The 922746-nt window shown below is 54.4% G+C and carries 819 protein-coding genes, 18 tRNA genes, 1 rRNA gene, 1 other RNA gene, 13 pseudogenes, 1 riboswitch and 1 other annotated feature (1 of these 854 only partly in view); of the genes and pseudogenes, 369 read left to right on the top strand and 483 right to left on the bottom strand.

Annotation, left to right across the window (positions count from 1 at the left end):
* A protein-coding gene (locus QMG44_RS04270) for a magnesium transporter (RefSeq protein WP_032677848.1) crosses the window boundary here: on the top strand, nt 1-656 show its 3' portion. Its footprint begins 346 nt before the window's first position; 656 of the gene's 1002 nt are visible here — the last part of the coding sequence; the start codon falls outside the window, past its left edge; its stop codon occupies nt 654-656.
* Nucleotides 657-697: 41 nt separating this feature from the next.
* Here the strand turns inward: QMG44_RS04270 and QMG44_RS04265 are convergent, their stop codons facing one another.
* On the bottom strand, nt 698-1774 hold the full coding sequence (locus tag QMG44_RS04265) for a LacI family DNA-binding transcriptional regulator (protein WP_032677847.1): 1077 nt from the start codon (nt 1772-1774) through the stop codon (nt 698-700).
* A gap of 269 nt (nt 1775-2043) precedes the next feature.
* On the opposite strand from QMG44_RS04265, the gene QMG44_RS04260 reads away from it, so the two are divergent.
* The gene (locus tag QMG44_RS04260; RefSeq protein ID WP_086532703.1) at nt 2044-3309 is read left to right on the top strand and encodes a maltoporin; all 1266 of its coding nucleotides are present in this window, start codon (nt 2044-2046) and stop codon (nt 3307-3309) included.
* Nucleotides 3310-3413: 104 nt separating this feature from the next.
* Here the strand turns inward: QMG44_RS04260 and QMG44_RS04255 are convergent, their stop codons facing one another.
* The 6 genes from QMG44_RS04255 to QMG44_RS04230 form a co-directional block, all read right to left on the bottom strand.
* On the bottom strand, nt 3414-3656 hold the full coding sequence (locus QMG44_RS04255) for a glucose PTS transporter subunit EIIB (RefSeq protein ID WP_074164888.1): 243 nt from the start codon (nt 3654-3656) through the stop codon (nt 3414-3416).
* A 99-nt stretch (nt 3657-3755) separates the two neighbouring features.
* Nucleotides 3756-5813 carry a beta-galactosidase gene (locus tag QMG44_RS04250; RefSeq protein WP_086532704.1) on the bottom strand — a complete coding sequence of 686 codons (2058 nt, stop codon included), beginning with the start codon at nt 5811-5813 and terminating at the stop codon, nt 3756-3758.
* Between the two features lie 30 nt (nt 5814-5843).
* A complete protein-coding gene (locus QMG44_RS04245) occupies nt 5844-7046 on the bottom strand; it encodes an arabinogalactan endo-beta-1,4-galactanase (RefSeq protein WP_040017106.1) in 1203 nt (400 codons plus the stop codon).
* A gap of 2 nt (nt 7047-7048) precedes the next feature.
* The gene (locus tag QMG44_RS04240) at nt 7049-7900 is read right to left on the bottom strand and encodes a sugar ABC transporter permease (protein WP_014169479.1); all 852 of its coding nucleotides are present in this window, start codon (nt 7898-7900) and stop codon (nt 7049-7051) included.
* An 11-nt stretch (nt 7901-7911) separates the two neighbouring features.
* Nucleotides 7912-9216: a carbohydrate ABC transporter permease gene (locus QMG44_RS04235; RefSeq protein WP_020884733.1), complete on the bottom strand. Its 1305-nt coding sequence runs from the start codon at nt 9214-9216 to the stop codon at nt 7912-7914.
* A 57-nt stretch (nt 9217-9273) separates the two neighbouring features.
* Complete coding sequence (locus QMG44_RS04230; protein WP_059305457.1) at nt 9274-10488, bottom strand: extracellular solute-binding protein; 1215 nt, start codon at nt 10486-10488, stop codon at nt 9274-9276.
* Between the two features lie 321 nt (nt 10489-10809).
* On the opposite strand from QMG44_RS04230, the gene QMG44_RS04225 reads away from it, so the two are divergent.
* Nucleotides 10810-11925 (top strand): ABC transporter ATP-binding protein, encoded by a 1116-nt coding sequence (locus QMG44_RS04225; RefSeq protein WP_020884735.1) that lies wholly within the window; start codon nt 10810-10812, stop codon nt 11923-11925.
* Here QMG44_RS04225 and hpxK read toward each other — a convergent pair.
* The 7 genes from hpxK to hpxU form a co-directional block, all read right to left on the bottom strand.
* Nucleotides 11922-13163, bottom strand: a complete 1242-nt coding sequence (gene hpxK / locus QMG44_RS04220) for an allantoate amidohydrolase (protein ID WP_086532705.1) — start codon at nt 13161-13163, stop codon at nt 11922-11924. The genes QMG44_RS04225 and hpxK overlap by 4 nt on opposite strands.
* On the bottom strand, nt 13160-14401 hold the full coding sequence (locus QMG44_RS04215) for an alanine--glyoxylate aminotransferase family protein (RefSeq protein WP_014169474.1): 1242 nt from the start codon (nt 14399-14401) through the stop codon (nt 13160-13162). The genes hpxK and QMG44_RS04215 overlap by 4 nt, the downstream gene beginning before the upstream one ends.
* 14 nt (nt 14402-14415) lie before the next feature.
* Nucleotides 14416-15153 carry an amino acid ABC transporter ATP-binding protein gene (locus tag QMG44_RS04210; protein WP_020884737.1) on the bottom strand — a complete coding sequence of 246 codons (738 nt, stop codon included), beginning with the start codon at nt 15151-15153 and terminating at the stop codon, nt 14416-14418.
* Nucleotides 15134-15790, bottom strand: coding sequence for an amino acid ABC transporter permease (locus QMG44_RS04205; protein WP_025204495.1), 657 nt, complete (start codon nt 15788-15790; stop codon nt 15134-15136). Before QMG44_RS04205 ends, QMG44_RS04210 begins: the two co-directional genes overlap by 20 nt.
* Nucleotides 15790-16455, bottom strand: a complete 666-nt coding sequence (locus QMG44_RS04200) for an amino acid ABC transporter permease (RefSeq protein WP_014169471.1) — start codon at nt 16453-16455, stop codon at nt 15790-15792. Before QMG44_RS04200 ends, QMG44_RS04205 begins: the two co-directional genes overlap by 1 nt.
* A 4-nt stretch (nt 16456-16459) precedes the next feature.
* Nucleotides 16460-17242 carry a transporter substrate-binding domain-containing protein gene (locus tag QMG44_RS04195; RefSeq protein WP_020884739.1) on the bottom strand — a complete coding sequence of 261 codons (783 nt, stop codon included), beginning with the start codon at nt 17240-17242 and terminating at the stop codon, nt 16460-16462.
* A 192-nt stretch (nt 17243-17434) separates the two neighbouring features.
* On the bottom strand, nt 17435-18274 hold the full coding sequence (hpxU, locus tag QMG44_RS04190; protein WP_020884740.1) for a MurR/RpiR family transcriptional regulator HpxU: 840 nt from the start codon (nt 18272-18274) through the stop codon (nt 17435-17437).
* A 153-nt stretch (nt 18275-18427) separates the two neighbouring features.
* On the opposite strand from hpxU, the gene hpxW reads away from it, so the two are divergent.
* Genes hpxW through hpxZ form a run of 4 tightly spaced genes read left to right on the top strand, consistent with a single transcriptional unit; the run spans nt 18428 to nt 21987 of the window.
* Nucleotides 18428-20011 (top strand): oxamate amidohydrolase, encoded by a 1584-nt coding sequence (gene hpxW, locus QMG44_RS04185; RefSeq protein WP_086532706.1) that lies wholly within the window; start codon nt 18428-18430, stop codon nt 20009-20011.
* A gap of 10 nt (nt 20012-20021) precedes the next feature.
* Nucleotides 20022-20210 (top strand): oxalurate catabolism protein HpxX, encoded by a 189-nt coding sequence (gene hpxX / locus QMG44_RS04180; protein ID WP_086532707.1) that lies wholly within the window; start codon nt 20022-20024, stop codon nt 20208-20210.
* A complete protein-coding gene (locus QMG44_RS04175; RefSeq protein WP_086532708.1) occupies nt 20207-21604 on the top strand; it encodes an AtzE family amidohydrolase in 1398 nt (465 codons plus the stop codon). The genes hpxX and QMG44_RS04175 overlap by 4 nt, the downstream gene beginning before the upstream one ends.
* Nucleotides 21601-21987, top strand: coding sequence for an oxalurate catabolism protein HpxZ (hpxZ, locus tag QMG44_RS04170; protein WP_020884744.1), 387 nt, complete (start codon nt 21601-21603; stop codon nt 21985-21987). The genes QMG44_RS04175 and hpxZ overlap by 4 nt, the downstream gene beginning before the upstream one ends.
* 90 nt (nt 21988-22077) lie before the next feature.
* Here the strand turns inward: hpxZ and puuE are convergent.
* The 3 genes and pseudogenes from puuE to QMG44_RS04155 form a co-directional block, all read right to left on the bottom strand.
* A pseudogene (gene puuE, locus QMG44_RS04165) lies at nt 22078-22995 on the bottom strand (allantoinase PuuE); the annotation flags it as partial.
* Nucleotides 22898-23768: pseudogene (locus QMG44_RS04160) on the bottom strand (aspartate/glutamate racemase family protein); the annotation flags it as partial. The pseudogenes puuE and QMG44_RS04160, both read right to left, overlap by 98 nt.
* Nucleotides 23768-24484, bottom strand: coding sequence for a GntR family transcriptional regulator (locus QMG44_RS04155; RefSeq protein WP_020884746.1), 717 nt, complete (start codon nt 24482-24484; stop codon nt 23768-23770). The gene QMG44_RS04155 and the pseudogene QMG44_RS04160, both read right to left, overlap by 1 nt.
* A 144-nt stretch (nt 24485-24628) precedes the next feature.
* Between QMG44_RS04155 and QMG44_RS04150 the strand changes: the two genes are divergently transcribed.
* Nucleotides 24629-26125 carry an NCS1 family nucleobase:cation symporter-1 gene (locus QMG44_RS04150; RefSeq protein ID WP_047744277.1) on the top strand — a complete coding sequence of 499 codons (1497 nt, stop codon included), beginning with the start codon at nt 24629-24631 and terminating at the stop codon, nt 26123-26125.
* 99 nt (nt 26126-26224) lie between these two features.
* Entirely contained in the window at nt 26225-27544 is a 1320-nt protein-coding gene (gene guaD / locus QMG44_RS04145; RefSeq protein WP_032670561.1) for a guanine deaminase, read from the top strand.
* Here guaD and uraH read toward each other — a convergent pair.
* Nucleotides 27524-27847, bottom strand: coding sequence for a hydroxyisourate hydrolase (uraH, locus tag QMG44_RS04140; RefSeq protein ID WP_014169459.1), 324 nt, complete (start codon nt 27845-27847; stop codon nt 27524-27526). The two genes, guaD and uraH, sit on opposite strands and share 21 nt — an antisense overlap.
* Entirely contained in the window at nt 27844-28344 is a 501-nt protein-coding gene (uraD, locus tag QMG44_RS04135; protein WP_063214618.1) for a 2-oxo-4-hydroxy-4-carboxy-5-ureidoimidazoline decarboxylase, read from the bottom strand. The genes uraH and uraD overlap by 4 nt, the downstream gene beginning before the upstream one ends.
* A gap of 242 nt (nt 28345-28586) precedes the next feature.
* On the opposite strand from uraD, the gene hpxO reads away from it, so the two are divergent.
* Genes hpxO through QMG44_RS04120 form a run of 3 tightly spaced genes read left to right on the top strand, consistent with a single transcriptional unit; the run spans nt 28587 to nt 31756 of the window.
* Entirely contained in the window at nt 28587-29741 is a 1155-nt protein-coding gene (gene hpxO, locus QMG44_RS04130) for an FAD-dependent urate hydroxylase HpxO (protein WP_086532709.1), read from the top strand.
* Nucleotides 29742-29758: 17 nt separating this feature from the next.
* Nucleotides 29759-30793, top strand: a complete 1035-nt coding sequence (gene hpxD, locus QMG44_RS04125; RefSeq protein WP_032677828.1) for a molybdenum cofactor-independent xanthine hydroxylase subunit HpxD — start codon at nt 29759-29761, stop codon at nt 30791-30793.
* A gap of 12 nt (nt 30794-30805) precedes the next feature.
* Entirely contained in the window at nt 30806-31756 is a 951-nt protein-coding gene (locus QMG44_RS04120; protein WP_232937322.1) for a PDR/VanB family oxidoreductase, read from the top strand.
* 262 nt (nt 31757-32018) lie between these two features.
* Here the strand turns inward: QMG44_RS04120 and QMG44_RS04115 are convergent, their stop codons facing one another.
* The 11 genes and pseudogenes from QMG44_RS04115 to tssB all read right to left on the bottom strand — a co-directional run bounded on the left by QMG44_RS04115 (nt 32019) and on the right by tssB (nt 46656).
* Nucleotides 32019-33410, bottom strand: a complete 1392-nt coding sequence (locus QMG44_RS04115) for a VasL domain-containing protein (protein ID WP_232937320.1) — start codon at nt 33408-33410, stop codon at nt 32019-32021.
* An 87-nt stretch (nt 33411-33497) separates the two neighbouring features.
* Nucleotides 33498-33842, bottom strand: coding sequence for a hypothetical protein (locus QMG44_RS04110; protein ID WP_230684209.1), 345 nt, complete (start codon nt 33840-33842; stop codon nt 33498-33500).
* A gap of 90 nt (nt 33843-33932) precedes the next feature.
* A complete protein-coding gene (tssE, locus tag QMG44_RS04105) occupies nt 33933-34382 on the bottom strand; it encodes a type VI secretion system baseplate subunit TssE (RefSeq protein ID WP_047357193.1) in 450 nt (149 codons plus the stop codon).
* Nucleotides 34383-34599: 217 nt separating this feature from the next.
* Nucleotides 34600-35438 (bottom strand): annotated as a pseudogene (locus QMG44_RS04100) (type VI secretion system Vgr family protein); the annotation flags it as partial.
* Between the two features lie 704 nt (nt 35439-36142).
* The gene (locus tag QMG44_RS04095; RefSeq protein WP_047357190.1) at nt 36143-36937 is read right to left on the bottom strand and encodes a hypothetical protein; all 795 of its coding nucleotides are present in this window, start codon (nt 36935-36937) and stop codon (nt 36143-36145) included.
* An 11-nt stretch (nt 36938-36948) separates the two neighbouring features.
* The gene (locus tag QMG44_RS04090; protein WP_232937318.1) at nt 36949-39360 is read right to left on the bottom strand and encodes a type VI secretion system Vgr family protein; all 2412 of its coding nucleotides are present in this window, start codon (nt 39358-39360) and stop codon (nt 36949-36951) included.
* A gap of 4 nt (nt 39361-39364) precedes the next feature.
* Nucleotides 39365-39889, bottom strand: a complete 525-nt coding sequence (tssJ, locus tag QMG44_RS04085; RefSeq protein ID WP_032681305.1) for a type VI secretion system lipoprotein TssJ — start codon at nt 39887-39889, stop codon at nt 39365-39367.
* Between the two features lie 35 nt (nt 39890-39924).
* Entirely contained in the window at nt 39925-41007 is a 1083-nt protein-coding gene (gene tssG, locus QMG44_RS04080; protein ID WP_232937314.1) for a type VI secretion system baseplate subunit TssG, read from the bottom strand.
* The gene (tssK, locus tag QMG44_RS04075) at nt 40971-44561 is read right to left on the bottom strand and encodes a type VI secretion system baseplate subunit TssK (protein WP_281852997.1); all 3591 of its coding nucleotides are present in this window, start codon (nt 44559-44561) and stop codon (nt 40971-40973) included. The genes tssG and tssK overlap by 37 nt, the downstream gene beginning before the upstream one ends.
* 13 nt (nt 44562-44574) lie before the next feature.
* On the bottom strand, nt 44575-46122 hold the full coding sequence (tssC, locus tag QMG44_RS04070; protein WP_232937304.1) for a type VI secretion system contractile sheath large subunit: 1548 nt from the start codon (nt 46120-46122) through the stop codon (nt 44575-44577).
* Between the two features lie 33 nt (nt 46123-46155).
* Nucleotides 46156-46656, bottom strand: coding sequence for a type VI secretion system contractile sheath small subunit (gene tssB, locus QMG44_RS04065; protein ID WP_025204527.1), 501 nt, complete (start codon nt 46654-46656; stop codon nt 46156-46158).
* Between the two features lie 727 nt (nt 46657-47383).
* On the opposite strand from tssB, the gene QMG44_RS04060 reads away from it, so the two are divergent.
* Nucleotides 47384-47635: a DUF4942 domain-containing protein gene (locus QMG44_RS04060; protein ID WP_309299400.1), complete on the top strand. Its 252-nt coding sequence runs from the start codon at nt 47384-47386 to the stop codon at nt 47633-47635.
* 110 nt (nt 47636-47745) lie between these two features.
* On the opposite strand, the gene QMG44_RS04055 is transcribed toward QMG44_RS04060, so the two are convergent.
* From QMG44_RS04055 to QMG44_RS04045, 3 genes are all read right to left on the bottom strand, one after another.
* Nucleotides 47746-47833, bottom strand: a tRNA-Ser gene (locus QMG44_RS04055).
* Nucleotides 47834-47966: 133 nt separating this feature from the next.
* Nucleotides 47967-48054: transfer RNA gene (locus QMG44_RS04050), tRNA-Ser, on the bottom strand.
* Between the two features lie 144 nt (nt 48055-48198).
* The gene (locus QMG44_RS04045) at nt 48199-49827 is read right to left on the bottom strand and encodes an ABC transporter substrate-binding protein (RefSeq protein WP_086532711.1); all 1629 of its coding nucleotides are present in this window, start codon (nt 49825-49827) and stop codon (nt 48199-48201) included.
* 269 nt (nt 49828-50096) lie between these two features.
* Here QMG44_RS04045 and yccA point away from each other — a divergent pair, with 269 nt between their 5' ends.
* Both yccA and tusE read left to right on the top strand, forming a co-directional pair.
* Entirely contained in the window at nt 50097-50756 is a 660-nt protein-coding gene (yccA, locus tag QMG44_RS04040; protein WP_014169445.1) for an FtsH protease modulator YccA, read from the top strand.
* Nucleotides 50757-50844: 88 nt separating this feature from the next.
* Nucleotides 50845-51174 (top strand): sulfurtransferase TusE, encoded by a 330-nt coding sequence (gene tusE, locus QMG44_RS04035; RefSeq protein ID WP_020884782.1) that lies wholly within the window; start codon nt 50845-50847, stop codon nt 51172-51174.
* Here tusE and yccX read toward each other — a convergent pair.
* The 3 genes from yccX to QMG44_RS04020 all read right to left on the bottom strand — a co-directional run bounded on the left by yccX (nt 51171) and on the right by QMG44_RS04020 (nt 52820).
* Entirely contained in the window at nt 51171-51452 is a 282-nt protein-coding gene (gene yccX, locus QMG44_RS04030; protein ID WP_020884783.1) for an acylphosphatase, read from the bottom strand. The two genes, tusE and yccX, sit on opposite strands and share 4 nt — an antisense overlap.
* 11 nt (nt 51453-51463) lie before the next feature.
* Nucleotides 51464-52192: an AraC family transcriptional regulator gene (locus QMG44_RS04025; protein WP_269835912.1), complete on the bottom strand. Its 729-nt coding sequence runs from the start codon at nt 52190-52192 to the stop codon at nt 51464-51466.
* Between the two features lie 70 nt (nt 52193-52262).
* On the bottom strand, nt 52263-52820 hold the full coding sequence (locus QMG44_RS04020; protein ID WP_232937302.1) for a kinase inhibitor: 558 nt from the start codon (nt 52818-52820) through the stop codon (nt 52263-52265).
* Between the two features lie 175 nt (nt 52821-52995).
* On the opposite strand from QMG44_RS04020, the gene rlmI reads away from it, so the two are divergent.
* On the top strand, nt 52996-54186 hold the full coding sequence (gene rlmI, locus QMG44_RS04015) for a 23S rRNA (cytosine(1962)-C(5))-methyltransferase RlmI (protein ID WP_032677819.1): 1191 nt from the start codon (nt 52996-52998) through the stop codon (nt 54184-54186).
* Between the two features lie 60 nt (nt 54187-54246).
* Nucleotides 54247-54564, top strand: coding sequence for a heat shock protein HspQ (gene hspQ, locus QMG44_RS04010; protein ID WP_013097248.1), 318 nt, complete (start codon nt 54247-54249; stop codon nt 54562-54564).
* 34 nt (nt 54565-54598) lie between these two features.
* Here hspQ and QMG44_RS04005 read toward each other — a convergent pair whose 3' ends face one another.
* Nucleotides 54599-55015, bottom strand: coding sequence for a CoA-binding protein (locus QMG44_RS04005; RefSeq protein ID WP_025204532.1), 417 nt, complete (start codon nt 55013-55015; stop codon nt 54599-54601).
* Nucleotides 55016-55187: 172 nt separating this feature from the next.
* Between QMG44_RS04005 and QMG44_RS04000 the strand changes: the two genes are divergently transcribed.
* Both QMG44_RS04000 and mgsA read left to right on the top strand, forming a co-directional pair.
* Entirely contained in the window at nt 55188-55850 is a 663-nt protein-coding gene (locus tag QMG44_RS04000) for a curli synthesis inhibitor (protein WP_032679662.1), read from the top strand.
* Nucleotides 55851-55930: 80 nt separating this feature from the next.
* On the top strand, nt 55931-56389 hold the full coding sequence (gene mgsA / locus QMG44_RS03995) for a methylglyoxal synthase (protein WP_020884788.1): 459 nt from the start codon (nt 55931-55933) through the stop codon (nt 56387-56389).
* Between the two features lie 59 nt (nt 56390-56448).
* On the opposite strand, the gene helD is transcribed toward mgsA, so the two are convergent.
* Complete coding sequence (gene helD, locus QMG44_RS03990; protein WP_086532714.1) at nt 56449-58503, bottom strand: DNA helicase IV; 2055 nt, start codon at nt 58501-58503, stop codon at nt 56449-56451.
* Nucleotides 58504-58626: 123 nt separating this feature from the next.
* Here helD and QMG44_RS03985 point away from each other — a divergent pair, with 123 nt between their 5' ends.
* Both QMG44_RS03985 and yccS read left to right on the top strand, forming a co-directional pair.
* On the top strand, nt 58627-59073 hold the full coding sequence (locus QMG44_RS03985) for a YccF domain-containing protein (protein WP_014169434.1): 447 nt from the start codon (nt 58627-58629) through the stop codon (nt 59071-59073).
* Nucleotides 59074-59092: 19 nt separating this feature from the next.
* Entirely contained in the window at nt 59093-61255 is a 2163-nt protein-coding gene (gene yccS, locus QMG44_RS03980; protein WP_063925135.1) for a YccS family putative transporter, read from the top strand.
* Here the strand turns inward: yccS and QMG44_RS03975 are convergent.
* A complete protein-coding gene (locus QMG44_RS03975; protein WP_086532715.1) occupies nt 61212-61838 on the bottom strand; it encodes a TfoX/Sxy family DNA transformation protein in 627 nt (208 codons plus the stop codon). The two genes, yccS and QMG44_RS03975, sit on opposite strands and share 44 nt — an antisense overlap.
* Nucleotides 61839-62055: 217 nt before the next feature.
* Between QMG44_RS03975 and sulA the strand changes: the two genes are divergently transcribed.
* Both sulA and ompA read left to right on the top strand, forming a co-directional pair.
* A complete protein-coding gene (gene sulA / locus QMG44_RS03970; RefSeq protein WP_032677816.1) occupies nt 62056-62565 on the top strand; it encodes an SOS-induced cell division inhibitor SulA in 510 nt (169 codons plus the stop codon).
* A gap of 354 nt (nt 62566-62919) precedes the next feature.
* Entirely contained in the window at nt 62920-63975 is a 1056-nt protein-coding gene (gene ompA, locus QMG44_RS03965; RefSeq protein ID WP_281852996.1) for a porin OmpA, read from the top strand.
* A 69-nt stretch (nt 63976-64044) separates the two neighbouring features.
* Here the strand turns inward: ompA and matP are convergent, their stop codons facing one another.
* The gene (gene matP / locus QMG44_RS03960; RefSeq protein ID WP_014169429.1) at nt 64045-64497 is read right to left on the bottom strand and encodes a macrodomain Ter protein MatP; all 453 of its coding nucleotides are present in this window, start codon (nt 64495-64497) and stop codon (nt 64045-64047) included.
* A 186-nt stretch (nt 64498-64683) separates the two neighbouring features.
* Between matP and QMG44_RS03955 the strand changes: the two genes are divergently transcribed.
* Nucleotides 64684-66444: a Lon protease family protein gene (locus QMG44_RS03955; RefSeq protein ID WP_086532716.1), complete on the top strand. Its 1761-nt coding sequence runs from the start codon at nt 64684-64686 to the stop codon at nt 66442-66444.
* Between the two features lie 68 nt (nt 66445-66512).
* Nucleotides 66513-67031 carry a bifunctional 3-hydroxydecanoyl-ACP dehydratase/trans-2-decenoyl-ACP isomerase gene (gene fabA, locus QMG44_RS03950; RefSeq protein ID WP_014169427.1) on the top strand — a complete coding sequence of 173 codons (519 nt, stop codon included), beginning with the start codon at nt 66513-66515 and terminating at the stop codon, nt 67029-67031.
* Nucleotides 67032-67103: 72 nt separating this feature from the next.
* Here fabA and rmf read toward each other — a convergent pair whose 3' ends face one another.
* From rmf to rlmKL, 6 genes are all read right to left on the bottom strand, one after another.
* Nucleotides 67104-67271, bottom strand: a complete 168-nt coding sequence (gene rmf / locus QMG44_RS03945; protein ID WP_013097261.1) for a ribosome modulation factor — start codon at nt 67269-67271, stop codon at nt 67104-67106.
* Between the two features lie 256 nt (nt 67272-67527).
* Nucleotides 67528-68094 carry a membrane integrity-associated transporter subunit PqiC gene (gene pqiC / locus QMG44_RS03940; RefSeq protein ID WP_086532717.1) on the bottom strand — a complete coding sequence of 189 codons (567 nt, stop codon included), beginning with the start codon at nt 68092-68094 and terminating at the stop codon, nt 67528-67530.
* Nucleotides 68091-69731, bottom strand: coding sequence for an intermembrane transport protein PqiB (gene pqiB, locus QMG44_RS03935; RefSeq protein WP_020884796.1), 1641 nt, complete (start codon nt 69729-69731; stop codon nt 68091-68093). The genes pqiC and pqiB overlap by 4 nt, the downstream gene beginning before the upstream one ends.
* A 4-nt stretch (nt 69732-69735) precedes the next feature.
* Complete coding sequence (pqiA, locus tag QMG44_RS03930; RefSeq protein ID WP_020884797.1) at nt 69736-70989, bottom strand: membrane integrity-associated transporter subunit PqiA; 1254 nt, start codon at nt 70987-70989, stop codon at nt 69736-69738.
* Between the two features lie 13 nt (nt 70990-71002).
* Nucleotides 71003-72910 (bottom strand): ABC transporter ATP-binding protein, encoded by a 1908-nt coding sequence (locus QMG44_RS03925; protein WP_014169423.1) that lies wholly within the window; start codon nt 72908-72910, stop codon nt 71003-71005.
* A 12-nt stretch (nt 72911-72922) separates the two neighbouring features.
* The gene (gene rlmKL, locus QMG44_RS03920; RefSeq protein ID WP_032677814.1) at nt 72923-75031 is read right to left on the bottom strand and encodes a bifunctional 23S rRNA (guanine(2069)-N(7))-methyltransferase RlmK/23S rRNA (guanine(2445)-N(2))-methyltransferase RlmL; all 2109 of its coding nucleotides are present in this window, start codon (nt 75029-75031) and stop codon (nt 72923-72925) included.
* 98 nt (nt 75032-75129) lie between these two features.
* Here rlmKL and QMG44_RS03915 point away from each other — a divergent pair, with 98 nt between their 5' ends.
* Nucleotides 75130-76239 (top strand): YcbX family protein, encoded by a 1110-nt coding sequence (locus QMG44_RS03915; RefSeq protein WP_025204540.1) that lies wholly within the window; start codon nt 75130-75132, stop codon nt 76237-76239.
* On the opposite strand, the gene zapC is transcribed toward QMG44_RS03915, so the two are convergent.
* Nucleotides 76236-76778: a cell division protein ZapC gene (zapC, locus tag QMG44_RS03910; protein WP_025204541.1), complete on the bottom strand. Its 543-nt coding sequence runs from the start codon at nt 76776-76778 to the stop codon at nt 76236-76238. The genes QMG44_RS03915 and zapC overlap by 4 nt on opposite strands.
* Nucleotides 76779-76943: 165 nt before the next feature.
* Nucleotides 76944-77954: a quinone-dependent dihydroorotate dehydrogenase gene (gene pyrD, locus QMG44_RS03905; RefSeq protein ID WP_020884800.1), complete on the bottom strand. Its 1011-nt coding sequence runs from the start codon at nt 77952-77954 to the stop codon at nt 76944-76946.
* A 248-nt stretch (nt 77955-78202) separates the two neighbouring features.
* Here pyrD and ssuE point away from each other — a divergent pair, with 248 nt between their 5' ends.
* From ssuE to ssuB, 5 genes are read left to right on the top strand one after another with little or no spacing between them, the layout of a single operon-like run.
* Nucleotides 78203-78778: an NADPH-dependent FMN reductase gene (gene ssuE / locus QMG44_RS03900; RefSeq protein WP_032681324.1), complete on the top strand. Its 576-nt coding sequence runs from the start codon at nt 78203-78205 to the stop codon at nt 78776-78778.
* Nucleotides 78771-79733 carry a sulfonate ABC transporter substrate-binding protein gene (locus tag QMG44_RS03895; protein ID WP_086532718.1) on the top strand — a complete coding sequence of 321 codons (963 nt, stop codon included), beginning with the start codon at nt 78771-78773 and terminating at the stop codon, nt 79731-79733. Before ssuE ends, QMG44_RS03895 begins: the two co-directional genes overlap by 8 nt.
* Nucleotides 79730-80875 carry an FMNH2-dependent alkanesulfonate monooxygenase gene (gene ssuD / locus QMG44_RS03890; protein ID WP_086532719.1) on the top strand — a complete coding sequence of 382 codons (1146 nt, stop codon included), beginning with the start codon at nt 79730-79732 and terminating at the stop codon, nt 80873-80875. Before QMG44_RS03895 ends, ssuD begins: the two co-directional genes overlap by 4 nt.
* A gap of 9 nt (nt 80876-80884) precedes the next feature.
* On the top strand, nt 80885-81676 hold the full coding sequence (ssuC, locus tag QMG44_RS03885) for an aliphatic sulfonate ABC transporter permease SsuC (RefSeq protein WP_014169415.1): 792 nt from the start codon (nt 80885-80887) through the stop codon (nt 81674-81676).
* The gene (ssuB, locus tag QMG44_RS03880) at nt 81673-82443 is read left to right on the top strand and encodes an aliphatic sulfonates ABC transporter ATP-binding protein (protein WP_032681326.1); all 771 of its coding nucleotides are present in this window, start codon (nt 81673-81675) and stop codon (nt 82441-82443) included. Before ssuC ends, ssuB begins: the two co-directional genes overlap by 4 nt.
* Before the next feature lie 43 nt (nt 82444-82486).
* On the opposite strand, the gene pepN is transcribed toward ssuB, so the two are convergent.
* On the bottom strand, nt 82487-85099 hold the full coding sequence (gene pepN / locus QMG44_RS03875) for an aminopeptidase N (RefSeq protein WP_086532720.1): 2613 nt from the start codon (nt 85097-85099) through the stop codon (nt 82487-82489).
* A 255-nt stretch (nt 85100-85354) separates the two neighbouring features.
* Here pepN and pncB point away from each other — a divergent pair, with 255 nt between their 5' ends.
* From pncB to aspC, 4 genes are all read left to right on the top strand, one after another.
* The gene (pncB, locus tag QMG44_RS03870) at nt 85355-86557 is read left to right on the top strand and encodes a nicotinate phosphoribosyltransferase (protein ID WP_020884806.1); all 1203 of its coding nucleotides are present in this window, start codon (nt 85355-85357) and stop codon (nt 86555-86557) included.
* A 169-nt stretch (nt 86558-86726) separates the two neighbouring features.
* Entirely contained in the window at nt 86727-88127 is a 1401-nt protein-coding gene (gene asnS / locus QMG44_RS03865; protein ID WP_086532721.1) for an asparagine--tRNA ligase, read from the top strand.
* 605 nt (nt 88128-88732) lie between these two features.
* Nucleotides 88733-89821: a porin gene (locus QMG44_RS03860; protein ID WP_014169408.1), complete on the top strand. Its 1089-nt coding sequence runs from the start codon at nt 88733-88735 to the stop codon at nt 89819-89821.
* A 185-nt stretch (nt 89822-90006) separates the two neighbouring features.
* A complete protein-coding gene (aspC, locus tag QMG44_RS03855; protein ID WP_086532722.1) occupies nt 90007-91197 on the top strand; it encodes an aspartate transaminase in 1191 nt (396 codons plus the stop codon).
* 50 nt (nt 91198-91247) lie between these two features.
* Here the strand turns inward: aspC and QMG44_RS03850 are convergent, their stop codons facing one another.
* The 7 genes from QMG44_RS03850 to cmoM all read right to left on the bottom strand — a co-directional run bounded on the left by QMG44_RS03850 (nt 91248) and on the right by cmoM (nt 101886).
* Entirely contained in the window at nt 91248-91895 is a 648-nt protein-coding gene (locus QMG44_RS03850) for an MBL fold metallo-hydrolase (protein ID WP_086532723.1), read from the bottom strand.
* Nucleotides 91896-91915: 20 nt separating this feature from the next.
* The gene (locus QMG44_RS03845) at nt 91916-92467 is read right to left on the bottom strand and encodes a YcbK family protein (protein WP_014169403.1); all 552 of its coding nucleotides are present in this window, start codon (nt 92465-92467) and stop codon (nt 91916-91918) included.
* Between the two features lie 176 nt (nt 92468-92643).
* A complete protein-coding gene (ldtD, locus tag QMG44_RS03840) occupies nt 92644-94467 on the bottom strand; it encodes a L,D-transpeptidase (RefSeq protein ID WP_014169402.1) in 1824 nt (607 codons plus the stop codon).
* A 177-nt stretch (nt 94468-94644) separates the two neighbouring features.
* Nucleotides 94645-99096 (bottom strand): chromosome partition protein MukB, encoded by a 4452-nt coding sequence (gene mukB, locus QMG44_RS03835; RefSeq protein WP_044857323.1) that lies wholly within the window; start codon nt 99094-99096, stop codon nt 94645-94647.
* Entirely contained in the window at nt 99096-99800 is a 705-nt protein-coding gene (gene mukE, locus QMG44_RS03830) for a chromosome partition protein MukE (protein ID WP_014169400.1), read from the bottom strand. The genes mukB and mukE overlap by 1 nt, the downstream gene beginning before the upstream one ends.
* A complete protein-coding gene (gene mukF, locus QMG44_RS03825) occupies nt 99781-101103 on the bottom strand; it encodes a chromosome partition protein MukF (RefSeq protein ID WP_014169399.1) in 1323 nt (440 codons plus the stop codon). The genes mukE and mukF overlap by 20 nt, the downstream gene beginning before the upstream one ends.
* 3 nt (nt 101104-101106) lie before the next feature.
* On the bottom strand, nt 101107-101886 hold the full coding sequence (gene cmoM / locus QMG44_RS03820) for a tRNA uridine 5-oxyacetic acid(34) methyltransferase CmoM (RefSeq protein ID WP_032677804.1): 780 nt from the start codon (nt 101884-101886) through the stop codon (nt 101107-101109).
* Nucleotides 101887-102010: 124 nt separating this feature from the next.
* Between cmoM and elyC the strand changes: the two genes are divergently transcribed.
* The gene (gene elyC, locus QMG44_RS03815) at nt 102011-102790 is read left to right on the top strand and encodes an envelope biogenesis factor ElyC (RefSeq protein ID WP_020884813.1); all 780 of its coding nucleotides are present in this window, start codon (nt 102011-102013) and stop codon (nt 102788-102790) included.
* Here elyC and QMG44_RS03810 read toward each other — a convergent pair.
* The 13 genes from QMG44_RS03810 to QMG44_RS03750 form a co-directional block, all read right to left on the bottom strand.
* A complete protein-coding gene (locus QMG44_RS03810; protein WP_014169395.1) occupies nt 102767-103660 on the bottom strand; it encodes a YcbJ family phosphotransferase in 894 nt (297 codons plus the stop codon). The genes elyC and QMG44_RS03810 overlap by 24 nt on opposite strands.
* A 141-nt stretch (nt 103661-103801) precedes the next feature.
* On the bottom strand, nt 103802-104548 hold the full coding sequence (gene kdsB, locus QMG44_RS03805) for a 3-deoxy-manno-octulosonate cytidylyltransferase (protein ID WP_014169394.1): 747 nt from the start codon (nt 104546-104548) through the stop codon (nt 103802-103804).
* Nucleotides 104545-104727 carry a protein YcaR gene (gene ycaR / locus QMG44_RS03800; RefSeq protein ID WP_006174474.1) on the bottom strand — a complete coding sequence of 61 codons (183 nt, stop codon included), beginning with the start codon at nt 104725-104727 and terminating at the stop codon, nt 104545-104547. Before ycaR ends, kdsB begins: the two co-directional genes overlap by 4 nt.
* A gap of 45 nt (nt 104728-104772) precedes the next feature.
* Nucleotides 104773-106002 (bottom strand): winged helix-turn-helix domain-containing protein, encoded by a 1230-nt coding sequence (locus tag QMG44_RS03795; RefSeq protein WP_044857922.1) that lies wholly within the window; start codon nt 106000-106002, stop codon nt 104773-104775.
* Between the two features lie 44 nt (nt 106003-106046).
* Nucleotides 106047-107024, bottom strand: coding sequence for a tetraacyldisaccharide 4'-kinase (lpxK, locus tag QMG44_RS03790; protein WP_086532725.1), 978 nt, complete (start codon nt 107022-107024; stop codon nt 106047-106049).
* On the bottom strand, nt 107021-108769 hold the full coding sequence (gene msbA / locus QMG44_RS03785; protein ID WP_020884816.1) for a lipid A ABC transporter ATP-binding protein/permease MsbA: 1749 nt from the start codon (nt 108767-108769) through the stop codon (nt 107021-107023). Before msbA ends, lpxK begins: the two co-directional genes overlap by 4 nt.
* 36 nt (nt 108770-108805) lie before the next feature.
* Entirely contained in the window at nt 108806-111070 is a 2265-nt protein-coding gene (locus tag QMG44_RS03780) for a ComEC family protein (RefSeq protein WP_086532726.1), read from the bottom strand.
* 215 nt (nt 111071-111285) lie between these two features.
* Entirely contained in the window at nt 111286-111573 is a 288-nt protein-coding gene (ihfB, locus tag QMG44_RS03775) for an integration host factor subunit beta (RefSeq protein WP_008499965.1), read from the bottom strand.
* 171 nt (nt 111574-111744) lie between these two features.
* Nucleotides 111745-113418 carry a 30S ribosomal protein S1 gene (rpsA, locus tag QMG44_RS03770; protein ID WP_014169387.1) on the bottom strand — a complete coding sequence of 558 codons (1674 nt, stop codon included), beginning with the start codon at nt 113416-113418 and terminating at the stop codon, nt 111745-111747.
* A 110-nt stretch (nt 113419-113528) separates the two neighbouring features.
* Complete coding sequence (gene cmk / locus QMG44_RS03765) at nt 113529-114212, bottom strand: (d)CMP kinase (protein ID WP_014169386.1); 684 nt, start codon at nt 114210-114212, stop codon at nt 113529-113531.
* 253 nt (nt 114213-114465) lie between these two features.
* Nucleotides 114466-115749 carry a 3-phosphoshikimate 1-carboxyvinyltransferase gene (gene aroA, locus QMG44_RS03760; protein WP_025204553.1) on the bottom strand — a complete coding sequence of 428 codons (1284 nt, stop codon included), beginning with the start codon at nt 115747-115749 and terminating at the stop codon, nt 114466-114468.
* A 69-nt stretch (nt 115750-115818) separates the two neighbouring features.
* Entirely contained in the window at nt 115819-116907 is a 1089-nt protein-coding gene (gene serC / locus QMG44_RS03755; RefSeq protein ID WP_025204554.1) for a 3-phosphoserine/phosphohydroxythreonine transaminase, read from the bottom strand.
* 162 nt (nt 116908-117069) lie between these two features.
* Entirely contained in the window at nt 117070-117762 is a 693-nt protein-coding gene (locus QMG44_RS03750) for a DUF421 domain-containing protein (RefSeq protein ID WP_047742471.1), read from the bottom strand.
* 127 nt (nt 117763-117889) lie between these two features.
* On the opposite strand from QMG44_RS03750, the gene ycaO reads away from it, so the two are divergent.
* The 4 genes from ycaO to pflA all read left to right on the top strand — a co-directional run bounded on the left by ycaO (nt 117890) and on the right by pflA (nt 124193).
* Complete coding sequence (ycaO, locus tag QMG44_RS03745; RefSeq protein WP_020884821.1) at nt 117890-119650, top strand: 30S ribosomal protein S12 methylthiotransferase accessory factor YcaO; 1761 nt, start codon at nt 117890-117892, stop codon at nt 119648-119650.
* A gap of 406 nt (nt 119651-120056) precedes the next feature.
* Nucleotides 120057-120914, top strand: a complete 858-nt coding sequence (focA, locus tag QMG44_RS03740) for a formate transporter FocA (protein ID WP_025204555.1) — start codon at nt 120057-120059, stop codon at nt 120912-120914.
* Nucleotides 120915-120965: 51 nt separating this feature from the next.
* Nucleotides 120966-123248, top strand: coding sequence for a formate C-acetyltransferase (pflB, locus tag QMG44_RS03735; RefSeq protein WP_014169380.1), 2283 nt, complete (start codon nt 120966-120968; stop codon nt 123246-123248).
* 204 nt (nt 123249-123452) lie between these two features.
* Nucleotides 123453-124193: a pyruvate formate lyase 1-activating protein gene (gene pflA / locus QMG44_RS03730; protein ID WP_020884823.1), complete on the top strand. Its 741-nt coding sequence runs from the start codon at nt 123453-123455 to the stop codon at nt 124191-124193.
* Between the two features lie 34 nt (nt 124194-124227).
* On the opposite strand, the gene QMG44_RS03725 is transcribed toward pflA, so the two are convergent.
* The 10 genes from QMG44_RS03725 to lrp form a co-directional block, all read right to left on the bottom strand.
* Nucleotides 124228-124749 carry an anti-virulence regulator CigR family protein gene (locus tag QMG44_RS03725; protein ID WP_020884824.1) on the bottom strand — a complete coding sequence of 174 codons (522 nt, stop codon included), beginning with the start codon at nt 124747-124749 and terminating at the stop codon, nt 124228-124230.
* Nucleotides 124750-124872: 123 nt separating this feature from the next.
* Complete coding sequence (locus QMG44_RS03720) at nt 124873-126021, bottom strand: MFS transporter (protein WP_014169376.1); 1149 nt, start codon at nt 126019-126021, stop codon at nt 124873-124875.
* Nucleotides 126022-126295: 274 nt separating this feature from the next.
* Entirely contained in the window at nt 126296-127159 is an 864-nt protein-coding gene (locus QMG44_RS03715) for a dimethyl sulfoxide reductase anchor subunit family protein (RefSeq protein WP_025204556.1), read from the bottom strand.
* A 1-nt stretch (nt 127160) separates the two neighbouring features.
* Nucleotides 127161-127778 carry a DMSO/selenate family reductase complex B subunit gene (locus tag QMG44_RS03710; RefSeq protein WP_020884826.1) on the bottom strand — a complete coding sequence of 206 codons (618 nt, stop codon included), beginning with the start codon at nt 127776-127778 and terminating at the stop codon, nt 127161-127163.
* 10 nt (nt 127779-127788) lie between these two features.
* Nucleotides 127789-130230: a dimethylsulfoxide reductase subunit A gene (gene dmsA, locus QMG44_RS03705; RefSeq protein ID WP_063925198.1), complete on the bottom strand. Its 2442-nt coding sequence runs from the start codon at nt 130228-130230 to the stop codon at nt 127789-127791.
* Nucleotides 130231-130441: 211 nt separating this feature from the next.
* A complete protein-coding gene (gene serS, locus QMG44_RS03700) occupies nt 130442-131734 on the bottom strand; it encodes a serine--tRNA ligase (protein ID WP_008499983.1) in 1293 nt (430 codons plus the stop codon).
* A 92-nt stretch (nt 131735-131826) separates the two neighbouring features.
* Nucleotides 131827-133170 carry a replication-associated recombination protein RarA gene (rarA, locus tag QMG44_RS03695; RefSeq protein ID WP_025204557.1) on the bottom strand — a complete coding sequence of 448 codons (1344 nt, stop codon included), beginning with the start codon at nt 133168-133170 and terminating at the stop codon, nt 131827-131829.
* A gap of 9 nt (nt 133171-133179) precedes the next feature.
* The gene (gene lolA, locus QMG44_RS03690; protein ID WP_014169368.1) at nt 133180-133794 is read right to left on the bottom strand and encodes an outer membrane lipoprotein chaperone LolA; all 615 of its coding nucleotides are present in this window, start codon (nt 133792-133794) and stop codon (nt 133180-133182) included.
* Nucleotides 133795-133921: 127 nt separating this feature from the next.
* Entirely contained in the window at nt 133922-137785 is a 3864-nt protein-coding gene (gene ftsK / locus QMG44_RS03685) for a DNA translocase FtsK (protein ID WP_232937299.1), read from the bottom strand.
* Between the two features lie 135 nt (nt 137786-137920).
* Nucleotides 137921-138415 (bottom strand): leucine-responsive transcriptional regulator Lrp, encoded by a 495-nt coding sequence (lrp, locus tag QMG44_RS03680; protein ID WP_000228469.1) that lies wholly within the window; start codon nt 138413-138415, stop codon nt 137921-137923.
* 544 nt (nt 138416-138959) lie between these two features.
* Between lrp and trxB the strand changes: the two genes are divergently transcribed.
* The 5 genes from trxB (at nt 138960) to infA (ending at nt 144784) form a co-directional block, all read left to right on the top strand.
* Nucleotides 138960-139928 carry a thioredoxin-disulfide reductase gene (trxB, locus tag QMG44_RS03675; protein WP_025204565.1) on the top strand — a complete coding sequence of 323 codons (969 nt, stop codon included), beginning with the start codon at nt 138960-138962 and terminating at the stop codon, nt 139926-139928.
* A 114-nt stretch (nt 139929-140042) separates the two neighbouring features.
* Nucleotides 140043-141809, top strand: a complete 1767-nt coding sequence (locus QMG44_RS03670; RefSeq protein ID WP_086532727.1) for a heme ABC transporter permease/ATP-binding protein CydD — start codon at nt 140043-140045, stop codon at nt 141807-141809.
* Nucleotides 141809-143530 carry a heme ABC transporter ATP-binding protein/permease CydC gene (locus tag QMG44_RS03665; RefSeq protein WP_086532728.1) on the top strand — a complete coding sequence of 574 codons (1722 nt, stop codon included), beginning with the start codon at nt 141809-141811 and terminating at the stop codon, nt 143528-143530. Before QMG44_RS03670 ends, QMG44_RS03665 begins: the two co-directional genes overlap by 1 nt.
* A gap of 46 nt (nt 143531-143576) precedes the next feature.
* Nucleotides 143577-144281 carry a leucyl/phenylalanyl-tRNA--protein transferase gene (aat, locus tag QMG44_RS03660; protein WP_014169362.1) on the top strand — a complete coding sequence of 235 codons (705 nt, stop codon included), beginning with the start codon at nt 143577-143579 and terminating at the stop codon, nt 144279-144281.
* A gap of 284 nt (nt 144282-144565) precedes the next feature.
* Complete coding sequence (infA, locus tag QMG44_RS03655; RefSeq protein ID WP_002211347.1) at nt 144566-144784, top strand: translation initiation factor IF-1; 219 nt, start codon at nt 144566-144568, stop codon at nt 144782-144784.
* 70 nt (nt 144785-144854) lie between these two features.
* On the opposite strand, the gene QMG44_RS03650 is transcribed toward infA, so the two are convergent.
* The 3 genes from QMG44_RS03650 to clpS all read right to left on the bottom strand — a co-directional run bounded on the left by QMG44_RS03650 (nt 144855) and on the right by clpS (nt 148305).
* Nucleotides 144855-145301: a hypothetical protein gene (locus tag QMG44_RS03650; RefSeq protein WP_086532729.1), complete on the bottom strand. Its 447-nt coding sequence runs from the start codon at nt 145299-145301 to the stop codon at nt 144855-144857.
* Between the two features lie 375 nt (nt 145302-145676).
* Nucleotides 145677-147956, bottom strand: a complete 2280-nt coding sequence (gene clpA, locus QMG44_RS03645) for an ATP-dependent Clp protease ATP-binding subunit ClpA (protein ID WP_020884836.1) — start codon at nt 147954-147956, stop codon at nt 145677-145679.
* Nucleotides 147957-147984: 28 nt separating this feature from the next.
* Entirely contained in the window at nt 147985-148305 is a 321-nt protein-coding gene (gene clpS, locus QMG44_RS03640; protein WP_006174393.1) for an ATP-dependent Clp protease adapter ClpS, read from the bottom strand.
* A gap of 267 nt (nt 148306-148572) precedes the next feature.
* Here clpS and cspD point away from each other — a divergent pair, with 267 nt between their 5' ends.
* A complete protein-coding gene (gene cspD, locus QMG44_RS03635) occupies nt 148573-148794 on the top strand; it encodes a cold shock-like protein CspD (protein ID WP_008499993.1) in 222 nt (73 codons plus the stop codon).
* A gap of 70 nt (nt 148795-148864) precedes the next feature.
* Here cspD and macB read toward each other — a convergent pair whose 3' ends face one another.
* Together macB and macA are read right to left on the bottom strand one after the other, a co-directional pair.
* A complete protein-coding gene (macB, locus tag QMG44_RS03630) occupies nt 148865-150805 on the bottom strand; it encodes a macrolide ABC transporter ATP-binding protein/permease MacB (RefSeq protein ID WP_020884837.1) in 1941 nt (646 codons plus the stop codon).
* Nucleotides 150802-151917: a macrolide transporter subunit MacA gene (macA, locus tag QMG44_RS03625; protein ID WP_020884838.1), complete on the bottom strand. Its 1116-nt coding sequence runs from the start codon at nt 151915-151917 to the stop codon at nt 150802-150804. Before macA ends, macB begins: the two co-directional genes overlap by 4 nt.
* Nucleotides 151918-152076: 159 nt before the next feature.
* On the opposite strand from macA, the gene QMG44_RS03620 reads away from it, so the two are divergent.
* Nucleotides 152077-153033 (top strand): VirK/YbjX family protein, encoded by a 957-nt coding sequence (locus QMG44_RS03620; protein ID WP_025204572.1) that lies wholly within the window; start codon nt 152077-152079, stop codon nt 153031-153033.
* Here the strand turns inward: QMG44_RS03620 and QMG44_RS03615 are convergent.
* The gene (locus QMG44_RS03615) at nt 153030-154688 is read right to left on the bottom strand and encodes an ATP-dependent endonuclease (RefSeq protein WP_014169354.1); all 1659 of its coding nucleotides are present in this window, start codon (nt 154686-154688) and stop codon (nt 153030-153032) included. The genes QMG44_RS03620 and QMG44_RS03615 overlap by 4 nt on opposite strands.
* Before the next feature lie 289 nt (nt 154689-154977).
* Here QMG44_RS03615 and aqpZ point away from each other — a divergent pair, with 289 nt between their 5' ends.
* The 4 genes from aqpZ to hcr all read left to right on the top strand — a co-directional run bounded on the left by aqpZ (nt 154978) and on the right by hcr (nt 159515).
* Nucleotides 154978-155673 carry an aquaporin Z gene (gene aqpZ / locus QMG44_RS03610; protein WP_025204573.1) on the top strand — a complete coding sequence of 232 codons (696 nt, stop codon included), beginning with the start codon at nt 154978-154980 and terminating at the stop codon, nt 155671-155673.
* Between the two features lie 166 nt (nt 155674-155839).
* Nucleotides 155840-156739: a lysine exporter LysO family protein gene (locus QMG44_RS03605; RefSeq protein ID WP_086532730.1), complete on the top strand. Its 900-nt coding sequence runs from the start codon at nt 155840-155842 to the stop codon at nt 156737-156739.
* Between the two features lie 144 nt (nt 156740-156883).
* The gene (hcp, locus tag QMG44_RS03600) at nt 156884-158536 is read left to right on the top strand and encodes a hydroxylamine reductase (protein ID WP_086532731.1); all 1653 of its coding nucleotides are present in this window, start codon (nt 156884-156886) and stop codon (nt 158534-158536) included.
* A 10-nt stretch (nt 158537-158546) separates the two neighbouring features.
* Nucleotides 158547-159515 carry an NADH oxidoreductase gene (hcr, locus tag QMG44_RS03595; protein ID WP_086532732.1) on the top strand — a complete coding sequence of 323 codons (969 nt, stop codon included), beginning with the start codon at nt 158547-158549 and terminating at the stop codon, nt 159513-159515.
* Nucleotides 159516-159572: 57 nt separating this feature from the next.
* Here the strand turns inward: hcr and QMG44_RS03590 are convergent, their stop codons facing one another.
* Nucleotides 159573-160007 carry a DoxX family protein gene (locus QMG44_RS03590; protein ID WP_032677784.1) on the bottom strand — a complete coding sequence of 145 codons (435 nt, stop codon included), beginning with the start codon at nt 160005-160007 and terminating at the stop codon, nt 159573-159575.
* A gap of 151 nt (nt 160008-160158) precedes the next feature.
* Between QMG44_RS03590 and poxB the strand changes: the two genes are divergently transcribed.
* From poxB to QMG44_RS03570, 4 genes are all read left to right on the top strand, one after another.
* Nucleotides 160159-161877 carry a ubiquinone-dependent pyruvate dehydrogenase gene (gene poxB / locus QMG44_RS03585; protein ID WP_014169348.1) on the top strand — a complete coding sequence of 573 codons (1719 nt, stop codon included), beginning with the start codon at nt 160159-160161 and terminating at the stop codon, nt 161875-161877.
* A 38-nt stretch (nt 161878-161915) separates the two neighbouring features.
* Complete coding sequence (gene ltaE / locus QMG44_RS03580; RefSeq protein WP_020884843.1) at nt 161916-162917, top strand: low-specificity L-threonine aldolase; 1002 nt, start codon at nt 161916-161918, stop codon at nt 162915-162917.
* Nucleotides 162918-162927: 10 nt separating this feature from the next.
* Nucleotides 162928-164367, top strand: a complete 1440-nt coding sequence (locus QMG44_RS03575) for an SDR family oxidoreductase (RefSeq protein WP_025204577.1) — start codon at nt 162928-162930, stop codon at nt 164365-164367.
* A gap of 89 nt (nt 164368-164456) precedes the next feature.
* Nucleotides 164457-165470 (top strand): NAD(P)-dependent oxidoreductase, encoded by a 1014-nt coding sequence (locus QMG44_RS03570; RefSeq protein ID WP_068794453.1) that lies wholly within the window; start codon nt 164457-164459, stop codon nt 165468-165470.
* 62 nt (nt 165471-165532) lie between these two features.
* Here QMG44_RS03570 and QMG44_RS03565 read toward each other — a convergent pair whose 3' ends face one another.
* The 5 genes from QMG44_RS03565 to gspC all read right to left on the bottom strand — a co-directional run bounded on the left by QMG44_RS03565 (nt 165533) and on the right by gspC (nt 173994).
* Complete coding sequence (locus QMG44_RS03565; protein ID WP_014169344.1) at nt 165533-167362, bottom strand: chitinase; 1830 nt, start codon at nt 167360-167362, stop codon at nt 165533-165535.
* A 144-nt stretch (nt 167363-167506) separates the two neighbouring features.
* Nucleotides 167507-167947, bottom strand: coding sequence for a type III secretion system invasion protein IagB (gene iagB, locus QMG44_RS03560; RefSeq protein ID WP_086532733.1), 441 nt, complete (start codon nt 167945-167947; stop codon nt 167507-167509).
* Nucleotides 167948-168084: 137 nt separating this feature from the next.
* On the bottom strand, nt 168085-170778 hold the full coding sequence (locus QMG44_RS03555; RefSeq protein ID WP_086532734.1) for a glycosyl hydrolase family 18 protein: 2694 nt from the start codon (nt 170776-170778) through the stop codon (nt 168085-168087).
* Nucleotides 170779-171038: 260 nt separating this feature from the next.
* Nucleotides 171039-173249: a type II secretion system secretin GspD gene (gspD, locus tag QMG44_RS03550; RefSeq protein WP_086532735.1), complete on the bottom strand. Its 2211-nt coding sequence runs from the start codon at nt 173247-173249 to the stop codon at nt 171039-171041.
* 13 nt (nt 173250-173262) lie between these two features.
* Nucleotides 173263-173994, bottom strand: a complete 732-nt coding sequence (gspC, locus tag QMG44_RS03545) for a type II secretion system protein GspC (protein WP_086532936.1) — start codon at nt 173992-173994, stop codon at nt 173263-173265.
* A gap of 300 nt (nt 173995-174294) precedes the next feature.
* Between gspC and QMG44_RS03540 the strand changes: the two genes are divergently transcribed.
* Complete coding sequence (locus QMG44_RS03540) at nt 174295-175857, top strand: ExeA family protein (RefSeq protein WP_086532736.1); 1563 nt, start codon at nt 174295-174297, stop codon at nt 175855-175857.
* Entirely contained in the window at nt 175857-176453 is a 597-nt protein-coding gene (locus tag QMG44_RS03535; RefSeq protein WP_086532737.1) for a hypothetical protein, read from the top strand. Before QMG44_RS03540 ends, QMG44_RS03535 begins: the two co-directional genes overlap by 1 nt.
* Here the strand turns inward: QMG44_RS03535 and QMG44_RS03530 are convergent, their stop codons facing one another.
* The 3 genes from QMG44_RS03530 to QMG44_RS03520 all read right to left on the bottom strand — a co-directional run bounded on the left by QMG44_RS03530 (nt 176454) and on the right by QMG44_RS03520 (nt 178496).
* Nucleotides 176454-177077 (bottom strand): helix-turn-helix domain-containing protein, encoded by a 624-nt coding sequence (locus tag QMG44_RS03530; protein WP_047955283.1) that lies wholly within the window; start codon nt 177075-177077, stop codon nt 176454-176456. It lies immediately after the preceding gene.
* Nucleotides 177078-177345: 268 nt separating this feature from the next.
* Complete coding sequence (locus QMG44_RS03525) at nt 177346-178176, bottom strand: N-acetylmuramoyl-L-alanine amidase (protein WP_086532738.1); 831 nt, start codon at nt 178174-178176, stop codon at nt 177346-177348.
* The gene (locus tag QMG44_RS03520) at nt 178173-178496 is read right to left on the bottom strand and encodes a heavy metal-binding domain-containing protein (RefSeq protein WP_006174327.1); all 324 of its coding nucleotides are present in this window, start codon (nt 178494-178496) and stop codon (nt 178173-178175) included. The genes QMG44_RS03525 and QMG44_RS03520 overlap by 4 nt, the downstream gene beginning before the upstream one ends.
* A 97-nt stretch (nt 178497-178593) precedes the next feature.
* Between QMG44_RS03520 and QMG44_RS03515 the strand changes: the two genes are divergently transcribed.
* The 6 genes from QMG44_RS03515 (at nt 178594) to artJ (ending at nt 183119) form a co-directional block, all read left to right on the top strand.
* Nucleotides 178594-179112, top strand: a complete 519-nt coding sequence (locus QMG44_RS03515; protein ID WP_014169325.1) for a lipoprotein — start codon at nt 178594-178596, stop codon at nt 179110-179112.
* 226 nt (nt 179113-179338) lie between these two features.
* On the top strand, nt 179339-180067 hold the full coding sequence (gene artP / locus QMG44_RS03510) for an arginine ABC transporter ATP-binding protein ArtP (protein ID WP_014169324.1): 729 nt from the start codon (nt 179339-179341) through the stop codon (nt 180065-180067).
* Between the two features lie 20 nt (nt 180068-180087).
* On the top strand, nt 180088-180819 hold the full coding sequence (gene artI / locus QMG44_RS03505) for an arginine ABC transporter substrate-binding protein ArtI (RefSeq protein ID WP_020884864.1): 732 nt from the start codon (nt 180088-180090) through the stop codon (nt 180817-180819).
* A gap of 6 nt (nt 180820-180825) precedes the next feature.
* Nucleotides 180826-181542, top strand: a complete 717-nt coding sequence (artQ, locus tag QMG44_RS03500) for an arginine ABC transporter permease ArtQ (RefSeq protein ID WP_014169322.1) — start codon at nt 180826-180828, stop codon at nt 181540-181542.
* On the top strand, nt 181542-182210 hold the full coding sequence (artM, locus tag QMG44_RS03495) for an arginine ABC transporter permease ArtM (RefSeq protein ID WP_025204592.1): 669 nt from the start codon (nt 181542-181544) through the stop codon (nt 182208-182210). Before artQ ends, artM begins: the two co-directional genes overlap by 1 nt.
* Nucleotides 182211-182387: 177 nt before the next feature.
* On the top strand, nt 182388-183119 hold the full coding sequence (gene artJ, locus QMG44_RS03490) for an arginine ABC transporter substrate-binding protein ArtJ (protein ID WP_020884865.1): 732 nt from the start codon (nt 182388-182390) through the stop codon (nt 183117-183119).
* A gap of 62 nt (nt 183120-183181) precedes the next feature.
* Here artJ and QMG44_RS03485 read toward each other — a convergent pair whose 3' ends face one another.
* From QMG44_RS03485 to nfsA, 11 genes are all read right to left on the bottom strand, one after another.
* Nucleotides 183182-184648, bottom strand: coding sequence for an ATP-binding protein (locus QMG44_RS03485; protein ID WP_086532739.1), 1467 nt, complete (start codon nt 184646-184648; stop codon nt 183182-183184).
* Nucleotides 184635-185339 (bottom strand): response regulator transcription factor, encoded by a 705-nt coding sequence (locus QMG44_RS03480; protein ID WP_040017022.1) that lies wholly within the window; start codon nt 185337-185339, stop codon nt 184635-184637. The genes QMG44_RS03485 and QMG44_RS03480 overlap by 14 nt, the downstream gene beginning before the upstream one ends.
* A 71-nt stretch (nt 185340-185410) precedes the next feature.
* A complete protein-coding gene (rlmC, locus tag QMG44_RS03475; RefSeq protein WP_086532740.1) occupies nt 185411-186538 on the bottom strand; it encodes a 23S rRNA (uracil(747)-C(5))-methyltransferase RlmC in 1128 nt (375 codons plus the stop codon).
* 40 nt (nt 186539-186578) lie between these two features.
* On the bottom strand, nt 186579-187052 hold the full coding sequence (locus QMG44_RS03470; protein WP_014169315.1) for a YbjO family protein: 474 nt from the start codon (nt 187050-187052) through the stop codon (nt 186579-186581).
* Nucleotides 187053-187117: 65 nt separating this feature from the next.
* Complete coding sequence (potI, locus tag QMG44_RS03465) at nt 187118-187963, bottom strand: putrescine ABC transporter permease PotI (RefSeq protein WP_020884869.1); 846 nt, start codon at nt 187961-187963, stop codon at nt 187118-187120.
* Nucleotides 187960-188913, bottom strand: coding sequence for a putrescine ABC transporter permease PotH (gene potH, locus QMG44_RS03460; protein WP_014169313.1), 954 nt, complete (start codon nt 188911-188913; stop codon nt 187960-187962). Before potH ends, potI begins: the two co-directional genes overlap by 4 nt.
* 10 nt (nt 188914-188923) lie before the next feature.
* Nucleotides 188924-190057: a putrescine ABC transporter ATP-binding subunit PotG gene (gene potG, locus QMG44_RS03455; RefSeq protein WP_020884870.1), complete on the bottom strand. Its 1134-nt coding sequence runs from the start codon at nt 190055-190057 to the stop codon at nt 188924-188926.
* A gap of 143 nt (nt 190058-190200) precedes the next feature.
* Nucleotides 190201-191313 carry a spermidine/putrescine ABC transporter substrate-binding protein PotF gene (potF, locus tag QMG44_RS03450; RefSeq protein WP_014169310.1) on the bottom strand — a complete coding sequence of 371 codons (1113 nt, stop codon included), beginning with the start codon at nt 191311-191313 and terminating at the stop codon, nt 190201-190203.
* A gap of 352 nt (nt 191314-191665) precedes the next feature.
* On the bottom strand, nt 191666-192142 hold the full coding sequence (locus QMG44_RS03445; protein ID WP_014169308.1) for a YbjN domain-containing protein: 477 nt from the start codon (nt 192140-192142) through the stop codon (nt 191666-191668).
* A 63-nt stretch (nt 192143-192205) separates the two neighbouring features.
* The gene (rimK, locus tag QMG44_RS03440) at nt 192206-193108 is read right to left on the bottom strand and encodes a 30S ribosomal protein S6--L-glutamate ligase (RefSeq protein WP_020884872.1); all 903 of its coding nucleotides are present in this window, start codon (nt 193106-193108) and stop codon (nt 192206-192208) included.
* Between the two features lie 69 nt (nt 193109-193177).
* Entirely contained in the window at nt 193178-193900 is a 723-nt protein-coding gene (gene nfsA / locus QMG44_RS03435) for a nitroreductase NfsA (protein WP_025204598.1), read from the bottom strand.
* Between the two features lie 182 nt (nt 193901-194082).
* Here nfsA and QMG44_RS03430 point away from each other — a divergent pair, with 182 nt between their 5' ends.
* Complete coding sequence (locus QMG44_RS03430; RefSeq protein ID WP_014169305.1) at nt 194083-194352, top strand: GrxA family glutaredoxin; 270 nt, start codon at nt 194083-194085, stop codon at nt 194350-194352.
* Nucleotides 194353-194382: 30 nt separating this feature from the next.
* On the opposite strand, the gene QMG44_RS03425 is transcribed toward QMG44_RS03430, so the two are convergent.
* Nucleotides 194383-194757: an inner membrane protein YbjM gene (locus QMG44_RS03425; RefSeq protein WP_020884874.1), complete on the bottom strand. Its 375-nt coding sequence runs from the start codon at nt 194755-194757 to the stop codon at nt 194383-194385.
* 273 nt (nt 194758-195030) lie between these two features.
* Here QMG44_RS03425 and QMG44_RS03420 point away from each other — a divergent pair, with 273 nt between their 5' ends.
* The 5 genes from QMG44_RS03420 to QMG44_RS03400 all read left to right on the top strand — a co-directional run bounded on the left by QMG44_RS03420 (nt 195031) and on the right by QMG44_RS03400 (nt 199951).
* The gene (locus QMG44_RS03420) at nt 195031-196716 is read left to right on the top strand and encodes an aspartate:alanine antiporter (RefSeq protein ID WP_014169303.1); all 1686 of its coding nucleotides are present in this window, start codon (nt 195031-195033) and stop codon (nt 196714-196716) included.
* 250 nt (nt 196717-196966) lie between these two features.
* Nucleotides 196967-197287: a metalloregulator ArsR/SmtB family transcription factor gene (locus QMG44_RS03415; protein WP_086532749.1), complete on the top strand. Its 321-nt coding sequence runs from the start codon at nt 196967-196969 to the stop codon at nt 197285-197287.
* A 36-nt stretch (nt 197288-197323) separates the two neighbouring features.
* Nucleotides 197324-198613 carry an arsenic transporter gene (locus QMG44_RS03410; protein ID WP_086532750.1) on the top strand — a complete coding sequence of 430 codons (1290 nt, stop codon included), beginning with the start codon at nt 197324-197326 and terminating at the stop codon, nt 198611-198613.
* Between the two features lie 12 nt (nt 198614-198625).
* A complete protein-coding gene (arsC, locus tag QMG44_RS03405; RefSeq protein ID WP_025204600.1) occupies nt 198626-199057 on the top strand; it encodes a glutaredoxin-dependent arsenate reductase in 432 nt (143 codons plus the stop codon).
* Nucleotides 199058-199174: 117 nt separating this feature from the next.
* Nucleotides 199175-199951, top strand: coding sequence for an SDR family NAD(P)-dependent oxidoreductase (locus QMG44_RS03400; RefSeq protein ID WP_281852995.1), 777 nt, complete (start codon nt 199175-199177; stop codon nt 199949-199951).
* On the opposite strand, the gene QMG44_RS03395 is transcribed toward QMG44_RS03400, so the two are convergent.
* Complete coding sequence (locus tag QMG44_RS03395) at nt 199948-200499, bottom strand: TetR/AcrR family transcriptional regulator (protein ID WP_020884879.1); 552 nt, start codon at nt 200497-200499, stop codon at nt 199948-199950. The genes QMG44_RS03400 and QMG44_RS03395 overlap by 4 nt on opposite strands.
* An 82-nt stretch (nt 200500-200581) precedes the next feature.
* Between QMG44_RS03395 and QMG44_RS03390 the strand changes: the two genes are divergently transcribed.
* Together QMG44_RS03390 and QMG44_RS03385 are read left to right on the top strand one after the other, a co-directional pair.
* Nucleotides 200582-201796, top strand: a complete 1215-nt coding sequence (locus tag QMG44_RS03390; RefSeq protein ID WP_050736557.1) for an MFS transporter — start codon at nt 200582-200584, stop codon at nt 201794-201796.
* Nucleotides 201786-202598, top strand: a complete 813-nt coding sequence (locus QMG44_RS03385) for a Cof-type HAD-IIB family hydrolase (protein WP_047355698.1) — start codon at nt 201786-201788, stop codon at nt 202596-202598. Before QMG44_RS03390 ends, QMG44_RS03385 begins: the two co-directional genes overlap by 11 nt.
* Before the next feature lie 40 nt (nt 202599-202638).
* Here the strand turns inward: QMG44_RS03385 and QMG44_RS03380 are convergent, their stop codons facing one another.
* Nucleotides 202639-203871, bottom strand: a complete 1233-nt coding sequence (locus QMG44_RS03380) for an MFS transporter (RefSeq protein ID WP_232937293.1) — start codon at nt 203869-203871, stop codon at nt 202639-202641.
* A gap of 168 nt (nt 203872-204039) precedes the next feature.
* On the opposite strand from QMG44_RS03380, the gene QMG44_RS03375 reads away from it, so the two are divergent.
* The 3 genes from QMG44_RS03375 to deoR all read left to right on the top strand — a co-directional run bounded on the left by QMG44_RS03375 (nt 204040) and on the right by deoR (nt 206210).
* Nucleotides 204040-204768 carry a phosphatase PAP2 family protein gene (locus QMG44_RS03375; RefSeq protein WP_014169294.1) on the top strand — a complete coding sequence of 243 codons (729 nt, stop codon included), beginning with the start codon at nt 204040-204042 and terminating at the stop codon, nt 204766-204768.
* A 7-nt stretch (nt 204769-204775) separates the two neighbouring features.
* A complete protein-coding gene (gene ybjG, locus QMG44_RS03370) occupies nt 204776-205384 on the top strand; it encodes an undecaprenyl-diphosphate phosphatase (RefSeq protein WP_050736555.1) in 609 nt (202 codons plus the stop codon).
* Between the two features lie 67 nt (nt 205385-205451).
* The gene (gene deoR / locus QMG44_RS03365) at nt 205452-206210 is read left to right on the top strand and encodes a DNA-binding transcriptional repressor DeoR (RefSeq protein ID WP_014169292.1); all 759 of its coding nucleotides are present in this window, start codon (nt 205452-205454) and stop codon (nt 206208-206210) included.
* Between the two features lie 52 nt (nt 206211-206262).
* On the opposite strand, the gene dacC is transcribed toward deoR, so the two are convergent.
* The gene (gene dacC, locus QMG44_RS03360; protein ID WP_047742543.1) at nt 206263-207468 is read right to left on the bottom strand and encodes a serine-type D-Ala-D-Ala carboxypeptidase; all 1206 of its coding nucleotides are present in this window, start codon (nt 207466-207468) and stop codon (nt 206263-206265) included.
* A gap of 256 nt (nt 207469-207724) precedes the next feature.
* On the opposite strand from dacC, the gene QMG44_RS03355 reads away from it, so the two are divergent.
* Nucleotides 207725-208351 carry a glutathione S-transferase family protein gene (locus QMG44_RS03355; protein ID WP_086532753.1) on the top strand — a complete coding sequence of 209 codons (627 nt, stop codon included), beginning with the start codon at nt 207725-207727 and terminating at the stop codon, nt 208349-208351.
* Here QMG44_RS03355 and QMG44_RS03350 read toward each other — a convergent pair whose 3' ends face one another.
* Nucleotides 208352-209470, bottom strand: a complete 1119-nt coding sequence (locus tag QMG44_RS03350; protein WP_086532754.1) for a PQQ-dependent sugar dehydrogenase — start codon at nt 209468-209470, stop codon at nt 208352-208354.
* A gap of 106 nt (nt 209471-209576) precedes the next feature.
* A complete protein-coding gene (bssR, locus tag QMG44_RS03345; RefSeq protein ID WP_020884887.1) occupies nt 209577-209960 on the bottom strand; it encodes a biofilm formation regulator BssR in 384 nt (127 codons plus the stop codon).
* 216 nt (nt 209961-210176) lie between these two features.
* Between bssR and rimO the strand changes: the two genes are divergently transcribed.
* Complete coding sequence (gene rimO, locus QMG44_RS03340) at nt 210177-211502, top strand: 30S ribosomal protein S12 methylthiotransferase RimO (RefSeq protein ID WP_014169287.1); 1326 nt, start codon at nt 210177-210179, stop codon at nt 211500-211502.
* Between the two features lie 51 nt (nt 211503-211553).
* Here the strand turns inward: rimO and gsiD are convergent, their stop codons facing one another.
* From gsiD to iaaA, 5 genes are read right to left on the bottom strand one after another with little or no spacing between them, the layout of a single operon-like run.
* Nucleotides 211554-212465, bottom strand: coding sequence for a glutathione ABC transporter permease GsiD (gene gsiD / locus QMG44_RS03335; protein WP_020884888.1), 912 nt, complete (start codon nt 212463-212465; stop codon nt 211554-211556).
* 1 nt (nt 212466) lies between these two features.
* A complete protein-coding gene (gene gsiC, locus QMG44_RS03330) occupies nt 212467-213387 on the bottom strand; it encodes a glutathione ABC transporter permease GsiC (RefSeq protein WP_020884889.1) in 921 nt (306 codons plus the stop codon).
* Nucleotides 213388-213432: 45 nt separating this feature from the next.
* Nucleotides 213433-214971: a glutathione ABC transporter substrate-binding protein GsiB gene (gsiB, locus tag QMG44_RS03325; RefSeq protein ID WP_086532755.1), complete on the bottom strand. Its 1539-nt coding sequence runs from the start codon at nt 214969-214971 to the stop codon at nt 213433-213435.
* Between the two features lie 23 nt (nt 214972-214994).
* Nucleotides 214995-216866, bottom strand: a complete 1872-nt coding sequence (gsiA, locus tag QMG44_RS03320; protein ID WP_281852994.1) for a glutathione ABC transporter ATP-binding protein GsiA — start codon at nt 216864-216866, stop codon at nt 214995-214997.
* Between the two features lie 11 nt (nt 216867-216877).
* Nucleotides 216878-217816 (bottom strand): beta-aspartyl-peptidase, encoded by a 939-nt coding sequence (gene iaaA, locus QMG44_RS03315; RefSeq protein WP_086532937.1) that lies wholly within the window; start codon nt 217814-217816, stop codon nt 216878-216880.
* A 188-nt stretch (nt 217817-218004) separates the two neighbouring features.
* Between iaaA and moeA the strand changes: the two genes are divergently transcribed.
* Complete coding sequence (gene moeA / locus QMG44_RS03310) at nt 218005-219237, top strand: molybdopterin molybdotransferase MoeA (protein ID WP_041162513.1); 1233 nt, start codon at nt 218005-218007, stop codon at nt 219235-219237.
* A gap of 1 nt (nt 219238) precedes the next feature.
* Nucleotides 219239-219991, top strand: a complete 753-nt coding sequence (gene moeB, locus QMG44_RS03305; RefSeq protein WP_063156227.1) for a molybdopterin-synthase adenylyltransferase MoeB — start codon at nt 219239-219241, stop codon at nt 219989-219991.
* Between the two features lie 40 nt (nt 219992-220031).
* On the opposite strand, the gene fsa is transcribed toward moeB, so the two are convergent.
* Nucleotides 220032-220694, bottom strand: a complete 663-nt coding sequence (gene fsa / locus QMG44_RS03300) for a fructose-6-phosphate aldolase (RefSeq protein WP_020884894.1) — start codon at nt 220692-220694, stop codon at nt 220032-220034.
* Nucleotides 220695-220822: 128 nt separating this feature from the next.
* Here fsa and QMG44_RS03295 point away from each other — a divergent pair, with 128 nt between their 5' ends.
* The 4 genes from QMG44_RS03295 (at nt 220823) to QMG44_RS03280 (ending at nt 226542) form a co-directional block, all read left to right on the top strand.
* A complete protein-coding gene (locus QMG44_RS03295) occupies nt 220823-221722 on the top strand; it encodes a glycyl-radical enzyme activating protein (protein ID WP_044867952.1) in 900 nt (299 codons plus the stop codon).
* Between the two features lie 4 nt (nt 221723-221726).
* Nucleotides 221727-224159: a formate C-acetyltransferase/glycerol dehydratase family glycyl radical enzyme gene (locus tag QMG44_RS03290; protein WP_020884896.1), complete on the top strand. Its 2433-nt coding sequence runs from the start codon at nt 221727-221729 to the stop codon at nt 224157-224159.
* 161 nt (nt 224160-224320) lie between these two features.
* On the top strand, nt 224321-225136 hold the full coding sequence (locus QMG44_RS03285; RefSeq protein ID WP_281852993.1) for a Cof-type HAD-IIB family hydrolase: 816 nt from the start codon (nt 224321-224323) through the stop codon (nt 225134-225136).
* Between the two features lie 149 nt (nt 225137-225285).
* Nucleotides 225286-226542, top strand: coding sequence for a DUF1479 domain-containing protein (locus QMG44_RS03280; RefSeq protein ID WP_014169275.1), 1257 nt, complete (start codon nt 225286-225288; stop codon nt 226540-226542).
* On the opposite strand, the gene QMG44_RS03275 is transcribed toward QMG44_RS03280, so the two are convergent.
* Nucleotides 226539-227612 (bottom strand): LacI family DNA-binding transcriptional regulator, encoded by a 1074-nt coding sequence (locus QMG44_RS03275; protein ID WP_047366374.1) that lies wholly within the window; start codon nt 227610-227612, stop codon nt 226539-226541. The two genes, QMG44_RS03280 and QMG44_RS03275, sit on opposite strands and share 4 nt — an antisense overlap.
* A 287-nt stretch (nt 227613-227899) precedes the next feature.
* On the opposite strand from QMG44_RS03275, the gene QMG44_RS03270 reads away from it, so the two are divergent.
* The gene (locus tag QMG44_RS03270; protein ID WP_086532759.1) at nt 227900-229204 is read left to right on the top strand and encodes an MFS transporter; all 1305 of its coding nucleotides are present in this window, start codon (nt 227900-227902) and stop codon (nt 229202-229204) included.
* 14 nt (nt 229205-229218) lie between these two features.
* Nucleotides 229219-231582 (top strand): TIM-barrel domain-containing protein, encoded by a 2364-nt coding sequence (locus tag QMG44_RS03265; RefSeq protein ID WP_123266843.1) that lies wholly within the window; start codon nt 229219-229221, stop codon nt 231580-231582.
* A gap of 76 nt (nt 231583-231658) precedes the next feature.
* Here QMG44_RS03265 and QMG44_RS03260 read toward each other — a convergent pair whose 3' ends face one another.
* The gene (locus tag QMG44_RS03260; protein WP_014169271.1) at nt 231659-233254 is read right to left on the bottom strand and encodes an ABC-F family ATPase; all 1596 of its coding nucleotides are present in this window, start codon (nt 233252-233254) and stop codon (nt 231659-231661) included.
* Between the two features lie 221 nt (nt 233255-233475).
* Between QMG44_RS03260 and ldtB the strand changes: the two genes are divergently transcribed.
* Nucleotides 233476-234396: a L,D-transpeptidase gene (gene ldtB / locus QMG44_RS03255; protein WP_025204618.1), complete on the top strand. Its 921-nt coding sequence runs from the start codon at nt 233476-233478 to the stop codon at nt 234394-234396.
* Between the two features lie 69 nt (nt 234397-234465).
* On the opposite strand, the gene QMG44_RS03250 is transcribed toward ldtB, so the two are convergent.
* The 9 genes from QMG44_RS03250 to mntR form a co-directional block, all read right to left on the bottom strand.
* Complete coding sequence (locus tag QMG44_RS03250) at nt 234466-235182, bottom strand: GntR family transcriptional regulator (protein WP_014169269.1); 717 nt, start codon at nt 235180-235182, stop codon at nt 234466-234468.
* A gap of 15 nt (nt 235183-235197) precedes the next feature.
* A complete protein-coding gene (locus QMG44_RS03245) occupies nt 235198-236520 on the bottom strand; it encodes a PTS sugar transporter subunit IIC (RefSeq protein WP_020884903.1) in 1323 nt (440 codons plus the stop codon).
* A 51-nt stretch (nt 236521-236571) separates the two neighbouring features.
* On the bottom strand, nt 236572-237948 hold the full coding sequence (locus QMG44_RS03240; RefSeq protein WP_086532761.1) for a glycoside hydrolase family 1 protein: 1377 nt from the start codon (nt 237946-237948) through the stop codon (nt 236572-236574).
* A 147-nt stretch (nt 237949-238095) separates the two neighbouring features.
* On the bottom strand, nt 238096-239136 hold the full coding sequence (locus tag QMG44_RS03235) for an aldo/keto reductase (protein ID WP_014169266.1): 1041 nt from the start codon (nt 239134-239136) through the stop codon (nt 238096-238098).
* A 106-nt stretch (nt 239137-239242) separates the two neighbouring features.
* The gene (locus QMG44_RS03230) at nt 239243-240763 is read right to left on the bottom strand and encodes an efflux transporter outer membrane subunit (protein ID WP_086532762.1); all 1521 of its coding nucleotides are present in this window, start codon (nt 240761-240763) and stop codon (nt 239243-239245) included.
* On the bottom strand, nt 240763-242334 hold the full coding sequence (locus QMG44_RS03225; RefSeq protein ID WP_047357135.1) for a DHA2 family efflux MFS transporter permease subunit: 1572 nt from the start codon (nt 242332-242334) through the stop codon (nt 240763-240765). The genes QMG44_RS03230 and QMG44_RS03225 overlap by 1 nt, the downstream gene beginning before the upstream one ends.
* Nucleotides 242331-243425: an HlyD family secretion protein gene (locus QMG44_RS03220; protein WP_020884906.1), complete on the bottom strand. Its 1095-nt coding sequence runs from the start codon at nt 243423-243425 to the stop codon at nt 242331-242333. The genes QMG44_RS03225 and QMG44_RS03220 overlap by 4 nt, the downstream gene beginning before the upstream one ends.
* A 101-nt stretch (nt 243426-243526) precedes the next feature.
* Nucleotides 243527-244636 carry an anion transporter gene (locus QMG44_RS03215; RefSeq protein ID WP_040016987.1) on the bottom strand — a complete coding sequence of 370 codons (1110 nt, stop codon included), beginning with the start codon at nt 244634-244636 and terminating at the stop codon, nt 243527-243529.
* Nucleotides 244633-245106: a manganese-binding transcriptional regulator MntR gene (mntR, locus tag QMG44_RS03210; protein ID WP_014169260.1), complete on the bottom strand. Its 474-nt coding sequence runs from the start codon at nt 245104-245106 to the stop codon at nt 244633-244635. Before mntR ends, QMG44_RS03215 begins: the two co-directional genes overlap by 4 nt.
* Before the next feature lie 183 nt (nt 245107-245289).
* Here mntR and mntS point away from each other — a divergent pair, with 183 nt between their 5' ends.
* Together mntS and QMG44_RS03200 are read left to right on the top strand one after the other, a co-directional pair.
* Nucleotides 245290-245421, top strand: coding sequence for a manganase accumulation protein MntS (mntS, locus tag QMG44_RS03205; protein WP_020884908.1), 132 nt, complete (start codon nt 245290-245292; stop codon nt 245419-245421).
* A 283-nt stretch (nt 245422-245704) separates the two neighbouring features.
* Nucleotides 245705-247288, top strand: coding sequence for a phosphoethanolamine transferase (locus QMG44_RS03200; protein WP_032677733.1), 1584 nt, complete (start codon nt 245705-245707; stop codon nt 247286-247288).
* Between the two features lie 96 nt (nt 247289-247384).
* Here the strand turns inward: QMG44_RS03200 and ompX are convergent, their stop codons facing one another.
* Nucleotides 247385-247903 (bottom strand): outer membrane protein OmpX, encoded by a 519-nt coding sequence (gene ompX, locus QMG44_RS03195; protein WP_020884910.1) that lies wholly within the window; start codon nt 247901-247903, stop codon nt 247385-247387.
* Nucleotides 247904-248257: 354 nt separating this feature from the next.
* Between ompX and rhtA the strand changes: the two genes are divergently transcribed.
* The 6 genes from rhtA (at nt 248258) to ybiO (ending at nt 254860) form a co-directional block, all read left to right on the top strand.
* Entirely contained in the window at nt 248258-249145 is an 888-nt protein-coding gene (gene rhtA / locus QMG44_RS03190; protein WP_020884911.1) for a threonine/homoserine exporter RhtA, read from the top strand.
* 300 nt (nt 249146-249445) lie between these two features.
* Complete coding sequence (gene dps, locus QMG44_RS03185) at nt 249446-249949, top strand: DNA starvation/stationary phase protection protein Dps (RefSeq protein WP_010428924.1); 504 nt, start codon at nt 249446-249448, stop codon at nt 249947-249949.
* A 362-nt stretch (nt 249950-250311) separates the two neighbouring features.
* Nucleotides 250312-251055 (top strand): glutamine ABC transporter substrate-binding protein GlnH, encoded by a 744-nt coding sequence (glnH, locus tag QMG44_RS03180; protein WP_014883108.1) that lies wholly within the window; start codon nt 250312-250314, stop codon nt 251053-251055.
* An 84-nt stretch (nt 251056-251139) separates the two neighbouring features.
* Nucleotides 251140-251799: a glutamine ABC transporter permease GlnP gene (gene glnP / locus QMG44_RS03175; protein WP_014169254.1), complete on the top strand. Its 660-nt coding sequence runs from the start codon at nt 251140-251142 to the stop codon at nt 251797-251799.
* A complete protein-coding gene (gene glnQ, locus QMG44_RS03170; RefSeq protein WP_086532763.1) occupies nt 251796-252518 on the top strand; it encodes a glutamine ABC transporter ATP-binding protein GlnQ in 723 nt (240 codons plus the stop codon). The genes glnP and glnQ overlap by 4 nt, the downstream gene beginning before the upstream one ends.
* Nucleotides 252519-252649: 131 nt before the next feature.
* Nucleotides 252650-254860, top strand: a complete 2211-nt coding sequence (gene ybiO / locus QMG44_RS03165; RefSeq protein ID WP_086532764.1) for a mechanosensitive channel protein — start codon at nt 252650-252652, stop codon at nt 254858-254860.
* A gap of 46 nt (nt 254861-254906) precedes the next feature.
* Here ybiO and rlmF read toward each other — a convergent pair whose 3' ends face one another.
* Entirely contained in the window at nt 254907-255818 is a 912-nt protein-coding gene (rlmF, locus tag QMG44_RS03160; protein WP_047357133.1) for a 23S rRNA (adenine(1618)-N(6))-methyltransferase RlmF, read from the bottom strand.
* Nucleotides 255819-256061: 243 nt separating this feature from the next.
* On the opposite strand from rlmF, the gene mcbA reads away from it, so the two are divergent.
* The 3 genes from mcbA (at nt 256062) to ybiJ (ending at nt 257258) form a co-directional block, all read left to right on the top strand.
* Nucleotides 256062-256328, top strand: coding sequence for a DUF1471 family periplasmic protein McbA (gene mcbA, locus QMG44_RS03155; RefSeq protein WP_032677729.1), 267 nt, complete (start codon nt 256062-256064; stop codon nt 256326-256328).
* 117 nt (nt 256329-256445) lie between these two features.
* A complete protein-coding gene (locus tag QMG44_RS03150; protein WP_014169247.1) occupies nt 256446-256712 on the top strand; it encodes a DksA/TraR family C4-type zinc finger protein in 267 nt (88 codons plus the stop codon).
* Nucleotides 256713-256997: 285 nt separating this feature from the next.
* Nucleotides 256998-257258, top strand: coding sequence for a DUF1471 family protein YbiJ (ybiJ, locus tag QMG44_RS03145; protein WP_086532765.1), 261 nt, complete (start codon nt 256998-257000; stop codon nt 257256-257258).
* Between the two features lie 115 nt (nt 257259-257373).
* Here ybiJ and ybiB read toward each other — a convergent pair whose 3' ends face one another.
* Nucleotides 257374-258336 carry a DNA-binding protein YbiB gene (gene ybiB, locus QMG44_RS03140; RefSeq protein WP_032677728.1) on the bottom strand — a complete coding sequence of 321 codons (963 nt, stop codon included), beginning with the start codon at nt 258334-258336 and terminating at the stop codon, nt 257374-257376.
* A 256-nt stretch (nt 258337-258592) separates the two neighbouring features.
* Between ybiB and QMG44_RS03135 the strand changes: the two genes are divergently transcribed.
* The 5 genes from QMG44_RS03135 (at nt 258593) to QMG44_RS03115 (ending at nt 263963) form a co-directional block, all read left to right on the top strand.
* A complete protein-coding gene (locus QMG44_RS03135; protein ID WP_014169244.1) occupies nt 258593-259129 on the top strand; it encodes a fimbrial protein in 537 nt (178 codons plus the stop codon).
* Nucleotides 259130-259197: 68 nt separating this feature from the next.
* On the top strand, nt 259198-259872 hold the full coding sequence (locus QMG44_RS03130; RefSeq protein ID WP_032677726.1) for a molecular chaperone: 675 nt from the start codon (nt 259198-259200) through the stop codon (nt 259870-259872).
* 26 nt (nt 259873-259898) lie between these two features.
* Nucleotides 259899-262442: a fimbria/pilus outer membrane usher protein gene (locus QMG44_RS03125; RefSeq protein WP_165764057.1), complete on the top strand. Its 2544-nt coding sequence runs from the start codon at nt 259899-259901 to the stop codon at nt 262440-262442.
* Between the two features lie 22 nt (nt 262443-262464).
* Nucleotides 262465-263454 carry a fimbrial protein gene (locus tag QMG44_RS03120; RefSeq protein ID WP_020884921.1) on the top strand — a complete coding sequence of 330 codons (990 nt, stop codon included), beginning with the start codon at nt 262465-262467 and terminating at the stop codon, nt 263452-263454.
* Between the two features lie 5 nt (nt 263455-263459).
* Entirely contained in the window at nt 263460-263963 is a 504-nt protein-coding gene (locus QMG44_RS03115; RefSeq protein WP_020884922.1) for a fimbrial protein, read from the top strand.
* Here QMG44_RS03115 and dinG read toward each other — a convergent pair.
* Both dinG and rhlE read right to left on the bottom strand, forming a co-directional pair.
* Complete coding sequence (dinG, locus tag QMG44_RS03110) at nt 263950-266127, bottom strand: ATP-dependent DNA helicase DinG (RefSeq protein WP_086532766.1); 2178 nt, start codon at nt 266125-266127, stop codon at nt 263950-263952. The two genes, QMG44_RS03115 and dinG, sit on opposite strands and share 14 nt — an antisense overlap.
* 96 nt (nt 266128-266223) lie before the next feature.
* Entirely contained in the window at nt 266224-267612 is a 1389-nt protein-coding gene (gene rhlE, locus QMG44_RS03105) for an ATP-dependent RNA helicase RhlE (protein WP_020884924.1), read from the bottom strand.
* A 237-nt stretch (nt 267613-267849) separates the two neighbouring features.
* Here rhlE and cecR point away from each other — a divergent pair, with 237 nt between their 5' ends.
* Genes cecR through QMG44_RS03080 form a run of 5 tightly spaced genes read left to right on the top strand, consistent with a single transcriptional unit; the run spans nt 267850 to nt 273490 of the window.
* A complete protein-coding gene (gene cecR / locus QMG44_RS03100; protein WP_014169235.1) occupies nt 267850-268527 on the top strand; it encodes a transcriptional regulator CecR in 678 nt (225 codons plus the stop codon).
* On the top strand, nt 268524-269519 hold the full coding sequence (hlyD, locus tag QMG44_RS03095; RefSeq protein WP_014169234.1) for a secretion protein HlyD: 996 nt from the start codon (nt 268524-268526) through the stop codon (nt 269517-269519). The genes cecR and hlyD overlap by 4 nt, the downstream gene beginning before the upstream one ends.
* Entirely contained in the window at nt 269512-271251 is a 1740-nt protein-coding gene (locus QMG44_RS03090) for an ATP-binding cassette domain-containing protein (protein ID WP_086532767.1), read from the top strand. Before hlyD ends, QMG44_RS03090 begins: the two co-directional genes overlap by 8 nt.
* Nucleotides 271241-272374: an ABC transporter permease gene (locus QMG44_RS03085; protein ID WP_086532768.1), complete on the top strand. Its 1134-nt coding sequence runs from the start codon at nt 271241-271243 to the stop codon at nt 272372-272374. The genes QMG44_RS03090 and QMG44_RS03085 overlap by 11 nt, the downstream gene beginning before the upstream one ends.
* Before the next feature lie 9 nt (nt 272375-272383).
* Nucleotides 272384-273490: an ABC transporter permease gene (locus QMG44_RS03080; RefSeq protein ID WP_014169231.1), complete on the top strand. Its 1107-nt coding sequence runs from the start codon at nt 272384-272386 to the stop codon at nt 273488-273490.
* Here QMG44_RS03080 and QMG44_RS03075 read toward each other — a convergent pair.
* The gene (locus QMG44_RS03075; RefSeq protein WP_014169230.1) at nt 273452-273862 is read right to left on the bottom strand and encodes a YbhQ family protein; all 411 of its coding nucleotides are present in this window, start codon (nt 273860-273862) and stop codon (nt 273452-273454) included. The two genes, QMG44_RS03080 and QMG44_RS03075, sit on opposite strands and share 39 nt — an antisense overlap.
* A 133-nt stretch (nt 273863-273995) precedes the next feature.
* On the opposite strand from QMG44_RS03075, the gene QMG44_RS03070 reads away from it, so the two are divergent.
* From QMG44_RS03070 to QMG44_RS03060, 3 genes are read left to right on the top strand one after another with little or no spacing between them, the layout of a single operon-like run.
* Nucleotides 273996-274757: an endonuclease/exonuclease/phosphatase family protein gene (locus tag QMG44_RS03070; RefSeq protein WP_014169229.1), complete on the top strand. Its 762-nt coding sequence runs from the start codon at nt 273996-273998 to the stop codon at nt 274755-274757.
* Nucleotides 274754-275995 carry a cardiolipin synthase ClsB gene (gene clsB / locus QMG44_RS03065; RefSeq protein WP_014169228.1) on the top strand — a complete coding sequence of 414 codons (1242 nt, stop codon included), beginning with the start codon at nt 274754-274756 and terminating at the stop codon, nt 275993-275995. The genes QMG44_RS03070 and clsB overlap by 4 nt, the downstream gene beginning before the upstream one ends.
* On the top strand, nt 275995-276957 hold the full coding sequence (locus QMG44_RS03060) for a YbhN family protein (protein WP_014169227.1): 963 nt from the start codon (nt 275995-275997) through the stop codon (nt 276955-276957). Before clsB ends, QMG44_RS03060 begins: the two co-directional genes overlap by 1 nt.
* 58 nt (nt 276958-277015) lie before the next feature.
* On the opposite strand, the gene QMG44_RS03055 is transcribed toward QMG44_RS03060, so the two are convergent.
* The 6 genes from QMG44_RS03055 to moaA form a co-directional block, all read right to left on the bottom strand.
* The gene (locus QMG44_RS03055; protein ID WP_014169226.1) at nt 277016-277723 is read right to left on the bottom strand and encodes a Bax inhibitor-1/YccA family protein; all 708 of its coding nucleotides are present in this window, start codon (nt 277721-277723) and stop codon (nt 277016-277018) included.
* 58 nt (nt 277724-277781) lie between these two features.
* Nucleotides 277782-278234 (bottom strand): molybdopterin synthase catalytic subunit MoaE, encoded by a 453-nt coding sequence (gene moaE / locus QMG44_RS03050; RefSeq protein ID WP_014169225.1) that lies wholly within the window; start codon nt 278232-278234, stop codon nt 277782-277784.
* Between the two features lies 1 nt (nt 278235).
* A complete protein-coding gene (gene moaD, locus QMG44_RS03045) occupies nt 278236-278481 on the bottom strand; it encodes a molybdopterin synthase sulfur carrier subunit (RefSeq protein WP_086532769.1) in 246 nt (81 codons plus the stop codon).
* On the bottom strand, nt 278474-278959 hold the full coding sequence (moaC, locus tag QMG44_RS03040; protein WP_008501142.1) for a cyclic pyranopterin monophosphate synthase MoaC: 486 nt from the start codon (nt 278957-278959) through the stop codon (nt 278474-278476). Before moaC ends, moaD begins: the two co-directional genes overlap by 8 nt.
* A 3-nt stretch (nt 278960-278962) precedes the next feature.
* Nucleotides 278963-279475: a molybdenum cofactor biosynthesis protein B gene (gene moaB, locus QMG44_RS03035; protein WP_020884931.1), complete on the bottom strand. Its 513-nt coding sequence runs from the start codon at nt 279473-279475 to the stop codon at nt 278963-278965.
* Nucleotides 279476-279499: 24 nt separating this feature from the next.
* A complete protein-coding gene (moaA, locus tag QMG44_RS03030) occupies nt 279500-280489 on the bottom strand; it encodes a GTP 3',8-cyclase MoaA (protein WP_032677720.1) in 990 nt (329 codons plus the stop codon).
* Nucleotides 280477-280611, bottom strand: a riboswitch (molybdenum cofactor riboswitch). (Overlaps the previous gene by 13 nt.)
* Nucleotides 280612-280837: 226 nt before the next feature.
* Between moaA and yvcK the strand changes: the two genes are divergently transcribed.
* Nucleotides 280838-281746, top strand: coding sequence for a uridine diphosphate-N-acetylglucosamine-binding protein YvcK (gene yvcK, locus QMG44_RS03025; RefSeq protein WP_086532770.1), 909 nt, complete (start codon nt 280838-280840; stop codon nt 281744-281746).
* Between the two features lie 86 nt (nt 281747-281832).
* On the opposite strand, the gene uvrB is transcribed toward yvcK, so the two are convergent.
* Nucleotides 281833-283848: an excinuclease ABC subunit UvrB gene (gene uvrB / locus QMG44_RS03020; protein WP_020884934.1), complete on the bottom strand. Its 2016-nt coding sequence runs from the start codon at nt 283846-283848 to the stop codon at nt 281833-281835.
* 751 nt (nt 283849-284599) lie between these two features.
* Between uvrB and QMG44_RS03015 the strand changes: the two genes are divergently transcribed.
* Nucleotides 284600-285322 carry an ABC transporter ATP-binding protein gene (locus QMG44_RS03015; protein ID WP_086532771.1) on the top strand — a complete coding sequence of 241 codons (723 nt, stop codon included), beginning with the start codon at nt 284600-284602 and terminating at the stop codon, nt 285320-285322.
* On the opposite strand, the gene bioD is transcribed toward QMG44_RS03015, so the two are convergent.
* From bioD to bioB, 4 genes are read right to left on the bottom strand one after another with little or no spacing between them, the layout of a single operon-like run.
* The gene (bioD, locus tag QMG44_RS03010; RefSeq protein ID WP_086532772.1) at nt 285285-285986 is read right to left on the bottom strand and encodes a dethiobiotin synthase; all 702 of its coding nucleotides are present in this window, start codon (nt 285984-285986) and stop codon (nt 285285-285287) included. The two genes, QMG44_RS03015 and bioD, sit on opposite strands and share 38 nt — an antisense overlap.
* Nucleotides 285979-286734, bottom strand: coding sequence for a malonyl-ACP O-methyltransferase BioC (gene bioC, locus QMG44_RS03005; protein ID WP_014169217.1), 756 nt, complete (start codon nt 286732-286734; stop codon nt 285979-285981). Before bioC ends, bioD begins: the two co-directional genes overlap by 8 nt.
* Complete coding sequence (gene bioF / locus QMG44_RS03000) at nt 286718-287875, bottom strand: 8-amino-7-oxononanoate synthase (RefSeq protein ID WP_079231255.1); 1158 nt, start codon at nt 287873-287875, stop codon at nt 286718-286720. Before bioF ends, bioC begins: the two co-directional genes overlap by 17 nt.
* Nucleotides 287872-288912, bottom strand: coding sequence for a biotin synthase BioB (gene bioB / locus QMG44_RS02995; RefSeq protein ID WP_014169215.1), 1041 nt, complete (start codon nt 288910-288912; stop codon nt 287872-287874). Before bioB ends, bioF begins: the two co-directional genes overlap by 4 nt.
* An 86-nt stretch (nt 288913-288998) precedes the next feature.
* Here bioB and bioA point away from each other — a divergent pair, with 86 nt between their 5' ends.
* Both bioA and QMG44_RS02985 read left to right on the top strand, forming a co-directional pair.
* Nucleotides 288999-290288: an adenosylmethionine--8-amino-7-oxononanoate transaminase gene (gene bioA, locus QMG44_RS02990; RefSeq protein WP_404997232.1), complete on the top strand. Its 1290-nt coding sequence runs from the start codon at nt 288999-289001 to the stop codon at nt 290286-290288.
* 72 nt (nt 290289-290360) lie between these two features.
* On the top strand, nt 290361-290837 hold the full coding sequence (locus QMG44_RS02985; protein ID WP_014169213.1) for a kinase inhibitor: 477 nt from the start codon (nt 290361-290363) through the stop codon (nt 290835-290837).
* Nucleotides 290838-290879: 42 nt separating this feature from the next.
* Here the strand turns inward: QMG44_RS02985 and hutH are convergent, their stop codons facing one another.
* The 5 genes from hutH to hutI form a co-directional block, all read right to left on the bottom strand.
* A complete protein-coding gene (gene hutH, locus QMG44_RS02980; protein ID WP_032677716.1) occupies nt 290880-292400 on the bottom strand; it encodes a histidine ammonia-lyase in 1521 nt (506 codons plus the stop codon).
* The gene (gene hutU / locus QMG44_RS02975) at nt 292400-294085 is read right to left on the bottom strand and encodes a urocanate hydratase (RefSeq protein WP_047743872.1); all 1686 of its coding nucleotides are present in this window, start codon (nt 294083-294085) and stop codon (nt 292400-292402) included. The genes hutH and hutU overlap by 1 nt, the downstream gene beginning before the upstream one ends.
* Before the next feature lie 136 nt (nt 294086-294221).
* The gene (locus tag QMG44_RS02970; protein ID WP_014169210.1) at nt 294222-294956 is read right to left on the bottom strand and encodes a histidine utilization repressor; all 735 of its coding nucleotides are present in this window, start codon (nt 294954-294956) and stop codon (nt 294222-294224) included.
* A 19-nt stretch (nt 294957-294975) separates the two neighbouring features.
* The gene (hutG, locus tag QMG44_RS02965; RefSeq protein ID WP_086532774.1) at nt 294976-295914 is read right to left on the bottom strand and encodes a formimidoylglutamase; all 939 of its coding nucleotides are present in this window, start codon (nt 295912-295914) and stop codon (nt 294976-294978) included.
* Complete coding sequence (gene hutI / locus QMG44_RS02960; RefSeq protein ID WP_086532775.1) at nt 295911-297134, bottom strand: imidazolonepropionase; 1224 nt, start codon at nt 297132-297134, stop codon at nt 295911-295913. Before hutI ends, hutG begins: the two co-directional genes overlap by 4 nt.
* 224 nt (nt 297135-297358) lie before the next feature.
* On the opposite strand from hutI, the gene QMG44_RS02955 reads away from it, so the two are divergent.
* Nucleotides 297359-298642, top strand: a complete 1284-nt coding sequence (locus QMG44_RS02955; protein WP_014169207.1) for a putative acyl-CoA thioester hydrolase — start codon at nt 297359-297361, stop codon at nt 298640-298642.
* Nucleotides 298643-298733: 91 nt separating this feature from the next.
* Here the strand turns inward: QMG44_RS02955 and pgl are convergent, their stop codons facing one another.
* On the bottom strand, nt 298734-299729 hold the full coding sequence (gene pgl, locus QMG44_RS02950; RefSeq protein WP_014169206.1) for a 6-phosphogluconolactonase: 996 nt from the start codon (nt 299727-299729) through the stop codon (nt 298734-298736).
* Nucleotides 299730-299869: 140 nt separating this feature from the next.
* Here pgl and QMG44_RS02945 point away from each other — a divergent pair, with 140 nt between their 5' ends.
* Nucleotides 299870-300688: a pyridoxal phosphatase gene (locus QMG44_RS02945; RefSeq protein ID WP_025204641.1), complete on the top strand. Its 819-nt coding sequence runs from the start codon at nt 299870-299872 to the stop codon at nt 300686-300688.
* On the opposite strand, the gene modC is transcribed toward QMG44_RS02945, so the two are convergent.
* The 4 genes from modC to QMG44_RS02925 form a co-directional block, all read right to left on the bottom strand.
* Nucleotides 300689-301747: a molybdenum ABC transporter ATP-binding protein ModC gene (gene modC / locus QMG44_RS02940; RefSeq protein WP_020884945.1), complete on the bottom strand. Its 1059-nt coding sequence runs from the start codon at nt 301745-301747 to the stop codon at nt 300689-300691.
* Nucleotides 301748-301749: 2 nt separating this feature from the next.
* On the bottom strand, nt 301750-302439 hold the full coding sequence (modB, locus tag QMG44_RS02935) for a molybdate ABC transporter permease subunit (protein WP_014169203.1): 690 nt from the start codon (nt 302437-302439) through the stop codon (nt 301750-301752).
* A complete protein-coding gene (gene modA / locus QMG44_RS02930; protein ID WP_014169202.1) occupies nt 302439-303212 on the bottom strand; it encodes a molybdate ABC transporter substrate-binding protein in 774 nt (257 codons plus the stop codon). The genes modB and modA overlap by 1 nt, the downstream gene beginning before the upstream one ends.
* Before the next feature lie 179 nt (nt 303213-303391).
* Complete coding sequence (locus tag QMG44_RS02925; RefSeq protein ID WP_020884948.1) at nt 303392-303541, bottom strand: AcrZ family multidrug efflux pump-associated protein; 150 nt, start codon at nt 303539-303541, stop codon at nt 303392-303394.
* Nucleotides 303542-303668: 127 nt separating this feature from the next.
* Between QMG44_RS02925 and modE the strand changes: the two genes are divergently transcribed.
* The 7 genes from modE to gpmA all read left to right on the top strand — a co-directional run bounded on the left by modE (nt 303669) and on the right by gpmA (nt 311420).
* Nucleotides 303669-304457, top strand: coding sequence for a molybdenum-dependent transcriptional regulator (gene modE / locus QMG44_RS02920; protein WP_086532776.1), 789 nt, complete (start codon nt 303669-303671; stop codon nt 304455-304457).
* 67 nt (nt 304458-304524) lie between these two features.
* Nucleotides 304525-305997, top strand: coding sequence for a molybdate ABC transporter ATP-binding protein ModF (modF, locus tag QMG44_RS02915; protein ID WP_032677710.1), 1473 nt, complete (start codon nt 304525-304527; stop codon nt 305995-305997).
* A gap of 202 nt (nt 305998-306199) precedes the next feature.
* Nucleotides 306200-307216 (top strand): UDP-glucose 4-epimerase GalE, encoded by a 1017-nt coding sequence (gene galE / locus QMG44_RS02910; protein WP_020884951.1) that lies wholly within the window; start codon nt 306200-306202, stop codon nt 307214-307216.
* A 9-nt stretch (nt 307217-307225) separates the two neighbouring features.
* Entirely contained in the window at nt 307226-308272 is a 1047-nt protein-coding gene (gene galT / locus QMG44_RS02905; protein WP_014169198.1) for a galactose-1-phosphate uridylyltransferase, read from the top strand.
* Nucleotides 308273-308275: 3 nt separating this feature from the next.
* Nucleotides 308276-309424 (top strand): galactokinase, encoded by a 1149-nt coding sequence (gene galK, locus QMG44_RS02900; RefSeq protein ID WP_025204645.1) that lies wholly within the window; start codon nt 308276-308278, stop codon nt 309422-309424.
* Nucleotides 309418-310461 carry a galactose-1-epimerase gene (galM, locus tag QMG44_RS02895; RefSeq protein WP_086532777.1) on the top strand — a complete coding sequence of 348 codons (1044 nt, stop codon included), beginning with the start codon at nt 309418-309420 and terminating at the stop codon, nt 310459-310461. Before galK ends, galM begins: the two co-directional genes overlap by 7 nt.
* 206 nt (nt 310462-310667) lie before the next feature.
* A complete protein-coding gene (gene gpmA / locus QMG44_RS02890; protein WP_020884954.1) occupies nt 310668-311420 on the top strand; it encodes a 2,3-diphosphoglycerate-dependent phosphoglycerate mutase in 753 nt (250 codons plus the stop codon).
* Between the two features lie 61 nt (nt 311421-311481).
* Here gpmA and aroG read toward each other — a convergent pair whose 3' ends face one another.
* A complete protein-coding gene (gene aroG, locus QMG44_RS02885) occupies nt 311482-312534 on the bottom strand; it encodes a 3-deoxy-7-phosphoheptulonate synthase AroG (RefSeq protein ID WP_014169194.1) in 1053 nt (350 codons plus the stop codon).
* Nucleotides 312535-312838: 304 nt separating this feature from the next.
* On the opposite strand from aroG, the gene QMG44_RS02880 reads away from it, so the two are divergent.
* Nucleotides 312839-313219 (top strand): YbgS-like family protein, encoded by a 381-nt coding sequence (locus QMG44_RS02880; protein WP_025204646.1) that lies wholly within the window; start codon nt 312839-312841, stop codon nt 313217-313219.
* Between the two features lie 106 nt (nt 313220-313325).
* Nucleotides 313326-314264 (top strand): CDF family zinc transporter ZitB, encoded by a 939-nt coding sequence (gene zitB / locus QMG44_RS02875; RefSeq protein ID WP_086532778.1) that lies wholly within the window; start codon nt 313326-313328, stop codon nt 314262-314264.
* Here the strand turns inward: zitB and pnuC are convergent.
* The 20 genes from pnuC to mngA all read right to left on the bottom strand — a co-directional run bounded on the left by pnuC (nt 314261) and on the right by mngA (nt 331146).
* Nucleotides 314261-314980, bottom strand: a complete 720-nt coding sequence (gene pnuC, locus QMG44_RS02870) for a nicotinamide riboside transporter PnuC (RefSeq protein WP_086532779.1) — start codon at nt 314978-314980, stop codon at nt 314261-314263. The two genes, zitB and pnuC, sit on opposite strands and share 4 nt — an antisense overlap.
* 22 nt (nt 314981-315002) lie before the next feature.
* Complete coding sequence (gene nadA / locus QMG44_RS02865; RefSeq protein ID WP_086532780.1) at nt 315003-316046, bottom strand: quinolinate synthase NadA; 1044 nt, start codon at nt 316044-316046, stop codon at nt 315003-315005.
* Between the two features lie 235 nt (nt 316047-316281).
* Nucleotides 316282-316357 (bottom strand) — tRNA-Lys (locus tag QMG44_RS02860).
* 31 nt (nt 316358-316388) lie between these two features.
* Nucleotides 316389-316464, bottom strand: a tRNA-Lys gene (locus tag QMG44_RS02855).
* A 139-nt stretch (nt 316465-316603) separates the two neighbouring features.
* A tRNA-Lys gene (locus tag QMG44_RS02850) sits at nt 316604-316679 on the bottom strand.
* Between the two features lie 4 nt (nt 316680-316683).
* Nucleotides 316684-316759: transfer RNA gene (locus QMG44_RS02845), tRNA-Val, on the bottom strand.
* A gap of 27 nt (nt 316760-316786) precedes the next feature.
* Nucleotides 316787-316862 (bottom strand) — tRNA-Lys (locus tag QMG44_RS02840).
* Nucleotides 316863-317023: 161 nt separating this feature from the next.
* Complete coding sequence (gene cpoB / locus QMG44_RS02835) at nt 317024-317818, bottom strand: cell division protein CpoB (RefSeq protein WP_040016950.1); 795 nt, start codon at nt 317816-317818, stop codon at nt 317024-317026.
* Between the two features lie 9 nt (nt 317819-317827).
* On the bottom strand, nt 317828-318349 hold the full coding sequence (pal, locus tag QMG44_RS02830; protein ID WP_003858578.1) for a peptidoglycan-associated lipoprotein Pal: 522 nt from the start codon (nt 318347-318349) through the stop codon (nt 317828-317830).
* Nucleotides 318350-318384: 35 nt separating this feature from the next.
* Nucleotides 318385-319677 (bottom strand): Tol-Pal system beta propeller repeat protein TolB, encoded by a 1293-nt coding sequence (gene tolB, locus QMG44_RS02825; RefSeq protein WP_025204648.1) that lies wholly within the window; start codon nt 319675-319677, stop codon nt 318385-318387.
* Between the two features lie 130 nt (nt 319678-319807).
* A complete protein-coding gene (gene tolA / locus QMG44_RS02820; protein ID WP_086532781.1) occupies nt 319808-321049 on the bottom strand; it encodes a cell envelope integrity protein TolA in 1242 nt (413 codons plus the stop codon).
* Nucleotides 321050-321077: 28 nt separating this feature from the next.
* On the bottom strand, nt 321078-321506 hold the full coding sequence (gene tolR, locus QMG44_RS02815; RefSeq protein WP_014169185.1) for a colicin uptake protein TolR: 429 nt from the start codon (nt 321504-321506) through the stop codon (nt 321078-321080).
* Nucleotides 321507-321509: 3 nt separating this feature from the next.
* A complete protein-coding gene (gene tolQ / locus QMG44_RS02810; RefSeq protein WP_014169184.1) occupies nt 321510-322202 on the bottom strand; it encodes a Tol-Pal system protein TolQ in 693 nt (230 codons plus the stop codon).
* The gene (ybgC, locus tag QMG44_RS02805; RefSeq protein WP_014169183.1) at nt 322199-322603 is read right to left on the bottom strand and encodes a tol-pal system-associated acyl-CoA thioesterase; all 405 of its coding nucleotides are present in this window, start codon (nt 322601-322603) and stop codon (nt 322199-322201) included. Before ybgC ends, tolQ begins: the two co-directional genes overlap by 4 nt.
* 148 nt (nt 322604-322751) lie before the next feature.
* The gene (ybgE, locus tag QMG44_RS02800) at nt 322752-323042 is read right to left on the bottom strand and encodes a cyd operon protein YbgE (protein WP_086532782.1); all 291 of its coding nucleotides are present in this window, start codon (nt 323040-323042) and stop codon (nt 322752-322754) included.
* A complete protein-coding gene (gene cydX, locus QMG44_RS02795; protein WP_014169181.1) occupies nt 323042-323155 on the bottom strand; it encodes a cytochrome bd-I oxidase subunit CydX in 114 nt (37 codons plus the stop codon). The genes ybgE and cydX overlap by 1 nt, the downstream gene beginning before the upstream one ends.
* Nucleotides 323156-323169: 14 nt before the next feature.
* On the bottom strand, nt 323170-324309 hold the full coding sequence (gene cydB / locus QMG44_RS02790; RefSeq protein ID WP_014169180.1) for a cytochrome d ubiquinol oxidase subunit II: 1140 nt from the start codon (nt 324307-324309) through the stop codon (nt 323170-323172).
* Between the two features lie 15 nt (nt 324310-324324).
* A complete protein-coding gene (gene cydA, locus QMG44_RS02785; RefSeq protein WP_020884962.1) occupies nt 324325-325893 on the bottom strand; it encodes a cytochrome ubiquinol oxidase subunit I in 1569 nt (522 codons plus the stop codon).
* A 678-nt stretch (nt 325894-326571) separates the two neighbouring features.
* Nucleotides 326572-329208 (bottom strand): mannosylglycerate hydrolase, encoded by a 2637-nt coding sequence (gene mngB / locus QMG44_RS02780; RefSeq protein ID WP_086532783.1) that lies wholly within the window; start codon nt 329206-329208, stop codon nt 326572-326574.
* Nucleotides 329209-329229: 21 nt separating this feature from the next.
* Nucleotides 329230-331146 carry a PTS 2-O-a-mannosyl-D-glycerate transporter subunit IIABC gene (gene mngA, locus QMG44_RS02775; RefSeq protein ID WP_086532784.1) on the bottom strand — a complete coding sequence of 639 codons (1917 nt, stop codon included), beginning with the start codon at nt 331144-331146 and terminating at the stop codon, nt 329230-329232.
* Nucleotides 331147-331315: 169 nt separating this feature from the next.
* On the opposite strand from mngA, the gene QMG44_RS02770 reads away from it, so the two are divergent.
* A complete protein-coding gene (locus tag QMG44_RS02770; RefSeq protein WP_032681408.1) occupies nt 331316-332032 on the top strand; it encodes a GntR family transcriptional regulator in 717 nt (238 codons plus the stop codon).
* Nucleotides 332033-332115: 83 nt separating this feature from the next.
* On the opposite strand, the gene sucD is transcribed toward QMG44_RS02770, so the two are convergent.
* The 8 genes from sucD to sdhC form a co-directional block, all read right to left on the bottom strand.
* On the bottom strand, nt 332116-332985 hold the full coding sequence (gene sucD / locus QMG44_RS02765) for a succinate--CoA ligase subunit alpha (protein ID WP_014169173.1): 870 nt from the start codon (nt 332983-332985) through the stop codon (nt 332116-332118).
* Entirely contained in the window at nt 332985-334151 is a 1167-nt protein-coding gene (sucC, locus tag QMG44_RS02760) for an ADP-forming succinate--CoA ligase subunit beta (RefSeq protein ID WP_006809579.1), read from the bottom strand. The genes sucD and sucC overlap by 1 nt, the downstream gene beginning before the upstream one ends.
* Nucleotides 334152-334236: 85 nt before the next feature.
* Nucleotides 334237-335463 (bottom strand): 2-oxoglutarate dehydrogenase complex dihydrolipoyllysine-residue succinyltransferase, encoded by a 1227-nt coding sequence (gene odhB / locus QMG44_RS02755; protein WP_281852992.1) that lies wholly within the window; start codon nt 335461-335463, stop codon nt 334237-334239.
* A 14-nt stretch (nt 335464-335477) separates the two neighbouring features.
* On the bottom strand, nt 335478-338285 hold the full coding sequence (gene sucA, locus QMG44_RS02750) for a 2-oxoglutarate dehydrogenase E1 component (RefSeq protein ID WP_014169171.1): 2808 nt from the start codon (nt 338283-338285) through the stop codon (nt 335478-335480).
* A gap of 226 nt (nt 338286-338511) precedes the next feature.
* Nucleotides 338512-339228 (bottom strand): succinate dehydrogenase iron-sulfur subunit SdhB, encoded by a 717-nt coding sequence (gene sdhB / locus QMG44_RS02745; RefSeq protein ID WP_014169170.1) that lies wholly within the window; start codon nt 339226-339228, stop codon nt 338512-338514.
* A gap of 15 nt (nt 339229-339243) precedes the next feature.
* Nucleotides 339244-341010: a succinate dehydrogenase flavoprotein subunit gene (sdhA, locus tag QMG44_RS02740; RefSeq protein ID WP_014883036.1), complete on the bottom strand. Its 1767-nt coding sequence runs from the start codon at nt 341008-341010 to the stop codon at nt 339244-339246.
* Entirely contained in the window at nt 341010-341357 is a 348-nt protein-coding gene (gene sdhD / locus QMG44_RS02735; RefSeq protein WP_010428702.1) for a succinate dehydrogenase membrane anchor subunit, read from the bottom strand. The genes sdhA and sdhD overlap by 1 nt, the downstream gene beginning before the upstream one ends.
* Entirely contained in the window at nt 341351-341755 is a 405-nt protein-coding gene (gene sdhC, locus QMG44_RS02730; RefSeq protein ID WP_025204654.1) for a succinate dehydrogenase cytochrome b556 subunit, read from the bottom strand. Before sdhC ends, sdhD begins: the two co-directional genes overlap by 7 nt.
* A gap of 641 nt (nt 341756-342396) precedes the next feature.
* Between sdhC and QMG44_RS02725 the strand changes: the two genes are divergently transcribed.
* Nucleotides 342397-343680 carry a citrate synthase gene (locus tag QMG44_RS02725; RefSeq protein WP_014169167.1) on the top strand — a complete coding sequence of 428 codons (1284 nt, stop codon included), beginning with the start codon at nt 342397-342399 and terminating at the stop codon, nt 343678-343680.
* Between the two features lie 100 nt (nt 343681-343780).
* On the opposite strand, the gene nei is transcribed toward QMG44_RS02725, so the two are convergent.
* From nei to QMG44_RS02690, 7 genes are all read right to left on the bottom strand, one after another.
* Nucleotides 343781-344572 carry an endonuclease VIII gene (gene nei / locus QMG44_RS02720; RefSeq protein WP_014169166.1) on the bottom strand — a complete coding sequence of 264 codons (792 nt, stop codon included), beginning with the start codon at nt 344570-344572 and terminating at the stop codon, nt 343781-343783.
* A 21-nt stretch (nt 344573-344593) separates the two neighbouring features.
* Nucleotides 344594-345331, bottom strand: a complete 738-nt coding sequence (pxpA, locus tag QMG44_RS02715) for a 5-oxoprolinase subunit PxpA (RefSeq protein WP_014169165.1) — start codon at nt 345329-345331, stop codon at nt 344594-344596.
* On the bottom strand, nt 345318-346250 hold the full coding sequence (pxpC, locus tag QMG44_RS02710) for a 5-oxoprolinase subunit PxpC (protein ID WP_086532786.1): 933 nt from the start codon (nt 346248-346250) through the stop codon (nt 345318-345320). Before pxpC ends, pxpA begins: the two co-directional genes overlap by 14 nt.
* Entirely contained in the window at nt 346244-346900 is a 657-nt protein-coding gene (pxpB, locus tag QMG44_RS02705) for a 5-oxoprolinase subunit PxpB (protein ID WP_014169163.1), read from the bottom strand. Before pxpB ends, pxpC begins: the two co-directional genes overlap by 7 nt.
* A gap of 14 nt (nt 346901-346914) precedes the next feature.
* The gene (locus tag QMG44_RS02700) at nt 346915-347658 is read right to left on the bottom strand and encodes a type 2 GTP cyclohydrolase I (RefSeq protein WP_086532787.1); all 744 of its coding nucleotides are present in this window, start codon (nt 347656-347658) and stop codon (nt 346915-346917) included.
* A gap of 10 nt (nt 347659-347668) precedes the next feature.
* Nucleotides 347669-349081, bottom strand: a complete 1413-nt coding sequence (gene phrB / locus QMG44_RS02695) for a deoxyribodipyrimidine photo-lyase (RefSeq protein ID WP_086532788.1) — start codon at nt 349079-349081, stop codon at nt 347669-347671.
* Nucleotides 349082-349494: 413 nt separating this feature from the next.
* Complete coding sequence (locus QMG44_RS02690; RefSeq protein ID WP_014883027.1) at nt 349495-349701, bottom strand: YbfA family protein; 207 nt, start codon at nt 349699-349701, stop codon at nt 349495-349497.
* A gap of 307 nt (nt 349702-350008) precedes the next feature.
* Here QMG44_RS02690 and kdpF point away from each other — a divergent pair, with 307 nt between their 5' ends.
* The 9 genes from kdpF to potE all read left to right on the top strand — a co-directional run bounded on the left by kdpF (nt 350009) and on the right by potE (nt 361942).
* The gene (gene kdpF / locus QMG44_RS02685; RefSeq protein ID WP_015386886.1) at nt 350009-350098 is read left to right on the top strand and encodes a K(+)-transporting ATPase subunit F; all 90 of its coding nucleotides are present in this window, start codon (nt 350009-350011) and stop codon (nt 350096-350098) included.
* Entirely contained in the window at nt 350098-351777 is a 1680-nt protein-coding gene (kdpA, locus tag QMG44_RS02680) for a potassium-transporting ATPase subunit KdpA (protein WP_086532789.1), read from the top strand. The genes kdpF and kdpA overlap by 1 nt, the downstream gene beginning before the upstream one ends.
* An 18-nt stretch (nt 351778-351795) precedes the next feature.
* Nucleotides 351796-353844, top strand: a complete 2049-nt coding sequence (gene kdpB / locus QMG44_RS02675) for a potassium-transporting ATPase subunit KdpB (protein WP_014169157.1) — start codon at nt 351796-351798, stop codon at nt 353842-353844.
* A gap of 12 nt (nt 353845-353856) precedes the next feature.
* Nucleotides 353857-354432 carry a potassium-transporting ATPase subunit KdpC gene (gene kdpC, locus QMG44_RS02670; protein WP_086532790.1) on the top strand — a complete coding sequence of 192 codons (576 nt, stop codon included), beginning with the start codon at nt 353857-353859 and terminating at the stop codon, nt 354430-354432.
* Nucleotides 354433-357120, top strand: a complete 2688-nt coding sequence (gene kdpD, locus QMG44_RS02665) for a two-component system sensor histidine kinase KdpD (protein WP_086532791.1) — start codon at nt 354433-354435, stop codon at nt 357118-357120. It abuts the gene before it with no gap.
* Nucleotides 357117-357794, top strand: a complete 678-nt coding sequence (gene kdpE / locus QMG44_RS02660) for a two-component system response regulator KdpE (protein WP_014169154.1) — start codon at nt 357117-357119, stop codon at nt 357792-357794. Before kdpD ends, kdpE begins: the two co-directional genes overlap by 4 nt.
* Before the next feature lie 278 nt (nt 357795-358072).
* On the top strand, nt 358073-358177 hold the full coding sequence (gene speFL, locus QMG44_RS02655) for a leader peptide SpeFL (RefSeq protein ID WP_106503839.1): 105 nt from the start codon (nt 358073-358075) through the stop codon (nt 358175-358177).
* Nucleotides 358178-358433: 256 nt separating this feature from the next.
* Entirely contained in the window at nt 358434-360632 is a 2199-nt protein-coding gene (gene speF / locus QMG44_RS02650; protein WP_020884975.1) for an ornithine decarboxylase SpeF, read from the top strand.
* Nucleotides 360629-361942, top strand: coding sequence for a putrescine-ornithine antiporter (gene potE / locus QMG44_RS02645; protein WP_014169152.1), 1314 nt, complete (start codon nt 360629-360631; stop codon nt 361940-361942). The genes speF and potE overlap by 4 nt, the downstream gene beginning before the upstream one ends.
* A 70-nt stretch (nt 361943-362012) precedes the next feature.
* Here potE and pgm read toward each other — a convergent pair whose 3' ends face one another.
* Both pgm and seqA read right to left on the bottom strand, forming a co-directional pair.
* Entirely contained in the window at nt 362013-363653 is a 1641-nt protein-coding gene (gene pgm / locus QMG44_RS02640) for a phosphoglucomutase (alpha-D-glucose-1,6-bisphosphate-dependent) (protein ID WP_041162495.1), read from the bottom strand.
* Between the two features lie 24 nt (nt 363654-363677).
* A complete protein-coding gene (seqA, locus tag QMG44_RS02635; protein ID WP_020884977.1) occupies nt 363678-364226 on the bottom strand; it encodes a replication initiation negative regulator SeqA in 549 nt (182 codons plus the stop codon).
* Nucleotides 364227-364409: 183 nt separating this feature from the next.
* On the opposite strand from seqA, the gene ybfF reads away from it, so the two are divergent.
* The 4 genes from ybfF to fur all read left to right on the top strand — a co-directional run bounded on the left by ybfF (nt 364410) and on the right by fur (nt 367020).
* Nucleotides 364410-365183 (top strand): esterase, encoded by a 774-nt coding sequence (gene ybfF / locus QMG44_RS02630; RefSeq protein ID WP_014169149.1) that lies wholly within the window; start codon nt 364410-364412, stop codon nt 365181-365183.
* A gap of 128 nt (nt 365184-365311) precedes the next feature.
* A complete protein-coding gene (gene ybfE / locus QMG44_RS02625) occupies nt 365312-365599 on the top strand; it encodes a LexA regulated protein (protein ID WP_014169148.1) in 288 nt (95 codons plus the stop codon).
* Nucleotides 365600-365754: 155 nt separating this feature from the next.
* Nucleotides 365755-366285: a flavodoxin FldA gene (gene fldA / locus QMG44_RS02620; RefSeq protein WP_008501067.1), complete on the top strand. Its 531-nt coding sequence runs from the start codon at nt 365755-365757 to the stop codon at nt 366283-366285.
* 288 nt (nt 366286-366573) lie between these two features.
* Nucleotides 366574-367020 carry a ferric iron uptake transcriptional regulator gene (gene fur, locus QMG44_RS02615; RefSeq protein ID WP_014169146.1) on the top strand — a complete coding sequence of 149 codons (447 nt, stop codon included), beginning with the start codon at nt 366574-366576 and terminating at the stop codon, nt 367018-367020.
* 108 nt (nt 367021-367128) lie between these two features.
* On the opposite strand, the gene chiQ is transcribed toward fur, so the two are convergent.
* From chiQ to nagE, 4 genes are all read right to left on the bottom strand, one after another.
* Nucleotides 367129-367458, bottom strand: coding sequence for a ChiQ/YbfN family lipoprotein (chiQ, locus tag QMG44_RS02610; RefSeq protein WP_025204664.1), 330 nt, complete (start codon nt 367456-367458; stop codon nt 367129-367131).
* Nucleotides 367459-367505: 47 nt separating this feature from the next.
* On the bottom strand, nt 367506-368903 hold the full coding sequence (chiP, locus tag QMG44_RS02605) for a chitoporin ChiP (RefSeq protein WP_281852991.1): 1398 nt from the start codon (nt 368901-368903) through the stop codon (nt 367506-367508).
* Nucleotides 368904-369349: 446 nt separating this feature from the next.
* Nucleotides 369350-371017: a glutamine--tRNA ligase gene (gene glnS, locus QMG44_RS02595; protein ID WP_025204665.1), complete on the bottom strand. Its 1668-nt coding sequence runs from the start codon at nt 371015-371017 to the stop codon at nt 369350-369352.
* Between the two features lie 169 nt (nt 371018-371186).
* Nucleotides 371187-373136, bottom strand: a complete 1950-nt coding sequence (gene nagE, locus QMG44_RS02590; protein WP_032677692.1) for a PTS N-acetyl glucosamine transporter subunit IIABC — start codon at nt 373134-373136, stop codon at nt 371187-371189.
* A gap of 326 nt (nt 373137-373462) precedes the next feature.
* Between nagE and nagB the strand changes: the two genes are divergently transcribed.
* The 12 genes from nagB (at nt 373463) to QMG44_RS02530 (ending at nt 380335) form a co-directional block, all read left to right on the top strand.
* Nucleotides 373463-374263, top strand: coding sequence for a glucosamine-6-phosphate deaminase (gene nagB / locus QMG44_RS02585; RefSeq protein WP_086532793.1), 801 nt, complete (start codon nt 373463-373465; stop codon nt 374261-374263).
* 55 nt (nt 374264-374318) lie between these two features.
* Nucleotides 374319-375467 (top strand): N-acetylglucosamine-6-phosphate deacetylase, encoded by a 1149-nt coding sequence (nagA, locus tag QMG44_RS02580; RefSeq protein ID WP_086532794.1) that lies wholly within the window; start codon nt 374319-374321, stop codon nt 375465-375467.
* An 8-nt stretch (nt 375468-375475) separates the two neighbouring features.
* On the top strand, nt 375476-376696 hold the full coding sequence (locus tag QMG44_RS02575) for an N-acetylglucosamine repressor (RefSeq protein ID WP_014169139.1): 1221 nt from the start codon (nt 375476-375478) through the stop codon (nt 376694-376696).
* Between the two features lie 45 nt (nt 376697-376741).
* Nucleotides 376742-377494 (top strand): ribonucleotide monophosphatase NagD, encoded by a 753-nt coding sequence (gene nagD, locus QMG44_RS02570; protein ID WP_020884984.1) that lies wholly within the window; start codon nt 376742-376744, stop codon nt 377492-377494.
* A 249-nt stretch (nt 377495-377743) separates the two neighbouring features.
* The gene (asnB, locus tag QMG44_RS02565) at nt 377744-379408 is read left to right on the top strand and encodes an asparagine synthase B (protein ID WP_010428626.1); all 1665 of its coding nucleotides are present in this window, start codon (nt 377744-377746) and stop codon (nt 379406-379408) included.
* A gap of 227 nt (nt 379409-379635) precedes the next feature.
* Nucleotides 379636-379712, top strand: a tRNA-Met gene (locus tag QMG44_RS02560).
* 8 nt (nt 379713-379720) lie between these two features.
* A tRNA-Leu gene (locus tag QMG44_RS02555) sits at nt 379721-379805 on the top strand.
* Between the two features lie 23 nt (nt 379806-379828).
* A tRNA-Gln gene (locus QMG44_RS02550) sits at nt 379829-379903 on the top strand.
* A gap of 32 nt (nt 379904-379935) precedes the next feature.
* Nucleotides 379936-380010: transfer RNA gene (locus QMG44_RS02545), tRNA-Gln, on the top strand.
* Between the two features lie 17 nt (nt 380011-380027).
* Nucleotides 380028-380104: transfer RNA gene (locus QMG44_RS02540), tRNA-Met, on the top strand.
* A gap of 44 nt (nt 380105-380148) precedes the next feature.
* Nucleotides 380149-380223 (top strand) — tRNA-Gln (locus QMG44_RS02535).
* Between the two features lie 37 nt (nt 380224-380260).
* Nucleotides 380261-380335: transfer RNA gene (locus tag QMG44_RS02530), tRNA-Gln, on the top strand.
* A gap of 96 nt (nt 380336-380431) precedes the next feature.
* On the opposite strand, the gene ubiF is transcribed toward QMG44_RS02530, so the two are convergent.
* Nucleotides 380432-381607, bottom strand: a complete 1176-nt coding sequence (ubiF, locus tag QMG44_RS02525; RefSeq protein ID WP_086532795.1) for a 3-demethoxyubiquinol 3-hydroxylase — start codon at nt 381605-381607, stop codon at nt 380432-380434.
* Nucleotides 381608-381743: 136 nt separating this feature from the next.
* Here ubiF and miaB point away from each other — a divergent pair, with 136 nt between their 5' ends.
* The 10 genes from miaB to rihA all read left to right on the top strand — a co-directional run bounded on the left by miaB (nt 381744) and on the right by rihA (nt 391952).
* Complete coding sequence (gene miaB / locus QMG44_RS02520) at nt 381744-383168, top strand: tRNA (N6-isopentenyl adenosine(37)-C2)-methylthiotransferase MiaB (RefSeq protein WP_020884986.1); 1425 nt, start codon at nt 381744-381746, stop codon at nt 383166-383168.
* A gap of 164 nt (nt 383169-383332) precedes the next feature.
* Nucleotides 383333-384379: a PhoH family protein gene (locus QMG44_RS02515; RefSeq protein WP_020884987.1), complete on the top strand. Its 1047-nt coding sequence runs from the start codon at nt 383333-383335 to the stop codon at nt 384377-384379.
* Nucleotides 384376-384843, top strand: coding sequence for an rRNA maturation RNase YbeY (gene ybeY, locus QMG44_RS02510; RefSeq protein WP_040016936.1), 468 nt, complete (start codon nt 384376-384378; stop codon nt 384841-384843). The genes QMG44_RS02515 and ybeY overlap by 4 nt, the downstream gene beginning before the upstream one ends.
* 89 nt (nt 384844-384932) lie before the next feature.
* Nucleotides 384933-385811 carry a CNNM family magnesium/cobalt transport protein CorC gene (gene corC / locus QMG44_RS02505; RefSeq protein WP_020884989.1) on the top strand — a complete coding sequence of 293 codons (879 nt, stop codon included), beginning with the start codon at nt 384933-384935 and terminating at the stop codon, nt 385809-385811.
* 5 nt (nt 385812-385816) lie between these two features.
* Nucleotides 385817-387355 (top strand): apolipoprotein N-acyltransferase, encoded by a 1539-nt coding sequence (lnt, locus tag QMG44_RS02500; protein WP_086532796.1) that lies wholly within the window; start codon nt 385817-385819, stop codon nt 387353-387355.
* A 331-nt stretch (nt 387356-387686) separates the two neighbouring features.
* Nucleotides 387687-388592 (top strand): amino acid ABC transporter substrate-binding protein, encoded by a 906-nt coding sequence (locus QMG44_RS02495; RefSeq protein WP_020884991.1) that lies wholly within the window; start codon nt 387687-387689, stop codon nt 388590-388592.
* Nucleotides 388593-388747: 155 nt separating this feature from the next.
* Nucleotides 388748-389488 carry an amino acid ABC transporter permease gene (locus tag QMG44_RS02490; protein ID WP_020884992.1) on the top strand — a complete coding sequence of 247 codons (741 nt, stop codon included), beginning with the start codon at nt 388748-388750 and terminating at the stop codon, nt 389486-389488.
* Nucleotides 389488-390162: a glutamate/aspartate ABC transporter permease GltK gene (gltK, locus tag QMG44_RS02485; protein ID WP_014169128.1), complete on the top strand. Its 675-nt coding sequence runs from the start codon at nt 389488-389490 to the stop codon at nt 390160-390162. Before QMG44_RS02490 ends, gltK begins: the two co-directional genes overlap by 1 nt.
* Nucleotides 390162-390887: an amino acid ABC transporter ATP-binding protein gene (locus QMG44_RS02480; RefSeq protein WP_014169127.1), complete on the top strand. Its 726-nt coding sequence runs from the start codon at nt 390162-390164 to the stop codon at nt 390885-390887. The genes gltK and QMG44_RS02480 overlap by 1 nt, the downstream gene beginning before the upstream one ends.
* Nucleotides 390888-391007: 120 nt before the next feature.
* Nucleotides 391008-391952: a pyrimidine-specific ribonucleoside hydrolase RihA gene (gene rihA / locus QMG44_RS02475; protein ID WP_020884993.1), complete on the top strand. Its 945-nt coding sequence runs from the start codon at nt 391008-391010 to the stop codon at nt 391950-391952.
* A gap of 79 nt (nt 391953-392031) precedes the next feature.
* Here the strand turns inward: rihA and QMG44_RS02470 are convergent, their stop codons facing one another.
* The gene (locus tag QMG44_RS02470) at nt 392032-392514 is read right to left on the bottom strand and encodes a zinc ribbon-containing protein (RefSeq protein WP_025204671.1); all 483 of its coding nucleotides are present in this window, start codon (nt 392512-392514) and stop codon (nt 392032-392034) included.
* A 214-nt stretch (nt 392515-392728) separates the two neighbouring features.
* Here QMG44_RS02470 and leuS point away from each other — a divergent pair, with 214 nt between their 5' ends.
* The 14 genes from leuS to lipA all read left to right on the top strand — a co-directional run bounded on the left by leuS (nt 392729) and on the right by lipA (nt 407692).
* Nucleotides 392729-395311 (top strand): leucine--tRNA ligase, encoded by a 2583-nt coding sequence (gene leuS / locus QMG44_RS02465; RefSeq protein WP_165764058.1) that lies wholly within the window; start codon nt 392729-392731, stop codon nt 395309-395311.
* A gap of 14 nt (nt 395312-395325) precedes the next feature.
* A complete protein-coding gene (gene lptE, locus QMG44_RS02460) occupies nt 395326-395895 on the top strand; it encodes an LPS assembly lipoprotein LptE (protein WP_025204672.1) in 570 nt (189 codons plus the stop codon).
* A complete protein-coding gene (holA, locus tag QMG44_RS02455) occupies nt 395895-396926 on the top strand; it encodes a DNA polymerase III subunit delta (protein WP_086532798.1) in 1032 nt (343 codons plus the stop codon). Before lptE ends, holA begins: the two co-directional genes overlap by 1 nt.
* Nucleotides 396919-397584 carry a nicotinate-nucleotide adenylyltransferase gene (gene nadD, locus QMG44_RS02450; protein WP_086532799.1) on the top strand — a complete coding sequence of 222 codons (666 nt, stop codon included), beginning with the start codon at nt 396919-396921 and terminating at the stop codon, nt 397582-397584. Before holA ends, nadD begins: the two co-directional genes overlap by 8 nt.
* A 270-nt stretch (nt 397585-397854) precedes the next feature.
* A complete protein-coding gene (gene rsfS / locus QMG44_RS02445; protein ID WP_003858696.1) occupies nt 397855-398172 on the top strand; it encodes a ribosome silencing factor in 318 nt (105 codons plus the stop codon).
* Between the two features lie 3 nt (nt 398173-398175).
* Nucleotides 398176-398643: a 23S rRNA (pseudouridine(1915)-N(3))-methyltransferase RlmH gene (gene rlmH / locus QMG44_RS02440; RefSeq protein ID WP_003858701.1), complete on the top strand. Its 468-nt coding sequence runs from the start codon at nt 398176-398178 to the stop codon at nt 398641-398643.
* Nucleotides 398644-398671: 28 nt separating this feature from the next.
* Complete coding sequence (gene mrdA, locus QMG44_RS02435) at nt 398672-400573, top strand: peptidoglycan DD-transpeptidase MrdA (RefSeq protein WP_014169119.1); 1902 nt, start codon at nt 398672-398674, stop codon at nt 400571-400573.
* Nucleotides 400574-400575: 2 nt separating this feature from the next.
* On the top strand, nt 400576-401688 hold the full coding sequence (gene mrdB / locus QMG44_RS02430; protein WP_014169118.1) for a peptidoglycan glycosyltransferase MrdB: 1113 nt from the start codon (nt 400576-400578) through the stop codon (nt 401686-401688).
* 16 nt (nt 401689-401704) lie between these two features.
* Complete coding sequence (rlpA, locus tag QMG44_RS02425) at nt 401705-402817, top strand: endolytic peptidoglycan transglycosylase RlpA (RefSeq protein WP_086532800.1); 1113 nt, start codon at nt 401705-401707, stop codon at nt 402815-402817.
* 139 nt (nt 402818-402956) lie between these two features.
* Nucleotides 402957-404168, top strand: coding sequence for a D-alanyl-D-alanine carboxypeptidase DacA (dacA, locus tag QMG44_RS02420; RefSeq protein WP_014169116.1), 1212 nt, complete (start codon nt 402957-402959; stop codon nt 404166-404168).
* Nucleotides 404169-404273: 105 nt separating this feature from the next.
* Nucleotides 404274-404537, top strand: a complete 264-nt coding sequence (gene ybeD / locus QMG44_RS02415; RefSeq protein ID WP_003858718.1) for a DUF493 family protein YbeD — start codon at nt 404274-404276, stop codon at nt 404535-404537.
* 95 nt (nt 404538-404632) lie between these two features.
* Entirely contained in the window at nt 404633-405274 is a 642-nt protein-coding gene (gene lipB, locus QMG44_RS02410; RefSeq protein WP_020885000.1) for a lipoyl(octanoyl) transferase LipB, read from the top strand.
* A gap of 291 nt (nt 405275-405565) precedes the next feature.
* Nucleotides 405566-406519 (top strand): YbeF family transcriptional regulator, encoded by a 954-nt coding sequence (locus tag QMG44_RS02405; protein ID WP_020885001.1) that lies wholly within the window; start codon nt 405566-405568, stop codon nt 406517-406519.
* Nucleotides 406520-406726: 207 nt separating this feature from the next.
* Nucleotides 406727-407692, top strand: coding sequence for a lipoyl synthase (gene lipA, locus QMG44_RS02400; RefSeq protein WP_014169113.1), 966 nt, complete (start codon nt 406727-406729; stop codon nt 407690-407692).
* A gap of 81 nt (nt 407693-407773) precedes the next feature.
* On the opposite strand, the gene tatE is transcribed toward lipA, so the two are convergent.
* Both tatE and QMG44_RS02390 read right to left on the bottom strand, forming a co-directional pair.
* Entirely contained in the window at nt 407774-407977 is a 204-nt protein-coding gene (tatE, locus tag QMG44_RS02395; protein WP_014169112.1) for a twin-arginine translocase subunit TatE, read from the bottom strand.
* Nucleotides 407978-408103: 126 nt separating this feature from the next.
* A complete protein-coding gene (locus QMG44_RS02390) occupies nt 408104-408892 on the bottom strand; it encodes a deaminated glutathione amidase (protein ID WP_086532801.1) in 789 nt (262 codons plus the stop codon).
* A 67-nt stretch (nt 408893-408959) separates the two neighbouring features.
* Here QMG44_RS02390 and crcB point away from each other — a divergent pair, with 67 nt between their 5' ends.
* Complete coding sequence (gene crcB, locus QMG44_RS02385; protein ID WP_014169110.1) at nt 408960-409343, top strand: fluoride efflux transporter CrcB; 384 nt, start codon at nt 408960-408962, stop codon at nt 409341-409343.
* Nucleotides 409344-409563: 220 nt separating this feature from the next.
* On the opposite strand, the gene cspE is transcribed toward crcB, so the two are convergent.
* Both cspE and pagP read right to left on the bottom strand, forming a co-directional pair.
* Complete coding sequence (cspE, locus tag QMG44_RS02380) at nt 409564-409773, bottom strand: transcription antiterminator/RNA stability regulator CspE (RefSeq protein WP_002439184.1); 210 nt, start codon at nt 409771-409773, stop codon at nt 409564-409566.
* A 190-nt stretch (nt 409774-409963) separates the two neighbouring features.
* Complete coding sequence (pagP, locus tag QMG44_RS02375; RefSeq protein WP_014169108.1) at nt 409964-410581, bottom strand: lipid IV(A) palmitoyltransferase PagP; 618 nt, start codon at nt 410579-410581, stop codon at nt 409964-409966.
* A gap of 495 nt (nt 410582-411076) precedes the next feature.
* Between pagP and dcuC the strand changes: the two genes are divergently transcribed.
* Entirely contained in the window at nt 411077-412444 is a 1368-nt protein-coding gene (dcuC, locus tag QMG44_RS02370) for an anaerobic C4-dicarboxylate transporter DcuC (protein ID WP_020885003.1), read from the top strand.
* Between the two features lie 94 nt (nt 412445-412538).
* Nucleotides 412539-413348, top strand: a complete 810-nt coding sequence (gene rna, locus QMG44_RS02365) for a ribonuclease I (protein WP_020885004.1) — start codon at nt 412539-412541, stop codon at nt 413346-413348.
* Here rna and QMG44_RS02360 read toward each other — a convergent pair.
* A complete protein-coding gene (locus tag QMG44_RS02360) occupies nt 413342-413959 on the bottom strand; it encodes a flavin reductase family protein (RefSeq protein WP_025204679.1) in 618 nt (205 codons plus the stop codon). The two genes, rna and QMG44_RS02360, sit on opposite strands and share 7 nt — an antisense overlap.
* A gap of 89 nt (nt 413960-414048) precedes the next feature.
* Nucleotides 414049-414879: an alpha/beta fold hydrolase gene (locus QMG44_RS02355; RefSeq protein WP_020885006.1), complete on the bottom strand. Its 831-nt coding sequence runs from the start codon at nt 414877-414879 to the stop codon at nt 414049-414051.
* A 254-nt stretch (nt 414880-415133) separates the two neighbouring features.
* On the opposite strand from QMG44_RS02355, the gene rnk reads away from it, so the two are divergent.
* Nucleotides 415134-415544, top strand: coding sequence for a nucleoside diphosphate kinase regulator (gene rnk, locus QMG44_RS02350; RefSeq protein WP_014169101.1), 411 nt, complete (start codon nt 415134-415136; stop codon nt 415542-415544).
* Nucleotides 415545-415681: 137 nt separating this feature from the next.
* Nucleotides 415682-415771: a small membrane protein YldA gene (gene yldA, locus QMG44_RS02345; RefSeq protein WP_271661446.1), complete on the top strand. Its 90-nt coding sequence runs from the start codon at nt 415682-415684 to the stop codon at nt 415769-415771.
* A gap of 9 nt (nt 415772-415780) precedes the next feature.
* On the opposite strand, the gene QMG44_RS02340 is transcribed toward yldA, so the two are convergent.
* Nucleotides 415781-417019: a zinc-dependent alcohol dehydrogenase gene (locus tag QMG44_RS02340; RefSeq protein WP_086532802.1), complete on the bottom strand. Its 1239-nt coding sequence runs from the start codon at nt 417017-417019 to the stop codon at nt 415781-415783.
* Nucleotides 417020-417199: 180 nt separating this feature from the next.
* Here QMG44_RS02340 and uspG point away from each other — a divergent pair, with 180 nt between their 5' ends.
* On the top strand, nt 417200-417628 hold the full coding sequence (gene uspG, locus QMG44_RS02335) for a universal stress protein UspG (protein ID WP_020885008.1): 429 nt from the start codon (nt 417200-417202) through the stop codon (nt 417626-417628).
* A gap of 59 nt (nt 417629-417687) precedes the next feature.
* Here uspG and ahpF read toward each other — a convergent pair whose 3' ends face one another.
* Nucleotides 417688-419253, bottom strand: a complete 1566-nt coding sequence (ahpF, locus tag QMG44_RS02330; protein WP_032681429.1) for an alkyl hydroperoxide reductase subunit F — start codon at nt 419251-419253, stop codon at nt 417688-417690.
* A gap of 175 nt (nt 419254-419428) precedes the next feature.
* Nucleotides 419429-419992: an alkyl hydroperoxide reductase subunit C gene (ahpC, locus tag QMG44_RS02325; RefSeq protein WP_008501015.1), complete on the bottom strand. Its 564-nt coding sequence runs from the start codon at nt 419990-419992 to the stop codon at nt 419429-419431.
* Nucleotides 419993-420631: 639 nt separating this feature from the next.
* Between ahpC and QMG44_RS02320 the strand changes: the two genes are divergently transcribed.
* A complete protein-coding gene (locus QMG44_RS02320) occupies nt 420632-421531 on the top strand; it encodes a DNA-binding transcriptional repressor CitR (protein ID WP_032677673.1) in 900 nt (299 codons plus the stop codon).
* 154 nt (nt 421532-421685) lie between these two features.
* Here the strand turns inward: QMG44_RS02320 and QMG44_RS02315 are convergent, their stop codons facing one another.
* Nucleotides 421686-422846: a pyridoxal phosphate-dependent aminotransferase gene (locus QMG44_RS02315; RefSeq protein ID WP_086532803.1), complete on the bottom strand. Its 1161-nt coding sequence runs from the start codon at nt 422844-422846 to the stop codon at nt 421686-421688.
* Between the two features lie 123 nt (nt 422847-422969).
* On the opposite strand from QMG44_RS02315, the gene QMG44_RS02310 reads away from it, so the two are divergent.
* From QMG44_RS02310 to QMG44_RS02300, 3 genes are read left to right on the top strand one after another with little or no spacing between them, the layout of a single operon-like run.
* Nucleotides 422970-423584, top strand: coding sequence for a methylthioribulose 1-phosphate dehydratase (locus tag QMG44_RS02310; RefSeq protein WP_086532804.1), 615 nt, complete (start codon nt 422970-422972; stop codon nt 423582-423584).
* Entirely contained in the window at nt 423581-424270 is a 690-nt protein-coding gene (mtnC, locus tag QMG44_RS02305) for an acireductone synthase (RefSeq protein ID WP_032681431.1), read from the top strand. Before QMG44_RS02310 ends, mtnC begins: the two co-directional genes overlap by 4 nt.
* Nucleotides 424267-424809, top strand: a complete 543-nt coding sequence (locus QMG44_RS02300; protein ID WP_014169089.1) for an acireductone dioxygenase — start codon at nt 424267-424269, stop codon at nt 424807-424809. The genes mtnC and QMG44_RS02300 overlap by 4 nt, the downstream gene beginning before the upstream one ends.
* 40 nt (nt 424810-424849) lie before the next feature.
* Here the strand turns inward: QMG44_RS02300 and QMG44_RS02295 are convergent, their stop codons facing one another.
* Together QMG44_RS02295 and mtnA are read right to left on the bottom strand one after the other, a co-directional pair.
* Entirely contained in the window at nt 424850-425320 is a 471-nt protein-coding gene (locus tag QMG44_RS02295) for an SRPBCC family protein (RefSeq protein ID WP_014169088.1), read from the bottom strand.
* Between the two features lie 43 nt (nt 425321-425363).
* Nucleotides 425364-426380 (bottom strand): S-methyl-5-thioribose-1-phosphate isomerase, encoded by a 1017-nt coding sequence (gene mtnA, locus QMG44_RS02290; RefSeq protein WP_078774878.1) that lies wholly within the window; start codon nt 426378-426380, stop codon nt 425364-425366.
* A gap of 105 nt (nt 426381-426485) precedes the next feature.
* On the opposite strand from mtnA, the gene mtnK reads away from it, so the two are divergent.
* Nucleotides 426486-427685: an S-methyl-5-thioribose kinase gene (gene mtnK / locus QMG44_RS02285; protein ID WP_086532806.1), complete on the top strand. Its 1200-nt coding sequence runs from the start codon at nt 426486-426488 to the stop codon at nt 427683-427685.
* Nucleotides 427686-427739: 54 nt separating this feature from the next.
* Here mtnK and QMG44_RS02280 read toward each other — a convergent pair whose 3' ends face one another.
* The 4 genes from QMG44_RS02280 to QMG44_RS02265 are packed head-to-tail and all read right to left on the bottom strand — an operon-like array spanning nt 427740 to nt 432567.
* Nucleotides 427740-428981, bottom strand: a complete 1242-nt coding sequence (locus QMG44_RS02280; protein WP_063156274.1) for an LVIVD repeat-containing protein — start codon at nt 428979-428981, stop codon at nt 427740-427742.
* Nucleotides 428978-430042, bottom strand: a complete 1065-nt coding sequence (locus QMG44_RS02275) for a sugar ABC transporter substrate-binding protein (protein ID WP_020885017.1) — start codon at nt 430040-430042, stop codon at nt 428978-428980. The genes QMG44_RS02280 and QMG44_RS02275 overlap by 4 nt, the downstream gene beginning before the upstream one ends.
* 30 nt (nt 430043-430072) lie before the next feature.
* Nucleotides 430073-431068, bottom strand: a complete 996-nt coding sequence (locus QMG44_RS02270) for an ABC transporter permease (protein WP_063925316.1) — start codon at nt 431066-431068, stop codon at nt 430073-430075.
* Nucleotides 431065-432567 (bottom strand): sugar ABC transporter ATP-binding protein, encoded by a 1503-nt coding sequence (locus QMG44_RS02265; RefSeq protein ID WP_086532808.1) that lies wholly within the window; start codon nt 432565-432567, stop codon nt 431065-431067. Before QMG44_RS02265 ends, QMG44_RS02270 begins: the two co-directional genes overlap by 4 nt.
* Nucleotides 432568-432727: 160 nt before the next feature.
* On the opposite strand from QMG44_RS02265, the gene QMG44_RS02260 reads away from it, so the two are divergent.
* Nucleotides 432728-433816 carry an oxidoreductase gene (locus QMG44_RS02260; protein ID WP_086532809.1) on the top strand — a complete coding sequence of 363 codons (1089 nt, stop codon included), beginning with the start codon at nt 432728-432730 and terminating at the stop codon, nt 433814-433816.
* A 57-nt stretch (nt 433817-433873) separates the two neighbouring features.
* Nucleotides 433874-434617 (top strand): SDR family NAD(P)-dependent oxidoreductase, encoded by a 744-nt coding sequence (locus tag QMG44_RS02255; protein WP_086532810.1) that lies wholly within the window; start codon nt 433874-433876, stop codon nt 434615-434617.
* A gap of 53 nt (nt 434618-434670) precedes the next feature.
* Here QMG44_RS02255 and QMG44_RS02250 read toward each other — a convergent pair whose 3' ends face one another.
* Together QMG44_RS02250 and cstA are read right to left on the bottom strand one after the other, a co-directional pair.
* On the bottom strand, nt 434671-434868 hold the full coding sequence (locus QMG44_RS02250; protein ID WP_014169079.1) for a YbdD/YjiX family protein: 198 nt from the start codon (nt 434866-434868) through the stop codon (nt 434671-434673).
* Nucleotides 434869-434926: 58 nt separating this feature from the next.
* Complete coding sequence (gene cstA, locus QMG44_RS02245; RefSeq protein ID WP_014169078.1) at nt 434927-437032, bottom strand: pyruvate/proton symporter CstA; 2106 nt, start codon at nt 437030-437032, stop codon at nt 434927-434929.
* Nucleotides 437033-437313: 281 nt separating this feature from the next.
* Here cstA and QMG44_RS02240 point away from each other — a divergent pair, with 281 nt between their 5' ends.
* From QMG44_RS02240 to QMG44_RS02230, 3 genes are read left to right on the top strand one after another with little or no spacing between them, the layout of a single operon-like run.
* Complete coding sequence (locus QMG44_RS02240; protein WP_020885022.1) at nt 437314-438036, top strand: nucleoside recognition domain-containing protein; 723 nt, start codon at nt 437314-437316, stop codon at nt 438034-438036.
* On the top strand, nt 438033-438497 hold the full coding sequence (locus QMG44_RS02235) for a YjiG family protein (protein ID WP_014169076.1): 465 nt from the start codon (nt 438033-438035) through the stop codon (nt 438495-438497). The genes QMG44_RS02240 and QMG44_RS02235 overlap by 4 nt, the downstream gene beginning before the upstream one ends.
* A 13-nt stretch (nt 438498-438510) precedes the next feature.
* Nucleotides 438511-439623, top strand: coding sequence for a M20 family metallopeptidase (locus QMG44_RS02230; protein ID WP_014169075.1), 1113 nt, complete (start codon nt 438511-438513; stop codon nt 439621-439623).
* 47 nt (nt 439624-439670) lie between these two features.
* Here the strand turns inward: QMG44_RS02230 and entH are convergent, their stop codons facing one another.
* Genes entH through entC form a run of 5 tightly spaced genes read right to left on the bottom strand, consistent with a single transcriptional unit; the run spans nt 439671 to nt 444500 of the window.
* Nucleotides 439671-440084 carry a proofreading thioesterase EntH gene (gene entH / locus QMG44_RS02225; RefSeq protein ID WP_086532811.1) on the bottom strand — a complete coding sequence of 138 codons (414 nt, stop codon included), beginning with the start codon at nt 440082-440084 and terminating at the stop codon, nt 439671-439673.
* A complete protein-coding gene (gene entA, locus QMG44_RS02220) occupies nt 440085-440840 on the bottom strand; it encodes a 2,3-dihydro-2,3-dihydroxybenzoate dehydrogenase EntA (RefSeq protein ID WP_020885024.1) in 756 nt (251 codons plus the stop codon).
* Nucleotides 440840-441694, bottom strand: coding sequence for an isochorismatase (locus QMG44_RS02215; RefSeq protein WP_014169072.1), 855 nt, complete (start codon nt 441692-441694; stop codon nt 440840-440842). The genes entA and QMG44_RS02215 overlap by 1 nt, the downstream gene beginning before the upstream one ends.
* Nucleotides 441695-441704: 10 nt before the next feature.
* Nucleotides 441705-443315, bottom strand: a complete 1611-nt coding sequence (gene entE, locus QMG44_RS02210) for a (2,3-dihydroxybenzoyl)adenylate synthase EntE (RefSeq protein ID WP_049023508.1) — start codon at nt 443313-443315, stop codon at nt 441705-441707.
* A gap of 9 nt (nt 443316-443324) precedes the next feature.
* Complete coding sequence (gene entC / locus QMG44_RS02205) at nt 443325-444500, bottom strand: isochorismate synthase EntC (RefSeq protein ID WP_014169070.1); 1176 nt, start codon at nt 444498-444500, stop codon at nt 443325-443327.
* A 187-nt stretch (nt 444501-444687) separates the two neighbouring features.
* On the opposite strand from entC, the gene fepB reads away from it, so the two are divergent.
* Nucleotides 444688-445647 (top strand): Fe2+-enterobactin ABC transporter substrate-binding protein, encoded by a 960-nt coding sequence (gene fepB / locus QMG44_RS02200; protein WP_025204698.1) that lies wholly within the window; start codon nt 444688-444690, stop codon nt 445645-445647.
* A 44-nt stretch (nt 445648-445691) separates the two neighbouring features.
* On the opposite strand, the gene entS is transcribed toward fepB, so the two are convergent.
* Nucleotides 445692-446939 carry an enterobactin transporter EntS gene (entS, locus tag QMG44_RS02195; RefSeq protein ID WP_086532812.1) on the bottom strand — a complete coding sequence of 416 codons (1248 nt, stop codon included), beginning with the start codon at nt 446937-446939 and terminating at the stop codon, nt 445692-445694.
* Between the two features lie 108 nt (nt 446940-447047).
* On the opposite strand from entS, the gene fepD reads away from it, so the two are divergent.
* From fepD to fepC, 3 genes are read left to right on the top strand one after another with little or no spacing between them, the layout of a single operon-like run.
* Entirely contained in the window at nt 447048-448052 is a 1005-nt protein-coding gene (gene fepD / locus QMG44_RS02190) for a Fe(3+)-siderophore ABC transporter permease (RefSeq protein WP_086532813.1), read from the top strand.
* Nucleotides 448052-449041: an iron-enterobactin ABC transporter permease gene (fepG, locus tag QMG44_RS02185; RefSeq protein WP_025204701.1), complete on the top strand. Its 990-nt coding sequence runs from the start codon at nt 448052-448054 to the stop codon at nt 449039-449041. Before fepD ends, fepG begins: the two co-directional genes overlap by 1 nt.
* Nucleotides 449038-449838, top strand: coding sequence for an iron-enterobactin ABC transporter ATP-binding protein (gene fepC, locus QMG44_RS02180; protein ID WP_086532814.1), 801 nt, complete (start codon nt 449038-449040; stop codon nt 449836-449838). Before fepG ends, fepC begins: the two co-directional genes overlap by 4 nt.
* Nucleotides 449839-449885: 47 nt before the next feature.
* Here fepC and entF read toward each other — a convergent pair whose 3' ends face one another.
* The 3 genes from entF to fes are packed head-to-tail and all read right to left on the bottom strand — an operon-like array spanning nt 449886 to nt 455162.
* Nucleotides 449886-453743, bottom strand: a complete 3858-nt coding sequence (entF, locus tag QMG44_RS02175; protein ID WP_232937277.1) for an enterobactin non-ribosomal peptide synthetase EntF — start codon at nt 453741-453743, stop codon at nt 449886-449888.
* A complete protein-coding gene (locus QMG44_RS02170; RefSeq protein WP_014169063.1) occupies nt 453740-453952 on the bottom strand; it encodes an MbtH family NRPS accessory protein in 213 nt (70 codons plus the stop codon). The genes entF and QMG44_RS02170 overlap by 4 nt, the downstream gene beginning before the upstream one ends.
* Nucleotides 453953-453962: 10 nt before the next feature.
* On the bottom strand, nt 453963-455162 hold the full coding sequence (fes, locus tag QMG44_RS02165; protein ID WP_049023503.1) for an enterochelin esterase: 1200 nt from the start codon (nt 455160-455162) through the stop codon (nt 453963-453965).
* 251 nt (nt 455163-455413) lie between these two features.
* Here fes and QMG44_RS02160 point away from each other — a divergent pair, with 251 nt between their 5' ends.
* Entirely contained in the window at nt 455414-457663 is a 2250-nt protein-coding gene (locus QMG44_RS02160) for a TonB-dependent siderophore receptor (protein WP_020885035.1), read from the top strand.
* A 120-nt stretch (nt 457664-457783) separates the two neighbouring features.
* The gene (gene entD, locus QMG44_RS02155) at nt 457784-458470 is read left to right on the top strand and encodes an enterobactin synthase subunit EntD (protein WP_086532815.1); all 687 of its coding nucleotides are present in this window, start codon (nt 457784-457786) and stop codon (nt 458468-458470) included.
* 599 nt (nt 458471-459069) lie between these two features.
* Here entD and betT read toward each other — a convergent pair.
* On the bottom strand, nt 459070-461103 hold the full coding sequence (betT, locus tag QMG44_RS02150; RefSeq protein WP_014169058.1) for a choline BCCT transporter BetT: 2034 nt from the start codon (nt 461101-461103) through the stop codon (nt 459070-459072).
* A 128-nt stretch (nt 461104-461231) separates the two neighbouring features.
* On the opposite strand from betT, the gene betI reads away from it, so the two are divergent.
* The 3 genes from betI to betA are packed head-to-tail and all read left to right on the top strand — an operon-like array spanning nt 461232 to nt 464983.
* Nucleotides 461232-461819, top strand: a complete 588-nt coding sequence (gene betI / locus QMG44_RS02145) for a transcriptional regulator BetI (RefSeq protein ID WP_020885037.1) — start codon at nt 461232-461234, stop codon at nt 461817-461819.
* Between the two features lie 13 nt (nt 461820-461832).
* Nucleotides 461833-463305, top strand: coding sequence for a betaine-aldehyde dehydrogenase (gene betB, locus QMG44_RS02140; RefSeq protein ID WP_086532816.1), 1473 nt, complete (start codon nt 461833-461835; stop codon nt 463303-463305).
* Between the two features lie 13 nt (nt 463306-463318).
* Nucleotides 463319-464983: a choline dehydrogenase gene (gene betA / locus QMG44_RS02135; protein ID WP_020885039.1), complete on the top strand. Its 1665-nt coding sequence runs from the start codon at nt 463319-463321 to the stop codon at nt 464981-464983.
* Nucleotides 464984-465029: 46 nt separating this feature from the next.
* Here the strand turns inward: betA and QMG44_RS02130 are convergent, their stop codons facing one another.
* The 5 genes from QMG44_RS02130 to budA form a co-directional block, all read right to left on the bottom strand.
* A complete protein-coding gene (locus QMG44_RS02130; protein WP_014169054.1) occupies nt 465030-465728 on the bottom strand; it encodes a GNAT family N-acetyltransferase in 699 nt (232 codons plus the stop codon).
* A gap of 163 nt (nt 465729-465891) precedes the next feature.
* Entirely contained in the window at nt 465892-466365 is a 474-nt protein-coding gene (locus QMG44_RS02125) for a cold-shock protein (protein WP_014169053.1), read from the bottom strand.
* Between the two features lie 131 nt (nt 466366-466496).
* A complete protein-coding gene (locus tag QMG44_RS02120; RefSeq protein WP_025204707.1) occupies nt 466497-467267 on the bottom strand; it encodes a (S)-acetoin forming diacetyl reductase in 771 nt (256 codons plus the stop codon).
* A gap of 20 nt (nt 467268-467287) precedes the next feature.
* A complete protein-coding gene (gene alsS, locus QMG44_RS02115) occupies nt 467288-469009 on the bottom strand; it encodes an acetolactate synthase AlsS (protein WP_086463059.1) in 1722 nt (573 codons plus the stop codon).
* The gene (gene budA / locus QMG44_RS02110; protein WP_025204708.1) at nt 468981-469760 is read right to left on the bottom strand and encodes an acetolactate decarboxylase; all 780 of its coding nucleotides are present in this window, start codon (nt 469758-469760) and stop codon (nt 468981-468983) included. Before budA ends, alsS begins: the two co-directional genes overlap by 29 nt.
* 105 nt (nt 469761-469865) lie before the next feature.
* Here budA and QMG44_RS02105 point away from each other — a divergent pair, with 105 nt between their 5' ends.
* Together QMG44_RS02105 and QMG44_RS02100 are read left to right on the top strand one after the other, a co-directional pair.
* On the top strand, nt 469866-470747 hold the full coding sequence (locus tag QMG44_RS02105; protein ID WP_014169049.1) for a LysR family transcriptional regulator: 882 nt from the start codon (nt 469866-469868) through the stop codon (nt 470745-470747).
* Nucleotides 470748-471093: 346 nt separating this feature from the next.
* Nucleotides 471094-471549, top strand: a complete 456-nt coding sequence (locus QMG44_RS02100; protein ID WP_086532939.1) for a hypothetical protein — start codon at nt 471094-471096, stop codon at nt 471547-471549.
* Nucleotides 471550-471635: 86 nt separating this feature from the next.
* On the opposite strand, the gene QMG44_RS02095 is transcribed toward QMG44_RS02100, so the two are convergent.
* On the bottom strand, nt 471636-472424 hold the full coding sequence (locus QMG44_RS02095; protein ID WP_086532817.1) for a phosphotransferase family protein: 789 nt from the start codon (nt 472422-472424) through the stop codon (nt 471636-471638).
* Nucleotides 472425-472800: 376 nt separating this feature from the next.
* Between QMG44_RS02095 and QMG44_RS02090 the strand changes: the two genes are divergently transcribed.
* The gene (locus QMG44_RS02090; RefSeq protein WP_047743993.1) at nt 472801-474594 is read left to right on the top strand and encodes an ATP-dependent endonuclease; all 1794 of its coding nucleotides are present in this window, start codon (nt 472801-472803) and stop codon (nt 474592-474594) included.
* A gap of 228 nt (nt 474595-474822) precedes the next feature.
* Here QMG44_RS02090 and QMG44_RS02085 read toward each other — a convergent pair whose 3' ends face one another.
* Both QMG44_RS02085 and QMG44_RS02080 read right to left on the bottom strand, forming a co-directional pair.
* On the bottom strand, nt 474823-475179 hold the full coding sequence (locus QMG44_RS02085) for a DUF4440 domain-containing protein (protein ID WP_086532818.1): 357 nt from the start codon (nt 475177-475179) through the stop codon (nt 474823-474825).
* A gap of 15 nt (nt 475180-475194) precedes the next feature.
* The gene (locus QMG44_RS02080; protein WP_020885050.1) at nt 475195-476154 is read right to left on the bottom strand and encodes a LysR family transcriptional regulator; all 960 of its coding nucleotides are present in this window, start codon (nt 476152-476154) and stop codon (nt 475195-475197) included.
* Nucleotides 476155-476246: 92 nt separating this feature from the next.
* Between QMG44_RS02080 and QMG44_RS02075 the strand changes: the two genes are divergently transcribed.
* Complete coding sequence (locus QMG44_RS02075; RefSeq protein WP_086532819.1) at nt 476247-476723, top strand: GNAT family N-acetyltransferase; 477 nt, start codon at nt 476247-476249, stop codon at nt 476721-476723.
* 108 nt (nt 476724-476831) lie between these two features.
* Here the strand turns inward: QMG44_RS02075 and QMG44_RS02070 are convergent, their stop codons facing one another.
* The 10 genes from QMG44_RS02070 to QMG44_RS02025 form a co-directional block, all read right to left on the bottom strand.
* The gene (locus QMG44_RS02070) at nt 476832-477218 is read right to left on the bottom strand and encodes a hypothetical protein (RefSeq protein ID WP_086532820.1); all 387 of its coding nucleotides are present in this window, start codon (nt 477216-477218) and stop codon (nt 476832-476834) included.
* A gap of 63 nt (nt 477219-477281) precedes the next feature.
* Nucleotides 477282-479225, bottom strand: coding sequence for a bifunctional diguanylate cyclase/phosphodiesterase (locus QMG44_RS02065; protein WP_059306371.1), 1944 nt, complete (start codon nt 479223-479225; stop codon nt 477282-477284).
* Between the two features lie 16 nt (nt 479226-479241).
* A complete protein-coding gene (locus QMG44_RS02060; protein ID WP_086532940.1) occupies nt 479242-479736 on the bottom strand; it encodes a molybdopterin-dependent oxidoreductase in 495 nt (164 codons plus the stop codon).
* A gap of 409 nt (nt 479737-480145) precedes the next feature.
* Nucleotides 480146-480733 carry a TetR/AcrR family transcriptional regulator gene (locus QMG44_RS02055; RefSeq protein WP_025204719.1) on the bottom strand — a complete coding sequence of 196 codons (588 nt, stop codon included), beginning with the start codon at nt 480731-480733 and terminating at the stop codon, nt 480146-480148.
* A gap of 75 nt (nt 480734-480808) precedes the next feature.
* Nucleotides 480809-481354 carry a cytochrome b gene (locus tag QMG44_RS02050; RefSeq protein WP_020885056.1) on the bottom strand — a complete coding sequence of 182 codons (546 nt, stop codon included), beginning with the start codon at nt 481352-481354 and terminating at the stop codon, nt 480809-480811.
* Nucleotides 481351-482406: a catalase family peroxidase gene (locus QMG44_RS02045; protein ID WP_086532941.1), complete on the bottom strand. Its 1056-nt coding sequence runs from the start codon at nt 482404-482406 to the stop codon at nt 481351-481353. The genes QMG44_RS02050 and QMG44_RS02045 overlap by 4 nt, the downstream gene beginning before the upstream one ends.
* A 97-nt stretch (nt 482407-482503) precedes the next feature.
* A complete protein-coding gene (aroQ, locus tag QMG44_RS02040; protein ID WP_086532821.1) occupies nt 482504-483067 on the bottom strand; it encodes a gamma subclass chorismate mutase AroQ in 564 nt (187 codons plus the stop codon).
* A gap of 333 nt (nt 483068-483400) precedes the next feature.
* Complete coding sequence (locus QMG44_RS02035) at nt 483401-484048, bottom strand: isochorismatase family protein (RefSeq protein WP_020885059.1); 648 nt, start codon at nt 484046-484048, stop codon at nt 483401-483403.
* A gap of 170 nt (nt 484049-484218) precedes the next feature.
* A complete protein-coding gene (locus QMG44_RS02030) occupies nt 484219-485133 on the bottom strand; it encodes a LysR family transcriptional regulator (RefSeq protein WP_032681469.1) in 915 nt (304 codons plus the stop codon).
* 232 nt (nt 485134-485365) lie between these two features.
* Complete coding sequence (locus QMG44_RS02025) at nt 485366-486103, bottom strand: SDR family oxidoreductase (protein WP_086532822.1); 738 nt, start codon at nt 486101-486103, stop codon at nt 485366-485368.
* A 124-nt stretch (nt 486104-486227) separates the two neighbouring features.
* Here QMG44_RS02025 and QMG44_RS02020 point away from each other — a divergent pair, with 124 nt between their 5' ends.
* Complete coding sequence (locus tag QMG44_RS02020; RefSeq protein WP_086532823.1) at nt 486228-487136, top strand: LysR family transcriptional regulator; 909 nt, start codon at nt 486228-486230, stop codon at nt 487134-487136.
* A gap of 19 nt (nt 487137-487155) precedes the next feature.
* On the opposite strand, the gene QMG44_RS02015 is transcribed toward QMG44_RS02020, so the two are convergent.
* A complete protein-coding gene (locus QMG44_RS02015; protein ID WP_020885063.1) occupies nt 487156-488025 on the bottom strand; it encodes a LysR family transcriptional regulator in 870 nt (289 codons plus the stop codon).
* A gap of 111 nt (nt 488026-488136) precedes the next feature.
* On the opposite strand from QMG44_RS02015, the gene QMG44_RS02010 reads away from it, so the two are divergent.
* From QMG44_RS02010 to QMG44_RS01995, 4 genes are all read left to right on the top strand, one after another.
* Nucleotides 488137-488883, top strand: coding sequence for a glucose 1-dehydrogenase (locus QMG44_RS02010; RefSeq protein ID WP_044857227.1), 747 nt, complete (start codon nt 488137-488139; stop codon nt 488881-488883).
* A 49-nt stretch (nt 488884-488932) separates the two neighbouring features.
* Nucleotides 488933-490390 (top strand): MFS transporter, encoded by a 1458-nt coding sequence (locus tag QMG44_RS02005; protein ID WP_281852990.1) that lies wholly within the window; start codon nt 488933-488935, stop codon nt 490388-490390.
* 107 nt (nt 490391-490497) lie between these two features.
* Nucleotides 490498-490881, top strand: coding sequence for a RidA family protein (locus tag QMG44_RS02000; RefSeq protein WP_020885066.1), 384 nt, complete (start codon nt 490498-490500; stop codon nt 490879-490881).
* A gap of 99 nt (nt 490882-490980) precedes the next feature.
* Nucleotides 490981-491763, top strand: coding sequence for an alpha/beta fold hydrolase (locus tag QMG44_RS01995; RefSeq protein WP_086532825.1), 783 nt, complete (start codon nt 490981-490983; stop codon nt 491761-491763).
* 86 nt (nt 491764-491849) lie between these two features.
* Here the strand turns inward: QMG44_RS01995 and QMG44_RS01990 are convergent, their stop codons facing one another.
* Together QMG44_RS01990 and QMG44_RS01985 are read right to left on the bottom strand one after the other, a co-directional pair.
* The gene (locus QMG44_RS01990; protein ID WP_086532826.1) at nt 491850-493244 is read right to left on the bottom strand and encodes a HAMP domain-containing sensor histidine kinase; all 1395 of its coding nucleotides are present in this window, start codon (nt 493242-493244) and stop codon (nt 491850-491852) included.
* The gene (locus QMG44_RS01985) at nt 493244-493921 is read right to left on the bottom strand and encodes a response regulator transcription factor (RefSeq protein ID WP_020885069.1); all 678 of its coding nucleotides are present in this window, start codon (nt 493919-493921) and stop codon (nt 493244-493246) included. The genes QMG44_RS01990 and QMG44_RS01985 overlap by 1 nt, the downstream gene beginning before the upstream one ends.
* Nucleotides 493922-494126: 205 nt before the next feature.
* Here QMG44_RS01985 and QMG44_RS01980 point away from each other — a divergent pair, with 205 nt between their 5' ends.
* A complete protein-coding gene (locus QMG44_RS01980; RefSeq protein ID WP_086532827.1) occupies nt 494127-494963 on the top strand; it encodes a MipA/OmpV family protein in 837 nt (278 codons plus the stop codon).
* A 151-nt stretch (nt 494964-495114) separates the two neighbouring features.
* Here the strand turns inward: QMG44_RS01980 and QMG44_RS01975 are convergent, their stop codons facing one another.
* The 3 genes from QMG44_RS01975 to QMG44_RS01965 all read right to left on the bottom strand — a co-directional run bounded on the left by QMG44_RS01975 (nt 495115) and on the right by QMG44_RS01965 (nt 497925).
* Nucleotides 495115-495432 (bottom strand): YebG family protein, encoded by a 318-nt coding sequence (locus tag QMG44_RS01975; protein WP_063925354.1) that lies wholly within the window; start codon nt 495430-495432, stop codon nt 495115-495117.
* A gap of 76 nt (nt 495433-495508) precedes the next feature.
* A complete protein-coding gene (locus QMG44_RS01970) occupies nt 495509-497296 on the bottom strand; it encodes a hybrid sensor histidine kinase/response regulator (RefSeq protein WP_086532828.1) in 1788 nt (595 codons plus the stop codon).
* On the bottom strand, nt 497293-497925 hold the full coding sequence (locus QMG44_RS01965) for a response regulator transcription factor (protein ID WP_044867764.1): 633 nt from the start codon (nt 497923-497925) through the stop codon (nt 497293-497295). The genes QMG44_RS01970 and QMG44_RS01965 overlap by 4 nt, the downstream gene beginning before the upstream one ends.
* Nucleotides 497926-498100: 175 nt before the next feature.
* Here QMG44_RS01965 and QMG44_RS01960 point away from each other — a divergent pair, with 175 nt between their 5' ends.
* The 4 genes from QMG44_RS01960 (at nt 498101) to QMG44_RS01945 (ending at nt 503390) form a co-directional block, all read left to right on the top strand.
* Entirely contained in the window at nt 498101-498415 is a 315-nt protein-coding gene (locus tag QMG44_RS01960) for a lipoprotein (protein ID WP_014169014.1), read from the top strand.
* A 116-nt stretch (nt 498416-498531) separates the two neighbouring features.
* Entirely contained in the window at nt 498532-501564 is a 3033-nt protein-coding gene (locus tag QMG44_RS01955) for an autotransporter domain-containing protein (protein WP_281852989.1), read from the top strand.
* A gap of 255 nt (nt 501565-501819) precedes the next feature.
* Nucleotides 501820-502356: a GNAT family N-acetyltransferase gene (locus QMG44_RS01950; protein ID WP_086532830.1), complete on the top strand. Its 537-nt coding sequence runs from the start codon at nt 501820-501822 to the stop codon at nt 502354-502356.
* 137 nt (nt 502357-502493) lie between these two features.
* A complete protein-coding gene (locus QMG44_RS01945) occupies nt 502494-503390 on the top strand; it encodes a PhzF family phenazine biosynthesis protein (RefSeq protein ID WP_063156387.1) in 897 nt (298 codons plus the stop codon).
* 201 nt (nt 503391-503591) lie between these two features.
* Here QMG44_RS01945 and QMG44_RS01940 read toward each other — a convergent pair whose 3' ends face one another.
* Nucleotides 503592-505172, bottom strand: a complete 1581-nt coding sequence (locus tag QMG44_RS01940) for a phosphoethanolamine transferase (RefSeq protein ID WP_086532831.1) — start codon at nt 505170-505172, stop codon at nt 503592-503594.
* A 581-nt stretch (nt 505173-505753) separates the two neighbouring features.
* Nucleotides 505754-506080 (bottom strand): helix-turn-helix domain-containing protein, encoded by a 327-nt coding sequence (locus tag QMG44_RS01935; protein WP_032681484.1) that lies wholly within the window; start codon nt 506078-506080, stop codon nt 505754-505756.
* An 89-nt stretch (nt 506081-506169) separates the two neighbouring features.
* Between QMG44_RS01935 and QMG44_RS01930 the strand changes: the two genes are divergently transcribed.
* Together QMG44_RS01930 and QMG44_RS01925 are read left to right on the top strand one after the other, a co-directional pair.
* Nucleotides 506170-506496, top strand: coding sequence for a nuclear transport factor 2 family protein (locus QMG44_RS01930; RefSeq protein WP_086532832.1), 327 nt, complete (start codon nt 506170-506172; stop codon nt 506494-506496).
* A complete protein-coding gene (locus tag QMG44_RS01925; RefSeq protein ID WP_086532833.1) occupies nt 506496-507275 on the top strand; it encodes an SDR family oxidoreductase in 780 nt (259 codons plus the stop codon). Before QMG44_RS01930 ends, QMG44_RS01925 begins: the two co-directional genes overlap by 1 nt.
* A gap of 209 nt (nt 507276-507484) precedes the next feature.
* Here the strand turns inward: QMG44_RS01925 and QMG44_RS01920 are convergent, their stop codons facing one another.
* From QMG44_RS01920 to QMG44_RS01910, 3 genes are all read right to left on the bottom strand, one after another.
* The gene (locus QMG44_RS01920; protein ID WP_014169007.1) at nt 507485-507976 is read right to left on the bottom strand and encodes a DinB family protein; all 492 of its coding nucleotides are present in this window, start codon (nt 507974-507976) and stop codon (nt 507485-507487) included.
* Between the two features lie 150 nt (nt 507977-508126).
* Entirely contained in the window at nt 508127-508621 is a 495-nt protein-coding gene (locus tag QMG44_RS01915; RefSeq protein WP_025204737.1) for a GNAT family N-acetyltransferase, read from the bottom strand.
* A gap of 305 nt (nt 508622-508926) precedes the next feature.
* Nucleotides 508927-509667, bottom strand: coding sequence for an SDR family oxidoreductase (locus QMG44_RS01910; protein WP_049022522.1), 741 nt, complete (start codon nt 509665-509667; stop codon nt 508927-508929).
* A 251-nt stretch (nt 509668-509918) separates the two neighbouring features.
* Here QMG44_RS01910 and QMG44_RS01905 point away from each other — a divergent pair.
* Nucleotides 509919-510568 (top strand): annotated as a pseudogene (locus QMG44_RS01905) (hypothetical protein); the annotation flags it as partial.
* A 180-nt stretch (nt 510569-510748) separates the two neighbouring features.
* A complete protein-coding gene (locus QMG44_RS01900) occupies nt 510749-511996 on the top strand; it encodes an HNH endonuclease (protein WP_232937274.1) in 1248 nt (415 codons plus the stop codon).
* Nucleotides 511997-512067: 71 nt separating this feature from the next.
* Here the strand turns inward: QMG44_RS01900 and QMG44_RS01895 are convergent, their stop codons facing one another.
* The 3 genes from QMG44_RS01895 to QMG44_RS01885 form a co-directional block, all read right to left on the bottom strand.
* Entirely contained in the window at nt 512068-512706 is a 639-nt protein-coding gene (locus QMG44_RS01895; RefSeq protein WP_232937272.1) for a hypothetical protein, read from the bottom strand.
* Nucleotides 512707-513554: 848 nt separating this feature from the next.
* Complete coding sequence (locus QMG44_RS01890) at nt 513555-513992, bottom strand: hypothetical protein (protein ID WP_232937271.1); 438 nt, start codon at nt 513990-513992, stop codon at nt 513555-513557.
* A gap of 417 nt (nt 513993-514409) precedes the next feature.
* On the bottom strand, nt 514410-515441 hold the full coding sequence (locus tag QMG44_RS01885) for a methyltransferase (RefSeq protein WP_014169001.1): 1032 nt from the start codon (nt 515439-515441) through the stop codon (nt 514410-514412).
* Between the two features lie 710 nt (nt 515442-516151).
* Between QMG44_RS01885 and QMG44_RS01880 the strand changes: the two genes are divergently transcribed.
* Together QMG44_RS01880 and QMG44_RS01870 are read left to right on the top strand one after the other, a co-directional pair.
* Entirely contained in the window at nt 516152-517159 is a 1008-nt protein-coding gene (locus tag QMG44_RS01880; RefSeq protein ID WP_044857298.1) for a mechanosensitive ion channel family protein, read from the top strand.
* Between the two features lie 812 nt (nt 517160-517971).
* Nucleotides 517972-518709, top strand: a complete 738-nt coding sequence (locus tag QMG44_RS01870) for a metallophosphoesterase (protein ID WP_025204744.1) — start codon at nt 517972-517974, stop codon at nt 518707-518709.
* A 226-nt stretch (nt 518710-518935) separates the two neighbouring features.
* On the opposite strand, the gene QMG44_RS01865 is transcribed toward QMG44_RS01870, so the two are convergent.
* From QMG44_RS01865 to QMG44_RS01855, 3 genes are read right to left on the bottom strand one after another with little or no spacing between them, the layout of a single operon-like run.
* Nucleotides 518936-519271 (bottom strand): protein secretion chaperonin CsaA, encoded by a 336-nt coding sequence (locus QMG44_RS01865; protein WP_119916884.1) that lies wholly within the window; start codon nt 519269-519271, stop codon nt 518936-518938.
* On the bottom strand, nt 519268-520224 hold the full coding sequence (locus QMG44_RS01860) for a DMT family transporter (protein ID WP_126488721.1): 957 nt from the start codon (nt 520222-520224) through the stop codon (nt 519268-519270). The genes QMG44_RS01865 and QMG44_RS01860 overlap by 4 nt, the downstream gene beginning before the upstream one ends.
* Complete coding sequence (locus tag QMG44_RS01855) at nt 520224-520811, bottom strand: TetR/AcrR family transcriptional regulator (RefSeq protein ID WP_119916886.1); 588 nt, start codon at nt 520809-520811, stop codon at nt 520224-520226. Before QMG44_RS01855 ends, QMG44_RS01860 begins: the two co-directional genes overlap by 1 nt.
* A gap of 356 nt (nt 520812-521167) precedes the next feature.
* Here QMG44_RS01855 and QMG44_RS01850 point away from each other — a divergent pair, with 356 nt between their 5' ends.
* The 16 genes and pseudogenes from QMG44_RS01850 (at nt 521168) to QMG44_RS01775 (ending at nt 531300) form a co-directional block, all read left to right on the top strand.
* A complete protein-coding gene (locus tag QMG44_RS01850; RefSeq protein WP_039025113.1) occupies nt 521168-521434 on the top strand; it encodes a DUF1778 domain-containing protein in 267 nt (88 codons plus the stop codon).
* Nucleotides 521422-521907, top strand: a complete 486-nt coding sequence (locus tag QMG44_RS01845) for a GNAT family N-acetyltransferase (protein WP_039025114.1) — start codon at nt 521422-521424, stop codon at nt 521905-521907. The genes QMG44_RS01850 and QMG44_RS01845 overlap by 13 nt, the downstream gene beginning before the upstream one ends.
* Nucleotides 521908-522132: 225 nt before the next feature.
* Nucleotides 522133-522342, top strand: a pseudogene (locus QMG44_RS01840) (DUF5431 family protein); the annotation flags it as partial.
* Nucleotides 522287-522409 (top strand): type I toxin-antitoxin system Hok family toxin, encoded by a 123-nt coding sequence (locus QMG44_RS01835; RefSeq protein ID WP_223256846.1) that lies wholly within the window; start codon nt 522287-522289, stop codon nt 522407-522409. The pseudogene QMG44_RS01840 and the gene QMG44_RS01835, both read left to right, overlap by 56 nt.
* An 874-nt stretch (nt 522410-523283) precedes the next feature.
* A complete protein-coding gene (locus QMG44_RS01830) occupies nt 523284-523598 on the top strand; it encodes a hypothetical protein (RefSeq protein ID WP_032641243.1) in 315 nt (104 codons plus the stop codon).
* Between the two features lie 60 nt (nt 523599-523658).
* Complete coding sequence (locus tag QMG44_RS01825) at nt 523659-524120, top strand: DUF1419 domain-containing protein (RefSeq protein ID WP_126488723.1); 462 nt, start codon at nt 523659-523661, stop codon at nt 524118-524120.
* An 87-nt stretch (nt 524121-524207) separates the two neighbouring features.
* Complete coding sequence (locus tag QMG44_RS01820; RefSeq protein ID WP_032641245.1) at nt 524208-524408, top strand: hypothetical protein; 201 nt, start codon at nt 524208-524210, stop codon at nt 524406-524408.
* 40 nt (nt 524409-524448) lie between these two features.
* Nucleotides 524449-525372, top strand: coding sequence for an N-6 DNA methylase (locus tag QMG44_RS01815; RefSeq protein ID WP_281852988.1), 924 nt, complete (start codon nt 524449-524451; stop codon nt 525370-525372).
* A 91-nt stretch (nt 525373-525463) separates the two neighbouring features.
* The gene (locus QMG44_RS01810) at nt 525464-525862 is read left to right on the top strand and encodes a hypothetical protein (RefSeq protein ID WP_232969601.1); all 399 of its coding nucleotides are present in this window, start codon (nt 525464-525466) and stop codon (nt 525860-525862) included.
* Between the two features lie 58 nt (nt 525863-525920).
* A complete protein-coding gene (traV, locus tag QMG44_RS01805; RefSeq protein WP_045409379.1) occupies nt 525921-526460 on the top strand; it encodes a type IV conjugative transfer system lipoprotein TraV in 540 nt (179 codons plus the stop codon).
* Nucleotides 526457-526699, top strand: a complete 243-nt coding sequence (locus tag QMG44_RS01800) for a hypothetical protein (protein WP_047366164.1) — start codon at nt 526457-526459, stop codon at nt 526697-526699. Before traV ends, QMG44_RS01800 begins: the two co-directional genes overlap by 4 nt.
* Nucleotides 526696-527178: pseudogene (locus QMG44_RS01795) on the top strand (TraC family protein); the annotation flags it as partial. The gene QMG44_RS01800 and the pseudogene QMG44_RS01795, both read left to right, overlap by 4 nt.
* Nucleotides 527166-529430 (top strand): annotated as a pseudogene (locus QMG44_RS01790) (conjugative transfer relaxase/helicase TraI domain-containing protein); the annotation flags it as partial. The pseudogenes QMG44_RS01795 and QMG44_RS01790, both read left to right, overlap by 13 nt.
* Before the next feature lie 28 nt (nt 529431-529458).
* A complete protein-coding gene (locus tag QMG44_RS01785) occupies nt 529459-530244 on the top strand; it encodes a DsbA family protein (RefSeq protein ID WP_045343960.1) in 786 nt (261 codons plus the stop codon).
* Nucleotides 530245-530365: 121 nt separating this feature from the next.
* The gene (locus QMG44_RS01780; protein WP_230682133.1) at nt 530366-530893 is read left to right on the top strand and encodes a hypothetical protein; all 528 of its coding nucleotides are present in this window, start codon (nt 530366-530368) and stop codon (nt 530891-530893) included.
* Nucleotides 530884-531300: a type II toxin-antitoxin system YafO family toxin gene (locus QMG44_RS01775; RefSeq protein ID WP_014172317.1), complete on the top strand. Its 417-nt coding sequence runs from the start codon at nt 530884-530886 to the stop codon at nt 531298-531300. Before QMG44_RS01780 ends, QMG44_RS01775 begins: the two co-directional genes overlap by 10 nt.
* Before the next feature lie 217 nt (nt 531301-531517).
* On the opposite strand, the gene QMG44_RS01770 is transcribed toward QMG44_RS01775, so the two are convergent.
* The 4 genes from QMG44_RS01770 to QMG44_RS01755 all read right to left on the bottom strand — a co-directional run bounded on the left by QMG44_RS01770 (nt 531518) and on the right by QMG44_RS01755 (nt 537824).
* Nucleotides 531518-532507: a tyrosine-type recombinase/integrase gene (locus tag QMG44_RS01770; protein WP_014172315.1), complete on the bottom strand. Its 990-nt coding sequence runs from the start codon at nt 532505-532507 to the stop codon at nt 531518-531520.
* Between the two features lie 182 nt (nt 532508-532689).
* Nucleotides 532690-536553, bottom strand: a complete 3864-nt coding sequence (locus tag QMG44_RS01765) for a DUF4365 domain-containing protein (RefSeq protein WP_126488727.1) — start codon at nt 536551-536553, stop codon at nt 532690-532692.
* 534 nt (nt 536554-537087) lie between these two features.
* Nucleotides 537088-537570: a GNAT family N-acetyltransferase gene (locus QMG44_RS01760; protein ID WP_126488729.1), complete on the bottom strand. Its 483-nt coding sequence runs from the start codon at nt 537568-537570 to the stop codon at nt 537088-537090.
* On the bottom strand, nt 537558-537824 hold the full coding sequence (locus QMG44_RS01755; RefSeq protein WP_126488731.1) for a DUF1778 domain-containing protein: 267 nt from the start codon (nt 537822-537824) through the stop codon (nt 537558-537560). The genes QMG44_RS01760 and QMG44_RS01755 overlap by 13 nt, the downstream gene beginning before the upstream one ends.
* A 655-nt stretch (nt 537825-538479) precedes the next feature.
* Between QMG44_RS01755 and repA the strand changes: the two genes are divergently transcribed.
* Nucleotides 538480-539493 carry a plasmid replication initiator RepA gene (gene repA, locus QMG44_RS01750; RefSeq protein ID WP_126488659.1) on the top strand — a complete coding sequence of 338 codons (1014 nt, stop codon included), beginning with the start codon at nt 538480-538482 and terminating at the stop codon, nt 539491-539493.
* A gap of 951 nt (nt 539494-540444) precedes the next feature.
* Complete coding sequence (locus QMG44_RS01745) at nt 540445-541251, top strand: DUF4225 domain-containing protein (protein WP_063136860.1); 807 nt, start codon at nt 540445-540447, stop codon at nt 541249-541251.
* On the opposite strand, the gene QMG44_RS01740 is transcribed toward QMG44_RS01745, so the two are convergent.
* The 6 genes from QMG44_RS01740 to QMG44_RS01715 form a co-directional block, all read right to left on the bottom strand.
* Complete coding sequence (locus QMG44_RS01740; protein WP_126488661.1) at nt 541226-541555, bottom strand: hypothetical protein; 330 nt, start codon at nt 541553-541555, stop codon at nt 541226-541228. The genes QMG44_RS01745 and QMG44_RS01740 overlap by 26 nt on opposite strands.
* A gap of 131 nt (nt 541556-541686) precedes the next feature.
* Complete coding sequence (locus QMG44_RS01735) at nt 541687-542457, bottom strand: TraX family protein (protein WP_126488663.1); 771 nt, start codon at nt 542455-542457, stop codon at nt 541687-541689.
* A gap of 348 nt (nt 542458-542805) precedes the next feature.
* On the bottom strand, nt 542806-543303 hold the full coding sequence (locus QMG44_RS01730) for a hypothetical protein (RefSeq protein WP_126488666.1): 498 nt from the start codon (nt 543301-543303) through the stop codon (nt 542806-542808).
* Nucleotides 543304-543315: 12 nt separating this feature from the next.
* On the bottom strand, nt 543316-543810 hold the full coding sequence (locus QMG44_RS01725; RefSeq protein ID WP_126488668.1) for a thermonuclease family protein: 495 nt from the start codon (nt 543808-543810) through the stop codon (nt 543316-543318).
* Between the two features lie 59 nt (nt 543811-543869).
* On the bottom strand, nt 543870-544229 hold the full coding sequence (locus QMG44_RS01720; RefSeq protein ID WP_126488670.1) for a type II toxin-antitoxin system HigA family antitoxin: 360 nt from the start codon (nt 544227-544229) through the stop codon (nt 543870-543872).
* A 5-nt stretch (nt 544230-544234) separates the two neighbouring features.
* Nucleotides 544235-544537: a type II toxin-antitoxin system HigB family toxin gene (locus QMG44_RS01715; protein WP_126488672.1), complete on the bottom strand. Its 303-nt coding sequence runs from the start codon at nt 544535-544537 to the stop codon at nt 544235-544237.
* Nucleotides 544538-544743: 206 nt separating this feature from the next.
* On the opposite strand from QMG44_RS01715, the gene QMG44_RS01710 reads away from it, so the two are divergent.
* A complete protein-coding gene (locus QMG44_RS01710; RefSeq protein WP_214580418.1) occupies nt 544744-544956 on the top strand; it encodes a hypothetical protein in 213 nt (70 codons plus the stop codon).
* A gap of 81 nt (nt 544957-545037) precedes the next feature.
* On the opposite strand, the gene QMG44_RS01705 is transcribed toward QMG44_RS01710, so the two are convergent.
* The 3 genes and pseudogenes from QMG44_RS01705 to QMG44_RS01695 form a co-directional block, all read right to left on the bottom strand.
* Nucleotides 545038-545400 (bottom strand): tgtA5 cluster protein 2, encoded by a 363-nt coding sequence (locus tag QMG44_RS01705; protein WP_281852986.1) that lies wholly within the window; start codon nt 545398-545400, stop codon nt 545038-545040.
* A gap of 65 nt (nt 545401-545465) precedes the next feature.
* Nucleotides 545466-545787, bottom strand: a pseudogene (locus tag QMG44_RS01700) (Tn3 family transposase); the annotation flags it as partial.
* A 26-nt stretch (nt 545788-545813) separates the two neighbouring features.
* On the bottom strand, nt 545814-546566 hold the full coding sequence (locus QMG44_RS01695) for a S9 family peptidase (protein ID WP_004729622.1): 753 nt from the start codon (nt 546564-546566) through the stop codon (nt 545814-545816).
* A 241-nt stretch (nt 546567-546807) separates the two neighbouring features.
* Here QMG44_RS01695 and QMG44_RS01690 point away from each other — a divergent pair, with 241 nt between their 5' ends.
* Both QMG44_RS01690 and QMG44_RS01685 read left to right on the top strand, forming a co-directional pair.
* Entirely contained in the window at nt 546808-547680 is an 873-nt protein-coding gene (locus QMG44_RS01690) for a DMT family transporter (RefSeq protein ID WP_126488678.1), read from the top strand.
* A 130-nt stretch (nt 547681-547810) separates the two neighbouring features.
* Nucleotides 547811-549034, top strand: a complete 1224-nt coding sequence (locus QMG44_RS01685; RefSeq protein ID WP_126488680.1) for a MalY/PatB family protein — start codon at nt 547811-547813, stop codon at nt 549032-549034.
* Nucleotides 549035-549219: 185 nt separating this feature from the next.
* On the opposite strand, the gene QMG44_RS01680 is transcribed toward QMG44_RS01685, so the two are convergent.
* From QMG44_RS01680 to QMG44_RS01670, 3 genes are all read right to left on the bottom strand, one after another.
* Complete coding sequence (locus QMG44_RS01680; RefSeq protein WP_004729618.1) at nt 549220-549993, bottom strand: SDR family NAD(P)-dependent oxidoreductase; 774 nt, start codon at nt 549991-549993, stop codon at nt 549220-549222.
* A gap of 65 nt (nt 549994-550058) precedes the next feature.
* Entirely contained in the window at nt 550059-550760 is a 702-nt protein-coding gene (locus tag QMG44_RS01675; RefSeq protein WP_126488682.1) for a DsbA family oxidoreductase, read from the bottom strand.
* A gap of 64 nt (nt 550761-550824) precedes the next feature.
* Nucleotides 550825-551931, bottom strand: coding sequence for an alkene reductase (locus QMG44_RS01670; RefSeq protein ID WP_126488733.1), 1107 nt, complete (start codon nt 551929-551931; stop codon nt 550825-550827).
* Nucleotides 551932-552301: 370 nt separating this feature from the next.
* On the opposite strand from QMG44_RS01670, the gene QMG44_RS01665 reads away from it, so the two are divergent.
* On the top strand, nt 552302-552865 hold the full coding sequence (locus QMG44_RS01665) for a YbhB/YbcL family Raf kinase inhibitor-like protein (protein ID WP_126488684.1): 564 nt from the start codon (nt 552302-552304) through the stop codon (nt 552863-552865).
* Here the strand turns inward: QMG44_RS01665 and QMG44_RS01660 are convergent.
* Nucleotides 552849-553691, bottom strand: coding sequence for a helix-turn-helix transcriptional regulator (locus QMG44_RS01660; RefSeq protein WP_035943311.1), 843 nt, complete (start codon nt 553689-553691; stop codon nt 552849-552851). The two genes, QMG44_RS01665 and QMG44_RS01660, sit on opposite strands and share 17 nt — an antisense overlap.
* Nucleotides 553692-553982: 291 nt before the next feature.
* Here QMG44_RS01660 and QMG44_RS01655 point away from each other — a divergent pair, with 291 nt between their 5' ends.
* Nucleotides 553983-554312: a co-chaperone YbbN gene (locus QMG44_RS01655; protein WP_126488735.1), complete on the top strand. Its 330-nt coding sequence runs from the start codon at nt 553983-553985 to the stop codon at nt 554310-554312.
* Between the two features lie 121 nt (nt 554313-554433).
* Here QMG44_RS01655 and QMG44_RS01650 read toward each other — a convergent pair whose 3' ends face one another.
* On the bottom strand, nt 554434-555753 hold the full coding sequence (locus QMG44_RS01650; protein ID WP_007374388.1) for a 6-phospho-beta-glucosidase: 1320 nt from the start codon (nt 555751-555753) through the stop codon (nt 554434-554436).
* 141 nt (nt 555754-555894) lie between these two features.
* Between QMG44_RS01650 and QMG44_RS01645 the strand changes: the two genes are divergently transcribed.
* Nucleotides 555895-556797 carry a LysR substrate-binding domain-containing protein gene (locus QMG44_RS01645; protein ID WP_045334639.1) on the top strand — a complete coding sequence of 301 codons (903 nt, stop codon included), beginning with the start codon at nt 555895-555897 and terminating at the stop codon, nt 556795-556797.
* 130 nt (nt 556798-556927) lie between these two features.
* Here QMG44_RS01645 and QMG44_RS01640 read toward each other — a convergent pair whose 3' ends face one another.
* The 9 genes from QMG44_RS01640 to QMG44_RS01600 form a co-directional block, all read right to left on the bottom strand.
* Nucleotides 556928-557266 (bottom strand): carboxymuconolactone decarboxylase family protein, encoded by a 339-nt coding sequence (locus tag QMG44_RS01640; RefSeq protein WP_007374386.1) that lies wholly within the window; start codon nt 557264-557266, stop codon nt 556928-556930.
* A gap of 16 nt (nt 557267-557282) precedes the next feature.
* A complete protein-coding gene (locus QMG44_RS01635) occupies nt 557283-557852 on the bottom strand; it encodes a TetR/AcrR family transcriptional regulator (RefSeq protein ID WP_042936984.1) in 570 nt (189 codons plus the stop codon).
* A gap of 183 nt (nt 557853-558035) precedes the next feature.
* Nucleotides 558036-558593, bottom strand: a complete 558-nt coding sequence (locus QMG44_RS01630; RefSeq protein WP_007374384.1) for an OsmC family protein — start codon at nt 558591-558593, stop codon at nt 558036-558038.
* Between the two features lie 208 nt (nt 558594-558801).
* Nucleotides 558802-559824 (bottom strand): DNA helicase UvrD, encoded by a 1023-nt coding sequence (locus QMG44_RS01625; protein WP_126488686.1) that lies wholly within the window; start codon nt 559822-559824, stop codon nt 558802-558804.
* Nucleotides 559809-561371 carry an ATP-dependent endonuclease gene (locus QMG44_RS01620; RefSeq protein ID WP_126488688.1) on the bottom strand — a complete coding sequence of 521 codons (1563 nt, stop codon included), beginning with the start codon at nt 561369-561371 and terminating at the stop codon, nt 559809-559811. The genes QMG44_RS01625 and QMG44_RS01620 overlap by 16 nt, the downstream gene beginning before the upstream one ends.
* A gap of 68 nt (nt 561372-561439) precedes the next feature.
* Nucleotides 561440-561850, bottom strand: a complete 411-nt coding sequence (locus QMG44_RS01615) for a type II toxin-antitoxin system VapC family toxin (RefSeq protein WP_126488690.1) — start codon at nt 561848-561850, stop codon at nt 561440-561442.
* Nucleotides 561847-562035 carry a type II toxin-antitoxin system VapB family antitoxin gene (gene vapB, locus QMG44_RS01610; protein WP_126488692.1) on the bottom strand — a complete coding sequence of 63 codons (189 nt, stop codon included), beginning with the start codon at nt 562033-562035 and terminating at the stop codon, nt 561847-561849. The genes QMG44_RS01615 and vapB overlap by 4 nt, the downstream gene beginning before the upstream one ends.
* A 93-nt stretch (nt 562036-562128) precedes the next feature.
* Nucleotides 562129-565371 (bottom strand): P-loop NTPase fold protein, encoded by a 3243-nt coding sequence (locus QMG44_RS01605; RefSeq protein ID WP_232931733.1) that lies wholly within the window; start codon nt 565369-565371, stop codon nt 562129-562131.
* A gap of 742 nt (nt 565372-566113) precedes the next feature.
* Nucleotides 566114-567232, bottom strand: a complete 1119-nt coding sequence (locus QMG44_RS01600; protein ID WP_126488694.1) for a hypothetical protein — start codon at nt 567230-567232, stop codon at nt 566114-566116.
* 148 nt (nt 567233-567380) lie between these two features.
* On the opposite strand from QMG44_RS01600, the gene QMG44_RS01595 reads away from it, so the two are divergent.
* The 3 genes from QMG44_RS01595 to QMG44_RS01585 all read left to right on the top strand — a co-directional run bounded on the left by QMG44_RS01595 (nt 567381) and on the right by QMG44_RS01585 (nt 569497).
* Nucleotides 567381-568208, top strand: a complete 828-nt coding sequence (locus QMG44_RS01595; protein ID WP_047024409.1) for a ParA family protein — start codon at nt 567381-567383, stop codon at nt 568206-568208.
* Entirely contained in the window at nt 568208-568492 is a 285-nt protein-coding gene (locus tag QMG44_RS01590; protein ID WP_047024408.1) for a hypothetical protein, read from the top strand. The genes QMG44_RS01595 and QMG44_RS01590 overlap by 1 nt, the downstream gene beginning before the upstream one ends.
* A 378-nt stretch (nt 568493-568870) precedes the next feature.
* On the top strand, nt 568871-569497 hold the full coding sequence (locus QMG44_RS01585; protein WP_126488696.1) for an RES family NAD+ phosphorylase: 627 nt from the start codon (nt 568871-568873) through the stop codon (nt 569495-569497).
* 29 nt (nt 569498-569526) lie between these two features.
* On the opposite strand, the gene QMG44_RS01580 is transcribed toward QMG44_RS01585, so the two are convergent.
* Nucleotides 569527-570201 carry a hypothetical protein gene (locus QMG44_RS01580; protein ID WP_126488697.1) on the bottom strand — a complete coding sequence of 225 codons (675 nt, stop codon included), beginning with the start codon at nt 570199-570201 and terminating at the stop codon, nt 569527-569529.
* A 217-nt stretch (nt 570202-570418) separates the two neighbouring features.
* Here QMG44_RS01580 and QMG44_RS01575 point away from each other — a divergent pair, with 217 nt between their 5' ends.
* The 4 genes from QMG44_RS01575 to QMG44_RS01560 all read left to right on the top strand — a co-directional run bounded on the left by QMG44_RS01575 (nt 570419) and on the right by QMG44_RS01560 (nt 575197).
* On the top strand, nt 570419-571123 hold the full coding sequence (locus QMG44_RS01575) for a tyrosine-type recombinase/integrase (protein ID WP_232931734.1): 705 nt from the start codon (nt 570419-570421) through the stop codon (nt 571121-571123).
* Between the two features lie 15 nt (nt 571124-571138).
* Complete coding sequence (locus QMG44_RS01570) at nt 571139-572239, top strand: hsdR (RefSeq protein ID WP_232931735.1); 1101 nt, start codon at nt 571139-571141, stop codon at nt 572237-572239.
* Between the two features lie 145 nt (nt 572240-572384).
* Entirely contained in the window at nt 572385-573635 is a 1251-nt protein-coding gene (locus QMG44_RS01565; protein WP_126488701.1) for a HEPN/Toprim-associated domain-containing protein, read from the top strand.
* A gap of 203 nt (nt 573636-573838) precedes the next feature.
* A complete protein-coding gene (locus tag QMG44_RS01560; RefSeq protein ID WP_047024402.1) occupies nt 573839-575197 on the top strand; it encodes a hypothetical protein in 1359 nt (452 codons plus the stop codon).
* Between the two features lie 305 nt (nt 575198-575502).
* On the opposite strand, the gene repE is transcribed toward QMG44_RS01560, so the two are convergent.
* Entirely contained in the window at nt 575503-576258 is a 756-nt protein-coding gene (gene repE, locus QMG44_RS01555) for a replication initiation protein RepE (protein WP_047024401.1), read from the bottom strand.
* 459 nt (nt 576259-576717) lie between these two features.
* A pseudogene (locus QMG44_RS01550) lies at nt 576718-577272 on the bottom strand (DUF4113 domain-containing protein); the annotation flags it as partial.
* On the opposite strand from QMG44_RS01550, the pseudogene QMG44_RS01545 reads away from it, so the two are divergent.
* Nucleotides 577266-578117, top strand: a pseudogene (locus QMG44_RS01545) (IS3 family transposase); the annotation flags it as partial. The pseudogenes QMG44_RS01550 and QMG44_RS01545 overlap by 7 nt on opposite strands.
* A gap of 1574 nt (nt 578118-579691) precedes the next feature.
* Here the strand turns inward: QMG44_RS01545 and QMG44_RS01540 are convergent.
* Together QMG44_RS01540 and QMG44_RS01535 are read right to left on the bottom strand one after the other, a co-directional pair.
* Nucleotides 579692-580051: a helix-turn-helix domain-containing protein gene (locus tag QMG44_RS01540; RefSeq protein ID WP_114268509.1), complete on the bottom strand. Its 360-nt coding sequence runs from the start codon at nt 580049-580051 to the stop codon at nt 579692-579694.
* Between the two features lie 165 nt (nt 580052-580216).
* Complete coding sequence (locus QMG44_RS01535; protein ID WP_232969595.1) at nt 580217-580999, bottom strand: MipA/OmpV family protein; 783 nt, start codon at nt 580997-580999, stop codon at nt 580217-580219.
* Between the two features lie 125 nt (nt 581000-581124).
* Here QMG44_RS01535 and QMG44_RS01530 point away from each other — a divergent pair, with 125 nt between their 5' ends.
* The 4 genes from QMG44_RS01530 (at nt 581125) to QMG44_RS01515 (ending at nt 587327) form a co-directional block, all read left to right on the top strand.
* Nucleotides 581125-581820, top strand: coding sequence for a response regulator (locus QMG44_RS01530; RefSeq protein WP_126488705.1), 696 nt, complete (start codon nt 581125-581127; stop codon nt 581818-581820).
* The gene (locus QMG44_RS01525; RefSeq protein ID WP_114268506.1) at nt 581817-582989 is read left to right on the top strand and encodes a cell wall metabolism sensor histidine kinase WalK; all 1173 of its coding nucleotides are present in this window, start codon (nt 581817-581819) and stop codon (nt 582987-582989) included. The genes QMG44_RS01530 and QMG44_RS01525 overlap by 4 nt, the downstream gene beginning before the upstream one ends.
* Nucleotides 582990-583087: 98 nt before the next feature.
* Nucleotides 583088-584257 (top strand): efflux RND transporter periplasmic adaptor subunit, encoded by a 1170-nt coding sequence (locus QMG44_RS01520; RefSeq protein WP_126488707.1) that lies wholly within the window; start codon nt 583088-583090, stop codon nt 584255-584257.
* Complete coding sequence (locus tag QMG44_RS01515) at nt 584241-587327, top strand: efflux RND transporter permease subunit (RefSeq protein ID WP_114268504.1); 3087 nt, start codon at nt 584241-584243, stop codon at nt 587325-587327. Before QMG44_RS01520 ends, QMG44_RS01515 begins: the two co-directional genes overlap by 17 nt.
* 132 nt (nt 587328-587459) lie before the next feature.
* On the opposite strand, the pseudogene QMG44_RS01510 reads toward QMG44_RS01515, so the two are convergent.
* A pseudogene (locus QMG44_RS01510) lies at nt 587460-588113 on the bottom strand (dihydrodipicolinate synthase family protein).
* 31 nt (nt 588114-588144) lie between these two features.
* On the opposite strand from QMG44_RS01510, the pseudogene QMG44_RS01505 reads away from it, so the two are divergent.
* From QMG44_RS01505 to QMG44_RS01480, 6 genes and pseudogenes are all read left to right on the top strand, one after another.
* Nucleotides 588145-588621, top strand: a pseudogene (locus QMG44_RS01505) (methyl-accepting chemotaxis protein); the annotation flags it as partial.
* Between the two features lie 771 nt (nt 588622-589392).
* Nucleotides 589393-590841 (top strand): xylulokinase, encoded by a 1449-nt coding sequence (gene xylB / locus QMG44_RS01500; protein WP_126488711.1) that lies wholly within the window; start codon nt 589393-589395, stop codon nt 590839-590841.
* Complete coding sequence (locus QMG44_RS01495) at nt 590838-591872, top strand: ABC transporter permease (protein ID WP_126488713.1); 1035 nt, start codon at nt 590838-590840, stop codon at nt 591870-591872. The genes xylB and QMG44_RS01495 overlap by 4 nt, the downstream gene beginning before the upstream one ends.
* A gap of 42 nt (nt 591873-591914) precedes the next feature.
* Complete coding sequence (locus QMG44_RS01490) at nt 591915-592895, top strand: substrate-binding domain-containing protein (protein ID WP_126488715.1); 981 nt, start codon at nt 591915-591917, stop codon at nt 592893-592895.
* A 17-nt stretch (nt 592896-592912) separates the two neighbouring features.
* A complete protein-coding gene (locus QMG44_RS01485) occupies nt 592913-594415 on the top strand; it encodes a sugar ABC transporter ATP-binding protein (RefSeq protein WP_126488717.1) in 1503 nt (500 codons plus the stop codon).
* A gap of 245 nt (nt 594416-594660) precedes the next feature.
* Nucleotides 594661-594945 carry a DUF3892 domain-containing protein gene (locus QMG44_RS01480; protein WP_126488719.1) on the top strand — a complete coding sequence of 95 codons (285 nt, stop codon included), beginning with the start codon at nt 594661-594663 and terminating at the stop codon, nt 594943-594945.
* Nucleotides 594946-594990: 45 nt separating this feature from the next.
* Here QMG44_RS01480 and hxlB read toward each other — a convergent pair whose 3' ends face one another.
* The 7 genes from hxlB to QMG44_RS01445 all read right to left on the bottom strand — a co-directional run bounded on the left by hxlB (nt 594991) and on the right by QMG44_RS01445 (nt 600547).
* Complete coding sequence (hxlB, locus tag QMG44_RS01475) at nt 594991-595551, bottom strand: 6-phospho-3-hexuloisomerase (RefSeq protein ID WP_165453302.1); 561 nt, start codon at nt 595549-595551, stop codon at nt 594991-594993.
* 13 nt (nt 595552-595564) lie between these two features.
* Nucleotides 595565-596317, bottom strand: coding sequence for an SDR family NAD(P)-dependent oxidoreductase (locus QMG44_RS01470; RefSeq protein WP_114268531.1), 753 nt, complete (start codon nt 596315-596317; stop codon nt 595565-595567).
* A gap of 104 nt (nt 596318-596421) precedes the next feature.
* Complete coding sequence (rpe, locus tag QMG44_RS01465) at nt 596422-597066, bottom strand: ribulose-phosphate 3-epimerase (RefSeq protein WP_114268501.1); 645 nt, start codon at nt 597064-597066, stop codon at nt 596422-596424.
* A gap of 24 nt (nt 597067-597090) precedes the next feature.
* Complete coding sequence (locus QMG44_RS01460) at nt 597091-598344, bottom strand: PTS transporter subunit IIC (protein ID WP_029571193.1); 1254 nt, start codon at nt 598342-598344, stop codon at nt 597091-597093.
* A 23-nt stretch (nt 598345-598367) separates the two neighbouring features.
* Complete coding sequence (locus tag QMG44_RS01455; RefSeq protein ID WP_114268500.1) at nt 598368-598661, bottom strand: PTS sugar transporter subunit IIB; 294 nt, start codon at nt 598659-598661, stop codon at nt 598368-598370.
* An 18-nt stretch (nt 598662-598679) separates the two neighbouring features.
* Nucleotides 598680-599129, bottom strand: a complete 450-nt coding sequence (gene gatA, locus QMG44_RS01450) for a PTS galactitol transporter subunit IIA (protein ID WP_114268499.1) — start codon at nt 599127-599129, stop codon at nt 598680-598682.
* 449 nt (nt 599130-599578) lie between these two features.
* Nucleotides 599579-600547: a sugar-binding transcriptional regulator gene (locus QMG44_RS01445; RefSeq protein WP_114268498.1), complete on the bottom strand. Its 969-nt coding sequence runs from the start codon at nt 600545-600547 to the stop codon at nt 599579-599581.
* Nucleotides 600548-600924: 377 nt separating this feature from the next.
* Between QMG44_RS01445 and QMG44_RS01440 the strand changes: the two genes are divergently transcribed.
* Nucleotides 600925-602220 carry an MFS transporter gene (locus QMG44_RS01440; protein WP_232969593.1) on the top strand — a complete coding sequence of 432 codons (1296 nt, stop codon included), beginning with the start codon at nt 600925-600927 and terminating at the stop codon, nt 602218-602220.
* Between the two features lie 413 nt (nt 602221-602633).
* Nucleotides 602634-603371, top strand: a complete 738-nt coding sequence (locus QMG44_RS01435) for a metallophosphoesterase (protein ID WP_025204744.1) — start codon at nt 602634-602636, stop codon at nt 603369-603371.
* A 204-nt stretch (nt 603372-603575) separates the two neighbouring features.
* On the opposite strand, the gene leuE is transcribed toward QMG44_RS01435, so the two are convergent.
* Nucleotides 603576-604220: a leucine efflux protein LeuE gene (leuE, locus tag QMG44_RS01430; protein ID WP_025204745.1), complete on the bottom strand. Its 645-nt coding sequence runs from the start codon at nt 604218-604220 to the stop codon at nt 603576-603578.
* Between the two features lie 206 nt (nt 604221-604426).
* Nucleotides 604427-604912 carry an N-acetyltransferase gene (locus QMG44_RS01425; RefSeq protein ID WP_025204746.1) on the bottom strand — a complete coding sequence of 162 codons (486 nt, stop codon included), beginning with the start codon at nt 604910-604912 and terminating at the stop codon, nt 604427-604429.
* A gap of 321 nt (nt 604913-605233) precedes the next feature.
* On the opposite strand from QMG44_RS01425, the gene QMG44_RS01420 reads away from it, so the two are divergent.
* The gene (locus QMG44_RS01420) at nt 605234-605545 is read left to right on the top strand and encodes a hypothetical protein (RefSeq protein WP_025204747.1); all 312 of its coding nucleotides are present in this window, start codon (nt 605234-605236) and stop codon (nt 605543-605545) included.
* A 150-nt stretch (nt 605546-605695) separates the two neighbouring features.
* Here the strand turns inward: QMG44_RS01420 and QMG44_RS01415 are convergent, their stop codons facing one another.
* The 4 genes from QMG44_RS01415 to QMG44_RS01400 all read right to left on the bottom strand — a co-directional run bounded on the left by QMG44_RS01415 (nt 605696) and on the right by QMG44_RS01400 (nt 608256).
* A complete protein-coding gene (locus QMG44_RS01415; RefSeq protein ID WP_086532945.1) occupies nt 605696-606439 on the bottom strand; it encodes an SDR family oxidoreductase in 744 nt (247 codons plus the stop codon).
* 169 nt (nt 606440-606608) lie between these two features.
* Nucleotides 606609-607091: a glutathione peroxidase gene (locus QMG44_RS01410; RefSeq protein ID WP_020885093.1), complete on the bottom strand. Its 483-nt coding sequence runs from the start codon at nt 607089-607091 to the stop codon at nt 606609-606611.
* Between the two features lie 117 nt (nt 607092-607208).
* Nucleotides 607209-607508 carry an AzlD family protein gene (locus QMG44_RS01405; protein ID WP_014168994.1) on the bottom strand — a complete coding sequence of 100 codons (300 nt, stop codon included), beginning with the start codon at nt 607506-607508 and terminating at the stop codon, nt 607209-607211.
* Nucleotides 607501-608256: an AzlC family ABC transporter permease gene (locus QMG44_RS01400; RefSeq protein WP_032677597.1), complete on the bottom strand. Its 756-nt coding sequence runs from the start codon at nt 608254-608256 to the stop codon at nt 607501-607503. The genes QMG44_RS01405 and QMG44_RS01400 overlap by 8 nt, the downstream gene beginning before the upstream one ends.
* Nucleotides 608257-608358: 102 nt before the next feature.
* Here QMG44_RS01400 and QMG44_RS01395 point away from each other — a divergent pair, with 102 nt between their 5' ends.
* A complete protein-coding gene (locus tag QMG44_RS01395; RefSeq protein WP_086532835.1) occupies nt 608359-609738 on the top strand; it encodes a PLP-dependent aminotransferase family protein in 1380 nt (459 codons plus the stop codon).
* 330 nt (nt 609739-610068) lie between these two features.
* The gene (locus QMG44_RS01390; protein WP_020885097.1) at nt 610069-610545 is read left to right on the top strand and encodes an Rrf2 family transcriptional regulator; all 477 of its coding nucleotides are present in this window, start codon (nt 610069-610071) and stop codon (nt 610543-610545) included.
* 69 nt (nt 610546-610614) lie between these two features.
* Here QMG44_RS01390 and oqxB read toward each other — a convergent pair whose 3' ends face one another.
* Both oqxB and QMG44_RS01380 read right to left on the bottom strand, forming a co-directional pair.
* Nucleotides 610615-613767: a multidrug efflux RND transporter permease subunit OqxB gene (gene oqxB, locus QMG44_RS01385; protein ID WP_020885098.1), complete on the bottom strand. Its 3153-nt coding sequence runs from the start codon at nt 613765-613767 to the stop codon at nt 610615-610617.
* 23 nt (nt 613768-613790) lie between these two features.
* Nucleotides 613791-614966: an efflux RND transporter periplasmic adaptor subunit gene (locus tag QMG44_RS01380; RefSeq protein ID WP_014168988.1), complete on the bottom strand. Its 1176-nt coding sequence runs from the start codon at nt 614964-614966 to the stop codon at nt 613791-613793.
* Between the two features lie 332 nt (nt 614967-615298).
* Between QMG44_RS01380 and QMG44_RS01375 the strand changes: the two genes are divergently transcribed.
* On the top strand, nt 615299-615649 hold the full coding sequence (locus tag QMG44_RS01375; protein WP_032670748.1) for a helix-turn-helix domain-containing protein: 351 nt from the start codon (nt 615299-615301) through the stop codon (nt 615647-615649).
* A gap of 74 nt (nt 615650-615723) precedes the next feature.
* Here QMG44_RS01375 and QMG44_RS01370 read toward each other — a convergent pair whose 3' ends face one another.
* Nucleotides 615724-616557, bottom strand: coding sequence for an oxidoreductase (locus QMG44_RS01370; RefSeq protein WP_086532836.1), 834 nt, complete (start codon nt 616555-616557; stop codon nt 615724-615726).
* Nucleotides 616558-616660: 103 nt separating this feature from the next.
* Between QMG44_RS01370 and QMG44_RS01365 the strand changes: the two genes are divergently transcribed.
* Entirely contained in the window at nt 616661-617581 is a 921-nt protein-coding gene (locus QMG44_RS01365) for an AraC family transcriptional regulator (RefSeq protein WP_232937270.1), read from the top strand.
* A 70-nt stretch (nt 617582-617651) separates the two neighbouring features.
* Here the strand turns inward: QMG44_RS01365 and QMG44_RS01360 are convergent, their stop codons facing one another.
* The 3 genes from QMG44_RS01360 to QMG44_RS01350 form a co-directional block, all read right to left on the bottom strand.
* Nucleotides 617652-618047 carry a YidB family protein gene (locus QMG44_RS01360; protein WP_020885102.1) on the bottom strand — a complete coding sequence of 132 codons (396 nt, stop codon included), beginning with the start codon at nt 618045-618047 and terminating at the stop codon, nt 617652-617654.
* A gap of 44 nt (nt 618048-618091) precedes the next feature.
* Entirely contained in the window at nt 618092-618541 is a 450-nt protein-coding gene (gene lysM / locus QMG44_RS01355; RefSeq protein ID WP_086532946.1) for a peptidoglycan-binding protein LysM, read from the bottom strand.
* A 201-nt stretch (nt 618542-618742) separates the two neighbouring features.
* Nucleotides 618743-622291: a response regulator gene (locus tag QMG44_RS01350; RefSeq protein WP_086532838.1), complete on the bottom strand. Its 3549-nt coding sequence runs from the start codon at nt 622289-622291 to the stop codon at nt 618743-618745.
* Nucleotides 622292-622517: 226 nt separating this feature from the next.
* Here QMG44_RS01350 and QMG44_RS01345 point away from each other — a divergent pair, with 226 nt between their 5' ends.
* Entirely contained in the window at nt 622518-622868 is a 351-nt protein-coding gene (locus QMG44_RS01345; RefSeq protein WP_086532839.1) for a Biofilm associated protein A, read from the top strand.
* Between the two features lie 66 nt (nt 622869-622934).
* Here the strand turns inward: QMG44_RS01345 and QMG44_RS01340 are convergent, their stop codons facing one another.
* Nucleotides 622935-624209, bottom strand: a complete 1275-nt coding sequence (locus tag QMG44_RS01340) for a tetratricopeptide repeat protein (protein ID WP_086532840.1) — start codon at nt 624207-624209, stop codon at nt 622935-622937.
* Between the two features lie 481 nt (nt 624210-624690).
* Here QMG44_RS01340 and QMG44_RS01335 point away from each other — a divergent pair, with 481 nt between their 5' ends.
* Nucleotides 624691-627645: a transporter substrate-binding domain-containing protein gene (locus tag QMG44_RS01335; RefSeq protein WP_086532841.1), complete on the top strand. Its 2955-nt coding sequence runs from the start codon at nt 624691-624693 to the stop codon at nt 627643-627645.
* 58 nt (nt 627646-627703) lie between these two features.
* Here QMG44_RS01335 and QMG44_RS01330 read toward each other — a convergent pair whose 3' ends face one another.
* Genes QMG44_RS01330 through QMG44_RS01315 form a run of 4 tightly spaced genes read right to left on the bottom strand, consistent with a single transcriptional unit; the run spans nt 627704 to nt 633470 of the window.
* Nucleotides 627704-628402 (bottom strand): response regulator transcription factor, encoded by a 699-nt coding sequence (locus QMG44_RS01330; protein WP_086532842.1) that lies wholly within the window; start codon nt 628400-628402, stop codon nt 627704-627706.
* A 47-nt stretch (nt 628403-628449) separates the two neighbouring features.
* The gene (locus tag QMG44_RS01325; RefSeq protein WP_086532843.1) at nt 628450-629949 is read right to left on the bottom strand and encodes a TolC family protein; all 1500 of its coding nucleotides are present in this window, start codon (nt 629947-629949) and stop codon (nt 628450-628452) included.
* Between the two features lie 6 nt (nt 629950-629955).
* Nucleotides 629956-631191 carry an HlyD family type I secretion periplasmic adaptor subunit gene (locus QMG44_RS01320; RefSeq protein ID WP_020885110.1) on the bottom strand — a complete coding sequence of 412 codons (1236 nt, stop codon included), beginning with the start codon at nt 631189-631191 and terminating at the stop codon, nt 629956-629958.
* Entirely contained in the window at nt 631188-633470 is a 2283-nt protein-coding gene (locus QMG44_RS01315; protein WP_086532844.1) for a type I secretion system permease/ATPase, read from the bottom strand. The genes QMG44_RS01320 and QMG44_RS01315 overlap by 4 nt, the downstream gene beginning before the upstream one ends.
* Before the next feature lie 287 nt (nt 633471-633757).
* Between QMG44_RS01315 and QMG44_RS01310 the strand changes: the two genes are divergently transcribed.
* Nucleotides 633758-637810 (top strand): Ig-like domain-containing protein, encoded by a 4053-nt coding sequence (locus QMG44_RS01310; protein ID WP_281852985.1) that lies wholly within the window; start codon nt 633758-633760, stop codon nt 637808-637810.
* A gap of 165 nt (nt 637811-637975) precedes the next feature.
* Here QMG44_RS01310 and QMG44_RS01305 read toward each other — a convergent pair whose 3' ends face one another.
* The 3 genes from QMG44_RS01305 to QMG44_RS01295 form a co-directional block, all read right to left on the bottom strand.
* The gene (locus QMG44_RS01305) at nt 637976-638884 is read right to left on the bottom strand and encodes an OmpA family protein (protein WP_044857235.1); all 909 of its coding nucleotides are present in this window, start codon (nt 638882-638884) and stop codon (nt 637976-637978) included.
* Between the two features lie 46 nt (nt 638885-638930).
* The gene (locus tag QMG44_RS01300) at nt 638931-644594 is read right to left on the bottom strand and encodes an Ig-like domain-containing protein (RefSeq protein ID WP_232937268.1); all 5664 of its coding nucleotides are present in this window, start codon (nt 644592-644594) and stop codon (nt 638931-638933) included.
* A gap of 116 nt (nt 644595-644710) precedes the next feature.
* Nucleotides 644711-650278 (bottom strand): Ig-like domain-containing protein, encoded by a 5568-nt coding sequence (locus QMG44_RS01295; RefSeq protein ID WP_232937267.1) that lies wholly within the window; start codon nt 650276-650278, stop codon nt 644711-644713.
* A 309-nt stretch (nt 650279-650587) separates the two neighbouring features.
* Between QMG44_RS01295 and QMG44_RS01290 the strand changes: the two genes are divergently transcribed.
* A complete protein-coding gene (locus tag QMG44_RS01290) occupies nt 650588-651211 on the top strand; it encodes a response regulator transcription factor (RefSeq protein WP_086532847.1) in 624 nt (207 codons plus the stop codon).
* A 23-nt stretch (nt 651212-651234) separates the two neighbouring features.
* Here the strand turns inward: QMG44_RS01290 and QMG44_RS01285 are convergent, their stop codons facing one another.
* Together QMG44_RS01285 and QMG44_RS01280 are read right to left on the bottom strand one after the other, a co-directional pair.
* Entirely contained in the window at nt 651235-652188 is a 954-nt protein-coding gene (locus QMG44_RS01285) for a GlxA family transcriptional regulator (protein WP_032681504.1), read from the bottom strand.
* A 62-nt stretch (nt 652189-652250) separates the two neighbouring features.
* The gene (locus QMG44_RS01280) at nt 652251-652979 is read right to left on the bottom strand and encodes a cysteine hydrolase family protein (RefSeq protein ID WP_086532848.1); all 729 of its coding nucleotides are present in this window, start codon (nt 652977-652979) and stop codon (nt 652251-652253) included.
* 295 nt (nt 652980-653274) lie between these two features.
* Here QMG44_RS01280 and QMG44_RS01275 point away from each other — a divergent pair, with 295 nt between their 5' ends.
* From QMG44_RS01275 to QMG44_RS01260, 4 genes are all read left to right on the top strand, one after another.
* Nucleotides 653275-653901 (top strand): response regulator, encoded by a 627-nt coding sequence (locus QMG44_RS01275; protein WP_020885118.1) that lies wholly within the window; start codon nt 653275-653277, stop codon nt 653899-653901.
* Between the two features lie 28 nt (nt 653902-653929).
* Nucleotides 653930-654703 (top strand): response regulator, encoded by a 774-nt coding sequence (locus QMG44_RS01270; protein ID WP_086532849.1) that lies wholly within the window; start codon nt 653930-653932, stop codon nt 654701-654703.
* A 327-nt stretch (nt 654704-655030) separates the two neighbouring features.
* The gene (locus tag QMG44_RS01265) at nt 655031-655504 is read left to right on the top strand and encodes a heme-binding protein (protein WP_020885120.1); all 474 of its coding nucleotides are present in this window, start codon (nt 655031-655033) and stop codon (nt 655502-655504) included.
* A gap of 45 nt (nt 655505-655549) precedes the next feature.
* The gene (locus QMG44_RS01260) at nt 655550-656242 is read left to right on the top strand and encodes an outer membrane protein (RefSeq protein WP_086532850.1); all 693 of its coding nucleotides are present in this window, start codon (nt 655550-655552) and stop codon (nt 656240-656242) included.
* 156 nt (nt 656243-656398) lie between these two features.
* Here the strand turns inward: QMG44_RS01260 and QMG44_RS01255 are convergent, their stop codons facing one another.
* From QMG44_RS01255 to QMG44_RS01245, 3 genes are read right to left on the bottom strand one after another with little or no spacing between them, the layout of a single operon-like run.
* Nucleotides 656399-657265 (bottom strand): HlyD family secretion protein, encoded by an 867-nt coding sequence (locus tag QMG44_RS01255; RefSeq protein ID WP_086532851.1) that lies wholly within the window; start codon nt 657263-657265, stop codon nt 656399-656401.
* A complete protein-coding gene (locus QMG44_RS01250) occupies nt 657262-657477 on the bottom strand; it encodes a DUF1656 domain-containing protein (protein WP_020885123.1) in 216 nt (71 codons plus the stop codon). The genes QMG44_RS01255 and QMG44_RS01250 overlap by 4 nt, the downstream gene beginning before the upstream one ends.
* Nucleotides 657467-659464: an FUSC family protein gene (locus QMG44_RS01245; RefSeq protein ID WP_404997231.1), complete on the bottom strand. Its 1998-nt coding sequence runs from the start codon at nt 659462-659464 to the stop codon at nt 657467-657469. Before QMG44_RS01245 ends, QMG44_RS01250 begins: the two co-directional genes overlap by 11 nt.
* Before the next feature lie 76 nt (nt 659465-659540).
* Here QMG44_RS01245 and QMG44_RS01240 point away from each other — a divergent pair, with 76 nt between their 5' ends.
* Complete coding sequence (locus tag QMG44_RS01240) at nt 659541-660335, top strand: helix-turn-helix domain-containing protein (RefSeq protein ID WP_086532853.1); 795 nt, start codon at nt 659541-659543, stop codon at nt 660333-660335.
* Here QMG44_RS01240 and QMG44_RS01235 read toward each other — a convergent pair.
* A complete protein-coding gene (locus QMG44_RS01235) occupies nt 660332-661222 on the bottom strand; it encodes an oxidoreductase (protein ID WP_032677591.1) in 891 nt (296 codons plus the stop codon). The genes QMG44_RS01240 and QMG44_RS01235 overlap by 4 nt on opposite strands.
* Nucleotides 661223-661365: 143 nt before the next feature.
* Here QMG44_RS01235 and QMG44_RS01230 point away from each other — a divergent pair, with 143 nt between their 5' ends.
* Nucleotides 661366-662487: a YbdK family carboxylate-amine ligase gene (locus QMG44_RS01230; RefSeq protein WP_025204771.1), complete on the top strand. Its 1122-nt coding sequence runs from the start codon at nt 661366-661368 to the stop codon at nt 662485-662487.
* On the opposite strand, the gene QMG44_RS01225 is transcribed toward QMG44_RS01230, so the two are convergent.
* The 3 genes from QMG44_RS01225 to QMG44_RS01215 all read right to left on the bottom strand — a co-directional run bounded on the left by QMG44_RS01225 (nt 662438) and on the right by QMG44_RS01215 (nt 669458).
* Entirely contained in the window at nt 662438-665572 is a 3135-nt protein-coding gene (locus tag QMG44_RS01225; protein WP_086532854.1) for an efflux RND transporter permease subunit, read from the bottom strand. The two genes, QMG44_RS01230 and QMG44_RS01225, sit on opposite strands and share 50 nt — an antisense overlap.
* A gap of 9 nt (nt 665573-665581) precedes the next feature.
* Nucleotides 665582-666643, bottom strand: coding sequence for an efflux RND transporter periplasmic adaptor subunit (locus QMG44_RS01220; RefSeq protein WP_032681515.1), 1062 nt, complete (start codon nt 666641-666643; stop codon nt 665582-665584).
* Nucleotides 666644-666749: 106 nt separating this feature from the next.
* Nucleotides 666750-669458, bottom strand: a complete 2709-nt coding sequence (locus tag QMG44_RS01215; protein ID WP_059306700.1) for a cation-transporting P-type ATPase — start codon at nt 669456-669458, stop codon at nt 666750-666752.
* A gap of 488 nt (nt 669459-669946) precedes the next feature.
* Between QMG44_RS01215 and QMG44_RS01210 the strand changes: the two genes are divergently transcribed.
* Nucleotides 669947-670195: a DUF1158 domain-containing protein gene (locus QMG44_RS01210; RefSeq protein WP_025204775.1), complete on the top strand. Its 249-nt coding sequence runs from the start codon at nt 669947-669949 to the stop codon at nt 670193-670195.
* A gap of 59 nt (nt 670196-670254) precedes the next feature.
* On the opposite strand, the gene QMG44_RS01205 is transcribed toward QMG44_RS01210, so the two are convergent.
* Both QMG44_RS01205 and QMG44_RS01200 read right to left on the bottom strand, forming a co-directional pair.
* Complete coding sequence (locus QMG44_RS01205; RefSeq protein ID WP_020885132.1) at nt 670255-670596, bottom strand: RamA family antibiotic efflux transcriptional regulator; 342 nt, start codon at nt 670594-670596, stop codon at nt 670255-670257.
* Between the two features lie 32 nt (nt 670597-670628).
* Nucleotides 670629-671732 carry an MBL fold metallo-hydrolase gene (locus QMG44_RS01200; RefSeq protein WP_086532855.1) on the bottom strand — a complete coding sequence of 368 codons (1104 nt, stop codon included), beginning with the start codon at nt 671730-671732 and terminating at the stop codon, nt 670629-670631.
* Nucleotides 671733-671922: 190 nt separating this feature from the next.
* On the opposite strand from QMG44_RS01200, the gene QMG44_RS01195 reads away from it, so the two are divergent.
* From QMG44_RS01195 to nfsB, 3 genes are all read left to right on the top strand, one after another.
* Nucleotides 671923-672513, top strand: coding sequence for a TetR/AcrR family transcriptional regulator (locus tag QMG44_RS01195; protein ID WP_020885134.1), 591 nt, complete (start codon nt 671923-671925; stop codon nt 672511-672513).
* A complete protein-coding gene (locus QMG44_RS01190) occupies nt 672503-672871 on the top strand; it encodes an MmcQ/YjbR family DNA-binding protein (RefSeq protein ID WP_086532856.1) in 369 nt (122 codons plus the stop codon). The genes QMG44_RS01195 and QMG44_RS01190 overlap by 11 nt, the downstream gene beginning before the upstream one ends.
* A gap of 121 nt (nt 672872-672992) precedes the next feature.
* A complete protein-coding gene (gene nfsB / locus QMG44_RS01185) occupies nt 672993-673646 on the top strand; it encodes an oxygen-insensitive NAD(P)H nitroreductase (RefSeq protein ID WP_049023163.1) in 654 nt (217 codons plus the stop codon).
* A gap of 121 nt (nt 673647-673767) precedes the next feature.
* On the opposite strand, the gene QMG44_RS01180 is transcribed toward nfsB, so the two are convergent.
* Both QMG44_RS01180 and QMG44_RS01175 read right to left on the bottom strand, forming a co-directional pair.
* Nucleotides 673768-674802 (bottom strand): hypothetical protein, encoded by a 1035-nt coding sequence (locus QMG44_RS01180; RefSeq protein WP_063934376.1) that lies wholly within the window; start codon nt 674800-674802, stop codon nt 673768-673770.
* Complete coding sequence (locus tag QMG44_RS01175) at nt 674799-675668, bottom strand: helix-turn-helix transcriptional regulator (protein ID WP_014168966.1); 870 nt, start codon at nt 675666-675668, stop codon at nt 674799-674801. The genes QMG44_RS01180 and QMG44_RS01175 overlap by 4 nt, the downstream gene beginning before the upstream one ends.
* 107 nt (nt 675669-675775) lie before the next feature.
* On the opposite strand from QMG44_RS01175, the gene QMG44_RS01170 reads away from it, so the two are divergent.
* Both QMG44_RS01170 and QMG44_RS01165 read left to right on the top strand, forming a co-directional pair.
* The gene (locus QMG44_RS01170) at nt 675776-677212 is read left to right on the top strand and encodes an MFS transporter (protein ID WP_032677583.1); all 1437 of its coding nucleotides are present in this window, start codon (nt 675776-675778) and stop codon (nt 677210-677212) included.
* Nucleotides 677213-677278: 66 nt separating this feature from the next.
* Nucleotides 677279-678523 carry a mechanosensitive ion channel family protein gene (locus QMG44_RS01165; RefSeq protein WP_014168964.1) on the top strand — a complete coding sequence of 415 codons (1245 nt, stop codon included), beginning with the start codon at nt 677279-677281 and terminating at the stop codon, nt 678521-678523.
* On the opposite strand, the gene QMG44_RS01160 is transcribed toward QMG44_RS01165, so the two are convergent.
* From QMG44_RS01160 to QMG44_RS01115, 10 genes are all read right to left on the bottom strand, one after another.
* Nucleotides 678524-679495, bottom strand: a complete 972-nt coding sequence (locus QMG44_RS01160; protein WP_032677581.1) for a LacI family DNA-binding transcriptional regulator — start codon at nt 679493-679495, stop codon at nt 678524-678526.
* Nucleotides 679496-679570: 75 nt separating this feature from the next.
* A complete protein-coding gene (locus QMG44_RS01155; protein ID WP_281852984.1) occupies nt 679571-680713 on the bottom strand; it encodes a Gfo/Idh/MocA family protein in 1143 nt (380 codons plus the stop codon).
* The gene (locus tag QMG44_RS01150) at nt 680706-681731 is read right to left on the bottom strand and encodes a sugar phosphate isomerase/epimerase (RefSeq protein ID WP_086532858.1); all 1026 of its coding nucleotides are present in this window, start codon (nt 681729-681731) and stop codon (nt 680706-680708) included. Before QMG44_RS01150 ends, QMG44_RS01155 begins: the two co-directional genes overlap by 8 nt.
* Before the next feature lie 15 nt (nt 681732-681746).
* Nucleotides 681747-682985 (bottom strand): MFS transporter, encoded by a 1239-nt coding sequence (locus QMG44_RS01145; protein ID WP_044867815.1) that lies wholly within the window; start codon nt 682983-682985, stop codon nt 681747-681749.
* A gap of 184 nt (nt 682986-683169) precedes the next feature.
* Nucleotides 683170-684558: a phenylalanine transporter gene (gene pheP / locus QMG44_RS01140; RefSeq protein ID WP_014168959.1), complete on the bottom strand. Its 1389-nt coding sequence runs from the start codon at nt 684556-684558 to the stop codon at nt 683170-683172.
* A 102-nt stretch (nt 684559-684660) separates the two neighbouring features.
* Nucleotides 684661-686844 (bottom strand): TonB-dependent siderophore receptor, encoded by a 2184-nt coding sequence (locus QMG44_RS01135; RefSeq protein ID WP_025204782.1) that lies wholly within the window; start codon nt 686842-686844, stop codon nt 684661-684663.
* Nucleotides 686845-687061: 217 nt separating this feature from the next.
* A complete protein-coding gene (locus QMG44_RS01130) occupies nt 687062-688102 on the bottom strand; it encodes an ABC transporter ATP-binding protein (RefSeq protein ID WP_032677576.1) in 1041 nt (346 codons plus the stop codon).
* Between the two features lies 1 nt (nt 688103).
* Nucleotides 688104-689678, bottom strand: a complete 1575-nt coding sequence (locus QMG44_RS01125) for an iron ABC transporter permease (RefSeq protein ID WP_165764060.1) — start codon at nt 689676-689678, stop codon at nt 688104-688106.
* 24 nt (nt 689679-689702) lie between these two features.
* The gene (locus tag QMG44_RS01120) at nt 689703-690719 is read right to left on the bottom strand and encodes an iron ABC transporter substrate-binding protein (RefSeq protein ID WP_086532860.1); all 1017 of its coding nucleotides are present in this window, start codon (nt 690717-690719) and stop codon (nt 689703-689705) included.
* 330 nt (nt 690720-691049) lie between these two features.
* Nucleotides 691050-691126, bottom strand: a tRNA-Arg gene (locus QMG44_RS01115).
* 278 nt (nt 691127-691404) lie between these two features.
* Here QMG44_RS01115 and QMG44_RS01110 point away from each other — a divergent pair.
* The 3 genes from QMG44_RS01110 (at nt 691405) to fimZ (ending at nt 694289) form a co-directional block, all read left to right on the top strand.
* A complete protein-coding gene (locus QMG44_RS01110; RefSeq protein WP_047744085.1) occupies nt 691405-692103 on the top strand; it encodes an EAL domain-containing protein in 699 nt (232 codons plus the stop codon).
* Nucleotides 692104-692127: 24 nt separating this feature from the next.
* Entirely contained in the window at nt 692128-692844 is a 717-nt protein-coding gene (locus tag QMG44_RS01105) for a response regulator transcription factor (protein ID WP_032670711.1), read from the top strand.
* Between the two features lie 812 nt (nt 692845-693656).
* Nucleotides 693657-694289 carry a fimbria biosynthesis transcriptional regulator FimZ gene (gene fimZ, locus QMG44_RS01100; RefSeq protein ID WP_014168952.1) on the top strand — a complete coding sequence of 211 codons (633 nt, stop codon included), beginning with the start codon at nt 693657-693659 and terminating at the stop codon, nt 694287-694289.
* Nucleotides 694290-694340: 51 nt separating this feature from the next.
* Here fimZ and sfmF read toward each other — a convergent pair whose 3' ends face one another.
* The 6 genes from sfmF to fimA all read right to left on the bottom strand — a co-directional run bounded on the left by sfmF (nt 694341) and on the right by fimA (nt 700354).
* Nucleotides 694341-694865 (bottom strand): fimbria assembly protein, encoded by a 525-nt coding sequence (gene sfmF / locus QMG44_RS01095; RefSeq protein ID WP_032681530.1) that lies wholly within the window; start codon nt 694863-694865, stop codon nt 694341-694343.
* 9 nt (nt 694866-694874) lie between these two features.
* Nucleotides 694875-695882, bottom strand: a complete 1008-nt coding sequence (gene fimH / locus QMG44_RS01090) for a type 1 fimbria D-mannose specific adhesin FimH (RefSeq protein ID WP_020885154.1) — start codon at nt 695880-695882, stop codon at nt 694875-694877.
* On the bottom strand, nt 695875-698436 hold the full coding sequence (locus tag QMG44_RS01085; protein ID WP_044866375.1) for a fimbrial biogenesis usher protein: 2562 nt from the start codon (nt 698434-698436) through the stop codon (nt 695875-695877). Before QMG44_RS01085 ends, fimH begins: the two co-directional genes overlap by 8 nt.
* A gap of 14 nt (nt 698437-698450) precedes the next feature.
* Nucleotides 698451-699143: a type 1 fimbria chaperone FimC gene (gene fimC / locus QMG44_RS01080; protein WP_020885156.1), complete on the bottom strand. Its 693-nt coding sequence runs from the start codon at nt 699141-699143 to the stop codon at nt 698451-698453.
* Between the two features lie 34 nt (nt 699144-699177).
* Nucleotides 699178-699723 carry a type 1 fimbrial protein subunit FimI gene (fimI, locus tag QMG44_RS01075; RefSeq protein WP_020885157.1) on the bottom strand — a complete coding sequence of 182 codons (546 nt, stop codon included), beginning with the start codon at nt 699721-699723 and terminating at the stop codon, nt 699178-699180.
* Nucleotides 699724-699790: 67 nt separating this feature from the next.
* Nucleotides 699791-700354, bottom strand: coding sequence for a type 1 fimbrial major subunit FimA (gene fimA / locus QMG44_RS01070; RefSeq protein WP_014168946.1), 564 nt, complete (start codon nt 700352-700354; stop codon nt 699791-699793).
* Nucleotides 700355-700664: 310 nt separating this feature from the next.
* On the opposite strand from fimA, the gene folD reads away from it, so the two are divergent.
* From folD to QMG44_RS01045, 5 genes are all read left to right on the top strand, one after another.
* Nucleotides 700665-701531 (top strand): bifunctional methylenetetrahydrofolate dehydrogenase/methenyltetrahydrofolate cyclohydrolase FolD, encoded by an 867-nt coding sequence (folD, locus tag QMG44_RS01065; protein WP_014168945.1) that lies wholly within the window; start codon nt 700665-700667, stop codon nt 701529-701531.
* A gap of 1 nt (nt 701532) precedes the next feature.
* Nucleotides 701533-701745: a ribosome-associated protein YbcJ gene (ybcJ, locus tag QMG44_RS01060; RefSeq protein WP_014168944.1), complete on the top strand. Its 213-nt coding sequence runs from the start codon at nt 701533-701535 to the stop codon at nt 701743-701745.
* Between the two features lie 220 nt (nt 701746-701965).
* Nucleotides 701966-703465: a PTS transporter subunit EIIC gene (locus QMG44_RS01055; protein WP_014168943.1), complete on the top strand. Its 1500-nt coding sequence runs from the start codon at nt 701966-701968 to the stop codon at nt 703463-703465.
* A gap of 84 nt (nt 703466-703549) precedes the next feature.
* Complete coding sequence (gene malI, locus QMG44_RS01050; protein WP_014168942.1) at nt 703550-704566, top strand: Mal regulon transcriptional regulator MalI; 1017 nt, start codon at nt 703550-703552, stop codon at nt 704564-704566.
* 72 nt (nt 704567-704638) lie between these two features.
* A complete protein-coding gene (locus tag QMG44_RS01045; protein WP_086532861.1) occupies nt 704639-705160 on the top strand; it encodes a metal-dependent hydrolase in 522 nt (173 codons plus the stop codon).
* Between the two features lie 78 nt (nt 705161-705238).
* On the opposite strand, the gene cysS is transcribed toward QMG44_RS01045, so the two are convergent.
* Entirely contained in the window at nt 705239-706624 is a 1386-nt protein-coding gene (gene cysS / locus QMG44_RS01040) for a cysteine--tRNA ligase (protein WP_086532862.1), read from the bottom strand.
* 174 nt (nt 706625-706798) lie between these two features.
* Between cysS and ppiB the strand changes: the two genes are divergently transcribed.
* The 6 genes from ppiB to mnmH all read left to right on the top strand — a co-directional run bounded on the left by ppiB (nt 706799) and on the right by mnmH (nt 711306).
* Nucleotides 706799-707293, top strand: a complete 495-nt coding sequence (ppiB, locus tag QMG44_RS01035; RefSeq protein ID WP_014168939.1) for a peptidylprolyl isomerase B — start codon at nt 706799-706801, stop codon at nt 707291-707293.
* Between the two features lie 3 nt (nt 707294-707296).
* The gene (lpxH, locus tag QMG44_RS01030; RefSeq protein WP_040016809.1) at nt 707297-708019 is read left to right on the top strand and encodes a UDP-2,3-diacylglucosamine diphosphatase; all 723 of its coding nucleotides are present in this window, start codon (nt 707297-707299) and stop codon (nt 708017-708019) included.
* A 136-nt stretch (nt 708020-708155) separates the two neighbouring features.
* Nucleotides 708156-708365 carry a YdgH/BhsA/McbA-like domain containing protein gene (locus tag QMG44_RS01025; protein ID WP_013095921.1) on the top strand — a complete coding sequence of 70 codons (210 nt, stop codon included), beginning with the start codon at nt 708156-708158 and terminating at the stop codon, nt 708363-708365.
* 212 nt (nt 708366-708577) lie between these two features.
* Nucleotides 708578-709087: a 5-(carboxyamino)imidazole ribonucleotide mutase gene (purE, locus tag QMG44_RS01020; protein ID WP_020885164.1), complete on the top strand. Its 510-nt coding sequence runs from the start codon at nt 708578-708580 to the stop codon at nt 709085-709087.
* Nucleotides 709084-710151, top strand: coding sequence for a 5-(carboxyamino)imidazole ribonucleotide synthase (gene purK, locus QMG44_RS01015; protein ID WP_025204827.1), 1068 nt, complete (start codon nt 709084-709086; stop codon nt 710149-710151). The genes purE and purK overlap by 4 nt, the downstream gene beginning before the upstream one ends.
* 84 nt (nt 710152-710235) lie before the next feature.
* The gene (mnmH, locus tag QMG44_RS01010) at nt 710236-711306 is read left to right on the top strand and encodes a tRNA 2-selenouridine(34) synthase MnmH (protein ID WP_086532863.1); all 1071 of its coding nucleotides are present in this window, start codon (nt 710236-710238) and stop codon (nt 711304-711306) included.
* A 71-nt stretch (nt 711307-711377) separates the two neighbouring features.
* On the opposite strand, the gene QMG44_RS01005 is transcribed toward mnmH, so the two are convergent.
* The 3 genes from QMG44_RS01005 to ybbA all read right to left on the bottom strand — a co-directional run bounded on the left by QMG44_RS01005 (nt 711378) and on the right by ybbA (nt 715803).
* Nucleotides 711378-712523 carry a porin gene (locus QMG44_RS01005; protein ID WP_014168933.1) on the bottom strand — a complete coding sequence of 382 codons (1146 nt, stop codon included), beginning with the start codon at nt 712521-712523 and terminating at the stop codon, nt 711378-711380.
* A 182-nt stretch (nt 712524-712705) separates the two neighbouring features.
* Nucleotides 712706-715120: a putative ABC transporter permease subunit YbbP gene (gene ybbP / locus QMG44_RS01000; RefSeq protein ID WP_086532864.1), complete on the bottom strand. Its 2415-nt coding sequence runs from the start codon at nt 715118-715120 to the stop codon at nt 712706-712708.
* Nucleotides 715117-715803, bottom strand: a complete 687-nt coding sequence (ybbA, locus tag QMG44_RS00995; RefSeq protein ID WP_014168931.1) for a putative ABC transporter ATP-binding protein YbbA — start codon at nt 715801-715803, stop codon at nt 715117-715119. Before ybbA ends, ybbP begins: the two co-directional genes overlap by 4 nt.
* Between ybbA and tesA the strand changes: the two genes are divergently transcribed.
* From tesA to QMG44_RS00980, 3 genes are read left to right on the top strand one after another with little or no spacing between them, the layout of a single operon-like run.
* Nucleotides 715774-716397 (top strand): multifunctional acyl-CoA thioesterase I/protease I/lysophospholipase L1, encoded by a 624-nt coding sequence (gene tesA, locus QMG44_RS00990; RefSeq protein WP_025206538.1) that lies wholly within the window; start codon nt 715774-715776, stop codon nt 716395-716397. The genes ybbA and tesA overlap by 30 nt on opposite strands.
* Nucleotides 716387-717196, top strand: coding sequence for an SDR family oxidoreductase (locus tag QMG44_RS00985; protein ID WP_086532865.1), 810 nt, complete (start codon nt 716387-716389; stop codon nt 717194-717196). Before tesA ends, QMG44_RS00985 begins: the two co-directional genes overlap by 11 nt.
* Nucleotides 717197-717254: 58 nt before the next feature.
* On the top strand, nt 717255-718109 hold the full coding sequence (locus QMG44_RS00980; protein ID WP_086532866.1) for a co-chaperone YbbN: 855 nt from the start codon (nt 717255-717257) through the stop codon (nt 718107-718109).
* Between the two features lie 49 nt (nt 718110-718158).
* On the opposite strand, the gene fetB is transcribed toward QMG44_RS00980, so the two are convergent.
* Entirely contained in the window at nt 718159-718941 is a 783-nt protein-coding gene (gene fetB / locus QMG44_RS00975) for an iron efflux ABC transporter permease subunit FetB (RefSeq protein ID WP_020885171.1), read from the bottom strand.
* Nucleotides 718934-719605: an iron efflux ABC transporter ATP-binding subunit FetA gene (fetA, locus tag QMG44_RS00970; protein ID WP_044868016.1), complete on the bottom strand. Its 672-nt coding sequence runs from the start codon at nt 719603-719605 to the stop codon at nt 718934-718936. Before fetA ends, fetB begins: the two co-directional genes overlap by 8 nt.
* A 217-nt stretch (nt 719606-719822) precedes the next feature.
* On the opposite strand from fetA, the gene QMG44_RS00965 reads away from it, so the two are divergent.
* Nucleotides 719823-720737 carry an SPFH domain-containing protein gene (locus QMG44_RS00965; RefSeq protein ID WP_014168925.1) on the top strand — a complete coding sequence of 305 codons (915 nt, stop codon included), beginning with the start codon at nt 719823-719825 and terminating at the stop codon, nt 720735-720737.
* Nucleotides 720734-721192 carry an NfeD family protein gene (locus tag QMG44_RS00960; RefSeq protein ID WP_014168924.1) on the top strand — a complete coding sequence of 153 codons (459 nt, stop codon included), beginning with the start codon at nt 720734-720736 and terminating at the stop codon, nt 721190-721192. Before QMG44_RS00965 ends, QMG44_RS00960 begins: the two co-directional genes overlap by 4 nt.
* On the opposite strand, the gene cueR is transcribed toward QMG44_RS00960, so the two are convergent.
* Complete coding sequence (cueR, locus tag QMG44_RS00955) at nt 721183-721593, bottom strand: Cu(I)-responsive transcriptional regulator (RefSeq protein ID WP_086532867.1); 411 nt, start codon at nt 721591-721593, stop codon at nt 721183-721185. The two genes, QMG44_RS00960 and cueR, sit on opposite strands and share 10 nt — an antisense overlap.
* Before the next feature lie 108 nt (nt 721594-721701).
* On the opposite strand from cueR, the gene copA reads away from it, so the two are divergent.
* The 3 genes from copA (at nt 721702) to ybaK (ending at nt 725724) form a co-directional block, all read left to right on the top strand.
* Nucleotides 721702-724200 (top strand): copper-exporting P-type ATPase CopA, encoded by a 2499-nt coding sequence (gene copA, locus QMG44_RS00950; protein WP_086532868.1) that lies wholly within the window; start codon nt 721702-721704, stop codon nt 724198-724200.
* Nucleotides 724201-724250: 50 nt separating this feature from the next.
* Nucleotides 724251-725045: a TraB/GumN family protein gene (locus tag QMG44_RS00945; RefSeq protein WP_025204835.1), complete on the top strand. Its 795-nt coding sequence runs from the start codon at nt 724251-724253 to the stop codon at nt 725043-725045.
* A 199-nt stretch (nt 725046-725244) separates the two neighbouring features.
* Nucleotides 725245-725724: a Cys-tRNA(Pro)/Cys-tRNA(Cys) deacylase YbaK gene (ybaK, locus tag QMG44_RS00940; protein ID WP_086532947.1), complete on the top strand. Its 480-nt coding sequence runs from the start codon at nt 725245-725247 to the stop codon at nt 725722-725724.
* An 89-nt stretch (nt 725725-725813) separates the two neighbouring features.
* Here ybaK and ushA read toward each other — a convergent pair whose 3' ends face one another.
* Nucleotides 725814-727466, bottom strand: coding sequence for a bifunctional UDP-sugar hydrolase/5'-nucleotidase UshA (gene ushA, locus QMG44_RS00935; protein ID WP_014168919.1), 1653 nt, complete (start codon nt 727464-727466; stop codon nt 725814-725816).
* A 169-nt stretch (nt 727467-727635) separates the two neighbouring features.
* Here ushA and QMG44_RS00930 point away from each other — a divergent pair, with 169 nt between their 5' ends.
* On the top strand, nt 727636-728844 hold the full coding sequence (locus tag QMG44_RS00930) for an MFS transporter (protein ID WP_032677549.1): 1209 nt from the start codon (nt 727636-727638) through the stop codon (nt 728842-728844).
* Between the two features lie 229 nt (nt 728845-729073).
* A complete protein-coding gene (gene ybaL, locus QMG44_RS00925; protein ID WP_014168917.1) occupies nt 729074-730750 on the top strand; it encodes a YbaL family putative K(+) efflux transporter in 1677 nt (558 codons plus the stop codon).
* A gap of 89 nt (nt 730751-730839) precedes the next feature.
* Here ybaL and QMG44_RS00920 read toward each other — a convergent pair whose 3' ends face one another.
* The 9 genes from QMG44_RS00920 to QMG44_RS00880 form a co-directional block, all read right to left on the bottom strand.
* A complete protein-coding gene (locus QMG44_RS00920; RefSeq protein WP_020885178.1) occupies nt 730840-732144 on the bottom strand; it encodes an inosine/guanosine kinase in 1305 nt (434 codons plus the stop codon).
* 63 nt (nt 732145-732207) lie between these two features.
* Nucleotides 732208-733170, bottom strand: coding sequence for a ferrochelatase (gene hemH / locus QMG44_RS00915; protein WP_025204839.1), 963 nt, complete (start codon nt 733168-733170; stop codon nt 732208-732210).
* 125 nt (nt 733171-733295) lie between these two features.
* Nucleotides 733296-733940: an adenylate kinase gene (gene adk, locus QMG44_RS00910; RefSeq protein ID WP_006809841.1), complete on the bottom strand. Its 645-nt coding sequence runs from the start codon at nt 733938-733940 to the stop codon at nt 733296-733298.
* Between the two features lie 192 nt (nt 733941-734132).
* Entirely contained in the window at nt 734133-736007 is a 1875-nt protein-coding gene (gene htpG, locus QMG44_RS00905) for a molecular chaperone HtpG (protein ID WP_014168914.1), read from the bottom strand.
* A gap of 110 nt (nt 736008-736117) precedes the next feature.
* Nucleotides 736118-736723 (bottom strand): recombination mediator RecR, encoded by a 606-nt coding sequence (gene recR / locus QMG44_RS00900; RefSeq protein WP_006809843.1) that lies wholly within the window; start codon nt 736721-736723, stop codon nt 736118-736120.
* Nucleotides 736723-737055: a YbaB/EbfC family nucleoid-associated protein gene (locus QMG44_RS00895; protein ID WP_010428194.1), complete on the bottom strand. Its 333-nt coding sequence runs from the start codon at nt 737053-737055 to the stop codon at nt 736723-736725. Before QMG44_RS00895 ends, recR begins: the two co-directional genes overlap by 1 nt.
* A 54-nt stretch (nt 737056-737109) precedes the next feature.
* Nucleotides 737110-739038, bottom strand: a complete 1929-nt coding sequence (dnaX, locus tag QMG44_RS00890) for a DNA polymerase III subunit gamma/tau (RefSeq protein ID WP_086532869.1) — start codon at nt 739036-739038, stop codon at nt 737110-737112.
* Nucleotides 737716-737780: a sequence feature (DnaX frameshifting element), on the bottom strand. Its footprint overlaps the gene before it by 65 nt.
* 88 nt (nt 739039-739126) lie before the next feature.
* The gene (apt, locus tag QMG44_RS00885) at nt 739127-739678 is read right to left on the bottom strand and encodes an adenine phosphoribosyltransferase (protein WP_000127359.1); all 552 of its coding nucleotides are present in this window, start codon (nt 739676-739678) and stop codon (nt 739127-739129) included.
* Nucleotides 739679-739829: 151 nt separating this feature from the next.
* Nucleotides 739830-740207, bottom strand: coding sequence for a DUF454 family protein (locus QMG44_RS00880; protein ID WP_020885182.1), 378 nt, complete (start codon nt 740205-740207; stop codon nt 739830-739832).
* Between the two features lie 50 nt (nt 740208-740257).
* Between QMG44_RS00880 and priC the strand changes: the two genes are divergently transcribed.
* The gene (gene priC, locus QMG44_RS00875) at nt 740258-740785 is read left to right on the top strand and encodes a primosomal replication protein N'' (protein WP_032677540.1); all 528 of its coding nucleotides are present in this window, start codon (nt 740258-740260) and stop codon (nt 740783-740785) included.
* Between the two features lie 12 nt (nt 740786-740797).
* Nucleotides 740798-740983 (top strand): pleiotropic regulatory protein RsmS, encoded by a 186-nt coding sequence (gene rsmS / locus QMG44_RS00870; protein ID WP_014168908.1) that lies wholly within the window; start codon nt 740798-740800, stop codon nt 740981-740983.
* Nucleotide 740984: 1 nt separating this feature from the next.
* Here rsmS and mscK read toward each other — a convergent pair whose 3' ends face one another.
* Both mscK and acrR read right to left on the bottom strand, forming a co-directional pair.
* On the bottom strand, nt 740985-744332 hold the full coding sequence (gene mscK, locus QMG44_RS00865) for a mechanosensitive channel MscK (RefSeq protein WP_014168907.1): 3348 nt from the start codon (nt 744330-744332) through the stop codon (nt 740985-740987).
* A gap of 113 nt (nt 744333-744445) precedes the next feature.
* Complete coding sequence (acrR, locus tag QMG44_RS00860) at nt 744446-745099, bottom strand: multidrug efflux transporter transcriptional repressor AcrR (protein ID WP_014168906.1); 654 nt, start codon at nt 745097-745099, stop codon at nt 744446-744448.
* A gap of 141 nt (nt 745100-745240) precedes the next feature.
* Between acrR and acrA the strand changes: the two genes are divergently transcribed.
* The 6 genes from acrA to QMG44_RS00830 all read left to right on the top strand — a co-directional run bounded on the left by acrA (nt 745241) and on the right by QMG44_RS00830 (nt 752081).
* Nucleotides 745241-746434: a multidrug efflux RND transporter periplasmic adaptor subunit AcrA gene (gene acrA, locus QMG44_RS00855; RefSeq protein WP_020885186.1), complete on the top strand. Its 1194-nt coding sequence runs from the start codon at nt 745241-745243 to the stop codon at nt 746432-746434.
* Between the two features lie 22 nt (nt 746435-746456).
* Entirely contained in the window at nt 746457-749603 is a 3147-nt protein-coding gene (acrB, locus tag QMG44_RS00850) for a multidrug efflux RND transporter permease subunit AcrB (RefSeq protein ID WP_014168904.1), read from the top strand.
* Nucleotides 749604-750114: 511 nt separating this feature from the next.
* Nucleotides 750115-750489: an Hha toxicity modulator TomB gene (tomB, locus tag QMG44_RS00845; RefSeq protein WP_020885187.1), complete on the top strand. Its 375-nt coding sequence runs from the start codon at nt 750115-750117 to the stop codon at nt 750487-750489.
* Between the two features lie 27 nt (nt 750490-750516).
* Nucleotides 750517-750735, top strand: coding sequence for an HHA domain-containing protein (locus tag QMG44_RS00840; protein WP_014168902.1), 219 nt, complete (start codon nt 750517-750519; stop codon nt 750733-750735).
* Nucleotides 750736-750944: 209 nt separating this feature from the next.
* Nucleotides 750945-751496 (top strand): maltose O-acetyltransferase, encoded by a 552-nt coding sequence (gene maa / locus QMG44_RS00835; protein WP_020885188.1) that lies wholly within the window; start codon nt 750945-750947, stop codon nt 751494-751496.
* 117 nt (nt 751497-751613) lie between these two features.
* Nucleotides 751614-752081, top strand: coding sequence for a YlaC family protein (locus tag QMG44_RS00830; protein WP_020885189.1), 468 nt, complete (start codon nt 751614-751616; stop codon nt 752079-752081).
* Here QMG44_RS00830 and QMG44_RS00825 read toward each other — a convergent pair.
* The gene (locus tag QMG44_RS00825; RefSeq protein WP_086532870.1) at nt 752053-753513 is read right to left on the bottom strand and encodes a PLP-dependent aminotransferase family protein; all 1461 of its coding nucleotides are present in this window, start codon (nt 753511-753513) and stop codon (nt 752053-752055) included. The two genes, QMG44_RS00830 and QMG44_RS00825, sit on opposite strands and share 29 nt — an antisense overlap.
* A 100-nt stretch (nt 753514-753613) precedes the next feature.
* Between QMG44_RS00825 and QMG44_RS00820 the strand changes: the two genes are divergently transcribed.
* The gene (locus tag QMG44_RS00820; RefSeq protein ID WP_014168897.1) at nt 753614-754324 is read left to right on the top strand and encodes a GNAT family N-acetyltransferase; all 711 of its coding nucleotides are present in this window, start codon (nt 753614-753616) and stop codon (nt 754322-754324) included.
* Here QMG44_RS00820 and ykgO read toward each other — a convergent pair.
* Complete coding sequence (ykgO, locus tag QMG44_RS00815) at nt 754321-754461, bottom strand: type B 50S ribosomal protein L36 (RefSeq protein ID WP_003859006.1); 141 nt, start codon at nt 754459-754461, stop codon at nt 754321-754323. The genes QMG44_RS00820 and ykgO overlap by 4 nt on opposite strands.
* A gap of 2 nt (nt 754462-754463) precedes the next feature.
* On the bottom strand, nt 754464-754724 hold the full coding sequence (locus tag QMG44_RS00810; RefSeq protein ID WP_010428154.1) for a type B 50S ribosomal protein L31: 261 nt from the start codon (nt 754722-754724) through the stop codon (nt 754464-754466).
* 208 nt (nt 754725-754932) lie between these two features.
* Between QMG44_RS00810 and QMG44_RS00805 the strand changes: the two genes are divergently transcribed.
* Nucleotides 754933-756498, top strand: a complete 1566-nt coding sequence (locus QMG44_RS00805) for an EAL domain-containing protein (protein ID WP_086532871.1) — start codon at nt 754933-754935, stop codon at nt 756496-756498.
* Here the strand turns inward: QMG44_RS00805 and QMG44_RS00800 are convergent.
* Entirely contained in the window at nt 756491-756763 is a 273-nt protein-coding gene (locus QMG44_RS00800; protein WP_020885193.1) for a metal/formaldehyde-sensitive transcriptional repressor, read from the bottom strand. The two genes, QMG44_RS00805 and QMG44_RS00800, sit on opposite strands and share 8 nt — an antisense overlap.
* Before the next feature lie 154 nt (nt 756764-756917).
* Here QMG44_RS00800 and QMG44_RS00795 point away from each other — a divergent pair, with 154 nt between their 5' ends.
* A complete protein-coding gene (locus tag QMG44_RS00795; protein ID WP_063215169.1) occupies nt 756918-757757 on the top strand; it encodes a nickel/cobalt efflux protein RcnA in 840 nt (279 codons plus the stop codon).
* A 33-nt stretch (nt 757758-757790) separates the two neighbouring features.
* Here QMG44_RS00795 and QMG44_RS00790 read toward each other — a convergent pair whose 3' ends face one another.
* From QMG44_RS00790 to QMG44_RS00780, 3 genes are all read right to left on the bottom strand, one after another.
* Nucleotides 757791-760883 (bottom strand): beta-galactosidase, encoded by a 3093-nt coding sequence (locus QMG44_RS00790; protein WP_086532872.1) that lies wholly within the window; start codon nt 760881-760883, stop codon nt 757791-757793.
* Between the two features lie 103 nt (nt 760884-760986).
* On the bottom strand, nt 760987-762057 hold the full coding sequence (locus QMG44_RS00785) for a LacI family DNA-binding transcriptional regulator (protein ID WP_086532873.1): 1071 nt from the start codon (nt 762055-762057) through the stop codon (nt 760987-760989).
* Nucleotides 762058-762135: 78 nt separating this feature from the next.
* Entirely contained in the window at nt 762136-762747 is a 612-nt protein-coding gene (locus QMG44_RS00780; RefSeq protein ID WP_014168890.1) for a YitT family protein, read from the bottom strand.
* 87 nt (nt 762748-762834) lie between these two features.
* Between QMG44_RS00780 and QMG44_RS00775 the strand changes: the two genes are divergently transcribed.
* Entirely contained in the window at nt 762835-764256 is a 1422-nt protein-coding gene (locus tag QMG44_RS00775) for a PLP-dependent aminotransferase family protein (RefSeq protein WP_025204848.1), read from the top strand.
* Nucleotides 764257-764336: 80 nt separating this feature from the next.
* On the opposite strand, the gene QMG44_RS00770 is transcribed toward QMG44_RS00775, so the two are convergent.
* The 3 genes from QMG44_RS00770 to ffs form a co-directional block, all read right to left on the bottom strand.
* Nucleotides 764337-764552, bottom strand: a complete 216-nt coding sequence (locus QMG44_RS00770; RefSeq protein WP_014168888.1) for a hypothetical protein — start codon at nt 764550-764552, stop codon at nt 764337-764339.
* Nucleotides 764549-764800: a hypothetical protein gene (locus QMG44_RS00765; RefSeq protein ID WP_020885198.1), complete on the bottom strand. Its 252-nt coding sequence runs from the start codon at nt 764798-764800 to the stop codon at nt 764549-764551. Before QMG44_RS00765 ends, QMG44_RS00770 begins: the two co-directional genes overlap by 4 nt.
* Before the next feature lie 267 nt (nt 764801-765067).
* Nucleotides 765068-765164: signal recognition particle sRNA small type (ffs, locus tag QMG44_RS00760), an RNA gene on the bottom strand.
* A gap of 170 nt (nt 765165-765334) precedes the next feature.
* Between ffs and QMG44_RS00755 the strand changes: the two genes are divergently transcribed.
* A complete protein-coding gene (locus QMG44_RS00755) occupies nt 765335-765646 on the top strand; it encodes an MGMT family protein (RefSeq protein ID WP_025204849.1) in 312 nt (103 codons plus the stop codon).
* 30 nt (nt 765647-765676) lie between these two features.
* Here QMG44_RS00755 and QMG44_RS00750 read toward each other — a convergent pair whose 3' ends face one another.
* Nucleotides 765677-766204, bottom strand: a complete 528-nt coding sequence (locus QMG44_RS00750) for a YbaY family lipoprotein (RefSeq protein WP_014168885.1) — start codon at nt 766202-766204, stop codon at nt 765677-765679.
* 203 nt (nt 766205-766407) lie between these two features.
* On the opposite strand from QMG44_RS00750, the gene tesB reads away from it, so the two are divergent.
* The gene (tesB, locus tag QMG44_RS00745; RefSeq protein ID WP_047744132.1) at nt 766408-767268 is read left to right on the top strand and encodes an acyl-CoA thioesterase II; all 861 of its coding nucleotides are present in this window, start codon (nt 766408-766410) and stop codon (nt 767266-767268) included.
* A 75-nt stretch (nt 767269-767343) separates the two neighbouring features.
* On the opposite strand, the gene amtB is transcribed toward tesB, so the two are convergent.
* The 5 genes from amtB to QMG44_RS00720 form a co-directional block, all read right to left on the bottom strand.
* On the bottom strand, nt 767344-768630 hold the full coding sequence (gene amtB, locus QMG44_RS00740; protein ID WP_020885201.1) for an ammonium transporter AmtB: 1287 nt from the start codon (nt 768628-768630) through the stop codon (nt 767344-767346).
* 35 nt (nt 768631-768665) lie between these two features.
* Nucleotides 768666-769004 carry a P-II family nitrogen regulator gene (glnK, locus tag QMG44_RS00735; protein ID WP_008503304.1) on the bottom strand — a complete coding sequence of 113 codons (339 nt, stop codon included), beginning with the start codon at nt 769002-769004 and terminating at the stop codon, nt 768666-768668.
* Nucleotides 769005-769226: 222 nt separating this feature from the next.
* Nucleotides 769227-771008 (bottom strand): SmdB family multidrug efflux ABC transporter permease/ATP-binding protein, encoded by a 1782-nt coding sequence (locus QMG44_RS00730; RefSeq protein ID WP_020885202.1) that lies wholly within the window; start codon nt 771006-771008, stop codon nt 769227-769229.
* A complete protein-coding gene (locus QMG44_RS00725; RefSeq protein ID WP_047955118.1) occupies nt 771001-772773 on the bottom strand; it encodes a SmdA family multidrug ABC transporter permease/ATP-binding protein in 1773 nt (590 codons plus the stop codon). Before QMG44_RS00725 ends, QMG44_RS00730 begins: the two co-directional genes overlap by 8 nt.
* A 50-nt stretch (nt 772774-772823) precedes the next feature.
* Nucleotides 772824-773282, bottom strand: a complete 459-nt coding sequence (locus QMG44_RS00720; protein WP_020885204.1) for an Lrp/AsnC family transcriptional regulator — start codon at nt 773280-773282, stop codon at nt 772824-772826.
* Between the two features lie 115 nt (nt 773283-773397).
* On the opposite strand from QMG44_RS00720, the gene QMG44_RS00715 reads away from it, so the two are divergent.
* Complete coding sequence (locus QMG44_RS00715) at nt 773398-774444, top strand: PLP-dependent cysteine synthase family protein (RefSeq protein ID WP_086532874.1); 1047 nt, start codon at nt 773398-773400, stop codon at nt 774442-774444.
* Nucleotides 774445-774485: 41 nt separating this feature from the next.
* Here the strand turns inward: QMG44_RS00715 and cof are convergent, their stop codons facing one another.
* Nucleotides 774486-775304 carry an HMP-PP phosphatase gene (gene cof / locus QMG44_RS00710; RefSeq protein WP_086532875.1) on the bottom strand — a complete coding sequence of 273 codons (819 nt, stop codon included), beginning with the start codon at nt 775302-775304 and terminating at the stop codon, nt 774486-774488.
* A 101-nt stretch (nt 775305-775405) separates the two neighbouring features.
* Here cof and QMG44_RS00705 point away from each other — a divergent pair, with 101 nt between their 5' ends.
* Both QMG44_RS00705 and queC read left to right on the top strand, forming a co-directional pair.
* Nucleotides 775406-777106 (top strand): SgrR family transcriptional regulator, encoded by a 1701-nt coding sequence (locus QMG44_RS00705; RefSeq protein ID WP_086532876.1) that lies wholly within the window; start codon nt 775406-775408, stop codon nt 777104-777106.
* 66 nt (nt 777107-777172) lie between these two features.
* On the top strand, nt 777173-777868 hold the full coding sequence (queC, locus tag QMG44_RS00700; protein ID WP_044857055.1) for a 7-cyano-7-deazaguanine synthase QueC: 696 nt from the start codon (nt 777173-777175) through the stop codon (nt 777866-777868).
* Nucleotides 777869-777928: 60 nt separating this feature from the next.
* Here queC and QMG44_RS00695 read toward each other — a convergent pair whose 3' ends face one another.
* The 9 genes from QMG44_RS00695 to bolA all read right to left on the bottom strand — a co-directional run bounded on the left by QMG44_RS00695 (nt 777929) and on the right by bolA (nt 788292).
* Entirely contained in the window at nt 777929-778327 is a 399-nt protein-coding gene (locus tag QMG44_RS00695; protein WP_014168875.1) for a YbgC/FadM family acyl-CoA thioesterase, read from the bottom strand.
* A gap of 99 nt (nt 778328-778426) precedes the next feature.
* Complete coding sequence (locus QMG44_RS00690) at nt 778427-778807, bottom strand: helix-hairpin-helix domain-containing protein (RefSeq protein ID WP_040016787.1); 381 nt, start codon at nt 778805-778807, stop codon at nt 778427-778429.
* Between the two features lie 148 nt (nt 778808-778955).
* Nucleotides 778956-780827, bottom strand: a complete 1872-nt coding sequence (ppiD, locus tag QMG44_RS00685; protein WP_020885208.1) for a peptidylprolyl isomerase — start codon at nt 780825-780827, stop codon at nt 778956-778958.
* A gap of 212 nt (nt 780828-781039) precedes the next feature.
* On the bottom strand, nt 781040-781312 hold the full coding sequence (gene hupB, locus QMG44_RS00680) for a nucleoid-associated protein HU-beta (RefSeq protein WP_002444653.1): 273 nt from the start codon (nt 781310-781312) through the stop codon (nt 781040-781042).
* Between the two features lie 210 nt (nt 781313-781522).
* Nucleotides 781523-783877 (bottom strand): endopeptidase La, encoded by a 2355-nt coding sequence (gene lon, locus QMG44_RS00675; protein WP_014168872.1) that lies wholly within the window; start codon nt 783875-783877, stop codon nt 781523-781525.
* 183 nt (nt 783878-784060) lie between these two features.
* Nucleotides 784061-785335, bottom strand: coding sequence for an ATP-dependent protease ATP-binding subunit ClpX (gene clpX, locus QMG44_RS00670; protein ID WP_281852983.1), 1275 nt, complete (start codon nt 785333-785335; stop codon nt 784061-784063).
* Between the two features lie 126 nt (nt 785336-785461).
* On the bottom strand, nt 785462-786085 hold the full coding sequence (gene clpP / locus QMG44_RS00665) for an ATP-dependent Clp endopeptidase proteolytic subunit ClpP (protein ID WP_020885210.1): 624 nt from the start codon (nt 786083-786085) through the stop codon (nt 785462-785464).
* A 260-nt stretch (nt 786086-786345) separates the two neighbouring features.
* Nucleotides 786346-787644 carry a trigger factor gene (tig, locus tag QMG44_RS00660; protein ID WP_014168868.1) on the bottom strand — a complete coding sequence of 433 codons (1299 nt, stop codon included), beginning with the start codon at nt 787642-787644 and terminating at the stop codon, nt 786346-786348.
* Nucleotides 787645-787974: 330 nt separating this feature from the next.
* A complete protein-coding gene (bolA, locus tag QMG44_RS00655) occupies nt 787975-788292 on the bottom strand; it encodes a transcriptional regulator BolA (protein ID WP_013095855.1) in 318 nt (105 codons plus the stop codon).
* A gap of 304 nt (nt 788293-788596) precedes the next feature.
* Here bolA and QMG44_RS00650 point away from each other — a divergent pair, with 304 nt between their 5' ends.
* From QMG44_RS00650 to QMG44_RS00615, 8 genes are all read left to right on the top strand, one after another.
* Nucleotides 788597-789175, top strand: a complete 579-nt coding sequence (locus QMG44_RS00650) for a lipoprotein (RefSeq protein WP_014168866.1) — start codon at nt 788597-788599, stop codon at nt 789173-789175.
* A gap of 46 nt (nt 789176-789221) precedes the next feature.
* A complete protein-coding gene (gene ampG / locus QMG44_RS00645) occupies nt 789222-790697 on the top strand; it encodes a muropeptide MFS transporter AmpG (RefSeq protein WP_063156389.1) in 1476 nt (491 codons plus the stop codon).
* A gap of 479 nt (nt 790698-791176) precedes the next feature.
* Nucleotides 791177-792124, top strand: coding sequence for a cytochrome o ubiquinol oxidase subunit II (cyoA, locus tag QMG44_RS00640; RefSeq protein ID WP_008503322.1), 948 nt, complete (start codon nt 791177-791179; stop codon nt 792122-792124).
* Nucleotides 792125-792140: 16 nt separating this feature from the next.
* Nucleotides 792141-794132: a cytochrome o ubiquinol oxidase subunit I gene (cyoB, locus tag QMG44_RS00635; RefSeq protein ID WP_014168864.1), complete on the top strand. Its 1992-nt coding sequence runs from the start codon at nt 792141-792143 to the stop codon at nt 794130-794132.
* The gene (locus QMG44_RS00630; protein WP_014168863.1) at nt 794122-794736 is read left to right on the top strand and encodes a cytochrome o ubiquinol oxidase subunit III; all 615 of its coding nucleotides are present in this window, start codon (nt 794122-794124) and stop codon (nt 794734-794736) included. The genes cyoB and QMG44_RS00630 overlap by 11 nt, the downstream gene beginning before the upstream one ends.
* Entirely contained in the window at nt 794736-795062 is a 327-nt protein-coding gene (locus QMG44_RS00625; protein WP_006176899.1) for a cytochrome o ubiquinol oxidase subunit IV, read from the top strand. The genes QMG44_RS00630 and QMG44_RS00625 overlap by 1 nt, the downstream gene beginning before the upstream one ends.
* 11 nt (nt 795063-795073) lie before the next feature.
* Nucleotides 795074-795961 carry a heme o synthase gene (gene cyoE / locus QMG44_RS00620; protein WP_014168862.1) on the top strand — a complete coding sequence of 296 codons (888 nt, stop codon included), beginning with the start codon at nt 795074-795076 and terminating at the stop codon, nt 795959-795961.
* Nucleotides 795962-796110: 149 nt separating this feature from the next.
* On the top strand, nt 796111-797472 hold the full coding sequence (locus QMG44_RS00615; RefSeq protein ID WP_032681561.1) for an MFS transporter: 1362 nt from the start codon (nt 796111-796113) through the stop codon (nt 797470-797472).
* A 32-nt stretch (nt 797473-797504) separates the two neighbouring features.
* Here QMG44_RS00615 and QMG44_RS00610 read toward each other — a convergent pair whose 3' ends face one another.
* Entirely contained in the window at nt 797505-797996 is a 492-nt protein-coding gene (locus QMG44_RS00610) for a YajQ family cyclic di-GMP-binding protein (RefSeq protein WP_020885215.1), read from the bottom strand.
* A 203-nt stretch (nt 797997-798199) separates the two neighbouring features.
* Here QMG44_RS00610 and panE point away from each other — a divergent pair, with 203 nt between their 5' ends.
* Nucleotides 798200-799111 carry a 2-dehydropantoate 2-reductase gene (panE, locus tag QMG44_RS00605; protein ID WP_014168859.1) on the top strand — a complete coding sequence of 304 codons (912 nt, stop codon included), beginning with the start codon at nt 798200-798202 and terminating at the stop codon, nt 799109-799111.
* Nucleotides 799074-799667, top strand: a complete 594-nt coding sequence (yajL, locus tag QMG44_RS00600) for a protein deglycase YajL (protein WP_020885217.1) — start codon at nt 799074-799076, stop codon at nt 799665-799667. The genes panE and yajL overlap by 38 nt, the downstream gene beginning before the upstream one ends.
* 45 nt (nt 799668-799712) lie before the next feature.
* Here the strand turns inward: yajL and thiI are convergent, their stop codons facing one another.
* The gene (gene thiI, locus QMG44_RS00595; protein WP_014168857.1) at nt 799713-801161 is read right to left on the bottom strand and encodes a tRNA uracil 4-sulfurtransferase ThiI; all 1449 of its coding nucleotides are present in this window, start codon (nt 801159-801161) and stop codon (nt 799713-799715) included.
* Between the two features lie 312 nt (nt 801162-801473).
* Here thiI and xseB point away from each other — a divergent pair, with 312 nt between their 5' ends.
* The 4 genes from xseB to QMG44_RS00575 all read left to right on the top strand — a co-directional run bounded on the left by xseB (nt 801474) and on the right by QMG44_RS00575 (nt 805542).
* Nucleotides 801474-801716, top strand: a complete 243-nt coding sequence (xseB, locus tag QMG44_RS00590; RefSeq protein WP_008503331.1) for an exodeoxyribonuclease VII small subunit — start codon at nt 801474-801476, stop codon at nt 801714-801716.
* On the top strand, nt 801717-802616 hold the full coding sequence (gene ispA / locus QMG44_RS00585) for a (2E,6E)-farnesyl diphosphate synthase (RefSeq protein WP_014168855.1): 900 nt from the start codon (nt 801717-801719) through the stop codon (nt 802614-802616).
* 24 nt (nt 802617-802640) lie between these two features.
* Nucleotides 802641-804503, top strand: a complete 1863-nt coding sequence (gene dxs, locus QMG44_RS00580; RefSeq protein ID WP_281852982.1) for a 1-deoxy-D-xylulose-5-phosphate synthase — start codon at nt 802641-802643, stop codon at nt 804501-804503.
* 64 nt (nt 804504-804567) lie between these two features.
* Nucleotides 804568-805542, top strand: a complete 975-nt coding sequence (locus QMG44_RS00575) for an aldo/keto reductase (RefSeq protein WP_086532878.1) — start codon at nt 804568-804570, stop codon at nt 805540-805542.
* A gap of 81 nt (nt 805543-805623) precedes the next feature.
* Here QMG44_RS00575 and thiL read toward each other — a convergent pair whose 3' ends face one another.
* The 5 genes from thiL to nrdR all read right to left on the bottom strand — a co-directional run bounded on the left by thiL (nt 805624) and on the right by nrdR (nt 809230).
* A complete protein-coding gene (gene thiL / locus QMG44_RS00570; protein WP_086532879.1) occupies nt 805624-806595 on the bottom strand; it encodes a thiamine-phosphate kinase in 972 nt (323 codons plus the stop codon).
* Nucleotides 806596-806673: 78 nt separating this feature from the next.
* On the bottom strand, nt 806674-807093 hold the full coding sequence (gene nusB, locus QMG44_RS00565; RefSeq protein ID WP_006809908.1) for a transcription antitermination factor NusB: 420 nt from the start codon (nt 807091-807093) through the stop codon (nt 806674-806676).
* A 21-nt stretch (nt 807094-807114) separates the two neighbouring features.
* The gene (gene ribE, locus QMG44_RS00560) at nt 807115-807585 is read right to left on the bottom strand and encodes a 6,7-dimethyl-8-ribityllumazine synthase (protein ID WP_006176874.1); all 471 of its coding nucleotides are present in this window, start codon (nt 807583-807585) and stop codon (nt 807115-807117) included.
* 87 nt (nt 807586-807672) lie between these two features.
* Nucleotides 807673-808776, bottom strand: coding sequence for a bifunctional diaminohydroxyphosphoribosylaminopyrimidine deaminase/5-amino-6-(5-phosphoribosylamino)uracil reductase RibD (ribD, locus tag QMG44_RS00555; RefSeq protein ID WP_063435362.1), 1104 nt, complete (start codon nt 808774-808776; stop codon nt 807673-807675).
* Nucleotides 808777-808780: 4 nt separating this feature from the next.
* Nucleotides 808781-809230, bottom strand: a complete 450-nt coding sequence (gene nrdR / locus QMG44_RS00550) for a transcriptional regulator NrdR (RefSeq protein WP_008503337.1) — start codon at nt 809228-809230, stop codon at nt 808781-808783.
* A gap of 152 nt (nt 809231-809382) precedes the next feature.
* Here nrdR and QMG44_RS00545 point away from each other — a divergent pair, with 152 nt between their 5' ends.
* On the top strand, nt 809383-809922 hold the full coding sequence (locus QMG44_RS00545) for a DUF3251 domain-containing protein (RefSeq protein ID WP_025204974.1): 540 nt from the start codon (nt 809383-809385) through the stop codon (nt 809920-809922).
* A 266-nt stretch (nt 809923-810188) separates the two neighbouring features.
* Complete coding sequence (locus tag QMG44_RS00540) at nt 810189-811073, top strand: nucleoside-specific channel-forming protein Tsx (RefSeq protein WP_025204975.1); 885 nt, start codon at nt 810189-810191, stop codon at nt 811071-811073.
* Between the two features lie 48 nt (nt 811074-811121).
* On the opposite strand, the gene QMG44_RS00535 is transcribed toward QMG44_RS00540, so the two are convergent.
* The 7 genes from QMG44_RS00535 to queA form a co-directional block, all read right to left on the bottom strand.
* The gene (locus tag QMG44_RS00535) at nt 811122-811802 is read right to left on the bottom strand and encodes a YafY family protein (protein WP_063156347.1); all 681 of its coding nucleotides are present in this window, start codon (nt 811800-811802) and stop codon (nt 811122-811124) included.
* 14 nt (nt 811803-811816) lie between these two features.
* Entirely contained in the window at nt 811817-812182 is a 366-nt protein-coding gene (locus tag QMG44_RS00530) for a VOC family protein (RefSeq protein WP_281852981.1), read from the bottom strand.
* 142 nt (nt 812183-812324) lie between these two features.
* Nucleotides 812325-813296, bottom strand: a complete 972-nt coding sequence (secF, locus tag QMG44_RS00525; protein WP_020885225.1) for a protein translocase subunit SecF — start codon at nt 813294-813296, stop codon at nt 812325-812327.
* A gap of 10 nt (nt 813297-813306) precedes the next feature.
* Complete coding sequence (gene secD / locus QMG44_RS00520; RefSeq protein WP_014168844.1) at nt 813307-815154, bottom strand: protein translocase subunit SecD; 1848 nt, start codon at nt 815152-815154, stop codon at nt 813307-813309.
* Between the two features lie 27 nt (nt 815155-815181).
* Nucleotides 815182-815514, bottom strand: coding sequence for a preprotein translocase subunit YajC (yajC, locus tag QMG44_RS00515; protein WP_000007630.1), 333 nt, complete (start codon nt 815512-815514; stop codon nt 815182-815184).
* A gap of 22 nt (nt 815515-815536) precedes the next feature.
* The gene (tgt, locus tag QMG44_RS00510) at nt 815537-816664 is read right to left on the bottom strand and encodes a tRNA guanosine(34) transglycosylase Tgt (protein WP_020885227.1); all 1128 of its coding nucleotides are present in this window, start codon (nt 816662-816664) and stop codon (nt 815537-815539) included.
* Nucleotides 816665-816717: 53 nt separating this feature from the next.
* A complete protein-coding gene (gene queA / locus QMG44_RS00505) occupies nt 816718-817788 on the bottom strand; it encodes a tRNA preQ1(34) S-adenosylmethionine ribosyltransferase-isomerase QueA (RefSeq protein WP_032677507.1) in 1071 nt (356 codons plus the stop codon).
* A 92-nt stretch (nt 817789-817880) separates the two neighbouring features.
* Here queA and acpH point away from each other — a divergent pair, with 92 nt between their 5' ends.
* Both acpH and QMG44_RS00495 read left to right on the top strand, forming a co-directional pair.
* On the top strand, nt 817881-818462 hold the full coding sequence (gene acpH, locus QMG44_RS00500; protein WP_025204983.1) for an ACP phosphodiesterase: 582 nt from the start codon (nt 817881-817883) through the stop codon (nt 818460-818462).
* A gap of 127 nt (nt 818463-818589) precedes the next feature.
* Nucleotides 818590-819192, top strand: a complete 603-nt coding sequence (locus tag QMG44_RS00495; protein WP_014168840.1) for a peroxiredoxin — start codon at nt 818590-818592, stop codon at nt 819190-819192.
* A gap of 69 nt (nt 819193-819261) precedes the next feature.
* Here QMG44_RS00495 and QMG44_RS00490 read toward each other — a convergent pair whose 3' ends face one another.
* The 8 genes from QMG44_RS00490 to phoB form a co-directional block, all read right to left on the bottom strand.
* The gene (locus QMG44_RS00490) at nt 819262-821130 is read right to left on the bottom strand and encodes an amidohydrolase (protein WP_032677506.1); all 1869 of its coding nucleotides are present in this window, start codon (nt 821128-821130) and stop codon (nt 819262-819264) included.
* Nucleotides 821131-821151: 21 nt separating this feature from the next.
* Complete coding sequence (locus QMG44_RS00485) at nt 821152-821697, bottom strand: antibiotic biosynthesis monooxygenase (RefSeq protein WP_032677505.1); 546 nt, start codon at nt 821695-821697, stop codon at nt 821152-821154.
* A 48-nt stretch (nt 821698-821745) separates the two neighbouring features.
* On the bottom strand, nt 821746-822387 hold the full coding sequence (locus QMG44_RS00480; RefSeq protein WP_014168837.1) for a hydrolase: 642 nt from the start codon (nt 822385-822387) through the stop codon (nt 821746-821748).
* Between the two features lie 200 nt (nt 822388-822587).
* On the bottom strand, nt 822588-824405 hold the full coding sequence (malZ, locus tag QMG44_RS00475) for a maltodextrin glucosidase (RefSeq protein WP_032677504.1): 1818 nt from the start codon (nt 824403-824405) through the stop codon (nt 822588-822590).
* 153 nt (nt 824406-824558) lie between these two features.
* A complete protein-coding gene (gene proY, locus QMG44_RS00470) occupies nt 824559-825932 on the bottom strand; it encodes a proline-specific permease ProY (RefSeq protein ID WP_014168835.1) in 1374 nt (457 codons plus the stop codon).
* Between the two features lie 81 nt (nt 825933-826013).
* Nucleotides 826014-827333 (bottom strand): branched-chain amino acid transporter carrier protein BrnQ, encoded by a 1320-nt coding sequence (gene brnQ / locus QMG44_RS00465; RefSeq protein ID WP_014168834.1) that lies wholly within the window; start codon nt 827331-827333, stop codon nt 826014-826016.
* 409 nt (nt 827334-827742) lie between these two features.
* Nucleotides 827743-829038 (bottom strand): phosphate regulon sensor histidine kinase PhoR, encoded by a 1296-nt coding sequence (gene phoR / locus QMG44_RS00460; RefSeq protein WP_014168833.1) that lies wholly within the window; start codon nt 829036-829038, stop codon nt 827743-827745.
* Nucleotides 829039-829059: 21 nt separating this feature from the next.
* The gene (gene phoB / locus QMG44_RS00455) at nt 829060-829749 is read right to left on the bottom strand and encodes a phosphate response regulator transcription factor PhoB (RefSeq protein WP_008503265.1); all 690 of its coding nucleotides are present in this window, start codon (nt 829747-829749) and stop codon (nt 829060-829062) included.
* 186 nt (nt 829750-829935) lie between these two features.
* Here phoB and sbcD point away from each other — a divergent pair, with 186 nt between their 5' ends.
* Both sbcD and sbcC read left to right on the top strand, forming a co-directional pair.
* Nucleotides 829936-831141 (top strand): exonuclease subunit SbcD, encoded by a 1206-nt coding sequence (gene sbcD, locus QMG44_RS00450; RefSeq protein WP_032677503.1) that lies wholly within the window; start codon nt 829936-829938, stop codon nt 831139-831141.
* Nucleotides 831138-834269: an exonuclease subunit SbcC gene (gene sbcC / locus QMG44_RS00445; RefSeq protein WP_281852980.1), complete on the top strand. Its 3132-nt coding sequence runs from the start codon at nt 831138-831140 to the stop codon at nt 834267-834269. Before sbcD ends, sbcC begins: the two co-directional genes overlap by 4 nt.
* Before the next feature lie 59 nt (nt 834270-834328).
* Here the strand turns inward: sbcC and mak are convergent, their stop codons facing one another.
* Nucleotides 834329-835234, bottom strand: coding sequence for a fructokinase (gene mak, locus QMG44_RS00440; protein ID WP_032677501.1), 906 nt, complete (start codon nt 835232-835234; stop codon nt 834329-834331).
* 123 nt (nt 835235-835357) lie between these two features.
* On the opposite strand from mak, the gene rdgC reads away from it, so the two are divergent.
* Complete coding sequence (rdgC, locus tag QMG44_RS00435; RefSeq protein ID WP_014882739.1) at nt 835358-836272, top strand: recombination-associated protein RdgC; 915 nt, start codon at nt 835358-835360, stop codon at nt 836270-836272.
* Nucleotides 836273-836317: 45 nt separating this feature from the next.
* On the opposite strand, the gene ppnP is transcribed toward rdgC, so the two are convergent.
* From ppnP to QMG44_RS00410, 5 genes are all read right to left on the bottom strand, one after another.
* Nucleotides 836318-836605 carry a pyrimidine/purine nucleoside phosphorylase gene (ppnP, locus tag QMG44_RS00430; protein ID WP_014168827.1) on the bottom strand — a complete coding sequence of 96 codons (288 nt, stop codon included), beginning with the start codon at nt 836603-836605 and terminating at the stop codon, nt 836318-836320.
* Between the two features lie 71 nt (nt 836606-836676).
* The gene (locus QMG44_RS00425) at nt 836677-837354 is read right to left on the bottom strand and encodes an AroM family protein (protein WP_281852979.1); all 678 of its coding nucleotides are present in this window, start codon (nt 837352-837354) and stop codon (nt 836677-836679) included.
* 237 nt (nt 837355-837591) lie between these two features.
* A complete protein-coding gene (yaiA, locus tag QMG44_RS00420) occupies nt 837592-837783 on the bottom strand; it encodes a protein YaiA (protein WP_013095817.1) in 192 nt (63 codons plus the stop codon).
* A gap of 44 nt (nt 837784-837827) precedes the next feature.
* On the bottom strand, nt 837828-838352 hold the full coding sequence (aroL, locus tag QMG44_RS00415; protein WP_020885238.1) for a shikimate kinase AroL: 525 nt from the start codon (nt 838350-838352) through the stop codon (nt 837828-837830).
* Between the two features lie 144 nt (nt 838353-838496).
* Nucleotides 838497-838955 carry a YaiI/YqxD family protein gene (locus QMG44_RS00410; protein ID WP_047744164.1) on the bottom strand — a complete coding sequence of 153 codons (459 nt, stop codon included), beginning with the start codon at nt 838953-838955 and terminating at the stop codon, nt 838497-838499.
* Between the two features lie 97 nt (nt 838956-839052).
* On the opposite strand from QMG44_RS00410, the gene proC reads away from it, so the two are divergent.
* On the top strand, nt 839053-839862 hold the full coding sequence (gene proC / locus QMG44_RS00405; RefSeq protein ID WP_020885239.1) for a pyrroline-5-carboxylate reductase: 810 nt from the start codon (nt 839053-839055) through the stop codon (nt 839860-839862).
* Nucleotides 839863-839878: 16 nt separating this feature from the next.
* Here the strand turns inward: proC and adrA are convergent, their stop codons facing one another.
* The 6 genes from adrA to QMG44_RS00375 all read right to left on the bottom strand — a co-directional run bounded on the left by adrA (nt 839879) and on the right by QMG44_RS00375 (nt 845546).
* Nucleotides 839879-840982 (bottom strand): diguanylate cyclase AdrA, encoded by a 1104-nt coding sequence (gene adrA / locus QMG44_RS00400; RefSeq protein WP_106503755.1) that lies wholly within the window; start codon nt 840980-840982, stop codon nt 839879-839881.
* A 101-nt stretch (nt 840983-841083) separates the two neighbouring features.
* On the bottom strand, nt 841084-841404 hold the full coding sequence (gene psiF / locus QMG44_RS00395; protein WP_014168820.1) for a phosphate starvation-inducible protein PsiF: 321 nt from the start codon (nt 841402-841404) through the stop codon (nt 841084-841086).
* An 89-nt stretch (nt 841405-841493) separates the two neighbouring features.
* Nucleotides 841494-842909, bottom strand: coding sequence for an alkaline phosphatase (phoA, locus tag QMG44_RS00390; protein ID WP_086532881.1), 1416 nt, complete (start codon nt 842907-842909; stop codon nt 841494-841496).
* A 99-nt stretch (nt 842910-843008) separates the two neighbouring features.
* Nucleotides 843009-843269, bottom strand: coding sequence for an anti-adapter protein IraP (gene iraP / locus QMG44_RS00385; protein WP_014168818.1), 261 nt, complete (start codon nt 843267-843269; stop codon nt 843009-843011).
* 209 nt (nt 843270-843478) lie between these two features.
* The gene (locus tag QMG44_RS00380; protein ID WP_086532882.1) at nt 843479-844693 is read right to left on the bottom strand and encodes a multidrug efflux MFS transporter; all 1215 of its coding nucleotides are present in this window, start codon (nt 844691-844693) and stop codon (nt 843479-843481) included.
* A gap of 169 nt (nt 844694-844862) precedes the next feature.
* Complete coding sequence (locus tag QMG44_RS00375; RefSeq protein ID WP_086532883.1) at nt 844863-845546, bottom strand: extensin family protein; 684 nt, start codon at nt 845544-845546, stop codon at nt 844863-844865.
* A gap of 103 nt (nt 845547-845649) precedes the next feature.
* On the opposite strand from QMG44_RS00375, the gene ddlA reads away from it, so the two are divergent.
* Complete coding sequence (gene ddlA / locus QMG44_RS00370; RefSeq protein WP_086532884.1) at nt 845650-846750, top strand: D-alanine--D-alanine ligase; 1101 nt, start codon at nt 845650-845652, stop codon at nt 846748-846750.
* On the opposite strand, the gene QMG44_RS00365 is transcribed toward ddlA, so the two are convergent.
* Complete coding sequence (locus tag QMG44_RS00365) at nt 846747-846983, bottom strand: DUF2754 family protein (RefSeq protein WP_020885245.1); 237 nt, start codon at nt 846981-846983, stop codon at nt 846747-846749. The genes ddlA and QMG44_RS00365 overlap by 4 nt on opposite strands.
* Nucleotides 846984-847231: 248 nt before the next feature.
* Between QMG44_RS00365 and QMG44_RS00360 the strand changes: the two genes are divergently transcribed.
* Nucleotides 847232-847534 carry a DUF2755 family protein gene (locus tag QMG44_RS00360; RefSeq protein ID WP_020885246.1) on the top strand — a complete coding sequence of 101 codons (303 nt, stop codon included), beginning with the start codon at nt 847232-847234 and terminating at the stop codon, nt 847532-847534.
* On the opposite strand, the gene QMG44_RS00355 is transcribed toward QMG44_RS00360, so the two are convergent.
* The 3 genes from QMG44_RS00355 to QMG44_RS00345 all read right to left on the bottom strand — a co-directional run bounded on the left by QMG44_RS00355 (nt 847531) and on the right by QMG44_RS00345 (nt 850508).
* Nucleotides 847531-848628 (bottom strand): DUF1615 domain-containing protein, encoded by a 1098-nt coding sequence (locus tag QMG44_RS00355; RefSeq protein ID WP_086532885.1) that lies wholly within the window; start codon nt 848626-848628, stop codon nt 847531-847533. The genes QMG44_RS00360 and QMG44_RS00355 overlap by 4 nt on opposite strands.
* A gap of 14 nt (nt 848629-848642) precedes the next feature.
* Complete coding sequence (sbmA, locus tag QMG44_RS00350; protein ID WP_014168811.1) at nt 848643-849863, bottom strand: peptide antibiotic transporter SbmA; 1221 nt, start codon at nt 849861-849863, stop codon at nt 848643-848645.
* Nucleotides 849864-849974: 111 nt separating this feature from the next.
* Entirely contained in the window at nt 849975-850508 is a 534-nt protein-coding gene (locus QMG44_RS00345) for an isochorismatase family protein (RefSeq protein ID WP_025205011.1), read from the bottom strand.
* 204 nt (nt 850509-850712) lie between these two features.
* On the opposite strand from QMG44_RS00345, the gene ampH reads away from it, so the two are divergent.
* A complete protein-coding gene (gene ampH / locus QMG44_RS00340; protein ID WP_020885249.1) occupies nt 850713-851879 on the top strand; it encodes a D-alanyl-D-alanine-carboxypeptidase/endopeptidase AmpH in 1167 nt (388 codons plus the stop codon).
* Here the strand turns inward: ampH and QMG44_RS00335 are convergent.
* The gene (locus QMG44_RS00335; RefSeq protein WP_014168808.1) at nt 851876-852499 is read right to left on the bottom strand and encodes a helix-turn-helix domain-containing protein; all 624 of its coding nucleotides are present in this window, start codon (nt 852497-852499) and stop codon (nt 851876-851878) included. The genes ampH and QMG44_RS00335 overlap by 4 nt on opposite strands.
* A gap of 91 nt (nt 852500-852590) precedes the next feature.
* On the bottom strand, nt 852591-855365 hold the full coding sequence (locus tag QMG44_RS00330; RefSeq protein WP_086532886.1) for an autotransporter outer membrane beta-barrel domain-containing protein: 2775 nt from the start codon (nt 855363-855365) through the stop codon (nt 852591-852593).
* Between the two features lie 450 nt (nt 855366-855815).
* On the opposite strand from QMG44_RS00330, the gene hemB reads away from it, so the two are divergent.
* Nucleotides 855816-856790 (top strand): porphobilinogen synthase, encoded by a 975-nt coding sequence (gene hemB, locus QMG44_RS00325; protein ID WP_020885251.1) that lies wholly within the window; start codon nt 855816-855818, stop codon nt 856788-856790.
* A 132-nt stretch (nt 856791-856922) separates the two neighbouring features.
* Complete coding sequence (locus QMG44_RS00320) at nt 856923-858623, top strand: lysophospholipid acyltransferase family protein (RefSeq protein WP_086532887.1); 1701 nt, start codon at nt 856923-856925, stop codon at nt 858621-858623.
* A 44-nt stretch (nt 858624-858667) separates the two neighbouring features.
* On the opposite strand, the gene tauD is transcribed toward QMG44_RS00320, so the two are convergent.
* The 6 genes from tauD to mmuP form a co-directional block, all read right to left on the bottom strand.
* Nucleotides 858668-859519 carry a taurine dioxygenase gene (gene tauD / locus QMG44_RS00315; RefSeq protein WP_281852978.1) on the bottom strand — a complete coding sequence of 284 codons (852 nt, stop codon included), beginning with the start codon at nt 859517-859519 and terminating at the stop codon, nt 858668-858670.
* The gene (gene tauC, locus QMG44_RS00310; protein ID WP_014168802.1) at nt 859516-860343 is read right to left on the bottom strand and encodes a taurine ABC transporter permease TauC; all 828 of its coding nucleotides are present in this window, start codon (nt 860341-860343) and stop codon (nt 859516-859518) included. Before tauC ends, tauD begins: the two co-directional genes overlap by 4 nt.
* Entirely contained in the window at nt 860340-861107 is a 768-nt protein-coding gene (gene tauB, locus QMG44_RS00305) for a taurine ABC transporter ATP-binding subunit (protein WP_086532888.1), read from the bottom strand. The genes tauC and tauB overlap by 4 nt, the downstream gene beginning before the upstream one ends.
* 10 nt (nt 861108-861117) lie before the next feature.
* Nucleotides 861118-862080, bottom strand: coding sequence for a taurine ABC transporter substrate-binding protein (gene tauA, locus QMG44_RS00300; protein ID WP_014168800.1), 963 nt, complete (start codon nt 862078-862080; stop codon nt 861118-861120).
* A 196-nt stretch (nt 862081-862276) separates the two neighbouring features.
* Nucleotides 862277-863209, bottom strand: a complete 933-nt coding sequence (mmuM, locus tag QMG44_RS00295; RefSeq protein ID WP_086532889.1) for a homocysteine S-methyltransferase — start codon at nt 863207-863209, stop codon at nt 862277-862279.
* Nucleotides 863196-864596 carry an S-methylmethionine permease gene (gene mmuP, locus QMG44_RS00290; RefSeq protein ID WP_025205021.1) on the bottom strand — a complete coding sequence of 467 codons (1401 nt, stop codon included), beginning with the start codon at nt 864594-864596 and terminating at the stop codon, nt 863196-863198. Before mmuP ends, mmuM begins: the two co-directional genes overlap by 14 nt.
* Nucleotides 864597-864932: 336 nt before the next feature.
* On the opposite strand from mmuP, the gene QMG44_RS00285 reads away from it, so the two are divergent.
* On the top strand, nt 864933-866042 hold the full coding sequence (locus tag QMG44_RS00285; RefSeq protein ID WP_020885256.1) for an AI-2E family transporter: 1110 nt from the start codon (nt 864933-864935) through the stop codon (nt 866040-866042).
* 120 nt (nt 866043-866162) lie between these two features.
* Nucleotides 866163-867986, top strand: coding sequence for a diguanylate cyclase (locus tag QMG44_RS00280; RefSeq protein ID WP_232937264.1), 1824 nt, complete (start codon nt 866163-866165; stop codon nt 867984-867986).
* Here the strand turns inward: QMG44_RS00280 and QMG44_RS00275 are convergent.
* Nucleotides 867981-868490, bottom strand: a complete 510-nt coding sequence (locus QMG44_RS00275; protein ID WP_032677488.1) for a hypothetical protein — start codon at nt 868488-868490, stop codon at nt 867981-867983. The genes QMG44_RS00280 and QMG44_RS00275 overlap by 6 nt on opposite strands.
* A 20-nt stretch (nt 868491-868510) precedes the next feature.
* Complete coding sequence (locus QMG44_RS00270; protein ID WP_086532891.1) at nt 868511-869407, bottom strand: LysR family transcriptional regulator; 897 nt, start codon at nt 869405-869407, stop codon at nt 868511-868513.
* Between the two features lie 97 nt (nt 869408-869504).
* Between QMG44_RS00270 and QMG44_RS00265 the strand changes: the two genes are divergently transcribed.
* Both QMG44_RS00265 and QMG44_RS00260 read left to right on the top strand, forming a co-directional pair.
* Nucleotides 869505-870299: an SDR family NAD(P)-dependent oxidoreductase gene (locus tag QMG44_RS00265; protein WP_040016770.1), complete on the top strand. Its 795-nt coding sequence runs from the start codon at nt 869505-869507 to the stop codon at nt 870297-870299.
* A 67-nt stretch (nt 870300-870366) separates the two neighbouring features.
* Nucleotides 870367-871581, top strand: a complete 1215-nt coding sequence (locus QMG44_RS00260) for an L-dopachrome tautomerase-related protein (protein WP_086532892.1) — start codon at nt 870367-870369, stop codon at nt 871579-871581.
* 405 nt (nt 871582-871986) lie between these two features.
* On the opposite strand, the gene QMG44_RS00255 is transcribed toward QMG44_RS00260, so the two are convergent.
* The gene (locus tag QMG44_RS00255) at nt 871987-872346 is read right to left on the bottom strand and encodes a LecA/PA-IL family lectin (protein WP_086532893.1); all 360 of its coding nucleotides are present in this window, start codon (nt 872344-872346) and stop codon (nt 871987-871989) included.
* Nucleotides 872347-873124: 778 nt separating this feature from the next.
* Here QMG44_RS00255 and QMG44_RS00250 point away from each other — a divergent pair.
* The gene (locus QMG44_RS00250; RefSeq protein ID WP_086532894.1) at nt 873125-873889 is read left to right on the top strand and encodes a LecA/PA-IL family lectin; all 765 of its coding nucleotides are present in this window, start codon (nt 873125-873127) and stop codon (nt 873887-873889) included.
* A gap of 87 nt (nt 873890-873976) precedes the next feature.
* Nucleotides 873977-875359, top strand: coding sequence for a carbohydrate binding domain-containing protein (locus QMG44_RS00245; RefSeq protein ID WP_232937262.1), 1383 nt, complete (start codon nt 873977-873979; stop codon nt 875357-875359).
* A 184-nt stretch (nt 875360-875543) separates the two neighbouring features.
* Here QMG44_RS00245 and QMG44_RS00240 read toward each other — a convergent pair whose 3' ends face one another.
* Complete coding sequence (locus QMG44_RS00240) at nt 875544-876236, bottom strand: DAPG hydrolase family protein (RefSeq protein ID WP_020885264.1); 693 nt, start codon at nt 876234-876236, stop codon at nt 875544-875546.
* Nucleotides 876237-876344: 108 nt separating this feature from the next.
* Between QMG44_RS00240 and QMG44_RS00235 the strand changes: the two genes are divergently transcribed.
* Nucleotides 876345-876986 (top strand): TetR/AcrR family transcriptional regulator, encoded by a 642-nt coding sequence (locus QMG44_RS00235; protein WP_086532896.1) that lies wholly within the window; start codon nt 876345-876347, stop codon nt 876984-876986.
* 676 nt (nt 876987-877662) lie between these two features.
* On the opposite strand, the gene QMG44_RS00230 is transcribed toward QMG44_RS00235, so the two are convergent.
* The 8 genes and pseudogenes from QMG44_RS00230 to proB all read right to left on the bottom strand — a co-directional run bounded on the left by QMG44_RS00230 (nt 877663) and on the right by proB (nt 886207).
* Nucleotides 877663-878226, bottom strand: a complete 564-nt coding sequence (locus tag QMG44_RS00230; protein WP_086532897.1) for a hypothetical protein — start codon at nt 878224-878226, stop codon at nt 877663-877665.
* Nucleotides 878227-878334: 108 nt separating this feature from the next.
* Nucleotides 878335-880335 (bottom strand): annotated as a pseudogene (locus QMG44_RS00225) (primase-like DNA-binding domain-containing protein); the annotation flags it as partial.
* 91 nt (nt 880336-880426) lie between these two features.
* Complete coding sequence (locus QMG44_RS00220; protein WP_086532898.1) at nt 880427-881080, bottom strand: HNH endonuclease; 654 nt, start codon at nt 881078-881080, stop codon at nt 880427-880429.
* Nucleotides 881073-882320 (bottom strand): AAA family ATPase, encoded by a 1248-nt coding sequence (locus QMG44_RS00215; RefSeq protein WP_086532899.1) that lies wholly within the window; start codon nt 882318-882320, stop codon nt 881073-881075. Before QMG44_RS00215 ends, QMG44_RS00220 begins: the two co-directional genes overlap by 8 nt.
* A 13-nt stretch (nt 882321-882333) precedes the next feature.
* Complete coding sequence (locus QMG44_RS00210; RefSeq protein WP_086532900.1) at nt 882334-883500, bottom strand: phage integrase central domain-containing protein; 1167 nt, start codon at nt 883498-883500, stop codon at nt 882334-882336.
* Between the two features lie 151 nt (nt 883501-883651).
* Nucleotides 883652-883727, bottom strand: a tRNA-Thr gene (locus QMG44_RS00205).
* 111 nt (nt 883728-883838) lie between these two features.
* Nucleotides 883839-885092, bottom strand: a complete 1254-nt coding sequence (gene proA, locus QMG44_RS00200; protein WP_014168771.1) for a glutamate-5-semialdehyde dehydrogenase — start codon at nt 885090-885092, stop codon at nt 883839-883841.
* A gap of 11 nt (nt 885093-885103) precedes the next feature.
* Nucleotides 885104-886207 (bottom strand): glutamate 5-kinase, encoded by a 1104-nt coding sequence (gene proB / locus QMG44_RS00195; protein WP_020882782.1) that lies wholly within the window; start codon nt 886205-886207, stop codon nt 885104-885106.
* 305 nt (nt 886208-886512) lie between these two features.
* Between proB and phoE the strand changes: the two genes are divergently transcribed.
* Nucleotides 886513-887565 (top strand): phosphoporin PhoE, encoded by a 1053-nt coding sequence (phoE, locus tag QMG44_RS00190; protein WP_014168769.1) that lies wholly within the window; start codon nt 886513-886515, stop codon nt 887563-887565.
* 107 nt (nt 887566-887672) lie between these two features.
* On the opposite strand, the gene crl is transcribed toward phoE, so the two are convergent.
* The 3 genes from crl to gpt form a co-directional block, all read right to left on the bottom strand.
* The gene (crl, locus tag QMG44_RS00185) at nt 887673-888074 is read right to left on the bottom strand and encodes a sigma factor-binding protein Crl (RefSeq protein ID WP_020882784.1); all 402 of its coding nucleotides are present in this window, start codon (nt 888072-888074) and stop codon (nt 887673-887675) included.
* A gap of 57 nt (nt 888075-888131) precedes the next feature.
* Nucleotides 888132-889376, bottom strand: coding sequence for an esterase FrsA (frsA, locus tag QMG44_RS00180; protein WP_014168767.1), 1245 nt, complete (start codon nt 889374-889376; stop codon nt 888132-888134).
* A gap of 105 nt (nt 889377-889481) precedes the next feature.
* Nucleotides 889482-889940 carry a xanthine phosphoribosyltransferase gene (gene gpt / locus QMG44_RS00175; RefSeq protein ID WP_010427903.1) on the bottom strand — a complete coding sequence of 153 codons (459 nt, stop codon included), beginning with the start codon at nt 889938-889940 and terminating at the stop codon, nt 889482-889484.
* Nucleotides 889941-890200: 260 nt separating this feature from the next.
* Between gpt and pepD the strand changes: the two genes are divergently transcribed.
* Entirely contained in the window at nt 890201-891658 is a 1458-nt protein-coding gene (gene pepD / locus QMG44_RS00170; protein ID WP_032677472.1) for a cytosol nonspecific dipeptidase, read from the top strand.
* A 54-nt stretch (nt 891659-891712) separates the two neighbouring features.
* Here pepD and dinB read toward each other — a convergent pair whose 3' ends face one another.
* The 8 genes from dinB to QMG44_RS00130 form a co-directional block, all read right to left on the bottom strand.
* Nucleotides 891713-892771, bottom strand: a complete 1059-nt coding sequence (dinB, locus tag QMG44_RS00165) for a DNA polymerase IV (protein WP_014168765.1) — start codon at nt 892769-892771, stop codon at nt 891713-891715.
* A gap of 101 nt (nt 892772-892872) precedes the next feature.
* Nucleotides 892873-893076 (bottom strand): (Na+)-NQR maturation NqrM, encoded by a 204-nt coding sequence (gene nqrM / locus QMG44_RS00160; RefSeq protein WP_020882787.1) that lies wholly within the window; start codon nt 893074-893076, stop codon nt 892873-892875.
* Nucleotides 893076-894299 carry an NADH:ubiquinone reductase (Na(+)-transporting) subunit F gene (gene nqrF, locus QMG44_RS00155; protein ID WP_086532901.1) on the bottom strand — a complete coding sequence of 408 codons (1224 nt, stop codon included), beginning with the start codon at nt 894297-894299 and terminating at the stop codon, nt 893076-893078. Before nqrF ends, nqrM begins: the two co-directional genes overlap by 1 nt.
* A gap of 10 nt (nt 894300-894309) precedes the next feature.
* Nucleotides 894310-894906 carry an NADH:ubiquinone reductase (Na(+)-transporting) subunit E gene (gene nqrE / locus QMG44_RS00150; protein ID WP_014168762.1) on the bottom strand — a complete coding sequence of 199 codons (597 nt, stop codon included), beginning with the start codon at nt 894904-894906 and terminating at the stop codon, nt 894310-894312.
* A 6-nt stretch (nt 894907-894912) separates the two neighbouring features.
* Nucleotides 894913-895551: an NADH:ubiquinone reductase (Na(+)-transporting) subunit D gene (locus tag QMG44_RS00145; protein ID WP_025205100.1), complete on the bottom strand. Its 639-nt coding sequence runs from the start codon at nt 895549-895551 to the stop codon at nt 894913-894915.
* Nucleotides 895544-896338 (bottom strand): Na(+)-translocating NADH-quinone reductase subunit C, encoded by a 795-nt coding sequence (locus QMG44_RS00140; RefSeq protein WP_020882789.1) that lies wholly within the window; start codon nt 896336-896338, stop codon nt 895544-895546. The genes QMG44_RS00145 and QMG44_RS00140 overlap by 8 nt, the downstream gene beginning before the upstream one ends.
* The gene (locus tag QMG44_RS00135; RefSeq protein WP_086532902.1) at nt 896331-897566 is read right to left on the bottom strand and encodes an NADH:ubiquinone reductase (Na(+)-transporting) subunit B; all 1236 of its coding nucleotides are present in this window, start codon (nt 897564-897566) and stop codon (nt 896331-896333) included. The genes QMG44_RS00140 and QMG44_RS00135 overlap by 8 nt, the downstream gene beginning before the upstream one ends.
* Before the next feature lie 3 nt (nt 897567-897569).
* Nucleotides 897570-898913 carry a Na(+)-translocating NADH-quinone reductase subunit A gene (locus QMG44_RS00130; protein WP_086532903.1) on the bottom strand — a complete coding sequence of 448 codons (1344 nt, stop codon included), beginning with the start codon at nt 898911-898913 and terminating at the stop codon, nt 897570-897572.
* A 298-nt stretch (nt 898914-899211) separates the two neighbouring features.
* Here QMG44_RS00130 and dpaA point away from each other — a divergent pair, with 298 nt between their 5' ends.
* Entirely contained in the window at nt 899212-899952 is a 741-nt protein-coding gene (gene dpaA / locus QMG44_RS00125; RefSeq protein ID WP_014168757.1) for a peptidoglycan meso-diaminopimelic acid protein amidase, read from the top strand.
* On the opposite strand, the gene QMG44_RS00120 is transcribed toward dpaA, so the two are convergent.
* Together QMG44_RS00120 and lpcA are read right to left on the bottom strand one after the other, a co-directional pair.
* Complete coding sequence (locus QMG44_RS00120) at nt 899923-900690, bottom strand: class II glutamine amidotransferase (protein ID WP_014168756.1); 768 nt, start codon at nt 900688-900690, stop codon at nt 899923-899925. The two genes, dpaA and QMG44_RS00120, sit on opposite strands and share 30 nt — an antisense overlap.
* A 46-nt stretch (nt 900691-900736) precedes the next feature.
* Nucleotides 900737-901315: a D-sedoheptulose 7-phosphate isomerase gene (lpcA, locus tag QMG44_RS00115; RefSeq protein WP_086532904.1), complete on the bottom strand. Its 579-nt coding sequence runs from the start codon at nt 901313-901315 to the stop codon at nt 900737-900739.
* A gap of 239 nt (nt 901316-901554) precedes the next feature.
* On the opposite strand from lpcA, the gene fadE reads away from it, so the two are divergent.
* Nucleotides 901555-903999: an acyl-CoA dehydrogenase FadE gene (gene fadE / locus QMG44_RS00110; RefSeq protein WP_014168754.1), complete on the top strand. Its 2445-nt coding sequence runs from the start codon at nt 901555-901557 to the stop codon at nt 903997-903999.
* Between the two features lie 108 nt (nt 904000-904107).
* Complete coding sequence (locus QMG44_RS00105) at nt 904108-904878, top strand: amidohydrolase (RefSeq protein WP_014168753.1); 771 nt, start codon at nt 904108-904110, stop codon at nt 904876-904878.
* A gap of 41 nt (nt 904879-904919) precedes the next feature.
* Here QMG44_RS00105 and QMG44_RS00100 read toward each other — a convergent pair whose 3' ends face one another.
* The 9 genes from QMG44_RS00100 to dnaQ all read right to left on the bottom strand — a co-directional run bounded on the left by QMG44_RS00100 (nt 904920) and on the right by dnaQ (nt 914022).
* A complete protein-coding gene (locus QMG44_RS00100) occupies nt 904920-906521 on the bottom strand; it encodes a gamma-glutamyltransferase family protein (RefSeq protein ID WP_020882793.1) in 1602 nt (533 codons plus the stop codon).
* A gap of 9 nt (nt 906522-906530) precedes the next feature.
* Nucleotides 906531-907406, bottom strand: coding sequence for an ABC transporter permease (locus QMG44_RS00095; protein WP_014168751.1), 876 nt, complete (start codon nt 907404-907406; stop codon nt 906531-906533).
* Between the two features lie 2 nt (nt 907407-907408).
* Nucleotides 907409-908350, bottom strand: a complete 942-nt coding sequence (locus QMG44_RS00090; protein WP_020882795.1) for an ABC transporter permease — start codon at nt 908348-908350, stop codon at nt 907409-907411.
* Between the two features lie 18 nt (nt 908351-908368).
* A complete protein-coding gene (locus QMG44_RS00085) occupies nt 908369-909883 on the bottom strand; it encodes an ABC transporter substrate-binding protein (protein ID WP_207622568.1) in 1515 nt (504 codons plus the stop codon).
* A gap of 2 nt (nt 909884-909885) precedes the next feature.
* On the bottom strand, nt 909886-910968 hold the full coding sequence (locus QMG44_RS00080; protein ID WP_032681617.1) for an ABC transporter ATP-binding protein: 1083 nt from the start codon (nt 910966-910968) through the stop codon (nt 909886-909888).
* Nucleotides 910965-911978: an ABC transporter ATP-binding protein gene (locus QMG44_RS00075; protein ID WP_025205120.1), complete on the bottom strand. Its 1014-nt coding sequence runs from the start codon at nt 911976-911978 to the stop codon at nt 910965-910967. Before QMG44_RS00075 ends, QMG44_RS00080 begins: the two co-directional genes overlap by 4 nt.
* A complete protein-coding gene (locus QMG44_RS00070) occupies nt 911975-912694 on the bottom strand; it encodes a FadR/GntR family transcriptional regulator (RefSeq protein WP_014168746.1) in 720 nt (239 codons plus the stop codon). The genes QMG44_RS00075 and QMG44_RS00070 overlap by 4 nt, the downstream gene beginning before the upstream one ends.
* 387 nt (nt 912695-913081) lie before the next feature.
* Nucleotides 913082-913158, bottom strand: a tRNA-Asp gene (locus tag QMG44_RS00065).
* Nucleotides 913159-913290: 132 nt separating this feature from the next.
* Complete coding sequence (dnaQ, locus tag QMG44_RS00060) at nt 913291-914022, bottom strand: DNA polymerase III subunit epsilon (protein ID WP_032677465.1); 732 nt, start codon at nt 914020-914022, stop codon at nt 913291-913293.
* A 64-nt stretch (nt 914023-914086) separates the two neighbouring features.
* Between dnaQ and rnhA the strand changes: the two genes are divergently transcribed.
* Entirely contained in the window at nt 914087-914554 is a 468-nt protein-coding gene (gene rnhA, locus QMG44_RS00055) for a ribonuclease HI (protein WP_014168741.1), read from the top strand.
* Here the strand turns inward: rnhA and QMG44_RS00050 are convergent, their stop codons facing one another.
* On the bottom strand, nt 914555-915271 hold the full coding sequence (locus QMG44_RS00050; protein WP_020882800.1) for a class I SAM-dependent methyltransferase: 717 nt from the start codon (nt 915269-915271) through the stop codon (nt 914555-914557).
* 32 nt (nt 915272-915303) lie between these two features.
* On the opposite strand from QMG44_RS00050, the gene gloB reads away from it, so the two are divergent.
* Nucleotides 915304-916062, top strand: a complete 759-nt coding sequence (gloB, locus tag QMG44_RS00045) for a hydroxyacylglutathione hydrolase (protein ID WP_047744233.1) — start codon at nt 915304-915306, stop codon at nt 916060-916062.
* A 68-nt stretch (nt 916063-916130) separates the two neighbouring features.
* The gene (mltD, locus tag QMG44_RS00040) at nt 916131-917495 is read left to right on the top strand and encodes a murein transglycosylase D (RefSeq protein ID WP_281852977.1); all 1365 of its coding nucleotides are present in this window, start codon (nt 916131-916133) and stop codon (nt 917493-917495) included.
* A 52-nt stretch (nt 917496-917547) separates the two neighbouring features.
* On the opposite strand, the gene QMG44_RS00035 is transcribed toward mltD, so the two are convergent.
* The 3 genes from QMG44_RS00035 to QMG44_RS00025 form a co-directional block, all read right to left on the bottom strand.
* Complete coding sequence (locus QMG44_RS00035; RefSeq protein ID WP_086532905.1) at nt 917548-918321, bottom strand: class I SAM-dependent methyltransferase; 774 nt, start codon at nt 918319-918321, stop codon at nt 917548-917550.
* A gap of 74 nt (nt 918322-918395) precedes the next feature.
* Nucleotides 918396-919196 (bottom strand): endonuclease/exonuclease/phosphatase family protein, encoded by an 801-nt coding sequence (locus QMG44_RS00030; RefSeq protein ID WP_025205128.1) that lies wholly within the window; start codon nt 919194-919196, stop codon nt 918396-918398.
* Between the two features lie 136 nt (nt 919197-919332).
* Nucleotides 919333-920508 (bottom strand): MFS transporter, encoded by a 1176-nt coding sequence (locus tag QMG44_RS00025; RefSeq protein ID WP_086532906.1) that lies wholly within the window; start codon nt 920506-920508, stop codon nt 919333-919335.
* Nucleotides 920509-920612: 104 nt separating this feature from the next.
* Here QMG44_RS00025 and yafC point away from each other — a divergent pair, with 104 nt between their 5' ends.
* On the top strand, nt 920613-921518 hold the full coding sequence (gene yafC / locus QMG44_RS00020) for a DNA-binding transcriptional regulator YafC (RefSeq protein WP_086532907.1): 906 nt from the start codon (nt 920613-920615) through the stop codon (nt 921516-921518).
* A 31-nt stretch (nt 921519-921549) separates the two neighbouring features.
* Here yafC and dkgB read toward each other — a convergent pair whose 3' ends face one another.
* The 3 genes from dkgB to rrf all read right to left on the bottom strand — a co-directional run.
* A complete protein-coding gene (gene dkgB, locus QMG44_RS00015; protein WP_068795190.1) occupies nt 921550-922353 on the bottom strand; it encodes a 2,5-didehydrogluconate reductase DkgB in 804 nt (267 codons plus the stop codon).
* A 162-nt stretch (nt 922354-922515) separates the two neighbouring features.
* Nucleotides 922516-922592: transfer RNA gene (locus tag QMG44_RS00010), tRNA-Asp, on the bottom strand.
* 55 nt (nt 922593-922647) lie between these two features.
* A 5S ribosomal RNA gene (gene rrf / locus QMG44_RS00005) occupies nt 922648-922746 on the bottom strand; the annotation flags it as partial.

Below are 922746 nucleotides of genomic sequence, written 5' to 3'. Positions count from 1 at the left end.
TCACGCACGGTAAAGTGGTCGGCTGCCTGACCGAACGCGAAATCGCCCATCTGCTGGAAGATGATGTCACCGAAGATGCCCAGCTCCAGGGAGCAACGCTGCCGCTGGAAAAGCCGTATCTGGAAACCAGCCCCTACAGCCTGTGGAAAAAACGCTCCGTCTGGCTGCTGCTGTTGTTTGTCGCTGAAGCCTATACCAGCTCGGTTATTCAGCACTTCGAAGAAGCGCTGGAATCCGCCATTGCCCTGGCCTTTTTTATTCCGCTGCTGATAGGGACCGGTGGGAACAGCGGGACGCAGATCACCTCCACGCTGGTACGTGCAATGGCGCTGGGTGAAGTGCGCCTGCGCGACGTTGGCCGCGTGTTACGAAAGGAGATGACCACCTCGCTGATGATTGCCGCCACGCTTGGTCTTGCCGGGTGTGTTCGCGCCTGGATGATGGGTATCGGGCTGGAAATTACCCTTATCGTCAGCCTGACGCTGGTCTGTATTACGCTGTGGAGTGCGATTGTCTCGTCAGTTATTCCGATGGTACTGAAGCGCTGCGGCATTGACCCGGCCGTCGTTTCCGCGCCCTTTATCGCGACGCTTATCGACGGAACCGGTCTGATTATCTACTTCAAGATTGCGCAGTACACGCTGGGGCTGGAATAAGAGTGCAGCACCTCACCCACCGGGTTGAGGTGCTCACCGTTTTACATATCGCCAAGCTGATGTGCGATATCACGAAGCTGTTGCGCCAGCGCCTGCAGGTTTTTGCCCTTCTCACCTTTCGGCCCGGTCGACTGCCGCACCACCAGCCGGGCAGGCAGAATGGATGACATGCGCACGGCATTGTCTTCGCCACTGTCAAGAATGCGGCGCACCGCCTCTTTCCCCTGCAGATCCAGGTCCAGCGATACCGTGGTCAATGCCGGATAGAAGAATGAGCTTTCGTAGGTGTCATCGTAGCCAATCACCGATTTTTCACCCGGAATGGAAATCTGATGCTGATGGAAAGCACTTAGTACCCCCAGCGCCATCTGGTCGTTGGCCACCAGCACGGCAGAAAATTGCGGCGTCTCGCGCAGCATCTGCAATGCACCCGCGTAACCGCTCTGCGCATCCCAGTTCCCGCGGATCACCGAGGCCGGCTCCAGACCGTAACCTTTCAGGGTTTCAATCCAGCTTTTCAGCCTGAGCTGCGCCGAGACAGAAGACGCTGGCCCCGCCAGCAACGCGATTTCCCGGTGCCCCAGTTCGTAAAGATATTTGACGCTGGCACGGGTGCCATCTGCTGGGTTAAACGAAACGTTAAACACGGAACTGTAAGGGTCAACGTCGAGGAACAGACAGACGATATCGTCGTTGTCCGTCGCGATTTTCTGCGCCTGCTCTGCTTCCAGCGGGACGTTGATGATCACCTTACTGACGAGCTGAGATTTCAGTTCATTGATCGAATCCTGGATGCTGTGGTTGACGTTCTCATCAATCATGGAGATCAACACCTGATACCCTTCCACATTTGCATAGCGTTTTACCGCCGCGGCGACCTGTGACGGCGCATGCAAAGCCAGCGAAATCGTCACCAGTCCGACGGTCTGGGTCTGCTTTCCGACCAGCTGCTGCGCCAGGCGGTTCGGGACATACCGCAATAACTCTATGGATTTCTCCACCTTGTGACGCGTGGCTTCGGATACATTGGCAGATTTATTCAGTACCCTGGACACGGTCTGATAGGAGACGCCCGCATGGCGTGCGACGTCCTCTAACGTTGCGCTTTTCGACTTCATGGTCCGGTTCCTTATATTGTTATGCGCTGATTGTATCAGGGGCGATATAAAAAAACGCCCACTGGGCACTTTCGGCTGCCATAACACCATCAAAAAGTATTACGTTCACAATACTACATTTCTGGTCACACCTCATCAATCGTAACAAAATTGGCTATTTTATTTGCACTTAATCACAGATTAACGATCGCGTAATTGCCAGAAAAAAGGTTTAGGCATTTTATGACAACGGATTTGTGAACGTATTACAAAACAATAAGAGGGTAACAATGAACACGACGATCCGCTCTGTATCTGTTGCGTTGGCTGCCGCGTTAGCGTCTCCTTCGCTGTTTGCAGCGTCTTCAGTACCAATTGATTTTCATGGGTATCTTCGCTCCGGTGTGGGCGTCTCACGGGATGGTGGGATGGAGGAGTGGCAAAAAAATAAAATTGGCCGTCTGGGTAACGAGGCCGATACCTACGGCGAGCTGGAGCTGGGCTCAGAGGTGTACAAAAAGAACGAAGTCAGCTTCTACCTCGACAGCATGGTGAGCATGGTCTCTGACGGCTCTAACGACAATGAAACCACCTTCGGAGACGATGCGCAGTTCGGGTTGCGTCAGTTGAATCTGCAGATCAAGGGGCTGATCCCCGGCGATCCGAACGCGGTGATCTGGGGCGGTAAGCGCTACTACCAGCGCCATGACCTGCACATCATTGACACCAAATACTGGAACATCTCAGGCGCGGGTGCCGGTATCGAAAACTACACGCTCGGACCGGGTGCGGTGTCCGTGGCCTGGATCCGTGGCGATGCCAACGACGTAGACTACCGCGTGGACGGCGATAGTGACGTCAATATCAACTACATCGACCTTCGCTATGCGGGCTGGAAGCCGTGGGCGGGTGCATGGACTGAAGTGGGCATTGATTACGCCATGCCAAACCCCACCAATAAGCAGAAAGAGTACGGTGGGCTGTATGAGGCCGACAACGGCGTCATGGTCACCGGTGAGATCAGCCAGGACATGTTAGGCGGCTACAACAAGCTGGTGCTGCAGTATGCGAACAAAGGCCTGGCGCAAAACATGGTGTCCCAGGGCGGCGGCTGGTATGACATGTGGAACTACGTGAACGACGCCAGCGGCTACCGTGTGATTAACACCGGCTTAATTCCGATTACGGACAAGCTCTCCTTCAACCACGTGCTGACCTGGGGCTCGGCGGATGACACCACGCAATTCACCGATAAATCGCGCCTTGTCTCTCTGGTGGGTCGCGCGCAGTACCAGTTCACCGAATACGTGCGTCTGATTGGTGAAGTGGGCGGTTTCTACCAGAAAGATACCTACACCGACGGCTCCAGCTACAAGCAGAGCGGAGAGAAGTACACCCTCGCACTCGGACTGGCGGATGGGCCTGATTTTATGTCGCGTCCGGAACTGCGCGTCTTCGCCTCTTACCTGAATGACTCCGAGAAAGGACAATCCTTCGAAGACGGCACCGCAAATAATACCTGGAATTTTGGCGTGCAGGTGGAAGCCTGGTGGTAATGTTTATTTCCTGATATGCGTTAATCGTTATTGTATCTCCAACAACTGGCAGTCTATTCTCCTCGTTTGGGATAGCCATTATTTTGGCTATCCCTTTTTTATTATTAATGACTAAAATGCGCATCTAATAATTGCCGCAAGGTATCAGACTGCCGGCCAAATATCGCATGCACCTGCTGGCCGATAATAATCACGCCCAGCGCCCCCTCCTGTTGTAACGCCTGCGTATCCACCTTATTTAAATCTTTTACCGTGACGCGCAAACGGGTAATACAGGCTTCAACATGTTCGATATTATCGTCGCCGCCGAATGCAGGAATTAAACGCTGAGTTATTTCACTGTCCATAATACGCCTCTCTGTTATGCAGATAAAAAAATGCCTGCTCATAGAGCAGGCGCCTTCAGATTGATTAGCCAGGGTTGTACGACGCGACGCCCTCAGCGACTACGCTTTACGCCTGAGTACCCGACAATCCCACGGCAGCAGAGCAGTATCACCCACGGCGGCGGCATCGGTCATGCAGTCGGTATACCCCTGCGGTAGCGTAATGAGCTGCTGCTGGGCGGTGTAGTTCTGCACAAACACCCACGTGGTTTCGCCGTCCGTGCGGGCCGTTGCCACCACACCCGGTGGGAAATCGCATTCCATGGCCCGCGGCAGCGCCAGTTCGTCAATAATCCCGGCGAAGAAATCACGCTGGAACGGCAGATCGTTGCGCGACGCCACATGCCACGCTTTCCCCTTACCGAAACGGTTCACCGTCACGGCAGGCCGACCGGCGTAGAAATCATCCCGGTAGGTCGCCAGCGGCTGAGCGTTTTCGACATGGATCAGTTCGCACAGATGACGAACCTGATACGGCCCCTGCAGGCCAGCCGCATTACCCGCCAGCCCCTGTACCAGATTACGTTCTCCCTCACCGAGACAGTCGATCTCTTCTGCCCAGATGCCGAGCAGTTTACGCAGCGGCCCCGGGAACCCGCCGAGATGACAAAGATCGCTTTCATCCACGATGCCGCTCCAGTAGGTGGTCACCAGATGGCCGCCCCCGGCGACAAACGCTTCTGCGCGTTCGGCGAAGCCTTCCCGCACCATATAAAGCATCGGCGCAATCACCAGCGCGTACTGGCTGAGATCGCCGTCGGCATCAATCACATCCACCGCGATGCCTTTTTCCCAGAACGGACGGTAGTGTTCGTTAACGGTTTTTTCGTACTCCATCCCCATGTTGCGCGGCCCTTCGGCATCGTCCAGCGCCCAGCGATTTTGCTGGTCGAAGATAATCGCCACCCGTGCCTGCGTGCGACACCCGACCACCCCCGGCAGGCGCTCAAGCATTTCGCCCAGACGCGTCACTTCGCGCCCGACACGCGTATCAAGATGCCCCACGTGGTCGATAACCGCCCCGTGGAATTTCTCCACCGAACCGCGGCTTTTACGCCACTGGAAGTACTGTACGGCATCGGCCCCGTGTGCCACCGCCTGCATTGACGAAAGAATATGCATCCCCGGCTTTTTCAGCTTGCTGGTCGGCTGCCAGTTGGTGGTGCTCGGCGTGGACTCCATCAGCACAAAAGGTTTGCCGCCTTTCAGGCTGCGCATCATGTCGTGGTACATGGCGGTGTAGCAGGCGAGCTGGGTTTCGTCTTTCTCCTTGTGCCACATCGGGTAGCTGTCCCAGGAGATAAAGTCGATCGCTTTCGCAAGCTGCCAGTAGTCGTAATCGTAGAAGTACTCCATGAAGTTGGTCGTCACCGGCAACGCTGCGTTGACGGCTTTTAGCGGCGCAACCTCATGGCGGCAGAAATCTGTTACCTGCGCCGTATTAAAGCGGCGCCAGTCGAGGTTCAGACCGTGAATGGACACCTCGCCCTGCGGCGCAGGGGACTCAATCTGCGACCAGTCGCTATAGGTGTGGCTCCAGAAGGTGCTCCACCATGCGTGGTTCAGCGCATCCAGGGTTTTGTAGCGCGCTTTCAGCCAGTCACGAAAGCGCTCCTGGCACAGATCGCAGTGGCACTCACCGCCGTACTCATTGGAGATATGCCAGCCCAGCACCGCCGGGTGCTGTGAATAACGCTCAGCCAGTAAGGTATTCATTTTCAATGTCTTCTCACGGTACACCGGGGAAGACATACAGTGGTTATGACGTCCACCGTGCAGCGCAGGCACGCGGTTACGCCCTACGCGCAGCACCTGCGGGTATTTTTGCGACATCCATGCCGGGCGCGCACCGCTCGGCGTGGCGAGGAAAATATGGATCCCCGCTGAATATAATTTATCAATGACGTTATCCAGCCAGACAAAATCATATTCCCCTTCACGCGGTTCGAGCTTCGCCCAGCTAAATATGCCCACCGACATGACATTACATTTCGCCTGCTGCATCATGGCAATATCTTTTTCAATAATACCGGGGTAATTCTCCCATTGCTCCGGGTTATAGTCGGCGCCATGCAATAACGCAGCGACCTTCGAACTTAAAGGCGCAAATTTATTCATATTAAAAACGTCCTGAAGTGAAACAGAATACTATTTAAATACCGTTATCGACGGCAGCACTTTGCCATGACAATCAAATAACGCCTGGTTTTCGCGGGCATTTCCCTCTTTCCAGTCATCATGGATATATTTCATGCCGGTTTTGGTGGCCCATGTGGTGCCCGGTACGGCAATCCAGGTCGGCTCCCAGTAGAACAGACCTTTACCGCGACGATCGGGAACGTCAATCACGGCCTGCATTAAATCGTGGATATAATCGTACTGACCCTGCACGGTGCCGGGGTAGCCACCGTCCTTCTCTTCTTTGGCCTGGAAACTGTTTTCTGCGTTATCGCAGTTCTCCAGCGTATAGCCATAGGCCGCTTCCACCACAATCACGTCTTTGTTATAGCGTTTGCTGATGTCATCCATATTGGCTTTGAGCGCGCCGATCGGGCCATTCCAGTAGGTGTACATCGACAGGCCGATAATATCGAACGGCACATCGCGCTTCGTGATCTCATCAAACCACCAGCGGAAGGTGTCATTTTTAGTGCCTTCGGCCAGGTGCAGCATAATTTTCACCTGCTCGCCGTCGGTCAGGTTCTCTTTCATCCCGCTGATTGCGGCGTTGAGTAACCCGGCTACGCGGTCAAACTCGCCGCCACCCTGCCCCCAGCTTTTGCCTTCCGGCCAGAGCAGCCCGCCATTGATTTCATTACCAATCTGGACCATGTCCGGCAGCACGCCCTCTTTTTTAAAGCGGGCAATGGTGTCGCGCGTATAGTCATGGATTGCCGTTTTAAGCTGCGGGTAATCCATCTTCTCCCAGGCTTTTGGTTTGAACTGTTTGCCCGGGTCGGTCCAGAAATCGCTGTAGTGGAAATCGAGCAGGAGTTTTATGCCCTGGGCCTTCACGCGCTTCGCCAGCGCCAGCGTGTTTTCCAGATTGTTACTGCCGCCCCCGTAGGTATTTCCGTTGGCATCCTGCGGATCCACCCACAAACGCAGGCGCACATAGTTCACGCCGTTGGCTTTCAGAATGGCAATCGCGTCCTGCTGCTGGCCATTCTGGTTATAAAATGTTGCGCCATGCTGTTCCGCCTCGAGCAGCGTCGAGATGTCCGCCCCCTTAATAAAGTCTGCCGGCATGGCGTTAAAAGGACGCGTTTTTACCCCGTCCGCGGCGAACGCACTCGCGGCAAGACCGCAAGAAAGACAAACAGCAAGCAAAGCGGGTTTGAGTCTTTTCATGGTTATCCCTTAGTACTCCCGGAAGTCAGACCGGAGACGAAGTATTTTTGTAAGGCCAGATAGAGGATCGCGACCGGCACCGCAATCAGCACCGCGCCTGCCGCGTAGGTGGTGTAACTGGCACCCATTTTTTGTGCCACCAGGTTATAAAGCCCGATGGGTAAGGTGTATTTGTCCGGGGTGCGCAAAATGGTGCTGGAGAGAATGAAATCCCCCAGCGGCCCGGTGAAGGAGAACAGCGCCACCACCGCCACAATGGGTTTGGAAAGCGGCATGATGATCTCGATGAAGATGCGGAAGTTACTGGCTCCGTCCATGCGCGCGGACTCATCCAGATCCTTAGGAATGGCGTCCAGGTAGCCCTTCATCAGATAGGTGTTCATTGGGATCATGCCGCCAACGTAAATCAGCACCAGCGCCAGATGGCTGTTGATTAAGCCCAACAGCTGCGAGAGCACGAAGATGGCAATCAGCGCCGAGAACTGCGGGATCATCTGCAGCAGCAGGAAGAGCATCAGTCCGTTCTGCCGCCCCTTAAAGCGAAAACGCGAGAAGGCATAGGCGGTAAAGCTAACGCTGATTAAGGTCAACACCATGGTCAGGAAGCTGATTTTCATCGAGTTCCAGTACCACGTCATGTAGTTCACCTGACCATTAAACAGGTCGGCGTAATGCTGGAACGACAGGTTCTGCGGAATAACAGAGGAGCTTAACAGGCTGTTGCCCGCGTTGAGTGAGGCGCCCACCGTCCACACCAGCGGGTAAATGATGATGACCGACACCAGCACAATAACCAGCCAAGAGAGTGAAAGGCGGACCCATTTCTCACGTTTAATACTTTGTGATTTAGCCATTGTTACGTCCCTTACGCCATGTCGTCATTTTTGAAAGATTTAGTGGCGCGGAACTGCCATAACGCCAGGCCGACGACAAAAACAGACAGCAGGATGGTGATGGTCGCCGCAATGGCATATTGCGAAGATGACATCGTCAGTTTGTAGATCCACGACACCAGAATGTCGGTGCCGCCCGCATTCGACCCCACTACCGCCGGCCCGCCGTTATTGAACAGATAGATGATGTTGAAATTATTGAAGTTGAAGGTGTATTGCGTAATCAGGATCGGCGCAATGGCGTAGAGCACCAGCGGCAGCGTAATGGTCCGCAACCGGGTCCAGCTGCTGGCGCCGTCCATGGTGGCCGCTTCATACAGGTCATCAGGAATGGCCTGCAGCACGCCGGTGGTCATGGCGAAAACAAACGGGAAACCAAGCCAGGTTTGCATCATGATCAGCGCCGTTTTGGTCCAGAACGGATCGGTCATCCAGGCTTTAGGCGCAATCCCAAAGAAGGCCAGAATGGCGTTGTTAATCACCCCGAACGAGTCATTAAACATCCCGGCGAAAACCAGGATGGTGACAAAGCCCGGCACCGCCCACGGCAAAATAAAGATGGTACGGATCAGCGGCTTAAAGCGTAAATCTTTCTGGTTCACCAGAATCGCCAGCAGTACGCCCACCGTACACTGCAGCGTAGTGGCGAGCAGCGTCCAGACTACCGTCCACTGCAGCACGTCGAAGAAGGTGGAACGCCAGATAGAGAGCGTAAAGATATTGATGAAGTTCTTAAACCCGACCCAGTCAACCAGCTTAGCCGGCGGCGTGTGGTAGAGGTTGTAGTTGGTAAAGGCGATGGCAAACCCGAACAAAATGGGAAACACCACCACAAACACCAGCAGGATAAAGCCCGGGGTGATCATCAGATACGGGAAGCCGTCGCTCAATAGCATCTGATACTGTTTACGCACGCTGTTAAGCTGCAACCCTTCGTCACGTTTCAGGCCATTGACCCACGCGTCACGCATCGACAGGTAATACACCATCACGCCGAACGCAGCGATTAACACGCTGATGATCCCCTCCGCCAGCAGGAAGATGGAGTTGTCGCGCGGCACCTCCTCACCCAGCGTCACCAGTCCCCACAGCCCTTCGCGCAGAAAATCAGCAAATACGCCGATAAAACTGGCAAGCAGCACCAGAAAGATGACCCCTTTCAGCCACTGACGGTGATAAAACTGACCGAAGCCGGGAATGACCGCCAGCAGCAGGCTGGTCCAGGCGTGACGCCCGGCCACGCGCGGTTTGGCAAAATGTTCCGGGATGATACTCACAAACAACTCCTTTCAAAAAACGGGAGAGACGCCCTCCCGTTCTGCGACGTCAGAAAACTACTGGTTGCTGGCCTGCATGGCTTCGATTTGCATCTGAACCTGTTTTTCTGCGCTGTCGAGCGCGGCTTTCGGATCCTGTTTACCGGTCAGGCTCAGCTCGAGGGCCGCGTTCGCCGGAGCCCAGACTTCACCCATTTCCGGAATGCCCGGCATCGCTGTCGCCCGTGCGGCCTGCACGGCAACCGCGCTGGCTTTCTCGTCGTTCTTAATGAGCGGATCGTCAATCATCGCGGTCAGCGGCGGAATTTCACGCGTCGCGATATAGCGCGTTTTGACGTACTGCGGCTGGTTGATAAATTCGATAAATTTCTGCGCCATGGCTTTGTCTTTGCTCCAGGTAGAGACGACATAGCCCTTCACGCCCAGGAATGAACTCATTGGCTTACCGTCCGGCAGCGTCGGCAGCGGCGCAACGCCGTAGTTAATGCCCGCCGCTTCATACGGCTGGAACGCCCACGGACCGTTGATGACGGCTGCCGCTTTTTTCTCGGTAAACAGAGAGTCGATCGCGTTCAGACCGTTATCGCCGATGATCCCCGCCGGGAACACGTCATCGGCATAGAATTTTTTCAGGTAGGTGACCGCGTCTACCGCGCCTGGCTTGTTCAGGCCCACGTCGCTGGCGTTATAACCGCCTTTATCGTTTTTACCGAAGATGTACCCGCCCATCGGGGAGATAGCCCCCCAGCTGTAGTAAATCTGGTCGAACTTGGCGAGCAGGCCGTACTGTTTTTTGGCGCGCTGCTGTTTAGAAAAGTCATACCAGTCCTGAAGTGAGTTGAGCGGCTTCGCGATCAGGTCTTTGTTGTAAATCAGCACCAGCGTCTCAACCGCTTTCGGCACACCGTAAAGGGTGTTATCCATTTTGAAGGCATTGATGGACGCCGGCGTGTACTGTTCGGTCTGCTTCGCCTCCAGATTCAGGGGGGTCAGCAGCCCTTGCACAACCGCGCCGCCGAGTTGATCATTGGGAATGACCAGCACGTCCGGGCCAATTCCTGCCGGGCCGTCGAGGCGCAGTTTTTCCAGCTGCTGCGCGTAAGGCATCTCCTGCAGGTTAACCTTAACGTCGTACTGCTTTTCGAAATCGGCGACCGCGTCTTTAATGCCGGACGACTTTTTGATGTCTTCCCAGACGTTAAGCTGCGTGGTGGCGTGAGCCTGCACCGCGAGCGTAGAGAGGATCAGAGCAGCGAGTATGTTCTTTTTCATTATCAACCTCATGTGAAGGTATAACAATTTTATGGTTGTTATTGCATTTCACCGCCATACACCTTCGCCAGAAAACCGACTAACACTGGCGTACAACGTATAACATCAAATGCCTTTGGTTTGGTATACGCTACCCTTCACATCATGATAACTCTACAAAAAACTGTAAGTTGTGTGATCGTCATAACATTAATGGAATATCAGTATAGGGTGCGTGAATACTGGAAGTTATAGTCAGAGCAGACAAATTGCACCGTCCAGCCATGTAGCAAATAATTGTTATACGTAATACATATGCGGCGGTTTACTCGGGGAATACAGATGTCGAACATACAATTGAGGAATGTCACCAAACGCTTTGGCGACACCGTAACCTTGCACAACGTGAATCTTGAGATTGAAGACGGTGAGTTTGCCGTCTTTGTCGGTCCTTCCGGCTGCGGTAAATCGACAATGCTGCGCATGATTGCCGGACTGGAGGACATTAGCGAAGGGGAAGTGTTAATTGGTGACGAGGTGATGAACGACGTTGCCCCCTCCCACCGCGGCGTGGCGATGGTGTTTCAGTCCTATGCGCTCTACCCACATATGACGGTGGCCGAAAACATGGGCTACGGCCTGAAGGTCAATAAGGTGCCGAAAGATCAGATCCGCCATCAGGTCGAGATGGTGGCCAAAACGCTGCAGCTTTCCCACCTTCTGGATCGCAAACCTAAGCAGCTTTCCGGCGGCCAGCGCCAGCGTGTGGCCATTGGCCGCGCCATCGTACGTAATCCGCGGGTCTTTATGTTCGACGAACCGCTCTCCAACCTGGATGCCGAGCTGCGCGTGGAGATGCGTCTGCATCTTGCCCGTCTGCACCAGGAACTGAAAACCACCATGGTGTATGTCACCCACGACCAGATAGAAGCGATGACCCTGGCTGATAAAATTGTGGTGATGAACTACGGAAAGGTTGAGCAGATGGGCGCGCCGATGGAACTCTACTACAAACCGGCGAACAAGTTCGTGGCCGGGTTTATCGGCTCGCCGAAGATGAATTTCCTGCCGGCAACGGTAGAGGCCTGGCAACCGGGTGAGCTGACGGTGAGATTATCCCAGCAGAAGACACTCACACTGGCCCTGACCACCACACCGTTGAACGCAGGCAGCCCGGTGACGCTGGGCATTCGTCCGGAACATTTAACCACCGATCTCCGCCACGGCACGCGGCTGACGTTTAACTGTGAAGTGGTTGAGCGTCTGGGCAATAACACCTACCTCTTTGGTCAGTGCTACGGCCACGACAATGTGAAGATTTTGCTGCCGGGCGATGTGAAATTCGCACCGTGGCAGCAAATTGATGTGGCTTTTGACGATCGCCACTGCATGGTGTTTGACGAGCAGGATGTGCGGGTGAGTGCCGACATTGATGAAGCGGTACGCTCGGTCGCTTAACCCGCCAGACGCGTTACCGCACGCGTAAAGGCATCAATCGCCAGCGCGACATCCTCAGCCATCACCGATTCCGCCGGATGGTGGCTGACGCCTCCCTTACACCGCACAAACAACATCCCTACCGGCCAACGCTCCGCCAGGGCGATGGTGTCATGACCGGCACCGCTCGGCAGCGATAATGTCTTCCCCTGCACCGATTCTACAGCCTCCGCCAGCAGCGCCTGCAGACGTGTATCGCATGGCGTGGCGGCGATTCGGTAAAATTCGTCGGCAGCAAAATGTATTCCGCGACGGGCCGCTATCGCCTGCGCCTGCGTCAGCAGTGCAGTAAGCAGAAGGTCAAGCGGCGCATCCTGCGGGCCGCGAATATCTAACGAGAGCGCGACCTCGCCGGGGATGACGTTTACCGCACCAGGCAGACAGCGCAACTCACCCACCGTGGCCACCAGGTTGCCGCCGTGCTGACGGGTGGTGTTTTCAATCAGCACCATCCATTCGGCGGCGGCGGCCAGCGCGTCCTTACGATGCGCCATCGGCACGGTCCCGGCGTGGCCGGCCTCACCGGTGAAGCGGCAGTTCAGACGACGCGCGCCGTTAATGGCTTCAACCACGCCCAGCGCCAGACCGGCCTGTTCCAGACACGGTCCTTGTTCAATATGCAGCTCCAGACAGGCGCTGAAATCATCCGGGCGTCTTGCGGCCATCGCGACACGGCTGGGATCTAACCCTGCCTGTACCATCGCCTGCGCCACGCTGATACCTCTGGCATCGCACGTGTCGAGCCAGCCCACAGGCCAGGTGCCCGTCAGGGCGCGGCTGCCCAACAGCGTGATACCAAAGCGGGTACCCTCTTCATCGCAAAAGCCGACAATCTCAACGGCCTGCGCCAGCCGTTTTCCCTGCTGGTGCAGGCTGTCAACGACTTCAATGGCCGCCAGCACCCCCAGCATCCCGTCGTAGCGTCCGGCATTGCGCACGGTATCCAGATGCGAGCCAAGCAATACCGCCGGTGCGCCCTCCTGCTCGCCTTCATAACGTCCGCAGATATTCCCCACGCTGTCCTGCCAGACGGTCATGCCCGCCTGGTTCATCCACTGCCCGACCAGCTGGTTAGCCTGCAGATGCTGGGCAGAGAGGTACACGCGGGTAAGGGAATCCTGGGTTTCGCTGATGGCGGCCAGCGCATCGGCGCGGGCCATCACACGTTCTGCCGCCTGCTGGCGTGTCGCGTGATTCATAGCGCCGTCTCAGTGCGGTAATGATCCCACGCGGCCTGCATCGCGGCACCCTGCGTAGTGGAAAACTTCAGGTAGTTCAGTACCGACTCCAGCGCACTCAGGGTGGTCATTACGCAGTCTTTACGCGCGTTATAGCCCATGGTGCCAATACGCCACACTTTGCCGTGCAGCGGACCAAACGAAGTACCGATTTCAATGCCGAAATCCTCCAGCATCAGTTTACGCACCTGGTCACCGTTTACGCCCTGAGGGATAAGCACGCCCAGCACGTTGTTCATCTTGTGCCTGAGGTCGCCGAAGGTCTCGAGTCCCATCGCCTGAATACCTTTCAGCAGCGCATCCCCGTGCAGCTTGTGGCGGGCGATACCGTTATCCAGCCCTTCCTGCAGAATGAGGCGGGCACATTCGCGGGCGCCAAACAGCGCGGTGGTCGCTTCGGTGTGGTGGTTCAGACGCTCGGGTCCCCAGTAATCCATCACCATGCCGAGGTCGAAATAGTTGGAGTAAATCATCTCCTCGTCGCCGTCGCGATGGGCATCGGTACGGATCCCCTCTTCGATGCATTTGCGGCGACGGATTGCCTCTTCCATCCGTGGGCTCAGGGTAACAGGCGAGGTGCCGGACGGACCGCCAAGACATTTCTGCATCCCCGCCGAGACCGCATCCAGCCCCCAGGCATCGGTCTCCAGGGCGTTGCCGCCGAGCGACGCGGTAGCATCGGTATAAAACAGGACATCGTAACGACGGCAGATTGCCCCGAGTTCTGCAAGCGGCTGCAGCATGGTGGTGGACGTATCCCCCTGCACGGTTAACAGCAGGCGCGGACGCACGCGTTTAATGGCATCTTCCACCCGATCCGGTGTGAACACCTCGCCCCACGGTACCTCGATGGTGTGGACCTCTGCGCGGCAGCGGCGGGCAATTTCGCACAGCAGATGGCCGAAGCGACCAAAAACGGGCACCAGCACTTTGTCCCCCGGACGAATGGCCGATACCAGAATCGCTTCAATCCCCGCGCGGGAGGTGCCGTCCACCAGCATCGTCCAGCGGTTTTCCGTGCGGAACACGCCGCGGTAGAGTGCCATGACGTCGTTCATGTAGTGGGTCATCGCCGGATCGTACTGGCCGATAAGCTGGCTCGACATGGCTCGCAGCACGCGCGGATCGGCGTTGATTGGCCCCGGCCCCATCAGCAGACGTTGTGGCGGATTGATTTGCGGAAATTGAGCGATATCCATTTTTTAGTCCTTAGTTAATTGAGGCCGCGCACGGAGGAGATAAACTGTTTAAGCTCAGTGGTCTGTGGGTTAGCGAACAGCGTTTTGCTGTCGCCCTGCTCCCAGACGCGCCCCTGATGCATAAACACCACGCGGTCGCCCACTTCGCGGGCAAAATTCATTTCATGGGTCACCAGGATCAGCGTCATCCCCTCAGCGGCCAGTTGTTCCAGCACCTTGAGCACTTCGCCTACCAGTTCCGGATCGAGCGCGGAAGTTATCTCGTCACAGAGTAAAACTTTAGGCGACATCGCCAGAGCACGGGCAATCGCCACGCGCTGCTGCTGGCCGCCGGAGAGGCTTGACGGGTAGTAATCCAGACGGTCACCCAGCCCGACTTTCTCCAGCATGCGCTGCGCCAGCACCTGACATTCTGCTGCGCTTTTCTTCAGCACCCGACGTGGCGCGAGCATCACGTTTTCCATCGCCGTCATGTGCGGGAAAAGGTTGAAGTTCTGAAATACCATGCCGACCGAGCGGCTGATTTCACGCGCCTGGGAATCCCGGTCGGTAATGGTCATGCCGCCGAGCTTGATGCTGCCGTCCTGATACCCTTCGAGGCCGTTAATGCAGCGCAACAGCGTGCTTTTACCCGAACCGCTGCGCCCGATAATTGAAATAACCTGGCCCATGTCGATGTCCAGATCCACGCCCTTGAGCACGTGGTTATCGCCGTAGTACTTCTGCACCTGATTAATGGTGATGAGAGGCATTGAATTTAGTCTCCAGATAACGGCTGTAGCGCGACAGCGGATAACACAGAATGAAGTAGCCGAGCGCCACCAGCGCAAAGACTTTAAACGGCTGATAGGTCACGTTGGTCAGCATCGTCCCGGCCTTGGTCAGCTCGATAAAACCGATAATGGATGCCAGCGCGGTCCCCTTAATCACCTGCACGGCGAACCCCACCGTTGGGGCGATGGCGATGCGTAACGCCTGGGGAGCCACCACGCGAAACAGCGTCTGGCCGAAGGTCAGCCCCAGACAGCGCGACGCCTCCCACTGCCCTTTCGGCAGCGCACGAATACTGCCAAACCAGATATCAAGCAAAAAGGCGCTGGTGTAGAACGTCAGGGCCAGCGACGCAGCGGTCCACGGCGAAACATCGATACCCAACAGCGCCACGCCGAAGAAGGCCAGGAACAGTTGCATCAGCAGCGGCGTGCCCTGAAACAGTTCGATATAGCCGCGGATAAGACGTTTTACCGTACGCCCACCCGTGAGGCGCAACAGCAACAGCGGCAGCGTTACCGCCGCCCCGCCGACAAACGCCACCAGCGATAGCAGCACCGTCCAGCGTCCGGCGAGCAGCAGATTGCGAATAATGTCCCAGTCGGTAAAGGTGGTCATCATGCCTGTACTCCCAGCCACTTCCGTCCTGCCGCCATCATTAGCTGGCGCAGGGTAATTGACAGCACCAGGTAAATTCCGGTGGTCACCAGATAGACCTCAAAGCTCAGGAACGTTCTTGACTGAATCAGGTTGGCGGCAAAAGTCAGCTCTTCATAGGAGACCTGCGACACCACCGACGAACCGAGCATAACGATAATGCACTGGCTAACCAGCGCCGGATAAATACGCTGCAGTGCCGGTGGCAGCACCACGCGTATAAACGTTTGCAGGCGGGTAAGCCCCAGCACGCGGCCGGCCTCCCACTGTCCTTTGGGCGTAACCTGAATACCGGCACGGACAATCTCCGTGCTGTACGCACCCAGGTTAACGACCATTGCCAGCAGCGCCGCTTCGCCCGCCGTCATCTTCAGCCCCAGATTCGGCAGACCGAACACAATGAAAAACAGCTGCACGACAAAGGGCGTGTTGCGGATAATCTCCACGTAGCCGCCCCAGATCCGGCTGAACCACGTCGTCCGGCCGCTGCGAATCGCCGCCCCGAAAATACCGATCGCCAGCCCGCCGAGGGTTGCCATCACCGTCAGTTGAATGGTGACCCACAGCCCTGCCAGCAGCGCCGGCCAGTACGGCCAGAGCGCAGAGAAATGGAGTTGCTCTGTCATCGCCTTACACGCCCAGGCTTGCCGGCAACGGCGCTTTCAGCCACTGCTCAGAGAGGCTATTCAGGGTGCCGTCTTTAATTCCCTGCTCAATCACCGCATCAACTTTCGCTTTCAGCGCCGGTTCGTTTTTCTTCAGCCCGATAAAGCACGGCGAGTCCTTCAGCATAAAGCTCGGAACCGGGGCTTTGGCGGCGTTCTGGCGGGAAATCGCCGCCACGACCAGATTGCCTGTCGCCACGTACTGGACCTGACCGGACAAGTAAGCCGACAGGGTGGTGTTATTGTCTTCGTAGCGTTTGACGTCTGCATCTTTCGGCGCAAGGCTGGTCAGCACCATGTCCTCCACCGCGCCGCGCGTCACGCCAATGGTTTTTCCACTCAGTTGAGCAGCATCTTTCAGCTCAGCCCCTTTCGGGCCGAACACGCCGAGGAAGAACGGCGCATAGGCACGGCTAAAATCGATCACCTTTTCACGCTCGGCGTTTTTACCGAGGCTTGAGATCACCAGATCCACCTTATCGGTTTGCAGATACGGCACGCGGTTGGCACTGGTCACCGGCACCAGCTGCAGCTTGAGCTTCATCTGTTTTGCCAGATAGCGCGCCATGTCAATGTCGTAGCCCTGCGGCTGGAGATCGGTCCCGACCGAACCAAACGGAGGAAAATCCTGCGGGACGGCGATACGAAGAGTGCCGCGTTTCTCAATATCCTGAAGCTGGTCAGCTTTTGCTGGCAGGTTTGCAAACAGACAGACGGCCCCGGTCAGTGCAATCAATAACTTTTTCATGGTGCTTCCCCGTAACGTTAACATGAAACAAAAGATTCTTTTAATTGGATTTTGCAACTAATGTGCCAGATGAAGCGAAACGGGAAATTTTCTCTGAAGGCCTGATAAAACGAGAGCGGGGCGGAAAAGGCCTCCCTTTTCCGCCCCGCTTTTCTGCACTATTTTAATGCAAAGCACCAGCCTGATGCCCCATTATCGCTGTTCCAGTTCGTCCAGCTGCTGATACAGGGAGGCGATATCGTGGATCCGGGGACGGCCTTTATCGAGGATTTCATGCAGGAAGGCGTTAGCCAGCAGGTTGATCAGACTGTTGACCGACGAGTAGCTGTCGTACGCCGAGACGCTGTCCAGCGGGGCGCAGAGCTGCCAGCTGGTCAGCGGAAACAGGCTGTGCGCCTGCGGCTCACACATCAGCAGAACCGGAATACCGCTGTGCTGAAGCTGCTGCAACAGCGGCCGAACGATCCGCGGGCGACGGCGAAATGCCATCATAATCACCAGATCGTCGGGCGTTAAATCGACCAGTTCCTCGCTCAGGCTCTGCCCCGGCTGCGGCAGCAGCAGCACCTGTCCGCGCGCCTGCAACAGCTGCTGGCGCAGGTGCAGCGCCGCCGGATAGGCGTTGCGCATCCCGATAATCACAATCCGCCGTGCCTTCACCATTGAGGCCATGGCCTCGGCAAACTGCTGAGCATCCAGAGCGTTGACCCACTGGGTGAGGTTTGCCATCTCCTGCTTATAATGCCGCGCCAGCAGAGTGTTGCCCTGCACCGCATCGCGGTTATCGGTCAGCGGCATGCCGCTCTGGCGCAGCGTGCGCAGTTCGTCGCGCATCTCTTTATACTTCTCATAGCCCAGACGCTTAAACAGACGGCTCACCGTGGCTTTCGACACCCCGCTCAGCTGCGCCAGCTCGGCGCTGTTATAACTAATGAGGTCGTCGAAATGATCAAAAATAAAATCAGCCACCCGTTGCTCCTGCGGTGACAACGACGCGTATTGCGCTTTCAGACGTTCATCAAGCTGTTCCATAAAGCCTCTGTAACTTTTGTTTCACCTCACTATACCCTTCATTAAGCATGCCAGCTTCTTAAAACGTTATGTTACGACTGACGTGAAACTTTTCATTCATAACTGGAACAGCTTTTGCAGCACCTTGTGACTTTTGGGTTATGAGGACTCTCCATGCAAAGTAATGTCTCCGTACACGGAATGGCCGTGGCGCCCCACCATCTTGCCAGCCAGAGCGCCCTGGCCATTCTGCGCGAAGGCGGTAGCGCGATTGAAGCAATGGTCGCCGCCGCCGCAACCATTGCCGTGGTTTACCCGCACATGAACGGTCTCGGTGGGGACGGTTTCTGGCTTATCGTGCCGCCTGACGGCGAACCGGTTGCCATTGACGCCAGCGGCACAGCAGGCTCACTGGCGACGCTTGCCGCCTATGACGATGTCTCTCAGATCCCCCATCGCGGGCCTCGCGCGGCGCTGACCGTGGCGGGAACGGTGAGCGGCTGGGACGAAGCGCTGAAGGTTTCGCGCACGCTGACGGGCACCGCTCTTCCCCTGAATCGCCTGCTGGCAGACGCCATTGACTATGCCCGAAACGGCACGCCGGTGACCGCGTCTCAGGCCGCCGCCACGGCCAGTAAGCTGGATGAACTGAAGGACCTGCCCGGCTTCGCGGAGACCTGGCTGACGGACGGCAAACCGCCGCAGGTCGGCAGCCGGTTTTATCAACCGGCGCTGGCCTCCACGCTCTCCCACCTCGCAGATGACGGTCTGGACAGTTTTTATCGCGGCCCGCTGGCGGAGCATCTGGCCCGGGGCATGGCAACGCTGGGGCTGCCCATCACCCTGGCTGACCTAAACGCGCATGTCGCCCGGCGCACCACGCCGCTGAAATTACAGCATCAGCAGGGCGAAGTGTGGAACCTTGCGCCGCCAACGCAGGGGCTGGTGTCGCTGGCGATCCTCGGGATAACCGACCGCCTGTCCATGGCCGATGCTGACGAAGCGACCACCGTTCACCGCATTGTAGAGGCCACCAAACTGGCGTTTGGTCTGCGCGATGCCCATATCACCGACCCGCGCGAGCTGAAAACCGATATCCAGGGTCTGCTGGATCCTGCCGTACTGGCCGCCCTCGCCGACCAGGTCGATGATAACCAGGCCGCACCGTGGGGCTGCGGCAAAGGCCCTGGTGATACGGTCTGGATGGGGGTGATGGATAACAGCGGTCTTGCCGTGTCGTTTATCCAGAGCATTTATCACGAGTTCGGCAGCGGCGTGGTCCTGCCTGATACCGGCATCGTCTGGCAAAACCGGGGAGCCTCATTCAGCCTCAATCCCCGTCACCTGCTGGCGCTTGCGCCAGGAAAACAACCGTTCCACACCCTGAACCCGGCAGCCGCGCGTCTGCATGACGGACGCGTCATGGTCTACGGCTCGATGGGCGGTGACGGCCAGCCGCAAACCCAGGCCACCCTGTTTACCCGCTATGTGGTGCAGGGGGTACCACTGCAAGAGAGCATCGCCCGCCCGCGCTGGTTACTGGGGCGCACCTGGGGACAGACATCCGACACCCTGAAGGTGGAAGGCCGCTTTACGCCGCAGACCGTCACGCGCCTGCAGGCGCTGGGCCACGACGTGGAGTGCTTCCCGGCCTTCAGCGAAGCCATGGGCCACGCGGGTGCGATTGTTCGCCATCCTAACGGGCTGTTTGAAGGGGCATTTGACCCGCGCAGCAACGGCGCCGCCGCCGGATTTTAAGGAGAGACTGATGAATACCACACAACCTGACTGGCATGCCTATCTGGCGCAAATGGAGTCCGTGCTGGGCGTTGAGCTGGATGACGCCAGCCGGGCAGAACTCCATGTGCAGTTCTGCCGTATCGCGGCGATGGCCGCCCCGCTGATGGCGCTGCCGCTTGATGACCGTCTGGAGATCGCAGGAGTATACAAAGCATGACGCTACACGAGATGAGTATCAGTGAGATCCAGCAGGCGCTGAGTGCAGGCGACCTGAGCGCCCATGACATCGCCCGCCAGACCCTGGAAGCCATTACGCGCATCAATCCCCATATCAACGCCTGGACCACCGTCACGGAAGAACGCATGCTGGCCGAAGCCGAGAATATCGACACCCTGCGTCGGGAGAAACGCCCCCTGCCGCCGCTGGCAGGTATTCCCTACGCGGTGAAAAACCTGTTCGACGTCGCCGGGCATACGACCCTTGCCGGTGCAGAGCTGTTCAGCCAGCGCCCCCCCGCCACCGCTGACAGCTTTGCGGTACGCCAGCTGCGCAGTGCCGGAGGCTTATTGTCGGGGATGGTCAACATGGATGCCTACGCCTACGGCTTTACGACGGAAAACAGTTACTACGGCGCAACGCGTAACCCGCACGATGTGACGCGCATTGCCGGAGGATCGTCCGGCGGCTCTGCCGCCGCGGTCGCTGCCGGACTGGTCCATTTTTCGCTCGGTACCGACACCAACGGGTCGATTCGCGTACCGGCCTCCCTGTGCGGAATATACGGTCTTAAGCCCACTTTTGGTCGTCTGTCACGCGCCGGCAGCCATCCGTTTGTCGCCAGTCTGGATCACATCGGGCCGTTTGCCCGTCGCGTGAGCGATCTGGCGTCGGTGTACGATGCACTGCAGGGTCGGGATACCAGCGACGGATTTCAGGCGGAGAGCTCCCGGGAGCAGACCCGGCCCCTGCTCGACCGCGGTCTGGATGGTTTGCGCTGCGCGGTGCTCGACGGCTATTTCAGTACCTGGTGCGACAGCGACATGCGGGACGCCGTGGCGCGGGTGGCAAAAGCCCTCGACGTGCAGGAAACGCTGCAGTTCCCCGATGCCGAGCTGGCCCGCTCCGCGGCGTTTATCATCAGCGCCTCGGAAGGCGGAAATCAGTACCTGCCCGCGCTTCGCCGCGAGCCCGGGCGTTTTGAACCCCATTCGCGCGAACGACTGCTGGCCGGCGCGATGATCCCTTCTGCCTGGTATATTCAGGCCCAGCGTTTTCGCACGCAGGCCCGACAGGCGTTTAAAGCGTTGTTTGCGCAGGCCGACGTGCTGATCGCCCCGGCCACGCCGCGCAGTGCAACGCGGATTGGCGAAGAGATTATGGAGATCAACGGCCAGCCGTTACCGGTTCGCGCCAGCATGGGCATGCTGACGCAGCCGATTTCGTTTTTAGGTTTACCCGTTACCACCGTCCCGCTGCGCACCGCTCAGGGCAGACCTGTTGGCCTGCAGTTGATCGCCGCGCCGTTTAACGAGCAAGCCTGCCTGCGCGTGGCGCGGGTGCTGGAAGCAAGCGGAATAACCGATGCCCGGCCGGCGGAGATGGCACCATGATAAATCACGATGACATTAACCTTCCGTGGGTCGTTGCAGAAGTGACCGCAGCCTTTTACCGCTATGAAGATGCGCTGGTAAGCAACAACATTCCGGTGCTGGATGAGCTGTTCTGGCACGACAAAAACACGGTGCGTCTCGGTGCGGGCGAAAACCTGTATGGCATTGAGGAAATCCGCGCCTTTCGGGCGGCGCGCCCGTCCGCGGGCCTGCAAAGGACGTTGCGCCATACGGTAATCACCACCTTCGGAGAAGATTACGCCGTGTGTAGCACCGAATTCACCCGCGAAAGAACGGAGCGGATTGGTCGCCAGCAGCAGACATGGGTACGCTTCCCGTACGGCTGGCGGATTGTGGCGGCGCAGGTGAGCGTGATGGCGTAATGTTAATAACCCTGCCCGATGGCGCTTTTCCCCTCAGATAAGCAGCAGGCCGGGACAGGCGTCACCGCCGCCCGGCGCACTGCTGGACCGTTATTGTTGGAACGGGTGCACCTCACGCCAGTGATCGGCTATCTGCTGGCGGGTACAGACCCATACCCGATCGTGCTGCGCAAGGTAATCAAGGAACCGCTGCAGAGCACGAAAACGCCCCGGACGCCCCAGCAGACGGCAATGCATGCCGATGGACATCATCTTCGGCGCACGTTCCCCTTCTTCGTACAACACGTCAAAGCTGTCTTTCAGGTAGGTATAAAACTGCTCGGCGGTGTTGAACCCCTGCGCGGTCGCGAAGCGCATGTCATTGGCATCCAGCGTATACGGCACAATCAGGTGGGGTTTGCGCGTGCCGTCGCTGCACGCCACTTGCGTCCAGAACGGTAAATCATCGCCATAGTAGTCGCTGTCATAGTCAAAGCCCCCATGTTCCACTACCAGCTGACGGGTGTTTGGGCTGTCACGCCCGGTGTACCAGCCGGCAGGCGGTTTGCCAAACAGGTCAGTCAGGACATGCACCGCCTTGTGCAGGTGCTCGCGCTCCTGGTTGATATCCATACTTTGATAGTGGATCCAGCGCCAGCCGTGGCTGACCACGTCATAATCAGCCGCTTTAATGGCGTCAACGATATCGGGATGTCGCGCCAGCGCCATTGCCACGCCAAAGACCGTCAGCGGCAGGCCACGCTTGCAGAATTCGTTATGGATCCGCCAGAACCCGGCACGGCTGCCGTATTCATAGAGGGAGTCCATCGACATGTGTCTGTCCGGATAACTGGCCGCACCGATGATGTCCGAGAGGAATTGTTCTGAGCCGGCATCACCGTGCAGCACGTGGTTTTCCGCCCCTTCTTCGTAATTGAGTACAAACTGCACGGCGATGCGCGCCTGGTTCGGCCACTGCGCGTGCGGCGGCTTGCCTGCATAGCCGCGTAAGTCCCGCGGATAATCTTCGTTAAAAAGCGCCATTATCACCCCCTCAATTAAAATGGATTCAGTGCCTGAAAGTGTCCGCTCAACGCTTTTTTCTCCGGGAAAGCCAGGTCCCCGTGCTTGCTGGTTGACAGCCCCAGCGCCACCAGCGACTCGACCATTTTCACCGCCGCGCTGACGCCGTCGATCACCGGCACGTGCAGCTCGCGCGTCAGCTCCTGCGCCAGCGTCGCCATTCCACCGCAGCCGAGCACAATCGCGCCGCAGCCATCTTCTTTCAGCGCCTGGATGCAGCGCGCGCGCACCTTCTCCTGAGCCAGGCCGCTACCGTCTTCCAGTGCCAGCACCGGCAGATCGATGGCATGCAGGGCTGCACAGTGGTCCTGGAAACCATACTGGTGCAAAAGATGACGGGCGATAATCCGCGTGCGCGGCAGCGTGGTCACAACAGAAAAGCGTGTTGCCACCAGCGTGGCCATATGCATCGCAGCTTCTGCGATACCGATGACCGGCCCCTGCGCCAGCTCGCGCGCCGCCAGCAGGCCGGGGTCACCAAAGCAGGCAATCACGTGTCCATCCACGCCCTGTTGCCGTCCGCGTTTTATCTGTTCGAGAACGCCCACGGCGGCGATGGCCTCATCAAAATGACCTTCTATCGAGGGCACACCTGCGCTCGGGCAGACGGCGAGGATCTCCGTTCCCGGTGCTGCTACCGCGCGGGCTGCGGCGCCGATGGTTTCCGTCATCGCGAGACTGGTGTTGGGGTTAATCACTTGTATACAAACAGACGACATTACGACTCCTTGTGGCTGGCGAACAGCCGGGCAAAATCAGGCAGGCACTCACCGGCCCGTTCGAAACAAAGGCTGGCGACAATATGTTCAAAATGGTGCATTAAGGCCTCACTCAGGGGCTGGAGCGCCTTCTGGCGCAAGAGTTCCACCAGTTGCTCGTGGTCATTGCAGCGGCAGCCCTGACGCCACGGCGCGCCCCAGGCTGCGATCACCAGCGACGACCGCTGGCTCAGTCCGGTCACCATCTCTGTCAGCACCTGATTGCCTGAAATGGCCTGAAGCTGAATATGGAAATTGGCGGAGTGGCGGATTGCGGCGGGGCCGTCATACGCTTCGTGCGCCTGCTGCTCCTGGCGAATAATCCCTTCCAGTGCAGCCAGATGCGGCGGCTGACAGTGGGCCAGCACGTCCGGCAGGTTAGCCACCTCAAGCAGAGCGCGCGTGCGGAAGATCTGCTGCGCTTCTTCTACCGTCGGGCTGGCCACGTGTGCACCACGTTTGGGCGTTAAGGTGACCATTTGCACAGCGGCGAGTCGTTGCAGCACCTTGCGAATACCGGTGCGGCTCACGCCGAAGACCTCAGCCAGCGCCTCTTCAGGCAATTTACTTCCCGGGAGCAACTGATGTTCGACTATCGCGGTCATCAGCGCCTGAAAGATAGATTCATCTTTGTCATGCAGGTCTGGCGCGGTCTGCAGGCTGTTTATGTTGTTCATTAACCACTCCGATTTTTACTTTTCGCTATCGAATCGTATACATAAAAATAAAATATTGCATACAAGATTTATTATTTTGGCCTGGATCCTGCAACACCGTCTGCACTCCCACTTAACGGGTTTTCATTCACAGGAGCAGGTTTCATGCCAAACAGACAAAACGCGCAGCACGGTACGGCCGCTGATTCCGGTGCGGTTTACAGCCCACGGCTTTGCAATGAGGATCTGGCACCGACGCGTGACCAGAACTGGAGCTGGTACAACATCTTTTCTTTCTGGATGTCGGACGTCCACAGCATGGGGGGTTATGTTGTTGCCGCGAGCTTCTTTACGCTCGGGCTGGCAAGCTGGCAGGTCTTGCTCTGCCTGCTGATAGGGATTTGCATTGTGCAGTTGTGCGCCAACCTGGTGGCGAAACCGAGTCAGATGGCAGGCGTACCCTACGCGGTGATTTGCCGTCAGGCATTTGGCGTTTTCGGGGCCAATATTCCGGCGGTGATCCGCGGGCTGATTGCTTTCGCATGGTACGGCATTCAGACCTACCTGGCCGCCAACGCGCTGATGCTGGTGGCGCTTAAGTTCTGGCCTTCACTCGCGACGCTCACCACCGGTTCGTTCCTGGGCCTGTCGCATCTTGGCTGGATCTGTTTCGCTATCATGTGGGTGCTGCAGGCGATGGTCTTCTGGCACGGCATGAGCGCCATTAAGCGCTTTATTGATATCGCCGGTCCGGCGGTCTACGTAGTGATGCTGGCGCTGGCGGGATGGATTGTATACAAGACCGGTTTTGACGGCATCTCCTTTACCCTCGCCAGCAAATCCCTGAGCGCCGGTGAGCAGACCTGGCAGATGATCACCGCCACGGCGCTGGTGGTCTCTTACTTCTCCGGCCCGCTGCTCAATTTTGGTGACTTCTCCCGCTACGGTAAAAGCATGGGGGAGATCCGCCGCGGTAACCGCTGGGGCCTGCCGTTTAACTTCCTGCTGTTCTCCATCGTTACCGTGGTGATTGTGTCGGGTACGCAATCGCTGTTTGGCCGCATGATCACTGACCCGATTGAAACCGTCAGCCGTGTGGGCAACGATCTGGCGGTGGCCATTGGCTTGCTGACCATGATCACCGCCACCATCGGGATCAACATCGTGGCGAACTTCGTCTCCCCGGCGTTTGATTTCTCTAACTGTTCACCGCAAAAAATCAGCTTCCGCACCGGGGGGATGATCGCCGCCGTCGGCTCTATCCTGTTAACCCCGTGGAACCTGTTTAACTCGCCGGAGCTTATCCACTACACTCTGGACGTGCTCGGGGCATTTATTGGCCCGCTGTTCGGGATTCTGATTGCCGATTTTTACCTGATTAAGCGCGGCAAGGTCTCCGTAGACGATCTGTTTGATGACACGCCAAAAGGCAAATACTGGTATCGCAACGGTTTCAACCCGAAAGCCATCGGCGCGCTGGTACCATCCGTTGCCGTTGGACTGGTGATAAGCTTTATTCCCTCCCTGCATGAAGTGGCAAACTTTAGCTGGTTTATCGGCGTCTTCCTGGGCGGGGTCACCTACCGCTGGCTGGCGCGGGAAGAGCGTGAAGCGGCAGGCGCCTCGTCGTTCAGCCCCCACGTGGCAACGCAAAAAGAGTAACCCTTCCTCCGAGCCGCAGTTCCTCTGCGGCCTTTTTCATTCTGGCACCGTTTTTGCTCAGTCTCATCACCCCGCTACGCAAACACTAAGGCAGGAAACATGATGGACTACCAGACTGCGATCCGCGGTGCATTTTTTGATATTGCCCAGGTCTGCGACAGTGCAGACGTTATCGCCCAACAGGCGCGCTACCTTGAAGACGGGCTGCTGTTCATCCATAACGGCAAAATTCTGGCCCAGATGGCCTGGCAGGAGGGCGAGCAGTATCTTGATCCCTATAAAGGGTACACCGACCTGCGCGGCAAACTGCTGCTCCCGGGTTTTGTCGATACCCACGTCCATTACCCGCAGACGGAGATGATTGGCGCTTTTGGTGAGCAACTGCTGGAGTGGCTGACCACATACACGTTCCCGGTAGAAAGCCAGTTTGCCGATGAGGCCTATGCGAAAGAGATTGCGGCGTTTTTCATCAACCAACTGGTCAGCCACGGCACCACCACCGCGCTGGTGTTTTGTACGCTGCATCCTGAATCGGTCGAGGCGCTGTTCACCGAGGCCCTGCGCCTTAACATGCGCCTTATCGCCGGGAAGGTGATGATGGACCGCCACACGCCTGACTACCTGAGTGAAACCGCGAAAGAGAGCTACCGGCAGACGCGCGAGTTGATCCAGCGCTGGCACCACCGTGGACGGTTGGGCTACGCCATTACGCCACGCTTTGCCCCGACCTCCTCACCGGAACTGCTGGCCGCGGTCAGCCTGCTCAGAGAGGAGTTTCCCGACACCTGGATGCAGACCCATCTGAGCGAAAACCCAAATGAAGTGGCCTGGGTGAGCGATCTGTGGCCGGAACATGAACGTTATCTGGATGTGTATCATCATTACGGGCTGACCGGCGAACGCAGCGTGTTTGCCCATGGGATCCACCTCCATGAGAGCGAGTGGCGCTGTCTGCACGATACCGGCTCGGCGGTGGCGTTTTGCCCCACCTCGAACCTGTTTCTTGGCAGCGGACTGTTCCGCTTACCCGCCTGCTGGCAACACCAGGTGCGTATGGGCATTGGCACCGATGTGGGTGCCGGAACCACCTTCAGCATGCTGCGCACCCTCGGGGAGGCGTACAAGGTGGGTCAGCTGCAGAGCTACCGCCTGCGCGCCAGCGAAGCGTTTTATCACGCCACGCTGGGCGGCGCTCACGCCCTGAGGCTGGACGATAAGATTGGCAATTTCGCCCCCGGCAAAGAGGCCGATTTTATCGTCATCGACCCGGCCGTTACGCCGCTACAGCGCCTGCGTAACCGGCGCTGTCAGGACATTTATGAGCAGCTGTTTGTGCTGATGACCCTGGGCGACGAGCGCAATATTAGCGAGACCTGGGTCAACGGTGTGCAGGTGTGGTCAACTGCCGCGGTAGGTTGACCACCCGCCCGGCGCAATCACAAACGGCAGGTGGAAGTGCTCGTCTGCCGTTTCTCCCGTCACAAAATCGATCTGCGCGCAGGGGTAAAGCGTGTCGCGGCCGGTTTCGGTGAACCAAGCCCCTATCTCGGCCACCAGCCGGTAACGTCCTGCAGGCAGGAAAGGGATAAACGCGGTGATGCGCCCCTGGGCGTTAGTGAAAGCAGTGGCCAATACGACGCCGTCCTGCTCAAGATAAACCCTTACGCCCTGCGCAGGTTTTCCCGTCGAAATATCAAGAATATGTGTGCTTAACGTACTCATTCGTCAATGACTCCTTCCAGCCGAAGCAGCGTAATTTCCCGCAGCTGTTCCAGTGCGGCCTGTACCTCCTGCGCATCGCTGTTTTCCAGCCGGGCGTTGAGGGCGCGTAAAATCTCCTCACCGCTACGGCCTTTCGCGCGGATCAAAAACACGCGTCCAAAACGGGCCTCGTAGCGAGCGTTCCCTTCCTGCAGTGCCTGTGCCAGCTGCCTGTCGCGGTTGTCGACGGCACCCTGCTCCTGGCGCGAAAGCACCGCCTCCGCCCGGGCTCCCGTCGGTTTCTCACCAATTCGCGGGTGCGCATTCAGGGCCTGCGTAAGCGCCGTTTCATCCCAGGTTTGTGCCAATGTCCGGGCGGCGTCGAACAGTGCTTTGCGGTGTGAATAGGGCCGCCCCTGCACCAGCGCATCGGCCCAGTCGGGCAACGCCACGCAGGGCTGCAACTGCGCGAGCGCCTCTTCGTGGCTCAGTTGATTAAAAGTTTGCAGTGCAATCATACTCACTCCCGTCATATCGTCGTTTTATCGCTTTGCACAAACTACGCCACTCTTGCCATCCCCCATGAAACAGTCGATTCCGGATCGCACAACAGGAAATTATTGATTCATAAAAAGGCATTCTCACCGCGTTTGCGCACCTTAGCAGTGCAAAACCACCCCATACAACGCGCTTTTCGCCACTCTGCAGCCTGGTACGCAAATTGCTCTTCCCTTTTTACACCCTGCAAAAGGAGAGAAGCATGAGAGCAATCGTTATTGGCGCGGGCATTGGCGGCCTGAGCGCCGCTGTAGCGTTGAAGAAGGCGGGAATCGACTGTAACGTGTTTGAGGCCGTGAAAGAGATGAAGCCCGTCGGTGCGGCCATCTCCATCTGGCCCAATGGGGTGAAATGCATGCAGCACCTCGGGATGGGCGACATCATCGAGACCTACGGCGGCCCTATGCGCTTTATGGCCTATAAGGATCACCGGCGCGGCGATACCCTCACCCGCTTTAGCCTTGCCCCGCTGGTCGAGCGCACGGGCGGTCGCCCTTGCCCCGTGTCGCGTACGGAACTGCAGCGCGAAATGCTGAACTTCTGGGGGCACGAGAACGTTCAGTTCGGCAAACGCGTTGAAAGCGTCCGTGAGGACGCGGCTGGCGTCACCGTCACCTTCACCGACGGTACTACCGCGACGGGGGATTTCCTGATTGCCGCCGATGGCAGTCACTCCGCGGTTCGCCCGTACGTGCTGGGCTATACGCCCGAGCGCCGCTACGCCGGTTACGTCAACTGGAACGGGCTGGTGAAGATTGATGAAGAGATTGCCCCTGCGCACCAGTGGACCACCTTCGTCGGCGAGGGCAAGCGCGTTTCGCTGATGCCCGTCGCCGGCGGACGTTTCTATTTCTTTTTTGATGTTCCGCTCCCCCTCGGGCTGGCGGAAGATCGCACTACCCTTCGCGCCGATCTCACGGGCTACTTCCGCGGCTGGGCGGCACCGGTACAGAAGCTCATCGCCGCGCTGGATCCCGAGACCACCAACCGTATCGAAATCCACGACATTGAACCGTTCGACACCCTGGTGCGCGGCAACGTGGCGCTTCTTGGCGATGCCGCGCACAGCACCACGCCAGATATCGGCCAGGGCGGATGCGCGGCGATGGAGGACGCCGTGGTGCTGGGTGACTGCCTGCGCGAGAACCACAACATCGCACTGGCGTTGCGGCAGTACGAAGCGCTGCGCTGTGACCGGGTCCGCGACCTGGTGCTTAAGGCCCGTAAACGCTGTGATATCACGCATGGCAAAGACATGGCATTGACCCGGGCCTGGTACCAGGAGCTCAAAGAGGAGACCGGAGAGCGCATCATTAACGGTCTGTGCGACACCATTCAGGCCGGGCCTTTAGGCTGAACGCGAGAGGGACAACCATGAAAATACAACCGACTCCACCCGCCCATTGTACGTTTGAGCCAGAGGATTGGCTGCGTCTGGCAAAATGCTGGCACCCGGTTGCTCGCGCCTGCGACATCGGCGCGGCACCGGTCAAAGCCACCCTGCTCGACGAACAACTGGTTATCTACCGCGTCAAAGACCAGGTTGTGGTCGCCCGGGACGTTTGCCCGCACCGCGGCGTACCGCTGACGCTGGGCTTTCACGATGAACACGGGATTATCTGCCCTTATCATGGCTTACGCTTTGGTGAAGATGGACGCTGCAACCGCATTCCGTCCAGCCCTGACCAGCCGGTTCCCGCGAAGCTTAACCTGATTAACTATGCCGTGGAGGAGCGCTTTGGGTTGATCTGGACCTGCCTGGCGTTTGATCCGGATAACCCAATGCCGCTGCCCACCATGCCGCACTGGGATAACGACGGATTTCAGCAGATCAACTGCCCGGCGTTTGAGGTGAATGGCTTCGCCGGCCGTCAGGTGGAAGGGTTTCTGGACGTGGCGCATTTTGCCTGGATCCACACTGACACCTTTGCTGACCCCAATAATCCGCTGGTACCCCATTATCAGCCCCAGGAGACGCCGTTTGGCTTTGTTGCCGATTACTGGAGCTCGGTGAGCAACTACCCCGCCAGCTCCGATGTCCAGGCCCCGGAAGGCTTCCAGTGGCTGCGTCATTTTGAAATGCATTTACCGTTTACCGCCACGCTGACTATCCATTTTCCGGGGGAAGCCAGGCTGGTGATCATGAACGCCGCCTCACCCGTCTCTTCACGGGTAACCCGCATGTTCGCCCCTATCGCGCGCAACTTTGACCTGCATATTCCGGTAGAGGAAGTGCACGCCTTCAATTTGCGTATTTTTGAAGAAGACCGCCTGATGGTTGAGACGCAGCGCCCGGAAAGCCTGCCGCTGGATCTGACTCTGGAAGCCCACATCCCTGCGGATAAAAGCTCGATTGCCTACCGCCGGGGGCTGAAAAAGATGGGCTTCGGCGAGTTTTTCCTGGTGTGACGGAGGAACGTGATGAGCGAAATGTTGAGCGTTATTGTCGACGGTCTCTGGCGTGAGGGGGATAAGAGTCTCGCCGTCAGGCTGGTGTCAGAATGCGGTGAAGCCCTGCCAGGCTGGCAGCCCGGGGCGCACATTGACGTGCATCTGCCCTGCGGGCTGGTTCGCCAGTATTCGCTGACCGGGGCAAGCGACAGCGAGAGCTATCTTATTTGCGTAGGACGTGAAACCGCCTCGCGCGGCGGGTCACGCTATGTTCACGAGACGCTACGTCCGGGGCAGAAACTGCTTATCTCCTCACCGCGCAATCTGTTTGCGCTGCACAAGGCTGAACGCTTCTTGCTGCTGGCGGCAGGGATAGGCATAACGCCCTTGTATGCGATGGCCCGGCAGCTGGAGGCTTCCGGTACCCCATTTACGCTGCACTATTACGTTAAAGAGCATGGCAACGCGGCGTTTGCGCGTGAACTCATGCAATTTAAACACGGCGAGTGTGTCATCCATACCATCAGCCCGCGCACTGCGCTGGCAGAGCACATGCCCACGCCAGCGCCCGGTTTCCACGCCTGGGTCTGCGGGCCGGCAGGCTTTATGGAGAAAGTGTATCAGGTCGCCCTCACGAGAGGCTGGGCGGAGAGCAATCTTCACAGTGAAGCATTCCAGCCCGTTATGCCCGCCGACTGTAATGAAACGGGCGAGATTTTTACAGTCAAGCTGGCATCAACCGGCGAGCGCTGGCCGGTGCCGGTGGACAAAACTATCGCGCAGGTGCTGCTGGAAAACGGCGTGGCGGTACCGCTCTCCTGTGAAATGGGGATTTGCGGCGCCTGTCTGACGCCGGTTATCGACGGCGTAGTGGATCACCGGGATAGCGTGCAGTCGGAGGCGGAGAAAAGCGCGGCAGACCAGCAGGTGGCGCTGTGCTGCTCGCGAAGCCATTCAGGGGAACTGGTGATTGGGTTGTAGGACGAAAAAACCCTGCGATATTGCTATCGCAGGGTTTTCGGATTTGGCGGGATCCACGGATAGTCAAAACAAACGGCATACCGGGTTTCGGAGAAAAAGCATGTCCATAATCACCGATATCACTTCAAAAACAGCAGACCGGACGATAAAACGATCCCTCATGGCAGCATAACTGGCCTGACGCTTCATCATCTTAAAACGGGGAAATATCCGTGAAGCTTCCCGTCATAATGACGAGTTTTAAAGTATCTTAACGATGGATTTACTCTGATGCATTCCGTTTTATTTCAGCGTATCGGGCTGCCAGTTGTTTCAGATGCATCTCCAGCTGAGACCTCGCAGCTGCAGGTAAAGGTACACCAGGAGGATTTTCTGACAAGATACGCAGTTGCTCTTCAGCCGGAATGGACTGGTTAAAAGACTGCCGGACGGAAAATACAACCGACTTCAGTTCACTGACCGTCATGTATTTGCCTTTCTGCTCATCAAGCCCGTTCAGCCGGTCACTCAATTTTTGTAGCAATGACATCCCCTTATACCAGCCATTGAGCTGTTCTACCGGTAATGCGGCAGCATTAAGGTGTTGCTGCCACTGTTGTGTCAGGGGTTTTGCTTGCTCCGGCCACAGCACCTGAGCCTGTTCTGTAAGTTTTCGGCTGTAAGTAATACTCCAGTCAGGAGGCAATTTATCCAGTCGGGCAAGCTGCTGCTGTGTTTGTTCTATCATTGTTTGTGATGACGGAGATTGCTGACGCAACATATCCATTTTTTCAGGCGCGAGAGGTGCAGGTAACGGAGCCAGTGAGGCAGCAAGCTGAGTCTGTAGCGGGTCTGGCCGGTGAAGAAATTGCCAGCTCCACACTGCGCCCGTACTTATTATCAGCATGCTACACATTCCGGCAGCGAAGGATTTCCACTTTTTTACCTGAGTGGGCATTGCCGTCAGTACTTCCACATTTGCGTGGTGGTCTGGCTGTGCAACGAATACCCACTTCACTGGGCTGTCTGGCGCTGGGGTCTCTTCAGAGAGACTACCGGTATGAGAGCCTGTTGATATGACTGCACCATTCTTTACGGTGGCAGGCAGGACAATACCAGACTGAATATTCGACCCGCTACCGGTTGTATCGTTGCTGTTTTCCAGCCGGACAGCACTGTTGTGCATCAGGGAACGCAACGTATCGAGCTGGCTCAGATGCTTAAGCTCCAGACGTTGAAGCACCTCCCCCAGACTGCCAAGTAGTTGCTCAGCCCGATACAGTTGTCTGAGGTCGCTGTAATTGAGCGGGAGCGAGCGCATCCGCTGCTGAAGACGCTGGTTCAGACTGCTGAGTATTTCCATGCGGGCATGTACCGGCTGCGGCCACAGTGTCCCCCATTGATGGCTTATCAGCGCATCCAGTATCGCCAGGCCTTCATTGAGGCCGAATAAGCCGGCCAGCTGCGTCCGTGCCAGCGTGTACCAGGCCGCCGTCTGTAACTCCACACCGTTTTGCTCAAACAGTGAAAGGCAGAGTTTTTCGACATAATGCCAGTTCACATCCGGACGGGCCGGATGTGTCAGCTTACTCAGTTCATCACGCAGGGTGGCATAATCCGCTAACGTGCGCGGATCGCCACCGGTTTTGATTTTTCGTGGATTGATGTCATTCATGGCTGAATATCCAAATGAAGGTTGCGGTGCTGTACTTCCTGTTTATGCAGCTTCACCACAAGTCTGCTGGTACTGCCAGGTTAATAGCTATGAAAGAAGCGCTAAAACCAGACAAAAAGAAGTACTTTGATCAAAAGGTTGTACTGTGCGCAGCAACATCCCCGGGGGATTAAAGGTCCAGTCACTGAAATGACCTGCCCTTATGAACAGGCGCCCCAAAGAGATCACGCAACCTTCTGCATGAAGGGTCACTTCCACGCATCCGGTCACGCCCTGGCCGTACAAAAATACTGGTGTAAATTTCACAGACTGGTCATCTACACACAGAAAGATATCGGTAATCTCAAGAGCCCCGTACTCCACCAGCAGATCCGTAACGGATGTAATCAGCGTCCCCTCGTTCAATCCGATACCCTCCAGCCACGCGTCCATTTGCTCCTGAAGCTGCGCATTCGCTGGCAAAACTCTGCAATATCGGCCTGACTCTTACTGGGTGTTGGAACTGGTGAAAGCTGTCTGGCCTTACATACGGATTGCGGTATCGAGATACTGCTGTTGCTTCAGGTGCCTCAGCATCACTCGCCCTTCGGGCATAAACTCGGTGCCGTAACGTACGAGGCCAATGCCCTTAAGCTCAGCATCAATGGCATAACGCAACTCTCCTGGCACGTGCTGTTCGAGTAAAGTTACATTGAGGGACTGCAAACGGGGTTCATACTTGAGCAGGACACCGGCCAGCGTATCGATCAGCTCGTGGGCTGTACCCGGCATGCCTTGCAGAATTTTAGTCATATCCGGCAAACCATAATCTGGTAAATGGGATATAGTCCCGGCTCGGGCGTTCAAAATACGCTGGATGTTATCCAGTACAGATAAAATGACCTGGTCTTCTTCGTTTACAACTTCAAGGGGAAGATCCCCTGTAAAGTTGCCGGCAAGAATTTCATATAAAGAGGGCGTTTTTTGATTCATAATATATCAAATTATTTTAAATGATAGAGGTTTAGATTCTAAGGGATGTGAATTACCTTATGTTTCTTTTAAGGATTTTTTGCAAAAATAATTATTGAACAACCGGATAATGAGGAACAAAACATCAATATTACTCGAAGTGGATTTGTTCCATACCAAGCATAAAGATAATAACCAGGCTAAAGATTACTGAAGAGTGCTTTGGTTTTATAGATGTTGCTAGAAATGTAATGGATTCGGTCTCCGGCTCCGGGCTGGTGTCATCACCTGCGTCACGATAAGGCGCTGAGTAGCGGTAATGCCCCCCGGTGGTGACCGCATCGTTACGCACGCTGACCGTCGCATCCATCGGTGTGGAGGCTGTTCGGTAGTTGTAATCCCGCGTGGCGACCGTGCCGGTGGCAAGGGTGTACCAGGTTCGTACATCCCAGACCGACTCTGCCGCACCGTCAAACAGACCCGACGGCTCGCTGCAGGGCAGGCGCACATCAAACTGGTAGTTGAGCTGGCTGTCGGCCAGTATGTACGTATCCAGACCGCGCACGTCGTCCATCACCGTACGCCAGTAAATCCCCACTTCAGACAGAATGCGCCGGATAAACTCAAGGTCCGTTTCAAGCCACTGAGTGATAATTTCACGCGGCGGGTACGTGCGCTCCAGTCTGAACTCAAAATCGGGTCCCTCCAGCCCGTGTTTGCGCAGCACCTGCTCAACCACCTCAGGAACGGACTGGTTCTGATATAACGCGCACTGTCGGGTGTATACAGGCGGGAACTGAGCGTAAGACGGTAGTGGGACTGATCCTTTGAGGTGGAAAGCCATTCCAGGCGGGTAATAATACCGTGGACATTTTTACCGCTCCGCATCCGGAAAGAGGCATATTTCATCAGGACCTGTTCAGGGGAAATGTTCCTCTGCGAAGTGGTGAACTCGATATCCCACTTAAACGGCTCGCTCAGCGCTTCCCTGCCGCGAAAGCGCAGAACATCCGGCTTCACCGAACTGTCATTGATATCCAGAAAGTAACGGGTCTGTCCGTCAAAAAGCGCTAACATTTTGTTGACTTCTTGCCTTGCAGATATCGACTATTTGGAAAAGCGTTGGAGCCATTCCCTATATATTGAGACACTCATAAATGTTAACTGTACTCTGGGATCTTGCTCATTTGTAAGCTCAAGAAGAAGATTACCTGTAAAATTGCCGGTGAGAATTTATATATTGCTTATGCCTTTATTGTAAATTTCCATTCAACCAAGACATAGAAAAGACCAGAAATATAACGCAGGCAATGAATAATGAAACATTCCTGAACATTTCCACTTCAAAGAAGAGGTATGCTGGATAAACAATTAACAGAATATATTTAAGTCGCCTTGCTGTTTTGGATGTGTGCGACTCAGAAGGTACTTTTCTCAATTTACCATTTAATGAGAAAACAAATAGATAAGACAAAGAAGAAGAGAGAATAAACAATAAGGCCCTATATGGAAAATCAGCTTCAAAGATTTCAATCCCCATTAGCAGAGTTGAACTTATTGCTACGATGATACCTATTGCTTGCTTGGGAACAACTGCTGATATAAATATGCAAAACACAAGAATTAAATATACATAAAAACCATATAGGTTTGTTGATATGTGGATTTTATGTGGAATAAAAAACTGGGCGTAAAGTAAAGAAATCGAAATGGTGATGATTCTATAGATCATACATGCTAACAAGCCGATCAGTAGTTTACTATTAAATGAATTAATGTTTTTATTTATTCCATGCCGCATAGTTATCATACTCTTCTGAGGTTATAGAGTTACCTAATGCATCAGTTGACGCTCCATTATCTTGCTCGACAACATTCACAGCAGGGTAAGTGCTACCACCAGATTTAATGCTATATGTAAATCTTTGGCTTGCATATAACGCCCCTCGGAGCACAAAGAAATTATCATACGTATTAGTTCTATCGGCAACATCAGTACGTTTACCAGTTCCCCATATCATACCGGTTTCAACTGTTGATGGTATATTTTTTTCCATTCTATATGTGTCTATGGCGAAAGGTATTTGCCCAACGGCATCAGTCCAGTATGGAATTTTATTTATCATTACGAGGAGATAGCTGGCACCACCCACACTATTATTTTTCCAGTCGCCCTCACCTTTTGGACGAAAAGCCAAAGGCGTTCTATCGATAACTGAAAATTCTGCAATATCATCCCAAGTGAATATTTTGTAAGCTTCTTTTGCGTAATCAGCTTCGTTAACATACAACAATTCCCGATAGTTATCTGCCAATGGTTCAAACCATTGATACTGGAATTTATCATACAACTCTTGAGCTGTCATGATTTTAAAAGAATCCTTTTCACCCCCTCTCAAAACGAACAAAACATCAGCGTTTTTTCTTGTGATTATCAAAATGTTTGGCACTTCAATTTTATGGGCTTCTTCATCTTTTTCAGGCGTGGTATTACCTTTTATTCCTAATTCCGTTTTTTCATTTTTTGTAACGATAAAATAGGGGGCGCCATCGACTTCAATATTTATTTTTTTCATTGAATTATTACTCAGCTTAAAAATACCCAATACTCAGACTCACTGTCTTTCTTGTCGATATATCCATCTGCGCCAGAGCCTGAAAGTATTTCCTCTCCCTCCATTGTTTCAACACGATAATTGACATTTGAAGAGAAATTTAACTTTCTGTCGTAATACTGAGTGATCATTACCATCTGCTTCAATGACTCAATTGGTAGATTGGTTGCACCAGCAAACATCGTCCGCTTCACCTTCCGCAAATAAGACGCCGTCGTACCATACTCGACCTTCCCGGCCTCAAGTCGCAGATAGCTTCCGCCGCCGATCAGCGTGATACGTTTTTTTCCGGCCAGGGAGATGTCATTCGCCGAGCTCAGCGTCAGCTTCTTCTCAGCGAACAACCGCAGGCTGGCGTTTTGCGCCTGGATATCTATTGGCCCTTCTCCGGATTTGACGCTCAGTTGGCCGGTGCGGGCAAAGAGCCCCAGTTTTTCTCCGGCCAGCGTGGTTAGATTGCCCATAGTTCCGACGCTGATATCGCCCCCGGCGTTGACGACCACGTTTCGTGCTGCGGCCAGTTGCATATCTTCACCACTGGTCAGGGCCATGCCTTCCGGGGCTGTGAAATGCACAGCTTCATTGAGCGGTTTCAGCCGCTGCTCAAACATCTGTATCTGGCTGTCGACATCCGCTTTCAGGGCCTGCGCTTTTTCGGCGGCTATTTCCAGTTGTTGCAGTTGCTGATTAAGCCTGTCGATTTCCTTCAGCGCGGCATCCATGTCCAGGGCTTCGCCCTGCGCTTTTGGCTGTCCGTCCGCGCTGGCAAACAGCCCTTTCGCGGCACGGATGCTTCCGTATTCATCAGTGCGCAGTTCGCTACCGGTGCCGCGGGATTTGCCCTGATTGTCCACCAGGTGCCCGCTGTTGAGCTGCGTCTTGCCGTATTCCGTGGCGAGCTTGATATGCTCCTCGCCGCGTTTGTCCTCCATCCGCAGCTTATTGTTCGCCGGCGTGAGCAGCACGTTGCGGGTGTGATTGTCCCGGTTCACGAGGTCCGGATGTTCGGAGTCGTGCAGTGCATACGCGATGTACGGCAGGTCAATATCGCCATTGCTATACGCAATGGCCACTTCAGTGCCGTCAATGAGCGGCGTATGCCAGCCCAGCGTGTCACCGGCAGTCGGCTTCGCCATACGCAGCCACAGATACCCAAAGCCCTGCTCTGTTCCTTCGCGGTCGAAGTCCGGCTTTACCCGGTAGCGACCCTGCTCATCCAGGTGCGCGTAGATATCATTTTTCTCCCGGCTCTCGACGCGGGCCGGAAGTGTGCCGTGGATTTCAGGGCGCGGGATTTCAGTTGGGCGGAAACAGTAGCGTTCGGTATAAGGCATCCCCCAGACCGACACATGCAGACGGGAATCCCTGGCGCCCCGGAAGGTCACGAGCGTGAGGAGCACGCCTTCCTTCAGGGCAGCAATGACATCGCCCTGCGGCTCCAGCATCTGTCCTGGAGTGAGGTGTGCCGCATTGCTGAACAGGTGAATACAGGCAGTCCTGTTCAGCTCACGCTCATGGTGGAGTCGGGCGTAGAATGCCCCGCTTTCGGTGACCGGCTCCGGGTCGGTGTCGTCACCCGCTTCACGGTACGGCGCGGCATAACGGTAATGCTCCCCGGTCGTCACCGCGTCATTGCGAACACTGACGGTGGTATCCATCGGTGTGGAGGCTGTCCGGTAGTTATAATCCCGCGTGGCGACAGTGCCGGTGGCAAGGGTGTGCCAGGTTCGTACATCCCAGACCGACTCTGCCGCACCGTCAAACAGACCCGACGGCTCGCTGTAGGGCAGGCGCACATCAAACTGGTAGTTGAGCTGGCTGTCGGCCAGTATGTACGTATCCAGACCGCGCACGTCGTCCATCACCGTACGCCAGTAAATCCCCACCTCAGACAGAATGCGCCGGATAAACTCAAGGTCCGTTTCCCGCCACTGGGTGATAATTTCACGCGGCGGGTACGTGCGCTCCAGTCTGAACTCAAAATCAGGTCCCTCCAGCCCGTGTTTGCGCAGCACCTGCTCCACCACCTCAGGAACGGACTGGTTCTGATATACCGCACACTGCCGGGTGTATCCCAGGAGCGCCAGGCGGGCACTGAGCGTAAGACGGTAATGGGACTGATCCTTTGAAGTGGAAAGCCATTCCAGGCGGGTGATAATGCCGTGGACATTTTTACCGCTCCGCATCCGGAAAGAGGCATATTTCATCAGGACCTGTTCAGGGGGGATATTCGCCTGTTGGGTCGTGAACTCAATATCCCATTTGAACGGTTCGCTCAGTGCTTCCCTGCCCCGAAATCGCAGAACATCCGGTTTTACCTGGCTGTCGTTGATATCCAGAAAATAGCGAGTCTGCCCGTCAAAAAGCGCAAGCCAGTTATCCATTATGTCACTCCTTTACCGGCTCGAGGCTGAGCCAGCCGTCACCCAACTCGATGGTCCGGGGTTTGTCCGGATCGAGGTCGTCACGGGTCAGTACCAGACGCCAGCGGTTGTTTTTCTGATCGGGACGATTGAACAATCCCACCACCGCCACGAACTGTGCTTCTTCATCCATGGGCATATTCAGAGAAACGCTGCCGTTGGGCATCACCAGCAGCTCTTTTGATGCCAGAACATCGTCCTTAAGTACCGTATCGGCATTGCGCAGCAGCGTCTGGTAATCAGCGGCATCAACCGCTTTCCGATCCCTGAGGAGATAAACCCGCACCATTGTTGCCAGCGGTGTCTGCGCGGCATCGGCGTTAATGGCCGTGCGTGGGGTAAAATCCAGATGCAGCGTTTTAATTTTCTTATAGAAGATGGATTTCGTGATGCTGACCGTACCGTCCGTGACGGTCTGCGTCAGACCGCAGCCTGCGAGCAGACCACAGGCAATAAGCGTCAGCGCCCACCAGCGGGTTACTGTTGCCATTCAAAAGTTCCTTTATTGAGAGAGGGAATACGTGATTAGTCGAAGCGGTAATGTCCGTCTTCTGCGGGTTGCAGTACCGAATAGTGAAGCCCTTCATAGCAACCCAGATTGACGGTCAGACTTTCCCGTGGCGTATTGAGTTTGCCTTCCTTCAGACCCAGTAAACCGGTTCTGCCCAGCTGTATACGCCTGCCCTTGCCCAGACGAGGCTCAGGGAGCAATCGCACAGGCACGGTGAGGCGCACTCGGGCGTCACTGCGATAGCCGAGGTAGACACGCAGCAGGACCATCAAATCGGTATGAAGGACACCACCGGGTAACCAGCCTTCCGCCTCGTCAGGATCCGCTGTCTCCAGTGACACCAGGACCCGGCTGCATGCTTCTTTTGCGGTTTTACCCAGCGTGGCTCGCTGCGAAAGACGGATCTGGTTCCCGATACCCAGCCCGCTACGGTTATCGATATGCACCTTAACCGGATCGGGTTCGGTGATAATTGTCCGGGTATTCGGTGCCAGCAGGCTCACCAGAGCCCGGATGCCTTCAGTATTGCGGGTGGGTAATCGCATGGTGCCCAGCAGGGCCAGGAAGCGTGAAACCGGCGTTGCCACCTGCTCAGCCGTGCCCGGTATACCAAGGCCGACCAGCCCCAGCAGACACTGTGATATGGCATCGCGGCCACCTGCCTCAAAGGTCGCCGGATAGGCGTATTTTCGCCAGATCCGGTAATATTGCGTGGTGATCCGGTGGCTGAAAATATCCAGAAATGAGGTGATCGCCTCGTGTCCTTCACGGCGCTGCGCAATGTCGTCCAGGTAGGACGTCGGCAAAGGCGAATCCACGCCATACATGCCGAGGAATGTGGTGCGGACGGTCGGCGGCAATTCCGGATGGTCTTCATCGGTTTCAACCGCTTTCAGGCTACTGACCGGAAAACCCATACCAGGCCAGGGCCTGAAACGCACCGGATCGTCGCCCGGATGGCTGGTGGTACCCAGTTTCGGGGCGTCCGGATTTTCCTGCTCCAGCAGTTGGCAGAAACGATAGAAATTGGCCCGCCAGATATCTTTGTTAAGGGCCAGCGTCAGCCCGGTACGTGCTGGCTGTGATTCTCGCGCCATCTCAGTCGTTTCCCTGTCGGTTGCAGAACCAGCGTGAGCTGATTAAAGAGGTGAATATCGGCATAGAGCGCGAAGAACCGGTGCAGCATCTCCCCGAAGAGATTCACATCACCCTCGCCTGCAAAATTATCCATATTCAGCGTGACCTCAATGTCCACGCCCCGGAGCATAAAGCCCTTCTCAAAACGGCGGATCAGGGTGTGCTTCACGGAGACGATTGCTTCAAGCCGACGGCGGTTCATTTCATCGTCAGTCCAGTCATAGAGCGCCAGCGTCCCCCGCAGGACTTCAGGGTTATCCATCATACTGAGGAAGTTTGATCCGAGGTGACTCATCACCCGCCAGTGGAAACGGTCGTTTGCCGGGGGATACAGTGGCATGGTGGGGGCCGAGAGGTTCAGTACCCTGACGGGCACTTTGCCTGCTTTCACGGCCCTGTCCAGCAGTGTGCTTTCCAGCGCCTTACGCGGAAGCTGCCCGTTGGTCCCGGTTATTCGCATCGAAAGGGATTCCGGTTTATCGGACAGCTGCTCCAGCTCGAACGAGCGGCCCCCGAGAATTAACCAGGTATCATACAGACCAGAGGGGCCGCGTTTCACGCGGGTATGGAAGTAACGCTCAGGGGCATCGTGGCGCATCATACCGCCACGGTGGCGGAAACTGGTGAACGGTACATAGGGGTGTTTGCCATTCTTCACCGCACCGTGGATGTTATCGACGCTGTAAATCTCGGTGTGACCATCCTGAAGACGCAGCGGCCTGAGCAGATATTCATTATCGAGCGGATCCAGGGTCAGCGGGTCGGCTTCCAGAGTGAAGAGATTAATGACCGGTGCACAGTGCAGACGGAAGTTTTCTGTCTCAAAAGGCAGATCGGATGGCCAGGCTTCACTGAGCACAATATCGATTTCAAACCAGGTGCTTGTGGCAGAAAGCCCGATGCTGTCGAGTCCACGTAACTCAACAAACATAAACTTCGGACGGAAGCTGAAATATTCCAGCAGCAGCTGGTAACCACTGAAGGCGGTATCGGCTTTCTTCCACAGTCCATCATTGTCATCGAAGCCCATGGGTTTGCACCAGCCATCGAACTGATGGCGTTCGATGTAGGTCCCGGCGTGACGGGCATACATGGCGTGAACACGACGGGTCATTGCCAGATGCAGCGCATAGCTACCGTTGGCACCGGTGCCCTCTTTACCTTCCATCAGCCCCATCAGCGGTCCAAACACCTCATCGAGCGGCCCTTTTGGGCCCTGTGCCTGTTCAATAAACTGTCTGGCATTTTTTTTCTGACCGATTAGCTTTTTCGCTGAGTCCACTATCGAATCAGCCAGTGCCTCACCTTTCTGCCCTGTTTTTCCCTGCCAGGCCAGCGTGTTCATCAGTGCCACCAGCGGCGACTGACGGACATCGCCGATCAGGTTGAGCTGGGCAATCGCCTCAGAAAGTGACGTGGCTTCCTGCCACTGAATGCTGTTGACCATGTTCAGCCAGGCATTGCCAAAATCGGTAAAATAGCGTTCAGTCAGGCGGGCTTTCAGCGCCTCCGGGGAGATATCGCTCCCTGTCTGGTGCGTCTTATCCGTCAGAACCCAGTCAATTTCATCACGGCGTGTCTTGACGACCTCGTTAATCGCATCCTGAACCTGCTCTTCCCAGGCCTGGCGTGTAAACATTCCCGGGACGACTTCGTCAGTGCTGAATACCGTTGAGGCATCGGTGTCGCCTGTCATATCGGCAAGCGTTAAATCAGGCCAGTTGCTGGCAACCCGCTTCAGCATGTCCTGGTACAACCCGGATTCAGCGTTACGCTGGCCAATCTGCTTGAGCAGGATCTGACGGATCGTGCTGATTAATTCCGCGTCAGGCTTAATTTTCCATTCCGGATGTGCCGGGAGGTTTTGCGCATAAAAGCCCAGCAGTTTCGGTGCGAGGTCCTGCCATGTGCCATCCGGCACATTCTGGCGTTTCGGTAAGGCTTTCAGCACGTTTTTTGCCAGCCAGCCTGCGTCCGCTTTGTCCGGACGGGCCAGCATCAGATAACTTTTGAGCACGTCGTAGGTATGCTGTGTACCCTGCATTCGGGCATCACTGGCAGGAGGAAGTTGCACAAAGGCATTCAGCTGCTGCCTGAGACTATCTGCGGTGACATCCCTTATCAGCTGTGCGTTATTTTTCGCATACAGCGGCCAGAGTGCGGCCAGCGTGTCGCTGTCCTGATTAAGACCAAATCGGGTATACCATGGAGCACCGGTCGCCTCACGGTGTTGCAGACGGGCAATGGCTTGCTGGAGTACGAGCTGGTTGTGCAGGCGTTCTGCCAGGGGTTTTGTGGTATCCGCTGCCTGACTCGCCGTTTCCTGTGCCTGATAAATCTGGGTACGGTTACCCTTAAGTGCCGCGCCATAGATCTCGCTGACATCATCAGGTGAACCTGCCTGACAGAGTGCAGGGAATTTCTCGGCGACCTGCCAGGCAGGGATATCGGAGCGCACAGAGAGCCAGAGGTCGGCCTCTTCACGCAGGCGGATATCGTGGAGGTTGGCTTTCCATGTCTGTCCGTCCGGGCGTGACATTTCCAGGGCAATGACCCGGGATGGCAGACTGGCCTCCAGCAAACCCGTGATCAGGTCAAACAGCGGAGGAAACGCATTGGCCGGTTCCTCGTGGTCATAACCCGGAATGGCGTCAAGATCATGGTTCAGGGAAAAGGTCAGCATACTGCCTGCCAGACGTGCAAGCTCCGCCCACACCTGTTCAGGTGGCCGGGAAGGAAAACGTTCGTATTCTGTCAGCACTCTGGCGTGAGAATTCAGTGCATTCAGCAACCAGAAAAGGGAAACATCGGCGACGGCAAAATCGGCGAGCCTTTCGTTGCTTTCACGACGCATCGTCATCAGACGCTGGCGCCGGGAGCGTAACTGACGATTGAGTAGCACCAGACGTTCGCGAAGGACAGGGCTTGCCGCAAAAGACGCAACGGGCGGAATAAAGGACGGATCCAGTCGCCATGCATTTTGTCCATCACGGATCAGTCTGGCCACCGGGCACACTTTCCAGGAATCATTGCTTTCATGGGCAAACCGGATGGTGAAATTATACCGGGCAACGGCTATGGATTCTTCTTCGGACCCGAAGGCATCCTGCAACGTCACCCATTCCTCGCGATAGCGGAGCGGGCGGTCTGCGGTAACACCTTCCTGTTCTACGTTGGCAATACCCGGCTGCATGTGAGGCAGTGCGATGACAACGGTTACGGAATCGAGACCTGCCAGCTGGCTGGCATCTAACTCCCGTGGACGTGGAGGCAGATCGCTCCTTTGAGCATCAATCAGCGATCCATCGTCCAGCCAGAGGCGTAGCTGCGTAATCTGGATCAGACCAGACGAAAGAAGGCTGTCATTAAACTCAATCTTTTTTATCCCCCAGGGGAATGGGGATGCTAGCGCTGATGCACCGGCACCGCGAAAAGACTCCCATTCAGCCTGCTGCTGGAACTGTTGAGGGGACAGTAAAGCCCCCTCGTTCCACAATGGACGATATATTTTCATCCCTGCTCCTGCCCTATGCTTTGGCTTTCGGCATCTGGGATACCAGTGACAGATTGACGTCCATCCCTTCTACCTGGAAGTGCGGCACGGCGTACAGCTTCACGCGGAAGAAACCCGGGTTGTCCTCAATATCTTCTACCACCACTTTCGCATCACGCAGCGGGTGAGACGCCTGTAATTCATCACCCGGATCGGTCATTTCCGTCACCAGACCGCGAACCCAGGTGTTCAGCTCCAGCTCCAGAAGACGACGATCCTTAGTGGTGCCGATGTTTTCGCGCTGAATGAGCTTCAGGTAGTGCGCAATACGCGACAGCAGGAAGATGTAAGGCAGACGGGCGTTGATGCGGCTGTTGGCAGTAGCATCAGCGGTGTCATACGTGGCCGGCTTCTGCGTGGAGTTCGCCGAGAAGAAACAGCTGTAATCGCGATTCTTGTAGTAGGAAAGTGGAATGAAGCCCAGATTCGCGAACTCAAACTCACGGGTTTCCGGGATCATCACTTCGGACGGGATCTTCACCTGGTTGCCGGTACCGAGGTCATACAGATGGATAGGCAAGTCCTGAACGGCACCACCAGCTTGTGGGCCACGAATTTGTACACACCAGCCGTTGTTAATGAAGCTGCGTACTATGTTGGATGCAAAGGCAAACGAAGCGTTGGTCCACAGGTATTTGTCATGATCCGGACCTTTCACTTCTTCGACGTAGTTGAAGCTACGCACAGGTACGGTATCCGGACCATAAGGCAGGCGCCCCAGTACACGCGGCATGACCAGACCGATATAGCGGGAATCATCCGTCTCGCGGAAGGATTTCCACTTGATGTACTCAGCGCGGTCAAAGTAATTACCGATATCTTTAATGGCCGCCACGTCCTCCATATTGTCTTTCAGGAAGAATTTCGGGCCGGCAGAACCGATAAACGGCATATGTGCAGCCGCAGACACTTTAGAGATGTTGCGCAGCAGGGCTACATCCTGCGCAGACGCATCAAATTCGTAAGCGGAAATCAGCGCAGCAATCGGCTCTCCACCCGGGGTATCATACTCATCAATATATGTATGTTTATACAGCCCACTTTGGACGATTTCCGGGCAGTCTTCAAAGTCCTGACGCAGGTCTTCTTTAGACATATCCAGGAGTTCAACTTTCACGTTCTGGCGAAAATCGGTTTTGTCGACAAGAGATTTCACACCGCGCCACAGACTTTCTACCGCCTGAAAGTCTTCATGATGCATAACAGCATCAAGCTGACGGCTGATCTGGTAATCCAGTTCCGCGATATGGTGGTCAATCAGGTTTTTGTCGAGTTTCTCAACTTTTGAGCCCGCTTTTGTCAGACATTCCAGGAACACCTTCATGCCGGCAGTTAAACGTTCGTCTGCTGTTGCATCCGACATCGCCTGTGCATCCTGCCAGATATCAAGCGCACTTAGCTCAGAGACAGGGTTAAGATTGATTTTTTCAAACAGGGACGCATATACCCCGCCTGCTGCAGGACGTTCAAGCACTACACTCTCGTTACCCGCGGCATTCTCATTTTTTACAGACATCAACATATTCCTTATTAATCCGTTAAAAGCATATGGCCGTTATGGCTGTTTCGGAGCCAGGGCTGAGAGTTCGGCTCTGAGTTCTGCACTTAATGCAGGGTCGAGAAGAATTTTTTCCAGCTCTTTTCGGAAAGCCTGGTTATCAAGCAGGTTTGCTTTTAAATCGCGAAGCAAATTGCGCATGGAGAGCATGGCCTTCAGCTGAGGTATTTGCCGCGAAACCTGCTCCGGAGAGAAATCATTAATACTCTGGAATGTCAGATTGATGTTGTCTTCACTGCCATCACCAGCAAGCGTGTTTTTAACGGTAATATTTACGATTGGGGAATATTCGGAAAGTACAGAGTCAAAGTTGTTTTTATTCAGATTAACTTTTTTGCGCTCCGATAGTGGTGCAGTCTCCTGACCATTACTGAAGTCTCCCGCCACCAGTAATTTCAGGGGGAGCTCAGTTTTCTTGCTCGCTCCGCCCGTATGCAAATCAAGCTTTAAATTAATACGTGCCTTGGGTATTTCGGACTGAAAAGAAGAGTTAGACATGGCTATCCCTGTTTTATGGAGTTATAAAAACGGTCAATGCCAGTGAGAAATTAATAAGAAAGGCAAACCCAGCCAGAACAACTTCCAGGCTCACGTCATCGGACGAAAATCAAAACCCCGGAATTAAAAGCGGGCACATTCCATTCACCAGCATATCGACATTGTGTTTTTGAGTATTTGTCTGAAATGAAAAAATTTCGGATAAGACCCAATGGCCGGAGTGTAGGAACGTTCCCCACCCGATCGGAAATCAAAAAATGTAACAAAATGTTTCCCATAGAAATCCTGACAGTCAAAGATCATCTTTCTGATTTATAAGAATTTTCTTGCATACCCCTTTAACCCTTATGAAATAAGGGTGTACAGTAAGTGATCAATTTAATTTAGAGACAACTTTGTATAAAATCTCATCAATCACATGAAATATCTGATTTTGTACTTTTATCAAAAAATGAAAGGCAGAACGTGCCTGCCTGTGTGAAAAATTGGCGACATTTACTGGCCTTCACCATTTTTATTATTTATTTAAATGGGTCTAATTATTTTCATCAAAAAAACAAATATCACAGGGGATTTTTGCATGCCTCGCCCCAGTACTCGTGATATGTACATCTCAGGTATCGTTCGAGGAGTGGGTACGACCTTGAACAACAACCTGTTCTGTGTAGTTTGAAAAATTCGGAAGGGTGTCCATCGTTCCGTAAGTTATATGCATAAGGGCGTACCTGTGAAGCTGATTCCCTTAGATCGCGTGGCTACATCCGATAACCATGAAAATGTAACCAGACGACTGAATGCTCTCATTGATGAAAACAGGCATTGCAATCGTTATGAAGATGAGATGTTTGCTATTAACTATTTTCAGAAGGGAACGACTCACGTCATTAAACGACCAGAACGGGTGGAAAACCCCAATGACATCATCGCTGGCATTATCCTTGAACACCAGGAGCAAGATGTAACAGATGCCGGTTACTAATCCGTCCAATGGATTCTTAGCCCCACCGACGCAAGCCAGACGGCAATGGCATACTGAAAACCGACAAAAAAGAAAAAACCCAGGTCGCATAACGACCTGGGTTTCAAATTTGGCGGAAGCGTAGAGATTCGAACTCTAGAACCCTTTCGGGTCGCCGGTTTTCAAGACCGGTGCCTTCAACCGCTCGGCCACGCTTCCAAAGTGAGGCGCACTATAAACATCTATTAGCGCCTTGTAAAGCAGGAATTTTTCTATTTTTTTCTGCGGGTGCTATCCATGTCCCTTAAAAGCAAAAAGCCCCGCGATATGACTATCGCAGGGCTTTTATGTCTGGCGGAAGCGCAGAGATTCGAACTCTGGAACCCTTTCGGGTCGCCGGTTTTCAAGACCGGTGCCTTCAACCGCTCGGCCACACTTCCTAAGTGAGGCGAACTATAAACACCTCTCCGCATGCTGTAAAGAGTGACCGCATTCGTTCGCTTTAAAAATAGCCAAAACGCGTTTAATCGGTTGAATAGACAACGTATCGGCCATTTTATCAGCACAAAATTCAGCGTTTATGCTCAGTGTTTTTTGATATACATATCCCTGGTGAAATAGTATCCCAGCTTGTCCGGCGTGAATCCTCCCACCCACGGTTTGACCAGGTGCGTGCGGACATAGTGATAAACCGGAATGGCAGGCACATCGCGCGCCAGCAAATTTTCCGCCTGCTGATAGAACTTACCGCGCTCTGCCGCTGTTTTGGCTTTCGCGGCGTTCACCAGCGCCTGGTCATACTCCGGATTGCTGTACTGGCTGGTGTTTTCGCTGTCACCGGTACGGAAGTTGTTCAGGAAAGTGGCAGCATCGTCGTAATCGGCAATCCAGGCGTAGCGCACTGCGTCAAAGTCGTGGGTATGCATCGTATCGAGCATCGTTTTCCACTCCTGATTTTGCAGCTTCGCCTCCACCCCAAGGTTTTTCTTCCACATCGAACTGGCGGCAATCGCGATGCGCTGGTGCGATTCAGAGGTGTTATAGAGCAGGTTAAAACGCAGCGGATGGCTGGCGTTAAAGCCGGCTTCGGCCAGCAGCTTTTTCGCTTCTTCGATACGTTTATCCATCGGCCAGCTGGCATAGTCCGGGTTCTGGAACGTCACACCGCCAATATCTGGCTGGCTGATAAGCCATGCCGGACGCTGCCCCTGCCCTAAGACCTTCCCGGCAATGATCTCTTTATCCAGCGCCATGTTCAGCGCCTTACGTACACGCGCGTCGTTGAATGGCGGCCGGGTGGTGTTGAATTCATAGTAATAGGTGGCAAGCTGCGGGGAGACATCCAGCTGGCTACCCAGGGTTTTCTTGAGCTGGGCAAACTGGTTGATTGGCACCGTATAAACAATATCGATTTCACCTGCTTTAAAACGGTTTACATCCGAGGCCTCGGAGGTGATCGGCAGATAGGTCACCTTATTGATAACGGTATGTGCGTTATCCCAGTAGCGCGGGTTACGCTCCGCCACGATGCGCTCGTTAACCACCCACTGCGACAGTTTATACGCTCCGCTGGTGACGATATGCTCGGGTTTGGTCCACTTATCACCAAACCGACCAATCAGCACCTTATCCACCGGCACCAGCGACGGATGGGCCAGCATGGCAAGGAATGCGGCATTAGGTTGAGTCAGCGTGACCTCAAGCGTAGTATCGTTAATGGCTTTTACACCCAGCGTATCCGGTGCTTTTTTCCCCTGAGCGATATCAGCGGCGTTAACAATATGCATGTTGCCCGGATAGCTGGCATACGGCGAGGCGGTTTTGGGGTCTGTCAGACGTTGCCAGCTCCAGACCACATCCTGCGCGGTAATCGCGGTGCCGTCACTCCATGTGATGCCTGGACGCAGATGAAAAGTCCAAACGGTGTTGTCTTTGTTCTCCCATTTTTCTGCCAGCCGTGGCTGTATTTCACCAGTTGGAGAAACGCTAACCAGCCCTTCGAAGATATCGCTGATAATATTGAATTCGACATCGCTTTCGACTTTATGGGGGTCGAGTGAGGCCGGTTCATTACCGTTGTTTCTGACCAGTTCCTGTTTATCGGCCAGCTGTGTTCCTGCTGGCACGTTAGCCGCCCAGGTCGCCGTGCTGGCGCACAGGATCCCTGCCGTTAACAAAGAGAGTGTAAAGCGCGTGCGTGCTTGTGGTTTCATTTCCTTCGCCTTATTGTCTGTTTTTTGACGATCCGGAAATAACACTTAGCGCTCAACGTGTAATAACGCAATATTTTTCAGTAACCTATAAGAGCTTGATCTGAATAAATGAAGCAAACCGTTGTTCATTCTGCTGAAAAGGTTTTCTGAAGAATAAACAACCAGCAGTAACGCTAACGTCCTGAGTAAAGATGGGTAAAACCACTTTGAGACTGGCGCGCCGTTTCCTATTCTTTCCGCTAATTACATCTGTCATAAGAGAGTGACTCATGGATCGTATAATTACTTCTTCACGCGACCGCACATCGCTACTCAGTACCCACAAGGTGCTGCGCAATACCTATTTCATGCTCAGCCTGACGCTGGCATTCTCGGCGATGACCGCAACGGCCAGCACCGTGCTGATGCTGCCGTCACCGGGTCTGATCCTGACGCTGGTGGGGATGTATGGTCTGATGTTCCTGACCTACAAAACTGCTGATAAACCGGTGGGTATTCTGTCCGCGTTCGCCTTTACGGGTTTCCTGGGCTATATCCTGGGGCCCATCCTCAACGCCTATCTGTCCGCCGGTATGGGCGACGTGATTGGCATGGCGCTGGGCGGTACCGCGCTGGTATTCTTCTGCTGTTCGGCCTACGTGCTGACCACCCGTAAGGACATGTCCTTCCTCGGCGGTATGCTGATGGCAGGTATCGTGGTGGTGCTGGTAGGTATGGTGGCAAACATCTTCCTGCAGCTGCCTGCCCTGCACCTGGCGATCAGCGCCGTGTTTATTCTGATTTCTTCTGGCGCAATCCTGTATGAAACCAGCAACATCATTCACGGCGGTGAGACGAACTATATCCGCGCCACCGTGAGCCTGTATGTATCGCTGTACAACATCTTTGTCAGCCTGTTGAGCATCCTGGGCTTCGCCAGCCGCGATTAATCAACAATGCTGTGAACCAGAGCCCCGCTTATGCGGGGCTTTGTTTTTTGGTACACTGCTGCGGTTTTTGACTGACGCGTGAATGACTATGTTGAGTTTTGAAGGTAAAGAGATTGAAACTGATAACGACGGTTATCTGAAAGAGAGCAGCCAGTGGAGCGAGCCGCTGGCGGAAAAAATCGCCGAGAACGAAGGTATCGCCCTCTCCCCGGAACACTGGGAAGTGGTGCGTTTTGTGCGCGAATTCTATCTCGAATTCAACACGTCCCCGGCGATCCGCATGCTGGTCAAGGCAATGGCCAATAAATTCGGTGAAGAGAAAGGCAACAGCCGTTACCTGTATCGCCTGTTCCCGAAAGGTCCGGCAAAACAGGCCACCAAAATCGCCGGCCTGCCAAAACCGGTGAAATGCATTTAGTAGCGAATACCGAAGTTAACGTATTCCCGGCCGGGTTGATGGGGTTCGGTTAAAACCTTATCAACCCGCGCGCTGCGCGGCCCACCAGCTTTCAGCCACGCCACCAGCTTTTCAACCTGCTCCGCATCACCACAGGCAACGACCTCAACGCTGCCATCATCCCTGTTTCGCGCGTATCCCGTGAGCCCCAGCTGCATAGCTTCGCGCTGCGTGCTGTAACGGAATCCGACACCCTGAACCATGCCGTGTACCCAGGCAATTGTGCAGATTTTTGACATTTTTCTACTCCTTAACGTAGCGTTTTCGGCAAACAGCCATAATGTTGCCGGAAACGGGCAGTAAAACGAGAGCTGGAAAGATAACCACATTGTAATGCGATTTCACCAATAGGTAACCGGGTTGACTGTAAGTGTGACAGCGCAACGGCCATCCTCACCTCCTCAACAATCTGGCGAAAACTCTGCGACTCTTCGCGTAACCGTCTGCGTAGCGTCGGCACGCTCAATGCCAGGCGGCTGGCAACATCCTGTGCAGTCCAGGCCCTGGCGGGCGACAGCATGATGAACTGCCGCACCTGCTCGGACAGGTGGCTATTACGCTCTATAAGCAACGGCCCTGCGACGCCGTCATGAAGCAATGCCAGCAAAAGGCCGAAAGCCTGATGCTTTTGTAACGCCTCCGGTAAATCCTGACGCACGGCATGCAGCAGGTTACCCCACATAAATGCCAGCCCCTCACTCAGGGGAGCACAGAGAGAATGTAATTCTGTGCGCGGCCAGAATTTCAGGTAATGCGTTTTAAACTCCGCCAGAAGCTCCGGTGACAACATCAATAAATCAGAGCGAAAAAGACCATTCGCGGGTTGATTTATGATCTCCAGCGGCGTATTGGCGGGAATAATGATCAGCGACGCTTTCGTCGCCACCAGGCGGTTATCGTCCTGAACAATCACTTTACTGCCGTGAGTGATATGGCAAATGGCAGGAAGAAAGAGTTTAACCTGGTGCAGGTGATGCATTTTACTGGCACTCACTTCACCAGCCGTCAAATGTTTATGTTGAAACTGGACTCCCTGCACCGTGCCATCCTTATCTGCTGTAGGTAACGGTTAAGCTGGCCTTTGCCAGGACGTGACTGTTAAGCATAAAACCCACCAGCGCGCCGCTGGCATTCCTGTCGACAGGCAATTTATTCACATCCAGCGCCCAGACGGTAAACTGATAACGGTGCGGCTTATCCCCTTTGGGCGGACATGCGCCGCCGAAACCAGAATAACCGAAATCATTACGCCCCTGCACAACCCCGGCCGGTAATGTCTCCCCCTTCGGGTTTCCGGCATCGGCGGGAAGCGTCAGCGTCTGGAGGGGAATATTGACCACCGTCCAGTGCCACCATCCACTTCCGGTAGGGGCATCAGGGTCAAATACCGTGACTGCGAAACTTTTCGTCCCGACAGGCGGATTTTTCCACGCCAGTTGTGGAGAGTGATTCCCACCTTGACACCCAAACCCGTCAAACACCTGCTGTTGCGACAACGGGCGTTCACTGGCCAGATCCTGACTGCTGATGGTGAAAGACGATGCCGCTAAAACATGAAAACTGACCACCGCCAGGGTGGTTACTGCTATCGCACGGCGCTTTTTCATTTGTGTTTCCCTTTGCTATACCGGAAACCCTACTGTAAAGCCCACTGCAGCGCAGTACTGTGCCTAAGCGATTTGATTTTGTGCCGAAACGCTCAAAGGCATCCGCAGATGATTGCGACTTGCTGAATGTGCTACTCTACGCGCCATTTCCCTGGAATCGACAGAATAGCAAATTATGAGTGTACGTTTAGTGTTAGCCAAAGGGCGCGAGAAGTCATTATTGCGCCGCCATCCCTGGGTCTTTTCCGGTGCAGTAGCCCGTATGGAAGGCAAAGCCAGCCTCGGAGAGACCATCGATATCGTTGACCATCAGGGGAAATGGTTAGCGCGAGGCGCATATTCGCCAGCGTCCCAAATCCGCGCTCGCGTCTGGACCTTTGATAAAGATGAAACGATCGATATTGATTTCTTCGTTCGTCGTTTACAGCAGGCGCAGCAGTGGCGTGAGTGGCTGGCAAAGCGTGACGGTCTGGACAGCTACCGTGTGATTGCCGGTGAGTCCGACGGTCTGCCTGGCGTGACGATCGACCGCTTCGGTAACTTCCTGGTACTGCAACTGTTAAGCGCAGGGGCTGAATATCAACGTGCCGCGCTGATCAGCGCATTGCAATCGGTTTTCCCGGAATGCGCCATTTATGACCGCAGCGATGTGGCAGTGCGCAAAAAAGAGGGCATGGAGCTGACGCAAGGTCCGGTCACCGGTGAACTGCCGCCTGCCCTGTTGCCAATCGAAGAGCACGGTATGAAGCTGCTGGTGGATATCCAGGGCGGCCATAAAACGGGTTACTACCTGGACCAGCGTGACAGCCGCCTGGCCACTCGCCAGTATGTTGCCGACAAACGCGTGCTGAACTGCTTCTCCTATACCGGCGGTTTCGCCGTCTCGGCGCTGATGGGCGGCTGTGCCCAGGTTGTCAGCGTTGATACCTCACAGGAAGCGCTGGACGTGGCGAAACAAAACGTCGAGCTGAACAAGCTGGATCTGAGCAAAGCCGAGTTTGTTCGTGATGACGTCTTCAAGCTGCTGCGTAAGTATCGCGATCAGGGCGAGAAATTCGACGTCATCGTGATGGATCCACCGAAGTTTGTGGAGAACAAAAGTCAGCTGATGGGTGCCTGCCGCGGCTATAAGGATATCAACATGCTGGCCATCCAGCTGCTGAACCCGGGTGGAGTGCTTCTCACCTTCTCCTGCTCCGGCCTGATGACCACAGATTTATTTCAGAAAATCATCGCTGATGCCGCAATAGATGCTGGTCGTGATGTACAATTTATAGAACAGTTCCGTCAGGCAGCCGATCACCCGGTGATCGCTACCTACCCGGAAGGGCTGTATCTGAAAGGGTTTGCCTGTCGCGTCATGTAACTTGAAAAGAGAAATATTGCCCGCACATAACGTGTAAGTAGTGTTTCCCGGGAGGTGACTATGATTGCCAGCAAATTCGGTATCGGCCAGCAGGTCCGCCACACTTTGCTAGGGTATTTGGGTGTGGTCGTGGATATCGACCCGGAGTATTCCCTTGATGAACCGTCAGCGGATGAGCTGGCGGTTAACGCAGAGCTTCGCGCCGCGCCCTGGTATCATGTGGTGATGGAGGGGGATGATGGACAACCCGTTCACACCTACCTTGCTGAAGCGCAGCTGAGTAGCGAACTGCAGGATGAGCATCCAGAGCAACCCACGATGGATGAACTTGCTCAGACTATCCGCAAACAGTTACAGGCCCCGCGCCTGCGGAACTAAGCGTGTAAAAAAAGCCCGATAAACGGGCTTTTTTTTATGACTTCGCCAGCCCCAGACGGGGAATCTCAATCGCCGGACATCGGTCCATTACCACCGTCAGACCGGCTTCTCGCGCCAGCACCGCCGCCTGCTCGTTAATGACACCCAACTGCATCCACAGCGTTTTCGCGCCGATGGCGATGGCCTCTTGTGCCACTCCCCACGCTGCCTCGGAATTGCGGAAAACATCCACCATGTCGACTTTTTCAGGTACCTCGTTCAGCGTGGCGTATCCCTGCTGACCGAGTAAGGTTTTACCGGCCACTTTCGGCGACACAGGGATGACGTGATAGCCCTGATCGAGAAGGTACTTCATCACCCGGTAGCTTGGGCGATCCGGTTTATCGCTTGCCCCTACCAGTGCAATCGTGCGCGTCGATGTCAGAATCTCGGCAATTTCGTTCTCTTTCATGGTTTTCCTCCAGGCTTTTTTATGAGTGTACGTCAAAGCGCACATCTCAACCATGCATCCCATGCAGATGCATGAGGGCAAAACGGCAGAATATGTCTATATGTTAGTAAACGTGATTATCGAAATATTTGGATACATTACCGCGGCCGAGTCATTTCAACAGGAGCCCTCTATGAAAACCGGCATTGCCACTGCTGTGATTGCGTTAGTGATGCCAGTTTGCGTCTTTGCGACCACGCTACGGCTTACAACGGATATTGATCTGCTGGTGCTGGACGGAAAAAAAGTGTCCAGTTCCTTGTTGCGCGGTGCGGACAGCATCGAACTTGATAATGGGCCACACCAGCTGGTATTGCGGGTAGAAAAAACCATCGGCCTCGCTAATCATGAACAACGCATGTATATCTCTGCGCCGCTGATTGTCAGCTTTAATACCCAGCGGGTCAGTCAGGTGAACATTACCCTCCCGCGTCTTGAAACCGAAAAAGAGTCGGCGGCCTTTGACGCCTCTCCGCGCCTTGAACTGCTGGACGGAGATTCAATGCCGATTCCGGTAAAACTCGATATTCTGGCGTTAACCTCGTCCCCGAAAGGCACCGATTACGAGGCCGCGACCGAAATCTATAACAAGGCGGGCAAACGCGCTTCCCTTCCACAGTTTGCCACCAGGATGGCCGACGACAGTACGCTGCTGTCCGGTGTCTCAGAGCTGGATGTTATTCCGCCACAGTCCCAGACGTTAACGGAACAGCGTCTTAAATTCTGGTTCCAGCAGGCCGATCCTGAGACCCGGGCCCGTTTTTTACAGTGGGTGAAGCAACAACCTTCATCATAAGCCACATTTTTTTCGCCTTTCTCTTGCAGCGTCAGGCGGTTCCCGTCATCGTGTAGTCAGTTAACCTGATGGATAAGATTATGGAACTGACAACACGCACGCTACCGGAACGCAAACACATTGCTCTGGTTGCGCACGATCACTGTAAACAAATGCTGCTTAACTGGGTTCGCCGCCATCAGCCATTGCTGGAAAAGCATGCTCTCTCAGCGACCGGGACAACCGGTAACCTGATCCACCGCGAAACGGGTCTGGAGGTCAATGCCATGCTGAGCGGCCCGATGGGCGGAGACCAGCAGGTCGGCGCTCAGATTTCTGAAGGGAAAATTGATGTACTGATTTTCTTCTGGGATCCGCTGAATGCGGTTCCGCACGACCCGGATGTCAAAGCCCTGCTGCGTCTGGCAACGGTATGGAATATTCCGGTGGCGACGAACCTGTCGACGGCAGATTTCATCATTGAATCCCCGCACTTCAACTCACCGGTTGAGATCCTGATCCCGGATTATCAGCGCTATCTTTCCGAAAGACTGAAGTAGTTTTTTGCCCGGTGGCGACACGCTTACCGGGCCTGCAATATTACCGCTCCGCTATCCCGTTAAGGCTTCCTCGCCACTGGGACATCAATACTCTTCAGAATATCGACAAACACCGACGGCTCCTCTTTGTTGAACAGCAGCCACACGCGATGACGTGCGCGGGTCATCGCCACGTACAGCAAACGCCGCTCTTCGGCGTCCGGAAAATCTTCCGGGACCGGCAGTAACGCCTGTTCCATTACCGACTCTCGTGCCGGAGCCGGGAAACCATCGCTCCCCTCTTTGAGCCCCATCACTATCACATAGTCGGCCTGCTGTCCTTTGCTGGCGTGGATGGTCATAAAATCGAGCTGCAGCTTCGGCCAGCGGGTCGCGGCTTTTTCCAGCGCCGCAGGCTTAAGATGGTGATAGCGTGCCAGCACCAGAATACGTTCATCCGGCTTCGCATAGCCGCTCAGTTTGTCCAGCAGCGGCTCCAGCTGATCGTCCGCCAGCAGGGTAACGGCTTTTTTGTCCCCGGCCCGGAGGCTATTTAGGGGTTTTGCCAGCTGATGCGGGTTCTGCTGGATAAAGCGGTTGGCAACTTCACCAATCCGGGAATTGAAGCGGTAGGTGGTATCCAGATCGCTGCGATCGCCTTCGCCAAAATAGTGATGGAATGCAGTCGTCAGGGAGAGCTGTGCCCCGCTGAAGCGATAGATAGCCTGCCAGTCATCGCCCACCGCAAACAGCGAGGTATGTTTATTTTGCGCCCTTAACGCCGAGAGCAGCGCGGCACGTTGCGGCGAGATATCCTGGAATTCATCCACCAGGATATGCTTCCACGGGCTGACAAAACGGCCCTTCTCAAGAATGATAATGGCCTGATGGATCAAACCGGAGAAATCGACGGCATTTTCCTCTTTCAGCGCGGATTTCCAGGCTTTCAGCATCGGGGCCATCAGCTTAACCCGCTTCGAAAACAGGGCGCGGATCGTCTCCGGCGCGCTTTCAATCATCTCGGCCTGCGATCCGCCGTGCATCCGCATCAGGCTAACCCAGCGGTCGAGGCGAGAGCCCAGGCGACGAGCCAGTTTTTCATCCTGCCAGAAATTGCCTTCCGGTACGTCCCAGTTGAGTTCCTCTTCCAGCCACTGACGCCACCCTTTAGCCTGCGCCTTTTTCTCACTGCACTGCTGACGCCACGTCTTAATGAACAGCGCCTGACGCGCCTGCGTGTCGTTTTCCAGCTTGCTGATGGCAGGCACTTTTTTACTGCCCTGCTGAATAATATGCAGCGCCAGGGCATGGAAGGTTCTGGCGGTAATATCCCGGGTATGCAGGCGTTCCTGTATGCGTTCGTCCATCTCCTCGGCCGCCTTACGGCCAAACGCCAGCAACAGTATCTGGTCGGCAACAGCCTCACCCGTTGTCAGTAGCCAACCCGCACGGGCCACCAGCACCGACGTTTTGCCGCTTCCGGCACCCGCCAGCACCAGCAGGGAGTGCTCGCCGTTAACCACGGCGCGCGCCTGTGCAGGGTTAAGCGGTGAAGATTCAACCGTGCTGAAAAAGTCGGCATAACGGGTCAGCATGGCATCTGTCCACGCCTGGTTGTGCGCCAGCCGGCTCTTGTCTGTATCGCCAAGCCAGGCCTGACACTGACGCCAGGCGTCACGGCAATTGTCGAACTCGTCAAGACGCGTCACGGATAACGGCAGTGCCGCCAGCGCCTGCCTGATCTTTTGCTGCAACCCGGCCGTCTGCTGGCGGGTGAGCCACGTTTGTTGCTCGTTACTTTGTGCAATATCATCCAGTACCTGCTGCAGTACCTGAGCGGCAATCACGCTCATATCCTGGCTCCACTGCTGCCAGAGCATATTCAGGTGATGATGGAAGCGCTGGGTCTCAGCCCACTCGGTGCCGTGAAGGCGCACGACTTTATCGTCAGGCAGGACAAACTCCAGTTCGCCCCAGACCAACCCGCGTTTACAGTGGATAGCCAGCAGTTGATTAAACGGAATGAGGTATTCGTGGCGTTCTCCGGAGACTTTCACTCCGGCATTAAGGAGGACAACCCTGTCGTAGGGGTGTTGCGCCAGGCGTTTGCCTAATGATGTTGCTTTCAGTTCCATGTCCAGCCGAATCCACGAAGAGATAATTTACCTGACAGTTTAACTGCCAGTTTTAAGGTGCTCCAGCCTAAAAAAACGTTACAATCACTGGGCGTTAATCATATCGAAAGGAACTGAGGGTTTATGCGTACTGTTCTGAATGTTTTGAATTTTGTGTTAGGCGGTTTTGCCACCACTCTTGCCTGGCTTTTTGCCACGCTGGTGAGCATCGTCCTTATTTTTACGCTCCCCCTGACCCGCTCCTGCTGGGAAATCACCAAACTCTCTTTCATCCCGTACGGGAATGAAGCCGTCCACATTGACGAACTGAACCCGGAGAGCAAAAACGCACTGCTGAACACGGGAGGCACGGTCCTCAATATTCTGTGGCTGGTTTTCTTCGGCTGGTGGCTGTGTGTGATGCATATCTTTGCCGGTATTGCCCAGTGCATATCCATTATTGGTATTCCGGTGGGGATCGCGAACTTTAAGATTGCCGCCATCGCGCTTTGGCCAGTCGGGCGCAGGGTCGTTCCGGTAGAAGTGGCACAGGCGGCACGTGAAGCAAACGCGCGTCGTCGTTTTCAGTAAATAAGGACTGGCCGTGCTTATGCTAAGCCCACTGCTTCGCCGTTATACCTGGAACAGCATCTGGCTTTATAACGTCAGAATATTTATCGCACTTTGCGGCACGGTTGCCCTGCCGTGGTGGCTGAATGACGTAAAACTCACCATCCCGCTCACGCTGGGAGTGGTTGCGGGGGCGCTGGCGGATCTGGACGATCGCCTTGCCGGGCGCCTGCGTAATCTTGTAATTACGCTGGTCTGTTTTTTTATCGCGTCAGCCTCCGTGGAGCTGCTCTTCCCCTGGCCCTGGCTGTTTGCCATTGGCCTTACGCTCTCTACCAGCGGGTTTATTTTGCTTGGCGGCCTTGGGCAGCGCTATGCCACTATCGCCTTTGGTGCCCTGCTGATCGCCATTTACACCATGCTGGGTGTTTCCCTTTACGATCAATGGTACCAGCAACCCATATTGCTGTTGCTGGGGGCCATCTGGTATAACCTGCTGACGTTAACCGGGCATCTTATTTTTCCGGTTCGCCCTCTTCAGGACAACCTTGCCCGCAGCTTTGAGCAACTGGCCCACTATCTTGAGCTAAAATCCCGGCTCTTCGATCCGGATATCGAGGAGGAGAGCCAGTCTCCGCTCTACGATTTGGCTCTGGCCAACGTTCAACTGGTCGCCACACTTAACCAGACGAAAGCCTCACTGCTTACCCGTCTGCGGGGCGATCGCGGTCAGCGCGGAACGCGAAGAACCTTGCACTACTATTTCGCGGCGCAGGATATACATGAGCGTGCCAGCTCCTCGCACGTTCAGTATGCTGCCCTGCGCGAGAAGTTCCGCTACAGCGACGTGATGTTCCGCTTCCAGCGCCTGCTGTCGATGCAGTCTCAGGCATGCCAGCAGCTGGCACGCTCCATTTTGCTGCGTACGCCCTATCAACATGACCCGCGCTTCGAACGCGTATTTAGCCATCTTGATGCGGCGCTCGATCGCGTTCAGGCCAGTGGAACGTCGCCGGAACATATTAAAGCACTGGGATTTTTGCTGAATAACCTGCGGGCGATAGATGCTCAGCTGGCTACCATTGAATCCGAGCAGGCGATGGCGCTCCCCGATAAAGATGTGGAGAATCAGCTTGCTGATGACAGCGTGCATAGCTTCAGCGATATGTGGCTGCGACTGAGCCGCAACTTTACGCCAGAATCTGCACTGTTTCGCCATGCGGTGAGGATGTCACTGGTGCTGTGCGTGGGTTATGCCATCATTCAGATAACCGGGTTACATCACGGTTACTGGATCCTGCTGACCAGCCTGTTTGTTTGCCAGCCAAACTATAACGCCACCCGCCACCGCCTTGCGCTACGTATTATTGGTACGCTGGTGGGCGTCGCTATTGGGCTGCCGGTGCTCTATTTCGTGCCCTCTGTCGAAGGCCAGCTGATCCTGATCGTGATCACCGGTGTGTTGTTCTTCGCCTTCCGTAATGTGCAGTATGCGCATGCCACAATGTTCATCACGCTGCTGGTGCTACTCTGCTTTAACCTGCTGGGTGAAGGATTTGAAGTGGCCCTGCCCCGCGTGATAGATACGCTGATTGGCTGCGCTATCGCCTGGGCGGCGGTCAGTTTTATCTGGCCGGACTGGCGGTTCCGTAATTTACCGCGTGTGGTAGACAGGGCGATGAACGCGAACTGTCGATACCTTGATGCCATCCTTGAGCAGTATCATCAGGGTCGCGATAACCGTCTGGCTTATCGTATCGCACGCCGCGATGCGCATAACTGTGATGCTGAACTGGCTTCGGTGGTCTCTAACATGTCCACGGAGCCTCGCGCCACGGCAGAAATTCGGGAAACGGCTTTCCGCCTGCTCTGTCTGAACCATACCTTCACCAGCTATATTTCGACGCTGGGTGCCCACCGTGAGAAATTGACTCACCCGGCCATCCTCGCCCTGCTGGATGATGCCGTATGCTATGTCGATGACGCGCTTCATCACCGACCAGCCGATGAGCCTCGCGTCCAACACGCGCTGGATGAACTGGCTCAGCGTATTACGCATATTGACCCGGGAAGCGACAGCAAAGCACCGCTGGTTCTTCAGCAGATTGGCCTCCTTATCGCTCTGCTGCCAGAAATTTGCCGACTGCAACTGCAGATCGCTACCTGGAGGAGTGATTCTCCTGTGGCTCAGGCAGCGCATTAAACCACTCCGTTAACTCCCGGCGAATTCCCGCCGGGAGTGCCGCCTCATGAAGTCCGGCGATGGCCCCTTCCAGTGCGAACAGCACTTTAATGCTGAGCGCTTTATTTTTCGCCCGCATCTTTAGCCAGCTCGCACGGGCACCCAGCTCCCGCAGCGTCTCTTCATCAGTGATTCCGGCTTCAAAGAGCAGCACTTCAAGCTGAAAGGTGAGATTGGGCAAGTCCTTGAGGCGGTTTCGCCGATCACGCTGCGAACGCTCTTTTCGTGCCGCATTGAGCGCGAACGAGGAGAGCTGAAGCAGCCGTTCTCTGTCCTGCCACAGTCCGTCATCGACACGATAATAATTGAGCAGCACCGGACGACCCCGTTTCATCAGGGTTAAAAATGACGAGGCATTTTTTACACTGTATTTTGCACTTTCCTCACAGGCCCGGAGATACAGTTCCCCATCGGAGACCATAGCGAAGACGGCATCATCTACGGCCAGGGTATACCCCCCGAACAGCGCACGATGGTGGATTTCACCTAAGGGTGAAAGGTATTCCTGGGATTTATAAATCCGTTCATAAGATATCTTTTTCATGATATTTCCCTTCAAAATCATAAAGTAAAAACGAAATTTCTTACTATCGGATCCGTTAGCAGGAAAATAGGCAACTTATCGTCGTTGAGCAAGATGATTTTTCCAGGCGCATCAATAATGAATGAATTTTGCGAGTCGCTTTCCGAAAATGAGGTTGATCTTTATGCATACAGGGGTTACTGTATATCCATACAGTAACTACAGGGCTGGAATGAATATGTACACTTCAGGCTATGCAAATCGCTCAACCTCTCTCTCTTCTTCCGCTGGCAATGTCACGCAGAATTCCACCGGGCGTGTTTCGACAGGGCTTATCAGTGAAGTGGTTTATCGTGAAGACCAGCCCCTGCTCACTCAACTTCTGCTGTTGCCGTTATTACAACAGCTTGGTCAGCAGTCGCGCTGGCAGCTTTGGCTGACGCCTCAACAAAAACTGAGCCGTGAATGGGTGCAGTCCGCGGGCCTCCCGCTGACAAAGGTCATGCAAATTAACCAACTCTCTCCCTGCGATACCGTAGAATCGATGATCCGGGCGTTACGTACGGGGAATTACAGCGTGGTGATTGGATGGTTATCAGACGAATTGACCGATGAGGAACATTTTCGACTGACTGAAGCGGCTGAAGAAGGTAGTGCGATCGGGTTGATCATGCGCCCGGTTCGACCAGATTCTTATCGCAGAGGACAACTTTCTGGCCTAAAAATTCACTCAAATTTGTATCATTGAGGAAAATTAAGATTATTCCTGGAATTTTTTTTGACCACAAGATGCGATTTTAGTTCCAGGCGCCAAAACTGCGGCAAGGCTTGTCTGGTGCGGTTCTCCTTAATTTTATTGCACAAAACTCGTTCGAAAAATGTTAAATAATCGGTATACGGAACTTTTTTTTTCATATGCCTGACGGACTTCACACTTGTAAGTTTTCAGCTACGTTGTAGACTTTACATCGCCAGGGGTGCTCGGCCTAAGCCGAAGATATCGGTAGATTTATATTTGACCACGCCCCCCGGTGAAGGATTTAACCGTGAATCTCTATTGAGACCTTCATGGCGAATTTTGGATGATAACGAGGCGCAAAAAATGAAAAAGACAGCTATCGCGATTGCAGTGGCACTGGCTGGCTTCGCTACCGTAGCGCAGGCCGCTCCGAAAGATAATACCTGGTATGCAGGTGGTAAACTGGGCTGGTCTCAGTTCCATGACACCGGCTGGTACAACAGCAGCCTGAACAACGATGGCCCTACTCACGAGAGCCAGCTTGGTGCAGGTGCGTTCGGTGGCTATCAGGTTAACCCGTATGTTGGTTTTGAAATGGGTTACGACTGGTTAGGTCGTATGCCATACAAAGGCGACAACGTAAACGGCGCTTTTAAAGCTCAGGGCGTACAGCTGACCGCTAAACTGGGTTACCCAGTAACTGAAGATCTGGACGTGTACACTCGTCTGGGCGGCATGGTATGGCGCGCTGACTCCAGCAACAGCATCGCTGGCGACGACCATGACACCGGTGTTTCCCCAGTATTCGCTGGTGGCGTTGAGTGGGCTATGACCCGTGATATCGCTACCCGTCTGGAATACCAGTGGGTTAACAACATCGGCGACGGCAACACCGTTGGTGTTCGTCCGGACAACGGCATGCTGAGCGTAGGTGTTTCCTACCGTTTCGGCCAGCAGGAAGATGCAGCGCCAATCGTTGCTCCAGCGCCGGCTCCAGCTCCAGAAGTACAGACCAAGCACTTCACTCTGAAGTCTGACGTTCTGTTCAACTTCAACAAAGCTACCCTGAAACCAGAAGGTCAGCAGGCACTGGATCAGCTGTACACCCAGCTGAGCAACCTGGATCCTAAAGACGGTTCTGTAGTGGTTCTGGGCTTCACCGACCGTATCGGTTCTGACGCTTACAACCAGAAACTGTCTGAGAAACGTGCTCAGTCTGTTGTTGATTACCTGATCTCTAAAGGTATCCCAGCTAACAAGATCTCCCCACGTGGTATGGGCGAAGCTAACCCAGTTACTGGCAACACCTGTGACAACGTTAAAGCTCGCGCTGCACTGATCGACTGCCTGGCTCCAGATCGTCGCGTAGAGATCGAAGTTAAAGGCATCAAAGACGTTGTAACTCAGCCAGCGGCATAAGTTATCGTCTTATAAAAAAACCCCGCACTGCGGGGTTTTTTATTATCTGAATCTGAAGAAAACAAAAATCTATTTCTTACCCAACAGAGCCTGAAGATCATTCTTCAGCGTCGACATCTGGTTGGCGTACTTCTCTTTATGCTCGGCATCTTCAATCAACTGCACTATCGTTTCTGACAGCGTTTTCCCACGCCGTTGCGCAAGCCCTGCCAGACGTTGCCAGACCATAAACTCCAGGTCGATGGATTTTTTGCGAGTGTGCTGATGCTCCGCATTAAAATGCCGCTTGCGACGCGCACGAATAGTTTGCTTCATCCGGTTTAACAACGCAGGATTAATGTGTTTCTCAATCCAGCCGTTAACCTGTACCGGTTCATTTTCGAGGGTCAGCAAAATATCCACGGCTTCTTGCGCTGCGCTGGCTTCGATGTAGCAGGTGATCAGCTCCCCTTCACGGTGCTTTTTGACCAGGTACTTCCATTTCCAGCCGCTTTCGAGATTTTCCAGTTGTTGATATTTCATTGCGATCTCAGTGTTACCACGTAACTCTGTTCAGAATATCAGTTTTTTGGCAATCTGCTGAAAAGAAATCATATCCTGTGAGTGAATGCAGCCAATCACCCTGCCGAAATGCCCAATCCTGCTTGGGTAGAGCCCCCCGCTTACGGTATACTCCACGCTTTTACATCTAACTAAAAAACATCAACTTTGACCATTACGAAACTTGCATCGCGTGACCTCGTTCCGGATACCGAGAGCTATCAGGAACTGTTTGCACGACCCGATCTCGCAAAAGAACACGAATTCATCCTTAGCGATACGCAACCCCGTTTGCATTATGCGCTGGAGCAGGTGTTAAGCCCCTGGGCAACATCACCCTTCATGATGCTCAAGGCCCCGGAAGAAGCGGAATATCTGACGCTTCTGGGTGATGCCATGCGCCAGTTGCGACCACAAGCGAACGCCGTCTTTGGCGGCCAATATCGTATCGCGGGACATGATGTCACATTCGAACCGGCAGAGCAGCCCGACGACCGCTTTGCTGCCAGGGGTGAAGTGATTACCGCTAACTGGGTCGAGGCTGAACAACTCTTTGGTTGTCTGCGCCAGTTTAACGGTGAGCTCTCGCTGCAACCTGGGCTGGTGCACCGCGCGAATGGCGGCGTACTGATCATCTCGTTGCGCACCCTCCTCTCACAACCTCTGCTGTGGATGCGCCTGAAAACGGTGGTTAGCCAGCAGCGTTTTGACTGGGTTGGCTACGACGAGTCTCGTCCCCTGCCCGTCTCAGTTCCTTCAATGCCGCTGTCGCTGACCGTGGTGCTGACGGGTGATCGTGAATCGCTGGCTGACTTCCAGGAGATGGAGCCCGAACTGGCTGAGCAGGCGGTCTACAGCGAATACGAAGATAACATCCAGATTACCGATGCCGATGATATGGCACAGTGGTGCCAGTGGGTGTTGAGTGTTGCGGAACGTTTCGCACTGCCAACGCCGGCCGCCGACGCCTGGCCTGGTTTGATCCGCGAAGCGGTTCGCTATACCGGTGACCAGGAGACGCTGCCGCTCTGCCCGCTGTGGATCGGCAAGCAGTTACGTGAAGTGGGTGTCGTCAGCGGTAACGGCGCATTCACCGGTGAGCAGCTTACCCAGATGCTGGCGCAGCGTGAGTGGCGTGAAGGCTATCTTGCTGACCGTATGCAGGATGAAATTCTGCTGGAACAAATTCTGGTTGAGACCGAAGGCGAACGTATCGGGCAGATCAATGCCCTGTCGGTGATTGAATTCCCCGGCCACCCGCGCGCTTTCGGGGAACCTTCCCGTATCAGCTGCGTTGTGCATGTCGGTGACGGTGAGTTCACTGATATCGAACGCAAAGCCGAGTTGGGCGGCAACATTCACGCTAAAGGCATGATGATCATGCAGGCGTTCCTGATGTCAGAGCTGCAGCTTGAGCAGCAAATCCCCTTCTCCGCCTCGCTGACGTTTGAGCAATCATACAGTGAAGTCGATGGTGATAGCGCCTCTATGGCGGAGCTGTGCGCCTTAATCAGCGCCCTGGCAGAAGTGCCGGTTAATCAGAACATCGCGATCACCGGCTCGGTCGATCAGTTTGGTCGTGCGCAGCCAGTGGGTGGTCTGAACGAAAAGATTGAAGGCTTCTTCTCGATTTGTCAGCAGCGTGGGTTAAACGGCAAACAGGGGGTGATTATTCCTGCCCCTAACGCGCGCCATTTGAGCCTAAGCCAGGACATTCTGGATGCCGTGGAACAGGAACAATTCACCATCTGGGCCATCGAAGGCATTGATGATGCACTACCCTTACTGACAAACCTGGTATGGGACGGCGAAGGGCAAACAACCCTGATGCAGACTATCCAGGAGCGCATTGCTCAGGCGACGCAGCAGGATGCTCGTCATCGTTATCCCTGGCCGTTACGCTGGTTAGGCTGGTTTAGTTCAAACTGATCGGACTTGTTCAGCGTACACGTGTTAGCTATCCTGCGTCCTTCACTAAAATAAGGCTTACTGAGAACATGGTAGATAAACGCGAATCCTATACAAAAGAAGACCTTCTTGCCTCTGGTCGCGGTGAACTGTTTGGCGCTAACGGCCCACAGTTACCGGCCCCGAACATGCTGATGATGGACCGTGTCGTGAAAATGACCGAAACCGGCGGCAACTTCGATAAGGGTTACGTAGAAGCAGAACTCGATATCAACCCGGACCTGTGGTTCTTCGGTTGCCACTTTATTGGCGATCCGGTAATGCCTGGCTGTCTGGGTCTGGATGCAATGTGGCAGCTGGTTGGCTTCTATCTGGGCTGGCTGGGTGGTGAAGGTAAAGGCCGTGCGCTGGGTGTGGGCGAAGTGAAATTCACCGGACAGGTTCTGCCTACTGCGAAGAAAGTGACCTATCGTATTCACTTCAAACGCATCGTTAACCGCCGCCTGATTATGGGCCTGGCAGATGGCGAAGTGCTGGTAGACGGTCGTCAGATTTATACCGCAAACGACCTGAAAGTGGGTCTGTTCCAGGACACTTCCGCGTTCTGATTTCGCGTTGAGCGACCCCATAAAGGCGAAACCTCCGCAGTGCGGAGGTTTCTTTTTTTGAAAGAGACGTTATCAGGCTATGAGTGCCCTGTCGCCGATGGCTTCTCGCCAGCCTCCAAGCCATTGTGACCTTTGATTTATCGTCTGATAAGGACACATTTCTTTAGATCGTCCAGCGATGCCGGCCTGATAACCACGTTGATGAGCCCGTTCCAGGCGATCTCGTTTCTGTCTCTTCATGCCTCGTTTCCCTCATTCTTTTGTCTGGTGGAAAGAAAACAGTGTCTGCACAAACTTGCGCAGGCACAGATAACGAATACCCCGAATTAGTCGCAGCGTCAATGTTCAAAATTCATACGGGTGTCATATTTGTGAGCTACCTGGAAGATCATTTGTACAAAAATTGTGACCCGGCACAAGTAACGGTCTGAAGTGAAACTGAAAAAAAACCGCAATCAGCAACAGGCCGACTGCGGTTTTTACCGATGAATTTTACTTATGGCAGCCGGGAAATCTCCCTGGCGATGCTGGCCGACTCTTGCGCCCACCCCTGGGCCAGCACTTTCACCATTTCATCGTAGCCATCTTTCTGCTGTTTAAGCTCAAGACGGAAAGGACGCTTAATCATCTGGCCCTGATGGTTCAGCAACCACTCTCCGCTAATCACCACCGCACCGTCATAACGGCCATGGAAACCCGTAACCGTGACGTTCAGCGTATCCTGGTCGTTACCCAGCGGCTGCGACGCGACAACCCAACCCGGAAGCTGGCTGCCCAGATTGGCCACCAGCGTGTTGCGCAGCTGCTGATCCAGCGGGCTGGCCCACAGGTTGTTTGTCGCAATCACGTATTTTACGTCGCTGGTCTGGTAGACCACGCCGTTGCCTGCCAGATAATCCGGCACAGCAACCTGCTCAACCCACAGCAGACGGTTTCCCTGACTGGCGGTACTTTGTACCCCGTTTTGCGCGGCAAGAGGCAACTGATAGTAGCTCTTGTTCTCCACGCCTGAACTGCACGCCGTTAACAGCAGAGCGCCAACCATTAATAGCCATTTATTCATTCTTTTGCCCTCTTAGGCTCAGGATCCTTTTTATCTTTCGCTTCGAACACCAGCGCGTTGCTCTTCTCATTGAGCGTTTTCAGAACCGGCTGCAGTTCACGCAAGACCTGATCAAGACGTTGCATATCTGCCACCATCTTGTTGTACGCCGCCGAGCCAGGCTGGAAGCCCTGCATACTGCGGTTAAGCTCACGCAGCGTTTTCTGCATATCCTGCGGCAACTGCTGCATACTCTGGCTTGCGGTGATCTTGTTGATGTTATCCAGCGTAGTTTGCAGGCGACGCATTGTTGCCTGACTTTCGCTGAGCGAACTGGTCGCGGCTTCAATCATCGGATTCAGTGGCAGATTGTTAATCTTATCCAGTGTCTCCATCAGACGCTGCTGGATCTGTGCCAGGCCGCTGCTCACCGTCGGGATGATCTTATAACCACCGAACTCCCGGATACCGGTAATCGGCGGGGCTTTTGGATAGAAGTCCATATCCACATACAGCGCACCGGTCACCAGGTTACCCGTCTTCAGCGACCCACGCAGACCCCGGTTCATCAGTTCGGTAATATGCGTACCAATATCCTGATTCTCGCCAATCTGGTTGAGCAGACGTTCCGGCTCAATGCGAATCAGCACCGGAATGCGGTAATCGTCATCCAGAACCTGCTGCAGACCCGGTACAAAGAACGGAACTTGCCCCACCGTACCCAGGCGAATGCCACGGAATTCGACAGGCGCGCCCGGCTGAAGGCCACGGACGGAATCTTTAAAGAACATCAGGAAGTCGATGTGATCGGTATAGAGTGCGTCCTGAATGCTGCGTTGATCGTCAAAGAGCCTGAACGCCGTTTTCTCTGCGACCGGCTGTCCCAAATCTTGCCCTTCCGGCACATCAAAGCTTACACCGCCACCAAACAGCGTGGTCAGGGAGCCCATCTCCACGCGCATTCCCGCTGACGTCAGATCAACCGCGATCCCGCTGTCCTTCCAGAAACGGACGTTGCTGGTGACCAGCCGATCGTTTGGCGCGTTGATGAACAGCTGATAGCTGATGGTGCGCTTTTGCGGATCAAAGGTACTTGTTTCAACCGATCCCACGCGATAACCGCGGAACAGCACGGGATCGCCCGCCGTTAACTGGCCCGCTTTTTTACTGTCCAGGATCACGCGGATGCCTTTCGCATCTGGCGGCGCAAGCGGTGGCGAGTCAAGCAGCTGGTATTGCGCCGGCTGGCTTCCTTTTTTACCCGGCTGCAGTTCAATGTAGGCACCGGAGAGCAGCGTACCTAAGCCGCTGATCCCTTCACGTCCTACCTGCGGCTTGACCACCCAAAAAGCTGAATCACCGTGCAGCAGTTTTTCCATGCCCGCGTTCAGGCGTGCCTTGATTTCCACATGGGTTAAATCGTCGGTCAGGGTTGCGCTTTCAACCACACCCACATCGACGCTACGGCTTTTGATGGTCGTTTTACCGCCCTCAATCCCCTCGGCATTGGTGGTGATGAGCGTCACTTCCGGTCCCTGATGGCTGTAATGATAAAACAGGATCCATGCACCGATCAGCGCGGTCACGATGGGGAAAATCCACACCGGCGACCAGTTTTTGACCTTCTGCACTTTCGCCTCTCCACTCTTATTTTCCATGCTCTTACTGTTCCTCATGGCTTGATTCAGGCTCACGATCCCACGATAAACGAGGGTCGAAGGTCATGGCCGCGAACATGGTCATAATAACGACCAGCGCAAACATTAATGCCCCCATCGCGGGATAAATACTCATCAATCCGCCCATCCGCACCAGTGCAGAGAGAACGGCAATAACAAACACATCAATCATTGACCAGCGTCCAACAAACTCGACGACTTCATAAATCAGGTGCATGCGTTCGCTGTCGCGTTTGCCATGGCCTTTCGCATCCCAGCAGAGCCAGGCAATAGCGATCATTTTTAACGTGGGTACCATAATACTGGCAATAAAGATCACCCCCGCGACGGGATAGGAGCCTTCACCCCACAGCAGTATTACCCCGGCAAGGATTGTCGAGGGCATTTTGTCACCGAGCAAATCGGTGATCATAATCGGCAGGATATTGGCCGGCAGGTACAACATGATGGAAGTCACCAGCAGCGCCATTGTCCACTGCAGGCTATTTTTACGTCGCACGTATCCTTTTGTTTCGCAGCGCGGGCACACATCCAGATCGGCTGGCAGCACAGCGGTGCAGCATGGGCAAGAACGAAGCCCCTGACGGATGCCTGGCACCCCCACCTTTACCGTCTGTACCAGCGTCGGTGCAGGCGCGATATCGTCCCACGCCCAACGTCTGTCCACACACTGGAAGGCGCGCAGTTGCAGAACGCAGTACAGACACCAGGGAACAAAACTGCTGCCGATACCCACATCGCCATACGCCATCAGTTTGACGAAACTGACCAGGATTCCCGCCAGAAAGATTTCGGCCATACCCCAGCTTTTTAACTGGAACAGGATACGCGCGAGCCAGATTTTAAGCGCGAGGGGCATCGCAACGCGGTTCACCAGCAACAGAATGACGACCAGACAAAAAGCCGGGACGATCTGTACGAACAGGAGGAAAAAGGTGCCGAGGCTGGCATAGTCTTCCGAGAACATAACCCCCGGAATTTCAAGCAAATCGACCTGGCTGGTCATCCCCCCCACCTTCATATAAATGAAGGGGAAGAGATTGGAAAGCAGCAGCATGAACAACGCCGCCAGCGCATAAGCAGTGGGACGCTGCCTTGGTGCGTCCCACTCGGTTGTCAACGTCGTACCGCAACGGGGACACAGGGCTTTATGTCCGTGACCAAGCTCTGGCAACGCCACGAGCATATCGCATTGAGAGCATAATATATGCCTGTCGGCATGGTGCTGGTCACACATATTGTATCCCTGTTTATGCGCCGTTCTTCAGAGACTCAAGGTACTCCCAGCGCTCAAATGCTTCTTCCAGGGCTTTTTCAGCCGCGGACAGTTCTGCCAGTACTTTTTGAGTATAGTCATGCGATTGGGTAAAGAATGACGCATCAGCGACCTGCGCCTGCAGATCTTCAAGTGCGGCTTCCAGCTCTTCAAGACGCTGAGGGAGTCCTTCCAGTTCGCGCTGCAGGTTATAGCTTAGTTTAACCGAGGTTTTCTTGACAGTTTCTGCTTTTGTTACAGCAGGTTCGGAACTGGTTCTGGATTTAGCCTGTTTTAGCGCCTGAGACTGCGACTGCTGTCCTTTCGCATCGTGATAGCCGCCCACATACTGTCCGATTCGCCCTTCACCTTCGAAGATCCAGCACTCGGTCACGGTGTTATCGACGAACTGACGGTCGTGGCTTACCAGCATCACGGTTCCCTGATAGCCGTCGATCAGCTCTTCCAGCAGTTCGAGCGTTTCCACGTCCAGGTCGTTTGTTGGTTCATCGAGGATCAGCAGGTTACTTGGCTTCAGGAACAGACGTGCCAGCAGCAGACGATTTCGCTCACCGCCTGACAACGCGCGTACCGGCGTCAGCGCACGTTTCGGATGGAACAGGAAGTCCTGCAGGTAGCCCAGCACATGGCGCGGCTTACCGTTAACCATCACCTCTTGTTTACCTTCCGCCAGGTTATCCATCACCGTTCTGTCCGGATCCAGCTCCGCACGGTGCTGATCGAAGTAAGCCACTTCGAGCTTAGTACCGCAGTGAATGCGGCCGCTGTCAGGCTTCAGCTGATCCAGCATCAGCTTCAACAGCGTGGTTTTACCGCAGCCATTCGGCCCGATCAGCGCGATTTTATCCCCACGCTGAACCTGTGCGGAGAAGTCTTTCACCAGCACTTTGCCATCAACCTGATAGTTGACGTTTTCCATTTCGAAGACAATTTTGCCGGAACGGGAGGCCTCTTCAACCTGCATTCTGGCGCTGCCCATCACTTCGCGGCGCTCGCTGCGTTCACGACGCATCGCTTTCAGCGCGCGAACGCGGCCTTCATTACGGGTACGACGAGCTTTGATGCCCTGACGGATCCAGACCTCTTCCTGCGCCAGCTTGCGGTCGAATTCAGCGTTCTGCAACTCTTCCACACGCAGGTTTTCTTCTTTCTCCAGCAGATAGGTGTCGTAATCGCCAGGGTAGGTCACCAGCTTGCCGCGATCGAGATCGACAATACGCGTGGCCATATTGCGGATAAACGAACGGTCGTGGGAGATGAAGATAATGGTCCCGTTGAAGGTTTTGAGGAACCCTTCCAGCCAGTCTATCGCTTCGATATCCAGGTGGTTCGTCGGTTCATCCAGCAGCAGCACTTTCGGCCCGCTGACCAGCGCGCGGCCAAGCGCAGCCTTACGCAGCCAGCCGCCAGAAAGCGCCGACAGCTCCATGTCCGGTTCCAGTCCGAGCTGCGCCAGCACTTCATTGATGCGGTTTTCGAGCTGCCACAGGCCGTGGTGATCGAGCATCTCCTGCACTTTCGCCAGTTCGTTAAGATTCTTGTCGCTCGGGTCGGTCATCACCAGGTGAGAAATCTCGTGATAACGCTTCAGGTATTCGGCCTGCTCAGAGATACCTTCGGCAACAAAATCGTAAACGCTGCCGGTCACGTGACGCGGCGGATCCTGCTGCAGGCGAGAGACGATAAGATCCTGCTCGTAAACAATACGCCCGTCGTCCAGGCCCTGTTCGCGGTTGAGGATTTTCATCAGCGTGGATTTACCCGCGCCGTTACGGCCGACCAGACAGACGCGCTCGTTGTCCTCGATGTGCAGTTCTGCATTGTCGAGAAGCGGCGAGTCGCTGAAAGAGAGCCACGCGCCGTGCATACTAATTAAAGACATGTATTATTCCTTTCAGACCGCGGAGATCAACCAGCAGTTATGGATCTGACGATTACGGGCAAAGTCCTGGGACAGCGTTTTTTGGCTAATTTCTTGTGCTTTCAGTCCCAGAGCAGCCAGCCCCTCATGATCCATGCGGAAGCCGCGTTTGTTATTCGAGAACATAATGGTACCGCCCTTACGCAGCAGGCGTTTCAGGTCGGTCATCAGGCGCAGGTGATCGCGTTGAACGTCAAAGCTATCTTCCATACGCTTGGAGTTAGAGAACGTTGGGGGATCGATGAAGATCAGATCAAATTGTTCGTCCGTTTCGCGTAGCCAGCCCAGCACGTCAGCCTGCATCAGACGATGCTGACGCCCGGTGAGACCGTTCAGGCGCAGGTTACGTTCTGCCCATTCCAGGTAAGTACGGGACATATCCACCGTGGTGGTACTGCGCGCGCCGCCAAGGCCAGCATGCACGCTGGCGCTGCCGGTATAGGAGAACAGGTTCAGGAAGTCTTTACCCTTGCTCATCTGGCCCAGCATGCGGCGGGCGATACGGTGGTCAAGGAACAGACCGGTATCCAGATAATCGGTCAGGTTAACCCACAGGCGCGCGTTGTATTCGCCCACCTCGATAAAGTCACCCTTCTCACCCATTTTCTGATACTGATTTTTCCCTTTCTGACGCTCACGGGTTTTCAGCACCAGTTTGTTAGGCGCAATGCCCAGCACCGAAATCGTTGCCGCAATCACGTCCAGCATACGCTGACGCGCTTTTTGTGCATCAATCGTTTTTGGCGGCGCATATTCCTGCACCACAACCCAGTCAGCGTAACGGTCAACCGCCACGTTGTACTCCGGCAGATCGGCATCATACAGGCGATAACATTCGATACCTTCCTGTTTCGCCCATTTTTCGAATTTCTTCAGATTCTTACGCAGGCGGTTAGCGTAATCTTCCGCCACACCCGATGGTTTACTGTCCGCCGCTTTCTCGGCCAGATGGTAGTTTTTCTGCACGCAGTCCAGCGGGCCGTTTTTCGCCTTAAACTGGCGTTCGGCACGCAGTTGCAGACAGCTCAGCAGTTCTGGCGAGGCGCTAAACAGCGACAGGTTCCAGCCGCCAAAGTCATTTTTCATATTACGGCCCAGCAGGCTGTGCAGGGCAATCAGCGCCGGTTCGCTATCAAGACGCTCGCCGTAAGGCGGGTTGCTGATAACGGTACCGTATGGGCCTTTTGGCAGCGGATTGGTCAGGTTCGCGACGTCTTTCACCTCGAAGGTGACCAGCTCGCCGATACCGGCACGGCGGGCGTTGCTGCGCGCACGCTCAATGACGCGTGAGTCGCTGTCAGAGCCGTAGAAATGGGAGGTGTACTCCGCCAGACCTTTACGTGCACGGGTCTGCGCTTCGTCTTTGACTTCTTTCCACAGCGCCTCATCGTGCTGCGCCCAGCCGCCGAAGCCCCAATGGCCGCGGTGCAGGCCCGGTGCGCGGTCGGTGGCCAGCATAGCGGCCTCAATCAGCAGCGTACCGGAGCCACACATCGGGTCGAGCAGCGGTGTGCCTGGCTGCCAGCCGGAACGCATCACGATGGCGGCGGCGAGAGTCTCTTTGATGGGCGCCATACCGGTACGATCGCGATAACCACGCAGGTGCAGACCCGCGCCGCTCAGATCCAGAGAGATACTGGCGGTGTCGCCGTTGAGCCAGACGTTGATCCGCAGATCGGGATTTTCACGATCGACGTTTGGGCGTTCCTTATTTTTACGCGTGAAGCAGTCCACAATGGCGTCTTTAACGCGCAGGGCACCATACTGGCTGTTGCGGATTTCATCGTTCACACCATTAAAGTGCACGGCAAAGGTGGCATTCGGGGAGAAGATCTCTGTCCAGTCGATCATCTGTACGCCGGTATAGAGGTCAAGGTCGCTGTAAACCTTGCACTCTTTCATCGGCAGCATGATGCGTGATGCCAGACGGCTCCACATCAGGCTCTGGTAAATAAGCCGTGTGTCGCCCTCAAAATGGACACCACCCTGAACCACCTGGCACTCTTGCGCGCCCAGGGTTTCCAGTTCAGTTTTTAACAGCTCTTCCAGCCCACGGGCCGTACTGGCAAACAGAGAATTCATATCGTCACTTTTACTCTTAGAAAATTGTCGCGCATTATAGCTAATATGGCGTGTATGTCATAAAGTTGAAGGCTTATTTTCATTCGAGGGGCTGTGCAGTGGCGACGTTATCCAGGCTTTTTATTCATCCGGTGAAATCCATGCGCGGGATCGGCGTTTCACACGCGCTGGCCGACATGAGCGGATTTGCCTTCGATCGTATCTTTATGGTCACCGAACCTGACGGTACGTTCATTACCGCACGCCAGTTCCCACAAATGGTTCGCTTTACCCCTTCCCCGCTTTATGACGGTTTGCATCTCACCGCGCCGGATGGCTCCAGCGTGGTGATCCGCTTTGCTGATTTTGCGCCTGTCGAAGCGCCAACGGAAGTGTGGGGCAATCATTTTACCGCGCGCATCGCCCCGGATGACATTAACCGCTGGCTGAGCGGCTTCTTCTCCCGGGATGTGCAGCTGCGCTGGGTCGGCCCGGCGCTGACGCGGCGCGTTAAGCGCCACGAGGCGGTCCCGCTCTCTTTCGCGGACGGCTTCCCCTTCCTGCTGACTAACGACGCCTCTCTGCGCGACCTGCAGCGTCGCTGTAAAGCCAGCGTCCAGATGGAGCAGTTTCGTCCCAACCTGGTTGTTACAGGCGCTGACGCCTGGGAAGAGGATACCTGGAAGGTGATCCGTATCGGCAGCGTGGTATTTGATGTCGTGAAGCCCTGCAGCCGCTGTATTTTTACCACCGTCAGTCCCGAAAAAGGCCAGAAACACCCTTCCGGCGAGCCGTTAAAAACCCTGCAGTCATTCCGCACAGCGCAGGACAATGGCGATGTGGATTTCGGCCAGAACCTCATTCCGCGCTCAAGCGGCGTCATCCGCGTGGGTGACGAAGTCGAAATTCTCGCCCGTGGGCCCGCAAGAGTGTATGGCGCAGGTCAGGAAGAAGAGTTCGTCGACGTTGAGACGCCAGCCAGCTCGCCCGTAGACATTCACTGGCAGGGCACCGTTATCCGCGGCAACAATCAGCAGGTTTTACTTGAACAGCTGGAACAAGCGGGGATCCGCGTACCTTACTCCTGCCGGGCAGGCATCTGTGGGTGCTGTCGAATCAAGCTGGTCGAAGGGGAAGTCAGCGCGCTGAAAAAATCCGCGATTGGCGATGATGGTACAATTCTGTGCTGCAGCTGTATTCCGAAAACGTCGGTACAGCTGGAAGCTTAAACGGCCTGCTCGAGGCTGAAAGCGTCTACGCGTTGCTGCGGTTTCAGCCTGTCATTCATTACCTTAATGGCATCCCCCAGTTGCATCGTCCGCCCGGCAATGGTCACTCCGGGCTGGGCCAGCAGACAGAGTGCGGCATTTTCGCCAGGCTCAACCACCAGCAGGCTCACCTCTTCAGCGGTATCGCTCAGGTTTACACTCGCCGCATCGCCGGTGGCGGGGGTCCAGTTCATGCTGTGCGGTAAAAAATGCCAGCTTTTCGGCATTTGCGGTTTCAGGAATCGAATGGCCACTAACGCGTTTAATACCAGTTCGGCGCGCTGCTCTTTAGAAAGCACCAGGTCGCGGCATTTTTCTTCAAAGGAGAAATAAAGCGCAGCGTCGTCAACACAAAAGCCTGACGGGGAGAAGGCGTCCGGGGTTAACATTCGGCGAGCAAAACGGGAACGAAACAACATACCATTGGCTAAATCGAGCATCATGCGGTCATGCTCGTCACAAAAATACCAGCGCCAGTTATCGTCAGGTTTAATTCGCATGTTTCTCTCCCGTCCCCAAACTTCCTGTACTAAAAATGTCCTGTTCGCCGCTTCGTTTATAACACCATTAATAAAAGACTATAATGACTAAATAAGCAACAATGACGGAATATAAAACAACCAGGGCTGGAAATAAAGCCCTGGTTGTCTGATAAAGAGAAAAGATTAGATATGAGTAACGATTTCTTTAATCAGCTGCGGTCCTTTAAAAATAAAACCGGAATAGATTTGCACCAGTGAGGCACCCGCCGCCATCTTCTCGCGAGCCGCAATCACGGAGTCGATACCACCGACGCCAATAATCGGCAGTCGTCCTTTTAATTCTGCTGACAGGGCACGAATAATTTCTGTGCTTTTTAATTGTACCGGACGTCCACTTAACCCACCCGCTTCGTCACAGTTTTTCATTCCCTGAACGAGCGAGCGATCGAGTGTGGTATTGGTCGCAATCACCCCGTCAATATTATGGCGAACTAAACTGTCGGCAACCTGGATCAATTCTTCAGCAGAAAGATCCGGTGCGATCTTAACCGCGACCGGAACATATTTATGGTGGATCGCCTGGAGCTCATTTTGTTTATTTTTAATGGCACTCAGAAGATCGTCCAGTGCTTCGCCATATTGTAAAGAGCGCAGACCTGGGGTATTTGGTGAGGAAATATTCACCGCAATATACCCCGCGTAGGCATAGACTTTTTCCATACAAATCAGATAGTCATCTTTACCCTGCTCTACCGGCGTGTCTTTATTTTTGCCAATATTGATGCCCAATACACCATCAAAATGGGCTTTTTTTACGTTCTCAACAAGGTGATCAACGCCGAGGTTATTAAAGCCCATGCGGTTGATCAGCCCTTCGGCTTCGACCAGGCGGAACAGACGCGGCTTATCATTACCTGGCTGCGGACGCGGCGTGACGGTACCGATTTCGATGGAGCCAAAGCCCATCGCGCCCAGGGCATCAATGCACTCACCATTTTTATCCAGACCTGCCGCGAGACCCAGCGGATTTTTAAAGGTCAGGCCCATGCATTGCACAGGTTTTTCCGGCACGTTTTGACGCACCAGTGCGGCCAGCGGCGTTCCGGTAATACGACGTAACTGCTGGAATGTAAATTCATGAGCGCGCTCAGGGTCGAGCTGGAAAAGGGCTTTACGAACGAAGGGGTAGTACATGAACTCTCCTGGATTCCCGGTGTGCAAACCGGGAGGGGATTATGTGCGATCCGGCCCGGAAAGGGAATTGACCTGTGGCAAAAAAACACCGTTAGACGCAATCGTTTACCTCGCAGCCCCGTTCTTATGCGCTTTTTCGCATTTTAATTGCAGATAAATCATTTAGTGGAATAACCGGGCAGTGTCACACTCCTGAAAATTGTTATGAATGTTAGATAAAAGCAAACAATTAGTTATAAGGAGCATGCATGCGCGTCATAACCCTGGCCGGAAGTCCACGATTCCCCTCTCGCTCCAGCGCACTGCTGGAATATGCCCGTGAAAAGCTCAATGCTCTGGATGTGGAAGTATGCCACTGGAATCTGCATAACTTCGACCCCGAGGATCTGCTCTACGCCCGTTTTGACAGTCCGGCGCTGCAAACGCTGACTGAACAGCTTAAAGGGGCTGATGGCTTAATCGTGGCGACGCCTATCTATAAAGCTTCGTTTTCCGGGGCCCTGAAAACCCTGCTCGATCTGCTGCCTGAACGTGCGCTGGACGGCAAAGTAGTCCTGCCACTGGCAACGGGCGGCACGGTGGCCCATTTACTGGCGGTGGATTATGCCCTCAAGCCGGTACTCAATGCGCTAAAAGCGCAGGAGATCCTCCACGGCGTCTTTGCCGACGACTCGCAGGTTATCGATTATCAACACAAACCTCACTTCACGCCGAATCTGCAAACCCGTCTCGACAGCGCCCTTGAAACCTTCTGGCATGCCCTGCACCGCAGAGATATCCACGCCCCGGCGTTTAACCCGTCACAGGGAGTCGCCCATGTTTAAAAGATTAACCCGTCTCGGACTGGCCGGGCTGTTAGCGCTCACCTCGCTGGCCCACGCGGCAGAGACGGCGCCTGAACATTTACGCATCGGCTATCAGAAAGGCAGCGTCAGTATGGTGCTGGCTAAAAGCCATCAGCTTCTGGAAAAACGCTTCCCGAAGACCACATTCTCCTGGATTGAGTTCCCTGCTGGCCCGCAAATGCTTGAAGCCCTGAATGTCGGAAGCATCGACCTCGGCAGCACCGGGGATATTCCGCCAATATTCGCGCAGGCGGCGGGGGCCGACCTGGTTTATGTCGGCGTTGAGCCGGCCAAGCCGAAGGCTGAGGTCATTCTGGTCCCTGAAAATAGCACCATTAAGACGGTCGCCGATCTCAAAGGCCACAAGGTTGCATTCCAGAAAGGCTCAAGCTCACATAACCTGCTGCTGCGGGCCCTGCAGGAGGCGGGGCTTAAATTCACCGACATTCAACCCGTCTATTTGACGCCGGCTGATGCTCGCGCCGCTTTCCAGCAGGGCAATGTCGACGCGTGGGCTATCTGGGATCCCTACTACTCCGCAGCTTTACTGCAGGGTGGCGTGCGGGTATTAAAAGATGGCACCACGCTGAAACAAACCGGCTCGTTCTACCTCGCCGCGCGCCCGTATGCGGAAAAGAATGGCGCTTTTATTCAGGATGTTCTTAACACCTTTACTCAGGCGGATGCGCTAACGCAAAGCCAACGTCAGAAAAGCATTACCCTGCTGGCGAAAACCATGGGCTTACCTGAGCCGGTGATCGCGAGCTATCTCGATCACCGTCCACAGACCACCATTACCCCGGTGGACGCACACGTCGCTGCGCTGCAGCAGCAAACCGCAGATCTCTTCTATCAAAATCGCCTTGTTCCAAAACAGGTGAATATTCGCGAACGCATCTGGCAACCCGCAGGCAAAGAAGGAACCAAATCATGAGTCTGAATCTTTTCTGGTTTTTACCCACCCACGGTGATGGACACTATCTTGGCACAGAAGAGGGTTCACGCCCGGTTGACCACGGCTATCTGCAGCAGATTGCGCAGGCAGCCGACCGAATCGGTTTTACCGGCGTACTGATCCCCACCGGACGCTCGTGCGAGGATGCGTGGCTGGTAGCCGCATCGATGATCCCCGTGACCCAACGCCTGAAGTTCCTCGTGGCACTGCGTCCGAGCGTGGTCTCCCCGACCGTCGCGGCGCGCCAGGCGGCAACGCTCGACAGGCTCTCTAACGGCCGGGCCCTGTTTAACCTGGTCACCGGAAGCGATCCGCAGGAGCTGGCGGGTGACGGCGTGTTCCTCGATCACACCGAACGCTATGAAGCGTCCGCCGAGTTCACCCGCGTCTGGCGACGTCTGCTGGAGGGGGAAACCGTCACCTTCGAAGGTAAACATATTCACGTTCGCGACGCCAGGCTCTACTTCCCGCCGGTGCAGCAGCCGCGCCCTCCTCTTTACTTCGGCGGCTCATCAGATGTGGCGCAGGATCTGGCGGCTGAACAGGTTGATCTCTACCTCACCTGGGGTGAGCCGCCCGAGCTGGTCAAAGAGAAAATTGCCCAGGTACGCGCCAAAGCGGCAGCGCATGGTCGCAAGGTGCGCTTTGGTATTCGCCTGCATGTGATTGTGCGTGAAACCAATGAAGAAGCCTGGCAGGCGGCCGACCGGCTGATCGCGCATCTGGATGATGAGACTATCGCTAAAGCTCAGGCGGCGTTTGCGAAAACCGACTCCGTCGGCCAGCACAGAATGGCGTCATTGCACAACGGTAAGCGCGAGAATCTGGAGATCAGCCCGAACCTGTGGGCGGGCGTCGGCCTGGTGCGCGGCGGTGCGGGTACCGCGCTGGTCGGCGACGGTCCAACTGTGGCTGCGCGGATCAATGAATACGTGGACCTGGGTATCGACAGTTTTATCCTCTCCGGTTATCCGCACCTGGAAGAGGCCTACAAAGTGGGCGAGCTGTTATTCCCGCATCTGGATGTCGCCATCCCGGACGTACCGCAGCCCCGCCAGCTCCAGCTTCAGGGCGAAGCCGTGGCTAACGAGTTTATCCCGCGAAGAGCCGCACAAAGCTAAGGAGTTGCCATGTCTGCCCCCACACAAAAATGGTTGCTACGTGCCGCCCCATGGTTTTTACCCGTTGGCATTGTGCTTGTCTGGCAACTCGCGTCTTCTGCCGGCTGGCTGTCGAGCCGTATTCTGCCCTCTCCGGAGGGCGTAATAGAGGCATTCTGGTCGCTGAGCGTCAGCGGCGAACTCTGGCAGCATCTGGCCATCAGCTCATGGCGCGCGGTAATTGGTTTTTCGATTGGCGGAAGCATCGGCCTGGTACTGGGTCTGATCAGCGGGCTTTCTCGCTGGGGCGAGCGGCTGCTCGATACCTCCATTCAGATGCTGCGTAATGTGCCGCATCTGGCGCTGATCCCGCTGGTCATTTTATGGTTTGGTATTGATGAGAGCGCCAAAATTTTCCTCGTCGCGCTGGGTACGCTGTTCCCGATTTACATTAATACCTGGCATGGGATCCGCAACATCGATCGCGGACTGGTCGAAATGGCACGCAGTTACGGCCTGTCCGGTTTTGCCCTCTTTATGCATGTGATCCTGCCGGGCGCCCTGCCCTCCATAATGGTCGGCGTGCGCTTTGCGCTCGGCCTGATGTGGCTGACGCTGATTGTGGCAGAGACCATCTCTGCAAACTCAGGGATTGGCTATCTGGCGATGAACGCCCGCGAATTCCTGCAAACGGACGTGGTGGTGGTGGCCATTATCCTCTATGCCCTGCTCGGCAAACTTGCCGACGTCAGCGCCCAGTGGCTGGAACGCAGCTGGCTGCGCTGGAATCCAGCCTATATTTCACAGGAGGCTAAAGCATGAATACTGCCCGACTGACTCAGGGTACACCGCTGCTCCTTAACGGTGTCACGAAGCGCTATGGCGAAAACACGATTCTCAACGCGCTGGATCTGCATATTCCTGCCGGACAATTTGTCGCCATTGTGGGCCGCAGTGGCGGCGGCAAGAGTACGCTGTTACGCCTTTTAGCCGGGCTAGAATCCCCCAACGGCGGCGAAATTCTGGCAGGCGCGACACCGCTGGCCACTATTCAGGATGATACCCGCATGATGTTTCAGGACGCGCGCCTGCTGCCCTGGAAAACGGTGATTGATAATGTCGGACTGGGCCTCAACGGCAACTGGCGGGATGAAGCCCGCCAGGCGTTGGCCGCCGTAGGGCTGGAAAACCGTGCGGATGAATGGCCTGCTGCGCTCTCCGGCGGGCAGAAGCAACGCGTGGCGCTGGCGCGAGCGCTGATACACCGTCCGGGCTTGCTGCTGTTGGATGAGCCACTCGGCGCGCTCGACGCCCTGACGCGAATCGAAATGCAGGACCTGATTGCCGCGCTCTGGCAAAAGCATGGCTTTACGGTACTTCTGGTGACGCACGACGTGAGCGAAGCCGTCGCGATGGCAGACCGCGTGCTGCTAATAGAAGAAGGGAAAATCGGTCTTGATGTCACGGTCGATATTGCGCGTCCGCGCCGCGTAGGGTCGGCAAGACTGGCAGAGCTGGAGGCGGAAGTGCTGAATCGGGTGATGAAGCGCGGGGTCAGCGAGCGAGCGTTAATGACGGCTCACGGCTGACATCCTCCCTCTCCCACCGGGAGAGGGAGGATGGGTCTTTCGATCAGGCCAGTGCCTTAGCGATCTTCTCGTACAGATCGCCAGACAGGTTTTCCAGCCCTTTCAGCTGCTCAAGCGCAGCACGCATTTTCGCCTGGCGCTGTGCATCATAGCGTTTCAGACGGATCAGCGGCTCAATCAGGCGTGACGCCACCTGTGGGTTACGGCTGTTCAGCTCGGTCAACATTTCCACCATAAACTGATAACCGCTGCCATCTTCCGCATGGAACGCCGCCGGGTTGCTGCTGGCAAACGCGCCAATCAGGGAACGCACGCGGTTTGGGTTGCTCATGGTGAAGGAGCGATGCTTCAGCAGACTGCGTACATTGCTGAGGGCATCGGCCGCCGGGCTGGTGGCCTGCAGGATGAACCACTTGTCCATGACCAGACCATCCTGATGCCACTTGTCATCGTACTCCTGCATCAGCGCATCACGGCATGGCAGTTCGGCGGCAACGCTTGCAGCCAGGGCGGCCAGCGCGTCGGTCATGTTGTCTGCTTCGTGATACTGCTTGCTCACCAGCGTGTTTGCCAGCTCGCGCTCACCGAAGGCCAGATAACGCAGGCAGGTGTTACGCAGGGAACGTTTACCGATGTCAGCATGTTCCACACGATAAGCGTCAAGCTTATTGGCGTTGTAGATTGCGAGGAATTCGTCTGCAAGCTCGTTCGCCAGCGTACGGGTCAGCGCTTCACGCACCGCCACAATGGCAATCGGATCGATGATGTCGAACAGTTCGGCGATTTCGCCTGCGGATGGCAACGTCAGAATTTCAGCCGCCAGCGCCGGGTCAATCTTCTCCTCCAGCAGGACTGCGCGGAATGCGTCCGCAACGTGAACCGGCAGCGACAGCGGCTGGCCCTGCTGATGACGATTAACGTTCAGCTTGATGTAGGTCGCCAGCAGGCTTTGCGCCGCATCCCAGCGTGAGAAGTCATTGCGTGCATGGCGCATCAGGAACGTCAGTTGCTGGTCGCTCCACTTATATTCCAGTTTCACGGGCGCAGAGAATTCACACAGCAGCGCGGGAACCGGCTGGAAATAGACGTTATCAAAGATAAAGGTCTGTTCCGCCTGGGTCACGTTCAGTACGTGGTGGACCGGATGGCCGCCCTTCTGCAGCGGGATCACGTTACCCTCGTTGTCATACAGTTCAATACTGAACGGAATGTGCAGCGGGTGTTTTTCTTCCTGCTCTGCCGTTGGCGGCGTGCGCTGGCTGATGGTCAGGGTGTACTGCTCGGTTTCCGGATTGTAGTCGTCTTTGACGGTAACAATCGGCGTGCCGGCCTGGCTGTACCAGCGGCGGAAATGGGAAAGATCGACATTAGACGCATCCTCCATCGCCTGCACAAAATCGTCGCAGGTGGCTGCGCTGCCGTCATGACGCTCGAAGTAGAGCTGCATCCCTTTCTGGAAGTTCTCTTCACCCAGCAGGGTATGGATCATGCGGATAATTTCCGCCCCTTTTTCGTACACCGTCAGGGTGTAGAAGTTATTCATCTCGATGACTTTATCGGGACGGATAGGGTGTGCCATTGGGCTGGCATCTTCCGCAAACTGCAGGCCACGCATGGTGCGCACGTTGTTAATGCGGTTCACCGCACGGGAACCCAGATCCGAACTGAACTCCTGGTCACGGAAGACGGTCAGGCCCTCTTTCAGGCTCAGCTGGAACCAGTCACGGCAGGTGACGCGGTTTCCGGTCCAGTTATGGAAATACTCGTGTCCGATGACGCGTTCAATATCCAGGTAATCTTTATCGGTCGCGGTATCGGTACGTGCCAGCACGTATTTGGAGTTAAAGACGTTAAGACCTTTATTCTCCATCGCGCCCATGTTGAAGAAGTCGACAGCAACGATCATATAGATGTCGAGGTCATACTCGAGGCCAAAGCGCTCTTCATCCCACTTCATGGAGTTGATAAGCGAGGTCATCGCCCATGGCGCGCGGTCCAGGTTGCCGCGGTCGACGAACAACTCCAGCGCGACGTCGCGGCCTGAACGGGTTTTGAACGTATCACGCAGCACGTCGAAATCACCCGCCACCAGCGCAAACAGGTAACACGGTTTCGGGAACGGATCCTGCCACTGTACCCAGTGGCGACCGTTTTCCAGCTCGCCTTCACCTACGCGGTTGCCGTTGGAAAGCAGGAACGGATAGAGGGTTTTATCGGCAATGATTTTCGTTGTAAAGCGTGCCAGCACGTCCGGGCGGTCAAGATACCAGGTAATGTGGCGGAAACCTTCGGCCTCACACTGGGTGCACAGGGCCACGCCAGACTGGTAAAGCCCTTCCAGCGCCGTGTTGGCAGCCGGGCTGATTTCATTCACGATGCGCAGCGTAAAGCGTTCCGGCAGGTTGTCGATAACCAGCTGGTTGCCTTCTATTTTATAGTCAGACCATGCTTGATCATTGATTTGCACGGAGACCAGCGTCAGGTCTTCACCATCCAGACGCAGCGGCACAGCCGTCGCGCTCTGGCGCGTGAGCTGGCTTACCGCCGTGACAACGGTTTTAGTGGCATCCAGGTCAAAAGTCAGATCGATATCGCTAATCAGGTAATCCGGCGCACGGTAGTCGTGGCGGTATTTGGCTTGTGGCTGTTGTGTCATAGAAAACCTTATGCATCGTTTGTCGAATAACGAATCCAGTCTATTCCTGTTGTGTAAAACGCGCTATGCAGAATGTTCATCTTTTCAGGTACAAACACCTTTTTCGCTACATTTGTATAACACGGGGCACAAAATGCCCTCGACCATAAAGAGCGCTTATGTTGTGATCGGGGTTCAATAAATCACTAAACAAGGTATACTCCGGAGTTGTTTATTGTACTAAACGCTCCTGTGAGAGGATGCTACTGCGCACCTATGACTCAATTCGCTTCTCCTGTTCTGCATACATTGCTGGATACCGACGCGTATAAACTGCATATGCAGCAAGCCGTTTTCCACCATTACTATGACGTCCATGTCGCGGCGGAATTCCGCTGCCGTGGTGACGACTTGCTCGGTATCTACGCAGACTCCATTCGTGAACAGGTCGATGCTATGCAGCATCTGACGCTGCAGGACGACGAATATCAGTGGCTCTCTGGCCTGCCCTTCTTTAAAGCTGACTACCTGAACTGGCTGCGCGATTTCCGCTATAAGCCGGAGCAGGTGACCGTGGTCAATGATAACGGCAAGCTGGATATTCGTCTTGAAGGCCCGTGGCGTGAAGTGATCATGTGGGAAGTTCCACTTCTCGCGGTGATCAGTGAACTGGCCCACCGCTACCGTTCGCCGGAAACCGGCGTTGAGCAGGCGGTCGCGTCGCTGGAAAATAAACTGGCCGCATTCTCAACGCTGACCGAAGGGCTGGATATGTCCCGCTTCCGCCTGATGGATTTTGGCACGCGTCGCCGTTTCTCTCGCGAAGTGCAGCAGGCTATTGTGAAGCGTCTGCAGCAGGAGCCGTGGTTCGTGGGCACCAGCAACTACGATCTGGCACGTCGTCTGGATCTGACCCCAATGGGTACCCAGGCGCATGAGTGGTTCCAGGCGCATCAGCAGATAAGCCCAGACCTGGCAAACAGCCAGCGTGCCGCACTGGCCGCGTGGCTGGAAGAATATCCCAATCAACTGGGCATCGCGCTTACCGACTGTATTACGATGGACGCGTTCCTGCGTGATTTTGGCCCTGAATTTGCCGAACGTTATCAGGGATTACGCCATGATTCCGGGGATCCGGTTGAATGGGGTGAAAAGGCCATTGCCCATTACGAAAAACTGGGCATTGACCCAATGACCAAGGTGCTGGTCTTCTCTGATAACCTCGATCTGGCGAAAGCGGTCGATCTCTATCGTCATTTCACCTCCAGAATTAACCTGAGCTTTGGGATTGGCACCCGTCTGACCTGCGACATCCCTCAGGTAAAACCTCTGAACATCGTGATAAAACTGGTGGAATGTAACGGTAAGCCGGTAGCGAAGCTCTCCGATAGCCCCGGTAAAACCATCTGCCATGACAAAGCCTTTGTGCGCGCATTACGCAAAGCATTCGATCTGCCGCAGATCAAAAAAGCCAGTTAACCGCTTTCGGGAGCCTTTCAGGCTCCCCTCTCCTCAATTTATTTCTTAATTCTTCTCTTTTGACTGCGAAATCTGCTTGTCTGATGGCGGATGCCAGGTAACATAGATATCCCCCCCAGTAAGGGTGGACAAGTGTTTATTTTTTCCGACTATTAACAGAGAGAATATTATGAGCGTTGTGCCTGTAGCCGACGTACTCCAGGGCCGTGTCGCCGTTGACCAAGAAGTCACCGTGCGCGGATGGGTGCGTACTCGCCGAGATTCTAAAGCTGGCATCTCCTTCCTTGCCGTCTATGACGGTTCCTGCTTTGATCCTGTACAGGCCGTCATTAATAATTCTCTGCCCAATTACAATGATGACGTTCTGCGCCTGACAACGGGTTGTTCCGTTATCGTAACCGGTGTTGTTGTGGCATCACCTGGTCAGGGTCAGAGTTTCGAAATTCAGGCCTCAGCCATTGAAGTCACTGGCTGGGTTGAAGATCCCGACACCTACCCAATGGCGGCAAAACGTCACAGCATCGAATACCTGCGTGAAGTGGCGCACCTGCGTCCACGCACCAACCTTATTGGTGCGGTTGCCCGCGTGCGTCATACGCTGGCGCAGGCGCTGCATCGTTTCTTCGACGAGCAGGGTTATTTCTGGGTGTCTACCCCACTGATCACCGCGTCCGATACGGAAGGCGCGGGTGAAATGTTCCGCGTCTCTACGCTGGACATGGAAAACCTGCCGCGTACGCCAGAAGGTAAAGTGGACTATGACAAAGACTTCTTCGGTAAAGAGGCCTTCCTGACGGTTTCTGGTCAGCTCAACGGTGAAACTTACGCCTGCGCGCTGTCCAAAATCTACACCTTTGGTCCTACCTTCCGTGCAGAAAACTCCAACACCAGCCGTCACCTGGCGGAATTCTGGATGCTGGAGCCTGAAGTGGCGTTCGCAGATCTGGATGATATCGCAGGTCTGGCAGAAGCGATGCTGAAATATGTCTTCAAAGCGGTGCTGGAAGAGCGTCCTGATGACATGAAATTCTTCGCAGAGCGTGTCGACAGCGATGCAGTCGCACGTCTGGAGCGTTTCGTCTCAGCAGATTTCGCGCAGGTGGACTACACCGACGCGGTGGCCATCCTCGAGAAATGCGGTGAGAAGTTTGAGAACCCGGTTTACTGGGGCGTTGACCTGGCGTCTGAGCACGAGCGTTACCTGGCCGAGAAGCACTTCAAAGCACCGGTTGTGGTGAAAAACTACCCGAAAGACATTAAGGCCTTCTATATGCGCCTTAACGAAGACGGTAAAACCGTTGCGGCGATGGACGTCCTGGCACCGGGCATTGGTGAAATCATCGGTGGTTCTCAGCGTGAAGAGCGTCTTGACGTACTGGACGCACGCATGGAAGAGATGGGCCTTAATCCTGCGGATTACAGCTGGTATCGCGATTTACGCCGTTACGGTACCGTCCCGCATGCCGGTTTTGGTCTGGGCTTTGAGCGTCTCATCGCCTATGTCACCGGTGTTCAGAACGTCCGTGACGTTATTCCATTCCCACGCACACCGCGTAACGCCAGTTTCTAATCGACTGAATATCAAATGGCCAGCAATTGCTGGCCATTATTTTATTCTGCATTGTCAGTTTTCGTCAGCGCAAAGTCAGCATTTTTAAACCACAACCCCGTTACAACCACTACCTGTTACGTTTTGTTTCCACGAAACATCTGCGCACAAAAAATAAACCCTATTCTTATTGCGCTTATTGCAATCTGAAGCAATAGCACAAAATTCAACCAGTTTTACAGCCATCCAGAAGTCTTTTTCGGGTCATAAGAAAAAATGAGCCGTTTGGCTTCTGTTTATACGAATTGCCTTTATCTAAATTAATTATAAGCTTTTCATATAGATATCAAAGTATCTGCCGTTTAATTCGCCAGTGGACGCTGAAATTTGAGGTGGTTCACAAAGTTCCGAAAAATACACATTTAGTTACACATGATTTCTTTTTGTAACTTAATCTTGAGAATTGTAGCACTTTCAGGCTAGCGAAACGGTTCTATGAATGGAAAGATGCCTGTCAGATACATAAAGACACCTAACTCTCATCAATAGTTCCGGAAATATTTATTGACAGAATTTATTGACGGCAGTGGCGAGTGTCATAAAAAAACCAATGAGGGTAATAAATAATGATGAAGCGCAATATTCTGGCAGTGGTAATCCCTGCCCTGCTGGTAGCCGGTGCAGCTAACGCTGCAGAAATCTATAACAAAAGCGGCAACAAACTGGATCTGTACGGGAAAGTGGTTGGTGAGCACGACTTCGTTACCTCTGGTGACAACACTGACAGCAACGACGCTACCTATGCTCAGATCGGTTTCAAAGGCGAGACTCAAATTAACGACCAACTGACTGGTTTCGGTCAGTGGGAATACCGTGCTCTGGCAAGCCAGGCAGAAAGCAACCAGACTCAGCGTACCCGTCTGGCGTTCGCCGGTCTGAAAGCGGGTGATGCAGGTTCCATCGACTACGGCCGTAACTACGGTATCGTATACGACGTAGAATCTTACACCGATATGGCGCCATCTTTCTCAGGTATGACCTGGGCAAACTACTCTGACAACTTCATGACTGGCCGTAACTCTGGTCTCCTGACTTACCGCAACTCTGACTTCTTCGGTCTGGTTGACGGTCTGAGCCTGGGCCTGCAGTATCAGGGCAAAAACGAGCGTACTGACGTGAGAACCGCTAACGGTGACGGTTTCGGTACCTCTGTAGGTTATGAGTTCGGTGAAGGTTTCGGCCTGATCGGCGCATACAGCAACTCTGACCGTACTGACGCGCAATCCGCAGACGGCAAAGGCGAGAAAGCGGAAGCATGGGCTGTTGGTGCTAAATACGATGCGAACAACATCTACCTGGCAACCACCTATGCTGAAACGCGTAACATGACCCGTGAAGACGACGGTTCTTTCGCAAACAAAACGCAGAACTTCGAAGTTATCGCTCAGTACCAGTTCGACTTCGGTCTGCGCCCATCCGTGTCCTACGTGCAGTCTAAAGGTAAAAACCTTGCACAACGTGGCACCTTCGCTGGCGGCGATGCTGACCTGCAGAAATTCGTTGAACTGGGTGCAACTTACTACTTCAACAAAAACTTCAACATCTATGTTGATTACCAGCTGAACCTGATCGACGACACCGACTACTCTCGTAGCGTGGGTATCGTGAACGGTAAAGACGACCAGGTTGCAATGGCTGTAACCTACCAGTTCTAATCAGTACACCACGTTGTTATATGCTTAATGAACAGGGCTTCGGCCCTGTTTTTTTTATGTCTGATAGCAAAAAATGGCGACTTTTGAAAAGCCGCACGCTTTTTGTCGCAAACGGTTGGCATTTTGTAAATCTACCGTTAACCTGATAGCGGATTTCACTTCTGTAATCACAATGGAACTTCGTCATGTTTGAGAACATTACCGCCGCTCCTGCCGACCCTATTCTGGGCCTGGCCGATCTGTTTCGTGCCGACGACCGCCCTGGTAAAATCAACCTGGGTATTGGTGTATATAAAGATGAAACCGGCAAAACCCCGGTGCTGACCAGCGTTAAAAAAGCTGAGCAGTATCTGCTGGAAAATGAAACCACCAAAAATTACCTCGGTATTGATGGTATCCCTGAATTTGGTCGTTGCACTCAGGAACTGCTGTTCGGCAAAGGCAGTGCAATTGTGAGCGACAAGCGTGCGCGTACAGCACAGACTCCTGGCGGTACCGGCGCGCTGCGCGTCGCGGCGGATTTCCTTGCGAAAAACACCTCTGTTAAGCGTGTCTGGGTGAGCAACCCAAGCTGGCCAAACCACAAGAGCGTATTCAACTCTGCAGGCCTGGAAGTCCGCGAATATGCTTACTACGACGCGGCTAACCACTCTCTGGACTTCGACGGTCTGCTGGCCAGACTGAACGAGGCTCAGGCGGGTGATGTGGTGCTGTTCCACGGCTGCTGCCACAACCCAACCGGTATTGATCCAACGCTGGAACAGTGGGAACAGCTGGCGAAGCTCTCCGTAGAAAAAGGCTGGCTGCCGCTGTTTGACTTTGCATACCAGGGCTTCGCCCGTGGTCTGGAAGAAGATGCGGAAGGTCTGCGCGCTTTTGCTGCCGTGCATCAGGAACTGATCGTGGCAAGCTCTTACTCCAAGAACTTCGGTCTGTACAATGAGCGTGTCGGTGCCTGTACGCTGGTTGCGGCGAATACTGAAACCGTTGATCGTGCATTCAGCCAGATGAAATCCGTGATCCGCGCTAACTACTCTAACCCGCCTGCACACGGTGCCTCTGTCGTTGCGACTATCCTGAGCAACGATGCACTGCGTGCTATCTGGGAACAAGAGCTGAACGATATGCGTCAGCGTATTCAGCGCATGCGTCTGCTGTTTGTGAACACCCTTGCGGAGAAAGGCGCTGACCGTGACTTCAGCTTTATTATTAAGCAGAACGGTATGTTCTCTTTCAGCGGCCTGACCAAAGAACAGGTTCTGCGTCTGCGTGAAGAGTTTGGCGTCTACGCCGTGGCGTCTGGCCGCGTCAACGTTGCAGGCATGACCCCAGACAATATGGCGCCGCTGTGCGAAGCCATCGTCGCCGTGCTGTAAATTGCACCCATAAAAAAAGCCTGCATAATGCAGGCTTTTTTTTATTCTGGTTACCAGACAGGCATTTCGTCCTGAAGGAACGGGTTATGGAGTCGTTCATAACCCAGCGTCGACATCGGACCGTGTCCAGGGATAAACGTCACATCATCGCCCAGCGGCAACAACTTCTGTTTAATCGACTGAATCAGCTGTCCGTGGTCGCCACGTGGAAAATCGCTGCGTCCTACGCCACCTTTGAAAATCACATCGCCGGAAATCAGCAGACGGGACTGGTCATCAAAGAAGACAATATGGCCTGGCGTATGCCCAGGACAATGCAACACCTGTAAAGTCACATTCCCTACGTTAACGCGCTCTCCTTCATTTAGCCAGCGATCGGGCGTCAGAGGCAGACACTCATCAAGGCCAAACATGCGGCTCTGGGCTGGTAAACCCTGCAGCCAGAACTCATCTTCTTTTTCCGGACCGATCACAGGCACACCGAAGTGCTGTGCCAGCTCCGCCGCCGCACCAACATGATCAAGATGACCATGCGTCAGTAAAATCTGCATCAGCGAGACACCGCTATCAGCGACTTCCTGCTTGATTTTCTCAGCGTCACCGCCGGGATCGACAAGCGCGGCCAGTTTGGTTTGCTCACACCAGATTAATGAACAATTCTGGGAGAATGCAGTAACCGGAATAATACGATAGTTCATACTGCTCCTGTGTTTCGTTATTACCAGTGCCGGACCGGACCGGTATCAATATGCACAAAGTTGCTACTTGGGTAATATCCTACACCACCTGCGCGCATAGATAACGCAGCTTTGCGAATATTGGCTAACGAAACGCCTTCAATATGGAAATCCATTGCCTGTCCCTTCGTGTGATAGCTTTTTTTCGCTACCCCACGGCTGTGGGCGCGCAGTTCATTATTGGTATCAACTGAGCGATAACCAGAAATAAGCTGCACTGGCTTGCTGGTACCCAGCAGGCCCTGAAGGCGGAATAACTGATCAAACAGTCCTGGGTCGATGGCTTTTATTTTATTCGCGCGGAAATCACGGAAAAAATGGTTAAGTCTTGCTAATTCATCCTGAATATAGCCTCTGCCATCGAAGAACTCCGCTTTTAACGACTCACCGGTGTGGAGATTGTTGAGCGTTAAAACTCGCGGACGAGGTGTCGAGAGGGTGGCAAATGCTGGCGTCGGCAAGATGGCCGCTGCGCCGAGCGCAACACCACCTAACGCCAGCAGTTTGCGGCGATTAGCGTCAAATTTGTCCATGATAATCAGGTCTACAGGTCAATGTTTATCGTAAATATGCTTAGCGCACGAAGGGCACCTTAACTGGCAAAGCCGACTACGTCAAGGCACCCAACCCCAGTAAATACGCGGCCTCCAGCCATATAGCCCCGTATTCACCATTACTTACGACAACCTATTTTCCCGAACTGCTTCATTTACCTGATTAATTGTTCAGCTTTTGGCAAAATTTGTGCGCCGGATCGCGCCGTGAGATCATAATTGTAAATATCTGTACGATACTGCGTCCGCCCGTCCTCACCCACAAACGCCGTCAGATAATAAAGATTGACCGGAATATTATGGCGAATATTAACGTAACGCGTATCCCCCTGCTTCAGGGCGTCAGAGATGCGCGTATCGTTCCAGCCTGCATCCTGCAACAGCATATTAGCCAGCTCCGAGGCTTTATTGACACGCACACAGCCTGAACTTAGCGCGCGGGTGTCTTTCTGGAACAGATTGTGGTTCGGCGTATCGTGCAGATAGATAGCATCTGAACTCGGCATATTGAACTTGTAGCGTCCGAGCGAGTTATGCGCACCGGGTGCCTGCTGGAACCGGAATGGCAGATTAGACGCGGTAATGGTTGACCAGTCGACCATATAGGGGTCTATCGCCTCTTTGCTGTTCCAGCCGCGCATCACCGTATAGCCATGGCGTTCCAGGTAACCCGGATCGTTCCAGACCTTGGGCAGAATGTCTTTACGCGCCAGCGTCGGCGGTACGTTCCACGGCGGGTTAACCACCACGTTGTTCAGGGCACTGCTCATCATCGGCGTTTTGCGATCGGGACGTCCCACAATCACGCGTGACGCCAGCACTTCACTGCCGTTCTGGTAATAGACCAGCGAATACGCCGGAATATTCACCATGATGCCGGTAGAGAGGGTCCCTGGCAGCAAGCGTAAACGCTGGATATTGAGCGCCAGCACCCCTGCACGCTGCGCAGGTGAGACGTTCAGCCAGTCGCGCGTTGACTGGCCAATCACGCCATCAGCACCCAGCCCCTGAGCAGCCTGAAACTGCTTAACCGCTGCAACCAGCTCCCGATCGTAGGCCGCGGGCTTATCACTCAGAACGGCGGCTTTTTTCTCTTTCACCGGGGCTGACGGGCTGACAACGACGCTTTGCGCATCGTCACCCGGCAGGGCAATTTTAGGCCCGCTATCCAGAATACCGGAGCGTTTGAGGATCTCACGCAGGGCAGGCACATCGCTGCTCCACTGTCCAGGACGCAGCGTCGCGGTACCACGCATCTGCGGCCATGGACGTGAATCCCCGACCAGTTCCAGAAGCGACTGATGCATGGTCGCGTATTGCGGATGTGCCGGCGCGAGGCTCGCAATAAAGCGCGGCAGATCGCCACTATCCAGCGCCAGTTGCCACTGGTTAATTACCGACAGTGCCGGAGTCGCCAGCTTGTAAGGCTTATCGCTGTACAACCAACGGTTACCATTGACCGGAATACCGGCCACAAACTGGAGATACCCCATCATGGCATCGGAAAGCACCACGTCCCGCGCCTGCCCGGTGACAGCAGGATCGGTTAAGAGCTCAACCCATTTTGTGAACTGCGGCTGGAACCCTGCAATGGCGACTTCTGCCAGCTGTTGCTGGAAGGCGCGCACCGCATCACGGTTTTCCCACATGGGTTTCATGTCACGCGCCGCATAGAGCAGCGTGAGCTGACTGGTATAGACAGGCGTGTAGCCTGCTGGCAGCCCAGACAGCAGCTGCTGGCGAAGCGATTCCGCGTCGATGCCTTCTGGCAACGGTTTAATACCGGCCATGATGGCCGTCGCAGGAGACTGCTCCAGCGGTTGAGACAGCGACGTTGGCTGTGTGCCAGTCGTTGCTGTGCTGTCAGTCGGCACAATTTCAGGCTCGTCGGCCTGAGCGGTTAACAGTGGAGCAAACGTCACTGCCAGGCATAAACTTAGCGCAGACAGCTGACGACCACATTTTTTCTTTAGCAACATCCCTTGCCCCCTGTTTTCACGACATGCCCATCACGTTGGGGCTTTCTTTTATTATAGGGTGACGGCAAACCTGTTGCCTTACCTTATGTAAAGAAGTTTAAAGATAACGCAGCCTTAAACACAAGTTAAGCGAAAAAAAAAGCGGCGCTGGTGCGCCGCTCACGGTTAGAAAACGCCTCAGGACGCGTCTGCCGTTGTTTCCGGTAAGGATTCTGGCGGCTGTGGGGCAAAACCGCGTAACCCGACCACGTGAACGTGTTCGGTATTCTGGAATACCTTACGCACCAGTTTATACGTGGTGCCTTTCTCAGGACTGATGTTCTCCGGCGCAGCGATAATGAGCTGCATATCAAGACGCTCACAGAGTTCAAACAGCGTGGCAATTGAGCGGGCGTCAAGACGCGCCGCTTCATCCAGGAACAGCAGTCGACATGGGGAGATATCTTTGCCGCGCAGACGACGTGCTTCATCTTCCCAGCTCTGGACCACCATCACCAGAATCGACATCCCGGTACCGATAGCTTCACCGGTAGAGAGTGCACCGGACTCCGCACGGAGCCAGCCGTCTGAACCACGGTTAACCTCCACTTCCATTTCCAGGTAGTTACGGTAATCCAGGAGCTCTTCACCAATGGTTTGCGGCGTGCGTTGCCCCATGTCAATCTGCGGATTAAGGCGTTGATACAGTTTCGCCAGCGCTTCGGAGAAGGTCAGACGGTTGCTGTTGAACAGATCCTGATGCTGTTCGTGCTGTTCAGACAACACTTCCAGCAGCGTCGAGTGCGCTTCACGCACGTTCACGTTCAGACGCACGCTGTTTACCTGACCAAACGATACGCTCTGCAAGCCCTGGTTCAGCTGGCGAATTCGGTTCTGCTCGCGCTGGATGGTTTTACGGATGATATTCGCCACGCTGCGGGAACTGATAGCCAGCTTCTGCTCGCGGGAGGTCAACTCTTCCGTCAGGCGGCCCAGTTCGATTTCCATCTGCTCAATGGCTTCGACCGGATCGTCGGTACGAATGATGTCCTGACGAATACGCTCACGCAGGTGCTGATAAACGGCTACGAAGAACTGGATCTTACGCTCAGGGCGTTTCGGATCTTCGGACATACGCAGCACATCGCGCAGGTGTTCGTTATCCGCCACTGCCAGACGCAAGGCACCCAGCGCCTTATCCGACATAGAGCGCAGTTCATCCGCAGAGAGATAGGCCAGCTCGCGACGATGCAGACGGCGTTCAACGTTATTGTCTTTCACCATCCGCATGACGGCGCACCAGCCCGCCTTCGCGGTCACGACCTGCTCACGCATTTCGTGATAATCACGCTCCAGCTTGCGCAGGCGACGAGTCAGGTTATCCATTTCCGCTTCACAGAAGGTCAGCGCTTTTTCCAGCTGATTACGACGTGCGCGGTTATTACTGAGCTGCGCATGCAGTTCATCACGACGGATACGCGCCCGCTCTTCTGCTCCGCTGTCAGCACGGACGCCAATGTCCTGTAACTCTTTCTGAAGATCGTTTAACAGCTCTTTCTTGGTGTCGAAGGAGCTTTTCAGCGAGGCCAGGACCTGATTGTACTGGTTCAGCTGTGCCGAGTGGCTACGCATCGCGTCACGGGCGCGAGTACGTTCCGCTTCAGCCTGTTCAAGGCGCTGACGCAGCTTCTCATTGAGATCGCTGTTACCGCTCAGCATCTCCGCGGAATCGGAGTAGCCGAAGTGAGCCCGGCGCTGCACAACTTCAGTCAGGGCAAACGCCTGCTGGCGCGCTTCGCGCTGCACCTGCTGCGACCAGGCATAATCTTCTTTTAACTGCTCGAACTGCTCCGGATCGCTCTGCAACACGGAGACCATTGGTTCGAGCTTCGCCAGCTGATTACCGTACTGCTGAACAAAACGTGCCGCTTCCTGAGCTTCATCCAGACGTTCCTGAATCTCATCCACGCGGTCAGCCAGCGTGTCATCTGCCAGCAGATTCAGGCGAGGCAGGATGCGGTTAAGGGCCGCAACGCCCTCTTTCGCCTGTTCGAACTGAACGCGGCTTTGCTGGTTGTCATTTTCATGGTTTGAGATCGCACGCTCAAGCTCGCCGCGACGGGTGTTGAGCTTGCGAATTTCGGCTTCCGGGTCAGCTTCAAACGCCACGCCCAGATGGCTGCCGATAAAGCGGCTGAACGCCTGATGAAGACGCTGGGTTTTCTGCACGTCAAACGACAGGGTCGCAAAACGTTCAGACAGCTTCTCACGCTCGGCGTGCAGACTTTCAATCCGGTTTTCACGCGCTGCGCGACCAAACAGCGGAAGCTCAGGGAAGCGAGAATAACGCCACTGACGATCGGCGATTTTGACGACAACCGCTTTTTCCAGCTCATCGACGCTGAATACGCTGTCATCGAACGACTGCGGGTCCCCTTCGATTAAATAGAGGTCTTCCGGGCAATCTTCCAGCCCTGCCAGCTGGTCAGCAATCAGCGACAGATCCGGGACCACAATCGCATTACGTGATGGGCCATACAGGGCTGAGAAGTACGGCGCATCGTCCAGACCGACATCGTCATAGATTTCGGACAACAGCACGCCGCCAAAACGTTCAGCCAGGGCGTTCAGACGTGAGTCTTCCGAACCACCAGGCTGGCTTAAACGCTCAATCTCTTCATCGATCTCACGTTTACGGGCGCCGACTTCATCGCGCTCAACAATCGCCTCGCGCTCGCGCTCCAGCAATTGTTGCAGATATTCGGTCACGTCCTGGCTGGACTCAAACTGTTCGCCGCACTGTTCACTGAGCTGGTTCAGGCTGCTTTGGGCAGCCAGCCAGACTGGTGCACGCTGCAGCAGCACCTTAGAACGGGACTGCAGCTGCTCCATCTCCTGGCGCAGCGTCATGCGCTGTTCACTGGCGTTGGATACGGAATCGGAAAGCGCAGCAATACGCGCCTCGAGCTCCTGATGCAGAGCTTCAAGATCGTCGAAATCGTAATTTTTGCCCTGGCGCTTACAGAACTCCGCCAGCATACGCTCGGCTTCCTGTTGTTCGCGAAGACGCTGTTCCAGTTCGTTCAGGCGCATACGCAGCGGCTGAACCTGCTCGGCCAGATGGCGCTGGTTCACACCGTCGCGCAGCAGTTCACGGGCAACTTCCCACGCTTCGTTACGCGCAAGCGGTCCGTTAATTGCCACAACCAGCTGGTACGCTTGCTCAAACTGACTGTGCGCCGTTTGCGCGACGCTCATCTTCTGTTCAAGCGAGAGCAGTTTCTCGGTCGCTTCCTGCTCTTTGGCCTGGAAGGTATCCAGCCACTGGTCAGCGCTTTCCGGGGTGAGGTCAGGCAGATGACACAGCTCTTTTGCACGCTGTAACGCCTGAAGTGCCTGGGTATACTGAATTGCACGCGTCTGCTGCACGTCCAGCGCCTGCTGGTAATCGGCCAGCTGATTTTTCAGCTCATCCACTTCCAGCTCGGCGGCCTCGGCACGTGCTTCGTTCTCTTCCTGCATGTCGGCAGCTTCCGCCACCACTTCATTTTGCTCTTCGAGACGAATTTGCAGCTCATCGAGATCCGCTTCGTAGCGCTCGATCTTCTCCTGCTGACGCAGGGCGGTCTGCACCAGGTTCAGGTGATCGCTGGCAGCCTGGTAATCGGCTTCCAGATCGCCTTCGGCGCCGTTGTGCTCGCCCAGTTCACGCGCCATTTCGACGTGCTTATACTGCTCAGCCACCAGCTGTTTACGGGAGGTAAATAGCTCGCGGCGGTACTCTAACGCCTGATCGAGATGGACACGACGTTCATTGGCGTGACGCATATAGTCCGCCGCCACGTAGTTGGTGGCCTCGCTAATCAGGTGCTTAAACAGGTCACGGTCAGACTGCGTCACGCGAATGGCTTCGAGCGTCATGCGGTTTTCACGCAGCGCGGCTTCCATATCCTGGAAGGCCTTACGCACGCCGCTGTTTTCCGGTAACAGGTAGTCGCGCAGGGAGCGGGTAATGGCGCTGGAGATACCACCGTACAGCGATGCTTCGATCAAACGGTAGTATTTGCTACGGTCAGACGCGCTGCGCAGACGACGCGCCACAACGCCCAGATCGAACATCAGGGAGTGGTAATCCGTAATGGAGTTGAACTGCTTGAACTGCACGCCTTCGATGGTTTCGAGCTTATCTTTCAGCTCCTGCAGCGTCAGCACGCGCGCCTGGCGCTCATTCAGGGTTTCCGTCAGCAGCGCTGTGGGCTGCATGGAGGTTGGCAGCCCCTGGATGGCAAACGGTTTAATGTCCACTTTACGGTCACGGCCTGCGACCTGCTGCAGACGTACCCCCACCACCACACGCTGATGTCGGGAGTTAATCACGTCCAGAACCGAATAACAGACGCCTGCTTTGAGCTTACCGTGCAGGCCTTTATCGCGAGAGCCGCTGGTCGCGCCCGCTTCGGTGGTGTTACGGAAATGGAGCAGCGTCAGATCGGGGATCAGTGCCGTAACAAACGCCGCCATGGTGGTGGATTTACCCGCACCGTTACCACCGGAGAGCGTCGTAACCAGCTCATCCAGATCGAACGTCCGGGCAAAGAAGCCGTTCCAGTTAATCAGCGTTAGTGAGCGAAATTTACCGCGTTCAATCATTACTCTTCCTCCCCGCTATCCGGCAGATTCTCTTCATGCTCATCGTCGAGCTGCAAATGGTTTTCCACCGGCATCGCTTCACCGTCGCGGATCATGCGAAGCTGCGCTTCACGCGCATCGTCGCCCGCACGCACATCGGCGCCGAAGCGGAAGACAGATTCCGTGATGCGGAATTTGCTGCTGTCATGGCCCATAAACCAGACCATGCCCAGACGACGCAGACGGTTAAGGGAAGAGCGAACTTTTTCCTGCAATTTCTGGCGGTCAAGATCCGAGCCGGTGGAGCGGTTGTTCACCAGCTTAAGCAGCTTGCTCTCATCCGCCAGCGCCAGCAGCTCGTCGTAAAGCTCCTGCTGGGTGAAGATGCCTTCATTTGCCAGACGCTCCGGGCTGAGATAGAGGTAGCAAAGAATTTTGCCGACCATCATATCCAGTTCAGAGAGCACGGAACGCGGAATCAGGGTTGTGGAACGTGGACGCAGGTAGAAAAACCCTTCCGGTGCGCGGATAAGCTCCACGTTATAGCGGGCGTAAAACTCCTCCAGGTACTCCTGGAAGTCCATCAAAAAGGCGTGATTGTCCAGCTCGTCTAAGCCAATGTGACGACCGGCACGCAGTTGGCTGTCCAGCGCCGGAAACAACGGATTCGCCAGCGCCTGTGCCAGCTTAACTGGCATCACTTGTTCAATATTTGTCAATGACATGCGCCTGTACCTTGGCTCCGTAATCGTTAATCGGCTGCCACTTCGGCGGCAGCCCGGTGAAATCTGCTTGCGCGACGCCCAGACGCACGGCCTGGTCTACCACGATGCGGGCGATGTCGAAGTGGCGCGCGCGAGGATATTGCGCCAGATAGTCGCGCACCACGAGCCCAAGATCCAGCGGCACTTGTCTGGTTTTGTAGACAGCGAGCTGTTCTTCGATCATCGCCGCAAGTTGCTCACGAATTTCGTTGAACTCTTCATATTCCAGATCCGGTGGCAGTTCACCGGTCACTTCTTCATCGCGCAGGGCCATCTCTTCGTCGCGCATATCCAGCAGACGATCGGCACTGGCGTAAGTCAGCGCCCATGGCGCATCGAAATAGGTCTGTACCGACTGGCGCAGACGCTGAGCAAAGACGCGGTTTTTATCCATATCGATCGCGGTACGGATAAATTTATGCACGTGACGGTCATAACCGATCCACAGGTCAATCGACTGCTGACCCCAGCTGATAATACGATCGAGTTTGCTCTGCAGATCGAACACCAGACGGTCAATAAAATGCAGATCGTCATGGGCCATGGTCGCATCCTGGATGCGCAGGAGGTTCGCCTGAAGCTTATCCCCTGCGGCTTCCAGCGTATCCTGCAGTTCACGCAGCGTACCCGAGGTTTCCGACAGCAACATTTCACAGCTGGAGATGGCCGCACGCCAGTCTTTATTCAGCAACTGTGCGATATCGTCTTTTACCTGTTGCTGCTGTTCATCCATCAGACGCTGGGTCAGATCGATGCTGTCGAAAATCTCTGCCACCGAATATTTCAGCGGCGCATAGACGTTACGGTGCCAGTGGAATTCGTCACCGTTTTCATCCGCTGCATCGGCGGCGCGCTTAAGTTCACCCGCCACAATCGAGAGCTGCATGGAAAGACGCAGCGTGGAAAATTCACGCTGGCGGATGTAGTAATCGGTGATGCCGATACCCAGTGGCGTCAGACGATAGATGGCGTTTCCTTCCGCCTGCTCGCTGGTAAAGCGGTTCAGCAGACGTTGACGCACCATATCGTTGATTGCGTTGTTGGCACGCACGCTAATGGTTTCGCTGGTTTGCTCAAACGCATCACTGACATGGCGGAACGCATCCACCAGTTCACCCTCGCTCATTTCACCATCCAGCCGTTCGCCGTTCAGCGTGGCAACCGCCAGCAGGAAAGAGAGTCTGTCTACCGGCAGCGAGATGGAGAAATCGTTTTTCCTGGCCCAGGCAACCAGTTCGGGGACTGTCTGGGAAAATTCACTCATAGGTTATCCTTGCATCTGCGGCTTGTGCGCGGTGACGTGAATATAGCGGCCAAGACTGACAAAAGGTTCCTGACGGCAATACCGCGTTTCTAATTCTGTTAAGGTGTCAAAACAGTCACGCTGTTTGTGTTTTTCACGCAGATAATCATGAAACACCCTGACGCCCGTTTTCCCGGTTATCTGCCAGCCAATCTCTTCCAGCCAGCCATACACCTGCTGCGGATCGCGCGGATAATCCGGGGAAAGCGTGCGTTTTTTCTTTTTTGGCATCCCGACCTGAACATAGTCGAAGTTACCCGCAACCATGTTGTGCATCAGGAAGCCGTTAGCATTGTAGAACATCAGTGACAGCGTACCGCCCGGGCGCAACATCGACCACAGGGTGCGTAACACGCTTTGCGGATCGGCAACCCACTCCAGCACTGCATGAAACAATATCAGATCAACCTGGGTTTCCAAATGCTGTGCGATGTCCTGAGCGGCGCATTGTATAAAATGCATGTTGTCGCTCACACCTTTCTCTTCTGCGGCACGCGTCGCACGCGCGATCATCTCAGCAGAAAGATCGCAAAGCGTTACGTGATGACCGCGCTGGGCCATTTTAATAGCCGTCTGCCCTTCACCGCCGCCAGCGTCCAGCACGCGCAACGTTTGCCCCTCAAACGAGGCCAGGATGTTGTCCAGATCCTGCCAGAGGATCGTCTGACGCAACTGCCCTTTCGTGGTGCCATAAATGTTGCGCGAAAACTTTTCCGCGATGTCATCAAAATTGCGATCCCGCATTGGGAGAGTTCCACTCGCTAACTGCAAAACCGCTATTTTGTCACACCCGCGCGGAGAATGAACCTCTCTGGTGTAATATCACGAGTAATCACCTGCTATATGGTTAAAAAAGGAACCAAAAAGGATGCTTTTTACCCTGAAGAAATACATTGGGGGGATGATGCTTCCCCTTCCACTGCTGCTTATCATCATTGCGCTGGGGCTGGCGCTGGTGTGGTTTAGTCGCTTTCAGAAAAGTGGCAAAACCCTTATTACCGTCGGCTGGCTGGTTCTGCTGTTGCTGAGTCTGCAACCGGTCGCGGATAGCCTGTTACGCCCTGTCGAAAACAGGTACCCGACATGGCAGGGTCATCAGGAGGTGAAGTATATCGTGGTGCTGGGTGGGGGTTACACCTGGGATCCGAACTGGGCGCCCAGTTCAAACCTGATTAACAACAGCCTGCCTCGACTGAACGAAGGCATTCGCCTGTGGCTGGCGAATCCGGGATCGAAAATGATCTTTACCGGTGCGGCGGCAAAAACAAACCCGGTCAGCACGGCCGAAGCCGGAGCCAGAGTGGCTGAATCGCTGGGTGTACCGCGTTCCGCTATCATCACGCTGGACAGCCCAAAAGACACCGAAGAAGAAGCTGCTGCCGTGAAGCAGGCGATTGGCGATGCCCCGTTCCTGCTGGTTACGTCCGCCTCGCACCTGCCGCGGGCGATGATTTTCTTCGAAAGAGTTGGCCTGCATCCCCTCCCCGCGCCGGCTAACCAGATGGCCATCGACGCGCCGCTTAACCCGTGGGAACGGGCGATCCCGTCCCCGGTGTGGCTGATGCACAGCGATCGTGTCGGTTACGAAACGCTTGGACGCCTCTGGCAATGGCTAAAAGGCGCGTCAGGCGAGCCAGGGCAGGAGTGATTTCGTGGCGAGATCGAAGTTGGCGCGATTAAAACGGCCAGTATTGACCAGTTGCGCCACTTCATCCCAGAGCAGATAGAGCCAGCGGCGCCAGAGAAACGCTTCTGCAACCGGCGCCCGCTGGAGATAATGCCAGAGTAACCCCTCTGCGGCCCCGCTGTCGCTGAGCCTGAACAACTCGTACTCGCGCGGTGCCCAGAGCATGATCCCCGGCCCTACCATTGCCAGAAGCTGGTCGCTGCGAGGGTCTTTCAGCATACTGCGCAGGGTAAAATTGCCGTGAACCAGCACGCAGTTGTCGTTAAAGCCGTCAAACAGCGCGGGCAAACACTCCCGGGTGCGGAACAAAATACGTTTGTCCTGCATGGTCAAACCGGTGTTATTAAACTGGTTAAGGGTGCCCCACAACACTTCGACCCGCTGGCGGTACCACAGTGGCCACAGGTTTTCCTGGGTGCTGTCTACCGGCCCGACGAGCCCACCGCTGTCTTGTCTGTGCCAGCCCAGCAGCGCCTCGACAATCTGATCTTTCAGCTGTTCCCAGCGTTCCGGTGAACGAGCAGGCGCTTCCACAGGCACGCCACGTAACCGCTCAATCAGCAGGACATCAGGGCCGGGGTGTTCTTCATGCGTCATCACGCCATACACCGTCGGCATGCGGACGGTCCCTTGTCGCGCAAGCATCGACATTTTCCAGGCCAGCTGCCTGGCAACGCCCGGCGAGGTAAAACTTCGGGCCATCAGCGGCATTGGGTTTCCCTGGCTGTCATATAACGACCAGAGTGCGGTATCTGCTTTTTCGTTCACACACTCAACCCTGCTTAACTTCTCACCTAGCAGATGGCTCAGTTCAGCACGCAGCTGTTCCATATGAGATTACCCCCATTAAGACTACTGCTTTTATAATGAGCGCGCGGACAGAAGATGTCACCCGACAGAGATCAATTATGGAAAAGAAAGGAAAAATAACCGGGAGAGAACATCCCCCCGTAAGGAGGGATGCGGGCGCTATTAACGCAATTCGGCGCGGACGCGCTCAAGATCTTCCGGGGTGTCAACACCCGTACCTGGCACTTCCTGCGCAACGGCAACGTGGATTTTTTCCCCGTACCAGAGCACGCGGAGCTGCTCCAGCATTTCGATATGCTCCAGCGGGCTGGGTGCCCAGGTGACATAACGACGAATAAAGCCAGCGCGGTAGCCGTAGATCCCCAGATGACGCAGGAATGAATCACCAATGGTCTCTTTTGAAACCGCAAAACGATCACGATCCCAGGGAATAGTGGCGCGAGAGAAGTAGAGCGCATAGCCCTCGGCATCCATCACCACTTTCACCGCGTTCGGATTAAACGCCTCTTCAGCGTGGAGCACAGGTACCGCGAGCGTAGCCATACCGACCTGGCGCTGCGCCAGGTTTTCCGCCACCTGGCGAATAATGACCGCCGGGATCATCGGCTCGTCGCCCTGTACGTTAACGATGACCGTATCATCACTAAAACCGCATTTCTCAACCACTTCTGCCAGCCGCTCTGTGCCGGACTGGTGATCGGCGCGGGTCATGCACACTTCTCCGCCAGCCGCCTCAACCGCACGGGCAACGTCCGGATGATCGGTTGCCACGATAACGCGCTCAGCACCGGACTCACGCGCACGTTCAAGGACATGCACAATCATCGGTTTGCCGTTGATATCCACCAGCGGTTTACCCGGCAGACGGGTTGATGCATAACGCGCAGGAATAATGACAACAAAACTCATGGTTTGCTCTCTTCTGCCACCAGGGAGCGGGCTTCGTTTTCCAGCAATACCGGAATACCGTCGCGCAGCGGGAATGCCAGACTGTCCAGCTTGCAAATCAGCTCTTGTTTGTCCTGGCTGTAGTAAAGTTTGCCGTTGCACACCGGGCAGGCAATAATTTCAAGTAAACGGTGATCCATAGTTCCTCCGTATGGGTAATCGCTAAAGCTTAACACATTCCTTTTTCAGGGAGTGTCTGTTTCCCAGCCACGTCGACAGGTGCTAAACAACCCGTCAGGCACCCGACCCAGCGCCACGTCGTGGGCCCCCTGCCAGCATGCGAATTCGCTAATGGCGGAGGTTAATCCTTTTTCCAGCGCCGCTGTGGTCTTGATCCCCTCTTCAAGATAGAGCGCGATAATCTCCAGCGTGCCGGTTTTGCGGTGCATTTTGGCGTCCATTCGACCGACCAGTTGCCCTTTGTGCAGCAGAGGCAACACAAAGTAGCCGTACTGACGCTTTGGCGCGGGGGTGTAACACTCAAGCCGATAGCTGAAATTAAACAGCTGTTCGGCCCGTTTTCTGTCCCACACGACCGGATCGAAAGGCGATAACACCGCGCTGTGGGTTGCCTGAAGCTTACTGTCCAGAGCCTGGGGTAAGAGCGGGAGGAGATCCGAATGCAGCCACATGTCCCCGAGGGTTTCTACCGTGACGGGGATAACACGATGTTCACGCTGCCACATTTCCAGCAGCGGTTTCAGGGCCGGCTGGCGAAGGCGATAGTAATCCGCCAGCCACTGCGGCCGGAAAATGCCCAGACTGCGGGCGCTGTTTTCCAGCATGATGGCTTCCGCTGCCTCCTGGGTGAGTAAGTCACGCTCATCGTCCCAGTGGGGCATCACGCGGTGCGTCAGGTCATACACGCGCTGAAAATTACGCCGTTCAATCACCATGACTTTGCCGGACGTAAACAGTCCTTCAAGGTGGCGTTTGTGCGGCTTCCACTCCCACCAGCCGCTGGTCCCTTTTCTCGGATGTTCAAAATCGGCGGAACGTACAGGGCCGTTTTGCTGAATATGCTCGATAAGCTGTGCTATTTCAGTCGCGTGCTCCTGCATCCATTCCTGGCGGTATTTCCAGCCCATCTTTTCGGGGGCCAGCATGCGATGGCGAACCAGGGCAAAATCGCTGCGCGGCAGGAAACAGGCCTCGTGCGCCCAGTACTCCATTAAGTCCCCCTTACTGAGCGCGTCATCCAGCCACTGAGGAGGATAATTCCCCAGTCGACTAAACAGCACAAGGTAAGGGCTACGGGCCACGATATTAATGGTGTCAATTTGAAGGAGCGACATGCGCTGAACGGTAGAGAGAATATCGGCGGGCTGCGCGCGGCGGCGGGGCTTTTTGAGCAGCCCCTGTGCGGCAAGGTGCAAATGACGTGCGGCTGAAAGCGAGAGTTGCGGTAAAGACATGCGTTTTCCTGTCAGTCAAAGCGCCACCAGAACCGCGTAAGCCATTACTGCACTAACGCAATCAGTTCCTTGAGCAATTGTTCCGGTTGCTCACCGCTGAGTTCAGCGTCAACCGGCAGATACCACCAGTTATCCTTCGCAAAGGCACGGCATTTCACCGCATCTTTTTCAGTCATGATTAGCGTCTGCCCCGGCGCAGTCAGGGCCGCGACCTGATCTGGCACCAGCGCCTGATGATCGGCCAGCGGAACGCGTTTTTCAAGCCGGGCACCACACTGTTCCAGCGTCGCGAAGAAACGCGGAGGATGACCGATACCCGCCATGGCCACCAGCGCGGGTAACAACGAGACAGCACGGCGCTCTCCGGTCAACAGATTCACCGCCATTCCCGGCCTGAGATGCATAGGGATCTCACCCGGTTTAGCCTCTCCACCGTTAACAATCACCGCATCAACGGACCTGAGACGCGAAGCGCGTTCGCGCATTGGTCCTGCGGGTAGCCACCAGCCGTTACCGAACCGGCGAACCCCGTCAATGACCACAACCTCTTTATCACGCGCCAGCGCGTAATGCTGGAGACCATCGTCAGTAATAATAATGTCTACCGCATGTTCGGCAAGAAGTGCCTGAACGGCATCACTGCGTACCGGGGAAACCGCAACAGGTACACCTGTACGCTGGTAAATCAATACTGGCTCATCACCCGCTTCAGCGGTCGTAGTTTCCGCCGTCAGCAACAGGGGATACTGCGCCGCTTTTCCGCCATACCCACGCGATACCACGCCTGGGCGTATACCGCGTTTTTGCAGTTGCTCCACCAGCCAGATCACCACCGGTGTTTTACCGTTGCCGCCAGCCGTCAGGTTACCCACCACGACAACCGGCACCGGCGCGCGCCATGCTTGCTTTAACCCCAGGCGGTAAAGCAGACGAATGAGGCCGCTCACCAGGCCATAAAGCCAGGAAAGCGGCAGAAGCAGCAGCCACAGCGGTGATTCACCGGACCAGATGCGTGCAATCATTCGCCGAATTGCATCTTATGCAGTTGGGCGTAAACGCCGCGGTGCGCCAGCAAATCAGAGTGGCTTCCGCGTTCGACAATCACGCCATCTTCAACAACGACGATTTCGTCAGCCTGCTCGATAGTCGACAGACGGTGCGCAATCACCAGCGACGTACGGTTCTTTTGCAGCTCATCCAGCGCAGACTGAATGGCACGTTCAGATTCCGTATCCAGCGCAGAGGTTGCTTCATCCAGAATCAGAATCGGGCTATCACGCAACAGCGCACGAGCAATGGCGATACGCTGGCGCTGGCCACCGGAGAGCAGTACACCGTTCTCACCGATAATGGTATCCAGACCGTTATCCATCTTGTTGATAAAGTCCATCGCATAGGCCATACGAGCGGCCTTTTCAATCTCTGCACGGCTGTACTCTTCTGTACGCGCATAGGCAATGTTGTTTGCCACCGTATCGTTGAAGAGATGCACATTCTGGGAGACCAGCGCCACCTGGTTACGCAGCGACTGCAGGGTATACTCCCGCAGGTCATGGCCATCCAGCAGGATTTCACCCTCGTCGATATCATAGAAACGGGTGATCAGGCTGGCGATGGTGGATTTACCTGAGCCAGAGCGGCCTACCAGCGCAACGGTTTTACCCGCGGGAATGGACAGGTTGATATTACGCAAAGCCGGCGTTTCGCGGCCAGGATAGGTGAAAGTCACATTGCGGAATTCAACATCGCCGTGGGCGCGTTCAATCTCGCGTTTACCTTCATCTTTCTCCTGTTCGGTATCCAGAATGCTGAACAGGGTCTGGCAGGCAGCCATCCCGCGCTGGAACTGAGCGTTGACGTTCGTCAGTGATTTCAGCGGACGCATCAGGGCAATCATCGATGAGAAGACCACGGTGATGGTACCTGCCGTCAGCGTCTCCATCACGCTCGGGAAGCTGGCCGCATACAGAACAAAGGCCAGCGCCAGAGAAGCGATCAGCTGGATGATAGGGTCAGAAATTGAAGAGGCCGAAACCATTTTCATCCCCTGCAGACGCATTTTGTTGCTGACTTTATCAAAGCGTTTGGTTTCGACTTCCTGCCCGCCGAAAATCAACACCTCTTTATGCCCTTTCAGCATCTGCTCAGCGCTGGTCGTAACCTGGCCCATCGTGTTCTGCATATTCTTACTGATGTTGCGAAAACGCTTTGAAACGACGCGAATAGCAATAGAGACAACCGGTGCCAGCACGATAAGGATCAGTGACAGCTGCCAGCTGTAATAGAACATCATGATGAACAGACCGATAATCGATGCACCTTCACGCACCACGGTAATCAGCGCGTTGGACGACGATGATGCCACCTGCTCGGAGTCGTAGGTAATACGTGACAGCAAGGTACCGGTAGACTGCTTATCAAAGAACGCTACTGGCATGCCCATCATGTGGCCAAACAGCCGACGGCGCATGGTCATAACGACTTTCCCGGAAACCCAGGAGATACAGTAGCTCGAAATGTAGCTGGTGATACCGCGTAAGATCATCAGTCCAATAACCACCAGTGGCATCCATATCAGCACTGAGCGATCTGTTTTACCAAAACCGTCATCCAGTAACGGTTTGAGAAGCGATAACATAAACGTATCGCTGGCTGCGTTGAGAACTAACGCTACACCCGCCACGATCAAGCCTGCTTTAAAAGGTGCAATCATCGGCCAGAGTCGGCGGAAGGTTTGCCACGTGGAGAGATCTTTGTCGTTATGCATTCAAAAAACCAGCATCTGTTGAAATAGCCGCATATTCTACCCGTTATCTCCGGGCGCGCCAAACCACTGATGATACCAACGCGGTAAATATTCATCACGTACGCGCTGTATTTGCCATCGATGTTGCGAGAATGTCACCGATATTTGTCCAGAATGGGGGGTATCGTGCCAGATATAGCCCTCTTTTCGATAACGTCTGATAACTTTTGCCGACGGAAAATGCCATGCGTTATAGCGGGCCGCAGAATCGAGCGCGATCCTCCCCTCTACCCGCTGCACCAGTGGCAATGATGAAGACGTATTGCTGCCATGATGGGGTACCTGTATTACAGTGGACGTCAGATGACGCCAGTAATGGCTAAGCATAGTCTGTTCCGCTTGCGCTTCAATATCCCCCGTAAGCAACGCACTCTGCTCACCATCGTCGATTTTTACCACACAGGAGCGATTGTTCCCCCTTTCGGAATAGCCCTCAGGTGGCCAGTGGACGGTGAAGGTTAACCCTTCCCATATCCATCTCTGCCCGCGAAAACAAGGCCGATGTTCCGCCCGATCTAACGGGCTTCTTATCCATAACGTGGGCCATGTTTTTTGCAGCGTCGCCAGACCGCCCGCATGGTCGAGATGCTCATGACTGAGGATGACGCCTTCTGGTTGCAAATGGTGCCAGCGTAGCCACGGAATGATTAACTGCCGGGCGCTATCACCACCCGGCCAGGCGAGCCCGGTATCATAAAGAAGGGCTTTACCGTGGCGTTCAACGACCATTGCCAGCCCCTGCCCCACATCCAGCATATGCAGTGTCCAGCCCTCACTCCTCACCGTTCGCCAGAGTGGAAATGCCAGTAAGACACTCCCTGCCAGACAAACGGCAGGAACAGATTTCCAGGCATGAAAGCGCCAGCCGATAATGGCAAGCCAGGGCAATAACGTCAGGTATTGCCACCGTTCATCTACATTCTGCCAGCCATCCGGCAGGCGCATCAGCATCCAGAACAACCCTCCCAGGGATTTATCGGCTGCAAACCAGAGGGCACTTTCCAGCGCCGTCAGCGGCAACAGATGAAGCAACATTCCGGACAGGATCAGCGGTACGCAGACAAAAGTGACCAGGGGGACGGCAAAGAGATTAGCCACCAGGGACGAGAGGCTAAACCCATGAAAAATCAGCACCTGTAATGGCATGAGCAGAAGCAACATGCCGGTTTGCAGATAGAGCAGATTCAGCAGAGGCTGTAACCAGCGAATCCGGTGCCTGCGAGGAAGAGGCAGCCACTGAAACCAGAAAATCAGCGCGGCGACGGCAAAAGCTGAAAGGGCCAGACTTTGAGAAAGCACGGCTAAGGGATCGCTTATCAGGATTGCCGCGATACAGCAACACCACACCTGCCAGGGAGACCACTGACGGGCGCCAATGCGCAATGCAGCCAGCACGGCAAGTGCGATAACCGTTCGCAATGCGGGCGGTTGCAGCCCGGTAAGCCAGGCGTAGAAAGCGGCAAAGAGCAACCCGGCCAGGAGAGGAATCTGCCAGTGGATCCAGTGGCCCGGCATCAAGAACTGAAGCCCACGCGCAAGTAACCAGACGATGGATGCGGCCAGCGCAATATGCAGACCCGAAATTGCCATCAGGTGCAGCGTGCCGGTGTCGCGCATCAGATCTTTAATTTCCCGGGGCACCTCCAGACGTTCTCCCATCCCCAGCCCAAGCATAACCGCGCCCCAGTGAAAAGCAGAAAGCCGGTGTTGCAGTGACATCAGGTACTGAGCACGCACGCTGCAGTTTTCATCGACGATTTTCGCCTGGGTAAATCGTCCGCTGAGCGTCTGGTGTCGGGCAAAGGCGCTTCGCTGGGGATCATATCCCCCGTCGTTTAGCTCGCCATGCACAGGCCGGAGCCTGAGCGTCATAGCCCAGCGCTGACCGGCACACACCTTTTGCGGCAGGTAATTGCCATACAGCGTCACGCCCGTGGATGCCCACCAGCGCTGACCATCGACACGCAGAATGTTGCCCTGATGCATTGTTTCACCATCGGTGGCCGTGATTTCTATCTCTGCCTGCACTGCTCCCGTCGTTAAATGTTGCATCGGCCAGACGCTTTCCTGCGCAGCAAGAAGACCCCAGACACAAAATAACACCACGATCCCCATATACTTCAGGACGTTGTGTAGCTGGGCGGCCAGCGCTATCCCACCGGCTATCATTACCCACACGGTATGACGTTCAGGCAGGATGGGTAACCAGAGTAACGGCATGATCGCCAGAATGGCGCAAAGACTTATTGCGGGAATGCCCATTACTACCTCCCTGTTTGAGGGTGACAGTATGGAAGCAGGCAGGGTGAGTCGTCAGCCAGAAGAAACGCGGTTTACAGCGGGCGCTGAAGCATTTTTATCCGTTTGCAGAAAACAAAAGGAAAATTGCGCGGCATCTTCAGAATAAAAGCGACAGGCACAAAAAAAGCACCCGCAGGTGCTTTCTTTCGAACCCAGTTTAGCGCTGATGGCTAAACTCAGTTGCCGTAAATGTTGGCGCGATCGCGCAGTTCTTTACCCGGCTTAAAGTGTGGAACGTACTTACCTTCCAGTTCGACTTTATCGCCAGTTTTCGGGTTACGCCCGGTACGTGGAGCACGATAGTGCAGAGAAAAACTACCGAAACCGCGGATTTCAATGCGCTCGCCCTGGGCAAGAGTGGAGGCCATATGCTCCAGCATCTCTTTTACGGCATCCTCCACTGCTTTCGCAGGGATATGCGGTTGCTGACTGGCAAGTCTTTCAATCAATTCTGACTTGGTCATGATTCCTCCGGTTCCTTTCAAACCAATTAGCTGAACAGCTCATTAAACAAGGGCGGCCGTAGCCGCCCTTTGTTATTGATTACAGGACGAATCCTCTAATCTGTCAAGTTTGCTCCTCATCCTTCTCGCTGTAAATGCGTTACAGCTCAAAATGATGCGGACAACCTGATATTACTCGCCTTTAGCTGCTTTGAAAGCTTCAGCCATTGCGTTGTTAGAGAAGTTTGCATCTTCCTGTTTGTTAACAGTGGCGATTGCATCTTTCTCATCAGCTTCGTCTTTAGCACGAACAGACAGGCTGATTGCACGGTTCTTACGGTCAACACCGGTGAACTTAGCTTCAACGTCGTCACCAACGTTCAGAACCAGAGTGGCATCTTCAACGCGGTCACGTGAAGCTTCAGAAGCGCGCAGGTAACCTTCAACGCCGTCAGCCAGTTCTACGGTTGCGCCTTTAGCGTCAACTGCAGTGACTTTACCGTTTACGATTGCGCCTTTCTTGTTCAGTGCAACCCAGTTGTTGAACGGATCTTCTGCGAGCTGTTTAACGCCCAGGGAGATACGTTCACGCTCTGCGTCAACCTGCAGAACAACTGCAGCGATTTCGTCGCCTTTTTTGTATTCACGCACTGCTTCTTCGCCTGCAACGTTCCAGGAGATGTCAGACAGGTGAACCAGGCCATCGATGCCGCCGTCCAGGCCGATGAAGATACCGAAGTCAGTGATAGACTTGATTTTACCTTCAACACGGTCACCCTTGTTGTGGGTTTCCGCGAACTGCTGCCATGGGTTGTTTTTGCACTGTTTCAGGCCCAGGGAGATACGACGACGTTCTTCGTCGATATCCAGAACCATAACTTCCACTACATCACCAACGTTAACAACTTTGGATGGGTGGATGTTTTTGTTGGTCCAGTCCATTTCGGAAACGTGCACCAGGCCTTCAACGCCTTCTTCGATTTCAACGAAGCAGCCGTAGTCAGTCAGGTTGGTAACGCGACCAGTCAGTTTAGTACCTTCTGGGTAACGCTTAGCGATAGCTACCCATGGATCTTCGCCCAGCTGTTTCAGGCCGAGGGATACACGAGTACGCTCGCGGTCGAACTTCAGCACTTTAACAGTGATTTCGTCGCCCACGTTCACGATTTCGCTTGGGTGCTTAACGCGTTTCCACGCCATGTCGGTGATGTGCAGCAGGCCATCAACGCCGCCCAGGTCAACGAATGCGCCGTAGTCAGTGAGGTTCTTAACGATACCTTTGACTTCCATGCCTTCCTGCAGGTTTTCCAGCAGCTGATCGCGTTCTGCGCTGTTTTCGGATTCGATAACGGCACGACGGGATACAACAACGTTGTTACGCTTCTGGTCCAGCTTGATTACTTTGAACTCAAGCTCTTTGCCTTCGAGGTGCAGGGTGTCACGGACTGGACGAACGTCTACCAGAGAACCTGGCAGGAACGCACGAATACCATTCAGCTCAACAGTGAAGCCACCTTTAACTTTGCCGTTGATAACACCGACCACAGTTTCAGCTTCTTCGTAAGCTTTTTCCAGCGTGATCCAAGCTTCGTGACGTTTAGCTTTTTCACGGGAAAGCAGGGTTTCGCCGAAGCCGTCTTCTACTGCATCCAGAGCAACGTCAACTTCGTCACCAACCTGGATTTCCAGCTCGCCCTGGGCGTTTTTGAACTGCTCTGCCGGAATGGCGGACTCAGATTTCAGACCGGCGTCAACCAGTACTACGTCTTTGTCGATAGCAACAACAACACCACGAACGATGGAACCCGGACGGGTTTCGATTGTTTTTAAGGATTCTTCAAATAGTTGAGCAAAAGATTCAGTCATGTTTAATCTTCAGGTTAATATAACGTCCACCAGGCTCCGTGCCGGATGGGGTTGTTTCACATACCCGCCGTCAATCCATTGCAGCGGGGGTACTGCTAAATCGGTCGCAATTACGCGAGTGCCAGTTTTTGGCGCGCATATTGTAGCGCTTTTTCAATCACTTGCTCAATAGTTAAACTGGTTGAATCCAGAACTAATGCATCTTCTGCAGGAACAAGTGGGGCGACGGCGCGGTTACGATCGCGGTCATCGCGCTCTTTTATCTCGGACAAAAGGCGATCAAAGTTAACACTAAACCCCTTTTCCTGCAACTGAAGCATGCGGCGTTGAGCCCGTTCTTCCGAGGAGGCGTCGAGGAAAATTTTCACTGGCGCATCAGGGAAGACAACGGTTCCCATGTCACGCCCGTCAGCGATCAGGCCAGGCAGCTCACGGAAGGCGCGTTGACGGCGCAGCAGTGCTTCACGCACGCGCGGGAAAGCGGCAACCTGTGAAGCGGCATTCGCCACGTCCTGAGTCCGAATTTCACCGCTGACATCTTCACCTTCGAGAATCACTTCCAGATTTCCGTTGGTTGAGATAAAGCGAACATCAAGATGGGTAGCCAGCGGAACCAGCGCGTCTTCGGAGGCCACATCAACATGGTGATGCAGCGCCGCAAGCGCTAACACGCGGTAAATAGCACCAGAGTCCAGCAGATGCCATTGCAATGCTTCCGCCATTGCCTTGCACAAGGTGCCCTTTCCTGCACCGCTTGGGCCATCAATGGTTATGACCGGGGCAATTGCCGTCATCTTTATCTCCTTAAACAGGCATACCGTTAACGTAAACGCCGCGCATTATACGCGCCAATGCCCACAATCGTTAACGTTGTGTGCAAAAACGCGAATTACAGGTATTTAGATGAAGAATTATTGCGCAATGATACTTCTACATCGTTCGCGTTGCTTGCAGGCGGCAGGCGCACATCTTCAGAAGTGTAGATCATCACGTCAATGAGTGGGAACGCTGTAAGCGCGCCAGCACAGAGGCTGGCGCGAAGGCAAATCAGGCAGGGGTACTGATACGCGCCAATTGCTCGAAGTAGTCCGGGAAGGTTTTCGCCGTACATTTCGGGTCGAGAATGGTCACCGGCGTATCGGAGAGCGCCACCAGCGAGAAGCACATTGCCATGCGGTGATCGTTATAGGTGCCGATTTCCGCAAACTGCAGTTTTGCCGGAGGCGTGACGCGGATGTAGTCTTCGCCCTCCTCCACTTCGGCGCCCACTTTACGCAGTTCGGTCGCCATTGCGAACAGACGGTCAGTCTCTTTTACGCGCCAGTTGTAAATGTTACGCAGCGTCGTGGTGCCTTTTGCGAAGAGCGCCGCCGTGGCAATGGTCATCGCCGCATCCGGGATATGGTTCATGTCCATATCGATAGCGTTCAGCTCGCCATGGGTGCAGGAGATGAAATCATCGCCCCAGGTAATCGTGGCGCCCATTTTTTCCAGCACGTCAGCAAAACGGATATCGCCCTGAACGCTGTTACGGCCAATGCCGGTCACTTTCACCGTACCGCCCTTAATTGCCCCTGCCGCCAGGAAATAGGAGGCAGACGAAGCATCACCTTCCACAAGGTAATGACCCGGAGACTGGTACTGCTGCGCACCGCGAACCACAAATTGCTGATAAGCGCGGTTTTCCACCTCAACCCCGAAGGTTTTCATCAGGTGCAGCGTAATATCAATGTACGGTTTAGAGACCAGGTCGCCTTTGATGGTGATGACCGTATCCTGTGGTGCCAGCGGCGCAGTCATCAGCAGAGCCGTCAGGAACTGGCTGGAGACGCTGCCATCCACCTCGACGTTACCGCCATTGAAACCACCGCGCAGACGCAGAGGCGGGTAATTTTCCTGCTCCAGATACTCAATCTGCGCGCCGCCCTGACGAAGGGCATCCACCAGATGGCCAATGGGACGCTCTTTCATGCGTGGCTCACCGGTCAGCACAATATTGTTGCTGCCCAGGCACAGGGCCGCCGCCAGCGGTCGCATCGCCGTCCCCGCATTACCCAGAAACAGTTCACGCTCTTCAGCCGAGCGTAACGCGCCGCCGTTGCCGGTCACTTCACAGCGGGTGCGGTCGTCAGACAGCGTGTAATGAACTCCCAACGCTTTCAGCGCATTGAGCATATGGCGCACGTCATCGCTGTCCAGCAGGTTTGTGAGGACGGTGGTGCCGTTTGCCAGAGCTGCCAGCAGCAGAGCGCGGTTCGAGACACTTTTTGAACCAGGCAGATTAATGGTGCCATCTACCCGCGCGATAGGTTGTAACGTCAGGGATTCCATGAAACTTAACTCTCAACTCAACATAATAAAAACCCCGCAGCAGGGCTACGGGGGTGAAAAACAGCGTAATTAACCGTGGCGACGTTCGAAGTCGATCATGAAATCGGTCAGGGTTTTAACCCCTTCCAGCGGCATCGCGTTATAGATAGAGGCTCGCATACCGCCTACAACACGGTGGCCTTTCAGCGCATGCAGGCCTGCAGCGAAGGACGCTTCAAGGAAGACTTTATCCAGGTTGCTGTCCGCCAGCTGGAACGGCACATTCATACGAGAACGGTTAGCTTTCGCGACATCGTTACGGTAGAAATCGCTCTTATCGATCACGCCATACAGCAGGTCGGCTTTCTGCTGATTGATTTTGTCCATCTGCGCCACGCCGCCGTTTTGCTTGAGCCATTTAAAGACCAGGCCAGAGAGGTACCAGGCAAACGTAGGGGGGGTGTTGAACATGGAGTCGTTATCGTTGAGGACCGTATAATCCAGAATAGAGGGGCAAGACTGATGGGCTTTACCCAGCAAATCTTCGCGCACGATGACAATAGTCAAACCCGCCGGGCCGATATTTTTCTGCGCACCCGCATAGATAACACCGTAGCGGCTGACGTCAATTGGTGCGGACAAAATGGTAGAGGAGAAATCGGCTGCAACCACCACGTCTTTACCGAAGTTCGGGGTCTCGTCGATGGCAATCCCGTCGATGGTTTCATTTGGGCAATAGTGCAGATACGCAGCGTTATCAGAGAGCTGCCATTCGCTCATCGGCTTCACGGCACGCAGGCCATCAACGGTAATTTTGGCGTCGATAACATTTGGCGAGCAGTACTTTTTGGCTTCTTTAACCGCACTTGCCGCCCAGTAACCCGCATCAACGTAGTCTGCCGTGGTTTTGTCGCCGAGGATATTCAGCGGGACGCCAGCAAACTGACCGCGGCCACCGCCGTGGCAGAACAAAACTTTGTAGTTTGAGGGAATGTTCAGCAGATCGCGAAAATCCTTTTCTGCCTCTTCCGCCACCTGAATAAACTCTTTACCACGGTGGCTGATTTCCATCACCGACGTACCCAGACCGTTCCAGTCACAAAGTTCCTGTTGAGCCTGTTTAAGCACGTCTGCCGGCAACATCGCCGGACCTGAACTGAAATTAAAGACTTGAGCCATTTCCCCTCACCACGCTAAAAGCAATAAGTTATAACTGTGGATATCGGTTTTATCATTCAGTGACACGCGCCGCAATGTCTAAAACTTATGACCGGTGAAATGTGTCCCGCGTCACACAATACAATCTGCCACCTCTCTGCGGCAAAACCGACAATATGGCTGTCAGGTAAGGCGTTTGGCCCGGCTAACCTTCGTCCATTCCGGATTTGTACAGCGGGGACATAATTGATGATCGCCCGTCTGCATCGCCACAACATGGCTACATCTTATACAGGCATATTCGCCTGACTCAGGCACGGTGGTGAAACGCTCAATAAGCATATCCGGCAGAATACAGAGCCCCGGCTTCACCTCGTCGTCAGCATAGTAATAGACGCTGATTTGTCCGTTCGTTTCCATGATTGCCAGCCGTACCTGCCCGAGTTGTTCAACGCTATTCAGACGCAGTTCCATAAAAAACTCGAACTCGGTCATGTTGGCACTCTGTACATTTTCCCAGGCCAGCCGCCCGTTCTCGACGATAACCACCGGCTTCCCTTCGAGAAGATCTTCCAGCTTTTCACTTTTCGACATCAGCCACATGACAAGCCGGTAAAGTAGCGCCAGTGAGACAAAAACGATAAAGACCGGCACCATCGGCACATCGTCGTAAAAGGCGACATCCCCCGCCGCTGAACCCAGCGTCAGAATAATCAGCACCTCAAAGAGGGACATCTGCCGGACGCCACGCCGCCCGGTGATTTTGAGAAACAGAAAGACCAATACAAAGGTATACAGGCTGCGCAGGGCCACTTCGCCCAAAAATTCGGGAGGAACTTTATCAAACGCCATCCGCTGGAGATCAAATGCTTTCATTTTTCTATGCCTTAACAGTAAGTTACTGTCTGTAAGCATAGTCGAGTCTTTTATTTTCGCCGAAGATAGCACCTGTCACGCAAAACCCGTATCATTGCGCGCTTTACGTACGATAAAAGTGAACGCCATGACTCAAACGTTTATCCCCGGCAAAGACGCCGCTCTGGAAGATTCCATCGCTCGCTTCCAGCAGAAACTGACCGACCTGGGCTTTAATATCGAAGAAGCCTCCTGGCTCAACCCGGTGCCTCATGTCTGGTCCGTGCATATTCGCGATAAAGAGTGTGCCCTGTGCTTTACCAACGGTAAAGGCGCGACAAAAAAAGCGGCACTGGCCTCTGCGCTGGGTGAGTATTTTGAACGTCTGTCGACCAACTATTTCTTCGCCGATTTCTGGCTGGGTGAAACCATCGCCAACGGCCCGTTTGTGCACTATCCAAACGAAAAATGGTTCCCGCTGCCTGAAGACGACGCGCTGCCGGAAGGCATTCTCGACGCGCGTCTGCGTGCGTTCTACGATCCGGAAAACGAACTGACCGCCAGCATGCTGATCGATCTGCAGTCCGGCAATGAGGATCGTGGTATCTGCGCCCTGCCGTTCACGCGTCAGTCTGATGAGCAGACCGTCTATATCCCGATGAACATCGTTGGCAACCTGTACGTGTCCAACGGTATGTCTGCCGGTAATACCCGTAATGAAGCGCGCGTACAGGGGCTGTCTGAAGTCTTCGAACGCCACATTAAAAACCGCATCATTGCCGAATCCATCAGCCTGCCTGAAATTCCGGCTGACGTGCTGGCGCGCTACCCGGGCGTGGTGGAATCCATTGCCAGGCTGGAAGCGGAAGGTTTCCCAATCTTTGCCTATGACGGCTCGCTGGGCGGTAAATACCCGGTTATCTGTGTGGTGCTGTTTAATCCTGAAAACGGAACCTGCTTCGCCTCCTTCGGCGCGCACCCTGACTTTGGCGTGGCGCTGGAGCGTACCGTCACCGAGTTACTGCAGGGCCGTGGCCTGAAAGATCTGGACGTGTTTACACCACCGACCTTTGACGATGAAGAAGTGGCCGAGCACACCAACCTTGAAACCCACTTCATCGACTCCAGCGGTTTGATCTCCTGGGATCTGTTTAAGCAGGACGCGGACTATCCGTTCGTCGACTGGAGCTTTGCAGGTACCACCGAAGAAGAGTTCGCCACGCTGATGGCTATCTTTAAGGCGGAAGATAAAGAAGTCTACATCGCTGACTACGAACACCTTGGCGTGTACGCCTGCCGCATTCTGGTGCCGGGCATGTCCGACATCTATCCGGCAGAAGATCTGTGGCTGGCGAACAACAGCATGGGCGCGCACCTGCGTGAAACCCTTCTGGCCTTGCCGGGCAGCGAATGGGAAAAAGAAGATTACCTGAACCTGATCGCGCAACTGGACGAAGAAGGCCATGATGACTTCACCCGCGTACGCGAGCTGCTGGGTCTGGCGACCGGTAAAGATAACGGCTGGTATACCCTGCGTATTGGTGAGCTGAAAGCAATGCTGGCACTGGCTGGTGGCGATCTGGATCAGGCTCTGGCCTGGACCGAGTGGACTATGGAGTTTAACCAGTCTGTCTTCTCTGCCGAGCGCACTAACTACTATCGCTGCCTGCAAACCCTGCTGCTTCTCGCGCAGGAAGACGATCGTCAGCCGCTGCAATACCTGAATGCGTTTGTTCGCATGTACGGTGCTGACGCCGTTGAAGCCGCCAGCGCAGCACTAAGCGGTGAAGCGCCGTTCTACGGTCTTCAGGCTGTGGATAGCGATCTGAAAGCCTTCCCGGCACATCAGTCTCTGCTGAAAGCGTATGAAAAATTGCAGAAGGCGAAATCCGCTTACTGGTCAAAATAAGCGCATATAACATTATCAGCTGTAGGCGTATTCAATCGTCTGGGCTATATTACGGGGCAATTTCATTGCCCCGTTTTTTATTTTTTTCGGCAATGACTGTTGATTGTAATAATAAAGTTAAATATGGGTAAATATAATAATATTTACCTGGGCTTTACTGTTACTTTTTATGGTAATTACTCCATATTAATTAACTGTTGCAGAGGTGGCCGAAAGAAATAATTCAACTCTTTTCATAACTTTTAAAATTTATTTTTATACGGATAATCAAATACTTACTCCGCTTTTGCTGTAAATCCATACACATTGCGGGCCTATAAGCCAGGCGAGATATGATCTATATCAATTTCTCTTCTATAATGCTTTGTTAGTATCTCGTCGCCGACTTAATAAAGAGAGAGTTAGTGTGAAAGCTGACAACCCTTTTGATCTTTTACTCCCAGCTGCTATGGCCAAAGTTGCCGAAGAAGCGGGTGTCTATAAAGCAACGAAACACCCGATGAAGACGTTCTATCTGGCGATCACGGCTGGTGTGTTCATCTCTATCGCGTTTGTCTTCTACATCACTGCCACCACCGGTACTGCCGCGATGCCTTTCGGCATGGCGAAACTGATTGGCGGTATTTGCTTCTCACTGGGACTGATTCTTTGCGTCATCTGCGGCGCCGACCTCTTCACTTCTACAGTGTTGATTGTCGTGGCAAAAGCCAGCGGAAGAATTACCTGGGGTCAACTGGCGCGCAACTGGCTTAATGTCTATGTTGGCAACCTGATTGGCTGTCTGCTCTTTGTTCTGTTGATGTGGCTCTCTGGCGAGTATATGACCGCCAACGGTGGCTGGGGACTCAACGTCCTGCAGACCGCAGACCACAAAATGCACCACACATTTATCGAAGCCGTTGCTCTCGGCATCCTCGCTAACCTGATGGTATGCCTGGCTGTCTGGATGAGCTACTCGGGTCGTAGCCTGATGGATAAAGCCATGATTATGGTTCTGCCGGTTGCGATGTTTGTTGCCAGCGGCTTCGAGCACAGTATTGCGAACATGTTTATGATCCCAATGGGAATTGTAATCCGCAACTTTGCAAGCCCGGAGTTCTGGACTGCTGTTGGTTCAACCCCGGAAAGTTTCTCTCACCTGACTATTATGAATTTCATTACTGATAACCTGATCCCTGTCACTATCGGGAACATTATCGGTGGGGGTCTGTTAGTTGGGTTGACATACTGGGTCATTTACCTGCGTGGCGACGACCATCATTGATGGTTATCTCAGGCAGTAAATAAAAAATCCACTTAAGAAGGTAGGTGTTACATGTCCGAGCTTAATGAAAAGTTAGCCACAGCCTGGGAAGGTTTTGCGAAAGGTGACTGGCAGAATGAAGTAAACGTACGTGACTTCATTCAGAAAAACTATACCCCGTATGAAGGTGACGAATCCTTCCTGGCTGGTGCAACTGACGCGACCACCAAGCTGTGGGACAGCGTAATGGAAGGCGTAAAACTGGAAAACCGCACTCACGCGCCAGTTGATTTTGACACCTCCGTTGCTTCTACCATCACTTCTCACGATGCTGGCTACATTAACAAAGCCCTTGAGAAAATCGTTGGTCTGCAGACTGAAGCACCACTGAAACGTGCGATCATCCCGTTCGGTGGTATCAAAATGGTTGAAGGTTCCTGCAAAGCGTATAACCGCGAGCTGGACCCAATGCTGAAAAAAATCTTCACCGAATACCGCAAAACCCACAACCAGGGTGTATTCGATGTTTACACCAAAGACATTCTGAACTGCCGTAAATCTGGCGTTCTGACTGGTCTGCCAGATGCCTATGGCCGTGGCCGTATCATCGGTGACTACCGTCGCGTTGCGCTGTACGGTATCGACTTCCTGATGAAAGACAAATACGCGCAGTTTGTTTCCCTGCAGTCTGATCTGGAAAACGGTGTAAACCTGGAAGCGACTATCCGTCTGCGTGAAGAAATCGCTGAACAGCATCGCGCGCTGGGTCAGATCAAAGAAATGGCGGCTAAATATGGCTGCGATATCTCTGGTCCTGCAACCAACGCTCAGGAAGCTATCCAGTGGACCTACTTCGGCTACCTGGCCGCAGTTAAGTCTCAGAACGGTGCAGCAATGTCCTTCGGTCGTGTATCCACCTTCCTGGATGCTTACATCGAACGTGATATGAAAGCGGGTAAAATCACCGAGCAAGACGCTCAGGAAATGATTGACCACCTGGTCATGAAACTGCGTATGGTTCGCTTCCTGCGTACCCCTGAATACGATGAGCTGTTCTCTGGTGACCCAATCTGGGCAACGGAATCTATCGGTGGTATGGGTGTTGATGGCCGTACTCTGGTTACCAAAAACAGCTTCCGCTTCCTGAACACCCTGTACACCATGGGTCCTTCTCCGGAGCCGAACATCACCGTTCTGTGGTCTGAAAAACTGCCTCTGAACTTCAAGAAATTCGCCGCTAAAGTGTCCATCGACACCTCTTCTCTGCAGTACGAGAACGATGACCTGATGCGTCCGGACTTCAACAACGATGACTATGCTATCGCATGCTGCGTAAGCCCAATGGTTGTTGGTAAACAAATGCAGTTCTTCGGTGCGCGTGCAAACCTGGCGAAAACCATGCTGTACGCAATCAACGGCGGCGTTGATGAAAAACTGAAAATGCAGGTTGGTCCTAAGTCTGAACCAATCAAAGGCGACGTTCTGAACTTCGATGAAGTCATGGAGCGTATGGATCACTTCATGGACTGGCTGGCTAAACAGTACGTCACTGCCCTGAACGTTATCCACTACATGCACGACAAGTACAGCTACGAAGCCTCTCTGATGGCGCTGCATGACCGTGACGTTATCCGCACCATGGCGTGTGGTATCGCAGGTCTGTCCGTTGCGGCTGACTCCCTGTCTGCAATCAAATATGCGAAAGTTAAACCAATTCGTGACGAAGACGGTCTGGCTGTTGACTTCGAAATCGAAGGCGAATATCCGCAGTTTGGTAACAACGACTCTCGCGTTGATGACATGGCGGTTGACCTGGTTGAACGTTTCATGAAGAAAATTCAGAAACTGACCACTTACCGTAACGCTATCCCGACTCAGTCTGTTCTGACCATCACGTCTAACGTTGTGTATGGTAAGAAAACCGGTAACACTCCGGACGGTCGTCGCGCGGGTGCGCCATTCGGTCCTGGTGCTAACCCAATGCACGGTCGTGACCAGAAAGGTGCTGTTGCCTCTCTGACCTCCGTTGCTAAACTGCCGTTTGCTTACGCGAAAGATGGTATCTCTTACACCTTCTCTATCGTGCCAAATGCGCTGGGTAAAGACGACGAAGTACGTAAAACTAACCTCGCGGGTCTGATGGATGGTTACTTCCACCACGAAGCGTCCATTGAAGGTGGTCAGCACCTGAACGTGAACGTAATGAACCGTGAAATGCTGCTTGATGCGATGGAACACCCTGAGAAATATCCTCAGCTGACCATCCGTGTATCCGGCTACGCAGTACGTTTTAACTCCCTGACGAAAGAACAGCAGCAGGACGTTATCACCCGTACTTTCACTCAGTCCATGTAAGTGGAATTGACTGAAATCACGCGTTAAAAGGCGTACAATAAAGGCTCCACATACGTGGGGCCTTTTTAACACTCTCTCCATCACAGTCTCTTTTGTCCGCTATCTATACTCTATGGATAACAGCCAAAACAGACTTAAACACAGCCGGTTTTGAGCTGTGCATACACAGGCCCCGGACGGGCCGATGCTGGAGATATCACCGCAATGTCAATTATTGGTCGCATTCACTCCTTTGAATCCTGTGGCACTGTCGATGGCCCGGGTATCCGCTTTATCACCTTTTTCCAGGGCTGCCTGATGCGCTGCTTGTACTGCCATAACCGTGACACCTGGGATACGCACGGCGGCAAAGAAGTGACCGTCGAAGAACTGATGAAAGAGGTGGTGACCTATCGTCATTTTATGAACGCATCCGGCGGCGGCGTAACCGCTTCCGGCGGTGAAGCCATTCTGCAGGCCGAATTCGTGCGCGACTGGTTCCGCGCCTGTCGCAAAGAAGGCATTCATACCTGTCTCGATACAAACGGTTTTGTCCGCCGCTACGATCCGGTCATTGATGAACTGCTCGACGTCACCGACCTGGTGATGCTCGATCTCAAACAGATGAACGATGAGATCCACCAGAATCTGGTGGGTGTTTCCAACCACCGTACGCTGGAGTTCGCCAAATACATCTCCGGGAAAGGCATCAAAACCTGGATCCGCTATGTTGTTGTACCTGGCTGGTCAGATGATGACGATTCCGCGCATCGGCTGGGAGAATTTACCCGCGATATGGGCAACGTTGAGAAAATTGAGCTTCTGCCCTACCACGAACTGGGTAAACACAAGTGGGTCGCCATGGGCGAAGAATATAAACTCGATGGCGTTAAGCCGCCGAAGAAAGAGACGATGGAACGCGTGAAAGGTATTCTTGAACAGTACGGCCACAAGGTAATGTATTAAGAAAAGGCCCGGTGAGAACCGGGCCTTTTTTATATTATCTGAAGACGCCATTAATAATGGTGGTCACAACCGCAGTACTCAGCGCAATTAAGACCAGATCGTCACCGACGACACGCCATTCATAACCAGGATAGGAAGGAAGCTGGCCCAGCATAGAGGCCGGCACGGTTTTCTTCGCAATGCCCGGAGGGAGCGGTTTACCGCGTGCGAGGTTTTTCGCAATACCCGGAGGCAGTGACTCATAACCTGTTAAGCCGTAATTCAGTGCCAGGTGACGGGCATGATCGAAGCTCACACGGGCGTCGACATCGTCACTGACGCTTTTATTCGATTTACCTGGATTTTCCTGACCGTTATTTTGTTTATTACCGTGGGTACCGGAATTTCCGTTGCCATGACTACCGGAATTGCCGTGACTGCCGCCATTACCTTGTCCGCCACTGTTCCCGTGACCACTGCCATTCCCGTTACCCGGGTTAGCCATGACCGGAGCTGCAGCAAACGTTAAAGACAACACTACTGCCAGAGCGGTAGTGGTAAAACGACGAGTAGACATGATTGTTGCCTTTTAGTGATATAACTCACCTGAATTATCGCCTGGTGCAATAAACAAACAATACGTAAAAGTCTTATATGTGATGGGGACAAAAAAGCCAGTCATCGACTGGCTTTTTATTAATCAGGCATGCGCCACAGGCGTCGGGTGTTCTCCCACTTTGCGCAGCAGCATTAAGAGATAAATAAACGATACGCTGGCGATCATAATAAACAGCAAATTGTCGGAGTAATTCTGCATCAGCATCGCGGTAAAGGTCGGTCCCAGCAGGCTGCCGATGGTATAGCTCAGTAACAACGCCTGGTTCATTGCCACTAACTGGTGGTGTTCAACTTTCTCACAGGCCCAGGCCATCGCGACCGGATAGAGCGTAAAACCTGCGGCACCCAGAATAAACAGCGCAGGCGCCATCGCCGCATTGCTGAGCATGGCGAGACAGCCCATGATCACCACAAAAACCTGAACACGCAGCACCAGCAGGCGACCAAAGCGATCGGCCAGGCGTCCAATCGGCCACTGACCGACAATCCCCGCACTCACCATCACCGCCATCCAGAAACCGATCCCGGAATCGCTGACGCCCTGATGGTTCAGATAAAGCGGCATCAGGCCATACAGTGAACCAAGCACAATTCCGGAGATAATACAGCCGTTAACGCCAAGGCGCGCCTGACGCAGTCTCAGCATTGGCCAGACGTGGGTTGCTTCCTGGTGTTCGCTGTTCTGGTTCACAATGCGCGTAAAGAGCAGCGGCAGGATTGCTGCCAGCACCATTCCCGTCACCCACGGCAAAACGCTCATCAGGTCGGTTGGCAGTTTGCTCACCATCAGTTGACCAAGCACGGTACCGATGTAATAAACCATCATATAGGCTGCCAGCAGGCGTCCGCGGTTACGTGACGTGCCGCTGCACATCAGCGCGCTTTCAACCACCACCCAAATCATCGCGCAACCCACTCCGGCGATAAAGCGCCATACCATCCAACTCCAGAAGCCGACCATCAGGCCCAGCCCGGCACATCCGACCGCGAAGAGCAGCGAGGCCAGATAATAGCTGCGGTTAAAACCAAAGCGTTTAATCAGGCTTCCTGTAACCAGCGTACCCAGCAGGTTGCCGGTAAAAAAGGACGAGCTGACCATACCCACCTGCCAGGTCGGTAAGTTTTCATGGGCGAGCCACAGCGGGACGAGCGTATTTAACACTGCGATCGCCAGGGTCAGCAGAAGCAGGCCACAGAGCAATAAAAGCACTGGCCGGGTATAGATGGTCATGGATTAAAAACCGTGAGGAAGTTCAGATTTCGTGCGCATCATGCCACTGGCAAAAACAAAGTCAATCCACTGTTTTCACCGCCACGCACGATATGTTCCCTGTCGATTTAAAAAACTTATCCTGCTAATGCAACGCCTGCTATAGATATGAATTATGTATCTGTTTTTATTTATTAATGCCCGAAGTGAAAACAAAACGTCAGTTGAAAAATTTCATGATTAAAATAAAAAAAGCCGGGCGCTCCGTCCCGGCTTTATCTCACCCACTGCAACGTTAACTGGCGACGGCCATACCTACGGTCATATGCAAACCATAGAACACACCGCGGCCGATCAGTTCACCTGCGAGGACCAGCACAAAAGCCAGTGACAGGAGCGGCAGCGCGGGTTGATACCCCTTAAGCTGAGGCACAATCCAGCACACCAGTGCCACCACCAGCAGTACCACGCGCCAGGCCATCAGCGAGCCGTATGCCGGCACCAGGGCAGATGCCTGCTGAACAGAGCTGTGAATGGTTGCCAGCTCCGCGCCCTGCATCAGGGTGACGACTGCGCTCACCACCAGCGCCAGCAGTGAAACGACAGGCAGCAAACGCATCGCCCAACCGTCAACACCCGCGACGCGCAGCAGCATGAAGCCAAGAAGCGGCCCACCAATAAACAGCGTCAGGAAGAAGCTCATCGGCGTCCAGATGCTGTACCAGGTCGGCACGGTGTCGATGGTGTTATAGACCCGCACCATCATCCACACAAACACCACGCCCAGCACCATCGTGACAATCAGCCACACGCTGCGCAGCCCTGCCGGCAATTTCTTCAATGCTGCCAGCAGCCAACCCAGCCCACCCACAGCAAAGAAGATCGCCCCGCTGGCGATTTCATTACTGAGTGACGACGCGCCCACCCGGTTCAGGGAGTTGAACGCGCGCATTGGTGAGCCGAGGTGCAGCGTAGAGGCAATAAAGCCAATTCCCATCAGCACCCACAGGCCAAACATACTCAACACTAAACGTTGTTGTTGCTCAGCAGTGAGATTCCCTTTCAGCAGCGCCAGCGCGAGGACAATAAAACCGCCCGCCACACACTGCCCAAAGACCGTGAAGATCATCAGCGGCCATTCATGCCATCCACTTCCCATCTCACACCTCCTTCGGGTTTGCCAGGTAGCCGGTGGTATCCCCTGTCGGGCGGCTGTTGGCGTTAGGTTTAATCACGATGCTTGGCTTCGTGAAGTGCGCGGACGGCAGCGGCGCGACGGCCGCCAGCTGGCCATGTTTTTTACGCAGTTCGTCAATGGGACCGAAATCCAGCGCACGCAGCGGGCAGGACTCCACGCAGATCGGCTTTTTGCCGTCTGCCACGCGGGTGTGGCAGCCGTCGCACTTGGTCATATGCCCTTTGGCGGCGTTGTACTGCGGGGCACCGTACGGACAGGCCATGTGGCAGTAGCGACAGCCGATGCAGACATCTTCATCCACCACCACGAACCCGTCGTCACGCTTGTGCATCGCCCCGCTCGGGCAGACCTTGGTGCAGGCCGGGTCTTCGCAGTGGTTGCAGGCAATCGACAGGTAGTAGGCAAACACGTTCTGGTGCCAGACACCGCTGTCTTCCTGCCAGTCACCGCCCGCGTATTCGTAAATACGGCGGAAGCTGACGTCCGGGGTTAAATCTTTGTAATCCTTGCAGGCGAGCTCGCAGGTTTTGCACCCGGTGCAGCGGCTGGAATCAATAAAAAATCCATACTGGGTTGTCATCGGTTACTCCTTACACCTTTTCAACCTGAACAAGGTTCGTGTGGGACGGGTTGCCCTTCGCCAGTGGCGACGGACGCTGCGTGGTCAGTACGTTAATACTGCCTGCCTGGTCGATGCGATTCGCATCCGGGCTATACCAGGCCCCTTCCCCCAGCGCGACAACGCCAGGCATCATGCGCGGAGTCACCTTGGCTTCAATGTGTACCTCACCGCGACCGTTAAAGATGCGCACGCGGTCGCCATTGCTGATCCCACGGGCTTTGGCATCCATCGGGTTAATCCACATCTCCTGACGGCAGGCAGCTTTCAGTACGTCGACGTTGCCATAGGTAGAGTGAACACGCGCTTTGTAGTGGAAGCCGGTCAACTGCAGCGGGAATTTCGCGGTCAGCGGATCGTTGTAGTTTTCAAAGCCCGGCGTGTAGATCGGCAGCGGATCGATAACATCCCCTTCCGGCAACTCCCAGGTAGAGGCAATTTTTGCCAGCTCTTCTGAATAAATTTCAATTTTGCCCGATGGCGTGGTCAGCGGATTGGCCTGCGGATCGTCACGGAAAGCTTTGTACGCCACGTGGTGGCCTTCCGGATCACGCTGTTTGTACATCCCCTGCTCACGGAAGGTATCGAAATCCGGAAGGTCAGGGATCGCTTTGCGGGAGAGTTCATGCAGATGGCGCATCCACCCTTCCTGCGTGCGCCCCTCGGTAAATTGCTGCTCAACGCCAAGACGTTTCGCCAGCTCAGAGGTCATCTCATAGATGGTTTTGCACTCAAAGCGAGGTTTAATAGCCTGATCGGTAAAGATGACATAGGACATGTTGCCGCAGGAGGCATCCAGCGCGAAATCCATCTGCTCAGAAGCCGTGCAGTCCGGGAGAATAATATCGGCATATTTTGCCGAAGAAGTCATGTGGCAGTCGATCACCACAATCATCTCGCACTTCTTGTCATCCTGCAGGATTTCATGGGTGCGGTTAATTTCAGAGTGCTGGTTGATGAGACAGTTGCCGGCGTAGTTCCAGATCATCTTGATCGGGACATCCAGTTTGTCCTTACCCCGCACGCCGTCACGCAGCGCAGTCATTTCCGGGCCGCGTTCAATGGCATCAGTCCACATAAACATGGAGATACTGGTCTGAACCGGGTTTTCCAGCGTCGGCATACGTTCAAACGGCACTTCATAGGAGCCTTCACGCGCACCCGTGTTACCGCCATGAATGCCCACGTTACCCGTCAGAATGGCGAGCATCGAAATGGCACGGGTGGCAATTTCACCGTTCGCATGACGCTGTGGACCCCAGCCCTGACTAATATAGGCCGGTTTAGCCGAACCAATCTCGCGTGCCAGTTGAACAATACGGTCAACCGGAATTCCCGTGATGGTGGACGCCCATTCCGGCGTTTTGGCAATACCGTCGCTGCCCTGACCGAGAATATAGGCCTTATAGTGGCCATTAGCCGGCGCGCTGGCTGGCAATGTTTTCTCGTCATAACCGACGCAGTATTTATCGAGGAACGGCTGATCGACCAGATTTTCAGTGATCATCACCCATGCCAGCGCGGAGACCAGCGCAGCATCGGTGCCTGGACGAATCGGAATCCACTCATCTTCACGCCCTGCACCGGTGTCGGTATAGCGCGGGTCGATAATAATCATGCGGGCATTCGATTTGGCGCGCGCCTGTTCGAGGTAGTACGTTACCCCGCCACCGCTCATGCGCGTTTCACCCGGGTTGTTGCCGAACAGCACCACCAGCTTACTGTTTTCGATATCAGACGGGCTGTTACCGTCTGCCCAGCCACCGTAGGTGTAGTTCAGACCGGCGGCAATCTGCGCCGAAGAGTAGTCGCCATAATGGTTCAGATAACCGCCGCAGCAGTTCATCAGACGGGCCACCAGCGTTTTCCCCGGTGGCCAGGAGCGGGTCAGCGTGCCGCCGAGCGTCCCGGTGCCATAGTTCAGATAGATGGATTCGTTGCCGTAGTCTTTGATCAGACGCTGCATGTTCGTCGCGATGATGTCGTAGGCTTCATCCCAGCTAATGCGCTCGAACTTCCCTTCTCCACGCTTGCCAACGCGTTTCATCGGGTACTTCAGGCGGTCCGGGTTATAAACGCGACGACGCATTGAACGGCCGCGCAGGCAGGCGCGGACCTGATGTAACCCCTCGTAGTTATCGTCCCCGGTATTATCGGTTTCGACATATTTAATCTCACCATCCACCACATGCATACGCAGTGGACAACGGCTACCGCAGTTTACGGTACAGGCACTCCACACCACTTTTTCCGGGGTGGTCGGGGACAGTGCATCCGCCGCCGACGCCAGACGAGAAAAAGGGAGCGTAAAGGCGCTGCTGGCAACGGCCAGACCACCAATTGCCGTGGTTTTCATCAACCCACGGCGAGTGACCTCGGCAGCCATTAACGCTTCAGGCGCTTTGATTTTCATAGAGACTCACTTTGGTTGCTCACAAAGAAAAGAGAGGCGGCATATGCCGCTATATAGTTTTATATATAACGAATAACTTCGTTATTGGTTTTTTATGCTGACTTTCATTCGGAGGAGTATTACTACTTTGGAGGGAGGGGTTATTGCGTCGTATCAATTCTAAGGTATAAAAAAAGCGCCCTGAGGCGCTTTTTTGTTTCACGTCAAATCATTAACCGATGTACTGCTGGCCTTTCATGTACGGACGCAGCACTTCAGGGATCTCAATACGACCGTCCGCCTGCTGATAGTTTTCCAGCACGGCAACCAGTGTACGACCGACAGCCAGACCAGAACCGTTCAGGGTATGCACCAGACGGGTTTTCTTGTCAGACTTGCTGCGGCAACGTGCCTGCATACGACGCGCCTGGAAATCCCAGACGTTAGAGCAGGAGGAGATTTCACGGTAGGTATTCTGCGCAGGAACCCAGACTTCCAGGTCGAAGGTTTTGCAGGCACCAAAGCCCATATCACCGGTGCACAACGCCATACGACGGTACGGCAGACCCAGCAGCTCCAGCACTTTCTCAGCGTGGCCGGTCATCTCTTCCAGCGCGTCCATCGACTCTTCCGGGCGGACAATCTGCACCATCTCTACTTTGTCGAACTGGTGCATACGGATCAGACCACGCGTGTCACGGCCGTAAGAACCCGCTTCAGAACGGAAGCACGGAGAGTGTGCTGTCAGTTTGATTGGCAGATCGTCTTCGTCGATGATCTCATCACGCACGAGGTTAGTCAGCGGCACTTCCGCAGTTGGGATCAGCGCGTAGTTGCTGCTGTCAGCTTCCTCATCCAGCGGACGGGTGTGGAACAGATCGCCGGCAAATTTTGGCAGCTGGCCAGTACCGTACAGCGTATCGTGGTTAACCAGATACGGGACGTAGGTTTCACTGTAGCCATGCTGCTCGGTGTGCAGATCCAGCATAAACTGCGCGAGAGCGCGATGCAGATGAGCAATCTGGCCTTTCATCACAACGAAGCGAGAACCGGTCAGCTTAACTGCGGCCGCAAAGTCCAGGCCGGCATGCATTTCGCCCAGGGTCACATGATCGCGAACCTCGAAGTCGAACTCGCGAGGCGTGCCCCAGCGTTTCACTTCAACGTTGTCGTTTTCATCTTTACCGACAGGTACGCTATCGTCAGGAATGTTCGGGATCGCCAGCGCGATATCACGGATCTCGGCCTGAAGCACGTCCAGCTCCGCTTTCGCCTGATCCAGCTCTTCACCCAGTTTGTTCACTTCCAGGCGTAATGGCTCAATGTCTTCCCCGCGCGCTTTCGCCTGGCCGATGGATTTCGATCGAGAATTACGCTCTGCCTGCAGATTTTCAGTTTGTACCTGCAGAACTTTACGACGCTCTTCAAGAGCGCGCAGCTTATCTACATCCAGCTTAAAGCCCCGGCGTGCCAGTTTTTCAGCGACTGCGTCTGGCTCATTACGCAGCAGATTGGGATCGAGCATGCTTATCCTGTGCTTATCGAATTAAAATAGGAAAATGTGACCACAGCCTGCGGCCACAGGGATACATTGCCAACATTACCGCAACGATCGCACTAACGGTAGCGTTTTATAGGGCTATTTTGATCCTGTCCGGCGAGCCAGGCGAGCTTTTCGCCAATCTTGCCTTCAAGACCTCTGTTTGTGGGGTGATAATAGCGGGTTTGTGCCATCTCCTGCGGGAAATATTCCTCCCCGGCGGCGTAGGCATTGGGTTCGTCGTGGGCGTAGCGGTACTCCTGCCCATACCCCATCTCTTTCATCAGTTTGGTCGGCGCATTGCGCAAATGAACCGGCACGTCATAATCCGGGCGTTCACGAGCGTCGGACATGGCCGCTTTAAAGGCGGTATAGACAGCGTTACTTTTCGGTGCGCAGGCCAGATAAACAATCGCCTGAGCGATAGCACGCTCGCCTTCAGCAGGCCCGACGCGGGTAAAGCAGTCCCAGGCCGAAATAGCCACCTGCATGGCGCGCGGATCGGCATTCCCGACATCTTCAGAGGCAATCGCCAGGCAGCGACGGGCCACATACAGCGGATCGCCACCGGCGGTGATAATGCGGGCATACCAGTAAAGCGCCGCATCGGGCGCGCTGCCGCGCACGGACTTATGCAGTGCCGAAATCAGATCGTAAAACCGATCGCCTTTATTGTCGAAACGCGCGCTGCGCTCCCCGGCGATCTCGGTGAGCAACGCCGGTTTCAGTACCCGCTTGCCGGACGCATCCACTTCGGCCATATCGGCCATCATTTCCAGCGTATTGAGTGCCCGGCGGGCGTCGCCGTTAACCAGTTCAGCGATCGCCCGGCGCGTGTCGTCAGGCAGAACGATATCCTGCCCGCCGTAGCCGCGCGCGTTATCGTCCATCGCCTGCGTGAGAACCTGTTCAATATCCTCCACGGTCAGGGATTTGAGCAGGTAAACACGTGCACGGGAAAGCAGTGCGGAATTGAGTTCAAACGACGGGTTTTCGGTGGTGGCACCGATGAAGAAAATGGTGCCGTCTTCAATGTGCGGCAGGAAAGCATCCTGCTGGCTTTTATTGAAACGGTGAACTTCGTCGACAAAGAGAATGGTACGTCGCCCGGCATTGCGGTTCTGCCGCGCACGTTCAATCGCCTCGCGGATCTCCTTCACGCCGGACGTGACCGCCGAGATGCGCTCGACATCCGCGTTAGCATAGCGGGCGATAACTTCTGCGAGCGTGGTTTTGCCTGTACCGGGTGGCCCCCAGAGGATCATGGAGTGCAGATGCCCGGCCTCAATGGCACGCGGCAAGGGTTTCCCCGCAGCCAGCAGGTGTTGCTGGCCGATGTACTGCGCTAAATTTTCTGGCCGCATACGAGCGGCCAGAGGTTGAAACGCATTCTCAGAAAAATCGAGCGACAGATTGCTCACTCATGCCTCTTACTTGTTGCGCTGATCGTCCACCGTTACGCCCTGCGGCGGGGTAAAGGTGAATTTAGACGCGTCAACCGCGCCATTTTGCTGGGTCTTGAGCTGGTAGCTGCTACGCTGGTCGTCCTGCTCAACCGCACCAAACTGATTAATGGTTCCGTTGGTGCTCACGTTGATGGTGAACTGTTTCAGGTTGCCATTGCTGCCTTTCGGCGTCAGAACAAACTCATCACCATTCTGTTTGATATTGTACTGCTGCCAGTCGCTGGACTGGTTACGCGCAATCAGCATGAAAGGCGTATTGCTGGTCGCGTCTTTCAGCCAGGTCGCAGTAGCCTGCTCGACAAACGGGTTGTAGAACCACAGGGTCTTACCGTCAGAAACCAGGATGCTCTCATCCGGCTGAGTCATATGCCAGTTAAACAGATTCGGGCGTTTTACCCACAAATCCCCCTGACCTTCCTGCACCGCATTGCCACTGCCGTCAGTCACTTTTTGCGTAAAGCTGGCGTGGAAACTGCTCACTTTATCCAGTCGGCTTTTAAGGTCGCTGGCCGCATCAGCCCAGACGCTGCTGGCGACAAAACTGGTGAGTAATGCACAGGCGATTGCGATTTTTTTCATTGTTATTCCTTAAAATACGTCATCCCGATATGGGGTTCTGCCCTCTATTGTGTACCTGCCCGAAGGCAGGCGACAGAAGAAAATGCTTAATTTTGGCTGATTTACCCTTCTTTGCAATCACTGAAGGTTAATCAAACGGCGGCGGTGCCAGCACCTCACGGTTACCGTTGTGCCCCTGCTCGCTCACAATGCCCTGCGCTTCCATCTGCTCGATGATGCGCGCTGCGCGGTTGTAGCCGATGCGGAACTGACGCTGCACACCCGAGATAGAGGCTTTACGTTTTTCGGTGACGAAGTTAACCGCCTGGTCGAATAACGGATCCAGCTCCTCGCCGCCGTCCAGGCCACCACCGCCGCCTTCGCTTTCGCTGTCGGAGGTAATGCCATCAACATATTGCGGACGACCGCGCGCTTTCCAGTCCTGCACCACGGCGTGAACTTCCTGGTCGCGAACAAATGCACCGTGAACACGCACCGGAGAGGTGGAGTTCGGGCCAGAGTAAAGCATGTCCCCCATACCCAGCAGCGACTCCGCGCCACCCTGGTCGAGAATAGTGCGCGAGTCAATTTTGCTCGATACGGTAAACGCGATACGGGTTGGAATGTTCGCTTTGATCAGACCCGTAATGACGTCCACAGACGGACGCTGCGTCGCCAGAACCAGGTGGATGCCGGCCGCACGCGCTTTTTGCGCCAGACGTGCAATCAGCTCTTCCACTTTTTTACCGACGGTCATCATCAGGTCAGCGAATTCATCCACCAGGACGACGATGTAAGGCAGTTTTTCCAGCACCGGATGTTGGGCATCCATGCTGTCGCCCGGTTTCCAGTAAGGGTCCGGAATCGGACGGCCCATCCGTGCCGCCTCGGCGATTTTCTCGTTATAACCGGCAAGGTTACGCACGCCCAGCGCAGACATTAGCTTGTAGCGACGCTCCATCTCATTAACGCTCCAGCGCAGGGCATTGGCCGCGTCTTTCATGTCGGTAACCACTTCTGTCAGCAGATGCGGGATACCTTCATAGACCGACAGTTCCAGCATTTTCGGGTCGATCATGATGAAACGAACATCTTCCGGCTGCGCTTTATAGAGCATGCTGAGGATCATGGCGTTCACACCGACGGATTTACCGGAGCCGGTGGTACCTGCTACCAGCAGGTGAGGCATTTTTGCCAGATCGGCCACCACCGGCTCGCCCGCAATATCTTTACCCAGAACCACGCTCAGCGGTGACGGGTTGTCGCGGAACTTCGCGTTATCCAGGACTTCGCGCAGGTAAACGGTCTGACGTTTCTTATTCGGCAGTTCAAGACCGACGTAAGGTTTACCCGGAATAACCTCTACAACACGCACCGCCACGGTCGACAGAGAACGCGCCAGGTCACGGGAAAGGTTAGAAATACGCGCGGCTTTTACGCCTGGTGCCAGATTAAGTTCGAAGCGAGTGATCACCGGCCCTGGGGAGTAGTTGACTACATCAGCCTTGATACGGAAGTCCGCCAGACGCGCTTCCACCAGACGAGCCATCTGCTCAAGAGCAAAGGTATCGACCGGCTCGACTTCAGCCGGCGGTGGGGTTAACAGATCCAGCGACGGCAGAGGCGTGCTTGGACGCTGCAACGGACGGCTGTCGCCGTTACGCATCAGCAGCGGGTGAATGAGACTCTCCTGCGGCTGTGCCTGAGGCTGCTGGAACTGCGGCGGCTGTGGTGGCTGCTGCGGCTGTGCATACGCCTGCGGCGCCAGTTGCTGCGGTTGTGCATACGCCTGCGGTGCCGGTTGTTGCGGCTGTGCATACGCCTGCGGCGCCGGTTGCTGCTGCTGAGCATACGCTTGCGGCGCTGGTTGTTGCGGCTGTGCATGCGCCTGCGGTGCCGGTTGTTGCGGCTGTGCATACGCCTGCGGTGCCGGTTGTTGCGGCTGTGCATACGCCTGCGGCGCTGGCGCAGTCTGCGGACGCGTCGGTTCAGCGTCCGGCATCACGCTCGGCGTGAACAGCGGCTCGCTCGGGCCATCATCAACCAGATCTTTCATTGGCGAGAATTCAAAATCCGACAGCGAGAACGGATTCGCTCCAGCAGGCTGCTCACCGGCATAACGCTGCTGCTGCGTGGCCGCGAACTGGCGCGCTAATTCCGCCTCAGCCGCGTCATCTTCGTCTTGTGGATGATGCACTTCATGCTGGTATTCTTCGCCATAGCGCTGATGCTGCTGTGCGGCGAACTGGCGCGCCAGTTCATCCTGATGCATTTCATCAACGTCATCTTCATACTCATTCTCGCGCGCTTTTTCCTCAGCCATACGCTGAGAAGGCAGCTTAATACCGTAGGAGGCTAGCTCACGCCGCGTTGGCACGCGGACACGGTTTGGGCGAGGTAACTGCGGGCCAATGCCCTCTTTCACCTGTGGACGTGGCGCACCGCCTGTGGCGAGGCTAAAGACCGGGGCAGCCGCAGCGGCTGCCGCTGTAGCCTGCTTCACGCTTTCTGCAACAGGTGCAACGGCAGGCGTTGGATCAACCGGAGGAACCGAAACAGAAGGTGCTTTGGTTACAGGCTCCTGCACCGGTTCAGGCACAGGCTGATACCAGGCCGCCAGCTGTTCACGCTCGCGGGCACGACGCTCTTCGACCTCTTCAAAATAGTACAATGGCGGACGAGACGGTTTCGCCTCTTCCACCACGTCAGGCTCTGGCTGAGGCGCTACGTATGGCTGTTCAGGTTCAACCGGCTCCGGCACGTACTCCTGATGAGGCTGTGCGGCAGGCTGCGCGTACTGCGGATATCCCTGAGACTCATATGCCGGCTCCGGCTGATAAGGCTGCTGCCAGGCTTCCTGCTGGACAGGAATATAGCTCTCTGGCTCTGGCGCAATAACCGGCTCAGGCGTATGAACACCAGGGGCGGTTTGCCACTCCACCTGAGGTTGCTGAATGGCGGATTCGGGTGGTGGAACCGGTGCTGAAGGCATCACCGCATCGGCTGGAGCGGCATACGCCTGTGAAGCCGTAGTGGCGGCGGCCGCTGCAGCGACCGGCTCGGTCACGGAGTGGCCATTTAACAGCGGGTCGTATTCATCAAACGCTCCCGGCGTGGCACGGTTGCCAGAGAAGAGCACATCGTTTGGATCGACAGCCGCACCGGCTGCACGATATTCAACCTGATCGTCTTCATCCATGCGTTTGCCGGAGAAGAGCGCCGCATCGGTTTTACGGCCTAGCGGGTTGGCAAATTTCTCGGCAACACGCTGACGACGCGCCAGCGCGCCGCGCATAATGCGGGCACGACGAGATTCGCGACGCTGAACGGGAGCATCGTCTTCCTCTTCGTACTCATCTTCATATTCATCTTCGTCAACCCACGTATCGTCGCGACGGGTACGGTTGCTCGCGAAGGTCAGGAGGGTAAGGATAAAGCTGCCAATCTTCTCGGCGATGCTCACCCACGACCAGCCGGTGAACAGCGTCAGTCCTGCCGCCCAGATGCAGAGCAACGCAAGCGTTCCACCACTGCTGTGAAGCATGGGCTGTAGCGCAGAACTCAACAGGCTGCCGATCACCCCGCCAGAGGCGAAATACCAGATATCATCGGCGTTGATAGCCGCCAGCCCACACGAGGTGAGGATCAGCGCCAGTGCGCCAATCAGGCGCAGCGACACCGCGAAATAGTCGATATAGTCATCGTTTTGACGATGGCGCCAGGCAAACCAGCATCCGCCAATGATAATGACGGGAAGGGTGTAGGCCATCACCCCGAAAATGAAGAAGAGCGTATCTGCAAGCCAGGCGCCGGGAACACCGCCTAAGTTATGGATAGGCTCATGCCAGGCGGTTTGTGACCAGCTGGGATCTGAGGGGTTGAAACTGAGTAGGGCTGCCATCAGCCAGACGGCAAAAAGGGCAATAACAATCAGCAAAGCCTCGAGGAGACGACGTCCGCTGCTTAGCTTCGATAATGTGACTTCTTTGTCTTCAGTGTATTCCTGGCTCAAGAAAGGCTCTCCAGGTATCAGGCATATCCTGCCTGTTTGCTAAAACGGACAACAGCGCCGGGTATCCCCGGCACTGTTGCTGTATGGATTAACAGGAGTGTAATCAAACTACACTGATTTTGCACCTGTTCCGTGTTAGCGCGTCTTAATAACCAGACGATTGCTCTGTTTGACTTCTTCCATCACCACATAGGTACGGGTGTCATTCACGCCCGGCAGACGCAGCAGGGTTTCACCCAGCAGCTTACGGTAGGCGGACATATCAGGCACACGGGTTTTCAACAGGTAGTCGAAATCACCGGATACCAGATGACACTCTTGAATTTCTTCAAGTTTTTGTACAGCGGCGTTAAATTGCTCAAACACATCCGGCGCACCACGATTCAGAGTAATCTCAACAAATACCAGAAGTGAGGCATCCAGATAATGCGGGTTCAACAGAGCCGTATAGCCCTGAATGAAACCCTGTCTTTCCAGTCGGCGCACACGCTCAAGGCACGGCGTCGGGGAAAGTCCCACACGTTTTGAAAGCTCGACGTTGGAAATACGCCCATCCTTTTGCAATTCATTAAGAATGTTACGATCGATACGGTCGAGATCTTTGCCAGGGCGCTTCTTGCTATCTACCATTATTATTGTCTCTCTGTATTCCTTCCCTACTCCTGCCTGGACCCTGTGCACATCACTGTTCAGAGCCTGTACCCGTTAGTCATCACATCGCCTGGTTATGTATTAGACGCGATGCGGATTCGGGTTCTGTTGGTAAGAAGACCGTTGCCCGAAGGCAGTCACCGATATCACGTATGGCGTCTGTCCACGCCATGCGTAGATTTCACTGACCCGGTAAAAATGGCATTTACGTGCATGCCTATGCGGCATGCGGTTAACGCGGTTTTTTTTCTTCCTTGAATGTTTTCGCAAAAGCGCAGGGGATTGTCAAAGCAAAACATCGATTTTTAGTACAACATGCCGGATATTCATTACGGCAGGGTATTAATCCTCATTTTATTGCCGTACAAACGAGCGAATTTCGGTGCAAAGCGTGATGTTATAGCGCTTAATTCATCGTCGCTGGCTATTGCACATATCGATATCAAAATTGCTGCGCTCTTTTTTTACGGCAACAAATTCCCTACAATCCAGCCAAATGTCTGCCAACAACAATGGGGATCTCATGGGCACGGCCAAACACAGTAAGCTGCTAATTCTTGGTTCTGGACCTGCGGGATATACCGCGGCGGTCTATGCTGCACGCGCTAACCTGCAACCGGTTCTGATTACCGGCATGGAAAAAGGCGGTCAGCTGACCACCACCACGGAAGTGGAAAACTGGCCAGGCGACCCGAACGACCTGACCGGGCCGCTGCTGATGGAGCGTATGCATGAGCATGCGACGAAATTCGAAACCGAAATTCTGTTCGATCATATCAACAAGGTTGACCTGCAGAACCGTCCGTTCCGTCTGACGGGCGACAGTGGCGAGTACACCTGTGATGCGCTGATCATCGCGACCGGCGCTTCTGCCCGTTACCTCGGTCTGCCGTCTGAAGAAGCATTCAAAGGCCGTGGCGTCTCCGCCTGCGCAACCTGCGATGGTTTCTTCTATCGCAACCAGAAAGTGGCGGTTATCGGTGGCGGCAACACTGCCGTGGAAGAAGCCCTTTATCTGGCGAACATCGCCTCTGAAGTGCACCTGATCCACCGTCGTGACACCTTCCGCGCAGAGAAGATCCTGATCAAACGTCTGATGGATAAAGTGGCGAGTGGCAATATCGTGCTGCACACCAACCGTACCCTGGAAGAAGTCACGGGCGATCAGATGGGCGTTGCCGGTCTGCGTATTCGTGATACCCAGAACACCGATAACGTCGAAACGCTGGAAGTGGCGGGTCTGTTTGTGGCGATCGGTCACAGCCCGAACACCGCGATTTTCGAGGGGCAACTGGAGCTGGAAAACGGCTACATCAAAGTGCAGTCCGGTATTCACGGCAACGCGACCCAGACCAGCATACCTGGCGTATTCGCTGCTGGCGATGTGATGGACCATATCTACCGTCAGGCGATCACCTCTGCTGGCACCGGCTGTATGGCCGCGCTGGACGCTGAACGCTACCTCGACGGGCTGGCGGAACAAGGTAAATAATCTTTACAAGTCAGTAACAAACGTAAATAAAGGCGGCGATAAGTCGCCTTTATTGTCTCTCCGTTGTAACATTGCGCTGCCCAACTTCTAATAACGTCACCTGCTAAGTACGCAATGGAAAAAACCCGTCAACAAGAGTTAACACGCTGGCTGAAACAGCAAAGCGTTCTTTCCCGCCGCTGGCTAACAATCTCCCGTTTTCTGGGGTTTGTCAGTGGTCTGTTGATTGTTGCCCAGGCATGGCTGCTGGCCCGCATTCTTAATCACATGATCATGGAGAACATTCCGCGCGAAGCGCTCCTGTTGCCCTTTATCGTCCTGATCCTGATTTTTGTTCTTCGTGCCTGGGTGGTCTGGCTGCGTGAGCGCGTGGGTTTTCACGCCGGACAGCATATCCGCTATGAGATCCGCCGCCAGGTGCTTGACCGCCTTCAGGAGGCCGGTCCGGCGTGGATCCAGGGTAAACCCGCGGGAAGCTGGGCGACGCTGATCCTTGAGCAGATTGACGATATGCATGACTACTATGCGCGCTATCTGCCACAGATGGCGCTAGCCGTCTTCGTTCCGTTGCTGATTGTCATCGCCATCTTCCCGGTCAACTGGATGGCGGCACTGATCCTGCTGGGCACAGCCCCGCTGATCCCGCTGTTCATGGCGCTGGTGGGCATGGGCGCCGCGGACGCTAACCGACGTAACTTTCTGGCTCTGGGTCGCTTAAGCGGCCATTTCCTTGACCGTCTGCGCGGCATGGAAACGTTGCGCATTTTTGGCCGCGGTGAAGCGGAAACTGAAAATATCCGCCTCGCATCGCAGGATTTCCGTCAGCGCACCATGGAAGTGTTACGTCTGGCGTTCCTCTCCTCCGGCGTACTCGAATTCTTTACCTCGCTGTCGATTGCGCTTGTGGCAGTCTACTTTGGCTTCTCGTATCTCGGCGCGCTGGATTTTGGCCACTACGGCACGGCGGTGACCCTTTCAGCCGGTTTCCTTGCGCTGATACTGGCCCCCGAATTTTTCCAGCCGCTTCGCGATCTGGGCACCTTCTATCATGCAAAAGCGCAGGCCGTGGGCGCGGCTGACAGCCTGAAGACGTTTATGGAAACGCCACTGGCGCATCCGGAACGCGGTGACGTGACGCTGAACACCAAAGAGCCGGTTACCCTTGAAGCGCGTGATTTCTCCATTCTGTCGCCTGAAGGCAACGTGCTGGCAGGCCCGCTTAACTTTACCCTTCCGGCCGGAAAACGTGTGGTGCTTGTAGGCATCAGTGGTTCAGGGAAAAGCTCTCTGCTCAATGCGCTATCGGGTTTTATGGCCTACACCGGATCGCTGCGGATCAACCAAACTGAACTGCGCGATCTCGATCCGCTTGCCTGGCGTAAACAGCTTAGCTGGGTAGGACAAAACCCTCAGCTTCCTGCCGCCACGCTGCGAGACAATGTGCTGCTGGCTCGCCCGGATGCGCGTGACGATGAACTGCAATCCGTGCTCGACCGCGCCTGGGTCAGCGAATTTCTGCCGCAGCTTCCGCAGGGTGTCGATACCGTTGTCGGTGACCAGTCTGCCGGCCTGTCAGTCGGTCAGGCCCAGCGTGTGGCGGTTGCCCGCGCGCTGCTTAACCCATGCCAGCTCATGCTGCTCGACGAGCCAGCAGCGAGCCTTGACGCACACAGTGAGCAACGCGTCATGGATGCCCTCAATGCGGCCTCGCGGCAGCAGACCACCCTGATGGTCACCCATCAGCTGGAAGGTATTGCTGACTGGAATCAGATCTGGGTCATGGAAAATGGTCATATTGTTGAGCAAGGCGATTACGCCTCTCTCGTTGCCGCGCAGGGCCCGTTTGCCACCCTGCTGGCAAACCGTCAGGAGGATATCTGATGCGTGCTCTGCTTCCCTATCTAGCGCTCTATAAACGCCATAAATGGATGCTGCTGCTGGGCATTGTGCTGGCGATTGTTACCCTGCTTGCCAGCATCGGTCTGCTTACGCTCTCCGGCTGGTTCTTGTCCGCTTCGGCCGTAGCGGGGTTCGCGGGTTTATACAGCTTTAACTATATGCTTCCGGCGGCAGGCGTTCGCGGCACCGCAATCACGCGTACTGCCGGACGTTATTTTGAGCGTCTGGTCAGCCACGACGCCACTTTCCGCGTGCTACAGCACCTGCGCATTTACACCTTCAGCAAACTATTACCCCTCTCCCCTGCCGGGCTGGCGCGTTTTCGTCAGGGTGAGTTACTCAACCGTGTCGTAGCCGATGTCGACACGCTGGATCACCTTTACCTGCGCGTCATCTCGCCCATCGTGGGGGCGTTTGTGGTGATTGTGGTGGTCACGCTGGGGTTGTCGGTTCTGGACGTTCCCGTTGCGCTCACGCTGGGTGGCATCATGCTGCTGACGCTGATTATCCTGCCACCGCTGTTTTATCGTGCAGGTAAATCCACCGGCGAGAACCTGACGCGACTGCGCGGCGACTACCGACAACAGCTGACATCCTGGCTGCAGGGACAGGCGGAACTGACCATTTTTGGTGCCAGCACGCGTTATCGCAGTCAAATGGAAAGCACTGAGCTGAACTGGCACGAAGCCCAGCGCCGCCAGTCGGAGCTGACGGCATTCTCCCAGGCGCTGATGATGTTGATCGGCGGCGTGGCGGTCATCGCCATGCTGTGGATGGCTTCAGGTGGTGTAGGTGGAAATACCCAGCCCGGCCCTCTGATTGCTCTCTTCGTTTTCTGCGCACTGGCCGCGTTTGAAGCGCTGGCCCCGGTGACGGGCGCCTTCCAGCATCTCGGACAGGTCATCGCTTCTGCCCTGCGCATCACCCAGATTGCCGAGCAGGAGCCGGAGGTTACGTTCAGCGGCGCTCAGACCGCCGTGCCGGCGCAGGTTGCGCTGACCCTGGATAACGTCACCTTTGCCTATGAAAAACAGGCGCAAAACGCGTTGGAAGGGATCACGCTGTCTGTTAAAGCAGGCCAGCGGATTGCACTCCTCGGTCGTACCGGTTGCGGTAAATCCACCCTTCTTCAGTTGCTGACCCGCGCCTGGGATCCGCAGCACGGTCAGATTCAGTTTAACGATACGCCGCTGACCGACTTCAGCGAACAGACGCTGCGCAAGACCGTGAGCGTGGTTCCGCAGCGCGTGCACCTCTTCAGCGCGACGCTGCGTGATAACCTGCTGCTCGCGGCACCTCAGGCCTCCGACGATGATCTGCGCGCCATGCTGGAGCAGGTTGGGCTGCAAAAACTGCTTGAGAACGACGGGCTGAACGGCTGGCTCGGGGAAGGCGGTCGTCAGCTCTCCGGCGGCGAGTTGCGCCGTCTGGCGATTGCACGCGCGTTGTTGCATGATGCGCCTCTGATGCTTCTTGATGAACCCACCGAAGGGCTGGATGCAACAACCGAGAGCCAAATCCTTGATTTACTGGCCCATGTTATGACCGGAAAAACCGTGCTGATGGTCACCCACCGCCTGCGCGGGCTGGCGAGTTTTGATCAGATAATTGTGATGGACAACGGACATATTATTGAGCAAGGTAGTCACACAGAACTGTTGGCGAAACAGGGTCGCTACTACCAGTTTAAACAGCGTCTGTAGACTATATTTGTACCGATCCTAACTCGCGTATTGGAGTTCTGCTGTCATGCGCCTGGTCCAGCTTTCTCGTCATAACATTGCGTTCCCTTCGCCGGAGGGAGCGCTGCGTGAACCTAACGGGCTGCTGGCCCTTGGCGGCGACCTCAGTCCTGCGCGGCTTTTGATGGCTTACCAGCGCGGCATTTTCCCGTGGTTTTCACCCGGCGACCCGATTTTATGGTGGTCGCCCGATCCCCGTGCCGTGCTGTGGCCGGCGCAGTTTCACCTGAGCCGCAGCATGAAGCGTTTCCATGCGAAATCACCCTACCGCGTCACCCTGAATCATGCCTTCGGTCAGGTCATTGAAGGCTGTGCCGAAGACCGTCATGAAGGAACCTGGATCACCCGCGATATCATTACCGCCTATCACCAGCTGCACGAGCTGGGTTTCGCGCACTCCATTGAAGTCTGGCAAGACGGTGAACTCGTCGGCGGGATGTATGGCGTTGCGCAGGGGACGCTGTTTTGCGGCGAATCGATGTTCTCCCGTGCCGTGAATGCCTCGAAAACCGCGCTGCTGATCTTCTGCCAGGAGTTTGCCCAGCGCGGTGGAAAACTGATGGATTGCCAGGTCCTCAATGAGCATACGGCCTCCCTCGGTGCGGTTGAAATCCCCCGCCGTCACTACATAGAACATCTGGACGTTTGCCGTCAGGAGAAGCTGCCGCGAGACTTCTGGGTGCCAAGAACGCTCTTTATGCCCAATGCCTAAATGTTTTCCGCATATTTTTTGTGAGGGTGTTATAATTATGCCGCAGAGTAGGTTCTGCCTGTTGCCTCGCCGCCGTTTGGGTCCTCCGCTTCAGATAACGTCCTGACGTTTATCCTGTTGTATCCCCTTTACGAATGCGCTTTCCGTTCGGTTGTACCGTGACGCTTGGGCAATGCGCCGAAACTATTTTGCTGCGTTTTAAACGCGCAATTCTTTACTTAATTGATGAATTTCGGCATTATCTTGCCGGTTCAAAACTTGGTAGTGATACCCCAGAGGATTAGATGGCCAAAGAAGACAATATTGAAATGCAGGGTACCGTACTTGATACGTTGCCTAACACCATGTTTCGCGTAGAGCTGGAAAACGGTCACGTGGTAACTGCGCACATCTCCGGTAAAATGCGCAAAAACTATATCCGCATTTTAACGGGCGACAAAGTGACTGTTGAACTGACCCCGTACGACCTGAGCAAAGGCCGCATTGTCTTCCGTAGTCGCTAATTGTTTTCGCCTGTAATGGCAGATGAATATATAAAGGTCGGGCTAACCCCGGCCTTTTTTATTTAACGGCTTAATGCCGGGCAGGAAGATGTATTGTCATGCGGGGCTGCGCCGGCGTGATTAAATCCCCGGCCATGGAATGCGCCATCTCATGCAGCAATCCCGTCAGGTGCGGCAGCATATCCCGATCAAAATGGGACACCAGCAGCACGTGGTTTACTGCCCGGCAGTAGTCGCACTTTGTTTCGGTATCTTCCAGAAGCCACGCTTTTTGTCGCGGTGGTTCAGCGTCCTCCTCAAATTCCACTATCTGAAAATCACGCATTGATTCTGTGAGTCCGCTTTTGACTTCTTCCAGATACGCGCCTAAACAGCGGCACACGGGCTGCGTTTGCGGGTGGGCGTTGCAGTCCAGCAGAATTTCGGTGAGCAGCATGCAGCGCCCGGCCAGGGTCGGGAGATCGGGGTTCAGGGAGAGTTCGCTGTAGAGCTGGGAGAAAGAGATTTCTGTATTCATTGGGTAATACCTTCACACACGTTGAGTTACCACCGCAGGAAACGCCAGATTCGCTGGCGGCGGACGAAAAGGAATTGGCGTACCAGTGTGTGTGCTACTGGCGCTTCAAAAGAAGCTTCCGATTCGCCCGCCAGATGCAGAATTATACCCTTTTCCTTAGGGCGAACGAAGCCTGCAGCAATGGTGCTGCTCACACACTTTCAGGACGCCAATCCTGACACCTGATTTTGCAGGTGCGCCGCCATTCTAGGACTGTGAATTTATACAGCAATGAGTGAGATGAAAATATGGAAAGCGCCTCGCAAAGTTTCGGTGCGAGCAGGCATAAAAAAACCGGGCAGTGAGTTGCCCGGTTTTTAAGACTAATGCAGGAAATCAGTGAGCCGCTTCCGGCTTGTGCTTCTGCGCACTCTGGAAATCGTACGTCAGCTCATTCTTCTCCTGGTCCAGCGCGACCGTCACCTGACCGCCATCTACCAGCAAGCCAAACAGCAGCTCGTTCGCCAGCGGTTTCTTCAGGTTGTCCTGAATCACACGCGCCATTGGACGGGCCCCCATCGCACGGTCGTAGCCTTTCTCAGCCAGCCAGTTGCGGGCCTCCTGGCTCACTTCCAGCGACACGCCTTTCTGATCCAGCTGAACCTGCAGTTCGACGATGAACTTATCCACTACCTGATGGATAACCTCGGTAGAGAGGTGATCGAACCAGATAATGTTGTCCAGACGGTTACGGAACTCCGGCGTAAAGATCTTCTTGATCTCTTCCATCGCATCGGTGCTGTTATCCTGATGGATAAGGCCGATAGATTTGCGCTCCGTTTCACGTACACCGGCGTTGGTGGTCATTACCAGCACTACGTTGCGGAAGTCCGCCTTGCGCCCGTTGTTATCGGTCAGCGTCCCGTTGTCCATCACCTGCAGCAGGATGTTGAACACGTCCGGGTGCGCTTTCTCAATTTCATCGAGCAGCAGTACCGCGTGCGGATGCTTGATCACCGCGTCGGTTAACAGACCGCCCTGGTCAAAGCCCACATAGCCCGGAGGCGCACCAATCAAACGGCTGACGGTGTGACGCTCCATGTACTCGGACATATCAAAACGCAGCAGCTCAATGCCCAGCGCTTTGGAGAGTTGAACCGTGACCTCGGTTTTCCCCACACCGGTCGGACCGGCGAACAGGAAGGAACCGACAGGCTTATGTTCATGCCCCAGTCCGGCACGGGCCATCTTGATGGCTTCGGTTAACGCCTCAATGGCTTTATCCTGCCCAAAGACCAGCATTTTCAGGCGATTGCCAAGGGTGCGCAGCGTGTCACGGTCGCTCTGAGAAACGCTCTTCTCAGGGATACGCGCGATACGGGCCACCACGGTCTCGATATCCGCCACGTTAACGGTTTTCTTACGCTTGCTGGCTGGCATCAGACGCGCACGCGCCCCTGCCTCATCAATCACGTCAATGGCCTTATCCGGCAGATGACGATCGTTGATGTATTTCACCGCCAGCTCCACCGCCGCACGCACCGCTTTGGCGGTATAACGCACATCGTGGTGCGCTTCGTACTTCGGTTTCAGACCGTTGATGATCTGCACGGTTTCTTCAACAGAGGGTTCAGTCACATCGATTTTCTGGAAGCGACGCGCCAGGGCACGATCTTTCTCAAAGATGTTGCTGAACTCCTGATACGTTGTGGAACCAATCACGCGGATCTTACCGCTGGAGAGCAGCGGTTTGATCAGGTTAGCGGCATCTACCTGGCCACCCGAGGCCGCACCGGCACCGATGATGGTGTGGATCTCATCGATAAACAGAATGCTGTTGGTGTCCTGCTCAAGCTGTTTCAAAAGCGCCTTAAAGCGTTTTTCAAAATCGCCGCGGTATTTAGTGCCCGCCAGCAGCGAGCCAATATCCAGCGAGTAGATGGTGCAATCGGCAATCACTTCCGGTACGTCGCCCTGCACAATACGCCAGGCGAGACCCTCGGCAATCGCGGTTTTACCGACGCCGGATTCACCCACCAGCAGCGGGTTGTTCTTACGGCGACGGCACAATACCTGGATCGCGCGCTCCAGCTCTTTATCGCGACCAATCAGCGGGTCGATACCGCCAACGCGAGCAAGCTGGTTGAGATTGGTGGTGAAGTTTTCCATACGATCCTCCCCGCCTGCTTGCTCTTCATTGTTATTGACCTGATTGCTGGAATCCGATGCCTGGTTCGGCTCGTCTTTACGCGTTCCGTGAGAGATAAAGTTAACCACGTCGAGTCGGCTGACTTCGTGTTTGCGCAGCAGGTAGGCAGCCTGTGACTCCTGCTCGCTGAAGATGGCGACCAGCACATTTGCGCCCGTCACTTCGCTACGTCCGGAAGACTGGACGTGGAAGACCGCACGCTGCAACACGCGCTGGAAGCTGAGCGTCGGCTGCGTGTCGCGCTCTTCTTCACTGGCTGGCAGCACCGGTGTGGTTTGTTCGATGAAGGCTTCGAGTTCCTGACGTAGCGCCACCAGATCCACGGAGCAGGCTTCCAGCGCTTCGCGGGCAGATGGGTTGCTAAGCAGTGCGAGCAGTAAATGCTCGACGGTCATAAACTCATGTCGGTGCTCACGCGCTCTGGCGAAAGCCATATTTAAACTGAGTTCCAGTTCTTGATTGAGCATAGGCACCTCCCCCAAATTTTATGCCTTATCAGGCCTTTTCCAGCGTACACAGCAACGGATGCTCGTTCTCCCTCGCATAATCGTTCACCATCGCGACTTTGGTCTCCGCCACTTCGGCGGTAAAGATGCCGCAGATAGCTTTGCCACGATAATGAACGGTAAGCATCAGTTGCGTTGCACGTTCTACATCATAAGAAAAGAACTTTTGTAGCACGTCAATAACAAATTCCATCGGCGTGTAATCATCGTTCATTAACATAACTTTATACATAGATGGCGGTTTTAGCGCGTCACGCACTTTATCTTCCGCCAGCTGGTCAAAATCCAGCCAGTCGTTGGTCTTACCCATTTTGCATAACCACTTTGAATCTACCTCAGATGTTAGATAACAATCATCTATTACTGTCATCCGCGATGTCTGTCACAAACTGTTGCAATAGCGTTAACTGCTTCAAACTTTGGTTGATTATTGTCCCATCTCAAGCGCCAAACGCTTGACGACTTCTTTCGTTTCTCTAAATTGTACAAGCGTGAGATGGCGAGGTTTTGAACAGCCCCCACTCCACCACCGGTTCATTCCATCTTAACTTATAAGATTTACGAAGGATGTCGAAGCATGGAAATGGGTACTGTTAAGTGGTTCAACAACGCCAAAGGGTTTGGCTTCATCTGCCCCGAAGGCGGCGGCGAGGATATCTTCGCTCACTATTCCACCATTCAGATGGATGGTTACAGAACGCTCAAAGCCGGGCAGTCCGTCCGGTTCGATGTACACCAGGGACCAAAAGGCAATCATGCAAGCCTGATCGTACCCATTGAAGCAGAAACGGTCGCATAGCTCTCTGTTTTATTGTGTACATCCCGCCGTCAAAATGCCAGCCCGATCGGCTGGCATTTTTATTTTCAGCCTATTCGCGAGCCAACGCATCCACAGGATCCAGACGCGCCGCATTGCGGGCAGGCAGCCAGCCAAACAAAATGCCGGTAAAAGTCGAACACAAAAATGCGGTAAGAATGGCCACCGGCGAGAAACCAATCTCCCAGCCGGGTAAAAAAAGCTGCAGAGCAAACGCGATCATCATCGACAGCGCAATGCCCATCGCGCCGCCCACCAGACACACCAGCACCGCTTCAATCAAAAATTGCTGCAGCACATCGCTGGCTCTGGCACCGACGGCCATGCGGATGCCAATCTCCCGGGTACGTTCCGTGACCGATACCAGCATGATATTCATCACCCCGATACCGCCAACCACCAGCGAGATCACCGCCACCAGCGTCAGGAACAGCTGAAGAGTACGTGTGGTCTTTTCCGCCGTTTTCAAGAGACCGTCCATGTTCCAGGTGAAGAAATCTTTCTTCCCGTGACGCAACGTCAGCAGCCGTTCCAGCTGTTGCTCGGCCTGCGCGCTGTCGTAGCCCTCCTTCACGCGAACGGTGATGGAGTTCAGCCAGGACTGCCCCATAATCCGCCCGGAGATGGTGGTATAGGGCAGCCAGACGCGCAGGATCTTGCTGCTGCCAAACATCGACTGTTTCTCTTCCGCCACGCCAATCACCGTCGCAGGCATGTTTCCGACCAGGATAACCTCGCCCACCACGTTGGTTTTATTGGGGAAGAGCTGCCGGCGCGAGTTGGCGTCAAGCACCACCACCTGCGCCCGGCCCGCTAGCTGCTCGGCATTGAAGGTGGCACCTTCGCTGAAGGTCATGCCATAGACGTTAAAGTAATCGCCGCTGACGCCGTTGGCGCTGGCAGCAACGTCAACATTGCCTACCCGCAGACGGAGGTTTTGTGAGACCGCCGGCGTGGCCGAATTCACCCACGGCTGCTTCTGGATAGCCGCCAGATCGTCGTACTTCAGCGCCTGCTGATACTGCGGCTCGTCATCGCCAAAATCTTTGCCGGGATAGACATCAATGGTATTGGTCCCGATGGCCCGAATATCCGCCAGCACCAGCTGTTTGGCCGCGTCGCCCACGACCACAATCGACACCACCGAGGCGATACCAATGATGATACCCAGCATGGTCAACAGGGTGCGCATTTTATTGGCAGCCATCGCCAGCCAGGCCATGGTCAGCGCCTCACGAAACCCGCTGGAAAATTGTCCCCAGCCGGTTGACGCCGGCAGGACTTCTTTCGGCGCCGCCGCCCGGGCGTGTCGCGCCGGCGGGTTGCTGACCAGCTCTCCGTCGCGGATCTCAATGATGCGCTCGGCCTGTGCAGCCACCTGCGGATCGTGGGTAACGATGATGACCGTATGCCCCTGATCGCGAAGCTGGTGAAGGATCGCCATCACCTCTTCACCCGAATGGCTGTCGAGCGCCCCGGTCGGTTCATCTGCGAGGATCACCTGACCGCCGTTCATCAGCGCGCGTGCGATACTGACACGCTGCTGCTGGCCGCCGGAGAGCTGCGAAGGCTGGTACTCCACCCGCTCCGCCAGCCCCAGACGCGTCAGCAGCATCTGGGCGCGCTCAAGGCGTTTTTTCCGCTCGACGCCGGCATAGACCGCCGGCACTTCGACGTTCTGCGCCGCCGTCAGGTGAGAGAGCAGATGGTAACGCTGGAAGATAAAACCGAAATGTTCCCGCCGCAGTTTTGCCAGCGCGTCACCGTCCAGCGTGGAAACATCCATTCCGGCCACCCGATAGGTGCCGCTGGTGGGTCTGTCCAGACAGCCGAGAATATTCATCAGCGTCGATTTACCGGAGCCGGACGCACCGACAATCGCCACCATCTCGCCCGCTTCGACGCGCAGGGTGATCCCCTTCAGCACCTCAACCGGGCCATCACCCGACGGATAGCTGCGACGAATGTCATTCAGCTCAAGCAACGCCGTCATTTAGCGGCTCCGGGCAGGCTTTCGCTAGTGACAACCTCCTCACCCTCTTCCAGCCCTTTGACCACCACCACGTCGGTGTCATTACGCGCACCAATGACCACTTCTCGCTCACGCGTTTCGCCGTTGCGCAGCACTTTCACTTTATAGCGGCTCTCGCCGGTGGATTCACCCAGCGCAGAGAGAGGAATGGTGAGCACATTTTTCACGCCGGTAAGCTGAATGTGCACCTGTGCGGTCATGTCCAGACGCAACACGCCCTGCGGGTTAGGTACCTCGAAGCGCGCATAGTAGAAGATGGCATCGTTCACTTTTTCCGGCGTCGGCAGAATGTCTTTTAGCGCGCCTTCATAGCGCGTCTGAGGATCGCCGAGGACGGTAAACCAGGCTTTCTGCCCCGGTTTCAGATGAATAACATCCGCCTCTGAGACCTGGGCTTTCACCAGCATGGTGCTCATGTCCGCCAGGGTCAGAATGTTGGGCGCCTGCTGCGCCGCAATCACCGTTTGCCCCTGCAGCGTGGTAATTTGAGTCACTTCCCCGGCCATGGGCGCCACAATCTGCGTATAGTCGAGGTTGGTTTTGGCCGTATCCAGCGAGGCCTGGTTGCGCTTGATCTGCGCATCGATAGTCCCGATCTGCGCCTGCTTAACCGCCAGCTCGGTGGCAGCCGTGTCTAAATCTTGTTTCGAGATGGCCTGCGTTTTGGCCAGCGCCTGCTGACGCGTTAACGTCACCTGGGCCAGGTTACGCTCAGCCTGCGCCTGTGCACGCTGGGCACGCAGTTCCATGAGCGTGGCTTCCACCTCACGGATCTGGTTTTGCGCCTGCTCAGGATCGATAACGCCCAGCAGCTGGCCTTTTTTCACCTTGTCGCCAATCTCAACCGACAGCGTTTTCAACTGACCGCTTACCTGTGCACCCACGTCAACCTTGCGCAGGGCATCCAGTTTTCCCGTCGCCAGCACGTTTTGCTGCAGCTCGCCCGGACGGACAATCAGTGTTTGATACTGTGGTACAGGGGCATTCAGGATCTGCCATAGCCAGAACCCTCCCCCGATAACAATTACCGCCAGCAGCAGAAACCACGTTCTGCGTTTTCCCTTGAGGTTCATAAATATTCCAAATAAATGTTCTGGCAATTATAAACGTTGATTTTATCTAAACGACTCCTCAACGAAACCCCCGCGCACCGAAATTGCCTCAATTTGTTGATGAGTTATTGAAATTTCGCCTGCTGAAATAGTACCCTTCCTTCAGAAGCAGGATCTAACATGTCTTCCATCGTCGATACACTTATTTCTCATCAGCACCAGCCTAAATCCGGCTGGCAGCTCTTCAATAATCTGGCCTTCGGGAAGATCACTCCGGGGCTGGCATGGCAAAACCCCGCTTATCGACGTAAATTCATGCTCCGTTCGCTGATGACACCGTTCAGCACCACGCGTCTGCTGTCAGAGCTGGCAAAGCAGCCGCGCCTGATGCAAATGTTGCAGGTGCAACCGGGGCTGCCGTGCCGCCTGCACCGCCCGTGGTTAACGGTGGACATGGATCGCCGACAGGCGCTGGAATCGCTGACCTGGCACTACCAGACCATGACGCGCCAGCTTCCGGCAACGCTGGTCAAGGGTTACCTTTCGCCGCAGGGGGCAACCCTGCTGACCCTGACCGGAAAAGACGAACAGCAGTTTACTGTGCGCCTGTGCGCCGACGCCTTCATGGATAAAGAGGGTGAAGCCACCCTCGTCTTTTGTAACCATCAGAATACCGTGCTGGCGGAAATGACCTTCACGCTGTGCCCGTTTGAAGGAAAAACAACGCTGTTCATTGGCGGCCTGCAGGGGGCAAAAGCACATGTTCCACATGAACTGATCCAGGGGGCGACCAAAGCGTGTCACGGCCTGTTCCCGAAACGCCTGCTGGTTGAAACGGCAATGACGCTTGGCGCAGCTTTCCCGGTTGAGCATATTGTCGCGGTGAGTAACGCCACGCATATCTACCGCAGCTGGCGTTACCGCAAGAAAAAAGAGGGAAAATTGCTGGCCGATTATGACAGCTTCTGGCTCTCCCTCGGCGGGCAAAAACAGGATAACGGCCACTTCATGCTGCCGCTCGCCATGCCCCGTAAGCCGATGGAAGAGATTGCGAGCAAAAAGCGCGCTGAGTACCGCCGCCGCTATGCGCTACTGGACAGCCTGACGCAACACGTCACGCAGGCGACCCGCACTTAATCCGCTTTCCCGCGTGCCAGCCACAGCACGCGGGAGAACATCTTGCGCAGCAGCGTCGGCACGGACTCCACGCCACGTCTCCCCGCTTCCGTCGCCACCTCAATCGCTAAATCAGGTTTTGAAGAGCGGTGGATGGCTTTGGCAATCACGCGCCGCATGTTCATTGGCACATCCACCGGCACCATCGCAATCCGGTGGAACACGTCGTCGAACCCCTGACGGTACATAAAGTGCTCCATGTCCATGGCCGGCAGCATGGTTAAGTGGTCGCGCTCTTCTTCGCGCTCATTATTCAGCAGGCCACGCACGGTCGCGGCATATTTTTTTCCCGCCTCGTCACCATCCACCAGCACATGCCATTCAATGCCCATCCGCCGGGCGAATTTGATCAGCGGCTTGATCCCCGACTGGGCAAATTCGATGACCTTGATACCTTCGGCATCAAAATGGTGGCCGCACTGACGCGCCAGTTCGTTGATAACCCAGGTTTCCGTTTCTCCCTCAACCAGCAGCCAGCAGCGGGCGAACAGCGACGACGCACGATTAAAGCGGATGTGGAACGAGATACGACGTCCCTCTTCCGCGTTCATCCCGCCCGGCCCGAGGCGATAGGCGGTGACGCGGGAAGACTCACGTACCAGACGGCAGACGTGCTCGACCGGGGTCAGCGACAATAACTCGCCGGAATTGGTGGTGGTCACGCGCTGCAGCGGCAGCAGATTCAACAGGTGCCACGCCACCGAGAGCATGATCGGGTGCAGGCGCGTTTCCGGGTCTTCCACCAGCAGCAGCGGGCGGGCGTCACGGTCGAGACGAACGGTGCCCTTGGCCTGCAAGAGCGTCGAAAACAGCCCCAGCAAAATCACCCGATGGGTACGGCCACCGGGCCTGTCGATCATCCGGTTAATGATATCGAGGTAACGCCAGCTGCGTTGTTCATCGTGAGAGCGGCGGCGCATCAGACGATGGCGCGACTCCGACGTCCCCTGCTCGGAAAAATAGTGTTCCAGCAGTTGTACCATTGCCGACAACCCCTGGCGGATTTGACCATCGGTCAGATTTTGCGGACGCGCCACCAGCTCTCGCGCCAGGAAATCCAGCTCGCGGGCGGTCACTTCCACTTCCGGCATATTCGGTACAGTACCGTTGCGGATCCGCCGCATAAAACGCGCATCACGCAGGCGCAACACCGGCATCAGGCGAATCAGGTGGCGAGCCAGGTCGTCGATGTCATCCAGCGGAATAGGGTTGGCTTTCTCATCGAGGAAATCACGCAGGGTTAATACGCCCTCGTTTTCTGCCATCTCACCTTCCAGCCGGTAGAAAATCCGGTGGAAACCGTCGTCGCACGGGACCCAGCAGGGTGATAACGGCCGGAAGCGACGCACACGATGACGCCCCGGCTCGGATTCGCGGAACGTCAGAATAATGTGCAGGTGTTTTTCGCGGCCGTTCACATCGCCGGGAGGAAACCAGAAATCATCATGGGCAAAGTGATACAGATCGTCTTCGGGCGAAAGCAGCAGCGTCAGCGCATCCAGCAGGCTGGACTTACCCCACGCGTTCTCACCGATCAGGACGTTGTTCTGCTCAAGCTGCAGCGACAGGCGGTTAATACCGCGGAACCCAACAATTTCCACACGTTCGAGAAGCATAAATCCCCCGCGAGATGATCACTTTTTCCTTTAAGTTATCAGCAGTATAGCGGCAGGAACTTTGTCACGACAGCACAACCTTCGTGCTGTAGAGAATTGGTCTATGCTCTATTTACCGTCGATTTGAACAAGGAATGACATCACGTTGCCATAAATCAAATTAACCGAATTAATTTTAGTGGCGAAGGGATGTTTTTGTTTTTAAAATAATGACTCTTTGAGTCGTCATCCCTTTTTTGACGATATCCCGCACGCAGGAACGCGTGTGAAGTTTATTATTGAGGTGGTTATGTTTAGAAAATTAGCAGCAGAATGCTTTGGTACATTCTGGCTGGTGTTTGGTGGCTGCGGTAGCGCCGTTCTGGCAGCAGCATTTCCGGAATTAGGTATTGGTTTTGTCGGCGTTGCACTGGCATTCGGTTTAACCGTATTAACCATGGCGTTTGCCGTGGGTCATATTTCCGGCGGGCATTTTAACCCGGCGGTGACATTAGGTTTATGGGCGGGCGGTCGTTTCCCTGCTAAAGAAGTCATTGGTTATATTGTGGCCCAGGTTGTTGGCGGGATTATTGCTGCAGCGGTTCTGTACGTTATTGCCAGCGGTAAAGCCGGCTTTGACGCCGCCGCAAGCGGCTTCGCCTCAAACGGTTTCGGCGAACACTCCCCTGGCGGTTACTCCATGCTCTCTGCCATCGTGATTGAAATTGTGCTGACCGCAGGCTTCCTGCTGGTGATCCACGGCGCAACCGACAAACACGCCCCGGCGGGCTTTGCACCTATTGCCATTGGTCTGGCGCTGACGCTTATCCACCTGATCTCTATTCCGGTCACCAACACCTCCGTAAACCCGGCGCGCAGTACTGCCGTCGCAATTTTCCAGGGCGGCTGGGCGCTTGAGCAGCTGTGGCTGTTCTGGGTAATGCCAATCATCGGCGGTATTCTGGGCGGCGTGCTGTATCGCACCCTGCTGGAAAAACGCGATTAATTGCGTGTGCTGTCGGGTAGCACTTACGCTTACCCGACCTGCATGACAACACTCAGGCCGGGTCAGGCGTTGCTGCCACCCGGCTTTTTTGTTGCTCCTTTACCTGACAACGTTTATTGGGTAGTGTCTCTGGCGCTTAACAGATATTCACAAGGACCCGTTGTTCATGTTTTCAGGACTCCTCATCATTCTGCTGCCTCTGATTGTGGGCTACCTTATCCCGCTGCATCGCGAATCCGCGTTACGGCTTATCAACCGTTTTCTGAGCTGGATTGTCTACGTCATTCTTTTCTTTATGGGGATAAGCCTGGCGTTTCTGGATAATCTGGCCACCAATCTGCTGGCGATCCTGCATTATTCTGTCGTCACCTGCGCCGTTATTTTGCTGTGCAATATTGCCGCACTTTTCTGGCTTGAGCGCACTATTCCGTGGAAAAATCACCACCATCAGGAAAAACTGCCGTCACGAATTGCAATGGCGCTGGAATCTTTAAAATTATGCGGCGTCGTGGTGCTGGGTTTTGTTCTTGGGCTGAGCGGATGGAATTTTTTACAGCACGCGACGGAAGCCAGTGAATATACCCTCATTTTCCTGCTGTTCCTTATCGGTATTCAGCTGCGAAATAATGGCATGACGTTGAAACAGATTGTCCTTAATCGCCGTGGAATGATCGTCGCGGTTATCGTCGTCATAAGCTCACTGGCGGCGGGCGTGATTAACGCTTTTATTCTTGGCCTGCCGTTAAAAACCGGTCTGGCAATGGCCTCCGGATTTGGCTGGTATTCCCTTTCCGGTATTCTGCTGACCGAATCGTTCGGTCCGGTCATCGGGAGCGCCGCCTTCTTTAACGACCTGGCGCGAGAATTAATTGCCATTATGCTTATCCCGGGCCTGGTACGCCGCAGTCGCTCGACCGCACTGGGGCTGTGTGGCGCCACGTCGATGGACTTTACCCTGCCGGTTCTGCAGCGTTCAGGTGGGCTGGAGATGGTGCCTGCCGCCATCGTGCATGGCTTTATTTTGAGCCTGCTGGTTCCCGTTCTGATGGCCTTTTTCTCCGCCTGATACTCCTCTGGCGGTAGGCTTTCTGCCGCCAAAATTGCGCTAAATCAATCTCCCTCTATTTTGTAGAAGAAAGCCCTTTTCACCGTTCAGTCACAGGCATAATCTCAAACATGTATATCAAATATAACTTTAACAGGTGTGATTATGTTTTGTGTGCAATGTGAACAAACCATCCGTACCCCAGCAGGCAATGGCTGCTCTTATGCGCAAGGTATGTGCGGCAAAACCGCAGAAACATCAGACCTGCAGGATCTGCTGATTGCCGCCCTGCAAGGCCTTTCCGCATGGGCATTCAAGGCCCGCGAATATGGCATTATTGACCACTATGTAGACAGTTTCGCCCCCCGCGCCTTTTTCTCCACGCTGACTAACGTTAACTTTGATTCCCCGCGCATCGTCGGCTATGCCCGCGAAGCAATTGCGCTGCGTGAAGCGCTGAAAGCGCAGTGCCTGAGCGCCGATGCCAACGCACGGGTAGAAAACCCAATGGCAGACCTGAAGCTGGTGAGCGACGACCTGGGCGAGCTGCAGCGTCAGGCAGCAGAATTCACCCCCAACAAAGACAAAGCGGCGATTGGCGAGAACATACTCGGCCTGCGTCTGCTTTGCCTGTACGGCCTGAAAGGGGCCGCGGCCTATATGGAACACGCGCACGTTCTGGGCCAGTACGATAACGCTATCTATGCCCAGTACCACAAAATCATGGCGTGGCTGGGTACCTGGCCTGCCGAGATGAATCCGCTGCTCGAATGTTCAATGGAAATCGGCCAGATGAACTTCAACGTGATGCGTATTCTGGATGCCGGTGAAACCCGCACCTACGGCCACCCGACGCCGACGCAGGTTAACGTTAAAGCGACCGAAGGCAAGTGCATCCTGATCTCCGGCCATGACCTGAAAGACCTCTATAACCTGCTGAAGCAGACCGAAGGCACGGGCGTTAACGTCTATACCCACGGCGAAATGCTGCCCGCACACGGCTACCCGGAACTGCGTAAATTTAAACACCTGGTCGGGAACTACGGTAGCGGCTGGCAGAACCAGCAGGTTGAGTTCGCCCGTTTCCCGGGCCCCATCGTGATGACCTCTAACTGCATCATCGACCCCACCGTTGGCGCGTATGACGACCGCATCTGGACCCGCAGCATCGTTGGCTGGCCGGGTGTGAGCCACCTGGAAGGGGATGATTTCGGCCCGGTCATCGCCCAGGCGCAGCAGATGGGTGGCTTCCCGTACAGCGAAATCGAACATCTGATCACCGTCGGCTTTGGTCGCGAAACCCTGCTCGGTGCCGCGGATTCACTGATTGACCTCGTGAGCCGTGAAAAACTGCGCCATATCTTCCTGATTGGCGGCTGTGACGGCGCGCGCGGTGAGCGTAACTACTTCACCGATTTCGCCACCAGCGTACCGGAAGATTGCCTGATCCTGACGCTGGCGTGCGGTAAATACCGTTTCAACAAGCTGGACTTCGGCAACATTGAAGGTTTGCCACGTCTGGTCGATGCGGGTCAGTGTAACGATGCCTACTCTGCCATCATTCTGGCCGTCACGCTGGCGGAAAAACTGGGCTGCGGCGTCAACGATCTGCCGCTGTCGCTGGTGCTCTCCTGGTTTGAACAGAAAGCGATTGTCATCCTGCTGACCCTGCTCTCTCTCGGCGTGACCAACATTGTGACCGGCCCAACCGCACCCGGCTTCCTGACACCGGATCTGCTGGCCGTGCTGAACGAGAAGTTTGGTCTGCGTTCCGTGACCACCGTAGAAGAAGATATGCAGCAGCTGCTGAGCGCGTAAGGAGTTATTCATGACCATGCCAACCTCACAATGTCCGTGGCGGATGCAGGTTCATCACATCCATCAGGAGACGCCGGATGTGTGGACGCTGTCCCTGCTGTGCCATGACTACTATCCGTACCGTGCAGGTCAGTATGCGCTGGTCAGTGTCCGCAACTCAGCGGACACGCTGCGCGCCTACACGATCTCCTCAACGCCGGGCGTGAGCGAGTACATCACGCTCACTATCCGCCGTATCGATGATGGCGCAGGCTCGCAGTGGCTGACCCGGGACGTGAAGCGCGGGGATTACCTCTGGCTGTCGGGCGCACACGGGGATTTCACCTGTGACGATAAAGCGGAAGATAAATTCCTGCTGCTGGCCGCCGGGTGCGGCGTCACGCCGATCATGTCAATGCGTCGCTGGCTGGCGAAAAACCGTCCGCAGGCTGATGTTCAGGTGATCTTCAGCGTGCGCTCGCCGGAAGATGTGATCTTTGCCGAAGAGTGGCGTAACTATCCGGTGACGCTGGTGGCGGAACATAACGCAACCCACGGTTTTGTCGCCGGACGTCTGAGCCGTGAACTGCTGCAAAGCGTCCCGGATCTCGCGGATCGTACCGTGATGACCTGTGGGCCGGCGCCGTATATGGATATCGTTGAGCAGGACGTGAAAGCGCTGGGCGTGACCCGCTTCTTCAAAGAGCAGTTCTTCACCCCGGTCGCGGAAGCGGCAACCAGCGGAATTACGTTCACCAGACTGCAGCCTGCTCAGACTTTCTTTGGCCGGGTCGGCACCACGCTACTGGACGCGCTGGAAAGCAACAACGTGCCGGTGGTGGCAGCATGCCGTGCTGGCGTGTGTGGCTGCTGCAAGACCAAAGTGGTCTCCGGTGAGTACACCGTGACGAGCACCATGACGCTGACCGAGGCAGAAATCGCCGACGGATACGTGCTGGCGTGCTCGTGTCATCCACAGGGCGATCTTGTGCTGGCGTAATCAGCCAACGCGCGAATGACGGGGGTAAGCGCTCGCGTTTACCCCCGGTTAGTACGCCTACCGCCAGACCGGCGCTTTCCCCAACGCAAAACGCCCAGCGCCTAAACATGCTACCGCCAACGCACCGATAAAGAAGTACACCAGGCTCTCAATCGCCCAGGCACCTACCGCGTCCAGCGCAAAGGTTTCCCCCGTCCCGACCATCAGCCACGCCACAATCATGGTAAACGCCAGCACCAGTGCCGCCGGGCGCGTAAAAAGCCCAACGATAATCAGGACAGGTGCCACCACTTCGCCAATGAGCACGCCGTAGGCGATAAACCCCGGTAATCCTTTTTCCACCAGCATGCCGCTGATGAACCCCACGCCACCCAATAACTTGTGTAAACCGTGAAAAAGCATCAACCCACCGACGGCAAGTCGTAACAAGAGTTTGCCGGCATCGTCGCACGATAGCTTTTCATTAACAGCAATTAACAATGATTTAACCATTTGAAATGATTCCTGTTTTCATCTGTGTGATGACCAGATTATGCCGAATCATTGCGGGTGAAAAGCACCTTTTAATAAGGGGTAAAGCGCGGCAATACAGTGACTTTCTTCTAAGCTTGTAAGCGATATCACTTAAAGGAGATGGACACCCATGAAACAAACCGTGGCTGCATACATAGCAAAAACCCTCGAGCAGGCAGGCGTAAAGCGCATCTGGGGCGTAACCGGCGACTCCCTGAACGGGCTGAGCGATAGCCTGAATAAGATGAAGACCATTGAATGGATGCCAACCCGTCATGAAGAGGTTGCCGCCTTCGCGGCTGGGGCGGAAGCGCAGGTGACGGGTGAACTGGCCGTCTGCGCCGGATCGTGCGGACCGGGCAACCTTCACTTGATCAACGGCCTGTTTGACTGCCACCGCAATCACGTACCGGTCCTGGCGATTGCCGCCCACATCCCTTCTTCCGAAATCGGTAGCGGCTATTTTCAGGAGACGCATCCTCAGGAGCTGTTCCGTGAATGCAGCCACTATTGCGAATTAGTTTCCTCACCAGAACAAATCCCTCAGGTTCTGGCCATTGCAATGCGCAAAGCCGTGCTTAACCGCGGTGTTTCGGTGGTCGTTATTCCCGGCGACGTGGCGCTGAAGGCCGCGCCTGAAGGTGCCAGTTCGCACTGGTATCACGCCCCACAGCCTGTCATCACGCCGGCTGAAGAAGAGCTCAAAAAGCTCGCGCAGCTGCTGCGTTACTCCAGCAATATCGCCCTGATGTGCGGCAGTGGCTGTGCGGGCGCGCACAAAGAGCTGGTGGAATTTGCCGGCAAGTTAAAATCCCCGATTGTTCACGCCCTGCGCGGCAAAGAGCACGTCGAATATGACAACCCGTATGACGTGGGCATGACCGGACTGATCGGTTTTTCCAGCGGTTTCCACACCATGATGAATGCCGACACGCTGATCCTGCTCGGCACCCAGTTCCCGTACCGCGCGTTTTACCCGACGGATGCCAAAATCATTCAGATTGATATTAACCCGGGCAGTATTGGTGCCCACAGCAAAGTCGATATGGCGCTGGTAGGGGACATCAAATCCACCCTCGCCGCCCTGCTGCCGCTGGTGGAAGAAAAAACCGACCGGAAGTTCCTCGACAAAGCCCTCAGTGATTACCGCGATGCACGCAAAGGACTGGACGATCTTGCCAAACCGAGCGACAAAGCCATTCATCCCCAGTATCTGGCGCAGCAAATTAGCCATTTCGCGGACGACGACGCCATTTTTACCTGCGACGTGGGCACCCCGACCGTCTGGGCGGCACGCTATCTGAAGATGAACGGCAAACGCCGTCTGCTGGGGTCGTTCAACCACGGTTCGATGGCCAACGCCATGCCGCAGGCGCTGGGGGCCAAGGCCACCGCACCAGAGCGTCAGGTGGTGGCGATGTGCGGTGACGGCGGGTTCAGCATGCTGATGGGCGATTTCCTGTCGGTTGTGCAGATGAAGCTCCCGCTGAAAATCGTGGTCTTTAACAACAGCGTGCTGGGCTTTGTGGCGATGGAGATGAAGGCAGGTGGCTATCTGACGGACGGCACCGAGCTGCACGACACCAACTTCGCGCGCATCGCTGAAGCCTGCGGCATCACGGGTATTCGCGTAGAGAAAGCCTCAGAAGTCGATGAAGCCCTGCAGCGTGCCTTCTCCATCGACGGTCCGGTACTGGTGGACGTGGTGGTGGCGAAAGAAGAGCTGGCGATCCCACCGCAGATTAAACTCGAGCAGGCCAAAGGATTCAGCCTCTATATGCTGCGCGCCATCATCAGTGGACGCGGTGATGAGGTAATCGAACTGGCAAAAACCAACTGGCTCAGGTAAAACATTTCACATAACCTCTTAAATTAAAGGGATGTGAAATGATTGATTTACGCAGTGATACCGTTACCCGTCCGGGTCGCGCCATGCTCGAAGAGATGATGGCCGCCCCGGTCGGGGACGACGTCTACGGTGACGATCCAACGGTGAATGCGCTGCAGCGTTATGCCGCCGAGCTAAGCGGTAAAGAGGCCGCCCTGTTTCTGCCATCCGGCACCCAGGCCAACCTGGTGGCGTTGCTCAGCCACTGCGAACGCGGTGAAGAGTATATTGCCGGTCAGGGCGCGCACAATTACCTGTACGAAGCAGGCGGTGCGGCGGTACTGGGCAGCATTCAGCCTCAGCCGATTGATGCCGCCCCGGACGGCACCCTGCCGCTCGACAAGGTCGCGGCGAAAATCAAAGTCGATGATGTGCATTTCGCCCGCACCAGGCTGCTCAGTCTGGAAAACACCCACAACGGCAAAGTGCTGCCGCGCGAGTACCTGAAAGCAGCGTGGGAATTCACCCGCGAGCGCAAACTCGGGCTGCACGTGGACGGCGCGCGCATCTTTAACGCCGTGGTGGAGTATGGCTGCGAGCTGAAAGACATCGCGCAGTATTGCGATTCGTTCACTATTTGCCTGTCTAAAGGGCTGGGGACGCCCGTTGGCTCGCTGCTGGTGGGCAATGCGGACTACATCAAACGCGCGGTCCGCTGGCGTAAGATGACCGGCGGCGGGATGCGCCAGGCCGGTATTCTGGCAGCAGCCGGACTGTACGCCCTGAAAAACAACGTGGCCCGCCTGAAAGACGATCATGAAAACGCCGCGTGGATGGCCGCACAGCTACGCGAGATTGGTGCAGACGTTATGCGCCACGATACCAACATGCTGTTCATTCGCGTGGGCGAAGAGCACGCTGCTGCGCTGGGTGAGTTTATGAAAGCCCGTGGCGTGTTGATCAACGCCTCGCCGGTGGTACGCCTGGTTATGCACCTGGACGTTAATCGTCAGCAGCTGGCAGACGTGGTGAAACACTGGCAGGCGTTTTTACAGCGCTAAGGAGCAGAGCGTGCCGCAACGTATTCTGGTACTCGGTGCCAGTGGGTATATCGGTCAGCATCTCACCACTGCGTTAAGTCAGCAGGGGCACCAGGTGCTGGCCGTGGCACGCAACACGGAGCGTCTGCAAAAACTGCACCTGCCCGGGGTGACCTGTCACAACGTCGATCTCAACTGGCCCACGACGCTGCCGGCGTTACTGGAAGGGGTCGACACGCTTTACTACCTTGTTCACAGCATGGGCGAAGGGGGCGATTTTATCGCCCACGAGCGTCAGGTGGCGATGAACGTCCGCGACGCGCTGTTGCGCACACCGGTGAAGCAGGTGATTTTTTTAAGCTCGCTGCAGGCGCCTGCTAACGAGCAGTCCGATCATCTTCGCGCCCGTCAGCTCACGGCTGAAACCCTGCGCGGCGCCAATATTCCCGTCACCGAACTGCGGGCGGGGATCATCGTCGGAGCTGGCTCCGCCGCGTTCGAAGTGATGCGCGACATGGTGTACAACCTGCCGGTGCTTACCCCGCCGCGCTGGGTGCGATCGCGCACCACGCCGATTGCGCTGGAAAATTTACGCCATTATCTGGTGGCCCTGCTGGACCATCCGGCTGAGCAACACCGCGTGCTTGAGGCTGCCGGCCCGGAAGTGCTGAGCTACCAGCAACAGTTCGAACATTTTATGCGTGTCAGCGGCCGCCGACGCTGGCTGATCCCCATTCCCTTCCCTACCCGATGGATCTCGGTGTGGTTTTTAAACGTCATTACGTCCGTGCCACCAACGACCGCAAAAGCGCTGATCCAGGGGCTCAAACACGATCTGCTGGCCGACGATCGCGCGTTGCGTGCGCTGATCCCCCAGACGCTGATCCGTTTCGATGACGCGGTACGCAATACGCTCAAGGAAGAGGAACAGCTGATGAACTCCAGCGACTGGGGCTACGACGCCCAGGCGTTTGCCCGCTGGCGGCCTGAGTACGGTTACTTTCCTAAACAGGCTGGCTGCACGGTGAACACCCCGGCCAGTCTGGCGGACCTGTGGGAGGTGGTGAATCAGATTGGCGGCAAAGAACGCTATTTCTTCGGCAATATCCTCTGGCAAACCCGTGGCGCACTGGATCTGCTGGTAGGACACAGGCTGGCGAAAGGCCGTCCTGCGCACCCGTATCTTGCGGTAGGCGATACGGTTGACAGCTGGAAGGTGATCATCGTCGAGCCCGAAAAACAGCTGGCGCTGCTGTTTGGCATGAAAGCGCCCGGTCTGGGACGGTTGTGCTTTACGCTAAAAGACAAAGGCGACCATCGAGAACTGGACGTTCGTGCCTGGTGGCACCCGCACGGTATGCCGGGGCTTTTCTACTGGTTGTTAATGATCCCCGCTCACCTGTTTATCTTTCGCGGAATGGCGAAACGTATCGCGCAGCTGGCAGAACAAAAGACGAAAATAACTCAATAAAACTCTTATTCTTTCACCTTTCCCATTGCAACCCGCCGTAATTCACGAAAGAATGCGCACGAAATTCTTTTTCAACACAGTGGATTGATATGAAGGTACTGGTTACCGGGGCGACCAGCGGCTTAGGCCGAAATGCGGTCGAGTTTCTGCGCAACAAAGGCATCAGCGTCAGGGCCACCGGTCGCAACGAAGCGATGGGTAAACTGCTGCAAAAAATGGGCGCAGAGTTTGTCCATGCCGACCTGACGGAGCTGGTCTCCTCTCAGGCCAAGGTGATGCTGGCCGGTATCGATACGCTGTGGCACTGCTCCAGTTTTACCTCCCCGTGGGGCACCCAGGAAGCTTTTGACCTCGCCAACGTGCGTGCCACCCGTCGTCTGGGTGAATGGGCCGTGGCCTGGGGCGTGCGTAACTTTATTCATATCTCCTCCCCGTCTCTCTATTTCGACTATCACCATCACCGCGACGTGCAGGAAGATTTTCGCCCGGCGCGCTTTGCCTGTGAGTTTGCCCGCAGTAAAGCGGCCAGCGAAGAGGTGATCGATCTGCTGGCACAGTCGAACCCGCACACCCGTTTTACCGTATTGCGTCCTCAGAGCCTGTTCGGCCCGCATGACAAAGTGTTTATCCCGCGTCTGGCGCAGATGATGCACCACTACGGCAGCGTGCTGCTGCCCCGCGGTGGCGATGCGATGGTGGATATGACGTACTACGAAAATGCGGTCCACGCCATGTGGCTGGCAAGCCAGCCTGACTGCGATACCCTGATTTCCGGTCGCGCGTACAATATCACCAACGGTGAGCCCTGCACGCTGCGCAGCATCGTGCAAAGGTTGATTGACGAGTTGCAAATCGACTGCCGTATTCGTTCCGTGCCCTACCCGATGCTGGATATGATTGCCCGCAGTATGGAGCGTCTTGGGAGTAAATCGGCGAAAGAGCCTGCGTTGACGCACTACGGTGTCTCAAAGCTCAACTTCGATTTTACGCTGGATATCACCCGCGCAGAGAACGAACTGGGGTATAAGCCGATTGTCACCCTGGATGAAGGGATTGTGCGTACTGCCGCCTGGCTGCGTGACCACGGTAAATTGCATCGCTAGTTAAGCACGCACATCTCAGAGAACAGAGACGAAAACGGCAACCCGAAGGTTGCCGTTTTGTTTTACAGCGCCGTCCAGGCGTCTGACCACGCCAGACCCGCGCCTGGCTCGTAGTACGCCGGGGCATTGTTACACCAGCCGCTGTACGGGAACGGTTTGCACTGGAACAGTTTACCGTGGTTATTCACGATATCGCCTGCCTTGTACTTGCTGTTCGCGCTCCACGCGGCGTAAGCACCTGAGGTACCGTCGTTTTCAGACGGCGTCGTGGCTTTCGCTTTAACGTTCAGCAGATAGGAGGTGGTGCTGCTCAGCTCACCATCGCTCACGGTCAGGCTGACTTCGTACTGTTGAGCCGTCGCAGACTCGGGCGCGGTAAAGGTCACCACCGCCTTGTCTTCACCGGTGACCGTCTGGCCATCCTGTGAACGCCAGGTGTAGGTCAGCGTGTTGCCGTCCTGGTCAGTGGATCCTTCTGCGCTCAGGGATACCTGCGCGCCCGCTTCCACCGCACCGATTGGGCCCGCAATCTGCGCGACCGGGGCGTGGTTCACCACGGTCGGTTCTGCCGGCGTTTCGTCCGGAACCGGTGCCGGTGCCGGGGTTTCATCTTCCGATGGCGTCGGTGCCGGAGTGACCGGATGCTCGTCCGGCGTCACGGCGGAACCGTCATCGTTGATAATGTTGACGTTATAGAATTTCTTCACGCAGTTCGTGTAGTCACCTTCTTTAAAGGCGCTGAACGGCGTCTGATAACCGACCAGCTGGCAGGAATACGTTTTACCGTCTGGCGTATCGGCACTCCATCCCCAGTCCTGCTCCCAGTAAATCTTCAGCGCACCGGAGCCGCCTTCATCGAACTGCTTCATGTTGGCACAGCCGAGCACTTCATTTGCCGGAACAGGCACTTTCAGGTACTTCGCAAACTCTTTGTAGTACTTGATACGGTTTTCAGACTGGGCAATCTCAGTCGGGCCACCACACTCTACGCCACCGTTAATGATCTGGGTGGTCACGCCGAAGCCCGGAACCAGGCCGTTGGCTTTGTCATGATCGTTTGGCTGCCAGGTGCCGTCGATAACCTGCAGCATGCTCGGTTTCGGCGGCTGCGGGTAGGCGAAGAAGAAGATGGCGCTTGCCAGGTTCAGCCAGGTGTCAGCCACCAGCTCCGGCTTGTCGAGCAGCGTGCGGACAGTGCCGAACATCGCTTCAGAGAACGGACCGTAGTTGTAGTTATAAGACAGCTGTTTTGCCCCACGGCCAAAGTAACTCACGAAATCGCCGTCTTTGTCTTTGCCGCACGGCCAGGTTTGTCCCTGCCAGATATCAGGATTACATTCGCCGTTGTAACCGCCTTTCTGCCCTTCGGTCCAGCCCATTTCGCGAACGTGAACCAGCGCCTGACGCCATTCGGCTTCCGGACGCCAGCTTTCGTGGCCGCCGGTTTCCTGTGCGAAGTGGGCAAACATAGTGGCCAGCTCTTTACGGCAGATGGCGTCGCTGTCACGGCCGTCGTTGTAGGTCTTACACAGCGCCGGGAATTTGCCCACCGCTTTGAGGAAGTTACTGTAGGTGTAGGACTGTGCTCGCATCGGGAAAAGGTATTCCCAGTCGCTGGCCTTCACAATGCCTTCAACGCGTTTGACGTTATCCGGGTTCGCTGCACGGCCTGGCTCAATCAGCTCAACCTGGGCATTATCCAGCGTACGAATGGTGTCTTTAACCGACGCCATCAGTGGAAAGTTAGTCAGTTCCTGTTCTTTCTTCGCCAGATCGCTGGCTTTCAGGGTGAACGGCTCGCTGGTGGTTGCCTGCAGCGTCGCAGCCTGTGCCATGAAAGGCGCAATGCATGCACCCGCAACGAGCACGCTCAGTAAGGTCCTTTTGGTCATTTCAACTCATCCTATATATAGCAACAAGGGTTAATGCAATCACGGTTTATGTATTATTCCCTTAATAAATAAACCAAAGAGTGCGGTAATTTTTCATTTTTTGAAGCGCACCTATGGGTACGCTTCAAAAAACAAAAAGCAGAATTAATAAGAGGAACGAGGTTTTATCTCCTGATATTTCGCCCAGACCTTGCGGGCATAATTCATACGCTTTGAATAATTCTCTTTTTTCACTCCCGCGTTATAAGCCCCGACGGCTTCCCAGTTATAGCCATATACGTTGATCATCGTCGACAGTATTGACGCGCCCACCATAATGGAGGTGCAGGGCTCGGTCACAAGCCGGTTCTCATCAATGCCCTGGCGCTGCAGTTCGCTGAAATGCGTGCTGTTAATCTGCATTAATCCCACATCCCGCGAGCCATCCTGATTCCACCCCACGGCATTCGGATTCATACCGGATTCCACCTGCGCAATGGCATATAATAAATACGGATCGACATAATAATAATGCGCCGCTTTATCCCAGCAATTTGCTGCCGCACTCTGACTTAAAATAAGCAATAACAATAAAAAGCGTTTCATCTCATTACCTGTTTATTTACTGACGATCCTTCTCCTTGCGCACGCTGTCTTATTCCGGAAGGGGTTGACCACACCCGAAACGGGGTGTGGTCAACGATTGCAGGCGATATCAAACCCGCAACCTCAGGCTAAGATGGTTATTTGCAGTCTGCTGACGCGCCTTCTTTCACCCATACATCGCTGTTACCTGGTTTATCACCACGGGTCCACCATTTCGCACGGTAGACATACCCCTGGTAGGTGGTCGTATCGCCACCGTTGTAAACCACATCGGAACGCCAGTTCATCTTCACCTGGCTGACCAGCTCCCACGCATCCGCGTCAAAGCCCGGTTTATTGCCCTGTGTCCAGTACTTCGCTTTCCACACCAGGTTGTCGGCGCTCACGGTGTCACCACTGTTGTAGATTTTGCTCGCACTCCAGGCCGGGTACTGGCTGGCATTGGCATCAACAGGTGCATCACAGCTGCCGGTGGCAGAGCCTTCATCAGAAGGTGGCGTGACCTCATCGGCAGGTGGTGTCACCTCGTCAGATGGCGGCGTGACCTCATCGGCTGCTTTTGGCGTGACAATAACCTGCACGTTCGATTGAACGCTGGTTTTACCGTCGCTGACCACCACGCTCAGGGTGTAGGTGGAATCGGAAGCGACAGCCGGTGCGGTGATATTCACGTTCGCGGTGTCAGTTCCGGTTGCGTTCATGTCCGCCGGCACGCTCCAGGCATAGGTCAGCGCGTCACCATCCGGATCGGCTGCCTGCGCATGCAGGGCATAGGTTTCACCCGCCTGCAGCGTGATGCTTTCCATCGGGTTGACCACCGGTGCCTGGTTCGCTTTAGGTGCTTTGTTCACGACCTGAACATCAATGGCGTTCGTCAGGCCTTTCGCATCTTTCACCGTCAGGCGGAAGGAGAGCGTCTGGTTCTGAGTCACTGCCGCCGCGCCGAAGGAGGCTTTGGCTTTCGTGCTGTTGGTAAGGGTCACGGCTGGACCGGAAATCTGGGTCCACTTATAGGTAATGGCGTCGCCGTCCGGATCGCCAGACGCAGAGCCATCGAGGGTGACGGTAACAGGCCCGGTCACGGTCTGATCGGCAGCCGCAGCGATCGGCGCATGGTTGGTGACAACGGGATCAACCGGCGTTGAACCGCCGCCCAACAGGCTTTCGTTCATCGCATTGAGGATGTCGCCATTGTCCGAGTCGATGGACCAGGAGAACAGACCGCCCAGGTTTTTCGCCAGCACATACTTACCTTTTGCCGTGGTAGAACGCGCGTCTTCATAGGTAATCAGATCGCCGGTGGCTTTATTGAACAGATACGGCGCTTCTGCCGCGGCATCGTATTTGTATTCCCAGCCTGGCTTGCCTTTGTACTCGTTCGCAATCTGACGGTAGTCAACCACGCCCGGTTCCCAGGTGCCTTTGACCGCGCCCGTTGCCGTACCGGTGAACGGATTGTCGCCGGTGTAGCCATGAACGCCGGTCCAGCCGCGACCGTACATGCCCGCCCCCACAACAATCTTGCCCGGCTGCACGCCCTGTTCCAGCAGCGCGTTCACGCCGTTTTCAGTGGTGTAGTTGGTGTCCGGTTTCCACTCCGCGCCGTGCAGCGCCGCCTGGTGGCCGAGATCAGTATTGCTCCAGCCGCCGTAGAAGTCGTAGCTCATCAGGAAGATGTGGTCGAGGTACTGCTGCGCCGTGGTGTAATCCACGTCTTCAATTTTGTCTTTACCGGAACCAATGGCGGTGGTCAGTTCGTACGTACGGCCCGTTTCTGCTGACAGCTCGTTCAGCATCGCGCGCAGATCGTGCATCACCGCGGTATAGGTGGCTTTGTCCTGAGCAGGGTTGCCAAGATTTTCCGACACGCCACCACCCCCCGGGAATTCCCAGTCAATATCGACCCCGTCGAAGAATTTCCAGGTTTTCAGGAACTCTTTCACGGAAGAGACGAAGCGCGCGCGGATCGCGGAATCATGCATCTGGAAGAACGGATCGGACATCGTCCAGCCGCCAATGGAAGGCAGCACTTTCAGATCCGGATGGGCTTTTTTCAGCGCCATCAACTGACCAAAGTTACCTTTGTAGGGGTCGTCCCAGTTGGTCACGCCGGCCTGCGGTTTTTGCAATGCCGCCCACGGATCGTGAATGGCCACGGTGTAATCCTGACGGCCCGCACAGGCGCGCTGCAGCGCGGCGAAGCTGTTGCCGTTCTCAACCGTTTTTAACCCGTTGTTGATGCCATCACCACCACAGATCGGAATGAAACCGTACAAAATGTGGTTCAGGTTCGCCGCAGGGATTTTATCCACCGGGAACTCACGCCCATAGACGCCCCACTCAGGGAAATAGGCACCCACCACTTTGTCCGTATGTTGAGAGAAAGTTTTGTTATTTTCCTTCAGGGTGGTGTTCAGCGGCAGCAGATGGCTCCCGTCCGTGTCCGCCACGATGATCAGTTTGCTGGCACTTTTAGAACACCCGCTGGCGTTACAGAGTTCAACCTGCTCCTGATAGCGTCCGCCCTTTTTCACTTTGAAGGTGGCTGACCCGGAGGCGCTTGCGGCGCCACTCCACACGGCCTGACCATCCAGAAGCACTTTTGCCGAGGTTGGCGCATCGCCGCTCCAGACGTTCCACTCAACTTTCACATCCGCGCCATCATGGACTTTCACAAGGCTGTTATAGTCTTGCGCTGCCTGGTCAACTTCAACAATCGCAAACTTATCATTGCCACTGCTGAGGGTTGGCGTACCTGGCGCCGCCGCGAAGGCAGAGCTGGACGCCGCTGCAACGAAAAGCGCCAGATATTTAGGCTTCATAAATTTCATTTTTATTTCCTGATAAATTTATTTGTAAACGTTAATGACCCATGTCTTCCTTTAAAACATGGAATAGTTTTTTACAGACTTTGAATTTCAACTTAAGCAATAATCGTTAACCGCTATTTCTGTGGCGCGCTGTATTCCTCCATTAAAAGATACAAGCTCGAATTCTGTGAAGCTTATGTCTTTAACGATACGCTGAATAAATACTGTATTCCTTTCATTCCCCAATCGAAAAAATCACTAAAAAAACTTGACCGGTGTATTCAGAATGTGGAACAGGCAACCTGATAAACAAAAACCGTCATGCCGGCAAAAGCTAAATAAGGACCGAAAGAAATAATGCGGTTATTTTTATTCGCATGTCTTGTCGCGAAATATCCGACAATACCGCTTAACGCGGCAATCAATTCCAGGGTGGGCAGTGCCTGCCAGCCGCACCAGGCGCCTAACGCCGCCAGAAGTTTAAAATCGCCATAGCCTAATCCTTCTCGTCCGGTAAGCAGACGAAATGCCCAGTAGAGAGACCAGAGCGAAAGGTAGCCAGCCACCGCCCCCACCAGCGCATCCTTAAGCGGCAGCGTGTGGTCAACGAGGTGTAACAACAGTCCTGCCCACAGCAACGGCTGGGTCAGACAGTCAGGGAGCAACTGATGCTGCCAGTCAATCATCGCCAGCGGCAGCAGAAACGCGGCCAGCAACCACAGTGAGAACAACGCCGGTTCGCCCGGAATGCACATGTCGTCGTCACGCAGCACGGTGGTATGAATAAAGACCATCAGGTTGCGTTTGGACGCGTCCTGCGAGGTGTAGCGGAAAAGCTGCCCGACCAGCGGAATATCCCCCAGCAGCGGCACTTTGGAGACCGACTGCTTAGTGACATTCTCCATCAGGCCGCCGAGCACCACCGTTTGCCCGCTGTGCACCATCACTTCGTTATTGATGGTTCGGGTATTAAAGGTTGGGCCAAGGCTGGCGTCTTCCGTTGCGCTGTTGTCGACGCTTGAGACTTCCTGCTCAATCTTCAGGTGGATCATGTCGCCGTCGTTGATTTGCGGCACAATTTTCAGTTTGGTCCCCACCGTCTTGCGCTCTACGGAGTTAAAGACATTATCGCCACTGGTGGTCTGCGAACCGGAAAGCACCGGCACGTCCTGACCGACATTGAATGACGCCTCTTTGTTATCCAGCGTGACCACACTTGGCGTGGAAAGGATGTCGTTTTTGCCGTCGGTTGAGAGCGCGGTCATCAGCGCACCGAAATCACCGTTAAAGAAGCCGGTCGCTAGGCCAGTAAAGCTGGCGCCCTTGATGGTGCCATTTTTTATCTGACTAATGGGCAGGCCGGTGGAGCCGAACTGGACGCCACCGTGCTTGCCGGTCCACTGCACGCCGAGATCCAGACCGTTGCCGTCCTGCACTTCAGCAATGATGGCTTCCACCAGCACCTGCGGACGGCGGATGTCGAGCTTGTCGATCACCTTCTCAAGGGAGTTCATCACGTTAGGCTGCGCGGTGATCACCAGCGAGTTGGTTGACTCGTCGGCGGTAATATTCAGATCGGTTGCCGCGGTGGCCGTTTTCGCCTTCGCGGTGCCGGCTTTGTCTTTCAGCTGTTCGCCAATACCGGTGAGCACCGGAACCACTTTGGTGGCGCTGGCGTACTTGAGATAGAAGACGCGGGTATTCCCCTCGTTGTTCTGCTCGCGATCTAACTCATGGATCAGGCTGCGGGTACGCGTGCGCGCATCTTCCGAACCGCTGATCACCAGGCTGTTGGTTTCGTCATCCGCCACCACTTTGGTGGCCAACTGCGGCGCGTTCTGCCCTTTCTGCTCTTCATTGTTGAGATTATTCAACATGTCGGAGAGCGCTTTGGCGGAAGCAAAGCGCAGGGGGACGATTTCGCGACGCTGAATACCGTCTTTATCCACGCGCTGGACCAGATCCACCAGCCGGTTCACCACGGACGCTTTACCGGTTAACAGCAGCACGTTGGAAGGCTCGAAGTGCACCACGTTGCCGATGCCGGTAGCATCGTTCAGTTGACGCAACAGCGGCGCGAGTTCACGCACCGGCACGTTTTCCATGCGCACGACACGGGTAATAATCTCATCGCCTTTGCCCGGATTTGTGCTGTCTGCCAGCGGCGCACCGGCGGTACGAGCCACGCTTGAGCGCACCACTTTAACCATACCGTTATCCATCGGGATCACCGAGAGACCGTAGAGATCCAGCACACTCAGGAAGAACTGGTAATACTCATCCTCCGTCAGCACGTTGTAGGTTCTGACAGATACGGAGCCCTGAACCGACGGGTCGACGAGAATGGTTTTGTTAAGGTTACGGCCTACCGTATCGATAAACTCGCGGATATCGGTATTTTTAAAACTCGCGCTAAAGTTGGCTGCGAGCAGCGAACCCGAATATAACGACAATGCGGTCAGCGCCACGCACGCCCATGGAAATTTCTTCATGTCTGTACACTTATTAATTGTTAAGAACATTGACCCGAATATTTTCAAGGTGAGCGTGACGTCTGACGACAACCTCCGCTTCTTTCATTTTTGACCATTCAGCAATAATATTTTTTGCCTTGACTTCATCGGTCATATCGACAGCATTCACTTCGACTGCCACATCCCCTTTTTTCAGTCCTGAATGGCTATAAAAGGAAGAGGCATTCCGGGGATTAATGGCATAGCCTTCCAGTTGGCCTTTTTCGACAACCGGTTTTAATACCAGATAATCATTCAGATGCAGCATGTCTGCGCCTGCATCTTTTGTCGATTTGGTTACCGGGCCGCTATCAACGCCGCCCTTGAAATAATCCGGTTTCTTTAAGGCCAGCGTCTGCGTGATGCCTTCATAATTCACGACGACACTGTCTTTGTTAATTTCCTGAATAAAGGCATCGTTAAAACCGGTCAGCGGCTCCCCTTCGCGGTAGCTCTTCTGGCCCGCGGGCGTTTTAATAACGGCGAAGGAAAGCCAGGGGTCATCACTGCGCACAATGCCTTCTATTTCCGCCGCCAGCGGGGCTTTTAGCACAGCCGGCCCAGTGTCCTGACGTGTTGCCGCCGTGAAAAGGGTGAATGTTTTCTCTTCGCGGCGGTTTTTCAGCGGCTGCGCATCAGAGTTAGCCAACCTATTCGTAACCTTTTTATAATCTTTAAATGTGAAATACCCTTGCTGGCCGCTAAAAATTAACAGCGCCAACATCATGCAAGGGGTTATCCACCGTGACAGAAATGAGAACCTCATTTTTCATCTGGCCTTTAACAAAGCGAAAATAAGCAGCATCACGCTGCGACAAAACGTGTGAAGAGAGTAATGAGACGCGGTGAATACGACCATCGACTTCGCCACCAACTTTAATAAAGAAAATTATTGACCGTCTAAAACCGAGGTGTTAGGACATTTCTGCCGGATATTTTTACCCAGTTGAAAAATTGATCGCCCCGTCTCCTTACCGTAATTTCACGACCTGTTGCTATTCCTAATCAGAGACGGTAAGTCGTTATGTATCAGAGCCACTTTACTTTTAAAACCCCGCCCTTCAGGAAGGTCACCCGCTTATCCGGGGATTTTCTGGTGCCTTATCATCAGGACGTCTTTAACCTGCTGAAAGAGAAAACCCAACAGGCGGGAATATGCGGGCTCTTTAGCGACGATACTTCGCTGTTGGGCCAGTTCAGCGATGCGCTGAAAAACAGCGACAACCGCGTTCTTGCCATCAACGCGTTTCCAAAACTGAGCGCCAGTAGCCTGCTGTACAAGCTCAGCCCGGACACGAAAGCAATCGCCAGCCGTATTCAGGCGGTCGATACCGTGCTGCAGCAGTGGCAGGCCGGGAAAACGCAGGCCACCGTGCTGGTCATTTCCCATACTGAAGCCATGAAAGAGACCTGCCGGACGGTGCTGGGGATGTTGCTCACCCGTGCGCAGGAGCTGGGGTTTCATTTATCGGTGGTGCTGACGGGCGCGGAAAATCAGGCGGCGCTGCTACAGCAATCTGATCTGCGTGAATATGTGCATACCCACCACACCTTGCGCCCCCTGACCTGCCGTGAATATCTCAGCTACGTGCAGGCGCAGTGCGAAGAGCACGGAGGCGAAAGCTCGCCGTTATCCCCGGCGCGCGTGCGTAAGATGCACGCAATGACAAAAGGGAAAATCAGTGAACTGAATGCGCTGGCGCACCTGTCGATGCTTGCGGCCTGGACCGAACGCGCAAGCCAGGTCAGTCCGCGACATTTACGCCTGGCGGCCGCAGAGGTGCTGCCCGCGAAAAAACAGGGTAAGCGTCTGGCAACGGTTTCACTGTTTGCCTCTGTGCTGTTCGCGGCTTGCGGCTGGTATTTCACCGCCTCAATGACTGCTCGCCTCCCGGTTTCTCTGCCGGTCCCGATAAGCTGGAATCACCCGGCCGCCCCCGTTCAGGCCCCCGTCGTGCCGGTTATCGACAAGGAAATAGTCAATCAGCCGGACGCGATGCATCAGCTTTATCTGATGTGGGGGTATGACGCCTCGGCGGACGATGCGCTGTGTCAAAACGCGGTGAAGGTAAACCTGATGTGTAAGCAGGGAAATGCCTCTCCGGATGCGCTGGCAGGCGAAGGTTATCCGTGGGTGAGCGAGCTCAAAACCGGCAATCATCTTAACTATGCGGTGGTCGCCCGCGTCGGAGAAACCTCGATGGACCTGCTGATGAATAACCGGACCTGGCAGGTCAGCCGCAGCTGGTTTAACCGGCATGCAACCGGAAACTATACGCAACTGCACCGCCTGACGCCGGAAGGTAAAGACGCCATCAGCGCAACCAGTGACGGCAAAGAGATGATCTGGCTTGATCAGCAGCTGAGCCAGGCCCTTTCTCAGCCTGAAACCCACGCTCAGCGCTGGACTGCGGAGATGATGAAACGCACCCGCGCGTTCCAGCAAAAAATGCATCTGCATGTGGACGGTATTCCCGGCGAAGAGACATTGATGCAGTTAATGCGGGAAACCAACACCACGCCGAGCGTATTGATCCAGGCTTCGCATGCAATACCGGATGCGAAAATGCAGGAGAAGCATTCCTGATGTCTACTATCAGCCTTGCGGCTCAGCGCAGTTACACCACCGGGGAAGCGGTCTGGTTTTCATATCGCCTTCCCGTACTGAGAAACGTTTTTGCCCACACCGTTTTAGGACTCCTGGGTCTGTGCGCCATGCTGATGGCCGGGTTGTACGCGCATGTGTATTGGGATCTGCGCCACCCTGCCCCCGCCCCCATCAACGCGAGCAGCGCCAGACCGGAAACACAGCTTTCAGATATGCATTATGTGTATGTGAGCAAACCCTTCCCGCATCCGCACCCTAAACCTGCGCCGGTGCATGAGGATATGCCTGCCCTGCAGGATCTGCCGATTAACGGCGATGATACCGACTGGCAGCAGGCGCCTGAAGGAGCGGCTCAGCACGATACCGCGCGGGATACGTTACCCGGTACCGGGGCACACACCGACGCTTCTGCACAGGCTGGCAGCGACAGTTCCTCATTAACAGAATTGTTTAAGCAGGCGTTAAAAGAACAAGAGCAGGATTATTCGCAAGGCAAAATTCCCGCGCCGCCGGTTGACGAAACGCAGGATATTTCCCGGTCCCCTTTACGTCATAAAGGAGACCGGCTGGAGTAATTAATATTTTTCAGGCAAGGATGTCAGGTTAAGGAGTCGCCCCTTTTCCACCACAATATACTGACCTTTTTTCAGGTCGGAGAGAATTTTAATAATGGTACTGCGTGCCAGGTTGGTGTATTCCTGAATATAGTCATATATGTTGATATCACGCTGATGTTGAACAATCAGTTCATTAATCTCATATAAAAATTCGCGCACCACCGAATAGGCACTGCGGGCAACCAGCACATCGTCACGCTTGCTCAGCATACAAATATACCAGGAGAGCACTTTCGTCAGTTCCGGCCACAGATTGTTTTCAGTCATTAGCTGGGCGAAGGCCTCTTTTTTTATCGAGCGCACGACGGTATTTGACCGAATGAGGCCATACATGTGCGTGGCGCTGTAAAACATAGAACAAAGCCCAAATATACACGGCCCCTGAACGGTGAACATGCACAGTTCATCAGATTCGCGGCGGAACTCAACGTCGCCACTGACGATAATATGAATATACTGTGAATCACTGGTAGATAATTTCTGCCACTTTTTTAACGTCTTCTCTTCAAATCCTGACGTTGCAGAAATAATTGCGTTGACTTCGTTTTGCGGACGTAATTTTTTACCGTAAATGCTTAACATTATTATACCCAATTTAAGATGTGAAATATAAAACTCAGGATTGGGACGTAAGGCCTCAACCCAGGAATATTTTCCTGATGAAACACTCAAGGAGAAAATAAAAGTAGAAATTGTTTACGTTAATTTGCTGCTTTACTTAGCAAGCTATGTGTCCATCTTAAATCCGGATAATTTTAAGTCAATTAACTAAAAATGAATTGAGTTTGTACTTAAGATTAATCTTACTTAAATTACGCGAAAAATACTCACGAGGGGGTATCCCGCAGGATCACCCCTGTCCGTACTTTTCCAGAAGCGCTTCAGCGATGGCCAGCGTTTCACGGTCAGCCACACCATTCCACAGCTGTGGACGGAAGTGCATTTGAAACACGGTAATCACTCTTTTCTGCTGCTGGGCTGTGGCAGCCTCAGGCACTTCATAGCCATACCGCGCTAACAGATCGAGCAGCAGTGCGCTGTCCACTTCCTGATAGCGTGGCTGCCCATTGAGATAAAAGTTGACGCGGTCCGAATCGGGCCAGGCACCAATTCCCTGCTGCGCCAGTTCGCGCCAGGGGAACAGCGGGCCGGGATCGTCTTTACGCTGGGGAGCAATATCAGAGTGCGCGACGACGTTCTGCGGCTTAATGTCGTAGCGGGCGATAATGTCTTTGGCGAGCGGGATCAGAGCAGCAATTTGCGCCGGCTCGAACGGGGTGAAATGTTTTACTCCCGCCGTTTTTTGCCAGCCCCGGTTTTCCAGCTCAATCCCCACGGAGGTGTCATTAATACGGTTGGTGCCGCGCCAGAAGCTGATGCCGGCATGCCATGCCAGTTCGCTCTCCGGTACCAGCTGCCAGATACGCGGTTTGCCCTCAGGGGCAGGCGGTTTGGCGGGGATCAGGTAGTGAGAGCTGACATTCTTGTCGGTTAACGTCGCCAGCGAGCTGTCAAAGTCATCGGCGGTGTAGTGGATCACCAGCACCTTTATACGCGGGTAAGCCGCCTGGGCCTGATGGCGGGTATCCAGCTCATAGGCACCTTTATCAATAATGCCTTTTTCCGTGGCGCACCCTGCCAGCAACAGCGCCAGCAGGAGTGTGGCAAGCGAGCGCTTCATCGACGGGTTTTCACCGCCGTACCGCTTACGCTCACCATCAGCATGCTGGCATCTTTACCGACCGTTTCGTAGTCAATATCGATGCCTACCACGGCATCTGCACCCAGCGCCTTGGCCTGTTCGCCAAGCTCTTTAAACGCAATTTCGCGGGCTTTGCGCAGCTCTTTCTCATACGCGCCAGAACGTCCCCCCACGATATCGCGAATGCCGGCAAAGAAGTCCCGGAAAATGTTCGCGCCCAGTATGGCTTCGCCGGTGACCACGCCGCAGTACTCGGTAATAGGTTGCCCTTCCAGGGTAGGCGTTGTTGAAAACTGCATACTTTCTCTCCTTCTTTAGCGTTCAATGCCTTAGGTACAGCATTATCGGTTCGTTACGCTATGATTGAAAGGATAGTTAATAAATAAGGAAATCAACATGCGCTATTCAGCTTTAACACTTTTCGTGCCCTGCGCGCTGGTGCTCAGCGCCTGCACCACCACGGTCACGCCAGCCTTTAAGGATATTGGTACCCGCAGCGGCCCATGCATTGAGGGCGGCCCGGATACCGTGGCGCAACAGTTCTATGATTACCGCATACAGCACCGCAGCAATGATATTACCGCCCTGCGACCGTATCTGAGTGACGGCCTGGCGAAACTGCTGAGCGACGCCACCCGCGATCCGCAGCATAACGCGCTGCTTAAATCCGATCCGTTCTCCAGCCGCGCCACGCTGCCTGACAGCGCCGAGGTCACCAGTGCTTCAACGATCCCAAACACCGATGCGCGAAACATTCCCCTGCGCGTCAAACTGACCCAGGGAACCCAGACCTGGCAGGATGAAGTGCTGATGATCCGTGAAGGCCAGTGCTGGGCGGTGGACGACGTAAGGTACGTCGGTGGCAGCGTTCACGCCCCGGCAGGCACGCTCCGCCAGTCGATTGAAAACCGCTAAGCCACCCGTTTAAAAAGCGTTAACCCCGTAAAATGTGCGGCATTTCATGCGGAATGCCGACATTTATACTCGCCGACATTGCCGTTCGCTATTTTGTGCTATGTTTAGAGGGTATTGCGGGTTATATTTAACTTTTAACGCAGAAATATTGCATAACTATTCTGTCAACGGTACTATCTGCGGCCTCAATTGCTATAGATTGCCTGGATGAGTAAAGACTGCCCCGATGAGTATTAAACTAAACGGCATTAACTGCTTCTACGGCGCACACCAGGCGCTGTTTGACATCACGCTGGACTGCCCGGAAGGCGAAACGCTGGTTTTGCTTGGCCCAAGCGGTGCAGGTAAAAGCTCCCTTCTGCGTGTCCTTAATCTGCTTGAAATGCCCCGTTCGGGTACGCTGGCTATCGCCGGTAACCATTTTGATTTCGCGAAAACACCGTCTGATAAAGCGATTCGTGAACTGCGTCAAAACGTTGGCATGGTCTTCCAGCAATACAATCTCTGGCCGCATCTGACCGTACTGCAAAACCTGATCGAAGCCCCGTGCCGCGTGCTGGGCTTAAGCAAAGATCAGGCGATCGCGCGTGCGGATAAGCTGCTGGAGCGTCTGCGCCTTAAGCCTTACAGCGACCGCTATCCGCTGCACCTGTCCGGTGGTCAGCAGCAACGTGTGGCGATTGCCCGTGCGCTGATGATGGAGCCTGCGGTACTGCTGTTTGATGAACCGACCGCGGCGCTGGATCCCGAAATTACCGCCCAGATCGTGAGCATCATTCGCGAGCTGGCGGAAACCCATATTACTCAGGTCATCGTAACCCATGAAGTGGAAGTGGCGCGCAAAACGGCCAGCCGCGTGGTCTACATGGAAAACGGGTATATCGTTGAGCAAGGTGATGCGAGCTGCTTCTCAAACCCGCAAACCGATGCGTTCAAAAACTATTTATCTCATTGATTGTGTCAGGGGAAATGATAATGAAAAAAGTATTACTTGCCGCGCTGCTCGCCAGCGTCACCCTTTCCGCTACCGCAGCCCAGACGATTCGTTTCGCGACTGAAGCGTCTTATCCTCCGTTTGAATCCATTGATGCGAACAATAAAATTGTCGGCTTTGACGTGGATCTGGCAAACGCCCTGTGTAAAGAGATCGACGCAACCTGTACCTTCAGCAACCAGGCGTTCGACAGCCTGATCCCAAGCCTGAAGTTCCGCCGTATCGACGCTGTTATGGCCGGAATGGATATCACCCCTGAGCGCGAAAAACAGGTTCTGTTCACCACCCCTTACTACGACAACTCTGCCTTGTTTATTGGTCAGAAAGGCAAATTCACGTCGGTTGATCAGCTGAAAGGCAAGAAAGTGGGCGTGCAGAACGGCACCACGCACCAGAAATTCATCATGGATAAACACCCGGAAATCACCACCGTTCCGTATGACAGCTACCAGAATGCGAAGCTGGATCTGCAGAACGGCCGTATTGATGGCGTGTTCGGCGACACCGCCGTGGTGACCGAGTGGCTGAAAGCCAACGATAAACTGGCGCCAGTGGGCGATAAAGTGACCGACAAGGATTACTTCGGCACGGGTCTGGGTATTGCCGTTCGTCAGGGCAACACTGAGCTGCAGCAGAAATTCAACGCTGCGCTGGAAAAAGTGAAGAAAGACGGCACCTACGAAACCATCTACAAAAAATGGTTCCAGAAGTAATTCCTGATGAATGAAATTTTTCCTTTAGCAAGCGCCGCCGGGATGACCGTCGGCCTTGCCGTTTGCGCATTGATTATCGGCCTTGTGCTGGCGATGATCTTTGCGGTATGGGAATCAGCAAAATGGTTCCCTGTCGCATGGGCCGGCTCAGCGCTGGTCACCGTGCTGCGCGGGCTGCCTGAAATTCTGGTGGTCCTATTTATCTATTTTGGCTCCTCGCAGCTGCTGTTAACGCTGTCGGACGGCTTCACCCTCAATCTGGGTGTGGTGCAGATCCCGGTGCAGATGCAGATTGAGAACTTTGACGTCAGCCCGTTCCTGTGCGGCGTGATTGCCCTCTCTCTGCTCTATTCCGCGTATGCTTCGCAAACCCTGCGCGGTGCGCTGAAAGCGGTTCCGCAGGGACAGTGGGAGTCTGGCCAGGCGTTAGGCTTGTCGAAATCGGCGATCTTCTTTCGTCTGGTGATGCCGCAGATGTGGCGTCATGCGCTGCCCGGGCTGGGTAACCAGTGGCTGGTGCTGCTGAAAGATACCGCGCTGGTAAGCCTGATCAGCGTGAACGATTTAATGCTGCAAACCAAAAGTATCGCGACCCGTACCCAGGAGCCGTTTACCTGGTACATCGTGGCGGCGGCTATCTACCTGGTGATCACGCTGGTGAGTCAGTACATCCTCAAGCGCATTGATCTGCGTGCGACGCGCTTTGAACGGAGACCAGGCTGATGCTTGACTATTTTCCGGAGCTGATGAAAGGGCTGCACACCAGCCTGACGCTGACCGTCGCATCGATCATCGTGGCGCTGATCCTGGCGTTGATCTTTACCATCGTCCTGACGCTAAAAACGCCGGTGCTGGTATGGATTGTGCGAGCCTACATTACCTTGTTCACCGGTACACCGCTGCTGGTGCAGATCTTCCTGATTTACTACGGCCCGGGTCAGTTCCCGTCGCTGCAGGAGTATCCGGTTATCTGGCACCTGCTTTCTGAGCCATGGCTGTGCGCCCTGATTGCCCTTTCGCTGAACAGCGCGGCCTATACCACGCAGCTGTTCTACGGGGCTATCCGTGCCATCCCGGAAGGGCAATGGCAGTCCTGTGGTGCGCTGGGCATGAGCAAGAAAGACACGCTGGCTATCTTGCTGCCGTACGCGTTTAAACGTGCGCTCTCCTCCTACTCCAACGAAGTGGTCCTGGTTTTCAAGAGTACGTCTCTGGCCTACACCATCACGCTGATGGAAGTCATGGGCCACGGGCAGCTGCTCTATGGACGCACCTATGACGTCATGGTGTTTGGTGCCGCGGGCGTGGTCTATCTGGTGGTGAACGGTTTGCTGACGCTGATGATGCGCCTTATCGAACGTAAAGCGCTGGCGTTTGAGCGCCGTAATTAATCACAGATTTGCATAAATTTTATTGACGAAGACGGGCAAGTCTAACGACTGCCCGTCTTTTTTTATGGGTTAAATAATATTTAATCATTTTTATTGAATATAAATTCATTAAATGGCATTGTATTTCCATGCCGCAGACACGGCGCATAAGACAGACTGACAGACGGGAGCATTACAATGAAAAAGTTAGTTCTGGCCGCTTTACTGGCCACTTTCGCCGCTGGCGCATCAGCTGCAGATAAAATCAACTTCGGCGTTTCGGCCACCTATCCGCCGTTTGAGTCGCTGGATGCCAGCAACCAGATTGTCGGTTTTGATATCGACCTCGCCAAAGCCCTGTGCAAACAGATGCAGGCCGACTGCACGTTCACGAACCATGCGTTTGACAGCCTGATCCCGTCGCTGAAATTCAAAAAATACGACGCGGTGATCTCCGGGATGGACATCACGCCAGAGCGTAGCAAGCAGGTCACCTTCACCGACCCGTACTACGCCAACTCGGCGGTGGTCATTGCGAAGAAAGGGGCTTACACATCCTTTGACCAGCTGAAAGGCAAACGCATTGGGATGGAAAACGGCACCACGCACCAGAAATACCTGCAGGACAAACATCCTGAAGTGAAAACCGTGGCCTATGACAGCTACCAGAATGCCATTATCGACCTGAAAAATGGCCGTATTGATGGGGTCTTCGGTGACACTGCGGTGGTGAACGAGTGGCTGAAAACCAACCCACAGCTGGGCACCGCGACCGAAAAAGTGACCGATCCACAGTACTTCGGTACGGGCCTGGGCATTGCGGTGCGTCCGGATAACAAAGCTCTGCTGGAAAAACTGAATGGCGCGCTGAAAGCAATCAAAGCTGACGGCACGTACAAGAAAATCAGCGATCAGTGGTTCCCGCAATAACAGCTTTTGTCGGGTAGCCTGGCCTACGGGGGTGGTCTGTAGGCCGGGCAAACCCGGCAATTTCACAGTGGAACAAAGAAGCGAAAACGAGCCCCGTTCGTGGACTCCATCAGCCTGATCCCCCCGCCGTGCAGTTCCAGCATGCGTTTCACAATCAACAGCCCCAACCCGCCACGGTTTTCCCGTGATGCCTGCGGATTTAACGCCGAAGGACGCTCAAACAGATCGTTGCGAAGAGAAGCATCAACGCCGGTTCCATTATCAGCCACCTCAACCTGTAGCTGCGCGTTCTCCTGCCAGACCGCCAGACGGACCTCTCCACCGGTCGGCGTATGCCGCATCGCGTTATCCAGCAGGTTAGTCACCACCCGCTCAATCATCGAGACATCGGCATTCACCAGCGGCAACGGGCCCGGTACATCAATGCGCAGGTTCACCTCCCGCGTGCGGGCCGTGAGTTCAAATTTCTGCGCCACGTCTGAAATCAGCTCACCCATGGCAAAACGCTCGCGCTGCGGTTTGATGCCGCCGTGCTCAAGGCGCGCCAGTTCAAACAGCTGCTGCGAAAGATGACGCACTTTCTGCCCCTGGCGCAGCGCCGTGGCGAGATACTGCTGGTGCTCCTGCGGCGTCAGCGTCGCGGATTTCAGCGACAGCGTTTCGAGATAGCCCAGCAAGGAGGTGAGCGGCGTGCGTAAATCATGCGAAATATTGGCGATAAACTCCCGGCGCTGACGATCGCTGTCGGCCAGCTGATCCCACTGCAGGGTGATTTTACGGGCCAGCTCGATAAACGTATTGCGCAGCGTGGCCACTTCATCCTTTACCGTGGTTTCTGTAGGCTGCGCCGCCAGCTGCTTAATGGCGCTAATGCTGTCCTGCTCCAGCCCGGCCACTTCCTGCGTGAGACGTTTGACCGGACGCGTTACCCAGTACCAGACCAGTAACCCCGCCAGCAGACCAAACAGCGCGACCCACATCAATGACCACAGGACGGTGTTCCAGAGCGCCTGATGCCAGGCCATCTCCGCCAGCGCGTTTGACTCTTCGCCCTGCAGAATAATGTACAGATAGCCTTTCAGCTCTCCGTCCTGACGCAACGGCGTTGCGCTGAAAACCTTTTTGTTCTGGCTTCGCGGGTCATCGCCCAGTACCGGCCGCGCGGCATCACTGAGGAAAGTCTGCACCGGCCCGAGGTCGATTTTTTGCCGCTGGATATGCCCCGGCGGCGCGGCGTCAGCCAGCAGTTCGCCATCAGGCGAGACAACGTACAGTTCGACGCTTGGATTGAAGGTCATCAGCCGGTCAAAGAGCGGTTTCAGCGCGTGGCGGTCAACCCTGCCCTGCGCATCCAGAATCGGTTCCCGCTGGACAATCTGCTGCGCCAGGCCACCGGACAGCCGCTGCACCATCGCATTACCGTACTGCGTGGTGCTGTAAAGTTGCACCGCGCAGGCGATGGTCGCACAGAGCGTCAGCAGCAGAATAAACAGCAGCGTCAGGCGCTGGCTCAGGCTAAAGCGGCGCATCGTTTGGCTCCGCAAATTTGTAGCCTTTGCCCCAGACGGTGCGAATGATCTCCGGCTCGGCGGCGTCCTTCTCAATCTTGATGCGCAGGCGGTTAATGTGGGTGTTGACGGTGTGTTCGTAACCTTCGTGCTGATAGCCCCAGACCTGTTCCAGCAGCGCCAGACGCGAGAAAACTTCACCGGGATGACGGGCAAAGAAGTACAGCAGTTCAAACTCGCGCGGGGTGAGATCCACCACCTGGCCGTGCAAAAGCACGCTGCGCGCCAGCGGGTCGAGCGTCAGGCCGTGAGCCTGAATATTCCCGGCACTTTGCGCCTGCCCCATCGCCTGCTGGCGTCGGAACAGCGCCTTGATGCGCGCGATCAGCTCCTGTACCGAAAACGGCTTGGCCAGATAATCGTCCGCCCCGGTTTCCAGCCCGGTAATGCGGTCGGTTTCGCTGCTGCGGGCGCTGATGATGATCACCGGCAGGTAGCGGGTCATCTGGCGAATGCGACGGCAAATCTCCAGACCGTCGACGTTGGGGAGCATTAAATCGAGGATCACCGCATCCCACGGCTGCTTCTCGAGGCGCTGTAAGGCATCGCTCCCGTCGGGCTCGTGGGTGATGGCGTAGCCTTCATCTTCTAAGTTGAGGCGCAGAAGCGCCGCGATATCGTGGTCATCTTCCACCAGCAGGATCTGCTTCATGGGTAAGCCTTCTTCAATTCTGATGAGATAAGCTTACCTGATTTCGCAGGCGGACAGAGTTCACATTTTGTTTAAGATTTAACGAGTAGCGTCAGGACTTCATAATGCGCGGTATGCGGGAACATATCGAACAGCTGGACGCGTTCAATGCGGTAGCCCCGCAGCGTCGCGATATCTTTTGCCATCGTCTGCGCGTTGCAGCTGGAGTAGACGATGTAGTCCGGTGCCATCTGGCTCAGATAGTCGCACAGCGCTTTCCCGATGCCCCGGCGCGGCGGGTTCACCAGCACCAGTTCAGGCACATTGACCTGCCCCGTCGCGAACTGCGTGGAGTCCAGCGCCTGGAAGTGCAGCCGGGTCAACCCAAGCTCTGCAGCAGACTGTCTGGCACAGGCAATCGCTTCGGCGGAGATCTCAATCCCGGTAAGCTGCATGTCTGGCGTGGCGCAGTGCAGACCGAAGCCGCCCACCCCGCAGAACAGATCCCACATATGATGGATATTTAACGCCCGCACCCAGTCACGGGCGGTGGCATAAAGCGCACTCGCGACGGTCGGGTTGGTCTGGAAGAAGCTTTGCGGACGGATCCACAGCGGTACATCGTTGAACGTTTCTGCCAGCGCATGCTGTTCGGTGAAGAAGATCTCCCGCTCCCCTTCCATGATAGCCATATGCACCGGCTGAATATTCGCGGTGATAACGGTTAACTGCGGAAGCTGTTGCTGAAGCCATGGCAACGCCGCGCGAAGCTGCTCCACCTTGGCGTCTGAGCGCAGAACAAAGCGCAGCATCATGCTGCCGTCTACCTGGCTTTCGGTAAGAAGAAGGTATTTGAGCTCGCCGCGCTTGCGGGCAACGTTATAGGGCGTTAATCCGGCACGGGCAATAAACGGTTTGAGCGCAGCAAAGACCGGGGCGAACGAGGCGGGATAAAGCGGACAGTCGGTTAAATCTTCAGGCGTACCCTCGCGATGCAACATGCCCAGCAGCGGTTTTTCAACGCTGCCGCTCACCACCATTTTGGCTTTATTACGAAAGCCCTGCTCCGGCCCGCTGACGGGTGCGCACCATTCGCCCACGGCATGGTCTGCCAGCAGGTGATGCAGGTCGGCCATTTTGGCGGTGAGTTGCTGAGAAACCGGCTGTTCTATCCACTGACAGGAGCGGCAGCGACCGGCGTCATAGAGTGCGCACTGCATATCAAAACCTTAAGAATCACGAGGGCTGCGATTATACACATTATTGCAGCTGGAAGAACCGCCGACTGGAAGCAGGCACGAACAGGAAGAACAGCACCAGCATATCCGGGAGTTTTTGCAAAAACAGCGCGTGCAAAATCTCGCGTTTTGATCCACCCGCAATGCTGAACAGTTCCGGATAGCCATACCCCAGCGAGGCGGCCCACAGATAGCTCGCCGCCGTAATTTGCGTCAGCAAATATACCCAGCGCGCCCAGTTGCGTCCTCTGACCAGCGAAAATGCGCAGTAAATCTCGATAAACACCAGTACCAGGCTGCTCAAAAAGACCAGCGTCAGGTTCCACGTCTGTACGCTGCGGTGAATGAATTCAGCCATACCGCGCACACCCAGGGTGTTAAGGATCATCAGCACATCAAGACAGCGGATCATAATAATAGCGAGCGCCGCCACCTGCACCAGTGCAGGGACGTTTGGACGAGCGTGCGTAAGACGTGATTTTTTTAATAATCCCAATGTTTTACTTCCCTGAAAAACAGTGCCGCGTCATGCGCGGCACATCACTGGAAATTTTAAATCCTTCAGCCGCGTCTTGCACGCTGGATATCACGCACACGTTGTTTTTCCGCGCGCGCCATCAAATACCAGGCGATAAATCCGACAATTCCGACCACCCCGAGGATGATCGAGGCCAGGGCGTTAATCTCCGGATTGACCCCCATGCGTACGCTGGAGAAGACCAGCATAGGCAGCGTCGTCGCGCCCGGTCCTGAGACAAAGCTGGCGATAACCAGATCGTCGAGCGACAGCGTAAACGCCAGCAGCCAGCCGGAGATCACCGCCGGCATAATCATCGGCAGCGTAATGATGAAGAAGACCTTCAGCGGCGTCGCACCGAGATCCATCGCCGCCTCTTCAATGGAGCGGTCCAGCTCGCGCAAACGCGAAGAGATAACCACCGCCACGTACGCGGTACAGAAGGTGACGTGCGCCAGCCAGATGGTGAGCATGCCGCGATCTGCCGGCCAGCCAATGGCATGCGCCAGGGCCACGAACAGCAGCAGCAGCGCCAGACCGGTGATAACGTCTGGCATAACCAGCGGCGCGGTGATCATAAAGGCAAAGCCGTTCGACCCCCGAAAACGCCCGAAGCGCACCATGACCAGCGCGGCGATGGTCCCCAGCACGGAGGCCATCGTGGCCGCCAGCGCGGCGATGGTCAGGCTCAGCCCCACCGCGCTCATCATCGCGTCATCATGGAACAATTCGCCGTACCAGCGCGTCGACCAGCCGGCCCATACCGTTACCAGTTTGGAGCTGTTGAACGAGTAGATCACCAGCATCAACATGGGTGCATACAGGAAAGTAAAGCCAATCACCAGGATGGCAATTCGCCACGGGGAGCGCACTACCGGTAAGTTGTTCATCCGTGGTCTCCCATCTGTTTCTGCTGATGTTTGTGGAACCACATGATCGGTACGATCAGCAGGAGCAACATCACGATCGCCACCGCAGACGCCACAGGCCAGTCGCGGTTATTAAAGAACTCCTGCCACAGCACGCGCCCAATCATGATGCTGTCCGGGCCACCGAGCAGTTCCGGGATCACAAACTCCCCTACCGCCGGGATAAAGACCAGCATCGACCCGGCAATAATGCCGCCCCGGGTCAACGGAACGATAACGCTGAAGAAGGTTTTAAGCGGTCGGGCACCAAGGTCAAGCGATGCTTCCACCAGCGAATAATCGATACGCGTCAGCGCCGTATAAATTGGCAGCACCATAAACGGCAGATAGGCGTAAACAATCCCGATATAGACCGCGAGATTGGTATGCAGGATCGTCAGGGGTTGATCGATAACCCCAAGCCACATCAGGAAGTTATTCAGCACGCCGTTGTTTTTCAGGATCCCCATCCACGCGTAGACGCGGATCAGGAACGAGGTCCATGACGGCAGGATCACCAGCAACAGCAGAATGTTGCGCGTCGAGGATTTACTGTGCGCCACGGCCCATGCCAGCGGGTAACCCAGCAGCAGACAGCAGATCGTCGAGATCGCCGCCACCTGCAACGACTGCAGATAAGCTTCGAAATAGAGCGGATCTTCCGTCAACTGCAGGAAATTGCCGAGGTTAAGGGTCAGCGTCAGCTGTCCGTCAGCCCAGTCCAGCAGGTTGGTATAGGGCGGGATCGCCCGCGCCATTTCCGCCAGGCTTATCTTAAAAACGATCAGGAACGGCAGCAGGAACAGCAGGATCAGCCACACGTAAGGCATGGCAATCACCAGCTTGCGTCCGTGATTCATCTGCATGCGCGCCAGCCAGTGCGCGAAGCCACCCGGTTTCTCAACGCGGGCTGGAGGTTCTAAGGTACTCATTGTCCGCTCCTTATACCGTCAGCACTACACAACTGTCCGCATCCCAGCACAGGCGAACTTCATCGCCCCAGGTCGGCTGTCCCTTGCGATAACGATGTTCGTTCTGCAGCTGGGCGCTGAGCATCTGCCCGCTTTTCAGACGCACATGGTAGATGGAGAGGTCGCCCAGGTAAGCAATGTGCACCACTTCCCCGACGGCGAAGTTAAAGCCATCGGCCGGCGGATCTTCGCACAGCATGATCTTCTCCGGGCGGAGCGCGACATACACCGGCACGTTATCCACCACCGAGCTATCCGGATCGACCTTAAGCGGATGCTGCAGCCCCGGCGACTCGATCACCAGACCGTCATCCTCGCGCGATTTCAGCAGCCCTTCGAAGACGTTGACCGACCCGATGAACTCCGCGCTGTAGCGGGTGGTCGGGTGCTCATAAATCTCTTCCGGCTCGCCAATCTGTACGAACTTACCGCGGTTCATGATCGCAATACGCCCGGCCATGGTCATCGCCTCTTCCTGGTCGTGGGTAACCATCACGCAGGTCACCCCCACGCGCTCAAGGATATCCACCACTTCCAGCTGCATACGGTCACGCAGTTTTTTATCCAGGGCGCCCATCGGTTCATCGAGCAGCAGCAGCTTAGGACGTTTCGCCAGGCTTCTCGCCAGCGCCACGCGCTGACGCTGGCCACCTGAGAGCTGATGCGGTTTACGCTTCGCGAACTCCTGCATGTGCACCAGGCTGAGCATCTCTGCCACGCGGGCGGTGATTTCGGCTTTCGGCAGTTTGTCCTGCTTAAGACCAAAGGCGATATTCTGCTCCACCGTCATATGGGGGAAGAGCGCGTAAGACTGGAACATCATGTTTATCGGGCGCTGATACGGCGGCACGCGGGAAAGATCGACACCATCCAGCATGATTTGCCCGGCGGTAGGCTGTTCAAAACCGGCCAGCATACGCAGCAGGGTCGATTTACCGCAGCCAGATGCGCCCAGAAGGGCAAAAATTTCACCTTTGTAGATAGTCAGGCTGACGTCGTCCACGGCATGCTGACCATCGAAAGATTTGGTGAGGTTACGAATTTCAAGAAGCGGGGTCAGCGCTTTACGGACTTTCGCCTGCGGGCGGGGGATCGCGTCATTCACGGGGTGCTCTCCGGCAGAAATCAAAACTGGTGCAAACGCACCATCAGGGTGCGCATCGTCGGGCGGCGCTCACGCCAGCCCGACCGACGGGTTTAGCAGGCCCGGTGAGCGCTTTTGCCACCGGGCAACCGTACCGGACGCCGTTATTTACCGCTTTTCACTTTGGTCCACGCACGGGTACGTACGCGGTCAATTTTAGGATCCTGAACTTTCAGGGTGAACAGCTTGGCAAACACATCCGCCGGCGGATAGATAGCCGGGTTATTGCGGATCTCTTCGCTGACCAGCGGCACAGAGGCCTTGTTGCCGTTAGCGTAATAGACGTGATCGCTGATATGCGCGATGACTTCCGGACGCATCAGGTAGTTAAGGAACTGGTAAGCTTCGTCTTTGTTTTTCGCGTCAGCCGGCATGGCGAAGACGTCGAAGAACGCCAGCGCGCCCTCTTTCGGAATGAAGTAGGAAACATTCACGCCGTTTTTGGCTTCTTTGGCGCGGTTAGCTGCCTGCCATACGTCCCCTGCCCAGCCAATCGCCACGCAGATGTCGCCGTTTGCCAGGTCGTTGATGTACTGTGAGGAGTGGAAGTAACGAATGTTCGGACGCAGCTTCAGCAGCAGATCGGTTGCCGGGCCGGTGTAATCATCGGCCTTGCTGCTGTTAGGATCTTTGCCCAGGTAGTTCAGCACGGTGGCGAAAATCTCTTCTGGCGCATCCAGGAAAGAGACGCCGCAGCTTTTCAGCTTCTCAAGGTTTTCCGGCTTCAGCACCACGTCCCAGCTGTCGAGTTTGACATCTTTACCCAGCACCGCTTTGACTTTATCGACGTTATAACCAATACCGGTGGTCGCCCACAGATACGGCATCGCGTATTTGTTGTCCGGGTCATGCTTGGCGACCAGCTTAAGCACTTCCGGATCGAGGTTTTTCCAGTTCGGTAATTTGCTCTTATCGAGCGGCTGGAAGACACCTGCCGTCAGCTGACGCTCAAGGAAGCTTGCGGAGGGTACCACCAGGTCAAAACCGGTACTGCCCGCCATCAGTTTCCCTTCCAGCACTTCGTTGGAATCGAAAACGTCATAGACCACTTTAATGCCGGTCTCTTTTTCGAAATTAGCGACGGTATCCGGCGCGATATAGTCAGACCAGTTATAAACGTGCAGCGTTTTTTGTTCCGCAGCGAGCGTGCCGGCAGAGACGGCCATCAGAGCACCCGCAACCAGACCCGATAACCATTTTTTATTCAAGGCGATCATATCGTTATTCCTTCTGAAAGCTCGTTAACAAACGAACTAAAACTGTGCAATCTGAAGATATGCAATAATCATGCATAGTTTGTCGCTCTGCACGAAATAAAAAGAAACCTCTTTACCCGGCAGGATCCGCTCGCTTTTTTTAAGCATCGCAAGAATAACTGTAGCCCGTGTCTCCGGCTATAGCCCAGACGAAAAAACGCCTTTTATCAATTTTTTATGCAGGTTATGTCTACGTGATAAGCCGAAATGGCGCTTGGGGAGGTGAAAAATTCTTTAAAGAAAGGTTAAAAGCAGCAGAAAAAATGGCGTTATGCAGCCGCTATGGCAGCGACTGCGCAAAAGTCAGACAGGCTTAGTGAAGAAAATTGGGAGATGCATCATTATTCTCTGCATCATCTTCCGCGCTATACAGCAAATGGTGCGCATTGGCTTCCATCATTACCATCGAAATTTGCTCTTCACTCAAGCGCATAAACCAGGAGAACTGCTTGAAAGAGAGGCCGGCACCGGAGAATAAAGACTGGCAAACGACCAGTTTTGGCAGATTATCATCCTGTATATCGAGAAATGCTTTCACCGTCAAAGAACTGGCGTTGATGGCCGACAGGTCAGAGGCCAGTGCCAGCAGCGCAGACGGTTTCACTTCGGCCAGCGCAGAGAAGAGGATCACGTCGTTAATGAGATCGATTTTGGCATCGAAAATACCATCGAAATTTTGCATATGAGGCAAATGCAGCGCCTGGCAGGAATCACATTCAAAGAAAGTGATTCCGGCATCATCGAGCCATTGACGTAACGTATCCAGTGTTGGAACGACCTGTAAATCCATCGCTGTGCAGCCTCTTTAATAAAAACTTCGCATAGAGTACGCAAAAAGTGCGCTGTAATCCATTTAACCGCCCGTTTTCAGACAGTAGCCCGGCGTTGCGTGGCGCTCGACCCATGAGATCATTTTACCCGCAATATCGACCCCGGTGGTTTTTTCCACCCCTTCCAGTCCCGGTGAGGCATTCACCTCCATCACCAGCGGCCCGCGCGTCGCCCGCAGTAAATCAACACCCGCCACATCCAGCCCCAGCGTTTGCGCCGCCTTCACGGCAATCTCACGCTCGCGATCGCTGATATCCGCGACTCTCGCCACGCCGCCACGGTGCAGATTAGAGCGGAAATCGCCCTCTTTTGCCTGGCGTTCGATGGCCGCAACCACCTCGTTACCGACAACAAAACAGCGAATGTCGCGCCCTTTGGCTTCTTCAATGTACTCCTGCACCAGAATATGGGCATTCAGCCCACGAAAGGCGTCAATCACGCTTTCCGCCGCCTGCCGCGTTTCGGCCAGCACCACACCGATGCCCTGAGTGCCTTCCACCAGCTTGATCACTAACGGTGCGCCACCCACCATATCGATTAAATCGCTGGTGTCGTCCGGTGAATGTGCAATGCCGGTAACCGGAAGATCGATACCCTGCCGGGCAAGCAGTTGCAGCGAACGGAGCTTATCGCGGGCGCGAGATATCGCAACGGATTCATTGAGCGGATAGCTGCCCAGCATCTCAAACTGGCGCAACGCGGCCGTGCCGTAATAGGTTATCTGGGAGCCGATGCGGGGGATAACCGCATCAAAATGCGGAAGCTTGCGGCCTTTGTAATGAATCGATGAGGCAGCAGGATCAATGTTCATATAGCAGGACATCGGATCGAGGATCTCAACCTGATGCCCCCGTTTTGCCGCCGCTTCTCGCAGGCGTTTACATGAATAGAGCGTTCCATCCCGGGACAAAATGGCAATTTTCACCCTGCACCTCTCTAAAGACATGGAAAAAGCCTGCGTATCATACACGCAGGCAGGCGCAGGATGAATGGGCTATCGTGTCGCCCAGCCCTGTTTGTGCAGATAGTCGAGAATAAACGGGCGATTCTCTTTAATGATGGTGCGACGAATGTGGTCACTCCAGGTATCGCGACGGTTATTGCTGTCGCGCGTCATGTAGTAGTGCGCCAGCTCTTCATCGTATTGCGCCAGCACATCCTGATCGACAGGCTGGTAGTGGTTTTCATGCACCAGCATCGCCGCAGGCAGGCGCGGCTTGAGGTCCGGGTTATCCGCAGGCCAGCCAAGGCACAGGCCAAACAGGGGCAGAACATGTTTTGGCAGCTTCAGCAGTTCGGTAACGCTTTCGATATTGTTACGCAGCCCGCCGATGTATACGCCGCCCAGCCCCAGCGATTCCGCCGCCGTGAAGGCGTTTTGCGCCATCAGCGCCGTGTCCACGACGCCCAGCAGCAGCTGTTCGGCAAGGCCAAGCTCGGCTTGCGGGCAGATCTGCAGGTGACGGTTAAAATCGGCGCAGAACACCCAGAACTCGGCTGCCTGTGCCACATGCTTTTGTCCACCGGTGAGGGTCACCAGTTGTTCACGCATTGCCGGGTCGGTAATACGAATAATGGAGCTGCACTGCAGGAAGCTGGAGCTGGATGTCGCCCTTGCACTGTCAATAATGGCTTCACGCTGCGCCGGCGTTATCGGCTCGTCGGTGAAGTGGCGAATTGAACGATGGGAACGTAGCAGGTCTATGGTTGGCGTCATCTTGTCTCTCTTTGTCTTGCGTGAATCATATCGCAGCCAGTATAGGCAATGATGCGCGCGATGTAATTGGCGAAACATAGCTGAGAGGTATTATAACGACAGGCGAAACCTTCTTTAATGACGACAGGTTATCGGGCACTATAGACCCATTCGCCGTCAGGCTTGTTTTCGAGGAGAGAGAAATGTTTGCAGTAATTTTTGGTCGTCCAGGGTGCCCTTACTGTGTGCGCGCGAAAGAGCTGGCTGAGAAACTGACCGAAGAGCGTGATGATTTTAACTTCCGTTATGTTGATATCCACGCGGAAGGGATCAGCAAAGCCGATCTGGAAAAAACCGTGGGTAAACCGGTTGAAACCGTACCGCAGATTTTCCTCGATCAGAAACACATTGGCGGTTGCACAGACTTTGAAGCATACGCTAAAGAACATCTGGGCCTGTTTGCCGCTCAGTAATGCTAAGACGCCCTCACCCTGAGGGCGTTTTTATTTGTGCTGTCTGCGCCGGGCCAACATGCTATGAACAAACAAAAAGCATAGCGCTCCCAGTGCGCACCAGAAGACGCCACTCAGCAACCACGCCAGCTCCTGCCAGAAACTTCGCGTTGAAATATACAGTGACCGCATCAGCAGCAGACACAGCGGCGCTGCAAGTATTGCGCCCAGTAACGGTTTCACCACTTCCCCCCGGCGGGAGAGAAAACTGGCAGCAGCCCCTGGCAGGGTGAAAAAGAGCAGCCCCAGCTCCGGATGACCCGACGCCCTGAACGCTCCCTTCACATTAAAAGCGAGGGACATGCAAACGACAATGAACAGCAAAAAGCAGCTGATCACTCCCGCCCAGTTTCGTTTAATGTTCAAACTATCCTCCTGACTTATCTCTATCAAATACACTTTCGTCGGGTAGACGCCCAGTCAGATAAAGCAATGCGGCAATCCTTGCCAAAGTACACACAGGGTGAAGCGATAATAGGTGGCTGTCAGTAGCTAATACGATTAAACTAACCGCCAGCTAATGTTTTAGGGAATAAAGCTGGAAACAGGGAGCGTTAAAGCCTTTCCCTGACCCAGAAAACAGTAGCCCAAAAAGTCCTTTCATTCAACAACTTACTGGTAAACAAGAAGTTAGCCTCCGTGAATATAAACGTCGCAGACTTGTTAAATGGGAATTACATCCTGTTATTATTTGTGGTACTGGCGCTGGGCCTTTGCCTGGGTAAATTGCGCCTTGGTTCGGTTCAACTTGGTAATTCCATTGGCGTTTTAGTCGTCTCACTATTATTAGGCCAGCAGCATTTCAGCATTAACACGGACGCGCTCAACTTAGGTTTTATGCTGTTTATTTTTTGTGTTGGTGTGGAAGCCGGGCCCAACTTTTTTTCAATTTTCTTCCGCGACGGCAAAAATTATCTGATGCTGGCGCTGGTCATGGTCGGCAGCGCGCTGCTGATCGCCTTAGGACTGGGTAAACTGTTTGGCTGGGATATCGGGCTGACGGCCGGTATGCTCGCCGGCTCGATGACCTCCACGCCGGTGCTGGTGGGTGCAGGCGATACCCTGCGCCACTCCGGCATGGCCGGTGCGCAACTCTCTACCGCGCTCGACCACCTGAGCCTGGGCTATGCCCTGACCTATCTGATTGGTCTGGTGAGCCTGATTGTGGGCGCCCGCTACCTGCCAAAACTGCAGCACCAGGATTTGCAGACCAGCGCTCAGCAAATTGCCCGCGAACGCGGTCTGGACACCGACAGCAAGCGTAAAGTCTATCTGCCCGTGATTCGCGCCTACCGCGTTGGGCCCGAGCTGGTTGCATGGGCGGACGGGAAAAACCTCCGCGAGCTGGGGATTTACCGCCAGACAGGCTGCTATATCGAACGTATTCGCCGTAACGGCATTCTGGCAAACCCGGACGGCGACGCCGTGCTGCAGATGGGCGATGACATTGCCCTGGTTGGTTACCCGGATGCCCACGCCCGCCTCGACCCGAGCTTCCGCAACGGTAAAGAGGTGTTTGACCGCGATCTGCTCGATATGCGTATCGTCACAGAAGAGATTGTGGTGAAAAACCATAACGCCGTCGGCCGTCGTCTGGCGCAGCTGAAGCTGACCGATCATGGTTGCTTCCTCAACCGCGTGATCCGCAGCCAGATTGAGATGCCAATTGACGACAACGTCGTGCTGAACAAAGGCGACGTTCTGCAGGTCAGCGGCGATGCGCGACGCGTTAAAACTGTTGCGGACCGCATCGGCTTTATCTCTATTCACAGCCAGGTCACCGACCTGCTGGCCTTCTGCGCCTTCTTTATCGTTGGCCTGATGATCGGGATGATCACCTTCCAGTTCAGTAACTTTAGCTTTGGCATCGGTAACGCTGCCGGGCTGCTGTTCGCCGGCATCATGCTGGGCTTCCTGCGAGCGAACCACCCGACCTTCGGCTACATTCCGCAGGGTGCGCTCAATATGGTGAAAGAGTTTGGTCTGATGGTCTTTATGGCGGGTGTCGGCTTAAGCGCCGGTAGCGGCATTGGCCACAGCCTGGGTGCTGTTGGCTGGCAGATGTTGGTTTCCGGACTTATCGTCAGCCTGGTACCGGTCGTGATTTGCTTCCTGTTCGGTGCTTATGTGCTTCGCATGAACCGCGCCCTGCTCTTCGGGGCAATGATGGGGGCCCGTACCTGCGCCCCGGCAATGGAAATTATCAGTGATACCGCACGCAGCAATATTCCTGCGCTGGGCTATGCGGGCACCTACGCTATCGCTAACGTACTGCTTACGCTGGCGGGTACGCTGATCATCATCATCTGGCCTGGACTCGGATAACTCTTAAGTTCTGCGCACGACGAAAAAATTTTCGTTACGCGCAGAACTTTTTTATCAGGGGGCAGTCATAACTATTGCCACTGCTTTTCTTTGATGTCCCCAATTTGTGGAGCCCATCAACCCCGCCGTTTTGGTTCAAGGTTGATGGGTTTTTTGTTGCCTGAAATTCCCCTCTTCAACATTCCGCCTTCCCTCTTTCCACCCAAACATATATGCTTAACCATATATATAACCAACCGCAGGAAAGCCGATGCTACATCCGGTCCAACTTTTCAAAGCCCTCTCCGACGAGACTCGCCTGTCCATCGTCATGCTTCTGCGCGAAGCCGGGGAACTGTGCGTCTGCGATCTCTGTTCCGCCACGGCTGAATCACAGCCCAAGGTATCGCGCCATATGGCGCTGCTGCGTGAATCCGGGCTGGTGAGCGATCGCCGGGAAGGGAAATGGGTTTATTACCGTTTGTCCCCCACTATGCCGGCATGGGCTGCCACCGTGATTGAGAACAGCTGGAATTGCTTGCGGGAAGAGACCCGCGTAAAGCTGAAAAACCATCTTCCGGGCGCGTGTTAAAACACATTCATAAAAACAGATATAACGGAGTTCACGATGTTTCTGGCTGGGGCAATTTTTCTGTTTACACTGGTGCTGGTCATCTGGCAGCCCAGAGGGTTAAGTATCGGCTGGAGCGCCACGATGGGTGCTGTACTGGCGCTGGTCAGCGGCGTGATCCACATTAACGATATTCCGGTGGTGTGGGATATTGTCTGGAACGCGACGGCCACGTTTATCGCCGTCATCATCATCAGCCTGCTGCTTGATGAGTCCGGATTTTTCGAGTGGGCGGCGCTGCACGTGGCCCGCTGGGGTAATGGCAAGGGCCGGTTGCTGTTTACGTATATCGTTCTGCTGGGTGCGGCCGTTGCGGCGCTTTTTGCCAACGACGGCGCGGCGCTTATCCTCACGCCCATCGTTATCGCCATGCTGCTCGCCCTCGGGTTCAGCAAGCAGGCCACGCTGGCGTTTGTCATGGCGGCTGGATTTATCGCCGACACTGCCAGCCTGCCGCTGATCGTTTCGAACCTGGTCAATATCGTATCGGCAGACTTCTTCTCGCTGGGGTTCAGCGAATACGCCTCGGTGATGATCCCCGTGGATCTCGCCGCGATTGCGGCCACGCTGGTGATGCTGCACCTGTTCTTTCGAAAGGACATTCCACCGACATACGACCTGTCAAAACTCCGCGAGCCTTCCCGCGCGATTAACGATCTTCCAACCTTCAGAACGGGCTGGGTTGTTCTGTTACTGCTCCTTGTCGGGTTCTTTGTACTTGAACCGCTCGGCATTCCGGTCAGTGCTATCGCGACAGCAGGCGCGTTGATTTTGTTTGCCGTTGCAAAGCGCGGGCATGCCATTAATACGGGAAAAGTGCTTCGTGGCGCACCGTGGCAGATCGTTATCTTCTCGCTGGGGATGTACCTGGTGGTGTATGGCCTGCGCAATGCCGGGCTGACGGAGTATCTGTCAGGGGTTCTCAATCTCCTCGCCGGGCATGGCCTGTGGGCCACCACGCTCGGTACCGGGTTCATCACGGCGTTCCTGTCATCCATAATGAACAATATGCCGACCGTCCTGATTGGGGCACTGTCTGTCGATGGCAGCACGGCATCGGGTGTGATTAAGGACGCGATGATTTATGCCAACGTCATTGGCTGCGACCTGGGTCCGAAGATCACGCCTATCGGCAGCCTGGCCACCCTGCTCTGGCTCCATGTCCTGGCGCAGAAAAACATGACGATCACCTGGGGCTATTATTTCCGGACAGGCATCATCATGACGTTGCCGGTTCTGTTTGTGACGCTCGCCGCGCTGGCGTTACGTCTCTCCTTCACACTGTAATGAGTAACGGATATGAGCCATATCACCATTTACCACAATCCAGCCTGCGGCACCTCACGCAACACGCTGGAGATGATCCGCAACAGCGGCACTGAACCCGAAATTATTCTGTACCTTGAGAACCCACCGTCACGTGATGAACTGACCAGACTGATTGCTGAGATGGGGATTTCCGTGCGGGATTTGCTGCGCAAAAATGTCGAACCTTATGAACAACTGGGCCTCGCCGGGGACCGGTTTACCGACGACCAGCTTATCGATTCTATGCTGCAGCATCCGATCCTGATTAACCGTCCGATCGTGGTGACGCCGCTGGGCACTCGCCTGTGCCGCCCTTCCGAAGTCGTACTCGATATCCTGCCTGATGCACAGAAAGGGGCGTTTACGAAAGAAGATGGCGAAGCGGTGGTGGACGCCAGCGGAAAAAAAATCTCCGGCAGCTAATCCGCTGATAGTGATGCCGTAAGTCTTGTCAGCCACATCCCCTGCCCAGTGGCGGAGTTGCATCCGTCGTCACCCGACCCATAATTTGATGGACCGGTCTGGTGAGGGGATGCAGGTATGAGTCTCAAAAATAAAACCGCCGTTATCTTTGGTGGCAGCGGCGCTATTGGCAGCGCCGCTGCGTACGCGCTCGCCCGTGAAGGGGCAACGGTCTACCTCGCGGCACGCGATCAGGCCAGGCTGGAGCACGTCGCTAACCGCATTCACGCCGCTGGCGGGTCAGCCCGGCTGTTTGTTTTCGATGCTCTCAATGCCGACGCGACGCTCCCGGACGTTGCCGGGATTGATATCGTCGTGAATGCCACGGGCTTTATGCATGACCAGGGTAAACGCCTCGACGCATTAACGCTCAGTGAATTCAGACAGGGATTCGACCCTTTTCTGGCCGCCTATTTCAACATCGCCAAAGCTGTCGCACCCCGTATGGGCGGTGAGCGTGCCGGAACGCTTATCACCGTCGTTGCGCCGGCTGCAAATATGGCGATGCCGGGACATCTCGGGCATATCGTCGGCTGTGCGGGGACGGAAGCGTTAACCCGTGCGCTCGCGGCGGAGCTGGGGGCAAAGAATATTCGCGTCCTGTGCGTGCGTTCGCATGCGATAGCCGACGCGGTTCAGGCCGGTTCCGGTGTGGGTGACCTGTTCGCCATCAAGGCGCAGGCGATGGGCATCACCGTGGAGCAGTTTCTGGAGGGCGCGGCACAGAGCACGATGCTGAATCGCCTGCTGACGCTGGAGCAGGTGGCAGACACCATCGCGTTTCTGGCGTCAGATGCAGCCGGTGCCATCACGGGAACAACGGTAAACATGACGGCCGGCGCGACCACAATCTAACGTCCGCTCTCGCCCGCAATCCTGCCGACCATCGCCCGGATCTCCTCCCGGGTGAGCGGGGCTCTGTCGGTCACAAAGTGCAGCGTCATCCCTTCGATAAAGGCATCCAGCGCGCGGGTGGTCACCGGGTCGAACCACTGCTCAAGCGTGGTCTGGCTCATCTTCATCCAGTCCTGCATTACCGTTTTGAGCGCCGCACTGCGGTGCATAAAGGCATAGAGCTGGTACATCAGCGCCATATTCTGCGGCGTCGTGACCTGCGAACTGTGGATCAGCGTGGTGATGGATTCGCACGCCATTTCTGGCCCGGTCACGCCGGCGAAGAAATCCCGATACTGCTGCGACATCTGCCGGGTAAACCACGTAAAGGCCTCTTCCAGCAGCGACTCCATACCGTCAAAATAGTAGGTCATCGACCCCAGCGGCACGCCCGCGCAGGTGGCGATTTTCCGGTGCGTCACGGCATGAATACCGTGCTCTGCAATGGTGTCCAGGGTCGCCTGCAGGATCTTCTCCCGGCGTTGAGGATCGTTCGGTGCTCTGCTCATAAATTCCCCACGTGGTTTGTGTACAAATGTACACAAACTTGCTAGTGTTGTCGCTATTGTTGTACTTCCGGTGCTGACTTCAATGACTCTGACCTCCCCCCGTAGAACCCTGCAGCTGCGCATGTGGGCGCTGTTTATGTTCTTCTTTATTCCCGGTCTGCTGATGGCCTCATGGGCCACGCGTACCCCGGCCATTCGCGATATTTTATCCGTCTCAACGGCCGAGATGGGCATCGTGCTGTTTGGCCTGTCGATAGGCTCCATGAGCGGTATTCTCTGCTCCGCGTGGCTTGTCAAACGCTTCGGTACACGGGCGGTCATCCGCACCACCATGTGCTGTGCCGTGTTCGGGATGCTGGTGCTGAGCGTGGCGCTGTGGTTTGCCTCGCCGGTGCTGTTTGCCCTTGGGCTGACGGTGTTTGGCGGCAGCTTCGGTGCCGCTGAAGTGGCCATTAACGTTGAAGGGGCATCGGTTGAACGTGAGATGAATAAAACCGTACTGCCGATGATGCATGGCTTTTACAGCCTTGGCACGCTGGCCGGTGCGGGTGTGGGGATGGCGCTGACGGCCTCGGGCGTCGCCGCGAACCTGCATATTCTGCTGGCCGCACTGGTATGTATTATCCCCATTCTGACCGGTATCCGGGCGATCCCTGACGGCACCGGCAAGAACACCTCTGACGAACACGCCACCGCGGAAAAAGGGCTGCCGTTTTACCGCGACATTCAGCTGATGCTGATCGGCGTGGTGGTGCTGGCGATGGCCTTTGCGGAAGGGTCCGCTAACGACTGGCTGCCGCTGCTGATGGTTGACGGCCACGGTTTTAGTCCAACCTCCGGCTCCCTGATCTACGCCGGTTTCACCCTCGGGATGACCGTTGGGCGCTTTACCGGTGGCTGGTTTATTGACCGCTACAGCCGCGTGGCGGTGGTGCGTGCCAGCGCCCTGCTGGGCGGGCTGGGGATTGCGATGATCATCTTTGTGGACGTGGACTGGATTGCCGGCGTGTCGGTGATCCTCTGGGGTCTGGGGGCATCGCTTGGCTTCCCGCTCACCATTTCAGCCGCCAGCGACACTGGCCCGGATGCACCGACCCGCGTCAGCGTGGTGGCGACCACGGGCTACCTCGCCTTCCTGGTGGGGCCACCGCTGCTCGGCTTCCTCGGTGAGCACTACGGGCTGCGCAGCGCCATGCTGGTGGTGTTAGGGTTAGTGATCATCGCAGCGCTGGTAGCGCGTGCGGTCGCGAAGCCGGAAACGGAACAAACGACACTGGAGAAGGGATATGAGCGTTAAACTGATCGCCGTCGACATGGATGGCACATTTCTGAGCGATGCCAAGACCTATAACCGCCCGCGTTTTCTGGCGCAATATGCACGAATGAAAGCGCAAGGCATTCGCTTTGCGGTTGCCAGCGGCAACCAGTACTACCAGCTGATTTCCTTTTTCCCGGAGATTGCCCATGAAATTGCGTTTGTCGCGGAAAATGGCGGCTGGGTGGTCAGCGCCGGGGAAGATGTCTTTAACGGTGAACTGTCGAAGACGCACTTCGACACCGTTGCCGCCGTGTTAAACGATGTGCCGGGCATTGAGATTATCGCCTGCGGAAAAAGCAGCGCCTATACGCTGAAGCACTATGACGACGGCTTTAAGGATATCGCGGCAAAGTACTACCACCGTCTCGAAATGGTGAGTGATTTCGGCAACCTGAACGATATTTTCTTCAAATTCGGGCTTAACGTCTCTGACGACGACATCCCGCGTATTCAGGCGATGCTGCACGAAAAGCTGAACGACATTATGGTGCCCGTCACGACCGGCCACGGCAGTATCGACCTCATCATCCCCGGAGTGCATAAAGCCAACGGTCTGCGAATACTGCAAAAGCGCTGGGGCATTGATGACAGCGAAGTGGTGGCTTTTGGCGATAGCGGGAATGACGTAGAAATGTTGCGCCAGTCAGGGTTCAGCTTTGCGATGGCAAACGCCAGGCCGCATATTAAGGCGGTGGCGCGCTTTGAAGCCCCGCACAATAACGACGAAGGCGTGCTGGATGTAATTGATAAGGTGTTGAACGGCGAAGCGCCGTTTTATTAACGCCACCATGGCCCTCTCCCGCCGGGAGAGGGAAAACAGCTTACGGCTGTAAAGCATTCCCGACGCGTTTATCCTTCAGGAACACCACGATAAGCCCAACCCACAGCACGCCGTTAGCCAGATTAAACAGGCTGAACAGACCGTTGCCGCCAAATGCGTAGGCGTGTTTGCTCACCTCGATTCCAACGGTGAAAATCAGCATTTGCAACATGCCCATCGCCGCTGACACCGTGCCTTTACTCATCTCGCTGGCAAACAGGGTCAGGCGCACCAGTCCGGCATTCGCCACACCGATACCGAACGCGTAAACGCTTAATCCTGCGGTCATCCACAAATACGCATGGGACGACACCACTGTCGCGACCGCCGCCAGAACCAGCCCGGCAGCAATGGGCCAGCCGCCCATAATGATCAAGGCACGCACCGTACGGCGGGATGTGAGACGCGCCAGCACCAGGTTACCGATAATCAGCGCGCCAAAAATCGGCACCTGCAGCAGGCCATACTCATAGCTGCTGAGCTGCTCGCCGCTGATGATAATGACCGGCGACTGGGCAATCCACGCCAGCAAAGGCAGGCTAACAAACCCCGTCGCCAGCGCGCCCGCCACAAAGCGGCCGTTCTTCAGCACTTCTTTGTAATCCCGACCCAGCTCTTTTAGCGACAGTTTCTCACCCAGACGGGTAGCGGTTTCCGGCATCGCGCGGTACAGGCCAAAGAAAGCGACGGCGGCCAGCACGGCAAACAGCACGAACATCCCTTCCCACGGCGCAACGTGTACCCAGGCAGCGCCCACCAGCGGCCCCAGCAGGGGCGCGATCAGCGCCACGTTCGCCATTAGCGCGGTAATCTTGATACACACCGCTTCCTCAAACGATTCCTGGATGGCGGCATACCCGACAGCACCGATAAAGCAGAGGCTCACCCCCTGCAGGAAGCGCAGCAGGGTAAATTGCTCAATATTTTGCGCCAGCAGCGTGGCGAGGCAGGTCACGATAAACCACACCACGCCCGTCAGCATCACCGGACGACGGCCAATACGATCCGACAGCGGCCCTAACAGCCACTGCAAAAACATGCCGCCAGCCAGATAGGCAGTCATGGAGGTCGGTACCCATTCGATCCCTGCGTTGTACTGTTCGACAACGGCCAGCATGCCGGGCTGGATCATATCGTTGCCGATGTAAGTAGAGAATTCGTAGAGCACCAGACACAAGGGGAAAAGCAACGCCTGACGACCCAGACGTGAACCAGAAGAAGAACGGTTTAACATGCAATCTCTTTATCGTGACAAAATCGCGACGAGTGTAATGAAATGCCCTGGCCCGAGATAGTGATTTATCCAGAAGAAACAGAAATAAAGCACATATCGTCTTTGTTTAAGGTTTCCTTAAGTTGACAGATTTATGATAGCCCCATTTCTCGTCAACGACTCCGGATTATGGCACCCACTTCCAGCCGTTCAGAATTGTCTAACTTACAGACAAATAAGACAAAACGACTTTACCGTCTACCACCCCGCTTTTATGGTTATCAGCTTTTAATACTGATAGCCCTTGCCGTGCTGTTTACCTGGCTATCCCGCGATGAAACGCTCGACAGATGGATCACCGGTTTATGGTATGACGCGGCAGCACACCGTTTTCCACTGCAGCAAGACCACCTGCTGGACCTGCTGAACCATCGACTGGCGAAGTACATCGCCATCGCCGCAGGTGCTGTTGCGCTCATTTATGGCGCGTTCAGGCGCAATGCGAGACTGGTCACGGCCGCGCTGCTGATGGGGCTTGGCGCGCTGGTGGTTGGCGTACTGAAAAGCATAAGCCATCACAGCTGCCCGTGGGATCTGGTGGAGTATGGCGGTAAGGCCGTTTCTTATCCGCTGTTCAGTGCCGCTCCCGCTGACAGCGGTCCGGGGCGCTGTTTCCCCGGCGGTCATGCCTCCAGCGGCTTTATGGTGATGGGACTGTTCTTTGCCTTCTGGCGCGAGCGTCCACGTCTTGCCTGGTGCTTCGTCGTGCTGGGCGTCGTTTTAGGTCTGGCGATGGGTTACGGCCAGGTCATGCGCGGGGCGCATTTTTTCTCTCACAACCTGTGGGCTGGGTGGTGGGTCTGGTTTTCCCAGTTGGTGGTCTACGGTCTGGTCTCCACCTGGTTTGCTAAAGAGTGACAACGCTATGTTAGAGAATTTGAATTACCAGCTGTTTTATCTCATCAACGCCACTCCGGCCTCGCCAGAGTGGATGATTGATTTCGCCACCTTCCTGGCAAAAGATCTGATCAGTATCGTGCCGGTGCTGGCGGCGATCCTCTGGCTGTGGGGGCCGAGAAGCCAGGTGAAGGCGCAGCGCCAGCTGGTAATTAAGATGGCGATGGCCCTCGGGATAAGCGTGCTGGTCAGCTACATTCTGGGCCTGACGTTCCCGCACGACCGCCCCTTCGTCGACCACGCGGGGTATACCTTCCTGCACCATGCTCCGGATGACTCGTTCCCAAGCGATCACGGGACGGTTATCTTTACCTTCGCGCTGGCCTTCCTGTTCTGGCATCGTCTGTGGTCGGGTGCGGTGCTGATGGTGGTGGCCGGGGCTATCGCCTGGTCTCGCGTTTATCTCGGCGTCCACTGGCCGATGGATATGGTGGGGGGGTTGCTGGTCGGTCTCATCGGCTGCGTCAGCGCAGCGATCCTGTGGAATCTCTTCGGTGAAGCGCTCTACCGCGGCCTGTCTTATCTTTATCGCACCCTTTTTGCTATCCCGATCCGCAAAGGCTGGGTACGTGACTAACCCCAGTCTGACAGGTTACACTTGAACCCCCGCCCTGCGGGGGTTCACTTTTTTATCCCGAGGAACTATGGAAACACGTCGCGATGACCGCATTGCTCAGCTGATACAGGCGCTGAAGCGCAGTGATAAGCTTCATCTTAAGGAAGCCGCCAGTCTCCTCGGGGTCTCTGAGATGACCATTCGCCGGGATCTGAACAGCGAGAGCGCGCCTGTCGTGCTGCTGGGCGGGTACATTGTGCTTGAGCCGCGTAGCGCCAGCCATTATCTGATCAGCGACCAAAAGACGCGCCTGGTGGAAGAGAAACGCAAAGCCGCCCGGCTTGCGGCCTCGCTGGTGCAGCCGCATCAGACGCTGTTTTTTGACTGCGGCACCACCACGCCGTGGATAATCGAAGCGATCGACAGCAGCATCCCGTTTACGGCGGTGTGTTACTCGCTGAATACCTTTCTGGCACTGCAGGAGAAACCCGAGTGCCGGGTGATCCTCTGTGGCGGTGAGTTTCACGCCAGCAACGCCATCTTTAAGCCGCTGAATCTGCAGGATACGCTCAGCAACGTATGTCCGGATATCGCGTTTTATTCCGCAGCGGGGGTCACTGTCCGTCAGGGAGCAACCTGCTTTAACCTGGAAGAGTTGCCGGTCAAGCACTGGGCATTAAGCGCCGCGCAGTACCATGTGCTGGTGGTCGATCACAGCAAGTTTGGCAAGGTTCGTCCGGCAAGAATGGGTGAGTTATCGCGCTTTGACGCCATCGTCAGCGATTGCCGCCCGGATGAAGAGACCGTGGCCTACGCGAAAGCGCAGCAGGTGAAGTTGATGTATTGAGTCAGGTGCAGAGGTCATGCCGGGTGGCGCGATGCCACCCGACAATGGAGGCTTAACTGAACCAGCTGCCAAACCATCCGTGGAATTTCATCATGACGAAGTCCCACATCCGGCTAAAGAAACCGCCCTCTTCTACCGCTTCCATCACAATCAGCGGACGCTGTTCAATCGATTTGCCATTAAGCTGGAAATCAATCGTCCCGACCACCTGGCCTTTTTTCAGCGGCGCGGTGAGCTGGCTGTCGGTGAGGGTGTAGCTGGCTTTCAGGTTTTTCAGCTGACCACGGGGAATGGTCACCGACCCGCCTTCACCCGCCCCCAGGTTCACTTCACTCTTGTCACCAAACCAGACGCGCTGGCTGATGAACGTGGCATCCGGTTTAATGGGCGTGACGGTTTCATAGAAGCGGAAACCCCAGGTCAGCAATTTTTCTGATTCATTAAAACGAATACGGTCGGTTTTGGTGCCCAGCACGACCGAGATCAGGCGCATATCGCCCTGAGTTGCGGAAGCGACCAGGTTATAACCCGCGCCAGCCGTGGTGCCGGTCTTCATACCGTCGACGTTGACGTTACTGCTCCACAGCAGACGGTTACGGTTCGGCTGGCGGATTTTGTTGAAGGTAAACTCTTTCTCTTTGTGGATGGCATATTCATCCGGCACGTCGTGGATCAACGCTTTGCCTAACAGCGCCATGTCGCGCGCGGTACTGAACTGACCCGGCGCATCCAGGCCGTGCACGGTTTTAAAGGTGGTATTGGTCAGGCCCAGTTTTTGCGCGTAGCCGTTCATCAGGCCAATAAAGGAGTCCTGACTGCCCGCAACGTAATCGGCCAGCGCAATACAGGCATCGTTACCGGACTGGATAATGACCCCTTTATTCAAATCAGACACTGATACCTGATCGCCGGGTTTGAGGAACATCACCGATGACCCACGCAGCGCCGGGTTGCCGGTCGCCCAGGCGTCCTTCCCGATGGTGACCATATCGTCAAGCTTGATTTTACCCGCTTTCAGCGCCTGACCCACCACATAGCTGGTCATGATTTTCGTCAGGCTTGCCGGATCAAGTTTCTCATCCGCATTGCCTTCCGCCAGCACTTTACCACTGGAATAATCCATCAGGATCCAGGCGCGCGCATCCACAGGCGGCGCTTCGGGCGCAGCCTGTTCCGCTGCGTAGAGAGTTGGTACAAACAGGAAAAGGAGCGCAGAGCCTGCCGCCAGGCTGCGCAGAGAAGTCGTTTTTCGCGTCATAAATGCCACCCGAGTGTCCATTCAAAAATTACGTCACATCACCGTGTCGCAAGAAGCGATGAGTAATAGCGCACTAAAACGGTTAAAGAAACCTAACCAAGGTAAAGTTATTAAAGTTTATGCAATAACATTCAGATACGCTTTGATTCAGGCGATTTTTTTGTCTTCTGTTGCGTAATTGTTAGGTTTATCTCACCATGGCAAATCGCTGGCGTTGATTCACATCTCAGGTTGTTTGACTATTTCGGGAGTTTCTATGATTACGCTGTGGGGCAGGAACAATTCAACCAACGTTAAGAAAGTCCTCTGGACGCTGGAGGAGCTGGATTTACCGTTTAAGCAGGTGATGGCAGGGTTGCAGTTTGGGGTAAATAAAGATGCCGACTATCTGGCCATGAACCCAAACGGTCTGGTGCCCTTGCTGCGCGACGAAGAGACCGACGTGACGCTGTGGGAGTCCAACACCATCGTGCGTTACCTCGCGGCACAGTATGGTCAGAGACGCCTGTGGGTGGACAATCCGGCCCAACGCGCTCAGGGTGAAAAGTGGATGGACTGGGCAAACCAGACGCTCTCCCCCGCACACCGTGTGATCCTCATGGGGCTTGTCAGAACCCCCGAAGCTGACCGCGACTATCCTGCCATTCATGCAGCCCAGGACACCTGTGAAAACCTGTTTGCGATGATGGACGACGAACTGGCGAAGCATCCGTGGTTCTCAGGCGAACGCTTCGGCGTAGGCGATATTGCCGTTGCGCCCTTCATCTGGAACCTGACCAACATTGACGTTACCTGGACGCCGCGCCCGCAACTTGAGCGCTGGCTGAAGCAACTGAGCGAGCGCCCGGCATACCGTCACGTGGTGATGATCCCAGTGACCTGATTACGATCCGGACGGGCTGACTTTCAACAGTTGCCCGTCCGTCTCATCGGTCAGGACATACAGATATCCATCCGGCCCCACCCGCACATCGCGAATGCGCTGGCCTCTGTCACCTAAAATTCGCCCCTTCTCGGTAACCGTGTTGCCCTCCACGCTCAGCACGATAACGTCTTTCTCCTTCAGCGCCCCGACAAACAGCGTGTTTTTCCACTGCGGGAATACGTCACTGTTGTAAAACGCCATCCCGCTCACGGCGGGGGACACTTTCCAGACAAACAGCGGCTTTTCCGTTCCCTCGACGTGCTCGCCCTGGGCTTCCGGGATCTTCAGGCCGCTGTAGTTGATACCGTGCGTCGCCAGCGGCCAGCCGTAGTTTTTGCCTTTCTCCGGGATATTGATTTCATCCCCGCCGCGCGGACCGTGCTCGTTAAGCCATAGCGTGTCGCTCCAGGGGTTCATCGCCATCCCCTGCGGATTACGAATGCCGTAAGACCAGATTTCGGGCCGTGCGCCGGGAGTGTTCACAAACGGATTATCGGCAGGCACTTTGCCGTCCTCCGTCAGGCGCACAACTTTGCCCTGCAGTTTATCCAGATCCTGCGCCGTCGGACGCTGGTTGTTCTCACCCAGACCAATAAACAGATGGCCTTTACCATCGAAGACCAGTCGGCCACCGAAATGGTTACCGGTGGACAGTTTCGGCATCTGACGGAAGACCACCTGGAAACCTTCAATTCGGGAGAGATCATCGCTTAAGCGGCCATAGCCAACCGCCGTTCCCGCTTTGCCGTCATTCCCCGCCTCGGCATAGCTCAGCCAGACGCGGCGCGATTTTTCAAAATCCGGGGCGAGTGCCACGTCCAGCAACCCGCCCTGGCCGTTTGCCCAGACCTTGGGTACGCCGACGATCGGATCGGAAAGCCCTTTTCCGGCCTGCCAGTGCTTTAACTGGCCTCCCTTAAGGGTCACCAGCAGCCCTTTATTGTCCGGCAGGAACGCCATCGACCAGGGATGATCGAGCCGGTTTTGCACAACGTCGACTTTTACCGCGTCGGGGGCGGCGAGGAGAGAAAATGGGAATAACAACGCAGGCAGGAAAATCAGCGAGGATCGATGCATAACGCGCTCCTTTATCGGTTTATGGCATAAAGGTTAGCCACTGGGTCCGGGCACGTTATCACTTTTACAAAAGCTTAATCAGAAGGGGGAGTTGCCTCCCCCGGTGTCAGTGTTGTTCAAGCGTCTCGTGCTTGTTTAGACACATGATGCATAGAGAGAGCGTGGTCAGGCAGTTTTCAAGCTTCTCCGCGTTAACAGCGATAAAATTCGGGCAGTCGTGGCGTCCGTTCATCAAACATACCCCTGCAATGGAGAGCACCTCGGCGGCGCGGCGCAGCGCAACGAGTTCGCTTTCGGCGTATTCCGCTTTCAGGACGGGTGCTTTTTCACGCATGAAGTTGCAAAGTTCAAAGAGATTATCACGCAGATGTTCGCTTTCGCTGACTGACATATACCCTTTTGCCTTCCTCAACTGCAGGTACGCGGCAAGGTCGATTCGGGCATTGATCAGCTTGTTAAGCAGATCGCGTTTCAGTCTGTCAACGGACATGCTCTTTCCTCCTCTGTCAGCCATTGTGCACATTCAGAATAAGGTTATTTTTTGTACAGTTTAATGCCTGAGATCAATAATTCTTAACTGATTAACATTATTTACAATGTTACAACCTTCTCGCCGGTCATCCGCCTCGCAAAGAATGTATAAATCCCCCGCGGAACGCTGTAAAATCCCGCCCTGATAACTCCATAATTGATGAATTTTTAACCTATGAGCAATGTTACGCACCAGCCTAAAATCGGCTTCGTCTCCCTGGGCTGCCCAAAAAATCTGGTGGATTCTGAACGCATCCTGACCGAACTGCGCACCGAGGGCTATGACGTGGTGCCAAGCTACGACAACGCCGACATGGTGATCGTTAACACCTGCGGGTTTATCGACAGCGCGGTTCAGGAGTCACTGGAAGCCATCGGTGAAGCCCTGACGGAAAACGGCAAAGTGATTGTGACCGGCTGTCTGGGCGCGAAAGTGGACCAGATCCGCGAAGTGCACCCGAAAGTGCTGGAGATCACCGGCCCGCACAGCTACGAGCAGGTACTGGAGCATGTTCATCACTATGTCCCTAAACCTAAGCACAATCCGTTCCTGAGCCTGGTGCCAGAACAGGGCGTGAAGCTGACCCCGCGTCACTATGCATACCTGAAAATTTCCGAAGGCTGCAACCATCGCTGCACCTTCTGCATTATCCCGTCCATGCGTGGCGATTTGGTCAGCCGTCCGATTGGTGAAGTGCTGGCAGAAGCCAAACGTCTGGCAGACGCAGGCGTTAAAGAGCTGCTGGTCATTTCCCAGGATACCTCAGCCTATGGCGTCGACGTGAAGCATCGCTCTGGTTTCCACAACGGCGAGCCGGTGAAAACCAGCATGGTCGGCCTGTGTGAACAGCTTGCCAAACTGGGTATCTGGACACGTCTGCATTACGTCTATCCGTATCCGCACGTTGACGATGTCATCCCGCTGATGGCAGAAGGGAAAATTCTTCCGTATCTGGATATCCCGCTGCAGCATGCCAGCCCGCGTATTCTGAAGCTGATGAAGCGTCCTGGCTCCGTCGATCGCCAGCTGGCACGCATCAAACAGTGGCGTGAAATCTGTCCGGACCTGACCCTGCGTTCCACCTTCATTGTGGGCTTCCCGGGCGAAACCGAAGAAGATTTCCAGATGCTGCTCGACTTCCTGAAAGAAGCACGTCTGGACCGCGTAGGCTGCTTCAAATACAGCCCGGTAGAAGGCGCGACCGCCAACGAACTGGCGGATCAGGTTCCGGAAGAGGTGAAAGAAGAGCGCTGGAACCGCTTCATGCAGCTGCAACAGCAGATCTCTGCTGAACGTCTGCAGGAAAAAGTGGGCCGCGAAATTCTGGTCATCATCGATGAAGTGGACGAAGAAGGCGCAATTGGCCGCAGCATGGCGGACGCCCCTGAAATCGACGGCGCAGTCTACCTGAACGGCGAAACCAGCGTTAAGCCGGGCGATATTGTCCGCGTGAAAGTTGAAAACGCCGACGAGTATGATTTGTGGGGAAGCCGGGTTTAACGGCGTTTTACCCTTCCCTTCACCCTCTCCCGCCGGGAGAGGGTTTCCATCCTACCCCTTAATCCTCGGATCCAGCGCGTCGCGTAACCCATCACCCAACAGGTTAAACGCCAGCACGGTCAGGAAAATGGCCAGGCTCGGGAAGATGGCCACGTGCGGTGCAATGACCATGTCCGCTCTTGCTTCATTCAGCATCGCGCCCCACTCCGGTGTAGGCGGTTGCGCACCCAGCCCCAGAAACGACAGGCTGGCCGCCGAGATAATCGACACGCCGATACGCATGGTAAAATAGACCACGATAGACGACACCGTCCCCGGCAGAATATGGCTGAACAGGATAGTGGCATCGCTGGCCCCCATGCTGCGCGCAGACTCAATAAAGGTTTGCTGTTTGAGCACCAGCGTGTTGCCTCGTACCAGACGCGCAAACGCCGGTATTGAGAAGACCGCAACCGCAATAATGACGTTAGCCATACCGCTGCCCATTATCGCCACCACCGCAATCGCCAGCAGAATGCCCGGGAAGGCAAACAACACGTCGCAGATACGCATGATGATGCGGTCCCACCAGCCTTCGTAATATCCGGCGACCAGACCCAGCACGGTGCCGATTGCCGCGCCAATCAGTACCGCAAAAACCCCGGCGGCGAGAGAGATCTGCGCCCCCACCAGCACGCGGCTGAAGATGTCGCGCCCAAGCGAGTCCACGCCGAACCAGTGCAGCATCGACGGTCCATCATTGAGACGGTCGTAATCAAAATAGTTTTCCGCATCAAACGGTGCTACCCACGGCGCAATGACCGCCACCACAATCAGCAGCAGGACAAACAGCCCCGCCGTCATGGCGACCGGCTGACGGCGAAAACGCCGCCAGAATTCAGACCACGGCGTGCGGATATGGTCCGGCTTTAGCCCCGGCATAGCGTTTAACATGGCCTGACGACGCCAGTTCAACAATCGCATTTTACTTATACCTGATGGCCGGGTTAATGGCGGCGTAGAGCACATCCACCACTAAGTTGATAAGAATAAATTCCAGTGAGAAAAGCAGGACTTCGGCCTGAATAACCGGGTAATCACGCATTTCGACTGAATCCACCAAAAGACGTCCCAGCCCCGGCCAGTTAAAGACCTTCTCCACCACAATCGAGCCGCCCAGCAGGAAACCAAACTGGAGCCCCATCATCGTCACCACCGGGATCATCGCGTTACGAAAGCCGTGTTTGAGGATGACCCATTTCTCGCTGACCCCTTTCGCCCGGGCGGTGCGAATATAATCTTCGCTCAGCACGTCAACGAACGAGGCGCGGGTAAAGCGGGCCATCACGGCAGCAACAGCCGCGCCCAGCGTCATTGAGGGCAGAATGTAGTGTTTCCAGGTATCGGCCCCGACCGTCGGCAGCCAGCCCAGCTCCACGGAGAATATCTGCATCAGCAGCATCCCCAGTGCAAATGCCGGGAAGGAAATGCCCGTGACGGCCAGAGCCATACCCAGCTTATCCGGCCAGCGGTTGCGCCAGACGGCAGCGACAATTCCTGCGCCAAGACCAAACAGCACCGCCCAGCTCATGCTGGCAATGGTTAACCAGAACGTGGGCATAAAGCGGCTGGCAATCTCTTCCGACACCGGACGACGTGACACCATAGAAGTGCCAAAGTCACCCTGCAGAACGTTGCCAATATAATGGAGAAACTGCATATACAAAGGCTGGTCGAGGCCCAGTTGTTTTCGCACCAGCGCGATAACCGTTGCATCCGCATCTGACCCTGCAACCAGACGTGCCGGATCGCCCGGCAGCATATGAACAAACAAAAACACCAGCACCGCCACAATCAGCAGCGTCGGGATAAGCCCCAACAGGCGTTTACAAACATAATTCAGCATGCCTTTCCCTCTCATCCCACAGGCGGTGGCCTGCGGGCATGAGTATTATTTTAAATCTGCTTCATCAAAGCTAAAGCCCGTATCCGGCATGATGTAGAACCCGGTCAGCGCTTTGTTATGCGCGGAAACCAGTTTTTCCACCACCAGCGGTACCCACGGTGACTCTTTCCAGATGATATCCTGCGCCTCTTTATACAGGCGCGCTTTCTCTTCCGGTTTGGTCGTTTTCAGGGCATCCGCCAGGTCTTTATCCACCTTCGGGTTGCTGTAGAAGGCCGTATTGAACAGGGTCGGCGGCCAGTTCTGTGAGGCGAACAGCGGCGACAGCGCCCAGTCCGCTTCACCGGTAGAGGCCGACCAGCCGGTGTAGAACATCCGTACGCCGCTCTCTTTCTGCCCTTTCCCTTCCACTTCAGCCGCACGCTGACCGGCATCCATCGCGGTGACCTGCGCCTTGATACCTACCTGCGCCAGCTGCTGCTGGGTAAATTGCAGCACCTTCTGAGCGGTACTGTGATTATGCGACGACCAGAGCGTGGTGCTAAAGCCGTTCGGGAAGCCCGCCTCTTTTAACAGCTCACGCGCTTTGGCCGGATCGTAAGGCCACGGTTGATAGTTTTGCGAATAGGCGATCGCCGGAGGCAGCACGCCGGTAGCCGGCGTGGCATAGCCAGCAAAGGCGACTTTTACCAGCGCCTGGCGGTTAATGGCGTAGTTGATGGCCTCTCGCACCTTTGGATTATCAAACGGCTTTTGCGTCACGTTCATGCTGATATAGCGCTGCATAATGGACGGGCTGGCGACCAGCTCCAGCTTGCTGTTTTTCTGCAGAATGGCGGCTTGCTCATAGGGGATCGGGAACGCGAACTGCGCCTCGCCGGTCTGCAGCATCGCCGCGCGGGTGTTGTTGTCCACCACCGGACGCCAGGTAATGGTGTCCAGCTTCGGCAGACCCGGCTGCCAGTAACCCGCAAACTTCTTAACCTTCACAAAGTCGGTCTGGTTCCAGGTGAGCAGCTCGTAGGGGCCGGTCCCCACCGGATGGAACCCGATCTCTTTGCCGTATTTTTTCAGCGCGGCAGGCGAAATCATCGCCGTGGCAGGGTGCGCCAGAATATTGATAAACGCCGAGAACGGCTCTTTCAGGGTGATCTTCACCGTCGTCGGGTCGACCACCTCGGTGCTGGCGATGTTTTTATACAGGTTGTAGCGCTTGAGGCTATTTTCCGGGTTGCTGGCGCGATCGAGGTTTATCTTCACCGCCTCCGCGTTGAAATCTGTACCGTCCTGGAACTTCACGCCGGTTCTGAGCTTAAGGGTATACACCAGCCCGTCGCTGGAGACGGTATACCCTTCCGCCAGCACATTTTTAAGTTTCATCTCGCTATCCAGGCCAAACAGCCCCTGATAGAACGATTTCGCCACCGCCTGGGAGAGCGTGTCGTTGGCATCATACGGATCCAGCGTGGTGAAATTGGAACCGACGGCGACCACCACATCTTTGGCAGCGAACGCCGGCGCGGCGGCCAGGGCTGCCGTCACGCTCGCAGCGAGTAACCCTCTGCGCGCTACAAATTTAACCATTGTGTTCTCCTGCCTGTTTTAAGTTATAACCGCGAGAATGCATTGTCCTGACGCGGGGGGGCCACAAAATGCCCCGGGCCAACCTCGCGCAGCGCCACGCGCTCCACCGCCTCGCCCCGTTTACGAATATTGCTCGGCATTTCGTCCTGCAGCAGCACACGCTGGCCGTGGCGATGCTCAGGGTCGGCAACCGGCACTGCGGCGATAAGCTTGCGTGTGTAAGGGTGCTGTGGATTTTCAAATACCGCCCTGCGCGGTCCTATCTCCACAATTTGTCCCATAAACATCACCGCGACACGGTGGCTGATACGCTCAACCACCGCCATGTCGTGTGAGATAAAGAGGAAGGCAATCCCCATATCCCGCTGCAGGTCGAGCAGTAAATTAATGATTTGCGCCCGGATAGAGACATCCAGCGCCGAGACGGATTCATCTGCAATCACCACTTTCGGGTTAAGCGCCAGCGCGCGGGCAATGCAAATACGCTGCCGCTGACCGCCCGAAAACTCGTGCGGATAACGCCAGGCATGTTCCGGCTTCAGCCCCACGCGCTCGAGCAGCCAGGCCACCCGACGCTGCGCGGCTTCACCGTCGAGCAGGTTATGCACCCGCAGCGGCTCCATAAGTGAATACCCCACCGTGTGGCGCGGGTCGAGGGAGGCATACGGATCCTGGAAAATAAACTGGATATCTCGTCTCACCGCCTGCAGTTTGGTGTCCGGAAGGGTATCAATGCGTTCCCCGTTAAAGGTTATGCTGCCCTCCTGGGACTCCACCAGCCTGAGCAGCGCCCGCCCGGTGGTGGATTTCCCGCAGCCCGACTCTCCCACCAGCGCCAGCGTTTCGCCTGGCCATAAATCAAAACTGACGTTTTCAACCGCATGCACCTCGCGCTTCACGCGGTTAAACATTCCGCTGCGCAGGGGAAAACGGGTCACCAGATCGCGCACTTCCAGAATCGGCTTTCCGGGTACCATGGTATCCTGCTCGATTTCATCTTCCTGCTGGCCTGCCGCTTCGAGAGAAATCAACGGGAACCGGCGCGGTAAATCGCTGCCGTTCATCGCCCCCAACCGCGGAACCGCCGCCAGCAGCGCTTTGGTGTAAGGATGAACCGGCGCATGGAAAATTTGCTCAACCGTGCCGGTTTCCACGGCGTTGCCCTTATGCATGACCAGCACGCGATCGGCAATATCGGCGACCACGCCCATATCGTGGGTGATGAAAATCACCCCCATCTCCATCTCCTGCTGCAGCACTTTGATAAGCTGCAGAATTTGCGCCTGAATAGTCACATCCAGTGCCGTCGTGGGTTCGTCGGCAATCAGCACCGCGGGACGGCAGGAGAGCGCCATCGCAATCATGACGCGCTGACGCATACCGCCGGAAAGCTGATGCGGGTAGCGTCCCAGAATGGCCTGCGCTTCCGGTATGCGTACCAGGTCGAGCATGCGTTTCGCTTCACGAAGCGCCTCATCACCGCTCAACCCCTGATGCAGGCGGATGGACTCGGCAATCTGTTCCCCGACCGGAAAGACCGGGTTCAGCGAGGTCATCGGCTCCTGGAAGATCATCGCAATATCGGCCCCGCGCACGCTCTGCATCTGCGAGGCGCTCAGCTCATTTAAATCAATGACCTGGTGGTTACGCCGGCGCAGCAGCATTTTTTCGCAGCTGACCTGTCCGCCGGTCTGTTCCAGCAGACGCATCAGCGCCAGTGCGGTGACCGATTTCCCTGAACTGGACTCGCCCACAATCGCCAGCGTTTCGCCGCGGTTGAGCGAGAACGATAAATTCTGTACTGCGGGGATGAACTGCCGCTCTTCCTGAAACGCAATATTCAGTTGATGGACAGCCAGCACTTCACGGTTGTCCAGCTCTTCACTGTGCGGCACGCTTTGCCCCCTTATTCACGATAGATCCCCGTACTGGGTTCATCACCGGCATAACCCCACGCGCGGTACATACCTTCGCTGTTAAACGGCAATGCCACGTTGCCCTCACGATCCACCGCAATTAACCCACCGATCCCCCCCAGCGCGGGCAGTTTCTCCATCACCACGCGTTCACAGGCTTCGGCCAGGCTTAACCCGCCGTAATCCATCAGCGCGGTGATGTCGTACGCCGCGAGGGCGCGAATAAACACTTCACCGGTTCCGGTGCATGACACTGCCGCCGTGGCGTTATTGGCATAGCACCCTGCCCCCGGCAATGGACTGTCACCGACCCGGCCCGGCAGTTTGTTGGTCATACCGCCGGTCGACGTGGCCGCAGCCAGATTCCCGGCTTTATCAAGAGCCACCGCCCCTACCGTGCCCATTTTGCTGCGCTCATCGAGCGGCGCGGTATGGTCAAGCTGCGCCACGTTTGCCGAGCGCGCCTCAAGCAGCTGTTGATAACGCTCCGGCGTTGAAAACAGATCGGGAGAAACTGGCGTCATGCCATGTTCCGCGGCAAACGTCTCCGCCCCGGCCCCGGTCAGAAGAACATGCGGGCTCGCCTCCATCACCAGACGCGCGGCCAGCACCGGATTACGCAGATGGCTCACCCCCGCGACGGCGCCCGCTTTAAGGGTGACACCGTCCATGACGCAGGCATCCAGCTCGTGCGTTTCATCGCGGGTAAAGACCGAACCAATGCCCGCGTTAAACAACCGGCACTCTTCCAGCAGACGTACCGCCTCGGTAACCACATCCAGCGCGCTCTCGCCCGCCTCCAGCATCCGCTGGCCCGTTTCCACAATGGCATACAGCGCATCAATATAACGTTTTTCCTGCTCGGGACTGAGCAGGGCACGGGTGATTGCCCCGGCGCCACCATGAATTGCGATTACCGCATTAACCATTCCCATCACCCGTTAGCCTGATTTGCGGCTTTTTCTATAAATATCATTATCGTCGCTGAAACTTCAGATGATTTTTGAATATAGAAAGACGCAACTGTGATGTAAAGCGTACACCCATCGGGTCATACAGTTAGTGGCACTTTTCTGCCATAATGGACGCTTTCGTCGTTACTCCGCAGGAGCCCACCATGGATTTTACCGCCGGACTGATGCCGCTTGAGGCGGCACTCACGCAGATGCTTGACCGAATTTCCCCCCTGCACGACCACGAGACGCTGCCATTGGTGCGCTGTTTTGGTCGTATTGCCGCGCGCGATATCGTCTCTCCGCTTAACGTGCCTGGGTTCGATAACTCCGCAATGGACGGCTACGCGGTACGCCTGGCGGATATCCGGACGGATACGGCGCTGCCCGTGGCGGGTAAGGCATTTGCCGGTCAGCCATTTAACGGTGAGTGGCCTGCGGGTACCTGCGTACGCATCATGACCGGTGCCCCCGTACCGCCAGGCTGCGAAGCGGTGGTGATGCAGGAAGAGACCGAACAAACGGAAGCAGGCATCCGCTTCACCGCGAGTGTTAAAGCGGGACAGAATATCCGTCGTACCGGTGAAGACATCACGCGTGGCGCAACGGTATTTGCCGCCGGGCAGAAACTGACGGTGGGCGAACTGCCGGTGCTGGCCTCGCTCGGCATCGCAGAAATTGACGTTATCCGCAAGGTACGCGTGGCGGTCTTTTCCACCGGCGATGAACTCCAGCTTCCGGGCCAGCCACTGCAGGACGGCCAGATTTACGACACTAACCGCCTCGCGGTACACCTGATGCTTGAACAGCTGGGGTGTGAGGTCATTAACCTTGGCATCATTGCGGATGATCCGGAGAAACTGCGCGCCGCGTTTATTGAAGCGGACCAGTCTGCGGACGTGGTAATTAGTTCCGGCGGCGTTTCCGTAGGTGAAGCGGATTACACCAAAACCATTCTTGAGGAGCTGGGGGAGATCGGCTTCTGGAAACTGGCCATCAAGCCGGGCAAACCATTCGCGTTTGGTCAGCTGAAACACAGCTGGTTCTGCGGCCTGCCGGGTAACCCGGTTTCCGCCGCCCTGACCTTCTACCAGCTGGTGATTCCGCTGCTGGCAAAACTGTCTGGTAACCAGGCCCACCCGCTGCCGGTTCGCCAGCGCGTACGAGCGGCGACGCGCCTGAAGAAATCACCGGGCCGTCTTGATTTCCAGCGCGGTATTCTGACGCGCAACGCTGAAGGCGAGCTGGAAGTGAGCACCACCGGACACCAGGGCTCGCACATCTTCAGCTCGTTCAGCCAGGGCAACTGCTTTATCGTTCTCGAGCGTGAACGCGGCAGCGTGGAGCCGGGTGAATGGGTTGAGGTGGAAAGCTTTAACCACCTCTTCGGAGGCTAACATGACGGCTGAACTCAGCGACCAGGAGATGATGCGCTATAACCGCCAGATTGTTCTGCGCGGTTTTGATTTCGACGGCCAGGAAGCGCTTAAGGCAGCACGGGTGCTGGTCGTGGGGCTGGGGGGGCTGGGCTGCGCTGCGGCCCAGTATCTGGCCGCGGCGGGGGTGGGCAATATGACGCTGCTGGATTTTGATACCGTGTCGGTGTCGAACCTTCAGCGCCAGACGCTGCACAGCGACGCGACCCTCGGCCAGCCCAAAGTGGAATCGGCCCGCGCGGCGCTGGCGCGCATCAATCCTAATGTGAAGTTCACCCTGATTGACGCCCTGCTGGATGATGAGGCGCTGTCGGCACAGATAGCACGACACGATCTGGTGCTGGACTGTACCGATAACGTCACCATTCGCAATCAGTTGAATGCAGGATGTTTTGCCCACAAAACGCCGCTGGTCTCCGGTGCCGCCATTCGCATGGAAGGTCAAATCAGCGTCTTTACCTACGCCGGGGGCGAACCCTGCTATCGCTGCCTGAGCCGTCTGTTTGGCGAGAACGCCCTCACCTGCGTGGAGGCGGGAGTCATGGCTCCGTTAGTCGGCGTCATAGGTTCGTTGCAGGCCATGGAAGCGATCAAAGTGCTCGCGCATTACGGGGCGCCTGCCGCGGGGAAAATCGTGATGTATGACGCGATGACCTGCCAGTTCCGCGAGATGAAACTGATGCGCAACCCCGGCTGCGAGGTATGCGGACGCTAAATGGTTGCCGGGTAAGCGTTAGCATAACCCGGCAACCGTATCAGAGCGTCGTTCTGCCAAACGCCCCTTGCCAGTCCTGCTCAAACTTCACTATTGCCGCATCCACCGCAGGCGAAGTAATAAACTGCTGAGCAACATCCAGCGGCAGGGTGATGGATTCACAACCGGCCAGCAGGCAGTCCAGTGCCTGACGCGGCGTTTTGAAGCTCGCGGCCAGCACTTTTGACTGCGGGGCATGCAGCGTCAGAAGCTGCTGCAGTTCAACCACCGTCTGGATCCCGTCCCCGCCCTGCGCGTCCACGCGGTTAACGTAAGGGGCAACATACTCAGCGCCCGCCAGCGCGGACAGCATCCCTTGTGCTGCACCGTACACCGCCGTACCCAGCGTCGGGATCCCTTCCGCTTTCAGCATTTTGATCGCCGCCAGACCTTCCGCCGTTACCGGCACTTTAACCACCAGATCGTTGATAATGGTGCGCAGTTTACGCGCCTCTTCCACCATCCCTTCAGCGGTGGTCGCCATGACCTGCGCGAACAGGCGACCTTTCCCGCCGAGCGCATCCTGCAGCGCCGGTAGCAGCGCCTCAAGCGGCGTTTTCCCTGCCGCCACGATACTGGGGTTCGTGGTCACGCCCGCCAGCGGGAAGATACGCGCCAGCCGTTTCACTGCCGCGACGTCGGAAGTATCGAGATAAAGTTCCATGATGTAACCCTCAAATTTAGCCTGCACTTACCCTATCACGACAAAACCTGCTCAGGAGTTGACCTGCATCAAGATAACTTTCATTCGAAAGTAATTTAATCTTCATATGCAAGATGAGAGGCGAAAACATGATCTTCAATATTCAGCGTTACTCTACCCACGATGGCCCCGGTATTCGTACCGTGGTGTTCCTGAAAGGCTGCTCGCTGGGCTGTCGCTGGTGCCAGAATCCGGAAAGCCGCTCCCGCCACCGGGATGTGCTCTTTGACGCGCGGCTGTGCCTGGAAGGCTGCGACCTGTGCCAGAAAGCGGCGCCGGGCATTATCGATCGTGCGCTGAATGGGCTGGTTATCCACCGTGAAAAGCTTAACGAAAAGACTCTCGACGCCCTCACCGACTGCTGCCCAACGCAGGCGCTCACCGTCTGTGGTGAAGAAAAGCAGGTTGAAGAGATTATGTCCACCGTACTGCGCGACAAGCCCTTCTATGACCGCAGCGGCGGCGGGATAACCCTGTCCGGCGGTGAACCGTTTATGAATCCCGATCTGGCTCATGCCCTGTTTAAAGCCAGCCATGAGCAAGGCATACATACCGCCGTGGAAACCTGTCTCCACGTGCCATGGCATTATATTGCACCGTCATTACCGTATGTCGATCTGTTCCTGGCAGACCTGAAACACGTTGATGGCAGGACGTTCAAACAGTGGACCGACGGTTCCGCCAAACGGATCCTTGATAACCTGAAACGCCTGGCCGCCGCCGGTAAACAGGTCACCATCCGCGTACCGCTGATTCAGGGCTTCAACGCCGATGAAGCGTCGATTACCGCCATCACCAATTTTGCCGCAGACGAACTCAACGTCCGCGAGATCCATTTTCTGCCGTACCACACGCTGGGCATGAACAAATATACCCTGCTCGGCCAACCCTACTCTGCCCCTGATAAACCGCTGGATGATCCTGCGCTTCTGGACTTCGCACAGCAGTACGCCTGCCAGAAAGGGTTAACCGCGACCTTACGAGGATAAACTTATGACGACCCTGAATCTCAGCACCCTTAGCGAGCGCATAAAAGCACACAAAACGGCCCTCGTGCATATCGTGAAGCCGCCGGTCTGTACCGAGCGCGCCCTGCATTACACCGAGATGTACCAACAGCATATGGACAAGCCGATCCCGGTGCGTCGCGCGCTGGCGCTGGCGCATCACCTCGCGCAGCGCACCATCTGGATAAAACACGATGAGCTGATCATCGGTAACCAGGCCAGTGAAGTCCGCGCCGCGCCAATTTTCCCGGAATACACCGTCTCGTGGATTGAAAAAGAGATTGACGATCTGGCGGACCGTCCGGGCGCAGGCTTTGCGGTGAGCGAAGAAAACAAGCGCGTATTGCATGAGATCTGCCCATGGTGGCGCGGCCAGACGGTGCAGGATCGCTGCTACGGCATGTTCACCGACGAGCAAAAAGGGCTGCTGGAAACCGGCATTATCAAAGCGGAAGGCAACATGACCTCCGGCGACGCACACCTGGCTGTTAACTTCCCGCTGCTGCTGGAGAAAGGCCTTGATGGTCTGCGCGACAAAGTGGCCGAGCGTCGTTCGCGTATCAACCTGACGGTGCTCGACGATCTTCACGGGGAACAGTTCCTGAAAGCGATCGATATTGTGCTGGAAGCGGTCAGCCTGCACATCGAACGTTTCGCCGCGCTGGCGCGTGAAATGGCGGCAACCGAATCCCGTGAAAGCCGTCGCGACGAGCTGCTGGCGATGGCAGAAAACTGTGATGTAATCGCCCATCAGCCGCCAACAACCTTCTGGCAGGCGCTGCAGCTGTGCTACTTCATTCAGCTGATTCTGCAGATTGAGTCCAACGGCCACTCCGTCTCGTTTGCCCGCATGGACCAGTACCTCTATCCGTACTACCGCCGCGACGTGGAGCTGAACCAGAGCCTCGACCGCGAACATGCTATCGAGCTGCTGCACAGCTGCTGGCTGAAGCTGCTGGAAGTGAACAAAATCCGCTCCGGTTCGCACTCCAAAGCTTCAGCGGGTAGCCCGCTGTATCAGAACGTCACCATCGGTGGACAGACGCTGATCAACGGTGAGCCTATGGACGCGGTCAACCCGCTCAGCTACGCGATTCTGGAATCCTGCGGTCGCCTGCGCTCCACGCAGCCAAACCTGAGCGTGCGTTATCATGCGGGCATGAGCAATGACTTCCTCGACGCCTGCGTGCAGGTGATCCGCTGCGGCTTTGGTATGCCCGCGTTCAACAACGATGAGATTGTCATTCCGGAATTTATCAAGCTCGGCGTCGAAAAAGAGGATGCCTATGACTATGCCGCGATTGGCTGCATCGAAACCGCAGTGGGTGGCAAATGGGGTTATCGCTGCACCGGCATGAGCTTTATCAACTTCGCCCGCGTGATGCTGGCAGCGCTGGAAGGCGGCCGCGATGCCACCAGCGGTAAGGTATTCCTGCCACAGGAGAAAGCACTCTCTGCCGGTAACTTCGATAACTTCGAAGAGGTGATGGCGGCGTGGGATACCCAGATCCGTTACTACACCCGCAAATCTATCGAGATTGAGTATGTGGTGGACACGATGCTGGAAGAGAACGTCCCCGATATTCTCTGCTCAGCGCTGGTAGATGACTGTATAGAACGCGCGAAAAGCATCAAACAAGGCGGCGCGAAGTATGACTGGGTGTCAGGCCTGCAGGTGGGTATTGCTAACCTGGGCAACAGCCTGGCCGCGGTGAAAAAACTGGTCTTCGAACAGGGTACGATAGGTCAGCAACAGCTGGCCGCCGCTCTGGCCGATGATTTCGACGGGCTGACCCACGAGCAGCTGCGTCAGCGGCTGATCAACGGCGCGCCAAAATACGGTAACGATGACGACAGCGTGGATATGCTGCTGACCCGTGCCTACGAAACCTATATCGCCGAGCTGAAGCAGTACCATAACCCGCGCTATGGCCGTGGTCCGCTTGGCGGGAACTACTATGCCGGCACGTCATCTATCTCCGCGAACGTGCCGTTTGGCGCGGCAACGATGGCAACCCCGGATGGACGTAAGGCGCATACTCCGCTGGCAGAAGGAGCCAGCCCGGCCTCCGGTACTGACCACCTCGGCCCGACGGCGGTAATTGGCTCTGTCGGCAAACTGCCAACCGAAGCGATCCTCGGCGGGGTACTGTTAAACCAGAAGCTCAATCCGTCGACGCTGGAAAATGACAGTGACCGTCAGAAACTGATGGTGCTTCTGCGTACCTTCTTTGAAGTGCACAAAGGCTGGCATATTCAGTACAACATCGTTTCGCGTGAAACGCTGCTGGAGGCGAAGAAACACCCGGACCAGTATCGCGACCTGGTGGTGCGCGTCGCAGGGTACTCCGCGTTCTTTACCGCCCTGTCGCCGGATGCGCAGGACGATATTATTGCGCGTACCGAACACACGCTTTAACTCTCTTCAGACTTATGCCCTCTCCCATCAAGGAGAGGGAACCTGTCTTTAAGCGGCAATTTCGGTTGCCGCTTTGCTTTGACTTTCGAATGAAATTAAATTTGTGCTCTCCGTCACCTTGTTATTAGAATGTTTCAAACGCAGTGACTCAGGAGCACAGTATGACCGTAAAAGTTATCGTCACCGATATGGACGGAACTTTCCTTGATGATGCCAAGCAGTACGACCGCGACCGCTTTCAGGCACAGTTTGAGCAGCTTAAATCCCGTAATATTGAATTTGTTGTCGCCAGCGGCAACCAGTATTACCAGCTCATCTCCTTCTTCCCGGAACTGAAAGATCAGATCTCCTTCGTGGCGGAAAATGGCGCGCTGGTGTTCGATCACGGTGAGCAGATTTTTCACGGTGAACTGACCCGCCATGAGTCGCAAATTGTCATTGGCGAGTTGCTGAAAGACAACGCGCTCAACTTTGTGGCCTGTGGGCTGGAGAGCGCCTACGTCAGCGAACGGGCGCCGGACGCGTTTGTGGCGCTCATGTCAAAGCACTACCACCGCTTAAAACGCATCCGTGATTACCGCGAAATTGACGACGTGCTGTTCAAATTCTCCCTGAATCTGCCGGACAGCGATATCCCGAATCTTGTCGACAAACTGCACGTCTCCCTCGACGGGATTATGAAACCCGTCACCAGCGGTTTTGGGTTTGTCGATTTAATTATCCCGGGCCTGCACAAAGCCAACGGCATTAGCCGTCTGCTGAAGCGCTGGAAAATCTCCCCAAAGGCGTGCGTGGCCATCGGCGACAGCGGCAACGATGCGGAAATGCTGAAGCTGGTGAAATACAATTTTGCCATGGGCAACGCGGCGCAGAGCATTAAAACGATCTGCCGCTACAGCACGGATGACAACAACCACCAGGGCGCACTGAATGTGATTCAGGCCGTGCTTGACGACCACTCCCCGTTCGACGCGTAATCTCTCTCTTGCCGGAGCACTGCTCCGGCACCTCACTCTTTTTCCATCCTGTGGCACACGTCAAACATTTAAACTTGCATTAACTAATTTTTAACTTAAAGTATCACTTGTAGATATTTTTACTTTCGAATGAAAGATGCGAGGCAGTTATGACGTTTACCAGTGAAAGTTTGCCTGCGGACCATAAAGCAGCGATTCGTCAGTTGAAGCGTGAACTACGTGCGCAGATCGGAGACGTTCAGGCGGTATTCGACACGCTCAGCGATAAAATCGCGACCCGCGTGGCGGAAATTAATGCCCTGAAGAACAAAGGTGAAACCGTCTGGCCGGTTATCCCGTTTGCGGATGTGAAAAACGGGACAATCACCCAGGCACAGCGTGACGCGGTCAAACGCCGTGGCTGCGCGGTGATTAAAGGTCACTTCCCCCGCGAGCAGGCGCTGGCGTGGGATCAATCGATGCTCGACTACCTCGATCTCAACCGGTTTGATGAGGTCTATAAAGGTCCGGGCGATAACTTCTTTGGTACCTTAACCGCCTCACGTCCGGAAATTTACCCTATCTACTGGTCGCAGGCGCAAATGCAGGCCCGCCAGAGTGAAGAGATGGCGCAGGTACAGTCGTTCCTGAACCGTTTATGGACATTCGAGAGTAATGGCAAACAGTGGTTCGATCCGGACGTCAGCGTCATTTATCCGGACCGTATTCGTCGTCGCCCACCGGGTACCACCTCTAAAGGGTTGGGCGCGCATACCGATTCCGGCGCGCTGGAGCGCTGGCTGCTGCCGGCCTATCAGCAGGTCTTTGCCCGCGTTTTTGACGGCAACGTGGATAAATACGATCCGTGGAACGCCGCACACCGTACCGAAGTGGAAGAGTACACCGTGGATAACACCACAAAATGTTCTGTATTCCGCACCTTCCAGGGCTGGACGGCGCTGTCAGATATGATCCCGGGTCAGGGGTTGCTGCATGTGGTGCCTATTCCGGAAGCGATGGCCTACATTCTGCTGCGTCCGCTGCTGGATGATGTCCCGGAAGATGAACTCTGCGGCGTCGCGCCGGGACGCGTCCTGCCGGTCTCCGAGAAATGGCATCCGCTGCTAATCGAAGCGCTGAGCAGCATCCCTGCACTGGAAGCAGGCGATTCCGTGTGGTGGCACTGCGATGTGATCCACTCCGTGGCGCCGGTGGAAAATCAGCAAGGCTGGGGCAACGTGATGTATATCCCTGCCGCCCCGATGTGCGAGAAAAATCTCGCCTATGCGAAAAAAGTGAAAGCAGCGCTGGAAACCGGTGCATCGCCGGGCGATTTCCCACGCGAAGATTATGAAAAAAACTGGCAGGACCGCTTTACCGTGAACGATCTGAATATTCACGGCAAGCGTGCACTGGGCATGGCTTAACTGTCGTATAACCCTTCCCGCTCCACGGCGGTGCGTCGTTTCCCCTGACGTATCCGCCGGACAGATCCCCGCACGGCCAGCGTGCCGTTAAGCAATAATGTTCCCACCGGCGCATCCGGGCGCATCAGCCGTTGCTGAAGCATATGCACCGCTTCGGTTCCCAGTTCATCGCGCGGTACGTGCACCGCCGTGAGCGGAACATCCTGAATGGCCGCCAGATTAAACCCGTCAATGCTCATCACCGAGATATCCTGCGGCACGCGCAAGCCCTGTTTTTGCAGCGCACTGATGGTGCCCGCCGCCATAAAATCGCCGCCGACCAAAAATGCGGTGGGCAGATCCTTACCCTGCATTTGACGGAGCCAGGAGGTGACCAGCTCTTCCGTTTCACGCGCGCTGAAGCTCGGAGCCACCAGCAGATCGCGTTTATCGTTGAATTTCAGGTTGTGAGATTGCCACGCATCGCGGATCCCGGCCAGACGCAGTTCCATGGTGTAACGCCGCAGGCAGAGGACATTCATCACCTCACGGTGTCCCATTTCAAACAGATAGTCCGCGGCCCGCTCACCTATCGCGCGGTGGTCCGGTGCCACTGCAGGCAGGCGCATATGCCGGTCGCGGCAGTTAATCAGCATGCAGGGTTTACCCACATCCACCGCCAGATCGTGGATATGCGGATCGTCGATACCGAGAAGAATAGCGGCCTGTGTCTCCGGCTCGTTCATCCGTGCCAGAAAAAGCTGTGCGTCGCTGTCATTTTCTTCCAGCGCGCAATAACGCAGACGGACATCGTGGGAAGCAAGGCCTTTACTCACGCTCTGAATCACGCGGTAGTAAAAGATGTCGGACCGCTCGTCAAAGGCGCGCTGTGGCGCAAAAACTACCAGGCTGTTGAGCAGTAGACGCCCCGCCGCCAGACCGTCCATCACCCCCAGCTCCCGCGCACAAGCCAGTACTCTGGCGCGCGCTTTTTCACTGGTGTTCGCTTTTCCTGCCAGCACCCGCGACACGGTGCTGATGGAGAGCTGTGTGCGGGCGGCAATTTCGGTGATTTTTAGCCTTTTGTCCATTTTGTGATCTGGCTCCATTTGCGAAATGAAAAAATTTTCATAGCGTACTCATCAGGCAGTAACTGGCATGAAAAGCATCATGCCAGATGATTTATGTCATTGATGAGAAATTTTGCACAAAATCCACTATTGCCCGCTCATTTTCTCCCTTAAGGTGAATTTGTCACACCACTTCCATACTAGTTGTATAGCAACTTCGAAATTAAAACGGATAGAAATCAAAGCCATAAAAATCTGTGTGACACCTGAACCTCCGTCCCCTTACCGTCCGTCTTGTGGAGAGTAAAATGAGTCAGGACATCAATAACACCGTTGCGACAAGCAAAACCCGTCGCGTCATTAAGAACCTGCGCTGGTATGTGCTGGTGCTGTTCTTACTGGGCGTCACCGTTAACTACATCACCCGAAACTCGCTGGGTATTCTCGCCCCTGAGTTGAAAGAGAGCCTTGGGATCACCACCGAGCAATACTCCTGGATCGTCGGGGCATTTCAGATTGCCTACACCATTTTCCAGCCTCTGTGCGGCTGGTTGATCGACGTGATTGGTCTGAAGATTGGCTTTATGGTTTGCGCCGGGATCTGGGCGCTGATGTGTATTTTCCACGCCGGGGCGGGCAGCTGGCTGCACCTGGCTATTCTGCGCTTCTTTATGGGTGCTTCTGAAGCGGCCGCCACGCCGGCGAATGCGAAAACCATTGGCGAGTGGTTCCCGAAATCGGAACGTCCTGTCGCGGCCGGTTGGGCGGGCGTAGGGTTCTCCATTGGCGCGATGCTGGCACCGCCCATCATCTATTTCGCGCACGCCTCGTTTGGCTGGCAGGGCGCATTTATGTTTACCGGCGTGCTGGCGCTGCTGTGGGTGATCCTCTGGTGGGCTTTTTACCACAACCCGGAACAGCATCCGAACCTGAGCAAGGACGAACTGGCGTTTATCAAGCAGGATAACGAACCGCCTGCGGTAAAACTGCCCTTCCTCACCGCGCTGAAAAATGTCTCCAAAAATAAGCGCTTCTACGGTATCGCCCTTCCGGCGTTTATGGCCGAACCGGCCTGGGCCGTGCTGAGCTTCTGGGTTCCGCTTTATCTCGCCAAAGAGCACGGCATGGATTTGAAGCAGATTGCGATGTTTGCCTGGCTGCCGTTCCTTGCCGCGGACCTCGGCAGCGTGGCAAGCGGCTACCTCACCCGTCTGTATGCCCGACTGTTCGGCTGCAGCCGTGTGAACTCGGTGGTGGCCAGCTCCGTCACCGGCGCATTCCTGATGATCTCCCTGGCCGTCGTGGCCATTACCCGCGACCCGTATATCACCATCGTGCTGATTTCCATCGGCGGTTTCGGGCATCAGATCATCTCCTGCATGCTCAGCGCCCTGGTCGTGGAGTCATTTGATAAAGGTCAGATGGCAACCGTTAACGGCATGCGCGGCTCGGCGGCCTGGATCGCCAGCTTCCTGTTCTCCCTGTTAATTGGGGTGACCGCCGACAAAATCGGCTTTAACCCGCTCTTTATTGCCATGGGGTTCTTTGACCTGATTGGCGCTGTTTTCCTGGTGGCATTTATTGCTGAACGTCGCGCCAAGCGCGCCTGCTAGTGGATGTATTGCGTATGAAAACCCTGAAAAACTGGACCGTTGATAAGCAGTCGGCAAATCATCTGGAACTGCTGGTCGATAACCAGCATCGTCTGTGCCTGTATGTGCTGGAAGAAAATCTGTTCCGCGTGCTGATTAAACGCAAAGGTGAGCTGACGCTGGATCGCACCTGGAGCATCGCCCCGCAGCAAGATGTGCCGTGGGAAGGTCGCCGCCGCGACGACCTGAGTGGTTTCACCTGCCCCGCCTGGACGCTAACGCAGCAGGACGACGTGCTGACGGTTGCCACCGAACAGCTGCGTGTGACCGTGCATCAGCCGCTGTGGCTGGAGTGGCACTACCGCAATGAGGCAGGTGAGTGGCAGCCGCTGGTCAACGACCGTCCAACCAGTGCCTATCTGCTGAATGCCCATGGCGACGGTGCGGCGCACTACCTGAGCCGCCGCAAGGATGAACGCTTCTACGGTCTGGGTGAGAAAGCCGGCGATCTGCAGCGTAACGGTAAACGCTACGAGATGCGCAACCTCGACGCAATGGGCTACAACGCGGCCAGCACCGATCCTCTGTACAAACATATTCCGTTCACCCTCACCCGTCGCGATGACGTGAGCTACGGTCTCTTCTACGACAACCTGAGCAGCTGCTGGCTGGATCTGGGCAATGAGATTGACAACTATCACACCGCCTATCGTCGCTGGCAGGCGGAAGCGGGCGATATCGATTACTACCTGTTCACGGGAAAACGGGCGCTGGACGTGACCAAAGCCTTCGTGCGTCTGACCGGGAAAACGCTCTTCGGGCCGAAATGGAGCCTGGGTTACAGCGGTTCGACCATGCATTACACCGACGCGCCGGATGCGCAGAACCAGCTGATGAACTTTATTCGTCTGTGCGAAGAACATGCTATTCCCTGCGACTCGTTCCAGCTCTCTTCGGGCTATACCTCGATCAACGGCAAGCGCTACGTCTTTAACTGGAACCACGACAAGGTGCCGCAGCCGAAGGTGATGACCCAGGCTTTCCACGACGCGGGGTTAAAGCTGGCGGCCAACATCAAGCCATGCCTGCTGCAGGATCACCCGCGCTATAACGAAGTTGCGGAAAACGGGTTGTTCATCCGCGATTCAGAAACCGACGCGCCAGAACGCTCCAGCTTCTGGGATGACGAAGGTTCTCACCTCGATTTTACCAATCCACAGACGGTGAAATGGTGGCAGGAAGGGGTAACCACGCAGCTGCTTGAGATGGGGATCGACTCCACCTGGAACGACAACAACGAATATGAAGTGTGGGATGGCGAAGCCCGCTGCCACGGCTTTGGCAAGGAAATCGCGATCAAGCACATTCGCCCGGTGATGCCGCTGCTGATGATGCGTGCCTCGCTGGAAGCGCAGCAGCGTTTTGCCCCGGAAAAACGTCCGTATCTCATTTCCCGCTCCGGCTGCGCGGGCATGCAGCGTTACGTCCAGACCTGGAGCGGCGATAACCGTACCTGCTGGGACACCCTGCGTTATAACACCCGCATGGGTCTGGGAATGAGCCTGTCCGGGCTGTTTAATGTGGGGCATGATGTCGGTGGTTTTTCCGGCGACAAACCCGACGCGGAACTGTTTGTACGCTGGGTGCAAAACGGCGTGATGCATCCGCGCTTTACCATTCACTCATGGAATGATGACCACACCGTTAACGAGCCGTGGATGTATCCGGGCGTGACGCCGGCTATTCGTGGTGCCATTGAATTACGCTATCGTCTGCTGCCGTACCTTTATACCCTGCTCTGGCAGGCGCATGCTGACGACGAACCGATGCTACGCCCGACCTTCCTCGACCACGAACACGATGCGCAGACGTTTGAGGAGAACGATGATTTCCTGCTGGGTCGCGACCTGCTGGTGGCAAGCGTGGTGGAGGCCGGGCAGCGCGAGCGACGCGTCTGGCTGCCGGATAACGAAACGGGCTGGTACGATTTTTACACCCATGAGTGGTTCGCTGGCGGGCAGTGGATCGTACGTGATGCGCCGCTGGAGAAATTACCGCTGCTGGTACGTGCCGGTGCGGGTCTGCCGCTCAGCGAACGCATTACGCATGTCAGCGCGGAAAAAGACACTACCCGTGAGCTGAAACTGTTCCCGGTGAAAGGCGTCGGTTCAACCGCGGGCCTGCTGTTTGAAGACGATGGTGAAAGCTGGGGCTATCAGAACGGCAATGCGCTGTGGGTGGAATGGGACATGGCATGCGACGGTGCCACCATCAACCTGAAGGTCAGTGCGCGGGGAGATTATCGTCCGGCGTGGAAAGCGCTGAAGATATCGTTACCGGCCGGGGAAAAACGCACGCTGCTGGTGAATGGTATTGAAGGGAGTGAATGGGTGGTCTAGTTCGGCCTGATGCCCGCTCCCACCGGGAGAGGACATCAAACACAGGCCCGGTAGGCGTAGCGCCACCGGGCTTTTTTTAACTCTCGATACCTTTACTGCGCAGGTAATCTTCGTAGTTACCGGTGAAGTCCACCACGCGCTCAGGCGTAATTTCGATCACGCGGGTCGCCAGCGAGCTGACGAATTCACGGTCGTGAGAGACGAAGATCAGGGTCCCCTGATACATCTCCAGCGCCATGTTCAGCGATTCGATAGATTCCATATCCAGGTGGTTAGTCGGTTCATCCATCACCAGGATATTGGGTTTTTCCATCATCAGCTTACCGAACAGCATGCGCCCTTTTTCACCACCGGAAAGTACTTTAGCAGGCTTCTTGATGTCGTCCTGGCTGAACAGCAGACGACCCAGAATGCTGCGCACCGCCTGCTCGTCATCGCCTTCTTGCTTCCACTGGCTCATCCAGTCGAAGACGGTCAGGTCGTTTTCGAACTCGTATTCATGGTCCTGTGCGTAGTAACCAATCTGCGCGTTTTCAGACCACTTCACGGTACCGTTATCTGGCTGCAGTTCGCCGACCAGGGTTTTCAGCAGGGTGGATTTACCCACGCCGTTGGCACCCAGAATGGCGATCTTCTCGCCCACTTCCAGCAGCAGGTTAAAGTTTTTAAACAGCGGACCGTTTTCAAAACCTTTAGCCAGGGCTTCCACTTCCAGCGCATTACGGAACAGTTTCTTGTCCTGCTCGAAGCGGATGAAGGGGTTCTGACGGCTGGACGCTTTCACTTCATCAAGCTTGATCTTGTCAATCTGACGCGCACGAGAGGTCGCCTGGCGAGATTTAGAGGCGTTCGCGCTGAAGCGGCTGACGAAAGACTGCAGATCAGCAATCTGGGCTTTCTTCTTGGCGTTATCCGCCAGCAGACGTTCACGCGCCTGCGTGGCTGCCGTCATGTACTCATCGTAGTTGCCCGGATAAACGCGCAGCTCGCCGTAGTCCAGGTCCGCCATGTGTGTACACACCATGTTCAGGAAGTGACGGTCGTGCGAGATGATGATCATGGTGCTGTCGCGATCGTTCAGCGTCTGCTCCAGCCAGCGGATGGTGTCGATGTCCAGGTTGTTCGTCGGTTCGTCGAGCAGCAGGATATCCGGGTTGGAGAACAGCGCCTGCGCCAGCAGAACACGCAGTTTCCAGCCTGGCGCGACTTCGCTCATCGGGCCGTAATGTTGTTCTACCGGAATACCCACACCCAGCAGCAGTTCGCCCGCACGCGCTTCCGCAGAGTAGCCATCCATTTCGCCGTACAGCACTTCGAGATCGGCCACTTTGTAGCCATCTTCTTCGCTCATCTCCGCCAGCGCGTAGATGCGATCGCGCTCCTGCTTCACTTCCCACAGCTCCGCGTGTCCCATGATAACGGTGTCAAGGACGGTGAACTCTTCAAAGGCGAACTGATCCTGACGCAGCTTACCGATGCGCTCGTTTGGATCGAGCGAAACGTTGCCCAGCGTCGGCTCTAAATCACCGCCGAGGATTTTCATAAAAGTAGATTTACCGCTACCGTTGGCGCCAATCAGGCCGTAACGGTTGCCGCCGCCAAATTTGACGGAAATGTTTTCGAACAGCGGCTTACTGCCAAACTGCATAGTGACGTTGCTGGTAACTAACACGGGGAGATTCCTGCGAAAAGTGTGATAAACACGGCATTATGCCACAATTCCGAATTGAGATCCCGCGTTGCGGCAATCCGCTAAACTTTAACAAAATCGAAAAAAATGTGATTTCGTACACATCTGAATTCCCTGTTAGCGGGAATGCACATATAATGCGCTCCCATCAAGATTCAGACTTATCAACTCATCGCCGGAATGGCTTAGATACCTCGCACAACATGAACATGAAATTAACAACGCTTTTTGCGGCGGCGTTAGCCGTAGTAGGTTTTTGCAAAACCGCTTCTGCGGTGACTTATCCGCTGCCGACAGACGGTAGCCGTCTGGTTGGTCAAAACCAGGTGGTCACGGTGCCTGAAGGTAACGCTCAGCCACTGGAATATTTCGCGGCGCAGTACCAGTTGGGCCTGTCTAACATGCTGGAAGCGAATCCGGGTGTTGACCCGTATCTGCCTAAAGCCGGTACCGTGCTGAACATTCCTCAGCAGCTGATCCTGCCGGATACCGTCCATGAAGGTATCGTCATCAACAGCGCGGAAATGCGTCTGTATTACTACCCGAAAGGCACCAACACGGTTATCGTGCTGCCAATCGGTATCGGCCAGTTGGGTAAAGACACCCCAATGAACTGGACGACCAAAGTTGAGCGTAAGAAAGCAGGCCCAACCTGGACGCCAACCGCCAAAATGCACGCAGAGTACATCGCTGCGGGTGAACCCCTGCCAGCCGTTGTACCGGCAGGCCCGGATAACCCAATGGGTCTGTACGCGCTGTACATTGGCCGTCTGTACGCGATTCACGGGACCAACGCCAACTTCGGTATCGGCCTGCGCGTAAGCCACGGCTGCGTACGTCTGCGTAACGAAGACATCAAATTCCTGTTCGAAAACGTGCCGGTCGGTACCCGCGTCCAGTTCATCAACGAACCGGTTAAAGCGACGTCTGAGCCGGATGGCAGCCGTTACATTGAAGTACACAACCCGCTGTCCACCAGCGAAGACCAGATCAACAACAACGAAATCGTTCCGGTTACGCTGAACAGCGCGGTGCAGTCCGTGACCTCTCAGCCGGATGTAGAGACAGCGATTGTTGACCAGGCCGTTCAGAACCGTTCTGGTATGCCAGTGCGTCTGAACTGACCCTCTGCCCGGTGGCGCTTTGCTGACCGGGTCTGAGAATAAAAAAGCGGGCTCTGATGCCCGCTTTTTTTATCCGTTATTGACGATAACTATCCCGCCGTGGTCGTAACGGTAGTGACAGTGGGCATACTCAAGCGGTGTGCCATCCTCCAGATAGATAACCTGCTCCACCTCAAGCACCGGATCGGTCTGCTCGCAGATAAGGTGTTGCATATCCAGCGCGTTCGGTTTTAGCGCCCGCACCACCCGGTACGACCCCATGATTTTCAGCCCCAGCGTCTCCTGCACGTAGCGGAACACGGAGCCTTCAAGATGGCTTTTATTCAGACCGGGCACCAGATTAAGCGGCATTACGGTGGAGTCCAGCGACATCGGCTCACCGTTGAGCAGACGCAGCCGAACAAAGTCATAGACAGGCGCATCGGCGTTAATCATCAGCGAGGCCTGCTCCTTCTCGTTTGGAAAACGCAGCTCGAAATGGACCACGACGCTGGAAACGGTGCCCAGATGCTCCCAGGTTTTTGTTGCACCGAAGTAGTCGCTGCCGGAAAGATCCCACTGCGAGAGTTGCAGGAAATTTTTGCGGATAAACGTCCCCTGCCCCTGACGGGTATAGATCAGCCCTTCCACAATTAACTGGCGTATGGCCTGCTGTATGGTCATCCGGCTGGTGCTGAACTCCGCCGCCAGGGCAAACTGGTCCGGGAGCGGTTCGTTGGCGGCGTATTGCTGGCTAATAATGCGTTTCTTAATTTCCCGCGCTATGGTGATGTACTTCGCCGCCATCGTCCTTCCTTTCTGTTAGTTTTCTGTCCCGCTGTTTTTTAATGCCACTCTCTCGGCAATTTTGAGGAAAGGCAGGTAGAAGAATACACCAAATACAATGATTGCCAACTGCACGACCACGGCGCGCCAGTCCCCTGCCGTTGCCAGCCAGGCGCTCAGAATGGGCGGAGTTGTCCACGGGATCATAACCACACAGCGCGACATTAACCCCAGGGTAGTACAGAACCACGCAAACCAGATACCTATGGCAGGTAGCAGCACAAAGGGGATCATCAGCGGCAGGTTGAACACAATCGGCAGGCCAAAAATGACCGGCTCGTTGATGTTAAACAGACCCGGCGCCAGCGACAAACGGGCCACCTGTTTCGCCGATTTTTGCCGTGAGAAGACGAAAATGGCAATCAACAGTGAAATCGTGCTGCCGGTGCCCCCCACCATACCAAAGGTCGGTACAAAGATATTGTTGATGATATGTGGGACAGGCTGACCGTTGGCAAAGGCCAGCATATTCTCGTTGGTGTTGATCAGCAGAAACGGCTCCAGCACCACGCTGTTAACCACTGACTGATGGATCCCAAGCGTGAACAGGAAGTTACCAAAGCTATAGATAAAAATCGTGCCCGGCAGGCTGGTGTTGATCAGGCGCAGCGGCTGCTGAATAAAAGTGGTGATCAGGTGGATGAGATCCGTGTGCAACACGTTCGCCAGAAGCGCGGCCAGTATAGCAAACAGGGAAAGCGTCAGGATCGTCGGGATCAGCGCGGTAAACGATTTGCTGACCGCCGGCGGTACATTTTCACCTAAAGAAATGTGCAGCGCTTTCAGACGAGAAATGGCGATAAACAGTTCCGTTGAGAGCAGACCAATCAGCACCCCGGCAAAAATGCCGGTTGAGCCAATATTGGAGAACGTCAGCACCTGCGTGACGTTCACCGTGGCGTCGCTGCCGACGGGCGTGAGCTGTAAGCGCATCGGCATCATAATGATAAAACTGCTGATGGCGATAACCACTGCCGAGACCGGGTTGTCGAAGTCTTTGTTGCGTGCCAGCGACCAGGCAATCATCGGTGCCAGCAACAGCGCGGCGATATTCAGCGTACCGTTAATAATCGCCTCGCCCCACACCTTAAAATGCACCAGCGTGTCGCCTTCAAAAATCCATGGAAATACCACGTTATTCACCAGCACCGCCAGACCGGCAAGGATGAAAATGGGCATGACCGTGGCGAAGGCATCGCGCAGGGAACGCAGGTGCACCTGGTTTGCCAGGCGCGCCGAGAACTCAACAAATCTGTCGACAAAAGACTGCATATGCGGTGTTATTTTTGTTTCAGACATAGCGGATATTTCCCTTCAATCAGTCACAAAAACGGCCCGGCAGCGTACGGCTTACATCTCGCGTCCGTTGGTATGGATAACCTGTTTCAACCATGCGTAGCTCTTCTTCGGTACGCGCTTTAAGTCTTTCAGGTCGTGGTTTTCACGGTTCACATAGACCACGCCGTAACGCTTACGCATGTCTCCCTGTGAACTCAGAATGTCGATTAAGCCCCAGCCGAGGTAACCGATCACCTCTGCGCCATCCTCAAACATGGCTTGTTTCATCGCCTCGATATGCGCCCGGTGGTAGTCAATACGGTAGGTATCTTCAATCGGATTCACACCGTCCCAGGACTCGATCACCCCAATACCGTTTTCAATCGGGAATACTGGCATACGCCAGTCGTTGTAATAGCGGGTGATGATGGTGCGAAAGCCCAGCGGATCAATCTGCCAGTTCCATTCGGTCGCTTTCAGGTACGGGTTATTTTTATCACCGTGCAGAAGGTAATCGTTGACCGGCGTTCCTTCGGGGATCGCATCACTGTCGAGCGTTTTACTGGCATAGTAGCTGAAGGCCATATAGTCGTTTTTGGTACGCGCCAGCAGCGCAAGATCCTCAGCGCGGTAGATATCCGCAAAACCTTGCTGTTCAACGACCGCCATCACCGCCGGGCTGTAACCCTGGCCGGCAAAGACGCGCAGCAGGTTCTGGTTGAGGAATTCGTCATACTGCTGGGCGCAGAAGATATCACGCGGTTTACAGGTCGCCGGATAGACCAGCTGGTGCGCCAGCATACCGCCCATCAGCTGGCCCGGACGGGTCTGGTGCAGGTATTCGGTCAGGGTCATATGCGCGACCATGGTGTGGTGCTGCAGTTCATACAGCTCGCGCAGGGTTTTCTCGCCTTTCATATAGCCCGAGATCCGGAAGGCTTCCGGCATGTGGAAGATGTTCTGCTCGTTAAACGTCAGCCAGTACTTCACCCGGTCGCCGTAACAGTCGATCATCTTTTTGCCGTAGCGGATAAACGCGTCCATCACACGGCGATCGTTAAAACCGTTGTACTCCTGCGCCAGCGCCAGCGGCATATCGAAGTGGTAGAGGCAGATCATCGGCTCAATGCCGCGGGCAATTAAATCGTTAATAAAGCGGTCATAAAAGGCGATACCTTCGTCGTTGAAGTCACCGTCGCCCTGTGGACATACACGGCTCCAGGCGATCTGAAAGCGGTAGCAGTTCATGCCAAGATCCTGCATCAGGTCGAAATCTTCCCGATAGCGGTGGTAGGAATCGGTCGCGACTTTCCAGTCAGAAACGTTCTCCCCGGCTTCGAGAATGTCATATACCGACATTCCCTTTCCTCCCTCATTCCAGGCCCCTTCCGTCTGCATACTGGATACGGAATTGCCCCATAAAAAATTGGCTGGCAGAAATTGATTCATGATCGCTCCCTATATGACTAGTCATTTGAAATTTCATGACTAGTCATATAGGCGAAGACGAAAAATCAATCAAAGAGGAGGATCGTTTTTTGTGAGCAAGGCGGGAAAAAAACCCGGTCAGCGAAGCGAGACCGGGGGGAAGGACGGTTATTGTTGTGCGAGCTGATGACGGCGATATTCACCCTGCCGCTCCAGCATCCAGCCCGGGTACTCGCGCGGCAGCGCGCTGACGGCATCAAGCTGTTTAAGCTCGTCTTCGCTTAAACGGATCCCGGTGGCGGCAATGTTGTCGTCCAGCTGGTCGACACGTTTGGCACCAATAATGACGCTGGTTACGGCCTTCTGATGCAGCAACCACGCCAGCGCAATTTGCGCCACAGAGACACCCTTGCGCTCGGCCAGAGTGCGCATCACATCCACGCAATCGAAAGCACGCTCTTTATTCACCGGCGGGAAGTCAAATTCCAGGCGGCGACCGCCGGATTCACTCTGCCCGTCACGGCCATATTTTCCGCTAAGCAGACCGCCTGCCAGTGGGCTCCAGACCATCAACCCGACGCCTTCACTCTGCATCATCGGTATCAGTTCACGCTCAAGATCGCGCCCGGCGATGGTATAATACGCCTGCAGCGAAGCAAAACGCGCCAGTCCAAGGCGTTCGGAAATGCCCAGCGCTTTGGCAATCTGCCACGCCGCCCAGTTAGAGACGCCGATATAACGCACGTGCCCATGCTGCACCAGGTTATCCAGCGCGTAGAGCATCTCTTCGACCGGGGTTGCCGGGTCAAAACCGTGGAGCTGATACAGATCGATATGATCGAGCTGCAGACGGCGCAGGCTCTCTTTGACGCTACTGATGATGTGATAGCGCGAACTGCCGCGGGAGTTCACCCCGGCCGTGCCCGTTTCGCCAAACACTTTGGTGGCAACCACCACGTTTTCGCGCGGAATTTTCAGGTTCTTCAGCGCCTGGCCGGTGATCTCCTCCGAGCGCCCTTCCGAATACACATCCGCGGTATCGATGAAATTAATTCCGGCATCCAGTGCACGGCCCACCAGCTGCTCGGCTTCACTTTGCTGCAGCTGACCAATCTTGCCCCACATGCCGCCTTCTCCGCCGAAGGTCATGGTGCCAAGGCACAGTTCAGACACAAACAGACCGGTATTGCCCAGTTTTTGATAACGCATAAGATAATCCTCGCATGTCGTTCGATGGGTACCCGATAGTTATACCCGCCCCATAGCCATCGCGAATGTGGTGTTCCTGTCCGTTTCTTGCCCAATCCTCTGAATCTTATCCGCGCGGAGCCTCACCAAAGACCTTGTAATCCGGTAATTGCACCTGCTGATACGGCTCCCAGCCGCCGCCCAGCGCTTTGTAGAGCGCCACCAGATCGAGAGCGCTTTGTACCTGCGCCTGCGCGCGTTGCTGCTGCGCCTGCGCCAGCTGCCGCTGGGCATCCAGCACGTCAATAAAGCTGGCGATCCCCTGCCGGTAGCTGTCGCTTGCCAAATCGAACGCGTTTTGCAACGCATCGATGGTTTTGGCAAGGCCGGCTTCACGCTGCTGATCGGTGCGGTAACTCACCAGCGCATTCTCCACGTCCCCGAGCGCGGTGAGCACTGTCTGGCGGTAGTCGAGCACTGCCGCGCCCTGCTGCGCACGCGCCACCTTCACGCTCGAGACCAGTCTTCCGCCCTGGAAAATCGGTATCGAGACCTGCGGGCCGAAGCTGTAGAAGTGGCTGCTCCAGTCCGTCAGCCAGTTGGTTTCGCTGTTTCGCAGACCAAACTGCCCGGAGAGGGTAAAGCTCGGGAACAGCTGCGCCACGGAAACGCCAATTTGCGCCGTGGCGGCGTGGAGGTTGGCTTCCGCCTCGCGTACGTCAGGACGACGACGGGCCAGCGTAGAGGGGATACCCGTTTGTACGATATCCGGCAGGGTGGGCATCGGCTGTGCCGACTGCAGCTCCGCATCCAGCGCCCCCGGCGGCTTGCCGAGTAAAATCGCGAGGCCATTCATTGCCTGCCGTGCCTGGGCCTGATACTGAGGAAGCTGCGCTTCGAGGTTCCCCAACTGGGCACGCGCATTTTCAACGTCCATCTGCGGTGACAGCCCGCCCCGCTGGCGGCTTTCGGTGAGTTCCAGGGTTTGTTGCGCGCTCTTAATCTGGGTGTTCAGCGTGGCAATGATGCTCTGCGCACCCCGCAGCTGCAGCCATGCGCGCGCCACTTCCGCCTCCAGCGACACCAGCGCGTCGTTACGCTGCTCTATCGCCGCTTTCTGCTGCGCTTCGGCAGCCTCTACCTGTCGGCGCACCTTGCCCCACAGGTCGATTTCCCACTGCGCATCGAAGCTCCCCTGGTAAAGATTGATCGGCTGCGTCAGCGGTCCTAGCGCGCCCCTGAGTTCAGGATCCACGTTATCAAGCTGGTCGTAAACGCCGTGGGATTTCAGCTCTCCCTCCAGCCCAAGCTGCTGGCGCGTGGCCTGCAGATTACCGTTTACGGAAGGGTAAAACGCCCCACCCGCCTGGTTAATCTGTTCGCGCGCCCCGGCAATACGCAACACCGTCTGCTGCAGGGATAAATTTCCCGCGATCGCGCGCTCTATCAGGCTGTCCAGCTGCGGTGAACCGAAGGTTTTCCACCAGCGTGGGTTGGTTGCCATCGAGGCCGTTTTTGACTTCACGCCGCTGTCACCCGGATCGTTCCAGTGTGTCGGGGTCTGCGACGCCGGCGGCTGGTAATCCGGCCCCACGGCGCAGCCTGCCAGCAGCATGATCATCAGGGGGGTTAAACGTCTGTGTATCATCAATGTGCTCCTGCACTCCCCTCGCTCTTAACCGGCGAGAGCAACAAACAAAACGGAATCAGTAACATGGCTACCACGCTCAGAATGGTGAACACGTCGATATACGCCAGGAAGCGCGACTGCTCGATCATGGTCTGGTACATGCGCCCGGTGGCGATACCGGTAGGGTCCCCGACCTGAGTGGTGAAGTTCTGGATCGCCTGTGCGCTTTCGCGTATCGCCAGCTGGAACTGTTCATTAAACGGTGACGCGTGATAGGCCAGATGCGCGCTGTGCGCCTGGGAACGTTCGGTAATGGCCGCCGTAGAAAGCGAGATGCCAATTGAGCCCGCCACGTTGCGGAACATGGTGAACAGCGCCGCCGCATCGGCGTTCAGCCGCCTCGGTATCGAAATAAAAGCAATGGTGGTGAGAGGAACAAACAGGAACCCAAGCCCTATCGACTGGGCGCTGCGGAACAACACCAGCGTTTCGAAATCGATATCCGGGGTCAGCGTACGTGACCAGAAGAACGACACCGCCAGGCAGGTAAAACCGAAAGCGATAATCCAGCGCGTCTGCACCACCGGCATCAGCTTCAGCACCAGCGGGATAGTCAATACGATCAACACGGCGCCCGGCGAAAGCACCAGCCCCGACCAGGTGGCGGTGTAGCCCAGATCCTGCTGTGCAAGCTGCGGAATCACCACCGAACTGCCGTACAGAATCATCGCCATGCCCGCCATCAGCAGGCTGGAGATGGCGAAGTTGCGATCTTTCATGCAGTGCAGATCTACCACCGGTTTTTTGGCATACATCAGCCAGTAAATCGCTCCAATAATGCCGATGAGCGTCAGCACGGCGAAGGTGCGAATAAAGTTCGAATAAAACCAGTCCTCATCTTCTCCCCGGTCGAGCATCACCTGCAGGCAGCCCAGCCCCAGCGCGATCAGGCCGATCCCCGTCCAGTCGATAGACAGCTTCTCTTTCGATTTGCTTTCCCATGGCGGGTCTTCCAGCAGCTGGTAGATCGCCAGCACCGTTACAATCCCCACCGGAATGTTGATGAAGAAAACCCAGCGCCAGGAGTAGTTATCGGTGATCCAGCCGCCCAGCGTCGGGCCAAGTACCGGCGCAACGATGATGGCGATTGACGACAGACCAAACGCTTTACCCCGGTCCTCGGGTTTAAAGTAGTCGAGCAGCACCGACTGCTGCGTGGGCTGCAGCCCCCCGCCGAAAAAGCCCTGCATTACGCGAAAGAGAATGATTTGCCATAGCTCGGTGGCGATCCCGCACAGGAACGAACAGACGGTGAACATCACGATGCAGATGAGGAAGAACTGCTTGCGGCCAAAAACCCGGCTCAGGAAAGCCGATATCGGCAGCACTATGCCGTTTGCCACCAGGTAGCTGGTCAATACCCAGGTGGATTCGTCGTAGCTGGACGAGAGCGACCCGGCCACATGCGGGAGTGCCACGTTAACGATAGTGGTGTCGAGGATTTCCATAAACACCGCCAGCGTGACCACAATCGCCACCGCCCACGGATTACTGGCAGGTCGCCAGTTGTCGTGGCTGTGATCCGTCATTCCACTGTCACCTTCGGTGCAACCGACAGTCCAAGCGGCAGCGGTTTGTTGGGATCCAGCCCTTTATCAATCACGATCTTCACCGGCACGCGCTGAACGATTTTGACAAAGTTACCGGTAGCGTTTTCCGACGGGAAGGCGGAGAAGCGCGAGCCGCTGCCCTGTTGAATACTGTCGACATGGCCTTCGAGCGCCATATCCGGCCAGGCATCTACGGACACCTCGACCTTATCGCCCGGCTTCATGCGTTCGAGTTGCGACTCTTTAAAGTTCGCCACCACCCACACATTCGGAGAGACCAGTGAAAACAGCGCGGTACCCGCCTGCACCAGGGTGCCGGGCTGGACGTTGCGTTTAGTGACAAAACCGTCAAACGGGGCGCGGACTTCGGTGTAAGAGAGGTTCAGCGTCGCGGTTTCCAGCTGCGCTTTGGCCTGATCGACCTGGCGCTGACGCGCTTCCACATTGGTCTCCTGCTGGCGGATCTGCAGCTGTACCTGCTCCGCCACTTCAAGCTGCGCCTGCGCACTTGCCAGGCCCGCCTGGGCACTGCGCAGCTGGGCATTGGCGGTATCAATACTTTGCTGGGTGGTCGCTCGCGGGTCAACGCCTCGCTGGCGGCGATACTCCGCCTGCGCATTGGCCAGATCGGCCTGCGCTTTAATCACCTGCGCTTTAGCTTCATCACGCTGAGCGGGATACTGGACTTTTGACAGCGCCAGCTGCGCCTGAGCCTGATGCAGCTGGGCGATCGCCAGCCCAAGCTGGGCCTGCGCCTGATCGCGCTGGGCGGTGGTATCACGCGGATCGATAACCACCAGCAGGTCACCCTTTTTCACCCGCTGGTTATCGCGCACGCGCAGCTCGGTGACATAGCCTGCCGTTTTCGGGGCAATCGTCACCACATCACCGTCGGTAAAGGCGTCGTCAGTGGTCTCTTCGTTACGGGTTAAAAACCACCAGACCAGCGCCACGATAACCATCACCACCACGACAATGCCAAGGATGATTAACGGTTTTTTGCCCGGGCGCTTACGCTGTTTAGTGTTGTTTTCCTGCTCGTCAGCAGGCAGGTTTTGATCTTCAGCCATAGGTCAGCAACAGTCCTGTCAGTGAGCGGCATCACACTATGCCGTTCACTAAAGCTAGGACGTTGCTATACGTTTGCCAGGAAAAACTGACAAATTGCGCACTATATGAGAAGGAAAATTCCGAAACCGATCGCCGCGGCCCAAATCAGCATCGGGATCGACCAGACATGGAAACGCCACCAGATACGACGATCGTTAGCCATACGCAGGGCAATCAGGTTAGCAAGCGAACCGGGCAGCAGCCCAAACCCGCCGATATTCACCGCCCACGCCAGCAGCGTGTCAGGGGGAACGTAGTTGAGGAGTAAAATGGTGGAAGGCACGTTGCTGATGAACTGTGACAGACCAATCGCCGTGAGCCACAATCCCGGCTGCGACAGGCCACTGACGCTGTGCAAAACGTGTTGCAGTACCGGAAGCTGGATAAGCAGATGCACATCAATAAACATCACCATAAAGACCAGCAGTAACGTCCAGTCCACGCTGACCAGCACGCGCCGCGCCAGGAATAAAAAACCGGCGGCGACGAGCAGTACGCCCGCCAGTTCATACTTCAGTTCCAGCGCGAACAGGAAAACGATGTACAGCGCCAGACAACTCCACACCAGACGCGGCTGCCACTGCGGGCCCGTGGTACCGCTGTGGTACTGCAGTTTTTTAACCGGGAACGCGAACCAGCAGACCGCCAGCAGCGACACCATCATCACCAGCGCCAGCGGAGCCATCTGCCAGGTAAAAGCGGCAAACGACAGCCCGGAGCGTCCCCACAGGAGAATATTTTGTGGGTTGCCAATAGGGGTCAGAAGCGAACCGGCGTTAACGGCCAGCGCCTCGAAGATGATCAGCCGGCTAACCGGGATCTCGCAGAGCTTACGCAACGTGAGCGTGAGTGGCACGATGATAAACAGCGCCACGTCGTTGGTCAGAAACGTCGACAGCACCGCAGCAGAGAACACCATAAACAGCGCCAGACGGCGTTCAGTGGCAAAGCGGCGCACCATTTTACGTCCCAGGACGTCAAAATAGCCGCTCAACTCTACCCCTTTGGTAAGCATCATCAGGCCACTGAGGGTAATGATGGTGCGCCAGTCAATCACCGCAGGCCAGGTGTGTGGCGCAAACGGCACAAAGATGCTCAGTACTGCGCCAATGATGAATAAGAGATGGAAGAAACGATCGCGTGCCAGGGCCTGCAGTCCGGGGATGTTCATTCAGCGGAGGGACCATATTTAAGGGTAAATTCGCGAAACTTAACCAGCGTCTCTTCGCTGACGTGGTGTTCCATTCCTTCCGCGTCCCGGCGGGCAATTTCCGGGCTTACGCCCAGCACCAGTAAGAAGTTTTCGACGAGCTGGTGGCGCTCGCGACTCTCCTGGGCGAGTTTCTCCCCTTCCGGCGTCAGAAAGACGCCGCGCCAGGGGATCATTTCAATCAGGCCCACGGAGGCCAGACGTTTTAACATTTTTGCCACTGTCGGTTGGGAAACGCCCAGCCGTGCAGCCATATCCACCTGGCGCGCCTCCCCGACCTCGCGAATCAAATCGGAAATCAGTTCAACATAGTCATCAATCAGCTCACGACGGTGCGCTTCACGTACCTGGCGAAAACCTTCGACATGTTCTTCAACATTCACCAGTTGCGTCGTTTTTCTGATTGTTGGCTTACCTGCGCGACGGTTCATTGTACTTCCTCAGTGGGGTGACGCTTCCAGCGCCCGGTATCGAGAGCGCACATTGTAAACCATCCCTCTACAAGCACAAAAAATTAACGAAATAGCCATAGCTATACAATATAGCCTGTGCTATATCTGTATGTAATGCAGTCACCCTTCACGGATCGAAGGGATCAAAAATCAGGAGGTCTCATGAACGAATTCAAGAGGTGTATGAACGTGTTTACCCACTCCCCCTTTAAAGTACGCCTGATGCTGTTGAACATGCTGTGCGATATGTTTAACAACAAACCCCCGCATCAGGACGACAAACCTTCCCACTAAGCGGCGTTGCGGTACGCCGCTTCATTTTTCCGTCACAAACCCTCTGTACACTGGCTTTTAGCCGCCCTATTCCCGATCTTTTTTACGGATTTGTAATCCCCTTCGCAAAACATCTGCTTAGCAACTGTTGCTATTATTTAGCGCTCGCACTATCTTCTTGCAGCCCTGCACAATTTGCGGCTCGCTGAAGCGGACCCTCATTCCCTCTCCACGCACTGTCAGGCAGGTTATGACCCTTGACGCCAGGGTGAGCACATGGCGTTTTTATCCATGATAGTGACCTATGAATTTAACCCTGATAGACACCGTTGTTACCCGTAGCCGGGCCTTAAGCCCGTGGACGGGATTTTACTTTTTGCAGTCATTACTGATTAACTTTGCGCTTGGCTATCCCTTTAGCCTGCTCTATGCCGTGGCCTTTACCTGCATATTGCATGTGCTGTGGCGAACGGCTCCGCGCGCGCAAAAAACGTTAGTCGGAATCTGTTCCCTGGTCGCTGCACTCTATTTCCCGTTTGGTCAGGCTTACGGCTCGCCGAACTTTAATACCCTGCTGGCGCTGCACTCGACCAATATGGAAGAGTCGACAGAGATCCTGACGATCTTCCCCTGGTACAGCTACGTGGTCGGCCTCTTTATCTTTGCCCTTGGCGTGATAGCCGTTCGCCGTAAAGCGGAAGAGAAAAAAACGTGGGGAAAAATTGAGCACCTGTGCCTGGCGTTCAGCGTGGTGGCATTCTTTGTCGCACCAGTACAAAACCTGGCCTGGGGTGGGGTGTTCAAGCTGAAGGATACCGGCTATCCGGTGTTCCGATTTGTGAAAGACGTCGTCGTTAACAATAAAGAGGTGCTCGACGAACAGGCACGTATGGCTGAGCTTTCAAATATGAAAGACACCTGGAACGTGCTGGCCGTGAAGCCCAAATATCACACCTATGTGGTGGTGATTGGTGAAAGTGCACGTCGCGACGCCATGGGAGCCTTTGGCGGACACTGGGACAACACGCCGTTCGCCAGTTCGGTCAAAGGCACCCTGTTTACCGATTATGTTGCGGCCAGCGGCTCAACGCAGAAATCTCTCGGCCTGACGCTGAACCGGGTGGTCGATGATAAACCCCAGTTTCAGGATAACTTTGTTACCCTGGCGAACCGCGCAGGTTTCCAGACCTGGTGGTTCTCCAATCAGGGGCAAATTGGCGAATACGATACGGCCATTGCCAGTATCGCCAGACGCGCCGACGAAGTGCAGTTCCTGAAGAACGGTGATTTTGAAGCGGACAAGAATACGAAAGATGAAGCGTTGCTGAAAATGACGGCGCAGGTCTTTGCCTCTCCGCGTACCCAGCCGCAGCTGATTGTTCTGCACCTGATGGGGTCTCACCCACAGGCCTGCGATCGGACCGGCGGTAAATACGCAGAGTTTGTGCAGTCCAAGGAGACCTCATGCTATCTCTACACCATGACGCAAACCGACGACCTGCTGAGCAAACTGTACGATCAGTTACGCAATACGGGTGACAGTTTCTCGATGGTCTACTTCTCGGATCACGGGCTGGCGTTTAAAGAGCGCGGTAAAGAGGTGCAGTATCTGGCGCACGACGATAAGTTCCAGCAGAACTTCCAGGTACCGTTTATGGTTGTGTCGAGTGATGATAAAACGCATCGCATTATTAAAGCGCGGCGTTCGGCCAATGATTTCCTGACCTTCTTCTCGCAGTGGACGGGGATTTCGGCACAGCAGATAAAAAATGCGTACCCGTTTGTCTCTAACAAGAAGGCTCCCCCAGTTTACGTTACCAACTTCAAGTTACAGAAAGTTGACTATAACCATCTAGGAACCGATATCTTCGATATTAAGAGTAAATAATCCGGGCAATCTGCTACCCTCTCCTGCAAGGCGAGGGATTAACGTAAAAAAAAATCCGCCACATTGGGCGGATTTTTTACTGGCTCACCGAAGTGATTAGAAGCGGTAACCTACGCCCGCGATCCAGGTGCCAACGTCAACGTTGCGGATACGGCTCTGCTCATAAGAGAAGTCCAGAGCGACGTCCTGGATTGGGTTGAACTGCAGACCCGCGCCATAGGAGAAGCCGTAGTCGCTGTTGCTTGCAGTGCGGTTCAGACCCTGGTTTTCGGTCTGCTGGAATTTACCGTAGCCAACACCTACAACACCGTAGATGCTTGCCCAGTCGTTCAGACGGTAAGCTGGACCAGCGGTGATGCCGTAGTACTGGCCTTTGTTGTATGCGCCGTTTTCAGAACGATCTTTCTCGGTGTAGGTGAAAGAACCGATCACGCCCAGTGGGTTGTTATCCTGCTCGTAACGATACTTCAGGTTGAAACCGTTAGCTTTGTTCATCACGCCCTGCATATCGCTCTGAGCGTAACCACCGGTTACAGTAGAAGTAGCAGCTACAGCGGTACCTGCGGAAACAGCCAGTACAGCGGCCAGTGCTGAAAGACATGCAATTTTTTTCATAACCACCTCAAATGTGCTTCAAGTAAGTCCGTAAGTTTTAAATATATCAAAAAAATTTGCGAAACTCTTTGTGATTCGTGATGTCTAACTGAACCTTTCCTGTAACAGAACGTTTCCAGCGTCAGCTATCTCATTCAAATCACATACAATTTTCGCTATAAAACGCTCATACTGCGCGCCTGCGCCGTTACATTCATCCAGATTATTCCTAATCTGACAGGCGATAAATCCACCAGCGCTTAACCATTTTACGGAATTTACACGTTTTTTTTTCAACGGTCTCTCAACCGTTGCAGCTTATTTCCTTTACACTGCAACCTTTACTTCATTTGACATAAGTTGACAGGAGAAAGGATGCCTGGGTTATCCCGCTCGTCGTCGGTCTGGTTGCCGGTTGTCGTCATACTCATCGCCATGTTGTCCATTCAAAGCGGTGCCTCGCTGGCTAAATCCCTCTTTCCGCTGGTCGGTGCGCCTGGGGTCACGGCCCTGCGTATTGCCCTCGGAACCGCGATCCTGGTGGTGATTTTCAAACCCTGGCGTTTACGCTTTAAAAAAGAACAACGCTTACCGCTGCTTTTTTACGGGCTGTCCCTGGGAGCGATGAACTACATGTTCTATCTCTCCATCCAGACAATTCCGTTGGGGATTGCCGTGGCACTGGAGTTTACTGGCCCGCTAGCGGTAGCGCTTTTCTCGTCCCGTCGTCCCGTTGACTTTATCTGGGTAATTTTAGCCGTTCTTGGCCTGTGGTTCCTGCTGCCGCTGGGTCAGAGCGTCTCAGAGATCGATCTCACAGGCGCGGCGCTGGCTCTGGGGGCGGGTGCCTGCTGGGCTATCTATATAGTGACCGGACAGCGCGCCGGGGAAGAGCATGGCCCGGCGACGGTTGCAATCGGTTCATTAATTGCCGCTATCATCTTTGTGCCGGTGGGTATGGCTCAGGCCACCGAGTCCATCTGGCAATGGTCAGTCATGCCCATCGGGCTGGCGGTCGCCATTCTTTCCACAGCACTCCCCTACTCTTTAGAGATGATAGCCCTGACGCGCCTGCCGACGCGCATTTTCGGCACGCTGATGAGCATGGAGCCCGCGCTCGCCGCCCTGTCAGGGATGGTCTTCCTCGGGGAAACCCTGACCTTCACCCAGACGCTGGCCCTGTGTTCGATTATCGCCGCCTCAATGGGCTCAACGCTAACGATGCGCCCGGAACCTAAAGTTGAGAAAATTGACCTCAATTAGCGCCCTATATTCTGCGTGGCTTTATAGCCATGCAGAATAAAGGCCAGTTTCCCGTTTAAAATATTTTTTTACATACTTTGCACTCTTCGTGAAATATTTCCCCCGCTGTCGATAACGTTTTCCTGAATTAGGATTGATCTGCATCAATTTTAAATAATCCCTTTAATTTCATACCATTGTAAACACAACGTCCTTCTCACTATTAAACTGATAGGCAGAGCCTCCCCGCAGGGAAAAAATCCGGTGCTATACTTAATCCCGCAATTACCTGGGACACAAACATCAAGAGGATATGAGATTATGAGTACCGCTAAACTGGTGAAAACGAAAGCGTCTAATCTGCTTTATACCCGTAACGATGTATCGGATAGCGACAAAAAAGCGACCATTGAGTTGCTGAATCGCCAGGTGATCCAGTTCATCGATCTTTCGCTGATCACCAAACAGGCCCACTGGAATATGCGCGGTGCAAACTTTATTGCCGTTCATGAAATGCTGGATGGCTTCCGCACAGCACTGGTTACCCACCTCGATACCATGGCCGAACGTGCCGTACAGTTAGGCGGTGTGGCACTGGGTACCACGCAGGTGATTAACAGCAAGACGCCACTGAAAAGTTATCCGCTGGATATCCATACCGTTCAGGATCACCTGAAAGAGCTGGCAGACCGCTATGCGATAGTGGCTAATGATGTGCGTAAAGCTATCGGTGAAGCGAAAGACGAAGATACAGCCGATATCTTCACCGCCGCTTCCCGCGACCTGGACCAGTTCCTGTGGTTCATTGAGTCCAACATCGAATAATTCATAAGAATTTCCTATACAACCCTCGCCCTCCGGTGAGGGTTTTGCACATCTATGGTGCACGTTTTTGGCCTGAGACGCTGCAAAAGTGAAAAAATTGTAATAATCACCTCACACAACCGTTAACGGAAGATTGTTTTTTCGTCAGAATTTACGCTAAATAACGCTTCGTCTGTTGAGCCAAATGACGCGCACCAAAACGGTGCTCCACTTTGGTGCAATAAAAGTTCATTGCCCCGTTTTCTGTGCAATGCATGACATCATCCCCTTTGTAAAACAACAGCTTGTAAAGTTGGCACGATTTTTTCATTGTGCCACTCGTTCTCGCAGGGGATCGCCCCGTGGATATAAAAGGAAATGCTATGAAGTCTGTATTAAAAGTTTCACTGGCTGCACTTACCCTGGCTTTTGCGGTCTCTTCCCAGGCTGCCGACAAACTGGTTGTGGCGACCGACACGGCGTTCGTTCCGTTTGAATTCAAACAGGGTGATAAGTACGTTGGCTTTGATGTTGATCTGTGGGCTGCTATCGCAAAAGAACTCAAACTGGATTACACCCTGAAGCCAATGGACTTCAGCGGCATCATCCCGGCACTGCAAACGAAAAACGTTGATCTGGCCCTGGCCGGTATCACCATTACTGAAGAACGTAAAAAAGCGATCGACTTCTCTGACGGCTACTACAAAAGCGGCCTGCTGGTGATGGTGAAAGCCGATAATAATGATGTAAAAAGCGTGAAAGACCTCGACGGTAAAGTCGTCGCGGTGAAAGGCGGTACCGGTTCTGTTGATTACGCGAAAGCAAACATCAAAACCAAAGACCTGCGTCAGTTCCCGAACATCGATAACGCCTACATGGAGCTGGGTACCAACCGTGCTGACGCGGTGCTGCACGATACCCCTAACATCCTGTACTTCATCAAAACGGCGGGCAACGGCAAGTTCAAAGCCGTCGGTGATTCTCTGGAAGCCCAGCAGTACGGTATTGCGTTCCCTAAAGGCAGCGACGACCTGCGTACGAAAGTTAACGGCGCGCTGAAAACCCTGAAAGAGAACGGCACCTACAACGAAATCTATAAAAAATGGTTCGGTACCGAGCCTAAATAATAATTCTTAAAAATGACGTTCACTCGGGGGCGACCTTTCGCCCCTGCTATTTTAGAAACACGGTAACAGTAACAGGAAACTATCATGCAGTTTGACTGGAGCGCCATCTGGCCTGCCATTCCTATCTTGCTTGAAGGCGCTAAAATGACCCTGTGGATTTCGGTCCTCGGTCTGGTTGGTGGGTTGATTATCGGTCTTGTCGCCGGTTTCGCCCGCACCTACGGCGGCTGGATTGCAAACCACATCGCACTGGTTTTCATCGAAGTGATCCGCGGCACCCCAATTGTCGTTCAGGTCATGTTCATCTACTTCGCCCTGCCAATGGCTTTCACCGACCTGCGCATTGACCCGTTTAGCGCCGCTGTCGTGACCATTATGATCAACTCAGGTGCCTATATCGCGGAAATTACCCGTGGTGCGGTCCTGTCGATTCATAAAGGTTTCAGTGAAGCGGGTCTGGCGTTAGGCCTTTCTCGTCGCGAAACGATCCGCCACGTCATTCTGCCGTTGGCCCTGCGCCGCATGCTGCCACCGCTGGGGAACCAGTGGATCATCAGTATTAAGGATACGTCGCTGTTCATCGTTATCGGCGTTGCTGAGCTGACCCGTCAGGGCCAGGAGATCATTGCGGGCAACTTCCGTGCGCTGGAAATCTGGAGTGCGGTAGCCGTTGTCTACCTGATCATCACTCTGGTTCTGAGTTTCGTTCTGCGTCGTCTTGAAAGAAGGATGAAAATCCTGTGATTGAATTTAAAAACGTTTCCAAGCACTTTGGCTCAACCCAGGTGCTGCATAATATCGATCTGAATATCAAACAGGGTGAAGTGGTGGTCATTATCGGGCCATCCGGTTCCGGTAAATCGACCCTGCTGCGCTGCATCAACAAGCTGGAAGAGATCACCAGCGGCGATCTGATTGTCGATGGCCTGAAGGTGAATGACCCGAAAGTCGACGACCGTCTGATTCGTCAGGAAGCTGGCATGGTGTTCCAGCAGTTCTACCTGTTCCCGCACCTGACGGCGCTGGAAAACGTAATGTTTGGTCCACTGCGCGTACGTGGTGCCAGCAAAGCGGCGGCGGAAACGCTGGCTAAAGATCTGCTGGCTAAAGTCGGCCTCGCGGAACGTGCTCATCACTACCCTTCTGAGTTGTCCGGTGGACAGCAGCAGCGTGTGGCTATCGCCCGCGCACTGGCGGTAAAACCGAAGATGATGCTGTTCGATGAGCCAACCTCGGCGCTTGACCCGGAACTGCGTCACGAAGTGCTGAAAGTCATGCAGGATCTGGCTGAAGAAGGGATGACAATGGTCATCGTGACCCACGAAATCGGCTTTGCTGAGAAAGTGGCTTCCCGCCTGATCTTTATTGATAAGGGCCGTATCGCTGAAGACGGTAACCCACAAGCGCTGATCGCCAATCCACCGAGCCAGCGCCTGCAGGAGTTCCTGCAGCACGTCTCCTGATAGCGCTTCAGTTACGCCATTCTGAGCCGGGCATGCCCGGCTTTTTTACGCCAGATTGTTCCCAAAAATCCTCCCGCGCGCCTCGCCCTCTATACTTATCTTTTTGTTCATTATTTTCACCGGAGGATGCCGTGCCGTGGATCTTGCTGTTGCTTAGCCTGTTTTGTGCGCCATCGTTCGCCGTTTCCATCCCCGGCGTCACCACCGGCACGACCGCCACACAGCAAACGACACCGCCCCCAGAGCCGGATGTTGAACAGAAAAAAGCCGCCTACAGTGCCCTTGCCGATGTGCTTGAAAACGATACCTCCCGGCAGGAGTTAATCGGACAGTTGCGAAAAGTCGCCGCCACGCCGCCGCAGGAGCCGGTGCCGACAATTACCCCTCCGCAAGTGGAAGAACAAAAAACGGTGCTGGAAAATGTCACCGACGTGAGCCGTCACTATGGAAGCGAACTCTCCTCGCGCTTTGCCCAGCTCTATCGCAACCTGATTGGTTCGCCCCATAAACCGTTTAATCCCCATACGTTTACGACAGCCGCCACGCAGTTTTTGATGCTGGCGGGCGCTGTATTTCTGTTTTACTGGCTGGTACGCCTGTGCGCATGGCCGCTCTACCGTAAGATGGGGAAATGGGGACGCAAGAAGAACCAGCAGAAAAGCAGCTGGTTACACCTGCCGCTGATGATAGCGTCGGCGTTTATCATCGATTTACTGCTGCTTGCGCTGACGCTGTTTATGGGCCAGGTCCTGGCCGACAGGCTTAACGCCGGCAATAAAACCATCGCTTTCCAGCAGGCGCTCTTCCTCAACGCCTTTGCGCTGATCGAGTTCTTTAAGGCGCTGCTGCGTTTGATATTTTGCCCGCACGTACCGGATCTTCGTCCCTTCTCGATTCGGGATGAGAGCGCCAGATACTGGGCGCTGCGCCTCAGCGTGCTCAGTGGATTGATTGGTTACGGTCTGCTGGTTGCCGTGCCGATCATCTCCAATCAGGTCAACGTGCAGTTTGGTGCCCTGGCGAATGTGCTGATTATGATCTGCATTACCGTCTGGGCGTTGTACCTTATCTTCCATAACAAAAAGACCATTACCCAAAGCTTGCTGCATCTGGCCGATCGTTCCCTGTCGTTTTTCAGTCTCTTTATCCGCGCCTTCGCGCTGGTGTGGCACTGGCTGGCGAGCGCCTACTTTATCGTGTTGTGCTTCTTCTCGCTGTTCGACCCGGGCAACAGCCTGAAATTTATGATGGGGGCGACGTTCAAGAGCCTGGCCATCATTGGCATTGCGGCATTTGTCTCTGGCCTGCTGTCGCGCTGGCTATCGAAAACCTTCACCCTCTCGCCACAGGTGCAGCGCAGCTATCCGGAACTGCAAAAAAGGGTCAACGGCTGGATCTCGGTATCACTGAAAGTGGCGCGCATTCTCACCGTCTGCGTGGCGATTATGCTGTTGCTTAACGCATGGGGATTGTTTGACTTCTGGAACTGGCTGCACAACGGCGCGGGCGAAAAGACCGTCGATATTTTAATTCGCATCGCGTTGATCCTCTTCTTCTCTGCGGTTGGCTGGACGTTGCTGGCGAGCCTTATCGAGAACCGTCTGGTCTCCGACATTCATGGGCGTCCCCTGCCCAGCGCCCGTGCCCGCACCCTGCTGACGCTGTTTCGCAATGCGCTGGCGGTTATTATCAGCACCATTACCATCATGATTGTGCTCTCGGAAATCGGCGTGAACATCGCGCCGCTGCTGGCAGGTGCTGGCGCGCTGGGGCTGGCTATCTCCTTTGGTTCACAAACCCTGGTGAAGGATATAATCACCGGCGTCTTTATCCAGTTTGAGAACGGGATGAACACCGGGGATCTGGTCACGATTGGGCCGTTAACCGGCACGGTAGAGCGCATGTCCATTCGTTCCGTCGGCGTGCGCCAGGACACCGGGGCGTACCACATAATTCCATGGTCATCGATAACCACCTTCGCTAACTTTGTCCGAGGCATTGGCTCGGTTGTGGCCAACTACGACGTTGACCGTCATGAAGATGCAGATAAAGCGAAACAGGCGCTACGGGACGCCGTGGAAGAGATGATGGCGATGGAGGATATTCGCGGGCTGGTGATTGGAGAGCCGTCGTTTGCCGGTATTGTCGGCCTGACGAACACGGCATTTACCCTGCGCGTGTCGTTCACCACGCAGCCACTGAAACAGTGGACGGTGCGCTTTGCGCTCGACAGTATGGTGAAAAAACACTTTGACCTGGCCGCGGTGCGGATGCCGGTGCAGACCTATCAGGTATTGCCCTCACCGGCGTCCCCCACACCGCCACAGGAGCCCACCTTATAGCGTGGGGACCGGGTAACGGCGTCGCCTTACCCGGCCTGCCTGTGGGTTATTTACTGCGCTTGTTAGCATCCATAAATGACCAGGCGATAAAGCGGCTCTGCTTCTGGCCTTGCGCCATCTCTTTTTTCACCACGTTAACGGCGCCCACGTCGGTCAGTGCACGGTAGAGGGGGGGCAGGTTATCCCCACGGGATACCAGCGTCGTGAACCATTTAACCTGACGGCCAAATACTTTACTTTCCTCAATCATTCGCAGGATGAATGCCACTTCTCCCCCCTCGCACCACAGTTCCTGTTGCTGCCCCCCAAAGTTCAGCGCGGCATCTTCCGCCTGACCGAGATTGCGGCGTTTGCGCTCGCTGCCCGCACGGGCGGTGGCCGCGGAGTCATGGAACGGTGGGTTACACAGGGTGGCATCGTAGCTTTCGTTCTTGTGGATAATCCCGTTGAAGATCGATGAGGCATCTTTCTGCCGACGCAAGCGGACAGACCGGCTTAACCCAGGGTTGGCGTTGATAATCGCCTGTGCGCTGGAAAACGCCTCATTACCGATTTCACTGCCGGTAAAGCGCCAGTGATATTCATGAACGCCAATCAACGGATAAATCAGGTTCGCCCCGGTCCCGATATCAAGCACGGATGCTTGCTCAGGGATGACACCGTTGCGATCGTCTGCGAGAAGATCGGCAAGATGGTGGAGATAATCGGCCCGCCCCGGCACGGGTGGGCAGAGAAAGCCTTCCGGAATATCCCAGTGCGCCACACCGTAATAGTGTGCCAGCAGGGCTTTATTGAGCATTTTAACCGCCTGCGGATCGGCAAAGTTGACCGAAGGTTCACCGGCAGGTGTCTGCACAATGTAGTCCTGCAGCGAAGGACAGCTCTGACACAACGCATTCATGTCATAGCGGTTACGATGGCGATTTCGTGGGTGCAATCCCGGCTTTTGGGAAGTCATGGCTTTCTCCTTTAAACAGCGGCGTAAGATACCCTTTGCAGGCTCAACGGTAAATATTTCTCTGCGACGCTCAAAAACCCGTCATAAATCAAACACCTTTATGTCTATGATCTGTCAGTAAAACGTCAGTTTATATCGTTCAAAAAATAAGCAGATCATCATCAAATTTTTGCGCTAAATCACACTCGCCAGGCTTCTAAACTTAAAGGGAATCACCTGTTGTTTCCTCATGAGGATGTGATTATGAAAAAATACCTGACCCTTGTTGTTCTCGCGGGTGCACTGGCTACCGCGTCATTCTCTGCCATGGCGGTACAGTCATTGACCGACAATACAGATACCAGCCAGCTCAAGCCTGCGGGCACCGTCTCGGTAAGCCGCGCAAGTAACCTTGACGATCTCCAGAATAAACTCGCCGAAAAAGCCCGCCAGGAAGGGGCTAAAGGTTTCGTGGTTAACGCCGCGGGCGGGGATAACCATATGTATGGCACGGCGACCATTTATAAATAAGGTCTCTTTCTATAAACAAACTGCATCTGCCTGACAGATGCAGTTCCTCTCTGCCTTGACTGCACGTTTTTTCACCCCATAGTAAAAACAGGGCTTAACAGATCCCAGGAGTAAACCATGGCTTCCGGTTGGGCGAATGATGACGCCGTTAACGAACAAATCAACAGTACAATTGAAGATGCGGTTGCGCGCGCTCGCGGTGAAATTCCGCGCGGTGAAAGTCTCTATGAATGTGAAGAGTGCGGAGAAGTGATCCCGGAAGCGCGGCGCAAAGCCATACCGGGCGTACGGTTATGCATCGCCTGCCAGCAGGAGAAAGATTCGAAAAATAGCGCACACTCAGGATATAATCGCAGAGGATCGAAAGACAGCCAGCTACGTTGACTTTCCTTTACCGAAGTTAACGGCGCAAGCGGTTACCTTTACGCTCACGGTTTTTTGCGAACCGCGTAGCAAAATGTGCCCTTCTCGTCGCGTCTGTAAAGCGCAGCTACAAGAAGTGTAAAGTCGTCCTCTGAATTTATTAATATTCAATAAGTTATTTGTCATTCAATTTTTTTGATCAACCACGTCAATTCTCTTCGATTTTCTCTCGCATAAAAAAACGTGATACTTATCACATCGACGGAACATCGTCCCCTTAACAGAATCACCTGCGAGAGATTAATTATGAAAACCATCAAACATGCTGTTGCTGCTGTTGCCCTGTCCGCTCTGTCTTTCGGCGCTTTTGCTGCAGAACCTGTGTCTCCATCTCAGGCGCAGAGCATGAACAAACTCGGCGTGGTAAGTGCTGAAGGCGCGACCACTCTGGACGGTCTGGAAGCGAAACTGGCTGAGAAAGCTGCTGCTGCCGGTGCAAGCGGATACACCATCACCTCCGCGAACACCAATAACAAACTGAGCGGTACTGCGGTTATCTATAAGTAATTGACTGAATGCTCCACCCTCGCCATACCCTCTGGTGAGCTGCTCCAACCCTCATTGACCCTGTTGTTGTTACCCTTGCTTGCCCGTCCGCCACTGGACGGGCTTTTTTTTGGGCTTAAAACGTCTTCCCGACGCGTTCCATCCCTGCCTCTACGGATTCAACTTCACCGGTCGCCAGCAGGCAACAGGCCATCTGCAACTTGATCGCGTGCGGTACCGGAACCTTTCCGGCCAGGCACTGCTCAATCCAGTGGGCGGTGGTATGCGGATCTTTTGCGTCAGGCAGGATCGCGTCGGAACGCTCTTCCCCTCGCTCGAGAATGGCGCGCGTGCCAGCGGAATCAATCAGCATCATCTGTGGGCAGCGCTGCGGGTTAGCATACACCTCGCCTTCCGTGCCGTGCATCAACAAGGCCCTGCCGCCTATGTCTTCAAAGAATTTCCCCACGCGCGTCACGTACTCCGGGTGAGAGACGCTGGAAAGACGCAGCGCCGCGTCTTCGCCAAACGGCGTAGCCAGTTTCGCCAGCGTATGCGCGCTGTTACGCACGCCCATGCGCCAGCGCATATCAAGCTGCTTCTCCAGCGGGGGGCAGAGTGCTCCGACAGGGATATAAACCGGCTGATGGCCATCAAGCTTCGCCTGTGCCTGGCCGGCATGCCGTGTGGGTTCGATACCCAGCATGCCGAAAATCGTTTCGGTCAGCACGCGGGTTGGATCTTCGCTTACGCCATGCACCACCACCGGGAAGCCCAGCTTGTGCAATAAAATAGCGAGCAGCGGCGTCAGGTTGGCCTGCTTGCGTGCCCCGTTGTAGCTCGGGATCACAATCGGCATCGGTTTTGCCACTGGCGCGTTTAAGCGCAGGGTCTGCGCCTGCATTGCTTCGTAGAAGCCACGCATCTCCGCTTCGCCTTCTCCTTTGATACGCAGCGCTATCAGGATACCGCCCATTTCAAGGTCGGGTACGTCACCGTTGAGCATATGCGTATAGAGCGCACGAGCGGTTTCATGGTCCAGATCGCGGGCATGATTTTTCCCTCGTCCTACCTCTTTGATAATTTTGCGATAATCCACGACATCTCTCCTGACAGCTTCATCTTGTTAACAATATAGCCCTGAAGAACGTCTGGCCGTTAGTGTTTTTGAACCGGATCATCCTTCTGTTTTTATGACGAAAAAAGAAACTCAAGCACTATTTCAATTATTTGTGATTGCCGTTGAAGATTCTTACCCCACCCGTTTCTGATTAAATAACCAACGGAAAATCATTTAAGGTCAACGGTGAAAACGTCCAGGCAACGTTCTCACCAGAAACATACCAGGATTTGTTATGAACAAGGTTGCTATAGGTTTATTTATCGCCGCAACGGCAGGATGTTCTGCATCCGCATTTGCGGCAACAAACGGTGAAGGTCAGATTAACTTCACCGGTGAAATTATTGATTCTGCTTGTCAGGTAGTGAACGGGTTAAGTAATCCATTAAATGTTCAGTTAGGCAAAGTGTCTAAAACGGTATTTACCGGGGCTGGATCTACCAGCACATTAACCAAGTTTGATATTCAATTAAAGAATTGCCCGGAGACCGTGACTTCCGCCGCCATTAACTTCGGCGGCACGCCGGATCCGGATAACAACACTACGCTGGCATTAACGCCGGATGTAGATGCTGCAACAGGTGTCGCTATTCAGCTGGTGGACGCGTCTGAGCAACCGGTGAGTCTGTATACGCCCTCTCAGCAATATCCGTTAGCCTCCGGTACGGCGGTCAATAACCTGGAGTTTGGAGCCCGTTATATTCAGACCCAGGCTGCAATCACCGCAGGCCTGGCAAACGCCGTGTCGACCTTCACCGTTATTTATAACTGATATTATCCATCCTGAGATATTAGCTCTGTTCTGAGAGTTAATATCTCTTCTTTTATTGAGATACCTTTATGCGCCACGGTTATTTACTGAGTGCTCTTTTACTGGTAGCCGCCACTTCCCATGCCGGTGTCGTTATTAATGGCACACGCCTGGTCTATCAGGGCGATAAAAAGGAGTCGTCTCTGGGTCTTTCAAACCCAGATGCCACGGATTATCTGGTACAGTCCTGGGTTGATTCTGGCGGTAAAAACCCGGCTAAAGCCCCCTTCCTGATCACCCCACCGCTGTTTCGTCTCGATGCGAAAGAGGATAACGTCCTGCGTGTCGTGCGCACCGGCGGGAATTTGCCCGAGGATCGTGAATCTCTCTACTGGCTTAATATCAAAGCTATTCCCTCGTCAAAGCACGTCGAAGGGGTAAATACCCTGCAGATTGCCATTAATACACGCATTAAATTGTTGTATCGCCCGTCAGCAATAACAGGCAAACCCGAGGCTGTGGCGGACAAGCTTCAGTGGCATCGTGAAGGTCACGACCTGGTTGTGAATAATCCGACGCCTTTCTATATGAATTTCCAGACGGTGATGCTTAACGGCCATAAAGTGGATAAAGCCACCTGGGCAGTCCCCAAAACGGAAACGCACTTTGCCTTACCCGATAATGCCAGCGGGTCGACCGTCACCTACTCCATTATTACTGATTACGGCAGCATCAGTCAGACCTGGTCGGCATCCGTTCATTAACACCCACTCAGGCTATTAATATCATCATGTACAGCCATAAAAAGCCGTTCATCCATCGCCTTTCTTCAATGCTGGTCATTTTATGTGGCCTGGCACTGGCGATCTTTGCGCAGCAGGTTATGGCTGATGATTATTTCAACCCGGCATTACTGGATATTGATAATCCTCAACAGGGGAAAACCGACCTGTCTGTTTATGAAAAAGGACCGGGACAAGCCCCCGGGAAATATCAGGTCAACATTTTCATCAACAATAATAAAATTGATACCCGTGATGTCACGTTCAAATTAATAAAAGACGCTCAGGGCAATCATTCTCTTCAACCCTGCTTTAGCCTGGATGAGCTAAAAAACCTTGGGATCAAAACCCGGCAGTATCCCGCGCTGATGGCTAAAGGCCAGTGCGCCGATATAAGCGCCATTCCCGCGGCATCCGCAACGTTTCAGGTTCGTCATCAGCAACTGTTGCTCAGTATTCCACAAACGGCGCTGGGCCAGGTCCCGCGCGGGTATATCGACCCGAAAACGTTCGACGAAGGGATCACCGCAGGTCTGCTGAACTACAGCGCCACCGCCAGCCAGAGCCATGCCCGTGTACAGGGAGAGCAGGATAACAGCAGCCAGTACGTTAACCTGCGCCCGGGTCTCAATGTGGGGGCCTGGCGCATACGCAATTATTCCACGTGGAATCGCAGTACAACGGGCAACGAGGAAGAGCACAGGTTCTCCTCCGTCTACACCTATGCTCAACGCGATATCGTGGCGATGAAAAGCGATATGACCGTCGGGCAAAGCACCTCCCCGTCGGACGTTTTCGATAGCGTGCCCTATACCGGGGTTGAGCTGAAATCCGATACCGACATGCTCCCGGACAGTGAAAAAGGCTATGCGCCGATTATTCGCGGCACTGCCCACAGCAATGCGCTGGTGATGGTTCGTCAGAACGGTTACGTCATTTATCAGAACACGGTCGCACCCGGTGCGTTTGAAATTAACGATCTCTATCCCACCGGCAGCAGCGGCGATCTGCAGGTCACCGTGAAAGAGACCGACGGCAGCGAAAGTCACTTTGTCGTGCCCTACGCCTCGGTCCCGGTACTGCAGCGTGAAAAGAATCTCCGCTACAGCGTGACTGCCGGGCGTTACCGGTCTTACGACAAAGACGTCGAACAAACCCCGTTTGCCGAGGGCAGCGCCATCTACGGCATGCCATTGGGTTTCACCGCCTACGGTGGTGCGCAGCAGAGTCGCCATTATCAGTCCCGGGCGCTGGGCGTCGGGAAAAACCTGGGCGATTTGGGTGCCTTCTCCCTTGATGTCACCCGCGCCAAAGCGCTGCTGAAAAAGCAGCAGGCCAGCAAAGGCCGCTCCTGGCGCGTTCGCTACAGCAAAGATTTTGTCGCCTCGGGCACTCACTTCTCCCTGGCCGGCTATCGCTACAACAGCAAAGGGTTTTACACCCTGGAAGACACGATGGAGTCTTACACCCGTTCAGATGACGGGTCTGCGCCGCAGCAGCGACGTGCCCGTACGGAAGCCACCGTCGACCAGACGCTGCCCGCGGGCTGGGGCTCTGTCACCCTGAGCCTGGTCAAAGAGACCTACTGGAGCCAGAGCCAGGATATGACCTCCATGAGCGTCAGCTACAACAACAGCTGGCACGGCGTCAGCTACAGCCTGAGCTACAGCATGAACAAAAACACCCAGGACAGCGATGCGAACGGTGACGATGTGATGAACGACAACCAGTTCTCGTTAAACGTCTCCGTTCCACTGGATCGCTGGATGCATAACACCTGGGCCACCTACAACCTCAACAACACCAAAGACGGTACGACGCAGAACATCGGCCTTAACGGTACCGCGCTGAAGGGAGACAACCTGAACTGGAATATTCAGGAGGGGCTGAGCAGCACCGGTAGCGGAAACTCCACCAGCATGAACGCCGATTATAAAGCGACCTATGGCGAAGTGAGCGGCGGGGTAAGCCAGGATAAATATCAGCAAACCGTAAACGTCGGGCTGCAGGGTGGCGCGATCGTGCACGCCAACGGGATAACCCTGAGCCAGCCGCTCGGAGAGACCATTGCGCTGGTGAAAGCACCGGGAACACATGGTGCCCATATCGCCAATCAGACGGGCGTTGAGACCGACTTCCGCGGCTATACCGTCGTGCCGTTTGTTACCCCTTATCGCCACAATACCATTGCGCTGGATACCGAAACCCTGCCCGACGAGGCCGACGTGACGCACGCAGCGTACGTTGTTACCCCGACACGCGGGGCCGTGGTGCGCGCCAGCTTTAATACCCGCGTGGGCAGCCGCGTGCTGATGACGCTGACGCACAACGGTAAACCGCTGCCCTTCGGTGCGACGGTAACAACGGAGGATAAGGACAGCGAATTTATTGTCGGCAATGACGGCCAGACCTATCTCTCCGGCCTGCCAAAGCAAGGGCATCTCGCCGTCACCTGGGGACAGGATGCGAGCGAGCACTGCGAGGCCGACTACGTCCTTACGGATGAGACAGAGAAAACCAACATCCTTAACGCTGCTGCGCAGTGCCACTGATTCACCGTTCAGGCAAACCATTATGCAAATGATTAAACAGTGCTTTTTCTTCCTGGTCCTGGGAACCGCTGCGTTATTTATGCCACATGCTAACGCGCTCTGTACCTCATCCGACCTGCCAAAACAGATTAATGTGGCCTCCGTATCCGTCTCGAGCACGTTGCCGGTAGGTGCCACCATTCCGGGCACCGAACAGACCGTTCACGTGGCGGGCAACTGCTATAACCCTTCTGACTTCGGGCTTCCGATTGTTGCGTGCTATTACGGCGCAGGTCTGGAGATCCCCGGTCTTTCTGGGGTGTATGAATCAGGGCTGGAAGGAATTGGCGTAGCGCTGATGAATGACAAAGGCCAGCGAATTACCGGTGCCGGGGGAATTTACTGTAATTCAAGCGGCACGCCGCTGGGCTATGTCTCCAACGACATTTCTGAGTCCTTTAACTTTAATGTCACACTGGAACTGGTGAAAACGAGCAATACGGTCAAATCAGGTTCGCTTTCTCAGGCGGAGTCTAAATTTGGCGTCGGGGTTTATCAGCATGAAGGCATCAGCGATCCCAATACGATTTCCTATGCGGGCAATGTGAATCTCGAAACGGTTACCTGCTCTGTCCTGCCCAAAAATCTCACCGTGAATCTGGGCGATTTTCCCGTCAGTGATTTTATCAGTATCGGGTTGCTATCCAGCCCTGCACAAAACTTTGACGTCACGATTAATTGCGACAGCACCGTCCAGCCTGAGCTAAAGGTGACCAGCGCAAACGGCTACGAAACGGCATTCGAAGGGGTGATCAAATTGACTCAGCAGAACGGCATGGCAACCGGCGTGGGCGTGAGAATGCTCTTTGATGACCATCTCGCCACCTTTGACACCTATGTCAGCACCCGAAGCCAGGCCATCGCCAACGAAACCCTGCGAATACCGTTCGAGGTTCGTTACGAACAGGTCAGCAACGTGGTGACACCGGGGCCGGCCAATACCGTGGCGACGATCACTCTGGCTTATAAGTGACCAACATGAAAAAGACACTTGCGATCCTGATTCTCGGCTTGATTGCCCGGGCACAGGCGGACGATATTCAGATCCAGATGACAGGCAATATTTACGCCAACACCTGCATTATTGACAGCGCCAGCCGCAACCTGACGGTGGATTTAGGCCAGGCGGTAACAGGGGATTTTAAAAATGTGGGCGATACCGGCGCGTGGAAAGACTTTACGCTCTCGGTCTCGCATTGCCCTCCCACACTTGCGCTGGCGACCGCCTTTTTCTATGGTCAGGCCGACAGTACGCACCCGACAAAATTCGCCAATATCGGCAGTGCGAAAGGGTTGGCTCTGGAACTGGCAGACCGCCAGGACAATATACTCATTGCCCCGCAGGCAGCCTTTAACGTTCCGGTTAACTCAGCGGACCACACGGCAACGTTTCCTCTGGCTGCCCGCTATTATGCCAGCGCATTGCCCGTCACCGCCGGAACGTTTAACAGCGTGGTCCAGGTGACCTTTACTTACCAGTAGGACCGCGCCCCTTCGTACGGACGCTTTTACGCCGCCCGGCGGCAGGTTTTGCCGGACGTTTTTTAACATCGGGCACGTCTGGCTGTTCAATCGGAAAAACAGGCAGAGCGTTGAGTAACCGCTGGCCGTAGTTTTTGGTGAGCAGACGTTTGTCATAAATCACCACCTCTCCCCAGCAGCTGTGGCTACGGATCAGACGCCCCACCTGCTGAATCAGATTAAACGACGCCGCGGGTAAGCTTTGGACCTCGAACGGATAGCGATTGAGGCTTTTGAGCCATTCACCTTCGGTGATGACGACCGGGCTGTCGATGGGCGGGAAGGCGATTTTATGGATATGCACCTGCGTCAGGTAATCCCCCTTCAGATCCAGCCCCTCCGCGAATGACTGCAGCCCGATCAGTACGCTACGTTCCCCGTTATTAATGCGTTTGCGGTGCAGCTCTACGAGCCGGTAGCGGGGCTGATCGCCCTGCACCAGCAACAGTAATCGCAGGTCGGTAACGTGCTCCAGAAAACGCTGCATCGCCCTTCCACTGGCAAACAGGACCAGCATGCCGGGATATTTTTCACTCTCCAGCTGCTCGCGGAAATACGCTGCCATTTCGGCAATGTGCTGTTCTTCGTTGTCGATAAGCGGCTCATACTTCATGCGCGGAATGACCAGCTTGCCCTGTTCACAGTGGTTAAACGGCGAATCCAGCGCCACAAAACGATCGCCAGCTTTCTCTTTCAGCCCGCTCATCTCCTGTAAACGGGAGAAACTGTTCAGGGAACGCAACGTCGCGGAAGTCACTACCACGTGCGGCACGCTGCGCCAGATAAGCTTTTCCAGCTGTTCGGCAACACGAATCCCCACGCAGTGGAAAAACAGGTGCGCCTGTCCGTCTTTCACGTCACGGGTTGCCCATTTGGTGACCGGCGCACCGGACGCCTGCGCCATCGAGGCCAGACGCCAGAGCTTGCTCTGGGCTTCGAACATGCCCAACGCACGGTTCATCTGCAGCAGAATGCGGTGCAAACGTACCACGTCGTGGCTACCGGTTTTCTCACTGAGATCGTTTAAGAACATCTCCGCCAGCCCGCGCAGCTTTTCAAGGTGCTTCGCCAGCTGCTGGCAGATCTCCATCACCTCGTCGGGCAGCTCTCCCATCGCAAAGCGGTGCTCTGCTTCCTGGGTCGCCGGGAGATAAAGATTGAGAATGTTATTCAGGGAAGCAATAAGGCTGTAGACCGCTTCGCAATGTTCGCTCAGCCGCTCGGGCACCGCCAGCGGCGGCGTGGTTTTCGGGCGGAACTGCTCCATACAGGTCGCCACCAGCTTGCAGAACAGATCCAGCTGCAGGCGGAACCACGGCGCAGTGATTTCGGCGCTCATCTCCAGCGCATCCCGCGCCACATCGGGCAAATGGTGGCCTTCATCGAGCACCAGCAGCAGGTTTTTGGGCTCCGGCAGGACGGCCTCACTCTCCAGCGCGGCCATGACCAGCGCGTGGTTAGCGACAACCACCTCCGCTTCCTGAATCTCCCGCCGTGCGACAAAGAACGGGCACTCGCGGTAGTAGTGGCAGTTGCGGTTAAGGCAACTGGCTTTATCGGTGCTGAGCCTGCGCCACAAATCATCGCTGATGGCATGGCTGGTGTGATCGCGAAGGCCGTCCCACTTGTAGCTGTCGAGCTCGGTTTTTAGCTTCGCGCACTGCTCCTGTTCCGCTTTGTTGTTCGGCGTCAGTTCATCATCCAGGAAGGCCAGCAGATCCTGCTGAGAGGGCTCACTGCTGGCGAGAGCCGCGAGATTGCGCGGACACACATAACGCCCACGGCCAAAGGCGGCTGTAAATCGCAGTTCAGGGATGATTTTGCGCAGCAGCGGCAGGTCTTTGCTGAAGATTTGATCCTGCAGGGCCACGTTAGCGGTGCTGACCACCAGCGTTTTTTGCTCTTCCCGCGCAATGGCAATGCCCGGGATTAAATACGAAAGGGTTTTCCCGACACCCGTCGGGGCTTCAATCGCCAGATGTCGTCCGTCGTCCCCGGAGAGCGTTTTTGCCACATCAGCAATCATCTGCCGCTGAGGCGCTCGGGGGATAAAATCGGGGATCTGCTGTTGTAGCGCCTTATACCAGGCGCCAATTTGCGCTTTGAGCGCCGCGGTTAAAGCCATCGGAGGACCTGAAATACTGTATAAACAGCCACTATTGTGGCACTTTCTTTCCGCTGCCGCAAAAGAAAAGCCCGGCTCTACGACCGGGCTTCCAGATTACTGCGGGTTAGCAGGTTTACGCGGGCGGCGTCGGCGCTGCCCTTCCCCTGCCGGTTTCCCCTCGCCGCTACGCCATGGGCTTTCACCGCCTGGCTTAGCCTCTGTATTACGACGCGGAGGTTTGCCCGCGGCTTTCGGTGCACCGCCTTCAGAACGACGCGGCTGCTGACTGCGCCCTCCGCCACCCTGACCACGACCACCGCCGCCGCCCTGACGGCCATTCTGAATAGGCTCCGCCTTGATGGACGGGTCAACGTCATAGCCCGGGGTTTCGATACGCGGGATCTCTTTTCTCAGCAGACGTTCGATATCACGCAGCAGTTTGTGTTCATCCACACACACCAGCGAAAGCGCTTCACCGGTTGCCGCCGCACGACCGGTACGACCGATACGGTGAACATAGTCTTCCGGTACGTTTGGCAGCTCGTAGTTTACGACGTGCGGCAGCTCTTCAATATCCAGACCACGGGCAGCAATGTCGGTGGCAACCAGGACGCGAATGTCACCGGATTTAAATTCAGCCAGCGCGCGGGTACGTGCCCCCTGGCTTTTGTTGCCGTGGATCGCCGCGCTGCGGATACCATCTTTATTCAGCTGTTCCGCCAGGTGGTTAGCGCCGTGCTTGGTACGGGTAAAGACCAGCACCTGCTGCCAGTTGCCCTGACCAATCATATGGGAGAGCAGTTCCCGCTTACGCTTTTTATCAACGAAGTGCACGTGCTGGGTAATTTGCTCAGAGGCGGTGTTGCGGCGCGCCACTTCCACTTCCAGCGGGTTATGCAGCAGTTTTTCCGCCAGCGCCTTGATCTCATCAGAGAAGGTGGCAGAGAACAGCAGGTTCTGACGACGCGGTGGCAGCTTAGCCAGCACGCGACGAATGTCGTGGATAAAGCCCATATCCAGCATGCGGTCAGCTTCGTCCAGCACCAGGATTTCGATGCTATCAAGCTTCAGGGCATTCTGGTGCTCAAGATCCAACAGACGACCCGGCGTTGCCACCAGCACGTCCACGCCACCGCGCAGCTTCATCATCTGCGGGTTAATGCTTACTCCACCGAAAACCACCAGCGAGCGAATGTTGAGATAGCGGCTGTACTCACGCACGTTCTCACCAATCTGGGCCGCCAGCTCACGCGTTGGGGTGAGGATCAGGGCACGCACCGGACGACGTCCTTTGGCGTGCGGCTGATTTTTTACCAGCAGCTCTAACAGCGGCAGGGTAAAACCCGCGGTCTTACCGGTACCGGTCTGGGCGCTGGCCATCAGGTCGCGGCCCTGCAGAACGGCCGGAATAGCCTGCTGCTGGATTGGGGTTGGCTCGACGTAGCCCTGCTCTGCGATAGCGCGCAAAATTTCAGGGTTCAGGCCAAGGGAATCAAAAGACATAAAAACTCCGAACCGCCCCGACCATCACAGGTGTAGTTTTCAGGGAGATATAACGAATAGGGAAGGACAAAAACCACAATGTCGTGAAGCAGCGGAGTGTAGCAGGTTTTGTGACGTGGCGCATAAAATATCCCGCGGCGCTGCGTTGACGAAAGATTTCCCGCCGTGTGGTCACTGGACAAAATGGGCAACCGGGCATAATGTTAATCAATCGATTGATTAATTTTTAAAACCGCCATGAATACGACCCCAACGACATCGAAAGGTGAACAGGCCAAAAACCAGCTTATTGCCGCCGCGCTGGCGCAGTTTGGCGAATATGGTCTGCATGCCACCACGCGGGACATCGCGGCGCAGGCCGGGCAAAACATTGCGGCCATTACCTACTATTTTGGCTCAAAAGAGGATTTGTACCTCGCCTGTGCCCAGTGGATCGCCGACTTTATCGGTAACCATTTTCGGCCACACGTTGAAGAGGCCAGCGGGCTATTGAGCCAGCCGTCGCCGGATCGCGCCGCCATCAGGCAGCTGATTATCAGCGCCTGCGACAATATGATTCGCCTGCTGACCCACGACGAGACGCTGAGCCTGAGTAAGTTCATCTCCCGTGAGCAGCTCTCCCCTACGGCGGCTTACCAGCGAGTGCACGATCAGGTGATTGCTCCGATGCATACGCACCTGACCCGGCTGATCGCGGCCTATACCGGACGAGACGCCGACGATACCGAGACTATTTTGCATACCCACGCCCTGCTGGGTGAAATTCTCGCCTTCCGTCTTGGGCGCGAAACGATCCTGTTACGCACCGGCTGGACACAATTTGATGAGGATAAAGCCGCGCAGATTAGCCAGGTCATCACCTGTCATCTCGATCTGATCCTGCAAGGCTTAACGCAAAGGAGCCTGAAGTCATGAAAAAACCTGTCGCCATCATTCTGGTGGTCGTTGTTCTGCTTGCCGCAGGTATCGGCGGCTGGCTGTGGTATCAAAGTCACCAGGACAGAGGCCTGACGCTGTACGGCAACGTCGATATTCGCACCGTGAATATGAGTTTCCGCGTCGGGGGGCGCCTGGCCTCCCTCACCGTTGATGAAGGCGATACCATCAAAACCGGTCAGATGCTGGGGATGCTCGACAAGGCCCCGTACGAGAACGCGCTGATGCAGGCGAAAGCAGGCGTTTCCGTGGCGCAGGCGCAATATGACCTGATGCTGGCCGGCTACCGTGACGAAGAGATTGCTCAGGCCGCCGCCGCGGTCAAACAGGCGCAGGCCGCCTATGACTACGCACAAAACTTCTATGCCCGTCAGCAGGGGCTGTGGAAAAGCCGCACCATTTCTGCCAACGACCTGGAAAACGCCCGCTCCTCCCGCGACCAGGCCCAGGCGACGCTGAAATCCGCCCAGGATAAATTAAGCCAGTACCACACCGGTAACCGCCCGCAGGACATCGCGCAGGCAAAAGCCAGCCTGGAACAGGCGCAGGCGCAGCTGGCGCAGGCGGAACTGGATCTGCACGACACCACGCTCATTGCCCCGTCTGACGGCACGCTGATGACCCGCGCCGTGGAGCCGGGCAGCATGTTAAGCGCGGGGAGCACCGTCCTGACGCTTTCTCTGACGCGTCCGGTATGGGTGCGCGCCTACATTGATGAGCCTAACCTCGGCCAGATGCAGCCGGGCCGCGAGCTGCTGCTCTACACCGACGGTCGGCCGGATAAACCGTATCATGGCAAAGTTGGCTTTGTATCACCGACGGCTGAATTCACGCCCAAAACGGTTGAAACGCCGGATCTGCGTACCGACCTGGTTTATCGCCTGCGCATCATCGTGACCGATGCTGACGACGCGCTGCGTCAGGGCATGCCTGTCACCGTAAAAGTCAGCGACGGGGAACGACATGAATGACGCGGTTATTCAGCTCAACAATCTGGTCAAACGCTTCGCGGGAATGGGAAAACCTGCCGTCGCCCCGCTGAACTGTACCATTCAGAAAGGCTATGTGACCGGGCTGGTTGGCCCGGACGGCGCAGGCAAAACGACGCTGATGCGGATGCTGGCGGGTTTGTTAAAGCCCGATGAAGGAACCGCCAGCGTGCTCGGACTCGACCCGATTAAAGACGATGGCGCGCTCCATGCCATGCTGGGCTATATGCCGCAGAAGTTTGGTCTGTATGAAGACCTGACGGTGATGGAAAACCTCAATCTGTATGCTGACCTGCGCAGCGTCACTGGCGAAGCCCGTCAGAAGACCTTTGCCCGTTTGCTGGAATTTACCTCGCTTGGCCCCTTCACCGACCGGCTGGCGGGCAAGCTCTCCGGCGGGATGAAACAAAAGCTGGGGCTGGCCTGTACGCTGGTGGGCGAGCCGAAGGTTCTCTTGCTCGATGAACCCGGCGTGGGCGTCGACCCGATTTCGCGCCGCGAGCTGTGGCAGATGGTGCATGAGTTAGCCGGCGATGGGATGCTGATCCTCTGGAGCACCTCGTACCTTGATGAAGCGGAACAGTGCCGTGACGTTCTGCTGATGAACGAAGGTGAGCTGCTTTATCAGGGAGAGCCGACCACGCTGACGCAGAGCATGGCTGGACGCAGCTTCCTGCTGCACAGCGCCCAGGCCTCCAACCGTCAGCTGCTGCAGCGGGTGCTAAAGCTACCTCAGGTCAGCGACGGAATGATTCAGGGCCGTTCGGTGCGCGTGATCCTCACGAAAGAGGCGACCGCGGACGATATACGCCGTGCACCGGGAATGCCTGAAATTGAGATGGAGGAGACCGCGCCCCGCTTTGAAGATGCGTTTATCGATCTGCTCGGCGGCGCAGGGACATCAGAATCCCCCCTCGCCGCGATCCTGCACACGGTTGAAGGTACGCCGGGTGAAACGGTGATTGAGGCCAAATCCCTCACCAAAAAGTTTGGGGATTTCGCCGCCACCGATAACGTCAATTTCGCGGTGAAACGCGGTGAGATTTTTGGCCTGCTCGGGCCAAACGGCGCCGGGAAATCGACCACTTTTAAGATGATGTGCGGCCTGCTGGTACCTACCTCGGGGAAAGCGCTGGTGCTCGACATGGACCTGAAGGTCAGCTCCGGCAAGGCGCGTCAGCATCTGGGCTATATGGCGCAAAAATTCTCGCTGTATGGCAACCTGACGGTCGAGCAGAACCTGCGCTTTTTCTCCGGCGTGTACGGCCTGCGGGGCCGCGCGCAGAACGAGAAAATCCACCGCATGAGCGAGGCCTTTGGCCTGACGGGCATTGCTTCCCATGCCACCGACGAACTGCCGCTCGGTTTCAAGCAGCGGCTGGCGCTGGCCTGCTCATTAATGCATGAGCCCGATATCCTGTTTCTCGATGAGCCGACGTCCGGCGTTGACCCCCTCACCCGCCGCGAGTTCTGGCTGCATATCAACAGCATGGTGGAGAAAGGGGTCACGGTCATGGTAACCACCCACTTTATGGATGAGGCGGAATACTGCGACCGCATCGGGCTGGTGTATCGCGGCAAGCTGATTGCCCACGGTACGCCGGACGACCTGAAAGAACAGGCCGCCGATGACGAGGTGCCGGACCCGACCATGGAACAGGCGTTTATTACCCTCATCCACGACTGGGATAAGGAGAATGCCCATGCGCAATAACGCCATTTCGTGGCGCAGGGTGCGTGCGTTGTGTATCAAAGAGACGCGCCAGATCGTGCGTGACCCCAGCAGCTGGCTGATCGCTGTGGTGATCCCCCTGCTGCTGCTCTTTATCTTTGGCTACGGGATCAACCTCGACTCCAGCAAACTGCGGGTCGGGATTTTGCTGGAGCAGCAGAGCGAAGAGGCGCTTGATTTCACCCACACCATGACCGGCTCCCCTTACATCGACGCCACCATCAGCGACAACCGGCAGGCGCTAATCCAGATGATGCAGGCCGGGAAGATACGCGGGCTGGTGGTGATCCCGGTGGATTTTGCCGCCAACATGGCGCGCACCGATGCCAGTGCGCCGGTGCAGGTGATCACCGACGGCAGCGAGCCAAACACCGCGAACTTTGTACAAGGCTATGTGGAGGGTATCTGGCAGCTGTGGCAAATGCAGCGTGCCGAAGATCGCGGGGAAACCTTCGAACCGCTGATCGACGTGCAGACGCGCTACTGGTTTAACCCAGCGGCCATTAGCCAGCATTTTATTATCCCGGGTGCGGTGACCATCATCATGACGGTTATTGGCGCCATTTTGACCTCGCTGGTGATTGCCCGCGAGTGGGAACGCGGCACCATGGAGGCGCTGCTGTCTACCGAGGTCACACGGGTTGAACTGCTGCTCTGTAAGCTTATCCCCTACTACTTCCTCGGCATGCTGGCGATGCTGCTCTGCATGCTGGTCTCGGTGTTTATCCTCGGCGTGCCGTACCGCGGATCGTTGGTGGTGCTGTTCTTTATCACCAGTCTGTTTTTACTGAGCACCCTCGGGATGGGGCTGCTTATCTCCACCATCACCCGTAACCAGTTCAACGCCGCGCAGGTGGCCCTGAACGCCGCCTTTTTACCGTCGATTATGCTGTCCGGGTTTATTTTCCAGATAGACAGCATGCCCGCCGTGATCCGTGCCGTGACCTACATTATTCCGGCGCGCTACTTCGTGAGTACGCTGCAAAACCTGTTCCTGGCGGGGAATATTCCGGTGGTGCTGATCATCAACACGCTGTTTTTGCTGGCATCGGCAACGATGTTTATTGGGCTGACGTGGATAAAGACCAAACGGCGTCTGGATTAAGGAGCGAACATGTTTCACCGTTTATGGACATTGATACGCAAAGAGCTGCAGTCGCTGCTGCGCGAGCCACAGACGCGCGCCATTCTGGTATTACCGGTGTTGCTTCAGGTGTTGCTCTTCCCGTTTGCCGCCACGCTGGAGGTGACTAACGCCACCATTGCTATCTACAACGAAGATAACGGCAAACATTCTGTCGAATTGACGCAGCGTTTCGCCCGGGCGAAGGCTTTTACCCACATCCTGCTGCTGAAAAGCCCGCAGGAGATCCAGCCCACCATCGATACGCAAAAAGCGTTATTGCTGGTGCGTTTCCCGGCCGATTTTTCCCGCAACCTGGATACCTTCCAGACGGCACCAATGCAGTTAATCCTCGACGGGCGCAACTCCAACAGCGCACAGATTGCAGCCAACTATCTTCAGCAGGTGGTGAAGGATTACCAACAGGAGTTGATGGACGGGAAACCGAAACCCAACAACAGCGAGCTGGTGGTGCGCAACTGGTATAACCCGAATCTGGATTACAAATGGTTCGTGGTGCCATCGCTGATCGCCATGATCACCACCATCGGAGTGATGATCGTAACGTCACTCTCCGTCGCCCGTGAGCGCGAACAGGGGACGCTCGATCAGCTGCTGGTTTCCCCGCTCGCAACATGGCAAATTTTCGTCGGCAAAGCGGTTCCGGCGCTGATTGTCGCGACCTTCCAGGCCACCATCGTGCTGGGCGTGGGAATATGGGCCTACCAGATCCCGTTCGCCGGTTCGCTGGCGCTGTTCTACTTCACGATGGTGATTTACGGGCTGTCGCTGGTCGGGTTTGGACTGCTGATTTCCGCGCTCTGCTCTACCCAGCAGCAGGCATTTATTGGCGTGTTCGTCTTTATGATGCCGGCGATTTTGCTTTCGGGCTACGTCTCACCCGTCGAGAACATGCCGGTATGGTTACAGGATTTGACGTGGATAAACCCAATTCGGCACTTCACGGATATCACCAAGCAGATCTATCTGAAGGATGCGAGTCTGGATATTGTCTGGGGAAGTTTGTGGCCGCTACTGATCATAGCGGCCACGACGGGCTCAGTGGCGTACGTGATGTTTAGACGAAACATCGCGTAGCTTTTTCTCTTTGGTCAGTAACGAGACCACGGCAGGCCCTGCGAGGATTGCCAGACCGGCCAGGGCCAGCAGCAGGTTGTTTTGCAGCACACGCGACAGCAACCAAAGCACAATCATCGCCGCACCAAAGTACCAGGTGGTGGTGAGCTCTTCGAGCACATCACCCACCTCACGCCAGCGTGCTTCGTGGTGGCGCTGTAAAAACAGCATCGACAGTACGGTGACGCCATAGAGGACGCATAGCCCTAAGCCGACCCGCACCAGCGTGCCGCTCATCCAGCCCATCACCAGTACGGCCACGACCAGTAAATGCAACATTATCTGCCAGCAACTCAGGCCAGTTGCGACACGAACGCGTTGTTGCCACTTCATGGCTTCTCTCCTGAAGGATTTTTCTCTGCTTAATCAGACTACCGCACTTTACGGAAAATTCCGTAACACCGCATCTTTTTGTGACGCCTACTACACTTTATTTTCATCGGGATAGTCACCCTGGAAGGAACGTATGACCAAAAAAATGCAGCATTTCTCGCTTAAAGTGCTGACGATAAACATTCATAAAGGCTTCACAGCATTCAACCGCCGCTTCATTTTACCGGAGCTGCGCGATGCGGTACGCACCGTCAGCGCGGACATTGTCTGCCTTCAGGAAGTCATGGGCGCGCACGAAGTGCATCCGCTTCACTTTGAAAACTGGCCGGACACCCCGCACTACGAATTCCTGGCCGACACCATGTGGAGTGATTACGCCTACGGGCGCAACGCGGTGTACCCGGAAGGGCATCACGGTAATGCGGTGCTGTCACGTTTTCCCATCGAACATTACGAAAACCGCGACGTCTCTGTGGGTGAAAGTGAAAAACGCGGGCTGCTTTACTGCCGTATCGCCCCGCCGGATCTGGCGTTCCCGGTGCACGTGGGCTGTGTTCATCTGGGCCTGCGCGAAGCCCATCGCCAGGCTCAGCTAAAAATGCTGGCCGAATGGACCAATGCCCTGCCCGAAGGTGAACCCGTGGTCGTGGCCGGTGATTTCAACGACTGGCGGCAGCGGGCTAACCATCCGTTGAAGGTTGATGCGGGGCTTGAGGAGATTTTCACCCGTGCAAACGGCAGGCCTGCACGCACCTTTCCGGTACGGTTCCCGTTTTTGCGACTCGACAGAATCTACGTGAAAAACGCCCACGCCAGCAGCCCGACCGCACTGGCATTACTTAACTGGCGACATCTTTCCGACCATGCGCCGCTCAGCGCGGAGATCCACTTATGAAATGTTCATGGCAGGAAGGCAACCGGATCACGCTGCTGGTCAACGGGGATGAATATTACCCCGCGGTGTTTGACGCCATTGACCACGCAAAGCAGAAAGTGATCCTTGAAACGTTTATCTGGTTCGAAGACGACGTCGGTAAGCAGTTGCACAGCGTGCTGCTGCGTGCTGCCCTGCGTGGCGTCAAAATCGAAGTGCTGCTGGATGGCTATGGCTCACCGGACCTCAGTGATGCGTTCGTCAATGAGCTCACCTCGGCAGGCGTCGTGTTCCGTTATTACGATCCTGGCCCTCGCCTTTTCGGCATGCGTACCAATCTTTTCCGCCGGATGCACCGCAAAATTGTGGTGGTGGATGAGACGGTAGCGTTTGTTGGCGGCATTAACTATTCCGCTGAACATATGTCCGATTACGGCCCGGAAGCCAAGCAGGATTACGCGATTCGCATTGAAGGACCGGTGGTGCAGGATATCCTGCTCTTTGAGCTGGAAAACCTGCCCGGTAAAGAGGCTGCCCGGCGCTGGTGGCAGCGCCGCCATCATCGTCCGGAAGAGAACCGTCACCCCGGTGAAGCGCAGGCGCTGTTTGTCTGGCGGGATAACGGTGAGCACCGGGACGACATTGAGCGGCATTACCTGAAGATGCTGGCGAATGCGAAGCGCGAAGTGATCATCGCCAACGCCTACTTTTTCCCGGGCTATCGCCTGCTGCATGCCATGCGCAATGCGGCCCGACGCGGCGTGCGCGTGAAGCTCATTGTTCAGGGCGAGCCGGACATGCAGATTGTCAAAATCGGTGCCCGGTTGCTGTACAACTATCTGGTGAAAGGTGGCGTACAAATTTACGAATATCGCCGCCGGCCGCTGCACGGCAAAGTTGCCCTGATGGACGATCACTGGGCCACCGTGGGCTCCAGCAATCTCGACCCGCTGAGTTTGTCACTGAACCTTGAAGCTAACCTGATCATCCACGATCGCCAGTTCAACCAGACTCTCAGGGATAACCTGCAGGCGTTGATCGTGAACGACTGCGTGCGCGTGGACGAATCCATGGTGCCCAAACGCACCTGGTGGAATCTGGGCATTAGCGTGGTGGTGTTCCACTTCCTGCGTCATTTCCCGGCGATGGTGGGCTGGCTGCCGGCGCACACGCCAAAACTTGCGCTGGTGGATCCGCCTGTCCAGCCCGAAATGGAAACCCAGGACCGCGTTGAAGCGGAAGATGGAGGGAAAACCTGATGTCGAAATCACATCCACGCTGGCGGCTGGCTAAAAAGATCCTCACCTGGCTGTTTTTCATCGCCGTCGCGGTTCTGCTGGTGGTTTACGCCCAGAAAGTTGACTGGGAAGAGGTGTGGAAAGTTATCCGCAACTACAACCGGCTGGTGCTGCTGGGCGCGGTGGGGCTGGTGATTGTGAGCTACCTGATGTACGGCTGCTATGACCTGCTGGGCCGCGCCTACTGCGGCCATAAGCTTGCGAAGCGCCAGGTCATGCTGGTGTCGTTTATCTGTTACGCCTTTAACCTGACATTGAGTACCTGGGTGGGTGGCATCGGCATGCGCTATCGCCTTTACTCGCGCCTCGGTCTGCCGGGCGGGACCATTACGCGCATTTTTTCCCTCAGCATCACCACCAACTGGCTGGGTTACATTCTGCTTGGCGGGGTGATTTTCACCATCGGCGTGGTGCAATTGCCTGCGCACTGGTACATCGATGAAACCACGCTGCGGATTTTAGGCTTTGCATTACTGCTCATCATTGCGCTCTATCTTTGGGCCTGCGCCTTTGCCAAACGCCGACACATGACCATCAAGGGGCAAAAACTGGTGCTGCCTTCGTGGAAATTCGCGGTCCTGCAGATGGCCGTGTCCAGCGCCAACTGGATGGCGATGGGGGCGATTATCTGGATGCTCATTGGTGAAGATGTGAATTACTTCTTTGTGCTGGGCGTGCTGCTGGTCAGCAGCATTGCCGGCGTGATCGTGCATATTCCGGCGGGAATTGGGGTGCTGGAGGCGGTATTTATCGCCCTGCTCGCCGGAGAGCATGTTTCACAGGGTACGATTATTGCCGCCCTGCTGGCCTACCGTATGCTCTATTACTTCCTGCCGCTGGCGCTGGCAACGGTGTGTTATCTGGTGCTGGAGAGTCGGGCGAAGAAACTGCGGGCGAAGAATGAGAAAGCGTTAGCGAAGTGAGGTCTGGCGGGGGAACTTACCCGGCCTGCGCAACGCAGGTCGGGTAAGGGAAATACCCTTAACGACGGTTGCCTAAAATACGCAGCAACATCAGGAACAGGTTGATGAAGTCCAGATATAGCGTCAGGGCGCCCAGAATCGCGTATTTGCGCAGGTTTGAGCTGTCGCGTACGTCAATCTGTTCGCCAATATTTTTCAGCTTCTGAGTGTCGTAGGCCGTCAAACCGACGAAGATCACCACCCCGATATAGGTCACCGCCCACATCAGCGCTTCACTCTTCAGCCACAGGTTTACCAGCGACGCCAGCACAATCCCAATCAGCCCCATAAACAGCATGCTGCCGAAACCGCTCAGGTCACGCTTCGTGGTGTAGCCGTAGAGGCTCATCGCACCAAACATCCCGCCAGCGACCACAAACGTGCTGGCGATGGAGGAATAGGTATACACGATGAAGATGCTGGAGAGCGTCAGCCCCGTCAGTGCCGAATAGAGCATAAACAGCGTGGTCGCCATTCCGGCGCTCAGCTTCTGCACCAGGCCGGAGAGAACAAAGACCAGCGCCAGTTGCGCGATGATCAGCCCAAAGAAGGTGATTTTGCTTGAGAAGATAAACATCATCAGCTCAGGCGTGTTGGCTGCATACCATGCGATAAAAGCGGTCAGCAGTAAACCGACCGTCATCCAGCCATAAACCTGAGCCATATACGTCTGCAGCCCGGTACGGGTCTGCTGTACTATTGAATCGGAACGCGGAAATCGGTCCATGATTCACTCCTGATTAAGTAGACACACACGTTAAGACTAACACATCCACGCAAACCGACTACCAACGACTGGCGGCTTCTTTGTCGCTGTCACGCGACTCAACCCACCTGTCGCCTTCCGGCGTCGCTTCACGTTTCCAGAATGGCGCTTTGGTTTTGAGGTAATCCATAATGAACTCCCCTGCGGCAAACGCGCTACTACGATGGGCACTGGTCACGCCGACAAAAACGATTTCCTCGCCAGGCCACATTTCACCAATACGGTGGATAACCGTCACTCGCCCGAGCGGCCAGCGGCCACGCGCCTGTTCGACGATCTCCGCGAGGGATTTCTCCGTCATGCCCGGATAGTGCTCCAGCGTCAGCGCCTTTACGCTGTCGCCGAGATTATGATTACGCACTTTGCCGGTGAAGGTGACAACCGCACCGTCTTCGTCACGCTCTGCCAGCCAGTCATATTCTGTACCAACGCTGAAACGGTCATGACCTACCAGAATTCGGGTTTCAGCCATCTTAGCCCCCTGTCACCGGCGGGAAGAAGGCCACTTCATCCCCGGCCGTCAGCGGATGGGTCAGCTCCACCAGCGTCTGGTTAACCGCGGCCAGCAGCTTGCCTTCATCCAGCGCCAGCGCCCAGCGGTCGCTTTGCGTGGCAAGATGCGCACGCAGGTCGGCAACGGTGTCAAACGGGGCATCAAGCGTCAGGCTGTCGGTGCCCACCAGCTCGCGGACCTGAGCAAAAAAGAGCACCTTAATCATGGCTGTCCACCTTAAAATCACCGGATTTACCACCGCTTTTCGCCAGCAAACGAACCGGGCCAATCACCATATCTTTCTGCACTGCTTTGCACATGTCATAGATAGTTAACGCGGCGACAGAGGCCGCCGTCAGGGCTTCCATCTCAACCCCGGTTTTCCCGGTTAAGCGGCAGAGCGACTCGATGCGCACGCGGTTGTGCTCCGGCTGCGCCTGCAGGTTGACTTCCACCTTGCTCAGCATCAGCGGGTGGCAGAGCGGAATTAAGTCCCAGGTGCGTTTCGCAGCCTGGATCCCGGCGATGCGGGCGGTGGCAAAGACGTCGCCTTTGTGATGGCTGCCGTCAATAATCATCGCCAGGGTCTCTGGCAACATGGTCACGAAGGCTTCAGCACGCGCCTCACGCACCGTTTCGGCTTTGGCGGAGACATCCACCATATGTGCTTCGCCAGCGGCGTTAATGTGGGTCAGTTGCGACATAACTTATTTCTTTAAATGGGGATGGAAATTACACGGACGGGTACGGGCATCCAGCTGCGGTGCAATGATATTTTCCCACGCGGTACGACACGCTTTTGTCGAGCCGGGCATGGCAAAAATCAACGTGCCGTTCGCCACACCAGCCACCGCACGCGACTGCAGCGTGGAGGTGCCAATCTCTTCAAACGAGAGCATGCGGAACACTTCACCAAAGCCTTCCACTTCCCGGTCAAACAGCGGGACGAGCGCCTCGGGAGCCTGGTCGCCTGTGGTAAAACCGGTGCCACCGGTGATCAGCACCACCTGCACCTCATCGCTGGCAATCCACTGAGAGACCCGGGCACGAATGGCATAACGGTTCTCTTTCACGATCGCCTTATCAACAATACTGTGCCCGGCATCATGTGCCGCATCGCGCAGCCAGTGGCCGGAGGTGTCATCCTCTTCACCGCGGCGGTCGGAAACGGTAAGAATAGCAATGCGTGTCGGGATAAATTCCGCGCTAACCTGACTCATCTTCTGGTTCCTTCTTAAGCCTGATTACCCGCCAATGTAGGACAGGTTCTGAGTAATGCCGGTGTTGCCCTGATGCAGGAAGTGGGTCTGTTTTTTGTGCGTCAGAGCTTCAGAAATCCGCGCTTCAAGCGCGGCCTGTTGGGCGTCTTCCGCCAGCAGATCGCGAAGGTCGACACCGCCATCCCCGAACAGGCACAGATGCAGCTTACCAACGGAGGAGACGCGAAGACGGTTACAGCTGGCACAGAAGTCTTTCTCATACGGCATGATAAGCCCGATTTCCCCTTCGTAATCCGGGTGACAAAAAACCTGCGCCGGGCCGTCGCTGCGCTGACGGATCTGGTGGATCCAGCCGCGTTTCAGCAGCTCATCTCGCAACACCATCCCGGAGATGTGATGCCGACGGAACAGCTCACTGCCCTCGCCGGTTTCCATCAGCTCGATAAAACGCAACTGGATGGGGCGGGATTTGATCCACGCCAGGAAGGTATCAAGCTGGTGATGGTTGACGTCACGCATCAGCACCGTATTGACTTTGACCTTCTGGAACCCGGCACTGAACGCCGCGTCAATTCCATCCATCACCTGGCGGAATTTATCCTGGCCGGTAATGGCATGAAACTGGCGGGCATCGAGGCTGTCCACGCTGACGTTGATGGCGGTTAAGCCCGCGTCGCGCCAGGCCGCAACGTCGCGAGCCATGCGGTACCCGTTGGTGGTGACCGCAATCTGACGGATACGATCGTTCTCACGCACCGCAGCAATGATATCGGGGAAATCACGACGCAGAGAGGGTTCCCCTCCGGTCAGGCGGACCTTTTCCGTGCCGAGTTCAGAGAATGCGCGCGTGACGCGGCGCACTTCGTCCACGGAGAGAAAGCCGTTATTGGTGACGCTGCCCGGTTTGTAGCCATCGGGCAGGCAGTAGGTGCAACGGAAGTTGCACACATCGGTAATCGACAGACGTAAGTAAAAAAACTTACGCGCGAATGCATCAGTAAGTTGTGAAGCCATGTACACCTTTCCAGAGACGGGAGGCACAGTCATTTCTTTCTGTACCCTGGTGGCATATTCGCCACGGCCAGGACGCCATATCTTTCGACACAGGCGCCAGGGCTCGAGTGTATGTTTTCAAATTTGAAAACGTGGTTATGGCGATAGTAGCGCGGAAATCTTCCCTTCGCCATTATCACTTAACGCTATATAACAATGTACATAACGACATAATCGTGTATTTTCGCTACAGAATACCTAAAAACAGCATATTCACATTGATATACGTCATTTTGCGCCGGGTGAGGCATCGTCTTTTAGGGGTAGTTAGGGTAGTGTTACGCAGATCGAACGTGATAAGGAATGTGTATGCGCAATCGCACTTTTGCGGATCTTGACCGTGTTGTCGCTCTTGGCGGAGGCCATGGTCTGGGGCGAGTGATGTCTTCTCTGTCCTCACTTGGCTCAAGGCTGACAGGGATAGTGACAACCACGGATAATGGCGGCTCCACCGGGCGTATTCGACGCGCGGAAGGGGGTATCGCCTGGGGCGATATGCGTAATTGTCTAAACCAGTTAATTACCGAGCCGAGCGTCGCGTCGGCGATGTTTGAGTACCGTTTTGGCGGTAACGGCGAACTTTCCGGGCATAACCTTGGAAATTTGATGCTTAAAGCGCTGGATCACCTGTCAGTACGCCCGCTGGAAGCCATCAATTTGATCCGAAACCTGCTCAAGGTTGACGCGTTCCTGATCCCAATGTCCGAACAACCGGTCGATTTGATGGCGATTGATGCGGAAGGGCACGAGGTTTATGGCGAAGTGAACATCGACCAGCTTACCGTGCCGCCAAAAGAGCTGATGACCTACCCAAGCGTGCCCGCCACGCGTGAAGCCATTGAGGCCATCGGCGAAGCGGATTTGATTTTGATTGGGCCGGGCAGTTTTTACACCAGCCTGATGCCCATTTTACTGGTCAAAGAGCTGGCACAGGCCCTGCGCAGAACACCCGCCCCCATGGTTTACATCGGCAATTTAGGCCGTGAGCTGAGCCCGGCGGCGGCCAGCCTGTCGCTGGCGGACAAACTGAATCTGATGGAGCTGTACGTCGGGAAGAAAATCATCGATGGCGTGGTGGTCGGCCCGAAAGTTGATGTATCAGGAATTGGCGATCGCGTAGTGGTGCAGGAGCCGCTGGAAGCGAGCGATATCAAATATCGTCACGACCGTCACCTGCTGCGTGAAGCGCTGGAGAAGGCGATTCAGGACCTGGGATAGAGATTATGCCTTCACCCAACTTCTCTCCCACGGGAGAGTGCAAACACTAAAAAAATGACAGCCTGCGGCTGTCATTTTGCTTTTACCTAGGAGGCGGCGATAAACAGATCGCGCAGCTGATGCAGCTGGTCGCGGATTTGCGCGGCCTCTTCGAATTCGAGGTTCTGCGCATGCTGCATCATCTGTCCTTCCAGTTCGTGGATTTTCTGCTGCAGCGCTTTTGGCGTCAGCTCGACGGTATCCGGCTCAACCACTGAACGCGCCTTCCCGCGCCCTTTCGCTTTGGTCTTCGCAATGTTCTGACCCAGCGCCAGAATATCCACCACTTTCTTGTTCAGGCCCTGCGGCGTAATGCCGTGCTCTTCGTTGTAACGCTGCTGTTTCTCACGACGACGCTCCGTTTCGCCAATTGCTTTCGCCATTGACGGGGTAATTTTGTCACCGTAAAGGATCGCTTTACCGTTAACGTTACGCGCGGCACGGCCAATGGTCTGGATCAGGGAGCGTTCAGAACGCAGGAAGCCCTCTTTGTCGGCATCCAGAATCGCCACCAGCGAGACTTCTGGCATATCCAGGCCTTCTCGCAGCAGGTTGATACCCACCAGCACGTCAAACTCGCCCAGACGCAGGTCGCGGATGATCTCCATACGCTCGACGGTATCGATATCCGAGTGGAGGTAACGCACCCGCTCACCGTGCTCCTCAAGATACTCGGTGAGATCTTCCGCCATGCGCTTGGTCAACGTCGTTACCAGCACGCGCTCGTTGATGGCCGCGCGGATACGGATTTCTGACAGCAGATCGTCAACCTGAGTGGCGACCGGACGCACCTCGATAATCGGATCCAGCAGCCCGGTCGGACGCACCACCTGGTCAACCACCTCATCGCCCGATTTTTCGAGCTCGTAGTTGCCCGGCGTAGCCGAGACGTAGATAGTTTGCGGTGCCAGCGCCTCAAATTCTTCAAACTTCATGGGACGGTTATCCAGCGCCGATGGCAGACGGAAACCATACTCCACCAGCGTCTCTTTACGCGCCCGGTCACCGCGATACATCCCGCCAATTTGCGGGATAGTCACGTGAGATTCGTCGATCACCAACAGACCGTCTGCCGGCAGATAATCAAACAGCGTCGGCGGTGGCTCGCCCGGACCACGCCCGGAGAGGAAACGTGAGTAGTTTTCGATACCGGAGCAGTAGCCCAGCTCGTTCATCATCTCCAGGTCAAACTGGGTGCGCTGGCTCAGGCGTTGCTCTTCCAGCAGCTTATTATTCGCCAGAAGCACCTTACGGCGGTCTGCCAGTTCAACTTTGATCTCTTCCATCGCCTGCACGATACGCTCGCGTGGCGTCACGTAGTGCGTTTTCGGGTAGATGGTATAGCGCTGAACAACCGACTCGACGTGGCCGGTCAGCGGGTCAAACAGCGACAGGCGTTCAACTTCTTCGTCAAACAGCTCAACGCGCAGGGCGATATCGTCCGACTCTGCCGGGAAGATATCAATCACCTCGCCGCGCACGCGGAAGGTACCGCGCTGGAACGCCTGATCGTTACGGGTGTACTGCAGCTCTGTCAGACGGCGTAAAATAGCGCGCTGATCGATGATCATCCCCTGGGTCAGGTGCAGCATCATCTTGAGATAGAGATCCGGATCGCCCAGACCGTAGATAGCCGACACTGACGCCACCACCACCACATCGCGACGCTCAAGGAGCGCCTTCGTCGCCGACAGACGCATCTGCTCAATGTGTTCGTTCACCGAGGCATCTTTCTCAATGAAGGTGTCAGAGCTCGGGACATACGCTTCAGGCTGGTAGTAATCGTAGTAGGAGACAAAATATTCCACGGCGTTATCCGGGAAGAACTCTTTCATCTCGCCGTAAAGCTGAGCGGCCAGGGTTTTGTTTGGGGCCAGCACCATCGTGGGGCGCTGCAGATCGGCGATAACGTTGGCAATCGTAAACGTTTTGCCCGAACCGGTTACCCCCAGCAGCGTCTGGTGCGCCAGCCCATCTTCCAGCCCCTCTTCGAGACGTCGGATCGCCTCAGGCTGATCGCCGGAAGGACGGAATGCAGAATTCAATTTGAACGGTTTACTCATGGGCGACAACCTGATGACGTTATAAGCGGCAGGTGAGTAATTTTACTCGTTGCTGCCAGGAATGCCAGTAAAAAACACTGGATGAAAAACCAGTAGCATGTCAGGATATTTAGAGTACCGGCAGGGTGATTAGCGCGATAGTGGTCAAAATTTGGACCGTGACAACATAAAACACCAGTCAGGACGGGTTATCCCCAGAACTTTTTCTTTTTTAACATTTGTCAAGCCAGGTAATGATAGTTTTATGGCAACAGGTGACACTTTCATTACGGCAATTGCTTTTATCTAACCAATTAAATATTAAGCGATATTTTCTAAAGCCGCGTTTCGCGCCAATTTGGTCGTAACCCGCGTCTTCTCTCGCTTATCGCGTGTTTTCTAACTCTAATGCACATGGTTATCCACAGGAATAGTGGATAACTGCTTCCAGCCCGTGCAGACCGCCGCTCAGCAAATTCCCGACTTTTCCCACGAAACGGCAGCAAAAATTTTTTATAGCTATTTTTTGCTGATAAACAGTTGTGTCATTCATAACCAACCGATGCGATCTTGCTCACATTTCCACCATTTTAACCGTGCACCACAACTCATCACGTCCGGCACCGCGGATGTGCAAAGGGGGTAATCACACACCGCTTATCCAGGACGAATTCCTAAAAAAGTCTCTTTTTTAATCAATTTAGGGTTTCTGGCAGGAGTTTTGCACATCCCACAATGAGCCTCACCCACACAGATTTTTAAGGAGAGAAAGATGTTGAGTCTGCGTGCAGTTAACCAGTTTTACGGAAGCCAACATACGCTATGGAACGTGGATTTAGATTTTCCCAAAGGCATGTGTACAGGTGTTGTTGGCCTGCCGGGGATGGGCAAAACGACCCTGATGAATTGCATCGCCGGGAAAGTGCCTGTCGACAGCGGCACCATCATCTGGCACGAAGCCGGTGCACCGCCGCGAGATTTGCTTAGCCAGACGCCAGAACCCTTCGCTGGCCCGGGAATAGGCTATGTCCCGCAGGACAGGCGGATTTTCTCCCAGTTAACCATTGATGAAAATCTGCATATCGCCATGCGGGCGACAGGGAAACCTGACCCTGAAGCGAAAAGTGACGTTTACGACCTCTTTCCGGAACTCTATGCGCTGCGACAATCCCGGGCCAACACGCTTTCGCCAGACGACCAGTATCAGCTGGCGCTGGCCAATGCGCTGGTCATCCGTCCGCGGATGCTGATTCTGGATGAACCGATGCATGGCGCGGGCCACAGCTTCGCCCAGAAGCTGAGCCAGCTGCTGGTGCGGTTAAACCGGGAACTGGGAATGACGGTGTTGTTAGCTGAGCAGCAGCTGTCGTTTATCCGCCGGGTCGCGGAGCGCTTTTGTATGCTGTATCGCGGGCGTAACGTGGCCCAGGGCCACGTTAACGAGCTGGATGACGAGCTTATCGCCCACTGGATGTCGCTGGAGGCAAGACGCTGAGATCGAGGTAATGCCCGGTTTCAGCGCACCCGGCAGTGTCAGCCAGCCACGGGATCTCCCCAAGAAACGGCGCAGGAATCACCCGCTTCAGCGTTGCCAGATACTCCTGATGTCGCCTGCCCGGCGCAACCACGTCGTTGGCTATCCAGCCGGCCAGGCGCAGCCCGGCCTGCTGAACGGCCTGGGCAGTCAGCATCGCATGGTTGATACAGCCGAGTTTGACCCCTACCACCAGAATTACCGGCAGCTGCTCGATTTGCACCCAGTCAGCAAAGGTCTGGTCCGCCGAAAGTGGCGTAAACCAGCCACCGGCGCCCTCCACCAGTACCCAGTCAGCCTGACGTTCAAGGGCGCGTAACCCGGCAGAAAGCACGGCAAAATCAATCGGGCGACCTTCATCGGCGCTGATAATATGCGGCGAGGTGGGCTCGGCAAAGGTGTACGGATTCACCGCTGAATAGGCAAGTTCAAGCGTGCTGTTACGCTGGAGCGCCAGCGCGTCGGTATTGCGTAACCCGTGCGCCGTCATCTCGCTGCCGGAGGCGACAGGCTTATATCCGGCGGTGGTTTTTCCCTGCATGCGCGCCGCCTGCAGCAGCGCTGAGCTGGCAACCGTCTTGCCCACTTCGGTATCTGTTCCGGTGACAAAATAACGTTCAGTCACGTTCAATAATCCCATGAAAAAGTTGATATGAGAGCGGGAACTGCCCCCGCTGCTGCGGCCACGCCAGCTCAAGACGCTGCAACTGGCCGCGGGTAAGAGGTTTCTTTTCACGCCCCGCATGCAGATGGGTCGCACCAATGCCCTTCAGGGAGCGCATGGCGCTGAAGGCATCGTCGAAATTCAGCGTAATGGTCTGCTCAGCACAGCGATAGCGCCATCCCGCCAGCGCGTGGATGACCTGCTCGTGCGACAAAAAACGGTTAGCGTGAGGTTGTTCATCCACCGCTTTCCACGCCTGATTGAGCTCCGGTAAAGAGCTTTCCAGCAGCGTGGTGAAGGCCACGCATCCGCCCGGGCGCGCCACGCGATAAAGCTCGTTTAATGCCTGCGGGAGACTACTGCACCACTGTACCGCCAGATGGCTCCAGACCAGATCAAACCGCGCATCCGGCAGCGGAATGGACTCAATATCGGCAACCAGATAGTGGTGTGCGGCCTGCTGCTGACGGGCCTCCTCGAGCATATCGGGCGACAGGTCGATAGCCGTCACCTCGCTGCCGGCCGCACGCCAGTGTCGGCTATTGGCACCCGGGCCACACCCGGCGTCCAGCACCTGAGAGAACCGGGTCTCGTTGAGTAAAGCAAGCAGCCCCTGCGCGCTCTGACGCTGGAGTTCATCGTGCTGCGAATAGCTGCGCGCGGCCCGGCCAAATGCCGCCGCGATCGCCTGTTTATTCACGGGTGTCATGGAGCGCCTCCAGAAGTGCCTCGATATCCTCTGCTTCGTGCGCCGCCGTGAGCGTCAGACGCAGCCGGGCAGTGCCTGGCGGTACGGTTGGTGGACGAATAGCCGTCACCCATATCCCCCGCTCGCGAAGCGTCTGCGCCAGCGTGAGAGCCAGACCGTTTTCCCCCACCATCACCGGCTGGATTGCGCTCTGCGAATCGGTGCTCTGGAACGGGAGATGGCGTAACCCCTGGCGAAAACGCCGGATATGTTCCGCCAGACGCGCCCGTCGTTCCGCGCCTTCAGCGCCGCGGATCACCGCCAGTGATGCAGACAGCGCCACGGCCTGTGCGGGTGGCATACTGGTGCTGTAAATGAGATGACGGGCGAACTGCAGCAGATAGTCGGCGACAGACTCGCTGCACAACACGGCCGCCCCGCTCACGCCAAAACCTTTCCCGAAAGTCACCACCAGCAGTTCCGGCTTCACGTTTTGCTGATGGACGCTACCGCGCCCTTCCTCACCCATCACGCCAATACCATGCGCATCATCAACCAGCAGCCAGGCGTTTTGTCGCTGCGCCGTCTCATGCAGCGGACGCAGCGGTGCGCTGTCGCCGTCCATGCTGAACACCCCTTCTGTTACTACCAGCTGCTGTCCGGTGCAGGGCTTATCGAGCAGGCCAGCAAGCTGAGCCGCATCGTTATGGGCAAAGCGGCGGAGCTGCGCAGGGCTTAAACTTGCCGCTTCCAGCAGCGAGGCGTGACTTAAGCGGTCGGCAACAATGCGGTCGTCCTTGCCCATTAGCGCGGTGATGACCGCCTGGTTAGCGGCAAAACCTGAAATGAACAGCAACGCACGCGGATACCCCAGCCAGTCGGCAAGGGTCTCCTCCAGCGCCTGATGTGCCGTGGTGTAGCCGCTGACATGCCCCGAACCGCCGCTGCCGACGCCAAACCGCTCCGCGCCTTGCTGCCAGGCGCGGACGATTGCCGGGTGCTGGCTCAGCCCGAGATAATCATTGCTGGAGAAATTGCAAAACTGCCGGCCCTCGCGGGTGAGAAAACGGCCTGCGCCGTTTTCTACCACGTTGCGAACGCGAAAGGCATCTGCCGCCCGCCGTTCTTCGAGCGCAGAATGGATACGTGCCTGCCAGGTCATACGGTTGCCGCGTTGTAGAACTGGTCAGTATCGGCGTTGAAAATCTGCTGCTCCAGCTGCTGCTGTTGCTCGTTATCCCCCGTCAGGACGTCGGTCTGATGCGGGTTCAGCCCCAGCTTGCGGAACAACTGGACGTCTTTATCCTCTTCCGGGTTCGGGGTGGTCAGCAGTTTGCAGCCGTAGAAGATGGAGTTGGCCCCGGCCATAAAGCACATCGCCTGCGTCTGTTCGCTCATCTGTTCACGACCCGCCGAGAGGCGCACGTAGGAGGTTGGCATCATGATTCGCGCCACCGCAATGGTGCGGATAAAATCAAATGCATCCACGTCTTCGTTATCCGCCAGTGGCGTACCTTTAACTTTCACCAGCATGTTGATCGGCACGCTCTCCGGCGGTGTGGGCAGGTTCGCCAGCTGCAGCAGAAGACCCGCACGGTCTTTCACCGTTTCGCCCAGTCCCACAATCCCGCCTGAACAGACTTTGATGCCGGCGTCACGCACTTTATCCAGCGTGTCGAGACGCTCCTGATAGGTCCGCGTGGTGATGATATTGCCGTAAAATTCAGGGGAGGTGTCGAGGTTGTGGTTGTAGTAATCCAGCCCTGCTGCGGAAAGGCGTTGCGCCTGCTCTTCGTTCAGCGTGCCAAGGGTCATGCAGGCTTCCAGCCCCATCTCTTTCACCCCTTTCACCATCTGCTCCAGATACGGCATGTCGCGATCGTGCGGGTTTTTCCATGCCGCGCCCATACAGAATCGGGTTGAGCCTGCATTTTTCGCCTTACGGGCGGAGTCGAGTACCTGCTCCACTTCCATCAGACGTTCAGATTCAAGCCCGGTTTTATAGCGCGCACTCTGCGGGCAGTATTTGCAATCTTCTGGGCATGCGCCGGTCTTGATCGACAGCAGCGTACTGACCTGCACATGGCGTGGATCGAAGTGCTGACGATGCACCTGTTGGGCTTCAAACATCAGCTCAAGGAAAGGTTTATTGAATAATTCAGTAACTTGCGACATCGTCCAGCGTGCGTGGTGAGCCATGGGGCTTCTCCAAAGGGTTTTGTTAATTTTCAGATCGGTTTATACTCGTAAACCTAAAACTTTTCAAAATGGTTTACAAGTCGATTATGACCCAGGACGATCTCGCCTTCGACAAGCAGCATATCTGGCACCCTTACACTTCCACTACCCGCCCCCTCCCCGTTTACCCGGTCGCCTCGGCTCACGGGTGCGAACTGACCCTGAGCAGCGGTGAGTCGCTTGTGGACGGCATGTCATCCTGGTGGGCGGCTATTCACGGGTATAACCACCCGCGTCTGAATGCGGCGATGAAAGCGCAGATTGACCAGATGTCGCACGTGATGTTTGGCGGTATCACCCATCAGCCTGCGGTTGACCTGTGCCGGCGTCTGGTCGCGATGACCCCGGCCCCGCTGGAGTGCGTTTTCCTTGCAGATTCCGGTTCTGTTGCCGTGGAAGTGGCGATGAAAATGGCGCTGCAGTACTGGCACGCCAGAGGTGAGACCCGCCAGCGGTTCCTCACCTTCCGCAACGGCTATCACGGCGACACGTTCGGCGCGATGTCGGTGTGCGATCCGGATAACTCCATGCACAGCCTGTGGAAGGGCTATCTGCCAGAGAACCTCTTTGCCCCGGCACCGCAAAGCCGTTTTGACGGGGAGTGGGATGAAATGGACATGGTCGGTTTTGCGCGGCTGATGGCTGCCCACCGCCATGAGATTGCCGCCGTTATTCTTGAGCCGGTTGTGCAGGGTGCAGGCGGGATGCGGATGTACCACCCGGCATGGCTGACACGCATTCGTAAGATGTGCGATCGCGAGGGCATTCTGCTGATTGCCGATGAGATCGCCACCGGCTTTGGCCGCACCGGCAAGCTGTTCGCCTGCGAGCATGCGGGGATCGCACCGGATATTCTGTGTCTGGGTAAAGCGCTGACCGGCGGCACCATGACGTTGTCCGCCACGCTGACAACGCGCCACGTTGCCGACACCATCAGCGACGGCGACGCGGGCTGCTTTATGCACGGCCCAACGTTTATGGGCAACCCGCTGGCCTGCGCGGTGGCGAGCGAAAGCCTGGCCATTCTCGAGAGCGGCGAGTGGCAAACGCAGGTCGCGACGATTGAAGCGCAGCTTCGCCAGGAGCTGAGCGCAGCGTCAGCGGCTGAATTCGTGGCGGATGTGCGCGTGCTGGGTGCCATCGGCGTGATTGAGACCCCCCATCCGGTTAACATGGCGGCGCTGCAGCGTTTCTTCGTGGAACGGGGAGTGTGGGTGCGTCCTTTCGGCAAGCTTATCTATCTGATGCCGCCTTATGTTATCTCGCCGGCTCAGCTACGTCAGTTAACGGCTGCGGTAGTTGACGCCGTTAACATTCCCGCACATTTTGCGATTTAACCCTGAGCGTTAACGTCGGTACTCTGTTTATGCATTACACTTTTTGCATAATCGGGTACCGAGGTAAATCGTATGAAAATCATCAGTAAAGATCTGCGCGACGGGGAAAAACTGCCTGAACGCCACGTTTTTAACGGCATGGGTTATCAGGGGGATAATATCTCTCCGCATCTGGCGTGGGACGATGTTCCGGCGGGAACCAAAAGCTTTGTTGTCACCTGCTATGACCCGGATGCCCCTACAGGCTCAGGGTGGTGGCACTGGATAGTGGCGAACCTGCCTGCGGATACGCGCGTTCTGCCGCAAGGTTCCGGCTCTGACCTGGTGGCGCTGCCTGAAGGCGCTATCCAGACCCGAACCGATTTTGGCAAAGCGGGTTACGGTGGCGCCGCGCCGCCAAAAGGGGAAACGCACCGCTATATCTTCACGGTTCACGCGCTGGATGTGGACAAGATTGAGGTGGATGAGGGCGCGAGTGGCGCAATGGTCGGCTTTAACGTCCATTTTCATTCGCTGGGCAGCGCATCGATCACGGCGATGTATTCGTAAAAAAACCGGTGGCCTGTACGTGTCCGGGCCACCGGGCAAATCTTAGAGCACCGAAGGCAGTAAGCCCACCAGGCTTCCCTTCTCCAGCAGCGCGATCGCTTTATCAATATCCGGCGCAAAGAAACGGTCATCATCGTAATGCGCGACCTGTTCACGCAGCAGATGACGCGCCTGTTCCAGCAGCGGGCTGGACTTCAGACCTTCACGCAGATCAACGCCCTGACATGCGGCCAGCCATTCCACCGCCAGCACGCCACGGGTGTTGGCGGCCATCTCCCACAGACGACGTCCAGCGGCCGGGGCCATCGAGACATGATCCTCCTGGTTCGCTGACGTTGGCAGACTGTCCACGCTGTGCGGATGCGACAGGGCCTTGTTCTCGCTCGCCAGCGCCGCGGCCGTCACCTGGGCAATCATAAATCCGGAGTTGACCCCGCCGTTGCGGACCAGGAACGGCGGCAGCTGGGACATATGTTTATCCATCATCAGCGCGATGCGACGTTCGGATAAGGCCCCCACTTCCGCAATCGCCAGCGCGATATTATCCGCCACCATCGCCACAGGCTCGGCGTGGAAATTTCCCCCGGAGACCACTTCGTTTTCCTGAGCGAACACCAGCGGGTTATCAGACACCGCATTCGCCTCCACCAGCAGCACTTCTGCCGCGTGGCGCAGCTGCGTCAGACAGGCTCCCATCACCTGGGGCTGACAGCGAAGCGAATACGGATCCTGTACCTTGTCACAGTTATGGTGAGAGTCTGCAATATCGCTGGTCTCGGTCAGCAGGTGACGGTACATCGCCGCGGCGTCAATCTGCCCGCGCTGGCCGCGCACCTCGTGGATACGGGCGTCAAACGGACGACGTGAGCCAAGCACCGCCTCGGTGGTCAGCGCACCGCACACGACCGCGGAGGCGAAAAGATCCTCGGCTTCAAACAGACCACGCAACGCAAACGCCGTCGAGGCCTGGGTCCCGTTAAGCAGCGCCAGCCCTTCTTTCGCCGCCAGCGTTATCGGGGTTAACCCGGCTTTTTTCAGCGCCTCTTTCGCAGGGAGCCACTCGCCCTTCCAGCGAGCCTGACCTTCACCGAGCAGCAGCAGCGACATATGGGCCAGCGGCGCAAGATCGCCGGATGCACCGACGGAACCTTTTGCCGGGATCCACGGATAGACTTCCGCATTCACCAGCGCCATCAGCGCCTCGATCACGCTGAGGCGAATTCCGGAGAACCCACGTGCCAGACTGTTGATTTTGAGCACCATCATCAGGCGGACAATGTCATCATCCAGCGGTTGACCGACACCCGCCGCATGCGAAAGCACCAGCGAGCGCTGTAAATTTTCCAGATCGTGCGTGGCGATACGCGTCTGCGCCAGCAGACCAAATCCGGTGTTGATGCCGTAGGCGGTACGTCCTTCGGCAATAATGGCTTCAACGCAGGCAACGCTGTCGTTAATCGCGGCGTGGGCGCTTTCATCAAGTGAGAGCGTGACCGGTTGACGCCAGACGTTACGCAGCTGTTTGAGCGTCAGTGAGCCGGGAGTGAGGGTTAAGGCGTTCATTAATGCTTTCCTTGTGTGGCAGGGATCATCGGCAGGTTCAGGCCCTGCTCTTTGGCACATTCAATCGCAATATCGTAACCGGCATCCGCGTGGCGCATTACGCCGGTTGCTGGGTCGTTATGCAGCACGCGAGCGATACGCGCTGCCGCTTCATCCGTACCATCACACACGATGACCATTCCCGAGTGCTGGGAGAAGCCCATTCCTACGCCACCACCGTGATGCAGCGACACCCAGGTCGCCCCGCTGGCGGTATTCAGTAAGGCATTCAGCAGTGGCCAGTCGGAAACGGCATCGGAGCCGTCGCGCATGGCTTCGGTTTCACGGTTCGGGCTGGCAACAGAGCCCGAGTCGAGATGGTCGCGTCCGATAACAATCGGCGCGGAGACTTCACCGCTGCGCACCATTTCGTTAAAGGCCAGACCCAGTTTTTGTCGCCACTCCAGCCCGACCCAGCAGATCCGCGCCGGCAAGCCCTGGAAGTTAATGCGCTCGCGAGCCATATCCAGCCAGTGGTGCAGATGTTCGTCGTCGGCGACGATCTCCTTCACTTTGGCGTCGGTTTTGTAGATATCTTCCGGGTCGCCGGACAGGGCCACCCAGCGGAACGGACCAATACCGCGACAGAACAGCGGACGAATATAGGCAGGCACAAACCCCGGGAAGTCGAAGGCGTTACTCACGCCCATCTCTTTCGCCATCTGGCGAATATTGTTGCCGTAATCAAATGTCGGAATGCCCATCTGGCTAAAGGCCAGCATGGCGTTCACGTGCTCCGCCATGGAACGTTTAGCGGCGAGCACCGTGCCTTCCGGGTCACTTTCGGCTTTTTGCTGGTACGCTTCCCACGTCCAGCCCGATGGCAGGTAGCCGTGAAGGGGGTCGTGCGCGCTGGTCTGGTCGGTGACGAGATCCGGGCGTACACCACGGGCCACCAGTTCAGGGAGAATGTCAGCCGCGTTGCCGCAGAGCGCAATCGACATCGCTTTGCCTTCTGACGTGTATTTTTTGATGCGTGCCAGCGCGTCATCCAGGTTTTCAGCCTGTTCATCGACGTAACGGGTACGCAGTCGGAAATCAATGCGGCTCTGCTGACATTCAATGTTCAGGGAGCAGGCACCGGCAAGGGTCGCGGCCAGCGGCTGTGCGCCCCCCATTCCCCCCAGACCGGCGGTCAGTACCCAGCGGCCTTTCAGCGAACCGTTATAGTGCTGGCGACCGGCTTCCACGAAGGTTTCGTAGGTGCCCTGCACAATCCCCTGACTGCCGATGTAGATCCAGCTTCCCGCCGTCATCTGGCCATACATCGCCAGCCCTTTGGCGTCCAGCTCGTTAAAGTGTTCCCAGGTCGCCCAGTGCGGGACAAGGTTAGAGTTGGCGATCAGCACGCGCGGTGCATTCTTGTGGGTTTTGAACACGCCGACCGGTTTGCCGGATTGCACCAGCAGGGTTTCGTCATGTTCCAGATGAGTCAGGGATTCAACAATCGCGTCATAGCACTCCCAGTTGCGCGCGGCGCGGCCTATGCCGCCATACACCACCAGCTCGTGGGGGTTCTCCGCGACCTCAGGATCGAGGTTATTCATCAACATGCGCAGCGGGGCTTCGGTGAGCCAGCTTTTGGCGGTGAGTGTGGTGCCGCGCGCGGCGCGGACATCCTGCTGGCGGTATTTACCTGACGACATTGTGTGCTCCTCATACGGGACAGATGATGTATTCAGATATACTTGTATAGACAAGCACACACAAGGTCGGATTTAACAAAAAAGATACAATTTTGTTATATTGCGTTAGCTATCACGCTTTTAAAACGTATGACCCTTACGACATGAAATGGCCCTGCAGCCGGTATCGATTTCCCGGAAACAGCAGTCTGGCATGCGACACAATATGCGACGAAGACCAGGTACGGCGACGAATGAGCAGGCAAGGATCGTGCTCTTTGATCCGCAACAGTTCGCACTCCTGCGGCGTAGCGCGAACCGCTTCCACGATGTGTTCCCCTTCCGTCAGCGGCGCGATGAGCGAAAGATAGGCATGCGGCGTGGTCTGGGTGTAATCCTGATCCAGGTACTCGGGCACCCGATCGGCGTTCACGCAGCGATCTTCAATCTGCACCGGGATGTCGTTTTCATAATGCACCATCACGGAATGAAAGATGCGGCTTCCCTCTTTGACATTCAGCTCCACGGCCTGCTCGGCGCTGGCCTGTGTCTCTTCGAGCACCAGCACTTCACAGTGGTGCTGATGGTTACGCGAGGCTATCTCATCGGCAATACTTCTGATCTCAAACAGTGCCGATTGCCCTTTCGGCTCCGCGACGAAGGTTCCGACCCCCTGCAGACGCACCAGAAGGCCCTCATCGGTCAGCTCGCGCAGCGCCCGGTTGATGGTCATTCGGCTAAAACCAAACTGTGCGACCAGTTCGGCCTCGGACGGAATGCGATCGTGCGGCCGCCAGACGCCGGTTGCGATTTTTTCGCTGATGGCCTGCTTCACCTTTTCATAGAAAGGCGCGGGAGGGCTGGACTGCGACAGCGGTGAGCGTGAAAACATCCTGACTCCTTAAACGTTGTTATGCCCACCAGTGAGCAATTTGCCAGGCCAGACGGGCGGCAAGCTTTGCCCCCTGTCCGTCCCGATCGTACTGCGGGTTAAATTCTACCAGATCGGCAGCCTGCAGTTTTCCACTGCGGCAGATATGTTCAATCACCGGCAGAAGATCCAGCGCGGGTACCCCTAACGCCGCGGGCGCTGAGACGGCTGGCATTTCGCCAGCAGGCAAAACATCGAGGTCAATGGTGAGGTAAACGCGGTCGGCCTGGGCCAGAATCTTGTCCAGAGCCGATAACGCATCTCGCCTGAAATGAAGGTCTTCCACCAGCGTGACGTTTAGTCGCTCAGCTTCATCCCACAGCGCCTGCGTGTTCGCCGCCCGGCTGACGCCCAGGCAGGCATACTGAAAATCGCGCGCCTGTTCCGCACAGTAGTGTGCCAGCTGACGAAACGGCGTGCCGGAGGTCGCGTGGTCCGCCTTGCGCAGGTCAAGGTGTGCATCCAGGTTTATCACCACCACGCGCGCGTTCGGGAAAGCATCCAGAACCCCGCGGCCATGCGCCCAGGCGGTCTCGTGTCCCCCGCCAAAAACCAGCGTACGCATGCCGGACTGCTGGCAGGCCTGCACGGCATTGCTTAACGCCCGCTGAGCCGCTTCCAGGTTATCGCCCTCGACATATACCGACCCCATATCCACCAGCCGGTCATGTCCATGATGACTTGCCATGTTCGCCAGCGCTTTGCGAAGCACCTCCGGGGCCTGTACGGCGCCGGGCCTGCCCTGATTGCGTTTTACCCCTTCATCACATTCAAACCCTATCAAAGCGATGCCGGATGACTGAGGGGTAAATACCGGCATCTGTCGCAGGGTCTGAAAAATACGTTTTGCATTGCTGGCCTCGGCGCTGTCGTCACGCCCCTGCCAGACGGTCTCGGCAACCGGCCGCCAGAGTCTCATACGCTCTCCCCACGGAAAATACGTTGATACAACGGATTGCGTCCCGGCTCGTAGACCATTTCGACCGGGTGATGTGCATCCCAGACGACAAAGTCAGCCACGAATCCAGCCTGCAGCTGCCCGTGCGTGGCCCCGCGTCCCAGCGCCTGGGCAGCATGTCGCGTCACGCCAGCCCAGGCCTCTTCAGGCGTCAGGCCAAACTGCACGCAGGCCATATTCATCGCGAGATGAATACTCGCGAACGGGCTGGTGCCGGGGTTATAGTCGGTGGCGACAGCCATGGGAACGCCCTCTTTTCTGAGCTGTTCAACCGGCGGACGCTGGCGCTCCTGAAGAAAATAGAACGCCCCCGGCAGTAATACCGCAACCGTGCCGTTGTGCGCCATCGCCTGAACACCGTCATCGTCGAGATATTCAATATGATCGGCGGAAAGCCCCTTAAAGCGGCTGACCAGCGCCGCGCCGCCAAGATTTGAAAGCTGTTCCACGTGTCCTTTGACCGGAATCCCCAGGGCAGTGGCAGCGCGGAAAAGCCGCTCGGTTTGCGCTGGCGTGAAGCCGACATTTTCGCAAAACACATCCACGGCTTCGAATAAGCCTTTTTGCCACAGCGTGGGCATCATCTGCTCGCACACCCTGGTGAGATACGCGTCCGCGTCGTGGCGGTATTCCGCCGGAACCGCATGCGCAGCCAGAAGCGTTGGGCTGATCTCTACCGGATTGTTCTGGCCCAGCTGGCGGGCGACCTGCAGCATCTTCTCTTCCGCTTCGGCGTTGAGACCATATCCCGACTTGATTTCAACCGTGGTCACCCCTTCATCGATCAGCCGCTGCAGACGCTGTTGCGCCAGCCTGAGCAGGGTCTCGGGCGAACTGCTCCGCGTCGCCGTCACGGTCGCGTTAATCCCGCCGCCCTGCGCGCTGATGGTTTGATAAGAGACGCCGTTCAGACGCTGCTCCCACTCTGCCGCACGATCGCCACCGAACACCAGGTGGGTATGGCAGTCAATCAGCCCGGGGGTGACCAGACGACCGTGCAGATCGACACAGTGACGGTGGCCGGAAGGGATGTCGGATTCGGGAATAACGGCCAGAATCGTCTGGCCGCGCACCACCAGGGCGTGCTGCGCTTTCAGGCCATAAGGCGTGCTGTCGTCCGGGATCATTGTCGCCAGTCGCGCATTGCGCCATATTACATCGTCGGGATGAAGCTGCTGCATGGGCATTCCACTTGTCATGGGTTGTATAGACATTTATTTTCATCTGCCCCCTGCTGTCAACCGCTCTGGCGGAAAATGTTATTTATTTGTGATGACTTTCCCGCCTCCCGCGGGTAAAAAATGCATCTTTTACCCTTTTTATCTTCCCGTTTCGCTCAACTTAGTATAAAAAAGCAGGCTATTTCGTCTATCCCGTTAAGACTTGCATACCCAGGAGCTTTACCTTGAACATTTCCAGGATTTCCCGTCTGGCGTTAGCGCTCGCCTTTGGCGTGACATTATCCGCATGCAGTTCTACCCCACCGGACCAGCAGCCTTCTGAGCAGGTTGCACCGGGTACCGCCTCTCGCCCGATTTTGTCCGCTGATGAAGCGAAGAACTTTGACCGTGCGCACTACTTCTCGGCGATGGACCCTAACGCTGCGCCGTGGACACCGTCTTCTATTAACCTGCCGAAACAACCTGACTTCGTTGTCGGTCCGGCAGGCACGCAGGGCGTGACGCACACAACGATTCAGGCTGCGGTTGACGCGGCTATCACCAAACACAGCGCCTCTCGCCAGTACATCGCGATCCTGCCTGGGGAATATGAAGGCACCGTTTACGTTCCGGCAGCACCGGGCAGCATCACCCTTTACGGGACAGGCGAGAAAGCGGTCGACGTGAAAATTGGTCTGGCGATTGATTCTGAAATCGACAGCAACACCTGGCGTCGCCTGGTCAACCCGGCGGGTAAATACATGCCTGGCAAACCGGCGTGGTACATGTTTGACAACTGCCAGAGCAAGCGTGCAGCTACCATCGGCGTGATGTGTTCTGCGGTCGTCTGGTCTCAGAATAATGGCCTGCAGCTGCAGAACCTGACCATTCAGAATACCCTGGGCGATAGCGTGGATGCCGGTAACCACCAGGCCGTTGCACTGCGTAGCGATGGCGATAAGGTGCAGATCAACAACGTGAATATTCTCGGCCGTCAGAACACCTTCTTTGTGACAAACAGCGGTGTTCAGAACACGCTGCAGAATAACCGTCTGACCCGTACGCTGGTCACTAACAGCTACGTTGAAGGTGACGTGGATCTGGTCTCCGGTCGCGGCGCGGTAGTGTTTGAGAACACCGATTTCCGCGTGGTGAATTCACGCACTCAGCAGGAAGGTTATGTGTTTGCCCCGGCCACGCAATCTAACCTGTTCTACGGCTTCCTGGCCGTTAACAGCCGCTTTAACGCGTCCGGTGACGGCGTCGCGCAGCTGGGCCGCTCGCTGGATGTGGACTCTGCCACCAACGGTCAGGTTGTTATTCGTGATAGCGTGATCAACGAAGGTTTCAACATGGCTAAGCCATGGGCCGATGCCGCTATCTCCAAACGTCCTTTCTCCGGCAATACCGGTAGCGTGGATGATAAAGGTAACGTGCAGCGCAACCTGAATGACGCTAACTTCAACCGCATGTGGGAATACAACAACCGCGGTCTGGGTAGCAAAGTGGTTGCTGAGCCTAAGCAATAAAAGAATGCGTTGATGTCTTTTGCTGTACTCGCCCGGTGCCCACCGGGCATAAAAAAACCTCGCATTTGCGAGGTTTTTTGTTTTAAGCCTTTTAGTGTGCGTTTACCACCACCCACATTGGCCCCTGGCCGACGGCGTAACGCCCTTTCTCTTCCAGCAGCCCCTGCGCACCTTTGATTTCGTACAGCGCGATGTGGTGGGATTTTTGCCCCGCCGCAATCAGGTATTTACCGCTGTGATCGATATTAAACCCGCGTGGCTGGGTTTCGGTAGGCTGGAAACCTTCAATCGCCAGCACGCTACCGTCTTCAGAAACGCTGAATACCGTAATCAGGCTGGAGGTACGGTCGCAGGCATACAAATGACGCCCATCCGGTGTGATGTGAATATCAGCCGCCCAGCGGGTGTCAGAGAAGTCAGACGGCATCATATCCAGCGTCTGCACGCACTCAATCTTGCCGTTAGGATCTTTCAGTTCCCATACGTCCACAGAACTGTTCAGCTCGTTCACCACATAGGCGTACTGTTGGTTCGGGTGGAACACCAGATGGCGCGGGCCCGCGCCCTCAACGGTGGTCACTTCTGCAGGATTCTGCGCCACCAGGTGACCGTCATCGCTCAGGGTAAACAGGCAGATACGATCCTGTTTCAGCGCAGGGACCCACAGCGTACGGTTATCCGGAGAAATATTCGCCGAGTGGCATCCTTCCAGCCCGTCAACCACCTCCACGGTTTCAACCGGTAGGCCCGCTTCCAGGCGCGTTACGCTGACACAGCCCGCATTGTAAGAGCCGCTGAAGATGAAGTTGCCTTTGCGATCGGTGGAGATATGCGTTGGGCTGCCCGGTAAAGGTGCTTCCGCAGTGTAAGTCAGTGCGCCGTCGTCCGGCGAGATGCGGTAGGCCAGCACGCGAAACTCCGGGCGCACACCCACGTACAAGAAACGTTTATCCGGGCTGATAACCATCGGCTGCACCTGACCTGGCACATCAACAACCTGAACCAGCGTGAGGGTACCCTCGGTATTTAAACGCCAGACGTGGATCTGCTGGCTTTCAGGACTGGCGGTATAAACGGTTTGTTTCATGAATATTCACTCCTCACTGCGCATGAAAGTAGTTAACTTTTGACGGTGAATGCTGAATTGTCATCGGGAATTTTGAAGCCTTTGCCTCTCGGTGTACCATCCCTTCAGAACGTAAATTCAATATTAACCCGGAAAAACAAATGACCTCGCGTGTAATAGCTCTGGATTTAGACGGTACCTTACTTACTCCGCAGAAAACCCTTCTCCCCTCTTCCCTTGAAGCACTCAAACGCGCGCAGGAAGTGGGATATCAACTCCTTATCGTAACGGGTCGACATCACGTTGCCATTCATCCTTTTTATCAGGCACTGGCGTTAGATACACCTGCAATTTGTTGTAATGGCACTTATTTGTATGATTATCAGGCAAAAAAGGTTTTAGAATCCGATCCGCTGCCCGTGCCTCAGGCGCTGCAATTGATTGATCTGCTTGATGAGCATGCCATTCACGGCCTGATGTACGTGGATAACGCAATGGTGTATGAACGTCCGACAGGCCACGTGATCCGCACCAGCAACTGGGCATTGTCTCTGCCTGAAGCGCAGCGTCCGGTCTTTACCCAGGTTTCCTCCCTGCGCCAGGCGGCTCAGGATGTCGATGCTATCTGGAAATTTGCGCTGACGGATGAAGATACCACCAAACTGAATGCCTTCGCGACGCACGTTGAACAAACGCTGGGTCTGGAGTGCGAGTGGTCCTGGCACGACCAGGTCGATATCGCCCGCAAAGGCAACAGCAAAGGCAAACGTCTGACACAGTTCGTGGAGTCTCAGGGCGGGTCAATGCAGGATGTGATTGCCTTTGGCGATAACTACAACGACATCAGCATGCTGGAGGCCGCCGGTACAGGCGTGGCAATGGGCAACGCCGACGATGCGGTAAAAGCGCGTGCTAACGTCGTGATTGGTGATAACACCACCGACAGCATCGCGCAGTATATTTATACCCACCTGCTGTAATCAGGTGGTGATGGAGACGCTCTTGATTTGCGCGTAAAGCCACAGGCCAGGCTTGATCCCTAACTCATCTCTGGCCCACGGACTGATGCGCGCCCAGAGCGTCTTGCTGCCCACCTCGAGCTTCACCTCAACCTGACCGTTATCATCAAAACACTCCGCCACTTTCGCGCGCAGGATATTGCGAATACTGGTCTGCAGCGGTGCTTGCAGCACCAGAGAGACATCTGAAGCCTGAATACGTATACGCAACGCAGACTGCAGCGGTTTGTCGATTTTGTTGACCCACAAATGCTGGTCGCCCAGCGCCAGTGCGGTCATCGCATAATGCGGGTGATGTTCCAGCACGCTCACCTTAAGGATGCTGCTCTGCTGCTCCTTCGGTAACCACGGGTGCATCACGCTGCTGCCCCACACCTCTTCCAGATTACCGAATGCCTTAACGCTGCCCTCTTCCAGTACCAGCACTTTATCGGCCAGATGCAGGATCTCATCCAGCGAGTGGCTGACGTAGAGCATCGGGATATTGATTTCACGCGCAAGGCGCTGAAGATAGGGCAGCAGTTCACGTTTTCGCGGAATATCCAGCGAGGCCAGCGGTTCGTCGAGCAACAGCAGTTCTGGCGCGGTGAGCAACGCGCGGCCTATCGCTACGCGCTGTTTTTCACCACCAGAAAGCGATGAAGGGAGCCGGTCCAGCAGTGACTCAATGCCCAGCAGCGCCACCAGCTTATCAAATTGCGCGGCCATGCTTTTGGCCATGCCGTAGCGAAGATTACCGCGCACGCTGTAATGCGGAAATAATCGCGCATCCTGAAAAACATAACCAATTCGCCGCTTATCCGGTGCCAGGTAAATTTTGTTCTCAACGTCGTTTAAGACGCGATCGTTGAGCACAATCCGTCCGGACTGCGGCCGCGTCAGTCCGCTGATGGCATTGATCAATGAGGTTTTCCCTGCACCAGATACGCCAAAGATGGCGGTAATGCCGCTCGCAGGCAGCGTCTCGTTAAGGGTCAGGGTATGATTTCCCAGCGTCTGGGTGAACTGAAGTTCGAGCATGACTATTTCCCCATCCGCTCGCGACTGAGTCGCGCCAGCCATTCCGAAACCAGCAGCGAGACCAGCGCCAGCACAATTGAGATAATGCACAGCCGCGCCGCGGCACCTTCTCCACCCGGCGTCTGAATCAGGGTGTACATTGCTGACGGGATCGTTCGCGTCTCACCGGGGATATTCGACACAAAGGTAATCGTGGCACCAAACTCACCCAGCGAGCGGGCGAACGCCAGTACCGTGCCGACAATAATGCCCGGCAGCGTAAGCGGGAGCGTGATGGTGAAAAAAACGCGCCAGCGCCCGGCACCCAGCGTGCGGGCAGCCTGTTCCAGTTTGATATCAACCCCTTCCAGCGCCAGGCGAATGGCCCTGACCATCAGCGGGAATGACATCACCGCTGCCGCCAGTACCGCCCCTCGCCAGCTAAACGCAAACGTCAGCCCAAACCAGTCATATAACCATTCGCCAATAAAACCGCGCCGCCCCATCGACACCAGCAGCAGGTAGCCAACCACCACCGGTGGCAACACGAGGGGAAGATGAAGAACGCTATCCAGCAGGGCTTTGCCGGGAAACTTACAGCGAACCAGTAACCAGGCAAAGAAGATCCCAAAGGGCAAACTCAGCGCAACCGCCAGGGAAGAGACTTTCAGGCTCAGCAGGACAGCCTGCCATTCGGGATCGGTCAATATCATTAGTGAGTCGTAAATCCGTAACGTTTAAAGATTGCGGACGCTTCGGGTCCCTTCAGGTATTCGCTGAAGGCCGTCACGGTCGCATTTTTATGTCCATCAACAATCGCAACAGGATATTCCACTTTCTTGTGGGAGTCTTCCGGGAACGTACCAACCACTTTCACCCCTTTACTGGCGACGGCGTCCGACCCGTAGACTATCCCCAACGGCGCTTCATTACGTTCAACCAGCGCCAGAGCACCGCGCACATCTTCAGCCGGAGCCAGTGTTGGCGATAACGTCTCCCAGGCACCCAGTTTTTGCAATGCTTCTTTGGCGTAGATCCCCGCCGGTACATGCTCCGGATCGCCAACGGCCAGGCGTCCTCCGTTCAGCAACCGGGTCCAGGGGGTCTCGTTGTTGATAGTGATTTCGCCTTGCTTACTGGCTTTCGGCGCCACCACGACGAGGCTATTCCCCAGCAATGTTTCGCGGGTTGTCGCATCAATCGATTTCTTTTCAGCCGCGTAATCCATCCACTTCTGGTCTGCAGAGATGAACAGATCGGCCGGCGCTCCCGCTTCAATCTGACGTGCCAGCGTCGATGAAGAAGCAAAAGAGGAGACCACCTCGACGTTCTTCTCTTTTTTATACGCTGTCGCGATATCCTGCATCGCGTTAGTCAACGACGCCGCCGCAAAGACGGTAATTTTACCCTCGTTAGCCAGCGCGTGTCCGCTCAGCGAAAGTGTCAGCGTTGCCCCTGCGAAAAGGCGTACCCATGTACGTGCCATTTGTAGCTCCTGTGAGTATCGTTATATACACACTAATATAACGGTAACTCCGGGGAGATCCCAGCGCTAAATCGTACCGCTCAAGGGGTACAGCAAGCTGATGCTTTAAATAATATCGGCGAGAAAGGGAAATACTTGAGAGCAAAACGCCCGGGCAAGCCGGGCGTTTCGGGGGGGAATTAATGCTGCTTTTTAGCCTGGTCTCTGTGACCAATGTTCGAAAATACGTTGAACACTTCACCCAGGCCGTAGATGGCACCGAGGATAACGGCCATCACTACTGGTACCATGATCACGGCGAATACCAGACTTTTCAACAATTCCAACATGGTTTTCTCCAGATATTGTGAATGGCTTATTCTACCCTGAAAAGTGAGAAAAACATCCCCTTTTGTGCGGTGCCCTTTGCGACCTTCGCCATTTGGGTCACAATGCACTTTTTGCCAGGACAGTGTTATGCAGGCCGAAATTCTCCTCACTCTACGACTACAGCAGAAGCTTTTCGCCGATCCGCGACGTATCGCCCTGCTTAAACAAATAGAACAAACCGGTTCAATAAGCCAGGGGGCTAAGAACGCTGGCATTAGCTATAAAAGCGCCTGGGATGCCATCAACGACATGAACACCGTGAGCGAGCAAACGCTGGTTGACCGGGCCACGGGCGGCAAAGGCGGTGGAGGTGCGATCCTGACACGTTACGGCCAGCGCCTGGTTCAGCTGTATGATCTGCTGGCGCAGATCCAGCAAAAAGCGTTTGATGTGTTAAGTGACGACGATAATCTCCCGCTGGACAGCCTGCTGGCTGCCATTTCCCGCTTTTCGCTGCAAACCAGCGCCCGTAACCAGTGGTTTGGTACGGTGATGGCGGGCGATAACGCCCAGGTGCAGCGTCATATTGAGATCCTGCTTGCCGATGGAACAACCCGTCTGAAAGCCGCGATTACCGCACAAAGCGCAGACCGACTGGCGCTGAATGAAGGTAAAGAGGTGCTGGTGTTACTGAAAGCGCCATGGGTGAATATCACTGCCGATGCCGAAAAAGCAAAAGCCGCTGATAACCAGCTACGCGGTGCCATCCGCCACGTTGAACGCGGTGAAGAGCAGTGTGAAGTACTGATGACCCTGCCGGACGGGCAAGAACTCTGCGCAACCCTTCCCCTCAGCGATGCCGCAGAATTAGAAGAAGGTGCTGTGGTGACCGCATATTTCAACGCCGACCGGGTGATTATCGCCACATTGTGCTGAGCACATTGACAAGCGTGTCGACAGTGAGTATCCCTGACATCTGTTGCTGCAAAAAATGGGATAAGTCATGTCATCATTGCATATTTCGCAAGGCACGTTTCGTCTTAGCGACACCCGAACGCTGACGATTTCTGATTTAACAATACGCGCCGGTGAAAGCTGGGCGTTTGTCGGTACAAACGGAAGCGGGAAATCAGCGCTGGCCCGTGCGCTGAGCGGAGAGCTCGCGCACCTTAAAGGTGAATACCAGTGTAACTTTACGCGCCTGACGCGCCTGTCATTCGAGCAACTACAAAAGCTGGTGAGCGATGAATGGCAGCGCAATAACACCGATTTACTCAGCCCGGGTGAAGAGGATACGGGCCGCACAACGGCAGACATTATTCAGGATGAGGTCAACAATCCTGCCCGTTGTGCGTATCTGGCAGAACAGTTTGGCATCACCTCCCTGCTGAACCGGCGCTTTAAATACCTCTCGACCGGTGAGACCCGGAAAACGCTGCTGTGTCAGGCGCTGATGAGCGAGCCGGAACTGTTGATTCTGGATGAACCGTTCGACGGTCTCGACGTGCAGTCCCGTGCACAACTGGCCACCCTGCTCGGCTCGCTTAACCAGCAGGGCTATACGCTGGTACTGGTGCTTAACCGTTTTGATGAAATTCCTGAGTTTATTCAGAACGCCGGCGTGCTCGCTGACTGCAACCTGACTGAAACCGGCGAAAAATCGGCGTTACTTAAGCAGGCGTTAATTGCCCAACTGGCGCACAGTGAAAACCTGGACGGCATTACGCTGCCGGAACCGGACGCACCTTCTGCCCGCCACGCGTTAGATCCCCACCAGCCGCGCATCGTGCTGCGTGATGGCGTGGTAGCGTATGACGATCGACCGATCCTTAATCATCTCAGCTGGACGGTCAACCCGGGTGAACACTGGCAAATTGTCGGCCCCAACGGCGCGGGTAAATCAACGCTGCTGAGCCTGATCACCGGCGATCACCCTCAGGGCTACAGTAACGATCTCACCCTGTTTGGCCGCCGCCGCGGAAGCGGTGAAACGATCTGGGATATTAAAAAGCATATCGGCTATGTCAGCAGCAGCCTGCATCTGGATTACCGGGTCAGCACCACGGTGCGCAATGTGATCCTGTCCGGGTATTTTGATTCCATCGGCATTTATCAGGCGGTCTCGGACAAACAGCATAAGCTGGCCCAGCAGTGGCTGGATATTCTGGGGATGGATAACCGGGTCGCTGACGCGCCGTTTCATAGCCTTTCATGGGGACAGCAGCGTCTGGCGCTGATCGTTCGCGCGCTGGTGAAACACCCGACCCTTCTGATCCTCGACGAACCGCTACAGGGGCTGGACCCATTAAACCGCCAGCTGATCCGCCGTTTTGTGGATGTCCTGATTAGCGAAGGTGAAACGCAGCTGCTGTTCGTTTCCCATCATGCCGAAGATGCCCCGTCCTGCATTACGCACCGCCTCGAGTTTGTGCCCGACGGTGAACGCTATCAGTACCTGCTGAGCAAAATCGATTAACTCCGGAGGGCTCTGCCCCTCCGTTTTTTCGGATAACCTGCACAAAGACTTCACTATCCCTTTGATCTACAATGTCGCATTGCCGCCAAAAAACGGATTTTAAAAGCAGTGTAAACGATTCCACTATTTTATCCCATGTCACACTTTTCGCGTCTCTGTTATGCTATGGTTATTACATACCATAAGCCCAATGGAGCGAAATATGCGAGTTCTGGTAACAGGTGGTAGCGGTTACATTGGTAGTCATACCTGCGTGCAGCTGCTGCAAAATGGTCATGATGTCATCATCCTCGACAACCTGTGCAATAGTAAGCGCAGCGTGCTGCCTGTGATTGAACGTCTTGGCGGTAAACAACCGACCTTCGTGGAAGGCGACATCCGCAATGAAGCGTTGATGACCGAGATCCTTCACGACCATGCCATTGAGACGGTGATCCATTTCGCCGGCCTGAAAGCGGTGGGTGAATCCGTCGCGAAACCGCTGGAGTATTACGACAACAACGTCAACGGTACCCTGCGTTTGATTTCCGCCATGCGCGCAGCGAACGTCAAAAACTTTATCTTCAGCTCTTCCGCAACCGTCTACGGCGATCAGCCAAAAATCCCTTATGTTGAAAGCTTCCCGACCGGTACGCCGCAAAGCCCGTATGGCAAAAGCAAACTGATGGTGGAGCAGATACTCACCGATCTGCAAAAAGCACAGCCTGAATGGAGCATCGCCTTGCTGCGCTACTTCAACCCGGTTGGTGCCCATCCTTCAGGCGATATGGGTGAAGATCCACAGGGCATCCCGAATAACCTGATGCCGTACATCGCCCAGGTGGCCGTTGGCCGCCGTGAGTCTCTGGCTATTTTCGGTAATGATTATCCAACCGAAGACGGTACCGGTGTGCGTGATTATATCCACGTCATGGATCTGGCCGACGGCCACGTGGCGGCAATGCAGCAGCTGGCCGATAAGCCAGGCGTGCATATTTATAACCTCGGCGCCGGGATCGGCAGCAGCGTGCTGGACGTCGTGAATGCCTTCAGTAAGGCCTGCGGTAAGCCTGTGAACTATCACTTCGCACCGCGCCGTGAAGGCGACCTCCCGGCTTACTGGGCCGATGCCTCCAAAGCCGATAAAGAGCTTAACTGGCGTGTCACCCGCACGCTTGATGAAATGGCACAGGATACCTGGCACTGGCAGTCTCGCCATCCACAAGGTTATCCGGACTAAGGATCCGTCATGACTTCGTTCAATCCCGTCGATCATCCGCATCGTCGTTTTAACCCGCTAAGCGGGCAATGGATTTTGGTTTCTCCGCATCGCGCCAAGCGTCCCTGGCAGGGGGCGCAAGAGACGCCTGCAAAACAGACGCTTCCCCAGCACGACCCGGACTGCTTCCTGTGTCCGGGCAACACGCGTGTGACGGGCGATAAAAACCCGGACTACAAAGGCACCTTCGTTTTCACCAACGATTTTGCCGCCCTGATGACCGACACGCCCGACGCGCCGGATAGCCAGGACCCGCTGATGCGCTGTGAAAGCGCGCGCGGCACCAGCCGTGTTATCTGTTTCTCGCCCGACCACAGCAAAACGCTGCCGGAGCTGAGTGTTGACGCGCTGAAAGAGGTCGTCAGCACCTGGCAGACGCAAACTGCTGAACTGGGCCAGACCTACCCGTGGGTACAAGTGTTCGAAAACAAAGGCGCGGCAATGGGCTGCTCTAACCCGCACCCGCACGGTCAGATCTGGGCCAACAGTTTCCTGCCAAACGAAGCCGAGCGTGAAGACCGTCTGCAAAAAGCCTATTTCGCGGAAAACGGATCGCCGATGCTGGTGGATTACACCCGTCGTGAACTGGCCGATGGCAGCCGAACGGTGGTGGAAACCGAGCATTGGCTGGCCGTCGTACCTTACTGGGCAGCATGGCCATTTGAGACGCTGCTTCTGCCAAAAGCACAGGTTCTGCGCATCACCGATCTGAGCGACGCACAGCGCGATGACCTCGCCCTGGCACTGAAGAAACTGACCAGCCGTTATGACAACCTGTTCCAGTGCTCCTTCCCGTACTCAATGGGCTGGCATGGCGCTCCGTTTAACGGTGAAGAGAATCAACACTGGCAGTTGCATGCCCATTTCTATCCGCCGCTGCTGCGCTCTGCGACGGTACGTAAATTCATGGTGGGCTATGAAATGCTGGCAGAAACCCAGCGTGACCTGACGGCAGAACAGGCTGCAGAACGCCTGCGTGCTGTGAGTGACGTCCATTATCGCGAATCAGGAGTCTAAAAAATGAGTCTGAAAGATAAAACACAATCCCTGTTTGCTGAGAAATTTGGCTACCCTGCCACCCATGTCATTCAGGCGCCTGGCCGCGTGAACCTGATTGGTGAACATACCGACTATAACGATGGTTTCGTTCTGCCGTGCGCCATTGATTACCAGACGGTCATTAGCTGCGCTAAGCGCGATGATCGCAAAGTCCGCGTTATTGCAGCGGATTACAACAATGAGACGGATGAGTTTTCCCTCGATGCACCCATCGTTACCCACGACAGCCAGCAATGGTCTAACTACGTGCGCGGTGTGGTAAAACACCTGCAGAAACGTAATAAAAACGTGGGCGGCGCTGATCTGGTCATCAGCGGAAACGTGCCTCAGGGCGCCGGGTTAAGCTCGTCCGCGTCGCTGGAAGTCGCCGTGGGTACCGTCTTCCAGCAGCTTTATCATCTGCCGCTGGACGGGGCACAAATCGCCCTGAATGGTCAGGAAGCGGAAAACCAGTTTGTGGGCTGTAACTGCGGCATCATGGACCAGCTGATCTCTGCGCTGGGTAAAAAAGAGCATGCCTTGCTTATCGACTGCCGCTCTCTGGGCACCAAAGCCGTTCCCTTGCCAAAAGGCGCAGCTGTGGTAATTATTAACAGCAACTTTAAACGCACGCTGGTGGGCAGCGAGTACAACACCCGCCGCGAGCAGTGTGAAACCGGCGCACGTTTCTTCCAGCAACCTGCGCTGCGTGACGTTTCGCTCAACGAGTTCAATAAAGTGGCGCACGAACTGGATCCGGTAGTGGCGAAACGCGTTCGTCATGTGCTGACGGAAAATGCCCGTACCGTTGAAGCGGCGTCCGCGCTGGCGAAAGGTGACCTGAAACGTATGGGTGAACTGATGGCAGAATCTCACGCCTCCATGCGCGATGATTTTGAAATCACCGTTCCGCAAATCGATACCCTGGTGGACATCGTCAAAGCCACGATTGGCGATAAAGGCGGCGTGCGTATGACCGGCGGCGGCTTCGGTGGCTGCATTGTTGCCCTGATGCCGGAAGAGCTCGTCCCTGCCGTCCAGCAGGCGGTGGAAAAACAGTACGAAGCGAAAACAGGTATTAAAGAAACTTTCTACGTGTGTAAAGCATCACAAGGAGCAGGACAGTGCTAAACGAAACGCCAACCCTTGCCCCGGATGGCCTGCCGTATCGCCTGTTAACCCTGCGCAACAGCGCAGGAATGGTGGTTACGTTAATGGACTGGGGTGCCACTTTGCTATCCGCTCGCGTACCAATGCCTGATGGCAGCGTACGTGAAACCCTGCTTGGCTGCGCGTCGCCTGAGCAGTATGTCAATCAGTCCGCCTATCTTGGCGCGTCTGTCGGCCGTTATGCTAACCGCATCGCGAAAAGCGCTTTCGAACTTGATAGCGAGCGTTACTCGCTGCTTTCCAGTCAGGGGGAAAACCAGTTACACGGTGGACCTGAAGGGTTCGATAAGCGCCGCTGGAAAATCGTTCAGCAAAACGACCGCGAAGTGCTGTTCTCACTTGACTCGCGTGACGGTGACCAGGGATTCCCCGGTAACCTCACCGCGTTCGCGCATTTCACGCTGGCTGACGATAACCGTATCGCCATTGAATATCGCGCGAAAGTTGATAAGCCGTGCCCGGTCAATCTGACCAACCACGCTTATTTCAACCTGGACGGCAACCAGTGCGACGTGCGTAATCACACGCTCCAGATCCTGGCCGATGCCTATCTGCCGGTGGATGAAATGGGGATCCCGTATCAGGGACTCAAGGCCGTCAGCGGTACCAGCTTTGATTTCCGCAGCGGAAAAACCATCGCGCAGGATTTCCTGAGCGATGACGATCAGCGCAAGGTAAAAGGCTATGACCACGCGTTCCTGCTGCAGGCGAAAGGCGATGTGACTCAGCCTGCCGCACAGGTCTGGTCTGCGGATGAAAAACTGCAGATGACGGTCTACACCACGGCCCCTGCCCTGCAATTCTATTCAGGCAACTACCTTGGCGGTACCACGGCACGCGAACATGAAGAGTACAGCGACTGGCAAGGTCTGGCGCTGGAAAGCGAGTTCCTGCCGGACAGCCCGAACCATCCAGAATGGCCACAGCCGGACTGTGTGCTGCGCCCGGGTGAAGAGTACGTTAGCGTGACAGAATATCATTTCATCCCGCATTCATAATTCCCAGCCCTCCTTGCGGAGGGCTTTTTCTCTCCGTCTTGCTGAAAATAGCGCCGATCGCAGACAAAATCATAACCCTGGATTCACAAGCATCTTACACTCAGAGACTATTTTCGCTATGGTTAGGGTTAAGCGTTGCTGCTGGCACTGTCACGGCAATATAATGAGAATTGTTATCATTCAATAAAGCTTATGAGGAGTACGATATGGCTGTAACTAAGCTGGTCCTGGTGCGTCATGGCGAAAGCCAGTGGAACAACGAAAACCGCTTTACCGGTTGGTATGACGTTGATCTGTCAGAAAAAGGCGTAAGCGAAGCAAAAGCAGCAGGTAAACTGCTGAAAGCTGAAGGCTTCAGCTTTGATTTTGCTTACACCTCTGTGCTGAAACGTGCCATCCATACACTGTGGAACGTTCTGGACGAACTGGATCAGGCCTGGCTGCCGGTTGAGAAATCCTGGAAACTGAACGAGCGTCACTACGGTGCGCTGCAGGGTCTGAACAAAGCGGAAACCGCTGAAAAATACGGTGACGAGCAGGTTAAACAGTGGCGTCGCGGCTTCGCGGTAACCCCACCAGAGCTGACCAAAGATGACGAGCGCTACCCGGGCCACGACCCGCGTTACGCGAAACTGACGGATGCTGAGCTGCCAACGACCGAGAGCCTGGCGCTGACCATCGACCGCGTTGTGCCTTACTGGAACGAAACCATTCTGCCACGCCTGAAAAGCGGCGAGCGCGTGATCATCGCAGCTCACGGTAACTCCCTGCGTGCGCTGGTGAAATACCTGGACAACATGGGTGAAGACGAGATCCTCGAACTGAACATCCCAACTGGCGTTCCGCTGGTGTATGAGTTCGACGAAAACTTCAAACCAATCAAACATTACTATCTGGGCAACGCTGATGAGATCGCTGCAAAAGCCGCGGCTGTAGCGAACCAGGGTAAAGCGAAATAATTTTCGCTGGACATAAAAAAAGCGTGGAGCAATCCACGCTTTTTTATTTGGCTCCTGAAACTCAGCCGCGACGCGCTTTTACCGCATTCGCCAGCTGACGCAGAAGGGCATCCGTATCGTCCCAGCCGATGCAGGCGTCCGTGACGCTTTTACCGTAGACCAGCGGCTCGCTGCCTTCCAGATTCTGGTTACCTTCCACCAGATGGCTTTCGATCATCACGCCAATAATCGCGTTCTCACCGCCGGCAATCTGCTGACAAACATCGGCGCCGACTTCCATCTGCTTTTTAAACTGCTTGCTGGAGTTGGCATGGCTGAAGTCGATCATCACCTGTTGTGGCAGACCCGCTTTTTCCAGCCCGACCTTCACGTCTGCCACATGTTTTGCGCTGTAGTTCGGCTCTTTACCGCCACGCAGAATAATATGACAGTCACCGTTACCGCTGGTATTTACAATGGCGGAGTGACCCCATTTGGTGACGGACAGGAAGCAGTGCGGTGCCCCGGCGGCATTGATGGCGTCAATTGCCACCTTAATGGTGCCATCGGTACCGTTTTTAAAACCAACCGGACACGAGAGACCTGACGCCAGTTCGCGGTGAACCTGAGATTCTGTAGTACGCGCACCGATTGCGCCCCAGCTCATCAGATCCGCCAGATATTGCGGCGTAATCATGTCGAGGAACTCACCGGCAGCCGGCAAACCGCTGTCGTTGATCTCCAGCAGCAGTTTGCGCGCAATACGCAGACCGTCGTTGATCTGGAAACTGTTATCCATATGCGGGTCGTTAATCAGCCCTTTCCAGCCAACGGTCGTACGCGGCTTTTCGAAGTAAACACGCATGACAATTTCCAGCTCGCCTTGCAGTTCTTCGCGAAGCTGGAGCAATCTTGCTGCGTACTCTTTGGCCGCAGCAGGATCGTGAATTGAGCAAGGGCCAATCACCACCAGAAGACGATCGTCATTACCTTTCAGGATCTTATGGATCGCTTTACGAGCATGAGACACCGTGTTTGCGGCATTTTCAGTGGCGGGGAATTTCTCAAGGAGTGCTACAGGAGGTAATAACTCATTGATCTCTTTAATACGTAAATCGTCGTTCTGATAATTCATTTTCTTTCCAGCTCTGCCATATCTTTAGTAATGAAAGCAATCCTTTCAATCTAACTTGCCGACCAGAAAGTGTAAACACGGTTTTACACTTCACGCAGATAATTCCTGGAATTCACCTAAAAATCGCCACAAAATAGCGAAAAACGAGATCTAACCTAAGCTTTTTAACTGTAACAACCACTTTTGTTTGATTAAACGCGATTCCATACTGACGTAAGTCCGTATGACGGAATCTTTCGCCTCTGAAAAAGATGCACTGTTGGAAAATGTTATCCAGCGTAACGACAAGAACAGGAGCACCAAGATGAAAATGACGAAACTGGCAACCCTCTTCCTCACAGCCTCCCTTACCCTGGCAAGCGGCAGCGTCCTTGCCGCTGAGACGGGCTCAACAGATAACAACGGTGACGCGAATGCCGCGGCGGCGGCGGGACAGGTCGCCCCTGATGCAAAACAGAATATCGCCCCGAATAATGTCGATAACAGCCAGATCAATACCGGGAACACCAATACCGGAGGCACGATGTTGCATCCGGACAGTAGCGGCTCTGGCACCATGAATCATGACACGATGAGTACCGATGAGATGCATAAGAACACCATGTGCAAAGACGGTAAGTGTCCGAATTCGAATGACAAAGTGGGCGACGATGCCAATACCAAAACGGATGGCACAACCCAATAATCCGTTACGGATGTAAACGTAAAAGGAGAGCTCTGGCTCTCCTTTCTTTTTGGAGTAAGCCATTAAAAACGCTACACTAAAAACAATAACAAAAAGGAAAGCTGATATGGCGCACACGCATTCACACACCCCATCTCCTGGCGATGACAACGCTAAATGCCTTATGCTGGCCTTCGTCGTCACGGCAACGTTTATGGTTATCGAGGTCATTGGTGGCCTGGTTTCCGGCTCTCTGGCGCTTCTGGCGGATGCCGGACATATGCTTACCGATGCCGCCGCCCTGCTCTTCGCTCTGTTGGCCGTGCAGTTTGCCCGTCGTCCGCCTAACGCGCGTCATACCTTTGGCTGGCTGCGGCTAACCACTCTGGCGGCGTTTGTTAACGCTATTGCTCTGGTGGTTATCACCCTTCTTATCGTCTGGGAAGCCATACAGCGCTTTCGTCACCCTCAGCCGGTCGCCGGAGCGACAATGATGGTTATCGCCGTAGCAGGTCTGCTGGCGAATCTTCTGGCGTTCTGGATCTTGCATCGCGGCAGCGGGGAAAAGAACCTCAACGTGCGCGCTGCGGCTCTGCATGTTATGGGCGATTTACTGGGTTCCGTCGGCGCTATTGTGGCCGCGCTGGTGATCCTTTATACCGGCTGGACGCCCGTCGACCCGATTCTGTCCGTGCTGGTATCGTGTCTGGTATTGCGCAGTGCCTGGCGGCTGCTGAAGGAGAGCGTGAATGAACTGCTTGAAGGGGCGCCGGCATCCGTGGACATTGCCGAGCTTAAACGCAACCTGCGTCGTTCCGTGCCCGAAGTGCGCAATGTGCATCATGTTCACGTCTGGCTGGTGGGTGAGAAACCGGTCATGACATTGCACGTCCAGGTGATCCCTACCCATGACCATGATGGCCTGCTTGAGCGCATCCAGCACTTTCTCGAACATCACTATGAGATTGGCCACGCCACCATCCAGATGGAGTACCAGCCCTGTAACGGCCCGGACTGCCACCTGAACGAGGCGCAGTCCGGACATTCACATCATCACCATCATTAGTTCGAAAGCGCGCGAGAGCCTCGCTCACGCGCGCTGTTAATCCACATCCGGCTCCCGTTCAGGGCAATGAAGGTCAGCATTAGATACTCCAGCGACATCGCATAGACGCCCTGACGTGCAAAAATAACCACGCTAATGACGTTAATGACGACCCAGAGCAGCCAGTTCTCAACGTATTTACGGGTCATCAGGATCATCGCAGCAATCGACAGCACCATCATGCAGGAGTCCCAGAACGGGAAAGCATCCGGCTGGAGTGATGGCATAGCGACATTCAGCCCGAGGCCAGACATGACCGACACCGCGACACGGGTCAGGAATGCAAACACCGGGTTGATATAGACGGACATTAAACCAATGGCGACAACGCAGGCGACAAACCAGGCGATGGCTTTCGGTAAGGGCAGCCAGCGGATTTGCAGCTCTGCCTCCTGCTGGCTGTTCTGCCGCGACCACGCGTACCAACCGTAAATGTTCGCCGCAAAGAAGAACAACTGCAAAAGCAGGCTGGCGTACAGCTGGATCTGGAAGAAGATAATCGCAAAGAGCGTAACGTTAATTAACCCGAACGCGTAGTTGCTGATCTTCTCCAGGCTTGCCAGCCAGATACACAATAACCCAGCCAGCGTACCCACGGCCTCAATCCATGACAGGTCATAGCCACCTGCACCAATCGGTATATGAACCAGAATGTTCTGTGTGCTAAAAAAATCCATCTTTTCCCCAGGGCGTATTGAATTAAGTACGTAGTGTAGCCGCAAAATCCAGCATGCGGTTAAGCGGAATTAACGCACCTTCACGCAGAGCAGCATCCACATGGATTTCATGCGTTGCTACGCCTTTCTCCAGCCCCTCAGCAATAGCTTTCAGGCCGTTCATCGCCATCCACGGGCAGTGCGCGCAGCTACGACACGTCGCCCCCTCGCCCGCCGTTGGTGCTTCAAGCAGCTCTTTCTCAGGCACGGCCTGCTGCATCTTATAGAAAATACCGCGGTCGGTTGCCACGATGAGCTGCTTGTGCGGCAGCGTCCTGGCGGCATTGATAAGCTGGCTTGTGGATCCCACGGCATCCGCCATGTCGACAATGGACTGCGGTGATTCCGGGTGAACAAGGATCGCAGCGTGCGGGTAAAGCGCCTTCATGCGCGAGAGCGCCTGCGTCTTAAATTCGTCATGAACAATACAGGCACCCTGCCAGCAAAGTACGTCAGCGCCGGTCTGCTTCTGCACGTAATTGCCGAGATGGCGGTCAGGCGCCCAGATGATTTTCTCGCCCAGGCTGTCCAGATGCTCAATCAGTTCAACGGCGATGCTTGATGTCACGACCCAGTCTGCCCGCGCTTTCACCGCGGCAGAGGTATTGGCATAGACCACCACGGTACGGTCCGGATGGGCATCGCAGAAGGCCGAGAACGCATCAATCGGACAGCCGAGGTCGAGTGAACACTCCGCATGTAGCGTTGGCATCAGAATGGTTTTTTCAGGGCTGAGAATCTTTGCGGTTTCCCCCATAAAGCGAACGCCTGCGACCAGTAACGTGGAAGCAGGATGTCTGGCACCAAAGCGTGCCATCTCCAGAGAGTCAGAGATGCAGCCCCCGGTCTCTTCCGCCAGTTGCTGGATTTCCGGGTCGGTGTAGTAATGTGCAACCATCACTGCATCTCGCTCTTTGAGAAGACGTTTGATCTTCTCACGGTAAAACTGCTTCTCATCCTGACTCAGCGGGACAGGCTTTGGCGGGAAGGGATAGATTGCGGCTTCTGGATCAAACATCACGCTCATTATGGCTTCTCGTTTTACTGGCTTAACATTATTGCCTTTCTTTTGCATGACATAGCAAAACGGACGGCAAATGTGTTTTGTATACTAAACAAGATAGCGAATTTGCGAGAAAAAGTCACCGGAAATAGGTGTGCGTAGCACGCATCGGATGGCGACTTCGCCGGAGCCGACCTGCAAGGTCAAAATATGCGGAATACAGATAGCAAAAAAGCGCCTTTAGGGCGCTTTTTTACATTGGTGGGTCGTGCAGGATTCGAACCTGCGACCAATTGATTAAAAGTCAACTGCTCTACCAACTGAGCTAACGACCCCTTGCGGGATGTAGTGCAAATCTATTCAGGCTGGTGGGTCGTGCAGGATTCGAACCTGCGACCAATTGATTAAAAGTCAACTGCTCTACCAACTGAGCTAACGACCCGCTTGGGTGTTGCCTGAATTTTTACTCATACCAATAACCTGGTGGGTCGTGCAGGATGACTCGGCTTCGCCTCGCCCTACGGGCCGTTGCTGTTGCAACGTTATCCTTCACGTTTAACATCTGAGTAAGACATTAAAATTGGTGGGTCGTGCAGGATTCGAACCTGCGACCAATTGATTAAAAGTCAACTGCTCTACCAACTGAGCTAACGACCCGGAGTGGTGGGTGATGACGGGCTCGAACCGCCGACCCCCTCCGTGTAAAGGAGATGCTCTACCAACTGAGCTAATCACCCACTCTGTACTACCGGAACTGCTTTAAGTGGTGGGTCGTGCAGGATTCGAACCTGCGACCAATTGATTAAAAGTCAACTGCTCTACCAACTGAGCTAACGACCCACTTTTAGGCTGTTTTCACGTTGTTTGATATCCCGTGGCAACGGCGGCATATATTACTGATTTAAGAATTCAGCGCAACAAAAATTTCGATGAAGATCACTTAACTGCTTACGAATCATGCTGCACGACCAGAAATAACGCGATTTCTGGTCATGCGATAATCATCCCATCGAATTCAGACGTTTTTGCGCCTGCTTCGCACCTTCGGTGCCAGGGAATTTAGCAACCACCTGCTGATAAACCGCTTTCGCTTTCGCAGTGTCACCTTTGTCCTGCATGATGACGCCGACTTTAAACATCGCATCAGGCGCTTTTGGCGATTTCGGGTAATTTTTCACCACTGAGGCAAAATAAAACGCCGCATCGTCCTTTTTACCCTTGTTGTAATTCAGCTGACCCAGCCAATAATTTGCATTGGGCAGATAAGTGGAATCAGGGTATTTCTTCACAAAGTTCTGAAACGCAGCGATAGCGTCATCCTGACGAGATTGATCCTGTACCAGGGCAATGGCCGCGTTGTAGTCCGTATTCGCGTCACCGCTCTGAACAGGCGCTCCCGTCGAGGCCGAAGCATCTGCCGCAGGAGCAGGGGTTGACGTCGCCGCACCGCTCTGATCGCCTGCTGCTGGCTGCGCAGCTGCGCCACCGCTGCTGAGGCTATCCATCTGCAGCAAGATTTGCTTCTGACGTTCCACAACCTGGTTAAGCTGATACTGGCTTTCCTGAATCTGACCACGGAGAGAGTCAATATCGTTTTGGTTGTCGGAAAGTTGTTGCTGGAGTTGGGTTAAAAGCTGACTGTGAGCGTTAGAAATACGCTCGAGTTGAGTGACCCGGTCTTCTACCGAGCCTGAGCCGACACTACTGATTGGTGCCTGAGCAAAAGCGGCCCAGGGGGCCGCTATTCCAACCAGTAACGACAGACTCAACAGATGATGTCTGAAGTTACTGCTCATGCAATTCTCTTAGTAAACCAGTACGGCACGACGGTTTTTGGAGTAAGCCGCTTCGTCGTGACCCAGTACTGCAGGTTTTTCTTTACCGTAAGAAACGATGGAGATCTGGTCAGCAGAAACGCCTTTACCCTGCAGGTACATTTTAACGGCGTTAGCACGACGTTCACCCAGGGAGATGTTGTACTCTGGAGTACCACGTTCGTCCGCGTGACCTTCTACGGTGACTTTGTAAGACGGGTTGCTACGCAGGAAGTTAGCGTGAGCATCCAGCATCGCAGCGAAGTCAGAACGGATGTCGTATTTATCCAGATCGAAGTAAACGATGTTGTTCTGCTGCAGCTGCTGCATCTGAAGACGCGCTTGCTCTTCAGAAGACATGTTGCCATTGCCATTCGCGTCCATACCGGTACCGGCACCCATCATGCCTTCGCCGCTCTGGTCATTGCTTGCATTCTTGTTAGAAGAACACGCTGCGATTGCCATTACAGGCAGAGCGATCATCAGCCCCTTCAGCACTTTGTTCAGTTGCATTTCTATGATTCCTTTAGTAATCAATTAATTATTATTTACAGATACGGCGACCAGGCAGGTGATTTTACCTGTCCATCAGTTGCCGGAATACGCGCTTTGAAACGCCCATCTGTAGAAACCAGATTCAGCACAGATCCCATCCCCTGAGAAGAGCTGTAGATTACCATAGTGCCGTTAGGTGCCAGACTTGGCGTTTCATCCAGGAACGTTGACGACAGAACTTGAACGCCACCCGCTACCAGATCTTGTTTGGCAATGTGCTGCTGCCCACCGTTGGAGCTGACCATTACCATAAATTTACCGTCGCTGCTCACATCTGCGTTTTGGTTCTGCGAACCTTCCCAGGTAATACGCTGTGGAGCACCGCCGTTGACGTTCACTTTATAGATTTGTGGACGTCCTGCCTGGTCAGACGTAAATGCCAGGTTCTGGCTGTCCGGGAACCAGGACGGTTCGGTGTTGTTGCTGCGACCATCGGTCACCTGGCGAATTTGACCAGAGCCAATGTCCATCACGTACAGGTTCAGGCTACCGGTTTTAGAGAGCGCAAACGCCAGTTTGGTACCGTCCGGAGAGAACGAAGGCGCACCGTTGTGACGAGGGAACGACGCAACCTGGCGAACAGCACCGTTAGCCAGCGTCTGGATAACCAGCGCTGAACGACCGCTTTCGAAGGTAACATAAGCCAGTTTAGAACCGTCCGGAGACCAGGCTGGAGACATCAGCGGCTGAGAAGAACGTTTCACCAGGAACTGATTGTAACCATCGTAGTCAGATACGCGCAGCTCATACGGGAACTGACCGCCATTGGTCTGTACCACATAAGCAATACGGGTACGGAACGCACCTTTAATGCCGGTCAGTTTTTCAAATACCGCATCGCTGGCAGCGTGTGCCGCGTAGCGCAGGTACTGTTTAGTGACCTTGTAAGAGTTCTGTGCCAGAACGGTACCCGGTGCACCGCCGGTATCAACCAGCTGCCAGGCAACGTTGTAAGAGCCGTCCGGGTTAGGTGTAACCTGACCAACAACGACAGCATCGATACCGAGTGCAGACCATGCGGCAGGCTGTACTTCCTGCGCGCTGCCCGGCTGCTGAGGCAGACGAGAACGATCTAATGGGTTGAATTTACCGCTGTTACGCAGGTCAGCCGCAACGATGCCACCGGCATCTTCAGGCGCAGCGCCAGGACCGGCCCACTGGAACGGAACAACACCGATTGGGCGTGCCGAATCCACCCCCTGGGTGATCTCGATACGTACTTCTGCGTGCAGTACTGCTGCCCACAGCATTAAAAAACCAAATGCTACACGTAATGCCTGCTTCATCATATCTCCCTTATCCGGGTAACCTTACCCACGATAATTTAGCAGAATGTTAACAAACCCAAATAGACAAAACTACTAAACACTCGTTAGGACAATAGACTGTTTTTCATACTTCCGTAAGGACAGTCGATTACAGTTTAAAGTCCAGTTTGGCATCTTTTATCCGTTCATAAACAGCCTCACTAGGCGGTTTAGGAATGTTCGCCGACCTTGCAGCGGCCAATGCTGCCTGACAAAGCGCAGGATCGCCCCCTTCAGAGGTCACGCTTTTCAACCTACCATCTGGCGCAAGGTTGATATGCAGTACACATTGTTTGCCCTGATAGATGCTTGCATCAAACAGGCGGTTCTGAATCGCAACCTGAATTTGCTTAGCATAAGCGCTGATATCAGCACCCGTCGTCCCACCATTGGCACCAGAAGTACCACTGTCTTTAGAGGGCTGACCACTGCCTTTCGCACCACCGCCCGCTTTCGGCGCATTCTTACCAGAACTCAGGTCGCCCAGGAGATCGTCAACGCCAGCAGCATCCGCGGCTTTCTCAGCGGCGGCCGCTTTTTTGGCGGCGGCTTTCTCTGCAGCAGCTTTCTTATCGGCAGCGGCTTTTTCTGCTGCAGCTTTTTTGTCAGCAGCCGCTTTCTCGGCGGCGGCTTTCTTCTCTGCTGCGGCTTTTTCAGCAGCGGCCGCTTTTTCTGCTGCAGCCTTCTCGGCAGCAGCCGCTTTCTTCGCAGCATCGGCAGCAGCTTTCTTCTCTGCTTCCTGAGCGGCTTTCTTCGCGGCTTCCGCTTCAGCTTTTTTCTGAGCATCAGCAGCAGCTTTTTTTGCCGCTTCCGCTTCAGCTTTCTTCTGAGCATCAGCAGCGGCTTTCTTCGCCGCTTCCGCCGCTAATTTTGCCTGAGCATCAGCTTGTGCTTTCGCGTCCGCCGCGGCTTTGGCTGCCGCCTCTTCCGCCTGCTTCTGCTGTTCCTGAGCTTTCTTCGCGGCCTCTTCAGCTTGCTTCTGCTGTTCCGCCTGCTCTTTCGCCGCTTCCTGCGCCTGCAAACGTTCTTTCTCAAGCTGCTTCAGTCGCTCCTGCTCAGCGGCCTGCTTTTCACGCAGTTCTTCCGCTTGCTGTTGCGCCTGTTTTTCACGCTGCTCTTCAGCCCGTTTTGCGCTCGCCTTCTGCTGTTGCTCGCGGTTATAGTTCTGCACTACCGCACCGGGATCCACCATGACGGCGTCAATGGAAGAGCCTCCACCGCCGCCCGATGATGCATCAATGTGCTCGTCGAACGAACTCCAGATCAGCACTGCAAAAAGAATAACGTGCAGCACTGCGGAGACGATTATCGCTCGCTTAAGCTTGTCGTTCTGTTCGGTTGCCTTTGACACTATCGGTTCCCAAAAACTACGCAGATGATCAAATAGGCTGAGTCATTAAGCCAACTGACTTAACGCCCGCACTATGTAGCAAGTTCAGCGCTTTAATAATTTCATCGTATGGTACGTCTTTCGCGCCACCGATTAAGAAGACCGTTTTCGGATTTGACTCCAGGCGTCGCTGCGCTTCAGCAATAACCTGCTCAGGTGGCAGTTGATCCATACGATCTTTTTCTACCACTACGCTGTATTGCCCTACACCGGAAACCTCAATGATGACCGGAGGATCGTCATTGGTGCTTACCGCCTGTGATTCTGTCGCATCCGGCAGATCAACCTCCACGCTCTGGGTAATGATGGGTGCTGTCGCCATGAAGATCAGCAGCAGTACCAACAGAACGTCCAGCAGTGGAACGATATTGATTTCGGACTTGAGCTCGCGACGATTTCGTCCACGCGATCTGGCCATGGTTTACCCCTTGTTACTCTCGGTACTGGTAAACGCCTGACGGTGCAGAATCGCGGTGAACTCTTCCATAAAGTTGTCGTAGTTCAGTTCCAGTTTATTCACGCGCTGGTTCAGACGGTTGTAAGCCATAACCGCCGGGATCGCCGCAAACAGACCGATAGCGGTCGCAATCAGTGCTTCTGCAATACCCGGGGCAACCATCTGCAACGTCGCCTGCTTCACCGCCCCCAGGGCGATAAAGGCGTGCATAATCCCCCAGACCGTACCAAACAGACCGATATACGGGCTGATGGAACCAACGGTTCCCAGGAAAGGAATATGCGTTTCAAGGTTTTCCAGCTCGCGATTCATGGAGATACGCATCGCACGCGAGGCACCTTCCACAACCGCTTCAGGCGCGTGGCTGTTTGCGCGATGCAAACGAGCAAACTCTTTGAATCCGCTATAGAAAATCTGTTCGGAGCCTACGAGGTTATCACGGCGTCCCTGGCTTTCCTGATACAGACGAGAAAGCTCAATACCCGACCAGAACTTATCTTCAAACGCTTCTGCTTCACGGCCAGCCGCATTGAGGATACGCGTTCTCTGGATGATGATGGCCCAGGATGCGATTGAAAAACCAATCAAAATCAACATGATAAGTTTAACCAGAAGGCTTGCCTTCAGGAACAAATCAAGGATATTCATGTCAGTCACTGCTTAAACTCCGCGACAATAGACTTAGGAAGCGCACGAGGCTTCATTATGGTTGGATCAACACAGACGATCAGGACTTCAGCTGAGTTCAGTACCGTATTTTCTGCATTGACTATCCGCTGCGTGAAAACCATTGAGGTTCCGCGCATTGATGTAATTTCAGTTTGGACTTCGAGCATATCGTCGAGTCTGGCAGGCGCAAAATACTCAAGCGTCATCTTGCGAACCACGAAGGCAACTCGCTCAGCCAACAGCTCCTGTTGACTAAAGTGATGATGGCGCAGCATCTCTGTGCGTGCCCGTTCATAAAAAGCAACGTAGCTGGCGTGGTAAACCACCCCCCCGGCATCGGTATCTTCGTAATAGACACGAACCGGCCATCGAAACAGCGTTGTATTCACTTTACATCCCGGTAATGCAACAAAAGTTAGAGCTTTTAAACTTCGCTACTATACGCGCGGGAAAGATGGTTTGGAATGGGAGAAAGTAAACGGAGAGTAAATTTTTATGGGCCAGGGTAAGCCCATATCATTAACGGACATTTCTTATTCAGAAGAAGAAGAAAATCAAGCCAGCGAGAAGCACCAGATCGGCGATAAGTGGGCAGAAAATCCCCTGCCAGTGCAGCGCTTTCGGACGAAAGCCTACGCCGTGGATCACACCTGCGCACACCGCCCACATAATGAGGAAGCCGTGCCAGATCTCAAGCTCGCTGGTCTTCGCTGCAAAGCGCGAAGGTTCCCAGAAGATACAACCTGCCAGCAGTAATGCCATCACTAAAGAAAGCGCCCTTAACGGGCGCTTATCCATTACCGCGTAAAGCGTCGCGATAATGTTCATTAGTGTTTGTCTTCACCTGCTTTAGACGCTTCGACGTGCTCAAGCGCCAGGGCAGTAATGACACCAAATGCACAGGCAAGAAGCGTCCCTAAAATCCATGCGAAATACCACATATTCAGCTCCTTACTTAGTACAGAGAATGAGTGTTGCTTTCAATATCTTCTTTCGTGATACGACCGAACATTTTCCAGTAACACCAGGCGGTGTACAGCAGAATAATCGGTACGAACACGCAAGCAACATACGTCATCAGGTTAAGCGTCAGCTGGCTGGACGTTGCATCCCACATGGTCAGGCTTGCATTCATCATCGTGCTGGACGGCATGACGAATGGGAACATCGCGATACCTGCAGTCAGAATAATGCACGCCAGCGTCAGTGAGGAAAATACAAATGCCAGGGCACCTTTTTCCAGACGTGACGTCAGTATCGTCAGCAGCGGCAGCAACACACCCAGTGCCGGAATAGCCCACAGAACAGGCATATTATTGAAGTTCACCAGCCACGCGCCAGCCTGACGTGCCACTTCTTTCGTCAGCGGGTTAGACGGTGCCGTGTGGTTAATTGCAGACGTAATGACATAACCGTCGATACCGTACATCACCCATACGCCGGCCAGTGCGAAGCACACCAGGGTAATAAGCGCAGCAACCTGCGCCGTTGCACGAGAGCGAAGATGCAGTTCACCTACGGTACGCATCTGCAGATAGGTCGCACCCTGGGTAATGATCATTGCCACACTCACCACGCCTGCCAGCAGACCAAACGGATTCAGCAGCTGGAAGAAGTTACCGGTGTAGTAAAGACGCATGTATTCATCGATGTGGAACGGTACACCCTGCAGCAGGTTCCCGAACGCCACGCCAATCACCAGCGGTGGAACGAAGCTACCAATGAAGATGCCCCAGTCCCACATGTTGCGCCAGCGGGTGTCTTCAATCTTGGAACGGTAGTCGAAACCAACCGGACGGAAGAATAAAGAAGCCAGCACCAGAATCATCGCCACATAGAAACCGGAGAACGCAGCCGCGTAGACCATCGGCCAGGCAGCGAACAGCGCGCCGCCTGCGGTGATCAGCCACACCTGGTTACCGTCCCAGTGCGGGGCGATGGAGTTAATCATGATTCGACGCTCGGTGTCATTACGACCGAGGAAACGGGTGAGCATCCCCACCCCCATGTCGAAACCGTCAGTGACTGCGAAACCGATCAGCAGAATACCGACCAGCAGCCACCAGATAAAACGCAATACTTCATAATCGATCATTTGATGACTCCTGTCTTAGCGTGCCGGCTGAGTAGTCGCACCGGACTGCTCGTAGTGATAGCGACCGGTTTTCAGGCTGCTTGGGCCAAGGCGCGCGAACTTGAACATCAGGAACAGTTCAGCCACCAGGAACAGGGTGTACAGACCACAAATCAGCAGCATGGAGAAGATCAGATCGCCTGCAGTCAGAGAGGAGTTCGCTACCGCCGTTGGCAGCACCTCACCGATCGCCCATGGCTGACGGCCATATTCCGCAACAAACCAGCCGGATTCGATAGCAATCCACGGCAGTGGGATACCATACAGCGCGGTACGCAGCAGCCATTTTTTCTCACCGATGCGATTACGAATCACGGACCAGAAGGACGCCGCAATGATCAGCAGCATGATGATGCCGCAGCCCACCATGATACGGAATGCGAAGTACAGTGGCGCCACGCGTGGAATGGAGTCTTTGGTCGCCATCTGGATTTGCGCTTCCGTCGCGTCGGAGACGTTCGGGGTATAGCGTTTCAGCAGCAGACCGTAACCCAGATCTTTCTTCACATCGTTGAACTGGTCACGCACGGCCTGGTCGGTAGAACCCGCACGCAGCTGCTCCAGCAGCGCGTAAGCTTTCATACCGTTACGGATACGGCCTTCATGCTGCACCATCAGCTCTTTCAGACCCGTCACCTGCTTGTCGACGGAGCGGGTAGCAATGATGCCGAGCGCGTAAGGAATTTGAATGGCGAAGCGGTTTTCCTGTGCATCCTGGTCGGGAACACCGAACAGAGTAAAGGCAGCAGGCGCGGGTTGGGTTTCCCATTCGGCTTCGATAGCGGCCAGTTTGGTTTTCTGCACGTCACCCATTTCGTAACCGGATTCATCACCCAGCACGATAACAGAGAGGATTGCAGCCATACCGAAGCTTGCAGCGATAGCAAAGGAGCGCTTAGCAAACGCGAAGTCACGACCACGCAGCATGTAGTAAGAGCTGATGCCCAGTACAAACATCGCGCCGCACACATAGCCAGACGCCACGGTGTGAACGAATTTAACCTGTGCGACCGGGTTCAGCACCAGCTCGGCAAAGCTGACCATCTCCATACGCATGGTTTCGAAGTTGAAATCAGACGCGATAGGGTTCTGCATCCAGCCGTTCGCGACCAGGATCCACAGTGCGGACAGGTTCGAACCGAGTGCCACCAGCCAGGTCACCGCCATATGCTGGACCTTGCCCAGACGGTCCCAACCGAAGAAGAACAGACCTACAAAGGTGGATTCGAGGAAGAAGGCCATCAGACCTTCAATGGCCAGCGGCGCACCGAAGATATCCCCAACGTAGTGAGAATAGTAAGACCAGTTAGTCCCGAACTGGAACTCCATGGTCAAACCGGTAGCCACGCCCAGTGCAAAGTTGATACCAAACAACTTGCCCCAGAACTTGGTCATATCTTTATAAATCTGTTTGCCGGAGAGGACGTAGACCGTTTCCATGATGGCCAGCAGGAACGCCATACCGAGCGTTAGTGGCACAAACAGGAAGTGGTACATCGCGGTCAAGGCAAACTGTAAGCGCGACAGTTCGACTATATCTAACATCATGACTCCTTGCTCATCGCATGAAGACTCCGAGAGTGAACCCCGTTAGAAAAGGATTCACACACATGCCCCAATACAAATTATTCGCATCCATGTCGTCGCGCTTAGCCTGAGAAAGGATAAAAGCAATGACGATAGGTTACAAATACGTTAATAAAAAACTCAAATTGATCCCGCAAATATAATACGCTGCAAAACCCTTACAATAAACAGGTTTTTATTGAATCACATTTACGTTTTTCGACGGCGATCAATTTATAGCAAAATTACCACTTTTCAGCCATTTTGATCGGGGACAATTTACCGCCTTTCGACACCTTTTTCCAAGGATTAAACTTTGATTTAAATCAAAAAGCACCGTTTCTGTTAACCATGTTTAAATGTGGTGAGAATGGTAAAAACCTTGTTAATGCTATGTGTACGACGAGATATTTGGAGTTATCAAAAGCAAGAAAGAATATAAACAGACGTGATTTATTTTAACGCTGAAGAACAACGCATCTTTACATTCGCGTTAACGTATAAAGGTAGTCGTCAGCGCGTTTTTTTTCCATTGTGCGACGATAGCCGCAGATAATTACATTTATTTTACCTGCGACACGCTTAAAATTAACACCACAATGTGACTATTCAATAAAAAAGGCTGCCCTGCGCGCAGCCTTTTGTTCACTTCAGACGCTACCTTTCCGTTTTCAGGCTAAAAGTCCGCGATTGCCCAGGCCTGAACAGGCCCGTAATGCCCTTTTCTTCTCCCCTGCCAGTCAGTACCTGTTCATTTAAATTCGTCTCGCAACAGCCTTTAAGCGCCTGATTCCACGATAAAGAGGCATCACAGGACACAGATTCCGACGGATTGAACAGACGAAGGATAAGCGCTTCCCGATCCTCCGCCTTTTTTATCGCGCTCATAACACAGCCTGTCGGCGAAAGTGTCAACAGGCTGTATCTGTCCGGCGTGCTGAACGGCGCACGGTTAAGCTTCATGGCATCCCAGGGGATTTTGTTATAACACTGGACGGGGGTAAGCCACGCTTTCGCCTGCTGAGCAACGCCGGCGTTCTCGGGAGAGCCGCTAAAACTCAGAAGGCTAAAACGGCAATCGAGCCTGCCCCGAAGCTGCGAGTCCGGAACGGCCATTTTTATGCCGGACGGCCGGCCCGGGCGCAACAGCAAATCTTCCTTTCCCAGCACGCCCACACCGCGTAAAAGGGTCAGAGCAAACGCTTTTTCCGCCTCCCCCACCACTTCAAATTCGCGTAACCCTTCTGTGAACAGGGCAAGCCCGTTTCGTTCTTGCTGCAGCACGGCGTAGTTAAGTAAATTCCAGACGGGAACCGGTGCCTCTTTCCAGCCCTCTTCTTGCCAGTTAGCCATCGCGTCATCGCGAACCGGGCGCGCTATGGAGCCAAACTGCGTATCTGACAGTACCTGCTGCGTCATAAACGGCGTCGGGATAAGTACGCGGACCCGGTGATCGTCAGCCTGATTATCCAGACGCGCCACAACATCTACACGCCTGCTGTTATGGCTGAGAGTAACCTCAAATTCAACCGCAAGAGCGCCATTGCGCAGGCGGGCCGACCGCTCGGCCAGGTTTGCCGGAACGGCGATGCGATGCTGGATCACCGCCCTGCTCTGCCAGGCTTCCTGTGTCACCTCAACATGATGCTGCCCGTGCGCTGAAGTGAGCCGCCACTCTTCCCGTGAAGGCGAGTAGTCGTACTCATCGCCATCATCCGACCCCTCTTCAATTTCCAGTACGCGGTCATAAATAAGTCCGGATTCTTTATCACGCAGGCGCAGCGTGCCATCGTCATTTATATCAATTTGCCAGAAGGCGTTTTCCAGCAGAGCATCCGTTTTTGCCCTCGCGGGAAGCCTCTTTTCAGGAACCTGGGGCTCGATGTAAAGCGTGCGGTATCCCATCGCGGGCAGGATCTGACAGATTTGGATATCAAACTCCATAAACGGATCGTAATTACCATAGTGCACGATTTGCCGGTCAATCAGCCCCGGGTCTATTTCCCGGGCGCGGCGAATAAAACAGGGGATCTCATTGCCTTTATCATCCCGCAACCGGAACTGGCTCGCGCGCAGACGAAGGGTGGTGTTAATCACCTCTTCACGGGGCCAGGGCATCAGATTGAACATCACCAGCTTGTCGGCCTCGCTTTGCGGCATATTGTCGACAATCTTGCGCATCGAGAAACGCGTGAGGTTATCGGCCATGTCTTCAGCGAGCGCAAACCGGGCCATAATCTCACGATGCACTTTGTCGCTGCAGCAGCAGCCAATACTGTCGTGAGCATGATTCTTGAGGATCTCTTTCCACATTTTCTCCAGCAAACCGTGGTGATACTCGAAGCCCAGCATCCAGGCGAGCGCCGCCAGCGGTTCGAGGATATTCACGATTTTGTTTTCAATGCGGGCGTGGGCAATTTTGATGTCCATCCGTGTGGAGCCGATTGTCCGGTGTACACGCATGTATTTGCCGTCGATAAACTCCCCTTTCAGCGTCGCCAGTTCGTCACGGTGCGCTTCAGTATGTTCAAAGACCTCCTCGAACCGGCTCATCACAAATTTCCGCTGCGGGTACATCTTTCGAAGGGTATCCATCACCGCGAAAATGTTCTGCTGGAGGGGCATCTGGTCGTGACCGTTAGGCAGCAGAATCTCTTTCGTCACGGAAGCGTTCTCCAGCAATGTAAGCCAGGTATCGAGCCGTTTACGCAGCCCCGCTTCATCCTCCGGTAAGTACTTACCAATCGCGTAGCCCAGCGGTAGTACCTGCGCCGTGACTTCGCTGCCGTCTGCGCTCTGCCATAAAAATTCTGTTTTATCGGTGCCGTGACGCTCAGAACATCCGCGCCAGAACAGCGTGCGGGTGATACCAAAGCCGTTATAGATATGCGGAAGTTGCCCGGACATGCCAAACGAATCCGGCAGATACCCTATTTTCATCGGCTCACCGAATTCCATGCAGTCGCGCATCCCGTACATCAGGTTGCGAACGATCGATTCGCCGCTGACTATCGTGGTGTCGGTCTGGGTATACCACGGCCCGATAATCAGCTTTCCGCGCTCAACCAGCGCTTTTACCCGGGGCCGGTTGTCCGGCACGACGGCGAAGTAATCCTCCAGTACCGCGGTCTGTCCATCAAGAACGTAGTATTTATACTCTTCGTCCTGCTCCAGACGGTTCAGGATCTCCTCCATGTTATTGACCAAAAGGATCCGCGACGCTTCGGTGGTGAAATACCACTCACGGTCCCAGTGCATATGTGGCGTGATATGAACGCGAGATACAGCTTTCATCTTCGTTTCCTGTAAATGAATTTATGGCGTGACGTCTTCCGTCAGGTATTTGCCTTTTTTTACGCCCTGACGTCGCCAGAACAGTAAGATGAGCGTAGAGAGCGTCGTTCCCCCCAGCGCAGCGCCAAACCAGCCTGCCGCCGCGATCGCGCCACCCATCCCCGCGTCATGCAGTAAAAAGAGAGAGAAGATGCCCGCTCCCGGCGTAGACAACCCGATGCCCATTGCACCGATAATCGCCCCTGTTGCCATCGAGCCAACAACAAACGAGCCAATCACCCGCAGCGGATCTTCAATGGCCATCGGAATTGCCCCTTCGGTGATCCCCGCAAGGCCCAGCAGCCACGTCGACTTGCCGGTTTCGATTTCAAACGGTTTAAAGAGATGCGGTGCCAGCATGGTTGAAGCCGTGACGGTAAAAGCCGAGACCATTTTGACGGAAGCAAAAATGGCATACGGCCCGTAAACGCCGTTGGCCATCGCCCCCAGACAGAACGCATAGGCCGCTTTGTTGACCGGTCCCCCTAAATCGAACGAGCACATAAAACCGAGCAGAGTGCCCAGTAGCAGCGCATTGGCACCGGAGAGCCCGTTAAGCCATGCCGTGAGGGAGGTGTTGATCCACGCGACCGGCTCGCCGATCACGAACAGCATCAGGCTGCCCGCGCCCAGCACGCCAATCACCGGGTAGAGGTAATAGGTTAAAAAGCCGTTATAACGCTGACTCAGACGGATATGGTTTTTCACCCAGCGCATCAGATAGCCGGCAATCAGGCCACCTGCAATCGCCCCTAAAAAACCTGAACCGATCATATTGGCGGCAAGACCGGCCGCAAAACCCGGCGCCAGAGCAGGTTTATCTGCCAGCGAGTAGGCGGTATACGCGGCCAGCACCGGCACCATTAACGTGCCTAACATCCCCCCGCCGAGTTTGCGATACATCCACAGCCATGAGTTCTCTTGCTCAAACAGATGCTGTAATCCCAACATCTGTGCCAGCAATACCGCGACGGCCAGCACCGTGCCTCCCGCCACAATCAGCGGCACGGCAAAGGAAATACCGCTGAGCAGGGCCTGCTTAAGCTCCGTCTTAAGGCTCTTGCTCACATCATTGCCGGTGTGCACCTGGCGATCCGTTTCCGCGGGGGGTAAGGCCAACGCACGCTTAATAAGCGCTTCGGCATGGCGAAGCGGTTCCGCGACCGGCACGGACAGCGTCGGGATGCCCTGAAAACGCTCGCTCTCTTTGAGAGCCACTTCTGCGGCAATGATACAGGCCTGAGCAGAGCGTAACTGCTGCGCGGTCAACCGCCCTTCGATACCGTTCGCCCCCTGCTTTTCCACCACCACATTTACGCCAAGCTTACGCCCCGCTTTTTCCAGATACTCAGCTGCCATATAGGTATGCGCAATGCCGGCGGGGCATGCAGTTACACAAACGATGGTTGGCGCATCCACGAACGCGACAACGCCATCTTCCTGTGGCGCATCGTCCAGCGCGGCGAGTAGCGCTGCTGCCGTGGTAGCCGCCATGACGCGCGCCCGAAGAGTTTCATCCGCCAGACGAGAAGTGAGTTCCGTCAGCACCTGGATATGGGTTGAGCCAGCTTCAGCCAGCGGAATGGCAAGCAGGAAAATCAGCTCGACATTTTCCGGGCCATCCACGCCTTCCCAGTTCAGCGGTTCACACAGGGTGGCTACGGCAAAAGCCGCCTCTTTCACCACCGCTGATTTACCATGCGGGACTGCCAGCCCTTCGCCGAGCGCGGTAGGGCCTAGCGATTCCCGATGAAAGACTTCGGTTAAAAACGCATTGCCGTCGGTAATTTTGCCGAGCGTCACCAGCCGCATCGTGAGCTGGCGTATTGCTTCATCACGACTGGTGTACTGCGCCTGCACGCAGACAGCGTCGGGATGGGTCAGGGTCGTCAGGTTCATCAGGATCCTCACACTCAAGGGTAATTGTTCAGGATCGATTGTGACAGACGAACTGATACCTTTATGTGATCATTTTCACTAACACCGATAATTTGTATTTAATTTGTATTATTTACAAATTCTGTGCTGGAGGCATAATTCCGTGAAAAGGTATTAGAAGGCAGACGACATGGGCAATAAACCGATGTACCGGCAGATAGCGGATGCGCTTCGCGAGAAAATTACCGCCGGTGAGTTAAAACCCGGTGATGCGTTACCGACGGAATCCAGCCTGCAGGAGACATTTAGCGTCAGTCGCGTCACGGTGAGGCAGGCACTGAAGCTCCTCACTGAAGAGCAGATTATCGAGAGCATTCAGGGCAGCGGCTCCTATGTGAGAGAGGAGCGCGTCAATTACGACATTTATCAGCTTACCGGCTTTTATGAAAAACTGGCGGACCGAAACGTCGATACCCACAGCGACGTAAAAACATTCGAAGTGATCAAAGCGGATGTGAAACTGGCTGAGACGCTTAACATTCGCCCGGATGACAAAGTGTGGCATGTCAAACGGGTGCGCTTTATTAAGCAAAAACCGGTGAATCTGGAAGAGACGTGGATGCCGCTGGCGATGTTCGCCGACCTCACCTGGGAGGTGATGGAAAATTCCAAATATCACTACATCGAACAGATCAAGAAGATGGTTATCGATCGCAGTGAACAGGAACTGGTTCCGATCATGCCCTCACAGGAGGCGATCGACGCGCTGGCGCTGGATCCGGCAAAACCGATACTGGAAAAGGTGTCACGCGGCTTTCTGAAGGATGGGCGGGTGTTTGAATACAGCCGTAACGTGTTTAACAGCGACGATTACAAATTCACACTGGTCGCAAAACGCAGGCATTAAAAAAGGCCGCTTTACAGCGGCCAACCATGTCGAAACGGACACTTATTACTTCAACGCTCCCTTTTACAGAGAGCAGAGAGGATTTACTTAATGATGGATTTCAGTGCTTCGCCGATATCCGCCAGGCTGCGAACGGTTTTCACGCCTGCGGCTTCCAGCGCGGCGAATTTCTCATCAGCCGTACCTTTACCGCCTGCGATAATCGCGCCTGCGTGACCCATACGCTTACCTTTCGGCGCTGTCACACCTGCGATATAACCGACCACCGGCTTGGTCACATGTTCTTTGATATACGCAGCCGCTTCTTCTTCTGCGCTACCGCCGATTTCACCGATCATCACGATCGCTTCGGTCTGCGGATCTTCCTGGAACATTTTCAGGATATCAATGAAGTTAGAACCTGGGATGGGGTCACCACCGATGCCCACACAGGTGGACTGGCCGAAACCGTAGTCGGTAGTCTGCTTAACCGCTTCATAGGTCAGCGTACCGGAACGGGAGACGATACCCACTTTACCCGGTTTGTGAATATGACCCGGCATGATGCCGATTTTGCATTCGCCTGGGGTGATAACGCCCGGGCAGTTCGGGCCGATCATGCGCACGCCAGCTTCATCCAGCTTCACTTTCACGGTCAGCATATCCAGCGTCGGGATACCTTCGGTGATGGTGATGATGAGCTTGATGCCCGCGTCAATCGCTTCCAGAATCGAGTCTTTGCAGAACGGAGCCGGAACGTAGATAACGGTCGCGGTCGCGCCCGTCGCTTCAACTGCTTCGCGCACGGTGTTGAATACCGGCAGGCCCAGGTGCGTGGTGCCGCCTTTACCTGGCGTTACGCCACCAACCATCTGCGTGCCGTAGGCAATCGCCTGTTCGGAGTGGAAAGTCCCCTGGCTACCGGTGAAGCCCTGGCAGATAACCTTGGTATCTTTATTAATTAAAACTGACATTATTTCCCCTCCACTGCGGCAACAACCTGCTGAGCTGCATCCGTCAGACTTTTCGCTGCAATAATATTCAGGCCGCTGTCAGCCAGTTTTTTCGCGCCGAGTTCAGCGTTGTTACCTTCCAGACGCACCACAACCGGGACGTTAACACCCACTTCTTCTACCGCACCGATGATACCGTCTGCGATCAGGTCGCAACGCACGATACCGCCGAAGATGTTAACCAGCACGGCTTTGACGTTGTCGTCAGAGAGGATGATTTTGAACGCTTCGGTTACACGCTCTTTGGTTGCGCCACCGCCCACGTCGAGGAAGTTTGCAGGCTCACCGCCGTGCAGCTTAACGATGTCCATGGTGCCCATCGCCAGGCCTGCGCCGTTAACCATGCAGCCGATGTTGCCATCCAGCGCTACGTAGTTCAGTTCCCACTGTGCAGCCTGCGCTTCACGCGGGTCTTCCTGAGACTGGTCGCGCATTTCACGCAGATCCGGCTGGCGGAACAGTGCGTTGCCGTCAGCGCCCAGTTTGCCGTCGAGGCAGATCAGGTCGCCCTGAGTGGTGATGACCAGCGGGTTGATCTCGATCAGCGCCAGGTCGCGCTCCAGGAAGATGGTGGCCAGACCCATGAAGATCTTGGTGAACTGCTGAACCAGCTTGCCTTCCAGGCCCAGTTTGAACGCCAGCTCACGGCCCTGGTAAGGCATTGGGCCTGCCAGCGGATCGATCGCCACTTTGTGGATCAGGTGTGGCGTCTCTTCTGCCACTTTCTCGATTTCCACGCCGCCTTCGGTAGACGCCATGAACACCACACGACGGGAGCTACGGTCAACAACCGCGCCCAGGTACAGTTCTTTCGCGATGTCAGTTGCAGCTTCAACCAGGATCTGGTTGACAGGCTGACCGTTCGCATCTGTCTGGTACGTTACCAGACGCTTGCCGAGCCAATGTTCAGCAAACGCACGAATCTCTTCTTTACTCTTAACAACCTTCACACCGCCCGCTTTACCACGGCCACCAGCGTGAACCTGACACTTAACTACCCAAGGGCCGGAACCGATTTTAGATGCGGCTTCTTCTGCTTCACGCGGGGTAGTACAGGCATAACCCACCGGAGCCGGTAAGCCATACCGGGCAAACAGCTGTTTGGCCTGATATTCATGTAAGTTCATGTGTTCTATCCATCCTTCAGGTAATCGTTAGGTAGTGCTTTTGTAGGCCCGGCAGACAACGCGCCGCCGGGCAAGACTGCTAAAACTAGACGTCCAGCAGCAGACGCGTTGGATCTTCCAGCAGCTCTTTAATGGCCACCAGGAAGCCCACGGACTCACGGCCGTCGATCAGACGGTGATCGTAAGAGAGTGCCAGATACATCATTGGCAGGATCTCAACTTTGCCGTCTACCGCCATTGGACGATCTTTAATGGCATGCATACCCAGGATCGCGCTCTGCGGCGGGTTGATGATCGGGGTAGACATCAGTGAACCGAAAACGCCGCCGTTGGTAATGGTGAAGTTACCGCCGGTCAGATCGTCTACGGTCAGCTTGCCGTCGCGACCTTTTACAGCCAGCTCTTTAATCTTTTTCTCGATGTCAGCCATACCCAGAGTATCGACATCACGCAGAACCGGGGTAACCAGACCACGTGGCGTAGAGACTGCCATGCTGACGTCGAAGTAGTTGTGATAAACCACGTCATCGCCATCGATAGAGGCGTTAACTTCCGGGTAGCGTTTCAGCGCTTCAACAACCGCTTTCACGTAGAAGGACATAAAGCCCAGACGGATACCGTGACGTTTTTCAAACGCGTCACCGTACTGCTTACGCAGGTCCATGATTGGCTTCATGTTCACTTCGTTGAAAGTGGTCAGCATCGCGGTGGAGTTTTTCGCTTCCAGCAGACGCTCAGCCAAACGCTTACGCAGGCGAGTCATCGGCACGCGTTTTTCGCTACGGGCACCCAGCGCAGGCTGTGCTGCCGGCGCCGCTGCCGCTGCTGGCGCTTTAGCTTCTGCCTGAGCAGGGGCTTTCGCCAGGTGCTTCTCGATATCTTCACGGGTCAGACGACCACCGACACCGGTGCCTTTAATGGCAGCCGCATCCAGGTTGTGCTCGGCCAGCAGGCGACGGATCGCCGGGCTGAGCGCGTCGTTAGTCTGCTCTTCCAGAGAGGCCTGCTGACGCTGGGCTGGGGTAGACGCTTTTTCGTCAGACTTCACGCTGGACTCTTTGCCCGCGCTGTTGCCTTCACGCAGGCGACCCAGAATCTGACGGGAGGTTACGGTTGTCCCTTCGTCTTCCAGGACTGCATCCAGAATGCCATCCGCTGAAGCCGGTACTTCCAGTACCACTTTGTCAGTTTCGATTTCTACCAGCACTTCATCGCGCTTAACGCTATCGCCCGGTTTTTTGTGCCAGGTGGCGACGGTCGCATCTGCTACGGACTCAGGCAGGTCGGGAACAAGAATATCTACGCTACTCATTATGTATCCTTTAATTAATCGACGTTCAGCGCGTCATTGACCAGATCTTGTTGCTGCTTCTGGTGAACGGACATATACCCTACCGCCGGAGAGGCGGAGGCCGGGCGACCTGCATAACGCAGGGCAGACCCAAATGGAATGACTTCACGGAAATGATGCTGACTGCAGTACCAGGCGCCCTGGTTGAGCGGCTCTTCCTGGCACCAGACAAAATCATGCACGTGAGCATATGGTTTCAACGCTTCCTGCACCGCCTGGTGCGGGAATGGATAAAGCTGTTCGATACGCACGATGGCGACATCTTTCTGGTCGTTCTTACGGCGCTGTTCCAGCAGGTCGTAATAAACCTTACCAGAACACATCACAACACGCTTAACGGCCTGCGGATCCAGTTCGTCAACCTCACCGATGGCAGGCAGGAAGGTGCCGTTCGCCAGTTCGTCCAGGCTGGACACCGCCAGCGGGTGGCGCAGCAGGGATTTTGGCGACATGACCACCAGCGGACGGCGCATACCGCGCAGCGCCTGACGACGCAGCATGTGGTAGACCTGAGCCGGGGTGGACGGCACGCAGACCTGCATGTTCTGCTCAGCGCAGAGCTGCAGATAACGTTCCAGACGGGCGGAGGAGTGCTCCGGACCCTGACCTTCGTAACCGTGTGGCAGCAGCATCACCAGGCCACACATACGGCCCCATTTCTGCTCGCCGGACGAGATGAACTGGTCGATAACGACCTGGGCACCGTTGGCGAAGTCACCGAACTGCGCTTCCCAGATAGTCAGGGTGCGCGGTTCCGCAGTGGCGTAGCCGTATTCGAATGCCAGTACCGCTTCTTCAGACAGGACGGAGTCCCATACCTTGAACTGACCCTGACCGTTATGGACATGCTGCAGCGGAGTATAGGTTGAACCGTTAGTCTGGTTGTGAACTACCGCGTGACGGTGGAAGAAGGTGCCACGGCCCGCATCTTCACCGGACAGACGAACAGGAATGCCTTCATCAACCAGCGTTGCGTAAGCCAGTGTTTCCGCCCCGCCCCAGTCGAACAGCTTCTCGCCCGCCGCCATTGATTGACGGTCAGCATAAATTTTCGCTACGCGAGACTGCATCTCGATAGCGTCTGGTACGGTGCTGATGCGTTTAGCCAGCTCCTGCAGGCGCTTCATCTCTACCTTGTTCGGGTAGCTCTCATCCCACTCGTGGTTGAGGTACGGCGACCAGGTAAAGGAGTGCATGTTCATCGGGCGCAGCTCTTTCACTACGCATTCACCCGCATCCAGCGCGTCGCGGTAGAGGTTGACCATTTCGGTCGCATCTTCCAGCGTCGTCACGTTGTCGCCTTCCAGCTTGTCAGCATAGATTTTGCGTGGCGTCGGGTGTTTTTTGATTTTCTGATACATCAGCGGCTGCGTTGCACTTGGCTCGTCAGCTTCGTTGTGGCCATGACGGCGGTAGCAGAACAGGTCGATGAACACATCGCGTTTGAAGGTGTTACGGTAGTCCAGCGCCAGACGGGTAACGAACGCCACGGCTTCCGGGTCATCCGCGTTAACGTGGAAGATCGGTGCCTGAACCATCTTACCGATGTCGGTGCAGTACGGGGTAGAACGCGCATCCAGTGGGTTAGAAGTCGTGAAGCCCACCTGGTTGTTGATAACAATGCGAACGGTACCGCCCACTTCGTAACCACGCGCCTTGGACATGTTCAGCGTTTCCTGAACCACGCCCTGCCCTGTGACTGCCGCGTCACCGTGAATGGTGATTGGCAGAACTTTGTTGCTGCTCGGCTCGTCCAGACGATCCAGACGCGCACGCACAGAACCGATAACCACCGGGCTCACGATTTCCAGGTGTGACGGGTTAAACGCCAGCGCCAGGTGAACCAGACCGCCTTCGGTTTCGATATCAGACGAGAAGCCCATGTGGTACTTCACGTCACCGGTGCCGAGGTGTTCTTTATGTTTGCCCGCGAATTCGTCGAACAGGTCCTGCGGTTTTTTACCCAGCACGTTGACCAGTACGTTCAGACGACCGCGGTGCGCCATACCCAGCACCACTTCACGGGTACCGCTTTTGCCCGCGTGACGAATCAGCTCTTTCAGCATAGGTACCAGCGCGTCGCCGCCTTCCAGCGAGAAGCGTTTCGCACCCGGGAATTTCGCGCCCAGATAGCGTTCAAGGCCTTCTGCTGCGGTCAGTTCGCTGAGGAAGCGTTTTTTCTCTTCAGCAGAGAAATTCGCGTGTCCCGCCACAGATTCGATGCGCTGCTGGATCCAGCGTTTCTCTTCTGTAGAGGTGATGTGCATATATTCCGCGCCGATGGAGCCGCAGTAGGTTTGCTTGAGCGCGTCAATCAACTCGCCCAACTTCATCGTGTCTTTGCCGATGGCAAAGGAACCTACGTTAAAGCTTTCCTGGAAATCGGCCTCGGTCAGATCGTGATACGCCGGATCGAGATCCGCCACACGATCTTGTTTCCACAGTCCCAGCGGATCGAGATTCGCATGCTGGTGACCACGGAAGCGATAAGCGTTGATAAGCTGCAGGACTTTAACCTGCTTCGCATTGGTGTCAGGGTCGGAAATCGCAGAAGAGTAACGTGAGGCATCCTTCGCCAGACGACGGAAATAATCACGTGTTTTGGAATGGAATTGATCCGGTTTGACTCCAGTGCCAGGTAACTGCTGGAACATGGAACGCCAGTTTGCGTCCACTGAGTCAGGATCGGTTAAGAAGTCTTCATAGAGCTGTTCTATCCAGCTCTGGTTTGAACCAGAGAGGTAAGAAGAGTCCAGCCAGGCTTTCATTGCGCCGTTCTGCATCGTGATCCCTTAAGCATTTTTATGCTTACTTTCGCCGTAGAAACTACCACGTACAACACGTACGTGCCGGGGTTCACCTGCGAGCTCTTATGTTGTCTTGGGCTCGCGAAGGAACCTTTAAAAACTGTCTGCACCTCGGGGCAGTTTTTAGAGGTTTCCTACATTTTATCCCCTCTCCTGTCAGGAGAGGGTCAGGGCGAGGGGAACAACGCTCCCCTCCTGTTACTTATGCACTGCGCTGCAGCAGCATCGACTTAATATGGCCGATGGCGCGCGTCGGGTTCAGTCCCTTAGGACATACACTGACGCAGTTCATGATGCTATGGCAGCGGAATACGCTGAAAGCATCACTCAGTCCTTCCAGACGACTGTCGGTTTCGGTGTCGCGGCTATCGATCAGGAAGCGATAGGCAGCCAGCAGACCGGCCGGGCCGATAAACTTGTCCGGGTTCCACCAGAACGACGGGCAAGAGGTCGAGCAACATGCACAGAGAATACACTCGTACAAACCATCGAGTTTTTCACGCTGCTCAGGAGACTGTAAGTGCTCACGAGCCGGTGGATTTTGCCCATTATTCAATAAGTAAGGCTTAATCTTCTCATATTGTGCATAGAATTGCCCCATGTCTACCACCAAATCACGAACGACTGGCAGACCTGGCAAAGGACGGATAACAATTTTCTGGCCCGCGCGCTGCAACGCTGAAATTGGCGTGATGCAGGCCAGACCATTTTTACCGTTCATGTTCACACCGTCAGAGCCACAAACGCCTTCACGGCATGAGCGACGGAACGACAGTGTCGGATCTTTTTCTTTCAGCTGGATTAAGGCATCCAGCAGCATCATGTCACGGCCTTCTTCCGCTTCCAGGGTGTAATCCTGCATACGCGGAGCATCATCTACATCCGGGTTATAACGATAAACTGAGAATTCGAGTTTCATTATCCTGTCTCCGCATTAGTAAGTACGAATCTTCGGCGGGAACGCCGGACGCAGTTTCGGTTCCATATTGACGCTACGACGCGTCATGGATTCCGACTCTGGCAGATACAGGGAATGGCACAGCCAGTTTTCATCGTCACGATCCGGGAAGTCGAAGCGGCTATGCGCGCCACGGCTCTCGGTACGGAAGTTTGCCGACATCGCGGTAGCGAACGCCGTTTCCATCAGGTTATCCAGCTCCAGACACTCAACGCGCTGGGTATTGAACTCGCTGGACGTGTCGTCCAGACGGGCATTTTTCAGACGCTCGCGGATCGCTTTCAGCTGCTCAAGACCTTTGGCCATCGCATCCCCTTCACGGAATACCGAGAAGTTGTGCTGCATACATTCCTGCAGCGCTTTGCGGATTTCCACCGGATCTTCACCATTACGGTTGCCGTTCCAGCGGTTCAGACGCTCAAGCGACGCATCAATTTCATCGTCGGTGGCATCACGCAGCGCACCCTGCTCGGCAATAGACTCTTGCAGATGCAGACCTACCGCACGACCAAATACCACCAGGTCAAGCAGGGAGTTCCCGCCCAGACGGTTTGCACCGTGTACGGATACGCAGGCAATTTCACCGACGGCAAACAGGCCCGGGATAACAACGTCTTCACCCTGCTCGTTCACGGTCAGCGCCTGGCCGGTCACTTTGGTCGGAATACCGCCCATCATGTAGTGACAGGTTGGAATTACCGGGATAGGCTCTTTCACTGGATCGACGTGCGCGAAGGTACGAGACAGCTCCAGAATGCCTGGCAGACGTGATTCCAGAACCTCTTTACCCAGATGGTCGAGTTTCAGCTTCGCGTGTGGACCCCATGGGCCGTCACAGCCGCGGCCTTCACGGATTTCGATCATGATGGAACGCGCCACCACGTCACGACCCGCCAGGTCTTTCGCATTCGGGGCATAACGCTCCATGAAGCGCTCGCCGTGTTTGTTCAGCAGGTAACCCCCTTCACCACGGCAGCCTTCTGTTACCAGCACGCCGGCACCGGCGATGCCGGTTGGGTGGAACTGCCACATTTCCATATCCTGCACCGGTACGCCGGCGCGGATAGCCATACCTACGCCGTCACCGGTGTTGATGTGGGCGTTGGTGGTAGATTGATAAATACGGCCTGCACCGCCGGTCGCCAGCACGGTAGCACGCGCTTTGAAGTAGACCACTTCACCGGTTTCAATACACAGCGCGGTACAACCTACAACGGCGCCATCGGCGTTTTTCACCAGATCCAGCGCATACCACTCGGAGAAAATAGTCGTGTGGTTTTTCAGGTTCTGTTGATACAGCGTGTGCAGCAGTGCGTGACCGGTACGGTCAGCCGCAGCTGCAGTACGTGCCGCCTGCTCGCCGCCGAAGTTTTTCGACTGGCCGCCAAACGGACGCTGATAAATGGTGCCATTTTCCAGACGGGAGAACGGCAGCCCCATGTGGTCCAGCTCCAGAATCGCTTCCGGGCCAGTCTTACACATATATTCGATAGCATCCTGGTCGCCGATGTAGTCGGAACCTTTGACCGTGTCATACATGTGCCATTCCCAGTTATCTTCATGGGAATTGCCCAGCGCAACGGTAATACCGCCCTGCGCGGAGACAGTGTGGGAACGGGTCGGGAAGACTTTAGAGAGCAGCGCACAGGTCTGGCCGCTCTGGGAAATTTGCAGTGCTGCACGCATACCTGCGCCACCAGCACCAATCACAACAGCATCAAATTCTCTGACTGGCAGTTTCATTACACACCCCACACCACAACGAATCCATAAATAACGTAAACCACCAGTGCAACGACAATGACCAGCTGCAGAGGAAGGCGAATCGCCAGTGGTTTAACGTAATCGGTCAACACCTGCCACATACCAATCCAGGCATGAATAAGGATGGAGAACAGAGCCAGCAGGGTGAACACTTTGGTGAAGGCAGATCCGAAGAACCCACTCCAGATTTCCCACGTCAGCGTGCCGCTGGTCGCGAAGAAACCAATCATATAGATGATATAAAGGGTGAGAACGATGGCGGTAGCACGGACCAGAATGAAGTCATGTACGCCGTTGCGTCCTAATGCGGAGGCGTTGCTTACCATACGAGAACTCCTGCGAGAAGTGAAAGCACGACAGTCAATACAAATGAAATATTAGCGGAGCGTTTACCGGCTTCGAAAGTCTCTTCCAGGTAGCCAAAGTCCATCAGCATATGACGAATGCCCACGACAACGTGGTACGCCAGCGCAGTCAGAATGCCCCACATGATAAATTTCACGAAGAAGCTGTTCATGATGGCAGAGGCCTGGAGGAATCCTTCAGGAGAAGAGAGGCTGGTACCCAGTAACCACAGCAGAATGCCGACCGCCACAAACGTAATCACACCAGAAACGCGGTGCAGAATGGACGCTATTGCTGTTACAGGGAACCGGATCGTTTTGAGATCCAGATTGACAGGTCTTTGTTTTTTCACATTTCTTATCATGAATAACGCCCACATGCTGTTCTTATTGTTTCCTTCCTCCGGACTGCGATGCGGGTCAGACAGCGTTCCTTTTCTATAACTGCGCGTCATGCAAAACATTGCTTCCAAATGCTAAAACGACACGTTACAACGCTGGGTGGCTCGGGATTGCAGGGTGTTCCGGAGACCTGGCGGCAGTATAGGCCGTTCACAAAATCATTACAATTAACCTACATACAGTTTGTCGGGTTTTCTCTGGAACAGTGATCAGGGTCACGATAACAACATCTTTTTAATTTTTAATCATCTGATTTGACAAATGTTAAACAATATTGTTACAAACGTCATCAGAAAAGGCATATAATGCGCAAAAGTTATGAGGTCTCACTTTCACCTGACAAATAGTTATGTAACAGTGTGATGGTATTGACCGAAGTTATCAGGACAGTTATTAGTGATATACAGGTTTGAATAATTCGGACTGCGAAGACACTGATTTGCTGTTGTTTCACTGATTTTTCATGTTTTTACCTGCAAGGCGCCATAGCTCTGTACCCTGGTTTCTCCTCGTGAGCTGAGCGGTAAGCCAAATAACAAACTGGTAACGGTGAGAAATCAGCAGAATGCAAATCCGGTAATTGGCAGTCTTAAGCAATAAGGCGCTAAGGAGACCGTAAATGGCTGATACAAAGGCAACGCTCACCCTAAATGGTGACACTGCTGTTGAACTGGATGTGCTAAAAGGCACGCTCGGTCAGGATGTTATTGATATCCGTACGCTGGGTTCTAAAGGTGTATTCACCTTCGACCCTGGATTTACCTCTACCGCATCTTGCGAATCCAAAATCACCTTCATTGATGGTGACGAAGGTATCCTGCTCCATCGCGGCTTCCCCATCGATCAGTTAGCCACCGAATCCAACTATCTGGAAGTGTGCTACATCCTGCTGAACGGCGAAAAACCGACGCAGGCACAATACGATGAATTCAAAACCACCGTCACCCGTCACACCATGATTCATGAGCAGATCACCCGTCTGTTCCATGCTTTCCGTCGTGATTCTCACCCAATGGCGGTGATGTGCGGTATTACCGGTGCGCTGGCAGCGTTCTACCACGACTCGCTGGACGTGAATAATCCACGTCACCGCGATATCGCGGCGTTCCGCCTGCTGTCCAAAATGCCGACAATGGCAGCGATGTGTTACAAATACTCCATCGGCCAGCCGTTTGTTTATCCACGTAACGACCTCTCCTACGCCGGTAACTTCCTGCGCATGATGTTCTCCACGCCATGTGAAGAGTACGAAGTGAACCCGGTACTGGAACGTGCGATGGACCGTATTCTGATCCTGCACGCCGACCACGAACAGAACGCCTCCACCTCCACCGTCCGTACCGCAGGCTCTTCAGGCGCGAACCCGTTCGCCTGTATCGCTGCGGGTATCGCCTCCCTGTGGGGACCGGCGCACGGCGGCGCGAACGAAGCGGCACTGAAGATGCTGGAAGAGATCAGCTCCGTTGAGCACATTCCTGAATTCGTGCGTCGCGCGAAAGACAAGAATGACTCCTTCCGTCTGATGGGCTTCGGTCACCGTGTGTACAAAAACTACGACCCACGCGCTACCGTTATGCGTGAAACATGCCACGAAGTGCTGAAAGAGCTAGGTACAAAAGACGACCTGCTGGAAGTGGCGATGGAGCTTGAGCACATCGCGCTGAACGACCCGTACTTCATCGAGAAGAAACTCTACCCGAACGTCGATTTCTACTCTGGCATTATTCTGAAAGCGATGGGCATTCCGTCTTCCATGTTCACCGTGATCTTCGCCATGGCACGTACCGTTGGCTGGATTGCGCACTGGAACGAAATGCACAGCGAAGGCATGAAAATCGCCCGTCCTCGTCAGCTGTATACTGGCTACGAGCAGCGTGATTTTAAGTCTGACATCAAACGCTGATGTTAACGGGGTGTGGCCTGATGTCCTCACCCCATCCCTCTCTTACTCCGAGAGAGTGAAGACATTAAAAACGGTAACCCCCTGGGTTACCGTTTTCATTTTACTTCTGGCAGTGCGGACACCAGTAAAACGGTCTCGATGACAGCGTGGTTTTCGCAATTAACCCGCCGCACCGCTCACACGCCTTCCCTTCACGATGAAACACCTTAAAGCGGAACAATGCCCCATGGTGCTTGTTGTCATCCACCACGCCACGCGTGTTGTAGGACAGGCGCGGGATATCCAGCAGTGCGTGGGATAACGCCTCCAGCTGTTCATCACTGAGTTGCGATGCCTTATGCTGCGCCGCCAGGCCCACCTCCCAGAGGATTTCCACCCGCAGGTAATTTCCTAATCCAGCCAGAAACGCCTGATCGAGCAACAATCCGGAAAACTGTCGGTTACGAAACCGAGGTGACACCAGACGGGCTTTCACCTCGCCCGGGGTCAGGCTCATATCCAGCACATCCGGCCCGACGCGCTGCAGGAACGGATGAGTGAGCAGCTGCTCTGGCGTTAACATTTCGATATCGGATGCGCTGTAGAGCAGAACCGCGTTGTCTGCCGTCTGGAGCCTGACGCGCAGCACGCGGGTTGTTTGCGGCTGCTCGTTTGCCTTCACCACGCGCCAAACGCCGTACAGCTGATTATGGCTATATAACGTCAGGTTATGGGAGAAATGCGTGAGCAGCGCTTTGCCGCGCGTTTCAATGTGCGTCACCGTCTGCCCCACCAGCTGGGCTTCAAACGGTTTCAGTTGAGGAAAAGCAAACCAGACATCCGTCAGCGGTTTGCCCTTTATCGCCGCCTCGAGGCTATCCGCTGCACGGCGGATCTCCGGGCCTTCAGGCATTTTTCTGTCCTTATCGTTATGTCATGCACTCACGAGAATACCCTGCTCCGCAAAGGCCGTCCGTAAGCGGCGGGCAAACTGCAGCGCATGCTCACCATCGCCGTGTAAACACACCGTATCCGCCTGGACTCTGGCCGTTGAACCATCAATTGCCTTTACCGAGCCCTCACATACCATCGCCAGCGTTTGCGCCAGCGCCTGTGATTCATCGGTAATAAGCGCACCGGGCAGTGAACGGGGAACCAGGCTGCCGTCCGGCTGATACCCTCTGTCAGCAAAAACTTCCTGACGGGTGGTTAACCCCAGCCGCTGTCCCGCGCGAATAAGCTCGCTCCCCGCCAGCCCCACCAGGATGAGCTGCGGGTTGCAGTCCCGCACCGCGCGGGCAATGGCATCCGCGAGAGCCGGATCTTTGGCCGCCTGATTGTAGAGCATGCCGTGGGGTTTCACATGGCGCAGCACGCCCTGCTGGGAACGCACAATCGCCTCCAGCGCGCCCGTTTGATAAAGCGTCTGGGCATACACCGTCTCAGGAGGGAGATCCATTGCCGTGCGGCCAAAATTATCCCTGTCAGGAAAACTGGGATGTGCCCCTATCGCCACGCCGTGCTTAATCGCATTACGCACGCTGTCCAGCATGGTTTGCGCGTCACCCGCGTGAAACCCGCAGGCAATATTGACCGAAGAGACCAGCGTCATCAGTTCAGCATCGGCACTTCCGCCCTCACCCAGATCGGCGTTTAAATCAATCTTTGCCATCGAGCCTCCATGCCAGTTGTTCCAGATAACGCTGCTGATCCTGGCGTGCCTTCAGCGCCTCCTCCAGCGAACATTGCACAAAATGAATCGGCTGTCCGAGAGGAATTTGCGCCAGATGGTAGCGATCTGCTTCAATGATGCAGGCAATACGCGGGTATCCCCCCGTAGTTTGCGCATCGTTCATCAGCACGATCGGCTGACCGTTACCCGGTACCTGAATAACGCCAGGCAATAAACCGTGTGAGAGCAATTCCCGATCTGTCGTACGGGTCAATGGCTGCCCCTGCAGGCGGTATCCCATACGGTTACTTTGGGGGCTGATCTTCCACGGCGAACGCCAGAACGTCTCCTGAGCGACTTCATCGAACTCCTGATATTCCGGCCCCGGTAAGGCACGGATCTGGTTGGTCCATAACAGCTGTTTTACCCCCTGGGCCGTCGAGAAGTGGCGCGTTGAGGGTTTAATCGCCAGACGATCGCCGTCACGCAGCAGGCGCCCTTCATGACCGCCAATGCCGGCTTTCTGATCGGTGCTGGATGAACCCAGCACTTCTGGCACATCAATCCCTCCTGCGACCGCAAGATAGCTTCGCACGCCGTGCACAGGACGTTTAAGGGTCAGACGCTGCCCGGCTTTCGCCCGCAGCCGCCAGCCTGTCCAGACCGCTTTGCCATCCAGCTCGGCGTCACAGGCGGCCCCGGTTAAGGCAAACCAGGCCTCCTCGCCGAATTCAATCACACACTGGCCAAGCGTAATTTCGAGTGCCGCCGTGCTGCCAGGGTTGCCCACCAGCAAGTTAGCAATCTCCAGCGCAGGCCTGTCCAGCGCACCACAGTAGCTCACGCCCGACTGGCGCATGCCAAAGCGGCCGGCATCCTGTACGGACGTGTAAAGCCCGGCGCGAATCAGCGTTAACATACCCCCTCCTTCTGCGGGATAAAGCGCAGGGTATCGCCGGGACGAAGGAGTATGGGAACCTCCTGCCCTGGTTCAAATAACGGCCTGGACGTATGCCCGATAAGCTGCCAGCCCCCCGGTGACGTCAGAGGATAAATGCCGGTCTGCTCACCACCGATAGCCACCGTGCCCGCCGGCACGCTCAGGCGGGGTTCGGCGCGACGCGGCGTATGCAATTGCGGTGAGAGCCCCCCCAGATAGGGGAAGCCCGGCTGGAAACCTAAGAACCAGACCACGTAATCAACGCAGGCGTGCAATTCAACCACCTGCTTTTCCGTTAATCCGCAGTGTTCCGCCACCACGCCAAGATCGGGTCCATGCTCGCCGCCATACACCACCGGGATCTCAATTGTCCGGGAATCCGGCTCCAGCGCCTCGCTCTCTTCCCACCAGCGCTGCAAACGTTCAATAGCATCCAGCGCCAGCGTATGCGGATTACGCAGCACCACGGTGATGTTATTCATACCCGGAATCGCTTCAACCACTTCAGGCACATCGGCCAGGCGCTGCGTTAGCCGCCAGATACGCTTTTGCGTGGCAAGGGTCACTGGCGGTTCCAGCTCCAGAACCACTGCCGTTTCCCCCAGAAGATAACAACGCGCTCGCTGCACTCAGATACCTCTCATCAGGCCGGGTTAGGGATATCAATAAACGTGACATCCAGATCGGTATTTTCGGTCAGCCATTCACTGAGGGCGCGAATTCCGCCACGCTCGGTGGCATGGTGACCTGCCGCGTAAAAATGCAGACCTTGTTCACGCGCCGAATGGACGGTCTGCTCGGACACTTCTCCAGTGATGAAGGCGTCGACACCAAAGCGTGCCGCGCTGTCAATAAAGCCCTGACCACCACCAGTACACCAGGCAACCCGTTTCACCGTGTCCGGACCGGTGTCACCGCACCAGAGCGGACGGCGTCCCAGACGCGCTTCAATCCATGAGGCCAGCTCCAGGCCGGGCACCGGCATGGCCAGCTCTCCCCAGGGCACCAGCGGCTCAATTTCACCCATGACGGTAATCCCCAGCAGCTGCGCGAGCTGTACGTTATTGCCCAGCTCCGGGTGCGCATCCAGCGGCAGATGGTAACCGTACAGGTTGATATCATTTGCCAGCAGCGTTTTCAGGCGGTTTCGCTTCATACCGCGAATGATCGGTGCTTCGTTTTTCCAGAAATAACCGTGATGGACAATAACGGCATCCGCTTCCTGACGGACGGCTTCGTCCAGCAGCGCCTGGCTTGCCGTCACGCCAGTGACAATTTTCTGCACCGTTTCGCGTCCTTCAACCTGGAGGCCGTTCGGGCCGTAATCGCTGAAGGAGGCGCTGTTCAGTTTTTCGTTAATCAGGCTTTCCAGTTCGCTGTTTTTCATCATCACTCTCTTAAGCTTTGCGGGCGGCCTCGTACGCCGCCAGCGTGGCGACACGCGCCTGTTTATGGTCAACAATCGGACGGGGATAATCGAGCTTCACACCCTGTTTATCCGCCCATGCCCACGGGTCGTGGATCGCTTTTGCAGGGACATTGCTCAGCGCGGGCAACCAGCGGCGGATAAACTCGCCGTCTGCATCAAATTTTTGTCCCTGCGTGGCAGGATTAAAAATACGGAAATAGGGCGCGGCGTCGGTTCCAGTGGACGCCGCCCACTGCCAGCCGCCGTTATTCGCCGCCAGATCGCCATCGATCAGCTGAGAAATAAAATACCGCTCCCCGACACGCCAGTCGATAAGCAGATCCTTCACCAGGAAGCTGGCGGTAATCATTCGCAGCCGATTGTGCATCCATCCGGTTTCATTGAGCTGGCGCATCGCGGCATCAACAATCGGGAAGCCCGTTTCGCCTTTCTGCCAGGCCTGTAAGTGGCTCTCATTGTGTTGCCAGTTTACGTTATCAGTCCAGGGTATAAACGGACGATGCTTACATAAATCAGGGTGATACGTCATCAAATGGCGATAAAATTCGCGCCAGATAAGTTCGTTAAGCCAGACGGAGCCGGGGCCCCCGTCCAGTGCCTGTGGTTGTTCCGCCAGAAGACGATGCAGACACTGGCGCGGAGAGAGCACGCCCAGTGCCAGACAGGCCGATAAACGGCTGGTGCCCTCTGTCGCGGGAAAATCCCTGCGCGCGTCGTAATCGCGTGCGCCCGCTTTACAAAACTGGCGCAGCTTCGCGATAGCGTTTTTTTCGGTAGCCGGGAACAGAGTCTCATCAAACGCCTGTTGCGGATAGTCAAACTCCCGCTCGGGTATCTCCGTTATGGCGTCTCCCCTCACGGTGGGTGCAGCCACGCATTCCGGCAGTGCCTCCTTCAGTCTTTTAATGAAGGCATTTTTAAACGGCGTAAAGACTTTATACATCTCGTGGTTGCCGGTCATGACACTGCCCGGCGGCAGCATGACGCTGTCATCAAAACCCTGACACTCTACATCCTGCAGGATTTTCTCCAGCTGACGATCCCGCTGACGTTCATTGAATTCGTACTGATAGTTGTAAAAAAGGTGGGTGACATCGTACTGCTCACAGATTGCCTTCACAGCCTGGCATTGCTCGGAGAAGTCACTGACCTCTTTATAAATGAGCGGGATCCCTTTTTCGGCAAGCGAACACTGCAAGCCATTCAGATGTGAGCTGAGGTAAGCCGCCTGGCGTGGTGCCATAGCATGCTGCTGCCACTGCCCGGGGGTGGCGATAAACACCGCCAGCACGCGGGCTTCCGGGGAGCGGCAGGCAGCCGCAAGGGCGAGATTGTCATGTACGCGCAGGTCCGCGCGAAACCAAACCAGATGGGTGGGCATAAAACTCCTGGCAATTATCCATTATGTCCGTAAGGCCATGCCACTAAAGAGAAAATGCGGCTGGCTTTTATCTACTTTGCCATGAAGTGTAGACGCGATGAAATAAAAAAGGCCGCCCGGGGCGGCCTTAACGCTACGTGTCCTGCGCCATCATGGTAAAAGCAATAAACAGTGTCGGTTCATCACGTCTTACCACGAGTACGCTGGCGACAATGAACGCAATGCAAAAAGAGCGTTTCATCATGCGGCCCCTGCTGCTAACCGCTCCACCGTTCACCACCGGTGATAAGTCGGTGGACACACGCTCTGACGAGAGCCCAAAAACGACCCAACGGACCGCGGATCCTGAGGGATAAAAAAAACCGCCACATTGCTGTAGGCGGTTTTTTTTATTGCTGTGTGTCGTCTTCGTATCAGTAAAAATCGCAGGTCGCTTTCTCGGCCTGATCCATCCACACCGGCTTCTCGCTGGTTTTGGCCCAGACGCGGTGCAAATAGCTATAAAAACGTGCGCGGTCTTTCCAGAAGAGCATCACCGGCAGGGCCAGCACGCCAGCCACTACGGCGAAAGTGCGACGCATGAAAACGATATGAGCCGGATACGCTTTATAAAGATCCATATTTTCTCCCCTATAGTTGGCCGGAAACATGCTCCGGAAAATTTGAAATCTGTGATCTGGCTAAAATAATACCGCTTTGTTTGTAATTTTACTACTCATCAGACCAGTTATTTTCATCCATTTAGTGAATATTTACATTTCCGCCGTAAGTAAGTTACAAAAAAGTTAACGATTTACTTACCAATAGTTAAATTGTGCCTTTTCCATTTTTATACTTTTTTTACACCCACCCTGCCGATTTTTGCGAAATCTTTGCGCCATAAATCCTACCGTTAACACAAATACAAATGTCACTCGGAGGTGGATTGTGAGTGCAGGTCTGATTACCGGCATCGTGCTGGTGTTCCTGTTATTGGGTTATCTGGTATACGCCCTGATTAATGCGGAGGCCTTCTGATGGCTGCTCAGGCGTTTTTACTTATAGCCAGCTTTTTACTGGTCTTATTGGTGCTTGCCAGACCACTGGGAACGGGGCTCGCGCGGCTGATCAACAACGTGTCCTTACCGGGTACGGGAAGTATCGAAAAAGGGATCTGGCGCGTACTGGGAATACGCGATCAGGAGATGAACTGGCGTCAGTATCTGGTCGCTATTCTGCTGCTGAATATCGTTGGGCTGGTCGCGCTCTTTGTTATGCTGATGTTGCAGGGTAGCCTGCCGCTGAACCCGCAACAGTTACCGGGCCTGTCCTGGCATCTTGCGCTGAATACGGCCGTCAGCTTTGTCACCAATACCAACTGGCAATCCTACGCCGGCGAAACCACGCTGAGCTACTTCAGCCAGATGGTGGGATTAACCGTACAAAATTTCCTCTCAGCAGCCAGCGGCATCGCGGTTGTCTTCGCGCTGACGCGTGCGTTTGCACGTCAGAATATGGGTACGCTGGGCAATGCCTGGGTTGATCTCATGCGCATTACTCTGTGGGTCTTACTTCCAATTGCTCTGCTCATCGCGCTGTTCTTTATTCAGCAAGGTACGCTGCAAAACCTGCTGCCTTACGCCCCTTATACCTCGCTTGAAGGGGCAAAACAGCTTCTGCCGATGGGGCCTGTGGCCTCACAGGAAGCCATTAAGATGCTCGGTACGAATGGTGGCGGTTTCTTCAATGCCAACTCATCGCATCCGTTTGAAAACCCAACGGCACTGACCAACGCAGTGCAAATGCTGGCGATCTTCCTGATCCCCGCAGCGCTGTGCTTTGCTTTTGGCGATGTGGTGAACGATCGTCGTCAGGGTCGCACCCTGCTCTGGACCATGTCGCTAATCTTTGTCGTCTGTGTTGCGCTGGTGATGTGGGCCGAATGGCAAGGTAACCCGCATTTCCTGACGCTGGGCGCTGACGGCACCATGAATATGGAAGGGAAAGAGAGCCGCTTTGGCATTCTCGCCAGCAGCCTTTATGCCGTGGTCACGACGGCGGCATCCTGCGGGGCGGTCAATGCTATGCACGACTCCTTCACGGCACTGGGCGGCATGATCCCGATGTGGCTGATGCAGATCGGTGAAGTGGTATTCGGCGGCGTAGGCTCGGGTCTTTACGGCATGCTGCTGTTTGTTCTGCTGGCGGTGTTCATTGCGGGTCTGATGATTGGTCGCACCCCGGAATATCTGGGCAAAAAAATCGATGTCCGTGAGATGAAGTTAACCGCGCTGGCGATTCTGGTCACCCCCGCCCTCGTGCTGGCTGGTACCGCACTGGCACTGATGACGGAGGCCGGACGCAGCGGCATCTTCAACCCTGGCATCCACGGCTTTAGCGAAGTGCTTTATGCCGTCTCTTCTGCTTCTAACAATAACGGTAGTGCCTTCGCAGGCTTAAGCGCTAACTCACCGTTCTGGAACTGTCTGCTGGCGTTCTGCATGTTCGTGGGCCGTTTCGGGGTCATTGTGCCGGTGCTGGCGATTGCCGGGTCGCTGGTGAGCAAAAAAATTCAACCGACCACCAGCGGGACGTTGCCGACCCACGGCGCGCTGTTTATCGGACTGCTGGCCGGTACCGTGCTGCTGGTCGGCGCCCTGACCTTTATCCCCGCCCTCGCGTTAGGCCCGGTCGCGGAATACCTCTCTTTACGCTGATTTTGCGGAGAATTTGTCATGAGTCGTAAACAAATGGCCCTGTTCGAACCGTCGTTAGTTCGACAGGCCCTCATGGATGCGGTGAAAAAGTTGAGCCCGCGCGTGCAGTGGCACAACCCGGTGATGTTTATCGTCTGGATAGGGAGTTTACTCACCACCGCGCTGGCGATTGCCATGGGAACGGGTCATCTGCAGGGGAATGCGATGTTCACCGGCGCTATCAGCCTGTGGCTGTGGTTCACCGTACTGTTTGCCAACTTTGCGGAAGCGCTGGCGGAAGGCCGCAGCAAAGCGCAGGCCAATAGCCTCAAAGGGGTGAAAAAGACCGCTTTTGCGCGCAAATTACGCGAACCGAAATACGGTGCCCAGATGGACCATGTCCCGGCAGATGAACTGCGTAAAGGTGACGTGGTGCTGGTCGAAGCCGGGGACATTATCCCCTGCGACGGTGAAGTCATCGAAGGCGGCGCGTCGGTAGATGAAAGTGCCATCACCGGGGAATCCGCTCCCGTCATACGTGAATCCGGGGGTGATTTCGCCTCCGTAACGGGCGGGACACGCATTCTCTCCGACTGGCTGGTGATCCAGTGTAGCGTCAACCCGGGTGAAACCTTCCTTGACCGTATGATTGCCATGGTGGAAGGCGCGCAGCGTCGTAAAACACCAAACGAAATTGCCCTGACCATCCTGCTGGTGGCGCTGACGATTGTCTTTCTGCTGGCAACCGCCACGTTGTGGCCATTCTCCGCTTACGGCGGTACCGCGGTCACCACTACCGTCCTGGTGGCGCTGCTGGTCTGCCTGATCCCGACCACCATCGGGGGGCTGCTGTCGGCCATCGGCGTGGCCGGTATGAGCCGAATGCTGGGCGCGAACGTCATCGCGACCAGCGGACGTGCGGTCGAGGCCGCAGGGGATGTGGACGTTCTGCTGCTGGATAAAACCGGGACAATTACCCTCGGTAACCGCCAGGCGTCAGAGTTCTTACCTGCCCCCGGCGTGGATGAAAAAACGCTGGCGGATGCGGCGCAACTCTCTTCGCTCGCCGATGAAACGCCGGAAGGCCGCAGTATCGTGATCCTCGCTAAGCAGCGCTTTAACCTGCGCCAGCGCGACGTTCAGAGTCTCCATGCGACTTTCGTTCCCTTCACGGCACAAACCCGAATGAGCGGCATCAACATTCAGGACCGCATGATCCGTAAAGGCTCCGTCGACGCAATTCGTCGCCACATTGAAGCCAATAATGGTCATTTCCCACCAGAAGTGGACAACCTGGTCGAGAGCGTGGCACGTCAGGGCGCGACGCCGCTGGTGGTGGCTGAAGGGGCACATGTGCTGGGGGTGATTTCGCTGAAGGATATCGTAAAAGGCGGGATCAAAGAGCGCTTTGCCCAGCTGCGGAAAATGGGGATCAAAACGGTGATGATCACCGGGGACAACCGTCTGACCGCCGCCGCGATTGCTGCCGAAGCGGGCGTGGATGATTTTCTCTCGGAGGCAACGCCTGAAGCCAAGCTGGCATTAATTCGGCAGTATCAGGCGGAAGGTCGCCTGGTGGCGATGACGGGTGATGGCACCAACGATGCCCCTGCCCTTGCGCAGGCCGACGTGGCGGTGGCCATGAACTCCGGTACCCAGGCGGCGAAAGAGGCGGGCAACATGGTCGACCTCGACTCGAACCCGACCAAGCTGATTGAAGTTGTGCACATCGGTAAGCAGATGCTGATGACGCGCGGTTCACTGACAACGTTCAGTATCGCCAACGACGTCGCAAAATACTTTGCCATCATTCCCGCGGCGTTTGCGGCCACCTATCCGCAGCTTAATGCGCTGAACGTGATGCATCTGCACTCGCCAGCATCAGCCATTCTCAGTGCGGTTATTTTTAACGCCCTGATTATTGTCTTCCTGATCCCACTGGCGCTCAAAGGGGTGAGCTATAAACCGCTGACCGCGGCCGCCATGCTGCGCCGCAACCTGTGGATTTACGGGCTGGGTGGGCTGATTGTCCCCTTCATCGGTATCAAGGTTATCGACCTGCTGTTGACGCTGTTTGGGCTGGTTTAAAAGGTGAATCAAATGACGATGTTACGTCCCGCTATACTTCTGTTTATTCTGTTGTCGCTTATTACCGGCGGGCTTTACCCGCTGGTGACCACCGCGCTGGGCCAGTGGTGGTTTAAGGATCAGGCCAACGGCTCGCTGATCATGCAAAACGGTGAAAACCGCGGTTCGCGTCTGATTGGACAGAATTTTACCGACGCCCGTTACTTCCAGGGACGCCCTTCCGCCACTGCCGAAAGCCCGTATAATCCGATGGCATCCGGTGGCAGTAACCTGGCCGGCAGCAACCCGGAGCTGGATAAAGCCATTGCCGAACGTGTAGCCGCCCTGCGCGCCGCAAATCCACAGGCCAGCCGGGAGGTGCCTGTGGAGCTGGTGACGGCCTCTGCAAGCGGGCTGGACTACAGCCTGACGCCGAAGGCGGTGGCATGGCAGATCCCCCGCGTCGCGGCGACCCGTCAGCTGACGGTGGAACAGGTGAGCAAGCTGGTCGCAGAGCATACGCAAAAACCGCTGGTCAGCTTCATCGGCATGCCCGTGGTGAATATTGTTGAGCTGAATCTGGCGCTGGACGCGCTAAGGAAAAACTAAATGACCGACGAGCCCATGCGCCCGGATCCGGACAGGCTGCTTGAACAGACGGCTGAAGCCCATCGCGGCAAACTGAAAATCTTCTTCGGCGCCTGTGCTGGCGTCGGGAAAACCTTCGCCATGCTGACAGAAGCCCAGCGGCTTCGGGCGCAGGGGCTCGATATTCTTATCGGCGTGGTGGAAACCCACGGCCGGAAAGAGACGGCAGCACTGTTGAAGGGGCTGGCGACACAGCCGCCTCGCCGTATCAGCCATCGTGGGCGTCTGGTCACGGAGTTCGATCTCGACGCCGCCCTCGCCCGCAGGCCCGCGCTTATCCTGATGGACGAACTGGCACACAGTAATGCTTCAGGCTCGCGCCACCCCAAACGCTGGCAGGACGTTGAAGAGCTGCTTGAAGCAGGCATTGATGTTTTCACCACGGTAAATGTTCAGCATCTCGAAAGCCTGAACGACGTGGTCAGCGGCGTGACCGGGATTCAGGTTCGCGAAACCGTACCCGATCCCTTTTTCGACTCTGCGGACGAAGTGGTGCTGGTCGATTTGCCTCCAGACGATCTGCGCCAGCGACTGCATGAAGGAAAAGTCTATATTGCAGGTCAGGCCGAACGCGCCATCGAACATTTCTTTCGCAAAGGCAACCTGATAGCCCTGCGCGAGCTGGCCCTGCGTCGCACGGCGGATCGCGTGGACGATCAGATGCGCGCCTGGCGTGACCTGCAAGGGCAGGAGCGCGTCTGGCATACGCGGGATGCCATTCTGCTGTGTGTGGGTCACGGCAGCGGCAATGAAAAGCTCGTCCGCACCGCAGCGCGCCTGGCGGCCAAGTTTGGCAGCGTCTGGCATGCGGTCTATGTCGAGACGCCGCAGCTTCACGCGCTGCCTGAAAACCAGCGCCGCGCGATCTTAAGTTCGCTGCGTCTGGCACAGGAGCTGGGCGCAGAAACCGCCACCCTCTCCGATCCCCAGGAAGATAAAGCCATTCTGCGCTACGCGCGTGAGCACAACCTTGGGAAAATTGTCATTGGCCGTCGTCAGCATCGTCGCTGGTTTAGCCGCGAATCCTTTGCTGACAAACTGGCCCGGCGTGCTCCCGACCTCGATCTGGTGATTGTCGCACTGGATGACAAACCCACCCCTTTACCCAACCGCGCACCGGACAGCCGCACTTTTAATGATAAATGGCGAATTCAGATCCGCGGCTGTCTTGTTGCCGTCGTGCTCTGCGCGCTGATCACCGTGATTGCCAGCCACTGGCTGATTGCCTTCGATGCGGCCAATCTGGTGATGATCTACCTGCTCGGCGTGGTCGTGGTGGCGCTCTTTTACGGGCGCTGGCCCTCAGTACTGGCGACGTTCATCAACGTCATCAGCTTCGATCTGTTCTTTATCGCGCCCCGCGGAACGCTCGCCGTTTCGGATGTGCAGTACATTCTCACCTTTGCCGTGATGCTCACCGTTGGGCTGGTGATCGGTAATCTGACGGCGGGCGTACGCTATCAGGCCCGTATCGCCCGCTACCGCGAACAGCGCACACGGCATCTCTATGAGATGTCTAAATCGCTGGCGGTTGGCCGTACACCGCTGGATATTGTGCAGACCAGCGAGCAGTTTATCCGCTCGACCTTTCACGCCAGCAACCTGATTTTACTCCCGGACGAACACGGGAAACTGCGCCCGCTGACCTCGGCCTCAGGTATGACGCCCTGGGATGAAGCCATTGCGCGCTGGAGCTTTGATAAAGGACTTCCTGCGGGTGCAGGGACGGACACCCTGCCCGGCGTACCGTATCAAATTCTGCCGCTGCGCAGTGCCGATAAAAATCAGGGACTGGTGATCGTTGAACCTTCGAATCTGCGCCAGTTGATGATCCCCGAACAGCAGCGATTGCTGGAGACATTTACCCTGCTGGTGGCAAGCGCGCTGGAACGGCTGGCGCTTACCGCCAGCGAAGAACAGGCCCGTCTGGCAAGCGAGCGCGAGAGCATTCGTAACTCATTGCTGGCCGCCCTCTCCCACGACCTTCGCACCCCACTCACCGTGCTGTTTGGCCAGTCAGAAATTTTGACGCTGGATTTGGCAGCGGAAGGCTCGAAACATGCGTTGCAGGCCAGCGAGATCCGCCAGCATGTGCTGAACACCACACGCCTGGTAAATAATCTGCTTGATATGGCGCGTATTCAGTCGGGCGGATTTAACCTCAAAAAAGAGTGGCTCACGCTCGAAGAGGTGGTGGGTAGCGCCCTGAAAATGCTGGAGTCAGGCCTCGGTGGACGCCATATTGCGCTGAACATGCCCGAACCGCTGACGTTAATTCACGTTGATGGCCCGCTGTTTGAACGCGTGCTGATCAATCTGCTGGAAAATGCCGGCAAATACGCAGGAGCAAACGCCCGGATTGGGGTGGATGCCACGGTGGAAGATCACACGCTACGGCTTGACGTCTGGGATACCGGGCCGGGTATCCCTGCCGGACAGGAGTTCGCTATTTTCGAGAAATTTGCCCGCGGTAATAAAGAGTCGGCCATTCCCGGCGTGGGTCTGGGTCTGGCGATTTGCCAGGCGATTATTGACGTTCATGGCGGTACCATTTCGGCGGAGAATCGCCCGGAAGGCGGCGCACGTTTTTGTGTTAAACTTCCTCTGGAAGCCCCGCCAGAACTTAATGAATTACCAGAGGATTTGTGATCAACGTTCTGATTGTTGAAGATGAGATCGCCATTAGCCGGTTTCTGCGTGCTGCGCTGGAAGGCGATGGCCTGCGCGTTCATGACGCCGGCACGCTCCAGCGGGGTTTGATTGAAGCGGCCACGCGCAAACCTGATCTGGTGATCCTCGATCTCGGCCTGCCGGATGGCGACGGCATCGATTTTATTCGTGAGGTTCGACAGTGGAGTCAGATGCCCATTCTGGTGCTGTCAGCCCGTACCGAAGAGTCGGATAAAATCGCGGCGCTGGATGCCGGAGCGGATGACTATCTGATTAAGCCTTTTGGTATTGGCGAACTGCAGGCTCGCCTTCGTGTCGCGCTGCGTCGTCACAGCGCCACCACCCCTGCCGACCCAACATACACGTTTGGTGATATTCGGGTTGATCTGGCAGCACGGCGCATTGTTCGCGGTGAAGAGGAAATCCATCTCACCCCCATCGAGTTTCGGCTACTCGCCGTTTTGCTCAATAATCACGGTAAGGTACTCACCCAGCGCCAGCTGTTGAGTCAGGTGTGGGGACCAAACGCCGTGGAACATAGTCACTATTTACGCATATATATGGGACACCTTCGACAAAAACTGGAAGTTGACCCCGCGCGTCCTCGTCATTTATTAACTGAAACCGGTATCGGTTATCGGTTCATGCTTTGAATAACTATTCAGTTTATTTTTAAATAAACACCCACCCCCCTATAAAATACGCGCGAAAATAATCTCCGGGTTATTTTTTGGTGTATTTATGTCCATTCAGCACATTCATAACACAATTCGTTAACGCAACATCAACATATCAGCATTTTGATCTGCGATATTCATCAAAAGCGAATATTTATTTCTGATTTGATCGGTTAACGGTGATCTGTTTCACAGTTAATCGCTTTTTCCAGGATAAAATGTCCATGCTTTCAATTACTGAAAGGAAATGAAACATGGAAAACAATAATCGTTTAATGCCCCATATAAGGCGGACAACTCATATCATGATGTTTGCCCACCGAAACTGTTTTGACTTTCATATCTTTAATGCCCGGTAGTCCTTCGACTTCTGGCGCACCCGCTTACAGGTTATCCTGAAACACCCTATTTTACAGGCCTTTGCCTGTGAACCCGTGCGCTCATTCATCTTAATTCAGGCTCATCCGCGACCGGGCGGACTGAATTCTATTCAGCAAAAAAACGCATTACTGATTTTTTAATCAGCGGCCTCCGTTTGCTGTTTTCCGGCATATTATCGATTTCTTTTCTGCAAGAAATCGAGGGACTGTTATTACCTAAAATAAAGAGAGAAAGATGAAAAGTTTAAAAATTGCAGCCAGCCGCGCCTGCCCTGATTGCTTTACCACTCACCGTGAACTGGTGGATATCAACGCCACGGATTATATTGATGTTGCCGCCATTGTTCTGGCCGTCAGCGATATTTTCACTGGTCGTATAGAAGAAATAGAAGCAACCGGATTTGGCATTCCTGTTTTTGTCGCGACGCATAAAGAAGAAATTATCCCGGCAGAGTATTTATCGCGGATCCACGGCGTATTCGAAGCATCAGACACCAGCAACGACTTCCACGGACGCCAACTGGAAGCGGCCGCGCAGAAGTATGAAACCCAACTGCGTCCGCCGTTTTTCCGGGCTCTGGTCGACTATGTCAAACAGGGTAACAGCGCCTTCGACTGTCCGGGTCACCAGGGCGGGCAATTCTTCCGCCGTCACCCTGCCGGCAATCAGTTTGTCGATTTCTTTGGCGAAACCCTTTTCCGCTCAGACCTGTGCAACGCCGACGTGGCGATGGGCGATCTGCTGATCCACGAAGGGGCACCCTGCATTGCGCAGCAACATGCGGCCAAAGTCTTTAATGCCGATAAAACCTACTTCGTGCTGAACGGAACCTCATCGTCCAACAAAGTGGTGCTCAACGCCCTTCTCACTCCGGGCGACCTGGTCCTGTTCGATCGCAACAACCATAAATCCAACCACCACGGAGCACTTCTTCAGGCGGGCGCAACGCCGGTCTATCTGGAAACCGCACGTAACCCGTACGGCTTTATTGGCGGCATCGACGCCCACTGCTTCGAGGAGAATTATCTGCGTGAGCTGGTGTCCGAAGTGGCGCCGGGCCGTGCCCGCGACGCGCGTCCGTTCCGCCTGGCGGTGATCCAGCTGGGTACCTACGATGGCACCATCTATAACGCTCGCCAGGTCGTGGATAACATCGGCCATCTGTGCGACTACATCCTGTTCGACTCTGCCTGGGTGGGTTACGAGCAGTTTATTCCGATGATGGCCGATTGCTCTCCGCTGCTGCTGGAACTGAATGAAAACGATCCGGGGATTCTGGTCACCCAGTCAGTCCATAAACAGCAGGCCGGTTTCTCGCAGACCTCGCAAATCCACAAGAAGGACAGCCACATCAAAGGCCAGCAGCGCTATGTTCCGCATAAGCGGCTGAATAATGCCTTCATGATGCACGCGTCCACCAGCCCGTTCTATCCGCTGTTTGCTGCACTGGACATCAACGCCCGCATGCATGAGGGACAGAGCGGTCGCAACATGTGGATGGACTGCGTGGTGACCGGTATCGAAGCCCGTAAGCTGATCCTGCAGAACTGCCAGTATCTTCGCCCGTTCGTGCCGGAACTGGTTGATGGCCGTCCGTGGGAAAGCTGGGACACCGCTGAGATTGCTACGGACCTGCGCTTCTTCCACTTCGTGCCCGGTGAACACTGGCACGCCTTCGAAGGCTATGCCGAACATCAGTATTTTATCGATCCGTGCAAACTGCTGCTGACCACGCCGGGTATTAACGCCCGGACCGGTGAGTACGAGGATTTCGGCGTCCCCGCCACTATTCTCGCCAACTTCCTGCGTGAAAACGGCATCGTGCCGGAAAAATGCGATCTCAACTCCATCCTGTTCCTGCTCACGCCTGCCGAGGATATGGGCAAACTGCAGCAACTGGTCGCGCAACTGGTGCGCTTCGAAAAACTGCTCGAGACGGATGCCCCTCTAAAAGAGGTGCTGCCTTCTGTCTGTAAACAGTATCCGGAGCGCTATGCAGATTACACCCTGCGCCAGATTTGCCAGGAAATGCATGAGCTGTACGCCCGCCACAACGTGAAGCAGCTGCAAAAAGAGATGTTCCGCAAGTCTCACTTCCCGCGCGTCATGATGAACCCGCAAGAGGCGAACTATGCCTACCTGCGGGGTGAGGTCGAGCTGGTCTCACTGCGCGATGCGGAAGGTCGCATTGCCGCCGAAGGCGCCCTTCCTTATCCACCGGGGGTATTGTGCGTTGTGCCGGGTGAAGTCTGGGGCGGTTCCGTGCTGCGCTACTTTGCTGCGCTGGAAGAGGGTATCAACCTTTTACCGGGCTTCGCGCCGGAACTGCAGGGCGTTTACGTTGAGGAGTGTGACGGTCGTAAGCAGGTTCGTTGTAACGTCATCAAACACGCTGCCGCTCAGCCATCGCTGCTGAAAGGAGAAAAATTATGAGCAAGTCCAATAAAATGGGCGTGGTGCAGCTGACCATTCTCACCATGGTAAACATGATGGGGTCCGGGATCATCATGCTGCCCACCAAGCTTGCGGAAGTAGGAACCATTTCGATTATCTCCTGGATGGTGACCGCAGTGGGGTCAATGGCACTGGCCTGGGCATTCGCCAAGTGCGGAATGTTCAGCCGCAAGCCCGGCGGGATGGGCGGCTACGCCGAATATGCCTTTGGCAAATCCGGTAACTTCATGGCCAACTACACCTACGGCGTCTCTTTGCTGATCGCTAACGTGGCGATTGCCATTTCCGCCGTGGGTTACGGTACGGAGCTATTCGGTGTGGCGCTGACCCCGGTGCAAATCGGGCTGGCCACCATCGGCGTGCTGTGGATCTGCACCGTGGCTAACTTTGGCGGCGCGCGTATTACCGGACAGATCAGCAGTATTACCGTCTGGGGGGTCATTATCCCGGTGGTTGGGCTGTGCATCATCGGCTGGTTCTGGTTTAGCCCCACGCTGTACGTCAACTCCTGGAACCCACACCATGTTCCGTTCTTCACCGCAGTGGGCTCTTCCATCGCCATGACGCTGTGGGCCTTCCTGGGGCTGGAATCTGCGTGTGCTAACGCCGAAGTGGTGGAAAACCCGGAGAAGAACGTACCGATTGCCGTGCTTGGCGGTACGCTGGGCGCTGCTGCCATTTACATTGTCTCAACCAACGTGATTGCAGGGATTGTACCGAACATGGATCTTGCCAGTTCCACGGCACCGTTCGGTCTGGCCTTTGCGCAGATGTTTACGCCGGGTGTCGGGAAAGTGATCATGGGGCTGATGGTGATGTCCTGCTGCGGCTCGCTCCTCGGCTGGCAGTTCACCATTGCTCAGGTCTTTAAATCATCCGCTGACGAAGGGTATTTCCCGAAAATCTTCTCCCGGGTCAGCAAAGCAGAGGCACCGGTTCAGGGCATGCTGGCGATTGTTATCTTCCAGAGTGGGTTATCTTTGATGACCATCAGCCCGTCGCTGAACAGCCAGTTCAACGTGCTGGTCAACCTGGCGGTAGTGACCAATATCATTCCGTATATTCTGTCGATGGCGGCGCTGGTCATCATTCAGAAGGTGGCGAAGGTGGACGCAGGCAAAGCGAGGGTGGCGAATATTGTGGCGCTGATTGGGGCAATTTACAGCTTCTATGCGCTCTACTCTTCCGGCCAGGAAGCCATGCTGTATGGTGCGATGGTGACCTTTATGGGCTGGACGCTGTACGGTCTGGTATCACCGCGGTTTGAATTGAAAAATAAACACAGTTAATGCAAAAGCAAAACGGCAACCCTGGGGTTGCCGTTTTGATTGCATCGTGAGGGCATCAGCCCACCGCGATTTACGCGTTTTTCAGCACTTCGCTGACAATCTCTACCGCTTCTTTCTCAATCAGCTTACGGTGTTCGTCGCCGAGGAAGCTCTCACAATAGATTTTGTATGCATCTTCCGTACCGGATGGACGCGCGGCAAACCAGCCGTTTTCGGTCATCACTTTCAGACCACCGATAGAGGCACCGTTACCCGGGGCAGCCGTCAGACGGGCGGTGATAGGGTCACCGGCCAGCGTGCTGGCACTGACCATCTCCGGAGAGAGTTTAGACAGCGCCGCTTTCTGCGCGGAGGTCGCGCCAGCCTGAATACGGTTATAGCTTGGCGCGCCAAAGCGTGCCGCCAGCTCGTTATAGTGTTCCTGCGGATTTTTACCGGTGACAGCGGTGATTTCCGCTGCCAGCAGGCACATGATGATCCCGTCTTTATCGGTAGACCATGGCGTGCCGTCGAAACGCAGGAAGGATGCGCCCGCGCTCTCTTCACCGCCAAAACCGAAGCTGCCGTCGTGCAGACCGTCAACAAACCATTTGAAGCCTACCGGTACTTCCACCAGCTTACGGCCCAACGCCTCAACCACGCGGTCAATCATCGCCGAGGAGACCAGCGTTTTACCTACAGCCACCTCTTTGCCCCACTGCGGACGATGCTGGAACAGGTAGTTGATGGCAACCGCAAGATAATGGTTCGGGTTCATCAGCCCTGCCGGGGTGACAATACCGTGGCGGTCATAATCCGGGTCGTTGGCAAACGCCAGGTCGAATTTATCACGCAGCGCCAGCAGGCCCGCCATCGCGCACTCGGAAGAGCAGTCCATACGGATTGCGCCGTCTTTATCCAGGTGCATAAAGCGGAAGGTCTGATCAACATGATCGTTAACGATGGTCAGGTTCAGCTTGTAATGCTCTGCGATGCGTTTCCAGTATTCGATACCGGAGCCGCCGAGAGGGTCAACGCCCAGCTTCAGACCGGCTTTCTGGATGGCCGCCATATCGACGATATCCGCCAGACCTTCCACAAATGGCTGTACCAGATCCTGCTCTTTCACATGGCCGGATGCCATGGCCGCATCCAGAGAGAGGCGTTTCACCCCATTCAGGCCATCCGCCAGCAGCGCATTGGCACGATCTTCAACCACTTTCGTGACGTTCGTGTCTGCCGGTCCACCGTTAGGCGGGTTGTATTTGATCCCACCGTCTTCCGGCGGGTTGTGTGATGGAGTGATCACAATCCCGTCAGCCAGCGCGCCGCCTTTTTTGTTGTGGACAAGGATCGCGTTAGAGACCGCAGGGGTCGGCGTGAAGCCGTTATTTTCCTGAACAATGACGTCAACGCCATTCGCCGTCAGCACTTCCAGCACGGAAATGAACGCCGGTTCAGACAGAGCATGGGTATCTTTTCCCACATAGCACGGACCGGTAACGCCGTTTTTAGCGCGCTCTTCCGCGATGGCCTGAGCAATAGCCAGAATGTGCGGTTCGTTAAAGCTATGGCGCGCCGCGCTACCGCGGTGGCCAGATGTACCAAACTTCACTGCGTGTTCTGCGTTGCCCACGACCGGTTTCAGCACGTAATACTGCGCGGTCAGCTGAGCGACGTTAATCAAATCGCTTTGTTGTGCAGGTTGGCCTGCACGGCTGTGATTTGCCATTACCGGGTCCTTCTGATGCAAGGGTTAAATTGTACCGCAAACCTTTTCAATCAATTCCGCCGGGAACTGCATGGACTGCATGATGTGTTCAACCATGCTGCACTTGCGGCCCGTATTGGTATTGGTGATGACCCAGTACGGTGTGCCCGGGACATGTTTAGGTTTGGTTTGGTTGCCATTTTGCAGCAGCGTTTGCTCGTCGCCTGCGAAATAGACGCGGGTACGACCGTGCAGCGACTCGGTCGCTTCAGCAAACGCTTTGTTATCCAGTGAATAGAGTGTAGACAGCACCAGCATGAAGCGGTTAACCGCTTTTTTCTGCTCGGCGTACTCATCAGAGAGCAGCAACTCGCGCATCGCACGTACTTTGTCTTTCACTTGCGCGACGGCAGGTTTTGCTTGTGCAACAACGTTTTGTTGAGACACGACATCTTTAGTGACTGGGGTAGCAGGCTGTGAGGCGGCGGAAATTTTAAGCATGCGCCGTAAAATGTCGGACGCACTCTCCCCGATATGCCGCGTCTGGCTGGCAATATACTGATAGAGTTCGTCATCAACTTCGATTGTTTTCATCTTAATCCAGTGCGATATCTTATCTGAATACAAGTCGTTGGGATTATAAAGTTAAATTCCAACAGCGGATAGCGTCAAACCAGGTTGGCGGCAAAAGTCAGATTAAACTGGAACCTTGCAGCCGGGCGGCAGAATGGTCAACATGATACCCTAACCTGACATACGTAAAAAAAGAACTTTGCCATGAAATTGAATACCCGAGCGCAAACTGCACAATCGCCGAACAATAATTCTCCCATCGTACTGGTTCACGGGCTTTTTGGCAGCCTGGATAACCTGGGGGTGCTGGCGCGCGATCTGGTTACCGATCACGATATTCTGCAGGTCGATATGCGAAATCACGGTCTTTCCGGGCGTTCAGAGGAGATGACCTACGCGGCAATGGCCCAGGATCTGCTCGATACGCTTGATGCCAACCATCTTCAGAAGGTGACGCTCATCGGGCATTCTATGGGCGGCAAGGCGGTAATGGCCCTGACGGCGCTGGCACCGGACAGAATCAACGGTCTGGTCGTGATCGACGTTGCCCCGGTGGATTACGACGTGCGCCGTCATGACGACATTTTTGCTGCCATCAATGCGGTGACAGAGGCTGGGGTTTCAACCCGCCAACAGGCCACAGCCGTCATGCGCGAACATCTTAATGAAGAAGGCGTTATTCAGTTTCTTCTGAAGTCGTTTGTCGACGGCCAGTGGCGTTTCAACGTGCCGGTACTCTGGGCGCAGTACAACAACATCGTCGGCTGGGATACGGTGCCCGCCTGGCAACACCCTACCCTCTTTATTCGCGGCGGTAACTCCCCTTATGTCACCGACGCCTACCGCGACACGTTGCTGGCGCAATTCCCGCAGGCCCGTGCCCATGTCATCGCCGGTGCCGGACACTGGGTTCACGCGGAAAAACCTGACGCCGTGTTACGCGCCATCCGACGCTATCTCTCTGATACTGCGAATTGATTAAAAAGAGAGCGACTGGAAGGTTGCGGGCTTCCAGTCGTTGGCGTGCCGTTTTTGGTGATGTATGATGGCGCGCTCATCGCCCGGGCAATAGCAGGGCGGCTTGTTTCCCCCGAAGTCTCAGAATCATGGCCAAAGAACAAACGGACCGTACGACACTAGATCTGTTCGCGAATGAGCGTCGACCGGGACGACCGAAAACGAATCCGCTTTCGCGCGATGAACAGCTGCGTATTAATAAACGCAACCAGCTTAAACGCGATAAAAATCGTGGGCTTAAGCGTGTCGAACTGAAGCTCAATGCCGACGCCGTCGATGCGCTTAACGAACTGGCCGAAGCGCGTAATATCAGCCGTAGCGAGCTCATTGAAGAGATGTTGATCGCCCAGCTTGAGACGTTGCGCCGCCAGGCATAAGTCTGAAAATCCCCTTTCTTACCCTTTTCATGTAGCACAGAGTGCAGTCCTGCGCGATAGCTGTTTCCGCGGGGTTGCCAGTTCTGCTATTATTGCCCTTATCCGTGGACAAATTGCGCCACCATACCATTAAGTTTCAAGAGGTTATTTTACTCATGGCAATCATCGGCATTTTCTTCGGCAGTGATACCGGCAATACCGAAAATATCGCAAAAAACATTCAAAAACAGCTCGGTAAAGACGTTGCCGATGTGCATGACATCGCCAAGAGCAGCAAAGAAGATCTCGAAGGCTATGACATCCTGTTGCTGGGTATCCCAACCTGGTACTACGGTGAAGCCCAGTGTGACTGGGATGATTTCTTCCCGACGCTGGAAGAAGTGGACTTCAACGGCAAGCTGGTCGCCCTGTTTGGCTGCGGCGATCAGGAAGACTACGCTGAGTACTTCTGTGACGCGCTGGGCACTATCCGCGATATCATTGAACCGAATGGTGCAGTTATCGTAGGCCACTGGCCGACTGCCGGTTACCACTTCGAAGCGTCTAAAGGCCTGGCCGATGACGACCACTTCGTGGGTCTGGCGATCGACGAAGACCGTCAGCCAGAACTGACCGCAGAGCGCGTTGAGAAGTGGGTGAAGCAGATCCGCGAAGAACTGCACCTGGACGATATTCTTAACGCCTGATTGTTATTGTGGCGCAACCCCGGTTGCGCCCAGGAACCAGGTCAAACGATTAAATTAATCGCTACAATCTTTTAACTTTTTCGCCCAGACCTGTACAATGTCTCCCAGGTAAAATGGGGTGCCATTGAGTAAGTTTGTCGGTGATACCACGTTTTTATAAGCATACTTTGCCTGAGACTTGCAGTTTTCATTTAGCCATGGCAGTTCTATAATGAGACGCATTATTCCAGGTGCATTTTCTGTCACTTCCTCCAGAAGTGAATCGTTTAGCAACAGGACAGATTCCGCATGACTGACAACAATACCGCATTAAAGAAGGCTGGCCTGAAAGTTACGCTTCCTCGGTTAAAAATCCTTGAAGTGCTTCAGGGTCCAGACAATCACCATGTCAGTGCGGAAGACCTTTACAAGCGTCTTATCGACATGGGTGAAGAGATTGGGCTGGCAACCGTCTATCGCGTGCTGAACCAGTTTGATGACGCGGGCATTGTTACCCGTCATAATTTCGAAGGCGGTAAATCTGTATTCGAACTGACCCAGCAGCAGCACCACGATCACCTGATCTGCCTGGATTGTGGCAAGGTCATTGAATTTAGCGATGATTCCATCGAAGCACGTCAGCGTGAAATCGCTGCTCGTCATGGTATCCGCCTGACCAACCATAGCCTGTATCTGTATGGTCACTGTGCTGAAGGTGATTGCCGCGAAGACGATCACGCACACGACGCCAAATAAGTCGAACTTTCATACTCTGAGCCAGCCGCAAGGTTGGCTTTTTTTTGCCTGTCACCCGGCGAAAAAAAGCCCGGTAAGCACAGCGCCACCGGGCCTTAACACGCTTAATTAATTTCCGTTGTTACTGCGTATTTCCTTCCAGATCTGGTCGCAACGCTTCGCCACTTCCTGATCGTTACCGGTTTTACGCGCCTGAATGCAGGCCTGATAGTCCATCACGCGAACATTTTCCTGCGTCGCAAACTGCTCATGCGCCTTCTCTTTCTTCAGCACATTCAGCACGCTCTGGCAGGCTTCAATTTTCTCCGGTGAGCCTTCAGCGGTGTTAATGCAGGCGCTGTAAGCCTCCTTCAGGCGAGAATCTTCTTTCGGTGCCGGGTCCTGGGCGCAAGCCACCAGCCCCGAGGCCAGCAACGCGACGATTACCATTTTTTTCATCATGTGCAGTCTCCATTCCGGCGGGACGGAACCCGCCGGAGCGTTCATCAGAAGATAGTGAATGGTGCGATAACCATGAATTTCACGTCACGTTCATCCTGGAAGATGTTGTCGTAACCGCCCGCGTAGCTTGGAATATCAGAGTGGTTGTCATACTGCGTGAAGTGCAGCTTGAACATCGTGCCTTTCGCACGTCCATCCTGCACGGTATAGATGGCATCCAGGCTGTAAGAGGACTCTTTCAGACGGTAGTTCGGATCGTAGTACGCATCCGGTGTGGCCATGTCGCCCGGTTTGGCGTCCCAGGCATACGCGTAGGAGGCGCCCACCGCCCAGCCCGGCAGGTTCCAGTTTTTCAGGTCATACATTGCGCCGAAGAAGACCGCTTTTTCGCCGTCGGCGTTGAAGTCAGAGCGGTTATCCCACCAGATATCCAGACGACCGTTGGAAGATGCGTAAGTCGGGGTCATACGCTGCAGGAAGTAGCCCTGCTGCCCTTCCGCCTTCACCCATGTCCCTTCCAGACGCAAATCCACCTGCCCCACTTTGTAGCCTAAGGTCAGCGCCTGCAGCCAGGCCGTGCCGTCATAAATATCGTTGACGCCACCATCGCTGACTTTGTCTCGCGTGCCGTAGAACTGGTAACTGGTACTCAACGGACTCCCTGCGATATCAAACTTGTAGCTGGCTTTGGCAAAATACTGATCGATATAACCTTCAGCCTGACCAAAGGCGGCTTCTAACACAAGGTCGTTTTTAAAATCGTACTTCGCACCCAGCGAGTGGAGGTAATCCACTTTGGTCTTTTTATCGTTCTGGTAAAACTTATCCATTTCGATATGCCACGGGGCTTTGTATTCGTTGGTCCACATATAGGAGAAACTCAACGCACCCGCATCACCGTAGTCAAAGTTAGCGCCGGCTTCAGCGCCCTGGTAAGTACCAGGCATAAAACTCCAGTGTGGCGCTAACAGGGTTTGGCCAGTTGGCTGAATATATCCGCCGCGCGCCCAGACTGGACCATATTTGAATTTTGCAGCGGCTTTATACAGGCTGATACCGCTTTTATCGCCGGACCAGTCTTCTTTATAGGCCTTATTGCTGGACGAGAAGGCAATTTCGTTCGGGTGTCCGCTGTCGCCATTTTCCGCCATTTCGATTGCCGTGAATGCGGCAATATCCAGGCCGAACATATCGGCGGCATAGCCTGACTGGAAGTCGAGGTTGGCGTTCCAGGTAGAGTGAGAAAGGTTGGTTTTGTATTTGTCTTCGGTAACGTCTTTACGGTCACGTTCACGCTGCCAGTAATAAATACCGCCCGTGAGGGTAGAATCTTCGATGAAACCTGCTGCCTTAGCCTCTGGCGCAATCACCAGGCCTGACATTGCTGTCACACCGGCGATAGCCAGCGCCAGCGCACTACGTTTGCCACTGAACGTACGCATAGATTATTCCTCTTTGACGAATTAAAACGCCTGAACGGCGAAAAATATAAAAGACCAAAAGGTCAGGGGTAGTCAGAAATACCCTCGAATTAACTACCGCCTTTAGGTTATTTTTCGCGACGCGAATTATCAATGCTTTTCCGTGGGCAAAAGTCAGGATTATGACGAAGTGCACATAATTCGTAGTGCTTTGTAACATTTAGCGGGAGACGAGATTTGGCGGGGCAAGTCATTAAATTTAAGCCAGTAATTGTGTAAATTACTGGTTATTTTCAGGCCTTCACTATTTTCAGAAATATACAAACTTTTTTTAGAAAAATAAGTAGCACCACATTGACCTGAATATTGCGCAGACATTATTTTTGCTCGCGCTTAACGATATGATCATTCAATAAAAAAACGCCGCATTACGCGGCGTTTGTCTCTCATTGACCAGAGCGGCGTTATTATTCGCCGACTTTAGTCCAGGTATCACGCAGACCAACGGTACGGTTAAACACCGGTTTTTCCGAGGTACTGTGACGGCTGTCGAGGCAGAAATAGCCTTCACGTTCGAACTGGAACGCTTTGCCCGCTTCAGCGGCTTTCAGAGACGGCTCAGCATACCCCTGCTTGATGACCAGAGATTCCGGGTTGATTGTCGCCAGGAAGTCTTCTGCTGCACCTGGGTTAGGCACGCTGAACAGACGATCGTACAGGCGAATTTCAACCGGCAGCGCATGTGTTGCACTTACCCAGTGGATCACGCCTTTCACTTTGCGGCCATCTGCCGGATCTTTGCTCAGGGTTTCAGCGTCGTAAGAGCAGAAGATGGTGGTGATATTCCCTTCCGCATCTTTCTCAACACGCTCAGCTTTGATCACGTATGCGTTACGCAGACGCACCTCTTTACCCAGCACCAGACGCTTGTACTGCTTGTTCGCTTCTTCGCGGAAGTCAGCACGATCGATCCAGATTTCACCGCTGAACGGCACGTCACGGGTGCCCATTTCCGGTTTGTTCGGATGGTTAGGCATGGAGACCATTTCGCTCGCGCCCTGCGGGTAGTTTTCGATAACCAGTTTAACCGGATCGATGACGGCCATTGCGCGCGGCGCGTTGTCGTTCAGATCTTCACGGATGCAGGATTCCAGAGAGGCGATCTCAATGGTGTTATCCTGCTTGGTCACGCCGATGCGCTTACAGAACTCGCGAATAGACGCTGCAGTATAACCACGGCGACGCAGACCCGAGATGGTTGGCATACGCGGATCGTCCCAGCCCTCAACGTGCTTGTCGGTCACCAGCAGGTTCAGCTTACGCTTGGACATCACCGTGTATTCCAGATTCAGACGAGAGAATTCGTACTGACGCGGATGCACCGGGATGGTGATGTTATCCAGAACCCAGTCGTACAGACGGCGGTTGTCCTGGAACTCCAGCGTACACAGGGAGTGCGTAATGCCTTCCAGCGCATCGCTGATGCAGTGGGTAAAGTCGTACATCGGGTAGATGCACCACTTGTTACCGGTCTGATGGTGTTCAGCGAACTTGATACGGTACAGAACCGGATCGCGCATCACGATGAACGGTGATGCCATGTCGATTTTGGCACGCAGGCAGGCTTTACCTTCCTCGAAGCCACCCGCACGCATTTTTTCAAACAGCGCCAGGTTCTCTTCAACGCTGCGATCGCGGAACGGGCTGTTTTTACCCGGCGCGGTCAGCGTGCCGCGGTATTCGCGGATCTCTTCAGCAGACAGCTCGTCGACATACGCCAGACCTTTATTGATAAGCTCGACCGCATAGGCGTACAGCTGATCAAAATAGTCAGAGGAGTAGCAGATATCGCCAGACCAGTTGAAGCCCAGCCATTGCACGTCATTCTTAATAGACTCAACGTATTCGATGTCTTCTTTTACTGGGTTGGTGTCATCGAAACGCAGGTTGCACTGTCCCTGGTAGTCTTGCGCGATGCCAAAGTTCAGGCAGATCGATTTTGCATGACCAATATGCAGGTAGCCGTTTGGCTCCGGCGGGAAACGGGTATGAACTGTGGTGTGCTTACCACTGGCCAGATCTTCATCGATGATCTGACGAATAAAGTTACTCGGGCGGGCTTCAGCCTCACTCATCGTGGATTCCTCAAAGCGTAAACAACGTATAACGGCATATGATCTTATAAGCCGGACGTAGTGACAACCCTTAAAACGTCTCTGAAGAAAATAATGGGGGCAATTGCTGCAAAAAAAAGCGGCGGAGGAAAACCCCCGCCGCTTAAGGCATGACTCTACTCAGGAGCGATTACTTGCCTTTAATCTCATACAGTGGCGTCTGGCCCGCAACGACCTGACCTTTCGCCTGAATTACCAGGCCGCTGAAGTCGTCGATATTGCTGCAAACGACCGGGCTAATCATGGAGCGCGCGTTAGCGTTCAGGTAATCCAGATCCATTTCCAGAATCGGCTGACCTGCCACTACGTCGGCCCCCTCTTCCACCAGACGAGTAAAGCCCTGACCGTTCAGCGCGACGGTATCGATACCCATATGGACAACGATCTCCGCGCCCTTTTCAGTTTCGAGGCAGAACGCATGGTTAGTGTTGAAGATTTTAACGATGGTCCCGGCAGCAGGAGACACCACGGTTTTGTCCGTTGGTTTCACCGCCACACCGTCACCGACAGCTTTGCTGGCAAACGCTTCGTCAGGCACCTGCTCAATCGCAACCACTTCACCGGTAATCGGTGAAACCAGCGCGGCAATGGTCGTTGCGTTAGGGACGGCCTGCGGTTTTGCCACCGGGGCTTCCGTCACTGGCGCGCTGTTCGCTGCAGAAGCCGCGATAGGTCCACGGGCAACCACTTTCTTCATTTCATCGCCAATCGATTCCGCTTTCGCACCCACGATAACCTGGATGGTCTGCTTGTTCAGTTTCACCACGCCGGATGCGCCAAGGCGTTTACACATGGCATCGTTAACGCGCGCAGAATCACCTACCGTCAGACGCAGACGGGTAATACATGCATCGATAGCTTTCAGGTTATCCGTACCGCCTACTGCGGCAATATAATTGGTTGCCAGCTGGGTCAGCCCTTCTTCGGTATTGCTGTTAGCTTCGCCAGTAACGATGTCGTCTTTCGTATCTTCGCGGCCTGGTGTTTTCAGGTTAAACATACGAATGACTGCGCTAAACAGAACGAAGTAGATAACAAAGAACACCAGACCCATTGCGACCAGCATCCAGACGTTCTTGCTCGCCGCGGGCAGGTTGTACATCAACACGTAGTCGATCGCGCCGGCGGAGAAGGAGAAGCCCGCATGGATACCCAGCAGCGTTGCAACAAACAGGCTAATACCCGTCAGCACAGCGTGCATGAGGTACAGCAGCGGAGCCAGGAACATGAACAGGAATTCCAGCGGCTCAGTAACACCGGTCAGGAACGCGGTGATGGCAACTGACAGCAGCATCCCGCCAACCATTGGACGACGCGCTTTCGGTGCGGCCAGGTACATAGCCAGCGCCGCGCCCGGCAGACCAAACATCATGATAGGGAAGAAGCCCGACATGAACATGCCCGCGGTGCCGTCACCTGCATAGAAGCGGTTGATATCCCCGTGGAATACCGCGCCCGCGGCGTTGGTAAACTCACCAATCTGGAACCAGGCAATGGTGTTCAGCACCTGATGCAGGCCGGTTGGGATCAACAGACGGTTGATGAAACCGAAGATACCCGCACCCACTGCGCCAGCGGAAACAATCCACTCACCGCCCGCATGGATAGCGTGCTGCACCGGTGGCCAGATGTAGCCAAAGATCGCGGCCAGAATCAGACAGAAGAAGCCTGTCGCAATCGGCACAAAACGTTTTCCACCGAAGAAGCTCAGGAAGTCTGGCAGTTTGATCCCCGCCCAACGGTTATAAACAGCCCCGCCGACCAGACCGGTAATGATACCTGCCAGAACACCCATGTTAATTTCTGGGTTTATCGTCACCATCGCTTTCGTCAGGATGAAGTAACCGACAGCCCCGGCCAGCGCCGCTGCACCCGCGCTGTCTTTTGACCAGCTGGATGCCACACCGATGGCGAAAATCAGCGCCAGATTGTCAAAAATCGCGCCACCCGCTTGCGCGATAAATGGCACATTAAGCAGATCGGGTTGCCCGAATCGCAGCAGCAGTGCTGCAACCGGTAGCACGGCGATAGGGAGCTGCAAAGCCCTACCGAGGCGCTGGAAAAAACCTAAAATATTCATCCTATTCCCCCTACGAGACCCTTATTAAGGCTCGTGCATAAACTATGTTTTTATTGTGTCGACAACGATAAATACAGTTGATGATTCACTGGCATTGTGAGTGTGTGAAAAATTAATTCGTATCGCAAATTAAACACGTATTTTTTGTGATTTTTGTCACCAAATATCGTTAATAACCCTCCCTTTCTCTGGCTAACAGTGAAAACTTATTTTATCATTCAAAAAATCAAGACGGATTGATCCGGCCTGAAAGGTTCCAGGTTACGCTTAGTTCAGGTTCCGATAGCCATCCGCCCACTCTTCTACTTTAACTCTTGAGGTGAACAATGAGACTGATTCCCCTGGCAACTGCTGAACAAGTCGGTAAATGGGCCGCCCGTCATATCGTTAACCGTATTAACGCGTTCAAACCCACCGCCGATCGTCCTTTCGTTCTCGGCCTTCCTACCGGCGGCACGCCGCTGACCGCGTATAAAGCCCTGGTTGAGATGCATAAATCAGGCCAGGTTAGCTTTAAACATGTTGTGACCTTCAACATGGATGAGTATGTCGGCTTACCCAAGGATCATCCGGAAAGCTACCATAGCTTTATGCACCGTAATTTCTTTGATCACGTTGATATTCCGGCTGAAAACATTAACCTGCTGAATGGAAACGCGCCTGATATTGACGCAGAATGCCGTCAGTATGAAGAAAAAATCCGTTCCTACGGTAAAATCCACCTGTTCATGGGTGGCGTGGGCAACGATGGCCATATCGCGTTCAACGAACCGGCCTCTTCTCTGGCTTCCCGTACGCGTATTAAAACCCTGACCCATGACACGCGCGTGGCAAACTCCCGCTTCTTTGACGGTGATGTTAACCAGGTTCCAAAATACGCCCTGACCGTAGGCGTAGGCACCCTGCTGGATGCCGAAGAAGTGATGATTCTGGTTCTGGGCGGCGTGAAAGCGCAGGCGCTCCAGGCTGCCGTTGAAGGCAACGTTAACCACATGTGGACCATCAGCTGCCTGCAGCTGCATCCAAAATCAGTCATCGTGTGCGACGAACCGTCCACGATGGAGCTGAAAGTGAAAACGCTGAAATACTTCAACGAGTTAGAAGCTGAGAACATCAAAGGTCTGTAATTGAATAACCGCCTCTTCATCAAGAGGCGGCCGCTTTTTTTAACCGGGGGTCGTTATGTACGCTTTAACCCACGGTCGGATTTATACCGGCCATGATATTCTGGATGACCATGCGATTGTTATCGCCGATGGTCTGATTGAACGTGTTTGCCCGCAGGCAGAACTGCCGCCGGGGATTGAACAGCGCTCACTCAATGGAGCAGTAATCTCCCCCGGTTTCATCGACGTACAGCTGAACGGCTGCGGCGGTGTGCAATTTAATGACACCGCGGAGGCGGTGACGGTCGACACGCTGGAAATCATGCAGAAAGCCAACGAGAAATCGGGCTGCACCAGCTATCTGCCAACCCTCATCACCAGTAGTGATGATCTCATGAAACAGGGTATCCGCGTGATGCGCGACTACCTGGCAAAACACCCTAATCAGGCGCTGGGTCTGCATCTTGAAGGACCGTGGCTGAACATCGTGAAAAAAGGAACGCATAACCCGGATTACGTGCGTAAACCTGACGCTGAGCTGGTCGACTACCTGTGTGCCAACGCCGATGTGATCACCAAAGTGACGCTGGCTCCTGAAATCGCGGGACCTGACGTTATCAGCAAACTGGCCGCCGCCGGGATTGTCGTTTCAGCGGGCCATTCAAACGCAACGCAAAAAGAAGCGAAAGCAGGTTTCCGCGCCGGCATTACCTTTGCGACGCACCTGTACAACGCGATGCCGTATATCACCGGTCGTGAACCTGGGCTGGTCGGTGCAATTCTCGATGAGCAGGACGTTTACTGCGGCATTATTGCTGACGGCTTGCACGTCGATTACACCAACATTCGCAACGCCAAGCGCCTGAAAGGTGACAAACTCTGTCTGGTAACCGATGCCACCGCACCGGCAGGGGCAAATATTGAGCAGTTCATTTTTGCCGGTAAAACAATATACTACCGCAATGGACTGTGTGTTGATGAAAACGGAACGCTGAGCGGTTCCTCCCTGACGATGATTGAAGGGGTGCGTAACCTGGTTGAACATTGCGGGATTGCGCTTGATGAAGTCCTGCGTATGGCGACCCTTTATCCTGCGCGCGCGATGGGCGTAGATAAACAGCTTGGCGGAATTGCACCAGGTATGGTTGCAAACCTGACGGCATTCACACACGATTATAAAATTATCAAGACCATCGTTAATGGTAACGAGGTCGTCACTGAGTAAGTAAAAGTATGACACCAGGCGGACAAGCTCAAATCGGTAATGTCGATCTCGTTAAACAACTTAACAGCGCGGCGGTTTATCGTCTGATTGACCAACACGGGCCAATCTCGCGCATTCAGATAGCCGAACAAAGCCAGCTTGCTCCCGCCAGCGTGACAAAAATTACCCGTCAGCTCATTGAGCGCGGACTGATCAAAGAAGTCGATCAGCAGGCCTCCACCGGAGGCCGCCGCGCCATCTCCATTATTACCGAAACCCGCAATTTTCAGGCGATCGGCGTCCGTCTTGGTCGTCATGACACCACCCTTACGCTCTATGATCTGAGCAGCAAAGCCATCGCGGAAGAACACTACCCGCTTCCGGAGCGCACTCAGGAGACGCTGGAACACGCGCTGCTGAATACCATTGAACACTTTATCGAGAGCTGTCAGCGCAAAATCCGTGAACTGATTGCGATCTCGGTGATCCTGCCAGGCCTGGTAGACCCCGAAAGCGGCGTGATCCGTTATATGCCCCATATAAAGGTTGAGAACTGGGGGCTGGTAGATGCGCTGGAAAAACGCTTTAAAGTGACCTGTTTCGTGGGGCACGACATCCGCTCTCTGGCCCTGGCAGAGCACTACTTTGGTGCGAGCCAGGATTGTGAAGATTCGATTCTGGTGCGCGTACACCGCGGGACAGGGGCAGGCATCATCTCTAACGGGCGCATTTTTATTGGCCGCAACGGTAACGTCGGTGAGATTGGTCATATTCAGGTAGAGCCGCTTGGCGAACGCTGCCACTGCGGAAACTTTGGCTGTCTGGAGACGATTGCCGCCAACACGGCGATTGAACAGCGGGTGCGCCATCTGCTTGAACAGGGTTACCAGAGCCGCGTCACGCTGGACGATTGCAAGATAGGGACGATCTGCAAAGCCGCCAACAAAGGCGACGCGCTGGCCTGTGAAGTTATTGAGCAGGTGGGGCGCCATCTGGGTAAAACCATCGCCATCGCCATCAACCTGTTTAACCCGCAAAAAGTGGTGATCGCCGGTGAGATTGTGGAGGCCGAGAAGGTCCTGCTGCCCGCCATTGAAGGCTGCATTAACACTCAGGCGCTGAAAGCCTTCCGCCAGAACCTTCCCGTCGTTCGTTCTAAGCTTGACCATCGCTCAGCGATAGGCGCATTTGCGCTGGTTAAACGCGCCATGCTCAACGGTATTCTGTTGCAACATTTGCTGGAAAGTTGATCGGGTCTTATAGTAACGCCTTCTTTTTTTGATGTCGGAATGTCCATGACCATTAAGAATGTAATTTGTGATATCGACGGCGTGCTGATGCACGACAACGTTGCTGTACCAGGTGCTGCGGAGTTTCTTCACCGCATCATCGACAAAGGAATGCCTCTGGTTCTTCTCACGAACTACCCTTCTCAGACCGGTCAGGACCTGGCAAACCGCTTTGCCACAGCAGGCGTCAACGTGCCGGACAGCGTGTTTTATACCTCTGCCATGGCCACCGCTGATTTCCTCAAGCGCCAGGAAGGAAAAAAGGCCTACGTGGTGGGTGAAGGGGCGCTGATCCACGAGTTATATAAGGCAGGGTTTACCATCACAGATGTGAACCCGGACTTTGTGATCGTTGGCGAAACGCGCTCCTATAACTGGGAGATGATGCACAAAGCCTCCTACTTTGTTGCCAACGGTGCGCGTTTTATTGCCACCAACCCGGATACCCACGGCCGTGGTTTTTACCCTGCCTGCGGCGCGCTGTGTGCCGGTATCGAAAAGATCTCTGGCCGGAAACCATTCTACGTGGGCAAGCCCAGCCCGTGGATCATCCGTGCTGCGCTGAACAAGATGCAGGCCCACTCTGAAGAAACGGTGATTGTCGGCGACAACCTGCGCACCGATATCCTGGCCGGATTCCAGGCGGGCCTGGAAACCATTCTGGTGCTTTCCGGTGTCTCCACGCTCGACGATATTGACGCCATGCCCTTCCGGCCGAGCTGGATTTATCCCTCCGTCGAAGAAATTGATATTATCTGATCCCAAACCACGCCTCAGCGCGTGGTTTTTTATTTTCACGCCCGATAAACAACCCCACATCTAACAAAACAGCCAATTTATTGCATAATCATCAATAAAAGCGTTTATGACGTACTCGTTTTTCACTATTCGGCAATCAGCATTGCACTATTTCCGTTTTATCCCGTAAAACCCTTGCGCGCCCTCCCCCTTTGCGGCATTTTCATAAGCAAGCAACATTACAAAGCAACAGGGTTAACGGAGAAGGTTATGTGTTCAATTTTTGGCGTACTGGATATTAAAACTGACGCAGGCGAACTGCGTAAAAAGGCACTCGAATTGTCCCGCCTGATGCGCCATCGCGGCCCGGACTGGTCCGGCGTTTACGCCAGCGATAAAGCCATCCTGGCACACGAACGTCTGTCCATTGTTGACGTCAACGCCGGTGCGCAGCCGCTGTATAACGAGAAAAAAACACACGCGCTGGCTGTTAACGGTGAAATCTATAACCATCAGGCGCTGCGCGCCGAGTACGGCGACCGTTACGCCTTCCAGACCGGTTCTGACTGTGAAGTGATCCTGGCGCTGTATCAGGAGAAAGGCCCGGAATTCCTCGATGATCTGCAGGGTATGTTTGCCTTCGCCCTGTACGACAGCGAAAAAGATGCCTATCTGATTGGCCGCGACCATATTGGTATTATCCCGCTGTATATGGGTCACGATGAACACGGCAACTTTTATGTCGCCTCAGAAATGAAAGCCCTGGTGCCGGTTTGCCGCACCATTAAAGAGTTCCCGGCAGGAAGTTACCTGTGGAGTAAAGACGGCGAGATCCGTCAGTACTATCAGCGCGACTGGTTCGACTATGATGCGGTTAAAGACAACGTGACTGATAAAGCCGAACTGCGTCAGGCGCTGGAAGATTCTGTTAAAAGCCACCTGATGTCAGATGTGCCTTACGGTGTACTGCTCTCCGGCGGGCTGGACTCGTCCGTGATCTCCGCGATCACCAAGAAATTCGCCGCGCGTCGTGTTGAAGATCAGGAACGTTCAGAAGCCTGGTGGCCGCAGCTGCACTCCTTTGCTGTGGGCCTGGAAGGCGCACCGGATCTGAAAGCCGCGCAGGAAGTGGCAAACCATCTCGGTACCGTGCACCATGAGATCCACTTCACCGTGCAGGAAGGGCTGGATGCGATCCGCGATGTTATCTACCACATCGAAACCTACGATGTGACCACCATTCGCGCTTCCACGCCGATGTACCTGATGTCGCGTAAGATCAAAGCGATGGGCATTAAGATGGTGCTCTCCGGTGAAGGGTCTGACGAAGTATTTGGCGGCTACCTCTATTTCCACAAAGCGCCGAACGCAAAAGAGCTGCACGAAGAGACAGTACGTAAACTGCAGGCGCTGCATATGTTTGACTGCGCACGCGCCAACAAAGCGATGTCTGCCTGGGGCGTGGAAGCGCGTGTTCCCTTCCTGGATAAGAAATTCCTCGACGTTGCAATGCGCATCAACCCACAGGACAAAATGTGCGGCAACGGCAAAATGGAGAAACATATCCTGCGTGAATGTTTCGAATCCTACCTGCCGGCGAGCGTGGCATGGCGTCAGAAAGAGCAGTTCTCTGACGGTGTCGGGTATAGCTGGATCGATACCCTGAAAGAGGTGGCGGCAAAACAGGTTTCCGATCAGCAACTGGAAACCGCGAGCTTCCGCTTCCCGTACAACACGCCAGGCTCCAAAGAGGCGTATCTGTACCGTGAAATCTTTGAAGAGTTGTTCCCGGTGCCGAGTGCGGCGGAGTGTGTTCCGGGCGGCCCGTCCGTTGCCTGTTCTTCGGCTAAAGCCATTGAATGGGATGAATCTTTCAAGTCTATGAACGATCCATCAGGACGTGCGGTAGGCGTACACCAGTCTGCCTATAAGTAATCGAAAAGCATCCAATCAGGCCCTGCGGGGCCTGATTTTTTTTGCCCCCTATTTCACTCCCCAAAAACGATAAATAACCAATAATTGCCGAATATTCGGTCACGCTGTTCGCAACCTAACCAAACAGTCACATTCCGGCTATTTTCGTTGAAAAAGGTGTTGACGCTGCAAGGGTCTATACGCATAATGCGCCCCGCAACGCCGATAAGGTAACGCGAAAAAAAGATGGCTACGTAGCTCAGTTGGTTAGAGCACATCACTCATAATGATGGGGTCACAGGTTCGAATCCCGTCGTAGCCACCATCTTTTTTGCGGGAGTGGCGAAATTGGTAGACGCACCAGATTTAGGTTCTGGCGCCGCAAGGTGTGCGAGTTCAAGTCTCGCCTCCCGCACCATTCCCAGGTAAGCGTTGCACGGATGGGGTATCGCCAAGCGGTAAGGCACCGGTTTTTGATACCGGCATTCCCTGGTTCGAATCCAGGTACCCCAGCCATATTTCTTCGATTTTGCGGTTCTCCGCGGTATTGGGGTATCGCCAAGCGGTAAGGCACCGGTTTTTGATACCGGCATTCCCTGGTTCGAATCCAGGTACCCCAGCCATCGAAGATTGCAGTACTGGCTACGTAGCTCAGTTGGTTAGAGCACATCACTCATAATGATGGGGTCACAGGTTCGAATCCCGTCGTAGCCACCAAATTAGTCATCTGTCGAATGATTCGGCAGACGAGAAAAAATTGTTGGGGTATCGCCAAGCGGTAAGGCACCGGATTCTGATTCCGGCATTCCGAGGTTCGAATCCTCGTACCCCAGCCAATTTAAAAAAGTCGTTAAGCACATTGTTTAACGCAATTGGGGTGTCGCCAAGCGGTAAGGCTCTGGTTTCTGATACCAGCATTCCGGGGTTCGAATCCCTGCACCCCAGCCACTTAGTAACAAAAAAGCCCGCTCTGCGGGCTTTTTTGTTTTTGTTGGATTATGTACCGCATCCGAAAGCCCTCTCCCGCAGGAGAAGGCACTCAGATTAAAGGCCTAACGCGTACTTCAGTGCCTGACGCTTCAGCCCACCGGCACGCTCCGCCGCCATCAACCCAATGTTACGCAGAATGCGCACCGGACCAAGATCGTTACTGAAGCCGGCGTAAAACAGATCCATCCCCGACTGCATGATAAAGTTATCCGCCATGCGCCGCGTCTGGTAACGTTTCAGTACCGGATGGCTGGCCCAGGCCTCCGCGTGAGCGCGCGCATTGCCCAGCACATCCAGTAAAGCCTCAACGTCACGGTATCCCAGGTTCACGCCCTGCCCCGCCAGCGGGTGAATGGTGTGTGCCGCATCCCCCACCAGCGCCAGCCCTGCACGGGCATACTGCAATGCATGGCGACGGGTAAGCGGAAACGCCCCGGCGGCAACCGGCATGACGTTGCCCAGACGGCGTGGGAAGTGCTGATGGATCTCTCGCTGCAGCTGCTCCATTGACAGCCCCTGCAACTGACGAATGCGCGCCGGTTTGTCATACCACACCAGCGACGCCCAGCGATCAAACAACGGTAAAAAGGCATGCGGGCCATTCGGGGTAAAGTGCTGCCAGGTGCTCTCACCCGGGTCATTCTCACACTGCACGGTGATCAGCATGCACGCCTGCTGGTACTGCCAGGCATGAATACCAATTCCCGCCATTTGCCTGACCTGTGAGTTGGCACCATCCGCTCCGACAACCAGCTTCGTGGCCAGCTCATCACCCTTATCCAGCTCAAGCAAATACCCGCCTTCGTGGGGATGCAGTGCGTTAAGTGACGCCGGGACGCGCAGCGCCACTTTCGGATGCGCCTCCAGGGCTTGCCAGAGCGCCAGTTGGAGGACCGTGTTTTCCACCATATAGCCCAGGCGGGGCAGCTTCAGTTCAGCGGCATCAAACGCGACATGCGCATTCTCCCACTCCCAGGTTTCGAGACGGCTGTAAGGGTGCGCGCGCATCCCGAGCACGGCATCCCAGACGCCCAGCCCGCGCAGCAGATCGACAGAGGCGGCGCTGATAGCTGAAATTCGCACATCCGGCTTTGCCGTCGGGTCAAACGCAACAGGGGCAGCCTGCTCGATAACCGTCACCTCAAATCCCTGCTGCGCCAGCCCCAGCGCGAGTGCGCCGCCGACCATACCGCCGCCGACAACGGCAATTTCGGTTTGTTGGTGAGTCATGGTCAATTATCCTTAATGGTATATACCTTAAGTTTACCGGATTTTTTCGGTCTTGAGGTTGACAACCTTCATACTGGTCACAACCGCAGCAAAGCATTACAATACGCGCCCTGCATTCCTGAGCATGAGCAAGTCGATGACAAAAAAACTCCATATAAAAACCTGGGGCTGTCAGATGAACGAATACGATTCATCCAAGATGGCCGATCTGCTGGATGCCACGCACGGGTATCAACTGACTGACAACGCGAACGAAGCGGACGTGTTGCTGCTCAATACCTGTTCGATCCGTGAGAAGGCGCAGGAGAAGGTGTTCCATCAACTGGGCCGCTGGAAGCTTATCAAACGCAAAAGACCCGATGTGATCATTGGCGTGGGTGGCTGTGTGGCCTCGCAGGAAGGCAAACTGATCCGCCAGCGTGCTCACTATGTTGATATTATTTTTGGCCCGCAGACGCTGCACCGCCTGCCGGAGATGATCAACGCCGTTCGCGAGAATCGCCGCCCGGTGGTTGACGTAAGCTTCCCGGAAATCGAAAAATTTGACCGTCTGCCAGAACCACGCGCGGATGGTCCAACAGCCTACGTCTCCATTATGGAAGGCTGTAACAAGTACTGCACCTATTGTGTCGTACCGTATACCCGCGGCGAAGAAGTGAGCCGTCCGACCGACGACATTCTGTTTGAAGTGGCGCAACTGGCGGCACAGGGTGTGCGTGAAATTCATCTGCTGGGCCAGAACGTCAACGCCTGGCGCGGCGAGAACTACGACGGTACCACCGGCAGCTTTGCAGAACTGCTGCGCCTGGTGGCCGCGATCGACGGCATCGACCGCCTTCGCTTCACCACCAGCCACCCGATGGAATTTACCGATGACATCATTGATGTGTATCGCGATACGCCAGAGCTGGTGAGCTTCCTGCATCTGCCGATTCAGTGCGGTTCCGACCGCGTGCTGAACCTGATGGGACGTCCACATACGGTACTGGAGTACAAATCCATCATCCGCAAGCTGCGTGAAGCCCGTCCTGATATCCAGATTAGCTCCGACTTTATCGTTGGCTTCCCGGGCGAAACCACGGATGACTTTGAGCGCACGATGAAGCTTATTGGCGAAGTGAATTTTGACGTCAGCTACAGCTTTATCTTCTCAGCGCGTCCAGGTACTCCTGCGGCCGATATGGTCGACGATGTGCCGGAAGAAGAGAAAAAGCAGCGTCTGTATATTCTGCAGGAGCGTATCAACCAGCAGGCCAACGCCTGGAGCCGTCGTATGGTCGGCACCGTCCAGCGTATTCTGGTGGAAGGCACTTCCCGTAAGAGCATTATGGAGCTGTCAGGACGCACCGAAAATAACCGCGTCGTGAACTTTGAAGGCACGCCAGACATGGTCGGTAAATTTGTGGACGTGGAGATTGTCGACGTGCTGACCAACTCCCTGCGCGCGAAAGTGGTCCGTACCGAAGACGAAATGGGTCTGCGCATCGCACAGTCGCCGGAATCCGTCATGTCCCGCACCCGCAAAGAAAGCGACGCTGGCGTCGGCATTTACCAGCCATAACGCCATCCGGCCTGCCGTTTCGGCAGGCCTTGTATTTCCTCTCATCGCCCCCAATATCTTCCGCAACGCTTGCGCCTTTATTCTATGGCGTGAATAATTTCGGTAATGACCGTTTTATTACGCCAGGTGGCACCGGGTCAGTTAAACAATCAAAGAGGAACAGTTTGAACATAGATACGCGTGAAATTAGCCTTGAGCCAGCAGACAACGCTCGCCTGCTGAGCCTGTGCGGGCCGTTTGATGACAACATCAAACAACTGGAGCGACGTCTGGGTATCGAAATCAATCGTCGCGATAATCATTTCAAACTCACCGGACGCCCTCTCTGCGTCAACGCCGCTGCGGATATTCTGCGTAGCCTGTATGTGGATACCGCCCCAATGCGCGGTGAAATACAGGATATCGAGCCAGAACAGATCCACCTCGCGATCAAAGAGGCGCGCGTGCTTGAGCAAAGCGCAGAAAGTGTGCCGGACTATGGCAAGGCCATCAATATTAAGACCAAACGTGGCGTCATTAAGCCGCGTACGCCAAACCAGGCGCAGTACATCGCCAACATTCTCGACCATGACATCACCTTCGGTGTGGGCCCGGCGGGTACGGGTAAAACCTATCTGGCCGTTGCCGCGGCGGTTGATGCGCTCGAACGCCAGGAGATTCGTCGCATCCTGCTGACCCGTCCGGCGGTGGAAGCGGGTGAAAAACTGGGCTTCCTGCCAGGCGATCTGAGCCAGAAGGTTGACCCTTACCTTCGTCCGTTATACGACGCACTGTTCGAGATGCTCGGCTTTGAGAAAGTTGAGAAGCTGATTGAGCGTAACGTGATTGAAGTTGCCCCGCTCGCCTATATGCGCGGCCGTACACTGAATGATGCATTCATTATTCTCGATGAAAGCCAGAACACCACCATCGAACAGATGAAAATGTTCCTGACACGTATCGGCTTTAACTCAAAAGCGGTCATTACCGGTGACGTCACGCAGATTGACCTGCCGCGCAGCACCAAATCGGGTCTGCGCCATGCCATTGAAGTGCTGGCCGACGTCGACGAAATCAGCTTTAACTTCTTCCACAGCGAAGACGTGGTCCGTCACCCGGTTGTGGCGCGCATCGTTAACGCTTATGAAGCATGGGAAGAAGCAGATCAGAAGCGTAAGGCCGAACTGGCCGCAGAACGTAAGCGCGAAGCGCAGGAGCAAGAACAAAAATGAGTCAGGTGATCCTCGATTTACAACTGGCATGTGACGATAATTCCGGCTTGCCAGAAGAGGCGCAGTTTCAGACATGGCTGGATGCGGTTATCCCCCCGTTTCAGGAAGAATCAGAAGTCACGATTCGTCTGGTGGATGAAGCCGAAAGCCATGAGCTTAACCTGACCTACCGCGGGAAAGATAAGCCGACCAACGTGCTCTCTTTCCCCTTCGAAGCCCCACCGGGAATTGAGATGCCGCTGCTGGGTGACCTGATCATCTGCCGCCAGGTCGTGGAACAGGAAGCTAAAGAGCAGCAAAAACCGCTGGAAGCCCACTGGGCGCATATGGTGGTACACGGTAGCCTGCATCTGCTCGGCTACGACCATATTGAAGATGACGAAGCGGAAGAGATGGAGTCCCTCGAGACAGAGATAATGCTTGCTCTGGGCTATGAGGATCCGTACATTGCCGAGAAAGAATAGTCAGTCGACCGACTGACTAACATGCCGCCGCGTAGGGAAATAGCGCGGCGGTAAACGTTGAACTAACAAGAGAACCCTTAACAAACGCCATGAGCGACGACAATTCACACAGTAGCGACACGACAAACACCAAAAAGGGATTTTTCTCCCTCATTCTGAACCAGCTTTTCCACGGCGAACCTAAAAACCGTGACGAACTGCTGGAGCTGATTCGTGATTCCGGGCAAAACGACCTTATCGATGAAGATACGCGCGAAATGCTCGAAGGGGTAATGGACATCGCCGACCAGCGCGTTCGCGACATCATGATCCCCCGCTCGCAGATGATCACCCTGAAACGTAACCAGCCTCTGGACGAGTGCCTCGATGTGATCATCGAATCCGCACACTCGCGTTTTCCGGTCATCAGCGAAGACAAAGATCACATTGAAGGGATTTTGATGGCGAAAGATCTGCTGCCGTTTATGCGCAGCGATGCCGAAGCCTTCAGCATGGAAAAAGTGTTACGCCAGGCCGTGGTTGTGCCGGAAAGTAAACGTGTGGATCGGATGCTGAAAGAGTTTCGCTCTCAGCGCTACCACATGGCGATTGTTATTGATGAATTTGGTGGCGTTTCCGGTCTCGTCACGATCGAAGATATCCTTGAGCTGATCGTGGGCGAAATCGAAGATGAGTATGACGAAGAAGAGGATATCGACTTCCGTCAGCTTAGCCGTCACACCTGGACCGTTCGCGCGCTGGCCTCGATTGAGGACTTTAACGACGCCTTTAGTACCCATTTCAGCGATGAAGAGGTCGATACTATTGGCGGGCTGGTGATGCAGGCCTTTGGCCACCTTCCGGCACGCGGCGAGACCGTTGACATCGACGGTTACCAGTTCAAAGTGGCAATGGCCGACAGCCGACGTATTATACAGGTTCATGTCAGAACGCCGGACGACTCACCGGTGCCAAAACTGGAAGATTAATGTAAATGGCATTTGCCCCATTACTTGAACGCCAGCGCGTACGTTTGCTGCTGGCGCTGTTACTCGGAGCCAGCGGAACGCTGGCTTTTTCTCCTTACGATATCTGGCCTGCAGCCATTCTCTCCCTGATGGGACTTCAGGGTTTAACCCTGAATCGTCGTCCCGTCCAGGCGGCAGCGATTGGCTACTTCTGGGGACTGGGGCTGTTTGGCTCCGGCATCAACTGGGTCTATGTCAGCATCGCCCAGTTTGGCGGTATGCCAGGACCCGTTAACGTCTTCCTCGTGGTGCTGCTGGCCGCTTATCTCTCGCTCTATACCGGCCTGTTCGCGGGTATCCTTTCTCGCCTGTGGCCAAAAACCACCTGGCTGCGCGTTGCCATTGCTGCGCCGGTTGTCTGGCAAATTACCGAGTTCCTTCGCGGCTGGGTACTGACTGGCTTCCCGTGGCTGCAGTTCGGTTACAGTCAGATTGATGGCCCGCTAAAGGGGCTTGCTCCGGTAATGGGCGTTGAAGCGATTAACTTCCTGTTGATGGTGGTGAGCGGACTGCTGGTCCTGGCGCTGGCCACACGTAGCTGGAAGACGCTGGTCGTGGCGCTGGTGTTGTTTGCCCTGCCTTTCCCACTGCGTTATATCCAGTGGTACAGCCTGGTGCCAGAGCGCACTACACAGGTTTCAATGGTGCAGGGGAATATCCCTCAGTCAATGAAATGGGACGAGAAAGAGCTGTTGAACACGCTGAAGATCTACGCTAACGCCACCGAGGCGGTCATGGGTAAATCGCAGCTGATCATCTGGCCAGAGTCGGCGATTCCGGATCTGGAAATTAACCAGCAGCCGTTCCTGAACATGATGAACGATCTACTGCTGGCTCGCGGCAGTACGCTGGTTACCGGGATTGTCGATGCGCGTCTGAATCAGCAGAACCGCTATGACACCTACAACACCATCATTACGCTGGGTAAAGACAGCGAATACAGCTACAACTCCACTGACCGGTATAACAAGAATCACCTGGTTCCGTTTGGCGAATTTGTACCGCTGGAGTCCATTCTGCGCCCGTTAGCACCGTTCTTTGACCTGCCGATGTCCTCATTCAGCCGTGGCCCGTACGTTCAGCCCCAACTGCATGCGCACGGTTTTGCCCTGACGGCGGCCATCTGCTACGAAATTATCCTCGGCGAGCAGGTGCGCGATAACTTCCGTCCGGACACTGACTTCCTGCTGACTATCTCCAACGATGCCTGGTTTGGTAAGTCGATTGGCCCGTGGCAGCATTTCCAGATGGCGCGGATGCGCTCCCTGGAGCTGGCGCGCCCGCTGCTGCGTAGCACCAACAATGGCATTACCGCCGTGATTGGCCCGCAGGGCGAAATCCAGGCCATGATCCCGCAGTTCACCCGTGAAGTGCTGACGACCAACGTCACGCCTGCGACGGGCCTGACGCCTTATGCCCGCACCGGCAACTGGCCGCTGTGGCTCCTGACCGCGCTGTTCGGGTTTGGCGCGGTGCTGATGAGCTTGCGTCAGCGTCGTCGATAATTTCCCCTCCCTTCCCCTCTCCCGTTGGGAGAGGGCATTTCTGGCACGTCTCTTGCTTTATTTCCCCACGTAAACGCAGTTTGGCTTAACGTGCAACTTCGTCGCACCAGCGTAGATCACCGGTAGCACCGAAACGGTGCAACGAGAGATATTTGCCTCTGATTGGTGCGGCGCGCTTCGCAAAAATAAACAATAACGCAGCAAAATCTTTACATTAAGCCAGACTAAATGTTAACAAGCTTGCATAACACTGCACTCGCATAGCGCGAGATATAACAACATCACAATGGGTATCAATGCGTCACTGGCGCTGATAAGAAAGGAGTTGGGTATGCAATTACGTAAACTGGCCACAGCAATGCTGGTTATGGGGATGTCGGCAAGCGTCGTTCACGCTGAAGATGCTCCGGCTGCCGGGAGCACTCTCGACAAGATTGCCAAAAACGGCGTGATCGTGGTCGGCCACCGTGAATCTTCTGTCCCGTTCTCTTACTACGACAACACGCAAAAAGTCGTGGGCTATTCACAGGATTACTCCAACGCTATCGTTGAAGCTGTGAAGAAAAAGCTGAACAAACCTGACCTGCAGGTGAAGCTGATTCCAATCACTTCACAAAACCGTATTCCACTGCTGCAAAACGGCACGTTCGATTTTGAGTGCGGTTCCACCACCAACAACCTTGAGCGTCAGAAACAGGCTGCCTTCTCTGACACCATCTTCGTCGTGGGCACCCGCCTGCTGACCAAGAAAGGCGGCGAGATCAAAGACTTTGCGGACCTGAAAGGCAAAGCCGTCGTTGTTACCTCCGGTACCACTTCCGAAGTGCTGCTGCACAAGCTGAACGACGAGAAGAAAATGGATATGCGCATCATCAGCGCGAAAGATCATGGCGACTCTTTCCGTACCCTGGAAAGTGGCCGTGCTGTGGCGTTTATGATGGATGATGCCCTGCTGGCAGGCGAACGTGCAAAAGCGAAGAAACCAGACAACTGGGATATCGTCGGCACGGCGCAATCTAAAGAAGCGTACGGCTGTATGCTGCGTAAAGACGATCCGCAGTTCAAGAAGCTGATCGATGACACCATCGCTCAGGTTCAGACCTCCGGTGAAGCGGAAAAATGGTTCGATAAATGGTTCAAGAACCCGATTCCACCCAAAAATCTTAACATGAACTTCGAACTGTCTGACGACATGAAAGCGCTGTTCAAATCACCAAACGACAAGGCTCTTAACTAATTAGAACAACAGGGGCGGGATCTCCTGCCCTCTCGATTGTCGGGAAGCATGGACAGACTATACGTTGAGTGGTCGTTCCCCACTCAGCGCGAAAAATGAGCTTCTCACCAATCTTCGAGGGTAGCGCTGCTACCCTTTTTTTTCTGGAGTTTATTATGTCAATAGACTGGAACTGGGGCATATTCCTGCAACAAGCCCCGTTCGGCAACACCACCTATCTTGGCTGGCTGTGGAGCGGTTTTCAGGTTACCGTCGCCTTATCGATCACGGCGTGGATTATCGCGTTTCTTGTCGGTTCACTGTTCGGTATTTTGCGCACCGTGCCTAACCGTTTTCTCTCATCTCTCGGCACCCTGTATGTGGAACTGTTCCGTAACGTTCCGCTGATTGTGCAATTTTTCACCTGGTATCTGGTCGTCCCGGAACTGCTGCCGGAAAATATTGGCATGTGGTTTAAGTCGGAACTGGATCCGAACGTGCAGTTCTTTGTCTCCTCCATGCTCTGCCTGGGGCTCTTCACCGCCGCGCGCGTTTGCGAGCAGGTGCGTGCCGCCATTCAGTCACTGCCGCGCGGACAAAAAAATGCTGGCCTGGCGATGGGCCTGACGCTGCCACAAACTTACCGCTATGTACTGCTGCCTAACGCTTACCGCGTCATTGTTCCACCGATGACGTCTGAGATGATGAACCTGGTGAAAAACTCGGCCATCGCCTCGACCATCGGTCTGGTGGATATGGCCGCACAGGCGGGCAAGCTGCTGGATTATTCCGCCCACGCGTGGGAATCCTTCACAGCGATCACACTCGCCTATGTTCTGATTAACACTTTCATCATGCTGGTGATGAACCTGGTTGAACGCAAAATCCGCCTGCCGGGCAATCTGGGGGGCAAATAATGTACGAATTTGACTGGAGTTCTATCGTTCCATCCATGCCTTACCTGCTGGATGGCCTGCTGATCACCTTAAAAATCACCGTGATTGCTATTGTGGTGGGTATCGTCTGGGGCACCCTGCTGGCGGTCATGCGCCTGTCGGCTTTTAAACCGTTCGCCTGGTTTGCCACGGCCTACGTTAACGTTTTCCGCTCCATCCCCCTGGTGATGGTACTGCTGTGGTTTTACCTGATTGTTCCCGGCTTTCTGCAAAACGTGCTGGGGCTGTCGCCGAAAACCGATATCCGCCTGATCTCCGCGATGGTCGCGTTCTCAATGTTTGAGGCTGCTTACTATTCAGAGATTATCCGAGCGGGTATTCAGAGTATTTCACGTGGGCAGTCCAGCGCCGCGCTGGCGTTGGGGATGACGCACTGGCAATCCATGCAGCTCATTATTCTGCCGCAGGCGTTTCGCGCCATGGTTCCCCTCCTGCTGACCCAGGGCATCGTACTGTTCCAGGATACCTCTCTGGTCTACGTACTGAGCCTGGCAGACTTCTTCCGTACCGCGTCTACCATCGGTGAACGTGACGGTACGCAGGTCGAAATGGTGCTCTTCGCGGGTGGCGTCTATTTTGTGATTAGTTTAAGCGCGTCGCTGTTGGTCAGCTGGCTGAAGAAAAGGACTGTATAATGATTTCCCTGAAAAATGTTTCTAAATGGTACGGGCACTTTCAGGTGCTGACCGACTGCTCAACCGAAGTGAAAAAAGGTGACGTGGTGGTGGTATGTGGGCCATCCGGCTCCGGTAAATCCACGCTGATCAAAACCGTTAACGGCCTGGAGCCGGTGCAGCAAGGTGAGATCCTCGTCAATGGCACCAAAGTCAATGACAGGAAAACCAACCTTGCTCAGCTGCGTTCCCACGTCGGCATGGTGTTCCAGCACTTTGAGCTGTTTCCGCACCTCTCCATTATCGAGAACCTGACGCTGGCGCAGGTAAAAGTGCTGAAACGCGATAAAAAGCTCGCGCGCGATAAAGGTCTGAAACTGCTGGAACGCGTGGGGCTCTCTGCGCATGCTGATAAATTTCCGGCGCAGCTCTCTGGCGGTCAGCAGCAGCGTGTGGCTATTGCCCGCGCCCTGTGTATGGATCCGGTCGCCATGCTGTTTGATGAACCGACTTCCGCTCTCGATCCCGAGATGATCAACGAAGTGCTGGACGTAATGGTTGAGCTGGCGCACGAAGGGATGACGATGATGGTGGTGACCCACGAAATGGGCTTTGCCCGCAAAGTGGCGAACCGCGTGATCTTCATGGACGAAGGGAAGATTGTTGAAGACTCGCCGAAAGAAGAGTTCTTCGCCAATCCAAAATCCGAGCGAGCAAAAGACTTCCTCGCCAAAATCCTGCACTAATCTCCCCGGTGCGCAATCTGCGGATTGCGCACTGCTTCACGCTTTAACTCTCTTCTTCTCGTCGGCGTCACATTGCAGCGTTAACCTTGTCACAAAATAATGCTACGTATGGAGCACGCTATGGCACAACCTATCCTTCTCGATTGCGACCCGGGTCATGATGACGCGATCGCCCTCGTCCTTGCACTTGCCTCCCCTGAACTGGACGTCAAAGCCGTTACGTCCTCTGCCGGAAACCAGACACCCGAGAAAACGCTGCGTAACGTCCTGCGTATGCTGACGTTGCTCAAACGCACCGATATACCGGTCGCCGGTGGTGCCGTCAAACCGCTCATGCGCGATCTGATCATTGCCGACAACGTGCACGGTGAAAGTGGGCTGGATGGCCCGGCACTGCCCGAACCGGGGTTTGAAGCGCAACCCTGCACCGCCGTAGAGTTGATGGCGAAAGTGCTGCGTGAAAGCGCGGAACCGGTCACGCTGGTGGCCACCGGCCCGCAAACCAACGTTGCGCTGCTGCTCAACAGCCATCCGGAATTGCACAGTAAAATCGCCCGAATCGTGATCATGGGCGGCGCAATGGGACTCGGGAACTGGACGCCAGCGGCGGAGTTCAACATTTTTGTCGATCCGGAAGCCGCAGAGATTGTCTTCCAGTCTGGCCTGCCGATTGTCATGGCCGGCCTGGACGTCACCCATCGCGCACAAATAATGGCGCACGACATTGCGCGCTTTCGTGCCATTGGCAACCCGGTGGCGACAACCGTCGCAGAGTTGCTGGACTTCTTTATGGCGTATCACAAAGCCGAGAAATGGGGTTTTCACGGCGCGCCGCTGCACGATCCGTGCACCATTGCCTGGCTGCTCAAACCGGAGATGTTTACCACGGTAGAACGGTGGGTGGGCGTGGAAACCCAGGGGAAATACACTCAGGGTATGACGGTGGTGGACTACTATTCGCTGACGGGCAATCAACCCAACACCACGCTGATGGTGGATATCGACCGTGAAGCGTTCGTGGATTTGCTGGCGGAAAGACTCAACTATTACAGTCAGGCCCGGTAAGCGATGGCCGCCGGGCATGGTAAACTGCTCTGCGGCCTGATGCCCTCCCCCTGGCCTGCAGGGAGAGGGCGGCTTTTACTTACGGCTCAAACGGCCGACGCTGGAACTGATCGTGTCCACACTTTGGACACAGCGGCAACACATCCGGCGTATAGACTGCAATGTGGTGATGGCATTTCTCGCACACCAGATTCCCCAGTCCGACCACTTCTCCGCTGTGATAGACCCCGTGGTGGTTGAGGTCCTGAAAGACTTCACGCCACTCCAGCTGCGTTTTATCGGTGATATCCGCCAGCTCCTGCCACAGGCTTTCTTTAATTACCCGCATAAAAACGCTGTCGGTAACCTCGTTCTGACTCTCTTCGTAGCTTCGCGCAAACTCTTCCAGGTCGCGGCGTACGGCGCGCGTCACCTCTTCCACTTCGGTTCGCGTTAACTCACCCGTTTGCGTCACGCGGGCCCGCGCCTGTTCCACCAGCGCATCGATATCACGCTCGCCGTTACGCAGCCGTTCCGTCAGTGTTGTCACCAGTTCTCGGTAAAATTGAGCAACCTTGTTCATCATTTTGCCTCCCGGGTAAGTAACTGACTCTAATAATAGACCTTATTTCGCCACCGCTTTGCCAGGTGAACCACAGACCCGACAAATTCCTCACGCGCGCATTTGTGCGAAAGGCTGTTTTGGCGCGGGCGTTTGGGCTATGCTATGCGGATCTGAATTACCACATCCATTGGCTACATTTGTAGCTGTATTGAAAACAGGACCACTGGCTGCCATGCAAGAGCAATACCGCCCGGAAGAGATAGAATCAAAAGTCCAGCAACACTGGGACGAGAAGCGCACCTTTGAAGTAACCGAAGACGAGAGCAAAGAGAAGTATTACTGCCTGTCGATGCTTCCCTATCCTTCTGGTCGACTACACATGGGCCACGTGCGTAACTACACCATTGGTGATGTGATTGCCCGCTACCAGCGTATGCTCGGCAAAAACGTCCTGCAGCCAATCGGCTGGGATGCGTTTGGTCTGCCTGCAGAAGGCGCGGCGGTCAAAAACAACACGGCACCTGCCCCGTGGACGTACGACAACATCGCGTACATGAAAAACCAGCTCAAAATGCTGGGCTTTGGCTATGACTGGAGCCGCGAGCTGGCGACCTGCACCCCGGAATACTACCGCTGGGAGCAGAAATTCTTCACCGAGCTGTACAAAAAAGGCCTGGTGTACAAGAAGACCTCTGCCGTTAACTGGTGCCCGAACGACCAGACCGTACTGGCGAACGAGCAGGTTATCGACGGCTGCTGCTGGCGTTGTGATACCAAAGTTGAGCGTAAAGAGATCCCACAGTGGTTTATCAAAATCACCGCCTACGCTGACGAGCTGCTGAACGATCTGGATAATCTGGATCACTGGCCTGATACCGTCAAGACCATGCAGCGTAACTGGATCGGCCGTTCAGAAGGCGTGGAGATCACCTTCAACGTTGAGAACGACGATCGGACCCTGACCGTCTACACTACCCGTCCGGACACCTTCATGGGTGCGACCTATCTGGCCGTGGCCGCTGGTCACCCGCTGGCGCAGAAAGCCGCGGAAAACAACCCGGAGCTGGCGGCCTTCATCGACGAGTGCCGCAACACCAAAGTGGCCGAAGCCGACATGGCGACGATGGAGAAGAAAGGCGTTGATACCGGCTTTAAGGCTATCCATCCACTGACGGGCGAAGCAATCCCTGTCTGGGCAGCCAACTTCGTGCTGATGGAGTACGGTACGGGTGCCGTCATGGCCGTTCCAGGCCACGATCAGCGTGACTACGAATTTGCCACCAAATATGGCCTGACCATCAAGCCTGTCATCCTCGCGGCTGACGGTTCTGAGCCAGACCTCTCCGCACAAGCCCTGACCGAAAAAGGCACCCTGTTCAACTCGGGTGAATTCAGCGGTCTGAGCTTTGAAGATGGCTTCAACGCGATTGCCGACAAGTTAGCGTCGCTGGGCGTCGGTGAGCGTAAAGTCAACTACCGCCTGCGCGACTGGGGTGTCTCTCGCCAGCGCTACTGGGGAGCTCCTATCCCGATGGTGACGCTGGAAGATGGTACCGTGATGCCAACGCCAGAAGATCAACTCCCGGTGATCCTGCCGGAAGATGTGATCATGGACGGTATCACCAGCCCAATCAAAGCCGATCCTGAGTGGGCAAAAACGACCGTTAACGGCCAGCCAGCGCTGCGTGAAACTGACACCTTTGATACCTTTATGGAATCGTCATGGTACTACGCGCGTTACACCTGCCCGCAGTATCAGGAAGGCATGCTGGATTCCAATGCAGCAAACTACTGGCTTCCTGTGGACATCTACATCGGTGGTATTGAACACGCCATCATGCACCTGCTCTACTTCCGCTTCTTCCACAAGCTGATGCGCGACGCAGGCATGGTCAACTCTGATGAACCAGCAAAACAGCTGCTGTGTCAGGGCATGGTGCTGGCCGATGCCTTCTACTACGTCGGGGCGAACGGCGAGCGTAACTGGGTGTCTCCGGTTGACGCAATCGTTGAGCGCGACGAGAAAGGTCGTATTGTGAAGGCGAAAGACGCCGAAGGTCATGAACTGGTTTATACCGGCATGAGCAAGATGTCGAAGTCTAAAAACAACGGCATCGACCCTCAGGTGATGGTTGAGCGTTACGGCGCAGATACCGTGCGTCTGTTTATGATGTTTGCCTCTCCGGCTGACATGACCCTGGAATGGCAGGAATCGGGCGTTGAAGGGGCTAACCGCTTCCTGAAGCGTGTCTGGAAACTGGTTTACGAGCACACCTCTCAGGGTGATGCTCCGGCAGTGAACGTCGCGGCACTGACTGAAGATCAGCAGGCGCTGCGTCGTGATGTTCATAAAACGATTGCAAAAGTGACCGATGATATTGGTCGTCGTCAGACCTTCAATACCGCAATTGCGGCTATTATGGAATTGATGAACAAGCTGGCAAAAGCCCCGCAGGACGGCGAGCAGGATCGTGCCTTAATGCGTGAAGCGCTGCTGGCCGTCGTTCGCATGTTGAACCCGTTCACCCCGCACGTCAGCTTCACCCTCTGGCAGGAGCTGAAAGGCGAAGGCGATATCGACAACGCACCGTGGCCAGTGGCTGACGAATCCGCGATGGTGGAAAACACCACGCTGGTTGTGGTCCAGGTTAACGGCAAAGTTCGCGGTAAAATTACCGTGGAGGTCGATGCTACCGAAGAACAGGTTCGCGAACGCGCAGGCCAGGAACATCTGGTTGCGAAATATCTTGAGGGCGTTACCGTACGTAAAGTGATCTACGTACCGGGTAAATTGCTGAATCTGGTCGTTGGCTAAGCGCGGGAGGAAACGTGCGACAACTGGCAACAATACTCTTATCTCTGGCGGTGCTTGTCACCGCTGGTTGTGGCTGGCATCTGCGCAATACCACGGCAGTGCCTGCTGAAATGAAAACGATGATTTTCGACTCATCGGATCCGAATGGTCCACTCAGCCGGGCAATTCGAAACCAGCTGCGTCTTAACGATGTTGAGTTGATTGAGAAAGGGACGTTACGTCAGGATGTTCCATCCCTGCGCGTTCTGGGCTCAACCTTAGCCAAAGACACGGCGTCCATTTTCCAGGACGGCCGTACCGCAGAGTATCAGATGGTCCTGTCGGTTAATGCCTCCGTTCTGATCCCGGGTAAAGACATCTACCCAATCAGCACGAAAGTGTACCGTTCGTTCTTCGATAACCCGCAGACGGCTCTGGCAAAAGACGCCGAGCAGCAGATTATCATTAACGAAATGTACGATAAGGCCGCAGAGCAGCTGATCCGTAAGCTGCCGGGCGTTGCCGCGTCAACGAAACAGGGTTCTGACATCATCGAAAAACCGGATGCCACCACGCCTCCTGTTTCTGCCTCCATGGGTAACTGATGATCAGGCTGTATCCTGAACAACTCCGCGCGCAGCTCAATGAAGGGCTGCGCGCGGCGTATCTGCTTCTCGGAAACGATCCGTTATTACTTCAGGAAAGCCTGGATGCCGTCCGACAGGCGGCGGCCGCGCAGGGCTTTGATGAACACCACACCGTCCAGCTGGATAACAACACCGACTGGAATGCCCTCTTCTCGCTTTGCCAGGCGATGAGCCTCTTTGCATCGCGCCAGACCATACAGATCCTGCTGCCGGAGAATGGCCCTAACGCGGCCATCAATGAACAGCTGGCAACGCTGGTCAGTCTGCTGCACAGCGATCTGCTGTTTATTGTGCGCGGCAACAAGCTCACCAAAGCGCAGGAAAACGCGGCCTGGTTTACCCAGCTCGCGGCCAATGCGGTTATGGTGACCTGTCAGACGCCTGAGCAAGCCCATCTGCCAAAATGGGTCGCGACAAGAGCGAAGCAAAACAATCTTCAGCTGGACGACGCCGCAAACCAGCTTCTCTGCTACTGCTATGAAGGCAACCTGCTGGCACTGGCGCAGGCGCTGGACAGGCTCTCCCTGCTCTGGCCAGACGGTAAGCTGACACTGCCACGCGTGGAGCAGGCCGTTAACGATGCCGCGCACTTCACGCCCTTCCACTGGGTGGATGCACTGCTGGCAGCGAAAAGCAAACGCGCCCTGCATATATTGCAACAGCTGCGCCTGGAAGGTAGCGAACCGGTTATTTTGCTGCGCACTCTTCAGCGTGAATTATTACTGCTGATTACGCTCAAGCGTCAGTCTGCACATACGCCATTACGTTCGCTGTTTGATAAACATCGGGTGTGGCAAAACCGTCGGGCGATGACCACCGAGGCCATCAACCGCCTGAGTCATGAACAGCTGCGTCAGGCCGTGCAGCTTCTGATGCGCGCTGAGCTTACGTTGAAACAAGATTATGGTCAGTCGGTCTGGGCGGATCTGGAAAGTCTCTCTCTGCTGCTCTGCCATAAGGCGCTGGCAGACGTATTTATCGATGGATAGTATGCATTTTTTACAGGCCCTGTACGGTGGCACCTTCGACCCGGTCCATTACGGACATCTGAAGCCGGTTGAAATTCTGGCGAATCTGATCGGCCTTCAGCGCGTAATCATCATGCCCAATAATGTGCCGCCACACCGTCCGCAACCTGAGGCGAGCAGCGAGCAAAGAAAAGAGATGCTCACTCTGGCCATCGCGGATAAACCGCTTTTTAGCCTTGATGAGCGAGAACTGCGCCGCGACACACCGTCCTGGACGTCGCAAACGCTGCAGGAGTGGCGAGCCGAGCAAGGGCCGGACACGCCGCTGGCCTTTATTATTGGTCAGGACTCCCTGCTCAATTTTCCCACCTGGCACCAGTATGAAACGATTCTGGAAAACAGCCACCTGCTTGTCTGTCGCCGTCCGGGCTATCCGCTGACCATGCGAGAAGAGCAGTATCAGCAGTGGCTTGAGGCGCATCTCACAGACAATATTGAAGACTTGCACAACCAACCTGCCGGGAAGATTTATCTGGCAGAGACGCCGTGGTTCGATATTTCTGCGACCCTCATTCGCGAGCGTCTGCAGCAGGGATTAGCCTGTGACGATCTGCTGCCATCAGCTGTGCTGGACTACATTCACGCGCATGGGTTGTATCAGAAAAGCGCAGACGCATAGCGGGGGCGCATGAAAAAGCGGCGTAATGATTATCCTGCCTTGACAGGTTAAGCCATACTGTTATCCTCCGCTGCCAGACTTTCCCGCCGATCATTGCTTTACAGAAATTGTTTTACAAAAATGGCGATGCAATCTCAGGCGGAGGGTGGGATGATACCCGCCTTCAAAAGCCCGGCCGGAGACATTTGTCCCGACACTGGCGTCAGTTCAGGTATACTGTCTGGCCACGAATTCATAGTTATACAATCTCATTCACCCCAGGGGGAAAACTTGCAGGGTAAAGCACTCCAGGATTTTGTTATCGACAAAATTGATGACCTGAAAGGTCAGGACATCATCGCTATCGACGTTAAGGGTAAATCCAGCATCACCGACTGCATGATTATCTGCACCGGTACTTCAACGCGTCATGTTGTTTCGATTGCCGACCACGTTGTTCAGGAATCGCGTGCAGCAGGCCTGTTACCGCTTGGCGTTGAAGGTGAAGCGACCGCTGACTGGGTGGTTGTCGATCTCGGCGATGTGATTGTCCATGTCATGCAGGAAGAGAGCCGTCGCCTGTATGAGCTGGAAAAACTCTGGGGTTAATGCGTGAAGTTGCAACTGGTCGCCGTCGGCACCAAAATGCCGGACTGGGTACAAACCGGTTTTACTGAATATCTGCGTCGTTTTCCAAAAGACATGCCGTTCGAACTGGTGGAAATTCCCGCCGGGAAACGCGGCAAGAACGCCGATATCAAACGTATTCTCGATAAAGAGGGAGAGCTGATGCTGGCTGCCGCAGGCAAAAACCGCATCGTCACCCTCGATATTCCAGGTAAACCCTGGGATACGCCGCAGCTGGCGCACGAACTGGAGCGCTGGAAGCAGGATGGTCGTGACGTCAGTCTGTTGATTGGCGGGCCTGAAGGGTTATCTCCTGCCTGCAAAGCGGCGGCTGAACAAAGTTGGTCTCTCTCCGCGCTGACGCTTCCCCACCCGCTCGTTCGGGTACTGGTGGCAGAAAGCCTGTATCGCGCGTGGAGCATTACTACCAACCACCCATATCACCGCGAGTAGTGACTGACCAGGGTAGATTAAGCAGCGGATGAAACTACAGAATTCTTTTCGCGACTATACGGCTGAGTCCGCGCTGTTTGTGCGCCGGGCGCTGGTCGCCTTTACGGGGATTTTGCTGCTTACCGGCGTGCTGATCGCCAACCTCTATAATCTGCAAATTGTCCGCTTTACCGATTATCAGACGCGTTCAAACGAAAACCGTATCAAGCTGGTGCCCATCGCGCCCAGCCGCGGCATTATCTACGACCGTAACGGCACTCCGCTGGCGTTAAACCGCACCATTTATCAAATCGAAATGATGCCGGAAAAAGTCGATAATGTGCAGGATACGCTTGAAGCGCTAAAAGGCGTTGTCGATCTGACCGACGATGATATCGCCGCGTTCAAAAAAGAGCGTGCCCGCTCCCACCGTTTCACCTCAATCCCGGTTAAAACGAACCTGACGGAAGTCCAGGTGGCCCGCTTTGCCGTGAACCAGTATCGTTTTCCCGGCGTGGAAGTGAAAGGTTACAAGCGTCGCTACTACCCTTACGGTTCCGCGCTGACGCATGTCATTGGTTACGTTTCCAAGATCAACGATAAAGACGTTGAACGCCTCGATAAAGACGGCAAACTGGCGAACTACGCGGCGACGCACGATATCGGTAAGCTGGGGATCGAACGCTACTACGAAGATGTCCTGCACGGGCAGACCGGCTATGAAGAGGTTGAAGTTAACAACCGTGGCCGCGTCATTCGCCAGCTCAAAGAAGTGCCACCGCAGGCGGGGCATGACGTCTACCTGACGCTCGACCTCAAGCTGCAGCAGTATATTGAAACCTTACTGGCGGGCAGCCGTGCTGCCGTTGTCGTCACCGATCCGCGTTCCGGCGGCATTCTGGCGATGGTGTCCATGCCAAGCTACGACCCGAACCTCTTTGTCGATGGTATCTCCAGCAAAGACTATTCCGGTCTGCTCAATGACCCGAATACGCCGCTGGTGAACCGCGCCACACAAGGGGTTTACCCGCCAGCGTCAACGGTAAAACCGTACGTGGCGGTCTCTGCGCTGAGCGCGGGCGTCATCAACCGCAATACCAGTCTGTTTGACCCGGGCTGGTGGCAATTACCAGGCTCTGAAAAACGCTATCGCGACTGGAAAAAATGGGGCCATGGTCACCTCAACGTTACCAAATCGCTGGAAGAGTCTGCGGATACCTTCTTCTACCAGGTTGCGTATGACATGGGCATTGACCGCCTGTCAGAGTGGATGAGCAAATTCGGTTACGGACATTACACCGGCGTTGACCTTTCAGAAGAACGTTCCGGTAACATGCCAACCCGTGAGTGGAAGCTGAAGCGCTTTAAGAAGCCGTGGTATCAGGGTGATACCATTCCGGTGGGTATCGGTCAGGGCTACTGGACGGCGACCCCGATTCAGATGAACAAAGCGATGATGATCCTCATCAACGATGGCGTAGTGAAAGTTCCGCACCTGCTGCAAAGTACGGTTGAAGACGGCAAAAAAGTGCCGTGGATCCAGCCGCATGAAGCCCCGGTGGGTGACATTCATTCCGGTTACTGGGAAATTGCCAAAGACGGTATGTACGGCGTGGCGAACCGCCCGAACGGGACCGCACATAAGTATTTCGCCGGCACACCGTATAAAGTGGCCGCCAAATCCGGTACTGCGCAGGTCTTCGGTCTGAAAGCCAATGAAACCTATAACGCGCACCGCATTGCTGAACGTCTGCGTGACCATAAGCTGATGACGGCCTTTGCCCCTTATGATAACCCGCAGGTTGCGGTGGCGATGATTCTGGAAAACGGCGGCGCAGGTCCGGCCGTGGGGACCATCATGCGCCAGATCCTCGACCACATTATGCTGGGTGATAACAACACCGAACTGCCGGCTGAAAACCCGGCCGCCGCTGCGGCGGAGGACCAATAATCATGACGGATAATCCAAATAAAAAATCGCTGTGGGATAAAATCCACATCGACCCAGCCATGCTGCTGATCCTGCTGGCTCTGCTGGTTTACAGCGCCCTGGTTATCTGGAGCGCCAGCGGCCAGGACATCGGAATGATGGAGCGCAAAATCGGCCAGATCGCGATGGGTCTGGTCATTATGGTGGTCATGGCGCAGATCCCGCCGCGGGTCTACGAAGGCTGGGCACCGTACCTGTACATATTCTGTATTGTGCTGCTGGTTGCGGTAGATGCCTTTGGGGCCATCTCTAAAGGCGCGCAGCGCTGGCTGGATCTGGGCGTTGTCCGCTTCCAGCCCTCTGAAATAGCCAAAATAGCGGTTCCCTTGATGGTGGCGCGTTTTATTAACCGTGACGTCTGCCCGCCTTCGCTGAAAAATACCGCCATTGCGCTGGTGCTGATTTTCCTGCCGACGCTACTGGTTGCGGCGCAGCCTGACCTCGGCACCTCGATTCTTATCGCCCTCTCCGGCCTGTTTGTCCTGTTCCTGTCGGGTTTAAGCTGGCGTCTGATTGGCATTGCAGTCGTGCTGGTGGCAGCATTCATCCCGATTCTCTGGTTCTTCCTGATGCATGATTACCAGCGACAACGCGTCATGATGCTGCTCGATCCGGAAACCGATCCGCTGGGTGCGGGCTATCATATTATTCAGTCCAAGATTGCGATCGGTTCCGGCGGCCTGCGCGGTAAAGGCTGGCTGCACGGCACCCAGTCCCAGCTGGAGTTCTTACCGGAACGCCACACCGACTTTATCTTTGCGGTTCTGGCGGAAGAGCTGGGCCTGGTTGGCATCCTGATTCTGCTGGCGCTGTATGTGCTGTTGATCATGCGAGGGCTGTGGATCGCCGCGCGTGCGCAAACCACCTTTGGCCGCGTGATGGCAGGAGGGTTGATGCTGATTTTATTCGTTTATGTCTTCGTAAATATTGGTATGGTGAGTGGTATTCTGCCGGTTGTTGGCGTCCCGCTCCCGCTGGTGAGCTACGGAGGCTCGGCACTGATCGTGTTGATGGCCGGGTTTGGTATCGTGATGTCGATCCATACCCACAGAAAAATGTTGTCAAAAAGCGTATAAAAATAAGGGGATCGGAATGCGTAAGCAGTGGCTGGGGATCTGCATTGCGGCAAGTTTACTTGCGGCCTGCACAAGTGATGATGGTCAGCAACAGGCAACCGTCGCGCCGCCGCAGCCTGCGGTTTGTAATGGCCCGATCGTTGAAATCAGCGGTGCCGATCCCGTTTATGAACCGCTCAATGCCAGCGCGAATCAGGATTACGAGCGCGATGGCAAAAGCTACAAAATTGTTCAGGATCCCTCCCGCTTTAGCCAGGCTGGCTTTGCCGCCATTTATGATGCCGAGCCAGGCAGCAACCTGACGGCGACCGGCGAAGCGTTCGATCCGATGCAACTGACGGCGGCTCACCCGACCCTGCCTGTCCCGAGCTACGCCCGTATCACCAACCTGGCGAATGGTCGTATGATCGTGGTACGCATTAACGATCGTGGTCCCTACGGTAACGACCGGGTGATCTCCCTGTCACGCGCGGCTGCAGACCGCCTGAACACCTCGAACAATACCAAAGTCCGTATTGACCCGATTATCGTGGCGCAGGATGGCACCCTCTCCGGGCCAGGTACCGCGTGTACGACGGTGGCGAAACAGACTTATGCCCTTCCCGACCGCCCGAACCTGGACGGCGGCATGGGAAGCGTCTCTTCTCCGGCAGAGCCTTCTCAGCCAGCAGGAGAAGTGCGCCCAATCAGCAATGATACGTTGCAGAGCGAAGACACGACGGGTGCGCCGGTAAAGAGTAGCGGCTTCCTTGGCGCGCCGACCACGTTAGCCACCGGCGTGCTGGAAGGCAGCGAACCAACGCCAGCACCGGCTCCTGTTGTCGCTCCTGCCCCAGAGCCTGCGCCCGTAACGGCTCCGGCGACGGCGCAAAGCACACCGGTTGCGGCTCCAGCGGCGGCCAGCGGCGGCTTTGTGGTTCAGGTTGGGGCGGTAAGCGATCAGGCCCGTGCACAGCAGTATCAACAGCGTCTGAGCCAGCAGTTTGGTGTTCCGGGACGCGTTGCGCAAAACGGCGCAGTATGGCGTATTCAGATGGGACCGTTTGCCAGCAAATCGCAGGCAGCGTCTCTGCAGCAGCGCCTGCAAAATGAAGCCCAACTACAATCATTTATCGCTGTTGCGAAATAATGAACTGGCGGCATCCAAAGTGTCAATTTGTGTAAAACACATTCACAAACTCATGCTTAAAGTCGGATGCCTGCCTGAATAGCATTTGCTATAGTAAGGCACTTTTTTTAATTCCATCACGGATGTCGTTGTTCTGACCATGAAGACCACTTTTTCTGCTCGTTTTGTGCAGCGCATGGCGCTGACCACGGCCCTTTGCGCAACTGCTCTCTCTGCAGCTCACGCCGATGACCTGAATATCAAGACCATGATCCCTGGCGTTCCGCAAATCGACGCGGAATCGTATATCCTGATCGACTATAACTCTGGCAAAGTGCTGGCTGAACAGAATGCCGACGCCCGCCGCGATCCGGCCAGCCTGACCAAAATGATGACCAGCTACGTTATCGGCCAGGCCATGAAAGCAGGGAAGTTCAAAGAAACGGATCTGGTCACCATCGGTAACGATGCGTGGGCAACCGGCAACCCGGTATTTAAAGGTTCATCATTGATGTTCCTGAAACCGGGCATGCAGGTTCCTGTTTCTCAGCTGATCCGTGGTATTAACCTGCAATCCGGTAACGATGCGTGCGTGGCAATGGCCGATTTCGCCGCGGGAAGCCAGGATGCCTTCGTCGGTCTGATGAACAGCTACGTCACCGCGCTGGGTCTGAAGAACAGCCATTTCCAGACCGTACATGGTCTGGACGCAGATGGTCAGTACAGCTCCGCACGTGATATGGCGTTGATTGGTCAGGCGCTGATCCGTGACGTGCCGAACGAATACTCCATCTATAAAGAGAAAGAGTTCACCTTCAACGGTATCCGTCAGACCAACCGTAACGGCCTGCTGTGGGATAACAGCCTGAACGTTGACGGCATCAAAACTGGCCATACCGATAAAGCTGGCTACAACCTGGTTGCTTCTGCCACCGAAGGTCAGATGCGTCTGATCTCTGCCGTGATGGGTGGTCGTACCTTCAAAGGTCGTGAGACGGAAAGCAAGAAACTGCTGACCTGGGGCTTCCGTTTCTTCGAAACCGTGAACCCGTTGAAAGCCGGTAAAGAGTTTGCTTCTGAGCCAGTCTGGTTCGGTGATAACGACCGTGCTTCCCTTGGTGTGGATAAAGATCTGTACCTGACCATTCCTCGTGGTCGCATGAAAGATCTGAAAGCCAGCTACGTGCTGAACACCACTGAGCTGCACGCGCCACTGCAGAAAAACCAGGTGGTGGGCACCATCAACTTCCAGCTGGATGGTAAAACCATCGATCAGCGTCCGCTGGTTGTTCTGCAAGAAATCCCGGAAGGCAATTTCTTCGGCAAAATCATTGATTACATTAAATTGATGTTCCATCACTGGTTTGGCTAAAAATTGAACACTTGAAAGTGTGATTTTGATCCCCATATACTAGATATCCTGATAACTCCCACCTGTCGTGGGAGTTATTCTTTTTGACGTTACGCCGGAGCTGACATGAAAACCAAACTTAACGAACTGCTTGAATTCCCTACCCCGTTTACCTACAAAGTAATGGGTCTGGCGAAACCTGAGCTGGTTGATCAGGTGGTTGAAGTGGTACAGCGCCATGCGCCGGGTGACTACTCTCCGTCAGTAAAACCAAGCAGCAAGGGCAACTACCACTCGGTATCCATTACCATTACCGCAACCCACATTGAGCAGGTTGAGACGCTGTACGAAGAGCTCGGCAATATCGAAATTGTTCGTATGGTGCTGTAGTCCCTCTGCGGTTACCCGGTTTGCCGGGTAACCCGCCTCCCCGCTTGTGATATACTCTCCCTCACCTTTTGTCCCTCGTCTTCGGAGACGTCCTTTTGTATCAGGATAAAATTCTTGTCCGTCATCTCGGGCTGCAACCTTACGAGCCTGTCTCCCAGGCCATGCATGATTTCACCGATTCACGCGATGACACCACCCCTGATGAGATCTGGCTGGTCGAACACCTGCCGGTATTTACACAGGGACAGGCGGGAAAAGCGGAACATTTATTGATGACGGGTGATATCCCGGTAATTCAAAGCGATCGCGGTGGGCAGGTCACGTACCACGGGCCCGGGCAGCAGGTGATGTACGTTCTGCTGAACCTGAAGCGCAGAAAGCTCGGCGTTCGCGAACTGGTTACCCTGCTGGAACAAACCGTGGTTAACACGCTGGCGGAATACGGTATTGAAGCCCATCCGCGTGCCGATGCGCCGGGCGTCTATGTGGGAGAAAGTAAGATTTGCTCACTGGGGCTGCGTATCCGCAAGGGCTGCTCCTTCCACGGGCTGGCACTGAATATTAATATGGATCTTACCCCTTTCCAGCGCATAAACCCCTGTGGCTACGCCGGAATGGAGATGACGCAAATGCGCCAGTGGGTTGAAAGCGCAACGCCCGAGAATATTCGTCCTGTGCTTTTGAAGAACGTTTTAGCCCTACTTAACAATCCATCTTACGAATATATCACTGCTTAATATATCATGCATCATGGCTCGATTATTTGACGGGCCACTGTTTATTTACCGCTTTTACGCTTTACAATAATCCGCTTATTCTATATTTTCGAAGCGCCCGAATATTACCGCTACATATTATTTAGCCTCCAGCCAGAACTGCATACAGGGCGTAAGTAACTTGCGTGATAATCACACAACTGTTTGTTTTTGATAAACAAGTGAAACAAAACCAACACTTTACGAATCTCTACAAGCATAATAAATAAATTCAACTATCATTCATAATGTGAATGTATACGGAGTGAAAGCGTGGAGTATAATAATTTACCAGCCAAACGACTGAATGACCCAGGTGGTGAGGACAAGCCACAAATTTTTCGGACTTTACGTAATATTGATCTCAATTTGTTGACTATTTTTGAGGCAGTATATGTCCATAAGGGTATCGTTAATGCTGCGAAAATTCTTAATCTCACGCCTTCAGCAATAAGCCAGTCAATTCAAAAACTGCGCGCTATATTTCCCGACCCGTTATTTATTCGTAAGGGCCAGGGGGTTACGCCGACGGCCTACGCCACCCATCTGCATGAGTACATCAGCCAGGGGCTGGAGTCGATTCTGGGTGCGCTGGATTTAACCGGCAGCTATGACAAACAGAGAACCATCACTATCGGCTGCACCCCGTCTGTCGGCGTGCTGGTGATGCCCGCTATTTTTCAGGCGATAAAAGAACATGTTCCCCAACTCCTGCTGCGAAATGTGCCGCTCAACGAGCCTGATATTCAGCTTGCTCAGTTTCAGACCGACCTGATTATAGAAAGCGGCAGCTTTAGCGCCCGAGCGCTCGGACAACATGTCCTGTATGCGGATAACCTGGTGCTGGTGTGCCGCCAGCAGCATCCCGCCCTGAGCGGGCCGTTGACCATTGAAAATCTGCGCAACTACGATCATTCGTCTTTCATGACCGAAGGGCAGTCCAACCATGCGCTGCGTCAGCGAATCGATGAGATATTCCCGGAACGCCAGATCAGCTTCAGTAGTTACAATATGTTCACCACTGCCTCCCTGATTGGCAGCAGCGACATGCTCTGCATCATGCCTTCGCGTCTGTATACCTTGTTGCGTAAATGTTGGCCGCTGGAGAGCATTCCTCTCAACCAGCTCAATGCGGAATCTATCGAGATTTCACTGCATTACAACAAACTCAGCTTGCGCGATCCGGTGCTGGAAAACGTTATCCGCGTCATCCGCCAGGCCTTCTGACAGGTTGATACAGCACAAGCCCCTGCCCCCTGCCGGGCAAAACGCACAAAACAACAACTATTTTACAAATTGGCGACCTGGCAGGCTGCTTTACCGACCGTTTCAATGATATACTGCCTGTCGTTCGTTCAAAAATAGTTGATAAATACAACATTCCCTTGAATAGAAACGCTTTCCTTCGATATTCGCAACTGGAACACGCACGCTATGAGTAAACCCATTGTGATGGAACGCGGTGTTAAATACCGCGATGCCGATAAAATGGCCCTTATCCCGGTTAAAAACGTGGCTACAGAGCGCGAAGCGCTGTTAAGAAAACCGGAATGGATGAAAATCAAACTTCCGGCTGACTCTTCGCGTATCCAGGGGATCAAAGCGGCGATGCGCAAGAACGGCCTTCACTCCGTCTGTGAAGAAGCCTCTTGCCCGAACCTTGCTGAATGTTTCAATCACGGTACCGCGACGTTTATGATTCTGGGTGCCATCTGTACCCGCCGCTGCCCGTTCTGCGATGTGGCTCATGGCCGCCCGGTAGCGCCCGACGCTAACGAACCTCAGAAACTGGCGCAGACCATCGCCGATATGGCGCTGCGTTATGTCGTTATTACCTCCGTTGACCGTGACGATCTGCGTGATGGCGGTGCTCAGCACTTCGCTGACTGCATTACCGCTATTCGCGAGAAAAGCCCGAACATCAAAATTGAGACGCTGGTTCCAGACTTCCGCGGCCGTATGGATCGCGCGCTGGACATCCTGACCGCGACGCCACCAGACGTGTTTAACCACAACCTGGAGAACGTGCCGCGTCTCTACCGTCAGGTACGTCCTGGTGCGGACTATAACTGGTCTCTGAAGCTGCTGGAGCGTTTTAAAGAAGCGCATCCCCATATTCCGACCAAGTCAGGCCTGATGGTTGGTCTCGGTGAAACGAATGCTGAGATCATCGAAGTGATGCGCGATCTGCGCCGCCACGGTGTGACCATGCTGACGCTGGGACAGTATCTGCAGCCAAGCCGCCACCACCTGCCCGTGCAGCGCTACGTGAGCCCGGATGAGTTTGATGAGATGAAAGCCGAAGCGATGGCGATGGGCTTTACCCACGCAGCCTGCGGCCCATTTGTTCGCTCCTCTTACCATGCCGATATGCAGGCAAAAGGCGAAGAAGTGAAATAAGACTGTAATATTCACTTACAGTAATACAAAAAAACCGGCCTCTTGAGCCGGTTTTTTTTCGCAAGCCCTCAGGCATTGCCGTTACTCTTTGTGAGAAAGCTTCTCTGCCGGGATGTCACCCTCGGCGCTTTTCTTCGCAGCCGCATCATCGTCGTTCATTGCTTTCTTAAAGCCTTTGATGGCGGCACCCAGGTCACCACCCAGCGTGCGTAACTTCTTGGTACCAAACAGCAGGACGACCAGTGCGGCAACCACCAGCAGTTTGGTAATACTAATCTCACCCATAGATACCTTCTTTACATAAACCAGGCTGCATTCAGCGCCAAAAACCTGATTGTATTAACGGTCATTTGACGCGTGCACACAATAGCAATCTGTAACAAGGTGAATCAAGCATTGTTGAAAAAAACATCACAATAATTGCGGTGGCGCAAACCGACGGTTGCGAAGAACCGGTAATTGCTGCCGTGCAAGCGTAATCCTCTCCCGCTGTAACTCTGTCATCAGCAAAACCGGGGCTTCCGCCGCAGCGGCTATCGTAACACCCAGCGGATCCACCACCCTGCTCTGCCCAATGTTCTTATTGCCGCACTCCCCCGAGGCCACAACATAACAGGTAGTATCCAGCGCACGCGCTGTAAGGAGCGTTGCCCAGTGCTGCTCTTTAAGCGGCCCCTTGACCCACGCGGCAGGCACTACCAGCACGTCAGCCCCCTTTAACGCGAGCGTAAGTGCCAGCTCAGGAAAACGCAGGTCGTAGCAGGTCATCAACCCAATCTTAAAGCCATCGACATCAAGCAGCGGTGGGATGCTGTCTCCCGGATCCACCCGCCGCGATTCCTGAATGCTGAAGGCATCATAAAGATGGAGTTTGGCATAGCGCGCAACGATCGCGCCGTCACGGATGGCCACGAGCGTATTTACCGCCCGTCCCGCCGTCGAGGGGATATGGACCGTAAAGAGGGTGGTCAAACCATTGCCCGCACTTTCCGCCAGCAGATGCTGTAAAAATTCGCCATCCAGAGGCTGGGCAGACTTCACCGACAGGTCCGGGTCGTTGTCATCTCTTGCCAGCAGCGCCTCCGGCAGCACCAGCAAGGATGCTTCTTTCAGGCGGGCCTGCCTCATCAGAGAGACACATCTATCTGCATTCTCTTGCCAGTCAGGCGTAACCGCAAACTGTCCTACCGCAACATACATATTTGTCCCCTCAGCAAAAACCGCGTTAAACTCGCCACTCTTACACATCAAATAGCAGGTATTTACAGTGTTACAACTACTTTTAGCCGTTTTTATTGGTGGGGGTACGGGTAGCGTTGCGCGGTGGTTTTTGAGTATGCGTTTTAATCCCCTGCATCAGGCTATTCCAATGGGTACGCTGGCGGCTAACCTGATAGGTGCTTTCATTATTGGCGTGGGGCTGGCCTGGTTTAACCGTATGACGCATATCGATCCCGTGTGGAAGCTATTGATTACCACCGGCTTTTGCGGCGGTTTAACCACCTTCTCAACGTTCTCGGCGGAAGTGGTTTTCCTGTTTCAGGAAGGGCGTGTCGGCTGGGCGCTGATGAACATTGCGATTAATATGCTCGGCTCCTTTGCGATGACGGGGATCGCATTCTGGCTATTTTCTTCCGCCACGACGCACTAACAGACGCTGCGTTAATGTTGGCTTAATTTTTCTCTGTCACTCTGAACGCAATACTGAACGAGGGTGACAGAATGAAACAGAACCTGATGAGCGCAGGTGTGGTGTTGTTGAGCGTGCTGATCGTTGCCAGCTTCCTCAAAATGTATCTGCTTAGCTGATTCAACGCGAAAAAAAACCCGCTCAATGAGCGGGTTTTGAAATTCTTGCTGACGCGTCTGAATTACAGAGCGATTACGTTAGCAGCAGAAGGGCCTTTGGCACCGTTAGTGATTTCGAACTCTACACGCTGACCTTCAGCCAGAGTTTTGAAACCATTAGACTGGATTGCAGAGAAGTGTACGAACACGTCTTTGCTGCCATCTTCAGGAGTAATGAAACCGAATCCTTTGGACTCATTAAACCACTTAACGTTACCTTTAATCTTAGACATCAAAATTACCTTTACATTAAAAAACGACACAAATGCTGTGTCGGGTACCAGTACATCAATTGTGGGACCTTTTGTCCAGCGGTTCTTTGATAAAAAGTGACTAAAGTCGCGTTAATTTCTGCTGACGGTTTTTTATCTCAACGGAATCAACGGCTGCACACTTTTTCACCAGCACGTGACGTTTTTTCAGTTAAAACTGAAAACGCATCCAGGCGAAGTAAACGTTACCGTTGTTGTATGTCCCCGGGATATAGGTCATCTGGAACGTTGCCGGACCATAGCCGATAGAGGCCAGAGGCAGCAGCACCGGAATCGGAATGTAGTTCCAGTTGTCGCGTGCGGTCACACCGGCGGTGTAGCCCAGCCCCACATGGAAGTTTTCATCGGCTAACGGACGCCAGGTTTTCTCCCAGCCATAACCCCCGATTGGTTCCCACTTGTTAAAGGAATCTTTAAAGGCCATCAGATAGATGCCATGCCAGTTCCCTTTTTCGTCCCAACGCGACTGACCAAAACCAGCCCCCCACGGGCGCTCGTTATATTTGTCAGTCTTTTCTTTGTCATAGGCAAAACGCGCATGCCACGTTATTGCCGGAACATACAGGTCATAATGCTCTGGCGCAGTCCAGGTCTGCGACACATTATCAGTGAAGGTGGAGAACCAGCCTTTATCGGTTGCATTGCTCTCGGCGTGTGCAACAGACGACAATGCTAACTGCCCAAAAATAAACAACAAAATGAGGAAAAATTTATTACGTACAATCACAATGCAATTACCATTCTTAGTATTCGAGGCAAAGTTTACCATAAAATAGTTTAATCAAAGCTTAACAGCATCAGCGTTATTCCTAATTAATCAGCGTCTTCCTGGGAATATTCTGAGAGGAACATACCTTCACGCCATAATAAGCACAATAAAAGCAAGCCTTTATTAGGCTTTAATACGCTGGACAATCCAACCAACGCCAGCAATGACGGTCTCCAGGGCCCGTCCTGGAGGGCTGCCGGCAGCCATTAAAAACCCAGTTCCCAAAGGGTTTTTGCCTTTTCTTTCTGCGGCGAATTTAAACCCACAAAATATTTAACAACCCATTATCATTTAATTGACATATAGTGATATCTCTACCGGTCAATATGCGCATGAGATAAATGCCGGGGCTATGGCAAAAATACCGTTAATATCTTCTTTAGTAGTCTGTTTATTGATTTTAATCAGCAAGGACAGAACATTAATTCGGCACATTTCATCCTTCTTTTTTATTGATTATTTGTGCTCTCGGGCAGCAAGGATACAGGGGAAACCATGCTTACGTTTATCGAGCTCCTTATCGGAGTCGTCGTCATTGTCGGTGTAGCGCGCTACATCATTAAAGGTTACTCGGCCACAGGGGTGTTATTTGTCGGCGGGCTAACCCTGCTCATTATCAGCGCTATCATGGGCCATCAGGTGTTACCGGCCAGCGCAGACAGTACGGGCTACACCGCCACTGACATTGTTGAATACATTAAAATCCTGCTCATGAGCCGCGGTGGCGACCTGGGTATGATGATCATGATGCTGTGCGGTTTTGCGGCGTACATGACCCATATCGGCGCGAATGATATGGTGGTTAAACTGGCATCCAAACCGCTGCAGTACATTAACTCCCCGTATCTGCTGATGGTCGCGGCCTATTTCCTTGCCTGCCTGATGTCCCTCGCCGTGTCGTCCGCCACCGGTCTGGGCGTACTGTTAATGGCCACCCTGTTCCCGATTATGGTTAACGTCGGTATCAGCCGCGGCGCGGCCGCCGCGATTTGCGCCTCGCCGGCCGCCATTATTCTTTCCCCCACCTCCGGTGATGTCGTGCTCGCAGCCAAAGCCGCTGAGATGTCGCTTATCGACTTTGCGTTCAAAACCACGCTGCCCATTTCTATCGTCGCCATTGTCGGCATGGGCATCGCGCACTTCTTCTGGCAGCGTTATCTCGATAAGAAGGAGAACATCAGCCACGAGATGCTGGACGTGAGTGAAATCACCACCACCGCGCCGGCGTTTTATGCCATTCTGCCGTTCACACCTATTATTGGCGTGCTTATTTTTGACGGTAAATGGGGCCCACAGCTGCACATCATCACCATTCTGGTGATCTGCATGCTGCTGGCCGCCCTGCTGGAGTTTGTGCGTGGGTTTAACACGCAGAAAGTCTTCTCGGGTCTGGAAGTGGCCTATCGCGGTATGGCGGATGCGTTTGCAGGAGTCGTTATGCTGCTGGTTGCAGCAGGCGTCTTCGCCCAGGGTCTGAGCACCATCGGCTTTATTCAGAGCCTGATTTCCATCGCCACCTCGTTCGGCTCGGCCAGTATTATCCTGATGCTGGTTCTGGTGGTACTGACCATGCTCGCCGCCATGACCACCGGTTCCGGTAACGCGCCGTTCTACGCCTTCGTTGAGATGATCCCGAAACTGGCTCACTCCTCAGGCATTAACCCGGCCTATCTCTCCATCCCCATGCTGCAGGCGTCAAACCTCGGTCGCACCATTTCGCCGGTATCGGGTGTGGTTGTAGCCGTTGCCGGGATGGCAAAAATCTCGCCTTTCGAAGTGATCAAACGCACCTCCGTCCCCGTGATTGTGGGGTTGATTATCGTGATTATTGCCACGCAGGTGCTGGTACCCGGCGCAGCTTAAGCTAAATTCCTGATATCCAGAAAGCGCCTGCGGGCGCTTTTTGTGCTTTAATAATTTCCAGAAATTATTCATGCTCATTCGATCAGGAAATCACATGTTCAGGAAGGATATCGTTATTCCGTCTGGCGCAATCGCGCTGGCACTCTGTGTATTCTCCGCACAGGCCGACCCACTCAAGGCAACGCAGTATGGCGATTTCGATCGCTACGTTCTGGCTCTTTCCTGGCAAACCGGGTTCTGCCAGAGCATGGCCGACCGTAACCGCAACGAGCCCGAAGAGTGCCGTTTACAAAAAGAGAGTGATAACAAAACCGATTTTCTGACCGTGCACGGATTATGGCCGGGGCTGCCAAAATCTGTTGCCGCACGGGGTGTGGATGAACGTCGCTGGATGCGTTTTGGCTGCGCGACCCGTCCAATCCCGAACATGCCGGAGGTGAAGGCCAGCCGCAAATGCGCTGCCGCCGAAACCGGACTGTCGCTTTCAGGTGCTGCGAAGCTGAACAGCGTTATGCCAGGTGCTGGCGGTAACTCCTGCCTGGAACGCTACGAATATGCCAAACACGGCGTATGCTTTGGTTTTGATCCTGACGCGTATTTCGGCACAATGGTGCGCATGAATCAGGAGATAAAAAACAGCGCGGTCGGCAAGTTCCTCGCCGATAACTATGGAAAAACCGTAAGCCGCAGCGACTTTGACAGCGCCGTGGCCAAAGGCTGGGGCAAGGAGAATGTCAAAGCGTTCAAGCTTACCTGTAATGGCAACCCGTCCTACCTGACTGAAATGCAGATCTCACTGAAGGCAGACACCATTAATAACCCGCTTTCTGCGACCTCATTTGCTCCGCAGCCACACCCGGGTAACTGCGGAAAACAATTCGTCATTGATAAAGCCGGTCACTGATTGACGATCGGTCGGGTCATGTCAAACCGGTGCTCGTCACTGATGCCATAGTAAGCCGTCGGCCCACCCGCACGCAGGATGGGCTGCGCTTTCGCCGTCTGATAAATCCCCTCTTCCAGCAACGTTTCGGCGATGTGAATACCCACCACTTCGCCGAGCACCAGCCAGGTATCAACCGGTGTGCCGTCGGCCCCGGTAAGCTGAATACACTGCGACAGGCGACACTCAAAGTTAACCGGGCTTTCTGCCACCCGCGGGGCGTTCACCAGCTGGCTGGCCGCTGGCGTTAATCCCGCAAAGGTAAATTCATTTTCATCGTGGGGAAGCATCGCCGAGGTCGCATTCATCGCTTCAGCCAGATCGCGCGTCGCCAGGTTCCAGACAAACTCGCCGGTTTCGGTAATATTACGCACGCTGTCTTTCCAGCCGTTGCTGGAAAAACCGATGATGGGCGGACGATAGTTAAAGCAGTTAAAGAAGCTATACGGCGCGAGATTCAGCTGACCGGCGTTGTCGCACGAGGAGATCCAGCCAATCGGGCGTGGGCCAATAATCGCGTTCAGTGGGTCATGCGGCAGGCCGTGTCCCAGAGAAGGTTGATAGAAATACATAGTGCTCTCTTAATGGTGGGGCAGACACGAATTGCGTTTCGCTCAGTACCCTGGATCAGGACACTCAGCGTAACGCAATCCGCCAGGAATTAAGACTGAATAAATTTCAGCAAATCGTCATTGATCTGGTGCTTATGCGTGGTGCATATGCCGTGAGAACCCCCGGCATAGACCTTCAGCTCAGCGTTCGGCAGGATCTCTGCAGCCACCCGACCACAGGTCTCGATCGGGACTATCTGGTCGTCGTCGCCGTGGATCACCAGCGTCGGGATAGTCATCTTTTTCAGATCTTCACGCAGATCGGTTTCAGAGAACGCTTTTACGCAGTCATACAGCGCCTTGATCGACCCCTGAAGCCCCTGCTCAACGAAGCTCTCCCGCACCGCTTTGGACTCTTTCGCCCCCGGGCGGTTATAGCCATAAAACGCCTCGGTCAGCGCATAGAAGAAAGCCGCGCGATCGTTAATCACGCCTTCCCGAATACCATCAAACACCTCTTTCGGCACACCGTTCGGGTTGAAATCGGTTTTGATCATAATCGGTGTCACGGCACCAATAAGTACCGCTTTCGCCACGCGATCCGTACCATGGCGACCAATATAGCGCGCCACTTCGCCACCGCCGGTTGAATGCCCCACGTGAACAGCGTCTTTCAGATTCAGACGCGCCGTCAGCTCAGCCAGGTCGTCGGCGTACTGATCCATATTGTGCCCATCCCACGGCTGCGCTGAGCGGCCATGTCCGCGGCGGTCATGTGCAATTACGCGAAATCCTTTTGACCCCAGGTATAACATTTGGTCTTCAAAGGCATCCGCCGTCAGCGGCCAGCCGTGGCTAAACACCACGGGTTGCCCGCTTCCCCAGTCTTTAAAATATAAATAACTGCCGTCTTTCAACGTAATTTTGTCGTAATCGCTCATGAGATCTCCTGAGAAGAAACACTGAATGCGGATAGTCGCCCGCAGGGGGCGCTTAAAAAGAATAATGCAAATTGGCAAGGGAGCACGTTTTTCACCGAAAATTCATATGACCCATGAATGTGACCTGTATCACTTCAAAGTTGTGCGCTCAGCCAGTATCATCAGAAGAGTTAAACCCTCGCTGCCAGACGGCGAGGGTTTTCTTTTGGATTGGTTTCTGCGTTACACGCAGCATTAACGACATGGAGTAAAAAATGTCCAGACCCACCATCATCATCAATGAGCTTGACGCAGAACGTATTGACAGACTGCTGGAAAAAGCAGAATTCGCTTCGCTTCCGGTGGCTGACGCCCTGAATGAAGAGCTTGACCGGGCGCAGATGTGCACGCCTGAATCCATGCCGCACGACGTGGTCACCATGAACAGCCGGGTTAAATTCCGTAACCTGGCCACCGGTGAAGAGCTGACCCGAACGCTGGTCTACCCGGCGCAGATGACCGACAGCAGTGCACAGCTTTCGGTCCTTGCCCCTGTGGGTGCCGCGCTTCTTGGTCTGCGTACGGGAGACACCATCAACTGGGCGTTGCCAGGCGGTGCCGCGGCGCATCTGGAAGTGCTGGAGCTGCTCTACCAGCCAGAAGCCGCGGGCGACTACCTGCGTTAACCCCATCTGAACAAACGCTCCCGCGTTGCACAGAGGATGCACCCGCATCCTCTTTCCGCAAATTCACCCGATTATCCTATATCGCCCGAAAACCCCTTAACCCACGCTTAATCTGTTTGGGTGCCGCGGGGACGGTCATGAGTGAGATAGTGGTTATCACACTTATTTTTCTCATTATTCTGGCGATCATCGTCATGGCGGTGCTTTATCTTGAGCGTCATCGGTAAGCGATAATCTCACACCACCCCACCCGGGAAAGCATTGACCAGGCCTTTCACCTGCTGTGCCGCCGCGTCAGGCGTTTCCGCCCCCGGCACCAGAATGACCTTGCGGCACTCCTCCTCCCGTTTTTCGAAAATCTTGTAGGCGCGTTCCGCATCCGCCAGCGGCAGATAGTGGGTCACAATCTCCTCCGGCGTAAGCAGCCCTTTTTCGATAAGCGGCAGCAACTCGCCCAGCCAGGCGTGGACGTGTGTCTGCCCCATCCTGAAACTCAGCCCTTTATCGAAGGCATCGCCAAACAGGAAGCCGTGAATAAACCCGGCGTAAACGCCAGGGACGCTGACAACGCCGCCGCGCCGGACAGCCGCGATACACTGACGCAGCGCTTTGCCGCTGCTGCCTTCAATTTTAAGGTTGCTGAGGATTGTTTCCGTGGTGCTGCCTTTGGCTTCGAACCCGACGGCATCAATCACCGCATCGACACCACGCTGGCCGGCAGTTTGCTCAATGATTTTTTCGGCGGCATCGTTATCATCATCAAAGTTGACAGGGATTGCGCCGTAGCGCGCCTGAGCGAATTGCAGGCGATACGGGTGATGGTCGATAACGAAGATCTGTTCCGCCCCGAGCAGTCGCGCGCAGGCAATGGTCAGCAACCCCACCGGCCCGGCGCCGAACACGGCCACGCTCGATCCTTTTTCGATCTGCGCATTTTTTGCCGCCTGCCAGGCGGTGGGTAAAATATCTGACAGGAACAGCGCTTTGTCATCGGACAACAGCGGCGGCACCTTGAACGGCCCAACGTTCCCCTTCGGTACGCGAACATATTCCGCCTGGCCTCCCGGCACGCCGCCGTAGAGATGGCTATAGCCAAACAGCGCGGCTGGCGCGGGAATCTGCTTTTTGTTCAGCGCGGCGCCCTGCCCGGCGTTGGTCGTCTCGCAGGCCGCGTATTGCTGCAGACGGCAGAAGAAACAGTCACCGCAGGCAATCACAAACGGGATAACCACGCGATCGCCCTTCTGTAAATTCTTCACCTCCCTGCCGCACTCAACGATTTCCCCCATAAATTCATGACCAAAAATATCGCCGTGTTGCACCTTCGGGATTTTGCCGCGATAGAGATGCAGATCGGACCCGCAAATCGCCGTAGCCGTAACCCGCAGAATAATATCGTCTGGCTGTTCAATGATGGGATCGGGGACATTCTCGACGCGAACATGATGTGGGCCGTGATACGTGAGTGCTTTCATGCAACCTCCGAAAGGATCCAGGACAGTGTATAAAGGGTAGCTACCCCAGAAGACTTGCCCGTGATGACGGATCTTTTGAGATTTTTCCTGGCGAGATCAAAAAGTGGCGCCGCGCTTACAGAAACCATTCATATTTTGTGGTTGAATGAATTCAGCGTTTATAAACAAGGAGAAACGGGTATGTATCAGACAATCATTATGCCGGTTGATGTTTTCGAGATGGAGCTGAGCGACAAGGCCGTACGCCACGCGGAGTTCCTGGCGCAGCAGGACGGGATCATCCATCTTTTACACGTGTTACCGGGTTCCGCCAGCCTGAGTCTGCACCGCTTTGCCGCCGATGTACGTCGCTTCGAAGAGCATCTTCAGCACGAAGCTGAAAATCGTCTACAAACCATGGTCGGGCATTTCAGCATCGACCCTTCACGTATCAAAACTCACGTCAGGTTCGGCAGCGTGCGGGATGCCGTTAATGAACTGGCCAATGAACTGAAAGCAGACGTCGTGGTGATCGGTTCCCGTAATCCTTCCATTACCACCCACCTGCTGGGCTCTAACGCGTCGAGCGTGATCCGTCACACCCACATTCCGGTGATGGTCGTCAGGTAAAAAAAAGAGGCCACCTTTCGGTGGCCTCTTGCTGTTGCAGGTGTAGTCTTGCTTTCTTTTTATGCCGTTTTGGTGCGAATCAGATAATCGAACGAGCTCAGAGACGCTTTCGCCCCTTCACCGGTGGCAATGATGATCTGTTTGTACGGAACCGTGGTGCAGTCCCCTGCCGCGAACACCCCTTTCACGCTGGTTTCGCATTTCGCATCGATAATAATTTCGCCCATCCGGTTGCGCTCAATCGCGCCGTCCAGCCAGGTGGTGTTTGGCAACAGACCAATCTGTACGAAGATCCCCGCCAGCGCCACGCTATGTACGTCACCGCTCACGCGGTCGCGGTATTCCAGACCGGTTACTTTGCTGCCGTCACCTTTCACTTCCGTGGTCTGCGCATTCAGCACGATATCGACGTTTTTCAGGCTACGCACTTTGTCCTGCAGCACCTGGTCCGCTTTCATTTCTGGGGCGAACTCCAGCAGGGTTACGTGTTCAACGATACCCGCCAGGTCAATCGCCGCTTCCACACCGGAGTTACCGCCGCCGATCACCGCCACGCGTTTACCTTTAAACAGCGGGCCGTCGCAGTGCGGGCAGTAGGTGACGCCTTTGGTGCGATACTGATCTTCACCCGGGACGTTCATGTTGCGCCATTTGGCGCCGGTGGCAATGATAATGCTGCGCGCTTTCAGCACCGCGCCGGAGGCGGTTTCAATCTGGTGTAACCCCCCTTCAACCGCGGCCGGAACCAGCTTGCTGGCGCTCTGGCTGTCGATCACATCCACTTCATAATCGCTGACGTGCGCCTTCAGTGCGCCAGCCAGTTTCTGGCCTTCGGTCTTCGGCACAGAGATGTAGTTTTCGATATCCACGGTGTCGAGCACCTGGCCACCGAAGCGTTCGCCCATCAGTCCGGTACGAATGCCTTTACGGGCGGAGTAAACCGCCGCCGCCGCGCCCGCCGGGCCGGAGCCGACAATCAGAACATCATACGCGTCACGTTTGTTCAGCGCTTCTGCCGCACGTTTTTCGGCACCCGTGTCCACTTTGGCAACGATTTCGGTCAGCGTCATACGGCCCTGGCCAAACTCCTGACCGTTCATAAAGACCGCCGGAACGCCCATGACGTTACGGTCGGTGATTTCGTTCTGGAACGTACCGCCGTCAATCGCCGTGTGCTTAATGCGCGGGTTCAGCACCGACATCAGGTTCAGCGCCTGCACCACGTCCGGGCAGTTATGGCAGGAGAGCGAGTAATAGGTTTCAAACTCAAAATCGCCGTCAATATCGCGGATCTGCTCGAGCAGCGCCTGCGCCTCTTTTGACGGATGACCACCGGTCCACAGCAGTGCCAGCACCAGCGAGGTGAATTCGTGGCCCAGTGGAGAACCGGCAAAACGCGGCCCCTGGTCAGAACCCGGATTGGTGATCAGGAAGGAGGGCTTGCGCACCGCCAGACCGTTATCTTCTTTGAAGGTCACGTTCGGTGACAGTTCGGCGATCTCTGCCAGCAGTTCCTTGATCTCTGCCGATTTAGCGCTGTCGTCCAGCGTGGCAATCAGCTCAACAGGTTTGGTCAGTTTCTCAAGGTAGGCCTTGAGCTGGGTTTTCATATTGGTGTCGAGCATTGTTCTTCCCTCTCTAAAAACGTCATCATGCAAGCTGCCTTATTCGGGCGGCCTGAATGCAACTTGCATCATGGTGCTGGAATAAAATGGGCGCGGGCGCGCCCATTACGACTGTCATTTCCGGAGCCTGTCGCGTCAGAGCAGGCGATGCTCTACGCGAAAGACGGCGGGAAACTTAGATTTTGCCAACCAGGTCTAAAGACGGTGCCAGAGTCGCTTCGCCTTCTTTCCATTTCGCCGGGCAAACTTCGCCTGGGTGAGAAGCAACGTACTGCGCCGCTTTCACTTTACGCAGCAGGTCAGAAGCATCACGGCCGATACCTTCAGCGGTAACTTCGATTGCCTGGATAATGCCCTGCGGGTCAACAACGAAGGTAGCACGGTCAGCCAGGCCTTCATCTTCACGCATGTTGTCGAAGTTACGGGTCAGGGCGCCAGTCGGGTCGCCGATCATCGCGTATTTGATTTTCGCGATGGTTTCAGAGCTGCTGTGCCATGCTTTGTGGGTGAAGTGGGTGTCGGTAGAAACAGAGTAAACGTCTACGCCCAGCTTCTGCAGTTCGTCGTAATGGTCTGCAACGTCACCCAGTTCGGTCGGGCAAACGAAGGTGAAGTCAGCCGGATAGAAGAAGAAGACGCTCCAGCGGCCTTCGGTATCTTTCTCGGTCACTTCGATGAATTCACCGTTTTTGAACGCCTGGTTTTTGAAAGGTTTAATTTTGGTATTAATCAAAGACATCTGTACTTCCTCCGTGTTTTCGTTGAGATGTAAGGTAACCAACTTTCGCCGGGTGGGCTAATGCGTTTGCTTTATCAAATCAATCAGCCATACCTAACAACCCGAACAAGACAACGTGATGAACTGAATTAACGAAAAGCCAAAAGTAAAAAGGCCGCCCTGGTGGGCGGCCCTGATACCTGAACTTTCCACAGGAACTTTCAGTGCCAGCAATTGCTGGCGTTGCGTTGCGCTCTACATACCTCATATCAAGGCCGTAACAGCGCCTTGATTACAACACCCGCACAGCGCGAGGGCAATGCACATGAGCGCCAATCGTATCTATGGCTGTGATAGGTTTCATCGAACACGGTTTATCGCGCAGGAGTGAAGACGCGCCTGCGAGGATTAATAAAAATGAATGATAATTATTTGTCTATATATAATTGAGACTATTTTAATGCAAACAGCCTCGCAGTTTTAGAGATAAAAATATCTTAATATTCATTGAAGCTCTATTTTATAAATCTGCCATCGTGATATATTAAGTCAACATACAACTCTAATTAAGTAAGTTAATTGCATGGATGGTAAATGATTAACTTCCTTCTATAGTTATCAGTGATGTGTTAACGCAACGCAGTCCACTCAGGATGAAACATGGCTAATCTCTACGATCTAAAAAAATTTGATCTTAATCTGCTGGTAATTTTCGAGTGTATTTATCAGCACTTAAGCATCAGCAAGGCAGCAGAAACGCTCTATATTACGCCCTCGGCGGTCAGCCAGTCGCTGCAAAGGTTGCGTAATCAGCTCAACGATCCCCTGTTCATTCGTTCCGGGAAAGGGATTACGCCCACCACGGTAGGCGTGAACCTGCACCATCATCTTGAGCAAAACCTCAACCAGCTTGAGCAGACGATTAACATCATGCATGGCTCAACGCTAAAAAAGAATTTTGTGGTGTACAGCCCGCAAATCCTGACCACCGAAAACCTGCTGGGTCCGCTTAAATTATTGATGCGAGAGCACAATTACGAGATTGAACTGCATGACATGCTGCTCTCTGCTGACTCCGCAGAGGATCTACTGGCATACCGTAAGGCAGACTTAATTTTCTCAATGGCCCCGGTTAGTAACCGTTCAATGATTTGTGTGCCATATGCATCCTATTCCGTCCTGCTGGTCTGCAGCCAGGATCATCCGCGGATGAAAGAGGTGGCCACCATGGAAGAGCTTCAGGAAGAGAAGTTTACGATATTCCTCAGTGATGAGCCGGGCGTTAAAACCTATCAATCGATGGCAGAAAAAGTGCATGCGGAAAAGACAATCGGTTTTCGCTGTGACTCTGTATTTACTATTATTTCGATGATAAGTGCCTCTCATTTAATTGGTTACGTACCCGAAATTTTATTTGATAAATACAGTGAAGTGCTAAGACTCAAAAAAATCACTGCACCGTTCACCCTTCCCTCGCTTGACATTTTTATGATTTATAATCGTTCGGCATTGAACAGTACGGCATTCGCGAAATTTATTAACGAAGTAACAGAAAAATAACAGCGACGGGCTGTGTCGCTCACAGCCCGTTCTCTTTGTTAATACATAATCCTGACTTATATTTTATAACGCGCTTTCGCGTTATTTTGACTGATATTACTCTCACTTATTATAGGCAGACCGCCGTTATTCTAACGCGAGAGGGATGACACGCTCAGAGTGTATTCAGCCGCTCCGCCGCCGCGAGAAGCGTCGATTCCTGTTTCGCAAAACAGAGCCGGATCAGCTTATGCGGGAACGGGTCGGCGCAAAATACGGACAGCGGAATGGCAGCAACGCCCACCTCTTTTGTCAGCCACTGGCAAAAACTCACGTCATCCCGCTCCGAAATCGCGCTGTAGTCCGCCAGCAGGAAGTAGGTCCCTTCGCAGGGTAAAATCTCCAGACGGCTCTGGCTTAGCGCATTCACAAACAGATCCCGACGCTGACGGTAGAATGCCGGCAGGTCGCGGTAGTGCTCCGGTTCGGCGCGCAGCATATCAGCCAGGGCCAGCTGGGCCGGCGTATTTACGGCAAACGTCAGGTACTGATGCACTTTACGCAGCTCAGCGCTGATGGCCGCGGGAGCCACGCAGTACCCCACCTTCCAGCCGGTCATATGATAGGTTTTACCAAATGACGATACCGCCACGGCACGCTCGCGAAGCTGCGGATGGGCCAGCACGCTGGCATGCCCTTCCTGCGCAAAACAGATGTGCTCATACACTTCATCGCTCAGCACGTAAATTTCACGCCCGGCAATCGCCTGCCACAGCTTTGCGAAATCGGTTTTCTGCCATGCGGTCGCCGACGGGTTGTGTGGGGTATTGATAATAACCAGACGGGTTTTGTCGCTCAGCAAGGCAGCAAACGCCTGCCAGTCCGGACGGAAATGCGGTGGCTGTAGCGCGATACGTTTCACCACGCCGCCGGAGAGTTCAACCGCCGGCGCGTAGCTGTCATAACTCGGGTCAAAGCAGATCACCTCATCACCCGTGCGCACCAGCGCGGTAATTGCGGCATACAACGCTTCGGTCGCCCCTGCCGTCACCGTGATGTCGCTGGTAGCGTCTGGCTTATAGCCATACAGCTCAGCCGTTTTGTCTGCTATGGCGTCCCGCAGTGCCTGCACGCCCGTCATCGGTGCATACTGGTTCGCCCCCTGCGCAACGTGGTACGCCAGACGTTCCTGCAAATAACGCGGGCCATCAAAATCCGGGAACCCTTGCGAGAGATTAATGGCGTTGTGCTGCTGGGCCAGTGCGCTCATTTGCGTAAAGATGGTGGTGCCAAGACTGGGAAGTTTACTCTGAGGAATCAATGCGTTATTGCTCATTGTGTTGTGCCTGCATGTAATACTTATGTTGCTGACACTATAACACGATGTTAGTCTTTGGCAATCAAGACGCTTAGACGTCTAAACAATATGAATATTCCTGACCGAGAGGGAAAAAGGAAGATGACCGACAACCTGCAACTCACACACCTGGTCGACGCCTGCCGCTGGATCGGCGCCAAAGGCTGGGCCCCCGCGACCGGCGGCAACATGTCCGTGCGTCAGGATGCGCATCTGTGCTGGCTCAGTGAATCCGGCAAAGATAAAGGCAGCCTGACCACCGACGATTTTCTGCAGGTGGAGATTGCGACCAACCGTGCACCCTCTGGCCGCACGCCGTCGGCTGAAACCGGGCTTCACACGCTCATCTATCGTCTGTTTCCCGAAGCCAACGCGGTTCTGCACGTCCATACCGTCAATGCCACGGTCTTGTCGCGGCTGGTCAAAGAGCCTGAGCTGAATATCACCGGCTTTGAGATGCAAAAATCCCTCTCCGGGCAGAGTACGCATCTGGATACGGTCGCCATCCCGGTGTTTGATAACGACCAGGATATCGACGCCCTCGCCGCGCGCATTGCCGAATACGCTCAGGCGCACCCGTTTAATTATGGTTTTCTTCTGCGCGGTCATGGCTTAACCTGCTGGGGACGCGATGTGGCCGAGGCCCGCCGTCATCTGGAAGGACTGGAATTCTTATTTGAATGCGAAATGCGTTTACGACACTGGGAGAGAGTATGATTCGCGCGATTGTGACGGATATTGAAGGGACCACCAGCGATATCCGTTTTGTCCATGATGTTTTGTTCCCCTACGCGCGTGAGCGTCTGGCGGCCTTTGTGTCCGCGCAGCAGTACGCCGAGCCGGTCAAATCGATTCTGGACAACCTGCGTGATGAAATTAACCACCCGCACGCCAGCGTAAGCGACCTTATCGACACACTTTTTACGTTTATGGATGAAGACCGCAAGTCAACCGCGTTAAAGGCGCTGCAGGGGATCATCTGGCACGACGGCTACGTTAACGGCGATTTTACCGGCCACCTCTACCCGGACGTCCTGCCTGCGCTGGAAAAATGGAAAGCGCAGGGTATTGATCTCTATGTTTATTCCTCAGGCTCCGTCGCGGCGCAGAAACTGTTATTTGGCTACAGCGACGAAGGTGATATTACTCATCTGTTCAGCGGCTATTTTGATACCCACATCGGTGCCAAGCGCGACGTCCAGTCTTACCAGAACATTGCGGCACAAACGGGTATCCCCCCGTCGCAGATCCTGTTCCTGTCGGATATACATCAGGAGCTGGACGCCGCTGAGCAGGCAGGTTTTCGCACCCTGCAGCTGATTCGCGGCGATGATGACGGTGCAAGCCATCACCATCAGGTACACCAGTTCGACGAGATTAACCCGGAGCAGATCCCTTCATGAGCGCATTGACCATTTATTCCGATAAAGACCCCAGTCAACCTCGCTGGCACAGCACCGACGCTGCCGACATCGCCCAACAGCTCAACGCCAGAGGGGTGCGTTTTGAACGCTGGGCCGCAGACCGCGACTTAGGCCGCGATCCTGCCCCCGATGCGGTTATCGCGGCTTATCAGCATGCGATCGACACGTTAGTGGCAGAGAAAGGTTATCAGAGCTGGGACGTCATCAGCCTGCGTGCCGACAACCCTCAAAAAGAGGCGCTGCGCGCAAAGTTCCTGAACGAGCATACCCACGGGGAAGATGAAGTGCGTTTCTTTGTTGAGGGTGCGGGGCTGTTTTGCCTGCACATTGGCGACGAGGTGTGTCAGGTATTGTGTGAGAAAAACGACCTGATTTCCGTGCCTGCCGGAACGCCGCACTGGTTTGATATGGGCTCAGAGCCGAACTTTACCGCCATTCGTATTTTTGATAACCCCGAGGGGTGGATTGCGCAGTTCACCGGCGATGCGATTGCGGATGCGTATCCGCGTCTGGCATGATTTTTCCCCTCTCCCTCCAGGGAGAGGGGGCGAAAAAACGTCAGTGTTTCAACCCCTTCGTATATGCCACCAGCTGGTCCAGCACAATCCCCCACCCTTCGTGGAAGCCCATCTGTTCATGCTGCTCGCGGATTTCCGCCGTTGGGTGGCGAGCAATGGCGGTATAACGCGTTTTGCCCTCCCCCACATCATCCAGCAGTAGAATGGCCGTCATAAACGGCTTTTCGGCGGGCTTCCAGCCTTCCGTATAACCGTCGGTAAAGACCAGCTTCCTGCCGGGATCGATTTCGAGAAACACACCCCGGTTATCCATCCGTTGCCCGTCTACCTCAAACACCGTGTTAAACCGCCCGCCAACGCGCAGGTCGAGGTCACACTCGGTCACTTTGTGCGGAACCGGAATGAAGAAGTTTTTGATGTGCTCGGGTGTCGTCCAGCAGAGCCACAGCAGATCGCGCGGGGCATCCACCACGCGTTCCAGTTTTAAGTCTGTATCAGGATCAAGCGTCACGTGACTGTCCTCCTAAAGGGAACCCCTTAAAGGATAGTCGTCCTCAGGCGAATTTCCCTTTTGCCACCTCTTCCGGCGTGACGATGCCCGTATCCAGCACCCAACCGCTTATCAATGTCGCTGGCGTGACGTCAAAGGCCGGGTTGTAGACCTGCGCGTTTTCAGGAGCCCACTGCACCGCGCCAAAGCTCCCGGCCACGCCCGTCACTTCGCTGGCCGCACGTTGTTCAATGGGGATTGCCTCACCGTTCGGGCACGCCGGGTCAAGCGTGGTATGCGGGGCAGCGACATAGAACGGTATACCGTGGAACGTTGCCAAAACTGCCAGAGAATAGGTGCCAATTTTATTCGCCACGTCGCCGTTGGCCGCAATACGGTCTGCGCCCACCCACACCGCGTCAACCAGCCCTTTTGCCATCAGGCTGGCGGCCATGGAATCGGCGATCAGCTGGTACGGCACGCCCAGCTCGCCGAGTTCCCATGCGGTCAGTCTTCCGCCCTGCAACAGGGGGCGGGTTTCATCCACCCAGACAGAGCTGACGCGTCCTTCCTGATGCGCGCGGGCAATCACGCCGAGCGCGGTGCCAACCCCTGCCGTCGCCAGCCCGCCGGTATTGCAGTGGGTCAACAGACGGCTGCCGGGTTTCACCAGCGTACTGCCGGCATTCGCGATGGCCTCGCACAGCTGCTTGTCTTCATCAATCAGACGCAGCGCTTCCGCCACCAGCGCAGGCACAAAATCCTCCTGCCAGAGAGCCAGCTTCATGCGGTCGAGGTTGTTCATCAGGTTCACCGCCGTCGGGCGGGATGCCCGCAGGGTCTCCAGGGCCACAGCCAGTTCATCACGGCTTTTGCCGTTTTCCGCCAGAAGGGCCAGCAGCAGGCTTGCAGAGAGACCAATCAGCGGTGCCCCGCGTACGCGCAGGGCGTGAATATGGCCGACCAGCGCCTCTACCGTCGAGGCGTCAAGCCAGCGTTTCTCCTGAGGAAGCGCCTGCTGATCGAGAATAAATAACTGATTCTCCGCCACTCGCAGGCTGGTCGTCTGTAATGTCTGCATGTCGTTAATTCCCTGTTGCGTTGTTGTAGCACATTGTGTCAGGATGAAATCCAGATGTATAGACGTCTAAATGTCTTTATTAGCTAAACCAGTGAGGAACAGGCAATGTCGCAATACCGTACCTTTACCGCCCAGGATGCCGTGGAGTATGCAAAGCAGTTCGGCGGCCTTGATGATCCCTCATCGCTGGTGGAGGCGCAGGAAGTGGGCGACGGTAACCTCAATCTGGTGTTCAAAATTTTCGATACCGAGGGTGTAAGCCGCATCGTTGTTAAGCAGGCGCTGCCGTATGTGCGCTGCGTCGGCGAATCCTGGCCACTGACCCTGGATCGCGCCCGCCTGGAGGCGCAAACGCTGATCGAACACTACCAGCACAGCCCGCAGCACACGGTGAAAATCCACCACTTCGACCCCGAACTGGCGGTGATGGTGATGGAAGATCTCTCCAGCCATGCCATCTGGCGCGGGGAGCTGATCAAAAATACCTACTACCCGCAGGCGGCGCGTCAGCTGGGTGAATACCTCGCGCACACGCTGTTCCATACCAGCGACTTTTACCTGCACCCGCATGACAAGAAAGCGCAGGTCGCGAAATTCCTTAATCCGGAGATGTGCGAGATCACCGAAGATCTGTTCTTCAACGATCCGTACCAGGTCCACGAACGTAACAACTACCCTGCTGAACTGGAAAAAGACGTTGCCGCCCTGCGCGATGACGCTCAGTTAAAAATTGCCGTGGCCTCGCTGAAGCACCGCTTCTTCTCACACGCTGAAGCCCTGTTGCATGGCGATATTCACAGCGGCTCGATTTTCGTGGCAGACGGCAGTCTGAAAGCCATCGACGCAGAGTTCGGCTACTTCGGCCCCATCGGTTTTGACGTCGGCACCGCCATCGGCAACCTGCTGCTCAATTTCTGCGGCCTGCCGGGGCATCTCGGTATTCGCGATGCCGCCGCGGCCCGTGAACAGCGTCTGACCGACATTCAGACGCTGTGGAACACCTTCGCGGAGCGCTTCCAGATCCTGGCCAGTGAGAAAACGCGCGATGCGGCACTTGCTGCCCCGGGCTACGCCTCTGAATTCCTGAAAAAGGTTTGGAAAGACGCGATCGGATTCTGCGGCACGGAGCTGATTCGCCGCAGTGTCGGTCTGTCGCACGTGGCGGATATCGAGACCATTCAGGATGAAGCAATGCGCCACGAATGCCTGCGCCACGCGATTACGCTTGGCAAGGCGCTGATTGTGATTTCCGACCGTATCAACACCGCTGAAGATCTGGTGGCGCGGGTGCGTCAGTACAGTTAAACGCCTCGGCCCTCTCCCGATGAAGAGGGCCGTCAGAAAGACACCAGCGCGCCGTTACCCCAGATACTCAATCACCGACAATCCACCGTTATAATCCGTGCTGTAGATAATGCCCTGCGCATCGACAAACACATCGCATGACTGGATCACCTGCGGTCGATTCGGCCGCGTATCCATCATCCTCTCAGGCGCCGCCGGCACCAGCGCACCGGTTTCAACCGGACGGTAAGGATTGGAAATATCAAACGCGCGCACACCCGCATTCTGCCAGGTCGCAAAAATCAGCGTAGAGCTGACAAAGCTTCCCGGCCGGTTCTCGTGCAGGTTGTGTGGACCAAAATGCGCCCCTTTCGCCACATAATCCCGCTCCTGCGGCTGCGGGAATGTGGAAATACTTACCGGGTTCGACGGCTCGCGAATATCAAACAGCCAGATGAACTTCTCACCGTCCTCCTGGTTATCCAGTACCGCTTCATCCAGCACCACCAGCAGGTCACGATCCGGCAATGGCAGCGCGGTGTGCGTGCCACCTCCAAACGGCGGGCTCCAGTTGCGATGGCTAATCAGCTTCGGCTGCGTGCGATCCTTCACGTCCAGCAGCGTCAGTCCCCCGTCGCGCCAGCTCCCGTAAGCGGTATCCCCGGCGATAATCGCGTGGTGCAGCGCGTAGCGTTTGCCTTCCGGCCAATTGGGTTGCTCACCGTCGGCCTGGTTCATCCCCGGCAGCCACCAGCGCCCGGCCACCTCAGGCTTTTGCGGGTCGGTCAGATCGATCGTCAGGAAAATATAGTCGGTAAAGCCGTCGATCAGCGCCGAAACATACGCCCAGCGCCCGCCGACGTACCAGATACGGTGAATGCCGATGCCGCTCAGGGATAAAAAGCCGATCTCACGCGGTTTGTCAGGGGTGGAGATATCAAACACCCGCAACCCGGCGCTCCAGCCCTTGTCCTGCACGTCGCGTACGGTTTCCCCTACCTGACGGGTGTAGTAGACCTTTTCGTCAGCGAAACGGGCATCCGCGAACAAGTCTCGCGCATTAATGACCAGCAGGAGATCGTCGTGCGCCTGGAGATGAACGTTCCAGGTGCCGGGCGGCGCGGGCATATAGCCTGCCGGTTTGGGATGTTTAGGGTCGCGCACGTCCACAATGGAAAAGCCCTGTGAGACCATATGCCCGATGTACGCGAAACCGCGATGCACCATCAGCTGCACGCCGTCCGGGCGACCGCCCTGGTCGCTATGGCCAATCAGCCGCATATTGCGGCTGTATTCAGGCGTGGGAAGCACACTCATTGATGTTTCGCTTCAAGCGTCGCAAACCACGGGGCGATAAAATCTTCGGTCTGACCCCAGCCTGGAATGATTTTCCCCAGCGACGCCACGTTCACCGCGCCTGGCTGTGCGGTCAGCAGCGCCTGCGGGATCGCCGCCGCTTTGAAATCATACGTGGCGGGTGTGGTTTCACCGGCAATCTTGTTGGCAATCAGACGTACGTTGGTTGCACCAATCAGCTTCGGATCCACCGCCACGCTCACTTTCCACGGGCTACCTGGCTCGCGCATCAGCTGAAGATCCTGGTTTGAGATATCGATGCTGTAGAGTTTGATTTCGGTGCGGCCGTTCTCTTTCAGGGCTTTGTAGGCCCCCTGGCTGAAGGCATCCCAGGTTCCCCAGATGGCGTCAATTTTGCCTTTCGGGTATTTCGCCAGAATAGCGCCCACTTTATTCGCGGTATCTCCCTGCACGTCAGACGAAACGGCACCGATAGACTCCAGCTCTTTAATGTCCGGATACTGCTTCTGCAGCGCTTTATAGGCTGCCTGACGACGTTCCATCGGCGGGAAACCGGCAACCCACAGCTTCACGATGTTGGCTTTGCCGTTGAAATCTTTTGCCAGCTGGCCGAAAGAGAGATGGGTAAGGGAAGCATCATCCTGCTGGGTCACGGTCACCCCGGGAATGTCGCCCTGAACGGCGGTATCAAACACCGACACTTTAATACCGGCATCGACGGCTTTTTTCACCAGCGCGGTCGCATAGGGGTCGCGCCCCTGAGAGAGGATAATCCCGTCATATTTCTGGCTGATCGCCTGATTGACGAAGTCCTGGAATTTGGCATCGTCGCCATTGCTCAAAAAGGTGCTGACCTTAAAGCCGAGCTTTTTGCCTTCCTGAATGGCACCGGCGACAAACTGCGTGGTGTTGTCGTCAGAGCCGAGGTTACGGATCACCGCAATGCGGATAGGGCCGTCATGATTTGCAATGGCGGGCGGAAGCGGTGCGGGGGTTGCCGCAAGGCCTGGCAGCGACGTCAGTAACCCTAATGCCACCAGAGAGAGGGTGATTTTTTTCATTCTGTTTTCCCGTTGTGTTGTGATCAATCGTTAGCGTTTTTGTATGTAGGTAATCGCCAGCGCCACGGCGAGCACCAGCCCTTTTATAATGTCCATCGCGTAATAGGGTACGGAAAGCATCACCAGACCGTTCGACAGCACGCCAAGAATGACTGCCCCGACGAGCGTACCCAGCGCGTTCGGTTTTCCGGACCCGGCGAGCGAGAAGCCAATCCACGCCGCCGCAACCGCATCCATCAGATAGCCACCGCCCGCATTCACCTGTGACGAGCCAATCCGCGAGGCCAGTAAAATGCCGCCTAGTCCGGCGAGCAGAGAGGCAATCACGTAGGCCGCCACCTTGTAGCGCGTGGTGCGAATACCGGAGAGACGTGCCGCCTCCGGATTACCGCCGATGGCATACATGCGTCGTCCGTGGGTGGTCAGTGACAGCCCCAGCTGTGCGAGGATCGTCACCACCAGCATGATGATCACGATAGTCGGCACCTGTCCCAGCAGGCTGAATGCCGCCGGAATGGTCCCTTCAGCCATGTCGCCGCTCGGCAGCACCATGTTTTCGGTAATTGACCCGCCGTAGCTGTAGGTCATCGCCACGCCCTGGATAACAAACAGGCTGGCAAGCGTGGCAAGCATGTCCGGGATCCGCAGGATGACAATCAGAAACGCGTTAAACAGGCCAACCAGGGTACAGAGCGCCAGGGTAATCAGTATCGATTCGGTGGTGCCGAAGCCGTACCAGACGAACAGTGACACCACCAGCGCGTTAGCCAGCGATGCCGTTGAACCAACCGACAGGTCAAACCCGCCGATGGTCAGCGAAATTGACACCCCGATAGCAATCACCGTCACGATGGCAATGGAGCGCAGGATATTGATAATGTTGTTCGGATCGAGGAAGTTGTCCGACGCCAGGCCAAAGATGACCACCAGCGCCACCACGGTCAGCAACATGCCCCACTTGTAGAGAAAATCAAAAATTTGCTGACGGCCAGACGCCGCCGCCGTTACTGAAAGGGCCTTGCTCACGACGCCGTTCCTCCGGTTGAATAATAAAGTAGTGTCTCTTCGTGGGCCTCGGCCCCGGCGATTTCCGCCACGATACGTCCGTCCCACAGCACGCAAATGCGATCGCACAGCCCCACCAGTTCAGCGAATTCACCGGAGGCGTAAATCACCCCTTTGCCCTCGCGCGCCAGGCCGTCAATTAACTGGAACAGATCGGTTTTCGCTTTGACATCGACGCCTTTGGTCGGCTCATCGAAAATCAACACGCTGGCGTCGTTGCGCAGCCACTTGCCGATGGCAATCTTCTGCTGGTTGCCCCCCGACAGACGATGCAGCACCTGCCCCGGCCCACGCGCACGCACGCCGACGCGGGCAATCACCTCTTCCGCCCAGCGCCACGCCTGACGGTGGCCGAACAGGCTCCAGCGCGAGAAGCTGTTATCCGCGGTGACCGCCAGGTTCATGCTCACCGGTTCATCAATAAAAATGCCCTCTTTGCGCCGTTCCTCCGGTACCAGCGCCAGACCGCGCAATACCGAATCCGCCGGATCGCGCGGCTGCCAGGGCTGATGATTTAGCTCACCACGCGCTACACGGCTTTTGCTGGCCCCAAACAGCGCCTTGCAGAGTTCCGTTTTGCCCGCTCCCGCCAGCCCGGCAATGCCCAGGATTTCGCCTTTTCGCAGGTGCAGGGAGATATCTTTCAACAGCGCGTCATCGTGCAGCCCTTCCACGCGCAGTAACGTCTCGTCGCTGTGCGCAGGACGGGCCGGCGGATAGATATCGTTAAGCTCATGACCAAGCATCTTCTCAACGATTGCGTCACCGCTGAGGTTCGCCATCGGGCCGGATTCAATCAGCTTGCCGTCGCGCAGCACGGTTAAGGTGTCGCAAATAGCGTTCAGTTCGTGAATACGGTGAGAGATAAACACCACGCCAATCCCCTGCTTTTGCAGACGTCTCACTACGGCGAAAAGCCGTTCGCTTTCATGGCTATCCAGCGGCGCGGTCGGTTCATCCAGAATCAGAAAACGGCAGTGGTGTGAGAGCGCCCGCGCCAGCAAAATCTGCTGCTTTTCTGCCAGCGTGCAGGTGTCGACGATGCGTCGCACATCCAGAGCGATACCCAGTTGCGCCAGCGCCTGTTTCGCCTGCTGGCGGATTGCGCGCCAGCGATAGCGATGCCCCGGCTGTGCAAGCTGATCGAGCATGATGTTTTCGGCAATGCTCAGCCCTGGTATCAGCGCGACGTCCACTTCCTGCTGCACCAGATGGATACCCAGCCGTTTGGCATCAAGCGGCTCGCGGATCGTCACCGGCTGGTTATTAATGCAGATCTCACCTTCGTAGCGATCGTAAGTGCCGCACAGCACCGCCATCAGCGTCGATTTCCCCGCGCCGTTTGCGCCGGTCAGCGCATGCACGGAGCCGCCCATTAACGTCAAATCCACGCGCGACAACGCCTGAAAGCCGGAAAAGGCCAGGCTGATACCGCGCATCTCAAGGCGACTGGAAACCATCCGCGTTAAATCCTTCTTTCATATTGTGATTTATCGAATTTTTCACAGCTCCGGTTGACTGACAACGACGGAAAAGGCATAAGATAAAGCGAAATATTATTAGCCATCCGGATGTCCAGACATAACATCGGGTTAGCGCTTGCTAAAAAAAGGACAACACATGAGCAACACCGATATCCGCGTCGTGCCAGGCCCGGCGAACTATTTCTCGCATCCGGGAAGCCTTGCGCACCTGAATGAATTCTTTACGCCGGAACAGCTCTCCCGCGCGGTGTGGATTTATGGCGAACGCGCCATTGAAGGCGCGCGCCCTTTCCTGCCGGAAAGCTTTCACACACCGGGGGCGAAACATTTGCTCTTTAAAGGGCACTGCAGCGAACGTGACGTCACCGATCTGGTGACGTCGTCTGGCAATAACGCCAGCGTGGTGATTGGTGTCGGCGGTGGCGCACTGCTTGATACCGCCAAAGCGGTGGCGCGCCGTCTCGGCGTGCCGGTGGTGGCTATTCCCACCATCGCCGCCACCTGCGCCGCCTGGACGCCGCTCTCCGTCTGGTATAACGATGCCGGTCAGGCGCTGCAGTTTGAGGTGTTCGACGATGCTAACTTCCTGGTGCTGGTGGAACCGCACATTATCCTCAAAGCCCCAGCGGAGTACCTGCTGGCAGGCATCGGCGATACGCTGGCGAAGTGGTATGAAGCGGTGGTCCTGGCCCCTCAACCCGAACACCTGCCTCTGACCGTTCGTCTGGGGATCAACGGCGCGCTGGCGATCCGCGACGTGCTGCTTTCCCGTAGCGAAGAGGCGCTGGCCGACCAGCAGCGTGGCGAAGCGACGCAGGCGTTCAGGGATGTTGTGGATGCCATTATTGCCGGTGGCGGAATGGTGGGCGGTCTGGGCGAGCGCTATACCCGCGTGGCGGCCGCGCATGCGGTGCACAACGGTTTAACCGTTTTGCCGCAAACGGAAAAATACCTGCACGGTACCAAAGTGGCCTATGGCATCCTGGTGCAAAGTGCGCTGCTCGGCCAGGATGACGTGCTGGCCGAGCTGGTGGCGGCCTATCAGCGCTTTACCCTGCCCACCACGCTTCGCGAACTGGAGGTGGATATCAACAACCGCGACGAGCTGGACAAGGTCATTGCCCATACGCTGCGCCCGGTGGAATCTATCCACTATTTGCCGGTCGCGCTCACCCCTGAGGTTCTGCGCGCCGCGTTTGAGAAAGTGGAATCCTTCAGCCGTTAATCGTTCCGACCGACTATACCTAATGATGATTCTCATCACTCTCGCAACGAGGTCATCATGCAGATCGATTTAACAGGTAAGAAGGCGCTGGTTACCGGCGCCAGCCGTGGGTTGGGTCGTGCCATCGCACTTTCACTGGCACGCGCCGGTGCCGATGTGGTTATTACGTATGCAAAATCCGCCGACAAAGCCCAGGCGGTCACCGAAGAGATAAAGGCGCTTGGGCGCCACAGCGAGGCGATTCAGGCCGACAGCGCCAGCGCACAGGCCATTCAGGATGCGGTTACCCATGCGGCACGCTCCCTGGGCGGGCTGGATATTCTGGTCAATAACGCCGGGATCGCACGCGGCGGCCCGCTGGAGTCCATGACGCTGGCGGATATTGACGCCCTGATTAACGTCAATATCCGGGGCGTGGTGATTGCCATTCAGGAAGCGCTGGTGCATATGTCTGACGGCGGGCGCATTATCAACATCGGCAGTTGTCTGGCAAACCGTGTGGCGATGCCCGGTATTGCCGTCTATTCGATGACCAAATCTGCGCTCAACTCCCTTACCCGGGGTCTGGCTCGCGATCTCGGCCCGCGCGGCATTACCGTGAACCTTGTGCATCCTGGCCCGACAAACAGCGATATGAACCCGGAGGATGGAGAACAGGCTGAATCTCAGCGCCAGATGATTGCGGTGGGACATTACGGCCAGCCGGAAGACATCGCCGCCGCGGTCACCTTCCTGGCCAGTCCTGCCGCCGGACAAATATCCGGCACGGGACTGGATGTCGATGGCGGGTTAAACGCCTGATCGCATGTTGAATGTAAACAAAAGCAGATCAGCCTTTGTTTACCGAAAGAGGGTTAACAGCACTTCGCGCCGCCCTTGCCGCCGTAACGGGCGTCCTGGCGGTCGCGGAAGAAAGCTTCATAGGTCATTGGCGTCTGGTCAGGGTGGTTGACGCGCATATGCTCGACGTAGTTGTCGTAATCCGGAACGCCGATCATCATTTTGGCGGCCTGGCCCAGGTATTTTCCTGCTTTGGAGAGGGTGTCGAACATAGTGGATATCTCGTCTTTTATCCCCTCTCCCCGGCGGGGAGAGGGTGAGGTTGAGCGATTAATGCGCCCCTTTCGCCTGGGTCACAATCTCTTCCAGGTTCTCAGGCATTGGCTCATACGGTGTCTCTTTTGCCGTCGGCTTGTCTTCTTTCAGCGCCGCCAGTGCAGTCTTCAGAGAATACAACGCCAGCACCACAACCACCACCATAAAGAAGATGGTCAGCCCGGCGTCCAGACGGTTGTTAAACACCAGCTGCGACAGCTGTGATTCCGTATATTGCGCCGGGATCTTACCGCTGTCGATCATCGCCTGGAACTTGTTGGCAATAGCCAGGAAGCCCACCTTGTTGTCCGGGCTGAAGGCTTTCTGCCAGCCTGCCGTCAGGGTACAAATCAGCAGCCATGCGGTTGGCAGTAACGCCACCCACGCATAACGCTGACGCTTCATCTTGAACAACACTACCGCACAGAGCATCAGCGCCATGCCCGCCAGCATCTGGTTGGCAATACCAAACAGCGGCCACAGGGTGTTAATCCCCCCCAGTGGATCGACGACGCCCTGATGGAGGAAATATCCCCACGCCAGTACGCACAGCGCCGTTGCCAGCAGGTTCGCCGGTAATGAATCGGTACGTTTCAGGTTCGGTGAGATCACCCCCAGCAGATCCTGTAGCATGAAGCGTGCCGCACGCGTTCCTGCATCCACCGCCGTCAGAATAAACAGCGCTTCAAACAGAATGGCGAAGTGATACCAGAACGACACGTCCATCAGCCCGCCCAGCGCGCCGTGCAGAATATACGCCATACCCACCGCCAGCGTTGGCGCGCCCCCCGCACGGGAAATAATAGACTGCTCGCCCACTTCACTGGCGATATGGGTCAACGTGTCTGGGGTAATGGCAAAGCCCCAGCCGCTCACCACCTGCGCGGCAGAGGCCACCACGTCAACGGTGCCGGCCGGTGCCAGCAGCGCCATTGGGCTGTTCATCGCGAAGTAAACGCCCGGGTCGATAATACAGGCCGAGACCAGCGCCATTATCGCCACGAACGATTCCATCAGCATGCCGCCGTAGCCAATCAGGCAGGCCTGATTCTCATTGGCGAGCATTTTCGGCGTGGTACCGGAGGCAATCAGCGCGTGGAAGCCAGACACCGCGCCACAGGCGATGGTGATAAACAGGAACGGGAACAGGTTGCCGGTCCAGACCGGGCCGGTGCCATCAATAAATTTGGTCAGCGCAGGCATGGTCAGCGTTGGGCGCATAATTAAAATGCCGATTGCCAGCCCCACAATCGTGCCAATTTTCAGGAAGGTGGAGAGGTAATCGCGCGGGGCCAGCAGCAGCCACACCGGCAGCACCGCCGCCACAAATCCGTACCCTACCAGCATCCACGTCAGCTGTACGCCGGTGAAATCGAAGAACGGTGCCCACGTCGGGCTCTCAGCCACCCAGCCGCCGGAGATAATGGCAAACACCAGAAAGACCAGGCCGATGACCGACACTTCACCAATGCGTCCCGGACGCAGGTAGCGAATGTAGATCCCCATAAACAGCGCCAGCGGAATGGTAAAGGCCACGGTATAGGTTCCCCACGGACTGTGGGTCAGCGCTTTCACCACGATCATCGCCAGCACCGCGAGGATGATCACCATGATCATAAAGGTCGCGATCAGGGCGATCACCCCGGCCGTGGCTCCCATCTCCTCTTTCACCAGCTCACCGAGCGAACGTCCGTCGCGGCGGGTGGAGACGAACAGCACCATAAAGTCCTGCACCGCACCGGCCAGTACGACGCCCGCGAGGATCCAGATCATCCCCGGCAGATAACCCATCTGCGCCGCCAGGACCGGCCCCACCAGCGGGCCCGCGCCGGCAATCGCCGCAAAATGGTGACCGAACAGCACTTTTTTGTCGGTAGGCACATAGTCCAGACCGTCGTTATGACGAACCGCAGGCGTCATGCGCGTGCCGTCGACCCCTAACACCGTCTTCGCGATATAGCGGCCATAAAAACGGTACGCGATCAGATAAATACAGACCGAGGCGACAACGATCCACAGCGCGTTGATCTGTTCCCCCCGGTTGAGGGCGATATAGCCCAGGGCAAATGCTCCCACAACGGAGAGCCCTGCCCACGTAAGGTATTTCCCTGAGTTGTTCATAGTTGTTATCCGTTGTTGTGAAACAGTGAGATGTTACATTTTGTTTCTAGAACAACGCTCAAAATTTAACAACTTTGAAACGCAATAATGCGTGGTCAAACCAGACATTTACACCACATTGTTAAGCCGATCACCTTCCGCTGAAACACCCCTGCCGCCACGGGTCACACTTTTGCCTTTTTCGTCCTGACACCGCCTTACGAAATGATTTGTATCATTTTTTTTGCTCAAAACCTCGCCAGAATGACCCTGCGCAATCGCGTGCATACAAGGAAAAGGATATGAACAGTTCAGTACCTCAGGATCTCAAGGTCGGGCCCGGCGCGTACGTTGCGCTGGCATTCGCAGCCGTTTTCTTCTCTGGCCTGCTGGGCGGAAAAGAGTGGTACGGCGTGTTTGATTTCACCACCCTCAACGGTGCGTTTGGCAAGGTGGTCAGCAAGGCCAGTCTTGAAGACGGCACCCTGACTACCGCCACCAGCGCCTTCCGCGGTACCGGCGGCAGTGGCGCAATGGACGGGTTTCTCTTTGCGCTCGGTTTAATTCCGGCCGTGATGTTTGCCCTCGGGATGATCAACGTGCTGGAGCACTATGGTGCGCTGCGTGCGGCACGTAAGCTGTTAACGCCGCTGCTGCGCCCGCTGCTGGGCATTCCCGGCACCACCGGGCTGGCGCTGATTGGCAGCCTGCAGAGCACCGATGTGGGTGCATCCCTCACCCGCAACCTGTCCGATGAAGGGCAGATTAGCGAAAAAGAGAAAGACGTTTTCGCCATGTTCCAGTTCTCCGCCGGGGCGATGATCACCAACTTTTTCTCCTCTGGTGCCATCCTCTTTACCCTGGTCGCCGTTGACGGGACGGCCGCGGTGCCGACCTCCATTGGTGCCTGCATCGCCGTGATGTTCATCATGAAGATTGTCGGCGCGAATCTGCTGCGCCTGATCCTGACCGTCATCGGCAAAGATGCCCCGGAGCAACAACCGACGCAAGGAGAGACCGTATGAGTGCCCCACAATCTCATCCCGTGATTACCGATGTGTTTGTCGAAGGCGCACGCAAGGGCTGGAGTATTGCCACCGGCAGCACCCTGCCCAACGTGGTCATGGCTTTTATCATCATCAAGGCGCTGGAAATTACCGGGGCACTGAAAGGGCTGGGGATGATCTTCTCCCCGCTGATGGGCCTGTTTGGCCTGCCGGGTGAAGCGGCTGCCGTGCTGATTGGCGGCTGGATGTCGATGGGCGGTGGGATCGGCGTGGCGATCGGCCTGTTTGATAAAGGGATTATTACCGGCGAGCACCTGGCGATTCTGGCACCTGCTATCTATCTGATGGGCTCACAGGTGCAGTATCTCGGCCGCATTCTGGGTGTGATCGGCACCCGCGCCAAACGCATTCCGCTGATGATTGCCATTTCGGTCATCAACGCCTTCTTAGCCATGCTGCTGATGCGCATTATTCTCTGAACAGGACGTTACTATGAACCTTGACCATTATATTGAAGAGCTGAAAACCCTGGTGAACGTGGACTGCGGCACCCGTACTGTCGCAGGCGTCGAAACCGTGGCTGGCATTATTGAAACGCTCTGGCAGCGCGAAGGCTGGCACACCGAACGGGTCAATCTGGGCGACAAGGTTGGCCCGGGCGTATTCGTCAGTAATAAGCCACAGGCGGCACAGTTCGACGTTCTGCTGGTCGGCCATCTTGATACGGTATTTGCCCCCGGCACCGTCGCCGAGCGTCCGCTGAGCGAGGACGCCACCCGTCTTTATGGCCCTGGCGTATCGGATATGAAAAGCGGCTTGCTGAATATCTTGTGGGCGATGCGTGAGCTGGACGCAGCCGACCACGATCGTCTGGCCATTGCGATCGCCATGAATCCCGACGAGGAGACCGGTTCCGTCTATTCACACGAATGGATTGGCGAACTGGCAAAACGCGCCCGCTGCGTGCTGGTATGCGAAGCCGCGCGCGCCGACGGTTCGCTGGTGAAGGCTCGCAAAGGGATGGCGGGCTATCACCTGACGTTCAGCGGCGTGGCGGCACACGCGGGTAACGAACCGGAGAAAGGCCGCTCGGCGATAACCGCCCTGGCAAACAGCATTATTGCCATTAATGCCCTGACCGACCAGGAACGTGGCACCACGCTCAACGTCGGCGTGATCCACGGCGGCAGCGCGGCAAACGTGGTGGCCGATAAAGCCGTTGCCGAGCTGGACGTGCGTTTCTGGGAAAACGATGAGTACAGCCGGGTGAACCAGGCGCTGGAGGCATTGTGTGAAAAAGGCTTTTTAGAGGGCGTCACGACCTCGCTGGCGCGCGTGAACCACAAACCGGCGATGGCAGCGAGTAAAGCCACGCAGGCGCTGATGCAGCAGGTTGAAGCGGCAGGTCAGGCGGAAGGAATAGCCATTACCTGGCAGGCGGTCGGTGGTGGCAGTGATGCCAACCACACCGCCGCGCTGGGCATTCCGACCCTGGACGGGCTGGGGCCAATCGGTGCCGGGTTCCACAGCCCGGCGGAGTGGCTGGATAAAGCGTCGATTGCGCCGAGAATACGCTTGTTGAAGCGGGTGATTTCGATGCTGTAAGCCTTATCCCTCTCCCCAACGGGGAGAGGGATGTTGACCGTGCAACGCTAGCCCAAAATTTGGGTACTCAACCGGCAGGTACAGCACCGCCGTCCCTGCTCGTCGAACACCACAATCTCCCAGCTCTGGCTGGTTCGCCCAAGATGCAACGGCTGACACACTCCGCGCACATTCCCATGCGATACCGCGCGATGGTGCGTTGCGTTCAGCTCCGTTCCCACCACGCTTTGTCCGTCGCGGGTCATCAGAAACCCGGCCATCGACCCCAGCGTTTCCGCCAGCGCCGCCGACGCCCCGCCGTGCAGCAGACCGAACGGCTGATGGGTACGCGCATCCACGGGCATTTCGGCCTCAAGCGTATCGTCACCGATGCGGGTATAGACGATGCCCAGATGCGCCACCATGGAGTTCAGACTGGTGGCGTTCATTTCTTCACGCGATAAGTGACGTTTCCAGATCATCTACGCCCCCAGCGTGGAGCCGCCGTCCACCACGATATCCTGCAACGTGATATGGCTGGCAGCATCGGACGCGAGGAACAGCACCGTGCTGGCAATCTCCTGCGGACGGGCGATTTTGCCCAGCGGAATACCGAGCTTGAACTGCTCGCCAAAGCCGCGAATACGCTGCTGCTCAGCATCGTCGCTTTTCCACAGGGTGCGCTGCATATCGGTATCCGTTGACCCGGGCGACACCAGATTACAGCGCACGCCACTGCCCGCCAGCTCAAGCCCGACGGTCAGCGCCAGGCTTTTTAGCGCCGCTTTCGACGCACCGTAGGCGCTCATGCCGATACGCGGCGTGTGGGCCGCGTCGGACGCCACGGTGACAATCGCCCCGCTTTGCTGGCGACGGAACTGGCCCATCGTCTGCTGGAACAGGTTAAATGCCCCGCCGACATTAACCGCGAAGGTCTGCTGCCAGTCCTCCTGCGCAATCTGGTCGGTCGCGCCCATACGCAGTATTCCCGCCGCGTTCACCAGCACGTCCAGACGCTCAAGCCTTGCCAGCGCGCGACCGCACACCTCGCGAACCTGTGCGGCATCCGCGATATCCAGCGTTTCGGTGGCAAAGGGATACGCTTCCTGCGGGAAGGCCAGGTCGAATCCGGTGACCTGCGCGCCCGCTTCAACAAACGCCCGCGCCGTCGCGTAACCGATGCCCTTACCCGCGCCCGTTACCCAGACGGTTTTGCCGGTAAAATCGAACCCCGCCATCACTTCACCTCGCGGGAGAGCAGCGCCCACCAGGCGTCGAGGGTGGGATTTTTCGCCAGCATCACGAAGTCGATGTCGCCGTGCACTTTGCGCCAGCGGGCGGCCAGCGCCATCATGCGCACCGAGTCCAGACCGTAGTCGATCAGGTTTTCGTCATCCATCGGCTCATCTGATTCATCCAGCAGCGGCAGGATGATGTCACGCAGCGCCGCTTTCGTGGCCGGAATGGACGGCAGCAGGTCGTCCGTCATAACCACCCGGCCGGCGCGCCCTGCGACGTAGTTCAGGGACATCAGGTGCTCATCGCGGGTAAAATCGGCCAGCGCATCGGCGATAAAGAACGGTTTGATATCCCGCATAAAGGCGTCTGTAGCGGTCGTCATGCAGCCAATATGGGCGTAAACCCCGGTGATCAGCAGCTGGTTGCGTCCCGTCTCTTTCAGCATCAACTCCAGCGGCGAGCGGTGGAACGCGCTGTAGCGCCACTTCACCAGTACCGTATCGGCTTCATCCGGTGTCAGCTGAGACACAATACGCTGCTGCTCTGGTGAGCGGGTCAGCCCCGGTCCCCACATATCGTTCAGCAGGGCGCGGTCTTCATCGCTTTGCGCTTTCGGCTGCGCGGTGTAGTAAACCGGAATATTGTGTTGCTTGCAGTAATCGCGAAGTCTGGCGATATTCGCGACCACCTGGGCCATCATCGGGCTGTTTTCGCCCCAGAAGTTCAGGAAATACTCCTGCATATCATGGATCAACAGCGCGGCACGTTCTGGCTCAAACGCCCAGTTCACTTTGTTATCTGGCAGGTCTGCGGCCGTCGGCAGCGCATAAGCGGTTAATTGTGGAATGGCCATACTCTGTTCCTTAGCCCCGGGCGCGTTCAGCTAGCCACAGGCGCAACTGTTTCTTATCGACTTTGCCGACGGGCGTTAACGGAAGCGCATCAACGCTCTCCACGCGGTCCGGCAGTTTAAATTCTGCAACGCCCTGCTCACGCAGGAAGCGGCGCACCTCCACCGCACGCAGTGGCTCTTTCACCACCAGATACGCGCAGCTCTTTTCACCCAGCAGGCTGTCCTCCATGCTCACCAGGGCCGCGTGGATCACCGCGTCGTGGCGCAGCAGCAGGTTTTCAATCTCTTCTGCGGCAATCTTTTCGCCGCCGCGGTTGATCTGATCTTTCTCCCGTCCCTGAACGGTGATGTAGCCCTGTTCGTCAATGGCGATCAGATCCCCGGAGCAGTAAAAGCCGTCCGCATCAAAGGCGCTGGCGTTGTGCTCCGGACTGTTGAAATAGCCGCGGAAGGTATACGGCCCGCGGGTCATCAGACGCCCGACTTCACCGCGCGGGAGCGGATTACCGTGCTCGTCCGCCACCCACACTTCATCATCCGGGCACATCGGGCGCCCCTGCGTATTGATAATGCGTTCCGGCGTATCATCGAGCGCGGTGTAGTTCACCAGCCCTTCCGCCATACCAAACACCTGCTGCAGCTGGCAGCCAATTTCTGCCGGAATACGCGCCGCGAGCGACGCGGACAGGCGCGCCCCACCGACCTGCAGCAGCGTCAGCGATGAGAGCGGAGCATTCCCTGCACCGTCGGCAATCGCCTGCAGCCACAGGCTGACCGCCGGGGGCACCAGCGAGGTAACCGTGATCTGATGTTTTTCTATCAGCGGGAAGCAGAGCGTGGCGCTCGGATCGTTTGCCAGCACCACGCAGCCCCCCGCCGTAAAGACGCCTAACGAGCCGGGCGAGCTCATGGCGTAGTTATGGGCCGCTGGCAGCGCATTCAGATAACGCGTGTCTGCGGTAATCCCGCAGATCGCATTGCTGCGACGGATGCTGTAGTCATAGTCGTTATGCGTACGCGGGATCAGCTTCGGCGTGCCGGTGCTCCCGCCCGAGAGCTGGAAGAACGCCACTTCGTCGGCAGGGGTCGGGTTCGGAATGAAATTTTCTGCCGGATGCGCAATCGCCGCGTCCAGCGCATGTTCACCCTTGTCGCCGCGCAGCAGCACGACGCGCACCGAACTGTGCTCATCGACAAAAGTATTGAGGAAGTCATCCCCTACAAACAGGGCGTGCTCACGATCGGCTATCAGCAGTGCAGGTTTGATCTGCGCGGCGTAGGCGTTCAGCTCCGAGCGCTGATGGCTAAAGAGCGCATTGACCGGCGCCACGCCCACCTGCAGCAGGGCGAAAAAGGTCATGTAAAACTCGCACACGTTGCCAAGCTGCACCAGCGCCGTTTCACCGCGATGGAGCCCCAACGCCTGCAGCCGCGATGCCAGGTTATTCACGGCCTGGTTAAACTCGCGGTACGTTATGCGACGGTCACCGTCGACGATCGCCACCGCATCGTTGTTCGCCTGATCCGTCAGGATGTGGGTCAGCGGCAGATCCTGCCAGTAGCCTTTTTCACGGTAGCGCCGGGCAAAATCCTCGGGCCAACGGGTAAAGGGAAGGGTCATGAGTGTTCCTTAGTGCAAACCAAAAACATTGAGCATGGTGGAGAGTTTTACGCCGGTTTCACGCCACTCGCCCACGGGTGAAGAGGCCGGGACAATGCCCGCGCCGGCAAACAGGCGAACGGTATTCTGCTGCAGACGAGCGCAGCGGATGGTGACCACCCATTCGCCATTGCCTTCACTGTCACACCAGCCGACGATGCCGCCGAACAGCTCGCGATCGAACGGCTCCAGCCCGGCGATCAACGCCTTAGCAGCCTGATGCGGGAAACCGCTCAGGGCTGGCGTCGGGTGCAGCAGGCAGGCCAGCGTCAGCGCGTTTTCGTTTTCACGCGCCTCACCTTCCACCGGCGTGGCCAGATGCCAGAGCGTGGGAGTGGTGATCAACTGTGGGGAGGACGGCATGCTGAGGTGATGGCTGCGCGGTTTGAGAATGGCTTTCATCGCCTGGGTCACCAGGTCATGCTCGTGACGATCTTTTTCGGACGCCAGCAGCTTGTTGCCCGCTTCACGATCCAGCACGTCATCCGGCTGACGACGCGCGGAGCCTGCCAGCGGCAGAGAGCTAAAATGCGCCCCTTCTTTACGCAGCAGCAGTTCCGGGCTTGCGCCGAGCAGCACGCCACCGTCTTCCAGCGGTACGTGGAAGTTGTAGCTGGCCGGGTTCTGGGCGATCAGCCGCTCCATGAGCGCACCGCTATCAATCGGTTTGTCGGTGACGATATCAATCAGGCGCGACAGCACCACTTTGTTCACCTGCGGCGTGGCGGTGAGGGCAGCCGCGCGGGCGACCATCTCTTCAAATACCGGCTGTGGCGGGATCTCGGTGCGTTTTTCCACCTTCAGCGCCTGTGAGCCGGCAACATAGCGGGCGGACTGCTGACGCGCCGGGCGAGAAAAGGTCTGCCAGCGTTGCGGAATAAACAGAGACGACGGCTTGCGGGTATCAAACGGAATGGCACCCACCATCACAGGATGGGCAATGCCGCTGGCTTTTGCGTTGCGGAAAGCCTGGGCTAATTTCTGCTGAAACTGTCCTGCCGGATCGTCACCCCCGACGGCGGATTCAGAGAAGCGGGAAAAACAGCCGGACGTGGTAAAACTGCGGTAAGGCGACATAAAGAAAAAGCTGTCTGATTGCAGCGTGCTGGCGGTGTGCTGAACTTCCTCAGCCAGGGACGTATCCATTTCATCCTCCTAAAATGATAAAGGCAGTAATAATGATTATCATTTATATTTACGCTCGCTAACCTAATCTCACATCGCGTCGCTGTCAACCGCAGAGCAAACATCTTCTTCGGGTAACGCTTGCATCCCGTCGTCGCAGATATGAAAATGAGAAGCATTAACTTCAACAGAAACAGGATGCCACGTTGTGAAATGTCTTGCCGTCTGCCGTAATCCTCTGCTTTTCATCGGACTTTTTGTTTTAGGACTTACCTCAGCGCTTGCCGCCGACTGGCCGCGTCAGGTCACAGACAGCCGCGGCGTGCATACGCTTGAGCACAAACCGACGCGCATCGTCTCCACCAGCGTGACCCTGACCGGCTCCCTGCTGGCGATTGACGCGCCGGTTATTGCCAGCGGCGCCACCACGCCCAACAACCGCGTGGCGGATGCGCAGGGATTCCTACGCCAGTGGGGCGATATTGCGAAACAGCGTCAGCTTGCGCGTCTGTACATTGGCGAGCCGAGCGCCGAAGCGGTGGCCGCCCAGATGCCGGACCTGATTTTGATCAGCGCCACCGGCGGGGATTCGGCGCTGGCGTTGTATGACCAGCTTTCAGCTATCGCGCCGACGCTTGTTATTAACTACGACGACAAAAGCTGGCAGGCGCTGCTAAAACAGCTCGGCACAATCACGGGTCAGGAAAAACAGGCCGCCGAGCGCATCGCCGCGTTTGATAAGCAGCTTGCCCAGGTGAAACAGCAGATGACATTACCGCCGCAGCCGGTGAACGCCATCGTCTACACCGCCGCCGCACACTCGGCAAACCTGTGGACGACGGAATCCGCTCAGGGCCAGTTATTACAGCAGTTGGGCTTTACGCTGGCTGAACTGCCTGCCGGATTGCACACCTCAAAAAGCCAGGGTCAACGTCACGATATTATTCAGTTAGGCGGGGAAAATCTGGCAACCGGGCTGAACGGCGAAGGGCTGTTCCTGTTTGCCGGTGATCAGAAAGATGTGGATGCTATTTACGCCAATCCGCTGCTGGCGCACCTTCCAGCCGTGCAGAACAAGCGCGTCTGGGCACTGGGAACAGAGACGTTCCGCCTGGATTATTACAGTGCAATGCGGGTACTGCAGCGTTTAGACGCACAGTTCAGGTAAGAGGCTAACCCGGCCCTCTCGGTGAGAGGGCCGGTGTGAACGCGTCAGGCCGCACTGTCGTTCAACACAACCTCCTGCCTGAACCGACGCAGCTCAACCAGGACCACCAGCAATATCACCCCCAGCATAGCCAGGACAAAGCCGCTGCTGCTCGCTGAAGCCACCGGGGTCATTATCGCCCCCAGCCCGCCGAGGATAGCCGCGCCAACGGCATCGCCCGTCACGTTCTGTGCGGTCCACAGACCGTTGATACGCCCCAGCATCCCTTCCGGCGTCTGGGTCTGAATCAGGGTGTACTGCAACAATGAACTGATGGCGCTTAGCCAGCCAAAAATCACCAGGCACATTACGCCCAGCGCCCATACCGGCATCAGGCTGAAGAAACCAATCGCAATAAACGACGCCAGGGTAGCCAGCAGCATGATCAGCCCAGGACGCGCACTCTGCGCCAGGTTACCGCTGGTCAGCGCGCCGCATGCCGCGCCGAGCGGAATAGCCGCGTACAGCACGCCGATTTCCGACGCGCTCATCTGCCACACGCCCGCCAGCGCCGGGTAAAGCACGCGTACGGCGCTGGCCATCGTCAGCAAACCGCCGAGCAGCGCAATGCCACCTATCAACGGATTGCTGAACAGAAAACGGATCGCGGCCATCAGTGATGTCAGCGGATGTTCGCGCGGCTGTGGCGGAGGCGGCAGGCGCGGCAAACGCAGGAGCGTGAGCGTAGTGATAAAGGTGCCCGCCGCCGCCAGCCCATAGTTCCACGCCACGTTGCCGGTCGCCAGCAGCAGGCCACCGACCATCGGTGAAATTACCGACCCGAGGCGCACGGTCAGCATGGTGATTGCCCCCGCCTGCATCAGGTTTTCGCGCCCGACCAGCGCGGGCGTGGCTGCCAGTAGCGCCGTGACGCCGAGTGACGCAAAAAAACCGTCCCACAGACCGAGGGCGTAAATGGCAATCAGTGACGGCTCCGGCAACATGGCGTTCAGACACAGCCCGATAAAGCCTACGCCGCACGTGCCGCGTGCCAGCAGGATCAGTTTTTTACGCTCGTACCGGTCCGCCATCACGCCGCCCACCATCAGGCCGATAAACATCGCCCCACCGGTTAAGGTAACCGAAAGCCCCACCAGCCAGCTGGAGTGGGTCATGGACTGGATCTGCACCGGCACGGCAACGCCAAGCAGGCCGAGGGAGAGGATGGAGATAAAACGGGCGATAAAGACAGCGCGGTATGCGGGGTGCGTCTTCAGCAGGCTGAGGTTCAGCAGCCAGGATTTTTGATTCATGACAAGGCCTTGAGTGTATTTCTACCAATTCCATTGGCGCACATGCTAACATAGCCAAATAAGATAGATAACGATAATCACTATCATTATCAAATCATGGATGTTGCTATGTCGTTTTCCTCTTCCGCGGTGCGCGCCATTGCCGTGCCCGTGTTATTGCTACTGTTAATCCTTGCGATTGCACTCAGTTTGCTGGTCGGCGCGAAGCCGCTGCCCGCGTCCGTTATTGTCGATGCGCTCACTGGCAGCTGTCAGAGCGCCGACTGCACCATCGTGCTCGATGCCCGCCTTCCCCGTACCCTTGCCGGACTGCTGGCCGGGGGGGCGCTGGGTCTTGCCGGTGCCTTAATGCAAACGCTCACCCGTAACCCGCTGGCCGACCCCGGTATTCTTGGGGTAAACAGCGGTGCCAGCTTTGCGATCGTGCTTGGCGCGGCGCTCTTCGGTTTTACCTCTCCGTCTGAACAACTGGTGATGGCCTTCTGCGGCGCGCTGGCGGCGTCGCTGGTGGTGGCGTTTACCGGTAGCCAGGGTGGCGGACAGCTGAGTCCGGTACGCCTGACGCTGGCGGGCGTGGCGCTTGCCGCCGTGCTGGAAGGGTTATCCAACGGCATCGCCCTGCTTAACCCGGATGTTTACGACCAGCTGCGCTTCTGGCAGGCCGGTTCGCTGGATATCCGCACCCTGGCAACCTTAAAAGTGGTGGTGATCCCGGTCGTCATTGCCGCCGCCGTCGCGCTGTGTTTAAGCCGTGCGCTCAACAGCCTGAGCCTCGGGAGCGACACCGCAATCGCGCTCGGCAACCGCGTGGCGCGCACGCAGCTAACGGGTCTTGTCGCGATCACCGTACTGTGCGGCAGCGCAACTGCGGTAGTCGGCCCAATAGCGTTTATCGGCCTGATGATGCCCCACATGGCACGCTGGCTGGTGGGTGCCGATCACCGCTGGTCGCTGCCGGTCACGCTGCTTGCTACCCCTGCCCTGCTGCTGTTCGCGGATGTTGTGGGTCGCCTGCTGGTGCCTGGTGAACTGCGCGTCTCGGTGGTAAGCGCATTTATCGGTGCACCGGTGCTGATCTTCCTCGTGCGACGTAAACGCGGAGGTGGCGCATGATGGCCCCGTCCCGACGTTTAGTCACCAGCGTGTCGTTGCTGGCCGTCGTCATTCTGATGCTGGCGGTCTGGAGCCTGCGCAGCGGCGCGGTCACGCTCGATTTCGCGCAGGTTTTTAACGCGCTGCTTGGCAGTGCGCCGCGCAATGTCACCCTGGTGGTCACCGAGTGGCGACTGCCGCGCGTGGCGATGGCGATTCTGGTGGGCGCGGCGCTCGGCGTCAGCGGTGCCATTTTTCAGTCGTTGATGCGCAACCCGCTTGGCAGCCCGGACGTGATGGGGCTGAACACCGGCGCCTGGAGCGGCGTGCTGGTGGCGATGGTACTGTTTGGTCAGCACCTGACGGCCATCACGTTCACCGCGATGACCGGCGGGATAGTCACCGCGCTCATTATCTGGGCGCTGGCCTGGCGCAACGGTATCGACACCTTCCGCCTGATCATTATCGGTATCGGCATTCGCGCCATGTTAATGGCTTTCAACACCTGGCTATTGCTGCAGGCTTCGCTCGACACCGCGCTCTCTGCCGGGCTGTGGTATGCCGGTTCGCTCAATGGCCTGACGTGGGGCAAAACCTGGCCCGCTGCCCCGCTGATCCTGGTGATGTTTATTGGCGCGGTGTTGCTGGTACGCCGGATGCGCCTGCTGGAGATGGGCGATGACAGCGCCTGCGCGCTGGGCGTGGGCGTTGAGCGCTCGCGCCTGATGCTGATGCTGGTGGCGGTGTTACTGACCGCTGCCGCCACCGCCATCGCCGGGCCGATCTCGTTTATCGCGCTGGTTGCACCGCACATTGCCCGGCGCATCAGCGGCACGGCGCGCTGGGGATTAACCCAGGCGGCGCTGTGTGGCGCAGCGTTACTGCTGGCCGCCGACCTCTGCGCCCAGCGGTTATTTATGCCTTATCAACTTCCGGTAGGCGTCGTGACCGTCAGTCTCGGCGGGATTTATCTCATCGTCTTGTTAGTTCAGGAGTCACGCAAGAAATGACAAACAGTACAACCCGCTTGCGCGGCGAACACTTAACCCTCGGCTATGGCAAAAAAATCATTGCCCGTGACCTGACGGTGGCTATCCCGGACGGCCATTTTACGGCGATTATCGGCCCGAACGGCTGCGGTAAATCGACCCTGCTGCGCACCCTCAGCCGCCTGATGACGCCGGTTGAGGGCTGCGTGTATCTCGACGGCGAGCATATCCAGCGCTTTGCCAGCAAAGAGGTGGCGCGCCGTATTGGCCTGCTGGCGCAAAACGCCACCACGCCTGGGGATATCACGGTGCAGGAACTGGTCTCGCGCGGGCGCTATCCGCATCAGCCGCTGTTTACTCGCTGGCGTAAAGAGGATGATGAGGCGGTGAAGCGGGCGATGCAGGCGACGGGCATTACCGATCTGGCCCGGCAAAGCGTGGATACGCTCTCCGGCGGACAGCGCCAGCGGGCGTGGATTGCGATGGTGCTGGCGCAGGAAACCGCCATCATGCTGCTGGACGAGCCAACCACATGGCTGGATATCAGCCATCAGATCGATCTGCTGGAGTTGTTGAGCGAGCTGAACCGCACGCAGGGCTATACGCTGGCGGCCGTGCTGCATGATTTAAATCAGGCATGCCGCTATGCCACACATTTGATTGCGTTGCGCGACGGCGAAATTGTGGCGCAGGGTGCGCCAAAAGAGATTGTGACGCCGGATCTGATCGCGCAGATCTACGGCATGCGCTGCATAATTATCGACGATCCCGTGGCCGGTACGCCGCTGGTGGTGCCGTTGGGCAAGCGTGCAGTCTGATGCCCTCACCCTCTCCTGGAAGAGAGGGTGAGAGTGAGGGGAAACCGCTACCCCAATATCGCCTTCAGCACCGGTCCTATTGTCTCAAACGCCTGCGGTGAAATGATATCCACGTGGGCGCAATCCTGGCTGTAAACCTCCAGTTCCCCCACCCACGGCGCCCAGGCCTGCTGCGGATCCAGCGTTTGCGTGCGCCCGGCAACAAACAACGTCGCTTTACCGTCGAACCGTGAACTGTGCGCCGTTGTCAGAAGGCGGACGGCATCGGCGTAATTCCCTTCGATGGCGTTAAAGAGCTCGCCAGAGCCTTGCCCCTGCTGCGCGGCGATAAACGCCTGACGCTCGCGTTCGATTTCTGCCAGTACGTCCGGATCGAGACCATGGGCCTCTTTCTCTGCCCAGTTCTGGGTTTCCGGCGGCCAGGTATCCAGCAAGCCGAGAAACGCCACCGCGTCACCCTGCTCGCGCAGACGGGCCGCAATGCCCTGCGCCAGCGTGCCGCCAAGCGAGTAGCCGAACAGATAATACGGCCCCTGCGGCTGTTGCGCGCGCAGCGTCTGCAGATGCTGTTCGATCACCTCGTCCAGCGTAGCGCACTGCTGCATCGGCCCTTCCGGACGCGGCGACTGAATGCCGGTGATTGACCAGCGCGAGCTGAGATAGCGCGCCAGCACGCTAAACTGCCAGGCAAAGCCGGATGCCGGATGAAAGCAGAACAGCGTCGGACCGTTGCTTTCACGCAGCGGCAGAAGGGTCTCGTAGCCCAGACGCTGTGCCTGTTCGTCATTCATCGATGAATCCAGCAACGCGCTGAGCATGCTGACCGTTGAGGCCACCATAATCTGCCCCGGCGTGACCCTGCGGGCAAACGTACGGCTGAGCTGCGCGGCCAGGCGCATCGCCAGCAGGGAATGACCGCCGAGGGCGAAGAAATCGGCCTCGATGTCGTTCACCTCACAGCCGAGCAGGGCAGAAAATGCCTGCGCGACGGCCACTTCAGCGTCTGTTTCTGGCGCCCGCCCGGACGTCTTGCGGGTCAATTCCGGCAACGGAAGCGCCTTGCGGTCAAGCTTTCCGTTGGCAGAGAGCGGCAGCGCGCTGATTTGCAGCAGCACCACCGGCACCATATGGGGCGGCAATTGATCTTTAAGCGAGTGCAGCAGCGCATCGCGGTCCAGCGGCAAGCCGGACCCGGAGACGACATACCCTACCAGTTGTCGGGCATCGCCCCCGGTTGCCGCCGCCTGATTAAACACGCACGCGTGCGCTACGGCCTGCGCCACGTCAGGCAGCGAAAGCATCGCACGATCGATTTCGCCGAGCTCGATACGCTGACCACGAATTTTCAGCTGATCGTCACTGCGGCCCAGATATTCCACCGCGCCGTTATCCAGCCAGCGCGCCACGTCGCCGGTGCGGTACATCCGCTCGCCAGGTGCAAAGGGATCGGCAATGAAGCGGCTGGCGGTCAGGTCCGGCCGACCGAGATACCCCTGCGCAAGCTGGATCCCGGTAAGATAGAGATCACCGGCCACGCCGAACGGCACCGGACGCATCATCGCATCCAGAATGCGCAGCCCCGTATTCCACACCGGGAAGCCAATCGGCACGCTGTTGCCCGCCACCGCCGCCAGTTCCGGACCCGACGCCGGATACCAGCTCACGTCCACCGCCGCTTCCGTTGGACCATAAAGGTTATGCAACGGGACATGAGTAAGGTGCTCCCACTCCCGACACAGTTCTGTCGGCAGCGCTTCCCCGCTGCAAAACACCTGCTTCAGGGTCTGACAGCAGTCGGCATTTTCCGGCGTCAGCGAGGCAACGAATGCCGCCAGCATCGACGGCACAAAGTGTGTCGTGGTCACGCCATAATGCGCGAAGAAGTTCTGCATCGCCTGCGGATCGCGGTGCGCGTCCGGCTCGGCCATCACCAGCTTCGCGCCGGCGATAAAGGGCCACCAGAACTCCCAGACCGAGACGTCAAAACTGCACGGCGTCTTTTGCGCCACCACGTCATGCGCGTCCAGCGGATAGTGATCCTGCATCCACATCAGGCGATTAACGATGGCGGTATGCCCTACCATCACGCCTTTTGGCCGTCCCGTTGAGCCTGAGGTAAAGATGATGTACGCCGTGTGCGCCGGCTTTGCCAGCCGCAGCGGTTCACTGCCCGCAGGAGGTAATAGTGTGTTGTAACTCAATACAGGGACCGGCAGATCGCTAAAGCGCAAAAGCTGATCGTCAGAGGCGATCAGCAGGGACGGTTTCGCGTCCTCCAGCATCATGCGCAGACGATCGTCCGGGTAACCGGTATCCAGCGGCAACCACGCGGCACCCGCCTCCACGATACCGTGCAGCGCCAGGGTAAGAAACACCGAGCGCGGCAGGGCTACCGCCACGCTGTCGCCAGGCTTAACGCCGCGTTCCCGCAGTAATGTCGCAAGAGCCACCACCTGCTCGCGCATCTGGCGGTAATTCAGTTCGATGTGCGCATCAGCAAGCGCGGGGGCATCCGGCGTTTTATCCGCCTGGTCTGCCACCAGCTGAGCCAGCGTGGTTGACGGTAGCGCCAGCCCGGTATCATTGATACGCGCCAGCTGCTGGTATTCCTGCTCTGAAACGGTTTCTGCTTCGCCGCAGCGCAAATCCGGGTTGGCAGCAAACTGCATCAGCATGGCGTTCAGGCGTGCAACGTGGCGCGTTAGCGTCGCTTCATCGTAGCGCTGCTTATTGGCAAGGATTTCAATACTCAGGCCGCCCTGCTCGTCCGGGAACAGCGCCAGTTCAAGGTCATTGACCGGGCCAGTGGCCAGCGTATGGGTGATGGCGTCCACGCCATCCATATCCAGCTGATAATCAAACACCTTGACGTTCAGTACCGGGCCAAACAGCGCGTCATCGCCCGCGGCACGTCCGCTGTCACGCACGATCTGCTCGGCGTCATAACGCTGATGGCGACGCATTTTTTTCAGCTGATTTGCCAGACGATGCGCCAGCGCAGGCAGGCTTTCGTGCGGGGCAATGTTCACCGCCAGCGGCAGCACGTTCAGTACCGGACCGGTTGCCGTTAAGGCCGCCGACCCCATTCGGCGCATAAAGATAAACCCGGCGGCGTAGTCCAGCCGTCCGGTCAGACGCCCGATCCACAGCGCCACCAGCGCAAGCGCCAGATCGGTACGCTGAACCGGCCCCGCCGCCTGAGCAAGCCGGGTAAAGGCGCGGCGGTCAGCCGTCACCTTCAGACGCAGAATATCGGTGGTCGCCGCACGGCCCGGCAGCGGTGCCGACGACAGCGAGACCGGGGAAGGAAGCTGCTTACGCTGCTCCGCCCAGAACGCCCCGTCGCGCTGATACGCTTCGCTGTCGCGATAGCGCTGGTACTCCTCTACCACCTCGGCGAAAGGGGTAAACGGCGACGCGGGCGTGGGCTCGCCGTTTTGCCATGCGCGATAAATGGCGGCGATCTGGCGGGTAATCGCCGGAAAACTGAAGCCATCCACCACCAGATGATGATATCGCTGATACCAGTACCAGTGCCCTTCGCCTACCTGAATCAGCTGATGGAACGCCAGCGGCTGACCGCTGTCCACGCGCAGGTTCTGGTTTAAATCCGCTGCCATCAGGGCCATCGCCGCGTCATGGGATTCGGCGCGAACCACGGACGGTTCAGGCAGTGACATAGCGTCATCCACCCACTGCCACACCTCGCCATTCTCTTGCACAAAACGCATGCGCAGGGTGTCGGCCTGCCGCATCCCTTCAACAATGGCTTTTGCCAGCAGCGGTGCGTCAATATTGCCCTTCAGCTCGGTGTAGTGCGCCACGCTCCAGGCGTTTGGCAGGGAGGAAAGCTGCTCCGCCATCCAGATACCCGGCTGGGCGGCGACAAGGGGAAGACGGTTCATGCTTTCTCTCCCGCAAAATAAGACGGTTGCAGGGTTTGCCAGTGGTCGGCGAGCCACTGCTGACAGGCTTCCTGAGACTGCGCTTCACAGACCACGCGCCAGCCCGCCGGCAGCTGGCACTGCTGCGGCCACAGACTGTACTGTCCCTGGTCGTTACGCAAAATCGCAAACTGACCCTGCGGATTATCGAAAGGGTTGCTGAATTCCATACAGACTCCGTTAGTGAATAAGCGGCTGCCAGAGGGTCATCAGCCCCTGCGTCAGCCCACCGCGCCAGCAAAGCGCGTCGTGTCCGCCGTCAACCTGACGCCAGATAACCGGTTGCTGCGGGTGCAGTTCGGCGTAGATCGCCTGATTCGCGCGGAAGATGAGCGGCTCGTTGCGCCCGGCCTCAAGAACGATACGCAGCCCGCGCGCGGTGAGGTCGCCCGCTTTAAGTTGTTCGATGAGCAACCCGTCCTGCTGACCGCCACGGTGCGGCCACCAGTAGGAGCCGGACTGGCTTAATACGCAGCCAAAGCGCTCGGGCCAGTTAAGCCCGGCATAAAGTGAAGAGAGGCCGCCAAAGCTTTGACCCGCGACTACCGTTCGGTCGGCGCGGCCGCTGAACGAAGTGCGGCTGTTCACCCGCGGGAGAAGTTCCTCCTGCACCGCCTGCCAGAAATCCGGGTTGCAGGGCAACTCGTGATTGCGATGCGCCATGTCGATCACATCGATTAGGACGTAGACGGCAGGCGGCAGTTTGCCCGCGTTTGTCAGCGCGGTCAGCGGAGACCACACGGGCATGCTTTCGGCCCAGAACTGGCCATCGAGCAGTACGGCAAGCGGCCGCTCCGGGCTGTCTTCACCGGTGGTGAAAACCCACACCCGGCGGCGGTTATTCAGACGCACGCTTTCCCATTCAAAGCAGACGGGCGCGTTGCCGGGCGTTGCGGGCGTGTTCCAGCCGGGCTGAACCGGGGCCTCGGGCATTTCGAGCGCCGAGACGGGATGCCCGCGCCCACCGCGCCAGCTTTGCGGATTTAACGGATCGGCCATCGCCGCGGGGAGCAACTTTCGCCAGCCTTCACGCAGCGCCAAACGATCGGGTTGCTCGCCGTGGAAGACCGCGTCGGCAAAATCATCTTCGTTCACTGAGGGGATAAAACAGTAGCTGCCGCGCCATTGCGGGGTGAACTCGCCCTGCCACTGCCAGACGTCAGTATCAGGAATGCGCTCAAGGGATTGCGGACGGGCATTTTGATGGTGATCGGTCACGCCGGTGATGTAGAGCCAGACGCGTTTTAGCGGCGAGGTCTTTTGCGTTCCTGCCGGATCACGCCACCAGAAAGTGACGCGATAGTGCCCCTTCTCGCGGGTCCATTCGGGTCCGTTTTTCGACTGCCACCAGGCTTCACTTCCCGTTTTTAACCCCGTCACCCGTATAACCTCATGTTTATCAGTCTTTTTTGTTTCAGGACAAATTTTATTGATAATATTATTGATAACTATTTGCATTTGCAATAGCGTAGTGGCCGCGCTGTGGGAAGCGCGCTCATAAAACAACCATGCCACGCGTTGTGTGCGCTCGAGGACGGGGCTGCTTACGCAAACTGCGGGTGACACCATGCCGCCACCTCTCCCTTTCGGGAATGGAGCCCGGGGATGCGGCGCGAAAAGCAGGACGTACAATGAATAAGAAGATTCACTCCCTGGCCTTGCTGGTCAACTTAGGGATTTACGGCGTTGCGATGCCAGCGCTGGCAGACGACAACACCGCCAACGCGCAGCACGAAGACACCATGGTGATCACCGCCGCAGAGCAGAACCTGCAGGCACCAGGGGTATCGACCATCACCGCCGATGAAATCCGTAAAAACCCGCCCGCACGTGACGTGGCCGAAATCATCCGCACCATGCCTGGCGTTAACCTGACCGGGAACTCCACCAGCGGACAGCGCGGCAATAACCGTCAGATTGATATTCGTGGTATGGGTCCGGAAAACACCCTGATCCTGATCGACGGCAAGCCGGTCACCAGCCGCAACTCCATCCGTCTGGGCTGGCGCGGCGAGCGAGATACCCGCGGTGACACCGGCTGGGTACCGCCAGAGATGATTGAACGCATTGAGGTCATTCGTGGCCCGGCCGCAGCTCGCTACGGCAACGGTGCGGCAGGCGGCGTGGTGAACATCATCACCAAAAAATTCGACAACCAGTGGCATGGCTCCTGGAACACCTATCTGAATGCTCCAGAACATAAGGATGAGGGTTCCACTAAGCGCACCAACTTCAGCCTGAGCGGCCCGCTGGGCGGCGACTTCAGCTTCCGCATGTTTGGTAACCTGGACAAAACCCAGGCCGATGCGTGGGACATCAACCAGGGTCACCAGTCCGATCGTACCGGTACCTATGCTGACACCCTGCCAGCAGGCCGTGAAGGGGTCGAGAACAAAGACATTAACGGCGTGGTCCGCTGGGACTTCGCGCCCATGCAGTCCCTGGAGTTTGAAGCGGGCTACAGCCGCCAGAACAACCTCTACGCGGGTGATACCCAGAACACCAACAACGACAACAGCTCCAGCGGTCTGGTGAAGAAAAACTACGGTAAAGAGACTAATCGTATCTATCGCCAGAACTTTGCGGTGACCTGGAACGGCGGCTGGGATAATGGCATCACCACCAGCAACTGGGCGCAGTACGAGCACACCCGCAATTCGCGTCTCGGCGAAGGCCTGGCAGGCGGTACGGAAGGATTATTCAACAGCAATAAATTCACCGACACCGACCTGGCTGATGTGATGCTGCACAGCGAAATCAACCTGCCGATTGATTTTCTCGTCAACCAGAACCTGACGCTGGGCACCGAGTGGAACCAGCAGCGCATGAAGGACTCGACCTCCTTCTCGCAAACCCAGCAGGGCGGGACCATTCCGGGGCTCAGCAACGATCGTAGCCCGTATACCTCGGCGGAGATCTTCTCCCTGTTCGCCGAAAACAACATGGAGCTGACGGACAGCACCATGCTGACCCCGGCGCTGCGCTTCGATCACCACACGATCGTCGGTAACAACTGGAGCCCGTCCCTGAACCTGTCGCAAGGCCTGGGTGACGACTTTACGCTGAAGATGGGTATCGCCCGCGCCTATAAAGCGCCGAGCCTGTACCAGACCAACCCGAACTATCTGTTGTACAGCAAAGGCCAGGGCTGCTACGCCAGTTCCGACGGCGTGGGTTGCTACATGATGGGTAACGACGACCTGAAAGCCGAAACCAGCATCAACAAAGAGATTGGTCTGGAGTGGAAACACGACGGCTGGCTGGCGGGCGTGACCTGGTTCCGTAACGACTACCGCAACAAGATTGAAGCGGGGTATGCGCCAGTCGGCCAGACCTCCACCAGTAAAGTGACCACCGATATTTACCAGTGGGAAAATGTGCCTAAAGCGGTGGTTGAAGGTCTGGAAGGCTCCCTGAACGTGCCGGTCAGCGACACGATCAACTGGACCAACAACATCACCTATATGCTGCAAAGTAAGAACAAGGAGACCGGCGACCGTCTGTCGATCATCCCGGAGTACACGCTGAACTCAACCCTGAGCTGGCAGGTACATCAGGATGTGTCGCTGCAGTCGACCTTCACCTGGTACGGCAAGCAGCAGCCGAAGAAGTACAACTACAAAGGCCAGCCGGTGACCGGGTCTGAGAAAGACGAAGTCAGCCCGTACAGCATCGTTGGCCTGAGTGCGACCTGGGACGTGACCAAAAACGTCAGCCTGACCGGCGGCGTGGATAACGTCTTTGATAAACGCCAGTGGCGCGCGGGTAATGCCCAGACCACCGGCAACGCCACAACCGGTGCGTATATGTACGGCGCGGGTGCATACACCTATAATGAGCCGGGCCGAACCTGGTTTATGAGCGTGAACACGCACTTCTAAGGCAGGCTGTGTCTCCCCTCTCCTGCCGGGAGAGGGGCTGAATGTCTCCCTCTCCCGGCAGGAGAGGATCGGGGTGAAGGCATCAGGCCGCACTATTCCTCAACATCAGGACGAGAAAACATGCGCACCACCCACTCCACATTTCGTCTTGCCGGAACCACGGTCCACCAAATTACCTTCGATCCCACCACCTTTACCGACGCAGACCTCCTCTGGCTTCCTCACCACAACGCGCTTGCTCACGCTGCCCCCAAACGTAAAGCTGAACACCTGGCCGGACGCCTCGCCGCCGCCCACGCCCTGCAGGAATATGGCTCTACGGCCATACCGGCTATCGGCAGCAGCGGCGAGCCGCTGTGGCCTGACGGCATGACGGGCAGCATCAGCCATACGGCCAGTCGTGCGCTGGCCGTTGTAACGCCGCACGGGCTAACGGGTATCGACGGGGAAATTATCCTCGCTGATGACGAAGCGGTGGAGATCAAAGACGGGATTATTGGCCCCGCAGAAGACTCGCTGCTGCGCCACACCGGCCTGCCATTTGCGCAGGCGCTGACGCTGACGTTTAGCGCCAAAGAGAGCCTCTTTAAGGCGCTGTTTTCACAGGTTAACGCGATGATGGGCTTTGATTGTGCCCGCGTCACGGCGCTCGACGAGAATACCCTGACGCTGGCGCTGACCCGCCCGCTGGCGGGGTTTTCGCAAGATGATGCCTTCACGCTGTTTTGGCTGCGTGACGGCAACACGCAGATCACACTGCTTCCGCCTTTTCCCGCCGCTTCGCGCAAGTCACCATCACGGCGTTGAACAACACGCCAGACTGCAGTCTTTTCAATCCTTGCCGCGGGTACAGCGCAGATAAGGCAGGGTGTTACGTCTTACTGAATAAAAACCTCATGCAAATGACTGTTATCCCAGTGGCACCAATGGCCGAGACGGACAGAGCAAGAATCGAAGCAAAATCATGCGCACCCTCTATGCCGTAAATACTAAACACGTTTGCCAGACGTTGAATGTTGTCCAGTGGAAAAAAGGCTGCCCATACCAGGCCGCAAACGAAAAACCAAAATACTATTTGTACGCAAAACAGGAAAAAACCGGTGAAAGTCCTCATCGGGTCACCGTTATTGCTCCGCAGGAGAACCGTTAATATCAACACCGCCATCGCCTTTAAGCCACACGTAAGCTGGGTTCGTCATTTTTATCTCCTTATAAAAACCAGCAGTATTATCGTAAATCGCTTTTTGAATTAATGCATTTGTGCTTGAGGAATGACGGATAAAAACAGATAAGGCAGATAAATATAAAAAAAGAATGGGCAAATAGCAGTGCTACTGAGTCGTAAAGGATAAGCAGTTGTAGAACGGGGCCAGAACTGGCCCCGCGGTTTTACTTCAATTCAGTGCTCAAACATCCGGGAACATCACGCTATTCCCCGGCGCCTCGCGATGGAGGTGAATAAAGTTCAGGTGCCGCTCATACTGATCCAGTATGTCCGTAATTACCTGTTCCTTACTGTAATCCATCAGGTCATTCCCCTGGCTCCCTTCCAGCAGGAACGTCTCAAGGCGGTAATACGTTGATTTCCCACTGCGTGCGCGATAGGTAAACCCGGGCACCGAATACTGCTGTGGCCAAATCTGGTAGACAAAGTTTTGTTCGTCGCCCATATGCACCAGCAGGTCCAGGTGTCCCAGAGTCTCACCGTCGTCCGGCGGCAGGTTTTTCAGTTCAACATACGCACCACGCAGCTTCAGCTCCTGCGCCACCTCTTCCATCGCCGGGAAGCAGACCGTTTCCATCATCTGTTTGGTGTAGCGCGTGCCCGGATAGTTCATCAGACGTGACAACCGCTTTTTCCAGCTCAGTCTGTCCTGCGCACCCATCGGGCGTGGCGCGGTGTCGCGGCTGGCGCTGACGCGGCGGTAATCTTCCACCTTGAGAGATTTATACAGCCCGGCCATCACGAAGAAGATCACGAAACTGAACGGCAGACCCATGATCACCGTGGTGTTCTGCAGGGCAGAAATACCGTTGGTCATCAGCATGCCCAGGGTCAGCAGGCCAATGGCGACAGACCAGAAGATGCGCAGCCAGTTGGGAGCATCGCTGTTAATGTCCTTGAGCTTCGAGGTGAAGTTCCCCAGAACCAGCGCGCCGGAATCCGCCGAGGTGACGTAAAACAGCAGACCGGTAATGGTCGCAACAGAGGCGCTAAAGGTAAACGCCGGATACTGCGCCAGCAGGCTGTAGAACCCCCGCTCCGGATGCACCATCGCTTCCTGCGCAAACGTCGCATTGCCGTGAATGATCTCGTGCAGCGCGCTGTTGCCGAACACCGACAGCCACAGCAGCGTAAAGGTGAATGGGATAATCAGCGTGCCCATCACAAACTGACGAATGGTGCGTCCACGCGAAATACGCGCCAGGAACAGGCCAACAAACGGCGACCACGCGACCCACCACGCCCAGAAGAACAACGTCCAGTTGTTCATCCACTCGACCGGGCGGTCAAAGGCGAAGCTGTTCAACGTCATACCCATAAAGCGGTTCACGTAATCACCCACGTTCAGCACTAACGCATTGAGCAGGAATGACGTATCGCCCATAAACAGCACGAAGAGGATCAGCCCCAGCGCCAGCGCGACGTTCAGCTCAGAAAGCACGCGAATGCCCTTGTCCACGCCGGAGGTAACCGAAATGGTAGCGATAATCACCGACAGCGCGATCAGCGCCGCTTTGGCCGCCATGGAATCCGGGATATCAAACAGCACGCTCAGACCGTAGTTGAGCTGCACCACGCCGATACCGAGCGTGGTGGCGATCCCAAAGATGGTGCCAATCACCGCCGCAATATCCACGGTGTGTCCAATCGGTCCGTTAATTTTTTTACCGAAAATCGGATAGAGCGCGGAGCGGATCGTGAGGGGTAAATTATAACGATAGCTAAAGTATCCGAGCGCCATCCCCATCAGGGCATACATCGACCAGCCGGTTAAGCCGTAGTGGAACAATGTCCAGACCATCGCCTGTCGCGCGGCCTCCATCGTCTGCCCCGCCCCTTCCGGTGGCTGCATATATTGCGTGACCGGTTCCGCCACGGAGAAGAACATCAGGTCAATACCAATGCCCGCGGCAAACAGCATCGCGGCCCAGCTCAGCAGGCTGAACTCGGGTTTTGACTGTTCCGGCCCGAGCTTTACCGAGCCAAAGCGCGAGCAGGCGATGCAGACGACGAAGACGATATAGAGCGTCGCCGCCAGCAAGTAGTACCAGCCGAAGGTCTTCGACACCCAGTTCAGGGTGCGCCCAATCCACTCGGCAGAAAAATCGCTAAAGAAGATCGTCATCAGGGAAAACAACAAAATCAGTCCTGCGGATGTATAAAAAACAACCGGATTGATTTTGTCCTTTTCTCTGTCTTGCGAAAGATCTGTCATCCAGTATCCCCACTGTTTTTGTAACTATTGAAATCCAAAACCGCAACAATTAAGACACATTTTATATTGAACGTCCAATCAAAAACCGCTTTAATGGTTAACCAACGCTGATGAATGGAGTGGCAAAAATGCCCAAAGTGGGGATGCAGCCAATCCGGCGCAGGCAACTGATCGACGCCACGCTGGAAGCAATAAATGAAGTGGGAATGCATGACGCGACCATCGCGCAGATCGCCCGTCGGGCGGGCGTTTCCACGGGGATCATCAGTCACTATTTCAAGGACAAAAATGGCCTGCTGGAAGCGACCATGCGCGACATCACCGGCCAGCTGCGCGACGCGGTATTGAACCGCTTGCATGCCTTACCGCACGGCAGCGCAGAGCAGCGTCTGCAGGCGATTGTCGGCGGCAATTTTGATGAAACCCAGATCAGCGGCGCGGCAATGAAAGCCTGGCTGGCCTTCTGGGCGAGCAGCATGCATCAGCCAATGCTCTACCGTCTGCAGCAGGTGAGCAGCCGCCGTCTGCTGTCGAACCTGGTGTATGAGTTCCGCCGCGAGCTGCCGCGCGAACAGGCGCAGGAGGCGGGTTACGGGCTCGCGGCGCTGATTGACGGGCTGTGGCTGCGCGCCGCGCTGAGTGGCAAACCGCTGGATAAAACCCTGGCCCAGTCGCTCACCAGCCACTTTATTAGCCAGCATTTACCGACCGATTAACCGAGGAGAATTTATGTCCCGAATGGCAGAACAGCAGCTTTATATCAATGGTGGTTATACATCGGCCACCAGCGGTCGCACCTTCGAGACCATCAACCCGGCCAACGGTGAAGTCCTGGCGACCGTTCAGGCCGCCGGGCGCGAGGATGTCGATCGCGCCGTAGAAAGCGCGCAGCGCGGGCAAAAAATCTGGGCGGCAATGAGCGCCATGGAGCGCTCGCGCATTCTGCGCCGTGCGGTAGACATTCTTCGTGAGCGTAACGACGAGCTGGCGAAGCTGGAAACCCTCGACACCGGCAAAGCGTACTCAGAAACCAGCACCGTTGATATCGTCACCGGCGCGGACGTGCTGGAGTACTACGCAGGGCTGATCCCGGCGCTGGAAGGCAGTCAGATCCCCCTGCGCGATACCTCATTTGTCTATACCCGTCGTGAACCGCTGGGCGTGGTCGCGGGCATTGGCGCGTGGAACTACCCGATCCAGATCGCCCTGTGGAAATCCGCGCCAGCGCTGGCCGCAGGTAACGCGATGATCTTCAAACCGAGCGAAGTGACGCCCCTCACCGCCCTGAAGCTTGCCGAAATCTACACCGAAGCGGGTCTGCCAGATGGCGTGTTTAACGTTCTGCCGGGCGTGGGCGCAGAAACCGGCCAGTTCCTGACCGAGCACCCGGGTATCGCCAAAGTCTCCTTCACCGGCGGCGTTGCCAGCGGCAAAAAAGTGATGGCCAATTCGGCGGCCTCGTCCCTGAAAGAGGTGACGATGGAGCTGGGCGGGAAATCCCCGCTGGTTATTTTCGACGATGCCGACCTGGATCTCGCGGCGGACATCGCCATGATGGCCAACTTCTTTAGCTCCGGCCAGGTATGCACCAACGGCACCCGCGTGTTCGTGCCGGCGAAATTCAAAGCCGCGTTTGAGCAGAAAATTGTTGAGCGCGTGGCACGTATTCGCGCGGGCGATCTGTTCGACGAACGCACCAACTTTGGCCCACTGGTGAGCTTCCCGCACCGCGAAAACGTGCTGCGCTATATCGCCAAAGGCAAAGAGGAAGGCGCGCGTGTGCTGTGCGGTGGCGATGTACTGAAAGGCGAAGGCTTTGACAACGGCGCGTGGGTGGCTCCCACCGTGTTCACCGATTGCACCGATGAGATGACCATCGTGCGCGAAGAGATCTTCGGGCCGGTGATGTCCATCCTCACGTACGAAACTGACGAAGAGGTGATTCGTCGCGCCAACGACACCGAGTACGGTCTGGCGGCGGGCATCGTGACTGCCGACCTGAACCGCGCGCACAGCGCGATCCACCAGCTTGAAGCGGGTATCTGCTGGATCAACACCTGGGGTGAATCCGCGGCAGAGATGCCGGTTGGTGGCTACAAACACTCCGGCATTGGCCGCGAGAACGGCGTAATGACGCTCCAGAGTTATACCCAGGTGAAGTCCATCCAGGTTGAGATGGGTAAATTCCAGTCCATATTTTAACCGGGAGGTTTTTTTGCAATTTGACTACATCATTATTGGTGCCGGCTCTGCCGGCAACGTACTGGCAACACGACTGACGGAAGATCCCAATACCACCGTTCTGCTGCTTGAAGCGGGCGGCCCGGATTACCGTTTTGACTTCCGCACCCAGATGCCTGCCGCGCTGGCGTTTCCCTTGCAGGGCAAGCGTTACAACTGGGCGTATGAAACCGAGCCCGAGCCGCACATGAACAACCGCCGTATGGAGTGCGGTCGCGGCAAAGGGCTGGGCGGCTCATCCCTGATCAACGGCATGTGCTACATCCGCGGTAACGCGATGGATCTGGACAACTGGGCAACTGAGCCGGGTCTGGAACACTGGAGCTATCTCAACTGCCTGCCCTACTACCGTAAGGCTGAGACCCGTGACGTGGGGCCAAACGACTACCACGGCGGCGACGGCCCGGTGAGCGTGACCACCTCTAAACCCGGCGTAAACCCGCTGTTTGAAGCGATGGTAGAAGCCGGTGTGCAGGCGGGCTACCCGCGTACTGACGATCTTAACGGCTATCAGCAGGAAGGCTTCGGCCCGATGGACAGAACCGTGACGCCGCAAGGCCGTCGCGCCAGTACCGCACGCGGCTATCTGGATCAGGCGAAATCACGCCCGAACCTGACCATTCGCACCCATGCCATGACCGATCACATTATTTTTGACGGCAAACGCGCGACAGGCGTCGAGTGGCTGGAAGGCGAGAGCACGATTCCGTCAAAAGCGACGGCCAGCAAAGAGGTGCTGCTGTGCGCCGGGGCGATTGCCTCTCCGCAGATCCTGCAACGCTCCGGCGTGGGTAACGCGGAGCTGCTGAAGCAGTTTGACATCCCGCTGGTACATGACCTCCCGGGTGTGGGTGAAAACCTGCAGGATCACTTAGAGATGTACCTGCAGTACGAGTGCAAAGAGCCGGTCTCTCTCTACCCTGCCCTGCAGTGGTGGAACCAGCCAAAGATTGGCGCGGAGTGGCTGTTTGGCGGCACCGGCGTGGGAGCGAGCAACCACTTTGAAGCCGGTGGGTTTATCCGCAGCCGCGAAGAGTTTGAATGGCCGAATATTCAGTACCACTTCCTGCCGGTCGCCATTAACTACAACGGGTCGAACGCGGTCAAAGAGCACGGTTTCCAGTGTCACGTTGGCTCCATGCGCTCACCAAGCCGCGGGCATGTACGGATTAAATCACGCGATCCGCATCAGCATCCGGCGATCCTGTTCAACTATATGTCCCACGAACAGGACTGGCAGGAGTTTCGCGATGCGATCCGCATCACCCGTGAGATCATGCACCAGCCGGCGCTGGATAAATACCGTGGACGGGAAATCAGCCCGGGTATTGAGTGCCAGACCGACGAACAGCTGGACGAGTTTGTGCGTAACCACGCTGAAACCGCCTTCCACCCGTGCGGCACCTGTAAGATGGGGTATGACGAAATGGCCGTGGTCGACGGCGAAGGTCGCGTTCATGGGCTGGAAGGATTGCGCGTGGTGGATGCGTCCATTATGCCGCAGATCATCACCGGCAACCTGAACGCCACCACCATCATGATTGGCGAGAAAATTGCCGATGCCATTCGCGGGCGCGAGCCGCTGGCGAAGAGTACCGCGGCATATTATGTCGCCAACGGTGCACCGGTTCGCCTGTAACGCAGTTTGCTAAGCAGCCCCTCTCCCAACGGGTGAGGGGCATATTTTACAGACGAAACGCCTCCAGCTTTTTACGCTGCCGCCCTTCCCCGTCAAAATTCGCTTCAGCCAGCCAGGCGCGGAGTTCGGCATCCCGCTGTGGCCATTCGCCATCAATGATTGACAGCATGTCGCTGTCGCGGTTGCGCCCTTTGCGCACCAGTTTCTGACGCAGTCGGCCTTCCCAGACAAACCCCAGCCTTTCCGCCGCATTACGCGAGGCAGTGTTCATTGAATCGCACTTCCACTCCAGCCGACGATAGCCATGCTCGAATGCATTCCTGAGCAGCAGCCATACGGTTTCCGTGCCGAGGCGGGAGCCTTTCATCTTGCGTGACCAGGTGACGTGGCCGATCTCCACCGACCCTTGCATGCGCTCTATTGCCATATAGCTCACCAGCCCCACCGCTTGCCCGGTACGTAAATCGATGACGGCGTACGGCACCAGTTCATCATCCAGTACTTTGCCAAGGACCCATTCTGCGGTGTCTTCAACGCTCACGGGCTGGGTGCTGACAAGCCACGTCCAGTCGCTGTCGTCCCCCAGCGCATAGGCCTCATACAAATCCGCGGCGTGGCGTTCGGCATCCAGCGGCTCCAGACGACAATACTGACCGACGAGCGGAGTGCGGGTTAACGCACGGGCGCATTTCCAGTCGGGGACGATATCGTTAACAGTTTGACCATGTTGATTAAGCTCGGGCACGGCGTTGACTCCCGGAAGGATAAGGGTTTTGTTATAGCAGGTTAAAAAGCGGACGAAAAGAGACGCGGCGTATTGCCTGCTGGGGAAAACGGGAGGGAGTGGCGTTTGCACGCCAGGATGACAGCGGTACGCCGGGTAAGACGTCGCCCTACCCGGCAAAGCATTATTTCAGCAGCTTCACCGTAGCGTCGATGTCGATCTCATCTTCCGTGAAGATCATCGTCGTATTCTGGAAGGTGGTGATAGCCAGCTTCTTCACCGTGCGCATTTCACCCGGTTTTTTGTCAGACTTGGGTTTGATGTTGTTCATCAGCAGCCCCACGGACAGTACCGCGTTCTCTTTATCGATACCGGTATCTGCTGGCTCTTCTTCGCTGAACACCACAAACGATTTGATCGAAGTGAGCTTCACGCGCTCGCCTGCGATATAGAGGTGTTTGCTTTCCGGGATCACCTTCACCGCATAGGCGGAAAGGCCTTTGTTGTTGGTTGTGGGCTCGAAGGTCACCGCTGCGTCTTTCTTAATCAGATCAGGGTTGGCGACCTTAATCACATGAAAATAGCGGTTGTCACCGTTTTCATCTTTGATAAATCCAAAGCCTTTATCTTTAAACCACGTTGTGATTGTACCGTTCATCGCTGTTACCGCCTGTCAGATCTCTAAGACTAAAGTTTTGCAGCGCGCAGTGTAATCCACAATGGCTGAGGAGACAAAAAAAAGCCCCTGCACGGGGGCAGGGGAAAACTCATGTCAGAGCTTATTAGTATTTAGTTGAACACCATACCACCGTCAATCAACAGGGACTGACCGGTCATGTAGTCGGAATCTGGCCCGGCGAGATAAGAGACGCAGGCGGCCACATCTTCGGGTTCGGACAATCTGCCAAGCGTAATGCGTTTGGCAAACGTTTCAGTGCCGTAGCCGAGCGGTTTACCCGCCGCTTCGGAGACCTGGCGGTCAATTTCCGCCCACATCGGCGTTTTGACGATGCCCGGGCAGTAAGCGTTAACGGTGATCCCTAATGGCGCAAGGTCACGTGCCGCCGTCTGGGTTAACCCGCGTACCGCAAACTTACTGGAACTGTAGACCGCCAGTTCAGGGTTCCCGGTATGGCCTGCCTGGGAACAGGCGTTGATGATCTTGCCGCCGTGCCCTTCTTTACGGAAGGCGTCAATGGCAGCCTGGATACCCCAGATAACCCCTTTGACGTTGATGTTGTAAACTTTGTCGACAATTTCCGGGGTGATCGACTCAATTGGCGTGGAAGGCGCGATCCCGGCATTGTTGACGATCACGTTGAAACCGCCCAGTGCAGTGCGGGCTTTTTCCACCGCTGCAAACACCTGCTCGCGGCTGGAGACATCCACCTTCACGGCGACGGCCTTCCCCCCATTGCGGACGATCTCATCGGCAACGGCTTTTGCCGTCTCTTCGTTGTAATCCGCGATGGCGACGGCAAAACCGTCTTTCACCAGGCGAAGCGCAATCGCTTTACCAATCCCCTGGCCTGAGCCTGTTACGAGAGCAACTTTTTGCATTTCTCTGTCCTTATATTGATTCACAAAATCTGGCTGAGATGGAGCTGGCCCATCAGCAGCGGGTTATCGCTATAGTCGACGGGAATGGCGACCACGGCCGGGCCATCGACATCCATTGCAGCACGCAGCGTAGGCTCCAGCGCATCCGCGCTCTCGACGGCAAAGCCTTTCGCCCCAAAGGCATCGGCATAGACTTTGAAATCGACCGGGCCGAACTCTACGCCGGAAAGGCGCTGGTATTTTTTCTCTTCCTGGATCGCCACCATGTTGTAGGCGTTGTCCACCCAGATGATGTGCAGCACATTGGCATTGAGACGCACGGCGGTTTCCAGCTCCATGCTCGACTGCAGGAAGCCGCCGTCACCGGACACCGAGACCACCTTGCGTCCAGGATTGACCAGCCACGCACCAATCGCCCACGGCAGTGCAACGCCCATGGTCTGCTGACCGTTAGAGATCATGACCTGACGTGCGCGGAAGCTATAGAGATAGCGGGCGATCCAGATGTGGAAGCTCCCCATATCAACGGTGAGCGTAACGTCGTTATTGACGATGTCCTGCATGGCGCGCACGATGCGCAGCGGATGCAGGGCAAACTGATTGAGCGAGGCGCCTCGGCGATCGAGCAGATCCCGTTGATGCTGACGATCGACCAGGATTTCTGACGCACGTGCGCTGAGCTCCAGCTTGTGGGCGATCCGGCTGGCGAGCAGGTTCAGCGTTTCGGCGATGTCCCCCACCAGCTCGAGGTCAGGCACATAATTGCGTTCTTCATAGGCGGGCAGCACATCGATATGCACCAGCGTGGCGTCGCCGCTGTTCCACATGGACGGTTCGTATTCCACCGGGCTGTAACCGATGCAGATAATCAGATCCGCCAGATGCAGCAATCTGTCGCCTGCCTGGTTGTTAAAGAGGCCGACACGTCCGGCAAAGCGGGTGAAATGTTCCTGATTCACCGCCCCGGCCGCCTGATAGGTACTGGTGACCGGAATGCGGCTTTTCTCCAGCAGCTTACGCAGCGCGGCGCTGTTGGCAGGCTGGCTGGCCATCAGGCCCAGTAAAATGACCGGATTTTTGGCTTTTTCGATAAGCTTCGCCACGTCGTTAATGGCGGATTCCGGTGCTGGCCCCATTTTGGCAGTACTGCTGCCCGGCAAAATCGCGCCCGTGGCGGGCTGGTCGACAATATCCTGCGGCAGGCTGACGAACGCGCCCCCAGGCCTGCCGTGCTCGGCAGCGCGAAACGCGTTCGAGACCACTTCGGCAATCGCATCCGGTGAACTCACCTCTACGGCGTATTTCGTCACCGGGCTGAACATGGCGACCGTGTCCATGCTCTGATGCACCAGCTTCGCTTTATCTGCCCGCTTCACGGCACCGCCCAGCGCGACCACCGGGTCACCCTCACTGTTGGCGGTGGCAATCCCGGTGATCAGGTTTGAGCAGCCCGGTCCGGAGGTGACCAGCGCAACACCGGCCTTGCCGGTGAGGCGCCCTACCGCTGCGGCCATAAACGCCGCGTTCGCTTCGTGGCGCACGGGAATGATTTCGATGGAGGAATCGAGCAAGGAATCAAACACTTTGTCGATTTTTGCACCCGGAATACCGAAAACCTGCTTCACGCCCTGCGCTTCCAGCTGGCCTACGACCATATCGGCGCCATGCGCCCACTGACGTGCCTGTTTATCACTGTTCACGGTGGTTCTCCTGTTAGTTTTCGACGGAACGGATTGCAGCATCAAGGTTGCTGGGGTGAAGGTTGGCCTGTAAAAATGCGCTGTCGGCAGGCAGGTCGATCATCAGTTTGTGAATTTCACCGAAGGTCAGCACGCCGCTCTCCAGCTGGTAGTCGAGCAGGTGCCCGCCGCCCTGACGATCGTCGGTGATAAAATGTTCGTGATATCCCGCGACGTTAATGCCCTGCATATGCTGCGGCGTGCGGAACCCGACCAGTACCCCTTCTCGCTGGTTAAAGCGGAACACCGGCTGGTCGTCCAGCACGTCGGTCATCGCACGGTATGGCGGCTTTTGACGCGGAACGGTACGGGTGTGGGCGTGGCGGAAATTACCGTCGATGCGTAACGCACAGAACAGGTTATCGGAGGGGATTTGCTGGTCGATCACGTCATGGATCTGCTGACGGCTGACCGGCGCATCGAAGGTTTTGCGATACTGCGGCTGGAACCAGGTCATCACCGCAAACGGTGTTTTTTGCTCCGGCTTCGCGGCACGGGCACTCCCGTCGGCGCGCAGCTGATACACCTGGCTGCTGAAGGCAATCATTTCGCCATCCAGCTCGTTGAACGTACCCAGACCAAAATCGCCGTGCGCAAGCAGATCGGCGATAGTGGTATCCCCCTCGTACACGCCGCTTAACAGGGCGCTCATTAGCGATGTCTGATAGATCACGCTGTCAGGATGCTGGGCAGAAAACCCACGCAGGGTCTCGCACAAACTGGCCTCACAGTCGCATGCAGATGAATGCACCATCATGCTCGTCCTCTTCAACTTTATTTAGAAAGGTTAAATAAATGTTGACCCGATTCAGCATAGAGTTCCAATATAGAATCCATGCTGGTTTGAGACGTTTTTGATATGGAACTTCGTTATCTGCGGTATTTTGTCGCCGTTGCACGTGAGCGACACTTCACCAAAGCGGCCAAAGCGCTGGGTATTTCACAGCCTCCTCTGAGTCAGCAGATTAAACGGCTCGAGGAAGAAGTGGGCACGCCGTTATTCAGACGCCTGACGCGAGGCGTGGAGCTGACTGAAGCGGGAGAAGCCTTCTATGAGGACGCCTGTAAGATCCTGGCGCTGAGCGACGCCGCGCTGGAGAAAGCCCGGGGCATTGCCCGCGGGCTGAACGGCAGTCTGTCGATTGGGATCACCAGTTCAGACGCCTTTCACCCCAAAATCTTCACCCTTATTCGCCAGTATCAGCTGCAGAACATGGCGGTGAGAGTGCACCAGGTGGAAGCCAATATGTCTTCGCTGACGGCGATGCTGGCGGAGGGTGAGCTGGATATCGCGTTTGTGCGTCTGCCGTGTGAGAGCAGCAAAGCGTTTGAGCTAAAAATTCTCGACCGTGAGCCGATGGTTGTGGCGCTGCATCGCGACCATCCACTGGCGAAGTGTGGATCGCTGGCGCTGGAGCAACTTCGGGATACGCCGGTCGTTTTGTTCCCGCAGGAGGTCGCGCCAGGGCTGTACGATCGCGTTTACGGCTGCTGCGAGCGGGCCGGAATTGACGTGCAGCACACGCTGCAGTCTTCGCAACTTTCCTCTTCCCTGAGCATGGTGTCCGCTGGCGGCGGGTTCGCCCTGGTGCCGAAGTCGATGGCCGCCATTTCGCCCCCCAATGTGACCTACCATGCGCTGACATCACCGGAGCTTTATACCGATATCGCGCTGTGCTGGCGGCGTTTTGAACGTTCGCGGACGGTGAAACGGTTTCTGGCGATGCTGAGTGAAGGGTAATGGCGCGGCGTTGCTTGCGCCCGCTAAGGCCTTTCTGGAAGCCGCCTCGCAAACCTGCAAGTAACCCTGTGTAATTCAGGGTTACTGCTTTTCTTACTCTCCTCCCGGCCGTAAAGTGCCTGCGTTGCGGCACATCCGCAACCGGGCGTAGGAACCCGCATATCACGATACGACAATTATTTTGTCGCGGCAGCGCTCATCCCGTTACACTACGGTCGCGCTGGCGGAGCAACCGAAAGGTTGGCCGTTTTTGTCGTGTGCGGTATTCCTACCTCCGTCAGCGCTACCACCCATGAGCGTAGGAACTTATTGGATGGTCTGGAGTTTTTTTAAAATGGAAAATCACATGACAACTGTCCCTTCCCTGTCTTACGCGCTCTCTGAAGAAAGCGCTATACACCATCTGACTCATCTACAACTGCCTGAATCTGCAGATCTCTTCGAACTGGCCGATGCCTGCACCGCGTATGTAAGCGTGCTGGTAGAAACCGACGATGCGGTCACCCATGCAACACTGTGCACGCGTTTGCTGGCAGTCCTTAAACGCCTTCGCGCGCGTTGTGATTCTGCCCTCCCGCCTTATCTGGTCGAACAGCTGATTGCAGGAGAGAAGATTGTCTCCTGCGTTCCGGACTGCTGGCAGGATACGTCGCTCCAGGTGGACTATGCGCTGGCGTTAACGCAGGCGGTAATGGGCGGAACATTGCCTGCAAACGTGGCAAAAGAGCTGACCGGTCTGCTACATGATATGGTCTGGCTGCTGGCGGAGTTCGTGAAAGAGCCGTATATCACGGCGCACTAAGGCCAGTGCGTAAGGGCCGAAATTCAGCTGGTCTGTGAGCCAGAATTTCGGCCTTAATAATATAAAAAACCCATGCAGACGAAGGGTTAAAGTACTGAGATAGCCTCGTCCAGCCAGCCGGGAAGCGTTTCTCTGTACCAGTTCAGGTACAGCTCAAAATCTGTTTTGTTCCGGTCATAGAGCAGGGACACCACCTCTGACACAATCCATGCTTTAGCAAGGGTTATTTCCGTCGCTAGCTGTCGGGCAGGCATATGCGGACAATGCACGCAGTAACGCTCCGCAAGCTGTAAAATGCTTTGCCTGGAGCCCATCCCCTTTACCAGCGGGGCGAGGTCGATAGCCGGACTGCCCGTGCCAAACCTTTCCCAGTCAAAGAGAACCCACTCTCCGTTTTCTCTTCTCCCCCAGTTACCGGCATTGGTATCCCCTGAGATTAAACATTTCTGCCGAAACAAAACGCTGCCCGCTTGCTGAAAACAGCACATCTGGTGGGCCGCGCGGTCCGGTAATTTCAAAAGCGCCAGTGATTTTTCAAGCGCTTTCTCGGGCCAGGAATGAGGGTGATACACCCAGGTTGGGTCCGGTGGAGTGCGATGAAGATGAGAAAGGCATTTCAATATGTCATCCCCCGACACCTCATCCTGAGACACTTTTCCAGGGATATATTCCAGCCTTAACCGGCGTAGATGTGGATCGGCAGACAATAGCGTCGGCGTTTTGATTCCCCTGCTGTTGAGCTCTTCCGCCGCATGCTCGTAGAAAGCGTATTCCACAGGGCTAACAGGACATTTTTCTATGACTTGCTGACCATATTGATCCACCAAACGCTGCACTTTTGCCGCACCCATTTGGGATAAATTCTCCGCAGACATACATGACTCCCTGTGTCAGGTTTGGCTTTAAGGGATAAGTGTAGTGTGATGCAGAGGGATCAGGGGAATTGCGTTTTACGGGCAGTGTTGCGGGTTGTGGGTGGTTTTAGCAGGAGGTTGGTTGATCCTCGTTCAGGGGGGCTGATTTTGGTAATGAAAACGAGCTTTACAAACACTGGATTGACAAAAATAAATTGGTGCAGGTCACATTTTTATCTATGGCAATGAGGGATGTAGTAAATAGAATTAAAAAAAAGAATATTTTTTTTGATATAAATCCCATTTTCCTTTGAGTTAAGAACTTAGTATTCATAGGCAATTATAAATAATGACACTTTAAATATCTTAACATTTACACTAATACGTGGGCATATTAATGAGACTACACACCCTTAAAATCAATGGATTTAAAAGAATTCATAATTCACAAGTAAATTTTGGTGACACTACATTTCTTATTGGCTCTAACAATGCCGGGAAAAGCTCAGTTTTAAAAGCCATAGAATGGCTGCTATCGGATAAAAAAAGGATGGCAACTGACTGTTATTGTTCAGAGATTGATACAGAAACTGGAGAAAATAAAGTAACATGTAAAGATGTGATACTCGAAGCGGAATTTAGAAATATTCCGGATGAAGCAAAAAACTGGAGAGGATTTAAAGGAAGAGTGTTTACATATGATCCTCTTGATACTGGAGAAACAGGCAATAGTATTTTTTATAGAAAGAGCTATTCTCTTGGTGAGGATGTTGTTATAGAGCTTAAATCATTAAAAAGAGATTTGAAAAAAGAATTTGAAAATTTAAAAAAACCTTCTGATTACATTGATGCTGGTATAAAGCCTGAAATAATAAATGAATTATTTCCTGCATTAGATAAAAATATAAGCACCGGTGACAAGTCAAAGCTTGAACTCATTGATGATATTTGGGATATAACAAAGGAAGAAGTTTGGGATAAAAACCCCGGGGGGATAGGCGGGGTAGTCCTGTCAAAACTACCGAGTTTTTTGTTAATTCCTGCAGAATCGGGAGTTACTGAGATTGAAGACAAAACTGGCGTACTCCAAAAAACACTTAACGAACTATTCAAGGATGTACGAGGAAGCTCTGCTAATTATAAACGAGCACAGGAATGTCTAAATGAACTTGCAAAAGAATTAAATCCCTCTGATGAAGAATCAGAGTTTGGTATAATGATGGGGGAATTGAATAAAGTTCTATGTTGTGTATTCCCTGAATCAAAGATCTACGCCTCAGCCGACCTTTCTAACCCTGACACGGCATTATCCCCCAGTTTTTCCATTGAGATGTCAAGTAATATACGAACCGCGGTATCCAATCAAGGAACAGGCATGGTAAGGGCTGCCGTGTTTGGTCTTCTAAGATTCAGGCAAGCATGGTTAAAGAAAAGAGGTGAAGATGAGAGAAGCCTTATCATTGGTTTCGAGGAACCAGAAATTTATCTCCATCCAAGTGCTGCAAACCAGATGAGAGATATAATATATGAGTTATCAGGGCTATCATCACAAATTATCGCCACAACGCACTCACCATATTTAATTGATCTATCCAGAAAACCGAGGCAAATCCTAAATAGATTTCATTATGATTCTAATCATACTTCTATCAATCCATTCTCCGTCACGGAAAAATATAAGCAACTATCAGAAGATGATAAGAGCTATGTGAAGATGATAATGAAATTAGATGATCATATGTCTCGCATTTTTTTCACTAAAAAAGTTATAGTTGTAGAGGGGGATACGGAGGAAATCATTTTTAAAGAAGCTCTCCGTCGAGTTCCGGCAAGTGCACGAAATAAAATATTAACCAATACTGAATTAGTTAAAGCACGTGGTAAAGCGGCTATAATAGGATTGATAAAATATCTTACTGCGTTAGATGTTGACTTTATTGTCATTCATGACCGAGATAAAGGAGTTAAGGGCGCAGAGTTATTTAACCCACATATACTTGAAGCAGCAGGTAACCCTGAAAAAGTAATTGTTGTCGAGGAATGTATAGAAGACATTCTTGGGTATCCAGTTCCTACATCCGAAAAACCATTTAACGCCTATAAGGAAACGTTAAAATGGGGAAGTGAGTTTGACGAAATCCCCGTTAAATTGAAGGCGATCATGCAAAAAGTATATCACTCTTGGCTATAAAACTATTTGAATGCGCTTGTTAAGAATTATAATCATGGGTTTAAAACCAAACCCATGATTATTTTTCTGACACAGATGAATAAATTAATATTAATTAAATATCTTTAGAATTTAGCCTTATTCCTAATGAATTGAGCTTATGCCACTGAATGGCAATGGCAACGACTACTCATGGCACCAAACTGCCTTCTCTGAACTCAGTGCTTCTGTTAGTAATCTACGGCCACCCTATCCTCTCTCCGCTTCCGGTGTCCCCTGATGGAATACCAGTTTCCATTGCCCGCTCCCGGCCCGCTCCCAACACGAAGAACGCAAAGTCGGGCGAGTGCCGTCCGCATTGAATGTCCTGTAGTGCAATATCGCGACATCCTCTCTTATTTGGATGAGCTGAAAGTCGCTGCTGAGAATGGTCGGGATAACTGTTTCGGCAGAAAGTGCCTCTATTATCTGCGAACGATCGATCAACACACCTGATCGTGTCATTTCCCTGAACTGGTCGTGAAGTATCTGTTCAAGCCATTCACGATCGTTGCGCCTGCTGCCATGAAGCGTGCGCTCCAGCGTTTTCAACTGTTCCAGAAGCATGGCATTTACCCTCATTCAAATTCGACTGTCAGTTTCATGGCCATAAATATTTTGCGGCAACTCGTCCGCCAGCATGTGAAGTGTCGTCTTCAGCCATTTGGTTGCCCCTCTCTGGCCACTGCGTTTATGCGAGTAAATCTTTACTTCAAACGGGCTTATGGTGAACGGCAATGAAAAAATCTGAATACTGGCAGCATGTTTCAGCTTCTCAGCAGCAAAACGGGGAATGGCCATTAGCAGGTCGCTTTCCGCAACGATAAACGGGGCACTCAGCATGGATGGCGTCTTAAGCGCTATCTGCCGCGTATACCCCAACTGCTCAAGCCGTAAATCCAGTACACCCTGCTTTTCGTTCCAGGGGGTTATCACCAGATGCCGTGCAGCAAGATAATCTTCCAGCGTCAGCTGTGTTCGGCGGGTATTGCTGATGACAACATACTCATCCTCAAACCAGTTTATCTCATCCAGTTCATTGTGGCGGATATCGTCGGGTGTACTGAATCCCAGCGCCAGATCCACTTCTCCTGCCAACAGTTCGTTCAGCGCCGGGCTGTGTGGCAAATAGCGTAAATCAAAGCGCAAGCCAGGCGCTTCCTGCTGCAGTCTCTGCATCAACGTCGGGAAAATGCACAACGCGGTAAAGTCCGTGATCGCAATCTGGATCCGCTCCGTGCTTTCGCAAGCCACGAACGCCGGTTGTACAGTCAGCTCCTGATTGAGAAATTTTAGTGCTGATGCAATAGACGGCGCGAGCTGGGTAGCATACACGCTTGGGCACATCCGGTGGCCTTCCCGGTAAAACAGCGGGTCATTGAGCGCAATACGCAGCCGGGACAGCGCGTGGCTCAACGCAGAGGTGCTCATCGCCAGTTCATCCGCGGCGAGGCGAACGGAACAGTGCCGATAAATGGCGTCAAAAATGAGCAGCAGGTTTAAATCAAGACGTCGCAGCGCTGGATGCATAATATTCATCATAGGGTGATTTCATTGCACTTAATTCTTCTGACAAGACCCCCTATGCTTAACGCCATCAATAACGATGCCTTGCAAAAAAGACAGGAAAACATATGAGTATCAGCCTTCGCCAGGCCCGCCCGGAAGATGCCTCCGCTATTTACGATATGATTTATGAGCTGGCGGTTTACGAAAAAGCCCCGCAAGAAGTGGTCACCACACCGGATGAGATTCGCGAAACACTCTTTGGCGGCGGCAGCCATACCGAAGCATTAATCTGCGAGATTGAAGGGAAAATCGCCGGATACGCCGTGTTCTTCACCAGCTACTCCACATGGCTTGGACGTAACGGTATTTACATGGAAGATTTGTATATTTCCCCCGATTATCGCGGCAAGGGCGCGGGAAAAGCGATGCTGAAGAAAATTGCGCAATATGCCGTGGAACGGCGCTGCGGACGCCTTGAATGGAGCGTACTGGACTGGAACCAGCCCGCAATTGATTTTTACCTCAGCATTGGCGCATTACCTCAAAACGAATGGGTACGGTATCGCCTGGAGGGTAACGCGCTGTTGAACTTTGCCGAATAACGCGACCGTGTTGCAGCAAATTGCAGATGCAGGCTGCTTCTGTTGAGGGGCAATCATGTTCGCGTTGAGGGGAGTATCAGGAACACATTGATCAGGCTTCGGGCCTGTTCAGTCGCGGCGCGTTCGTCGGTGGAGTATTTCTTCGACATAATGGTCAATGGCAATATTGTGCTCACGGCTCACGCGCGAAATGAATATGTGCAAAAGCGCCAGCGATGCGTGGAGTGTGACTGCGACCAGATTGTCGAAGTCTTTCTGAGTGAAACGGTCATTCCCCTTCAGTGTCGAATGCTGGAGCAAGGTGTGGGCCGTGATCTCGAGGACGGCTCGCCTGTAATCGCTCGACAGCAGGACATCCAGATCGGTCTGGCGAAGATCAAACGTGAAGTTAAAACTGACAAATCCGGAATCGACCGGCAAAGAGTAGGTCAGTCTGTCACCCTGTTGCTCAACGTACGGTTCATCCCCCTCCCCCATCAGCCGTTGCGCATGCATATCGCCCTCTCTTCTCTTCCAGGCGCCAGGCACACGTGTTGACCAGGGAGCGTCACCGCAGGATTAAACAAGTGTTTCACCCGCTTTGATTGATTGACTGATAAAGGGCGCGGGCTTTCCAAAGAGATATCCTTGTGCCAAATCACACCCTAAACGTTGAAGGCACAACAGTTGATCATTGGTTTCAACGCCTTCAGCAATAATTATCATATCAAGGCATTTCGCCATGCCGACCATTAATTTTGCGATGGTCTGAGTTTCTTCATCCGTGGATATTGTTCGCACAAAAGATTTATCGATTTTTATTTTATCAAAGCCTAACTGAATCAATCTTGAAAGGGAGGAATAGCCCGTACCAAAATCATCAATAGAGATTTTTATGCCCAGCACTCTGAGCGCCATAAGGATTTCGATGGGGGTTTCACTGTCGGTAAACAGCGAAGATTCCGTCACTTCCAGTTCGAGTCGGGTCGCGGGCAACCCCGTTTCGGCCAGCACTGCGCGTACTGTATCGACAAAATTCATACTGCTTAACTGCACCGGAGACACGTTGACAGAGATCCTTGCCGGCACCTTCCATGTCGTCGCTTCCTTGCAGGCGATTTCAAGCGCGGCTTTGCCTATCTCATGGATGAATCCCGTTTTCTCTGCTACCGAAATAAAATCATCCGGCGCAATGATGCCCTTAACGGGATGATTCCAGCGCAGAAGGGCTTCATAGCCATATATTTCAGTGGTGTACGAATCAACAATCGGCTGATAGTAAACGACCAACTCTTTATTTGCGACTGCCACTGATAAATCACGCTCCAGGGTTCTGCTTTCCTCGAGCTTTTGCAGCATAATGCGGCGAAACACTTTGATCATGTTTAAGCCTGCACGTTTAGCTTCATACAGAGCCAGATCGGCAAACTTATAAAGGTAATCTGAACGTCGTTCTAACTCTGAAACAACAATACCGACGCAGGTACCAATGGTGACGTTAGAGTTACCTATTATGTAAGGCTTTTTAATGCACTCACAGATTTCCATGGCCAGATTAACGGCACTTTCTTCTGTCAGCTCATGCGACAATAATGCAAACTCGTCGCCCCCGAGGCGATAGAATGTATTTGTTTCGTTGCTCATGGAGGATAACCGGTGCGCAACCTCACGCAATAACAGATCGCCGGCATCGTGACCAAAGCTGTCATTGACTTCTTTAAAGCGATCGAGATCAAACAACATGACCGTGACTGGCCTGTGTATGCGGCTCGCTATCGAGATGTTATTAATAAGATCATCCCAGAAATAAAGCCTGTTTTTAAGCCCCGTTAACGAGTCATGGTAAACGTCATACGCCAGTTTTTTATTCTGTTGCTGGAGTATTTCCTTCGATTTCTGAAGTTCATTTGCCAGGCTGGTAACCTGTCGGTGAGTTTTAAGTATCTTCCTGTTCTGGCAGACGTTTAAAACACCCAATATCGCACTTAAAATAATCAGCAGAACCGAAAGGCCTGAATAGATACGATACAGCTTTTGTATATTCTGGTTTGTCTCGTTGATGGAGTTAACATCATTGGAGAGTGCACTGGATGAAAACTGGCTAAGGGAGGAATCGAGCGCATACATTTTCTCAAGATAATCAGCAAGTTGAGCGCGAGTCATCCCTTCCAGATGATGATCAAGGTAATCAAGCGTTTCATGCAGGTTTTTTGCCAGTGCATTATGGCTTTTATTCGACTTTACATATTTCCCTAAATCGCCTTCTTTCAGTAACTCGCGCTGGCTAAGCATGATCTCCAGCCGCATGCGGAGATCGTCCATGGTGATATCAGGATTATTGTCAGAATAACGGCTGATCCACGACTCCAGCCTGTAGTATTCTGAAACCATCTGAGAGACAGACCAGGAGTCCTTATAATGGTTGAGTTTTTGCAGATCCTCCTGCCGCTCATGCAAAAGAAATGAAATATACCCGGTTGTAATGAATAGGAAAAATATAATGCCTACCAGGATCCTGTTCATGCATTTCTCCAGATTATTACTCTACGACCATTTTGCTAATCTGCCATGCTGATCTCGAGTAATAGACCTGGTTATCCAACTCTTTGTTACTTTCATAAGGATAGACAATAAACAGAGGGCCCTTGTCGCGAACGCGCATATATTGGCCGTTCATTTTTATTGCAAGGATCACGTTATATTTTGTGAAGTCTTCAATGGGAATTTCAGTCGTATAATCATTGAGCGCGGTTACACTCAGAATAGTGCCTTTGGCGCCGACCAGTTCCATGAGTTTTTTCATGGGAATACCCTCAAAGCTTGTCTGGTCATTATACCATGGGTTACGGGTACGCATGGTAACGAGGCCGATTTTTTCCAGGCCAGCGATATCAAAGACTGCAGCGCCATTTTGATTACTGTTCTCGATTTTCCCGGAGATGGTTAACACGGGTTTCCCTTCAAGCTTAGGGAGTTCCTTCCCCCAGGAACAGGTCGAAATAATCAAGAAAAGTAGGGTGATTGCCATTCTCATGCGCGATGACTCCAATAAGGAAATAGGTATGTCTTGTCGTCTATTCTGACACAAATTGTTACCAGCCAACCAGATAAGACTCCAGGACGAAACGGTCCCGTTATACTCTCGTTTAACGGTCCATGACAGCCATCCCGACGTTGTTGCTTGCCGTATCGTCATTAACAAAGATTAGCCTTCAGACGTGTCCCTGTCTCCCTTTTACACCATGATAATATGAGACAGAGCAGGTTATTAAAATTGGACGAAGGCGGAATTTGAAAAAATTGTCGTTTCTAATCCCCCGTTGCGTCTTAAACGGTCAGAATTTGTGCGGAGTGGTCAATTATTGGTACGGAATACCCTCAGGAGAGGTGCACATTGCGCCCTTATAAGCAGGTTAAAAGAGCAATGTCGTGCTATCGAGCGATCAATCCGACACAAGAATATTGTCGATCACCGGCTGGACGATTTGCTGAAATACTTTCGCGTCGTTAAACGCGCGTGCGGCTAACATGGCACCATGTACCGTTGCCATTAACTGCCCCGCCTCGCTGGCGTGGGTTGACCGGACAGTAAAGCATTTTTCCCTTTCTCCTCTCTCGAGCAACTCCGTCAGCCAGCCAGAGAGATCGGCGAAATGTCCCGTCACTTCCGAAGCGACTTCGGGCGGCAACGTCGGCAGTTCGGCGGCAAGCATCGCGCAGATACAAAATGGCGCAGAACCGTCCTGGATGCATTTGGCCCAATAATCGGCATAGGCCTGAAGTTCGGCAACCGGATTATTTAGCTGACGGCTTAATGCCTGCATTCCGGCGCGGGCCTCCTGGCGATACTCGCTCACGACGACCCTTACCAGCTCCGCCTTGCTTGAAAAATGGTGGTGAATACTCGCCTTGCGAATATTCACCTTTTCAGAAAGGTCGGCAAAACTGAAGCTTCGGTAGCCACCGGTGGTAAGCAATTGTCGCGTGAAAAATATAATGTCGTTTGCTTTCTGTGAACGTTCGGTGGACATAGCCGTAACCCATTGTCAGTATACAGATCAATAAGATATCAGAGAGCAGAGCGAAAACCTACCGACAGGCCGCCTTTACTGCCGCCGTCTGCCGGTCCCCGCCATACTGTCAAAGACGCCATCTCGCAGCACTAACGCATGAAAAAGCGCGGCCGCCAAATGCAGCATCACGGTAGCAAATAGCATCAGCGCAACCAGAGAGTGCAATGGCCGCAGAATGGCAAACCAGTCGTTATTCACCGGAACAATGGGTGGCAAAACAACCCCGCCCCCGAGGGTGATGGGGTACCCCGCCGCTGACTGCATCGCCCAGCCAATCAGGGGCTGAAGGAACATCATGATGTATAACGCCCAGTGTGAGAGATGCGCTATCAGGCGCTGCCAGGCCGGTATGGAAGCCGGTAGCGAAGGGACGGAGGTATAAAACCTCAGCCATAGCCTGACCACCACCAGAACCAGAATCATCAGCCCCAGCGGTTTGTGGATCGCCACCAGCAGGGCATGCTTCGACGAAATGGTTGAAACCATCGCAATGCCGATAAACAACATTGCCACGATAGCCGCTGCCATGAACCAGTGCAGAATGCGCAACGCCGGATGGAAATAAGCAACCTGTTTCATAAGCCAGCTCCTGACTGTCGGGACTGTTCACGGGTACGCGCATTGTAGGATTTGGCATAGGCCGCCGAGCGCGCATTGAGTAAAGGATCGTCCGAAGGGGCAATGCCATCGGGCAAAATCAGCGGATCGTAGTTGATGTCATTGCACGGACCGTTTTGCTGCGGTGTTGCACGCGTCAGCACGAGCATGCCGGCATTGATGGTTTGCCGATCTTCAGGCCAGACCTGGCTTGCATCGTTGCCCGGATCGCCCGGTTTAGCGACGGTAATCATCAGATCCCATTTCAGCGGCCCTTGCTTCAGGCGCTCTTCGAGATCGTGCTGCAGAAAATCTTTATCATTTTTATCCGCCTCGCTCATCGGCAGAGAGCCAATATGCGGCACCATACTCCAGCGGACCAGGTGCTCTTTACCCGCTTTATCAATAAAGCGAAATGCATTCAGGCTATTAAAGCGATCGCTTGCCCAACTGGATGAAGGTACATACTGCTTTGCCCAGGCGAGGTAGGGTTGCATCTGAGGATGCGCGATCACAAACGCCTTAAGCTTGTCGGGGTTGGGTTTACCGGTTGCCGGATCGGGCAGAGTCAGGTTTTGCAGCGCATAGAAGTCTTCAACGGTAGAGACCGGAAAGCGTGGCATCGCGTTCATGCCTGTTCGCCATTGCTCGCCGTTGCTCTGCCTGAATTGCAGCGCCATGCTGCGCACGGGAACGGCATAATCCGGCGCTTTTGGGTTACCCCCTGCGATGGCGAAACGCCCCGTAACCGGCGTTTCGCCAGGGGCAAACAGCGCTGCTCGCGATAACGAACTGACCTGGCCATTAGAGATAAAATCCCCCACCACGCACACGCCCTTCGCGTGATTGCGGCGAAAACCAGGATGTTCCCCACCCGATTTCTGCAATACCGAAACCAGTTTGTCAGACGTCAGACGATTCGGCGTCAGCCAGCCGCCTGACCAGAGAAACAGCGCTATCAAGACAAGGGGAATAATCGCGACCAGGCACAGGCGGACTATTTTTTGGCCGGTGGAAAGTGAAGTGTTCGTCATATTTTTGCTCACACAGTGAATACACAATCAAATACGCGAGAACGTATTCCTGAAAACATTAAGCACGTCTTTCGCTGCTGGCGTGATAACTCGCCCATTAAGACGCGCCACAGGATGAATGAAGCAGGATTTTTTTAACTGTAGCCCAGAGCCGCTCTTTATCTCTGTCACGTATTTTTTCATGCTGAATTTCTCGCATGAATGCCGCTTTATCAGCTCCGGAAAAGCCGCCCTCCGTTTTTAATTTCCGAGCGATACTGAGAAGCGTTGATTCATCAGCATGGGCAATTTTTGGTCTCACCACAGAGAGCGGCATCGGTGTCCTCGGTGTGTCTTCTTCCATGAGCCAGTCGGCACAATGGAAATGCTGGATAGCCTTCGCAATGTCCATCTGCAGTTGAATGAAAGACCTGACGCTCTCTCTTTCCAGCCCTGACGCGTGGGCGACAGCAAAGGCTCTTTCAAGCACGTCCCGTTCCTGTTCAGGGTCGGCAATTGCCTGACCCTGCTGCGCCTTATACGCCGCAACCTCTTTCATCAGGCAAAAACGCAGGTTGATACTCATGCCGGGGCCGGAAAAAACCTCGATCGCTGTCGTTGTTTCCACAATGCCATCTCCCTGAATGGATGGCCCTGCCGCTAACTCATGCTTTTTCTCCATTACCGATCTCACTTATCGCATAGGTAAAAAAATAACGTTCTCAGGCCCGGATCCGGTTGGCTGGAAAGCGAACGAAAACCAACCTACCAGTTGGTAGGTTTAGTGTCAATTTCATCACTCATTTTTTACTCAATGCTGGATGCCATGTTTGTTCGGAATGGTTTTCAAAAGAATTCGGGTAAGACAGGCTGCCGAAACGGCGAGCGAGGGGGAACGAAGAAAGATGAACAGAACTCAGAAAAAACATGCGGGCAGGAATACTGCATCCTGCCCGCATACCGGCCATACGGTCATTCCACTCCCCCAGCAAAAAAAATCGTATGGCGAGTTATCTTAGGCGTGAACCATATCTGCACAATACTGGATGCCAATACCGAACGCTCCGCCATGTTTCTGGCTGATCGAAGTGGTCAGTTCGTAGGTTTCATGACGTGCCCAGTCACGTTGCAGTTCAAGCAGGTAAGTCAGGGCAGTAATCGGCTTTGCGCCAGCCTGAATCATGCGTTGCACAGCGCGTTCATGAGCTTCTGCACTCATGTCACCGCTGGCGTCTGTGACGATATAGACGTCAAAACCTTGCTCAATGGCAGACTGAACCGGACCATTCAGACAGACCGAGGTCCACAGACCTGCAAACACCAGGCGGTCGCGCTCCAGTTTGTTGACGGCATCAACAAAATTACCATCTTCCCATGCGTTGGAGGTGGATCGGTTAACATACGACGCGTCATCCGGGAATACCGCTGAAACTTCAGGGAATACCGGGCCCGCAAAATCATGGCGTGAAATCGTTGAAACAAGGGTCGGAATATTAAACCCCTTGCCTGTTTCCGCGAGGACTGCGGTATTTTGTCTCAGCAGGCCGATATCAATATTTTTCACATTGAACGCCATCTGGCTCTGGTGATCCAGCAGGATCAGCGCATGGTTTTCCGGGCTTAACAGATTTCTGGCCGCTGCAGGTGTTGCTTTAATCGTCATAATAGTTTCCGCGATGTTTGTTTAAATTTATCAGTGTATTAATGACCTGATTCGTGAACACGAGAAAACTATACAAAACGAAATATTCTTTTGTCCGTTCATTTTTGCAAAGGGCTTATTGCAAAAATGAACGCTGTGAAATATTAATGAATTTTATATGAAAAAAGGAATTAATATGTCTGTCCGAATATTCTCTTTCTGTTCTCTGCTAAATAGTGGGAACAGTGATTCATAAATTCCCTTATTTTTGCTGATTTCCTCACATCAGGATGCGCGAGCAGCCAAATGTCTTCACCCAGTCCCTCCACGATGGGGCTAATCTGAGCCAGTTTATCTATCTGATTGCCATGCATGCAGGGTAACAAACCGATCCCAATCCCGCTTGAGATTGCCGACGCAACACTGAGAACGGAGTCGCCGCGAAAGGTGATATTTTTCTCGGGAATATTTTTTTCAATCCACAGAAAGGCGTTTAACTTAGACATTGCGTAATGGAAGGAGACCCAGCGATGCTCCGTGAGCGCCATAGCATTGACTTGCTTTTTTTCCCATTGTTCACGTAAACCATACACTGCCCAGAACGCCGATCCCACCTTGCGGCCGGAAAGATGCTCCGGAATGTCTCTGGTGGCTCGAAACGCGATATCCGCCCCGCCATCGAACAAATTGACGGATTCATTTCCTGTCGAGACCTGAAAGGTAATGTGGGGATTTACCCGGCTAAATGACGCGATCAGCGGGTTAAGGTAATCCTGCAAAAGGGCATCCGACGTGGTGACCCTTATCTCCCCCGAAAAACCGCATTCATCCTCTTCAATGTTCTGTAGAACATAGTGGATATCCTCTTCAATGCGGTGTCCCAGGGCGATCAGCGCGGTTCCGGCTTTTGTCGGAACGTAGTGGGTGCGGCGACGCAGAAAGAGGGCTAATGCCAGCGACGTCTCAATGGCCCCCAACCGACGAAACAAGGTGGAATGATTGATGCCCAGAGCATCTGCGGCGCGTGACAGATTACCGTGCTCACCTACAGCCATAACGGTTTTCAAATCATCCCAGGAAAAGTTCTGGGAGGTCATTTTCTTCATACTCTTTAAATCCAAATATCTTATCGGCAAGCCAGCTGTAAAAATTGCTGGCGGATGCGCTCGGCAATGGCATTGACCACCGCCGCACTCTCATCAGACGGATCAATATCAACCCGGAAGGGACGTTTCCCGCAGGTGTATTGACGATATTGACTATTGCCTGAGCGGCATGACCGTGCAGGCCTCATCGCTCATTTACCCCGAAAGCGTATGCATCCGCCTGTCGGGGGGATTAGGCGAAGCCACCGTTTACACGAATAACCTGCGAGTTGATCCAGCTCCCGTCCGGACCGGCGATCATCGCTACTGCGCTGGCGATCTCTTCTGGGGTACCGATGCGCTCGAGCGGGGCCAGTTTTGCAACGGCCGCAACCTGCTCTTCGCTCTTACCGTTAAAGAAGAGCTCAGTCCCGGTGGGGCCCGGGGCAACGGCATTAACGGTGATATTTCTGCCCCGCAGTTCGTTTGCCAGCACGTGTACAAGCCCTTCCACGCCTGCTTTTGAGGCGATATAGGGACCATAAGCCGGGAAGGATTTGGCGATCACGCTCGTCGAAAGGGCAATGATTCTGCCGCCTTCACTCACGGTTTCAGCAGCATTTGCCAGCACCAGAAATGCGCCACGCAGGTTGGTATGAATGACACGATCAAAATCGTGAAGACCGGCAGGAGTAATCTTCGCCATTGGCATGATCCCCGCGCTGTGCACCACCACATCCAGTCTGCCGGTAACCGCTTTCGCTTGCTGGAACAAGTGGCTGACATCCGTTTCGCTGGCAACATCAGCCTGAATCGCCGTCGCACGGCCACCTTTAGCGACGATGCTCTGCACGGTTTGCTCTGCCGCCTCGGCATTACCTGCGTAATTCACGATAGTGGTAAAACCGTCCCGCGCGAGACGCTCAGCAATGGCGCGGCCGATACCACGGGAACCGCCCGTAACAAGAGCAGTTTTATTGACTTTGTCCATCGTTCTCTCCGGTTTCAGTGAAAGGGGTCTGAATGGAGATATTAATGTTTTAGCGGGAGAGATAAATGGGTGATATTTGATAACATAATTCCATTATCGTTAATAATCGCCTTCAGAATCCGTGATGGATAAATTTGATACCATGCTACTCTTCACCCGCATTGTAGAGCTTCAAAGCTTCAGTCAGGCCGCGGACCAGCTAGGGATCCCCAGAGCGACGGCCAGCAATGCAATAAAAAGCCTGGAGAAAAACCTGGAGTGTCGTCTGCTGGAGCGGACGACCAGACACGTGCGGGCCTCGCTGGATGGCGAGGCATTTTATGAACGCTGCGTGCATATTCTTTCTGAACTGGACGATGCGGAGTCTTCCCTGCGTCATTCCGGCGTAAGACTACAGGGGATTTTGCGCGTGAATCTTCACGGGGCCCATGCGACCCGCATTGTACTGCCCCGTATTGACGAGTTTCACGCCCGCTATCCCGCCATCAGGCTGGTTATCAGCAGTGGGGATCGTCTGGTCGATCTGATTCGGGAAGGCGTTGACTGCGCCGTACGCGCGGGCAAGCTCTTTGATTCATCATTAATTGCCCGGCCTTTAGCCCAGATGCCTCAGGTTATCTGCGCCAGTCCGGACTATCTTCGTAAGCACGGCCGACCAATGACCCCTGACGATCTGCTTTCTCACCAGAGCGTCAATTTCTTTTCCACCAGCCGGGGTAAGAACTACCCTCTGGAACTCATTGTTAACGGTAAAGAGAAAAGCTATCCGACCAAAGGCTGGATGACAGTGAATGACGCAGAGAATTACGTTATTTGCGCGTTGCGTGGATGTGGGCTGGTTCAGCTTCCACGTTATCATGTGGACGATGCCCTTCGGGATGGCCTGCTACAGGAAGTGTTAAGCGACTGGAAAAGCCCGGCCATGCAACTTTCGGCTATCTATCCACAGCACCGACAACTGTCTCCCCGTGTCCGGATTTTTGTAGACTGGCTGGTTTCTCTCTATCGGGAACGCTTTGAGGTGAACGCTTAATGGCTGCGTAAACCGTCGCTCACGTTGACGGTGCCGCGGGATCGGCAAGCATCGCATCAGCGATATCCAGCATAACCCGCAGGCGATCCATATGCCGGAGGTCAGAGTGATACCCTACCCATATATCTTTGGACGGCGGTGGCTCCGGCATGCTGATAGCCGCTAAGCCGGTGATGGCATCACCAAGCGGGCGCGGTAACACGGCGATGCCCATTCCACGCTGGCACATCTGTGCCTGTACGGCCCGGCTGGTACTGGTGAACACACGTCGTGACTGGGGAAACCTGTCGAGCAGCCAGGCGACGTCAGAGAAGTGGGATTGTGCCGTGTTCATCAGAATAAGCCCCACTGCGGCCGGATCGTGTCGGGCGATATCGGCGATTTCCGGCGTTCCATATAGCGCATAGGGGATGCGCATCAGGCGGCGCTGGACAATATCCGGTTCGGTAAAGGGAACGATGCGAAACGCAATGTCGGCATCACGCCGCGACAGGTTAAGTAAGCGGTAGCTTGCGATAAGCTCCGGCACAATCGCCGGATGGCGGCGCGTCAGTTCCTCCAGGACCGGTGCGAGTACATAGTTGGCAAACCACTCTGCTGAAGAGATCCGCAATATCCCTTCAAGACGTTCGTGATTACCGGCGAGACGCCGCTCCATCGCCAGCGCGGAGTTTTCCATCGCTTCTGCCAGCTTCAGCACCCTGTCGCCGGCGTCGGTCAGAACCAGACCATCCTGTGTCCGGCGAAATAGCGCTTGCTGCGCCTCTTCCTCAAGCGCCTTTATCCGGCGACCAATCGTCGGATGGCTCACACCCAGGCTTCGTGCCGCCTCGCCGAAAGAGCCCTTACGCATAACTGCAAGAAATACCCGGACATCGCCCCATTCCATGCCAGTGTCTCACCGTACAAAAATGAACATTGAATATACAAAAGTGGCAGTTCCAAAACAACTTTGTCGATATCACTATAGCGTCCTCACCCCAGTCAGGAAATGAATGACATGTACAAATTAAAAGACAAAGTGGCGATTGTAACCGGTGGTTCCAAAGGCATCGGAGCCGGGATTGCCCGTCAACTGGCGGCTGACGGCGCGAAGGTTATTGTCAATTACGCGTCAGGCAAAAGTAGTGCTGATAACGTCGTTGCCGATATACAAGCTGCCGGTGGGCAGGCGGTAGCGGTCGCGGCGGATGTCACCCGTCAGGCTGAGGTTGAGGTGCTGGTTCACGCGGCCATCGACATTTTCGGGCGGCTGGACATTGTGGTGAACAACGCCGGCATTTATGAGTTCGCCCGCATTGAAGAGAGCACAGAGGCACTCTACCGCAGACAATTCGACATCAATGTTCTGGGCCCGCTATTAATGTCCGGCGCTGCTGCGCCGCATCTGAATAAAGGCAGCAGCATCATTAACATCAGTTCGTTCGTCACCCGCGTCTTTATCGCCGAGAGTGCCATCTACAGCGGCACCAAAGGGGCGATCGATGCTATTACCGGGGTACTGTCACGAGAACTCGGCCCCCGGGGAATTCGCGTCAACGCGGTCAACCCTGGCCTTATCGAAACGGAAGGCAGTCATAGTGCAGGCGCGATGAACTCGGACTTCCAGACATGGAATGAAAAGCAGACCCCACTCGGCCGCATCGGTCAGGTGCAGGATGTTGCGCCAATCGTCTCATTTCTCGCATCAGACGATGCGGGATGGATCACCGGTGAGGTGATTCTTGCCTCCGGTGGCATGCGCTAACGCCCTGCCTCTCAATCTCTGCACATAACCGTTACCTGTGGAGTGTTCCATGTCGCCCCCTATCCTCCCGCAAGCCGAGCCGCGTCGCTGGGCAATGTTTGTCATCCTGCTGGTTGGTGCATTTTTGCCCCCGCTCGATTTTTTTATCGTCAATGTTGCGCTGCCTGCTATTCAGGACGAGCTGAGCGCCTCTTCCTCTGCTGAACAGCTGGTCATTTCGTCCTATGCAGCCGTGTATGCCGTAACCTTAATTACCGGCGGCCGTCTGGGTGATATTTATGGTCGTGGGAAGATGTTTTTTATAGGGCTTATCGGTTTTGCGGCGGCATCGCTGCTGTGCGGTTTAGCCTGGTCACCATGGGTACTGATTAGCGGACGCGTGTTACAGGGTGCTACGGCCGCGATTATGGCGCCTCAGGCACTGGCTTCCGTACAGGCCATTTTTCCGGAAGCGGAAAAACCGTTCGCGTTGAGTATCTATGGCGCTGTATTTGGCCTGGCCTCGGTTATCGGGCAGGTACTGGGCGGTATCCTGATCTCAGCGGATCTGTTTCACCTGGGATGGCGCGCTATTTTTCTCGTTAACTTGCCGGTGGCGCTGCTGGTCATTCTCTTCGGATTGCCACTGCTGAAAGAGACGCGTGCGCCATCCGCACAACGACTGGACCCGGTCGGCATGTTACTGGCGACCGCCACGTTGAGTGCGCTGATTGTGCCGTTAATTGAAGGCCGTGAAGCGGGATGGCCCTGGTGGACATGGCTGTCATTTCTGGCTGTCCCGCTGCTGGCGTCGCTGTTATGGCGTTATGAGCGTCGCCTTAGCCAGAACGGCGGTTCGCCTCTGCTTGATCCGGTCGTATTACGCGCGCCGGGGCTGGGTCAGGGGCTGGCGATCGTTTTGCTGTTTTATTCTATCGGGGCCTTCTTTCTTTTGTTCTCCGTTTATCTACAAGAGGCGTTGCAGTTAAACGCCCTGACTGCGGGCCTGCTTTTTCTGCCTTTTGGCGTGGGTTTTCTGATCGGTCCGTTGCTAACACCTTATCTGAGGCGTTTTGTCGGCAATTACCTGAGCGCAATCGGGATGGGATGCGAGACGTTGGGGTTAGCAGGTCTGGCAGGGTTGATTGCCCATACCATGATGGGTAGCGCACCGGCCATGCTGCCGCTCGCTGTATTGCTTTTTATCACCGGCCTCGGCAAGGGACTGGCGATGCCGACGCTGGTCCGGATGGTGACAGGCCGCGTTGCACCGGCGTTTTCAGGCATGATTGCCGGGGTAACCAGCTCGACACTCCAAATCAGCACTGCGCTGAGCGTCGCCGTCATCGGTGGCATTTTTTACAGCATGCTGGACACCGGCAGAAGCGGTGCAAATATTACGCATGCCTTTATCGTCGCCCTTCTGGCGATGGCGATATGCCTGGCCACGGGTGCCGCGCTAAGCATCCGGCTTATCCGGCAGGCCTCCGGTTTATTTTCTGCTGCGAGCGGCGCGTCTATCAAGTAACGTAACAGACAATCAACTGGCTGAGGCGTGGACATCCTTGCTCATGTTCCTCCCCAGCGTGCCGTTTACCCGCAGCACGTACTCCTGCATCAACCTGAGAAAAAATCATGAAAAAATCGATAGTCCCTGAAGAATTCCAACACTATTTCGATGACTGGCACTTCTCGCCTGTCATCGAAGCAGATGGCACGGTGTATCTCTCTGGTGTTACCGCGGCACGGAAGGACAAACCGATAAGTCAGCATCCGGAAGAACAATTCCATGATGCGTTTTATAAGCTTGGTGTTTATTTGAAAGCCGCAGGCTTAGGGTATGAAAATATTCTTGAGATGACCACTTTTCATATTGATCTTAAAAAACATATAGACGTTTTTTCTAAGGTGAAAGATGAATATGTTAAGGCACCCTACCCGGCGTGGACTGCCATAGGCGTATCAGCGTTCATTCCAGAAAATGCGCTGGTGGAAATGCGGATTGTGGCTAAAAAATAGTGCCGCCGTGAGTCCCCAAATCACCTCAGGCACGAACCGGATCGACTTAAGCGCCGCAAGGTCTGCTACGAACAAACGGCAGACCTCGACGAGACGACAATGTCTTCATCAACTGCAATAGGCTATGTTTACAGATTCAGAAACCCTGGCAATGGCACTGCGGCCAGAAAATGGGACTTGCCGATGAATGCAGAGAACCTTCCTGTGGTACTTATCCCGGGATTTATGCTTGATGAAACACTGTGGGACGATTTTATCACCGCATTTCCCGAGCGCAGGCTCTTTATACCTGCGAGCCTGGGCCAGGCAACCACACTCCAGGATATAGCCGCTAACATAGTCCAGAAACTACCGGAGCGTTTTGTGCTGGCCGGCTTTTCGCTAGGTGGTTATGTTGCCAGAGCTATTTATGAGGCTTTTCCGGAACGGACAGCAGCGATGATCCTCATTGCCACATCTCTCAGAGAGGATTCGGCAGAACAGATAAATACCCGTGTTGCTGCAGCGAATATCAATTCCTCCAGAGAATTTAGTGGGCTGAGCACAACGGCCATTAGAAAATCACTTCATGCTGATCTCGCCAGTAATACGGCCATCATTGAGAAAATCCGTAATATGGGAAAAAGGCTGGGAGCCGATGTATTCAGAGTTCAGTCAGGGCTAAACCGCGAGCGAATAACATTAAAACCCATTTCATGCCCGACCTACGTTATTGCAGCGAAACATGATCGGCTGCGTTCAACAGAGGAGGCAGAAGAACTCGCCAGGCTAACCGGAACCTGTGTGGATTATGTTGACGGTTGTGGACATCTTATTCCTCTGGAAAAACCGGATGAACTGGCCCAGCGTGTGTCCAGATGGCTCGATAAAACAGGCCTTTAAAATAACGTTGGTGCAAACAGAGTCCCCCTATTCTCTGCGAATCAAACGCCAGGACGTTTTTCTTAGATGTCTGCTTCTGGCCTCTGCTACGCATTTTCGGCTATCGGAGTTGGGAAATCGACAGTGACCAGGAGCCCGCCTTCTGCAGACGTACACAGGCCTACGCTGCTGTTGTGTTGCTGCGCAACCGCGTTGACGATGGCAAGCCCCAGTCCACTCCCGCTTTGCATCTGGTTGGGGTCGCGAAAAAATCGGTCGAACACACGCTCCCTCAATTCAGGCCGAATACCGGGCCCGGCATCTGAGACACGAAGCTGCGTGGCGTTATCCCGCGATCGTATCTCTACTTCAACTCGTCCGCCCTCAGGGCTGTACTTGACTGCGTTCTCAATCAAATTGTCAATCAGCGACATCAGGCGCTCCCTGATGCCTGTGATCCAGATTTCATCATCAGAGACGAATTCAAGCTCTATCCTGCGCTCCGTAGCCAGCGGTTCCAGTGCTGCCATTCGCTCCTGAATGAGCGTCGTCAGCGGCACTGGCTGCATAACGGCATCAATACGTGCTTCACTGTGCATCATCAGCAACAATTGATTGACGAGTCGGGCAGCCCGGCTGTTGCTGCGAACAATCCCCGCCAGTAATTCCTGTTGAGTTTCATTGCTTACATACGACTGCAGCGCCTCCACGTTGATTCGCATTGCAGCCAGAGGAGTACGCAGCTCGTGAGCGGCATCAGCAATGAAAATCCGTTCCCTTTCCGCGCTTTCGCGCACCCTGGCAAGAAACACGTTTATCGCGTCCACCATTTGACGAAGCTCCCTGTGTTTTGGCATGGCTTTTAATGGAGAGAGATCGTCTGGCGTTCGCAAGGATATTTCATTTACGACCTTGCTCCAGGGCCGCATTGCAATGCGAATTGACAGCCACGCGGGAAATAAAAGAAAAGGAATGCATACCAGTAGCGGCAATATGTAATAGCCACGCGAGTTCAGGTAGATAAAGAAGTTCCAGCCTCCGGCAGGCGTCACAAGTGTCACCTCCACATCGGAGTTCCCGGATTTTAGCGTACGGCTGGTCCAGGTGCGCCCCTCACTCTCAATGCGCTGTAATTCCCCCAGTTGGGTGTTTACGACCCCTGTTGGTGCGCCATCAGATGAATAAATTATCTCGTTATGTTTGCGAATAATGAGGCTGATTGACAGTTCGGGATCTTCACCTCCGCCATATCCTTCCCGCAACGCCTTACTGAACGTGTTCAGCACATCGGTGCGTTCCTGCGGGCGATCGTCCATACTGTCCACCAGCGTAAAAAGGGTTTCGTAGGTCTTACTGCCCGTTAATATCGGGGGGCTACGCAAGTCCTCCCACAAAACAAAAGTCAAAAAAAGACACCACAGCAAGGTCAGCAGCAGCATCTGGGCGATGATGATTCGCCGTACGAGCGTGGGGAGTCTCAGGGTGCGCCAGATATTTCGCATCAATCACCGCCTTTGTAGATCGGTACAGTATCAATGACATACCCCACCCCTCTCACCGTTCGCACATAACCGTCCCCGATTTTTCGACGCAAATTCCCCATATGCACGTCGAGAGCATTACTCAGATTTTCTTTGGTGCCGAAGATTCTTTCTTCCAGAAAACGTCGTGTAAGCACGCGGTCAGCGCGCAACATTAACGTTTCAAGCAGCGCGTATTCACTTGCCGTCAACTCCACGTGACGGGCACTCACCGTCACGCGACGCGTTGGCACATGCAGAGATAACCCTCTGATTTCTATCGCCTCATTCTGAAAACCGTAACTGCGTCGCGCAAGCGCTCTTACCCTGGCCAACAACTCGGCGAGAATAAAAGGTTTAACAAGGTAATCGTCTGCACCGGCATCCAGCCCGCACAGGCGATCCTGTAGCGTGCCTCGGGCAGTCAGAATGATGACAGGGATCCCCTTGAACTGCTGCCGCAAGCAGGTCATCAGGCCCATGCCATCGCCATCGGGCAGTCCCAGGTCGAGCAATATCAGTTCTGGCACGCAGGCATCAAGCTGATGCAGCGCATCCTCTTTGCGGCGAACCCATATGACATCAAATCCTTGATCTGCAAGGGCGATCCGCACGCCATTGCCCAGATCCAGGTCGTCTTCGATTAGTAGAATTTTCACATTGGTAACGGTATCAACAGTGAATGAAGAACGTCTTAAGAAAAAAACGGTTTCGATAAATCTATCAGGTTTACTGCAGCGGTACTTGCTTCAGCGTTTCTTCATTTTCGGCTCATAAGAACCTTAGGGTGCGTATTCAAACTGAGAAAACTGGCGTGAATAACCGCTTGTATCGTCATCATTTGAATCCACAAGGACTTCTTTAATGAGAAACATCGCACTGCGTCATCAGTTTCCTCCTTTGCTCTCGCCTCGCAGCCTGAAAAAAATAGTGCCGGGAGTCGTTCTGGCGTTTCTGACCACCCCGACACTGGCGGCAGAACAGAACCAGGGTAACGTGTTGACCCTGGGGGGAGGTGTGGATATTGCGCCACGCTATTCTGGTTCGGATAAAAGCCGCGCCACTACAGCATTAGTGCTTGATTACTCCATGGCAAATGGCGTCTTTATCAGCACCACGCGGGGTATCGGTTACGGTAACAGTGTCGGTAAACTGGAGTACAACGCTGCGCTGAGCTACCGCGCTGGTCGCAAGGATCGTGACGTGAACAGCGATTCAATAAGCTCCGGCAGTGACGACTTGCGGGGTATGGGTGACGTCAAAGGCTCGGCCATCATTGTGCCCGGACTGGGGTATAAGGTGACCGACTGGCTGAGTGTGCAATTGCAGGCTGAAGTGCCGGTTTCTGAAAGAAACAACGGTGAGGCCCTGCACTTCGGGATTATCAGCCCGCTTTATACATCACCGAAAAATTCCCTGACGCTGGCGCTGACCACCAGTTGGGGATCCAGCAAATACATGCAGACATACTACGGGGTGAATGCCGCACAGTCAGCAGCATCGGGGTTTTCCCGACATGATGCTGGATCCGGTATTTATGCTTACTCGCTGAATGTGGACTGGACCCACAAGCTCACCCCAGACTGGAGCGTAGCTGTCGCAACAGGCGTTACGCAGTTGACGGGAGATGCAGGCAATAGCCCCATTGTTCAACGAAAAACGTCGCCCACGGGAAGTTTGAAAGTGACGTACAGCTTCTGATCGTGATGGGATGAGTGCTTCCCGACGACTTCTCGCTCTGAACTCTCAATAATATGTATTCGTCCCGCCCCTGTCAGATAACGGGGCGGCACTCACATGCCCTGATGCCCCCCTGAATCGGGGCATCAGAATCGATGATGCACTCTGGCGATCAGGCAGCTTTAACGGCTCTGATTTTTTTACTGCCAGCCGCATCTGGCTCGGGGTTATCTGTGGCAGTGGCGGCATTGAGATCGGGAAGCTTGCTGGTACGCAGAATATGCTGCACGGCCTCTTTCTGCTCGGCGAGATACAGCCCAAGATTTTCAGCCTGCGTTTCATCCATCTGCATTTCGCTTTGCAACAGCCAGTCGGTGAACGCTTCTGCCATGTCGAGCAGTTTGTCGTGAGCGTCAGCCTCTTTTTTACTGGCAAATGTCATTTTCTCTTCACCTTTTCGTACGACAACATATTTTGTTTCAACAGCCATTACGCACCTCTCATACTGTATTTATATACAGTATAGCATGTCCAGAATTGTGTTGCAGTCAAATTGCACTTTCGTTTTAGCCCGAGCCTGCAGACCACTGTGTCAGTAGCGCATGCAGTTTGGCTGGCTCCAGCGGCTTACGCAACACCAGGTAGCCTTCCTGCTCCGCTGCCAGCAGAACCGGCGAGTTAAACTCCCCGCTGACCATCGCGCCGCTCATGTCGGGCAGACGTTCGAAAAGTGCTTTCAGGATGTCGAACCCGCTTTCGCCGGATCGCAGGCGCTGGTCGCACAGTACAGCAAATGGCGTGAAACCGTCGTCAATGATGGCAAAAGCGTCTTCGGCCGAGGCCGCGCAGCGCACGTTAATCCCCCAGAGGCCCATCAGGCTCTCCCAGGCGGACGTCACCAGCGGATCGTCGTCAACGATCAGGCAGGAGCCATGCAGTGGCGCATAGCGTACCGGTGTAGCGATGTTGTCACCGGCGGGCAGTGGATCCACCGCTTTCACGTCACCCGTGTATTGAGTAAAGCGCATCCAGAAGCGCGAACCTTTGCCTTCAATGGAGTGCATTCCATACTTCACGTTCATCAGCTTGGCACAGCGGGCAACCACCGCCAGGCCCAGCCCGTGCCCTGCGCTGTCGATCTTCCATGCCAGCTCGGGGCGGTAGTAAGGCGAGAAGATTTTGCTTTTTTCGTCGTCGGCGATCCCGACCCCGGTGTCCCATACTTCCACCAGACACTCGACACCGCGCGGACGGATCGCAACCAGCACACCGCCCTGTTGCGTATAGCGAAGGGCATTTTGTATCAGGTTAATCAAGGACTGACGCACCAGCAGCGGGTCACCCATCACGAAGAGGCGACGTTTGGGCCGCCAGGTTCGCAGCCGCAGTGCGCGACTGTTGGCCTCTTCGCGAAACAGGGTGATCACCGAGTCGAGAAGCGTGCCGATGTCCACGCGTGTAGGGGCGGTCATTACATTGCCAGATTCAATTTTGCTGAGATCGAGCAGGGAATTGAACATCAGGTGCACCGAACGAACGCTCTGTTGCAGGTCAAGCAGCTGCGGCGTCAGGCTGTCGTCCTGGTTTCTGTGGATAATGGCTTCGATCAAAAAGCCCATGGCATGCACCGGCTGGCGAAGATCGTGGCTGGCGGTCGTCAGGAACTGATTTTTATCGAGCAACGCCTGTTCCGCTTCTTCTTTGGCCTGCCGGAACTGCTCCGCCAGGCGTGAGCTTTGCTCTTCCAGCAGTGCTTGCTGAATAAAGAACGCGTGGGACGTTAACGCATGGCGGTAGATTGCGAAGCCGTACAGCAGGTTCAGCATCAGCACGATGAACATCAGGTCATCCAGTCGCAGGATGATACCGAGAGTCAGAACTCCCCAGGAGGCAAAGAAAAACCGTGTGAAGGTGCTGATGACCGGCGTCAGATGCGTCGCATTGGCAGCGACAATAGCGGCAATGCTGATATTAAGGAGCAGGAAAAAGTCAAAATTCTGCGTCTGCGGGGTAATTAAATAGAGTGATGAAATCCCCAGCCCGTGAAAAAAGGCCACCTTATTAATGCGCGGAAGCCAGCGGCGCAGGACGGCCTCATCATCATTTTCTTTAACCTCTTGCTGATAGCGCCGATGCACTATTCGGATCGCCACAGCACAGAGCAAGTAAATTATTATCCAGGTAATGGTGGGACCCAGATCGTCCCCCAGCAAATGGATCCAGATAGCGAAAGGAATGCCGACAAAAGGCACAGCGCTAAAGCTGAATACCAGCCGCAGAAACGTATTATTCAGCAGGCGAATTTGCGCGGGGGGAGAGATGCCATCGTTCTGTGAACCCTGGAAAAATCTCATTCCGACGGCTCCCGTTTGCCATGCAGTAGCGTGATGGCTTCCACCCGACTGTTAACGCCTATCTTTTTCAGAATATTGCTGATGTGTTCTTTTACCGTGGGCTCAGAAATAGAAAGCTGGGCTGCAATTCTTTTATTTGGCAGGCCGCGCATAATCATATTCAAAACATCAATTTGCCGCGGCGTTAAGTTAAATTTACTTAACTTCTCATTATTCGTCTTAACGGCACATTCGTTTGCACAAGGAAACCATGTCAGATTATCCGCCAGGGCAAAAACGGCCCGTGAGAATAATTCAGGAGGTTCGCTTTTCAATACGAAACCGTGTCCTCCGGCCGTATGCACTTTCTGCCAGATATCGTTATTTTCATCCCCACTGACGACCAGGAGGCGCACCTGAGGGTAAAGCTGTTTCACTTCTTTGAGTAATTTCAACGCCGTACCGGAAGATAGCCAAAAATCGATTACCAGTAAACGTGGCGGGCCATTTTCCCTAATATGACGGTAGCAATCTTCTTCATTCGTCACGACATACGCCTGTTTGAACCGGCAATGTGTAATCAGAAAATTGGCGATGCCGCTTGCTACCAATGGATGGTCATCAACGACCAACGCATAATTCTGCCCCAAAGGAATCTCCTTTCACCTTCGCGTATCTGAGAGTACAGATGAATTATTATCGACCCACCCTACTTTAGGAGGGTTTTTTCAATTAGGAAAGAGAAATATATTACCCGCTGATTTGGGTAATAGAAAACATAAATACAATCAGTGATTTTAACTGGTTGGATATAAAGGATAATTTATGAAAAGACCACTAATCGCTTTAACCGTTACGTTGATGCTAGCCGGTTGTTCCACCCTGAAAACCGATCAGGCTATTCCACTGCTGCAGGCGGAAACCGCTAAAATGCTGGGGCTGGGCTCGTCGGACGAAATAACGGTGACCAACGTGAATGGTGCCCAACCGGATGCATTGGGCGGCCAAAAACTTTCTTATCGCGCCACGACAGAAAAAGGGCGAATTTTCGATTGCTCATCAATGATGATGCCTGGAATTTTAGGATCTGCGCCGACGCTAAGCGCGCCGACCTGTACGCCGGTTGTCACGCATAAATAATTTCCTCAATACCAAAAGGCGTACAAATAATAACGCCTTTTAAATTTCCCGACACATTTGAGTTTCATATAAAAACGATTTTCCAGACATCATGCTAATGAGTACGGAGATAGCCCGTGAATAACTCTACATCGCATTCTTTAGCGGTTAAGACACCGCTTTCCAGACTTTACCTCGCTCTATTTTCCGCACCGCTGTTGATGCTCTCCCCTGCCGATTTCGCTCGCGCAGCGGATGCCATTTTTGACGGCGATGCGCGTGTTACCGAATCTTTAGGTTACACCGGCGATGTTTACGTCGGCCGTAACCAACGCGGGAACCTGCTGATCGATAATGGCAAAATCACTGCCTATAACATCAATATCGGTCGACTGTTCAACGGCCAAATTTATGAAAGCGTGGTCACGGTCCGCGGACCAAACGCCGAGCTGAACGCGGTTAACGATCAGTACATTCTGCGTGGTGGCCTGAATCTTGGCCTGGGCACCCTGCGAGTCGAAGACGGTGCGCTGGCCAGCGCGAAGGAGATCGTGGTCGGTACCACCCGTGGCTACGACAGCCACCTAATCGCTACGGGCGCCGGTTCACGCGTCGTCAGTAATTTTCTCAGCGTTGGCACTGACCTGGGAGCCCGCTCCACGCTGGCGATTGAAAACGGTGCGACGCTCAACACCACCTACGATGCCCGTATCGGCAATGGTTCCGGCCCAGATGAAACCGACAAGCTGAGCCCGAAAGCCACCGTCACGGGATCCGGTTCGCAATGGAATGTTGGCCGTACGCTCATGCTTTATGGCGATCTGGACGTGCTCAACGGCGGAGCGGTTAACGTGGGCAACATTCAGGTGGCGGGCGTCTCAGGCGCACGTAAAACCGCCGAGCTGGTTATCGCGGGCGAGGGCTCGCGTTTTACCAGTGCCAGCAGCGTTAGCGTTGGCGATTACGGCAATGGCGTACTGTCGGTCATGGACGGCGGTGCATTTTCCGCAGGCAGTAACGAGCTGGTAGTGGGGATGACGGGTTCTGGCTCGAACCGGGGCGCGCTGATAATCGGCAGCCGCGGCAATATGGACTCCGGCACCGGTTTAACGGAGCCGACGCTCGGCGCGGCGGGCGGCGCGGGCACTCTTGATGCGAAGACGGCAATCAGCCTTCGGGGTGGGTTATTCGGCAGCTATGTCTACTTCAACCATACCGACGGAAATTACGTTTTCAGCAACAAGATGAGCGGCGAAGGTGAAGTGATCAATACCTCCGGTCAGACCACGCTGAACGGCGATCTTTCAGGGCTCAAGGCGAACGTGACCGCGCGCGGTGGAAAAGTCATTATTGCCAGCAATATCAACACCCAACCCGAAGACGATATTTTTGATGTGCAGACGCTTAGCGCCGAGAACGGCGGCACGCTGATCCTCAACGCGACGGCGGGATCGGAGGTCAGTAACGGACAAGGTTACAGCAGCGCCGCGTCGATCAAAGCCGGCGGCACGCTGGGCGGTGACGGCACGCTGGGCCAGACAGAGATCCTCTCCGGCGGCCATATCTCGCCCGGTGATGGTACTATCGGCACGCTGACGCTGAAACGCTACCTGAACTTTGTGGGTGAATCGTTCTATGACGTTGATATCGCCGGTGACGGCCGCAGCGATCAGTTACTGGTGTCTGGCAAAACGACCATCAGCGATCAGGCTAAAGTACAGGTTACCGCGCTGGATCCGCAGACCAGCTACAAAACGGGCCAAAGCTATCGCATTCTAACCTCCGACGGGGGAATTGACGGCCAGTTCGCCGGGGCCATCTCCAAATCCGCCTTCCTGGACGTGGCACTGAAACAGAGCACCGACGCTGTCGATCTCACCATCGCGCAGAAAGAGACCGGCGGAGAGAATCCTGGGGGCGAAAACCCGGGTGGTGAGAATCCGGGCGGTGAGAACCCAGGGGGTGAAAATCCGGGTGGTGAAAACCCTGGCGGTGAGAATCCAGGCGGCGAGAATCCAGGTGGAGAAAATCCAGGAAGCGGTAAACCGGGTATTTTCCAGACGGTAGCCAACACCAGCAACCAGTGGAATACCGCCGGCGCGCTTTCCACGCTGACACAAAACGGCCCTTCCCTGGCGCTGTATAACTCTCTGCTGGTACTCAGCGCACCGCAAGCGCGCGAGGCGTTCAACCAGCTGTCAGGTGAAGTTTACCCGTCGGTACAGTCTAACCTGATCGCCGGCAGCACTCAGCTGTTCAACGTACTGAACCAGCGCATGCAGCGCGCGTTCGATAATGACAGTCTGCCGATACCGCCGTTAGCGATGTCGCTGGTACAACAGCCGGAGCAACAAAATAACGGCGTATGGGGCCAGACCTTCAGTTCCTGGAGCAGAACGCGCGACAACGGTAACGCAGGCAAGCTGGACGGCAACACCACCGGCTTCCTGCTGGGCGCGGATCGCACGTTGGCTGACCATAACGTACGTGTCGGGGGGTACTTCGGCTATAGCCGTGGTGATTACGACGTTGATAGCCGCCGTTCATCCACGGATACCGACAACTATCACCTTGGCCTGTATGCCGCAGGGCAACAGAATGCGTTCTCACTGCGCGGCGCGCTGGGTTACACCTGGCACAAGATTGAAGGCGAGCGCAACGTTGATTTCAGTGGTTTCTCGGACCGCCTGAAGTCAGATTACGACGCCAACTCGCTGCTGGCGTTTACCGAGGCGGGCTACCGTTTTGGCCAGCCGGCGATGAATGTTGAACCGTTTATCAACCTGTCCTGGATTCGACTGCATACCGACAGTTTCAGGGAAGATGGCGGTGCCGCCGCGCTGAGCGTGCGTAATGAAACGATGAACACCTTCTACTCCACGCTCGGGATGCGCGGTGTCACCGAGCTGCCGAAAAACGTTAACCTGTATGGTTCGTTGGGCTGGCAGCACGCCTACGGGGATAAAAACACTTCATCGCGTATGGCATTTGCCGGCAGTGACGCGTTCATCACCCAGGGCCAGGCCGTTGAGGAGGACGTGATGGTGGGCGATATCGGCGTCAGCGTACAGCTGTCGCGCGCTGCGACGCTGGATGTCGGTTATCAGGGGCAACTCGGTCAAGACACCCGCATCAATTCGGTCAACGCTAACCTGCGCTGGTCGTTCTGATTACCCTTTTCAGCATTTATACAGACCCGCGTACTGCGGGTCTTTTTTTGTCCGTATTCTGTCCATCGCATACTGATGTCTGGCGAGGCTGACCTGTGCCCATTGGTTAACACACCAGGGTATTCGTCGTGAGCGTTTCGCCACGACAGCACACAATCGGATCTGTCGAATTACGTCAAAACACATATATGCTTAAATCAGAGAGCATCAATTAATGAAAGACATATTCCCGTCAACACATATCAGGAGGTCTGTTTGCGAATTGAAACAACTCGATTGTGCCTTCGCCCGGTAATGGCATCAGACGTAGCGGATCTCTTCAGAATTTATGGTGATCCGGCGACGAACACGTTTAACCCCGCAGGCCCCTACCCGGATATTGATCATGCAAAAACGGTTCTCAATCGCTGGCTCGCCCACTGGCAAACTCACAGCTTTGGTAGCTTCGCCATATCGATTCTCGAATCCCCTGAAAAAATCATCGGATTTGGTGGTCTGAGCATCCGTAGCTATGGCGATTGTGTGATTAACAATCTTGGATATCGGTTATCGACAGATGCCTGGGGAAAAGGCCTGGCGACAGAATTTGCTACACGCGCGGTAAGGTATGGTTTTGATGATATGAAACTCACCGAGATCTCAGCCGTTGTCAGAGCTAACCATCTGGCGTCACAGAACGTTCTTGAGAAAACGGGACTGAGATATGTCAGAGATATACATGATATTAAAGACGCACCGCCGAGCCTTTTGTATTCACTCACCTTAACGGAGTGGATGAACAAAACCAGGTAAACATCACCGTCCGTCGTTAAGGTGAAAAATACGCATACAGGCAAATGCCAGTGGGTTATGTTTTCACGTGAGCGTATATTAAAACGACAAACTCGTTGAGTATAAATTCATTTTAAGGCGTGGAAGTTGAGGTCCTGGTGAGAAGACGTTATGTGATTGCAGATGTGTTTACTGATAAACCGTTTTGCGGTAACCCGGTAGCTGTCGTTCTGGATGCCGAGGGATTGACCACTGAGCAAATGCAGCTGCTCGCGTTAGAATTTGGCTACAGTGAAACGACGTTTGTTTTACCTCCTGAAGAGCCATCACATACGGCTTGGGTACGGATTTTTACCCCGACGCGTGAAATCCCTTTCGCTGGTCATCCCAATATTGGGACTGCTTTTGTCCTGGCGTATCAGGCTGAACTGAATGGCGAATCGCTACCTGAAACGCTGATATTCGAAGAAGCCGCCGGGCGGGTACCTGTCAGGATTATCAGAGAAAATGCAAAGGTCACGGGTGCAGAGCTTCTTGTTCCGCAACCTTTATCCTGCCATTCAGAAGTCAGTCCGGAAAACGTGGCGGCCTGCCTCTCTCTTGAAGCCAGTGATATACGCACTGAAATGCATATGCCTGTCGTCGCCTCTGTTGGCCTGCCTTTTTTGATTGTCGAACTCGCGACCCGAAATGCGCTTCGCTGTTGCGTACCCAATTTGCAGGGTTTCCGGGCTATTTTGCCCCTCGACGGTGCGGTGTCCATTTACGCCTATACGCTGGAAACGGATCCTGAAGACCCGTGTGATTTACAGGCCCGGATGTTTACGCCACGCATGACCGAAGATCCGGCAACAGGCAGCGCGACTGGCGCAGTAACAGCCCTGCTGGCCCAGCTTCGCAATAAAAAAGAGCTCTCTCTTCGCGTAAGCCAGGGCGTTGATATGGGGCGCGCCAGCATATTATTTTCAGGCTATGACGGCACTGCAGAAAGCCCGTCAGTTCGGGTAGGAGGAAAAAGCGTTATTGTCATGGAAGGCTCATTTACATTGCCCTGACAGCCGCGGTGAATGAGGTGCGGATGTCGCAATTTTTATCACACCCGATGAAGATTGACTCAGAGCATAGTGTATAAATCAATGGAGAGTTGGTCATGAATATTGAGAGTACGAGCCAGTACCTCTTCAGGTCTGGCTCCCATAGCCATGAATTTTCAGTCAATCGGCAGAATAATTTTTAACCAAGAATCATCGTTTCTACTACTTTATATCCGTCCAATTAAATTTCTTACCCGTTGTATCCTTAATTACAATCGGTTTTTGATAGTCCTGTAGCCACTTTTGCAAGCTAACGATATCATTTTCAACCCGATGTATTCCGAGCCATAATTCGGATAGGGTATTCGCATCATCGGTAGACCATGGTGTCTCGTAGTCTCCGATCAACTTATTCTTTCTTTCGACTTTAGGGCTATACCAAATGAAAGTTGGGACAGATAACGCTTCCCGGGGGGGATTAGCCCCTGCATGGTAATATACCACTGAACGTGAAGGATCGCGTATTAAGGCATGGTCAGAAAAGTAAAATACAGAAGAGCGTGTATTTGAAAGTTGGCTAAAAACTTTCCCCATAACATAATCCGTGAAGCGCACAGAGTTATCATAGCAATCATCATCTTTATTTCCATCTTTAAAGACGGAAGCATCTTTTGGGAAGCGCGCGCAGGCAGGTTCGTGGCTACCATATAGATGTAGCACAATTAATTTCTTACCAGATGTTTTCAGCGTTGATTCAAGTTCTGGGAGCAAAGAGTCATCGAACCCCTGATCAATCCACTGATGGTGTTTGGTTTTCATAGCGATACCTGTAATCACATTATTATATGCGCCCCCTTTTCCCTGGTGGCTATACCAGTACGTATCGTACCCGGCTTTGTTCGCTATACTAATAATATTGTCACTGTACTTAGCGGGATCTGCTTCCTGTACTGAATCAGCAGTGAGCGCAAGTGGCACAGCCATAATGGTCACTGGCGCGGGGCTAATGGCATGCTGGAACAACAGAAGATTTTTCCTTTCTGCTTCCAGTTCAGGAGTCGTGCTTCGCTCATATCCATATATGCTCATATTTGCACTGCGCTCAGACTCCCCAATAATAATTACATAATTATCAATTCCGGTATCTGATAGTGATACTGAATAGTCAGGTGTATTATTATTAATACTGGAGGCAATACTCATATCAGAGATGGCTTGCATAAAGACTGTAGCCGTGCTCAGCGGAGTTGAATTGACAACACGTTGAGCAAGGCTATCAACATTGCTTTTTCGTAATTGATGCAGTATACCCTGTACAGTATAGCCAGTTAGCAAAAGCACGAATAATATTGCAGGGTATCGCCTATACTTTAACGGCAGGGTACTTGTGCTACAGTTAATAGTTAAAATAAATAAACACAGCAACCCCATAAAAATTGCACAACTTCTCCAATAAACGCCTAACATTGAAAATGCTTCGCTACCTGTAGTATTTATTACACTTAATGCAAAACCATAGTCAAATTTAGCATTGAAGTGATTCCAGGCATACATCTGAAGAGATAAATCAGCAGCGATTAATGTTAAGGCTATAAAGCCAATAAGGTTTTTTAATACTTTGCTATTAATGCAAAGAAGTGTTAATAACAGAAAGGCAAAAACCAAGGTGCGATTAATGACCAAATTATAACGCGCACCAATAAAATTAACAATAACAACAATGGATACTGAAATTATAAAAAACGCCCCACTTAAAACAAATCTAAAATTATCATAACAAGTTTTTTTAAGAGTTAATAACATTTCATAGCACCTAAACTGGCTCGGTTTTTATCCGTTTTATTTAAATATAGAAAATAGTGCGGTTCTTGTTTATTATATAACCAGCTGAGCTTGATTAATTAATGCAAATATGCTCCATAAGCTCAAAGGGTTCACAGAATCAGGACGCCTTGTTTAGCTTTCTTGAGGACTTTTAGAATATGAAACGCTGCGGGTGCCAGAGTCTATAGTATGCCGGCAATCTTCGGTACTACGAGGATTAGTAGATTTCGATTTTCATACTTCGCTCTTTATCATGCTCCCTACTCCACTCAATGCGTTGTACGTCCGCATAACAGCCTATGGGCAGGGATGCGGCCATGAGGCCATATGCCAATATTCCTCCTTTTCATAATATTGCCCATTATGGGATTGGTTGTGTTCATAATTTAACCCAGACGATATATTCAATAATAGTACCTTGCATTGAATTTAGAATAAGTCGAGAAAAATAATGTCCACTCCCGGCACAAAGCGGACCGAAATAAGAGCCGCAAGGTCTGCTATCAGCAAGGAATGAACATCAACAATTTTCGACCATAAACAAAAATGTACCCGAGCCCCTAAACCTCGCGTTTTTCTGCCCATTTCAGCATCGCATCAAGAGCCGGACACAGCGCCTGCCCCCACTCAGTGAGCCGATATTCGACTTTCGGTGGAACCTGAGGATATACCCTACGTGACACAATGCCGTCGGCCTCCAGCTGTCGCAGCTGTTGTGCCAGCATCTTCTGCGAAATTTCGGGGATCAGTTTTTCAAAATCAGAATAGCGTTGCACCTTTCCGTCGAAAAGATGAAACAGAATAATGAGTTTCCAGCGACCTTCCAGCATTCGCAGAACTTGTTCCACGCCGCTTGCGGCAGATTCCGGGCTATATAACTTACTCATAATTCAGTTGCTCACTTTTTTGTGCGTACTTGTCAATTTTACAGTCTATGTTAAAAATTCCCGTACTGTAAATAACGGGAGTAAGGGCCATGTCATTATCTCTACCGCAAGCTATTTCAACCTATTTTGCGATCGGCAATGGTGCCGATATTGCCAGCGTTAAGCGCTGTTTTACCCTCAATGCCGTCGTGTTCGACGAAGGTAAAACCCATCGGGGGCACGCGGTAATCGAAGCGTGGCAACGCGCGGCGCGGGCTGCCTTCGACTATAGCGTTCACCCCATTGAAGTTCTCACGGATGGCGATCGGGTAATAGTCACCACGAACGTTGTCGGTAATTTTCCCGGTAGCCCCGTGATGCTTACACATACTTTCGGCCTCGCTGGCGACAAGATTGCGACTCTGGAGATAATCTGATGCTGATGGATCTTGATTTACAGGGCAGACGTGTTCTGGTTACCGCAGGTACCAAAGGGATCGGCAAAGCAGTTGTCCACCTTTTAAAACAGCAAGGGGCAACGGTGCTAACCACCGCGCGTCACAAGCCCGCAGAATCTACCGCAGACGCTTTCGTGGCAGCGGATCTGACCACCATCCAGGGATGTAATTTAGTCGTGGACGCCGTTCAGAAACACCTGGGCGGCGTCGATATCATCATCCACGTAGCAGGCGGTTCTACCGCTCCCGGCGGTGGGTTTGCAGCCCTGGGGGAAGAAGAATGGCAACAGGAGCTCAATCTTAATCTGTTGCCTGCGGTACGCTTAGATCGCGCGTTGTTGCCAGGGATGCTGGCGCAACAGGATGGTGTGATCATCCACGTCACCTCTATTCAGCGTAAACTGCCGTTACCGGAATCGACCACCGGATATGCGGCGGCCAAAGCGGCACTGTCGGCGTACAGCAAAAGCCTGTCGAAAGAGGTGTCCCCTAAGGGAATTAGGGTGGTGCGTGTGGCGCCTGGCTGGGTAGAAACCGAAGCATCGGTAGCGATGGCGGAACGACTTGCTCAGCAGGCAGGAACGGACTACGAGGGCGGTAAGCAGCTCATCATGAATGCACTCGGTGGAATTCCGCTGGGCCGTCCTTCAAAGCCCATCGAAGTAGCGAACCTCATCGTCTTCCTCGCGTCATCCTGTGCTGCCACTATTACCGGTACGGAATATGTGATCGATGGCGGTACTGTCCCGACGGTATAATTTTATATCTGAAACAGTGCATTATTTTGAGCCTTAACGTTTCCTCACGGCAAACGAATGGCCAGGCGTAACGGCCGCTTAGGGCACAAAGCGGGCCGACATAAGAGCCGCGAGGTCCGCTACGAGCAAGAAACGGACATTCATTTATGCTTTCACGTTTTTGATTAAAGGGCCTATGGAGTTTTAAATTTATAGACCCTCTCACTCGTTTAGTCGGGGTTATGATCTCTTAGAAAAACGGTCACTACGTCCTTAGGCGGGGTTACACCACTTTCTGAAAGTAGCCAACCTACAGCGCCGCGATGATATGTCCCGTGAAACAACACATGATTGAGCATATCGACCGCCTTCATTTCGCCATACCCGCCATCGACGAACTGGAATTTTATTGTTTCAGTAAGTTGAATGGGTGACATAGAATCGACATGTTGGATATACCAGTCTGTACATTCAGTCATCGTTACCAGAAGTTCATCGGCAGAGGGAGTCTCTGGCGTATTCAGTGCAGTGTAGGAATGTTTCTGGCCGATAATGTTAGCTCTGAAGATCATATCAACCACATGTATGTGGTTCATCAATCTGAGCGTCAGATGGCGCTTTTCTGCATTAACAGACGCATCAATTTTTTTAATCGCTTGCAGCGTTTCAATATCTATCCAGCGCTTGTATCTTAAAAGCGTAATTATCGTTTCAGTACCCATGCGTCACCTTTAGTAACTATTTATGATCATATCAATAACCTGTTGCGCAATCTACTATCTTTCGCTTCAGGCACGGAACGGACCACCTGAAGCACGGCGAGGTCTGCTATGGGAGAAAATCAGATCTGGTCTCGATGATGGTGCTGGGTTTTATCGAGTACCAATATCTCTGCCCGTAATCGATTTACTCATATTGACACCCGTAACCCCGAAACCGCTGGTTTCATAAACATGTCGGGCACGAGCATTATCACCTGCCACGCGCAATCTGATCTCTTTAAAACCTTTGTCCTGCAAATACTCGTCAAAAGCACGTAGAGATTGTTTGCCAAGTCCCAACCCCTGGTTGGAGTTGAAAATGTGAAAATCGTAGATAAAAGCAGTGCGCTTAGTTGAGTCTGGTTTGTACCATAGATAACCTACATGACTTTGCGCTTTGTCCAACTGAAAAATAATACACATTAATACTTGCCCGTGTGTGTTCACTCCCTCGGGAAGCATTTCCGAAATCTCCTGCTTTGCTCTGGCAAGAGAATCTTGAAGGGATTCCCCATAGTTTGCTTCGATTTCACATGCATAATCATTAACAAAATATTCGAGGTAAGCAGGATACTCATCTTTTGTCATCGGTCGGAAAGAAATCATATTGGACATCTCAAGTTTATGGTACTGAAAGTATTAAATATTAATAACGATAAGGTTCCCTATCGTCAATCATATTCATTTGTGAATACGTGTTTAGGTCAGGAGAATAATTTACTGGCGCTAAGTCCCCTTATGACACAAAGCGGACCGACATGAGAGCCGTAAGATCCGCTACGAGCGAAAAGCGGACGACTCTGAAGTAACGGATTGTTTATTTATAAAAGAAGGTAACCGTTATTTTCCCCACCTCTACAGTGGGGCTATGAGGACCTGTTTCAGGAAATGATGTGCCGTTCTTGCAATAGCTAGTAACGCACAAGTCCGCCATCTACGGCGTACTGGCTGCCGGTTACATAGGATGCGTCATCTGAAAGAAGAAAGAGTGCGACAGCAGATGCTTCTTCCGCTGTTCCTGCCCGGCCGAGAGGGACCTGGCTGACAACAAAATTTTCAAACTGCTGGCGCGATTCCTCCGGCATGAAATGTCTAAAGTTCGTTTCAATCGGACCCGGAACCAGCGTATTGGCCCGAATACCGCGCCCAGCCAGCGCAGAGGCCCAGCTTTTAACCATTGCGACAACTGCCCCTTTAGTTGCTGCATACAGGCTGGTCATTGCCGCACCTTCATATACAGAAGAAGATGAAGTGACAAGAACAGACGCACCTGAATTGAGTGATCCCGAAAGAGCTGCAAGCTGTAGCATCGGGCCACGTACGTTAGCATTCATCATGCGGTTAAAAACATCAGCTGTCACAGATTCTGGTGAACCTACTTCTGCAAATCCAGCATTAAGCCATAATCCGTCGAGTGAACCCCAGCCGCTTATCGCTGCCTGAAGATCGCTTATATCTGCTTCGCTGGCAGCATCGTTTTTCAGAATAAGAGATGATCCCGGCAGCATGCTACGGGCGCGCTTCAGCCTTTCATCATTGAGCCCGGTAATGGCAACATGACCGCCCTCACTAACGATGCGCTGTGCGCCTGCAAATCCCATGCCGCTAGTTCCACCAGTTATAAGTATGCGTTTTCCTTGAAATCTGCCCATGATTAGATTCTTTGTCTTTCGAGTCATCACTTACCTTACAAAGATAACCATCAGTCGTCATCTGTTTCATCACGCAACAGTGACATTATTGTTTCAACGTCTGCATTTGGAACGAAGTGGCAAATCAAGACATCGCAAGGTCCGCTGTGAGCGAATAGCGGAAGTTCACAGTTGATCTCGTAGCCAAATAGTCGCATTGCTACCAATGCTGTATGTTAATCAACGGCGAGCAGGTCAGGTGGCTTAAATAGATATTTGCCGACCTAGGTCTGGAAAATTGCGAGTTAAAAGATTTAGTAGAAAAAAACCTTAAAATCATTGATAAAATTCTAGAGCGTCAACTATCTGACAGTGCAATTTGCCATGTACTTACGCCAAGCATGGAGGTCATTATCGCTGAGCAGACGGTATATTTTCTCCAAGCCGAAATACGCCGACATGAACCGGTGATCTGAGCGTTGACTGAAATAATAGAATACTATCAGCCATACAGTTTTAAGAAGCTATTTCAGGGACTCCGAAGATAGGGCTGCTGCTTGAATCTTAAGCTTGTACACCGGATTTATTGCCTGCTGAAACCAAATTTTCATCGTAAAGTAAAGCGAGGTCTGCCGGTGCGTAATCCGACTCTGTTGATAAAACCGGAATTGCTGAATCAGTTCTGAACTAACGACTTTATGCAGGATGCGTTTGTCTACGACAGACGCTTCCGGATCTTCAATCTGGTAGATGGTTTTCATCATGAGATGCAGGTGATAGGAATCGATCTGTATATCCCGGCTCAATGTATCATCCGGGTACTGTATCGGATAGACATCCTGGTTTTTAATCTGTTCAAAACACGGAACGAAGTACGGGACGTCACAGAGCACCAGCTGACAGATACAACAGTGAGCTACCTCAATGATCCCTAAGAATCTGATATCGGAGGAATAAGGTATGATGGTTGAAAAAAACGGAAGTCGAAAAAGTGTGTAGGGAAAAAGAGGTGAGCTTTCACCTAATGTGGTTTGCATTGACTTAGTTAGGAAGTTAATATCTTATAAATCAGTCCGTTTAATATGAGGTGTGAATATTTCACATGAATTACTTCTGGATTACGCAAAGCCCATGGTCACAAAAAAAAGAACTTGAGAATGGTTGGATCAGCGCAAGGCCCGCAAAAAAATACAACCATTATAGAGAAATGGTTAAAACCATTAAGAAAGGCGACCTCATTTTTTTCTGTAGCCGTGGGGTAATAAATTATGTAGGATTTGCGCTCGCTTCGTCTATGTCAGAAACTGACAAAACAGGTGAGATCTGGAAGGTGAAGATTAAATCTTCTCAGTTGGAAATGCCAATAGAGATTAGTAATCACAGTGAATACTTATTAGAAAAAAGAGCAGAGAAGTATTCGCCAATCACTTATTTAGGCACCGCACATCAAGGCTATTGCTCAGTGATTAGCAAGGTAATTGCATGGTATTTACTTTCAAGGGCAGGAGTATATTATAAAAATAACAGTATAATTGAATTAGAAAAATCCATAGGATACAGAGATACGAAATCGGTAAGCCATAGAGTTTCAAACTTAAATGCTTTGATGTCTTCTCTAACTAGAGAGAACATTTTAGACACACTAGATAAGTTTGGTGAGTTGATATATTCTGATTATAAATACCAAAACTCTACAACCTATGACCTGGAATATGATGGAGTTAGATATCCACCTAAAGTCATTTTTGGTATTTCAGCTATTGCATTGATTAATAGACCTTTGTTTGCTGATGAGTTTAGCGGAGGAGTCAATTCACCTTGTTTTCATATATTAGAAGCACTTGGTTTTAATATCGTTAAAAAGAATAAATCTAGTGATGGCAATGAATTTGAAGATATTGATTTTCTAATCAATGATATTGAAATGATTGAAAATGACGATTCACTCTCGGTAACAGAACGCGAACAGCTTATAGCCGCACGTAAAGGTCAAGGAAAGTACAGAAAAGAATTAATTAAACTATATGGGAAATGCATCGTTACTGGTATTCCGTATGAATTTATGCTTAGAGCAAGCCATATCAAGCCCTGGAGAGTATCAAATAATAAAGAACGTCTTGACCCTTTTAATGGTTTTTTATTATCTTCAAATGTGGATATTTTATTTGATAAAGGTTTCTTGAGCTTTGAAAATAGTGGTGAGTTAATTTTATGCGAGGAGTTAAAAAATGAATTCACGCTTCGTCTTTTGGGGATCGACTTATGCAAAAAAGTGATGATACCCCTAGGCACTTTCCAATATCTAGATTGGCATCGTAAAAATATTTTTGGACGATACAAAGGAAAATAAACCCCCAATGCCTTTGAGTCAGTATATATTTAAAACATACTGACTTGATTGTGTTAGAACCAAATCCCACATTAGAATTTTGGCTGTTTTGATTTGTCATAACAGCTTTTGGAAAATGAGGCCTCGTTATCCATATAGGCAATACTTGTTAAAACCACTTTACATGTTAAATTGCCAACACTAAAATCTTTGGATTTTCCCAGTTCGAGAGTGTAAGGTTCATTATCGAATTGACCCTCTACGGTAGTGCTATAAACATTTTGCGCGGATATATATAAATTATTTTCTGTTAATGCATAGGATTTTCCTCTTTTTAATATAAAATCATCATGTTTTGATACAAACGTTTGTAAGTATTCATTGGCAGAGTTTAAAGCAGCTTCTGTTTTCATCATCTTGGATCTGATATCATTGTTTTCGAGTTTTAACTTATCATTTTCTAACTCTAAATAATTAAATCTGTTTCTTTCGTCTATTCTTAAATTAAGAGATTCAACTGATTTATTTATTTTTAATAAAGTCTCAGGCAGCTTCCATTCATTTGATTTTTCATATGCTGAAATTTGATTGTTTAAATCATTTATAGTTTTGGAATAGGTATAGTCAAAAAAAGTCCAAAGACCACCTAAAAGACCACCTATGGTAGTTAAAAAAAGACCAGTAACGTATTTGGGGTTCCACCCGCTACTATTTTTATCAGTAGGTTCCATGTCAACAATTCTCAAATGTTAAATTAAATAGAATATATCATTTGAACTATAAGACAATCAATAACATATACTTAAAAGTGTTGCATCACGTGGGCTTCTGCGGCAACCAGGAGAATGCCTTTGACTAATTCTTCTCTCCGGCTCCGCCAGATTAGTAACGCGCTGGTAAAACCTCAGAAAATCGAGCCCATGTAAATTTGACGTTATGTCCTGCTGTGACTCAGTAGCTACCTTATGCTTGTTGGGCCTTGTTAATTTATTTGACTAAATTTTAAATATTCTGATCAATCTAGGGGGACTTAAACTACCCGATACTGGGATCGGCATGAGGTTTTCAAGAGATCCTCCATCAACCCAACCCGATTCTGATCCGGATATGCAATCATCGCTTCATAATACCCATCCCCGGTCATGCGTGGTGGGCTTAGTAGTACTCCGTTCAGACACGCCAACTCCACCATCTGTTGTGGTAGACTGAATTTGGCCTGACCAGCTCCCCGTTGATTAACATAGACTGCTCATTCAACGTCCGCTTTTGGCACAGAGCGGACGCACATTCCCACCCGTGAACATCAATGGCATATCTCATGCGACAACATTGCCCTTCCCTTGCCAACAACCAAACCGCTAACCCTACAGTCAGCGCTGGTGGAAGACTCGACACGCTCTGAAGCGCGCTATAGCGTTATCGTCTCCCTGCATGTACCGGAAGACCGATGTCGATCTGCTGACGCCGGTACAGAGTAAAGTGGATGCGCTCATCGCCAGTCAGATCGAAATTACGTCCTGAAAAAAGTGATGCATTTTCATTCGGCTCTCTCACCGGGAATGCGTCGCCACAGGTTTAATCACCACTGCTCCCGTATCACCTTTTTCACCTGGTAGAACACCCGCTGGCAGACTGACCAGAACGTTGACCCTACGGACGATGAGCGGGATACAGGTTTGTCCTTCTGGATTGGCCTCTCATCGCCGGAGATGCTCTCTTGTTCACCGACGGCGGGCACTGCAGTGCTCTCCGTCGCGACAGGCGGAACCTCAAGCTCCAGCGAAAGCTGATTCTCAGCAGGGATGTTGTCGCCCTCTGCTGCTGTCTCATCCTCGAGTGTAATCCCCTGCGTTTCGAGCCACGAGATATCCAGTTGCCAGGCATGACGAGAGCGTTCCCGCCACACGTCAAAGGCCTCATCCATATTGTCAAATGCGCCCTGAAGAGACCAGCCGTTAAGAAGAGCCAGATGAGCCACCACTTCGTTCTTTTTACCCCAGAGCTCGCTGAACCCCATGTGTTTGACTTCATGGCATGAAAGGCATAACGCGATGAGCCCGGTGAGGGTCGACACTGTCTGTCATCGTCGTAATGCCAGATTTCATTGCACTCCACAGGCCATCGTGGTCCCTTTCCACCGCAGATCTGGCATTTCCACCCTGCTGTTCTGGCCGTTTGTTGGCGTAACCGTTTCCAGTCCGATGAAGATACCGCACTACCTATGAAGAGATTGTATTGTCAAAATGGCGGTCATCTTCTGACCGATGACGAAAAGGAGATTTAATGTCTTGTATCAACCTTAGTTGCCCCATTTCTCGTTAACTTTCTGAATTTTTGGATAAAAACCATATGAAATGGGGCTGTGCTAAAAAAAACAATTTCTTCCGTAGAGGTCGACGTTAAGAAACGAGAAAACCTGAATCAAGATACAGGTTTACCTGATTACTGCCTCCACTATGGATAAATAACTGTGTGTATGAATAATGTTACTGATTTTCAGGTCTGCGCCATCCAGCATTTTCCCCAGCGCCTGTTCTGTACGGGCCTGCCCGCCGTCAAAGCTTGCCAGAAGAAGCATGTCAATTTCATACCGGCCATCCTCATTATCTTTATCCTTTATAACGGGTTCTATAATTAATAATTTCGAATCAGCTCGCATGGCCCGACGACAACTCGACAGGATCTGGCAGGCCTTTTCATCTGACCAGTCCATGAGGATATACTTCAGCATATAGATATCTGCAGTAGGGCATTTTTCAAAAAAACTACCTGAGACCGTGTCCCAACGGGTATCGTCCTTGAGCTGATGAAGCACGTTTTTACTCAGAATATCTGACTGATCGAACAAAATACCACGCAATGAGCTGTCCTTACGTAACACCCGTAAAAGCAGATTTCCATATCCTCCAGCAATGTCCGCGACCGTTGCTCCGTGCGGGAAATCATAGGCGTCAGCAATAATTTCGTTTTCCACTGTCGACATCGATGACATACCAGCATGAAAATCATACTCACCACGGGAGTGCTTTTCCTTAGTCCAGTAGTCATAGAACGGCATCCCGAAAAGACTGCTAAAGACATCTTCCCCCTTAAGCGCCCTGTCAAGATGACCTGCAGGCTCCCAGAATGTTTTATCCGTGAGCATCAGTATCGCTGACCGCAATGAATGGCTGTGGTCCTTACAGAGAAAGTGGGCCGCAGGGGTAAGGGAAAAATAACCTTCCGGGAATTCCTTAAACACAGCGCCGGAGGCAAGGATCCGCATTACCCGCAGAAGTGCCTGGGCGTCAAGTTTCAGCATATCGGCCAGTTCATCGCATGATTTAGGCCCACTGGTAAGATGTTCGGCCACGCCCAGTAACGTGACAGACCGGAGTGCAGCAGCCCACATAAAACTCATGCTTTTCTCAAGCAAATATATACCATGATCACAATCCTGCGCTGAAAATATATGTTTGTCAGTCATATTATCTCCTGAAGGATTAAAAAATGTGAATTTCTTATTTACAGCTACCGGGTACAGTTAAACCTTTATTACTTCATATGTAACGCCCCCTCCCAGAAAACAGGAGTAACATTTAAGTTACATAAGACAGACTCCTGTAAATAAAACCGGACATTAAGTCACCGTTTTTTAATGCTGGTAACTAATACCGTTAAAGATCATGCGTTTTTCAATTCATTTCCGGGTGTGGCCTGTAAATATTGTTATATATATCTGAATGCGAAATTAACGGTTGTTTACGGCGAAAGCCAATCTTCAGCATCCTTAATGTCTCTCGCTGACCAGCGCAGTATGTACCCGGTATTCCGCGCCAAAAAAGCCGCGAATTACAGGTCGCCAGTATCATGCCTGACGAAATCTTGTTTCCGGCACGCGCTGTATCGTTCGTGATGAGGTGAACAGCATCCCGGTCCCGAATGGCTCCGCTTTATTCTCCGTACTGATGTCCGCTGCCGCCTGGTTTCAGGGAACAGCGGCATCAGGACGGCCGCAGAATATCAGTCAGAGCCTGTTTGTCGGGACCGTTCTTCTGCGTTCCCCGATCTGGACGCGCTATAAATCCCTTTTTCAGGGAGACAGATATAAAACGCAAGAAAGAAAATTTATCCGGTTGTGTTCCCTGAACTGAAAAGCGTAAAATTTAACGGTTGCGAATACGAAAGGAGTCGACGATGTCCGGTGAACTGTTTATTCATAATTCAGTGGGGATAATTTTCATGATCTTCGCTATTCCTGTCCTGGGGGTTATCACCTGCCGGGGAGTGAACTTCCGGAATATTCGGTACCGTTTTACTGAGCACCTGCTGGGTTTTGCTTTATGGTCAGGAATTATACTTCTTGGCACAGATTATTTGTATGACGGAATTGCTGATTTGCACATCAGATACCTCTCACGAACGGCGGTGAATTTATTCGGTATCACGCTGATCGCTCTTTTGTTCCTGAGAAAACTGTTTCTGGTTATTGATTATTTTGAAATCCGCCAGATTAATAAAGGACATGATGTGACAGACTCGCGGGTTATCACCCGGGTGCTGAAGATAACCGTTACTCTGATAGCCATGCTGATTTTTGGTCAGCATTTCGGAATGAGTTTCTCCGGCCTGCTCGCCTTTGGTGGTATCGGTGGGATTGCCGTCGGGATGGCAGGTAAGGACATACTGAGTAATTTTTTTGCCGGCATCATGCTCTATTTTGACCGACCATTTAACATTGGTGACTGGATCCGTTCACCGGACCGGAATATTGAGGGTGTCGTGGCTGAAATTGGGTGGCGCTTAACCAAAGTAATGACGTTTGAAAACCGGCCAATGTATATACCCAACTCCGTTTTTGCTGATATCACGGTCGAGAATCCGGGGCGAATGCTGAACCGGCGCATCGAGACCACGGTTGGTTTACGTTATGAGGATGCTGAGAAAATTGCCGATATCGTGAATGATATTCACACGTTTCTGGCTCAAGACCCGGATATCGATCAAAGTCAGACACTGCTGGTCAACTTTAATAATTTTGGCGATTCTTCGCTGAATATTATGGTGTACTGCTTCACGTATACAACGGTATGGAGCGAGTGGCTGGCGGTGCAGCAAAAAGTGTTTATGAAAATCATCAGTATCGTCCATAGCAGGAATGCTGACTTTGCGTTCCCGAGTTCAACCGTTTATCTCTCACAATAACACCGGATCGTATTCACAGGTTAAATCGTCTTTCGTCGCTGGCCACCTCGCTGCACGACTCCATAAAGTCAGGATCAGCGTTTTCACGCTGCGCGAACGAACTCCGGGTCAGCCGGACGGGGCACAGGATGATGCTTTCCGACTCTGACGATCTCCGTCGCGCTCCACCCACTGAAATCCAGATCGAGGGGCAGATGGATCGCACGGATGTTCAGGGTGAAAATGATGTGGGTAGATTCGCCGTCAGGATGACTTATCAGATGAGAGCAACAATTCGCTTATTTTAAGCGTCCATTGCAACAATCTTTCTTCTCCTTTCCCGAGATCTGGAAGGCCAAGTCAGATCTCAAGATCACAGCCGGGTTGCGTTGGCTGAAATGCAGAAGATGGTTCTCCTGGCTTTCACATCAGTGATCGTCAGGCAAAAGACCTTAACCTCTCTTCTGCTTCTAAGATCCGAAAAATACCAATGTCGGATCCGGGCTGTCTAATCGTATGGAAGGCTGAGGGAAATACGGCAGGAAGGAGTTCAAGGCAAAAGGCAGGTGGGAACGGAAAGTCCGCTTTGAGCGAAAAGCGGACCTTACGCATCCCTGCTAACATTGGCTCTGAGCATTAGAAATTAAACTTAGCGATTTACTGTGAATTCCCGACCGCCTTCGGAGCCAGTTTGATTCAGCGTAACTTTTGAATTACCGATCCTAATTAATCTGTCCATTGTTGCCATAGTGGTGAAAAAATGAAATTTGAAACCGGATTTATGGCCATGTATCACGATCTTGTTCCCCACACAATAATCGTATGAGGCCTTTATGCTGATAGCGCAGGTTTCAGACATTCACGCCTCACCCGAGAATGATCATCTGTTTCGGTTCGACCAGATATTAAATTGGCTTACGCATCTGCAACCGGACGTACTGGTACTTACAGGTGATCTAACGGATGGGTATTGGCAGGAAGGTTATGTACAGATAGCTGACCGCCTGAATCAGCAAAATTACCCTTCGTATATCCTGCCGGGTAACTCAGACGACCGCAGTCTGATGCGTTCTGTTTGGGATGAAAATAGATGGGCGCACGATGCCCAAGGAGAAGCCCTGCACTTAATTCATAATACCGGTGGCATTCGCCTGATTGGTCTGGATTCGACGGTTAATTATAAGGATTACGGCAGTGTGACTGACCATCTGGAATGGTTGGATAATCAATTTAGCGACGCAGACAGCCCTCCTTCATTGCTGTTTTTGCACCATCATGTATTTGCATCTGGCATACCAACGCTAGACGAAACTATGTGCAGAGGTCTAACTGAGATGGAAGATTTGATAAGACGCTCCCCGACCAGACTACTCGCCATTTCTACAGGCCATGTCCATAGACCAATAGCTGGTACATTTGCGGACATACCTGCCTACATTTGTGGCTCCGTCTGCCCGGCTAATCCTGTCTGGTTTGGAACAGTAAACGCTCCTCCTGCAAATGACCCGCCAGCGTTGATGATTCACCGCTACGTCAGTAACTCTCTTACCAGTCATCACGTTTGCGTTTAACTGGCATTCAGAAAATGCATAGACCTCATAGAAAACGACCTGACCCCCAGTGATTAATACATAATGGTTGCGAAGGAGAAATGCCTGCTTTTGGCACAAAGCGGACATATTTACTCGAAGCTAACGGAAGCCTTTTCTTACCCCTATCTGGCTTTATCTGTCGGTGAGGTTGAAGGAAAGCGGTGATCTATAACTTCAGCACACCGCCATATAAAGTCGCCAGGTTTCAGAAAACGCACTCACCGTTACTGACGCGCTTTTCTGTTGTCAGCGGTATGGTCCCGCCTGAACCGTCAGACACACCAAGTACCAGCACCTCTGACTTTTCAGGTCCCATCTTCATGGTACCCAGATTGATGATGCAGATTACCTGTGTTCCCTGCAGTTCTCCGGCTTCATAGTTTGTATACGCTCCGCATGACACCCGGGTTCCCAGCTCGGGTCCAAGGTCAATCGTCATCCGCCACGTGGGCTTGGATGTTTTACTCTCCTCAACTCTGATAATGGTACCGGCACGCATATCGAGAGCCGAAAATGAGTCAAATGAGGCTTTATCTTTCATAATTCTTTCCTTTCTGAGATTTCAAAATTTTCTTTTCGTTGCAGGAACAGACTGAAACGTAACTTTTCGGCCGGAACGGTAATGATCCCAAGACACGCAATTATCAGACCGACGCCTGCCCATCCGTAAGGCGGCAGCCTTTCACCAACGAGCACAACGGCCAGCAGCGCGGCTATAACCGGCTCCAGCAGAGTGATCGTGGTTGCCATACTGGCCGGAATGCGCGCAAGCCCGTAGCCATAGCAGACATAACCCAGAAACATCGGAACCAGCGCCATATAAATACCGACGGCGGCGTTGTTCCATGCCATCAGGAGCGGTGCTCCCGTCATCAGCAGTACAGGCAAAAGCAGAATACCGCCTGCACCAAATGTGACGCCCATCGCGGCCCGGGAAGCCACCCCGGCCTGCATTAACCGTCGCGCTGACCACGAGTAAAAGGCATAGGTGAAGCCGGCTAGCAGGCCCAGAAAAACCCCCGTCGTAGCATGGTCATTTGCGGTACTGTTTTCGCTGCTTTCTGCCAGGCAGAGCAGAACCATGCCCGCAACGCCAACGCCCGCTCCGCACATCCACCGCTTGGTCAGTCGGAGACCGTCAAGGCGGCATTCAATCAGGGCAGATAGGATTGGTGCAGAGCCGATGGTAATAACCGTGCCAACCGTAACACCGGCGTAACGCATTGAGGCATAAAAAGCGAGAGGGTAAACCGCCACCGCCACTGCTCCGGTCAGCAGGAAATGCCAGTTCCGAGTTATCAGAACGCGCTGGCGGATGATGGGAGCTGCAGCGATAAGCCCCTGTAGCAGGCCACCAATACCCATAGCGACCGCCCCTACGGCCAGTGGGCTGAGCCCGGGGGCATAAGTCGCAGCTGTGCCGGTCGTTCCCCAGAGAATAGCTGCGATAAGCACACCCGCCCTGCCGCCAAGGCGTGTTTCCGAAGAAAGCATCAGTACGCCTCCATCATCTGCTCGGCAATGTTGCCGGCCTGCGTCACGCAGTCACTATTACCTTCAAGTCCGGCCCGTGAAATGCTTCCTTCCAGCAGGAAGGCAAAATGTCTTGCCATACTGCGTGCGCTTTCAGCCTTTCCGTTCATCAGCTCAGTCAGATGCGCAGCCAGGATCGCTTCCACTTCCTCTTTGTGCTCCCGAACGGCCTGACGGCCCGGTGCCCCGGCGGGAAGTTCTGCCGCCGCGTTCAGCAGGCCGCAGCCGCGAAAACCGTTCTCATAGGCATATTCAGCATGGTCTTCATAAGCAGAGAAAACGGCCATTACCCGCTCTCTGGGCGTCATGGCAGCTTCCAGCCTGTTTTTATATAAAGAAAGCCATTCTTCATGGCGAACCCTGAGATAGGCCGCCACCAGTTCGTCTTTGGATGCAAAGTTGTTGTACAGGCTTTTTTTAGCAACGCCGGCTCGTTTCACAATGGCATCAATCCCCGTGCCATTAATGCCATGATTGTAAAAAAGGACGCGTGCAGCACTGAGCAATTTTTCGTAGGCGGTTTCAGAACCTGCAGATAAAGATGTCATGATCAGCCTCTTTCGGTCATTTGTAGGTAGACCAGTCTACCTACAAAATAGGCTGAAGCAACAAAAGTCTGCATTTATCACAGGCTTTGTGACCCTAAATAAGCTGGTCTGGCGAACAGAATCCGGTAAATAAGGCAATTATATATGCCGCGTCAGCAGCAAAGTGGCCCCAGCCAGCATTACATATCATCAGGAAGCTAACATCCGGCATGTTTAGATACGCGAATAAATGTCCGCTTCTGGCACAAAGCGGAAATCAGTATTTAAAAAATGAAAACCACAACTTGATGTATAGCGTTTGCTATACGTGATGGTTATGCTATTCTTGTAAAGTAAATGCTATACAGGGGTGTCTCATGAAATCAGATGTTCAACTTAACCTTAGAGCCAAGGAATCGCAGCGGGCGCTTATTGATGCAGCTGCGGAAATCCTTCACAAGTCACGTACAGATTTCATTCTGGAAATGGCCTGTCAGGCTGCCGAGAATGTGATCCTCGACCGCCGTGTATTTAACTTTAACGATGAGCAATATGCGGAGTTCATCGATATGCTTGATGCACCCGTTACAGATGATCCCGTTATCGAGAAACTGCTGGCAAGGAAACCTCAGTGGGACGTGTAACAGCACCAGAACCTCTGTCAGCTTTTCATCAGGTGGCTGAGTTCGTCAGCGGTGAGGCTGTGCTCGATGACTGGTTAAAGCAGAAGGGCCTTAAAAACCAGGCTCTCGGAGCGGCCAGAACGTTTGTAGTGTGTAAGAAAGACACAAAGCAAGTATCCGGTTTTTACTCTCTGGCCACCGGGAGCGTCAACCATACAGAAGCGACAGGCAATCTTCGGCGTAACATGCCAGATCCCATCCCTGTCATCATACTTGCCCGTCTTGCAGTCGATCTCTCTTTTCGCGGAAAAGGGCTTGGCGCTGATTTACTTCATGATGCAGTGCTTCGTTGCTATCGGGTTGCCGAGAATATTGGTGTACGTGCAATTATGGTTCACGCACTCACTGAAGAAGCTAAAAATTTCTACATTCACCATGGTTTCAAACCATCACAAACTCAGCAACGGACATTATTTCTTAAACTCCCTCAATAAACGCGAAGACTATTACGCTCAAACCGATACGAGCGAGAATCGGATGGCGCGTCTAATGTTAATTCAGTAGAAATGCTTCACGAAAGAAGATGACGAACGGTTATTGATGAGACTGTAAGGCGTAAGGAAGGAAGCGGTGGGATGGATAATCCGACTGTGGAAAATGTTATTGAGTTATAGCCATAAACAAAAAATAGCCCATATATTAAATGGACTCTTTCTCTGATGCCTCGGTTAATCTGTCCAACTTATTGGGGTCAGTACACCCACGAGGCCCGCTGTATGTCTAGTCAACACCAGTATGGCCTCTTACCGTGCAATTTGCAAGGAGGAGTAAACCATGAAACTGCCGCGAAACGCCCTTATCTGGTGCGTATTAATCGTGTGTATAACGCTTTTGATATTCACGTGCCTGACCCGGAACCGCTTATGCGAACTCCGGCTAAAGGACGGGGACAGGGAGGTCGCGGCAAGCCTGGCTTACGAATCCAACGGTAAGTAGCAACCTGGAGGCGGGGGAAACCCCGCCTTTTCAGGAGCTGAGTTGGCCTGATATGCCTGAAGCGCCTTTATGAAGGGGTTGCCGGTTCGCTGGCAGCCCCTTTTTCCTTCCTGACGCGACCGCACGCCTGAACTTCCGGGAAGGGCTGTTCCCCTGCGGGGAACGGGGGAAGGGGGACGCGCCTTCGGCGCTGCCCCTCTGCTCCCTCCGCCTTGTCCACATTCCTGTCTTTCCTGCCTGATTTTGCTGAAGTCAGCGCGCCATGAGTTACCTGCCTGTACCTGGCTTCAGCCTGGTTTTCTCTGTGTTCTTCATCCCGGGCGTCATATCCGGCGTCCTGCTGGTTAACTTTCTCAGCTGCAGCTCAGTGGCCATAACCCGAAAACAGGGCAGGGCGATGGCCCCCTTCGGCTCCCGGCCAGCGCTGCTGTCCGGTCGTCGAGCCCCACTCCGCCAGGGCGGCCGCTGCGCACCCGCCGGGCTCCGCCGAACCCCTCCGGGTTTCGGGCTGACGCTAGGGGCTGATGGCTAAGGTCAAAGGCTGCGGCTTCTCCGGCCGTGCCGTCCGGAACGCCTTCACCGCGCCGGCTGATGCCGTCGCTTTAATGGCGCCACGCCGTTCCGACGTGTCGGGTGTGTGCATCCTGTTCCCCCGGTGAAGCCATCCCCCGTGCGTCCTCACGCGGAGGGCTTGTCGTAGCACCGTCGGGTCGTCATCCAAGGGGTGAAATGCACTCCACCAAAACTTTTTGCGTGCCGCAAAAACTTTTGTCTCCGCCCCTTTCCTTCCTCCCTTCGCCGTTGCTCCTTTGCCCTTTGCCGCGAGAGAACTCACCAGGGAGATGGACAACCATCACCACAGGAGAAAACCAGGATGCACACACGAAACGTCAACGTCAAAACCGCCGCTCCCGAATCTTCCAGGAAGATAGGGGGAAAAACCGTGTCGTACACGATCCTCGTCGCTGAGACGAAAAAAAACTCTGAGGAGGAATCGGACGTTCTGGAGTTCAGCAGCCTTGCAGAGCTGAAGAAACTGCGCAGACGCTGCCCCGAAACAATGCGCTGCACCTATTTCTACGCCCTCAGCAGCGGCGTCGATAAACAGTTCCGCCATATCCATGTGGCTGAAGCTGACCACTTCAAACAGTTTGTGCGCCTGATCGAGCGCGAAGGTATCGACATTTAAATCCGATTCACCCCGTGCGGCAGCCGCCGCACGGAACCTCATCAGACAGGAGCCAGAAACATGAGCGTTAACACCCCGACCGCTGCACCAATGGCCTTTTTTGTTCCGTCTCATAACGCCGTTTATGACTGCGCAACACAACTGGACGGGCAGTGGGTGACTCAGCGTGAAGCGAAAACGCTGGAATCCCTTCGCCGTCTCTATCCGGATGCGGAGCTGATCCCCGCGACTCTGGTACAGGAAAAGCAGAATGACGGCTATCGCCGTCCCTGGGCGGAAATCACCGAGGCCCGGTATATCGACCAGCTGGAAATACTGCCGCCAGTGGACTGGTGCAGGGGGGTTGGCGGGGAGTCGTTCAAATCAATGGAGTTTACGGGCGGGGATGTGACCGCAATTTTTGTCCGGTACGGCGCGCGTTTCTTTGAGTGCCATGACCTGCACACCCGCCATCACCGTGAGCTGATTGGCGACGTGATCGCACGTTTTTGTCTCGATGCGCCGCTGAATTCCGCGCATTAAAAAAGCAGGGTTGCCCCTGCTTTCTCAACGCCGGGTAGCCGCTGGAACGGTGAACCGGCAATCACAACCAAAGTAAGGAGATTGATCGTGAAATTTGACCCGCAAACTGTCGCACAGGCGAAGGCATTTGTAAATGCCCTCCGCGCCGGAAAACGCGCACGCGTCCCCGCGCTGCGCTTCTCACAGTGGCAGCAGTTTCTGTCCGTGGTAAATGCCGAAACGGGCTACGCCGCCGAGGCTGACTGTGGTCTGGCTGTCAGCGTCTATCCGGCGCTTGGACTGGCTTAACAGGAGGCGGCCGCCTGCGGGCGGCCGGTAAGGTGAAACCATGTCACAACTGAGTTTTGAATCCCTGTTCCTGGCAGACCAGGCTGATCCGAAGCCGCGGGCTTCCGCTCCTGTCCGGGTGCAGTCCCCAGTTGAGGCGCGTAAGCAGTTCGCCAGTGTGTTCCGTCAAACCGCGAAATATATGCGCCGTTCCGAAGTGTTCCGCGACTTTATCACCCTGGCCGCCAGCGGTCTTGATATAGCGAGCATACGCTCGCCAGAAAGCATCGAAAACAGCCGACGAATCTGCGGGCGGTATCAGCCGGACGATTTAGACGCCATGAGACAGCTGTTCTGCCTGTTGGTGGAGGGGCTGGCGGGTGAAATGCATGATTTTCTGGGCGCACTGTATATGGAGCATGAGCTGGGCGCGGACGAAATGGGGCAGTATTTCTCTCCGTCCTCCATCTCCCGCCTGATGGCCGGACTACTCATGCCCGGCGCTCAGGAGACGATAAAGCGTGAGGGTTGGATGACGCTAGATGAGCCTACCTGTGGTAGCGGCGGTATGGTGATTGCCTTTGCATACTGGATGGCTGAGGCGGGATATAACCCCTCAGAACAGCTGTATGCCACCTGCACAGATATCGATCCGATGGTGGCTGATATGGCCTTTATCCAGCTGTCACTGCTGGGTATCCTGATTGTCTGGCTATTTCTGACTCAATGGATATGCAGGCGAATTGTCCCCCGCTACAACGAAAGCTGGGAGGAGGTATTCGACAGGATGCTGTCTGCTTATGAACCCCTGAACCTTCCTGCCTGGGAGCACCTGAAGCGTCAGGCTGAAACAGAGGGGCTGACGGCCAGCAACGTCAGAAACTGGTATCAGCTGGAAGCGATGAGCGCCTGGCCAGAAAAGAAACCTGACCTGAAATTTCTCAACAACAGTCCAGACCGTGAGAAAGAGTCCGGGAGCGAGTGAACAGCAAAGCGGTACTCGGATAGCTGATTACTCTCACCGGTTTGTATCACCTCATCATTACAACCTTGAAGTTCTTTTTACTGGAGTGTCTATGCCTTCAATCAGGACACATTCTTCATTACTCAAAATCCTGTATGACTACCGCCACGTCGTCTTTTTAGTGCTTATTTATGCGACTGAAATGACGGTATGGGCGATTCTGAACCTGAAGGGAATCGGTGACGATGATTTTTCCACATGGCGAATCTTTCTGCTCATAAGCGTGGCCATCATCGCGTCCAGTGCTGCAGCTTATGGCGATACTGATAAAGCATGGATGATGATTGCAGGGGCTCTCGCGCCCTGGCTCAGCGCGTCTGTTTCAATCATCGTCTATGGTTTCATTCAAATGAATCTGCATTTTCTGTCGATGGACTGGTTTTTTACCTGCGTACTGTGCAGCTTCGGTCTGCAGGTAATGCTCAATGTCATGCGAGAAATTTTCGTGTAAGCCACAAGTCACTCCCCCCTTGTACATATAACCCTCAAATTCCAACCGGAGTTACCCCATGAAAAAACTACTGGGTGCTGCACTGCTGTGCAGCGCACTGACCGGCTGCGCCGGTCTCAATTCTGATTTCGACTGCAACAAGACCGCGACCGACCAGTGCCTGACCACCGGTGAAGCCAACAAGCTGGCCGCTCAGGGTAAAAGTCTGGATGACCTGACGGCAGATAAAACCGCAAAAAAGCCTGCGGGTGAAACCCTGCCGGCACTGCGCAATTCGGCACCGGTCGTGAATCCGTTCCGTCCTGTCTCCGTCGCAGCAACCGGAACTGCCGCCGCTAAGCCGCTGAACACTGCGCCGGTGAAAGCGTCCGGCTCACTGGTCACGCCGCTGACCACGACCAGTCATGTGGCACCTGTACCGGTTAACACGGCGGGCCGCGTTCCGGTTCAGCGTATTCCTGATGCCACGCAGCGCCTGTGGATTGCCCCCTGGGTGGACACGGACGACAACTTCCATCAGCCGGCTGTGGTTGAGTTCGTGAAAAACAAATCCCACTGGGATGAGAGCTACCGCGTTATCGGGGAGGGGGGTGAATGAACAGCCTCGACATCAACAGTAACGGTGGTCTCGATCCGCTAGTCCATTCACGGAAAGGAACGATGCAAATCACCGCCACACCGTCAGTCGATACCGACGATGAAACGCTGGCCGTTCTGAGTGTGAGCTGTGACTGGCAGATGAAAACAGCCGGTGACGCGCTGCACGCCGGGCAAATGAACGAAGAGAAGATGCGTCGCCTGGAGTTAATCCGGGCCGCAGCGGAGGGTCGAAAATGAGTTTTGTTGACAGCCTGATGGATATGCTGAAAAACGGGAAGCAGGAAGACGGAGCCGCCACGGCCCGCAACAATCTCTCCCAGACCTGGGACTATCCCTCTCTGGTCGCCGCGCTGCCGTACCGGTATTACGACGATACGAATGAGATTTTCGTCAATGCCGGCTCCGCAGGTTTCATTATGGAAGCGGCCCCGCTTCCCGGCGCGAACGAGCAGGTGATGGCCGCGCTCGATGACATGCTCCGCAAGAAGCTGCCACGCCAGACGCCTGTCACCGTTATTCTGGTCGCAAGCAAATGTGTCGGAGAGCGTATCGATCGCGGCGTGAGTAATGATATGTGGAAAGGCGGGATGGCTGAGCACCTCAACAAAATCACCCGCGCTTTCTGGCAGCGCTCCGCGCTCCACGGTCTGGCCAACGAACGTGAATATCCGCTCTACCTGCGTAACTACCGTATCTTTTTTGTGTACGGCAAACCACGCAGCTGAAGGCGGTGATATCTGCACTGGAGACCCTGCCGGCGGACGTTCGTCCGGTGATGACGGGGCTTGCTCCTACGCACCAGGCGGTGAAAGAAATGAGCGACGTCGGTGTCCGGGCGCAGACCATCAAATCCTTTGTCGTTGAGCATGACCAGGCGACGGCCGCAGGCGAGAAGCCTGACTATAAAGGACAGGTGTTTCTTATCGATGAGTCATCAATGGCAGGCAACCAGGATACGGCGGCACTGTTCCAGGCTATTGCCAGTGGCGGCGGTCGCGCGGTCTCAATGGGAGATATCGACCAGTTTGAAGCGGTCGACGTGGGCGCGCCGTTTAAGCTGATGCAGGAGCGAAGCCCGATGGATGTGGCCATTATGAAGCAAATCGTCCGCCAGAAAGACCTGCAGCTGCGCGGCGCCGTTCACGACATCATTGATAACCGGATCGATGCGGCCCTGCAGCGCATTGAAACCCAGCCGGCTGACCGTGTGGCGCGTAGCGCTTCAGCCACGCTGCCGGGGAGTGCCATTCAGGAAACGGAGACGCCCGTTAACGACATCGTGGCTGACTGGACGGACCGGACGCCGGAGGCGCGGTCCCGTACCCTCATTATCACCCAGCTGAACGCTGACCGTCGTGCGGTAAATGCCGGCATTCATGCTGTGCTGGCTGCCCGGGGAGAGCTGGGGGAGAAGGCCATTACGGTGCCGGTGCTCGATAAAATCACCCACACCCGTCATGAGTTCAATAAAACCGATGCCTGGGAAGCCGGGATGGTGGTTAAACGCGGCGATCGCTACCAGGACGTGCTGGCCGTTGACCGCAACGGCAGTACGGTCACGGTACGCGATGAGGAGGGGAAGATTGGACTGTATTCCCCGAAGCAACTCATCACCGGCGACGTGCAGCTGTTTCGCCGCAGCGAGAGGGAAGTCCGTGCCGGCGATCTGCTGAAGTTCACGGCGACAGACAAGGAGCAGGGACAGATGGCCAGCCAGCGCTATACGGTCGAGTCGGTCAGCAAAACGGGCAATATCCGTCTGAAGGGGGAGAACGGCCGCATCACCATCAATCCTCACGCCGTCAGGGCGCAGCAGCATATTGACTACGGCTGGGCTGTCACCGGGTACGGTGCTCAGGGGGCCAGTAGCGATTATGTCATTGCGCTTGAGGGCACGGAAGGCGGGCGTAAGGCACTTGCCTCCCGTCGCGCCTTCTACATTTCTGCCTCGCGTGTGAAGGAGCATGTCCAGATTTATACCGACGGGAAGGCGGACTGGGTTAATGCGGTAAAAACGCCGGAGCGGGATATCAAAACGGCGCACGATGCGCTGGCGCCAGAAACGCAGCGTAAACAGGCGAAAGCCATCTGGGCAATGGGACAGCCGGTGAATAAAACGGCCATTGGCCGCGCCTGGGTGCGCCATCAGGGCATGCAGGACGCGTCACTGACGGCAAAAATCATCCCGGCCACCCGGCGCTTTCCCGAACCGGCGCTGGCGCTGCCGGTGTATGACAACAACGGCAGGAGTGCGGGCCTGGCCCTGGTTTCCCTGATTGCCAGCCCGGAAGGGCGGATGACACAGGGGGAGACCCGGATGGTCATGACAGAACGTGCCCGTGGTGCGGTACTGCAGCGAAGCCAGTCCGGCAACACGATTGTGGTCAGTGACCTGGCGGCCGCGCTCGATGCAGTACGACATCACCCGAAGGACGGCGTGGTCTGGCAGACCGGCGATGAACCCCCTTCAGCATGGCTGCTTAAGGTGAGCGGCGGGACACAACAGGACGTCTCACCGGGAACTGTCTCCACGCTGACGGACGGGCAGAGCGTACAGCAGCTGCGCGAGCAGATGCTGGCAGAGCAGATTCGCAATGAAGAAGCCGGGCGGAGCAGACAGCCGGAACCGTTGCCGGCAGACGTTCCGCAGGAAGAAGTGATCAGACTGAAACCGGAAGACATTAACCCGCGTAAACCGGAACCACTCACCCCGGATGCGGATGTGATCGCCAGGGTGAGAAGTGAGGAAAACACCGGTGGACAGGAAATGAAAGCCGCGGCAGGTGTCAGGAGCGAGCTGGAAGGTGCTGACAAGGCATCCGGTGAACTGTCGCGGGCATCGCGTGTGATTGCAGATCTGGCAAACGCTGAGCGCGACATGCTCAGGGCTGCAGAAAATACTGAACGCGGCCGCATGCCGGAGCGTGAAGAACAGACCCTCACCCGTACCATTCAGAAAGAACGTTAATCCCCCTTTTAACAATGAGAATCAGGCAATGAAAAGACATAAATTAACAACATCATTAGTTACAACATACATTGGCTTTATTGCAACGGCACACGCTTCAGCCCCTCAGCCCTTATTCAGCCCGGAGCAGGAGGCTCGTATCGGTGAAATCGCTGCCGACTATCTGGTGTCCCACCCGGAGATTCTGGTGACGGTCAGTCATAAGCTGCAGGAACAGCAGGAGGTACGTAAGCAGAAAATGTTTGCACTCAGCGTGATGGAGAATCAGGCGAACCTTCTGCATGATCCGGACACCCCGGCTTACGGGCCTGAAAATGCAAAAGTCGCGGTGATTGAATTCTTTGATTACCAGTGCGTGTTCTGCAACCGCTTCGCGCCGGAGCTGGAGAAAGTTATGAAAGCGCAGCCGGACGTCCGCTACCTCTTTAAGGAGTGGCCAATTTTTGCTGGTCGCCGGGAAGCCTCACTTCAGGCAGCGCAGCAGGGGCTGACGGTCTGGCAAAAGAAAGGGCCGCAGGCCTATGTCACCTATCACAATGCCATCTACGCCACCGGCCATAATGAAGGCAAACTGACGGTGGAGGATATTCACGGGGCAGCGTCAAAGGCGGGACTGGCCGCCCCGGCTCCTGGCGACCATACCGCGTCCCTTGAGAAAAACAGTAACCTGGCAGAGGCGCTGGGACTCACCGGAACGCCGGGGATCATCGTCATGCCCGTTAGCGGGGCGACTCCCGACACCATCACGGTATTCCCGGAAGCCGTTACCGCTGACAGGCTTCAGGTAGCAATCCGGAAAGCCACGTCCAGATAGAGGATCTCAATTTCCTGTTTGCTGTGCCAGCCACATATGCAACCAACTTTTTTTAGCATATAGTTAAGTTCAGTAGTAAAATGTAGCGCCTCGTCGAGAGGTGATGATTATGGAGCCCGTCGTGAAATTCAAAATCCAGCACCTGCAGGCCGCAGTGGCACTGGTTCTTGCCAGTTTCCAGCCGCAACCCAAAGCGGTTGCGTGTCAGCCTACGATTGTTGAACGGGTTTACGAAATGGGCTCCAGAGTCAACAAAACCGATATCAGCGAGCTCACTGTTGCTCTCAATGACGTGGCTGAAGAATTACGCTCAAGTCGCATCGAGCTGGCCCGGTATGCAGATAGCGATTTCTCCGGCGCTATCAAAGTCGCCAGCGACATCAGAAATCATACTATCCATGTCGCAGGTATCGCAGAGTCATTTGTTCTGATGCTGCCGGAAAAAAACATTGTTCAGTCGTATGACAGGAATTCTGTTGAGTTTGCGTTCTTTAAGGCCATTAAAATGGTCAGTATTGCGACCAAAAACTACCTTAGTCTGATTGATCAAATTACACGAACGTCAGAAGTGCGTGACTCTGGAATCAACCTCCAGGCCATAAATCACCTGCTGGATTCAGGAAACAGGGCTGCGGCTAAATGGCGTTAACGGCTGAGTACAGCCATGTCACGTGGGATACGTTTTTCAAGCCCACGTTTGCCGTTTACCCTGAACTGGAGAGCCAGTTACTAGCAGAGTTCATCACGTATAAATCAACTGGCGCACCGTCGAATCTTCTTGGAAGGGACGCCCCTTTTGATTTCCCGCCATTCGCTGTCGATGCTAACGTCCAGCATATTCACGTTAACCTGCATTTCCAGTTAACCTGGAGTGCCAGACAAGAGAATTACAACCGTACCTCAGATCACTATCTCATTTACACAGAACACATGTGGGATAGCAGCCGTTTTCTGCTGATGGGGCTGATAACACCGGCTCATGAACGTATGCCAGCAAGTGATACCCGGTTACTCAGCTACTTTTCTGAAGTTGCAGAAGATTTTCACGCTTCATAACCCTCAAAACTACATCTGGTATGGTACCCGGCAAGAGAACGAAAAGGACCGGCCATCCCGCATATCCAAACCACCCCGGTTCAGAAGGGGAAGCAGGATAGCCGGCAGACCTACTTTAACGGAAGTTCCGCTGCGGCACCATTCCAGAAAATTGCGCAGCCTGCGAGCATCATAACCTGGCATCTTGTTAACTTAACATCTTGATACCTTGTTAAGTTCATATCAGATCCAGACGGTCGCGCGCCGTACGGAGGCGTGCTTCCCCGCGGCGATCGTACTGCTGGGTGGTGGTGACGCTGGCGTGGCCCATCGCATCCTTCACCGTGATTAAATCCTCACCATTATCCAGCATGGCCGTGGCAAAGGTGCGGCGTAAGTCGTGCGGTGCGCATTTGGCGATCCCGGCCTGGCGCTGACGCACCTGCAGGACATGGTATACCGCCTGGTCGGTCAGCCGGTCGTTGGTCAGGGTATCAAACCGGCGGATACGCGTGAAAAGGGGGCCAGGATGCTCACCCCGGACCTGATCTGTCCACATCTGCAGGCGCTGCCAGGTCCCGGCAGGCATGTAGGCCAGCCGTTCCTTGTTGCCCTTGCCCAGCACCCTGAGTGCCCGATCATGCGTGACAACGTCACTGAAATCCAGCCCCACCGCCTCCGAGCGGCGCAGGCCGCAGCCGAGGATGACGGCCAGCATCGCCGCATCACGCACCCCGATACTGGATTTATCTGCTTCGCAGGCCCCAAACAGCGTGCGGATCTCCTCCGGCGGCAGGGCCCTGCCTCGCGGGAGGCGGCTGCCGCGCAGGTTACGCACCGCGCGGATGTGCTGGAAGCTCTCAACGTCCATCAGCCTGAGCATCCACGCTTCCTTCGCCACCCCCTTGAGGGCCGAAAGATAGGTGTTGACGGTGGCCGTGGCCCGGCCGGTGTCGCGCAGCAGCTCGGTCACGGCCATCACGTGATGGCGGCGCAGGCTTCCCCAGCTGCAGGCATCCATGGACGTGGCGCCGAGCATGCCGGCGACAATACCCAGGAACGAGGCCATGGTCTGCCGGCTGCGGGGGGAGTTGAGGGACAGCAGATAGGCCCGGGCCGGACTGACCGGTGCGTCCTGCCCGGACAATGCCGGGAGAAAATCCTCACCAGGGGGAATGACCGCCGCAGGCAGACTCAGCTCCGGTTCATCATCGGGCATCAGTGTCATAACGGGCTCCGTCCGGACCGGAAAATGTCCGGCGCGCTGCGTGAAAAATCGGGGTGAAAGGTACCGTCAGAGCGTACCGCAGAGAGTCTACTTTTTCAAACGTACATTTTAATAAGTAGAAATTTAACATTATTAAACGTACCAACTTCAAGGATTCTGTTAAGTTGGTACTGTTTTAAGTATCAAGAAATATATTGGTCATTAAAAAGCATGGACTGGTATTTGGCCTCTAAGGTAAGGGCGGTATGGGTTAGCGGGGTGAAGCATTCTTTTATAGCAGAGAATAGCTGTGGACGTTTGTCTCGTTCAACGCTCCTTAGGGCATCAATAATAAATGTTAATAGGTACTCTTCATCTTGAAAGTCAGATGAGATAGTGCACATTGAATCTTTGTAAAGATCATAGGTAAAAGAATTATTTACCAATGATTCATGTGCATTTTGTATTTCAACTGCAACGGTATTATATGTACATTGTTGTATAAACCAAAGCGTTAAGAAACGCTCTATGGTAGTAAAAGGATGTGCCTCAATAAATGTACGTAATAGCATGAGTAGTACATTAGACGTTGGTAACGTTCGCGCAAATGAAGACGCGTTGAACAACATACGAAGAAGTAAAGATGCTGCTTCATGTGTTGGGCGTAATGATAAAAAAATACTTGAGAATATTTTATTGAAATCGGTTCCTAAGATATTATCACCTTTGCTTAGATTAAAGAAATGTTGATATACTTCAGATAATAACTGAGTGCTCATATTGGGTTGATATATACCGAGAGAACAAAACTTGGCAACAAGATGGCATACATCAGCATGATTCAACTTCCCTCTGTTCATAAGAAAAAGTAAAACATTAATACTATTAACCTGGGTTTTATTATTTGTCGAGGAGAGAACAAAGCTTTGCATGTAGGAATCATCACAAATGAAAAAGCCATTAGTTCCATTAACGGATAAGGTATAAGATTCAATTATATTATCTTTGTTGTCATCTATTATTTTCAGTTTATCCCGGTGGCTATTTATAGCTGACAGGATTTTCATGGCTATACGAGATTTATCATGATGTATGAAACTTTGCGCGTGCATACTGATATTATTAAAAACTGAACTCAAGATTGAAAACTTATCAACTAAACTTAAAAAATCAGTTAGAACGTCTAATTCAGATAATATTAATAGAGTTGTTTCCTCCAAAATACACGACGACCTTTCATCAAAGTATTTATTAAAAATATCCTGAGGGCAAAAACCAGAATGGCGTATTTTAAACTCGATATTTTCATCTGGTTCTGATTGAGATAACAGCCAAGATGTAAATATATCACGTGTTTCTGAAAGAAAGTATCCCAGCAAAGCAAAAGGCACTTTCAGCGATCCATTACGGATTTCCTGCTTATTTTTATTCCATATTTCAATCTGTTCAGGAGTAACTCCAGTCAATTTATTGAGCGATTCAACAAACTCTTCTGCTGGACCTTCAGGATTCACTATAGCTCTTCTTAAACGAGTGGAATCTGGAAATTTCTCAGTATAGGTTAATAACCGTTCTCGCCACTCAGAAAACTCAACCTCATCATCATTTTTTTCAGATGTTAAGACTAGCATGAGAAAGTTTCCTTCTTCGTCAGGATCATCTTGATTAACATGACGTGCAATCTGTCTTAGTACTGGTAGTCGTTTATCCTTATAAATGTCATCCTTACTATATAGATGAAATAACTGAACTAAAAATTGGACTTTTATATTAGATTCCGTGTTTTTGGATATTAATTCAATAACAATCTTTTCAACTTCTTTTGCCATGCCAAATTTATTACATAACTGAATATAAAATTTGAGAGTTTCATCGGATAATTGTGAACTATCCAAAGCAAGACGAATACTATCGATGGCCAAGCCAGACTCGCCGTTATAATGAAGAGCTAAAGCTTTGAGAAAATGCCAATTTGGATCAATCTGCTCCTTCTGGACAGATGTGTCAATAAGTTCAAGAGCTTTGCTGTAAAAACCCTTAGCTATCATTGCATTAGCGTATTGAAAATTATCTTTTTCACTTAAACCATGATGTTCTAAAATCGTTGATGCAACATCGATTATTTTCTCTGCTTCATCCAAATCTTTCATCTGAAGATGATTCATCAACTGCTCAGCAAGATAAAGGGGTCTGCCCAAGCTAATGTATTTTGCATATAGTGAGTTTAAACTTGTTCTAATGTCATTGTTATTTTGTTCTATTTCGTCTAAAAAATCAGAGAATGCAATTACAATGTCTGCATCTGGAAATAACTTTACTTGGGACATATAGTGTTCAGAAAGAGAAATTTCAAACAATTCTCTCGCAACTTTTGAAGCTATGCAAAAAAGCGTTGTCTTATTTATCAAAGCTGAATTCAAAATATCCTTATCCATTGTTTTGAAAACGGATAATGCTTTGGAAAGTTTATTGGTATTATAATAAGATAAAAACAGTAACACTTGATCGTCCAAATCAAGTTCACACTCTTTATTTTCCAATAATAAAATTACTTTCTGGTAATTTTGTTGATTGAACAACAGACGGGTATAAATATAGACAACTTCAGCATGCTGAGGTCTTTCTCTTAAGATATTGTCAAAATGTCTAAAGAGCTCTGACATATTATTAAAAAAACTAAAAGCTAGAGGGCTAATATCTAGTAATAAAGTAAAATCTTGTGGATAGCCAAGTTCCTCTGTTAAACTCCATGCTGATTTATAATGCTCATAGGATTGCATTAATTGTGTTAAATTTGCGTTCGGAAGACCGTGGATAGGTATAACTTTATCATATTCAATGTTTTCATTGTTTGCTTTGAAATATGCTCTTCGACCAGCAATGAAATGGATAGCGAGCTTTTCTCGTGTGGTTTTTAACGAATCTATATCAATTGAGTCAATGAGTTTATCCAAACCATCGGTGTCATCGATTATAGTGTATACCACTAATTTAGCTGCAATATATTCTGGGTGCTTTTCGTTTATTAATTCTATTGCATCCTGTGCACAGCCGAGAAGCGCCATACATTTTACCTTAATAAATAAAATTCTCTTATCGCTTTCATCGTATTTTTTTAATTTTTCCAAGATTATTGGTGCTTGACTGTAAAAGTCATATCTTAGGTCTGATTCCAATTCACCTATTAAATATCTTACCTTATCTGATGCTTTAGTCGCAGCCCTGTATAATTCTCGAGATTCATTGATATTATCTAAAAGTACCATTAAGTTTGCTTTCTGATACCATAACTCTGCTACCTCGTGCAGATTCATTTTATCAATTTTCTTCTCAAGATTTGAGATTACATCGCTAGCAGGTTTGAGTTTATTAAACTTAATGTGGTTTTCTATGATTTTAAGTTCTGTTGGGTAGTAGCCCTCAGGATTTTCTATCCAAGGTTCATCGCCGTTATGCTCAATAGCTTTCAAATAAAACGGTTTATCAGTTATGCTATTTGCAATGTTACTAATTGTACTGACCACATCATCTGTATATGGCTTAATTTCACGACTTAAGTCTGTTAAAGCCATTCTTTCTTCGAATCTAATTCTATGAAATTGATATATATCCAACTTAGTAGTTATCAACTGATTCGTTGGTATTCGCAATGTAATTGAATCTTGTGTCTGCAACTTTAGGTTGTGCTCATTGAACCATGCATCATCAAGCCATAAGTAATATATGGGGCATTCATGAAGCTGATCAATATTATCTTTTAAATTAACAATTGCAACCATAACCAAGGAATCTTGGGAATGATAATAATTTAATGTAGAGCATTTAAAGGCATAGCTAAGCGTTCCATCAAGATTTAATGACGGCTCTGTCGTTCCTTTTAGCTGTAGGTAGAAATTATATTCAACTTGGTCTAACGAATTTTTTAGTTGTATTTGATAATCAATTCCATAATCCGAATCGCCAGACATCGCCGTCTCTATCCATGCGCGAGGCATTTTAGTTACTAGGGCTCTTTGTGCCAATCGACCAATTTCTTGGCTATAGCTATCATTTGGAAGTTGAGACATTCGTAATCCTCATAACGCTTACTTTTAGTTAGTAACTAATCATATATACTGCGGCCGTTATGGATGCAGTACGTACAGTGATTAAGTTTTAGTTACGCGATTTATCTATTATATGTATTTTATTTTATTTTTTATATTTTAGACTTATGTCAAGTATGGGAATACTTGTGTTCAACAATCTAGCCATTTCCCTTGGGTGTATGTTTAGTTTTGGCCTAATACAACCAGAACCTCAGGATACTTAGGCCTGCTCAAAGTCAGTGTAGCATCGCGACAGCACGCAGCACTGATTCGACAATGTAGGCATCATTTACCTTTTACTAGGCTGACAAAGGTACGCATTCTATCAATGATAGATAATACTCGCTGTAGCGAGAGAACAGCGCGGACATGCTCACTAGCTTGAAAGACATCTCAATTTGGCTACTACAGCATTAATGCGCATAACAAAGATTATGTTAAATATATAGTTTTAAACATTAAATATCAATATGTTACATATTAATGGATGCGCCCTTTCGGCCTCAAAACCAATTATGCTAGCTTAAGAAACAACGTCCGTTCCTGGGTTTGCGATGCCTTAAAGCCATGGTGAAGATAAAAGCTTTTGGCTTCTTCAGTCAGTGCATGAACCATAATCGCCCGGACGCCGATATTCTCAGCTACACGGTAACAGCGCAGAACTGCATCATGCAGTAAATCAGCCCCGAGCCCTTTTCCACGGAATGAAACATCGACTGCCAGGCGAGCAAGTATGATTACGGGAATTGGATCTGGCATATTGCGCCTGATACTTCCCGTGGCTTCCACGTGGTTAACGCTGCCGGTGGCCAGAGAGTAAAAACCGGCAACCTGTTTCGTTCCTGTTTTACAAACAACGAACGTTCGGGCTGAACCGAGAGCCTGATTTTTTAATCCTCTCTGTTTAAGCCAGTCATCAAGTACAGCCTCACCACTGACGAACTCAGCAAGTTGATGGGAGCTGGATAACGGTTCTGGTGCTGTTATACGTCCCACTGAGGTTTCCTTGTCAGGAGTTTATCAATGGCAGCATCATCTGCAACTGGTGCATCAAGCATATCGATAAACTCTGCATACTGCTCACTGTTAAAATTGAATACACGCCGATCGAGGATCACATTCTCTGCAGCCTGACATGCCATTTCCAGAATAAAGTCCGTGCGTGATTTATGGAGAATCTCCGCAGCAGCATCGATGAGCGCTCTTTGAGACTCTTTGGCTCTAAGATTGAGTTGAACATCTGATTTCATAAATGAGCTCCTTGTATAGCAATTGCTTTACAAGCATAGCACAAGAATATTGTATAGCAAAAGCTATACGAATTTTTATGAGTGCAATTACTATATGCACGATAAACCTTGTAACCCCTTGAGTTAAATGCCCCTCCTCCATATTTCTCTTCTCAACTCTACTTACCTGATATACCTAACACCCTGACATTACTGCGAGCGGTGCCGGTTAAAAGGCCCTCCAGGACAATTAGCACGCAAACAATGAACGTTAATCTGGCCTGACATCTGGAAAAATTGCCAGCGAGAAGGTAGTATTCGGAGCGTCAGTGATCGTCTTGTGGTGGGACAGATTGTTGATTCAGATTACTTTTGTGACCTAACTCAAACTGACGGTTTGACTGCTTTGTGGTGAGGCAGGCGGGTGGCAGAAGAGGGTTTACGGGAGAAATGCGGACTTCCGGAAACAAACAGGGACAGAACGTGTCCAGTAAAACGTTCAGGAGCAGGTGACGGGATTTCCCGGAGCCTGAATGCACAAACCCCCCGATATCTGTCTGAAACTTGGCGGAATCGTCAGATATCAGGGGGTCCAAAAGCAGGCGCGATGCCTGTGAAGGATTATAACGCATGCACCATAGAAAACAACACCCGGCCGCCATAAGAACAGGCCGCCGTGAATGACAATCAGATCTCTGTTCACTGGTCAGAACTACCGAAAGATGAGCTAACCCGTTTCTGGCAGGATGTCGATGCCGGCATTCAGGGTAATTTCCTCATTGCACCGGTCAAAAAACTGACCCGCCGCAAACGCGGTGAGCATTCCACAAAAGCCAAATGTGAGAACCCGGCCTGGTATCGCCCGGAGCATTATAAAAAGCTCTCCGGACAGCTCGGTCATGCCTACAATCGCCTGGTGAAAAAAGACAAAGAAACCGGGCAGGTCAGCCTGCGCATGCATGTTTCTCGTCACCCTCTCTATGTCGCCGGTCGCCGTAAGGCGGGACGTAAATATGGCTTCCGTCCGGAACGTCAGCGCCTGCTCGATGCTCTCTGGCCAGTGCTCATCAGCTTCTGTGATGCCGGCAAGCATACCGTCGGCATGTGTATCTCCCGTCTGGCAAAAGAACTCAGTACAAAGGACGCAAAAGGCAATGTCATTCCGGAAACGGAGGTGACGGTGTCACGCCTTTCACGGCTTATTGAGGAACAGGTACGGTTTGGCGTTCTGGGCCTCGCGGAAGAACGCACCTGGGATCGGGGATCCCGTTCCTGGCTGCCAACGTATGTTTATATCACCCCCGTTGGATTCCAGATGCTGGGCATCGATATGGACAAGCTGTTTAAAGAACAGGAGAAGAAGCTCCGCCAGAGCGCCGAGCGTGAGCAGCTGATCCTGGAAGGGGTGATGAGCGAACATGATGATGTTCAGCCCCACTCCGCGCGGAAATGCTGGTCTCGCCGTAAGCGTCGGGAGGCACTCGTTTACCGCCGCAAAAAAGGCGCGGAGCGTAAACGTGCCAACAACCTGATTAAACTGCCGGCAGATGAACGACTCCATGCAATGTCTGAATGGATTTACCGCACCCTGCCGCCTGACGAAGCGTACTGGTGCACATCTGAACGCCTCAAGGCTCTGGCCATCCAGCATCTTTACCAGCTGGATCTGGCGCTTTCTCCACCGGACTAGTCACAGACGACACAACAGTCTTCTTGTTTACAGGCCCCTCACCGGGGCTTTTCGTGCTGGTTTTTTTCGGCCATTCAGCTCATTTTTCATCCTTTCACTCCTTTCTTCTTCCGGTCACCATGGCGTTCTGCCGGTCGTTATGGCCCGCAATGGCCACCGTCTCTTTTTTTTACACAGAAATCCGCAAACGAATAAGTGAAGTAACCCGGAAATGAATAAAAGACATTCCGCAAAACAGTCTTACTTCACCTTTTTTATCTCTCTGTTCATTACATTCCAGAGTAGATCTTTGTCTTCGGCCACTCTGTGGATAACGTAAAATGCCTTCGCATGCAGCGGCCTCACGGCCGCGCGCTCAGAAGGAAATCAAAAGTACCTCCCGTCGCAAGCGCCGGGCGCCGTTCTCGCCACAACCAGGCACCGCATACATGCCTGACCCCTGCTAAACCGACGCCGCCCCGGCCCGAAGGGCCGGAACACCCTCGCTTTAAGAGGGATGTTGTAACTAGTATCAAGAGTAGCTGTAGTTAAGTCGCGGTAATCACTTCATACACGCTCGTAAGCGCCTGACGGCGCTAACGCGGAGATACAGCCCGTCAGCGGCCAGAGGCCTTGACGGACTCACTCCGACCGCGCACATTAGCAATCGGAAAGCTTTAAGCGGGTATAGCTTTGCAGGGAAAGGGATGGGATTGGCAGAACCTATCAATCCGTAACGGCTGATGCCGGTTCCGACGCCCCTCGCCAGAATCACCCGGTTCAGCTCCGGCTGGCGTCGCCATGCCGCTTCGCGGCATACATGTTCCATGAACCCTGGACTACACGGGCTGGCCATCATGGCCGAAGGTTTACTGACAGCATCAGACTATTATTTTACCCTTTAAAGCAGGGTTGCCTAAATCCGGGAGCGCGATAAGCTTTAACGGGTGATTTTCAATCAGGATGAGTAAAATGGATATAATTCTTCCGGGAAACAAAAGCCAGGCACGAGTCTGGGCAGAAACCATGATTAATCTGGAGGCCCGCAAACTCGTCAATACCGCTAACATTGTTGGCGCCCGACATCTGGGGGATGGACTGACGCGTCTCAAATTCATTGATGAAATTAAATCTGTCATTAATGGCGAATTTGAGCGTGCCCGTCGGGCAAAGTCTGACGAAGAGTGCATGACCTGCCTGCGTAACCTGCAGGTCGAAAACAGCAGTCTGCTTGAGCAGAGCCGCCAGCTCCAGACCGGTTATGCGAAACTATATGCACAGATCAAATACGTCAGGGATGAAGACCGGATGGTCGGTTATGTCATCTCAGGAATTAAAGTGGTGCTGGCAGGTATGCAGGGTGCATTTGGCTTTGTGCTGACTTCCTCGATGACACCCGTCGGCGTTCTTGCCGGGGCTATTCTGATTGTCGACTCGGCCAACACGATAACCCGTGAAGTTGGCCGTCAGTTCCTGAATGAACCTGACACGCAGGGTATGTTTGGTGATGGTGCCATGAATATCGCTAAATTCATGGGATTTGAACGATCAACAGGGTTGGGGATATACAACGGGATCGCGCTTGCAGGCAATATCTACAGTGTCTATGGATTAATGGCCAGACCTGGAACATGGCGTCTGTTTAACTATATCAGCACCGATTTTTACCGGAAAATCGACACCATGTCCCGGGGTAAACTGACAATGAAAATTGTGGGATGGGGGGTAAAGGCTAAGGTTGTTTTCGATCTGATCACTTCTGATGACGCTGGGAAATGAGATTTTTCCGGCGGTAATGCCATGATTTATAGGCCAGCTTCAAAGGCATGGTAATCGTAAACAGAGTGCCAAGAACAAGAATAGCCACGCCAAAGGAAATGGCATGCATCCTCGAGCCAGCCAAAAGTGTGGCCACAAAAATCAGTAACATGACTGACAGCACCCATATCAGGGCCTTAAAACGGTTTGCCAGATCGTTCAGCAGAGTATCCATTTCCGTACCCGTTTTAGCTGAACTGGCCCGCAGTCGGACAATGTCCTCTTCACTGAAGCCGTGGTTCATCAGATCACTTTCATGGTTCATGCTTCTCTCCTTTTCCCTGCGGGAAGTTTAACATGCCCTGCGCTAATAACCAGTTAAGCCCGACCGATAACCTGTCAGGTGGTTACGGGCTATCAGCTCTTTCTCACTGATAGCCATCACGTCATCCTAATTCAGCCAAAAGTAGACTGTACCAGACCAATAATCCCCAGGTGGCCGGCGTAAGCATAATAAAAGAAATTACGCGGAATGAAACGCTTGCGGCCCTCCGGACAGATTTTCCTGCAGAAGGAAACCACTGCCAGGGGGAATGCCAGAGTAGGCAGCGTGGCCAGTAATAATGTTTCTGCGGGCAGATCCGGGAGATGCGAGAACCCGTTTAAACAAATCAGTGACAGCACGGCAGTGATGGCCGCCAGCCGCTGCACTTCGGGTGTTTCGTTGCCAGAAACGGTTGCCATACTGATGGCCAGCGTTATTCCTGCCAGCCCGTAGCTTGCCGGCTGCAGCGGCCAAATCATGAGGGCCAGGAGCAGATATCCCGCAAACATTCCTTTCCGGCCGTGCTGGTACTGCAGGGCAATCAGCTGCGTGACGCCGGCAAACAAGAACAGAATGTTCAGGGCCCACCAGGGCTGGTGATGCCAGAAGGCCAGGCTGAACACCGGCTGCGTGATGACTGCCCAGATCCACAGACGATTGGCTCTCTTCTGAAGTCGTTCCGGGGTGCGCTGTACGTTCATCGCCCATATAAGCGTGAACAGGGGGAAGGCCATCCGGCCAAGCGCATACATCACCGGCCAGGCTGGCGACAGAAACACCGTATTGGTGTGGTCGATAATCATGGCCAGAAGTGCGAGAAGCTTGACCATATCCAGAGCAGCGGGACTGAGCTGGCTGGCATTCCGGATACTGGGAAGTACGTTGGGTACTGAATGATTCATGCTGTATATTCCCCTGGCGACACGCGGTTAACAGCCAGCCCTGAACATAATGCCAGAATGCCCTGCCTGTTTGCGCTGTGACCCTGACCTTAAGTTTCTCCAGAATCTTGCGCGCCGCAAATTCTGATTTATCACGCAGCACACGCATTGCGCCCGCCGCATCCTTATTCTGAATACAAATACTTAAAATATGAAAATCGTTCACACGGCCCCCTTTCTTACACTCTTATTATCGGCCGTATGAATATTATATTTAGTGCAGCAGGAAAATTCCTAATAATACTTTAAAATTATCATCCTAGATCTTAGTCAGTTTATTAACCCTTTTAAATGGCTGACGATAGTTCATTAATTATTTACATTGCTTGCTGATGCCTTTTCCCTGACCAGAGCGAAATCTTCACGAATAGATTTTGCGGCAGGCTTCCACCCTTTAGCCCATTCTTCGTTCATACGGCCTTCACTGACAATCTTCAGAGTGATGGCATAAGGGGTGCGCTGCAGTTTCTTCGACAGCCAGAGTATATGATCATCGATTCTGTCATCCGGAATATCAGCAATGATCGAATGAATAAGGTCCAGGTCTTCCGGTGCCCACGGTTTTCCGGAGCGCGGAAACACTTCATCCGGAAGGCGTGGTTTTTTTTCCTTTACTTCTTTTACCTGCTTTCTGGCGTCTTTTTCAGCTGTGATTAGGCGCTGCCGCTCCGTTAACCCTCCCAGGGTTGCAACCGTTCTGACCATATTTTCGCGCTGCTCACGAGTAATATTTACTTCACCGCATATAATGTCATTTAACGTTTCGACAAGAATTTCCAGTTTGCTTTCGGTTAATTTTAAAGCCATACAATAATCTCCTTAATTTTTATTCGTTTTTTGCTCATCCTGATGCAGACTACGCCAGCGCCAGGGCTCTGTCTGACCCGATTCTGACCAGAGTCCAGCTGACTGACGACGGGCTTCAGCCTCCAGAACAGCGTAGCCTGGCCGGACGAGATTCCCGTGGTACCGGTATGCCCAGGCCATTCCTTTGCGTACCTGTTCGGCATTTACATCCGTCATGTCAAGCCATATGGTACCCAGCAGGCGTCCATAGCGATCCGTTTCACTTCCCGTGACGGTTACGGGCCGATGAGCCACCATCGATGAGAGTTCCTGACGGGAACGCTGGCCAAAGGGCTGGCTCTTTTCCGGCGCATCGATGCCAGCCAGGCGTACGCGCGTCAGTCGGTTTCCTGGCTCAAGAATCTCAACGGTATCCCCGTCCAGCACGCGCACAATCCGGCCGCTGATATCTGCACTGGCCGAAAACGCCACAACGAACAGGACCAGCGAGCAGAACTTCCTTTTCATTATTCATTATCCCCGGTTGCATACCCTGCGGTTATTAAGCTCGTAAATTTCAATTCGACTTATCCTCCAATGAGGCTTTTTAAAGGAATGCCAAACATTGCATGTAATTTCCGGATCATGGGCAGCGTCAGATTACGTTTGCGGTTAAGCACTTCATAGACCCGGTTAGATTTTCCGATTGCTGGCTCAAGATCTTTTACCGTCAGCCCCTGCTGTTCCATCCTGAACTTTATAGCTTCTACCGGATCAGGGGCTTCAATTTGGAAATACTTGTTTTCGTACTCATTAATCAACACACACATGATTTCAAAAAAGTCACCCTCCGGGGTATCGGCAGGAGGTTCATTATCAAACATAGGCTCCACGGCGCGTAACGCTGCTTCATAGTCCTGTTCAGTTTTAATAGGTTTAATCTGCATAGGGTTTACTCCAGGCTGACAGTTTCAGCATCTATTTTGTCATATTCTTTATGCGTACCAATGAATTTGATAAACATCCATCCTCGCTGGTATGCAATCGCAACAATTAACCAGTAGTCATTTCCCTTAATATTAAAAACCACACGCCTGTTTTTAAGGATACTGGCACTGCGGTATTGTTCTTTGATTTCTGCCGGGGTTTTCCATTCAGCTTTACTGGCTTCATCTACCCAGGCTTTTAGCGACTGCTCTGCATCGGGATTCGCCGTCCAGAAATCCCTCAGTGTCTTGATAGCGATTATCTTCATGTCATGAAGATAGTCCCATTTTAGGACTGCTACAAGTTTTTTGTCCCATTATGGGACTTTAATTAAACTGAAGAGACATACCAGAGTGCCAGGGCCGGCTATGCCTGTACTGAGTGATTTCATATTTTTTTGTTGCCTGTCTGCCGTAGTGACAGAAGCCTAGGATACACAAGGCTCAGGATTCCCCTGTGCCACTGGAGGTATCTATGATGAATTATCAGATGACGCTGAACGAACTCGTTACCGCCACTGAACAGGCCAGAGTGAACTACCGGCGGTGTGGTACGTTGGTATCCAGATTGCTTTATGAATTCTGGTATATGCAGCTGGGAACGGAGGCTTTCGATCAACAGACGCTGACGCTCCGGTGTCCGCTTGCACTGGAAGAGATGTACCGCCTTGCAATTGACGCGCCGTAGAACTGTTCAGTTGCAGGCAGAGCCGCGAAAGCGGCTTTTGAAGATACTTCCCTGAACTGCTTTTCTGGTGTGCAGATCCACTCAGCCAATTAGCTGCAGGGCATAACTGATATTGAGGCCTGTCATATTGGTATTGAGGGCCTTCATCATGTCTGCACTCGTATACTTGGTATTGCCCTTCAGGCTTCCCTGATAGCCTTTTGACGTGACTACTGTCAGTTGTTCCGGATTGCAGAGAGCTTTCCTGCCGGCGAACAGGTCTGACTCAACAGCACGCAGATAAAGCGGGGAGGCCGCCACCACAAACCGATCGTCAGGCATTGCCTGCATCAGCGTCTTGAGGGAGGTACACCGTCGTTCCGAAGGTGGACGCGTTGTCAGCCGTTCCCAGTGAGTGCGTTGGCAGAACGGCATCGTGGAGAACGTCGCTTCATACGGGACCACGGGATCAGAATGGGGTCCGCTTGGAAAACGGAAATTATCCCACGCTAAGACTATATTTTGTACAGAAGTGGAGAAGGATGAGAGACCAGCAGTTCATTAACAGGGACTCCTTTTTGCTTAAGCGGCTCAATGGTTCTTTCTATATAAACCGTATTCCAGAGTATTGTCGCCGCCGTATGTAGTGTCAGCCCGGTGGGGCGGTAACTCTGATCCTCCCGCCCCCAGATCCCTGATTTCACTCAGCCGGTGCATAAAGGATACTCGCGCAAGGGCATTACGGGCCTCACCCTTATTCAGCCCCGCCTGTATGCATCGGTCTAAGCCTTTATCGCGAAATCAGTCCAGCATAAACAGCGTCCGATCTCTGCAGAAAATCTCACTCAGCGCTACGAGTTTGAATGCATTTACTCTGTTTAAAGGTAACATTCGCTCCACGATATAATGATATCGGCAACGTATTCAGCATCCTGAGCATGTGTCAGAAGGTGATCAGCCTTACCCAGGGAAATGAAACTCTTGGGATGCTTAGCTGCTTTGAATATTTTCTCAGCCTGCTCAATTAACACGGTATCATCTTCAGTCGCATGAAAAATCAGCAGAGGCTTGTTCATTGCGAACACCTTATGAGCGATTTTGTGTTCCTGAATATTGTCCAGCATCTGTTTCTTTAACGTAAATACCCGCCCGGCCAGCTCAACGGGATAGGCTCCATGCTGGTTAATGTTTTCAACATCATCCTTAAAAAGACGTTTTACGTGTGTCAGTTCTCCGGGTGATCCTATGGTGACAACGGCCTTTGCCTCAGGAACTTCGCCGGCGATAGACAGGATGGCCGATCCCCCCAGGCTATGGCCGATGAGCAAAGAAGGTGCTTCGTACTGTCGGCGGAGATAATCTACCGCGCAAAGCAGGTCCGAAATATTGGATGAGAAGTTGGTGTTGGAAAAATCCCCTTCGCTGTTTCCCAGACCAGTAAAATCAAACCGGAGAACGGCGATAGCATTCTCTGTCAGTTTCCGCGCAATACGCGCCGCGCCTTTGAGGTCTTTGCCACACGTAAAACAATGAGCTAACAGCGCAAACGCTTTTGGATTTTCAGGAAGTTCAAGCAATCCGGCCAGTTCTTCACCCGCCGCATTTTTGAACGTAAATTTTAGTTTTTTCATAGGATATTCCGGGCCTTAAACTGATGTCATATGTTTGATCGCAGGAGAAAAATAATCTTCTGCTCTGCATCTGGCATAACGCGTTTTCCTTCCTTTACTGGGGATGTGAAACAGAATTCATTCCGAATGCCTGTCCTCACCTTCCAGTTTGAAAACTGATTATTGCTTCCTGTTCGGTGATCACTTACGCTATGCTACCAACTAGATGGTAGTTTACAAGACTTTTGTGAGGACTTCTCGAATGGCCAGGTGCGCGCTCATTCTTAAAATATCACTGGCAATGCTGGCATTTGCAGCAAACTCCATACTGTGTCGTCTGGCCCTGCAGGGAGGCCACATTGATCCCCTTTCATTCAGCAGCCTCAGGCTCGCCAGTGGTGCATTCGTCCTGTCCCCCTTCCTGTTTTTTCATGCCAGGACCACATTATCGCTGTGGCGTCCGCTGAGCGGATTTTACCTCATGGTGTATGCGGTGCTGTTCTCTGTCGCCTATATCCATCTCGATACCGGGGCTGGTGCGCTGTTACTTTTTGGTGCCGTACAGTTTGCGATGGTGATCCACGGATTATTTAAAGGAGAATCACTCTCCGCTATGCGGGCTTGCGGTTTAGTTCTGGCTCTGACGGGAATTGCTGCCCTGCTGTTACCCGGGACGAAGGCACCGCCGCTTTACAGTGCACTTATGATGATCGTTTCCGGATTAGCCTGGGCCGCCTATTCCGTCAGAGGGAGGGTGGGCCAGGCTGCCGGGGCTTCAACGGCGGCTAATTTTATTCTCGCAGCACCGATGGCTCTCGCTCTTACGTTGCTGTTTATGAAGCAGGGTCACTCTGATGCTGCAGGCATTGCTTTGTCATTGCTGTCCGGTGCCGTCGCCTCAGCCGGTGCCTATGTATTGTGGTATACCCTTTTACCCTCCCTCGGCTCTATTACCGCCAGTACCCTTCAGCTCAGCGTTCCCTGCCTGGCAATGCTAGGGGGGGTGGTATTCCTGGGTGAATCACTGACGGTCAGAACGATATTTTCTGCCCTGGCGGTGCTGGCAGGCATCGTGATGGTGACACGCGAGAAATCCCCCCGTCAGCCGATGGCAAAGGCGAGAAAACCTCAATAACGCAATTAATTCATGCAGTTGTAATGATTCTCTTATGTTAATCACACGAGCCAGTTTTCCCGCTCCGGCATCAGACTGACAGGAATACTGAGGTCGACGTTTCAGACTACACCTAAGGCAGGTTCATGAAATGAAATATGATTTTGATGAGTACGTAAGCAGAGAGAAAACAGACAGTCTGACCGTGGACGGCTGGAGGGAATACCTGTTTGCGGGGCAATCCGAATTTGCAATGAGGTATCCGGCAGAAGGATTAATCAACCTGTGGGTTGCTGACATGGCTTTTGCCACACCAGCGCCGATTCTTCAGGCCATCAGAGACCGTCTGGATAGAAAAATACTCGGCTACACTAAAATCTACGACGAAGAATACTATGACATCTTTGGCAACTGGTGTGAGCGACAATATGGTCACCGTTTCAAAACGGAAGACATTGTGCTGTCTCCGGGCATTATTCCCGCGCTGAACCGTCTCGTCCCGCTTCTGACCGATAAGGATGACAGTATTCTTATTATGACGCCTTCATATGGCCCGTTTAAAAAGGCGGGTGAATACAGTCAGCGTCGCGTGGTGTACTCGGCGTTAAAAAAATCAGCAGGTGGCTGGGAACCTGACTGGGAAGACTTTGCACGCAAAGCCAGTCAGGCCGATTTACGTGTGAAAATTCTTTTCCTGTGTAATCCGCATAACCCGACCGGACGAGTCTGGCGGCCTGATGAACTTAAGCGGATTATTGAAATTTGCCTGGCCAATGACATCTGGGTGATATCTGACGAAATTCACTGCGACCTGTCACGAAGTGGTATCGGTCATACACCGGCCGCTTCTCTTTTCCCTAATTCTACACGCATTATTACCTGCATGTCCTCGAGTAAAACATTCAATCTGGCCGGGAATTTGTTGGCAAATATCATTATTCCGGATCCCGGTGTCAGAAGCGAGTGGCGTCTCAGACACGACGAGTTCATCTCTCCACTGAGCCTGGCAGCAAACAAAGCGGCGTGGAGTGAATGTGATGACTGGCTTGTCCATCTGAGGGAATATATTGACGGCAATTTCCAGTACCTGCACGACTATCTCAAAAGCTATTTACCCGAAACCAGGTTCTCGATCCCCGAAGGGACATATCTGGCCTGGATAGATATTAGCCGCTACCTGCCCGACACCGCGGGTGAGGATTTATCGCTGTATTTTGCCCGGGAGTCAGGGGTCCTTCTTGAAGGGGGTTTGCTGTTTGTCGACAATGGGGACGGATATATCCGGTTAAATCTGGCCTGCCCACGGAGTATGCTGACAGCAGGGATGAAAAGAATTTCACAGGTACTGCGGATACCGGCTCCTCATCGTGTATAACCCCTTTCTCTCTGGCCGTTTTGTCCTGTCAGGATGTCGTCAGAACCCGGCATAACACCCTGTGCCGGGAACACAAAAGGCACGGATGAACAGGTCGTGAATATCCTGAGTGAAGCCTGCTGATGACATGTCTGGCGACAAAAAAATGCCGCCCTTAAGGGGCGGCTTATGCCAGCGTCACGGGGTTATCGTCTGACCGCCATGATGCCCGCATCGACATCCCAGATAGCGCCCGTCACCCATGAGGTTTTGTCAGACAACAGGAAGAGAATAGTGTTTGCCACATCTTCGGCAGTTCCGACGCGTCCCAGCGGGTGGAAATCGTTCAGCGACTTCATAGCATCTGCGATATCCGCTTTGTCCATGAAGCCTTCGTATATCGGCGTATGAACAATCCCGGGAGACACCGCGTTGACACGAATACCCGCGCTGGCCAGCTCAATCGCCAGATTACGCGTCAGGGCATGCAGACCCGCTTTTGCCATTGAATAGGCCGAGGCCGGCGAGTCACCCAGTGCAGCCTGAGCACCAATCGAACCGACGTTGACGATAGACCCTTCGAGCTTCGCGGCGAGCATGTTCTTCACGACATCCTGCGTAATAAAGAACGTGGCGCGGTTCAGCGAAAGGTACATGTCATAATCGGCAAAGCTGTGCTCGGTAAATCCTTTGGGCATGAAGATCCCGGCGGCATTCACCATCAGGCTGATATCGCGATGGTGAGCATTAATTTCCTGACGGATAGTTTCCATACCTTCTTCGGTCATCAGGTTGGCCGCGATGACCGCAACCGGTCCCAGCGGGCTCAGCTCTTTTTGTACCGCTTCGGCTTTGTCTTTTTTATTCCCGGTCAGCACGACACTGCCGCCCGCTTCCAGTACCATGCGTGCCACGGCCAGGCCCATGCCGCTGGTACCGCCGACGACGAGCAGTTTTTTACCTTTGAAAAATGTGTTCATTTTCTGACTCCATTACTGGGGGGTAAGACGTTGCCGGCAGCGTGAAACTGCCGGCGGTTGACGGATTAAATACTGCAGCCATCCGTTCCGCAGGTCTGACCCGCAGTGGCTGAAAATTCGGTTTGCTGTTCATCCCAGACCTGACGCAGGGCATTCAAAAAGTTGTCTGCCCCCTGAGCCCCGCTGATGGCATATTTTTCGTTCATCACAAAAACCGGAACGCCGCTGAGGCCAATAGACTGTGCGTGGGCTTCATCGTCGGAAACGGTGGCGCGAAAATCGTCATTTTCCAGGGCGGCTTCAGCGTCAGCTTTCGGCATACCGGCTTCTACGGCCATGGCAACGAGCTGCTGACGGTCAAAGAGAGAGCGACCTTCGGTGATACTGCCATGATAAAAACGTTCTTCCACCGCGTCCGCAATTCCGGCCTTACGCGCGGCAACCAGCAGGGTGTGTGCATCTTCTGTATCACCAAACATCATGCCGTCGAAGTTGTAGATCAGACCTTCAGATTTACCGGCGGTGCCCACCTGATTCATCATCAGCTCCGCTGAATGCTGACTGCCCAGCTTTTTAACGATGGCATCCTTAAAAGGCATCGCGGGAGTACCACCGGCCAGACGGTAGCTGTGATGGCGGATCACCACCTGGTCGCGAAATTCAAAGCGATTCAGACCCTGTTCAAATCTTTTTTTAGCAATCCAGCACCACGGGCAGACCAAATCTGACCAGATATCGATGGTAAGGGTGGGTTTCAGCGTTTGCATAATGATTCCTCAAAGACGTTGGGCGGTCGGGCTCACTTATCAGAGAACCGCGACCGTATGGGATTTATTGCGCCTGCCAGACCGGGTAATCGGTATAGCCTTTTTCCGGGGAACCACTGACGCCGTAGTAGGTGGTGCGGTCACTTTCTGCCAGCGGCCAGCCGTTTTGCATTCTTTCAACCAGATCCGGGTTAGCGATGTAGGGCACACCAAATGCCACCAGATCCAGCTCATCATCTTCCAGAGCCTGCTCTGCGATATCACGGGTAAAACCGCCGGCAGCAATGATGGTGCCTTTAAACGTGTTGCGAAAACGGCGACGGAAGCCTTCCGGAAGTGGCGCTTTGGTGTACACCGGCTGATAGTAAAGGTGTACGTAGGCCAGTTCCCGCTGACCGAGCGCGTCGGTGATGGCTGACCAGGTTTGCTCTTCACCTTCATACGGCGCGAGGTCATAAATGCGGCCAAACGGTGACAGGCGCACGGCAACGTGGCTGTTACCCACGGCTTCCGCCACGGCGTCAATGGTCTCCAGCAGGAAACGCTGACGATTTTCCACCGAGCCGCCGTATTCGTCGGTGCGGGTGTTCAGTTCGCTACTGAGGAACTGGTCAAAGATGAATCCGTTTGCCGCCATGATTTCCACGCCGTCAAAACCGGCTTCCATCGCCAGGCGTGCGGAGTGCACGAAGTCTGCCGTGATGCGTTTCACTTCATGCGTTTCCAGTGCGCGCGGCTGGCTTGGTACAACCGGGCCCGGTTCTCCGGATTCGGTCAGCGCAAAAACGGTGGTATTGACCGCCTGAACGGTGCCCGCTGAAACCGGCGCTATGTGACCTGGCTGAAGAGAGACGTGAGACATACGGCCCACATGCCACAACTGAGCAAAAATACGGCCGCCCTTCGCATGTACCGCATCGGTCACTTTGCGCCAGCCCTGAACGTGTGCAGCGTTGTAGATCCCCGGGGTATACAGATAGCCGCGCCCTTCTTCAGAAACGGGCATGCCTTCGGTGATAAGCAGCCCCGCAGAGGCGCGCTGGGCGTAGTAAAGTGCAACGACGTCATCCGGCACGTCGTTCATTGTGCGGGTGCGGGTCATCGGGGCCATGACCACGCGGTTTTTTAACTGCATGCCTGACAGATTGTAGGGGGTGAACAACTTACTCATCATGTACCTCGCAAGGCGAAAGAGAGAAAAGCCCCGCTGGGGCCGGAGTTAATACTTAGCGGGCCGGGGAGCTGACGATCGCTACCTGATGCCGGTTAAGCGCATGGTTGCACTATAGCTACCTACTAGTTGATTGGTCAATAGGTAAAAGAACAAATCATGCTGTTCTTTTGTCACAGCAGACAGGCACCGGGAATACCGCGTAAGGTGAGCTGCCGTCGGCGAGATGGTCGTCATCCTGTGAAATCAGAGAATTACAAATATCATTTTTGGGCGTTATGGAGCTAAGACTGGCCGGTTCAGGGCGGCGCGGGCTCTTTCTCTCCTCTTATCATTCGGATATTAATCACCCCCCTATGGAGAAGAGTAAATGTCCAGACATCACCTTACAGTTATCAGTACATTATGCCTGGCGTTGTCGAGTCAGGTCGCTTTTGCAGCCGGTTTTACGCTGACAAGTCATGAGCTTGAAAAAAACCATTTCCCCGTGGCTCAAACCCTGAGTTCACCTTATGGATTTGGGTGCAGTGGTGGAAACCTTGCCCCCTCTTTTAACTGGAGTGGTGCGCCGGCAGGAACCCATAGCTTCGCTCTCAAAATCTATGATCGGGATGCGCCGACAGGCCTCGGTTGGATCCACTGGCAGGTGGTTAATATACCCTCATCGCTTCATTCGTTACCGGCGGGGATAACGGCGGATAACAAAAATCTCCCGCAAGGGGCTCTTCAGACCAGGACTGATTTCGGTATCCCGGGTTATGGCGGCCCTTGCCCGCCGAAGGGTGAAACGCACCGTTATGAGATCACGCTGACGGCACTTCGTGTCGACAAACTTCCGGGAATAACGGCGGACTCGACGCCCGCCCTGGTCGGCTTTATGACAAAAGCGAACTCACTGGGCGAAGCGCATCTTCAGATTACGCAGGGCCGCTAACCGCAGCCAGGTTGCCGATAGCCTGGCCGGAAACCCGGACCAGGCTGGGGCTGAATCCGAAGCGAGTTCGAAATCTGGCGGCGAACTTAGACGGATTTTCATAGCCGACTTCCAGGGATATGCGGGTGACTGAAAGATCGGTCACCTGCAAAAGTGTCAGGGCGCGGCACATGCGAATGTCAGTCACCAGATGGGTGAATGACGTATTTTCGGCATGCAGATGGCGTCTCAGGGTGGTGGCCGACATACCAAATGCAGCCGCTACCTGCGCAGTATTCCAGTCTTGTGATATGTCTGCTGCAACGAGTTTGCGGATTTTTATCGCCAGTCCGGTATGTTGTTTCAGCGCGAAGAAAATGCGGTATTCATCCAGCCAACTCAGCATCTCTTCCATACGCCTGGCCACGATACTTTCAGGTATGTTTTCAGTATCTGTAATGGCCTGTGCAGTGTGATAAAAGGCCTGGCGAAAACTGTTGCCTGGCTCCGCCATTTTATTTGCTTCGTGCATGCTCATACGTGGGGCATGCATGAAGCAGTAGTTTTGGACGAAATCGGCACAAAAACTCAGCCATGATGCTTCGTACGTACCCGTTAAAGGTGATGGTGTATTGATGATATCAAAAGAGTGCCCCTCCCCGATGACCACCGCGTCACCCGCTTCCAGCGTTATCTCCTCTTGCGCCCAGCGGATTATTTTCCTGCCATGGCGGACCAGGATTATTGTGGGTTCATCTATAGTGATATGGCGCATCATCAGGGGCTGCGTATGCAGCACATGCGCTGTACTCCCCACATTAATACGACTGGATAATGTTCTTTCCATCATCGCCTTACGAAAAGGAATAGGCCAGCCCTGTAGGCCGACACTTTATGGATGGGCTTGCTTTTTTATAAAGTAATCCCGATTTTACAATACGTCAGTTTTCTCATTCAGATGGAGTGAAATATCACAATTCTCAGCACGCCGTCCACATAAGATGACGCTTAACCATTGATAAAACATGGCATTGTCTTCGCTTAAGTACCTTTCAATTGATGATAGCTTTTTATGTTAATTAATTCTATCAACTGGTAGGTAGAATTGTTCACAAGTTACAACGTACAGGAGTGAATGATGCGTGAATTAGCCCTTTACAATGAAGATAATTTTAGAGAAATCGAGAGGTATGAAGGGGTTGCGGTGGTGCGCTTCTCTGCCCCCTGGTGCCCGCCTTGCCAGATGAGCGAAGACATTTTTAACCATTTTGCCGAGCAGACTGAAAGCGACGTCAAAGTCGGCAAAGTGAATGTGGATCTGGCACCGGTGCTGACCACCAAATATGAAATTTGGGGGCTGCCGTCCGTACTGATGTTCAAGGATGGGCAGTTGGTCCAGCGTATACCGGGTGTTAAATCGGCAGGGTTTTATCAGCAAGCATTGTCAGAGCTGAAAAAAGGGCAGTAATGCCTTTTTATCTATGTTTAAAAAAGTCTCTTAGCGGTCTGATGCATCATCGGCAAGCGGTTCCCCCTCGTTCAGAGTGATAACCGCTTTGTTATAAAATAACCGACCAGTCTGCTTAGCGTTATTTATTGCGCTGGAAGGCCGGCATCAACGCTTTGTTATGTTCGATCACTTCATCCAATGCATTTTCAAGCAGTTGACCGCTTTTGACCAGGGGATTAATAACCAAGGCGCGCCATGCCGTATACCGATTACCACTGATGGCTGCCTCAATGGTCAATTGCTCAAAGCTTTTCATCAGTTGAATCAGACGAAGTACATCTTCCGGGAAAGGTTCGACATTCAGTGGTATAGGTCCTGAACGGGTGATCATTGAACTGACCTCAACCGCACAGTCATCCGGCAGGCCCGCAATCGCACCATCGTTTCGCGTATTGACATGCATGATGATGCGTTTGTCGTTATATATTGCGCTCATCAATTCACATGCCGCATCCGAATAGTACTGCCCTCCCCGACCTTCCAGCGCTTTCGGTTTCTCGGCGAGTTCCGGGTTTCGATAAATTTCGAATAGTTCTCTTTCGAGCTCCTTTACGATCTCACCACGAGTCCCTTCCCCTTGTGCTTCGCCAAGCTCCTGACGGTACATGTCGTCGCTCATGTAGTAATAACGCAGGTAGGGGCAAGGTATCATTCCCATATTCGCCAACAACCGATCCGGCCATTTGAAAGGAGGAATATTTTTAGGCACCAACGGATCATTCCCCTCTGAAATCAGCTCAATAACCTGAGGCAGCTTATCCTTACCTTCATGAAAAATATGGCGCGCAAAAATGAAGTGATTAAGTCCCGCGACCTGCATGATAAATTCATTGATGTCACTGACACCTAAAGCACTGGCAATACCTTTTTGCATGATAACAGGCACATTGCACAGCCCTACGGTTTTGACTTTGCTGTATTTCAGTATCGCTTCAGTGACCATTCCCGACGGGTTGGTAAAGTTCAGCAACCAGGCATCCGGGCACAGTTGTTCCATTTCTTTCGCTATAGCCAATGCAATCGGGATAGTGCGGCATGCATTGGCAAACCCACCCAGCCCATTGGTTTCCTGACCGATCATGTCGTATTTCAGCGATATCCTTTCGTCGCTGATCCGTGCTTCCAGGCAACCGGCCCTGAACTGAGAACAAACAAAATCGGCACCGGGCAGTGCTTCTGTGCGGTCAAGGGTTTCATAAACCGGTATATCCAGCCCATTTTTTTCCAGCATCCGTCGGGTGAGGCCCGCAATGATCGCCATTTTTTCACGGCCATCCTCAATATCAACCAGCCATAACTCGCGGATCGGAAATTCATTTTGACGCTTGATAATGCCTTCCATCAGTTCAGGTGTGTAGCTTGAACCCGCTCCAATAACCACTAACTTAAGACCCTTCATTAGATATTCCCCTCATCGTTGTTGTCAGGACGTCTGTTGGGCCAATTAAAGAGGACAAGGGGCTTAGTGGACAAACGATCAATTCCGGGGTATGCATTACTGTAAATAATGCATAAGAAAAATTAAGAAGGAAAATAATGAATGCTCGCTCAACAGAACATACTGGCACTATTGCATACGTTTGAAACGGCAGCACTGCATATGAGCTTTACTAAGGCGGCGACAACCCTCAATCTGACACAAGGGGCTGTTAGCCAACGCATTCGTTCTCTTGAATCCATGCTCGGATTCAGACTGTTTATCAGAATGACCAGAAAACTTCAGTTGACCGATGAAGGGGAGCGTTTGCTTGGCGTACTCGCGTTTTCACTTAAACGCATCAGTGATGAAATAGAAGATATTCGCGTGCAGGGGTTGAGAGGAACCTTGTCTGTCGGCCTTCCACCTACCTTCGCTTTTCTCTGGCTGATGCCGCGCTTACCGGTATTTACCGAACGGTGGCCAGGGCTGAATATCAATTTCAGAGTGAGGGCCGGTCTGGTAGATTTTAATCTTGAACGAGTAGATGTCGCTATCTACTATAGTAATCTGAAATACCCCGATCTCTACTGCGAACGGTTATCTGAAGAGATGCTGGTTCCCGTCTGTATTCCATCTCTTGCAAAAAAAATCAGGCAAGCAAACCATTGGTTAGCTGAAGTCCCGTTCATTCATACCTCTGAATCCGTTGACTCCCAGAATGTTTTTTCAGAATGGCGAGAATGGTGCAGGGAGTCTGGCAAAAACCTGCCCGTTGAAGATAATTTTTTAAGCTTCAACAATTGTCAGATGTCGATTGAAGCGGCACTCAATGGCGGCGGTATCATCATGGGCAGAAAACGACTCATTCGACATTACCTCGATGAGGGCCGACTGGTCGCCCCTTTTGAAATAGAAATACCCGCCGGGCGAGGATATGACCTCATTATGCCACGAGAAAACCTTAACCGACCGGGCGTTCAGGCTTTGGCCGAATGGGTAAGAAATGTGTTTAACGAGAAATAAAGTCTGTTTTCGTTCTGAAAAGGGGCAATGAAAGCCATATCAGACCTAATGCCAGAGAGCATGATGACAATGTCTGTCAGAAGTGAAAAAAGGGCAGTCATGCCCTTTTATATTTTCAGCGCGATAACTATTACGCTTTCAGTTGCTTAATCGCATCCAGCGTACGTGCTGAATAGACAACTGCAGCGCCTGCATTCAGGTTGATCGCCACACCCAGGGCTTCAGCAATTTCTTCTTCTGTGGCGCCAGCTTTAACGGCAGCTTCGGCATGGACGGCGATGCAACCATCACAGCGAGTCGTCACCGCACAAGCCAGTGCAATCAGTTCACGCACTTTCGCGCCCAGAAGGTTGGTCTTATTGCCGGCGTTGCCCAAAGCCATGACGCCTTTTAGCGTTTCCGGGGTCAGCTTACCCAGATCACCAACACGTTGCATCACTTCTGAGCGGTATTCGTTCCAGTCTAACATGGGGTCATCTCCAGAATTATTTTCTTTTAACAATCATTAGGATCTGTTCAAGCGTATCGTTGAAAAGCTCAGGCTTATTAATCGCCCGGGAAACAACGCTAGCGCCCTCGCATAAATTCAAAATAAGCAGCGCCATTTTTGATGGCGGCAAGTCAGCAGTCAGTTCCCCTGCATCAACGCCACGGCTGACAATTTTGGTCAACCAGGCAATCTGCATATCGAAATATTCGGTCGCCTGAACTCTGATATTCGGTGGCAGATTGGCCATTTCCGCAGACAAAGCACAGCACAGCGGCATACGCGACGTGCGATAGCTCTCGATGAAAAGCTCCACGTAAGCGGTAAGCATCTGCGCAACCGTATTCTCCGTCTTTTCAATCTGTTCAAATCGGTTTTTGGTATCGGTATGGGCCTGAATCACCACTTGTTCGCCCAAAACGTCTTTGGTTGGGAAGTGGTGATGAATACTGGCCTTAGTGATACCAATACTCTTTGACAAATCAGCATAGCTGAATGCAGAGTAACCCCGTTCGCGCATCAGATGGTCCGCTTCATTCAGAAGCCTTTCTCGTGTCATGACTGACATATAATCCTCACAATTATAACCTACTAGTTGGTAGATATTATCTGCGCCTGTTGTTACCTGCAAGGGGACATCAGTTCACAACAGTAATTTAACCTTCTCTGATAACGCGTTTTGGTCGGAGTTAATAGCCATCAGGCAGTAGGGAAATGACAGTGTTCAGGCATTTCCCTCTCTGAGTTTTACCTACACCAACCGGGTATCAATACTGACCGGGTTCGCCAGGGTATCGTGGATCGGCGAGCTTTCTGGGAGAGCACGAACCATTTCTTCAAGCTGTTCACGGCTGGCGGTCGGACTGGAGAGCTTAACGCCAACACGGATCGCTTTCGCCCCGTTGCGAACTTTTTCGTCAAGACCCAGGAAACCGTTCAGATTAATGTCGAAATTCAGGTCAAGTTCAATACCATCAAGTTCAATGCCCTTTTCTGCCGCCATCACAGTCAGAGTCGCGGTATAACAACCGGCAAGTGCCTGCAAAATGTATTCAGCTGGGCCCATACCGCTATCCGTACCCGATAAATCAGCAGGTTCATCGCCAACATTAGCAAATTTTCCGGAGCGACTGGTATCAACCTTGCCGTTCTGGATAGTCGCATGAGTTTCCACTCGGACGGATACTCCACCGTTGGATTTACTCTTCATGTTAAAGGTGAGATTGCCCAGTTCTGGATGCTGGCGAATAGCTTCTCGTGTACCGCGAATAACATTAGCGTCAGCAAAAGGTTTTTTTAAATCAGTCATTTTAACTCCTGAGATACAGTGCGGATTAAATTAATTATTAATTGAAAACCAACCAATCAACTAGATGGTAGATTACACGCAGAAACAGGCGTTGTCTACTACATCCGGAGTGCTTATGAAATCCCTTCCGAATCTGAACGAAATACAGGTGTGTGCGGCCAAGAAGAGCTTGTTTTACTGGATATTGCGCAATGGAGGATCAACTGATTCAGACCCTGAATCGGCGCAGATGAGTTTCTGAGACAAAATAAATGTTGCCGCGCGCCCGTGAGCATGCCACGTACAGCCTGTTACGGGACGACGGCGGAAGGGCTGCCAGTTCCTGACGATTCAGAAGCTTCCAGTGTGTGGGTCCCATCACAATGCAGACATCCTGAAAGTGGTCGAGCCCTTTACTGACGCCCCAGTTCAGCGAGTAACAGCCGTAACGGTGATGTTCACGATAGAAGAGCTTAATCACCGTATTATCAGCGTGCAGGGTGGCAGCGCGCTCTGCATCTGCGATCGTTTCAATCAGGGTGGCATGTGTCCCATGGGCAGCGATACGGATGTTCAGCTGCCCGGTGATAAACTCGCACACTGAAGCCGAGCAACGCCATGTCCGGTTGAGCGTGTCCCGGTCAACAGTGAAACCGGCTGCATCGAAGCGGGCCTCATATCGCGTAATGTCATCGTGCAGCGTTGAATTAACGTTGCCGTCATGGCTTGTGTCAAAGGTATGCTGATAAAAATCGCCGCAACAGAGCACAGTGATTTCCGCGCGGCAGAGCTCCAGCAGAAAATTAAAGTCATGTCCGGCAAAGTCCTGGACTTCATCGACAAGCAGTTCATCGTAGTAACGGGCAAGCCGGGTACGGATATCCGGCAGCAGCCCCCGGGCTGTCAGCAGGTGTGCGAGCCGCCGGTGATACAGCCGTCCGGCGGGATCCTGATAATGCCGGGCATTCGTGCGCGGTATTCCGGGTGGGGGCTGGTCGAAGCTCAGGCCACGCGATGCCAGCTGCTCCTGCAGGAAAGGTCGGAAGCAAAAACCGTGCAGAAACTCAAACCAGGTCATCACCCTGATCCCGTCCGGGATAAAGCCAAAACGTCTGATAATCTGCGCCCGCAGATGCGCTTCATTATTCACTGTGAAGGTCAGGAGCAGCGTCCGCCGGTCCTCACTCAACCGTTGTATCAGCAGCGTGGTCTTGCCCGAGCCGGCAACCGCAAATATCACTCTCTTATCCATGCCAGTGCCCCCTGAATATAATCAGGTACTGTCAGCTCTTCGGCGTGCAGCTGTAACAGCCGGAATGCTGCTTCTGCCTTATTGGCCAGCATGTATTCCTGCACCGTGAGTGTCCGGCGGGTTCCGCGGAAAAGCGCATCACACAGACCAGCGTTATCCTGATACAGGCAGATTTCAAATGTGGATCGGGTGTTGTCGCGATCGGCAAATACCCGGGTGCGGGAACAAAGCACGTCAGCATAGCGTTCATCGCAATTTTGCTGGTAGTTGCCGTCATTATCACGAAGGGCCGCGACGCGATTTTCCAGAAGACGGGCCAGCTCAAGATAACGACGGAAACTCGTTCCGCCGATAGCGATGATGTGAACCCCGTCATCCTCCGGCGCCCTGCCATACAGGCGGCGATAAAAGGCCTCGATCAGAATAAACTCAGCATCCCCCTCCACGAGCAGCACACGTCTGGCCAGCGTAAATTCCAGCACGTTATTATCCGGTGCTTTCATAAAGAAGGCGGCAGTCTCAGCGGAAAGTTCATTCATCAGTACCGGCCGGGCAGGCCCGAGGAGGATTGCCTTACGCAGATCGAGGCGGGAGGAGATATGGCTGCTGTGTGTGGCAATAAACACCTGCGTCTGCCGTTCAGCGGCAAGCTGATTAACCAGCCTCTTCATACTGACATGGCTGAGATGATTCTCCGGCTCCTCAAGCAACAGTGCGTGGAGCTCTCCCTGCTGCTGATGCCGCTGCAGTGCAAACTCCGTTTTGATGAAGCACTGCCTTCCTTTTCCACGGTGACGAATGGAAATACCGTCCTCGGTAATGTCCAGATTCGCCTCAAGACCTGATTTGGCACCGGAACGCACGCCAAACTGATACGTTTCCAGCGTGTCGTTTATGGCGGACAGATGCCGGGTGCAGAAGTGCATTTTCTGTTGCCGGTAACTGTTTTCAAGCCGGTACCGATCGGCCACCGGCACATTGACGCTGTAAACTGTGCGCGTATATTCCTGTGCGGCGTGCTCGTTATCGATGCGTGCACTGTCTAACAGCAGATGGCGCAGATAGCGTCTGAAGCCGGCGAAATGACCACCGGAGAAGGTGCTGAACCGCACGGAATAGTATTCATAGGGAAAATTATCGGGCTCCTGCTGTAGTACATGGTGAATATCCTGACCGTATTCCTCCGTCATTGGTGCAATGCGCATTCTGAGACCATCCGCATCGATACCCGCCAGATTTTGCCTGCCGTTCAGGTCAGGATCTCCCCCATTACTCAGGAAAACGTCAGCTGTCAGCACGGGTAACTGATCGGCGCGGCGCTCACCTTCCTGAAACTGCCTGACTGCTGACTGGGACAGGAGCGATTCCACACCCAATGCCTCGACCCGGTGCCGGCTGTCACTCAGCACAAGGTCAAGGGCCAGCAGAATCGTGCTTTTCCCGGACTCATTGTCCCCGACCAGAATGTTACGGTCATGAGTGAAGCGCAGATCCAGTTCCGGAAACTTTTTAAAGTTTTGCAGCATAAGCCGCGTGATCAGAGGCATCTTTTATTCCTTTATATACCGCCGACTGAAAGAGTGTCCGGCAGCGCCAGACCGCCTGTTTTACAGCGTTATTTTACCCAGTCTTCCAGCACAAGACCTGGTACCCGCTCAAATTCCCGCGTATTGTTGGTCACCAGCACGGCACCGACGGCGATGGCGTGCCCGGCGATCGCCGTGTCGTTCTGGCCGATTGGCGTCCCGGCCAGGCGCTGCGCCACCTTAATCTCCGTGGTGGCGTCCACCGCCGAGCGGTCCCAGGGCAGGACGGCATCGAGGCGGGCGCAGAACGCGTCAGCCAGCAGCTGCGCGACGGGCCCTGCTGCCCGGGCGGCAAATGAAATCTCAGACCAGGTGATGGCCGAGACCACGATGCGGTGACCCCGCAGCACCGCCTGCTCTAGGCTCTTCAGCAACGCTTCCGGCTGCTCGCGCATGATGAACGAGCAGATACAGGTGTCCAGCATATAGGTTTTGTTCACAGGTTAACCCGTCCTTCGTCGCAGACCACGTCCCCGCGCTCTGCCATAAAGTCCGGATCGGCTTTTTCAAGCGCCAGGAATGAGCCCCAGGTCGGCCGGACGGGGCGCAGGATGATGCTGTTCCCTTCCCGGACGATCTCGAGCTCGTTCACCCCCTCAAAATCCAGATCGCGGGGCAGGCGGATGGCGCGGTTCTCTCTTTTTCCGCTGAGATCCGAAAAAAGGTATAACCGGAAATACCATCACAAGCTCCCCGCAGTGTGCTTGTTTGTGCTGAGCTAAGAATTTTGAATTAAGCGTTTCTTGATGTATTGAGACGACTCCGTTAAGCCAGGGAACAAATCAAAATTTTCACATACGACATGACTGACGCTCTCGGCATCCTCGGCACTCCAGCTGCTCAGCGTCAGATTCTGCGCATCAAGCCATTCACGAAGAACAGCGTCATCGAGAGAGCGCGGGAACAGTGCGGCGATTGCCCGGCGCGATGTTTTCTTTTCTGGTTCGCTAAAGACAAGCACGTCATGAAAGTCACGTATAACTGCAATTCGTCTTTCAATACTTCGGTCACCTTCGAGTAAAATGTCATGGAGTTCGCGAAGTATTTCTGTGCGCTGGACGGGATCCATAACTGACCACAAGAAGCGTATATTCTTACCGTTATCAGATTTGGACACGTCTGATGTACGATACCATTCGGCAAAAACATGCGTAACGGCGTTTGAAGAAACAAATCTCCCAGACTCTTTCATTCTGGAAAGAACGAGTTCTCTGTTTTTATTCAGCACACCGAAAGCAGTATGCAGGGCCTCTGCATCAGCAAAACAAGACTCACTCAGGGTGATGATTTTCTCCTGCACTAATGGCAACGATTGTGTTCTGAAGATATCATCGATAAACTGACGATCCAGCACCTCTAGGTTTTTTTCGTTAATATTGGCAGCCAGAGCCTCCTCCCTCTCGAACATCGGTCTTAATATATCTACGTCATCTGATAATGTATGAATGGCTTGGTAATATGTACTTACATACTGGACAGTATTAATATATCCAAGCTTGTTGTCGACGAAGATAGAAGTAATAGCCTTGCGTACATACGACGCTGCGATATCATGGCTCAATGATTTTATCACCGTCTGGAATGAGTTCATATAGATGAAATAGTAAGAAAGGTATCTGTTAAAGTCTTCATTTTCGGTGAACTCATCGGCATAGATGGAAATTGATGTGTAGTCATTGATCGCCACCATATGTGCCACAACCTGAGCTGCAAATTCCTCTGGATGAGAAGCCTGAATCTCTTTCTGGTAAGGTATGAGCTGAAGGTATCCGGCTGAATACCATTCTTTGTTAAATATCAAATTTCTGAATTGATAAATATCATTAAGGGGTAAGCGTTGGGAAAAATCAGCATAATCTTTAGATACCGCAGTTGGTAAAAAACCGCTTTCATTTTCAATTAGTTTTTTAATAACTTTACTGCCTAAATCAAAGAACCGGATAATATTTTTGTTAAATATGTCACTATCTGTATGAGAGAGTTCAAAGCAAAGCATCTTATTGGTCTCAGATTCCACCAACGATAATTTGCTTATGTGTAAGTTGGGATATTTTTTTTCTCTGTTCAACAGATACATCGAGTAAACTTCACCAGAAAGATCAGCAGTGATCTCACTTAACAAATTTCGCCCGGTCATACCTGAATAAAAATCTGCTTCCGTAAGCAATTCGGTAACATAATTTTCATCATTGCTGGGTGTGGCCTGCAGAAGCGTAAGCTCCCTTACCAAGTGTTCACTCTGACGAACGATAAAGGCTTCCTGTCCAATGTAACCACCCGCGACTAAATTAGCGACACTTTGACTAAAGTGCTGCCGGAAAGCAGCGCGGTCTTTAATTGCATAAGTGGCATTCAGTATTCTTACTGAATCGCTAATTTCCTGGCGAATTTGATTGATACCTTCTGCAGTTAGTTTAGCGACGGTCTCCAGCCAGTCCTGCATTGAAATTTGGGCAGAGCAACGCCTCCATGCATGGCTGAAGCCATACAAACCTGACAATTTTTCAAGGGCAACGGAATCGCGGTTTTTAATAGCTTCCGTCAATGGGGTATCAAACAACTCAGATCGTGCCAGTGCCACAGATGACTGGAAATGGATACTCATCAGGTATTCACTCCATCGCTGTGTGTCATTTAAAAACAGACGATTCAGCTGCTCCTGTGTCGCCTGCACTTTATCCTCAAAATCGTTTGGTGCTAAACCAGCATCGTTGCCTGTATTAGAACGAAGCAGGGAAGTTACCTCTCTTTCATTGTATCTGACAAACACGATATAAAGTGCGAGCAATACATATTCTTCCTGGCATGATGCAGATACCGTTAATTGAAGGATATGAATGTCATTAACCAGCTTTTTCAACAGCCTCGGTGTGATTCGCGGATATTCATTCGGACGCCACCGTTCAAGTATTAAAATGGCTTCTGAACAGGATAATTCACCTTGTTCATATACTGTTTCTTTCCACATTTCCTGAAACGCATCCTGCCATCCGGCAGTGATTAATGGTGGCACAGTGAATGTAACGGGGATACGTTTTGCAATGAATTCGCGGCCAGAGTGTCCTTCAACAAGAAGTGATTTGGCCACCTGCCGTGCTGAATAGGGTACAATGATCCTGAACTGCTTGTGCGTGGTACCGGAAATAAGCTCCATATCACTCCACAGTTCCTTAACCTTATCTGAGTTAATTCGGTCCAGATTATCAATTATCAGAATGAATTTTGCATTATTAGGAACTGTTCCGCATTCTGTGAAACCTGCCAGCGCATTTATCAGTTCAATCGTTCCTATTTCTCTGCTGATAAGCCATGTCTCAGAAATTCTGTCCACACTATTCTGTTTAAAAAGATCGCCGACGGTTACAATCTCTTCTATTTTTCCGCGTTTTTTTCTTATTTTAGGATGAATGAGTTTGAGCCACAACAGTAGTAGACCGGGAGACAGTGCAGCAAGCAGTTCAAGGCCGATAATAGGCGGTGAAACTACGCCCGTGCTTTTCAGATAACCATTCAGATCCAGGAGGAGATACCGAACCATCTGAACAGAAAGAAGGCACAAAAGTATGAAACTCACCGTCCACCAACTTAGCCTGCTTTTGACTTGTTTATCATACTCGACGATGTTACCCAAAGCTTTATTTTTGAGTGTTTCTAGTTTTTCCTTGTTCACGCCTCTGCTGTTATTTATCCCCTCATAAATAACCTCTATTAACGCTTTTTTTGTATTTCCATAATGGTATAGCTCTGCATCAAAGTTAATAAATGTATACTCAGGAGAGAGTGTTTTTTTCAGAAACTGAATGATGGTAGATTTTCCTGACCCTAACTCCCCTTCCAGGCCAAGAATATTTATATCTTCTGTTTTAATAACTTTTGTCATCTGATCAGCTACTTTTTGGTGGCTTTCGCCCCGAAAAAGGTCGCTACCAGCTGGCATTTCTTGCTGAAGTTTAAGTGTCACAGGCTCTCCTTTTTGCCATTAATTTAATGAGCTTCTGGTAAGTTGGATAAACGAGCAGCAGAGGAATTACAGACGTGCTCACCTTTTCATCATAAAACCACTGACGTGCATTTTTCCAGCACCTTCCTTCATATTTCTCTCTTGCGTCATAATCCGGATTACACGCCACCTGAAAACCCTTTCGCTAATCCGGAAAGCAATAATTTTTTCCTATCTGATCTTTTCGATGCGTCTTTATGCGACTATCCACCTGTGCACATAGGGGGAGGGCCTATCAGTGACGCCTGAATCAGATGAACTGGCTGCCCAGCTTGCTTGCAATAAAAGAACAGCTAGCAGGAACATGTGGATGTATCTTGAAAAACCAGTCGGTGAATGGCCTGCACTCCAGGTTACGTGGAGTGAAGAACCAGATGGAAGGTATTGGGCTTTTGATGGGCATGAAGCCGAAAAGGAACAGGGCGTGTCTGGATTAACACCGGCTTCTATGACGACCTAGATCCATCGACTTGGTCTGATGCAACTTGTTACTTTCAGGTCCGGCTTTACCGAAAACTATCGTCATTAACACCCCTGTTGCCAAGAGTTAAAAAGATCTCTTTTTCTGCAGAGGTGCAGGCGGGGTAATCCCAACCAGTATGTATCCGGATAAGCTGAGCACTGAAGAACAACGCCCAGCCTGATACCTCTTGACAACCAAATAACCACAAGAACCCAATGGTCAAAATTCCGTCAAGCGGGATTACGGATCTGGAATAGATTTCGGTGCGCGGAATATTTTTTCTGCAAGCAGCTGGAGCGCTTCGGTATCGTCAATTCCACCTTCCTCCAGCTGCTCGCTTCGGCAAAGCAGGTCTGAAATTTTATCCAACAGATCGAGAATGAGACTGATAGCCTGGTATAACTCCGGATCGCGAGTTGGATTTTCAAAAGAGTTCTGTGCCCGAGGAAAATGAGTCACTGCAAGGTTGTCCCGGTTGAATAAATCCCAGTATTTCTCAAGACGTTCGGCTTCATTTGCCTGAATCCATTCGCCGTTAGCGTCTGTGCTGAACACCTGTAAACGGTACGTATGCAACGTATGTTGGTTATGGGAATGTGGGGGCATCTTGTAAAGTTTAACCCCCCAAACTAGGTCATTCAGTAAGGTATGTAGTTTTCCATGAAGTGCTTCAAGCGAGGCACGGTAACCCATGAACAGCTCCTGATTAAAGCAGACCGACACAATATTCAGCTCGTTGAATAACTCCAGAAGCCCATCAATCAGGATATGACACCAGGTGTTGTTGAAAGCTGGATATTTCAGAGCCGAAACCGACATCCACTGAAGCTGGTTCACGGGAGTGGCCAGATACTCTGAGTACTTCATGGTTTGATTACCAGCCGTTACTTCCACCTGGTCCAGATAGTTTTTAACTAACGGGTCTATCATCCCTGATATCCTACTGGCAAGAAGCCCCCCCGATTCAAGAAATCTCTCAGCGGCATCTGAATTACCATTTCTCAGAGTTTCGAACCGACTAAAGTGATAGAAGATTTCACCCTGTAGGGCTCCGAAGTTAGTGTCGATCATAAAATCGAGTTTATCTTCAATCCGGAACTGACCTGCATGCAGTCTTTGATATACCTGCCTGATGTGTTCTGAAAGAAGTCGTTGAGAGCAGATAATCTGGTCGTTTAAAGCTAAAAACATTGCCGGCGTATAGCCAGATTCAGACTCATTCGTTACCGTTTTGAGGTTAGCCACAATTCGTCCGGTCTTTCTGTCACGAACGGTCAAGCCCATAACTTCCCATGTTCCATCGTCAATTTTCTTTTGCGCCCCAGCGCTCATAAAGGGGGTGTATGATTTTTTTTCCATTGTGTTTATAGCCTTAGCTGAGTATTACCGGGCCTTGAAAACAAAAAATGAGGTCAAAATGCAATATCAATGTAGTACATTTGTATTGCCAATGAAATCAAAATAGATTACAACTCAGTACAGTTGGTAACTATATGCGAGAGCTATCATGGCTAACAATGTACAGCAGAAGTCCGCAAAGATAATTGCGATAATGAACAACAAAGGCGGTCCAGGTAAGACGAGCTCCGCCACTAACCTGGCTGTCCACTACGCAAGGTCAGGCAAACGTACGCTGCTGATGGATTCCGATCAGCAGGCTAACACCACTGAAGTGGCTGCAAATGGAAAGAAATACTATTCCATGTATGGCCCTACCATCTGCGATCTTTATAGTAATGCTCGCCTGGACATCCATGATGTCATTGTTCCTGCAATGGCCGGCGATACGCCAATCCCGAACCTCGATCTGGTACCTTCAGACCCGACATTTGAAAAAATCATCGAGCAGACCCTCACACGTAGCCATCGGGAAAAAATTCTTGCTCGCCATCTTGAGAAGATCCGGGACGAATACGAGTACATCATTATCGATTGTGCTCCGGGTCTGAATATTGCGACCGGTAATGCCATTTATATCGCAGACCATGTTCTAGTCCCTGTCGATGGCGGCAGCTTCTCTTTGAGTGGTCTGGAAATCATGCTGGATTATATGGATGAGATATCGGAAGAGAATTACTCACGATTCAGCGTTTTCCGTAATAACTATAATGCAGCAAATAAAAAAATTAATACCTATATTGAATCGGCATTGACCACGCACGAAAGAATATCTCCACGACTCTTGAAGAGCAGGATCCGAACAGACCAGGCGATTGTACAGTCTCAGGTTGCTTGTGTTCCGCTGTACTACTACCAGAAAAGTGCAATGGCGTTAGTAGACTACGCCAAGCTTGCGCGTGAACTTGACGAAATTATCAGCAGTGAGGCAGCGTAATGTCAAAAGAACTTGTCCGGCCAAAAATGGAGAAGCCGCAGCGAACTGCAGCAGGAAGCAGTCTGACTAACATTGCCGCTAAAAAGAAAAATACGACCGGTGAAACGCCCAAGACAGTCCGTATGACCCCGGCTGAAAAAGTACTGGCACAGGAACTGGTCGAACAAATCCAGGCCCTGACGCATAAGAACATCACGGTATCGACTTTACTGCGTGCAGGTCTTTATCTGGCCAGGTCCGCCGGCCCGGAGAAGGTGCTCAAGGCAATCAAAGAGAATATCTGAAAGCATACGCTTGTATTACATGTGAAATACATTTGTATTCTGTAAAAGACTATCTGAACACAGACACATCCCATAAAACGTCCTTGTGAAAGGACGTTTTTTTACGGACTTACATCCGCAGGATTTGCAACCTGGAATATGTAATTCTAACGCCTTCCCTACCAGAATGCGTAGTTTATCGTAATTTTTCCTCTGTCTTTCAACTCCTTAAGTCAAACTTGTTTCCCGTCATGTATTATATCCCCAGTCGTCAGCTTAACGGGCGGCTACCTCACGTTGCGTCTGGATTACGGACGCAACACACTCACAAAATCTGAGAGGATTTCCCTATGGAAACTCAAAGAATTAGATGTTTGAATTATACGGAGAGAATTTTTTATGAATCTATTTACTGGAGACCTACATAATGTAGTAGCTCAAATTTTTGCCAGCGCTGAAAACACATATTGCCAGATCGTAAAAGAAATGGCGGTTGATACTGTTTTTTATAAAGTTCAGGACCAGTATCACGGTGGAAACGGTATTTATTTCAACTTTAATGCTGAAAACCGTTTTTCACTTATCAGTAAATCCAAAGGTGTTATGTATCTGGCGACAACGCCACATACGGGACTGAAAGAGTATTATCAGGAGTATGAGTTTATTGATACGGAAGATGATCTTGAACTCAACTGTATGGCGGAGATTCAGGCAGCCCGCACAATCAAAATCATTGATTTAGCTGCCCTGGCCCCGCTTCTGAAAACTGCTCTCGGTGATTTGATGGGACCAAAAACTGTGTATGCCGATACCCAGTTTCTGGCCGAAGTGCTGTCAAATTATGCTGATGGTATGGAATATTTGTCACGACACACCGGCAAACCTTGTATTGCCCTGTGGTCCGATGCAGCGGATGGTCATGGCATGCTGAAGAATCTTTCAGTCACGCCGTTGACTGAATACAGTCATAACGGAATGAGCGCGAAGAAAATCTTAAAATCTCATTTAAATTATAATGTTACCTGAGATGATAAATGGGCCGTGAGGCCCATTTTTTACATCGTATGGTTAGTTCCGAAGTTTTCAGCAAGAATTCTGAAATGCGCCATCTCTTCAGGAGTGGCTCCCCGACGTAGCGCTTCCACAATAGAAACCTTCGTCTCTGTTCCCGGAATTTCTACTTCACGGGTAAAAAACTGGCACTTTCTGACCGCACTAGTCTTATGTTTCATCAGGGATAATAATTCCGGGATGCCGGCCAGCATGCCACCTTCTGAATTTTTCTCGCGGGTGCAGAACTGAAATACCGGATAAAGATTTTCAGCTCCCCATTTAAGGAATATCACTTCACCACGATTGCCTTTTTTAATCAGGGTCGGAACAGTTGTGGCCAGAATTTTAATGGCTGCGGAAGACTTATGTACCCCTCCGGATTTTTCGAGAGATTTCAGGAATAACTCTCTGGCTTCTGCGCGCTCTTCCTGTTCCTGTTTTTCAGGTGTTTGTGCATTGATTAACGTCTGCAGCTGAGCCTGATTTCTTAACTCGGCCCAGAATTCTTCATCCTGCAGCGTAAGTAGATCCATCAGCTTTTCGCGTGGCAGTTCATGCAATGCCTCAACGAACTTGGACCCCACATTATGAATGCGGGCCAGTAAAAGCTGGTTTTCAGTGTGCTCTTGGCTTTTGAGGTGAGCACGGGCTTTAGGTGCATAACTTGCGTTTGTCATAGTCGCCTCGTCTCGGGTGTTTAAGATTTCCATGAACCAATAATACACAAAATCTTAAAGAAGTGCAATTTTTGCACTTTCTGCATTCTCTGCAAAATCAGCATTCCGATTTCCGCTATTCCAGGAATCCTGAGTCACGCTGAGGGCAGTTTGTCACAAAACACAACATACAGCCCTCTCCTCCCCTGCCCTGTCCCATCACGGACAGCCGGCAGGCATGGACTACGGCCGTGCGCTCTCCCTTCGAGAGATGGCGCGGCACTACACGGAACTGCCAAAATACCTTCTGGCTCCGGAAGTGGCCGCGCTGCTGCACTATGTCCCGGACTGGAGCCAGCACGCTTTTTTCAATACCCTCTGGAATACCGGGGCACGCCTGAACGAAGGTCTTGCCCTGAGACGGCGTGACTTCCACCTTAACGAGAGCATTCCGCATGTCGTTCTGCGCACCGCCAAGCAGCGACGTGCCGGCGGTGGCCGTCCGCGCAAGGGAAAAAGCGCCAATCGTGTGGTGCCGTTATCTGACCCGGCTTATGTCGATGAGATTCGCCGGCTGTTCGCCAGCACTAGGGAGCAGTTTGAGGACGACCCCGTCACCGGCGAACGTCGTGCGCAGCCGGTGTGGAATGTGTCCGACCGGACGGTGCGTAACTGGCTGGTCCGGGCCACAGATGCAGCAAATCGCGACGGTGTAAAACTGAGTATCGACGTCAGTCCCCACACGTTCAGGCATAGTTTTGCGATGCACCTTCTATATGGCCACGTTCACCCAAAGGTTGTTCAGGGACTGCTGGGGCACGAGAAGTTTGAAAGTACCGAAGTTTATACGAAGATATTTGCACTTGATGTGGCCGCCAGTCAGCAGCTACGGTTCACGCTCGATACTAGCGACGCGCTCGAGCTGCTGCGGGGAACAAAATAATACAGGGAAATAAAGATGACCGACGAAGATTTTCAGATTGAAATTCCTAAGAGCGTTAAGCTCAGCCAGGATGTTGAGGCGCTTATCAATAATGGTCTGGATTTTCTGGAACAGGCACGGGAAGAGCTGGAGGCATCACAGCCAAAACGCTCGGTCGTCAGTTTCTGGACTGCGGTTGAAATACTACTGAAGGTTCCTCTGGCCCATGAGCACTGGAGCCTGGTCTGTAGCAGAAAGAAAACCCCAAACAAACAGTCCTACCGTGATGGTGATTTCCAGTCAATCAGTTATGACGAAACCCGCGACCTTCTTCGCCATGTGCTTGAAAAGCCATTGAGCGATGAAACACATACCATTTTCGATAAAGTCCGGAAGCACCGCAATCGTCTGGTTCATTTCTTTCACCCTGAGTTTACTACCATCCAGATGAAGCAGATCCTCAACGAACAGGCCGATGCCTGGTTCAGGCTGAATCAGCTTATTCGTAAGGACTGGCGGCATATTTTTGGCGAGGACTTATATTTCAAACTGGCTCAAGATGAAAGGCGCATGTTGGTTACGTCTCAATACTATATAAATGCGAAATTCCGCTCTCTCGGACACAGACTGAAAGCGCTACGCGAGAAGGGAGTTGAAATTACGAAATGCAACACCTGCCGCAAAAATGCGGGTATCCACTCCGTGATCACTGGAAAAGGTAGGCACACACATCATGAAACAGACTGCCTTGTCTGCGGCTACGTCACGGACCTGTATCTTGACGTAATATGCCCACATTGTGCTACAAGCCAGCGCATTGAGCAGGACGGTGAAATCAATTTTACCTGTAGTCACTGCCATCATACTTCTTCCCGGTATGACCTGCTTGACGAATGTACGCTCAGCCCCCAAGACCAGTTGATTGATGGCGGGCCTGCCAGCTGCTCTGATTGTGGCGGTTACGAAACCGTTTGTGAGTTCGGTGAAACATACCTCTGTACGCAGTGCCTGACTCTTCATGACTCGGTCGGCTCGTGCGATTACTGCTCAGGGAAATCAACAAATATTCAAGACAATGGTCCATTATTCGGATGTGAGTTTTGTGGTGGAAATCATAATCTCTGGGAAGATGAGTAATGTATCGTTGACATGCATTACTAATGTAATTCTTTTGTATTTCAATTGAATTACTCATGCACGTCTAATGAAAACTCACTAAGGTTAATAAAACATACATTTGAAATACAGATGAATCTCAAATGTATTACAATTAAGGAGTTCTATGTCAACGTGGACCAGTATCTCTGTCGGTAACTTCACTCTGTACGATACGCAGAATGACTATCATCAGTGGTATTTTCAGGAGGGTGATCGTGTCAGGGAGATTGACAAAGAGGAGGACGGGGTCTGGTCAAAAGAAACGTTTATCGGATATCGAACGACCGTGGCGCAGATGCGCCGACGGTTACAGCTGAACGGATATGACCGGGCCGCTCTCGAACGGGATTTTTCGACTGCCAATGAGTCCTGGAAGGCGGAATCTATTGCGGAGCTGGCTGAACTTGAAAGCGAGGAACCTCCCTGCGGAGAAGATTACCGTCAGTACAGAATCACCTGGCTGAAGCACATCATCACGGTTCTTGAAAAAGCGACGCTGGATGACTGGCTTGAGCGGTTAAATAAGGTGGCATGTTGGCCGAGTAATGAGAGTAATTTTTCCCAACGTTTGAAGTGGGTTGAAACCGGTGATCCTGTGCTTTCCCTGATGGTCAGCCCGGTTGACGACTATTGCTCCTGGGTTGGTGATTCGAATTTTAATTTCCCGTGTACAAAACAAGACTTTTATTCCTTAGCGGTTCTGCTAATCACTGAAGATGACGCTCTATGCGAACTGGACCTGAAATGGCTCATTTCGGCAGGATGGGTAGATGATTTTGACGATCTGGAAGAACAACATGCAGGGGCCACACAACCGCTCAGACATGCCAGACAGAGCCTTTCTGAATTAAGTGCATTGGTAACCTCTGCACCCGAAAACCCTGTGCTTTTGAGAATGTGTTACTCCGGCATCATAACCATCATGGAAGCTTACCTTGCAGATATCCTCATACGGGCTGTAAAGCATCCTTCGGTTAAGCGACGTTTCGTTGAGAGCTATGATAAATTCAAGAGCAGCACCAGAAAACCTCTTTCAGACATTTATAACCAATTAGATTCTCTCGATAAAGTTATCGAAGAGGAGCTATTCAGCCTGTCATTTCACCATATCCCGACAGTGACAAAACTCTATCAGGAATGCCTCCTTATCCGTTTCCAGCCCGATATATTGAAAGATATAGCGCGTTCAGTGATCATTCGACACGACATTGTTCATCGAAATGGCCGGGATAAGAAAGGGAAGCACCATTTAATTGAGTGTCATCATGTAAATCAGCTCGAGACTCTCATGCACGAGTTTCTGGAAGGTATAGATAAACAGATTCTGGATGGACTTCAACTACCATTCCATAATGAAAATGAATTGCAAATGTAATTCTTTTGTATTTTATTTGTATTTCATTAATGAAAATACATCGTCGAAAAATGAAGCACGAGAGATAAGTTGAATCTCAGTACCTGTACTTCATTTTCATTCATGAAGCATGTTTATTGCATTTCTTTTGTATTACTTTTGTATTGCTTTTGAAGTTGATTTCAATATTATTGAATGAAGTTTTTCGCTGTCAGGAGAAAGGTATGGAACTGGTCTGGAAAAAAAATCCCAGAGGGCGGTTTGAGAGGAAACTAAATCTGGCTGAAAAGGAAGCCCTGCTTCACGTATTTAGTAATGGGCGGAAACCAGGCCAGGCAGATTTACGCATTGTGAACATGGTTCTCGACGAGATGGACAGAAAGGAACTGTGGATCAAGTGCGACTGTGTTGAACCTGACCCTGAAGCTGAAGGCCCATTTAATTGCGAAGTAAACGTGGCTAAGTTACGTCATGTAAAGACAACTAGGCCGCATGACGAACAGTGTCCTCTGTTTCGTCTGAAAAAAGAGAAAGACGCTGACAACACGGCTGTTGAAGGTAAAACAAGCCCACTGAATCCAGTAGGCGGAGATGACTGGCTCCCTGACAAGAAGAAGGATGCCAGAGCTGCCCCCGTGGAAGGACCGGTAGTACCACATAAGCGCAAGCGTAAAATGCTGAAACCCGTTCCGGCTCTGGGGCGTAAATTACTGACACTTGTCCAGGCTGCGGGCCTGAACCAACTTGAACTGGTTCCTGAGTACCAGAGCCCCGGGCTTACGGGCGCGATCAACAGGCTAAAAGACGTGCTGGAAGACCACTCAATGAGCAACGGCACACCTCTGAGCAAGTTATTCAGCTGTGTACCCTGGTTAAGCATCGAGCGTATTGGTTGCATGCTTTCAGAGCTGGAAACTGTTCTGGGTACCAATAGCCAGAAAAAAGAACCGTGCGTGTACGTCATCGGGATAGCGACAGAGGTCAGCCGGGGAGAGGTGGTCTTCAGCGTTCGTGGGAAAAACTTTGTTCACCGGCCGGAGGCTCGGGTCAGTATCAATGGTGAAAATACATACAATGTCGGCAGTCGCGCCCCCTACTGGACAATTCTGGAATACCGGAGGGGGGGAGATGGTAACGTTTATTGCCATGAAGGCTATGCCCATGCCGCCTACACGCTGGATAATCCAGTACCTGTCGACAGTAACAAGGAGCGTGACACCCTGAAGGTGATCATCAACGCCTGCAGTTATGCCGGTCGTCAACCAAATCATCCGGATGCGATAAGTCTCAGCAAACCCTTGTTCACGACAAAAAGCATCAAGGACGGTGAAGAGGAAGACATTCACCCTGATTTTATCCTGAACGTAGCACCAGCCAAAGAAAATTCAGTGACGACCTTCATCATTGAAACGATGGGGTATGAGTCCAGGGAATACATCGAGCGCAAACAGAACTCGCACAGCTGGATGGAGCAGGAAGGGGTGCTGTTAACCGATCCTCCGGGCTGGCCAGCAGCTTCAAATAAAACATTTAACAACGTTCTACTCAGACACATTTTCACCGCAGGAAAAATGCGTAAATAGTGCTGAGGCCGACTTATTTCAGGCAAAGTGGACAAGTAGCCCTCAAGCTGAATTTTGGGATGGGGGGGTTATGCTATCTGTGACAAATGACACTCAGTGCTCAAAGGAATGAGTGACAAGTTGCCCTTAGCTAACTGTGACAAATTACCCTCAATCAGCGATAAAAAACTAAGATTCTGAGCAGATGGGAACCATAATTGCAGTACGGTTGGGGTGTGAGGGGAACATCTGTGACAAATTACCCTTAATTTTAGAATCTAAGTGTGACGAACCACCCTCGGCTTTGTGACATCTAGCCCTCAGATTCATCCAGAGGAGATGGATGTTATGTCACTGAAGGAAAAGACTATATGAGTAGTCTGGCGGCCTTTCTTTTTCTCGATATACGATAACCGCATCGGCGTTCTGCTGTTGATCTCATCGACGCTCGCCTGCAGGAAACGACGGCGGAAGTCTGGCATACGCTGATAGCTTTGCGGAAGCTGGTAGCGCTCCATGATCCAGTCAATTTTCAGGGATACAACGCCAGAGCCATCCGGCTTACGATACTGGCATAGCGACTCGTACAGACGCATGGCATAAGGATTGGTAATCTCTTTCGTTTCACTGAGCCGGAACTGTGTAAATCGGTTCTGGAGACCAATGAAGAAAGGGATGAGGTAAGGGTTGATATGTACGCTGTACAGCCCTCTGGAAGGGCTGTGAGCACGTTTGATAAACCACGGAAAGGATTCATATCCCTTTTCATCGCCTGCATCTTCTTCAGGGCGATAAAAGACCACTTCCTTACCTGCAAACCCCTTCAGCGCCTGACGGATATCTTTACTGGCCTCGGCGGAGGTGAGGCCGAAGGTTTCCGCATATTTAGCGACCTGAATTTCACAGATCCCATCATGCTCATGCAGCGAACCGTCAGATTTTCTGATCTGGTCCACAAAGAGATAAAGCATACGCTTTTGATCGCGGGACAGACTGTATGCCGCTTCAGTCAGTTCATTTGACTGGACAATTCGCGGGCTGTTCTTACGTTTTTTATGGTTAATAACCGCAACTTCCGTCATGACAGATCCGTGTAAAGTGTGACAGGATTTTAGATTGTCACACTAATTAAAAAAGAGTCAACAGATAGAGATAACTTTGTGAATTACAGCAGTGTCTGAGGGCAATTTGTCACAGGGTTAAGGGCAATCTGTCACAGATGAACAGGGGTTTTGAGGGTGATTTGTCACACTGAAAGGGCAAATTGTCACAAAGAACCTTCTCAAACCCGCATGAATAAAGGGCTGAGAGGTGTTCTAAAAAGGTAAACCTAACAACCCTTTAAAAAGATCTTATAAAAATATGCCCGTGGATAAGTGGATAAGTGGATAAGTGGATAAAGCAGAGTAGGGTATCCATTAAACACTGAGCGTAAGCGGAATATATATGTTCAGTTCCCTGGTGCTTCCTCGCTCACTCGCGGGCTTCGCCCTGTCGTTCGGCTGCGGCGAGCACTACTGGCTCTCTCTGAAAAGCGAAATTTAACCGATCCTCGCAACGGGGATATCTTTCCAGCGGGTGGTGTACGCAGGGGAGAGCATATCGCGTTTCATTTGCCATGATGGCGCAATTCCTCGTCCTGCAAACCAAACCTGCCCCAGGCTGGAATGATTAATGCCATCGAGAACCTTCATCAGTTCAACGCTGTGAGGACGTGGCGGGCGTTCGTCGAATAGCTGCAGCTGCGAAATGCCGGAGCCAGTGAAGTCATTCAGCATCGCACCGGCTTTGGCATACCTGTGGCCATCCTTCCAGATACGCTCCAGAGCCGTTGTGGCAGCCGCAATAATGTCCCGGGTGTCCTGAGTGGGGATAAGCAGTTTCTCCGTGGCCACGTTGCCGTAGTAAGGCTCTTTAACGGCGAACGGAGACGTTTTGATGAATACGGAAATATGCCGACAATATTGGCGCTCTTTACGCAGCTTTTCGGCTGCACGCTCAGCGTACTGACAGACTGCCTGACGGAGCGAATCGTACTCCGTGATTCTCTCTCCAAAACTGCGGCTGCAGACAATCTGCTGTTTCACTGGTGGGGCTTATCGACGAACTGAGGCTGCACTATCCGTTCGATCAGCTTTTGCAGATAGCTCAGATACCCAGGAGTACGTTTTACTATCATCTGAAAGTACTCCGCTCCCCGGGAAAATACGATGAAGTGAAATGCAGAATCAAAGAGATCTATGATGAGAACCTGGGCCGCTATGGTTATCGGCGGGTAGCACTGGCGCTCAGAAGAGAGGGAGGAGCGTTGAACCACAAAGTGATTCAACGCCTGATGAATGCACTTCATCTCAAAGCTGCAATAAGAGTTAAGCGCTACAGTTCCTGGCGGGGTGAACATGGGCGTGCTGCTGACAATATCCTGCAACGAAACTTCAAAGCCAGCCGGCCTAATGAAAAATGGGTCACCGATGTCACTGAATTCGCTGTCAGTGGCCGCAAACTCTACCTTTCACCCATTATTGACCTCTTTAATAACGAAGTGATTTCCTACAGTATTTCAGAGCGTCCAACCATGCCTATGATCGATGACATGCTCATTAAGGCCTTTGCCAGGCTTGATGCAGGTATCAATCCTGTTCTTCATTCTGATCAGGGCTGGCAATACCGTCATCGATGGTACCAGTATCAGCTACGGGAGTTTGGCATCATCCAAAGTATGTCCCGCAAAGGCAACTGCCTCGATAATGCCTGTGCAGAATGCTTTTTCGGGACGTTAAAATCAGAATGTTTTTACACCAGTAAATTTAAGGATATTGATGAACTTAAGCTAGCTATTGAGGATTACATTCGATACTACAATACCCGGCGAATTAGCCTTAAATTTAACGGACTCAGCCCGGTTGAATACCGCCTAAAGAGCTATCCAGGCAGAAATTAACAAGCTCTGTACTGGGATGCTGTCAGGAAACCGGAACGTCGTTGGACAGGCTCACGCAAGGGTCTGATATGAGCGAGGATCGGAAGTTCGCTGTACGATAAAGGCATTACTTAAATCGGGGCGTGTTAAAAAACAGGTAGCAGGTCAGCACGGATATGGTAGAGAAAGATCCCCAGTACGCAGCGGCGAAGCTGTGTACAGATGAAATTCAGGACATCTCGAAGGCCCAGGAAGCTAAAGGCATAAGATGTAAGCACTCATTCAAAACCATTCCTCGCACGACTTTAGCTCATGATGGAGCGGTCGTTTCAACAGAGGTTTTAAGTATTCCGTATGTAACGTCAACCTATGTCGATAACGGTGTTGAGGGGAGTGCGTGGCGGAAATGTGTGGAACAAAAAATGAGGAAAAACGCGAACATTTAGTGGAAAAACTGCGTGGATTGCGCAACATGATGTTGCGCAAATTTGACCTCTCGTTAAAGAAATCAGCATTCGATCAAATTTTCATTTTTTTTTCTAAAACATTGACATAGTGTCCAGGCCTTACGGTACGAGGACTTAGGCTTTTTTACCCTTTCACAACCTCAATTTAACGTCAAAATCAACTCTTGTGCTGAAAAGATTCGATACTAGAATACTCACCATATAGCGGAAAGATTTTTTGCAACCCCTATATGTAGTATTTAAGGATGAGAATTTTTCTGTCCGCCGGAAATGAAAAAACCCGGCTGATTAGACCGGGTCTTCCAATCGGTGTCAGGAGTTACAGCTCCCTAACCGTGCCGTTGTTAACCGGCGACTAAAGATAGCTTAATCAAATGCACTGCATTCTACAAGCAACCGGAAAGGCCAGAATTTGGTCAAAACGGCTGAGGGGCGCTTGAAGACTGATGCGAGGCTGAAAAAAAATTTTGTCAGGGGATTTGGTGATTCGAAGACCCCACCCACATCCAAAATCGTGCTGTTGTTAACCGGCGACAAGTTAACTCAACTGCAAAGGCAAGCCCAAGGGTGTTTGCAGCCAGGCGCGAGAAAACAAAGTAAGGCCTCAACATGCAAATGCTGTTGTTGTTTTTAAAACTCGCGCACCCAGTGACTGTCATCATTATGACACTGCTGGGTTTCTGGAAAAACCGATAACCCTGAAGCCCAAGGAGGCTCAAATGGTTAACTTGCTGATGAAGTTACTACCGCCGTTGGTGTCCATTATCGTTATGGTCGTCGATTATTTTAATAAGCGGTAATTAGGTGTAACAGAAAAGGCCCAATGGATGGGCCTTTTTTTGCAGTTACTTCACATCAATCTCAACGTCACTTAGCAAAATGTCTGCGGGAAGGTCTGATTTACCTGTCAGCGATAATGGGTCAGTTTGGATATCGAAAATTATTGTACGTTAAGGTCATTTTTTGTTCTTCCTGGCTGCGGTAAGGGCGAGCGATCACGTTGACAGGCAGCTTTGAGCGAAAAGCAGACCTTGCCGGACTATAGACGGGATATTTATTTAACTGAAACATCTCCTTCACTTAATCAGAGCAGATAAAAGAACATAATCAGACTGCTGACACTTATGATCATGAATGTTTACGATCCGGGCTTTGTCTGTTACGCATGACTTTCCTGAACGTGGCTGGCGGCATGCCATAGTGACGACTGAATGCCCGCGTAAAAGTCTGCTGGGACTCAAACTCATAGCGTAGGGCAATATCCATAATCCGGTTGCCGCTGTTGATAAGATCGTCTGCAGCGGCCTTCATTCTTTCCAGGCGAATGAAGGCGCCCAGGCTGATCCCTGAATAGAGCATATAACTGCGGTTCAGATACCATTTTGAATAACCGTACCGGGAAGCCACCTCCTGAAGGGTTATTTTTCGGGTAACATTCTCTCTAACCCAGAGCTCAAGCCCTTTAAAAAACACGTTATCAGGCGACATATACGGTATTTCCTGTTTTTTAGCCGCACAGGGTTCACACGCGCAGATTGACTGCATCAGGTCACATAAAGGATATAAGCGAGCAGGTGCACCACGGCGCATAGAATCAGAACGTTTACGAGTGAAAACAGGTGCTTTTGCGAGCGCATCAGTCAGCCTCCCGCTTCAAAACGTGTAGGTAAAGCCGACCGTACCCGTGGCCTCATTCCGCCGCGAAACTATCGGGCTGTCTGCCGCATGATCGCCAAGCCACGTGTAGCCTGCGCTGACGAGGGTGCCCCAGTGCGGATCAAACTGATGGCTCCACGTTACCGAGGTGTCAACGCCATAAAAACCGCCGGAGGCGTTGTAACGCGTAAAGCGGCTGCGTCTGCTCTGCACATCGCTGACGCCATACCAGGTGTTCATGTAGCGTGCGTCGCCAAACAGGGCGGCGGTCTGGAGCGCGACGGTGTCGCTTTCACCCTGTAGCGGGACCAGCGTGACGGAGGCCTGATAATTAACCCCCTGGTCATCGCTGAACGGCAGGGTTGCCTTTCCCTCAGCGCTGAACCAGGGCGTCACCTGCCAGCCGACGGCCAGCGCCGTGTTAACGGTGGCCCTGATTTTCCCCATGCCTTTTAATCGGCTGGCGCCGTCGCGCCAGTCTGAATCCTTGTCATCCCGCCCGAGGTTGTAGCCCAGCGAGTGCTCCAGGTACAGTCCGTTGTCGCTCTGCAGGTCATAGCCAATACCTTTCTGGGCGTCCGCGAAGAAAGCGCCTTCTCTGGCCTGAAAGATCGGAACTGCCTGAACGCGGGTCTTGTCTGAGCCACTGTAGCGGGGGGCATACTGCGCGCCGGCGCCGAGGGTTACGCCATCCTGCGCAGCACTGCTGTCAGCCCGGGCAGCCGCTGAGGTCGTCAGGGCCAGACCGGCCATGTACATCAGCATTTTTCTGGTTATCATTGTGTCACCTCGTTATCCGTCTGTTATTCGCCCCTTGTCCGGGCGACCGCATCGCGAATCTGGAGTGTCCCGTAGCTGTGTCAATAAACAGCCAGGGATTTATGAAGAAACTGTCAAGGTGAGCCATGCAGAGCAAAAATATTCTGATTGTTGAGGATGACGCCGACGCGGCGGAGGTGCTGGAGGCCTATCTGCGCCGGGAAAATTACACCGTCCGCGTCGCGGCTGACGGCCTCTCAGGGCTGGAGCAGGCTGAACGCTGGCAGCCAGACCTGATACTGCTGGACGTCATGTTGCCCGGCCTGAACGGCACCGAGGTGCTGGCGAAGATCAGGCGCAGCAGTGACGTTCCGGTCATTATGTTGACGGCCATGGGTGACACACCCGATCGCATTGGTGCCCTGCGCTATGGCGCAGATGACTACGTGGTGAAGCCTTATCACCCCGGTGAGGTCGTCGCGCGCGTGCAGGCCGTACTGCGTCGCAGCACGGGCAGGATCCCGCAGGAAGAGGTGTTGCGCTGGCAGGGGCTGGAGGTCAATACGGGCGCCATGACAGTCACCGTGACTGACAGTAAAGGCTTAATAATCGGCGTTGACGTCACGCCCACCGAATTCGCCCTGCTGGTCACGATGATGAGAGCCCCATCCCGGGCGATGAGCCGGCAGTTTCTGTTGGAGCAGTGTCTGCCTGATAGCGACGCGCTGGAGCGCGTGGTGGACACGCATATTTATAATCTGCGTAAAAAGCTCGAGTCGGCAGGTCAGTCGGACGTGCTGCTGAACGTGCGCGGCGTTGGCTACAGGTTTCGTCAGCCATGAAAGACAAACGCCCCCAGACGCTCTGGCGCTGGCTTTGCCTGCGCATTCTCACGCTCGCTATAGGCACCGTCGTGCTTATCGCTCTCTGTATGTGGCTGCGCTTTACCGTGCAGTATCTCTGGATCACGCACCGTATGCCGGCAGCGGTGCTGAGTGAGTTTCTGGCACTCAGGGAGCATCCGGAACTTAACCCGGCGAGGTACCACGAGATTGTCGATGCCTGGTGGGGCATTCGCTATACCGACCCTTCTATCGCATCGTCGGACTGGATCACCGTAGGTATTCTCGTGCTGGTCACCATCCCCTTTATTGCCTACTTTGGGCTGCGTCATGCCCGGCCTCTCTCTACCCAGTTCAGCCAGCTCAGAAGCGCAGCAGAGCAGGTGGCGGGGGGGCATTTTGGCGCCCAGGCCGGGTTAACGCCGGCGGCGCCAGCCGAACTCGCCCAGTTCGCACTGAACTTTAACGCAATGACGCGCCAGCTGGCGCGCTATGAAAAAGAGCTTCGCGCCTCACACGTTGCCATGGCGCATGAGTTACGCTCTCCGCTGACCGCTGCCATGGTGCGGCTGCAGGCGCTTCTCGATGGGGTATTCAGCCCGGAACAACGGCATTTTGCCCTCATCATGGGCCAGCTGAGCTGCCTGCGCCGGCTTATTGATGAACTTCACCTGCTTTCCCTGGCGGACGCCGGTCAGCTCAGCCTGGAAAAGGTGCAATGCTGCCCGTCAGATATATTGCGTGAGCGCCTGCTGTGGATAAAGCCCCAGCTGGATGAAGCGGGTATTCGCGCGGTCTCAGACATGGCTGAAAGCAAGACATTATGCGCCGATCCGTTTCGTCTGGGCCAGGTGTTCACCATCCTGCTGGAAAATGCGCTGCGCTATGCCGGGAGCAGTACTACTCTTTCGTTGAGCACCCGTAGCACGGCCGGACACTATGAAATAACCGTTCAGGACAGTGGCCCTGGCGTGCCGCAGGCATTTCTTGAGGTGATGTTTGAACGTTTTGCTCGTGGAGACGCCTCCCGCGCGCGCCACTCCGGCGGCAGCGGGCTGGGCCTCTCTATCGCGCAGGCAATATGCCACGCACATGATGGAACCATCGAGGCCACTCTTCCTGCCGAGGGCGGTTTGCGGATGCGCATCGTGCTGCCGGATACTGCGTAACGATTTCTGACGGTCTTGACACCCTCTTGATACATCGTCGCAGGAATCTTGATAATCGAGAGGTTTAATGGCGCAAAACCCACTGGAGGAACTGCGCCATGTCTGATGAAATCCCCGGCCTGCTTAAGCAGGGCGTCAGGCACCTGCTGGATACGCGGCATCTTGTCTCACTGATGCCCCTGCTGCCCTGTTTTGTTCTGATGGCAATCCTGCTGACCGGCTGCGACGGTAAAAAACAGCAAAAGCCTTCACCCCCGCGTCCGGTCAGATTTGTGACGGTCGGCCCGCATGAGGCCCCCGAACTACAGACGCTGACCGGCGAAATCCGCGCACATGATGAAACGTCCCTGAGTTTCAGGCTGGACGGTCGCATAGTCACGCGCAGTGCTGACGTGGGCAGCCGGTTTCGGCAGGGCGACGTACTTGCTGTTCTCGACTCTCCTGCAGCGCAAAATCAGTTAACCAGCGCTCAGGCAGACGTCAGCAGCAGTCGGGCCGCGGAGAAAGTGGCGGCGCTTAATCTGCATCGTATGCGTCTTCTGATGCCGTCCGGGGCCATTGCGCGGGCGCAGCTGGACACCGCCGCCGCCGACTGGCAGGCCGCAGTTTCGCGCCTTCAGAGCAGTGAGGCGGCGCTGAAAAAGGCGCAGGAAAACCTGCGCTGGACGACCCTTACTGCGCCGGTAAATGGCGTGGTCACGGGCGTCAGTGCGTCAGCGGGGCAGGTGGTCAGCGCCGGTCAAACGGTGTTTACCGTGGCGTCCGGTGACGAAAGGGACGTCGTATTTGACGTAGCCAGTCCCGGCATCATATCGCGTCAGCCCGGCGCCATTTTCCACGTGGCACTGGTGCAGAACCCCTCTGTGATTGCCCATGCGCATCTGCGCGATATCAGCCCCCAGGCCGATCCGCAGACGCGGAGCTGGCGGGTACGCATCACGCTTGATAATCCGCCGAGTGACATGGTAATGGGAGCCAGCGTCGCCATCACGCTTCCGTCCATAGCGACAGAGGCTGAACCGGTAATATCGCTTCCGGCGACCGCCCTGACGCGCCTGTCGGATGAGCCAGCCGTATTCGTTCTGGATCCGGCTAATAATCTGGTTCGCCGGCGGGTCGTGCACATTGCAGGGTATTCTGCGGACGCGGTGTTTATAAGGGCGGGCATATCGCCCGGAGATCGTGTAGTAACGGCCGGCGTCAGAAGCCTGCGTGACGGCGAGCGCGTGGCCGGCATAAAGGAGGCGCAGGATGAAGCAGGGCTTTAATCTTTCGGCCTGGGCGCTGAAACAACAGCAGCTTATGGCCTTTCTCATGCTGTTGATTATGGCCGCCGGCATCATCAGCTACGAACAGCTTTCCCGCAACGAAGATCCGGCGTTTACCATCAAAACGGCGGTTGTTTCTGCGCAGTGGCCGGGCGCCAACCTCAGCGATACGGTAAACCTGGTCACTGATACGCTGGAGAAAAAGCTGCAGGAAATCCCCTGGCTTGACTATGTCCAGAGTGAGACGCATGCCGGACGCTGCGTTATTTTCATTAATCTTCGCGACAACACTCCTCCGGATGAGGTTGCCGACATCTGGTATCAGGTGCGAAAGAAAATGCAGGACGTAGCGCCTTCATTACCCCAGGGCGTGCAGGGGCCGGCGGTCAACGATGAGTTTGAAGACACCTTTGGCACGATTTATGGATTTACCGCCGACGGCTTTACCATGCGGGAGCTGCGGGATCGGGTGGACAGCATCCGCCGGGATCTGATGAGCCTGCCGGACGTGGGCAAAATCCAGCTGCTGGGCGAGCAGGAAGAGCAGCTGGTGGCTGCCTTCTCTCCACGCCGGCTGTCCGCCATGGGGCTGGATTTACAGCAGGTCGCCGATGCGCTGCGCGCGCAGAACGTGGTTGAGCCTGCGGGTACCGCCCGCACGGCCGGTGACAATATTGCCCTGCGCGTCAGTGGCGCGTTCAGCAGCGAAGAGAGCCTGCGAGCGGTGACGCTTCGGGTCAACAACCGCTATATCCCGCTTACGGACATTGCCAGCATTGTACGCAGGCCGGCAGAGCCGCCGGCTCCGCTTTTTCGCGTCAACGGCCAGCCTGCCGTTGGCCTTGCCGTCTCGATGGCGCCAACCGGAAACATGCTTGATTTCGGGCAGGCGCTGCGGTCGCGCATGAACAGCGAAGCCGCACAGCTGCCGCACGGTATTGAAATGACCCGAATTGCCGATCAGTCTGCCGTAGTGAAGGAGGCCGTCAGCGGGTTTGTGCACGTGCTGGGGGAGGCAGTCATTATCGTGCTGGCCGTCTCTTTCGTTTCGCTGGGGCTGCGTGCCGGGCTGGTGGTGGCGGCAGCGATCCCGCTGGTGCTTGCCATGACGTTTGTCTGTATGCATCTTGCTGGCATTGGCCTGCAGCGCATCTCCCTTGGCGCGCTGATTATCGCGCTGGGCCTGCTGGTTGATGACGCGATGATCACGGTGGAAACCATGGTGGCACGTCTGGAAGCCGGCGAATCCCGTGCCAGTGCGGCGACCTATGCTTTCACTTCAACGGCATTCCCGATGCTGACCGGCACGCTGGTGATGATTGCCGGCTTTATTCCGGTTGGCTTTTCCGCCTCAAGCGCCGGGGAATACTGCTACACCCTGTTTGCGGTGGTACTTATCGCGCTGATCAGCTCATGGGTGGTGGCCGTACTGTTTTCTCCGCTGACCGGCAGCTGGCTGTTGCCTGACGCGCTGCAGAAACACACTGCCGGTCCGGGGCTGCCTGGCAGGCTTTACCAGCGCCTGCTTGCCTGGGTTCTGCGGCATCGGTTACTGACAACTGGACTGGCACTGGTGGCCCTGGTGCTGGCAGGGGTGGGAACGACGTATATGCAGGGCGAGTTCTTTCCGGCCTCCGATCGTCCTGAGCTTCTGGTCAGTTTGTCTCTGCCAGCGAATGCCTCTCAGGAAGCAACTCTTCGTCAGACAGAGCGTCTGGAGCGTCTGGTATCAGCAAGCCGTGACGTCGACCACTACTCCTCCTACGTCGGAACCGGGGCGATACGCTTTTATCTGCCAATGGACGTGCTGCTTGATGATGAAAATACCGCCCAGCTGGTGGTGGTGGCCAGAAGCCTGGCGGCGCGGGAAAGGCTTCAGCATTACCTCGACAAGGTGCTCGCCCGGGATTTCAGCGACATCACGACCCGGGTTTCTCCTCTTGAGCTGGGTCCGCCCGTCGGCTGGCCCGTCCGCTATCGCGTCAGCGGGCCTGATTACAGGCGCGTCCAGGCGCTGGCTGAACAGCTTTCGGCAGCGCTGGGCGCGTCCTCTCTGACGCGGGAGGTGAACCAGACCGCAGGCGAGCCCGAACGGGTCATTACGTTAAACGTAAACCAGACGGCGGCCCGGGCGGCGGGGCTCTCTTCTGACCAGATTGCCCGTTATCTGAACACGGTCTGGTCAGGCACGCTTGTTACCACCGTTCGCGACAGAAACCGGCTGATTGACGTCGTGCTGCAAGGCAACGCGGATGAAAGGCGCAATCTTGACAGCCTCTCGGGGCTGCTTTTGACCTCGTCGTCGGGAGCAAAAATCCCGCTGGCACAGGTGGCCACGCCAGAATGGGGGCTGGAGGATCCGGTTATCTGGCGGCGCCAGCGTCTGCCCTTTATCACCGTGCAGACAGACCTGGCACCCGGTCTGCGCGCCGAAACGGTATCTGCTGGCCTGAAGCCGCTTATTAACCGCTTTCGGCCAGGGTTACCGGCCGGTTACAGCATCAGCGAGGACGGGGCCGTCGCCGAGTCTGACAAGGGTAACAGCTCGGTCATTGCCATTTTACCCGTCACGCTGCTCTGCATGCTGGTGCTGCTGATGATCCAGCTGAAGCGGGTTTCCCGCATGCTCCTGGCCCTGCTGATGGCCCCCTTTGGTTTGCCCGGGATAGTTCTTGCCATGCTGCCGACCGGCACGCCCATGGGCTTTGTGGCTTTACTGGGGATTATTGCGCTTGCCGGCATGATCATACGCAACGCGGTCATTCTCATCACCGAGGCAGACAATAACCGGGAGGCGGGAATGCCCTGTAACGCGGCGATAGAGGCTGCTGCCTTGCACCGCGCTCGTCCTGTTCTCCTGACGGCAAGCGCAGCCATTCTGGGCATGATCCCTATTTCACGTCAGGTTTTCTGGGGGCCGATGGCGCTGGCCATCATCGGCGGACTGCTTGTGGCCACGCTGGTGACGCTCACGGTTTTACCGGCAGCCATGAGTATGGTTATGCAGATGGAAGCGCGCTCAGTTGCGGGAAGGGCAGCCAGAATTAAACAAGAAACTGACGGCTCATAGTCTGCGGTAAAAGAGACGTCTGAGGTATGAACTGACCTGCCATTGTGGCAGGTCATTTTTTAATGAAAAGACAGTTTGCGAAATCTTAAACAAACCGCCAGTGATGTCTGGGGTTTTACAGGGAAATTAATCTCAACAAAGCGTATTCAGCATATTTTTAAGCTGCTGACACCCTGCTTCACTGAGTGGCTGGACCGGCAGGCGCGGATCGCCAGCTTCAAGACCGTTGAGACGCAGACCCGCTTTGATTGTGGCTGGCAGACCACCTTTAAGAATGAAATCAAGCACAGGCAACTGCTTATAAAAAATCTCACGCGCTTTTTGCAGATCGTTACTTTTCACAGCATGATACAACTCCAGATTTAGCTGCGGGATAAGGTTGGGAGCGGCAGTACACTATCCCGTGGCTCCTGCAGCCAGCGCTTCAAGCGCCAGAGGATTGCAACCATTATAAAAAGGTATCTGTCCGTCACTGAGTTGATACAGTTTATGCATGCGCTGTATATCACCCGTACTTTCTTTTACCATCGTGACATTTTCAACCGCATTCACAATGCGCAGGATGAGCTCCGGGGACATGTAAATGCCGCTCGTCGCCGGGTTGTTATAAAGCATGACGGGGATGCTGATGCTGCTGCCGATGGCCTGATAATGACCAAGAATTTCATCTGCGCTCAGCTTCCAGTAAGAGGCGGGCAAAACCATCACGACATCTGCGCCTTTCGCTTCTGCAAAACGCGCGCGCTGCACAGACTTAGCTGTAGTCAGATCGGAAACGCTGACGATTGTGGGAACGCGCCCGGCAACTTTTTCGATGCTGAACTCACTGACCTCAGTTATTAACAGTATTGCTTTCCAGACAAATATCCTGGCACTTAACGCTGCCGTAGAGGCTGCGCGCGCAGGAGAGCAAGGAAGAGGATTTGCGGTGGTGGCAAGTGAAGTAAGAAGCCTTGCCCAAAAAAGTGCTAATGCTGCAAAAGAAATCGACACACTCATCAGTGATTCTGTAACGCGGATACATGCCGGTTCAATACTGGTTGAACAGGCTGGTATTACCATGCAAAGCGTGGTGAAGTCAGTCAATAACATGACCGGCGTATTGAATGAGATCGCCAACGCGTCTGAAGAACAGAATATGGGCATTTCGCAGATAGGTCAGGCCATTGTGGAAATGGACAGTGTCACTCAGCAAAATGCCGCCCTCGTTGAAGAGTCTTCAGCAGCTGCAAATGCCCTGCGAGACCAGGCTCACCTTTTGTCGCTTTCAATTTCACGCTTCGCAACTGAATAATTTTACTGAAAGCACACGTAATTCATCAGAATTGCGTGTGCATCGTTACTCCCTTTATTTCCTGCTGGTGCTGGTAATAATCAAAAAATATTTTACAATAGTGGAGGTTTATTTGCGCAGCCCACTGATTCACCAGCAAGTATTCCTTATTTATTCCTGAGTCAGGAAAGGCTATGAAACAGCTTATGAGTTACCTGGAATTATTATGAACAAATTATTTCTTTAATTTGCTCACATCTCTGAATTTTTTTCAGAACACGATAAAGTTTAATTTCTATTTTTTGCAAAAAACTTAGTAATTAATTTTAACAAAGCCCTCTGAATTCCCTAACCTGTTACTAAGCTCCTTTTTATACATTATTTCTATTTTGATTCCCCCCCTTCATCGTTGATGATTTTTGACAATCGAGTTCTGCAACTCCTTTATTGAAAATAATTTTCCTTAAAACGGTATGTATTAGATTGTTTCCCCTAAGTTTATCGGTGCATTTTTCTGCATTTTAACGCCATTGATTAAGACTTTCCGGATCAGTATTTCATGCTTCAAACGTGCCTTATATGACAAAAATGAGAGCTGCGTAACGTTCCCGTATAACGTCCATTGACGGATGATTTCATAGCGGTATTGTCTGCTTTTAACAAACGAGCAAACTAAAGTGATCATATGAGCAAAAATACTTGGACTTGCAGTATCCCGTCTCAGCTGTTTTTAGTCTCATGATGCCTTCATTCAGCTCAGTCATTTCTCAGAAATCGTTCAGAGGTAGTTCAATGAAGCGGGACCTTGTTGCGGGGATAGACTCATCGACTCAGTCTTGTACCGTTATGCTGCGCAGCCTTGAAAGTGGCGACGTGATTGCTCAGGCCCGTAAGCCGCATCCGCCGACGACGCCCCCCTGCAGTGAGCAGGATCCGCAGGCCTGGTGGGACGCATTAACTTCGGCTCTGGATGAGCTCAAAGCATGGCTGCCCCGTATTGCAGGGCTTGCTGTCGGTGGGCAGGGTCACGGCCTGGTCATGCTTGATAAAGATGACCGGGCACTGCGTCCCGCCAAGCTCTGGAATGATACTGAGTCTGCTACCCAGGCACACGAGCTGTGCCTGAAAGTTGCCCCTGAAGAGTGGGCTCGCCTTACCGGTTCGGTGCCGGGACCGGCGATGACCATTTCAAAACTGGCGTGGACCGAGCATCACTGCCCCGGCCTGCTGGAAAAGTGTCATCGCATTATGCTGCCGTTTGACTATCTGGTTTATCGCCTCAGCGGCAGTTTTGTGTGCGAACGCGGCGGTGCATCCGGGACCGGCTACTTCAACCCTTTCACCAATAGCTGGGAGCCTGAGCTCGCTGCTGTGGTAAACAACCGAATTGACTGGCTCTCCCTCTGGCCTGCCATTATTCCCTCGCATCAGCCTGCCGGTGTGGTGAAGCTGATCCCGGGCCTGGAAGACCTTGCCGGTGCCGTTGTAGGTGTAGGAACTGGCGATAATATGTCTGCTGCGCTGGGAATGAACCTGAAATCCGGTGATACCGGCATATCAATCGGCACAAGCGGTACGCTGTACGGCATAACCCCGACGGGAATAGCCGACAGCACCGGGATTATCAACGGCTATGCAGACGCGGCCGATCGCTTCATTCCCATGATTACCACGCTGAATTCCGCGAAGGTAACCGATACGTTCCGCACCCTGCTGGGTGTTACCACTGATGAATTCGATGCGCTTGCACTGAGTTCACCTACCGGCGCCAACGGTCTGCAGCTTGTCCCATGGCTGGATGGCGAGCGCACGCCTAACCTTCCCGACGCTACGGGGCACATGCGCGGATTACGCACCACCACAACCAGAGAAGATATGGCCCGCGCTGCCGTGGAAGGCGTGCTGTGCGGCCTTCTGGCTGGCGGACTGATCCTGAAACAGCATGGCTTCTGTGATGACGGGCACATCGTTGTCACCGGCGGTGGGGCGAAGTCACGTGCCTACCGCCAGATCCTTGCTGACCTGACGGGCAAACCGGTCTGGGTTTCTCCGGTAGAAGAAACGGCCGCCGCCGGGGCAGCCATTCAGGCGGCCGCTGCTGTACTGGGATGTACGAATGCTGAAATGGCCGAACGCTGGTTCAGGCCATTTGTGAAAGTCGCCGATCCCAGGGAGGATGCGCGCCATGTTCTTGATGCTTACGTTAACTATGCCAACGCTTTATCAGGAGAGCTGCAATGAGTTCAATGAGCACACCCGCTAAAATCAAACCCCCAAGACAGCCACTTAAAGTGCCTGCTGAAGCGGGGATCGCTGTGGTTTTTTTACTGGTTATGCTGGGTGGCTTTATCGCCACGCCTAATTTTCTGACCGTATCCAACATGATGGTTTTACTTCTTAACGGCGCGGTCATCGGTTTCCTGTGCCTGGGTCAGTCTTTTGTTCTGCTGACCGGCGGGATTGACCTTTCCTGTGGCTCGATCGTGGCCATGACCTGCGTGGTCGCAGCACTGCTGATGGAAAAATTTGGTATTCCCTGGCAGCTTGCCGTACCCATGGTTTTGGCGGTGGGGGCTCTGAGCGGCCTGGTTAATGGGCTGATCATCGAACGTACCGGCGTCCCTCCCTTTATTGTGACGTTTGCAATGATGGGCGTGGCGGCATCCATTCCGCAGATTATCACCGGAGCCGAGTCGATCCGCGTGACGCAAATCGGTTACAGCCTTATCGGTCAGTCAAAACCCCTGGGCGTTCCGTTTCCGGTGATAGCCCTGCTGCTGGCCATTATTATTGGCGTGATTTTCCTGCGCCGTACCATCACCGGTACCCACATTTATGCGGTCGGCGGCAACGCAGATGCCGCACGTCTGTCAGGGATCAGCATTCCGCGTATCACCCTGCTGGTCTATGCCATTTCTGGACTCTGCGCAGCATGCGGCGGACTGATTTACGGCTCGCGCCTGATGACCGGATATCCGACAGCGGGCCGTGGTGACGAGCTGTTTTTCTCAATCGCGGGTGCGGTTGTGGGCGGCGTCAGCCTTTTTGGCGGCACCGGCAGCCTCATCGGCGCGATGATTGGGGCAATGCTGATTGCCGCTATATCCAATCTGATGAACGTACTGAATGTCAGCGCATACTGGCAGCCGCTGGTTATCGGGCTGATCATCCTGTTGGGCGTGACGTTCGATACTCTGCGCACGTCCAGAAAAATCGTGATCCCCTGGCTTAAAGTCAGGAAACCACGAAAAACACAAAAAACACAACAATAACGCGTCTTAACCCCCTGACCTGTACCTTACCAGGAGATAAACATGAAACTGCGTACGACACTCACCGCAACAGCCGCGATCGTCGCCCTGACCTGCCTGCTGGCCGGCTGTAACCGGGACGATGCGGAAAGCACTGCTGGCACCGGCAAAAAAACGCTCGGCGTGACGCTTCCGAACCTGACCAACCCCTATTATGTGGCCATGAAAAAAAGCTTTGAGGATAATGCTGCTGCTCAGGGGATGAACGTCAAAATCTCGATTGCTGATAATGACGATGCCAAACAGCTGTCGCAGGTGCAGAACTTCATCGAGCAGAAAGTGGATGCGGTTGCGGTGAACTGCGTTTCGTCCGGGCCATGCGTTTCAATTATCAGCCAGCTCAATCAGGCAAAAATCCCGGCATTTGCTATCAACATCCTCCCTGATACAGCGGGACTCAAACAACAGAACGTCACCCTGGTGCAGGGGGTTCAGACCGATCAGCGGGAAGGTGGCAGGCTCATTGGGCAGCAGCTGCTGAAGGACATCGGTGAAAACAGCCCGGCAACGGTCGGGATAGTGGGAGAACCGACCTCAATAGCCGCAAACGCCCGTGATGAGGGGTTCAAAGCCGCCGTCGCGTCCAGTAAAAATATTAAGTTTGTTGCGCTGGTTAACGGAAAGGTGGAAGAAACCACGTCTCTGAAAGTGACCACTGAAATGCTGCAGGGCAGGCCGGAGATTGACGTGGTGTATTCAGACACCGAACCTTCCGCACTGGGTTCACTGGCGGCCATCAGGCAGCTGGGCGTCAGTGACAAAGTGAAGCTGTATGCTTTTGTAGATAAAGAAGGTGTTAAAGCCGTTCAGGATAACAGCATACTCAAAGCCGGTGCGATTCAGGAACCCGTTAAGCTTGCTCAGATACTGGTTGAAAACGTCCGGAAAAGCCTGGGCGGTGAACAGGTCCCGGCCATGATCAACAATCCACCGCTGCTGGTCACTAAAGACAACGCGGCCTCCGTTATGGGTTCAGCGTACTGAGTAAAAGGCAGACAGTTATGAGTTATGTGGCGAAGCAGATAAAAATCGGTTTTTCAGGCGTGCAGGTCCTTCATGGTGTGGATTTCAGCGTAAAACCTGGTGAAATTCACGCCCTTCTCGGCCATAACGGCGCGGGTAAATCAACGCTGCTGAAAATACTGGCTGGCGTCAATATGCCGGATAACGGGGAGCTGATGATTGGTGCTACGCCGGTGCGCCTTGCATCGCCACGTGATGCGCTCAGCCACGGTATTGCCTGCGTCTACCAGGAACTCCGGCTTATTCCCGGTATGAGCGTATGGCAGAACCTTTTCCTCGGGCGTGAGCGCCGCAAGCGCAACGGTTTTATCGATGATGTCAGCATGATTGCACATACTGAGAAAGTGCTGAGTGATTACCACCTGGATTTCAGCGCGACCGATCTTGTCAGGGACCTCTCTCATCCGGACAAGCAGATGCTGGAAGTGGTATCTAATCTCGATCGTGACGCACGTTTTCTTTTTCTCGATGAACCGACGACCGCGCTGGAGGGTGCGCAGGCAGACGCGCTGCTGCAGGCCGTACAGCGCATTGCGCGCGAGAAACAGATTGGCGTGGTGCTGGTATCGCATAAGCTGGACGAGGTGCTGGGCGTCTGCGATGAGGCTACCGTGATGTGCGGCGGCCGCGTGATTTATAACGAAGGTAAAAAAACGCTGAGCAAGAGCGCCATTATCGACGCAATCGTCGGCGACGCAAATGCGTATCAGGCTCCCTCAAACAGCCGCGGCCTGATCCGGGGGGCACTGGGTAAACCCTGGCTGTCGGTGAGTAACCTGCATACGGATCGCCTTAAAGGTGTGAACCTTGAAGCGTACCGCGGGGAGATTCTTGGAGTCTATGGACTGGCCGGTGCAGGCCGTACGCGCCTGTGTCAGACGCTGTTTGGACTGGAAACCGTCACCGGTGGTGAAATCCGGGTGGGACACAGGGAATATCATCCCTCATCACCTGTAAAGGCCATTTCCCGTGGCATTGCCTACCTGACCGAGGAGCGTAAAAAGGACGGGTTTATTCCCCAGATGTCGAGCTATGCGAACGCAACGCTGCCGGTTCTGAAAAAATTCCGCTCCGGTGGTTTTGTGGGTCACGGCGCGGCGCGGCAGGCTGCCGCAGAGCTGCTGGGCAAAATGAATACGCGGGGATCGCTGGATGGACCGATTAAGGCCCTCTCTGGCGGGAATCAGCAAAAGGTACTGCTGGCCCGGGTTATTGCGCAAAACGCGGACCTGGTGTTGCTGGATGAACCAACTAAAGGTGTCGATATTGGTGCGAAAGCGGACATCTACCGCATCATCCATCAGCTGGCGGATAAAGGCTGCTGCGTTATCGTGGTATCGAGCGAGGAAGAGGAACTGCTGGACGTCGCGGACAACATCACGGTATTCCGCCACGGTAAATGTGATGGCGTGATTGTCCCGGCAAAAGAGCTTAAACCTGCGGACCTGCGCAAAGCTGCATGGGAACACGCTGAACCTTAAATCATCCCCTCCGGCACCTGATGCCAGTCAGGCTGTCAGCCTGACTGGCAGTTTTGCTTCCTCACCTGTTTTACCCCTGAATATACGATCCGCAGTGGGTCGCTGAACAGATGTCATTTCTTGCAGCAGAAGGCTGTCGAAATATATCCCTGTAAATGGTAAGTGTTATGGTTGAAATTCACCCGTCTGAACAAATATCAGGCTGTGGAACGCGGTTACGCGGTGTAGTCACGAAGGAGAGTCACATGGCAGACTTTTATATCTCGGGTATACGCAGGGACAGTACAGGGCAGCACATTCAGTACGTTAAAATCATCAAAGCTGGCAAGAGAAATAAAGACGCCTTCATCAACTCGCGACAGTTTGTTGCCGAGCTGATAAAGGCCGGTAAGGCGACGTTTAAGACGATCACGCTTGTTAAAGGGCAGTGGGTTTATGGCGCGAATGTTCACGTCATAGACGATATTTACCTTACGACTGATCCTAATAGTACGACACGCGATAATCTCGGCAACCTGCCGGTCTTTTAAAAGTGTGCCATGCACAGAGCGCTTCCGTAGAAGCGCTCTGTGACGTCATTCAAGGTCAGCGTGCCGTGCAGCCATGGTTTTGCTGGTTTCTCCCAGCTGAGCCATCAGCTCAAGCACAATGGCATCGTAAGTAATGAAACAGAGCTGCTCAAATGCAGAGCCCATCGGCTGGGAAAACGGTACCGGATTGTGATCGTTTTCCTTTGTCACTGCACCAGGTAAAACCAGTATGCTGCCGGCCAGTCTGGCAATTGACGAGTCTTTCTTCATGGTCACCAGCGCCACGCCGATATCACTTTCTGCAGCTTTCTGCGCGAGACTTTTAAGGCTACCGGTTTCGCCACTGCCGGAACCAATAATCAGCAGGTCACCCGGACGGGCACGTGGAGACGAAATGTCTCCCACCACACTCACCGAGAATCCCAGATGCATTAACCGGTTAGCAAACCCCCTGATTGCAACTCCGCTGCGTCCGGCTCCCTGCAGAAAAATGTGTCCCGCACTGCGGATCCGGGCAATCAGCTGCATCGCCTGATCCTCATCAATTTTCTGCGCATTTTGCTCTAATTCACTGAGGATGCTTCGTGTGTATTCCTGTACGCTCATTTTCAGCTCCCGGTCAGGCAATGGTACGGCCGCCATCCATAAGGATGGTCTGTCCCTGGATGTAGGAGTTTGATTTATCAGCGAGAAAAATGGCCAGGTTTGCCACGTCATCAATGGTGCCCAGGCGGCGGACCGGAATTTTTTCCAGCACCGCATCCAGATCGGCCTGCGTCGGATAGTTAACACGCATCATTTCGCCGGTATCAATCAGGCGGGGTGCAATAGCGTTAACGTTAACGCCTCTCGGTCCCAGCTCTTTTGCCAGGCCGCGGATAAGCCCCTCCCCGCCTGCTTTGCTCGCCGGATAGCTCACGCCGCCACCGGTTCCTGACAGCGCTGAACCGGAAGAAATGTAAACAATGGCCCCCTTATTGGTGAGAAAATCATCGTAAAAAGCCTTAACGGTATTGAACAAGCCGGTCAGATTGATGGAGAGAGTCTTATTCCACTCCTCAAAAGAGATATCACTGACCCGGTTAGCGAAGGCTACACCTGCATTAAGCACCAGAACGTCAATGCGCCCATACGCTGCGAAAACCTTATTACGCGCATCGACCAGAGCCTGCGGGTCAGATACATCCGTTCTGATGAAAAGTGATTTTACATCGCCGGACGTCAGTTCTTCAGCGGTTCTGATACCGTTGGCTTCATTGTAATCAGCGATGACGGTATGGGCACCACGATCCGCGAACTGTTTTGCAATCCCTTTTCCGATACCGTGCGCACCGCCGGTGATAAACACAACCTTTCCTGCAAAATTACCCATCAGCATTTTCTCCTGAATTTTTACGACCGGGAAGGACGTTCCCAGCCGGATGACCTGAATCACGACTGCTTATGCAATCAACTTTTCTTTAATAAAGGCTTAAATCAGTTCATAGCAGCTTTTAATTCCCGGTAGCTCGATTCCGGGTTCTCATTAAACAGTGCGCCGCCGACGACAATTAAATCCGCACCGGCTTCCCGGACTTTTTTTGCTATTGCAAGGTTAATGCCGCCATCGACCTCAATCAGGATATTCCGGTCGCCGATCATTTCCCGTGTATTCCTGATTTTCTCCAGGCTTTTTTCAATAAAGACCTGGCCTGGCTGTCCCGGATTAATGGTCATGATGAGAATGTAATCGATATCGTCCAGTAGATAGGTCAGTACGTTTTCAGGCGTACCCGGATTAATTACTACCCCGGCTTTACGTCCGGCCTGGCGGATCTTCTGTAAAATAAAATGCACGTGCGGAGTTGATTCATAATGTACGGAAATCATTTCTGCACCGGTACTGATAACATCATCAATATGTCTTTGCGGATCTGCCAGCATCATATGTACATCAAATTTCATTTTGCTGACTTTTTTCATTGCGGATATCTGGTTCGGACCAAATGCGATATTACTGACATAAGAACCGTCCATTAAATCAACGTGCAGTATGTCGGTATTCTCATTTTCCAGAAACCGAATCTCATCCTGCAGTCGCAGGATATTTGCTCCGAAAATTGAAGGTAAAATCTGTGCCATGGTAAGCAAACCTCATTGTTCAAATCAGTGGAATACCGTGCTCAGCCAGTACGTCAGTACTTCCCACGGGCCGGTCAGTACAAAGTCAGTGCCCTGCCCCTGTAAACCTACGCCGGCACCGTGCAGGAACTGCGTTGCGCCTGGCGCCACGTAGCCGCCTAAATACATAACAACAATGCTGAACAGTAAGGTGGAGATAACGGCGCGGATGACGTTTCCGTTACTGGCCATCACGGTCATGGTTGTCATATAGATGATCGACATCAGCACACCGATGGGAAAAATCATGATGCCCGGAAATACCAGTGCGCAGAGCATGGTCAGCGGAATGGTGATAACGGTAACGGTAACGGTGGCCGGGTCACCCAGCGCCAGCGCACAGTCCATACCAATGTTCAACTCCGCGTCCTTGCCCATCTGCTTCTGCATAATTTCTTTGGCGCTTTTGCCAATCGGAGACAGACCTTCCATCAGCACGCCCACAACTTTGGGCAGCAGTACCATGACTGCGGCAACGCCCATTGCCATGGGTACAATAGTTGTCACGGGCTGACGGGTAAGGATCCCGAGCAGGCACCCGACCATGACGCCAATGATGGCGGGCTCACCAAATACGCCCAGTCGTTTCTGCACGCTTTCCAGGTCGAGGTCGAGTCTGTTCAGGCCAGGAATGACGTCGATAATTTTATTGACCAGCAGCGCAAAAGGTAATGTCCAGCCAATGTGGATCATGGTGGTGCAGGTCGTTCCTTCCAGACCGTAGTATTTCTGCCAGCGGGGAGCTATTAAATCACCGATAAACAGCGCGATGACGCTCAGGGCCACGGCTACGCCAAAACCGATAAAGAAACTGTCAAACACGAAGTAAGCCAGCGCACCAGGAACGAGGAAGTGCATATAGTTCCAGATATCCACGTTAAGCGTTCTGGTTAACTTCAGGCGAACAAGAAGCAGGTTAAGAATGATACCGACAGGCACAACCAGAGCCGCAAAAGGTGCAACCCATGCCGCTGCGCCTACTGCGGGCCATCCAATATCAGCAACGGTAAACCCGCTGCCAATTTTCGAATAATAGGCGATGGCAGGCTGCAGGGAGGTGCTCAGCAGGTTAACAACCAGACCCAGTCCGATAAAGCCGATACCGACGGTAATGCCTGATTTGATGGCCGCTCCGACTTTCATGCGGAAAACCAGGCCTAAAATAAAGATGACAAGTGGCAGGATAGCGGTAGCACCCATACCTGTTATCGTCAGCATTATGCTTTTTAACATTTCCATCCTGACCCCCTCTTAATCTGTTATTATTTCCGGATCAGCTCAGTTAGTAATTCACCAAGTTTTTTTCGCAGCGCGCCTTCATTAATGCCGGTGATAAAACCCGCGACACTCATGTGAGGCTTGCCAATATCACCTTTATAATTATTCGTTGTTAAAACAACATCGGCATGCTGCAATTCTGAAGGCAGTTCTGACATGCTGCATTTATTTATTTTGTACTGAGAGATTCCGTATTCAGCACAAACAGATTTCACCTCATCAGCAGCAAGTGTTGAGGTGGCGACTCCGCTTCCGCAGGCGACAAGAATAGTAATCATAATTTTGCTCCGGTAAGGTTATTGCATGATTTCTGAAATAAATAATGCTTCAGCTTTTTCAGACGGCAGTTCCAGGAGGTTTTGATAGAAACCTTTGTCCTGCAGCTTGCTGAACAGGGATTTCAACAGCTGCAACTGATTAGACGGGTTGGTAACCACTAAATTGATGACAAGTCGTACCGGTAATTTATCATCGCCATCAGCCTGACCGACTTCAACGGGCTCAGGCAGACGAATAATGTAAACAGAAGGTGTGTTGGCATGCGTACTGTCACAGTGCGGGATCGCCACAGAATAGCCATCAAGCAAAATACCCGTCGGGTACATGGCTTCACGCTCGCGTAGTGCCTCCAGATAGGTATCCTTCACTGTCCCCGCAGCATTCTGCCGTTCATGAATATGCTGCAGCACCTCGTCATAACTTTTGAAGTCGCCGCCATCGGTGACGCTGATAAGTACTGTATCCATAACTTCTCCCAGTAGCTTAATTTTGCTCAAGTGAGCACATACATATATACATATGAGCATTTATAGCATGCCGGTGTTTTGCGGAAACAAGCAGAGAGCAAAAGTTATAGGTCGATCACAGTAATAAACAAGAGAGCGAAATATATAATGCTCATATGAGCGAATGGCTGAATACCATATGACCATTTATTTATATCAACTGACTGAATTAAAAAGGAATATATCTGTTTACGGCTGATTAGCTGTTTCGCATGGTATCTTTGCGAAAGCGCCTGAAATCACGGAGTGGTAATTCAGCGGATGTCCTGACAACTGCAGGCGTAATGAACGGAAATCTGATTGTATGGGCTTTTCGCGAATTTGAGCCACTGTCGCTGCGTCATGAAATTTCAAAGGGGGGCGCCGGCAGTGCCCCGTATTGAAAGAGAGACCGGTGTTTTCCTGGCTTATCAGGAGTTGACCAGCTTTACAGCTGTATCAAAGTCGGTGATCAGCACATCAAGAAGGCCTGACTTAAGAGAGGCTACGATACCTTCATACTTCTGCTCTCCTCCCGCCACGCCAATCACTGTTTTCGCACTTCGCAGTTGCTCAGTGGAAATACCGAATCCCAGCCGGCTTATCGGGCTGTCAAGGATCTCTCCTTTGCTGTTGACGAGCGTGATGCAAACATCAGCCGCGATGTCATCACGGAAAAGTGGTGTCTGCCATTCTTCGGGAAAAATGTCACACAGGCTTGACGAGCCGGTTTTCCAGGCGCCAATACCAGTAATAACAACGTCCAGGCACGAATAATACTGTTGGGTGTCAACCACTGCAGGATCGCTGGCCAGTTTTTCTGCCAGATTTTCATCATCCACCCACATGGGGACATACATGGGATGTGCCTTTCCCTGAGAGATAGCTGCCAGCCGGTGTATCAGGTCTATCGGACCCTGACTGAATTCAATACCCGGATGTACGCCTGAAAGCTGCACAATATCTAAAGCAGGGAGGCTGGTCAGCTGACTCACGGTACTGGACAGAACGCGCCCCCAGGCAATACCCACCTTCATACCCCCTGTCAGGTAATTGCCCAGGTAGCTGGCTGTGATACCACCCAGCTTCTCATTTAGTTCTTCCTGGCTGTTCCAGGATTCTGATACAGAAAGCACGACGGCTTTTTGCAGGCCGTATTTCTCGCAGATATTATGAGCCACTTCTTCATCAAGCATCTGCTGTTTGGGAAAAAGAAACTTAACGTATTCCTGCTCGATCGCCTCATCGATCAGGCGCGCGGCCTTGAATCGTGAGATCTCGAGTTCTTCGGCAATTTCTGTTTTGGTCTTCATCTCAACAAAATAACGGCGAACGACCAGAGAATAGATGTAGCGGGGGTCATAACCTGACCAGCGGCTGTTTTTTATACGTTTAGGCATGGCGAATTCCGTTTTAATCGAAAGGAAATATCACAAAGGTTAACCTGTTGCCCCTGATTTTAATCAAAAGAGTACACTTTTTTACGCTCGTTTGGTATTTACTGGAGTGCTTTCTTACTGCTGTGTGATGGGCAACACGCATACTGTACTTGGTTGGTAAAGCTGGCTGGCATTATACCTGCGCGTACGGCTGCCACAGGTACACGTTAGAGCCGGTATCCATGATAAAGGTTTGAAAACAGGTTGCCCGAAATGACCTTTCTTGAGTAAAGCAGTACCGCACGGGCAGTATGAATGTAGCTTCTTCACCAGGCTGGTTTTTTTACATGGTTCATCGATTCATGGTTCATCGATTAAGGTAAGAAGTGTTTTGCACAATGTATATCCGGCAATCAGATACGGCCTATAGCCCTTCTGCCACCGCCAGGTTACAGAAATCACAGGCGCTAATTTCGGTAAAACGATTAATGAATATCAGCAAAAAGTCTTCCCGGGAACTTCATAAATCATCTGCTACTCCTGAAGGGGAAAAGTCCAGGTCGTTCATCAGATGGCTTCTTTCATCAGCTTTCCTGAGCTTTCCACAGGCAGCTGGTCCCATTGCATTCTCATTGCTTGCACTCAGTATCACAGGCGACAGCAGAGGCGGAGCAGCGATGATCCTTGCCATGACGATTGCTCAGGTTATTGGCGTGATCCCGTTTACACGCCTGGGCAACCGCTTTAACTCGGTCACTTACTTCCAGCTTCTGACGCTGACTCGTTCTATGGCTTTACTCTGCATAGTACTGGCATCATGGTATAAATTGCCTTTTACGGTATTAGTCATACTTGCCAGTCTGGCCGGACTGGTAAATGGTGCAGCTCAGGGGTATTTAAGGGTGATATTAAACCACGTGGTTAACGCAAACCGTTTACCACGTGGGCTGGGTATGGCCGCGACTCTGAATGAGATGGTTTTTGTTCTGGCTCCCGTGGCCGCATCAGGACTGGGAAGCATCTCCCCGGTGTTTTCTCTGCTCGTCATTACCGCTCTGGGTATACTTCCCGTTGTTCTCATTCCCCGGTTTAATATCCGGAGCTCCCCTGCCGTGGTTAAAACCAGGCAAAGAGCACTGACAAGACCGGTTGCTTTGGTGCTTATATGCTCTACTGCAGCTGAAGCAACCGTCGCAGCCGTTGAGATAGGTGCTGTGGCGTTAGCCCTGAACTTTCGGTATGAGCCATTTTATGCCATTTTTTTCACCGTTCCCCTGTGCCTTGCCTCTGTCATGGGAGGAGTCTGGGTCAGTATCCGCAACCGGATGTCTGCACCCGGCACAGTACTTTTACATCTGTGTCTGATGATGCTAGGGGCTTTGATGGTTACTGTTAATTTCTCCGTCATTACAACCATTGTGGGTGTGATGTGTATTGGCTCTGTCATTGCCCCACTTGGAACACATTTTTCGCTTGTACTTGATGAAATGTCTCCTCCGCATCTGAAAGCCGAAGTCTTCGCCTTACTGCGAACCTCCAATGCCATGGGTGTGATATTTGCGAGTGCCCTTCTGACTGTGACATCGCTGTCATTATCACTGTTAATAACTACGATTTTTATTGGGATAGTCGCTTCAGGAATGGCTGTTGCAGTGCTGGGTAAGAAAAGCGTGATTGAGACTGATTGTGAATAACACCTCAAACAGTAGGGCTTGTTGCTTAATCAAAGACACAACACAGTTAAGATAGTTATCAGAAGATTAGTAGGAGTAAGCCGAAAAATGGCTGTCTTATTAAGCTTACATAAAAGCATTTTTACGCTTCTGGCACGAAACAGACCAGTGTACTGCAAGGTCCGCTATGAGCGAAAAGCGGACCTTACGCATCCCTGCTAACATTGGCTCTGAGCATTAGAAATTAAACTTAGCGATTTACTGTGAATTCCCGACCGCCTTCGGAGCCAGTTTGATTCAGCGTAACTTTTGAATTACCGATCCTAATTAATCTGTCCATTGTTGCCATAGTGGTGAAAAAATGAAATTTGAAACCGGATTTATGGCCATGTATCACGATCTTGTTCCCCACACAATAATCGTATGAGGCCTTTATGCTGATAGCGCAGGTTTCAGACATTCACGCCTCACCCGAGAATGATCATCTGTTTCGGTTCGACCAGATATTAAATTGGCTTACGCATCTGCAACCGGACGTACTGGTACTTACAGGTGATCTAACGGATGGGTATTGGCAGGAAGGTTATGTACAGATAGCTGACCGCCTGAATCAGCAAAATTACCCTTCGTATATCCTGCCGGGTAACTCAGACGACCGCAGTCTGATGCGTTCTGTTTGGGATGAAAATAGATGGGCGCACGATGCCCAAGGAGAAGCCCTGCACTTAATTCATAATACCGGTGGCATTCGCCTGATTGGTCTGGATTCGACGGTTAATTATAAGGATTACGGCAGTGTGACTGACCATCTGGAATGGTTGGATAATCAATTTAGCGACGCAGACAGCCCTCCTTCATTGCTGTTTTTGCACCATCATGTATTTGCATCTGGCATACCAACGCTAGACGAAACTATGTGCAGAGGTCTAACTGAGATGGAAGATTTGATAAGACGCTCCCCGACCAGACTACTCGCCATTTCTACAGGCCATGTCCATAGACCAATAGCTGGTACATTTGCGGACATACCTGCCTACATTTGTGGCTCCGTCTGCCCGGCTAATCCTGTCTGGTTTGGAACAGTAAACGCTCCTCCTGCAAATGACCCGCCAGCGTTGATGATTCACCGCTACGTCAGTAACTCTCTTACCAGTCATCACGTTTGCGTTTAACTGGCATTCAGAAAATGCATAGACCTCATAGAAAACGACCTGACCCCCAGTGATTAATACATAATGGTTGCGAAGGAGAAATGCCTGCTTTGGCACAGAGCGGGCGAACTCACCGAGCATAAAGTCCGCTGTGAGCGAAGAGCGGCCGTCCCATCCAGCGTAAGAACGTAAAAAAAACCGCCGTGAGGCGGTTTAGCTGTCTTGTCAGTAAGTTGCGCTTGCGAGTCGCGCTGCAAATCCAATGAAGAACATACCTACCAGCGCGTTTCCAATGGTTGATAACCTACGGTTGCCTTTCAGACGGCTGAGCAGATAAGAGCCGCAGAAAACGAGGAAACCGAAATAAACGAGAGTAATTGCGAACATTACTGCAGCAAGAATGATAAACGCCATCCATGAGTGTTCAGCCTGAACATTGATGAACTGGGCGAAGAAAGAGATATAGAACAGCAGCGTCTTTGGATTCAGTAGAGTAACCAGCATTCCGCGCCCGATGATCTCCTTAGCATCAGCTGAAGATTTATTTTCCTGACTCGTTTCGAGAGCTGGCTTAAAGATAGCGCGTATCGTCTGGACACCGAGATAGAAAAGATAGGCAGCACCTGCGTATTTGATGGCGTTAAACAAGGCAGGAGTTGAGCTTATAACCGCGGCCAGCCCACACCATGCCAGCAGAACCAGAAGTACGTCACTCATGAGAATGGAAAATATTGCAGCAAAGCCTCGTTTGATGCCGCTCGTAATGCTTGTTTTAATCACGAACATGGTCTCAGGGCCGGGGGCAAGGACTATCAGTGTCGCACCAAGTAGATACGTCCAGAAATTCACGATACCAAAATCAGCAAACATTTTTACTCCAGCTCTATCGTTTTCAACGAGGCTATTCTAACGTAACCGGTCATAATGAAAACACATCATGGCTACTTTCAATTCAGCCTACGTCCGCTGCTGGCATAAAGCGGCCAAACTAACGGAGCAGAAGGTCCGCTATGAATGAGAAGCGGACCTTCCATAATGATATGGTTTTCAACGGGGAGTATCTTTGCCTGAATGCTTCAGTTGGCACGACGGGCAAGCTTATCTATTGATGGGCCTGAAATCCGATGATAGTTAACGCTCCTGATAATCTGAGCACCGAGAGACTCATAAAACGTCTGCGCCAGTGGGTCTGCTGCCACAGATAACCAGTCGAGCTGAAAGCACCCGCGTTCTTTAGCACGGCTGGCTATAAAACTCATCAGCCCTCTCCCAATTCCAGCCCTTCTGAAAGGTGCAGAGACAAAAAGCTCTTTGATAAACATTTGCCCACTAAATCGCGGAGAGGGGTACATCACTGATACACATGAGAACGCAGCGATAACTCCATCACAAACCACTTTGTGAACTTCGGTACCGGAGTCGGCTGCAAAGATCTTATCCCTCAGATACACGGACATGTCACGCCTGGACAGGCAAAGCGTCTGGTTATAGTAGGTTTCCATTTCGATAAAAATATCAGCCAAATCATCATATTCGTCTGGTCTGCAGATGGAGATGTTCATGTATGGCCCTTGAGCAAAATATAATGATTTATCATAGCGTAAGGAAAACCGAATTGAGGGAGCTATCTCAACAAAGAGCGCTGCAGCGCTTCCCTCCTCAGAGCACTGATGTTTGCCGCTAGCGGTACACAGCGGCTGGATGCAACTGTGAGCAAAAAACGGAAGTGACCTAAATTTATCGTGGTCATGAGATTCAGTCTGAAGCAAGGTGAAGAATGTTCGATAAATCGATGTGCGAGATAGCGTTCTTCGTTAATCACACCATGAGGTGCTTTCTGATGATATGGTTATACCCTCACCATCCCTAAAGAGAGAACACTAATGATTGTAAGGACCTGGCATGGATGTGTTCCGCTTGAACATGCGGAAGGTTTTGCAAAACACCTTGAAAAAACAGGGGTAGAGCATTCCAGGAGCATATCGGGGAACAAAGGCGCGTTCGTTCGCAGGGAAACGCAGGGAAGTTGGGAGCATTTCTTTCTGGCAACTTACTGGCAGGATCTGCAGTCAGTGAAGGCATTTGCTGGAGAAAACTATCATGTGGCGGTCACTTACCCGGATGATGAAGAATTTAAGCTACTTTCTGACCCTTACGTTTTCCAGCATGTTGTTGAGGCAATTTCACCCCTTTAATGTCAACTTCCGGATATCCTGTCGGTATCCCTGAATTGCCATAACCCCCATATTGACTCAACGCATCCACTTAGGGCACAGAGCAGCCTGTTTCATTTGGTATCAACATGCTGCTCCGTGCGAAGACTGTTCTGTTTAACATCACCCGATTTAGACCCTATCACTCAGGTCTTCACGAGTTGGACCTTGAAAGTAGAGGCTACTTATATGACAACTGCGCGGTTGAACCAACACAAAACGAATCGCTTCCCAGACCGATCGCCCGTTCAAGAGCCGCTCTCCCATTCTGCATTGACTATCGACACTCGAATCTAACCCTGTAAGTTCGAAATCAGGAGGGTACAGTCCGGTAACCCGTATATTTTCTTTGGACAATTGCTGTGCGAGTTTTGTTGTAAATCCGCTGAGCCCATGTTTGCTGGCGAAAAAAGCGGGGTGCGCAATTGAATCCGTGAAATTCGGGATCCCGCAGGAAGAGATAATTGAGACGATATCAGCACTGTCTGAACGTCTTAACCCAGGCAACAGAGCCTGCGTCAGAAGAATCGACGCTGTCAGGCCGGAACTGACGGTATTAATAATGTCGGTATCAGGCTGGTCGTCTAACGTTCCTGACAACCATTGGGCAGCATTGAGAATTAAAATATCTATGGGCTTGTCTGAAGTTAATAGCTGTGAAGAAAACGCAGAAAGGGATTCAGCCCGGGTTAAATCACAGATATACCCTTTTGCCATACCGCCTTCAGCAGTGATAAGACTGCAGGTTTGTTGAATATCATCAGCCCGCCGCGCGCAAAAATCTACCTCAACGCCTTCCCGCGCCAGCCATACGCACAGCGCCTGACCAAATCCCCTGCCCCCACCCGTAATAACCGCTCTTTTGCCTCTCAGCATCTCCATACGTCCTTTCATTAATGGGTATGTTTATGGAGATATAGCATGAGGAGAGGGAGTGACATCTTTCCGTGAGTGCTATTTTAGATGCGGTCATGGCGTCTGCGATGCGCGATAAACGCCCCCTGCAATGAATACCTCAGAGTTCAGGCCATCATGACCACAATACTTAGCGTTCAAGCGCAGTAAGGATTGCGGCTTCCATTTTCTCGGGGGTGGTGATCGGCGCAAAACGCTTGAGCGGTTTACCGTCGCGTCCGATCAGGAACTTGGTGAAGTTCCACTTGATTCGTCCCCCCAGCACGCCGGGCAATTCGTTTTTCAGATAGCGAAACACCGGATGCGCTGCGGCTCCGTTGACCTCGATCTTCTCGAATATCGGGAAGCTCACACCGTAATGAATGTGACAGGTCCTGGCGATGTCGTCGGCATCGCCGGGTTCCTGTTTACCGAACTGGTTGCAGGGGAACCCAAGCACCACCAGCCCCTGAGCGGCGTATTTCTTATAAAGCGCCTCAAGGCCGCCGTATTGTGGCGTGAAGCCACATTGGCTGGCGGTATTCACGACCAACACCACCTTGCCAGCGAAGTCGAGCATAGCGACAGGCTCTCCATCCAGACGGGTGGCTGTCAGTTGATAAAACGTGGTCATAGCGGGATCCTCAACGCAGAACCTGTTCGACGCCAACATTACCACGTCGCGCAAAGCGGCGGAGAATGGAATGTGGGAAGTCGGTTCTGTTTTTGGTTGCGCGGCAGGTCTGGAAACTTACCCTAAATAATAGCGAAGTATAAAGGCAAACATCACGCCGGAGATCACCGTCACCGGCATTGAAAAGCGCATTGCAACAACCAACGTTAACCCTAACGCGATCAGATCTGCGGGATTTCCGGAGGCAAAAAAAGGCGCAATGAAAGCCAGCATGACACAACCGGGAGAGGATTTAAGTACCGTCATCGCCCTGGGCGTTAGCACCCGGTTTCGTAATATTAGATAAGCGGTCACACGCGTTGCGTACGTGGTGAGTGCCATTAATACGATGGCGATGAAGGTCTGATAATCAGGCATCCTCTCCCCCTAAAAATGCGGCAACGGCTAATCCTGCTAAGGGGCCAGCAATGACGTACCACAGGCCGGCAATAAAATGACATACCGCCACGGAGACAACCAGACTGATTATCCAGGGCACGGCTTTACGAATGCCATTCCACATTCCCCTGACCAGCACAAGAAAGACCGCCGGAAAGGCCATATCAAAACCATACTGGTGAACATCGCCCAGCACCGGGCCAATTAACGCGCCGAGTGCGGTACAGAAAACCCACATCGTATAGAAAGATAAAGAGACCGCCATATAATATGGCATGCTGAACAGCGGCGCCGTTTTGTTATTTCTGGAATGCGCGTCATTATAACTGAGTGCCCAACTCTCATCCGTCATAAAAAAAAGCGCAGGTAAGACCTTTCGTTTTGGAAAACGAGAAAGTAAGGGAACCAGCGTCGCCCCCATTAAAATATGACGACTGTTTACCAGTAATGTTACGGCCATAATAAGTAAAAAAGGGGGCGGCGACGTCCAGATTTGTATGGCGGCAAATTCAGACCCGCCGGCAAAATTTAATCCTGTCATCAAGGGAACGTCGAGAGGCGTGAGCCCCTTATGGCTTGCCTGCGCACCCAACACCAGCGCAAACGGGATCACGCCCAGTAATACGGGTAACCCATCTTTCAGGCCACGAAGGATTTCTTTTTTCTTCGTTTCACTCTTATCCAGTAATGGTCTGGCAGAACTGACATCCACACGTTGTTCACTCATGCGTTTCGCTCATTTCGTCTATTTCAAATACTGGCGCCAGAATAAAATATGTGACACTATCAGTAAATATAAATAGTGTCACATTACACTTATGGTAATCTCATGCGCGAACGTTCTCCGTGGCAACCCCATCTTGCAGAAGGCAATTCATCCCCTACCGATCGGCTGGTCCAGGCGTTGTCAGACGATATTCTTTCAGGCCTGCTGAGGCTCGGCGCGCGCCTTCCGGCACATCGTGAACTGGCAGATACGCTCGGTATCGCGGTGGGTACTGTAACGAAAGCCTATGGGATCCTGGAGAGACGGGGTCTGGTTCGAAGCGTTAAGGGCAGCGGAATGTTTGTCGCGCTGGCCAATTCCAGAAGCCGAACCTTCATCGACCTGTCGCAAAACACCCCGCCGGCAGCGCTGACCTCCCGGTCACTGAGTAAGACACTCACCACCCTCGCACGGCGTCCTGACATGGATATGTTTAATACTTACGCCCCGGCAACGGGCCATGATGAACACCGGCGGCTTCTTGCGCAGTGGTTCAGTCGTCTGGGTGTCCCGGCAGATTACCAGCGTCTCATCTTAACGAACGGTGCTCAGCATGCGCTCTCTGTAGCGTTGTCTACGGTCTGTGAACCTTTTGGCCGACTGTACGTTGAGGCTCAGACCTATTCAGGGCTGATTCAGCTGTCGCATTTACTGAAGCTCACATTAGTGGGGATCCCGATGGATGACGAAGGCATGGATGTCTCTGTTCTGGAAAAGACCCTCGATGAAAATGCGGAAAAAGGCGGTGCTGTCTATGTCACGCCGCTCTTACAAAGTCCGTCCACACGCATTATGAGCCTGGCCCGCCGTCAGGAACTGGTTCGGGTTTGCCGGGAAAGAGGCATAAAGATTATTGAGGATGATGTTTATCGGCTGATGAGCACGACAGAATTGCCACAGATTGCCAAAATAGCCCCCGATATCACCTTATATGTGAATAGCTTATCTAAGATCCTTAATCCAGCATTGCGGATTGGCGGGCTACTGGTACCAGAGGCGCTGTATTCACGAGCAGAATCCATGCTGAGGGCAACGGCGATGATGGTCTCTCCGCTAAGCAGTTCCATCATGGAGCAATGGCTGATTGATGGCACAGCAGAAACCGTCACCCTCGCAATTGAACACGAAACCCGGCGTCGTTACCAACTCGCTATCGACATTTTAGGAGAGCACGTTTATCGCTCAGGGCTGCCCAGCTTTCATCTCTGGTTACCGTTTTCACGCGATGACGCGCACTCTTTCTACAATGCAGCGCTGGCGACAGGCATCAAAGTGACAGCACCGGCCTCGACTGAAGTGGGTCAACAGTCGGATCAGTACGGCGTCAGGTTGTGTATTGGCGGAACGGAGTTCAGCCAGTTAAAGCAAGCACTCTTGAAACTCAATGAGATTGCCGGGCAACTCAAACAGAAACCAGACCCGTTCCCGCTTTTTAATGTATGAATGACAGGATAGGTCTGACTCCTGTTTCTTCTGGTGAGGATAATGTCATTCCCTTTATGTGCTCAAAAAAACAGCGGCGATTCGATCAGCATTTTTTCATAATATTTTTATCAGTCGCCATGATGAAATAGACGATGCTTATACAATCGGTAAAGCGTATGGATGGGTCTTATGCTGCCATCAGACGCGAAGCGTAAACGCTTTTTTACGGGCCAGGTCAGGCGTTGTCTGCTTCAAAAAAATTGCCGTATTTGTTATATTGTTACTTATTGATTATTCACCTCTGCGGTGCCAAAAAGAACAAGATTCACCGCAACCCAGGACAATGAAATGTTAGATTACCGCTTCCCGACAGCTTTGCAGATGGTTCTCAGCGTAGCGATGGCGGAGCAATCGGGTGAACGTTCGACGAGTGCGATTCTGGCCTACGGACTGGAAGCGAATCCGAGCTTTATCCGCAAGTTGATGGTTCCGCTTACGCGTGACGGCATTATCGTCTCAACCCTTGGCCGTAACGGTTCTATTCATCTTGGTCGTCCGGCGGATAAGATCACCCTGCGTGATATCTATGTTTCTGTCATAGAAGATAAAAAGCTGTGGGCGTCGCGTCCTGACGTACCGGCTCGCTGCGTCGTCAGCGCCAACGCGTGCTGGTACTTCAAATCTATCGCCGATGAAGCGGAGCAGGCTTCGTTAGAGGTTCTGGCTCAACATACCGTGGCCAGCGCGCTGGAAAAAGTCAAAAAAGCCGATACCAGCGGGTGCGATCCGGTGCCTGAAATTGAAGGCCTGCATAAAAAAGCGTAGCCATGCCCTTACTGATACGAAAAAAAACCGCCTTAACGAGAAGGCGGTTTTTTTGTGCCCTGTAAAAACCTAGGCAGGTAAAACGTCGTTGACCGGCTTGCCGCGCGTAACGAATTTACGCAGCGTCACATAAAACACCGGCGTCAGGAACAGACCAAACAGCGTCACGCCCAGCATCCCGGAGAACACCGTGATCCCGGTGACACCGCGCACTTCTGCGCCTGCGCCGTGACCGAGGATCAGCGGAATCGTCCCGGCAATAAAGGCGATGGAGGTCATTACAATCGGGCGTAAACGCAGGCGGCACGCTTCCAGCGCCGCTTCCATAATCCCTTTCCCCTGAAGCTCCAGCTCGCGCGCAAACTCAACGATAAGAATCGCGTTTTTACATGCCAGCCCCATGAGTACCACCAGCCCCACCTGCACGAAGACGTTGTTATCGCCCCCGGTCAGCCAGACACCAAACAGCGCGGACAGCATCGTCATCGGAACGATCAGGATCACCGCCAGCGGCAGGGTCCAGCTTTCATACAGTGCGGCCAGCACCAGGAAAGCCAGCAGCACCGCGACCGGGAAGACGATCAGCGCCGTGTTGCCCTGAGTGGCCTGCTGGAAGCTCAGATCCGTCCATTCAATATTCATCCCGTTCGGCAGGATCTGCTTAGACATTCCGTCCAGTTGCGTCATCGCCTGTGCCGAAGAGAGAATGCGCGGATCGGCATCGCCAATCAGATCCGCCGCCGGATAACCGTTATAACGGATCACCGGATCCGGCCCGTAGGTGGTGCTGATATTCACCATACTGCCGATTGGCACCATTTCGCCCTGATTATTACGGGTGCGCAAATTCGCAATATCTTCCACGCTGTCGCGGAACGGCCCGTCGGCCTGCGCCATCACGCGCCAGGTACGCCCGAACTGGTTAAAATCGTTCACATAAGACGATCCCAGATAGGTTTGCAGCGTACCGAACAGATCGGTCAGCGACACGCCCTGCGCTTTCGCCTTATCTCGATCAACCTGCACATCCAGCTGCGGAACGTTAGCCTGGTAGGTTGAGATCGGGAAATGCATCCCCGGCGTCTGCATAATCGCACCGGACATGGTGTTCACCGCGTTTTGCAGCGCACCATAGCCCAGACCACCGCGATCCTGGATGTACAGCGAATAGCCCGACCCCTGCCCCAGCCCTAAAATCGGCGGTGGCAAAATGGAGAAACCAAAGCCCTGCTGAATTTGAGCGATTTTGGCATTGATCTCAGCGTTAATTTCCGCCGCCGTGTGTTTACGCTGATCGAACGGCTTCAGACCAAAGAAGACCGTCCCGGTATTCGGCGTGTTGGTGAACTGCAGCGCGTTAAGCCCAGGAAAAGCGACCGCATAATCCACGCCTTCGGTATTCATCCCGATTTCGCTCATTTTGCGGATCACCGCATCGGTGCGGGCCAGTGAAGACCCTTCCGGCATTTTCACGCCGCCAATTAAATACAGCTTATCCTGGGTAGGTATAAACCCACCGGGGACCGCTTTAAACATGACGCCAGCCGCGCACAGCAGCAGCACATAAACAACAAACACCGCGCCACGGCGTCCGAGCGTTTTCCCCACCAGCCCCTGATAACCGTTTGAGCTACGGTGGAAAAAGCGGTTAAACGGACGGAACAGCCAGCCGAACAGACGATCGATAAGCCGGGTCGGGAAGTCTTTCGGGGCGCCGTGCGGTTTTAACAGCAGCGCTGCCAGTGCCGGCGAGAGCGTCAGCGAGTTGATGGCGGAAATCACCGTCGAAATCGCGATAGTCACCGCAAACTGTTTGTAGAACTGGCCGGTTACCCCGGAGAGGAACGCCATCGGTACAAACACCGCGCACAGCACCAGCGCAATCGCGATAATCGGCCCCGAAACTTCACGCATCGCCTGATGCGCCGCCTGAAGCGGAGAAAGCCCCTCTTCGATATTTCGCTCGACGTTTTCCACCACCACGATGGCGTCATCCACGACGATACCGATAGCCAGCACCAGCCCGAACAAACTCAGGGTATTGAGTGAGAAGCCAAGCAGGTAGAGAATGCTGAACGTCCCCACAACCGATACCGGCACCGCGATCAGCGGAATAATCGACGCGCGCCAGGTCTGCAGGAACAGGATCACCACCAGTACTACCAGCACCACCGCTTCCAGCAGGGTCTGCACAACCGCGCGAATGGAATCGCGAACGAAAACCGTCGGGTCGTACGGTGCTGCCCATTTCATATCTTCCGGGAAACGCGTGGCCAGTTCGTTCATTTTCGCGCGCACGGCGTTAGACAAATCGATGGCGTTCGCGCCCGGGGACTGGAAGATACCGATCCCGACCGCGTCTTTGTTGTTGAGCTGGGAACGCAGCGCATAGCTGCCAGAGCCCATTTCAATACGCGCCACGTCGCGCAGGCGTACCAGCGAGCCGTCTTGCGCCGTTTTCAGAATAATATTGCCAAACTCTTCTTCCGTGTGCAGACGCCCCTGGGCGTTAATGGAGATCAGAAAATCGCTCTCTTTCGGCAGCGGCTCGGCGCCAAGCTGTCCGGCGGAAACCTGAACGTTTTGCTCCTGCATCGCCGTCACGACATCCGAGGCCGTCAACCCGCGGGCTGCCACCTTGTCGGGATCCAGCCAGATGCGCATCGCGTATTCGCCAGAGCCAAAAATCTGAATCTGACCCACGCCCGGCAGACGCGCCAGTTCGTCTTTCACTTTAAGCGTGGCGTAGTTACGCATATACAGTGAATCGTACTTGCCGCCCGGCGAAAACAGATGCACCACCAGCGTCAGCGTCGGTGATTGTTTCTGGGTGGTAATACCCAGACGTCGTACATCTTCCGGCAGACGCGCCTCGGCCTGTGACACGCGGTTTTGCACCTGAACCTGCGCCTGATCCGGGTCGGTACCCGGGCGGAACGTCACGGTGGTTACCAGTACGCCGTCAGAGCCTGCAACGGATTTCATGTACATCATGTTTTCAACGCCGTTGATGGCTTCTTCCAGCGGCGTCGCCACGGTTTCTGCAATCACTTTCGGGTTGGCACCCGGATATTCCGCGCGCACCTGCACGCTTGGCGGTACGACGTCAGGATATTCGCTCACCGGTAACAGCGGGATAGCGATTAATCCTGTGATGAAAATCAGAATCGACAGTACTGCGGCGAAAATCGGCCTGTCGATAAAAAAGCGGGAAAAGTCCATATGTCGGATTCTCGGGTAAGGGATCAGTTAAGCGCGGCGCTGGCGGTCATCGGAACGGTTTTCGCGTTAACCGGCATACCCGGCATAAACACTTTTTGTAAACCGTCGACGATGACTTTATCGCCAGGGTTCAGCCCCTGCTGCACGATACGTAAACCGGCGGCCAGACGCCCCGGCGTGATATCGCGGCGCTGCGCTTTACCTTCTTTATCAACGATATAAACGTATTTGCGATCCTGATCGGTCAGCACCGCTTTATCGTCGACAAGCGTGGCTTTGAATTCAGCGCTGCCCGGCAGGCGTACGCGGGCAAACAGTCCTGGCGTGAACTGACGCTGCGCATTATCCAGCAGCGCGCGCATACGGATGGTGCCGGTGCTCGGCGTTAACTGATTATCAAGAAAATCCACCTTGCCCTGATGGGGATAACCCTCCTCCCCCACCAGACCAATCTCAACCGGGAGCGCCAGGTGATTACTGGACGCGCCCTGCCCGCTGCGGGCGAGATTTTGATAGTGAAGGTAGGTTGCTTCATCCACATCAAAGTAGACGTAGACCGTTTTCAGGGAGACCAGCGTGGTGAGGACGCTGGCACTGTCACCCGCAGTGACCAGATTACCGCTGGTGATCAGCGCGCGGCTGGCGCGGCCATCAATAGGCGCGGTCACTTTGGTGAAATCGAGGTTAAGTTGTGCCGCGTCAACTGCTGCCTGCGCGGCGCGAATGTCGGCCTGCGCCTGAGCGGCGGCCGAACGGCGCTGCTCCCACTCTTCACGGGAGACGACGTTGGTATTGACGAGTTTATCGGTACGGTTAGCCTCACTGCGCGCCAGGCTGGCCTGCGTTTTGGCTCTCGTTAAGGTGGCCTGCGCCTGTTCCAGCGCAGCGCGATAGGTTCTGTCATCGATAGTGAACAGCACCTCGCCCTTTTTCACTTCCTGGCCGTCGGTGTAATTCACTTTATCAATGTAGCCGGAGACACGGGGGCGCAGCTGAACGCTTTCCACCGCTTCAATCCGGCCGTTAAAGCTATCCCACTGACTGATGGATTTCACTACCACGTCAGCGGCGCTCACAGCGGGCGCTTGTGGGACGGCATTTTGTGCCACGCCGTCATCGCATCCGACAAGCAGCATGGAGAGGAACATCGCTCCCAGCGCCGTCAGATGAACGTTAACCCAGGGTTTTTGCAGGCTCATTATTTTTATTCCGGTAATGGTAGCCGCCGGGCAAGACGCTGCGGGAGACGCGGCGCCACTTCCTTTGTCCGGACTGGCTTGAGACTATTTGTGTCGTTCATCGCCACAAAACTGTAACAGTTGCGAATACACTATCGCGGCGATTGTAGGAAGGCGTCAGATTTAGTGCAAGAATAATTAATACACTTTATGTGCTATTTGGCTCAGGGACAAAAGGCGCGTTTTCGGCAAGGATTTAAATGCAACAATAAAACTTGCATTTAATGTCAGAGCGAGTCATCTTTAAATGCAACAGACAAAAATGCTTTTTAAAACGCGGCGTGGGGGAAACCATGAACACTGACGCATTTATTCATGATCTACTCGACTGGATCGACAACAACCTTGAAAGCCGCCTGGACATTAACACCGTTTCCAGGCGCGCAGGCTACTCGAAATGGCATCTCCAGCGGATCTTCAAGGAACATACCGGGTATCCGCTGGCCGAGTATATTCGTGCACAAAAGCTGCAAAAGTCGGTCGAGCGCTTAACCCACAGCGATGAACCGATCCTGAACGTGGCGATCGCGCTGGGCTTTGACTCCCAGCAGTCCTTCAACCGCAGCTTTAAGCGTCAGTATGGCCAGGCCCCCGGGGCATGGCGTCGCAGTACCGTCTGCCCTGAACGCCAGCAATCAACCTAGTGTCGCGGCTTTCGCCGCGACCCGTACTGGCCGGTGGCAAACCGGCCTGTAATCATGTCTCCCGTGTTCACCGCTCAGCCGTCCGTTGAACGTGTTAACGCTTCCCAGCGATCGATTTCCTCACCTAAACGCGCGAGCTTTTCCCGCACTAAACTCAAAGCATCACTGCCAAGCAATAAATGCGTCGGCGGGATCTGGCTCTCAATGATAGCCAGCATGGCGCGCGCCGCTTTTACGGGGTCGCCGAGTTGCTGACCACTTTTTTCCTGACGAGCCTGGCGGACAGGATCGAATAACGCGTCATAGTCCGGGATGCTGCGCGCGCTGCGTACCATCGAGCGTCCTGCCCAGTCGGTGCGAAACGAGCCCGGTGCCACCGCAGTGACATGTATGTTGAATGGAGCAAGCTCTTTGCTCAGCGTATCTGATATGCCTTCGAGCGCAAATTTACTGCCACAGTAATAGCTGATACCGGGCAGAGTGATGAAACCGCCCATCGAGGTGATATTAATAATATGGCCGTGACGACGCTGGCGCATGCCCGGCAGCACGGCTTTGATCATCGCAACGGCGCCAAACACATTCACCTCAAACTGGCGGCGCATGTCTGCGAGCGAGGACTCTTCCAGTATGCCTTCGTGACCATAACCGGCATTGTTCACAAGGACATCAATCGGGCCGACGGCAGACACACTCTGCGTAACCACTTCATCAATGTGCGCATAGTCCGTGACATCAAGCAGGCAGCCGAATGCCCGCTGCGTATCGAGTGCCTCGAATGCCTGCTTTGCTTCGGGGGTGCGCACGGTCCCCACGACCCGATGGCCTGCGGCGAGGGCTTCCTCCGCCAGAGCACGACCAAAGCCGCTGCTGACGCCGGTGATTAAGATTGTTTTTGCAGATGCCATAAATAACTCCCATGAACAGTGAAGGTTGCATGGTATTCTCTGCTTTGCCGTATTTTTAGGCCGTATTTTCTCTTTTTATTGCCTGATTTTATGAGGTGCAGTGATGTCCGGGATGATTACCTTAGTAAAAGCACTGGCGGTGCAGGAGGGGTACAACCTGACGGCGTTGCCTGATGTGCGAATTTTGCGTGCCGACCGCCCGCTTGCGCGAACGCCCGTGCTTTACGATCCGGGGATTGTGATTGTCTGCCAGGGCAGCAAACGCGGCTTTTTCGGTCAGCAGACCTATCTGTATGATGAACAGCACTATCTGGCCGTGTCGGTTCCGGTGCCGTTTGTGATGGAAACCGACGCGTCGGCAGAACACCCCTTACTGGCGATATATCTGCATCTGGATTTTCAGCTTGCCGCTGAACTGATGTTGCAGATTGAGCAGCATCACGCCCCACATCCTCCCGCTGCGCCGCAAAGCATGATGTCGAGCCTGATGGACGACGCGGTAAAAACGGCCGTGCTGCGCCTGCTTGAAGTACTGAACAATCCGTTTGAGGCGGCGATCCTCGGCCCGGCACGGGTGCGAGAGCTCTATTTCCGCGTCCTGACGGGGGCCCAGGGCAAGGCCATGCGCGCCGCGCTGGCCTTACAGGGGCAGTTCGGCAAAATTGGCAAAGTGCTGCAGCACATCCATGCCGCCTACGCTGAGCCGTTAACGCTTAATCAACTGGCGATGGAGGCCGGAATGAGTGTGCCGACGTTTCACACCCATTTCAAAGCGATAACCCGTATGCCGCCGATGCAGTATGTGAAATCGGTGCGCCTGCACCAGGCAAGGATGTTGATGGTGCGTCAGCATATTACCGCCGCCGCCGCGAGCTACGCCGTCGGTTATGAAAGTCCGTCGCAGTTTAATCGTGAATTCAAACGGCTGTTTGGTTTGCCACCCGCAGAGGAAATAAAACGCATGCAGCGTAATTTCGCCGTTCCGCCTGTGCAGCAGGCATCGATATTTGTCTCTTCCCATTAAGCCTGATACTACATACCAGGCCTGAATACAGGCCTGGTATGTACACGGCGTCATGACGCTGCGGATTGTACTAACTCAGGAACTTACCTTTGAGCAGGTTAAGTCCCGCAGACATCAGGTCGCCCTGGGCCGGGGCTTCGCCCTGCGGTGAAAGGCCATCAACGATTTTAGGCAGGTATTCAGCAATCAGCGTCGACGCGGTTTGAGAATCCACGCCCAGTTTTGCGCCAAGATCCTGCAGCGCAGGCGATCCAAACACCGATGTGATCTGTTCGCTGTTGACCGACTGATTACTCTGCTGGCTAAGCCACGACTCGACAACGCCGCCCAGGCCGCCATTGCGGAATTTTTCGAGGATCCCCTGAATGCCGCCCTGCTGCTCAATCCAGGTCATGATCGCCTGGAGTTGCTCCGTCTTACCGCCCTGCCCGCCGGCCAGGCTGCCGATTTGATCTAATAATCCCATCACAGACTCCCTACAAACATCGCTAACACGTCCTGATTGACGGCTTACTTAGCCGGGATAATCAGTACCTGACCCGGGTAGATTTTGTCGGGATGCGTCAGCATCGGTTTATTGGCTTCAAAAATACGCTGATACTCATTGGCAGAGCCATACATCGCTTTTGAGATGGCGCTCAGGGTATCGCCGGATTTCACCGTGTAATAGCGGCTTTCCACCCCGCTTTGGGTGACGGTCACGCTATCATTGACCTGACCAATCCCGTTGACGTTACCTACCGCCACCAGAATTTTTTCTTTATCTTCCTGGGAGCCCACGTCGCCGGTCACCGTCGCCGTACCGTCGTCCGCGACATTAATGTTGACCTTTTCGGCACCAGGCAGGTTAAGACTATCAATATGTTTTTTCAGCTTGTCGGCCTGATCTTCCTTGCTACCGCCGGATACGGCATCCCAGATTTTCTCGCCCGCTTCTTTCACAAAACTTAATAATCCCATCTTCCACACCTCCATAACTGTTTCATGGTGAACATTTTCATTGGATCCCGTTGCAGGATGTACGATGCGGTGTCTCCGCTCTGGCTGAAAAATCCGGAAACAGCACAACCTGCCACATGAAGTATATCCAATCAGCGTCAGGGTGCAGGATATTTGCCCTGGTATCGCCGTTATGCCGCAACATTCCCTTTTGCCGACGTCTCACGTCTGGCGTTCCAGCCACGCGTTAAACCGTTCCATCTCTTCCAGCACACGGCTGACCAACGGTTCGATGGATTCCCAGCCTTGTTCGTTGTTGCAGGCGAGTTCCAGCGCCTCACAGGCCTCTTTCAGCGAGGTAAAATTCATCAACCGCGCACCGCCGTTAATCCGGTGCGCCATGCGGCCAACCTTGTCGCGTTCTCGCTGTTCAAGTCGCTGTTTAAGGTGTTCGGCGTCGTCATGATTCACGGCGATCATTTCGAGCTGAAGCTGGCGTGTTTTATCGTCAACGGTGGCGTCCGTCTTTCCGGCACTGGCGAAATACCGCTCCAGCATCTCCTGCAATTTTTGCGGCGTTAGCGGTTTTTCCAGATATTCATCCATCCCGGCATCAATACAGCTTGCGGCCGCTTCTGTGCCGCTCATGGCCGTCAGGCCAAAAATGGGGATCGCCTCACGCCCTTCCCGTTGTTCATGCTCACGGATCTGCCGGGTCAGTTCGTAACCATCCATCACCGGCATAGTACAGTCAGTAATAATGGCGGCATAACGCGCTGGCTGCGCTTTCCACATTGCCAGCGCCTCTTCTCCTTGCGTGGCCAAAGAGACGCGGTGTCCCCATGATTCGAGTCGCTGCTGCAAGGTCTGACGCGCGGGAGGATAATCATCCACCACCAGAATATGCAGGCTGGCTACGCTGTCCGGTGCCGGATGATGCAGGGCTATTTTCGCTGAGGGTGTCGCATTAAAGAGGAAACTCACCACACATCCTTCGTGCGGCTCGCTCTCAATGCGCACCTCCGCCCCGGCAGCGCGCGCCATATGCAGACAGGCGGGCAAACTAAAGCCGGTATCGGTCCACTCAGATTTAAGCGTCACGTTGTTCGCGCGTTCGATGATTTGTGCCTGGGTTCCTTCAGAAATCCCCGGCCCCCCATCGCACACCTCAATCACCAGCCGGACGCTTTCAATCTGTGGGTCACGGGTTCCCTCATACACCTCGATATCAATGGCATCGCCGTCAGTATGCTTGATGGCATTGCGCAGGAGGCTCGACAGAATGCGGATAATTAACAGCGGATCGGTATCGTAGCGTTGCGCTGAAAGCTCGATCAGCACGTTCAGGCTCATGCCTTTTGCTTCTGCCTGCTGACGATAGAGGGCGACCGTGCTGTCAATCAGCTGCGGCAGGTTCGTGCTGCGCGTTAAGCCGAGCAGTTGCGGGTTATCGGCGCGGAAAACATCGAACATGTCGCCAATTAACGAAAGCAGATTAAGGGAGGACTCCCAGATGAGGTTCAGATTCTCGTTGCGTTCATGGCGCTCGTCCAGCGCCTGAAGTTCCAGTTCCAGAAGACCCGTAATCACGTTAAGCGGTGTGCGAACCTCATGCCCCATGCTCAGCATAAAGGCATTTTTACTGGCAATCGCCTGCTCAAGATTACTTTTTGTTTCAGAGAGTTGAGCAATCAACAGCTCTTTTTCGGTGATATCCAGCCAGCCGCCAATTAACCCGCCAATCTCGCCCTGCCCGTCATGCCACGGCACGACCCACCCCTGCAAGTATCGTGGCTGCTCACCCACCTGAAACCTGGCGGACCATTTCTGCGGTTGACCATCCTGCAATGCCTGGCGATAGCGGGCTTCGATCGCCGCCAGCTCTGAAGGCGCAACCGTATTGATGGCGGTGATCGGCAGACCTTTCAGATCCTGCCCTGACAGGCCAATAGTATCGCTCCAGGCCTGGTTATAACGCAGTAAATTCCCCTGCCGATCGCGGACATAGAGCGCAACAGGAGAGGCGTCTATCAGTGATTGGGTAAATTTCAGCTGCTCAGCCAACTTCTGCTGCCAGACGTTGCCGCGGCGTAATGCACGGCGCAAATACTGGATCCACAGCCAGCAGCCCACCACGACCAGAAAGAGCAATATGCCCCACAGCAGCGAGTTCACGAACGTGCTTTTATTCCAGGTTTCACTGTTTTCTATCGCCGCCTGACGCCAGTCACCCGCCATTTGCATCAGCGCCCGTGGCTGCATATCGGCCAGCGCTTTGTTCAGGATATTGATCGGCTGGCTGCTGTCCGTTTGCGCCGACAACACCAGATCGACGGGCGTCACAGGAAGGGTCACCGCCAGATGAAAACGGGTTGGATGGTGGAGAGTCACGAGATAACTGGCAATAAACTGCGGTGCAATCACCCCACGGACTTCTCCACGTTTTAAGCGTTCAAGGGCGTCGTCCATATGCGGAACTTTCACCAGCTTAATGGTGGGATACCAGGTGTCCAGCCAGGGCAACAGCGGGTCGTTCGCCTGAATGGCAATTTTCTCGCCTTTCAACTGTGAGAAATCACTGGGGCGCTTGATGCCCTGATCCATCACCACCACGGCGGGCGTGGTAAGCAACGGAGGCGTTTTCGCTGCACCGCTTTTGGTCTGCTGCGGCGTATCGATAACCTGTTCAACAAACAGTGCGTCAGGGTGAGCGCGCTTCATTGCCAGAAGTTCAGCATCGCTTTCAACGCTGAGGAAAGAAAAGCGAATGCCGTACTGGTCGTTAAACTGGTTAAGCAGATCGACCACCAGCCCCTGAGGTTCACCTTCGCTGACAAACGTGACAGGCCTTTGACGGCGGTCAATAATGACCTGAATTTGCCCGTGCTCGCGTAGCCAGCTTTCCTCGTCGGGATCTAACCCCAGTGGATTGGCGGTGATCACAAAGCTCCGGTTCAGGCCCCAGCTGGTCGCAATGCGTAAACGGCTGGCTAACGAGATATGTTTAAATACGGTATCGATGGATTCCGCCAGCAGCGGTAGCTGTCGGTCGATACCAAAACTCATGTTCAGATTAGGTATCGTCGGGCTGAACGTCCAGCTCAGGTCTCTGACCTGGTGGTATTGCGTAAGATATTCCGCACTGGCCCGGTTAATCCACAGCGCATCGATTTGCTTAAAGGCCAGCGCGCTGACGGCGGTGTTATACCACGACTGGAAGCGCAGTGTACTTTCCGGATACTGGCGGCGAAGCGCTTCACTGGCCTGGCTTCCTGAGACGACGCCAATCACTTTATTTCGCAGATCGACAGGCGTTTCACCCTGTGATTTTGGGGTCATCAAAACCGCTTTATCCAGCAGCCAGGGCGGTGAGGCTTGCAGGTCCGGGCTTGGCCACAGTTCCGGATTCCAGATAGCCACCATCTGTATTTCCTGGCGCTTCAGCGCGAGTAACGCTTCACTGCTGTTTTCGTAGTAATGCAGCTTAATTTTTACCTTAAGGCTGTCTTCCAGCATAGCCAGGTAATCAGCGGCAATGCCGCCAAAGACGCCATGTCCCATCCCTTCGCTTAACGGCGGTTGCTCCTGCCCCCAAACCCCCACATGCAGCGTGGAATGGCTGTCCAGCCAGCGTTGCGCCGCCTCACTGAACTGGACATGCGGCGCGTTAACCTGAACGCGACGCTGCAGTTCCAGTGGCTGGGCGTGCAGTTGCCATACACAACACACGGTAAGAAGCAGGCTCAATAGCCGGGCTGATAAAAAACGCATCGTACGAGTCGTTCCCTGAATAAAACATGCTGGAAAATAAAATTATATCGATGACCCGGCTTACCCTGAGTAAGCTTTGTCTTGTTCTGCGCAAATACCTCAGTGGCAGACAAGATCCCGACAGTATAAGACCGGACTTATTGTCGCGCCTGTTCCGTCCCGGTAAAAATTTCTCCTCCATTTTACCAGGAAAGCACTTTTTTACGTTTGAACAGGTTAATCCGTGATGAACAACAATATTGATAATCGCGATATCGCGCCAGAGGCCCTCACGGATGGGGACCGCGATACGCCATTTCCGGTGGTGCTGGAAATAACGCTCGACGACGTTTTAATTCAGAATGAAGCGCGTCTTTTTACCGACGATACCAGCCAGCAACTGATGATAAAAGGTGATGCAGGGGATGTAATTAACCTCTCGGACCTACTTCCCGAAGGCGCGGAAATGGGTGAATGGACGAAAGCCCGGGGCTCAGTAACTGTCGATGGCGTGCAATATGCCGTATATCAGCATTCAGGTATGGAAACGGAACTGCTGGTTCAGGTCGGTATGCAGGTCGCCCTCAATAATATGTAAATGCAGGCGTCCTGCGGTCCTGGCGACACGCGGGACGCTGCGTTTCCGGGAGTCCCGCAATCTGTCTCAGCTCCCCTGACGATCGTCGTCGTTCACTATCTCGACCTTAACGTCTCCCTGACGAAACCCCTCGGCAAGAAAAAAAGGCATCGGCAGTTTCCACTGCCCCTGCTGCACGGTTGCCGTATACCGCCAGGCATTACCGTCCATTTTCAGCAGCACAGCCTGCTTTTCCCCGTCTTGTTTATGGCTTGGCCCGGCCATTATCGTAAACCCGGCATTGCTCCCGACGTGGAAGTGTTCTGCCTTCCAGCGAACAGGAGGATGCGCCGGCCAGGGTTCAGCATGATGAAAACCAAAAATAGCATCATGGCTAAGCAGACTTTGCCGCACGGTGGACCACAGCACCGCCTTCAGGAAATACTGGTCAGTGAAGCGCGCATTGCCCCGGTACTGCACGACAAACTCACGCATCATTCTTGCAACGTTCGGGAATATGCCGCCACATCCAGCCCACATCCCGGCGAGTAACAACTCGGTATGTGTGAAATAGTCACGCATATGGTGAAAGTACCAGGGCGAACATAGCCACGCCTCGACACAAACCTGCTCGCGTTCGGAGAGCAACGAGTCGGCATCACGAACTAAAAACCGCTCAACCGTCGGGTCGTCCATCACCAGAAAACGCCATAACGTGGGATAGATAGTTTTTTCGTGGCTCATATCGACCAGTTGAGCACCGCCCGCCTGCAGACGTTGCCAGACGTGCTGCGGCACAGAATTATCCAGATACACACGGCAGCACCAGCCAGGAAACAGCGAATTTGCGGCTTCAATGTTTTTAATCAGCGTTTCGCAATAGCGCGGCCGATCGCCGAACAGGCTGAAGGCGATAATATTTTTTTCGCGATGCGTGGCATCAAAAGGACGCGGCGGCGTTGAGGGAAGCGGCCAGCATTTGCCGTGACCAAAGCGTTGATCCGACAGCGTCAGCGACTCAAGGCCATAGGTGCGCATCTCCTGGGTTTTGCCCATGTGCCCACACAGTTCAGCAAAACCATCCAGCCAGGTTTCAGAGGCTTCATGACGCTGCGGCGACCGGTATATTTTACGATACACTTTATACGCCTGATCGTACTTTCCCTGACGCATCAGGCTTAACGCATAGTCACTTTGCACTGACATATTTTTGGGCAATACGGCCAGGGCTTTTTCACAGCAGCGCGAGGCGCTGGCGTAATCCCCGTCTGCCATAGACTGGCGATAAATCTCCGCCAGGGAATGTAACTGCTGGCTTATTGCGGCGTGGTTAACAGGTCGACGTTGAGGTACCGGGCGCATAAAAATCCGCTCAATTATTTAATCAGAAAAATTAAGCCGATTTTTTCATTGTTACGGGTGGCTCACGATAAGACCCGTCTTGATATTCCCTGAAGAGAGTACAGCCCCGGTCCTGGCAGGTAAAAAGCGATTTCCGCCTCTTATTCAATTTCACTTAAGCTGAGTATTTTACAGCAACTTAATTAATACCATTACCGTTTATAATGAGATGTTATTTCATTAAAAAAAATAACCAAGTCAGGTCTTATAACTCTTTATCGTCTGTTTCATCATACTGCGCACACATAAATGAGGATGACATCGGTATAATTCGACCCCGGTATTGCTGAGGTCAGGCATGAAGGATGTCTTTTCATCGGCTATACAGTAAGTTATGGGCTAGCCCGTACAGGTTGTTTATGATGTTTCATTCACAGCACACCCGATGTCCGGGGAAGATATTCCCAGGCTCACTTCGTTTTCAGGAGTCAGTTAAAGAGATATGCGTCACTATTTTCGCCTTTTTGTGCTGCTGGTTTTACTCTCGCTTTCAATGCCTTCAGCGATAGGCGATGAATATAAGATCCTGATGAGAACACCGGTCCAGGGATTACAGCGTTTATCTCTTACCGCCGATCAAGCCGCGTTTATTAAACAACAACGACAACTGAACGTGGGCGTGACCCATTATGATGCCCCACCGTTTGGCATGCGTAACATTCGCAATGAGTATGAAGGTTTGAGCGCGGATTATACGGGACTGGTCGCCTGGCAACTTAACCTCCCGGTTAAGATAAAAGTGTTTAGCTCCTCTGAAGAGGCGTGGCAGGCGCTGGCACGTGGCGATATTGACCTGATCCCGTCCGTGGCCGCCTTCCCGGATAACGATGCCTTTGCCTTTTCTTTGCCTTATGCCAGCGATAAACCGGTGCTGGGGCTCAACGATAGCGATACCGCCCCTCTGGCAGAGGATCTGCGTGATACCGACGTCGCAATGCCGAGGGACTATTTGCCCCTGTCACAGGCTCAGGCCGCCTACCCTAACGCCCGTTTTCGCCTGTTCGACAGTTATCAGGAAGCGTTGAGCGCGGTGGCGTTTGGTCAGTCGCGGGTTTACCTGGGCAACAGTTACTCGCTCAGCCGCAACTACCTGAACAATATTCATGTTGAGCGATTCTCACGCCTGACCAGCCGTGAAGTGGGATTTGCCGTCAGCCAAAAAAAACCACAACTGCTCACACTGATTAATGCCGCAATCAAGGCCGTGCCAGAAGATGAAAAGCAGGAGCTTTATCGTCTCTGGCAGCCCGATCGGATTGATCTCGCACAGGGGTCGAAATCCCTTCTCTTTACCGAGCAAGAGAAAGCGTGGATCAAGAAACATCCCATCGTTAACGTTCTGATCTACAGCCAGGACAATGCAGCCCCGGTCTCATTTATTGATAATAAAGGTGTGCTGCGCGGTATTGCCGCCGATCTGTTTTCCGTTGTGTCGCTCAGAACCGGTTTACAGTTTCGTTTTGAAACGGGCAGCACCACCGAGGAACTGATTCAACAGGTGAACGAGTCAAGCGCGGATATGCTCGCCTCAATCACCCCCAGTGAAGCGCGTAAAAATAAAATTCTTTTCACCCGCCCCTATCTGCGGAGCGCCTTTTCCCTGGCAACAGCGACAAATCGTAACGACATTCATATGCTGGCAGACCTGCGTGGAAAACGGCTGGCGATGGTAAAAAACATTGGTGTGGAAAGTATGGTGCGCCAGCGTTACCCGGAAATTGAAATTGTTCACGTGGGCAATGAATCACAGCTGCTTTCCACCGTACTTGAGGGAAAAGCGGATGCCGCAGTGGGTATTCTGATCATGAGTGACTATCAAATCTTCACCAACTTTCAGGACAAACTCAAAGTGGTGTCGATTGTGGGTGACGCCCCTGTCTGGATCTCTTTCGGGGTCGGGCTGTCCAATCCGGAACTTCAGGGGATTTTAGATAAAATATTGCTGAGCATTCCCCCTGTTGAGCTGGAAAATCTGGCCAACCGCTGGCGGCCCAACGAACTGGTGGTTGTGGACAGCTTCTGGTATCGCTATCGGGAAGTGTTGATTGCCACCGCCGTCTTTAGCGCCGTCTTAATTATTCTGGCCCTGGGTTGGGCACTCTACCTGCGTCGACAAATCGCGCGTAAAGCGGCACTTCGTCGTCAGATGAACACCCAGCTTGTGCAATTACGCGAGGTCATCACCGAGCGTGAAGCGCTGCTGGTTGAACTTGAGGAAGCCAAAGACAGGGCCGAGGATTCTAACCGCGCAAAATCCGTCTTCCTGTCGACCATGAGTCATGAAATCCGCACGCCGATGAATGCCATTATTGGCATGCTGGATATCGTGCTGAAAAAAGGACGCCGTGGTGAGCAAGATATTCAGGCGCTCGAGGTGGCGTATGAATCGGCAGAAGGACTGGTGGGATTAATTGGCGATATTCTGGATATTTCCCGTATTGAGGGGGGGCATCTCGATTTCAATCCTGAAGCCACGAACCTCGGTACGCTGATTAACAATATGATGCGGGTTTTCCAGGGCGTGGCCATTGAGAAAAATATCGAACTCACCCGCGCGTTCCCGACGGAACCGATAATCGATGTCTGTGCCGACCCCTTACGCATCAAGCAGGTTCTGTCGAACCTGTTAAGTAATGCCATTAAGTTTACCGACGTCGGCGGCGTATCACTGACGCTGCAGCAGGCTGAAGACCCGGTAAATGACAGCGTTCACTACATCATTGACGTCAAGGACAGCGGCGTGGGGATCGATGCCAGCCAGCAGGCAGCCTTGTTCAGGCCCTTTAGTCAGGCAGACAACCGCCGCGCAGGAACGGGGCTGGGCCTCTATATCAGCCGGACCATCTGCGAAAGCATGGGCGGCACGCTTATGCTGACCAGTGAGAAAAACGTGGGCACCACGGTGAGAGCAACCTTTACACTGCCGAAAGTAAAAACGGCGGCGGCCGTGGATGTCCAGCAGCACGAAGACGAAGACAAAATTCCGGCCCTGAAGATCCTGGTCGTGGACGATAACCCTGCCAACCGGATCCTGCTGGCTAAACAGTTGGCCTGGTTAGGACAGCATGCGTATCTTGCGTCAGAGGGAAATGAGGCACTGGCTATCTGGGAAAAAACAGATTTCGACGTGATCATTACCGACTGCAACATGCCCGGCATGAATGGTTATCAGCTGACTCACATAATCCGCACGCGCGAGCAGGAACAGCACAGGGCCGCGGCCTGGATTATCGGCTTTACCGCCAATGCCATGCATGAGATCACGGCGCGTTGTTTACAGGCTGGTATGAATGATTGCCTGTTTAAGCCCTGCTCAATCAATCATCTCGCGGCTGCACTGCGAAATATTCATCCCATTGAGCACAAAGCATCGGACAATACCGTCTCACTGAAATAAAAAAAGGAGCCTGTAAAAGGCTCCTGATAATGTCTCGAATGAAACTGTTGTAATGGGATTAAAGCAGTTGGTCGTGCCAAAGAAACAGTTCAGAGTCCGTTTTCACGCCCAGCTTTTTCATGGCCGATTTCTTCTGACCGCTGACCGTCTTACGACTACGATTGAATTTCTCTGAAATCTGCAGGACCGACATTCCACCGGTAAAGAGTCGCAGCACCTCAAGCTCCTTAGGAGACAGCTGATCCAGGCGGCCAATGCCCTCAATCACCTGCGGCGCGTTGTCACCCTCTGAACCCGATGTCGTGTCTGCACAAGGCTCGGAAATCAGGTAGAACTCTTTCTCCATGCTTTCTGAGAGGGAGATACGCCCCGCCGCGACCTGGCGCGCCGCATTCACCACTTCCGATAAATCACGGCTTTTACCGACGTGCCCACGCACGCCGATTTTTAACGCCATGCGCACAATCGCCGTGTTTTCCAGCGTGGAGGAAAGAAGAATTTTCAGCCACGGGAAGTTGCTCATGAGCTGTTTGATCATCGGTAAACCGTCGATCTCTTCATCACCAAGCAAATAGTCAAGAACCAACACATCAACACGGTTGTTGCGTAAAAAATTCATGAGTTCGATACGAGTGGCAAAGCTGCCTTTTAGTTCGAAATCAGGCTCCTGGCTAAATATAATTTCCATCCCCTTACGGACAATCGGGTGATCGTCGAGTAAAGCGACGTATATTTTTTTACCTGAAAACGGGTTCATACATATTCTCTTTTATGCCTGCAGTGTGAGCCATCTTTAAAAAAGACTTAATTATTATTCCGTAACCATAACAATAAAGTACCGGAACTGGCATAGCTACGAAAAATAGCGGAATAGCCATCAAAACGGTTAGTCACTTCCGCGACCTGGTTGCCGTAAAAATCACTTTCTGCACTCAACACATCTAACAGAGTACGTCGACCGAGGTGATACCACTGATCGAAGAAATCATGACGAATACGATCGGATTCAATCGATAAGTTATGATACAACTCCGCGCGCTCCAGCATGCTATGGGCATCCTGATCGGCAGCACGTACCCGGTTATCCAGATCGCGGGATTGCTGTTCAATGGCCTCTCTGCTGGCATCTGCACGGCGTGCGGCAGAAAGCTCAGCGGCCCGCTGTGAACCGCCCCGGAAAATCGGCCAGCTTAAGTTTACATTGGTTTCCCACGCCTGTTCACGCCCCAGTTCATCGCGCCCGGTACTTTTGCCAACGTTCCACGTCACCGTTGGGTAGGCGGCAGAACGCGCCGCTTCCGCATCCGCCAGTGCTGATGCGGTCTCTGCCTGCGCCTGTCGAATGGTGGGATGGCTTTCAATGGCGGATAACTGCTTGTTCAGCTCCCCTGGCTTCAGGTTCCACACCGCTGCTGTTGGCAGAGGAACGGGCGTATCCCCCAGCAGGCGATTGAGGATGATTTCCGTATCACGCGCGCGCGATATGGCCGTATCTAAAGAAGATTGCGCCTGTAAAAAACGCCCTCTGGCCTGCGTCAGTTCACTGCGACGCCCCTGGTCAACCTTCACAATACCGTCCAGCATTTCGACCAGTTCATTCATACGCGCCACGTACTTTTGGCTGAGAACAATGATCTGGCGCTGCTTACTCAACTCAATGAGTGCACTACTGACCTGCCAGGCAATGTTTTCCGCCTGTGCGCCCGTATTCTCTTTCGCGGCCAGATGCAGCGCTTCACGGCTTTTAATGGTGTTGCTGGTACGACCAAAATCGAGCAATGTGGTTGCGACATTCACGGTCACCGCCGGGCGACTGTCGCTGTAGCCCCGTTCTCCGCCACCGAACTGGACGCTTTTTGAACGCGTTCCGACATCCACCTGCGGCCAGCGTTGCCCTTTCGCTTCATCAACGTTGGCCTGTGCCGCCTCGGTATTGAACTGTGCGCCACGAACCTCAGGGCTCATCCCCAGGGCAGTATTGACCGCATCATTAAAGAGCAGACGGATTTCATTCTCGCCAGGCGCACGGGCGGTCTGCCGGTCAAGGTTTGTCGCGTTGCTTTTCGCAAACGCGGTGTGGGTTGTGCTAGTAGCATGGTTATCCACCGCGCTTTTCTGCGCCACCCGTGGCGCGAGAGGTGCAGGCGGGGTGGAGGCCATCACCATGCCGGATTTTGCCTGCGGAGCGACAGGTTGAAAGGCTAATAAGCCCTCGCTACTGGCGACACTTTTCCCTGAAATCAGGCAAGAGAGTACCGTCAGCGTCGCCGCCAGGCGACGCTGTACTGGAGAATACTTTTTCATCGTAAATTAACGCTCCCGGAAGGCTTCTTTCGCTTTGAAAATAGGTTTCAGCAGGTAATCGAGAATGGTTTTTTCACCCGTACGAATTTCCACGGTCGCAATCATGCCGGGAATAATCGGCAGGGCTTTATCCCCTGCTTTGAGGGTGCTGCTGTCGGTTAAGACCATCACCCGGTAATACGTATCATCAGGACGGCCCGCCGCAGCTTTAGCGTCATCTTTTAACGTATCCGGACTGACGAGAGACACTTGCCCCTTCAGGCCGCCATAGATTGCAAAATCGTAAGCGGTGATTTTCACCATGGCAGGCAAACCTGCATGCAGGAAGGCCACGTCAGACGGTTTGATCTTCCCTTCCACCAGCAGCTGATCTTCCAGCGGCACGATCTCCATGATGTGTTCACCAGGCTGAATAACCCCGCCAATAGTGGTAACCCGCACATTTTTGACCGTGCCTTTTACCAGTGCGGTAATGGTTGTGCGGTTCACAATATCTTCGCGACCGGTCAGACTCTCTTCAGCCTGCACCAGATCCAGCTCCTGACGGATCAGGTCGGCGTTGGCATCCGCCTGATAGCGGTTGCGGCGCTCAACAATCTGCGATTGCAGGTCGTTTGCCTGACGGCGCATGCGCAGCAGTTCTACTTCGGAAAGCAGGCCGCGCGCCGCCAGCGGCTCAGACATGGCAATTTCGTTTTGCGCCAGACGATAGCTCTTCTCAAGCGAAGCCACGCCCTCTTCCAGCGCTTGCTTACGGCTGTTGTAAGCGCGGGTTTCCAGCTCGACCTCAGAAGGATACTTTTTCACGCGGTCGCTAAAGGTCAGCGGCAGACCATACGCTTCCGCACGCAGGCGGTTAACGGTCGCTTCAAGTGCCACCACCTTGCGCAGCGTCTCCTGATAACTCGATTGCGCACGCGTCGGGTCGATTTTCAGCAGCACCTGCCCCGGTTCAACGATATCGCCCTCTCGGACATTCAACTCTTCGAGTATCCCGCCCTCGAGGCTCTGGATAATCTGTTCGCGACTTTTTGAGACGATCTTCGCATCACCCTTGGTGATCTCTTCCACTTTGGCGAAATGCGCCCAGGTTAAGAAGCCGATGAACACCGCCAGGATGAGCCATAACACCAGTCGCGATTTTGGCGTGGTCTGGGAGAACAGCGCCTCCTGGATATCGCTCATCCAGGCGGCATCACGCGCTGAGAGCGGTTTATTTTTCTTCTGTTTTAGAAATTTCATGCGCTGGCCTCCGCCTGCTCTTTTACTGGCACAGCTTGCGCTGGCGTACTGTCGTTAGCGGGCGTCTGCTCAGGTTGCGCTTTTGGCGTGCCGTTGAGCGCAGCCAGAATCTGCTGTTTTGGACCATCCGCAACGATTTTGCCGTCCTCAATAATCACCATTCTGTCCACCAGCGCCAGCAGCGACGGGCGATGGGTGACAACAACCAGCGTGTGTCCGGCAGTCGCGATTTTCAGGTGTTGCAGGAACAGGGCTTCGGTCTGCGCATCCATCGCGCTGGTCGGTTCATCCAGCAGCAGCAGGTTAGGACGCGCCAACAGCGTTCGCGCCAGGGAAACCAGCTGACGCTGGCCGCCGGACAAACTGTTGCCCTGCTCGCCAACGGGCATATGAATGCCACGCGGGTGGCGCGCGGCAATGTGGTCCAGCCCGGTTAAACGCAGTACCTTAAGAAACTCATCAGACGACGCATTCTGACGGCCAATCATGATGTTTTCGCGCAATGTGCCGTAAAACAGACGCGCATCCTGCCCCACAAACCCTACGTTGTTTCGCCAGTCAGACGGCTCAATTTGATTCACGTCCAGACCGCTACTGAAAATCTGCCCTTTCACCGGCGTGTAAAGGCGGGCAATGATGCGCAGCAGCGTGGATTTACCGCTGCCGATTTTCCCGACGATCGCCACACGCTCGCCCGGTTTTATCGTCAGATTCACGCCTTTGAGGATATCCGGGTTCGGCTGCATGGGCGGCGCCGGATAAGAGAAGGTAATGCCTTTAAGCTCGATATCACCGTTCAACTCAGGCTGTTTGATGTAGTCAATCTCACTGCTGCGATCGGTTGGGTTCTCCATCAACTTGTTCAGCGAAGTCAGCGCGGCTTTGGCCTGCTGATAACGCACGGCTAAACCCACGACCTGGCTTAACGGCGCGGTCACACGACCGGCCAGCATGACCGTACCGATTAACGCGCCCTGCGTCAGGGTGCCGGCATCAATCAGGTACACGCCGGTGACAATCAGCATGACCGTCTGCAGCTGTTGCAGGAAACTCACCGAATTCATCGCCAGCGTAGAGTAGTGCTTAGACGCCGCCGAGCTGGACGATTGCATGGCGCTGAACTTTTGCCAGCGGCTCTGCATCCAGGACTCGCCCCCCACGGATTTCAGCGTTTCCATCCCTTCGATGGATTCAATCAGGACGCCCTGCTTCAGCGATGCTTCCTGCAGGCTGGCTTTCATCACTTTGGCCAGCGGCCACTGAATGGCCATACTGACCAGCAGGATCATTGGCAGCATCAGCAACGGGACAATCGCCAGCGGGCCGCCGATGGCGAAGATAATGCCAATAAACAGCAGAACGAACGGCAGGTCGGCAATGGTTGCAAGCGTCGCGGATGAGACGAAATCACGCACGGATTCGAATTCGCGCAGCTGGTTGGCAAAAGAGCCTGAGGAGGCGGGCTTATGCTCCATTTTCACCGCCAGCGCCTGACGAAACAGCACGCTGCCGACAATCAGATCCGCTTTTTTTCCTGCGGTATCAAGCAGGTGAGCACGCACGCTACGGGTTACGGCTTCAAAAATCATTGCCACCAGCACGCCAATCGCCAGCGACCAGAGCGTGGTAAACGCCTGGTTAGGGATCACGCGGTCATAAACGTTCATGGTAAAGAACACGGTGGCCAGCGCGAGCACGTTCACCAGCACCGACGCCAGCGCGGCGCTACGATAGTAACGACGGTAGCGCCACAGCGTACTGAACAGCCAGTGGCCTTTCGGCTGCGGCGGCGCGATATCGCTAACCCGACTGTCAATACGCGCAGTCGGTTTAGCCGCGATCGCGTAGCCAACATACAGCTCGTTAAGCGCTTCATGATTCAGTTCAACCGGCTCGTCAGAGACATCCGGCATGACCAGGGAATAGAACAGATCCCATTTGTCGTCGGCATTTTTACGACGCTCGCGCCCCAGCAGCACCATCCCGCCAGCACCCTTACGCAGCAAAATCATCGGGAAGATCTGCTCCGGCAGTTCTGCGCTATTACGCTTGATGAGCCCTCCGGTCACACCGGCATTTTTGAGCGCATCAAGCGCTAAAGAGGGAGTGAGGAGTTGTTCGACAGGCAGACCCGCCAGCAAAACATCATCGCTTTTACCGAGACCATAATGCTCACACACCCAGGCAATACTTCTGAGCAGAGAATCATCACTTTGTCGGTTATCGCGAGCGGCGGCAAGCAGCTGTTCCTCCTGAAAATTTGCAGTTGAGGATTCCATATTTCGCGTTTTTCCTGATTGATTATTTATATTTAAATCAATGAATTAAATTGATTTATTGGTTTAAATTAAGAATATTCTGTCACGCGGAACAGTCTTAAATTAATGAGACCTGTCTCAATGGAACGGGTTATTTTTTGTCACGAAACAGGTGTCAGAGAGGAAATCACAGGGAAACTCAGGGGGTAATTCGAGACAGGTCTCGAAGCGTAATAACGCTCACAACTGATAATTGCTACTGATGAAAAAAGACCCTTTCCGCAATAAATCAGAACCTGAGACACATTATGGATAATTCAAAAATTAACTTACTCGTCATTGATGGCGACAATATCGTACGTATTGCAGAACTCCCAGCCCAGGCCGAAGGCGCGCCGGTACGGGTGAAATCACTTAAAAACGGAAAATTTCTACTGGTTCGGGGCACAAATGAGCCTGCCCCAGACCATATCGTTGTCAAACGCGATGGCGATGATTTGATGATATTTACGCAGGAGGGAGATGATAAAGCGGACATTATCATTGAAGACTTCTACTTACAGCAGGGTGAGCTGTACGGCATGGCGCAAGAGGGGAGCTATCACCTCTACGAGAGCAGCGATTCAGACAACGAAGCATTCCTGCTGCTTGAAGAAGGCGGTAGTGACGCCCTGCATCTCAGTGAAGGGGAAAGGCTGGCATTACCGGAAGTCACGTCCAGCGAACTTTCACATGGAATGATGGCCGCTGGCGCCGTTGCGGCGGTGGGATTATTGACGGGTATTGTTGCCGCGCTGAATGCGGGAAGTAGCGGTAAGACAGCCCCTACTCCCGCCGTCCCTTCAGAGATACAGGCAACTGATCACGTGGGCATTATTATAGGGGCGATGGCATCCGGCGTGAGCACAGATGATGCACGCCCGGTTCTCGACGGTAATGGAACACCCGGAAGCCTGATTCAGGTTTATGACAATGGCAGTCTGGTCGGGAGCACGATGGTTAACCCTGAAGGAAAATGGCGCTGGCAACCCGAGAACGCATTACCAGAAGGCGAACACGACTTCCAGTTCGCAGCGCTGGCGAGAGGTAGGCAGAGTGCCAAAAGCCCCGCCCTGAACTTTACTGTGGACCTGACTCCCCCGGATAAGCCCGTCAATATCAGCATCACCGACGGCAACGATAAGGATCTCTCCTCCGGCGGGGTGACCAACGCAAACCCGTTACACCTCAGCGGCAAGGGTGAGCCGGGCGATACCGTGCTGCTTTACGACGGCGACACGCTGGTGGGCACCACGGTGGTGGATGCCGGTGGCCACTGGCGCGCGGATATCACCCTGCCGTCAGAGGGTGACCACAATCTGCGGGCCGGCTTCCGTGACCCGGCGGGCAACGCGGGCGCGAAGAGCGAGCCGGTGACGGTCGATTACGACGTGACCCCGCCTGATGCTCCCGGCGCCATTGAGATTGCCGACGGCAACGATAAGGATCTCTCCTCCGGCGGCGTGACCAATGCAAACCCGTTACACCTCAGCGGCAAGGGTGACCCTGGGGATACCGTGCTGCTTTACGACGGCGACACCCTGGTGGGCACCACGGTGGTGGATGCCGGCGGCCACTGGCACGCGGACATCATCCTGCCGTCAGAGGGTGACCACGATCTGCGGGCCGGCTTCCGTGACCCGGCGGGCAACGCGGGCGCGAAGAGCGATCCGGTGACGATCGATTACGACGTAACCCCGCCTGATGCTCCCGGCGCCATTGAGATTGCCGACGGCAACGATAAGGATCTCTCCTTCGGCGGCGTGACCAATGCAAACCCGTTACACCTCAGCGGCAAGGGTGACCCTGGGGATACCGTGCTGCTTTACGACGGCGACATCCTGGTGGGCACCACGGTGGTGGATGCCGGTGGCCACTGGCGCGCAGATATCACCCTGCCGTCAGAGGGTGACCACGATCTGCGGGCCGGCTTCCGTGACCCGGCGGGCAACGCGGGCGCGAAAAGCGATCCGGTGACGGTCGATTACGACGTGACCCCGCCTGATGCCCCTGCTGCCATTGAGATTGCCGACGGCAACGATAAGGATCTCTCCTCCGGCGGGGTGACCAACGCAAACCCGCTACACCTCAGCGGTAAGGGTGACCCTGAAGATACCGTGCTGCTTTACGACGGCGACACCCTGGTGGGCACCACGGTGGTGGATGCCGGCGGCCACTGGCACGCGGACATTATCCTGCCGTCAGAGGGTGACCACGATCTGCGGGCCGGCTTCCGTGACCCGGCGGGCAACGCGGGCGCGAAGAGCGATCCGGTGACGATCGATTACGACGTAACCCCGCCTGATGCTCCCGGCGCCATTGAGATTGCCGACGGCAACGATAAGGATCTCTCCTTCGGCGGCGTGACCAACGCAAACCCGTTACACCTCAGCGGCAAGGGTGACCCTGGGGATACCGTGCTGCTTTACGACGGCGACACCCTGGTGGGCACCACGGTGGTGGATGCCGGTGGCCACTGGCGCGCGGATATCACCCTGCCGTCAGAGGGTGACCACGATCTGCGGGCCGGCTTCCGTGACCCGGCGGGCAACGCGGGCGCGAAAAGCGATCCGGTGACGGTCGATTACGACGTGACCCCGCCTGATGCCATTGAGATTGCCGACGGCAACGATAAGGATCTCTCCTCCGGCGGGGTGACCAACGCAAACCCGCTACACCTCAGCGGTAAGGGTGACCCTGAAGATACCGTGCTGCTTTACGACGGCGACACCTTGGTGGGCACCACGGTGGTGGATGCCGGCGGCCACTGGCGCGCGGATATCACCCTGCCGTCAGAGGGTGACCACGATCTGCGGGTCGGCTTCCGTGACCCGGCGGGCAACGCGGGCGCGAAAAGCGAGCCAGTGACAGTAAACTATGACATCACCAGCCCCGATGCGCCTGTACCAGAGGTACTGGAAAACAGTGTCGGGAAAGATCTTATCCTGCAAGGGCTGAGCAATGATGGTCATGTGAATATGGCCGGGAAAAACGGCGATGCAGGGGATATCGTAAAACTATACGACGGTAATACCCTGATCGGGTCATCCACCGTAAGAGCGGACGGTAGCTGGAGTGTAGCCGGTGAGCTCATTGGGGGAGACGGCAACCATAACCTGAAAGCCAGCTTCACCGATCCTGCCGGTAATGAAAGTGAAAAATCTACGCCCCTCACGGTGGATCTGGACACGGTCGCAGAAGCACCGTTATTCACCCTCACCGACAACACTCCCACTCTTACAGGAAGCGCTGGCAGTGTCGAGCCGGGCGCGCTGGTGACTATATACAACGGCACAACCCCCGTGGCGTCGTTTTCTGCAAATGCTGACGGTAGCTGGACGTGGCGTCCTACGCCGACACTGAGTGATGGCAATTATCAGTTTTCGGCCAAACAGACCGATCGCGCGGGGAACATCAGTGCTGCCAGCGAATGGCTGGGCTTTCGCGTTGCCACCACCGTGGATGACTTCAACGATACAACCGGACAGGGCTGGACCTTTGCCAGCGCATGGGACGGCGTCGGCTTTTTTGACGGTCAACAAGTTCAGCTTTCAGGGGGCAGAAACGCCGGTCACTCTACCGCTGGCGATATTATGTCCCGAACAATGCACGTTGAAGCGGGACACACCTATAACGTCAGCGTCAGAAGCCTGGTCTGGGCGACGACAGGTATCATTATCGATAACCCTTCACACTTCCTGACAATCACGGTAGACGGCGTGAAGGTTTTAGATAACGTGCAGGTCATTAATGGCGTGTACGGTGGAAGCTGGACAGCCAGTACCACCGGCAATGTTGTGATCACGCTTTCTGACAGCACCGACACCAATGGCGTCGGCTCGTGGATCGTTCTGGATAACTTTACGGTCAGGGATCAGGGGGTAACCGCAAGCAATCTCTTCAGCGACAACGCGCTGACAAACGAGCCGTTCAGTCTCGTCGAACATGTCCTGGCACTGACTGACAACATCGCCAGCCTCGACCTTTCCAGAGCGGCTGACCTGTACCAAACCACGGCGCAGGAGGTGCATGCCATCTCGCTCAAGGGCCATGGCCAGAACCTGCTGAACATTGGTATTGATGACTTACTGGCCCTGGGCCATGAAAATCAGTTCCTGAACAATGGCAATAAGCAGTTAATGGTCAAGGGTGACGAAGGAGACCGTGTGACGCTCGACACCATCGCGGGTGAACACGGGATAGCGCACTGGAACGCGCAGGCTGATGTGATGGTTGAGGGAGAGGTGTATCACGTCTATCAAAACGGCAACCATGATGTGGAAGTCTTAATACAGCAGGGAATACAGATTCAGATACAGTAAAAAAATCCCCCTGTAAATCAGGGGGAGCCTGCCATTCAAAACCGTAATGACACCCTGTCGTTACGGTTTTTTTCTGCCGGGAAAAGCGAGCAGGGAAAGGAGAGAAAGAGAGAACAGAACACAATAAAGCATGCTCTACCGTATCGGGAGAGCATGCCTGAGGCGTTACTGTTGTGCCGTAGCTGGAACGTTCTGATCGCCGCTTACACGCACAACAACGCGTCGGTTTGGCGCATAGCAGGAAACCAGCTCACGCTTGCCGGACGCGGCACAGTCATTAACAACCGGCTCGTTACTGCCGACGCTGGACGCCACCATCAAACGCGCAGGAAGGCCATTTTCTGCCAGCATCGTACGTACCGTCTGCGCACGCTTCAGCCCCAGCGCGTAGTTGCTACGATCGCTGCCGATAGCATCCGTATGGCCAATCACCTGAATTTGTTTCAGCTCGACGTTTTCACGTTTTATTGTCGCCACAAGGTCTTTCACCGCCTGGCGGCCCTGAGCGGAAACGCCCTTTTCACCGGACTGTCCAAAGCGGAACATAATATCGCCAGACAGGGTGTAATCTTTGTACTGAGGCGCGGCCAGAGTCTTACAGGCTTCCACGCTGGATGCGCGAGAAAGCACATGGGTCTGTTCGCGCAGCCCCGATAAATCCTTCTCCGCCTGCTCGCGCGTACGGGCTTCCGGCACGGCATTCATCGTGTCACTGACGCGCACGAAATAGGTTTGCCCGCCGTTCATTTCGACGTTGTAACCCTGTTCTTTACCACGATACTGCGGTGCATCGTTCTGGTATGCGCCAAGATTATGCTTACCCGGCGCCAGACAGAACACGGTATAACCGCCAGGCAGCAGTGCATCGTGGAATTCATTATCAACATAAATATGTGCCGCCCCGCCGGTGGTGTTACTGGCGTCACGGTAGTAAACAATTTGCGCCTGAGTCTGAGCGACGGGTGCAACAGGCTGATACGCCTTGCCAAAATTCTCCGCAGCTGTGGCGGTATGCATGAAAAATGCGGAGGAGGTAAACAGCGCCGCAAATAAAGAGGTCTTGAAAAAAGTCATAAATCCTCCAGAGGCCTCCCCGAAAGGAGGCCTGGAAAAGTTTAAGTTAGTGATTATTCACGTTGACGGTTACGCCAGCTTGTACCAGCAGTTCTACATCCTGGCTTTCCATGTGGTACACCTGGTACTCGACGCCTGATACCTTCACGTTACCCGCGTTGGTCCAGTTGCCCGGGTCGCTGTTGTCAGGCAGCAGATCGTTCAGATTCAGGACATCGCCCTTCTCACCTTTCACCATCAGCTGTTTTGCACCATCGTCCACAAACAGGTTGGTTTTCGCGTGTGTCAGAACATCGTTAATACCGATATTCAGGGTATCCGCCTTACCATTCACCATATCGATCTGGTTAACCACATCGGTTTTAGTGACCAGTTTGCTGAAGTCCAGCGGCTTCTCGTTATCCGTCAGGGTCAGCGTATTTTTATCCAGCACGCTGTGGGTTTGATGGCTATCCAGCGACGCAATAGACGTGCTGTCGTCGTGCACATCCTCACCCATGCTCATCATGCCCATAACACCGCTTGCTTTAGGCGTCCAGCTCACGTTGTCAAAGGCCAGAGAGCCACCACGCGTCCCGGTATACATATCGACAGCGGCAATCTCTTTCCCTGCAGGAGCGGAGAAGGAGATATGACGCGCGCTGGTGTACGTCTGGGTCGACAATACTGCACCGCTCTTGTCGTAAAACACGACCGTGACCGGTGCGTAAGCGATGTTCGCAGCAGGTGTCACCAGGTCCATTTCAACCGAGCCAACATACTTACCTGTACCCCAGGTCAGACGAACGGGTGCAGCTCTGTCTGCACGCATCAAGGCGTGATGTCCACCTCCGACGTACGGCTGATAGGCGTAGCCGCCGTAGGAACAGCTGATCACCAGCCCGGACTTCAGCGCGGTACCTTGTGGAATACCCACCTGCTGGCCAACCGCCCATTCAAAGTCCTCGGTCACTGTCGGGGAAACCACACTCAGGCTGCGTGAAACACCCGCACTCTGGTTCCCTGCTTTATCGATAGAGAACACGCTAAACGTGTGGTTCCCCAACGGCAGTGCAGACGGCGTTAAGCTCCAGCTGCCGTTAGCGGCGGCGGTGACACTGTACGTAGAACCGTTCACCGCGATGTACACTGTGCTACCTGCTTCAGCGGTACCGTTCAGCGTCGGCGTGTTGTCATCCGTTGAACCCGCGTTGGCCACGTTGCCCGTTACCGGACCGACGTTATCCGTGACGCTGGTGATCACCGGCGCGGCGTTGACGGTATCTACAGTGATCCCAAATTTCGACGAGGTAGCCGAACGGTTTCCGGCCCTGTCGATTGAATAAGCCTGGAATTCATACAGCTTGTTGTAGTTGGTCGTCACTGGATATGACCATGCGCCATTCGCAGCCGCAACCGCCGAGCCATAAGTCCCACCGGTTGCCGGGTCGATGATATACACCACGCTGCCCGCTTCCGCTGTCCCGCGTAAATCCAGGCCACGGTCGTTGGTTACACCACCGTTGCCTACCAGACCGTTATACACACCACCCTGAACATCATCGTAAGAGCCGGTGATAACGGGTGCGTTATTCACCGTATCCACAGTGATCCCAAATTTCGACGAGGTAGCCGAACGGTTTCCGGCCCTGTCGATTGAATAAGCCTGGAATTCATACAGCTTGTTGTAGTTGGTCGTCACTGGGTATGACCATGCGCCATTCGCAGCCGCAACCGCCGAGCCATAAGTCCCACCGGTTGCCGGGTCGATGATATACACCACGCTGCCCGCTTCCGCTGTCCCGCGTAAATCCAGGCCACGGTCGTTGGTTACGCCACCGTTGCCCACCAGACCGTTATACACGCCTCCCTGAACATCATCGTAAGAGCCGGTGATAACAGGTGCGTTATTCACCGTATCAACCGTGAGTGAGAAGGTTGATGAGTTCGCTGAACGGTTCCCAGCATTATCGATTGAGTAAACCTGCCAGGAATATGTCTGGTTATAGTTAGTTGTCGCCTGATAAGACCATTTACCATCAGCTCCCGCCGTTGTGGAAGCCACTGTCGCACCATTCGCCATGTTGACGAAATACACAACGCTACCTGCCTCCGCCGTACCGCGTAACTCAGGCGTGCGGTCGTTCGTTACGCCACCGTTGCCCACCAGACCGTTATAAATACCACCTTCTACGTTGTCATAAGCACCTGTAATAACTGGTGTCGCATTAACGGTATCCACGTTGATCGAATAGGTCTCAGATTTACCCGACACGTTACCCAGATCGTCTTTCGCAATGGTGTAGAACATATGCGGACGACCGGCAGCCGTGTCAGCAACCGCATGCTCCCAGGTCCAGTTACCTTTCGCATCAGTTTTCACCGTATCCAGCACCGCGTTGTTATACGCGTTGTAGATATACACGACGCTGTTTGGCTCAGCGGTTCCGCGCAGCTGCATATTGCCGTCGTTGCTCAGCCCACCGTCTGGCACCAGGCCGTTATAGATGCCGCCTTCCACGTCATCGTACGCCCCCAGAATGATCGGAGCTGCAGCGCGGGTATCCACTTCCAGACCGTAGTGGTTGGATTCGCCAGAGACGTTGCCCGCCGCATCCTGTGACGTCACGTAGAAGTCATGTTTCGCATCTGCCAGCGCAGGCGATGTCCACGTCCAGTTACCGTCCGCATCGGCATACACCGAAGCGATTGGCGTTTTGCTGTCCGAACCATAGATTGTCACCAGGCTGTTTTTCTCAGCCGTACCGCGCAGTTCTGGCGTGGTGTCGCGTGAACGGCCGCCATCGACGATCAGCGTACCCGCATCGTCATACATGCCGGTAATGGTCGGCGCCGTTGGCGCATCGGTATCAATCGTCAGATCCCACGGCGCGGTTGGTGCGCTTTTCACACCGGTCGGGCTCTGGAAGACCGCACTCAGAGACAGCTCGGTGCCGTTGTTCTGCGGTGGCAGCGTGTAGTTCCAGGTGCCGTCATTGCCTACGGTCACAGAATTAACAAGCGTGGTGCCGTCGTAAATGAACACGGTATCGCCCGCACGGCCAGTACCGTGCAGCGTTGGCGTGGTGTCATCGGTCACCGCCGGGTTCGCCAGGTCGCCCTGCACCAGACCTACATCGTCAGCGATGCGATCCAGCGTCCCTGTCGGAATGCTGGTGTCCAGCGTCAGCTCAAACGGTGCGGTAGGCGCACTGTCACCCGTTCCCGGATCTTCCGTCGCGGTGATCTGATATATCCCGTCCGCACTCAGCGCAGGGGTGATGGTCAGCTGCCAGCTACCGGTTACCGCATCCGCACGCACGCTATCGATATAATTGCCGTCAACGTACACCTTCACCAGTGCGCCCGGCGTCGCGCGGCCCACAACCGTTGGGGTCGTGTCATCGGTGTGACTGCCGCTGCCCAGATTGCCGGTAATGGCACCTTCATCATCCACGACGTGGCTGATGGATACGCCGTTACCGCTGGTGTCCACGATGAAGTGGATCGGGTCGGACGCAGGGCCGACGTTACCCGCTTTGTCTTCAATCGAGACTTTCCAGGTGTAGTCGCCGTCCGCCAGCGCAGGTGCCGGGGTGTAGCTCCAGTTACCGCTGCCATCGACAGGAACGCGCACGGTAGTGCCATTACCGAGATCGATAATAGCGGTACCGCCCGCTTCACCTTTACCACGGTAGGTTGGGGTGTTGTCATCGGTGGTGTCGTTGTTACCAATCAGACCTGGCGTACCGAAGTCGTCCCACAGTTCCACGTCAGCCGCTTCGCCTGGTGCGACGGAGTCCACAATAATGACCCACTCGCCGGTCTCCGGGCTGCGGTTGCCGGTCACATCTTCTGCGACCGCGCGGAAGCGGTGCTCGCCCTGCGCCAGCGCCGAATCAAACTCAATGGTCCAGCGTCCACCGGTGACCACCGCGCTGCCGATTGGGTTCGGGTTCGCGCCGTCGTACAGATAGACGGTGGTGCCATCCTGCGCAGTACCGGTAATAACCGGACGATCGTCATTCGTGATGCCACCGTTCTGTACCGTGCCAACGTGTGATTCGACATCGTCAATCACATCGGTGATTGCCGGAGCCGTTGGAATACCGCCCGCCAGCAGGTCAAAGGAGAACGCATCAGAAGGATCCGAACGCAGACCCGCTTTGTCTTCGGCGACCACTTTCACGTCATAATGACCGTTCGCCAGCCCCAGCGGCGGTGTCCACGTCCAGGTACCTTCATCGGTGGCGCGAACGGAAGCAACTTCACGGCCATTGACGATGATGTACACCAGGCTGTTCTCTTCGGCAGAACCTGCGAACGTCGGGGTGCTGTCGTCAGTGATATCGCCGTTTTGCAGATAACCTGTTTGCTGACCCGCGTCGTCAAAGACGGTGTCGATAGTCGGTTTCACCGGTGGCGTGGTGTCAACGATAAAGCCGATCGGATCGGAAGGTTCGCTGGTGTTACCCGCGGGATCGGTGATGACCACCACGGCTTCATGCTCGCCTTCTGCCAGTGGATTTTCTGGTGTGACTTCCCATTTACCGTCTTCACCCACGATCGCGGTACCTACCACTTCATCGTCGATGATCAGTTCTACGGTTTCACCCGGCACAGCGCCTTCGCCGCTGAATACCGGCTGGGTATCATCGGTCACATCGCCGTTATTAATTGGGCCGATAACCGGACCCTGATCGTCTTCAACGTCACCAATGATCGGTTTCACTGGCGCTTCGGTGTCAATCACCAGCTTCCAGGGATCGGTTGGCGCGCTTTCAACACCCGTTGGGCCACGGAATACCACACTCACATCCAGCGCGGCACCGTTCGTTTGTTCAGGCAGGGTATATTCCCAGCGGCCATCAGCGCCCACGGTTACGGAGCTAATAATGTCGCTGCCATTACGTACGAAAACGATGTCACCTGGACGGCCCGTACCGTGCAGGGTTGGCGTGGTGTCATCCGTCACCGCCGGATTCGGCAGGTCACCCTGATAGCGACCAACGTCATCCGATACGCGATCGAACGTCCCGGTCGGAACAACGGTATCGATGGTCAGCAGGAATGGACGTGTCGGAGGTGGAATTTCACCAGGACCGCTGAATTCCCCAGCCGTAATTTCATAGGTTTTACCCGACTCCAGCGCAGGGTTGATCTCAATGGCCCACGCACCGGTCGTTGGATCGGCAGTCATCGTACCCACCGCTTCCCCGTCAACATACAGCGTCACCAGAGAGCCAGGCGTTGCCGTCCCCACGATAACCGGTTTAAGGTCATCCGTGCTGCTGCCGCTGGCCAGCGGGTTGGTCAACGTGCCGGTATTATCTTCCGCGTGGCTGATGGATACCGCATTACCCACGGTGTCGACGATAAAGGTCACTGGCGCGGTGGCTTCACCACGGTTACCCGCAGCATCTTCCAGCGCCACAGACCAGCTATAGGTTCCGTCCGCCAGCGCAGGGGCAGGCGTCCAGCTCCAGTTACCTTCTGCATTGACGGGTACGCGAACGCTCTGCCCGCCACCGAGGTCGATCACAGCCGTCATGCCCGGCTCACCCTTACCGCTAATGGTCGGGGTGTTATCTTCGCTGATATCGTTATTATTAATTTCACGCGGGAACTGATAGTCGTTCCACAGTAAAACGTCGGTCGGCAGCGGCGGCAGTGTCGCCACAGCAGCGATGTTTGGCTCAGTATTGTTGTTAGAAGCGATGGTCTTTTTCATACTCTATTTCCAACTATATTCTGTTTATGTTCGGGAAAATCCCTGGATTAAAAAAACGGCTAAACGTTTTTACTTTCCGGAGGCGCCTTAAAGGCGCCTCCGTTTCCTGATATCAATTAGTGGTTTTGCAGCGTGACCGTCACTCCCATCTGAACGAGGATTTCGGTATTCAGGCTTTCCATCTGGAAGGACTGATACTCCACTCCGCCAACGTTAACCGTGCCACCGTCTGTCCAGTTGCCCGGGTCTATATCGTTTGGCAACAGGTCGCTGAGATTGACCCGATCGCCTGCATCGCCCTTCACCATCAACTGGTTGAAGTCGTTATCGTGGAACAGGTTCTGTGTGGCATTTTCCAGCACATCGCCCGCGCTCAGCGTCAGGGTGTTGTTGCCTGTTCCCGTTATGTCGAACACTTCCATTGACTGGATTTTGTTGGTCAGCGCGCTCATATCGAGATGCTGATCCGCACCCAACAACTTCAGCGTGTCCGTCCCTTCTCCCCCCTGGATCACCGCGTCGGTCAGGCTGGCCACGTCACTCACCTGATAGAGGTTGTCCGCCGCGTCGCCATACCAGACATCGCCCTGGTTATCCGCCAGGAATTCACCCGGCGTGACGGTTTTCGCCGTGCCGCTCACCACCAGGTTATCGATACTGAAACCAAACCCGGTGCTGCCCGGCTGCTCCTGATGGTGAATTTCCATCCGGTAAACCGGCGTATCCTCCTGGCCTGTGAACGACACATGGACGTTACGGTTGCTGATCGGCGCGTTCACAGGCTGAGAACCAATCACATTGCCGTTGATGTCATAGAACGTCACCACCGTAGACGGACCCGCAAATCTCGGGTTGAAATCGAAATCGACGGTTTTGGCGCCATACTGGAAGTCGACAAACATGCTGGCTTCCATCCCGCCATCTGCTGATGAACTGAACAGATACAGGCTGTTTGTGCTTCCCACCCCGATGGGCTGTCTGCCGAATTCGTAGTCAGCCGTACTGGTATCCGTCGTGTGTGAGAAACGCATTCCGTGCACCCACTGGCCCGCATTGATCGCCGTAAACTCATCAGCTGATTCAAAGTTGTTGGTGCTGGTGAAGTCGCTGGTACGGTAGTCCGAGCTGTTACCCGCCGCGTCCACAATGGCTGCCCCGACCGGAATATCGGTATAACCGCCCGGTGGCAGGCTCAGCGTCACATTACCGTTCGCGATATCCGCCGCCGTCAGCGTGTGCGTGACAGAGACATCTCCGACCTTCACCAGAACCGAATCACCCGCCGTCACGTTGCTGCCCGGCAGCGTGACGGTGACATCGTTACCGCTCCGCACCACGTCGGTCGGGGCGTCCGGTGCAACCTGATCCACCACCACGTTCTGTGACGACTCGGTGTAGTTACCTGCCGCATCAACAACACGGGTCAAAATGGTCCAGTCAGCGCTGTGGCCCTGCGTGTCCACATAGGCCCACTTATCACCGTCGACCAGCGCTTCCTGCCAGGTCGCACCGCCATCAACGGAGACAAGGACTTTGTCGCCCGCGTCCAGCGCAGCCGAGAGATGGCCGGTGACCAGGCTGCCAGGGCCGCTGTTATTGGTGATGAAGTCCGCATCGCTCACGCCGGAGTCTTTGCTCAGGCCGTCAGCCACCGCACTGGCCGTTGGCGCTTCGGTATCAATGGTGATTTTCCACGAATCGCTCGGTGCGCTTCTGACGCCCGTCGGGCTCTGGAACACCACGTTCATATCCAGCTCTGTACCGTTATTCTGCGGCGGTAACGTGTAGTTCCAGTTGCCGCCAGGGCCAACGGTGACAGAGTCAATCAGAGTCGTACCGTCGTAAATAAACACGACGTCGCCCGCCACACCGGTACCGCGCAGGGTCGGGGTGGTATCGTCGGTCACAGACGGGTTCGCCAGGTCACCCTGAACCAGACCGACATCATCCGCTATACCGTCCAGGGTGCCGGTCGGAATGCGGGTATCGAGCGTCAGCTCAAACGGTGCGGTTTGTGGACCGTCACCGGTGCCGGTGTTTTCACTGGCGGTGATCTGATATGTGCGATCCGCCGACAGCGCCGGGTTGACGGTGTACTGCCATTGACCCGTGGTCGGATCGGCCACCACGCTGTCAACCAGGTTTCCGTCAACGTAGACTTTCACAATGGCACCAGGCGTAGCGCGGCCCACAACGGTTGGAGTCGTGTCATCAGTGTGGCTGCCGCTGGCCAGGTTGCCCTGAATGCCACCTTCATCATCCACAACGTGGCTAATCGAAATCCCGTTTCCGCTGGTATCCACGATGAAGTGAATAGGGTCGGATGCAGGTCCGACGTTGCCCGCCTTGTCTTCAATCGAGACTTGCCAGGTGTAGTCGCCGTCCGCCAGTGCAGGCGCCGGGGTGTAGCTCCAGTTGCCGCTGCCATCAACCGGTACACGCACGGTGGTGCCATCGCCCAGGTCGATAATCGCCGTACCGCCCGCTTCACCCTTACCCCGGTAGGTCGGGGTGTTGTCATCGGTCGTACCGTTGTCGGCAATAATCCCCGGCGTGCCGAAGTCGTCCCACAGTTCAACGTCTGTCGCCTCGCCCGGCGCGACGGAATCAATGTTGATGACCCATTCGCCCGTTTCCGGGCTGCGGTTGCCGGTGGCATCTTCCGCTACCGCACGGAAGCGATGCTCGCCCTGCGCCAGCGGCGTACTAAATTCAATTTTCCACTGTCCACCCGTTACCACTGCACTGCCGATCGGGTCCGGGTTCGCGCCGTCGTACAGGTAAACGGTGGTACCGTCCTGACCGGTCCCCACGAGAGTTGGGCGGTCGTCGTTGGTGGTACCGTTTTGCTGTACGGTTCCGGTGTGAGACTCAACATCGTCAATCACATCGGTAATTGCCGGCGCTGTAGGGACACCGCCCACCTGCACGTTAAAGTTAAAGTCCTCAGACGACTCAGAGCGCAGTCCAGCCTGATCCTCCGCAACAACGCGGACGTTATACGGACCGTTAGCCAACCCCGGAGACGGTTCCCAGGTCCAGGAGCCGGTTTCGGTAGCGCGCACGGAATCCACCACTTTCTCGTTGACGATGATGTAAACGAGGCTATTTTCTTCAGCCGTGCCGCTGAAGGTTGGCGTGTTGTCATCGGTGGTTTCACCTGCCGCCAGGTTGCCGGTTCTGTCGCCAACGTTATCGAAAACGGTATCGATGGTCGGTCGTGCCGGTGGCGTGGTGTCAACGATAAAGCCGATAGGGTCCGACGGTTCGCTGGCGTTGCCTGCCGGATCGGTAATGACCACCACCGCTTCATGTTCGCCATCCGGCAGCGGGATTTCTGGCGTCACTTCCCAGTTGCCGTCTTCACCCACAATCGCAGTGCCCACCACTTCATCGTCGATAATCAGCTCAACGGTTTCGCCAGGCACGGCACCGCCGCCGCTGAATACCGGCTGGGTATCATCGGTGACATCGCCATCGTTAATCGGGCCAGTGATTGGGCCGACGTCATCTTCCACGTCACCGATCACCGGTTTTTCCGGCGCAGTCAGATCGACGATAAAGCCGATCGGATCGGACGGCTCGCTGGCGTTGCCTGCCGGATCGGTGATCACCACCACCGCCTCGTGCTGGCCTTCAGCCAGTGGGTTTTCCGGCGTCACTGCCCATTTACCGTCTGCCCCCACCACCGCGGTACCCACGACTTTATCGTCGATGATCAGCTCAACGGTGTCGCCCGGCGTGCCGTTTTCACCGCGGAATACAGGCAGCGTGTCGTCAGTGGTGTCACCGTCATTGATTGGGCCAACCACCGGACCGACGTCATCTTCCACCTCACCAATCACCGGTTTTTCCGGCGGGGTGAGATCGACCACGAAATCAATAGGATCGGACGGTTCGCTGGCGTTGCCTGCCGGATCGGTAATGACCACCACCGCTTCATGTTCGCCTTCCGACAGCGGTTTTTCTGGCGTCACTTCCCAGTTGCCGTCTTCACCCACAATCGCGGTGCCCACGACTTCATCGTCGATAATCAGCTCAACGGTTTCGCCAGGTACGGCACCGCCGCCGCTGAATACCGGCTGGGTATCATCGGTAATATCGCCATTGTTAATCGGGCCAGTGATTGGGCCGACGTCATCTTCCACGTCACCGATCACCGGTTTCGCTGGTGCAGTCAGGTCGACGATAAAGCCAATCGGATCGGACGGCTCGCTGGCGTTGCCTGCCGGATCGGTGATCACCACCACCGCCTCGTGCTGGCCTTCAGCCAGTGGGTTTTCCGGCGTCACTGCCCATTTACCGTCTGCCCCCACTACCGCGGTACCCACGACTTTATCGTCGATGATCAGCTCAACGGTGTCGCCCGGCGTGCCGTTTTCACCGCGGAATACAGGCAGGGCGTCATCAGTGACGTCACCGTCATTGATTGGGCCAACCACCGGACCGACATCATCTTCTACGTCACCGATCACCGGTTTCGCTGGCGCAGTCAGGTCGACGATAAAGCCGATCGGATCGGACGGCTCGCTGGCGTTGCCTGCCGGATCGGTGATCACCACCACCGCGTTGTGCTGGCCTTCAGCCAGTGGGTTTTCCGGCGTCACTGCCCATTTACCGTCTGCCCCCACTACCGCGGTACCCACGACTTTATCGTCGATGATCAGCTCAACGGTGTCGCCCGGCGTGCCGTTTTCACCGCGGAATACAGGCAGGGCGTCATCAGTGGTGTCACCGTCATTGATTGGGCCAACCACCGGACCGACGTCATCTTCCACCTCACCAATCACCGGTTTTTCCGGCGGGGTGAGATCGACCACGAAATCAATAGGATCGGACGGTTCGCTGGCGTTACCCTCAGGGTCGGTGATGACCACTACCGCTTCATGTTCGCCTTCCGGCAGCGGTTTTTCTGGCGTCACTTCCCAGTTGCCGTCTTCACCCACGATCGCGGTGCCCACGACTTCATCGTCGACAATCAGCTCAACGGTATCGCCAGGGTTCGCACCACCGCCACGGAAAACAGGCTGGGCGTCGTCAGTGGCATCGCCGTTGTGGATAGGGCCAGTGATCGGGCCAACGTCATCCTCAACTTCGCCGATCGTTGGTTTGCCAGGACCTGTCGGTGGAGGGGGAATAACGTCGCCGTTATCACCACCGTCATTGCCGCCACGGTTATGGCGAATAATGGAGCCGATGCCAATCGCCGCACCAATCGCCGCTAATGCACCCAGTGCCAGCAAGGCAGGGGAAAACGCGGTACCCGCAACCGCCAGACCGTCAAGGCTGGCAATCGCGCCTGCGCCCAGCGCTTGCGCAGAGGATTCACCGTCCAGCAGGAAAGCAGCTTCGTGGTCATCATCACCGTCGGTGGCGATGTATTCATGCCACTGACCATCTTCCCCTTTACCGACCAGTTCACCCGGATTATCAAAGTAGTCTTCGATAATCAGCTGCGGCTGATCTTCATCAGTGCCTTCCAGCATGATGAACAGGTCTTTACCGACACGTTTCAGGGTAATGTTTTCTGGCGCAACGCCGTTTTCCCCTTCAGCAAGAATGTACTTTGCATTCGGGATGGCTTTAATTTTGACGGCACTGCCTATTTTTTCACTGCGCAGAACGTCGGCTTTGACAATCGTATTTTTATCAACGACTGCAATATTTACTGGCTTGAGATTCATTCGCTAAATTCTCGTGTAAATAATCGATCTGTGTCTGCGCAACGCGCCAGACGCACTTCCATACGGGATTCTTTCCCTGGCTGACGCTATCTTCCTGTCAGAGCGACGGAGTCTTAATAAGACCTGTCGCAAACGACCAGGTTAAGGTTGCAAGGAGACGTAATAAAAGGAAGGGTCCGTTATCTGGCAGGCCAGGCAGGGCAGCGCTGAGGGGGAAAATAAAGTCTCAGTTAAAGACAAGTCTTAGCCAAATTTGCATTGACGGGATAGAGAATAAATTTTTCCTTTCCCGATTCAGGACAACCAGGAATGTCAGGCAAAAAAGTCATTGTCATGGACGCCAGCCCACTGCTTCGCGCTGGACTCCAGGGCTTATTATCAGAACATAGTCATCAGATTGTTGCGCAGTTTGGCACAATGGAAGAATTGCTGGATAAACATTCGTTGTTCAACGCCGACTTGATAATAATGGAGCATCTGCAACAACAGCCAGACGTGTTTTCTTCTCTGGCTCAGTTAATAAAAAATATCCCTGATACACAGGTAATGATTTTATCCTCATCATCCAGTGATTTTCACATTCAGCTTAGCAGGAAGGCGGGAGCTGCCGGCTATCTTAATAAAAACAGTACGCTGGACAACATCGTCCAGACTGTCAATAAAGTCGCATCCGGCCAGTTCTGTTATGGCAATGAACTGAGGCTGCACCGGACAAAATACCCGCGAGACGCCTCGTTGTTGTTATCGCTATCCCATACTGATATCTGTATCTTGCGCTACATTTCTGCGGGCTACAGCAATCAGGTCATTGCCGGCATAATGAATACAAATAATAAACGCGTCAGCGCTTATAAAAAGCGCATCATGCTGAAATTTAAAATATCCAAATTGACTGAACTGGTGGATCTGGCAAAACGTAATTATCTCTATTGAACAGAAATGACGCCGGGAAATGACTAACGACCACGAAACTCGCGACGATAGCGGGAAGGTGAGGTATTAAGCTGCTTTTGAAAGTGGCGCCGTAAAGAGGTCGTGGAAGGGAAGCCGACGCGTTCGGCAATATCTTCCACTGGCCGATCGGTTTTTTCAAGAAAGCGCTGGGCAACGAGAATGCGCTGGTTCAAAAGCCAGTTTGAAAAACATTCCCCCGTCGTTTGCTGAAAGCGGCGGGTAAAGCTCCGGCGGCTCATGCAGGCTTTCTCCGCCACGCAGTCCAGCGTGATGGCCAGCTGTAAATTCTCTGTTGCCCAGGCCAGCGCGTCGGTGAAGTTATCTCCACGACGCGTATTCTGCACCGGCAACTCCACAAACTGCCGCTGCCCGCCCTGACGATGAGGCGGCACCACCAGCAAGCGCGCCACGCGGTTGGCGACATCCGCACCCCACGCCTGTCGAACCAGATGCAAACAGCAGTCGATACTGGCTGCCGTTCCTGCTGACGTCACAACATCGCCATCATCAATGTAAAGCACATCTTTATCCATCTGCACTGAAGGATAAAGACGCTGAAAGTCCGCCGCCCATCGCCAGTGCGTCGTTGCCGGACGGTTTTCCAGCAGGCCTGCGGCGGCCACCACGAACGTGCCCATACACAACCCAACAATGCGGGACCCGGCCGCATGCGCATTTTGTAACGCCGTTAACAGTTCAGGCTCCGGTGCATGCTCAGGCACATCCCAGCCCGGCACAATCACCATATCCATCCCGGCTAACGCATCCAGACCTCGGTCGACCACGATGGAAAAACCGGCATTGGTTTTAAGCGCGCCGGGTGTAGTGGCACAAACCACGAGCTGACACAGGGCGTCCCCCTGCGGCGTCAGTGCTTTCTCAAACACGGCATAAGGCACCGAAAGGTGAAAAGGAATAATGCCTTCAAAGACTACGATACCAATTTTCAATGTCATGACCGCCTCCGTAAGCCAGCCAGTATAGAGGGCTGGCTGGCCACTGGGATTTCAGTTCGGTCTTATTTTTCCACCGCCAGCGCCATCACCTGATCCGTGGTCATGATTTCAGCAAAGACATCCGCGACGCCTGCCAGCGCTGCACGCTGCAGCGTGTCGTGATCCACCACGCCCCCCTTCCCGTCATCCAGATCGCGCGTGGCTGTCGCATCTTCCGGAATAATCACGCTATAACCCAGCGGTACAGCATCACGTGCAGTCGATGAGATACACATATGCGTCATCAGGCCCGCCACGATGACCTTTTTAATTCCCTGTTTCTTTAAGCGGGCATCCAGATCGGTGCCCACGAAAGCGCTCGGGGTCTCCTTGGTAATAATGGTGTCCTGCGCAGTCGGCTGCAGATCCTTATGGAACTGGGCAAATACGGAATTCTCAGCGAACAGCGGAGTACCGTTTTGCTGCGGGCTATTTTTTGTTATGTGACGCACAAAGTAGACCGACATCCCTTTTTGGTGTGCATACTCGACCAGCTTTTTGTTTTTCAACAGCACATCCGCGCCATCCGGGATAACCATCCGGCCACGGAAGTCCTGACCCGCGTAATATTCATTCTGAATATCCACCACGATTAACGCGGTTTCAGATGCGGATAAAGACGTCGTAGCAACAGCGCCTGACATCGCGCGAATTGTTTTTGTATTCACCTGATTTGTCTCCTGTGCGGTGGCCTGGCTGGAAAATGCGCTCATCATGCTCACCAACAGTGCGGTACGGAAAATCGTTTTCATAACAAGAACTCCCTCTGTGTTGTGTTCGGGAGGCATTATTTCGTATTGACGCAAAAGACAGGAGTCACCTGAAGAACGAAAAACGGTACTTTTGGGCCAATATAAAAAGGATTACCCATCGTTCCTGCAGAACAAATATGCCAGAAAAACCCACCACTCTAATTTTCATGTCATTGAAATAGCGCTATTTTCCGCTTATTGACCGGCGGGTAATATCGTTGCAGATATGGTATAGTTATGCATAATATTCATGCCTGTGTTCATCAGGCAAAGCCCTTTGAACCAGGATGATAAAATGAATAGCGTATTAATCGTGGATGACCACCCGGTTGCCCGTCTGGCGGTGAGAATGTTGCTGGAAAAAGACGGGATGACGGTGATCGGCGAGACTGATGATGGCCTTAAGGCATTACAACAGGCACGTCAGTTACTTCCGGATTTGGTTATTGTCGATATCGATATTCCTACAATCAATGGGATTAACGTTGTTCAGCGACTCCGTGCGAATGATTTTAAAGGCGGGATCCTGGTTCTGACGGGTAAAGATGACGATCATTATATTAAGCGTTGTGCCGGTGCGGGCGCCGATGGGTTTATTAGCAAGCGCAATAATCTGACGGAACTTCATGACGCTATCCGTGCAATCAAAAGTGGCTATGGTTTTTTCCCGATTAATCGCGCCCGCCAGATTGCCGCAGAGGATATTCCGCTGGATGACAAAGGGAATATTGCCAGTCTGTCGGATAAGGAACTGCAGGTTCTGCATTTTCTGGCAAAAGGAAGCCGGATTGTCGATATCGCCGGGGAAATGATGATCAGTGATAAAACGGTCAGCACCTATAAACGCCGCCTGATGAAAAAGCTCGATCTTAAAAGCCCGAAAGACATTTATGATTTTGCCCTGCGCAACAAAATAGAATGAGCCAACACCGGGTCTTAAAGGGAAAAATGTGACGGAATCCCCTTCGGCGGCGCGCCCGCTACGCATACTGACTGTAGACGATCACCCGGCAAGCCGGCTCCTGCTCAGGCAGCAATTGATCCGCCTGGGGTATGAGGTTGTCGAGGCAGAAAACGGCGAACAAGCCCTTGTGCGCTGGAGCGAACAGCAGGTTGATATGGTCATCACCGATTGTAATATGCCGGCGATGGACGGGCTAACCCTCACCCGGCTGTTACGGGAACGGCAGCAAAAACCGTTAATTATCCTTGGTCTCACCGCGAATGCTCAGCCCGAAGAGCGTAGCCGCTGTATTGCCGCAGGTATGGACGACTGCCTTTTCAAACCGCTCAATCTGAAGCAACTGGAGGCGGGTCTACAGCGGGTATCCCGAAAAGAGGCGACTACAAAACTTGCTGACCCGGAAGGCCTCGGCCAGTTTATCCGTGTGGACAATCTTCGGTCGTTAACCGGCGATGACAATACCTTATTGTTCACCCTGCTGAATGCCACGCGGGATGAAAACCAACGCGACATGCAACCCTGCCTTACGCTGGCCCGTCAGGGCGACTGGGCAGCGCTGGCGTATCACGTACATCGCCTGGCCGGTGCCGCCGATATCATTGGCGCAACTGCGATAGCGCAGCAGTGTCGCAGTCTTGAAAAGGCATGCGATGGGACAACGTTGCCCGTCGAGTCTGAAATTGTGCCCCGCCTCCAGGCCCTGCTCAGGGACGTCGCGGCGCTGAATCAGGCGATTACAGCCTTCACCACACCACGCTAACCTCAGGTTTACTTTTCTTCACACGCTGTCGAGCGGGCGCCTGCGCCTGGCCTGTCCTGTTTTTCACCGACAAGGACTACACGCCTATAGTCTTTCCCTTACACGCCTATCATCCTGCCCTCATGTATCTCACTGACCTGGAATTTATATAGTGACCCCGTTGTCACCATGGCAACGTTTTTGAAATAAAGAAGGTTGCCATGTTAAATAATTTATTTGAGACCACTACAACAGAACTGCGTTTTCTTATTCTGATGCTCTTGCTGATCAACCTCACGGGCGTTTTATTTTTATTATTTACGCCTCATTAATTAAAAGGTATTCCTTGTGAAAAAGACATTTCTTATTCTGCCTGTGCTCACAGCATTAACCATGACTGCGCACGCTAAATCATTGACGCAGTCCACCCTGTCTCTGGAACAGGCATCTGTACTCGCCAGCGAAGCCGTTAAATCGTGCAGCGCTAAAGGCTATAACGTCAGCGTGACGGTTGTCGATGCTGCAGGCCTCACCCGTGCGGTACAGCGTATGGATAACGCCGGGCCACACACCCTGACAGCAAGCTATCAGAAAGCGTTTACCTCTGCGTCCAGCGGAGCGGCGACCAGCCAGCTTCTGGAAAACTCAAATAAGTATCCGGCGGCGAAAAACCTCGGCGATATCCCGGGTTTCTTATTACTGGCTGGCGGCGTACCGGTTAAAGAAAATAACGCCACCATCGGTGCCATTGGTATTGGCGGCGCGCCGAGCGGTGATATTGATGAAGCCTGCGCACTCGACGCTATTAAAAAGCTGAAATAAGTAAAGCTATATGTCATTTATCGGAAAGATAAAAAGGAACTTATTATGAAAGTAACGCCACGTCTTTTATTCGCCTCTGTGATTTCACTGTGCGCTTCCGGCCCGGTACTGGCTGCCGAAAACGTTAAAGAAGGCTATTACGGTGCCCTGAACCTGATTGACACCCATCAGAAGGCCAAGAGCATGAACCTGAGCGAACGCCCGGGGATCGGTTCATTTGTGGCCGGGGACGAAAAAGAGCACAAGCTGAACGGTTCCGTGGCCGCCGGCTATCAGTTCGGCAATAACTGGCGTACCGAAGCGGAATATGTGTTTAAAGAAAAAACAGAATTCACCAGCGGATCTTCCACGTTTGCGACCAGTTTCAACCACATGAAAGTTGATTCTGAACGTGCAATGCTCAACGTTTATCGTGACTTTATGATCACCGACAAATTCGCCCTGTACGCAACGGCGGGTGCCGGTGTGGCGAAAGTGAAAGTGGGTGGCTGGCAGGGTAATGACACCCGCGAGTTCGCTGGCAACACGCAAACCAACTTTACCTACTCCGTGGGTGCTGGTGCATCTTATGAAGTTATTGACGATCTGACCCTGTACGCCACTTATCGTTATGTCGATATGGGCAATATCGAAAGCGGCCGTAACACCTTTGTCAACGCCCGCAGTCTGCAGGATGAAAACCTGCGTGGACGCCTGGTGAACAATGAATTTGTATTCGGCGTGCGCTACGTCCTGTAAGGCACGTTGACAGACAGTTTCATCACCCTCATTTCAGGTATTTTTCCTCTCTTTTATGCCACTTTGCCTGTCCTTACCGCCTGTCTGCCGGGCGGTAAGGTTTTTTTGCTCAAGAGCGCTCACCGATCGGATTTCCCTTCAGTACGCTGACGCCCCTCATTCCGGCACCACCTCCACGCTCGCCGACAACCCGGCTACCAGCTCAACCCCCTTCGGCAATGCATCAATATGTATGCGCACCGGGACGCGCTGCGCCAGCCGCACCCAGCTAAACGTCGGCTCGACGTCGGGAAGCCCAAGCCCGCCCGTCTCATCGTTGTTATCACCGATCCCATGGCCGATGCTCTCGACATGTCCGGCAATCACCGGTTCATAACCCATCAACACGATATGCGCCGTGTCCCCAACGCGAATATGGCGAAGTTTGGTCTCCTCGAAATACCCCACCACCCAGAAACTGTGCGCATCGACGATGGCGACCTTAGTCTCCCCCGCGGTAGCATAGTCCCCCGGACGAAGCCGCAGATGGGTGATATAACCCGAGACGGGAGCCCGTACGGTGGCATGGGACAAATTAAGCTCGGCCAGCTCCAGCGCGGCCTGCGCACCGTGATAATTCGCCACCGCGACGTTCGCGGCGCTGCCCGTTTGCTGTAAATCCTCGCTGGATATCGCGGCTTTAATCTGTGCGCGTCGTCTGGCGGCATCCTGTCGCATCACCATCTCATGCCGTCTGGATTCCACCTCCGCCTGCGCGCTGGCCACCGCCAGCGTGAGCCAGTGCGGGTCGATAGCGTAGAGCACATCGCCCCGGTTAACCCACTGGTTATCCCGGACGGCCACGCGGATTACCGGCCCGGATACGTCCGGCGCAATCTGTACCACATCCGCCCGCACACGGCCGTCGCGGGTCCAGGGCGTTTGCGCATAATGTTTCCACATCATAAAAGCCAGAAGCGTGGCCGCCGCGACGGCACATAACGTCAGCGCATAGCGACCGACCAGAGAAAGTAATGATTTCATCTAAATAACCCCAGCGCGGTCAGGCCCTGCATCAGCAGGAAAAAGGTGACCAGATAAGTTGAAACGTCCAGCAGCGGGCGAAAAGGCAAACGACGGTAGAGCCTGCTGAGGGATAAAAGCGCGATGAGTGCCAGCGTGCACGCCAGCGCCGCGAGCGCGGTGACAAGCAGTCCCGGGATAAAAACGCCCCCGATATTCAGATCATTGACCATCGTCTGCCCTCCGTAATGCGCAATGTAAATCCACCAGATGGCCGACAAACTGGCGCGTTTGTGCATCTGCGGCAGGCAAACAGAGGCGGATGTGGTCGGCGATGTGTTCACGCAAGGCGTCGGTGTCGTTCAGGTGATACAGGCGCGCGCTGATCTCTCTGCTCGCGGGCATATCGCAGCGGCGTAAATGCATCACCGAAAGGCCGATGCGCAGCGCGCGCAGCAGCGGGTTAAGCACCTGCTCTGAGGCACGTCCGCTGCGCTGCAGGCGCGGCAATAACAGGGCAGCGCGGTCAATCATCAGATTGGTCCAGTGCGTCTCATCCAGCAGAAGCTTGCCCTTCACGCTGCGACGAATATCGCGCTGGCACAGCGTGTGCAGACGTGCGATGGCCGCGTCGGCCTGCACGGTTTGCAGCAGGCTCATGCTGATAACAGCAAAGCCGGTTGCGGCAAACAGCGCAATGGCGGTATTGGCCGCCGAGGCAAAATCTCCGCTGTAGTGGGCACCCAGCTCGCACAACACCGGCAGCGTCAGGGTGATCCCCATCGCCATAAACGTGGTGTGAGGACGTGCCTGAAGCGACCCGGCCAGCAGATATACCGGCGCCAGCACGGCCACCAGCACGGGGAAATCGCTCACCTGCGGAAGCAGCGCAAAGCTGTACAGCAGGCTAATCAAGACGCCCCAGAACGAGCCAATAATGTATTTCACTATGTGCGGAGCCGGGGTGTCGAAACTGCCAAACAGCGTGCAGCAGACCCCAAGGATAGAGACCGCCGTGCTGCCATCGGGCCAGGCGGAGAAGATCCAGACCAGGCAGCCGCTCAGGATAATGGCGAACGCGCCCAGCGCGGTGCGGGCGGCAGTAAGAGGATCGCGATGAAAAACATACCCTTTAACTGCCCTGCCCGCCGTCAGTCCGTGGGCGGGCTTCGCATGGTGGATCGCATCAGAAAGACGTTCGCACTGCTGCAACAGCGTAATGGCCTGCGTCAGATAACGGACAAAACTGGCCAGCAGCGCGTCGTTCATCGTCCGGGCCTGTGCAGCGTAGCGCTCTGCGAGCTGTTCACTGCGTGCTATTAACGCATCTGCCGTGCTGTGGCGTGCAGCATCTTCATCCCCCAACCAGGCCTGAACGTCGTCGAGCAATACCTGCAACCCGGCAGGCACCGTCGCCGGTAAGCGATCGCGTAATTCACAGTTGACGATGACCAGCCGCGCCAGTCGGTCATGGATAGCCTTTCTGCCCTGCCGCACCGGAGCAGACAGGGCAAAATCATACGGAATATGGTGGCTTATGCCCTGCAGAAACTGCAGCGCCAGCGCCAGATGCAGCGGGTCTGAAACCGCGACGGGTTTGCCTGCGAGGGTGTCAGCCACCCGCTCACGCGCGGCGTGCAGGGTTTGCGATAACTTACTGTTGAACAGGCCGGAGATACGCGCGGGTAACACATAGCGATGTATCAGCGCCGCGCAGAAGATCCCAATGACAATCTCCTGCACACGGATAATGGCGATATTAAAAATCCCGCCGGGGTCGGATACCGCAGGAAAACCAATCAGGCTCGCAGTGTACCCGGCCAGCACAAAGGCATACGCCCGCGGGGTGCGCTCCAGCAGAGATAAATAGAGGCAGAACGTGATCCAGCCCGACAGCATCACGCTGCAGAGGATCGGCATATTGACGAAGACAGGTACGATGGCAACGGTGGCGCAGGCCCCCACAACGGTGCCGGCCAGACGATAGAGACTTCTGCTCAGCGAGGCCCCCACCGACGTCTGCGACACGATATAGACGGTAATAATGGCCCACGATGGACGTTCGAGGCCTATCGACAGCGCAATGTAGTAAGCGAGCATCGCCGCTGCAAAACTTCTCGCGGAATAGAGCAACGCACTGGCATCGTTACGCAGCACGGGAGATAACCGCTCACGCATGCCGCGCCACAAATAAGAATGAAAAGCGTTTAATGTGTTCATGCCAGAATTATTACTGGCTTGCGAACCCGCTTAAATACTCTATTCTGTCAAAAAATACCTAAATGTTGCCAGAAACGTGAAACCTCAACTTGCCAATACGCTCTTCGACCCTGACGCCACCGCATGCCCGGCCGTAGCCCGACATCTGGATTTCGTGGAGTACGCCGCGGAAGTGCCGATGCACACCCACCGTAAGGGGCAGCTGATTATTGCTTTGTATGGCGCGGTGATTTGTCATGCGGAAAATGATATCTGGATCGTGCCGCCAGACTGTGCCGTCTGGATCCCTGGCGGGATCGCACACAGCGCCAAAGCGACCTGGAATGCTCATCTCAACTATCTGTTTATTGAGCCCGGTGCCGCCGCGCTGCCGGAGAAATGCTGCACGCTGGCCATTTCCCCGTTAATCAAAGCGCTGGTTGACCGTTTGACACATGAACGCGTTGATTATCCGCCAGAGAGCCATGCCGCGCGGCTGACCAGAGTGACGCTTGATGAGCTCGCCAGCATGCCGCAGCAGAAGCTGAGCCTGCCCGTTTCAGCCCATCCCAAAATTCGCGCCATGGCCGACGCGCTGGTCAGCCATCCTGACGACAGAAGCACCCTGAAAGCATGGGCGAAACGGCTGGCGCTGAGCGAGCGCTCCTTTGCGCGTTTGATGGCGCGCGAGACCGGGCTGAGCTTTGGCCGCTGGCGTCAGCAGCTACAGTTGATTATTGCTCTGCAGGAGCTGGCAAGCGGTGTCCCGGTCCAGAACGTGGCGACAACGCTTGGGTATGAATCCGTGAATGCGTTTATCACCATGTTCAGGAAAGCCATGGGCACCACGCCCGCGCACTATTTTGCCGAACGAAAAGTCAGCGGCCGTTAACCCGGCCCTTCGCTGCCTGCAGCAAGCAGGGGAACCAGCACATCGCTAATCGGAACGGGAATACCGTGAGCACGACCATAGCGCTGGATCACGCCGTTGCGGATATCCCACTCCATGGGACGGTTGGCCTGACGATCGGCCAGGATAGACGTGCCTAAATCGGCAGGTGCGCGCTGGAAATTCGCCAGGATCTCCTGCGCAACGTCATCGTGCAGCACCGCGCCTTCTGCTCGGGCCACGGCAAGCCCCTCGCGCAAATACGCCAGCGCCAGCTCGCTGATATCCTCACGGGAGAACATCCCGGCACGACGATTCGCAAGCACCATCAGGCCTGCAACCGCATTTTGCAGCAGCTTGCGCCATGCGACGGTAAGAAAATCTGCCGACAAGTCTACTGCGCAGCGCGTGCCATTCAGCGCATCAGCCACCCGTTTTGCCTGCGGCACATCCGGCAGCGTCAACCGCGGACTGGCCCGCAGCCAGACTGACGCATCCGGCTCACGCTGCGCCGGGAACCAGACCACCGACGGCAGTACCGTCGCGCCATTGACCCACGGTGCCAGCTGGGCTTTTTGCTCGACGCCGTTTTGCAGCGCGCAAACCACCGTGTTTTCATCGCACAGCGCGTTCAGCCATCCCGCGCTGTCGGCGTTCTGGGTCGTTTTCACTGCGATAAAAACCAGATCGTACGGACGATCGATGACCGTCGGATCGGTTAATACCGGCCCGGGTACCACGATTTCCCCTTCATCGTGCCGCAAACGTAATTGCGGATGTGCGGTACGTCCGCACAGTTGCGGCGTGCGGCCAGCCTCATGTAGCACCGCAGCGATAGTGGTTCCGATTGCACCGGGTCCAATCAGCGCAATGGTTGGATAGTCAGACATTGTTAACTCCCCTGGTCGCTAAAGCCCTAATCAGTGTGCCGTGGCGTTCAGCATAGCCGCCACACGTCCCTTTATACCACCGCCTGAAGTGGGAGCCATACCCGTTGTCTATACTCATTTCATCTACGACAACGGAGTGCACCATGCCATTACCCGATTTCCATTCCTCTGAACCTTATACCCTTGGTATTGAACTTGAACTGCAGGTGGTTAACCCGCCGGGGTACGATCTGAGCCAGGACTCCTCCGCCCTTATCGCTGCCGTCAAAGACGACATCAAAGGCGGGGAGGTGAAGCACGATATCACCGAGAGCATGCTCGAAATCGCCACCGGCGTGTGTCAGAACATTGATCAGGCCGCCGCACAAATCTCGGTGATGCAGCAAAGTATTCTGCGCGCCGCTGCGGAGCAGCATATTCAGATCTGCGGCGGTGGGACGCACCCTTTCCAGAAGTGGCAGCGTCAGGAGGTGTGTGATGACGAGCGCTATAACGTCACGCTCGAACGGTTTGGCTATCTGATTTTGCAGGCGACGGTATTCGGCCAGCACGTGCATGTCGGGTGTCGGACCGGCGACGACGCTATTTATCTGCTGCATGGTTTGTCGCGCTTTGTCCCCCACTTTATTGCTCTGGCGGCGTCCTCACCCTATATGCAGGGTACGGACACAAAGTTCGCCTCGTCGCGACTCAATATCTTCTCGGGATTTCCGGATAATGGACAGATGCCGTGGGTGAACAACTGGCAGGAGTTCGAAGGGCTGTTTCGTCGTCTGAGCGCCACCAGCATGATCGACAGCATTAAAGATTTACACTGGGATATTCGCCCCAGCCCGCATTTTGGCACGGTCGAGGTGCGGGTGATGGATACACCGCTGACGCTCGGCCACGCGATCAACATCGCCGGGTTGATTCAGGCGACGTCTCACTGGCTGCTGACCACGCGGCCCTATAAGCATCAGGAAAAGGATTTTCTGCTGTACCGCTTTAACCGTTTTCAGGCGTGTCGTTATGGGTTAGAGGGCATTCTGACAGACGTGCAGACTGGTGAGCACAAAACCGTGGCGGAAGATATTGCGTGGCTGCTGGAGCAGGTTGCGCCGTCGGCCGAGAAGCTCGGCGCGACGAGCGCGATTAAGGAAATAGCCCTGATGTTAAAACAGGGCAAGAGCGAGGCGCAGCGCATGCGCGATTTTATCGCAGACGGCGGTTCGCTTATTTCTCTGGTTCAGAAACATTGCGAGCTGTGGGCGACGAGTCCGTAAGGCGATGCCCCCACTCACGCAGGCGCTGGAACAGCACAAACAGCGCCGGGATAAACAGAATGCCGACCACGGTGGCCACCAGCATCCCGCTGAACACCGTGGTGCCAATGATGCGGCGGCTCTGCGCCCCTGCCCCGGACGCCAGCATCATCGGCAGCACACCGATAATAAATGACACCGCCGTCATCATCACCGCCCGGAAGCGGCGGGAGGCACCTTCACGGGCCGCATCGACAATCGCCATCCCCTCATGACGCCGTGCGCGGGCAAACTCGACGATCAGGATCGCGTTCTTGGCCGCCAGCGCGATTAACAGCACCAGGCCAATCTGCACATACACATCGTTGGCGTATCCCGCGATCCACAGCCACACCAGCGCGCCCCCGATGGCGAACAGGACTGAGAGCATCACGCTCGCGGGCAGCGTCCAGCTCTCATACTGCGCGACAAGGAACAGCCACGCCATAACCACCGCGGCCAGGACAATCCAGATGGCCTGATTCCCGGTCTGCTGCTCCTGATAAGACATCCCGCTCCAGGCATAGTCGTACCCGGCAGGCAGGTTTTCCGCCAGAAGCTCGCTCATCACGGCCATCGCCGTGCTGCTGCTCACGCCGTCTGCCGCCGACCCGCTCACTGACACCGACGGGAACTGGTTGTACTGCTGCAGGAACGGTGCACCAACGGTCGGGGTAATCGTGACAAGATTACTCAGACGCACCCGCTCACCGTTATTGCTGCGCACGAACAATTCGCTGATTTGCCCGGCACGCTCGCGCCACTGCATTTCGTTCTGTACCACCACGTGGTAGACGCGGTTGTTAACGCTAAAATCCCCGGCACGCGTGCCGCCAAAGGCGGTTTGCAGGCTGCTGAAGATGCGCGAGACCGGCACGTCGAGGCGGGCAGCGCGCTCGCGATCAACGGTCAGCGTCAGCTGCGGCACGTTGCTGCTCCAGGTGGTAAACACCCGGTTAAGCTGCGGATGCTGGTTAGCTTTTATCAAAACGTTGCGGGTAACGCGTTCCAGCTCCGCCGGGCTTTGCCCCGCCTGGGCCTGAATACGCAGGTCGAAGCCGGAGGCGTTGCCCAACCCCGGCAACGTCGGCGGGGCGAAGGTCATGATGGTCGCTTCCGGCAGCGCCAGCAGCTGACGCTGCAGCGTTCCCATCACCTCATCAAGCGGCGGACGCTCCCCCCATGTCTTCAGCATGATGGAGATAAACCCGCCGTTAGACGCGCTGGTACCGTTGAGAATGTTAAAACCGGAGACCTGAATCACATCCTCGACCGCAGGGTGTCTGGCGATAAGCTCCCGCGCGGTGGTCATCACCGCTTCGGTACGCTCCAGCGACGCCGCTTCCGGCAGTTGCACGCTGGCGAAGAAGTAGCCCTGATCTTCCTGCGGCAGGAAGCCCTTTGGCATCGACATAAAGCTGAACACCACCACGCCCGCCGCGCCGGCCGTTGCCAGCAGCACCAGCCACGGACGGAGGTTGATGCAGTTAACGATGCGGGTATAAACGGTGCGCGTGGTATCCAGTCCGCGGTTGAAAACGCGGTAAACCGCAGCTGGCTTCTTCGGGCGCGGGCGCAGCAACAGCGCACAGAGCGCTGGCGTCAGGGTCAGCGCCACCAGGCTTGAGAGCGTGACGGCGGTGGAGAGCGTGACCGCGAACTGGCGATACAACTCCCCCACGATCCCCGGCAGCAGCGCCACCGGCACAAACACCACCAGCAGCACCAGGGTGGTGGCAATCACCGGCCCGGCAATCTGGCGCAGCGCCTGTGCGGTAGCCGCCGTGCGGCTTTGCCCTTCCGCCATTAGCGTTTCAACGCTCTCCACCACCACAATGGCGTCATCCACCACCATGGTGAGTGCCAGAATAATGGCGAACAGGCTGAGCGTGTTGGCCGAATAACCGAGGGTATAGAGCACCGCAAAGGTGCCGACCAGCGACACTGGAATGGCGAGCGCCACAATCAGCGTCGCACGCCAGCTCTGCAGAAATAAGGAAACCACCACCACGACGGCGAGCAGGGTCAGCGCCAGCGAGACGCCAATCTCCTTGATGGTCGCAGCGACGAAGGTGGTGGTATCGAATTTTACTTCATAGGTCAGATCGTCCGGGAAGCGTGCCGAAAGTCGCTCTAGCTCCGCGCGAACCGCATCGGCTACGCGCAGGGCGTTGGCGGACGGCGTAGGGTAGATGCCAAGATAGGCGGAGTCATGCCCGTTCAGCTGGGCGCCGGAGCTGTAGCTGCGCGACCCCAGTTCAATCGTGGCAACATCTTTCAGGCGCACCAGCTGGCCCATCTCCCCCGCACGGATAATGATGTCTGCAAAGTCCTCAGCCTGATTTAAACGCCCCAGCCCGTTAATCGTCAGGGTTTGCTGCTGGCCGTTAAACACCGGCGGCGTTCCGACCTGGCCTGCCGCCCCCTGGACGTTCTGCTCGCGTAACGCCTGAGCCACGTCATCGGTGGTCACGTTCAGGGCGTTCATGCGATCCGGACGCAGCCAGATACGCATGCTGTAGTCGCGTGCGCCAAACATCTGCACCTGCCCGACGCCCGGCAAACGCGCCAGCGCTTCACGCACCTGCGTGCTGGCGTAGTTACTGACGAAAAGCGGCGTGTGGGTATTGTCCGGTGAGTAAAGGCTTACCCCCATAATCAGATTGGTGGCGCGTTTACGCACCTGCACGCCGTTTTGCTGCGCCTCGGTGGGCAATTGCGCCACAGCCTGCGCCACGCGGTTTTGCACGTCGATGGCGGCCAGATCCGGATCGGTCCCTGCCGCAAATGTGATGTTCAGGCTGTAGGCACCTTCATCCGAACTGGTGGATTCCATATAGAGCATGTGATCCACGCCGTTAAGCTGAGTCTCCAGCGGCGTGGCAATGACTTCCGCCACGTCAGCCGAACTGGCACCGGGCCAGCTGGCGGAGACATTCACCACCGGTGGGGTGATCTGCGGGTACTGCTCCACCGGGATAATCTTCAGCGCGATGGCACCCAGCAGGGTTATCACCAGCGCAATCACCATCGCGAAGCGCGGGCGTTTGATGAAAAACGTCAGCATGATGGCTCCTTAATTCAGTATCTGGACGGCGGCGCCAGGCTGTACGCGCTGGGCACCGTCGGTGATCGCTCGCTCACCGGGATGTAAGCCGGATGAAATCTCAAACTGCTGGCCAATCTGTCCGGCAATCTTCAGCGGGCGTTTTTCGGCTTTGCCTTCTGCGTTAACCACCCAGGCAAAGAATCCCTCGCCGTTTTGCTGTACCGCCGCAGCAGGCACTGTCAGCACCGGCTGCGCGCTTGCCGGACGCAGGTAAACATTCACATTGCCGCCCGGCAGCAGCTGATGGCGCGGGTTGGCAAATTCGGCGCGCAGCATCACGCTGGCGGTACGCGGGTCGATACGATTGTCCACGGAGGTCAGTTCACCGCTCAGGCGCTGACCATTGCTGTCAATCCGCGCCTGCCAGGCGCGCTTCAGGGCGCTGATATCCGCATGTTGTCCGGCTTTGGTGGCAAACGCCCCCTCTTCCAGCGCAAAGGCGATACGGATCGGATCAAGCTGCACGACATCCACCAGCACGCCGCTTGACGGGTTCACCAGGCTGCCGGCATGGAACTGGCTGTGCCCCACTCGGCCATCAATCGGCGATGTGATGCGCGTGTACGCCAGCGTCACGTTACGGGTTTCGAGGCGAGCTTTCGCCTGCTCCAGCGCAGCGCTGGCGACATCGCGCTGCATGCGCGCGTTATCCACGTCGTGACGGCTGATGGCATTGCTGTTGCCCAGGCTTTCAAAGCGTGAAAGCTGCTGCTGCGCCTGACGCAGCGTGGCTTCCGCGCTCTTTACCTCAGCCTGTGCCAGACGCACGGCGGCGCGTGGCTCGGCATCGTCCAGCTCGAACAGCACGTCACCTTTTTTCACGTATTGTCCGTCGCGAAAATGAACCTGGGTAATCACGCCTTCCGTGCGCGCTCTTATCTCGACGGTATGAATGGCTTCAATGCGGCCAGGCACGTGCCGTTCAGCTGCGTGGGTCGTTTGCTCCACAACCGCCACGCGAACCGGAATGGCAGCAGCAAACGCGGGTTGAAAGAGGGCGAGGAGGACGAACAGGAGTGGGAATTTCATGGGGATGTACCTCTGATGTGTTTCCCTCACCCCGGCCCTCTGCCCAATGAAAGGGAGGCCAGCATCCCCTCTCCCGGCGGGAGAGGGTTAAGGTGAGGGCAAAGGGTTATGCAGCCTTACGGAACCTGCGGGTCAGTCGCTTCTCGATTTCAACAACGAAGAACATCACCGCGGCTACCGCCAGCGTGACGAACCAGTAGCGCAGAGGCAGCGCTTCCGTGCCGAAAAGCATCTGCATAAACGGCAGGTAGATGATTGCTGCCTGGAGCAGGAACAACACGCCTGTGACCAGCCAAATCCCTTTGTTCGCCAGCAGGCCACGGTTCAGGGAGAACCCTTCAGTGTTGCGGCAGTTAATCATGTATACCCACTGGGCGCAGACCAGCATCTGCAGCAGCACGGTACGGATGAACTCCGCGCTGTGGCCGCGCGGTGCCAGCCAGGCTTCCAGCGCAAAGGCGGCGATGGCAATCATGGTCCCGACGAAAACCACGCGCCATACGGCGTACGCATCCATCACGTGCTGTCCGGTCTGACGCGGCGGACGCTTCATGATGTTGCGCTCAGCGGCTTCAAAGGCCAGGCCAAAGGAGAGCGTGGCGGAGGTTGCCATGTTCATCCACAAAATCAGTACCGGCGTCAGCGGGATAATGTTCCCTGCCAGCAGCGCAATAACAATCAGTAACCCCTGCGCCAGGTTGGTCGGCATAATGAACAGAATGGTTTTCTTCAGGTTGTCGTAAACGCGACGCCCCTCTTTGACCGCGCTGGCGATGGTCGCGAAGTTATCGTCGGTCAGGACCATATCCGCCGCTTCTTTGGTCACTTCGGTGCCTTTAATGCCCATTGCGATGCCCACGTCCGCCTGGCGCAACGCCGGAGCGTCATTCACACCGTCGCCGGTCATGCCCACGATCTCACCCTTGTCCTGCAGGGCTTTCACAAGGCGCAGCTTATGCTCCGGGCTGGTACGGGCGAAAATGTCATATTTCACCGCGGCGTCTGCAAGCTCAGCGTCGTCCATTTTCTCCAGCTGGTAGCCCGTCACCGCCTGCTCGCTGTTGGTGATCCCGAGCATCTGGCCGATGCTCATTGCCGTCTGCGGGTGATCCCCGGTGATCATCTTCACGCGGATCCCGGCCTGCTGGCAGGCATGAATCGCATCAATCGCTTCAGGACGCGGTGGATCCATCATTGCGGCAATACCGAGGAAGATCAGCCCGTGATTCAGATCGTCATGCGTCAGCGCCTGCTCACCGTTCGCCGGTTTGAACGCCGCGGCAACCATACGCAGCCCCTGACGTGCATAGCGCTCCATCTCGGTTTCCCAGTAAGCGCGATCGAACGCTTCAGCGCCGTTACGGGCCTGCTGCTGTTTACACAGCGCGAAAATCACGTCCGGCGCGCCGGTAATCAGGATGTGCTCCTCGTGACCAATCTGATAGTGGGTGCTCATGTACTTGTACTGCGAATCGAACGGGATCTTGTTAATCAGGGTGGTCATCACCGGCTCAAGATGCGCCTTCGCCGCCAGCACCTTCAGCGCCCCTTCGGTCGGCCCACCGGTGATGCCCCACAGACCGCGTTCGTCCTGAATCAGCTGGCTGTCATTACAGAGATCGACAGTGCGCAGGTACTGCTCCAGCACGGTGCCCGGCTGGATCTGCATCGGCTCGTCGCTGCCTTCCAGGTAAATGTTCCCCACCGGCTCGTAGCTGTTACCGTCCACGCGGTAGCAACTGTCGGCAGTAATGATGGCTTTCACCGTCATCTCGTTCATGGTCAGGGTGCCGGTTTTATCCGAGCAGACCACGGTCATCGCCCCCAGGGTTTCAACCGTTGGCAACTTGCGGATAATCGCCCGCTTGCGTGCCATCGCCTGCACGCCAAGAGAAAGGATGATAGAAATAATGGCTGGCAGACCTTCCGGCACGGACGCGACCGCCAGACTAATCAGAGAGAGCAGCAGCTCGCCCATGGGGATTTCGCGGAATACCAGGCTGAAGACAAACAGTGCCGCCATCATCGCCAGAATAATGGCGAAGATCGCTTTCCCCAGCTTGTCCATCTGCACCAGCAGCGGCGTACGATGCTTTTCAATACCCGCCATCATCTGGTTAATGTGGCCAAGTTCAGTCTCTTGCCCGGTGGCAATGACCACGCCAATGCCGCCCCCTGCACTCACGGTCGTACCGGAAAAGACCAGGTTAGTGCGGTCGCCCAGCGGTAATTCGCCGGTCAGCGGATTAATGTGTTTATCCACCACGGTAGATTCGCCGGTCAGAATAGCCTCTTCCACGCGTAAATTATGCGCTTCGATTAAACGCATATCCGCCGGAATACGATCACCTGCGCGTAATACAATAATATCGCCCGGGACTATTTCAGTTGTCGGTAGCGTTTCATGATTGCCATTGCGAATGACGCGCGCTTCGCTGGAGAGCATATTACGAATACTCTTCAGGGATTTTTCCGCATTGCTTTCCTGAATATGGCCAATTAACGCGTTGATTACCGCCACACCGAGAATAACCAGCGTATCGACCCAGTGGCCCATAACCGCGGTTAATACCGCCGCGGCAAGCAGAACGTAAATCAGTACATCATTAAAATGGGCGAGAAAACGTAGCCAGGCGGGCTTGCCTTTTTTCTCCGGCAACGCATTAGGGCCATACTGATGCAGACGTGCCTGCGCTTCAGCACGGTCGAGGCCGCTTGCCTGGCTCTGCTTGTTAGCAAGCACTTGCTCAACGGTCTGCTGATACGCCTGCCCACCAGCAGGTGGCATGTTCTGAGAGAGATTTTTTTTGGTCATCGTATTTTTCCTTCAATATACGGTGGACGGAAGCCTGAATTCCTTTCTGGCTTTAATAAATTCATTTTTAAGGCTTGCGGGTAAAATTGATCTACCGCAATATAATTACTGCCGGGGTATTCAAAACTAATAACTATTATTCGAATACGATGATTTTTACAAAATATTTCTAAACCAACGCTAAACGAGGAGGAACCATGTTTGGTATTTATCGCGCACGCCGCCTGGCGTTATACATTGTCGCAGCCATTGTTATTGCCACGTTAATTGGATATAGCACTTATATGTTTGTAAAATTATTTGCATGACAAGGACATTTATTTACATAACGCGATAATAATTTAATCGCTTCTGAGAGATTATTCTCTTTCTGTTATTTATTCGCAGAAAAGTGCATTTGATTTAACAAAAAACGTCTGCCGGGTTTATATTGCTTTACGTTCCGCGATGCCGGACAATGACATTTTTAACTGACGATTAACATTAAGATGAAACACCCGTTAGAATCGCTGCTCACAGCGGGGGGCATTTTGTTGATGGCCCTGCTCTCCTGCCTGCTGTTACCTGCGCCGTCGCTTGGGCTGGTGCTGGCGAAAAAGCTGATGACGATCTTCCACATGGTCGATCTTAACCAGCTGTACACCATTTTGTTCTGCGTGTGGTTTTTACTGCTTGGCGCCCTCGAATTCTTCATCCTGCGTTTCGTCTGGCGTCGCTGGTTTTCACTGGCATCGTAAGTAAAAAAAACCGGGTGCGGCTACGCCTTACCCGGTCGGATTTCTGCATAACGACACGTTCAGTGTGTCCGGCTGTGGTTCTCTTTGCGGTACGCGCCAGGCGGCTGGTTGAAGGTACGGGTAAAGATACGCGTAAACGTCTGCTGCGAATCAAAGCCGTAGCGCAAACAGATATCGTAGACACGCTCGTCCGATTCACGCAGGTCACGCGCTGCCAGCAGCAGCTTGCGTTCGCGAATGTAACGCCCGAGACTTTCTCCCTTGTACTGCATAAACAAACGCTGCAGATGCCATTTCGAGTAACCCGCGTGGCGGGCGATCTCTTCGATTCGTAATGGCTGGTGCAGGTTGTCGTCGATCCACTCGACGATGGTGTCGATGACTTGAGCGGAAATGGTCATACTGCTCTCCCCCTCTGCTTCTCGCTTAAACATTATTCCCACCACTCACGAAAGGTTTGCGTGGTATCACTCACGTGAACAGGTTCACCCAGCTCCGGCGTCAGTAGCCGATAATTTTTATCTTTGCTGGCCTGCGCCAGCTGGATCAGCGGATCGTTCCAGGTGTGTTTCGCCAGCACAAAGCGTCCGTTATGACCAGGCACGACAGCTTTCGCGTTAAGGTCAGCCGACGCCTGCGCCGTTTCCGCCGGCATCATGTGAATGTACTTCCAGTCCCGATCGTACTGGCCGTTTTCCATGATGGCTAAATCCACCTCGCCGAACTGCTCACCGATGGCCCTGAAGTGCGGGCCGTAACCAGTGTCTCCGCTGTAATAAACCTTCTGCGTCGGCGTGACGAACATAAAGCTCCCCCACAGGGTTTGATCGCGTTTAATCCCGCGTCCGGAGAAGTGACGTGCCGGCAGGACGTGCACCGTTAAGTCATCACTGATGCGCACCGACTGGTTCCAGTCGCGCTCGTCGATAATCTCCGGCTTCATGCCCCAGTAGCGCAGATGAGATCCAACGCCCAGCGGAGTAACCACACGTTTCACCTTCGGCAGTAACGCCCTGATGGTGGCGTAATCCAGATGATCGTAGTGATCGTGGGAGATGATCAGCAGGTCGATCTCCGGCATGTTCTGCGCATGCCAGGGATACTCGCCCGCAAAAGCTTTATTGAGGAACGAGAACGGCGCGGCATAGTTGCTGAGCACCGGATCGATCAGAATACGTTTACCCGCCAGCTGCATATACCACGACGAGTGACCGAGCCAGACCAGCGTGTCCTGCTCCAGCGGCAGACTGGCGAGATCGGTTTTCACCAGCGGCAGCGGCTGCGCGGGACGGGCATTTTCGGTTTTGCGGGTCAGAAATTGCCACCACGCTACCAGCATATTTTGCTCGCCGGTGAAGCCCGGTGTCGGCAACGTATTGTGGAATTTCCCGTCGCGATACTGCGGGGAGGCCTCCACTTCGGTAAGCTGCGCACCCTGCGGTGGCTGGCCAAATCCAGGATTCAGGACAAAAGGTAAACTCGCAGCTGAAGCAATAATCATGACGAACACCACGCAGATGAATAGAGGCTTTTTCATATCCTGACCCGAAAACGCGCCCCATCCGATGGTTTACGCGGGTTGAACTTGATTATGAGTGAGTAAGCACTCATTATAGATATGATGATAAAGTCGTCAAGACGTTTTCGATCTTTGACATTGCGCGTTGCAGCCTGTCAAAGCACGTGTTTCAATCAAGGTTTTTACAATTGACAGGAGGAACAATTTAGTGGCACGTCCGAAGAGTGAAGATAAAAAACAGGCCTTACTGGACGCAGCAACCGCTGCATTTGCACAGTCAGGTATTGCCGCCTCAACGGCCTTAATTGCCCGGAACGCGGGCGTCGCTGAAGGCACACTGTTCCGCTACTTTGCTACCAAAGACGATCTGCTGAATGCCCTCTATCTGCACCTGAAGCAGGATCTCTGCCAGACGATGCTGGCGGAGCTTGATCGCACGCTCACCCTTCCCAAAGAACATACCCGCAATATCTGGAACAGCTACGTGGACTGGGGCATCCGTAATCCTGTCGCTCACGCCGCCATTCGCCAGCTTGGCGTCAGCGAGAAGATCAGCGCCGAAACGGAGCAGGCCGTGCAGGAGATGTTCCCGGAACTGCATGAACTGTGCCGTCGTGCAGTGCGTCCGGTATTTATGTCCGATGAGTTTCGTACCTTTGGTGATGCCATGTTCTTATCGCTTGCCGAAACCACCATGGAATTTGCCACCCGCGATCCGTCCCGCGCCGTCGATTTTAAAGCGCTGGGCTTTGAAGCCATGTGGCGTGGACTCGCCTCCGAGGATATTGATGGACAGTAAATCGCTGCAGGAACACGCCAAACGCGTGGCGCTGGAACTGCCGTTCACCGAACACTGCTGGCCGTTCGGGCCGGAATTTGATGTGTTTAAAGTGGGTGGCAAAATTTTCATGATTGTTGCGGTTGCTCACGGGCGACCGCATGTCAGCCTGAAATCCGATCCGGAAAAATCCCTGTTAAACCAGCAGATCTACCGCGGCGTTGAGCCGGGGTATCATCTCAATAAAAAGCACTGGATTTCACTCTACGGCACCGACGATGTTACGCCGGAACTGGTGGCCGATCTCATCAACGATTCCTGGAATCTGGTCGTCGATAAGCTGCCGAAAAAACACCAGAAATGGATCAGGCCGCGCTGATTGTTCGTCTGAGACGAACAGATTAAGCGCTCAAAATGCACTTATCTTTTCCCGCTTCGCACGGTAATCTGCACTCCTTTTCGCGCCCGCACGCGGGCGAATTTTATCACCAGGAGTTGTTATGGATATCATTTCCGTTGCCCTGAAACGCCACTCCACCAAGGCGTTTGACCCAAGCAAGAAACTGACCGCTGAAGAAGCGGAGAAGATCAAAACCCTGCTGCAGTACAGCCCGTCCAGCACGAACTCCCAGCCGTGGCATTTTATTATTGCCAGCACTGAGGAAGGTAAAGCGCGCGTGGCCAAATCTGCGGCAGGCACTTACGTGTTCAACGAACGCAAAATGATGGACGCCTCTCATGTGGTGGTGTTCTGCGCGAAAACCGCCATGGACGATGCGTGGCTTGAGCGCGTCGTCGATCAGGAAGAGGCCGACGGTCGCTTCAATACCCCAGAAGCAAAAGCGGCGAATCACAAAGGTCGCTGCTATTTCGCCGACATGCACCGCGTGGATCTGAAAGATGACGACCAGTGGATGGCGAAACAGGTTTACCTCAACGTCGGTAACTTCCTGTTAGGCGTGGCCGCGCTGGGCCTGGATGCCGTACCCATTGAAGGTTTTGACGCCGCCATCCTCGACGACGAGTTTGGCCTGAAAGAGAAAGGCTTCACCAGCCTGGTGGTGGTCCCGGTTGGACACCACAGCGTGGAAGATTTCAACGCCACGCTGCCAAAATCTCGCCTGCCGCTGAGCACGATTGTGACCGAGTGCTAAGACAAACGGGCCGCTACTGCGGCCCGTTTTCAATCACGCGTCATCTGCCTGGTTTCGCCATTGAACCAGCTTCTCACGCAGACGGCGTTTTCTGCGTCTTCCCGATAAACACGCGCAAAACTTACTTCTCCGCACGCCCGGCATGCCAGATCCGCTCCGCATACCGCCCTATCACCGCCAGCGACGCCGCCAGAATCAGGAAGAACACCACCTTGTTCATCCCATCCCAGAAGTATTCGAAGTAGCGGGTATAGAGGTTAATGGCGAGGAACGTCAGGCCAAACCCGCGCAGCATGCCGTCGTCGGTTTTCAGACTGATGTAAATACAGAGAACCGCCGCCACCGCAAACAGCAGCGCCCACGGCAGCAACGAGGCCTGGGTCACGCTGTACCAGTTATCGATATCGTAATTACCAAATATCGACATGATCCACAGGGCGACAAAGAGATACGTCAGCCCCATCGCTTTACTGGTGGTGTAGAGATGACGGGACTGCAGCACAGCGCGCAGGATCCAGCACAGGGCCAGCAGCGCGCCGCCGAAAAAGATAAAGCGCACCGGATAGTTCATTCCCAGCCAGTAAGCGCCCCAGCCGGACATATAGCCCGTCTCCGCGCCAAACCAGTTGCCAAGCGAGAGCAAGAAGAACAGCCAGACCAGCCCGGAGCGGCCGAAAAAGCCTACCAGACCATAGACGGCACAGCCGGCCAGGAACAGTGGCGCGATGTGACCGCTGCCGTTATCCAGCCGTTCACCCAGCTGCCAGAGCGCGATGGCGGTAAACAAGACTCCGAGGAACAAAATCGCTTCGGTACTGTAATGCCACTGCGTCTCCCGCCGCTGGCGGCTGAAGCCCCACAAATAAAACAGCACGGCCATCAGTGCCGGCAGCCCGATGCGGGCAAGGGAGGAAAAAGCGAAGAATTCGATAATGCGCGCCATCAGTTCGCTGTCCGAAAACAGGCTGCCGATGGCGATAATGACGCAGGCGAGTGCCGTCCAGAAGGCATAGCGGCTCAGCCGCTGCCAGTCCATGGTCACGCGTTGAAGCGTACCGGCCAGCCGCTGATGGTCGTCAGCGGTTAATGTGCCTTCCTGTTGCCACTCGTTGAGTGCGCGGCGTAGCAGCCGCTCCTGTTTGCCGGTAACCTTCATTTTGCCTGCTCCGTCAGCCATTCCATTGCTCTCTCCCCGGCTTCATCCACTGGCAGATACACCAGCAACCGGGAACCGTTTCGTGGAGCAGAGTACCAGTACATCTGCTGCAGGGTAAATTCCCCAAGCTCAGGATGGGTAAACAACTTGAGCTGGTTTTCCACACCGCGCACGTCATTGCGCTGATGCCACAGATTTTTAAACTCCTCAGACACCGCAAAGAAGCGCGCCAGTTTGGCTTCCCACAGCGGGTCACCCCGGTGCTCGGCCATCGCCGCCCGGAAATAGGAGACAAAGACGGGCAGCACATCGTCACGTCTGCCGAGACGGGCGCGCCATGCCGGGTGGGTGAGGAACAGATAAATACAGTTGCGGTCTTCCGGGGGGATCGCATTGAAATCGACACCCATCAGATGACCAAAGCTGTCGTTCCAGGCCACGATGTCGAAATTAGGTTTCTGAATACTGGCCGGTTTCGGCATCAACGTATCAAGCAGGCGGCGCGTGCCTTCGCTGATCCCTTCACAGCAGGTGGCCTGCGGTGCTTCACCCGGCGGTAGCCCGGCCAGCACAAAAAGATGGCGCGCTTCGGTCGGGGTGCATTGCAGCGCTTTTGCCACGGCGGCCATCACCGCGCTGGACGGATTGACGTCCCTGCCCTGCTCAAGCCAGGTGTACCAGGTCACCCCGACGTCCGCCAGCAGGGCCACCTCTTCACGGCGCAGCCCGGGCGTGCGACGTCGACCGCTGCGCGGCAGGCCGAGCCGCTGCGGATCGAGGCTTTCGCGTCGGGCGCGTAAAAACGCACCAAGTTGTTTTCGGGTGTCATCCTTGAGCGAGACGACGGGTTCAGACATCAGCGCCATAAATCCCCCTGCATGGTAGTGCCAGTACCAGTATAAGCAAGAACTGGTACCCGTTTATCAGATCGTTGATGCTACGACCATCTGTTGAATGACGCAATGGAGTTACCATGAATACGTCAGTCGTTTCACCGGGCCGCGCAGGCCTGATATTGCTGTTAACCGGCCAGATGCTGCCGCTGATTGATACCTCAATCACCAACGTGGCGCTGGATGCTATCACCCATTCGCTGCACGCTACGGCCACCGAGCTGGAATTAATTGTGGCCCTCTACGGTGTGGCCTTTGCCGTCTGCCTTGCCCTCGGCAGCAAGCTGGGGGATAACCTTGGCCGCCGTCGTCTTTTCATGTGGGGCGTGGCGAGCTTTGGCCTGGCCTCGCTGCTGTGCGGAATGGCAGGCAACATTGAACAACTGCTGGGCGCCCGTATTCTTCAGGGGGCTGGCGCGGCGCTGATCATGCCGCAAATTCTCGCCACCCTGCACGTAACACTGAAAGGCACGGCCCACGCGAAGGCCATCAGCCTCTTTGGCGGCATCGGCGGCATCGCGTTTATCGTCGGCCAGATGGGCGGAGGCTGGCTGGTATCGGCGGACATTGCCGGCCTCGGCTGGCGTAACGCCTTCTTTATCAACGTGCCAATTTGTCTGGTGGTGCTGGCCATGAGCCGCCGTTACGTGCCGGAGACCCGCCGCGACACGCCATCAAGCATTGACTGGACGGGCACCGTCCTGCTGGCGATCATCCTCTGCTGCCTGCTGTTCCCGATGGCGCTTGGCCCGCAGTGGCACTGGTCCTGGCCGCTTAAGGTCGCGCTTATCGCCATTATCCCGCTTGCCGGGTTGATGGCCCTCAACGCCCGCAAAAAAGAGCGGGACGATGCGCATCCGCTGATCCCGCCGCGCCTGCTGCAGTTGCGCAGTATCCGCTTTGGCGTGCTGATTGCGTTGCTCTTTTTTAGCGTCTGGTCCGGCTTTATGTTCTGCATGGCGTTAACCATGCAAACCGGTCTGGGGATGGCGCCGTGGCAGTCTGGCAACAGTTTTATCGCCCTGGGTGTTACCTACTTTATTTCAGCGTGGTTTGCCCCGCGTCTGATTGCCCGCTACAGCACCAGTACCATTCTGCTGACCGGTCTGGCGATCCAGATAGCGGGCCTGCTGGCGCTGATTGTCACCTTCCGCCTCTGGGGAATGCACAATACCGCGCTGACGCTGGCACCCGCGACCGGGCTGGTCGGCTACGGTCAGGCGCTGATCGTGAACAGCTTTTATCGTATTGGCATGCGCGATATTCAGCCTGATGACGCCGGGGCGGCGAGCGCCATTTTGAGCACGCTGCAGCAGGCGGCGCTTGGACTCGGCCCGGCCATCTTTGGCGCGATTTTGCTGCACGGTCTGCAGAATCATCACGGAGATTACACCCAGGCGATCACCCTCTTCCTCGCGGTGGAAACTGGCCTGATGGTGATCCTCGCGCTGGCGACGCTGCGGGTTCGCCATCACCTGTGCCTGCCGGTGGTGACGACCTGCCACGCCGTCAAATAACCCTGACGAATTTGCATAATAGATCCGCAGCCGCCATTATGGGGCTGCATCAATACAGGAGACGTTATGCAGGAATTAATTGCTCAGGTTGAAGAGTTAGGCATTGAAATTAATCACACCACCTCTTTAGTGATTATCTTTGGTATTATTTTTCTTACCGCACTCATCGTTCATTTTATTTTGCACAAAGTGGTCCTGCGGGCCTTTGAGAAGCGCGCGCAGGCCAGCAGCCATTTATGGTTGCAAATCATTACCCAGAACAAGTTATTTCACCGCGTCGCTTTTACCCTGCAGGGGATAATTGTCAACGTTCAGGCGGTACTGTGGCTGCAAAAAGGCAGCGAAGCCGCGGAAATGCTCACCACCTGCGCAAAGTTGTGGGTGATGGTGTATGCCCTGCTCTCGTTCTTCTCGCTGCTGGACGTCATTTTCAATCTTTCGCAAAAGATGGCGACAGCCTCGCAGCTCCCGCTGAAGGGCATCTTCCAGGGGATAAAACTGGTGAGCGCTATTCTGGTGGGGATTTTAATTATCTCGCTGCTGATTGGTCAGTCGCCAGCCATTCTGATTAGCGGCCTGGGCGCCATGGCTGCGGTGTTAATGCTGGTGTTTAAAGACCCGATCCTCGGGCTTGTCGCCGGGATCCAGCTCTCCGCCAATGATATGCTTAAACTCGGTGACTGGCTGGAGATGCCAAAATACGGAGCCAACGGCACGGTCACGGACATTGGCCTGACCACCGTCAAGGTGCGCAACTTCGACAATACCATCACCACCATTCCGACCTGGGCACTGGTCTCTGATGCCTTTATCAACTGGAGCGGCATGTCGGCCTCCGGCGGGCGACGCATCAAGCGTAGCCTGAATATAGACACCACCAGCATCCACTTCCTCGACGAGCAGGAGCAACAGCAGCTGATTCAGGCGAAGCTGCTTAAGCCGTACATGGCGGCGCGTCACGAAGAAATTTCGCTCTGGAATCAGGAAAACGGTGAAGGCGAATCGGTACTGAATCTGCGCAAAATGACCAATATTGGAACCTTCCGCGCCTATTTAAATGAATATCTGCGTAATCACCCGCGGATCCGTAAAGATATGACGCTGATGGTTCGCCAGTTAGCGCCAGAAGCTAACGGGCTGCCAGTTGAAATATACGCGTTCACTAACACGGTCGTCTGGGCGGAATATGAGGCGATTCAGGCCGATATTTTCGACCATATATTCGCCGTGGTGGATGAATTTGGTCTGCGTATTCATCAGTCTCCGACCGGAAACGATATTCGCTCGCTGGCTGGCGTAATAGCGAAATAATCAGGCGCTGGCGCGGGAGATAAAGCGCCAGTCCATCATCACTCTTTCCGTGGGCGCATCCGGGTTATCGATTTTATTCAACAACAAATCGACCGCCTTGCGCCCAATATCCCGCGACGGCTGTTCGATGGTGGTGAGCGAAATCATCTCCGCCAGTTCCGTACCGTCAAACCCGACTACCGCAATGTCTTCCGGCACGCGTAATCCCGCCTGCTGGATCGCATGCAATGCGCCTGCCGCCAGGGTATCGGAAACGGCAAAGACCGCGTCCGGCGGGTTTTCCTTCAGCAGGTTTTGCATCGCCGCCATTCCGGCACTGAAGCTGAGATCGCTGGCGTATTCCACTGCCTGGTAAGCCAGATCTTTCAGGTGGATAACGCTCTTATAGCCACGCTCGCGCAGGCGGGCATATTTATAACTCAGGTCGTGGTTAATCATCGCGATCCGCCCGCGCCCGCCGTCGGCAAGCTGGCTGACGGCATGCTGCGAGGCGTCCACGTCGTTAATCCCCACGCAGGAGACCGCACCGGCATCGGCGTATTCGGCGCACTGCACCCACGGCGCAGCGCCAATCAGGGCAGCCAGTTCAGGAAGCTTTGAGAAGGCATCCATGGTGATAATGCCGTCGACAATTTTACCGGACAGCAAACTCAGCCCCGAACGCGAGCGTTCAATGTCAGAGCCGGAGTTGCACAGCAGAATGCGGTAGCCGTTCTTTTCGGCTTCCTCTTCAATGCCTTTCACCACTTCGGCGCAGAACGGGTTAGCGATGTTCGACACCATTACCAGAATCATATAGCTGCGGGCAGTCCGCAGCTGGCGCGCCAGCAGGTTGGGCTGGTAATTACTCTCTTTGATCGCCTGCAGGACGCGTTCGCGGTTTTTCGCTTTCACGGTGTCGCTGTTGTTAAGCACGCGAGAGACCGTTGCCACGGACACCCCGGCAAGCTGAGCGATTTTCTGAATGGACATAGCGACGGCACTTCCTGCGGTTAACGTTTTATGCAGGCTACCATAAATTCGTTGCCCGGCGAACCGGGCAACGCGTCAATACGCAACGCGCACCCAGCGCTGTTGCTGATGGCTTTTCACTATCGCATCAATGATATACATGACGTTCGCGCCGTCATGGAACGTCGCAAACAGCGGCTGTGCCGGCATCTCCCCCTGCATCACGGCGCGGTAAAATTGCGCCATCATATTTTTAAAGGCATCAGGCCAGCCTTCGATATGTCCGCCGGGAAAATGGGCGCTTTCGTCCACGTCACGGTTCATCAGGTTTGGATCGTCGGAGAGGGTCTGGTTTGCCTGCGCGCGATGGCCGATCCAGAGTTGCTGCGGCACCTCCTGATCCCACGCCACGGACCGTTCGCTGCCGTTAATTTCAAACGTCAGCCGATTTTTGCGCCCGGCGCTGACCTGCGAGACGTTAAAGCTGCCTTTGCTGCCATCGTCGAAGCGCACCAGCACCGAGCCAAAATCTTCGGTGGTGACCGGTTTGTCTTCATCGTTCGCGCTGCGATCATCCGTGAAGGTCCGGTTTCCCGCCGCACTGGCCTTGCGCGTTGGCCAGACGATGGTGAGGTCGGCCATCACGTCGGTGATCCGCCGCCCGGTCACAAACTGCACCGTGTCACACCAGTGGGAGCCAATATCCGCCACCGCGCGCGACGCACCGCCCAGCGTGGCATCCACCCGCCAGTTGTAGTCGGTTTCCAGCAGCATCCAGTCCTGCAGGTAGCTGCCATGCGTGGCAAACAGCCGACCGAGACTGCCCTCGCGCTTCATGCTGGCCGCCTGACGCACCATCGCAAACTGGCGATAGACAAAGCTGACGCCGTGTACCACGCCCGCCTGCTCAGCCAGAGCCACCAGCTCGCGGGCCTCTTCCGGGGTCATACACAGCGGCTTTTCGGAAAAAACATGCTTACCCGCCCGCAAAATCTGGCGGTTAATCTCTGCGTGCAGATGGTTTGGCGTGCAGTTATGCACCACGTGCAGATCCGGATGGGCGAGCAGCGCCTCAACGTTCCCGTAAGCATGGGGCACATTCAGCTGGCGCGCCTTTTCCTGCGCTTGTGAAAGCGAGCTGTCGCACAGGGCGACCACCTGCACACTGCCGAGACGCCGCAGCGCCTCAATGTGCGCCGGGCCGATAAAGCCGCTGCCGACGATCCCGACGTTAATCATGGCTGCCTCCCGCGGCGAAATCGTCAAACGCACGCCCGGATACCGGAATGATATGACGACGGATAAATTCGCTGCCTTCGCGGGCGCCGGTATCGCCATCCTTAAGACAGCACTCCCACTCCAGCACTGCCCAGCCCTCGTAGTCGTACTGGGTCAGTTTGCTGAAAATACCGGTGAAGTCGATCTGCCCGTCGCCCGGCGACCGGAAGCGACCCGGACGATGAAGCCACGACTGGTAGCCACCGTATACGCCGCTGCGCCCGTTGGGACGAAACTCTGCATCTTTGACGTGAAACGCTTTAATGCGCGCATGGTAGAGATCGATAAACGTCAGGTAGTCCATCTGCTGAAGCAGCATATGGCTGGGATCGTAGAGAATATTGCAGCGCGGGTGGTTGTCCACAAGCGCCAGAAAACGTTCAAACGTCACGCCGTCATGCAGGTCTTCCCCCGGATGCAGCTCATAACAGACATCGACGCCATGCTCATCAAAAGTGTCCAGAATGGGCCGCCAGCGGGTTGCCAGCGTCTGGAAAGCGTCCTGAAAACGCTCCGCGTTGTGCGGCGGCCACGGGTAGAAAAATGGCCACGCCAGCGATCCAGAAAAAGTGGCGTGCGCTGTCAGGCCTAATTTTGCGGAGGCCGCCGCCGCCTGATTCAATTTGCTGGTCGCCCACGCCCGACGGGCCGCGTCGTTACCCCGCACGCCTGCCGGCGCGAAATGGTCAAACGCGTCGCCGTAGACCGGGTTCACCGCAATAAGCTGCCCTTCCAGATGGGTCGACAGCTCGCTGATCGCCAGCCCGTGCTCCGCCAGCGTGCCGGTAATGTCGTCACAGTAGACCTGGCTCTCAGCCGCTTTCTCCACGTCAAAAATGTGCGGATGATTGCAGGGGATCTGCACGGCTTTGTAGCCCTTACCTGCTGCCCAGCCTGCCAGCCCATCCAGCGAGTTAAACGGCGCTTCTGCGCTGATAAACTGCGACAGGAAAATACCGGGTCCCTTAATCGTTCTCATACCACCTCCTGAACGTTACGCCTTGTCATCGTCATATTTGAACGTGAGAAGGAAAATCAGCGCAATCACCGCTGCCGCCACCGCCGGGATCCACCAGAAGGTGACCCACGCCTGCGGCACGGCCTGTCCTGCCACCAGACGGTTATACAGCGCGCCAGAAATCTGTGAACCAAGCAGCATGCCGATGCCATAGGTGAACATCACGATCATGCTCTGCGCCTGGCCTTTCACCTTTTCGCCCGCCACGCGGTCGGTATAGATAAAGCCCACCACAAAGAAGAAGTCATAGCACACACCGTGCAACAGGATGCCGAGATAGAGCAGGAAACGTCCCTCCTCACTCACTCCCATGGCAAACATCGCGTAACGGACAAACCACGCCAGCATGCCGACCAGCAGCATGACTTTCACGCCCAGACGGCGGAAAAGCAGCGGGATCACCAGCATGAAGACAATCTCTGACATCTGGCCGAACGACATCGCGGTGCTGACATCAGCAATCCCGGCATCCGCCAGGTATGAGGCGGTGTAAGCGTAGTAGGTGCCAAGCGGCACGGAAATCAGCATTGCGCAGACGGAAAAGACCAGGAAGTGGCGGGTTTTCAGCAGGGCAAACGCATCAGCGCAGAACAGATCGCGAATCTGGACCGGCAGCCCTTTTGCCGGGGCGGGCGTGTGCGGCAGCGTCAGGCTGTAAAGTGCCAGCAGCACGGAGCTCGCTGCCGCAACCTGGAAGATCGTGACGCTGGAGGCCACGCCGGTAACGCCGATAAAGATCCCCGCGACAATCCAGCCGATCGTGCCGAACACGCGCACCACCGGGAAGGTTTTATCGACGTTTGCCAGGCTGTGAAACGCGATGTTGTTCGTTAACGCCAGCGTCGGCATATAGCAAAGCGTGTAGCCAAACAGCAGGCCGATCAGCAGCGCACCATTTTCAGCGATCAGCGCCCCCGGAACGAACCACAGGATAGCCGCGCCCGCCAGGTGCATTACCGCCATCACCTTCTGCGAGGCGAAGAAGCGATCCACCAGCATCCCGAGCACGAACGGCGACAAAATAGAGGCGATGGGCCCGGCGGAGAACGCATCACCAATCAGCAGCGACATGTTGTGCTGGGTCATCACCAGACCCAGCGTGACCGACCAGCTACCCCAGATAAAAAACTGCAGAAACATCATCAGCGACAGACGCGGAACCAGCAGCCGGTGCTGCGCTATCACCTTTCCACTACTTTCAGTTGTTGACACCATAATGAGCCTCACCCTAGAAAAGTAATCGATTACAAATACCCTCAAATGAAAAGTAATCGATTACAAAATAAAGATCCTGTGGATCAGGAGAGATTTGGGAGAGGGGTCACGATAAAGAGGTTAATCGCGTTGGGATGGGAAACCGGATAGCTCGTCCTCTCCCACCGGGAGAGGACGGCATGCATTATTGCTTGCGGGAAAGTTTAAATGCCACAAACAGGAAGATGACCCACACCGGGAGCAGCATCGCGGAAAGGCGCATGTCGTCCATGGTGCACATCAGCACAAGGATCAACCCGAGGAAAGCGATGCAGAGATAGTTTCCTGCCGGATAAAGCAGCGCTTTAAACTGCGTCTCACGTCCCTTGCGACGCATCGCGGCACGAAAACGCAGGTGCGCCAGGCAGATCATGATCCAGTTCAGCAGCAGGGTGGCAACCACCAGCGCCATCAGCAGGCCAAACGCCTCTTTTGGCAGCAGGTAGTTGATCACCACCACCAAAGAGGTGATCGCACCGGACAACAGCAGAGAATTCACCGGCACGCCGCGACGGCTGACGCGGGTTAAGAACTTCGGCGCATTCCCCTGCACGGAGAGGCCAAACAGCATCCGGCTGTTGGAGTAGACGCCGCTGTTATAGACCGAAAGTGACGCCACCAGAATAACGAAGTTCAACGCTGAGGCCACCACATTGCTGTTGAGATCGTGGAAAATCATCACAAACGGACTGCTGTTTGATTTCACCTCAACCCAGGGATAGAGCGCGAGCAATACCACCAGCGAACCAATGTAGAACAGCAGAATACGGTACACCACCTGGTTGACCGCTTTCGGAATGCTTTTATGCGGGTCGCGCGCTTCAGCGGCGGTGATACCAATCAGCTCCAGCCCGCCGAAAGAGAACATGATCACCGCCAGCGAAAGGATAAGCCCCTTCCAGCCGGTCGCCAGGAAACCCCCGTGCTGCCACAGGTTGTCGATCGTGGCACGCTCACCGCCATGACCCGAGAACAGCAACCACAGGCCAAAACCAATCATGCCGATAATCGCCAGCACCTTGATGAGCGCAAACCAGAACTCGGTTTCACCATACAAACGGACGTTCACAAGGTTGATGGCATTGATGATAATGAAGAAGGCCGCCGCCCAAATCCAGGTGGGCACATCCGGGAGCCAGTACTGCATGTAGATGCCAGCGGCGGTCAGCTCTGCCATCCCCACCAGCACAAACATCACCCAGTAGTTCCAGCCGGAGAGGAACCCCGCAAACGGCCCCCAGTATTTATACGCAAAGTGTGCGAACGAGCCTGACACAGGCTCTTCGACGACCATCTCGCCAAGCTGGCGCATGATCAGGAAGGCGATAATCCCGGCGAGGGCATAACCCAGCAATACCGCCGGCCCCGCCATCTGAATGGCCGGGCCGATGCCGAGAAACAGCCCGGTACCGATAGCCCCACCGAGGGCAATTAACTGTATATGTCGATTTTGCAAACCACGTTGCAGCGTCGGATTCTGTTCCGACGAAGCTTCAGCGCTACCGGTGCCTGAAGCGGATGACGCGTCTTTCACGCCCTACCCCTGTCTCTTTTTTAGAAGGGGCACGTTTTAACACTTCAGGCTGGTGGTAGCAAGGGAATGGGGCATCCCTGCCCCGGATAACGAGCGGCGTTCTCAGAATGCGTAGCCCACCGAGACTTTAAAGGTACGCGGTTCGCCCTGGGTGATGTAGGTACCTGAATCATCCACGCTGGACCAGTAGTTTTCATTGGTCACGTTGTCGATACCCGCACGCACCGTCATCTGATTTTGATTGTGGTTAACGGCGAAGCGATAACGCATACCCAGATCCAGCGTAGTGTAGCTGTCCAGCTTTTTGGTGTTCGCCAGGTCCGCATATTGCGTGCCGGAGTGGTTCACGCGCGCGGTAGCGGTCAGGCCATCAATCGGTTTGATGTCATACTCTGCGCCCAGAACGGCATAGAAATTCGGAACGCCAATCGCATCATTACCCTGGTTGAGGCCGTTGTTGGTTTTGGTCAGCTCCGCCTGCAGCCAGGTAGCGCTGGCGTTCAGACGGACGCCCAGCAGGGGCTCACCGAACACATTCAGCTCCACGCCGCGGTTACGCTGCTCGGCATCAAGACCATAATGACCGTTGCTGTTGAGGATCGCCGACGGCATTTTGATCTCAAACAGCGCCAGGGAGCCGCCCACGCGACCAAAATCCGCCTTCACGCCCACTTCGTTCTGCTTAGAGTGAACGATGCCGGTGCTCTGCCCGTAGTTGGTGGCGGTGTTGGGGGCTGCCTGACCCGGCTGCAGCGCTTCGGTGTGGTTGGCATACAGGGAGATCGCCTCCCACGGCTTGTAAACCACGCCGTAGGTAGGCATCCAGCGGCTGCCGTCGAAGCCGTCTGCTTTATTCTCCTGCCCGGTAATTTTGTTGTATCCGCGAATGACCACCTTCTGATGACGCGCCCCGGCGGTAAACAGCAGTTTGTCGTCCAGCACGCCCAGCGTATCACTCAACAGCCAGCCCTGCGTCCGGGTACGCCCGCTGGTGAGCGGATCGCTGTAATTTCCGCCTAAGCCGTTGAAACTGGAGCTATCCGGCATATCCACACCGGTATTGTGATAGATATTGGTGGTTGGGTTATCCGCCGCCGACGACATTTTCCAGCCGATTTTTTCGTTTTTGGTCATCGCGGAGTAACCAACGTTGACTTTATGCGTTACGAAGCCGGTAGCAAAGTTACCGCGAATACCCGCCATCCCGCTCACGGAATCGCTGATGCGGTTGGTATCAAGACGGCTGACCGTCGCCTTACCACTTTTATCCAGCAGCTTCGGCGCGCTGTAAATCCCTTCTTCGTGAGCGTGCTGTGCGCCGAGGCCGGTATAGGCCGTCCAGTTATCGGTAATGTCGTACTCGCTGCGCCACATCCCGAATTCATTTTCGATGTTGCTGTAGGCCCATTTCTGCGAGAAGTTGCGATCGTTTTTCGGCGGTTCAGGCACGAAATCCACGGCGGAGATATTGACGCTGGTCGGGCTGCCATGGAAGGTTTTCTTCTGATACCCCACATCCAGAGAGGTGCGGAAATTGTCGCCTTTGTAGTCGAGGCCGGTGGAGAGCAGCGTAGTGCGGCGGCGATCGTTGGGCACCCCGCTTTCCCCTTCGCGATGGACGAGGTTCACGCGCGCGCCAAACTGGTCGTTGTCGCCATAGCGACGGCCCGCATCCAGCGTAGTGCCAAACTGGGAATCGGAGGTGTAATCGACGCCCACTTTTGCCTGCGGCGTTTCATCCGCGTGTTTCGGCTCAAGGTTAATCATTCCCCCCACGCCTGAACTTGCCGCGCCGTTCATCAGGGCGTTTGCCCCTTTAAAAATCTCAATGCGGTCGACCATCTGCGCATCCACCACCTGACGCGGCAGAACGCCGGACAGGCCGCCGAAGGTCATGTCATCTCCGTCAAACTTCAGGCCACGGATACGGAAGGTTTCGGCGCTGTTGCCGTAGCCCTGAACGTACTGCACCCCCGCGTCGTTAGCGACCACATCAGCAATGGTTTTCGCCTGCTGATCTTCTACCAGCTTCGAGGTGTAGCTGATGATATTAAACGGCACGTCCATGGCGTTTTGCTGCCCCAGCATCCCCATGCGTCCACCGTTCGCCACCTGCCCGTCAAGGAACGCCGGCACAAGCTGGTCGCCGCCGGGTTTAAAATCGCTGGCAGGCGCAGACTGGACAATCAGGGTGTCTTCTTTCTTTTCATCCGCCGCCAGGGCGGAGTGCGTGACCGCGCCAATGGCGAGAGCCAGCAGCGTTTTATGCCTTTTCGTGTTGTTCATAATTAACTCATTAAACGTGCGCGCAAAAAGGGCCCGTTGTCGGGCCTTAGAATGTTATCAAGTGCAATGCAAATGAGAACTATACGCATTACATTGTTGTTGGCAAGCGTAAACGCACGTCACTGCGTGAGAAAATCGGTTAACAGGCGCGGGAAAGCAGGAGGACGTATGGACGGGATAGTGTGGCGCATAACCGCCCCGTTTCCGGGACGGTCTTTCAGGCGCGGCGGGAGAACGATAAAACGCGGGCGGTTCCCGCAACATCAATACGCACAGCCGTACCCGGATTCCAGCCAGGCTGGCTTACGGTCTTCAGAACAACAGGCTCCTGCTGCCCGGCAAACGCCAGGGTGAGCGTGGACAAATGACCGGTAAAATCGACATCAATTATCGACACCGGGCTTTCATGCGGCGCACACGCCGTCACGCGCAGTTGTTCTGGGCGCATCATGACCCGGCCCTGCCCGGTGGCATGCGTATTGTTGGTGGGTATCTCACCCAGCGCGCACACCGCATGGCCGGCGGTAAGCTGAGCGGGCAGGATCACCGCGTCGCCCAGAAACAGCGCGGTCTCTTCATCAACGGGCTGAGTGTAGACGTCATACGGGGTACCCACCTGGGTGAAGCGCCCGGAACGCATTACCGCCACCTGGGTGGCAAAAGATAACGCTTCGTTTTGATCGTGCGTCACCAGAATCGAGGCAACGCCCGCTTCCGCCAGCAGGTCAGCAGTCGCTTTGCGGGTCATGGCGCGAAGGCCGGTATCGAGCGCCGAGAACGGCTCATCCAGCAGCATCAATGAAGGACGCTGAGCCAGCGCGCGGGCGAGCGCCACACGCTGCTGCTGTCCGCCAGAAATCTCATGCGGCCAGTGGGTCGCGAGCTGCCTGTCCAGCGACACCATCTCCATCAGCGCCTCTACGCGCTGGCGCTTTTCGTGGCGCGTGCCGTCCAGCCCCCAGGCAATGTTGTCTGCAACGCTGAGATGCGGGAATAATGCCCCCTCCTGGGGAACAAAGCCGATGCCGCGCAGATGGGCGGGAACGAAGCTGTTTTCGTCAAACAGCGTTCGGCCCTGCATCACTATCCGCCCGGCGTCCGGCGTTTCAAAGCCGGCAAGAATGCGCAGCAGCGTCGTTTTCCCCGACCCGGACGGCCCGACTATCGCCGTCCGGCTCCCAGGCGCAACGCTCAGGTTTAAGCTGTCGAGCACCTGCACACCGGAAAAGGATTTAGAAATGGACGTCAATTCAAGCATGTCATAGTCCTGCAATTTTTTTCGACTGCACGTAGAGGATGGCGGTCAGCGGGAGTGAAATCAGGATCATCAGCATCGCGTACGGTGCGGCGGCAACATAATCGATCTCACTGGTCAGCGCCCAGAAACCAGTGGAAAGCGTGCGTGTTCCCAGCGGGGAGAGCAGCAGCGTGGCGGTCAGTTCGTTGCTGACGCCGAGAAAAACAAGCGCAGCCCCCGCGGCGGCACCCGGCGCGGCCAGCCGCATGGTGACGCTCCACAGCGCCTTCGCAGGCGTGCTGCCAAGGCTACGCGCCACGTTTTCCAGCTCTACCGGCGCCTGTGCAATCCCGGCCCGCAGGTTGATGAGCGCGCGGGGCATAAACATCAGCAGATAGGCGAGGAACAGCGTAATTTCCGTCTGATAAATGGGGCGGGCGTAATGAATCGTCACCGTTACCAGCGCGAGAGCGGTCACAATCCCCGGCAGCGAGCTGGTGATGTAGATACACCCTTCCAGCATCCGGAAGACGCGGTGCGGATAACGGATACCGAGCCACGCAATGGGGATCACGCAGGCCGTGGTCAGCAGTGCGCCACCCACGCCGAGCATGAGCGTCTGGCGCAGGGAGTGCCAGAGGTCCACGCTCATCCAGTTCTCAATACCGCCCAGCCAGACCCAGCGACACAGCACAATTAACGGTACGCCCAGCGCCAGCACGATCAGCGTGAGGAAAAACAGCTGGCCCAGAGTGGCCGCGACCGGCTTCAGCGGCCAGCGTTTCTGTTCACGTGCGGCCCCGCCGCCGATGCGCGCATAGCGTGCTTTTCCACGCGTCACCCCTTCCAGCATTAAGATGGCCAGACAGCATAAGGCCAGCACGCCCGCCAGCATATTGGCTGCCGGGCCGCTGAAGGTAGACTGAAACTGGTCATAAATCGCGGTGGTGAACGTATCAAAGCGGATCATCACGTACAGGCCGTATTCCGCCAGCAGGTGCAGCGCGACCAGCAGCGCCCCGCCGCAGATAGCAAGCTTGAGCTGCGGCAGCACTATGCGGAAAAAGACCCGCCACGGCGGCGTGCCGAGCGACGCGGCCACATCTTCAAGCGTCGGGTCGAGGCGGCGCAGTACCGCGGCAACCGGCATGTAGATAAACGGGTAGTAGGCTAAAACAGAGAGGAATACTCCCGCTGAGAGACCGTGCAGGGAGGGGACGACGCTCACCCAGGCATAGCTTTGTACAAACGCGGGGATTGCCAGCGGGGCGACCGCCAGCGCAGACCATATTCCCCGCCCGGCCAGCCGGGTACGCTCCGTGAGCCAGGCTATCGCCACGCCGGTCACAATACAAAGCGGAACCGCTAAGGCCGTCAGCCACAGCGTGTTGCTGAGCAGCTCAGCAACACGCGGGCGGAACACCAGCGTCTTAATGGTCTCCCAGCCCGTATCAATGCCAATGGCAATGATAAAACCCAGAGGCAGAAGCGCCATTAATGAAAATAAGACAGCTAACGCAACCATCGGCAGCGCAGGTCGCCTGCGGGCAGGCTCCTGCATCCTGTTTTTTCCGATGTCGAGACTCAGACCAGACATAAGGCGTTCACTTAACTCTCAGGATCACAGCAGGCCGGCTTGCGTCATCAGCTCGATAACTTTTTTGCTGTTAAGCGTTGAAGGTTCCACTTTCGGCGCATCCAGATCTTTCAGCGGAACCAGCTTCGGGTTAGAGGCCGCGTTCACGCCAACCGCATATTCAAACGCGTTGTTGGTGCGCAGGCTCTCCTGACCTTCTTTACCGGTGATCCACTTGATGAATGCCTGAGCCTGTTCTTTGTGTTTGCTGGACGCCAGTACGCCACCGCCGGAAAGGCTGACAAAGGCGCCCGGATCCTGATGTTTGAAGTAGTAGAGTTGGGTGTTTTTGCTGTTTTCACCCGTTTTGGACTGATCGACAAAACGGTAGTAGTGATAAATCACACCGCCATCAATCTGGCCGGCGTTAACGGCTTTCATCACGGTGCTGTTACCTTTGTAGGCCACAAAATTGGTTTTCATCGCCTTCAGCCACTCAAGGGTGGCCTGCTCGCCTTTCAGGGCCAGCATCGCACTCACAATCGCCTGGAAATCCGCGCCTGACGGCGATGCCGCCCAGCGGCCTTTCCACTCAGGTTTCTCCAGATCCATCAGCGATGTTGGCAATTGCTGTTCGCTCAATTTTTCCGGGTTATAGACAAATACCGTGCTACGCGCAGCAATCCCGATCCAGCGGCCGTGCGCAGGACGAAATTCCGCAGGCACCTGCTTCAGGGTCTCTGCATCCAGCGGCGCGAACAGTTTGGCATTATCCACCAGAACCATTGAAGGCGAGTTTTCCGTCAGAAACACGTCTGCAGGTGATGCCGTGCCTTCCTGAACCAGCTGATTACCCAGCTCGCTGTCATCGCCATTACGCAGCGTCACCTTAATACCCGTTTCTTTGGTAAAACCGTCAACCCACGCCTTCACCAGATTTTCATGCTGCGCGTTATAAACAACGATACCTTCGTTGTTATCAGCGGCAAGTGCTTGTGTGGAAAGGAAAAGAGATGAAGACAACAAGGCAAGCGAGAAGCATGACAACAGGCGAGAATTCATGAACATATCCTTTATAGACCAGGGTGATTTACCACGCATAGCGTTGTGGGACAGGATTAAAGCATACAAAAACGCTAATGATAATTAGTATCAATCAAGTTTAGTCGTAAAAGTGTAAAATATTCTTATACAGCGGATAAATATGATAAAAATCCAGATTATAAAAATGGATGAAATAAAGATTAAGAAAACCTTAGGCTGGAAAAATAACAAATATTCATTAGCGTTCTATTTATTTCCCGATTATTTAATCGACAGAATGAGATCGGCATAAACGTGTATTTAGCGTAAAACGGGAGAGTGGAAGCGAAAAATGGTGAAGGCAGTAAATGGCACGCCCTGTAGGATTCGAACCTACGACCTACGGCTTAGAAGGCCGTTGCTCTATCCAACTGAGCTAAGGGCGCACTGAGAAGAGTGAACTTCGCGGTGGTGAAACGCCTGGAATTATACGGTCAATGACAGGTGAGTCAATGCCTTTTCGGCTTTCAGGGGCAATTACCGCTAGCCGATTGTAAATACGGCTGTTTTTTCAACATTCATCGCTTTTCCGTCGTAGAATTTCGCGCTGCGAAAAGGCTTAGTTGCATTTAAGTAACGCCTGCTGTTTTCCTGAGCGTCAGCTCGTCACACTAGTGTGAGGTATCCCGGCCGCCTGGAGGCTGACAGACAACAGGACCATGGAGTGACAGCGCAAAACCTGACCTATACGCCCCCCCGGTTACAGTACCTTTCTCAGGACATCGTCGGCATCAAACTTGAGCCCATCGTCGCCCTCTCCTCTTTACGCAGGGTCGGCGTGGAGGTCCTTAGCGTCCTGTCTGAAACGCAGCATAGCGAAGCCTTTTTCCGCCATCAGTCTGCAGACTGGTCGATAACGCTGCTTGAAGCACAGCTCACCGCGTTAAAAAATACCCCGCACTGTAATAATTTTTTCATTAATCTGCCGATAACCGTCCTGACAGAGCCCGACGCTTTTCAGCGGCTTAGCCGGATAAAATGTCCGCCGCTGAATATTGAACTTGTCGACCCCAGTGCTTTTTTAACGCTGTCAGCCGCGCAGAGGCAGACCGTTACCCGGAGCCTGTTGCAGCTCATAAGACAAGGTCACGGTATCTGGCTGGATGACATTGATGAAACACTCATCCCGCCCTTTTTATCCTGCCGGTTACCGTTAAGCGGCGTAAAAATCGATAAGGATGCATTCTGGCGTCTACGCGCCACGCCCGCGCTACGGCAACTGGTGTCCCGGTGCTTTCAGCTTGCCGGGAAAGTGCTTATTGAAGGTATTGAGACTGAGCAGGATTGTACCTGGGCACTGCAGGCAGGCGCAGAACTCGGCCAGGGCTATTACTGGCCGTCCTGGACATGGCCGGAGGATTAAAAAGCCATTTCCAGGGGGGAGGCCATGCGAATGACAGTGCGCCGTTACCGGCGGCGGCGTACAGGAAGTGATGCACTGGGATTTACGCACTCGCCTTTTGCTCCCCCCTTCTTCGACCGGCTCGAATTTTTGAGTCAGTCCATCAGCCAGCCCCGCAAAACAGACGCTCCGTTTATCATTCTGGTGACGGAGGATCATTTTCTGCGCACCGGTTTTCTCAACGGCCAATTCCCCCTGAGCAGCTGTTGCGACTATCCCTCGCTGGAGGATGCGTTTAGCGCCCTGGCCCAGTGGCCTTCCGCCCGCCTGGTGGTGGATATTGAAAGCCGCTCCACTGCGCTGATCGACAAGCTGGATCAGCTCAGAAGGCATAGCCTCTATCCCCCTTTTCTGACGCCCTATCTGTTAGTCAGGGCGGATAATTACGATACTCGCCTGTTCTGCAAAGCGGCGGGCCCTTTTCACGTGCTCGAACGTCAGCTGACGCCGTCTGCTTTCCAGCACAGCCTGATGGATACCAGCCCTCCCCAGGGCTGCGATAAAGACTGGTTCTCCCGCACCGAATGGCCTATTTTGCAGGAGTTATCGCGGGGGAAGACCCTTCGCCAGATAGCGTTGATGCAGAATCGCCCCTATAGCCGCATTATCTATCGTCTCAGCTGCATTCTGTTGAAACTGGGTCTGACCCATCGCCAGGAACTGCTACACCTTCTCAATAACCTCTCAGACTGCACCTTCTAACCCACCTACTAAGCCCTTATTTCCTAAAGACCTTTAGGAATTTACTTATCAATCATGTTACTTATTTGTTAAATTTTAACAATAATTTCAATTTTATAACTATTCCTAATTTACGGGCTTAAACCATGTGAAATGTCACAGAATGAATAATCTGCAGCACTTTCCTCCGTGCGTTAAGTGTTTGATAAAGGAGTTAATAAGACGATAATGATGTAAAAACAAGCGGCTCGGCGAGACTGCCTGGCAGTCGAAAGCGAAGTCTGTAGTATGTTCTGCTGTACGACGGGAGCCCTTTCCGGCGGCGACCCGATCACTTTCAAACGAAGGTCTGGTGCCCTCTGTGAACACTTTTTCGCCATCCGATCCCGCTTTCAGCCCCTGAAAATGGCCGTCGATTTGTTAACATTTGATCAACATACAGTGTGATATGTCATTTTTTGTTATTACATAAAGATCAAAAGATGCGGTAAATGGGATAACAGGATATTTAAGCTAATTTTAAAAAAATAGCTATTCGGATCCAGAAGATAATACAAAGTAATAAGCGAGGGGTAATTTACAGGGTTTTCGGAAAAAACTTACACGGTATAATAAGACGCGTATCAAATATGAATAAGAAAAACCTTTTTGCCAACACCAGCCAAATGAGATGACCGCGCTGAGGCATAGATTTCTTCACTACGTTAACAAGGATGCTTTCGCTCTTTCCAGGGAAATACTACGGTATAAGGATCTGCACATTTATCCTTCCGGCATTTCGAGAGTTTTAACCAAACTCGGCATAACGCTTTTAACAGTCTGAGGCATTAAAAATGAAACCGGCATCCGTTATCATTATGGACGAACACCCTATCGTCAGAATGTCGATAGAAGTCCTGCTACAGAAAAATAAAAACATCACAGTCAAACTCAAGTCTGGCGACAGCCATGAAGTCCTTGACTGTATCCGTAACCACCCTATCGATCTGGTGATCCTGGACATCGAACTTACGGGCACAGATGGCTTCGCTTTACTGAAGAGAATCAGAAACTTAAATAAAGACATCAAGGTCCTGTTCCTCTCTTCAAAATCCGAGTCTTTTTACGCGGGACGCGCCATTCGCGCCGGGGCAAATGGTTTTGTCAGTAAACGAAAAGATTTGGGCGAGATCTACAACGCCGTTGAAATGATCCTGATGGGCTATTCTTTTTTCCCGTCGGAAACGTTGAATTTTATAAACCATTTGGGTTCGGGGAAAGGGATGGTCGCGGATATGCCATTATCGAATCGTGAGGTGACGGTATTACGTTACCTGGCAAATGGTTTATCCAATAAGGAGATTGCAGAGCAGTTGCTATTAAGCAACAAAACCATCAGCGCACATAAATCCAATATTTATTCCAAGCTGGGTGTGCAAAGCATCGTTGAATTAATTGATTATGCCAAAGCACACGAACTGCTATAACCTGAATTCACTCCCTGCAGCTTATCCGAGCTGCAGGGAGTGCGGTCAGCGCTAATTATAATTAATCATGAAGGTGGCATCAGCATCAGCCCGTCCGGGCTGAGGGTTATCAGCAGTGGCAATATAATTGGCATAAAATGACAATGTCGCATTTCCCTGCGCATCAACCGCTACCGGCTGGCTGGCCTCCTGAAGTGCCAGACGCGTTTTATCCGCATCCCTGATCTCGACGGCAACGTTGCTTGCCGTACTGGCATCATTGAGCGCCAGTAACCCGTTATTGCTTCCGTCGGCTTTACCCGAAAACGTGATGGACGCCGCACCAGGCGGACAGCCGGTCAGCTTCAGCGTAAACGGCATGGGCTGCGTGCGGCTTCCCGTGGTGCTGAGCTGTTTCGTGGGCCAGGTTCCCAGCGTGACGGTCTTGTCGCTATCGCTGCCCTCGGCCACACAGGTAAAATCAACAATGTTGCCGTACATCTGAATATTGATCTCCCCCAGCGCAGTGGCTGCCTGCGCGCTGGCGTGAAGCATCATCAGTGTCATTGCGGCGAAATGCCAGTTCCGGTTCCGCATCTCTTCCCCTTAATCGTAATCCACACGCAGATAACCCCGCGACGTGAAACGGCCTTCCGCAGGCTTATTCCCCGTCACACTGACCGGCCAGACCCGGATCCCCACCTGCGCCTGCGCACTGTCGTCGAGCCGGAACGGAATTTTGCTGGTCAGGTTGTTGGGGGTTAGCGGGGTACCGCTTTCGTTGGCAATCACAAACCCCACATCGGGGTTATCCGACACCACCGCGTTGCTGGAGACCTTTTCTGCCTCAACGCGCATCGTCAGCATTGCGTTCGCTTCCACGTTGGTGCATTTGATGGCGATGGTTTTGCTTTGTGCGGTTACCCCCTCCGGTTTGTTACCCGCCCCGGCCTTGCTGAACAGGGAGGCCCCGATATCGCCGAAGTCAAACTCCACGATATTCCCCGCATTGATGGCGCAGCTTTGTGGCACCTGAATGGTCCCGCTGTAGCTGATGGTGTAGACCGGCGAGGTTAACGGATCAGAAGAGGTGGTGGTGACATAGACGCGGAACATGGTCGCCCGCGGGATCACCACCATATTTATAAACCGTCGGGTCACTTTAAGGCGAAAGACGAGGCTGGAATCCTGAACGCCAAACGGTTTGTTTTTAGAGACATTCGGGTGACTCCCCATCTGGATGTAACTTTTTGGCGGATAAAATACGCCAGCAAAGCTGTCCGTAATTTTCATTGCCCCATCCAGATAGTCGTTTAGCTTCAAGTACTGATAGCCATCACTCGTTCCCGTGACCGGGTAATCGGTAACATAACTACGTTTGGTCGTGTTCCCGGTGGTACCCTTCGGGCAGACGGCATTCACACCCACCCACTGCGATTTCTCGCTGAGCGTCACCACCTGTCCGATCTGGTTATTCGAACTGTTAAATTTATCCGTCAGGTCGTAATGCACCTCCGTAGGGACGCCCTTTTCATTCACACACACGGTGGCTAAGGCATTCCCCACGGGCAAAATAGAGAGAAGTGATAAAGCCAGGCAATGGATTTTACTCACAGCGAATCCCCTTAAGTGTGATTGCCTGTTGAAGGCTCTTTTCTGGCAAGCTGTAGTGCGCACGACACTGGGATTGCATCCCGTTGCCCCACTGGATCAGCAGTTCACCTTCCAGCGGCAGGCCGCTCAGGTAAATCTGTCCGTCATCGCCCACCATACTGGTGACGCCGCTCTGGGTTTCACGCACCACGGCACCGAATGGCACAGGCTGGTTGCCGCGCGTGACGGTCAGCAGGGCGCGCACGCCAATACGGGTATCAAAGCTGGCGCGCACCAGCGCCCCTTTTGTCGGCACCACGCTGCTCACGTTATTTTCGATATCGGTGTTATTGCTCATGGTGTTGGTATCCAGCGCCACGCGGTTATAGCGGTAGACGGTGGCATACGGCATCACCGCATAGCCACGCCAGTCGGTTTTCACACCGGTCTGGTTTTCCACGCTCACGCCCGATGCTCCCGGCGCTTTGATCAGAACGTTGGTATCACCCAGCGGCTGGCTGAAGGTTACGCCATCCGCATGGCCGACCACGCCGCCGGAGAGCTGCCAGTTGAGATCGTGCTGGTCGCGTGCGTAGTTGTAGCCAACCCCCAGCGTGCCGTAGGTTGCCTGCCAGTTCGCGCTGGCGCTTCCGCTTGAGCCGTTATTGCTGGTGTGGCCCTGGGTCACGCTGTAGTTCAGGTTGCGATCTTCCAGCAACGTCCCACTGACCCCGGTTTGCCAGCTTGTGTCGCCATCACTATTACGGCTGGCTGACGCCGTGGCATAGGCGCGGTCAATGGCGCTGTCCCGACGAAAACCCTGGCGGGTAAAGAGGCTGAACGGTACGGAGACGTTAAACGACGCGATTCGGTCCGTGCCGTCTATCCCGACCGATTTGTTCCATGACCAGGACACGGAGTAGTTGATGCCCTTCACGCCACCCGCGTACCCCAGCTGATACCAGAGGTTGGACTCATCGGTGCCCCAGTACGTCTGTTCACTACCAGAGATATAGACCGAGCCGTAATCCCCCAGCGACTGGGAAATATTGAGCTGGAAGCGCCCTTTTTTATTCCACGTCAGGTTGTGATAACTCTCCACATCCGGCACACCGTCATCATCCTGGTTGTCGGCATACTGGTAGCCTTCCATTGAACGCCACGCGACATCGTCCAGGGTGTAGAACCCTTTTGTGGAGTAGCGGTAGCCCAGCAGCTGGAAGTTGGTTCCGAATCCGTTAAGCGATTTTGCATAGAGGAAACGCAGCGACTGCCCTTCATGGCGGCTGTCATCCGCAAGCTGGCTGCGGGCATGGGTGATATCGAGCGACACCGCCCCCCAGTCACCGAGGTTTTTCCCGGCCCCGATGGCCACTGCGGTATAACGTGACGCCAGCTGGGTACCGCCGTACAGCGTGTAGCCGTCGCCAAGCCCGGTAATCAACGTACCCTGCGTGAAGAATGGCGTATCCTGTTCGCTGTTGCCGCTGCGGTAATCCCCGGCCACCAGGTCATACTTCCAGCGCCCTTCGCGCTGCAGGAGGGGCACGGTGGAATACGGCACGGTATAGCGCTGCTGGCTGCCATCCTTCTCTTCAACTGTCACCTCAAGGTCACCGCTTGACGAGGTTGGGTTAAGATCGGTGATGGCAAAGGCGCCAGGCTGTACATAGCTTTGATAGATAACGTAGCCGTTTTGTCGAACGACCACTTTGGCGGGCGTCCGGGCGATGCCGCGAACGGTTGGTGCGTAGCCCTGCAGGCTGTCCGGGTACATGCTGTCAGACGAGAAGAGCCGCCCGCCGCGAAAACCCACGCTGTCGAAAACGTCATTACCGGTATTGCTGTCGCCCAGCACCAGCTCGCTTTTCAGCGGGATCACGGTGCGCTGCGCCCAGGTGCCAATATTCTGCCAGTTGCTGTGCCGCTGCCCGTTATTCTGCGTGTAACGCCATGCGCCATTATTGCGTAAACGCCACGCGCCATAGTTCAGCCCGCTCTGCAGGTTCAGATAATAGCTGTCGTCCTCGCTCCCGCGGTTGCCGGTAAAGCTGTAGTTCACCAGCGCGGCAGGGATCCCTTCATCCCATTGATCGGGCGGAATATAACCGCGTGCGCTGTTCTGCATCGCCACCTGTGGCAGGCTGATATTCAGGCGCAGCGAGGCGAAGTTGAACGCGATCTCACTGCCTGGAATAGCCTTCGCCAGGGGAATACAGGTCTCCCCTTTCACATTAACCAGCTCAGGAAAGGCTGCGATATTGACGCCAAAACGCTCCAGCATCACGCGCGTAATGCACGGCGACAGCCCACCGGCAACCGGCGGTGTATTGTCGGCCTGCTCGAAGCGCACATCCTGCGTCGCGATAAACTCATCGTTACGCCAGATATCCACGCGATAAACGCCAGGCGCCTGCTGGTGACCTTGTTCAAAACGCGATAAATCCGCCACGTTGGCGGTGTCATCGGACAAGAAGGCCGGGTTAAAGTAGCTTTCGCTCCAGCCAGCCTGTGGCCAGAGCGCTGCCATCAGCGCCAGTGCGACCGGGCAGTAACGTCCCTGGTGATTATTCATCGCCCTGACTCTGCTCACAGGTTGACGCTACGCGCCGGCGTAATGGCACCGTAGTCATTCACGCTCTGCCAGGAGAGCGTACCGCTTGCGGCGGCTGGCAGTACCTGCTGCGCCGAGTTTTTAGGCGCAACCATCAGGTTATCCAGCGTCTGTCCGCCCAGCTTCATATTGACCAGCGTGATGTAATACGGCGAAGCGTTACTGACTTTAAGGTGGTTGCCGACGCGCTCAAAACGCAGCTGCGAGAGCGCCTCTTCCGGCTGCATCGGCAAATTTGTCGGGCGGACAAACAGCTTGATCCGCGACAGGATAGCCAGCTGCAGCACGTTATTGTTTTCCGTTTTCGCTTTGTTCACGGACGGGATCGCTTTCACGTTCATGTAGAAGAGCGATTCACGATCGGCAGGCAGCGCGGGCCCGGCATAAATAATGCGCAGCGTGTTTTCGCTGTCCGGCTCGCTGACAAACAGCGGCGGGGTCACGGCAAAGGTTTTTTCTTTTTGCCCGTTCGCATTTTCGATCCACGCGTTGATTAAATAGCGCTCTTGTTTATTGCTGTTGGTGATCGCCAGCGAAGTTTGCTTTGCATCTGCCGGATAAATAACGCGGGTGGCCCCCAGCGCAATACCGCCGGAAGCATTTGCGCATGCAGAAACCATCATTAAAATTAACGATAAAAACAGTCCTGGTTTAATTAGGGTATTCATCACAACCGTACCTTTAATAATGTGTTCGCAGGTGTTATGGATAAATCAACGTAAACCAGACATCCGACTGAATATTGCCTGGCACGAGGTGTTCGGAAATAGCCCGATAGCGGGCGCTAAAATGAAACGCAAGCTCACTGGTATTCACCGGCAACCAGCTGACGGCCGTTGCGTTCGGGATAATCTGACGTTGTTGTTCGTCAAAAAGAGCCAGCCCGACGCCGCTGCTTATCGGTGATTCACCTGGCCGCGATGTCGCCAGAAAAACCTGCGGATCTTCTGCTGGCGTAACGCCCTGAAACTGGATCCCCACGGTGCGCGAGACATCCACGCTGCAATCCAGCAGCCGCACGGTGAAGGGCACATTGACCGTGGAAAAACTGCCCACACCGGAAAATGAATTGGTTCGGTACTGCCCCATTTCGATGCGCATGTTCTGGCTGTCGGGTGCCACGGCGCAGCCGCCGTTCACCAGCTCACCTCTGAGATGAACTTTGCCGCCGTCGATTACCACGGTATGTGCTGAGGCCTGGCAGGCCATCGCAAGGGTTAACAGCAGTAGTGTTCCGGTCCTTGTCATCCTTCGTTCCTGGCCTTTGCGTATGACGGCCTCTTCCCTGAGGCCTGAACATCCCTGTGCGGAGGAATTACTCGTATTTCATTACGAAAGTGGCGTCAGCGTTTGCCTGGCCTGGCTCGGTGGTCGCAGCCGTTGATTTGTAACGCGCGGTGAAGTTCAGGGTGTTAGTCCCTTCGATCAGGTTCTGCGCGGCAGAGAAGGTTGAACCATCTGGAGTCAGGGTGGTGGATTTGCTGTCGAGGATCTCGATGCCCACGCCCTTCGCGGAGTTGTCGTTGTTACCAGAGGTTACCGCCAGCAGGGTTTTGTCGGTCGCGTCGATCTGACCGGTGAACGCAACTGCGGCCGTTTTCGCAACCAGCGGGTCACAATCATTCAGTTCAATGGTGAACGGAATATTAGAGGTGGTGTCACCCACTTTCGTGAACTTCGCGGTACGGTATTGGCCCAGGTTAACCGTCTGCTCGGAAGAATCAGTATTTACTGAACATGCAGCATTAACCAGTTCACCTTTAAAGTGTACGGTACCGCCATTTACGGTAACCGGAGTGGCTGGATCTGCTGCATTTGCGGCACCCGCAACCAGGGCCAGAGTAGCAATAACAGTAGAAGCAATGTTGCTGAGTTTCATGTCTATTCCTTTAAAATGTAAATAACCCTTCCCGCGAATAATCGGGAATAAGAAATACGTTCAATTGATTAATTGAAAGCTTATTTCGGAGGAGACAAAGTAGCTCATGAATGTATTTTAAAATATGTCAAAACGCTGTCATTTCGCCAGGTCACATCCTAATCCTGCCTAAGAAATTGACCATCCCCTCAGAAGGGTTTTTACGGCCTCCTGATGAAAACTCGCAAAGGGTGACTGACAGCGGCGCTCGCTTCTGACAAAATACAGGCAATCCCCCCTTTCAAACGTTACAGACGGAATCTTCTCTCTGATGGCAGCAAAGATTATTGACGGTAAAACGATTGCGCAGCAGGTGCGCTCTGAGGTCGCGGAAAAAGTGAAGGCGCGTAAAGCTGCCGGAAAACGCGCCCCCGGGCTGGCCGTTGTGCTGGTCGGCAGCAACCCGGCATCGCAGATTTATGTCGGCAGCAAACGCAAAGCGTGTGAAGAGGTGGGGTTCGTCTCCCGCTCTTACGATTTGCCGGAAACCACCAGCGAAGCAGAACTGCTGGAACTTATTGATACCCTGAATGCCGACAACGCGATCGACGGTATTCTGGTTCAGCTGCCGCTGCCAGCCGGCATCGACAACGTGAAGGTGCTGGAACGTATCGCCCCCGACAAAGACGTTGATGGTTTCCACCCGTACAACGTGGGCCGTCTGTGCCAGCGCGCCCCGCGTCTGCGTCCATGCACGCCGCGCGGTATCGTTACGCTGCTGGAGCGTTATAACATCGATACCTACGGTCTGAACGCCGTGGTCATTGGCGCATCAAACATTGTTGGCCGTCCGATGAGCATGGAGCTGCTGCTCGCTGGCTGCACCACCACCGTGACCCACCGCTTCACCAAAAATCTGCGTCATCACGTAGAAAACGCCGATCTGCTGATCGTGGCGGTCGGGAAGCCGGGCTTTATTCCGGGTGAATGGATTAAAGAAGGCGCGATCGTTGTGGACGTCGGTATTAACCGTCTGGAAAACGGGAAAGTGGTTGGTGACGTGGTTTACGAAGATGCTGCGGCTCGCGCCTCTTACATTACCCCAGTTCCGGGCGGCGTAGGCCCGATGACCGTTGCCACACTGATTCAGAATACTTTGCAGGCATGCGAAGAGTACCACGACGTAGAGGACGCGTAAGATGGCCACATTTTCATTAGGTAAACACCCGCACGTTGAGCTGTGCGATCTGCTGAAGCTGGAAGGCTGGACCGAAAGCGGCGCACAGGCCAAAATCGCCATTGCCGACGGGCTTGTTAAGGTGGACGGCGCAGTGGAAACCCGCAAGCGCTGCAAAATTGTCGCGGGTCAGACCGTGAGCTTTGAAGGGCAAACCGTGACGGTGACCGCCTGATGCTCTCCCCCCTCTCCCGTCGGGAGAGGGAACCCACATTCCCCCACACCCATCACGGTTAATTATCGATCGACTTCAAATAATCACTATTTCATCTGTTGAAAAGTGAAAATTCTGTTGCGCGTTTTTCACTCTTTCCCCACGATAAGTAGAACGTTCTACTAAAACGTTCTACTTACAATAACAGCGCCAAAAAAAGCGCTACTCGGGGGAAATCAGCATGAGTCTGATATCAGGGTTTGTTAAATCGCTCTCTAAATTATCGATGATTGGTCGCGCGTTAATGCTGCCAATTTCACTGCTTCCCGCTGCGGGCCTGCTGCTGGCCTTTGGCGATAAGTTTCACCTGCCGCTGATGATGAACGCGGGCGGGGTTATCTTTGATAACCTGCCGATGCTGTTTGCCATTGGTTCCGCCGTGGGGCTGGCATCCGAGTCCGGCATTGCCGCGCTCTCGGCGGCGGTCTCGGTGTTTGTCACCAACATCACCATCAGCACCGTCTTGAGCATCACGCCGGAAATGGCGTCTCAGGGCGGCAAATACGCGATGGTGGTCGGCATCCCGACGTTGCAGATGGGCGTCTTCGGCGGCCTGATCTGCGGGATTCTCGCCGCCTGGTGCTATAACCGTTTCCACACCCTGCAGTTGCCAGAGTTCCTCGGGTTCTTCTCCGGGAAACGCTTTGTGGCGATTGCGACAGCGTTTCTCTCTTTCCTGCTCGGCCTGCTGTTGCCGTATGTCTGGCAGCATATCCAGGCGGGCATCGATGCGCTCTCCGTGGTGGTTAATGGCGATAATCAGGCAGCCTCGACCTTTATCTTCGGTCTGGTGGAACGCGCGCTGATCCCACTCGGCCTGCACCACATCTGGTATCCCTCTTTCTGGTATTCGTTTGGGGATTACACCACCCAGGCCGGTCAGGTGATTCACGGCGACCAGACCATCTGGTTTAAGATGCTCGAAGAAGGGGTCAAATCCTTCAGCAGTGACAGCTACCAGAACGCCGGTAAGTTCATGCAGGGTGAATTCCCGCTGATGCTGTTCGCGCTGCCTGCGGCGTGTCTGGCGATGTACCACGAAGCGCACACCAAAAATAAGAAAATCGCGGCCGGTATTTTGTTCTCTGCGGCGCTCACCTGCTTCCTGACGGGGATCACCGAGCCGGTTGAATTTACCTTTATCTTCGTCGCCCCTATTCTGTACGTCTTTAACGCCATCATGGCCGGTCTGGCGTACATGACCATGTATCTGCTGCATGCGCATATCGCCAAGTCGTTCTCTGCGGGCTTTATCGACTACCTGTCGTTCGGGATCCTGCCGTCATTTAACGGCTACAAAACCAACTTCCTGAACGCCATTATTATCGGCATTCCGATGGGCCTGATTTACTACTTCACGTTCCGCTTTGTGATCCGTCGTTTCGACGTGAAAACGCCGGGCCGTACAGAAGTGACCGCCAGTGCGGACGATAAGTCAGATTCAGAACTCGCCACAGAGATCATCAACCTGCTGGGCGGCGCGCACAACATCGACTCCGTCGGCTCCTGCATCACCCGTCTGCGCCTGGAAGTGGCAAAAAGTGAAGCGGTTGATAAGGACGGTCTGAACGGCCTTGGCGCCCGCGGCGTAGTGTTCGTCGGTGATAACGGTATTCAGGTGATTTTCGGTGCCAGAGCACAGTTTATCGCCCAGACCATGTCCACCATGATTGGCAAATAATAAGATGCCTGAACGACACGTCTCCTGTACGCTGGGGGACGTTGTCTTATCTGGCTGATAATCGGTAAATTTCAGGGAGCGGTTTTGAAGAAAGTCAGCATTATTGATGTCGCAAAGCATGCGGGCGTTTCGGTCTCCACCGTATCGCTGGTGCTGCGCCAGAAAGGGAAAATTTCAGACGCAACGATCGCGAAGGTCAATGCTGCCATCACTACGCTGGGCTATGTTCACAACGTCGCCGCTGCCAATCTCCGCGCCAACACCTCCAACCTGATCGGCCTGATCCTGCGCGACTTTAGCGACAGCTTTTCCATTAAGGTGATGGCGAGCATCGTCCAGGAGCTGGAGAGACAGGGGTATATGGTTTTCCTCGGCCAGCCGCTGAACGACCATGAACATCTTGAGCGCTGCCTGCTGTCGTTTAAACAGCAGGGGGTCGCCGGCGTTATCTATCTGGCCTCTGACACCCGGGCATCCTCGCTGCCGGAACACATCCGCCAGTGCCCGCTGCCGCTGGTGGTGGTCTCTCAGTCCCTGCTGGATGAAAAATGCAATCTGGTGATGCGCGACAACCGCCAGGCGGCGAACCTTGCCGCGCGTTATCTTATCGAGCGCGGACACCGCAACATTGCCTACATTGGGGGTCGTGAAGGCTGCCTTATCCGCGAGCAACGTCTGCTCGGCTTTCGCAGCGCGATGACCCAGAACGGCCTGGTCTGGCGTGAGGAATACTCGCCTGCGTGTAGCGATGACACGCTGGCCGCAGGTTTCGCCACCCGCCAGTTGCTGGAAAAAAACAACACCATTACCGCCCTGCTCTGCCACTCGCCGGATGCGATGATCGGCTCCATCTCCGGCATTCATCAGGTGGGGCGCACCGTGGGGAAAGATGTGTTTCTCACCCAGCAGGTCGCGCTGGTCGGTTTTGAAGATATGCTGCACGTGAACCTGACGTCTCCCTCGTTTACCTACGTTTCCTCCGCCAGTGAGGAGACGGGGCGTCAGGCGGCGGGGTTGATCATCCGCAAGCTAAAAGAGCCGGATCTGCAAACACAGCGTATCACCCTTTCCGGGCAGCTTATTGCCCGGGAATCGGCGTAAATAAGACGCTAACACCATCCTCATTGCGCCCATTCGCTGCTATATTTCCCTGCTTTGCCATGGATAATCGCAATGCCTACCGTTATCACCCACGCTGCAGTGCCTTTGTGTCTGGGTTTAGGCCTGGGACGTAAAATCATCCCTCCCCGCCTGCTGCTTGCCGGCGTCGTCCTCGCCATGCTGCCGGACGCCGACGTGCTGGCGTTTAAGTTCGGCGTTGCCTACGGCAATGTGTTCGGCCACCGCGGCTTTACCCACTCCCTGCTGTTTGCCTTTGTGGTGCCGATACTTTGCGTACTGATGGGCCGACGATGGTTTCGGGCAAGTCTGACCCGCTGCTGGCTGTTCTTAACCGTGTCTCTGCTGTCGCACAGCTTGCTGGATTCCATCACCACCGGGGGAAAAGGCGTCGGCTGGCTGTGGCCGTGGTCAGATGAACGGTTTTTTGCACCGTGGCAGGTCATTAAGGTCGCGCCGTTTGCGCTGTCACGCTATACCACGCCCTACGGGCATCAGGTGATTATGTCGGAGCTGCTGTGGGTGTGGCTGCCAGGGGTCGTACTGATGGGGCTGTTGTGGTGGAAGCGGAGGTAAAAGCAAAACGGCAACCCAGTTGCCGTTTTAGTGTTTGCACCCTCTCCCGGTGGGAGAGGGCATCAGCGCGCACCAGAATTATTTTCGACGCCAGGTGGTTCCCTGCGGGCCATCTTCCAGAATGATGCCCATTTCCGTCAGACGGTTACGCGCGGCATCTGCTGCCGCCCAGTCTTTCGCCTGACGCGCTTCCAGACGCGCGTTGATAAGTTGCTCAATCTCCGCCACTTCGCTATTGTCCGCCTGTGCACCGCTTTGCAGGAACAGATCCGGTTCCTGCTCCAGCAGACCCAGTACCGAAGAGAGCTTACGCAGATGGGAGGCCAATGCATTCGCTGCCGCCATATCTTTTGACTTCAGACGGTTAACTTCACGCGCCATATCAAACAGCACGGAATAGGCTTCCGGCGTGTTGAAGTCATCGTTCATCACGTCAATAAAGCGCGCTTCAAACGCCTCACCGCCTGCCGCGGGTACAGATTTATCGGTACCGCGCAGGGCAGTGTACAGACGCTCCAGCGCCGCACGCGCCTGTTTCAGGTTCTCTTCGCTGTAGTTCAGCTGGCTGCGATAGTGACCAGACATCAGGAAGTAGCGCACGGTTTCCGCATCGTAATATTTCAGCACGTCGCGCACGGTGAAGAAGTTGCCCAGAGATTTAGACATCTTCTCACGGTCAACCATCACCATCCCGGAGTGCATCCAGTAGTTCACGTACTCGCCGCCATGCGCACAGGTTGACTGTGCAATTTCGTTTTCATGGTGCGGGAACATCAGATCCGAACCGCCACCGTGAATATCGAAATGTTTGCCCAGCTGTTTGCAGTTCATCGCCGAGCACTCAATGTGCCAGCCAGGACGCCCTTCGCCCCACGGGGAAGGCCAGCTTGGTTCGCCCTCTTTGGACATCTTCCACAGCACGAAGTCCATCGGGTTACGCTTCACGTCCACCACATCAACGCGCGCACCGGCCTGCAGCTGATCCAGATCCTGACGGGAAAGCTGACCGTAGGTAGGGTCAGTCGGCACGGAAAACATCACGTCACCGTTATCGGCCACATAGGCGTGACCACGTTCGATCAGCTTCTCGGTGATGTCGATAATTTCGTGGATATGGTGGGTGGCACGCGGCTCGCTGTCCGGACGCTGAATATTCAGGGCGTCGAAATCTTTGTGCATTTCCGCGATCATACGATCCACCAGCGCAACAAAGCTTTCGCCATTTTCGTTCGCGCGCTTGATGATTTTGTCGTCGATGTCGGTGATGTTACGCACGTATTTCAGGTTGTAGCCCAGAAAACGCAGGTAGCGCGAGACAACGTCGAATGCCACAAAGGTACGGCCATGGCCGATATGACAGAGATCGTAAACCGTAATACCACACACGTACATGCCGACTTCCCCGGCATGGATAGGTTTAAATTCCTCTTTTTGGCGCGTCATTGTATTAAAGATTTTTAACATCGAAGATTCCATGTAAACACGTGTGTGGTTGAAAACCGATTATTCTACCTGTAATTCAAACCTGAAGCAGCACACAATGCAAGGTGATCGCATCCTGTGGTTATGCTATAACAAGCCCCTATAGATGACCCAAACGCGGGTCGACGTACCACAATAACGGAACAGGATGCAAAAATGGTTACTTTCCACACTAATCATGGCGATATCGTAATCAAAACCTTTGATGACAAAGCGCCTGAAACAGTTAAAAACTTCCTGGACTACTGCCGCGAAGGTTTCTACAACAACACTATTTTCCACCGCGTGATCAACGGCTTTATGATCCAGGGCGGCGGTTTCGAACCTGGCATGAACCAGAAAGCGACGAAAGAAGCGATCAAAAACGAAGCGAACAACGGTCTGAAAAACACCCGTGGTACGCTGGCGATGGCGCGTACGCAGGCTCCTCACTCTGCAACAGCCCAGTTCTTCATCAACGTTGCTGACAACGACTTCCTGAACTTCTCCGGCGAAAGCCTGCAGGGTTGGGGCTACTGCGTCTTCGCAGAAGTGGTTGAAGGTATGGACGTAGTCGACAAAATCAAAGCCGTGGCGACCGGCCGCAGCGGCATGCATCAGGACGTTCCAAAAGAAGACGTCGTGATTAACAGCGTGACCGTCAGCGAGTAATTCGTGGCGACACTCTTTATTGCAGATTTGCACCTGCAAACAGAAGAACCGGCGATAACCGCCGGTTTTCTGCGTTTTTTACGCGGTGAAGCGAAAAGTGCCGATGCACTTTACATTCTGGGTGACCTGTTTGAAGCCTGGATTGGCGACGACGATCCCAACCCGCTGCACCGTGAGATGGCGGCTGCCATTAACGCGCTGGTCGATTCCGGCGTCCCCTGCTTCTTTATCCACGGCAATCGTGATTTCCTGCTCGGCAAGCGCTACGCCCGCGAAAGCGGCATGACGCTGCTGCCGGAAGAGCAGGTACTCGACCTTTATGGCCGAAAGGTGTTAATCATGCACGGTGACACACTTTGCACTGACGACACCGGCTATCAGGCGTTTCGCGCTAAGGTTCATACCCCGTGGATCCAAAAACTATTCCTGGCTCTGCCGCTGTTTATCCGCAAGCGGATCGCAGCCAGAATGCGTGCAGACAGTAAGGCCGCCAACAGCGGAAAATCCATGGCCATTATGGACGTTAATCCCCAGGCGGTAGTCAGGGTCATGGAAAAACACCGCGTTCAGTGGTTGATCCACGGTCATACTCATCGTCCCGATGTGCATACCCTTACCGCCAACGGCGAAGCGGCCCACCGCGTCGTCCTGGGGGCCTGGCACAGCGAAGGTTCTATGGTCAGCGTCACGCCTGACGGTGTGGAACTGATCGCTTTCCCGTTTTAACCCGTCAAAAATCATTCTATTTTTTTGAACAATATCGGCAAATTGTTTCGATTTTAATCAGCCCGTGGTCGGCCTATTATTTATCACATCAGGGCAACACGCCCTATCCCAGATAAAACATTTAAGGAATACGACCATGAAATCCATCAAAACTTTCGTTGCAGTTGCCGCACTCTCTCTGATCTCTTTCGGTTCTTTTGCTCAGAGCGTCAGCGCCACGGCCTCTACCCTTGACCGTGCAGAAGCGAAAATTGCCGCTCAGGCTGCTGAACAGGGCGCGTCTTACAAAATCACCAGCGCTCAGTTTAACAACCGCGTTCACATGACGGCAGAACTGACCAAATAAGACGTCTGCTGACCGTGCCGCCCGTCAAAAGCACATCAAAGCACATCGATGCCTGATAAAACAGACCGCCAGAACGCGGTCTGTTTTGTTATCTCCTGAGAGCCACAACGGCTCAGTTTTTAACCGCGCAACCGTTTTCCTTGCCCCTATTACATGCTATTCTCTGTGCCCTCGAAAGCAGTGTGTTTCGCACCACAGGAGTTTTAAGACGCATGTCTTCCCGCAATAATCCGGCGCGTGTCGCCATCGTGATGGGGTCCAAAAGCGACTGGGCTACCATGCAGTTCACCGCCGAAATCTTTGAAATCCTGAATGTTCCGCACCACGTTGAAGTGGTCTCCGCACACCGTACACCGGACAAACTGTTCAGCTTCGCCGAAAGCGCCGAAGAGAAGGGTTATGAGGTGATCATTGCCGGTGCGGGCGGCGCAGCACATCTGCCAGGCATGATTGCCGCCAAAACGCTGGTACCGGTTCTGGGTGTTCCGGTGCAAAGCGCTGCGTTAAGTGGTGTCGATAGCCTCTATTCCATCGTTCAGATGCCGCGTGGCATTCCGGTCGGCACGCTGGCCATTGGTAAAGCGGGCGCTGCCAACGCTGCCCTGCTCGCCGCGCAGATCCTGGCGACTCACGATAAAGCGTTACATCAGCGTCTGGCGGACTGGCGTAAAGCTCAGACCGACGAGGTGCTGGACAATCCGGACCCGCGGGGTGCGGCATGAAGCAGGTATGTGTCCTCGGTAATGGTCAGTTAGGCCGTATGCTGCGTCAGGCCGGCGAGCCGCTGGGTATTGCCGTCTGGCCCGTCGGGCTGGATGACGAACCGGAAGCCGTGCCGTTTCACCAGAGTGTGATCACCGCGGAGATTGAACGCTGGCCACAAACGGCCCTGACGCGCGAGCTGGCACGTCATAATGCCTTCGTTAACCGCGACGTCTTTCCCATTATTGCTGACCGTCTGACGCAAAAGCAGCTGTTCGATAAGCTCGGGCTGCCGACTGCGCCGTGGCAGCTGTTGTCCGATAAAAGCGAGTGGAAGGATGTATTTGCAATGCTGGGCGAGCTGGCAATTGTGAAGCGTCGCGTCGGCGGGTACGACGGTCGTGGACAGTGGCGTCTGCGCGCCGATGACACTCACGAGCTGCCGGACGATTGCTACGGGGAGTGCATCGTTGAGCAGGGCATTAACTTCAGCGGTGAAGTCTCGCTGGTGGGCGCTCGCGGGCAGGACGGCCATACCGTTTTTTATCCGCTGACGCATAACCTGCATCAGGACGGGATCCTGCGTACCAGCGTTGCATTCCCGCAGGCCAGTGCTGAACAGCAGGCGCAGGCAGAAGAGATGCTCTCTGCCATCATGCACGAACTCGGTTACGTCGGCGTCATGGCGATGGAGTGTTTTGTCACGCCGTCCGGTCTGCTGATTAACGAACTGGCACCGCGCGTTCACAACAGCGGTCACTGGACCCAAAACGGGGCGTCCATCAGCCAGTTCGAGCTGCACCTGCGCGCCATCACTGACCTGCCGCTGCCGCAGCCGGTGGTGAACAGCCCGTCGGTGATGATCAACCTGATCGGTACCGATCTGAACTACGACTGGCTCAAGCTGCCGCTGGTGCATCTGCACTGGTATGACAAAGAGGTGCGTCCGGGTCGTAAGGTCGGTCACCTGAACCTGAACGATACCGACACCGATCGTCTGGGCGCCACGCTGGAAGCGATTATTCCTCTCCTGCCGCCGGAATACGCGAGCGGAATTATCTGGGCGCAATCAAAGCTTAAGTAATACTCCTCTGCCGGGGAGTTGACCTTCCCCCTCCCCGGCGTACAATCCCCGCCCATTGCAGCTTAGTTTTCTTCTGGAAAAACCATGAACGATGGAACGGACTATCGCGCGATCCTCGCATCCGATACCCCTTTAATCGACGTTCGCGCGCCGATCGAATTCGCCCAGGGCGCGATGCCTGCGGCAATCAACCTGCCTCTGATGAACGATGATGAACGCGCCGCCGTCGGCACCTGCTATAAACGCCAGGGGCCGGACGCTGCGCTTGCTCTCGGCCATAGCCTGGTCGCAGGCAGTACCCGTGAGATGCGCATTAACGCCTGGCGCGAAGCCTGTCTCTCCCACCCCACCGGCTACCTCTGCTGCGCGCGTGGCGGTCAACGCTCGCATATCACTCAGGCCTGGTTGAAAGCGCGCGGCGTGGATTACCCGCTGATCGCAGGCGGCTATAAAGCGCTGCGTCAGACCGCAATTGAGGTAACCGCTGAGCAGGTGCAAAAACCGATGGTGCTGATCGGCGGCTGTACCGGGAGCGGCAAAACGTTGCTGGTGAAACAGCACGCGCAGGGCGTGGATCTGGAAGGGCTGGCGCACCATCGCGGCTCGTCGTTTGGCCGCACGCTCACACCACAGCTTTCGCAGGCGAGCTTCGAAAATCAGCTCGCCGTCGTGCTGTTGAAAAAAGAGGCCGCACGCTGGGTGCTGGAGGATGAAGGGCGGATGATTGGCTCCAACCACCTGCCGGAATGCCTGCGAGACCGCATGGTTCAGGCGCCTGTTGTGGTAGTAGAAGACCCGTTTGATGTCCGTCTTGAACGCCTGCGTGAAGAGTATTTCGACCATATGTGGGCGGATTTTTCTGCTGCCTTTGGCGAAGAGGCGGGCTGGAAAGCGTACAGCGAATACCTGCACCACGGCCTGTTTGCCATTCGCCGCCGTCTGGGGCTGCAGCGCTTTGCAGACTTTACGGCGCTGCTGGATTCCGCCCTGCAGGAGCAACAACGTTCTGGCAGCACCGACGCGCATTTGCGCTGGCTTGCCCCGCTGCTGAACGACTATTACGACCCGATGTACACCTGGCAGCTGGCAAAAAAGGCGGAGAAGATTGTGTATCGCGGAACGTTTGAGGACGTGGCTGACTGGCTCAATCGCTGAATCACGCGCACAAAAAACGGCAACCCAGGGTTGCCGTTTTCATATCGGGGTGACTCCCCTGCTGACTGAACTTAGAAGTCGTAACGCAGACGCACCAGGTTCATGTCGCCCAGGTTATCCGTGCTGGAGGTGAACACGTGTTCGTAATCAACACGGAAACCGTAGTCCAGCTGGACGCTAACACCCACGCCGTTATCGATACGCTGGTAGTTACGACCATTCACGTACTCAATACGGTCACCCATGAAGTAAGGCTGGATAGATTTCACCGCATACTGATCGATTGGGAATTTGTACCCTGCGAAGTATTCAATACCCCATGCATCACCGGCAAAGTAGTTGTCAGTAGACACTTTTTTGGTGGTCAGGAAGTTCTGGTACCAGCCGCCGCCAGCCGAGAAGGTCCAGTTATCCGGCGTCCAGCTCAGCGCGGTACCGAGGATATTCTGGTCGTAAGATTTGCTGTCGCCGTTGTCCGGGTTACGCATGTCCGCGCGGGTGTAATTCCACGCTGCGCCCCAGGTCAGATCGGTGGTCAGGTGGTAATCCAGACCCAGTGAACCGCCGCCTTTACGTTTGTAACGCAGGCCATTGCCCGGCAGGTATTCGCTGTCTTCAAACAGGTAGGATGCATAAATATCCGCATCACCTACGGTTTTCTTATATTTCAGCATTTTGCGTGAACGATAAGAGCCGTCGTAGTCACCGTTGATCCCGTTACCTGGAGCCTGACCAATCATGTCGTAGTCCCAGATATCGGTTTTCACGCCAACCACATCATAGTAAACGCTGTTCTGTTGACCGAAGGTCAGCGTACCCCAGGTGTCGCTCTTCAGACCGGTGTACAGCATACGGCGAGAGGTGTCGTTAGCACCTTCAGCGTAGTGGTTATCCCAGTTGAACAGCGCCGGAATGTTCACACCCAGCTCGTAGTAGCTGATCCAGCTGATGTCATCAAACAGATAGTAATCTGCTGCGAAACGGAAACGGGTGCCGCCGTCGAAGCCATTACGTTTGTAGGAGCCTTTATCGCCGTCGCCCGTCATCATGTTGAACTGAGGACGAATACTGCCGCCAACGGTAAAGTTAAGACGGCTCAGCGGGTTACCTGCCTGAGGGTCTTGTTTAAGAACCGTGATTTCCGCCTGAGATGCGAAGGAGGTCAATGCCACTGCTGCGCCAATTGTTACTGCCAGCGCTGATTTTTTTATAGTCATTATTTTTCCTTTATAGACACGCTGCTAAATATTTAGCAGGTGAATATTAACTGGAAATAATCTTGCTGTGTGCGCGGGTTTTTAATGTTTTGTGCTACTAAACGCATGGGTATTACCGATTTGTGCTGCTAAATTATTACGCACCAGCAGATAAACCGGTGCGTAATTATCACGGATTTGAACTAACTGGCAAACTGACGGAACAGCGCTTTGCCTTTTAGCAATCGCGTGCCGAGCCAGCCGCCGCACAGCGACAGCAGCACCGCACCGCAGACCGGCAGCGTGAACCACAGTCGCCAGTCAGGCTCCCACGGGAAATCGAAGACGCGGGTCTGCAGCACGGCTAACGCCGTCTCAGCACCCATCGCCGCCACCAGACCCGAGACCAGCCCCAGCAGGGCGAACTCGCTCCACAGCGTGGTGCGCAGCAGTCGCTTACTCGCCCCGAGCGTGCGATAGACCACCAGCTCCTGATGACGCTGCCGCATCCCGACCTGCACCTGGGCCAGCAGCAACAGTACGCCGCAGATCGTCACCAGCACCACCATGACCTCCAGAGCCCGGCTGACCTGCTCCAGCACCTGCCCGACCTGTTTAAGGATCGCGCCAATATCCAGCAGGCTGACCGTCGGAAATTCGCGGTTCAGCCGGGTCAGCATACCGTTGCCGTTTTCCCAGCGGAAACTGGTGAGCCAGCTTTGCGGCTGTCCGTCCAGTGCGCCTGCGGGAAAAATAAAGAAGAAGTTCGGCCGCAGGCTTTCCCAGTCCACCTTACGCAGGCTGGTGACCTTAGCGCTAAAGTCCTGGGTATCGCCGGTAAAGGTCACGCTGTCGCCCAGCCTGACGTTCAGGCGCGTCGCCAGCCCCTCTTCCATCGATACTTCACCCGCTTTTGGTGGCCAGCTGCCGCCTGTAATCGGGTTGTGATCTGGACGTTTCTCCTGCCAGGTCAGGTTCAGTTCGCGGTTAAGCGATTCATCTTTATTTCCCTCCGTGGACTGGCCGTTGATCTGCGTCAGACGCGCACGGACGATGGGGTAGAACGACTCCGGCACAATCTGGTGTTCCGCCAGGAACGTCTTCAGCGGTGTCACCTGCTCAGGGGCGATATTGATCAGGAAATAGTTCGGGCTTTCCGGCGGAAGCTGCTGTTGCCAGCGATCCAGCAGATCGCCGCGCAGCACCAGCAGCAGTGCCAGCAGCATAAACGACAGCGAAAAGGCAGACAGCTGACTCAGCGTAGACCAGGGCTGGTGCAGCAGACGGTTCACCGCCAGCCGCACGGGAAGCGACTTCACCGTCAGCTTTTTAAGCACATTAAGGAGCACCCAGCCGACCACACCACACAGCAGCGCCAGCACCACCGCCCCGGCCAGTACGGCCCACAGCAGCGTGCTACCGCCCATCAGCCAGGCCAACAACCCAACCGACACCGCAACAATGACAGGAAGATAGAACTTCAGCGGCCAGACGTTGGCCACCACGTCACGGCGCAGCACGCGCAGCGGCTGCGTCGCGAGCAACAGCCGGTACGGGCGAAGCCCCACCAGCACCGAGATCACCATCATCGCGCCAATCGCCCACAGCCACGGCCAGAGGCTGGCCGGTGGAAGTGCGGCAGGCAGTACCGGTTTCAGCATGACCATCAGCAGCTTTTCAAACAGCAGCCCCATCGCCCCACCGGTGAGTGCTGACAACACCAGCAGCATCAGCCACTGGCCGACAATCAGCTTACGCAGCTGGGCGCTGCCCGCGCCGAGGGTTTTGAGGATCGCCACCAGATCGTATCGGCTGCGGCAGTAGTGCCCCATGGCCACCGCCACCGCCGCCACGGCCAGCAGCAGGGTTAACAGCGCTGAAAGCAGCAGGAACTGCTGAGACCGTTCGAGAGATTTACCAAGCGCCCCTTCGTCCTGCTCCAGTCCGTACCAGCGGTGCTCCGGTTTTAACTGCGGCAGCAGCCATTTTTCATACGCGTCAAGCTGGGCGGGCGTTCCCGCAAACTTATAGCGCCAGGTGACGCGGCTTCCCGGCTGCACGGCATGGGTATTCGCCACATCAGCGGCATTCATCAGCAAGCGCGGGGCAAGCTGGAACGGGTTAAAGCCGGAGTCAGGTTCCTGAACCACCTCCCCGGCGATGCGGAGCGTGGCGTCACCCACGTCGATGCTGTCACCCGTTTTCAGGTTCAGCAGCGCCATTAAACGTGGCGCCAGCAGCACCGTGCCCGGTTTCGGCTTTAACCCAGGCGGGCTGGTTTGCAGTTCACCGTACAGCGGGTAAAGGTCGTCGACGGCTTTGACGCTCGCCAGCTGCGGCGTATCGCCGGCAAAGGTCATGGTCTGAAAGTTCAGCTGTTCCCCCACCTTCAGTCCACGCTTACGCGCCTCCTCAAGCCAGCCCGGCGGGACGGGACGCGAGCTTTGCAGCGCCCTGTCTCCGGCCATAAACTCGCGGCTTTGCTGGCTTAACCCTTTCTCCATGCGATCGCTGACGCTGCCCAGCGCCAGCACGCAGGCTACCGCCAGGCTTAACGCCATCCAGACAATCAACAGCGTGGGCGAGCGCCATTCGCGCCAGAACCAGCGGGCAATCATGCTTCCTCCTGAAGTTCACCGTTAACCAGCCGCAGGCGACGGTCGCAGCGGGCAGCCAGTTGCGGATCGTGGGTCACCAGAATCAGCGTGGTCCCGTGTTCACGGTTGAGCGAAAACAGCAGGTCGGCAATTTTATCCCCGGTCTTTCGGTCGAGGTTTCCGGTAGGCTCATCCGCAAACAGCACGTCCGGGCGGCCGTTAAACGCCCGGGCCAGGGCCACACGTTGTTGCTCCCCGCCGGAAAGCTGCGCCGGAAGATGGTCGAGGCGTTTGCCAAGCCCAAGCTGCTCCAGCAATGCCTTCGCGTGGGCGCGGCTTTCACGGCTGTTACCGCCGCGCAGCAGTGCCGGCAGTTCAACGTTTTCCAGCGCATTGAGCGTCGGGATCAGCATGAAGGACTGAAAGACAAACCCGATATGACGTGCGCGGAGCGCGGCACGCGCCTCTTCATCAAGCTGATGCAGCGGTTGCCCGACCAGGTTGACCTCTCCACTGCTGCCGTCGTCCAGACCGGCTAAAATGGCCAGCAGCGTGGACTTCCCGGAACCGGACTCGCCAATCAGCGCAATGGTTTCGGCGCGTTTGACAACGAGTTCAACTCCGGTGAGGATGGAAAGCTCGTGTTCCCCCTGACCGACGGACTTCTTAAGACGATGAACTTCAACAATGTTTTCCGCTGGCATTTGCCCTTCCTGTTTTTAATCCTGATGACCTTCCGCGCGGCGGCAGCGGACACGTTACTGGTTCTCGGTGACAGCCTGAGTGCAGGCTATCGCATGGCGGCCAACGCGGCCTGGCCAGCTCTGCTCAATGACAAATGGCAGAGTAAGACAACGGTTATTAATGGCAGCATCAGCGGTGATACCTCGCAGCAAGGCTTGTCGCGCCTGCCAGCCTTGCTCAAACAGCATCAACCGCGATGGGTGCTGGTTGAGCTGGGCGGTAATGATGGCTTGCGTGGTTTCCAGCCTCAGCAAACGGAACAGACCCTGCGCACGATCCTTAAGGATATTAAGGCCGCGAATGCGCAACCGCTGCTGATGCAAATTCGCCTGCCCGCCAACTATGGACGTCGGTATAATGAAGCCTTTAGCGCGATCTACCCAAAGCTTGCCAACGAGTTTGATATTCCGCTGCTGCCATTTTTTATGGAAGAGGTCTATCTCAAACCCCAGTGGATGCAAGACGATGGGATCCACCCCAATCGCGATGCGCAGCCGTTTATTGCCGACTGGATGGCAACACGGCTGGCCCCTTTAGTTAAACATGACTCCTAATTCAGCGGAGATCCTGACAGGTAAAGTTATGCAAAAATCGGTCTTAATTACAGGATGTTCCAGCGGAATCGGTCTTGAAAGTGCACTCGAATTGAAGCGTCAGGGATATTGGGTACTGGCGGCCTGCCGTAAACCCGACGACGTCGAACGCATGAACGGGCTGGGCTTTACCGGTGTGTTACTGGATTTAGACTCACCGGAAAGCGTGGAACGCGCTGCCGATGAGGTGCTGACCCTGACCGACAACCGTCTGTACGGCCTTTTTAACAATGCCGGTTACGGCGTGTATGGTCCCCTGGACACGCTCACCCGCGAGCAGCTGGAAAAACAGTTTTCCACCAATTTCTTTGGCGTCCATCAGCTCACCATGCGCCTGCTCCCCGCCATGCTGCCGCACGGTGAAGGACGCATTGTGATGACCTCCTCCGTGATGGGGCTAATTTCAACCCCGGGTCGCGGGGCCTATGCCGCCAGCAAATATGCGCTGGAGGCCTGGTCCGATGCCCTGCGCATGGAGTTGCGTCACAGCGGCATTAAGGTCAGCCTGATTGAGCCGGGCCCTATCCGCACCCGCTTTACGGAAAACGTTAACCAGACCCAGGCGGATAAACCGGTCGAAAACCCCGGTATCGCCGCACGCTTTACGCTCGGGCCGGAAGCAGTCGTCGCTAAAGTGCGCCATGCTTTTGAGAGCGAAAACCCAAAAATGCGCTATCCGGTGACGCTGGTAACCCATGCGGTAGGCTGGTTAAAACGCCTGCTGCCGGGCCGGATGATGGACAAAATTTTACACGGTTGAGTTGAAGCGTCGTCGCTAACCCCCATGTAAATAACAAACCGATAAAAGAGAAGGCCGCATGTCCGTACAGAATATCGTCAATATTACTGAAGCAAACCTGCAACAGACCCTCGAACAGTCCATGACCAAACCGGTGCTGTTCTACTTCTGGTCTGAGCGTAGCCAACACTGTCTGCAGCTGACGCCGGTACTCGAAAGCCTTGCCGCGCAATACAATGGCCAGTTCATTCTCGCCAAACTGGATTGTGACGCTGAGCCTATGGTGGCGTCTCAGTTTGGCCTGCGCGCGATTCCTACCGTCTATCTGTTCCAGAATGGTCAACCTGTTGATGGCTTCCAGGGACCACAGCCTGAAGAAGCGATCCGCGCCCTGCTGGATAAAGTCCTGCCGCGCGAGGAAGAGCTGAAGGCGCAGGAAGCCATGGGACTGATGCAGGAAGGCAAATACGACGAAGCGCTACCGCTGCTCAAAGAGGCGTGGCTGCTGTCGAAACAGGACAGCCAGATTGGCCTGCTCCTCGCGGAAACGCAGATTGCCCTGCACCGTTCCGACGATGCAGAAGCTGTGCTGAAGACCATTCCACTGCAGGATCAGGATACCCGTTATCAGGGTCTGGTCGCGCAGATCGATCTGCTGAAACAGGCGGCGGATACGCCGGAGATCCAGCAGCTTCAACAGCAGGTTGCCGATAACCCGACCGATGCCGCGCTGGCAAGCCAGCTGGCGCTGCAGCTGCATCAGGTGGGACGTAACGAAGAAGCGCTGGCACTGCTGTTCAGCCATCTGCAAAACGATCTGGGTGCCGCCGACGGTCAGGCGCGGAAAATGTTCCAGGAGATCCTGGCCGCGCTGGGCACCGGCGATGCGCTGGCGTCGACGTACCGCCGTCAGCTGTACGCCCTGCTCTACTGATGAACAGGCCCGGTGCCGCTAGCGCTCACCGGGCCTGCAAAAGAGGCGGTCACCCCGCCTTTTTCAACTGCGTCACCACCAGCTGATGGCGCGCGTTGTAGAACTTCCGATAGGTTAAATAGCAGGCAATGATGGTCGACAGGCTGGCCGTAGAGAGCAGCATAAAGGTCACCATGATCTGATATTTAATGGCTTTGACCGGATCGATACCGGCAAAAATCAGCCCCGACATCATTCCCGGCAGGCTAACCAGCCCAACCGTTTTTGCGGAATCCACCGTTGGGATCAGCGACGAGCGGATGCTGTCGCGGATCAGTACCGCCGAGGCCATTTTCGGTGTCGCCCCCAGACTTAATTTCTCCTGCAGCTTCTGTTGTTCACTGCTAAATCGCTGGCCGAGGTTGTTGTAACACAGTCCCACTGCCACCATAGCGTTCCCCGCAATCATCCCGGAAATAGGGATAACCTGCATCGGCGTAAACTCGATTGAGCCGGACACCACCAGCACCGCCAGCGTCAGCGCCGTCCCGGTTGTAATGGCGATAAACGATGAGACAAACGCCTTATCGATATACTTACTGCGTTTCTGCGCGTTCCACGCCGCGTTAAAGCAGATAAACAGCACCATCAGGAGCGTCAGCACCGCGTGGTTGACGTTAAAAATATACTTCAGCACATAGCCGACAATAATGAGCTGGATAACCGCGCGGCAGATACTCCAGATAATATCTTTCTCCAGGCCCAGCTTTTCCCGGTAGCTCACCACAATAGCGATCAGTACCAGCACCATCGAAAACGCCAGCGACGTATTCGTAATATTATGCTCACCCACGGTTTGCCTCCTGCATTTTCCCGCCCTGCGGCTCAAGCGTAATGACATCATCCGCATGGGTAATTTCGTTTGAATCGTGCGTAACCCACAGCACGGCAATATTCTGCTCGCTTGCGTAACGATGAATAATCTCGTTAACGTTGCGTTTGTTCACCTCATCCAGCGCGCTGGTGATCTCGTCCAGTAACAATATCTTCGGCAAAAACTGCAGATTGCGAATCAGCGAAACGCGCTGCTTTTCGCCGCCCGATAATTCATTGATGGATTTAGTCAGCGTCTCTTTCGACAGGCCAAAGCGGGCCAGATCGGCGATAAATTTTTCTGGCTCCGGCGTTTTATGACGGATTTGCCACGGAAAGACCAGGTTGTCATAAACCGTGTCCCCAAACAGCGAAGGGGTTTGCACGCAGTAAGAGACCTGCTGACGATAGCTTTCTGGCGACTGTGTCGCGATATCCTGCCCTTCAAACAGAATAGCGCCCTCAGTGGGGCTGAGCAGTGAAGCGACAATCTTTAATAACGTGCTTTTACCACAGCCTGACGGCCCTGTTATCAGTTTGAACTCACCCGGGGAAAGACAAAAATCGACATGCTGAAGGATCGTGGTATTTGCCACACGAAAACCGACATCCCTGACCTGCAAGAGCGTATTTTTATTGTTCATCATGCATCCTGTAACCACCTTTATTGCAACCACGCGTAGAATAATCCTTTCACGAACGCAGCGCGAATAGGGTGTGTCGATGGCTGGAGTAAAGGTTTTACCGGTATTCGTCGCGCCCCCTTCTTTACAGGGGCGAATTTCAGCCCGATAGCCGATATACTGACTCATAACACACACGCAGTTCCCTTCGTCACAGCATGCAAAACAGGAGGTTTTTATGCTTATCGTTATACCTGTCCTTATTTTCGTTGCGCTGGTTATTGTCGGCGCTGGCGTCAAAATTGTCCCACAGGGGTATCAGTGGACCGTTGAACGCTTTGGCCGCTACACCAACACGCTCCAGCCGGGTTTAAGCCTGATTGTCCCTTTCATGGACAGGATTGGACGTAAAATCAATATGATGGAACAGGTGCTGGATATTCCTTCCCAGGAAGTGATCTCCAAGGATAACGCCAACGTCACCATTGATGCGGTCTGTTTTATTCAGGTTATTGATGCGCCAAAAGCGGCCTATGAAGTCAGCAATCTGGAGCTGGCTATCGTAAATCTGACGATGACCAACATTCGTACCGTGCTCGGTTCAATGGAGCTGGACGAGATGCTCTCTCAGCGCGACAGCATTAACACCCGCCTGCTGCACATTGTCGACGAGGCCACCAACCCGTGGGGGATCAAAGTTACCCGTATTGAGATCCGCGACGTGCGCCCACCGGCAGAGTTAATCGCCTCCATGAACGCGCAGATGAAAGCGGAACGGACCAAACGCGCCTACATTCTGGAAGCTGAAGGGGTACGTCAGGCAGAGATCCTGAAAGCCGAAGGGGAAAAACAGTCGCAGATCCTGAAAGCGGAAGGTGAACGCCAGTCTGCCTTCTTACAGGCGGAAGCCCGTGAACGTTCTGCAGAAGCGGAAGCCCGCGCCACCCAGATGGTCTCTGAAGCAATTGCGGCGGGTGATATCCAGGCGGTGAACTACTTCGTTGCGCAAAAATACACTGACGCGCTGAAAGAGATTGGCTCCGCGAACAACAGCAAAGTGGTGATGATGCCGCTGGATGCCAGCAGCCTGATGGGCTCCATCGCCGGGATCACGGAACTTATCAAAGACAGCGGAAACGAGCGCAAAAAATGATTGAGCTCATCGTCGCACATCCTCATGCATTCTGGCTAAGCCTCGGTGGCTTATTGCTGGCCGCGGAGATGCTTGGCGGCAACGGTTACCTGCTCTGGAGCGGTGTTGCCGCTGTCATTACCGGGTTAGTGGTCTGGCTACTGCCCCTCGACTGGGCGTGGCAGGGGGCATTATTTGCCGTGCTGACGCTGTTGGCCGCCTGGCTGTGGTGGCGCTGGCTTAACCGCCAGGTGACAGAGCAGAAACCGCTCGACGCTCACCTCAATCAGCGCGGGCAGCAGATTGTCGGCAAACGTTTTACGCTCGACACAGCGCTGGTTAACGGGCGCGGACATATGCGCGTGGGCGACAGTTCATGGCCCGTGGTGGCCGACGATGACCTCAGCGCCGGCACGCAGGTTGAGGTCATTGCGGTGGAAGGGATAACCCTGCGGGTTAAAGCCTGTCAGGCATGAGCCTTACGATGACAGCAGCCGGACAGATTATCGATAATCGGGCAGTCGGCGCTGTCATCCCCCGGACAGGATTCCGCCATCGCCAGAAGCTGCTGACGCATCGCCTGTAACTCGGTAATGTGGCGTTCAATCTCAGCCACTTTCTCCAGCGTACGTTTTTTCACGTCTGCGCTATGGCGTGCCGGATCGTTGAATAAGGTGACCAGCTCGCCGCACTCTTCAAGGTTGAATCCCACCTGCCGCGCCTGGCGCAGCAGCGTCAGTTCATCAAGATGCAGTTGCGTATAACTGCGGTAGCCATTTTCACTGCGCAGCGGCGGTGTCACCAGCCCCTTCTCTTCATAAAAACGGATCGCTTTGCTGGTCAATCCGGTTTTTTTCGCAACATCACTGATATTCACATTTCCCCCTTGACCTTCCCCTTGATGGAAGGTTTAACCTTCATAACAGTTAGCGAAAAGCGTTATGCCGGTCAACATCTGACCAGATCATTATACGGGAGTTTTGTTATGTCTCACACTATTGACCTGACACTGGACGGCCTCTCCTGCGGCCACTGTGTCAAACGCGTTAAAGAAAGTCTGGAACAGCGTCCTGATGTAGACAGCGCTGAAGTGACCCTTGATCACGCCGCCGTCACCGGTAGCGCCAGTGCGGATGCGCTGATTGATACGATCAAACAGGCTGGTTATGGGGCGGAGCTGAGCCACCCAAAGGCTAAACCGCTGGCAGAGTCATCATCCCCGTCGGAAGCACTGACAGCGGCCACTCCTGAGCTTCCGGTAGCTGATGATATTGATGACAGCCAACAGCTGCTGATCAACGGCATGAGCTGCGCCAGCTGCGTCTCCCGGGTACAAAATGCCTTGCAGGCTGTACCGGGTGTCGCGCAGGCACGGGTCAATCTTGCGGAGCGTACCGCGCTGGTGATGGGCAGTGCCTCCGCCGCAGATTTAGTGCAGGCCGTTGAAAAAGCGGGCTACGGCGCAGAGGCCATCGAAGATGACCTCAAACGTCGTGAACGCCAGCAGGAAACGGCCGTCGCCACCATGAAACGCTTCCGCTGGCAGGCCATCGTCGCGCTGCTGGTTGGGGTCCCGGTCATGGTGTGGGGTATGATCGGTGACAATATGATGGTCACCGACGATAACCGCACGCTGTGGCTGGTCATTGGGTTGATTACGCTTGCCGTGATGGTTTTCGCAGGCGGTCACTTCTACTCCAGCGCCTGGAAAAGCCTGAAAAATCGCACCGCGACGATGGACACCCTTGTCGCACTCGGCACGGGTGCGGCGTGGCTGTACTCCATGAGCGTCAACGTCTGGCCCCAGTGGTTCCCGATGGAAGCGCGTCATCTCTATTATGAAGCGAGCGCGATGATTATCGGCCTGATTAACCTCGGCCATATGCTTGAAGCGCGCGCCCGTCAGCGCTCCTCCAAAGCGCTGGAACGCCTGCTGGATTTAACCCCACCGACCGCGCGCGTCGTGACGGATACGGGTGAAAAAAATGTCCCATTGGCTGAAGTTCAACCCGGCATGACGCTGCGCCTGACCACCGGCGACCGCGTTCCCGTCGACGGTGAAATCACTCAGGGCGAAGCCTGGTTTGACGAAGCGATGCTGACCGGAGAACCCGTCCCGCAACAGAAAGCCCAGGGCGATGCCATTCATGCCGGTACGGTGGTGCAGGACGGTAGCGTGCTTTTCACCGCCAGTGCGGTCGGCAGCCATACCACGCTGTCACGCATTATTCGCATGGTGCGTCAGGCACAGAGCAGTAAGCCGGAAATTGGTCAGCTGGCCGATAAAATCTCCGCCATTTTTGTGCCGGTCGTGGTCGGTATCGCGCTGCTGAGCGCGGCTATCTGGTATGTCTTCGGTCCGGCACCGCAAATTGTTTATACCCTGGTGATTGCCACCACGGTGCTGATCATTGCCTGTCCTTGCGCGCTCGGTCTTGCCACGCCAATGTCGATCATCTCAGGCGTAGGCCGTGCCGCTGAATTTGGCGTGCTGGTACGGGATGCCGATGCGTTGCAGCGGGCGAGCACGCTGGACACGCTGGTGTTTGATAAAACCGGCACGCTGACGGAAGGGAAACCGCAGGTAGTGGCCGTGATAACCGCAGGCATCACGCAGGATGACGCGCTGCGTCTCGCCGCGGCGCTTGAACAAGGCTCCAGCCACCCGCTGGCCCACGCCATTATTGAGAAAGCCGGGAATGCCAGCCTGCCGCAGGTGAGCAATTTCCGCACCCTGCGCGGTTTAGGCGTCACCGGTACCGCCGAAGGGCACACGCTGCTGTTGGGGAATCAGGCACTGCTGAAGGAGCATGGCGTTGAGACCTCCGCCCTGGAACAAGACCTGAAAGCTCAGGCCTCTCAGGGCGCAACCCCGGTTCTGCTTGCCGTTGATGGCAAGGCCGCGGCGCTGCTGGCGATTCGCGATCCGCTACGTCAGGACAGCGTGCAGGCGTTGCAACGCCTGCATCGCGCGGGCTATCGCCTGGTAATGTTGACCGGGGATAATCCTGTGACGGCGAACGCCATCGCCCGGGAAGCCGGAATTGACGAGGTCATTGCCGGGGTGTTACCTGACGGCAAAGCAGATGCCATCAAGACGCTGCAAAGCCAGGGTCGCCAGGTGGCGATGGTCGGTGACGGGATTAACGATGCGCCGGCGCTGGCACAGGCGGAAGTGGGTATTGCGATGGGGGGCGGTAGCGATGTCGCCATTGAGACGGCCGCCATCACCCTGATGCGTCACAGCCTGATGGGCGTTGCGGACGCGCTGGCGATTTCAAAAGCCACCTTGCGCAACATGAAGCAGAACCTGCTGGGTGCCTTCGTCTACAACTCGCTCGGTATCCCGATTGCCGCCGGTATTTTGTGGCCGCTGACCGGCACGCTGCTGAACCCGGTTGTCGCGGGTGCGGCGATGGCGCTCTCGTCCATTACCGTGGTGAGCAACGCAAACCGGTTGTTGCGGTTTAAACCGAAAGATTGAACCTTCTTCTCCTACGCGCTAGCATGAACCTTTCCGTTTATGGAGCGCGTATGAGTCTGTTTAATCGTATAAAAACATCGTTTCGCGCCCTCTTCCCCCGCCGTTATGCCTGGCCCGGCATGGATATCTCGCTTCCCGGCGGGCAGCACCTTCACCTGGTGGGCAGCATCCATATGGGCACGCAGGATATGTCCCCGCTGCCAGCCGGTCTGATGAAACTGCTTAAGAGCGCCGATGCGCTGGTCGTTGAAGCGGATATTTCGGGCCAGACGTCGCCGTTTGCCGGCCTCGAAAGCGATCTCCCCCTGGCTGAACGTCTGAACGACACGCAGTTTGCTGAACTGACGCGCGTCGCAGATGAGACGGGCGTGTCGCTCTCCATGCTGGACACACTGCCGCTGTGGCAAATCGCGATGGTCCTGCAGGCAACCCAGGCGCAGCGTCTGGGGCTACGCGGGGATTACGGTATTGATTACCAGCTGTTGAATGCCGCGAGAGCACGCCATTTGTCAGTCATTGAGCTCGAAGGCACGGACAGCCAGATAGCCCTGCTGCGCCAGCTTCCTGATGATGGGCTGATGCTGCTGGATGATACCCTGACCCACTGGCACACCAACGCGCGTCTGTTGCAAACGATGATCGGCTGGTGGCTGAATGCGCCGCCCACGGACGGTAAACTGGCGCTGCCGTCGACGTTCAGTGAATCGTTGTATGATGTGCTGATGAACGAGCGCAACAAAGCCTGGCAGCAAACGCTGCATGCGTTGCCTGCTGGGCGTTACGTGGTCGCTGTCGGGGCGTTACATTTGTACGGAGAAGGGAATTTGCCGTCACTGCTGAAATAAAAAAATGGCCAATATTTCTATTGGCCCGTCAAAGAGGAATTTCATCGTTTTTATTATGCCGAAGGAGACCTTCGGTTGAGCCGATTGTCGCTCAAAGTGACCATCACTGCCAATACTATTGCGCAAGATGGTGCTATTTTTTAGACAAACGTCAGGCGTATGCTGTCAGCATGAATTGTCTGTCGTAAGAAGGATAGCTATGACTCCCGCCGTTAAATTACTCGAAAAAAACAACATTCCCTTTCGGATCCACACCTACGATCACGATCCCAGCGAAACGAATTTTGGTGATGAAGTGGTGCGCAAACTGGGGCTGAACGCCGATCGGGTTTATAAGACGCTGCTGGTGGCGGTGAACGGTGATATGAAACACCTCGCCGTCGCGGTAACGCCTGTTGCCGGGCAGCTGGATCTCAAGAAAGTGGCCAAAGCGCTGGGGGCAAAGAAGGTGGATATGGCCGATCCGATGGTTGCGCAACGCACTACCGGCTACCTTGTTGGCGGTATCAGCCCGCTCGGGCAGAAAAAACGCCTGCCGACGCTGATTGATGCCCCTTCGCAGACCTTCGACACCATTTATATTTCCGGCGGCAAACGCGGGCTGGATATTGAACTGTCCGCAGGCGAACTGGCGAAAATACTGAACGCGACATTTGCGGATATTGCGCGACGGGATTGAGGAATTGGCCCGGAGGCACTGTGCTTACCGGGCCGACGATTCTCATACAGGCCGGGTCAGGCGTAGCCGCCCCCCGGCACAAAACCGCACTACTGCCAGCTCACCTCGCCTTTCGGCTCGTAGGTATTCACGTCGATCGGTGAATTCTGCTCGATGAACTGCTTCAGCACTTCCGCATCGATAAACCCGGTATTCACATAGCCCGGTTTATTGTCGATATGCGGATAACCGTCACCGCCGGTGGCGTTAAAGCTTAATGTTGCCATGCGGTAGGTTTTAGCAGGATCGACCGGCTCGCCTTTGATTTTGAGGTCGTTGAGCTTGCCGTCCTTCGCCACAAAGCTGACGTTGGCAAACTGCGGATAAGCGCCGGAGTCCGGCTTCATCTGCGCCACGGCGGTGAGATAGTCAATCACCTCTTTACCGCTCATGTCGACATACACCACGATGTTACCGAACGGCTGAACCTTCAGCACATCTTTATAGGTGATGTTTCCGCCTTCGATGGAGTCGCGGATGCCGCCGCCGCTCATCACGCCAAAATCGGCATTAGTGCGCGCCATTTGTGCCGCCAGCACCAGATGCCCCATATTGGTCTGCACAAAGCGAACTTTGCTGCGGTCCCCTTCCAGACGACCATTCAGCGTACCAATCTTCACGTCCAGCTGCGCCTTGCCTTTATTCTGGAAGGGCGTCAGCAGGGAGAGCATCTGCGCGTTCTCGGCAATTTCCGGGGTGTAGAGTACGCGTTCACTCTTCCCGTCAGGGTAAGTCACTTTCTTCTTCAGGTTGACCGGAATGAGCTGATAGTGCACCAGCTTCATCTCGCCGTTACGGAACTCAAAGTCCGCACGCCCCACGTATTTACCCCATTCGTGCGCCTGCACAATCCAGATACCGTTCTGACGATCCGGAGCACACGGCGTGCCTGGCACGTAGTCGACCTGCTTTTTATTCTCTGACGCCATGCAGACCGGGTCTTGTGAATGACCGCCCACAATCATCGCCAGCGAGCCTGCAGGCAGGCTGCGAGCCATCTCCACGTCACCCGGCGCATTCGAGCCGTGCTCACCGTTGTCGTAGTGGCCCATATGGGTGGTGGCAATAATGACATCCGGCTTTTCGTTCTGTTGCAATTCCTGAATGACCAGCTTCGCTTCGTCTGCCGGTTTACGGAATTCGATATCGGTAAAGAACTCAGGGTTGCCGATTTTCGCCGTATCGTCGGTGGTTAACCCGATGACCGCAATTTTCAGATCCTGACGCTTAAACAGCGCCCAGGGTTTGAACAGTCGCTCGCCGGTGCTTTTCTGGTAGATGTTGGCAGAGAGGAACGGGAATTTGGCCCATTTTTCCTGCTGACGCAGCACCGTCAGCGGGTTATCGAATTCATGGTTACCGACGGCCATCGCATCGTAGCCAATAAGATTCATGCCGCGGAAATCAGGCTCCGCATCCTGTAAATCAGATTCCGGCACGCCGGTATTGATATCGCCCCCCGACAGCAGCAGTACGCTGCCCCCCTGGGCTGCCACCTCTTTACGAATGCCATCCACCAGCGTTTTTTGTGCCGACAGACCGTATTCGCCGTATTCACTGCGCCAGAAATGGCCGTGATGATCGTTGGTATGCAGAATGGTGATTTTATAGGTTTTATCTTTTTCATAGGCCTGCACGGGCAGGCTAACCAGACCCCAGGCGGCGATCAGCGCCAGCGCGACGCTCCGCTTCATTAACTTCATCTTCTCTCTCCCTGACCAATAGACAAAGGCAAAAATTACAGTGACTAATAAGAATAGACAAATAAGTTTTCAGAATTGCGACTTTATTCAAATGTCACTGCCGGGTATGTTAGTTGGATAATAATTACACCCTGCATTTCTAATAACAAAAGACGTGGTATTCATCTCTATGGCAATCAGTGAATCAACCCAGCCCGTGTCTGGCGCTCCGGCGTCGCGCACCTCGTTTAAAGTGTTAGGCGCAATCAGCCTTTCACATCTGCTCAACGACATGATCCAGTCGTTGATTCTCGCGATCTACCCGCTGCTGCAGTCCGAGTTTTCATTAACGTTCGTGCAGATCGGGATGATCACCCTGACCTTCCAGCTGGCCTCCTCACTTCTGCAACCGGTCGTGGGCTACTGGACGGATAAATATCCTATGCCGTGGTCGCTACCGATTGGCATGTGTTTTACCTTGAGCGGGCTGGTGCTGCTGGCAATGGCAGGCAGCTTTGAAGCAGTGCTGATTGCCGCCGCGCTGGTGGGCACGGGGTCGTCGGTCTTTCACCCGGAGTCCTCACGCGTGGCGCGCATGGCCTCCGGGGGCCGTCACGGGCTGGCGCAATCGCTGTTTCAGGTGGGCGGTAACTTTGGCAGCTCCCTCGGCCCACTGCTGGCAGCGGTGATCATCGCTCCGTACGGCAAGGGTAACGTGGCGTGGTTTGTGCTGGCAGCCTTGCTGGCGATTATCGTACTGATTCAGATAAGCCGCTGGTATGCCGCGCAGCATCGCGTGAACAAAGGTAAACCTAAAGCGAAGGTTATCAATCCCCTTCCTCGCGATAAGGTCATTCTGGCCGTCTCCGTGCTTCTGGTGCTGATTTTCTCGAAATACTTCTATATGGCGAGCATCAGCAGCTATTACACCTTTTACCTGATGCAAAAATTCGGATTATCGGTCCAAAACGCCCAGCTTCACCTGTTTGCCTTCCTGTTTGCGGTGGCTGCAGGGACGGTTATCGGCGGGCCTGTGGGCGATAAAATCGGGCGCAAATACGTCATTTGGGGCTCTATCCTCGGCGTGGCCCCGTTTACCCTTATTTTGCCGTATGCAAGCCTGGAGTGGACGGGGATTTTGACCGTGATTATTGGGTTTATCCTCGCCTCGGCGTTTTCCGCCATCCTTGTTTACGCGCAAGAGCTGCTGCCAGGCCGTATCGGTATGGTTTCCGGGCTCTTTTTTGGTTTTGCTTTCGGCATGGGCGGCCTTGGTGCGGCAGTGCTGGGCATGATTGCCGACCACACCAGTATCTTCCTGGTCTATAAAATCTGTGCTTTCCTGCCACTTCTTGGGATGTTGACCATATTCCTGCCTGATAACCGCCATAAAGCGTAATATAACGGTCGCTAAAGTTTTACTTTGGCGACCTGACACCCTGATGCCATAAGGGTTTCTTCTGCATCCCCCCGCCTAATTTATCAAAATGCGCTTTTTTACACGCATATTGCTGTTTTATTCAAACTTCAACAATTATTCATAAACATAACGGCAAAAATTGTCATAAACTATTACTTGGTTTTTGGTTTTTTAACCAAATGGAACACCCACAACGAAAGGAGACGGAATGCATCACGCCACACCGCTTATCACCACCATTGTTGGTGGACTTGTGCTCGCTTTTATCCTCGGCATGATTGCCAATAAACTGCGTATTTCGCCTCTGGTGGGCTATTTGTTAGCGGGTGTGCTGGCGGGTCCCTTTACGCCAGGTTTCGTGGCGGATACCAAACTGGCGCCCGAACTGGCGGAATTAGGCGTGATTCTGCTGATGTTTGGCGTGGGTCTGCATTTCTCACTGAAGGATCTGATGGCGGTAAAGTCGATCGCCATACCGGGAGCGATCGCACAGATAGCCGTAGCGACGCTGCTGGGAATGGCGCTTTCGACAGTGCTTGGCTGGTCGCTGATGACCGGTATCGTCTTTGGGCTGTGTCTTTCCACCGCCAGTACCGTCGTACTGCTGCGCGCGCTTGAGGAGAGGCAGCTTATCGACAGCCAGCGCGGACAAATCGCGATAGGCTGGCTGATTGTGGAAGACCTGGTGATGGTGCTGACGCTGGTGTTGCTGCCTGCCGTCGCCGGTATGATGGAAAAAGAGAGCGTCGGCTTTGCGACGCTGGCGCTGGACATGAGCATCACCATCGGGAAAGTGGTGGCGTTTATCACCATTATGATGCTGGTGGGCCGCCGTCTGGTGCCGTGGATCCTGTCCCGCAGCGCGGCCACCGGCTCCCGTGAGTTGTTTACCCTGTCTGTCCTTGCCCTGGCGCTGGGGATTGCCTTTGGTGCCGTTGAACTGTTCGACGTCTCCTTTGCACTGGGCGCGTTCTTCGCCGGGATGGTGCTGAACGAATCAGAGCTGAGCCACCGTGCGGCGCACGATACGCTGCCGTTGCGCGACGCCTTCGCCGTCCTGTTCTTTGTCTCCGTCGGGATGCTGTTTGATCCGATGGTTCTGGTTCAGCAGCCGCTGGCCGTGATGGGCACCCTGGCGATTATTATCTTTGGTAAGTCGGTTGCCGCCTTCTTCCTGGTGCGGATGTTTGGCCACTCGCCGCGTACGGCTCTGACCATCGCCGCCAGCCTGGCGCAGATTGGTGAGTTCGCCTTTATTCTGGCGGGCCTGGGTATGGCGCTGAATCTGCTGCCGCAGGCCGGGCAAAACCTGGTCCTCGCCGGAGCGATCCTCTCCATCATGCTGAACCCGGTCCTGTTTGCATTGCTGGAAAAATACCTCGATAAAACCGAAACGCTGGAAGAGCAGACGCTGGAAGAAGCTATCGAAGAAGAGAAGCAGATCCCGGTGGATATTTGCAATCATGCCCTGCTGGTCGGCTTTGGCCGCGTAGGAAGCCTGCTCGGTGAGAAGCTGATGGCGCAGGGGATCCCGCTGGTGGTGATTGAAACATCACGTACCCGCGTCGACGAGCTGCGCGAGCGCGGCGTCCGCGCGGTGTTGGGTAATGCGGCAAACGAAGAGATCATGAATCTCGCGCATCTGGACTGCGCGCGCTGGTTGCTACTGACCATTCCAAACGGCTATGAAGCGGGTGAAATTGTAGCGTCCGCACGTGAGAAGTGCCCGAATATTGAGATCATTGCCCGTGCCCATTATGACGATGAGGTGGAGTACATTACCGAACGTGGTGCAGATCAGGTGGTGATGGGTGAACGTGAAATTGCAAAAGCGATGCTGACGCTGTTAACGAAACCGCCGGTTGACGAGGTGGTGACGGGGTAAGCGTGCCTCCTGCAGCCCCTGACTGACCCCCTCCCACGGGGAGAGGGTACAAACACGAATACGGCAACCGCAAGGTTGCCGTTTTGCCTTTATCGGTCCCAGTAGGCTTCTTCGAGGCTATCTTCCCTCTCCGGCAGACCGCGGGTTAAGCGCGGCGAGTGCTGGTTCAGCACCTGATAACTCACGCGGTTCGCGTACTTACACACCTGCGCCAGCGACGAATAGGTCAGCCAGTTGAATTTGTGCTTGCTGGAATTCGGGACGTTGGTTTTATGGTAGGCATTCGCAGTGATGTCATGCAGCAGCGCCGCCAGTGCGCCATCTCCCGCGCCATTGGTGTTCATGATCTTTTCTGGCCCGCCCATATACGGCGCGATGTGGGAGTAAATACGCAGCGGGTTTTCGCAATCTTTATGGCGAATCGCGCGGCTGAACTCGTACTGGTTAAACTCGGCAATGGCGCCTGGCAGCAGTGGATGCTGCGTTTTGCGTTTGCTCTCTTCTTCCGTGAAGCCTGCCATATACAACCCTACCGGTCCGGCAGTGCAGAGCACCAGATCGACCCAGTCGAGCGCTTTATCGGAGGCCAGCAGCGGATCGCTCTCGCCGGTCAACGCTTCAGCCTCTTCTTCGTTCATCGCCAGAATCGAGACGTGTTCCTTCAGGAAGGCCTGCCACCACTCGGGGTTGTCGGCTATCACGAATTTGGTGCCCAGCGTCAGAACGACCGGCACATTGTATTTCTTCGCGTACTCAATCGCTTTCATGGTGGCTTCCGGCATCGGCTCACCGGGTTTACAGCGCACCAGATACGACGTCAGCACCAGTGCAGACGCGCCCGCAATCACCGCTTCCGGAATGCTCTCTGCACGCAGCTTATTCATGTGGCCGGGGCTGATGGCAAAGGTACGTTCGCCGGAATCGCTGATCAGCGTGAAGCAGCGGCCAATCGGCCCGTCAACGCCCTGAAGGTAGTTCAGATCGGTGCGGCTGGAGGTATTGCACAAATAACGGTAGGCGTAGCCACCAATTTCGATGTTGCTGCACATGACGCCCAATAACACAGAGCGATCGTCGGCAAGCACCGAGTAGTTGTGCATGGTGTTGCCGATAGTGCCACCGGCAAACTGATGGGTGATCAGGTTTTCGCGCGTCAGCTCCTGATACAGGGCTTCGGCAACATCGTCCTCAATCACCAGCGAGTGACCGGCGCTCAGACCGTAACGAGCGACAAACGCATCATCCACTTTAGCTTCAATGTCCACCAGCGTCTGATCGATACCGACGACCCATGCGGCGCTGGTTTCATTTTCCGGCTGGATTTGCTGCAGGAGCGGATCGCGGGCATCAACGGGAAAGTAGTGTTTAGATTTGCGTTTACCGGGAAATTTCATGGGTCTGAACTGTGCAAGGATTATGGGCCGGGAATGGTAGCACAAACCCGGCCCATAGTGCGATCAGCGGCTGTTTGTCACCAGTGACACCATCATCTCAATATGCTCAGGCGAGTCGTTAAGGGCCGGAATGTATTCGTATTTCGTTCCGCCCGCCTCGAGGAAGAACTCTCTGTTCTGCACGGCAATCTCTTCCAGCGTTTCCAGACAGTCGGCGGAGAAACCGGGAGACATCACCTGAATATGTTTCACGCCCTTCTCACCGAGCATTTTGAGGGTTTCGTCGGTATAAGGCGTTAACCACGGCTCGCGGCCAAAACGCGACTGGAAGGTCATCATCACTTTCTCTGGCGGCAGGCCGAGGGCAGAGACCAGCTCACGGGTGGTGTCGCGGCAGCGCTGCGGGTAATCATCCCCTTCATTGGCGAAGCGCTGCGGGATCCCGTGATAGGAGAGCAACAGCAGATCCGGCTCGCCATGTTTTTCAAACGACGCGCGCGCGCTACTGGCAAGCGCTTTAATATAGCGTTCGTTATCGGCGTAATCGCGAATAAAGGTCACGCCAGGAATACGGCGGCGGGTCGCCAGAATACGAGCCAGCTCATCCCAGACGGCGGCAACCGTCGAGCAGGAGTACTGCGGATAAAGGGCGAGTACCACAATGTGGTCGACGCCCTGCGCCAGCAGCGAGTCGACCGCGCTTTCCAGTGACGGTTTACCGTAGCTCATGCCCAGCGCGACAGGCATATCCGGCAGGCGGGCGGCCAGCGCTTTTTCCTGCCGACGGCTATACACCATCAGCGGTGAGCCCTCTTCCATCCAGACGGACTGATAAAGCTTTGCGACACGTGGGGCACGAATCGGCAGAATGACGCCACGCAGCAGCGGCCACCACAACAGTCTTGGGGTATCCACGACGCGCGTGTCGCTTAAAAATTGTCGCAGGTAGCGTTTTACCGCTTCTGATGTCGGTGCATCTGGTGTACCCAGATTGGCAAGCAGGATGCCGGTTTTCGCCTGACTCATTCACGCCTCTTAACCATTTGAATGGTTTTCAATTGTAGCGGAAAAGCGTTTAAACGAAACCCATTGCTGCAATAGGTAAGATGAGAATTTTTCTCACCCGGAGAGCCCGGGTGAGAGAGGTGCAATTAGCCGAGGATTTTTTCCAGCTCTGCACGAACGTCAGCAACGGCTTTGGTGCCGTCAACTTTCGCGTATTTGGTGTTACCCGCCTGCGCTTCTTTGGTGTAATAACCGATCAGCGGAGCGGTCATCTGATGGTATTCCACCAGACGTTTACGCACGGTCTCTTCCTGATCGTCTTTACGGGTGGTCAGCTCTTCACCGGTAACGTCATCTTTACCTTCAACCTTAGGCGGGTTGAATTTGATGTGGTAAACGCGGCCAGAGGCAGCGTGTACGCGACGACCAACAATACGGTCAACGATCAGCTCGTCCGGCACGTCGAACTCGAGCACGTAGTCCACGTTGATGCCCGCTTCTTTCATGGCATCAGCCTGAGGAATGGTGCGTGGGAAGCCGTCCAGCAGGAAACCGTTACGGCAGTCTTCCTGAGCAATGCGCTCTTTGACCAGAGCGATAACCAGCTCGTCGGTCACCAGCTTGCCTGCGTCCATGATGTCTTTCGCTTGTTTACCCAGCTCGGAGCCAGATTTAACAGCGGCGCGCAGCATATCACCGGTGGAGATTTGCGGAATACCGTATTTCTCCATGATGAACTGAGCCTGAGTTCCTTTACCCGCGCCCGGAGCGCCAAGCAGAATAATACGCATTGCGAAAATCCCCTCAAAAGTCGATTCAATTTTTCAAAAGCGCTAAACAATACCACCAGAACGGATATGGCTCAAGGAAGGCAGGCAGGCTGAAACGGTTAATGAAGGGAGATTAAGGGGAAGGAGCGGTCTGGTGCCCTCCCCCGGTCCTCTCCCACAGGAGAGGGAGAAGACCAGGGGGAGGCGGGTCAATTACGCCAGCAGCAGCGCATTCACACGTTTAATGAACAGGTTAGGATCTTCCAGCGTGCCGCGCTCGGCCAGCAGAGACTGATCCAGCAGAAGCTCAACCCACTCGGCAAAGCGTGCTTCGTCCTGCGTATCGGCCGCGCGTTTCACCAGCGGATGATCCGGGTTCAGCTCGAAGATATATTTCACTTCTGGCATCGCCTGGCCCGCCGCGGCGAACAGTTTCGCCATCTGGGTGCTCATTTCATCCGCATCCGTGGTGACAATGGCCGGGGTATCAGTCAGACGGTGAGTGAAACGCACCTCTTTCACGCGATCGCCCAGCAGCGTTTTCACGCGCTCAACGAAAGGCTCCAGCGCCTTCTCCGCTTCTTTCGCGCTTTCGTCCACTTCATCGGCCAGCTTATCGATCGACTCATCGGCTTTGGCGACGGACTGGAACGCCTTACCGTCGAACTCGGTCAGGTAGTTCATCATCCACTCGTCGATGCGGTCAGACAGCAGCAGTACTTCGATGCCTTTCTTACGCAGCAGCTCGAGATGTGGGCTGCTCTTCGCCGCGGCGTAGCTGTCGGCGGTGATGTAATAGATCTTCTCCTGCCCTTCTTTCATGCGGGAGACGTACTCTTCCAGCGACACGGTCTGCGCAGAGGAGTCGGTGTGAGTGGAAGCGAAACGCAGCAGTTTAGCAATGGCTTCTACGTTGGATGTATCTTCCGCAGGGCCCTCTTTCAGCACCAGACCGAACTGTTTCCAGAAGGTCTGGTATTTTTCAGCGTCGTCTTTCGCCAGTTTTTCCAGCATCTGCAACGCACGTTTGGTCAGTGCATTACGCAGGTTGCGGGTGACGGTGCTGTCCTGCAGAATTTCACGGGAGACGTTCAGCGGCAGATCGTTGGAGTCAATCAGGCCACGCACAAAGCGCAGGTAGTTCGGCATGAACTGCTCGGCGTCATCCATGATAAACACGCGCTGGACGTACAGCTTCAGACCGTGCTTGTGATCGCGGTTCCACATATCCCACGGCGCCTGTGACGGGATATACAGCAGGCTGGTGTATTCCTGCTTACCTTCCACACGGTTGTGGCTCCAGGTGAGCGGATCGGTAAAGTCGTGGGCGATGTGTTTGTAGAATTCGTTGTATTCGTCGTCTTTAATTTCAGACTTATTGCGCGTCCACAGCGCCTGCGCCTTGTTGATTTTCTCCCAGGACACCACGGTTTCACCGTCTTTCTCTTCCTGTTTTTCAATCTCAACCGGCAGGGCAATATGGTCGGAGTATTTGCTGATGATGGAGCGCACGCGCCAGTCATTCAGGAAATCGTCTTCGCCTTCACGCAGGTGAAGGGTGATTTCGGTACCGCGGTCCGCTTTGGTGATGTCATCAACGGTGTATTCGCCTTCGCCTTTAGATTCCCAGAAGACGCCGTGATCCGCACTGTCGCCTGCTGCGCGGGTACGCACGGTGACTTTGTCCGCAACGATGAACGCCGAGTAGAAGCCCACACCGAACTGGCCGATCAGCTGGCTGTCTTTCGCCTGATCGGAGCCCATTGATTCGAGGAACGCTTTGGTACCGGATTTAGCAATGGTCCCGAGATGGTCGATGACCTCGTCGCGGTTCATACCAATGCCGTTATCGGCGATAGTCAGGGTACGGTTCTCTTTATCAAAAGAGACGCGCACGCGCAGCTCTCCGTCGCCTTCGTACAGATCCGGGTTAGACAGGGCGCGGAAGCGCAGCTTGTCCGCCGCATCGGAGGCGTTGGAAATCAGCTCACGCAGGAAGATTTCTTTGTTGGAATACAGGGAATGGATCATCAGGTGCAGAAGCTGTTTTACTTCTGACTGGAAACCACGGGTTTCTTGTCCTTTCATCTATGTCGACCTCAACAATGCCATTTAATGGGGTTTTAAAACGTTGAGGGAGAGATGGGGATACGAGGGGAGAATTTCAAGCGGAGGCCGCGATTGCAGCCTCCGTTTGGTCAGAAAATAATCTTGTGACGTCCAGCCAGAGAGTGGGACAGCGTGGTGCCGTCCACCATCTCCAGCTCACCGCCCACTGGCACGCCGTGAGCGATGCGGCTGGCGTCAACGCCATACTGTGCGCACAATTCGGCGATGTAGTTGGCCGTAGCTTCCCCTTCCACCGTTGGGTTGGTGGCGAGGATCACCTCTTTGATCGTTTCGGACTCAAGACGCTGTTCAAGGCGATCGAGACCGATATCGTCCGGGCCAATACCGTCCAGCGGGGAGAGATGCCCCATCAGCACAAAATAGCGGCCAGAAAACTGCCCGGTCTGTTCGATGGCATAGATGTCCGCCGGACTCTCCACCACGCAAATCTGACCGTTTTCCTGACGACGCGGATTAGTGCAGATGTTACACACGTCCTGCTCGGTAAAGGTACGGCAATCCGCACAGTGACCAATTTCTGACATGGCACGGGTCAAAGCCTGCGCCAGGCGCATCCCGCCGCTGCGGTCGCGCTGCAATAGCGTAAACGCCATGCGCTGCGCCGACTTCGGGCCGACACCCGGCAGACAGCGCAGTGCTTCCATTAACTGCGTGAGCAGCGGACTGGTTTGCATCAGAATGGCATCTTGAAGCCAGGCGGCAGTTGCATACCGCTGGAAACAGAGGCCATTTTCTCTTTCTGAGTTTCATCGATACGGCGCGCAGCATCGTTAAACGCGGCTGCAACCAGATCTTCCAGCATGTCTTTGTCGTCTTCGAGCAGGCTTGGGTCGATTTCAACGCGACGGCAGTTATGCGCACCGTTGATGGTCACCTTGACCAGACCGGCACCGGATTCACCCGTGACTTCCAGCTGAGCGATCTCTTCCTGCATCTTCTGCATTTTTTCCTGCATCTGCTGAGCCTGCTTCATCAGGCCACCCAGACCGCCTTTTCCACCAAACATAGGCTTCTCTCTTCTTTCACGTTTAAGGATTACAACCGTAAGTCAGACTCACGATCAAATGGGGCGAATACTCTCTTCATCCAGATCGGCGTCGAAGAACCGGCGCAGAGTCTGGATATTGTTATCCGCGATAATCGACTCGCGCGCCTGCGCGAGCTTCTCTTCATAAATCGCCTGACGCCATTCCAGTGGCGTTCGCACCGCCGGATTATCATCTTCAATGATAGTCAATTCAACCGGTGCACCGTGTAATGCGGTGAGCGCCTCGGCCAGCGCTTTTTGCGCCCCAGGGGAATTCAGATGCCGCTGACCCGGTCGCAGGTGTAAAAGTACCTGATGACCGTCCTGCTCTTTCCAGGCATTCAGCGCGACCTGCTCAACCAGCTTCGGCAACTGCAGTTTACTGACCTCTGCGGCCCACGCGTCACGCTCAATAGACTCTTCGGCAAGTTTCGCGGAAAGCTCAGGTGTTTTTTCATGCTCCAGCGCCTTTTTTAGCGCTTTCGGTGTGGCAACTTCTTCTTTCACCTCTTCAACGAGGGTTGTTGCCTTCCAGCGGTAAGCCTCTTCTTTCACCGGGGCTTTTTGCTCGAGCGCGGACGGTGCAGGGCGCGACTGAACGCGCTCCGTAACCGAAGCCAGTCGTTCAAGCGCGGCGTTGTTCACCGGCCGCGCTCTTCCTGGCGCTGCCGGTTCACTCTTTTTTGGTTTGGTTGCTCCCTGAGCACGTTGCAACTGGCTTCGTGCGGCAAGCACCGAACTGGTGGCCTCCGGCAGCGGTACGTTCTGCTGCGGGGGAGCCGTCGGCTGCGGTGGCACCTGCTGAGGCGACATCACCGCAGTGGGGGCGACCGGAGCAAAAGACTGTCGGGGCACTTCCGGCTCCGGCAGAGGCATGCGCGGATGGAACGCCAGCGCACGCAGCAGGGTCATTTCAACGCCCATCCGGGGATCCGGCGCAAACGGCAGCTCTTTGCGGCCAATCAGCAGCGTCTGGTAATAAAGCTGCACGTCAGCCGGTGGGACGGTGCGCGCAAGTTCACGCATCCGGTGTTCAATAACCGCCATATCGGCACCGATGGCGGACGGAGAAAGCTGCAGCATCGCCACGCGGTGCAGCAGACTCAGCATCTCAACCAGCAGCGCTTCCCATTCAATGCCCCGGGCAGCCGCGGCGTTCACCAGCGACATGACGCGTTCACCGTTGGCGGCGATCATCGCTTCGATGAGAGAGAGCGCCTGATCGTCATCCAGCGTGCCGAGCATGGTGCTGACCGCGTCGGTCGAGAGTTTACCGTCACCGCTGGCAATCGCCTGGTCGGTGAGACTTAAGGCATCACGAAGGCTGCCGTCTGCCGCGCGGGCCAGCAGCTGCAGGGCGCGCTGTTCGTGGACAATCTTCTCTTCATCAAGAATATGTTCAAGCTGAGCGCGGATCTGCTCGACGTCCAGCGCCTTCAGATGGAACTGCAGGCAACGCGACAAAATAGTGACCGGCAGCTTTTGCGGATCGGTGGTCGCCAGCAGGAATTTCACATGCGCGGGCGGCTCTTCCAGCGTTTTCAGCAGGGCGTTGAAGCTGTGGCGTGACAGCATGTGCACTTCATCGATCAGGTAGACCTTGAAGCGGCCACGCGCCGGTGCGTACTGCACGTTGTCGAGCAGATCGCGGGTATCTTCCACTTTCGTGCGCGAGGCGGCGTCGATCTCAATCAGATCGACAAAGCGCCCCTGCTCAATTTCACGGCAGTTGTCACACACGCCGCACGGCGTGGCGGTGATCCCGGTTTCGCAGTTCAGACCTTTTGCCAGCAAACGGGCAATAGAGGTCTTACCGACGCCGCGGGTGCCGGAGAAAAGATAAGCGTGATGGATGCGACCTAGCGACAAGCCGTTCGCCAGGGCCGTCAGCACATGCTCCTGACCGACAACGTCAGCAAAGGTTTGTGGTCGCCATTTACGGGCTAACACCTGATAACTCATGGGCAGGCTCTGCAACGCTGGAAGGTGAATTTATGGAGGGGAATGCTATCACAACCTCACCCATTGAGCGAGGTTGTGAAAACCGGGATTAATGACCCGGGAAAGGCACCAGGCTGTAGCTGGTAATGCCCTGTTTTTCCAGGCGCTGTTCGCCACCCAGATCGAACAGGTTAATGATGAATGCCGCGTCGGTCACTTCACCACCCAGACGACGGATCAGCTTCACGGTCGCTTCAATCGTGCCGCCGGTCGCCAGCAGATCGTCAACCACCAGCACTTTATCGCCAGGCTTGATCGCATCAACGTGGATTTCCAGCTGATCGGTGCCGTACTCCAGTTCGTAGCTCTCTGCGATGGTTTCACGCGGCAGTTTGCGCGGTTTACGCACCGGCACAAAGCCAACACCCATTGCCAGCGCGACCGGCGCGCCAAACAGGAATCCACGGGCTTCGGTACCCACTACTTTGGTGATCCCGGCGTTTTTATAACGCTCGACCAGCAGTTCAATGCTGAGCGCGTACGCTTTCGGGTCTTCCAGCAAGCTGGTGACATCACGGAAAAGAATGCCAGGCTTTGGATAGTCCTGGATACTTTTGATGCTGTTTTTCAGATATTCAAGCTGCTGTGCAGTTGCGGTCATCGGTTTGTGCCTAAATGAAACAGTGTTACTCACAGCGCGCAACGAGTCGGCCAGGGTAACAATTGTTTAACCTTTGACCAGGCGCAGCTGTGCTCGAAAACGGTCGAATTTACTGGCTGCGCGCAATAATTGCAACAGCCATTATAAGGCTTCAGTGCTTTTGTTGCTTTTCATCAACCACGGGGATCCGCCACATAAAGAAAAGCAGACAGGCGAGGATCGTCAGCAACAGAATGCGCACCCACATCATTTTCACCAGCCATAATGAAATGGCAAAGGTAATCAGGATCACCGCGATTGCACGCGGCTTCGCACCGGGCGGCATTGCCCGATGTTTTTGCCAGTGGCGCAAATAGCCGCCAAACCAGGAGCGGTACAGCAGCCAGTGGTGAAAGCGCGGCGATGAACGGGCGAAGCACCAGGCTGCCAGCAGGATAAAAGGCGTGGTGGGCAATAAGGGCAAAACCACGCCCAGCGTGCCTAACACTACCGCGAGCCAGCCAATGATGATTAAAATAGTACGCTGCATAATGCGAATCGTTATCAAACTGAACGGCTACTTTACCACTGGAGAGCGTATTGAAAACAGCCCTGCTTCTGGAGACGCTGCAAAATCAGCTGTCCACCCTGCGCGCGCAGGCTACGCCGTTAATGGGGCATGCTACGCTGAAGCCGCGCTTTGACCGGCAGCTTTTTCGTACCCGCAGCACGCGCATCCAGGATTATGTTGCTGAGGCGCAGACGAATCTTGATGAGTTGCGCCATGCGGTTGAGAACAACCAACAGCAACAGGTCGCCTGGCTTGCGGAACATCTCACCGAGCAGATCACCGCCCTGCACCGTGAAATGACCGCCTGGCCGCTACGCGTCTGGGACAGCGCGTCGCCGGGTCTCGGTAAATGGCAGCGCAAGCGGCTGGAGAACCAGGAGTTTGCGCGCCGTCTGTTTGAGATGAAGCAGGAGCGGGAAACGCGCCTGAACGCAAGCGAGACGCTGGAAGAGCAGCAGTTATTAATGCGAGAGATTAGCGCCCTCGAGGGCCGCATCGTTCGTTGCCGTCAGGCGCTGGATGAAATCGAACGCGTCATTGAACGTCTGACCCGTTAACAGGAGCCGTAAATGTCACTGGAAAATGCACCCGATGAGGTCAAACTGGCCGTCGATTTGATTATGCTGCTGGAGAATCATGACATCCCTGCCCAGACGGTGCTGAAAGCACTTGAGATAGTGAAGACGGATTTTGAAGGCAAGGTGAAGGCCAGTCGCCTTCACCCTGACCCCCTCCCACCAGGAGAGGGAACCTGAATTACGCCGGGGTAGGATCGTCACCCTGAATCTCGCGCTTCACTTCCGTATGCTCGTCACCTTTCTCGTTACGCAGGTGAACTTCAAGCTGGTTGAAGGCGATGTTAATGTTATTTTCACGGCACAGACGATCGATAGTGCGGTTCAGCTCATCCACGGTGTAGCTGCGATCGCGCAGCTCACGCACGTATAACCGCAGCTCGTGATCCAGCGTGCTCGGCCCGAAGGTGGTGAAGAATACATCTGGGGCGGGCTCGTGCATCACCTTAGGATGCGATTTCGCGGCTTTTAACAACACCTCTTTCACTTTATCCAGATCGGAGCCGTAGGCCACACCCAGTCGAATGACGACGCGCGTTGTAGTGTCAGAGAGCGACCAGTTGATCAGTCGCTCGGTGACGAACGCTTTGTTCGGGATGATCACCTCTTTGCGATCGAAGTCGGTGATGGTGGTGGCACGAATACGGATCTTGCTGACCGTTCCCGAGAAGGTGCCGATGGTGACGGTATCACCGATACGTACCGGACGTTCGAACAGGATGATCAGGCCGGAAACAAAGTTACCGAAGATCTCCTGCAAGCCAAAACCAAGACCGACAGAGAGCGCGGCCGCCAGCCACTGCAGTTTATCCCACGACACGCCAAGCGAGCCAAAGACCGTCATCGCCCCGACAATAATAATGACGTAGTTGAGGATGGTGGTGATGGCATACGACGCCCCCTGACGCAGGTTCAGACGCGACAGCACCAGCACTTCAAGCAGGCCTGGCAGGTTTCGAATCAACGCCCAGGCAACCACTGACGACACCAGGGCAAAGAGCAGGCTGCCCATGGTCACGCTTTTCATTACCGCGGCGCCCGCTTCGGTGCCGTTGTATTGCCAGAGGGTGATACTGTCGAGGTAGGCGAAGACGGTGATTAAATCAGACCAGATCGCCCAGAACATCACCGCAAACAGCGCGATCATCACCAGCATGGTGATACGCAGTGTCTGCTGATTAACCTGCTCCAGCGCGATGGTTGGCTCTTCCTGTGGCTCCGCGCCTTCGGCCCCCTCCTTCACCTGATGCTGGCGACGCGCGATGGCACGACGATAAGCGATGCGGCGAGCCGCCACGCTCAGGCCGCGCAGTACGGTCTGATAGAGCAGGTTCCAGACGATCACCAGATAGACGGTTTCAATCCAGCGTCCGGACAGGCGCAACGTGGTATAGAAGTACCCCGTCGCCGTGAGCACCATCAGTGCGAGTGGAATAATCGCCAGTACCGTCACGGTGGCCAGACGAATGTTGTGAGACTCTTTATCCCGCCAGCTGTCGCGGCACATCGGCCACATCAGGATGGCAATGAGCAGCAGGTTCAGCAAAATAACCAGCTGGCCCATGACATCGTCCATCAGGTGCAGCGGAGACAGCTCAGCGACAACGGACCAGAAGTGCAGCGGCAACAGCGCCAGGCTGACGCGTACAATCTGACGACGCCAGTGGCTGGTCAGTTGCGCAGGCATGTTGAAATGACGCACTGCAACGCCGTCTTTTTCCAGCACCTTCCAGCACACGCCAAACACCAGCCAGAACAGGGCCAGTTTTTTACTGAACGCCCACAGCAGGTCGCTGATGTTGAGCTGCATCGTCAGCAGGATAAGCCCCACCGCCAGAATAATCAGGCAGACCGGCAGCGCGCGGATCAGATCGATCAGAATCGCTTTTGGCGTGTGCAGCTGACTGTCGTTACGCAGTTGCCCCACTTCAGACGCCAGCTTATCCTGGTATTTCTTCAGCCAGCCCAGACGCCAGCGGATCAGGCCGGCAATCAGCAGCAGCGGGAGCCCCGCCAGGAAGGCAATCATCACCGCAGGCCAGGCTTTCTCCCAGTTTACGGTGATTTTCATGCTCTTAATCTGCGCCTTCAACGTTTCAGGGAAGGATTTAATCCAGTCCCAGTCCATCGGCTTGTTGCTATTAACCCAGAAAATCTGCTGGGTCAGGATCTCCTGCAGACTTTTCGACACGCTCACCAGCTGTTGCTGGTTGATCTGCAGGTTAATCGCCATCATCAGCTGGTTGCCGAGCTGTTTGTTGAGCTGGTCGAGCAGCTCGCGGCGCATATCCACAACCTGCAGCAGAGCGTCGTGAACTTCCGGGTTCACTTCACTGGAATGGCCCTCTTCCAATTTGGCGACAAACGTATCGCTCTGGAAAAGGGCGTCGCGCTGCTGGTTCACATCGAATTGTTCCAGACGCAAATCCGCAATGCGGTTGGTCATGTCCTCGAGCTCATCGGCGGACGGCAGCGTCTGCTGTTGCTGGTAGAGAATACGCGACAGCAGCAGGCTGCCTTTCAGAACCGCAATCTGCTCTTTAATGTTGCGTTCAGCCTGCAGCGCGCGGTCCAGCCAGTTTTTCACTCTGATATTTTGCTGAACCAGCGAGTTACCGCTTTCTGTTGCCAGTATCAGGCGCTGGCTAAGCTGATGGTTAGCCTCGAGCTCCTGTTTCACCAGCGGGTTCGCCTGAATGCGGGCAGTTTCGTCCGGTGAGACGGCTTCCTGAGCCGTTTTCTCCGTCAGCGTAAGGCGCTTACTGTTAACCGCCTCCTGCAACAGCTGAAGCTGATGTTCCAGACGATTAATGTTCGCTGTTACGTAGTCGCGCTGCTTCTGGAGCGTATCCTGCAGCACCGTATTCCCTTCCAGGCTTTTACGCTGCTGTTCGATTTGCGCATTCAGTAAGGCCTGCTGCACCAGCAGCAGCGTTTGCTGCGTTGGGCGCAGGGTGCCTTCGCCAACCGACGTACCGTTCAGACGGTTGCGGATCTGCTGCAGCTGCTGAGAGGCGGCGTACATCGCATTTTGCACGCGCTCGGGCTGGGTTTGCAGGGAGACAAGCTGGCTGTTGTACGTGCCGAGATCGGACTGCGCCGTTTGCAGATCGTCGAGCAGCTGTGCGACGCGCGATTCCAGCTGACGCAATGACAGGGTCGCGAGCGTTTTACGGGTTTCGTCGTCATTATCCACATCGCTCAGGGCATTCAGCGATTCCGTGGCCTTACGCATGTTTTCAGGCGCCTGCGCCACTTTCTGCCGAAGCTGTGTGGTTTCCGCTTTAACACGCTCAATTTTATCAAGCGTTTCCAGCGTCTCGGTCAGATCCTGCTGAACGAGCTTATCCAGAGCAGAGAGATCTTTTTGTTTATTCAGGGTGTCGAGTTGCGACTGAACATCACTGCGTGAAGGGATGTCATTGTTGTTATCGGCGCGGGCCCAGGAAAGCGGTGCCGTTGCGAAGAAAAACAGCGTCGCCAATAAAAATACAAGAACAGGATGTTGCGAGCGATTGGTGTGCAGCATAGTTGTGAATGATGTCAGAAGATGACCGAAAATAGTCCGGCGTGCAGGATATCACGCTCGCCTGAAGCAGAATAGCGCGAACGTGAGCCTCTAAGAGAAATCCTGGAATCGCGTCAGGCTGTTAGCGAGCCTGACTTGCCATGCAGCGTCGGGGAGAGCTGGCACATCTCCAGGAAAATAGCCACATAGCTGCGGGCTTCGTTCTTCAGGTCAAAGGAGTCCGGGGCGAAAAGCCAGTTTTCCATCAGGCCGGAAATATAACTGCGCATCAGGACTGCCGCCCGTCGGGTCATTAACGTCGCCGGCAGCTGGTTCGCCTGCATGCACTGGGTGAGGACCTGTTCAATGCGATCGTAGCTTTCCAGACACAGGCTGCGCTGCGCCTGCTGGACGACCGCCATCTCTCCGACCAACTCGCATTTATGGTAGATGATTTCCATCATTAACCTGCGACGTTCTTCAACTACCGTTGCTTCAAGGATATATACTAATATTTCTCTTAATACTGAGAGTGGATCCTCGGGGAATTTTGCCCGATACTCAGTCTCAAGATCGCTAATGCTGGACTCTGAGAGTTGCCAGATTTCACTGAACAGATCTGTCTTGTCTTTAAAATGCCAGTAAATCGCTCCCCGCGTGACGCCCGCGGCCTGAGCAATCTGCGCCAGCGAGGTTGACGAAACACCCTGCTGAGAAAACAAACGCATAGCCACATCCAGAATGTGTTGTCGGGTTTCAAGCGCTTGTTGTTTGGTTTTTCGTGCCATACGTTAGTGAATTTACAGGAGTCAGATTTACATACATTTGTGAATGTATGTACCATAGCATGACGATAATATAAACGCAGCAATGGGTTTTTGGACTCAGGACCATTGATCAATTTGAAATCGGACACTCGAGGTTTACATATGAACAAAAACAGAGGGTTAACGCCTCTGGCGGTCGTTCTGATGCTCTCAGGCAGCTTAGCGCTAACAGGATGTGACGACAAACAGGCTCAACAAGGAGCTCAGCAGGTGCCAGAAGTTGGCGTGGTGACGCTCAAGTCCGAACCTCTCCAGATAACGACAGAATTACCGGGCCGTACCAGCGCATACCGCATCGCAGAAGTGCGTCCTCAGGTGAGTGGTATCATCCTGAAACGTAACTTCACCGAGGGTGGTGAAGTGAAAGCTGGCGAGTCTCTGTATCAGATTGATCCGGCAACCTACCAGGCCTCCTATGAGAGCGCGAAAGGCGATCTGGCGAAAGCAGAAGCTGCAGCCAAAATCTCCCAACTGACGCTGAACCGTTACAAAAAACTGCTCGGTACCAAGTACATCAGTCAACAGGATTATGACACTGCCCTGTCTGATGCACAGCAGACCAACGCCGCCGTGATTGCCGCGAAAGCTGCAGTGGAAACAGCGCGTATCAACCTCGCCTATACCAAAGTGACCTCCCCAATCAGCGGTCGCATTGGTAAATCTTCCGTCACGGAAGGGGCGCTGGTGCAGAACGGTCAGACCAACGCGTTGGCTACCGTGCAGCAGCTTGATCCGATTTACGTTGACGTGACCCAGTCCAGCAACGATTTCCTGCGCCTGAAACAAGAGCTGGCAAACGGCACGCTGAAGCAGGAAAACGGTAAAGCCAAAGTGGAGCTCGTGACCAATGACGGTATCAAGTTCCCGCAGGCAGGCACACTGGAATTCTCCGATGTGACGGTCGACCAAACCACCGGTTCCATCACCTTACGTGCGATTTTCCCGAACCCGGATAAGACACTCTTACCTGGTATGTTCGTTCGCGCGCGTCTGGAAGAAGGCACCAACCCAACCGCACTTCTGGTGCCTCAGCAGGGTGTCACCCGTACGCCACGTGGCGACGCGAGTGCACTGGTTGTCGGGGCTGATGACAAAGTCGAAACGCGCAACATCACTGCCACGCAGGCGATTGGCGATAAATGGCTGGTGACGGAAGGTCTGAAAGATGGCGATCGCGTGATTATTACTGGTTTGCAAAAAGTTCGTCCTGGCGCGCAGGTCAAAGCACAGGAAGTGAAATCTGACGATAAACAACAAGCTTCGGCCGCTGGCCAGTCAGAACAAACCAAGTCTTAACTTAAACAGGAGCCGTTAAGACATGCCTAATTTCTTTATCGATCGCCCCATATTTGCATGGGTGATCGCCATAATCATCATGCTGGCTGGGGGACTTGCGATCCTGAAGCTGCCTGTCGCGCAATATCCAACGATTGCGCCACCGGCGGTAACAATTTCCGCAACCTACCCCGGGGCTGATGCAAAAACGGTGCAGGACACCGTGACACAGGTTATCGAACAGAACATGAACGGTATCGATAACCTGATGTACATGTCCTCAAACAGTGACTCAACCGGTACGGTACAGATCACCCTGACCTTCCAGTCAGGTACTGATGCTGACATCGCGCAGGTTCAGGTCCAGAACAAACTGCAGCTCGCCATGCCGTTGCTGCCACAAGAAGTACAACAGCAGGGTGTGAGCGTCGAGAAATCGTCCAGTAGCTTCCTGATGGTTGTTGGCGTGATCAACACCAACGGCACCATGACGCAGGAGGATATTTCCGACTACGTGGGCGCCAACATGAAGGACGCCATCAGCCGTACGTCTGGTGTGGGTGACGTTCAGCTGTTCGGTTCTCAGTACGCGATGCGTATCTGGATGGATCCGAACAAACTGAACAACTTCCAGCTGACGCCGGTGGACGTGATCAACGCCATCAAAGCGCAGAACGCCCAGGTTGCCGCCGGTCAGTTAGGCGGTACCCCGCCGGTGAAAGGCCAGCAGCTTAACGCCTCGATCATCGCACAGACCCGTCTGACCTCCGCCGATGAGTTCAGTAAAATTCTGCTGAAGGTGAATCAGGACGGTTCGCAGGTTCGTCTGCGCGACGTGGCGAAAGTGGAACTGGGTGGCGAAAACTACGACATCATTGCGAAGTTTAACGGCAAGCCAGCTTCCGGTCTCGGGATCAAACTGGCGACAGGTGCTAACGCCCTGGACACCGCGACGGCTATCCGTGCGGAACTGAAGAAGATGGAACCGTTCTTCCCGTCAGGCCTGAAGATCGTTTATCCGTATGACACCACGCCGTTCGTCAAAATCTCGATTCACGAAGTGGTTAAAACCCTGGCAGAAGCGATCATTCTGGTATTCCTGGTCATGTATCTGTTCCTGCAAAACTTCCGCGCGACGCTGATCCCAACCATCGCCGTACCGGTCGTATTGCTCGGGACCTTCGCCATACTGGCCATCTTTGGCTACTCGATAAACACCCTGACAATGTTCGGGATGGTGCTCGCCATCGGCTTGCTTGTGGATGACGCCATCGTGGTGGTAGAAAACGTCGAGCGTGTCATGGCGGAAGAAGGTCTACCGCCGAAGGAAGCAACCCGTAAATCCATGGGCCAGATCCAGGGCGCGCTGGTCGGTATCGCGATGGTACTGTCTGCGGTATTTATCCCGATGGCCTTCTTCGGCGGCTCAACCGGTGCAATTTATCGTCAGTTCTCCATCACCATTGTCTCGGCGATGGCGCTGTCGGTACTGGTTGCATTGATCCTGACGCCTGCACTGTGTGCCACCATGCTGAAACCTGTTCAGAAAGGCGGTCACGGCGAGCATAAAGGGTTCTTCGGCTGGTTTAACCGCATGTTTGATAAGAGCACGCATCACTACACCGATAGCGTGGGTAACATCCTGCGCAGCACCGGTCGTTACCTGCTGCTCTATATCATCATCGTGGTGGGGATGGCCTATCTGTTCGTTCGTCTGCCAAGCTCGTTCCTGCCCGATGAAGACCAGGGCGTGTTCCTGACGATGGCACAGCTGCCGGCGGGTGCCTCGCAAGAACGTACCCAGAAGGTGCTGGATGAAGTAACGGATTACTACCTCACCAAAGAGAAAGCTAACGTTGAATCCGTGTTTGCGGTTAACGGCTTTGGCTTTGCGGGTCGTGGTCAGAACACCGGTATTGCCTTCGTTTCTCTGAAAGACTGGTCAGAACGTCCGGGCGAAGAGAACAAAGTTGAGGCGATTACTGGCCGTGCAATGGGCACGTTCTCACAGATTAAAGATGCGATGGTCTTCGCCTTTAACCTGCCAGCGATTGTTGAACTGGGGACAGCGACAGGTTTCGACTTCCAGCTGATTGACCAGGGCGGTCTGGGTCATGAAAAACTGACGCAGGCACGTAACCAGCTGTTCGGTGAAGTGGCGAAACACCCTGACCTTCTGGTCGGCGTGCGTCCTAACGGTCTGGAAGATACGCCTCAATACAAAATCGACATCGATCAGGAGAAAGCGCAGGCACTGGGCGTTTCCATCAGTGACATCAATACCACGCTGGGTGCGGCCTGGGGCGGTAGCTACGTCAACGACTTCATCGACCGTGGTCGTGTGAAGAAAGTGTACGTGATGTCAGAAGCGCAATACCGTATGTTACCGAACGATATCAACAACTGGTACGTTCGCGGCAACAACGGCCAGATGGTGCCGTTCTCATCCTTCTCTACGTCGCACTGGGAATACGGTTCGCCGCGTCTGGAACGTTATAACGGGCTGCCATCCATGGAGATCCTGGGTCAGGCCGCACCAGGCCGAAGCACCGGTGAAGCCATGAACCTGATGGAAGAGCTGGCAGGTAAATTGCCTGCGGGTATCGGCTATGACTGGACCGGTATGTCCTACCAGGAACGTCTGTCCGGAAACCAGGCCCCTGCCCTGTACGCCATTTCACTGATTGTGGTCTTCCTGTGTCTGGCGGCACTGTATGAGAGCTGGTCGATTCCGTTCTCCGTTATGCTGGTGGTGCCACTGGGGGTTATCGGTGCGCTGCTTGCGGCAACGTTCCGTGGATTAACCAACGACGTGTACTTCCAGGTGGGCCTGCTGACAACCATTGGCTTGTCGGCGAAGAACGCGATACTTATCGTTGAATTCGCCAAAGATCTGATGGAGAAAGAAGGTAAAGGCCTGATTGAGGCGACGCTTGACGCGGTGCGTATGCGTCTGCGCCCAATCCTGATGACATCACTGGCATTTATCCTCGGGGTAATGCCGCTGGTTATCAGTACCGGTGCGGGTTCCGGTGCACAGAACGCCGTCGGTACAGGCGTTATGGGGGGTATGGTTACCGCAACCGTACTTGCTATCTTCTTCGTTCCGGTATTCTTCGTGGTGGTTCGCCGCCGCTTTAGCCGCAAGAATGAAGATATTGAGCACAGTCATTCGGTAGAACCGCACTGATACCGGTTTCACATGATAAAAAGGCCGCATTAGCGGCCTTTTTCTTTTTCAGAAAAAAATCATAAAATAGGCTTATTGTGCTTCTATTTATTTCCTGCCGCCTACAATGACATATCATAATTAAGTGATAACGTAATCGCTGAATTCAGGATTTTTTTAATTTCATTTCCCTGCTTAAATGATTAGGAATATTCCTAACCATATCTTCAGACAAAGAGAACTCCGGATTTGGACATCTTAGGATTGTTTACGCTAAGCCAATGAAACGTAAGGGAGCGAAAAAAGTTCCACGTTAATCTGGATAAAAATGTTTAGCGCTGAAGGCACATTTGCGTAAAGGCTCGCAGTCAGTGCTTTTATTTGTAATTTTTCGTAATAGCGCGGTGAAATCTTGATCAGAGTGGATTATAGTTAGAGTTATCAGGAACACAGCACCCGTGCGGCTAAGTATGTTGTATCCATCCCGACATGATGTTCGGTGAGTAAGAAATCACTCAGAAGGGGATGCGCTATGGACGAGTACTCGCCAAAAAGGCATGATATCGCGCAGTTGAAATTTCTCTGCGAATCCTTGTACCATGACTGCCTTGCCAATCTTGATGAAAGTAACCATGGCTGGGTAAACGACCCAACGTCTGCCATCAATTTACAGTTAAACGAGTTGATCGAGCATATTGCAACCTTCGCACTTAATTATAAAATTAAGTACAATGAAGATAATAAGCTGATTGAGCAAATTGATGAATACCTGGATGACACCTTTATGTTGTTCAGCAGCTACGGCATTAATGCGCAAGATTTGCAGAAATGGCGTAAATCGGGCAACCGACTATTTCGTTGCTTCATCAACGTGAGCAGAGCTAACCCCGTTAGTCTTTCCTGTTAAAATTATTACAATTAGTAAGGTAAATTTATGTCTGAAAAACCACTCACAAAAATCGATTATTTGATGCGTTTGCGACGCTGCCAGTCAATAGACACGCTTGAACGTGTAATTGAAAAGAATAAATACGAGCTTTCTGATAATGAACTGGCGGTATTTTATTCAGCGGCTGACCACCGTCTTGCAGAACTGACCATGAATAAGCTGTATGACAAAATCCCAACGTCCGTGTGGAGATTTGTCCGTTAATCTTTGAAGTGTGTCTGTAGAGGTTCTACGCCACTTTCTCAGCTGTATTCAACTTTCTGGCTATACCCTCCTGCCCCAGTGCAGGTCTCCGTGTAAAACGTGCTCATCCGCAATATTATTGTGATTATAGTCACAGTGATTTTCCGGGAACGTTCCCCTGTTATCCTGTTCCGATTACCCTACGGTAAAGACGACCAGTGAGGTTCCCAATGAGCATAGAAAAGCAGAAGATGATTGCAGGTGAACATTACCGCCCTGGTGATGAAACATTACGGGCCGACCGATTACGCGCCCGACACCTGGTTCACCGTTATAACCACACTGCACCTGATGAGAAACTCGAACGCCAGAACATTCTGGCGGAACTCCTCGGGCAAAGCGAAGGGGCCTATATTGAGCCGAGCTTCCGCTGTGACTATGGATATAACATTTATCTGGGCAAAGAATTTTACGCCAATTTCGATTGCGTGATGCTGGATGTCTGCCCGATACATATTGGCGACAACTGCATGCTCGCGCCAGGGGTGCATATTTACACGGCAACCCATCCGCTGGACGCCGACGCGCGTAATAGCGGCGTGGAGTTTGGCAAGCCGGTGACCATCGGCAACAACGTCTGGATTGGCGGACGGGCGGTTATTAACCCGGGCGTTACGCTGGGTGATAATGTGGTGGTGGCCTCCGGCGCTATCGTAACGAAAGACGTCCCGGCGAATGTCGTCGTCGGCGGAAATCCGGCAACAATCATTAAACGGCTGTAAAGTGACGGGGAGTCAACTGTTATGGTCTTTTAGCGCCTGACTGTTACTTTTTTCAGCCAAATGGCTCCCCTAAAATTGGCAGACATCCTGTATTGTCAATTCTCATAAAGGCAAAAAATGACCGAGATACAGCGCCTGCTTACTGCCACCATCGACGATCTTAATCACCGCGAAAAGCGCGACAATCGCCCACGCTTTAGCATCAGCTTTATTCGCAAACATCCTGGACTGTTTGTCGCAATGTATGCCGCCTGGCTGGCGACACTGATTGTGATGCTGAAGTCCGAAACTCTGGTGGACTCCGTCTGGCTGCTTGTCATTCTGTTTGTGGTGTTTAACGCCTTTTTCTTTTTTGACGTTAATCCCCGCTACCGCTACGAAGATATCGACGTCCTTGATTTCCGGGTTTGCTATAACGGTGAATGGTACAACACGCGTTACGTGCCGCCGGAGCTGATCGAAAGCATCATGCACTCCCCCGCGGTTGAAACGGTGCAAAAAGAGAAGCTGCAGAAGATGGTATCCACCAAAGGTCAGCTCTCTTTTTATGATGTCTTTACCCTTTCCCGTCCTGCTGCTGTGTGATTAAAGCCTGTATGCGTCGGATACCCGACACAAACTGAGAAGCAGAGGTATTGCCGTAACCTAACACCAGACCGGTTTGCCCCTGCTTCGGCTCCAGGTAATACCCGCTCAGTGCAGCGGGTGCCAGCTGAAACGCCCTCGCCTGCTCGACCACTTTTTGGTCGTCGATGCCGTCTATTGCCAGCGTCAGATGCATCCCCCCTTCACCCGCCAGAATGCGATGCGGGGTATGAAGCTCAGCACTCAGCGCCTCACGCAGCTGTCGGTAGCGCTTACGGTAGAGCCGGCGCATGGCGGCAAGGTGGCGGGCATAATGTCCTTCCTCAATAAACAGCGCCAGGGTTCGCTGTTCGGCGCGATGCCCGCCACGCAGCAGCGCGCCAATGGCCGGACGGGCCGCGTTTGCCAGCGCCGGGGGTAACACCATGAACCCCATTCTCAGCGACGGAAAGAGGGTTTTGCTGAAGGTACCGAGATAGACAACCGGCGCATTATTGACCATTCCCAGCATTGCGGGCACGGGCTCACCGGAATAACGAAACTCGCTGTCGTAATCATCTTCAATAATCCAGGCGTTATGCTGCCGGGCCAGATCCAGCAGCGCCAGGCGTCGCCGCGCACTGAGCACGCTTCCGTACGGAAACTGGTGCGAAGGTGAGGTGAAAATAAGCGCAGGGGACGGCGTATTCAGCCCTTCCCAGAACATGCCTTCGTCATCAACCGGCATCCCCGTCATGACTAAGCCCGCTTTGGCAAAGGCGCTTTTAGCCCCACCATAGCCAGGATCTTCCACCCACGCGACGCTGCCGGGTTCGCTCAGCAGCATCGTGCAAAGGTTTACCCCCTCAAGCGCGCCTTCGGTCATCACTATCTGACTGGCATCGCAGTCAATGCCGCGCGAGAGGGCAAGATGGCGGGCAATGGCCGCCCGCAGCGACGGCTCCCCCGCAGGATCGCCATACCCTAACAGCGCGCTGCCCTCTTCGCGCAGAACCCGGTCGTACAAGCGCCGCCACAGCGGCAGGGGAAAGTAGTTGATGGCCGGTGTTCCCGGCGTAAATGCCGGAACCGGGGTATCACGCGGCACCGGCGCAGGCAGCGAGGCGACCCGGCTGCCGAGCGCGACGGCAGAGTCCGGCAATGCCTGAACGAGCGTACGCTGCGCCAGCTGCGCCACCCGCGTCCCCTGGCGGTTACGCAGCAGATACCCTTCGAGCGTCAGCTGTTCCAGCGCCGCATTGACGGTATTCCGTGAAAGCGAGAGCTGCTGAGCCAGCATTCGCGAACCGGGAAGCCGGCTCCCGGCGTGTAGCCGGCCGCACAGTATCGCCTCACGCAATGCATGATACAGCGCGCGCTGTAGCGTCTCTTCCCCCCGCGCTTTCAACGCGGCATTCAGCAAAGTATAAAATTCATCGCCCGGTATGTTCATCTCGCCTCCCGTGGTACCACCAAAACATAGCTGAGTGGCACTTTTTAAGGAACCAGTAATTCACTAGTCTGGCGTTCTTATCAACGTCACGGACAGTAAAATGAAAACATTCAATGAGTTTGGACAGCCAGTAGGCGAAGCACTTATCGACTGGCAACCCCGCCAGCACCCTTCACGTGTGGTGCTTCAGGGCCACTATTGTCGCCTTGAGCCGCTGCGGGTGGAGCACGCTGAGGCGTTGTTCAGCGCGTATTCTCTGGCCGAAGATACCCGCAGCTGGACGTGGCTGTTGCGTGAGCCGGATGCCAGCGCAGAGGCGTTTGCAGGGTGGGTAGAGAGCGTGCGTGACTTATCCGATCCGATTCACTTTAGCGTTATCGACAACCAGACCCAGTCTCCGGTCGGCACGCTGGCTCTGATGCGGATCGATCCAACCAACGGCGTGGTGGAGGTGGGGCATGTTCATTTCTCCCCGCTGCTCAGCCGCACGCCGATGTCGACGGAAGCGCAATATCTGCTGATGCGATACGTGTTCGACACCCTTGGGTATCGTCGATACGAGTGGAAGTGCAACAGCCTGAACGCGCCTTCGCGCAAGGCGGCACTGCGTCTTGGCTTTCAGTTTGAGGGGCGTTTTCGTCAGGCGCTGGTCACGAAAGGTCATAACCGGGATACCGACTGGTTTTCGATTCTCGACAAAGAGTGGCCGGCGCTGGCGAGTGCCTTTGAAGGCTGGCTTGCCACCGACAATTTTACTGCCGATGGCAACCAAAAAAGATCCCTGGAAAGCTGGCGCGAAGCACGCGTCTAGCGTCTTTTCTTACGTCCCTGAACCGCCTTAAAGCGCGGATTGGATTTGCAAATCACGTATAAGCGTCCCTTGCGTTTGACTATCTGGCAATCCGGGTGACGCTGTTTTGCACTGCGCAATGAGTTAAGTACCTGCATGGTTATCCCCGCTTCGCATTAAGAAAGCCGCCGAAACGCTTACGGAAGCGCGCCGCACTGCCATCCGTCGAGAACGTTTTCTGCTTGCCGGTGTAGAACGGGTGCGATTTTGAAGAGACCTCGATGGTGATATACGGATATGTTTCACCGTCGAGTTCAATTTCGCGGTCGGTCTTAATGGTTGAGCCGACTTTAAAGTATTCATTAGCACTGGTGTCGTGGAACACCACGGTGCGATAGGCTGGGTGGATATCTGGTTTCATCGTAAACTCTTTATGTTCTGTTATAACATAACAAAATAATATCTAACCCCTGCTGAAAAAACAACCCCTCTGCCCCGACGATATTTTCTGTTGTGCCGTAAATCATGACCTGCGCGTGCTATAACTTTATCATTTAGCGGTAAAATCTTTCTCCTCTGGCAGGTTTTTCAGCGCCCAGGAGCGGGCATAAGAGGAAGGAAACAGCACCATGAAAACCCGACATCTGGTCAGTCTGGTGACCGGCGTACTTATCATTGCGGTACTGGTTCCGATTAGCCTGAGCATCTGGCTGGCACATCGCCAGGCGGAAGATAAGTTTGTCGATGCGCTGGATAGCTATGCCTCACGCGTGCTGATACGTACCGCCAGGGTGGTGGATGATGCAAAGGAAGCGCTCAATAACCTGCAGACCTTTAAAGGGATCCCCTGTAGCGTTATGCATTTAAGGGAGATGCGGCGGGTCGCTTTTTCATGGCGTTATGTTCAGGAAGTTATTTATATCAACAATCTTGAACCCCTTTGCTCGTCCCTGGAACAAACCAGTCAGTCGGCCCCTTTCCCGCCGCCCATGCGAATCACGGAAGATGGTTATGGCACATGGCTCACCACGCAAAACGATCTCGGTTTTAGCCGCTACATGGCGGTTTTGGGTCGGGGCCACTATCTGGTGCTGGTCGATCCTGCCTCGCTTGTCGATGTGATCCCTTTCGGTGAGATCGCCACAGATGCCGCCCTGGTGGGCAGCAAATCACATCTCATTTTTGCCAGCAGCAGCAAGCTCGATCCGCATATCCGCAATCTGGTTAAGGAGCAGGGCGTCACCCGTATTCAGTACAACGGCTCGATATACATTATGAAGCCTGTTCCTGAACTGGGGTTTACGGTGGTCGCCTGGGCGGCGTTAAAACCGCTGGCTGAAACCTGGCACCAGCAACTTCTCATCTGGCTGCCGTTCGGCATACTGATAAGCCTGCTTGCCGCACTCTTTGTTTTACGACTGCTGCGTCGCATCCAGTCGCCACGCAACCGCCTGCTTGACGCCATCAATAACCGGGAATTTGTGGTGCATTACCAGCCCATTATTGAACTCTCTAGCGGGAAGATTGTGGGCGCAGAGGCGCTAACCCGCTGGCCCCAGCCTGACGGGAGCAGCCTTTCACCGGATATTTTTGTGCCGCTTGCTGAGCAAACGGGGCTCATCTCGCAGCTGACGCATTTGGTCATTGAAAAGGTGTTTGAGGATATGGGCTACTGGCTGCACCTTCACGCCGGTCAGCATATTTCCATTAACCTCGCGCCGGCCGATTTGACCTCGGGAAAACTCCCGCCACTGTTGAGTCACTTAATGAATAAGTGGAAAGTCCATCCGCAACAGATCGCCCTTGAGTTAACCGAGCGCGGCTTTGCCGATCCTAAAATCAGCGCACCGGCCATCGCCGCCTTTCGTCATTCAGGCCACGCAATCTATATTGATGATTTCGGTACGGGCTATTCCAGCCTGAGCTACCTGCAGGATCTGGATGTCGACACGCTAAAAATCGATAAAGCGTTTGTGGATGCACTGGAATATAAAAACGTGACGCCACACATTATTGAAATGGCAAAATCGCTGAAGCTGGCGATGGTGGCGGAAGGCGTGGAGACCGAAGGGCAACTCGCCTGGCTACGTCGTCACGGCGTGCAGTATGGGCAGGGTTGGTACTACAGCAAGGCGTTGCCGAAAGCGGACTTTATTCTTTGGGCGGAAGATAACCTCAAAACACATCCTACTTAAGATAGGATTTGATCACCTGTAACACGACGCCAAGATCGGCTTCGCGCTGAGCTTCTTCAGGCTCTTTCACCACATGATCGGTAAGATGACCTTCGATCACCTGCATCATCATGCCGTTTACCGCGCCGCGGATCGCCGCCAGCTGTTGTAACACGTCGGCGCATTCGTGGTCGCTATTGAGCATTTTTTCCAGAGCAGCGCTTTGCCCCTGAATTTTCTTCAGGCGAGTCAATAACATCTTCTTGTCGCGAACCGTATGTGACATCTCTGTCTCCTCATCGTATGGCTTTTAAAGCATATCATGCTCTACTCCCCCTGAGTATTTTTCTACTGGGGGGTAGTATTAGACTACTGGGGGGTAGTATTAGACTACTGGGGGGGAGTAGTATCTGAACACGCTTTCCACTCCGGAATTTTCCATGAACGATTTTGCTTCACTCCTGCAGCAGGGCAATGCCTGGCTGTTTGTACCCAGCGCTATCCTCCTCGGCGCGCTGCATGGCCTGGAGCCGGGCCACTCCAAAACGATGATGGCCGCGTTTATTGTGGCTATTCGCGGTACGCTGAAACAGGCGGTGTTGCTTGGTCTGGCGGCAACGCTTTCCCATACGGCGGTGGTCTGGATCATTGCCATGGCAGGATTATGGTTTGGCCGGGGCTGGGATGCGCATACGTCTGAGCCCTGGTTCCAGCTGGTCTCGGGGATACTGATCGTGCTGATCGCCCTGTGGATGGCCTGGCGAACCTGGAAGGAGAGTCAGCCACACGATCACCATCATCATCACGATCACCATGACCATCATCATGATCATCATGACCATGACCATGACCACCATCATGATCATCACGACCATGGGCATCCACTGGTTGAAGAAGAGTGGCAGGACGCCCACCAGCGCGCGCATGCGCAGGATATTAACCGCCGCTTCAACGGCCAGAACGTTACCACCGGACAAATTGCACTGTTTGGTCTGACCGGAGGGCTTATCCCCTGCCCGGCCTCAATCACGGTCCTGCTCATCTGCCTGCAGCTGAAGCATTTTGCCCTCGGCGCAACGCTGGTATTCAGCTTCAGTATTGGTCTGGCGTTAACGCTGGTCGCTTCCGGTGCGATTGCCGCCCTGAGCCTTAAGCATGCGACAAAACGCTGGCCGGGTTTCAGCGAGTTTTCACGAAAAGCACCGTGGATCTCCGCCGCCCTGATTACTGTGGTCGGGATTTACATGAGCCTGCACGGCCTGAGCGGTATCCTGGCGTAAGCGAGGCGGCCACTGCTGTGGCCGCCTCTTTGCTCAGTCAGGGTTCTGCTGCCAGCTGAAGGTATAGCGAAGCTGGCGTTTCTGCAGAATAAATTCCGGCGAGACGCTGGGGCTCCACGAGTCATCACCGCCCACGCCCATATGGAACGCGTCCAGGTTAAGCCAACACCCCGGCTCCTCGTGCAACAGATGATGGTGGGTTGTCTCATGCAACTGCTGCTGGCTGTAACGGCTGACGGAGAAATGAAACAGGCCATTCAGCCGATGCGCGCCCAGCAGCAGTTCACGGGTATCACAGCGCAGACCATTTTCTGTCGGGAAGATGTAAGGCGTGTGCATGGCTTCCAGCGGTAATGTCCAGCGCCCCTGCTGAGCCGCCAGCGTTCTGTCCGGGTAGTTTTCATGTGGCCCAAGCCCCAGCCACTGAACCGTTTCCGGCGTTGCGGCAAGATGAACACTCAGGCCTACGCGTGCCGGTTCCGGGATATCAGACGCAATATCGACCTGAATATCGCCATGCAAAACGCCCCGATCGTCCACCCGCCAGACTTTACGGCTCAGGAACAGCGCTTTACCGCGATACTCCCAGACATGCAGGGTTTTCACCACCGCCTCGGCTGCATGCTGCTCTCCTTCACAGTGCAGTAATCGCGGGGTGAGCTCATACATGCCTGCCGCTTTCCAGCGCTCCACCCACGCATTCGGATCGATTCGCGTGGCCTCGCTCACGCCAATATCATTGTCCAGCGGTGCGCGGCTAACGTTATCCGTCAGCGGTGAGAGCAGCGTTTCAGCGCCATTGCGCCACCATTGCGTCAGGTGTCCTGACGCGCGGTTGAACTGCCAGCGTTGCTGCTGATGCACCAGCTCAAGCACGTCGCCAGTTTGCGTTAACACCGGGGGTACACCTTCTGGCGCTGGCGGGGCGATATACAGGGGCGTCGGAACCGGCCACTGCTCCCACGCGCAGCGATGGTTTGCCGGTGACCACGGCGTCGCCCGCGGCTGATGCACTTCAACGTTTAGCCAGACGTCACCCGGTTCAGGCGCCAGCGCTGGCAGGTTGATGTCCAGACGCTGTGTGCCCTGGGGAGCAATGGAGAGCGTCACGTCCCCTCTGGCCAGCACGTTGCCGTCGCGGACAAGGGTCCAGCGCAGCACCTCGTTATCGGTATGACGGAACAGGTAATCGCTGTGGACTTCAATCACCAGCGGAGACGTACTTATCCGCGTAAAGGTGAAAAACTGCTGAGCGCGCTGGGCTTCATACAGCGCCGGATGCGGTGTGCGATCGGGAAAAACCAGCCCGTTAAGGCAGAACTGGCGGTCATTGGGCGTGTCGCCAAAATCTCCCCCGTAGGCCCAGAACGGTGTGCCATTGTCGTCTTTTCTGGTCAGCGCCTGGTCAACCCAGTCCCAGACAAATCCCCCCTGCAGGCGAGGATGGCGGCGAAACGCCTGCCAGTATTTGGCAAAACCACCGAAGCTGTTCCCCATCGCGTGGGCGTATTCACAGAGAATAAGCGGACGCGTTTCATCCGGCATGCCGATCCATTTTTTAACAGACCATTTCGGTACCGCCGGGAAGGGCTGATCCTGATCGACCCGGGCATACATCGGGCACACGATATCGGTCGCTGCCGTATTCGCCCCACCGCCTTCGTACTGCACCGGACGCGTCGGATCGGTGGTTTTCAGCCAGCGATACAGTGCGTCATGGTTCGCGCCATGGCCGGACTCATTCCCCAGCGACCAGATGATAATCGAAGGATGATTGCGGTCGCGCTGCACCATGCGGGTGACGCGTTCGCTCATGGCAGGGAGCCAGCGCGGATCGTCAGCAAGGCGACTCATCGGCACCATGCCGTGGGTTTCAATATTGGCTTCGTCGACGACATACAAACCGTAGCGGTCACAAAGCGTGTACCACAGCGGATGGTTCGGATAGTGCGAGCAGCGCACGGCGTTGAAGTTATGCTGCTTCATGAGTTCGATATCGCGGCGCATCGTCGCTTCATCCATCACCTGGCCGTTTTCCGGGTGATGTTCATGCCGGTTAACGCCGCGGATCAGCAGGGGTTTACCGTTGAGCTTCAGCAGGCCATTGCTGATCTCTATGCGGCGGAACCCCACATCGCAGGCCTCCGTTTCCAGCACCTCACCCTGCGCGTTCAGAAGGGTCATCGTCAGGCGATAAAGTTCCGGCGTTTCCGCACTCCACAAAGCGGGCGCCTCAACGGGGAGCGTCACCGTTAGCCGCTCGGCCCAGCCGCCGCGCTCATCGACAACGGCAGTGCCCGGCCGCCCGGTGGCACTGGCGCATTTTTCGCCGTTGCGCCACAGGGTAAACGCCACCTCACACTCCGCAAACTGTGCGCCTGCGAGCGCGAGATCCACCTTCAGCACCGCGCGATCCCGCTCCGCATTCAGGTCAGTCACAACCTGATAATCGGCAATGTGCGTCTCTGGCTTATGCAGCAACGACACATCGCGGAAAATCCCGCTCATGCGCCACATATCCTGATCTTCCAGATAGCTCCCGTCGCACCAGCGCAACACCATGACCGCAAGGCGGTTCTGGCCAGGACGCAGTACCACTGAGAGATCGAATTCGGCGGGCAGTCGGCTGTCCTGTGAATAACCGATCCACTGACCGTTACACCACAGATGAAACGCCGAATTCACGCCATCGAAGATAATGCGGGTTTGGCCGCTCTGCAGCCAGGCATCATCCATCTCAAATGTGAGCGAGTAACAACCTGTTGGGTTTTCTTGCGGCACAAACGGTGGGTTTACGGGGATCGGATAGGTCACGTTGGTGTAGATGGGCGTGTCGAACCCCTGCATCTGCCAGTTAGAGGGCACGGGCATCAGCACGGCATCGGCGCAATCTTCACTGACCCATACCGAAGGAACCTGCTCTGGTGCAGGAAAGAAGCTAAAACGCCACTCCCCGTTAAGGAGGCGTCGGCTGACGGTTCCCCCGTCTTCTCTGGCGGAGTGTTCATCACGCCAGCTGTGCAAGGGTGCATGTGCTGCCAGGCGGTTCCACTGGGTGACTCCGGGATTTTCCCAGTCCCGACGAGCCAGAAGTGCGCTGAGGGTCAGCGATGGAGTGTTGGACATATTAACCTCTTTGCGAAGCGCTCACAATTTTAGCTAACATGCCCTGGCTACCGGGTGCGGTAAAGCATCGGATCGCGGGGTAGCGAGTCAGATCACAAAAGTCTTACCGGCGGGCAAGTTGCTCAGCCGCTAGCGCCAGGCTCCTGAGCTGCTGTGCCAGACCCTCGCGTTCGATCTGCTGCGGATCGTGGCGAGCGGTAGAATGGCGGGTCACCAGCGTCACCGGAAGCTGAACCTGCCAGCATGCGTCACCCTCAACTGGCGCCAGCAGCCACTCCACGCTTCGCTCGCCGGCCTCGCGAAAAGCCTGGCGAATGGTGGTCAGTGGGGGAGAAAACCAGGCGCTGTCTGCCGTATCGTCGAACCCGACAACCGACATCTGGCCCGGGATCGCGGTCCCTTTTTCCGCACAGGCACGCATCACCCCCAGCGCCATTTGGTCGTTCGCGACCACTATCGCATCCGGGAGTTGCGCGGCAGATAACAGCAAATGTCCTTTCTCATAGCCGCTTGCCGCACTCCAGTCGCCGTGCGCCACCGCGACAGCCTCAAGCCCGGCCTGTGCCAGCGTGGCGTTCCAGCCTGCAAGACGTGCCCGGGCGGAGACAGAGCTCTCCGGTCCACTCAGCAGCGCTATGCGCTCATGCCCCAGCGAAAGCAGATGCTCAATCCCGAGACGAGCACCCTGCTCTGCATTAAACACAAGACTGTTTACCTGAGCCGAGGGCGAGACATCCAGAAACAGCACCGGAATGGGCGATGCGAGGGCTTTCAGCGCTTCAGCATGAGGATCCTCCAGCGGCACATTCACCAGCAGAGCTTCCACACGCTGCGCCAGCAACGCCTGAAGGGCAGACTGGCACTGCTGTGGATGTTCCACCATTGAGATAAGCACGCTCGCCCCCTGCTCAACCGCCCGGGATTTTACCGCCGAAACAATTTGCGAAGGGGCGTGCAGCGCCAGATCGGTAGTAATAAGACCAAGCGTACGGGTACGTTTACCCGCCAGCTGTTGTGCCCTGAGATTGGGGACGTAGTGCAGTTCCGCCATCGCCTGCTGCACCTTTTCCCGCGTGCGGGCAGAGACATGCTCCGCGTCGTTAATCACACGGGAAACGGTCTGATAAGAAACCCCCGCAAGGAGGGCGACATCATAGAGAGTGATTGCTTTCATGCATTCTGGCATCGCGTCATTCGAAGGCCACTATTCTGACACAGCGTCGCCATGAAAACATGTGAGCGCTTCGCAGAATTAAACAACCCGCTCCGGCTGGGGGGCCTTCTCAACGCGCGGCTTATAACGGAACAGAGGCAAGCAGATCTGGATAAGCGGGCCAATGGTCAGCGCATACGCGACGGTGCCTATCCCGAACGTTCCGCCCAGCATGCACCCAATCAGCAGCACGGACACTTCAATCGAGGTACGCACGCTGCGGATGGACCATCCCATACGGGCATGGATCCCGGTCATGAGACCGTCGCGCGGGCCCGCCCCGAAACCGGCACCGATATACATACCGGTGGCTATCGCGTTCACGACAATTCCGGCCACCAGCAGCGCGATACGCAGGGGCAGCGAGGTCACCTCGGGGATCAGGGCCATGGAGGCATCTGCCGCCAGGCCAATAATAATCACGTTACTGAGGGTTCCCAGACCAGGCATCTGACGCAGTGGGATCCACAGCAGGAGTACCGCCGCACCGGTTAAAATAATCACCATCCCAATGCTCAACCCCAGCTGGATTGCCACGCCCAGGTGGAAGACGTCCCACGGGTCGAGCCCCAGATCCGAACGAATAAACATCGTGGTTGAAAGCCCATACAGCCCTAAACCGACATACAGTTGTAGCAGACGACGTACCATTTTTTATCTTCTCCAGTGAACCAGGCTTTCATCTTGAGCGAAAATGGCATTATGATTAATGTCCAGTTTTCAAATAGTGGACTGCACATGTCATCTCGCCGCTTCGGAAGCCAGTCATTGGTACGCCTGTTAGGCCATTGGCAACAAACCTCGTCCCGGACCCCGCTCTGGCGTCAGCTGGCGGATGCGTTACGCCTGTTAATTCTTGATGGCCGACTGGCGCTTAACACCCGTCTACCCGGCGAGCGGGAGCTGGCCACTGCGCTGGATGTGAGCCGGACCACCATCAGCAGCGCACTCGCCCATCTGCGTGAGGAAGGTTATCTTGAAAGCCGCCACGGCAGCGGTTCACGCGTGATCCTGCCCGACACACGCGCCGTGCCGACCCTTTCAGCAGCCAGTGCCGCGCTGGATCTCTCCACCGCGGCGCTCAATGCCGGGCCTGAGATCCACCAGGCCTATACCCATGCGCTCACGGCCATTACGCAACATCTCTCGCTTACGGGTTACGATCAGCTTGGGTTGCCGGCGCTGCGGGAAGCCATCGCCGCACGCTATACCGCGCGGGGGCTTCCGACCCGGACAGACGAGGTGATGGTGGTCAATGGCGCGGTCAGCGGTTTTGCGCTGGTCCTGCGGATGATGACCGGTCCGGGGGATCGCGTCGTGGTCGATCATCCCACTTACCCGCTGGCGATCGCCGCTATTCAGGGAGCGCAGTGCCGTCCAGTGGGCGTGTCGCTGCCGGAAACGGGCTGGGATACCCATGGGTTTGCCGCAACGCTTGCCCAGACAGCGCCGCGCCTGGCATACCTGATGCCCGATTTTCATAACCCTACCGGGCGATGCATGGATATTCCCACCCGTCAGGCAATCACCGAGATTGCTGCGCAAACCCGCACGACGCTGGTAGTAGATGAAACGATGGTGGATCTGTGGTTTGACTCGCCCCCGCCGCCGCCGCTGGCGTCATTTAACCCACAGGCCACCGTGATAACGTTAGGCTCTGCCGGAAAAAGTTTCTGGGGCGGCCTTCGTCTTGGCTGGATCCGTGCCTCCTCGCGCACCATCGCTACGCTTGCCCAGACGCGGGATACACTGGATTTAGGATCGCCCATGCTCGAACAGCTGGCGACGCTGTGGCTTATCAATAACAGCGAAACGTTTTTGCCTGCTCGCCGGAAGATGCTGGCGGAACGACGAGACCAATGCGGCGCGCTGTTGCGCGAGCACTTCCCTGAATGGACATTCCATGAAGCGGAAGGCGGGCTTTCCTACTGGATTGAACTGCCGGGGATGCTGGCAACACAGCTTGCTGCACGCGCAGAGATACTGGGAATCAACCTGGGGACCGGCACGCGGTTTGGTTTATCGGGTGCGTTTGATCGGTATTTACGTATGCCCTTTTCACTCGATCCGGCTGAGCTTGAACAGGCGTTACTGAGAATAAAACCCTTGTGGCTCGCCCTGAATAAAAACGTGCCATCAATAAAAAGAAGTCTGGTTTGATATAAAAAATTTGAAGTGGATCATAAAATAAAAACTGCTGACTGTCACAGATACAGTCAGCAGTTTTCACCATTCAAGATTTAGTGCTGAGGAGGAATAGGAAAACCTTTCAGTGAAATAACGAAATTTTCACCGTCTTTCTTTATTTTTGCGCCGGTATCACACCAGTCAGACGCAATACGAAAGAACTCATCACTTCCTACATTCCAGCCAAGACGTACATGCTTCACGTAGCCTGAACGCAACAGATCGCAGGCCTCGTTGTAGTCACTGGCAGTTGACAGTTGTTGTTTCATTTTCTCTTCTTAAGAATTTTACGTAGAGCCTTGATTTCTTTAGGAGTAAATGGAGAAACACTCTCTTCTTCCGTATGCTGGTTATCAATATCCTCTTCCGATACTCCCGCCTCTTCTACCGCTTCGAATGCCAGCAGCAGCAGTTTCTCTGTCGTCACGCTTAAATTCTCGTTATTAACTTCAGCATAGTGGCGAAGTCTTTCTTTTAGCGCTTGATCAATCTTAACGTTTAACACCGCAGTAGCCATGTTTGTCACTTCCCTTCGGAATAAGTATTTTATTTAATACACGAACTTACCAATGTTATCCAGATATATATTTTTAAGTTATGACAGAAAAAAGACATCCGATATTAAAATGACAGTCTATTATTACAGGTTTATGACAGTAATATTTCAATGCAATGAAATATATATTACATGCGTCAGTAAAGTCCTAATAACGTTGTGGATTAAAGGCTATTCGAAGCGAAGAGAAACAGGGAGAGTGCTGGTGAGAGCAGAAATGGGTGGGGGCCCTGCCAGCTACATCCCGGCACACACGTCGTCTGCCCTGGCTGCTTCCTTCCGGACCTGACCTGGTGAACAGAGTAGCGTTGCGGGAGAACCAACAGAGCCCCCATTGAGAGCGTTGATAACCAACGCGCTGGCGCATTATCCCTGTGCTTACCGCCAATTGCAAGCGACCTGCAACTGGATGCTGGTTTCTTGCGCAAACTGGCGCAGCAATTGGGTTTATCTTCGTTTAACATGACTGTCCAGACATTCCCCACAGGTAGACGTATGGACGAACATGACTCCTTTCCACAACGCGTATGGCAAATTGTGGCCTCTGTGCCGGAAGGTTATGTCACCACCTATGGCGACGTAGCGCGTCTGGCCGGTTCTCCGCGTGCGGCGCGGCAGGTCGGTGGCGTACTGAAAAGGTTGCCGGAAGGAAGTACCCTGCCCTGGCATCGGGTGGTAAATCGTCATGGGGCGATCTCGTTGACCGGGCCGGATCTGCAGCGCCAGCGTCAGGCGTTACTGTCAGAAGGGGTGCAGGTGTCGGGGTCAGGACAGATTGATTTGCAAAAGTACCGCTGGGTGTATTAAACCCTCTCCCGAAGGAGAGGGTTTAAAGCGTTACATCTGAGTCGGAGGGGTTGGCAGAGACGGTTGGTTAGTCTGTGGCGCAACCGGCACTTCGGTTTGCTGTACCGGAACCAGGTTCAGGTCAACTTTTGTCCCGCCGTGGTTAATCGCTTCCTGCACCGTATCGGTGATAAACACCAGTTTATCGTTGATCGTTACTGCTGCGCTCAGGAGGATACGGGCATTAGGCTGCACGTCTGATGGGTTATACGGCAACACGAAGCTAAACGGTGCCTGCTTACCTTCCGTACGCACGGCACGCTGGGCCAATACTTTAGACGGCGCGTCTGCCAGGGAAGCATCAGACAGGGTTACCGTTAATACCGCATCTGGCGGTAACGCGACTTTCTGTTTAATCCAGATAGTCCCGGAAACGTTAGGCTGCTGAATGGACTGCTGTGAGAGTGTATTAATCCCGTTTGGATCTGCTGCTGGCACCGGCACCTGGGCGCTCTTTCCTGCACAGGCGGACAACGCCACCGCAATTGCTACACCACTTAGCATGGGCACGAGTTTCATTGAAGTCTCCTTATCATCAATGCACCAGCGGGATCGATCCCATCCGATGTCGTTTCAATCACATAACACAGGTAAGTTTGGCACAGATCACTGATTTATGCCTAAAATCGTCCAGATATTCAGATTATTCTACCCATCGGACCACTTTCATTTCTGCGTTATACTCTGCCTATCTTTCGCTACGGCGTTTATTGAGGACAACTATGAGTCAGGCACTGAACAATCTGCTGACATTACTGAATCTGGAAAAAATTGAGGAAGGACTCTTTCGCGGACAGAGCGAAGATCTCGGCTTACGCCAGGTCTTCGGCGGGCAAGTCGTAGGACAAGCGCTCTACGCAGCAAAGGAGACCGTCCCTGCAGACCGTCTGGTGCACTCATTTCACAGCTACTTCTTACGCCCTGGTGATAGCGCGAAACCCATCGTGTATGACGTTGAGGTATTGCGGGATGGCAACAGCTTTAGCGCGCGTCGTGTCGCGGCGGTTCAGAATGGCAAGCCTATCTTTTACATGACCGCCTCGTTCCAGGCGCCGGAACCGGGTTATGAGCATCAGAAAACGATGCCACCCGCGCCGTCGCCAGACGAACTCAAATCCGAGACCGATATCGCCCGTGCGCTGGCGCATCTGCTTCCACCGCAGGTAAAGGAGAAGTTTCTCTGCGATAAACCGCTTGAGATCCGCCCTGTCGAATTCCATAACCCGATGAAAGGCCACACGGCCGAGCCGAAGCGCCAGGTCTGGATCCGCGCTAACGGTACCGTACCCGCGGATTTCCGCGTTCATCAGTATCTGCTGGGTTATGCCTCAGATTTCAACTTCCTGCCGGTGGCGCTGCAGCCGCACGGCGTGGGCTTCCTTGAAAAAGGGATGCAGGTGGCCACCATCGATCACTCCATGTGGTTCCATCGTCCGTTCGACATGAACGAGTGGCTGCTCTACAGCGTGGAGAGTACTTCGGCGTCAAGCGCGCGCGGCTTTGTGCGCGGTGAGTTTTACACTCAGGATGGCGTGCTGGTCGCGTCGACGGTGCAGGAAGGGGTAATGCGTAACCGCGGGTGATGTTGTACTGCGGCCCTCTCCCGACGGGAGAGGGAACAAAACGAAAACGGCAACCCTGGGTTGCCGTTTTGCTTATCAGGCGTTGTACGCATTCTCGCCGTGGCTGTTGACGTCCAGACCTTCGCGTTCCTGCTCTTCCGGAACACGCAGACCGACGGTCATATCCGCCAGCTTATAGCCGATGAAGGCCACAACGGCAGACCACACGACGGTGATGGCGATACTTTCCAGCTGCACCAGCACCTGGTGAACCATGGTGACGCCTTCTGCGTAACCCACGCCGCCCAGCGATTTCGCCGCGAAGATACCGGTCATGATACAACCGACGATGCCGCAGACGCCGTGTACACCGAAGACATCGCACGGGTCATCGACGCGCAGAACACGTTTCAGCGCCGTCACACCCCACAGACCCGCCAGACCGGCCACCAGCCCGACAAGCAGCGCGCCGCCAACACCGACGTAGCCACAAGCTGGCGTGATACCAACCAGACCGGCAATTGCACCTGAACAGGCACCCAGCAGCGAAGGCTTACCGCGTACCGCCCATTCACCAAATACCCATGAGAGGATCGCACCCGCCGTTGCCACAACCGTGTTCACGAAGGCCAGCGCGGCGATTTCGTTTGCTGCGCTTGCTGAACCGGCGTTGAAGCCGAACCAGCCAAAGTAAAGGATCGCTGTACCGGTAAAGACCATCGGCAGGTTGTGCGGTTTGAACGCTTCTTTACCGAAGCCCACGCGTTTGCCAATCAGGTATGCTCCTACCAGGCCCGCCACCGCGGCGTTGATGTGTACAACGGTACCGCCTGCGAAGTCCAGCGCGCCATGGCTCGCCAGCAGACCGCCACCCCAGACCATGTGCGCAATCGGCACATAGGAGAGCGTCAGCCAGACCACCACGAAGATCAGGACTGCGGAGAAGCGAATACGCTCAGCCAGCGCCCCGACGATCAGCCCGACGGTGATACAGGCGAACGAGCCCTGGAAGGCAACGTGAATATATTGATAGAAACTGCCCATCAGCGCGGTCAGTTCGATGTTTTTCAGCATGACCCAGTCAAAGTTTCCGAAGAACGCATTGCCCGTGCCGAAGGCCAGAGAGTAACCGTAGACAACCCACAACACGCAAACCAGCGCGAACGTGACGGCAACCTGCGTCAGCATGGAGAGAACGTTTTTGCCACGGATCAGGCCGCCGTAGAACAGCGCAATGCCCGGAATGGACATGAACAGCACCAGCGCGGTGCTGATCATCATAAAGGCGTTATCGGCTTTGTCTGCCACCGCAGGGGCAGCCAGTGCCAGGCCCGGCAGCAGTGCCAGCGAACCCAGACCCGTTTTGATTGTTGCTATCTTCATTTTCTCGATCCCTATCACTGTGTGCCAGGAGTTACTTACAGTGCCGCTTCGTCAGATTCGCCGGTACGGATGCGAATGACGCGCTGCAATTCGGCAACGAAAATTTTGCCGTCGCCAATTTTGCCGGTGTAGGCCGCTTTGCTAATGACATCAATAACTTCATCAAGCTGGTCATCAGCAATCGCGACATCAATTTTTACTTTTGGCAGGAAGTTAACGCTGTATTCTGCCCCGCGGTAAAGCTCGGCATGACCCTTCTGACGACCAAAGCCTTTCACTTCGGTGACAGTCAGTCCCTGAATACCCATGGAAGACAATGCTTCACGCACGTCTTCGAGTTTGAATGGTTTGATTACAACCGTAACCAGCTTCATAGATCCCCTCCAGTCAGAATTCGGTAATGGCCGCCGCTAATACGCAGAAGACATTGCAAGGGGTGTGCCAGAAATGAAAACCTGAGGGAAACGCGCTGCAATGAGCATTACACGAGCTTGTTTAACGAACCGGTGAAAAAAAACGCACCATGACAGTGCACGGTGCGTTTCAGTTTTGCACCAACAGTAATGACTGTTAGCGCGCTGCCTTGTTTTGGTGCATCAGGCGCTGAGGGACTCGTCCTCACGCACGCTGGCGGCCAGCTCTTCACCGGCCAGCTGCAGTTGATACATCTGCCAGTAGCGCCCTTTTGCTTCGAGCAGCTCCCGGTGCGTACCGCGTTCGACGGCCTGACCGCGATGCAGCACCAGGATGGTGTCTGCGTCGACAATCGTTGAAAGACGGTGTGCGATAACCACCAGTGTCGTGTGATCACGCACCGCGGCCAGCGCCAGCTGGATAGCCTGCTCAGTACCAGAGTCGATGCTGGCGGTTGCTTCGTCGAGTATCAGCACCTGCGGCGTTTCAATCAGCACCCGCGCCAGGGCCAGAAGCTGCTTTTGTCCCACCGAGAGGTTATTCCCCTGCTCACCAAGCCGGGTATTGATCCCATCGCTAAAGCCGCGCGCCAGCTCTGCCAGCTGCACGGTTTCCAGCACATCCCACACCTGTTGCTGGGTATAATCCCGCCCCAGGGTGACGTTGGCGTAAAACGTATCGGCCATGACCACCGGGTCTTGCTGCACCATTGCAACGCCTTTGCGCAACACATTGTGGCTCAGTGATGCGAGCGGACGACCATCAATGCGGATTTCACCCTGACTGACCGGGTAATAGCCCATCAACAGGCTGGCGAGGGTACTTTTGCCGCTGCCGGTATGTCCCACCAGCGCCACAAAGCCGCGCGACGGCACATCAAGAGAGATGTCCTGCAACACCAGACGGTCTTCACGGTAAGCAAACGAGACCTTATCAAACGTAATCTCTCCGCTTTGCAAAGGACGCTCATCATCGCCGTAAGTCTGACGTGGCCGGTCCATCAGTTCGAACACGCGCTCCCCCGCCACCACGGCCTGTTGCAACATAGACTGCTGGGTGGTGAGTTCTATCAACGGTTCATTAAGGCGTCCCAGATAGCTGATAAAAGCGTACAGAACCCCAACTTCAATTGTTCCGTTCGCGCTCATCCCGAAAAGCATCAGCAGGCCACAGAGAACCAGCGCCGAGAAGAGGCTCAGCAGCGGTCGCAGCAGGAAACCGTCCAGTCGCAGCGTCTGCATACGCGCCATATAGTGCGACCGGCTGGCTTCCCCCATGCGTTCACCAAAGCGAGCCTGCTGGCGGAACTGCTGAATGACGCTCATGCCGTTGATCACTTCGTTGAAGCCATCGTTGATATCGGCCAGATAGGCCCGCACCCGACGCACAATCGGCGTGCTGTAGCGTTGATAGATGACCATTACAATCAATACGGCCGGGAAGATGGTGATCGCCACCAGAGCCATACGCCAGTTGAGGCTGAACATCGCCACCAGCATGGCGCCAATCAACGCCGCGCTGCGCAGCACGGTTGCCACGACGGTGACATACAGATCGCGGATCACCTCGGTATCGTTGGTCACCCGGGATATCACCTGCCCAACCGGCTGGGTATCAAACTCGCTCAACGGCTGGCGCAGCGCCGCATCCATCACATCCGTACGTAACTTCTGCACCACGCCCACGGCCGCCCGGTTAAAGAGCAGAGACTGGGCGTAATGCAGTGACGCCGCCGTCAGCTGTAGCCCAACGTAGGCCACACCTAACCCCGCGACAAGCCCCAGCGGCAAATAGCTTTTCGCCACCATATTGTCGATAAAGTAGCTGATGAGCAGCGGACCGCTCACTTCTGCAATCGCGGCAATCCACAGCAACAGTACGGCAAGCGAAAGCGGTTTTCGCCACGGAGAACCATAGGCCAGCAGGCGTTTTAGCGTCGGCCACTGCGTCACGGTCTTACGCATTAGCGTTCTCCTCATCCTGTTCCGGGGCGTCGTCCAGCGCCGCTTCAAGCTGCTGATAACGATACATATCGCGATACCAGCCCGGTTGCTCCGCAAGCTGTTCATGCTGTCCGCGCTGGGCAATATGCCCGTGCTGTAATACCAGAATTTCATTGGCTTCCGTCAGCGCCGACAACCGGTGTGCACTGATGATCACCGTCCTTCCATCCCCCCACTGTCGCAGGTTATGCAGGATCTGGTGCTCGGTGCGGCCATCGACGGCGGAGAGCGCATCATCAAGGATCAGGATTTCGGCATTCAGCAGCAGCGCGCGGGCAATCGAGAGACGCTGTTTTTGCCCGCCGGAAAGCATAACGCCACGCTCACCCACTTCCGTTTCATAGCCCTGTGGCAGACGCAGAATATCGTCATGGACGCTGGCCAGGCGCGCGACGTGCTCAATCTCTTCCTGAGTCGCCGCCGGGCGTCCGAGGGCAATGTTATTCGCCACGGTGTCAGAAAAGAGAAACGGCGTCTGGCTGACCACCGCCAGACGACCGCGCCAGTCATCGAGCAGCAGGTTCGTCAACGGAATATCATGGAAGCGAATATCGCCCTGCGTGACGTCAAAGTGACGTTGAATCAGGGAGAGTACGGTACTTTTCCCGGCGCCTGTCGGACCGCAGATACCGAGCATCTGACCCGGTTTGAGCGTAAAGCTGACGTTCTCCAGTACCGTATGTTCCGTTTGCGGATACACAAACTTACGGACGTCGACATTCATCACGCCGCGCCCGTCCGGTACCGATTCGCTACCGTCATTCACCACTGGCGCTTCGGCAAGCATCGCGCGAATACGGCTGTAGGCGGCGCTGCCGCGCTCTACGATGTTAAACATCCAGGCCAGTGCCAGCATCGGCCATATCATCAGCCCCAGGTACATGGCAAAGCTGGTCAATTGCCCGAGGGTTAGCGAGCCCTGCACCACCATCCAGCTCCCGCCACCAATGGCCAGCAGGTTTGCCATGCCAATCGCGACATAGATTGTCGGGTCAAACCGCGCATCGATACGCGCAACGCGCATGTTCTTCGCCCCCGTGTCGGCGGCATCGGCTGCAAACAGCGCGGATTGTCGATCTTCCAGGCCAAACGCTTTGATCATGCGGATGCTGGTCATGCTCTCCTGCGTACGGTCATTCAGCGAGGAAAACGCCGCCTGCGCCAGCTTGAAGCGCTCATGAAGCTGTTCGCCATAGCGGTTGATCGCCAGCGCCATCAGCGGCATAGGCAGCAACGCCAGCAGCGTGAGCTGCCAGCTTATCTGGGTGGACATCACAATCAGAACCGCACAGCCCATCACCAGAGAGTCCACCAGCGTTAACACCCCTTCCCCGGCGGCAAACACGACGCGGTCAACGTCATTGGTGGCGCGAGCGATAAGATCCCCGGTGCGATGACGCAGGTAGAACTCGGGATGCTGGCGGCTCAGCTGACGATAAAAATCTTCACGCAATTCGACGGCCAGCTGATAGGACGCGCCAAACAGCAGTACCCGCCAGACGTAGCGCAGCAGATAGACAATGATGGCCGTCAGCACCAGCGTGCCGACCCACATCAACACCCGTGCGGTGGTGTAATGCTGTTCTGTAACGCCATCCACCACGTATCCCACCACTTTCGGTGGAATTAACTGCAGGATGGCAATGATAATAAGCAGGGCCACAGCGCCGAGGTAGCGTTGCCACTCCCGACGAAAGTACCAGCTTAATTGGGCAAATAATCGCACGCGGTTTGTTCCTGAAGGTATGGATCCGGCTACGCCGGGAAGTTATTCAATTAATCAATGGGTAGTGCTGTGGTGTATTTAATCTGTTCCATGGCGAAGCTCGAGGTGACGTCCGACAAGCCCGGTACGCTGTTCACCAGCCGCTTGTAAAAATCATCATAACGCTTCATGTCTGCCACCTGGACGCGCATCAGATAGTCATACTCTCCCGCCATGCGCCAGAAACCGAGCACCTCCGGCATCTCGGAGACCTGTGTTACGAAGCGGCTGTACCACTCGCTGCTGTGATGTTGGGTTTTTATCAGGACAAATGCCGTCAACCCAAGCCCCAGTTTTTCGGGATCTAAAAGTGCGACTCGCCCCAGAAGGATGCCGTCATCTTCAAGCTTCTTGAGGCGCTTCCAGCACGGCGTGGTGGTCAGATTAACGGCATCTGCCAGTGCCTGCAAAGAGAGGGTACAGTCACTTTGCAGTAAAGAAAGCAGCTTACGGTCTATTTTATCTAGCATACCCACCTCACAGAGAAAAATTTTCTCCTTTCATTCTATTTTAAAGGCCATATAGCAACAATTTTTTCTGTGCTTTTCGCTATGCTGGGCACAAAATGACAAACGGATAAATACGATGAATAGCGCCTGGGTTAAACATGCCATCAGCGAAATCAATGCCGACTATCAGCGATCGGCGGACACCCATCTCATTCGCCTGGCTATGCCGGGTTTTGCTGGCATCCAGCTGTACCTAAAAGATGAAAGCACCCATCCCACCGGTAGCCTGAAGCATCGCCTGGCGCGTTCGCTCTTTTTATACGGTTTGTGTAACGGCTGGATTAAGGAGGGAACCACGATTATTGAATCCTCCTCCGGTTCAACCGCCGTATCCGAAGCCTACTTTGCCCGCCTGCTGGGCCTGCCGTTTATCGCCGTGATGCCCTCCTGCACCGCGAAACGAAAAATTGAGCAGATCGAATTTTACGGTGGACGCTGCCACTTTGTAGAAAGCGCCTGCGAAATTTACGCCGCGTCTGAAATGCTGGCCCGTGAGCTGAATGGCCACTATATGGACCAGTTCACCTTTGCGGAGCGAGCCACAGACTGGCGCGGCAATAACAACATTGCCGACAGTATTTTCCGCCAGATGACCCACGAACCTCACCCTGTTCCGTCGTACATCGTGATGAGCGCCGGTACTGGCGGCACCTCAGCCACCCTGGGGCGTTACATCCGCTGTCAGGGCTATGATACGCAGCTGATGGTGGTGGATCCGCAGAACTCGGTGTTCCTGGACTACTGGCAAAGCCGCAATGCGGATCTGCGCAGCCCGGTGGGCAGTAAGATTGAAGGTATTGGCCGCCCGCGCGTGGAGCCTTCATTCATTCCGGACGTGGTGGATGAAATGCTCCGCGTGCCGGATGCCGCCAGCGTGGCAACGGCGCACTGGCTGGAGACACAGATTGGCCGTAAAGTCGGTGCTTCTACCGGCACCAACATGTGGGGAGCCCTGCAGCTTGCGGCTCGCATGCGTGAAGAGGGGCGCAGCGGCTCTATCATCACCCTGCTCTGCGACAGCGGCGAGCGCTATCTTGAGACCTATTACAATGCGCAGTGGGTTCAGGCAAACATCGGCGATATTGAGCCGTGGAAAGCGCAGATTACGCAGCTGGTGAAATAAAAAAAAGCCAGACCGGGGTCTGGCTTGCTGGAAGGGTCTCACTATTCGGGGGAATATGGGAGGTTGTTGTTGTCCAGCCAATGCGTCAAAAAATGAGACACTGCTTCATTACCGCAGTGCCCGATAACCGGTAGATGGGGAAGCTCTGCCTTTAATTGCGGCATCGCATTTCCCATGATCAGACCGCGACCAACGCTGCCCAGCATTTCGCGGTCGTTCATGGCGTCGCCAAACGCCATACATTCCTGCATCGTTAAGCCCAGGTGATCGCTCAGTACCGCCAGCGCCGATCCTTTATTACACCCAACCGGCAAAACCTCGAGACAGTCCACCGCTGAAAAGGTCAGGTGCGCCCGGTTGCCTAACGCGTCATTCAGCTGAATGCGTAAGCGACAAAGATCGTCATGATCGCCGCAGAAACAGATCTTCGTCACCGCGTGAGCCGGAATACGGCGCAGATCGATAAGCTGATAGCGGAAACCACTGTAGACATGGGCGTGCAGCAATGCCGGAATGTCATGCCCGGTAAACCAGCCGTTATCGTTGAAGACATGAACGCTAGCCCGGGTGTCCCAGGTGCTGTGCAGTACGATATCTGCCACTTCCGGGTTGAGATCCTGACGGTGGAGAACATCGCCTTCGACAGAGTGAATGCGCGTCCCATTGCCGGTAATAAGAAAAGCATCCAGGGAAAATGCCCCCAGCAAATGGCGCATCTCCAGCACATGACGGCCGGTGGCAAACGTCAGGGTGACATCACGTTCATGCAGGCGCTTCAGGGTACTCAGGGTTTTCTCACCCAGACGGTGATCCGGCATTAACAACGTACCGTCCATATCAAACGCAGCGAGACGAGCCATGATTACTCCTGAAATGTGATGCGGTTAACTTGTGCATCAGTATTGCGTGAGATATACGGAAGTAATAGTGAATAGATGATAATTATTGTTCAGGGTTTCTCATGCGCCAGCTTAACCGACTCAACCAGTACCACCGTTTGTGGCAGCCTTCCGCTGGCGCGACGCAGCAGGCCACCATCAGCGAGCTGGCCGCCCGCTGTTTTTGTAGCGAACGGCATGTCCGTACATTACTGCGTCAGGCGCAGGAGGCGGGCTGGCTTAGCTGGCGAGCGCAGTCTGGCCGCGGTAAGCGTGGGGAGCTAACTTTCCACGTCACCCCGGAGTCACTGCGCAATGCGATGATGGAAGAGGCGCTGAAGCGTGGGCAGCAGCATAACGCGCTTGAGCTGGCCCAGCTGGCACCGGAGGAGCTGCGGTCACTGCTTCATCCGTTTTTAGGCGGCCATTGGCAAAACGATACGCCGACGCTGCGCATTCCCTATTACCGCTCGCTGGATCCACTGCATCCCGGCTTTTTACCCGGTCGGGCGGAACAGCATCTGGCAGGACAGGTCTTTTCCGGGCTGACGCGTTTTCACGGTAACAGCAGCGAACCGACGGGCGATCTTGCCCATCACTGGGACGTGTCGGAGGACGGGCTGCGCTGGCATTTTTATATTCGCTCCACGCTTCACTGGCATAACGGTGATAAAGTCGAAACGGTCCAGTTACAGGAGAGTCTGAATGCGATGTTGACGCTCCCGGCCATGCACAGGCTTTTTCAGAGCGTGCTGCGCATTGAAGTTACCCATCCGCAGTGTCTGACGTTTATTTTACACAAGCCCGACTACTGGCTGGCACATCGACTGGCAACCTATTGCAGCCGTGTGGCGCACCCGGCACAACCGATGACAGGCAGCGGACCTTTCAGGCTCACCGCGTATAAGCCGGACCTGGTTCGTCTGGAAAGCCATGAGCAGTATCACCTTAGCCACCCGCTACTGAAGGCCATCGAGTTCTGGATCACCCCTCAGCTATTTGATCAGGGGCTTGGAACCAGCTGCCGGCATCCGGTACAAATCGCTATCGGGGAGCCTGACGAACTGACCCGTTTGCGGCTGGTGAGTAACAGCATCAGCCTGGGGTTTTGCTACCTCACGCTGAAGCGCAGCCCGCGTCTTAGCGAAATACAGGCAAGACGCCTTATCAACATCATTCACCTCTCAACGCTTCTGCATACTCTTCCTCTGGATGAGGGGCTTATCACCCCAACGCAGGAGTTGCTGCCGGGCTGGCGTATTCCTGAGTGGCCGGATCTCACGGATGTCCCTTTGCCTGCGACGCTGACCCTGATTTACCATCTGCCCGTCGAGTTACATACCATGGCAAGTCAGCTAAAAGCGTATCTTTCCCGCCAGGGCTGCGCGTTAACGGTCATCTTTCACGATGCCAAAACGTGGGACGGATGTCAGCATCTTGCCGACGCGGACCTCATGATGGGAGACAGGCTGATTGGCGAAGCACCGGAATACACCCTTGAGCAGTGGCTTCGCTGCGATGCGCTATGGCCGCACCTGCTGAGCGCGCCGCAACATGCCCATCTGCAGGCGACACTGGATGCCGTTCAGACTCAGGCTGACGAGCATGCCCGGCATCGCGGGCTGAAAGCTATTTTTACCCAACTCATGGAGAGCGCGGTGCTGACGCCGTTGTTTAACTATCAGTACCAAATCAGCGCGCCCCCGGGAGTCAATGGCATACGGCTTAATACCCGCGGCTGGTTCGATTTCACCGAAGCCTGGCTCCCGGCCCCCAAATCGTGAAGAAGCTGGTCGTCGCCGTAGTCAGACGGTAACATGATGTTTTTACCGTAACTGTCGAGATGATTTATGAAACGTGCCGTCGTCGTGTTCAGCGGAGGACAAGATTCCACTACCTGCCTGGTTCAGGCGCTTCATCAGTACGATGAAGTTCACTGTGTCACTTTCGATTATGGTCAGCGACATCGCGCTGAAATCGACGTCGCCCGTGAACTGGCGCTGAAACTGGGCGCGCGCGCGCATAAGGTGCTGGACGTTACGCTGTTAAATGAACTGGCCGTCAGTAGCCTCACCCGCGACAGTATTCCCGTTCCTGACTATGAACCTGATGCCAGCGGCATTCCGAACACCTTTGTGCCAGGCCGCAACATTCTCTTCCTGACGCTGACGGCGATCTACGCCTACCAGGTGAAAGCCGAAGCGGTGATCACGGGCGTGTGTGAAACCGACTTCTCCGGGTACCCTGACTGCCGTGACGAGTTCGTGAAGGCTCTCAACCACGCCGTGAATCTGGGGATGGCAAAAGAGACGCGCTTTGAAACGCCACTGATGTGGCTTGATAAAGCGGAAACCTGGGCGCTGGCAGACTACTGGGGCAAACTGGACATGGTTCGCAGCGAAACCCTTACCTGCTACAACGGCATTAAAGGTGATGGCTGTGGCCAGTGTGCGGCCTGTAATCTACGCGCAAACGGACTGAATCACTATCTGGCCGATAAAGCGGGCGTGATGTTGGCGATGAAGAAAAAAACCGGGCTCAAATAAGCCTCTTTGACCGTGCTGGCGAACAGAATATCGACAGCACGGGTCATGAACACAACGCGCTTAGACGATCATCAACTGCAGTTTTTCCCGCAACTCCCCTTCCAGCGGCAACGCTTTCTGGGTTTTCAGATCGATACAGACAAAGGTGATCAGCGCGTCGGCAACGGCCTGGCCTTCAGGATCCAGCGTCACCGCCTGGGTTAACACGCCGCTCTTGCCGTTTAACTGTTGAAGCTGGCTGGTGATGGTCAGCACATCTCCCAGCACGGCCGGACGACGGTAGTTGATATTGATGTTGACGACCACGAACGCGATGTTGTGCGCGGTCATCCACTGAAAGCTTTCGCTGCTTTCCAGACCGTCCCAGCGCGCTTCTTCAAGAAACTCAAGATAACGGGCGTTGTTGACGTGCTGGTAAACATCGATGTGGTAGCCGCGTACTTTGATTTTTGTCTGCATAGCGCAATAGCCTTTACTGTTGTTATAGGATAAGAGGTCATGACTGGTATGACCTCTTTATCCTGGCAAAATTTTGCCGCCGTGCAAGTAATTATGTGATTACAACGTCAGGTGTGAGAGGTTGCGCTCAACCAGCGCCCCGCCCATACCGGGTACTTGCTTAAGATCGTCAACCGTTTTGAAAGGACCGTACTCTTCGCGATAGCTGACTATCGCCTGCGCTTTTTTTAGCCCTACGCCATTCATCACACGGGCGAGATCCTCTGCCGATGCCGAATTGATACTGACTCGCGTACCGTCATCATCCGCGCTTTTTCCGGCATCCGTGGCTTTCGTCTGGCCAGCTGCGGGTGCCGCTGCGTCAGACCTGGTTTGCACCGCCGGTGTTTTCGCCGCAGGTGTCGTCGCCAGCGCACCTGCGCTCATCCCGGTGGTGGCAATCGCCAGAGTAATGAACAGAGCCTTGATTCCACATTTCATGCTGTTATCTCCTTGTTTGTTGACAGCCAGGCCACAATATCCAGCGTTATAACCCGGCACAAACGGCAGATTGCAGAAATGGAAAAGGCCGCGAAAGCGGCCTTTAGTTATTGCAGAGCGTTACGAAAATATGCGAGCAAATACGTAATTATTGCTGCTGAGTCATCACGTCACCGAGCTTGATTTTGGCTTCTGTGCGCAGGTTGCTCATCATCGCTTCGAAAGCAATCTGGGCATTGTTCTGGGTAATACCCTGCACCATCGCTTTCTTCTGCTCTTCAGGCATCGTGCCTGCTTTCACGTCGTCCAGTGCGAGCAGAACGACGTTACCCTGCATATCGGTAGTGGTACCGAAGCTTGGTTTGTCCTTCGCAGGCAGGCTCAGACCGAACGCTGCCTGACTGACAGGATCCTGACCGGTACGGCTCAGCGTTTTTGGCTCACCGAAGCTCAGACCTGCCGCTTTCAGCGCATCCTGTTTACCCGCTTTCAGGTCAACCAGAATCTTCTCAGCATCCAGTTTTGCCTGCTGTTCCGCTTTGTTGTGCTTAACCTGAGCAACCACCTGATCTTTCACTTCTGCCAGCGGTTTAATCGCTTCTGGTTTGTGCTCGCTGACGCGAAGAACAAACGCACGATCGCCGTCGACGGTAATGATGTCAGAGTTGCTGCCCGGCGTGCCATTCTCGCCAACCAGACCACCGTTGAAGATGGCATCAGCAACCGGTTTGAAATTCAGCTCTTCCGGCAGGTTGTTACGACCGAACCAGCCGGTCTCAACCGCTTTCACCCCTGCAGCCTGCTCAGCACCCGCCAGAGATTCGTTGTCGTTGCTGGCAGCATCACTGACTTTCTGTTGCAGCGCGTAGTAAGCATCCAGCGCTTTTTCCTGCTTCACTTTCGCTGCGATATCATCGCGAACGTCAGCCAGCGGCTTGGTTTTCGCGGCCTCGATGTCATCCAGACGCGCCACCAGGAAACCAACGGAAGATTTAATGACACCCGACAGCTGGCCTTTATCTTTCAGACCGGCATTTTTCAGTTCGTCAGGCGTGGTGCTCTCTTCCAGCCAGCCCATATCACCGCCGTTTTTAGCAGAGATAATATCGGTGGATTTTGCTTTCGCGAGGGAGGCGAAATCAGCGCCCTTATTCAGCTCATCCAGCACGGCTTTGGCGTCTGCCTCAGTTTTGGTCTGGATCACGCTGTAGCGGTTACGCTGCGGCTGAGTGAACTGATCCTGATGCTGATCGTAATAAGACTGAATTTCCGCGTCAGAGGCTGTTTCCTGCAGCGCGGCAGCATCCAGCTTGATGTAGCTCACACGGAACTGTTCTGGAGCAACGAAGTTACTCTTGTTCTGCTCGTAATAGGCGTTAATGTCCGCGTCGCTAACCTGCTGCTTCGCCGCCAGAGCATTCACATCGATGGTCGCTTCACGTACCACGCGCTGCTGTGCAACCAGGGCTGCCAGCTCTTCCGTCTCACCTTTGAGCATGAAATCAGTGCCAACGACGGCATTGATGAGCTGTTGGGTTGTCAGTTGATTACGCAGAGCCTGAGCGTATTGATCGGCAGTCATGCCCATCTGATTAATGATGCCGTTGTAACGCGCATTGTCGAATTTGCCGTTAGACTGGAATGCCTGAGTCGATAAGATGGCTTTTTTAACCTGCTCATCGCTGATGCCCAGGCCCAGTTTTTTCGCGTATTGATCCAGCAGCGCTTCGTCGATCAGACGGTTCAGGGTCTGTTGGCGCAGGGATTTCATATACCCTTCGTTTGCCGCGAGTTCAGAGAATTGGTCGCCCAGCTGTTGCTGCATACGGTTACGTTCACCGGCAAAAGCATTCTCGAACTGACCGCGGCTGATCTCCTGGCCATTCACTTTTGCGGCATAGTTCGCGCCACCGCCGATAAGGTAACTGCTCACGCCGGTCAATATGAACGACACGATAATGATACCGAAAATAATCTTGAGCACGAGACTGTTAGCAGCCGTGCGTAAGCTGTCCATCATGGTGTAACAACACTCCGCTGTAGGTGACTGGTTACCTGACGCTAACGGAAAATCCTGCCCGTCGCGCGTAAAGGCGTATTGTGACAAGAAAACGGTGCGATTGTCAGCCCACAACTCGCATAAACTCGCACAAATCAGGCCTGGACAAACAAAAAAGGCACATCAAATGATGCGCCCTTGTACTATTCGGCTTCCCTGAGATGGGAAAGCAATCAGTTTACTGCGTCTTTCAGCGCTTTACCTGCACGGAAACCCGGCACTTTAGCGGCAGCAATGGTGATCTCTTTACCGGTCTGAGGGTTGCGGCCAGTACGGGCAGCACGCTCTTTAACAGCAAAAGTACCGAAGCCTACCAGTGCAACGTCGTCCCCAGCCTGCAGAGATTCAGTAACAGAAGCAATTAATGCATCTAACGCACGTCCAGCTGCAGCTTTAGAAATATCAGCACCAGCAGCAATTTTGTCAATCAGTTGAGATTTATTCACTGTTCTCTTCCTCTCTTTATAATTTATATCGCGCCTGAATCCTTCACAACGCGACCGCGCAGCAGTTATATCAGGCCTGCCATGACCTTACAACACCCGTTGTTGATGGCTGGCCTAATCAGCAATCTAAATTAGCTATACAAAAAAAGGCTGGCAAGTGCGAAATGACTTACCAGCCTTACTTTTATTGACGCTCTTTGCGCGAGGTCACTATTTTGCGGTTACAACCTGCATTCCGGAAGGTTCATTCTGCAGGGCGAGAGTCAGAACTTCCTCAATTCGCTTCACAGGATGAATCTGCAGATCGGCAATCACGTTGTCCGGAATCTCTTCCAGGTCGCGTTTATTTTCGTAAGGGATCAATACGGTTTTGATCCCACCACGGTGTGCCGCCAGCAGTTTTTCTTTTAACCCACCGATTGGCAGCACCTGGCCACGCAACGTGATCTCACCGGTCATTGCCACATCGGCACGCACCGGGTTGCCGGTAAGGCAGGATACCAGTGCAGTACACATGGCAATACCTGCGCTTGGGCCATCTTTCGGCGTTGCCCCTTCAGGCACGTGCACGTGGATATCGCGTTTCTCGTAGAAATCAGGGTTAATGCCCAATTTCTCTGCACGCGCGCGTACCACGGTCAGCGCGGCCTGAATCGACTCCTGCATCACTTCACCCAGAGAGCCGGTGTAGGTCAGCTTGCCTTTACCCGGGACACAGGCGGTTTCAATGGTCAGCAGATCGCCACCCACTTCCGTCCATGCCAGACCGGTGACCTGGCCCACGCGGTTTTCATTGTCCGCGCGACCATAGTCAAAGCGCTGAACGCCCAGATAGGCATGCAGGTTGTCGCCATTGATCACGATGTGTTTCAGGCTCTTATCCAGCAGCAGCTGTTTAACCGCCTTACGGCACAGTTTAGAGATTTCGCGCTCAAGGCTACGCACGCCTGCTTCACGGGTGTAGTAGCGGATGATGCCAATAATCGCGCTGTCCTCAACGGTCAGCTCGTTGGCTTTCAGCGCATTACGCTCAATCTGCTTCGGCAGCAGGTGCCGTTTCGCAATGTTCAGTTTTTCGTCTTCGGTATATCCGGAGAGACGAATCACTTCCATACGGTCCAGCAGCGGCGCCGGAATGTTCATGGAGTTCGAGGTCGCGACAAACATGACATCGCTCAGGTCGTAATCCACTTCGAGGTAGTGATCGCTGAACGCCACGTTCTGTTCTGGATCAAGAACTTCCAGCAAAGCAGACGCCGGATCGCCACGCATGTCCGAAGACATTTTGTCGATCTCATCGAGCAGGAACAGCGGGTTTTTAACGCCCACTTTTGCCATCTTCTGGATCAGTTTACCCGGCATAGAACCGATGTAGGTACGACGGTGACCGCGGATCTCCGCTTCATCGCGTACGCCACCCAGCGCCATACGGATATACTTACGTCCGGTCGCTTTGGCGATAGACTGACCCAGAGAGGTTTTCCCTACCCCCGGTGGTCCCACCAGGCACAGAATCGGGCCTTTGATTTTGTTCACACGGCTCTGGACTGCGAGGTACTCAAGAATGCGGTCTTTCACGCGCTCAAGGCCGTAGTGGTCGGTATCCAGGATCTCCTGCGCCTGACGCAGGTCTTTTTTGACCTTGCTGCGGGCATTCCAGGGAACCTGAACCATCCATTCGATATAGCCGCGCACGACGGTCGCTTCAGCCGACATTGGAGACATCATTTTCAGCTTCTGCAGTTCTGCTTCGGCTTTCTCTTTGGCCTCTTTCGGCATTTTCGCCGCGTCGATCTTACGCTTCAGCGCTTCGTTTTCGTCCGGCGCATCATCCATCTCGCCGAGCTCTTTCTGAATGGCTTTCATTTGCTCATTCAGATAGTACTCACGCTGAGATTTCTCCATCTGCTTTTTAACGCGGTTACGAATACGCTTCTCAACCTGCAGCAGATCGATTTCTGACTCCATCATCGCCATCAGATATTCCAGACGTTCGTTAACGTCGGACATCTCCAGCACGGACTGTTTGTCTGCCAGCTTCAGCGGCATGTGTGCAGCGATGGTGTCCGCCAGACGCGCAGGATCGTCGATGCTGTTCAGCGACGTCAGCACTTCTGGTGGGATTTTCTTGTTCAGCTTGATATAGCCTTCGAACTGGCTAATCGCGGTGCGCACCAGCACTTCCTGCTCGCGCTCATCCAGCTGAGGTGATTCGAGGTACTCTGCCTTGGCAGAGAAATGCTCGCCATCGTCAGACAGGGTGGTAATACGCGCACGCTGCAAGCCTTCTACCAGCACCTTAACGGTGCCGTCAGGCAGCTTCAGCATCTGCAAAATAGAGGCCACGGTCCCGACGGTGAAAAGATCGTTTACACCCGGCTCATCCGTTGATGCTTCTTTCTGCGCCACCAGCATGATTTTTTTATCATGATCCATGGCGGCTTCGAGGCAACGGATAGATTTTTCCCGCCCTACAAATAAGGGTATGACCATGTGCGGATAAACCACCACATCGCGCAACGGCAATACGGGGATTTCAATGCGTTCAGAACGCTCAGGATTCATAGAGCTCTCTCTTAGTTTAGTGTCCGCCAGGTAAACTGGTCATGTCACTGTGCTTCACATAACCATTAACATGTATCCAGTATATGGGGATGTTTCCCACACATTCAACGCCACGTATACGGAAAAATAAAAGGGGAGATAAAATCCCCCCTTTTTGATTAACTGCTTGTATGATTTGGTGAATTATTCGCCAGATGCCTGTTGCGCTTCCGGCTTGCCATAAATCAGCAATGGCTTGCTCTGGCCGCTAATGACCGACTCATCAATCACCACTTTCTCAACATCTTCCATCGACGGCAGATCGTACATGGTGTCAAGCAGCGCCGCTTCCACGATAGAACGCAGGCCACGCGCACCGGTTTTACGGATCATCGCTTTCTTGGCAATCGCGTCCAGCGCTTCGTCACGGAATTCCAGCTCAACGCCTTCCAGATTGAACAGCGCCTGATACTGCTTGGTCAGCGCATTTTTCGGCTCTTTCAGGATCTGGATCAGCGCGTCTTCACTCAGTTCGTTCAGCGTTGCCACAACAGGCAGACGGCCAATGAACTCAGGAATCAGACCAAACTTGATCAAGTCTTCTGGCTCAACCTGTGACAGCAACTCGCCTTCGTTCGGCTTTTCGGACGAGGCTTTCACCGTCGCGCCAAAACCAATGCCGGAGCCGGTTTCAACACGGTGAGAGATCACTTTATCCAGACCGGCAAACGCACCACCACAGATGAACAGGATCTTGGACGTATCAACCTGCAGGAACTCCTGCTGAGGATGTTTACGGCCACCCTGCGGTGGAACGGCTGCAACCGTACCTTCAATCAGCTTCAGCAGCGCCTGCTGCACGCCCTCACCCGATACGTCACGGGTGATGGACGGGTTGTCAGATTTACGGGAGATCTTGTCGATCTCATCGATATAAACAATCCCGCGCTGCGCTTTCTGTACATCGTAATCGCATTTCTGCAGCAGTTTCTGGATGATGTTTTCTACGTCCTCACCCACATAACCGGCTTCGGTCAGGGTGGTGGCATCGGCCATTGTGAACGGAACATCCAGCAGACGCGCCAGCGTTTCAGCCAGCAGCGTTTTACCGGAGCCGGTTGGGCCGATCAGCAGAATATTACTTTTACCCAGTTCTACGCCATTGCTGGTATCACCGTTACGCAGGCGTTTATAGTGGTTGTATACCGCCACGGCGAGCACTTTTTTCGCCTGCTCCTGACCGATGACATAGTCGTCAAGATGATGACGAATTTCATGCGGCGTTGGCAGCGCGCTGCGCTCGCGGTGAGGTGCTACTTCTTTAATCTCTTCGCGAATAATGTCGTTACATAAGTCAACACATTCGTCGCAGATATACACGGACGGCCCGGCAATCAGTTTACGCACTTCATGCTGGCTTTTGCCGCAAAAAGAGCAGTACAGCAGTTTGCCCGAACCATCTTTGCGTTTATCTGTCATGAGTCCAAACCTCTTTTTAAGTTCTTTGTGCCGCACATGACGACGCAAATGCCATTTTCAGACGCAAGCTGCTTTTAGCAACATGCCGCCCTACCTGAGTATAGCGGCACACTCGCGTCACGGGCATCAATTACGATGGGTCAAAACGGAGTCGACTAAGCCGTACTCAACAGCCTCAGAGGCAGAGAGGAAACGATCGCGCTCGGTATCGCGCTCGATCTGCTCAAGAGATTGACCCGTATGCTGCGCCATAAGTTCATTCATGCGCGCTTTTACTTTCAGAATTTCGCGGGCGTGGATTTCAATATCCGTCGCCTGCCCCTGATAACCCCCCAGCGGCTGGTGAATCATCACGCGGGAATTTGGCAGGCAAAAACGCTTACCTTTAGCCCCTGCGGTTAACAGGAACGCACCCATAGATGCAGCCTGACCCATACAGATAGTGCTGACATCTGGCTTGATGAATTGCATGGTGTCATAAATGGACATACCTGCCGTGATCACGCCGCCCGGGGAGTTAATGTACAGGTAAATGTCTTTTTCCGGGTTTTCCGCTTCCAGAAACAGCATCTGCGCCACGATCAGGTTAGCCATGTGGTCTTCCACCTGGCCGGTCAAAAAGATAACGCGCTCCTTGAGCAGACGGGAATAGATATCAAAAGAACGCTCACCACGTGAGGTCTGTTCAATAACCATTGGCACCAGAGCCATATGGGGTGCAAAGTTATCTCGTTCGCCACTGTATGACATTTCCGTCTCCTGGATCAAAATTGAAAACACCTGCTGTACTGATTGTAACCTTACGGACGGATTATCAGCCAGTCTCAATCATCGTGATTACACACTTATGGGGTTCATACTGCCCTATTTCAAGCATAACAACCTTTTGTTGTTACGCTAACACTGAAAGGGCGTTTTAGCACTCTTCCTGGGGTAAAGCCGTGATAAAAAAAACCCGTCGCCGGAAGGCAACGGGTTTTTTGTTCAAACTTTAAACCCTGGGGGCGAAATTACGCCTGCTGGTTCATCAGTTCGTTGAAAGAGGTCGCTTTTTCGGTCACTTTCGCTTTCGCCAGTACCGCTTCAACAGCCTGCTCTTCCAGTGCAACATTGCGCATGTTGTCCATCAGCTCTTTGTTCTTACCGTAGAACTCGATCACTTCTGATGGATCTTCGTATGCAGAAGCCATCTCTTCGATCAGGCCTTTCACACGCTCTTCGTCAGCTTTCAGCTCGTGGGTACGAATCACTTCGCCCAGCAGCAGGCCAACAACAACGCGGCGTTTAGCTTGCTCTTCGAACAGCTCGCGTGGCAGTTCCATCGCTTGCTGCTGGTTGCCACCGAAACGCTGTGCAGCCTGACGGCGCAGAACGTCGATTTCGCTGTCAATCAGGGCAGCCGGAACGTCGATTTCGTTCGCTTTTACCAGACCGTCAATCGCCTGAGATTTCACACGGTTACGTACAGCGCCGTTCAGCTCACGTTCCATGTTTTTACGCACTTCGGTACGCAGACCGGCTACAGAACCATCTTCCACGCCGAAACGCTTGATGAATTCTTCAGTCAGTTCAGGCAGTTCGCGCTCTTCAACTTTCTTCAGGTTGATAACGAACTTCGCTGCTTTACCTTTCAGGTTTTCAGCGTGGTACTCTTCCGGGAAGGTCACGTCGATGGTGAACTCTTCGCCCGCTTTGTGACCTTTGATACCGTCTTCGAAGCCTGGGATCATACGACCCTGGCCCATTGCCAGTACGAAGTCAGACGCTTTACCGCCTTCGAACTCTTCGCCGTCTACAGAACCGGTGAAGTCGATGGTCACACGGTCTTCCGCGTCAACAGCACCTTCTTTCTCTTTCCAGTTCGCCTGCTGCTTACGCAGAGTGTCCAGCATGCCGTCAACGTCTTCGTCAGTCACGGAAACAACAGGTTTTTCAACTTCGATAGATTCCAGACCTTTCAGCTCAACTTCCGGGTACACTTCGAACTCTACAGAGTAGGTGAAGTCTTCGCCCTGTTTGTATTCGCCTGGAACGTAATTCGGCGCACCGGCCGGATTAATTTTTTCTTTGATGATCGCATCAATAAAGTTGCGGCTCATCAGTTCACCCAGCACATCCTGACGCACGGAAGCGCCATAACGCTGAGCAACAACATTCATCGGTACTTTGCCCTTACGGAAGCCGTCAATACGTACTTTTTTTGCTACGTTGACCAGCTCGCTTTTCACAGCAGTTTCGATGCTGTCAGCAGCGATAGTAATCGTTACACGGCGGCCAAGGCCTTGAGTGGTTTCAACTGAAACTTGCATCTTGTTACCTCAAAAAAATCACAGTGCTCGGTCAACTCTGAATCTGTCTGTTATACCGGGATGCTCTCTTAGTGCAGATTCACATTCCCTGTCGCCAGAATCATCCCGAAGACATTCATTAAGACGCGGCATTATAGCGGCATCACTTAGGTGAGTCGAGAACGGTTGGGGCATGTTGCTGCGGCTTTTTTCACACTTTAAGGCTATTTTTAGCCTTAAAAACGCACCATCCGCTCAAAACTCAGACAAAACAAAACGGCCCGGAGGCCGTTTTGAGGAAATCTGTATGCAACATACTGGAAAAGCTCCAGCCGTTGCAAATCCGATTTATCAGGCGATGGTGCCTGCGCCGCGACACGGCGGCGATGCAAATACCGTATCCTGCAAGCCTTCCCATTCCTTAATGGTATAGGTGTGCAATGCCAGCGCATGTACGGTTGTGGAGAGTTCTTCCGTCAAGGTGCTGTAGATCAAGCGATGTCGGTTCAGGAAACGTTCTCCCGTGAAGCGATCGCTGACCAGAACCACTTTAAAGTGGCTTTCAGAACCTGCCGGCACGTTATGACGATAGCTTTCGTCGACGACTTCGAGGAACACAGGGTTGAACGCTGCCCTTAATTTATCTTCTATCTGTTCACGTATCATCATGAAATCACTCCTCCGACAACGCCAGGATGTCACCCATCCCTTTAAATATTAGCCGCTTTTACCGTTTCCATTACAACAAGACAACAAATATTTAGCTTTCGTCTTATTTTCTCATTCAGACGAATGAAGTTCACTGTGAGACTCATACCTTTTGACCTTCGCGCGTGGAGAAAAAGGCGGGGCTGGTCAGTTTTCGGACAAGGCGATGAATTTACATGCGTTGACCACTTCCCCTGGCCGTTAGCGATGTTATGATGGCGGCAATTTTTCTCTGTAATGCTTACGATTCGTTGAGAACCTGAAAATGTTAAAAAAACTCTTCTTTCCGTTGGTAGCACTTTTTATGCTGGCAGGCTGCGCTACCCCGCCTACAACCATTGATGTCTCCCCTAAGATTACCCTGCCTCAGCAGGATCCTAGCCTGATGGGCGTAACCGTGAGCATTAACGGTGCCGATCAGCGTCAGGATCAAGCCCTGGCTAAAGTGACCCGCGACAACCAGCAGGTGACGTTGACCGCCTCACGCGACCTGCGCTTCCTGTTGCAGGAAGTGCTCGAGAAACAGATGACTTCCCGCGGCTATATGATTGGCCCAAGCGGTGCGGTTGATCTGCAGATCATCGTGAACAACCTGTACGCTGACGTGTCCCAGGGTAACGTTCGCTACAACATCTCCACCAAAGCGGATATCGCCATCATCGCGACCGCGAAGAACGGCAACAAGATGACCAAAAACTACCGTGCGAGCTACTCTGTTGAAGGCGCGTTCCAGGCGTCCAACAAAAATATTGCTAACGCGGTTAACAGCGTGCTGACTGACACCATTTCCGATATGGCGCAGGACACCAGCATCCACGACTTCATCAAGCAAAACGCGCGTTAATCCCGCTTCCTGACCCGGTGTTTCACCGGGTCAGTTTTATATGAACATGTCGAGTCATTACTTACGCATTTTCCAGCAACCCAAATCAGCCATCCTGCTGATCCTTGGTTTCGCCTCCGGTTTACCTCTCGCCCTCACCTCCGGCACGCTGCAGGCCTGGATGACCGTCGAGAATATCGATCTCAAAACCATTGGTTTCTTCTCCCTCGTCGGCCAGGCTTACGTCTTTAAGTTCCTGTGGTCGCCGGTGATGGACCGTTATACCCCGCCGTTCCTGGGCCGTCGTCGCGGCTGGTTAGTGATGACCCAGGTCCTGTTGCTGCTCGCAATCGCGGCGATGGGCTTTCTTGAACCCACGACGCAGCTTCGCTGGATGGCCGCCCTTGCGGTGGTAATCGCCTTCTGTTCTGCCTCGCAGGATATCGTTTTTGATGCATGGAAGACGGACGTGTTGCCTGCAGAAGAGCGGGGAGCCGGCGCAGCCATTAGCGTGCTGGGCTATCGTCTGGGCATGCTGGTATCCGGTGGTCTGGCGCTGTGGGTGGCCGACCGTTATCTCGGCTGGCAGGGCATGTACTGGCTGATGGCCGCCCTGTTGATCCCCTGTATTATTGCTACCCTGCTCGCCCCCGAACCGAGCGATGTGATCCCGGTTCCACGTTCTCTGGAGCAGGCCGTTGCCGAACCTCTTCGCGACTTCTTTGGCCGCAACAACGCCTGGCTTATCCTGCTGTTAATCGTCCTTTATAAGCTCGGCGATGCCTTCGCGATGAGCCTGACCACCACCTTCCTTATTCGCGGGGTCGGGTTTGATGCCGGCGAAGTCGGCGTGGTGAACAAAACGCTCGGGTTGTTTGCGACTATTGTCGGAGCCCTTTACGGCGGCGTATTAATGCAGCGTCTGACGCTCTTTCGCGCACTGCTGATCTTCGGCATCCTGCAGGGGGCATCGAACGCCGGTTACTGGCTGCTGTCGGTGACGGATAAGCATATGATCAGCATGGGCGCCGCGGTGTTTTTTGAAAACCTGTGCGGCGGTATGGGGACAGCGGCGTTTGTTGCCCTGCTGATGACCCTGTGCAACAAATCGTTTTCCGCGACGCAGTTCGCTCTGCTCTCGGCGCTTTCCGCCGTTGGTCGCGTGTATGTCGGGCCGATTGCCGGCTGGTTTGTTGAAGCCCATGGCTGGCCAACGTTCTACCTCTTCTCCGTGGTAGCGGCAGTGCCTGGGCTCTTATTGTTACTGGTCTGTCGCCAGACGCTGGAATATACCCAGCGAACAGAACACTTTATGCCACGCACGGAATATCATCGCGCTTACCGTTTTGCGTTACGACTGTTAATGGCGGGTTGCTTTGCCCTGGTGCTGTGGCTCGTGGTGCTCATTATTAATGCCACCACCTCTCTGGTACTGCCTCTCGAAGCGCTTCTGCTGGATGCCGGCGCGCTGCTGGCGGTTGCCGGCATCCTGACTGGCGGGCTGCTCGATTTCATGGCGCTGCGTAAAACGCAGTTAACCTGAAGTAAAATCCGAAAGGTTATTTCCCGTTGTAATCACGAACCGAAATTATAACGGTGAAATAGCCGCCAGCCGCTAAAAAAAATATTTGTTGTTTTGTGCGGGATAGGATTCGGAAATTATTGGAGTCAATTGCAGAACGCTATTTTTCATTAAACGATTCAGCAGCAGAGAGTTTGATTTTTCGTTTTTTAGTTGTCTTTTTATTGATAATTAATTGTTAATTTTTTGTTTATTTTTCACAATGGTTATACCAATTGCCCCTTTTAGGGTATGCTTGGGGGTCCTTTCGTTATAAAGCCCATGCCATGCGGCTTACGTCTTAAAAAGCGACATAATTTGCAACACTTGTGACATGTGCGGCAGAACCCGGTAACACCTTCCTGACACAGGTCTAATGATGTTTACAGTAATGTAACCTTCCCGTAAAATGCCCCCACACTTTAAACGCCACCAGACTCCCGTGGAATTGAGGTCGTTAAATGAGACTCAGGAAATACAATAAAAGTTTGGGATGGTTGTCATTATTCGCAGGCACTGTATTACTCAGTGGCTGCGATTCTGCACTACTTGACCCCAAAGGACAGATTGGACTGGAACAACGTTCACTGATATTGACGGCTTTTGGCCTGATGTTGATTGTGGTTATTCCAGCCATTTTGATGGCTGTTGGTTTCGCCTGGAAGTATCGTGCGAGCAATAAAGATGCGAAGTATAGCCCTAACTGGTCACACTCCAATAAAGTGGAAGCTGTGGTCTGGACGGTACCTATCCTGATCATCCTGTTCCTTGCCGTACTGACATGGAAAACCACTCACGCACTTGAGCCAAGCAAGCCGCTGGTTCACGATGAAAAACCGATTACCATTGAAGTGGTCTCCATGGACTGGAAATGGTTCTTCATCTATCCGGAACAGGGCATTGCCACCGTGAATGAAATCGCCTTCCCGGCGAACACTCCGGTTCAGTTCAAAGTGACCTCCAACTCCGTAATGAACTCCTTCTTCATCCCACGTCTGGGTAGCCAGATTTACGCGATGGCCGGTATGCAGACTAACCTGCACCTGATCGCGAATGAAGCAGGCACCTACGATGGTATCTCCGCCAGCTATAGCGGCCCGGGCTTCTCAGGTATGAAGTTCAAAGCTATCGCGACGCCAGACCGTGCCGCTTTCGACCAGTGGGTTGAAAAAGCGAAGCAGTCTCCAAACACCATGTCTGACATGGCGGCGTTCGAAAAAGTGGCAGCACCTAGCGAATATAACAAGGTGGAGTACTTCTCTAACGTGAAACCAGATTTGTTCAAAGACGTTATTGGCAAATTTATGGATCACGGCAAGAGCATGGACATGACCCAGCCTGAAGGTGAGCATAGCGCACACGAAGGTATGGAAGGCATGGACATGAGCCACGCGGAAACCGCTCACTAAGGGGCCGAGGAAGAAAATGTTCGGAAAATTGACACTGGATGCAGTGCCCTACCATGAACCCATTATCGTGGTTACGGTTGCTGCAATTATCATCGGTGGCGCAGCCTTACTGGCCTTGATCACTTACTTCGGTAAGTGGAGCTACCTGTGGAACGAGTGGCTGACTTCGGTTGACCACAAAAAACTGGGTATCATGTACTGCATCGTCGGTATCGTCATGTTAATTCGTGGCTTTGCGGATGCTATCATGATGCGTAGCCAGCAGGCACTCGCGTCTGCGGGTGAAGCCGGCTTCCTGCCGCCGCATCACTACGACCAGATCTTTACCGCCCACGGCGTTATCATGATCTTCTTCGTGGCGATGCCGCTGGTTATCGGTCTGATGAACGTTGTCGTTCCGCTGCAAATCGGCGCGCGCGACGTAGCGTTCCCGTTCCTGAACAACCTGAGCTTCTGGTTCACGGTTGTCGGCGTTATCCTGGTTAACCTGTCACTGGGTGTGGGCGAATTTGCTCAGACCGGCTGGCTGGCTTACCCGCCGCTTTCGGGAATTGAGTACAGTCCGGGCGTTGGCGTCGATTACTGGATTTGGGCACTTCAGCTCTCCGGTGTCGGTACAACCCTGACCGGTATCAACTTCTTCGTGACCATTATCAAGATGCGTGCCCCTGGCATGACCATGTTCAAGATGCCGGTATTTACCTGGGCATCTCTGTGCGCCAACATCCTGATTATTGCATCATTCCCAATTCTGACCGTCACCATCGCGCTGCTGACCCTGGACCGCTACCTGGGCACCCATTTCTTTACCAACGATATGGGTGGCAACATGATGATGTACATCAACCTGATTTGGGCCTGGGGTCACCCGGAAGTGTACATCCTGGTTCTGCCGGTCTTCGGTGTGTTCTCCGAAATCGCAGCAACCTTCTCGCGTAAACGTCTGTTTGGTTACACCTCTCTGGTGTGGGCAACCGTGTGTATTACCGTTCTGTCGTTCATCGTTTGGCTGCACCACTTCTTCACCATGGGTGCTGGCGCGAACGTAAACGCCTTCTTCGGTATTACAACCATGATTATCGCAATCCCTACCGGGGTTAAGATCTTCAACTGGCTGTTCACCATGTACCAGGGCCGTATCGTGTTCCACTCAGCAATGCTGTGGACTATCGGCTTCATCGTCACCTTCTCCGTGGGTGGGATGACCGGTGTACTGCTGGCGGTACCGGGTGCTGACTTCGTTCTGCACAACAGTCTGTTCCTGATTGCGCACTTCCATAACGTTATCATCGGTGGTGTGGTCTTCGGCTGCTTCGCTGGCGTAACCTACTGGTGGCCAAAAGCGTTCGGTTTCACCCTGAACGAAAAATGGGGTAAACGCGCATTCTGGTTCTGGATCATCGGCTTCTTCGTTGCATTTATGCCGCTGTACGTGCTGGGCTTCATGGGTATGACCCGTCGTCTGAGCCAGCAGATTGATCCACAGTTCCACCCAATGCTGATGGTTGCAGCGGGCGGTGCCGTGCTGATTGCTTGTGGTATCGCGTCTCAGCTGATTCAGTTCTACGTTTCCATTCGCGACCGCGATCAGAACCGTGACCTGACCGGTGACCCATGGGGTGGCCGTACGCTGGAGTGGGCAACCTCTTCTCCACCACCGTTCTATAACTTCGCTATTGTGCCGCAGGTCCATGAACGCGACGCATTCTGGGAAATGAAAGAAAAAGGTGAAGCGTACAAGCAACCTGCTCATTACGAAGAGATCCACATGCCGAAAAACAGCGGTGCGGGCATTGTTATTGCCGCCTTCGCAACGGTATTTGGCTTCGCAATGATCTGGCACATCTGGTGGATGGCGATTGTTGGCTTCGCCGGCATCGTAATCAGCTGGATTGTGAAGAGCTTTGACGAGGACGTAGACTACTACGTACCAGTCCGTGAAGTCGAAAAACTGGAAAACCAGCATTTCGATGAGATTTCTAAAGCGGGGCTGAAAAATGGCAACTGATACTTTGGCGCACTCTACTGCCCACGCGCATGAACATGCGCACCACGATACAGGACCGACAAAAGTCTTCGGTTTCTGGATCTACCTGATGAGCGACTGCATTCTGTTCTGCTGTCTGTTCGCAACGTATGCCGTTCTGGTGAACGGCACTGCGGGCGGCCCGGCTGGCAAGGACATCTTTGAACTGCCGTTCGTTCTGGTAGAAACCGCGCTGCTGCTGTTCAGCTCCATCACCTACGGCATGGCGGCTATCGCCATGTACAAAAACAACAAGAGCCAGGTTGTCTCCTGGCTGGCGTTGACCTGGCTGTTTGGTGCTGGCTTTATCGGGATGGAAATCTATGAATTCCATCACCTGATTATGGAAGGCTTCGGGCCGGATCGTAGTGGCTTCCTGTCTGCGTTCTTCGCACTGGTCGGGACCCACGGTCTGCACGTAACGTCTGGTCTGATCTGGATGGCAGTACTGATGTTCCAGATCTCCCGTCGTGGCCTGACCAGCACTAACCGCACGCGTATCCTGTGCCTGAGCCTGTTCTGGCACTTCCTGGACGTTGTGTGGATCTGTGTGTTCTCTGTTGTATATCTGATGGGGGCGATGTAATGAGTCATTCAAACGATCATGGCGCTTCCCACGGTAGCGTAAAAACCTATATGACAGGTTTCATCCTGTCGATCATTCTGACGGTGATCCCGTTCTGGATGGTGATGAGCGGTTCTGCGTCTAAGCCAGTTATTCTGGGTGCAATCCTGGTAACCGCGGTGATTCAGATTCTGGTGCATCTGGTTTGCTTCCTGCACATGAACACCAAGTCCGATGAAGGCTGGAACATGACGGCTTTCATCTTTACCGTGATTATCATCGCTATCCTGGTAGTCGGTTCCATCTGGATTATGTGGAACCTTAACTACAACATGATGGTTCACTAAGAGCGGCGAGTATGTTTAAGCAATACCTGCAAGTCACGAAACCAGGCATCATCTTTGGCAACCTGATCTCCGTAATTGGGGGGTTCCTGCTGGCCTCTAAAGGCAGCATCGATTACACCCTCTTTATCGCTACGCTGGTCGGTGTGTCGCTGGTTGTTGCATCCGGTTGTGTATTTAACAACTACATCGACATGGATATCGACAAGAAGATGGAAAGGACTAAAAATCGGGTGCTGGTTAAAGGCCTGATCGCCCCTTCCGTCTCGCTGGTGTACGCCACCTTGCTGGGTATTGCTGGCTTTATGCTGCTGTGGTTTGGCGCTAATCCTCTGGCCTGTTGGCTGGGGGTGATGGGGTTCGTCGTCTATGTGGGCGTTTACAGCCTGTATATGAAACGCCACTCCGTCTACGGAACGCTGATTGGTTCTCTCTCCGGCGCTGCGCCGCCGGTGATTGGCTACTGCGCCGTCACGAACGAGTTCGACAGCGGTGCGCTGATCCTGCTGGCTATCTTTAGCCTGTGGCAGATGCCGCACTCCTATGCCATCGCGATTTTCCGCTTTAAGGATTATCAGGCAGCGAACATCCCGGTTCTGCCGGTCGTGAAGGGCATTTCCGTGGCTAAAAACCACATCACGCTGTACATCATCGCCTTTGCCGTGGCAACGCTGATGCTCTCTCTGGGCGGTTACGCCGGGTACAAATACCTGGCGGTAGCGGCTGCGGTGAGCGTCTGGTGGCTCGGCATGGCCCTGCGCGGCTACAAAGTGGAAGATGACAAGGTCTGGGCACGTAAGCTGTTCGTGTTCTCCATTGTCGCTATCACTTCGCTGTCGGTGATGATGTCCGTGGATTTCATGGTGCCTGATTCACACAACCTGCTGACTTACGTCTGGTAAGTCACACCAGGTGAATAAAAGGGTGCTTCGGCACCCTTTTTTATTCATCGAATCCATTAATAACGCATGTAATATTTGTTAAATAACCCTTTATTTACCCCGCCCCTTCCCCGCACTACACTATGGCCTGCTTTTGAATTGAGGTGGTAATGAACGATTATAAAATGACGCCAGGCGAATTGCGCGCGACCTGGGGTTTAGGGACTGTTTTCTCGCTACGGATGCTTGGCATGTTTATGGTCCTGCCTGTTCTGACCACGTACGGCATGGCGCTTCAGGGTGCCAGCGAAGCGCTGATTGGCCTGGCGATTGGCATCTACGGTCTGGCTCAGGCGGTATTTCAGATCCCATTTGGCCTGCTCTCGGATCGGGTTGGCCGTAAACCGCTGATTGTCGGCGGCCTGCTTATTTTTGTGCTCGGCAGCGTGATAGCCGCCCTCTCCCATTCCATCTGGGGAATTATTCTTGGTCGCGCCCTGCAGGGCTCTGGTGCGATTGCCGCCGCCGTGATGGCGCTGCTGTCAGACTTAACGCGTGAGCAGAATCGCACCAAAGCGATGGCGTTTATCGGCGTGAGCTTTGGCGTCACTTTTGCGATTGCAATGGTGCTCGGGCCTATCATCACTCATAAACTCGGTCTGCATGCCCTGTTCTGGATGATTGCCGTGCTGGCGACCGTCGGTATTGCGCTGACCCTTTGGGTGGTGCCGGACAGCAAAAACCACGTCCTTAACCGTGAATCCGGGATGGTGAAAGGCTGCTTCAGCAAAGTGCTGGTGGAACCGCGCCTGCTTAAACTTAACTTCGGCATTATGTGTCTGCACATCCTGCTGATGTCGACCTTTGTCGCCCTGCCCGGTCAGCTTGCCGCCGCGGGCTTCCCTGCCGCGGAGCACTGGAAAATCTATCTGGTGACCATGCTGATTTCGTTCGTCTCGGTCGTGCCGTTCATCATCTACGCCGAAGTGAAACGCAAGATGAAGCGCGTCTTCATTGGCTGCGTGGCGGTGCTGCTGATTGCCGAGATTGTGCTCTGGGGATCCGGCCCGCACTTCTGGGAACTGGTGGCCGGCGTGCAGCTCTTCTTCCTGGCCTTTAACCTGATGGAAGCCCTGCTGCCGTCGCTGATTAGCAAGGAGTCCCCGGCCGGCTATAAAGGCACAGCAATGGGGATCTACTCCACCAGCCAGTTTATCGGCGTGGCTATCGGGGGCTCGCTCGGCGGCTGGGTGGATGGCCTGTTTGATTCGCAAACCGTGTTCCTTGCGGGCGCACTGCTGGCGATGGTCTGGCTGCTGGTCGCCAGCAGCATGAAAGAGCCGCGCTACGTCAGCAGTCTGCGGGTCGAAATTCCTGAGGATGTTGAGATTACCGACGCGCTAAAACAGCGTCTTGAAGCAACAGAGGGGGTAAGTGAAGTGCTTATTGCCCCACAAGAGCGCAGCGCTTACGTCAAAATAGACAGTAAAGTGACTAACCGCTTCGAAATCGAGCAGGCTCTCAAAGCCTGAAAAAATGCCCGGTAAAACCGGGCATTTTTGTCTTAATCGCGGAAGTTCTTGAACTGGAACGGCTGCCCCAGATCGCCGCCACGTACCAGCGCCATAACGGCCTGCAGGTCATCGCGGGATTTACCGGTCACACGAATTTCTTCACCCTGGATTTGCGCCTGAACCTTCAGCTTGCTGTCCTTGATGAGCTTAACGATCTTCTTCTGAACCGCGCTCTCAATACCCTGCTTCAGTTTGGCTTCGACAAACCAGTTTTTACCGCTATGCACAAACTCGTCTGGTACATCCAGTGAGGTGCCTTCAATGCCGCGTTTAAGCAGCTTGGCGCGCAGAATATCCAGCAGCTGGTTAACCTGGAAATCAGATTCGCTCAGGACCTTAATGGTCTTATTCGCATCGTTCAGCTCGAAAGTTGCCTCAACGCCACGAAAGTCGAAACGTGACTCAACTTCACGGCTTGCGTTTTCAACGCCGTTGCGGACTTCCTGGATATCAACTTCGGAAACAATATCGAAAGATGGCATCTTTTCTTCTCCCTTCATTTTTGTTGCGTTGCATAATACCCGCTACAAGGCAGATACCCCAAATAATTCGAGTTGCAGCTATCCCTGGCCGCTCACGTGAGGAAACACCGCACAGATGTCACAGGGTTTACTCAACAGAAGCTTAGCTGACGGCGCTATACTTAGGCCGTAACACCTGGCGCAGTTGCAGGTGAGGAGGAACAATGAAAATTACAGTGCTCGGATGCGGAGCCCTTGGACAGCTATGGCTGACCGCGCTTTGCAAGCACGGACATGAGGTACAGGGCTGGCTGCGCGTGCCCCAGCCCTATTGCAGTGTGAACCTGATTGACGAAGACGGAAGTATATTCAACGAATCACTCACCGCGAACGATCCGGATTTTCTGGCGCAAAGCGATCTGCTGCTGGTCACGCTCAAAGCATGGCAGGTTTCAGATGCGGTAAAGACGCTGGCCGCGCAACTTCCCCCAGACTCCCCTATCCTGTTGCTGCATAACGGCATGGGAACCATTGATGAGCTGAAAAGCATCCCGCATCCCTTGTTGATGGCGACCACCACGCACGCTGCACGCCGCGATGGCAACATTATCGTGCATGTCGCCAGCGGCGTAACGCACATGGGCCCCGCCCGTACGCAGGATGGCGACTACAGCTATCTGGCGGATGTTCTGCAGAAGGTGCTGCCGGACGTGGCCTGGCATGACACTATCCGCCCGCAGCTGTGGCGCAAGCTGGCGGTTAACTGCGTGATCAATCCGCTAACGGCGCTGTGGAACTGCCCGAACGGGGAGCTGAAAAATCATCCGCAGGAAATTGCCACCCTGTGCGCGGAGGTTGCCTCGGTTATCGAACGTGAAGGCCTGCATACCTCGGCGGAGGATTTACGCTATTATGTTGAGCAGGTAATTGAAAGTACTGCAGAAAACATCTCCTCGATGTTGCAGGACATTCGGGCATTACGCCACACAGAGATTGATTACATCACGGGCTATTTGCTTAAACGCGCCCGCGCCCACGGCATTGCCGTGCCGGAAAATGCCCGTCTGTATGACCTGGTTAAACGTAAGGAGAGTGAATATGAGCGCGTCAGCACTGATCTGCCTCGCCCCTGGTAGCGAAGAGACAGAAGCCGTCACCACCATTGATTTGATGGTGCGCGGCGGCATTAACGTGACCACCGCCAGCGTCGCCAGCGACGGTAATCTGACCATCACCTGTTCACGCGGCGTTAAAATCCTCGCCGATGCACCGCTTGTGCAGGTGGCCGACGGGGATTACGACATCATCGTACTGCCGGGTGGCCTGAAGGGCGCGGAGTATTTTCGCGACAGCCCGCTCCTGGTCGAAACCGTCAGGCAATTCCATCTGTCGGGGCGCATCGTTGCGGCAATTTGTGCCGCAGCCGGCACGGTTCTGGTGCCGCATAATATTTTCCCAATCGGGAATATGACCGGTTTCCCGGGACTGAAAGAGACCATTCCTGAAGAGCAATGGGTGGATAAACGTGTGGTCTGGGATCCGCGCGTCAATCTGCTCACCAGCCAGGGGCCGGGTACCGCGATCGATTTTGGACTGAAGATTATCGACCTGCTGGTCGGGCGTGAGAAAGCCTACGAGGTGGCGTCGTCGTTAGTGATGGCGGCGGGGATTTATAATTTTTACGAAGCGTAGCGTGTAAAGAAAGCCGGGTAAGCGAAGCCGCCACCCGGCAAACGGTTAAGGGCGATAGACCTTCACATTCGCAAAGCCCTGCTCGCGCAGATACAGTGCCTGCAGACGGCTCATCACCCCGCGCTCGCACCACAGCAGATACGTTTTGCTCTGGTCGAGATCGCCAAATTTGGTGCTCAGCTTGTAGAACGGCAGGGAAACCACGTCCACGCCTTCAACCTGCAGTGGTTTGTCATCCTGTTCATCAATGGAACGGATATCCAGAATCGCGTCGTTGGCACCGAAACCGCTGACGGTTTCAACTTCAACTACTTCCTGCTCGGTCTGCTGGGCAATCTCGCGGATATCGATGTTGGTCGCTTCCGCCACCACCTTCTCCAGAATGCCGAAATCGAAGTTCTCTTCTTCGGCTTCGATTTTCGCCTTCACCGCTTTGACGGTCGGGCTTTTTGAGATCACACCGCAGTATTCCGGCATGGTGCGGGCAAAATCTTCGGTACCGATTTTGCGCGCCAGATCGATGATGTGCTCTTTATCGTAGGAGATCAGCGGACGCAGGATCAGGGTATCCGATACGTTGTCGATAAGACGCAGGTTGGTCAGAGTCTGGCTGGAGACCTGGCCCAGCGCTTCACCGGTGACCAGCGCCTGCACGCCGTAGCGCTCCGCCACTTTGGACGCTGCACGCACCATCATGCGCTTCAGCACCACGCCCATCTGACCGTCGTCCACTTTTTCAAGGATTTCGCCGACCACTGGCTCAAAGTTGATCGCCACAAAACGCACGCGGTGGGAGCTGCCGAAGCGGTTCCACAGATAATGCGCGACCTGACGCACGCCGATTTCATGCGCCGCACCGCCCAGGTTAAAGAAGCAGTAGTGTACGCGGCAGCCGCGGCGCATCAGCATATAGCTGGAAACACCGGAGTCGAAACCGCCGGAGATCAGCGACAGGACATCTTCCTGCGTGCCGATTGGGAAACCGCCGATACCTTCATAACGGCCTTTCACCAGCAGCAGGCGATCGTTTTCGATCTCCAGGTTTACGGTCACATCCGGGTTAGTCAGGCGCACGCGGGCGCTCTCAACGTGCTGATTGAGGCCGCCCCCCACATAGCGCTCCACTTCAATGGAGCTAAACTCATGCTTACCACGACGCTTCACGCGCACGCAGAAGGTTTTGCCTTCAATCTGATCGCGGTACTGCACCAGCGCTTTTTCAAAAATGTCATGCAGGGAGGTGTAAGGAACGTCTTCCACTTCCAGAATATGGTGAATGCCCGGAATACGGGTCAGCGCGTCGCGAATATCCTGACGTTTGTTTTCATCTTTCGCGCGAACCTCAACGTGGTCCCAGTGACGCACCACGGCGAGCGTTTCGTCGTAGTGTTTTAATACGTTACGAATGTTCCCGGTGAGAATTTTAATAAAGCGCAAACGCACAGATTGGCTTTTGATGGTGATTTCAGGGAACAATTTAATGATAAACTTCATGGCGGCAATGTTTCTTAGGCAAGCTTAAGGCTTGTAATGGAAAATGAAATATACACAAAATCATTCAGGTGGCATCAACGCGGCGAGTCACAGCCCCCCGCAAGCTTACGCGAGTAAGTAACGGAAAGGCGCAAACGTAGCCCAAACAGAGACAACCTGAAGGATGACGTGTATAGCAGCCCACACCCGTGGCTGCATCCAGGCGCGCAAGTATATCATCTTCACGCCGCTCCTGTGCACATTGCGCGTTATTTGATAATTGCCCCGAGTCCGTTACCATGTCGGGGCTGAGAATATAAGAGTCAATTCACTATGCCGAAGAAGAACGACGCACCGGCCAGTTTTGAAACTGCGCTGAGTGAGCTGGAGCAGATTGTCACCCGCCTTGAGAGCGGCGATTTACCGCTGGAAGAGGCGCTCAATGAATTCGAGCGCGGCGTGCAGCTGGCGCGCCAGGGGCAGGTCAAACTGCAGCAGGCCGAGCAGCGCGTGCAGATCCTGCTGTCCGACAGCGAAGACGCTAAAACTACGCCATTCACACCGGACGCCGAGTAAATGGATTTCGCCAACGAGCTTCAGGCATGCGTCGCGCGTGCCAACGATGCGCTGCGCCGTTTTATTGAGCCACAGCCTTTTCAGAACACTCCACTGGTTGAAGCCATGCACTATGGCGCACTCTTGGGTGGAAAGCGCCTGCGTCCGTTTCTGGTCTACGCCACGGGCAACATGTTTGGTATCAGCGCTAACACGCTGGATGCCCCGGCAGCCGCCGTTGAGTGCATCCATGCCTACTCGCTGATCCATGATGATTTGCCGGCCATGGACGACGACGATCTGCGTCGTGGCCAGCCTACCTGCCACATCAAGTTTGGCGAAGCGAATGCCATTCTGGCGGGGGATGCCCTGCAAACCCTGGCGTTCTCGATTCTGAGCGATGCGCCGATGGCCGAAGTGGCCGACCGTGACCGTCTGTCAATGATTTCTGAACTGGCAATGGCCAGCGGCGTCGCCGGTATGTGTGGCGGTCAGGCACTGGATCTGGAAGCGGAAGGACGTCAGGTTAATCTGGAACAGCTGGAGCGTATTCATCGCCATAAAACGGGCGCATTGATTCGTGCAGCCGTTCGTCTGGGCGCCCTGAGCGCGGGTGAACAGGGGCGCAAAGCCCTGCCGATACTGGACAGATACGCAGAAAGTATCGGTCTGGCATTCCAGGTTCAGGATGACATTCTGGATGTGGTGGGCGATACTGCAACATTGGGTAAACGTCAGGGTGCGGATCAGCAGCTTGGCAAAAGTACCTACCCCGCCCTGCTGGGTCTTGAGCAAGCCCAACGTAAAGCCCGGGATCTGATAGAGGATGCCCGCCAGTCGCTGAATCAACTGGCCGCGCAATCACTGGATACTTCGGCACTGGAAGCGCTAGCGGACTATATAATCCAGCGTGATAAATAAACACACTATCTCGATGAGCCTTTGATGAGTTTTGATATTGCCAAATACCCGACACTGGCGTTAGTTGACTCCACCCAGGAGTTACGCCTGTTGCCGAAAGAGAGCCTGCCGAAGCTGTGCGATGAGCTGCGTCGCTACCTGCTCGACAGCGTAAGCCGCTCCAGCGGCCATTTCGCCTCCGGGCTTGGCACGGTAGAGCTGACCGTGGCGCTGCACTATGTCTATAACACGCCGTTCGATCAGCTCATCTGGGATGTCGGCCACCAGGCCTATCCGCATAAAATTCTGACCGGACGTCGCGATAAAATTGGCACCATTCGTCAGAAAGGCGGCCTGCATCCGTTCCCATGGCGTGGCGAGAGCGAGTACGACGTATTAAGCGTCGGACACTCCTCCACCTCGATTTCTGCGGGTATCGGTATTGCGGTGGCAGCCGAAAAAGAGAATAAACAGCGTCGTACCGTCTGCGTCATTGGCGATGGGGCGATCACTGCCGGTATGGCCTTTGAGGCCATGAACCACGCGGGCGATATCAAGCCAGAGATGCTGGTTATCCTTAATGATAACGAAATGTCGATTTCCGAAAACGTGGGCGCGCTGAACAACCATCTGGCGCAGTTGCTCTCCGGCAAGCTTTACTCCTCACTGCGTGAAGGCGGAAAAAAAGTCTTCTCCGGCGTACCGCCAATCAAAGAACTGCTTAAACGCACCGAAGAACACATCAAAGGCATGGTCGTGCCGGGTACGCTGTTTGAAGAGCTGGGCTTTAATTATATTGGTCCGGTGGACGGGCATGACGTTCTGGGGCTTGTCACCACGCTGAAAAACATGCGTGACCTGAAAGGCCCACAGTTCCTGCATATCATGACCAAAAAAGGCCGTGGATACGAACCGGCGGAAAAAGATCCCATCACCTTCCACGCGGTACCGAAATTCGACCCGAGCAGCGGTTGCCTGCCCAAAAGCAGCGGCGGCATGCCGAGCTATTCAAAAATCTTTGGCGACTGGCTGTGTGAAACCGCCGCTAAAGACAATAAGCTCATGGCGATCACCCCGGCCATGCGTGAAGGTTCTGGCATGGTGGAGTTCTCCAAAAAATACCCGGACCAGTATTTTGACGTTGCCATTGCCGAGCAGCACGCGGTGACCTTTGCGGCAGGCCTGGCGATTGGCGGTTATAACCCGATTGTCGCCATTTATTCCACCTTCCTGCAACGCGCCTACGACCAGGTGATCCATGACGTTGCCATCCAGAAGCTGCCGGTCCTGTTTGCTATCGACCGCGCAGGCATTGTGGGTGCTGACGGCCAGACGCACCAGGGGGCATTTGACCTGTCGTTCCTGCGCTGCGTCCCGGATATGGTCATCATGACGCCAAGCGATGAGAACGAATGTCGTCAGATGCTGTTTACCGGCTACCACTATCAGGATGGCCCTAGTGCGGTGCGCTACCCGCGCGGCAATGCCGTCGGCGTTGAACTGCAGCCGCTGGAAAAACTGCCGATAGGTAAAGGTCTGGTGAAACGTCGCGGTGAGAAAGTGGCGATCCTGAACTTTGGTACGCTGATGCCGGAGGCCGCGAAAGTGGCTGAAGCGCTGAATGCGACCCTCGTGGATATGCGCTTTGTGAAGCCGCTCGACGAGGCCCTGATCCTGAGCATGGCGGAATCTCATGACGTGCTGGTCACGCTGGAAGAAAACGCCATCATGGGCGGTGCGGGCAGCGGCGTGAACGAAGTGCTGATGGCTAACCGTAAAGCCGTGCCGGTACTGAACCTTGGTCTGCCGGATCATTTCATTCCGCAAGGCACCCAGGACGAAGCCCGTGCGGCGATTGGCCTGGATGCGGCCGGCATTGAGTCGAAAATCCGTTCCTGGCTTGCCTGATCCCTCCCCCTTTTCCGCTCCTGCTATGCTTAAACGTATTGTTTAAAAAAGCAGGAGCGGAACCATGCAATACACGACATTAGGAAAAACAGACCTTCAGGTTTCCCGACTTTGCCTGGGATGCATGACCTTTGGCGAGCCAGACCGGGGAAATCACGCCTGGACGCTGCCGGAAGAGAGCAGCCGCCTTATCATCAAACGCGCACTCGACGGCGGGATTAACTTTTTTGATACTGCCAACAGTTACTCCGACGGCAGCAGCGAAGAGATTGTCGGCCGCGCCCTGCGCGATTTTGCCCGCCGTGACGATGTGGTCGTCGCCACTAAGGTATATCACCAGGTGGGTGATTTGCCTGAAGGCCTTTCCCGTGCACAAATCCTGCGATCCATTGATGACAGCCTCCGGCGCCTGAATATGGATTATGTCGATCTGCTGCAGATCCACCGCTGGGATTACAACACGCCGATTGAAGAGACGCTGGAAGCCCTTAACGATGTGGTTAAGGCCGGGAAGGCGCGTTACATCGGCGCATCGTCTATGCACGCTTCGCAGTTTGCCTCAGCGCTTGACCTTCAGGCGCAACACGGCTGGGCACGGTTTGTCACCATGCAGGATCACTACAACCTTATCTATCGCGAAGAAGAGCGCGAGATGCTGCCGCTCTGCTATCAGGAAGGTGTAGCGGTGATCCCATGGAGTCCCCTGGCGCGCGGACGCCTCACCCGACCTTGGGGAGAGACCACTGCCCGCTCGGTGTCGGATGCATTCGGTAAAACCTTGTACGAAGATACGGAAGCCAGCGATGCGTTGATCGCCGAACGTTTAGCGGGGATTGCCGATGATACCGGTGCCACGCGTGCGCAGGTAGCGCTGGCGTGGTTGCTGAGCAAACGCGGAGTCGCGGCACCGATTATCGGTACATCGCGGGAAGAACAGCTGGACGAGTTGTTGAGTGCCGTTGATTTAACGCTGACGCCTGAGCAAGTCGCCGAGCTGGAAACGCCGTACCAGCAGCATCCGGTGGTCGGGTTTAAGTAAGCCCACGCCCTGCCCCTCTCCCAAAAGGAGAGGGAACAAAACCCATCGGCCGGGTAAGCGCAGCGCTACCCGGCCGACGAATCACGCAAAGTGGTCGTAACCCTTCCAGTCAAGCGTAACCGGCGCGCCATCACGCACAAATTTCAGCCCTTCGCTTTCCGGCATAATCTGTCCGATACAGGTAAACTTCGCCCCAAGGTGAGCTAGCGCCACGTCCAGCGTTCCCCGGTTCAGCTCCGGTACGGTAAAGCACAGCTCATAATCTTCGCCGCCGGAGAGCGCCCAGCGCAGAGCCTGCTCAGGTTCCACATGGCGAAGCAATGGCTCTGACAGTGGGAACAGATCCAGATCTATGCGCGCGCCCACACCGCTGGCCTTCAGAATATGGCCGAGATCGGAGATAAGCCCGTCAGAGAGATCGATAGCCGAGCTTGCCCGCTCGCGCAGCGCCTGGCCGTGCAAAATACGCGGCATTGGGCGCAGATGGCGTTTCACCAGATATGCCGCATCGTCGGCATCCTTGACGCGTAAGCGGTCCTGGAGGATTGCCAGCCCTGCGGCGCTGTCGCCCGGCGTGCCGGTCACGTAGATCCAGTCGCCCGGCTTTGCGCCCGAGCGTTTCAGCGCCCGGCCCAGCGGGACATAGCCGTGGATCGCAAGCGTCATCGACAGCGGCCCGGCAGTGGTGTCACCGCCAATCAGCTGCATATCGTAGTAGTTGAGCTGATCAAACAGCGCATCGCTAAAGGCTTCAAGCCAGTCTTCATCCACCTCGGGCAACGTCAACGCCAGCGTCAGCCACGCGGGATCGGCGCCCATGGCCGCTAAATCGCTTACGTTGACCGCCAGCGCTTTATACGCCAGATCGGCGGGATCGATATCAGGTAAAAAATGACGTCCGCACACTAAGGTGTCGGTGCTGATTGCCAGCGTCTGTTTTTCGGGAATATTGAGAAGTGCGCAGTCATCGCCAATGCCGGTTTCAACATCAAGACGAGAGGTTCTGACACGGTCGAAATAACGGGCAATCAGGGAGAATTCGCCGCATGCCATACGTTATGCCTCAGCAAATTAAATAAAAAAACCGGAGCCGCACTGCCCGGCAGGCAATGCAAAACTCCGGTTTGCGGATCACTTTTTGTGGGGACGGATCGCAGGTGCGGCTTTATCCAGCACGCCGTTTACAAATTTATGGCTGTCTTCAGCGCCGAAGGTTTTCGCCAGTTCGATCGCTTCGTTGATGGCCACTTTGTACGGCACATCATCACGTTTAGACAACTCAAACAGCGCGATACGCAACACTGCTTTCTCAACCTGACCCAGCTCTTCGAGCAGACGGGACAGGTATGGCTTCATCAGACCATCGAGATACGCGCTATTAGTCGCCACTCCCGACAGCAGTTCACGGAAGTACAGAACGTCAACGTCTTTCACGTCCTGTTCTGACAGGAACTGGTATTCAACATCAGCGATGTCGTTCTGGGACAACTGCCAGGAGTAAAGTGCCTGGACGGCACATTCACGGGCGCGGCGACGAGCAGCAGGTTTCACGGAATTCCCCTTACAAAAAAATCAGGCCTTAATGGCTTTCAACACATTGATCATTTCAAGCGCGGTCAGTGCAGCTTCTGCACCTTTGTTACCGGCTTTGGTACCAGCGCGCTCAATGGCTTGTTCAATACTTTCGGTAGTCAGCACGCCAAACGCGACAGGAATTTCTGCATCCTGCGCAACGTGTGCCAGACCATTGCTTGCACCGCCTGCAACGTATTCGAAGTGTGCAGTGCCGCCACGAATAACGGTACCCAGCGCAATCACCGCGTCGTATTTACCGGTTTTCGCCAGCGCGCCCGCTGCCAGTGGCAGTTCATAAGCACCTGGAACCCAAACAACGGTAATGTTGTCATCTTTAACCTGACCGATACGTTTCAGGGCGTCAATGGCACCTTCCAGCAGGCTGTCGTTGATGAAGTTGTTGAAACGCGCAATGGTGATGGCGACGCGAGCGTCCGGGGTAGCTACAGCAGCTTCAATAATGTTCATACTCTTCCTTTACGGGTTCATTTGGCCCCGCAGGGGGGCGGATTTTATCATAATACTTTGCGCACTGCTTCCCTATTTCAGGAGCAATTACGCTGGCGTTAAATGGAGGCAGACATCCGGGCCCACCGGACGAATCTCGCTAAATTTGAGTTGTGGTGCATCGCCAAGTTTTTCAAGACCCGGCAGCACAAACAGACCACGCGCATCGGTACCCAACAGTTTAGGTGCTACGTAGACAATCAGCTCATCCACCAGCCCGGCCTGCAGCAGCGCGCCGGCCAGCGTCGGTCCCGCTTCTACCCAGATACTGTTCACCTGTTGCTTACCAAGCAGCATCATCAGCACCACTAAGTCGAGGTGCCCGTTATGCTCTGGCACCATGATGCTGCGTACGCCTTGCGGCCATTCACGCGCATCGTCCTGCGTGCGTGCAATCCAGGTTTCGCCCGGCTGTTGCACGATGCGGTGCGCAGGCGTGATGCGATTCTGGCTATCGATGACAATACGCAGCGGCTGACGCAGGTTTTCTTGCGGGTAGCACGCCTGGGTATCGGCATTCAGTTCATCCCAGCGCACGGTCATGGCAGGATTATCAGCCAGAACCGTTTCACTGCTGGTGAGGATAGCATGGCTTTGCGCGCGCAGACGTTGCACATCGCGCCTTGCCTGCGCAGAGGTGATCCACTGGCTCTCGCCGTTCGCCATCGCCGTGCGACCATCCAGTGAGGCCCCAAGCTTAAGCTGAATGTACGGGAACCCGGTGCGCATGCGCTTCAGGAAGCCTTTGTTGATCGCTTCTGCATCCTGCATCATCAGACCGTGACTGACGTCAATCCCTTCCTGCTGCAGTCGATACAGGCCGCGTCCGGCAACCTGCGGATTGGGATCCTGCATCGCCGCGACAACGCGCGCGACACCCGCTGCAATCAGTGCTTCGCAGCACGGCGGGGTACGACCGTGGTGGCTGCAGGGTTCCAGCGTCACGTAGGCCGTTGCACCGCGCGCCTTTTCGCCGGCCATGCGCAGGGCATGAACTTCGGCATGGGGCTCACCGGCACGGTAGTGAAACCCTTCGCCCACGATCTCGCCATCGTTGACAATGACGCACCCGACGTTAGGGTTGGGATGGGTGGTAAAACGACCGCGCTGCGCCAGCTTCATGGCTCGCGCCATGTAAATCTCATCCTGCATGAGCTTAATCCTGTAAGCGGGCGATCTCTTCGCCAAACTCTTTGATATCTTCGAAACTGCGGTACACAGAGGCGAAGCGGATATAGGCGACCTTATCGAGCTTTTTCAGTTGCTCCATCACCAGGTTGCCAATCATCTTGCTTGGCACCTCGCGCTCACCCAAACCACGAAGGTAAGATTTTATGTGGTTTAACGCCATTTCGACGTCATCTGCACTGACAGGGCGTTTTTCCAGCGCCTTGAGCATCCCGCTGCGCAGTTTCTCTTCGTTAAACGGCTCACGCACGTCGTTACTTTTTACCACGCGCGGCATTACCAGCTCTGCAACCTCAAAGGTCGTGAAACGCTCGTTGCACACCAGACATTGCCGGCGGCGGCGTACGGAAGACCCTTCGCCCACAAGGCGAGAGTCGATAACTTTGGTATCCACAGCGGAGCAGAATGGGCAATGCATACGGTATCCCTGTTATGTGGTTAACTGATTTTCATTTTACCCTGATCTGGCCTGACAACAAAGGAAGAGCTTTTTGAGACAAAGGATCTATGCCTGTTGATGCGATGCTGGCTACCATTACGGAGATCCGTTATTTCAAGGAAATAAACGCAATGACAAGACGTTACCTGAAAATATTGCTGGTGGGGAGTCTGTTTACCCTTAGCGCCTGTGCACAGCAAACCGAAGTCCGTCAAATGAAACAAAGCGTGAATACGCTCAATACCGCGATGGACAAACTGAACAAAGAAACCGTGAAGATCACCCAGCAAAACGCGCTGAATGCCAAATCCAGCAGCGGGGTTTATCTGCTGCCCGGGTCTAACACCCCGGCGCGTCTCAACAGCCAGATTGGCACGCTGAAAATGTCGCTGGTTAACGTGGCGGCCAATGCGGATGGTACTCGCGCAACATTACGCATTCAGGGGGAATCCAACGATCCTCTGCCAGCCTTTAGCGGCACCGTCGAGTGGGGGCAGATTCAGGGCACCACCGAGAACTATCAGGAAGTGAACGTGAAGAGCCAGCTGTTCACCGCACCCGCCAGCGTGCTGGCCCCGAGCGATGTTGACATTCCGATCCAGCTGAACGGACTTACGCCGGATCAGTTAGGTTTCATCCGCATTCACGATATCCAGCCCGCCGCGCAGTAATCCCCTTTCAGCGGAGTGCAATGTCACTCCGCTAACATTTACAATCCGCAAAGATTGGCAACAGAAATCATTGCCGCTACAATCCCCGCCGTTTAAAGTACGCAAACGTGAACGCAATCGATTACGCGTGTGAGAGATATGTGAAACAACACATATTTTTGTGAGCAAGGATTCCTATAATAGGCTCCGCAGAAACACGAAATATTTAGAAACGCAATTCGCGCATTTTTCACTCCCGGAAGGGAATTTCAATCAGTGGCATGATTATGAAAAAAACATTACTCGCGGCTGGCGCCGTGCTGGCACTCTCCTCCACTTTCACTGTTAACGCAGCGGAAAACGATAAACCACAATACCTCTCCGACTGGTGGCACCAGAGCGTTAACGTGGTCGGCAGCTATCACACCCGTTTCGGACCACAGATCCGCAACGATACCTATCTGGAGTACGAAGCCTTCGCCAAGAAAGACTGGTTCGATTTCTACGGCTATATGGATGCACCGGTCTTCTTCGGCGGTAACACCGATGCGAAAGGTATCTGGAACCACGGTTCACCCCTGTTCATGGAGATCGAACCCCGCTTCTCCATTGATAAGCTGACGGGCACCAGCCTGGCGTTTGGTCCATTCAAAGAGTGGTACTTCGCGAACAACTACATCTACGACATGGGCCGTAACGCGTCCGGTCGTCAGAGCACCTGGTATATGGGTCTGGGTACCGACATCGATACCGGTCTGCCAATGAGCCTGTCCCTGAACGTCTATGCGAAATACCAGTGGCAGAACTACGGTGCCGCGAACGAAAACGAGTGGGATGGCTACCGTTTCAAAGTGAAATACTTTGTGCCAATTACCCAGCTGTGGGGCGGTAACCTGAGCTATATCGGTTTCACCAACTTTGACTGGGGTTCAGACCTGGGCGACAACGACTTCCGTGACCTGAACGGTAAGAAAGCGCGTACCAACGACTCCATCGCCTCCAGCCACATCCTGGCGCTGAACTACGATCACTGGCACTATTCCGTTGTTGCGCGTTACTGGCATAACGGCGGTCAGTGGAACGATGACGCAAGCCTGAACTTCGGCAATGGCGACTTCAGCGTACGTTCTACCGGCTGGGGTGGTTACCTGGTTGTCGGTTACAACTTCTGATGTGAAAGAAGGCAAAAACGGACAAAGCCAGCTGATATGCTGGCTTTTTTATTGCTTTACCTTACGCAGAAAATCCGCCAGCGATCGCTCCGCGCTTTCGCTAAAACGCCTCGGCGTGAGCGTAATATTCAGACACCTGTCGAGCCGGAAGCAGCGGTAGTCATCACGCCGTTCACACCACGCGGCCAGCAGCCAATGCTCTCCCCAGAAGAACAGCCCCAGCGGCTGAATGTCGCGCCATGTCAGATGCCCGGCTTCATCACGATAATGCAGCGCCAGTACGCACTGGGCAGAAATAGCCTGATGAATAACATCAAAGTCGCTGCGCGAATGCGGCTGAAGCGCAATATCCGGCGCATATATCCGCGTCTGCTCCGCCTTACGTCGGCTCTCCTCGGGCAGGATCGCCAGTACCTTCTCCTGCGCCGACTCAAGCTCACGCGAGAGCGAGTCGCCCCCCCAGGTTTTCAGCAGACGGATGGCGACCATCAACGCTTCAGATTCTTTGTTCGTCAGCATCAGCGGAGGTAAGTCAAAACCCGACATCAGCCGATAGCCGCTTCCCGCCTCCCCTTCCACCGGCACGCCGGAAAGCGACAGGTCGCGGATATCACGGTATACGGTCCGTTCCGATACGCTCAACCTGTCCGCCAGATGCGCTGCCGTTGTCAGACGCCTGCCTCTCAGGATCTGCACAATCTGAAACAAACGGTCAGCGCGTCGGGTCATATCGTATTCAGCTCTCAGGCAGGTTGATAGAGGCCGACGCGATTACCTTCGCTGTCGGTAAACAAGGCTATGGTGCCAATGCCACGCGGCAATTCCAGCGGGCCAAACACGCACTCGCCACCCGCAGACGCGATGCGATCGAGCGTTGCCGCCAGGTTGTCAGTATGCAGGTAAATAATAGCGCCCTGTACGGACGGTGTAATGCCCTCAAATTTTGCCAGCGCGCCGCCGGTGGCCGGATCGTCATGCGGGAAAACGGCTAGCTCAGCCACATCCATTTTCTCTCGTCTCAGCTGTACCTGCATCACGGGCTCATAAAATTTGATAGCGCGATCCATATCGGCGACCGGAATTTCAAACCAGTTAATCACACTTTTCATACATCCTCCTGCCTGTTGTTTGGGTTCGAAAAGAGTCTACGACAGGGCTCCTGACAGCATACTGTCAGGAGTGTTTGGCAGGAGCAGATAAAAAAAATCCCGGTCAACAGACCGGGATTTCAGGAACGAACGACACGTCGTCTTACGGCAGAATAGACGGCTGGTCCGCCCCTTCTTTCTCGACTTTCTGCTGGAGCAGGTGCTCGCGCTTCATGCCAAGTTTCAGTGCCAGTGCGGAGGCGACGTAGATAGACGAAGCCGTACCGATAGAGACACCGATCAGCATGGTCAGCGAGAAGCCTTCCAGTACCGGGCCGCCGAAGAGGAACAGCATCAGGATCACCATCAAGGTGGTTCCGGATGTGATCAACGTACGGTGCAGCGTCTGGGTCAACGACACGTTAAAGATTTCGTACGGCGTACCGCGACGGATCTTACGGAAGTTTTCACGAATACGGTCAGATACCACGATACTGTCGTTCAGTGAGTAACCGATAACGGACATCAGGGATGCCACGATTGTCAGGTCAATCTCAATGTGGAACAGAGACAGTATGCCCATGGTGATCACCACGTCGTGCGCCAGGGCGATAACCACACCCGCCGCCAGTCGCCACTCAAAGCGGAAACCGACGTACACCAGAATGGAGATCAGAGCCACCAGTAGCGCCATCGCACCGGTTTGCGCCAGGTCAGCACCTACGCTTGGCCCGACGAACTCGATACGCTTAACCGTCGCATGCTGGTTGGTTGTTTCGTTAACCACGTTAACAACCTTGCTGCCCAGCTCCTGGCTGCCGTTCGCATCGTGCACCGGCGGCATACGCACCATGATGTCACGGCTGCTGCCGAAGTTCTGCAGCAACGGCTCTTCAAAGCCCGCTTTCTGCAGAGACTGGCGCATCTGGTCCATATCGACCGGTTTTTCCAGGGAGATCTCAATTACCGTACCACCGGTGAAATCAAGACCCCAGTTAAAGCCTTTCACGCCCATCACGATAAGGGAGAGGATCAGCAGTAAACCTGAAATGCCGAAAGCCCAGTAGTCCCAGCGCATAAAGTCCCAGACTTTACGGCCATGGTTCAATTGTTCAACAGTATATTCCTGTGCCACAACGCACTCCTCAGATAGACAGCTTTTTGACGCGCTTGCCGCCATACAGCAGGTTCACGATGGCACGGGTGCCGACAATAGCGGTAAACATTGACGTTGCAACACCGATACCGGTGGTGATCGCAAAGCCTTTGATAGCGCCAGTCCCCACTGCATACAGGATAAGAACCTTAATCAGTGTTGTTACGTTCGCATCGAAGATGGAGCTGAATGCCCCTTTGTAGCCTTCGTCAATCGCCTGCTGAACAGAGCGACCATTGCTTAACTCTTCTTTGATACGTTCGTTTATCAGTACGTTGGCGTCGACCGCCACCGCAAGGGTTAAGACGATACCGGCAATCCCCGGCATGGTCAGCGTCGCCCCCGGCAACAGAGACATGATGCCGATAATCAGCACCAGGTTCGCAACCAGTGCGCTTGTCGCAATCAGACCAAACTTCTTATAGAAGAAGATCATGAAGAGGATGGAGACCACCAGACCGGCCAGACACGCTTCCAGACCCTGCTTGATGTTTTGCATCCCCAGCGTTGGACCAATGGTACGTTCTTCAACAATCTGAATCGGTGCAATCAGCGCACCGGCACGCAGCAGCAGTGAAAGCTGACGCGCTTCGTTCGGGTTGTTGATACCGGTGATGCGGAAGCTGTTACCCAGACGAGACTGGATGTTGGCGATGTTAATCACCTCTTCCTCTTTCACCAGCACCGCGCGGCCGTTTGCATCTTTCTTACCGCTGTCTTTGTACTCCACGAACAGGGTCGCCATCGGTTTACCGATGTTGTCCTTGGTGAAGTTAGACATGATGTTACCACCCGCGCTATCCAGCGAGATGTTAACCTGCGGCTGGTTGTATTCGTCCTGGCTGGATGTGGAGTCGGTGATGTGGTCACCGGTCAGGATCACGCGTTTGTACAGCACAACTGGCTGACCTTCGCGGGTCTGTTTCACTTCCGAATCGCCCGGAATACGGCCTGCGGCAGCAGCGGACTGATCGACGTTGGAGTTAACCAGACGGAATTCCAGCGTGGCAGTTGCCCCCAGAATCTCTTTCGCACGTGCCGTGTCCTGAATCCCCGGGAGTTCCACCACGATACGGTCAGCACCCTGACGCTGTACCAGTGGCTCAGCAACACCCAGCTGGTTTACACGGTTACGCAGAATATTGATGTTCTGCTGAACGGCGTATTCACGGGCTTCTTTCAGGCGAGCATCGGTCATCACCGCGCGCAGCTGGTTGCTGCCCTGAGAGGTGATCACGAGGTCACGGTGACGTTGAGTCAGGTAATCTACAGCCTGATCGCGCGCCGCGCTGTCGCGGAACGTGATGCTCATACCGTAGTTATCTTCTTTACGAACGGTAGTGTAAGCGATGCCTTTTTCGCGCAGATCGCTGCGAAGGCTGTCGATGTTTTGTTCCTGCAGTTTGCCGAGCGCGGTATCCATATCCACTTCCATCAGGAAGTGAACACCGCCACGCAGGTCAAGACCGAGTTTCATTGGCTCTGCATTCAACGCAGCCAGCCAACGCGGGGTTGCAGGAGCAAGGTTAAGCGCCACGACGTATTTATCACCCAGCACGCCCATCAGCACTTCGCGAGCGCGGAGCTGCGTGTCGGTGGTGTCGAAGCGAGCAAGAATTGCGCCCTCTTCCAGAGCCACAGACTTAGCGGTAATTTTTTCTTCTTGTAACGATTTCTGGACCTGGATCAGCGTTTGCTCACTGGCGGCGACACCGCGCGCGCCAGTGATTTGAACAGCCGGATCCTCACCATACAGGTTGGGAAGCGCGTACAGCAGGCCGACGAGAATCACGGCGACCAGCATGATGTACTTCCACAAAGGATAACGGTTTAACACGGCAGTTCCCTTTGGGAAAAGTTGGGATTACAGCGCCTTCATGGTGCCTTTCGGCAGAACGGCAGCTACGAAGTCACGTTTGATAACCACTTCAGTGGTGTCGTTCAGGGCAATAGCAATGTAGCCACTTTCAGCCACTTTGGTTACGCGACCGACCAGACCACCGTTGGTCAGCACTTCATCACCTTTGGCAATGGAGTCCATCAGCTTTTTGTGCTCTTTGGTACGCTTCTGCTGTGGGCGCAGGATCATGAAGTAGAAGATCAGACCGAACACAACCAGCATCAGAATCAGAGACATCGGGCTGCCCTGCGCCGGAGCACCTGTTGCCGCTACCGCATCAGAAATAAAAAAGCTCATTCAAATTCCCTCATTATTAAAATTAATCAACGTTCAAAGGTGGAACGGTTCGACCCTGACGTTGGTAAAAATCGGTCACGAAGCTCTCTAATTTACCCTCTTCAATAGCCTTGCGTAAACCAGCCATTAAGCGCTGATAATAACGAAGATTATGAATGGTATTGAGACGCGCACCCAAAATCTCATTGCAACGATCAAGATGATGCAGGTACGCGCGAGAATAATTGCGACAGGTGTAGCAATCGCACTCGGAATCGAGCGGGCTGGTGTCACTCTTATGCTTCGCGTTACGGATTTTCACCACGCCATCGGTCACAAACAGATGACCGTTACGCGCGTTGCGGGTTGGCATAACGCAGTCGAACATATCAATGCCGCGGCGCACACCTTCAACCAGGTCCTCAGGTTTACCCACACCCATCAGGTAACGGGGTTTATCTGCCGGGATTTGCGGGCAGACATGCTCCAGAATGCGATGCATGTCTTCCTTCGGTTCACCCACAGCCAAACCGCCGACAGCGTAGCCATCAAAACCTATCTCTACCAGACCTTTAACAGAGATATCGCGTAAATCTTCGTAAACGCTGCCCTGGATAATACCGAACAGCGCATTTTTGTTCTGCAGGGAGTCAAAGCGGTCACGGCTACGCTTCGCCCAGCGCAACGACATCTCCATGGAGCGTTTCGCGTAATCCCAGTCGGCCGGGTATGGCGTACATTCGTCGAAGATCATCACGATATCAGAGCCGAGATCGTACTGAATCTCCATAGACTTTTCAGGATCGAGGAAAATCGGATCGCCGTTGATCGGGTTACGGAAGTGTACGCCCTGCTCGGTGATCTTACGGATATCGCCCAGGCTGAAGACCTGGAAACCACCGGAGTCGGTCAGGATCGGGCCTTTCCACTGCATGAAGTCATGCAAATCGCCGTGCAGCTTCATGATCTCCTGACCAGGACGCAGCCACAGGTGGAAGGTATTGCCGAGGATAATCTGTGCGCCAGTGGCTTCCACTTCTTCCGGCGTCATCCCTTTTACGGTGCCGTAGGTGCCCACAGGCATAAACGCGGGGGTTTCCACCACGCCGCGATCAAACACCAGGCGGCCGCGACGTGCGCGACCATCGGTGGTATCGAGTTCAAATTTCATTTTTTCTCCGACGTCAGAAAAACAGTCCAACGTTGTAAAACGGTGCCGCGGACTTATTCCCCGACACGCTCATTCAAAGCCTGCGGATTGTACGTGATAAACATCGCGTCCCCGTAGCTAAAAAAGCGATATTTTTGTTCTACCGCAGACTTGTACGCCGCCATAGTGTGCTGATAACCTGCAAAAGCGGACACCAGCATAATCAGCGTTGATTCAGGCAGATGGAAGTTGGTTACCAGGGCATCAATCACGTTGTACTGATAGCCCGGGTAGATAAAGATCTGCGTATCGCCAAAGAAAGGCTCAATCAGGTCATTTTTGGCGGCCTGCGCGGCGCTCTCAAGGGAGCGTACCGACGTGGTGCCCACTGCCACAACGCGGTTACCGCGTGCTTTGGCGGCCAGAACGGCATCCACCACCTCTTGCGGCACTTCGGCATATTCGGAGTGCATGATGTGGTCTTCGATGCTGTCCACGCGCACCGGCTGGAACGTACCCGCCCCGACATGCAGGGTCACGAAGGCCATCTCGATACCTTTCGCGCGCAATTTTTCCAGCAGCGGTTCATCAAAATGCAGGCCCGCCGTCGGCGCGGCGACCGCGCCAGGCTTCTGGCTGTAAACGGTCTGGTACAGCTCGCGGTCAGCCTCTTCATCCGGGCGCTCGATGTAAGGGGGCAGCGGCATATGGCCGATCGCATTCAGGATGTCGAGCACCGTGCGCTCGTCATTGAACGCCACCTCAAACAACGCATCGTGACGCGCGGTCATGGTTGCACGGATGCTCTCATCATCGCCAAGCAGCAGCTCTGCACCCGGCTTCGGCGCTTTAGAGGCGCGAATATGTGCCAGAATACGTTTATCATCAAGCATACGTTCGACCAGCACTTCAATCTTGCCGCCGCTGGCTTTACGGCCAAACAGACGCGCCGGGATCACGCGGGTATTGTTAAAGACCAGCAGATCGCCAGGGTTGAGCTTGTCGAGCAAATCGGTGAAAGTACCGTGCGTCAGCTCGCCCGTCGGCCCATCCAGTGACAGCAAACGACAGCTACTGCGCTCAGGCATTGGGTAGTGAGCAATCAGGGATTCAGGTAGTTCAAAGGAGAAATCGGCGACGCGCATGACGTATACTCGTGACTTAAAAACAGGCGGCATAGTCTAGTGCTCACACCCTTTTGCTGCAACAACTAGCCGCCCCTGGACAAATAAAACGCATGAATTTTCTCGCTCACCTGCATCTTGCTCATCTCGCTGACAGCTCTCTTTCCGGCAATCTGCTGGCCGATTTCGTGCGCGGTAATCCCGCCGACGCGTACTCCGCAGAGGTTGTCGACGGGATTTTTATGCATCGCCGTATCGACGTACTGACCGATAACCTGCCGGAAGTCCAGGAAGCCAAAGCGTGGTTCCGCCCTGAAACGCGGCGCGTCGCACCGATCACGCTCGATGTAATGTGGGACCATTTCCTCTCGCGGCACTGGGAAACACTCTCTCCTGAGATGCCCCTAAACGCGTTCGTGCGCTATGCCCACCAGCAGGTGTCCATTATTTTGCCGGATTCGCCGCCGCGCTTTGTGAATCTGAATAACTATCTCTGGTCAGAACGCTGGCTTGAGCGCTATCGCGAGATGGACTTTATACAGAATGTGTTAAACGGGATGGCGAGTCGCCGACCGCGACTCGACGCGCTGCGCGACTCCTGGCATGACCTGGACGCCCACTACGAGGCGCTGGAGACGCGGTTCTGGCAGTTCTATCCGCGTATGATGACCCAGGCGAAAAACAAACAGCTATAACAGAAATGCCATTGATAGGTGAAAGCTTGCTGAACGATTGTTAGCGCCTCTTTGTCTTATCAATGAACACTCTCTATACTGGGCGGCGTTGCGTTCCAAATAACCTTAGTATCTACAGGAGAATCACATGGTTCTGGTAACTCGTCCGGCTCCGGATTTTACAGCTGCAGCAGTTCTGGGCAACGGTGAAATCGTTGAAAACTTCAACTTCAAACAGCACACCAACGGTAAAGCGACCGTTCTGTTCTTCTGGCCAATGGACTTCACTTTCGTTTGCCCGTCTGAGCTGATCGCATTCGACAAACGTTACGAAGAATTCCAGAAGCGTGGCGTAGAAGTTGTAGGCGTCTCCTTCGACTCTGAATTTGTACACAACGCATGGCGTAACACCCCTGTCGACAAAGGCGGCATCGGTGCGGTGAAATACGCAATGGTTGCGGACATCAAACGCGAAATCCAGCAGGCTTACGGTATCGAACATCCGGACGCTGGCGTTGCACTGCGCGGTTCTTTCCTGATCGACGCAAACGGCATCGTTCGTCACCAGGTTGTTAACGATCTGCCACTGGGTCGTAACATCGACGAAATGCTGCGCATGGTTGACGCGCTGCAGTTCCACGAAGAGCACGGTGAAGTGTGCCCGGCTCAGTGGGAAAAAGGTAAAGAAGGTATGAACGCGTCTCCGGACGGCGTTGCTAAATACCTGTCTGAGAACGTATCCAGCCTGTAATCGGCACGGTTTACGGAAAAGGCCCGCATTAGCGGGCCTTTTTGTTTTGTACGATCTCACTTTCACACGTTAAAACGCGAAGCACGAGCACCCCAGCACGCCCCAGAATGCCTGGTCATCAGATACCGGGATATCCGATTGCCGCGCAATGCCGTGCGCATGGCCATGCACCCCGCAGCTACCAATGCACTGGTGCATCTGTACCACCGCCCCCACTTTACTGGCTGCAGGCGGCGCAGAGCGGTAATGCCCCGGGACTTTCACGACCGGTGACCACGACGGCACAACCGGGATCGGCGGCGGTGACAGCGGACTGAAATGACCGGCGGCATACACGACCTTGCCATCCACAACGGTCAGCACCGATTCAATGCCCTTGATCTCCTCTTCCGTCACGCTGAAGTAATCTTTCGACAGCACCACCAGGTCCGCAAGCTGCCCTTCAACCAGACGGCCTTTTTTACCCTGCTCGCTGGAAAACCACGCGCTGCCTGCGGTCCACAGCTCCAGCGCTACCTCACGCGGCAGGCGGTTATTGTCGTCATACATCGCCAGGCCGCCGACGGTTCGCCCGGAGACCAGCCAGTAGAGCGCCGTCCACGGGTTATAGCTCGCCACACGGGTTGCGTCAGTACCTAACCCAACCGGCACGTCCAGCTCCAGCATTTTCGCCACCGGTGGCGTGTGTTTCACCGCCTCTTTGCCGTAGCGGTCGACGAAATATTCGCCCTGGAACGCCATACGGTGCTGCACCGCAATACCGCCCCCCAACGCTTTGACGCGCTCGATATTACGTTCGGTAATGGTCTCCGCATGGTCAAAGAACCAGTGCAGGCCGTTAAACGGAATCTCACGGTTCACCTTCTCAAAGACATCCAGCATCCGGCTGATGGATTCGTCATAAGTGGCATGCAGCCGGAACGGCCAGCGGTTTTCCACCAGGTGGCGCACCACGCGTTCCAGCTCGTCTTCCATCCCTTGCAGCAGATCCGGGCGCGGCTGGAGGAAATCTTCAAAATCCGCCGCCGAGAAGACCAGCATCTCTCCTGCCCCGTTCGCACGATAAAAGTCTGTGCCCTGCCCCGGTTTGAGCATATCGGTCCAGCGCTCAAAATCCTCCAGCTCCTGTTTAGGGCGCTGGGTGAAGAGGTTGTAGGCAATACGCACCGTCATCTGCTCTTTGGCGTGCAGTTCGGCAATCACCTCGTAATCTTCCGGGTAGTTCTGGAAGCCGCCGCCGGCATCAATGGCGCTGGTCAGCCCCAGACGGTTAAGCTCGCGCATAAACTGGCGCGTGGAGTTAACCTGCTGCTCGATGGGGAGTTTCGGTCCTTTTGCCAGCGTGGCGTAGAGGATCATCGCGTTAGGTTTAGCGATCAGCAGCCCGGTCGGGTTGCCGTGGTTATCACGCACAATCTCCCCGCCCGGCGGGTTTGGCGTCTCTTTGGTGTAGCCGACAGCTTTCAACGCAGCGCGGTTAAGCAGGGCACGATCGTAGAGGTGCAGGACAAACACCGGCGTATCCGGTGCCGCCTCGTTAAGCTCTTCGATGGTCGGCATCCGGCGTTCGGCGAACTGAAACTCGCTCCAGCCGCCCACCACCCGAACCCACTGAGGTGAAGGTGTACGATCGGCCTGATCTTTCAACATCCTTAGCGCATCCGCCAGCGACGGTACGCCTTCCCAGCGCAGCTCGAGGTTGTAGTTCAGCCCGCCGCGGATCAGGTGCAGGTGCGAATCGTTAAGCCCGGGGATCACCGTACTTCCCTTCAGATCGACAATCTGCGTTCCCTGCGTCGCATAGCTCATAATGCGATCGTGGTTGCCCGTCGCCAGGATCTTGCCGTTAGCAATAGCCACCGCTTCCGTGAGCGGGTTTTCGCGATCGAGGGTATGGATCTTACCTTTGGTTAAGATCAGTGTGGCAGTTTGAGACATAACGTACTCCTTTCAGCCGAATCAGGCTTTTTTGAGCCATCCGGCAAACAGACGGGTCACGATGGGCATCCACAGCCAGACCACCAGCGCGACCACACAGGCATCGTTAATCAGATGCAGCAACAACGTACCTTTCAGGCCAGGAAGCAATACACCGGTCACCAGCGGCACCAGGTTGGTACTGGGGAAGATAACCAGCAGGGTAATGAGAAACTGTTTCCACTGTTTAGGCTTACGCACATGAGGCTCCGGTGGAGTAAACCAGAACGCCGCCTCGGTACGCACTTCGGTTTTATCGCCTTCCGCCAGCAGCGGTTCAATCTCTTTTACCAGCGCATTACGGGTATCGGACTGGGTCCATGCAGAAAGGTGTTCGAGGGTGTCGAAACGGATTATCACCGTCCACAGATGTTGTCCGTCGGTCGGGCGGATGACGTTCGCGCCAAGATGCCCCGGAAATTCCGCCGCGATGGGCATGATCTTACCCAGCCACTGTTCGTATCGCTCAGCCTGACCCGGCAGCAAGGTGTGGGTGATCACCAGCGTGACATGCGATGTGTGCGCCATAATAGTTTCCTGGTCATTAATGGGCGGGAGAACCCCGCCCTGAAAGGTTTACGCTTTGCGTTCTGGCGCGCCGTGAACGAGGGTGTAGGCATAGTCAACGCCCATGCCATAAGCACCGCTGTGCTCACGGACCAGGTCCATGACCGCGTCGTAAGTGCCTTTGCGAGACCAGTCGCGCTGATACTCAAGCAGCACCTGCTGCCAGGTCACAGGAACCGCGCCCGCTTGAACCATACGGTCAATCGCACGTTCATGGGCATCTACGGAGGTACCGCCGGAAGTATCGGTTACTACATAAACTTCAAACCCTTCATCCAGAGCCATCAGCGCCGGGAAGGTCAGGCAAACTTCGGTCCACAGGGCTGAGATGATAAGTTTCTTGCGGCCCGTTGCTTTCACTGCCGCAACAAACGCATCGTCTTCCCAGGAGTTCATAGAGGTACGTTCAATCGGTTTAACCGCCGGGTGAACCGCCAGCAATTCTGGCCAGATGTATCCGCTAAAGCTTTTTGTTTCGACAGAGGTGTAGATAACCGGAACATCAAAAATTTTGCCTGCTTTTGCCAGAGCCACCGTATTATTCTTTAATAACTGACGGTCAATATTTGCCACGCCAAAAGACATTTGCGGTTGGTGATCGATAAAAATCAGTACAGAATTGGACGGGTCAATCAGTTCACGAATAGACATAAAAGTACCTTTTAATCAATGTGTTAAAAGCCAACGTTTTGGTGTGCTATATGAGAAAGGGCCCTGACTGATAAAGCAATTTGAGTATAGCGAGAATTGATTGAGCGGATAGTAAAGATATTTGTCCCCTCTGTTGAAATTAACCGAACAACTTAGGGGAATTTTCAGCAACCGGGAAATAAACCGGTTGCTGATGACGATTAATTTCCGAACCAGATGGAGGCGGAAATGGCCGGTAAGGAGAGAATGCCTTCCTGAATCGTGCCTTTACCCTCTTTGCGTTGCCACGCCTTCACGTGCAGCAACGGAGAGTCATCCAGCACCACTTCACAGGCTTCTCCGCGGTTGATGGCGACCAGCACGCGTTGCTGGTTGTAGACGCGGGCAAACACCACCACGTTATCATGGGCATACACCACCTGACAGCCACCGTAACGCAGCACCTGGTTCTGTTTACGAAGCTTAGCCAGACGCTGGTACAGGCTGAGCAGCGCCTTGTCCTGCTTCGCCGGATCCCAGGGGAAGGTTTTGCGGCAGAAGGGATCGTTGTTCCCCTCCAGCCCCACCTCATCACCGTAGTAAATGCACGGCACGCCAGGCCAGGTGAAGAGCCAGGTAACGGCCAGCGGCAGGCGCGCCACATCCTTGCCAAGCAGGGATTTAAAACGTGCGGTATCGTGGCTGTCCAGCTGGTTAAACATCCGCAACTGCTGCTGATGCGACAGGCTGGCGCGGTAGTTATCCATCCATGCCATACAGGTTTCGGCGTCGATATGCTGCGGATCGTAAGAGATATCGGTGTTCGCCAGAAATCCCCATAGCGGGAAGGTAAAACCGCGGTAGTTCATGGCCGAATCTTCTGCATCGGCTTGCAGCCACTGGCGTGCATCGCCAAAATGCTCGCCAAAGACAAAGGCCTCCGGCTGCGCGGCTTTCGCTGAGCGGGTGATACCTGCAACGTGCTGAAGGTTATTACGCGCTCCGCCCGCTTCACCCAGCATATGCACCACGTCAAGACGCCAGCCGTCCATGTTCCATGGTGCCTTAAGCCAGTGGCGGACAATGCTGTCTTCACCGCCGTAGATTTCGCTGACCAGAGAAGGCGACTGGAAATCCAGCTTCGGCAGGCTTGGGTAGCCCAGCCAATCCAGCGCGTAGCCCTCTTCATTAAAGCTGTACCAGTCACGCTGCGGCGAATCCGGGTTATGGCATGCCCCGCTCATCGACTGGTTATGACGGTCAAACCACGCGTGCGAATCCCCGCTGTGGTTGAACACGCCGTCCAGAATCAGGCGCATCCCTTCGTTTTTAGTGTTCTGTCGCAGGCGCAGCAGCGCGGCATCGCCGCCAAACTGCTCATCAACATGACGATAATCTTCGGTGTCGTATTTATGCACGCTCGGGGCTTTAAACACCGGGTTAAGGTACAGCGCCGTCACGCCCAGTTTTTTCAGGTACGGGAGTTTTTCGCTGATCCCGTCGAGATCGCCGCCGTAAAACGTCGAGCCACCTGCCTGCGCGGTCAGCGGTTCATCCCATGCTTTGAGGATAATGTCGTGACCTGCTGCGTGGTGGTAATAAACCTTGTCCTGGTCTGCAGTGCGCTTTTCGCTGCGGGCAAAGCGGTCCGGGAAAATCTGGTAAAACACCTGATCGTTAACCCATTGCGGGCCATTGTCCGGGTAATCGACGGCAAACTGCTCCAGCCGGGCCGGCGGAAAACGGCTAAACCCCTGCGGGGTAAACCACAGCTGGCGGTTATTCCACAGCAGTTTAAAACTGTAGCGACGACGCGGCTGTCCACGGGTTAAATCGATGTTTGCCCGCCACGCCGTGATCCCGGGCTGCGGCTGGCTGCGCTGCTTATGCATTTTCAGCGCGGTCTCTTCGTTATCAATTTCGGCGCGTAGCGTCACGCGTTCAGGCTGATTTTCCCCCGCCAGCCAGAGCGTAATCACAAGGTTGTCTTTGTTTTGCTTAACAAATGGGGCAACCGGAAGGTGCCAGGCGTTTAACATCACGAATCCCCTTTGATGAAATTGACGTCACCTTGCCACAGGGTGGTTAAGGTTAGCTCATCATGACGAGGTTTATTGAGGGAGGAGGACGGGGGAGGAGGCATCAGTGTGAGCGGATGCCTCCTTCCAGTCCCTCTGCGGGGAGAGGGAAGATTACTGTGCCTGCGCCAGCTGACGGTCTCGGCGGCATTTAAACATCCAGCCCAGCAGCAGCAGGACGATCCACGCGCAGCCCACATAAAGGGAGATACGGGTATCCGGATGATAGCCAATCAGGGCGATGATAAAGACCAGGAAGACCAGACCGACAGCGGTTGTCACCACCCCACCCGGCACTTTGAACTTCAGCGCTTTCGCCTCTTCCGGTGACAGACGGCGACGGAACGCAATCTGCGACAACAGGATCATGATCCACACCCACACGGTCGCGAAGGTCGCCAGCGACGCAATCACCAGGAACACATTCTCCGGCATGATGTAGTTCAGGTAGACCGACAGCAGCAGGGCTACGGTCATTACCATTACCGTCACCCACGGCGTGCCGCGACGAGAGGTTTTGGCAAACACCTTAGGCGCACTGCCCTGCTCCGCCATTCCGTGCAGCATGCGGCCCACGCCAAAGACGTCACTATTGATTGCCGAAAGCGAGGCGGTCAGCACCACAAAGTTCAGGATGCTGGCGGCAAACGCGATGCCCATATGCTGGAAGGTCAGCACAAACGGGCTGCCGTTAGTGCCCACCTGGTTCCACGGGTAGATGGACATAATGACGAACAGCGTCCCCACATAGAACACCAGAATACGCATTGGCACTGAGTTGATGGCGCGCGGAATGGATTTCTCCGGGTCTTTCGCTTCCCCGGCGGTAATGCCGATAATCTCGATCCCGCCGTAGGCAAACATGACCATCTGCAGCGACATCACCATGCCGAGCCAGCCGTTGCTGAAGAAGCCGCCGTTGCTCCAGAGGTTATGGATCCCCGTTGGCTGACCGCCGTTGCCGATACCCCAGATGATGATCCCGAAGCCCGCGATAATCATGATGATAATGGTGGCAACTTTGAAGAAGGAGAACCAGAACTCCAGTTCGCCAAACACCTTCACGCTCATCAGGTTGACGGCACAGATGATCAGGACCACGCTCAGCACCCAGATCCAGTGCGGAACCGCGGGGAACCAGACGCCCATGTAGATACCAAAGGCGGTAACGTCGGCAATAGCCACAATCAGAATTTCGAAGCAGTAGGTCCATCCGGTGATAAAGCCCGCCAGCGGGCCTAAGTTTTCCTGCGCATAGCGCGAGAACGAACTGGCAGACGGATTGTGAACCGACATCTCCCCGAGGGCGCGCATGATGATATACGCAGCCACGCCACCGATGATGTAGGCCAGCAGAACGCTGGGACCGGCCATTTTAATGGCATCTGCCGAGCCATAAAAAAGACCGGTACCGATAGCGGATCCCAGCGCCATAAAGCGAATGTGGCGGGTGCTGAGTCCACGTTTGAGTTTGTTAGTGCTTTCCATTTAAATCTTGCCATTCAACTCGAAAAAAACAAAAAACCACGGGGCCTTAAGCCCCGTGGTTAAACAGTTTGTTGCCGTTGATTAATGGGCGTTCGATGCGACCTGACGCCCTGCAGCACGATCCCAGATAATAGCCAGAACCAGTGCAACAACGGTAGGCATCAACCAGGCCAGGCCCTGCTCGGACAGCGGCAGACGCTGTGTCCAGGCTGGCAGTATTTGCGCAAAGGCGGATGCTTTAATCCCGTCAAGGATACCAAAAATCAGGCTGATAAACATGGCTGGCGCAATAATTCGCGACGAGTTGTTCCACCACGGGCGGGTGAAGCTCAGCACCACCAGCACGATACACGGCGGATAGATGGCCGTCAGCACCGGGATAGAGACCTGAATCAGGTGGCTCAGACCGAGGTTTGACACCGCCATGGAGAAGATGCCCAGGATAAAGACCAGCGTACGGTAAGAGAGCGGCAGATACTGAGCAAAGAACTCAGCGCAGGCGCAGGTCAGCCCCACGGCGGTGACAAGGCACGCCAGGAAAATCAGTACCGCCAGCAGCAGGCTACCCGCACCACCAAAGGTGTGCTGCACGTAGGCATGGAGGATCGCCGCGCCGTTGGCATTTTGATCGACCAGTATGGCGCTATCTGAGCCCAGGCGGAACAGCGCCAGGTACAGCAGCGTCAGCCCCACACCGGCCATCAGGCCAGCCCAGATGGTGTAGCGAGTCAGCAGACGCGCTTCCGTCACGCCGCGGGAACGTGCGGCATTCACGATAACAATACCAAATACCATTGCGCCCAGCGTATCCATCGTCAGGTAGCCGTTCACAAAGCCATTGGAGAACGCGGCGTTTTTATAGGCGTCCATCGCATCGCTAATCGGGCCTGCGGGCCAGACGATGGCCGCAACCGCCAGCACAATCAGCGCCACGATTTTCAGCGGAGCCAGGAAGTTACCCACGGTATCCAGCAGCTTGCCCGGATAAAGGGAAACCAGAATCACAATCGCGAAGTAGATCAGGCTGTAGATAAACAGCGGCATCGCGCCATCGCCAGTGAGCGGGGCAATCCCCACTTCGAAGGATACGGTCGCGGTACGCGGGGTCGCAAACAGCGGGCCAACGGCCAGATAACAGACGGTCGCCAGCAGAATGCCGGCCACTTTGCCAATCGGAGTGCTGAGGCTATCAACGCCACCACCGACTTTCGCCAGCGCGACGACGGTCAGTACCGGCAGACCCACAGCAGTAATCAGGAAACCAAACGCAGCGGTCCAGACGTGTTCACCCGCCTGTAAGCCAACCATTGGGGGGAAAATGATGTTGCCTGCGCCAACGAACAGCGCAAATGTCATAAAGCCCAGCGCGATGATGTCACGCGATTTTAAGTGATGGGTCATAAAACCTTACTGCCTGTGGATGTGGTGTTGAAAACATTGAGATTTTCGCTATCCCTGACGGGACGATACAGCGGAAAATTTGCTCAATTTCAGCGGGATATGCTCCCGTCCTGGCGTGGAGAAGAATAGTTTTTCGATTTACCACGCAAATACAGTCGGTATGACAGTATCTGGGGCGCAATTTAAACGCTTATAACGTTTAAAGGCAAGATGGGATCGTGAAACCAGAACAATATGCCAGCATCAAAAATCAGACCAGCACAATACGCTAATTATAAGAAAAACCCATGGCTAATCATGCGAACAAAAAACAGCCAGCCGTATAATATTCAGCCGCGTTTCGCTTGACTGCAAAGCAAACGGGCCAGCAAACGCTGGCCCGTGGAAAGGTAAACTGACACGCCTGTCGTCAGGCGATCTTTTTGGCAATTAATCGTTCCGGGATAACGAAACTGAAGCGGGTTCCCTTACCCAGCGTGCTTTGAATATCGAGACGGCTTTCATGATGATTCACCGCGTGTTTCACAATAGCCAGCCCCAGACCGCTGCCGCCGGTCTGCCGTGAGCGCGCTTTATCCACCCGGTAGAAGCGCTCGGTCAGACGCGGGATGTGTTCAGGTGCGATCCCCGGCCCGTTATCCTCTACGCTGAACTCAGCGCCCGTTGGCGTGTGCTGCCAGCGCACCACGATATCCGTCCCCGCTGGCGTATGATTCACCGCGTTATACACCAGATTAGAAATGGCGCTGCGCAGCTCATCTTCGCTGCCAAGCACCTTGAGCGTGTTGTCGACCTCGAAGGTCAGCTGATGCATTTTATGGCTTAACGTCTGCGCTTCGCGCTCCACCACCCGCAGCATCATCGGCACATCAATGGTGTCATTCAATGCCAGCGAGGGGGCGGCCTCAATTTTCGAGAGCGTCAGCAGCTGTTTCACCAGCCCTTCCATACGGTGCGTTTGTTCACGCATCGTATGCAACGCTTTCTCGCGCGGCGCGCCTTCCAGCGTTTGCTCCTGCATCATCTCCAGGTACCCCTGAAGCACCGTCAGCGGAGTGCGTAATTCGTGGCTGACGTTGGCAAAGAAGTTGCGTCGCGCCCCTTCCAGCTGGTGCATCTGGGTGACATCACGGGCAACCATCAGCCACTGCTGGTCGCTGTAAGGCATCACACGGATTTCCAGATGGCGCCCATTATTGAGCTTCAGGTTGTGGGGGCGGGTAAAATCACGCTTTTTCAGGTACAGCGTGAACTCGGGATAACGCAGAAGGTTGAGGATGTTCTGGCCATTATCGTCCGGCCAGCGCAGGCCCAGCAGCTGTTGCGCGAGGCCGTTACACCAGAAGATCGTCCCTTCTTCGGTCGTCAGAATGACAGCATCCGGCAGCGACTCAGCGCCGCTACGGAAGCGTTTGATCAGGCTTCCCAGCTCCCGACGCCGCTTTTTGTTACGCATCTGCATCTGGTGCAGACCGTACAGCAGCGGCTCCCAGCTTCCGCTTCCCGGCGGAGGCGTCATACTTCGGTCAACCCACAGCCACCACGAGAGGCGCAGCAGGTTCCAGAAATGCCAGATCAGAAGCCCGGTAACCGACGCCAGCAGAAACCACGGCAAATATCCAAGAAAGGCCCCCAGAATGAAGGCCGGAATACAGCATAAGATCAGTTCAAAGACGAGCCTTTTCCATGACAGACGTTCCAGCACGCGTCACACTCCTGTCATTGTTCAGAAACGGGTTGAAAAACGATAACCCGTGCCGCGGACCGTCTGCACCATGCGATCGTGGCCGCTCAGTTCCAGCGCTTTTCGCAGGCGGCGGATATGTACGTCAACCGTCCGGTCTTCGACATACACGTTAGTTCCCCAGACGTTATTCAGCAACTGTTCGCGGCTGTATACGCGCTCCGGGTGAGTCATAAAGAAATGCAGAAGTTTAAATTCGGTAGGCCCCATATCGAGGGGATTTTCACCGGTCATGACGCGGTGTGAGGTAGGGTCAAGGCTCAGTCCCTGCATCTCAATCACCTCTTCCACCGCCATCGGTGAAATGCGGCGCATCACGGCTTTAATGCGGGCAACCAGCTCTTTCGGTGAGAACGGTTTGGTAATGTAATCGTCCGCCCCCGTTTCCAGACCGCGTACGCGATCCTCTTCTTCACCGCGCGCCGTGAGCATCACAACCGGTATGTCGCGGGTTAGCGCTTCACGTTTCAGGTGTTTGATAAACTGCAGCCCGGAGCCGCCAGGCAACATCCAGTCGAGCAGAATCAGATCGGGCCAGGGTTCATTCAGCTGGTTCACCGCGCTGTCATAATCTTCCGCCTCAACCGGCTGGAAGCCATTTTGCTCGAGCACGAAGCACACCATTTCACGAATCGGAGCTTCATCTTCTACGACCAGAATACGTCTCGCCATACTTTGCCCTGTTTTATCTTATTTAAGTTACAAGTTTGTAATGCGGCGTCATTATGCGTCAGATTTATGACAGATTTATGAAAAACAGTACCACTATAAAGGGCAAACTGTTGTTTTATTACAGCGGTTATTTTTGTTCCCTGACAGTTTATAATCCTGCTTTCTCTTTTTCGCCACGGATCAGCAATGCGCATACTACACACCTCTGACTGGCATCTGGGTCAAAATTTTTACAGCAAAAGCCGGGCGGCTGAACACGAAGCGTTCCTGAACTGGCTGCTGGATACGGCCCGCTCTCATGAGGTGGACGCCATTATTGTGGCGGGTGACATCTTCGATACCGGCTCGCCCCCCAGCTATGCGCGCGAGTTATATAACCGTTTTGTCGTCAATCTGCAGCAAACGGGCTGTCATCTGGTGATTGTTGCCGGCAACCATGATTCCGTCGCAACGTTAAATGAATCCCGCGATATTCTGGCGTTTCTCAATACTACCGTGGTGGCCAGCGCAGGACATGCGCCGCAGATCCTGAAAAAGCGCGACGGGACGCCGGGTGCGGTACTGTGTCCGATCCCATTTTTACGCCCGCGCGATATTGTCCAAAGCCAGGCGGGGCTTTCCGGCGCAGAAAAACAGCAGCATTTGCTGCAGGCCATCACCGACTATTACCACCAGCAGCATGCCCAGGCCTGTGCCCTTCGCGGCGACCAGGCGATTCCGGTGATTGCCACCGGGCACCTCACCACCGTTGGGGCCAGCAAAAGCGACGCGGTGCGTGACATTTATATTGGCACGCTGGATGCTTTCCCGGCACAAAACTTCCCGCCCGCGGATTATATTGCCCTCGGGCATATCCACCGGGCGCAGGTTATCGGCGGCTGCGAGCACATTCGCTACTGCGGTTCGCCCATCTCACTGAGTTTTGATGAGACCGGCAAAGCCAAAAGTGTCCATCTGGTGAGCTTTAGCGACGGCAAGCTCAGCGCCGTTGACACGCTGGAAGTGCCCGTCACCCAGCCGCTGGCGGTGCTGAAAGGCGATCTGGACGCCATCACCGCCCAGCTTGAACAGTGGCGCGGCGTGGAACAAAACCCGCCGGTCTGGCTGGATATTGAGATCGCCAGCGGCGACTACCTGCATGATGTACAGCGTAAAATTCAGGTACTCACGGAAGACCTGCCGGTAGAGGTGCTACTGGTGCGCCGCAGCCGCGAGCAGCGCGAGAAAATTCTGCTCGGCGCTCAGCGCGAAACGCTCAGCGAACTCAGGGTGGAAGAGGTTTTTGAACGCCGGCTCTCCCACGAGGAGATTGACGACGCGAAACGCGCACGGCTGAACGAGCTGTTTACGCACACCCTGCATGCCCTGAACGATGAGGATGAAAACGCATGAAAATCCTCAGCCTGCGTCTGAAAAACCTCAACTCACTGAAGGGTGAGTGGAAAATCGATTTTACCGCGGAGCCGTTTGCCAGCAACGGACTGTTTGCGATTACCGGGGCTACCGGCGCAGGGAAAACGACCCTGCTCGACGCCATTTGTCTGGCGCTGTATCACGAAACGCCACGCCTGCAGAAAGTCTCCCAGGCACAAAACGATTTGATGACGCGCGACACGGCCGAATGCCTTGCCGAAGTTGAGTTTGAAGTCAAAGGTATTGCCTATCGCGCTTTCTGGAGTCAGAACCGCGCGCGAAATCAGCCCGACGGTAATCTTCAGGCCCCACGCGTCGAGCTGGCACGCTGTGAGGACGGTAAAATTCTGGCCGACAAAGTGTCGGATAAGCTGGAACAAACGGCCGCCCTCACCGGGCTGGATTATGGCCGTTTTACCCGCTCAATGCTGCTCTCTCAGGGGCAATTTGCCGCCTTCCTCAATGCCAGACCTTCCGACCGCGCCGAACTGCTGGAAGAACTGACCGGAACCGAGATCTACGGGCAGATTTCCGCCATGGTGTTTGAGAAACACAAAGCCGCGCGTAACGCCCTTGAGGTGCATGAAGCACAGGCTGCAGGCGTCGTGTTGTTGAGTGAAGAGCAACAGCAGCAGTTACAGCAAAGTTTGCAGGCACTTACTGACGAAGAAAAAACGCTGCTGGCGCAACAGCAGAATCAACAGAAAGATTTTCAGTGGCTTACGCGCAATGACGAGCTTATACGTGAGCAGCAGCGCGTTGCCACCTTGCAGCAACAGGCGCAACAGGCACTGACCGAGGCTGCGCCCGAGCTGGCAACGCTCCAGCTTGCTCACCCCGCCGCCCAGCTGCGTCCACTGTGGGACAGCCAGCAAGAGCAAACCACCCGGCTGGGGCAAACGAAGCAACGCATTGTTGAAGTAAATGCTCGCTTACAAGCAAAAACCGCGCTGCGCTCGCGTATCCGTAATACGGCCCAGCGTAGCCATGCACAACTGCAGACCGACCTTACGGCGCTGGCACAGTGGCTGGCAGAGCACGAGCGGTATCGTCAGTGGGGCCAGGAGATAGCAGGCTGGCGCGCCCATTTTGCACAGCTGAATCGCGATAAAAATCAGATCGCCACGCTTTCCACGCGCATTGCTGAATTACGCCAGAAGCTGGCAGAGATGCCGGAAAACGCCCTGACGCTCACGGCTGACGAGGTCAGCGTGGCGATGGAGCAACAGGCTCAGTCACGGACTTTCCGCCAGCGGCTGATGTCGCTTCAGGCCCGTTATCTGCCGCTGCAACAACGTCTGCGCCAGAACGGTGAAAGCCTGCAGAAAGCCCAGGCAGAGCAGGTAAAACTCAATGAAACGCTGACGCTGCGCCGCCAGCAGTACAAAGAGAAAAACCAACATTATCTGGATCTTGAAACGCTCTGCAGACAGGAAGAGAAGATTAAAAGTCTGGAGGCAGAGCGTGCGCAGCTGCAGGCGGGACAGCCCTGCCCGCTGTGCGGCTCAACCTCGCACCCGGCGGTCACTGCCTATCAGGCGCTGGAGCTGAGTGCCAACCAGCAGCGTCGCGACCAGTTAGCCAAAGAGGTCGCTGCGCTTAAAGAGGAAGGATTGTTAGTTCTCGGTCAGGTGAATGCCCTGACCCGGCAGATCCAGCGTGAGACAGACGACGCTCAGACGCTCTCTCAGGAGGAGCAAGCGCTCACTAAAGAGTGGCAATCGGTTTGCGCGTCCCTGAATATCACTCTGAATATTCAGGAAGATATTGCCCCGTGGATGAACGAACAAGAGCAGTATGAGCGTCAGCTTTACCAGCTGAGCCAGCGTCTGACGCTGCAGCAACAGCTGAATGAACAGGACGCGCAGGCGCGTCAGTATCAACAGCAGCTGACGGCCACGCGCCAGGCGCTGGAAACGACCCTGCTGACGCTGTCACTCAACGTCCCGGAAGAAGGCACAGAGGCTGCCTGGCTGAACGAACGAGAAACCGAGTTCGCACAGTGGCAGGAAAAACAGACTCAGCATGGCGTCATGCAGGAGCGCATGACGGCTCTGATGCCGCTGCTCGACACCCTGCCCGCCACAAACGACACAGAAACCGAACCGGCCATTCCTGATAACTGGCGCGAAACGCACGACGAATGCGTTTCTCTTCAGAGCCAGCTTGCCACATTGCAACAGCAGGAAAGCCTCGAAAGCGAGCGACTGCAGCACGCCACGACGCATTTTACCGCCGCATTGACCGCAAGCTGCTTCGCCGATCGGGAGGCCTTTCTGGCTGCACTGCTTGATAAAGAGACCATCCGCCGTCTTGAACACCGTAAGCAGACCCTGGAAAACCAGCTTCAGCAGGCAACCGCGCTGTTCGCACAGGCAAACCAGCAGCTGCAGGCTCATCAGACGCAGCGACCGGAAGGGCTGGAACTCGACGCGCCAACCCTGCAGTTGCAGCTACAGCAACTCGGGCAACAGCTTCGGGAGAACACCACTCATCAGGGTGAAATCCGCCAGCAGCTTAAACAGGACAGCGATAACCGTCAGCACCAGCTGGCGCTCATGCAGCATATTGAAGAGGCCGCGCGGCTGGCCGATGACTGGAGCTATCTGAATTCGCTGATAGGTTCCAGCACCGGCGACAAGTTCCGTAAGTTTGCCCAGGGGCTCACGCTGGATAATCTGGTCTGGCTTGCCAACCAGCAGCTAAATCGCCTGCACGGGCGCTATTTGCTGCAGCGCAAGGTCAGCGATGCGCTGGAACTCGAAGTGGTGGATACCTGGCAGGCGGACGCGGTGCGCGATACCCGTACCCTCTCCGGCGGCGAAAGCTTCCTTGTTAGCCTGGCACTGGCGCTGGCGCTTTCCGATCTGGTGAGCCACAAGACACGCATCGATTCGCTGTTCCTGGATGAAGGCTTCGGCACGCTCGACAGCGAAACGCTGGATACCGCCCTCGATGCGCTCGACGCGCTGAACGCCACCGGGAAAACCATTGGCGTGATTAGCCACGTCGAGGCGATGAAAGAGCGGATCCCGGTGCAGATCAAAGTGAAGAAGATTAACGGGCTGGGGTATAGCAAGCTGGATAAGGTGTTTGCGGTGGAGTGAGGGTGCCCTGCATGAGGGCCCCTCATCCTGCCCCTCTCACGTAGGGAGAGGGAGAATGGCTATAGCGGCCAGAGCCACGCGGCGCCGCGCACGCCGCTGGAGTCCCCGTGCACCGCTTTGCGGATCGGGGTTTCACACTCACCCCCGAAGACCCACTGCTTCACCAGATTCGGCACCGTGGCATATAAACGGTCGACGTTGCTCATCCCGCCGCCGAGCACAATCACGTCAGGGTCAAGGATATTCACCACGTGCGCCAGGGATTTCGCCAGCCGCATTTCATAGCGGCTGAGAGCCAGCTCAGCCACCGGATCGTGTTCCCCGACCCGGCGCATAATCTCGTTCCCCTTGAGTGGCTGGCCACTCAGGCGGTGATAATCGGTGGCAAAACCGGTGCCGGAGATAAACGTCTCAATACAGCCCTGCTTGCCGCAATAGCACGGCACCTCGGCGCGGTATTTAAGTTCATCGTCATCCATCCACGGCAGGGGGTTATGTCCCCACTCGCCCGCCGTACCGTTGCCGCCAATATGGGCACGCCCGCCCAGGGCCACGCCTGCGCCACAGCCGGTCCCGATAATGACCGCAAAAACGGTCTGGGCCCCTGCGGCGGCACCGTCAATGGCTTCGGAGACGGCCAGACAGTTGGCGTCATTTGCCAGACGCACTTCCCGGTTCAGGCGCTGACTTAAATCTTTATCAAAAGGCTGACCGTTGAGCCAGGTGGAGTTGGCGTTTTTAACCACCCCGGTATAGGGCGAGATTGAGCCCGGGATCCCCATCCCAACGGTGCCGGTCTGCCCTGTCGCCTGCTCAGCCATGTCGACCAGCCGGGCAATCGTCTCGATAGTCTGGTGATAATCATCGCGCGGCGTAGGCAGACGGTGGCGGAACAGTTGCTCCCCCAGCTCGCTCAGTGCGATGACTTCTGTTTTGGTGCCGCCCAAATCAATCCCAATACGCACAAGACACTCCTCATTATTTTGATTATCAACAGAGTAGAAGCCCGCTTCCCGATTAGCAATGCAAGCGATGCGACAATTCGTTATCATGCCCGCTGATTTAACGACAAGGCCGTGGAAATTATCATGCTGTGGTTCAAAAATTTGATGGTTTACCGTCTCAGCCGCGACGTTTCGCTGCGTGCAGAAGAGATGGAAAAACAGTTAGCCGCTTATAGCTTTTCCCCTTGCGGTAGCCAGGATATGGCAAAAACCGGTTGGGTTCCTCCAATGGGTTCACAAAGCGATGCATTGACCCACGCCAGCAGCACGGGTCAAATCATCGTCTGCGCCCGCAAAGAAGAAAAAATTCTGCCCACGCCGGTGGTCAAGCAGGCGCTCGAAGCGAAAATTTTCAAGCTTGAAGCCGAACAGGGCCGCAAGCTGAAAAAAACCGAAAAAGATTCGCTGAAAGACGAAGTTCTGCACTCTCTGCTGCCGCGCGCCTTTAGCCGTTTCAGCCAGACAATGATGTGGATCGATACCGTTAACGGGCTGATCATGGTGGACTGCGCCAGCGCCAAAAAAGCGGAAGATACGCTGGCCCTGCTGCGCAAAAGCATCGGATCGTTACCGGTCGTTCCGCTGGCGCTGGAAACGCCGATTGAACTGACCCTGACCGAATGGGTGCGCAGCGGTACAGCGGCCCAGGGCTTCCAGATCCTTGATGAAGCTGAGCTCAAAGCCCTGCTCGAAGATGGCGGCGTGATCCGCGCGAAAAAGCAGGATCTGGTGAGCGACGAGATCGCCGTACACATTGAAGCGGGCAAAGTGGTGACCAAACTGGCACTCGACTGGCAGCAGCGTATTCAGTTTGTGATGTGCGATGACGGCTCGGTGAAGCGTCTGAAATTCTGCGATGAGCTGCGCGATCAGAACGAAGATATCGATCGTGAAGATTACGCCCAGCGCTTTGACGCGGACTTTATCCTGATGACCGGAGAGCTGGCAGCGTTAATTCAGAATCTGGTAGAAGGCCTCGGTGGCGAAGCGCAGCGGTAATGCCTGCAGTGACCCTCTCCCGGCAGGGAGAGGGTATAAAACGTTTTATTTCAGGTAGCGGCACAGATAAGAGGTCGGTTCAGCAACCTGCAGATGGAATTCGCTGTGGCCAGGGACGTTGAACGCTTGTCCGGCAGAGTAAACTTTCCATTCTGTTTCCCCCGGCAGTAAGACGTTGAGCGCACCGCTGATCACCGTCATCTCTTCAGCTTCGGCTGTACCAAAGGTGTATTCCCCTTCAGCCATAACGCCGACACTGGCGCGGCCAGTGCTGCTGCTGGTAAAACCAATGGATTTCACTTTACCGGAAAAGTATTCGTTACTTTGAAGCATGAACTGGCCCTTATATTTTTAGATAAAAATTCACTATAGGGGCCATGATCATCACCTGTCACGCAAAATCATTAGATCAACAGCTCTGCGGCCAGCCGGGCCATCAGAACATTGGACAACAGCACCGGGACATCCAGCGCCTTTTGCAGTAAGTCACGGTGGTGCTGGTGGAATCCAAGGCAGTCCAGAATCAACACATCGGCCCCTCTCTCCAGCAGTTCCCATCCTGCCTCAATCAGCGCAGCCTCGCTGTCCCAGAAGGGATTGGCCAGCGCATACAAAGGCATTTTTTCGAGTACGTGCCATTTTGCCGTCTGGTTGTCCATGAGCTCTTCAATGGGAACAATGACCCCCACCTGATGCCCGTCAACAATGGAGGCCACCAGCGGCGGAATGATCCGCATCGGCTCCAGCAAAATCGCATTACGCGCGATGAGTCCCTTAACAGGTGCAGTACTCATCAGTAAAATAACGTCATAGCCTTGATTATCGAGCACTTCTATTACGCTCTGCAGCGAGCGCTCGATTTTCTGACGCGAAACATGCGCCAGTTTACCGTCACTTAATAACGTCGCCAGGGGATCCTCCCCCGCCTCTACAGCGTAGTCTTCCATGACCTCTTCCCGACTCATCTTCCCCAGCAGGCTTAGATGCGTTATCTGTTGTTCAGATACATGCTCGGTTAAGAGCGGTAACACTTCGCTTACAGGGACCACACCAATAGTGAGGATCGCCAACGTCGCCTTCATCTTCATCGCCTTCCATTACCGCTAAATCTTTCACACAGGTACAGGCTCACTACGCTGCACAGTTCGTTTTTTCAACAAAACAGCACCAAGCGTAGCAGGTGATCCCCATCGCGAAATGTAAAGATCGCCTGCCCATTACGGAGTTACCTGTAATAACTAAATATTAACTCCTGCTTAACATTTGCGATGAGTAAAAAGTGTGATTCAGGCACGGTATTTAGCCCTTTAGGAATTCATTCACGACTTATCAGGATCTTCATAGCGCCGTTTGGCATCCAGCGCTTCCTGTTCAGTTTCATGTTCACTGATCAGAGAGTCTGGTTTGGGGTGATCGGCACGCAGCTGATACCAGGTGACGGTTTGATCGCCATTGCCTTTTTCAACGGTAACGATGCGTGCTTCACGTGGATAGGGAGGTCTGGTTGGCATAGCTCATCCTTTTTTTATGTCTGAGCTATAAGTATAGACGCCGCTTAGCTGGCACAAGCCAAACGCAGGGCGGTAATAATCTGAATTACCACGTCCTCGGGTGAAGCGGAAGCATCCACAACGTGGTGTGCCGCTTCGCGGTATAACGCATCGCGTTCGGCCAGCACTTCGCTCACCTCTTCGCTGAGCGGCCGGGAGGTCAGCGCAGGACGTTGTCCCTCTTCCGGAAATGCTTCCAGCCGCCCTACCAGGGCCGAAACGGGTGCGCTGAGGTAGATGACAATCCCTTTTTCGCGCATAAAGCGACGGTTACACTCGGCGAGAACAATGCCGCCACCGGTTGCGATAACAGCAGACGGCGTGGTGACCGCCTTCAGCGCGGCCGTTTCACGAGCGCGAAAGCTCTCCCACCCCTCTTGCTCAACGATTTCCGCGATGCTTTTCCCGGCTTCGGTTTGCAGCCAGTGGTCGGTATCAACAAACTGACGATCGCACGCGCGTGCCAGTTCCAGGCCAACGGTGGTTTTCCCACAGCCGCGGGGGCCAACTAAAAAGATGGGTTGGGTCATAACCAGGTGTTCCCCTTGATGCCGGATGGCCGAAGAGCGTAAAGAAATAATTGCAGAAGATGTTGCGTTTACTTTACTGCAAAGCGGTACGGGATGACAACCCTGCGGAGGCCATACTGTACCACAAAGTGACAATGGTTATCATTACGCAGTGCGACGCTTGACTTCGAGCAGCCACTTATCAAGCTCTGCAGCGAACTGCTGGCGATCGCGCTGGGACAGGCTGTCTGGCCCGCCGGTCTGCACGCCGCTGGCGCGAAGCGTATCCATAAAATCACGCATGGTGAGTCTTTCACGAATGGTCGCCGGCGAATAACGCTCCCCTCTCGGGTTCAGCGCCGCCGCTCCCTTTTCAATTACTTCCGCGGCCAGCGGGATATCCGCCGTGATCACCAGATCCTCGGGGCTACACAGACGCACAATCTCGTTATCCGCCACGTCAAAGCCGGCCGGAACCCGCAACGCGCGAATAAATCGGGAAGGCGGTACGCGAATATTCTGGTTCGCCACCAGCGTAAGCGGCATCTGCACGCGATCGGCCGCGCGGAATAAAATCTCTTTAATCACATTCGGACACGCGTCCGCATCAACCCAAATCGCCATATTGTCTCCCCATAATGATTCTGCCGACTATTGTCGCCTGCATTTCGTTGTTAAGCTATCAATCAGAGAAAACAACGCATAATGACGGAGAATCGTGATGGATAAGAAAATCGGGTTTATCGGCTGCGGTAACATGGGCAAAGCCATCCTGGGTGGCCTGATCGCCAGCGGACAGGTGCTGCCGGGTCAGATTTGGGTCTACACCCCATCACCGGACAACGTCGCCGCGTTACGCGATCGGTACGGGATCAACGCAGCCGAAAGCGCCCAGGAAGTGGCTCAGGTAGCCGATATTGTCTTTGGCGCCGTCAAGCCGAACATCATGATCAAAGTGCTGAGCGACATCACCACCAGCCTGAACAAAGAGACGCTGGTCGTATCGATTGCCGCGGGCGTCACGCTCGATCAGCTGGCGCGCGCGCTGGGTCATGACCGTAAAATCGTACGCGCTATGCCGAATACCCCATCACTGGTCAACGCCGGCATGACCTCCGTCACGCCTAACGCGCTGGTGACGTCGGAAGACGTGGCGGATGTCCTGAACATCTTCCGCTGCTTCGGTGAAGCGGAAGTCATTGCCGAATCCATGATCCATCCGGTAGTGGGAGTGAGCGGTTCAGCGCCTGCGTATGTCTTTATGTTTTTAGAAGCGATGGCCGACGCCGCGGTGCTTGGCGGCATGCCACGAGCGCAGGCGTATAAATTTGCTGCGCAGGCCGTGATGGGCTCTGCCAAAATGGTGCTGGAGACCGGTAAGCATCCGGGTGAACTGAAAGATATGGTCTGCTCGCCTGGCGGAACCACTATCGAGGCGGTGCGGGTGCTGGAAGAGCGCGGCTTCCGTTCGGCCGTTATTGAAGCGATGACAAAATGCATGGAAAAATCAGAGAAACTGAGTAAATCCTGATTATCTGCGCCGGGCGTCAGGCAGCCACCTCGGTGCGGCCGCGTCCGGCATTTTTCGCTTTATACAGCGCCACATCGGCCGCTTTTAACCACTCCCGATAGTGCCCGAACTGCGGTCCCCAGGGCGCGACACCGACGCTAATACGCAGAGATTCCTTGGGCGCACACGGTAACGACAGCGTTTCCAGCCGCTCATGCACGCGTGACATCACGGCGATGGCACTGTCTGCCGCCGTCCGGGACATGATCACCGCGAACTCATCCCCGCCGAAACGGCCTATCGCATCCCCGGAACGCACCGTTAGCTGCAGTTGCCGCGTCAGGGCAATGATCGCTTCATCACCCACATCGTGGCCCCAGGTGTCATTGATATTCTTAAAATGATCGATATCGATAAGCAAAATCGTGGCGGTGCAGTGGTTGCGGCGACAGTGTTCAAATTCATTTCTCAGCAGCACTTCCCAGTGCCGGCGATTAAAGACGCCGGTCATGCCGTCGCGAGTACTCATCAGCTCCAGCCGCCGTTTATGCTCTGCAAGCCTGATGGCAGTACGATGGCTGAGCCAGGCAAAAAGCATCGGATATAACACCAGCACGGGAAGCGTTAAGCCCCATGCCAGAGGCTCCGGGTTAAAGACAGCCACCCGGCCCACGACGGGGAGCGTCACCAGGGAAGACAGAAGGGTTAACATCATGCCGGTAAAAAACAGCCGACAGCCGCCGGCCCCCATCATGTTCATTCCCACCATCATCAGCAGCGCTGCCGTAGGTAGCGCATTGATCCCCATCATGCCGATCCAAAGCCCGGCAATAATGGCATCAATCTTCAGATTAAAATGTTCCTGCTGATGAGGAGAAGCAGCGCGGCAGGACCACTGCCAGGCGAAATGGGGCCAGATAAATGCCCACCCCACCAGGAACAACCACCAGACGCCGGATACAGAAAAGGTGACCAGCACGCCAGAGAGGGGGAAGAACATCGCTGCCAGTCCGACAACACGCGCCAGCCGGGCTCGCCGGGCAAACGGGATCCCGGTACGGTGTGGGTCATCCTGAGAAAGGGTCATATTCCACTCTTCCCGAATGCGCTTTATATTGTAATAAGATTCATCATTCATCATTTTTGGGAATATTCTGAAATATTTCCCAAATTATAGAGAGGGGGCTTACGGGGAAAGTATGAAATTTCGGGTGAGCCGCCGGGGCCACTCACCCGATAGGACTACACGTTTTTCTTCAGACAGGCACTCATGAACTTGCTGCGATCGTCGCCTTTCAGGGACTGTTCGGTCGCTTTCGCATTACACTCGCGCATTTTTTGCTGCTGCGGCGTCAGGCTTTTCTCACCCGGTTTCGCGGCACCGTTTTTGAGGCAACCGCTCATGTAGGTCTTACGGGCATCGCCCTTCAGGCTCTGTGCGGTCGCCTGTTGATTACAGGTGGTCATGCGTTGCTGCTGCGGCGTTAATGTTTTCTCTTCCGCGTTCGCCGATGAGATCAGGAACAGACCCGAGAGCAGAGTAACCAGTAATGTTGTTTTCATTGCACCATCCTTTTGTGAACATTCACTGTAAGTCTGGTTCGTGACAGGAAAAAAACCACCCGGCAGATGTGATTTCCGCCGGGCTTTTATTATTTCAGCCCTAAAGCCGCTTTCATGGTGTAGAACAGATCCGTTTGATCGGTCAGCCCTACCACGTTTGCCGCATGCGGACCGTATGCTGCGATGCGCAGCTGGGTTCCGGTATGCTCCATGGACTCTTCTTCAGAGTTGCCATAGCTCAACACCATCACCGCGCCATCTTTGGTGTTCAGCGCCTGCGTCAGGCCCGGTGCTTTGGTATCCGCTGGGATGATCTGGCTGGCGTGCGCATGGTCTGCAGTAACGACCACCAGGGTATTGCCGTCTTTCTTCGCGAACTCAAGTGCCTTCTGCACTGCTTCGTCCAGATCGACCGTCTCGCCAATCTGACCGCACGGGTTAGCCGCATGATCCTGTTTATCGATCGACGCGCCTTCCACCTGCAGGAAGAAGCCCTTTTCACTCTTGCTCAGCAATGAGATCGCTTTATCGGTCATCGCCGCCAGCGTCGGGATGCTGTCGGTACGTTTTGGGTTTGGCGCACAGGTTACGGCAGGTTTATCAATGTTGCCGTGGTAGGACGCTTTTGGCCCTTCCCAGCGCACCGGCATGTTGCCATCAGAGAAAAGACCCAGCAGCGGTTTATCCTGGCTTGCTTCGGTGATCGCCGCCAGAGAAGATGCATCACTCACCAGCTGATAGCCGCGAGCCTGCGCCTGCTCACGCAGCGTTTTGCCCTGCCATTCGCCCGCCGTTGCGGTTTCCGCGAAGGTTTTCGCCCCGCCGCCCAGCGTCACGTCAGGACGTGTGTTCAACAGTTGTTCCGTAATCGAGCCTTTACCGCCCTTTTCCAGCGCGTTAGTGGGGCATTTTTCGCTGGTCACAGACGGGCCGTAGCATTTACGCGAGGTGACATGCGCTACCAGCGCCGCTGGCGTTGCATCCTGAAGTTCAGCCGTAGAGACGTTGCCGGTAGCCAGTCCCGCCGCTTTAGCCATCTCCAGAATGGTCTGGTGATCTTTTTCGTGAATATCTACACCCAGCGCACCATTATAGGTTTTCACACCGGTGGACCACGCAGTGGCAGAGGCAGCAGAATCCGTCACGTAATCGGGTTTACCGGTTTTTTTATCCAGCGCGTAATGGGTATATTGTCCGGTGAGAGGCAGTGCGTCGATACCTTTAAAAAAGCCGCCCGCGCCTTCGGCATAATTTCGTGCTGCCGTTATTTCGGAATCGCCCATCCCGTCGCCAATCAGCAGAATAATGTTTTTAGCGGGTTTCTCATTCAGCGAAGCGCGAATGGCGGCGGTTTGATCTTCAGTCAACCGACGCGCGCCGCCTGGCTGGGTGATATCCCCTTTGGCCGCACGATTATCCAGCACGCTGGTATTGTGAGTGTCGGCATAAATAGCGGGTGACATTAACAGGGGAAGTAATGCGATGAAAAGTGCGCTCTGTTTCAATTTATTTTCTCCATGTACAAATACATAAAAAATAAAACAGAGCGACTATAGGCATCCTGCATGACAATTCTATGACACGCCGTCAGGTTCCGTGATGGTTTAGTTGCGAGGATGCCTTAACAGCTTTTTTACGTACTGGCGGAGCATTTCAGCATCCTCAACCGGCACCTGGGAATCGGGTCTGACGCTTTCCAGCGCGCCTTCAACGTTCTCAATCAACGTCTGTTGTTCGTTTTTCGCCATTTGTCGCAGCAGCGCGGTGACCACAATTTCCAGCGCTTCAACCTGGGCGACCAACTCTTTTGACTCTTCTTCCTTTTGTGCAAGCTTGACCAACAACTCAGCAATGAGATTTTTCATGGTGCTATTTCCTTATCCGTTTTGTCTGAACTTAGCATTCTGAATCCATTATGCAAAGAGAAGAAATTTATTATGTTATGCAAAAGTGATGCGGCAGGAAAAATAGATTCCTCGCGGCTTTCAGCGAAACGTTTTTCTATAAAAAACGCCGCATTTAGTTATATAAAAATGCGGCGACCATAAGAATATATAATACATCTACGAAACGGCTATCGCGCCGACTTCGCCTCTGCCATTTGTCTGCGGCGACGCAGTGCAATAGCCAGTTGAATTATATTTATCAGCACCACAATAGCGGTAGCAGCAAATACCCAACGGAAACCGGCCATTGCCGAAACAGCGGCTCCCATAAGCGGACCGGCAACGTTACCTAAATACATAAACGACTGGTTATAGCCAAAAATACGGCCCGTTACCTGGTCACTGGAATATTTCACCAGCAATGTTTGCACCGCGGGTAACATCGCACCATCGGCAAAGCCCAGCAGAAACCGCAGCACGCCAAGCTGAAACGGAGAAGTGACAAACGACATTGCGAAAAAGAGCACCACCGCAAAAATCAGTGTGGCCATCAGGATACGCGCCGTGCCGATCCTGTCGCCCAGTTTTCCAAGGCGTGGCGCCGAAATGAGGGCTGATACGCCCGGGACGGCGGCAATCATCCCGCTGAGGAAAGCAATATTATTGCTGTCTGGCTCCATCGACTTAATAAACAGCGCCAGAATCGGGCCGACCGAACCGTTGCAAAGCTGGATCACCATGGTGGTCACAAACAGGCTGATCATCAGGCCCGGATAGGGCAGCGAGGCGAAAACGGCCTTGCCGCTCAGGCGTTCAGCTTTGCTGATGATGGGGCGTCCTCCCTCTTTAATGAGGAAGAGCGTGACCAGAAAACTGACCACCAGCAGGATGGCCGTAATGATAAACACCGCGCGCAGCCCCACATGATCGGCGAGGAAGCCCCCTAGCAGCGGGCCGCCAATGACCCCGCTTATCTGAGCAGTAGAGAGCGTACTCAGCGCCCAGCCGCTGCGTTCACGGGGCACCTGCGAGGCCACCAGCGCCATGGCATTCGGAATATACCCGGACGTCAGCCCCATCACCGCTCGCAGGAAAAAGAGCTGCCATACGTTAGTGGCAAAGGCCTGCAGCAGAATGGCTATCGCCATCCCCAGCGATGCGCGCAGCAGCATCAGCTTGCGCCCTTTGCGGTCGGCCAGACTCCCCCACATCGGCGAGACGATGGCAGAGACCAGAAACGTGACGCTGAACGTCAGACCTGACCACATGGAGAGCGCTTCATGGGAGGTAACACCCAGCTGCGACACGTACAGCGGCAGGAAGGGCAATATCTGGCTGATGGCCAGCCCGGTAAAGAAGCACCCGAACCAGACCGAGATGAGATTAACTTTCCAGGATTCCATAAAAGAAATAGTCTTCATTTTTAGGCGAATTCGCCGACAGATTAGCAAGTTACGCGTTATGACGTCGCACCAGAGATGCGCACTTGCCGACTTTGGTGTTTTATCTTCCCAGTCATCATATTTGTGAAATAAGTCACAAACCATCCATTTTCTGACGGAATATTATGCTTCAGCGGCAGAGACCGAAACCGCGCATCCCCAGGTGAAAGTGGCTGGCATGGGCAGCGTTATACTCTGGCCCCAGGCTGTTACCGTAATAGCTGCAGCTCGCCGCCAGCATGCCTTTCAGCCATGGCTGCGTTTTGGTCGCCTTCCAGCCGTTTTGTACCGTGACCCTCTCACCGTTTGCCAGCCCAAACGCCGTGATATCCAGCGCCTCTGCCGTAGCATGTTCACTGCGTCGCGCGTCGGGGCGATGGTAAATGTTGCGGCAGGCAAAGCTGCCGAGATGCTCAATACGCGTCAGCTCACTTCCCGTATAGCTTCTGGTGAGTGGCCGGGCCTGCTGGCTGATAAACAAGGCAGAACTGAGCGCCAGCGGACAGCTCGCAAGGAAACTGCTGTTCAGGCTGACCGGACCGAAGTTACGTACCCGGACGATGTTACGGAGTGGACACTCCCCACCGCTGTCTGCGACCGGTTGTGTGCGGATAAGCGCGCGTTGATTGGCCTGCGATAACAGGCTCGCGCACGCCTGGGGCGTTAAGTTCCGAAGCTTATACTGGGTAATGCGGCCTGGCGGGTCGTCGAGATGTAGCGGCGTGAAAGGGTTGTAGTAAGACGGCAACCAGTGATACCCCACCGTTGCGACAGCCGCAATAATGAAAACGGTCAGCAGAGTTTTTCCTTTCACGCTCCCCCCTTAACATTCCCCAAAACATTATGGCAGAAGGCCGCGAAACCCGCTGGGCATCGTGGTATGTTATTGGTTTTTCGTCAGACTGGAAGAGAGTGAGATGGCAAAGCAGCGCGTAGGTATTGTCTTTGGGGGAAAATCAGCGGAGCACGAGGTTTCATTGCAATCGGCCAAAAATATCGTCGATGCAATCGATAAAAGCCGTTTCGACGTGGTGCTGCTGGGCATAGATAAACAGGGGCAGTGGCATGTCAACGATGCCAGCCAGTATCTGTTAAATGCTGACGATCCGGCGCATATCGCCCTGAATCCTTCTGCAATCAGCGTCGCGACCGTACCCGGCGTGGTGCAAGGGCAACTCATCGACGCCGGTAATGCGCAGTCTCTTGCCCAGATTGACGTGGTCTTCCCTATCGTTCATGGCACCCTTGGCGAAGATGGTTCGCTGCAGGGGATGCTGCGCATGGCCAACCTGCCGTTTGTCGGTTCTGATGTGCTGGGTTCCGCTGCCTGCATGGATAAAGACGTCACCAAGCGCCTGCTGCGTGATGCGGGGCTGAATATTGCGCCGTTTGTCACCCTCACCCGCGCCAACCGTGACCAACACAGCTTCGCTCAGATTTCCGGTCAGCTGGGCCTGCCGCTGTTTGTGAAACCTGCAAACCAGGGTTCTTCCGTCGGGGTCAGCAAGGTGACAAGCGAAGAGCAGTTCACGCAAGCGGTCAGCCTGGCGTTTGAGTTTGACCATAAAGTGGTGGTTGAGCAGGGCATCAAAGGCCGCGAAATTGAGTGCGCCGTGCTGGGCAACGATTTCCCACAGGCAAGCACCTGCGGTGAAGTGGTGTTAAACAGTGATTTTTACTCTTACGACACCAAATACATTGATGATAAAGGCGCCCAGGTTGTCGTGCCTGCAAATATCGATCCGGCAATCAACGATAAGATCCGCGCGATCGCGATTAACGCTTATCAGACGCTCGGCTGCAGCGGCATGGCGCGCGTGGATGTGTTCCTGACGCCTGAAAACGAGGTGGTGATTAATGAAATCAACACCCTGCCGGGCTTCACCAACATCAGCATGTATCCCAAGCTGTGGCAGGCCAGCGGGCTTAGCTACTCAGCACTTATCACCCGCCTGATCGAACTGGCGCTGGAGCGTCATGCTGCGGACAGCGCCCTGAAAAGCTCCGTAAACGGTTAATCGGGACTCTTCGCCGTTTCCGTCTCATCCGCTGTCGTCTCTTCAGGACGACGGCGGATAATCATCCCCGCCAGCCAGAAGCTGATAACCCAGGTCACCAGACCCACGGCATACGTTTGCCACCCTTTTGCTTCAAATCCCAACAGCCCCACGACACCGTTAAGAATAAAGATCAGCCCGATAGCAAAGGCGTAGTAATGCCAGTCACGGCGTAGTTTGGAAGTGAGCTTCATGACAACTCCGGCAGGAAAAAAAGATATCCTCTCACAGATTTATGACGAGGTCTGTGGCTGATGCGGAAATTCTGAAACACGCTGTTGTTTCAATTAAGTTAAGAAATTGTGATGCGCTGCAGAATTCGACAATCCAGGAGAATTCCTTAGGGTAAATTAACACGATTCTGATATTGACAAATACTATGACCTGTCAAACTCACCCTGTAAGACGCATATAAAACAGAGTGATTTATCGGGAGGTCGTGATGGCTGACTTTACATTGTCGAAACCGATTTTTGGCGGTAAACAACCAAAAACCTCCACGGCGGGTAATATCGCTTATGCCCTGTTTGTCTTGTTCTGTTTCTGGGCGGGTTCGCAGCTACTCAATATGCTGGTTCATGCACCAGGAGTCTATGAACACCTGATGCAGGTGCAGGATAACGGACGCCCGCGAGTGGAAATTGGCTTTGGCGTAAGCACCCTGTTTGGCCTCATTCCTTTCCTCGCAGGGTGTATGATTTTAGGCGTTGTGGCATTAGTACTGCGTTTTCGCCGTCGCTTTTAAAGCCCCATACAGCGAGCCCGGCGGTCATCCACGCGTTTTGCGAACCAGGCGGTTGTCAGGTTACGCGTGATCTTCGGGCTTTCCAGCTGAATACCCGGCAGGATTGCCCTCGGTAACGTTTTCCCATTTTTCTGTTCTGCAAGCGTAAAGACTTTCTTGTACAGATCGGTTTTCTCAAACGCCAGACTATCGCCTTTCTCAAGCTGATGGCGAATGTCGCTCTCACTCATGCCAAGCCTGTTCGATAATTTCCGCACCGCCCGCTCCGTGGTGCCAGCCTCGCTGCTGCCGTAGGCAATAAGATCGCCATCCAGTGCCAGCTTCACGCCGCTCGCGCGGCTGACCGCATTCTGAAATGCCGCGTTACGGCTGGCATACCAGCCCGCGTTAAAGTCCGCAAAGCGGTACAGCGGCTCACTGTAATTCGCCGGATAGTTCAGCAGATGATAAGTGCCGAACCACAAGCCGCCACGCAGGGAGAAGACCTCCTGACGCACCGTACCGTCGATTTTCCACGGGTAGCCGTCGGTATGCTTTTCCGCAAAGGCAATGCTGACCTGCATCGGCCCGCCGGTGTGTACCGGGTTAAGTGAACCAAACAGTGTCTGCCCCATCGGCACCATGCTGATGAAATCATCAAAGATGGCGCTGAGCTGTTTCTCGGTTTTTACCGTGTCCAGCCGTTCGCTGTAGCTTTTTCCATTTGGCGAGGTGATCTTAAACGCGGTATGCACGAGGAATACCGGGATATGCATCGATTCCGCACGGCGGTCGATCTCTTTCCAGGCTATTTTGTTCAGACCCGGCACGACCGGGTCTGACTGGTACATTGATTCCTGCTGCGCCACCGCCAGTACCGAGCAGATATTCTCCTCGGTAGGGGCAATCTTCTGGCTTTCAAAGGTTTTTGCCAGCGCATCCGCCCATGCATTGCGATCTTTCACGCTGGCGGGCATTTTTTGCCGCACAACGCTTGCCACATCAACAGGCTTCTCCCCTTCTTTAAGCGGAGCAGCCCCTTTTTCGGCACACCCAACCAGCACCAGAGCGGCCAGTAAGCACAACGGTAACGCACGCGGTACGGCAAAGGTCATAGCAACTCCCTGTATTAGCTAAATGTATTGGTGACTTCCTGCAGTTCCTGGCCGTCCAGCTCACGCTCAAAACTGCGTAAACGTTTATAGATGGACATCAGTTCCACCAGCGTGGTCCAGGAGCTGATCAGGTACTGGAATGAGCCACGCACCTGACCAAAAACGTTAGTTATCTGGGTCATCAGGCCGAGCGTAATCGTACCCGCAACGATGGACGGGAACAGCAGGAACAAACCGAAAACGTTATCGACCTGCAGATACAAAATGCGCGCAATATTGAAATACATATAGTGGAAGTAGAGACGGAAGTAGTTGCGACGCACGGCACCAAACAGCTCACGTACGGTTGGTGGCGAGGCGCGGTTAGCATCATCTTCACCGTAGACCAGCTCTTTACGATAAGCCGCTTCCACGCGTTGATTTTTAAACTCCAGACCCGGCAGCTTAATCCCGACCACCGCCAGCAGCCCCGTCCCCATCAGAGACCAGACAATCGCCGCAATCACCAGCCCATACGGCAGATGACCGACAAGAGGCAGATCCGGCACGTGAGCCGAGAGCGTCACCAGCACCGGCAGGAAGGCAATCAGCGTCATGATGGCGTTGATAAAGCTGACGCCCATGTCTTCAAGGGTGGAGGCAAAACGCATGGTGTCTTCCTGCACACGCTGTGCTGCACCTTCGATATGACGCAGGTGTTGCCAGTGCGCCATATAATGTTCGTTCATCGCGGTACGCCAGCGGAAAACGTAGTGGCTGACGAAGAAGTTGTTCATCACCCCGATCACCACCGCAATCAACGCGATACCGAGGAAAATGCCCACCTCATGGTAAAACTGGTTAATGGTTACCTTATGCGGCGAACTCAGCGCAGTCTGGATAAGGTCGTAGAACGGGGCATACCAGGCGTTTACTGCCACCCCCACTTCCACCAGGAACCAGGTCACAAAGATAATCAGCGAGGTTCCCAGAATCGACCAGTATTGCCAGCGGTGCGGCGCATAGACAAACCAGAACAGGGCAAACAGGCCAACGCATACCATGTAGTAGGCGTAAAACAGCAGATAGCTAAGCGACCAGAAGCGAGCGGCGCTGATCGGGACGTCACCCGTTGCGCCCGTAATGCGGGCCAGCCACGCCCCGCCGCCAGCCTGCCAGAAAATGACAGCGATCAGTGCCCAAATAAATGCCGACAGGAAAAAAGGCCCCGGCTTTGGGAAAAAAGACTTAAACATAATGCTTCCTTCTTGTTGTTATGGCTGTTGCTGTGCTCAACACATCACCACACGAAAATCTCGCCTGAGCCAGACGGCGCAGGCAAAAAGGTCAGACCCGAGGGTTAATTATTAGTTCGCTTTCCAGTTTTCGAGAATTGTTTCGGTGCGTTTCACCGCGAGAGGATTGGCCGGCGCAATAAAGTCACGCCAGACGTCGTTGTAATGGTTAATCAGAATGGGCGCGTCGGCTGCCGGACGATTAGCCGTGGTATGGGCATCTTCCGCCACGGTAATGTGATAGCCACGGCTGACCCCATTCTTGATGGTCGCGTCGACACAGTAATCGGTGGCACAGCCGCAGATGACAAACTCGCGAATACCTTGCTCGCGCAACACCGCTTCAAGTGCGGTGTTATAAAATGCATCGCAGGCGGTCTTGGTGACGTAAAGCGCGTCAGCGGGCTGATGGAGTTCAGGCAGCAGCGCAAACCCTTCGCTCCCCTCTTCCAGACCGCCTTCACCGGTATGCTGAATAAAAATCACCCGTTCGGCGGCCTGCGTGAGCTGATTGATAAGCGAAACACATTTTTCGCGCTGGTAACGCGGCGTTGCAAACACCCCTTGCTGCATATCGACAACCATAACCACACGCTTCACTGACATATCGTTCTCCGCAAGATTGAGTGACACTGGCCTCTATCATACGGCCGATGTCACAAAATGGGAGACTGGTCGCCAGGAAATTATGCTTATTTACCCATGGTTACGTTTTTCTCGCTATCGTTATGCAATTCGGGGCATTGCACGGTGCGCTTTAGTAGTATAAATACCCATTACTTTTCTCATTCAATTCATGGATGCTTTTCGTTGAAACGTTGTCTGCTCTCTTTTGCCGCGCTGTGTGCGGTGAGCTTCTCCACCGCCCAGGCAGCTCAGCCGCTGACGGCCCCCGTTTTGGCTTCAGATATTGCCGATCGCTACGCGAACCTTATCTATTACGGCAGTGGCGCGACCGGGATGGCGATGGTGGTCATCGACGGCAACCAGCGCGTATTTCGCAGCTTTGGCGAAACGCGACCGGGAAATAACGTTCACCCGCAGCTGGATTCCGTGATCCGCATTGCGTCCTTAACCAAGCTGATGACCAGCGAAATGCTGGTGAAATTACTCGATCAGGGCGTGGTCAAGCTCGACGATCCGCTCAGCAAATATGCGCCGCCAGGCGCACGCGTTCCAACCTATCAGGGCACGCCCATCACGCTGGTAAACCTTGCCACCCATACCAGCGCGCTGCCTCGCGAACAACCCGGCGGCGCGGCGCACCGTGACGTTTTTGTCTGGCCAACGCGCGAACAGCGCTGGAACTACCTGAGCACCGCCACGCTGAAATCGGCCCCGGGTTCACAGGCATCTTACTCAAACCTGGCGTTTGACCTGCTGGCAGATGCGCTCTCGACGGCAGCAGGCAAACCTTACCCGCAACTCTTTGAAGAGCAGATAACGCGCCCGCTCGGCATGAAGGACACCACCTTTACCCCTTCTCCGGATCAGTGCCGACGCCTGATGGTGGCAGAGAAAGGCGCAAGCCCGTGTAATAACACCCTGGCAGCCATCGGCAGTGGTGGGGTCTATTCAACGCCAGGCGACATGATGCGCTGGATGCAGCAGTTCCTCTCATCAGATTTCTATGCGCGCAGTCACCAGGCCGATCGCATGCAGACCCTGATTTACCAGCGTAGCCAGTTGCACCGCGTGATCGGCATGGACGTACCGGGTAAAGCCGACGCGCTGGGCATGGGCTGGGTCTATATGGCACCCAAAAATGGCCGACCGGGCATTATTCAGAAAACCGGTGGCGGCGGTGGATTCATCACCTATATGGCGATGATCCCGCAGTCCAACGTGGGCGCGTTTGTGGTCGTCACCCGCTCTCCAAATACGCGTTTCGTCAATATGAGCGATGGCATCAATAACCTGGTGGCTGAGCTGAGCGCCAATAAAGCCCAGGTGCTCACCGCCTCCATCCAGCCTTAATATTCCGTGGGCAAACGGTTGATGCTGACCAGTTTGCCCCGGCTCATATTGATGTAGTTGCCTTGTCGCAAAGCAGCGAGCACTTCGGCAACGACAGAGCGTGAAATACGCGTGCTTTGCTGTATATGATTCATCACACCAATTTTTGAACGCAGCGTTTCATCCCACTCGGCCATATTCAGCAGCATTGCGCGGATCTGGTGATAGGAGTTATTTCCCACCAGCTGCCTGTCGCGTTTGCCGAGAATGTAATTTATCCAGGATAACCAGCAAAACGCGTCTTTCCAGAGCGAATGCTGTTGAATGAGTTGACGGGTGGTCGCCGCGGGCAAATAAAAACCGGTACAGGCCGTTTTGGCAGTGACTCTGTATTCCTGACTGTGATTAATCACTACGGCAGACAGGCCAAAAATAAAAGGGGCTGACGCAATGCCAACCAGCAGATCGTCTGAATGACGATAAACTTCAATAACACCGGTCTGGAATACGTAGGTACAAGGCTCACTCCCCTTGCCCGAGGTAATTAATTGCTGTGGAGCAGATTTAAAAGGGGTACTGGCTGCTATCAAACATGCTTCGAGCCGGCTTAATTCAGAAAGTGGTTTCGCATTAACGTTCATGCAGACCTCAAGACATCCGTATTTGTCGGTTCACTATTATTTTTTATTGTCATCTATAAAAAAGCGGGGGCTTATCCCCCGCTTTTATTCATTACCAGGTATATTTCACACCCAGATTTGCGCCCCAGTTCTGGTCAACGTCACCGCCGCCCAGATAAGTGGCATCAGTGTAAGCACTGAAGTTCTTCGTAAAGCTAAACTGGGTACCCAGACCAACCCGCACTGCGGAGCCTTTCACGCCATTATCAATGCTGTCACCGTTAACATCGGCATCGTTACCAGCGTCGTCATAGACATAAGCGAGTTTGAAGTAAGGCGTAAGTGCCTGGTCACCGCCGTAGTTAAAGGTGTAACCGGCATCCACACCCGCTTCGTAACGCAGGCTGTCATAGGATTGACTATCCATGCGCATGTCGTTGCTGAGGCGATAGTCATCACCGGACTGGAACAGACCCGACACGGCCGCGTATGGCGTAACATAACCAGAGAGGTTTGGTTTCCAGTCATAGCCCAGTTTCAACCCAAAACCAACGGCGTCGGTGGTGGTGTTACCGTCAACATACTGACCATTGCTCATAGTCGCGGAGAGATCGTTGTTGAATCGGGTGTAGCTCAGGGAACTGTCGATGAACAGATCGTTCGCAAACTTCGCGGACGCGTACATCATTGCCGTCTGGCTGTCCTGATCCACCTGACCGGTGCGATCGCTGATATCGCCTTTGGCGAAACCTGCCGCACCACCGACGATCCACTTCGCATTATTACCGTCAATCAGGGTATCCAGACCAACCATGATACCGCTCACGTCCTGATCGTAGCTGATAACGCCATTATCGCCGTCGAAGTTGCCACCAACGTAGCTTACCCATGCGCCGCCGTTATCCGCCAGGCCATGACGGCTGTTGGTCAGACGCGCGCTAACTGCATCCTGCTGTAGATTCCAGATGTTGGTGTTGGCAGACGGGATGCTCAGCGCCATGTTGGCATAATCGGTCAGCGCTTGCTGTTGCAGAACAACAGTGTCGCCTTTCTGCTGCGCCTGATAAGTATATGCGCCTAAATCGGCTTTATTTGCCGCAGTGAAGCTGGCGCGGGTCTCCGTGTTGTTGTCATAAACACGGATAATCTCCTGGCCTTTATAGTCAGCAACAGAGCCGGCGCCGGTGGCGTTGTCGATACGCACGGCGTAATTCCCTGCCACGTCACCATTCACGGCCAGATGGCCGTCAGCGTTAAGTGCCACAACGCCGTAGTCGTAATCGGCTTTGCTCATATCATTGGTGATATAGCGGGCGTTGTTCAGATCGCTGTTCAACACGTAATCACGGCTGGCCACGTTCAGCACGCCGCCATCCGTCAACACCATATTGTGCGTATCCACCTGGCCGAGGCCGAGAGACAGCTCCGCACCGTTGTCCACGGTAATGGTATTGGCATACAGCTCCGCGGTTTCCTCTGTCAGGGCCGCACGGCTGTCGCTGTCCAGATAGAGGCTGTCGGTTGCCACGGCACCATTGTCACCGATGTTCAGAGATGAAGCATTGGACAGGGTGATGGAATCAGCCAGCAGGCCCGAGTTTTCAACATTGACCTGCGAATGATTATTCACCGTCAGCGTGTCGATGTTAGAGAGCTTACGGGTATCCCACTCAGAGCCGTTATTCAGCGTGACGTTGAACAGACCGCTCTGATAGACCGCTTCACCCGCGACATGTCCATTATTGTCGAACGTGGAATCCGGCCAGATGCTATCTGGAGAGAGGGTGCGCCAGTCAACGTCACTGTAGCCCAGGCCATACATCTGCGCGGTGCCGATGGCCTCAACGCTGGACTGCGCTGCGCCGACCCATTTGCTGCCATTGGTCAGCGTGACGTCCAGCTTATCGGTGTCATCCCAGCCGTTGGTGGTTGGGTTGTATATACCGTCAGCCGTCGTATCGGTTGCCGGATCGCCGTTCGGGTAGAAGTTGTTATCGAAGGTACTGGAGAACAGGATATCGCCGGTGATCGTGGAGTGATCGAACGTGGCGGTGGTCTGCATCGCGTTGTCAGACGCACTGGCAGCAACAATCAGCGCCGCGTCGTCAGCCGCAGTGGCATTGGTTTCACCATAATCGCTCGGCTTCGCGGTTTGACCATAGAACCCGCTGGTGCCCAGGTCACTGTATGCGCCAGAGGTCAGCACCGAGTCTTTCACCAGCAGCGTGTCGGTAAAGACATTGCTGCTGTTCGCCACACCTTCCACACCGTCATACGGGGTATTATCCCGTTCCTGATACCCCTGAGTCAGGGTAATGCCGGCGATGTGAGAGTTATTCTGAATAACAATATCCGATTCCACATCCAGGGTAATTGCATTGCCCAGCGCATAGGTGTCCAGATAGTGCGTTTCCGTATTTTCCCCGTTCACAACGTCATACGCATAATGCTCGTAAGTATCATTGATCGTGGAGTTATCGACGGTCAGGCTAAAACGGTCGTATTGAGAATGGGTTGTGCCGTCCGTATCCACGCCATCAGCACATGACGCGGTCATGCATTCTGAGGTGATCATGCCATTAATGGTGCTGTTGGAAATGCTCAGCGCATTCGCCCGACCATTGATACCATCATCTAAATAATATGTTGATATAACACCATTCACGGTGGATTTATTAATCACCGGATAAATATCACCATCGTGCGTCGCATCAGAGTAATCCCAGTCAGCGTAACCATAATACCAGGGTGCTGCTGCCGTATTATCATATCCGAAGGTATTATATGTCGTACCAGAAATATCCTTCGCATTGGCCTGAGAAGCGATAGCCAGGGTGCAGGCTAATGCAAGTTGTGATACAACCAGTTTCTTTTTCCATGTTTGCATTGGGTCATCCCTCCTCAGGGACGTAAGCAAGTTTGTCCATCTAACGATTTTGCAATACTTAATTGCGGAGGGAATTATGCATTTTCAATCTGAAAAGGTTCAATGAATCATTCCATTAAGTCCGCATTCAGACAAACAACATGAAAATAATGCAGTAGCGATACAATGCCATCAATAATCATTATAAAACAAGCAGTTAAAACACCCCCTTATAAAGATAAAAAATATAATAAAAATAAATAGATCATTTTCAATGATATATTTACTTCATCATAGAAATAAAACCAATATTTCGTAAACAATTAACGCCAGTGGAAGGGTGTATATTATTGATCGCATAACGCGTTGGCATCGGGATTTTCCCCTCGACAAAATGCCCACTTTGGTAAAACACCCTCTTTCACTTTGAGGTACACTAACCCTCTTTGTTCCACAAACCTCAGGCATACCATGACCGATTTAATTGCTCGTCCCCGTCGCCTGCGCAAGTCACCCGCACTACGCGCTATGTTTGAAGAGACAACACTGACCTTAAACGATCTGGTGTTGCCGATTTTTGTTGAAGAAGAGATTGACGACTACAAGGCCATCGAAGCCATGCCTGGCGTGATGCGCATTCCTGAAAAACATCTGGCGCGTGAAATCGAACGTATCGCCAATGCAGGGATCCGCTCGGTGATGACCTTCGGCATCTCCCATCATACCGACGCCACCGGCAGCGATGCCTGGAAAGAGGACGGTCTGGTCGCCCGTATGTCGCGCATTTGCAAAGAGACCGTGCCGGAAATGGTCGTGATGTCCGACACCTGTTTCTGCGAATACACCTCTCATGGCCACTGCGGCGTGCTGTGCGATCACGGTGTGGATAACGATGCTACCCTGCTGAATTTAGGTAAGCAGGCGGTGGTTGCTGCCGCTGCGGGTGCTGATTTCATCGCGCCATCGGCTGCGATGGACGGGCAGGTGCAGGCTATCCGCCAGGCGCTGGATGCTGCCGGTTTTACCGACACGGCCATCATGTCCTACTCCACCAAATTTGCCTCCTCTTTCTACGGCCCGTTCCGTGAAGCAGCCGGTACGGCGCTGAAAGGCGATCGTAAAACGTATCAGATGAACCCGCTCAACCGTCGGGAAGCTATCCGTGAATCCCTGCTCGATGAAGCCCAGGGCGCAGACGCCCTGATGGTGAAACCGGCGGGAGCCTATCTCGACATCCTGCGTGATATTCGCGAACGCACCTCGCTGCCGCTGGGCGCGTACCAGGTCAGCGGCGAGTACGCGATGATCAAATTCGCCGCCATGGCGGGTGCGATCGATGAAGAGAAAGTGATCCTGGAAAGCCTGGGTGCGATCAAACGCGCGGGTGCGGATCTGATCTTCAGCTACTTTGCGCTGGATCTGGCTGAGAAGAAAATTCTGCGCTAAGGCGCAACGGTGCCGGGGGGCGGTTTCGCCTGACCCGGCCTGCTCTCCCTGCCTCACGAAACTTCACCAAACTGCAATACAACCGACATTTCCCCCTTCTACTGTCATCGCAAGACGGCAGGAGGAGTGATCATGTTTAGTCTCGATAGTGTTCTCGATGACCTTTGGCCTCAGGCGAGGCCGGCACCCTGGCAAAAAAGTCTGTTAAAAAGGCTGTTTTACGAAGAAGAATTCCAGCAATTTGCCGCAGCACACCGCCACCTGAAAGGACTGGATATGGTGGAGCAAGTTCTGGAGCACCTTGATATTCTCTGCACCGTTTCCGCCCGCGATCTCGAACAAATCCCCGAACATGGCCCTCTGGTTATCATTGCCAACCACCCGACAGGTACTCTGGACGGGCTGGCGCTGATGTACGCCGTCTCGCGCGTGCGACGCGATGTCAAAGTCGTGACCAACCGGATGCTGACCCACCTGGAGCCGCTAAGCTCGCTGTTTATCCCGGTCGATAATATGGGCGGCAGGACGGCAAAAACGTCGCTGGTACAGATGGAACAACATCTGCAAAACGCGGGCGTGCTGATCTTCTTCCCGGCGGGTGAAGTTTCCCGGCCGACGCGAAAAGGCATTCGCGATAAAAAATGGCACTCAGGATTTATCAAACTCGCCACCAAACTGCGCGCCCCGCTGCTGCCGGTACATATTCAGGCGCACAACAGCCTTCTCTTTTATGCCAGCACGCTGGTGTCGCCGACGTTATCCATGCTGCTGCTGATGCAGCAGATGTTCCGCCGTCGCCATAGCCAGCTGCCGATTACAATCGGTCAGCAGATTGCCTGGAGTGACTGGTATAGCGCCACCCTTTCGTCGCGTGAGATGACCGAAAAGTGCCGTCAGCACGTGATACGTCTTGGCAAGGGAGTGCCTGGCGTCTTTAAAACCCAGTGCGCCATTGCCCGTCCGGAAGACCGGGCTACGCTAAAACGCGAGCTGGCGCAGGCTGAATGTCTGGGCAAAACCGGCGATGGAAAATCCATCTATCTCTGGCAGCGTAACGGCCAGGAAGAGGCGCCATTGCTACGCGAACTGGGCCGCCTGCGTGAGATTGCGTTTCGCGCGGTGGAAGAAGGGAGCGGTAAGCGCCGGGACACTGACAGCTACGATGATGATTATCTGCATCTGATCTTATGGGACGATGAGGATCTGGAGATTGTCGGTGCGTATCGCTTTATGCCCACCGCCAGACAAGTGGAGCGTCGGGGGCCGGAAGGACTGTACAGCTACAGCCTGTTCCACTACGACGACAAAATGCAGGATGTGCTGGAGCACGGCATTGAGCTCGGGCGCAGCTTTATTCAGCCGCGCTACTGGGGACGCCGCGGTCTGGACTATCTGTGGTCAGGCATTGGTGCCTATCTGGCGCGTTATCCCCACTACCGCTATCTGTTTGGTCCGGTCTCGATTTCCGGCGGCTTACCGCCCGCCGCGCGGGATCTGCTGGTGGCGTTTTACCGCCTTTGGTTCCCGGCAAGCCATCCACTCGCGGCGTCACGCCAGCCCTACCCGGCATCGCTTCCGGACGTGCTGGCGCAGTTTGGCGGCGTGGATTATGTCGACGATCTGACGAAGCTAAAATCCCTGCTCGGCAATCTGGGCTGCGGCATTCCGCCGCTCTACAAGCAGTATTCCGAGCTGTGTGAACCGGGTGGCGTACAGTTTATTGATTTCGGGAGCGACCCGGCATTCAACAACTGCGTTGACGGCCTGGTGCTGGTGGATTTGTGTTATCTGAAGGCGAACCGCTATCAGCGCTATATTGAGGCGCATTTGTAACCCTGCTTTCCCCTCTCCCGTCGGGAGAGGGTCAGGTGAAGGCATCAGCCCGCACGGTAAAACGGTTTATCCCCTAAAATCGTCGCCCGCTGCATAATCCGACGCTGCGGCAGATAATCTGCGTTCGCATAGTGTTGCGTCACGCGATTGTCCCAGATCGCCAGATCGTTCTCCTGCCAGCGCCAGCGCACCTGAAATTCCGGCCTGGTGATATGGGCAAACAGGAAGCTTAACAGCGCATCGCTCTCTTTTTCCGTCACGTCTACGATCCGCGTCGTAAAGCCTTCGTTCACAAATAACGCCTGCTTACCGGTCACCGGGTGCGTACGCACCACCGGATGCAGCAGCGGCGGATGTTTCGCGACCGCGTCCTGCCAGCGCAGATGTTCCTCTTCGCTTTTCCGGTACTTGTACTCCTGGAAGGATTTTTTGAAGTCATGTTCGGCCCGCAACCCGCTCAGCAGCGTCCGGAACGGTACGGACAGCCCCTCGAAGGCGGCGATACCGCTGGCCCATAGCGTATCTCCACCGGTGTCCGGCAACAGCTTCGCCGCCAGTATCGCCCCTGCAGGTGGCGTTTCGATAAACGTCACGTCGGTATGCCAGTTGTCGTTGTCCGGCGGATTATCGTTATGGGTATCCAGCACGATGATCTCCTCCACGCCTTCCGCATGGGGATAGACCGGGTGAATATGCAGATCGCCGAAGCGCAGAGCCAGCGCGCGCTGCTGCTGCGGGGTGATCGCCTGTTCGCGCAGGAACACCACCTGATGGCGCAGCACCGCGTGGTACAACTGCTCGAACTGGTTATCGCTCAGTGGACGGGTCACGTCCAGGCCGGAGACCTGCGCACCAATGTATGGCCCCAGCGGGGTGATGGTCAGACGTTCACTCATTGTATTTCTCCATGCCAGGGCGTCAGACGTCGCTGTAGCGCGCGCAGCCCCAGTTCTAATCCAAAGGCGATCACGGCGATCACCGCGATCCCTGCCAGCACGACGTCAGTCGCCAGAAACTCTCCCGCCGACTGCACCATAAACCCTAATCCGCGCGTGGCGGCGATCAGCTCAGCCGCCACCAGCGTTGACCAGCCCACCCCAAGGCCAATGCGCAACCCGGTTAAAATCTCCGGCAGCGCGCCCGGTAAAATCACAAACAGCAGCACCTGAAGACGGCTGGCACCTAGCGACTGCGCCGCGCGGATCCGCACCTGCTGTGCACTCTTCACCCCAGCCAGTGCCGACATAGCAACCGGGGCAAAAATCGCCAGATAAATCAGCAAAATTTTCGAGGTTTCCCCGATGCCAAACCAGATAACCATCAGCGGCAGATAGGCCAGCGGTGGGACCGGACGGTAAAGCTCAATCAGCGGGTCGAGAATGCCGCGCACCGTCGGGCTCAGCCCCATCGCGATGCCCACCGGGATGCCAATCACTACCGCCGCCAGCAGCGCCACCAGAATACGCGCCAGACTGGCACCTAAATGCTGCCAGAGCGTGGCATCCATAAAACCCTGCGGCCCGGCGATAGTGATGAGTTTCGCCAGCACCTGTCCCGGTGGCGGAAGGAACAACGGGCTTACCCACTGTTGCGCTGCCACCGCCCACCAGACTGCGAGCAATACCAGCAACGTGCCCGCACTCAGCGTGATCTGGCGAGAGAACGGCCAGCGTAACGCGAGACGAGGGCGGCGCGTTTTCTCACTGAAGACAATGCTCATGAGAATGCCTCCCGTTGTTCAAATACGCGGCTTAAAACATATTCGCGCTGTTCAATAAACAGCGGATCGGATTTGATACTGCGGACCGGTTCACCGGCCACATAGCGACGGGCAAAGCTGAGCGGCAACCGCTCCAGCACACGACCCGGCCCCGGCGAAAGCAACACCAGTTCGGTCGCCATAAACACCGCCTCTTCGATATCGTGGGTAATCAGCAGTACCTGCTTGCCCGTTTCGTGCCACAGGCGCAAAAGCAGCGTTTGCATCTGCTCACGGGTGAAGGCGTCCAGCGCACCAAACGGCTCATCCAGCAGCAACAGCTGTGGGTTTGCCGCCAGCGCACGGGCAATCCCGACCCGTTGACGCTGGCCACCGGAAAGCTGCCAGATAAAACGTTTTTCAGCGCCCTCCAGCCCCACCTTTTTTAGCATCTCACGCGCGGTCGCCAGCCGTTGTTCACGGTGAACCCCCGCAAGCTGCAGGCCGAAGGCGACGTTTTCCTGCACGTTGCGCCACGGAAGCAGCCCTTCACTCTGAAAGACCACGCCGCGCTCTGCACCCGGGCCCTCGACCCGTTTCCCTTCCAGCTGGATGGAGCCATGCTGATACGGTACAAACCCGGCGATCAAATTCAGCAGCGTGGTTTTGCCGCACCCGGACGGACCCAGCACGACCAGCAATTCACCGCTGTCCAGCGTCAGGTTGATCTCCTCCAGCACAGGTTTACCGCCGTAATCAGCAGACAGATTTGTAATATTCAGCATCGTTTCCCCCTTATTTCACAAAGCGATCGGTCACGTACTGGCTGTAATCTGTCGCCACCGCAGGCACTTTGCCCTGCTCTTTCAGAAACGTAGCGGTATCGACAATCGCTTTATTGACCGGCCCATTGAGCTGCTGGACCTGTTGTGCAGGCGTGAGATAGGTATTGCCTTTCACCAGCCCCGGCACGTCCGCTTCCGGAACGCCGCTCAGGCGCGACAGTTTTTCCAGATTGCCCGTCTCTTTCAGCCACGCATCGGGGTTGCTGAGATAAGGCTGTTGGGCGTCAATGGCGCTTTTAGCAAACGCCTTCACCACGTCAGGGTGTTTCTCCGCGAAGTCTTTACGCACGACCCACACGTCAAGCGTCGGCGCCCCCCACTGCCCCACCTGTTCGGAATCTGTCAGCACGGTGCCGTCTTTTTCCAGCTCATTCACGGCAGGTGCCCAGACGTAAGCACCGTCGATATCCCCACGCTGCCAGGCGGCAATAATTGCGGGTGGCTGCAGGTTGATGATCTGCACCTGGCCCGGCTTGATGCCCCAGTGTTTGAGCGCCGCCAGCAGGCTGTAATGGGTGGTGGAGATAAACGGCACGGCGATGCGCTTGCCAATCAGATCTTCCGGCCGGGTGATGTTTTTCTTCACGACCAGGGCTTCAGAATTCCCGAGCTGTGACGCCAGCAGGAAAACCTCAACAGGCACCTGCTGGCTGGCAGCCACCGCCAGCGGGCTGGAACCGATATTGCCAATCTGCACATCGCCGGACGCTAATGCGCGCACGACGGCCGCCCCGCTGTCGAATTTACGCCAGTCCACCTTCGCGCCGCTTTCTTTGGCGAAAGTGTTATCCGCCTGCGCAACTTTTGCCGGTTCCGCAGAGGTTTGATACGCGACGGTAACGTCTACCGCCTGTGCCTGAAATGCCCACAGCGCCAGCGCGCCGAGAAGTGTAATTCGCGATGAAATTGCCATTGTGACTGCTCCCCTTGTTGTTATGAGGGCAGTATTTCCGGCGCAGGAATTTTGATAAAGGAATAAAAAAGAATCGTTAATTCCGATTCGTTTTTAGAAAAAAAGTGGCAAAGGATAGTGAATTTTGTGGGGTTTATTCTGGCTCCCTCTCCCGACGGGAGAGGGATGAGGTGAATGCATCAGACGACACACGGCATCAGCGCTGCGCCTTTAGCTCTGCAATGTCTGTCGGCGTGGTCCGGCAACATCCTCCAATCAACTTCGCCCCGGCCGCCAGCCACTGGGGTAAATAGCCCGCAAGCGTTTCGCAGGCTTCGCCATGGTGATGCCAGGTTTTGGTCACGGCGTCATAATGCTCCCCCGAATTCGGGTAGACCACCAGCGGCAGTGCGGTGAGGCTGTGAAGATGTTTCAGCGCCGCGGTGGTATTTTCCAGCGCGATACAGTTGATCCCCAGCGCCACAATTTGCGGATAGCGTTCCAGCGCAGAAATCACATCGCGCAGCGGCGTACCGTCGCTGAGGTGCTCGCTGTCACGCAGGGTAAACGAGAACCATCCCCGGGCTCGGGGATACTCGGCCAGAAGCGCCACCAGCGCCTTGATTTCAGCAAAGGATGGCAGCGTTTCGCAGGCCAGCAGATCTGCCCCGGCATCCAGCAGCGCTTCCACGCGCGGGCGATGGAAATCGGTAAACGCTTCTGCGCTTCGCACGTAGTCACCGCGATACTCAGAACCATCCGCCAGGTATGCACCATACGGCCCAACCGATCCCGCGACCAGCAGCGTGCCTGCATGAGGGTTTTCCGCGAGATACGCTTCGCGCGCCTTACGCGCCAGCTCCACGCTTTTGCCAATCAGCGCACGGGATTGCGCCTCATCCAGGCCTCGTGCGGCAAACCCCGCAGGCGTGGCCTGATAGCTGGCGGTGATTGCCACCTGCGCTCCCGCCCGGTAGTAGTCCAGATGAACGTCGCGGATAAGATCCGGGTTTTCAACCAGCACTTTGGCAGACCACAGGCTGTCTGCAAGATTACAACCGCGCGCTTCCAGTTCCGTCGCCATCGCGCCATCCAGCACCACAAATGGCTGTTTTTCAAGGATGGCGGTAAGCGGATTATTCTGCGACATGTTCAGGCTCCTGCGATGTCATGTTTCGGGTCAGGTAGTAGGCACCATAACACAGGGCAACAAACGGAAGCCCGCAATAAAGGGCAATACGCTGACTCGGGTCAAATGCCAGACCAACACAGGCCACCACGCAGAGGATAAAGCCAAGCACCGGCACCAGCGGATACCACGGCGCGCGATACTGCAGAGCGGAAAGCGGCTGACCAGACTGAAGATGGCGACGACGGAAGACAAAATGCGACGCGCAGATGCTGATCCAGACCGCCACCACAGCAAAGCCTGAGATGGCGGACAGTGCGACAAACACCGTGTCCGGCGCCACCACGCTTGAGAACAGCGCCAGTACGCCGCCAAGCATTGAAACAGAAATCGCCGTCATGGGTACGCCGTTTTTATTAACGCGCGCAAAGCAACGCGGCAGCGTTTTTTCATTCGAGAGCGACCAGAGCATGCGGCCAGAAGCGTACAGGCCCGAGTTCGCCGCCGACAGGATGGCCGTCAGGATCACGAAGTTAAAAATATCAGCCGCGTACGGAATACCGACCTTTTCGAACACCAGTACAAACGGACTTTTTTCCACGCCCGCCTGATGCATCGGGATCAGCGCGGCCAGCACAAACACGGTACCAATAAAGAAGATGATCAGCCGGGCAATGGTGGTGCGAATGGCAACCGGAATCACCTTGTGCGGGTTTTCCGTCTCACCCGCCGCGATACCGATAAGCTCTGTCCCGGAGAAGGCGAAGTTCACCGCGACCATGGTCATCAGGATGGGCAGGCCGCCGTGCGGGAACCAGCCTTCGGCGGTAAGGTTGGTTAAGCCCGGCGCGGGAGAACCGTCCTGCATCGGGATAAAGCCAAACACCGCAGCACCGCCAAGAATAATAAAGGCAATAATGGTGATGACTTTCACCAGCGAGAACCAGAACTCGCCTTCGGCAAAGAAGCGCGTGGAGATGACGTTAAGGCCGAAGATCACCACGCAGAACACCACGCACCACGTCCAGACGGGCACCTGCGGGAACCAGTACTGCATACAGAACCCGGCGGCGGTAAAGCTCGACCCGAGCGCCACCGTCCAGGTAAGCCAGTAAAGCCACGCCACGGTATAGCCTGTTGCCGGGCCAAGATAGCGGGCGGCATAGACGTGAAACGCGCCGGTTTCCGGCATCGCAACGGAAAGTTCGCCCAGACACTGCATCACCAGCCAGACCACCAGCGCGCCAATCAGGTACGCCAGCAGCGTTCCCGCGGCCCCGGTCGTTGAAATGATATAACCAGTATTGAAAAATAGCCCTGTCCCAATGACCCCACCCAGCGAGAGCATAATCAGGTGGCGTGTTTTCATGGTGCGCTTAAGCTGCCCATTTTCTTGTTGTGTTTGCATATTACCTTCTATACGTATGGACATCTAAACATCCAAAGAAGGTGTGTTATACCGCGATTGTTAAGAAAAAGCTAGACGACCAGACGTAATCGAGCGCGCCGCGCGCTGAGTCTGGGGTGGGTTGTGAGGATCACATACAGGAACGGACGCCAGGCCATAAGCACCTCCGCAAGCAGATACTTACAGCATGGCGCGGACCCTGGCGTTCTTCGGTCAGTCAAAAGTGGTATCCGTAACGAGCGGGTTCATACGCGGGGTTTTACAGCGGCGCAATTCTTGGTAAATCCCTCAATCAGTTCTATAGTCGACACAGTTTCATCGTTACAGGATCAACTGATGCGCTTTAACGGACTTACCAAAGGTTTCTTTATCTTCATACTCGCCCTTGTCACCTGGGCTTTCTTCGACGTGCTCTCCCCCTACTTCTCCGCGATTTTATGGGCCGCCATTCTTACCGTTATCTTTAACCCGGTAAAAAACAAGCTGCGCGCGGCGATGGGCGATCGCAACGGACTGGCTTCGCTGTTAACCATCGGCATTATCTGCCTCATCGTCTTTATCCCGTTGATGGTGATCTTTTCATCGCTCGCCATTGAACTGAACGTGGTATACACCAAGCTGCAAGCGAACAATACCCAATTCCCGGAAGTGGTGGCGAGCATCTTTAACCACCTGCCAGGCTGGGCCAGCGGCTTCCTTGCGGATCACAATCTGACGAACGCGGCGCAAATCCAGAAAAAACTCTCCGATGTAGCCCTGCAGGGCGGACAGTATCTGGCCGGCAGCGCGTTTCTGATTGGTAAAGGGACGTTTGGCTTTGCGATCAGCTTTGGCATCATGCTTTATCTGCTGTTCTTCCTGCTAAAAGATGGTCCGTATCTGGTACGCCAGATCCTTGATTCGCTTCCTCTGTCTGATTTTGCCAAACAGCATCTGTTCGCCAAATTCGTCGGCGTCTCGCGGGCAACGGTAAAAGGTACGGCGGTAGTGGCGGTGGTTCAGGGCACGCTCGGCGGGATTGCATTTGCCATCGCTGGTATTGACGGTAGCGTACTCTGGGGCGCGCTGATGGCGTTCCTTTCGCTGGTTCCGGCCGTCGGCTCGGCCATTGTCTGGGTGCCGGCCGCCATCTTCCTGTTCGCCACGCATCAGCTCTGGCAGGGTCTCTTTATCGTTGGCTTCTTCGTCATCATTGTCGGGCTGGTGGACAATATCCTGCGTCCATTGCTGGTGGGGAAAGACACCAAAATGCCGGACTACCTGATCCTCATCTCAACCCTTGGCGGGATGGAGCTGTACGGCATTAATGGCTTTGTGATTGGGCCGCTGATCGCCGCGCTGTTCATCGCCTGCTGGAACCTGTTCTCCGGTCGCGATCACGCGGGTAACGCCGAAGAGCTGGATGCGGATTTCATCGAGGAAGGAAAAAACCCTCCAGATTTGTGATGATATGACGATAAAGACCACACCAGGCGGCACTGTGCCGCCTTTTTTTTCGCCTTAAATCAAACGTTTTCTATAATTTGAAAGAACGCCATCCTTCTCATGTCGTAAAAGGATCCACAGGTGCGAATCGCAACGATAACTAACTGGGCCTATGGTGCCACGGTCTGCCTGACCCTTGTCTCAGGCATCATCATGCTGATGGCATCCAATGCCGACACCGTGGAACGTCACGCCGTTGAACAGCGGCAGCGCTTTGATGAGCTGACGGAGGATATTGAAACCGACGCCTGGGCGCAGTCCGATTTAGCCCGCCTGTACGTGATAAAAAAAGATCCGCAAACCCTAAGACAATACAACCAGTCAGAGAACAACCTGAAAAATGTCGAGCTGAGGCTGGATAAACTGCGCGATAACGGCGCATCCGATGAGGAGCTGTCCCTGCTGCGGGAAGGTCTCAAGATTATCGATGCGCTTCAGGATGAACAGCAGACGGCCCTGACCAGTACAGAACGGGGAGAAGATGCCCAGGCCATTGCCCTGCTTTATGGTGCGCCCTATGAGCAGGCACTGGAACGCGCACAAAACCAGATTGATCACTTTCGCCAGATCCTCGACAAGCGGGTGATTGCGTCCGTGCAGGATGCCACCAAAAAATCGAAAGCGCTGCGTACGGCCTCTGAACTGATGGTTGGCCTGACCGCCCTGCTGTTTCTGTTTGTCCTGGGCTTTATCCTGAAACGCCGCGTGCTGCGCCCCGTGGTGCGTCTGAGCGACGTGGTACACCGTCTGGCGTCGCAGGATTACGCCGTCGAAACGCCGAATTTTAATCAGATTGATGAGATTGGCGATATGGCGCAGGCGATCCGTATTTTTCGTGAAAACGGCCTTGCCCGGCAACGGCTGGAAAAAGAGCGCGACGCCGACTGGGCTGTCCGCGAACTGCTGGCCCGCATGACGCAGCGGCTGCAAGGGTGTGAGAACTTTACCGATGTTATCAACGTGGCGGAGCTGTTTGCCCCCAATATCGCCCCGGGGGTCCCTGGCCGGCTCTATGTCCTTGACCGCGCTCCCTGGCAGATGCGCTGCGTTGCCCAGTGGCTCTCCCCCACGGGAGAGGAGATGACGTTTCATCCTGACGAATGCTGGGCAGTAAGGCGTGGTCAGAGCCATCCCCCGTTCAGCGGTAAGCCGGATATCGCCTGCTATCATCTGCCGGAATCACTGGCGTATCGTTCGCTGTGCGTGCCGCTCATTGCCCAGGGCGAGGCCATTGGTCTGCTCTCATTCCAGAATATCACCGCGGAAAATGCCCCTGCCCGTGCTTATCTCGAACTGATGGCCGAAGCGCTCGGTCTGGCGCTGGCAAACCAGCGGCTACGCGATGCGTTGCTGGAAAAAGCATTGTTCGACCCGCTGACCGGCTTGCGTAATCGCCATCATCTGGAAGATACGCTTCATACCCAAATGACACAGGCCATTCGTAACGGCGAACCCCTGAGTTGCATGATGATCGATATCGATCACTTCAAGAGTATTAATGACCGGTTTGGCCATGAAGCGGGTGATCAGGTTATTAAAAGCGTAGCGACGATTGTTCAGCGGGCTACCCATGACAACGGAATGGCTTTCCGCTACGGCGGGGAGGAGTTTTTAGTACTGCTTTCCGGTGCTGATGAAGAAGAAGCGCATGACTGTGCTCAACAGATTTACAACGGCGTACAAGGGTTGTCGCTACGTTATGGACTCACGGAGATTGGGCCAGTCGATGTTTCGATTGGTATCGCCAGCTATCCGCAGCACGCCCAGAGTGACAACCTGCTGCGTGCAGCCGATGTGGCTTTGTACCGGGCTAAAGAACTGGGTCGATCGCGGATTGTAAGTTTTGGGATGCTGGAGGCGGGCCAGACGTCATGTTGCGCCACTGATGCTTTCCCCTGTTCATGAGCGCGTGATAGCCCAAAGCACCACGATACCCAGCGCATTACTGCGTTTTTCAACATATAAGGTGTTATCGAGTTGATAGTCGCCCATTGGGTGACAAATACGTATCTTCTCTTTCAGTTCAGGTTCATATACTTCAGCCCCTTCACAATTATATCTGCCTACAGATTTATATTTGTAAGGAGCACTCCAGGACGACACTTTCCCATCCAGTAAATAAACCGCCGTAAAGACGACGAAAATGGCGAGAGGCATGCTGATAATAAAGGTGCCAATGAACACTTTTAGACGCTCAGAAAACGGCCAACCTTTCAACCGTCCCTTCCAGATAAAAATGACCATCAAAACCAGCGACAAGAGCAATGAGCCGGTCGCGATGTATTGCATTGCGAGAGCGTTAATAAATGTCACACGGTAAATTTCTACGCGCCAGGTAATAAAACAAATTACCAGCGTCAATACCCCAACAATCGCTGGAATCAAAAACGAATAAGACGTTTTTTTCATATTGCACCCTTCCCTTGTCGTTATTGCGTGGTCAGGAGATCAATCATCGCGCGGGTGGCAGCGGACTGGCGCCGGTGTGGCGCGAAGATCACCGAGAACGGCCGCGAGCGCCCGCGAAGGTGAGGAAGCACCTCCACCAGCTGACCGCGCTGTATCCTGTCCCGAACGATAAACTCATAGCTCTGGCAAATCCCCATACCGTGTTCAGCCAGGGAGACAACGCCAAGCACATCATCCGATGTTTCGATAGGTGAAACGGGTAGCCAGTCCACATCGCGTTCGTCTTCCCGAAACACCCACGGAGCGATGCGACCGGTGCGCGGCAAAATAAACGGCAGACACATGTGTCGGTGCAAATCATCCAGCGTTTGCGGAGTCCCCATCCTGTGAAGGTACGCGGGTGATGCGACCAGCAGCAAAGCGGCATCCTCCAGTTTACGCGCGACTAAACCACTGTCGGGCATCTGACCCAAACGAATCGCCAGATCGAACCCTTCAGCAATCAGGTCGACGTTGCGGTTGGTGATGTTCAGATCTACCTGAACGCGCGGGTAGTGTTGGGAGAATCGCGCCAGCAAGGGCGGCAGACGATAGTGCCCGTAGGTAGTCGGTACACTCATGCGCACGCGTCCGGTCAGGTCGCCTTCCTGACCCTGCCCATCACGTTCGGCTTCATCCAGCAGGGAAAAAGCAGAGCGCGCCTGCTCCAGATAGACTCGCCCTGCCTCGGTCAGGCCTACCCGACGGGTGGTTCGCTGTAAAAGCTGTCGTCCCAGACGCGTCTCAAGGCGGGAAACCGCACGACTCAACACCGAGGGCGTGGTGGACAGGGCGACGGCAGCAGCAGTAAATGAGCCGTGTTCAACGACAGCGATGAAGACCTCAACATCGCCAAGATAATCGAATTTTCTGCTCATTATGCTCTTTCAGGAACAAATGTTTTTCAATTCCGCTAATTTATCTCCTGTTGGGCGATGAGTAAAGTGTGCGCATTCATCACCAGAGGGTAAAATCATGGATCTTCAACTCACCGGTAAGACTGCACTCGTTACTGGCGCAACCGCGGGGATTGGTCTGGCCATCGCCCGCACGCTGGCGCGCGAAGGCGTGGCCGTCACCATTACTGGTCGTGACCACGCGAAATTGCAAAACGCCGTGGCAGACATTACCGCCGCTCAGCCTCAGGCGCAGGTCACCGCTATCGTTGCCGACCTGGGAAACGCTGAGGGTGCAAAAGCCCTGATCGCGGCCTGCCCTGACACCGATATTCTCATCAACAACCTGGGCTTTTATGAAGCCCGAGACTTCGCCGACATCACCGATGATGAGTGGCTGAACATGTTCAACATCAATGTCATGTCCGGCGTTCGCCTGTCACGGCATTATTTCCCGCGCATGCTGGAACGCAACTGGGGCCGGGTGATTTTTATGTCGAGCGAAGTCGGTGCGTTCACGCCGCCAGATATGGTGCATTACGGCGTCAGTAAGTCGGCGCAACTCGCCGTTTCGCGCGGTATGGCCGAACTCACGAAGGGGACGGGCGTTACGGTCAACAGCGTACTGCCTTCAGCGACCCGCTCCGACGGCATTATCGAATACCTGCGCCAGACCGCACCTGCACCGGGTATGACCGACCAGGAGATCGAAGCGAATTTCTTCCAGACCTACCGTCCCAGCTCTCTTATCGCGCGAATGATCGATGCTGATGAGATAGCCGCGATGGTCGCGCTGCTGGCGAGCCCGCTGGGCGCTGCCTCTAACGGTGCCGCGGTGCGCGTCGAAGGTGGCACCTTCCGCTCCATTCTTTAATGCAGCAGCCGTCATGACCTGAGGGGAATCAGTGTCCCCTGCTTCCCCTATTTACCGGAGCATAGAAATGTTCAAACGTACCCGTAATATGTCCGCCATCGCGATGGCAATGTTGTTCTCTTTTGCGAGCGTAGCCAGCGCAGCGAACCAGGCCCCTCTTGAGCACTGGCGCAGCTATACCGGCGTAACCTGGAATACGCCTGAGAAGGGGGATACGCCGACGCCGTTTTCCGGCTCGGTTAACGCGCCCATCGCAGGCATCCACTTCGATGCAAAGGGAAGAGCCTTTGTCAGCACCCCTCGACTGGTTTCAGCCGGTGCACCCGCGACGTTAAGTATTCTTGATACGACCGTGCAGACCGGACCGGCGCGCCTCACGGCATTTCCGTCCCGCGAGGGTAATGCGGTGGAAACCGCTCCCGATCAGAACCTGCGTAACGTGCTTGGCTTCTATATTGACCGTAAGAATGGCTGGCTGTGGGCCCTGGATATGGGGTTCGTCGCGGGAGAAGCGGAATCCCCCGTGGGTTCGCAGAAACTGATGGTGCTGGATCTGAATACCGGCCGCACGATCAAACGCATTCCACTGGATGGCGTGGCAGATCGCAAGGCGAGCTTCCTCAATGATGTGGTTGTTGATGAGACGCGCCGTGTCGCCTACATCTCCGACAGCGGCTCGCGCAGTGCGCCTGAGAACCGCGTCGGTCTTATCATCGCCGATTTCGCAACCGGCACTGCCCGACGCGTGCTCGACCGTCATCCAGACCTGCAGATTGAGCCGGGTGTGAAGGTGGTCTCGCACGGGGCTGAAGTCTGGCCTGGTCATCCATTACTGATTGGCATCAACGGTATTGCGCTGTCTCCGGATACCGGCACGCTCTACTGGACGGTGACGACAGGGACCCATGCATTTGCGGTACCGACTGACATTCTGCGAAAGCCAGGTGCTGACGATGCGCAGATTGCGGCGCAGATCCGGGATCTTGGATCGGTGGGAGGCAATACCGACGGTATCGTGACCGATGCCGAAGGCAACCTCTATATCACCGATGTGACACACAACGGTATTGTCAGATATGAACCGAAGAGCGGCTCAATGACCCTGATGGCGTCAAACGACGGCGTACACTGGCCGGACACGCCGGCCATCAATCCGGACGGGGATCTGATCTTTACCTCCAGCAGCCTGAACGACCATTTTGCTGGCGCGGTCAAACCTGGCCAGGAGCGCTATGACGTATGGCGTTTACCCCTGAAGGCGTTGCAGGATAAGCGCCAGTAACGCGACTGCGCATGCTCCGTACTGGAAACACTACACGCTCACAGGGACTCTCCTTGTGGGCGTGTACATTACTGACGGCGGTGTATGCGAGATAACCGGTGCAGCCAGAAGCAAACGGGCAATGACAGCAACAGAAAAAGGCAAAATGCGGCCAGGAATGCATCCGTTGTAGTAAAATGCAGGACTGAAGCCGCCAGTCCCCCTGCGATTCCACTGAGCACTACCAGGCCAAAAAACACCCACCCGGTAGAATACCAGAGAATATTGTTGATTAGTCTTCTTATCATCTGCTGAGTTCTGCGAATAATATTGGAATGAATAAGATATCGGTTTGAGAACGCCGGACATAATCCCTGCCGCCATATCAATGGGGCTGAAAATCGCTGTATCCGAAACGACCCGTTCTTACCGGTATACATTGACGCTGAAACTGCCGGTATTATCAGAGTATCCAACCTCTGTATCGGCAATATACAGATGCAGGGTACCGCTCTGGGGAGCCGCCCATTTATATACTCCACCGCCTATATAATAACCTTTTCCAGAGGTATCAAATCTCGCCTTCAGCACCTTATCATTGCAGGTAATGAGCCCTTCTTTCACCCTGCCATCCGGCACCGCCAGCGCAAATTCTTCTTTACCGTATTTAATCCAGCCAGAGGCCATTATCGTTATCTCATCACCGGCATTCAGTTGCAGGCCTGTATTAATACCGGCAGGAATATTTGCAGGAACTTCTCCGGACCATTCTGGCTTAGCCGTCATGCTATTCTCCTTTATCAAACTTCATTAACATTACATTTGATGCGTGCTTTTCATCAATCAAAGACAAAACTCCCCTGCATGTGACAGACATCACATTTAGTATTCATAACATTTCATCATGGATGCATATGAATATATTTATCTTTTCCAGACTTATGTCGAAAGAATAATGCTATTTCTTTTTTTACGCTGCGATTTATATAAATCCACCAACACAACCAGACACTAAGTCACTGATTTGAAATTGTTTTTAATGTTAACTATAGGAATAATCGCACTTTTAATCATGACTGTAATTATACCTTTAGTAAATTAATTACCATACCCGAATGGCGGTAATAATAGGTACACAAAGCAGTGAGAGGGCGCATTACAGCACCGCCTGCCGTGATATCCGCCCAATAAAAAACATCTACCTTTCCACTTAATTTCACGCCTCCCCGACGGAAAAGGAATGGGTTAACAAATATCCACCTAGTTACCCTGTGTATTACTTTTTGGTTTCAACATATACCTCTCACTCACACGCATTACCGCTCTGGAGTAACAAAACACAGCATGAGATTAATCCTAATATTTAATTCGCAGAACTGCAGCAGACGGGAGACGAACGGAAATCATCAGCATCATTTTCAGAATATTATTTGCTGAGTGGCATATCTGTTTATATTCTGATTGTGAATGCCGTACCCCTTAGTAACAAAAAACATTATCTATAGGCTATTTATTACCTCATACCACTGACAAGCTGGACGCTGTCACGATTACGGAGAATTATATGACTGTTTCACCTGCATGGTCGGGCAATATCGACGCAACTGCTGACACGGGCATTAATACCGGACTTAAACTAAAAGCCGGGCAAAAAATCAGTATTATTGCGGAAGGATGGATTAAATACGGTAAGGAAGACTACGCCCTGGCATCGCCATACGGCAGGCTAAAAGAGGGCTTTGTCTTACGGAACGATAAGGTGCTGAAAGCCCGATTCAGTGCATCCGGAAAAAGCTATGACATTGGCAGTGGTGTTTACCAGTGGTCGGTACCGGAAGACGGTGAGCTGATTCTCGTGGTCAGTGACTCTTCACATCGCGACAACAGCGGCGCTTTCAGCGCGGTTGTGTATATCGCTGAAGACGAAAAGAAAGCGGCGGCTAAAAAGGCGGACTGGAAAGGTCATGTTCCCGCAACGCGCAGTGACTGGACCCACACCGGCGTATCCGTGAGCAAAGGGGACAAGGTGATGCTGATTGCAGCCGGTACCGCTCAGTACGACAGCCGCGGTCGCAGCTTTGGACCTGACGGCGACAGCCAGCATCCGTCAGCGCAAAAACCGGATCCCACTTTTGTCCTGCCAGAAGCACTGGCGGGGAAATTACTGATCAAAGCGGGTGAACATATTTACGGTATCGGAAGCGGCGATAGCGACTGGGAAGTCCCTGCTGATGGCGAAATTTCATTCATTTTTAACGATACAAATGTTGCGTCTGAATACGCCAATAATACGGGAGGCTATGACGTCAGGTTTGTTGTGCTCGGTTGAAATGCCCGCAGGGAGGCAACGTGCCATTCACTGCCTTCCCTGCCGGTTCACTGGAAAACAAAAATGAACGTTAATGGAGCCCCTGATATGAGCATTATGGACAATAAAAAAGTTGATTTGGTTTTCATCATCGACAGCAGTCTTTCAATGAAGGATGAAGCGGAAGCGCTCTGTGCAAAACTTGAGAGCGCCATTGAGGAGGCCAGAAAAGCCTGCCCTTCGGATTTACGAACTGATTTTCTGGGTATCGAAGGCGTTTTTGCCGGCACCAAATTTAATAAAACGGTCCGTCAGTTCCTGACGAGCGAGGCCGGTGCTAACCCGTCCGCCCTGAAAGGCAGAGAGTATGTCAAAGAGGGGAACCCCGCTCAGGAAGATGTGGCGCCTGCCGCGGAGGACGTTATTCGTCATTACAACTGGCGTGACGGCGCTGAAAAGAATGTTTTTGTGCTGGGAGATGAAAGTCTGAAAGGCGGAGAGATGATCCTGGATGCGGGCTGCATCAAAGCCTGCGATGATGCCATTGCCACCGCCCTGGAGTACGGTGTCAAAATCCACTCCTATCTGGGCACGCCTCATGCCTCATTACCTTACCCCACCCCGGATGATGAGAAAGCCATGGTTCGGGAATACAAGCGCCTGGCGCTTCGTACGGGTGGTGAGCATTATATTTACACCTCCGGCATTGCCGATTTTGCCTCGGTTTTAAAAAGCACCATTTGCGCCAGTAAGGCCACGCAACACGACAGCGTGGCGAACAAAAAAGAAGAAGCAGATGCGCTGGAAGGTAAAACGCCAGCGAAGACGCCTGGTAATGGCAGCGATCTGTGCGCACAGGCCCCTGAGATTGTCCGGGCGGTGAATACGCTTGCTGATGTACTTAAGAACCTGATTGACGCTTGCGCCAGCGACTGTCGTTGCAAAGAGAAAACGCCCCCTTGCCCGTGTCAGGAACATCACAACAAACCGGTGCCCCCCTCCTCACCCCCCGCTGCGCCGGACACTCCCCTTGTCAGTCCCGAGCCAACACCATTCCTGGATGAGAGTAAGTTTACGAATAATCACCTGAATCACTGGCAGTTCGGACCGGCAACGCCTGAGCATGAGTTTTACTCAGAAGGTGGCGCGACCATGATTCGTTTTCCGACCACCAATGTTAAAGGCCGGACACACAATGGCGTGCTGCTTTATAAACATTATTCGGAACTCCTGCCGGGGAAACGCTATCGCTTCAGCCTTCAGGCTCGCAGGGACAATGACTATAAGGTGATACCCGAACTGTCACTTCGGGTGGCAGGCCAGGATATTACCTCGGTTACAGCACTTGCCGTGAAAGGCGAGTGGGTCACGCTGTCAGGAGAGTTTACGGCGGCACAGGGCGATAATGTGCTGGAAATTTTCAGCCATAAAGCCAGCGGCGATGGTAACGATTTCAGCATTACTGGAATCACAGTAAAATCAGTCGATTGATTTTGTTACGCTGAATTCATTTCAGATATGAAGTGATGCCGGTTTGGCTACGCGTTGGTTAAACCAGGCATCACTGCTTAGCCAGTGTGCGTCACGCTTGAGATAACGTTGGTCTGGCCCGGTAATACACGGAGGGCATGATTACCCTCGTCGACAGGTTTACCTGAGCATTTAAATCCGCGAGTTACCAGGGAAGCGCAATTTTCTCATCATTCGCTTTCTCGCCGTAATACAAAGAAGGCAGGAAACGAGACAAGAACGTGAACTCTGTATAACAGTGTCGCATAAGCGCTAATCCAACGTCATCGGCAGGTTCAGCGTGGTCGTCATTACTCATACCCAGAATAAACCGGCTACGCAGCACACACCCAAAAGGCGTATCCCGGACAACATGTAGCATTTGTCCGTCCAGCGGGTCGCCCTGACTATCCAGTTCAGTTTTTTCACCGAAGCCTATCCTTGCGGCAATGATTGCCGAGACACTCCCATCCGCCATTGCCTTGTCGACAGCCATTTCGCCAAATACCGATGCAGGGTGATGGAATTTAAGACGCGCGGGAATGGGAGGGATTTCAGCTAATGATTCAACTGCATGGATGCTTGCGCCGTAAAAACTTTCCCCACGCTTCCAGTTGGCGTCCCATCCACGATGTTCAACATGATCAACGGGATGCCACCATTTTATATGCTGCGTCGTTTCAAAGAAGGTAAACCACCAGTTAATCATACGTCCTTTGCAGCCATGTAAATCAGTGCGTACCGCGACCAGCAGACTCCCGTCATCCAGACGTTTAATACCTGTCTCCAGCGGCATGGGAGAAGGATCAAGCAATGCCGAATAATCCAGCCAGGGCCTGGCAATATCGTGTTGTCGCATTTTTTTCTCCATTAGCATTGGGAAATTCGCACCATTTAGGAAACGAAGTGCGTTTCCTAAACATTACCGATAGAATGGTCGTATGACAAGCGAAAAGGAATCTCAAGGATGACCTCACCAACCAAACCACGCGGACGCCCCTCAGTCCCTGAGGAAGAGGTGAAGAAACAAATCATTGGTAGCGCGATGGCCTTGCTCTTTGACAAAGGCTATGACGCCACAACAATTGAGGCGGTTGCATCGCATGCAGGCGTTGCCAAAAAGACCGTCTATCGCTTTGCGAAAAACAGGGAGGAATTGCTTGGCCTTTCAGTTCGAAACTGGACGGATAACTATGCCCCACTCCTGCAGAGCGATCCGACAGATAAGAATGACGTTTTACCGGCGTTAAGAAAATTACTGGCTGCGATTTGTGGTCAGGCGCTATCAGTAACCGCCGTGAAAATGTTTCGTCTTCTCAATACTGAATTTCCTGGTAAAGATGATCTCCTCAAGAAATACAATGAAAATGGCATAGCGCGCGGCCAACAATTACTCACTGAGTGGATTATACGACAGCAAAAACAGGGCTGGTTGCCGATGTTACCTGCAGATACCAGTGCCAAAGTCATACTCGCCATGTGTGTCGCCGAACCTCTTCGGCAGGCGGCGATTGGTTTAATTGATCCCGTTGAGAAAACCGATATTGAGGCACATTTGGATTCTTGTATGCCTTTTATTTTACTTATATTCAGGCAAGGTGATGAATGACATAGCACCTGGCGATTCGTGTAGAGTGTCACGCTTAGTATTTGTGCGACCTATACAACTACAGGTCGCCACGTACTTACATCCCTGATATAGCCATTGTTAACCATAGAGGTAACTGTTGGTTATAGAATCTAATGAAAAAAGATCGTAACTTGTGACTCATAACCTCTTTACTTTATTGTTTTTAATGGTTTTTATTTTTTGTCGATAATAGGAACCAACAAACCAACGCAACATACTGATTTATTATGAAAATTTAAATTCGATAAATAAAACTATACACATCCCTATACACATCAGCGATAGCGTTCATTTTTTGGACCTGATTCTGGGTAAGAAAAAGTTTTTTTACACTTAACTGTTCACACTATTCACCTCGATTATTTATCATTTAATATCATGTGGTTAGATGGTGATGAGTTGGTGAAGAGTGAACAGTTGCCTCTTCACCATTGTGATTTTTGCTCGTTCTGGATGTGCCCGGTCAGGCGATGAGCGGGGGGATAAAAAGTTTTTTTGGAGTTTGACTGTTCACACTGTTCACCTCTTGTTTTTTATCAATAATTTCATAGTGATAAAGGGTGAACATACGGTGAAGGGTGAACAGTAGATTGTTCACCCTTCATAGCAGAAAATATAAATTGCAGGTAAGAAAGACTATCCTGGCGCAGATGAATTAGTATTGTGTTTTGATATTAAGCAAAGCTTTCTCAATTCTGGCTAGATTTTCAGCAATCTTTTTCTCATTACTGTTATCTGAGGCATCCACCCTAGCCAACGATAACAATTCAATATAACTTTCATTAGTAATATTTTTTGCGAAAGGGTTCTTGCTATTAGCTTTACGGAAAGTTGTAGTTACTCTAATTTTGTGGTCACCTAAAATCTTCTTCGAATCAGCGAAATTTCCAAGCCTCAATATCCTGCATGAACCAGGTGCAAGGAATGGTATGCCTGAAACCAATGCACCTTTCGTTAACGCACTATACTCACTATTAGGCAGTGAATTCTTAAAGGTATTTTCATTAAAACTGAAGGTTACATCTTTTGCAGCACTTTTACCTATATTCTTAATTACAATATTTAAAACAGTTTTGACTTCATTGTTTTGTTCAAGGTAAACAATGACGTCTGGGTAGGTGCTCTCTTTGTAAACAAGGTAACTAATACATGATGAGCCAACGGCAACTAACATTGTTAATATATTTATTAATAACCCACCAGTCTGAAAGTAATCCATTTCCTACCTCTCGAAAAACAGATGAAATATTCGACCATTATACACATCTCGTAAATCGTTATGTTGGTAGTTAAAGTAACAGACCGGCTATAGCCGGTCTGAGTTAGGTTATGTAACTGCGGGTTCATCGCATTTCGGCAGCCAGTCGCCGTAGCTCTCCTCTTTCAGCGACAGGTTGGTCTGTATTCCCTGCTTTGTGTGCCGCTTCTCATAATTCAGGCCGTACTCTTTCAGCATCATGGGCAGCCCCAGCCCGAACATTTTCAGGCTGAGCACGTTTCTGTACCCGTTAGCCTCCATATAGGCCAGATACGCGTGATAAAGATATTTACGGTAATTACGCGGGACAATGCTGGCATTACCCATAAACATCCCATTAGGCTGTGGAAGCATTTCCAGATAGCCGCAAAAATCAAACGTCGGGTCAGTATCGCGCTTGATGCTGAGTGCCTCGTCGGAGTTCTGCTGCGACTGGAGCAGTGCGCGGGCGGTCATCGGGTCGCTGAATTTCTGCATAAGCTGGCGCACGATAACGGCCAGCTCGCGCGCAATCTTATCCCTGAGCTGCGGGTCGCGTTCTTCCGGCGCAATCTGCTCCGGGAAGTGAATAATCACCCGGCGGCGGGAGACACCGCCGCTGCGGTCGGTGAAGCGCATTGGGTTGTTATTGACGGCCAGAATCACCGCCGGAATATGTGTTGAATACGGATTCTGGTATTTCGGGTCAACCGAGACCTCATCGCCGCCGGTGATGGCTTTAAGTCCTGCGCCGTCACCGCTCCATTTTTCCTGGTCAGGCAGACGGATAAGCGAGAAGCCAATCAGGGAGGCACGCTTGCGCGAGTCTTCCAGCGTGTCGATGTCGGCTGACGTGGCGTTATCTTCCCCGGCGAGCAGGGTCGCGATTTCGGCGAGAATGCTTTTGCCACTCCCGCCGGGACCGGTGACTTCGAGAAAGAGCTGCCAGTCGTAGCGGTTCGCCAGTACCATAAACAGCGCAGCGAGTATTACGTCGCGTTTTTGTGGATTTTTACCGGCCGCCCGGTCGAGCCAGCGCCAGAAGTTCGGCGCGTGAGTCTCCAGCATTTCGCCTTCCACCGGCGGGGTAAAATCCACGTCGCACAGTGTTCGCAGCCAGTGCGATTTGTGGTGCGGGCTGAATATGCCGCTTTGGGTATCGAACACCCCGTTGCGAAAACCAATCAGACGACGCGCCGGTGTAGCCTGCTGCGGAATAATCAGTTTCAGGGTCTCCACCACCGAGGCAATTTTCCAGGACGAGAACAGGGCGCGCAGACGCTGGAATAAATCAGCCACATTTCGTGAGAAAGTGGCGGCAGGGATATTTTTCCAGATGCCGTTTTCATAGCGGGACAGGAGCTGGCCATTCGCATCCACCGCCAGCGCTTCGCCGTAATGCTCATGCACCCGCAAGGCCTTGTCGCTGGCGCTCATGGCGGTAAATTTCGCCTCACTCATGGTATCAAACGGACTTTGTGCCGGAGGACGGATAGCGTCATAAATGGCTTTGCGCGTGGCTTCCTCGGCGTACTGTATAAACGCATCATTCCAGTCACCGAACACCGGCGGCAGGGCAACAATGCCCTCACAGGCATTTGCGGCCGCAGCGGCTTTACTCTGGCCGTCGCCGTTAAGGTCACGGTCGGCAGCGAGCACAATCTGACAGGCCGGGGACTTCTGACGGGCAAGGCTCGCCAGAGAAAGGAGGTTCACGGAGGACAGTGCTACCATGACGGTTTCCCCGGTCAGGTGATGCACGGTGAGTGCGGTCGCATAACCCTGTGCAATCCACAGGCGTTTTCCGGCCTGTTTTTTCCCTTCGATGACATGACATGCCCCTTTGACCTGACCGCCTTTCAGGGTGCGTTTGAGACCGTCAGCATTGATAAGCTGAAGGTTAACCAGTGCGCCGGTATCGTCATACAACGGGACAACCACATCACCGGCGCGGAACGTCACGCCGCCGGTTTTATGTATGGCGGTGAGCGTCAGACATTCCAGAACGGGGAAAACCTTGCAGGTGAGGTAGGCATTGCCGCTTGCCGGTCGGTTTTTCTCCATAAGCCTGACGGCCGGCGCGGCCTGAGCCAGTTCATGCACCTGCATTAATAGTGACCTCTTAAGCGGGCAGTCGTGGCGGGGAGAGCATTGCGCGCTACTAATGATTAATATTTAGGTATCACGCGATAAGAACCTCTCTAATCCTATTAATTATTCCGGCCTTCCTTATCGGATTATTTGATTCTATATACTCACTCATCAATGCAGTTAATTCACCATCATTTATATATTCATCTGAGACACCAAACCTATGAAAAAACCTATTCAACTTACAAACCTTCATTGTATTAATACCTTTCATAGTCCTATCAATATAAATTCTAGCCCCGACTTTGTGAATGTGTTCATACCAGTCATCAAAATGCGGATGAACGATAATAAATGCACCACTTGATCGCGGATAAACAGCTATATTAGGGTTATTCAGGACTTCATGTTCTTCATTTACAACCTCTTGCGCCCTTTTTATTTCATTACAGTCTGCACAAATCACGCAAAGGTTCTTGGGGGTGTACATGTAATCAATTTTTTTTGACTTAGGGATTATATGCTCGACTGTACAATTAGCCGCTGCTTGTAAAGACAAAGGATTTTTACAGAAAGCACAGAGCCCCCGCTGCTGAATACGGTAAAATTCTCTTATCTCACTTTTAATAGACGTAAATTCCTCATGAGACCAAGATAAATGTGAGAAATCAGCTTGAGCCTTGATAGAATCAATGACTGCCAGCTGCTCATTAACATATGAAAACTCTTCATTAATGTCAGCCATACATCACCTTCATATTCTCCAATGCATTAATTAAATCATAGTTTGGGTCTTGCTTTTCTAAGTTGTATTTAAAACCAGAAAGCCTCTCTAATGTTTTTTTATCTTCCTTGTCAAAGGATTTATTGGCTCTAATTTTAGCAAATAAGTTTATCGCCGTTCTTAAAATATATTCATTTTGGAAGCCTGGGAATTCAAATAACTCAGCCAATTGATAATCAGAGGAACGATGATTATAATCTTCTGCGCTAATTATTTGAGATTCAGCCATAGGAAGAATATAACAATTCGATGACTTAAGATTTGATATTACCAAAGGTGAGTGTGTGGCGATTATAAACTTACAATTATAAAACCCTCCAAAAGTATTCATCAGCAAGTTGATATAGCGCTGTTGCCATTCTGGATGCAAACTGATCTCTGGTTCATCAATCAATACAATTGAGTTATCTGTTATATTTGCTGCAATACCTAAAAGTGAAAGCAATATACATTGTTCTCCAGAACTTGCCCTCCGTAACGAAATAATTCCTTTTGAGTGCTTCTCGATTCGCAGGTCAATTAACTTTACTATACCTAAAGAAATCATCTTAAAAATGTAATTAAAGAAATTAATATTCCCTAGTGACATTTCATCATTGAGATAATTTTTTTTAGGATTCACAAACAATCTAAAATTGTTATTTTTATCACAAATACCTTGAACATAGTTAAGAAACCGCGTGAGTTCTTCAAATTCTTGCTCAGTACAATCTAATCTTGTCCTTTTGTTACCATCAACTATGTAGTACTCATCTTCAACTAACATAGATTGTCGATATATATTTTCCGACCTAATAATTAACTTATATACATATTCGAAATTTGTCGAGAACCCAATTTCTTCTAACACCATGCTAAATCTATCTAAATCCCTAGGAGACGAAATATATCTTGATATAAATCCAGTTGAAACAGAACTCATTAATGAAAGGACATTATTGCTGCTTCCTCCTCTAATGCCAACATAAGAGTAAGTCATTGGATCATATTTTTTTGGTGCTCTTACATTTATAGGAAAGCGATCAAATGCACTTGTGGAAACAGCAATTAGATTTTTGAAATGAAGATCAGATGCGGAAATGCTTTTGATAATATCCAATAGCAACTGGCTTTTACCTTCACCATTTTTACCGATGATAACAAAATATTCATTATCATAAGAACTTAGAATTCTATCCATTAGAACGCTGAGTTTATTCATATCAAGTTAACCCTTAAATTAAAATATTATCACTGTACCATTGCATCATACACTTGCTATTTGATATGTAATTAGCATGATTGTAAGTTCCACGGATATTATTTTTATCTACATGAGCCAATTGCATTTCTATCCATGCAGAATCAAAGCCTTTTTCATGTAGTATTGTTGATAAAGAATACCTAAATCCATGCCCCGTTACTTTACCTCCATATCCGATACGCTTGATAACCTGATTTATGCTCGCTTCGCTCATAGGCTTGTTCGGATCGTTCCGCCCCGGAAAAACATAACGATAGTTCCCTGTCATGATCTTGAGTTCATTGAGTAAATCTAACGCTTGAGTCGATAGTGGCACAAGGTGTGCCCTTCGCATTTTCATCCTTTCTGCTGGAATTTCCCAAATACCGTTATCCAGATCAAATTCCGACCACAATGCAGCACGTAATTCGATGGTTCTTACACCAGTAATCATCAGTAATTTCGTAGCAATCAGGACAAGCCGACTTCCGGTGTAATCATCCAAAGCGCGCAGAAAATCGGGTATCTCATCAGCTTTTAGGAACGGGAAGTGATTTGATTGGTGTACATCAAGGGCACTAGAAAGATCCGCTACTGGGTTAAACTCAGCCCTTCCTGTAGCAATGGCATAGCGAAAAACCTCAGAGCAACGCTGCCTAACTTTGCGCATTTTTTCTAATGCACCACGCTTTTCGATTTTACGCAGCACATTAAGAAGTTCTAGCGGTTTAATTTCGCCTACTGGTCTCGTACCCACGTAAGGAAAGATATCGTTCTGAAACGCTTCCATGATGTCAGAGGCATACCCTTTCGACCATTTGGCAGACTTCATTTGATTCCACTCTGTCGCTATCTTTTCGAACGCGCTTTCAGACTCGGTTTGCAAAGCAATCTTCTGCTCTTTTCGAACCTCACTCGGATTCTTTCCTTCCGCGACCAGTTTTCGGGCATCGTCACGACGGGAACGGGCATCTGCATGTGTGATCATCGGATAGACACCCAGCGAGATCATTTTTGGTTTACCGGCAAAACGATAGCGGAACCGCCAGCTCTTGCTTCCATTAGGTTCTATAAGCAATGACAAGCCTTGCCCATCCCCAAGCGTATAAGGTTTATCCTCAGGCTTAGCACGGCGAATCTGCATATCGTTTAAAGGCATGTGTATAGGAATCCAGGACCGAACGGGAACATATACACATTCCGTATCGGATTCTACTGGATGGTTACGGACGATGATGGACTAAAACGTAGTAAAATCGTTATAAATCAGGGTATTTATGGATTAATACGGAAGCTTGAGGAAGTTGAAATGGTGCCGATAATAGGAGTCGAACCTACGACCTTCGCATTACGAATGCGCTGCTCTACCAACTGAGCTATATCGGCCCTGAAAGGCCGGTTACGAGCGTAACCACGGGGCAAAAGGTTAGATCTAACCGGGTGATGCGTCAATGCCCTTTTGAATCAAACGGCTATTTTTGCATCACCCGTGATTATTTACGCACGAATCGTATCATCACCGAAGCCGATCCACTTGTAGGTGGTCAGTGCTTCCAGGCCCATCGGGCCTCTTGCATGCAGTTTTTGCGTGCTGACAGCAACTTCTGCGCCCAGGCCGAACTGGCCACCGTCGGTGAAGCGGGTTGAGGCATTCACGTATACGGCAGAGGAGTCCACCTCATTCACAAAGCGATCGGCATTGCGCAGGGTGCGCGTCAGAATCGCATCCGAGTGCTGGGTACCATGTTCACGGATGTGAGCAATGGCATCGTCAAGGCTCGCAACCACCTTCACGTTCAAATCCAGCGACAGAAACTCGTCGTCGTACTGTTCCGCTTTGACCGGTACCACCGTCGCCGGGCCGTCTTTCAGCAGTGCCAGCGCGTTGGCATCCGCGTGCAGCGTCACGCCGCTTTCGGCCATCTGTTTGCTCAGAGCAGGCAGGAAGGTATTGGCGATGCCCTGATGCACCAGCAGCGTTTCAACCGTATTACAGGTGCTTGGACGCTGGGTTTTGGCATTGACGATAATCTTCAGCGCCGGTTCAATCTCGGCACTGTCATCGACCACGATATGGCACACGCCGATACCGCCCGTGATTACAGGAATGGTCGACTGCTCACGGCACAGCTTGTGCAGGCCCGCGCCACCGCGTGGGATCAGCATGTCGATGTATTTATCCATGCGCAGCATCTCGTTCACCAGCGCACGGTCCGGGCTCTCGATTGCCTGTACGGCACCTGCTGGCAGGCCGCACTCTTCCAGCGCCTGCTGGATAACGTTTACGGTCGCGGCGTTGGTACGCCAGGTCTCTTTCCCGCCACGCAGAATGGCAGCGTTGCCGGTCTTCAGGCACAGGGAAGCGACATCAACCGTAACGTTGGGACGGGCTTCATAGATCACGCCAATCACGCCCAGCGGCACGCGACGACGCTCAAGGCGCAGCCCGCTGTCGAGCAGCCCACCATCAATGACCTGACCAACCGGATCGGCAAGATTGCAGACCTGGCGGACATCGTCAGCGATGCCTTTCAGACGTGCCGGGGTCAGCGCCAGGCGGTCGAGCATTGCTTCGCTCAGGCCATTGCGACGCGCTTCCAGCAGATCCTGCTCGTTGGCGAGCAGAATCTCCTGCGACTGCGATTCCAGATAATCAGCGATTTTTTCCAGCACGCGGTTTTTCTCGCGGCTGGAAAGGAGCGCCAGTTTGTAAGAGGCGGCCTTCGCGGCTGCGCCCATTTGTTCCAGCATTTTCTGGCTCCTTAACGAATAATCATGTCATCACGATGCACGGCAACCGGGCCATATTCATAACCCAGAATGGCGTCGATCTGCTGTGAATGGTGACCCGCAATACGGCGCAGGGCATCGCTGTTGTAGCGGCTTACGCCGTGGGCGATGTCACGACCTTCGAGATTACGGATACGGATCACTTCACCACGTGAGAAGTTGCCTGTCACGCTTTTAATTCCTTTAGGAAGTAATGAGCTCCCTCTTTCCAGAATTGCGGCGGTCGCCCCTTCATCAACGGTGAGTTCGCCTGCCGGCGGTGCGCCAAAGATCCAGCGTTTACGGTTCTCCAGCGGGGATGCCTGCGCGTGGAAGCGGGTTCCCACGGAGATGCCTTCCATCACGTCGCCAATCACGCCAGGACGGCTGCCCGCGGCAATGATGGTGTCGATACCGGCACGGCATGCCACGTCAGCAGCCTGCAGTTTGGTCCCCATCCCGCCGGTCCCGAGGCCTGAAACGCTGTCACCTGCGATGGCGCGTAGCGCATCGTCGATACCGTGTACATCGGTAATCAGTTCAGCATCTGGATTTGAACGCGGGTCGGCGGTGAAGAGCCCCTGCTGGTCGGTCAGGAGCAGTAATTTATCAGCGCCTGCCAGAATTGCGGCCAGCGCCGAGAGGTTATCGTTATCACCCACTTTGATTTCAGCGGTGGCAACGGCATCGTTTTCGTTAATGACGGGAACGATGTTGTTATCCAGCAGCGCGCGCAGCGTATCGCGCGCGTTCAGGAAACGCTCCCGGTCTTCCATATCCGCACGCGTCAGCAGCATCTGCCCGACGTGGATGCCATAGATAGAAAACAGCTGTTCCCAGAGTTGAATGAGTCGGCTTTGTCCCACGGCGGCCAGCAGCTGTTTAGAAGCGATCGTCGCGGGGAGTTCGGGGTAACCCAGGTGTTCACGCCCGGCGGCAATTGCCCCGGAGGTCACAATTACAATACGATGCCCTGCGGCATGCAACTGAGCGCACTGACGTACAAGCTCAACAATGTGGGCGCGATTAAGGCGGCGCGATCCGCCTGTTAAAACACTGGTACCGAGTTTTACCACCAGCGTCTGGCTGTCACTCATGATTCTCTGCCGTTCAACGATAAGGGAAAATGATGTCAAACGAACGTTTTAACAGGTGTCAGCCCCGTTGCCAACTGCCTTAGCACATCGCGAAACACTTTGTTGCGCGGGATCAGGAAGCGTAGCGGCAAAATTTGACAGTTTTATTACCGAAATAATAAATCACAGTTTTTTAAAATTATTCTTAATTTGTCATAAAAGTTTCATTGCGTAACGTTAAAACCCTTTCTGTTTTTTCACGGGACTTAAGCATGAGCTTATCGTCCAGCGAATTTTTTTAGCGCGTTTATAAGACAGGATCGAAAATGAAAAAGAGCACACTGGCATTAGTGGTAATGGGCGTTGTGGCTTCCGCATCTGTACACGCAGCCGAAGTTTATAATAAAAACGGTAATAAACTGGACGTATACGGCAAAGTTAAAGCAATGCACTACATCAGCGATGATGACACTAAAGATGGTGACCAGACTTACGTCCGTTTCGGTTTTAAAGGCGAAACACAGATTAACGATCAGCTGACGGGCTATGGCCGTTGGGAAGCTGAATTTGCCGGTAACAAAGCAGAAAGCGACTCTACACAGAAAACGCGTCTGGCGTTTGCTGGTCTGAAACTGAAAGACATTGGCTCTCTGGATTACGGTCGTAACCTGGGCGCACTGTACGACGTTGAAGCCTGGACCGATATGTTCCCTGAGTTCGGCGGTGACTCTTCAGCCCAGACTGATAACTTCATGACCAAACGTGCGAGCGGTCTTGCCACCTACCGTAACACCGACTTCTTCGGTGCGGTTGATGGCCTGGATATGACCCTGCAGTATCAGGGCAAAAACGAAAACCGCGACGTCAAAAAACAGAACGGTGACGGTTTCGGTACCTCTCTGACCTATGACTTCGGTGGCAGCGACTTCGCCGTCAGCGGTGCCTACACCAACTCTGACCGTACTAACGCACAAAACCTGCTGACGCGCGGTGAAGGTAAAAAAGCGGAAGCATGGGCAACCGGTCTGAAATATGACGCTAACGATATTTATCTGGCAGCGATGTACTCTGAAACCCGCAATATGACCCCAATTTCAGGTGGTTTTGCGAATAAGGCTCAGAACTTTGAAGTTGTTGCACAATACCAGTTCGATTTCGGTCTGCGTCCGTCCCTGGGTTATGTCCAGTCTAAAGGCAAGGATATCGAAGGTGTGGGTGACGAAGATCTGGTGAAATACATCGACGTGGGCGCGACCTATTATTTCAACAAAAATATGTCCGCGTTTGTTGATTATAAAATCAACCAGATTGATGACGACAATAAACTGGGCGTGAGCAGTGATGACATCGTTGCTCTGGGTATGACCTACCAGTTCTGATATTGTTGAAATAAAAAATCCCGGCGCAGATGCCGGGATTTTTTTGCCTGGAGGGGGTCGGGTTTACTGCCCTCACCCCATCCCTCGCGAAGAGAGAAATATCGCGATTACGCCGTCAGCTTAACCGCTTCGCTGGAAAAGTTATCCGCGGGTTCAAGCTTCAGATCCAGGGTGGCCAGCAGTGCTCTTGCCTTTTCGAGGTACTCTTTCAAAGTATGCTCCAGGCGGTCGATCACTTCCTGGTCTTTGATAGGGGCTGTTTGCCAGTAGCCGTCTTTATTAAACAGGCCGAACTGGTAGCTATACGTAAAACGTTTTTCTTCCGCTTCCATTTCCATCCACCAGCCCCAGAATTCACGTTTTTCGGGTGCAGGCTTCACGTTGACGCATACAGCCAGGCAGTCGAAAAAAAAGCGATTTTCTTCACACTGCTCTTCTCGAATATACGGGCCGAGAGCCATAAACTTCTTGATCAGTCTACTTTTCGGGTGTCCACTCGGTAACGTCATTGCGATCTCCTTTTGTGAAGCCACTGTTTTACCAAACCAGCAAAATTTAGCAATCTATTAACACAATCTCTGCGCGATCCAGCGTGTGATCTCTCTCAATGCTTTGTCAAAATTCTGGTACACCGGGCTGAACGGTACCTCAAGCAATTTGCCATCCGCAGATGACGAAGTGATTAAGCGTGACTCCTCTTCGGGACTGAAGGGATCGTTTTTCCAGTACCCTGACATCATCGGCGTAGGACAACGCCGTCCCAGCAACCCCTGCGTTTTTAGCGAGTAACGATTGAGTTCAACGCGCAGCGCTTCGTCTGATGCATCATGCATGCCAAGGCGGCTGGCCAGCACATCAAGGTACATTTCCGGCACGCGGCCCTGCCGGGTCGGATCGCTGAGCAGGGCGTGCACCACCGGACCGAGACAGGCGACGGCCTTCAGGCGCGAAGCTTCAAGGTAAGCCAGACGCACGGCGACGTTGGCGCCAAAGCGGAAGCCAAATGCAGCAACACGCGTGTGGTCAACCCATGGAATGTTTTCCAGCGCTTTTAGTGCATGTTGGTGCAGAAGACTCGAGTCCTGAGTCAGTTTCCATTTGGATGAAAAGCCAATTGAGGGCATATCCAGCGTCAGCATCGCGATCCCTTTTGGTGCGAAGTAACGCTCATACAGGCTGTAATAGTCGATTTGCAGTGAATCCAGCCCGCCGCACATCAGAACGGTCGGGAACGGGCCTTCGCCTTCTGGCATATGCAGGAACCCGGTGACGGGCGCGCCACCCGGGATGGTAAACTCCAGCTCGCGCATCCGGCCCGGCAAGCGTTGAGCGGCCTCTTCGTAGGCGCGATTCGCCAGCGCCTGAGCCTGCTCGGCCAGCTCATCACCTTTCAAATGCGGGTATGCGGCAATAGCATAGAGGTTGGCCGCATGCAGCCAGTGTTTGCCGCTGAGCGTGGCATCCTCTTCCTGGCTGGCTTTTTGCTGCCAGAGCATCGCCTGTTTAGACCATTCGTAGATCCAGTTTCCCCCGCGATAACCCACGACCGTATCGTAGAGTTCACTGTCGGTGCGCTCGGCTTCGCTCATCACGATACGCGCCTGCACATCAAGGATTTCACGGGGATCAATACCGCGCCAGATCCACATCAGACGGTTAATCATGCGGTACCAGTGGGGCACGTTTTTACCGTCTAATGCAGACTGGACGGCAGGCATGGTCCCCGGATTAAACCGGCGCACCAGCGTCGACGTTTCAGGATGTTTGAAACGGGGTTTGAAGAGAGTCTCGGTGAGATTCGCCTGCGTCATTACGTTGCCTCCATGAATACGTCATATAGAGACCATTGTAACGCGCGTCAGACTAAAAAAAACAACGCCCGGTATCACCGGGCGTTAAATAAGTGCGTAAGAGAATTAACGACCAGAGATTGGCGGTACGAATACCACGCCCATATCCCATGGCTGTTCAATCCAGGTATCCTGAGGGATATCAATCACGTAATCGTCAACCAGCGGACGGCCTGCTGGCTTCGCGAAGATGGTGACGAAGTGGGCTTTTGGATACATTTCGCGGATAGCCACCGCGGTACCGCCGGTATCAACCAGGTCGTCGATAACGATGAAGCCTTCACCGTCGCCTTCCGCACGTTTCAGCACGGTCAGCTCACGCTGGTTGTCATGGTCATAGCTGGAGATGCATACGGTATCGACATGACGAATACCCAGCTCACGTGCCAGCAGCGCCCCCGGTACCAGACCGCCACGGCTGACGGCAATAATGCCTTTCCACTGTTCGGAAGGCATCAGACGCGCAGCCAGTTTGCGTGCGTGAATCTGCAACATGTCCCAGGTGACGACGTATTTTTCGCTCATGTGAAGTGTCCCAGCCTGTTTGTATACGGCTTAAAAAGTGTTCGAGGGGGAAATAGGTTGCGCGAGATTATAGAGATCTGACGCACTAAAAACCAGTGTTTAGCGCCCGGAGCCTGAGTTTTTACATGCTTTATGCTACCAGCCACCGGAGAAAGTGGTATTCTCAGTTGCATCTCGCAAGCCTGTCTTGTGGTAACTATTAACCTGCTAACCCTGTGACCTGCAACTCGCTTTGCAGGGCATCGACAAGGAGACTTATCGTGTCTGAACTGTCTCAATTATCTCCACAGCCACTGTGGGATATTTTTGCCAAAATCTGTTCCATTCCCCACCCTTCCTACCATGAAGAACAGCTTGCCGAACATATTATGGGCTGGGCGAAGGAAAAAGGTCTGCATGCTGAACGCGACCAGGTTGGCAACATTCTGATCCGCAAACCGGCGACCGCAGGCATGGAAAACCGTAAACCGGTTGTGCTGCAGGCGCACCTGGACATGGTTCCACAGAAAAACAACGACACCGTTCACGACTTCACCAAAGACCCTATCCAGCCTTACATCGATGGCGACTGGGTGAAAGCGCGCGGCACGACCCTTGGTGCAGATAACGGCATTGGTATGGCGTCTGCTCTGGCGGTCCTGGCGGACGACAGCGTTGAGCACGGTCCGCTGGAAGTGCTGCTGACCATGACGGAAGAAGCAGGCATGGACGGCGCGTTCGGTCTGCAGGCGAACTGGCTGCAGGCGGACATTCTGATCAACACCGACTCTGAAGAAGAGGGTGAGATCTACATGGGCTGCGCCGGCGGGATTGATTTCATCACGACCCTGCCACTGTCCCGCGAAGCGATCCCTGCTGGTTTCCAGACCTTCAAGCTGACGCTGAAAGGGCTGAAAGGCGGCCACTCCGGTGGTGATATTCACCTGGGTCTGGGCAACGCCAACAAACTGCTGGCACGCTTCCTGGCTGGCCACGCGGCTGAGCTGGATCTGCGTCTGGTGGATTTCAACGGCGGCACACTGCGCAATGCCATTCCGCGTGAAGCCTTCACGACCGTGGCAGTACCCGCTGCAAAAGCTGACGAGCTGAAAAAGCTTTCCAGCGTGTACCTGGATATCCTGAAAAATGAACTGTCAGCGAAAGAGAAGAACCTGACCGTGGTGCTGGAGTCCGTGACTACCGACAAAGCGGCGCTGACCTCCCCGTCTCGTGACGCCTTCGTTCAGCTGCTGAACGCGACGCCAAACGGCGTGATTCGTAACTCAGACGTCGCGAAAGGCGTGGTTGAAACCTCCCTGAACGTGGGCGTGGTCACCATGAGCGATGACAGCGCGGAGATCATCTGCCTGATCCGCTCGCTTATCGACAGCGGTAAAGAGTATGTGGTGAGCATGCTGGAGTCTCTGGGTAAACTGGCGGGTGCGCACACCTCCGCAAAAGGTAGCTACCCAGGCTGGCAGCCGGATGCCAGTTCGCCGGTGATGGCGCTGGTGCGTGAAACTTACCAACGTCTGTTCAACAGTACCCCGAACATTCAGGTGATCCACGCAGGTCTGGAGTGTGGTCTGTTCAAGAAACCGTATCCGAACATGGACATGGTGTCTATCGGGCCAACCATTACCGGTCCGCACTCGCCGGATGAGCAGGTTCATATTGAAAGCGTGGGTCATTACTGGACTCTGCTGACTGAACTGCTGAAAGCGATCCCTGCTAAGTAATTCACCGTATGATGCCCGGTAGCGCGTTGCCTGCCGGGCTGACAAATCCGCCTGCTATAACCCCAATACCAGCTGCCGCTCCAGTTGCGGGTCCAGCAGCGTCACATGTAACCCCACCAGCCTGACTCCCCGCCCTGCCCGCCGCTCTTCCCAGGCTTTTCTCGCGGTAGCGATAAGATCGTCTTTATTCAGTCGCGGCCAGACATGCTCCTGCGTCGTCTGCTGGAAATCGTTAAACTTGAGCTTAACGCCCTGACGGGCAATCAGCAGATCGGGTTTTACTTTCGCTAACCGCCGCTCCAGTTCGGGATAAAGTTGGTCAGTGATAATGACTTCACACTCGGACCAGTCATGGATATCTTCCATCAGCGTGCGTTCAACCCCGACCGATTTACGCAGCCGCTCGCTGCTCACGCTGCGCTCATCAATTCCCTGACTGCGCTCCCACAGCACGCGACCAAACTTACCGAAACGCTTAAGCAGCATGGCCAGATCGCTTCGCTGTACATCTTCACAGGTCCGTAATCCCATACTTTCCAGCTTTGCAGCAGACACTTTCCCCACGCCGGGGATTTTGCCGAGCGGCAGCGTTTTTAAAAACGCCGGAACCTCTTCCGGAGTGATGACGTACTGACCATCGGGTTTATTCAAATCAGACGCTATTTTGGCGAGAAATTTCACCGGTGCGACGCCCGCGGAAGCGGTCAGATTGAGCTCGTTGAAGATAGTCCGGCGGATCTCCTGCGCCATTAACGTTGCGGAGCCGTGGCAGTGCAGGCTGTCAGTGACATCCAGGTAGGCTTCGTCCAGCGACAGAGGTTCAATCAGCGAGGTATAGCGAGAGAAGATCTCGCGGATATGCAGGGAGGCTTCTTTGTAGGCTTCAAATCGGCCGGGCAACAGTGTGAGATGAGGGCACAGCTTTAGCGCCATGGCAGTTGGCATAGCACTGCGCACGCCAAATTTGCGCGCAGGGTAGTTGGCGGTGCTGATCACACCGCGCTGGACACGGCTACCGCCAATCGCAATAGGTATATCCCGCAGCGCCGGATTGTCACGCATCTCCACTGCGGCAAAAAAGCAGTCCATATCGACATGGATAATTTTGCGCATAGTAAGCCCTCACTCATTACTGGATAAGTATACAGTAAAGAAATGAGGATTGAGAAGTGTGTTTCCCCTCTCCTCCTGGAAGAGGGAAAACACCGGATTCACTACAGGATCCGTCGGGCCTCACGCGCCATGCGTTTTTTACGGGCGTCGCAGGGTTCGGGGCAGTCGCACACTTTTTCCATCCCGAGCGCGGAGATACCACCACAGCTGCCCTGAATGCTTTTACGCTTTATGATCCAGCCCAGAGACATGCCGAGTACAACAAGCAAAAAAACCGCGAAAGTTGCCAGAAACGTCAGCATCATCACCCCCCGAAGTCATCCAGCAGGATGTTCTCATCTTCCACACCCAGATCTTTTAGCATCTTAATGACTGCAGCGTTCATCACTGGCGGCCCACACATGTAAAATTCGCAATCCTCTGGCGCAGGATGCTGCTTGAGGTAGTTTTCATAAAGCACGTTGTGGATGAACCCCGTGTGGCCGGTCCAGTTATCTTCCGGTTGCGGATCGGAGAGGGCCACATGGAAGGTGAAGTTTGGGTTTTCACGCGCCAGTTGCTCAAACTCATCATCATAGAACATCTCTCGCAGCGAGCGTGCCCCGTACCAGAAGCTGATTTTGCGCTTGCTCCCGAGGCGCTTGAGCTGGTCAAAAATGTGCGAACGCATCGGTGCCATGCCCGCGCCACCACCGATAAAGACCATTTCAGCCTCGGTCTCTTTAGCAAAGAACTCGCCAAACGGACCGGAGATGGTCACCTTGTCACCCGGCTTCAGGGACCAGATATACGACGACATGACGCCCGGGGGTGCATCAGGCACACTCGGCGGCGGCGTGGCGATACGCACGTTGAGCATAATGATGCCCTTCTCGTCCGGGTAGTTGGCCATTGAGTAGGCGCGAAGCGTCGGTTCTTTAACGTCAGACACAAAACGGAAAAGATTGAATTTGTCCCAGTCGGCACGGTACTCATCCGGAACGTCGAAGTCCGTATACGCCACGGTGTGCTCCGGGCACTCAATCTGGATGTATCCCCCGGCCCGGAACGGAACATCTTCCCCTTCCGGCACGCGCAGCTTCAGCTCTTTAATGAAAGTCGCTTTGTTATCGTTAGAGATAACTTCACACTCCCATTTTTTGACCCCGAAGATCTCTTCCGGCAGCTCAATTTTCATGTCCTGGCGCACCGCGACCTGGCAGGCCAGACGGCAGCCCTCTTTTGCCTCACGCTTCGTGATATGCGCCAGCTCAGTGGGCAGAATATCCCCGCCCCCCTCTTTCACCGTGACGCGGCACTGACCGCAGGAGCCACCGCCACCGCAGGCTGAGGAGACAAAGATCCCGTTGCCGGAGAGCGTATTGAGCAGTTTATCCCCCGCCGGCGTGCGGATCTGGTTTTGCGGCTCACCGTTGATATCAATCACCACGTCGCCGGAATTCACCAGCTTCGCGCGTGCCGCCAGAATCAGCCCTGACAACACCAGTACAATCAGCGTGAACATCACCACGCCAAGAATAATTTCCATCTGTTAGCCCTTATAGCTGCACACCGGAGAAGGACATAAAGCCCAGCGCCATCAGGCCGGTGGTGATAAAGGTGATCCCTAAGCCACGTAACCCCGCAGGCACATTGGCATATTTCATTTTTTCGCGGATCCCCGCCATGGTGACGATAGCCAGCATCCAGCCGATGCCGGAGCCGAAACCATACACAACGGATTCACTGAAGTTGTAATCACGCTGAACCATAAACGAGACGCCACCAAAGATGGCGCAGTTCACCGCGATCAACGGCAGAAAAATCCCCAGCGCGTTGTATAGCGACGGGAAATACCTGTCGAGGATCATCTCCAGGATTTGTACCAGCGCTGCAATCACACCGATAAAGGTGATGAAGTTCAGGAAGCTGAGATCGACACCGTCTACCAGCGCACCGTCGCGCAGCACAAAGTTGTACACCAGGTTGTTAATCGGTACAGATAAGCCGAGCACCACCGTGACCGCAACACCCAGACCAAACGCCGTCGATACCTTTTTGGAAACGGCAAGAAACGTACACATGCCCAGGAAAAACGCGAGTGCCATGTTTTCAACAAACACCGCGCGCACAAATAAACTCAGGTAATGAGCCATCGTCGGTTACTCCTTTTCCTGCTGTTCGGGCTTCAGGGTACGAATCAGCCAGATCAGCAAACCGATAATGAAAAATGCGCTTGGGGCCAGCAGGAAGAGTCCGTTTGGCAGATACCAGCCGCCGTTTTGTACCGTGTCCAGCACCGTGACGCCAAACAGCTTACCGCTGCCGATCAGCTCGCGCAGGAACCCAACGGTCAGCAGGATAACGCCGTAACCGAGACCGTTACCGATCCCGTCCATAAAGCTCGCCAGCGGAGGCATTTTCATCGCATAAGCTTCGGCACGCCCCATCACGATGCAGTTGGTGATAATCAGGCCGACAAACACCGAGAGCTGTTTTGACGTTTCATACGCGAAAGCGCGCAGTAGCTGATCGACCACGATCACCAGCGACGCGATGATCGCCATCTGCACAATGATCCTCACGCTATTCGGGATGTGGTGGCGGATCATGGAGATAAACATGCTGGAAAATGCCGTCACCAGCGTGACCGCGACGGTCATGACCAGCGCGGTTTCCAGTTTTGTCGTGACCGCCAGCGCCGAACAGACTCCCAGCACCTGTAAGGTAATAGGGTTATTCGCCAGTAGCGGGCCAATGAGCACCTTTTTGACTTCTTTCAGTTCACCCGTATCAGCCATTGTTCAGCGCTCCTTCACGTACGTTTTTCAGGAAAGGACCAAAGCCCAGCTCGCCCATCCAGAAATCAAAACTGTGCTGCACCCCTTTTGACGTGAGCGTTGCCCCGGAAAGCCCATCTACGGCATATTCGTCACCCGGACGCGCAGCCCCTTTCATCACCTTCAGGGCAGGCAGGCCGTTATCGTCGAGCACTTTCTTGCCGACAAACTGCGCGCGCCAGTTAGGGTTTTCAACCTCACCGCCGAGCCCTGGCGTTTCGCCCTGGTCATAATAGGTAATCCCTTTCACCGTGCGACCATCCGTATCGAGTGCCACAAAGGCGTACATCATCGACCACAGCCCGTTGCCGTATATCGGCAGCACGACCTCCTGCACCCGCTTCTGCTCATCGCGCACAAGGTAAATTTCGGCGAGGTTACTGCGACGCTTGATGCCAGCGGGATCTTGCGATGCCTCCAGCGTCAAGCTCATCTCAGGGTCTTTCAGTGCCAGTGCCTGGTTAAATTTCGTCGGGTCTTTATCCAGCAACTGGCCGGTTTTTAAATCCACCAGACGCGCCGAAATGCGCTCCGCGAAGAGTTCAGCCACGTCGTCTGTACTCATCCCTTCCTGCATTAACCCGGCCACAGCCAGGATGTTGCGTTGTTTATCCAGCGCGCGCTGCTCCTGTTGCCGTGGTTTTAATCCCACGGCAGAGCCAGCCACGACAATGGAACAGACCAGGCAAAGGACCAGCACCACCAGCAGCGTTTTGCCGATGCTGTCGTTATTCTTGCTTTCAGCCACGCGCTTTCCTCCGCTTAATGTTGGCGCGCACGACCAGATAGTCGAAGAGCGGCGCAAACAGATTGGCAAACAGAATGGCCAACATCATCCCTTCCGGATAAGCCGGGTTGACCACACGAATCAGGACACACATCGCACCAATGAGCACGCCATAGCTCCATTTACCTTTGTCGGTAAAGGACGCAGAGACAGGATCGGTGGCCATGAACATCATGCCGAAAGCGAACCCACCCAGCACCAGATGCCAGTACCAGGGCATGGAGAACATCGGGTTGGTGGCGGAACCGATGAAATTAAACATCGAGGCTGTTAACACCATGCCAATCATTACCCCTGCGACAATGCGCCACGACGCAACACGTCCGAAGAGAATGATGGCGCCCCCGAGTAAAATCATCAGCGTGGAAACTTCCCCAACAGAGCCGGGAATGTTGCCAATAAAGGCATCCAGCCAGGTCACGGGTTGACCCGTGGCGTTGTTAACCAGCGTTTCGCCCCCGTGCGCGGCCCACTGCGAAAGCGGCGTCGCACCCGAGAACCCATCCGCGGCCGTCCACACCAGGTCGCCCGAGATTTGCGCCGGATACGCAAAGAACAGGAAAGCTCGCCCGGCCAGTGCCGGGTTGAGGAAGTTGCGCCCGGTGCCACCGAAGATCTCCTTGGCAATCACCACGCCAAAACTGATCCCCAGTGCCGCCTGCCAGAGCGGCAGCGTTGGTGGAACAATCAGGGCAAACAGAATCGACGTCACGAAGAAGCCTTCGTTGATCTCATGTTTGCGAATGATGGCGAACAGCACTTCCCAGAAGCCCCCCACGATAAACACCGTGATGTAGATTGGCAGGAAGAATACGGCTCCCAGCGTCATCATGCTTATCCAGCCGGCATCGGCTGCAAAGCTGACGCCTAACGTCTGGGCCAGGCGGTAGTGCCAGTCCGACTGGATAACCTGAGCCAGCTGTGGGGCATCATATAAATGATGCAGCGCCGGAATGGTCTGCAGGCCAACGTTGTACATACCCCAGAACATGGCCGGGAAGACCGCAAACCAGACCAGAATCATCATTCGTTTGAGGTCGATAGCATCGCGAACGTGTGCCGCCCCTTTTGTGACCAGCCCCGGCGTGTAGAAAATGGTCGCCGTTGCTTCATACAGCGGGTAGTACTTCCTGAGCTTCCCGTGCGTAAAGTGCGGCTCTATTTTTTCAAAGAGGTGTTTTAAGCCCATCAGTTATCCTTCCTGCTCAATGCGGGTTAACACCTCGCGCAATACCGGTCCATATTCGTATTTTCCCGGACAGACATAGGTACAGAGCGCCAGATCTTCTTCGTCAAGCTCGAGGCACCCCAGCGCCTGGGCACTGTCGGTGTCGCCGGCCAGCAGATCGCGCAGCAGCAGAGTTGGCAGAATATCCAGCGGCATAACGCGCTCGTAGTTGCCAATCGGAACCATGGCGCGCTCTCCGCCGTGGGTGCTGGTCGAGAAATTAAAGAGTTTGCGACGCAGGAAGTGCCCAAGGGTAGTGCGGGTCACGGAATACTTCTCAGCACCCGGCAGAACCCAGCCGAACAGCTCTTTCTCGCGACCTTCCAGAACCACACTGACCTGCAGGTGGAAGCGCCCAAGATACGCCTGCGCGCCAGCCGCATGACGGCCACTGAGCACCGAGCCGGAAATCAGGCGGTTTTCACCCTCTTTCGTTTCACCGGCAAGCAGTTCATTAATGTCCGCACCCAGCAGCGTTTTCACCAGGCGTGGATTTGCTGCCTGTGGCCCGCCGAGGGCGATCACCCGTTCAGAGCACAGTTCACCGGTAGTAAATAGCTTACCTATGGCAATCACGTCCTGATAATTCAGATGCCAGACCTGTTTCGTCAGGCTCACCGGCTCCAGGAAGTGGATATGCGTTCCGACTAACCCCGCCGGGTGCGGACCTGCAAACGCATTAAACGTAACTTGCCCCTGCGGATGGCCTCCGAGTTTGCCGCCGCCCGCCTGACAGACGTGGACCTTCCCCGAAGTCAGACGGGTTAACACGGTTAGCCCGGCATCAAACGCGTTACGCTGCGCCAGAATGATGGGCTCCGGGTCCGCGCTGAGCGGGTTGGTATCAATGGCAGTGACGAAAATAGCGGCCGGAAGCGTGTCCGGAACAGGCGATTTGCTGAAAGGTCGCGTGCGAAACGCCGTCCACAAGCCGGACGCCAGCAGTTGTGCCTGAACGGTTTCCCGGCTCAGGGCGGCGAGGTCTGCTGCGTCGAAACGGGAAAACTCACGTTGTTCGTCGCCTTCAATACGGATAACCACCGACTGCAGGACGCGACGTTCACCGCGATTGATTGCCACCACGGTGCCGCTCGCGGGGGTCGTAAACATAACGCCAGGATTTTTTTTGTCCTCGAAGAGCGCCTGTCCTTTAATGACGCGATCGCCTTCCTGCACCAGCATTGAGGGACGCATTCCCAGGTAGTCATCGCCCAAAATGGCGACATGGCGGACACTTGCGCCAGGCGAAACGTGCGGCTCGGGCACGCCTGCAATCGGCAGATCAAGTCCTTTTCTGATTTTAAACATGTGGTTAGCAAGCTTCCATGAACTTCAATCCAGAGGGGGCGAAGTGTACCATTTTCGCTGTTTTTCGGGCACCAAAACCTCGGTTGCAGGCGCTAAAGTGCGAGGTATTACGCAAAGTTCCTGGAGCCAACGCGATTTTGATGGTTTATAAAGTAAAACTAATTTGTAAACTCACCGTCCGGCTCTTGCGAAAATCTATGGCGGTGCTAATGTGAGCGCACCTAACAGAATAATCTGATTTCGGGTCTCTTTTGCCGTCCTGGCAATTTGGTCTTAGTTTTATCAAGGAACTAGTAGTATGCGTAAAATCGCATTGTTCATTGCGATGCTCCTGATTCCGTGCGTATCGTTTGCCGGGCTGCTCAGCAGCAATAGCTCAACCACGCCGGTCAGCAAAGAATATAAACAGCAGTTAATGGGATCACCGGTTTATATTCAAATCTTCAAGGAAGAACGCACACTCGATCTGTTTGTAAAAATGGGCGAGACATATCAGCTGCTTGATAGTTACAAGATTTGTAACTACTCCGGTGGTCTGGGGCCAAAACAGCGTCAGGGCGATTTCAAAAGTCCGGAAGGGTTTTACAACGTTCAGCGTAGCCAGCTAAAACCTGACAGCCGCTTCTATAAAGCCATTAACATTGGCTTCCCGAACGCCTATGACCGTGCCCACGGTTATGAAGGCAAATACCTGATGATCCACGGTGCATGCGTGTCTATCGGCTGTTATGCGATGACCGATACCGGCATTGATGAGATTTTCCAGTTTGTCACCGGCGCACTGGTCTTTGGTCAGCCGAACGTTCAGGTCAGCATCTACCCGTTCCGCATGACCGATGCCAACATGGCGCGTCACAAGTACTCCTACTACGCGGATTTCTGGAAACAGCTGAAACCGGGTTACGACTACTTTGAGCAGACGCACAAGCCGCCGGTTGTCTCGGTTGTCGATGGCCGCTATGTGGTCAGCAAGCCGCTGAGCCACGAAGTCGTCCAGCCGCAGCTGGCATCAAACTACTCGGTCCCCGAGACAAAATAAGACCCACTCGCCTGGCATAATCTTTTGCCAGGTTTCGTTGCCCGTCAGCGGCTGGGTCGCGATCACTGTGACCACATCATTCGGTGTGGTCTCTCGTTGAAAATCAATTTCCACATCCTGATCGAGCAGCTTGGCGACGCCAAACGGCGCGCGGCGCGTGATCCAGAACAGATTGGTCGAACAGAACGCCATCACATAACGCCCGTCAGACAGCAGCATGTTGAACACGCCCTTCTCACGCAGTTCTGATGCCAGCGACGCAATGTATTTGAAGACGGCGGTCATGTTGCCGGGCGTGCGTGGATAACGCTGCGTCAGCTTGTGCAGCAGCCAGCAAAACGCTTTTTCGCTGTCGGTCTCACCGACCGGACGGAAATTGCCCGTCTCCAGCGACTTATAGCCGGAGAGCTGGCCATTGTGCGCGTAGGTCCAGTGACGGCCCCACAGCTCGCGGGTGAACGGGTGGGTATTTTCCAGCGCCACTTCCCCACGGTTTGCCTGACGGATGTGGGCAATCACCGAGCGGGACTTAATGGGATAGTCCTGCACCAGTCTGGCAATCGGGGAATTAAAGCTGGGCTGGGGATCTTTGAATGTGCGACATCCTTTGCCTTCGTAGAAGGTAATGCCCCAGCCGTCTTTATGCGGCCCGGTGCCCCCGCCGCGCTGAACGAGCCCGGTGAAGCTAAAGCAGATATCGGTTGGCACATTGGCGCTCATCCCGAGCAATTCGCACATACATCACCTCCACAACAGCGGGGGCAATCATGCCCCCAGCGAAGTCTTACTTAACCATCTCTTTTTCGATCAGCTGGATCAGGATGTGGATCACTTTGATGTGAATTTCCTGAATGCGGTCAGCATAACCGAAGTGTGGAACACGGATTTCGATATCCGCCGTACCTTCCATCTTACCGCCATCTTTACCGGTCAGGGTGATGACTTTCATCCCTTTTTCACGCGCTGCGGCAATCGCTTTGATCACGTTAGCCGAGTTTCCGGACGTCGAAATACCCAGCAGCACGTCACCTTCACGGCCCACGGCTTCGACGTAGCGAGAGAAGATATAGTCATAACCAAAATCGTTACTGACGCAGGAAATGTGGCTCACATCGGAAATCGCAATCGCCGGGTAGCCCGGACGGTTTTCACGATAACGCCCGGTCAGCTCTTCTGCAAAGTGCATCGCATCACAGTGGGAACCACCGTTACCACAGGAGAGCACTTTACCGCCGGCCTTGAAACTGTCGGCCAGCAGGACCGCTGCGCGCTGAATAGCGTGAATATTGGCATCATCTTTCAGAAAGTTAGCCAGCGTTTCCGCCGCTTCGTTCAGTTCGTTACGAATAAGATCCTGGTACATGAGGATAATCCTTCAGTATTGATGAAATAACACAGTGGAGTGTACCGGATAGCGGGAAAAGCGAGAAGCTAAAGCCATGCGAATCGTCTGGCGTTTTGCGTTTTCGTGCCGGCTTAAACCTGAACAATGTGAACCAGGTTGTAATTATTTTGTAAACACATTGCTAAAGGAAATAACATCAACTACAACCATATCATCACAAGTGGTCAGACCTCCTACAAGCAAGGGAGCTTTTCTTTATGATGATTTTGAGCATTCTCGCAACCGTTGTTCTGCTCGGTGTGCTGTTCTATCACCGGGTGAGTTTATTCCTGAGCAGTCTGATTCTGCTGGCCTGGACGGCTGCGCTTGGCGTCGCTGGCCTGTGGAATATCTGGCTTTTAGTCCCGCTGGCTATCATTCTTCTGCCGTTTAACTTTACGCCGATGCGTAAATCGATGATCTCCGCGCCGGTGTTCAAAGGCTTCCGCAAAGTGATGCCGCCCATGTCGCGTACGGAGAAAGAAGCGATTGATGCCGGTACCACCTGGTGGGAAGGCGACCTGTTCCAGGGCAACCCGGACTGGAAAAAGCTGCACAACTATCCGCAACCGCGTCTGACCGCTGAAGAACAGGCCTTTATTGATGGTCCGGTGGAAGAAGCGTGCCGCATGGCAAATGACTTCGCGATTACCCATGAAATGGCGGACCTGCCGCCAGAACTGTGGGCGTATCTGAAAGAACACCGCTTCTTCGCGATGATCATTAAGAAAGAGTACGGCGGTCTGGAGTTTTCCGCTTACGCTCAGGCCCGCGTCCTGCAAAAACTGGCAGGCGTTTCCGGGATCCTGGCGATCACCGTTGGCGTGCCGAACTCGTTAGGCCCGGGTGAACTGCTGCAACACTACGGTACCGAAGAGCAGAAAGATCACTACCTGCCGCGTCTGGCACGTGGCCAGGAAATTCCATGCTTCGCGCTGACCAGCCCAGAAGCGGGTTCCGATGCGGGTGCGATCCCGGATACCGGCGTCGTCTGCATGGGTGAATGGCAGGGTCAACAGGTGCTGGGGATGCGCCTGACCTGGAACAAACGTTATATTACGCTCGCCCCTATCGCGACCGTGCTGGGCCTGGCCTTTAAGCTCTCCGATCCGGAAAAACTGCTGGGCGGTGAAGAAGATCTGGGCATTACCTGTGCGCTGATCCCAACCTCGACCCCAGGAGTTGAAATTGGTCGTCGCCACTTCCCGCTGAACGTACCGTTCCAGAACGGCCCAACCCGCGGAAAGGATATCTTTGTACCGATTGATTACATCATCGGTGGTCCGAAAATGGCCGGTCAGGGCTGGCGCATGCTGGTGGAATGTCTGTCGGTTGGCCGCGGTATTACCCTGCCGTCGAACTCGACCGGTGGTTTGAAATCTGTCGCGATGGGGATTGGTGCATACGCCCATATCCGCCGTCAGTTCAAAATCTCTATCGGCAAGATGGAAGGGATCGAAGAGCCGCTGGCACGTATCGCAGGCAACGCCTACGTGATGGATGCTGCCGCCTCCCTGATTACCTACGGCATTATGCTGGGCGAAAAACCGGCCGTGCTGTCAGCTATCGTGAAGTATCACTGTACCCACCGCGCACAGCAGTCAATCATTGATGCAATGGATATCGCGGGCGGTAAAGGCATCATGCTCGGCGAGGGTAACTTCCTGGCGCGCGGCTACCAGGGCGCACCGATTGCCATCACCGTTGAAGGGGCAAACATCCTGACCCGCAGCATGATGATCTTCGGCCAGGGGGCAATCCGTTGCCATCCTTATGTGCTGGAAGAGATGGCCGCCGCGCAGAATAACGACGTGGATGCCTTCGACAAGCTGCTGTTCAAACATATCGGTCACGTGGGCAGTAATAAGGTGCGCAGCTTCTGGCTGGGTCTGACGCGCGGTCTTACCAGCGCCACGCCAACCGGTGATGCGACCAAGCGTTATTACCAGCATCTTAACCGCCTGAGCGCCAACCTCGCTCTGCTGTCAGATGTTTCTATGGCGGTGCTGGGCGGTAGCCTGAAGCGTCGCGAGCGTATCTCTGCCCGTCTGGGTGATGTGCTGAGCCAAATCTTCCTGGCCTCTGCGGTCCTGAAACGCTACGACGATGAAGGCCGTCAGGAAGCCGATCTGCCGCTGGTTCACTGGGGTGTTCAGGATGCGATGTATCAGGCGGAACAGGCCATTGACGATCTGCTGGCGAACTTCCCGAACCGCTTTGTTGCAGGCGCCCTTCGCGTGGTGATCTTCCCGACCGGTCGTCATCATCTGGCGCCGTCTGACAAACTGGATCACAAAGTGGCGAAGATCCTGCAGGTACCGAGCGCAACCCGTTCCCGTATCGGCCGCGGTCAGTATCTGGCTCCAACACCGCATAACCCGGTTGGTCTGCTGGAAGAAGCGCTGCTGGACGTGATGGCTGCCGATCCCATCCACCAGAAGATCTGCAAACAGCTGGGCAAAAACCTGCCGTTCACCCGCCTGGATGAACTGGCGAAACAGGCCCTGACGGGCGGGATCATCAACAATGATGAAGCCGCTCTGCTGGTGAAAGCCGAAGAGAGCCGTCTGCGCAGCATTAACGTGGATGATTTCGACCCGGATGAGCTGGCGACACAGCCGGTAAAGCTGCCGGAGAAGGTCCGCAAACCTGAAGCTGCATAACGCGTTTCGCTTCTACAAACCCCGCCACGCGCGGGGTTTTTTATTGCCACATTTTCTCTTTATGTCGTGCTACAGTGTCAAAAAGTGGTCGTTTGAGGAGTCTGAATTGTGCCTGGTCTGAAGATTTCGATTTTGCAGCAACCTTTAGTGTGGATGGACGGCCCTGCCAACCTGCGCCACTTTGATCGTCAACTGGAAGGCATTACCGGGCGTGATGTGATTGTCCTGCCGGAGATGTTCACTACCGGCTTCGCCATGGAAGCGGCGCAACAGTCAATGCCACAGCAAGAGGTGGTCGCCTGGATGCACGCCAAAGCGCAGCAAACCAATGCGCTGATTGCCGGCAGCGCTGCGCTGCAAACCGAACGCGGGCCGGTCAACCGCTTCCTGCTGGTCGAGCCGGAAGGGAAAGTGCATTTCTATGATAAACGCCACCTGTTCCGCATGGCAGATGAACATCATCACTATGAAGCGGGTGATGCGCGCGTGGTGTTCGAATGGCGCGGCTGGCGTATTCTGCCGCTGGTTTGCTACGACCTGCGCTTCCCGGTGTGGTCACGCAACCGCAACGATTACGACCTGGCGCTGTATGTCGCCAACTGGCCTGCCCCGCGCTCCCTGCACTGGCAGTCGCTGCTGGTCGCACGCGCCATTGAAAACCAGGCGTATGTGGTCGGCTGTAACCGCGTGGGGACCGATGGCAACGGGCATCATTATCGGGGGGATAGCCGGGTGGTGAACCCGCAGGGTGAAATCATTGCCACCGCCGAGCCGCATCAGGCAACGCGCATTGATGCTGAGTTGTCACTGACGGCCCTGAAGGAATATCGCGAGAAGTTTCCGGCCTGGCAGGATGCGGATCCCTTTAGCATTGGATAACGGTTTCCCCTCCCTCTCACAGGTAGAGGGAGGGGACATCATTAACTCACCAGCGCCTGCCCGTCTTTGCGGCTCTCTGTCGCCGCCACATAGTGCCCTTCCGGCATACGATAAATCACCTGCGCGCCGCCGAAGTTGTAATCCTGGAGCGGATCTTCCACCACGATCTGGTGCCCGCGCTCACGCAGTGCGGCGATAGTATTGCGATCGAACGTCGATTCGACGATCACTTCTCTGCCCTGCACCACGCGCCAGCGAGGCGCATCAATTGCCGCCTGTGGGTTTTGCCCGTGCAGCATGATGCGCAGCGCCATCTGCATATGCCCCTGCGCCTGCATTGGCCCGCCCATGACGCCAAAGGACATCAGCGGTTTACCGTTGCCGTCCATCGCAAAGCCCGGAATGATGGTGTGGAACGGACGCTTACTGCCCGCCAGCGCATTCGGATGGTTTGGATCCAGCACAAAGCCACAGCCGCGGTTTTGCAGACTGATCCCGGTCTCCGGCACCACAATCCCGGATCCAAAGCCCATATAGTTGGACTGAATAAAGGAGATCATCATACCGCTGGAATCTGCAGCGCTCAGGTAGACCGTGCCGCTCTGCGTCGGCGAACCGTAGACGAAATCGGAGGCGTTATCGGGGTCGATAAGCGCCGCGCGCGACGCCAGGTAACGATCGCTCAGCAACGCCTGGGCCGCGAATTCCATGTGTTCTTCATCAGCGACGTAGCGATCGAGATCCGCCAGCGCCAGTTTCATCGCTTCAATAGACAGATGAAGCGACTGCACGGAATCCGGATGATGTTTTTCAATTCCACACTGCTCCAGAATACCGAGCGCAATCAGCGTGGCGATGCCCTGCCCGTTTGGCGGCAGCTCCTGCACTGAACCACCGGCAAAATCACGCGACAGCAGTTCTACCCAGTCCACACGATGATTGGCCAAATCCTCTGCCGTCAGGTGCGCGCCATGCTCTTTCGCGAAAGCGGCAATTTTCTGCGCCAGCTCGCCGCGGTAAAACGCTTCACCGTTGGTTCTGGCAATCAGCTCCAGCGAATGAGCCTGCGCCGGGTTACGGAAGATCTCGCCAACCCGGGGAGCACGCCCTTCCGGTGCAAAGCAGGCGCTAAAGCCTGGCTGATCTTTCAGCTTGTTATAACCCCGCTGCCAGAGATGCCCAATCAACGGGGAGACCGGAAAACCGTTACGCGCATACTCGATGGCCGGTTGCGCCAGCGTAGTGAGCGGCAGCGTGCCAAAACGTTCTGCCAGCGCCACCCAGCCCGAAACCGCACCCGGCACGGTAACGGCGTCCCAGCCAATTTCCGGCACCGCGGTTTTCCCGGCAAACAGATCCGCATGCCAGCTGGCAGGCGAGCGGCCTGAGGCGTTCAGGCCGTGGAGTTTTTCACCATCCCAGACGATGGCAAAGGCATCGCTGCCAATACCGTTGCCGGTGGGTTCAACCACCGTCAACGCCATGGCGGTTGCAACCGCCGCATCAACCGCGTTCCCGCCGAGCTGCAGCATTTTCATTCCCGCCTGGGCCGCCAGCGGCTGAGATGTCGCCACGGCGTTGTGGCCCATCATCGGCGGGCGTCGTGAATCGTAACCGGAAGTGAAATCAAGCGCTTTGGTCATCATGACTCCTTAGTCATGGCGCGGATCGAGCGCATCGCGCAGCCCGTCGCCGAGTAAATTAAAGCCCTGCACGGCAAGAAAAATCGCCACACCGGGGAACACAGACATCCATGGAGCCTGCTCAAGGAAACCTTTCGCGGTATTAAGCATTGAGCCCCATGACGGGTTCGGCGGCTGCTGGCCTAACCCCAGAAATGAGAGGCTGGCTTCAGCAATGATTGCCGAGGCAATGGCCAGCGTGGCCTGCACCAGAATCGGAGACATCACATTGGGCAGCACATACTTAATGATGATCCAGCGATCCGGCAAGCCAATCGCCCTCGCGCCGTCGATATACTCTTCGTTGCGAATGGCGATCACCTGGCCGCGCGTCAGGCGGGCGAAGATCGGCATTGCGGAGAGGCCAATGGCGATCATGGCGTTGGTCAGGCTTGGGCCCAGAAACGCCCCGAGCGCGATCGCCATGATCAGGAACGGACAGGCCAGCAGCGCTTCAATAAAACGCGAGATCACGCCGTCCCACATCTTCTGGAAGTAACCCGCCACCAGCCCCAGCGGAACGCCAATGACCACGGCGATCACCACCGACATACAGCCAGCCATCAACGACGTTCTCGCCCCCCAGATAATGCGGGACAAAATATCGCGGCCCAGTTCATCGGTCCCAAACCAGTACATCGCTGAAGGCGCTTTACGCACCGCCAGGAAATTGGCTTTCACCGGATCAAAAGGCGCGATCCACGGTGCCAGCAGTGCCACCAGCACAAAAAAGCCCACCACCACGGCACCCATCACCGCGCTTTTATTGGCGAGAAATTTCTTCAGCACCCGGTTCTGCGCACGGGGCTGAACCGCGGCAATGGTTTGAGTTGTCAGTTCCGCCATGCTTAACCTCGCATTTTCGGGTTGATAAGAACGTAAAGCACGTCGGCCAGCAGGTTCAGCAGCAGGAATCCGATCGCCACGATAAGCACCACCCCCTGCACCACCGCATAGTCACGGTTAAAGACCGAATCGACGATCATCTTGCCGAACCCTGGAATGGTGAAGACCTGTTCGGTCAGTACCGCGCCACCCAGCAGTTCGCCGAACAGCAGCGTGGTCAGGGTGATCACCGGAACCAGCGCATTGCGAAACGCATGCTTTAAAATCACCGCCTTTGGCAACAGCCCTTTAGCCCGTGCGGTGCGTATGTAATCGGCCTTCATTACCGCGATCATGGAGGCGCGGGTATGGCGCATCAGCGTGGCCGCCAGCCCCGTTCCCAGTACCGAGGCAGGCAACAACAGCGTACGCAGGTTCTGGATCGGATCTTCACTAAACGGCACGAACCCCGACGCTGGCAGCCATTGCAGATTGACCGAGAAGACCAGAATCAACAGGATCCCGAGCCAGAAATGCGGTATCGAGATCCCCGAGATCGCCACAAAGTTGGCACCGTGATCGACCCAGCTGTTTTTGTTGACCGCCGCGAGGATCCCCATGCTGATGCCAAACACCAGCGCGATGATCATCGCCAGCAGCGACAGCTCCAGCGTCACCGGCAGTTTGCTGGCAATGAGCTGGGTGACCGGCTCGTGAGTGCGTAAGGAGACACCAAGATCGCCCTGCAGCGCGCGCGTCAGCCAGTTGAAGTACTGCACAGGGATGGGCGCATCGAGATTGAGCTCAGCACGCAGCTGGGCGATCACCGCCGGATCGCGCTCCTCCCCGGCCATGGCGATCAGCGGATCGCCGGGCAGCAGTTTTTGCAGGCCAAACACCATCATGCTCACCAGCAGTAAGGTCGGGATGGCCAGCAGCAGACGTTTGCAAATCAGTTCCAGCATGGGTTCTCCTCAGGCCAGTTATTTCGCCAGCGTCAGGCCAGCCAGACGCACAATGCCGTCCGGATACGGTTTAAAGCCCTGCACGCTCTTGTTCAGACCAAAAATACGCGGTTCAAAATAGAGGTAGGCAATGGGCATATCCGTCTGCAGCTGTTTCACCACCTTGTCGTACAGCGGCTGACGGACGGCTTTGTCGTTGCTCAGGCGCGCCTGCGTCAGCCATTCATCCACCTGCGCGTTACTGTAACGACCGTCGTTAAGGGTGCCTTTGCTGTTAATGAAGCCGTAGATGCTGCCATCCGGATCCGGACGACCCGACCAGCCAGAGAAGCTCAGCTGATAATCACCGCTTTGCTGGCGGTCGAGCAGCGTGGCGAACTCGGTCATTTGCAGATTCAGGTTAAAGCCAGCCTCTGCGACCATCGCCTGCAGTACCTGACCGACCTGCTGTGAAGTTGGGTTGTTGGGCACCAGCAGATTGACATTCAGCGGCGTAGTGACGCCTGCCGCTTTCAACAGCGCTTTGGCTTTGTCGACATCGCGTGGTGGCACCGGCAGGTTAACGTGATACGGACTTACGGTAGAAAACGCCTGGTTTGCCGCGGTGTACAGCCCCTCGAAGACCACCTGATTTAACGCATCGCGATCGATTGCCTGTGAAAATGCCTCACGCACGCGGGCATCCTTAAACGGATCGTTCGCCGGGACCTTGCCGTTATTGATATTGAAGGTAATGCCCTGATAACCCAGACCGGTCACCTTCGCCAGCGCCAGTTTGCTGTCGGCTTCGACGGTTTTCACGTCGCTGGCGGCAATGCCTTCCGTTAGATCAAGATCCCCTGCACGCAGGTTAGCCAGACGCACGGAAGCATCCGGGATCGGCAGATAAATAATTTTGTCGAAGTGATAAGCGCCTTTGTTCCAGTAGTTGTCAAAACGCGTCAAAACGATACGGTCCTGCGAGACGCGGCTGTCGAACTTATAGGGGCCAGAGCAGACCGGATGGGCGGCAAAGTCAGGCTTTTTCGCGGCGTCGGGTGCCATCATCGCCCCGGCGCGATCGGTAAGCTGCATCAGCAGTGCGGCATCAGGTGTTTTCAGATGCAGGGCAATCTGCATCGGGCCTGTCACCTCAACGGACTCAACGGACGAGATTTCACTTTTACGCAGCGAACCTTTTAACGTCAGCGCGCGGTCGAGGTTGTATTTTGCCGCGGCGGCGTCAAATTTTTCACCGTCATGGAAGGTCACACCTTCACGCAGATCCATGGTCAGCGTTTTGCCGTCGTCACTCCAGGCCCACGATTTCGCCAGGCCGGGAACCACTTTCAGATGCTCATCCACGTCCACCAGCCGGTCGCACAGAGACGCAAAGACGAAACGGCCATAATAGGTGCGCGCCAGATGCGGATCGAGCATGTCCGGATCCGCACCCAGACCAATTCGCAGTACGCTTTCAGAATGGGCGGGCAGCGCCGCGCCAAGCAACATAACACTTCCCAGTACGGTCAAAAGAGAATTACGCATTGTCATTATCATGAGTTCCTTGAAGGAAGGGAGGAGTGAGTGGCCGCGTGTTCAAACAGCGCGCGGCGGCGCAGAAAGGCTGCGGATGGCGGTGCTATCTGGATAACACTGCGATCGCGGTTAATCTCCTGCCAGCGATGGCAGGCAATCTGGCGTCCCCCGTCCAGCACCTGATTGATCGGCTCGACCTGGCGACATTCATCCGTGGCATACGGACAACGGGTATGGAAACGGCAGCCTGACGGCGGGCTGGCCGGGTTCGGTAAATCCCCCTGCAGCAGAGGTGCCACACGTGGCGCGCCTGGCTGCATCTGGGGGGCGGAGGCGATTAACGCCTGCGTATAGGGGTGTAGCGGGGCATCAAAGATTTCGTCGACGGTCGCAAGCTCAACAATTTGCCCGAGATACATCACCGCCACGCGGTCACTCATATGGCGAATCACCGCCAGGCCATGGGCAACAATCACCATTGTCAGACCCAGCTGGTGCTTCAGGCTTTCCAGCAGGTTGACCACCTGCGCCTGAACCGAGACATCCAGCGCGGAGACCGGCTCGTCCCCGAGCAACAGCTTTGGCCCGGAGGCCAGCGCACGCGCAATACCAATTCGCTGACGCTGCCCTCCGGAAAATTCGTGCGGATAACGTTGCGCCCAGGCCGCTGGCAGCCCTACGGTGTTAAGCAGCTCCGCCACCCGATATTGCCTGTCGGCTTTCTTCATCGACTGGTGTAGCCACAGCGGCTCACCGACGATCTGCTCGACCGTCATGCGCGGGTTTAACGATGCGAAAGGATCCTGAAAGATGATCTGCAGCTCCCGCCGCAGCTGGTTCAGACGCGCTCCCGAGGCGTGAGTGATCTCTTCACCCTGATAAAATACGCGTCCTTCGCTGGCCGCCAGCAGCCGCAAAAGAAGACGGCCCAGCGTCGATTTTCCGGATCCGGACTCGCCCACAATCGCCAGCGTTTCACCAGGCATGACGGAGAGAGAAACCCGATCGACCGCGGTGACAAAACGTGCTGGGGTAAACAGTTTTTTAGGGCCGGGAAAAAGCTTGCTCAGGTCCCGGGCTTCAAGAATGGGCGTCGTCATGCAATTTCTCCCAGCGCAATATGTTGTTCCAGCGGCACGCGGAAGCAGGCCACCTGATGGTCGGTCTCCATCGCCGTCAGCGACGGCTTTTCGTCATGACACCGCGCTTGCGCGAAGGGGCAGCGGGTAGCGAACCGGCACCCTTTGGGCATGGATTCCGGCAGCGGAACGGCTCCGGGAATAGTGGAAAGCGCACCTTTACGTGCGCCGAGGGACGGAATCGAGCCCATCAGTCCTATGGTGTACGGGTGTTGCGGGTCGGCAAAAATGGCCTCCACGCTCCCCTGCTCTACCACCTGTCCGGCATACATTACCGCCACCTGCTGCGCGACTTCCGCCACCACCCCCAGATCGTGGGTGATCATTAACACCGCCGTACCGGTCTCTTCTTTGAGGGTATTAAGCAGCGCGAGGATCTGCGCCTGAATGGTCACATCCAGCGCGGTTGTCGGCTCGTCGGCAATCAGCAAACGTGGATGGTTAATCAGCGCCATCGCAATCATCACGCGCTGACGCATCCCCCCGGAAAGCTGGTGCGGATACGCTTTCAGGCGCATTTCTGCTGCCGGGATCTGCACCTTCTCCAGAATCTGCAGCGCAACCTTCATCGCCTCTGCACGAGAAAGTTTCTGATGGCGCATCACCGCTTCACTGAGCTGGTCTCCCAGCGTGAAGGCAGGGTTGAGCGAGGTCATTGGCTCCTGGAAAATCATTGCCAGTTCGCTGCCGCGAAGATCGGCATATTCCCGCGGTGAAAGCTTTCGTAAGTCGTGACGACGGAACTGCATCTCGCCGCTGACGATCTGTGCGCTGGCGGGCAGTAAGCCCATCAGCGCTAATGAGGTGATACTTTTCCCGCAGCCGGATTCCCCCACCAGCGCCAGCGTTTCTCCCGCGTTGACCGTCAGTGAAATACCATCAAGCACGCTCACCGGAGAGCCGGCGAACGTTACGTTAAGATTTTGCAGCCGCAGTACAGGCGTGGGGTCCTTAAACGGGATCGTCGTCATAGCGTGAAGTCGTCCTCAAGGTGAATAGCCTGAATCAGGGCTGACTGCAGGCTAAGCAGGTGTTCGCGCATGGCGGCCGCTGCTTCATTAGGCTGGCGATGGATAATCGCAGACATGATTTTTTGATGGTGGTCGTTGTAGTGATCAACCCGCTCGGGTGTACGGGCTAATTCGCGCAAATGCTGCCAGCCCGGTTCACGTCTGACGGCATCAATGGCATCAAACAGGCCAAGCATCAGGCGATTACCGGCAGCCTCGGCAATGGCGCGGTGAAATGCGCTATCCCAGAGTTCGTTGAGATCGCGGTCGTCCGGGCTGACCTTATCAATGCGTTCCAGCATGCGCTGCATAAGCGCGAGGTTTTCCCTGGTGGCACGCAGTGCCGCAAGCCGGGCTAAGCCGGGTTCGAGCTGAAGACGAGCTTCCATGACTTCCAGAAGGTTGGTTTGCTGAACCAATCCCTGAAGGGCCAGAGGTTCAACAGGTGCAGACGGGCCTATAAAGGTCCCTTTGCCCTGTTTACGCCAGATCCGCCCCTCCTCTTCCAGCACATCCAGCGCACGACGTACTTCACGTCGTCCTACGCCGAGAGTCTCCGACAGCTCACGTTCAGTGGGCAGCGGAGTGCCTGGTGTTGACTCATGCTGGTTGATCAGTCCGCGCAGCTGCTCAAGCGCGGTGCTGGAATTGGCCAGAAACCGTGACGGTTTTTCCATATTGGTTCGCTCGCTATCATCATTACTTTATTTTTATTAACGATAAGTTATTGATATGACGTGCTACTTACCGTGCTAATGATTAAGCAATAAACGAACCAATAAAGCATTGGTTCATGAACTTTCTGAAGGGATGGAGATAAGCGAATGATTTTCTGTGAATTATTTTTTACAAAATTACACATCTGCTCCGCTGCCAAAAAGACAATCGGTGGCAAAATGCACAAACAAGGTGCAAATTGTGCACTATCATTGATCAAATGTTAATTAATTGCACCACAGATATTAACTTTTTGTTAATAAAGACAGGGGGGGCGGATAAAGAAGATTTGCAGACGCAGAAACGACGAAGGCCTGAATCATTTCTGATTCAGGCCTTCTGAATAGTGGCGGAACGGACGGGACTCGAACCCGCGACCCCCTGCGTGACAGGCAGGTATTCTAACCGACTGAACTACCGCTCCACTGTTCCCGCTGGGGGAACGAGGCGCATATTACGGTTTGCCTCTGGACTCGTCAACGCTTTTTCTCACGTTTTGAATCGTTTGCTGCAAAATTCACCCAAACGATGATTTTACAGGCATTCCGGCCCTTTTTCAGGCCCGCCACATGCAGCTTCCGCCTTTCTTCTGCACTAAATCAAGACGGGATTCATGGTTAAGTAACTCTTCATCACTGGCTAAAACCACCCGCAAACGACTGGCCTGGCGAACAACACGTTGAATCCCCGCTTCCCCCTGCGTCTGCTGCGATTCATTTTCCATGCTGAATTTCATGGACGTCTGACCACCGGTCATCGCCAGGTAGACATCCGCCAGGATCTGGGCATCGAGCAATGCGCCGTGCAGCGTTCGCTTGGTGTTATCTATTTCATAGCGAGAACAGAGCGCATCCAGGCTGTTACGCTTGCCAGGAAACATTTTCCTCGCCAGCGCCAGGCTATCGGTCACCTTACAGAACGTGTTCGTTTTCGGAATATCACGATGGAGCTTACTGAACTCATAGTCCATAAAGCCGATATCGAACGACGCGTTGTGAATGATAAGCTCGGCGCCTTTGATATATTCCAGAAATTCGTCTGCCACCTCCGCGAAGGTCGGTTTATCCAGCAAGAACTCATCGGCGATACCGTGCACGCCGAACGCTTCTGGGTCCACCAGCCGGTCGGGTTTGAGGTAGACATGGAAGTTGTTCCCCGTAAGACGACGGTTCACCACTTCAACGGCACCGATCTCGATGATCTTGTGCCCTTCGTAGTGCGCGCCGATCTGGTTCATACCGGTGGTTTCGGTATCGAGGACAATCTGGCGAGTAATTGCAGTGCTCATAGCGGTCATTTATGTCAGACTTATCGTTTAACTGAACGTTTCAAATACAGGAAGTCTACCAGAGATGCGTAAACAGGTAGAAATTTTCACCGATGGATCTTGCCTTGGCAACCCAGGGCCTGGCGGTTATGGCGCGATTATGCGCTATCGTGAGCATGAAAAAACTTTTAGCGAAGGCTATTTTCTGACCACCAACAACCGCATGGAGTTGATGGCCGCCATTGTGGCGCTGGAAGCGCTAAAAGAACACTGCGATGTGGTGTTGAGCACTGACAGTCAGTACGTACGCCAGGGGATCACCCAGTGGATCCACAACTGGAAAAAACGCGGCTGGAAGACGGCAGACAAAAAGCCGGTCAAAAACGTCGATCTCTGGAAACGTCTTGATGCTGCGCTGGGCCAGCACGAGATTAAATGGGAATGGGTTAAAGGTCACGCAGGCCACCCCGAAAACGAACGTTGTGACGAACTGGCACGGGCGGCGGCATCCAACCCCGCTCATGAAGACACAGGCTATCAGCCCGAATCCTGATCAGGGTTTTCTGTACTGCCGCGTGGCACCCACGGTCTGGCGAATGGGCGATTTCGATTTACTCTGCTTCATCGGATTAAGCGTAAGGGGGATGGTTCGCTTACGCGCGACAATAAATTGCATGCAGCCTAATGCCGGCAGATGGGTGCTCAGAACAACGCCCCCCTGCCGCGCCCAGGGAAGTACCTGAAAACCGCCCGAGCAGAGCACCTCAAAGTTCAGCAGTGAAAGCCAGTCAAGCTGGCGCATCATCGTGAACATCCTGCTGTTATACGGCGGTGTCCGGCGAAGCACCGGAACCAGCTTGCGCAGCCCCATCAGACTCAGCGGATTGAACCCGCTGAGTATCAGCCAGCCATCATCAATCAGGACGCGGTCGGCCTCGCGCAGCAGGCGATGAGGATCGCTGCACCAGGGCAACGTGTGTGCCAGCAGACAGGCATCAACGGACTTTTCCGCAAACGGCAGATGTAAAGGATCCGCTTTCACCTGAACCGGCGATGCGCCAAGAGAGACATTAACCTGATGTGAGATAGCGCAGCTTTCGGTATTGATTTCCGCGCTGAGATTGCCAATCTTAAGCAAGTGAAAACCATACATTTTCGCGAGCCAGGGTTTAAGCTGCTGTTCCAGGTTCTCGCGATAGTATTCACCCCAGGGCAATTCGGCCCAACGTTCAGGTGCCGGGACAATCTGAGGTATCCTTGCCGGTTTCATCAACACACCCACCACGCTATAAGAGGTAATTTATGAATCTTATCAGTATTCCCGCCTTTCAGGACAATTACATCTGGGTTTTAGTCGATGACGAGCGTCGGTGCGTCATTGTCGATCCTGGAGAATCGGCTCCTGTATCAGACGCGATAAAAGAGAACGGCTGGCAACCAGAGGCCATCCTTCTGACCCATCATCATAACGATCACACCGGCGGCGTTGCTGACCTTCGTGCCCAATTCCCGCATCTGGTGGTTTACGGACCGGCAGAGACACAAGATAAGGGAACAACGCAGGTAGTCGAAGAAGGTGAAAATATCCTCATACGCGAGTGGGAGTTTTCTGTATTTGCTACACCAGGTCACACTTTGGGACATCTTTGTTTCTACAGCAAACCTTATCTTTTTTGCGGCGACACGCTGTTCTCCGGCGGATGTGGAAGACTTTTTGAGGGCACTCCAGCCCAGATGTACCAGTCATTACAGAAGATTAGCGCATTACCTGACGATACCCTTATTTGTTGCGCACATGAGTATACATTAGGAAATATGAAGTTTGCGGCGAGCATCTTGCCAGAGGATCGGGCGATTCAAGATTATTATCACAAAGTGAAGGAGTTACGTGCAAAAAACCAAAAAACACTCCCCGTAATTCTGAAAAATGAGCGTAAAACTAATTTATTTTTACGAACAGATGATATTGATTTAATTGATGAAATTAACAAAGAAACAAATTTGTCACAACCAGAACAACGATTTGCATGGTTAAGGTCAAAGAAAGATAACTTCAGATAATTGCGGGTTGCCTTTTCAAAATTTCGCCGTTATCATCGCTCGTCTTTTAAGCAACTATTGACACACACATGAAGGCAAAAGCGATATTACTCGCCTCTGTCCTGCTTGTAGGTTGCCAGTCGCAGAACGGCAGCAACGTACAACAGCACGCACAGAGCCTTTCTGCAGCTGGTCAAGGGGAAGCAGGGAAGTTTACAAGTTCAGCGCGATGGATGGACGATGGGACGTCTTTCGCACAGGATGAAGACTTGTGGACCTCTATTGGCGACGAGCTAAAGATGGGAATTCCGGAAAACAACCGGATTCGCGAACAGAAGCAAAAGTATTTAAGAAATAAGAGCTATCTCCACGATGTAACTTTACGGGCAGAGCCGTATATGTACTGGATAGCCGGGCAAGTTAAGAAACGTAACATGCCGATGGAGCTGGTACTCCTACCCATAGTGGAGAGCGCTTTTGACCCACACGCGACGTCTGGCGCCAATGCCGCAGGCATTTGGCAGATCATTCCGAGCACCGGGCGAAACTATGGTTTGAAACAGACCCGCAACTATGATGCACGTCGTGATGTTGTCGCTTCAACGACAGCCGCTCTCGACATGATGGAACGTCTTAATAAGATGTTCGACGGCGACTGGCTGTTAACGGTCGCAGCGTATAACAGTGGCGAAGGTCGTGTACTGAAGGCAATGAAAGCGAATAAAACACGGGGTAAATCCACCGATTTTTGGTCGCTCTCACTGCCACAGGAAACGAAGATTTACGTACCGAAAATGCTGGCATTGAGCGATATTCTCAAGAACAGCAAGCGTTACGGTGTACAACTGCCAACACCAGACGAAAGTCGTGCACTGGCGCGCGTTCGCCTCAGCAATCCGGTTGATATTCAACAGGTTGCTGATATGACGGGTATGTCGGTAAGTAAACTGAAAACCTTTAATGCTGGCGTTAAAGGCTCAACGCTGGGGGCCAGTGGTCCGCAGTATGTAATGGTTCCGCAGAAACATGCTGAGCAGTTACGTGAGTCTTTAGCATCGGGTGAAATTGCCGCTGTTCAGTCAACGCTGATCGCGGATGCATCATCCGTGAACAGCCGCAGCTATAAGGTTCGGTCAGGTGATACGCTTTCGGGCATTGCCTCACGTCTTGGCGTGACGGCAAACGATCTGCAGCAGTGGAATAATTTGCGCAGCTCAGGCCTGAAAGTGGGTCAGACTCTGACGGTGGGTGCAGGTAACAGTGCACAGCGTCTCGCCAGCAACAGCGATAGCATTACCTATCGTGTGCGTAAAGGTGATTCACTGTCCAGTATCGCAAAACGACACGGCGTAAATATCAAGGATGTGATGCGCTGGAACAATGATACTGACAATCTGAAACCCGGCGACCAGCTGACGTTGTTTGTGAAAAACAGCGCCACGCCAGACTCCTGATGACACGACCTAACGATAAAAAGGCACCGATTCCCCTCGGTGCCTTTTTTCTTTACGCTGCTTTTTGCGCTTCAGCCATGATGGTATCGCTGGTAAATGATCCATCATCCTGCAATTCAAAGTACGCCTTCACTTCCGCTGACGCACTATCCTGATACAACCGAATGGCCTGGCTTAACGCTTCCGGCGTGCGCATACGGGCAATCCACGAGCTGAACTCCAGCGGCAAGCGGTCCGTTATCAATGCACGTGTGATCAGCCCCGCTTCAGTAATCAGCGCTAACCATTCCCCGCTGGAGTAGTTTTGTACATGCGAGGTGTCGCGCAACGCTTCAACCGTTTGCAGCCAGATATTACGCACCGGATGTCCCGGCGACATCACATCCATAATGATAAAGACCCCGCCCGGCTTCAGAACGCGTTTAACTTCACGTAATGCCTGGCCAACATCATGCCAGTGATGGGCAGAATAACGGCTGATAACAACTTCAAATGAGGCATCTTCAAAGGGTAAGGATTCGGCATAGCCCTGGTGCGTTGCGATGTTGTTCAGCCCTTTGGCTTTTGCGGCCTCTGCAACCACCTCCAGCATCTGACTGGATAAATCATAGGCCGTGACCTGCGCCACCTGCTGTGCTGCCGTGAAGCTGGCATGCCCGGCACCACAGCCTAAGTCCAGGACGTGCGCGTGCGGCACTGCCGCCAGGCGTTCACCGAGACGGACCAGATCACGGCCAGACGCGTGCACGGCACTGCTCAGATAAGCATTTGCCTGGGAGCCAAACTGTTTTTCTACGTTGTCATGATGGGAGTGTGTTGTTGTCATCGTACTGTCCTTTTGTTGTTTAAAATAAAGGGCAGCACCCGAATGGTCTGCCCCACGGCAGACCTGACATACCATTATTTATCAGGTTTGCCGGGACTGAATTCAACGAGTAGAGGATTGTGATCGGAGGCACGCGTCACCAGAACAGAGGCGTCGTGAACGTTCAGACCACGATAGAAGACAAAATCGAGAGGACGACCAAACGCTTTCTTGCGCTGGTCATCGCTAAAACGAACTTCACGCAGCGACATTTCGCGTGCAAAGCGATACAGCGCATTCATGCGCGGACGGCTCCAGGCATTAAAATCCCCGGCCATAATGATGGGCCCGCTGTGATGGGCGATCTGGTCACCGATCGGAAGTAACTGCTTACTATACACATCCACGCCCAGGCTGAAGTTGACCGCGTGGATATTCACAACCATCAGCATGCGCGTGTCCGGCAGCGGGTAGACCGTTACCAGCGCGGATTTCGCCAGACGCAGAATCGGCTCGCGCTCGCGCAGCGGGCAGCAATAGACCGGATGAGCCGAAGAGAGGGTCATCACGCCAGAAGGATGTTGCGGCAAGACAAACGCGGGAACCTGGTCAGCAGCAAGGTAGTGAGTCGTAGCAAACCTTACCAGCTCGGGGGTGGTTTGCGCCTCCTGCAACAGCACCAGATGGGCGTCTTTCCCAAAATTCTTGAGTACCGATAACCACTCAGCGCGCTGTTGTTTAAAGATGTTCCACACCAACACCCGGATTTTTTCATCGCTGCTTAAGGGTGTCCCGGCAGGTAATGCCTGACTTATGCTCGCAAAGGACCCCGGAGGCAAGATCCTCTCCGCGGGCATTCCGGCAACATAACGCATGGCATAGGTATTTTTTCGCACTTTTGGAAACGGCCTCTGTAACATGAACCAGCCCGGAAAACGGACTGGTTCTAATGTTATAGGGACTTTAGGTTACACTTTCAACGCAATTTCAGATAAACCGCTTTCCAGTTTTGTAAGCAAGCACTTACTGATATTATCCCGGCACTACACGAGCGGGTTTATCAAGGCGCCCACTCAGGCTAATCAGCAGGAAAGCGACCAGAACAATCACCGCACCAATCCATGGCGTTTGGGTTAATCCGAAATGTTCAACGGTTTGCCCACCAATGATAGACCCCAGCGCAATCCCAATATTGAACGCGGCAATATTCAGGCCCGATGCGACATCTACCGCGTTGGGTGTATAAAGTTCGGCTTTTTGTACCACGTAAACCTGCAGGCCTGGCACGTTACCAAAGGCGAAGATCCCCATCACCAGTACCGTTATCAGCGCGGCGTATTGCATCGATGCCGTGAACTGGAAAATCATCAGCAGAACAACCAGTGCTACGAAGATAAACTTCAGGGCCGGCACTGCACCATGTTTGTCCGCAAGCTTCCCACCCCAGATATTACCGATGGCGACGGAGATACCATACCCCAGCAAAATCCAGCTCACTGCACTGGGTGAGAAGCCTGCCAGGTCCTGCATCATCGGAGCCAGGAAGGTGAAAGCCGTGAATACACCCCCATAGCCGAGCGCTGTGACGGCGTAGATGATCAGCAAACGCGGATGCGTGAGTACCTTCAGCTGATCGCTCAGGCTGGCACTCGCACGTCCTGCAATTGTCGACGGTACCAATAGCAGGCTGGCAACCAGGGCAATCACCCCCAGTAAAGAGACGGCAAGGAAGGTTTCGCGCCAGCCAAAGTGCTGGCCGATAAACGTTCCTAACGGTACACCGGTGACAAGAGCGACAGTCAGACCACCGAACATAATCGCGATGGCGGATGCTGCTTTCTCTTTTGGTACCAGGCTGGTTGCAATAGTTGAACCAATGGAGAAGAACACACCGTGAGCGAGACCGGTCAGCAGCCGGGCAATCACCAGCGTGGTGTAGTCCGGCGCCTGCCAGGCCAGAATATTGCCAGCGGTGAATAACACCATCAGCGCAACCAACAGCTGCTTACGCGGGAAACGTCCCGTCAACGCGGTCAGGACGGGGGCGCCGATGGCGACCCCGAGCGCATAGATAGAAACCAACAGGCCGGCAGAGGGCAGCGAGATTGAAAGCTGGTTAGCTATCGTAGGCACCAGTCCTACGATAACAAATTCGGTCGTGCCAATTGCAAAGGCACTGATCGTCAGGGCAAGTAGCGCCAGTGGCATAAATAACTCCATATCATCAGGATTAAGATGACAGGCAGTATGCGCCAGTGCTTAAATAACAAAAATGGTCAAAATATCAATAGAATTTTGCAGGTGGTGCAACAATGAAAGCAACGTCGGAAGAGCTGACAATTTTTGTCGCCGTCGTCGAAAGCGGCAGTTTTAGCCGTGCGGCTGAGCAGCTGGGGCAGGCTAATTCAGCCATCAGCCGCTCGGTGAAAAAACTGGAGATGAAGCTCGGCGTCAGTCTTCTCAACCGAACGACGCGTCAGCTAAGCCTGACGGAGGAAGGCGAGCGTTATTTCCGCCGTGTGCAGTCCATCCTGCAGGAAATGGCGGCGGCAGAAACAGAGATTATGGAAACCCGTAGTACGCCGCGCGGATTGCTGCGCATTGATGCGGCAACACCGGTTGTTCTTCATTTTCTGATGCCGCTGATCAAGCCTTTCCGCAAACGCTATCCGGAGATGACGCTCTCGTTAGTTTCTTCAGAGACGTTTATCAATCTCATCGAGCGGAAAGTGGATGTGGCGATCCGGGCCGGCACCCTGACCGACTCGAGCTTGCGGGCCCGCCCTCTTTTTGCCAGCTACCGCAAGATAGTCGCGTCACCGCAATACATCGCAGAGCATGGCAAACCAGAGACGGTTGAAGAGCTGAAGCAGCACCTGTGCCTGGGATTCACGGAGCCCGTATCGCTGAACACCTGGCCTGTGGCCTGTCATGATGGTCAACTGCATGAAATCACCAGTGGGTTATCGTCCAACAGTGGAGAAACGCTGAAGCAGCTTTGCCTCGAAGGGAATGGGATCGCCTGTTTGTCGGACTATATGATTGATAAAGAAATTGCACGCGGTGAGCTTGTAGAGCTGATGGCAGATAAACGTCTGCCTGTGGAGATGCCTTTTAGTGCAGTTTATTACAGTGACAGAGCGGTAAGTACGCGCATACGCGCCTTTATCGATTTCCTGAGCGAACATATAAAAACAGCTCCCGGGGGAGCTGTGTGAGGGTTTCAGGCTACAGAGGAAAGGGTCAATATTAATCCCAGTCAGGTGCCAGACCTTCAGGGCTGACCAGACGATCGTTGCATTCCAGGGCAGCGATCGCTTTTTTGTCTTCGTCGTCCAGCTGGAGATCCCTCGCTAACAGGTTGCTGGCCAGGTTTTCACGTCGGGTTGAAGAGGGGATCACGGCGTAACCTTCACCCATCGCCCATGCCAGAATCACCTGTGCAGCCGTTGCGCTATGTTTTTCTGCGATACGATTAATCACGTCATCTTTCAGTGCCTTACCGTAGGCCAGGGTCATATATGAGGTAATGTGGATGCCGTGCTGTTTTGCCCAGTCCACGACTTTGCGGTTTTGCAGGTAGGGAGAGAGTTCAATCTGATTGGTTGCAATGTTTTCTGCCCCCACGGCGGCAATGGCTTTTTCCATCAGCGGGATGGTGAAATTAGAAATACCTATTTCACGCGTTAAGCCCTGCTCTTTCGCTTCAAGCAATGCCTGCATGAACTCCTCGACTGACACAGCATCGTTCGGTGATGGCCAGTGGATCAACGTCAGATCCACATAGTCGGTACGCAGTTTTTCCAGGCTCTCTTTCAGGCTGGGGATCAATTTGTCTTTGCTGAGGTTTTCAATCCAGATTTTGGTGGTGATGAAAAGCTCGCTGCGCGCTACGCCGCTCTCTTCGATAGCCTGACCAACGGCAGCTTCGTTATCATAAATCTGCGCCGTATCAATTGCGCGATAGCCGAGTTCAAGTGCAGTTTTAACGGATGCGATAACAACGTCGTCTTTCAGGCGGAAAGTGCCCAGACCCAGTGCAGGGATAGTCATGTAATCCTCGTTATTCATAATGATTGTTAACTGAGGAGGATTATTGCTGCTGCCGTTATGCAGAAAAAGAGCGTTTAACGCAGAGGATATTTGCTGATTTGGCAATAATGATACGACAGATATGAAAAAAGCCCTGAGCGTTAACTCAGGGCTTTTAATAAGTGGCGGAACGGACGGGACTCGAACCCGCGACCCCCTGCGTGACAGGCAGGTATTCTAACCGACTGAACTACCGCTCCACCGAAGACTGCTGTAACCACCGGATTTATGCACCGGCTTACTACGTAATTTGATGCCTGGCAGTTCCCTACTCTCACATGGGGAGACCCCACACTACCATCGGCGCTACGGCGTTTCACTTCTGAGTTCGGCATGGGGTCAGGTGGGACCACC

It is taken from the genome of Enterobacter sp. 200527-13 (genome assembly GCF_027924865.1).
GTDB lineage: Bacteria > Pseudomonadota > Gammaproteobacteria > Enterobacterales > Enterobacteriaceae > Enterobacter > Enterobacter ludwigii.
The sequence above is the reverse complement of the archived record's forward strand: the minus strand, read 5'-3'. Positions and strand labels throughout refer to the sequence as shown.

Excerpts from the sequence above, each read along its gene's own strand:
- QMG44_RS04265 (WP_032677847.1), bottom strand. The coding sequence starts at position 1,774 with ATGAAGTCGAAAAGCGCAACGTTAGAGGACGTCGCACGCCATGCGGGC.
- QMG44_RS04260 (WP_086532703.1), top strand. The coding sequence starts at position 2,044 with ATGAACACGACGATCCGCTCTGTATCTGTTGCGTTGGCTGCCGCGTTA.
- QMG44_RS04255 (WP_074164888.1), bottom strand. The coding sequence starts at position 3,656 with ATGGACAGTGAAATAACTCAGCGTTTAATTCCTGCATTCGGCGGCGAC.
- QMG44_RS04250 (WP_086532704.1), bottom strand. The coding sequence starts at position 5,813 with ATGAATAAATTTGCGCCTTTAAGTTCGAAGGTCGCTGCGTTATTGCAT.
- QMG44_RS04245 (WP_040017106.1), bottom strand. The coding sequence starts at position 7,046 with ATGAAAAGACTCAAACCCGCTTTGCTTGCTGTTTGTCTTTCTTGCGGT.
- QMG44_RS04240 (WP_014169479.1), bottom strand. The coding sequence starts at position 7,900 with ATGGCTAAATCACAAAGTATTAAACGTGAGAAATGGGTCCGCCTTTCA.
- QMG44_RS04230 (WP_059305457.1), bottom strand. The coding sequence starts at position 10,488 with ATGAAAAAGAACATACTCGCTGCTCTGATCCTCTCTACGCTCGCGGTG.
- QMG44_RS04225 (WP_020884735.1), top strand. The coding sequence starts at position 10,810 with ATGTCGAACATACAATTGAGGAATGTCACCAAACGCTTTGGCGACACC.
- hpxK (WP_086532705.1), bottom strand. The coding sequence starts at position 13,163 with ATGAATCACGCGACACGCCAGCAGGCGGCAGAACGTGTGATGGCCCGC.
- QMG44_RS04215 (WP_014169474.1), bottom strand. The coding sequence starts at position 14,401 with ATGGATATCGCTCAATTTCCGCAAATCAATCCGCCACAACGTCTGCTG.
- QMG44_RS04210 (WP_020884737.1), bottom strand. The coding sequence starts at position 15,153 with ATGCCTCTCATCACCATTAATCAGGTGCAGAAGTACTACGGCGATAAC.
- QMG44_RS04205 (WP_025204495.1), bottom strand. The coding sequence starts at position 15,790 with ATGACCACCTTTACCGACTGGGACATTATTCGCAATCTGCTGCTCGCC.
- QMG44_RS04200 (WP_014169471.1), bottom strand. The coding sequence starts at position 16,455 with ATGACAGAGCAACTCCATTTCTCTGCGCTCTGGCCGTACTGGCCGGCG.
- QMG44_RS04195 (WP_020884739.1), bottom strand. The coding sequence starts at position 17,242 with ATGAAAAAGTTATTGATTGCACTGACCGGGGCCGTCTGTCTGTTTGCA.
- hpxU (WP_020884740.1), bottom strand. The coding sequence starts at position 18,274 with ATGGAACAGCTTGATGAACGTCTGAAAGCGCAATACGCGTCGTTGTCA.
- hpxW (WP_086532706.1), top strand. The coding sequence starts at position 18,428 with ATGCAAAGTAATGTCTCCGTACACGGAATGGCCGTGGCGCCCCACCAT.
- hpxX (WP_086532707.1), top strand. The coding sequence starts at position 20,022 with ATGAATACCACACAACCTGACTGGCATGCCTATCTGGCGCAAATGGAG.
- QMG44_RS04175 (WP_086532708.1), top strand. The coding sequence starts at position 20,207 with ATGACGCTACACGAGATGAGTATCAGTGAGATCCAGCAGGCGCTGAGT.
- hpxZ (WP_020884744.1), top strand. The coding sequence starts at position 21,601 with ATGATAAATCACGATGACATTAACCTTCCGTGGGTCGTTGCAGAAGTG.
- QMG44_RS04155 (WP_020884746.1), bottom strand. The coding sequence starts at position 24,484 with ATGAACAACATAAACAGCCTGCAGACCGCGCCAGACCTGCATGACAAA.
- QMG44_RS04150 (WP_047744277.1), top strand. The coding sequence starts at position 24,629 with ATGCCAAACAGACAAAACGCGCAGCACGGTACGGCCGCTGATTCCGGT.
- guaD (WP_032670561.1), top strand. The coding sequence starts at position 26,225 with ATGATGGACTACCAGACTGCGATCCGCGGTGCATTTTTTGATATTGCC.
- uraH (WP_014169459.1), bottom strand. The coding sequence starts at position 27,847 with ATGAGTACGTTAAGCACACATATTCTTGATATTTCGACGGGAAAACCT.
- uraD (WP_063214618.1), bottom strand. The coding sequence starts at position 28,344 with ATGATTGCACTGCAAACTTTTAATCAACTGAGCCACGAAGAGGCGCTC.
- hpxO (WP_086532709.1), top strand. The coding sequence starts at position 28,587 with ATGAGAGCAATCGTTATTGGCGCGGGCATTGGCGGCCTGAGCGCCGCT.
- hpxD (WP_032677828.1), top strand. The coding sequence starts at position 29,759 with ATGAAAATACAACCGACTCCACCCGCCCATTGTACGTTTGAGCCAGAG.
- QMG44_RS04120 (WP_232937322.1), top strand. The coding sequence starts at position 30,806 with ATGAGCGAAATGTTGAGCGTTATTGTCGACGGTCTCTGGCGTGAGGGG.
- QMG44_RS04115 (WP_232937320.1), bottom strand. The coding sequence starts at position 33,410 with ATGAATGACATCAATCCACGAAAAATCAAAACCGGTGGCGATCCGCGC.
- QMG44_RS04110 (WP_230684209.1), bottom strand. The coding sequence starts at position 33,842 with ATGGACGCGTGGCTGGAGGGTATCGGATTGAACGAGGGGACGCTGATT.
- tssE (WP_047357193.1), bottom strand. The coding sequence starts at position 34,382 with ATGAATCAAAAAACGCCCTCTTTATATGAAATTCTTGCCGGCAACTTT.
- QMG44_RS04095 (WP_047357190.1), bottom strand. The coding sequence starts at position 36,937 with ATGAAAAAAATAAATATTGAAGTCGATGGCGCCCCCTATTTTATCGTT.
- QMG44_RS04090 (WP_232937318.1), bottom strand. The coding sequence starts at position 39,360 with ATGGATAACTGGCTTGCGCTTTTTGACGGGCAGACTCGCTATTTTCTG.
- tssJ (WP_032681305.1), bottom strand. The coding sequence starts at position 39,889 with ATGGCAACAGTAACCCGCTGGTGGGCGCTGACGCTTATTGCCTGTGGT.
- tssG (WP_232937314.1), bottom strand. The coding sequence starts at position 41,007 with ATGGCGCGAGAATCACAGCCAGCACGTACCGGGCTGACGCTGGCCCTT.
- tssK (WP_281852997.1), bottom strand. The coding sequence starts at position 44,561 with ATGAAAATATATCGTCCATTGTGGAACGAGGGGGCTTTACTGTCCCCT.
- tssC (WP_232937304.1), bottom strand. The coding sequence starts at position 46,122 with ATGTTGATGTCTGTAAAAAATGAGAATGCCGCGGGTAACGAGAGTGTA.
- tssB (WP_025204527.1), bottom strand. The coding sequence starts at position 46,656 with ATGTCTAACTCTTCTTTTCAGTCCGAAATACCCAAGGCACGTATTAAT.
- QMG44_RS04045 (WP_086532711.1), bottom strand. The coding sequence starts at position 49,827 with ATGAAACCACAAGCACGCACGCGCTTTACACTCTCTTTGTTAACGGCA.
- yccA (WP_014169445.1), top strand. The coding sequence starts at position 50,097 with ATGGATCGTATAATTACTTCTTCACGCGACCGCACATCGCTACTCAGT.
- tusE (WP_020884782.1), top strand. The coding sequence starts at position 50,845 with ATGTTGAGTTTTGAAGGTAAAGAGATTGAAACTGATAACGACGGTTAT.
- yccX (WP_020884783.1), bottom strand. The coding sequence starts at position 51,452 with ATGTCAAAAATCTGCACAATTGCCTGGGTACACGGCATGGTTCAGGGT.
- QMG44_RS04025 (WP_269835912.1), bottom strand. The coding sequence starts at position 52,192 with ATGCATCACCTGCACCAGGTTAAACTCTTTCTTCCTGCCATTTGCCAT.
- QMG44_RS04020 (WP_232937302.1), bottom strand. The coding sequence starts at position 52,820 with ATGAAAAAGCGCCGTGCGATAGCAGTAACCACCCTGGCGGTGGTCAGT.
- rlmI (WP_032677819.1), top strand. The coding sequence starts at position 52,996 with ATGAGTGTACGTTTAGTGTTAGCCAAAGGGCGCGAGAAGTCATTATTG.
- hspQ (WP_013097248.1), top strand. The coding sequence starts at position 54,247 with ATGATTGCCAGCAAATTCGGTATCGGCCAGCAGGTCCGCCACACTTTG.
- QMG44_RS04005 (WP_025204532.1), bottom strand. The coding sequence starts at position 55,015 with ATGAAAGAGAACGAAATTGCCGAGATTCTGACATCGACGCGCACGATT.
- QMG44_RS04000 (WP_032679662.1), top strand. The coding sequence starts at position 55,188 with ATGAAAACCGGCATTGCCACTGCTGTGATTGCGTTAGTGATGCCAGTT.
- mgsA (WP_020884788.1), top strand. The coding sequence starts at position 55,931 with ATGGAACTGACAACACGCACGCTACCGGAACGCAAACACATTGCTCTG.
- helD (WP_086532714.1), bottom strand. The coding sequence starts at position 58,503 with ATGGAACTGAAAGCAACATCATTAGGCAAACGCCTGGCGCAACACCCC.
- QMG44_RS03985 (WP_014169434.1), top strand. The coding sequence starts at position 58,627 with ATGCGTACTGTTCTGAATGTTTTGAATTTTGTGTTAGGCGGTTTTGCC.
- yccS (WP_063925135.1), top strand. The coding sequence starts at position 59,093 with ATGCTAAGCCCACTGCTTCGCCGTTATACCTGGAACAGCATCTGGCTT.
- QMG44_RS03975 (WP_086532715.1), bottom strand. The coding sequence starts at position 61,838 with ATGAAAAAGATATCTTATGAACGGATTTATAAATCCCAGGAATACCTT.
- sulA (WP_032677816.1), top strand. The coding sequence starts at position 62,056 with ATGTACACTTCAGGCTATGCAAATCGCTCAACCTCTCTCTCTTCTTCC.
- ompA (WP_281852996.1), top strand. The coding sequence starts at position 62,920 with ATGAAAAAGACAGCTATCGCGATTGCAGTGGCACTGGCTGGCTTCGCT.
- matP (WP_014169429.1), bottom strand. The coding sequence starts at position 64,497 with ATGAAATATCAACAACTGGAAAATCTCGAAAGCGGCTGGAAATGGAAG.
- fabA (WP_014169427.1), top strand. The coding sequence starts at position 66,513 with ATGGTAGATAAACGCGAATCCTATACAAAAGAAGACCTTCTTGCCTCT.
- rmf (WP_013097261.1), bottom strand. The coding sequence starts at position 67,271 with ATGAAGAGACAGAAACGAGATCGCCTGGAACGGGCTCATCAACGTGGT.
- pqiC (WP_086532717.1), bottom strand. The coding sequence starts at position 68,094 with ATGAATAAATGGCTATTAATGGTTGGCGCTCTGCTGTTAACGGCGTGC.
- pqiB (WP_020884796.1), bottom strand. The coding sequence starts at position 69,731 with ATGGAAAATAAGAGTGGAGAGGCGAAAGTGCAGAAGGTCAAAAACTGG.
- pqiA (WP_020884797.1), bottom strand. The coding sequence starts at position 70,989 with ATGTGTGACCAGCACCATGCCGACAGGCATATATTATGCTCTCAATGC.
- QMG44_RS03925 (WP_014169423.1), bottom strand. The coding sequence starts at position 72,910 with ATGTCTTTAATTAGTATGCACGGCGCGTGGCTCTCTTTCAGCGACTCG.
- rlmKL (WP_032677814.1), bottom strand. The coding sequence starts at position 75,031 with ATGAATTCTCTGTTTGCCAGTACGGCCCGTGGGCTGGAAGAGCTGTTA.
- zapC (WP_025204541.1), bottom strand. The coding sequence starts at position 76,778 with ATGCGAATTAAACCTGACGATAACTGGCGCTGGTATTTTTGTGACGAG.
- pyrD (WP_020884800.1), bottom strand. The coding sequence starts at position 77,954 with ATGTACTACCCCTTCGTTCGTAAAGCCCTTTTCCAGCTCGACCCTGAG.
- ssuE (WP_032681324.1), top strand. The coding sequence starts at position 78,203 with ATGCGCGTCATAACCCTGGCCGGAAGTCCACGATTCCCCTCTCGCTCC.
- QMG44_RS03895 (WP_086532718.1), top strand. The coding sequence starts at position 78,771 with ATGTTTAAAAGATTAACCCGTCTCGGACTGGCCGGGCTGTTAGCGCTC.
- ssuD (WP_086532719.1), top strand. The coding sequence starts at position 79,730 with ATGAGTCTGAATCTTTTCTGGTTTTTACCCACCCACGGTGATGGACAC.
- ssuC (WP_014169415.1), top strand. The coding sequence starts at position 80,885 with ATGTCTGCCCCCACACAAAAATGGTTGCTACGTGCCGCCCCATGGTTT.
- ssuB (WP_032681326.1), top strand. The coding sequence starts at position 81,673 with ATGAATACTGCCCGACTGACTCAGGGTACACCGCTGCTCCTTAACGGT.
- pepN (WP_086532720.1), bottom strand. The coding sequence starts at position 85,099 with ATGACACAACAGCCACAAGCCAAATACCGCCACGACTACCGTGCGCCG.
- pncB (WP_020884806.1), top strand. The coding sequence starts at position 85,355 with ATGACTCAATTCGCTTCTCCTGTTCTGCATACATTGCTGGATACCGAC.
- asnS (WP_086532721.1), top strand. The coding sequence starts at position 86,727 with ATGAGCGTTGTGCCTGTAGCCGACGTACTCCAGGGCCGTGTCGCCGTT.
- QMG44_RS03860 (WP_014169408.1), top strand. The coding sequence starts at position 88,733 with ATGATGAAGCGCAATATTCTGGCAGTGGTAATCCCTGCCCTGCTGGTA.
- aspC (WP_086532722.1), top strand. The coding sequence starts at position 90,007 with ATGTTTGAGAACATTACCGCCGCTCCTGCCGACCCTATTCTGGGCCTG.
- QMG44_RS03850 (WP_086532723.1), bottom strand. The coding sequence starts at position 91,895 with ATGAACTATCGTATTATTCCGGTTACTGCATTCTCCCAGAATTGTTCA.
- QMG44_RS03845 (WP_014169403.1), bottom strand. The coding sequence starts at position 92,467 with ATGGACAAATTTGACGCTAATCGCCGCAAACTGCTGGCGTTAGGTGGT.
- ldtD (WP_014169402.1), bottom strand. The coding sequence starts at position 94,467 with ATGTTGCTAAAGAAAAAATGTGGTCGTCAGCTGTCTGCGCTAAGTTTA.
- mukB (WP_044857323.1), bottom strand. The coding sequence starts at position 99,096 with ATGATTGAACGCGGTAAATTTCGCTCACTAACGCTGATTAACTGGAAC.
- mukE (WP_014169400.1), bottom strand. The coding sequence starts at position 99,800 with ATGTCATTGACAAATATTGAACAAGTGATGCCAGTTAAGCTGGCACAG.
- mukF (WP_014169399.1), bottom strand. The coding sequence starts at position 101,103 with ATGAGTGAATTTTCCCAGACAGTCCCCGAACTGGTTGCCTGGGCCAGG.
- cmoM (WP_032677804.1), bottom strand. The coding sequence starts at position 101,886 with ATGCGGGATCGCAATTTTGATGACATCGCGGAAAAGTTTTCGCGCAAC.
- elyC (WP_020884813.1), top strand. The coding sequence starts at position 102,011 with ATGCTTTTTACCCTGAAGAAATACATTGGGGGGATGATGCTTCCCCTT.
- QMG44_RS03810 (WP_014169395.1), bottom strand. The coding sequence starts at position 103,660 with ATGGAACAGCTGCGTGCTGAACTGAGCCATCTGCTAGGTGAGAAGTTA.
- kdsB (WP_014169394.1), bottom strand. The coding sequence starts at position 104,548 with ATGAGTTTTGTTGTCATTATTCCTGCGCGTTATGCATCAACCCGTCTG.
- ycaR (WP_006174474.1), bottom strand. The coding sequence starts at position 104,727 with ATGGATCACCGTTTACTTGAAATTATTGCCTGCCCGGTGTGCAACGGC.
- QMG44_RS03795 (WP_044857922.1), bottom strand. The coding sequence starts at position 106,002 with ATGTCTTTACCGCAACTCTCGCTTTCAGCCGCACGTCATTTGCACCTT.
- lpxK (WP_086532725.1), bottom strand. The coding sequence starts at position 107,024 with ATGATTGCACGCATCTGGTCCGGTGAATCACCGCTGTGGCTGCTGCTT.
- msbA (WP_020884816.1), bottom strand. The coding sequence starts at position 108,769 with ATGCATAACGACAAAGATCTCTCCACGTGGCAAACCTTCCGCCGACTC.
- QMG44_RS03780 (WP_086532726.1), bottom strand. The coding sequence starts at position 111,070 with ATGGGCATTCCCGCAATAAGTCTTTGCGCCATTCTGGCGATCATGCCG.
- ihfB (WP_008499965.1), bottom strand. The coding sequence starts at position 111,573 with ATGACCAAGTCAGAATTGATTGAAAGACTTGCCAGTCAGCAACCGCAT.
- rpsA (WP_014169387.1), bottom strand. The coding sequence starts at position 113,418 with ATGACTGAATCTTTTGCTCAACTATTTGAAGAATCCTTAAAAACAATC.
- cmk (WP_014169386.1), bottom strand. The coding sequence starts at position 114,212 with ATGACGGCAATTGCCCCGGTCATAACCATTGATGGCCCAAGCGGTGCA.
- aroA (WP_025204553.1), bottom strand. The coding sequence starts at position 115,749 with ATGGAATCCCTGACGTTACAACCTATCGCGCGGGTAGATGGCACCATT.
- serC (WP_025204554.1), bottom strand. The coding sequence starts at position 116,907 with ATGGCTCAAGTCTTTAATTTCAGTTCAGGTCCGGCGATGTTGCCGGCA.
- QMG44_RS03750 (WP_047742471.1), bottom strand. The coding sequence starts at position 117,762 with ATGAAAGCATTTGATCTCCAGCGGATGGCGTTTGATAAAGTTCCTCCC.
- ycaO (WP_020884821.1), top strand. The coding sequence starts at position 117,890 with ATGACTCAAACGTTTATCCCCGGCAAAGACGCCGCTCTGGAAGATTCC.
- pflB (WP_014169380.1), top strand. The coding sequence starts at position 120,966 with ATGTCCGAGCTTAATGAAAAGTTAGCCACAGCCTGGGAAGGTTTTGCG.
- pflA (WP_020884823.1), top strand. The coding sequence starts at position 123,453 with ATGTCAATTATTGGTCGCATTCACTCCTTTGAATCCTGTGGCACTGTC.
- QMG44_RS03725 (WP_020884824.1), bottom strand. The coding sequence starts at position 124,749 with ATGTCTACTCGTCGTTTTACCACTACCGCTCTGGCAGTAGTGTTGTCT.
- QMG44_RS03720 (WP_014169376.1), bottom strand. The coding sequence starts at position 126,021 with ATGACCATCTATACCCGGCCAGTGCTTTTATTGCTCTGTGGCCTGCTT.
- QMG44_RS03715 (WP_025204556.1), bottom strand. The coding sequence starts at position 127,159 with ATGGGAAGTGGATGGCATGAATGGCCGCTGATGATCTTCACGGTCTTT.
- QMG44_RS03710 (WP_020884826.1), bottom strand. The coding sequence starts at position 127,778 with ATGACAACCCAGTATGGATTTTTTATTGATTCCAGCCGCTGCACCGGG.
- dmsA (WP_063925198.1), bottom strand. The coding sequence starts at position 130,230 with ATGAAAATCAAAGCGCCTGAAGCGTTAATGGCTGCCGAGGTCACTCGC.
- serS (WP_008499983.1), bottom strand. The coding sequence starts at position 131,734 with ATGCTCGATCCCAATCTGCTGCGTAATGAGCCAGACGCAGTCGCTGAA.
- lolA (WP_014169368.1), bottom strand. The coding sequence starts at position 133,794 with ATGAAAAAAATCGCAATCGCCTGTGCATTACTCACCAGTTTTGTCGCC.
- lrp (WP_000228469.1), bottom strand. The coding sequence starts at position 138,415 with ATGGTAGATAGCAAGAAGCGCCCTGGCAAAGATCTCGACCGTATCGAT.
- trxB (WP_025204565.1), top strand. The coding sequence starts at position 138,960 with ATGGGCACGGCCAAACACAGTAAGCTGCTAATTCTTGGTTCTGGACCT.
- QMG44_RS03670 (WP_086532727.1), top strand. The coding sequence starts at position 140,043 with ATGGAAAAAACCCGTCAACAAGAGTTAACACGCTGGCTGAAACAGCAA.
- QMG44_RS03665 (WP_086532728.1), top strand. The coding sequence starts at position 141,809 with ATGCGTGCTCTGCTTCCCTATCTAGCGCTCTATAAACGCCATAAATGG.
- aat (WP_014169362.1), top strand. The coding sequence starts at position 143,577 with ATGCGCCTGGTCCAGCTTTCTCGTCATAACATTGCGTTCCCTTCGCCG.
- infA (WP_002211347.1), top strand. The coding sequence starts at position 144,566 with ATGGCCAAAGAAGACAATATTGAAATGCAGGGTACCGTACTTGATACG.
- QMG44_RS03650 (WP_086532729.1), bottom strand. The coding sequence starts at position 145,301 with ATGAATACAGAAATCTCTTTCTCCCAGCTCTACAGCGAACTCTCCCTG.
- clpA (WP_020884836.1), bottom strand. The coding sequence starts at position 147,956 with ATGCTCAATCAAGAACTGGAACTCAGTTTAAATATGGCTTTCGCCAGA.
- clpS (WP_006174393.1), bottom strand. The coding sequence starts at position 148,305 with ATGGGTAAGACCAACGACTGGCTGGATTTTGACCAGCTGGCGGAAGAT.
- cspD (WP_008499993.1), top strand. The coding sequence starts at position 148,573 with ATGGAAATGGGTACTGTTAAGTGGTTCAACAACGCCAAAGGGTTTGGC.
- macB (WP_020884837.1), bottom strand. The coding sequence starts at position 150,805 with ATGACGGCGTTGCTTGAGCTGAATGACATTCGTCGCAGCTATCCGTCG.
- macA (WP_020884838.1), bottom strand. The coding sequence starts at position 151,917 with ATGAACCTCAAGGGAAAACGCAGAACGTGGTTTCTGCTGCTGGCGGTA.
- QMG44_RS03620 (WP_025204572.1), top strand. The coding sequence starts at position 152,077 with ATGTCTTCCATCGTCGATACACTTATTTCTCATCAGCACCAGCCTAAA.
- QMG44_RS03615 (WP_014169354.1), bottom strand. The coding sequence starts at position 154,688 with ATGCTTCTCGAACGTGTGGAAATTGTTGGGTTCCGCGGTATTAACCGC.
- aqpZ (WP_025204573.1), top strand. The coding sequence starts at position 154,978 with ATGTTTAGAAAATTAGCAGCAGAATGCTTTGGTACATTCTGGCTGGTG.
- QMG44_RS03605 (WP_086532730.1), top strand. The coding sequence starts at position 155,840 with ATGTTTTCAGGACTCCTCATCATTCTGCTGCCTCTGATTGTGGGCTAC.
- hcp (WP_086532731.1), top strand. The coding sequence starts at position 156,884 with ATGTTTTGTGTGCAATGTGAACAAACCATCCGTACCCCAGCAGGCAAT.
- hcr (WP_086532732.1), top strand. The coding sequence starts at position 158,547 with ATGACCATGCCAACCTCACAATGTCCGTGGCGGATGCAGGTTCATCAC.
- QMG44_RS03590 (WP_032677784.1), bottom strand. The coding sequence starts at position 160,007 with ATGGTTAAATCATTGTTAATTGCTGTTAATGAAAAGCTATCGTGCGAC.
- poxB (WP_014169348.1), top strand. The coding sequence starts at position 160,159 with ATGAAACAAACCGTGGCTGCATACATAGCAAAAACCCTCGAGCAGGCA.
- ltaE (WP_020884843.1), top strand. The coding sequence starts at position 161,916 with ATGATTGATTTACGCAGTGATACCGTTACCCGTCCGGGTCGCGCCATG.
- QMG44_RS03570 (WP_068794453.1), top strand. The coding sequence starts at position 164,457 with ATGAAGGTACTGGTTACCGGGGCGACCAGCGGCTTAGGCCGAAATGCG.
- QMG44_RS03565 (WP_014169344.1), bottom strand. The coding sequence starts at position 167,362 with ATGACCAAAAGGACCTTACTGAGCGTGCTCGTTGCGGGTGCATGCATT.
- iagB (WP_086532733.1), bottom strand. The coding sequence starts at position 167,947 with ATGAAACGCTTTTTATTGTTATTGCTTATTTTAAGTCAGAGTGCGGCA.
- QMG44_RS03555 (WP_086532734.1), bottom strand. The coding sequence starts at position 170,778 with ATGAAATTTATGAAGCCTAAATATCTGGCGCTTTTCGTTGCAGCGGCG.
- gspD (WP_086532735.1), bottom strand. The coding sequence starts at position 173,249 with ATGAAGAAATTTCCATGGGCGTGCGTGGCGCTGACCGCATTGTCGTTA.
- gspC (WP_086532936.1), bottom strand. The coding sequence starts at position 173,994 with ATGTTGGCGCTGTTAATTTTTAGCGGCCAGCAAGGGTATTTCACATTT.
- QMG44_RS03540 (WP_086532736.1), top strand. The coding sequence starts at position 174,295 with ATGTATCAGAGCCACTTTACTTTTAAAACCCCGCCCTTCAGGAAGGTC.
- QMG44_RS03535 (WP_086532737.1), top strand. The coding sequence starts at position 175,857 with ATGTCTACTATCAGCCTTGCGGCTCAGCGCAGTTACACCACCGGGGAA.
- QMG44_RS03530 (WP_047955283.1), bottom strand. The coding sequence starts at position 177,077 with ATGTTAAGCATTTACGGTAAAAAATTACGTCCGCAAAACGAAGTCAAC.
- QMG44_RS03525 (WP_086532738.1), bottom strand. The coding sequence starts at position 178,176 with ATGAAGCGCTCGCTTGCCACACTCCTGCTGGCGCTGTTGCTGGCAGGG.
- QMG44_RS03520 (WP_006174327.1), bottom strand. The coding sequence starts at position 178,496 with ATGCAGTTTTCAACAACGCCTACCCTGGAAGGGCAACCTATTACCGAG.
- QMG44_RS03515 (WP_014169325.1), top strand. The coding sequence starts at position 178,594 with ATGCGCTATTCAGCTTTAACACTTTTCGTGCCCTGCGCGCTGGTGCTC.
- artP (WP_014169324.1), top strand. The coding sequence starts at position 179,339 with ATGAGTATTAAACTAAACGGCATTAACTGCTTCTACGGCGCACACCAG.
- artI (WP_020884864.1), top strand. The coding sequence starts at position 180,088 with ATGAAAAAAGTATTACTTGCCGCGCTGCTCGCCAGCGTCACCCTTTCC.
- artQ (WP_014169322.1), top strand. The coding sequence starts at position 180,826 with ATGAATGAAATTTTTCCTTTAGCAAGCGCCGCCGGGATGACCGTCGGC.
- artM (WP_025204592.1), top strand. The coding sequence starts at position 181,542 with ATGCTTGACTATTTTCCGGAGCTGATGAAAGGGCTGCACACCAGCCTG.
- artJ (WP_020884865.1), top strand. The coding sequence starts at position 182,388 with ATGAAAAAGTTAGTTCTGGCCGCTTTACTGGCCACTTTCGCCGCTGGC.
- QMG44_RS03485 (WP_086532739.1), bottom strand. The coding sequence starts at position 184,648 with ATGCGCCGCTTTAGCCTGAGCCAGCGCCTGACGCTGCTGTTTATTCTG.
- QMG44_RS03480 (WP_040017022.1), bottom strand. The coding sequence starts at position 185,339 with ATGAAGCAGATCCTGCTGGTGGAAGATGACCACGATATCGCGGCGCTT.
- rlmC (WP_086532740.1), bottom strand. The coding sequence starts at position 186,538 with ATGCAGTGCGCACTCTATGACGCCGGTCGCTGCCGCTCCTGTCAGTGG.
- potI (WP_020884869.1), bottom strand. The coding sequence starts at position 187,963 with ATGAACAACTTACCGGTAGTGCGCTCCCCGTGGCGAATTGCCATCCTG.
- potH (WP_014169313.1), bottom strand. The coding sequence starts at position 188,913 with ATGAGTACCTTAGAACCTCCAGCCCGCGTTGAGAAACCGGGTGGCTTC.
- potF (WP_014169310.1), bottom strand. The coding sequence starts at position 191,313 with ATGATCGCCTTGAATAAAAAATGGTTATCGGGTCTGGTTGCGGGTGCT.
- QMG44_RS03445 (WP_014169308.1), bottom strand. The coding sequence starts at position 192,142 with ATGGATTTACAGGTCGTTCCAACACTGGATACGTTACGTCAATGGCTC.
- nfsA (WP_025204598.1), bottom strand. The coding sequence starts at position 193,900 with ATGACGCCAACCATAGACCTGCTACGTTCCCATCGTTCAATTCGCCAC.
- QMG44_RS03430 (WP_014169305.1), top strand. The coding sequence starts at position 194,083 with ATGTTTGCAGTAATTTTTGGTCGTCCAGGGTGCCCTTACTGTGTGCGC.
- QMG44_RS03415 (WP_086532749.1), top strand. The coding sequence starts at position 196,967 with ATGCTACATCCGGTCCAACTTTTCAAAGCCCTCTCCGACGAGACTCGC.
- QMG44_RS03410 (WP_086532750.1), top strand. The coding sequence starts at position 197,324 with ATGTTTCTGGCTGGGGCAATTTTTCTGTTTACACTGGTGCTGGTCATC.
- arsC (WP_025204600.1), top strand. The coding sequence starts at position 198,626 with ATGAGCCATATCACCATTTACCACAATCCAGCCTGCGGCACCTCACGC.
- QMG44_RS03400 (WP_281852995.1), top strand. The coding sequence starts at position 199,175 with ATGAGTCTCAAAAATAAAACCGCCGTTATCTTTGGTGGCAGCGGCGCT.
- QMG44_RS03395 (WP_020884879.1), bottom strand. The coding sequence starts at position 200,499 with ATGAGCAGAGCACCGAACGATCCTCAACGCCGGGAGAAGATCCTGCAG.
- QMG44_RS03390 (WP_050736557.1), top strand. The coding sequence starts at position 200,582 with ATGACTCTGACCTCCCCCCGTAGAACCCTGCAGCTGCGCATGTGGGCG.
- QMG44_RS03385 (WP_047355698.1), top strand. The coding sequence starts at position 201,786 with ATGAGCGTTAAACTGATCGCCGTCGACATGGATGGCACATTTCTGAGC.
- QMG44_RS03380 (WP_232937293.1), bottom strand. The coding sequence starts at position 203,871 with ATGTTAAACCGTTCTTCTTCTGGTTCACGTCTGGGTCGTCAGGCGTTG.
- QMG44_RS03375 (WP_014169294.1), top strand. The coding sequence starts at position 204,040 with ATGGCACCCACTTCCAGCCGTTCAGAATTGTCTAACTTACAGACAAAT.
- ybjG (WP_050736555.1), top strand. The coding sequence starts at position 204,776 with ATGTTAGAGAATTTGAATTACCAGCTGTTTTATCTCATCAACGCCACT.
- deoR (WP_014169292.1), top strand. The coding sequence starts at position 205,452 with ATGGAAACACGTCGCGATGACCGCATTGCTCAGCTGATACAGGCGCTG.
- dacC (WP_047742543.1), bottom strand. The coding sequence starts at position 207,468 with ATGACGCGAAAAACGACTTCTCTGCGCAGCCTGGCGGCAGGCTCTGCG.
- QMG44_RS03355 (WP_086532753.1), top strand. The coding sequence starts at position 207,725 with ATGATTACGCTGTGGGGCAGGAACAATTCAACCAACGTTAAGAAAGTC.
- QMG44_RS03350 (WP_086532754.1), bottom strand. The coding sequence starts at position 209,470 with ATGCATCGATCCTCGCTGATTTTCCTGCCTGCGTTGTTATTCCCATTT.
- bssR (WP_020884887.1), bottom strand. The coding sequence starts at position 209,960 with ATGTCCGTTGACAGACTGAAACGCGATCTGCTTAACAAGCTGATCAAT.
- rimO (WP_014169287.1), top strand. The coding sequence starts at position 210,177 with ATGAGCAATGTTACGCACCAGCCTAAAATCGGCTTCGTCTCCCTGGGC.
- gsiD (WP_020884888.1), bottom strand. The coding sequence starts at position 212,465 with ATGCGATTGTTGAACTGGCGTCGTCAGGCCATGTTAAACGCTATGCCG.
- gsiC (WP_020884889.1), bottom strand. The coding sequence starts at position 213,387 with ATGCTGAATTATGTTTGTAAACGCCTGTTGGGGCTTATCCCGACGCTG.
- gsiB (WP_086532755.1), bottom strand. The coding sequence starts at position 214,971 with ATGGTTAAATTTGTAGCGCGCAGAGGGTTACTCGCTGCGAGCGTGACG.
- iaaA (WP_086532937.1), bottom strand. The coding sequence starts at position 217,816 with ATGGTTAATGCGGTAATCGCAATTCATGGTGGCGCCGGGGCAATCACC.
- moeA (WP_041162513.1), top strand. The coding sequence starts at position 218,005 with ATGGATTTTACCGCCGGACTGATGCCGCTTGAGGCGGCACTCACGCAG.
- moeB (WP_063156227.1), top strand. The coding sequence starts at position 219,239 with ATGACGGCTGAACTCAGCGACCAGGAGATGATGCGCTATAACCGCCAG.
- fsa (WP_020884894.1), bottom strand. The coding sequence starts at position 220,694 with ATGGAACTTTATCTCGATACTTCCGACGTCGCGGCAGTGAAACGGCTG.
- QMG44_RS03295 (WP_044867952.1), top strand. The coding sequence starts at position 220,823 with ATGATCTTCAATATTCAGCGTTACTCTACCCACGATGGCCCCGGTATT.
- QMG44_RS03290 (WP_020884896.1), top strand. The coding sequence starts at position 221,727 with ATGACGACCCTGAATCTCAGCACCCTTAGCGAGCGCATAAAAGCACAC.
- QMG44_RS03285 (WP_281852993.1), top strand. The coding sequence starts at position 224,321 with ATGACCGTAAAAGTTATCGTCACCGATATGGACGGAACTTTCCTTGAT.
- QMG44_RS03280 (WP_014169275.1), top strand. The coding sequence starts at position 225,286 with ATGACGTTTACCAGTGAAAGTTTGCCTGCGGACCATAAAGCAGCGATT.
- QMG44_RS03275 (WP_047366374.1), bottom strand. The coding sequence starts at position 227,612 with ATGGACAAAAGGCTAAAAATCACCGAAATTGCCGCCCGCACACAGCTC.
- QMG44_RS03270 (WP_086532759.1), top strand. The coding sequence starts at position 227,900 with ATGAGTCAGGACATCAATAACACCGTTGCGACAAGCAAAACCCGTCGC.
- QMG44_RS03265 (WP_123266843.1), top strand. The coding sequence starts at position 229,219 with ATGAAAACCCTGAAAAACTGGACCGTTGATAAGCAGTCGGCAAATCAT.
- ldtB (WP_025204618.1), top strand. The coding sequence starts at position 233,476 with ATGAACATGAAATTAACAACGCTTTTTGCGGCGGCGTTAGCCGTAGTA.
- QMG44_RS03250 (WP_014169269.1), bottom strand. The coding sequence starts at position 235,182 with ATGGCGGCGAAGTACATCACCATAGCGCGGGAAATTAAGAAACGCATT.
- QMG44_RS03245 (WP_020884903.1), bottom strand. The coding sequence starts at position 236,520 with ATGTCTGAAACAAAAATAACACCGCATATGCAGTCTTTTGTCGACAGA.
- QMG44_RS03240 (WP_086532761.1), bottom strand. The coding sequence starts at position 237,948 with ATGAATCAATTTCTGCCAGCCAATTTTTTATGGGGCAATTCCGTATCC.
- QMG44_RS03235 (WP_014169266.1), bottom strand. The coding sequence starts at position 239,136 with ATGCGTTATCAAAAACTGGGCAATACCGGTCTGTTTGTGTCTGAACTG.
- QMG44_RS03230 (WP_086532762.1), bottom strand. The coding sequence starts at position 240,763 with ATGATACACAGACGTTTAACCCCCCTGATGATCATGCTGCTGGCAGGC.
- QMG44_RS03225 (WP_047357135.1), bottom strand. The coding sequence starts at position 242,334 with ATGACGGATCACAGCCACGACAACTGGCGACCTGCCAGTAATCCGTGG.
- QMG44_RS03220 (WP_020884906.1), bottom strand. The coding sequence starts at position 243,425 with ATGGCTGAAGATCAAAACCTGCCTGCTGACGAGCAGGAAAACAACACT.
- QMG44_RS03215 (WP_040016987.1), bottom strand. The coding sequence starts at position 244,636 with ATGAACATCCCCGGACTGCAGGCCCTGGCACGCGATCGTTTCTTCCAT.
- mntR (WP_014169260.1), bottom strand. The coding sequence starts at position 245,106 with ATGAACCGTCGCGCAGGTAAGCCAACAATCAGAAAAACGACGCAACTG.
- mntS (WP_020884908.1), top strand. The coding sequence starts at position 245,290 with ATGAACGAATTCAAGAGGTGTATGAACGTGTTTACCCACTCCCCCTTT.
- QMG44_RS03200 (WP_032677733.1), top strand. The coding sequence starts at position 245,705 with ATGAATTTAACCCTGATAGACACCGTTGTTACCCGTAGCCGGGCCTTA.
- ompX (WP_020884910.1), bottom strand. The coding sequence starts at position 247,903 with ATGAAAAAAATTGCATGTCTTTCAGCACTGGCCGCTGTACTGGCTGTT.
- rhtA (WP_020884911.1), top strand. The coding sequence starts at position 248,258 with ATGCCTGGGTTATCCCGCTCGTCGTCGGTCTGGTTGCCGGTTGTCGTC.
- dps (WP_010428924.1), top strand. The coding sequence starts at position 249,446 with ATGAGTACCGCTAAACTGGTGAAAACGAAAGCGTCTAATCTGCTTTAT.
- glnH (WP_014883108.1), top strand. The coding sequence starts at position 250,312 with ATGAAGTCTGTATTAAAAGTTTCACTGGCTGCACTTACCCTGGCTTTT.
- glnP (WP_014169254.1), top strand. The coding sequence starts at position 251,140 with ATGCAGTTTGACTGGAGCGCCATCTGGCCTGCCATTCCTATCTTGCTT.
- rlmF (WP_047357133.1), bottom strand. The coding sequence starts at position 255,818 with ATGACTTCCCAAAAGCCGGGATTGCACCCACGAAATCGCCATCGTAAC.
- mcbA (WP_032677729.1), top strand. The coding sequence starts at position 256,062 with ATGAAAAAATACCTGACCCTTGTTGTTCTCGCGGGTGCACTGGCTACC.
- QMG44_RS03150 (WP_014169247.1), top strand. The coding sequence starts at position 256,446 with ATGGCTTCCGGTTGGGCGAATGATGACGCCGTTAACGAACAAATCAAC.
- ybiJ (WP_086532765.1), top strand. The coding sequence starts at position 256,998 with ATGAAAACCATCAAACATGCTGTTGCTGCTGTTGCCCTGTCCGCTCTG.
- QMG44_RS03135 (WP_014169244.1), top strand. The coding sequence starts at position 258,593 with ATGAACAAGGTTGCTATAGGTTTATTTATCGCCGCAACGGCAGGATGT.
- QMG44_RS03130 (WP_032677726.1), top strand. The coding sequence starts at position 259,198 with ATGCGCCACGGTTATTTACTGAGTGCTCTTTTACTGGTAGCCGCCACT.
- QMG44_RS03125 (WP_165764057.1), top strand. The coding sequence starts at position 259,899 with ATGTACAGCCATAAAAAGCCGTTCATCCATCGCCTTTCTTCAATGCTG.
- QMG44_RS03120 (WP_020884921.1), top strand. The coding sequence starts at position 262,465 with ATGCAAATGATTAAACAGTGCTTTTTCTTCCTGGTCCTGGGAACCGCT.
- QMG44_RS03115 (WP_020884922.1), top strand. The coding sequence starts at position 263,460 with ATGAAAAAGACACTTGCGATCCTGATTCTCGGCTTGATTGCCCGGGCA.
- dinG (WP_086532766.1), bottom strand. The coding sequence starts at position 266,127 with ATGGCTTTAACCGCGGCGCTCAAAGCGCAAATTGGCGCCTGGTATAAG.
- rhlE (WP_020884924.1), bottom strand. The coding sequence starts at position 267,612 with ATGTCTTTTGATTCCCTTGGCCTGAACCCTGAAATTTTGCGCGCTATC.
- cecR (WP_014169235.1), top strand. The coding sequence starts at position 267,850 with ATGAATACGACCCCAACGACATCGAAAGGTGAACAGGCCAAAAACCAG.
- hlyD (WP_014169234.1), top strand. The coding sequence starts at position 268,524 with ATGAAAAAACCTGTCGCCATCATTCTGGTGGTCGTTGTTCTGCTTGCC.
- QMG44_RS03090 (WP_086532767.1), top strand. The coding sequence starts at position 269,512 with ATGAATGACGCGGTTATTCAGCTCAACAATCTGGTCAAACGCTTCGCG.
- QMG44_RS03085 (WP_086532768.1), top strand. The coding sequence starts at position 271,241 with ATGCGCAATAACGCCATTTCGTGGCGCAGGGTGCGTGCGTTGTGTATC.
- QMG44_RS03080 (WP_014169231.1), top strand. The coding sequence starts at position 272,384 with ATGTTTCACCGTTTATGGACATTGATACGCAAAGAGCTGCAGTCGCTG.
- QMG44_RS03075 (WP_014169230.1), bottom strand. The coding sequence starts at position 273,862 with ATGAAGTGGCAACAACGCGTTCGTGTCGCAACTGGCCTGAGTTGCTGG.
- QMG44_RS03070 (WP_014169229.1), top strand. The coding sequence starts at position 273,996 with ATGACCAAAAAAATGCAGCATTTCTCGCTTAAAGTGCTGACGATAAAC.
- clsB (WP_014169228.1), top strand. The coding sequence starts at position 274,754 with ATGAAATGTTCATGGCAGGAAGGCAACCGGATCACGCTGCTGGTCAAC.
- QMG44_RS03060 (WP_014169227.1), top strand. The coding sequence starts at position 275,995 with ATGTCGAAATCACATCCACGCTGGCGGCTGGCTAAAAAGATCCTCACC.
- QMG44_RS03055 (WP_014169226.1), bottom strand. The coding sequence starts at position 277,723 with ATGGACCGATTTCCGCGTTCCGATTCAATAGTACAGCAGACCCGTACC.
- moaE (WP_014169225.1), bottom strand. The coding sequence starts at position 278,234 with ATGGCTGAAACCCGAATTCTGGTAGGTCATGACCGTTTCAGCGTTGGT.
- moaD (WP_086532769.1), bottom strand. The coding sequence starts at position 278,481 with ATGATTAAGGTGCTCTTTTTTGCTCAGGTCCGCGAGCTGGTGGGCACC.
- moaC (WP_008501142.1), bottom strand. The coding sequence starts at position 278,959 with ATGTCGCAACTGACCCACATTAACGCCGCTGGCGAAGCACATATGGTG.
- moaB (WP_020884931.1), bottom strand. The coding sequence starts at position 279,475 with ATGAGTCAGGTTAGCGCGGAATTTATCCCGACACGCATTGCTATTCTT.
- moaA (WP_032677720.1), bottom strand. The coding sequence starts at position 280,489 with ATGGCTTCACAACTTACTGATGCATTCGCGCGTAAGTTTTTTTACTTA.
- yvcK (WP_086532770.1), top strand. The coding sequence starts at position 280,838 with ATGCGCAATCGCACTTTTGCGGATCTTGACCGTGTTGTCGCTCTTGGC.
- uvrB (WP_020884934.1), bottom strand. The coding sequence starts at position 283,848 with ATGAGTAAACCGTTCAAATTGAATTCTGCATTCCGTCCTTCCGGCGAT.
- QMG44_RS03015 (WP_086532771.1), top strand. The coding sequence starts at position 284,600 with ATGTTGAGTCTGCGTGCAGTTAACCAGTTTTACGGAAGCCAACATACG.
- bioC (WP_014169217.1), bottom strand. The coding sequence starts at position 286,734 with ATGACACCCGTGAATAAACAGGCGATCGCGGCGGCATTTGGCCGGGCC.
- bioF (WP_079231255.1), bottom strand. The coding sequence starts at position 287,875 with ATGACCTGGCAGGCACGTATCCATTCTGCGCTCGAAGAACGGCGGGCG.
- bioB (WP_014169215.1), bottom strand. The coding sequence starts at position 288,912 with ATGGCTCACCACGCACGCTGGACGATGTCGCAAGTTACTGAATTATTC.
- bioA (WP_404997232.1), top strand. The coding sequence starts at position 288,999 with ATGACCCAGGACGATCTCGCCTTCGACAAGCAGCATATCTGGCACCCT.
- QMG44_RS02985 (WP_014169213.1), top strand. The coding sequence starts at position 290,361 with ATGAAAATCATCAGTAAAGATCTGCGCGACGGGGAAAAACTGCCTGAA.
- hutH (WP_032677716.1), bottom strand. The coding sequence starts at position 292,400 with ATGAACGCCTTAACCCTCACTCCCGGCTCACTGACGCTCAAACAGCTG.
- hutU (WP_047743872.1), bottom strand. The coding sequence starts at position 294,085 with ATGTCGTCAGGTAAATACCGCCAGCAGGATGTCCGCGCCGCGCGCGGC.
- QMG44_RS02970 (WP_014169210.1), bottom strand. The coding sequence starts at position 294,956 with ATGTTTTCACGCTCACCGCTGTCGCAGTCCAGCCCTCCCGCGCCTTTC.
- hutG (WP_086532774.1), bottom strand. The coding sequence starts at position 295,914 with ATGAGACTCTGGCGGCCGGTTGCCGAGACCGTCTGGCAGGGGCGTGAC.
- hutI (WP_086532775.1), bottom strand. The coding sequence starts at position 297,134 with ATGCAGCAGCTTCATCCCGACGATGTAATATGGCGCAATGCGCGACTG.
- pgl (WP_014169206.1), bottom strand. The coding sequence starts at position 299,729 with ATGAAACAAACCGTTTATACCGCCAGTCCTGAAAGCCAGCAGATCCAC.
- QMG44_RS02945 (WP_025204641.1), top strand. The coding sequence starts at position 299,870 with ATGACCTCGCGTGTAATAGCTCTGGATTTAGACGGTACCTTACTTACT.
- modC (WP_020884945.1), bottom strand. The coding sequence starts at position 301,747 with ATGCTCGAACTTCAGTTCACCCAGACGCTGGGAAATCATACCCTGACC.
- modB (WP_014169203.1), bottom strand. The coding sequence starts at position 302,439 with ATGATATTGACCGATCCCGAATGGCAGGCTGTCCTGCTGAGCCTGAAA.
- modA (WP_014169202.1), bottom strand. The coding sequence starts at position 303,212 with ATGGCACGTACATGGGTACGCCTTTTCGCAGGGGCAACGCTGACACTT.
- QMG44_RS02925 (WP_020884948.1), bottom strand. The coding sequence starts at position 303,541 with ATGTTGGAATTGTTGAAAAGTCTGGTATTCGCCGTGATCATGGTACCA.
- modE (WP_086532776.1), top strand. The coding sequence starts at position 303,669 with ATGCAGGCCGAAATTCTCCTCACTCTACGACTACAGCAGAAGCTTTTC.
- modF (WP_032677710.1), top strand. The coding sequence starts at position 304,525 with ATGTCATCATTGCATATTTCGCAAGGCACGTTTCGTCTTAGCGACACC.
- galE (WP_020884951.1), top strand. The coding sequence starts at position 306,200 with ATGCGAGTTCTGGTAACAGGTGGTAGCGGTTACATTGGTAGTCATACC.
- galT (WP_014169198.1), top strand. The coding sequence starts at position 307,226 with ATGACTTCGTTCAATCCCGTCGATCATCCGCATCGTCGTTTTAACCCG.
- galK (WP_025204645.1), top strand. The coding sequence starts at position 308,276 with ATGAGTCTGAAAGATAAAACACAATCCCTGTTTGCTGAGAAATTTGGC.
- gpmA (WP_020884954.1), top strand. The coding sequence starts at position 310,668 with ATGGCTGTAACTAAGCTGGTCCTGGTGCGTCATGGCGAAAGCCAGTGG.
- aroG (WP_014169194.1), bottom strand. The coding sequence starts at position 312,534 with ATGAATTATCAGAACGACGATTTACGTATTAAAGAGATCAATGAGTTA.
- QMG44_RS02880 (WP_025204646.1), top strand. The coding sequence starts at position 312,839 with ATGAAAATGACGAAACTGGCAACCCTCTTCCTCACAGCCTCCCTTACC.
- zitB (WP_086532778.1), top strand. The coding sequence starts at position 313,326 with ATGGCGCACACGCATTCACACACCCCATCTCCTGGCGATGACAACGCT.
- pnuC (WP_086532779.1), bottom strand. The coding sequence starts at position 314,980 with ATGGATTTTTTTAGCACACAGAACATTCTGGTTCATATACCGATTGGT.
- nadA (WP_086532780.1), bottom strand. The coding sequence starts at position 316,046 with ATGAGCGTGATGTTTGATCCAGAAGCCGCAATCTATCCCTTCCCGCCA.
- cpoB (WP_040016950.1), bottom strand. The coding sequence starts at position 317,818 with ATGAGCAGTAACTTCAGACATCATCTGTTGAGTCTGTCGTTACTGGTT.
- pal (WP_003858578.1), bottom strand. The coding sequence starts at position 318,349 with ATGCAACTGAACAAAGTGCTGAAGGGGCTGATGATCGCTCTGCCTGTA.
- tolB (WP_025204648.1), bottom strand. The coding sequence starts at position 319,677 with ATGAAGCAGGCATTACGTGTAGCATTTGGTTTTTTAATGCTGTGGGCA.
- tolR (WP_014169185.1), bottom strand. The coding sequence starts at position 321,506 with ATGGCCAGATCGCGTGGACGAAATCGTCGCGAGCTCAAGTCCGAAATC.
- ybgE (WP_086532782.1), bottom strand. The coding sequence starts at position 323,042 with ATGAACATTATCGCGACGCTTTACGCGGTAATGGATAAGCGCCCGTTA.
- cydX (WP_014169181.1), bottom strand. The coding sequence starts at position 323,155 with ATGTGGTATTTCGCATGGATTTTAGGGACGCTTCTTGCCTGTGCATTT.
- cydB (WP_014169180.1), bottom strand. The coding sequence starts at position 324,309 with ATGATCGATTATGAAGTATTGCGTTTTATCTGGTGGCTGCTGGTCGGT.
- cydA (WP_020884962.1), bottom strand. The coding sequence starts at position 325,893 with ATGTTAGATATAGTCGAACTGTCGCGCTTACAGTTTGCCTTGACCGCG.
- mngB (WP_086532783.1), bottom strand. The coding sequence starts at position 329,208 with ATGAAAGCTGTATCTCGCGTTCATATCACGCCACATATGCACTGGGAC.
- mngA (WP_086532784.1), bottom strand. The coding sequence starts at position 331,146 with ATGAACCTGACGACCCTGACCCATCCCGACGCTGTCTGCGTGCAGGCG.
- QMG44_RS02770 (WP_032681408.1), top strand. The coding sequence starts at position 331,316 with ATGGGCAATAAACCGATGTACCGGCAGATAGCGGATGCGCTTCGCGAG.
- sucD (WP_014169173.1), bottom strand. The coding sequence starts at position 332,985 with ATGTCAGTTTTAATTAATAAAGATACCAAGGTTATCTGCCAGGGCTTC.
- sucC (WP_006809579.1), bottom strand. The coding sequence starts at position 334,151 with ATGAACTTACATGAATATCAGGCCAAACAGCTGTTTGCCCGGTATGGC.
- odhB (WP_281852992.1), bottom strand. The coding sequence starts at position 335,463 with ATGAGTAGCGTAGATATTCTTGTTCCCGACCTGCCTGAGTCCGTAGCA.
- sucA (WP_014169171.1), bottom strand. The coding sequence starts at position 338,285 with ATGCAGAACGGCGCAATGAAAGCCTGGCTGGACTCTTCTTACCTCTCT.
- sdhB (WP_014169170.1), bottom strand. The coding sequence starts at position 339,228 with ATGAAACTCGAATTCTCAGTTTATCGTTATAACCCGGATGTAGATGAT.
- sdhA (WP_014883036.1), bottom strand. The coding sequence starts at position 341,010 with ATGAAACTGCCAGTCAGAGAATTTGATGCTGTTGTGATTGGTGCTGGT.
- sdhD (WP_010428702.1), bottom strand. The coding sequence starts at position 341,357 with ATGGTAAGCAACGCCTCCGCATTAGGACGCAACGGCGTACATGACTTC.
- sdhC (WP_025204654.1), bottom strand. The coding sequence starts at position 341,755 with ATGTGGGCGTTATTCATGATAAGAAATGTGAAAAAACAAAGACCTGTC.
- QMG44_RS02725 (WP_014169167.1), top strand. The coding sequence starts at position 342,397 with ATGGCTGATACAAAGGCAACGCTCACCCTAAATGGTGACACTGCTGTT.
- nei (WP_014169166.1), bottom strand. The coding sequence starts at position 344,572 with ATGCCTGAAGGCCCGGAGATCCGCCGTGCAGCGGATAGCCTCGAGGCG.
- pxpA (WP_014169165.1), bottom strand. The coding sequence starts at position 345,331 with ATGGCAAAGATTGATTTAAACGCCGATCTGGGTGAGGGCGGAAGTGCC.
- pxpC (WP_086532786.1), bottom strand. The coding sequence starts at position 346,250 with ATGTTAACGCTGATTCGCGCCGGGCTTTACACGTCCGTACAGGATGCC.
- QMG44_RS02700 (WP_086532787.1), bottom strand. The coding sequence starts at position 347,658 with ATGAAAAACAGCGAACTGGAAAGCCTGATTAACGAAAAACTGAACAGC.
- phrB (WP_086532788.1), bottom strand. The coding sequence starts at position 349,081 with ATGCCCACCCATCTGGTTTGGTTTCGCGCGGACCTGCGCGTACATGAC.
- QMG44_RS02690 (WP_014883027.1), bottom strand. The coding sequence starts at position 349,701 with ATGGATCTTTATAAAGCGTATCCGGCTCATATCGTTTTCATGCGTCGC.
- kdpA (WP_086532789.1), top strand. The coding sequence starts at position 350,098 with ATGGCTGCTCAGGCGTTTTTACTTATAGCCAGCTTTTTACTGGTCTTA.
- kdpB (WP_014169157.1), top strand. The coding sequence starts at position 351,796 with ATGAGTCGTAAACAAATGGCCCTGTTCGAACCGTCGTTAGTTCGACAG.
- kdpC (WP_086532790.1), top strand. The coding sequence starts at position 353,857 with ATGACGATGTTACGTCCCGCTATACTTCTGTTTATTCTGTTGTCGCTT.
- kdpD (WP_086532791.1), top strand. The coding sequence starts at position 354,433 with ATGACCGACGAGCCCATGCGCCCGGATCCGGACAGGCTGCTTGAACAG.
- speFL (WP_106503839.1), top strand. The coding sequence starts at position 358,073 with ATGGAAAACAATAATCGTTTAATGCCCCATATAAGGCGGACAACTCAT.
- speF (WP_020884975.1), top strand. The coding sequence starts at position 358,434 with ATGAAAAGTTTAAAAATTGCAGCCAGCCGCGCCTGCCCTGATTGCTTT.
- potE (WP_014169152.1), top strand. The coding sequence starts at position 360,629 with ATGAGCAAGTCCAATAAAATGGGCGTGGTGCAGCTGACCATTCTCACC.
- pgm (WP_041162495.1), bottom strand. The coding sequence starts at position 363,653 with ATGGCAAATCACAGCCGTGCAGGCCAACCTGCACAACAAAGCGATTTG.
- seqA (WP_020884977.1), bottom strand. The coding sequence starts at position 364,226 with ATGAAAACAATCGAAGTTGATGACGAACTCTATCAGTATATTGCCAGC.
- ybfF (WP_014169149.1), top strand. The coding sequence starts at position 364,410 with ATGAAATTGAATACCCGAGCGCAAACTGCACAATCGCCGAACAATAAT.
- ybfE (WP_014169148.1), top strand. The coding sequence starts at position 365,312 with ATGGCCAAAGAACAAACGGACCGTACGACACTAGATCTGTTCGCGAAT.
- fldA (WP_008501067.1), top strand. The coding sequence starts at position 365,755 with ATGGCAATCATCGGCATTTTCTTCGGCAGTGATACCGGCAATACCGAA.
- fur (WP_014169146.1), top strand. The coding sequence starts at position 366,574 with ATGACTGACAACAATACCGCATTAAAGAAGGCTGGCCTGAAAGTTACG.
- chiQ (WP_025204664.1), bottom strand. The coding sequence starts at position 367,458 with ATGAAAAAAATGGTAATCGTCGCGTTGCTGGCCTCGGGGCTGGTGGCT.
- chiP (WP_281852991.1), bottom strand. The coding sequence starts at position 368,903 with ATGCGTACGTTCAGTGGCAAACGTAGTGCGCTGGCGCTGGCTATCGCC.
- glnS (WP_025204665.1), bottom strand. The coding sequence starts at position 371,017 with ATGAGTGAGGCTGAAGCCCGCCCGAGTAACTTTATTCGTCAGATCATC.
- nagE (WP_032677692.1), bottom strand. The coding sequence starts at position 373,136 with ATGAATATTTTAGGTTTTTTCCAGCGCCTCGGTAGGGCTTTGCAGCTC.
- nagB (WP_086532793.1), top strand. The coding sequence starts at position 373,463 with ATGAGACTGATTCCCCTGGCAACTGCTGAACAAGTCGGTAAATGGGCC.
- nagA (WP_086532794.1), top strand. The coding sequence starts at position 374,319 with ATGTACGCTTTAACCCACGGTCGGATTTATACCGGCCATGATATTCTG.
- QMG44_RS02575 (WP_014169139.1), top strand. The coding sequence starts at position 375,476 with ATGACACCAGGCGGACAAGCTCAAATCGGTAATGTCGATCTCGTTAAA.
- nagD (WP_020884984.1), top strand. The coding sequence starts at position 376,742 with ATGACCATTAAGAATGTAATTTGTGATATCGACGGCGTGCTGATGCAC.
- asnB (WP_010428626.1), top strand. The coding sequence starts at position 377,744 with ATGTGTTCAATTTTTGGCGTACTGGATATTAAAACTGACGCAGGCGAA.
- ubiF (WP_086532795.1), bottom strand. The coding sequence starts at position 381,607 with ATGACTCACCAACAAACCGAAATTGCCGTTGTCGGCGGCGGTATGGTC.
- miaB (WP_020884986.1), top strand. The coding sequence starts at position 381,744 with ATGACAAAAAAACTCCATATAAAAACCTGGGGCTGTCAGATGAACGAA.
- ybeY (WP_040016936.1), top strand. The coding sequence starts at position 384,376 with ATGAGTCAGGTGATCCTCGATTTACAACTGGCATGTGACGATAATTCC.
- corC (WP_020884989.1), top strand. The coding sequence starts at position 384,933 with ATGAGCGACGACAATTCACACAGTAGCGACACGACAAACACCAAAAAG.
- lnt (WP_086532796.1), top strand. The coding sequence starts at position 385,817 with ATGGCATTTGCCCCATTACTTGAACGCCAGCGCGTACGTTTGCTGCTG.
- QMG44_RS02495 (WP_020884991.1), top strand. The coding sequence starts at position 387,687 with ATGCAATTACGTAAACTGGCCACAGCAATGCTGGTTATGGGGATGTCG.
- QMG44_RS02490 (WP_020884992.1), top strand. The coding sequence starts at position 388,748 with ATGTCAATAGACTGGAACTGGGGCATATTCCTGCAACAAGCCCCGTTC.
- gltK (WP_014169128.1), top strand. The coding sequence starts at position 389,488 with ATGTACGAATTTGACTGGAGTTCTATCGTTCCATCCATGCCTTACCTG.
- QMG44_RS02480 (WP_014169127.1), top strand. The coding sequence starts at position 390,162 with ATGATTTCCCTGAAAAATGTTTCTAAATGGTACGGGCACTTTCAGGTG.
- rihA (WP_020884993.1), top strand. The coding sequence starts at position 391,008 with ATGGCACAACCTATCCTTCTCGATTGCGACCCGGGTCATGATGACGCG.
- QMG44_RS02470 (WP_025204671.1), bottom strand. The coding sequence starts at position 392,514 with ATGAACAAGGTTGCTCAATTTTACCGAGAACTGGTGACAACACTGACG.
- leuS (WP_165764058.1), top strand. The coding sequence starts at position 392,729 with ATGCAAGAGCAATACCGCCCGGAAGAGATAGAATCAAAAGTCCAGCAA.
- holA (WP_086532798.1), top strand. The coding sequence starts at position 395,895 with ATGATCAGGCTGTATCCTGAACAACTCCGCGCGCAGCTCAATGAAGGG.
- nadD (WP_086532799.1), top strand. The coding sequence starts at position 396,919 with ATGGATAGTATGCATTTTTTACAGGCCCTGTACGGTGGCACCTTCGAC.
- mrdA (WP_014169119.1), top strand. The coding sequence starts at position 398,672 with ATGAAACTACAGAATTCTTTTCGCGACTATACGGCTGAGTCCGCGCTG.
- mrdB (WP_014169118.1), top strand. The coding sequence starts at position 400,576 with ATGACGGATAATCCAAATAAAAAATCGCTGTGGGATAAAATCCACATC.
- rlpA (WP_086532800.1), top strand. The coding sequence starts at position 401,705 with ATGCGTAAGCAGTGGCTGGGGATCTGCATTGCGGCAAGTTTACTTGCG.
- dacA (WP_014169116.1), top strand. The coding sequence starts at position 402,957 with ATGAAGACCACTTTTTCTGCTCGTTTTGTGCAGCGCATGGCGCTGACC.
- ybeD (WP_003858718.1), top strand. The coding sequence starts at position 404,274 with ATGAAAACCAAACTTAACGAACTGCTTGAATTCCCTACCCCGTTTACC.
- lipA (WP_014169113.1), top strand. The coding sequence starts at position 406,727 with ATGAGTAAACCCATTGTGATGGAACGCGGTGTTAAATACCGCGATGCC.
- tatE (WP_014169112.1), bottom strand. The coding sequence starts at position 407,977 with ATGGGTGAGATTAGTATTACCAAACTGCTGGTGGTTGCCGCACTGGTC.
- QMG44_RS02390 (WP_086532801.1), bottom strand. The coding sequence starts at position 408,892 with ATGTATGTTGCGGTAGGACAGTTTGCGGTTACGCCTGACTGGCAAGAG.
- cspE (WP_002439184.1), bottom strand. The coding sequence starts at position 409,773 with ATGTCTAAGATTAAAGGTAACGTTAAGTGGTTTAATGAGTCCAAAGGA.
- pagP (WP_014169108.1), bottom strand. The coding sequence starts at position 410,581 with ATGGTAAACTTTGCCTCGAATACTAAGAATGGTAATTGCATTGTGATT.
- dcuC (WP_020885003.1), top strand. The coding sequence starts at position 411,077 with ATGCTTACGTTTATCGAGCTCCTTATCGGAGTCGTCGTCATTGTCGGT.
- rna (WP_020885004.1), top strand. The coding sequence starts at position 412,539 with ATGTTCAGGAAGGATATCGTTATTCCGTCTGGCGCAATCGCGCTGGCA.
- QMG44_RS02360 (WP_025204679.1), bottom strand. The coding sequence starts at position 413,959 with ATGTATTTCTATCAACCTTCTCTGGGACACGGCCTGCCGCATGACCCA.
- QMG44_RS02355 (WP_020885006.1), bottom strand. The coding sequence starts at position 414,879 with ATGAGCGATTACGACAAAATTACGTTGAAAGACGGCAGTTATTTATAT.
- rnk (WP_014169101.1), top strand. The coding sequence starts at position 415,134 with ATGTCCAGACCCACCATCATCATCAATGAGCTTGACGCAGAACGTATT.
- yldA (WP_271661446.1), top strand. The coding sequence starts at position 415,682 with ATGAGTGAGATAGTGGTTATCACACTTATTTTTCTCATTATTCTGGCG.
- QMG44_RS02340 (WP_086532802.1), bottom strand. The coding sequence starts at position 417,019 with ATGAAAGCACTCACGTATCACGGCCCACATCATGTTCGCGTCGAGAAT.
- uspG (WP_020885008.1), top strand. The coding sequence starts at position 417,200 with ATGTATCAGACAATCATTATGCCGGTTGATGTTTTCGAGATGGAGCTG.
- ahpF (WP_032681429.1), bottom strand. The coding sequence starts at position 419,253 with ATGCTCGACACCAATATGAAAACCCAGCTCAAGGCCTACCTTGAGAAA.
- ahpC (WP_008501015.1), bottom strand. The coding sequence starts at position 419,992 with ATGTCTTTGATTAATACCAAAATTAAACCTTTCAAAAACCAGGCGTTC.
- QMG44_RS02320 (WP_032677673.1), top strand. The coding sequence starts at position 420,632 with ATGGCTAATCTCTACGATCTAAAAAAATTTGATCTTAATCTGCTGGTA.
- QMG44_RS02315 (WP_086532803.1), bottom strand. The coding sequence starts at position 422,846 with ATGAGCAATAACGCATTGATTCCTCAGAGTAAACTTCCCAGTCTTGGC.
- QMG44_RS02310 (WP_086532804.1), top strand. The coding sequence starts at position 422,970 with ATGACCGACAACCTGCAACTCACACACCTGGTCGACGCCTGCCGCTGG.
- mtnC (WP_032681431.1), top strand. The coding sequence starts at position 423,581 with ATGATTCGCGCGATTGTGACGGATATTGAAGGGACCACCAGCGATATC.
- QMG44_RS02300 (WP_014169089.1), top strand. The coding sequence starts at position 424,267 with ATGAGCGCATTGACCATTTATTCCGATAAAGACCCCAGTCAACCTCGC.
- mtnA (WP_078774878.1), bottom strand. The coding sequence starts at position 426,380 with ATGCAGACATTACAGACGACCAGCCTGCGAGTGGCGGAGAATCAGTTA.
- mtnK (WP_086532806.1), top strand. The coding sequence starts at position 426,486 with ATGTCGCAATACCGTACCTTTACCGCCCAGGATGCCGTGGAGTATGCA.
- QMG44_RS02280 (WP_063156274.1), bottom strand. The coding sequence starts at position 428,981 with ATGAGTGTGCTTCCCACGCCTGAATACAGCCGCAATATGCGGCTGATT.
- QMG44_RS02275 (WP_020885017.1), bottom strand. The coding sequence starts at position 430,042 with ATGAAAAAAATCACCCTCTCTCTGGTGGCATTAGGGTTACTGACGTCG.
- QMG44_RS02265 (WP_086532808.1), bottom strand. The coding sequence starts at position 432,567 with ATGGTTTCCAGTCGCCTTGAGATGCGCGGTATCAGCCTGGCCTTTTCC.
- QMG44_RS02260 (WP_086532809.1), top strand. The coding sequence starts at position 432,728 with ATGAGCAACACCGATATCCGCGTCGTGCCAGGCCCGGCGAACTATTTC.
- QMG44_RS02255 (WP_086532810.1), top strand. The coding sequence starts at position 433,874 with ATGCAGATCGATTTAACAGGTAAGAAGGCGCTGGTTACCGGCGCCAGC.
- QMG44_RS02250 (WP_014169079.1), bottom strand. The coding sequence starts at position 434,868 with ATGTTCGACACCCTCTCCAAAGCAGGAAAATACCTGGGCCAGGCCGCC.
- cstA (WP_014169078.1), bottom strand. The coding sequence starts at position 437,032 with ATGAACAACTCAGGGAAATACCTTACGTGGGCAGGGCTCTCCGTTGTG.
- QMG44_RS02240 (WP_020885022.1), top strand. The coding sequence starts at position 437,314 with ATGAACAGTTCAGTACCTCAGGATCTCAAGGTCGGGCCCGGCGCGTAC.
- QMG44_RS02235 (WP_014169076.1), top strand. The coding sequence starts at position 438,033 with ATGAGTGCCCCACAATCTCATCCCGTGATTACCGATGTGTTTGTCGAA.
- QMG44_RS02230 (WP_014169075.1), top strand. The coding sequence starts at position 438,511 with ATGAACCTTGACCATTATATTGAAGAGCTGAAAACCCTGGTGAACGTG.
- entH (WP_086532811.1), bottom strand. The coding sequence starts at position 440,084 with ATGATCTGGAAACGTCACTTATCGCGTGAAGAAATGAACGCCACCAGT.
- entA (WP_020885024.1), bottom strand. The coding sequence starts at position 440,840 with ATGGCGGGGTTCGATTTTACCGGCAAAACCGTCTGGGTAACGGGCGCG.
- QMG44_RS02215 (WP_014169072.1), bottom strand. The coding sequence starts at position 441,694 with ATGGCCATTCCACAATTAACCGCTTATGCGCTGCCGACGGCCGCAGAC.
- entE (WP_049023508.1), bottom strand. The coding sequence starts at position 443,315 with ATGACCCTTCCCTTTACCCGTTGGCCCGAGGATTTTGCCCGGCGCTAC.
- entC (WP_014169070.1), bottom strand. The coding sequence starts at position 444,500 with ATGGATACGTCCCTGGCTGAGGAAGTTCAGCACACCGCCAGCACGCTG.
- entS (WP_086532812.1), bottom strand. The coding sequence starts at position 446,939 with ATGAATCAAAAATCCTGGCTGCTGAACCTCAGCCTGCTGAAGACGCAC.
- fepD (WP_086532813.1), top strand. The coding sequence starts at position 447,048 with ATGTCGTTTTCCTCTTCCGCGGTGCGCGCCATTGCCGTGCCCGTGTTA.
- fepG (WP_025204701.1), top strand. The coding sequence starts at position 448,052 with ATGGCCCCGTCCCGACGTTTAGTCACCAGCGTGTCGTTGCTGGCCGTC.
- fepC (WP_086532814.1), top strand. The coding sequence starts at position 449,038 with ATGACAAACAGTACAACCCGCTTGCGCGGCGAACACTTAACCCTCGGC.
- entF (WP_232937277.1), bottom strand. The coding sequence starts at position 453,743 with ATGAACCGTCTTCCCCTTGTCGCCGCCCAGCCGGGTATCTGGATGGCG.
- QMG44_RS02170 (WP_014169063.1), bottom strand. The coding sequence starts at position 453,952 with ATGGAATTCAGCAACCCTTTCGATAATCCGCAGGGTCAGTTTGCGATT.
- QMG44_RS02160 (WP_020885035.1), top strand. The coding sequence starts at position 455,414 with ATGAATAAGAAGATTCACTCCCTGGCCTTGCTGGTCAACTTAGGGATT.
- entD (WP_086532815.1), top strand. The coding sequence starts at position 457,784 with ATGCGCACCACCCACTCCACATTTCGTCTTGCCGGAACCACGGTCCAC.
- betT (WP_014169058.1), bottom strand. The coding sequence starts at position 461,103 with ATGACAGATCTTTCGCAAGACAGAGAAAAGGACAAAATCAATCCGGTT.
- betI (WP_020885037.1), top strand. The coding sequence starts at position 461,232 with ATGCCCAAAGTGGGGATGCAGCCAATCCGGCGCAGGCAACTGATCGAC.
- betB (WP_086532816.1), top strand. The coding sequence starts at position 461,833 with ATGTCCCGAATGGCAGAACAGCAGCTTTATATCAATGGTGGTTATACA.
- QMG44_RS02125 (WP_014169053.1), bottom strand. The coding sequence starts at position 466,365 with ATGAACGGTACAATCACAACGTGGTTTAAAGATAAAGGCTTTGGATTT.
- QMG44_RS02120 (WP_025204707.1), bottom strand. The coding sequence starts at position 467,267 with ATGCAAAAAGTTGCTCTCGTAACAGGCTCAGGCCAGGGGATTGGTAAA.
- alsS (WP_086463059.1), bottom strand. The coding sequence starts at position 469,009 with ATGCTGCAATCCGTTCCGTCGAAAACTAACAGGAGAACCACCGTGAAC.
- budA (WP_025204708.1), bottom strand. The coding sequence starts at position 469,760 with ATGGTGCATTCATCTGCATGCGACTGTGAGGCCAGTTTGTGCGAGACC.
- QMG44_RS02105 (WP_014169049.1), top strand. The coding sequence starts at position 469,866 with ATGGAACTTCGTTATCTGCGGTATTTTGTCGCCGTTGCACGTGAGCGA.
- QMG44_RS02100 (WP_086532939.1), top strand. The coding sequence starts at position 471,094 with ATGACAACTGTCCCTTCCCTGTCTTACGCGCTCTCTGAAGAAAGCGCT.
- QMG44_RS02095 (WP_086532817.1), bottom strand. The coding sequence starts at position 472,424 with ATGTCTGCGGAGAATTTATCCCAAATGGGTGCGGCAAAAGTGCAGCGT.
- QMG44_RS02090 (WP_047743993.1), top strand. The coding sequence starts at position 472,801 with ATGAGACTACACACCCTTAAAATCAATGGATTTAAAAGAATTCATAAT.
- QMG44_RS02085 (WP_086532818.1), bottom strand. The coding sequence starts at position 475,179 with ATGCTTCTGGAACAGTTGAAAACGCTGGAGCGCACGCTTCATGGCAGC.
- QMG44_RS02080 (WP_020885050.1), bottom strand. The coding sequence starts at position 476,154 with ATGATGAATATTATGCATCCAGCGCTGCGACGTCTTGATTTAAACCTG.
- QMG44_RS02075 (WP_086532819.1), top strand. The coding sequence starts at position 476,247 with ATGAGTATCAGCCTTCGCCAGGCCCGCCCGGAAGATGCCTCCGCTATT.
- QMG44_RS02070 (WP_086532820.1), bottom strand. The coding sequence starts at position 477,218 with ATGCATGCGCAACGGCTGATGGGGGAGGGGGATGAACCGTACGTTGAG.
- QMG44_RS02065 (WP_059306371.1), bottom strand. The coding sequence starts at position 479,225 with ATGAACAGGATCCTGGTAGGCATTATATTTTTCCTATTCATTACAACC.
- QMG44_RS02060 (WP_086532940.1), bottom strand. The coding sequence starts at position 479,736 with ATGAGAATGGCAATCACCCTACTTTTCTTGATTATTTCGACCTGTTCC.
- QMG44_RS02055 (WP_025204719.1), bottom strand. The coding sequence starts at position 480,733 with ATGTCCACCGAACGTTCACAGAAAGCAAACGACATTATATTTTTCACG.
- QMG44_RS02050 (WP_020885056.1), bottom strand. The coding sequence starts at position 481,354 with ATGAAACAGGTTGCTTATTTCCATCCGGCGTTGCGCATTCTGCACTGG.
- QMG44_RS02045 (WP_086532941.1), bottom strand. The coding sequence starts at position 482,406 with ATGACGAACACTTCACTTTCCACCGGCCAAAAAATAGTCCGCCTGTGC.
- aroQ (WP_086532821.1), bottom strand. The coding sequence starts at position 483,067 with ATGGAGAAAAAGCATGAGTTAGCGGCAGGGCCATCCATTCAGGGAGAT.
- QMG44_RS02035 (WP_020885059.1), bottom strand. The coding sequence starts at position 484,048 with ATGACGATTAAAGCAACACCTGCAGCGGCCAGAAATCTGTTAAGCCCG.
- QMG44_RS02030 (WP_032681469.1), bottom strand. The coding sequence starts at position 485,133 with ATGAAGAAAATGACCTCCCAGAACTTTTCCTGGGATGATTTGAAAACC.
- QMG44_RS02025 (WP_086532822.1), bottom strand. The coding sequence starts at position 486,103 with ATGGACAAAGTCAATAAAACTGCTCTTGTTACGGGCGGTTCCCGTGGT.
- QMG44_RS02020 (WP_086532823.1), top strand. The coding sequence starts at position 486,228 with ATGGATAAATTTGATACCATGCTACTCTTCACCCGCATTGTAGAGCTT.
- QMG44_RS02015 (WP_020885063.1), bottom strand. The coding sequence starts at position 488,025 with ATGGAATGGGGCGATGTCCGGGTATTTCTTGCAGTTATGCGTAAGGGC.
- QMG44_RS02010 (WP_044857227.1), top strand. The coding sequence starts at position 488,137 with ATGTACAAATTAAAAGACAAAGTGGCGATTGTAACCGGTGGTTCCAAA.
- QMG44_RS02005 (WP_281852990.1), top strand. The coding sequence starts at position 488,933 with ATGTCGCCCCCTATCCTCCCGCAAGCCGAGCCGCGTCGCTGGGCAATG.
- QMG44_RS02000 (WP_020885066.1), top strand. The coding sequence starts at position 490,498 with ATGAAAAAATCGATAGTCCCTGAAGAATTCCAACACTATTTCGATGAC.
- QMG44_RS01995 (WP_086532825.1), top strand. The coding sequence starts at position 490,981 with ATGTCTTCATCAACTGCAATAGGCTATGTTTACAGATTCAGAAACCCT.
- QMG44_RS01990 (WP_086532826.1), bottom strand. The coding sequence starts at position 493,244 with ATGCGAAATATCTGGCGCACCCTGAGACTCCCCACGCTCGTACGGCGA.
- QMG44_RS01980 (WP_086532827.1), top strand. The coding sequence starts at position 494,127 with ATGAGAAACATCGCACTGCGTCATCAGTTTCCTCCTTTGCTCTCGCCT.
- QMG44_RS01975 (WP_063925354.1), bottom strand. The coding sequence starts at position 495,432 with ATGGCTGTTGAAACAAAATATGTTGTCGTACGAAAAGGTGAAGAGAAA.
- QMG44_RS01970 (WP_086532828.1), bottom strand. The coding sequence starts at position 497,296 with ATGAGATTTTTCCAGGGTTCACAGAACGATGGCATCTCTCCCCCCGCG.
- QMG44_RS01960 (WP_014169014.1), top strand. The coding sequence starts at position 498,101 with ATGAAAAGACCACTAATCGCTTTAACCGTTACGTTGATGCTAGCCGGT.
- QMG44_RS01940 (WP_086532831.1), bottom strand. The coding sequence starts at position 505,172 with ATGTTATTAACTCTTAAAAAAACTTGTTATGATAATTTTAGATTTGTT.
- QMG44_RS01935 (WP_032681484.1), bottom strand. The coding sequence starts at position 506,080 with ATGAGTAAGTTATATAGCCCGGAATCTGCCGCAAGCGGCGTGGAACAA.
- QMG44_RS01930 (WP_086532832.1), top strand. The coding sequence starts at position 506,170 with ATGTCATTATCTCTACCGCAAGCTATTTCAACCTATTTTGCGATCGGC.
- QMG44_RS01925 (WP_086532833.1), top strand. The coding sequence starts at position 506,496 with ATGCTGATGGATCTTGATTTACAGGGCAGACGTGTTCTGGTTACCGCA.
- QMG44_RS01920 (WP_014169007.1), bottom strand. The coding sequence starts at position 507,976 with ATGGGTACTGAAACGATAATTACGCTTTTAAGATACAAGCGCTGGATA.
- QMG44_RS01915 (WP_025204737.1), bottom strand. The coding sequence starts at position 508,621 with ATGATTTCTTTCCGACCGATGACAAAAGATGAGTATCCTGCTTACCTC.
- QMG44_RS01910 (WP_049022522.1), bottom strand. The coding sequence starts at position 509,667 with ATGGGCAGATTTCAAGGAAAACGCATACTTATAACTGGTGGAACTAGC.
- QMG44_RS01900 (WP_232937274.1), top strand. The coding sequence starts at position 510,749 with ATGAATTACTTCTGGATTACGCAAAGCCCATGGTCACAAAAAAAAGAA.
- QMG44_RS01895 (WP_232937272.1), bottom strand. The coding sequence starts at position 512,706 with ATGGAACCTACTGATAAAAATAGTAGCGGGTGGAACCCCAAATACGTT.
- QMG44_RS01890 (WP_232937271.1), bottom strand. The coding sequence starts at position 513,992 with ATGGGGTTCAGCGAGCTCTGGGGTAAAAAGAACGAAGTGGTGGCTCAT.
- QMG44_RS01885 (WP_014169001.1), bottom strand. The coding sequence starts at position 515,441 with ATGACTGACAAACATATATTTTCAGCGCAGGATTGTGATCATGGTATA.
- QMG44_RS01880 (WP_044857298.1), top strand. The coding sequence starts at position 516,152 with ATGTCCGGTGAACTGTTTATTCATAATTCAGTGGGGATAATTTTCATG.
- QMG44_RS01870 (WP_025204744.1), top strand. The coding sequence starts at position 517,972 with ATGCTGATAGCGCAGGTTTCAGACATTCACGCCTCACCCGAGAATGAT.
- QMG44_RS01865 (WP_119916884.1), bottom strand. The coding sequence starts at position 519,271 with ATGAAAGATAAAGCCTCATTTGACTCATTTTCGGCTCTCGATATGCGT.
- QMG44_RS01860 (WP_126488721.1), bottom strand. The coding sequence starts at position 520,224 with ATGCTTTCTTCGGAAACACGCCTTGGCGGCAGGGCGGGTGTGCTTATC.
- QMG44_RS01855 (WP_119916886.1), bottom strand. The coding sequence starts at position 520,811 with ATGACATCTTTATCTGCAGGTTCTGAAACCGCCTACGAAAAATTGCTC.
- QMG44_RS01850 (WP_039025113.1), top strand. The coding sequence starts at position 521,168 with ATGAAATCAGATGTTCAACTTAACCTTAGAGCCAAGGAATCGCAGCGG.
- QMG44_RS01830 (WP_032641243.1), top strand. The coding sequence starts at position 523,284 with ATGCACACACGAAACGTCAACGTCAAAACCGCCGCTCCCGAATCTTCC.
- QMG44_RS01825 (WP_126488723.1), top strand. The coding sequence starts at position 523,659 with ATGAGCGTTAACACCCCGACCGCTGCACCAATGGCCTTTTTTGTTCCG.
- QMG44_RS01815 (WP_281852988.1), top strand. The coding sequence starts at position 524,449 with ATGTCACAACTGAGTTTTGAATCCCTGTTCCTGGCAGACCAGGCTGAT.
- QMG44_RS01810 (WP_232969601.1), top strand. The coding sequence starts at position 525,464 with ATGCCTTCAATCAGGACACATTCTTCATTACTCAAAATCCTGTATGAC.
- traV (WP_045409379.1), top strand. The coding sequence starts at position 525,921 with ATGAAAAAACTACTGGGTGCTGCACTGCTGTGCAGCGCACTGACCGGC.
- QMG44_RS01800 (WP_047366164.1), top strand. The coding sequence starts at position 526,457 with ATGAACAGCCTCGACATCAACAGTAACGGTGGTCTCGATCCGCTAGTC.
- QMG44_RS01785 (WP_045343960.1), top strand. The coding sequence starts at position 529,459 with ATGAAAAGACATAAATTAACAACATCATTAGTTACAACATACATTGGC.
- QMG44_RS01775 (WP_014172317.1), top strand. The coding sequence starts at position 530,884 with ATGGCGTTAACGGCTGAGTACAGCCATGTCACGTGGGATACGTTTTTC.
- QMG44_RS01770 (WP_014172315.1), bottom strand. The coding sequence starts at position 532,507 with ATGACACTGATGCCCGATGATGAACCGGAGCTGAGTCTGCCTGCGGCG.
- QMG44_RS01765 (WP_126488727.1), bottom strand. The coding sequence starts at position 536,553 with ATGTCTCAACTTCCAAATGATAGCTATAGCCAAGAAATTGGTCGATTG.
- QMG44_RS01755 (WP_126488731.1), bottom strand. The coding sequence starts at position 537,824 with ATGAAATCAGATGTTCAACTCAATCTTAGAGCCAAAGAGTCTCAAAGA.
- QMG44_RS01745 (WP_063136860.1), top strand. The coding sequence starts at position 540,445 with ATGGATATAATTCTTCCGGGAAACAAAAGCCAGGCACGAGTCTGGGCA.
- QMG44_RS01740 (WP_126488661.1), bottom strand. The coding sequence starts at position 541,555 with ATGAACCATGAAAGTGATCTGATGAACCACGGCTTCAGTGAAGAGGAC.
- QMG44_RS01735 (WP_126488663.1), bottom strand. The coding sequence starts at position 542,457 with ATGAATCATTCAGTACCCAACGTACTTCCCAGTATCCGGAATGCCAGC.
- QMG44_RS01730 (WP_126488666.1), bottom strand. The coding sequence starts at position 543,303 with ATGGCTTTAAAATTAACCGAAAGCAAACTGGAAATTCTTGTCGAAACG.
- QMG44_RS01725 (WP_126488668.1), bottom strand. The coding sequence starts at position 543,810 with ATGAAAAGGAAGTTCTGCTCGCTGGTCCTGTTCGTTGTGGCGTTTTCG.
- QMG44_RS01720 (WP_126488670.1), bottom strand. The coding sequence starts at position 544,229 with ATGCAGATTAAACCTATTAAAACTGAACAGGACTATGAAGCAGCGTTA.
- QMG44_RS01715 (WP_126488672.1), bottom strand. The coding sequence starts at position 544,537 with ATGAAGATAATCGCTATCAAGACACTGAGGGATTTCTGGACGGCGAAT.
- QMG44_RS01710 (WP_214580418.1), top strand. The coding sequence starts at position 544,744 with ATGATGAATTATCAGATGACGCTGAACGAACTCGTTACCGCCACTGAA.
- QMG44_RS01695 (WP_004729622.1), bottom strand. The coding sequence starts at position 546,566 with ATGAAAAAACTAAAATTTACGTTCAAAAATGCGGCGGGTGAAGAACTG.
- QMG44_RS01690 (WP_126488678.1), top strand. The coding sequence starts at position 546,808 with ATGGCCAGGTGCGCGCTCATTCTTAAAATATCACTGGCAATGCTGGCA.
- QMG44_RS01685 (WP_126488680.1), top strand. The coding sequence starts at position 547,811 with ATGAAATATGATTTTGATGAGTACGTAAGCAGAGAGAAAACAGACAGT.
- QMG44_RS01680 (WP_004729618.1), bottom strand. The coding sequence starts at position 549,993 with ATGAACACATTTTTCAAAGGTAAAAAACTGCTCGTCGTCGGCGGTACC.
- QMG44_RS01675 (WP_126488682.1), bottom strand. The coding sequence starts at position 550,760 with ATGCAAACGCTGAAACCCACCCTTACCATCGATATCTGGTCAGATTTG.
- QMG44_RS01670 (WP_126488733.1), bottom strand. The coding sequence starts at position 551,931 with ATGAGTAAGTTGTTCACCCCCTACAATCTGTCAGGCATGCAGTTAAAA.
- QMG44_RS01665 (WP_126488684.1), top strand. The coding sequence starts at position 552,302 with ATGTCCAGACATCACCTTACAGTTATCAGTACATTATGCCTGGCGTTG.
- QMG44_RS01660 (WP_035943311.1), bottom strand. The coding sequence starts at position 553,691 with ATGGAAAGAACATTATCCAGTCGTATTAATGTGGGGAGTACAGCGCAT.
- QMG44_RS01655 (WP_126488735.1), top strand. The coding sequence starts at position 553,983 with ATGCGTGAATTAGCCCTTTACAATGAAGATAATTTTAGAGAAATCGAG.
- QMG44_RS01650 (WP_007374388.1), bottom strand. The coding sequence starts at position 555,753 with ATGAAGGGTCTTAAGTTAGTGGTTATTGGAGCGGGTTCAAGCTACACA.
- QMG44_RS01645 (WP_045334639.1), top strand. The coding sequence starts at position 555,895 with ATGCTCGCTCAACAGAACATACTGGCACTATTGCATACGTTTGAAACG.
- QMG44_RS01640 (WP_007374386.1), bottom strand. The coding sequence starts at position 557,266 with ATGTTAGACTGGAACGAATACCGCTCAGAAGTGATGCAACGTGTTGGT.
- QMG44_RS01635 (WP_042936984.1), bottom strand. The coding sequence starts at position 557,852 with ATGTCAGTCATGACACGAGAAAGGCTTCTGAATGAAGCGGACCATCTG.
- QMG44_RS01630 (WP_007374384.1), bottom strand. The coding sequence starts at position 558,593 with ATGACTGATTTAAAAAAACCTTTTGCTGACGCTAATGTTATTCGCGGT.
- QMG44_RS01625 (WP_126488686.1), bottom strand. The coding sequence starts at position 559,824 with ATGGATAAGAGAGTGATATTTGCGGTTGCCGGCTCGGGCAAGACCACG.
- QMG44_RS01620 (WP_126488688.1), bottom strand. The coding sequence starts at position 561,371 with ATGCCTCTGATCACGCGGCTTATGCTGCAAAACTTTAAAAAGTTTCCG.
- QMG44_RS01600 (WP_126488694.1), bottom strand. The coding sequence starts at position 567,232 with ATGGAAAAAAAATCATACACCCCCTTTATGAGCGCTGGGGCGCAAAAG.
- QMG44_RS01595 (WP_047024409.1), top strand. The coding sequence starts at position 567,381 with ATGGCTAACAATGTACAGCAGAAGTCCGCAAAGATAATTGCGATAATG.
- QMG44_RS01590 (WP_047024408.1), top strand. The coding sequence starts at position 568,208 with ATGTCAAAAGAACTTGTCCGGCCAAAAATGGAGAAGCCGCAGCGAACT.
- QMG44_RS01585 (WP_126488696.1), top strand. The coding sequence starts at position 568,871 with ATGAATCTATTTACTGGAGACCTACATAATGTAGTAGCTCAAATTTTT.
- QMG44_RS01580 (WP_126488697.1), bottom strand. The coding sequence starts at position 570,201 with ATGACAAACGCAAGTTATGCACCTAAAGCCCGTGCTCACCTCAAAAGC.
- QMG44_RS01575 (WP_232931734.1), top strand. The coding sequence starts at position 570,419 with ATGGACTACGGCCGTGCGCTCTCCCTTCGAGAGATGGCGCGGCACTAC.
- QMG44_RS01570 (WP_232931735.1), top strand. The coding sequence starts at position 571,139 with ATGACCGACGAAGATTTTCAGATTGAAATTCCTAAGAGCGTTAAGCTC.
- QMG44_RS01565 (WP_126488701.1), top strand. The coding sequence starts at position 572,385 with ATGTCAACGTGGACCAGTATCTCTGTCGGTAACTTCACTCTGTACGAT.
- QMG44_RS01560 (WP_047024402.1), top strand. The coding sequence starts at position 573,839 with ATGGAACTGGTCTGGAAAAAAAATCCCAGAGGGCGGTTTGAGAGGAAA.
- repE (WP_047024401.1), bottom strand. The coding sequence starts at position 576,258 with ATGACGGAAGTTGCGGTTATTAACCATAAAAAACGTAAGAACAGCCCG.
- QMG44_RS01540 (WP_114268509.1), bottom strand. The coding sequence starts at position 580,051 with ATGTCGCCTGATAACGTGTTTTTTAAAGGGCTTGAGCTCTGGGTTAGA.
- QMG44_RS01535 (WP_232969595.1), bottom strand. The coding sequence starts at position 580,999 with ATGATAACCAGAAAAATGCTGATGTACATGGCCGGTCTGGCCCTGACG.
- QMG44_RS01530 (WP_126488705.1), top strand. The coding sequence starts at position 581,125 with ATGCAGAGCAAAAATATTCTGATTGTTGAGGATGACGCCGACGCGGCG.
- QMG44_RS01525 (WP_114268506.1), top strand. The coding sequence starts at position 581,817 with ATGAAAGACAAACGCCCCCAGACGCTCTGGCGCTGGCTTTGCCTGCGC.
- QMG44_RS01520 (WP_126488707.1), top strand. The coding sequence starts at position 583,088 with ATGTCTGATGAAATCCCCGGCCTGCTTAAGCAGGGCGTCAGGCACCTG.
- QMG44_RS01515 (WP_114268504.1), top strand. The coding sequence starts at position 584,241 with ATGAAGCAGGGCTTTAATCTTTCGGCCTGGGCGCTGAAACAACAGCAG.
- xylB (WP_126488711.1), top strand. The coding sequence starts at position 589,393 with ATGAAGCGGGACCTTGTTGCGGGGATAGACTCATCGACTCAGTCTTGT.
- QMG44_RS01495 (WP_126488713.1), top strand. The coding sequence starts at position 590,838 with ATGAGTTCAATGAGCACACCCGCTAAAATCAAACCCCCAAGACAGCCA.
- QMG44_RS01490 (WP_126488715.1), top strand. The coding sequence starts at position 591,915 with ATGAAACTGCGTACGACACTCACCGCAACAGCCGCGATCGTCGCCCTG.
- QMG44_RS01485 (WP_126488717.1), top strand. The coding sequence starts at position 592,913 with ATGAGTTATGTGGCGAAGCAGATAAAAATCGGTTTTTCAGGCGTGCAG.
- QMG44_RS01480 (WP_126488719.1), top strand. The coding sequence starts at position 594,661 with ATGGCAGACTTTTATATCTCGGGTATACGCAGGGACAGTACAGGGCAG.
- hxlB (WP_165453302.1), bottom strand. The coding sequence starts at position 595,551 with ATGAGCGTACAGGAATACACACGAAGCATCCTCAGTGAATTAGAGCAA.
- QMG44_RS01470 (WP_114268531.1), bottom strand. The coding sequence starts at position 596,317 with ATGGGTAATTTTGCAGGAAAGGTTGTGTTTATCACCGGCGGTGCGCAC.
- rpe (WP_114268501.1), bottom strand. The coding sequence starts at position 597,066 with ATGGCACAGATTTTACCTTCAATTTTCGGAGCAAATATCCTGCGACTG.
- QMG44_RS01460 (WP_029571193.1), bottom strand. The coding sequence starts at position 598,344 with ATGGAAATGTTAAAAAGCATAATGCTGACGATAACAGGTATGGGTGCT.
- QMG44_RS01455 (WP_114268500.1), bottom strand. The coding sequence starts at position 598,661 with ATGATTACTATTCTTGTCGCCTGCGGAAGCGGAGTCGCCACCTCAACA.
- gatA (WP_114268499.1), bottom strand. The coding sequence starts at position 599,129 with ATGGATACAGTACTTATCAGCGTCACCGATGGCGGCGACTTCAAAAGT.
- QMG44_RS01445 (WP_114268498.1), bottom strand. The coding sequence starts at position 600,547 with ATGCCTAAACGTATAAAAAACAGCCGCTGGTCAGGTTATGACCCCCGC.
- QMG44_RS01440 (WP_232969593.1), top strand. The coding sequence starts at position 600,925 with ATGTATATCCGGCAATCAGATACGGCCTATAGCCCTTCTGCCACCGCC.
- QMG44_RS01435 (WP_025204744.1), top strand. The coding sequence starts at position 602,634 with ATGCTGATAGCGCAGGTTTCAGACATTCACGCCTCACCCGAGAATGAT.
- leuE (WP_025204745.1), bottom strand. The coding sequence starts at position 604,220 with ATGTTTGCTGATTTTGGTATCGTGAATTTCTGGACGTATCTACTTGGT.
- QMG44_RS01425 (WP_025204746.1), bottom strand. The coding sequence starts at position 604,912 with ATGAACATCTCCATCTGCAGACCAGACGAATATGATGATTTGGCTGAT.
- QMG44_RS01420 (WP_025204747.1), top strand. The coding sequence starts at position 605,234 with ATGATTGTAAGGACCTGGCATGGATGTGTTCCGCTTGAACATGCGGAA.
- QMG44_RS01415 (WP_086532945.1), bottom strand. The coding sequence starts at position 606,439 with ATGCTGAGAGGCAAAAGAGCGGTTATTACGGGTGGGGGCAGGGGATTT.
- QMG44_RS01410 (WP_020885093.1), bottom strand. The coding sequence starts at position 607,091 with ATGACCACGTTTTATCAACTGACAGCCACCCGTCTGGATGGAGAGCCT.
- QMG44_RS01405 (WP_014168994.1), bottom strand. The coding sequence starts at position 607,508 with ATGCCTGATTATCAGACCTTCATCGCCATCGTATTAATGGCACTCACC.
- QMG44_RS01400 (WP_032677597.1), bottom strand. The coding sequence starts at position 608,256 with ATGAGTGAACAACGTGTGGATGTCAGTTCTGCCAGACCATTACTGGAT.
- QMG44_RS01395 (WP_086532835.1), top strand. The coding sequence starts at position 608,359 with ATGCGCGAACGTTCTCCGTGGCAACCCCATCTTGCAGAAGGCAATTCA.
- QMG44_RS01390 (WP_020885097.1), top strand. The coding sequence starts at position 610,069 with ATGTTAGATTACCGCTTCCCGACAGCTTTGCAGATGGTTCTCAGCGTA.
- oqxB (WP_020885098.1), bottom strand. The coding sequence starts at position 613,767 with ATGGACTTTTCCCGCTTTTTTATCGACAGGCCGATTTTCGCCGCAGTA.
- QMG44_RS01380 (WP_014168988.1), bottom strand. The coding sequence starts at position 614,966 with ATGAGCCTGCAAAAACCCTGGGTTAACGTTCATCTGACGGCGCTGGGA.
- QMG44_RS01375 (WP_032670748.1), top strand. The coding sequence starts at position 615,299 with ATGAACACTGACGCATTTATTCATGATCTACTCGACTGGATCGACAAC.
- QMG44_RS01370 (WP_086532836.1), bottom strand. The coding sequence starts at position 616,557 with ATGGCATCTGCAAAAACAATCTTAATCACCGGCGTCAGCAGCGGCTTT.
- QMG44_RS01365 (WP_232937270.1), top strand. The coding sequence starts at position 616,661 with ATGTCCGGGATGATTACCTTAGTAAAAGCACTGGCGGTGCAGGAGGGG.
- QMG44_RS01360 (WP_020885102.1), bottom strand. The coding sequence starts at position 618,047 with ATGGGATTATTAGATCAAATCGGCAGCCTGGCCGGCGGGCAGGGCGGT.
- lysM (WP_086532946.1), bottom strand. The coding sequence starts at position 618,541 with ATGGGATTATTAAGTTTTGTGAAAGAAGCGGGCGAGAAAATCTGGGAT.
- QMG44_RS01350 (WP_086532838.1), bottom strand. The coding sequence starts at position 622,291 with ATGCGTTTTTTATCAGCCCGGCTATTGAGCCTGCTTCTTACCGTGTGT.
- QMG44_RS01345 (WP_086532839.1), top strand. The coding sequence starts at position 622,518 with ATGAACAACAATATTGATAATCGCGATATCGCGCCAGAGGCCCTCACG.
- QMG44_RS01340 (WP_086532840.1), bottom strand. The coding sequence starts at position 624,209 with ATGCGCCCGGTACCTCAACGTCGACCTGTTAACCACGCCGCAATAAGC.
- QMG44_RS01335 (WP_086532841.1), top strand. The coding sequence starts at position 624,691 with ATGCGTCACTATTTTCGCCTTTTTGTGCTGCTGGTTTTACTCTCGCTT.
- QMG44_RS01330 (WP_086532842.1), bottom strand. The coding sequence starts at position 628,402 with ATGAACCCGTTTTCAGGTAAAAAAATATACGTCGCTTTACTCGACGAT.
- QMG44_RS01325 (WP_086532843.1), bottom strand. The coding sequence starts at position 629,949 with ATGAAAAAGTATTCTCCAGTACAGCGTCGCCTGGCGGCGACGCTGACG.
- QMG44_RS01320 (WP_020885110.1), bottom strand. The coding sequence starts at position 631,191 with ATGAAATTTCTAAAACAGAAGAAAAATAAACCGCTCTCAGCGCGTGAT.
- QMG44_RS01315 (WP_086532844.1), bottom strand. The coding sequence starts at position 633,470 with ATGGAATCCTCAACTGCAAATTTTCAGGAGGAACAGCTGCTTGCCGCC.
- QMG44_RS01310 (WP_281852985.1), top strand. The coding sequence starts at position 633,758 with ATGGATAATTCAAAAATTAACTTACTCGTCATTGATGGCGACAATATC.
- QMG44_RS01305 (WP_044857235.1), bottom strand. The coding sequence starts at position 638,884 with ATGACTTTTTTCAAGACCTCTTTATTTGCGGCGCTGTTTACCTCCTCC.
- QMG44_RS01300 (WP_232937268.1), bottom strand. The coding sequence starts at position 644,594 with ATGAAAAAGACCATCGCTTCTAACAACAATACTGAGCCAAACATCGCT.
- QMG44_RS01295 (WP_232937267.1), bottom strand. The coding sequence starts at position 650,278 with ATGAATCTCAAGCCAGTAAATATTGCAGTCGTTGATAAAAATACGATT.
- QMG44_RS01290 (WP_086532847.1), top strand. The coding sequence starts at position 650,588 with ATGTCAGGCAAAAAAGTCATTGTCATGGACGCCAGCCCACTGCTTCGC.
- QMG44_RS01285 (WP_032681504.1), bottom strand. The coding sequence starts at position 652,188 with ATGACATTGAAAATTGGTATCGTAGTCTTTGAAGGCATTATTCCTTTT.
- QMG44_RS01280 (WP_086532848.1), bottom strand. The coding sequence starts at position 652,979 with ATGAAAACGATTTTCCGTACCGCACTGTTGGTGAGCATGATGAGCGCA.
- QMG44_RS01275 (WP_020885118.1), top strand. The coding sequence starts at position 653,275 with ATGAATAGCGTATTAATCGTGGATGACCACCCGGTTGCCCGTCTGGCG.
- QMG44_RS01260 (WP_086532850.1), top strand. The coding sequence starts at position 655,550 with ATGAAAGTAACGCCACGTCTTTTATTCGCCTCTGTGATTTCACTGTGC.
- QMG44_RS01255 (WP_086532851.1), bottom strand. The coding sequence starts at position 657,265 with ATGAAATCATTACTTTCTCTGGTCGGTCGCTATGCGCTGACGTTATGT.
- QMG44_RS01250 (WP_020885123.1), bottom strand. The coding sequence starts at position 657,477 with ATGGTCAATGATCTGAATATCGGGGGCGTTTTTATCCCGGGACTGCTT.
- QMG44_RS01245 (WP_404997231.1), bottom strand. The coding sequence starts at position 659,464 with ATGAACACATTAAACGCTTTTCATTCTTATTTGTGGCGCGGCATGCGT.
- QMG44_RS01235 (WP_032677591.1), bottom strand. The coding sequence starts at position 661,222 with ATGTCTGACTATCCAACCATTGCGCTGATTGGACCCGGTGCAATCGGA.
- QMG44_RS01230 (WP_025204771.1), top strand. The coding sequence starts at position 661,366 with ATGCCATTACCCGATTTCCATTCCTCTGAACCTTATACCCTTGGTATT.
- QMG44_RS01225 (WP_086532854.1), bottom strand. The coding sequence starts at position 665,572 with ATGCTGACGTTTTTCATCAAACGCCCGCGCTTCGCGATGGTGATTGCG.
- QMG44_RS01220 (WP_032681515.1), bottom strand. The coding sequence starts at position 666,643 with ATGAAATTCCCACTCCTGTTCGTCCTCCTCGCCCTCTTTCAACCCGCG.
- QMG44_RS01215 (WP_059306700.1), bottom strand. The coding sequence starts at position 669,458 with ATGACCAAAAAAAATCTCTCTCAGAACATGCCACCTGCTGGTGGGCAG.
- QMG44_RS01210 (WP_025204775.1), top strand. The coding sequence starts at position 669,947 with ATGAAACACCCGTTAGAATCGCTGCTCACAGCGGGGGGCATTTTGTTG.
- QMG44_RS01205 (WP_020885132.1), bottom strand. The coding sequence starts at position 670,596 with ATGACCATTTCCGCTCAAGTCATCGACACCATCGTCGAGTGGATCGAC.
- QMG44_RS01200 (WP_086532855.1), bottom strand. The coding sequence starts at position 671,732 with ATGAAAAAGCCTCTATTCATCTGCGTGGTGTTCGTCATGATTATTGCT.
- QMG44_RS01190 (WP_086532856.1), top strand. The coding sequence starts at position 672,503 with ATGGACAGTAAATCGCTGCAGGAACACGCCAAACGCGTGGCGCTGGAA.
- nfsB (WP_049023163.1), top strand. The coding sequence starts at position 672,993 with ATGGATATCATTTCCGTTGCCCTGAAACGCCACTCCACCAAGGCGTTT.
- QMG44_RS01180 (WP_063934376.1), bottom strand. The coding sequence starts at position 674,802 with ATGAAGGTTACCGGCAAACAGGAGCGGCTGCTACGCCGCGCACTCAAC.
- QMG44_RS01175 (WP_014168966.1), bottom strand. The coding sequence starts at position 675,668 with ATGGCGCTGATGTCTGAACCCGTCGTCTCGCTCAAGGATGACACCCGA.
- QMG44_RS01170 (WP_032677583.1), top strand. The coding sequence starts at position 675,776 with ATGAATACGTCAGTCGTTTCACCGGGCCGCGCAGGCCTGATATTGCTG.
- QMG44_RS01165 (WP_014168964.1), top strand. The coding sequence starts at position 677,279 with ATGCAGGAATTAATTGCTCAGGTTGAAGAGTTAGGCATTGAAATTAAT.
- QMG44_RS01160 (WP_032677581.1), bottom strand. The coding sequence starts at position 679,495 with ATGTCCATTCAGAAAATCGCTCAGCTTGCCGGGGTGTCCGTGGCAACG.
- QMG44_RS01155 (WP_281852984.1), bottom strand. The coding sequence starts at position 680,713 with ATGATTAACGTCGGGATCGTCGGCAGCGGCTTTATCGGCCCGGCGCAC.
- QMG44_RS01150 (WP_086532858.1), bottom strand. The coding sequence starts at position 681,731 with ATGAGAACGATTAAGGGACCCGGTATTTTCCTGTCGCAGTTTATCAGC.
- QMG44_RS01145 (WP_044867815.1), bottom strand. The coding sequence starts at position 682,985 with ATGGTGTCAACAACTGAAAGTAGTGGAAAGGTGATAGCGCAGCACCGG.
- QMG44_RS01135 (WP_025204782.1), bottom strand. The coding sequence starts at position 686,844 with ATGAACAACACGAAAAGGCATAAAACGCTGCTGGCTCTCGCCATTGGC.
- QMG44_RS01130 (WP_032677576.1), bottom strand. The coding sequence starts at position 688,102 with ATGCTTGAATTGACGTCCATTTCTAAATCCTTTTCCGGTGTGCAGGTG.
- QMG44_RS01125 (WP_165764060.1), bottom strand. The coding sequence starts at position 689,678 with ATGTCTGGTCTGAGTCTCGACATCGGAAAAAACAGGATGCAGGAGCCT.
- QMG44_RS01120 (WP_086532860.1), bottom strand. The coding sequence starts at position 690,719 with ATGAATTCTCGCCTGTTGTCATGCTTCTCGCTTGCCTTGTTGTCTTCA.
- QMG44_RS01105 (WP_032670711.1), top strand. The coding sequence starts at position 692,128 with ATGCGAATGACAGTGCGCCGTTACCGGCGGCGGCGTACAGGAAGTGAT.
- fimZ (WP_014168952.1), top strand. The coding sequence starts at position 693,657 with ATGAAACCGGCATCCGTTATCATTATGGACGAACACCCTATCGTCAGA.
- sfmF (WP_032681530.1), bottom strand. The coding sequence starts at position 694,865 with ATGCGGAACCGGAACTGGCATTTCGCCGCAATGACACTGATGATGCTT.
- QMG44_RS01085 (WP_044866375.1), bottom strand. The coding sequence starts at position 698,436 with ATGAATAATCACCAGGGACGTTACTGCCCGGTCGCACTGGCGCTGATG.
- fimC (WP_020885156.1), bottom strand. The coding sequence starts at position 699,143 with ATGAATACCCTAATTAAACCAGGACTGTTTTTATCGTTAATTTTAATG.
- fimI (WP_020885157.1), bottom strand. The coding sequence starts at position 699,723 with ATGACAAGGACCGGAACACTACTGCTGTTAACCCTTGCGATGGCCTGC.
- fimA (WP_014168946.1), bottom strand. The coding sequence starts at position 700,354 with ATGAAACTCAGCAACATTGCTTCTACTGTTATTGCTACTCTGGCCCTG.
- folD (WP_014168945.1), top strand. The coding sequence starts at position 700,665 with ATGGCAGCAAAGATTATTGACGGTAAAACGATTGCGCAGCAGGTGCGC.
- ybcJ (WP_014168944.1), top strand. The coding sequence starts at position 701,533 with ATGGCCACATTTTCATTAGGTAAACACCCGCACGTTGAGCTGTGCGAT.
- QMG44_RS01055 (WP_014168943.1), top strand. The coding sequence starts at position 701,966 with ATGAGTCTGATATCAGGGTTTGTTAAATCGCTCTCTAAATTATCGATG.
- QMG44_RS01045 (WP_086532861.1), top strand. The coding sequence starts at position 704,639 with ATGCCTACCGTTATCACCCACGCTGCAGTGCCTTTGTGTCTGGGTTTA.
- cysS (WP_086532862.1), bottom strand. The coding sequence starts at position 706,624 with ATGTTAAAAATCTTTAATACAATGACGCGCCAAAAAGAGGAATTTAAA.
- ppiB (WP_014168939.1), top strand. The coding sequence starts at position 706,799 with ATGGTTACTTTCCACACTAATCATGGCGATATCGTAATCAAAACCTTT.
- QMG44_RS01025 (WP_013095921.1), top strand. The coding sequence starts at position 708,156 with ATGAAATCCATCAAAACTTTCGTTGCAGTTGCCGCACTCTCTCTGATC.
- purE (WP_020885164.1), top strand. The coding sequence starts at position 708,578 with ATGTCTTCCCGCAATAATCCGGCGCGTGTCGCCATCGTGATGGGGTCC.
- purK (WP_025204827.1), top strand. The coding sequence starts at position 709,084 with ATGAAGCAGGTATGTGTCCTCGGTAATGGTCAGTTAGGCCGTATGCTG.
- mnmH (WP_086532863.1), top strand. The coding sequence starts at position 710,236 with ATGAACGATGGAACGGACTATCGCGCGATCCTCGCATCCGATACCCCT.
- QMG44_RS01005 (WP_014168933.1), bottom strand. The coding sequence starts at position 712,523 with ATGACTATAAAAAAATCAGCGCTGGCAGTAACAATTGGCGCAGCAGTG.
- ybbP (WP_086532864.1), bottom strand. The coding sequence starts at position 715,120 with ATGATTGCCCGCTGGTTCTGGCGCGAATGGCGCTCGCCCACGCTGTTG.
- tesA (WP_025206538.1), top strand. The coding sequence starts at position 715,774 with ATGAACTTCAACAATGTTTTCCGCTGGCATTTGCCCTTCCTGTTTTTA.
- ybbA (WP_014168931.1), bottom strand. The coding sequence starts at position 715,803 with ATGCCAGCGGAAAACATTGTTGAAGTTCATCGTCTTAAGAAGTCCGTC.
- QMG44_RS00985 (WP_086532865.1), top strand. The coding sequence starts at position 716,387 with ATGACTCCTAATTCAGCGGAGATCCTGACAGGTAAAGTTATGCAAAAA.
- QMG44_RS00980 (WP_086532866.1), top strand. The coding sequence starts at position 717,255 with ATGTCCGTACAGAATATCGTCAATATTACTGAAGCAAACCTGCAACAG.
- fetA (WP_044868016.1), bottom strand. The coding sequence starts at position 719,605 with ATGAACAATAAAAATACGCTCTTGCAGGTCAGGGATGTCGGTTTTCGT.
- QMG44_RS00965 (WP_014168925.1), top strand. The coding sequence starts at position 719,823 with ATGCTTATCGTTATACCTGTCCTTATTTTCGTTGCGCTGGTTATTGTC.
- QMG44_RS00960 (WP_014168924.1), top strand. The coding sequence starts at position 720,734 with ATGATTGAGCTCATCGTCGCACATCCTCATGCATTCTGGCTAAGCCTC.
- copA (WP_086532868.1), top strand. The coding sequence starts at position 721,702 with ATGTCTCACACTATTGACCTGACACTGGACGGCCTCTCCTGCGGCCAC.
- QMG44_RS00945 (WP_025204835.1), top strand. The coding sequence starts at position 724,251 with ATGAGTCTGTTTAATCGTATAAAAACATCGTTTCGCGCCCTCTTCCCC.
- ybaK (WP_086532947.1), top strand. The coding sequence starts at position 725,245 with ATGACTCCCGCCGTTAAATTACTCGAAAAAAACAACATTCCCTTTCGG.
- ushA (WP_014168919.1), bottom strand. The coding sequence starts at position 727,466 with ATGAAGTTAATGAAGCGGAGCGTCGCGCTGGCGCTGATCGCCGCCTGG.
- QMG44_RS00930 (WP_032677549.1), top strand. The coding sequence starts at position 727,636 with ATGGCAATCAGTGAATCAACCCAGCCCGTGTCTGGCGCTCCGGCGTCG.
- ybaL (WP_014168917.1), top strand. The coding sequence starts at position 729,074 with ATGCATCACGCCACACCGCTTATCACCACCATTGTTGGTGGACTTGTG.
- QMG44_RS00920 (WP_020885178.1), bottom strand. The coding sequence starts at position 732,144 with ATGAAATTTCCCGGTAAACGCAAATCTAAACACTACTTTCCCGTTGAT.
- hemH (WP_025204839.1), bottom strand. The coding sequence starts at position 733,170 with ATGAGTCAGGCGAAAACCGGCATCCTGCTTGCCAATCTGGGTACACCA.
- adk (WP_006809841.1), bottom strand. The coding sequence starts at position 733,940 with ATGCGTATTATTCTGCTTGGCGCTCCGGGCGCGGGTAAAGGAACTCAG.
- htpG (WP_014168914.1), bottom strand. The coding sequence starts at position 736,007 with ATGAAAGGACAAGAAACCCGTGGTTTCCAGTCAGAAGTAAAACAGCTT.
- recR (WP_006809843.1), bottom strand. The coding sequence starts at position 736,723 with ATGCAAACCAGTCCGCTGCTCACGCAGTTAATGGAAGCACTGCGCTGT.
- QMG44_RS00895 (WP_010428194.1), bottom strand. The coding sequence starts at position 737,055 with ATGTTTGGTGGAAAAGGCGGTCTGGGTGGCCTGATGAAGCAGGCTCAG.
- dnaX (WP_086532869.1), bottom strand. The coding sequence starts at position 739,038 with ATGAGTTATCAGGTGTTAGCCCGTAAATGGCGACCACAAACCTTTGCT.
- apt (WP_000127359.1), bottom strand. The coding sequence starts at position 739,678 with ATGACCGCAACTGCACAGCAGCTTGAATATCTGAAAAACAGCATCAAA.
- QMG44_RS00880 (WP_020885182.1), bottom strand. The coding sequence starts at position 740,207 with ATGCAGCGTACTATTTTAATCATCATTGGCTGGCTCGCGGTAGTGTTA.
- rsmS (WP_014168908.1), top strand. The coding sequence starts at position 740,798 with ATGTCACTGGAAAATGCACCCGATGAGGTCAAACTGGCCGTCGATTTG.
- mscK (WP_014168907.1), bottom strand. The coding sequence starts at position 744,332 with ATGCTGCACACCAATCGCTCGCAACATCCTGTTCTTGTATTTTTATTG.
- acrR (WP_014168906.1), bottom strand. The coding sequence starts at position 745,099 with ATGGCACGAAAAACCAAACAACAAGCGCTTGAAACCCGACAACACATT.
- acrA (WP_020885186.1), top strand. The coding sequence starts at position 745,241 with ATGAACAAAAACAGAGGGTTAACGCCTCTGGCGGTCGTTCTGATGCTC.
- acrB (WP_014168904.1), top strand. The coding sequence starts at position 746,457 with ATGCCTAATTTCTTTATCGATCGCCCCATATTTGCATGGGTGATCGCC.
- tomB (WP_020885187.1), top strand. The coding sequence starts at position 750,115 with ATGGACGAGTACTCGCCAAAAAGGCATGATATCGCGCAGTTGAAATTT.
- QMG44_RS00840 (WP_014168902.1), top strand. The coding sequence starts at position 750,517 with ATGTCTGAAAAACCACTCACAAAAATCGATTATTTGATGCGTTTGCGA.
- maa (WP_020885188.1), top strand. The coding sequence starts at position 750,945 with ATGAGCATAGAAAAGCAGAAGATGATTGCAGGTGAACATTACCGCCCT.
- QMG44_RS00830 (WP_020885189.1), top strand. The coding sequence starts at position 751,614 with ATGACCGAGATACAGCGCCTGCTTACTGCCACCATCGACGATCTTAAT.
- QMG44_RS00825 (WP_086532870.1), bottom strand. The coding sequence starts at position 753,513 with ATGAACATACCGGGCGATGAATTTTATACTTTGCTGAATGCCGCGTTG.
- QMG44_RS00820 (WP_014168897.1), top strand. The coding sequence starts at position 753,614 with ATGAAAACATTCAATGAGTTTGGACAGCCAGTAGGCGAAGCACTTATC.
- ykgO (WP_003859006.1), bottom strand. The coding sequence starts at position 754,461 with ATGCAGGTACTTAACTCATTGCGCAGTGCAAAACAGCGTCACCCGGAT.
- QMG44_RS00810 (WP_010428154.1), bottom strand. The coding sequence starts at position 754,724 with ATGAAACCAGATATCCACCCAGCCTATCGCACCGTGGTGTTCCACGAC.
- QMG44_RS00805 (WP_086532871.1), top strand. The coding sequence starts at position 754,933 with ATGAAAACCCGACATCTGGTCAGTCTGGTGACCGGCGTACTTATCATT.
- QMG44_RS00800 (WP_020885193.1), bottom strand. The coding sequence starts at position 756,763 with ATGTCACATACGGTTCGCGACAAGAAGATGTTATTGACTCGCCTGAAG.
- QMG44_RS00795 (WP_063215169.1), top strand. The coding sequence starts at position 756,918 with ATGAACGATTTTGCTTCACTCCTGCAGCAGGGCAATGCCTGGCTGTTT.
- QMG44_RS00790 (WP_086532872.1), bottom strand. The coding sequence starts at position 760,883 with ATGTCCAACACTCCATCGCTGACCCTCAGCGCACTTCTGGCTCGTCGG.
- QMG44_RS00785 (WP_086532873.1), bottom strand. The coding sequence starts at position 762,057 with ATGAAAGCAATCACTCTCTATGATGTCGCCCTCCTTGCGGGGGTTTCT.
- QMG44_RS00780 (WP_014168890.1), bottom strand. The coding sequence starts at position 762,747 with ATGGTACGTCGTCTGCTACAACTGTATGTCGGTTTAGGGCTGTATGGG.
- QMG44_RS00775 (WP_025204848.1), top strand. The coding sequence starts at position 762,835 with ATGTCATCTCGCCGCTTCGGAAGCCAGTCATTGGTACGCCTGTTAGGC.
- QMG44_RS00770 (WP_014168888.1), bottom strand. The coding sequence starts at position 764,552 with ATGAAACAACAACTGTCAACTGCCAGTGACTACAACGAGGCCTGCGAT.
- QMG44_RS00765 (WP_020885198.1), bottom strand. The coding sequence starts at position 764,800 with ATGGCTACTGCGGTGTTAAACGTTAAGATTGATCAAGCGCTAAAAGAA.
- QMG44_RS00755 (WP_025204849.1), top strand. The coding sequence starts at position 765,335 with ATGGACGAACATGACTCCTTTCCACAACGCGTATGGCAAATTGTGGCC.
- QMG44_RS00750 (WP_014168885.1), bottom strand. The coding sequence starts at position 766,204 with ATGAAACTCGTGCCCATGCTAAGTGGTGTAGCAATTGCGGTGGCGTTG.
- tesB (WP_047744132.1), top strand. The coding sequence starts at position 766,408 with ATGAGTCAGGCACTGAACAATCTGCTGACATTACTGAATCTGGAAAAA.
- amtB (WP_020885201.1), bottom strand. The coding sequence starts at position 768,630 with ATGAAGATAGCAACAATCAAAACGGGTCTGGGTTCGCTGGCACTGCTG.
- glnK (WP_008503304.1), bottom strand. The coding sequence starts at position 769,004 with ATGAAGCTGGTTACGGTTGTAATCAAACCATTCAAACTCGAAGACGTG.
- QMG44_RS00730 (WP_020885202.1), bottom strand. The coding sequence starts at position 771,008 with ATGCGTAAGACCGTGACGCAGTGGCCGACGCTAAAACGCCTGCTGGCC.
- QMG44_RS00720 (WP_020885204.1), bottom strand. The coding sequence starts at position 773,282 with ATGCTAGATAAAATAGACCGTAAGCTGCTTTCTTTACTGCAAAGTGAC.
- QMG44_RS00715 (WP_086532874.1), top strand. The coding sequence starts at position 773,398 with ATGAATAGCGCCTGGGTTAAACATGCCATCAGCGAAATCAATGCCGAC.
- cof (WP_086532875.1), bottom strand. The coding sequence starts at position 775,304 with ATGGCTCGTCTCGCTGCGTTTGATATGGACGGTACGTTGTTAATGCCG.
- QMG44_RS00705 (WP_086532876.1), top strand. The coding sequence starts at position 775,406 with ATGCGCCAGCTTAACCGACTCAACCAGTACCACCGTTTGTGGCAGCCT.
- queC (WP_044857055.1), top strand. The coding sequence starts at position 777,173 with ATGAAACGTGCCGTCGTCGTGTTCAGCGGAGGACAAGATTCCACTACC.
- QMG44_RS00695 (WP_014168875.1), bottom strand. The coding sequence starts at position 778,327 with ATGCAGACAAAAATCAAAGTACGCGGCTACCACATCGATGTTTACCAG.
- QMG44_RS00690 (WP_040016787.1), bottom strand. The coding sequence starts at position 778,807 with ATGAAATGTGGAATCAAGGCTCTGTTCATTACTCTGGCGATTGCCACC.
- ppiD (WP_020885208.1), bottom strand. The coding sequence starts at position 780,827 with ATGATGGACAGCTTACGCACGGCTGCTAACAGTCTCGTGCTCAAGATT.
- lon (WP_014168872.1), bottom strand. The coding sequence starts at position 783,877 with ATGAATCCTGAGCGTTCTGAACGCATTGAAATCCCCGTATTGCCGTTG.
- clpX (WP_281852983.1), bottom strand. The coding sequence starts at position 785,335 with ATGACAGATAAACGCAAAGATGGTTCGGGCAAACTGCTGTACTGCTCT.
- clpP (WP_020885210.1), bottom strand. The coding sequence starts at position 786,085 with ATGTCATACAGTGGCGAACGAGATAACTTTGCACCCCATATGGCTCTG.
- tig (WP_014168868.1), bottom strand. The coding sequence starts at position 787,644 with ATGCAAGTTTCAGTTGAAACCACTCAAGGCCTTGGCCGCCGTGTAACG.
- bolA (WP_013095855.1), bottom strand. The coding sequence starts at position 788,292 with ATGATGATACGTGAACAGATAGAAGATAAATTAAGGGCAGCGTTCAAC.
- QMG44_RS00650 (WP_014168866.1), top strand. The coding sequence starts at position 788,597 with ATGTTAAAAAAACTCTTCTTTCCGTTGGTAGCACTTTTTATGCTGGCA.
- ampG (WP_063156389.1), top strand. The coding sequence starts at position 789,222 with ATGTCGAGTCATTACTTACGCATTTTCCAGCAACCCAAATCAGCCATC.
- cyoA (WP_008503322.1), top strand. The coding sequence starts at position 791,177 with ATGAGACTCAGGAAATACAATAAAAGTTTGGGATGGTTGTCATTATTC.
- cyoB (WP_014168864.1), top strand. The coding sequence starts at position 792,141 with ATGTTCGGAAAATTGACACTGGATGCAGTGCCCTACCATGAACCCATT.
- QMG44_RS00630 (WP_014168863.1), top strand. The coding sequence starts at position 794,122 with ATGGCAACTGATACTTTGGCGCACTCTACTGCCCACGCGCATGAACAT.
- QMG44_RS00625 (WP_006176899.1), top strand. The coding sequence starts at position 794,736 with ATGAGTCATTCAAACGATCATGGCGCTTCCCACGGTAGCGTAAAAACC.
- cyoE (WP_014168862.1), top strand. The coding sequence starts at position 795,074 with ATGTTTAAGCAATACCTGCAAGTCACGAAACCAGGCATCATCTTTGGC.
- QMG44_RS00615 (WP_032681561.1), top strand. The coding sequence starts at position 796,111 with ATGAACGATTATAAAATGACGCCAGGCGAATTGCGCGCGACCTGGGGT.
- QMG44_RS00610 (WP_020885215.1), bottom strand. The coding sequence starts at position 797,996 with ATGCCATCTTTCGATATTGTTTCCGAAGTTGATATCCAGGAAGTCCGC.
- panE (WP_014168859.1), top strand. The coding sequence starts at position 798,200 with ATGAAAATTACAGTGCTCGGATGCGGAGCCCTTGGACAGCTATGGCTG.
- yajL (WP_020885217.1), top strand. The coding sequence starts at position 799,074 with ATGAGCGCGTCAGCACTGATCTGCCTCGCCCCTGGTAGCGAAGAGACA.
- thiI (WP_014168857.1), bottom strand. The coding sequence starts at position 801,161 with ATGAAGTTTATCATTAAATTGTTCCCTGAAATCACCATCAAAAGCCAA.
- xseB (WP_008503331.1), top strand. The coding sequence starts at position 801,474 with ATGCCGAAGAAGAACGACGCACCGGCCAGTTTTGAAACTGCGCTGAGT.
- ispA (WP_014168855.1), top strand. The coding sequence starts at position 801,717 with ATGGATTTCGCCAACGAGCTTCAGGCATGCGTCGCGCGTGCCAACGAT.
- dxs (WP_281852982.1), top strand. The coding sequence starts at position 802,641 with ATGAGTTTTGATATTGCCAAATACCCGACACTGGCGTTAGTTGACTCC.
- QMG44_RS00575 (WP_086532878.1), top strand. The coding sequence starts at position 804,568 with ATGCAATACACGACATTAGGAAAAACAGACCTTCAGGTTTCCCGACTT.
- thiL (WP_086532879.1), bottom strand. The coding sequence starts at position 806,595 with ATGGCATGCGGCGAATTCTCCCTGATTGCCCGTTATTTCGACCGTGTC.
- ribE (WP_006176874.1), bottom strand. The coding sequence starts at position 807,585 with ATGAACATTATTGAAGCTGCTGTAGCTACCCCGGACGCTCGCGTCGCC.
- ribD (WP_063435362.1), bottom strand. The coding sequence starts at position 808,776 with ATGCAGGATGAGATTTACATGGCGCGAGCCATGAAGCTGGCGCAGCGC.
- nrdR (WP_008503337.1), bottom strand. The coding sequence starts at position 809,230 with ATGCATTGCCCATTCTGCTCCGCTGTGGATACCAAAGTTATCGACTCT.
- QMG44_RS00545 (WP_025204974.1), top strand. The coding sequence starts at position 809,383 with ATGACAAGACGTTACCTGAAAATATTGCTGGTGGGGAGTCTGTTTACC.
- QMG44_RS00540 (WP_025204975.1), top strand. The coding sequence starts at position 810,189 with ATGAAAAAAACATTACTCGCGGCTGGCGCCGTGCTGGCACTCTCCTCC.
- QMG44_RS00535 (WP_063156347.1), bottom strand. The coding sequence starts at position 811,802 with ATGACCCGACGCGCTGACCGTTTGTTTCAGATTGTGCAGATCCTGAGA.
- QMG44_RS00530 (WP_281852981.1), bottom strand. The coding sequence starts at position 812,182 with ATGAAAAGTGTGATTAACTGGTTTGAAATTCCGGTCGCCGATATGGAT.
- yajC (WP_000007630.1), bottom strand. The coding sequence starts at position 815,514 with ATGAGCTTTTTTATTTCTGATGCGGTAGCGGCAACAGGTGCTCCGGCG.
- tgt (WP_020885227.1), bottom strand. The coding sequence starts at position 816,664 with ATGAAATTTGAACTCGATACCACCGATGGTCGCGCACGTCGCGGCCGC.
- queA (WP_032677507.1), bottom strand. The coding sequence starts at position 817,788 with ATGCGCGTCGCCGATTTCTCCTTTGAACTACCTGAATCCCTGATTGCT.
- acpH (WP_025204983.1), top strand. The coding sequence starts at position 817,881 with ATGAATTTTCTCGCTCACCTGCATCTTGCTCATCTCGCTGACAGCTCT.
- QMG44_RS00495 (WP_014168840.1), top strand. The coding sequence starts at position 818,590 with ATGGTTCTGGTAACTCGTCCGGCTCCGGATTTTACAGCTGCAGCAGTT.
- QMG44_RS00490 (WP_032677506.1), bottom strand. The coding sequence starts at position 821,130 with ATGTCTCAAACTGCCACACTGATCTTAACCAAAGGTAAGATCCATACC.
- QMG44_RS00485 (WP_032677505.1), bottom strand. The coding sequence starts at position 821,697 with ATGGCGCACACATCGCATGTCACGCTGGTGATCACCCACACCTTGCTG.
- QMG44_RS00480 (WP_014168837.1), bottom strand. The coding sequence starts at position 822,387 with ATGTCTATTCGTGAACTGATTGACCCGTCCAATTCTGTACTGATTTTT.
- malZ (WP_032677504.1), bottom strand. The coding sequence starts at position 824,405 with ATGTTAAACGCCTGGCACCTTCCGGTTGCCCCATTTGTTAAGCAAAAC.
- proY (WP_014168835.1), bottom strand. The coding sequence starts at position 825,932 with ATGGAAAGCACTAACAAACTCAAACGTGGACTCAGCACCCGCCACATT.
- brnQ (WP_014168834.1), bottom strand. The coding sequence starts at position 827,333 with ATGACCCATCACTTAAAATCGCGTGACATCATCGCGCTGGGCTTTATG.
- phoB (WP_008503265.1), bottom strand. The coding sequence starts at position 829,749 with ATGGCGAGACGTATTCTGGTCGTAGAAGATGAAGCTCCGATTCGTGAA.
- sbcD (WP_032677503.1), top strand. The coding sequence starts at position 829,936 with ATGCGCATACTACACACCTCTGACTGGCATCTGGGTCAAAATTTTTAC.
- sbcC (WP_281852980.1), top strand. The coding sequence starts at position 831,138 with ATGAAAATCCTCAGCCTGCGTCTGAAAAACCTCAACTCACTGAAGGGT.
- rdgC (WP_014882739.1), top strand. The coding sequence starts at position 835,358 with ATGCTGTGGTTCAAAAATTTGATGGTTTACCGTCTCAGCCGCGACGTT.
- ppnP (WP_014168827.1), bottom strand. The coding sequence starts at position 836,605 with ATGCTTCAAAGTAACGAATACTTTTCCGGTAAAGTGAAATCCATTGGT.
- QMG44_RS00425 (WP_281852979.1), bottom strand. The coding sequence starts at position 837,354 with ATGAAGGCGACGTTGGCGATCCTCACTATTGGTGTGGTCCCTGTAAGC.
- yaiA (WP_013095817.1), bottom strand. The coding sequence starts at position 837,783 with ATGCCAACCAGACCTCCCTATCCACGTGAAGCACGCATCGTTACCGTT.
- aroL (WP_020885238.1), bottom strand. The coding sequence starts at position 838,352 with ATGACCCAACCCATCTTTTTAGTTGGCCCCCGCGGCTGTGGGAAAACC.
- QMG44_RS00410 (WP_047744164.1), bottom strand. The coding sequence starts at position 838,955 with ATGGCGATTTGGGTTGATGCGGACGCGTGTCCGAATGTGATTAAAGAG.
- proC (WP_020885239.1), top strand. The coding sequence starts at position 839,053 with ATGGATAAGAAAATCGGGTTTATCGGCTGCGGTAACATGGGCAAAGCC.
- adrA (WP_106503755.1), bottom strand. The coding sequence starts at position 840,982 with ATGATGAATGATGAATCTTATTACAATATAAAGCGCATTCGGGAAGAG.
- psiF (WP_014168820.1), bottom strand. The coding sequence starts at position 841,404 with ATGAAAACAACATTACTGGTTACTCTGCTCTCGGGTCTGTTCCTGATC.
- iraP (WP_014168818.1), bottom strand. The coding sequence starts at position 843,269 with ATGAAAAATCTCATTGCTGAGTTGTTGGTCAAGCTTGCACAAAAGGAA.
- QMG44_RS00380 (WP_086532882.1), bottom strand. The coding sequence starts at position 844,693 with ATGGAATCCTGGAAAGTTAATCTCATCTCGGTCTGGTTCGGGTGCTTC.
- ddlA (WP_086532884.1), top strand. The coding sequence starts at position 845,650 with ATGGCAAAGCAGCGCGTAGGTATTGTCTTTGGGGGAAAATCAGCGGAG.
- QMG44_RS00365 (WP_020885245.1), bottom strand. The coding sequence starts at position 846,983 with ATGAAGCTCACTTCCAAACTACGCCGTGACTGGCATTACTACGCCTTT.
- QMG44_RS00360 (WP_020885246.1), top strand. The coding sequence starts at position 847,232 with ATGGCTGACTTTACATTGTCGAAACCGATTTTTGGCGGTAAACAACCA.
- QMG44_RS00355 (WP_086532885.1), bottom strand. The coding sequence starts at position 848,628 with ATGACCTTTGCCGTACCGCGTGCGTTACCGTTGTGCTTACTGGCCGCT.
- sbmA (WP_014168811.1), bottom strand. The coding sequence starts at position 849,863 with ATGTTTAAGTCTTTTTTCCCAAAGCCGGGGCCTTTTTTCCTGTCGGCA.
- QMG44_RS00345 (WP_025205011.1), bottom strand. The coding sequence starts at position 850,508 with ATGTCAGTGAAGCGTGTGGTTATGGTTGTCGATATGCAGCAAGGGGTG.
- QMG44_RS00335 (WP_014168808.1), bottom strand. The coding sequence starts at position 852,499 with ATGAACGTTAATGCGAAACCACTTTCTGAATTAAGCCGGCTCGAAGCA.
- QMG44_RS00330 (WP_086532886.1), bottom strand. The coding sequence starts at position 855,365 with ATGCAAACATGGAAAAAGAAACTGGTTGTATCACAACTTGCATTAGCC.
- hemB (WP_020885251.1), top strand. The coding sequence starts at position 855,816 with ATGACCGATTTAATTGCTCGTCCCCGTCGCCTGCGCAAGTCACCCGCA.
- QMG44_RS00320 (WP_086532887.1), top strand. The coding sequence starts at position 856,923 with ATGTTTAGTCTCGATAGTGTTCTCGATGACCTTTGGCCTCAGGCGAGG.
- tauD (WP_281852978.1), bottom strand. The coding sequence starts at position 859,519 with ATGAGTGAACGTCTGACCATCACCCCGCTGGGGCCATACATTGGTGCG.
- tauC (WP_014168802.1), bottom strand. The coding sequence starts at position 860,343 with ATGAGCATTGTCTTCAGTGAGAAAACGCGCCGCCCTCGTCTCGCGTTA.
- tauB (WP_086532888.1), bottom strand. The coding sequence starts at position 861,107 with ATGCTGAATATTACAAATCTGTCTGCTGATTACGGCGGTAAACCTGTG.
- tauA (WP_014168800.1), bottom strand. The coding sequence starts at position 862,080 with ATGGCAATTTCATCGCGAATTACACTTCTCGGCGCGCTGGCGCTGTGG.
- mmuM (WP_086532889.1), bottom strand. The coding sequence starts at position 863,209 with ATGTCGCAGAATAATCCGCTTACCGCCATCCTTGAAAAACAGCCATTT.
- mmuP (WP_025205021.1), bottom strand. The coding sequence starts at position 864,596 with ATGCAAACACAACAAGAAAATGGGCAGCTTAAGCGCACCATGAAAACA.
- QMG44_RS00285 (WP_020885256.1), top strand. The coding sequence starts at position 864,933 with ATGCGCTTTAACGGACTTACCAAAGGTTTCTTTATCTTCATACTCGCC.
- QMG44_RS00275 (WP_032677488.1), bottom strand. The coding sequence starts at position 868,490 with ATGAAAAAAACGTCTTATTCGTTTTTGATTCCAGCGATTGTTGGGGTA.
- QMG44_RS00270 (WP_086532891.1), bottom strand. The coding sequence starts at position 869,407 with ATGAGCAGAAAATTCGATTATCTTGGCGATGTTGAGGTCTTCATCGCT.
- QMG44_RS00265 (WP_040016770.1), top strand. The coding sequence starts at position 869,505 with ATGGATCTTCAACTCACCGGTAAGACTGCACTCGTTACTGGCGCAACC.
- QMG44_RS00260 (WP_086532892.1), top strand. The coding sequence starts at position 870,367 with ATGTTCAAACGTACCCGTAATATGTCCGCCATCGCGATGGCAATGTTG.
- QMG44_RS00255 (WP_086532893.1), bottom strand. The coding sequence starts at position 872,346 with ATGACGGCTAAGCCAGAATGGTCCGGAGAAGTTCCTGCAAATATTCCT.
- QMG44_RS00250 (WP_086532894.1), top strand. The coding sequence starts at position 873,125 with ATGACTGTTTCACCTGCATGGTCGGGCAATATCGACGCAACTGCTGAC.
- QMG44_RS00245 (WP_232937262.1), top strand. The coding sequence starts at position 873,977 with ATGAGCATTATGGACAATAAAAAAGTTGATTTGGTTTTCATCATCGAC.
- QMG44_RS00240 (WP_020885264.1), bottom strand. The coding sequence starts at position 876,236 with ATGCGACAACACGATATTGCCAGGCCCTGGCTGGATTATTCGGCATTG.
- QMG44_RS00235 (WP_086532896.1), top strand. The coding sequence starts at position 876,345 with ATGACCTCACCAACCAAACCACGCGGACGCCCCTCAGTCCCTGAGGAA.
- QMG44_RS00230 (WP_086532897.1), bottom strand. The coding sequence starts at position 878,226 with ATGGATTACTTTCAGACTGGTGGGTTATTAATAAATATATTAACAATG.
- QMG44_RS00220 (WP_086532898.1), bottom strand. The coding sequence starts at position 881,080 with ATGGCTGACATTAATGAAGAGTTTTCATATGTTAATGAGCAGCTGGCA.
- QMG44_RS00215 (WP_086532899.1), bottom strand. The coding sequence starts at position 882,320 with ATGAATAAACTCAGCGTTCTAATGGATAGAATTCTAAGTTCTTATGAT.
- QMG44_RS00210 (WP_086532900.1), bottom strand. The coding sequence starts at position 883,500 with ATGCCTTTAAACGATATGCAGATTCGCCGTGCTAAGCCTGAGGATAAA.
- proA (WP_014168771.1), bottom strand. The coding sequence starts at position 885,092 with ATGCTGGAACAAATGGGCGCAGCCGCGAAGGCCGCCTCTTACAAACTG.
- proB (WP_020882782.1), bottom strand. The coding sequence starts at position 886,207 with ATGAGTGACAGCCAGACGCTGGTGGTAAAACTCGGTACCAGTGTTTTA.
- phoE (WP_014168769.1), top strand. The coding sequence starts at position 886,513 with ATGAAAAAGAGCACACTGGCATTAGTGGTAATGGGCGTTGTGGCTTCC.
- crl (WP_020882784.1), bottom strand. The coding sequence starts at position 888,074 with ATGACGTTACCGAGTGGACACCCGAAAAGTAGACTGATCAAGAAGTTT.
- frsA (WP_014168767.1), bottom strand. The coding sequence starts at position 889,376 with ATGACGCAGGCGAATCTCACCGAGACTCTCTTCAAACCCCGTTTCAAA.
- gpt (WP_010427903.1), bottom strand. The coding sequence starts at position 889,940 with ATGAGCGAAAAATACGTCGTCACCTGGGACATGTTGCAGATTCACGCA.
- dinB (WP_014168765.1), bottom strand. The coding sequence starts at position 892,771 with ATGCGCAAAATTATCCATGTCGATATGGACTGCTTTTTTGCCGCAGTG.
- nqrM (WP_020882787.1), bottom strand. The coding sequence starts at position 893,076 with ATGATGCTGACGTTTCTGGCAACTTTCGCGGTTTTTTTGCTTGTTGTA.
- nqrF (WP_086532901.1), bottom strand. The coding sequence starts at position 894,299 with ATGGAAATTATTCTTGGCGTGGTGATGTTCACGCTGATTGTACTGGTG.
- nqrE (WP_014168762.1), bottom strand. The coding sequence starts at position 894,906 with ATGGCTCATTACCTGAGTTTATTTGTGCGCGCGGTGTTTGTTGAAAAC.
- QMG44_RS00145 (WP_025205100.1), bottom strand. The coding sequence starts at position 895,551 with ATGGCTGATACGGGTGAACTGAAAGAAGTCAAAAAGGTGCTCATTGGC.
- QMG44_RS00135 (WP_086532902.1), bottom strand. The coding sequence starts at position 897,566 with ATGGGCTTAAAACACCTCTTTGAAAAAATAGAGCCGCACTTTACGCAC.
- QMG44_RS00130 (WP_086532903.1), bottom strand. The coding sequence starts at position 898,913 with ATGTTTAAAATCAGAAAAGGACTTGATCTGCCGATTGCAGGCGTGCCC.
- dpaA (WP_014168757.1), top strand. The coding sequence starts at position 899,212 with ATGCGTAAAATCGCATTGTTCATTGCGATGCTCCTGATTCCGTGCGTA.
- QMG44_RS00120 (WP_014168756.1), bottom strand. The coding sequence starts at position 900,690 with ATGTGCGAATTGCTCGGGATGAGCGCCAATGTGCCAACCGATATCTGC.
- lpcA (WP_086532904.1), bottom strand. The coding sequence starts at position 901,315 with ATGTACCAGGATCTTATTCGTAACGAACTGAACGAAGCGGCGGAAACG.
- fadE (WP_014168754.1), top strand. The coding sequence starts at position 901,555 with ATGATGATTTTGAGCATTCTCGCAACCGTTGTTCTGCTCGGTGTGCTG.
- QMG44_RS00100 (WP_020882793.1), bottom strand. The coding sequence starts at position 906,521 with ATGACCAAAGCGCTTGATTTCACTTCCGGTTACGATTCACGACGCCCG.
- QMG44_RS00095 (WP_014168751.1), bottom strand. The coding sequence starts at position 907,406 with ATGGCGGAACTGACAACTCAAACCATTGCCGCGGTTCAGCCCCGTGCG.
- QMG44_RS00090 (WP_020882795.1), bottom strand. The coding sequence starts at position 908,350 with ATGCTGGAACTGATTTGCAAACGTCTGCTGCTGGCCATCCCGACCTTA.
- QMG44_RS00085 (WP_207622568.1), bottom strand. The coding sequence starts at position 909,883 with ATGACAATGCGTAATTCTCTTTTGACCGTACTGGGAAGTGTTATGTTG.
- QMG44_RS00080 (WP_032681617.1), bottom strand. The coding sequence starts at position 910,968 with ATGACGACGCCCATTCTTGAAGCCCGGGACCTGAGCAAGCTTTTTCCC.
- QMG44_RS00075 (WP_025205120.1), bottom strand. The coding sequence starts at position 911,978 with ATGACGACGATCCCGTTTAAGGACCCCACGCCTGTACTGCGGCTGCAA.
- QMG44_RS00070 (WP_014168746.1), bottom strand. The coding sequence starts at position 912,694 with ATGGAAAAACCGTCACGGTTTCTGGCCAATTCCAGCACCGCGCTTGAG.
- dnaQ (WP_032677465.1), bottom strand. The coding sequence starts at position 914,022 with ATGAGCACTGCAATTACTCGCCAGATTGTCCTCGATACCGAAACCACC.
- rnhA (WP_014168741.1), top strand. The coding sequence starts at position 914,087 with ATGCGTAAACAGGTAGAAATTTTCACCGATGGATCTTGCCTTGGCAAC.
- QMG44_RS00050 (WP_020882800.1), bottom strand. The coding sequence starts at position 915,271 with ATGAAACCGGCAAGGATACCTCAGATTGTCCCGGCACCTGAACGTTGG.
- gloB (WP_047744233.1), top strand. The coding sequence starts at position 915,304 with ATGAATCTTATCAGTATTCCCGCCTTTCAGGACAATTACATCTGGGTT.
- mltD (WP_281852977.1), top strand. The coding sequence starts at position 916,131 with ATGAAGGCAAAAGCGATATTACTCGCCTCTGTCCTGCTTGTAGGTTGC.
- QMG44_RS00035 (WP_086532905.1), bottom strand. The coding sequence starts at position 918,321 with ATGACAACAACACACTCCCATCATGACAACGTAGAAAAACAGTTTGGC.
- QMG44_RS00025 (WP_086532906.1), bottom strand. The coding sequence starts at position 920,508 with ATGCCACTGGCGCTACTTGCCCTGACGATCAGTGCCTTTGCAATTGGC.
- yafC (WP_086532907.1), top strand. The coding sequence starts at position 920,613 with ATGAAAGCAACGTCGGAAGAGCTGACAATTTTTGTCGCCGTCGTCGAA.
- dkgB (WP_068795190.1), bottom strand. The coding sequence starts at position 922,353 with ATGACTATCCCTGCACTGGGTCTGGGCACTTTCCGCCTGAAAGACGAC.